Source organism: Clostridium thermosuccinogenes (assembly GCF_002896855.1).
Lineage (GTDB): Bacteria > Bacillota > Clostridia > Acetivibrionales > DSM-5807 > Pseudoclostridium > Pseudoclostridium thermosuccinogenes.
Genome location: NZ_CP021850.1, coordinates 2,537,547 through 3,460,292 on the forward strand (window position 1 = coordinate 2,537,547; position 922,746 = coordinate 3,460,292).

Consider the following 922,746-nt stretch of genomic DNA (forward strand, 5'->3'; position numbering starts at 1 on the left):
AGGGTGGCAACATCTTTTAAAAGAGCCACCTCAATCCTATACCTGGGACCATTTTCATCAAACCATTCCCGTTTATATTTCTTTTTCAGTTTTTCCACCACTGCCTTTTTTACGATTGCCTGGCAGTCAGGCACACTGGCCAGCTTCGAATCTATTGACTTCCCTTCCACGGGAAATTCAGCGTTTTCAGGTATCCATTCATCCCACGGAAGAGCCTTTGTCTTCTCAAACAATTCTTCAAAAGTAACAGCTTTAAACTCACCTATTTTTACCAGCACACGGTCTGCAGACCTCAGCCAGAGATTTGTACGGCATATCGCTCTTTCATCACCGGCAAAGGTAACCTTTCCGTTTTCAACGAACTGGTCGTCATAACCCAGTCTTTTCAGTTCCCTTCCCACAACAGACTCAATTCCAAAAGCTGCAGTTGCTATCAGATGTATTTTCCCCATTTTAAAATTCTCTCACTCCATTCGGTATGCTCACAAATATTATGCTTAATATTATCATAAAAAAAACAGGTTTGGAATGAGTTCTGTCAAGCAAATTATTATATGCCGGTGCAACTGTTTTTCAAGTGACAACATAAATCACATTTGACATTCAGGTATTATAATAAGCTCCAACTACTGTAAATCTCCCTCCGGCAACTCCACTCCTTCAACCATCAGTTCTGATTCTGCGGAGGGATTCAGGACTTCATCCATAGTTATCTGCAATATCTGAGCCAAAGAAGCCCCTCCTGAAATAACCTTGGTGAACTCATTTATGGCTGTAGCGAAATTTTTGTCGTCGGCATATTTCTTTATTAATTTTTTTATCCCATTGAATAATTTTTGTTCATCGTTGGCGTTTATCTCGTCTTTGAAGATTTCTGCAAAAACTAAAGGTACGTTTTTTTTGTCCTTCTCTATATTTTCAAGACTCTCTATCAGTTCCACCATATTCATAGTACCATTTTTAGCTATGTGAATCACCTCTTCATATCTCAATTGCTTGTTTGTCATCTGCAATAATTATTTTCTGAAATTAAGCAAAAAATAATACTCTAAAAAGCGCTAGAAAAATTTATGATTTGCATCATTCTTATCACTTTTCGCATAAGAACTGTTTCTGTCCATGTTTTTACCTATGATTACACCTGTAAAAATTCCTACAGCGGCAAGCAAAAAAAACAAAGGTTTTTTTGTAGCAGAAAATCCCAATATGGAAAGTATACCACCTACTGCGGCTCCTATAAGCATTCCAAGTTCTGAATAACTGTAATCCTTCACGAAGTATCTCTCCTTCATCTGTTTATATGATACCGGCAGCAAACCTTTATAGCAAAATCACAATTGCCATTTAAGTTCAGCTTACTTCGGAAACGTCAAATTTTAACACATAATAACAATAATATAGACGTAATAATTCAATAAAAGTTTCATAAAATTAAACATAATGCAATCAAATCAGCCAAATTTTACAGAGATAACGTCAAATCGTTTAAATTCACCCTTGGAACTAAAGCAGTTGAAATGAAGTTCTCCGGACCTTGTATAGTTCAAAGGGATTTCCCCCTTTGGCCGCAAAAAAAGAAGCCGGACAGCCAGCAAAAGCAAACCGCCTGACTTCTCTTTTTTTAGCTGAATTATACGGCATTATGCACAAAAGATACAATGGAATCAATCGGTATATCCGCAACAGAGCCAACCGTGTATACCGGATAACCATTCCATCCACCGGCAGTAATAGCTCCTACCTTATTTGCAGGAAGCACCAGTCCGCTCGGCCATCCATCATGTCCGCCAAAGGCATATTTCCCTCCATCCCTGTATCCATAACCTATATCAAAGTTCGTACAAGCATTGCCTAAAGAGCAACCCGGAGGCGGCCCTATTCTGGTCAGAAGTCTCACAAAGCAGGAGTTCACAGCCAGAATTACACCGGTAAATCCTGATCCTGACTGGCCTCCGCTGGATGTAAATATGGTTACGGTTTCTCCTATATGCTTTGCCAGTAAAGCAGCAAAACTTTCTTCGGATTTCCTGATATCCTCGCTAGCTAATATGCCGTCTTCTGCCATTTTTTCATCCCCTTTATACCAAATCGCTTAGACTATTCCTAATACTACAGTATTATGTATATCAAAAAAATGTGACATTTACATAAATTAATTATTGTTTATAAGCTTTTTCAGCCGTAAAACGATCGGTTTTTACTTGTATCCATTTAAATCGGGTTATGTATAAAGGAGACAATTTTTTTAACCGGTATATTTACAATTGACCCTGCTCTACCCAATATGCCGACCGGCGTACTTCTGCCCAAGGTGTACGGTGCTCTAGCTTTATAATAGCAACGGCAGCAAGCGACCTTGCATACCCTTGCCAATCCGCATGAAGGCACCGGTCCGATTTGTGAAACCAATCGTATGTACTCATTCGTTACATTCATAAGAACTCCGGTAAAGCTTCGGCCGGATGCTCCTCCAGCTCTTACAAAAACGGTTACCGTTTCTCCTATATATCGGCGCATGTGCTTTGCAAACTCAATCCTTGCAGTTTCCATATGCCCTGAAGTATCTATACTTTCCAAGGCTTCCAAATTTCCTGCGGCTTTTGTAGTTTCTATATATCCTGGAATTACTGAATTTCTTGTAGCTTTTGCTGTCTCAATATATCCCGGAATCACTGTGGCTTTTGCGGTTTCTATGTCTACCGGAATCACCGAAGGTCTTGCAGCTTCTGCATCTCCCGGATTACGTAAAACTTCACCTTTACTTACTGTAGAAGACTTTATTTTATCCCTGTTTGCACTGATGGTTTTTCTGCTAGCTGTGTTCAATATCGTATTATTTTTGCTGCCTTCGCTTTTTGCGGCAAATCTTTCGCTGCTTTTTATTCCCTCAGGAAGTTGTGCCGGAATGCCTGTCTTTATAATTTTGCTTCTTTTTCTTCTGGCAAAGCCGATACCATACATCCACCATCTTCGCATTTGCATCCCCCCACCTATATGAATGCCATCCCAGGGAATATGAATCCCCCTGCTTTGAGCATAAGCATAAATTCTGTTTGCTCTGGCATATCCCGGCAAGCAGAGCTAAATCCACTTTCCGGCGAAATAAATCCAGTTTGTTCACAAGTGGAAAATAGTCTTACAGCCACCGGTTCTCTTCAAAGGTTTTATCACTACTTATCAGAATATAAAGATTCTAAGGATTTGTTACCCTGAAAAAGCTAAGCCTTGCTCCTTTCCACATGTTACTGCAGCAGCATACCTTCCGTTAATATGCTCATTTGACATTTGCTGTTGCTTCCCTACCGCATGCTGTTGCAGCAGCCTGTTTTATAAACATATTTTGCAGAGAAGATGTAACATAATAAGTTTACAGAACATAGGATATATGGGCATCATATTAAGAAACGGGATGGGATAATGAACTATAGGGAAATTGAAGAGTTCAAATCTACACTTATGCAAATATTGAAAAAAGGATGCAGAGTAAAAATTGATACCTACGGCATTGATGGGAAGATCATTGGAGTAGGCTTCAAGCCTTATTGGACAAATCCTGCCGATTCCAAAATTGACAAAGTGGAATTTGATATATTGTGTGATAACGGAAAAATCATGCCTTTTTACTTGCAAAACGTGATCGGGTCCCACATCAAAGCTCAGGATGGTAAGGACCTTGGCAGATCCAGGAATCTGTGCTTGGAAATATACACTTACTCATTGAGTAGAGCATCAGATTCAGAGCCTTATGACAAACTATCCCTTCTAATATATAAATAGAAGCATGAATTTTAAATATTATCGGCTGACGGTATTTCAGATATGGCTATAATGAGCTAAATATATCCTAAAATGCGCGCATAAGCTTAACGAAGGAATAACGTCATATTGCCCAAACAGCATCTGACCTCTTTAATACACAATCAACCGCCATAATCTGGAATACATAAAATAGTAACATAAAAAATACTGCTGTCATAGTATGTAATGACAAACAACCCATTGCTAATAAAGAAAGGAGTGGCTATATAATGCCTGATGGAGTATATGGCGGTGCAGGAACATTTTCAGGTGGCAATTTCGCTGCTTTGCTCTCCAATTATATAGGTGAAACGGTAACTATATTCACAAGCAGCGGAGGCCAGTCAGGATCAGGTTTTACAGGAGTTATTCTTTCAGTAAACAACGTGTTTGTAAGGCTTATTACCAGAATTGGTCCTCCTCCGGGATGCTCACTGGGTAATGCTTGCACAGGCTTCAATGTAGGTTATTATCCGTCTTACGGCGGCTGCGGTGATGGCCATGGCGGTTACGGTCATGGCGGATTTGGTTCCGGTCCTATTGCTCCGGCCAGCGAACTGGGCGCCACAACGGCAGGAGGCTGGAACGGATATCCTGTATATACTGTTGGTTCGGTTACTGATATACCCATTGCATCGATTGTTTCCTTTGTTCATAATGCAGTATAGGCATATAATAAACAATCAGTCAAAGCAGCTATTGGCTGTACCACCAATAGCTGCTTACTTTTATGAGTATCCTTTATTCATGCTGTTATCAATCTCAGCAGCAAAGTGCTAAAAATCCAAAGCATTTTCAATACTTTTTGTCTGTAATATCATAAAATAAAATTATTTGTATAAAATCCCATCGGTTATGCCATTTTCAAAACAGCACTGATTTAGTATAATTTATTCATGCATTAATTCAAAAACATTGTGAAAAAGGTGAAACAATGGAATTGGGCAATGGGCAAAGCGATGTCAGATTTGACCTGAAAAAAGCAATTAAATGCGTTGATGCTTATAGCAAATCTGTCGGTATTGAATGCATAATAATAGATTCTGACGGCAATCCTCTTTATCTCACCGGTGGCAGAAAGGATATCTGTATATTTTGCAGCAGGATGCAAAACCCTTTAAAGGGAAGCATTAACTGCTCAAATGTTCATCTATATGGAAGTTATCAGGCAGAGAGATTCGGAGGCAAGTATGTGTTTTTCTGTCCAATGGGCATGGTACACTGGGCATCTCCCATATCGGTGGACGGATCAATGCAGGGAGCAGTGCTTGCCGGACCGGTTCATATGGTTGAACCCGATCAGTTCCCGATAGATGATATAGCCAGCATGAATCAGATAGAAGAATCCCATCTGGATGAGTTCAAGATGTGCATTGAAGAAATACCCGTAATAAGGCCGGATGTTGTTGAAAATATGTCCGAGCTTTTACTGATGGTGGCTGAGCAAATATCTGCTCCCCAGTCCTCAAAATATTTTTATGAAAGAGAAAGCCAGGAGCAGCAGTCCGATATTTCAAAATACCTGCAGCATATAAAAACAATGGGAGGAAATGATGAAAGCCTGTCTGCCTATCCCATTGAAAAAGAAGAAGAGCTTCTGTCTCTTATTTCCATTGGTGACAAGGCAGGTTCCCAAAAGGTGCTCAATGAAATCTTCGGTTATATATTCTTTTCCTCAGGAGGAAATTTCGAAGTAATCAAAGCCAGGGTTCTTGAGCTAATCGTCCTGCTTTCCAGGGCAGCTCTTAAAGGCGGTGCTGATGTTGAGCAGATATTCGGTCTGAATTACAAATACTTAAGCCAGATAAACAGCTTCCACTCAGTGGAAGAGCTTACTTACTGGCTCTCAAAAATCATGATGAGGTTTACGGATTGTGTATTCAACCTGGCTGATGTCAAACATATCGACGTTATCTATAAAGCCGTCGATTATATAAAAAGAAATTACATGAAAAAGATAACCCTTGAAGAAGTGGCAGCAAATGTGTATTTAAGCCCATCGTATTTCAGCAAGATTTTCAAGGATGAGATGAAATGCAATTTCAACAATTACCTAAACCAGATCAGGATAGAAGTGAGCAAAAAGCTTCTTGCCGATGATTCCATCGCCCTTGTTGATATTGCCAATCTGGTTGGATATGAAGATCAGAGCTATTTCACCAAGGTTTTCAAAAAGCTTGTCGGCATCAGCCCCGGTAAGTTTCGCGAGGCCAGATGCAGCAAAATAAACCTGCAGCAGAGGTAAATTCTTGCTCTGCTGCTAACTATATATATCATAATTATCAGCCGGACATGTCATAAATATAATAGGCTTAAGAAACGCTCTTAATACCGTAATTTTTAAATACCATTATTTTGAAATTTGAAAATGCCGCAATTTTACCTCCACAATTTTTCATGAATTTGGGTTTTAGATTAGTTGTTCACTCCTATATTAATAATTAACTCAAATAAAAAAAGCAGCTCTGAGAAAAATAAATGTGGAGGTGAATAAAATGAATGCAAAATCGCGTTCAATAATTGCCATCACAGCCACTGCTGCTACTTTTTTGATCACATTCAGCGCTTGTGCCACTCAGCAGAGAACTACTCCACAAACCACGCGTACCAGGCTCCAGCAGCAGATGACACCAGGTAAGCTAGGCAACAATATGGATAACAACTTAGGCAACAATGCAACAGGAAATACAGGCATGCGTTTTGATGTAACGCCTGAAACAAACCGTACCACCACCGGAGCCAATATAGGAACAGGTAACAATAATAACGGCAGAAATGGTAACTTTTTAGGTATGGGCAATAACAACAGGAACGGCAACCTTCTGGGTATGGACAATAATAACAATGGAAACGGCAATTTCTTAGGCATGGGTAACAATGGCGGCCAGGCTCCGCAAACTACTGCAGGACCTTCTGACAGAAGCAAAGCTGCAAGCATAAAAAGAGGTCTGGAATCAATGCCGGGAATCAATAATGTGGATGTCGTAGTTATGGGAGATACTGCCGTTGTTTCCTATGGACGCAAAAATGGTGCTGACAATGCTAATGTTACAAACCAGACAATAACAAACAGAGTAAAACAGATTGACAATACAATAACAAACGTGTACGTCAGCGATTCCGCTGATATAGGAAGTCAGATCAGACGTTTGTCCAATGACATGATCAATAACAAGCCATTGGATGAAATTACGAATTCCTTCAATAAGCTGATAAATAAGATTAACCCTAACACCAATGCACGCAGCTAAAACAGTCTGCTGCGGACAAAAATCCACTGGCTGCGAAAGCAGCCAGTATTTTAATACCAATCTTCCACCATTTATACTACAGCTTTCAAATTATGATTTAGGCATATGATACTCTTTTGAAATTATTCATCATTTTCCATGTCACTAAGCACGGCTGAACCTTATAAGATAGCGAATCATAAGCATCAGAAGTACTGAATACAACAATCCCTGAAGAGTACTTACTAAAATAATTATGTTGGTGCTTTTTACAGCAAAAATTATAATATTGCTAAGAATCAAATACACAAGGGAATTCTTGCCTATCGGTTGTAATGCCCCGACTAACATAGATGACTTTGAAAGAAAGGACGAAAGAAGATAATACATATAAAGCGCAAAAGCAGGCAATATCAGCCACATTATGGTAGGAGGAAACCTTCCTGGCAGAGCACCACCGTTTTTAATAATACTGACGATTGAAATTCCACTTAAAAGCAATGAGCCAAAAAAGAACTTGATGTTAAATCCTATCTTGTATTTATGAAAATACATTCCAAGGATAAAGAACGGCATATACTGCAAAACCGGAAAAGCATAAAACTTCGTAATACCAATCAATAAACCCAGTTGGTTAATCTTTATCTTATCATATGGAATGAATGTAGTTAAAAACAAAGTAAAAAATACAATCCAAAATACCATCCTATTATGCAACAACATTTTAATCGGTTTAAAAAGCAGCACAACAAAAAATACGTACAGCGCAAAGGATAATAAAAACTCAGAATATCCAGGTATATCTGACAGTGTAATAATTTTCAAAATGTTATTCATATTGGGCTGCCTTTTATCTATAAACAGCCTGTAGCTTATACCGGAGATGTAAAAAGCAATTAAAATCCTGAAAGCAGAAATTATGATTTTTCTCCAGACCTCTTTAAAGCTCCTGCCCATATAGGCGATATCTATTACATAGCCAAAGCAAAACACAAAACCCGTGAATGTAATTATATTGGCATAATCACTGATGATTTTTGACGCCGGATAAAGGTTCATATCACCAAAAAACTGTAACACATGGGCAAAAATCATTCCAACCACAAGCAAACCTTTAAAAATATCAGCCTTAACATCACGTTGTGACACAATAACCCTCCTTAAAAGCTTTATTCATTTTATATACAATACAGCAGAGCGAAACCTCGCTCTGCTGTGTTAACACTTATTTGTCTCGGTTATTTGCATCCGCCAGTCGATATAAGTGTTCATCAGTTTCACATCTTAATCTTTCAATAAAAACCATACGTTCATTTCATTAACCCCTCGGTTTGCCCATGCATGATAAGGAATCAGGTTCAGGGTAACTTCCTGTCTTTCTATTGGCTCAGCAGAATAAAGCCCGTCTATTCTTCTGCGAACTTCCGCAGGACCGCTTATGCCAATCAGCCTTGTATTTGCAATCTCTTTCTCATATATCTGCCACCTTGTATCTCTTCTAATGCGTACATCCCTGAGATTGAAGCGGTTATCGGCTCCCTCAGCACAAAAAACGATGGGGCCCCGTTTTAACGCTGCCCTGCCGCAAATGTCCCTTACTTCCGGATTTGCCTCCACTGTTTCTATCTGCATATCAAGATTCAGTTCTATCATGTCCCCTGTTCCCAATAACCTGTCAATATAGGCATAGCCATCTTTTAGGGTAAACTGGCATTCTGAATCATTTACCTTGATGTCAAAGGACCTCGCCCACTCCGGTATATGAAGCGCAAAACTGAACCCGCAGCCATCTTTTACACTAAAGACAATTTTACCGTCATATGGGTATTGGGTATGTTGTTCAATATTGACAATTTGATGCTCCAAAGGAATTTCAGCTTTGCTGTCCATATAGCAATGGGCAAAGACAGTATCCCCGCTGCTCGAATAGGCAAAATCACCAATGGATTCGATAAAGCGCAGAATATTAGGTGGACAGCAGGAACAGTCAAATACTTTTGCCCTCTCCATAATAGGCAAATGCTGCATCAATCCTCGGGGACGCGAATCATTAAAGGCTTTTTTCTTAGGATCAGCATATAAAGGATTTTCATAGAAGAAGCTGTCTCCTGTCAGTGAAACACCGGAAAGGGCAGTGTTATAGATTGCCAGTTCTGCTGCATCGGCATATTTCCCGTTTGGGCTGATTAGCCACATACGCCGGGCAAAAAGAGCAAGAGCAATAGAAGCACAGGTTTCGGCATACGCTGTTAACTCAGGCAGATCATAATCATAAGTGAAAGCCTCTCCCCTGTAAGTTGATCCTAAACCACCGGTTATATACATGCGTTTTTGTGTGATATTGTCAAACAACTTGTCGCATGCATTATAAAGACTTTCGTTCTTGTTATGCAGAGCCAGGTCTGCCATCCCTGAATATAGATAAAGCGCCCTGACGCAATGACCTTCTGCTGTAAATTGCTCACGCACTGGCAAGTGCGACTGCATGTACTCCAGGCTTGCGAAATCATAGGTTTTGTCCCGTTTGCTGGTACCACGGGTATCAATAAAATACATAGCCAACTGCAGATAACGGTTTTCTCCTGTATGCATATAAAGCTTGTACAGAGCCAGTTCAATCTCCTCATGTCCGGGAGTATCAAACGCAGCAGAATGTTCAATGCGAAACACCCTGTCAATAAGGTCTGCATAACGTTTCATAATTTTCAGGAACTTATCCTTACCCGTAGCTTTATCATAAGCTATGGCCGCTTCAATCAAATGCCCTGCACAATAGAGTTCATGGTCGGTACAGCGAGTAAACCGTGCTTCAGGCTCGACAACGGTGAAATATATGTTCAGATAGCCATCTTCAGACTGATAGGCTTCCATGAGATCAACCAAATAGTCTATTTTTTTCTCCAGTTCTTTATCCCTGCTTTTCTGCAGCTTATAGGCTACCCCCTCAATCCATTTTGCTATGTCGGATTCCCAGAATATATGCGGTTTATTGGGTTTACCCTCTCTCCATTCACCCTTTAAGGCCTCAAACCTTCCTGTCTCTTCAAAACGCTTGTAAAGAGCGTCAATAGTGATGTCTTCCATCAGTTTCTGTTTTTCCGCCCAGAAGCCGCCGTTTATCGAAACTTTCTCAAATCCGACCGGGCATCCGCCATATTGTTTCATACTCTTCATCCTTTCATTGTTTTCAAGCTTTCAAACCTGTCAGTGTAATTCCTTCAATGAGATATTTCTGGCCTACAAGGTAAACAATAATGCATGGGGCAACTACCAGTGTGGAAGCAGCCATAAGCAGATTCCACTTGGTGGAATACTCGCCCCTGAACTGCAAAAGTCCCAGGGAAAGGGTAAACTTTTCAGGTGTATTAAGGTACATTATTGGGCCAAAAACATCATTCCAGCATCCAAGAAATGTGAACAGCCCTACAACTATTATTGCGGACTTTGACAGCGGAATTATTATCTGCAAAAAAATCCTTATATGTCCAGCACCATCAATTGTCGCTGATTCATCCATATCTTTGGGAATGGTCATGAAAAACTGGCGAAGCATAAAAATATTCGTAACCCCTCCCCCGAAAAACGCGGGAAGGACTAAAGGCCAATAAGTATCTATGAGCTTAAGGTTGCTCCACATTATAAACTGGGATATGATTGTGACTGAACCAGGAAGCATTATGGAAGACAAAATAATCATAAACACTATGCCGCGTCCTTTCCATTTTATGCGAGAAAACGAATACGCGCACATGGCACTGGTAAGTACTGTTCCAACGATATTTACAACCACCAGGAAAATCGTGTTGAGGGTATAATCAAGAAACGGCATGAACTTCGTAGCGTCTTTATAGTTTTGCCATATCATCTCTTGTGGCCAAAAAACAAACGGATCCATGATGTAAATCTGTGTGCTTTTCATAAAGGATGAACGTACCATCCAGTAAAGCGGGATGATACAAATCAGCGACAGCAGAAGAATAAAAGAATAAAAGAGGATACGTTTCACAATATATGCAATTCGATTTTTACCTGTCAGTGCCATTATTCGTCTCCTCCTTCATAATACACCCATTTTTTAGATGTTCTAAACACAAAGGCAGTAAGCATGAGTATTGTTATGAATAGCAGCCACGCCATTGCAGACGCCTTGCCCATGTCCATGTATGTAAACGCCTGGCGCCAAAGGTTGTAAACATAAAACAGAGAAGCATTGTTCGGGCCACCATTGGTCATAATATAAGACGCGTTAAATACCTGCAACGCTCCTATTATTCCCATAACAAGATTATAAAACATGGTAGGTGAAATCATGGGTATTGTGACCTTCCATAGTTTATGCCATGCATTGCCCCCGTCGATTTCCAAAGCTTCATAGTAAACTCTGGGAATGTTTTGCAATCCTGCCAGAAAAATAACTTGCGTAGCACCTGTTCCCCATATTCCCATAAATACTATGGATGGGATTACTGTTTTCTCCCCCCAGATCCATTTGCTTTCCGGTAAACCCAGAAAATCGAGGATGACATTAAAAAGTCCGAAATCCGGATTCATCAGAAGAAGCCACACAAAACTGTTGGCAACTGCCGGAACAATGCTGGGCAAATAGAACAATGATCGAAAAAATGCACGCCCCACCATTGGACGGTTAAGCATAAGAGCAATCATAAATGAAAAAATCAGGTTTGCAGGAACTGCAAGAACCGTGTATTTTACTGTTGCCTTTACAGAAGCCCAGAATGCAGGATCAGATCCGTCAAAAAGACTTATATAGTTCTTTAATCCTGTAAAAACTGATGCGCCTATTACATTATAATCGCATAAGCTATAATAGGCACTTAACGCCATTGGAACAATGTTGAAGAACAGAAAACCCAAGATGGCAGGAAGTGCAAATCCCCAGCCAGCAATGTTTGTCAACAGTCGACGACGGGACATGGTAGATGAGTTGCTTTTTGTGGCTCTTTGCGTTTTAAAAGCTGTAATACTTCCTTTTGGCACATTATCTCCTCCAATCGAATTTTCGTAAATCAAGCAACAGAGTTTTTTTAAATCCTTGATATACATGAATTTTCCATGTATATCAAGGATTTATCTACCATCTCACTTATTTGTCTCTACGACCTTTGACCTCGGCATTCAACTGGCTGATTGCACCACGAATTGCATCAGCATATGAAGATTCGCCTGCCCACACAGGATCCAATGCCGGAGTAAGAACGTCGTTGATTTTACTGAAATTCACAACCCAACTTGTTGTCGGAGGTTCTGCTGTGCCATCGAGCATCGGCAAGCAGATGCTTTCATAATAATTTGCCGGATGCTTGTCAGTTATCATTTCCTTAAGATATTCTTCAGTGTATCCGCTCTTAACGGATGGCAGCCATAAGCCGCTCTTTTCCAAAGCGCTTACAGCGCCAGGTGAGCACATATATTTAAAGAATTCCCAGGCAGCTTCTTTCTTAGGAGTATCCAGAATGCTTAAGCAACCCGCAGTCATTACAGTTTTTGCCTTACTACCGATTTTGGGCAAAACTGCAACATTATATTCCACTCCATCCGCCATAAGGTCGCTGTTGGTCCATTGTCCGTTAATAGACATGGCTACCTTGTTGGTTGCAATACTTTCGGAAAGGCCTGGCATTGTCTGACTGGCAATAGGAGTTGGAGATACATGATGTACCCATATGAGGTCTGCCATCTTCTGCATTGCATTAATCGCTTCCGGAGAATCCATTCCTGTTGCTGTACCATCGGCATTCAGGTAGTCACCGCCGGAAGATAATACCAAAGGCATATAAATGGCCCACCATTTTCCGAAAGTTACACCATACGTATCTATGTTTTCAGGGTCAAAACCAGGGTCCAATGCGTTCTTTCCATTCTTGTCAATGGTCAGTTTTTTTGCATTTTCTACAAAGGTATCCCAATCCCAGGCATTCTCATATTTTGCCGGTGGTTCTTCCACCCCATACTTTTTGAACAATGCCGGGTTGTAGAACAAGCATATGTTTTGCGGGCCGATACCATAACCAGCCATGAAGTTGGGATCCCTCATGTACTTCAGGTTATCAATCAAATCGCTTCCATCAAACTCAGGGTCATTTTTTATCAAGTCCAGAATATTCACAAGTTTACCTTCTTCAGCAAGGGGATAAAGCAAAGTGTCCGAGTTCAGAATTGAAATTTCAGGGGCGTCGTTGGCAGCGATCATCGCAGTGATCTTTGTGTCATATTCGCTTGGAATGTTCAGATTGGTTACTTTGATGTTCGGGTTTTCTTTCATAAAAGCGTTGATAGCCGCTTCATAAGCATCCAGAGTAGCTCCGCCATCCCAGTTGCTGAAGCGGATTTCCACTGTCTTATCTGATGATGTAGCGCCACTTGTTGTACCTCCACTTTTTGAATCGCCACTTTGGGCCGTATTACCAGTCTTGTCCGCAGAAGTGTCCGTGGAGGATGAACATGCTGCTGTTGAGAATAGCATTACAATTACCATTAGAACAGCAAACATTCTTTTCATTTTTATTCTCCTTTCCGAATAATCTTCATTGATTTTCGGTATTACAGCGCTGTATACCTTTTTCCTTAAGTTCAATATATCACACAGAAACAACCGAAATATATAGAATAAATCTCATATTCTATAACAAATCAAAGTAGTTGTATGATAAACCAAAACAATATCATACTCCTGTTCATTTATAGTTCGCAGGGAATGGTCAAGTAAAAGGAAGTGCCCTTACCCAATGTGGATTCTACATGTACATGATATCTTTCGCCATATATTAAGGTTAACCTGCGGTGAACGTTGGAAATTCCAATTCCCTTGTCCTGGGAAGCCCGGAATACACTATTTTCAATATCTTCTTGCGTCATACCCTTCCCGTTGTCCGAAATTATGAAGTTCAGTGTATCCTCCTTTTTTTCTAGCGAAATATGGATGACACCACCTTCTGTAAGTTCTGCAAACCCATGAATTATTGAATTTTCCACCAAAGGCTGCAGGAAAAACTTTGGTACTTTATAAATAAGCAGCTCATCAGGTATGTCAATTTGCATTGTAAATTTCCCCGTAAAGCGAGCGGACATAATGCGCGAATAATTCTGTATCCATCGCAGTTCATCGGACAGCAATATTTTCTCCTCCGTATTTTTAAAAGTATAATGCAGCATTTCCGAAAGGCTCACAATCAAATCGGATATTTTTTCGTTGCCGTCTTGAATAGCCAGCATATTTATGGTATTTAGCGTATTATAGAGAAAATGGGGATTAATCTGCAGGCTTAAAGCCATAATCTGAGTATCCTTTTCCCGCAGGGATATTATATAGTTCTTCTCTATCAAATTCATGATTTCAGTTTCCATGTAGTTAAAGGTTTCGGCCAATGTTTTAAAATCCCCTCCCTTTGGAACAGGCGTATCGGCAGTGAATTCACCTTTGGCTATACGGCGTGCAGAACGAACCAGAACCGCAATAGGTTTTGTAATCGTATTTGAAAGCAAGACAGCTATGATGACGGAAGTGATTAAAATTACTATAATCATCTTCTTCAATAGATCTATAATTTCATTTCGCATATCTTCCATCAAAGCTCTCATAGGAACCATCATAACCATCGTCCAGCCTGTGCTGGTTATAGTATCATAGCATAGCAATGTGTCTTCATCAAGAAAATTGATGTTTACATAGCCTGAACTTCCTAAAAAATTACATACTTCAGGAGGGGACATTGAAGCAATGGAAAATCGATTACTGTTTGAAGAAATAACTATTCCATCTTCATCCATAATGAAAGTTTCGATGCCGTTATGATCATACATCTGCCGCAGTGCTTTCTCTGTCATAAATACCATGAGGACAGGCGGCTCCACATCCTCCGGCAGAGTATACCGGATGCCGTTTTTTGAGTACTGAAAATTCATTGAGCGGATCATTGTAATAGGATAGCGGTAATCATAATTTTCCTTGGTCATAAGAAATTTTGAATCAAAGCGTTTTCCAAAGTCATATCCTCCAATCCATTTCACGGCTCCTCCGGACTCAGAGGAAATTCCAAGAAAACCTGATTTTCTCACTTGTTCCGTGCCTAAAATAATCTGGGTACTATTCTGTCCGAAAATCCATCCGGGTGAATAAAGTATCGTCTGGTAAACCTTATCAATCAAAGAAAACTGTTTGCCCAGTTCCTCTTCTACAACACGCTCAGCCATCATGATTTCACTGGTACTCATTTGGTTAATAGTTGAAAAAACATCATAGCATCTTTGATTGCTCAACAGGATGTGGGACGCGTCTTCTATGCGGTTAAGCTCAGCTTCAATAAGTTCATTGCTCCGCTGAACAATCGAATAAACATTTTTTGAAGTGCTTTCCGCCATATCTTCAATATAAAAAGAAAAAAGTCTGTAGGCAACAGAAAATGACAACATCACCATGCAAAGCACTAAAACAATTATCAGCTTTGAGCGTATTGTCAAGGAACTAATCAATTTGAGCATTTTTTCTACCACCTCCTGTACTTTCTTCTGTATTGCTGGGGTGATATACCATTTTCCCGGCGGAAAACACGGTTAAAATAACTGCAGTCACTGAAACCTACACGCAGGGAGATGTCCTTTATCCTGTCATTGGTTTTTGAAAGCAAGCTGCACGCTTTCTGCATGCGTAGAGAAAGCAGATAGGAAGAATAGGAAAGACCTGTTCTTTTTTTTATCAAAGCAGAAAGATAGTTGGGATTGAAATGAAAACGGTCTGCTATCTCTTTCAGGGAAAGCTCTTCATTCAGATGCTGCTCTATATAAGCAATGCAGGAATCAATAAGGTCGGTGCTTTGTGCTTTGGAAATGTGGCTTTTCAAATGCACACACAACAGTAAAAGCTCCTCAGATATGGAAAACAACTCATCGAAAGAATTGCATCTGCTGTATTTCATATAGGCGCTGTTTTGCAGATCTTCAAACTCACGGTAAAGCACCGAACCTTCAAAGCTATTTATAATGGAAACAACAAAAGAGGAAACCCGATTTCTCACTTTTCCAGGATAATACGGAGGATCGTGCATCAATTGCTCCTTCATTCTCCTGATTTCATTGCATGCAGCTTTTGAATCGCATTTATGCACTGCATCACGTATTTGCTGTTCAATACGGCTTAATGAGGGGAGGGCCAGCTCCAGGGAAGTGCACAGCTTTTCGTAGAGAAGTACTCTACCCTGAGAATAATAAAAACGGTAGGAAAGCGCTTCATAAGCTTGAGAATATGCTTCCGACGCCTTTTCCAGCAAGCAGGATGCATTCAGGGAAATACCGGCATAAAGCTCAAGCTTAAGGTCTTCACGGATCTCTACAATAAAATTCTCCAACTTATGCCGTATGGTATCGGGTGATTGGTTCGGTATTATAAGTATGGCTTCATTAATCGGCTTTGCATCGTAAACAAGAATCGATTTCGTATTAATCTTTCCAATCAACGCTTCAAGAGTCTCATATGAAATATCTGCGTTTCTGCTTCCCGGGGCTTCCCAGTAAAGACATGCTACTACACCATGATTGCAAAGGCGATCCGCACAACGCAGCTTAGCTCTTTCCTGTTCGGAGAGCCGTCCTTCAAGCAGGCTTTGTAAAAGCTTGCTATCTTCCTGTTTTTGCAGAACCTCCGATAATCTGTAATAATCACTCAAGAGAAGATCCTTTGCCTTTTCTGCTTCCCTTCCTCTGGCAACTTTATTAATAGTTTCACGAAGATCCGAAACACGGAAAGGTTTGACTATATACTCCACAGCCTGGTACTCAATTGCTTTTTGCGCATATTCAAAGTCCTTATATGCGCTTATCATTACAAATTTTGTTTGTGGGAACTCACTGGATGCTATCCTGAGCAGTTCTATACCATCCATAATAGGCATACGGATATCACACATTATCAGCTCAGCCGGCTTTTGACGGAGAATCTCCAATGCCTCCAGTCCATTCTTTGCAATAAGCACTTCGGTTTCCGGACATATTTGGGATACTATGGTCTTCATACCTTCCAAATGAGCAGTTTCATCATCTGCTATTATAATACGTTCAAACACAGAATACCCCCTTCAGCATTTTTATTACTATAGGCGATTCTCCTGGACTGTTAAATCTGAAGCTTTTCCGCTTTATATATTAGCCTTGCATGAGTAATAAAGAACGATTTTCCATTAGATCATCAGTAACTTACTTGGTTATTAAGCATATGTTTTATGTTTGTACAAAATAATATCACAGATTCAACCAAAATAGGAGTCTTTTCAACAAATATTTTAGATATGCATAATAAAATAGGAGGGAAAATATTTATCTTCCCTCCTACCCTATTTAAGACTTATAACAATATAACAACATTTTTATCAGCAGAATTTAGCTTCAATATCCATCTCCCGGCAGGAGATCTCTCTTTAGCCTATACTGCCTCAATGCCTTCAGGAAAGTTATTCAGCTGAAACTGAAAGCTTCTTGTAAGTCTCATACCTTTCCTTTGCATGCTTTTCAGCAGCTTCGAACAATCTTTCTGCCCTATCAGGGAAAGATCTGGTGAGAGAAGAATACCTTACCTCTCCCATCAGGAAGTCTCTGAAGGATGCAGTAGGCTCTTTAGAATCCAATATGAAAGGATTCTTTCCTTCCTCTTTAAGCAGAGGATTGTACCTGTAAAGGTGCCAGTAACCTGCTTCAACAGCTCTCTTAGCTTCGAGCTGGCTGCAGCCCATACCTACCTTCAAGCCATGGTTGATACATGGAGCATAAGCAATGATCAGGGATGGTCCCGGATATTTCTCAGCTTCAACCAAAGCCTTTATAAGCTGGTTCTGGTTTGCGCCCATAGCTACCTGAGCTACGTACACATATCCATAGGACATAGCGATCATGCCGAGGTCCTTCTTCTTGACAGCCTTACCTGAAGCAGCAAACTGAGCTACAGCACCGGTAGGAGTAGCTTTTGATGACTGTCCTCCGGTATTGGAATATACCTCTGTATCAAATACAAGGATATTCACATCCTCGCCGGATGCCAGCACATGGTCCAAACCACCGAAACCGATATCGTAAGCCCAACCGTCTCCACCGAGGATCCACTGGGACTTCTTCACAAGGAATTCCTTGTTTTCAACTATTTCCTTGAATATAGCTTTTGCTCTTTCATTGCTGCCATTATAAGCTTCTATCGCAGCCAGCAACTCAACAGAAGCCTTCTTGGAAGCATTAGCATCAAACATGCCTGCAACCCAAGCTTTCAGAGCAGCTTTTATTGCATCCGGAATATCCAGCTCTGCAGCTTCATTGCAGAGATCTGCAAGCTTGCTTCTGATTTGCTTCACGGCAAGATACATTCCATATCCATATTCAGCGTTATCTTCGAACAATGAGTTACCCCATGCCGGACCATAACCCTTGTGATTTGTTGTATATGGTGTTGAAGGAGCACTGCCGCCCCAGATGGATGAACATCCGGTAGCATTGGCGATCATCATTCTGTCACCAAACAACTGGGTTATGAGCTTAGCGTAAGGAGTTTCGCCACAGCCTGCACATGCCCCGGAGAACTCCAGCAATGGCTGTTCAAACTGGCTTCCCTTGACAGTTTCAGGGCTCAATGGATTCTCTTTGGGTGAAAGCTTCATAGCATATTCCCAATTTTCAACCTGTTCCATCTGAGTATCCAAAGGCTTCATAATCAGAGCCTTTTCCTTGGAAGGACAAACCTGAGCGCAGTTGCCGCATCCAGTACAATCAAGAGGTGATACCTGAATACGGAAGCTGTAGCTTTCAAGGCCTTTTCCTATCGCCTTCTTGCTGGTGAAGCCCTGAGGAGCATTCTTTGCCTCTTCCTCATTTATAAGGAATGGTCTGATGGCTGCATGAGGACATACATAGGAGCACTGGTTACACTGTATACACTTGTCTATCTGCCATTCAGGCACTTCAACGGCAATACCCCTCTTCTCATATTTGGAAGTTCCCTGCGGGAATGTACCGTCTTCCATTCCTACAAAAGCGCTGACAGGCAGTTTATCGCCTTCCTGTCTGTTCATGGGCTCCAGTATGTTCTTTATGAAGTCCGGAACATCCTTTTCTGGCTTGGGTTCATCTTCCGCATTTGCCCAATGAGCAGGGATATCAATCTTCTTCAGAGCTTCAATACCCTTGTCCACTGCGAGATAGTTCATGTTGACTACCTTGTCGCCCTTCTTGCCATAAGTAGCTTTTATAGCTTCCTTCATATATTTAACCGCATCTTCAAGAGGTATGATGTTGGCAAGCTTGAAGAAGGCAGCCTGGCATACCATGTTGATTCTTCCACCGAGGCCGATTTCTCTTGCTATATCCACAGCATCTATTGTATAGAAATTTATATTGTGCTTTGCTATGTACCTCTTCATCTTAGCCGGCAGTCTCTTGTCCAGCTCTTCAGCAGACCAGCTGCAGTTGAGCAGGAATGTGCCGCCGTCTTTGAGGTCTGAAACCATATCGTAGTTGTCTACATAGGATGGATTGTGGCAAGCGACAAAGTCAGCCTTCTTAATGAGATATGTTGACCTTATCGGCTTCTTTCCAAACCTCAAGTGAGAAACCGTAATACCTCCGGATTTCTTAGAGTCGTAGGAGAAATAAGCCTGAGCATACATGTCGGTATGGTCACCAATTATCTTGATGGCATTCTTGTTTGCACCGACAGTACCATCAGAACCGAGACCCCAGAACTTGCAGCTGATTGTTCCTTCGGGAACGGTATCTATTTCCTCACCTACAGGCAGGGACAGATGTGTAACATCGTCAACTATTCCTATAGTGAAGTGATTCTTTGGATTATCGGATTTCAGATTGTCATATACGGCTACTATCTGTGCAGGGGTAGTATCCTTAGAACCAAGGCCATAACGACCTGCAACGATAACAGGTTTTTCAGCCGCATCAAAGTATACCGTGCAAACATCCTGATACAAAGGTTCTCCGATTGCACCAGGTTCTTTTGTCCTGTCAAGAACAGCTATCTTCTTAACAGTAGATGGCATTGCCTGGAGGAAATGCTTTACTGAGAACGGTCTGTAGAGATGTACCTTAACTACGCCGACCTTTTCTCCCCTAGCCATTAAGTAATCTATAGTTTCCTCTATAGTATCGCAAACTGAACCCATTGCAATTATTACTCTGTCAGCATCAGGAGCACCGTAATAATTAAACAGGCCATAGTTTCTTCCTGTTATTTTATTGATTTCATTCATATAATATTCTACAATTTCCGGCACTGCATTGTAGAATCTGTTGGATGATTCACGAGCCTGGAAGAAAATATCCGGGTTTTGTGCTGTACCTCTAAGTACAGGATGCTCAGGATTCAAAGCTCTCTTCCTGAAAGCTTTTACTGCATCCATGTCCACCAATTTTGCAAAATCCTCATAGTCTATAACTTCTATCTTCTGAACCTCGTGGGATGTCCTGAATCCATCAAAGAAATGGAGGAAAGGAACTCTGCCCTTAATTGCGCTTAAGTGTGCAACTCCACCCAGATCCATTACTTCCTGAACGTTAGAAGATGCCAGCAGGGCAAAACCGGTTTGACGGCATGCCATAACGTCGGAATGGTCACCGAAAATAGAAAGTGCGTGGCTTGCTACAGCACGGGCACTTACATGGAATACGCCCGGAAGGAGCTCACCTGCTATTTTATACATATTTGGTATCATCAGCAAAAGACCTTGCGATGCAGTAAATGTAGTTGTCAAAGCTCCTGCAGCCAGTGAACCGTGCACTGTTCCTGCTGCGCCAGCTTCGGACTGCATTTCTACTACGCTAACTTCCTGTCCAAATATGTTCTTTCTACCGTTAGCCGACCATTCATCCACATGCTCTGCCATCGGAGATGAAGGAGTAATAGGATAAATACCTGCGACATCGGTAAATGCATATGCGACATGAGCGGCAGCTGTATTACCGTCCATTGTCTTCATGACCTTACTCATATATCTTCCCCCTAAATTATAAGATTTTATGTGATATAATTGCATATTGTATACATTGATAATTATATCACAAACTTGACTATTTTTGAATATAGATATTTATTCGCTATGCCGTATGGTAAATTATTGAAGGCATAGTCAAATACATATTCAGATAAAATTCTACCCCATATGGACTCTTTTTACAACTCTTTTTTACCAATTGCTTCTTGCTTTTTTTGACCGGTTGCAGGTACATCCTTATTCAAAACACCGCTCATATTTTATGCTAAGAGGATGTGAAATTTGACAAATCAATCGTTTTTTTCAGTCTGCTGACTTTCTTTCTCTTGCTTCTCTTCTTTTGTCTGCTGATTTTCTTTTGCCTGCTGCTCTTCTTTCGCCTGCTGCTCTTCTTTCGCCATCTCCTCTAAATCCTTCTCCGTATACCTTCTTTCCACACCAAGGTAATCCAAGGTTTGCTCAATTATCTTTCCTGCTACTGGTCCGGCTACAGTACCGCCACCAAAGGAATCTCCTCTGGGATCAAACAATGCGATGAGAACTGTCACCACCGGATTGTCCGCAGGGGCGAAAGCAGCAAAGGATGCTACATAAACACCAGTTTCCGTTGTCTCGGCCGTTCCTGTTTTACCTGCGACCCTGTAGCCTCTCACATAGGCATTTTTTCCTGTTCCCTCAGTCACTGTTCCTTCCAGGATTTCCTTCAATGTCTTGGATGTTTGCTCCGAAATCACATTTCTTATTACTTCCGGCTCGAATTTTTTGATTACGTTTCCTTCAGAGTCGGTAAGCTCTTTTACCAGCCGGGGCTTCATGAGCTTTCCTCCGTTAGCAACGGCATTATACGCCGATATTATCTGCATGGGAGTGATGTTAAACCTTTGTCCGAAGGAAGCGGCAGCCATATCTATCTCCTTGGGTTCACGCTGGAATATTCCCTTTTCCTCCCCCGGCAATTCTATATTGGTCCTGTCGTAAAAGCCAAAAGCCCGAACATACTTGTAAAATTTCTCTATTCCAAGATTCTGAGCAACCCTTACAAAAACCGAGTTGGGAGATTCATATAAACCTTCTCTTAAGGTAGTCTTTCCTTTATATTTATAACCGTCATAAGATTCGATAGTCCAACCGCTTATACTTATGGGCGAGTCATCTATAACATCATCCGGCTTTGATGTTCCTTCCTCCAGAACAGCTGCTGCCGTTATTACCTTAAAAGTGGAGCCAGGCTCATAAGTGTTGGATATGACTTTATTTCTCCATACTTTGCTGTTCAGTAAATCCACATCTTCCTGAGTGTATCCTTTCCATGTCTCCGGGTTGATACCAGGCAGATCCGGTGCTTCATAGGGATTGTTCAGATTAAAATCAGGCTTTGACACCATCGCCAGTACATCGCCATTCCTGGGATCCATGACAACAGCTATGCCTCCCCCTACTGCATTGTAACCTTCTATCGCTTCTTCCAGCGCCTCCTCGGCAAAAAACTGTATTCTCTCATCAATTGTAAGCACCACATTGTAGCCATCCTTCGCTTCTATGGCTTCATCGGAGGAAAACAACAGCGTCCTGCCGCTGGCATCCACATCGCTAAATATCTTTCCCGGAGTGCCCTTCAAATACTCTTCCATGGATTTTTCAATGCCCTGCAGTCCCTCCCCATCCATATTTGTAAAGCCTATCACATGGGATGCAAGGTTGTTATTGGGATAATAACGTTTTGTGTCATCCACCAGATATATTCCTTCTATGTCCTTTTCTTTAATGAAGTTTAAAATTTTCTCTGCTATTTCATTGTCAGCTTTCCGCTTTATTATTTCAAAGTAAGTATCCCTCTTTAGTTTTTCAATCACATCATCGTATTTTACGCCAAGAATGCTCTCCATGGTTTCAGCGATTAATTTCAGGTTTTCTTCGGATTTATCCATTATTTTCGGATTAGCAACAATAGTCTTTACAGGAGCATCTATCGCGAGGGTATTGCCGTTTCGATCATATATTTTGCCCCTCTCCGGGCTGATGACCTGAGTGTCACTTTTCTGTGCAAAAGCTTTTTTTGCCAGTTCCGACCCTTCCAAAAGCTGGAGATATGCTACTCTTACCACCAATACTACAAATAAAAAAGAAAAGAGCAACAGTAAGAACAACAACCTCTTTTTCATTTTTAAATCCAGCTTTGACAATATAAACACTCCCATCATAAGTATAAAACGGTTTCTATAATCTTTGAATCTTCTCCTAATTCTTCATGTTCCCTATAAATTTTATCACAGTTATTTGCAAAGGTAATACCTGTTTATAATCTCATCAAGCTTTCTGCTGGCTTCTAAAACTTCACTGTCGCAATTGTTTTCTTTTACCAGTATTAAATCTTCCAGTTCCCCTCTTAACTTTTGTATCTCATTATCGGTCTCGCATTTAATAACCATTATATCGTCTTTTGTTCCTGATTGCATAGAAAAACTCCTTTAATCTTATGTATTTTGATTTCATTTTCATATATAATTGTGAATTTGCTATGAAAAGATAATGAAGAATAATATATTCTTTGATACAGCAGTTGGAATTGTCGCCAAACAGCTCAAAGGAAATCAAATATTAGCTGTGCTGCGGCATAAATCCAATTTACAAGCCTTCCATATTTTCTGCCCTTGCCACATCACTTCCCCCCAAAGACTAAATACCCGATAAACCTATCGGTATGCTCTACTTTGAGTTTTACATTTTCTATACTTTTTAAGCTTACAAAATGTATTTTATATTTCCTATCGGAAAATCGTTCAATAAAATGAATTTAATTTTGCCTTTAATTTAATATTTTAAATAAACTCAAGGTAAATTATTCTTCATATGTAATCTATTAGTATGATAAATTAAACATACTACTCTTTTTCACACGAAAAAAGCCCACTTTCGGAGCATATAACGAAAGGGGCTTTTTCTTATATTAAAATCTAATGGATAATCTTTACTGCAACAGTTAAAGGTTATCGATGATTTCAGGAATAATTTCAAACAAATCACCCACAACTGCAATATCTGCAATCTGCATCATCGGCGTATCCGAATTTTTGTCAATAGCTATTATCGTTTCACAGGACTGCATCCCCACCAGGTGCTGGATCTGTCCTGAAATTCCACAGGCTATATAGACTTTTGTCTGGACGGTCTGTCCCGTCTGCCCCACCTGGTGAGCATAGGGAATCCATCCAGCATCAACTGCCGCGCGGCTTGCTCCTACGGCACCACCCACTTTTGCGGCAAATTTCCTTAAAAGCTCAAATCCTTCCGGTCCCTTCACTCCCCTGCCACCGGAAATTATTATCCGGGCATCCCCAAGGTTTACAGTAGCCTCATCGGTGTGGAACACCTCGATTATTCTTTTAATTTTTGCAGCATCAGCTTCTTCAACATTTTCCCGGATTATTTCACCGGTTCTGCTCATATCCGGCTCAAGAGCTTTCATTACTCTAGGACGGACTGTTGCCATTTGCGGGCGATGAGTGGAGCACCGTATGGTAGCCATGATGTTTCCGCCAAAGGCAGGCCTTGTCTGCAAGAGATCCCCGCTGTCAGCATCTATATCCAGGCCGGTGCAATCAGCTGTCAGCCCGCAGTTGGTCATTCCTGCAATACGAGGTATAAGAGCTCTGCCCCTTGCAGTGGCAGCTCCCAGCAATATCTCCGGCTTGTATTTGTCTATCAGCCTTACCATGACCCGGGCCTCAATCTCATCTACAAAGCCATAAAGCCTCGCATCGTCAACCACAATCACCTTATCCGCTCCATATGCTATGAGCCCCTGGGCCTGATCGCCAATGCCATGAGCCATTACCACAACCCAGACCTGGGATTTTCTAGCATCTGCCAGAGACCTGGCTGCTCCTATAAGCTCAAAGGTAACAGGCTGGATTTTTCCCGAAAGCAGTTCGGCTAATACCCATACATTGGAGAATTTTTCTTTTTCATTGCTATTGGATAATCTCATATCTTTTTCCTCCAATTACAATATGCTGCGAATTCTGAGTTCCTGCACCAACTGTTTTGCACAATCCTCGGGCGAACCTTCAATTCTTTTTGCCACGGTATTACGCGGCGGAGGTGGTGCTGTTTTTACAACCCTGGTCGACGAACCATCCAAACCAATTTTATCCATATCCACTCCGATATCGGAAGGTTTCCATACAGGTATCTCTATCTTCTGAGAAGCCAAACGGCCTTTCAACGTAGGCACCCGAGGCGTGTTGATATCCTTCAGTACTGTAATAACCGCAGGAAAATCCAATTGACATATATCATACCCGTCTTCATGCATCCTTTTTACCTTTATACCCTTTGAATCCGCATCCTCAACCTTCATGACATAAGTCGCCTGAACCCAATCCAGATGAGCTGCTATTTCCGGACCCACCTGGGCGGTATCCCCGTCAATTGCCTGCTTGCCGCATATGACCAGATCGACATCCCCTATTTTTTCAATTGCTTTAGCCAGAACATAGCTTGTCGCCCATGTATCAGAGCCGCCAAAAGCTTTGTCGCTCAGGAGGATTGCTCTATCGGCACCAACGGATATGGCCTCCCTCAAACTGGACATAGCCTTCTCAGGTCCCATTGAAATAACTATTACTTCACCGCCAAACTTTTCCTTAAGCCTTACTCCCTCTTCAACAGCATAGGTATCAAAAGGATTTAAAATAGCCTTCGAGCCTTCCCGGATTATTCTTTTGGTCTCCGGATCGATCTTGGCTTCATTGGTAGCAGGTACCTGCTTTACGCATACTACTATCTTCATAAAAGTCCTCCTTGCATAATGCCGCTGCAATATTTTCACAATCACCCAAATGCATTAATCCTATTGGAAACATCTATCTTCTTAATAAAAACTTAAATTAATTGCCGTACCAGCTAATTTGTGATAGCATTGCCCAAAATCAGCTGAATCGTAAAGCCTGTTTATTGCCTGACTCTTGAATGTTTCACCGTCACCTGCTTTGCTGATTTTAAATCAAAGCCATGTATTCTCCAAAAGATGATATTGCGTCTTGAATCCCAATAGCGCCAAGTATACACCGCATCCAGGGTAGAGCTTATGCAGCATTTTCAACGTTTCTATAGGATCATACTCCGTATCCTGTGGAATCTCATATCCCACCGCATCTGAGAGAAGGTAAAGCTTTTTGCTCATCCATGCCTCAACGATCACCGGTATATCCGGATGCTTTTCCAAAAGCTCATCCACCATCTTATTCTTTTCGATGATGGGCTGAGTCACTATAAAAGACGCTCCTGCCTTCAACTTCCTTTCCAGCTTCTCAAACTCATGCTCCGGCGGCTCATAGGGATTGAAGGCCACACCCAGGACAAAAGTATCAGGATACTGTTCTTTGATGTATTTTAACAGTTCCACAGAAGTAACCGACTCCACAACTCCTTCCACTCCGATATCGGAAGGGCGCAGCTTTGGCAGGCGCTCCGAGCCGTCGCCGCTTATTACCAGCAGATATTTAATGCCCAGAGATTTGCATGTATCAAGAATTTTGTGCAGGTCCTCTTTGGTATGGAATGTGTTCAGATGAATCATCACCTGTTCGGGCCGGACCTCAAGACCCAGCTCTTCAATCATCTCAGTACCCTGAAAAGAAAGGTGCCCCATTGCGTTATCCGTAATACAGGCACAATAACCACTCTCCAAAACTCTGTTATATTTGTTGGCAAAAAGCTCAAGATCAGCCTCCAGCTTTTCGGTGTCCTGCTTTGGAGGTAAAATTTCCACATGGTATATCTTGTTTTTGATATGATGTTGCATGGGTCAAAACCACCTTTCAAAAATGTTCTTAATTTCTTGGACCTCACAAGAAGAATATTATTTCGTCTTGATTATATGGTATCGAAAATATCATTTCAATAAATACAGCCAAACATCATAAAAGAATGCCAAAAAACAATATTAGTTACCAAAACAAAAAAGCAGACGGTGCATATGCACTATCTGCTCTTTTGATTGTGAATATTAAGATGATTATGAGTTCATGACAAGGATTGGCATTTATCTCCATAGACTGGTTTTGTTATGGGGGTGATACCGAAAAAACTTCTCTTTCCCTGTAAAAATTCATTCATCTGTCAAGGGTCAGCTTTTTAAATATATCAATTTCCTTCTGATCATAAGGAGATAAATCCGCATGGAAAAGGTCATGCTGCCATTTGCTCAAATCAAGCCCCGGTATGTTTCTTATGCTTTCCCACGGCTCGTAGGTTTGAGTTTTTCCGGCCACCAGGCCCCAGTTATAACAGCCGATCTTCTCCCTTTTGAAAAGGGGCAAATGAGTTTCAACATTATTGCCAAAGGGTCGATGCAGCCATTCGGTGATAATCATTGGCCTGTTATATTTTTTTAATTGTTCAATTACCTTTACAGAATTGTCATAATCCCCGTAAAAGTGATATGTAATGACGTCGGAAAGCTCCAAAGCCCTTTTTTCAATCTCCATTATATCATTATTAAAATTCAGCTTTCCGTCGGGGAAAGACCATGCATCGGCTGTCAAAGGCTGTATGGGATTTATCGAACGAATCAGTTCAAACACAGCTTCCATCTTTTTCATGCTTTTTGAACCGCGGTTTGAGTTTCCAGGCTCATTTAATATATCCCATACAATAATTCGTTGGTCGTCCTTGAATTTGCTCACGATATCCCTTACATACTCCAATATATTTTCCTCTTCTTCCTCCACATCCATAACCTGATAGCCTATGGGAGGCTCCTCATTAAATTTTGCCGGTGGGAAACCTCCGTGATAGCCAGGAGTGGGATCCGGCTGCCTGCCAAAAGTTGCCTTGCCATAGTGCTCCTTAGGGCCGCAGCAATCATCAAAAAATACAGCCATCATGGTTATTCCATATTTCTGCGCCATATCCAGGAATGTTTCAATTCTTTCAAGAAACCCCTTGCGCTGATACTTCCACACCTGGAAAGGAAAGAACATCCGGACGCTGTTCATTCCGGTATCTGCTGCCAGCTTAAGCTCCCTGTTCATCGTTTCAAGCTTTTTATCAAATTCATATTCCTGCCAGATTTCAAGATAGCTTATGCAGTCGCTGGGAATATAGTTGCAGCCGACTATCCATTTTTTTGAATTATACCAATCCCACGCTTTTTCACAGCTCCATTTTTCTCTCATATACTATCCTCCTCATTTCTTATTGATATGAAATTCTGCGCATGTTTCAGGACCCGTATTTTCCATTTCGAAAGTTACAATGGCCCTTTGGCTGGATGCATTATCCGGAATATACTCACTAATGTTCACATCAAATTCTTTAAAGTCCTCGACAACGACTATTTTATCCACTTTCTTTTTAGTGCCCCACCTCAGGGTTTTTTCCCTGTTTGCAAAATTTTCCGGGCAAAATGCAACAGAGTATGTGTAATCCTTTCCGTCAAAGAAATCTATTCTGACACCCAGATAGGCATTTTCATTGCTAAAATTAAGATTGCCATAAGTTTTGGTGGATACATGCATGATTTCCGGCAACTCTTTAAAGGTTACACCTGCCACAGAATAGGCCGATACATTCTCTCCCATCCCCAGGTCGATTCTCCATGATTTTCGGTCGATAAAGGAATAGTTATTTTTGTCCCTGTCTTCAAAGTAGTAATGCAGCCTGATATCTTCAGGAAAATCAACATATCTGCTCTTTGGATCAAAATCCTTAATTCCTTTATCTCCCACTAAGGTTATATAAACGGTAGCGCCAGGTTCTATTACGGTGTCAGGTATTTTGCCGTCATGCATATCCCAGCTCTCGCATATTTCCAGGTCTTCCTTTGCACCGTTAAAAAAGCTGGCATTATTCTTGTCTATCCGGTACAGTCTGCCCTCCTCCGGCTTGAAGGGAAGCCCTTCGAGAGTGGTTTTCAGATTATAGGTTTCAATGCCGGTATTATACAAAAGGATGGCTGCTTTGTTATCTTCATAAGATACCATTCCGTCGATTGCAGGGTTGGATGTTTGAAGCTCCGCCCTTGCCACCGGCATATCCGCATAAATTTTAAAGGCATTGTAAATAGCTTTTTTTGTCCCATCCCTATAAATTATTCCATAGGCATCGCCCACCACGGTTGACTCCAAAAACTGAGCCCAGGATACCACGGTTATGTCCGGAGCTGCCAACATCTCATTGAGCATTTTGAATACATGGGGGGCAACCTCATAAAAATTGTTAATGCTGTCTTCACCCGGCAGCCATCCATTGACATAGGCTATTTCATTCAAATGTATCTCGGTTGTTTTAAATTCATCGTATTTGCTCAATGCCTGCTTTACAATCCTATACTTCTGGTCATATCCTCCATTCAGCCAGTAATGATGATATGAGAAGAAATCCAACGGCAGCTTTTCCTTGACGACCATATCAAGAAAAGCATTTGTATTCTGTACATTCTCCGGTGACGCCAACGCCGGTCCGCCTATAACTGCATCAGGATCTCCGGCCTTTATAGCCAGGCTGCCTATTCTATAGAGCTCCATGTATTCTGCAAAGGTTCCCGCATAGAACACATTTTCCAGGTCAGGCTCATTATATATTTCATGATATCCTATCCTGATTCCGGCTTCCCTAAAATGCCTTGCGAAATCCTCCAGGATCTTCCCATATTTATCCAGGTCAGTGGGTCCTCTGCGATGGTCCCCTGAATCCTGCAAAGGCTTTGGTATATATGTCCAAGAATAGTAAGGCAGAACCTTCAGGTCATTGAACATTTTGGACAGGTAATCAATCTTCTCGAAATCATAGGTTATATTATCCTTGGTTCCTCCAACTACATCACATAATGCAAAATCTTTCGCACCTATGCCCGTATCTATGCGCAATGAATCACAATATAAATCTTCAATAGCTTTAAAATCCCTGTCATAATTTTTTATTGGCACCAGTCCGCTATTGAACATGGAGAATTTCTTAACTAACGGAGGGCCGACCCTCTTGCTGAAATCCGCAGCTACCACTACATCCTTAACTTTGACTTCTTCCATAATTATATCTTCTTCAGTCTGATTGTCGGCAGTTGTGGTGCTTTCATCAGCAGGCGCAAGGGTAGCTGAGTCCGACGATGGCTTTGAATTATCCCCCGTGCTTTGGCATCCAAATAGCGGAAGGCAGATGATCGCTCCCAGCAAAAGATATATTAAGACCTTTTTCTTCATTCCATTTCATCCTTTCACACTACCTAAAACCAGGCCTTTAGTAAAATATTTCTGAAAAAACGGATAGGTCACCAGAACAGGAAATGAGCCGAGGAATATCTGCGCAGCCTTATAGGTTTTATCACCAAGAACTGAGAGTTTTTGTATTTCCTCAGGGGTTAACTTATTAAAATCTATACTGATGACAGCAGTCTGCAAATAGGTCATAACGGGATACTTATTGGGATCGTTTAAATATATAAGCCCGTCAAACCAACTATTCCAATGACCTAATATTGCGTAAACGCAAATTGTGGCCAGCGCCGGCAGAGATAAAGGTATGTATATGGTAAATAATATTCTCCATTGGCTGGCCCCGTCTATCAATGCAGCCTCCTCCATCTCATTGGGCAGCCCGCGAAAGAAGTTCAGCATCAAAAGGATATAAAATATGGGAACCGCCCCCGGCAGGATCAATGCCCATATGCTGTTCATCAGTTTCAAGTCTTTTACCAGTATAAAAGTAGGTATCAATCCGCCGCCAAATATCATGGGTATAAAGAAAATCCAGGCATAAAACGTTCTTTGCTTGAATCTGGATGTTTCCTTTGATAAGGGATAGGCTGCCAGCACAGTAAACAGCAGATTTACTGCCAAGCCAAGCACCACCCTTATTAGTGAATTGTACATGCCTTTCCAAAAAAGTTTATTTTCGAGGATATATTCATAGCCGACCAAAGTAAACTTTTTAGGCCAGAAAGTTACTTTTCCGCTTGTCACCATCTCATTTGCGCTTAGGGATATCGCAAAAATGTGTATCAGTGGAGCAAGACATATAATTGCTACCGATATAAGAAATATTGTGTTTATAAAGTAAAATACTCGTTCACCCCTTGTTGCTCTCATCTGCTCTCCTCCTTAGAAAATTCGATAATCCGCCACTTTATATGCCAGGTAATAGGATGTGGAAATCAACACCAACGAAACAAGGGATTTGAAAAGCCCGATTGCAGTTGAAAGGCTGTAATTGGCATCCAGTAGACCTACTCTATATATTAAGGTATCAAGAATGTCTCCGGATCGGTATACCTGCGGACTATACAGATTAAATACCTGGTCGAAATTTCCATTCAATATGCTGCCGATGTTCAAAAGGGACAGCAAGATTATTATAGGCAGCAAACCCGGTATGGTTATGTGCCATATCTGCCTCCACTTGTTTGCGCCATCCACAATTGCCGATTCATACAAACTAGGGTCTATTGACACTATTGCAGCTAAATATACTATTGTTCCGAATCCAAACTCTTTCCATACTTCCGTTCCGATCAGAACAGCTGGAAACCATTTGTTGCTTCCCAAAAAGAATATTGGCTCAAAGCCCAGCGCTTTAATAAGCTTATTGATAATTCCGTAGGACGGCGAAAAAATATCCACAAAAACCCCTGCCAGTATGATCCATGATAAGAAATGGGGAAGGTAAACTGCAGTCTGAATTGTTCTCTTTAGCTTATTATTGCGGAGTTCGTTGAGCAGTATCGCAAAAATAATGGAAGTCAACATGCCTAAAAATAATTTCATAAAGGATATGAAAATCGTATTGCGCAGCGCTATATAAAAATCTTGCATTTTGAAAATGTAAGTTAAATTCTTAAGACCTACCCAAGTCTGCTCCCCAAACATTCCTCGGGCCGGTATGAATTTTTGAAATGCTATTTTCACGCCATACATGGGAATATAGTTAAAAATCACCAGCATAATGACGCAAGGCAACAACATAAGGTGAAATGGTAAATTGCGTTTGAAATCCCTCAATTTTGCGTTCAAGATTTTATCCCTCCAGCCTGTCTACACAAAGCGAATGCGATTGAACCGGGTGATGAATTGTTGTGGTTTACCACCCGGTTCAATCCAAGTGTAAACTGATGCTTATTTATTCTTGCTGTACCAATCGTTGAGCTCTTTGGTTATCTGTTCTCCGCCCAATGACTTCCACTGTTCAACATAGTTGTCGAATTCGTCAATACTTGCATCACCTACGATGATTCTGGTAATGATCTCCAGTTCCATTTTGTCCAGCGTAGCCTGATTTTCAATCATAGTCGGCGATACATACTTACCCAACCTGTCATACTGGAGCATACCTGCGTCATTCAGTTCTATAGCTTTCAGGAAATTCTTTCCCGACATAACCCAACCATGGGCTGCGGCGGCAAGACCCAAGTCTTCTTCTCCATTGATATTTTTCATCTTACGTCCATCTTTTAAGAAGTTGCTGACATCTGTGTACTGCTGGATGTTTAAATAGTTTTTATTAACCTCTGTAGTATCCCCTGTTTCAATAGCTTTAAAGGTATTGATCCATCTTTGAATGTTACCGTGTACAGTTTCAGGAAGCCACAAACCGTCTCCGCACACATCCCAAAGCTCTTTCCACTCTTCATACGTCTTTGCAAACCTGCCTTCGCCTTGCGGTCCCAAGCCCATCAGGTGAATGTAATTGTTTATCTTTACCGGTGCTTCAGGATATTTACACTCAGAACTTACAACCAGGAAGCTGTTGGTATTGTTATAAACTATAGGCTTGGTCGGGCCTTTGGGTCCATCAGGCAATTGATAAATAGTCCACTCACAATTTTCATTATTCTTAAATGCGGAAGGTACGGCATCTCCTATGAAGCTAGCCCACTGAACACCGAAGAACATACCCAATTGCTCTTTTGCAACCGATTGTGAAGCTTTATCTTCATCTTTTACTGTAAACTCCTTGTCAATCAAACCTTCTTTATAATACTTGTTGAGCCTGAGCAGCGCTTCCTTCATCTCAGGCATTATGCCGCCATACTGAAGATTTCCGTTGGCATCCTCCACCCATGCTCTCGGATAGGCTCCGAACATATTGCAAAAACTGGTGATTTCGTATCCATTTGTGAAAAGGTTCTTGTTCAATCCTATCCCTAAAGTATCCTTCTCCCCGTTCTTATTGGGGTCCTGATCACGGAAGGCATACATTATTTTTTCCATGTCATCTATGGTTTTAGGCTCAGGCAAACCCAATTCTTTTCTCCAGTCCTCACGCACATACAGCACATGCATGCTTTCAAGGATAGGAACAACAGCCGGTATACCATAGAGCTTTCCATCTATTGTGGCAATATCAAAACTTGATGTTCCCCCTGCGGTCATTGCTGCCTTAACTTGATCTGTTGCATATGCATCCCATACCGCTTTTAAATCTTGTATTTGTCCGGCTTCCGCCATCTGATAAAGCTGGCGCAAATTTACCTGCATGACATCCGCAAGGTCATTGCTGGCCAGCATGAGGTTCACTTTTTGTTCATACTGGTCTCCGATAACCATCCATTTGTATTTCAGCTTTATGCCCAACTGTTTTTCATACTCTTGAATCCAAACATTATCAGTATAGTTGGCTTCCGTTGAGCCTGCCGGAATACCTCTGATGGCTGTAAGTTCTATGGCGGGTGTATATTTACCGAATTGGTCGACTGGTTCACTTTCCTGGTTTGATGTTGTTTGCGCAGTAGTGGCGGGTGAGGTATCTTCACTTGTGCTCTGAACGTTGCTTTCCCCAGATGATTTATTGCCCTGACAGCCTACCACAGACAAGATCATAGAAAATACCACAAAGATAGCTAAGAGCGTGCTTAACCCTTTTTTCATTAATATTACCTCCCTGATTTCACTGCTAGATAGTGTCATCTCATTTTAAAGGCTGCTTTACATAAAAATATGATGTTGAAAGGATGCCGGCAAACTAACATCATAATCTGATTATATCCCTGCACCTATAGGTGTTCAATATAACGTTGTTGTCACAAATGCATCGCAAAATAGCTCAATCTTGCCAGCTATTACAGCATGAAAAAGATATAAGTAGATATCTTGCCAAACATGAATCATTAATTTCGATAGTCATTTGGTGTTCTACCCAATAGACGCTTAAAGGATTTGATAAAATAAGGCACGGATTCATAGCCAACCATCTTGGCGATATCTCCAACTTTCATATTGGTTTCGCAAAGCAATTCCTGTGCCTTTTTTAGTCTTTTAGCCAGTATATAATCGCTGAAATTCTCTCCTGTTACTTTTTTAAACAGCTTTGAGAAGTATGTCGGGCTGTAGTTAACCATCGAAGAGATTGCAGTAAGGGACAAATCCCCGGATAGGTTGTTGTCTATATATTCTTCTACCTGTTTTATCATATCTGTCACAGCATTGTTATACTCAATGGACTGGGCGAAAAGGGTTTCTGTGATTTGCTTGTACGTCAAAATCAGATTTTCGCCGGATATGTTTGAAATATCCACGCTAAAGAGCACAGAGCAGATCTCCTTGTAAACATCAAAAGGCGCGGCTATCGCCTCAAGACATTTTATGTAAATCGCACTGATTTTATAATGAAAGCCGACAAGATCGACATTCCCCAATATTTTATCGAGCTTGTCAATTGCCTTGAAAACTCTTTCACGATCATTGCAAAGCAACGAATGCTCTATTTCCTGGAGGAATTGCTTGTACTGTTCTTCAGAAGATATCTCGTCCTGAAGTTCAAAGCTGTTCTCTGCTATCAATATCGATTCATTGAGGTTATGATGTCTGTGAATTGCCCTCTTAATGGCAAAAAATTTATATTGCAGTTCATCCCAACTGCATTGATTGTCTGCAATGACAAAAGAAACATCGGATTTTAATATTTTCGAGCAGGAGTCCTGAATGATGTCCAGCAAGGAAAGAACATATTGGAAGCTGTCTCCCTGATATATATCCATCATATCCTCCCTTGCCTTTTGTATAAACCATAAGACAAAACCTCCGTCCATGTTTACACAATAATGCTTGTGAGTATGCTTCAGATGCTCGCTTAACACACTGTCTACAGCCAGTACGGACAGGTTGTTGTCGGATTGTCCTAATTGACAGTCTCTTCCCTTATCCTCCTTTATGACTGCTCCCAGGAGGATTACAGGATTTTCTGCATTCAGCTCTATGCTATATTGATTTAGCTTTTTATTTATTGCTTGCTGGTCTGTAATTTTTCCATTTATAACGTCCATAAAAAACTCTTTACGAAGCATCGGCAAAGCAAGCTGGATATTTTTTTGCATGCGCAGAAAAACTTCATCCGCCCTGATTGAAGATTCGATCTTTTCTATTGCTTTATTGACGGCTTTAGCCAATACATCGAAATGCTCATTCTTAAGAACATAATCGACAAAAGATGCCTGACGTATGGCATTTTGGGCAAAGTGAACCTCCTCGTTTCCTGTAAGGAAGATTACATTGCATTTGGGCCATATCTGGCATATTTTCTTTTGAAGGGTATAACCGTCCATTCGCGGCATGGTGATATCCGTTATGAGAATATCCACTCTGTTATGCGCCTTCTGCAAAGCTTCTGAAGGGGTGTAAGCCTTTTGAATATTTAACATATTGGCATATTTATCGCTGAGGTATTCAAAATAACTGTCTGTTATTATTGGCTCATCATCAACAATCAGCAGATTATACATAATATCAGGCTCCCTTTAAAACAGGTATAGTAACAGTGACTTTGAAATATTCATTTTCCACACTCTCCACATGGAGTCCATACTCGCTGCCATATTTAAGTTTAAGACGCTGGTTTACATTTTGCAACCCATCATGCTCCGAAAATGTTCCTTCGTCAAGATACTTTTTGAGCTTCTCCAGTTCAGAGGCATTGATGCCACATCCATTATCTTTGACTTCGATAAACAGGTTATTATCCTCAGTATACCATGTGAGGCTAACGCGCCCGGAATATTCCGTATTTTTGAGGCCGTGTTTGTAGCAATTCTCGATTAAGGGCTGCAGAATCATACGTGGAACCTTAATATCACTATATGGCTCTACTATGGGTTTAAACTCTATATGAATCTTATTCTGAAAGCGTATTTTCTGGATGTTCAGATAAGTTTGGGCAAATTCAAACTCCTTGCCCAAAGTAGTATCCTCATCGATGTTTTTGGTTATATATTTGAAGTAGCTAGATAAGTTATTTGCCATTGAAAGGGCTACCTCATTATCATTTCGCATTATTGAATGGGTCAGAATACCAAAGCTGTTATACAGAAAATGCGGGTTGATTTGTGCCTGAAGCTGCCTCAGCTGAGCTTTTTTCAGATTGATTTGAGCCAAGTAAACCTGATTGATCATAGAATTCAGCTGCGTCAGCATTTTATTGAAAAATTTGAAAACCGTTCCGAATTCATTGTTGCTGCGGTAGTGGATCTCCATATCCAGATTACCTTTCTCCATCTGCCGAAAAGCATCCAAAAGATGGTTGAGGGGCACTTTCAGCATGCTATAGAGATAAAATGCCAGGACTAATCCGCCGACCAAGGTGCAGATGCCAATAATCAAAACAATATTGATATAGGACTGCATATGTACCATGATCTCTGACAAAGGCGTATAGTATGATATCAAGCAATTTAATACAGGGGATTTCACATAGGATACAATGTATTTCACTGAGTCAATATCTATAACATCCGTTATAATTTCATTATCAATCATATCATATTTTTTGGATGATTCAATCAACACCTGTGCGTTATTAGGGTTAGGGTCATTGCTCATCTGAAAATCCTGGTTGTGAATGATCCAGAATACATCATCGCTTGCAGCGCCAAGCATGGATCGAATGCTCTTTTCAGACAATTGCACACATATCATGTATTCAGGAAGGGTGTCCTTTCCGGTAAAGGTATTGTAATGGCAAAGAAGCATCTGCTTGTCCGCATAAGCCACACTCCCCTGCTGGGTATCCATTGTATTGAGATACAGGTTTTCCGCCATATTTTCGGAAATGACGTCAAAATAACTAATTGTTGATACCTCTCTTTGAATCGCAGGAATATATAACTTTACAGAATCTACCAGCGAGCTGGATTTTTTAATAGACCACAGGTTATCATTTATGCTCTGGACAAGCTTACCCAACTGATATGCATTTATTTTATTGTATCCCCGGTGCAGCATCGTTATTTCAAAGTTATTTGCCGCCATTATCTGTTGGGTATTATAAACACGCGCGAGTTCATTCTCTATGAAGGTTATGCTTCTATTGGTGTAGTTTGTTATCACTTCACTTCTTTCATTGTTTATGTCCTTTGAAATTCGTATTTGGAAAATAACAAACAAAGCATATATGGGCAAAATAGTTATGAGATAGACGACAAGGATTTTGAAATATATGGAATTGAGAGGCTTTCTTAAAGTCATTTGCATCCCCCTTATCAACTCAGTGATGGTAATAGCCAAAAGATCGGCCTAATCTCTCCCGGCAATTTTCTAATTTTTCTGCATTGCGGTCTTACAAAAATATGAAATGTGATGTGTTTCCACTTAAGAAGCAATCTTATTGAAGCATTGCGTATTAAGGAATCCGAATTTTCTTCGGTGACATCCCTCCCATTTATCAAGGGGTCGTGCCCCAAATTCTTCGTCCTATCTGCCCACGATATGGATGCAATTCATATTCCTTTACGGGCTTACAATACATGAAGGTGGAGTATTCAATTCTAACAAGCCGGCTCATTTTGTCAATATTCAATCATTAATTCAGCACGGCAAATTTTTTAGCTCATATCAATACATAATGCTGCTTGATTACCTTACCATCTCTTTCATATGGCTGTCAAGGGTCAGCAACTCCGTCCCGTCCTTGACTGACGCCAGAAGCGATGCATTCTTCAAGCAATTTTATGGGATTCCTTCGGCCATTTTTACAGGATTGTCATCATACAGTCCCTTGCTCCTCTTTACATGAAACGGCTTTACCAGTACGATTTTTAATTAGATAAAAAGAATATGATATCTTCTATTTTATAATAAATAGTATACAACACTTTATGAATTTTGGCTCATGGAAAATTTAATAAAAGCAAAAACTTTACTTAAAACAAGGAGGGTTTGACAGACCTGGCCATAGGCCTGAAGGGAGAGCTCCTTTAAATTCTGAAGGGTATAAGCCTTTTTACGATACGAATTGCACGTCCTTATGAAAGGCGCTCCCGGCGCTTTCAATCCGGAAATTATTGCCCATAACTGATTTCTTATCCTGCTGCTATGTTAATGTTGACATAAAACTACTCCTCCCTGGCAAAAGCTTTTTAATGCTTAACCAAGAAGGAGTAGTTTTATGCTTCTATGCTTCTATGCTTCTATGCTTCTATGCTTCTATGCTTCTATATATCACTATACCTGATTTGATTCGTATGCCAGCAGTAAAGCAACAATTTACTGTATGGCGGTAACTTCATATCCTGCATCGGCTACCGCAGCCTTTATCTTCTCATCATCCACATCATGTTCCAGCTCGATCTCTGCAACCTTTCCTTCCAGACTAACCTTTACTTCTTTTATGCCGCTTACTTCTTTTAGCGCTTCTTCAACGTGCATTACACAGTGTTTGCATGACATGCCTTCTATAAATACTTTTTTTGTCATCATAATTCTCCTTTCATGAACTTTCTCATTGTGCCAGCGTTTTCGATAGCACAACAAACTGATTTATTTTACTATTTTTATTATATCTTAAAATTGAAATGGCATAGGGAGAATTTGTTGAGATTACTTATGCTGAGTACGAATAATAATTCTACGAAAGCATAAGTGGAAAAATTCAACGATAGCCAATAAATCTCCCTTTAACATATTCTTTTGCCTGAATTCCGGCAAACTGCCCTATTGTTTAATGCAAAGGCTTGAATCTTTTTAGTCTCAACGCATTTGTCAGTACCGATACCGAGCTGAAAGCCATGGCGGCAGCCGCAATCATCGGGCTAAGAAGTGGCCCTCCGAAAATGTGCAGCACTCCTGCCGCAATGGGTATGCCTGCGGTATTGTATCCAAACGCCCAGAAGAGATTTTGCTTGATGTTCCTTATGGTCCTTCTGCTCAGTTCTATAGCGGCAGGCACATCCATAAGGTCGCTTCTCATCAGCACTATGTCCGCCGACTCCATCGCCACATCAGTTCCGGAGCCTATGGCAATGCCTATGTCTGCCTGAGCCAGAGCCGGAGCATCATTTATACCGTCGCCAACCATGGCAACCTTTTTGCCTTCTGCTTGGAGCTTCTGCACTTCTTTCGCTTTATCCTGAGGCAAAACCTCTGCCAGCACCCTGTCTATGCCCGCCTGCTTTGCAATCGCCTCTGCTGTTCTTCTGTTATCCCCGGTAATCATGGCCACCTCTATGCCCATTTCATGGAGCTTTTCGATAGCCCTCTTGCTGCTTGGCTTCATCACATCGGCTACGGCTATTATCCCGGCCAGCTTGTTGTCTATCGCAACAAACATAGGCGTCTTTCCTTCCCCGGCCAGCCTGTCGGACTCCTTCTGCAGTGTAATCTCTATATTCCTGCTGTCCATCAGCTTCTTATTGCCCAGGAGCATTTTCCTGCCCTTTATCACCACCTCAATACCTTGGCCAGGAATTGCTTCAAAGCTTTCCACCTCCAGCAAGTCCATTTTTTTATCCTTTGCTTCATTGACGATAGCTTCTCCAAGAGGATGCTCGGACCCTCTTTCCGCTGAGGCCGACAGTCTAAGCAATTCTGCTTCGTCCATGCCTTCTGCAGTGATTATGTCCGTCACCTTGGGCTTTCCTTCAGTGATAGTACCGGTCTTGTCAAATACAATGGTTTTTATCCTGTGGGCAGTTTCCAGAGCTTCTCCCCCTTTTATCAAAACCCCGTATTCTGCGCCTTTACCCGTGCCTACCATTATAGCGGTAGGCGTAGCCAGTCCTAAAGCGCAAGGACATGCTATAACGAGGACGGATATAAAAATGGTGAGGGAGAAAATGAGGGATTCTCCGGAAATATACCATGCCACACCTGCCAGAACAGCGATGGCAATGACCACCGGTACGAAATAACCGGCTATTATATCTGCCAGTTTGGCTATGGGCGCCTTGGAGCCCTGGGCATCTTCCACCAGCTTAATTATTTGCGCCAAAGTGGTGTCCTTGCCAACCTTGGTTGCCTTGAACCGGATGGTGCCATTTTTATTTATGCTTGCACCTACCACCTTGCTGCCTGCATATTTCTCCACCGGGATGCTCTCTCCCGTGAGCATGGATTCATCCACCGAAGTCCTGCCTTCTATTACTTCGCCATCGACAGGAATTTTCTCTCCGGGTTTTACCAGGATTATGTCCCCCACTTCCACTTCTTCGATGGGTATGACCATTTCCTTTCCATCATGGATAACGGTGGCGGTTTTCGGCGACAGTCCCATCAATTTTTTAATAGCTTCGGAGGTCTTTCCCTTGGTAATAGCCTCCAGATATTTTCCCAGCATGATCAGGGCAATGATAACCCCCGCAGTCTCAAAATACAGGTCCTGGGCATATTCCGTGTTTCCGTTAATTATCTGTACAATGGCATAAATGCCATACAGAAAGGCTGCGCTAGTACCCACCGCGATAAGGGAATCCATGTTAGGCTCTCCTTTGAACAGTCTGCTGAAACCTACAGTATAAAACCTATAGCCTGAAATCATGACAGGTATAACCAGGATGAGCTGCACCAGCCCAAAGTTTAACGGATGCATTTCCGGCATTATGAAATCGGGCATGGGCAGTCCCATCATATGCCCCATGGAGATGTACAACAAAGGTGCAGTGAAAATAACCGCAACGAGGAACTTTGTCCACAAGGTCTTTCGTTCCTTTTCCCTGCGTTCCCTCTCTCTGTCCACCTGTTCACCGGCCTCCACCTCCATAGGCTTATACCCGGCTTTGGATACAGCGTTCTTTATCTCTGAAATCCTCGTGCTGCCAGGATCATACAAAACCCTGGCTTTTTCGGTAGCATAGTTTACACTTACTTCCCTTATTCCCGGCAGCTTTTTTATCGCTCTTTCCACAGCTTTTGCGCAGGATGCGCAGGTCATGCCGGAAATAGGTATCGTCACATCCCTCAGGATATCGTTTTTTTCCTCTTCAACACCGTAACCGGCCTTTTTCACTGCTTCCTTTATTTCATCAAGGGTCACCTGGCTTTCATCAAATTCCACCACTAACTTTTCGGTAGCTAAATTTACATCGGCTGAATTTATGTTCCCCAGCCTCTTTACACTTCTTTCCACCGCCTTGACGCAAGATGCGCAGGTCATGCCGGTTATGTTCAATGTTTCCTTTTTCATCCTTTCACCGTCCTATCCATACATAAAATATTGAAGAAATTGCATCTCGGCAATGATGGGAAAGCAATTGCCGGAAGATAAGTTTCTCTTGCAGCAAGGCCTATCTTTTCCCGACGAAATGTGCTATTTTGCATATTTATCAATCAACTCCATGACCTCATTTACCTTTTCATCGCCATTCCCTTCCGTAAATGCCTGCTTCACACAGTGCTTTATATGCTGGTCGATTATCTTCAGATTGGCTTTTTTGAGCAAAGCTTGAACAGACAGTATCTGTTTTGAAATATCAACACAATATCTGTCTTCCTCCAGCATCTTTAGAATTCCATCCATCTGACCCCTGGCGGTCTTTATCAGGTTCATAACCTGCTTTTTGTCGTTGCAGTCCATGCAATCCCTCCTTTAGTAAGGTACTTGTATAATGCTGCTACACTATTTAGTATAGGAATGAGTCCAGCCAATAATGGATGCATTGATTCCGTATAATTCATCAATACCATAAGGCGGTGAATGCTTGCAAAACCCGCCTTTCACTTCAATGGCATTAAATCGATGGTATTAAAAGGCTTGTTGCAAACTGCTTCACCCGGAATTAAATCCCGTGCTCTGACGAATACCAGCCCTGGTCGCATTCCTTCTGACTTTATTAATGTTATATATTTCACCAAAAATTAAGTTTATATCATCAGCAGCTAAATAACAGCACTGTATACCTACCCCCCATGGGGTGGGGTATGATTTTATTATACTTTACTATTCCTATTTGTCAAGTAGTATTTTTATAAAAACATATTTGACCCAAGCATGATAACGGCCTTCCCCGTTGATTTGTGCACCATTCATAAAAAAACCTTCTACTATGAAGTTCTGCGATCCGATGGACTATCATAAGCTATGACGGATGGCATGAGCACAATCAAATTAAATAATGACTAAAAAATAGAGGAATCCGAGGAAATAAGTAGAATATAATAAATGCAGGCGTTTAGGGTTTATATTTCTCTATAACCCGAAATCACTATAATTTATGGAGGTATACTTATGGATAAGCTGAATTACTGTCTTGACTGCAAGAGAATTTTCACTCAAAAAGAAACATGTGAATATTGCAGCTCGGTTAACATCAGGGAATTGGCTAAAAATGCTCCGGTAAATGTTATTGGAAGCAAACTCAAAGGTAGAGTCCTCAATGCGAAACAGGGTATGGTGCAGGTATTGTTTACTGAACAAGGCAATACCAAAACCATAAGAGAATATGAACCTTCTAAAATACGCAAAGTTTTATAAAAGAAATAAAGGGTGGTAATTTTAACCACCCTTTTTTAATTGCCATTATTGCCTTTATGTATCGTAAATATGCGAAAACTGGCCGACAAGCCATTGGCGCTTATCGACCAGTTTTTAAATTCTATTGAAATTATTACATTTCGTTCAATCTCTTTTCGAGAGCGTCGAGCTGTGCAACCAGTTCCTTAGGCAGCCTGTCTCCGAACTTAGCGTAATGCTCTCTTATGGAAGCAACTTCTTTTAACCATTCATCCTTGTTAACCTTAAGCAGTTCTTCCATATCTTCCTTGCTTACCTTAAGTCCTTCTACATCTATTGCATCAGGAGTAGGCATATAACCAATAGCAGTGCTTACTGCCTTGCCCACACCGTTAACTCTTTCAACGATCCATTTGAGTACACGGCTGTTTTCGCCGAATCCAGGCCATAACCATTTGCCGTTAGCATCCTTACGGAACCAGTTAACATAGAATATCTTAGGCAGCTTGTCGGCATCGGTCTTTGTTCCGATATTCAGCCAATGCTGCAGATAATCGCTGATATTGTAACCGCAGAAAGGCAGCATTGCAAATGGGTCACGGCGAACCTGACCGATATCCTTGGAAATTGTAGCAGCGGTAATTTCAGAACCCATTATTGAACCCATGAATACACCATGGTTCCAATCGAAGCTCTGGTGAACCAACGGTATAGTGCTTGGACGACGTCCACCGATCAATATTGCAGAAATCGGCACTCCCTGAGGATCTTCCCATTCAGGAGCAATTACAGGGCACTGGCCAGCAGGTGCTGTGAAACGAGCATTGGGATGAGCTGCCGGTGTCTCGGAACCTGGAGTCCAGTCATTTCCTCTCCAGTCGATGAGATGATCCGGAGCATCATATCCGATGCCTTCCCACCAAACATCGCCATCGTCGGTCAATGCAACGTTGGTAAATATGGTATTCTTTTCTATGCTGTGCATAGCATTGGGGTTAGATTCTGATGATGTACCAGGTGCAACACCAAAGAACCCTGCTTCAGGATTGATAGCGTACAAGCGGCCATCTTTTCCGAATTTCATCCATGCTATGTCGTCACCGATGGTTTCAACCTTCCATCCGGGAATAGTAGGAACAAGCATCGCCAGGTTGGTCTTACCGCAAGCACTTGGGAAAGCTCCTGCGATATAAGTCTTGTTGCCATTAGGATCAGTAATTCTGAGTATCAGCATATGTTCAGCCAACCAGCCTTCATCACGGGCCTGAACAGAAGCTATACGCAGTGCGAAGCATTTCTTTCCTAAGAGAGCATTACCGCCATATCCGGAACCATAGGACCATATAGTTCTCTCTTCAGGGAAGTGGCTAATATATTTCTTTTCCATCGGAGCGCAAGGCCATGATGAATCCTTCTGTCCTTTCTCCAGAGGAGCACCTACTGAATGAAGACATTTTACAAATTCCCCGTCACCCAGTGCATCGAGAACTGCCTGGCCCATACGGGTCATAATACGCATGTTAACTACAACATAAGGGCTGTCGGTCAGCTCAACGCCGATCTTGGATGCAGGTGAACCTATTGGACCCATGGAGAATGGGATTACATACATGGTTCTTCCCTTCATACATCCGGTGTATAACTCTGTCATAGTTTTCTTAAGCTCGACAGGATCTATCCAGTTATTTGTCGGACCTGCATCTTCCTTGGTTTTTGATGCTATGAAAGTCCTGTCCTCAACACGGGCAACATCGGACGGATGGCTGCGGAACAGGTAGCATCCCGGACGCTTTTCCTGATTCAAGCGGATTGCCATCCCTGAATCTACCATCTCTTGTAACAGGCGATCATTCTCTTCCTGGGAACCATCACACCAATAAATATTATCTGGCTGGCACATATCAGCCATTTCTTTTACCCATGCCAACAATTCTTTGTTTGTAGTTCTTGGTTCGTTTAAATTCATAATTTCTCCCTCCAAATAAGTATATTATTCATGATACTACAAAATAGCAATATCAATGTTCCCATATCTTATATCAAATATCCGGGTAACCAAACTATAGTTAATTTTTTCACTAACATTATATCATATAGTAACACATAGACACAGAAAATTCAATAAATCTTTGGCATAAATATCCTACGAAATTTTCAAAAACCACATGTGTAGCTTTCCACTAATAAGCGCATTCTTATGTATAAAAAAACAGACAGGTCAAGCCTGTCTGAGCAATAATGACAAAGTATGTTTATATGTTCAAAACATACAATTTCCATTATAACATTAAAAATTTTCAAATCAACATAAATCGGCAAAATAAAGTTGGAAAAATTCCTTGCTTTTTAACAAATCATGTGATATTCTTAATAAGTCGTGATATTACATATATCCGATATGGGTTGATTATTTCTGTACTGACCTCTCTTAAATTTATTTGGAGACAGTAATCAGGAAATTAGTTTAATCCAAATAATTTAGGGAGGTATATTTAAATGGCAGACAAAACATTGGTTTGCAAGGATTGCAACAGCGAATTTATTTTTACGGAAGGCGAGCAGGAATTCTACAAAGAAAAGGGATTCGAAAACGAGCCTCAGAGATGCCCTGATTGCAGAAGAGCGAGAAAGCAGCAGAGAAACAACAACAATAGCAGAAACAGAAGCTTCGGCAACAGGTGGTAAATTCGAAGATAAAGGAGAGTGCACACTCTCCTTTTTAGTTTATCCAAATTGCCGTCGGTGAAAGCTGCTCACCTGTCAAAGCTTCCTGTATTTTAAAAACATTTTATGTTTATCGCAGCTTCTGGTATACAATTATGTTTATATCCACCTCAGTCTCCAGAGCATTCAGCCTTTTCAGTTTTTCTACCGCATCCTGGTCCGTATGGCGGGTATAAGGCGTCATGCTTAACAGATTCATAATATCCTGCGTGCTTTCCAGTGAAATGCCATATGATATGTTGACACATTCCAGCACGGAAAATCCTTCACCCACAGTTCCCTTTTGCCCTATATATTCCGGATTTTCATACAATTCCTTCTTAAAGCTGTAAAGGTGCTTTGGTCCTGGGGCTGCAACTATTAGCTTGCCCTTGGGTTTTAAGACACGAAGGAATTCCTTCTCGTCCCTCGGAGAAAAAATGCACAATATGCCATCCAAGCATCGGTCCAGCAGGGGTAAATGATAAGTGCTGGCAACAGCAAAGCGTATAGCCTTGTCCCTGCCGGAAGCTAAATTTATCGCGGCTTTGGACACATCTATGCCGTAAATATCCGTTTTCTCCATACCACTGGCCCATAGGCTGTTTTTAAGCCGTGAAATGTAATAGCCCTCGCCGCATCCGGCATCAAGAATACTTATGCCGTTGGCGTCATCATTGGGTATATAATGCGAAGATAGAGCATTCAATCTATCTGAAAAGCCTTCATAATACCCTTTGTTTAAAAAATCCCTCCGGCTTTGCAGCATTTCCTTGCTGTCTCCCGGATTGCCCGATCCCTTGTGATTAGGAAGAAGCAGGTTTACATACCCTTTTCTCGATATGTCAAAGCTGTGGCCTTTATTGCAACGATATTCCTTCTCACCCTGCACCAGCGCTTTTTTGCACACAGGGCACTGAAACAGACTTTTCCTTTCCAATAAACTTCCTCCTATTTTTTGACTTCTCTTTCCCTGATAGTTACAAAAACCTTGTCTCCTGGCTGCTTGTTTATTTTCGCCCTGATATCTTTCCGTATGCCTATTATGTGGCATGGTGTTTTCATTCTCACAAGCATGCCATGATATACTTCGCCATCAAAGGTTGCAGTAACAGATACCCGCCCTTTGCCAAATTTAGCCTTCACATCAAAGGGGATCTCAATATATGCACCATCAATATCCGGCACTTTTTTAATCTCAGCTTCAAATTCATATACCTTGCTCATCGCTTACCTTCTCCCCATGTTTCTATATTTGCATTATATAACATTTCAGTCAACATTCCATAGGGATTGCGATGTATTCTAATCAATTATATTCACGCTGTCAACATTTTAAATTTATGCACCTTTTACGAGATGCAACTCATTGACAAAGCCGTAGCTTTGGTATCAGCTACGTTTCAATCCACGCACCCGTGCAGGGTGCGACGATAGAGTTCCCGGTTTTTATAGAAGTCCATTTATGTTTCAATCCACGCACCCGTGCAGGGTGCGACTACAGCATGTATATCATCTGCTTCTCTGATGTTTTTGAACCGTTTCAATCCACGCACCCGTGCAGGGTGCGACTGCACTATATTCAAAAGCAGGTATATCAGCACTTCTATGCAATATTTCCGCGGATCTTAAAAAATGATGCAAAATCTCTTTTCAAAAAATTAGCAAAAGACTCTGAAACCTTTGAAAATCAGACTTCCGCGACTTCCCCGCAAAAACATGTTCACTTGGGTTCCGCGGAAAACTCAAGTGATTATAACACCTTCCGGATCATAAGGTTTTTTCGCACCAAGATGCTCCACACGACGTTTCCAATTGCTCCCCAGATTGTAGAACCTTATGCTGTCTCTCTCAATATCCATCAGTTTCTCAAGTTTCGCTTTCAGCTCTATATACTGATGAGGTTCTAGCACACATTCAAAAACAGATTCCTGCACTCTTTGTCCATAGTTCACACATGTTTTGGCAACCTTATATAAACGTCTTTGTCCTCCATAAGTGGTAGTGTCAACATCGTATGTGATCAATACCATCATGCAAACCACCTCTACTTTATCAAAAATGGTGGATATTCGTCAATTTCGCCCCGCAGGGTCCTTGCAAGCAGCATTGCCTGAACATATGGTAACAACCCTACAGGAATTTTCTCGTTAATATATGGATGCATGATTTCTTCCTGTTTTCTCTTTTGCCACGCTGTGATTACAACTTTTCTTGTATCATCATCCATAATCACCGCTCCTGATTCCTTGCTGACAAATCCTTTAGAATCAACCTGTCGTTTGTTAATCAAGGACAATGTCATGCGGTCGGCTAGATAAGGCCTAAGCTCCTCCATTAAATCCAAAGCAAGGCTGGCCCTCCCCGGCCTATCCCTGTGCAAAAAGCCTACATACGGATCCAACCCGACAGTCTCCAGTGCCGCTTGAACATCATGCATCAATAATGTATAAAGAAATGACAGAAGCGCATTTACATTATCCAAAGGTGGGCGCCGATTTCTTTCAGAAAACAGGAAAGATTCTTTCTGATTTATGATTAAATGATTGAAACATGAGAAGTAAATATGCGCACTTTCACCCTCTATTCCTCTTACTGTTTCCAGATTTTCTGAATTATCTAACCGCATCAACTGAAAATTAAGATAATCGGATGCCCTTTGTAGTTCCCCGCTGCTTTCCATATTCTTATACTCACGAAGAGCACGTTGAAGTATGGCTCTGGAGTTGTATACCTTCCCAATTATGAAGTTCTTGGCAAAAGCTGATGATTCCATGAGGTTGTCTGCGACCCTGTATTGCTTTCTTCTTAGCAAAACATTCCCATTGACTTTACCAGTAACTCTTGCGTAGAAATATCCGCTTGGGGAAAGAAATGACAAAGAAATGCCCTTTTCTGCACACAAGCTCATCAAGGAAGGGCTGGCTCCTGCATAATTGAAACATATAACACTCTCAAGGTTATGAGCAGGGATACGCAGCTTCTCTTTATCCTCTTCCTTTATTACAATATTATCACCGTCTCTTGTCAGGTAGCTGTTAGGGGATGTTACATAAAGAGTGTTTAGCAGCTTTCTCATAGGTTCTCCTTTCACAGATCCATTGTTTATAAATGAGTATGGGTATCAGTCTCTTCATGCATTGCTTTATACAAATATTGTTTAACGGTAGTCTTTTTCTTCGTTAGGGTTGGCATGCATAGGTCGTACAGCGAACATTGTCTACAGTGTTTTGAATAATACGGCTGCGGAGTATGCCCTTCTGTGAACAACTCATGCATTTTCAGCGATAGTTCCTTTACCTTTTTTCGAATTTTACCATCAAAATCAACCAGCTCCCGATGCCGCGTTTCTCCATAATATAAAGAGCCTCTGTCTATTCTTATTCCGTACATCTCCTCAAGGCAAATAGCCTGAGCACATAGCTGTACTATATCCCTTTCATCCGGCTTTGGCCTTCCTTTTTTATACTCAACAGGGTGTGGTACCCATACCCCGTCATAATATTTTAGAGCCACGCCTTTGCCATCAACTTCTGTCTTTATGAATTCAACAACATCAGCAACACCATATAATCCTATTTCATAGCTTACCAATGGTACTGAACGGGCAACTACTATATTCCCCCTACTTTCCTGAATAAAAGGGTTGTCTGCTCTTTCATGCATGAGTCTGCCTTCTGTAGTTCTTGCATTTTCTGCCCACTGGCATTCGACATGAATTAGAGCCCATTGTCTTGGGCAAAAAGCTATATGCTGGATACCGGATAAGGCAAGCAATTCTTCTTCCGTATACATTGATAATCATAACCTTTCTATCAGCGTTACACCGTCAGGAATGCTCTCCTTTTCTACTACAACTTCATAGTCTGTGAAAAAACGAGGTGGAGTAGATGGATCTACCCTATTCACTTTTATGCAATCGAAAAGCTTATGAGCAGGAGCATTTCCAAGCATGGAGGAATGCTGGAATATAAACAGCTTTCTGGACTCCATCTTTCCTCTCGCAGCAGAACGGTCATGGTCAAACATATTTATTAAGGCTTCCCACAACAGCTCCAGGTCGGATGATGAGAATCCCGTCTTTTTAGCAAAGTTGGCCGAAACAAATCCTTCAACCCTGTATAGACCATAGGGTATAATATACTTTCTGCCCATGGACCTCTCTTTTTCCATATCCTTTATATTTGTTACAGCCATTCTTGTGATAGTAACTTCCTGCTGAACAACAGGATCTATGCTTCTGGCAAAATTAATCTGAACAGGCCCCCGGAGCTGTCCGCAATTTACCTCCGTAGTCATTACTGCTCCGAAAGTTCTTATATCATAGAAATGCTTACACATAAAGTCTATGATTTGTTCAGCCTTGTCCTTATCGGAAGGTAGCCTCTTATTCTTAGTGTCAGGTTCAATTCCAACAGCCTTATATGCCTTAAGATGCTGTTCATTCAAAACAGCGCCCTCCTGGACATATATATCATATCCATCTTCAGAACCCTTAGCGATAGAAACATAGTTTCGTATTTTCCTCTTAAGGCATACATCAGTTACAAGACCTAAGCCTGTTTCGGGATCTATTCTAGGCATATTCCCTGCATCAGGATCTCCGTTTGGATTTCCGTTTTCCACATCAAAAAGAAGCACAAATTCATAACGATTTGCAATAGGATTGTTCTTATTAAACATTTTAATCATCCTCCCTTTTCTCTTCATTTTTTCTATTAAAAAAGTTTTCTCTCTGATGATAATAACCCAGCATAAACAGTCCTTGCTCTTCCAGAGTCAAGCGCGCAGGAAAGTTTTCAATTTGGGATATATTCTCCATTACTTTGTTCTCCCAATAAATTCTAGATCCAGTCTCTAATTTCGCCAAATGGTGGTTTGAAAGGCGCATCAACTGGGGAAAAACCGTCGATGGGGTTGCTGATGCAGAATTAAAGTATCTCTCCTTAATGGTAGCATTGATTCCTGGATTGGCATTTTGTTGTATCTTTTCCAGAATCGCAAAAAGAGCACCAAGATTTCGGGCAGTCTCACCGTTTCTAGCATTAAGACTCATTGGCAATACCTCCTCCGATATAGTTTCTACTTTCCTGTATTTTTTTGCTTTACGCAATAAGCACGCTTTAATGATGGCAGCTCTTATGCTGTTAATTTCATGATCTGATCTGATTCGGTTTATAATGGATGTGTAAAGAGTTTGTGGATATAAATCTCCCGTCAAGATGGCTCTCATAATTCCTCCCTCCAGAATTGGAGATACATTTTTAAGCTCACGGCGTACAGCTGTCTCTTTCAAAATCATCCACACAGGGATTGCATCATGTTTGAGCCCCTCTATTTTAAGATCTGCATAATGTTGCCCGATTTTTTCCGCAAATCCGTTCAATGTATCCATATGCCAAAACCGCACAGCAAGCCTGGCATTATTGGGAGATAAACCGAGGATATAAAAATGCATATCTCCATCAATATTAGCAATCCAGTTTTTGATGGGTAATCCCATGCTTACCCTTTTTAAGGTATCTTCAAGCAGTTGCCGGGTTTTTTGGTCTCTCACCATCGCATTTTTATCTTTTTCCTCCTCCTCAAACATCGGCGGATTTAACAAATAGGAGAATATTTCTTCCTCCAGGCTTCCAGGCTTTTCCGCCCAGAAGACCGTTGTGGTATCTATGATTGAGAGTCGATGTTTGGGGTCAGCCAAAAGATAATTTAGCGCAGTAGTATAACCAAAAGCTGCCTCCTCACTAACCGGAGCATTATAGCTCTGATCCTTTCCAAAGGACTTAAAAGATGGTATATTGAATGAAACCAGTGCTGCACCGCTACTCTGAGCTCCAAACACACCCTTTATGCTAGGATGTATATTAGCAATCTTAGCTTTTTTCCCAGTCACAAGGCAAATTGCCTCATACTCCGCTGTCTTACCAAGAAGATACCTTTCCCACACAGCTTTAATTTCCGGGACATCATGGACATAGGAGTAACTGCCGTCCAACTGAAAAACCAGATTTGCATTCTTTATATCCTTATATAAGTCTTTGATAATCGAATGAACGGAAGCTTTCTCTACATCCCAGGTGTCCAGAAACTTAATCACTGCATGGGCTTCAATGCTTGGACATGATGCCAGGATTTGCTTTTGAAAGTCGCAAAAAGCATCATATTTTACCTTTCCCCTTTTTTCATCCAGACCAAGTACATACCCTGCATTATCGCAAAGGAAAAAAGGCAAAGTTCCGGAAGTGCGTTTTGGCTGTTCTGGTACAATGAGGGTTCTGGGCAAGGCTTTTTTACCGTTGGAAATTCTTAAGTCCCTTACATCCAAAAGCTCACCCTCATGCGACAATATAAGGCTGAATGAAACCTTTGCTGCTGAATATCCCGGAGGAGCAATTTCACAATCAGGATCATCCAATAATACATGATAAAAATTATATAAAGATTGGAGAATCATGACATTCCTCCTTTTTTCAGCAAATCTGGAACCTCTATAATTCCGTTCTTCATTACCGGTCGGAAAAACAGAGGCTTTTTGTCGTTGCTGTAGTCAATGTCCCAGAGCATCCAGCCAAGATCTTTTTCGGTGCCTGTATAGAAAGAGGCCGGAATATCTCCTTCCAGAAGTTCTACTTTGGCAGAAAACTCCCTACATCCAAGATATGGCTGATAGTAACACTGTCCCTTTCTAAGACGCCTTACTGCAATATTGTAATGCTTTTCTTCGGTATCATCCGGCCCTGCCCTGTCCGTCATCTCAAAATGCGCCTCAATGACATAGCTGACGTCTCTTAACAGTAAAGATGCCCTCTGCTGTCTTTCCAAGCTTGCATACTGATGAAGATCACTTGGCTTTCCGTTGAAAGCTGCCATCACATTCCTGACTGAGATAACATTCTCCACTTCATTGCGCCGTACATTATCAAAACGTATTTCATTCATTACATGGATGCGGTCAATAATCCACCGTATGGCAGGCTTAAAATAGCAAGCTTCAATGATGGCTCGCGCTGCTGAGGGAGTGATGACGTCATAGCTCACCCTTTCAGCTTTCATCTCCGGGCGGCAGAAGAGTGCATAAGGTCCCTGAACCTTTATGGCAATACCAAAACCCACCTTATTCCACTCCTTTCACTGGTAAGATAGTGTGATTGGATTAACAAATGTTTAAATCCGCTTAACAATTCGTAAAGTATATTGTAAATAACTTCTACATATAATACATATTTCCTCCTCATTTCAAATAAATTTCTATAAAATAACAATGTAAAGAAAAATCCGACCATATATTACATATGAGGGGATATTACTGACCAAGGTTAGTTAAATCAATTCATATGCTTGGTGTAACAGGATAATTGAATGTCTTCTATTTGTCGAAATGTAGCCTCGGTATCTTAGGAGCAAACCCACACTCTATAGCAAACATGGTAAAATGCTTGATATACTTATAATATTTCAACATGATAAAATATCATCCTAGTAAATTTACTTCTATCCTTCGGAATATCAGTAAATTAGAATATCCTGTTCTACTGTACCTTTTGGCAAAATCAATCCTTTGTTGTCATCATAAAACTTCATGTCACTCAAAACATAAAAGACTCCTGCTACAGTCTCAATCAGATTGTTTTTCTCAAGATCTTTGAACTGGTATACTTCCAGCGGCACAACATATGGCTGAAGCTTTCTGGCAAGTTTTTCTGGTTTATCCAGCCATTGTGCATCTGAAAGCATTTTTCTGCATCTTTCATCATAGGGTATGATTAATGATACTTGGTTGTTGCTGATAAGTCGAAATAGGCGGGCAATGGTTGCAAAAGGAAATTGCAGCGACATACCACATTCACTCAATGCTTCGATAATTCTGTGTTTGTCTAGCAGATTTTCATCTTGATGGTACAAACAACGAAAATACTCTTTTATAGCTTCCAGAAGCATGGGATCATCATATTTTCTCAGAACAGACCTACCAATGGAGGCGGCTCTTGCCAGAAAACTGTCTGATGCTAATAGTTTCTCTGGCTCAAATACAAAAACTCTGCCCCACTCTAACCTTCCTTCTCTGTTGCATCTACCCGCTGCTTGATTTATTGAATCAATTCCTGCAATTTCGCGATAAACTGTTGGAAAATCCAAATCCACACCAGCCTCCACCAACTGTGTTGATACGACACGGCAGGGTAAATTGCTGTTTTGCTTGCTGGCTTTCAGGCATTCCTTTATTTCATTGAGTTTTTTATTTCTGTGTATTGGGCACATAAATGTACTAAGGTGATATATCCCTTCACCATCATTTATCAAGTCATAGATCTGAGATGCCCTGCTCTTGGTGTTTACTATGCATAATACCTGTCGGCAATCCTTGAGTTTTGTACTAAGCTCTTCATCAGTCATTCGTCCAACATATGAAGTTTTAACCCTCTTAAGGGATCTGAACAGTTCATCTGCATTATGAATTATTTCCCTGGGTTTCATATCTACAGGCAAAAAATCGTTAATATCCGGTTGAGTTGCAGTACATAGTACAACACTGCAACCGTAGTTGCGTATCAACTCACATATAGCAGCAAGACAAGGTTTTAAAAATTCAATGGGTATCATCTGAGCTTCATCCAGAACAATAACACTATTGCACAAATTGTGAAGCTTGCGGCAACGGGAGCTTCGATTCGAAAACAGGGATTCGAAAAATTGGACATTGGTAGTAACCACAACAGGTATGTTCCAGTCCTCTGCGGCTAAACGTAAAGGATTATCCTCATAGTTTAAGTCATCTTCATCTCTGTCAAATAGGAAGTTGCTATGGTGTTCCAGCACAAACTCCTCTCCCAGCGCTTCGCGAAAGACCTGGGCATTTTGCTCGATAATGCTGGTATAGGGTATAGCATAAATAACCCTATCCATATTGTGGCAAATAGCATGTCTTATAGCAAATTCTAAGGAAGATAGTGTTTTTCCTCCACCGGTCGGAACCTTAAGAGAAAACATTCCTTTGGGCAATGAGGACTTTTCGATGCAAGCAATACGGATTTCATTTCTCTTTCTGTTAATATATCCTTCACTGCTCTTAGAGCATTTAGCTTCCATATATGTATCAAGATTTTGTAACAGTTGGGATAAGTTAATTTTTAAATCACGGTTTTTTGATTTCTGTGGATCAATAAATCTCTCCGTGTCTCGGTAATCCGCATCCACTAGACAAGAATAAAGCATGCGGGTAAAAAATGAAAGTGAGAATCCAGTACTCTTTCTTATTTCCTCTCTGTCTCTTCCATGAATTTTAATAGGTAAAGGCGGTAATTTGTCGGTTAGAGATATTTCTTTATGAAATTCCTTGTAGTCGGGCAAATCAGCATTCTCTATACGCTCACTAAGGGATGAGCTGGAACCTGGATCTATCCAATCCGGCATACCGGTATGATGTCCTGCAACAACATAAGCTAATATAAGTCCTGGCAAACCATACTTTTCGAATGCTTCTTTTGCTCCAGCTGTAGAATGGTCCACAGGCACCTTTGAGCCTCTCAGTCGCTTTTGAAATTCAATAGAATATTTGCCTGCATCATGTAGTAATCCAGCAACCTTTCCATATTCCTCTCCATTGAACTTTGAAGCTTTTTTACCTGCTAATTCCGATGTTCCGGTCAAGTGATCGGATAGTTTTTGCCATTCATCCTCCGGCAAACCTACTTTTGTATGAGCATAATACATTTTGCCACCTCCAATAAAGGTTTACACAGTATTATCAAAACTTCAGCATGATCCATAACAAGGCATTCTATCTCATTTACATGCCATAAAAAATTATGACTTACCCACCATTTTCCAGAGGACTTCCTCCTGGAAACACAATGTTGGATCTGTACCCTTTAGAATTGCAGGTATAGGGAGCTGTCTGCTTTTATATGTAAACTCCAATCACCTGGGAAAGTCCTCTAAATCCTCTAGCATATACAAGCACGATATCTTTTTTCCACTAAAGTTCCCAGCTGTTAGTACCAAAGTTACGCATAGTATACAAATATGTTGAACTCCTATAACACAGTATCGCCATTTCCATGGCTTTTGAGGACTTTTCGGTATTCTCCCGGGCTTATCCCGGTTTGCTTTCTGAAAACCCTGTTAAAATAGGTCACATTGTTATACCCCACCTGCAGCGCTATATTCATTATGGCATCGTCCGACCCCGTCAAAAGCTGCTTCGACTTTTCGATGCGTATGTCATTAACATACTCGGAAAAGTTTTTCCCGGTTTCTTTTCTGAACAGCCGGCACAGATAGTCCGGATTTACAAAGTACAGCTTGGATAAATAAGAAAGCTTCAAATCCCTGTCATAATATGCCCGGATGTAATTCTCCACCGCATCGATAATCCAGTGTTTCCCACTGCCGGCAGCCGTTATTAACATTTCCTCCGTTCTATCCCTTTTCATATAATTTAATAGTGTTTGCCGAATCAGGTGCGATACAACCTCCACTATTTCCTTATACTGCTCTATATCCTGTTTTCCAACCTTTTCTGTTCCTTCAAGGGCATCGAGCAAAAGATTTTCCTTTACTCCGGTAATTCCACATGCTTTATGTATCATGCCCTTTATGGAAGGCAATTTTTCCTCTTCCGTCATGTTTCCAAGATATATGACACAGATTTTTCTGCCATTCAAAACCACCGGCTTTACGATTTCCGTAATCCCCAGATAGCAACGCCCCACATACATTTCGTTTACAGAGAAGGCCTTCCGTATAGAACAGGCCTTGCACCTTAGGCAAAAACGCAGGCCGGCACAGGTAGTCTTGGCTTTATTGCAAAAATCATTATAATGCACTTTATATATCGGATGCAGCTTAAGATCGGGATTGCTTTGAAAAACACCCGAAGCATCATGGATGGATATGTGTATCTTCTTGCCGCTGCATAGCCATTTCATACTTTTATCGAGAATGCTCATAGGTTCCGCATCAAATTTCACCGGGAATTCTTCCTTCCATAGGTAATTTAATTTTAATATCCGGTCAAAGCCGACAAATCTTCAAATCCGCTTCATTTAGTTTCATAAAGTTTTCAGACATCTGAACATCGTCTTTTGTTAAAACTAGTTTTCTTTTCAATTCCAACCGAGACCTGGGGATGTCCTTTTCAATTGTACACAAATAACCATACTCTATCCCATAAGTTTTATTTGATAGCAAATCACACTCAAATACCATCATGCTTCAAATTATACCAGAATTTATAATGTATTCAAACATGATGCCTATAATGCCGGAGTTTTACAATACATAAACATGAAAAAGCAATTGCCACCTATTTCCATTCCAGATAAATAAAAAGGAGCGGCTGGTATTACCAACCGCTCTCCCCTGCTTATTTATTCATACCGGTATATATTAAAACAGCATCCCTTAAAAATTTAGCCAGTCCAGGCTGCTCTTTATCATAGTACTGTGTAAACCTCTCATCATCCACATACATCTGAGCAACGCCTGCATGAGCCTCTTTAGTGTAATTTGGCCAAAAATAGCATAACCACTGGCGGTGAAGATCCGCAGCTTTTTGTGCCAGTTCCCCGGCCGGATCGCCGGTTTTAAAGGCCTCTTTTAATGTAGTCATCACGTCTTCACCTAATTTCTGAACTTCTTCGTATTGCTCCTGGGTCATATTTTTAAACTTTTCGTAAGATTTGGCCACTTGCTCTTCACCGTATTTTTCCCTTATCTCTTTTCCGTATTTCTTTTCATTTTCATCCAACAGCTTTTGCTTAAAACCTTCGAATTTTTCCATATCGCTCATAATAATCCTCCCTTCCGATGCAGCTATTGTTTTTTCTACATTGGCAATCAGCGCATCCAGTTGCTTACGTTTTTCAAGAAGCTTTTCACGGTGTTCCTTCAGTGCAGCCAAACTGTCGAAGGACGGCGAGGACATGATATCCTTTATGCTGTCAAGGCTTACCCCCAGCTCCCTGTAAAACAGTATCTGCTGCAACCGGTCGACCTCCGACTGTCCGTATATGCGATATCCTGAAGAATTGATCCTAGCCGGCTTTAGAATCCCAATTTCATCATAATACCGCAGTGTTCTGGTACTGATACCTGCCATCTTTCCCAGTTTTTGCACCGTGTATTCCATGCTTTCACCTCCTGATAAAAATAATTTACACCTTTACGTAACGTTAAGGTCAATAGTTTTTTAAAATTTTAATATTTTTTAAATGTTCGGTCAGAATCCTCAGACTTAGAGCTTTCATAGGCATTATTTGCTTTCAGCCTTGTGTTCGTATATAGTCATGCTTCAATTTGTATCCAAGCTTAAACTGCATTAAAAATATGATGTCAATATTGTTTAAGTTTTAATCAGTACAGTATAAGATAAAGTTTTTCCCGTCCTCTATAATTAGCTTATCGGTATGATAGCATCTATTCCCATATAAAACATGAATTTTAGGAAGCAAATTACAGGGAGGGATATCAAATGTCAGGAAATAAAAAGTATGACCTTATCGTGGCCGGTGGCGGGCTGTCGGGAGTTGCCGCAGCCGTAGCAGCCGCCCGGGAGGGAGTAAAAGTGCTGCTTATTGAAAAGAACGGTTATTTAGGAGGAATGGCCACGGCTGGTCTGGTAAATCCTTTTATGCCCTATTGCGAGCGTTCTGAAAATGGTGGGTATAACTGGAACAAAATAGTAAACGAAGGCCTTTTCAAAGAAATTTTAAGACGTTTGGATGAACTGGAAGGGCTTCATAAGAACAGACAGACCTTCAATGAGGAAATTATGAAGCTCGTACTGGACAGGATGATACTTGAGCATAAGATTGACATACTGCTGCACTCATTTATTTCCTCAGTGGAAAAGCAAGGTGCAAGGCTGAAAGCAGTCACGGTAACCAGCAAGTCAGGGACAGCTTCCTATGAAGGGTCATACTTTGTAGACGCTACCGGCGATGCTGATCTCAGTACCTTGGCAGGCTGTGAGTATAGAATAGGACGGGACTCGGATCACCTGTGCCAGCCCATGACCCTTTGTTTCAGACTTGCCAATGTTGACACATCCAAATACGACCGCAATTTCGTTAATAAAAAGTTCAATGAAATGAAGCAAAAAGGGCTAATAAAAAATCCCCGGGAAGATGTCCTCACTTTCGCCCATGTTGTGGACGATGTGATGCATTTTAATTCCACCCGGGTTGTCGGTAAATCCGGAGTAAAGGCCGAAGACCTTACCCAGGCAGAAATTGAAGCCCGGGAGCAGGTTTATGAATTATACCGCTTTATGAAAGATAATATTCTAGGTTTTGAAAACTGCCAGCTGCTTATGAGCGCACCGGAAATCGGAGTTCGGGAGAGCAGGCGCATTGTAGGTGAATATACGATTACGCAGGAAGACTTGTTGAATACGGTGAAATTTGAAGATTCCATAGCTCGGGGCACATATCCGGTGGATATCCACAATCCTTCAGGCTCCGGAACCGTCATACAGCATATCCCTGCCGGTGACTACTATACCATTCCCTACAGGGCCCTCCTTCCAAAAGGGATGGATAACCTCATCGTGGCAGGCCGGCCTATTTCATCCACCCATGAAGCCCATTCCGCATACAGGGTCATGCCTATATGCACATGCATAGGCGAAGGAGCCGGAACTGCTGCCTCCATAGCGGTAAAACGTAATTTAGCCTTCCGGGATGTGGATTATAAAGAAATTCAGAGTCTGCTGGATAGTCATGGCGCTTTATATTAAATCTCCGTTATGTTAAAATGACCCCATAAACATATTTTGGAGGTCATTCTATGAAGTTCATTGACTTGAGAAGCGATACGGTTACACAACCAACCCAGGAAATGAGGGAAGCCATGTACAAAGCCGAGGTGGGCGACGATGTATATGGAGACGACCCTACCATCAGGGAGCTGGAAGAGTATGCCGCCCACCTGGTGGGAAAGGAAGCTTCCCTTTTTGTACCCAGCGGAACCTTCGGCAACCAGCTAGCTCTGTTTACCCACTGCAGGCATGGGGATGAGGTCATATTGGGTGACGACTGCCACATAGTGGCCCATGAAGTAGGTGCTTCATCCGTGATAGCAGGAGTGCAGCTGAGAACGCTGCAAAGCCGTAAAGGCGCTCTTGACCCCGATGAAGTCAGATCGAAAATCAGAGGAGAAGATATCCACTTCCCCAGAACCGGGCTCATATGCTTAGAAAACGCCCATTCCAACGGTAGAGTTATACCGTTGGAAAACATGGAGAAAATATACGGCATTGCCAGGGAACACGGAATTCCTGTCCATCTGGATGGTGCTCGGCTTTTCAACGCTGCTACAAGTCTTGGCATTGATGCCGCTGAGATAGCAAAATACTGCGCCTCCGTGATGTTCTGCCTTTCCAAAGGCTTATGCGCACCCGTCGGGTCCATGCTGGCCGGCAGCAGCAGCTTCATTGAGAAAGCCAGAAAAGGCCGCAAGCTTATGGGAGGCGGCATGAGGCAGGCAGGTTTCCTCGCTGCGGCAGGGTTGGTAGCTTTAAAAAAGATGAGGCTAAGGCTCAAGGAAGATCATGACAATGCCGCGCTTTTAGGCCGGGAGCTGGCAAAAATACCAGGCATAAAGGTGTTTACGGATGACATACAGATAAACATGGTCTATTTCGACATGAGAGACACCGGGGATGATGGTTCTAAGCTGGTGAAGGAACTACTCAAAGAAGGAATTAAAATAAACGGACCGGAAAATGGCATTATGCGTTTTGTTACCAACTACTGGGTAACAAAGGATGATATAATGCATGTGGTGGATGTAATAAAAAATGTGCTGAAGGCAGCATGATAAAAGCTGTGGTGCATTGTTTTTCTGATTTTAACATTTTGATTAAGAAAGCAATGGCCCTGGAGAGTAATTAACGGTGAATGCCGTTTCATTGATCGCCATTATGCTTAATATTGAAAAAGAACTCCCTTCATACATAAACTGCTGTCAATGAAGGGAGCTCTTTTTATAGTCTTTATAGTTTTTATAGTCTGTATAGTTTTTATAGTCTTTATAGCCTTTATAGCCTTTGTAGTCTTTAAGGCTTAGGCGGTGATTATGTTGTTGGCTGCCTGCAGCCCTAGCTTCTCTATCGCCTGCTCGCGCATCTTGTATTTAAGTATTTTTCCGGCTGCGTTCATGGGGAATTCGGTCACAAATTCCACATACCTTGGAGTCTTGTGCTTTGCCATATGCGAGCGTACAAAATCCTTGAGTTCTTCTTCCGTCATCGTTTCTCCGTCTTTTAGTATTACGCATGCCATTATCTCTTCACCATACTGTTTGTCCGGAACTCCGATGACTTGGACATCCCTTACCTTGGGATGGGTATAGATGAAGTCCTCAATCTCCTTGGGATAAATATTCTCTCCTCCGCGGATGATCACGTCTTTGATGCGTCCGGTGATTTTAAAATTACCGTTGGAATCCCTTCTGGCCAGGTCGCCGGTATGCAGCCATCCATCCTTATCGATAGCAGCTGCTGTCGCTTCCGGCATTTTATAATAGCCTTTCATGATATTGTAGCCCCGGGCGACAAATTCTCCATCCACACCGTCGGGCAAATCTTCGCCGGTCACAGGGTCCACGATTTTGCACTCTATTCCTGGGAGAGGACGTCCTACGGTGTTTACCCTAACCTCCAGGGGGTCATCCACACGGCTCTGGGTACAGCCGGGGGATGCCTCGGTCTGCCCGTATACAATGGTTATCTCCTTCATGTTCATTTTATCCACAACATCCTGCATTACCTTTACAGGACAAGGGCTGCCTGCCATTATGCCCGTTCTCATATGGGAGAAATCCGTTTTCGGGAAATCCTCATGCTCCAGCAGGGCGATAAACATTGTGGGTACGCCGTGGAAGCAGGTGATTTTTTCCTTGTTAATGCACTCCAGTGCCGCCTTCGGTGAGAAATATGGCAGCGGGGACATGGTGACTCCATGAGTCATGGCAGCTGTCATTGCCAGCACCATGCCAAAACAGTGGAACATGGGCACCTGAATCATCATGCGGTCCGCGGTGGAAAGATCCATACAGTCACCTATGCACTTTCCGTTGTTCACGACATTGTAGTGAGTGAGCATAACAGCTTTAGGAAAGCCTGTGGTTCCAGAGGTATACTGCATGTTGCACACATCATGCTTGTTTATAGAAGCTTCCCGCAGGTAAACGGATGCCAGCGGCACCTTATCCGCCAAAGCAATGGCTTCATCCCAGGTCAGGCATCCCTTTTGCTTTGACTCTATTGTGATGATGTTGCGCAGGAAAGGAAGACGTTTTATGTAAAGCGGCTTACCAGCTTCAGCAGTTTCCAACTCAGGACACAGCTCTTTTATAATCTCAACATAATTGGAATCCTTATATCCGTCTATCATAACAAGGGTATGGGTATCCGACTGCCGCAGCAGATATTCGGCTTCATGAATCTTATAGGCTGTATTCACCGTCACAAGGACCGCCCCTATTTTTACCGTTGCCCAAAAGGTGATGAACCACTGGGGCACATTGGTGGCCCATATTGCGACATGGTCCCCCGGCTTGACGCCTAATGCAATCAATGAACGGGCAAAGGTATCCACATCATCCCTGAATTCGGCATACGTCCTTGTGTAATCCATAGTGGTGTACCGGAACGCATATTGATCCGGAAACTCATCCACTACGCGGTCAAGCACCTGAGGAAAGGTCAGGTCTATCAGAGTATCCTTCTCCCAAATGTATTTGCCTGTCTTTGTCTTATTGTCAAACAACTTGGTACTTACATTGTTCTTGCCCAAATACTTTTCCATGAAATTTGCGAAATGAGGGAATACTATGCCGGCATCTTCTATATCCGGAGCCCAACGTTTAACCCATTCCAGAGAAACATATCCGTCATAGTTGATGGAACGCAGTGCCAGCATCATATCATCTATGGGCAGGTCCCCTTCACCCATCATGCGGTATTGGGTTTTGCCATCCACAACTACCGAATCCTTGGCATGTACATGTTTTATGTAAGCTCCCAGATTCTGCACCGTCTTAGCCGGTGATTCACCGGCATACCTGTAGGGATGGTGGATATCCCACAGGGCTGCCACCGCATCACTGGCCACGGAGTTCAACAGGTTGCACAGACGAGCTGTATCCGAGTATACACCATTGGTTTCCACCAAAAGGGTTACTCCCTTTTCCTCGGCAACAGGAGCCAGGCGTTTCAGCATGGAGATGACTATCTCATCATCCACTTCACCTTCCGGATGAGGTTCAAGGTCTCCAAGTATGCGGACATAAGGCGTACCAAGCTTCGAGGCGAGGTTGATATACTTCACGATTTCCTGAAAGTTTTCCTCCTCTTTTTCAGGAAACTTCAGACAACAGCCGGAAGAAAGGCAGGGAATTTCCAGACGCAACCCGGCAAGCTTCTTGATAGTTTGCGGAAGCTGGCTTTCAGAAAATGGATTTGAATCGGCTGTAAAGATGTCATCTCCCAATCCACGGATTTCAATTCCTTTAAAGCCAAGATCTTTGGCCATGGAATATGTGTCTGTCCAGCTGAAACCAGGACAGCCCAAAGTTGAAAACGAAATTTTCATGATTATCCCCTCCATAAACTTTCCTGAATATAACAAAAGGCTTTCATCTCCGACATTTCTGCCAGAGACGAAAGCCATTACTTCCGTGGTACCACTCTAATTGGTATGTACATACCCTCTTTGCGGCATCGATCTTACGATGAATGCCCTCTCGTTATAACGGCGAGAAACCCGGTCCCACCTACTTGCCACAAACAGCACGGAGCCGCCGCAGCTTTCAGCTGACTGCTCAAGGGGGAGTTCACAGCCTGCCATGTGCACTGTCTCTCAGCAACCGACAGCTCTCTGAAGCACATTAAAACAGTGTGTTTTCCCTGTCAACGCATTTACGAATATACAATATTGCTGCAAATAATATCAAATATTTAATTATATGTCAAGTATCAAAGTTTACAATACACCCAAATGTTCAGCCAGTATTTTAGCGCCCATGACGATTAATATAATGCCCCCGGTCAGCTCAGCCTTTGATTTAAACCTGCAGCCAAACACACTGCCGATTTTTACTCCCAGGAAGGATATGATAAAAGTGGTGATGCCGATTATGGAAACCGCCGGGATAATGTCAACCTGCAGGAAAGCAAAAGTTATTCCCACTGCAAGAGCATCAATGCTAGTAGCCACTGACAGAACAAGCATTCTTTTCAAACCGAAATCGCTATCCACCTCACACTCTTCATCCCTAGATTCACGGATCATGTTGATGCCTATCAACGAAAGCAGAACAAAGGCAACCCAATGGTCAATAGATGTTATCGCACTGCTGAACCGGGTTCCGAGTATATAGCCCAGGAGAGGCATTAATGCCTGAAAGCCTCCAAAGAAAGCTCCTGTCATCAGCGCATTCTTATAGTTCAATTTCCTCATGGATAATCCTTTGGTGATAGCTACCGCAAAGGCATCCATCGCTAAACCAATCGCAATCATAAGCAACTCATATAATCCCATATTTTTCCTCCACAAGCTAAAGTGCTTACTCAAAAAAAACTCATAAGTAGCCTTTTTAGCTACCTATGAGTCTTGTTCTTTAAGGCAAGCCAGGCTGTTGTGCAGCCATGATGTTGACTTGTCACACATATAAAATGTGCAAACTACTCCCCCACAGGATATGCAATTTTTTATATTATATCACAGCTTTGCTCAAATTTCTATATATTTCATTATTCTTCCCTTTATATTTCCGGAAACAACAGACCTTCCAGTCCTAAATAACAGCTTCTTGCCACCGGCATCAGTCAGTATGGCATCAGCCGGAGCACGAACACAGCTTCAAGGTAATCGATATAACCTTAATAATTTTACATAAAAGCACCTGTTGATGTAAAGGGTTTTTCATTATCAAGGATGATTTTTATGCAGAGTTTTCGCAATGCCATTGATTTACATAGGTTGTAATATTGAAAGTATTCAATTTGCAAGCCTCCCCATGGCATGCACCGGATCAGCATCTCAAGTGTCCTCAAAGCAGGTTCTGCGGAAAGACAAAATCGGCGACCGGGATATACATCTCCCCGACCGCCGTACATCGATCTCATATGGAATTATGATAAATATAACTTTAATAAGAATTAACCCTTTTTAGATGATGTGTACCTGATAAAGTGCTATGTGGAAGCTTTCTCATCCGCTTTGGCCTTTTTCTCCCCTATGCTTAAAACAAGGTTGAGAAGGATTCCGAATATAGCCGCTCCTGCAATACAAGGAACATTTACTCCAAAGAACGGTATATTTCCGCCGAAGGCATACTGTCCTCCCAGTCCTATAACCATGATGGTTGCAATTACGGCTATGTTTTTGGAGCTGAAAAGGTCAACCTTTTTTTCCACCATTATAGCAACACCCTGAGCTGCTATAGCACCGAACAGATAGATTTCCATACCTCCAATAACCGCTGTGGGTATTGAATAAATTGCATTTACCAGCGGAGTAAAGCAGGCAATTACCATAGCAATAATTGAAGCTGCAATTATTACCGGTACGGAGAATATTCTGGTGATAGCCATTGCACTGATGTTTTCTCCATAGTTGGTTCCGGCAGGACCTCCCACTAAACCGGATACAATATCACCAATACCGTCTCCTATCAGGTTGAGACCCAGCTTGTCCGCTATGTTGAACTTCTTACCGGTACCCTTCTTCTTTGCCAAGTCATTTACATAAATGTCCAGCTGATATACATGGGCTGTAGATTCCGGAATGGTGGCAATAGCTATTGGCATGATGGCTGCAACCGCCATTGCTGATGGTTTTGGCAAAGTGAAAATCGGCAGGGCGAAAATTCCACTGTTGGCAGTCTCCGGCAGCACTTTGAAGAGGTTTATGCCGGTTGCCAGATTTATAATAAAAGTTGCTAAGCATCCAACAATTGGTCCAAGAATAAGGGGCAGCTGTCCCATAAAACCTTTCAGATATACTGAAAACAATATAGTCGAAATCAATGTGACCAGTGAGATGATCCATGCCATGTTTTTCGCCAGCTGCATCTGAGAGTCAGCCACTACCACCGTACCTGCCGTATCAATTGCTATAGATGCGGCATCACTTAAGGCAGTGCCTGCCAAGGTAAGTCCTATTACCATTGCTATCGGTCCTGTAATTGAAGCAGGTAAAATCTTTTCTATGGAATCTCTTCCGAATCGATTTACTATCAAGCCTGCAATAATCGAAACAAAACCGGACATGACTATACCGAATTGAGCTATGGATATCTTTTCGTTAAGCGTCAAACCGGCCAGAGCTTCCGAAGTCATCAAGCTGCCTATCGCAGCAACGTATGAAAAGCTCGAACCGTAATATAGCGGAATTTTTCTTCCGGTGACCAGTATGAAGCAAATAGTTGCAAAACCGCTGGCAAAAATCGTTGTAGAAATGTGAAAACCTGTGATGATTGCAACAGCTACCGTTGCGGGAAACATTACAATGACTTGCTGCAGAGCATAAAGCAATAACTTCCAGACCGGTGGCCGTTCGTCGGGCAAGTACCCGATTTCCTGCTGATTTCTTACCATAAAACATCCCCCTCATATTAAGTTTAAATTATTTGTGTTTAGTTGAATGCTGGTAACTTCATGCCATCCGTTAAGGCAAGCCGCTCTGAATGACATAAAAAAATCTTGCCTGAGATATCACAGACAAGATCGTGTTTCATTCAAGATCACATATGCATCATATATACACACATGTACATATAATTAAATGTGTTCAATATCTTGTCGGCATCTCTGTACCAGACTTAAAAATATTCAACCTTCGACATTGTATCATATGTAATTAGTTTTTTCAACATATTTTAGAATTTTCAGAAAAGTTTTCTCCCAGGGTTTAATTGAAAAAGTTATTTCCACCCCAAGTTCATAAACAGTGGAATTTAGTTATTATGTAAATCAGCAGAAATAAAAAAGGTGGAAGTTACTTTTACAACGTGGCATGTATTTTTCAATTCACTGTTTTGCCTGCTATTTAACTTAAGAAAAATTCAGCCAACAACGGATGCTTTTATTTATATACATTGATTCCTTTCAGGGCAGCAGCCATCTATTTTCTATCATCTATAATCAAACCGATTTTATATAGAATATAGTATTTGAAAAAATCATAGTATTATATGTGCCGGTCTTATAAATACAGATAAAATCCGGCTGATTTCCATAGCTTATATGACATCTTATTTTCATATGTGAAGGTAGGTATGTGCAGTTATGATTTTCATCATATCAAAGAAAAGTCTGATATATGCCGGAATTGGCATTATTCTGTGTGCCGTTTTGGTATTTGGCACATGGATGCTGGTTTCAAATCAGATTGTTCAAAACGCCTTTTTAAGCGATGGTGAGGATGCTTTAGAGGCTGAACCCGGAATCGGTACAACATCCGGGTCTGGCACCGTATCCGGTTCCGGCTCAGAATCCGAATCCCAAAAGACTCAAAAATCGTATATAAAGTGGGTGGATTTTAATGTTCCCTATGAGGCCATGTACAAAGCAATGAAGCTGGATATAAACTCCCAGGACAAACCGGTTAAATTGAACTGGATTGAAATGCTGGCCTATCTCGCCGCAAAAAACGGAGGCAATTTTAAGGGATATAAGGATAAGCAGCTGGATGATCTGGCCGAAATCCTAAGCTCGGGGAAAACCATGGAAGAGCTTACACAGAATTTGAAATACTACCCCTACTATCTCGAAGCCTACAGCGCAGTGTTGTCGGGTTTTGTAGGAGAATATGAAATCGAAGTGCCGGACAAAAATGCAGAAGGGGGAAAACGCTGGGAAAGACGTTACGGCCTCAAGGCCTTCTCCCCCATAGCAAAGAATTTTCCATACAGCCACTACGATGACTTTGGAAACAGCCGCACCTATGGCTTTAAAAGAGTACATCTCGGGAATGACCTTATGGGGCAGGTAGGGACGCCCATCATTGCTGTGGAAGGCGGAGTTGTGGAAGCTATGGGCTGGAATCAGTATGGTGGCTGGAGAATTGGAATTCGTTCCCACGACTCCAAAAGATATTACTATTATGCGCACCTTAGAAAGAATTTCCCATACAGAAAGGATTTAAAGGTCGGGTCGGTGGTTAAGGCTGGAGATGTCATAGGATATATGGGACGAAGCGGTTACAGCAGGGAAGAAAATGTAAACAACATACGGCAGCCCCATCTTCATTTCGGTATGCAGCTGATTTTTGACGAATCTCAAAAAGAGGGCAAAAATGAAATCTGGATAGATGTATATCAAATTGTACGCCTTCTGAACCGCAACAGGTCGGAAGTAGTCAAAAATCCTGAAACTAAGGATTATTACAGGGTTTATGATTTTCGTGACAGCAGTGAGCTGTCAAAACCAAGCACTCCTCCCGATGATGCACTTATTGATGAAGACATTTTTGATGATATTTTTGACACCGGCGTCATTGATGAAGGTGTTCCGGAAGACTGCCCGGCTGATGGGATATAAGCTGCTATACAGTATATTTCTCCATATTTCGGTAAAGCTAACATCGGTATTCATTCTTCACAGCTTTATTAAAATACCGATGTTAGCTTTATCTTTTGGGCCAGCAAACTGGTGCTATTGAAGGTAAAATAAGCTCCGGATAAGACAGACCAAACTTAAAGCACAGTTTGATGCATTTATTTTACGAAAGATGGGAGGATATGATATGAAAGCACTTGTCTATGAGGGAGTAAGAAAAGTGGGTGTCAGCAATGTAGGTGATCCGCAAATTAAAAAACCGGATGATATAATAATCAGAGTTACATCCACAGCCATTTGCGGTTCAGATTTGCACCTCATCCACGGATTTGTACCAAACATGCCAAAAGGCTTCATTCTTGGCCATGAAACCATGGGAATTGTTGAAGAAGTAGGAAGGGATGTCCATAAAGTAAAAAAAGGCGACAGAGTTATAGTTCCCTTCCCGGTAGCCTGCGGCCATTGCTGGTATTGCGAGCACGATCTTTGGAGCCAATGCGACAATTCCAATACCAACGGAGAGGTAGGCGGCCTTTTCGGTTACAGCAAAACCTATGGCGGATATGACGGAGGTCAGGCGGAATACCTAAGGGTACCCTATGCCAATGTCGGCCCCACCGTTGTTCCTGAGGATTTAAAAGATGAACAGGTCCTGTTTCTGACTGACATCCTGCCTACATCCTATTGGGGTGTTGATATGGCCGGCGTCAAATCCGGGGATACCGTAGTGGTTCTTGGCTGTGGCCCTGTCGGACTTCTAGTGCAGAAGTGGGCCGCCTTTAGAGGAGCCAAAAGAATCATTGCCGTGGATTATATCGGTTACAGACTAGAGCATGCCAGAAAACACAATGGAGTTGAAGTCATAAATTTCGAGGATCATGACAACACCGGTGAATATATAAAAGAAATCACCCATGGAGGTGCAGACGCAGTAATCGATTGTGTCGGCATGGACGGGAAAATGACTACCATCGAGCTGATAGAATCAATGTTAAAGCTTCAGGGAGGTTCCAAATCGGCAATAGAAATCGCCACCCAGGCCGTCAGGAAAGGTGGCACTGTTGTACTGGTAGGAGTTTACGGTGCCAGGTACAACATGTTCCCTCTAGGGGATTTTTTTGCAAGGAATATTACTCTGAAAATGGGTCAGTGCCCTGCCCATTCCTATGTTGAGCCCATACTGAAGCTTATCAGGGAAGGAAAGTTTGACGCGACAGACATAATAACACATGTACTGCCCCTGGATAAAGGTCCGTATGCTTATGAAATATTCGATCAGAAAAAGGACAATTGCATTAAGGTGATCCTGAAGCCATGACACTATGATGATGCCCCTTTGGGTATTCCTTTGATTTGCTCAGGCTGTACAAAGCCGGTTTGAATTCAGTTGATTGAAACGGATGATTGCTGCCTCGAAAGGAATCAAAAGCACAAATCAATCAATACATCCATTAATAGCTGAACTCTTTCCTAAACTATGTTGGGAGAAGGCGATCAGTGAATTTTTAATGCAAAAAAGGCGCCAGGATTATTCAACCAGACGCCTTTTAATATTTCTCAGAAATTTTGATATTTTATCTTTCCGCAGTTTTTCTTTTGCGTATCACAACAGCAGAGCCTCCAATCACGATAATCGCACCTGCTGCAGCAGCTATCGCCGGCAAAGCCATTGAAGAAGCATCCTTACTCTGTGTCGAAACTCCGCTTGCAGTATAAAGCTCTGCTGTTGCAGCAACATCATCTGCAGGAGCACTGGTTATGGCAACAGTATCTGTTGCAACATCAGGCACAACATCATCGGATGAAACGCTGGTGGACAGGACGATGTCCGGTGCCATGTCGGATGTAGCCGCGTTTCGCGCATCCGGGTTGTCCTCCGGAACAGGCTCCACATCTTTGGCAGGTCCGACATCCATCAGCACTGCTTGCTGGCCTTCCACAACCTTAACCATATCGTTACCGAAGATGTCATACAGAAACTTAGCATTTTCTTCACTGTAAGGAGTAATGCCTATCTCTACATATTCTCCCATCGGTCCGGTATGGGTGATCTTAAATCCTTTAGCTTCAATTTCCTTTGCATGGTCTTCAAATACATACTTGTCTATCTCTGCCTGTTTTTGCAGCAGCCTGCTGTCTATTTCCACCGTCTGGCCCTGATATGCAGGCGACTGTCCTCCCCCTTCTTCAGCATGAGCCACCGAAGTTAGTATGCTTAATGACATACCCAGAATAAAAGCTTTCGATATTATTGATTTTTTCATATAAAAACCCTCCTGATCAAATTTAAAATTTTAATAACCTCATTACTTTTTCTTGTTCAATGATTTCACTCGTCAACACATCGGTTATGGCTGTCTTTTTGTCTTTTTGCCTTTTCAACTAAAGAAACTGTCCTGTTTACCGCTTCATAGAAGCGGCTACCCTGAGAGCCTCATCTGACGATATATGTCCCGCCACTGAGTAGTGGACCCCGTCCAAGAACCAGTGAACCTCTGTCCCATCTTCTTTCAAATAACCGGAAACACCATTGATGTCTATTTTTTTGTAACCGGAAAATTCGTCTTCCAAGGCCTTTGTCTCCTCAGTAATTGAAAACGAAAGCTCTTCTTTTACATAATTGAGGATGATTTTGTCTGCCATCTCGCCCTTATATCCCGAAGCAAGGATTTCTTCCAACTTAAAGCCTTCCGGGATATACCCCGGCATGATAAAGGCATCTCCGAAAATCTTCCGTGCCTCATCAGGATTTGTGACAGACCAGCTTTCAATCGCTTCAGAGTCAGAACCCGAAAGAATATCTACGGTGGTTTGCCCTGGAGCCACCTCCATAGCATTATCTGTGGCTGCCATTATGTTGGGCTGTGCAGCATTATCTTCACCTGTTCCGGTTTTCGGTGGCAGCAAGTTGAGAATTCCGACGGTTGCAAGGATCAGCACAAAGCTAGCAGCCGGGACCAGTAATCTGTTAACCCTGATATTTAGGTTGATATTTCTTTTTTTCTGACAGCACATCAAGGTTTTATCCTTGAGCTCTTCGCTGACTTTGATATCCTTCATGCATTCATCCGCAATGCTTTTAAAATCTCTAATATTAATCACCCAAGTCAATTCTCCCTTCTAACTTTCCTTTGAGCATTGTCCTCGCCCTGTGAAGTCTGCTTCTTACAGTTCCCTCAGCCACATTCAGAATTTTGCTTATTTCTGCAGTATCGTAGGCATGATAGTAATAAAGTATGATCACTTCTTTTAAAGCTGCCGGAAGGGATAATACTTCATCGAACAGGGCCTTGTTTTCATCTCTTTTTATGATTCTGCCCTCAATATCCGATGTCCGTCCGGAAGTTTTTATCCTGTCGGTAAGCAGCACTCTTTTGATCCATGAATTACGCAGCATGTCCTTGCAAACATTGATGGTCACTTTTATAATCCATGTTTTTTCGCTGCTTTCTCCCTTAAAGCTGTCAAACTTGTTGTAAATCTTTATAAATACCTCCTGAAATGCATCTTCCGCCTTTTGCATGTCTTTAAGATACATATAGGAAGTTCTCAGCACATCATTGCCATAGACATCCATCAGCCTTTGCAGTTCTTGATCAATATTTTTTTTTGCTACCTTCTCAGGGTTATTCTCCTTTGGTACCGAAAGGAAATACATGTATTGCCTCCTCCCTGTTGTGCTGTCACTTATTAGACGAGGCACAATCCTTTTTCGCTCCCTGATTTGACTGGCAATTTTTACGCATAAAAAAACCTGCCCTTATGCCTGTCCTTTTAAGAGTAACGTCTGAAGCTGTCCAGCCGTCCGGCTTAAAAGAGATACAGCGCTTTGCAGCAGGTTTAATTGCTAATTGCTATTGCAGATTTTCTTTAGCATTCAATGTTTAAACTTATATTTTAACTTCTGTCGTGATGAGAAAGGAGGCACCGGTCTGTCAAACGCTGCCTTCCGCATCCCTGGTAGAGGAAAGTCCAAAAAGGCTCCCTGCTATTCCAAGAAAAGCACTGATTGCCAGCAGGAGCCTGGTTAGGTCTGTTACCAGCACCTTTCCGGAAGGAAGGGGTATAAAAGGTAAAGAAACGCTTACCATGTCATACCCACGGCTTATAACAAAGGATATAAGGGCAACTGCCAATATGCCACCTCCCAGGGTCAGCATCAGCCCCACCAGGATATAGGGAAAGCCAATAAAACTGCCGGGAGCTCCCAAAAGCTTCAATGTGCTTATCTGCTCCCTGTTATTGTATATTCCCTGCCGTATCATGTGGGAAACTATAACCAGCGTGGTTATGCCAACAGCGGCAATAGCCAGTAATCCTAAAGCTTTTAAAGCATTTGTTATGCTCTGCAATCGTTGCAGAACCCCTTTGTTATCCCGCACATGTTCTATCCCATCAAGGGCTGAAACCTTTTCCAAAATCTCCTCCATCTTGTCCAGATGAATCCTCACCTCTATGAATGCTTCAAAGGGGTTATCATCAAAGAGTTCCAGAATATGCGCCTCTTCTCCCAGGACATCCTCCATCCTGCTATAGGCTTCCTCTTCTTCCACCAGACGCACCTGCCATACACCGTCAATAGCTTTTATCTTCTCCACCAGCCTTTGAACCTCATCCCTGTCCGAATTTTCACTGAAATATGCACTGATTTCGGCCTCCTCCTGCAGCATTTCAATCATCTGGCTCCCGATCCACCATCCGGATATGATCATGCCCAGTATGAACATAACAAGGCCTGTACCTAAAAATGAAAAGATGTTGGAAAGGAGATTCATTCTGACTATCCTGCCTGCCTCTTTCAGAAAATAACCTAAATTAGATAAGAAGCTCTTCATTCGATTCACACCGCCGTTCTATAGAAATGTTGCCCTTATTCACCCGGACAAAAGTGGCATTCTTCTGGTCTTCAATCAAATGGGTCGCATGGGTGGTTATAATGACCGTCGTATTTTTATCCTTGAAAGAAGTCAAAAGATCCAATATATTCAACGCATTGGCATGGTCCAGATTGCCTGTGGGTTCATCGGCCAGAATTAAGGCAGGCTTCCTGGCTACAGCTCTGGCAATGGACACTCTTTGAGCTTCACCCCAGGACAGGTTTTCCACCCGGGAATAAGCCTTATGCTCCAGCCCAACCCTGGCAAGGGCACTTATGGCATTTTGCTTGATCTGCCGGGAGGGAATGCCTAAAAAACGCATGCCCATCATGACATTTTCCATTGCAGTTCTTCCCTCGATGAGCCTGAAATCCTGAAATACAGGACCTATCTTCCTTCTCAGCTTTCTGATCTTCATGGCTTCCCGCCTGAACATGGCCTGGCCCAACACCTTCAAAGCTCCGGAGGTGGGATATTCCACTCCCATGAACAGTTTTAAAAGGCTGGTCTTTCCGGAACCGCTCGGCCCGGTTATGTAAACTAACTCTCCTAGCTTTATTTCAAGGTTAACATTGTGCAAAGCCAGGGTTCCATCCTTATACCTTAAAGAAACTCCCTTTGCCTCAATCATATCTCACCCTCCTGATCTGCGAAGCCACAGGAAATCCGGCTTGAATTGAAATCTCAAGCTTCCTTCCTCCATCTCTATTGATTCCAGTGTTATATCAATATAATCACCTATGAGCTCCTTGAAATCTATCAGCAAATATCCATTCCGGAATAATTCGTTTATAGATTCAGGTTCCAGGGGCATATCATAAAAGCTCCCTTCCGACACCTCAAACTTCAAAACGCTTTTATCCTCCACCGAGAATACTCCCTTAAGGACAAGATGCTTTTCAGGGACTTCTATATCAACCCTATCCTTAAAGAAGTGGAATTCTACACCTGACAGGGTCTTATTCCCTTTCAGCACTTCATTCAGCACATCTTCATAAACGGTTCCCTGTACGGTAAAAAGTCCGATTTCCAGGTTCAAATCCTTCAGAGGAAACTCTCCTTCTATCATAATCCTGCTAAACTCTTGCACTATATCGGAAAACAAAGCTTTAATTTCATCCCACATCTGCTGCAGATTTCCCAGCTGTTCCTCATAGTATTCCCTTTCTTCCTCCAGAGAGTCCAAATAAGCTTCCTGTTCCCCCCTCAACCTTATGCTTTCGTCCAATTTCAACTGAAGCTCTGCCTTTTTATCCTCCAACAGCCTGACTTTCTCCGACAGCTTTTCCTTTTCGACCGTCAATTCTCTTTCCAGCTCTTCCACAGAATCCAGCAGTTCTCCCACGTTTTTCGTCAGATCCTTCAGAATGTTGAGATTTTTAAGAAAGGAGGACAAATCCTTTGAGCTTAAAAGGGTTTCCAGGTATGAGGCCGGTCCGCTTCTCTGATAGCTTACCAGAACCTGTCTTAAGGTATCCAACTGCTTGTCATATTTTTCCTGCTGCTTAGCAATCAGCTTTTCCACATCTCTTATTTCGTCCTGGAGAACTCCAATCTCCCCGTTGACCCTTTCAGCTTCCCTCTCCATCTCTTCGATCTTCTGCAGGAGAATAAAAAGATCCGCCAGGACAGCCTTTTCTTTGTCGGATATGCTTTCCAGCTTCTCCTGAACCTCTTCGATGGGCTGCACCTCTCCGGAAATCTTTAAGGGAAAAAGGGATGCTATCACGATAGCAAAAGATAGGGCAAAAATTAAAATAGTCCTCGGTTTCTGAAGAACAGCCATGCTTCCACCCTCCTTTACTGTATTATATCATGGGCAGTAATTTCTTTCCACCGGGAACCTGCACAAAGATTTAAGAATCGCTATTTATTTGTCGGCAAATCTATAGCCAATACCAACCTGTGTAAGAATAAACCTTGGATTAGCCGTATCTCTCTCTATCTTCCTCCTAAGGCTCGCCATAAACACTCTAAGGCTTTTCGCATCGCCGACCTCGCCAAAACCCCATATTTGGCTGATTATATAGTTATGAGTGAGCACCTTGCCCCTATTGGCAATCAAAAGTCGCAGGAGCTTGTACTCTATCGGTGTCAGATGGACTTCCTCACCATCTACGAATACCAAGCCTTTTCCATAATCCACGGTAAGGTAGTCGCAAGTAAAGGTCTTGGCATTATCAGGATTTGTCATGCTGTTTATCTTGCGCTGTGCGACCCTGATCCTGGCCATAAGCTCACCTGTGTAAAAAGGTTTTGTCATATAGTCGTCAGCTCCGCAATCAAGGGCGTTGATTATATCACTTTCTTCTTCCCTGGCGGAAAGAACTATGATGGGAGCATTGCTTTTTTCCCTTATCTGCCGTATGACATCCATGCCATCAATATCAGGCAAACCCAGGTCCAAAAGAATCAAGTCAGGGTTATTGGCATAGAAAAGGGCAACAGCTTCCTTTCCGCTGGAAGTTGTAATGGTTCTGTATCCTTCATCCTTAAGGAACATGTTTACCAACGACATGATATATTTGTCATCCTCGACTATTAGAACGGTAATGCTATCTGCCATAATAACTCCTCAAATTTGCTCGTCTGTACAAAAATTCAATATCACTTCTATTTTAAACAGAATTTTTTAAGCAGGAATACTGACTTTTTTTAAAGTCCTGCCAATCTATATATTTGCAAGATACATTCCCTTTTATAATTTTATTTTGCCTGGTTGCTGTAATCCTTCATACATGGCAACGTAAATGCAAACAGCGCACCACCGAGACTGGATTTACCGGCCCATATGCTTCCTCCGTGGGACTCGACAATAGCTTTGCAGATAGCCAGTCCCAAGCCTATTCCCCTCTTGCCGTCTGAACCGCATTTACCGCTTGTTACAAAAGCATCAAAAATTTTATTCGCCATTGCAGGATCTATTCCTTTCCCTCCGTCGGCAACATTAAATTCCACATATCCATCCCGTTGAAATACCGATAGCTCGACCGGTGCATCCTTTGAGGTATGGGTAATGGCATTATCCAGAAGATTTATCAGCACCTGGGCAATCATTTTTCCATCCATGGGAATTGCAATCAACTCTTTCGGCATTTTTATACAAAAGGGCCTCTCAGAAAGTCCGTTAACATGGCTGACCGCATCGTTTACAATGTCTTCGACCACCTCAATTTGCTTTTTAACCTCCAGCTTCCCATTCTCAATTCTTGTCATATTCAATATGTTTTCCACCATGGTTGTAAGCCAAACTGCCTGCTCATTTATATCCTTAGCCAGGTGCTCAATGCTTTTCATGTCAAGGCTTTTGCTCCTCTGCAGGATATAGCTGCTTGCGCCTGTAATTCCGGTTAGGGGAGTGCGCAAATCGTGGCTTATGCTTCTTAAAAGGTTGCTCTTCAAATGTTCCCGTTCCATGGCAATTTTTATGTTTTCCCGTTCATTGTAAATCAGCTCGCGGTCCAGTACAATACCAATCTGTGCCGCTACCGCATTTGCAATCCACTTTTTCTCAATATTGAGGCTGGGACCGCTGCCATATATCTTTAATGTACCCAGTTTTCTGGCCAGACCCATTATGGGAATCTCCATGATTTTTAAACCTTCGTCAAAGATAAAGCTGTCGCTTTTATAAATCTGGCTGCTTTCATTCAGCTCCACCACGCTGTCACAGCCTGTATATTCCTTGATGCAGCGTATCCCCTGCTGTGCGATGTTTGCTTCACCGGTAACATTAAGGAGGCGCTGCAGCACTTCATACAGCAGCTTTGCCGTCCTCTCGTTTTTCTGGGAAATCAGCAGTTGGCGCTGAAATCTTACCGTCAGGCTGGAAGATATTACCGATGCAGTGAGGAAGAAGAATATCAGCGCGATATCATTGGTGTTATTAATGACAAACGTGTGGAGAGGCTCTGCAAAAAAATAGTTGAATGCCATGACGCTTATGAACGAGGCAATGATTCCGAAGCGGTATCCCCTTGTCAATGCTGTTACCAGCAGCACCCCCACCATAAAAAACATCAATATGTTCTCCTTGTCTATGCCTAATCGGTTTAAAGCTATGGAGCTCACAGCCGTAGCCATCATGATAAGGAGAAGCCTCAGATAACTTCTTCCTTCCATATAGTCACCTCATAGAGATTATTTTATCACTTTTCAGTCTATGAGTTTAAGGATCTTTTCCATATCACTATGGCGTCCGATAACTATAAGGTGCTCATCCGGACGGAATACATAGTCAGCAGACGGCAGCGGAGAAATCTCGCCACCAGCTTTTGTAGCCAGTATGCCGACATGGTATTTGACCCTGAAATTTACTTCTTTTATGCTTTTTCCAACCCAGCATTCTGCCGGTGGTATCTCATAGATGGAAAAATCCTTTGTCAGCTCGATGTAATCAAAAATATGATTACCACTGCAACGCACCGCCAATCTTTCCGCAATATCCCGTTCCGGGTCTATGACTTCATCGGCGCCGTTTCGCAGCAAGAATTTCACATGGATATCGCGGCTCCCATTGCTGATTACATGCTTTGCCCCCAAATCCTTAAGAAGGCTGGTGATTACCAGGCTGCTCTGAAAATCGTTTTCAATACAGACAAAGCATATGTCGAAGTTTCTAATACCCAACGAGCGAAGGACTTCTTCCTTTGTGCAGTCACCTATCTGTGCACTTGTGACAAAAGGCAACAGTTCGTTGATATTTTCTTCATTTTTGTCAACAATCATGACTTCGTTGCCAAGCTCTATCAGCTTCCGGCTTAAATGCTTTCCAAATCTTCCGATTCCAATTACTAGAAAAGATTTCATATCAATACCCCTATCCAATATTAATTTTTTCCGTCGGATTCTGAATAGTTGACGGAATCTTATGCTCTGTAAATACAAGTGCGAAGGAAAGGCTGCCAACCCTACCGCTATACATCAACAGGGCAAGAATTATATGAGCAAAAGAGTTCAATTTGCTTGTAATCCCGATGGTGAGTCCAACGGTGCCAATGGCAGACAATACCTCAAACAAAACGTCGCTCAAGTAAAAATTCACATTTGTTGCACTGATCAAAAAAGCAGCGCTCAATACAAGCACCAGGTTGACTGTAATAACTGCCGACGCTTTCTTGAGGGCATTTTCTTCCAGCCGACGCCCAAATACATTTTCACTTTTCATATTTCTCAAGCTCGACCATAATGAAATCATCACAACCGCCAGAGTGGTTGTCTTAATTCCGCCGGCAGTAGATCCAGGGCTGCCTCCTATAAACATTAGAACCATGGTAAGGAGCTTCGCTGCCGGAGATATCTTTGCCATATCAACTGTGTTAAAGCCGGCAGTTCTGGGTGTGACGGAAGCAAATAGCGACGCCAGTATTTTTTCGCTCATTGGCATTTCCGATAAAAGGTTGTCTTTTTCAGAAACATAAAAACATAATGCCCCTACAGCAATAAGTATCACAGTGGTTGACAATACGATCTTCGTATGAAGCTGGTACCTTCTGAAATGAAATTTGCTTTTGGAAAGATCATCCCATACAAGGAAGCCTATTCCTCCAATGATGATCAATGCCATGATCGTTAGGTTTACGACGGCATCTCCGGAAAAGGTCGTAAGGGATGAATACTCTCCATATTTGCCCATAATATCAAATCCGGCATTGCAAAAAGCTGAAACCGAATGAAAAATACCGTTATAGATACCTTCCGCCCAGCCCATCTTCGGTACAAATCTTATCGACAGCAGTATCGCTCCTGCACCTTCGAACAGCAGGGTCCCCAGCAGTATTTTTCTTGTAAGGCGCACGACTCCTCCAATATACATGGTGCTTACGCTTTCCTTCAGCAACCCTCTTTCTTTTAGCCCAATTTTTCTTTTCAGGAAAAATGAAAACAGGGTTATTATCGTCATAAATCCGAGTCCGCCTATTTGTATCAGAGTCAGGATGACCAATTCTCCGAAAATTGTCCATTGGGTATAAGTATCGAAGATGACCAGACCTGTCACACAGGTGGCAGATGTTGCAGTAAACAGAGCATTTATAAAACCAGGCGACATGTTGTTGTAATTTGCTACCGGCAGCATCAGTAGCAGCGTACCCACCATAATCACCAAAAAATATCCAAGAGCGATCATCTGAGGGTAGGATAACGAATTTAACTTAACCATCCACTTGTTCACAGCATCACCTCCTTACCGTAAACAACTGCTTTATAAAGCATCAAGGCAGTTACTTCTTTACCCCATCCATAGCAAATTCCTTCCTTGATAAACATGCTCTCATTTGCTTTGTCGTTGCACAGACAGATCATTTTTTCAATGCCATACACTTTCTTCCCTATTTTATATAGTATAATATTTTCCACATCCTTTTCTGATAATGCAAACAGGTAGCTGAAATTCTGCTCCTGCTCCAACAGAAATGGCTCAGTTATCCGGTGCACCCGAATATTGTTTTTTTCAAGGAGTTCCTCCACCTTCCTTGCCAGGTCGGTTTCACCCATGACAACAGCAATCGGACGGCCCTTATCCTCTTCCTTGGCAAAGCCAGCTTCTGTCAAAAAAATGTCCAATCTTGCCATTAGGTATCCGAAAAGAGCAATAACACCTAAAAGGCAAATAATCAGCAGAACCACATACACACACCTTCTTAAAAACAATATGTAAATATTCTACTGCCTTATGTGTTAAGATTGTATTAATACTTTTACTGCTGATATTAATACGGTGCAAAGATTTTGAGCTGTTGTGTTAAGACGTTATAAAGATGTGTTTTTCCATCGCAATGATACTAGTCCAACAGATAGATATAAGCCTTTTCCTTCCTTGATATAAATTCAAAATTTTATTTTGCGGGAACTATTGACAAATAATCCAAAAGCAATATATAATTTATAAAACAATTCATAGTAAACCTATATATTTAATATGAATTATTGGGAGGTATTAGGTCAGTGGTATTTGGATACAGTCATATCAAATTGAGCTTTCTTTTATACAGAAGCCAAATAACCAAATGTGGAGATCATTGTTGCCGGCTTCCGTTGTTCATATAAAAACTAAAAGAATCGAGGTATAAAAATGGATGCTGTAGAACAAAAAATCTTAAACATAATAGATTCAAATAAAGATAAAATAATTAATTTCGGCAGAGATATATACCGTAACGCGGAGCTGGGATACAAGGAATTCAGAACTTCAAAAAGGTTTGCCGACCTTTTAAAATCTCTCCACCTGGATGTGCAGGAAAAACTGGCAATCACTGGAGTCAAAGGGTACTTGAGAGGAAACCAGCATGATATCACCCTGGCTCTGATAGGAGAACTGGATGCTTTGCGGATACCCGACCACCCCTTTGTCAATAAAGAAACCGATGCCGCCCACAGCTGCGGTCATAATGCCCAGCTTGCAGGAGTTGCCGGTGCCGCTCTGGCCTTGTCGGACCCTGAGGTTGCGTCCAATTTGGATGGAGATGTGGTTTTTTTCGCTGTTCCTGCTGAGGAATACGGTGAGATTGAATTCAAAAATCAGCTGCGAGAAGAAGGCAAAATTGTATATGGAGGCGGCAAAAGCGAGCTTATCAGAATAGGAGCCTTTGATGATATAGATATAAGCATTGTCCACCATTCCTCAAAGGATGGCATCATTATAGGAAACGGTACCTCCAACGGTTTTGTCTCAAAGGTAATCCGATACATCGGACGAGAAGCCCATGCCGCAGCAGAGCCTGAAAAAGGAGTAAACGCCTTGAATGCTGCCTCTTTGGCCGTGTCTGCCCTGGCCTATCAGAGAGAGACCTTCCGGGACGAGGATTCAGTCCGGGTTCACGCAATCATCACCAAGGGAGGAAACCTGGTCAATGTGATCCCGAATGAAGTAGTCATTGAAAGCCTCGTACGGGCAAAAAGCACCGAAGCCATCCTCGATGCCGACAGAAAAACCGATCGGGCCTTCATAGCAGGCTCACTGGCCATCGGAGCAGGGATAGAAATAACCACCATGCCCGGTTATCTGCCAAAGCTATCTACACCGGCACATCCGCTTATGATTGAAGCTGCCCGTGAAGCTGCCCCCGGAAGAAAAGTAAAAGAAGCCGATCCGGCTTCCCATGGAGCAGGTTCCACTGATGTGGGCGACTTGCAGCATATAATGCCCGTACTGGAGTTTAACACCGGTGGAGTATCCGGAGCTTTCCATTCCAAAGACTTTCAGGTTATCGACGAAGAGGAAGCCTATGTCGTGACTGCAAAAATCTTTGCCCTTTCTGCATACAAACTGCTGAAAGAAGGAGCAGCTGCTTCAAAGAAAATCGTCGTGGGTTACAAACCCAAGTACACGAAGGAAGAATATCTCAACTTTATGAATAGCCTGATCCGGCACGAAAGGAAGGAAATCAAAAATGTATGAAAAGAAAAGTATCGAGTATCAAGATGCGGTAAAGGAAGTTAGAAAAGCGTGCCGTCAGTTTGCAATGCTGTATTTCCACTTTGCAAAGGTTTTGGTTGAAGAACTGGGAGAAGATAAGGCAAAGCCCCTTATACAAAAAGCCATATTTGAGCTGGCTGTCGACCGTTCGGATCAACTGAGGGAAAAAGCCATAAAACAAGGACTTCCCTGCACCATGGAAACCTTCATGAAAATATCTGATCTGCCGCTGATCGGCTGGGTAAAGGAGCTTGGACGCAACCACTGTCCTTATGCGGAAACCTGGTTCCAATACTTCGATGAATATCCATGGTTTAAGGAAATAGCCCCTCTTTACTGTGATGTGATAGATACAACAAATGCAGAGAATTTCACCCAGGGCTTGTCCCATAAAATCACAAAAAATGTCCTGACTGGAGGTGAGTCCTGTGAAAGAGAATACTTTGCAAGTGAACAAGTCTCAAAAGGTATTTACAGCTACGGCGAAAAAATCAAAAAGGAAGGATAAGCACAAACAGCCCCTGTGGGTTACAATATCCCGATTGGGAATAATCGCTGCAATACTTGTCGGTATAGAGCTTGCAGTATCGCAAGGATATGTGAATAAGATTTTTCTGGCTTCCCCCTCCCAAATAGCCGACGAGTTTACATATATGCTTCGGCAAAACGAGCTGCTGCCGCAAATCATGCTTACACTGCAGGAGGCTCTCCTGGGATATGCAATTTCCGCTGTCGTAGGCATCGGAATTGGAGTCCTATTTGTGACCTTTCCCAAGCTTGAAGCTCTGCTTACCCCCTTTTTTTCAGCCATAATGGCCGTACCCAAGACTGCAGTCATGCCCCTTTTGATAGTTTGGTTCGGCATTGGCTTCAAAAGCAAGGTGATAATGGTGTTCCTGTTCTGCATGTTTACCGTGCTGTTTAACACCGTATCCGGGACAAAGCAGACCAAGGTCGAGCACTTGAAGGTGGCCCATGTTTTTAAAGCAACACGAGCCCAGATAGTATTCAAAGTTCTGATACCCTCTGCACTACCCGGCATATTTACGGGTCTTAGGGTCACAGCGGCAACAGCCATCACCGGTGTAATCTTTGCTGAAATGACTGCCTCAAAAGGCGGAGCAGGATATCTGCTGAGTGAAGCCCAGGCAGTACTGAATACTCCAAAGCTGTACCTGGTAGTCATCATAGTAACTCTGCTCTCGGTTCTGTTTGTGAGTATTGTAAACTTAGCGGAAAGAATTGTTTTCCGTCATCAGCGTACCATATAAATCCCTTATAAATATATCATTATAAATCTTTTATAAAATTCCAATATCAATCTTTATACAATCAAATCATCATAATGAATGAGGTGTGAAATATGATAGGTAATAAAAAAGCTTTTGTCAGAATTTTATCTGCAGCAATCGCAGTCATGATAACTCTCATCACAACGGCGTGCTCATCGGCCACCGGCAGTCAGAATCAGACAGCCCAAAATACCAGCAACGCTTCAACGCAGCAAAATACCGATGCTGACTTTACTCCCCTTGCCTCTCCCGATGATGCTCCATGGAAATCACGGGAAAATAAGCAGGTAACCGTCCGTGCAGGGTTTGCAAAAGGCATGACAGGCATAGCCAACCAGTTTGCCATACAAAATGGCTGGTATAAGGAAGCTGGCATTGAACTGAGCCTGATAGACATACCAAATCCTGTGTCGGCCTTTGGCGCAGGCGAAGTCGACATAGCCGACGGAGACCCCGGCACATATATTCCCGCCATCGTAAACAATGTCCCCATGAAAATTGTGAGCAACATGTGGCGCAATAAAGGGGCATACTGGATCATAGCAAGACCTGAAATCAAGTCATGGGCTGATTTAAAAGGCAAAAAAATAGGATCCGCACAGCCTACGGGCGGTATGAAGCTCACCCTCATGGAAGTGCTGACCCAGAACGGAATCGACCCGGAAAAGGATGTTGAGCTTATCGCCAACGGATCTTATCAAACTGCCTATGCCACCCTTACCTCCGGAGAAGTGGATGCCACTATCATTCACCAGCCTTATGCCACCCTTGCAGAAAAAGAAGGCACTGGGCACGTGCTGGCAAAGACATGGGAATTCCTTCCCGGATATCATACCGGAGTACTGGTGGCTTCCCAGAAAATGATAGATGAGCAACCGGATGTGGTTGAGCGGGTGCTGGAGGTCTATTTCTACGCCAATAATTACGCTAAAAACCATTTGGATGAGTTTATACCCTGGGCAGCCAAATATTTGAATGTGGATGAGGATACGGCCCGCAAAGCCATTGAAGCGGAAATAGTGCTTTGGGAAAACGATCCTATAGTCGATACAAACCGTCTGCAAGTAACAGAAGATCTGCTTACCAAATATGGAATGCAGAGGGAATCCTACAAGGTTGACGGCGTCGTCGACAACCGGTTTGCCGAAAAGGTTGCAAAAGCCTTAAAACTCGGAAAATATGCTTCATAAAAATTAAGCAAAAGGAGAAGGAATCATGCCTGCTATTGAGTTTCGCAATATATCAAAATATTATGAAAATTGGGAAGGCGAAGAAACAACAGCGCTTAAAGATATAAACCTGACGGTCAAGGATGGCGAATTTGTCTGCATCCTTGGGCCCAGCGGATGCGGAAAAAGTACGCTTCTGGAAATAGCAGCAGGACTTTTGCCCCATTCGGAAGGTGAGATTTTATTGGATGGCAAGCTTCAGTCCGGCACCAGCCGCGATATTGGAGTGGTTTTTCAGGACTCATCCCTCTTTCCCTGGCGAAGTGTAAGAAAAAATATAGAGTTTGGTCTGGAAGTGGCAGGTGTAAGTAAAGAGGAACGGCTTCAGAAAGTGCAAAAGGCAATTGAAATGGTTGGGTTAAAAGGCTTTGAAAATAAATACCCCCACCAGCTTTCCGGAGGTATGCGCCAGCGAGCCGGTATTGCCCGCACTTTGGTGAATGATCCTGCCTGCATACTTATGGATGAGCCCTTCAGCGCAGTAGATCACTTGACTCGCCTTGCTCTCCAGGATGAGATTATCAGGATTTGGCAGCAAGAGAAAAAAACCATACTTTTTGTCACCCATGATGTCTCCGAAGCGGTATATCTCTCAACTCGCATAGTGCTGCTCACGCCACGTCCCGGGCGCATACAGCGGATTTTTGAAGTTCCCTGTGGCTGGCCGCGGAGCCGTAATAACCCGGCACTGCTGGATATAGTGGAGAAAATCTACATGTGCCTCAACAATCCTGATGAAAACGAAGATATGATCGAATATAACATATGAGTGAAGGAGGATGTAAAATGTCGGATAATGTATTAAAACAATTCAATTTAACCGATGAGGAATATTTGAAATTGGACGAGGTGGAATTCAGGGCCAGATTCCGTGAAAGAGTGCATCACACCCTGGAGATTCAGACCTATGCCGCCGCAAACGGCGATGAGGTTCTGAAAGAAAATCAGAGCGCGACAGCCAAGAAGTTTATCAGGCTTTGGGAGGAACGGAACCTGCCCAAGGATCTTCCCGAATATGTATACGCAAAGAAGCTGATAGAATTTTCCGAAACACTGCTAAGGGGCGAAAAACTAGATTTAAGCGAATATGAACCTTATAAGCTGTCGGATGAGGAGAAGGATGCGTTTTTTAAGGTTATCAAGGAAAGAAGGTCGGTGAGGCATTTCACTGATGAAAGAGTTCCTGACGAGCTGATTGACAAAATACTGGAAAGTGGATTGTGGGCAGCCCATTCGTGCAATTTGCAGTCAATAAAATATCTGGTGGTTATGGAGGAAACCACTCCTGGATTATTTAAAGGAAGCGATGTTCCTGGAGGCCCGGTTCACCTGGTAGTGCTTCAGGATGAACGAGTATACAGGGCCAATCCTTTGAACCCGGTAAGAAACCGGCTGATAGATGCAGGTGCAGCAGCCCAGAATATGGTTCTTGCAGCCCATGCCCTGGGATTAGGCAGTGTATGGTTGACCTTCAACGATGCGATGATAGAGAGGATCAGCAAATATTTCAACCTGCCGGAATACCTGAAATTAGTGACATATGTGGATGTCGGCTATCCCAATCAAACCCCGTATGCGCCTCAGAGAAAAACATTAAAGGAAGCGATAGAGGCAAGGGTTTAGCCTGTCCAATAGAAGGAGTGGTATAGTGAAAATCCTAATAACAGGAGGAAGTCAAGGCATTGGGCTGGCAATTGCAAAAGAGCTCCATACTGCCGGACATGAGCTTTTCCTGGTAGCAAGAAATCCGGAAAGACTAGACAGTACTATCAAAAGCTTTTCCGCCAAAGTCCAAGGCTTTGCCTGTGACATTGGAAAAGAAGGGCAAATTGATGCATTGATAAATGCCACCCGGCGGGAGAATTTCTATCCGGATGTGATAGTTCTTAACGCCGCAGCTTTCGGAGGCCCCGAAAGATCGGTGCTAAAACCTTCTCCGGATGAGCTGAGGCAACTGCTGGAAGTCAACGTCCTGTCAAATTATCAATTGGTGCAAGGTTTTATTGAAACTTTGAAAAAAAGCCAGTATCCCCGCATTATAATAATCGGGTCAACCGCCGGGATAAGAGTTGATGATGGCTCCCTTTACGGAGTCACCAAATGGGCATTAAGGTCCTATTCCTATTTTTTGAGGAATGAACTGAAACAGCTTGGAGTCGGAGTCACTTTAATAAATCCGGGGGGAACCTTTACCCAAAAACGCGTTCCCAATGAAAAAATCCCTGCCGACAGGCTTCTTGAAGCCTCAGACGTAGGAAAGCTTGTGGCAGCCATCCTTACCCTCTCCCCCCAGGCAGTTGTTGAAGAATTGAATATCCGCCCTCTTTTAGGCGATACTTATTGAGCACCCTTAACGGTGCTAACTGATCACGCATGTAATATTTACCGATCATACTGGGTAATGCCTACTGATCATGCTTGAATATTACTAATTATATTTATTTATGGAAGAAAATAACCGCTGTTCTCTCATCAGAGAAAAGCGGTTATTTGCATTTAATGTAAGTTTATGATATTAGTCAAGTGTATTCCAAAAACTAAGTTGAGCATACTCGCTATGAATGTGCGCTTGCGATATTGATCACCAGCCTAACGCCGAGGATTTATTAACGTCCAGTGCCAACCCCCATCACAAAGCACGCCCTTCTCTAAATCTTTTTCTAAATCTTTTTCTAAATCTTATTCTAAATCTTATTCTAAATTTTTTTATAAACCTTTCTCTATATCCAACTTTAAGTTTATCTTTAAAATATCCTTTTTTCTGCTAAAGCCCTATTTCATGAGGCTTAAATCGTCCACTGGTCGTGTATGATGCCGACAATATACCACTGGTCACTCTTCTTTTCAAATACCAGCCGGAGGCTTCTCCAGTCCATTCCTTCATACTGGGGATCGATACCCGGGAAGTGGTATTCTACGATTATTGAGTTTTTATATACTTCAAAGCTGTTATTTAGTGAGTTTCCATGCCCCAGCACCTTATTATAGCCTACTTCGTCCGCATTGATAAAGTCCTCATCATATATGAACCTTTTGTGATAGTCCGGGAAAGTGAGTTCTATAGGCTCTCCCGAGCCATCGTAATATCCCCACATGTATACCTTGGATTCGTCCATGCTCTCAATTTCCTCTGCGGTAAACACCAGGTTTTCCTTTACATCCACATATCCATAAGGAGAGAAACGCACTCCTTTGTCAGGATGGATATACTGTGAAAGTTTTTTAAGGTCATAATCCTTAAGGGCGGTCAATACTTCGGTAGCCCTGTCGTCGATAATGCTCTTAATGTACTCTTCGGTGTCCTTTTGAAGCACCTCTCCTTTTTCATTCAAATCGCTTTTTTGTTTGTCATCATCTTTGTTCTGGCCTGTGCCGCTGCCCTGATTCTGTTCGATTTTATCCTCCGTCTTAGGTTTATCTATCACCTTCACATCATCAGTGTCCAGCTGCAGGGTGCTGCAAGCAACGAAAGCAAATATTGAAACTGTAAGCACCGGCAGTATCAGAAACTTCTTTTTCATTTTACATTACCTCCATCAATCAGAATTTGTTTCTTTCTACATTTATCATAGCATCCGGTTGTTTCATCCTTAAATCAAACTTGTTTCAAAGTTGTAACTTTTTAAAGGCATGATGCTTATCCCTGCTGCAGGACAGGCAGCCTTACCTTTGCTGCCGTACCCTTTTCAATGCCCGGTTTAAGCTCAATGGAGCCTTTATGCTCCTCGACTATATATTTCACAATAGGAAGGCCCAATCCTGTACCCGTTATGTTTCGGGCATTTTCAGCCCTGTAAAATCGTTCAAACACCTTTTCAGCTTCCTTCTCGGGAATGCCGATTCCCTGGTCGGTTATGGACAGGAGAGCCATATTTGCATCCCTGTGAAGTTTTACTTCCACTGTGGATGGGGACGGTGAGAACTTAAAAGCATTATCCAGAAGGTTCACGATCATCTGGATCAGCTTTTCCCTGTCTCCCCATATGAAAATATCCGGCTCAATGCCGGAGACTATCCTTATTCCATATTTTTGTGCCCTGAGGGACATTTTTTCTATCGTTTCCTTTACAATAGACGATAGATTCAACCTGCCAAACTGGAAACTTTCCTTATTGGAGTCTATTCTGGACAGGGTCAGAACCTCATCCACCAGTTTTGCCAGACGCCTGGACTCATTGTTCAGATGATATACCGCCTTTTCCATATCAGGATGTCCTTTCACTTCATCCATCAGAAGCTCGGAATAGCCTTTAATGGCGGTCAAAGGGGTTCTGAGCTCATGGGACACGTTGGATACAAACTGTTTTTGCCTTTGTATATAATCCTGAAGCTGAGCGCCCATTGCATTGAAGCTCCGGTAAAGCTGGGCTATTTCGTCGGAACCTTTTATTTTAAGCGGCACAAAGTTCCGGTTGGCATAATTTTCTGCCGCCACTGCCAGCTTGTTTATGGGCTTGGTCACTTTTGCCGCAATATTGGCTATTAAAAAAGTAATCAATATTGTAAATAGGCCTGCCCCGATGAACAGTATATTTATAAACCTGCCGGTGAAATCCCTGAAAAAGGTCAATGGGTATATTATCTCCAAAATTGCGATGGTGTTTTCCTGGACACAAACCGGAGACGCAAAATATATTCTGTTGTCCCTGATGATATAAGCATAATTGCCTTTAGAAGCCGCCTCCAGGATTTTTTTATTCTCATATTCGGTTATGCTGTCCTTCTCATTACTTTTAGAAGATGCCAGAAGGCTGTAGTTTTCATCATATATCCGGATATTGCCCAGAATCAGGCCTAATTTGCTGATTACGCCTGAAGCCGTTTCACTGCTCAAATCTTCAGAGCTGTCATTTTTGATAATGTGCATCTGGGATATATAAATTTCAGCCAGCTTGCTTTGCTCAATGAGCTGCTGTTCTATAGAGCTTATGCTGAGCTGTTTGATTCCTTCCATGACCAAAATGCCTACCAGCAGCAGAGTCAGCATGGTTGCAAGGAGATTGCCTGTTATAAGCCGGGCCTTCAGCTTCATTTTCTATGCACCTCCATAACGGTAGCCAAAGCCATATATGGTTATTATGTGCTTTGGATTGCTGCTGTCGTCTTCAATCTTCTTTCTCAAGCGGGTGATGCAGATATCCACTACCCGGGTGTCTCCCATGAAATCATATCCCCATACCTTCTGCAGGAGCTCCTCCCTGGAAAACACCTTATGAGGGTTTCTGACAAACACTTCAAGAAGTTCATACTCCTTCAATGTGAGCTCGACCAGTTTTCCCCTTTTAAAAACCGTCCTGTTATCCAGGTCCACCATAAGCTCATAGTCTCCCACTTTGTTTTCCTTTGGTTCATCATTCCTCTCAAGGCGTCTTAGCACTGCCTTTATACGGGCGATCAGCTCCCTTGCGTCAAAAGGCTTTGTTATATAATCATCGGCTCCCAGCTCCAGCCCGAGAACCTTGTCTACTATGTCATCCTTTGCAGTGAGCATGATAACCGGTGTCTTGCGCTTATTTGTTATTTCTCTGCACACCTCATGTCCGCTGATATCCGGAAGCATGATATCCAGCAATACCAGGTCGGGATTAAAGCTATCAAACAGCCGCAGCCCGGATTTTCCATCCGGGGCTGTAGCTACCTGAAATTTCTCTCTTTTCAGTATCATTTCAATCAGGTCCAAAATAGCCTGCTCATCATCTATTACAAGAATTTTCGTCACTCTACTTCTCTCCTACTAACAAAATTGCCAGCAAAAATATATGGAAATTATCTGCAAATAAATATAGTTGCAATTATTTTTTTGATTTCACAAATCCGGATATACTGTCCCAAATGCAAAACCCGATAAAAATTAAAGCAAATATTGTCTTTTGGATATTTACCTGCTCCATTATTTGAGAAGCAGGCATTTTAAGAAGCTCTGCCACTTTTGACAGAAAGCTTCCATTAAATAATGCTGTATCCTGCATCATACAATATAATAGTATGCAGATACCCAGATTGTATACTGCATTAACTGCTGCCAAGGCTGAGTTCCAGTGCATGGCTATATATTTCCACACCAGAATGCCCAGAGAAACCGCCACAAACATAAGCATCACAGGAATATATATCTGTAGACGTTGAACGTTCAGCAAAGGTTCAATATGAATAGTATCATTTCCGCCCACGCTGTACCATCCAATCATCTGAGGCTTAGTTATCAACAGCGCTGCAAACAGCATAGTAAAAAACATAGTGAATATGGTTTCGCCGCGGGATATTTTTCTTTTATCCTTTACTTGCAAATCCATAAGTTCATCTACTGTCCACTTCTTCTTTACATAAGGAAGCTTTCCCTCATTAACTCCAACCCTCTCCAGCACTGCAAAAATCAATGTTACCCAAACTATGCTCTGCATTACTCCCTGAAAAACACCGACAGACATATCAACAGCAACATCGACAAAAGCCTTTGGAAATCCGCTCTCCAACGGTGGATTTATGATACTCCCTATCAAAGCAATGAATGCCAGCACTATGGCAACAAGACCAGTAACCAGCTTTAGAACAGAAATATAGCTGTCATATAGATCGGGACCAACAAGATATTTTTTCTTACCGCTGTATTCTGCTGCAAGGTTGGCAGGATCGCCGAGTTTTTCCAAAACTTCTCTTACATCTTCTTCTGTGGCATCTTCAGGCAACATATCTGTTATATTTGACTCCAGTTCTCTGGCTATGTCTTCCCGTGCATCCTCAGGCAGATGCCTTGTGGCAGAATACACATAAAGATCAATCATTTTCATTATCCTCATCCTCCATTAATAAGACTTCCAGCTGGTTGGAAAGCGACTTCCACTCACTTTTCAGAAGCTGGTATACCTGTTTTCCTTTTTCACTTAATACATAGAATTTTCGCGGCCTGCTTTCTGTCGTGTCCCATTCGCTACTGAGAAGCTCTTGCTTTTCCAATCGTCTTAACAGCGGATAGAGGGTGCCTGCTTCGATCGCTGCATTTTTCTTCTCCAGCTTCTGTACGAGGGAATATCCATACTCAGGTTTTTGAAGCTGGCTTAATACGGAAAGCACCAGGGTACCCCGTCTAAGCTCTACAATAAGCGAATTAACTAAATCATTTACTGATTCCACGTAATCACCTCGTTTTTAGTATACTGTATGACATACACTATTGTCAATCATACATTATTAAAAAATTTATATTGTTGTATCAAACAAAATGTAGTTCAACAACAACTAAAATCCCAGTAATATTTGTTTCAACTTGCAACTATACCTGTAAAATGCCAACACATCAAGTTAACTTAAGATAGTGTTCTACAACTGAGATAGAATCACCGCAGAACTGCATCGAAAAGTTGCAGTTTTGTCCAGCTTGTCATATACTATGATATGGACATTTAACAAGAGGCTTAATATCTTTGAAGCAATAAAGATACTGTATCAATATATACTTTGGCAGTTTTAGCTTCCTTGCATCTAAGCACTGCTGGGAGGTTGCTTTTTAAGCTATGGATTGCTTTATATGATGCTATTTAAGTGTCTTTATTGAACTGCAGCCAATAGGTAAATCATTATGGCTGAATGTATTTTTCAAAAGAATTTCATGCCTCACCGTGCAGGTTTAATCCGATATGCCGGTATTTAAATTTACTATACAAGTTCAGAGTTAGAGAGTTGGCATGCTTAATTAAGAACTGCCGATTCGTTTGGGTTTTGGGAGTTGGCATATGCTCCGCTATACAAGCCATCACCAAGAGCTTCCACTACGTTACCTTTTTACCGGCATAACCGAAGGCTTTAAAGGAAGATCCTTGGCAATGATTGAAGATCAAAGGTGGTAATTTGCTTAATGGATAAAAAAGTTGAATTTTCAAATCACGATTTAAAAAAACTTATAGGTCCTCTCATAATAGAACAGGCACTGGCAATTTCGGTAGGCATGATAGACACCATCATGGTTTCCTCCCTGGGAGAGGCCGCAGTTTCAGGTGTATCGTTGGTGGACATGATTAACGTCCTTCTCATCAATATATTTGCAGCTCTGGCAACAGGGGGAGCTGTTGTGGCAAGCCAGTTTATCGGTGCAAGGGATTTGGAAAAGGCGCGCAGGTCTGCAAATCAGCTGTTGACGGTTACTTTTACCATTTCGTTGATAATAATGACAATTGCTCTTTTTTTACGTTCCCGTTTGCTCCTTTTGCTGTTCGGGACCATCGAAGATGATGTCATGAAAAATGCCATGACTTATTTCTTTATAACAGGACTAGCCTACCCGTTCATAGCCATATATAATTCATGCGCCGCGCTTTTTAGGGCTATGGGCAACTCCCGGGTTTCTATGGCCACATCGATGGTTGTAAATATGGTAAATGTTGCAGGCAATGCCTTTTGCCTTTTTATCCTGCGTATGGGCGTAGAAGGGGTTGCAATACCCACACTGGTATCCCAGGCTACAGGTTCGGCAATAATGCTGGTGCTCATTTCCAACCCTCACAGGGTGATTTATATAAGGCGGAAAGGCTTCAAGCCTGATTTCAATATCATTCGCAGAATATTGTTCATCGGGATTCCCAGTGGCCTGGAAAACAGCATTTTTCAGCTGGGCCGTCTTCTGGTGGTAAGCATCATCGCATATTTTGGAACAGTGCAGATAGCAGCCAACGCTGTGGCCAACAATCTGGATTCCTTGGGCTGCATTCCGGGACAGGCAATGAGCCTCGCGATGATAACTGTAATCGGTCAATGTATCGGTGCTCGTGACTACAAGCAGGCACGATATTACACAAAAAAGCTAATTAAAATAGCCTATGCCGTAACAGCAGGGATGAATGCCATAATACTTATATCTATGCCTTTGATATTGCGCATATATAATCTGTCCGATGAAACCTTGCGTCTTGCTGCGATATTGGTATTAATTCATAACGGATGCGCAATACTGCTCTGGCCTTCATCCTTTACACTGCCCAATGCGCTCCGGGCTGCCAATGATGTGAAATATACCATGTTCGTATCCATAGGCTCCATGTTTTTATTCCGGGTGGTTTTCAGCTATATTTTAGGAATAGGCCTGGGATGGGGAGCCATAGGTGTCTGGGTGTCTATGGTCATGGACTGGATAAGCCGCTTCTGCTTTTTCGTCTTCCGCTTCCGCTCAGGAAAATGGGAAACAAAATATATACCTGTTTCGTCGGACAATGTGGAATTAAGCGCATAAGAAATGAGCAAGCTTTGATTAAATATATGTGATTTTAATACTTTGTACGAATTGCACCCTAACCTTTATCAGGGTATTTATAAAAAACTAGCATGTTGTAAAATAGCATCAGTAACTCTATGTAAATTTTATACCTTATGCAAATTTAATGCAGCATAATGTTCTAAGCAGATTTATATAATCAATATCCTGAAAGTGATGAAAACAGCAACGATAAAGAAAGCCGCTTTTATGCTCTTTATCCATAGGAGCATAAGCGGCATTTCTTTTAAATTGGTTTGCTCTACCCTATTTTTCAGTGCAAACCTGAAAAATAAAAAATTTAAGATAAAACGACTCATCAGCCGCCCAAAGAATAGGATGGTCGGGAGCTTGCGTCCGGTACTCAACCTGCCTCAAGCGCTTTCTGGCATCCTTTGCGGCAAGGGCAATGGTTTTTTCAAACAGCTCCCGGGTCATAAAATGGGAGCAGGAACATGTCACCAGAAAACCCCCGTCCTTTACCAGCTTCATCCCCCGCAAATTTATCTCCTTATATCCTTTAGCCGCTTTCTTTACTGATTCTCTGGACTTGGTGAAAGCAGGCGGATCCAGTATGACCACATCAAATTGCTCACCTTTTTCTTCAAGCTGCGGCAGTAAATCAAAAACATCTGCAGCCTGGAAGCGTACTGTTCCCTCCAGGCCGTTTAATCTCGCGTTTTCTTCTGCTTCCGCTATGGCCAGCTCCGATGCATCCACACCCAAGACAGAAGCTGCCCCGGCAGCTCCTGCATTCAAAGCAAAAGAACCGGTATGGGTAAAGCAGTCCAATACTTTTGCTCCCTTGCACAGAGGTCTTATCGCAGCACGGTTGAGCTTTTGATCCAGAAAAAAGCCGGTTTTTTGGCCTTTTTCAACATCCACATAGTATTTGACACCGTTTTCCACAATCTGAACCTTGGTATCGAAAGGGTCGCCAATGAAGCCTTTTACTGGCTCCATGCCTTCTAAAGCCCGCACTTTTGCATCACTGCGTTCATAAACTCCCCGTATCGGCATTCCTTCCTCAGCAAGGATTTTTTTCAATGCCTCCACAATTTTCAATTTAAACCGGTCGATCCCCAGAGCAAGGGACTGAACCACCAGAACGTCGGAATATTTGTCCACTACCATTCCGGGTAGAAAATCGGCTTCTCCGAATATAAGGCGGCAACTGGACATATCTATGGTGCGCTTTCTGTATTCCACACAGTCTCTGACCCTCTGCTCTATAAAAGCGTCATCGATGACCTGTCCTTCCTTGCGGCTCATCATCCTGACCGTTATTTTGGAATTGGTGTTTATGAATCCTGTTCCCAAAGGATAACCGTTAAAGGCCTCAACCTTTACCAAATCACCATTGGTAAAGTTCCCATCTATCCTGCCAATTTCATTATCATAGATCCAGGCTCCCCCGGCACTCAAAGTCCTTCCTTCACCTTTTTTCAAAATCACTGTCGCCATACTGTTTTCTGTCTCCTTACGCATGCAAATCTTTTAATACAATTATCTTTCATAATTCCTTTCCTTATACGATTTTAAACTACATAACATAAAACATCAAGGAAGATTAAAAAGCCATCCCGGATTCATCACAACATCGAAAATCTTCCGGAATGGCTTTTATGCTCTATCTGATAATTTCTCGATACCTTACTTAATTTGTTGTGCCAGCTATTTGAGACAGTGTTGTTGAGAGTTAATAGAGATAGTTTGCGAAGTGAAAGATAAGACAAATCACATGAATTTAAGTCGACTGATTTGCCCCGCAACAAACATACCAGCTCTTCAACTCGGAACTATACTATTGAAAATGCCAGCTCAATTAGTCAAATTTACTGCCTCAGTCTTCATCTGTACAGCGATATAAAGCGCATGAGGTTATCCATGGTAAGGGCGAGGTCACTTTTACTGCGTAGCTTTGCTTCACTGAACGGAATTGCCACGCGGTTTATGCTGAAAATAGCGCTTACACCTTCATCGTATACACCTTCAATGTCATCACCGATATCCCCCACGATAGCTATCAAAGGAACTCCCTTTTTCTTAGTCCGTCGGGCCACACCGATAACCACCTTGCCGCCAAGCGACTGGGAATCGATTTTGCCTTCACCGCTGAAAACCAAATCAGCTCCATCCAGAAGCTCATTGAAGTGTACGGCATCCAGCACGGTTTCAATACCCATCTGCAGCTTGCTGCCAAAAAAGGCTGCCATACCGCCTCCCATACCTCCTGCAGCTCCTGCGCCTTTAAGATTGATGATGTCTCTGCCTAAATCTTTTTTAACTATTTCAGCCATATGGGCAAGGTTTTGGTCAAGGATGCGCACCATGGCCTCATCGGCACCCTTTTGCGGAGCAAACACAGCTGCAGCGCCCCGTGGGCCGCAAAGAGGATTATCTATATCACACATGGTAATCATCTCCACCCCTTTGAGGTCAGGGTCTAAGCCACTGGTGTCAATAGATGCAATTTCGGACAGAGATTCACCCACAGGTATAAAGGACTCACCCTTTGAATTGATAAACCGTACACCCAGGGCTGCTGCCGCTCCGGTACCTCCGTCATTAGTGGCGCTGCCTCCCAGTCCTATTATAATCTTCCTGCATCCTGAAGCGACGGCATGACTGATAAGCTGGCCGACACCGTATGTTGTGGTTTTTTCTGCATGCTTGTTCTCACCCACCAAGGGAAGGCCTGCTGCAGCCGCCATCTCCACCACGGCGGTATTATCCGGCAAAATCCCATAGAAACTCTTTATATCTTCAAAATAAGGACCTTTTACGGTAAGATGCACCTTTTTTCCTCCAACCGCCGCCAGGAAAGAATCCACCGTGCCTTCCCCACCGTCGGCGACCGGGATGCTGATCACCTCGGTCTCAGGATAGTAGGTATGAATAGCTTTTTTCATTATTTCGCAGATTTCACTGGATGACATGGTTCCTTTAAAGGAATCCGGAATGAGCAGTATCTTTTTCATAACATTCTCCTTATTTTTGCCGCAGTTATAATGTATTTACGCCACATATTTTACCACAAATTTAAAAGCACTGGGGCAGTAATTGCTTACCGCCCCAGGAATATTACAAATGCATAGCCTTATCTAAATATCATATAGAGAATTAACACTCCTACCATTGAAGCCAGACCCTCCACCAGAGTTATCATTGTCTGGGTCTTGTAACCCTGTTCCGGTTTCATTGCTCCAAAGTTGGTAACAACCCAGAAGTATGAATCATTAGCGTGGGAGACAGTCATCGCTCCTGCACCAATGGCCATAACCGTGAGGACACTCATCACAGGGGATTCCAGCCCCATAAGTCCCATAAGGGGCGCCATGATACCGGCTGTGGTAGTGAGAGCCACGGTGGATGAACCCTGGGCTGATTTGAGGATGGCTGACAGTATGAACGGGAAGAATATACCCACTGTCTGCAATAGAGTCGCTTTCGACGTAATATATTCAACCATGCCGGAAACTGCAATAACCTTGCCTAAAACTCCTCCTGCTGCAGTTACAAACAGGATGGGACCGACTGTTTTCAATGTGCTGTCGGTTATGCTGTAAAACTCTTTCATTTTCTTGGTGTCAGCCAACAGCAATACACCAAACAGGGTGCCTACAGCAAGAGCAATTATAGGTGTGCCCAAGAAAGTGAAGAGAGTAAGGGCAGTACCGGTCCAACGTGCCATAGAAGCGATGGAACCCAATGCCATGAGTATAATCGGTACAATGATGGGGCTAAGGGCGAGCATTCCGTTAGGCAGACGTCCATATTCAGCCACAATCTGTTCATAAGTCTTTACAATTTCACCATCTTTTACAGCAGCGTCGGCCTCATCACCGGATTTAACCTTTTTCCCTATAAACTTTGCATAAAAGTATGAAGCTACCAGGGCAGGTATGGAAACCAGCACACCCATTCCCATAACCAGAAGCATATTATTTCCAACGCCAAGAGTGTTGGCGGCAGCAATAGGTCCTGGTGTCGGAGGAATAAATACATGGGAAGCATACAATCCTGCAGACAAGCAAAGCGTCATCGCTACGCTGCTGGTTTGCGTACGCCTTACAAGAGCTCTACGGATAGGATTTAAGATTACAAAGCCGCTGTCACAGAAAACAGGGATGGAAACAACCCAACCCATTATCAACATAGCAAGGTCGGGACGTTTTTTTCCAACCAGCTTGACAACCATATCCGCCAGTTTGAATGCAGCTCCGGTTACCTCAAGAATGGTGCCTATCAAAGCACCCAGGATAATAACTATACCAATACTGGTAAAAGTGCCGCTGAAACCTGCTCCGATAACGTTAGCCAGGCCCTGTACCACAGTGCCGTCATCTTTGGTAACGTTTACCAGAGGAATGCCCGCAACAAGTCCCAAAATAAGCGATACGCCCATGATGGACAGGAAGGGGTGGATTTTCAGCTTGGAAATTGCCACAATCATTACGATGATGGAAACCACAAACGCAATAATAAGACCAAATCCAGACATAAGACTGCCTCCTTAATAATTTTTTTGACCCTTAGCCTTGGCTTAAGGTCCGGCAAATTGACGAAAGCTCTGCTTATGTAAGCTTTCCGGCTACAAAGATGTGTTTTTTACATCTAATATAATACAGGCTTTCATCAAGTTTGTATATGTCTGCAGTAACATTTTGATGGTCAAATTTATGTTACCAATAACAGCATAGCTTTAAAATACAGCCATTCAGTATCATTCCCCATAAATTGTCATATCATTCTTCACATCCCGGAAAAACAGTACTGCAATGTAAAAAACCGCACTGTTGCTGGGAAGCCGCACGTCATATCCGGTTATTTCCTCCAGCTTTTTTAACTTATACTGCAGTGTGTTTTTATGCATGTACAATTTTTGCGCTGCAAGACTTATGGAGCCTTCCGCTGAGAAATAGGCTTCTAAGATATTTATCCAGTGCAGTATCTTTTCATAGCTGCAGCCGGTAAAAATCTTCCTGAGATACTCCTCTTTCACTGACTTTGGAATATCCTCCATAAATATTTCCATATTGATCTGGTCATACAGCAAGATAGAGTGATTTGACACAAGGCATGCGTGGGAGGCTTTGTTTGCTTTTGCATAAGCAGTTCTGACATCAGTGGTTCCAGACTCTCCGCTGTCAATCCCTATAAGCAGGTCCACATCTAAGTTTCTTTTTATATGCTGAACAAGCTTCTCTGCCAGTGCCTTCATCATTTCATCGCTTCGGGGCGATACCAAACAAACCTGCTTGGTTGTCAGCCGCAGATATATATTTGACTGCTCCTGGGAGATAAACCGCTGTACTTCTCTTTCCACCTTTTCAATCAGCTTCTGCCCTTCACCGGTACCGGCAAGCTGCCGGAAACCATTAATGCGCAGCACCATTGCCCTCCTTGGCCGGGTTATATCAATATGCAGCGCTACACCTCGTTCTATGAAAGCACTGCCTTGCTCCAGGCCGGAACCTAAGATCCAGTCTTCTAAAAATCGGTTCCTGATTTTATTGTCAAACCTCTCCTGCTCCCGGTTATAGCTCTCCCGCACCAAAATTTCAGTCATCTTCTTCACAATCTGGCCATAATTGTATACTTGCTCGTATTCACCGGTGATACCCACAACACCGATGGTCTCACCATTGATGACTATTGGCAGGTTAAGACCGGTCCTGGTGGTAGGAGTCTGCGCTTCCGGGGTGACATAAAATTCAGGCAAGCCTTCCTCAATTATCTTTTTTGCGCCTTCATGAAAATTACCGATGCGCTGGGGATCAGTGCTGGCTATAATATAACCTTGAGCATCCATTATATTCACATTTTGCTTGACAATAGTGCTTATCTCATTGGCAATTTGCTGCGCACTTTCTGTAGAAAGATGCAATTTTTCATCTCCTCCCCTTCTTTTATTGTTTTTATGATCACTTTATAAGTTCCATAATATAAGTTTATATTGTGGAGTTTAAAATATCCATATGTGTGAAGCAAAGAATTTAATGAAAAAGAGGGTCGATTGCACGTTGATTTTCCACCTTTATTTGGATAAACTAATATATAAACGCAGGGAGAGATAGCTTCGCAATAGAAAGCTTTAGACTAGATTATATATTTTATGTGCCAACAGGATAAGGATGAAGAACGTATATGACTCACCGCAGAAAAGTTGAATGGACAAGGTTGGATAATGCATCGAAGTATTTTGCTGCAACCAGTAGCGACAGGGATACCAAGGTTTTCCGGCTTACATGCGAACTGTATGAGGCTGTGGACCCTGAAATTCTGCAAAAGGCCCTGGATCTGACTGTGGAAAGCTTTCCCTTGTATAAATCCGTTTTAAGGAGAGGATTTTTTTGGTATTACCTTGAAACCAGCGATATTAAGCCCACTGTCCAAATAGAATCCAATCCGGTCTGCGCCCCTATTTATTTAAGAGACAGGCGAAATCTGCTGTTTAGGACTTTTTACTACAATAACAGAGTTAATCTGGAAGTATTCCATTCCCTCTCCGACGGAACTGGTGCCCTTTGGTTCATGCAGACTCTTGTCCATCATTATCTGGTTCTAAAGCACGGGCATGACATGGGAGGTAAAATTCCCGAACTGAATTACAGCGCTCCCATGAGCAAAAAAATGGATGACAGCTTCAGCAGGTTTTATACCGGTAAAGGAGCGCATAAGGAAAAGAATGGAGACAATGAAAAGGAAAAAGGCGTTACAGCTTACCATCTTCGGGGGACAAGACTGGAGGAGAACCGCATTAAGCTGATAGAAGGCTCCATGTCGGTAAAAGCCGTTCTGGAGCTTGCTCATGAATTTAACGCCACGTTAACCGTTTTTATCGCATCCCTGTTCATATATTCCATATACAAGGAAATGCCGTCCCGGGTGAAAAACCGCCCGGTGGTTTTATCCATACCCATAAACTTAAGACAGTTCTTTGAATCGGTAACTGCGCGTAACTTTTTCAGCACTATGAAGGTTGGGTATTTTTTTGATAAAAACAGGGATGATCTGGAAAGCATAGTTGAAAAGGTCAACGACAGCTTCCGGAGAGAGCTTACGGAAGAGAACCTGAATATGCAATTGAACCGGTTTATGGCACTGGAAAAGAACATCCTCGCCAGAATTGTGCCTCTTCCCTTTAAGGATTATTTCATCCGTGCTGCCAATAAGCTGAATGACAGAGGTATTACCGCTGCCTTGTCCAATATAGGCCGGATCAACATGCCGGCAGAGTTTGATGCTTATATCCGACAGTTCAGCGTATGCACCAGTGTCAGAAGACCGCAGATCTGCATGTGCTCCTATGGAGACAGGCTTGTTATCAGTTTTACTTCGCCTTACCGGGATACCGATATACAAAGGACCTTCTTTCAATTCCTCGCCAAAAAGGGAATTGAAATTGAGATATCATCCAATATATAGAAAGGAAGAGGTCTATGAAATATTGCGATCATTGCCAGGTTCATTTGCGCGGGAACAGAGATGTATGCCCCCTGTGCGGAAATATGCTGCCGGAAGGCAGTGAAGGCAGCCTCCAGGAGGAAATATGCCCTGTAATACCTCCTTCTTATGAAAGCCATCTGGCTGTTAAAATCATGGTCTTTATATCAATAGTAGCCACAGTAGCGAGCTTCGCTGTTTATATAATATTTCCTACAGATATTAACTGGCCCATCCTGGTATTATTGGGGATTCTCAGCATGTGGGTCAGCTTGGTCGTGGTTATACGGAAAAGGCACAATATGCCCAAAAATATAATGTGGCAGGTTACGATTGTGTCGGCGCTTTCAGTTGTCTGGGACTGGAAAACCGGCTGGAGAGGATGGTCATTGGAATTTTTCATCCCAATTGCCTGTGTTACGGCTATGCTGGTCATGTATGTGACTGCAAAAATCATGAAGCTCAGTGTAAGGGATTATATTGCCTATGCACTGCTGAACGGTCTTTTTGGCATCATCCCGGGATTGTTTATTCTCCTCGATTGGATAAAAGTCTATCATGCTTCTATAGCGTGCATAGCATTAAGCATTATTTTCATATCTGCCATATTCATATTCCAAGGGGAGAATATCAAAGCCGAGTTGAAAAAAAGGATGCATATATGACACTGCTAATAAGTAATTTTCTCCAGGTATAGTCCGCAGGCATCAGCAATAAATCCTGCCAGGCTTCTGTCCTTGGATTCTATTATGTCCGGTATGGTTGCGGCATCAAGTTTTCCCAGTCCGACCTCTATCAATGTCCCCACTATCTTCCGCGCCATATTGTGGAGAAATCCATTGCCTATCAGCCTGATCAGTATGAAACCATCCTCCTGATCTATGGTAATGGAATATATTTTACGCACCATGGATTTTTTCTTGGACTTGGCATTGGAAAAAGCAGTAAAATCATGTTCTCCAATGAAGTATTCCCTTGCTTCCTTCATCTTATCAATATCCAGCTTGTTCTCAATATGCATGCTGTATTTTCTCATGAAAGGGTTTGAGTATTCCTTATTCCAAATCTTATACAAATATGCTTTATACTTTGCATTATATCTGGCATGAAACCTTTCGGGAACGGCTTCAACGTCCAAAATGCATATATCCTTTGGCAGATACCTGTTCAAATACTCTTTTATATCGGATTCCGCAAAGTTTTTACTGGTTTTAAAATTGGCTACCTGAGCCAAGGCATGCACTCCGGCATCAGTTCTGCTGCAGCCTATGACTTCTATAGGCTCCCCCGTCATCTCAGAAAGCACATTCTCCAGTTTGCCCTGAATTGTATTATCAGTGTCACCCAGGCGCTGCCAGCCTTTATAGCGGCTGCCATCATACTGAGCTATAAGCTTGTAATTATACATCGCTTCCTCCTGTCACTTTGCTATCGTAATGAAATCTTCTGTCAGAACCGGCCTGTAACACCATTGCGTCCATCTTCCTATAACCCCTATCAATTTAAGTCGTTAACACAAAATGAGAATGTTGTTTTATTATTGATTGTGTTTTGCAAGCATGGCTTTGAGAGATTATACTGACATTTTCCAAGCGCAGGTTCTGTATAAAAGATATTTTATAAACCAATATATAAAACATATCCATAATTACATAAAACCGGTTCGATTTCAGCTGATTAAAATAGATTATTGCCACACTGAAATGGTTCAAAACACATAAAAATCAACCATCTATTATTAGCTGAACTCACTCCTGCACTATATAAATTGAATTTTACATGAATCAGTACTTTAACTATAATGATTTTTACCATATTTATATAGTGTGCCGGCAATTTGCATCTATATTTAAATATAGCAATTTCTGCAATCTGCAGTCAAGCTTTTACAGTATAAAGAAACGGCTGCATTTCTCTTTGCAGCCGTTTCTTTGAATATATCTTAAATATTTTTAAATTCCCGCCCTTTGTTCATTTTATAAAAAATGCAGCCATTCGTAAATTCCGGTGAACAGCATGCATTTTCGAAATCTAAGTATAAGTCATCGTTTCTATCTACTGAGCCATTTTCAAATTTTGATAAATGCAAGTCAGGAGAAACCGGGTTATTTTTGTTCAATTTTTTATAATCCATAACATGCACCTCCTGTATTATATAATCTCCCATCTTCTTATATTAAATTTATACCCTCCACAGAAGTATCGAAACATAAAACATGGAAGATGAACGCTTTTATGGAAAACTCAGAAATGCATCGTTATGAACCGGTAGATCTGTAGTGCCTTACTCCGATCCTCCATACAAGAAAGCATGGAAAAACAAACAGAATACCACAAAGGGGTGACAGCATATATAAAATCTCATTTCCTTCCACCCTGTCCAATACATACATCAAAGGATAGTAATTCATACAGCCAAAAGGAATTACAAAGGTGAAAAAACGGGCAATCCATTTTTTGTAAATGTCAAGAGGGTATTGGCTCATTTCCCTGCCCCCATCGGTAAATATATTGGCAACCTCAATGCCTTGAATTGTCCAGAAACACAAAGTTGCAGCAAGAACGAATATACCTGTAAAGATGAACACCCCGCTTACAACCATTAAAACCAATGTAATCGCTTTGGCTGCATTCCAATCGATGGGCAGATTCATCAATGCCCATATCAGAACTCCTATGCTTTGCAACAGCCTGCCTACCCGGGTGAATTCAAACCTTGAGCCCATGACTTGTATAACTGTACTGCGTGGCCTTACCAAAACCCTGTCAAACTCCCCTGCAGACACCATTCTTGAAAATGCATCAAAACCTCTGGCAAAGCATTCAGTAATGGCAAAGGCCATATTGGCAACTGAGAAGCATAAAGCCACTTCAAAAAAGCTCCATCCTTTTATATTTCCAAACCTCTCAAAAAGAAAATACAGGCTCACAAAAATTGAAAGAGGTACAAAAAACTGTCCCAGGGTAAGCAGCCAGAAAGAAATCCTATACTGCATTTGAGCTTTAAGTAAAATTTTTAAATACTTAAAATAAAGGCGCATTAATAATAAAGCTCCTTTCTTTGTTAAATCATGATACTTGAAAACCAAACAGGTTTGATTTCAGGTAGTCTGGATGAAGGATGGACAAACCCGCAATAGCGGGTTAAATCTCAACCATATAGCCGGCAGCAAGCTTTACTTATATCAACCGCCCTGCACCACTACTCTTTTTAAAGCTTTTCCCAGCAGTCCTCTGCCTGACACAACAAGTATCCCCAGCCATATTAGCTGTATTAAGATGCTTTTCATGGCTTCTTCCACCGGAATATTTCCGCTGTATACCCTGAAAGGCAGATCAGAGGCCAAACGAAACGGAAGAATATATGCAATCCTCTGAAGCCATTCAGGCATTAGGGGTATCGGTATGAGCACCCCTGAAAAAAAGTCCCCGATTATGTTGAACAATAGTTGCGATCCTGTCGGTGACATAGTATAGAATACTGAGATATATATAAACATGGATGTTGCTACCAGCACCAACAGACCCAGTAAAAGCGTCACTATAAACATAATAAATGCATCAATTCCCGGAGGTACGGACAGTCCATAATGCTCCGGCAGTAAAAAAGCAATGATTAGAATGGGAAAGCACCTCAACAGAGCACTGGAGAGCCTCTGCGCGACAAGTTTTGAATACCAGAAACCATATATCCCGCTTGGACGGCATAACTCATAAGCAATATTGCCGCTGGTAATCAGGTCAAAAATCTCCCCATCCCTGAACCAAAATGTAATAAATGCGAGAAACGCCTGCTGCAGCCAGACATAATCAATCAACTGCTCCAAGGTTATGGGCTGTTTGACAGAAGCATTTTGGTAAAAGGCTTCGTAAATCATTATGAACATAAACCCCCAGAAAAACTGGGTTGCCACCCCTGCTAAAGCTGCCGTCCTGTATTGCAGCCCATTTATCAAACGCATTTTAAAAACGGAAGCATATACTTTCATAAGGCATACTCCTTGTATAATTCCACAATGATCTCTTCAATGGGCGGATTTTCCACAGTCACATCCGTTAATTCCAGCTTGTCGGAAAGCATGGATATCACATCGGAAACCTTTACTTTTTTAGTATCAACATACAGAGAAGCTCTTTCCGGTGACCATGAGAGAAGCTTGGTTCCAGCAATTTCTATAGGTTGATGATTTTCACTATAGTCGACAGTAATAGTTTTATTTGCTCCAAACCTGTTTCTAAGGTCTTTAAGACTGCCGTCATAGAGGATTCTGCCTTTTCCAATCAGCAGCACCCTTTCAGCCAAAGCTTCAATATCATTCATATCATGGGTGGTCAGGATGACAGTAACCTTTTTTTCCTTGTTAATTTTCTTTATAAAATTACGCACAGCGATCTTTGATACTGCATCCAGTCCTATGGTAGGCTCATCCAGAAAAAGTATCCTCGGATTGTGCAAAAGAGACGCAGCTATCTCACAGCGCATTCTCTGACCCAGACTCAGCTGCCGTACGGGAGTGTTTATAATGCCTGATATATCCAGCGTCTGTACAAGCATATCCAGATTATTGGAATACTCATTTTGTGGTATTTTATATATATCTTTCAAAAGCTCAAAGGAGTCAATTACGGGCACATCCCACCATAGCTGGGACCGTTGCCCGAAAACCACGCCAATGTTTTTCACATGGGCAATTCTCTCTTTCCATGGTGTCCGGCCTAAAATCTCACACTTTCCGCTGTCCGGGACGAGGATTCCGCTCATCACTTTTATTGTTGTGGATTTGCCTGCACCATTGGGTCCGATATAACCGACAACTTCTCCTTCTTCAATTTTAAATGAGACATCCCGGAGTGCATCTATCGCAATGTATTCCCTTTTAAACATGGCCTTTGCTGCCGCTATGAACCCGGCAGAACGCTTTGCCACCTTAAAGGTCTTGCATATTCCTTCAACTGTGATCATTTTACACCTCCCAGATTTTCATCATAATGGAAATATAATTTTATATTAACGTAACCAATGGTGCAAGATTTTTTTGTTCTTTGTATTAGTTTTCAAAACTGATACTCCTTTGATTGCATACATAAAAATACGAATGGCCTTTATATTATTGGTTGTGTTTTGCCAGCACGAATGATCGGGATAATTTTTAGGATGATTAATAAGGCAATTAATAAGATATAATTAATAAGATAATTTATTAAATAATTGTTTAAGATTATTATTTAATATGTTTATTTTGGATGATTAATTTAGAGCAGCAATTTGCAATGATTATTTGGGATATTTATTTTGGATAACTATTGGTGATGATTTTAAGTATATTTATTTTCGATAATCATTTGCGCTGTCTATTTAGATATACTTGTTAAGGAGGGCTTTTAGAAATTGCTCGCACAGGGATGACAAAAATCAAAGTGAATTGCTTGACCTTTTTATGCACCCGAACCACTCTTAAGCTTAGAGCTTAATCCGAAAAGCACTGATAAATCAGTTAATATAAGTTTTGTTAATATTTTATCATAATGTATTTGACTAATTTACCCAGTAATTCTATAATAAAAATAAAAACAATATTGCTTAGCCTGACGCATTTGGGTTCGTCCCGGATAGAAAGGTTACGGATATATATGGATAACAGTTTCCGTGCCTTCTGGTGCGGTTTATTTTTTTACCGGAACAATGTTAAGAGCTTAGAACCAGAGATGCCACTATAAAATTAACTATATATCAAAGGAGGTTTTCCGGATGGAAAACAGGATATCTGTAATAAGCATCATCGTTGAGGATACTGAGATATCTTCCAAAGTGAATGAACTGCTGCATGATTTCGGAAAGTATATCATCGGCAGAATGGGGATTCCATACAGAGACCGCGGTATCTCAATCATATGCGTAGTCTTGGATGCACCAGGAGATGTAACCAGTTCACTGTCGGGTAAGCTCGGAATGCTAAAAGGCGTAACAACAAAAACTATAGTTGCAAAAAGCAAAAAGGAAAAGGACGGATTGACATGAAAAAACTATTATCGGCATTGTTAATTCTAACATTAACAGCTATGATGCTGGCAGGATGCAATACAGCATCCAACAAGGCTGACAACAACAAGGAAACCTCCTCCACATCATCCGATGAGATTACCACATCGGAAGAACCAAAGGAGCAGTCGGATGAACAGAAATATGAACCCGTTGACATCCGTATAGGCGGGCTTAAAGGGCCGACTTCCATAGGCATGGTAAAATTGATGGAATCAGCAGAAGCCGGCGCAGCAGCAAATAATTATTCTTTTACCATCGCCGGTTCGGCAGATGAGTTGACTCCCAAGCTTATCCAGGGAGAACTGGATATTGCCGCAGTTCCTGCCAACCTTGCTTCGGTGCTTTACAATAATACCAACAAAGCGATAAAGCTTCTGGCGGTAAACACCCTGGGTGTTCTTTATATTGTAGAAAAAGGAAGCGCAATTGATTCTTTGGATGACCTGAAAGGCAAAACCATCTATGCCACCGGAAAAGGTTCCGTGCCGGAATACAACCTGAGGTATCTCCTATCTCAGAATGGCATTGATCCTGATAAAGACGTGACCATCGAATGGAAGACTGAGCCAACTGAGGTAGTGGCTTTGCTTAAAGAGACGGACGGCGGTATTGCCATGCTTCCGCAGCCCTATGTTACCGTTGCCCAAACTCAGGTGGAAGGACTTAATATAGCTGTTGATCTTACCCAAGCTTGGGATGAGCTGAATAACAGAAGTGCTTTGATAACCGGTGTGCTGGTTGTGAGAAAGGAGTTTGCGGAAAAATATCCCGGACAGATTGCCGCATTCCTTGATGAATACAAGCTTTCTACCGAATATGTGAATGCAAATGTTTCAGAAGCTGCCAAGCTGGTAGAAAAGTTTGATATAGTAAAAGCGGCGGTTGCAGAAAAGGCTATTCCCTACTGCAACATCACCTACCTTGAAGGGGCGGAAATGAAGGACGCTATGGAAGGATATCTTGGCGTGCTTTTCGAGCAAAATCCGAAATCTGTAGGAGGTGTCCTTCCGGAAGATGATTTTTATTACACCCGGTAGGCAGAAAATTGAAAAGGCAATATCCATATTTTTAGCGCTAGCCATATGGCAAGTGGGTGCAATGCTGCTTGATAACAGCCTGCTTCTGGTAACACCTGCGGCAGTTGCCAAGAGGCTTGTAAGCCTTTTGGCAGAACCTGATTTCCTTAGTTCCGTGGGATTTTCGCTGGTGCGTATCATTTCCGGTTTTTTACTGGCATTGGTTGCCGGAAGCGTCCTTTCTGTAATCGCCGGGCGCTTCCGCCCTGCTGAGACATTGCTCTGGCCTTATATGACTGCCATCAAAACGGTACCGGTGGCATCTTTCATCATCCTTTGCCTGATATGGCTCAGCTCTAAGAATCTTTCGACATTCATATCCTTCTTGATGGTGCTTCCTATTATATACACAAACATGCTTCAGGGGATAAAAAGCACCGATCGCAAGCTTCTTGAAATGGCCCAGCTGTTTCGCGCAGGTTGGCTCAAGAAGATGAAGTACATATATATTCCCCACATCAAGCCTTATCTTCTTTCTGCCTGCAGTGTGTCCATAGGGTTGTCGTGGAAGTCAGGCATAGCGGCAGAAGTCATCGGAATACCCGATGGTTCCATTGGGGAGAAGCTTTATGAGGCAAAGGTGTATTTGAGCTCCGGAGATCTGTTTGCCTGGACGATTGTAATAGTTGTGCTGTGCATTGCCTTCGATAAGCTGTTTTTGCTGCTTCTAAAAAAACTGTTTGTCAGATTGGAGAAATCATAACATGGATATCGTAGTTTCGGAGATAACCAAAAGGTTTGGTTCCATCCTCGTTCTGGACCGCTTCAGCGCCACGTTTCCCAAAAGCGAGCTTACTTTTTTAATGGGACCTTCCGGATGTGGAAAGACCACTTTTCTTAACATCCTTATGGGTTTCATTTCCCCCGATGAAGGTACCATCAGTGGAGTTCCCGAGCTGAAAAGCGCCGTGTTTCAGGAGGATAGACTCTGCGAAAGCTTTAATGCCGTCTCCAATGTGCGTCTTGCATGTGACCGGAAAGTTGACAAAAACACCATCATTTCACACCTGGAAAGGATCGGCCTTAAAGGTAGTCTATCGAAGCCTGTAAGCGAGCTAAGCGGTGGAATGAAACGCAGGGTGGCCATAGTGCGGGCTATGCTGGCGGAAAGCGATATACTGTTTCTTGACGAGCCTTTCAAAGGCTTGGATGATGAAACAAAGAAAACTACAATGCAGTATGTGAAAGACAACATGGGAAAAAGGACTGTTATTATGGTAACCCACGATATGGACGAAGTGAAAGCCTTAGGCGGAAGGCTGATAACCATGTCCGGGAAACCTGCCTCCCTTTGAATCTAAACATCTAATGCTTCAACATGATTTAGATATCATGACTTGGATTTTTTTGCATAACTCAGGTTTCTTCTCTCCGCTTCAAAAACGAAATACCCATCTATTTCATGAACCCTTACGCCGCCAAAAATGGATATGAATTTGTTTTTATACCATTCCTTGCGCTTTGTCACCATGAGCATCCTGCCCCCGATTTTAAGACGGTTGAAGCCCTTCTCAATAAACTTTTTTGCCACGGCAAAATCCGTATGGTAAGGAGGATTGCTCAAAATTATATCAAACCCTGATTCCTGCAATGCTTCAAAGCCATCACTCTGCATGATATGAACATCTCCCACCCCGTTCCTTTCGGCATTCTTCTTTGAATACAATACCGCTTCCGGGTCAATGTCCACCATATAAACACCGCTGGCTCCGATCAATCGAGCGGCGGTTATTCCCACAACTCCATAGCCGCACCCTAAATCCAAAATCTTCTGTCCCGGTTCAAATTCAACGCATGAAAGCATGGCTAATGTCCCGGTGTCGATTTTGCTTGGTGAAAAACAGTTTTGCGAAGTTTCAAGCTCCAGATCAATCCCCTTTATGTTTGCTCTAATCAACACTTCACCTCTAGTCCTTTCCGAAGCAATAATTGTTTATTTTCTGGACACAAGTCATAACTAAGTTATATAGCATAGTATAACACAGTTTTATATAGCTTACACAGTTGATATATATTATAGCACAACCGGCCCTTTCTCGAACAACAATGTATTTATGCTTTTGGGAACTATGTAATTTAATTGCTGTACCAGCTGATATTTTAATCCTTTCACCAAACAATGCATTGGCAGAGTTCTGAGAATGTAAGGCAGATTTTGCCCACATTCCTTCTATTATTCGAATCAAATAGTCCATGTGAATTAAATATATAGTCAAAAGCGGCTTACCCTGCGAAGTAAGCCGCTTTTGAAAAACTATAATTACTTAAACAAGCCTAAAAAATACTATTTTATTGCCAGTATCATAGGATCATCATCTTCCGGCGCTTGCAACTCGCATACCCATGGAGCCACAGCACCTATGCGTTCATAAGCCTCCGACAAATCCATATTGCGTTCTTCAGGAGTTAAAGCATCATACATCGCAGCTGCCACTGAACCGGCGTCATGTGTCGGTTTAACCTGGGAAAAACCTGCTTCCTTCAACCACTGAATCCATGTTTTGCAGGATGGATGCATTAATGTGTAAGAGAAAATTGCTTTCACATAAGGTTTGAGTTCCTCCAGTTTAGCAAGCGTCAGAGCAGAAAAACCCATTTCATCCACAATGCCTGATTTTTGCTTAAGTTGTGCCTTTGATACGGATAAATCAATTTTGTAATACGCCACTTTTTCCCCAGGGATATCCCGTAAAAAAACTACCATTGAACAGTTGTTATCCTTTGTTTCAAAAATCCATACATCCCTTTCCTGCCCATTTTTATATCTGCTCAGCCCTTCGTAGCACATGCGCAGACGCCCTCCCGGTTTTAAAACCCGATAAAACTCAGACAAAATCTCTTTTGGGTTTGGGCATTGCTCAACCGAAGAGGCAGCCACCACTCCATCAAAGGACTCATCGGGAAACGGCAATGGGCTTCCGGCTTGATAATGAACGAAAGACGCATTGCTAATGTTCATCCGGAGGGCATTTTCCCTGCATGTCATGATTCTTTTTTTCGACGAATCCACACCCACCACTTCAGCAACAAAAGGTGATAAAACCAACGAAGGCCAGCCGTCACCAGGCCCAAAGTCCAGCACTTTTCCTCCGGATATTTTTGCTGCATGAAGAAAGTCCTGTGTTCGTCCAACATCCACCCAATGGCTTAACTGCTGAGGATCAAAGGGTTGATATACAACCGGTAAAGAATAACAGGAGTGTGACTCCATATCATCATACAAAACCTGTGAGTCCGATTGAGTTACATTTTGCTCGGCAATCCATGTCAAAAAGTCATTGGTCTGAATATTTTGCATATCCATGATATACACTCTCCCTCGATTTAGATTTTGGTCCAAGTTATTGCTGTAAATATGTCTGAGTAGGTTTGTCTCATTTTTTGTGTAAAACCGTCAGACAGCATACACTTATTAGATTTACTGCTTTGCTGCTGCAAAATCTCATTTTACTATTGATGATTCCATTTTATGGTGAGTATAATCTAAAAAGCAAGAGACTATATATTTATAAAAAATTTGACCACTATAGGTTATAAATATGAGGAAAAATTAACTCTGCTTTTTATTATGCTGACTAAATGTTTATAATGGTGAATAAATTATATTATTTGCCGGAAGGCTTGCTTTCATCGAAATGCAGTAAATAGGATTATAAAATACTTCTATTACAGTACTTACGCAAAACAAAATGATCCTTGAAAAATAAAGATTTCACGCACTTAATTTGTCCCAAATGGTTGTTGCGAGAGGATTTGAGACAGTATTTACCTCTTTACCTGTCCGGTCTTTGGATGTTACATTAATAATGTACACAATACCGTTGACTTTAACCTGGACAATGTCCTGCAGGAAGCTGATGGTTTCACCCATGGTATTCAAATTATTCTGTATCTGCAAAATCTGCACGAATACAGAAGTTATGAACACCAAGGAGAAGTGACCCTCAAGTTTTCTAATAGACCGGACTTGAACTTTTTCAAAGTTCAGAAACTGCTTGATGTCTCTGAAGAATACTTCAATGTCCCAACGGCAAAGGTATTTCTTGAGGATGTCTTGAGCAGCTACACCGGGCAAGTCAGTAATGATAAATCTGGTGTTTTGGATAGATGCGTTATAGCCGTTTTTGACTATTGCCATCATGGTGTTACCCACACCAGGTAAGATTACCGATAAAGCCTTGATGTAGAAGCCTGTACCGGGGTAGTACCTGTACTGTTTCTTGCTAAACAGCAGGCTTATGGTCTTAACGTTAAAGTTAACCCTGTTGTTGTACAGCACTTTGCGGTTATTCTTTATCATGCAGACATAGTGGTAACCGCACTCTGAGAGCTTTTGCAGGAGCTCTTTACAGGAATACCAGGTGTCGAATGTGACGTATTCGGCAGCCAAACCAAATTTGTGGGCGAAGGATATCATACGTATGGCTAGTTCAACCTTGGTATGATATTCTTCACACTTTTCTTCCGGTTTCCATATCCGAAACGCCACGGGGATTTTAATCCAACCATTAGACCATAGAAGGACTACAATGTGCATTCCCCAGACATACCGATTATTTGTGTGATCGTATACATAAGATGTCGGGAAAATGCTCTTGCCGAAAGGCTTCCTGATAATCACATCATCGATGATCAAATATCCAAGACCAGCCGTTTGTGACTGTATTGCCTGGATGAACAGGATCATGATATTTGTGTTATTAATAGAAAGCAACGGCAGCAGCCTTGTTATGGCATCATGGGATACCCAGTACAGCTTCTGCGCAATATATGTTGCTGTAGGATTATTAAACAGGATTATACCCATACATGCTGCAACGAAGACCAGTGTATACTTCTCAGGGAACAAAAACTTATCCAAATTGAACTTTCTCACCAGTTCAGTAATAATATCGTGAATGCCGTGCTTGGCAACGGTTATGTCGGAAATGCAATTTTTGGTAGACCTCATGGAACCCCTGCCAAAAGAATAGCATAATTCGAAAACTGGTGAATAGCTGTAATATATGGAAACCTCAATGCAACAACCTTTTAAGCTATATTCTGTTTTCAAAGTGCTGATATGACTTGTTTATGTTACTTTTGCGTAAGTACTATCTATTATATGCCTTACATGTACTTGCAACTACAGCAGGTTGATTAAGCACCGTCATGGGATGTTGAACTGCTGAAACTTTTTCTTCAATGAAACAGCAAAGCATTAGTTTATGCTATGTTGCTATGGCTTAAAAGGATGCGATTTGTAAAGAAATGTAATCCCCTTTCTGACATATTATTAAGAGAAAAAACGCTTCACTATAAATGAAAAGTGTAAATTGCAAAGGAGCGTCCCCTTATTTTTGATGTATTAATTAGTTTAGGAGCATTTATCTTTAAATGTATCTTTAAATGTAAGGTGCATCCTTATAATGATACGCCATTTTGTTTTCTGCTATAAAACAATGAAGAAGTTATTCGTTTAATGAAAAATATAAATCGTGAAGGAACGTCCCCAATTGTATCCTTTCTGACTAACATTTTATAGAGAACACTTCACTTTACACTTTAAATGAAAAGCACAAATCGAAAAAGAGCATCCCTAATTACCAATTACGGACATTAATCTGAGAATAAGCATTCTCTATAAAAAATGAAAGTGATAAAAAATGAAAGTGCAAATTGTGAAGGAGCGTCCCCTTTTATAAAAATTTTTGATAACCCTATTGCATTTTTGGCTGTATTATTGTATTATTGTATTAATCACTTAATACAATAATACATAAAGGAGTGATGAGATGCAATGGAATATTGACTCGGAAAGGCCGGTTTATATACAGCTGTTAGAACTAATACAGGCTAACATCATTTCAGGTAATTTCAAGCCTGGAGATAAGCTGCCCTCGGTACGGGATCTCGCAGCCGAGGCGGGAGTTAATCCAAATACCATGCAAAGGGCATTGACCGAACTCGAGCGCATGGAGCTTATATATACCAACCGGACCAGCGGAAGATACATTACTTCAGACATAGGAGTCATAAAAAAGCTAAAGGAGAGATCGGCTATGAACATTATCGAGGAGTTTTTAGATAAGATGAAAAAGATTGGCTTTAATGAAGATGAAATTTTAGAACTCTTGACCAAAGCTTTAAAGGAGATGAGAAAATGAATCCCATTTTAGAATGCAAATCATTGACAAAGAGATATTCTGGCTTTACAGCCCTTTCCAATGTGGACTTAACTCTGGAAAGAGGCAGGATTGTCGGATTGCTGGGCCCAAACGGCAGCGGAAAAACCACATTGATTAAATTGATTAACGGCCTCCTGGTACCAGAAAGCGGAAGCATCCGTATTGCAGGCATGGAGCCGGGAGTTGAAACAAAAAAGATAGTGTCTTATCTTCCTGAAAAAACTTATTTGGCGGATTGGATGCAGGTTTCCCAGGTGATAGAATTTTTTCAGGACTTTTATGAGAACTTTGACTCTAAAAAAGCATATGCAATGCTAAGCGATCTGCGCATTGACCCCAAAAAGCGTTTGAAAACCTTGTCCAAAGGAACAAAGGAAAAGGTACAGCTAATCCTGGTCATGAGCCGCAAGGCAGATTTATATTGCCTTGATGAGCCCATAGGAGGTGTAGACCCAGCAGCGAGGGATTATATTCTCAATACCATCATTACTAATTACAACGAAAATGCGACGGTCTTAATATCTACACACCTTATTTCGGATATAGAAAAAGTGTTGGATGAGGTTATATTTATCAAAGATGGAACTGTAACTCTTCATTCCTCCGTTGATGATATAAGGTTAAAAGAAGGGAAATCAGTTGATTCGCTATTCAGGGAGGTATTCAAATGTTAAGAAAATTAATGAAGCATGAATTAAAAGCAACAGCAAGAATATTAGTTCCCTTATGCCTGGTACTTTTATTTATATCAGTTGTTAACCGGTTTATGTATAAAGTAGGCCCCAAAGAAGGAATCTTCATGTTCATAAACGGATTTATGTTCGTTTTCCAAATTTTTCTTATCTTTGCGGTTTTAGCTTCTACGATAATATTTATGATCACGAGATTCTATAAAAACCTACTAAGCGATGAAGGGTATCTTATGTTTACTCTGCCGGTAAAGTCCCATCATTTGATAACCTCAAAGCTTACAGTCGCGGTGATGTGGACCATAACCAGCATAATAGTACTTTTATCATCCTTACTCATAGCATTTGCCACGCCTGAAAGCGTTAATAACTTCATCAATGGGTTTAAATCAAACTTTGCAGAATTAGTAATTGCTTTTGATGGAAACTGGACGCTGTTATGGATCGAGCTGATATCTCTTATTCTTCTAAGTATTGTTGCAAACATACTGATGGTCTATGTTTCCATTTCCGTAGGCCAGTTATTTACCAAGCACAAGATCATAGGCTCTTTTGTATCCTATGTGATATTTTACAATGCGATTCAATTTCTTTTGTTGATTCTTTTGGCGATTTTCAGTTATACCTATTCCGGCAGCATCGATTTCACCCATGCGCTTCCCCGGGGAATCTTCCCGATCAGCATATCGGTTCTTCTTGTTGAGAGCATTGCTTTCTACGTGATCACCAACTATATGCTTAAAAGAAAACTGAATTTGGACTAATTGAAAGGACACATGACTATTATTGCAATGCTAAAGAGCAGAAAATGTGTCTTACGGAGTAAAATTAACAGGACATACCTTAGCATGAAGCAAAGCTTTATGCCAAAGGTATGTCCTTTGTTAAATTATCTCTGCTCATCCTTCAGTACCGTTTCAATGACTCCTCCACCCAGGCAAATCTCATTTTGATAGAAAACAACAAATTGCCCTGGAGTAATTGATCTTTGCGGCTTTTTAAACACTACCCTGCATCTGTTATGTTCAATTAGACGTACGCTGACCTCCTGATCCGGCTGTCTGTATCTGAATTTTGCAGTACATTCAAAGTTTTCTTCAGGAGATTTTCCACTGACCCAGTGAACATCGCATGCTTCCAGCCCATATGAATATAATGCCGGATTATCCTCACCCTGTGCAACATATAAAATATTATTCTTGATGTCCTTATCGGCTACAAACCACGGTTTTCCTTCATGGGTACCCCCAATTCCCAATCCTTTCCTTTGTCCGTAGGTATAGAACATGAGCCCCTCATGCTTTCCCAGGAGTTCACCGGAGATGGATCGGATTTCACCTGGTTGAGCCGGTAAATAGGATTTTAGAAACTCTTTAAAATTCCTCTCCCCTATAAAGCAAATGCCTGTACTGTCCTTTTTTTCCGCAGTATGCAAACCGGCACTGCGTGCAATTTCCCTCACTTCTTTTTTGTACATGCCGCCAAGGGGAAACATGGATTTGGAAAGCTGTTTCTGACCTAGTGTGCAAAGAAAGTAGGACTGATCCTTGCTCGGGTCAATTCCTTTTAGCAGTCTGAATTCACCATCACAATAATCTACCCGGGCATAATGGCCTGTCGCGAGGTAATCAGCTCCTATTTTTAAAGCATAGTCAAGAAAGGCTTTAAATTTAATTTCTTTATTGCACATCACATCCGGGTTTGGAGTGCGCCCTTTTTTATATTCATCCAGAAAATAAGTAAATACCCTGTCCCAGTATTCCTTTTCAAAGTTAACAGTGTAGTAGGGGATGCCAATTTGATCACAAACCCTTCTAACATCGGCATAATCTTCTTCAGAGGTACATATCCCATACTCGTCCTTTTCTTCCCAGTTCTTCATGAAGACGCCTATTACATCATATCCCTGCTTTTTTAAAAGATAGGCAGCTACAGATGAGTCTACCCCTCCGGACATACCCACTACTACCTTTATATTCTTGTTCATTTCATATCCCATTCTGTTTCCGAAAATGTCTTTTTTATAACCCATCTATAACAGGTATTTTTGTCATTCTTATTGGTTATAAGAATCCTTATGCAAAATAAGGCATAGGTTATAATCAAGCTTTGCAAGCTACACAAATGCAAGTATTATTCTGAAATCAGGCATATTATCAGTAATTGCAAATTGTTAAACTTCATCGCCAACTCTTAAGGACAGCAATCCTAGTATTTTGCGATCCAGGCTTTATCTTTTAAATAGCTTTATGAAAGAATTCCCGTGCTTTTATACCAAGGCTGGAATCCGGTCCTCTTTGACCATGACCTGATTGCCTTTCAGTATCTGCTTGGTTCTGTCCCCTTCCTCCAGGGAATTTAAATATACGATCTCTTCAGGAACGATCTTTATTGCATTCAGCCGTCCTTTTTCATTATTAATCAGCCATGGCTCTTGACAGTATCTGCTTGCTTCATCGAGCAATTGACTGTCTTCAAGGCTTGTGATAGCTTTGCCAAAAATTTGTACTCCCTTGATTTTGCGATAGTTGATGTACTCTGTATTTACCAAAAGGCATACATTGGGATTCTGCCTTATGGCTTTAAATTTCTCGCCACCGGCCGATAAAATGTAAATATTCAGGCCATCTCCCAAGAAATATTGCACCGGACTGCTGCGCGGCATATTGTTCATGCATGTGGCTAAAGATCCATCTTTGTGTTCTTTTAGAAAGCTTATGATCTCTTCTTTTAATTCTTCAGGTGAATATTGCTTGTTCATTCTGTTCCTCCTAAACAACTTGCAGCTTTTTTGGATACATTCTTGGTTTTTGGTTTTATTGCTTATATAGTATTTCCATTATTGCTCTGCAGTATTAATCCCAAACATAGGGACGCTCCTTCTTTTATTACATTTTGCAAAAGTTATACCGAGTTGGATTTTTCATATATCAAAAGATGAAATTGGAACGATTTCATGGTTGTATGTCTGATATCTTTATTTGAAAAGATGATATTTATAAAGGAGCTTCCCATTTTTAAAGGGACGCTCTTTTTGTTATTTCATTTTATGAAAAGTATATTGTGTTAAGTTTTTTATTATTAAAACACATTTATACCGACCTTCCAGCTGCCCGTCTGATTTCTTTCCAGTATAGGTAAAAGTTGCAATTTATAAAGGAGCGTCCCCTATTACGCTCCTTTTTTATTCATTCTATAAAAGTATGCTGTGTTAAGTTATTTTTTATCAAAAGGTGCAATTATGCCGACTCTTCTGCTTGTATATCAGATATTTTTCTAAAAAACTGTTATTTATACAGGACTGTCCCCTGCTTTTTAAACAGAATGTTATTTTCAAGGTGGATGTGCTGGAACAAATCAGCCTCAAGCTCCTGCAACTTGTCAAAAGTCCTGTGGTAAGTGCCGCATCCATCTTCAGGCACTTTATAATCTTCCGTTATTTCTCTTAACTCTTTTAGAATGTCCCCTGCCCCATCATGCTCGTCTTCCGTCTCTTTCATTACCGATATGATTTGGTTATAGAGCTCTTCGGAAGGCTTTGCATAATACTCTTTCATCAATGGGAACAGAACTACTTCTTCTTTTATGAGGTGCTGTTCCAACTCGGTTTTCAAACTATGGAACAGCTTGTGAACCTTGAAAAGAATGTTGTGGTTTGCACCATGAACCCTCAATATTGTAGCTGTCAAATCGCTGATCTCAGGAAGATTAATGTTTAAATAACTATGATGAGTATTTACAATGTAGTCTATCAATTCAACCGAAGACATTTTCCTAAAATCCGTTTGGTCATTATGCTTTATTGCTTCCTCATAAGCTTCATTAAGCTGGCTCAATATTTCAACTTCGCTTAGGCTGCTTTCCAAAATAGCTTCTGATAGCGGTCTGTACCCTCCGCAACAGAAATCAATTTTATACTTCTTAAAAATCTCACTTGCCTTTGGCAATATAGATACGATTTCACCAATTTTCTGTGATGCATTGTTTCTGCCCCGGATAAATGTCCCGGAGTTGCTCAAGTTGCGTGACCGTTTGCACGTATGCTAATATCTTCCTGGAAGAAAAAAAGGAGGATATGATAAGAGCTTTGAATATATATGTTAAGTGTTCCAGCACCTAACCCTCAAAGCCCTTTAACACATTTGTAATATGATAATAGCATATCTGGGGCGGAATGTTAAGGAGTATCGCAGAAATTGTTTAAAATTTTTGGAAAGGCTGGAGTTGATATGCCCGAAATGCGGCGGGAAAACAACCTTTCATGACAGATATGCACGTCATGTGCATATGGGCGAGGAAATTGAATGGATTAACATATTCCGTGTAATCTGTAGCAAGTGTGGGAAGACACATGCAATCATACCGGATTTCATCAGGCCGTATAAGCATTACTCGGCTTGTGATAGCGAGCTGGTCCTTCGGGACCAGGAGGACGGTATACCTCTTGAGGAGATTGAGACTGCCGCCAGCATATCCACATTAAGGCGGTGGGTAGAAGAATTCAGGCAACGGGGGCGGCAAGCTGCAGGAGCATTAAGAGCTATACTGTACAGGTATTATGGCAAGTTTGTCAATGAGCTGGAGATGATAGAAACAAAGGTATTCCACATGATTGAGCGGCTGCTTGGGTTACTGCCGCAGATAGAAAGCAGCCATCTTGCCATAGGTGAAACGAATATGTGGCTAACAAATCATCTGGCAGGAGTATTTGTATAGAAAATTCCCACATAGTTTGCGTAGCTGTCCGGAGTTCCCTTCTGATAGGCTTTAGGAAAAAGCACAGGAGGGATCGAAATGATAAACAATGAAGTATTGGAAAAAGCATTAAAGAAACATGAGATCATATCGCCGCTATTGCAGCCGGATCTGGATGAGGCGGAAAAGCGGAGAATACGGCAGGAGATACTTGAGAGGGAAGGAATTTCGGAAAGGACACTTCGGAGGTATCTTGCAGCGTACCGGGAGAATGGTTACGAAGGGCTATTACCAAAGATACGAAAAGATACAGGGCAACAAAGAGCGATATCTCAGGAAATATTAGATCGGGCAATCGAAATAAAACAGGAACTGCCGGAGAGAAGTGTCAGGAGGATCATAAAGATCCTTGAAGGCGAAGGGATTGTCAAAAAAGGAAGTGTCTCCAGAAGCACCTTGTCCAGGCATCTTTTGAAGATGGGCTTTGGTGCAAAAGACTTCAGAAATGTTCGTATAGAAGGAACGACAGCCCGCCGGTTCGTCAAAAACGGAAGGAACACATTGTGGCAGGCAGATATCAAATACGGTCCGTACATACCGACTGCCGACGGCGGTAAGAAACGGACATACATGGTGGCATTTATTGACGATGCGACGAGGCTGGTGTGTCATGCAGAATTTTACGACAATCAGAGGCTTCCGATATTGGAAGACAGTTTTCGCAAGGCAATATTGAAATACGGCAAGCCGGAGGCAGTATACGTTGACAATGGCAAGGTATTTATCTCGAAATGGTTCAGAGTAGCATGTGCAAAGCTGGGAATCCGTCACATGAACACAAAGGCGTATTCTCCGGAGAGCAAAGGCAAGATTGAGAGGTTCAATGCCACAGTTGAAGAGTTTTTCCAGGAGATATCGCTGGAGAAAGCAAAAAGCCTGGAGGAACTTAACCGCAAATTTCGGGTATGGCTGGATGAAGGGTACAACGGGAAGCCTCATAGCAGTTTAAAAGGGGTTTCTCCATCGCAGGCGTATGCAAGTGATCCAAAGAAGGTGCGGTTTGCAACTCCTGAAGAATGCCGGGACGCATTTTTATGGGAAGATACAAGGAAAGTTGACAACACAGGCTGTTTCAAGCTGCAAGGGATAGAATATGAAGCCGGAATCGAATACATAGGCAAAAAAGTGGATGTGCGGTATGATCCTTTTGATATGAGCCTTCTGGAGATATGGTACAATGGTGAGCGCCGAAAGACAGCAACCCCGCTGAAGGTTGGGGAATACTGCTCAAAGGTTGAAAAAACACCAGCAACGAAATCGGCGACTCATTCACGGCTATTAAAAATATATGAGAGCGAGAATGAAAAGAGGCAAAAACGGCAGACCGGAGCATTAACCTTCAGGAGCATGAAGGGCGGTGACAGAAATGTTTGAGCAGTACTACAACTTTCTGCACACGCCGTTCACCCGGGATATACCGGAGAAGCATTTGTATAGCAATCCGGAGCTGGAAGAGGTCTGCAGCAGGCTTGAGTATGCGGCCCGGAACCGGTTGTTTGCAGTGATAACGGGAGATGTTGGTACAGGAAAGACCACAGCCATAAGGAAGTTTGTTGGGGCGCTGGACAGCAACCGGTACAAGGTAATGTACATAAGCGATTCGGCGTTGACACCGAGGAATTTTTACTGGGAAGTATTGAACCAGCTGGGATGTGAAGCGAAATTCTACAGGAGCGATGCAAAACGACAACTAACGAGAGAGATCAGCAACCTGATTGAAATACAGAGACGTATTCCTATAATCATCACAGATGAGGCACACCTACTTTCAAGGGAGATGCTGGAGGAAATCCGGTTTTTACTAAACTTCAGGATGGATTCGTATAACCCAATGAGTTTAATCCTGGTAGGCCAGAGTGAGTTGAAGGACATCCTGAAGAAGCAGATATATGAGGCAATATGCCAGCGAATAGATATCCGATATCATATGATGCCATATGATCGGCAAAGAACCGGTGAATACATAAGAAAGCACCTGGAGTATGCAGGAGAAAGCCGGGAGATATTTACGGATATGGCGGTAGACGAGATATATGAATATTCTCATGGAGTACCGCGAAAAATCAACCGGGCGTGTACAGCTTGCCTTTTACATGGGGCACAGGTACAGAAAAAAATCATAGACGATCATGTGGTAAGGCTTATTGTTGAGGAAGAATTGAACTGGTAGTTAATATGCCCTGTCCGTATACATCTGCGGACAGGGCTAATGAGCAAAACTAGCGGTCAAAAAGAATGAGCAGATTGCGGTCAAAGAGGCCGAACAGCGACAATGCATTAAATACACCCATTTATATCCCTCTTTCTAATTATTTTTGATTGTTGCGTTAATCCATATATGTCTTTATCATTTATAATACTGCCTCAAATCCCTTGCCTGTTGTCAGCCTTTAGCACAATAAAGCTAAATTTTCTCAAGTTTCTATTGAATCTCCCTCTCCAGAGCTTCCTTATCCAGGATAATAACCTTTTTATTCCCTATCACCCTGATAACACCTTCGTCCTGCAGCCTACTCATTTTTCTACTGACAGTCTCTCTGGCCACCCCAATATAACTGGCTATACCCTCACGGCTCAATGGCAGTTCCACAAGTGTACCCTTGGCATGATGTTTACCGTATTTGTCTAGAAACTCCAGTAGTACTGAGCTTACTCTTGCCTCAATCTTTTTTGCACCCATATTCTCGATTGTGTTTTCAAGCCTTTCCAAACGATTGCATAGCTCACTCATAATCTTAAAGCTGATATCCGGATATTCTCTTAACAGCTGTTGAAAATCCTTTTTGTTTATGAGGCATATATGAGTTTCTTCCAAGGTTTCAACGTTATAGGTCGCTTTCTGTTGGGACAGAAGGTTCTTCTCTCCAAGGAAATCTCCCTCTGTAAAAATATAAAGTATTTGCTCCTTCCCCTCCTGAGTATCCTTGAAAGCTTTCACCTTTCCCTTATTTACAATGATCAGGCTTTCCGGGTTTGAACCTTCCATTATTATTAGTTCACCTTTGGAATATTTCTTTGTCGTTATGAGACTTGAAACCCAGCTCAGTTCATCATCATCCAGGGATGAAAATATGGGTACTCTGCGAGCACAAGACTGATGGTGGCAATGTTCACAGGAGTGTGTATGTTTACTCATGCTTTAATCATTCCTTTTTTGGTCCATATTTCCCACATTTATGAGAAATCAAAACACTTAAGTGTAAACATAGCAATGCGGTTAATATAAGTGTAATGCGTTAAGAAAACTTGAGAATATAACTGAACCTTCTTAAAACATTACCGTATTTAAGTAAAGCTTCTCACAAGAATACCCTCTTTATTCAATTTGCTATATTTTCCGCACACCCTCCCACTCCTGATGTTCATCGATTGTGATTTAATATTAAACCATTCCGGCTAACAAAACTGTGACTTGAGTCAAATTTTCAAAAAATGTTGGGGACGCTCCTTCATATAGAACATTTGTTTTATGCTTGTTGGGGCGTTTCTTTTTATAGAACGTTTGTTCTTTACAATTAATGTATTATATGGTATGATATATCCATAAATCGTATCCTGAGGTGGTTTATCATGCCAAGAGCGGCCAGGAAGAAATCTGAAGAATCCATGTATCATGTGATGTCCAGGAGCATCAGTGAAGTGGATCTTTTCCAGTGTGATGAGGACAAGGACTATTATTTGTCGCTGCTTAAGCGCTATAAAGAAAAGTACCACTGCAAGATATATTGCTATGCCCTGATGAGCAACCATGTTCATATTTACATCAACCCATGCGGCTTTGACATTTCCACGTTCATGCGCTGTCTGAACAATGCTTATGTTGCTTATTTCAACAGGAAGTATGGCCGCCATGGACACCTTTTTCAGGGGCGCTTCGCCAGCACGATAGTGGACAATGATACTTACAGCCTTACCCTGTCGGCTTATATCCACAACAATCCTAAGGACTTGCCCGGATATGCCGGCAGGGAGGAATATTACCGCTATTCTTCCTATGGTATTTACGCAGGTCGCCGGAAGGACACCGACGGTATAGTGGATACGGAATTTATACTTAGTCACTTCGGAAGGGATAAAAAGACTGCACAGCAGAAGTACAAGGCGTTTGCAGAATCCATGAAAGAAACAGGCATAATGAAGGAAGTGGATAATAGTATAATGAAAGCTTACACTGAAAATGTGTACAGCAGCGAGAGACAGTACATAGTGAGAACTAGAATACCAGACGAATTAATCTATAGGATGAGCAATCTATTAGGAATGAAAGTAGTTGAGGAATTAAGAGCGAAATACAACAGGAAGGCAAGCAAAATCAGAGCTTTCACTGCTTACATAATGAGAACAATATGTGGTTATACCTACGCAAGTATCTGCCAGTACATAGGTAATATGTCGATGTCCGGCATATCAAGACTTACCAATGAAGGATTCCGGTTAATAAAAGAAGATGTGAGGTACCGGAATACATTCAATTCTTTAATTCAGGCTGGTTAAAGATTAGGCGAATCAATTGCTTCTGATCATAGAATTTCCAATCGACATTCCTATTTCAAGGAATTGCTTATTCTTTCATTGCTCAAATAGGTTTGGAACCTTTATGCTAAGTTAAGCCAGCAAGGCTTTAATCTATGCTATAAATTCCCATTTAGTCTTACTTTTACTGATTATATTTACTGATTATAAAACAAACAGGAACGTCCCCTATTTTTCAAAATAGAAAGAAACGTACCCTACATTTTTGCTAACTGCAAAATGGGAAGGAGCGTCCCCTACATTCCTCCCCATATTGCGCCTACAATACCGGCAATCACAGTCAGCAGAATGGGATTTACATCAAAGCGGATGTTTAAAACAGCAGTGATGATGAAAACAGCGGCTAAAAATATCGATACGGTTCCCAGCGGGTTGGTAAACAATGTGGAAAGACTGGCGCCTGGCTTCAGCAATATTCCCGAAGCAATTGTTATGGCAGCTGCAGCAATCAAGCCTACCGCAGCTGGCTTAATGCCTGAGAGGAAAGCTCCCATCAGCTTGTTCTCGCGGTAACGGGTAATAAAGCGCATTACGAGTGTTATTAAAATAAACGAAGGAAACGATACACCGATGGTAGCCGCCAGCGCACCCCAAAAGCCCGCATGCAGGTAACCGACATAAGTGGCGGCATTTATAGCAATAGGCCCAGGCACTATCAAATCCAGCGCATTCAAGTCTGCCAGCTGCTGGGCACTTATGGAAAACTGCTCCGATGATTCGGTCATTATCATCGACAGCATGGTATAACCGCCGCCGAAGCCTAATATTCCAATCTTGAAAAACACATAAAACAGCTTAAGATATTCCATAATTATTGAGCTTCCTCCTCTTTTTTACGTGCTTTAACCCGCTGATAGACATATCCTGCAATACCAGCCAGCAAGATGACCACCGGAGCACTGATATCAGCAAAGACTACCAAAACCAACGCAGCAAGCATCACAACTACGGCAAAATTATTTTTAATATTGTGACGTCCCAGTGAAAAAGCAGCAGATAATACCATCGCAGCCGATGCTGCCCTGATGCATTGAAAGGCTCCTTCAATCGCACCTTTCATAGGTATGAGCTGCAACATAATGGTTGCTAGCACCATGATGACAAATGCAGAAAATGTCGAGCCAACTGCCGCAACTATCATGCCGAGATTGCCTGCTGCGCGCTTGCCAACAAAACACGCGCAGTTGAGCGCTATTACCCCCGGCAGGGTTTGGGCCAGAGTCGCATATTCCATAAAGTCTTCTTTTGACATCAGATTATACTTTTCCACTACATCCTTTTCGATTACAGGCAGCATTGCCAGGCCGCCTGCAAAAGTAAATGTGCCAGCCTTGAAAAAGATTGTAAATAATGCCCAAAAGGTTTTGAAACTGTATTTTTTCATAATATCATTCCTTTTTTACACTGTACCTTATGTAATAAATTGCTACTACCGATGAAACCTCAATTTGCAATCTTAACTGCATCTTCACGTAGTTTAACATATGGTTGCTGCAATCTTCAACCCCCTTGGTAAAAAAATCACAACTTCTGCTAAATATCCTATGCTTTTTATTTTATATATTCAAAAAGCTGCCTATGCAATTTAAAATAATCCGTGAAAGATAGCTATTGGCTTTTTCCTTTTACCTATATCATTGCTCCTTACAGATAAAAATGAATCATCAATAGGAAAAGTATAAAATCACACAAAACTTGCAACCTCACCGAGAGAAGCATTCGGAGAATTAATAGGCTTCCAGACAGAATAAGCCTTTATATGAAATGAGTTCAGAATAACAGATGCACTAAAATGCGCAGAAAGGGACACAAACCACCACTATCAAACAACCGGTTTCCAACCTGTATAACACACCACAGAAAAGGCTTCACTGAACGGAAGATGCCATCGAATTCTTATATTCTCTGAATTTATCAGTTATTTCCTTGTTATCTGCAAAAAAGCTATTGAGGATTTTTATATTTTCCAACGTACTGGAATTTATGCTATGCTCAATCAACTCTGTTTGAACCAACACATCCTCTTCGCATCCTATAAACCTTAAAAACTCTTCTATTGTGCTGTGGCGTTCAAGAAGAAACTTTCCTATCTCCCTGCCGCTATCGCTTAAGACAATAATCCCATACTTCTCATAGTTTAGCAACCCCAGATCTCCCAGCTTCTTCACCATTTTGGACGCCGAAGAAGCCTTGACATTCAGCAGCTCAGCAAGCTTGTTAATGCGAAGATAGCCATTCTCAAGGCTGCTTCTGTAGATCATCTCCAGATAATCCTCCAGAGCAGGAGTAAGCTGTTCATTATTTTGCAGAAGCAGTTGATATCCTCGTACCGTATGAAATTCTCTGTTATCCATGCACATCATCCTTTAAACTATGCAATTTTTCGATTTGTTTAATTTATATGCGTAACACATAAATTATATTTTTCATATGTTAGTGTAGGGAAAAAATCTTGCTCCCAGCTAATAGTGAATAAATAAAAAATATACATAAATCCATGGATGGCGTATCACAAGATGTGAATCGACGCTGTCAGAGAGCAAAATGGACTTGTTAAGGGGGTTTTAACATGGAAAACAAACTTATACCACTGAATCTTGTACCTTTAGGTAAAAAGGCAAAAGTAAAAGATCTTAAATCTGACGGATCGGTGCGTAGAAGAATGCTGGATTTAGGATTGATCACCGATACCGTGGTGGAAGCGCTGCAGAGAAGCCCTTCGGGAGATCCCGTCGCTTACTATATTCGTGGTGCTGTCATTGCATTGCGTTCCGAAGATGCATCAAAAATTATTGTTGAAGCTCTTTAGGTTCCATCCCTTTTTACTAATAATGTTAAATTGCCATAATCGGGCAAAGTGTGCCCGTTTGTGGTTTATATATCAACTCAACATGCTAAAAAAATCAAGGAGGTTTTTTAATGGGTCTGACAAACCAATCAACAGGAGTCCGCCTGTTGGAAACTGAGCTTAAAATCGTGCGTTCCAGCCCTGATGATAAAGTAATCGCCCTTGCCGGAAACCCCAACGTGGGTAAAAGTACGGTTTTTAACAGTTTAACAGGGTTGAACCAGCATACCGGCAACTGGCCGGGCAAAACAGTCACTAATGCACAGGGCAGACATAGACACAAAGATAAGAACTTTATTTTGGTGGACATACCGGGTACTTATTCCCTCATGGCAAATTCTGTGGAGGAAGAAGTTGCGAGAGATTTTATCTGCTTTGGCAATGCAGATGCGATCGTTGTCGTGACCGATGCCACTTGTTTGGAGAGAAATTTAAATCTTGTTCTGCAAACCCTGGAAATCACTGATAAAGTTGTTGTCTGTGTCAACCTTATAGATGAGGCAAAAAGGAAAAAAATAAACGTCAATTGCAGTGAACTGTCCAAAATTCTCGGCATACCTGTAGTTCCGACAATTGCAAGGAACTATTTGGGACTCAATGAGCTAATGGATGCGGTCTACGATATAGCCGATAACCGTACTGTCACAAATCCTGTTAAAATTATATATGATGAACCAATCGAAAAAGCAATAGAAATGATCCAGCCGGAAGTGTTGAAAACTCTTGGAGGCAGAATCAACAGCCGCTGGGTGGCATTGAGGCTTTTAGAAAATGATCCCAGCCTTTTAAGATCATTGGATAAGTACTTGGGGTTCAACCTGGCAGATGACGGTGAACTTGTAAGACAGCTTGAATCTGCAAGAGATTATCTTACCGAAAAAGGCATCCCCACAGACCAACTGCGCGACAAAATTGTAACCAGGCTTGTGCGCATGGCAGAAGATATCAGCAGAAAAATAATCACTTTCGAAGGCAAGGTGTACGGCAATTTCGACAGGAAAATTGACAGAGTCCTTACTTCCAGGATTTTTGGCATTCCGATAATGCTCGGGCTCTTGGCATTAATATTCTGGATTACCATTGAAGGTGCTAATGTGCCTTCCGGTATGCTCGCTGACTTTCTTTTTAGTATAGAGGCCAAGCTCACGGAATTGTTTACACAGGCAGGTTCACCCCAATGGCTTCATGACATATTAGTCCTGGGCATGTACCGGACCCTCGCCTGGGTCGTTTCGGTCATGCTGCCTCCAATGGCCATTTTCTTTCCTTTGTTCACTCTTCTGGAAGACCTGGGGTACCTTCCAAGAGTAGCCTTCAACCTGGATAATTTCTTCAAAAGAGCATGTGCTCATGGAAAACAGGCATTAACCATGTGCATGGGGTTTGGATGCAATGCTGCGGGGGTTATAGGTTGTAGGATCATCAACTCACCAAGAGAGCGCCTCATTGCCATAATAACGAATGCCTTTGTGCCTTGTAATGGCCGTTTTCCGACACTTATAGCCTTAAGTACGATTTTTATAGGCGGTACGGCAGGTGGTGCTTTCAAATCCTTGTACTCCACCTTGGCTCTTACAGCAATAGTTCTTATAGGTATTTTCATGACACTGCTGGTATCCAGAATTCTATCCAAAACCATACTTAAAGGCTTACCGTCTTCCTTTACATTGGAGCTCCCACCCTACCGGAGGCCCCAGGTGGGCAGAATCATCGTTCGCTCCATCTTCGACAGGACACTTTTTGTTTTGGGCCGTGCAGTTGCCATCGCCGCTCCTGCAGGAATGGTTATATGGCTCATGGCCAATATAAATATAGGTGGAGCAAGCCTGCTGTCATACGCCGCGGGTTTCCTCGATCCCTTCGGAAAAATGATAGGAATGGACGGTTATATACTGATGGCCTTTATTCTCGGCCTACCGGCTAATGAAATCGTCATTCCTGTATTAATCATGAGTTATATGTCCTCCGGATCAATGCTGGAACTGGAAGAATTGGAGGATTTGCGCCGGGTGTTGGAAGCTAACGGTTGGACCTGGCTCACCGGAATATGTGTAATGCTATTTTCCCTCATGCACTTTCCCTGCGGTACCACCTTATGGACCATACGCAAGGAAACCCAAAGCATGAAATGGGCGCTCGCTTCCTTTGCCATACCAACCGCAGCCGGCATCATCATATGCTTTATCGTAGCAAACGCAGCCCGTATTTTGGGACTGGTATGATATTGGTCTTCTGGCTGAAGCCGGCAACATGAAAATAATTAATCCAGTTATCCTATTATCCGTAAGGATTTTAATGCAGCAAAGCCAATAATATGCTATGATGTGAAACCTTAAATAGATTATATTCGAACAGCTTTTAAAGCATTGCATAATGTGGTGCTGGTACAGAAAAATCACAGTTGACTAAGTTAACTATATATGCTATTTTATTCATATAAAGCAAACGAAAGGATGGTATTGATGTTGGTAAGCTCTGTTAAGGTGGTTTTCAACTAAATATAGTTGAAGGGGTATAATTTGAAACAGGCAAATATCCTGTGTGTTTTTTGTACCCTAAATCAGACATTACCTTACAGGCGGCTGCTTCAATAACCATTATAGTTGCGTTTGTTCTCATATCGGAGTTTGGAAACGTATGGGCTCGGCAAGGTATGTTTGTCGGGCTTTTTTGTTTACTATGGGCGCCCATCTGGCAAATTACTCCCGGCAGCATAACCTGACTGATTTTTGCTTTGTAAACTTCAGTCTATATGTCGGCCTATACCTTTTCCTTCTTCTACTGTCCAGACGCATACTGCCTTTTACGGGCAAGGTATGAAATCTACACTTAATTCAGAATAAATGCAAACCATGTCCAGGTTATAACTAAGCTTTCCTGTATTCATGTCTGTTAAGGGTACTCTTTTCCGGATTGAAAACAAAGAGCAGATTATTCTTTTGCTTCGTATCCAGAAGCATTAATTAAACAGCCTATTTTGCTGCTGTTGGTTTTAAAACGGTAATATTAGACGACAGGTTTATTTGCCGGTGAAAATTGACAATAAGAATTTTTACAAAAACAGATTTAAGAAAGGAAAAAAGACGATGAAGAAATTTTATGAGGCATTGGAATTTAATAAGATACTCCACATGTTGGAAGAACATGCTTTATCAAATAAAGCAAAAGAAAGAATCAGGAACCTTGAACCTTATCTATCGGAAGCAGAAGTATCACGGCATACGGGCGAAACCACCGAAGCCAGGCTCATCATGGAGCATTACGGAACGCCTCCATTATCAGGCATGTATGAGCTGGATAAGTCATTGGCTTTATTGGGCAAGGGAACGATCCTTTTGCCTGAGCAGCTGGAAAGCATAGCGCAGTTCCTCACAGCCTGCAGGAGAATGAAAGCATACCTTAAAAAGGCAGAAGCCACATTTACATCCGTAGCTTCCTATGGTAACTCCATGTACGCTCTGGAAGGAGTCGAGGGTGAAATCAACAGGTCAATCCGTGGAAGCCAGGTGGATGACAAAGCTTCTCCTGCCCTGGCAGACATAAGGAGGAAAATTGCCAATATAGACATCCAGGCAAAATCCAAGCTCGATTCTCTGCTTAGGAACAACAAAAACTGGTTTAGCGAAAGCTTTGTATCAATCCGCAACGGACATTACACACTGCCGGTTAAAAAAGAATACAAAAACCAGGTCAAAGGGGCGGTAATTGATGTTTCCCAGAGCGGAAACACCTATTTCATCGAGCCTTTGGCAGTAAGAAAGCTGCAGGAGGAGTTAAGCCTTCTTTTTATAGAGGAGGAAAATGAAATAAAGCGCATACTGTATATGCTTACCACTATGGTGGAAGAGAATTTGCCATATATCAGCATCAATATTGAAGCAATGGAAACCCTGGATTTCATATTTGCCAAAGCAAAGCTGAGTATAGCGATGAAAGCAGTTCCTCTGCCTGTTTCTGCCGAAAGAAAGATAGAAATAAAGGGAGGCAGGCATCCCCTGTTGAAAGCTGATGCTGTAGTTCCCTTAGACTTCCGTATCGGAGGTGATATTAGAGGAGTGGTTATTACCGGACCCAACACCGGAGGAAAAACCGTTGCCTTAAAGACCATTGGTCTATTGTCGATGATGGCGCAAAGCGGACTTCATGTCCCGGCAGAGGCAGGATGCTTCACTATGAACAACTATGTACTGTGCGATATAGGTGACGGGCAAAGCATTACAGAAAACCTGTCCACCTTTTCTTCCCATATGACAAACATAATAAAAATACTTCAACTGGCGGACGATCAGTCACTGGTATTGTTGGATGAATTGGGTTCAGGCACTGATCCTGCCGAAGGGATGGGATTGGCGATTGCAATATTGGAGGAACTGGCGGCCAAAAACTGCCTGTTTGTTGCAACTACCCATTATCCGGAAATAAAGGATTTTGCCAAAGCGACACCAGGACTTATTAATGCAAGGATGGCCTTCGACCGTCAGAGCTTGCTGCCCCTGTACCGTCTGGAAATGGGAGAAGCGGGAGAAAGCTGTTCTCTGTATATAGCAATGCGTCTTGGCCTTCCCCAAAGATTGATTGAAAGAGCCAGCTTGGCTGCCTACGGAAACAGGACCGGCAAATCCGGTGAAATGTCAGGTATCGCAGCAAGTATACCCACCGGTGATGCTGCAGGAACCACAGGCTTCAGGCTTGCTTCCGGCACAACAGATTGCTTAAAAAACATGCCCGCTGATGATACACCATTATTTGCCAAAGGCAAGGTTGCCACTGACATAACAGAAAGTATAAAAAGTACACCTGCTTCCGGCATAACAGATCATGCTAATAACATGGCTGACACTGATATGACAGAAAGCGCAAAAGGTACTTTTGCCGGTAGCGTAAAGGCGCATGAAAAAAGCACAACTTCTGCAAATGTAACAGAAAATATCAAAGGTATGGCTGTTTCTGATGCATTGCAGAGGGATATCGCTTCAACATCTCAGAGTATGGGCTTAGAAGTCCGTCCGGGCAAAAGGATCAAAAAGAATGAGGAGAGCAAAATTCCCGGTAACTCCCCCGGTATGAGTTTTAACATCGGAGACAGCGTAATGGTTTATCCGCAAAAGCTGATTGGAATCGTCTATCAAAAGGCCAATGACAAGGGTGAAGTTGGAGTTCAGATAAAGAGCAAAAAACTGCTGGTAAACCATAAAAGACTGAAACTTCATGTGGCTGCCAAGGAGCTTTATCCGGAAGATTATGATTTTTCCATAATCTTCGATACTGCCGATAACAGGAAAAAAAGACGTAGCATGGAGCGAAAACATGATCCCGGCTTAATTATCGAGATTGACGAAGGAAAAAGAGTTTGAAAGCGCGGGCATCGCAGACTGAGCAAATAAAGAGAAGGACTTAGACAGTTACACCAAATAAAACCATCAGAACCCATATGTATTTATTAATGCAATATGGGTTCTGCCATGCCTTTTGGTTATAGACAAAAATTATCATAGGCAAAACAGGAAGCCTAAAGCAAAATCCTAGGCTTCCTGCTTTGTCAAGCTCAATGCTTGCCATCTCTTCCAAGCTTTAAATGTAAGAGCTCCTGCCCAATCGTTTCACTTGTCCCATGGCAAAAGCCACATAAACGTTGGATCTGGCCCTTCAAGCTCATGCATGCGTAATTTCGTATGTACTATTTCTTGATTTCCCAATAGCAAGCCTTAGGTGATACGATTTTTCCCTCTTTTTTCAATTTAGACATTACTTTGTCAACCTCTTTTTTGTCTATTCCAGTGGCGGTTGCTACTTCGCCTGCTTTTACAGGCTTTTCGCTTTTGCTGAAAAAATCCAATATTACATCATAGTTATCCATACTTTTTCCTCCTTTCCAAAATTCGGAACACTTTGTACTTTAAATAGAACGGATTGCATATACACATACGGCAGAGCTTCAATATCCCTGTTTACAGAAAGACTAAACCCATCCGCTTTCCGTAATGCACATGGCATCCGCTCTATCTCCTGTTACTTACCCATTTTTTTATAAGTTGTACCATTTTCTTTATTTTAACATTTCATCGCCGGACAGGCAAATATACCTTAGCCGTGCGAATTAGCGTTCACCCAAGCTGCAAAAGAATCCACGAAACCCTTTAAGAACTCACGGGTACTTTCGTTGTTAATATTTCCATCGTCATCAAAAAGCGTTGCTACATTTGCGATATAAGCTTCGGGCTGCTGCATAGTCGGAATATTTAAGAAGGTAAGCACCTGGCGCAGATGATGGTTCGCTCCAAAAGCGCCTAAAGCTCCCGGCGTCACGCTGACCACCGCCCCGGGCTTTCCGTTCCATGCGCTTTTCCCATACGGTCTTGAACCAACATCCAGAGCATTCTTGAGAGCTGCAGGATATGACCTGTTATACTCAGGTGTTATAAAAAGAAAACCATCATATTCTTTGATGCGCTTTCTGAATGCTATCCATGCTTCAGGCTCATTTCCCTGTTCTTCCAGGTCCTGATTGAACATTGCCAGATCGCTTATATCCACCTCCTCCATATTTAATGAAGCAGGTGCTAATTGCATCAGTACCCTTGCGATCTTCCTGCAGTATGAATCCTTGCGCAGGCTTCCCACTATAATTCCTATCTTTTTGGTACTCATAAAAACCCTCCTTTTATTCATACACTGCCTTATAAGCTGCTCATAAACGGGACCCAAAAAGCTCATTAATTCTGATCTTACCTTCCTCATCGGCAAAGGCTAAAATTTTGTCCCCTCCGTTTATGATTGTATCTCCATGGGGTATTATTATATCTTCCCCACGATAGATAGCAATTAACAGTGTGTTTTTAGGTATTCCCAAATCCCTGACTGCTTTATTCACAGATTCAGACTGACTATCAACAATCAGCTGAACAATTGAATAATTGTCACGATCTACCTTCATCAGTGTCAGTATGTTTTTGAGATCCATAACCTCAACTACAAGATGAGCCAGAAAGTCGGCCTGGTTCACAGCCACATCTACGCCCATACCGGCATTAAACAGCCATGCGTTTTGTGGATTATTGACGCGAGCAATAACTCGGGGTACGTTAAATTCGAATTTAGCAATTGTAGCAGCGACAAGATTGGTTTCATCGGCTCCGGTAACCGCAGCAACAACATCTGCTTCCATGACACCGGAGGATTCAAGAATATTGGGATCTGTTCCGTTGCCACCAATAATTATATCCTCCGGAAACATTCTTTTCAGTTTATCCAATACGCTTTCCCGTTTCTCCAGCACTCTTACAGAGCAATTGTTTTCGAGAAGCAGTTTGGCTATGTAAGACCCAACCTGTCCTCCGCCTATTATAATTACTTTCATTTGATCTCACCCCATTTCTGCTCCATACCCAATAATTTTTTCAGTCTGCTCATGGATGTTGCTAAAACGGCAATGAAAATCACATCATACTTTCGTAACACTGTTCCCATTGTTGGCATAAAGGTTTTATTATCACGTCTTATGGCAACGACATGAATTTCACCAAAAACCGTCAATTCACTGATGGCTCTGCCTACCAGAAGGGCAGGTGTTTCAACCCTTATTATTTCAATATCTCCAATAGTTAACACACTATCAAGCTGGTCATAGCTCAGCATCTCCATCGCCTGCTGAACCCCCCAGGTTGTTGTGGATATTGTCTGAATGCCAAGACTGCGATAAATCTCCGCACTCCTTGGATCATACAACCTAGAAATGACACGGGGAACTTTGTAGATGTTCCGGGAAATCCTACCAATCAATGCGTTCACATCATCACTTTTACTGCAGGCAACTACTGCATCAGCCATTTGTATTTGAGCTTTTTCCAGTAAATCCTTGTCAAAACCCACACCCACAAAAATCTCCCCGCTAAAGTCCTTTCCAAGCAGTTCAAACGCTTCCGGGTTGCTGTCAATAACAGTCACTTTATGCCCTTTCTTTGCAAGACTTCGGGCCAACCCTGAGCCCAGCTTGCCACATCCGACTATAATAACCTTCATGATTATACACCTCATTTCCTAATTATTTTAAAATACCGACGGGAAATAGCTTTTCTTACTTCCTCAACAAATACAATCAATGGGGGCAGAACTATCAGAAATAGCCATTCATTAATGCCTATGGGCGCAGTTTGAAAGATTTCCTGCAGGAATGGAACATATATGATTAAACTTATCAACAGCAGTTCGAAAATTATTCCCCTCATTATTGTCCTATTTCCAAACAGACCAACCTTAAACACAGATTGCCTTTCCGTACGGCAGTTCAATACCATACCTATCTGGCAGAATACAATAGCTGCAAGGGTCATGGTGGTCGCTTGTCTATAAATCACACCGGAACTAGCCAATGGAACATTCGGCCAGCCATTCAGCATATTCACAAAGAAATAGGCTCCCAATGCGATAACAGACTCTATCAATCCATACCAAAAGAACCCCTTAATGACAATATGCCTATTAAGCAGTGTTTCCCGCTGAGTGCGTGGCGGCCTGTCCATAATACCTTTCTCAGGGAGTTCAGTACCTAGTCCGAGTGCCGGTAACATATCTGTGCCAAGGTCAATCAATAGAATCTGCATTACCGTCAAAGGCAACGGTATACCTCCCCTTGAAAACAGAAAAGCAGCGGAAGGTAGGGCTTCAGGTGTATTGCTGTTGAGGATGTAGAGTATAAATTTTCGGATATTGTTATAGACAGCCCGGCCTTCTTCAATGGCTCTGACTATTGAAGCAAAATTATCATCGGTAAGGATCATATCGGCAGCTTCTTTGGCAACATCTGTGCCGGAAATTCCCATAGCCACACCAATATCCGCCTTTTTCAGCGCAGGCGAATCATTTACGCCATCCCCCGTCACAGCTACAACATGACCCATTTCCTGCAGGTTGCTCACTACTCGGTATTTCTGTTCAGGCGCCACCCTGGCGAAAATCACTTCGTCTTTTAAAGCTTCCTTAAGCTCCTCATCCGACATATTTCCCAGCTCTGTACCTGATATTATGCGTGGGTGTTCTCCTTTAACGATACCAATACGTTTGGCAATACTCTCGGCTGTCAAGCCGTAATCGCCTGTGATCATGATAATCCTTATATTGGCTTTATGGCATTTCTCAACTGCAGCTGCCACTTCCGGTCTCGGAGGATCAGCCATAACCACAAGACCTATAAAGGTCATATCCCTTTCCACAAGCTCAGGGGTATATGCACTCAAAGCAGCAGGCAAGTTGTCCTTTTGAGACATGAGGCGGTAAGCAACCGCCAATACACGGAGACCGTTTCTGGCATACTTATCGTTTGCTTCCATGATTCGGGCACGCTGCTCATCCGTCAGTTCCTCACGCCTGTTCTGCCTATGTATCCCCGTACATAATTCCAGCACCTCTTTAGGTGAGCCTTTTATATAAGCAATTCTCCGGCATCCTTCCACAGGCTTTTCCAGTTGATGGATGGTGCTCATTCTTTTGCGTCTGGAGTCGAAAGGCAATTCCCTCAGTCTCGGTGTCAAGGTCGATTGCTCATCCACATCAATTCCTGCCTTTTTTGCCACAACTCCCAAGCAGGCTTCCGTCGGATCTCCCAGAACAGTATATCTCTCCGATTCCTCCTTTGGAGGTATCACACGGGCATTGCTGCACAAAGCAGCCGCAGTGAGGAGCAGCTTCAAATCCCCATTATTGGCGGCACTTACTTCCTGCTGTCCAGCTATAATTTTACCTTCCGGGGCATAGCCCAGACCTGTAACCTCAAATTCCTGATCCAACAACCATAAATTGCTTACAGTCATTTCATTCTGCGTTAAGGTTCCGGTCTTGTCTGAGCATATGACGGAAGTGCACCCCAACGTTTCAACAGCAGAAAGTTTCTTAACCAGCGCATGCTCCTTAGCCATACGCTGAACAGCCATCGCCAGTGACAAAGTGACTGTAGGCAATAATCCTTCCGGGATGAATGCTACAACCATACCCAAGGAAAAAATGAAGGCTTGAGCCAGGGGCTGCCTTACAAAAAAGACAGCTGCCGCAAAAAAAATCACACCGGCGCTTATGGCAATTATCGAAATTTGCTTAGTGAGCTTGTCTAGCTCCTTTTCCAGCGGGCTCTTTTCTTCCTTCAGGGTTTGGGTTAAATCTGCAATTTTACCGAATTCGGTGCTCATTCCTGTGGAAATTATCACTGCCTTGCCTGTACCGCTGGACACGCTGGTACCTGCAAAAATAAGGTTCGGAATTTCAAATCTGGAAAGACCTTCGCGTAAAACAGGATCATAAGCCTTACGCACCGGATTGGATTCCCCGGTCAGTGTGGATTGATTCACCTGTAGGTCACTGCTTGCAATCAGACGCGCGTCTGCCGATATCTTATCACCCTCCTCAATAAGCATGATATCACCAGGAACCAAATCCTCCGCCAGTATTTGCTGCTCTTGTCCATCTCTGATGACTCTTGTATAGGAAGGCAGCATTTTTTTCAGAGCTTCGGTTGCTTTGCCCGCACGATGCTCCTGCCAGTAACTGAATATACCATTGATGATATTAACCATCCAGATAGCGATGCCCAGCTGGGGCATATCAGCTACAAAGGCAATAATGCCGCCGGTCCACAAAAGTATAGCCATTAAGCCAGTGAAGTTGGACAGGAAAACCAGAATGGGGGACTTGTCCTTTTTCTCGCTTATTATATTCCTGCCGTACTTTTGTTGCCTTCTTTTTGCCTCTTCCGAAGTAAGACCATTGGCATTTGTGTCCAGTAATTTGCATGCGTCTTCAACTGTAAGCTTGCATATGTTTTCAGTACTTTTTTCTTTCAATGCTTCATTCTTTTTCTCCATATAATATTCCTCTCTATACCAAAATAGTGCTATAAAACTAAATGCTAATACAATAGCACACTTTGTTATTTGTTGCATCTTCGGAATATTTTGATATTATCCTTATTCTCTCAGACTTTTGTAACCCGCATAAAATATAATATGGTTTTGTTCTTAACCAAGTTTTTTCTTCTTTTTTTCAATCTTTTTTAGTTTTCCTTTTTGAAAAATTAATTATTTATATGGATTATTTCCACTTTTCTCATGGAAGGCAGACTTAAAAGTAATACACAAAAAAGACCGGTAGATTAATAGATCAATTAAAAAGCCTTTGCAGCAGGATTTTATGTATTAACCCGCTGCAAAGGCTTAAGCCTGTAAACTATGGTCTATAACATACGATTATCATCATTCAGGCTTTTAATCACCAGACTGTTACTCGATCTTCAGGAGCGAGGTAAAGCATGTCGCCTTCCTCAATGCCATAGGTATCATAGAACTCCTGGAAATTCCTAAGCACCTGATTTACCCTGAATTTATTGGGCGCATGCACATCCTGGGTTGCCAAAAGCTGATAAATCTGGTTAGTGGCTGTCATACGCCATATTCTCGCATTGCTTTCAAACAGTTCTTTATAGTTTACGTCCTCCATATTAGCAGCAATATCCAGTATGCAAGCCATGGCTCCGATATCAGCCACATTTTCAGATAATGTCAGTGCACCGCTAACAACGGCACCTGGTGCAATCTCAAGTCCTTCATACAAATCAATGACCTGCTGGCATTTTTGCTGGAAGGTTATATAATCTTCATCCTTCCACCAGTTTTTCATATTTCCGTCTTTGTCAAACTGAGCCCCATTATTGTCAAATGCATGGGTGATCTCATGGGCTATCACCGTGCCTATACCACCCAGATTCTGCTCCCTCGACGCATTGACATCATAGAAGGGAGCCTGCAGAATTCCGGCAGGGAAAATTATTTCATTGCTGGTGGCATTATAAAAAGCATTTACCATATGAGGGGGAATTGACCACTTTGACTTGTCTACCGGCTTGGACAGCAAGCTCTTTGAATACTTGGCCTGGGCCGCAGTAATGGCAAGTATGTTGCCCAAGAGGGACCCACCCTCATCATAAGACTTAATTTCAATATTGCTCAACGGATCTTCCCAAGTATCCGGATATCCGATCTTGAGCTTTATTGCCTTCAGCTTGGATATCGCTGCTGCTTTGGTTTCATCCGTCATCCAGTCCAGAGCCTGTATGCGCTTCTCAAATGCAGCAATAATTTCCGATACAATATCCTCAACGTCTTTCTTAGCTTCTTCGGAGAAATACCTCTCTACGTATATCCTTCCCAGGTAACTGCTCATAACTGAATTAAGCATGTTAAAAGCTTTATCTTCCTGGCTCAAAGTGCTGTCGATTCCCATAAATGCACTGTTAAATGCATTGATTGCATTTTCCAGGTCTTCCGACAAGAAGGAAGCGGTATTTATCACCAGATAATAACGCGCATAATCTTTAAGCACTTCCAGGTTTTCATCGGTCATGAGCTCTCCTGTTTTTCTCATAAGACCCACATCTGTAATTATGACATTTTCTACATTTTCATATCCCAAATCTTTCAGGTATTTCTTGATATCAACACCTTTAAACATGTCTGCCACTTCATCAACAGTCATCGGATTATAAATATTTTCCACTCTGCTGGCCTCCTCATTGCTGAGGGTGGATGCAGCGACAATCTTTTCAAAAGCATAGATGTCCTGAGCGCTCTTCAGGGCGCTTTCTTCAGTAGACCCAGTAAGAATGAACATCTGCGCGATGAAGTTTTCATAAAGAGCCTTTATCTGAGGATTTTCATTCAACATGTATACGGATGGCAGAGCCGTGGAAAGTCCTGAACCGTACAGGACATAGCGGCTGCTGTCAACGAAGTCGATAGAAGGACCAAAGCCGAACAAAAGGCTCAAGCCAATTTCATTTTCAAACTGCGCTGATATGTCAATAAGCTCCTGCACAGTTTTAGCTTCACTTATTCGGTCCAAATACGGCTTTATAGGTTCTATTCCCTCTTTATTACGGTTTTCTACATCAACTATAGTGCTGTAGAAATCTGCCATTTTCTGCTCTATAGTGCCTTCCTGCCAGGTATCTGCATTATCAATGAGATCCTTTACTATGGCTTTTAATTTATTGCTGTTGTTGATATCAACTTCACTAAAGGAGCTGTATGTAGGATAACCTGCAGGCAGTTTGGCAGTTTTTAACCAGTCCTTGTTGACTGCATAGTAAAAGTCGTCCTGAGGTCTCGTTTCTGAAAGCTTTTCTATGCGGTCCAGAATAATATTGAGCTGATTCTGGGTCAGAAAATCCTCTGCGCCAAAATTGCCGTTTCCATATCCATTAATGATACCGGCCTGAACCAGCCTGCTGACATCACCAGCATTTTCCGCAGGAACATCGGAAAAGGCCAGCTTCGGCTTTACAATGGGGAGCTCACGAATTGAGCGGCTTATTATAACAGCAAATTCCAGGCGGGTTATGTTCTCCGACGGATTTAATTCACTTCCCGGAATTCCGTCTATAATTCCGTTGGCAACAGCAATCCCGAGCTCATCTGCGAATTCCGGGCTTACCCTGTCGGCATCAGAAAAAACACTGATATCTCCTTCAGTTTTGCTAAGCGCTCCGGTGCCTATCGTCTCAAGGAGACGTGCAACAGCCTGCTCCCGGGTAACATACTGTACCGATTCAGCAGCATATACGGGTAATACGCTAAAAATCAGTACAAAACACAAAAATACGCTTACTATTTTACGTTTAAGTCCTGTCATATACTATCTCCTTTTCTGTTCAAACATCCCTGCGATGATTTGAATATTTTTCCTTTATTATAATATAAATTTGGCATAATGTCCAATATTGCCGCATTTAGTTGGCTTCCATAGTAATCTGGGACATTAAAAGCAAATACATGTATTTTTTATAAGAATCTGATATTAAAATATCAGCAAAAAGCAGAATTATTAAAATATGCAATCTGCAAAGAAAAATACCTTGCCTAAGGCCTCCTGCCGCTTACTTTTTGAAGCTTCCGGCGGCTTCGACCAGTCCTGTTATTATTTATCAAGGCGTTAAAAAAGGAATCTCGCAATTGCAAGACTCCTTAAATTTCAATTTTTTATATTTCAGCCTTCCATAATCCATGCAGATTACAGTACTCATAAACTGTTCCCTGACTGACCTCTGCAAACTCCGCCTTAGGTTCCATCCCAGGCTTTAGATAAACTATTTCCAGCTTATCATCGGTTTCCAGACCGATCCATTCAATATGATGTTCAGGGATCATCGGATGCACGACTGAACCGATTTGAACTTTGATTTTTCCACCTTCTTTGGTTATGGCCGGAACATGCTTTTCCTTCGCACCATCCGAAGTATTAGCTACCAGTTTGTTCATCGGGCGCTCACAACAGGTCAGGGTTCCTCCCCCGTTTTTCAATAAAGCCACCATGTTGCCGCATACCTCACAACGATAAAAAACAGCATTGGACATTGTAAAACCTCCTCTTTGGATTATATTTATAGCTTGCAGTCATGTTAGTGATAATATTCATCTTATTGTTAATAAATACCACATTATTTTATCACTAAACAGGAAATATTATCCATAAGCTGCATGAGCTCAGGAAGCTTATAAATCCCTAACAAAATCGTGCTCAGTATACCTCATTTGTTCTGCGTCTTTATACCTTAAATTAACTGCATTAAATCTGGTTTAAGGTGCGTTTTAAGAATTCCCTGGTGCGTTCCTGCGCAGGGTTGTTGAAAATCTGCTCCGGACTTCCTTCCTCAACTATTACTCCGTTGTCCATAAACACCACGCGGTCGGAAACTTCCTTGGCAAAACCCATTTCATGGGTAACCACCAGCATGGTAAGACCGGTTTCAGCCAGCTCCTTCATAACTTTAAGGACCTCGCCCACCATTTCCGGGTCCAGCGCCGATGTCGGTTCATCAAACAGCATTACATCCGGCTCCATTGATAATGCTCTGGCTATAGCCACACGCTGTTTTTGTCCTCCCGACAGCTGTCTCGGTTTTGCATTCACATATTGGTCCATTCCAACAACTTTCAGGTACTTCATAGCCACTTTTTCGGCCTCTTCCCTGGAGCGTTTCAAGACCTTCATCTGCCCTACTATGCAGTTTCCTAAAACATTGTGATTGTTAAACAGGTTGAATTGCTGGAAGACCATCCCCATCTTTGTACGGTATTCATATATATCATGACCGTCGTCTAAAATATTCTGCCCTTTATAAATAATTTGGCCGCCACTCGGCTTCTCCAACAGATTAATACAGCGAAGCAGTGTCGATTTTCCAGATCCGGAGGAGCCGATGATACAAACCACTTCTCCTTTAGCAACTGAAAAATTTATGTCTTTTAGTACTTCATGACCTCCAAAGGACTTGCTCAAGTGCTGGATATCGATAACTTTTTCCATGGATTACACCCCTTTGTCTATATCCGGCTTGCTTAGCCATTTTTTGTCCTGACTTGCATATTCTGAGGTATTTCTGCTTGTATTTGACCCGCATGCAGGACATAATTCTCCGGGCCATCCATCTTCTTTTCAAGGTAGCGAAGAATCCTTGTAACCGAATAGGTCATAATAAAATATATAATGCATGCAATAAAGAACGGTTCAAAGAATTTAAACGTACTGCCAGCAATTGATTTGGTCTGGAAATACAGCTCAGTAACAGAAATAACATTTAGCACCGAGGTATCCTTAATATTGATCACAAACTCATTGCCTGTTGCCGGCAGTATATTACGAATGGCCTGCGGCAGCACTACATTGAACATTGTCTGGGTATGGTTCATGCCTATGGCCTGGGCTGCTTCATACTGGCCTTTATCTATGGAAATTATGCCCCCGCGGATAATTTCCGCCATATAAGCTCCAGTATTTATCGAAACTACTAGAATTGCTGCCACCATACGGTTCATATCCAGCCCAAAGGCTTGGGCAGAGCCGTAAAATATAACCATTGCCTGCACAATCATGGGGGTGCCCCGGAATATTTCTATATATGCTGAAAGAACAGCATTTGCAACTTTTAAAATCCACCTTTTAGCTCCTCTTTCCGGGACTGGAATGGTACGGATAACTCCCACCACCAAACCAATGACAAAACCAAAAACAGTACCGATTATAGAAACCAGCAGAGTCACACCCGCTCCCCTAAGAAGCATAGGCCAGTATTTTGATATTATTTGTAGAATAAGCTCAAAGCTCATTTTGCCCCTCCTTTAATCATAAATGAAACCGAATGCGTAAAAATGCACTCGGTTTCCATAAATCCTGTTTCTAATACCGGGATGTCAATTTGATGCCGGCTGGTTTTTTATTGCGGCATCCATAATGCTTATGCGTTCCTCTTCCGAGATACCTGCCAGTATTTCATTGATTTTATTTTTCAGATCACTGCCTTTTTTGATACCTACTGCAATTGACGTATCTTCCTCCGATGTCTCAAATCCATCGGTGAACACCACCATCTTGAAGTTTGGATTGGCAGCTTCAGCACTGACCCCTTCAGGGCGTTCGGACACATATCCGTCAATTACTCCCGATTCAAGGGCAGTTCTCATGGCAGGAAAATCATCCATGGCTGTCTGCTTGTCTACTCCCTCAATCTGATCTATTACCGTATAATGGAATGTGTTTAGCTGGGCAGTTATTTTTGCACCCTTGAAATCCTGTATTGAGGTTGCATTCTCATATTTGGAGCCTTTTTTTACAACCATAACCAGATCAGACTTATAGTAATCATCGGTAAAGTCGATGGATTCCTTACGTTCTGCCGTTGGTGACATGCCTGCAATTATCGCATCGATTTTGCCTGATGTCAGTGCCGGTATAAGGCCAAGCCATTCGGTCTTTACAATAACCAGCTCTTTTCCCAGCCCTTCTGCAATTCTCTTGGCAATTTCCACATCATATCCACCGGCGTATTCAGAACTGCCGTCTATTTTCACCGCACCACCGGAATCATCCGTCTGGGTCCAGTTAAAGGGCGGATAGCCTGCTTCCATACCCACCTTAAAGGTTTTGTCATCACTTTTTCGGCATCCTGACAAAAATACGGATAATGCTATGCATGCTGCTGCCAATAAAGATATTTTTTTCTTCATGAAACTCCCCCTAATTGTTAACCATGATAGCCCTTACTACCATATTATGTTTACTTTCATGTTTTGCAACATTAAATTATGATAAAATAACAAATGTCTGTACCTGGCAACACTATTCAGCTTTTTATGCTCTTTTACTTACCAAAAAAGACCTGAGGCATTCTCAGGTCTTAGTGTCAACAGTCACACCTAGTCCTTCTTTTGCCAATGAGATAGCACAACTCAATAAATCAGGCTTATTTATTGAGACAGTCTTGCAGCTCTTAACTGCAAGCCCAGCAAATAGCACTGAGTATACTATTCGCTTCGGCAGCGTTTCCTTCTCAATAGCATCATCGCTTCTCAAACTCCTCTAAAGACTGTTAAACGCCGCGCCTCTACCTCACCTGTCAAAAGTGAGGCTTGTTCTATTAAATTATACATATAGTCTACAACAACATATTACTGCTGTCAACATACTTTGATATTTTTTGCAAAACAGCGCATAAATAATACTACATCAGAAAAAGAACAAACTGACCGAATATCAAAAATCTACCATAAGCAAGCAAATTTAAACAGTTACGGTGGTGTTACGCATCTCCTTAGCTTTATACAAAGCCATATCCGCAGCCCTTATAAAACCCTCCAGTGAAGGCTCCAGAGAAGGAAAAGCCGTATTAACCCCCATGCTGATTGTAACCCAACGGGAAGCCGCGGAATGTTCATGGGGTATGGAAAGCTCTTCCACCTTTTTTCTCATCCGCTCTGAAAGCAAATAGGCTTCCTCCTTTTCAATGCCGGGCAGCAGTACTCCAAACTCTTCTCCTCCGTACCTGGCAACAAAATCTGTAGGACGCTCCAGGCAGCTCGACAAAGCTTCTGCTATCCTTCTTATACATACATCTCCGGCCTGATGTCCATAATTATCATTATATGCCTTGAAAAAATCCACATCCACTATAATCAGAGACAGTGGCATAGAATAGCGCTTGCACCTGTTCCACTCTGCCTCTATTGCCTTGTCAAAGGCGAAACGGTTGAAAACTCTGGTTAAGCTATCTGTTTGCGAAAGTATATCCAGCTTATGGTTTGCCTCCTCCAATTCCTTGTTCACCCGTTTTAACTCTTCGTTCTTTTCCTGTATTATCTTTCTGTTTTTAAAGTCCTCAATCTGCTTTTTATATCTCATGTATGATATAGCCAAAGATATCATTAAAAAGGTACTGCTGTTCAAATTATTGGCATACTGTACATAGTTGGATTTTTGAAAGCGGAGCATAAAAGCCATAAATATTATGTGAACCGGAAGATAGATAAGCAACATAGTTACAGGTTTGTAGTAAGGAATTACCGAAACAGCCACAGTGGCCATTATATATACAATGACCTACCCATATGTCAGCTGATCCAGCACCGATATCAACGCGCACCATATCAGGATATAAATGGTAAAAGCCACAAAAACCACCCGTATGACTTTTGCATGCTTAGAGATGTTTGCGCCTAATCTGCTAAATACCACCAAAAACACTATCATTGTCACAAGTAAGAGTATATACATGATACCATAGTAAATGCCAGGTTTTTCGAATACGCTCCCTTTTTTGAAAATGCAATAAGCCGTTATCACCATCATTTCAATAATGATGGAAGTTATAAGTGTAACCTTCGCCCTGGCCAGATTAATTTTATCGATTTCCTGTTCAAATTCTTCTTTATGTTTATCCTGAACCGATAATATCAAAAATTCTTTAATCCAATTTATAATATCTATTTTCATTATACAACACCTGTTTCCGGCTTCATTTTCTCTAAGCATGCCATATGCAAGGCAGCAACGTACTAAATGATGAATTCAGCCGTTGTAATCCAAGTAGCTCATCGTACCTTCCTTTACATCCCTTTTTGAAAAACAGCCTGCCAGCAAAGAAGAGTACAAGCCTAGGACACAAAATCATAATATCACAATTTTGTTTACTTTTACATAATTTTACGTCAAATTATAATATAAATTATTGGCTTAAAAGCAAAATAGCCACATCTAATATGGGTTAACCTGCAAAATTTGATAGATGCGATATGTATAATGAAAACGCTATTCATGTTTTTCGCGCTGACATAACAAGTCAGATCCATTGCAGAATTATACAAAAAATATTCCCAAAAAACTATATTCGCCTGTAATAAATACAGGCGAATATCTGCATATAAGGCATATAATCTCCAAAATTGAAAGTTATTTATGTTTTGCCGATCCTGCTATAGATTTTCATTTTTCAAGGCGTCCAGAATATTCTCCCTGCCTATCTTTCTCATAGAATAAATCATGCTGGAAAATACCACCAGGAATACACACGCTATGCTGATCAGTATGCCTTGTGTAGGCAGATAGAAGGCCATATCGACGCCCTCATTTACGCTTTGATATATCAGGTACGTAAGGAATATGGATACCGGCAGTCCGTAAATCAGTGCTTTCAGTCCGTAAAATATGCATTCGAAATTCATCATCCGCCTGAAACTCCTATCGGTCATGCCCACTGACTTCAACATGGCAAATTCCCTTCTCCTCAGGTTGACATTGGTGGATATGGTATTGAACACATTAGCTATGGTTATGAGGGATATCAGTATGATGAACCCATAGGAGAAAACCGACAGTATGGTGATGAGGTTCCGGTTGTCCTGCAGCATTTCAGCAACATTGTATATGTCCGTAGAACTAAGGCCTGCATCACTAAGTATCTTCTTCATATCCTCCTCTGCTTTGAAAGGTTTGTCGGAACTGAAACACATATAACCATTCCACTCCGGCTCAATATCAGCAAACAAGGACTTCTCCGCACCGGTATCAATGATAATCAGCACGGTATCTTTGTAAGCATAATCTTGTATACCGAAAGGAGCTTTGTCCGCCACAGCTGCTATTGCAATATCTGTTCTTCTCCTGTTCCCTTTTCCGTCGCTGTCACCATAGCCCACTGATAATGATAAGGTTTCAGGCTTATGCTCATCAAAAATGCTGGTATTCCTGTATTTTTGCATGTTTTGGTCGAAGAAATGCTGTTTGTCTACAAGAATTCCTGCCGGTGAAGCAGGGTTTTCAAACAGGGACTCCTCCAGACCCAACTCCCGCACATAATCGGTAAATGTATCATGGTCCACGCTGTATAAATCTACATGTACAAGAGCATCCTGCCCCTCAGATATATGACCCTGGCTCACCTTTTCCTCATACCAGGCTCCCTGCACCTGTTCTTTTTGGACTTTCACATCACAGTAAGTGTATCTTACCAACGCACCTTCCTTCACACTGTCCAAACTGAGGATATCATTAAAGGCACTGATTGTGGAATCCTTCAGACTTTTACTGTCTATACTATATAGAAGATCATATTTTTGATTCTCATAGACATTCATGACGCTGTCCCTTAAATACATGGAAAAGGCAGAAACCGACACAAACAGAACCACGCTTATAAACAGCGATATTACCGTGCTTCTATAGCGCCGGCGGTTCCTCTTCATATTTTTCATCCCCAGGTCGCCCTCAATTTTAAAAATCTTTCGGGTAAGCCGGGAGGTTTTTACCTGTTTTCCTGTCAGTTTAATTTCCGTGGTCTGCCGTATGGCATCCATAGCCGATACCCTGGCCGCACGCCGGGCAGGAATATAGGCAGATATTAAAATAGTAATAAGAGCTACCAAAGCAGCTACTACAATTGATAAAGGTGATACCGAAAGTCTTAATGAAACAGGGATATTGGTCGTTATCATGCTGGCAAAAAGATCTCCCACAAAGTAGAGGGTAACTCCTATGCCCAGAATTCCCGACATCACCCCCAAAGGTATCCCTATGACAGCAATTGCCAAAGCCTCAAAAAAAACCGAATGCTTGATCTGCCGTGAGGTGGCGCCGGCACAGGAAAGCAGTCCGAACTGCTTTTTGCGTTCGCTGACCGAAATGGAAAAGGAGTTGTATATCAGAGCTATCGATCCCACCATTATCAATACTATAAGAATAGCTCCAAGCCTGAGCAATACGGTATTAAAATTGTCAATATTGCTGACTCCCATAAATCTGAGCAACTCACTGTTGTAATCCAAGCCATTTTCCCCGATGTCTTGCAGGCTGTCGGCAATATCATAGATTTTGCGGGGATTTTTGGCTTTAAAATATATGTCAAGATCATCATCATCCGTCAATTCCTGCGGATTCAGCTTTGTTAATATGGTATATCCCGGTGCAAAGTAGTTCTCCAATCTGTAGGAAAGCCTTTTGCACACCCCAACCACCGTGAACGTTCTGGTTTCTTTTACCACAAGCTTTTCTAGCACTTCTCCATCCTCGCTGACGGCATAAGTGTTTTTCTGCCCCAGGACTATTCCGTCCCCCATGACACGATCACCCACATCAAGGGTCAGTGTATCCCCTATCTTGTATTGAACTCCGCCATTTCCCGATATATGGTCGGAAATCAAAATTTCCTTTTCATTCTCCGGCAGCCTCCCTTCTGTCAAATGCACCGGAAGGGTTTTAAAGGCTTTATCGTCCAATTCCATGATGTACAAATAGGGTTTGTATTCATTTATGCTGCCTTTCAATAATGCGTATCCTGAGTTTTTGACTACGGCTGCATCCTTTATGTCATCTCTCTTGCTGATAGCTTCGATGCCTTTACTGCTTACATCATAGGCAACCGCATGCCAGTCGCCCTCTTCCGCAATTGTGAATTTGATGGCGTAATTCTGAGCGCTGGATATAAGAGTTGTTACGGCGGTTATCATGGCAGCGGACAGTATGACACCGATGATGGTGACAATGGTGCGGGTTTTATTCATTATCAACCATTTCAATGTAACTTTATTTACTATATTCATCTCCGGATCACCTCATCCTTTGCAATAGCCCCATCTTCTATGCTGATTATTCTGTCTGCCTGAAGGGCTATTTTTTCATCATGGGTTATTACGATTAAAGTCTGGTTGTACTTCCGATTGTAAAGCTTGAGCAGGGAGATGATCTCTTCACTGTTTTTGCTGTCCAGATTCCCCGTGGGTTCATCCGCAAGAACCAAGGCGGGATTGTTAATAAGAGCCCGGCCTATGGAAGCTCTCTGCTGCTGCCCTCCGGAGAGCTGGTTGGGCAGATGGTGCGCCCGTTCCTTCAAGCCTAAGGTTGTAAGCAGCTCCTGCAGCCTGTTTTTGTCCTCTTTCCTGCCATCCAACAGCAAAGGCAGCGTTATATTCTCCTCCACATTAAGGACTGGAATGAGGTTATAAAACTGATAAATCAATCCGATCTGCCTGCGCCTGAAAATTGCCAGTCTTGATGAATCCAGGCTGTAGATATCCGTTCCGTCGATGTAGACCTTTCCCGATGTCGGAGTATCAACTCCTCCCAATATATGCAGCAGCGTCGACTTTCCGGAACCGGAAGGGCCGATGACCGCCACGAACTCCCCTTTTTCCACCGAAAAGGAGACATTGTTCAGCGCTGTCACCGCCGTATCCCCTTTTCCATATATCTTTGTCAGATTTTTAACTTGCAATATTGTCATAAAGCACCTCCAAATTTGTTTCATCCAAAACTCAAAAACCGGATTTTTATTCCATATTTTCACTGGTAGCAAGTCCGGCGACAATATTTTTACACCGGCATCTCCAAGTGTAGGTCCAAATATCAAGGGTGAGCCACATGCAAAAGGCAAGGCAACGGATTTGGTCCTGTAATTTGCCTTATCCTCTGCTATAGCAAATATCTATTAACTTATCTCCATTATCACCCACGATTTCTCATACCTTCAAAGCACTGCCAATAGTGAAAATAACATACTTATTTTCGTCTTAAGCATTCAAATTAAACACAGTTAAAGGCGAAAACCACAAAGATTGTACCATGTAAGTATCCGGTTTTTTGCGCATCTTTAATAATACAAGGGTAATTGTACTAGATGAAAATGACAATCCGGTGACTATTTTTGTGACAATTTAGTCACTTAAGGCTTGCTATATTACGGATTTGTATAATCGAATAAAAAAAGTGCTTCCCTGTCCAGGCTTGCTTTCCACCGTAATATCTCCCTGCTGATTGCGGATGATGCTCAGCGACATGGCTAGTCCGATTCCAACACTGTCAGGAGATGCGTTTTTGCCTCGGTAAAAACGCGTGAATATATGGGGTAAATCCTCTTTGCTGATGCCGGGACCGTTGTCGGCTATTTTTATTTCCGAATAAAGAGGGTTGTCCTGTATTGAAATATCAATTCTGCCCCCTTCGGGAGTATGCTCTATGCAGTTCTTTAAAATGTTAATCAGCGCTTCTGCAGTCCACTGCAGATCGCATTTGATTACCCTGTCTTCTCCCGTTATGGAATATGAAATATCCTTTATTTCCATGGAAATTAAAAGGGGACTCAAAGCCTTTTCTATAAGTGTGCGGGCGGAGATTTCCCGGGGATTCATTTCCAGCACGCCTGCATCCAGCTTGGACATTTTTAACAGGGAGGAAACCAGCCATTCGATCCTCTCCAATTGGGCATGTATATGGGACGTAAACTCCCGGCGTTTTTCCTCCGGCAGCTTTTCATCCCTCAGTAGATCAGCCATCACCATCATGGAAGTGAGAGGTGTTTTCAACTGGTGGGATATATCAGCCATCTGGGATGACAAAAGGAGCTTCTCCTTCTTTAACTGTTCATTATATTGGGAGAGCATCAAAGTTACCTTGTAGATCTCGCTTTTCAGTATGCTCAATTCCCCTTCCCTGTTATCCCGAATGTCCAAGGAATATTCTCCGGCGCTGATCCTCCTAAGATACTGCGATAATTTTGCAATATGCCTATAACGCCATGCAGTAAACAGAAAAAATACCAGGCACAGCAAAAAAACCGAAAGCAGCACAAAAAAGCCTGTTATTACGCCAGCCACAAAGCCTCCGGCAATCAGAATTGCAGATATGATTGAAACACTAACGAGCAATATTCTTATTTCACCGTTGCGAAAAAAAGCCATATGCTTCTTCTCCTATATCTGATATCCCAGTCCTCTCACGGTTTTTATGATGGTAGGGTTCTGGGGATCGTCCTCTATTTTCTCCCTCAACCTTTTTATATATACAGTGAGGGTATTGTCATTCACAAAATCCCCCGAAACATCCCATATGCTTTCGATGAGCTGGTTTCGGGTCACTATGCGTCCTTCATTGTTGATCAGGATGAGCAAAAGGCGGTATTCCAGCGCCGTCAAAAATACATCGTTTCCGTTTTTCCTGACTTTCCCCTCAGCAATATTTACAGTTACATTTCCATAATGCAGAACCGTGCCATCCTCGGCAGATTTATGAGTTCTTCTGAGGACGCTGCGGATTCGGGACTGAAGTTCCCTTATCCTGAAAGGCTTTGTGATGTAGTCGTCTGCCCCTATGTCCAAGCCCATGACCACACTGCCCTCATCATCCCTGGCAGTCAGGAATATTACAGGAGTGTCCCCCTTCATCTTTAACTTTCTGCATATATCAAAGCCATTTCCATCAGGAAGCGCTATATCCAAAAGTGCAAAATCAAAATCCGTAACAGATATTTTCTCCAGGGCAGATGCCATATCATAGCATATAGTAACCTCAAAGCCCTCCTGAGCCAACGAATATTCAAGGCCAAGGGCTATTGTTTTATCATCCTCAACCAGCAGCAGCCGTATTTTCTTATCCGTACCTTTTGAGCTTACATCAACCGAGCTCATAAAGTTCATCCCTCATTTATAGTTTTTGTTTTATTATATCACAACTTTTTCATATATCCGGACAATATCATGAAATGCTGTCACAAAGCAGGTAATAAATTTATATCACCTGTTTTTCATATTTTAACAAACAAGACAGATAAAATTAAATTTCAAATAGGCAAAGGACGGTGTCAAGCAATGCCTGCGGACTTGTGCCCATATAAAGGGAGTTAATTTGAAATCTCTTCATCATCTCATCTGCAAAATATCCGGGTACATTTGTAAAAATTCGTGTAAACAAGTATGAGCCATATCACCATTGGTGATACGGCTCATATTAAAACTGACAGGTTTATTTATGATAAAGCTTCTTCGATTGATATTGCGGCTCGCATGTCAGATTGACACCTAGCTTCTGAAACACATTTTCATCAACCCGGGACAGTATTACGGTTGAATGCGCCTCGCATCCCCGCAGCTTTGAAAGCTGCTGTATGGCCAGCGCTGCCGTAGGATTGGTGGTGGCACAGATGGCCAGTGCTATCAGTATTTCGTCGGTATGCAGCCGTGGGTTGCGGTTGCCCATATGCTTTACTTTTAAGGCTTGGATAGGTTCAATTACGATAGGTGAAATCAGATCCATATCATGATTGATACCCCCCAATTCTTTCAACGCGTTCAATAGCAAAGCCGCTGAAGCACCCAGCAAGGAAGAGGTTTTTCCTGTAACTATGCGTCCATCATTCAGTTGAAGGGCTACAGCAGGACCTCCTGTAGCTTCAGCACGCTTTAATGCGGCATCCACAACCGGCCGGTCTTTCGGTGATACACCTAACTTTTTCATCAAAAGCTCCAGTTTGTATACTTCTGCTTTTTCTGCCATGCCTTGAAGCTGTGCACATCTGGTATTGTAGTACCTGCGAATGACTTCCTGCTCCGATGCTCTGCATACAGCCTCATCGTCAGTAATACAATATCCGGCCATGTTCACGCCCATATCGGTAGGACTTTGATAGGGCGATTTGCCTGCTATCCTATCAAAAATGGCGTTCAATACGGGAAAAACCTCAATATCCCTGTTATAGTTGACGCTCGTAGTGCCATAAGCATCAAGATGAAAAGGGTCAATCATATTAACGTCATCCAAGTCGGTGGTAGCTGCCTCATAAGCGATATTGACCGGATGCTTCAATGGAAGGTTCCATATGGGGAAAGTCTCAAACTTAGCATAACCAGCCTTTATACCGCGTACGTGGTCATGATAAAGCTGTGAGAGGCATGTTGCCATTTTACCGCTTCCCGGTCCTGGAGCAGTAACCACAATAAGGGATCGGGTCGTCTCAATATACTCATTTTTCCCGTAACCATTTTCACTTACAATGAGTGGTATGTCAGAAGGATAGTCGGGTATAGGATAATGCCTGTAAACCTTTATACCAAGGTCTTCAAGCCGCTTTTGGAACAAATCGGTCGAAACTTGCGGCCGGTAACGCGTGATAACAACGCTTCCCACATATAGACCGATTTCACGGAATGCATCAATCAGGCGCATAGTTTCCTGATCATATGTAATTCCAAGATCTCCACGGCGCTTGCTTCTCTCTATGTCATCAGCCGATATCGCAATCACAATCTCTACCTGGTCTTTGAGCTTTAGAAGCATTTTTACCTTGCTGTCCGGTTTAAAGCCAGGAAGCACACGCGAAGCGTGATAATCGTCAAAAAGTTTTCCTCCAAACTCCAGATACAGCTTTCCTCCGAAGAAATCTATCCTTTCAAGAATTTTCTGAGATTGCAGGTGAAGATATTTGTCATTGTCAAATCCGATTTTTTGCATTTTATTTCTCCTATACAATGCATTATTAGTAGTTAGCTTCGATAAACTTATACAATATCATATAGGTCAAGTAGCACCTATACCTATTTATATTAACATAATACAGCTTTTATATAAATTCCTCTGCAAATAATAATACATAACAAAATCACTGTCAACCGTCTTTTCCATGTGTTGCAGAACTATTTCCATGCCATGCTTTGATTCCTTCACAATAATGCACGAAAATTAAATATCTTTGATTTGCGCAATAATTCCTTAATCAGAATTAATACCATTTGTTACAAGGAAAAGTCAGCAGATTTCAGGCTTTGAAGCGGTTCTACGCAATTTAACAATGATTGACAATTTTAGTTTGCTTAGTTATAATGACTATAAAGTGATAATGATTTTTGTCTATTTATAATAATTATTGTTTTTATTATGAAGTATAAGAGAATTATAAAAACTAAAAAATCGTGATTTATTTAGCCTGCAAATAAAGGCTTGTATCCGTTAGTGAGAGTATTTATATCAGAGTTATATGATTGCTATCATTACAAATTTCAATCCACAGCTTGAAACTTGTTTTGATTCAAGAGCATATTTCTTAGCTTGTAATACAGGCTTTTGATGTTATTGCTGAGTTTAATAAAAAACATATATGTTTTTATGGCTCTCATAATCCAGATTATAGCATAATAAAACTGCTGTTTGGCATATGCTTATATTATTGTAATAAGTTAATTTGCTTACTAAATAAACTTATTTAGTCATACAAATTAGTTTAATTAATTTATTTTTAAGTAAAGGAGAGGTTGCTATGGCTGATATCAAAGGCACAAAGACAGAAAAAAATCTCATGACCGCATTTGCGGGAGAGGCTCAGGCACGTACCAAGTATACATATTATGCTTCTCAGGCTAAAAAAGAAGGCTATGAGCAGATAGCAGCAATTTTTATGGAAACAGCCGAAAACGAAAAGGAGCATGCCAAACTTTGGTTTAAACTGCTGCACGGAGGCTCCATAGGCACTACCGCAGAAAATTTGAAGGATGCCGCCGCCGGTGAAAATTATGAATGGACCGACATGTATAAAACCTTTGCTGAAGAAGCTCGCGCTGAAGGTTTTAATGAAATAGCCGCCATGTTCGAAGGCGTGGCAAAAGTGGAAAAAGAGCATGAAGAACGCTATTTGAAGCTGTTGGAAAACGTTCAAAACGGAAAGGTATTCCTTAAGGATGATACAGTGGTTTGGAAATGCAGGAACTGCGGACACATCCATGTTGGCAAAGCAGCTCCGGAGCTCTGCCCTGTGTGCAAGCATCCTAAGGCATTCTTTGAACTCAAAGCTGAAAATTATTAATTTTAAGAAAAAACCTCCGGTTCACCACCGGAGGTTTTTATTTTTTACTCGTTGGTAAAACTATCAGACTTGCCTTTCATTTGCAAACACAGTTCCTGCCTTTTTTCTTTGCCCGGTACAATGCGGTATCCGCAGCCTTGATCACCTCATCCGGCTTCCTGTGCTTGTCGCATCTTTCCGCAGCACCTATGCTGACAGTGACAGAGAGCTGCTTCCCCTTTGCTGTTCCCGAACCACGCTTTTTGGGCTTTTTCTTAGGACGCTTGTGGCTTCGCAGGGTAAACTTTCTTTTGGCTATAGCCTCCCGTAACTCTTCTAAATACGGCAGAGCTTCCTTTACCCCCTTGCCCGGGTAAAGCATTGTAAATTCTTCGCCACCATAACGGAAAGGTTTCCCCCCTCCTCCTGCATCCCTCATGACGGCAGAAACCATGCGAAGTACCTGGTCCCCCACATCATGGCCGTAGGTATCGTTGAACTTTTTGAAAAAATCCACATCCACCATCGCAATGGTATAATGTCCGCTCAATTTCATCATTTCATGCTTCAAAGCTCTTCGCGACGGAAGTCCTGTCAGTTCATCCCTGAAAGCCATAAAATAGGAATCCTGTATGATGGCGATTAACATGACCAAGCCTGCAAAAGCATAAAACACAGGAACTGCCAGATTTTCACCTTGAAGTCCGGCAGCAGCTGCCGACATTGGAATGACGGCCGTAAAGGCCATATCAAAAAAGGATTTGCATATTATACCTCTGGCCATCAATACTGCCATAGCCAGAAGGCTCACGATCATGGATGGCTGGGATATTCCCGGAAGCAAACTCCCTACCTTCCATAACCGGCTTGTTGTAAATACGGAAGATAAGCTATGCCCATTAATTCCTGACCACCACAGAAACAAAAGGCACTGCAGGATCAAAAGCATGATTCTTAAAGCACCCCAAAGGGTGAAAATCCCCCTCTCCTTAAAAAAGGAGAACACGAGAATATTAGCGGGAATAAATATTCCCATGAACACAAAAGCTTCGTGTTGGAAAGACTCCGGCGGAATTACTGTAGGTAGCTTCAACGCAAGCAAAGCCTGGCATAATGCCATGGACAATATGCAAAAAAATACCCGGCTTCGGTTAAACTTCCAGCTCATTACCGCCAAGGCGGCAAACAAAGCTAAATAAGCATATCTGGTAACCGTCTGAAAAGCAGGCGTCATATGATGCAAATTTATGTAATATAATACGGCTCCCAGAAATAACCCTGCCGGTATCAATATCAAAACAGCCGTCCTTAAGTAACGCTTCAATTCCCTATCTCCCCATCCATTATGTCCCATTTGATTTCTTATTTCGACATAAAGTGAGGCATTCCCTTCCGTTTTTTCTATACTTTTGCATTAATAGGGCTAAATCCTTATTTTCATATAGTACAAAATAACTATATAAAATAAGTCTAAACATTATAAAAGCACGACTCGACATATCCCTGATTTTTTATTTTTCAGACGATGAAGGCAGCTTATTTGCTGTACCATATCCGGCCAGCTTTTCCTTGATCATTTTCCAGGCCAGCCTGTTGTTTTCTTCATAATTATCAGCCTTCCAATTTACAGGCTTTTGACCCATGTATGGCAAAAACCCGAACTGGGAGTATATATTAATCGCTTTATAGCTCCATGTCTGGGTGGCTAAGTAGATGAAATCCTTATATCCTAGTTCGTTGTATACATCCATTATCTTTGTCATCAAAGCTTTAGCCAAACCTTTGCCCTGGTAGTCAGGGGAGGCTGCCACCCAATGAACCCTTTGCAGGGTTTTGCCAAAATGCTCGCCAGGCCATAGGGAAGCGGTTGCTGCCGCCTTTCCGTCACCATCAACGACAAAAATGCACTGCTTTGGCAATAGCTCCGGCAGCTTCAAAAATTCTCTTTCAAAGATATCTTCCGCTTCTTTCAAAGTATCGGTCAGACCAGAATCAAATATCAATTTTGCCCACTTCTCTTCATCTCCCGGCTGATAGCCTTTAAAAGCAAAACCGCCAGGCAACTCATAGCGCGGGTAGTTTGTCGTATCGGTTTTTACCATTATCACGCCGATATACGGAATTGATTTATCCAGCATTCTTATCACCTCATAGAAATTTCAGGCAGGATTTCATATAAGACAATAGCCTTTCTTAATATCATCCTACTCAGCAAAAGCCGGATTTTCAACATAAAATCAAAGCCTCCGCCTTGAACATCCATACCCTTTTCAATATCCATAAAACCCTAAACTTATATATCAGACAAACTCATCTTGCTAGGTTCTGTTTAAGTTAAGCTCTTTCCACCAGTCAAGCTCTTTCCACCGGATGCCTGAGCACCGTTTTCATGTTTTCAGGCTTGCATTTCCTAAAGTCCGACAGGTAGATCTCATGATGCTTCCCGCCGCTGGTCAGCTTGTCCTTCAATCCCTGCTGCAAGATAAAAGCATCCATTTTCTTGACCGTATCAGGCTCGGTAGAGAATGGCCCGATGTGCATGATCTGCACGCATAAGCCTTCCTCAAAAGCTTCAAAACGAGCCTTTCCTGTATCCAACTCCGGCTTTTTTCTTGCCAGTTCATCACATGCCCACTGAAAAACTTTTTCATTGACAAACTCCGGCTGGCGTATCATCAAAGTCCATTTCCAGTTGTCCCTCACTTCCAATGAGAACTTGCCTTCATCAATCCACCACAATCCCTCAAGGGGAGGGACCACATATTCAAAATACCCTTCCGGTTGATTGCCTTTCATTTTGCTCATCTTTATCGTATAGGACAGACCATAAAGCAGTTCTACCGCCTGCTGAAAAACAGCATTGCCATTTGGGTCTCCGGTTCCGTCCACCATAAGGAAATTCATAGATGGAATCTCAATCAATGCCGGTTTATCCTTGGGCATATACAATTCCTTATATTCTTTTTTGAAATTAAACACCTCTTTGCTCATATCAAGTCCTCCTACAGGCTAATATAATACATGATTGGCACCAAAAGCAGGATAAAGTACATAAAATATTTCGCCGGTGCAGCAATCTTTTAACACAAATCTTGGCGCTTAAAATTATATGCCTTATGGTATCACAGCAAACCTGACAACAGCATGTCAGGTTTCTCATAAATCTTTTTTGGCAGGTGAATGGTTAAATTTCACTGCTGCCTGGTTTTAATTTTATCTTTGCCCCATGTGAATTGCATAATAGCTTTCATATCCGTTTCCGGTTGCTTTTAATCATTCACTGCCACCACCGGCTTATCACACTCTTTTTAATTTTTAGTTGTATGATTGCCATCGACATGCGCCAGCAGCAGTAAAGCTGTCAATGTCGTTTTTAAAGGCAGATGTGAATATCGCTTTAATCCTGCTTATATTCTGCCTGTCCTTTTCCGGCTTCCCTGATTTATATACGCCGTCCTTAGCCTTGCAGACCGTAGATGATATGCAGCAAGTCATTAATAACGAGGCTAAGATGTCCACCATCTCTTATAGGTGGTGGGTACCTGATTCCACAATAGACATTGAATTAAATCTCCCGCCTTGTTGAAACGGTGTGTCGAAATTTCTACGCAATTTCTTCCGTTATTTTAATATATATTCTCTTCTATCATATTTTATGGAACTGATACCCTCAAGCATAAACTTATAGGTATCTTCCTTCTGAAAGGTAGGTACTGAAACACATGTATGCAGCGGTAATCCATGCAAACCTTGCGGCACATTCTTTCCTTTATCCCTCTGCGTAACAGAAACCACTGTAGGACCGCTCGCTCCACCGATGATACCGATGGATGAAGCCGCAACAGCAACGGGACTAAACCTGTCTTTCGGCGGTTCCGTATATTGGATGCTGCTATTAAACTGCAGGGTATCCCCCTGGGGCAAAGCAGGCTCTATCTCATACATGGACTGCATGATGAAAAGGCTTCGGTTTCTGTCTTTGCCCATCGGAATTTCCACCAATTCCGCATTCTGAAAGTACAATGCATGCGATATACCTGTCACAGGATGCTTAAAGCAAACCTCTCTCCGGCAATCCTCCAGCGACATTTCAAGACTAATATCCAATGGTGTAAACCAGTCCATAGGCCTGGTAGATATCTTCATATTAGTTACTTTTTCCATACGGAGAAAACGCAGGAGTTCTTGAAATCTGGAACCTGCCTCCGGATAAGCAACGCAAAAACGCTCGCATCCAAAGCAGGTGGCATCCTTCAGAATACGGGAATATGCCTTTCGCACCGAGGCAAGATCATCGTCCTGCCTTGCCCATGGTATGTATGCAGAGCCGCTGGACGAATAGCCGCTCTCAACACGTTTTCCATTTATCCATATTTCCATAACCGGCACAGCCTGATAAGGATTCTCCTGTTCTAGACAGCGTTTCTGCAACGGCGTCAGCTTTTCATCATCAGTGCCATACTTTTCATAAAACTCATGAAGCTTTGCTTCATCCAAAGGAGTGATGACATCAAAGACAATCCCTTTTGGAAACCGGTATATAACAGGGATGTAGCGCTGCATTCCCGCATGTTCAAATTGCCAGTTTACCTTTTGCGCCCATCCTCGAGGTCCCTTTCCTCTGCAAAATAAACTGGGAGTGTAGTATACTTTCATTTGCCACCTCTGTATCATCTAATGCTGATATGTAATGCTTAAGCTGCCCATATGTAAGGTTATGTAAAATACTCTGCTTAATCTATCAGTCCTTTAACTGGCTTCCTGTATAGTGATCATATTTTAAATCCTCCACACCCAAATATTCTGCTATTGATGCCAGAAGATCCTTATCCCCGTTTTTTACAAAAATGGAGGAACCGCTGATGACACCGTCTCCCGACTGCACAAAGGATACTATGCTGGAAAACTCACCGGGATATTCAAGCAAAAGTATCATATCATCCGACCATCCTTCCGGTTGAATATATGATTTTCCGTAGGATGTTATGGCCGTTGCTGCGACCACTTCACTGCCATAGCTGGCGTTAACCATGTTTGCAAACACAGAACCATTTACTTTACTTCTGAGCATTTTCATAAGATTATCAGAAATTTTAAAATCTTTTGGAAAGCCCTGTACCCGAGTAAAAATATCATCAGGCATTTTTATGATATATGCGTTTTCTGGCTTGCTATATTCTTGAGAAGCCATTTTGTTAGCAATCTGTCCAATGTTTTCAGAAGGTGTTATTAGAGACAAATACTCTTCGCTTTCAGCCAATTCATCCATATTACAGGTTAGTGCCACTCCCTCTTTAATTAAGAACTTATTCAAATCTTCCGACTTTTTGGAATAATTGCCGCAGGCAGCCAATGTAATAAGGCCACATAAGGCCAATGATATTTTATAAAATTTACCTCTCATTCCTAACCCTCCTATAAGTAATCTACATTATTATATCATTTTGATTATATCATTTTGTCTGCCTGAAGGATAGAAAAATATTATTTACAGTCTCTATTCATATACATATCCGCTATTTTCACGCTTCTTTTTCTGCCGCTGAGCTATGGATTTGCTTCTTGTGGTTTTCTTCTGGGAGAGTCTTGTCTTGTTTTCGCTGTATGCAGCCTCCCTTTTTAACTGCAAATAACTTTTCCAGCGTTTCTCGGACAGCTCACCCCTGGCAATGGCTTCTTTTACAGCACAACCAGGCTCGCTCCGATGTTCACAATCTGAAAACCTGCATTTTCCCAGGAAATTTTCCACATCAGCAAAAGCTTCACCAATCCCTATCCTCACATCCCACATTCCCAGCTCACGCATGCCTGGTGTGTCAATTATCATGGCACCATTGGGCAGCATTATAAGCTGTCGGTGAGTGGTGGTGTGGCGGCCTTTTGAATCATCCTCGCGAATTGAGTTGACAGCCATAATTTCTTCTTGGGCAAGTGCGTTGACAAGGCTAGACTTGCCAACACCAGACGATCCAAGAAATGCTATTGTTTTCCCTGGTTTGAGATAGTCGGATAATTCATCCATGCCATAACCGGTTTTTGCACTAACAGCTATAATATCGATTCCCGGGGCAATTCTCTCCACAGCCCGAACCTGTTCGGTAAAATCCTCAACCAAATCCGCTTTGGTCAGGATAACCACCGGAATAGCTCCACTCTGCCAGGAAAGGGTAAGATAGCGCTCAATTCGCCTTACATTAAAATCAAAGTTAAGAGACACCATTATAAATACATAGTCAAAGTTAGCTGCCACCACCTGCTCTCCCCGTCCCGGTATTGGATCGCGTCTTGAGAAGAGGGATTTCCGTTCAAGAGTCTTTAATATTTGGCTGTCTCCACTGCTATTATAGCTGATCAACACAAAATCTCCGGTGGTTGGAAAAATCTCATGGCTTTCACCAAAGAAGATGCTGGTTTTCAGCCTGGCGCATGTATGTCCATATTCGCAAACGATATCATATCGTTCTTTGTGTACTGCTGTTACTCGAGCAGGAATGCCACTGGCACCCTCCGGCAGCATTGTAGGGATAAAACCGTAATCCGATAAGTTCGGCATTTATAACCTCCTTTTGTTTTCACTGCAAAATTTTTTTATGGAAAATCCGGATTAATCCTTATAGCTGTTTATAACGAAGAAAAAGCATGATTGCTGATATTTTCAAGCACCTTTATTCTATTACAGTGATTTGAGGTGGTTCAAGAGAGAGAATAAGTATAGCAATTTGATAAATATATGGGGACGTTCCTTCACAATTTACACTTATTCTAAGGGTCGGATATTCTTGCGCTGATATAAGCTTCATTTGCTCATGGGGATATGGTCTAGAAAATGCAATAAGTACAGAAGCGTCCCCTAACGTTTTACTGACGCTAATAATGCAAAAAGTGAAGTTACATCCCCTGTTTGTTATATTGTTAAAAGTGCAGAAGCGCCCTAACGTTTTAAAAAAGAAGGAGCGTCCCCTAATGTTGGAAAGCTCCTTCGGTATGTTTTATAATCAATCCTGGATATCAATAATGTTGACCCTTCCTTGCAGCCATACCTTTATATTACTCCACTACTTCAGCTTCTGGCACTCCGGGCAGTAGTATACGTTTCCACCGAGGTATGCCTCACGGATAATCGCTCCGCCGCATACGGGACAAGGCTTGCCGGCAGTTTTAGCTGAAAGAATGGTCCGATAGGCCCCACTGCACCCGAATAGGTCTTTTTCGGTATCCCGCCCGCCATTTATGGTCATTTCAAAAAGAGTGCTTTTGATGGAGTTGAATAAAGAAGTCAATTCATCATCAGATAAGGTGTTCATTTTGCGCTTCGGATGCACCCGTGCGTTAAACAGGATGTCCTGCAAAACGCCGTTTCCAAGACCCGGTATCCGCTGCTTTGTTGCCAAAAATGCCTTGGCTGAAAGCTTGATGCCCTCATTATTAAGAAGAGACAGAAAATAACTTTGATTAAAATCATCCGAGAATGGACTTGGTTTTTCTCTCGCACATTCATTATAAGCATCTGTCTGCCCCTCACTTAAGGCTAACAATGCACCATACATCTGCACACTGCAAACAAAGGAGGAAAAATCATCAAATTCAATATGGAGCTGATGCTTTTCGGGAAGCTCCTCTCCCGGGAAATAGTAACGCATATTGACACCCTCATGGAAAACAAGACGTATATCCTCGACCTGAATTTCCACCATGCCTCCGTATGCTGCAGCATACAGAATGCTTTTACCTGTAAGCAGACCGTGGTAACTTTCGGGATCACAATTAAACCACACGAATTTATGGGGTGATTTATTAGCAGTTACGTTTTGGATCTTCTTTCCTTTCAGGGTTTCATTGATTTGCTGAACCAAATTCCGGCTTTCCGGCAACTCAATCATATTATTTTCCTCCTTCTATTTTAGGCAAGAACCTTTTCAGCATAGCTATGCAATCCACCAGCTTGTCCGCATCCGGCTTTAGCCAAAAGCTTTTCCAACAAGTAGACGCATTTTTACGCTTATGGAGCATAATTCGAGAGCTAATCTAAAAGACTTAACCTACCCGTTTATGATGTACCTGACATGCTGCATAACCTCACGCTATAATCCTATAAACTAATACACAGGACTCTTGCCCCAGCATCTTGTTACCCATGCTCCCTTATTCTTACATTTTATCACTCCTAATCTGACAGCAGCGTGTCAAATTCGAAAATTCATAAAGTTCAACTAATAAATATTTCAACATTTCATATAACCATAAATTAATCTACATACTCCGCTCCACGCGTATCCATGACCTTCAGGGATGACAGTTGAAGGCGCAGATATTCATTCCCGTTTTCTTCGTACTCCTCCAATACTCCGATAACCTCAACCCAGTCGTTATCGTTCGGATAGTCGCCGAACCAGACTACCTCAAAGCCTGCATTGGAGTCGTATCCACAGCATCCGGGTCCGTAACGGATCACAAAATAATAGGTTTCATCCAGCTCTTCATCATAATAGGGTTTGAATATGCCCTCATACTTTATGGTCTTTCCCAGATAATCTTCGGGATTGAGATAAATATCGTTGGTCTGCTCAATGAACATCTTTTCTTTGATCTCAACAATCTCTTCATTATATGCAATGCCCTCATTACCTTTACTATTTTCATTGAGCGAGTTATCCTGTACATATGGTTCCGACACATCAACCGTCTGCGCACCTTTGCTATCCCCTTTTTCGGATAGCGTCTCTGAAAGCTTGTCATAACTGCATTCTGTCATTAGCAATATAAGGCATACCATGGGTATCATGAGAAATTTTTTCATGAATTATCTCTCCCCCTTTATGAGCATACCACGCAAAGTAATGATAGCCCTACGCATTCTTGAAACCGCCCCAGACGTAAAGATCAATTTCGCCGCCCAAAACAGCAGGAATGCTATAATATTTATAATAACAACACTGGCACCGGTGGGGATGGCATACACATAGGAAATTACAACTCCTATAAAGAAGCATATTATCGATGCAAAAGCCGAGCATAGGGTAACCGTTTTGAATTTTTTGCATACCCGCATGGAGGTCAGAGCAGGAAAAATAACCAGGCTGGAAATCAGCATCGCGCCCATCATCCTCATGCCTAATACAATCGTTATCGCCGTCAAAAAAGCGATCAGCATATTATATACGCCAACTTTTGTCCCCGTTGCCCTGGCAAAAGTCTCGTCGAAGGTGACCGCGAAAATTTTGTTGTAAAACAATACGAAAAGTGCCAATACCATAGCCGAAAGTACAATGCTAAAAGCTACATCGGCTTTGCTCATGGCTAGAATGCTTCCGAACATATAGTTGCAAACATCCGTGTTCATGCCTGTGGTCATGGAGATTACAACCACCCCTATCGCAAGGGAACTCGTTGATATGATCGCAATTGCAGCATCCCCTCTTATTTTGCTTTTTTCACTGATACGAAGCAGGAGGAAAGCAACCAAAACTACAACCGGGACAGCTACGGTTAATGGAGCCGCATTCACTGCCGTCGCTATAGCCAGCGAACCAAATCCCACATGGGACAACCCGTCACCAATCATCGAATAACGCTTGAGCACGAGGCTCACACCCAGAAGCGCTGCACAAAGAGAAACCAGCAAACCGACAATGACCGCACGAACAAGAAATGTATAAGATAACATCTCCTTCAGGATATCAATCATTTTGTCCACCTCCCAAATATTCGGCCCCGATACTGGATTGCACATAATCTTCCGTTGTTCCGAAGAATATTTGCTTATTCTTTAAATGCAGAATCTTGCCGGCATATTTGACAGCGCTGTGTATGTCATGGGAAACCGTCAGGATGGTAATACCCATCTCTTTATTGATTTTGTATATTTGCTTATATAGGTCCTGGGTTGCCACTGGATCAAGTCCTGCCACCGGCTCATCCAAAATAAGAATCTTGCGTGCAGCACAAAGAGCCCTGGCCAGCATCACTCGCTGCTGCTGGCCTCCTGACAGCTCTCTGTAGCATTTATTACGAAGCTCTAAAATGCCAAAACGCTTCATGTTCTCAAGGGCTGCCGCTTTGTCAGCCTTGGTGTAGAAAGGCCGGATTTCGCGTGAGCTTAAGCGCCCGGACAAAACAACTTCATATACACTGGCAGGGAAATCCTTTTGAACAGGTGTCTGCTGTGGTAAATAACCAATTTCATTTTTTTTTAGGTCGTCACCCATTGAAATGTTCCCACTCTGCGGTGCTATAAGGCGCAGAAGTCCTTTGACCAGAGTGCTTTTACCGGAACCATTTTCACCCACTATGCATATATAGTCCCCGCTGTTAACCGTAAAGTTCAGTCCACTAACTACGGTATTGCCTTCATAAGCAAAGGAAACATCCTTTAAGGAGAACAATTCCATTACTCAAGTGCCTCCTTTATCGCCTCTACATTGGCCTTCATCAAATCCAGATAGGTAACTCCCCTTTCAAATTCCCTCTTAGAAATGTTGTGACAGGAGTGAAGCAATAGCTTTTTTGCGCCTGTGGCTTCGCAAATCGCATCCGCCATCTTTTCATTTGAAAGCTCAATATGGAATACTACAGGAATGTTCTCGGCTTTCACCTTATCGATCAGAAATGCTACAGTGGCCGCACTGGGTTCGGTTTCTGTAGAGCATCCGGGAAAGGCAGCGTAATACTCCAGCCCATAGGCATCTGCAAAATAACGAAAGGGAAAGCGGTCACCAAACACAATCGTTTTCCTGATGCCTGCATCTACAGCCGCTTGGAAAGCAGCGTCCAACTCGTCAAGCTCTGCCAGATAGGACTCTGTGTTCTTTTTATACTCAGAGGCGTTTGCAGCATCCACCTCACATAGCATATCTGATATTGCCTGAACAATGATTTTTGCGTTCTTGGGTGAAGTCCAGACATGCTCATCATACTCTAGTTTTTCCTCATGTTCATCCTCATGATCATCATCATGACCATGTTCTTCTTCCATTCCTTCAACGATTTCTTCCTCCACCGCATCTACCATATCCATAAGGTATACAACCTTCATTTCGCTGGTATCCATCGATTCTATAATTTCCTTTAACCACTCTTCGGAGCTGCCACCCACACAGATAAACACATCGCAGTTTTTGATCTTGATGATATCCTGTGGTGTAGGCTCATAGGAATGGCTCTCCGACCCAGGTGGAAGAAGCATGGTCAGATCGACATTGTCACCGGCGATTTCTCTTACAAAATCGTACTGAGGAAAAATAGTCGCTACAACGCTGATCTTTTCATCGGAATTCGCATTTGCGCTTTGCCTGCATCCGAACAATATTGTGGATAGAAATAGAAGCAAAAGTACTGTAAAAGTATACTTTTTCATACAGTATAAACCTCCGTTTTATAAGTTTTGGCAATAAAAATACAAGAAAAAACAAGCCCATTTTCAAAGATGGACACAGTATTCCCTTGTGGAGGTTTATATCAATTATTCATTCTCACTTTTAGGGTTACTGGAGTAATGTTGTTTACATAACATAGAGTGTATTTACCAGACGAGTAAGAGCTGAGATGGTTAGAAAATGAAAATAAAATGCAAAAACCGACCAGCCCAACCTGCTTCAGCAGATTTTCCGCAGTTTGGATTTCAGCGCAGACAGGACACTGATCTCCGGTACAATCATGGTCTGCATGGGATAGGATAAACCATGTAGAGAAAAAAAGGGCTGCTGCAACACAAATACATAAGATCAAAGCTGCTGACTTTATTACATTAGATTTTCGCTCTTGCATCTCTCTCCCTCCTTTTTTCATAGCTGACCTGCATATTACGGTGCTGCTGTACTAATAATGGCTTTCCAAAAGGACATTACATTATCAAAACTCTGCAATGTCATGTCTATAGCCGCATATCTAATGTATATGACTACTTTATAAGCTAATATGATTGAAGCAAAACCTGCTGCCTGACACCAATACACGCTGTCAGGCAAGGATCATGCCTTTTGGACTTATATTAAAATTAATTTGCTTTTTGCCCTGCCACATCTCTTTAAAGCATATGGAAAATAGGAAACGATTCTCATTATCATAATATAAAACAGCTGACTTGCTGTCAAGGAAAAGCTGATCTTACATACTTTTACAAGCACTATATTTGAATTGCAATCTTAACCTAATATGCAAGCTCATTTAATAATGTAAAGAATTAAAAAGCTTGAAGGCGCAGAGCTTGTATCGTTTTTTGTCATGACATCAACTGAAAGTTATGCGGATATATTAAAGCGGTAAAGCTTAATCTGCACACCGAACTGTTTATTAAAAATGTCTTCGTTGTGCGCTTAAAGGAAACCAGATAAGGGCACCTGACGGTTATGGTCTAATTCCTGCTGGATATAAAAAGACCACCCGGTTATACTTCAGGTGATCTTTTCAGGGACAAAATAACCCCCAATCCAAAGTGTCTTATCTTTTCCACGAAGATAGCAAAACAAGGCTACCTTCGCAAAATAGAGCTATCCTTTCACCGCCCCTAATGTCAAGCCTGCATATATCTGCTTTTGGCATAGAATGAATACGATAAGGGCGGGAATCATTGTAATTATTACTCCAGCACATATCAGGTTGTACTGGTTGCCCAAAGGTCCGGTAAATTTGTAAAGCGATGTAGCAACAGTAACCAGCCTGTCTTTTGATTGAAGGTATAGGTTAGCCATATAATATTCATTATAAGTGCTTACCCCTTTTAAAATCATCACAGTTACAATGGCAGGCCTGAGAAGAGGAAAGAGTATCTTAAAAAATATTCCGAAATAGGTAGCACCATCCATAATAGCCGACTCATCCAAAGAGACTGAGATATTCTCAAAAAACTGTATGAATATGTAAATCGATATTATATCCGTTCCCATCAAGAGAATAATATATCCGTACAATTTATCAATTAAGTGGAGTTTATACATAATTTCATATACGGTTACTTGCATTGCTATTCCCGGTATTAGTGATGCAAACAGGAATAAATTGCGAATTACTCCGTTGCCAAAGAACTTAAAACGAGATAATACATATGCCAACATGGTTCCTAATATTATGGACCCGGCAAGCACACACACAAGGATAATAAAAGAATTTATAAAAGCCAATCCCATATTGGCCTTCGTCCAAGCTGTCACAAAATTCTCAAAGTTCAACCAGCTTTTCGGCATCGTCATAACATTAGTGTCCTGGTATTCCTTCATCCCTTTAAATGCGGTAACTACACATACCACAATAGGGATTATGGCAGCAAAAGCTCCCAATGCCAGAGAGAAATATTTTATTATAGTACGAATCACAAAGGTTAATTTTTGCATGGCAGACACTACATGCTGACCCCCTTTACCCCTTTTATCAAACTCTTTCTGGTTTTCGCTCCAAAATTTTCATCTCCATCATTAAGAGCCTTGGAAATTAGCTGTTGGATGACAGTTACAAGTATGATCATAGCAAATAAAACGATAGCCATTGCAGACGCTAATCCGACTTTCTGGTATTCATGAGCGATTTTATGCATCATAAGGAAATAAGTTGCTGTCCCAAAGGTTCCGCCTGTAATGACATAGGGTGGTTCAAATGCGCTAAGGGAGCCTGAAATAGAAAGAATCATATTCAATACAACAATCGTTTTGATGCTAGGCAGAATTATATATCTAAACTGCTGCCATTTGCCTGCGCCATCTAGCTTGGCAGATTCATATAACTGGGGATCCACAGACTGAATAGCTCCTATGAAAAGCGTCATGTTTTGCCCCATATATCTCCAAACAGAGGTGCCAGCCAGGGCGATATTGTTGACAGCAGTATCCTGGAGCCAATATGGAAGGCTATCAATACTGATTCCGATCCAACTGAGAATTGAATCAAATACAAATCCTCTGGTAAAAAAGAATTTGAACATGAAGCCTACCGCAATACCACTGACTAAGTAAGGGAAGAAAATTGCACCCTTAAAAAAATTGCCCCCCTTTGTTTTGAAGCTGAGTAATGTGGCGAAATATAAAGCCAGCGCAAGCTGAACAAAGGATGCTCCCATATAGTACAAGCTCAGCTTCAAGGCACTGAAAATGTCTTTTCGGGTAAAAATCTCCTGATAGTTCTTTAATCCTACGAATTCTCTCTTGCCGATATATTTCATGTCATAAAAACTGAATTGAACCATCTTACTAAAAGGTATATAAGTAAATACAAGCAGTAATAGAACCGGCACAAAAGAAAACGTTAAAATTACCAAGAGTCTCTGGCCTTTGTCGCTCCTTAACCATTTCAACAAACTGATGGGCTTTTTCTCGCTACCAGATACAGCACCTTTTATACTCTTCATCATACCTCTCCTATTCAATAGGAGCCAGGAAAATGCCTTATCCTGGCTCCCTATAGTTTTAGCTTATATTTTTATATTTCTTATGGCATAATTATCAAGCGCTTATTAATATTTTACTTCAACGTTCAGCTCCTTCTGTGCTTTAGTCCATTTTTCATTCCATTCCGCCACAATTTCGTCCATTGTCTTGCTCTTGGAAAGAGCTGATTCAACTATGTGCTGCACATGACTGTTTTCCTTATTTATGCCGATTTCGGATTTATCATTCATGTCGTTAAACAGCGTTTCTTCACCAGCCGGAGGAGGATTATCAACTACCAGCTCCGCACCTGTAAAGTCATTGTATACAGGAGGATACTCCTCGCTCTTTAATATCGGTATTCCGCCTTCTGTATAAGCAAATTTCGATTTTTCAACCAGCCATTTAATGTATATCATAGCCGCAATTTTATTGTCTTCGGAGGAATTAATATTAATTCCGTAGTTGTAATCAGGTCCCGCCGATGCATATTGCTTTCCGTTCACAGTTATGGGGAAAGGCATATAACCTATATCCTCAGGATGGTCTCCTGCACCCTGCATCTGAACTACAGCCCAGGACCCCAGCACCATTGTTGCAATTTCCCCTCTGTTCATCATGCCTTTGCTGCCTTCCCAGTCTGTAGTGGTGGGGTCATCTTCAATTAAACCTCTTGCAACAGCTTCATATAATAGATTGTATACTGCATAAGGCCCGGTAGAATCACCTCTATTGGCAAACGGATCTTTCATATGGGGCAATTTGTTCATAAATTCGGGATCACCAGTCGCAGATCCGCCAATATAGGCATCCCAAGCTCCCATTGTCCAACCAGCGGCAAAATTAGTGTACAAAGGAATCGCATCGGTATTATCTTTAATCCTCTTCAATGCATCCAGGAACTCATCAGGGGTTTTCGGTAACTCAGTAATTCCGGCTTCCTTAAACACCCTTTTATTGTAAACAATACCCTGAGCATTGCCGGTAGACGGCATTCCGTATACTTTTCCGCTATAAGTGAAATTGCTCAAGAAATTGTATGTTTCAGACAGCTTTTCATAATCCCCAAAAGGAACAAACAGATCAGGCAGCTCCGCCTTGTCAACTGTTGTAGGAATCATGCAGATATCTCCCCAGCTATCCGTCGTCAATCTGATGGTGACATCCTCAGCATAATCTGTAATGGCTTCATATTTAATTTGTATATTGGGATATAATTTATTGAATTCTTTTATAGATAACGAACATTAAAGCCTACAATTGCCAAATTGGCAATCATGGAAAGTAGTTCCGGGCATATAGCCGATGCCTAACCTCATCAGGATGAGCTTTAATATATGCCTCAAAACGATTTACTAAATGCAATAGTTCCTGTTCGTTCTTTACAGCAGAGGCTTGTGCAATAAAGTTTTTCATCCAGTGCCACATCTCCTCTTGAGGATTCAGGTGTGGAGAATAAGGAGGTTGATGCAACACTATTAAATCACTTTTATGAGCCTCAACAAACTCTTGTATCAAAGGGCCTTTATGAATCGGAGAATTATCCCACTGGACAAAGGTGGTAGAAATCCCTCTTGCTTTATCATAGTCCAGTAAACGCTCCATATATTTGACCACATGAGCTGCTGTCAAAGAGCCTTCTTTTTTGGAGTATACATCGTACACAAAACCCATATGATTCAGTACTTCCGTAGCTCCAATGATATTGATGCCCTTATGACAGCCGTTACACTCAATTTCTGTAGGTTTGCCTACAGGACTCCAGGAATAAAAGTTGTTGGATTCGAGCCTTTTACTGGTTTCATCCTGACACCACAGGGAGACATCTCCTAAAGGCTCAATTATATCCAATACAACTGACATTTTTTTTAAAGCTTTCCTGAAGCTTTGGGTCTCCCTTGCTCGGTTTATAAACACCCCTTTTGTACGAGAAACCAAGATTAGCCAGTATTTTACGGATCCAGGTGTCGGAATATTCTTTTCCCCAGTGGTCTTCTACATACCTGACTAACAACTTGGCGTTCCACCGGTTTTGTTCATAGCCGAACTCATGAGGACTCTTACTGGTAACTATATTGCGGATATCCTCTACCATTTCATCGGTGACAGTACTTTCAATATTGCCGCCCCGCAGGTCGGCGATGCAAGCAATACCGCTATCGTTCCAGTTGTTGATATATGACACAATGGTTGCGTTACATTTACTCAAGGTATCTGCAATAACCTGCGTATGGATACCCTTATGCCTCATGATTACAGCTTTGACGACGTCTCTGGTATAATTACTGTCAGAACTATTGGCTATTAAATTTAAGTCATCTATCGTTAATCCATAAAGTGATTTAACCTCAACACATTTTCTACCCATTATACATTCCCCCTGCCCTATATTGTAAGGGCTTCGGAGGAAAATTGCACAGGATAATTTTAACTATATAGTTCGTTATCTATATGTAATCAGCAAATTTAGTATCGACAATATCTGTCCTATGAGTCAGGAATTTAAGAGATGTCTTTAAGTCGGTATAGTCTTCGCCAAGATTGATAGAATCAATTGTGGGTACTTCTTTTGGTGCGGCCGTGGACTCACCGGTCGCTTTTTCCTTTTCGACATCACTAACTGTGTCAGAACCCACCGTCGGTTTCTCAGTTTTTTCACCTCCTCCGCATGCTGCAAGCGAAATTGCCATCACAAGAGCCAGGAAAAAACTAAGTGCTTTTTTTAGATTCATATAAATCCTCCTTTTTTAGTTTTGATTGGTGAGATTATTCTTTGTAAACCTGAATAATGTAAGTTCTTGGCAGATGGTAAGCAGCGTAATAATTGATTTTAAAGCTTCAGTAATTACAGCATTATGGCATGACGGGAGCAACTAAGCCAATACTCACATACTCAAGCGTCAAAGATCCTTTAGTTTGTAACTTAGAAAAACATACATTAAACTTATAGATGGATTGTATTTAAAGTTAACGTTTACTTTCATTTTAATTATAAATAGTCACCTATTATCTTGTCAAGCAATTTTTTATGGCTGATAGCATCCAGTTTGATACAAAGCCATATCTACGGTTTATAAATAAAAATCATGGAATATCCGCATATTGATTAGATTATTGACAAGGTATAAAATAATAAAGTATTATATTCCCCATAAGGTTAACGTTGTATAAAAATTCTCATTGTTTTATCCATCTACAGTGATTATGGGTAAAAAAAGTATCTGCTCAAAAATCATGTTTGTAAATAGGCTACCGGTGGATGATTTTTTAATAAAGCGATGAGGCGGTAATTTTGAGGTGATTATTATGAAAAAGGTTGTTACAATGCAGGATATTGCAAATAAACTTAATGTAAGCTGTGTGACGGTATCAAAAGCACTTAATGACAAGGATGGGGTTAGTGAAGAACTGAAAAGCAAAATAAAAAAGCTGGCGGAGGAAATGGGATACCGCTACAACACCCATGCTAAATCCGTAAAAGAAGGTCTCTCATATAACATAGGCATCATAGTGTCCGAACGCTTTATGGATATGAATGAAATAGGACGGCCGTTTTATATGAATTTTTATCAGCATATATCGAAAATGCTGGAACGACATCAGTATGCCGGCATTTTGCACATTTTGACGCAGGAAGACGAAGAGAAAGCCCACTTGCCCAGAATATATTATGAGCAAAAGGTAGACGGTTTTATCATTCTCGGACAGGTGAGTAAAAAATACATTGAAATGCTGCAAAACATAGATATTCCGGTAATTTATCTCGACTTTTATGATGACCACATAGATACCGATTTGATAGTTACCGATAATTTTTATGGAGCCTACCAGATAACTAACTACCTGATTCATAACGGGCACAGAAAAATAGCTTATGTTGGCAATATTTATGCCACGAGCAGCATACAGGATAGATTTTTAGGATATTACAAAGCACTGCTGGAGCATAGGCTAGAACTAGATATGAACTATATCATCAATGATCGGGACGAGTCTGGAAAGTTTATCGAGTTGGATCTGAAGGAAAAAAACATGCCTACGGCTTATGTATGTAATTGTGATCGAGTGGCTTTTAATCTCATCAGTAAATTAAACGAGATGGGGTACAAGGTACCGGATGATATTTCGGTAGTGGGATTTGACAATGATATTTTTTCTACAATTTCGAATCCCAAGCTGACAACCGTAGAAGTTGATATGCACGAAATGTCAAGGCTTGCAGTTGAGTATATCGTGAAAAAAGTAAGGAATAACGACTTAAAGTGCGGAAGAATATTGATAAAAGGAAAAATAATATATAGGGATTCTGTAAAAAAAATAGAATAAAGCAGATAAACGCCTTACCTTATCTTTTTGCTGTATATTACTTGTGTTTTATAGCTTGCAGCTTAAACTATAAAACTGCGTCTGTGATTAAGTATCATTTCACTCTGTTTTCATTATCCAATCCTAAACCAATAATATAGGATTATTGACAGAATGTCTTAATCAAACTATAATTTATTTATAACCTTAACGTTTAGGTAAATTTAATATTTTAGTTCAGACGGCTTTATTCCTAATCTAATAGGTTCATGTTCTATAATGCAATATCACACATAGAGGTGAAATTAGTGTGAAAATAAAAAAGACCCGCGAAGGCCGCAACAAAGCAAGCCCTTAAGGAATACCTAGGACTGTGGATGAAACTGGAATTACACTATTAGTTTGTTATTGCCACTAGATCAGAAATATTCACAGTATACCCATTGGCTTGCAAAAATGCGATGGCCTGCTCAATACTTAGAGAATCCTGCTGATTACGCTTCTTAGATTTCGCATTGTCATCATACAGCAATGGATTGAATGGCTCATTTTTAGAGAGCATGTGATAGATGCAGGTTAAAATCATTCTTGCGGTAGCAATAATAGCACGTTTGTGACCACGACGTTTTTTAATCGCTTCATAGCGGTTTTTGAAAACAGTGCAGGACTTGTCCTTTACAGCGGCATTAGCACACTGGACAAGTAAAGGTTTAATGTAGACACCGGCGCGGCTAATACGGACACTTTTCTTCTTACCGGCACTTTCATTACTCTGGGGTGTAAGGCCAGCCCAGGAACAAAGATGCTTGTCCGAGGTGAAGACGGACATATCGGTTCCGATTTCTGAAAGAATAGCTGTAGCCGATGCCTGCTTAATACCAGGTAAAGTAGCGATGATGTCAATTTGTTCTTTGAAAGGTAAAGATAGCTCGAGTATTGTAGCTTCCAGTATTTCGATGCATTTTTCAACGCTGTTATAGTGCTCATAGCATACAGACAATTTTGCCGCTTGCTCCTTAGAGAATTTACCAGCAACGGCTTGTTCAATTTCATCCGATTTTTTCTTCAGACTTTTGTGGAGCATTGAAGAATAATCAAAGTCGATGATATCAGGATTCTCTATCATGTGCTTAATAATTGAGGAAGCAGACTTGCCGAAGGTGTCGGAAACAACATTGGCAAGCATGATGTTTGAAACTGTAAGCGAATTTTGCACCCGGTTTTTCTCACTGGAAGAGACGTTGGTAAGTTTAGACTTGTACCGAATTAAATCCCGCAACTCCCGTATAGGCTTAGATGGGATAAAGCTACCTTTTACCAATGCATGCTTGTGTAAGTCAGCAAGCCAAATTGAATCTCGCTTATCGGTTTTCTTACCTGGGATATTTTTAACGTATCTCGGGTTTGCAAGGGTAATAGTGCAGAAATCCTCGAGCACGTTAAAAACAGGAATCCAGTACTTTCCGGTGGATTCCATACAGACATCTTTGCACTTGTTTTCTACTAACCAGTTGTTGAGAGCGATTAGATCATTTTTGAAAGTATTAAAACGACGTGTTTGATAGGAAGTAACATTTTTATCATTGGTGGTGGCAATAGTGGCAATTACAAACTTTTTGTGGACATCAATTCCACAACAGATGGGATAGACAATCTTAAGCATCAACCTCACCCTTGTAAATATTTAGGGATGCAGGCATTGACTGTCCACTCAATATAAACAAGAGCTTTGTTTAAAACAAAGATTAGTGTTCGTGCTCGATGGCACACTTATTTGTACTTGAGAGAGCGAACGGCACATGTTAATATACGGACAACTCAAAGTTTGGTTGTCACACTCACCTCCCCGTGCTCTGTAGTATACCTGCATACCCACTTATATTTTACTACAGAGGGTGGCTTAAGTAAAAATTTTTCATTCTATTTTGTGCCTTGAGCACAGCGAAAGGAATGTGATGTTAATATGACAGATTACCTATGCATGTATCAATCCAAAGTAAAAAAAGAACTGGTAACCAACATACTGCCTTTCTGGATTAAAAATGCAGTCGATTTAAAAAACGGAGGCTTTTACGGTTATATTTCCAATGACCTGGTAGCTGATGAAATAGCCGACAAATCAGTAATTCTTAATTCCCGCATCCTTTGGACATTTTCCGCTGCCTTTAGGTTATTGGGTGATGAAAAATATCTGGAGATGGCAAGGCGGGCATATGAGTACATACTAGATCATTTCTGGGACAATGAGTTCAAAGGAGTCTACTGGTCGGTGAACTTTAAGGGAAGACCATCCGATACCAGGAAGCATTTATACGCCCAAGCCTTTACCATATATGCCTTTTCTGAATATTACAGGGCTACCGGAAAAAGCAGAAGTTTGGAGCTTGCAATAGAGCTTTTTCGGGCAATGGAAAAACATGGTTATGACAAAAAGTTCAAAGGCTATTTTGAAGCTTGCACTCGGGAATGGGAAATTGCGGAGGACTTACGCTTAAGCAGCAAAGATTTAAACGAAAAAAAATCCATGAACACCCACCTGCATATCCTGGAGGCTTACACAAATCTGCTGAGGGTATGGAATGACGATATTTTGAGAAATAAGCTGAAAGAACTCATTGAAGTCATTATTGAACATATTATTGACCCAAATACTCATCACTTTAAACTGTTTTTCGATGAAAGCTGGAATGTAAAAAGTGATTCAATTTCCTATGGTCACGATATCGAAGGAAGCTGGCTTCTGTGTGAAGCCTCTGAAGTGCTGGGCGATAAACAAGTAATTAAAAAAGTAAAGGAAGTTGCCGTAAAAATGGCACAAGCCACCTACGAAGAAGGTATTGATTGCGATGGAGGCATATTGAATGAGGCAAGCAGCCGTGGTTTTACAGATCTAAATAAAGATTGGTGGCCTCAGGCCGAGGCAGTGGTAGGGTTCCTTAATGCCTACCAGCTGACCGGAAATGAGCATTTTTGGGATGCTTCTTATCGCTGCTGGCAGTTTATCGAGCAGCATATTATTGATAAAGAGCATGGTGAATGGTTCTGGGGAGTAAACCGCAAAGGTGATTTTCTAAAAGACAGGGAAAAAGCAGGGCCGTGGAAATGCCCCTATCATAACAGCAGAGCTTGCTTTGAGGTTATTTCACGCCTTGAAAGCTTGAACGATACATCTAGAAAAATAGATATGAAGGTGGTAATGAGATGAGCAAAGATATTTTTAACGAAAGGTTAAGCCTATTGGTAAAAAGGCACAAGGAGCTTGTGGAAAGAAAAAATGTAAAAGTTGAAGGAGGAAACGGCATATTTGACAGGTATAAATACCCTGTTCTGACTGCCGAACATACTCCTCTATTCTGGCGTTATGATCTTGATTACCGCTCAAATCCTTATCTGATGGAACGCTTAAGTATTAACTGTGTCTTCAACCCTGGAGCCATTGAAATAGACGGTAAATTCTATCTTATTGCCAGAGTAGAGGGAGCTGACAGGAAATCATTTTTTGCCGTAGCTGAAAGTGATAACGGTGTCGATAATTTCACATTTTGGGATTATCCAATTATAATGCCGGAAACTGATGAGCCTGACATAAATGTTTATGATATGAGGGTTGTCAAGCATGAGGATGGGTGGATTTATGGCTTGTTCTGTACCGAGAGAAAAGACCCTGACGCTCCAAGAACCGACACCTCCAGCGCTATAGCCCAGTGTGGAATTGCCAGGACGAAAGATCTTAAAGTCTGGGAGAGGCTCGATGATTTAAAAACGAAATCTCCACAGCAGCGCAATGTTGTGCTCCATCCCGAGTTTGTAAACGGAAAGTATGCTTTTTATACCCGTCCTCAGGATGGATTTATAGATACAGGTACAGGAGGTGGAATTGGCTGGGGCCTCTGCGACAGCATTGAGCATGCTGTGATAGATGAAGAAATCATTATAGACGACAGGCAGTATCACACTATCAAGGAGGTAAAGAACGGCCAGGGTCCGGCACCTATCAAAACGAAAGAAGGCTGGCTGCATATCGCCCATGGGGTAAGAAATACTGCCGCAGGGCTGCGCTATGTGTTGTATGCCTTCTTATCAAGGCTGGACCAGCCGGAAAAGGTTATTTGCCGGCCTTCGGGTTATCTTATTGCTCCGGAAGGGGAAGAACGAGTTGGAGATGTGTCTAACGTGGTATTCTGCAACGGAGTTATTGCAAGAGAAAACGGAGATGTATACATTTATTATGCATCCTCCGATACCCGGGTTCATGTCGCAACTACCACCATCGATAGATTGCTTGACTATGTCAAAAATACTCCGGAAGATCCTCTGCGTTCATATGCTTGCGTGGCCCAGCGCAATGCCCTCATATCAAAAAATCTTGAGCTTATTTGTAAAACCGATGATAAGCTGCTAAAAAGCCTGAAGTAGAAAAAGTAAGAAAACACAGCACAAAGCAAAATATGAAAACATAGCATACGCCATTGGTGAGGGGTTGATATTCTGCCCAGGCAGTTTCCCCCTCCCCTTAATCAACTGTTTCAAGCCAAACTCGGTTTACAAGATAATATTACATAACTTCGGAATGCTCTACGATCTGAAAAAATCCTACCATTTCGTCCAGCCTCTCCACACTTTTTCTATTTTCAATTATTTGACGCAGCACATCATCCGTTTGTGAAACGATATCTGCTATCTTTGCAGCTATATCTGCATTACCGACCGCTCCTTCTCCTACAGAGGTTGCAATTTCGTCAATGGCATGCCTCATTATCTGAATTTTGCTATATATTTCCCCTGCAATATTATTGATTTCTGTTATTACCTCCTGGACCTTATCTGCATCCTGAGCATACTGCAGGCTTGTATTGACAAGCATTTTGTAGTCCTTTAACACCTGATTGTCTACAAACTCCAGAAGCGCTTTTGAATCCTCCACCACATTTTCCACTGCCTCTGAAACATTATTTATGATATCGTTAATTCTAGACACTGCATTTTTGGAGTTCGTGGCCAGTACCCTGATTTCATCTGCAACAACAGCAAATCCTTTTCCTGCCTCTCCTGCTCTGGCAGCCTCAATAGCAGCGTTTAAAGCAAGAAGATTGGTCCTGGATGTAATGTCTAAAATGGTTTTGGATAGCTCCCCGATTTCTTCAATGGCTTCTGTCCGTTTTATAGATTCTCTTAACTGGACATTGGTCCTATCATAAATGTCCAGTGCATTTTGGTAGGATACGTCGGTCTCTCCCTTAAGCTTTTCAGCCCGCTGCTTAATTTCATCGGCAAGGTGCTCTCCCTGCAGTGTTCTTTCTTCCATATTCGAAACCTTTGATTCTATTTCGTATGTAAAATCTCTCATTTGCTCCGTAGACGCTGAGGTTTCTTCTATGCCGGAGGATAGCTCTTCTGTCGTTGCCGATATGACTTCTATGCCTTCATGAGCTTGTTCCATGCTTTTCAAAGACTTCTCAGTCATCACCTTTACATTTTCCGACTCTAGCTGAATGGTCTTTATAATATCCGCAACTCTTTTTTGCATATTTTTTGCCGATTGAGCCATCATGCCCAATTCATCTTTCCGGTTTAAAAGCCTTTCATCAAACCGGAAATCGAACTTACCTTCTTCCATCATATGTAACCTGTCCTGTACCAATTTAATGCTTTTGGCTAAGACACTGCCGAGAATATAAGATATGATCATGCCTGCTGCAGCCAGAACTCCTGCAAATAAGACAATCATCAGTATTGTATTATCGATCTTTTTCGAAACTACATCCGTGTAAATGCCCACAGACCACATACCAATGATTGCACCGCTGCTGTCCCTAATCGGTTCATAATATGTATGTACAGACTTACCTAAGACATCTGCTACACCCAGATACGGCTTCCCTTGGTTAATAACCCGCTCAGTGACTTCTTTAGCTGCCTGTGTCCCTATTATGCGTTGTCCATTCTCATTCACCACATTAGTTGCTGCTCTCATGTCATCTTGGAACACTGTGAGCAGCACTTCCGTTCCTTTTGTAAAATCATCAATTAATTCGTAGTTCTCGTTTATCTGCGCATTCCCTTTATAGAGTTTACCGTCAACAATAGACCACTCCCCATCATATACCCTGTCAAAAAGCCGCAGCCCCATATTGGAATAATTCTGTAGTTCTTCTCTGATTTCATAATAGACAAGATTGCTTATTTCCGATCGTGTAAATAAGACAATCGACAGTGCCAATGCCAGAATAACGCCAACTGATGAAAGGATTATTTTCCATTTAAACTTCATACTAATTACCTCCCTGTTTTCTAGTTAGTAAAAATAAATTGCTTTTTGTAAATTCTGACATATTGTATTTATTAGGGGTTTCAAGCCTTTCCTATCAGATTTTTGTCCATCACTTTATTGCGTTAATTGGTTAAAGGCCTCGTTGCAAAATCCTGTTATTTTACAGGCCATAGGCCATAAAACTTTTTTGTGACTTTTCGAAATCTCATGGAAGGTCTTAACGGAACTTTATCCGGCAATACGGCTGACTCTTTTCAGGAAACCAGTGGTATGATCATTTTCCCGAATAATATTTAGCTTTTAAAGATATGCTATTTCCATTGTTTTGCAAAATAATTCAAACAATGTTGCCCAATAATCAAATCGTTAAGCCGAACTCATATCTCTATTATGTCCCCTTGCATACGATATACCCACTTTTAAATGTTTTAAAACACTCCCATATTATCAAATTTATACTATATATTAACATGCTCATGATATAGCCACTTTTGCCTCTATAGCCTTTAAAAGCCTCCTTTGTGCCATTGAAGTGATTTTGAATCTGACACATATATAGCCTTTTTGCATTTTCACCGAAAGTGAAAGTTCGGCAGGAATATTCTGCTTGCTATAAATAATCGTCATATGTCTCACTTGGGATAATGGTTACTTTGACCTATAACTATAGGCTTAACGTTGCTATTATCATAATTATCCTTTAGTCACCCTAAAACCTGATGAAACCATAAAAGTTGATGTTTGCTTGGATTATAATTCGGACATAACAGTAGATGCATTTGTAAACGAAATCATGCCCCGAGAAAAAGGCACATTCGAAAATATTAAAATTGAAAAACGCACAGCATTCCATTTCCTTGCGTATGTCAATAAACAACAAATTGACGCTTTGTCTAAATTGAAAGAAGTAAAATATATCAAGCTGCCTGCAGTAAAGCAGCAAATTAGTACACTATAAATATAGTATTAAGCAAAATGATTTTCCGCTGAAATGAATATAGGAAAAGCACCTTTTGCCCCCTGCACTAATATTATAATCATATGCTACATAATAATAGGGGGATTTTTATGTTGACAAGAGAAGATTTTATAAGAACTTCTTTTGAAACAAATCTGTTTTTTCAGAGAATCATGAAGGAGCACTTATTTTTCATAGAAACCAATTTGCAGCCGGTGGTACCTGCTTACATAATGGAAGCCAGATCATTAAAGCAGGCTTTTGAAGAATTGTTGGCCGAAACGGTGCACTATGCTAATGGGAACATATCAAAGAGTGCTCTGATGTCTAATGAATTTGTTACCCCATATACAAAAAGGGCGGAAGAAGTTAATTCAATGCTGACCGGAGCAAGCCTTAATACAGGTATTACCGAAGCCGAACTTAGATTGTTCTGCGGCCCGAGTTATAGCTTTGGAAATTGGGCAAATATCGCATACTGTTTAAATGTCAAATCATTGAATCTGCTTTATAAAGTGATCGAATTTAAAAAAAGGTTATTGTCCATGGCATTGGAATGCAGGATATTTATTGCCTTGTATCCTGAAATGCTAAAGCATCTTATCCAGGAAGCAGAATATTACATGGAAATGCTGAGATGTCTTCAAAGTGGAACTCTTCCGAAAAAAGCATTGTGTGAAAAACTCAATTTCTGGAATCACATAATGGGAGAGCATGCAGAATTTATCGACGGAATGCTGGATCCGACAGAAAAGAACCTCAAGCATACTGCCGAAAACACTGCAAAGAGATTCGAAAAATTAGTTGAAGATTGCATTAAATCAGCCGAAAACCAGATACTCAAAGAAAGCCTGCAGGCCACGGAAGGAATAAAAGATTATAAGATGGCGGCTACCATAGGATTATTACAATGTGAGATCAAATCCATCATTCCTCCGCTCCTGGCAGACCATGTGCTTCGGGAAGCCAATCATTACTTAAGGCTATTGGGCAGCCTGACAAAATCTTAAATGAAAATAAGGGCGCTAGTAATTTGGGCTATAGGGTTCAAAACTCTATGCCTTTTTGCTTATAAGGTTCAGCATAACACCTTTTCACTAAATTCCAAATATTTACAAACAACACAACCGTCAAAATGCACCGAAGCCTATCGTTCAAACCTATCTATCAGTTTCAACAGTTTACGAAACACGCCTGAACTCTAATCAAAGGCAGGATAATTGGCTTTATGCCGGCATATGTCTTACCAGCTTGATTTTTTGACACCGGGAATCTGTCCCTTATAAGCCAGATCCCTGAAGCATAACCGGCATATGCCGAATTTCCTCATGTATGCGTGCGGTCTTCCGCATATCCTGCATCGGTTGTATTTCCTAACTTTATATTTAGGTGTTCTGAGCTGTTTTAGCACCATCGCTTTCCTTGCCATTCGTTACATCTCCGTTTTTCATTGTAATTTTATGCAGACACATGTTATTATCAGTTATAGTTTTTCATTACAATCTCTATTTATGCAAAAATTATTAATCTAAAAAACGGCTTCTTTGACAATTCCGGAGATGTTTTCCAAAGGCTTGACAATATCACACATGGCTTAAGGTGCTCTATAACTTCCTTCATCGATTCAAGCTTTTATCTCTGAAAAGCCCATGTGAAAAAAGCTTGGTTCATATGGCAAGCACCATCTCTTGCTATATACAAATAAGAATAGGTTCGGCAAAACAAGTATTTTTGTTAGTTTTGCCATATAAGATGATTTGCTTAAGATATACAGCATTTTGATATTTGTTCACAGTCATGTATATGTATCTCATAATAGAAACAGCTCTGACTTCGTAACAACCCCTCATGCTTGCATAACGCAATCAATAATGAAAACATCATTACTATTTTCGTGTGAACTTATCACTTATAATATTATCAGAATTCTTAATGAACTAAAAGGATGGACATATCAAGCCCGTCATCATAACCCATTCCTTAACGCCATGAGTACGGCCCCGTAAGCTGCATCATTTTTAGGAGTGACGCATACCACCCTGGGATGCTTCTGCTGAATGGCATCAATAAATCCCTTGCCAATAAATTCATCCTTCTGCAAAATGCTGCCTGCCATTGCCAGAGAACAGTCTTCCAGTCCCAGCCTTTCAACAACAGGAGACACAAGCTTTACCAGTTCATCACAGCATTTTAATGCTATTTTCTGCGCAGCTTCGTCTCCCTCCGCAAGTGCCCTTGTCAGAATAGGGGCAAGAGCAGCAACATCACGTTTGTTTGTGTTCTTATGATATAAAAAACCAATAACTTCTTCTATGGTAGACACACCCAACTGCTCAAACACCATAGAGGTCAGGATGGTTTTATCTTCCCGCCCGTCATGGGATCGAACCATGGCTTTTAGAATATCGCGGCCTATAGCATATCCACTGCCTTCATCATCAATCAGATATCCGTATCCTCCCGTGCGATGCTCCTTCCCGGAATTATTCCTGCCGTAGCATATGGAACCGGTTCCGGCAATAAGTATGATCCCTTCAGGACTTCCCAACGCTCCGTAAAGTGCCGTTTGGTGATCGCCTGCAATAATGAGCTTACCTGCATATCCTGTCTCTCTCACGGTATTCTCCAAAAAAAGCCGGGCATCAGCATTGCTTATGCCTGCCGCACCGATGCAAACACTCTTTATGAAAGAAAGCGCTCCAACTTTAAGGGAAGCTTCAGAAAAAATCCCATGCAGATTTTTTCTCACATTTTCTGCAGATTCCCCATTTATGTTAATTGCGCCGGTTTTAAATACCGTCAGAATATTTCCTTGTAAATTCGCAGCGCATACGGTAGTTTTTGTGCCGCCTCCGTCTATGCCCAAAACATATCCGTCCATCCTTCAACCCCTCAATAATTTATATTAGATATTTTATTCCTCACTATCTTTAAGCTTTCAATACCTTTATGCCTTCGATATCTTCATGCTTTTAGTATTTTTCATTTTCAACATCAATTAACTTCTAAATTTTTACTTTCTGCAACTTTACTTTCAGTACCTTTGCTTTCAGTATCCTTACTTTTAACATCTTGCTCTCAGTACATTTTTACTTCCAGCGTCTTCTCCGCTTATTATCTTATACTTCCAACATCTTTAATTTAACATCTGTTCTTTTAGTATCTTTTATTTTCAGTATTCCTACTTTCAGCATCTTTTGCTTCAGTATCTTTCATTTTCAATATGCTTGCTTCTAATTTTTTTCTTACTTTCGATATCTTCTACTTTCAATATCTTTATCTTCAGTATCGCAATATTTTCTGCATCTGTACATCTTCAACATCTTTATGTTTTAAGTATTCTATATCACCTACATTCTAGACCTTTTTATTCTAAATTCTCACACTAATCTTCCCTGTCGGGGTTATTTCTCCCCTTATTACTTTTGCCAGAGTTTCCAGCGAAAGGGGCGTATACTCATATGTTGCAATTGCCGCCGCCTTTTGATCTATTTCCGATATATCATACGGATTTCCAAGAGCAACCGCTATGACATTGTCATGCTCCATGCAAAGCCTGTTGAGAATCTCAATCTGTCCTTTATGCAGACGCCCGTTATAAGTGCCAAACAGCACAGCATCCTTTCCCTTTGCAGCTTCAAGCACATGCTCCATATCCTTCTCCTGAGGCACAGTGCTTATCAGCAGGGACTCCCCTCCAAGCCATTCTGCCATGAAAGCCGGGAAACTAAATACATTGCTCACGGGGTTCATAGCATTTGTTGTAGGTTTTGCAGGAAATCCAATGGAAATGATGTTCTCGCTCTTCACCGGCAACTGCCCCCGGTTATCCCGTACCAGTGTAATGCTTTCACTGCTTATGCGCAAAGCCTGGGTACGATGAGCCTGGCAGCCCACCACAGAAAAATCCGTACTGTTTATGTCATAATCGGCATACCTCGATTTGAATTTGAGAACCTTGTCCACCGCTTCATCCAGCCTGTCTAAAGGCAACTCCCCGGACATGACGGCATTTTCAATTAGCTCTACCGCTTCTCTGACCAAACCTGCGGTATGGGATATAAACACCATGTCCACTCCGGCTTTTATAGCCTCCAATGCACCTTTAGCAGTACCATAGTATTTTTTTATCGCATCCATTTCCAGGCAATCGGTCATAACCAGACCTTTAAATCCCATATGACCTTTAAGCAGCCCAGTTATTATCGTTCTTGACATAGTTGCGGGATAATTTTCCTTCTCTATCTGGGGAAACAGGATGTGAGAGGTCATCACAGCTTCCGCTCCGCAGTCTACAGCATTCTTGAACGGCATCAGGTCAGTTCCCTCCAACTCGCAAAGCGGTTTATCAATTACGGGCAAATCCAGATGTGAGTCCACAGACGTGTCACCATGACCGGGGAAATGCTTCAGCACCGGCATAACACCGCTGCTATTCAATCCCCTCATCATCTCAATGCCATAAGAAGATACAGCATCAGGAGTATCACCATAGGAACGCACTCCGATGACGGGATTGGACGGATTGCTGTTTACGTCCATCACAGGCGCCAGATTCACATTTATTCCCAATGCGTGCAGCTCCCGCCCTGTTATTTCTCCTATAATGCGTGCATTATCCGGATTGCCTGTTGCGGCAACAGCCATTGCACCGGGCATATTTGTGCAGTCCTGCGTAAGCCGGGTAACCATTCCACCCTCTTGATCTATGGAAATAAAGGCGGGATATCCTGTTTGCTCCCTTATCAGCTTTTGCAGTTCAATATTAAGAGTCCTCACCTGATGTGCATTTTCTATATTTCGAGAAAACAGGATCACATTACCGACCTTATATTCTTCAACAAGCCGCATAAAATCTTCGTCAATCTTTCCAGCCTGGAAGCCTGTAAAGATCAACTGTCCTATTTTTTGCCTTAATGTCATAATCATCCCTGCCTTCGATTCTTAAATATTATTGGCATTACAGAAACTTAATCATAACGATATTTTTCCCATTACCACCGGCTGTCTTGCTCCTGTTACACCGGGCAGGTTGTTGGCCTCACCATGCACTGTCCGGTCGGCAAGGATGGCGAAAGCCACCGCTTCCTTTGCATCGCTGCTGAAGCCTATATCCTCCTGGGTAAGGGTTTCTATCCCGTACTGAGCCATCTCCCTGCGGATAAAATCCACCAGTACCGGATTATAGCTTCCTCCCCCACCGATTATCAACCTGTCGGCAGCACAATTATCCTTAACAAACCTGCGGTATGCGTCCGCTATGGACCATGCGGTCAAATAAGTAACTGTTGCAACTCCATCTTCATCAGATATTCCGCTGCTTCTCATGTATTCAAATATCCGATTTACATAATCTCCACCGAAGTACTCCCTCCCTGTGGATTTAGGCGGAGGTTGGGAAAAATAGGGATCATCTGTCAACATATTCAGAAGTTTTTCATTTATCTTGCCCGACCTGGCGATGACTCCTCCCTCATCCATCTTCTTTATGCCACCGGTAATCCTGCTCACCATCCCGTCAATTACCATATTCCCAGGGCCGGTATCAAAAGCGTACACCCGGTCTGGAGCACATCCTGCCGGAATTACAGTGATATTGCCTATTCCCCCTATATTTTGCAACAGTATATTCTTGTCCTTGCTTCGATACAGTATAAACTCCGTATACGGCACAAGAGGCGCACCCTGCCCTCCTGCCGCCATATCGGCAACCCTGAAGTCGGATACGCATACTATGCCCGTCCGGTTGGCTATTACCGCTCCTTCTCCGATTTGCACGGTATACCGTATATCATACCCATCCTGCGAGTCCACCTGGGGTGAGTGATAAATGGTCTGTCCATGGGAGCCTATGATATCGATATCCTTCGGAGACAGCCCTGCTTTCCTTATCACTGCCAATGCTGCTTCTGCAAACAATTCTCCCAGAAGAAAATTCATATATCCGATTTTATCCACCGTGGATTTATGAGGCTCGAAAAGCTCAAAAATCTTAAACCGGATATCTTCAGGGTATGGCATATTCTCGAAGGCGACAAGATTTGCCTTCAAATCTTCACCGGTACCTGTTATCTCCACGAGGGCTGCGTCAATACCATCGACAGATGTACCGGACATCAGTCCTACAACCCGACGGACTTCTTTTTTGGCAATTTCCATCAACCTGTGCATCAGCCTTTAACCGCTCCCACCGTAACACCTTCCAGGAAATATTTCTGGAGGGAAAAGAACAGTACAAACATCGGAAGGGCTGCGACTGTGGCCCCTGCCATCATAGGAGCAAAATATGTTGTATTGGCAAAACGGAAGTTGGACAATCCTACCTGTATGGTCTGCATTTTCATCGATTTTGTTATGAGAAAAGGCCAGAAGTAACTGTTCCAGTTATCCATAAAGGTGAGTATGGCCATAACGGCAAGCACAGTCTTGGATAGGGGAGCTATGATTTTGAAAAATATACGTCCCTGGCTGCAGCCTTCAATTTTAGCCGATTCTATAATCTCATACGGCAGAGAGGACAAAAACTGCTTCATGAGAAATATGTTGTATACCCCGCAGAGGCCAGGCAAAATCAACGCCCTATAAGTATCCTGCATTTTCAGCACGTTTACCACCAGCACATAGAGAGGCACCTGTACCACCTGATAAGGTACCATCATGGTGCAAAGCAGCATCCAGAAGAAAGCATTTCTTCCCGGGAATTTCACTTTTGCAAAAGCATATCCTGCCATTCCTGCAAAAATTACATTCGAAAGCATGATTGTCGTTGAAACAAACAGAGAATTCAACAGCCAGCGGTATGAATACTCACTGAAGTCGAAGAAAAACTTATAGGATTCCAGGGTAAAGCTTCGTGGAATCAGGTCATAGCTTACAGCCGCCGCCTCCAATGGAGGCCCAAAGGATGATATTATCATAAAGTATATCGGAAAAAGCGTTGCCACTGCAAACAAAAGCAAAAATACTATGGTAGCAGTTTTTCTGAGCACACTGGTAAACTTGTTTTTACTGTATGTTTTTATTGCCATGTCTATCTCCCCCTTACCCTGTCAATACTCCACATCTTCGCCAAAATATTTGAATTGAAGTACCGATATAACAACGATAATCAATGTCAATACCAGTGCCTGTGCCGACGCAACACCAAAATTGAAGTACGTAAAGGCGTTCCTGAAAATGAGAAGCCCGATCATGGTGGTAGCATTATTAGGTCCTCCTGATGTCATCAGATATGCGTTCATAAATACCTGGAAGGAACCGATTACACCGGTGACAGTCAGGAAAAGCGTGGTGGGCTTCAGCAGCGGAAATATGATATAGCGCACTTTTTTAAGAAAGGATGCGCCTTCAATGTCCGCAACCTCAAACAAGCTGTCCGGTATGCCGCCCAGGGCTGCCACATATATAATGATGCTCTTGCCATGGTTTCCCAGCCATGTCATCAGAAGCAGCGAGAGCATTGCGGTTTTAGTGGAACCAAGCCAGTTCTGGTTTGGTATACCGAATAGCGCCACCAACCTGTTGAGAAGACCTGCCGGCAGAGGATCAAAAATCCAAAGCCACACCAAGGACATGGTAACACCCGATGCCACTGAGGGAAGGTAGTAAATTGCCTTAAACATGGTCTGAAGCTTTTTTGACAATGGAAACATCAGGAGCGCTATGCCAAAGGAGATAAACAGATTCACCGGCACTGCCCCGATGGTATAAATAGTTGTATTTACAATCGATTTAAAAAAAAGTTCATCCTTTAGCAGAGCCTTATAATTCTCAAGCCCAACCCATTCCGAACCCAACGGTTTGAATTTTTGAAAGCTTATCAAAAAGGCACTGATCAGCGGGTATACGGTAAAAACCAAAAAAACCGCCATAGCCACGCTGATAAATATATAACCCCATTTATAGTCATCATTCATACGAAATCGCTTTCTTTTTTTTGCAGTTTTTGCACCGACTTGCACTTTCATAAGCCCTCCTTAACCTCTATAGCATACTTTTCTGTGACTAAAACCGCAGTCTTTCTGCTTCGTCTACCTTTCTACCTGCTGTCCTTTAGTCTAAATCAGACAGCTTACGCCCTGCTGTGTTCTTAATCGCTAGAATGCAGCCTTGGTAAAATATATTTCTTCCTGCTTAAAATATATCTTTTCAGGTAAAAGTTTTTGATAAGATTATATCCAGCCCGTCCCTGACTGGGCTGGATATAATCTGCTTTTACCGTTCGTAAATTGAATTATCTCACACCATCTTCACCAAATTCGGCAATAGCAGCCTTTTTGACTTCATCATACATCTGCTCAGGTGTGATCTCGTTGGCAAGCAACGCCTGGAACTTAGGCTTTATAACTTCCTCACGGATTTTTGTTGCTTTTGCTCCGAGTTCTGCAGAGATATCCGGACGAGGTTCAAATACTATTGAGGTGAGCTTTTCAGTCATGGCAAGGTTATCCGGATCGATGTCAACCTTTATGTTCTTGGAAGCTTCCCTTCCTGATTTAGTAATCTGGGCCAGGAACAGCTCATTTATAGCCATGGCTGCCACTTCACCCGAAGAAAGGTGATATGCAGCTTTGACAACATTTTTGACGTGTTCTTCGTCTACTTCCCTACCCTGCCGGAAGGTCAGATATCCGTCAACACCTCCGCCGGCAACCTGCGGATTATCACCCAGAGTTGGTGCAGGAAGCACTATGTAGTCAACATGGATACTGTCTTTTACCGCACTTGGGTCATTTGCATCCAGCTTTTCATTATTGGCTTTGGCTGAATTTTCAAATATCGGCATACCTTTTCCTGTAATCATGGTCTGTCCTGTAAGCATCATATTCCAACGCTTGCCGGCATCAATCGTATTGGATTCCTTAGGCATGGAACCATCGTCAATCAATGCCCTTACAAATTTGAGGACTTCAAGGAAGTTAGGATCGGTATAAGCATATTTTAAATCCTTGTCAAAAGGAGCAGGCATTCCTGCATTCATGGCAAGCATTTCAAGAAAATCCATTGCCGTTACACCGGAGCAAGCGTATACAAAACCATAACGCTTGATGGTGTCCCCCTCTTTTTTCACACCCTTTTTAACCATTTCCCTGAATTCATCAAATGTCCAGCCGTTTTTCTGTACGCTTCTCCAGTCTATTCCGGCTTCTTCAAGGAACTCTCTGTTACCTCCGATGGAATGCACGCCCATATAGAAAGGCAATCCATAAAGGCCGTCGCCATTCTTCATATACTCCAGAGTTTTAGGATCATAATCATCGAGTATTTCCTGTGTAACTGCCTTGGAAATATCCAGCAGCATCTCAGTGGACAAGTACTTTGAGATAGCACCGTTTGCCTGTCCCAGGAACGCAATATCCGGGGGTGATCCTGCATTAACCTGTATGTCCAATTTTTGTGACATGTCTTCCCAGCTTGCAGGCTCAACGGTAAGGGTAAGATTTGGGTATTTTTTCTGGAAAGAAGCTACGAAATTGGGAATTTCGTTTTGGAAATTTGGTGTGATAGGTGGTACCAAAGCTGTAATAGTATCGGGTGCATCGGATTCAGTAGTTGTTGCGTCAGATTTGGTAGATTCAGTGTCAGATGTAGATGGTGCGGCACTAGTAGTAGAGGTGTCCGAAGCCGTACTTGAATCTTTCTCTTTTGAGCAGCCGGTGAACACCATAAAAACCATTATCGCCGCTAGAAGCATTGATAAAATACGTGGGATTCTCCTCATGATTTGTTACCTCCATGTATTGATCTTTATTTCGCATTGCCCTGCAGGGCAAAAAGCGTTCTAGAGCCAATCATGTTGAAAAATGTTGAAACGCACCAGGTTCCAAACAGGATGCATGGTTGAAATTTAAGTCAACCATGCAAAAGACTTGTCTGAAAGTTAACACCCCTGCTTGATTTCACGTTTTCACAAACACTTCGTCATTTTTATCGCAGCGATGGCATCCTTTAGACGACCACCTTGCTCTTGCAGTATTTGCTTTCCTTCATCAAGCTGAACTCCGGTTTTTATCATCAGAATTGCCAGTTTTGTGTTGTCCTCCGCCTTTTGGAGATACTCCGCGGCAGTCTCATAATCAACCCCGGTCGCATGGCAGATTATCCTCCTTGCACGATCCCGCAGCTTTTGGTTGGTAGGCTTCAAATCCACCATCAGATTGCCATATACCTTGCCCAGCTTAATCATCACACTGGTGGTCAACATATTTAAGACAAGCTTCTGGGCGGTACCTGCCTTCATCCTGGTAGAGCCTATTATCACCTCGGGGCCTACGATGGGTGCTATGCATACATCACAAATCTTTGAAAGCTTTGACTCGCCATTGTTGGTAACCCCGACAGTCGAAGCACCTATCTTTTTTGCTGCATTTACTGCAGAGAGAACAAAGGGTGCTCCACCACTTGCAGTAATACCAACAATAACATCCTTGTTGGTGATCTGGTACTGATCAATTAGTTCCGCACCTGCCGCTTCATCATCCTCAGCTCCCTCTACTGCAGTTCGCAGTGCCACATCACCTCCAGCAATGATTCCTTGAACCATTTCTGGGTCAGTGCTGTAAGTCGGAGGACATTCAGAGGCATCAAGCACCCCGAGCCTTCCCGATGTGCCTGCTCCGACATAAAACATTCTCCCTCCGTTTTTAAGGGACTCATATATTATGTCTACAGCACGGGCAATATTGGGTATCTCACGTCTGACAGCAGACGGAACAATTGAATCCTGTTCATTAATTAGAAGCAAAATTTCCTGAGTGTTGCATTCATCGATATTTAGTGTTTGCTGGTTTACTTCTTCGGTAGTTAATTTGTGCAGGTAATTATCCAAGATCAGACCCCCAATGTTTTTCTAATTCTTTTACTGATCAAGTCTTTAAAACAGCAATAAATATTATGTGTACTATTAATGTTTTTATTCTTTTTGTAAACCTCACTCCGACTCACATAGCCAAGGAGCCGCGCTGAATGACATCAAGCCTTCAGCGTATGGGTCTGACAGCAATACAATTGGCAGACATTTTCCTAAATCCATACAGATCCTGCATGCAGTTTGAATCATAATTTGAAGCAGAACGATGCAATGTAAGAACCTGTGATGGTTTAGAATGTTAATCACTAAAATTCTCTTTCCAGTATCATTATATAATATTCTGCAGTGATGTCAAGCTAATTTTTGAAATTTTTTTTCTTAATGAAATGCAAAATCGACATAATGTTTCAAAAAGCAACTAAAAAGAAAGATGGAATTCCCATCTTTCTTGAATATATCAGTCTTTTGAATTAATATTTCCGATGTGTTTTTAAGAATCACTTTTATTTCACATGTTTATCCAGCAGCACATTGTGAGTCTTGTCCAGATACTTTTTAATGTTCTTATACTCCATGCTGGCAACCCCGGCGAAAAGAATGTCAATTATGGTGAGCATTGCAATTCTTGAACCCATAGCACCGCTTCTTATGGTAATTTCCGGTGAGGTAAAAAACAATGCGACATCTGCATTGGCAGATAAAATGTTCTTTCCATAGCGGGTTATTGAAATAACCGAAGCATCGGTTTCCTTAACCGTATTCAGTGTATCCACAATTTCAACTGTAGTTCCTGTGTTGGATATCATCACAGCTACATCATCACTGGTAAGCATGCTCGCTGAAGTCAACTGGGAATGTCCGTCGGTATATGCATGGCATATTTTGTTGATCCTCATGAACTTCTGCTGTGCATCCTGGCATACAAGCCCCGAAGCACCTATGCCGTAAAACATAATTCTATGCGCCTTTCTGAGAAGCTCCACTGCTTTCTCTACAGAATCTCTTTCTATAACCATCAGAGTATCTTCTATAGATCTGCAATTATTCAATGAAATGTTCTTAATAATCGTATCAAGATCATCCCCGGGCTGAATATCGGTATACTCTTTTCCGCTGTCCTGCGCTCTGGAGGCAATCTCGGCAGATATGCTCACCACAAATTGCCTGTAACCTTCAAAGCCCAAGGTTTTGCATAGGCGCACCACGGAAGCATCACTGGTTTTGCTTTTCATAGCCAGCTTGCTGACTGAATAGCGAGGAACGTCCTCCGGAAAAGCCAGTACATACTCCGCCACCTTTCTTTCCGCAGGAGTAAGGCTTTCTTTGATTTCTCGCAGCTTCAGCAGTACATTGTCTATTGCGGCCATGTATTATACTTCCTTTCCCATACTCACACCGGAGTCATGCATTATAAATTTATAATTAGATTATACACTTTTGCATCAATATTTCAATGTACTTCTTCCTCTTTGAATTAATTTTTTTCCGCCCAGGCTGCGCCATTATTCAGTTATACACACTTTTCAAGGTTTCTTTATGAGTTTAACTCCTTACTGTCATCGCCAGTCCTTCAGAAAAATGGCTGTAAAGCGTTCTCAGCCGCTTAACCGGCAATTTCAGCTTCCGATTCATGGACAGCCTGTGCAACCTGAACCACTACTTCATTCTGTCTGGACAGGAGCTTTATGCCTTCGGGCAGGACAATGTCTCCCATTACGAGAGTACTACCTTCTTTCATTAATGAAACATCCACCTCTATATATTCGGGCAAATCTTTCAATATACCCTGGATCACTATTTCATTCCTGTTGATATTTAAAACCAGGTTATTTTTCAAGAGATACTCCTTTCCTTTAAACTTAAGAGGCACTTTTACTTTCACAAGCCTGTCCTCGGAAGAAGCATAAAACTCAATATGAATAGGATTTTTAATTATCGGATCCCTCTCTATGTTCTTTATGACACAGGACAGCTCGCTGTCATTAATTTTCACCTTGGTTTTGGAACCTATGAAATGGTCTTTCAAGAACCTGTTCAGTTCCTTCTCTTCGATCTGGATATCGATATTGCGTTCAACTCCTGGTCCATAGATGCTGCAGGGAACATAACCCTGTTTTCTGATTCTTTTTGCGCAATCCGTCCTTTCCATAGCTTTTAGCGAAGTAATCATAAATCAATCCCTCCTGTTTTATCCTTTGTCCTTATTCTTAATCCACATTTCAAATGCCGCTTTTGCGGCATGCGAAGGTTTTCAGCTTAAGCAATTCCGCTGTCCAAATTTTCCTTCTTCTCCATTGCTAATTTTGCACCAATATTCCCCGGCTTATTCGTCGGCTCCGGATATTTTTTAAGTATGATGTTATATATGTATAGCAGCTAATAACATTCACAAAATTGCATCTGTTTACATAACATTATTATGTACGGAGGTGTTATTTATGCATTCACATTCCTTTTCAGGTTATACTTCATATAATAATGGCCATAGGCATTATTATATGGGAATGACAAGCATCAGTCCTGATGTTCCGGGACATATTCATTATATGGCCGGATATACCTCTTTTGATGACGGCCACACTCATGCCTACCGGTCTGCCACCGGACCGGCCATATATATTGGCAGCATGCACTACCATGGGTACAGAGGAACGACCGGGATAGCAGATCGGCACACCCATAACTATGATGGAAGAACATCATCTTACTATGGAATGCACTAGAAAATCCTCCTCCAAAGGAATGAACAGTATATAAAAATAGCTGCTCATCAAGAGCAGCTATTTTGTTTTGGGTTAGTTTATTGATCAGAATAAATGATTGCTATTTTCGAAAGGAGTCAAGGCACACAATATTTCGCTTATTTTGTTTATATTAAAGAGTTTGCTTGTAATTGTGCAATCATTTCAAACAAGCCATTCCGTCGATTATATAAATCAGGCAATTTCATCCTCCGATTCATGGGCAGCCACAGCAGCCTGAACCACTATTTCATCCTTCCTGGACAGGAGCCTGATGCCTTCCGGCAGAGCAATATCCCCCATTGCAATTGTGCTGCCGTCTTCCATCGACGAAACATCTACCTCTATAAATTCAGGCAGATCTTTCAATATACCCTGGATCTCTACTTCATTCCTGTTGATGTTCAAAACCAGGTTATTTTTCAAGAGCAGTTCCTTTCCTTTAAACTTAAGAGGCACTTTTACTTTTACAAGCTTGTCTTCGGAGGAAGCATAAAATTCAATATGAATAGGCCTTTTGTTTATCGAATCCCGGTCTATGCTCTTTATGACGCAGGGCAGCTCGCTGTCATTAATTTTCACCTTGGTTTTGGAGCCTATGGAATGGCTTTTCAGGAACTTGTTCACTTCCTTCTCTTCGATTTGAATTTCAAGATTGTGTTCAACTCCTGGTCCATAAATACTGCAAGGAACGTAACCTTGCTTTCTGACCTTTTTTGCGCATTCCTTCCTTTCCATAGCTTTTAACAAAGTAATCATAGATTGATCCCCCCCATTTCATCCTTTGTCCTTGATTTTATTCAAATTCTCAACACTTCTTTTTATGGCTATGCAAAGGTTTTCAGCTTCAATCGCTCCCCTTTGCCAAAATATTTTTCTTTTTCCACTGCCATTTTGGCACCAGCTTTTCTGGATTATTCATTGGCTTCAGATATTTTCAAATACGATATTACATATGAAATGAGGCTTTCAGCTCCCTTGTTCAGATTCACTCCATCATAGGTAAGTCCATCAAAGCAGCCTCCGGTTTCCCTGTCAACAAGGCTGATTCCCTTAGTGTTGGCACCCTCATACCATTCATGGCACCTTTTTGCCTTTTGCAGGTATTTCCTTTTACCTGTCGCCTTATAGGCTTCCAGATAGGTCAGTACTGATTCACAGGCTTCCACCGGCTGTTCATCGAACTCAGCCGGACGCTCGCCCTTCAAAAGCCACCCATTGCATCCCACCGGCTTGAAGTATCCGTCCTTGAAGGTTACTCTTTCAAGAAACTCCAGGCTTTCCTCCGCCACATCCAGGAATTTCTTTTCTCCGGTGACCTGATATGCAGCTATAAGGGACCAGGGAATGACGCTGTTGCAATATGCCACTATATCCTCAAACCATTTCCACTCTCCATCCCTGGACTCCTCATAATGGCGGCAGAGGGACCGGGATAAATCAAAAACGAGATTTCTTGCCTCTTCGCCTTCAAGGTAAGAAAGACCTATGGCGGAGTATGCTTTTGCCCTCGGTGAATTTAGGGAGGTTGCATGGGGCATGGCATTCTTTAAAATATGCAAAAGGCTGTGTTTAACTCCCTGAGGCGTATGTTCATTGGAAACAGCAAAACCCAGCGCCCACAGGCACCTTCCGAAGCAGTCTTCCGATCCTTCCTCTTCGAGCCATTTCCTGTCATATCCCATAAAGTTTCTGAATTTGCCTTTTTCATTTTGAGCATTTAAAATGAAGGAAGAATACCGGTATATAAGATCCATATATTTCTTCTTTTTATATCTCTCATACAGCATTATTGCCATAATCAATGCCCTGGCATTGTCATCGGTGGTATAGCCATGCTTAGGGTCCGGCAAAGAATATTTTGAGTGCTGCAGCATTCCGGTATCATCCGTCATCCGGAAGATGTGGTCATCCTTTAAAACATCCATGGAACAGAGCCCCTCCATCATACCACCATGCTGTCTGAAAACTTCAGCTCTTCAAGGGTGTCTATAAATAGCTTGGTATAATGATTTGCAATATTTCTCCACATCATCGTCCTGCCAACACTCAAAGTTTTTCTTTCCATTTCCTTCTTGGCTTCGGGGTTATCCAGCACATACATGATGCGATTTGCCAGCGAATCCGCATCTCTGAAATCTGCCAAAAGACCTCTGCCGTCTGCCAGCATTTCTTTCGCATAGCTGTATGGAGTGGATACGATAACCCTTCCATATCCGACGGCATAAGCTAGAGTTCCGCTAACAGCCTGATCTTTTCCAAGGTACGGTGTCATGTATATGTCCGACAGCTGGAGGTAGCGTATGATTTCATCCTTGGTAAGATATTTGTCCACGAACCTAACATGTTCTCTGATACCAAGCTTGTCTACCATTTCCACCAGCTTCTCCCTGTATGCTTCTCCCGATTCCTTTTTAACGCAGGGATGAGTCTGGCCTAGTATCAGATAGACAATATCCTTATGCTTCCTTGCCACCTTCGCAATAGCTTCAATTCCATACTCCAGTCCTTTTCCCGGACTTATGAGTCCAAAGGTGCTGACAACCCTGCGGCCTGAAAGACCATATTTTTCTTTCAGCTTCTCCCTTGATTCCAGGATTCTGTCAGGTACGCCATGGTGTATCACTTCTATCTTTGAAGTAGCAATATCATAGACGCTTTCCAGGATGGGCCTGGTGTTTTTTGCCATAGTTACAATCTTTGCGCTTTTTTTGCCCAGCAGTCTCAATATCTCCTTCTGTTTTTCCGACGGATCAGGGAGCACAGTATGTAGCGTTGTGACAATAGGTATTTGCAGCCTGTCAACAAGATCAAGGATGTACTCCCCTGCTTCTCCCCCAAAAATGCCATATTCGTGTTCTATCACAAGCAGTTCTATTGTGGAATTATTGATAGCTTTTGCTGTGTTTATATAGCTCTCCCTGTCATGCTGCCAAAGCTCCATGACAACCCTGTCGCTGTAGCTGTAATCATTATTGCTCACAGCAACAACCTTCGGATTGCTCAAAAGCTCGACCTTGTCAAGCTCCCTTGCTAAATCCTGGGTAAAGGTTGCCAGGCCGCATTCCCTGGGAGGGTAAGTGCTCAAAAATGCCACATTGCGTATTCTATTTGAAACCATCTCAAAACCTCCTATCTGATTGCAAAGGGACATCGTCAATGTCCCCTATTGCCACTTAAGCTTTTTTCTATACCGCTATAGGATGACTGAATTTATCAGTCAAAATGGCATTGTACTTTTCGCTGTTTCTATCAACCCTGCAGTTGGACATGACCACTGAGTTTATCAACGATGCGCCGCTTCCAACATTAACATTGTCCCAAACCACGCTTCCGATTACCTTTGCTCCCATTCCTACAGAAGAGTTATGGCACAGTACGGTATAGGGACCAACTACAGCAAAGGCCCCTATTTCAACATTGTCCCCTATATATACAGGCCCAGCTATTCTTGCTCCATGGCTTATCTTTGCTGTATTGCTTATACACTGCGGATTTTTATTAAAGTCATGACTGCCAATTTTCAAAGTTCCCCCAAGGATGTCCTTGTGAGCCTTGAGATATTTTCCAGGTGTACCAAGGTCAAGCCAATAGGAGCAGCGGTTATATGCCGCCAGCTTAAATCCCTTTTGAAGGAGCATGGGAAATATCTCCCGCTCAATGGACACTGCCCTGCCGGAAGGAATTTCCTCCAAAAGCTCCGGCTCAAATATATATACCCCGGCATTGATCAGATTGGAGCTGCTTTCGTGGGGTTGAGGTTTTTCCTTAAAAGTAGTAATGAAGCCATTTTCATCATGCTCAATCACCCCGTAAGCTGACGGATTTTCCACCTGTGTTACTGCAATGGTTGCCAGAGCTCCTTTTTCCTTATGAAAACGTATCATTTCAGAAATATCGATATCACTTAATATATCAGCATTGAACACCAGAAAGGTATCATCGAAAAAGCTTTGGGCATTTTTAATTGCTCCTGCAGTACCCAAAGGCACATCCTCGGAGATATAGCTGATTCCTATTCCCAGCTTTCTCCCGTCCTCAAAGTACTTTTCGATTTTGTGAGATTTGTAGCATGTGCTTAAGACAACTTCATCAACACCATGCTTCTTCAAATTTTCAATATTTCTTTCCAACAGAGGCTTACCCATTATCGGCACCATCGGCTTGGGTAAGTCGTTTGTTATTGGCTTTAAACGGGTACCAAACCCACCTGCCAAGAATAATGCCTTCATGTGCACTCCTCCTAATTGTATATTTTTGAATTTTTAAATGATGTATTTTTAAGATATATAAATTAATTTACTGTGCTTGCATTTTTGATAGCATAGTTTCGATTTAGAGACAGAAATGATAACCGATTATTAGCTTTTAGTAGATCAAGATGGTCATTGATAAAATTCACTTTTTTAAATTATTGAATCATTAGGTAGCAAAAATCTGATCATTTATAAACAGGCAGCTACCAGTGAAATTTGCCAAGTGATAAAATTAATGAATTTTGCTTCATACCTGGCTTAATATTATCAATAGTAAAACTATATTATTTTTTCTATAGGTAGCTATCGATGAAACTCGCAAAATTAAAATTATCGAGATTATATCGACAGCAAAAATTAATTCGTTTATATAAAAGGCGGCAATCGATGAAATTCACCAAGTAAGTAATTAAAGAATTTTCGTTCTTATACTTGGCTCATTATATCGATAGCAAAAATTAAATTAATTGCATTATAAGGTGGCTATCGATGAAATTTGTTATATAAAAATGAGCGAATTATAATCCTGATAAAGGACCAAACAAATCCCTGCATTGAGGTAATTCGCCTTATCCTTCCCTCCGATAATATGGCTGCCGCATCTTAAAAATAGATAATAGAGAAATACGGCTTACCATATTAGCCAGCGTTGGACTAAATAAAATTTGAAATTTTAGATTACGCCGTCCGTATCTCTAAACTTACCACAATGCTATCTTAAATTAGCCAGCACACCAAATTAAAATATATTTCAGACATTTTATTGTGAAAGAATAGGATTATAGTAAACCTAACTGAAAGTTCCCTTTAGAAATATCGCCAAAATCAGCAAACTATGCCTCAAATTATTTGTCATCAGCGTTTCACCCCTTTATACTTTCACCAGTAATTAAGATTTCCAGTATAAATTGGGCTTGGATTCAAGTAAGCAAAAAAGCGCTTTAAATTTCCTTCTAGTCTTAGATATAATATCAATAACGAATTAACGCTATAAATAAAATATCATAAAATAAAAGGAATATTAAAACGCTTTGTTAGCACTCATAATTACTGAGTGCTAGTAATTATTATAAAGAGTTGTTTTATTTTGTCAAGGTATTTTGATAAATTTTATTAAGTTTATACAATTTCATCAAATATCACATTTACTTATCCCCTAAATCTATCCAACCCGCATCTATGCTGCCGTATTTTATCTCTATTCTTCCAAGGCAGATAGGCAAATTGAAACGTTTTGGTCCTGCACTTCCGGGATTAAAATACAATATTCCATTTTTCTCTTCTTTCTTTGGTTTATGGGAATGTCCATATATCACAATGTCAATACCAGCTGCCTTGGCATCCAAATCCATCATACTTATATCATGTATAACATAGATCAGCTTGCCTCCCGCCTCTACCGCCTGGGTCAACGGGAGGCTCCGAGCCCAGGCATCTCTGTCGTTATTGCCCCTTACTGCATAAACAGGAGCAATTTCCTTCAAGGCATCCAAAATATCCTGTCTGCCTATATCGCCCGCATGGACAATGATGTCGCTCCCTTTAAGCAGCTCCAATGCCTTTTCCGTCATCCTGCCATGGGTATCGGATATTACGCCTATTACCATCTTTTTTCTCCCCACTTCACTCTTTCGTATATATGCTTTTAGCTAAAACCATTGCAGCATTTTTAAACCTTTGTGAGCATTTATCCTTATCTATTTTATCATAGGGTTGCTCCATACAAGGGATGTATGTCTGCACAACATATGCTTCAAGACATATGCTTAATATTTGCAGCATCATATCCATAATATTCTGTTGCCGATAAATAGCATTTGCATGAGAACACGAACAATTTCATCTTTAAGCCTTCTTTGTCCTGATATGGCCAAGCCGTCCATCACAGGGAATCCGGACTCCCCGATTGATGGAATGGAGATTCACTCTTTTTCCAATCAACCTGTGTCCACTGCTTTACGCAAATGCCGTCATCCCGGCAATAAAAGGTTTCTATGTTTTCGCTGCTTTTATCGTACAATGAGCGGGATATAATAGAATCACCCTCCGGGTTACGCTTGTGAGTTTCGACAATGATAAACTCAGTATTCTCTTCCGGTATAAGAGTATCCGGCAGCTCCCCGGGAGTATACTCGGCCCGTGAAAGGACAGTGCTGTCCTTATCCATTTGTATTATGACTATCCGTTCCGGAGGAAACATCACAGCCAGTGTGATTTTGATCAAAGTATTCGTCTTCTTGCTTTTTCCGTTCGTGGTAACAGTCTTGGTTTCCTCAAGGATTCGGGAGAAGACATAATCTTCATTTTGCTCACCGCTTATCGAAATACCGTTCCCGGAAACGGCATAAATACTGCCATTGGCCTCCTGGTAAATGGGATTGATATAAAAGGTGCTGCTGGAACGGCCGAGAGATATATAAATCGTACCTTCCAATGTTATCCTCTCTTCATCGTCGCTATAATGAAGGCCTGATTTTCCATCGCTGATCGCTTCATCGGAGCCTGTTGTGGTAATGTCATGCTTATTCTCAGTAGCCGGGATATTTGCCGAAAAATATGGAATTCCTTCAACACCTTCAAAGACAAATTCTTTTGTATCAAAGGTTTCTCCAGTCTCTTCATTGGTATGGGTCAGTGTTGCCAGTGTGGCATAAAGGCGGCCTTGATATCGGCTGATGCTTCCGTCAATGATGATTTCGCCTTTGTCGAACATTTTACTCATATTATCTTTAACATATCCCTCCATATCAAACAGGTCGAGATATTTTTGGGTAACAAAAACACCGATAAGCCTGTCGGCGTTTTTGTTCTCTCCGGCATCCTCCCGGGCAAGCCGGCAGCCGGTCAAGGCAAACAGTACAGCAGCAGCTAAACACGCCGCAAGCATTTTTTTACTCATCATCCTCATCCTCCAGATTACCATCGAATTTCAAAATATCTCCCACATCACAGTCAAGATAGTAGCAAATCTTGTTTATCGTACTAAACCGAACGCCTTTCGCTTTACCGCTTCGTAGAATGGACAGGTTGGCCTCGGTGATGCCTATTTTGGCGCACAGCTCTTTGGAGGTCATTCCCCGTGCCTTGAGGACTTCTTCAAGGTGGACCCTTATAGCCATATACGAGACCTCCTCATATGAACATGTCGTTATCATCCTTAAGCTGCTTGTTTTCTTTGATGTACTGCGCCAGCAAAAGCACAGCCAATGTAAAGGCAACTGAAATAAGGGGTATCTGAACAGAGCCGTTCATCACTGCCAGCATTTTGATGAAAACCAGCTGCAAAAGGTTGAAGCCTATATTGGAAATCACGATTACTGCCAGCGCCATTCCGCATAAGCGGGAGAGCTTTTCTGAAGCGTTGACGGCTGCTTCTGAGTAGCGATCGGCACTCAGTTCATCTAGCAGCTCCAAAGCAGCAAATACCACCAACACGTCCAATATATAAGGCAGTGCGTTGACGACATATTGCAGCACGAGAAATAAATAGCTCATTCCCAAGCTTTGCTCATTTCCTGTGTTTCTGGAACGAAGCGCATCAAAGGAATCCATAAGGCTGCTGAAATAAGCTCCGAAGGCAAGATATACAAACAGTGCATTCAGTGCACATAGCAGTATTTCCAGGTATTTTTGCAGTCTTCCGGTATCAGCATGAAAAAAGAGTCTCAGTATACGCAAAACGGCATATCCGATCAATACAGAGTATACCATGCCCCCCAGTACTGCCTTGGTAACGCTCTGACCGGCGGCATCGCCAAAATACGGGCCGAGCAAGCCTGGATTTATCATCATATAAACAACCGCAAAAAGTACTATGCTCAGTACTGCCAGCAGTGCATCCTCAGGGTACAGCCGGCGCACTCTTTTTAATGAGTACAGTATACCCACCGGTATGAGACACAGAGTAGTATACAAAACAATGGATATTATATTGCCTGTATCTCCCGATAATGATAGTGCTCGCAATCCCAGTCCGATCTGCTCAAAGGGAAATGCCATTACAGCGGTAAAGGCTCTGGGCAGAATCTCACGGGCAGAGTGCAGCAATATGCAAAGTACAGCTTCACATGCAAGAAATACACAAAGTTTTTTATGCTTCATAATGACTCCTTAAAATTATTGTTTTACGATAATTTCTATTCCATTATATTCCGCAAATTATCGTTTGTCAATAATTTTTTTGCAAAACAAAAAGCCGTACACCTGGTAAAAATTTCATTCCGAGGCGGTAACAGCTTTATGAGTACAGTGGTTTACAAGTTTTCACCTTTTCAACCCAATATAAAAAGCCGTATCCATCACCTCGATACGGCATAGCAAAAAGATACAGGTTTTAGTGTGCAGTAAGGCCACCATCAACAGCTATGCACTGCCCGTTTATATAAGTGGAATCCTCACTTGCTAGAAATACCGCAACTGTGGCAATTTCATGACCCTTCCCCATACGGACGGACGGGCCTTTTACTGCAATCTCCATTCCGGCATGGTTTATGTTTCTCATGTAAGCTCCTGTTGCTATCTCTGTTTCAACCCCACCCGGGCAGATTGCGTTGCATCGGATATTTTTATTGGCATACATGGAGGCTGTATTTTTAGTCAACCCAACCAACCCATGCTTTGAGGCAGTATATGCTGCCCCGGCCCTGGAACCGCAAAGGCCACCTATCGAAGCCACATTAATGATAATACCGCTTCCCTTTTTCAGAAAATGCTCCAATGCCTTTTTGGTCGCATAAAAAGGAGCATTTAAGTTGACATTTATGACATTTTCCCACATTTCCTCGTCTGCATCACCAGCAGGGCTGAAATCATCCATTATCCCTGCATTGTTAACAAGAATATCCAAGGTGCCAAATCTATTTACAGCTTCATCAATCATAGCTTTAACCTGATTCTTATCCGCCATATCGGCAACAAAGGGTACTATTTCTCCGGCAAGCTCTTTAGCACTTTCTGCCAAACTGTTCAACCTATCGGCACGTCTTGCCACCGCCAATACTTTTGCACCTTCTTTTGCATAGTAGTAAGCGATATCTTTACCCATTCCAGCACTTGCACCAGTAACTACTGCGACTTTTCCGTTAAGTTTCATCGTCCATTCCTCCTTTATTTGCTGCGTCTTGCTTTGTATGCTTTGTTATTTTATTAACAATTATATTTTACAATATAGTTAAAAATTTATCAAGCCAAATTTGAACATAGCAGTAAATATTGGGTCATATTTCTATTGATAAAAAAACATTTACTATTGATAAAGACGATAAAGATTTCTTACTTCAATAATCTCTTTGGAGCCGTCAAAACTACCGAAAATGCTCATATAACAGCAGCTTAAAATCCCTGTTGCCGGCCGGTGGCCAAAACAAAAGCAATTTATATGCTTTCTTTGAGTACTTAACGCTTTGGAAAATGGAAACCGCATATGGAAATGATTTGAGTAATGCAGTAAAATGTAAATGTTTATGCATCTGTTCCCAATTTGGCAGTATCAGGTTGCTTCTTAAATATTTAGTTGTAACCATAAATCCAAAGGAAAGAATTCTAATGCTCAATAATATGAACATTCTATTTCAATCTATCCCGGAATACTGCAAGTGGAAAGAAACGGCAATGCTTCGATTGTAACAATGGCAGTTTCTTGCTTCGCATAATATTGTGCGATAGCCATAACTTCAGTTCCATCGCAAGGTTCACGTACCTGAGGTGCGGCGATAGAATAAGGTCGTTGCCAGGATACCTAACAGCAGCAATGCAATGCTGAGAACAAAGGGCAATACTCTCGAGATATCGCTCAATAGCCCTCCTATGTACCCAAAGGGTACACTCACCAGCATTACTGTAGTCTGAAGCAAGGCCATTATCCCTGAACGCTCCACAGGGTCCACGTGAATTGCGACCAGAGACTCTCTAAGGGTGTTTAAAACGGCTCCTCCCAGCGCTTCAAAAACCAGAGAAACCGATAATATCACATATCCCCATACACCGGCGTCAGATATGGAAATCAGCAATATACAACCGATTATAGAGCTGATGAATCCTCCATAAAGGGGCCATTTCAGCCTCGTCTGCCGTATCCTGGATACGACTGTGAAGAAAAGCAGAATTGCCAGTATGCTTCTTGCCATTGGAAAAATAGGCAGTAACGTATCCGGTATACCGATGCGGCGGGACGCAATAATCTGCCAGAAGGTCATTCCAAGCATACCTACAATCTCAACTAAGATGCTGATGATTATAGCAAATATCGTGCCGCGGGAGTTAATTATTTTACGCAATGCGCTTTTATACCCAGCCAGCATCTCTCCCCATGACATATTGCGGGACTCCTCACGCCGGATTTTCCCAACACCCGTTTCCGTTGAGAACTTATACAGTATTAATAATTTTGCTGTCATAACAATGAAAGCATTGATATAAAGTATCCGTATAGCCGGTGCCAGCGTCAGCTTTGACACCAGGATTGAAGATATAGGCGCAAACAGCGCGGAGAGATTTCCGGAAATTATGATCCAGGAATATATGTGGGTTATTTTATCCTTGGGAGCATCCTCTACCAGCAGACAATCCCAGGATACCGTAGTTATCTTCATCATTCCGTTAAGCAGCGCAGCTACCACAAAGAACCAAAAGCCCTGGCTGAATGCCCATATCAGGCAAGGAACGCTCCATGCCAGAAAATCAAAAATCGCAGTGCTCTTTCTGCGTCCCATTTTATCAACAATAGCACCCGATAAAAATGCACAAATCATCTGGGAAAACATATAAATGGAAGTTACAATCCCCACCTGTACATCATTCATGCCGAAAGTAAGCATATATACCGTTGCATAAGGCAGACACAGGTTCATGGAAAGCCCCCACATAGGCTCAGTTAAAACACAAGCACGGGGATTACCGCGCAGTTCAATAAGGGTACGCAACAATTGGTGCTTCATAAGTATTTTCTTCATTTAAGTTATCCTCTCCCGATGCATAATAGGTCAAGAAGCTTAAAGAAAGGTTTTTCTTATTCATCCTGACACGCGCAGCAATCTTAATATTAAAGCAGACATAGCATATTTTAATATTATAATCAGGTTTTCGCAAGTACATATTTAATAGGATTGTCCGAGAGCTTCGTAAACGGTTTGTCAATTCCCTGTTGCTCTCTTATGCGCAGCTTATGAGGATTGCATTTGATTTATGATGAATGGGTTTATTGAAGGATTGTACCCCTAGGCTTTTTGCGATATCACCGGCTTGTTTATGCCAGAATATGCAAAAAGGAAGCAGCGCTTCCGAATCTCAATAAAACTTATAAAATATTTTGCTCTAACCAAGCAAGTCCATATAAAAGACTGTGACCGACCCTTTGATAGTGCCGGACACACCTTTAAGGAATGGGTCTCTTTTTCTGTGGGAGGGAAGAAATGAGTCCGATAACGGCATTTGTCCGGACCAATTCTTGGGCGGTCCAGTCTCTATGTTTTTATACACCTCTCAGCATTCAACTTGATTACCCAGCACTGTATATTTATCGTATGCTATTTAATTCTGATGTAAGCACTGGCCTTTCAATATTTCTCCTTTGGCTTTTCAGAGGACACTTTCCTAGTGAATATTTATAATGAGTAATTATACCCCCTTGATTTCAGAATTCTGATATAGTGATTTGCTTCACGCAGTACATGGTCTCCCAGCAGCGGATAGGCAATTGCTTTTATCGAGCAATCAAGCAGTCCTTTTGTACCCGATGCTTTAAAATCTCTCAATTCATTTGTTGCCTTTAAGCTTTCACCAGTAATATCTGCTAAACTCATCGCTTGATCATGGGCTGCAATGGCTTTCATGGTTAACTCATCAAACTCATTGCCAAAGTTGTTTGCTGTACTGATCAATTGCACTTCTGTGGGATCAAGGAGGCCGCGAATGAACTTTGAATGCTCTGCCATAATCCGGTTCCAGAAGATTTCCTGCTCCAGCAAATCCCTTTTGGTGAGGATTTCTTCACGTTTTTGCAGTTTGGTGAGCATTCCCAGATAGAATCTGGCTTCCCTTAAAATATGATCAATGAGAAGAGGATAATTTGTGGTGAACAATCTGCAAGAAATTACACTGTTCAGAATTCTTGATTTAAACTGTGCCAATGCAGAGGTTAATCCCATTGCTTTCTGATTCAGCATAAACACTCTTTGCTCCAATGCCGGACTTAGCATAAACCCCGGGCTGCCTGCCGCCAGGGCATTCTCTGCTTGCGTCAGATTGGAGTTGATTTGTATTCCGGTATAATACTGAGAGACCCGTTCGGCATTTAGTGTCAAAGGAGTGACCAATTCCCCCGAAGCGATTACTTCAGGACTTATGACACCATTTGCCAGGGATATGGCTTCAGCCAGCAGCATCTCAAATTGATTCTTGAAGTTTTCAGCTTCTTCGGCCAGCCTTGCATCCTTTGCCGTAAAACTGCTTTCCAGAAAAATTGAATGCTCCTTTGCAATTCGGCCAAAGAAAAGGTTAAGCTCCAAAGATAACCGTATATACTCCTCCCTCGTCAGCATTAAATTCTCCTCCTAATTTAGATATTGTTGCCGGTTTCGGCATCATAATAAATGCGACCACCGCATGATGCGATGCTTTCATCCATATAGTGAGGGCGCCTTGATACATTCGCTTTAGTGCTTGTCATGCATGAATAGTAGCGGGATACTCATCACTATAGGAAGTAATACATCTTTAGCATCTCTAACTGTGTATGTAGACTCACATGCACAATAAATCGTGCCTCGGTTTATCTTATGCTTATTATCAGGAAGTGTTACTGGCTTAATGCCAACAAAGTGGATTATTGCATCCTGAAGATTATTGCCTCCCAAGGACTTTGTAAATGAGAATAAATGTGCGGTAAACAGTATGGCACACCAAGAGATATTTAAAACTGCAGCCGGAGCAACAGGCAGTGTCCTGGTGAAAATCATATTCCCGATCCCAATTTGGTACTAACACGGTTCTACAAATCATACTCTTATATAGAAATTAATTTGGAGGAGTGCAAAGCTGATTGAAAAAAGTAAAAGTTAGCTTACGACCCATCGTTCGCAAGATAAATTTACCCACTGTCATAAAAACGGCTATACCTCCTGGGGATTCCATCGAAAGATTGTTTATTGCAACCCAGGCAGGAGAGATCTTTTACATAGGAAACGGAGGCATAAGAACTTTTCTGGATATTCGCCCGCGAATCATAAAGCTGGGTGCCTTTGGCGGCGGATATGATGAACGTGGGTTGCTGGGGCTGGCATTTCATCCCGAATTTTACTACAACGGCCTATTTTATATTCATTATTCGGTGGCAGGAACACAAGGTCCTGGGGCTCTTTCTGAACCCTTTAAACCCAACCCTTGTGATCCCGAAACTTTAAACCTGAAGTGGTTAAACAGAGAAGTTCAATATGATCATATTGATACAGTAGAAGAATGGGTTTGGCAGCCGAATCGTCAACCACAAAGGCGGCGGACATTACTTAATTTAAGAAGACCTTTTTTTAATCATAATGGCGTCAATAGCCTGAACTTTTCACCTGAAACAGGAAGGCTTGTTTTAACCACCGGAGATGGCGGCTCAGGCTACGATCCCTTTAATTTAAGCCAGGATGATATGGAAATCGCCGGTAAAATAATAGAAATTGATGTGTCCAAAAATACATTTATCAACAATCCACCTGTAGTTACACGTTTTGATGAGCTTCCAGCATCCATTCTGGATACACTGACGGTAATTGCCAAAGGGGTACGCAATATAACCGGTATTTCATATCAAAGAATCTATAACCGTTATATCAAATATGTGGGAAATGTAGGTCAGGATCTGGTAGAGTCCATTTTCTCCTTCGCATATTATAAACCAATTCCCGCAACTTACCTTCTTCAGGCCTCCTTGATGAGAACTGCGCCTGACTTGGAAGGATTTATCAACCTGGGCTGGCGAGGATGGGAAGGCGATTTGCCCACCTCGATTATAAGAGAGTGCTCCGAAAATCCGGCTCTGGATGAAATGACAATTGCTTATTATAATGAAGCAATTGAAACTTCAGTGCGGCGTATTCCACCTCTGACCTGTTATTATCACAGAGATCCAAGACCCGATAAGTTTGAAGGAACTGCCCTTACAGGAGTCCAGCCATATTTGGGAAATGAAATTCCCGATTTAAAGGAAAGCATTGTATTTACCGATTTTGTCCGGCAAGGCTCTCAGCTTCCTGCAAGAGGTGTTTTAGCTTACACCAATGTAAGAACGGATTGTAAACTGAGTGATTTTGGTATTATTGAAACCGATTATGATTTTGGAAATCAATCTGCTTTTTATGTAAGCCTGGGGGCAAATATGAACCAAACCAGACTATATTTGGGCGTTTATGGCTCTGCTAATGTGACTGATTATAACCAGGGAACTGTTTTTGAAATTGCTCCCTGATGGAATAATTTTGCTTTAATCATGTGAGACCTCTCCAACCCTAACAACAATCTCCACATGTTATAACTATTTTGCACTTATTGAAATATATAACAGTGCTCAACTTAACGAACACTGTTATATTACTTTTTATCTTTACTTTTGACTCCGGCTTTGCTCAGCCCGTTCATAAAACTTATACCAGCTAATGCCTTACTTCACAGGCTTCATTTTCTTACATGCAAAATAAATACATACCGTATCAGAAAAGCCTTTTGTCCACTGCCAACTGAGCGGCAAAAAAATATTCCATTTATGTTTCCACTTTATAAACAAATCGATATGGTATGTGCTTAAGTTTTACAAGCGGCTATCCTCTAAATGGAATATTCTCATCAAGTCCTGATTTACTTCTCACTTGGTCATATTAAACAAGTCTATACATCTTGCTCAGCCTATTATTTCTCCTGCCCAACCCATATGTTTCTGATCTCGGCTATTTTTATCTCCTTGATCGTTATGTCCTTTTCTGCAGCATGAATTTCAAGCTTGTCGAGGTTGTAGTCCTGAATATGACCTACAGATAAAAATGCTTTTCCTTCATTTATAAATATTTCTGTTCCTGTAGCATCTATAAGAATGCGTAAATCAACAGTATCATCATAACTCTCCAGAGGAGCGGTATAATCAAGGCATTTTAGTTCATTCCCAGCAGTATTGCAATAAATATCCAAGCCAAAAGCGGAAATATTGAAACCTCCCTTTTCTACATCGCATACCTTTAAAGCAATATCATAATACTTGCCGTCCAGGGGTTTTGCATATTTTTCTCCGGACATTACGGATGTATTCTGGGCAGCAAAAACTTCAGCATATAATTTTTCAATTTCTCTGACTGGGCATGTGCATAGAAAAACACCATCAGAAAAAGTCTTCAATTTCATTTCACAGGGAAAAGTCATGCATTTGTTAAACGGCATGGACGGAATTTCAAATGTATTCCAGGAGATTCTTATCCGCCTTCCATCTTCCTTCTTTATATCCGACCATGACTGGGAGGCATAACTGCTATTTCCATAGTGTAATCTCCTGACTTTTGTCTCAGGCTTGAACTCAAGGCCATCAAAGCTTCCCAGCAAGTACCTGTCTGAAGCCCCATAAAATACCCATTTGATGTTTCCGGCATCTCCGTCAACGGCAAGAGGGTAAAAATCAGGACATTCTGCATCATCCTCCAATGTGATCTCCTGCAAAAGAGTCCAGTCCAATAAATTTTTAGAGCTCAATAATGCAAATTTGTTGCCGGTTAAATAAAGTGCCATGATATAGCTGTCGGTTTCCTCATGGTATATAACTTTTGGATCACGGTTGCCTGCCGCCATTTCAGGTACAATCGGGTTTTTTTCATATTTTCTAAATGTGATCCCTCCATCAACACTGTATGCCAGGCATTGGGTAAAAGGACGATCTTTGGAAAGCTCTGAAGTGTTTCCGGCTGCCGTATAATACAGCAGAATCACATCATCGTCACCTTCTTTGAGTCCTGTAACGTTCTTTTTATCAATGATAGCAGAGCCTGAAAACATAGTACCCATTTCATCAGGGTATAGTGCAATATCTCTTTCACTCCAATGGACCAGATCGTGGCTTACAGCATATCCCCAATGCATGTTGCCCCATTTGCAGCCAACAGGATTGTGCTGGTAAAACATTAAGTATTTATCATTATAGCAGACAAGTCCGTTCGGGTCATTTATCCATCCTCTCTGGGTAGAAAAATGAAATCCGGGACGGTATTTCTCTTTATAGATTTCCTCCCCTTCATGCTTTATATCAGATTTTCTCAGCATTATGTTCATTTCCGGCTGACATCTTAATTCGATTTCCATTCCTATGAACCGTTCCACATTTAAATAAAAATCATGATCCGGATTTTTGAAATCCAACTCAATATCAAGATCATAAATCAGCTTGCCATTGTTTATAAACTGCAATTTTTTCTTCTTTGCATGATGATTTACCTGTAAAACTATGTACTTGCTGTCACAAACAAATTTCATCTGCTTTTCCCTCCTTTAATTCACTTTAATTATAGACTCCTGATGCTCTTAAATTCAACAAGAAACTATGCTTTATTCTGTCCCAATGATTTTAGCTCTCTTTCACATGTCTTGTCTCTAAATAGTAATACTCTTACATAGGACCAAGCTCCACCCATGTGATTCCTGAGATAAGTTGAAACCCTTTGATGAGCCTGTAACTGATAGATAAAAAATGCCATTGATAATAAGTAGATAATCTATCTACTATCATTAATGGCACATACTCTTTGCTATCTTTTAAGAAATGCTGTCATACACGCTGCAAACGTATGACATTCCATGAAAGCTTTGGCAATACAGTTATTATATCATCTTCATGGACAATCTCCACTGTATGTGGCACAACAGTATCCGGATGTTCGGCGCTATTTACTGCTTTTGGGTCTTTACTGTCCAGAACTATATGCTCTTTAACTTTATATCCCTCAAACCCATTTAAATTACCTTTAAGCGCCAGAGCTTCATCCTGATTTCGATTCACAGCAAATATGGTGATCTCAGAAGCCTCTTCATCCAACACAGCTGCTGCTTCTATGAAAGGCACATCCCCAAAAGCCTTGGTCTCATACATTGGTGCATTAACCTTTATATCCAATGCTATACCGCGGCCATAACGGGAGGCGTGCATATACGGATAAAATATGGTTTGCCGCCAGGAAGGTCCACCGTTCTGCGTCATAATTGGCCCTAATACATTGACTAATTGGGCTAAACAGCCTATCTTGACCCTGTCAGCATGTTTTATTAAGGTTATTATCATACATCCGACTACCAGAGCATCTTCCAGGTTGTACAGTCCCTCGGCTAATGGTGGTGCTATCATCCATGGTTCCGGCTTTTTATCATAATTAATACGACAGCTTTGAGAAGTATTCCATTCGTCAAAAGATAAATTGATAGTTTTTTTGCTCCGTTTTTTAGCCTTTACATAGTCACATGTTGCAATAACGCTTTTTATAAATTCATCCATATCCACTGATTGGGCTAAATATTCTCCCAAATCGTTATCTGTGTTGCCAAGATATCTATGTAAGGATATGTAGTCTACATACTCATAAGTATGCTCTAATACAGTAGCCTCCCACTGGGGAAATGTAGGCATATGGTTTGACGAACTGCCGCAGGCTACCAATTCTATGGACGGATCGACCCATTTCATTACTTTAGCGGCTTCACAGGCTATACGGCCATATTCCTCTGCAGTCTTAGTACCTATCTGCCATGATCCGTCCATTTCGTTTCCAAGGCACCATACCTTAACTTTGTGAGGTTCTTTTACTCCATGAGATATGCGAAGGTCACTCCAATATGTACCACTGGGATGGTTGCAGTACTCTACCAAATTTCTGGCAGCATCAACTCCTCTTGTTCCTAAATTTACAGCCAGCATTACTTCAGTGCCCACCAATTTAGCCCATTGCGCAAACTCATTTATACCCACTTCATTGGTCTCTATGGAGTTCCAAGCCAGTTCCAAACGGCGGGGGCGCTGCTCTACCGGACCTATACCGTCCTCCCAGTTATATCCCGACACGAAATTTCCCCCCGGATATCGCACTATGGGTACATCAATTTCCTTAACAAGATCCGATACATCCCTTCTAAAGCCCATACTGTCTGCTGTACGATGCCCTTTTTCATATATGCCGTTATATACAGCCCTTCCCATATGCTCTATAAATGAGCCATAAAGCCGCTTATCAATCAGGCTTATGCGGTAATCCTTATCCAAGGTTATTTCTGCGGTTTTCATACCATTTCCCCCTTCATTTATGGAATTTAATCTCTGCTAGCTCCCTTATCGGATTTCAGTAACCAACACAAGGCGTTTACCTCCGGTTATTTTAATCGCTCTGTCAGCCGTCATGGTATCAGTTGGATTCAGGTAGATAATCTGATCTTCCCGCAATCCATTAAAATAAGCTTCTAAGTCCTCGGCTGCTCTATCATTTAGCTGAACAGCACGAAGCGGCTTCATCTCTTTCCATATAGGTATATGCTGAGTATGCCTGCCGCAAAGGTGAATCATCCCTCCATGAGGATATACTGACAGCAGCTCACTATCAAAGGGCGCAATAAGTTCGCGATACATATCAGGAGAAATCAATTGCGTAGTACAGCCACACAATTGACCAAAACCCGGAGGCTGCGTGCGATGTCCGGAGATAACCGGCTGCAGCTGATACAGAGGCATATGCTGTAAATACCAGCGGTGGATATCAACCAAAAGCTTATTGATTATATCCATATCATGTTTTGCTTTGTCCGGAGCAAGACATAACTCCTCCAAGAATCTTTGCCCATATAGATTAACCGCTATATTTAATACACTGGCTATGGTAGGCAACCCAAACAACGGTACAGTAACTTTGCGTTCAATAAATGCTATGGCTATTCTTTTAGCCAGATTCCAGGTTTCATTTCTTGCAAGATCAGGATATTGCAATTCGCCGATAGGACTTTCGATATATTCACTATACCACTGTCTGCTGGTTTGATCAAAATATATTCGGGCTCCAAATATCTTGTCAATAAAATGTACTCCATAAGGCCCAAATTCTATACATAACGGACGAAAAATATTCTTATCCGTCAACTTTTCCGCATATTGTGCCAAATCATCCAAAGCTTCATCCAACCATTTTTCAGGTTCTTCATATGGGTTAGTGCTTGAATATCCATATATACCATTAAGATATAAAATTTGGTTCTCTAATTTTCCCTCATATAATAATTTTAATTTATCAAACCATTCGTTGCGTTTTTGAAGTAAATCAGGATCATTTAGTATGGACCAGGTCTCCTGTTTCACATAACTACCCCCAAAAATGCCTATTTTTCATCTAAAGCTTTACCCATAACATATATCTCGGAAAGCCCTACTTCCTGTACGCCTTCAGATGCCTTTTTAACAACAAACTTCACACTTTTTGCTTTAATCTCCGGAAAATGAATTATTACCGAAGCACCTGGTTTTTCAGCATCAAGATCAAACTTTACATTATTTATCAAATTCCCGTCATCTATAATCAATTGCCCTTCATCAATCCTTCTATCATCACTGAAGGATGGGAATAATACTATAGTATCAATTAACCTTTCATCATCCCACTCCAGGCATACCCATGCGCCTTCCGTTTCACCATTGGATACCCAGTCATAATCCGTGCTTGCTTTAGTAAATCCAAGCTCTCCATCAACCAATGATTCTGCTTTATGGCCGGGTTTGACCGAGCTTGCGCTTACTTTGGCTTCCAATGCCGCATTATAAAACCCTCCCAATCCGGACGGAAGAATTTGAGGTGAAAGACTGGGTCCATTCACATAAACTGTACCATCATCTCTGAAACCTATTCTGTCTATGTTCATCTGCCTGTTGCCCCCTCCCAATGATGGATTAGTATGAGTATGATAAACAATAAACAACTCCTTCCCATCGGGGGATAAGGCAAAACTATTATGCCCGGGTCCGGAAATCAGAGGTTCGGATTTTGTCATGTCCGGATAAAGCTTGGACTTTAGAATCGGGTTCTGCTCACTTTTTTTAAATGGCCCCAAGGGCGATTCAGAGGTGGCGTATCCCACGGAATAAGTTGCATCGGCATAACAATTGGCTGAATAAAACATGTAATAGATGGAGCCCCTCTTTAAAACAATCGGCCCTTCGTTCCATCTCCACGCGTCACCGGACATCTTCTCCCATCTCTGTTCGGGTTGCGTCAGCAAAACCGGCTGCCCTGTTACCGACAGCATATCATCTGCCAACTCTATGCCATAAATATGGCTTTCATGGACGCCATTTACTATGTTTTCGGAACAATCCCTGGAATAATATAAATACTTCTTGCCATCATCATCTATAAATACACTGGCATCAATAGCCGCATAGCCAAAGTCAAACAATGGCCGCTTCAGTACATCCTCAAAAGGACCTAAAGGACTATCGCTTACGGCTGCTCCGATACGTAAACTCTTGGTATTCTCTTCTCTGGCAGAAAAAAACATATAATATTTACCATTATACTCTACAACCTCAGGAGCCCAAAAATCACTAACTGCCCAGCTATCTGCCTCTCTTCTGAAAGCCATACCGGCATACTGCCAATTTACCAGGTCGTCTGAAAGCCATACCTTATATCCATCAGAAGCAGATGTAGCATAACAATAATATTTTCCATCTGAAGCCTTCAACACAAAAGGATCTCCTATATTGTTAACAGGCAATGGATTTGAGTAGAATCTTTTTTTAATATTTTCCCAACTCAAAGGGGTAATTTCATTTTTTCTTTCTACACTATCTTCAATCATTTTATTCACATTCTCCTCACTTATAGATGCCGCGTCGTTTATAATTACAATAATAGCTATAATCGCCAATATTATCAATATTATTAATGTTATCAACGCTACCTTCATGTTTCTTACCATATAAAATCCAAAATCACCCCTTCAATGATCCTACATATACGCCTTTAACGAAATATTTCTGAATAAATGGATAGAAGCACATTATCGGAACAGTGGATATAACTATGGTGGTATACTTTATCAATTCTCTGTAAGCAGTAGTTTCCCCGAACTGACCGCTTCCACTTACTGTCATACTTATACCCTGCTGCATTTGACTGGTATCATTGGTTATAAGTATCTCACGAAGCATAAGCTGCAGCGGGAATTTTTGTCTCTCTCTTAAAAAAATCATCGCAGGAAACCAAGAGTTCCATGCACCAACAACATAATATAATAGTATGACAGCACACACAGCCTTAGAAAGTGGTAAAATCACTCTCGTGAGTATAAAAAAATGATCCGCCCCATCCACCTTGGCAGCTTCTTCAAGCTCGCCAGGAACAGATTCAAAACCTGTTCGCATAATTATCATATTCCATGTATTAAGAGCGTACGGAATTATCAATGCCAATCTGGTATTTTCCATCCCTAGATTTTTAACAAGCAGATAAAAGGGGATAAGCCCGCCACCGAAGAACATAGTAATAGTCACAATAATCATAATTGCTTTCTTCCAAAATAGGTTTTTCCTTGATAAAACATAAGCTCCCAATATCGTAAATACCATGTTCACAGCAACGCCAACCACTACATAAAAAATCGTATTTGCATAGCCTGTCATAATATCAGAGTCTTTGAAAACCGCTTTATAGCCTGCAAGAGTAAATCCCAGGGGCTTATATAAAAAACCCCTATGAGCCTGAAGCTGAATAGGGTCACTTACAGAGGCAAAAATAACATATAAAACCGGATATAAGCATGCAAATGTTATAAATGACAGCAATATATAGTTTACTACATTAAATATTCTATCCCCAACCGTTTTGTGTAACATAAATGCTCCACCTCCAATTACTACCATAAACTGGTCTCGGATATTTTACGAGCAGCTGCATTAGCGCACCACAAGAAAACGAAATTAACTACTGAACTAATTAATCCGACAGCAGCCGAATAGCTATAGTCAAATTCCTGCAAGCCCCGCCTGTATACATAAGAAGCTATAACATCGGCCTTTTCATATGTAACAGGATTATATAAAAGGATAATCTTTTCATGAGCCGACCCTAACATTCCTCCGATAGCAAATATTAAAAGAATAGTTATTGTCGGAGCTATGCTCGGAATTGTCACATGCCACATACGCCTGAACCTTCCTGCGCCATCAATCGTTGCAGATTCATATAGTTCAGGACTTACATTCGATATAGCCGCTAAATATATTATACTATCCCAGCCTACATTCTGCCATATACCCGAAAAAGTGTATATAGGTCTGAACAAGTTAGCATTAGCCAATAAGGGTGTACGCTCACCACCAAACATAGCGATAATATCATTTAACAAGCCATCTGATCCACAGAAAATACGTATCAGACCACAAACTACTACGAGGGAAATAAAATGAGGCATATAAGTAATAGTTTGAACGGTTCTTTTAAACCTCTTATTAACAACTTCATTAAGCGAAAGGGCTAATATTATAGGAGCAGGGAATCCAAATACCAATCCCCACAGGTTTAACATAAAAGTATTGGTAACAAGGCGACCAAAATACGGATCTGTAACAAAGTTTTTAAAGTGCTTTAACCCTACAAATGGGCTTTTTAAAATTCCCAAACGGGGTTTGAAATCAACAAATGCGATAGAAAGTCCCCACATAGGACCATAACAGAAAATAATATAAAAGGCAACTACAGGAAGTGCCATTAAATATACTTTCCAATTGTGTTTGAAATCTTTTTTAATAACCTCCAGAACTTTCCTTCGAGTTTTAACCGTTATAGCTGCCGCTTCCTTATTCAATTGCCTTTCTGTACCCGTCAAACTCATAAAAGCTTCACCTCTTCCTGTCAGTTAAGTAATTGTAACACCGCACACATAAATTTACAGAGTAGGCCGGGGATAACCCCGGCACTACTTTGCAAATAATACTATCTTGCATTATAGCGATCCAATGCAGTCTGCCAAATACCTAACCATTCATTAAGACCCATCTTTTCTGCTGTTTTTACAAAATTGTCAAATTCTGATACCGGTACTTGCCCCATTATTATCTTTAAGAATGTTTCGCTGCGTAATGTAGCCAGCTTTGAACCAATATCCGCCTCTCTCGAAGATTCTTCACTGGTAAAGGTCACAGGAGGCACTGCAGGCGATGCATCAGTACCTTCAGTCCACATCTTGCGTATATCTCCGGAATAGCTGCCGGGTGAAACCAGAAGTGGGTTAGAATTATGCTCTTCACGTACAAATGGTCCCTGATGCAATTTATATTTCCATACGCGGTTGGAAAGAGGTATGTTTTCCGGGTCATTCCACATGATACTTTCTTTTTGATAATAAGGCATGCCCTTTTCATCTATTTTATGAGTGCGTTCAGGCAAGCCAAAGTTGCACAGTTCCCAACCCTTCTTGGTGTAGCCAAAATCCAGGAGTCTCGCAGCGGCTTCAACGTTCTTGCATTCAGTAGTAATAGAAGTAGGCCAGCCGCCATTTTTCCAATGCTTATATGTTGTGGTGGGCTTATCTCCCTTATTGAGAACCGGATAAGGAGCAGCAACAAAATCAATATTATTCTGTTCCTTCCATACTCCCCACATAGTATCGGGAGAATCCATAGCAACCGCACAATCAGCTGATATAGCATACGCCATATTACTGCTGAAATCCCTTGTGGCAAAGTCTTTATCAATCAGGCCTTCTTCATACCATTTTCTTATTTCTGCTAAGTAATCTTTCATACCAGGCTGTATAGGTCCCCATTGAACTTTACCTTGTTCATCAATAAACAGCCAATCATGTGCTCCATAAGCACTGCAAAAATAACCTGTAAATATAGTTCCCGAACCGGTATTAAACATCAATGGGCTTTTATATCCTACTTCCTGGCATTTTTTGAAGAAATTATACCACTCATCCATCGTTTCAGGAACAGGCAGACCAGTCTTGTCGAGGGCTTCCTGTTTAATTAATGCTCCAAACCATATCCATTCAGAATATGGAGCAATATTGTAGAAGCCCAATATACGTCCTTTATCATCCATGGTCGTCCTTCTTCTGTCTTCATCCGATTCTCTGAATTTTTTATAATTGGGTGCATATTTATCAATGACTTCAGTATGATCAATGAAAACTCCATCATCAATACCTACAGTGACACCACCTTTATATCTATCCGACTGGCATATCAAATCGGGTAAATCATCAGATGCTATCATAAGATTAAACTGTTCACTTTCCTGCCCTACTGTAGGGTGTATAAACTTGATATTAACACCGGTAATCTTTTGAATTTCCTTCCAAACTTCATGCTCATTCATATCTTTGATGGCAACAGCCTGAAAACCATCTATTGGCCACCAGTATGTCAGGGTAGGGTTATCCTTTACAGGATATGCAGAAAGATCATTCGGAAGACCATATGGATCCTTTACTGGATCACTCTCTTCAGAACCAGTTTTACCTTCCTCACTGGTTACATCTTTATCACTTGTATCATCTGTCTTTACGTCTGTCTTAGTGTTGTCAACGGAATTGTCACTTTTCTTATCAGTAGATCCGCAACCAACTAAAATAGCTGAAATCATGCATAAAATGAGCAATATACTGATAACCTTTTTCATAAATTAGACCCCCCTTAATTATAACTTCAATATAAAACCTTATGACTATACGTAAAAATATGCTCTAAATAAAACACCTCCCTTGAAGCTTAACTCTAATATCATTAAGCCTTGCTAAAAATGTTTTTAAACTGTCTGTATGCAAAATCATGTTATCAAACAGCACTTGCTTTGTATATCGATGGTTCATATCCTTATTGATAATTCCTGAAAAATCCAATTGATGAAAATTAAACTCATTGACGTTATATGAACCTGCTTTCGAATATACAGTTTAAGTATTCAGCTTTATTGACACGCCACATAAAAAATAGTAAAATTTATGCATACATAACATACAGTATAGTATGATCCATCGAAATTGATAATTTAAATGGTTGCAGTTACGACATGATTGTTTTTGTGAACATGAATATCTTTACCGTAATTTATAGTCAATAGCCTTGGCTCCTTTCTTAGGATAACGAGATTTTTACTGAGTTTCAATTTTCATTTAAGTTAATAGAACTGCTTCATCGTGGAGGATGAATCAAATGAAATTGTACAGCAAATTTTACATAAAAAGAAGTATGTTATTTCAGTTTTTTATATCTTATTTTTGCATTCTTGCCTTCACACTGTTTGCTACCTCATTGATAAATTATCAAACAACAAACATATTAAAACAGGAAAACAACCGCGCAAACGCTGCTGTATTAAAGCAATTCAGCAACGCATTGGATGATAAATTCAACAATATGCTGCAACTCGCAGTTCAAGCCTATAATGGAACTGAATCAGAACTTTCTTTACTTAACCCGTACAGTAAAAATGATCAGGATAAATTATCACCCTATGCCAGGTATCGTGCCCATACTTTCCTGCACACTCTTAATACGGCAACAAAGAATATGGAAACTGTATTTATATACTATAGCAGTGAAGATTATATTATATCACTAGACAGCACAATTCCCTCAGAGGAATTTTACAACTGCTATTATCGCTCGAGCCATTTTACTCTGGAGGACTGGAATGATATACTAAAATCCCATTCTGTAGAAGGCTTTACCAGGTTTCCTTCTAAGCATGGAGATACAAGTATAGCTTTTGTTTATTCTCCTTTCTCACCAAAGAGAAATATTCAGGATAAAGTGTTTGTTATCTTCAACCTGTATGCGTTGCAGCAGATATTAGCTGACAGTAAGTGGGAAAGCAACGGAGCGTTTCTCGTATTTAATCCGAATGGTTCTATATTGGCCTCTACAAATTCTCATTATGATGATATTGATCTATCTCCATATTTTCATATGGAGGGTTTCTTCAATATGGAGCACGAAGGTACCGAATATGTATGCAAAATTATTCAGTCTCCCAGCACTAAATGTTATTATGCCTCGGTTACACCCAAGGCCCTTGCTGCTGAACCTGTATTTTATTCTCAAAAAATGGAGCTTATTTTTTCCCTGGTATTTATACCCATAGGATTATTGGCATGCTATGTACTGTCTAGGCGCAATTATATTCCTTTTAAGAGGCTTATTCAATGGATCGATGAGAAATCCATGTATGATCCTGAAAGCTTTGAAAGAGGTAATGAAATTGATTTATTGGAGAAAGTGCTGCAGTTAAGTTTTGAAGAACAGGAAAAACTGAAGACACAGATTCATAACAGAAAAAACGAGTTGGTGCTTTCTTCCATACGAGATTTGCTTTATGGTTTGTCATCCCAAGGTGACTCTGTGCAAGAGGTTTTTGATAAAAATGATATTCCGCTTTTATCCGATCATTTTGCGGTGATATTAATAAATATAGAAAAAAAATACAGCACCAATAAGGAATCATCCTATTCTCAAGACCTTTTAGGGTTTATCATTACTAATGTAATAGAAGAGCTGGCTAAAGAAAAACATCAAGGTTTTGTAGTACCAATTGATGCAAACCGCTATGCATGTCTCGTTAATTTTACTTCTGTTGATACGCTGACAATGCAGCAGGATTTTCTGTCCGTAGCTCAGAATGGAAAAAAATTCCTTGAGGAAAACTTTGGAATTTATTTTACTGTAAGCCTAAGTGCTATACACACTGATTTAGATGGGATTCATCAAGCCTTTCAAGAGGCATTATATGCTATGGAATACCGTTTAACAATTGGATCAAACAAAATAATCCCTTACAAACAGCAGCAGCCAACTGGCTCAATTTATACTTTTACTTTCAAGACGGATCATTCTATCAACCTGTTTCTCAAAGAACTAAAAGATAGCAATCAAATTAGCTCTTTTGTTGGCGAGCTGTTTGATAATAGGGATATTGATTCCCATACACCTCCTGCTATAGCCAGAGACTTTATCTACGACGTAGCAGGAAGCCTGTCCAAAGCTGTTAATGATATGCTGCCGGAAGATATCCAATGGAAAGAAGATATTTATACCAGACTGATTAATTGTGATACATTGGATTTATTCCGCATTCAATTAATAAACATATTAGAAGAATATCAGGAGTACCTGCGAGAAAAGCTGAGTTTGAACTCCATTAGTGTACAGGTTCGTAAGTATATTGAACAGTACTACCATGATCCTGATCTCAGTGTTAACGTTTTAGCTGACAAGTTCAATCTGTCTCCTGCGTATTTGTCCAGAATCTTCAAAAAAGAAAACGGCATCAGCATACTGGACTATATCAGTAATTGCCGAATTAACAATGCCAAAGAGCTTCTGAGAAATACAAATAAAACTATACAGCAGATTGCAGAGGAAACAGGATTTTTGAGCAGCAGCGTCTTCATCAGAGTATTCAAAAAAATAGAAGGAATCACACCAGGGGCATACCGTAAACAATCTTTAACCGCTACCGCTATGTGAAGAGGTAGACAGCTATCGCCCATTATATATTTTTCAGGTGTATGGCAATGCCAAGCCTTTAGAAGCTGTAGTTATCCATACACATGTACCTGTACCTCTGCCTTTGATAGCTATAATGAAATGCTCAGCTATCCATGGAAGGAGGTTCCTTCATTTACTGCTCAATTTATCAAGATTAGCAATTAATTCTTATTCAATTTCATAATGTCAGGAATACATATCATGGTTCGGTTTGGTGGGATCGATGAAAGTGGACTTTTTAGCAACTATGGACTTTAAGTCACATGTCATCGATATAAGGAGATAAAAAGGTTCCCCGCCACCGACGAATCTACGGCAGCGAGGAGTCTTAATCTGTTTGGTCAGCCTGAAATAAATATCAAGCCAACTCTTTATGCTTGTATTTTTTGAAAATTTTCCCAAAAGCCATACATAAAGTCAATCCTAACAATCCAAATGTTTAGAAAGCAGAAGGAAGCTGTAGAAAAGCAAATTGCGGAGCTGCAGAAAACTCTTGAGCTTCTGGAATATAAATGCTGGTACACTATGAAACAGCGAAAAATGCCGGCACTTGTGCAGTGCATAACACAATGAAAATTGAGGATATACCGGAGAATATACGGCCTGTGAAAGAAAAACTTGATCAAAACCTCCGTCTGTATTAAATAAAAATGCACATCTTCCTGTAAACAGCAGGAAGGTAGTATATTTTAAGCTTTGGAATAAAATGTGCGAGTATACATATCTCCATAAACCGTTGCACAAGCAAAATACAGGGCATTCCGGCATATCCACCGCCAAAAGCACAATTTCAATGATGGACAAGTCACCGGTAAGCCCTGCATTAAAGTAGCTAGACTATTGCTTAATTTTTACTTGACACGATGCTGTACACTCCCCATAGGCCGAGAGGATAGCACTTATGCCTTCTGTTTTTACACCTTTGCCATGGGATACCCAATGGACAAAAACAGGAATGCAAATCATGCAAGTGTTGACAATAATTTAGGATTATTTTTCTGGCATGCCAGAATTTCTTCCAAGCCCGGCATGGCAGGAATTGCACCTTTTCTTGTGGTGGTAAGAGAGCCCGCAGCATTTGCAAAGTCTATCATATCTTCTATTTCATCCTTATCAAAAGCTTCAAGGTCCTTACCGCTTTCAATGACCCTGGACAGAAATGCTCCCAGAAACGCGTCCCCTGCGCCGGTTGTATCAATCGTCTTCACATCATACGTTGACAAATAACCGCTGTGGTGGCCGATTCTGTAGAAACATCCTGAAGGTCCAAGGGTTACAAGTATCACCGGAATTCCGTATTTACTCCTGATCAACTGTGTCCCCTCTTCCAGTTTACTTGTTCCCGTTATGAATTCAAGCTCCTCTCCCGAAACCTTCAGTATATGGGTGTATTTTAACCCCTCCTCAATCATGGACTTTGCATCCTCCATGCTGTCCCACAACGGAGGGCGAAGATTTGGGTCAAAGGATATTATGGCGCCGTTATCCCGGGCAGTCCTGACAGCAAACAACGTTGCATTTCTGGAGGGCTGATGTGTCATTGAAACGGTTCCGAAGTGAAAAATTCGGCAATTCTTTATAAGCTCAACATCCACTTCCGACTCCTCCAGAAGCATGTCAGCGCCGGGTTTTCTATAGAAGCTGAAGCTTCTGTCCCCTTTTTTATCCAGATGCACAAACGCCAGGGTCGTATTGGCCTCCTTCGTCTGAACCAGACCTTTGGTCTCAATGTTTACGCTGTTCATGACCTCTTTCAGGAAGTTCCCGAAGGGGTCTTCTCCAACTTTACTGATCAGAGCCGTTTTCTTTCCCAGTTTCGCGGCTATAGCCAGAACATTTCCGGGAGCACCTCCGGGATTGCGTTCAAAAAGGACTGTTCCTTCCTTTGTCTCTCTCCCCGGTGTAAAATCAATCAACAATTCTCCTACAGCAACTATATCGTACATCATGCTTTCCCTCATAGATAGTTTTTAAACCCTCATGGTATAGTTTCAAAAATAGTAATAAATGAAATAAGCCTTAGGCTGATAAATTTTATTATTTCCTTCAATAAAATTTGACCTGTTAAATTCATTAAGGCTCTATAATGATTTTTCCTCGGCTTCTGTAAGAACTGTCCTCAAAAACCTTATTGATATCCGCAAGCTTTATCTTGTCGGTAATGATGTCCTTCACATTTATTCTGCCGGATTTAAGAAGTGACACAGCTCTTCCCTGGGTATATGGATTTATAAACGAAGCTTTTATGCTGTACTCTTTTTTAAATACATCAAAGGGTTTCAGCGGTATCTCACAGTCCGGATGCGTAAGCCCGAACATCATGACCGTTCCTCCCCTTCCAACATATTTCACGGCATCCATGACCGTATTTTTCAAGCCCACACATTCAATTACAGCATCGATATGGCTGATCCTGTTGGCGCTCAATATCTCATCGATGCTCTGCGTGAAGGGATCAATCGTAATATCAGCTCCCAGCTTCAGAGCCAAATCCCTTTTTGTCTGAACAGGTTCAACAAGGATAATGGTTGATGCCCCTGATAATTTCACAAGCTGTAGCATGATGAGGCCGATGGTTCCGCCTCCGATCAGCATCACAGTGTCGCCCGCCTTTACGCCGGTCAGGTCCATTCCGTGCAGACAGCATGCTACAGGCTCTGCCATTGCACCCTCTTCAAAGGACAAGCTCTCCCCTATGCTATACACCTGCTTTGCCCTTACAGTGCAGAACTCAGCAAAACCGCCGTTTACCGTTGTCCCAATTCCCGTCATATTTTCACAGAAATGCGCTTTGCCGATCCTGCAGTAATAGCAGCTTCCGCACATGTCATTGGGGTCGACGCATACTCTGTCGCCAGGCTTGAAGCCTTTGACATTGGAACCCACTTCATGGATAATACCTGAAAATTCATGCCCCAGAATTGTGGGAGGTATACATTTTGCCGCTCCTTCTGCCCCCTCATAAATATGTAAATCCGTCCCGCATACACCGCAGGCTTTAACCTGGATGAGCACCTCATCAGGCCCCGGGGCCCGCACCTCAACATCTTGCACCTTCAAATTATGCTTTCCTAGATAGACTGCAGCCTTCATGATCCAGACTCCTCACTTTGATTTTTCTTTCATAATCACTAAAGAAATTTGGTATGGGAAGCAGACTGCTTCCGTTATCTCCGGACATAGAATTAAAATTTATCATAAAGCAGTGGTATATAATCCCTATAACCCATGATATCATAATTTTTAATCAAGGCAACCATTTTTTTGCATTATTGCCGAATAGAATCCTGGTCTTCCGGAGCCTGCTTCCCATAGGTACCTTTAGTCAACTTTTATATGCCCCGATGCCTATTTGTGCCATAATGGTACCACCCGTGCATTAATCCTTATTCTTGGCAGCCACATCGCTCAGCATCTTGGCGGCCTGCTCCGGTGTAACCTTATTGAAAGCCAGTTCAGGATAGATGTTTTTCCATGCGTCGGTCACATTGGCGTAGTTGATGGTATCCAGGAATTTATAGTTGTATTTTGCTTTTGCAGCGAATTCATTTATCTCCATAAATAACGGATACTTCTTTTTAAACTCTTCGCTGGGCTTGACGTTCTCTGTCAAAGGAGTTACACTGTTCATTTCAAGCATCACGCTTTGCGCAAAAGCTCCGGTTCTGAACTTAAGGAATTTAAGAGCTGCTTCCCTATGCACATCGTCCTTGGAGCAGAGCATGAATCCTTCTTCAAAGGAGGAGAATATTCCCGCATTGGGATACATGGCAACGCCAACTTTTTGCTCAAAGCCTTCCGGAGCTTTGTCCGGGTTGCTGAAGTCCGGTATCATCCACGGTCCGTTGGCTATGATTGCAGCCTTGCCCTGGCAGAAGTTATTGGCTGCATTTGCATAGGCCGCACCAAGCGCATCGGTTGTTGTGTAATTTTGAAGCATTGCTTGTATCTTTGCCAATGCGTCAATCACTTCCGGGGTTTCGAAATTCTTGGGATAAAGGGTATTCATAAAATTGTTTCCTGCCTCGCCGCTGGTTCCGATGATGGAAGCTAGGATGAGGTTGGTGGTCCAGGCATTTTCCCCCGTCATCAAAGCCAATGGCGTAAACCCTGCGGATTTAAGCTTTTCCAAGTTGGACTCAAACTCTTCCCAGGTTTCAGCTGGCTTTATTCCCGCTTTTTCAAACATTTCCTTGTTGTAGAAGTAGCCAACGATCTGGCGTGCGGTACTGATTGACCAGCACTTTCCGTCCCGTGAATTTGCCTCGATGGCTTTTTGGCCTATTTCTTCCTTCCACTGAGGGTCCTCGTCAAGGTATTTGTTCAGTGGTACTGCCAGATTAGCGCTGATCAGCACATTATTGATTCCGTTTTTACCCTCAACGATATCCGGCATATCTTTCGATGCTGCCAGAATTTTCATTTTGTCCACATAGGTTTGGTCACTAGGTATTTCTTCCACCTCGACTATTACTTCATCTCCGTACTTTTCCCTAAATGCGTCGAGTATTTTCTTTTCAGCAGGAGCAGATACATGGGTACCAACTCTGTAGGAAGGGTACTTGATCTTGATAGGCTCCTTCTTGGCAGTGCTCTCCGATGCGCTGGTTTTTGTTTCGGAAGAAGAAGTGTCATTTTTGGCACCTTCCGACGATTTGCCACAGCCGCTTAAAAGCGAAATCATCATACATGCTGCAACAGTACCGGCTAAGAATTTTTCAAATACTTTTTTCATTTGAACTCCTCCTTTAAAATTATTATTTTAAGTTCATCCTAGAAAGTTTATAATTTATGTTCATTCCAGCTGCTTCACTACTTAGGGTTAATGAGATTTTGTTACCTGTTCCTGTGGAATTTTGAGCTGTTCTTTATTATAGGCTGTACGATTGAAAGGAAATCCAATAATTTGCTTTTGATTGACTATTTTGCTTCAAGGCATAAACGCTTTCTCAGCCTTTAACCGCTCCGGCCGTCAAGCCTGATATGACCTGCCTTTGCAGCAATGCAAATACGATGATACTCGGGATGATGACGATGACGGTCGCTGCAAACATCACTCCGTAATTGCTGCCAAACTGGCTTTTGAAATAATATAATGCCAGCGGAAGCGTCCTGCTTTTGTTGCCGGTGGTCAGCGTGAGGGCAAATTGGAACTCGCTCCAGCAAAGAAGGAACTGAAGAACGGCTGATGTTACGATACCCGGTTTTGATACAGGCAGAACAATGCTGGCGAAGGTTTTTACAAAGCCAGCTCCGTCTAAATATGAAGATTCCTCCAGCTCTTTAGGTATGGTCAGAAAGTAGCTTGTCAATATATACAGCGACGTAGGCAAACCAAAACCCGCGTAAACAATGATCAGTCCTATGAGTTTGTCATAAAGGCCAAGGGCTGTTGTTGTCAGGTACAGCGGTTGAAGCAGCGCTGCTCCCGGTATCAAAAGCGCAAGAGAAAATATGGGAACGAGTATTTTCTTGCTTTTAAAATCGAATCTTGCTATGACGTAGGCAGACATGCTTAAAATGGTGATGTTAAGCAAGGTTCCGAATGTGGCTACAATGGCGCTGTTGACGTAAAACTGAGCCAGGGGAGCTAATTTAAACGCGTTCAAATAATTTGACATTCTCAATTGCTTTGGCAGCCCAATATTTGATGACAGTATCTCAGCATTGGTTTTGAATGATGAAATCAGAACCCACACAAAAGGCCCCAATGAAATCAAAAGAATGAAAACAACAAACGAATATTTTATGAAACGCAGTAGTAAACTGATTCCTCTCATCTTTATCCCCCCTTACATTTCCGATGTCCCAAGTTTGAAAATTTTCCGTACGGCCAGCACGAAAAGGATGCCTATGCCTATAAGAAAAACGCCCAAAGTGTTGGCATACCCGAAATTATTATCCATTAACGCCGACTTGTAGATATACACAGGAAGGTTCATGGTGATGTTCCCCGGCCCGCCTCCCGTCGTCATCATTATGATGTCCAACTTCTGCACCATGCTGGTGCCTGCGACGATGACACAGGTTCCCATGATGTTTCTTAACATGGGGATGACGATGTAAAGGTTTGTCTTGAACTCACTGGCTCCGTCCATCCTTGCAGACTCGAAAATGCTTTCCGGCATGGAAGCAATCTCCGCCAATACCAGAAGAGTGATCACAGCGGCATAAGGCAGCCATGTCATGGTTACTGACAGGAAGGATGTTCTGTAATCCATGAACCAGTTTTGAGAAAAGCCCTTATAACCTATCAGACGGATGAGGTTGTTTACCGCTCCGAATTCGGGATTCAATATGCAGAGAAAAAGCATTCCCATGGCAGCGCCGGATATGATGTTAGGCACCATAAAAGCTGTCCTGGCAAATTTCCAATAGAATTCCTTCCTGGCGAGGATAAGAGCAAATATGACGCCGATGGCAACATGAACGGTGGATTGCAGTATAACCCAGATAATCGTATTTATCAGGCTGCGGCGGAAGTCATCGTCATCAGTGATAATTTTAATGTAATTGCTAAGACCTATAAAGGAAACTTTTGATCCAATGCTCCAGTCTGTGAAGGAAGAGCCTAGAAGAATCAGCAGCGATGCTGCATAAACTACTCCAAACAACAGTATTGTGGGCAAGATAAATATTGGTATGAATATTTTATTTTTGAGCAAAATCGTTACCTCCTTTGAGTTAGCCCTGAATCTTAGTGCGTTTTCCTGAAAGCTCCACCGCGTATTTTTATTATAGGGTTTCCCCTAGTATAAGTTAATGGGATATCATGACTTGTTCTTGTGGTTTCTTTACTTCAGAAGCCTAATATTAAGAGGCATTTCTCCCTCTGGCTTACATGAGATTTTTTTACTTTTTCATTGTTTTTTTGACTTCATTTCATAGCATGAAGGAAACAATAATAAATATGTAGAATTGAGTTTAAGTTAACTCATTGTGCCAGCATAACAAATTAAATTACATTTCACGAAATAAGGGGTGAGTTTTATTCAAAGAGCGCGCGAGAGATTGATTAGCTTCTATTCACATGTAAAATCGTATCTTTCGGGACGATATTACGCTCTACCCATAAGGAACAAGATTATACTTTTAGTGGTTCTTATGATACTTGTTCCAATGATTTTTGCCGGTTTTTACTATTATTCCATCTTATCCGACACCCTGACCCGCAATGCCTTTGAAAATCTGGATAAGCTTATTCTTCAGATCAATGAAAACATTGAAAGGAGCTACAAGATCATTGACAATACCTCTCTCCATTTTATATCCAATAATACCATCCGTTCAAGGATTCTGAATAATATGCCAACGGAAGAGGATTATTACAGCATGTTCGTAAACAAAAGCAAAATGGAGGAGGAGCTGAAATACAGCCTGATGTTCAACAATGCCTGGGACATGAAATTGATTACAACGGCATTTGTATTTTTAAACAAAACGGCCTATTTTTCCTTATCCAGGTCAGCCAAACCCATCCAAATTGTTGCGGAAAACAACCTAAAAATATTTAACGAACTGGATCTGGACAAGATGGAAGGCTTCATGATCATGCCCCCATCCCCCGGCGACCATACGGTTTATTTTGTCCGTGTTATTTCCAACATATACCACCCCGAACACAAGCTGGCCTTGATTATCGGCACCGATGAGGCGGAATTGTATAAAATGTATGAGAAGCTCCTGGAATTTCCAGGTTCTGTTGCCTATATCATTGATAACAACGGAATAATCTATTCAACGCAAGATAAGGATAGGCTTGGAACGATGGTTGATGCATCAGTGCTGGACTTGAAGAACAAAAGCGGGGTTTCGGAAGCAGTTTTGAACAATAAAACATACTATGTGGCTTCAAAAAAGATAAGCAACAGCAGCCTGACCTTCGTCGCAGGCATCCCCAAGCAGCAAATTCTTGCACAGCTTTATGGCAGCATCCGAAGCTACCTGATTATAACTTCGCTTATCGTTCTGATTTGCCTGGCTGTCGGTATATTTCTGACCCTGGGCTTCACCCGCTTCATAAAAGACATGCTGCACAGCATTAACATGGTGAAATACGGAAACTATGATATAAAAATGCCGGTATATAAAGATGTGGAGTTAAACCTGCTGAGCGAAACTTTCAACAACATGACTGCAGAGATCAAACACCTCATCAATCAGGTTTATGAAAAGCAGCTTTTGTTCAAGGAGACAGAGTTCAAATTTCTACAATCACAGATTAACCCTCACTTTTTGATGAACACCCTAATAACAATAGGTTATAAGGCAAAGCTGTCCCAAGATGAATCGATATACAGGATGGTCACATCCTTAAGCGAGCTTCTGCAGGCAAGCATCTATTCAAACAACAATACCAAAATCCCCATACGTGAGGAACTGGAGCTTTGCAAGTTTTATCTTTATCTGCAGAAGGCAAGGTTCGAGGATAAGCTCGAGTACACAATAAACGTCAGAGATGAATCCGTGCTCGATTACTATCTTCCCAAGCTGAGCCTCGAACCGATAGTCGAAAATGCCGTTGTCCATGGAATAGAAGGCAAGATGGGCAAGGGCATGATAAACATCAATATCTGGGAAGACTCAGGCTCAGTATACATGGAAGTGATTGACGACGGCTTGGGATTTGATGTCGGAAGCGTCCAGCTGGCTGACTCAGATATGGCAATCCCCAGAAAAAAAGGGCATAACCGCATAGGCTTGGACAATACTAATAAAAGAGTAAAATTGCTTTATGGAGAACAATATGGTATAAAAATCGAAAGCGAACCCAATAAAGGGTCCAGGGTTGTTGTTCATATTCCGGTGGATAAAGGAGAAAATAAGATTGTATAATGTGATGATCGTTGATGATGAGGCAGTTATCAGAAAAGGCCTTCAATGCTTTATAAACTGGAGCGCATTGGATTGCAGGCTTGTTTGCGAAGCCAGCAACGGCATAGAGGCCATAGAGTGCCTTAAAAACAATGATATCGATATTGTGATAGCCGACATCAGAATGCCCGGCCTTGATGGTCTTGAGCTTTCAAAATATATCCATGACCATTATCCGTCAACTAAAGTAATCATACTTACGGCATTTGCAGATTTTTCCTATGCTCAGGCTGCAATTAAATATTACGTAGTTGACTTCATAGTAAAGACAAACCCTACTGAGAAAATTCCAGAAGCTATCAAAAAGGCCAAGGAGTTAATCATGCGGCAGAAGGAGAAGGAAAACCAGCTCAAGCTTTTGGAAAGCAAGTTGAGGGAAAATACTTCCGAAATCCAGGAAAAACTCATAAAAGATATAATCAACGGAATAGTCTTTCCTCCGGATTTGATAGGCAAAAAGCTCGCGCAAAACGGTATACAGCTCGAAAATTTTTTCATAATTGTATTTGAAATATCAGATCCTTCTGCGGATTACAGTGAAAATCCTGAAGCGCATAACAGGTTCATTATGTCTGTTAAGAATTTCCTAGGAATGGCCTTCAAAGATTACCACTACCACTTATTTGTAATGAGTAAAAACATACTTTTTATAATAGTATCCTTTACCAAAGGCAGTGCCTCCTTCTGCACCCAGTCCTTGCTTGTAACTTGCAATGAGGTTCTGGCAATGCTTGACAGCTTCATGAAATTTACTATTTCCATCGGCATCAGCGGCATGCATAAATCGCCGGCCGAAATTCCCCAGGCTTACAATGAAGCATTGGAAGCATCCTCGTCCAATTTTTACAACAGCAACAACGTGTCGGTGTATGCATCTTCAGCTGGAGAGTCCCGTAAGAGCGCCTATGTTCAAATGCATAAGTTTAATGATGCCATAGTAAACCATATTCAATCCGGCAACCTCAATGCAGCGCTGGAAGACATAAACAAGCTTTTTCAAAAATACCGGGAAAATAAGGAGCCTATTGAGCACATCAAGGTGTCAAGCATGCTTCTGTGCTCGCTTTGTTTCAGATTGCCGGCTAATCTCAATCTGAATGCGGATTTGCTAAATATCAATGAAGCTGACATTTACAAGCAGATTCAGCAGTGCAAATCCATACAGAGCCTGCTCGACCTTATAGTCGATGTCATTAAATCAATATCCAAGCTGACTTCCGAAAATAAAAAGCAATACAGCCTGATTGTAAGAGAAGTAAACAATTTTCTGCATAACAATTACAATAAGAACATAAATCTGCAGTCTATCGCAGATCATGTGCATGTGAACAGCAGCTATCTGAGCCGCCTTTTCAAAAAGGAAACCAATATGTCCATAATTGATACCCTCAACAAGATAAGAATTGAAAAGGCAAAGCAGCTTCTTATGGATCCCAGGAATAAAGTTTTTGAAGTGGCTTCAGAAGTTGGATTTGACGACCCCACATATTTTACGCACGTATTTGCAAAGTATGTGGGAATGAGCCCTAAAGAATATAGAGACCGGAGCAATGGTTTTCATTTATAAATGCCATTAGTAAGCATGGAATAGGGGGGACTCCTTGCAGTAATATAATGTGCTTTATAAATGAAACCATCATCTTCCGGTAATGATATATCCCGTCATAATACAGCAAATATTTCGCCCTGTTCTCATATCAGGACTTAGGGACTGTTTGATAATCGATATATCACCATTGTCCTTTCTGCCAAGATCATACCACCTTCTGCAAATTCACATGGTGTCTTCCTCTTGGCACCACAAAGGGCGAAGAGGATACCGGATCTTTTATAACTATGCAATCCAAATCAAACACCTTGGCAATTAAATCGGGTGTTATAACCTCAGATGGCGTACCCTGGGCAATCAATTTCCCTTTACGAAGAGCAAATATATAGTCTGCGTACCTGGCGGACAAATTTATATCATGAAGCACCATCACAACAGTTGTCCCTCTCCTGCGATTCAGATCCGTCAGTAAATCCAAAATCTCCACTTGATAAGCAATATCAAGATAAGTTGTCGGCTCATCCAGAAGAAGTATGTCCGTTTGCTGAGCCAAGGCCATTGCTATCCATACCCTTTGCCGCTGCCCGCCGGAGAGTTCATCCACAACACGATTTGCAAGCTCCGATATTCCCATTAATTCAAGGGCTTCTTCCACAGCCTTGACATCTGATTTATCCATGCTTTTTAAAAATGACTGGTATGGATATCTCCCTCTGGAGACCAGATCCCAAACAGTTATACCTTCCGGAACCACCGGTGATTGGGGAAGCAGCCCCAAAACCTGTGCCAGCTGCTTGGAAGGCATTGAAGTAATCTTTTTACCGTCAATTACAACTTTTCCCGAGACAGGCTTTATAAGCCTGGCAAGGGTTTTCAACAAAGTTGATTTACCACAGGCATTAGCACCAATAATAACACTTATTTTATTGCTCGGAATAGCTATATCGATTCCATCAACTATAATCCTTTTGTCATATCCTGCCACCAATTCTTTTCCTTCATACAAATGTGGTTTTCTAACCATCAGGCCTTCCCCCTCCTATTTATTAGTACCAGTAAAAACAGCATATATGGCGCTCCTAAAATTCCTGTAACTACACCTACCGGAAATCTTGTGCCAAAAGCAAACTGACCGGTCATGTCTGCTCCAAGGACCAGCAATGCTCCGACCAAGCCGGATGAAAGAGCGTTTGATGCCCCCGGTCCAACAAGTCTGGATGCTATAGGCCCGGACAGAAATGCAACAAAGGCTATAGGGCCTGTAACCGCAGTCGCAAAGGCAATCAAGAATACCGAACTGAGAATCAGCATAATCCGTATTACATTTATGTTAATGCCAAGGGTGGTGGCAAACTCATCTCCCAACTCCAATATTTTAAGCTGTTTTGTCAGCAACAAGATAGTGATTCCAAAAACGACAACAACAATGCCTAAAACGGGCACATCCTCAATGCGCATGCCGTTCAGGCTGCCGCTCAGCCACCTGAGCGCGGCCGGAACATCATGTTGTGAAGCCTTGGACAGCAAATACGATATAAGCGAATTTATCATTGCCTGAACTCCGATTCCTATAAGTATCAATCTGCTGCCCGAAAATTTCGAACCTTTGGATAGCGCGTATATAAGGATTGATACTGCAATCCCGGAGGCTACCGCCGCTATTGAAACACCGCTCCCACTCATATGAAGCACTAATATGCAAAAAACTGCTGCCGCGCTGGAACCTGAACTTATACCTATAATATCTGGACTGGCCAGAGGATTCCTCAGCATGGTTTGAAACGTGCTTCCTGCCATGCCGAAAGCCAACCCAGCCAGCAATCCGCAAAGCATTCTCGGCAGGCGCAGGGTTGCAATGGCAAAAGTGGCCCCCTGTATTTGCTCTCCTCTAATAACCCTTATAACTGTGCTTAACTGGTAATTGGTCTTGCCGTATACGAGCATCATGCCGCATAGGCATACTGTTAAAGCGAGCAGAACAATATTAACGCTGATTAAGCGAATTTTTCTTCTGATATATCCTTGTCTGATTAGCGTAGTTGTACTTTGCATCATATAGCCTTCACCTTCGCTTTTCTGGCAACGATTATAAGGATTGGCGCACCTAAAAATGCGGTAATAATTCCAACCTGAACTTCACCGGGACTTCCGATTACTCTTCCCAAAACATCTGAAAGGATAAGAAGTGCGGCACCTCCAATAGCGGACAATGGAACTATCCCCTTCAAATTTGAACCAAAAACAAGGCGTATGCTGTGGGGAATCATCAATCCGATAAATCCAATAGGCCCGGCAATTGCAGTAGTTGCACCGGTCAGCATAACTCCTGCAACTGCACAAACAAGTCTTATAACTCCTGTATTTACACCCAGGCCGGTAGCCACCTCATCTCCCAATGCGAGTACATTTAACGCCGGTGTGGCAGCTATGCTTATTATCAACCCGATTATTATAAACGGCAATATTAGAGCAATGCTTTCCCAGGTCGCACCGCTCACGCTGCCAACCTGCCAAAACCTGTATGCATCCATTACCTCGCTTCTGGGAAGCATAATTGCACTCACTAAAGATGATAAAACGGCACTGGTGGCAGCCCCTGACAAAGCGAGCTTAATTGGAGTCATACCTCCGTTTCCAATGGATGCTATGATGTAGACAAGGACGGACGTTATTCCTGCTCCGGCTAATGCAAACCAGATATACTGATTTGCAGAATTTATGTTAAAAAAGGCTATTCCTATTACCACAAACAAGGATGCTCCTGTATTAACTCCCAAGATGCTGGGATCAGCAATCGGATTTCTGGTTATCGATTGCATGAGGGCTCCTGATATTCCAAGAGAAGCCCCTGCCATAATGCTGAAAATCGTCCTCGGAATACGTTCCCGCACCACCAAGGCAGCAAAAGACGTATCATTGCTATCCAGCAGAGAATTAACTACTTTGCTGAATTCTATGCTTTTTGATCCCCATGCCAATGATGCAAGCACACATAAGGCTAAAAATATAAAACTGACCAGGTATATTCCCACTATTTTTGTAAATTTCATTTGACTTTATCTGCTGCCTTTCCTATTATACTTAAGTATTCATCAATCGTTGCCGGAATGGACAACGCACTCGGTGTGCTGGAAGCTGCTAATGCCGACCCGTCTTCTAAAATCGCAACAGTGCCATTTTTTACTGCCGGAACTGTTCCAAGCAGGTTGTCCTTCTGAAGCTGCTCCAATAATGCATCAGTGCCGTAGGTTATGATTATATCTACGTCTGCCAGTTTATCAATATTTTCCGAGCTGATTTCAAGAGCAAAGCTGTCTGAGGTTTCCGCCAACTTCTTAACGCTTTCAGGCAGCTCCATGCCTAAATCTGTCAGATATGCAGCCCGAGGGTCTGTAGGAAGATATATGTAGAATTTACCCAGATCCGCCGGGTTGAAATAGCAAAATACAGCCTTTTTCCCTTTAATGTTAGGCTTCTCATTGGTTTTTTCCTCTATCAGCTTTTCCAGGTCCGAAATCAACTTTTCTCCTTCATCCCTTTTACCCATGGCAGTAGCATTCATTCTTATTTGGTCTCTCCAGTATGTCTGCCATGCGAATTGGGGATATGCCACCACGGGAGCGATTTTGCTCAGCAAATCATACTCTTCTTGGGTAATTCCCGAGTACGCGGCTAAAATTATGTCCGGATTGGAATTGCTAATAGCCTCATAGTCCAAGCCATCGATATCATCAAAAACATTTGGCTTTTCTACTCCCAACTCCTTGAATTTTTCTCCCGTCCATGGCAGCAGGCCGTTTTCGTCCGTCTGGCCGTAATTAGCTTTGGATACACCCACCGGAACTATTCCTAATGCCAAAGGTACGTCGTGATTTCCCCAGGAAATCGTAGCAATATTTTTTGGTTCTTTTTCTATGACGGTTTCCCCATAAGCATGCTTAACTACTATAGGATAAGTGCCGGTAGTGTTCCCTCCCGTCTCCGGTTTATCTTGAACTTTTTCGGTTGAGCTTGAGCATCCTGTCAATAATAAAGCACAAGTGAGAATTACAGTACCTATTTTTTTCAATTTCATAATTTGCCTCCTGATTGCTATGTAAATCATTTTTTGAGTTACAGTTTGTTTGATAATGATATTCATTATCATTTAGACTTTTTCATTATATATCCATAAGCAAAATATGTCAAGTCAATATTTGAAAACATTGGATGGGATAAAGTAAAGTTTAATTGAAAAAGTTATTTCCACCCCAAATTCATAGACAGTGGAATTTAGTTTTGCAAATCGCTAGAAATGAGAAAGGTGGAAGTTACTTTTGCAAAGATCACACTGTTCCTATTTTCTTGTGAAAGCTGGAATATTGTCTCTCAAAAAGCTATGATATATATGGTGGTGCCTCTGAAGGGGGTACATATATGCGTGGCTTTAAACATTTGAGTCAGGAAGAAAGAAATATAATTGAACAAAGGTTAATCAGCAGGAAATCATTCAAAAGCATAGCACGCGAGCTTGGAAAGGACCCAACCACGATATCCAAGGAAGTGAAGAACCATATCCAATTTAGGAAAACCGGCTGTTATGGAAGAGTGTTCAATGATTGTAAACATCGTATTGGTTGCCCTGTTAAGCATCTTTGCGGCAGTTTGCGTTGTAGCCGTTATTGTCGCGCTTGCAAGTCTCGCATGTGTTCATCACTATGTCATGAGTATCAACAGGAAATTTGTCCCAAGCTTTCGAAGCCGCCCTATGTTTGTAATGGTTGTGAAGACAAACAGTCTTGTACATTAGAGAAGAGGATTTATTCTGCAACACATGCACAAAGAGAATACGAGACAGTACGCTCTGAGTGCCGTCAGGGTTTACAAATCACTGAAGAAGAAGCGATAAGATTGGATTCCATTATTAGCCCGCTGCTAATTAAAGGCCAGTCACTCCACCATATATGCATTAACCATGCTGATGAAATCATGCTCGATGAACGCACACTCTACAACTATGTGGACAAGGGTATCTTTACAGCAAAAAATATCGATATGCCAAGAGTTGTACGTATGGGCAGACGTAAAAAGGGAAAAGACCAGTTCAAAGTGGATAAAAAATGCCGAATAGGCCGAACTTATCAAGACTTTCTTAAATTTATGCAAGAGCATCCGGACCTTCCCGTAGTGGAAATGGACACGGTAATAGGAAGAATAGGCGGCAAAGTCCTGCTGACACTGCATTTTACTGTCCCACAGCTCATGCTCGCATTCATTAGAGATGCTAATACCTCCCAATCTGTCATTGATATCTTTGATCAGCTTTACCTGGAACTAGGCCCGGATACCTTCCGCAAATTGTTCCCGGTATTACTTTGTGACAACGGCAGTGAGTTCTCGAATCCGTCCGCTATTGAATTCGATTCACATGGGCAACGCAGAACCTGTGTATTCTACTGTAATCCGCTGGCTCCTTACCAGAAAGGCGCAGCAGAAAACAACCATGCTTTGATTAGACGCATTATCCCAAAGGGTACTTCTCTTGATGAGTTTACTCAGCGGGACATAACTCTTATGATGAACCATATCAACTCGTACAGTCGACTGAATCTCGGGGATAAAACCCCTTATTGGGCTTTTGGATTGCTCTACGGGGAAGAAATATTAAGAAGGATGAATGTAGAACTCATCCCGACAGATAATGTCACCCTGCATTCATCCCTTCTTAAGAAATAAATATTAAATAACCAGAGGCACCACCAGCCACAACTCTATAAGCATTTACAAACAGGGTGGAAATTACTCTTGCAAAAAGTTAGTTAATCTTCACACCTCTAGTTTGATATACCCAAAAAAGGGCTGGCTTTGTTCCTCTACTTCATATTTTAACCTATTATTGACTGAAAAGCATTAAAAATTTGCCTAAATAAACTAATCCAAAACCCGCTGAATTACTATTTTTCTCAATGATAACAGCATCCATGGAATTTACTTTTGCAAAGTGGAAATTACCTTTTCAATTGACCGGGATAAAGTAAAAAACAGGCATTACCAGCATCCGGCAAACATCGGATGTCAGTTGCCTGTCAAAGAGCATACAAAGGTATAGGCTAAGTATCCTGTGGATTCTGAACCTGAATGGTGAAATGAAGATAACATGGAATTGCCATTAAACTCAGTAGTAACGTACAGAAAATTTAAACCCTTAACATGCCACGGAATCCCCTGGAGGCATAGTAGGATTCTGCTCCATTATGATACACAAAAACAGTGTCATAGCGACGGTCACAAAAGATAGCGCCGCCGAGTTTTCTGATATTGTCAGGGGTTTTGACCCAACTGGATGTTTTTGTATCAAATTCTCCAAGCTTCTGCAGCTTTCGGTATTGCTCTTCCGTCAGAATCTCAATGCCCATGGCTTCAGCCATGCCCAATGCGCTGTTTTCCGGCTTATGCTCTTTTCTTGACTCCAGCGCCTCACCATCGTAGCAAACACTTCTGCGGCCTTTGGGGCTTTCTGCTGAGCAATCACAAAAAATATACTCACCCGTCTTTTCATCCCGGTCAATGACATCCGGCTCACCCCCGGTCTTCTCCATCTCATAAAGCGACCACAGCTTTTCGGGATTGGCTTCCAGCCTTGTTTGCACATCAAGCCATTCAATATCTTTATGGCGACCCATATTTTTCTCAAAGCGTGCTTTTATTATTTTGAGCAGGTCTTCCCGCTGCTCTGGTGATAACACCTTTTCTTCGTGTTTCATAATGAGCCTCCTTGTAATCCTTGGTACATAATCTGATGAAACCAGCAAAAGTAATCCTTAGTACATAGCCCGATGAAACCAGTAAAAGTAATCTTGATACATAATCCGGTGAAACCAGCAAAAGTAATCTTGGTACATAATCCGGTGAAACCAGCAAAAGCATTCGCTCATGCTATGACTCCCCAGACTTAAGGCTAAATCAGCCTTCCCCTGCGAAAGCCTGCAGTAATAAAACGCCATGCCGCCTTCCTGTTTGTCAGCCAGGAGATCAAGGCATCGTTTTTGGTGTTCTTGAGTATTCTAGGTATGAAAAATTTTGCAACCGTTTCAGGTCTGTCCGCCAATATGTTGAACAGCCTTCTGAACTTTTCGTCCGATATGACTTCCGATGGATCTCCATCCGGTGTTTTTGTGATGAAATCGGTAAGCATCATACCGGGAGATAATCGTCCCGCTATCACTCCGGTACCCTTCAGCTCTCGGGCGAGACCCTTCATAAAGTATCTTAATGCGCGCTTGGTGGTGCCATAGAGTATTGTTTTAGGCTGTATCATGTCATTGGAGCCCAAACCCTCCATGCTGTATATCGCGCCATATCCCTGCTTGATCATTTCCGCCGCGGCAATCTGTGAGCCGTATATCATGCCGGTTATATTTGTCTTAATAACGTTTTCAGTGTAAGTTTCTCCCGTTTCCCACGAAAACATGTGCGGCACGTTTTGTCCTGCATTATTGATCCATATATCTATTTTGCCCCACTGCTTCAAAGAAACATCCCAGAGGTTTTGCAGGCTTGCCTTTTCCTGCACATTGCATCGGACATAAATATACTTGCCCTCAAAAGGTGAAAGCTCATCACGAGCTGCTTCCGGCAGAGCTTCACCTCTGCCGGAAAGAGTAACGTTGCATCCGGCCCGCAAAAACTCCTTTGCCATAGCAAAACCAATACCGCGTGTGCTGCCGGTTATAACAACATTTTTCATACACAACCCTCCGCTCTTTTGGCGTTTATCCATTCGAGCACATCCGCAAGATTTTCCTCTTTCACGCCATCAAAACCGTTTTCTATGATAGCAATTGCTTCTTCCGTTCTTTCATCCTTGTCCTTGCGGCTTTTAAGCATCTTTACAAACAAGGACAGCATGATCCTATCCATACCCTTTATCTCTTTCAGAGGCAGACATCCTCCTCTCAGATAAAAAAACGGCATGCCTTCAATCTTGTTTCTGGCGATGACAGTTTCGGTATCAGGTTCAGCGGTTCGCCCGGTGCCCGATCCGCAAACAGCCTTGACATTAAATTTTCGCAATTTATCAAGGTCCTGTATCTTCCCGACCTTCATCCAGCCAAGAAAAATGATTTCTTCATCCGGGCTAATCTTTGAGATTTCTTTTACCCGGAAAACCTTAAGTCCCGTCTTCGCAGCCAGCATTTCGGCATACCTTTTGGTAAAACCAGTTTTAGATTCATAAACAATTACCATTCTTATCCTCTCCCAATTGGTTGCCAACCAAATTTATTTTTGCCTGTGGCAATAAGCAAAGCAGGCATTGGAAATCATTTATCTCCCAATGCCTTTTTTATCAATGACGTTGCAATATGGAATGCTTTAATTCTGCGTATGAGCAAAGTGTGCTGGGAAGTACCTTGTTTCAGCTTAGGAAGTACTTTCTCACACTTCATGATCGTTGAATTTATGGCTCGGAGTGCTTCTTCCAATTCTTCCTTTGTGTATTCATTCACTGCATCATTAAAATTCATATCTCCCATTTATCAATCCACTTTCCTTCCGATATAAAGCAAATGCTCACAGCTTCCCCATACTTCAGGATTTGAAGCTACAGCTTCAAAAACATCCAGCCAACTCTGGAAGTCTTCTTCCGGCAGCTGCATCAGCTTTTCCTCCACCAGTACCCCAAGGCTTTCAACTGCCATGATTCTCAAGGTTTCCAGCTTGAATTGGGACATAAACCCTCTTATATCTGCAGGATTGAAGAAATAAGCGTCAGTAAATCCTTGCGCCACCCTTGAATCATGCCTGCCATCTTCCAAATACCTTAGAAGACTATCTTTCAACTTTCCTATGTCCTGCGGATAAGCTTTCAAGCAATCAATAATGGGAGCATAGGCCGATATGAAAGATACTATAAGTATGCCATCCTTTTTAAGCAAACCCATACATTGATTTATTGCTTCCCTTCTCTCGTCCTCTTTCAGCAAATGATACATAGGACCCATGCAAAGTATGGCGTCAAATTCTCTTCCCGGTAATATATCGCACAATGAAAGAACATTTCCTTGAATGCAGTCTTTTAAAACAACACCTGCACTTTTGGCATTTTCAGTAGCCTGCTCCACCATTTTTTCGCACAGGTCAAAAAGTGTAACCTCATGACCCCTTTCTGCAAGGTAAATGCTGTACCTTCCGGGCCCGCCGCCTACATCCAGGACACTGGCTTTTTCGGGTATAAATTTGCTAAGCGCTCTCTTTGTAATTTCAAATTCTATTCTGTGCCTTAAAAGCCTTGCCCATTCATCATAATCATGATTATAATACTGTTCAATGCTACACATCCCGACACCTCATGTAAAAAGGCCACCCCTTGGCGTAAAGGAATACTTGTGATTATACAAGACATGTCACATAACAAGAAGCAAAACCCCCGCAAGAAAGCTTTACATGTGACTTAGCGGGGTATCATTCCACATATCGGGCGCCCATGTGCTCCAATGAAGCACAGCACAGCTTTTCGGCTTTTTTGCCCATTTACCAACATTTGTACACTGTTAGCTATGTAATCCAACATTGCTTAATGATGTCACCGCTTTCTTTTGGGATATTATTACATAGCACGCTCGCATTTGTCAAGCCTAATTTACAGGCTTTCTTACGCTCCTCATCCCCTGCATTTTTACTTTTTGCCTGCTATCATATGTTTTTTCAATTTCCTTCAACTCTATTTTATTGTGGTTTTATGCGGCAAGTAATTTCCGAAAGGCTTGCTTCATCAGAAGTGTAGTAAAAAAGATAGCCTGATACAAACTTGGCGTTTATGTAATTATTAATTTATACCATTTTCATTCCTTTAAAGCTAGGGTATATAGACCGCGTTTCCGTTGCAAATCCACATATAAATGTTGCTTCCTGGATACTGGTACTCTATATCATTCATGTTGCCAGCGGGAACATCATCATCGAACATCAAACCGTCAACTTAAACTACCTTTCTGTAAACCTTACCAATAAGCCATTGAATTCATCCTTCTCATCATAAAAAGACCCATGACCGGAATATTTAAACGGTACCAACATAGAATTTCTGATCATCCTGTGCTGCACTTCTGCCAGTTGGAAAGGAACCACTTTATCATGAATTCCATGAATAATCAATGTAGGTACATTAATGGCTCCCATATCAGCAAACAGCACTTCGTTAATCCAAGTCCTGGCAATTGCTGCTGTCGCCCATCCGGCTGCCTGCAAACCCAACTGGAAGAACCAATCGGAAAACGCCTGGGATGTATGCTGGAAGAAAAACCTGTCTCCGAAATTCCTAAGCATCTGAGGACGATCATTATATGTATCTTCAATCATCTGCAATACCGTCTTTTCATCAATACCATACGGGAAATTAGGACGTTTTATCAAGCTTGGAGCGGCAGCGGCAATAAGTACCAGCTTGCTTACACCATATCCTTTATGGCGGCCCATGTATCTTACTGCTATCGCACCACCGGTGGAATGTCCGGCCAAAGTAAAGTCACGCAAGCCCAAAGCCTCTACCACAGCTCTCACATCATCGGATAAGGTATTGTAATCATATCCATAAAACGGCTTATCCGATTTGCCAAAACCCCTCGTGTCTATTCCGATGCACCGGTAACCTAATTGGGGCAGCTTATCAAATTGGTATTCAAAAAGATTAAGATTGGCTGGCCAACCATGTAGAAAAAGAATGGTTTTTTTACATTCCGGATTTAAATCTTCAACATATATATTTACATTTTTCGCCTTTACATAGAAACCCATATTCTCCCTCCCAATGAACTAATTATAAACTTATTATATTCATTGGGATGGTCTAATGTGATGCCGCTCCCCTTCCCATCTGATGCGAGAAAAAGATAAAAAAGCAGCAAGCTTATTCCCTCATCAGCTGTGTTTTGACAGCCATAGGATGTTTTCTACCGGAAGTTGCAAGGCCTGTCCATATACATCAAGTTCAATGCAACTATTGCTTGATTGACCTGGTACCGCCCAGATGTTATCTTTGAAGTGATGGTGTGCACATCCATACAGATTTGCAAGGAGTGAAGAATAATGTTGGATTTAAGAAAAATAGGAGCTTATATATCAGCTCTCCGCAAGCAAAAAGATATGACGCAGGTGGAGCTGTCAGAAATGCTTAATGTCAGTCATCAGGCAGTGTCCAAATGGGAAAGAGGTGAATCCATGCCTGATATCGGTACGTTACCCAAGCTTGGTGAGATATTCAACAAAAGCATCGACGATATTCTTAATGCCGGAGAACCTCCTGTTAACAAAGCCTGTGAGAAGGATACAGATATAACACAGCTGGTTCAAAACGAACCGGGAAAGGTGGCAGAAATGATAAATAACGGGGATGTCGACTTGCAGTCCGTCATAGATGTTGCCCCTGCGCTAAAGCCGAGTATTGTAGATGAAGTAGCACAAGGGCTGGACGGAATAAGTATTGAGCATCTTTCCGCGCTTGCACCCTTCTTAAGCAGCGATGCACTCAACAAGCTTGTCGACCATGTTATAGACAAATCGTTGGATGCGGAACACCTGTTGGGTATTGCTCCCTTCCTCAGCAAAGAAAGCCTTGACAGGATAGTGGAACAGATTATGGCTGGGAATATAAATGGTGAGCTACTAGCCGGATTCGCTCCTTTTGTCAGCAAAGATACACTAGATAAGCTTGCTGACCGGGTCATCGATGGAACCCTGAATGGTGAGGCTTTATTAGCAATTGCTCCATTTATCGATAGAAATAAGCTTGACTATTTAGTAGAAAATATCCCAAACGACAGACTTTGTGAGGATTTGCTCAGCGGATTCGCACCATTTTTAAGCAGAGAAGCCCTCGGAAGGCTTGTTGACCGAGCCATTGATGGTAGTATTCGTGCAGAAACCCTTTTAACTCTTGCACCATTTCTCGGTCAGGAAAACCTTCGGAAGGTTGTAAGAAGTGTGTCTGTAGGTAATCTTGACGGAGATATACTGGCTGGACTTGCTCCCTTTATCGATAGAGACTCTTTGAGTGAAATTGTCAATAGTATGATAGAAAATGCAAAGAAGCAGAAGAATGCATTGAACGAAAAACATGGAGAAGGGTAGCGGTTAAATTTACATATCTTGCTGCATGCGGTATAAATAGTACTCTCAGCTTGATGCAGAGGCCATTTTAACTTTGAGAGGCCAGTTTTTGCTGGTACAGCTGCAATATCATACCATCCCCTTAACCCATAAAAGCCGCTGAATAAGCGGCTTTTATGATACATCACTATCTTTTATATGTCTTAGAATGTTGCTAAAACCCTTTTTACTTTTAGGATATCCTTTTTATCTTTTATCAAAAAAGGCATATAATTTAATTACGGTACAAAACATTCTGACTTCATCGACAATTGCCTTTATTTTAAAGGATTTAATTTTCGCAAAATGGTATAAATGAGCCAAGTAATTAACAAAATATTTTAATTTGTTCTTGGTCAAACGTCATCTACTACCTTAATATGGAATAAATTTATAAACTGTTATAGTTATTATATTATTTGCTCGAAAATTATACTTGGGAAAAGCCAGCATAATGAGTTAATTCAGTGCATTGTATAAATAATATAACAATATAATTTTTTATCAGTATACTAGCTTAAGTCGCGTAAAACAACTTGACATCAACATAAATAAGTGATATAAATATTGAGGTACATACATAACAATGTAATTGCAGTAATATATGATATCTCATTCTTCTAATTATCGTTGTATCTCATCGTACCTTCAGATGCTTTGTCGTACTTTATATGGATTTTAATGATATATAGGTTATATTTGGAGTATATGAGGAAAATTTCGGCTTACTAATCAGAGACAGATTGTTGTTTCTATGGCATCCAAAGGATTAATCACGGCTAGGAGATAATCCTATACCGTGTTAGTCGAAATAAAAGGAGGTATAATCTATGAGAAAAAAAATCCTATCCCTTATCCTAGTACTCATGATTCTGCTCACGTCTATAGGCATGGGTGCTTGCTCAAAATCCAAGGACACGATGACAGAAGTGGGTACTCCTCGTCGGGAAACCTTGATAGTTGAGACCCAGACACCTACCGACGCACCAGGACAGTTCAACTCCTACATGCCAGGCACTCAGATGGGTTTTGGTATTCACCAGCTCATGTCTGCTATGATGTGGGAAATGGACACTGTCAAAGGTGAGCAGTTTGGTGAAGTAGCTGAAGGTATGCCTGAATCCAATGAGGATTTTACCGAGCATATCGTTAAAATCCGCAAAGGCATCAAATGGTCTGATGGAGAAGACCTAAACGCAGATGATGTAGTGTTCACAATGAACATGATCATGTCCAACCCAGGTATTGGACAGCACGATTACTACAATTCCGTGTTCGAAAAAGTTGAAAAGGTGGACGACTATACCGTCAAAATCGTAACTAAGGACTCCTTCCCCCGCCTTTCGCTTAGGTTTGGAGTTACCATCTGGGGTAACGACCTCCGTATCGTTCCTGAGCACATATACTCCAAGGTTGATGATGTAACCACATTTAAAGATAGTAAACCAGTAGTGGCTGGCCCATACACCGTTAAGGCTTATGATGAGCTGGGCAAATGGATTCTCTACGAGCGCCGTGAAGACTGGAAGAACAGTACCGTCGGCGTTGTTACCGGTAAAATGCCCAAGCCTAAGTATATATGGTTCAGGTATCTTGGCGACGATACTACTCGCCAGATGAGCATGATCAACAACGAAGTTGACATCCTCTGTGAAGTTACACCTGAGATGCTGGAAGCTATGACTTCTGCCAATAAGAAGATCGCTTGCTGGTATGACGATTATCCATACGCAACCAGTGACGACCCATGTTCCAAGGGACTTGCTTTCCAGATGGCCAAGGAGCCTTACAACAATCCTGATTTCCGCTGGGCTATCGCATTGGCTATGAACTTTGATGAAATCTCCATGAGTATCTTTAATGGCATCGGTCGCGCCAGCCCACTGCCGATCCTCACCGCAACCAGCGCGATGATGGAACTGTATTACAAGCCTCTGCTTCCTTTCTTGGAAAGCTTTGAATTGGATCTGGGCGACGGTACGACCATCAAGCCTTTCGACCCCGGCTATGCTGAGAGAATGGCTCAGAAGCTCAGAGAAAAAGGATATGACATTCCTACCGACAAGGACGAACTGATTGATATGTTCGGTATCGGCTGCTGGAAATACGCTCCTGAAGCAGCAGAGAAGCTCCTTATCAAGGCTGGACTGGAAAAGAAGTCCGATGGTTGGTACTATAAAGGAAAACCCTTCACCATCAATTTGACCTATCTGGCCAACACTGAAGCTCAGGCAGGCCGTGGCGTAATTGCTGCTTATGACCAGTTGACCAAATTCGGTCTCAAGTGCAATCTGTCCAGCGAAAGTAGCGCTACCTGGGACACAAATGGTGCTACCGGTAATTTTGAAATCGCCGGTTATTGGCCTACTGGAGGAATTACCAAGGACATTTACTCCCAGATCAGCGGTTGGGATGCAGATCTGATAGTTCCTCTGGGTGAGCGTGGCTCCGGTCAGGGTTCTCGTTGGAACAATGCTGAAGCTACCAGGATTATCCATGAGATGGCTAAGCTGTCTCCTAATGACGAGAGATCATATGAACTGGCTATGGAGTTTATGAAGATTGCTATCAAGGATCTGCCTTTCATAGGCTTCCATTCCGGTATCAAATTTGTACCGACCAACAGCACTTACTGGGAGAACTACCCCAACGCCAAGAACCCCTATAATGGTCCGTGGTGGTGGTGGAGCTGCTTCAAGTACATTACAACCGAAATCTCCCCTGTTGGCAAGTAATTTCTGATATAAAAACATAAGCAGGATTGAGTGAAGCAAGGCACGTGCTGTCGTCTGAAATAGCAGTGCGTGCCTTCTTCTTTTATACAGCATTTATACAGCCGAAAAATTAAGCACTGGACATACCTATCCACGTAATCTACTGCTCGGCTGCTGTTTTTGTTGCAATATATAAACCAATTATCTACTAGTAAAGTAAAGGGGTGTAACCATTGAAATTTCGTAAATATTTCGCCCTTCGAATTTTAACATGCCTCTTGACCATTTGGATCGGCGTCACTTTCATCTTTTTTATCCCTCGGGCATTCCCATCTGATCCGGTGGAAAACATGATCGGACAAATCCAGTCCCGCTCCGGCCAGATGGACCCGGTTCAATTGGAATCGCTTCGCAAAGCTTTACGTATACAGTTCGGCTTGGAAGGATCTCTTTTAGAGCAATACTTCACTTTCCTCTGGAAAGGGTTGCTGCGTTTTGACTTCGGACCTTCCCTGATGAGCTATCCCACCCCTGTAGGAGAGATCATCAGCACTTATTTGCCTTATACTTTGAGCCTGTCACTGACTACAACAATCCTCGCCTGGATCATCGGAAATGTCATCGGTCTGCAGGCAGGATTCAGAAAAAACAAGCGCTCATCAAAAATCTTGGAGGGTATTGCCATATGCATGTATCCCATCCCCTACTTCATCATTGCGCTGATAATTCAAATCGTGTTTGCATTTTTGCTGGGATGGTTCCCGCTGCAATCTACCATTAACTCCATGGGTGATTTCTTTACATTCATCGGTTCCCTTATCCGGGCATCAATCCTGCCTGCTATTTCACTTCTGCTGGTGGGTACAGGTTGGTGGATCATATCTATGAAGTCCCTCTCCAGTACTACTGCCGAGGAGGATTTCGTTATGTATGCCCGCTACAGAGGTCTTCCGGAGGGAAAGATCGGCAGAAGCTATGTGTTCCGCAATTCCATCCTTACACAGATTACAGCTCTGGCTATGAGCCTTGGCGGGGTATTCAGCGGTTCGATTATGACAGAGATCATCTTTGGTTATCCCGGTGTTGGTACACTGATTCAAAAGGCGATCCTGCAATCGGATTACAATATGATTCTGGGATGTATTACCATCTCCATCGTTGCCATCTCTACAGCGACGATGATCGTGGATCTTATATACCCGTTCATCGATCCTCGTATCAGGTATAGCTAAGGAAAGGGGGACAACACATGAAAAAGTTTTGGAGGAACGCAAACTTCCGCTTGAGATCTGGCATTATTATCACAACCATTTTCTTCATCCTTGGGTTCGTCGTGTACTATATTCCTCATGTCAACCCTTTCACCTATAACTCATATCCCAGTAAACTCAGCCCATCCTGGGAACACTGGCTGGGCACAACGAGTATGGGACAGGATATATTCTGGTTGCTCATTGAAGCCATCCACAATTCGCTTTTGATCGGACTGACCGTCGCATTAATAGGTACTGTGGTGGGCGTGTTCGTCGGATTGTTGGCAGGTTTCTCCGGTGGTGTACTGGACCGCGTGCTGACAGTGGTTACGGATACTTTCGTCGTCATTCCCTCACTGCCTATTCTGGTATTGATGACTTCTCTTATGAAAGGCTCCGCTACCGTCTTCCTGATGGCTTTGGTGTTGGGCATGTTCGCATGGGCCTGGCCCAGCAGGCAGATACGTTCCCTGGCATTGACCATTAAGGAGCGTGACTTTATCCATACAGCATGGTTTTCCGGTGAAGGAACAATTCAAGTGGTGGTGACAGAGATACTTCCCTACGCACTGACATGGTCACTATCCAACTTCATGAATGCGACACTGGCGGCTATTGCTTCTGAATCCAGCCTCGCAGTGTTGGGTCTGTCACCTGCAAACATGATTTCTCTGGGTAACATGATACAATGGGCAAGAGAACGTAACGCTATCTTCGCCCGGCAATGGTTCTGGATCGGCTCACCCATTGTGGCGACAGTTCTTCTGTTTATCGGCCTGTTCCTTTTGATCACGGGCTACAACGATTATTTGTCAATGAAGAGAGGTAAGTAAAGGATGCTAAAAATTGAACACCTGTCCACTTCCTACAAGACCATTGATGGTAACATACGTGTCATCAATGACTTGAATTTTGAAATATACGATAACGAGATCTTTGGCATCGCGGGGGAATCAGGCTGCGGTAAAACAACGCTTCTAAAAGCGCTTTATGATATTGTGGAGTTTCCTTTGCAGATAGATTCAGGCCGGGTTATTTTGAGCGGTGAGAAGAACGGAACTCCCTTCTCCTATGAGTCCGGCAAGATACGCAATACCTGGTGGAACAATATCACTTATGTGCCTCAGGCTGCCCAAAGCGTATTAAACCCCATCATGCGGCTAAAACACCAGTTTCTGGACTCCATTCCCAAAGAGGACAGGAAGAATGAAACTGAAGAGCAGACGCTTAAAAGAGTAGCACGGTATCTGGAAGAGTTGAGCCTTTCCCCTGATCTTTTAGAGGCCTTCCCCTTCCAGCTTTCCGGTGGTATGCGTCAGCGCGTGATCATCGCCCTGGCTACATTCATGTCTCCTAATGTGGTGCTGGCAGATGAACCTACCACAGCCCTGGACGTGGTAGTTCAGAGGGGTATTCTGATGATGCTGATGCGCCTGCAAAGCCAATTAAAGAATACAGTGGTGCTGGTCAGCCATGACATGGGCGTTCACTACCAGGTGACCCACCGCATGGGCATCATGTATTCAGGCAGCCTTGTAGAACTGGGTAAGACCGACGATATATTCAACGAACCGCTCCATCCTTATACCAGGATGCTAATCAATGCCCTACCCCGGGTAGGCGATAAGAGTCAAAAAGTCGGTATTCCAGGCAGACCTCCCGCACTGACTAATCCACCTCCAGGCTGCAGGTTTGCACCTCGCTGCCCTAATGCTACAGAAACCTGCCGTCAGGCTGTGCCTGTTTTCCAAGAAGTGCGGCCTGGTCGTTTTGTGGCCTGCCATAAGCTGAACAGGGAGGTGGTATGAGATGTCTGAAAAGTTATTGGAAATCAAAAATGTAAGTAAGATTTTCCGGATTGGCGGCATGCTTAGGGGTAAGAAGCTTGTAGCCGTTGACGATGTCTCCCTGGACATCGATTCCGGAAAGCCTGTAATTTTGTCCATCGTAGGTGAATCCGGCTGCGGAAAGTCCACGATGTGTAAGATGATTTTGCGCTTGTACAAGCCTGACAAGGGCGATATCACATTGTGCGGCAAATCATATTCCGACAAAAAGGGCTACGATCCTCTGCGCTTCCGCCTGGACGTTCAGCCTATATTTCAGAATCCTTATGAAACCTTCTCCGCACGAAAGAGGGTGGATTCTTATCTGTTCAACACAGCGCTTCGGCTTGGCATAGCGAAGAGCCGTTCGGAAGCGGAAAGACTGATAGACGAAACACTGTGCAGTGTCGGTATGTCGTTGTCCACGGTTAAAGGCAAATATCCCGCCCAGTTTTCCGGCGGCGAGCTTCAACGTATTTCAATTGCCCGGGCACTAATTACGCGTCCGAAGCTGATCATAGCAGACGAGCCTGTGGCCGCCATTGATGCTTCCATGAAAATGAACATTGTCAACCTTTTCAAGGAAATCAAGGACAAATACAATGTATCCTTTATATATATCACTCATGATCTTTCCACGGCCTATTACGTATCCGACTACATCGCTACCCTTTACCGCGGATGTCTGATCGAATACGGCCCGGCTAAAGAGATAATGGATGAACCCGCCCATCCTTACACGGAGCTTTTGATGAATGCTATACCCCGTGTGGGTGATAAGTGGAATAAAGAGCTGGTGATGCCTGATACCGAGGAAAAGGAATATGCTATCTCCTATTGCAAGTTTGCACCTCGCTGTCCTTATGCAACAGATGAATGCAGGCAAAAGCGGCCGGAGATGACCTTCCTCAGTGAATCCCGCAAGGTGCTGTGTTTCCACCCGCTCATAAAAGCACAGGCCTTGGCGAAGGAAGGGAAATAGCAAAATAAAAAGTAAATACTTTAAGTGCTGGTTTTGAAAAAAATATCAAAAGGACAAGGGGCATATACCTTGTCCTTTTTACATGCTATAACTTCATCTTTTCGTTTACTACATCTTTCGCCTATTATGTATTTTAGATTTATCTTTTTGCCTATAACATCTTTTGATTTTCATGCCTGCCAGTTCCTGTGCTCTGCAACCGGATCATCCTATGCGCCCATATAAATCACTCAATTCTATTTTAAGCCTTACTTTGTTTATACAACATTTATACAACTTTATTTATACAGACAATTTTCGTTTGTATTTGACATAATTTGTTGATTATTTTACCAATAGATGCTAAAATATGTAAGTATTTATTAAATTCACGTCAGGAGGCGTAGTTATGAAAAAATTAGCATCAGTTTTTAAGGTTCTTTTAGTGGCATTGATGATTTCAAGCCTTTTCGTTACCTCTGCATTTGCAGCAGGGCTTAAAGGAGAAGAACTCAGCTTAGGCAGTGAAGATTCCGGTTACAAAATTATCGTTCCAAACTTTATCGGAATAAAAACTGTTGATGTTGATGGCTTTGATGTCACAGTAGTTGTAATGGAAACGCCAGAAAAAGATAGCAATGGTAATTATCCGATTTTTGAAATTGTAACAACTGACGAAGATGCTTATTATGTTGACTCTTTTCCAGGAATTTATTATGAAGGACAAGTAGGAAATTTCAGTGGAGAATTTGACAACGGCAGATTGGTATATAGCCCCAATTTAGCTATCGGCAAGGATCTAAAAGATATCAGCAAAGATACGATTTTCACCTTTGATTTCGAAGTTTATGATAAAGACTATAATTATCTTATTTCTTTCTATGGTTTGAATTTCATGTTTGAAAACAAGAGCGAATCTACCACTCCAGCAGAAGAAACTGTAGTTAAAGCTAATCCTACATCCTCAAAGATTGTGGTAAACGGTAAAGAAGTAGCTTTTGAAGCTTATGAAATAGGAGGCAACAATTACTTCAAACTGCGCGATCTTGCCATGGCTCTCAACGGAACGGAAAAACAGTTCGAAGTAATCTGGGATAATGAGACCAAATCCATCAATTTGACAAAAGGTCAGGCTTATACTCCTGTAGGCAAAGAGCTTGAAGTTTCCCAGAACCCATCAGTCAAAGAAGCTAAACCTACCCAGTCAAAGATTTATATTGATGGTGAAGAGGTTCAGTTTACAGCCTACACTATAGGTGGAAATAACTATTTCAAACTGAGAGATATCGGTAAAGTCATGGATTTCGGCGTTACTTGGAATGGTAAACTCAAAACTGTAGGCATTGACACTTCAGTCGGTTATGAAGAATAATACGGTCTATGGTGCACTGTTTGTCAAGTAGACAGTGTCATATAATAACTGTTATGAAGATCGCCATTCTCGAATTAGGGAATGGCGATTTTTATCCCCTACCCTTTCACATACTTCTCCATGATTTCGTCCGGCAGATAGATAACAAACTGACAGAGAAGATCCCCACCCAAGGCTGAATGCAACACATCTCCCTCCAGCTTTGTATCGAGAGCCGCCTCCCAAAATACTTTAGTATGTCCCAAGCTGCAATAACACATTGTTTTTGAAACCGTTTTTTCACTAATAATAGATTCTCGTGCAAACTGGCAATGGCACATATAATATCGTTTCATTCGAATATCTTCAGTTTTTAAAAAATCTATAAGCCTATATGGTATTGCAGTTGCAATGATTTTATTGCCAAACCGCTTACCATAAAAGAGGGTTTCAATACTTCTTGCATATTCAAGAGCTTCTTTATCGATCGGCTGATCATAAAACAGCTCATTGTATTCTACACAACGCTGAAGGTGCTCCATGGAATCGTTCAAAACTGCTTCAGCAAATCGATCAATATCATTATACTGCAGAAACATTTCTCTGGTCCACTCAAAATCGCTATGCTTCAAGGCGTGCTTTACCTCTGAGAAAACGCGTTTAGCCGTTTTGCTGTCTGCCAATTGATCAAATTTCTCTAAAAGTGACCACATAGCAACACTTAATTGCTGATTATCCATGTCGCCATTTGGGCAATTATCACTTGTTATCTTGTTCCAGGTGTCGCTGCCCAAAGCGCAATCAATCTCTTCCTTCATGCGGTCTATAATGCGCTGATTTTCCGGGTCTTTAACATGATTCTCTTTATCCATTACAACAACCCCCTAAATGTGTTAAAAGAATAATTTTAAGTTCATGAGTTATACAAGTATTCATCATCGTTTACAACTAATTAATTTAATGTTATATTTTGTTAATGTATATGTCAAGTAAAATCGAAAAGCATCTTAAACTGAAAATTTTAAAAACAAAAGTCGTGAAATTTCATGGCAAACCAATTTCCTTGGCATAGAAGTTGAACAAAAACACAAACACTAATAAAAAACAATCTTCTTCATATACTCCTCCATTTTTGTTGTATTTTGTATTATTTCATACTATTATACTAATATTTTCAAGTTTTTACCTAATGAAAGCATTGTGTCTGCTTACTGGCATTAATTGATTGCAGTTACATACAGCTATGATCCGGCAATAGCGGAACAGCATCCGATGGGATTTGAAGGCATTGCATACCAGCTTTCTTGGATCTTATACATTTCAGCATATATACCATTTTTTTGCATAAGCTCATCATGGGTTCCCTGCTCTGCTACCTTTCCCTTATCAAACACAATAATCCGGTCAGCTCGTTTGGCAAATCCCAAGCGGTGTGATATGAACAAAACAGTTTTGTCCCCTGAAATTTTATATATCATATCATATATTTCAATTTCAGATATAGGATCGAGATATGCCGTAGGTTCATCCAATATCCATATTGTTGCATTAGGATTGGCTAAGAGCCTGGCAATAGCCAGCCGCTGCCACTGACCTTTTGACAATTCTATGCCCTTGCTAAGCTGCCCTAACTGGGTATCTATGCCGTTTTCCAATTTTAGAACGACGTCCTTCAGCCCTACCTTTTCAAGTATGGACATAATTTCTTCATCGGAAAACTCATGTCCCACATAACCTGCCTCTATGTTTTCCCTGATGGTCATCTGATATTGGGCAAAGTCTTGTAATATACAGGATATTGAATTTTGCAAATTTACCGGTTTCGTGCCATCTGTTATATTCCCCTCATATCTATCCGTAAGCGCCATCAGTAAATTTGTGCATGTTGTCTTTCCACTGCCATTATGTCCTACTATAGCTATTTTTTCACCTTCTTTAATGCATAAATCCAACTGATCCAATGCTTTGACTCTAGCCTGAGGATAGGTATATGTTACTTTATTAAGATGAACGTTCCCTCTGTATGGGAGTACACTTGTGATAGTATCATTTTCATAGCTCATAACTTCTTCATAAGCTTTAATGAATACACTTTCAATTCTGTTGTTTGTGATATTATTCTGTATGTTAAGACATGTGTTGATGATATTGTTGAATAAAGCATTTGCCATGATCAGAAAACCGATTTCGTGGATTCCTGCCACAATTTCAAAACCTATAAAAATCATCATGGTCATATAGGGTAAATTGAATATTAATCTCGCGGTCTGAAGGGTTATTTCATGTTTTCCGAATATTTTCAGCTTGATTTTATGTTCACTGTCATAGCACTTTTCCCACAAATCACCAGCATAATTGAACAGCCTATTGAATTTATATTCCTGATGGGTTATTTTATCTCCTGAGAAATTGAAAAAATATTTCTGTCTATGGCTGTAACTTTGGATTTCCTCCCATAAGCGGCCAAGCTGGCTGAACATCTTGCCTGCAATTACCAGATTGAAAATAATGACCAGTATAAAATAGATGATTACTGCGAAGATATTGATTTGAGACAAGTAATAGGCATATATTGCTGCCATTGGTACAACAGTGATGTAGAAAATTATGGAATTAACCATGTTTTTTATGGTCTTTAAAGAATGATTCCTGACTTCATGAATTTTAATAAAGGTTTCATTATTCTCATAATACTCCCATTTGATGCTGCCAAGCTTATCATTCAATGTACCTTCAAAATGATATGTGATATCAAGCATAAGCCTGTTGTTTAACATTTGCTTTATTAACCCAAGACTATTAAAAATCAAAGTAGCGAATGTAAATGCCAAAATACCGAAAATTACTGCATTATAATCCGTCTTTCCGGTAAATAGATTATACGCAGAATTCGTTATATATTCCGCAAAAGCTAAATCAACAAAAGTGCTTGCACACATAGCAATGTTCACAATCATCAATAGTATGTATGCTTTTTTATTCGATTTGAGTGCAATCATATTGGAACGCTTTAATGCTTCAAGCATAGATTTTTTCTCTCTCATGTGCCGTCTCCTCCCTCGCATATAACTGCTGCTGTGACATAAAGATTTCATAATACTTGCCTTTTAAGGCCAGCAATTCTTCATGGGTGCCATCTTCGACTATATGTCCGTTATCCATAACGCAGATCCTGCTGCTAAGGCGGGCAAAGCCAATACGGTGGGAAATTAATATTGCAGTCTTGCCTTTTATAATGTCATCAAAATGCTCCAGTAACCTCATTTCTTCTATGGGATCAATAGAGGCAGTGGGCTCATCCAGTATCAATACTTCCGGTTCACCCATGTACGCCCTTGACAGTATTACCCTTTGCCACTGTCCCCCGCTCAAATCCTGGCCGTTTGGATCGTATTCCTTGCCGAGTATTGTATCCACACCCTTTGGCAGGCCATCGATTATATATTCCAAATTGCCCTTCTTTATGGCTTTATTTATTTCTTCCTCATCACCAATCTTTTCGATCATACCTATACCTACATTATCCTTCAAGGATATACTGTACTTGGTGAAATCCTGAAAGCCGATTCCAAAATATCTGTATAAATCCTCACGGCTAAGGTCTGATATGTCTTTCCCGTTTAGCTTAATCTTACCACTGTAATCCTCCAATAAGCCGCACATCAGTTTTAATAACGTGCTTTTGCCGCTCCCGTTATATCCCAATATGCTGACAATCTCACCCCTTTTAATTTTAAGGTTGATATTCTCAACTGCATTACCTTTCTGTGAGGGGTACGAATATGTAACATTTTCGAACGTAATATTATCGAACAGGCCGTATTTCAAATTATCCGAAGAAGCTAAAAAGTTATTTCTATTCTTTATATTTCTTGCTTTACGGGGGTCAAAACCATCCACGAACTTATCATACTTATCTATATATAAAAAGCTCTGCATCACATCAGCAGATAGTATTTCCACGATTCCCATAATGCTCCATGTTAGCCGCCACATCATCCTATATAAAAATACGAAATCCCCGACCGCTAAAACACCTTTTACTACCAAATATAAAAAATACAAAATGAGAACGGTTGAGGTTATTTTTTCAACAATACTTGGGATATTGGATAACAGCAATGCCTGCTTTTCAAATTTATACTTTGAGTCCGAATAAGTTTTAAAGCTTTCATGCCATTTATTCAGAAACTTATCTTTAAGCTTAAAAATTCTTAGCTCCTTAGCATGGTTTTTTTCGGACAACAGAGAACTATAATAAATTGCTCGTCTTTCATCATTTATGTATTTTTGGTCAACTTCAACGCGCTTTTTTGCTATGATATTATTTACAATGACTACAACAGCTGAAATGATTATAATGAGCAGCAATATATAAGGACTGAAATATGTAATCGTAACCATCGATATTATTAAACTGATTAAAGAAGAAAATAGCCTGTTAAAAATAACATTGTTTACTTGCGTAGTATTGTCAATGTTTTTCTTTACGAATTCGTAGTTATCATAGAACTCATTGTCATAAAAGCTATCCTGCTTTTCTTCATAGGCTCGGAGCATAAAATACTTTGAAAACAGCCTTTTTGCTTTATTTGTGTATAAAGTAAACATAAGATTAATAAAATTATCTGTATTACCTCCGATAGTCATCATCAGAAAAAACAAAACAAAGGGCACCACTATATTGATATTTCTATTGCCTGTTTTCTGAGCATCCAATATGGCTTCGGTAGCATATTTCAACCCGAAGTCCGTTCCTAGCTGTGCCAATCTGAAGATAATTAGAATAATGATATTGAGAATGAACCATAAGGGCGATAGGGTTAGTGAGACTTTTATATAACTCCATGTTTTTTTAACCATGCGATACCTCCGGAATTAATGTCAAGCTAAAACCGAACAATAAACTCAGCCGTTAGCAATTAATTATACGAGGATATCTTTATTAATGTCTTATGCCTAATTAACAGTAGTACAGGAAAACTTATACATACTGACTGCTTTTTGATATGACACACCATTGTCAGATATGTATGATATAATGAACATCATGAAAATTGGTAGACGAACTATGCTTTTACATTGTGAATGTGTGGACATATTCTGGTATCAGGAGATATAAGTTATCTCAAATCTAATACGGATAAAGGATTTGAAAAGATATTTTCAGTTAAGCTGAATAGTGAAAATATGGATTTTCGTATTCAACAGATGAAAATCACAGGTAGCAAAAAGCAAACGGCCACTCAATAGCAACTAAACACCTTTTTCAAGGATACTCTAGACAAGCCATTTGCTTTTCTTCACCGTCTTTCTTGTTTGAATTAATCATTCCACAGCAGAAACCCTATTTATAATTTGGCAGTGCTGCCTTCATGCAGCAAAAATTCTAATATTTCATCTTTCAGGCCTACAAGCGTATGGCCTTTGTCCTGCAAAACTGTAACTTTTGCATTAGGCACGAGCTTCTTATAGCGTTGCGCAATCTTCATAGAGTGAAACATTATGTCTTTTCGCCCTACGAATAAAAGGGACGGCATGGTCACTCGCGACAGCTCGGCATCTGTAAAAAGCGGTATTTTCTCTCGTCTGAAATTGAAGTGTTTACCAATCAGTTTTTGATAATCCATTATGACCTGGGGTATGGGTTTTCCTCCATTCACTTTACGATACAGCCTCTCAATACCCTTTTCGCCCGACAGCAAGTAGAATAGAGATACATACGCAAATGAAGCTTTTAGAGCGCTAATGCCAGCCGGGCATAACAGAACAAGCTTATTAACCCTTTGGGGGTTGGCAATTGAAAACTTCAGCGCAAGCCAAGCCCCTAAGGAAATTCCAACTATACTGGCTTTTTGGATGGAAAGTCCCATAAATACATCGAGAAGCCAATTGTCAAAATCAGAGCCTTCAAAAGGCAGTTGTTTACCATCGCTTTTGCCAGGCTCACCTTGCAGATCAACAGCATATACTCTGTAATATTGGGAGTACTTTTCCATATCCTCAATCCACATGACTGAGTTAAAACCGCTTCCGTGAAGCAGTACCAAAGCAGGGGCATCTTTTTTGCCTGCCGCTATAACAAAAGCCTTTCCAAAGCGCGTGTCAACGTAGATTTGCTCATTGGGAATCCGCATGCTGCCAAGAAAAGTGTCATATATTTTGTATACGGCATTCCGGCCTTCCATTGTTTTAAAAGCAAATGAATTTGTCATTTTAAAATACCCCCTCATGCTAATAGCCAGCTTAAGGCATCTTCCGAATTGGTAAATATGCGGAATGTATTGTTTCTGGTATTAAGCTCTGAAACCATTTCCTTAAACCGCTCAGGATAATTCTGCTCTCCTTTAATAATTACAGCCACTTTAATATAGTTGCCAAACTTCTGTAATACTGCACCGGCAAGACCCGTCCTCAACTTCACAAAATCATCTGAAAAGTTGTCACCTTCCATAAGCACTGCGTAGGTGTCGTGTTCAAAGCAAAGAGTAATAATGTCATGTGCCTCTTGCTCACTTTGAATCAAAGGTTCTTTGCTTGTAAGATAAAGATATTTCTTACCACTGGTTTCCATTACTTGATAGTTCATTGTTAATCCCACCTCATTGTTTTCTTTTTTCATGGCAGCTTCTGTCGGTATATTTCTCTCATCCGGCAGTGTTGCGATGTACTCTTTCACCTTTTGAACCCATTTAAGTTCACTGGAATAAAAGTTCATGATATTTTCTCGTATCAAATCTAAGAACACATTTTTTCCGGAAGCCTCTTGTTCAGCAAAATAGCATTTATCGAGCTCTTTTTCAGACAGAACTGCTTGCATCTTAATTGCATCAGCATATGAAGCCAGCATGCTTTCCAAATCACTACGCTTTAATAGGTTGGCAAAAGCGAGCTTAATCAAAATCTGCTTTTGGAATACTGGCTCATCGGTATCGGAAAGCAGCCAGCTTTTTAGCTCTTTTATGCCATCATCGGTGATGGTGTAGATATTTTTTGACGGTGCGCCTTCTTGATGTTGTACCTCTTTGGTAACTAAACCTTTGTCCAATAATTCAGCAACTGCTTTATATATCTGGTTGTTATTTCCGGACCAATGCATAAAAGGTGTACTCTGTATAATTTTTTTTATTTCATATCCGGTCAATGGTTCTCGGTTTAAAAGCCCCAGAATCACATGGTTTAATGACATATTAATTCCCTCCATAGATTTTCTCTCGTAACATATGTTAATACTATCATATGTTACGAGAGAAATCAATAATATTTCTGATATTATTTTGAAATACCTTCTATTGATTGAATGAGTTTTTCTACAATTATGAAAATACGCCTTATGCGGCAGGGATTGGGAGCATCATAAGATCCAATTCTGTAAAAAAATCAGAAAACATCCAAACGGATTTCAGTATTGCAAAAATATCTTCATTCTTTTTTAGCTTTGTCATTTCTACAGTTGTAAGCAAAGAAGCAATACACTCCCAATTATTATTGTTGGGAGGCATTGCCTCTTTATGGGTCAGAATTGTCTTGACTTACAATGTGTATAATTTCATTGAACGGATAGCTGAGTTCGGTTTAATGAAATGCATCGTTTTCATTTTAATCTTTTAACATACACATCATCTTTATTTCTTGCCTTGCATCCGGGAGCTTTGACATAACCATGTTTCAAATAGAAGTGCTCTGCAGTATCCGTTGTCAAAATAGAGCTGTATATTCCTTGATCGCATAAGTACTGTTCGGTAATTTCCAGCAATTCGGAGCCATGCCTTTTATTTCTGTGTTTTTCTGCTACCCAGAACTCACGAATAAAGCCATAGGTTTCTTCAAAAAACCAGCTTGTAAACACTATTGGCTTGAATTGAATGAATCCGATGACCTCTTTATTTTCATCCAACCTGACAAAAGCCAAATTATCACCATCATCATTCATTTCCTTGAAAAGGCCGTCCCAGTCTTTTACTTTAATACCTAACTCAGAAAAGTATTGCTTAAACGCATCCTGAAATATTGGATCTAAAAAGTCAGATATCAGCATATCGGAATAGCATCCCTTATCATTCTGACTTCCTTCAAAATAGTACATAAGTTTATACACCACCATAATAAAAATAATCAACCGATGTGATGACCATCTATATAGACATTGCCAGATATACCCACCCTCCTGATTTCCAGGCTTCAGTAAAACCGAAATGCATAAAAGCTTTTGCACTTTCGCTCCCTTCGACTTGCGGGGAAATGAGGGTTGAAACATTAAGCATCCTACATTGGTTTTTCATTTCTTCGAGCAACTTTTCCATAATCTCATCTTCTACCCCGTTTGTCAGAACATAATTATTGTCAAACAGCACGCCTAGTGGAATCCAGAACGGTTTTACCATCGGCAATGACATAACTACCCTGCCATCCACTTGTGCGACGAGTTCTATGCCTTCTCTCCTGCTCAGCCTTTCTATTGCAGGAAGTATTTTTTCCTCCGTTATCTGTCGAGGAGTCATTGCACTGTATACATTTTCCCATAGATCCTGGACATCATCTTTACAAACAGGTCTGATTACAATTTTTGATTTTTCCATATCGATCTTTCCTTTCACAAACGACTTTTGCGCATGCTGCGCACATTGGACAGGAGTGCAACCATAAATGCTTGAAAAAGCCTTCGTAAAACCCGCATGAGTATCAAAGCCGTATTTCATAGCAGTATCACAAATATTTGCCCCGGCTTTTATCTCATCAGCTGCTGCAAAAATACGCTTTTCCCTGACATACTCCATTACAGTTTTGCCTGTAACTTCTTTGAACTTGCGGGCAAAGTGATATGATGAATATCCGACAAAACGCGCTAATTCATCAAGAGAAAACTCATCCCTTAGATGCTCATCAATAAATTCATATGCTTTGATTATTGCTTGCTCCATATGTTTCTCCTTTCATGGAGATTTACCGTACGGTAATTATATAGTACACGAAAAAAACTGATTTATCTTTTCCTTGATTGCTGTATTGCTAATGTCCAATATGCTATCTCAACCTTGGATTTTCTAATAAACATCTAACCTACTCTAAAGAACATGGACAGTACTAGAAGCAGTGATCCGGAAGATTCCGTATGATGCTTGACCAATGGTTTAAATAAAAGATACATTACGGGGCAATGTCAGCATTAATTTGATCTGGATCAGGATATATGATATATTTTTTATCTACTTTATGTGTTTTTCCACCATACCAAGATACTATTGCATAATCGTCTGTATATCTAACAGCAACTTCATCCCAACTTACAGTTTCACCCGTATCTAAATCAACGCAGTCTTCTGCAAGGGTAACCGGATAAGTCAAAAGTTCTTTATTTTCATTCGTATAGGTTACCAGAGAACTCCAGGGTACCCAACCTATTGTATCACTGGTAGAATCAAATTGGTGAAAGTGTATTAGTGCCCACAGATCACTTTCTGTAGCCTCTCCGATGTTGTATGGTTCAGCGTGAACTGTAACTAATACATCAACAAGCTGATAGGAAATCCTACGATTTGTTTTCGCATCTTTATTTGGTATTCCTTTGACATCCACATTATCCAATGTCATCATTTTATATCCACATATTTTCTCAGGAATCATATGTACTTCAGGTGCCGCATCTCTAATATTAGTTTCAGGTGTTTTCTCAATTAGTTTTTCTAGTTTTTCAATTTTGTCCTCTGCTGTTTGTAGTTTTTCAGTCAAATCTGCTATTTGAGATTCCAATTCTTGTCTCTGTTTGTCTTTTATATTTAGAGAACATCCTGATAGTAACAATGCAACTATCAAGCAAAAATAGCAAAATACTTTCTTCATGTTCTATATATTCCCTCCTATTATGAAAGGTCAATATCCGAATAATTTCATCTACTGTCTGGTGTATATCTCTGGTCCTATAAAGACATGGTATGCCACGTCGAAAATCAAATCTATTATGGACAATATTAACCTTCCAACTCTTATTAACCAGACATCAGCTACCACAAGGAACCAATAATTCTCATTGAAATCCTGATTTTACTCTGTTAACTATACAAGATTATACCTAAGCAAGGCTCTCATCCTCTACATACCAGCCCAGGTAATGACATTCCTCTACTCTTATTTAGAACAAAGTTTCGGTATCAAAGTTACGTAATTTTCTAAGTATACCATGTTTGCAATTAAGGCCCAAACATTGCTACTTATTTTTCAAAAAGCGTTCCGAGAGCAAGCAATATAACATCGCTCTCTCTCACAACGAAGAGGCTAGTGCAGCTCATATACGCCTTAGAAAATTTCGACATATATTAAATCCCTTCCACCTAATCCACTAACCATAACCATTTTCTGGACACCAATCGTAATACTCTTTTAGTCATGCTTGTTTTACTTATTTACCTGTTTTGATGCTGCACAGTGTAATAAAAGTAGCTTTAAATTTCAAGCTTAAGTTTTAATTGCTAATCTTTTTATAAATTTAGCATTGTATTTCAGGTTGGATACAACCACCTTTGTATCCAACCTGAATAGATATATTGAGCAAAGCTATACTTAGTTAGAATTTTGATATTGGTATATAATTATTTTTACTTAGCTGATCATATGTCCAAAATGTTAACTGAGCCTGGTAGGGAGTTTGTTCATAACAAACAACATATGAAGTGTTATAATCAGAACCACTCGGAGGTGTCTCAAAGTTTATGGTTATCAAGAACATATGATTCCCCGAAGTATTGGTTACTACAGCGTCCCCCTTTTGAAGATCTGCATAGCTATCAAGAGGTTCGAAATCTTCTTCAAATTTCCACGTGTTGTATCTGTTATCACCTTGATAGGGTAATCCCCATGTAATAGCTACAAATGCAGAGCAATCATTTCCGTATTTCGGCATGATTTTACCACCAGACGTATAGTTACTATAAAAATCATCTTTATCCATTGCAGACATGAATTCATTATCATCAACTTGATACCATGTTTGCGAATATGGTATTCCGGTATATGTAGTACCTGCATAAAATGTTTTATCATTCTTCCACCCTCTTACATTTTTGGTTGGCTTCCAACGCAAGTATACCATATCCATCGCTTTCTGAGCAATTGCAAGACGCTGAGAAGATTCTGAACTTGTAGACTTTAGTGAATCTAGTGTACTAGTTTCGAGCGAACGAATAAGGGATTCAGGTATCTCATCTAAAACAGTTACATTTATTATTTGTACTTTATCTTCATAAGAGATGGTAATCGTTGCAGTACCTACCCCTGTTGCAAGGATACGTCCTTCATAACCAACTGCAACGTCAACATTGCTTGATTCATATTTAACTAGCGTTTCATCAACGTCAAAGCCAGCTTTACTAAAATCTATAAACGATGACATACCGACAAAATTAATTGTAATGTCTGTTACAGAAGCAACTCTATGTGTTAACGAAGCTGGGATAAAATCAATAAATTCTGATTCCTTATTAAAGGTTATAATAGAAGAAAGTATTCCTTCGGCGTCGGCTTCGGTTGCTGATGCGGTAAGTCCAGTACAAGGAAGCATAAGCACATACATTAAAAACAAGCAAAATAATTTGAAACTAAATTTCTTCATTGCGGATCTCCTTTCATAAAATACGTAGTAAGTTTATGCTTTCACTACAAGCTTGATTAATTGAGCATATCAATGTAATTATCTCAACTTAATTAGATACAATTAAAAGCTCGAAAAGAATTTGATAGATTCCATCTTTTGACCTTTCCATCAGAATCACTTACTCACATTGTCTGGTAGACCTCATATATTGTCACGGGTCTTTATCTTCACTAACATATGTCTTTCATATGTAAAATCGTACATTTTTTCTAGTTAATAATAAATGATATCTTTAGTATTTTTTCATTGTGTTGCACACTCCTTTCTGAGTTGATCATGTTTGATAGACGGCACCTAATCTTTGCCTAAAAATATTATGTACATTGTTAGTTTGAGTTCTTGATTAACAGCATATTTCACGCACCTCCTTGTACAATTAATATTGTATTAAATCAGTGACCAAAGCCACTGTTTGACCCATCAATTTTTATAGTTAACATAACATTTTAAGCTTCATACTTTTCCAAACATCAAGCACATCATCCGGCTTCACATCTTAGCCATTATGCCAGCATCTGTTGGCCTGAACTTTGACAATCATGTATAATATTTTCCGGACTTGGAAGGTGTGTGTTTCACCTCCTGGGACGGACCTTAGCGGGCCGATTACCCGTAAAAAAGAGTATTTATCCATTCCGGTAAGTCTACATGATTTGGCTGGTTGAGGCCAGCTTAAAGCTGGTTCCTCGTGTCACATGCAAGGTTGTTTGCTTACATGGGAAGGAATGGAGACTTTTAAGTCCATTCATCTTGTAAAGGAGGCATTTTTTATGAATTTCAGACCTATGGCAGGAATCGATGTAGGTAAATTCTTTAGTGAGATGGCAATTCTTTCTCCATCCAATGAAGTAATTGCCCGCATGAAGATCCGCCATGATTCCAGTTCTGACGTTGAAAGAGCCGTTAAATTACTGAAAAAAACGGAAAAGGACTTTGATTCTAGGCCTTTCGTCGTCATGGAATCCACCGGGCACTATCACAAAATCCTTTTCCATTCACTTTGTAAAGCTGGATTTGAGGTTTCCATCATAAACCCCATCCAAACTGATTCTATCAAAAATATTGGAATCAGGAAAGTGAAAAATGATAAAGTTGATGCCCGGAAAATTGCCCTGCTATACAGATTTCAGGAGCTTAAAACTACTAATATCCCAGATGAAGATATTGAATGTCTGCGAAGCCTTTGCCGACAGTACTACAAGCTCTCTGACGAACTTACTGCCTACAAAAACAGGCTTACAGGTATTGTTGACCAACTCATGCTAAACTTCAAGGATGTATTCCCTAACATCTTTTCAAAGGCTGCTCTCGCAGTATTAGAAAAATATCCTACGCCTGTGCATATTCTTAAAGCCAACAGAAACAAGTTGATTGCACTGATACAAAAGAATTCCCGCAGAAGCCTTAAGTGGTCAACTGCAAAGTATGAGCTTTTGGTCTCCAAGGCCAGAGAATTTGCACCTTTGAGCATTAATAACTCTTCAAATATTGCCATGCTTGGGGTGTATATCTCTATGATTAAAACCTTGGAGGAAAACCTTGAGAAAGTCCTCAAAGCCATTCGTTCATTGATTGCTGAAGATATGGCAAAGGACATACCCATGCTGGCACTGACTCTCGAGCTTCTACAAAGCATTCCAGGTATAGGACTTATCTCTGCTGTTACCATTCTGGCTGAAATTGGCGACTTTTCAGCTTTTTCAAAGCCAGGCAAGCTAGTTGCTTATTTCGGCATTGACCCCTCTGTAATGCAGTCCGGAGAGTTTACCGGCACACAAAACAAGATGTCAAAAAGGGGGTCAAGGCTGCTTCGCAGGGTACTTTTCACAATTGCTCTTGCTAATATCCGCACTAAGCGTGACAAAACAGCTTGCAACCCTGTACTGATGGAATATTACAAAAACAAATGCCAGAACAAGCCTAAAAAAGTGGCCTTAGGAGCTGTTATGCGTAAGCTTGTTAATTATATTTTTGCTGTTCTTAGGGATAGAAAGCCTTATCAGCTACGTAGCCCTCAGGAACATGCGAAGAATCTTGCAGCAAAGCATACAGCAGCTTAATAGTACTGTTACTTGATGTTTAGTTTTCAAAGAGCAACTTACTATTTTGGACCAGCTATTTTATGTCTACTTCACCTGGGTGGTCTTGTTGTCATGCCTTTTTTAGCTCATGTGTTTTTTGAAAAATTCTTTTATTTTTCAAAAAAAGCTCTTGACTTTAATTAGCTGGTCTTTTTCTTAATAAATTATACAAATTTATTGCTTTCATATTTAACATTACAAAAACCTGTTAAAATCACATTGTTTTTTTAAAAAATCCACATATTTCCATAAGTTTTGCATGCTCATTAATTAAAGCTTAATGCAGTAGTAACTTATGGTACTTTTGACAAATCTCCGATACTCATGCAAATGATAATTATAGCGACCGATTAGGTTTAGGCTCTGAAGCTTTGCGGTCTTTTCTCTTTCTTTACCAATTACAGAATTTCCCGATATTATTGGCAAGCAGGGTGAATGGCACGTCATTCCCACGTATCGCTCATTTTTTATTAAGCAAAAATGGCCTTACTCTACTGGTTGGTGCTCTGCTCCAAACATCGTCAGATGGTTGCTTCCTCTTCCGTTTGTTAAGCGCCTGCAGAGCTGCTACGTGTTTTTTCGGGAAAGCTTCTATATTTTTGAGTTGTATAAAGATTGGAATCTACCGACGTAGATTTTCATATTCCAAAACAGTGGGTAAACTACGCTAAAGAAAGCTTGTACTTTATTACCGTCCACAGATTTTTCATAAATTCTCTGGCTTGACAGTAACCCTGGTAGAGATGCTTTTTCTCCGCATGGTAGACAGCATAGTACTGCCTCTAAGTGTTGAAGAAAAGAAGATTTTTATTGTCAAAACGTTAAATACTTTTTTGACTGACTGATACTCCCACATGTTTCGCAAGGATTTTTTGCTGTAACCAGCACTGCGGTATTGGACATAAACCTTCTATATCCGTTTGAAATTCGATATATGTTTATGCAGCTCGGAGATCTATTTAATTTAACTCTTTGCCTGCTTGATTTTTTCAGAAAGTCCACTAAAAACGGCAGTTGCTTCCGAAGTTGTTTCTTTAATTGGGTATAATGTTATTCCATCCAGGTACAATTTCTATTCTCATAAGCTGATACAATCCCACCGAATGTCGCGAAAGGCTGTTTTAGTTTATTTATTGCGTGATAAATATCCTTTTAAATAGATTTTGAGTATATAAAAATATCCTTCCTTTTGTCCCATCCTGTTGATGCCCAGAAAGCATTGCCAACAGCATTGTCGGCGAAAACAACAAGGTGGCATTTGTTAATTCCTTCCGATTTAAGCTTTTCAAGGCTCGTTTCGACAAGTCTTCGACCAATGCCTTTTCCCCGATACTCTTCAACAACAGTCACATGATAGATATGGCCTCTGCGTCCGTCATGACCACAAAGAACTGTCCCGATTATTCTATCCCCGTGTCTGCAAACATAGCTCAATCCTTTGTTCCTTAGCAAAAACTTCTGAATATTCTCTTTTTTGTCGGCATCACTCAATCCCATTCCTGGAGTATTGCTCCATAGTTTATAAACTTCATCGTAATCTTCTATCTGCATTTCTTGTATTGCCACGTCCGAAACAAAAGGCATTTTCATTGGTATATAGGTAATGCCGTCCCGGGTTGTCTTATCTCCAACCGGTTCAAATCCAAGCCTTTTATAGATGTTTTCGGCATAGGGCGATGAATTCACAGTTATCTCTGTCAGATCAGGTCTGATTTTCCTGCATTTATCAATTGCCCTGTCAAGAAGCTCTCTCTCTATCCCTTGCTGCTGATAATCCTTGTTAACAGATAAAAGACATATTTGATTGTAGTCCCTAACAGCAATAACTCCAACCGGAGTCTTCCCGTCCCAGCAGCAGATAGCAAACATTCCGGCTGAATCTGTGGACTCATTAATCTCATCCGACTGTATGAAATTCTTAAAAAACTCGACTCCTTTATCTGAATAGTCAGATGCAGTAAACTCATCAAATACCTCTCTCCCGGCATCTGTTATTATCTGTTCCTGACCGCTCATCATTTCACTGTATATGTAATTTCCCAAGCCTTCTCCCTCCTATTTTCTATTGAATAAATAATAGATTTTTCAGTTCTCCCGGAATAAAAATACTGCTCATTTTGAAAAAGCCATGAGAAAAATCGATGCAACCTTGAATGGAGAGGATAAAAAATATATCTCATTTTACAGGTTCTCTTTTTAAAAGGTAATATTAATAACATGAATTACAAAGTTGAATCTATCTATTTATCCTCTAAATCCGTTAATGATGGATGCCATTCTTTCGGTGCATCTACAAAGCATATCCATATTATACCAACCTGCCGCCATGCTTTCAATTGCCTGTTCTATTATATTAATTTTGTGCAAACGAAAAAATCCTCCTCATTTCTGCCGTTCGCTCAAAGCATTCGGTCAACAGTTGCGGCTTTCTGGCAAAGCAGCCTTTCCTCTCAGTTTCAATGTCTAAGACCTTCATGTCCAGTCTTTCTCATACACCTACTGCCCTTCTACTCCTGTTCCTAAAGATGACATGAAAATATACCGCCTGCTTTTCAAGCAGACGGTATATTTTATAACTTTATGCTACGATTTTTTACTATTTATTTTTTTTACCGGGAAGCAAACCTCCGTTACAAGCTCATCCGGGTTTTGCGTTTGTGCCGGACTAACATGGTAGATAATGAACATTGCTCCGTTAAAGTCATAGTTATTGTCCCTAATCCAATTTGCCACTGCCTGATTCACTTCTATAAGCTGATCGTAGCTTCCTTTGAAAGTTGCAGAAGCAACAAGCTCGGATGGAACGTTTTTGAACTCCACATTCTCCGTGTTTTGATAGCTTCCCTGCACTGAAATCTGTATTTCCACGTCCGGGTCGTGTTCTTTGAATTCCTTATCATGAAAGATGGCAATGGAATTGCAGGGGTTGGCATACTGCACCTTTTGAGAAGCTATTTCCTTCATCATCTGCTCCCAAAGCATGCCCTCCTTGTCATAGGAGGGTATTGTTTTTCTGAGACTTGCCACATATCGCTGCGGCATTTCCTTTAAAACAACGCTATACTTCATTACATTATCCTCCTTCCCTATCCGATTTATGGTTGTCTCAAGAATCTGCAATTGCCTGCTGGTTTTCTCCGCCAGTTCTTTCAGTTCCGCCTGTTTTAACAAAAGGTATTCCTTCAAAGCCTGTGAATCATTGTAAGTTTTCAGAATCTCAGAAATAACAGACAAGCTGAACCCCATATCCTTGAGAGAATTTATTCTATTTGCCACAAGCAGTTGCTCTTCGCTGTAATACCGGTAACCGGTAAACTCATCAATCCTCTCAGGCACAAGCAGTCCGATTTCGTCGTAATGACGCAGCATGCGAATACTGATTCTTGACAGTTTTGAGAAATCTCCGATTTTCAACATAATATAATCCTCACACACGTGTGTATTTTTTGAGCTCATTTTTAGTTTAGAGTATACCATAATGTGAGAGTCAATAAATTTTTTGAAAGTTTATATTAAAACCTCCTGTATTTTTTCTAAGTCGAACAGAAAACATGGTCTGGAAATTAGAGCGGTAGACTGGTATACTCCCGAACTTCTTCCTGATTAGAACCCTCTGGGTTCTGACTGGTAAGGATCACCACCGAATACTTCTCACTGACGCGCCACAAAAATTGCAGACATATTAAAATGTGGCAGATTGGAGAGGAAAGATAAAGCTCATCGCTACCATGTGAAAAAATATAAATAAGGCAGTAGTACTGGTGCTTAAAATGCTTATTATATACAGAAATGGTAAGTATTAATTGCCGTATTGATATGGTACATAAGGTAGAATTGCCCATGTTACATCGTCAGCAAGAATGCTTTTTGCTCCTAATTCAGCGTATCCGACGGTAGCTTTTGAGCATGGGTATTGCTTGCAAGATACACATGCAGCATAACCTTTTTCTTTTGCACATTTAAGCTGATCACATAATTCAGTATGACATCCAGGTGTGCCGCATCCTGAACATCTCATTGACCAGTCCGAGTTATCATACACCCGAGTTAACCGTTCTTCCAGTTCCTTCCTGAACTCTTCGCTGATTGTTCCACCAGAAAAATGAATGCATAAGTCACATCTGTGGCCGCATTTTCCGTAAACAGCATTTTCTTTAGGAAATGGCTTTCGATTTGGTTTTTTCTTGATCAGTATTAATTTTTTAACAGCTTCTAGCGCCTCCATATTGTCCACTCGTATGAGCATCCACTTACCGTCGTGATAAGTGTGCGCTTTATCGTAGATGTCAACGATGAACTGCGGAAAACCGCTTCTCTGTTCTTCAAACTTCTCCCGCTCGGCTTTGCCGAAAATCACCTGGAAATCATAATGATCCTCATGTAAAATGATGGACACGATGGTTTTCTTTCCTTGGCGGAACCTCAGGCAATCATTTTCGTAGTACTTGCCCAGCACCTCGTCTAAATGATATTTACCCCGCATGAAACGCATAGTCTCTTCTTTGACTTTTTGCATTTCGGTTTTTTCACTCATTCTGCATCCCCCTTTTTATTTTCAATATATCCTATATAATCAGACAACAGTATGTCATATTAAAAATTATCTGTAATGCATAAGTTCAAATAAGTATGCAGCAGAAAATGCCACATGATATATATTATCCTTATACAATGCAACGCCGATTTCTTCCCCATTGATAAGCTGCCCATCATGCACCAGCTTGAGTTCATACTGATTTCTCCACAAAATAGTTCCGTCTTTATGGACTATAGCTGTGGTAAGCTCTTCATCATGACTTATAAAGCTCATCCCAACGTTTGTTAAGGGCTGAATCTTAATGGTCTCTTCAATGATGCAGGTATTTCCTTGATTATCTATGATGATAAGCTTCAGCTCATGATTGCCCGTAGTTACAAACGTGTGATATATGTACTTATTTGTACCGACCAGCTCGCCATCGATCCGCCATTGATAAGACTCGATCTTATATCCATCCCGTCTGGCAATGTTCTCTACCTCTGCAGCATCAAAGAAGAACTGCTTCTCTACAACGCCGTGATTTGGAATGGTCAGGTTATTCAAACCTACATCAAGCAGTTTTACGGTAGTAAAGGATAAATCAAATGTATCATTAATTATGCCTCCATCACTTGCATATGCTCCCTCAGAAATGCTTACTGTATAAGTTGTGTATGAGGAAAGCTTGGAAACGGGTACCAATCTCTCTCCGTTCTCTATTTCAACGACCATGAATTCAACCGCATTCCAATTGGAATCTGTAAAGACGATGTTCGAATGAGCGGAGCCTCTTCTGACAGGGACGTTGAATCCAAATGCCACAGTTGCATCAACAGGAACATTCCTCTGCCATGCTGCGGGAGATTTATTGCTCAGCATCAGTCGGTTGCTGCTTGTTGTAAGCTGGGTGCTGAATTCCAATTGTATTGGATTATCAAGGGTGCTAAAGTGTACACCGTATTAGGCTCAAACTGACGCAACGTATAGGGTGTTAATTTTATTTTGTACCCCGATGTGTCCCTTGGTGCAGATTCTGCCCTTAATGCATAGGTATTTCCCTTATCATCCAGTAAGGCGCATGTTGTGATAATAAGTACTGATTAGATAAGATAAAGTCACATAAATCTCAGTCTTATTTACACTCACCCCGGTTTGCCCGTTGGACGGACTTGTGCTGATAACCATGGGGTTCGAATTAACATAATTGGTCCTGAATCGAAGGATCTCTTCTTCATTCTCGTTGTCGTATTTGTCCTGTACGACACCGGCAGTTATATAAAGTTCATATACCGTTCCGAAAGCAAGGGATTCGGATATATTTAACGTCATGGTATCCTCGTTTGGCCTCGCAACTGTTGTCTTAATCTGCCCGTTTTTTTCCCTGAGCACCTCCTGTTAAATTCTTCACCAAACTGGATATCGGTTGAGTCAAAGCAGATCTTTATTTTATCGGTATGTACATCCAATGCAAGATCCTGTGGTGTTGTGGAGATAATTACAATCGTTCTGGCAGGTCTTGCTTCCACAGTAAATGATATCTCATAAGCAACTGAGGGATTGTCTGCCGCATCGGCAAAAGCACTGTCAGGAATGATAAGCCTGTTTACACCCGTACTTAGTTCAGTATAGGGAGTAATAACCAGCATATCACCCTTAATTTGGACATTGATCCTGTTTGGCTCAGTTTCCTCAAGCTCAACGCCAAAGGTCTGCATATCCGTGCTGGTAGGTCCTGCGACTATGGTTTCGCTGAAAGTCATGGTGATAACGTCTGTATCCCATGGAACAGAGCCGTTGTTTTCCGGCGATGTTTCCAATACATTAGGAGCTACAGTATCGGGTTGTTCTAAAACCACATAGTAGAAAACCGCCGTATATTGAGCATCATCTTTAGATATAGCGGCCGTGATTTTCACAGTCTTATGCCCTTTTCCATGCTCAGGTCTGTTTACCGTGCCATCATTGGCAATAACAGAAGGAGTATCCGACACCCAGTTGATGCCTGATGAATTGGGCCCTGTGGCGGGGAAGGAAAGGTCCTGCATTACAGCATTTTGGGATAGATTCTGCCATAAGATACTATAGCGGAAAAGCCATTCATAATCAAAATATACAGCCTCCATGTCGGTAATATCAAGGAGCTTCACAGTAAGGACAAAGGCTTTCGTTGTGTAGGCCTCTGTACCCGTGTCCATCCATACCCGCGGTAATAGTAGCTGTTATGGTAACAATCTTGCTGCCTTAAATATAGCTCAGTCTGGTGACTGTTCCATCAACAGCGATTATGTTTGTATCGCTGGATGCCCATGTAATTTTGCTCCTATTTTCTCCAACAATGGGAAGACTTAAGTGACTTATAATATTATTCAAGGAGCTGTTCCCGTTAAGAATCAGAACATCCGTTAGCCATGCGGCATCGGCATCAACCTTTTCCTGAGCGCTTTGTTCAAGCTTTTTCACTGTGATGATGAATGTCTTTTCGACGGTGGTCGAATCCTTCCGAATGGTCGCCGTTAGTAAAACAACCTTATCACCTTCGATATATGCTGGTCTGGTTACCTTACCGGTGTCATCCAAAACTTCAGGATTGTCCGATGCCTAGCTAATGGTGGTTCCGCTTGGGCTTCTATAGGAAGGATCAAGTTCTCATAAACATCATCCAGAGGTCCGTTTACTTCCGTTATATATGTTGTCAGCCAGGAAAGATCCAAATTCACTGATTCTGACTCTGTTGCATCCAGGGCCTTTACGATCACTGTAAAGGTTTTGTGACAGTGGAGCTTTTTGATAAGGTAGCTGTCAGCGTAACAGCTTTGTCACCCGAAGCATAATCAGGTCTTGTAACACTGCCTGACGCATCCACAACAGCTTCATTGCCGGATTCCCAGTGAATATCGCTTCTCATTGGTTCTTTATTTAGAAGACTTAAATTGCAAAGAATATTATTGTATGCTGTGTTTCCATTTAGTATTTTCTCAATCGTCAGCCACTCTGCGTCCAGGTTGAGAATTTCATCATCCGTTGGTTCAGCAGCTTTTTCTATAATTATGAAGGTTTTTGTAGCAGATGCTCCGTTACTGATTACTGCAGTCAGGGTAATACTCTGATCCCCCAAGGTATATGACGGTCTTATCACCGTTTCGTCGGTCATTATAACATCTGAATTTGTCGATGACCAACTAATGGTGCTCCCATTGGGACCAACGGCAGGAAGGCTCAAATCCCAGGTTACATTATCCAGTGCAGTGTTTCCGTATAATATGATTTCATCGGACAGCCAGGCATTATCAGCAGCAAGCTTTTCTGCATCTGTCTGCTCAATTCTGATAACTTTCACAATGAATTCTTTTGTTTTAGTCAAGGAGTCTATGCTAAGTGTTGCTGTTAGAGTTACTGCTTTATCGCCATCGGCATATAACGGTCTATATACAGTGCCATCAATACTTACAACAGCTTCATCGCTGGATTGCCAGCTGATGATGCTTCCGTCTTATCCATATTGAGGTAGATAAGTCAAATCAACGGGAGATCCTTCAAGCAGTTCCATATAATCTTCCAACAAGGCAGTATCAACATCGATAATAACCCTATCAAAAATGTTTAAATCATTTCTGAAATGCCAGCTTAAAATTTCGTTTATGCTTCCCGAATCCCCCACTGATCCAATAAAGCCAGCATACACTTCATCCGTAAGCATCTCTGAAAGATCTACGAAAGCATTGTGACATATGTATTCACCCGAAGGTGTTAAGCACAGAATATTGAGAACCTTTTCCTCACCATCATACCCTATCCATACATTATAAGAACCCGATGACTCTTCATTTGCAATATACCAATCAAGCGGCAATTTAGCATAATGCTCTCCATTTACATATACTACAGCAGAAATCTCACAACGGATGGTGGGGCCCCCGGCAATAGTGAAGTCCTTCATCACATTAGAATCTGATTTCCCGGCAAGCTATACTGATCTGGCTACGATACCGCTTTTGAAATACTCAGTGAGAAAATCAATGCTTAGGCCGGGAGATGCGCCTCCATCGTCCAAACCACCTGCTTCATCGGACTCCCCTGCTTGCTTCAGCATAAAAATGAATCCACCCTTCGTACCGTCGACAGGCGTGGAGGGTGAAGTATATATGAAGGAAAACGCTGTGCTGAAAGAACTGTCCTCAGCCAAAGTCAGCTTGTCCTTTGTAAAGACACTTTCTTCGGCCTCCTCATCGCTTTCAAACCTTATAGCGTTGTTTGTGATTATGTTTTCACCTTTCAATTGCAGATTCTCTGTATCGGAAAAATTGTCATAGCGGATATCCACAGCTGATGTGCCGTCCTCGGCATAGGCATATGGAATTTCACCAAAGTTCATGAATTGTACAGGCGGGCCAGTAAAAAGCAAAATACAAGAACAATACTCACAATTCTCTTTGGCATTCGCATTATTTTTCCCCCTTATAGCGCTTTCTGCTTTGAACACACACTGAAGTTATATCAATTAAAAACCGACCAAAAAAGAATAAAATGTAAGCTATATAAGTATTAAAATAGAGATGGATACGTCTTTACAGCTTCATTATGATTTTTTAATGACCTCAATCACATACTGTGGTCATTATTTAACATCCATATGCAACAGTCAATTAATAGGAGAAATTATATGAAACCACCTGGCAGTTAATCAATGAACATGGATTTGCGAATGTAAGCGTAGACGCAATTGTAGAAGCTGCAGCAGTATCCAAGGGAGCCTTTTATGTGCATTTTGAATCCAAGGATGCCTTGGCAGCTGCATTGGTGAATGATTACATAAACTTGGCAGACATCAATTATAAATCCTTTTTGTCGACGCTTTCCAACCAGAAATTCGTCTTTGATGTCCTTATCCTTCTGGCAGAGAAAATTGCTAATTTTCTTACTGAGGATATTGAATATGAAAATATAAAAGTGCTTTATAAAGCCCATTTAGCAAAGACAATTAACACAGTGCCAGCAATGAGCTATAACAGAGATATATATAAGTTATTCACCAAAGTGCTGGAAAAAGACGTTCAACAGGGAGAGCTAAGGGAAGACATCGTAGTTGATTCTTTGGCAAAGCACTTGATTTTAGCCATTCGGGGAATTACCTTTGAATGGTGTATCAGATATCCTGATTTTGGTCTGAAAAGCAGATTTTAGACCACTTTAAGATACTGCTGTATGGGCTGAAAAAGTGAGAGCTTGCTGGTTTGAAATGAGGAATGTAAGTAGTTCTGTGCATGGTAATTGCCGGCTCCTTCTAAAGCAGGTTATCTAATGATAAAGAGATTCACAGAATACAACCAGTATTATCTCCAAATTCACTGTTATTGCTAATTTTGTTGAATCTTGTATTAAAACTTAAATAAATCTAATAAAAATAAGCAATTTAGAAAAGTGATGTGTTACAGTAATTTGAAAAACTATTTTCTCAGTTTTATGCTCTCTGCCATTTTTATTAATATACCTTTATCGGCATTACTCATGAGAGAAAAAGCCGAATCATTATAATGCCATGCGACAGTAAACATTCCATTTTTCTCTACAAGCAGTCCTTCAAAACCGTTGATATCAACTTTATCGAACTTAGCATTTTCAGTATCAATTCTCAAATTCGTATTTTCATCCTGATATTGAGTAAATATTATTATTTGATTTTCTTCATTTGAATAATGAATGATCTTTGTGTTCACAAGGGACTCCACTTTTGAAATTTGATAGCCTTCAGGTATAAATTCTGGTATATACACGTTCTCCCATTCCATAGGTAAATCTGACACATCCCTTGTATAATTATCCTCTTTTCTATCTTTCAGGTCAATACTAGTAAATTCTTTTTCAATTTGAATAAGAAAGTTAAAAAATTTTACTCTAACAGCTTGAACATTCGTCAGTAAAACGGTAAAACTTATAAAAACTACAAAAAAAACTGCTGATACTTTTGAAAATAATTTTAAAGCTGTCTTCCATGACTTCTTAATATATTTCTTTCTTTCATATTGAGTTATAAGCTTTTTAATTCTTTTATCCAATTCTTGTGGAAAAGGAACTTGCTCTTCAAATTTATCATCTACTCGCATTTCTTTGATAATATTCTCAGCATTGCAGGCACCTGCATATTCTAGCATGGCTTCTTTCATCTTTTCCATTACTTTCTCTTTTTGCATCGATAAATCATTCACTTTTAGTCAACTCCCTGTCTTCTGATAATAGCATAATCAATCTTTGCTTCGCACGATGAAGCCTAACCCTTACATTTCCAGGCGTTATGTTAAGCAATCTTGCAATTTCATCGTCAGAGTAATGATAAAAATACTTAAGAGATATTATATCAGAATAATCCGGCCTCAGTTCTCGAATTTTTGACGATATCTTACTGAGTATATCAGCATCAATAATCATTTCATCAATCATTTGCTTGTCATCGGGTAAAGTATCGTCAATGTCTTCTAATAATATATGCTTTTTTCTCTTCTTATATAAATTTATTGAAATATTCCTAACAATTATGATAACGAAAGCTCTTGTCTTATTACAATATATGTTTTCGATTTTATCTAAATTGTCCATTATATTTATGAAAGCTGTTTGTACAGCATCCTGTGCAAGCTGATAATCGTCTAAAATCCTGTATGCGACATTGAACATATCTTTCTTATACTTTAAATATAAAGCCTCCAGCTTCTTTTTTGAATTCTCGTCTTTTATAGTAGCTAAAAATAACAGCATTCTACAGTGCCCTCTTTCCATAACTATGCTCAAGTTATTAAGTGACTTAATATTCCAGGATATCCATTATATAGTTTATCGTATGAATTGACGAATTTCAACATATATCTCCTAAAATTTGTAATATTATACAGTTGAAATATAGTAACATGGGGATTTTATCCTGTATCCGTTGATTTTGTTGCGAATCCTTCTTTTAGCTGGTTGAAAATCCCATCATGACTAACTTACTTACATCGGAGCTTTAAACTTACAAAAAATGCGTCGAATATTGTTCGAGTTTATACAGTATTATTTCCTTTTCTATTCGTCCATTTCTTACTCACACGAAGTAAATTCTTTACCAGTAAAGCTTTGTACATCATAAGGATACTCTTGAGTGTTATAAGCTTACCAAAGCATTTTTCAACCTGATCTCATTTTCTGCTTCGATTTCCACAGTAATGTAAATATTTTCTGTATCTCCATCTAATGGTTTTATAGGCACAACTATTCTTTAATGTTGTATTAAAATTTTGCTGAAACTGTAACGAAATGTAATTCTCTTTTGTTTTTTTATATGAAGGACAAACAAGAAGCAGGATGCGAATCATGGCATACAAACAGCAAAAAACTTCATGTATGTTCATGGAATGCTGCTGTTTGTTATAGAATACTGCAAATCAAGAAAGGAGAGATTGTACATGCAGCATATTAGATCACCGGATTAATCTCTTATGCATTAACCTTATAAGTATCAATTAATTAATATGAATAGGAGGTTTTTCTAACTATGATAAGCTCTAAAAAAAAATTTAAAGCATTAAGTGCAACAATTTTATCACTTGCAATAGTACTATCAGTGTTTACACCTGCAGAAGCTTCGTCAGCTGACAAAGCTTTTCTTGACGATATTGTTGAATCACAACCATATGCAATTGTTGTTACCGGAGCCGATAATATTGCTGCTTACAAGGAGGCAGGTATTATAAAAAGCTATACTCCTGATTCTTCAAAATTACAGAATATCGATGTTCTCAAAGATGCTGACAGCATAAGCATAATGGGTACATCCATTCCTACATCTCCATGGGATCTGGGAAACAATAATTATCGTAATTTCACATATAGCATGAGTACATATTTATATTCAAATTACAAATACATGCCAGATGCCTATTCATTGGACATATGGCATGAAATCACTCCTGACCAGCCCCAGAAGCTTAAAATACAATGCTATAAATCCTCTGACAATTCAACTTGGGGAAAAGGATTTGAACTGGAAATAGATGATGTTGCATATGCGGGAATAGCTACACCATTGGGATATTACTACTTTAAATACTCAAGTATAGAAGGAAAGACTATCAGTGGCTCCGGTGTTGTGTACTAACTAATTTAAATAGTATTAGATAAGGGGTGGGGTTATCTATCCCTTCCCCTAATATTTTATTATAATAATATTATATCATTGGAAGGTATTGCAAGCATGCATACTAAGGAAAAAGTAAAAATAATTGTGTTGCTCTTTATGCTATTTTCAGCAATAGCATTTTCTTGTAAATCGTATTATAAAATTTTCACATCAAATAACTATAGTATCGATATGGATGAATATTTATCATATGCTCTTGCAGGAACTACACAGTTGATACTATCTAATAATAGTGAGCATATTAAAATATTATCCTGTTATCCAGAAAAAGATAAAATAATTCTTGTCCTTGAGGGTAATATACCTATCAATGTACATAGTGAAGATATTGAATCATTATTCTATATTGTTGATGATTACAATAATAAGGCGAGACTTCAAATTACTGGTATTTTTTGTGATGAAACTTTAAAGCCACCCCAATATCAGTGGATAATATCTTGTGAGGCTCAAGTAAAAGGAAGACCGACTAAATTTAATCTCAATTACAAAAACTACAAAATACCAATTATTCTTACAAATATAAAGTCGAACAGCAAGCATAGAAATGCTTTTAATATTTCTGAATCCGGTAATGTAAAAGTTGCAGCTATTACCCGATATGTTGATACATTGCTTGAAGTGACACTAATTTCTGATATTCGCAGTAATATAGCTTCTATAGACTGTTTTAAAAAAGACATTGTTTTATCTGATAAAAACGGTAATATATATTATGCTCTAGATAGGAACACTTATAATGTCAATACATTCTATTTTGATGCAAAACTATCTGATGAACTGGAACTAGATATTTCTTCAATAAACGTTTCTTATAACGATGCTGAAAATTCCCATACATCCATAATGCTTAAAGGAAATTGGCATATGTTGTTGAGATAAAATCTTCAAAGAAAAAAATCTGATATTATACTTTTCTCTTTTACCAATTGTTATTATCATAGAAGGTACCTTTGTACTAAATAAAATCGCGATTAAATGCCATAAAAAACTTGAAAGGCTCTTTGAAAATTGAATACCCTGAGAGGATATAAAATTAAAAAGCAAGCTCTGAAGCTAGTTAGCAGGGATTTCATGATCTTTTAGTAGGGTTTATTATTGTAAAATTCTAATTCAAAAACTCTATTCCAAATAAGTATACAAGGAGTGTGGTAAATGAATGAAGTATTGCTGGACAATTTGATTCAACGTATCTCAAGCGGTGACAGGAGCGCTCTTGGTGAGTTGTATAATATCACAAGCAATGATGTTTATGGCTATGCTCTCTCCATAGTATGCAGCAAATCTATGGCTGAAGACATCATGCATGACGTATATATTCAAATTTTCAACAGCGCAAAAACATATAAGTCCCAAGGCAAAGCAATGGCATGGATATTGCGTATCACGCGGAATATGTCTTACAATAGGCTTAAAAAGATGAAACATGAGTCGATGTCTATCGATCAACCCTTTGATAATGAAGCATACCAAGCTTTTGATGATAATGCTGTACTTGACCGTCTGATTTTAGATAATTTGCTGACAAAGCTGTCTATTGGAGAAAGACAGGTTGTTATGCTGTATCTTCTTTCAGGCATATCACAAAAGGATATATCAAACATAACCGGCGTTCCTCTTCCTACTGTTAAATGGAGATATAAGTCTGCATTGAAAAAGCTCTCAAAAACAATAAATTCTGATATAGCGGGGTGTTGCTATGAACTATAGAGAGAATATTATTTCAGCAAGTTTGAAAAGGAGTATTGAGAAATATAAGCCTAATATTCAGGAAGCATTGTTGGATGAATGTATAGCAGAAAGCAAGCAATCAATTATTGTGGAAAAACCAGAAAGAAAATCTAGTCTTAAGCCTGTCTTTGCAGTCATCGCAGTCTGCTTGCTGTTTATTGGAATCGTAAATACGGTTCCAGCAGCAGCGCTGAATCTCGCAAGGATACCGGTCATTGATAAGCTTGTATGGGCATCCGTGATTGACAAGGGGATATTTAAATCACTTGAGGAAGGCTTTTCTCATCAAATTAACGAAGCAGTTTCCGATAATGACATTACCTTTGCTGTCCATGATGTAATTCTTGGAAATAAAATACACTTTCTCTTAAGTCTCGATTTCCAATTTGACACAAAGGACAAAAAAATCGAATCCGCCAGCATTTCTGCTACCGATCAAAATGGAAAAGAGCTTAGCTTTATGTCGACACCATTGTCATATGATGAAAGCAGTGGGGTATATGTTTTTAACTGTAGTGTATTACCTTTAGCCGGCAATATGATAGAGGACATTACCAGCATCAGTCTTAAAATTACAAGTATAACTTTTGATGATGGCACACAAATCAAGGGAAACTGGCAGGTTATCGTATCAACGCCTATTGAAAGTTCCACCAGAGAAGCCACATGGGAAAAAGAAATAAGCATAACCGTTACAAAGGATGACGGAATACCGTTTATACTTGAAAGGGTAGTATCCACTCCTTCAGACGTTGCTGTTTATATCAGTATTAATTCAGAGGATGCTCGTAATGCTCCAAGAGGAATTCATATTATAGATGACAAGGGTAATAAAATTGAATTGAATACTGTAATCGGCAACAAGCTGGGTGATATGACACAATTTAAATATTACTTTGAAGCAGTTTATCCAAACATTCCTGCTAAAATTATTTATACAGATGGCGATACCATAAAAGAGTTTGATTTAATGCAATCAGAAGCATCAAACTAATTTTCATGAATAATTACTTCCGGTAATAAGGTGACAATGTATAATCAGAAACCTTATTACCGGATTTGCGCTTTTGTCTGTGCTGATTATAAACATGGTCAGGTATTATTCATTACTTAGGGAAAATATCTTCCATGCAATACTTTGCTACAAAACATACTTCTTATTCACATTTATGTACCTCTCAATGCCATTTAAACAAGCTAGAGTTAAAAGCATATGCTGTGAACTTTTTATGAAATCTAGTATTCCCAGATATCACTTATGTATGTAGTCTGCTCAACTAGAGAATTATTCTCATAAACAGAACCGGTTGATACCATACGATAAGAGTAACCACTCATCACATACCAAACCTCACCCAAAGAGCAATATATACCTGTGGAAGAGCTTGTCCAGTTTTTAATAGTTATCCATTTTCCGTTTTTTAATTGCTGGAGCTGGACATTTATTTTGATCTCATCTACATCAAAAGCGTAAAGCAATGATTCTACGGTTGCCAAGCCACTATCAGAGATACTGAAAGTATTAGAAAATAAAGATATTTCCGTCCAACAAGGCTGTATTAGTTTAGAGCCAGAATTCTTAATAACTTTGTCACTTTCTTGAACAAAAGGTGTGATTGAATTAAAGCTTGCAAAAAATACCGTTATCAAAATAGTAAAAGCTTTTTTAAGCATGTGTTAATCCACCTTTCAGTTTGATTTTAATCATTCAAATAAGTAAAATTTACACTGGATTGTTATAGTTTTTTCAATGTATTTTCACCACCTTTGTATGATAATCAGTATTAGAAGTCATAAGTTTTTTATTATTTTTTAATATAGAAATAAACATAGTTTGCTGATATTAAAACAATGGAGCAACTGTACAAAGCCAAAGAAAATCCAATAACATGATCAGAAGAAGCAGTGCGTCCAATGCTGCGTATAAAAACCGTTTATCTTAATATAGTAAAAACCTCCTCTGTTTTTTGTTCTTACTAATAAAACAAATCGGAAGAGGTTTTTGTTACAGGAAAAATAACTTTTTATATTTTTAATCCATTGGGGCTTGTATCCGCTCTTGCAGTTTAAACGCTTCCGGCTTCCATGAACATGGCATACCTGTATATGTTAGCTATATTGCTTTTCTTAAGCAAAGGCACTGTAATTTCTTCTTTCTACTTTTTCAATCCCAATTCAACCAATTTGATATAATGTGGAATATCTTCCTTTATCGGTTTAAAATAAAACGGAGCATTGCAGCAGCCGCATCTCCAATAAGTATCGCCATCAATTGAATACTCCTGTCCAAACTTGCATGTACCATTTAGCCGATTCTTGCATCCGCTATCCCCTCTAAGGAATATTTGCTTCACAGTATCCGGACATTGTTTGAGGTAATCTAAACACATTGAAGCATTCCTTATACGCAGATATAGAATAAGTTCAGTTTTCCATGATAACATCCAATAGTGATATGGACCATTGGATTTCATTACACTTTCCTTATCATAATAAGCATACCCAGGTCCTTCATTCCATTCTTTTGGCTTTGCAAAATAACCCATTCCCCGCAGTATAGCATCCATTTCATATATAAATTCCTGCTCTTCCTCATTATGCATTTTGTCGGCAACGATATCTGCACCCATCCCATAATTTGCAGTTTTCATATCATCCTGAAAGAGCTTATAGTGGCAGGAGAAAAAGTCATTAAGCCTATTGGTTGTATGGGCTTTTTCTGCCATGAGTTTTAATACAAGCATGACCCCATTATTATTAGGGTAGAACATTGATATATTTTGATTTGTTACTTTATAGTTTTTCAACCCCTCAAAAAAGAATCCATAATCACTAAGCCGTTTAAGAAGGATATTAGAATTTCTAACCTTATTAACTGCTTTGAAATTACTTATGTCTATAATAAAATCTCCATTATGAAAACTTCCTGAAACCAGTAAGTTATATAACAGATGAAATGGACGATAGGGAGCATTTCTTGAATCTCTTGCCTGCGTAGTAAAGCTATTATAATTTTTTATTTCATAAAGCGGCATTCCGAAGGTCTCCGGAGACTTGGCAATATCCCCATATATATTGATATATATTTCCCAAATTTCTCTAAATGCAGTCTCAAAATCTTCCGTTGAAATGTGCCCTAAAAAGTCCTCATGAATTTTAAAGCTTTTCGGCAATCGTACAACCTCATTCTGCCTTATCTTTGCCCATTCTTCCACCCAATAGATATTTTCCATCACTTTTTCTCTCCCTTTCTTACAATAGGAATAAATAAATCCATTTGCGGGCGATATACCCCCGCTGGAGTTATAATATGCCCCATATCATAACGTTCTTCAGTATCATTAGTACTGTTTGAAACTTCGAACTCCCCACTTTCATCTACCCATTTATGTACTAATTTATTTACCCTCATAATCTCTTCGCCTTCATCATAGGCAGTTGCAACAGCATATAGACCTCCAGGAAAATCAAACACTTCATAACCATTGGTATCGGTCATATTTTCTGGTATTGCAAAAAGCCATTCAAAGCAATTAAGTCTTGGATTATACCACATGAAATCCCGGGGAAATAATGACTGTTCGACAGGTACACTGCTCCACCATTTATCGAACTCTTCCAAATCCGTATTCCCAGACCGGGCCATTTTTAATCTTGGAAGCATGATAATCCGGATATCTGGCATTCTCTCCAGTTTTTCTGCCACCTCCATCAATTTTCCCATTGAATTATCATCACAAATATCTTTACTATCATTAACTTGCTCCTCTGCTGCACTGGCTTTTTCATACAATAAGTTCAAATCGGTATCTATCTTGAAATCACATTTCTCCAGCTGTCTTATAAACGTAGTAACAATTTCCCTCAACTGACGCAATAGTGCAACCTCATCATCAATTTCATGAACTTTTTTCCCTAGGACATCTAAAAGAACATCAATGCTATTACTCTCATATATTTTTTTAATATCTTTAATTGCTATGTTCAATTTTCTCAGAACCAGTATCTGTTCAATTCGTTTTATTGCCTTTTGATCATATAGTCTATATGCATAATCCTCCGTGCGAAAGCTCTTTATAAGGCCGGCATCCTCATAGAATCGTAGCGTTCTGGTTGTAATGCCATATTTCAGAGCAACCTCAGATATTTTTACTAATTCATTCATTGTAAAGTTAAGGATACCCGCTTACCCAACGTCAAAGTCAATAATAATTTATAGTTTTCTGCAAAAATCATCCTACGTGGTAATATCATCCTCATATTGTCATATGGGGTATGCTGCTGCAATAATACATGGTGCGCAGCGCTTAAGTACTTGCTCATGTCAAAATCTTCCGGTGAAATACGTACTGGACACAGCTTAACTGACAAATTCCCATCGTAGGTTTCTAAATTGCATAGTCTGGCATCATTGTTCAGACTTGCTAGTTTTGTTTAGCTGAATGCGCTCATATTTTCAAAAAAGGATACGGTAAAAACTAATAATTTTCAAAAACTGTAGCAAATCAACCCTTCAGTTTGCTAACATTTAAATGAAGTATGGAAGAGAAAACTTGATGCATTTATTATAGTGTAAGGAAAAATTGATTGACAAAGAGAATAAATAAAGCAAAAATTTCTTACATGTCACCATAGCTTGATGCCTTTAAGCCATCAAATAACTGCATACATAGCAAGGTCCGGGAGTGTTAAGCTCTTGAACCTTGCTATGTACGGTGTATATTAGCTGCAATGTATGTACAATATTCATTATCCTGTCAAATCAGAATTTAGCTAAATCAGGCACTTGCCTTCCCAGTCACTATCGGCCTCTACCCCCAACAGCTTTACGATAGTCGGAGCAATATCCTTTATATTGGTATCTGCCGGAAGCTCGCCTGCTTTAACATTATTTCCGCTAATTATAACCGGTATGGTCATGTCCTCCGGGGTATCCATACCATGGGAACGGTCATGCCCTCCATGATCGGCAGTGATAATGAAAGTATACCTGTCTGAAAAGGCATTGTACAGCCGTTCTATACAGCATGACGCATTGTTTACCGAATTAAGATACTCTTTTGACATCCATCCGTAATCATGCCCGTATACATCCGTATCTCCAAGGTATATAAAGGCAAAGTCAGGCAGATATTCTTCAATATACTGCATTGCGGCATTAATTACTTTATCGTCGGTGCCGCCATGCTTATAATGCATGTACCAGTTGAGATGCAGGGAACCTGGACGGGATAAGTCTCTCAGCTCCTCCCAGTTGTAAAAAAAAGCTGATTTTTTACCCGCCTCGCACAATCTTTCACAAATCCCTTTGACAGGCCTTACTTGCGGAACCCATGTATTGGTTAATATACCATGCCTGTTAGGGTCAACGCTGTGGAACAGAGACATGTGACATGGCAATGTGACGGACGGCATTACGGTGGATGCATTCATGGTAGATAGTCCCTTCCGGGCTATCTCGGACAAAAAGCCATGGCCGCATAGGGGTATGCTGTCCGGGCGCAATCCGTCCACCAGTACCAGAATAACTTTTTCATTCATTGATGATTCGCCTCCAAGAGTGTTTAATAAATACATAAACATAATTATAACTCATATTTGCTCAAAAACATTGCATTATTACTCGTAATTCTTTGGAGCAGCAGGATATTTATCTCTGTCCCAAGTTTTCTCTCTGCTCGTATACTCGTCAGATTTAAGGAAATACAACGTTTTGCTGAAAGAATCCCAGGTTGCATCAAGATGATAGTAGTAGCCCGAGATTTTAACCAGATTCCAGGCATGAGGCGTGTCTGAAGCATGGCCCACCACAATCATAGTTTCTATTCCTGCCAGTTTCAGCATTATATCCATTAACTCTGCAAACCCTTCACATACAGCATAATGATAATTTATTGCACCATATGCAGAATAGGATACTCTAGGAGTACTGTCATAATCGTTAACATCATATCGTACAGTGTCAGTAACGTATTTATGAATTGCATACACCTTTTCATATTCTGACATGGAGTCATTTATCAATTTCTTAAGTATTTTTTTTGCTTCGTTGACAGCATACTCATACTCGGCTTTTTGCTGTTCTGTATAATCAAAAGGTTTGATATACCAGGTCAGGTCAGTTTTTATGTATCCGTAGGACTCCCCTTTCATCTTAACCGGAGCGACTCCATTTTTAAACGAACGGGCTCTTGCGTATTTGGGTTCCACAAGCCAGGTTCCGTCCTTTTTCAAAAAGCCCCATTTATTAAAGTAGGTATTGTCGCTGTTCAATTCATTTATCATTACAGCTGCATAACCTTCGCTGAAAGCTTCTGCGTCCAGAAAAGGATATTCTTTCCCATCTTTGTCCTTGTAAGACTTGAAAATCTTGCCCTGCTCCGTGACGAACTCACACAGCTTTTTGCCTTTCAAAGCACCCTCTTTGCCTTCATACTCCACATATCCAATGCCTTCACTGGCACTGATCAATTTGCCGTCAAGTTTTACAACGGTACCATTCTTAAGGACAATTGAGTTAGTCCGTTTTGACACATCTTTGGAGGAATCCTCTTTATACACGCAAATAAAACCATCAACGACAAATGCCTGGCTATCGTATTCGGGCTTAACAATAGCTCCTTCATTGGTAATCAAACCATATTTTACATCGGAAAGGCCAATGAACGGATTAACGTTGGTTATATGTGCTCTAAAATAATCATTTGTATCAGCTCCGGCCAAATAGTATTTTGTTTTCTTTATATACTCACCCTTTTTATTTATAGTGGCCGCAAGCATATTGTCATTGACTACGGCAAAATTGTTCTTAAAGTTATAGGCCTCCATGAATTTCGGTTTTATGGCATAGGTACCATCAGGCTTTATATATCCCCATTTTGAAGTCTCACTATCCTCTGCTACGGCAGCCAGTCCTTCGCTGAAGGGCTTTGCCATAATAAATTGAGGCTTTATAATCCATTTTCCGCTCTTATTTACATATCCATATAATCCACTGCTTTTATCATATTTGGGGCTGAGGTCAACACTGTCACTGGCACTGGCGGCAGAATTATCAACACTGGCGGAAGTGCCGGTTGCTGCATAAGCTGACGCACTACCCAAAGTATTAAGACAAAACAGAGATATGAATATAATCACTAAAGCAATACTAAGTCCTCTTTTCACGGTATAACCTCCCTGATTCCAATCAAGTTTATACTGGCTATATCAGCAATCCAAATAGCGTTTTAAATCACTGCCAAACTATCTTTCCATCCTTGGTGATATCACCCAACCTGTTGTCCTTCCACACATAGCCTTTTCCATTGGTTAATGGACTTGCATAATCCAGTTCAGGCTTCACCAGCCAACTTCCGTCAGTCTTTATGTAACCCCAGTAGTACATTCCATCCTTGGGTGAAATAGCTTTGGCTGGAGACACTCCGTCAGAGAATACATAATTTTTGTTTTGAGTCACATCTGTTTTTATCTCTCCATTGGAAGTGATATGGCTGTATTTGCCATTCTTCCAAACGCTGGCCAATCAATTTTCAAACTCAGTAGCGCTTTCATATACAGGTTGTATGACAAACTTACCCGTTTTATCAATAAATCCGATTTTTCCTGATTTTATCACCGGGGCCAGCTTTTCATCAAAATTAAAAGCTCCTTCAAATTGAGGCTGAATAACTATCTTACCCTTTGTGTCTATATAGCCCCATTTTCCATTATCGGCATATATTGCAGCCAAACCGTTGCTGAAGGATTTTGCTGATAAGAACTTTGCTGTTTCCCCAAAAGCAAAATTGCCATTCTTGTCTATAAATCTGTATCTACCGCTGTCATAAACACAGGCAAATCCCTCTTTAAAATCCTGTCCAAAGTCGAAATTCCTGTTCATCAATTTTCCGGCTGTGTTGAGATAGTTTGTCTTGCCATTGATAGTAACCCGGCCAAAACCATCACTAAAGGGATAACAATCATCAAAAACTTCATTTGTGAGGCGTTTACCTTTTTTATCTATGTATGTCTTCTTCTGTCCTACTCTGATTATGCCATAATCACCATAAAAATGTATTGGTGCATCTGACATTGGTTTTATTACAGTACCGTCAGTCAGAACCAGACCCCATAACTCATTGTCCTTGGTGTTGTAACAGGATGTTGCCTCATCCTTATATGCGCTGTCATATATCGGTTCCACAAGATATTTATCATCTATTGTCAGATAGCCTACCTTGCCCTTTAATTCAATTCTTGCCACACCGTCTACAAAATCCCATATTTTATCGAAATCCTTCTTAAAGATTGGTTTACCCTCTGCATCAATTATGACTTCTTTGCCGTCTTTCATGACCTTGGAAGCTCCTTCAATGCTGACAAAAGGATACATATATACATAATCATTATCAAACTTGCTGCTTCCATCAAGATTCAGAAGCTTTTTCTCACCGTTCAGCACCGCTTCTATTTGACCATTAACCAAAGATATTGAATCATATATTGGCTCAGCTTTATAAGTTCCATCAATATTCAGCAATCCCCACTTGCCATTCTTTTTCACATAGGATATACCTTTACTGAACGCGGAAATATCCTCAAATTCAATGTCAGTCAAAAAGCTTCCGTCCGAGTCGACATATCCATATTTGTCTCCCAGCTTGACATGCGTAATCCCATCATTGAATTCTCTTATTTCATCATACTTGGGCTCCAGCACATATTTTCCATCAGCACCCATTAAGCCAAACTTTCCGTCTATTTCTACCATGCCTATAACTTTCGCTATACTACCAAAATGATGAATCCAATCAAAGGCAGGCTCAATTACTTTCCCGTTAAAAAGTATAAAGCCGTATTTTTCCTTGCCATCAACCATACTGCTGATTCTTATGTAATTACTCATCAATGCAATAGATTTGTATTTGGGCTCAATTATCTTACCGGTTTTTAAATTTACAAGGCCATACTGCGAATTCAAACTTGTAATTGCATATCCCTTATCAAGCAAATAGTCGCCTACATCTATATAGTCATATTTGGGTTCAACAACTATTTTCCCTTTATTGCTTACCAAACCATATTTATAATCTTTGCCTTTTTTTAACCCAACAAGTGCATAGCCTTTATGCATTGCATAGGCAATGTCAAACTGAGGCTTAATTAAATAGCTACCGTTGGTTTTGATATACCCGTACTTCATGCTTGAAAGATCTTCGCCTATGCCTACTTTTGCCAGGTTTTCGGAAAAATCCTCGCAATAATCAAATTTCATATCGATTACCAGCTTTCCGCTTTTGTCGATATAACCATATTTGAATTTACCTTCGTATTTACCTACTACGGCAAAATCACCACTGAAAGAGCCTGCATAATCAAGCTCACCACTATAGACTTCCGACTTGGCAAATACTCCGAATCCATGGATGTACAGAATACAGAAGAGCAAAATGACAGCAACTGCTTTTTTCATTGAATTAATCCTCCGTTTGTGTTGTTTTACCAGGTAGTTTGAAAGGACATATAAGATAAAGAATTTAATAATGTCTGTCAAAATTATGCAAATATCCATATCTTAAATATCCCAAATTTATCCTTAATTTCCCTCAAAATTATAACATAACCTTCCATATGCAGCAATAAAATAGAATAAATTATGTTTACTTGTAAGCCAGCATAAGCATAAATAAAAAAAGACATCCTGAACACTCAGAATGTCTTTTTGTCATTTTACTTCCTATTCTCAACTGCCCACTAGCACAAGAAGGTCAATAAAGGCCTCTGCTACATTTCTTTTTGATATTTATTAAGATAGTAAATCATGGAAAACACAATGAATAAGTCGGCAGCGACAAGAGTCAATATCACATACATATCCACCTGTATTAATGCAAACGCAAGAAGCAACACACCGAATACTATTTGCACCAGGTCATACGCTTTCGCTTTCGCCTTGTTGCTGATTGCTATGTTACGTTCATCCTTTGCCTCAATTTCAGCCCTCTTGGCCAATTTAGGATCTTTCCTTATTAGATGCAGCCTTATCGCTGTACCAAGATTACCTCCAAATATGCCTGCGCCAATTCCTACACAGACATAAGGCAATGTGAGCATGACGCCCTTTGCGCCCGGCAGCAGTATTGCACCCACGAGTCCTGCAACCAAAACTGCAAACCCAAACACCGAAAAAGCAATGTATTTTGCAATACCTTCCCTCTTCATTACTTCACTTCTCATCGCTTTTCTCCTCCTCATAAATAAATATTTCTTCGATGCTCATCCCAAAGAATCTGGCAATCTTAAAGGCGAGTGTTATTGACGGATTATAGCGCCCGTTTTCCAATGATCCTATCGTCTGTCTGGATACCTCCAATGCTGCTGCCAGCTCTTCTTGCTTCAAACCTCTTTGCTTGCGGATTTCTTCTAAACGGTTCTTCAATTTTATCCCCTTTCTCCAAAAATGGAAAGTTTGCTTTACATCTATAATTATAGCAGGTAAAATTTAGATGTCAAGTATGCTTTCCATAAAAATTTTGTAGGCTGTTTTGCTATACCAATCTTATGGGTGATAAGCTTAAATTACAGATATATAAAAGCAGCGCCAGGGTTAACCTGACGCTGTTTTAAAGGTAGTTTTATTCTATGAAATCAATATTATTAATGATATTTTCATAGTCCATATCCTTATATTATGATCTAGCTCTTTGTTTGCCGGCAAAACCGATTATCGGCTTTAGGGCAACTAAACCGACCAGCATAATTGTAGGAAAGATTATTGCCGTTAAGAGTCCCCAGTTCAGGCTGCTGCTATCCGCAATAATTCCGATAAGCTGTGGTCCGACGGAACAACCCAAGTCCCCAGCCAGCGCCAAAATTGCAAACATAGCAACACCGCCCGATGGATAACTTGCTGCGGTCAAGCTCAGCATTCCCGGCCACATTAAGCTCACGCTCAGTCCGCACAAGGCACACCCCAGCAGTGATATTGCTGGTATTGGCACAATCGCTGTAATGACAAAGGACGCCATACATAAGACTGAGGAAATAACTAATATCTTATGAATATGGACTTTTTGACCTTTCATTCCGTACCATGTACGTACAATTCCCATCATTACAGCAAACAGGCAGGGACCCAACAAGTCTCCCAGTGTTTTTGAGATGCCTAAACCTTTCTCGGCAAAAAGTGAAGCCCATTGAGCCATGGACTGCTCACTGGCGCCGGAGCAAATCATCAAAAGCAACGCAATTAAAAAGATTCTCGACCTAAAAAGTGTTTTTAACGGTGTTCGTTTGCTTTCCTCTTCAGGTGGAATAAGCGGCACCCGTGTGAACTTGAAAAGGGTGTATAGCGGCAGCAGTGACCACACAAGTGGCAGGAAGAACCATAATTCTTGTCCAAGAAATAGCAGTGCCAAAGTGGACAAGATGATTACCAGAACCTGCCCCCAACTATAGAATGAGTGCAATAGGCTCATTGAAGACGCTTTCGCTTCACTTGGAAGGCTCTCGACTATAGGGCTGACAAGCACTTCAATAAGACCGCCGCCTATTGAGAACAATATGCTGGATATAATAAGTCCTATGAAAGGGTATGGTAATACCCTGGGTAAAAAAGCTAATGCGATCATGCCGACAGCAGCAAACGCATGTGCCATGACAGCCGAGGTACGGTGACCGATTTTATCAACATATTCAACGGCAAGCGCATCAACTATGAGCTGCGTTACAAAGATAAGCATGACTATACTTCCGAGCATGGTATAGGAAAGACCGAATTTTTCCCGAAAAACTACAAAAAGTAACGGAGGAAGATTTACAATAAGAGCTTGAGTTATATAGCCCAAATAACAGGCATGAAGTGTGCTTTTGTAATTAATATTGCTCATATTCCCGGCTCCTTGCTACAAATGTTATAGTGAAATATTTTATTTCCTACCTTTGCACCTAATATAAATAATCTGTAATGCAAACTGTAGAATTGCCTAGACTCCATACAAATTTATATCTATTTTCCATTCAGTACCATGACTAATAAACATGCGAAAGCACTTTTCCAATGCTTATTAGCCCATGGCACAAACATTTTATCAACTCAGTTTTAAAAAATCAATGCTGTTCACACAACCCTGTAAATTTATTTAGAAATCTAAAAATAATATGTGTGGGTGTGTTCATGTTGGCAAAAGGGAATACCTGTCCCCATGAAGGCTTTAATCTTTATATCTATACCGCTTTTTACCTACTGTGTGCTTCCCGTACTCAATCGCTTCCTTTGGGCAGCGATGAATGCATCCAAGACAATGCTGGCACTTGTCCTTTATCCATCGGGGCTTACCATCTGTTAATCGAATTGCTTGATCCGGGCAACTGATTTCACAGAGCTTGCATGATATGCATTTGTCAGTCACATAAAACCGCTTTGTTCTTCTTTGCTTTTCGTAAAAAGCTTGAAATATCTTTCCGAAAGGAATCAAATAAAAAGGACTGCGATATGTTGAAAGGGAGGACTTGATATGCAGTGCTGTTGCTTCTATTTCTGCATCTGCCTTTTTTAATTTTTCATATATCGTTTTCTCATCGTCCAGCTTATGCCATACAATATAGTTCGTTTCCATAGGAAGCTGATAGACTAATGATTTTGCCGGATGAACCAGCTTTTTTACATCTCTGTCCGCTGTTCCAATAAAGCCTCCACATGTGAAAACAACAAAAACCTCTTCATCGGATGCCCAAGAGGTTCTCTCAAAAAGATTACGCACAATAATTGGCAAAGTCCAGAAATATAAAGGAATCACAAAAATTATCCTGGAATTCATGTCTATTTCCGTATCATGTGTAATCTCCACTGTTTCTTCATTGAGCAGCTCCGCCAGGCGCATTGCTGCATGTTTACTGTTTCCCGTAGCACTAAACCAATAAATCATTTGTTGCATTCCACCACATCGATTAGTTTTACGTCACTCAATTCCTAAATGGCATTCAAAAGCTTCTTCGTATTACCGTGATGCCGGGATTAATATGCAATCACAGCTTTCATAAAAACTCCCCTACTTTGGTTCATTGTTAATTTTAGAAATCGTATTGCTTATAATTTCCATTCTATATCTATTTGCCAACCCTATGATCTTCTTAAAACCTCACTATCTGGTCCGTCGACCCGGAAGCGGAATAAGTCGGTCATTCTTTCTTCACATGATAAACTTCGATTTATCTTTTTCTTTTGAATCTTACCACTACTTTTTCAATGAATAAGTCAACAAAAGCTTCTACAACACTTGATACTATGTCAAAAATAATTTCACCCATACGCTTCCTCCTTTAAATTGGATTTTGACGGCTGGTTTATTCATATTTGCGGAAACACTGTGCCCTATACATCCACAAACGTATTTTTTATATTAACCTAATATAATATACTCTATTATACCCTATTTGTCTCATGAGTTCCGCAAAATGTCACTAAATTAATATTTTTATCTATTTGTTCATTTCAGCGACCATCTCCTGCGGTTTCGCTGACATTTCCACCCATGCGGGAATAAATCCGCTCTTTACTGCATTTCGTGCTGATCTGATATTTGACCAAGCAGAACAATAAAACGGAACCTTGCCGCGTTCCAATATTTCTATGGCCAATCTACTGGTTAAGGCAGCTGCAACTCCTCTTCTACGATATTCAGGCAACACATCCACACCAATCTGCCACATCCGGTCACAATCAGCCGAACATCCGGCAAGCCCGATAAGTTTATCTCCATCATAAGCTCCAATTCCAAGGACATCCAATTGCTTGCGGTCTTCACATAAAGCATTGCTCCATTCCGGCTTATACAAGTTCACAAAATCAGGAGCTTCCAAAACCCTTAGCTCGTAGTCACATGGCATCTTTTTAAGCTTATCAACATCCGGCAGATAGTACTCAGACATGAAACAGACTCTCTGTCCATATTTGGCCAATCTCTCATCCAACCAGTGCATATTTGGTGTTTCAAAGCAGTGGTAGAACTCAAACTTATGGATGTATTCAGTTACAATCTCACGATATTCGTCTTTTACGGATGCCACTATATTATTTCCGTATGAAACCAACATGCAAGCGATGGGCTCCTTATAATATTTTTTTGCTGAAGGCCCCAATACGGATTTAACAACCACATGATCACTTTTCAGAAAATCATCCGCTTTACAATTGATATCCATGGCTGATTGCTCCATAGCAATCCGCAATATTTCTTTATTCGTCATCATCCATATACCTCTGGTTCCTATTAGAATTTGTCCGTTTTATGCCATGATTTATTAAGTCTTCACTGACCTTCGTTCTGATTCTATTCTGTTTTTATTCGGAGGCTCCCAAACTATAAATCATGGAAATTGTCTATTTCATAGCATAAATACTTTCACTTATCAGAAATCTCGCAGGAGCAGCATATTTGGTGCAGTAAGCTGAGTGTCAATATGATCTGCCATAACTTTTCTGCCAATATTAATTATCTGTACTTTGCCCCATAAGCAATACTGCAATTATAATATCAATAATTTTCCATACAGTCAAACGGCATATGGTATAACCCTGACCATATGAAAAATCTCAACAAAACTATGCTTCAAGACAAATATTTTATTTGAAATTGTTCTAGAAATATAATAGAATCAAAATGTTAACAGCTTTTAATTGCTCTAGGAGGTTTCTATGAATTACAGCATTCACTGTAGAAAGGTTCACAAAATCAATTTATTTTTAACTCAAGGCCTTGTCACTTTAATTTTAATACCTCTAGTCTATTCCCGTGGGCTTGATGCTTGCAAGCTCTATATTTTTTCCGGGATTGTGGTAGTTGGGTTGGCTACCCTTAATTATTTTATTCCCACTCCCGATAAGGTAAAGGGGTTGATTTTCGCTCTATTACCCCTCACTGTCATTTGTACCATATTTTATATTGATAGATTCACCTTAAATAAGCATTATATGATGTTTTTTACTATAATCATGATCGCCCTGTATTTTGATAAACAGATGATATTTATTTATAGCGCATTCATGATCCTTTATACTTTTGCTTTATATATCTGTGTTCCCGCAAAATTGCTGGGTGCCGAACATAATATACCTGTGTTTATTACCATCTTTTCAGCGATTTTCAGCACCTTAGCTGCTTTATACTTTTTAACGGATGCGGGAAGCAAACTCATTTTGAGCTCTATTAATAAAGAACAGAACGCACAGAAGCTTGTTCAGCAATTAACAGATGTTCTTCAGACAATCAATCAAAGCGCAGTAAAGCTGAACCATAGCACTGAGAATGTAAAACTGAACATGGATAGGATTCGTGAAGACAGCCAGTCTATTTTAGAGACGGTAGAACAGATGGCTGCATCCATCAGCTACGAAGCACAAAATATCACCCAGATTAACAATGTGGTTCTGTCCTCCCTGCAAAACATGGAGAAAGCAGCGTCAGTATCACAGGAGGTAGCCGCTGAATCCCAGAAAATGAATCAAAATATACAAAAAGACTGGCACAAGGTTAGCCGGATCACTGAATATATGAATACCCTGAATGATTCGGTTCAAATCACCACATCAACCGTGGATGAATTGCAGGAGAGCCTTCAGATGGTGAATTCCCTATTGCTCGGTATAGAAAATATCGCCAGCCAGACCAATTTGTTAGCTTTAAATGCAGCCATTGAAGCAGCACGAGCCGGCGAACAGGGAAAAGGGTTCGCCATTGTGGCCGACGAAGTTCGCAAGCTTGCCGAGCAAAGCCGTGAAATAGCTTCCCAAATTACCAAGGTCACACAGCAAATATTCGAAAAATCAAAGGCTGCTCAGGAGAAATCTCACGAAGGAAAGCAAGCTGTCGAGGAAGGGCAGTATCTATTGCATGAAATTGCCCAGTCCTTTAACACTATGAAAGAATCCTTTGATATGACCAATTTGCATCTTAAAAATAACATGGATACAATTTTGCAAACCACCAGGGAATTCCATAAGCTGAGTGAGCAGATAGAGTCAGCTGTAGCTATTACCGAAGAAAATACAGCATCTACGGAAGAAATTGTATCCACCCTTACCACAGAAAACGAGTTTATTGATATGATTTCGCAGTCAACACAGCAATTGAAAGATTTGAGCCAAGAGTTATTGAATGTATGCCAGAGTCAGGATTCCGACCTTCTCAGGATGGAGAAAAAATGAAAAATATTGTTGCATATAGGCGGCGCAGCGTTTTAATCTGCGCCCGCTTTATTATATAAGGTTTTAAAATCGCCTAGCAATTAAGCTGCATAAGCTTTTATTTTTTCTAATACCTCCACCATTCCACATGCCTTGAGGGCGGAAAAAGACAAGGTTTTTGTGTTCATGTCTTTTTATAGCAGCTTAAAGTTTGCCAATATTTTCAATCCTGCTATTTAAATGAATCAAAAAACCTTTTCAATTCTTCTTTTGTTTCACAATCCAGATTATGCCACCTTATACCTTGTATGGCACCTTCAAGGGCGCAAAGGGAGTTAAAACAGGTATCTCCTTCAAGCAAGCGCAGCTTTATAAATGCTTGCTTACTGCCAATCTGCTTCAAATCTTCAGCATCTTTTATTCCTGCCTTGACTAGACGTTTCTCCAATGTTTTGCCAATATTCGGCAATTCGCTCAATTTCCCCATAATCACACCTCATCAAAAGAGCTTAAAGCAATCGAAAGTGATTTGATGACCTTGTTTCCAACTGCCGGCAGTCCAAGAAGAATTGCACTTTTGATATCTTCCCTTGAAGCGCCCAATTCTTTTGCTCTCTTGACATGGAATGGAATGCCGCTTTCCAGGCCAACGGCTGCAAGCACTGCGATATATGCTATTTCCATAGTTTTTTCATCAAGGCTTGATGCCCTGTCAAGCTTTTGTACTGCCTCCATCCATGTCTTTGAATGCTCTGGCGCTTCTTTCATAAACACCTGAAATGAGTTACTTACATCTTTGCTATTCACAATTTTTCCCTCCTTGTAAAAGCTTCATTACTTCGCTTTTGTTATTTAGCCTTTGTGCTATTTCATTTCTGTAACAAATTTCTATCTTTTGTAAAAGTATCATGTTTTTACATTTATGATATCACAGTAAACCAGACAACTGTATGTCAAGTTTTTTCATATACTTTACAAATACTTTCCGCCATGCTCTTTATCTTTTCTCTAAGCTCAACAGGCTCCAACACCTCTACTTTGTCACCGAACCCAAGTAGAAATCCATATAGCCATCCACTTATCCCCATATGGAAGGTTACTTTCAGTCTGCCGTCCGGAGCAATTTCATAATTGTTTATGCCAAAAATATCATTCACCACATACACCATAGACTTATCGAACATTACAACAATGGGCAAGTGTTTGTCGTTGTCAAAATCCCCATCCAAATTCACACTGTCGATCGAAAATTCTCTGGCTTCAAAAGCAATGTCAGTTATTTTCAAACCGCTCATCCTACTGAGCTTGAACAGCCTGAAATCCTTCCTGAGCAAACAATAGGCGTAAAGATACCAGTTAGCTTCTTTAAATATGATGACACAGGGCTCCACTCTTCTTTCTGTCAGCTTTCCATTGCTATAATATATAAACTGGATAATTTTCCGCTCTCGTATGGCTTTTTTAATTTCTCGTATTCTTAAGCCCAGTTGGTCATTTTTGTTCCATGAAGACAAATCAATCATAATCTCATTGCCTGTCGGTATGTAATCGGATTTGCCTGCAATATTGGTGAGTTTTTCTATCAGCAGCTTTATTTTTACGTCATCGCTTATGCTGTACAGCCCTTTCAATCCGGTAATTATCTTGGAAACCTCATCGCTTGTAAGGATGTTCTTGTCAAGCTTGTACCCTTCCATTATACCAATTCCACCATCTGCCCCCTGAAAGGTTCTGATGGGAATTCCAGCCTGTGATATAGCTTCTATATCCCTGTAAATCGTCCGGACTGAAACTTCAAACTTGTCTGCCAATTCTTCGGCCTTCACCTTTTCATGATTTAGCAGATATATAATAATAGACAGCATTCTCTCAAGTTTCATCTTCATTGGTCAGACCATTCTCTCCTCCTGTTTTACTATAATGATATCATAAAAACCTGACACATATATGTCAGGTTTGCGTCGATCTTATATCACAAATTTGCAAGTTTAGGAAGTCCGCCATTCCAGCAGTTTGAACCTGCTTGTCCAGGCAGAAGGCGTTTTTCTTTAAAATTTCGCAGTCAGAATCATTCCCTTGCATAAATACATCCTTTAGTGATGAAATATTTTAGAATCCTTCTCACTAGCAACGGACCTTAGACTTAGGAAAATTAAAAACAATAGAAACAGCTATAATTACAGCAAGTCCTGATAAAGGAATTATTAACTTTCTCACAAACCCTTTCCCTCATTTCTTTTATCTATATAATAATAGTGCTTTGAACAAACAGACGCAGCACGATTGCTGCGTCTGTCCATTATATTAAAATCTGGCCTAAATCACTTACATCAGCCTTCCGGAATTTGATACAGGATTTTAATATGGAGTTTGATGATATTAAAAGCCTAATAAGTTACAGTTTTGCTGTAAATCGTATCCGAACTTAATATAAATGCTGGTTTGTCGGATAAAACTCATTTGCTCCATCAAAACAGAATAACGGCATTTTCAAGGTCATTGATTTTACCCTCATGCCTATAAACATAGTAAGTATTGTCACCTGCTGTAACTGGGCTGGTTTCGTCCTTACTGATAAAGGTTGAAAATTCTCTGACACTTGTTTTAATGCCTCCGGGGTAAATCACTCTATTGGATTTTATTCTTCCAATGGTGTGATATCCTCTCTTTAAGGCATAGAGCATCACTTTACCCGATGTATACCAAGCATCCAACAACAAGTACGTTGTTTCTGTAACCGGTATAAATTCATCAATAAGCTGCATTGCAAGCTCTTGTTTATTCTTAAAATGCTTCTTTGCTTTATTGCCAAAGAACTGCTTTCTAAGATAGAGCTTGAAGTTTTGTGGCAATGAATAATCAGAAATCTTATAATGGGAAGTAACTATGCAATGTGACCACATGGGTTTTTCGTCACTGTGTGAATGATGGAAATCAAGGCCCTCAATCTTTTTAGTAGACTTATCTTTTTTACTCAAAGAGTCGTCTATGATGAGAAAGCCTACAGTATCTTCATTCACGCTATTACGGACAACATTTAGAGAATGGTTAATTCTCTTGTGGTCCACATAATCGTTACTCCATTTATACTCTCCGAGGAATCTTGAACCACAGCTTCTATCCCAGTTACAGGTATGCTTTGATTAGATCCTGGAAACATTTTGCTTCCCTCGGTGGTAATAATGCCTGAGACCATAAGAACCATATGATTTTGTATGGCTTCAGAATTATGTAATTTTAGCATATTTATATAATTGATTATATTTTTGTTTTGTTCTATTATTATCTCAGGCATAAGTATGACCCCCGTGGAAACTGTTTGTTTCTGGACAATTCAAACTTTACCACACTTAGTCGACTTATGCTTTTGTTTTACCATTTTATTGGTAATACAATTATTTACTTTTCAATACACAACACTAATTTAATAAATTATTAGATAATAGTTTTCTGTTTTACTGCTTCCACTAAAGGAATAAACTTTAAAATAATAATAACCTGATGAAGTAAAATTATACGTTGCTGAATAATCATCTGAAGTTGAATAATTACCAGTAATAAGCGCTCCACTACTGTCATAAACCTTTACATCATAATCATTGCTTGAAGGATCAATCAGACGAATAGTTTTACTGCCAGAAGATATATATACTTTCCAATAATCTTCATCTCCTGAAGAACTAATAGTTCCACCATTCCACTCATTCATGTAAGCAGCTTTTGCTGAAGAGATTGTCCCATTTGGATCGACTTCATATGACCAGTATCTTGTTTCAGGTGCCGTAAATCCTTGCTTAAATGGTATTGTACGATTTGTTGTTTCAGCAAAGGTTGTCCATGTGCTTGGAAATATTATGTAATAGCCTTCCTGGGACTGGACTTTATACATGCTAGAATTCGATGAAGTTTTATTGAGTGTCATTGTTGTATAATAATACTTATCTGATTCTAATGAATCTGCATCGGTTGTTCCAATTGCAATGTTCATCTCGTTACCGCTATCTAACGCTTGGGTATCCTTGTACGCACTAGGCAAGTCTGACTGAAAAGATGTACATGTTGTAGCATAGGCATTGCCATCATAATTGTAAAAAATCACTTCTTGCTCATATGTATCATTGCTAGCATCAAATTCTGTAATACCTGTGTCATTCCATTTCGCGAAGATGTAAGCATATCGATAATTTCCTGATTCGTATATACTTATTGCTCCATAATGTGGAGTGAAAGTCGTATAGTCTGCAGCTGCAAATGCATAATCTGATATTATCATAGCAAATGTTAGTAGCAAAACAAAAGACAGCAAGATCTTTTTCATTATTAAAACCTCCCATTTAGCATAATTTTATATAATCCTATCAATACTGTATTAATTCTTTATAATTGGGGTTATAATGTTATTGTTATCAAAGTCAAGAATCTCAACAGCTAAGACTTTACCGGATTTTGCCAGAGTATACAGATCTGAATTCTTTGCTTTTACTCTTATGCCAGTAATAAAAAATTTACCTTTCTCCATATTCTCTTTTTGCTCTTGTAAATGTGTTAATTGTTCTTTGGCAGCTTTATACTCCATTAAAATTTCGTCTAAATTAGTCTGTGTATTTTCAGGGACCTCTATTGTCTCTGGCTTAATTCCTTTGGCAATAGCATCTTCATCATAAGATACATTATTATTTTGAATATTAGATGATTCTTGGTTTTCCTGAATAATACTGAGGCGGCTTTCAATTTCATTAAGTATTTTTTCCTGTTCCTTAATCCCATTATCTACAAGTGCATAGATTTCCTTGTAGTAATCATTTTGTATGTCCTCAATGCTTTTATTAGTACAGTCAAAATAGCCACCATACACAGTTTTGACACTTGAAGTAAAACTATGAAACTCAGAAATGATCTCACAATCTTTTGGCAGAATATTAGCTACATCCTTAAAGAGTGTTCCTTTCATCAAACTAATCATAACTTCGCTTTTTTTGTTAGGTGCATTCTTGAGATTTTCTATTCTTTCATTTGACATCTGAATTCTCTGCTCGGGAGAATTTTTCATGTACTCCAAGGCATTGGCTTTAGACTTAGGAAAACTAAAAACAATTGAAACAGCTATAATTAAAACAAGTACTAAAGGAAAAATCACTTTTCTCATAAACTCTTTCCTTCCTTTCTCTTACTTATATAATAATATTTGGGGTTCAAAGTTGCAGCAGGATTACTGCGTCTGTTTAATGCTTGTAAATTTTTAGTAATCTGGCTTGAATCATTTGCATAAGCTTTCTAAATTAAAATTAAAAGCCTAATAAGTTACAGTTTTGCTGTAAATCGTATCCGATTCGTAGCCACTGTCGGCAGATACGTAGTAATATGTCTCTACCCTGTAAGTCCCACTGGACACTTGATAACTCTCGTGTATGGATGCCGATGAAGATGTGGAAGATTTAGACCAGCTTTTTACATTGGACCATGTGCCGTTGGAATAACGCTGCAAAGTACATGAAAGATAAATGTATTTTCCAGCTGGTGTCTTCTGCACATAACCATAAACGGTGGCCGTTCCGTCTGCAGAAATGGTCAGCGAAGTGCTTGCCTGGTTGATGTAAGTATATAGAATTGACACTCCGGAATCCTGCTTTGCACTGGTTTCTTCCGCTGCAAATGCTGATGTTGCTAATACAGCCAAAATAATCAGGGTACATAATGAAAAAGCAAAAAACCTCTTTTTGAACATTTAAAAACCTCCCTTGTTTTCTTTATAAAATAAGACAATTCAAAGGAGGTTTTTGTGACAGCAAGGGAAAATATTCTTTAGAAAATTTTTAACTTATGGTTCCAACTCCGTGCCTGTAATTTCAACGCTTTCCGCAATCTTAAACACGATGTCCCTATCCAGAGTTGATGACACCATGTACATATACTTATCATCATACCACAACAGGTTTTGAACGCCCTGATTGGAGTAGTACCTGGCCGGTAAACCATTAAACTCAAGTTCTTCCAGTTTTACACCTTCTGTATTTATGTTGATTGAAATATTTCCAAGGTATTGCTGGCTGTAGGATATAAAATCATTTCCCTTTTCATATTCCAGCAGAACCATGCCGTCAGTGTCTCTATTGACCAGCTTAAAGCCTTCCGGTATATAGGCCGGCTCAAATACGGCAAAGCCGTCGGTCGCATTTTGGGATGACCGGTTTTCATTGAAGAATATGTGGGTAAGTTTCTCATACACTTCGGTTATGATTTCAAATACAGCACTACGTACAGCTGATACGTTCATTGCTGCTGCAAACAGAATAATGATTGCGGCAATCACGGCAGCCACACGCCTACGCAATAATATCGCAGGTCTCACTGAGCTTCCCTTTTGGTTTTGCCGTATAAGCTTTTTCATCTTTCGTTCAAACCTATTCGAAAACTCATACTCTATTTCATCGTCTGTAGGCAGGTTTTCCATCTCAAATATGTCCGCTTGAATAACAGCTTTTTTTAGCATATCTTCAGTAAAACTAGTAGACATGAGCGCTTTCCTCCTTTCCAAGAATCTCCTTGATTTTGCGCTTGGCACGCTCAAGCCGTTTCCTGACCACTGCCTCAGATACATCCAACATCTTTGCTATCTCTTCATTTGAAAAATCATGAACATATTTCAGTGTCAACACCTCTTTGTATATAACCGGCAACTTCAACACCGCCCTTGCAAGATGATCCAAATCCTCTACAGCACTTGTAAATTCTGTCGTCATGCAGTATTCCACATCCTCAAAGGAAATTGTTGTACACCTTTTTCTTTGGTTGTATAAGTTGATAGAGATGTTCCTAACCATAGTAACAATATAGCTCTTAGTTTTGTGACATGAAATTTCTTCCAATTTATCAAAATTCTCAAGAATTTTCAAAAAGGTTTGGTGTACAGCATCTTCGGCAAGCAGTTCATCATTCAGGATGCGGTTGGCCACATGGAACATGAGCTTTCTGTATGTCATATAAAGTGTTTCAAATTTACTTTTATCCTCTTCACCGCCCAGCATCGCCAGATATATTGGAAGCATTTTCTCACCCCCTGCATTTTCATGCTCTTTTTGCATCCTTTCTCTTCGATATAACGTGGTCTTCCGCACTACCGCATGATCTTGATTACAGCCTGTTGTTCCATAAAAAAAGAAGCAATGAATGCTTCCTGGAGTTCGGCTTTGCGGCATATATCATATTTAAAAGTAAATTAAACAATTTCATCCGCATTACTCTTCATAAAATGAACATGAAGAAAGCACGTCCTATATGTTTAAATTCTTTATTTTTCACAGTTTGGTTGTTAAAGCTTAAAATTTTAATTCTCCTCTGATAAATTCCATTAGTAGTGAGTTCCCATAATATTGACCGGAAACAGGAGCATATCACGCTGTACCGCTATCCGGAACCACTGCTGCAAAAATCATGCGCCCCGGGCAGCATAAAAGAAATATTAACACCCTTCCTCACATCAAATTCTTTCGGGATTAGCACCAACTGCATATTCTCTCGGGCTGCAGCCATAGACTTGGCGGAACACTTTGGAAAAGTATGACAGGCTTTGATATCCCAGCATCTCAGCAATCTCAGAAATGGAGTATTCTCCATTGAGAAGCAGATTTTTGGCCTCGTCCATTTTTATATTTCTGATATATTCTGTGAAAGAAACACCCGTCTCGGCCTTAAATAGAGAAGAAAGGTAGCCGGAGTGCAACTTGATCTCCTTTGCAACATCCTGCAGCCTGCATACACCATACAGATGCTGATTGACATACCGGATGGCCCGGCTAACCTGCATGGAATATCTCTTCTCTCTACCAACGCGTACAAGATCCTTATAATGCCTGGTTATTTCCTCTATGATTGCACTCCAATTATTCATATCTGCACAGGCTTCAATTTCATTGATATAATAGTCACTCAGCGCATAGCATTTTGCATCGTCAGCTCCCAAGTCGGCAGCATAACGGCATATTATTGCTACAAAGCAAATCAGGCTGTTTTTAAGCGCCCTTAAAGGTTGTGCTGCCAGGGGAAACTCGGTTATTGCCTTATCTGCAAGCTTAATATCACCCGAAACATTACCATCAAACAACAGCTGATTCTCCTGTAGAAGAGCCATTAATACCTTATGCTCCTCTTCACGGGAATAATGTCCGTAGCCAGACATCAACATTTTCTTCACAGCACGCTCAGCCTGTGCCCTGTTCATGATTTCACCTGATAATCATTATAATAATCTTGAAATTTTACAATTATTATACATTGTAACTGATATAATTACAATACAATCAGACAAATGTAAGCATTAGTTCTATCATCAAGGTTTGACCGCCAAATATGAAGGGGGATGATATGAATGAGCGTTTTTTCTAAGAATTTCATGTGGGGTGGCTCTGTATCCAGCATGCAGACAGAAGGTGCATGGAACGAAGGTGGTAAAGGGCTTACCGTCTATGATGCCCGGGGCACAACAAAGTTCGGATCGGATTGGAAGGTGGCCATTGATTTTTATCACCGTTACAAGGAGGACATTGCTCTTTTTGCTGAGATGGGCTTTACAGCTTATCGCTTTTCTCTCAGCTGGGCACGCATCCTGCCGGACGGAGAAGGAGAGGTCAATGAGGAAGGGCTTCGCTTTTATGAAAATGTCGTCGATGAGCTGCTAAAGTACAACATTGAGCCTGTTGTTTGCTTTTACCATTTTGATATGCCCCTGGCATTGCAAAAGAAATACGGAGGTTGGATTGGCCGGCAGACGCTGGAAGGCTTCAAAAAATATGTAGAAACAGTGATCCGGCGCTTCGGTACAAGAGTGAAATATTATATACCAATCAATGAACAAAATGCCGCTTCTCTGGTGACTCTTTTCCAGCTTCCTCCCGATGCTCCCCAGAAGGAAAAGGATAGACTTCAGGCTATAAGCATTCATCATATGTTTCTGGCTTCTGCCGCAGTCTGGCATCTGGCAAGGAAATATGCGCCGCATGCCAAGGTAGGCGGAATGGTAAATTTCACTCCGTTTTATCCTGCAACCTGCAAGCCTGAGGATGTTCTCGCCGCGCAAAAAGCAGGCCGCAGCTATAATTATCAGACACTGGATGTCTTTGCCAATGGTGAGTATCCCTCTGATCTGCTCAATGAATGGAAAAGAGAAGGCATCACCCCGCCAATGCAGCCGGACGACCTGGAATATCTCCGACAGGCCAAGATGGATTTTCTAGCTCACAGTTACTATATGTCAATGGTGGTTAGAAGCGAAAATGACAACAGAAAAACCTCCCTTCTACTGCAGGCAATAAATAATCCGCCGAAAAACGAATACCTGCAGCAGACAGAATGGGGTTGGACCATCGATCCGGTCGGTATAAGGCTGACCGTAAAGGAAATCTATGAACGATACCGTCTTCCGGTATTTACCATTGAATGTGGCATCGGTGTAGATGAAACCTTGAACGAACACGGTACCATAGAGGATGACTACAGAATCAATTATTTCCGTGAACATATTGAACAACTGAAGCTGGCAGTCTCCGAGGACGGCGTGGACCTGATGGGCTTTTTAACCTGGGGTCCGATTGATATTTTAAGCTCCCAGGGTGAGATGAGAAAGCGCTATGGCTTTATTTATGTTAACCGCACCGACACCGACTTAAAAGATCTGGCCAGATACAAAAAGAAAAGCTTTTACTGGTTTAAACAGGTTATCGCCAGCAATGGTGAGATATTGTAGAGAAAAAACGGGGGTAGAAGTATGGAGAAATTGGTTTTTGATATCGGAGGTACCAATACAAAATATGCTTTAATGACCACTGATGGGGAAATTCTCACGAAGCAAAGCGTCCCAACCAATTATGAATCAGCTGAAGCATTTTTCAACAATATAGCTGCGATTGCTTCAAAATACAAAGGCAGTGTGGACGAGATCGCCATCAGCACCAATGGGCGAATGTATCCGGATGGAAACACCTACCGGGCTTATACCATGAAGTTTCTGAAGGATATGAATCTGAAACAGGAAGTAGAGACTCGCACAGGGCTTCCGGTGGTTGTATTAAATGATGGCTTTTCCGCTGCACTGGGTGAATGGTGGAAAGGCTCGGGCAAAGGTTATGACAATCTGTTGGTCATCGTTCTGGGCAGCGGTATGGGTGGCGGCCTGATCCTGAATGGTGAGCTGTATCAGGGAAAAAGGAAGAATGCAGCGATGATTTTCGGTATGCTGAGTTCTTGTGACAACGGAAGATATGAGCTTTCCGGCATGGTCACTTCCTTCTCACTGCTTCTATATCGTTTCTCAGCAATGCGGCAGATTCCTATCCATGAGATGACAGGACATAGGTTTTTTGAATTCGTAGCCCAGGGAGATCCTGCTGCTGTTGGTATGCTGGATTCTTACTGCGAAGGAATCGCAGGGATCATTTACAATGCCTCACTGCTGCTGGATTTAGATTGCACGATCGTGACAGGCGGTCTGTCCGGGCAACCGGCTCTGATGGAAAGCATACGCCGCAAGCTGAGGGAAATCCCCGAGAGATTTTATCAGGGTCAGGCTTCCAGCTTTCTGGATATGGTGGCCGTAGATCCCAGTGATTTTCAGATTAACATAAAGCCAGGAAGTCTCGCTCTGGACGCCAATGTCTATGGAGCCCTTTATTACCTGCTTAACAGCAAGTAATAAAAATTACATGTTAAGTAGCCCCGTATCACAGGCCTGGTATATCTCCCCTTTTTGCTTATAAGGGAACGCAACCATGAGAGTAAAAACCTCCCCGTTGTGGTCTATTCTTATATAGCCTCCATATTCTTCCACAACTTTTTTAATATTCTGCATACCTATCCCTCTGGTTTTTTCATTCTTGGTTGAGAGATAGTTCCCATCTTGAATGTTGAGACAGCCGTTATATGAATTTTCAATTTTTACAAGCAGATGGTTGTTTGAGACTCTTGCCATGGCTGATATAAACCGCATATCTGGATTGTCCAGATTGACGCAGGCCTCAATGGCATTTTCCAAGGCATTGCCCAAAACGACGCAAAGATCACTATCGCTCATTGAAAGCTGTTTCGGGATGCTACAGGTACAGTTAAACGGAATATCGCTTTCCTTGGCTTTCAGGGAGTAGTATCCCAAAATGGAATTTGCCACGACATTTTCGCAAAATACCGGAAGGGAATCGGTTTCAGTTTTTTCAGCATATTCACCTAAGAACTGCTTCAATTCCTCATACCGTCCTTCTTCCGACAACCTCCTCAGTACTCCGATAAAGTGACGAATGTCGTGCTTGATCCCACGGATCTCGTTCATTTGCTCGCTTAAAGCATCATAATATTCCTTCTGGATGGATATCTGGTTCTTTGCCTGTTCCAGGCGGGAAGAAGATACTGCTAAATCTTTGTACAATCCTGCGATTCGCAGAGCAGATACGAAGCTCACAATCATCAGGTATAGCGAAAGCAATATCAGCAGTGCCAGGGACATATTGGGGTAAATGTTGCCGTTGATGTAATAGCAGTCGATGATCAGCCCGGAAATAGCAAGGACAATCCCCCAATAGACTATATTGCCGTACTTTTTTAAATGATGCCTTCCAAAGTAGATTTTAAAAAATGAGTAAATCTCCAGGGCAAAGGCAGAGACAGGGATTAGTATTGTCAAATACCGGTTGTATACCTCGTTCGGTACGAAGAAATATATTAGGTATATGACCGTATAATAGAGTAAAAAGCCGTACTTTTCCTTTCGGGAAAAGGAAACCCCGAATTGCTCCTGTGCGAGATAAATCAACATGAATTTCAGCGCAAAGGTGACAAAAAACATCAACTCGTTGGTGGCTTCATAGGAGATATTAAAGAATACTCTGCTCTGCCAGAAGCTATAAAATTCGTTGGTCAGCATAATGCGCAGGATCATCAAAAAGCTCATGAGCGGAAGCCATATGGAGCGCATGTTTTTTCGGAAAGACAGCATGTATATGACAATGAAAACAAAAAAGGAGAATAACACGGTTCCGAACAGGATAAAGCGAATACCGGACCTGTTGCCATCTTCCTGTACAACTCGATCATAATCCTTTAACACAGGAGCCATATACAGGCCGGAAAACCGTGTGGTCGCCACCTCAATCACAACCTCATGAGAATCTCTTGCAGACAGTGTCACAGGGTAGATCTGTGCCCGGGGAACCGTAAAAACATTATCGGAATCCTTTGATATTTTACCACTTTCCGCAGTCAGCACACCATCTATGAAAACCCGGTATGCACTACCGAAATTCGGTATGTAGATGGTGACAGGATTGGCATAGTCCATCCCCTGCAGGTTAATCCGGTAGCTTCCATAACCTCCCGCCGGCAGCCATCCCCCATCGATTTTGCATTTAGACCAGTAACCCGGTACACCGATTAAGAAATCCGGCTTATGGTTCTGCTGCCCATCGGTGACTATCAGGCGTTTCCAATAAAATTCCCACTCTCCATCCAAAACTATTGTCTGGTCAGGGGAAACCATTTTTACATCTATGTTCCCGCCTACCGCTGTCGGGGCACCGGTTAGGCTATGATAAAGCAAAGTATATATAACCGGCAGATGGGTAAACAGGATAACAAACATAAATCCTAAAATCAGGTATAATCTTGCATGCTTAGATTCGTTCATCACGCTCGTCCTCTGCCCATATGAGAAAATAAGTACTCATAATATCGCTCTTTGGCAAGCTTTAAATTTTTCTTGGAAATGCTGATTAAAACTTGTCCGATTCGGAAGTAATTTGCTCCCATTTCCGTAATGTGAGATGTATTTACGATAAAACTCTGGTGGCATCGTATGAAAGTCTTCGGCGGCAGCTCTTTTTCAATATGATCCAATTTACCATAACACTTTAGTGCATCTCCATCGACTTTATGAAAAAGGATGATCTTATCCCTGCTTTCAATAAAGAGGATATCGAGGTAATTCACGCTGTACATCGTTGACTTGTAGCTAAAGCAGATCTTCTGACTGTTTTCCTTATTGATCTGTTCCAATGCATGATCCAGGATGCGGTACAATCTTTCCCTGTCCAATGGTTTTAAAATATAATTAAAGGCAAACACCTCATATGCCTGGGGATAGTGCTCCTTGCTGGATGTAATGAAAATGATTTTGATATCCTTTCTCTCCCTGCGAATGCTCTCTGCCGTCTTTATACCGTCTATTCCCGGCATATAGATATCCAAAAAAAGTATATCTATGTTGTGCGTAGTGTCCAGGAAGTCATCTATCATTGCTTGTCCGTCTGTATAAGAGATGATGTCAAAAGAATGATCATAGGCATAAAGAGCTTCCTTCAATATTTCTATATCCTCTTTAGTATCATCGCAAATGGAAATATTAATCGGCATAAAACCTCCCAGGTGATATAAAGCCTGTCTGTGAATTGCATATCTGGCCTTTAAATAATCAAATTTTTAATTTTATTTCATATTTTTACTAATAATAATACTACTTTCTTGATTAATTGACAAGCTTCCACCTGGAGCATGATAAAAGAACGGCAAGCACTCCCAGGGCGCTTTATGAAATCATAACCACCCGTCCAACGGGTGGTTTGCTCTACCCCTATAAGGGGATGTTACCGGCCAGCGCCTAAAGACGCTGGCTTTCACTTTGTTCAAGCCACTATGCCCTTAACTCGTCGCCGCCCCTTAAGGGACGTTTGTACTACCAGCTACCCCTTGAAGGGGTCCTCATATTCTTTTACACTTAATTTATCTAACATAATGTCGTGTTTCTCTTGCTCTTGTATATATTTTCTAATTGTTGCTTCATTTAATCCTACTGTACTAACATAATATCCTTCTGCCCAAAAGTGACGATTTCCGAATTTATATTTAAGATTTGCGTGCTTGTCAAATATCATGAGTGCACTTTTCCCTTTCAAATATCCCATAAAACTTGATACACTTATTTTGGGAGGTATACTTACTAGCATATGTATATGATCTGGCATGAGATGTCCCTCTATTATTTCTACTCCCTTATAGCTGCATAGCTGTTTTATGATATCTCTTATACTTTCCCTGTATTGATTATAAATTATTTTTCGTCTATACTTAGGTGTAAAGACGATGTGATATTTGCACATCCATTTTGTGTGTGACATATCGTTGCTTTTGTTAGCCATGAAATCACCTTTCCTCTCGTTATGATAGTAGCCTGAACAACTCTATTATAACGGAAAGGTGATTTTTTGTATAACAATCGTTTCCGCACCCGCATAGCGGGTGGTTTTTTGTTTCGCATGGCTCATTTCTCTGCAGAGAAATTCGCTTCATGCTCAACAGGCTAAAGCCCATAAATAAAAAGGATTGAATTCAGCTAATGGCAAGGGATGATGTTGAGTGTATCTATATTCGCTGAATTCAATCCCGAATTGACTCATTATGTTAACATTTCCAAGCATAAGCTCCGAGGTAAAGAGCTGGAATCGATAACAAATTAAAAAATTAGTGTAGATAGATGCCGCTTCTTAAAGAATAGATTTTAAGAAAATGCGACTAACCATATTAGTCAGCGTTGGACTATATACAAGCTTGAAACTTTATATCACGCTGTCTATACCTCTATTAACTCTTCACAATGCTATCTCAAATTCACTAGCACATTAAACTAAAATATAGTTGCGCAATACTATGCAGCCTCTTTCAGATACGGCACTGTCACCAACTCTCCAGCGCTCTTTGAAGTCAAGGGTATGTATTTGGGGACCTCAGAAAGCGCTTTTGACACGTCGATCAGACCCCAGCCGGTTTCTGTGTCATATCCCTCGGAGCCCAGATCTTCAGCAGTACGGTACAATATCTCCCGAAGCTGGGCAGCGCTAAGCTCCGGATTGGCTTCCAGGAGGAGTGCTGCTGCGCCTGTTATAAACGCAGCAGAATAGGAGCTTCCGCTTACCTTCACCGGCTTTGAACTGTTGCTGATGGGTACCGTAGGTATATCAACACCGGGAGCCACCAGCTTCACCGAAATGTTTCGCTGGGAGAAGCCCGCAACCTCTTTTTTTCATTTATAGAACCCACACCGATGACCGTTTCATAAGCCGCCGGATAATAAACCTCATCTGGTGAACTGCGGTTGGTGTTGCCAACGGAAGATACCACGAGAACGTTTTTCTCCTCTGCATAGGCAATGGCTTCTCTCAACTTATCATTGTCGGCTGTTATGCCTGAGCTGATGTTGATAATCCGGCAGCCGTATATATCGATGGCATCATAGATAGCTTTGCAGATCGCATCAATCCCGCCGTTTACAGGTACACCGGTGATATACCGGCTGTAATAGACCAGGGGCACCAACTCCGCACCGGATGCTATGCCTTTTATGCCGAGTTTGTCTGACCCGAGAATGATGCCGGCTATTGCGGTGCCGTGGCCGATAAGGTCATTCCCGGTCTTATCAGGAAATACGTAGTTTTTTCCTTCCACAACACGGGATTCATCAATGTATTTGCATGAAACGCCTGTATCTATAAGGGCAATGCGTACCCCACTGCCATCATATTCTGATGTAATATCAGAGAATGTCGCCCAGGCATCCCCTCTCGCTTCAGCCAAAATGGTTTGCGGTAAAAATACAAGGAATATGGTGAGAATCGTTATAAATCTTTTGATGTATTTATTGTTCATAATTCTACTTTGCCTGTATTTCATAGCTTTACCTTTCAGCCGCCACGGGTAACCCCGCGGCGGCCTTTTATGTTATCTGATACTGTTGAGATAAATCTTAATCAGCCTGATGAACATTGCACAACACTCTGCCCTTGTAGCATCTGCTGCCGGGTCAAATATATTGCCGCTCTTGCCATTTACTATTCCGAGACTCCGGCAAAGCTTCACTGCCTGTGCTGCCCATGAACTGATGGCATGTTCATCGGCAAAAGGCAATGCCTCCGGTATTTCTGAAATATCAAAACCCATATATTCCAGGAATCTAACAAAGATTACGCACATCTGCTCTCTCGTAACCTTGTCATTGACACCGAAGAGTCCGTTTCCGTATCCAGATACAAGACCGTTGTTCGAAGCCCATGCCAAAGCATCACTATAATATGAGTTGGGAGCTGCGTCTTTGAAATCGATTGCTCCTCCCGAAGGTCTTCCAGCCAGTCGCCACAGCACAGTGACAAACATAGCCCTCGTCATTTTACCATTCGGGTCGAATTTATTGTCCCCAATACCGGTAAATAGGCCACGAGCTGCCGCAGACTCGATATAATCCTTCGCCCAATGTTTTTCAACGTCAGTGAATGAAATTTTGCGCTCCACTAAAGTGTATTTTCCGGTGGCCGGTGCTATAAACGTCAGCATGCCGTCTTCGGCGATGCTCATGGGAACATATACCTTCTTCCCGTTCACCAGATAATACGCTACAAATTGGTTCACGTCAACCGTCGAAGGAATTTTTAAGCTGACCTTCTGATCAGCAATTGCCGCTATGGAATAAACAATGCTGTCGGTTGGGTCCTCTTCATCATTGCCAGAGGATTCTTCTGAAGTATTTCCGGATGATTCTTCCGGTGTATTGCCAGGTGATCCGCCTCCGGAATCCTCAGGTAATTTCCTTTCGAATTTAGCGGTGACAACTACATTTCTATCCGGCATTGTAAAGGATATGGTTGATGCCGATATATCGCTGACGCTCACACCTTCCAAAATCCAACCGGTGAATTTATAGCCGGAATCCGGGATCGCAGTCAGTGTTACCGTATCACCGGGAGCATACGTTCCACCGCCGGTAACCCTTCCTCCTTGGGTAGCGCTTGTTACAACCGTGTAGTTACCGATGTTTGAACTGAAACGCTCCGCACCGAAAGTTATGCTCGATGTGAGCGAGCCGGTTTCAGCTACATGTAGAGAACCTGTTACAAAGCCTACACTGTCCGCCCCGACGGTAAGGGTGCCTTTGCTGTCTATTGAAGCTGTTCCTTCTACAGCAGTACAGTTCCATGACACAAGCTTTTCATCGGTAAGGTAGAAGCTTACGCCCTTATTCGTCTGTGCACACAGTGATAGCTGATAGGTATTGGAGCTCACCGGATTGGATACGATGTTGTCATTATCCCATTTAACACCATCAGCATAGATTGCAAGGGACTGTATATTGGAAAGTCCGCCATGAACAACCTCAGCATCAACACTCGTTGCATTTCCGACTATATCGGATGCTATAATGGTAATCTTATGGCTTGAAGCACTATGGGCGTTGGGTAGAGCAACCTTAAAGGAGAATACACCATCGCTGTCAATGGAGCCTCCGAGTTCGGAAATGCTCTTATTAGCGCAGACAAGCATACCATCACTGTATATGCTGAAGAACGCAGTGGAATCGGTGGTGCCTGCTACTGTGAGTGTCCCGTCTTCATTAAAGAAACTACCGTTGGTAGGCGAGCTTAAAAGAAGCTTTGGTGCTAGCGTATCCACAGCAAAGGTATAGGCATGCCTGAAGCCATCTCCATTAGGACCAGTACCCTTTATGATAAGGGTATGATCTCCATCGTCAAGCCCTGTTAGTGGTATCGATACAGTAGTGCCTGCGACAGTACCGGAAATACCGCCTTCCCCATCCAGTGCCCATGTACCTGTCATATCCTTGTCGGCCGACACAGTGAAGGTAATGTCAGAGGAAGCATACGTATCGTAGCTCTCGGTTTTATTTCCGACCGTCCTTGATAATGCCACCGGTACCTTGTCCGCTGTTACGTTTACAACGGGAGGATTCGGCTCCGGCATTGTTACAGAAGTCGCACTGTCAATAGTCGTTACATTGCCCGAGGACGAGTAAAAACTCTCCTTGCTAAAGACTTGGGAATCATACTCCCCATCACCGTTACTGTCCACATAATTGCATGCAATGACACCGATCCGATAGTCCTTGCCTGCCGCAAGGCCTTTTACTACTGATGTACTCTGGGCATCGCTTGATGTATTCTGGTTATTGTCCGTGTAAATATAGCTGCCTCCCACTGTTATGGTGTTGTTCACAATGTTGGCTTTCTCCACAACAATTCCGTTTACATCGGAATAAACCCAGCTATGGCTGTCGGCATCATATTCGTATACATTAACCATATAAGCATTGGCGGTCAGCTTATCGAGGATGATGTCAAACTTAAGGTCACCTGCCGGTTTGACCTGAGAAATAGAGGGCAAATCCGGCGTTTTATCATTCTCGACAAAAACCTTGCCGGCACTGATTACCGCACTATTTATAACATCGTTTTTGGAGTATACTGCACGGATATAGTATTCTCCTTCAGGAACATCCGCCGGAACAGTAAAGGATTTACTTCCCTTGCCTATTTCCGTGCTGTCGGTAAGCTCACCTATTGGATACCCGCCTTCATCTATAGTGTCCTTATCTGAAACAAGATAATATTTCACACTGTCCAACTCAGTAAGAAGCGTACCCGACCAGTTGATGTCAAGCTTCGTACCATTGGCACTTCCGCTTACAGAGGTGATTTCCGGCACCGGTGCAACATTGTACAGGATGATCTGAGAAGCCTTCGGTGTAGTAACATACCAGTCTTTTTCATAACATGCGTTGGTTGTCATAGTGATGGTAAGAGCGCCCATGCTTGTATCAGGATTATAGGTCACATTGGCGTTTGCCTCATAAGGATTCGTACCGTCATACAGTATGAGAACATATTCATTGTCGCTGCCATCCTTTATTCCGTTGGCGATGATTTTCTGCGCAATGCTTATGGCATCCTCCAGGCTGTCTGCAGCATACTTAATATCGATCAATGCATCCGAATCCGAACCGCTGCCTAGATTGAACTTATGTTTCAGCCTGTCAGCGGTTGAATAGACAGAGGGAGTAGTTGCCATAAGCTTGAAGATATGGTCAAGGTCGTCGGCTATTTCAGGCTGCGCGGCAATACTGAGGTTTGTTCCGACCCTCATGTACAATGTCTCTCCTGTCTCCGCATCGTGGTATACCGGTATATCGTCGAAGCCAAGGAGATTCGGATAGGTAGGCTTGGATATTTCGCCTTCTCCGAAAATCAAGTCTCCGCCCCAGTAATAGGTAACACCCAGTGATGAACGCAGCACCTTCAACTGACCCCATATTTTTTGCGTGTTAAGACCTAAATCCACCTGGGTAACCGTCATTCCACCAACGAACGGCATGGATTTGGGTATGGTCAGAGCAGCCCTGACGAACGCTTCAAAGAACCATTCGCTGTAGTTCTTCCCTTCAAGTACAATATAGCCTCCACCTTGTATTAAATCCGCAAGGCTCATCTGAATGCTTCCCATGATATAAAGATCAGGATACCAGTCAAACTGCATCGCCGCTTTTTTCAAAGCAATGATATCGGTTGCCTTGATCTTAATATTTGAAGCAGAAAAGGAAATTCCACGCGGCCCAATGGAGAAATCGCATCTTGCCGATAATACCTTGATAATGTCAAAGGTTACCGACATTAATATCTTTAGTGGCGGAACCCCACCCGTAAGAAAGATGGTGTCATACAAATTGTCAATTCCACCGCCACCGCCGGTTATCCAGATAACTCCATGGGCATCTATATTAAGACCCGGCTCGAAACCCGATACAAAGAAATATATTTTGTCGGGAACCGGAATGTTTTTATAGCTTTTAATGGTAAGCTCAACCTCCAAGCCAAAGGTCTCGAATTCCATCTCGCCTTCGAGGCCAATCATCCAGTTGCCAATAGTGTTTATTTCCAGCTCACCTTTGATTTGAGGCATTTTTTCGATATAATTCGGAATACCTACATTTACTTTAAAATGCAGGCCGATAAAACCTTTGCCGCAGCCGTACAGGATATCCTCCACCATGACTGAAGCGGCTTTATCATCATCGTCGTCATCATCATTTCCCTTCTCAACCCCGATAGGTATTGGGAATTTGTCATAGTTGCAATAAAGCCAGTCGGCATATTCGCCTCTCTCACCTTCTTTGTAATATCTCCAGAATGCCTTCAATCTGGTCCAGTATGTATCTTCTTTCTCATCCTTATTATTGTCATCATCTTTTTTCCCAGGGATGAGGAAGCCTAAGTCAAGCTTTGCTCCGAAAGATATCAGTCTGCCCACCTCGTTACCGTCATCGTCTTTCATAACACCAAGCCGACCATAGGCAAGATTGAAGGCCATGCCTAAAATAGACTGGGCTGTGCCCAATATGCTGGGCCATACAAGGCTAATAGCCTCTTCATCGAAGTCTTCTTCCCTTTCTCCGTTGGTATCATATGGAATAAGGCCAAACTCTTTTCCCTGGACAATCTTTGTGAGTCCGGCTTCACCTTTCCAGATCGATGTTCTGGAATTCGAGGTATAAAGAGAGCCGTCAAACAGCACCAGAATGTCTCCATATTTGCTATATGTGCTGCTGGAACTATCGGTATAGAAGATGGTCAGCACTCCTGCCTCAAAATCTATACAGTTATTGATGGTTATGCAATTTGTTGCTTTACTGTCCACCGAAGATTTGAGGGAGGTCGCCTTAACTTTTGTCGGTACTCTCTCGCCACGTACACTGTCATAAACCGATTCCTTTATTTCAAATTCCCCTCTGAATTCCAGAAGTATCTCCTCATATTCCTTCTGCTTCGTGCCGTCACTTTTGGTCGTCCCTTCTTTGAAAGCCTGGAACTCTTTCTCATTTCTAAAGGACAAGATTTGATATACCGGTTCGGTATCACTTTTCAACTGTACAACTGCTATCACACCATAAGTATCGTTTTTATATTGCTTGTCATCGCTTACCATAAATTTGAGAGCAGGAGCTGTCTGCTTCTGATACTCCGGCGCTACGAGTTCGCCTTTCACTGCCTCATCCGACCATTCAAACTGCAAATACCATTCGCCGGTCACCATATCATCGGCCAGAATGATATCAAGCTTGTCCGTTGCGGGCTGCAGTACATTTTCCTTGGGTATTGTTAATTCTTTGCCTTCGGTATAAGCTTTAATAGTACAGTTACCGCTTTGAATGGATGCATAAATTATGTCGATGTTGGTACCCGTTACGTACAGGTGCCTTGTACCACTATAATAAATAATATTCGGCGCAAGGGAGGTAAAGGTGTACTTCGGAAGTCCTCCATCCGTACCGGGACATAGTACATAAAATACCTTTTCAGCCAGAATTTTATCCTGGGTAAGCGTTGAATCGACAGATGTATTGTAAACCTGGAGCTTTATTTTCCTGTATTCCGTGTTAACAGCCGGTATTGCGGAAAAATACAGCACATCGGAAACGGTCTCTCCAGCTTCCACATCTACATAATATCTATTATATGGTTCATAATTATCATATTCTATTCCTTCTATTGCTTGTCCCAATGAATTCAGTGGTTTGAGCCCATATGAAGTATGGACTGCGAGGGTTAATCTGCTGTAATCTGCATTTTGCTCGCCCAAAAGGTTTTTTATAACCATTTGGATGGAAAAATCAGCAATTCCCTTTTTCACCAGCGGTACATATGCATTCTTTTTAGAATTGAGCGTAAGAGCCGTCGGTGCCGTTATATCCAAAGTCATCGTGCTGTCGACAACCTCATCATGATGCGAATATACCCCGTAATAGGTAATGAGAGTGTTTTTTCCTCCGGATGCCGGAACACTGCCGATATCATAATACAAGGCGTAAGCGCTGTCGGCGGTCATGTATTTGTTTAGCGTATTCGTGAAGTCCAGCGTAATGTCCGGTGCGAAATCAAAGAGCGTTGCCGCAAGATTGTTCCAGTGACCGAACGCCACCTGGTACGGCAGCTGTCCTTGCTTACTCACGGTGTATGCCGTAACGGAAGGATTGTATGGGTCATCATTGGCAAAGAAATTCTGAGGAATGGAATCCGATGCGGTAAGGACTGTTTCCGTCCATATAGAGCGATATTTATTATTCGCATCAACAACCTGATAGGTACCATAATCCTTTTTATCAAAAGCCGTGTCCAAAAGAATCCTGGCCTTGATGCTCACGGGGCTGCTGCCTTTGTTTTCCACATCATAGGCAATGCTCACCATTCCATGTTCATTGGCTCCGGAGCTCACCAGGCTGAGTTTCTGAGTAAAAACCAGGTCGTTGACTTCCCAGACTGCATGGATTTCAGTTTCGTTTATTTTTTTCACCTCTACGTCCGAGCTTGACATTCCGAGGAAGCCGTAGCTTCCTCCGAACAAATACTGCTTGGTACTTCCGTCAGCATAGGTCACTTCAAAGGAGGTAAAGGATGTATCATACTCATCTCTGTGGTATAGAAGCGCTTTATTGTCGTCTGACTTGATGAGCTTGTCACCTTCCTTGGTCTTTATCAGAAAACCTCCATTCTTTCCGGACACGTCAACAGAAATGTATTCATTGGATATCGATACAACTCCGTTTGAATCCTCCATTGCCATTACTTTGAGCGTAGTAATTGGTAGAAACTCTATTATAATCGCTAACGCAAGCATTACGGAAATAATGCGTTTTATAATTTTCTTCATTCTTCCTGCACCCCCTTAGGAAGTTCAACATAGATCTTGGTAATATACGTTTGCCTGCTCTGAGTAACGATGTACAGGGTATAAATACCGCTGGATTTCACCGAAATGCTGCCATTGGCATCCGGACGGACAATGGAATAGTAATACTTCATCTGTCCCGCTGAATTCTGACCGTTGCTCAGATAGATGGTATAAGGCTCATCTCCCAGCGGATTTGTGACCGAGATTGTCATGGTATTGGAGTTTACGACTGTCGTACCACCATTATAAGTTTTCTTACCATTGATCAGCACTTCAAGTTCATACTTGGAGTAGACCCTCACAAAACGCGTCGCCTCGGCAGTATTTCCAACTTCATCCTCCGCTGTATAGATAACATTGTAAACACCCGGTTTGGTAAGATCCACACCCGACGTATCTTTGGTAACTTTTATCTTGCTTCTGTCACTGTAGTTATCTGTAACTATGCATCCGGCATCAAGCATGGTCATCAAATCCTCTTCAGTGCTGTCCTGACGGATGTCCAGAGTTACCGGTTCAAGAGATATGACTGGTGGAGTATTGTCTATGTTTCCTACCACAAATACCGTAGTTGCTCTGTTCCCTGCCTTGTCAAAAGCTATGGCCTCGTATGAGCCGTTATTCATAATTGTGATCTTTTCCTTTTTACCTTTTGATACATCCTGGCTGAATATTGTAGTATTGTTTGCACCGATCACGGTCAATGTCCCGGCTTCATCCAAAGAAATGGATACGGTCACAGTGCCGCCTGTTACAGACCCGTCTCCGGTTTCAACAGAAATAGTGGGCGGCGTCCGGTCCAAATCTTTATCGACAAAAACATCCACAGCATTTGTATTCCCGGCAATATCGGTGAAATGATAAATGTAATTACCCTTTTCATAAACCATGAAGCTTATGCTGCTATCCTTACTTATGACTTTGCCGGGTGTTGTGCTCTCGGCGCAGAATACGTCAATGTCTTTCGGTGTCAAGGTTATAGTTGCAGATAACGGTGTGCCGGATTCATACCCCTCTCTATGGTTGTATTTCACTTGCACATTTATTTCCGGTGCTTTCTTAATAATCACATCATCCAGGCGCAAATCGCATTCTACGGTTTTGCCGTTCAGCGCGGTCCCGATCAGCCTGACGACGATGTTTCCCTTGTGGAAAGTAACTATCGCGGTTTCCGAAGTAGCTTTCAGAGTGAAATATTCGTCATATGTATCATCGGTGACTGGCCACCATGTAACTCCGTCATCAAAGGAGATATAAGACGAAACCTCCACTGACTTGTCATAAGTCACCGTAGCCATAATATCCTTGTTTGTCAAAACGGTTGACGGCGAAGACGGATCAGGTGTTCCATCCGGATACACATAGTGCGGTGACCACTTAACCGAAACTCTAGGAGGATCCCTATCCAGTGATTTTATTTCAACGATGGTACTTTCCTTGTTTCCTGCCATGTCCACGAAAGTAATCGTCAAAAATTTGTTTTCTCCAAAATCGTAATAGTATTGTCCTTTGTATTTGGGATTATCCATCTCAACATTCAGCCCCGTAGGCGACAACAGCGTCACTTTACCGGTATCCGTTATCTTGTCATTGCTTGTATCGCTCAGTTTTATATAAAGCCTCACAGTATTAAAATCTATATGTTCTGTACTTACAGTAGCTGTAGGCGGGGTATTATCCAAATACTTGCCCAGCTCCATCGTAAAGGCACTCCTGTTACCGGCTTTGTCCACAATGACAACTGTAAAGGTAGCTGCCTTTGTTACCGTGATTACGTTTCTGTTTAGAGTGACTCCGTCTATTTCATTCGAAACACTGCCATCGTATGAAATACCATTGACATCAGAAACCTTACCGTCCAGGAGTACAAGCTTATAGGGTGAGTCCTCAGTAACCACGATTTCAAAGGAGTAGCCCTGCACATAGCCCGCCTCTCTGATGGCGTCTTCCAAAGTAGTTGTGGTTGTACCGGAGTCAAAATAACTGCGATACTCATTCCTGCCGTCCCTCATAGCATAGATATGAACTTCATATTCCGGTGCTATCTCATCAATAAGCTGTGCAGGCTCGACAATCGCAATGGGCAGGGTTGCAGTTATACTGCCCTTGTTTCCGGCTGCATCCGTGAATTCAAAGGTATAGGATGTTATTGTATCACCGGGGTAGAAGGTATGGGACGTGGACGTACCTCCTGACGGGGTTACATCACGATCCGCGGTGTACCAGACTGTAACAGGCTGTGAAGTTTCCGTCACCCCTTCAGGCACCGAATCGGTTTTGAATTCGTTATAGTACCAATGAAGCGTTGCCTGTGGTTTGCCGGTGAGGATGTTTGTGATGTATATATCATGTTGCACTCTTTTTTCGCCTACATTCACAACAGTCAACACTATGTTGGAGTCGATGGTCGCAGTAAAAGAAGGAAATGTATCACTTTCAATCTGGTTGCCAGAACTGTCGAACACCAATATATGGTGACTCTCCTGTTTTTCCGGAACAATCGTGATTTCTACCGGTTTTGACGTAGCACCTGTTTCAGAAAGATGTATCAGGAAACCGTACTCTTTGAACTGATCTTTGACCTCAATTTCCTGAGTCCATTTCATGCCGAATATATCGTAGAAAGAAATAGTATGATTACCGTCTCTGAAAATAGGCAGCTCGCCATGCTTGATATCACTGTACGACGAAGGATTGGATGTCGCTATAGATTGATCCACCCTGACGAGTGTATTGAATTCAGCAACAAACCTCCTAATGACAAAAATGTCATTTACATCATCTTCCACGTAACCTTTCACATATTTAGGCCTGATATTGATGCCCTCAACAACAAGTCCCATACCGGGTTCGGATACATATCCAAAGGGGTCCGTCAATGTGGCATAAAGTTTGTGCGAAACATTCACACCCTCGTCCTTGGAGCTGTCGTACTTGATAACGCCATGAACGGTGACATATAACCTTTCATAAGTCTCGTTATCGGTTACAAACTGCTTCCACTCTGCTTCTACTTTATATATACCGTATGGATTGGATGTTGCAGGCTCATACACTGCCTCGAACTTGTCTCGTAAGCGGTAAATAATACCCACATTTAAATGCAAACAGGCTTATGAGATAATCTCTCCAGAAAATATACTGGAGGTATAACTTTATGACCAAAGCAGATCTTTATCAAAAATGGGCATCCATAATTGCAGAGTACAAATCCAGCGGACAGACGCAAACTTCATTTTGCAAATCCGCGGGGATAAGTCTTCGTCAGTTAAGCTACTGGTTGAGAAAAGAAAGACAAAACGGAATCATACAATCAGAATCTCCCAAATGGATTCCGGTAGAAGTAGATCATAAAGAGCATACAGGCAAAGGCCAATCAATCGAAATCAAATTTGGCCCAGCTGAAGTTCAAGTCAAACCAGGCTTTGACCAGAAGCATCTGTTGGATGTGCTAATGGTGCTGAGGGAATTATGCTGAGCATAGCCGGCACCGACAAGGTCTACCTTGCCTGTGGAAGTACCGACATGCGTAAGTCTATCGATGGCCTGGCTGCCATCGTCCAGCAAAGCTTCGCATTAGACCCCTTCTCGTCTTGTCTATTTGTGTTCTGCAATAAAAAACGTGATAAGCTTAAAATCCTCCAATGGGAACATAATGGTTTCTGGCTATATTACCGGAGGCTTGAAAAAGGCAAATTCCAATGGCCTAAAGAAAGTTGCGGCACTCCAATGAAGGTTGGTGTCCGTGAACTGGGTTGGCTGCTGGATGGACTATCCTTGGAGCAGAAGCAGGCACACAAAAAAGTGACAGTAAGTGCAGTAATATGAATACTTTCAAGACAAAAATATTTATATTTTTTATCATTTTCCTGGAAAAAACCGTAGAAAAATGATATAATAAAATTATGGAAAACACAGTGAAATCAACGGTTACAATAGAAAAACTCCAAACAGAAATTGAAATATTGAAGCAGGAAAAAGCCGAGCTTGAAGCAAAACTCAAATGGTTTGAAGAACAATTCCGGCTGCATCAGCATAAGCTTTTTGGGCGTTCAAGTGAAAAGACGGAAGTCCCTGAACAGCTAAATCTTTTCAACGAGGCGGAATCAGAAGCCAAGCCTGCAGTTCCCGAACCAACATTAGAGGAAATTACATATAAACGTCGTAAAAAGCAGGGGCACAGAGAAGAAATGCTTAAAGACATTCCTGTAGAGACCATAGAGTATCGCTTGCCTGAAGAAGAGCAGGTTTGTGATTGCTGTGGCGGCAAACTGCATGAAATGAGCAAGGAAGTAAGGCGGGAAATAGAAATTATTCCGGCTCAGGTGCGTGTAAAGGAACATGTGCAGTATGTATATGGCTGCCGTAATTGCGAGAAGAATGAAATATCTACACCGATAGTAACAGCCCCAATGCCAAAGCCGGCACTTCCTGGAAGCCTGGCTTCGGCATCCGCCATAGCTCATGTAATGACGGAGAAATTTGTAAAAGGGCTTCCTCTTTATCGTCAAGAGCAGGACTGGGAGAGGATGGGGATTGAAATATCCAGGCAAACCATGGCGAACTGGATGATACAAAGCTCCGACAGGTGGCTGCGGCCGATATATGAACGAATGCGGGAACACTTGCAGCAAAGGGACATCCTCCATTCCGATGATACTACCCTCCAAGTACTCAAGGAACCCGGGCGAGCCGCAGATTCAACCTCCTACATGTGGCTATACCGGACCGGCCGGGAAGGGCCTCCGATTATTCTTTATGACTACCAAACTACCAGGGCTGGCAAACATCCTAAAAAATTTCTTGAAGGATTCAAAGGTTACCTTCATACGGATGGGTATGATGGTTATAGTGGCATGCCCGGAATCATCCAGGTTGGTTGCTGGGCACATGCAAGGCGTTATTTTGTCGACGCCTTAAAAGCCATGCCTCCAAAAAAAGATGACAAGCCCACAGTAACAGAAGAAGGTTTGGCATTTTGCAATAACTTGTTTGAGATAGAAAAAATGCTTCATGATGTTACACCGGAAGAAAGATATGAGGGCCGATTGAAACACAGCCGACCAGTGCTTGATAAATTCAAGGAATGGCTCAAATACTGGAGTCCAAGAGTAACTCCCAAAAGTTCATTAGGAAAAGCAATCCAATACTGCCGGAACCAGTGGGACAAGCTGGAGGCCTTTATGCTGGACGGCAGGCTAGAGATTGATAACAACCGAAGTGAACGGTCGATAAAGCCTTTTGTAATCGGGAGGAAGAATTGGCTGTTTAGCAACACGCCTAAAGGAGCCAATGCCAGCGCAACAATTTACAGTATTGTGGAGACGGCAAAAGAGAATGGGTTGAACCCGTTTGAATATCTTACTTATCTCTTTGAACGTCTACCGAATATAAATATCAAGGATCAACATGCATTAGACACCTTGTTGCCATGGTCAGCAAATCTTCCGGGTCATTGCAAAGTGCCCAATAAATAATATATATTATGCCCCTGCTAAATCAAAGGTGGGGGCTATTTGACGCTTACCTTGTCTCTTGCTTTTTGAATGATATCTTTCGACAGCGTCAGGGTGAAACCCGTGCCGGCAGAATCGCTGCCAACGCCCAGTAAGTTCATATAATCCTTATCAAAATAGAGATTAAGAGTCTGTTCCATGCCGTATTCAAATGATTTTTCAGAAAACTCATATTTTGCGGTAAAATAACCGTTTTCCTTATTTTCGATTGTGGAAGATACGAGGACAGGCGCCCCCTCGTCTGTTAATACCCATTCTTTGTTTCCAAGCAGCGTATAGTTTCCATATATGTCTTCGGTGTATACATAATACATATGATAGCCGGGTTCGGTAAGAGCCAGCGAATATGAATTGTCATAAAAGTCGTAATTATCGATTATGTTAACCGCAGGTTTTTCCGGATTAATGTAGTCATATACATATATACCTAATACTTCTTTCATCGACTGGCCCGAAGCAGGCTTAAAGGTAAGCTTGCCTTCCATTACAGGCTTATCGGTATCGGTTATGGATACAGTTCCTGAAACTCCGGCAACAGGATATATATATACAGTTTGAATTTGTGAAGCGATTCCGTTGGCATTGATCACCTGGATATACACCGTATTCAATTGATTTATTATGAGCGGCAGATACCCGAAATCTCCGGTATTGCCATATGCGCCCAGAACCTCCGATGCGTCATTCACAAACCTTGCAACATAAAGGCTGTTCTTGCTTGATTCATCATCCGTGGCATCCAGCACTTTATACCACACAGATCTGGCTTTGGACTCATCAGCATCCACACCTTCTGTTGCATTCCACACCTTTATGGCTCTTGCACCAATAAGGGCAGTACTGTCGCCCACTCCTTCCTTTTTGTCGGGCATGTCGTCCACAGTGAAGTAAAGCAAAACATTGCTTAACCAGTTGTCTGGCCCGCTATTGACAGGGATATATATGGTATTCCTGGAAGCGGTATATTCTGATATCGGATTACCATTCTCATCTGTAGCACCATATACCGGTCCGTAATACCGGGTTTCATTCACATCAAGTCCGTAATAACCATTCTGGAACGAGTAAGAATATCCTGCAAATCCAAATTGCGTGGATTCTTTCGTATTGTCTACAAAGATGCCGCCCTGGAGACTACCAGCCTCTCCCACAAAATTGTCAAAGGTGAATTCATATGTCTTCTTGCTGGCAGCGGCCGTTATAACAAGTTTCAGCTCATATCTGCCGCTCGGATACCCTTCCGGATACTGTTCATTAGCCTTAGGAAGAACAACGGTCTGGATCTCCTGCGGCCTGAGATATACTCTGGCATACTCTTTGCCGTCATAACCAAGCAAGGTTTCGTCCGTTTCCCTTACAACACTGATGTAGGTATTGCTGAAATCTATGTCCTCTACACCCCATACCGGTACAAGGTTGTTATTAATTGCAACATTGATTTTGACTCCTTCCAACGTGGAAAGCATGCGGTCTGATTCGTCATCGGGGTTGAAAGTCAGCCCGTCCATGGGTAGTCCAGCAGTTCTTTTAAATTGAATCAACTTATCTAATACATCGGAAGTGGTGATGGTGGCATTGTATACCTTTTCACCATACAAACTTTCTATGCCGGGAGCTGCTTGCAAAGTAAAACTATCCACATAAACCGGACCACCTTCAGTTCCGGCTTTTACGAGGAGTGTGAAACCAGTTCCTCCGGCTTCTTCGGATCCCATATCAATCTTATACTGGAATGCACCACTCATTTGGTCTCTATCATCTTCAAATTTGAAGTTTAAAGGCTCCAGGGGTGATTCGCCTGCCAGCAGCGTCACATTTATATCACCATAATAATTTCCCTCAATTATGCTTTGCAGCGTTAAACCATAATTAAGAAAATCAGGTGAACCCACGTATTCAAATTCGTATTGGTATGCGCTTTTAGCCGTGACCCTATAGACCTGCCAGCTGTACACATCGTTTAAAAAACCAGCATCGAAAGATGAGTTGTTTAAAATATCTCCTCCGCCATAAGTATCATCATCAATAACGCTTACAAAGTAGATGTTATCCGGTCCGGGATTTTTTATCATGACAACGACAGCATTGCCTGTAGGAATATCCGAGATGTGAAGCGTCGCTTCTGTTTGCCTTATCTTGCTATATTCTAACGTGTATTTGGGAGCCGCAATATTATAAGTATAGGAACCTAAAGGTACTATACGTTCGTTTCCGGCCACGTCCTTGATCTTAACATACAGCTTTCCTGAATAGGATTCCCCTTGTATTTTTTCCTTGTCGGCATTAAAGATGTATGATTTTGTCCCCTCGGTGAAAGCACCCGCCGCTATCCAGCCGGGGTAATCGGCATTGGGCTCATCACCGTTGCTGTCAACCCATAAATAGTAAATCTCTTTCAAGCCGCTGTTATTATCAGTTGCCAAGACTTGTGCAGTGAGGGCTCCCTCATTTTGGGTGTGGTCATACCGTTTGCCGGTTTTTACCAATGATGCCGAAGGCTCACCCTTGTCCATCGAATAATCAAGATTGAAAGATGCCTCCCCTTTTTTACCGGCGTAATCCTCCGCTATAATTTTTATGATTGAGGACCCTATATTATATTGTTCGTTGTCAAGAAGACGTATATGGATATAATTACCGGATTCTACCTGCGTAAATGTATATAGCTGGCCCATGGCTCCCGTAGTCCATGCTTCGGGATCTTCAGGAGGCTGTTCTGATGCTGTCACTGCGAAATCAAAGCTGAACACCGTCTCTCCCGGTGCATCTGTATTTACCGGCAAACCATTTATCCATGAAAAGCTTCCATCAAGCAAGTTAACACCGCTTTCATCGGAAATTTTCACAGGGAAATAAAATTGCACGATATTATTCTTTTGGTCAAAAGCTACCGGTTTCGGAGCATAACCTTCTCCTGACGGTGTTGCATCCGTAGTGATTTGAGGTCCAGTCATATCAAGTTTTATATCAGCCGTGTTCTTGTTGATATCGACCGAACCGTCATAGACATTACCGTTCATGTCTGTCAAGGTATGTCCATTACCAATTTCAATACGTTCTATTCTAATTTTTGTATCCTCGGGGTTTATATAAGTCATACCCTCCTTGACAGTGAAAGTATCAAATCTGATTGTAGCTTTCTTGTCCTTATATGCTGGATTGTAATAATAATCACGAGGCACAATCGTATATACTTCATACGCATCAAGCTTGACAGGGTTCCCCTTCTCATCTTTTACATTAAGTACGGCTTGTATGTAACTGTAGTAGCCTCTCGGATAATCCTTCCCATCAAGAAGAAGATTTTCATTAAAAGTAGCAGTAAAGGTTATATTATCTCCCGGTGCTGCGGAATGATCACTTTCATCGGGATATCCCGGATCACTTGGAGGTAGTTTTTCCTTGCCCAGGGCTTTCTTAACTTTAGCATTGTTCATCTGGGTTACAACATCAATTTTCTCAACAAATGGTGATATTCCATCAATATAGCAGTTTTGGTTAAGTTCATATACCTGTCTTTCTCTTCCCAGTTCTCTAAGGGGATTGCCGGCTACATCCGTAATCAGGCATATGGATTTATCGTAGCCGTACTCGGTTATTTTATCAGTACTCTGAAAAGCTGGAACTAATTGTATTCCCATATCAGCCGCTTTTTTGCCCAGTATATCCCGTAAATCCCAATATCTATCCCCATATAAAGGAGTCAAATCAACTGCGGTCATGACAACTTCCTTAGAGTTGAAAACAGAGGTATCCTCAAATTTAAACATCAGATAATTTTCTTTGAGTGCAATAAGATGCCCTGTTATTTCTGCGTTTGCATCCCCGGTTCCGGTCATCTTGATTTGTATGTCACCATGGTTGCTTTTGTTGTCGGAAAACCTTATAGGCTCGTCACACTCCACTTTCAGATATATGGGTTCTCCGGAATTGAACAAGTATTTGGAGTTCCCGTTTTCATCGCAGGTATATACCTTTTTGACCACCGGATCCTTTATATCCGCAAAAGCCACAACTATATCTTCTATGTAGACCTTTCCGTCCTTGCAGGAATATTCAGTAGATGTAACAGCTGAAAAAAATTTCAGAAAGTCTGTAAAATACTCAGACTTAGGATTTAACAATTGGTAACTCACAGGATTTTCTTTATTGTCACGCGAATACCCCAAAGTTTGAGTTGCCGTCCCTTTACTGGCAAAATCAGACCCATTGGCATAAATGCTGAAATAATGATTATCAGCTTGAATAAAAGCCAACTGATACCCAACAGTCGTATATTCACCATCCCACCAGTTGCCATGTTTGTGTTTATGGTTATGAAGTGTTGCACTTAGGTTTACCTGCAGCTGCTGTTCACTTGTCGCCAGATAACCATAAATCGTTTTAACCTTTTGACCGGTCTTTTCGTCAGTAGTATAGGCAAAATCACGCCATGTAAATTCTCCGACCAGTTGGTCATACTTAGTGTATGGCTTAAGTCCAAACTCCTCTATTGTATTAAAAAATTCATAAACCCAGTGTAGTATCTATAGAAGCCTAAGCTTTTATAGTTGTACCTGTTGAAAATCCCGTATTCCGTAGTTATAGGCTCATAGACAACTTCACTTGCCGCGCTGGCAGCTGTTGGAAGCCTTAGCATGATAACCTGTACCAGCAAAAAGATAACTAGAATCAAAAAAAGTCTTTTTTTCATGACACTCATACTAGTAAAATCCCCCCCAATAGTAAAATTTTATTGTTTTCCGGTCATTCTTGCTTTTTTACTTCCAAGACATAAGCTAAATAGAGTCCTATTTCATTCCAATTTTTCTTTTTAAAATGCACCTCACAATCATAATCAGATGGAAAAAGCCTCCTACTACAGCGACATAACTGTTTTCTTGAACCGCAGTGTATCCTACAACCCATTCAAAAGGTCTTTTCAAGCTGCCTCTGGGAAGTATGGGGATAACCTTTCCATCCTTTATAAAAAGCCTGTCACCGTCAATCGGAGCATGCGCCAAACTACCGATTTCCCCAATTATGATGAAATCTCTGTCGGGATACCGTTTTTTCATTTCCTTGGCAGTAACATATGGAATCTTGCTAAAGCTGCGCACTTCTGTGAAAAAGCGGGTTTTTCCTGTCTGAGTATATATTTGGTAAATCACCCCAACCACCTTTTTTCATTTAATCGAGAATTGCTGAAATCCAAATGGCGAAACATAACCCTTTTTTTCACCGATGTGCATGTATAATTGCTGCTGACACCTAATCACTTTGACTTTAAGCCAAAGGCATATCTGATATGATGGTGACGGAACCGTCCGCAGCGATCATTTTCATTTGTACCACCGGAGGAAACGCTCCTGCCTGAAGAGCTGGGGCTATCATTAGAGCCTTCACTATCAACTGACTTTGCTTTCATCTGGCAGATACGGCTATGTCAGCAGCTACATGCTTATATCTGCAAGAGCTGTGCTGCTTCCATCCACTTTAGTATTCCAACCAATGAATGCTTAATCTAAACGCATAGGCTCTTATGGAGAAGTTCCCAAGCTTACTCCACCAACCACGGTTTTACAGTTGGATTTCACATCGGTATCTCCTCCGTTCCTGTTGAATGTTACTTTATAAGTCAAGACGGTAATGTTAATGGTTGCACCGTCGGGATAAGCTGCACCGTTTTCATCAAGAATAAGGGAATCTGGTGAAGGGATTTCTGATGCCAATGCAATGGATGGCAGTAATGCTAGAAGCATTGCCAGCATCAGCAGGGTGCTCATGCCTTCCTTTTTCAGACTTGGTAAAGATACTTTTTTTACTTTTCTCCCCAAAATGCATCACTCCCTTCTACTAATTTTTGTATTTAATATTGTAGCAGTAAAAAATGGCATAAGGATTAAGTTGGCGAAATTGGACATAATTTTGCCGAAATTGGAATTAGTTAAATTGCATGGCCTGATGTAATCATGAAAAACAAGGGAAAAACTAATGCCCACAATACATCACCCGTACCAGAAGCTGTGACCGAAACAACTGTTTGACAAACATAGGCTTTGATGCTAAACTATAACTTGATTTTATATTTGTTTTATATTTGGAGGCTAGTATACACCTATGTATGGTATTTTTCGTATTCGTAAATAAGGGTGCCTTGAATAAAAGATAGCTTATAAAAGCATCTTTATTCTCGTGCGCCTTTTTTCGTTTACGAAAAAACCGAAAGAGGTGTATTTTTTATGCCCCAAAAAAGAAAAAAAGGGACAACTCCGCCCATTTGGGCATCGCAAAACTTTTTGACAAGCTACAAAACCATAAACAGGATTATACGCAGAACCACACTGAACAAAAATGATCATGTTATTGAAATTGGTCCGGGAAAGGGCCATACAACCGGCATCCTGATTCAAAAATGTCGGCAAGTTTCTGCTATTGAGATAGACGAACGTTTGTATAACAAACTGATGATTAAATTTAAGGGCACCAAAAATATCCGGATATATCATCAGGATTTTTTGAAGTGGAAGCTTCCTGAATCCGAAGATTATAAAGTTTTTTCAAATATCCCCTTTTGTTTCACCACGGATATTGTGCGAAAACTTACGGAGTGCAAAAACGTACCTTCCGAAACATGGCTTATCATGGAAAAAGGCGCAGCCAAGCGTTTTATGGGCAAGCCTTCGGAATCGTTGCGTTCATTGCTCATAAAGCCTAAATTTGATTTGGATATTGTCTACTATTTCGACAGGGAGGATTTTCATCCCAAACCGGGGGTCGATGCTGTACTTCTTCACTTTAAGAAAAAGAGCCAGCCGGATATCTCTGCAAACCAGTGGTTTGCTTATGAACAGTTTGCTTCAAAGGGATTAAAATATGGACTTCGCAGTCTGTTTACAAGAAAGCAGTTATCCAGGGCATTACGTCAGGCAGGTGTGCAAAATGGTGTCACCCCTGCAGAGATTCTTTATGTGCAGTGGCTTTGCCTTTTCCGATGCTACTGGGAGCATGTTCTGGGTAAAAAATGATCAAGTGGCTCATTACCTTTGTAATGTCCACCGGCTCACACATAAATGCCAGATCTGGCCGGTGGGCATTGAGCCACCTTGCATTAATTCACAAGCTGCACTATCTTTCTAACAGTGTTTGCATTTCTAATGGTGATGCTGTCGTACACAGACGATCCTACTATCTTTGACCACCGTGTTCTTGAAAAAGTTTTGATAGGCGCAGACCAAAAAATGACCCTACCATAATAATCAACTTTTTCATATTCAGGCTTGATCTCCCCTACCTCTTTGAACACTTCATCTACCGTAGTCGGTGGCAATACAAATATTGCATTGTGTTTTGAATCTTTGTCTTGACCCCACCATGAAGGCGCGTGACCTAAAGCTGTAACCAAGTCATCAACGGATAAAATCATGACGGGTATACTTAGTTGAAACTTATCTGCAATTAATACTTCGCATTTTTCTTTTAGCTTTTTCTCATCAGTATTATCACTGGAGAAAATGATATTTCCGCTGTTTATGTATGTTACTACATCGAAAAATCCGTTTTCCTCAAATAATTCTTTTAATTCCGGCATCGAAACCTTATTTTTCCCGCCTACGTTAATACCGCGCAAAAAAGCAACATATTTTCCCATTAATAAAAACACCTCACAAGTATGTATGTTATGTATGCTCCAAGCTGCATTTCAATTGCAGACACAAACCAGCAAGAATGCGCATAATGCTTCAACTTGGTTTCACGGCGCCAATAATCTAATGATGGCCATTTTAAAACATATTAATTCTTTTTATTTTTCTTTGGTTAATCTCTCATATAAATTGCAGTGTTTTCAGATATGTTTCTAAATCTTATTTGAGTATTTTTCTTGTAGTTAAACATATTTTACCAAACTGCTTTGAGCATGTCTATTTTTATCTTTGTTGGACTGACGCAAGTTATTATAACTTATCCTATGAGCCTTTATATCTTTGCCCTTTATAAAAGGACTACATGATATATACACTACACTTTCCGGATTTGGATCTAATATATATCTTCTTTTTTCTCTATATGCAACCAAAGTTAACACAACCTGTGAACTTCAGTTGGTTTATTTTCTTATTTTTTGCTGTATTATATAGCTAGGAGGTATGAAAAATATGAATAATCCGAAAAGTAATATTGCCGCAAATCTCCGCTATTTGAGAAATCGTCATGGGTTTTCACAGGAAGAAGTAGCAGAAAAAGTCGGTGTTAGCCGTCAATCTGTTGCAAAATGGGAAAATGGAGATTCTCTGCCCGATATCCTTAATTGTGAAGCTTTAGCGGATTTATATGGTGTTTCTTTAAATGATCTGGTGCGTTTTGACCCGGAAAAAGAGGTTTTCCTATCCCTCCCAAGAACAAACATATATTTGGTGTAGTGACTTTAGGTGAGAGAGGAATTTGTAATGCAAAATAGCCAACTACGTAGAAGTTTCCTTTGATATTATCCTTCATATACTTCCTTGTACAATTAATATTGTATTAAATCAGTGACCAAAGCCACTGTTTGACCCATCAATTTTTATAGTTAACATAACATTTTAAGCTTCATACTTTTCCAAACATCAAGCACATCATCCGGCTTCACATCTTAGCCATTATGCCAGCATCTGTTGGCCTGAACTTTGACAATCATGTATAATATTTTCCGGACTTGGAAGGTGTGTGTTTCACCTCCTGGGACGGACCTTAGCGGGCCGATTACCCGTAAAAAAGAGTATTTATCCATTCCGGTAAGTCTACATGATTTGGCTGGTTGAGGCCAGCTTAAAGCTGGTTCCTCGTGTCACATGCAAGGTTGTTTGCTTACATGGGAAGGAATGGAGACTTTTAAGTCCATTCATCTTGTAAAGGAGGCATTTTTTATGAATTTCAGACCTATGGCAGGAATCGATGTAGGTAAATTCTTTAGTGAGATGGCAATTCTTTCTCCATCCAATGAAGTAATTGCCCGCATGAAGATCCGCCATGATTCCAGTTCTGACGTTGAAAGAGCCGTTAAATTACTGAAAAAAACGGAAAAGGACTTTGATTCTAGGCCTTTCGTCGTCATGGAATCCACCGGGCACTATCACAAAATCCTTTTCCATTCACTTTGTAAAGCTGGATTTGAGGTTTCCATCATAAACCCCATCCAAACTGATTCTATCAAAAATATTGGAATCAGGAAAGTGAAAAATGATAAAGTTGATGCCCGGAAAATTGCCCTGCTATACAGATTTCAGGAGCTTAAAACTACTAATATCCCAGATGAAGATATTGAATGTCTGCGAAGCCTTTGCCGACAGTACTACAAGCTCTCTGACGAACTTACTGCCTACAAAAACAGGCTTACAGGTATTGTTGACCAACTCATGCTAAACTTCAAGGATGTATTCCCTAACATCTTTTCAAAGGCTGCTCTCGCAGTATTAGAAAAATATCCTACGCCTGTGCATATTCTTAAAGCCAACAGAAACAAGTTGATTGCACTGATACAAAAGAATTCCCGCAGAAGCCTTAAGTGGTCAACTGCAAAGTATGAGCTTTTGGTCTCCAAGGCCAGAGAATTTGCACCTTTGAGCATTAATAACTCTTCAAATATTGCCATGCTTGGGGTGTATATCTCTATGATTAAAACCTTGGAGGAAAACCTTGAGAAAGTCCTCAAAGCCATTCGTTCATTGATTGCTGAAGATATGGCAAAGGACATACCCATGCTGGCACTGACTCTCGAGCTTCTACAAAGCATTCCAGGTATAGGACTTATCTCTGCTGTTACCATTCTGGCTGAAATTGGCGACTTTTCAGCTTTTTCAAAGCCAGGCAAGCTAGTTGCTTATTTCGGCATTGACCCCTCTGTAATGCAGTCCGGAGAGTTTACCGGCACACAAAACAAGATGTCAAAAAGGGGGTCAAGGCTGCTTCGCAGGGTACTTTTCACAATTGCTCTTGCTAATATCCGCACTAAGCGTGACAAAACAGCTTGCAACCCTGTACTGATGGAATATTACAAAAACAAATGCCAGAACAAGCCTAAAAAAGTGGCCTTAGGAGCTGTTATGCGTAAGCTTGTTAATTATATTTTTGCTGTTCTTAGGGATAGAAAGCCTTATCAGCTACGTAGCCCTCAGGAACATGCGAAGAATCTTGCAGCAAAGCATACAGCAGCTTAATAGTACTGTTACTTGATGTTTAGTTTTCAAAGAGCAACTTACTATTTTGGACCAGCTATTTTATGTCTACTTCACCTGGGTGGTCTTGTTGTCATGCCTTTTTTAGCTCATGTGTTTTTTGAAAAATTCTTTTATTTTTCAAAAAAAGCTCTTGACTTTAATTAGCTGGTCTTTTTTAAGGATTCCAAAGCATCAATGGTTTCTACTACAGGAGTATCAGGATCATGATAATGAATAAGATATATGTCTATATAATCTGTTTTTAATCTTTTAAGACTGGATTCACAAGAGGATTTGATAGATTCTTTGGAAAGGCTGAACTTATTTTCATCAGTAACTCCAACTTTGGAAGCTATAGCAATATCGTGTCTAAAAGACTTAATTGCTCTGCCCAGTATCTCTTCGGTGCCTGTATAGCTTCCGGCAGTATCAAAAAATTTTATGCCTAATTCATAGGCATATTGCAATATTCTAACCATTTCATATTCTTCTAACCTTGACCCATAAGCGCCACTTAATGCATAGCAGCCATAGCCTAATGAGGAGATCGGCAGATCATATAAATATTTCTTTTTAATCATCGCCATCACCTTTCAATTTCAATATCTTGTTCATAAGCTTATCCAACTGATTCTTTACCTTTTTTAGTTCTTCTTCTTTCTTCAGTATCTCTATTCGCTTTTGGTTTACTTCATTAAGCAGTATTTCAATATCTTTCTGGTTTATTGAGTTACTTTCTAACCCTTTTTCTATTCTTTCATCAATTTCTAGAATTCTTTTTATGTCCTCTAATGAGAACATCATTTCTTTCATTGCCATAATATTTTGCAGCTTCTTAACATCTTCTTCGGAATAGTATCTAAGATTGTTTTTTCTTTTAGCAATAAGCAGGCCGATTTTGTCATAATATCTAAGGGTTTCTATACCAATATTGAATTTCTTTGAGACCTCTCCTATTAACATGGCCATCACCTCTAGGTAAAGTATAAATACTGGAGTTAACTCCATGTCAAGAAGATTTCAAATATTTACTTCATGCATGTTACCAAGTTACAATCCTCAATCTTTGCTTGCCGATACAATCAGCATCATAGGACGCCGCATTTCATCCTTCATTCCCGGAATATCCATCATACTTTTGGGCGGTTGCGGTTCTACAACATGATTTATTATAAAACCACTGGAAAGTAATGTGTTTAGATATGTGGTCAGGGTTCTATGATATTTTGTAACCTTTTCTCCTAAAAACACAGTGGTTCGTTTTCCCTCATAATAATAATTGTCCACCGGAAAATGCAGTATTTCTCCTTTTTCGTCATAATACCAGTCTTGAGTTCCATGGGCAGTAAAAACAGGATGTTCAACCGTAAAAACCAGCTTGCCACCATGCTTGAGCATTCTATATATCTTTTTAATAAGAGCCGCATAATCCTCTACATAATGAAATGCCAGTGAACTTAATACGACATCAAAGCTCTCCTCCGGGAACTCTACATCTTCCATAGCACAGCATAAATATTCAACCTGTGGAAAATGCGTTTTTTCTTCAGCCACCTCGAGCATTTTATGAGAAATATCAACCCCTATAACAGATGAAGCACCCTGCTCCATGGCATAGATGCAGTGCCAGCCATAACCGCATCCCAGGTCAAGCACACGCTTACCTTTAAAATCCGGCAAAAGCCTTTTCAATGTTTCCCATTCTCCCGCACCAGCTAGTCCCTGCTGCGAACGTCTCATTTGACTATATTTTTCAAAGAAAATATCATCGTCATATTTGTTTTCTTTCATCCGAATTCTCCTTATTATTTAAGATATTACTTACGATACAATCTGCTTCACTTCATTATAAAGCTTCTCAGCCATGTCGTAGCATTCATCAGCAGAAAGGCCAAGTGTCTCAAAAATACGATTAACCTTTTGCGCATATTTTTCAGGCTTATGTTCAAAAGTTTCTATCAGCTTTACCGCTTTCTTTTCGTTGATGCAATAAACATTATTGCATGCAAATAATACTTGATTTAAGCATGAAACTGCGCGAAAAACATGGCCGGCAATATAATATTTGTCATCTGCTTTTAAATTTGCTTTTACAAGCATCAATGAGAATCCCGCTTCAAACATAAAAAAGTCAATTATGCCTTTCCGCAAAGCAGCGGGATAAACTTCTGCCTGTTTCTTTAATTCGCAAAATCTTTCATTCTTGGCGTATAGTATTTTGCTAATCGCTAATTCTCCACGATACATGGCACTTATATATCCATGGGGATGGCCCGTCTGGTAATTGGCAGTAACAATTCCTTGCTCCGTATCTTTTATTATCTGCTCTACACGCTTAATATCACGCAATATTAAATCCACATGATACCCATTTATGATTAACCAACCACCGGCATTAACCCAATTTCCCCATCCTCCGGGAGGTACCACCAGGTTGCTCCTATGCTCATCATCCAGCTCTGCTGCCAGTCGGTTAATAGCATCTATATCAAGTAATTCTGCATTGTAATAGATGCCGATATCAATATCCGAATCCTCTGTATGAGTACCCCTTGCACGAGAACCGCCCAAAACAATACCTTCAATAAAAGGCAGAGAGGATAATTTCTCTGTCACTGATTTAAATATGTTATCTACCATGCCAAAACACTCCTTTTACGATTAATGTTGAACTGCTGTTGAAAAGTACAAACTAAATTTTACCACTATAAAATTCATAATTGCACATTATGCAATGTATGTTTTAAACTTGTCTAAACTTTATTGATTATCCTTTCATGCTTTTGATGTTTGATGAAGTTTTATCAATAGCTCATATATTACCACCTTGCCAGATATTAATCCATCACAAGATGTTTTGCAATTTGGAGAATCTGTTCCCGTTTGTTCCTCGGGAGTCCATTAACATAATTTTTCAAATATAATCGCAATGCCTGTTCTGCTTCCGATAAATCTACAGCCTGAATGTCCGATTCAAACGGGTGCCTTTTAATTATAGCTGCAATTTCAACATCTCCGAGGGTATTAAAAAGTGAGATAAATTCTTCTTCCTCCAGCCATGCATCAAGCAAAACATCCTCAAGATCGTCGAAAGATTTCACCTTTTCCTTTATTAATTCCAACTTATCAGATGAATATCTGCAACTAAGCAATTCTTCTATTAACCTTCTATATTCTTCATCATCCATTTTGGCACTGGATTCAAAGTGGATTCCAGGTCCCAAATCCGGATTGATAGAGGTTACGAATACTTTGTTAAGGGTATTCAAATTTAACGCCTTTTCTATATTAGCAGCAATCTTCGGCAAACTATTTTCAATATACCTTTGGATTAAAGGGTCCGTGATTTTCAACTCTTCATATATATCTTTAACCGCCTTGTCAATCCTTAACATAAGGGAAGGATTATCATTTTTGTCCAATGCATCATATAAACGTTGAATATCCTCCTCTGCAATATAGAGCTCTCTGATATTACGGTTGACAAGAGAACATCCCAAAGCCGCTGTTAATACTTGCTCAAAAATATTTATCAATAAGTCCTCATAACCTTCGTCATACCCATAAAGCAGGTGATGGATGTTCTCTGTTGCAAAATTCTTGCAAAATTCGTTCTCCAGATATAAATTTTCGAGGTATTCCTGAATAAACTCCACCCCTGTCAAATCATTAACAGGATTGCAAAGCTGATAATCAATAGAAGCGGGAACATCATGAGCCTCATAGTCCAAGTTGTATGACTTAAAGAAACCCCCAATCCCATTTTCGCTAAGGGTCGAATTATATGAATGATTGGGCGTGTCTATTCTGTTCTCTCGCACCATATCATAAAAACGCTTTGCAGCTTGCAATTTAGTGTTAGCTATTTTTCTGCCCCTCTCATACAACTCAGAAACATTTACAGTTTTCAACTCGACTGCAGCATGATCCGGATCCGGTAAAGATTTTAAGTATAGCCCTATTGTATAAAAATTAGATTTCATAATGCTTTCAGCAGTCTCAACTTTTATGGAACTGCTTTCACCCATATTATATCTCTCACATTTATATGATAAGAGACTTATACATTGCAGCTGAATATTTTCTATATCGGACTCACTTAAAAGTCCACAGGCATATGCTTCATGTAAAATGGCATTAAAATAGAACTCCCCACTCAAATTTTGAATATTAATAATATGACGCTTTTCAATATTCGCCATCCTCATCCTCCTCATCCTCATCAAATTCATCATCCTCTGAATATTCAGGATCGTACCCAAAGCGCAAATTGCGAGCCAGCTTGTCAAGTTCACGTCCTGCCAGCAGTTCCAATGATCCTTGGCATTTGCCGTCAAAGGAATCTTTCATAAACTTAATCAGTTCATCATCACTTATTAAATCGAGAGTTTCATTCTTATAAAAATAAAAAATTTCAATTAACTCATGAAGCGTTTCTGCATAGTTGTGCATGGAAATATAAGGAGAATCGCAGAACTCCTTGATAATTTTTTCAATTATGCCACCGCCGAATTCAATGCGTCCATTTCTTTTCAGTGAAGAAGTTCTCGTTTCAACTAATTCAATGGCATCCTGGGGAGATAAAGATAGCCCGAATCCAAGAGTAAAATCATTACATTTTAAGATTTCACCAACTGCTTGCTTTTGTACCAGGGATGAATATAAATTCATGATCTCAAGTGCCAATAGGCTCACCTCCAAGAAAAATCAAAATATTTAAAAATAGCCCTTGACATTTTACCTCAAATATGATATAGTTAAAATGGTATAGTATGTTATGTTTTATTGGGCGATAAGTTTGATTATACCATCGAATTTTAATAAAAGCAATACTATAAAGAAAAAGCCACCTTTATATGCTACATAAACGGTGGCTTTCGTGCTCGTTGACCCTGTATTCTTCTGTTAAATCCTAATTGCTAAATACTAAACTTCTATCAATACCATCACTGAACCTCAGACTTTTCCTCATATATTTCCTTTATAAATGCCTCGACTTCGTCCCATGCCTCGTTGGCGTCAGGCAGTTCAGGAAACAGCATCTGAAATACATGGAACATGCCGGGATATGTTGTCTGTCGAACTTCAACTCCAGCTTCTTTTGCCTTTTGTGCAACCTTAATGGTATCGTTTAAAAGCATTTCATCTCCACCCACCTGCATTAACATGGGAGGAAAACCGTCATACTCGCCATAAATAGGTGAAATATACGGATTGTCGGCTCGGTTGTTGCCTACATATGCAGGAGTCTTGCGTTTGTAATTCAGATTTGTCCATGCGGACATGGTTATTAAAGCAGCAGGCATCGGCATGTCATTATCTCTTAAATAAAGGGCAGTCGCAAGCGTAAGCCCTCCGCCTGCCGAATCACCCGCTATAATGATGTGTTCCGGCAGGTATCCCTGCTCCAAAAGCCATTTATATGCCAGTACAGCATCCTCTAATGCCGCGGGAAAAGGATGTTTCGGAGCGACCCGGTAATCTACGGTCAAAACCCCGGCTCCGCTTAGCTTGGCATATTGTACCGCCGCACGCCGGTATGTTGTGCCGTTGTCCTCCAGAGAGCGGCTGTAAGCTCCACCATGAAGCTGCAGGATTGCCTTTTCAGGCTTAGTTCCCTTTGCCTTAACCCATTCCATTGTTATTCCGTCAACTTCTATGATTTCTAAGGAGTAATCCTCCGGCAACGTCCAGTTATCGTTCAGTTGGTTTAAAAGCTTGATGTTGCCATTCCCACCGATATCTAATCTGTTTTGCAGATAAACTCGGCTTCTGAAGCTTCTGAACATATACCAGGCACCTCCGGCAACCACAGAGATAATTAATATAATTACAATCCACTTAATAGATTTACTTTTATTTCTCTTACTCATCGCTTCGGACCCCCTTCTCGTCAAGCATTTCTTTGTAAATTTCCGTAAGCTTGTCGATTAAATCAATCAATTTGTCCGTATCGGAGTCGCCTAAGGATGCGACAAGCCTTTCAGCAATGCTCAAAATCCCTCTGTTTGCCTTTTCTATGGCTCTAATGCCTGCTTCGGTCAATTCAATTTTCACACTTCTTCTGTCTTCTTTATCAATGCTCCTTGTGATGAATCCCCTATGTTCCAGATCGTTGAGGATGCGTGTAATGGATGGGCGGGACAACTCAAGCATATCGGACAGATCTGCAGCTTTAATGTATCCTTGCTTTCCGCAACTTGACAAATCACTGTTTGAAAGCCATATATTCCGCAAAACAAGATACTCTCCTTGCGAAAGATCGCCGCTGCTTAATAATTTGTTTAACTGCCTCCTCATATTAAGACAGGAATTCAACAGGTGGAATCCTTTTTGCTGCTTCATAGGCATTACCTCATATCGATATTTTAGTTTTTAATAAAAATAGTTTCGTATGTGAACTATTATAGCTAGAAATCAATTTAAAATCAATAGCGTTTACTGACAAAAATTAATTCTCAGGGTAATGCTGCTTTGATTTCCTTAAATATTCTGCCGTTGCTGTATTTCCATTTTTCAGCATTTCCAATGGCGTTCCTGCAAACACAACTTACCGTTATCAGACATCCCGCAGGATAACTTACATCTGCACCATTTATAATAATATCATTCATCCCTATTCCTCCCGACCCTCATGCTTTATGCTTTTGCAGCTATATTAATCCCTCTTTTCAGGAAAAGAGCAAGCAAGTTCTTTGTTTTATTGAACCATACTTTGGCATGCATCCCTCTATTATACAACCTTGTTGCAATTGCCAAACTTTTAAATCCTATCATGCAGTAAAAAATTGGGGATGGCATCGAAACCATCCCCAACTCAGCAACCAGTGCTCCACTCTCAACATGCGACCAGCGGTAACAATATCTATTCAAATCTCAACATGAGCGAATCACAAACCGGCGTATATCCTATTTTTTGATAAATGCTATTCGATGTTGGATTCAGCAAATCCGTGTATAATACGCACTTTTTATATCCTCTGTCCAATGCCATTTGACTGATTTGAGCCACGCATGAAGTGGCATAACCCTTTCCGCGATAATAAGGAGGGGTATACACAAATGCCACGCCGATAGCTGTTTGCAATTCCCTTGTATAACCTGCCATAGAGACAGGTATCCCATCGACCTCCAAAGCGTAGAGCTTTTTAGTAGATAATCGGTATCGATATGCTTCTTCATTTTGAGGGATTGACATTTCTGTTGCTCCATAACTACTTGCTGCATTAAATGCCTCAAGCCAGTATGGGAAAAAATACATATCTCTTTCATCCAGCAAACGAACGACACCAAATTGCTTAATATCTGGATTTACTGCCTTAAGCTCATATATGCGCTGGCTCATGGTTGTTTTAAAGGTTAATCCCTTTAGAGAGGTATATTCACTGGCAAAATGCTCCGCCAGGTTTTTTTCAGTCATCACACCGGGAATTTCATAGCCTTTCAGTCCATCTATCAGGCAGTTTATGGCTTTTGAATTGATTACATTGTCTGTAGCATAAAGTGTGATATTATGCGGTGGTGTCATTAAAGCGGTAAGCTGTATACCCTTTTCATCCGAAACAGTTGCCATAAGCCAATTTGCAGGGTCACGCCAGTCTGTTTTATCTTTCCCTTCATGTCCAATTATGATATTGCCAAGGAGAATCATGTTCTGCGACTCGTGACGCATTAACACATCATAGGTATCATAGTAAAACTCATGCACATCCTTATACAACTTGAATTGCATTTCTAACCACCCTTTCTCACACTAAATAATATAAACAGTTTACATTAACAGTCATAAATTTTGCTCCCGTTCATCGCTGTGAAATCAACCCATAACCCAGCCTGACCAAACACCATAATTTAAAATATGTTCTGAAGCATAATTGAATCTTATTGCTTGCTCTTAAATGGTGACATTAAGAAAAATATCATGGCAATTATATAAGCGAAATACATGGTATATACTACTTCCAAAGGCATAGGCCAACTCATTTCGGGATAATTTAAGGCAATAGCTGCAAAGCTGAAAGCTATAACTAACATGAATATTCCCAAGCTTCTTGATAGTTTTTTACTCATGGTTTATGCCTTTTTGAAAGCTAGTTTAATAACATTATAGATTTTTTTCCAGTTATTCTCAAGCCCCCTCCTATACAGAGAATTTCCTCTTTATTGGCGGCTAAACTTATTTATATTGATTATACTTGTATTTGCTTTTAATAGTAAATTTATCAATTTTTAATTCAAATCCCTATATAAGCACAGGTTGATGCGTCCCTCCTTTTTCCTCAGCCTATATATTATCTCATCTGTCACATCATACCTACCCTACTTCATCCTCAACTTTTTCCCAAAAAAATACCCTTGATATGTTTCCTCATGCACATATCAAGGGTTAAAGTCGAGTATGCATATTTGCATTATTTTAAACCCAGCATTATAAATTTACTTTGATTTTACAATCAATGTTCTGAGTGTATAGTTTCAATAATACTATCGCAGCGAAGCCGTGATATTGAATACCGCATTATGATCCAAGTTATGGCAATCACACCGAGCGTACACTGAAGTATTGGCATCCAGGGTATCGCATAATCCAATTTTACCGGTGAGGTAAAAGCTCGATATAATAAGTACGACCCGAGGACACCAAGGGGCACTCCAAAAACAAGGGATTTAACCGAACATAGCAAGCTTTCAAGGTTCAGCATGCGTCTAAGCCCTGCCGGTGTGATGCCGACACTGCGCAAAACGGCAAATTCACGCCCACGGGAACGAACGTTGGTGGATATGGTGCTGATTACATTAGTCATCCCAATCAGCGTCAGCATCGTGATGAACCCGTATATAAATACCATAATCAAGCGGCTTATATCGCGGACCTCAAAAGGGATTTCCTCCATATTTTTTACTTCAATATATTCCGAACTTCCCTCAAATGTAATGGAATCATGCAATATTTCCTCAGCATATTTTGCGAAACCCTTCGGATTCTTTGCTTCTATAAACCATATGTAACGGGTGGCATTAAGCTGCGGAACAATAACCGTCACATTGCCCACATAAGTTGCCGCCACCTCATTCGGCACATCACGGATATCAAGCATACCACCCAAGGACAACTCAACTTTGGAATTATCTTTTGGGTTTGTTAAATTCAAAGTCTGAGGGGTAAATGCAAAGGGTTCAAATATTGATTTTCCGGCACCGTCACCGCCGGGTATTCGTGCATAATTTACAAGTATGTTAGAGCCAAGGGGAACCCCCGCTTTTTTACACAGCTTTGCATAATTCTCTTGGTCCGTGATGAATAAGGTAACGGGTACTGAATATCCGTCCCCGGCAGGGACATATCCATTAGAGTTGAAAATTTCAAGCATCTTGGATGTCAGTATTTCTTTCGGTATAACTGTTTTGTACGAGTTATAATCACCTTCCAGCACATCATCTCCAACGCCAAATACGCTGGTGTTGGGATACTCGCGGAATTTCACAGTTATTTGGTCTGCAATAGCGCTGTTTAACGTAGCATACTCATGCTCTTTACTTTCATTGCTTCCGTTATCAGGCTTTGCTTCTTCCGGGGGTAAAAATGTGCATACTACATTTGCGTTTTCTACACCCGGGTAATACAATCGCGTGATTTCTTTATATTGCCCGCTGAAATAACCGGCGGCGATAAACAGCACTATGCTTGCGGTGAGGGACACAACAGTTGCGCGGAAATTTCTCCGGCTTCTTTTCAGTGACTTATAAGCAAGGGTACCTTCAAAACCGAACAGCTTTCCGATGAGAAGCCCTCCCCGGACATTCCTTGCTTTGATTTCAACCTCACCTCTTCCCCGTATAGCGTCAATTGAAGCCATCTTTGCAGCCTTGCTGGCTGGAATCCATGCCGACATCCACACAGTCCCAAAGGATAGCATTATCGAAATTACTATGGCCTGCCATGCAACAATAAAATCAAAGTTGATTTGAAAAGAGTTCCTTCTGTTTGCCGCAGCCAGAAGATTATCCATGATCTGTATACCTGCAAAATTGACGATTAGTCCCAACACAATACCTATGGGAATAGCGACTGCTGCGAGCAATATCCCTTCATACATGATTATTTGTGCTATCTGCCGCTTTGTCGCACCGACGCTTTTCAGAATGCCGAACTGCCTGATACGCTCTCCCGCGCTGATGCGGAAGGAATTGGATACAACTATAACGGAAGCGGCTGTTATAATGGAACCGAAAACAGCGCCCAATCCCAAAAGCATCTCATTATACATGGAGTTATAATAACGGTTCTCGCCCAATAGACCCTTAAACATAACATCAGCGCTGGCAACAAAGCCGGAGACAGCGGTTATCATTGCCGTTGACAGCATTATTCCGGCAAGGGTAAAAAGGGTGCGGCTCCGGTTTGTTTTCAATTGGCTGTACGCCAATCCTGCAGCTAGTTTCATCGGCACACCACCTCATCCCTGATGATTTGTCCATCGCTGATGGTAATGACCCGATCGGCCTGGACAGCTATTTTTTCGTCATGGGTGATGATAATCAATGTCTGATTGTATCGCTTATTCGACAGCTTCAAAAGCTCTATAATCTCTCTGCTGGATTTGCTGTCCAGATTGCCCGTAGGTTCATCGGCGAGGATGATCGCAGGATCATTGATCAATGCCCTTCCTACGGACACGCGCTGCTGCTGTCCCCCGGAAAGCTCATTGGGTAAGTGTTTCGCCCTATCAGTCAACCCGATTGTTTCAAGTATCTTCTTAAGCTTATCTCCATCCGGTTTGCGATTGTCCAAAAGGCACGGCAGCAAGATGTTTTCTTCCGCCGTTAGCGTCGGAATGAGATTATAAAACTGATAAACAAGCCCTATATTACGGCGGCGAAAAACCGCAAGCTCGCTTTCATTCAGCTTAAAGATATCCTTGCCGGAAATTTCAACGCTGCCTGACGTAGGGCGGTCAACGCCACCGATCAAGTGCATAAGGGTTGATTTCCCTGAGCCGGATGCGCCTACGATGGCTACAAACTCTCCTTTTTCCACGCTGAAGCTCACACCACCTAAAGCCGTAACAGTTGTGTCACCTTTGCCATATGTCTTGGTTAAATTTTTGACTTGCAAAATAGCCATTACTTGTCCTCCTCATTTTTGATAATGTATATTAAAAGAATGAAAAAAGCCTGCCTGTTTCAACAGTTTCATCTTATCGAAATCAGGCAGGCCATGTTGGAAGTTTAACTTATCAAAATCTTATTTAATTCTTATGAAGAACTTATTATTTTCTTATGCTGTTGTACACTGCCACTGCATCCGTAACATTGTATTGTTCGGTTTTGTGATTTCCTTTGGCACCGGTTGTTATCAATATATATTCCTCTCTACCCACTTTGGCGAGGCTTGCGAGACATAGACCTGCCTTATCGGTATATCCGGTTTTCCCTCCTAAAATTTCCCCGTCAGCAATGTTTTGATCACCAAGCTTTTCATACATGGTGCTGTAAAAGGTTATCCCGCCGGGGTGTACATTGGTAGGCGGCGTGGAATAGCGGAATGTAGTGAAAATCTCCCGGAAAGCATCATTTTCTAAAGCATAGCTTAGAAGAACAGCCAGATCCTCGACAGTTGTGTAGTGGTTTTCAATGTGAAGCCCCGTCGTATTTTCAAAATGGGTATTTTTCATGCCAAGGTCTTCCGCCTTTTGATTCATTAAATTTACAAAATTCTCTTCAGATCCAGCTATATGTTCTGCAAGTGCAATACAGCACTCCGCACCGCTGGGCAGCATTACTCCGTACAAAAGATCGATGGCCCTTACCTCTTCGCCCGGTTGGAAACCTGCCATTGACGCATCTGCTTCGAAAAGTCCCTGAAACATAGAGTTGGTAAGCTTTATTTTTTCCTTAAGATTGTACAAATTCTCTATCGCAACAATGGTTGTCATCATTTTAGTCAAGGAAGCAGGATAGATTTTTTCATCGCTATTTTTTTGCATCAGTATGGTATTGTCTTTTAAACGGATCAGAATCGCGTTACGGCTGTGCAGCCCGTTTTCAGATATAGATGCAGGGGAATCAGCTTTTTTCTCCGGCGGAGATACCGGGATTATCTTATAGCCAGAGGAATCAGGTTTTATAGTCAAAGAATATGGCGAGGTTTTATCGGCATATTCTAATATGTTATAGTTTTCCGGAGTAATAATGGATATATAGGCAAAAGCAGCAATGGCAGCCATCATAAGAAATATTGCGAATATGCTTATTCCCGATTTTTTCTTTCTTGTTTTTTGCACCATAATTAAACAGCTCCTTATTTTATGATGATACTATTCAACCACAAAACAAGGAGCAATGTTGGAATTTCATCTTATGAACCTCTTAAGATTTTCTTAAAACAAAAGAAGCTTTTATACCGGAAGCTTTACTGTAAATGTAGTATTTTCTGTGTTGCTTTCCACAGATATTGTTCCGTCGTGAGCATTGACAATTTCTTTGGCGATGGCCAAGCCCAGCCCTGCTCCACCGGTGTTTGTGGAGCGCGCAGAATCCAACCGGTAAAATTTCTCAAAAATAGTATCAAGCTTTGTCTGCGGGATTGGATTCCCCTGATTGGTAAAAGTTATTTTGATATAGTTGTCCTGCTGTTTGGCAGAAATGTCAATGACGCTGTTTTCATAGCTATAGGCTATCGCATTTTTCAAAATATTGTTGAACACACGGGCTAGTTTGTCTGCATCTCCCCACAGAGTTAAACCTTCAGGCACATTGACCGACACCTGCTTTCGTTGTGGAGTCAGCAATGGATAGAATTCATCCGCCATCTGCTGGAGCATGAAAAGCAAATTTATTTTTTCCTTATTCAAAACAATAGTTTGAAGGTTAAATCTTGTGATTTCAAAAAACTCGTTTATAAGCTTCTCTAACCGATAAGCCTTTTCCAAGGTAATACCGACATATTTTGCCTTTTGCTCCTGAGGCATATCCGGAGCTTCATTCAGAAGACTCAAATATCCTATGATGGATGTCAGAGGCGTCTTTATATCATGAGCCAGATAAACTACCAAATCATTTTTTCGTTGTTCGGCATCAAGGGCGGCTTTCTTTTGCTTTTCCAACTTATTTTTTATCTGATTAATCTTATTTTCCATGAAATCCAACTCCGGTGACAATGTAATCTCTTCATCGGTTTCATCCGTAAGCTTATCCATTCCGATGCTGATCTCATCAAAATATTTTGTTAGCCATGAGATGGAAAACCTAAAAAGTATGACTAAAAATATCAGAGTCACAAAAAAAAGAATCTTATCCATATTTTTACGGAATACAAGATTATAGATTGTGTATGCATCTGAATAACTAAAAGAAAAAACATCGATTAAAAACCGGACAATACGGTCTCCGATCTGTCCACGCAGAATATTGCGCAACAGATAAACAGTCACCGCGGCAGTAACTGTTATCAGAAGCATTTGAAAAAACACTTTTCTTTTTAATTTTATATAATCATTCCTTCTTTTATCCCTCTTATCTGTCAATTTTATAGCCAACCCCCCATACCGTTTTGATGTACTTGGGATGTTCCGCGTTATCGCCCATTTTTTCCCTCAAATGCCGGATATGAACCATTACCGTATTATTGCTGTTGGTAAAATACTTGTCTCCCCATACCTCACGGAACAATTCTTCTGAACTGACTACGCGCCCCCGGTTGGAAGCCAGCACCCATAGAATTGAAAACTCTGTGGGAGTTAGAGATAGAGGCCTTTCATTCAATGTGCATTCGTGGGTGTCCTTGTTTAAAACCAAACCGGCAAAGGCAATAAGCTTTTCCTCTCGCAACAGTTCGGAGGAATTGTATCTGGTAAATCTCCGAAGCTGTGCTTTAACACGGGCAACAAGCTCCAAAGGCTGAAAGGGCTTTGTCACGTAATCATCCGCACCAAGGGTCAGCCCGGTAATTTTGTCAATTTCTTCATCTTTAGCAGTCAGCATGATAACAGGGAAATTGTGATTCTCCCTGATTCTCTGACAGAGGGTAAAGCCATCAATGTCCGGCAGCATCACATCAAGTATTGCCAGATCCAGTTTTTCCGACATTACGCATTTCAACGCATCCTGACCGTAATAAAATTTGTACACTGTATAGCCTTCATTTTTTAAATAAACTTCAATCAGATCCGCTATGGACTGCTCATCATCCACAACCATGATATTCATGCTCATAAGTTCTATCCCTTCTCATTTACATAAAAGCTTAATTATATAGTACCGAATATAAAAATTTATATCATATTAATTATCTTAAAAAAACCTTAAGTTTTTATTAAGATGACCCATTTCACATATTAACACAAAAGACTGTTATAAAAAACGCAATTTCTTCTATTTAGCATATCACACGCGTCACCTATCCATCATCCATTTTAATCTTGAATCCATATGAAAAAAGCAAAATTATATTTTTCATTAAAGGTTCACTAAAGGTAGATAGTTTATATTAGTAAATGTAAGGTAGCTGCCTACAAAAAACTATTAAAAAACTTAAAATGGAGGTAATGTAAAAATGAAAAACAGAATTATATCAATGTTGGATACTACAAAAAAGAAAGTGGGTGCTGTTGCTCTCTGTGGAGTGCTTGCTGCTGCAATAGGCACCGGAGCAGTTTTTGCAGCAAACTCTATGAATACTTTGCAGGTCAAGATGGAAAACGGAGTTAGGAGTTACTCCACGGATGACGGTAAGACTTGGAGCACAAATGCTCCTGAAGGTGTAACGGTAAGCGAAGAAGATGGAAAAATTACCATTACCAAAGGTATCCCCCCGAAAGACGGCGATGGTAATGGAATGCTGATCAAAATGGAAGATGGCGTAAGGTTTTTCTCTACCGATGGCGGTAAGACCTGGAGCCAAAATGCTCCGGAGGGCGTAACAGTGAATCAAGATGGTTCTGTGACTAAAGTTGGCAAATAATCAGATCAGTTGAAGCAAAACAACAAACCAACTCATATATAAAAGCAAAAATATTTCCTAAACACATAGGAGCTGCAACTAGCTCCTATGTGCATGCATGCTTCAGAGAATATAGCATTAACCTTTTAAATTGGCAGCAAGGAGGCAAAGGAATGAGGATACTGATGGTGGAAGATGAGAAATATATGGCGGAAGCTGTTGCTCAAGTTTTAAAAAAGAATAACTATAGCGTTGATTTGGCCTATGACGGTGAAGATGGGCTGGATTACGGGCTTTCAGGCATTTATGATATAATAATTCTTGATATCATGCTGCCTAAAATGGATGGTATAAGCATTCTTAAGGAATTGCGGAAAAACAACATACAAACACCTGTTATCCTGTTGACTGCAAGAGGTGAAACGGAAGACAAGGTACGAGGTCTTGACAGCGGCGCAGATGATTACCTGGCGAAGCCATTCCATACCGACGAACTGTTAGCCCGTTTACGTGCATTGGGGCGCAGAAATACGGAGATGATAGCAAATGATGGCATACTGAAATATGGAGATATCAAACTGAATCCTCATAGTCTCAAGCTCGAATGTGGAGGCAAAGAGATAATTTTGACATTGAAGGAGTCCCAATTATTGGAGTTGCTAATAAAAAGAAAAGGCTTGATTGTCTCAAAGGAAAATATCATTGAAAAGCTATGGGGTTATGATACCGATGCAGAAGATAACCGTGTAGAAATACATGTATCCCTTTTGCGAAAAAAGCTGGCTCAGTTGGATTCCGATGTTTCCATTCATACCATAAGAGGTGCGGGATATATCTTAAAATAGACAAAGGATGGGCAGTAAAATGTTTAAAAAATTGCGCAACAAATTACTCATTCTTAATATGTCCATGACTTCGGCAGTTATGATTGCTGCCTTTACTGTCATTTATATCATCAGCTATAATAATGTAAATAAGGAAATCGCAAAAAGACTGGACCCGCAAGCTGGAATGCTGACTGTAATAGAAGGAACAGAACTGCCGGATGATGCAAAAAACAGTGACTCCAAAACCCTTAATAAGAGATTTTCATCCGATGATACTTATACCTTCAGCATACAGGTAGACGAAAAGGGCAGAATTCTGGAAATAGACTCTCCCCTTAACATGCCTGAAGAAGCATACAATAAAGCTGCCGATATTGCCTGGAGCAATAAAAACAACAGTACCACAATAACTCTGGAAGGCAGGCAGTGGAAATATACCATAGCTCAAATAAAAAGGCAGGTCATTCAGGAGGACGGAAGGTCCTATACCGTTGCGGAAAGCAAATACCAGATAATGTTTTTGGATGTTACGGGGTATAAAAAAACGCTGCTCCAATTGCTGACTACTTTGGTTTCCGTAGGATTAATAATGCTTTTTGCCATTTTTATAATTAGCCTTTATTTTGCCAACCGGGTAATTAAACCCATATCCGAGGCTTGGGAAAGGCAAAAGCAATTTGTTGCTGATGCTTCCCATGAATTAAAAACACCCATTTCAATTATAAATGCCAATTGCGACGCACTTTTGGCAAATAAAGAGGAAACCATTCAGAGTCAAATAAAATGGCTTGATTATATAAAAATCGGAACCGACAGAATGACAAAACTTATCAACGATCTTTTGTCTCTGGCCAAAATGGAGGATGTGAGATTTGCAATACAAAAAGTTACCTTCAATATGAGCAGTGCAGTCAATGATGTGATTTCATCGATGGAAGCTGTGGCGGCCGAAAAAGATATAAAGCTCACCCGTTCCATAGAGCCCAACATAATTGTTAAGAGCGATGCTGAAAGAATTAAGCAGGTCGTCACCATTTTATTGGACAATGCGGTAAAGTATACAAATGAAAAGGGGCAGATCGATATATCCCTGGTTAAGTCAAAACGTCATGTTACCTTTTCCATAAAAAACAGCGGGAAAGGGATAGCCAAAAAAGATTTACCCAAAATATTCGACCGGTTTTATCGGATAGATCCCTCCAGGGCGCAGGGAACCGGCGGTTATGGCTTGGGACTGTCAATCGCGAAGACCATTATGGATAGATTGGGTGGCGAGATATATGCTGCCAGTGTGGAAAATGAATATACCATATTTACCTTTAAGATTGAATTATAATGAACAAATGCTTTTATTGATTAACAATGTGGATAAATCCATATAAAAACCTCCTCTTGTTTTATTTGCACTAACTAAAATAAAATCAGAAGAGGTTTTTGTATTAAAAATTAAATATATTCAAAACTCCATTAAGCCTTTGCAGGCTTTTGTCCGTACCATCGCTTTCAACGTTTTCGGCCATCAGCTGCCAATCTGGCAGTCCGTATGTCTACCTTACCAGTTCAAAGTTGGTAAACACCCATCTCCCGTTTATGCATTCATACTGAAAATCATGCTCCTCGGTACCAGTTACATTCTGTGAGACGGGATCGTCATATATCTCCACGAAAACCTTGTAAAGGATCTTCGTATCGCTTTCCCGAACAATCTCATAAGTTTCCTTTCCTTTTGTTATATCGCTGCCCCTATCGGCGGGAATAGCGTACAATGCCCCGTCAATATCCCGATAGCGTATTATCGAACCGTCACCAGCCAATAACTTTTCCACTATGTCATCCGAAAAGAGGGTTTGCAGATATGATTTCAAATCCGCACAGCTTTTGATCGTATCATGTGTTACCTTATAATACTCGAACCCATCCAATTCCTTTCTGTCCGAATAGTCAACCGGCATGGTTGTAGCGTCAAACCAGCTGTATGCTTCTACTGCTTTTTGATACGACTCATTAATCATGTCGTCCGTAAGCACACTTTCCCCGCCTTCATCGTGACTTTCCCTGTTTTCATTAAGGTTCACTTCATTTTTCTCGGTGCATGCAGAAAGTGTGCAAATTGTAATGATAAACAAAAGTAAAAGATATTTCTTTATATTATGTAGACTGTCCATTTAATTGCTATTTCCTTTCTTTTTAAAATTAATTGAAATATTGAGTAAAATCCCGCATACCACTATCAGCCATGCAAAAATGTCAAACCAAGGCAATTATGACTCCAGGCATGAATCCTCCGTTATTATGGTGGTCAGATGCCTTTTGGCATCTGACCACCATAGTCCTAGATTAACACTAATTAATTACTATTATTTTATATGCGGCACTGAACCCGTATGATGATCCAACATAAGCGTTACCAAACAATACTTGGTTTCCATTTGGACCTACAGGATCACATACTGTAAATAGGCCATCATAGCTGGAAGCCATCACCGATGCTGAGAGCTTGGTCTTACTGTTATATGCGGTTATCCATGCGTTTATTTCCTCTTCACTTACAGTACCTTCCAATTTGCTCTCATCCACCGTAATCCTTGTCGATAAATTAGGTTTATAGCTGATAGGTGTTTCATGGGTTGTAGATATAAATACGACGGTGTGGGTTCTCGTACCGCTTTGAAAGGATACTGCAATCCCCTCGGGATTCAATGATAAATAATATGCTATAGCATTGGCTTTATCCTCATCGGTACCGGTAAGCGAATAGGACGTATATGTTCTCCCAAATCCACCTATCGCATCAGCATGGTACATGTAAACAGGATCTCTTGTCGTATTGGCTACATACTTGCCATCTGTGTATGTTATCGTTGGGAAAAGCGTATTTGAATATGCAACTGTAAAAGGATCGGGTTGTAAAATGCTTGTACTGCCGGTTCTTACATCATACCTTGGTTGGGTAGTTGTTGCACCTAAATTCTTTAATATCATTGCATAGGAAGTGGCAACGCAGCCGGCATTTTTAATTCGATCTAACCAAGTCGAAGACGACGGTTTGCCGTCGGCATTTTTATAGTAAAGGTTATCCAAATTGGTTGTCGTGTAATCAGGAGAGTTTTGGCAGAAATAAGCATAATTATTAAGATACAATTTTGCTCTGACTCTATATTTGTTATTAGTATCGTGACTTCCATTATACCCGACAACCTTAAAGTAGTATGTGCTGTTTTTTGTTACAGGTATATTTGACACCAGCTCTTGCGAGGTTGTGCCTATTGACTTGTCAAGAAGCGTGCCACTGGAATTATAAACATATAAATCATAGTCCTTGCCGGATGGAATATCTCCCAACCAGAAGTTCATATACCCGGAAAGTCCGGCAACCACATTAAAATAATCAGTATCAGAGCTTGAACTGATCTTTCCATAAATAGTATCGTCTTGATTTACTAAATTGGCTGTTGACATAGTATCGTTGGATTCGGTCTCATTTTTAGCTACTGCATTTGGTTCAACATCAAAAGCGTATGTAGACGAATTAAATATTATGCCCATCAACAAGCTCATGCATAAAAGCATTATAACTTTCTTTCTCATTTCAACCCTTCCTTTCTTATCGTTGTACTTTTTGAATAACCATCTTATTTTTCCTGTGAATGCACCTCTACCACCATATAAAATTTCAAATAGCCCAACGGAATCATCTCCTTAAATTTTATCCTTCACTAATAAAACAAATCAGAAGGGCTTTTTGTGACAGGAAATAAAAAAGCTCATGAACATTTTTCAGTGTCAGTCATCTTTATATGACAGGAAGCCTCAATGCCGTCCTTGAAGGATGATCCAAATCCTCCGCAGCGCATTTGAGTAAGGCTGTGGATGTGATTCCACAATCAAACACGCAAAAATATAGGGCTTTCCAGCATCATCGCCCCTGCAAAACACGGATTAAACAAGCGGCAATTCATCGGAAAGCCATATTCAAGCCATTTAAGCTTTTATCTTTATATTTAAGCTTTTATCTTTGCATAAAAGCTTTTTTATATTATTCATCAACACCTCGCACTATGCGTTTTGAAAAATAAAAATGCCGTTTTAGCCTGGTTAGGCCTTAACGGCATTTTATGACAATATAAAGCTGTCTAAATATAAAGCTGTTTAATACAGTCTTATGGTAAAATCCTTGGAAAATTCCCAGAACTCCGGGAAATTAAAACAGAACTGCGCATTTAATTCAGTCCAATTTATAAGGATCTTTTTAGGCAGATGCCTCACCCTTTGCTAAGGCGGCTATACGTTTCTCAAAACCTTCTCCATCGGCTTGCCTTTTGCCAGTTCGTCCACTAATTTGTCCAACCAGCGTATTTTCTGCATAAGCGGATCTTCTATTTCCTCAACACGAACTCCGCATATCACTCCAGTTATTTTGGAAGCGTTCGGATTGATTTGAGGGGCCTCGGCAAAGAACGTCTCAAAGTCCACTTCTTTGTCTATTTGAGCCTGCAATCCCTGTTCATCGTAGCCTGTCAGCCATTGGATGACGGTATCGACTTCTTCTTTTGTGCGTCCTTTGCGCTCAGCTTTTTGAACATACAGAGGATAGACACTGGAGAATTTCATTTTGAATACACGTTCGTTTTTCATACTTCATCCCTCCACTTGCTTCGGCGCTTCTTCAGCGACAGTTTATCAGTTCACACCTAATTTCATCTGTTGCTACGGCGTGGAATACTTGAGAAAATTATACCATATTACTCCGCTGTATGTCCTTCTTTAAAACGCATTCCACAAAAATATAAAAATGAATATGCATCCCCAAGCATTTCCAGTCATTTCTTTTACCATCAGCATGCCATAAATGATTATCACAACAGTGAGCATTTCAACCAAGCCTTCAAGGGTAACGCCTATCATGCCGTGTATTAAAATACACATAACCGCGCAAACAATCGCACCCCAATTGAGCAGTTTGTATTTGGACGGATACCGTTTATTTATTTTGTCGCTGATTACCACATAGTTAAAGGCCTCAAAAAAGCCCCAGGCTGCTGCTATGAGCAGCATTGCTATAATGTTAACAGGAAACCCGCTCGCCAGCGCTTCCTTTGTCATCCATACAGACTGAAAAGGCATGTAACTTGTTATCCTATTTGTTGCAGCTGAAAAAATGATATATGGAACAAAGCAAACTACGCACAAGGCGATAGATTTTATTGCACCTTTAAGCCTCAATCCATATGAATAAAAGCTTTCCTTTCTGTAAATTGCCACAATGCTGATTCCTAATCCGGCAAGACTAAACTGGCATACAGCAGCTATCAAAGTTCTTAGCAAAATGTGAATATTCTCATTCTTAACCATGCTGCTAAACTGGCTTTGGAAAGCTGTATAAATTCCCAGAACTGCCAAAGTGGCTATCAGAATTATCCATAGGTCAGCATCCAGTCGTTTCTGCTCTATTGTCAGTTTTCGCTCACTCATATGCAATAATGACCTCCCTTTATGCATGCAATAGAAAAATTAAGAACTCAAAATGAATGCCAGCTGCTTGTTCCTTTAGAACAACGGAAGAAATTGCGCAGCAATTTCAACACAGTTTCAACGAGGCGGAAGATTTTAACTCACCGTCTATTTTGTAATTAGGTACCCGCCAACTATAAATAAGAGGTGGATGACATATTTCACCTCGCCATAATCTTTAGCTTGTAAAAAATAAATCCTGCGAAAAATGCTAAGTTCTTTAAACGCATCTTTTCTGTTGGTATGATATAACTTTATGCTGTTTCAAGAATAATTTTACACTTAATAGTCTACATTAAGAAGGGCATAAAAACAAGGAACCAATAGAAAATTCTGTTAAAACATAGTAAAAAAAGTAGTTAAAATTACCAAAGAAATCTCACTGTACCTTATTTAGTCCATTTCATATAGACCCTCTCATTGAAGCCTTTTAGTTTGGGATGCTTTTCTTGCTTTCGCATGAACTCTGAAAATCCCAGCTTTTTATACAGCCGGTAAGCATTTTGATTGGTATCCGCAACATCTAGAATAAATTCACGGTAGGGCAGTTCTTGCATAACGTGTTGAAACAATGCCGTGCAAACACCTTTTCCGCGCGCTGCCTCACTTGTGGCGACGCACTCAATATAGCCGGTATTATCCGGATATGTCAGCGGGGTATTGAATTCTTTTTTCAATAAGTAATATGCCAGATTTCCCATGACAAAACCGAGATGTCTTTTCATCATGGTTTTGTCTATATGCATGGCTCGCTGCCGGTTGTTGGAGCATGCGAGCATGCCTGCAATTTTTCCATCCATTTCAGCCAGATAAAAAACATCAGGGCAGAATGTGCCTTTGAATGCGTTTCTAAGCTTTTCCCTGTCCTTGCTGAAAAAGGATAAGTCCTTGTAATAGCCATCCACGAATACGTTTGCTACTTCATAACCAACATCGCGGTCATAATCTGTCATTCTGCGGACTAAAACATTATTATTGGCCATAATGACACCTCCTGAATATGAAATCTTCTCATTATCTCATTCTAAAAAATATATCTAACCAATATCCCCTTGCTTATCACCAGCTTTTTCTTTTACTAAAAACGCCATAATGTCTTCTATCTCAGGTGCAATGTATTTGTCTCCCAAAAATAGCCTCATGTTTGCCATCCCTTGAATTATTGAAAAATACAAAAGCGCCAATTTGTACGGATTTCCCGGTTTGAACTCTCCCATCTTCTGTCCCTTTTCAATCAGCTCTGCAGCCTTCTCAAATAATAGTAAATCGCTCTTTCTGATTTCAGCCATTTGAGGCAGCGCTTCCTCCTCAAAAATAGAGCGGGTGATCATAAGAAAGTAGCAAGACAGTTCTTCGCTTGACTGGATATCTTTAATAAGGCTGGAGGTCATTTCTGCGAAAGCCTGGGTGGGAGAAGCATGGGAATCAAAGATCTGTGCAGCTTTAGTCAGCTCTTTGACCGTATCCTCTATCAATTCACAAAAAAGCTCATCCTTGGACGAAAAGTGGCGGTATATAAGTCCTGTGCTTATTCCTGCGGACTGGGCGATTTCTTTTATATTGGTCAAGGCAAAGCCTTTTCGCGCAAACAACTTAAGCCCGGCTGCCATTATCTTTTTTTTCGTTGCCATAGTTATTCTTTCGTTTTGCTCCTTGGTTCGTGCCATTATCATAACCTCTTTCACAATATAATGAACTGAACGTAAATTCATTATATTATGGATAGCAGTGTTTGTCAAGGAACCTCTATAAGTTCAAAAATGCGCAATCCTTCTATATGTTAATGCCACCCTTCCTGGGAGAGTAATGAAAATGGACCCGATGTCCCAAGGCACCAGGTCCAAATCCCCGATCAACTCATATTCGCATGATGTATGATACTCTAAACCTTAAATTTTGCTACTAATAATCTTAACTCTTCTGCAATTGAAGCCAGATGTCCTCCGGAGCTTGCTATCTCTTGAATCGCAGCAGCTTGCTCTTGCATAGAAGCAGATGCTTGTTCTGTTCCGGCAGCATTTTCTTCAGAAACTGCCGATAAACTCTGAGTTAGTTCAATGATTTTGTTTTTATGCTCCGTCATAATTTCTGAAGAATGATTAAGCTTATCAATTATAGATTTAATGGCATCTATCGCCTCTGCTATTCCCCTAAATTTATCTTCTGTCTGCTTTACGCTTTCATCCTGATCATTATCAATCCGCTTAACTTCAGTCATTGTCTCCACAGCTAACTGAGATTTAGTCCTAAGCTCTTTAATTACTTCATTTATTTCCCGAGTAAAGCTATTTGATTGCTCTGCCAGCTTTCTAATTTCGCCGGCAACAACAGCAAAACCTTTACCTGCCTCGCCTGCTTTTGCTGCTTCTATTGAGGCATTTAAAGCCAGAAGGTTTGTCTTATCTGCAATGCTTTTAATCATAGCACTGGCAATTTCAATTTTTTCCGTGCTTTCATTATTGCTTACTATCACTTGATAAATCTCTTCTGTGGCTTGGTTGCTTCTTTCTGTCTTTTCAACAAGCTCTTTAAGAATTTCATAGCCATCATCTTTTTGCTTCTCAATTTGCTCTGCCGCATTATTGAGTTCCTGGATATACTTTAAGTCTTGTTCAAGTAAGTTGCCCAATTCTTCTATATTACTGGCTGTGCTTTCAATGTCTTTCGCTTGCTCTGCCGCACCTTTAGCAATTTCTTCAACCGTCTTTGTCACTTCTTCTGATGAAGTGGCTGCCATTTGAGATTTGGCAGATAATTCTTCTGTCAGGCAAGCGATATTTTCCGCATTTTGTGAAATGGTATTAACCATATGTCTCAGATCATTGAGAACATTATTATAATAACGGCCCATCTTTCCTACTTCATCTTCGGCCTTCACTTCGACAGGCCGTGTAAAGTCGCCTTTGGCAACATATCCTAAGTTATCGACAAATTTCTTGATTCTCTTAGAAAATGAAGCGCTATACAAGATTATGAAGGCAGACGTTAATAGAACTATTGCCAGAGTGATAAGAATTACCTTTCTTACAATCTCATCTACCGATGAGAACAGCTCTTTTGTCGGAGCCATTACCACCAGTTTCCAGCCGGTGCTCTTAAGTGATATGTAATACGTTTTGAAGCTTTTCCCGCCTAACTTGACATCCTCCGAACCGGTGTCATTGCTCAGAATATCGTTGGCAATACCACTCAATTCCTCATCTTCATTAATCGTTTGCTTCATAACCTTGTCAGAATCCTTATGGGCAATGAATCGTCCGTTTGTATCCAACAGAAAAGCAAATCCGCTGTCTTCCAACTCTACTTGCGAAATAATATTTTGAATGGTTGTCAAATCATAATCAGCCGATACAACTCCAACTACGCCTTTATCCGTGTTAATGGGTACGGCTGTAGTAATCATCGTGATTCCTGAAGTTTCGTCAAAGTATGGATCCATCCAGCCTGCCCCATTCCCGGCATTTTTACCGGCAAGATACCAGTCCGTATTGGGATAATCATAGTCCTCAGTTTCATAATCTTCTGTATATACTAGTTCGTTTCCATCCTTATAAACATAGGGGCCAAAGTACTTTGTACCGCTATCATAGGTATAATATTCAAGCCACAATCCGGATCCGAGGGTGTTAGGATTCGTAGAGACCATTTTCTCAATAACCGCCCTGTAGTCCGCTTTTGTCAGCTTATTACCCTTGGCTTTATACACGGAAGCGACAGCTTCTGCAACTTTCCTATGGGCTGTAAATTCGTGCTCAATGGATTCGTTTATTTCTGCCAGTGCAACAGATATTCTTTCTTCTATTTGCTTCTCCAGTCCTTTTGATGCTTCCAAAACCGAGATGGCTGAAATCAACACTGTAGCAAGCAATATAATGGGTATAAACGCAATCAACATCTTTGACCTGATGCTCATCGAATTATAAAAATGTTTCATTTTCTTCACCCTCAAATTTTTATTATCTTCGTTATTTATACCTTAACATTACTGTAAACTCGTTATGCTAGCTTTTTCGATAGCTGAGTTCCGAGTTAAAGAGAGAGTTAGAATAGATAGCAAAACAAATTTTTATTGAATTTTAATATATAATTATGTTAAGTTCATATTATATCTCGTCAATTCGTCTGTCAATAGACAAGCATATATTTTTTGCCAAACATCTCCAAAATCCGATGAGTTTCACCAATCGTGTTGTATGCCCCTATGAACTCCTGACTTGTGCCCTTTAATATTATATCGGTCTTTCTGTAGGCAATCTGTAGCCTCCTCTCCTCTTTCTCCTCTAAAAAAGGTTCGACATATTATGTTGACTATGCTGCATATAAAGTAACAACCATCTATTCAGCATTGCTTTCCAGATTTTTAACTATAACCTTTCCGGTTGCATCTTTTCCGGTGATACGTATTTCGTATTTATCCGTTTCAGATACTGTTACAGTGAATAAGCCTGACTCAAGGTCGTTTCCCGTATAGGGTTCGCTACCTTTTTTTCCTTTGACCGTAAGAGCTATTTTTCCATTTTCATGGACTACTTCAATCTGCAGCACATCACCCTTGTTAAGGGATAGCTCACACTTGTTCTTTGAGCTCCACTCCTTGAAATCCATTGTGAATCCTGTTCCGTTTGGATTCTCAAGAATCACAATGCTGCCCTTTGGGGCGGAACAGGCTGATATCACTATAATAATGGTTATAAACAGTGGCAGAAAAACTATCGGGTGCATATTCCGAATCCTCTTTATTCTTGTATTTTTGTTGACAAAAAGCACGATAATACCTCCTCTGCAAACTTCGCCCGCTCATTTATCCATGGGCTGTGGCCGGAATGCTCAAACCACACAATTCCTTTATCGGGCACATCCAGGAGTTCCATATATTCCTCGGCCAACACAGTGGGCGCATTGACATCATGCCGGCCCAGGAAGAAGTATACCGGCACATCCAGTTTGGTATAATCCTTTCTCATATCGATGGTGTAAAGCTGTTGGTACACATGATTATAAGTGTTGATGATGCCGCGGAAAAAGTTGATTTTGTCCAGCAGTCCATATTCGGAAGAACCAATGTCCCGCAAGGTGTTATAGCCGGGATTGTAGATTTCAGGATTTTCCGCCATATAAGCGCTGAGATAATTCAGGTACACTGCGCTTTTCCATGTAACATCCTTTCCGTAATAGGGTGGTTCACCACTTGCCTTAAGCCTTTTTATTAAGGCGGTATCACCTTTGGATCGGGCGATTTCCAGAGCCTTGGCATAATCCATCCTTTCGGTTTCGGCAAAGTCCACCATTTGCCCCGTGCCGATCAAGGCGTGGTATGACTCCGGGTACTCATCCACAAGGAAAATTCCCAAGGCGCTGCCCCACGATTCACCCAAAAGATAAATCTTTTCCTTGGAAAAACGCTCCTTTAAGTACTCCGTCAGAGCGTGACCATCCTGAATATAGGTTTTGGCTGTAATGTTTTTCTTCTTTTCTGCATAATAGGACTTTCCGGAGCCAGGCTGATCCCAGTTGACAACGACAAAATGCTTCTCCAATTCCGCCAGCTCATGCCTCACCGCAGCCATCTGCGTACCGCCGGGCCCTCCTGCCAAAAAAAGCAGGACGGGCGCATTTTTGTCCCAACCCCTCAGACTGATCCACTGCTTCCTGCCGTTCAGTTCGAGTTCTCTAAGCTCCGCAATGCTGTTTTTGGGTGTTTTTCCGTTTTCATCAACAATGGACGGAGTGGAAGCGGTGAGCTGTGAAAGGGTGATCAATCCCATATTCAATATCATCACCACGGCAAAGAATATCGCCGATTTTTTCAATCTAAGGAGCTGCCTGGGATTCTTTTTTTTCCTTATGCGTGCGATGGCAAAATAAGCAGTTAGAATCAAAATTCCTGCAAGGGCAAAGACCGACAAAACGGTCAAAATTAAAAATATAACTGTCTGAATCATAGCAAACCTCCATTATTGCTTAATATATACACATTCAAGAGCGTTTCCCATCATCGGGATATCCGTGATGCGGCTATCCTTGGGAAATAGCCTGTTTTGCTCTATCAAGCGTTTTATAATTCTTAATTTTTCAGTTTCATTCAATGGTTCACGGAAAACGAGTACACCACCGTTTTTTAGGGACCCGGCCAACTCAGGAATGACCCTTTCCAATTCACTATCCGAAATATCATGCAATACAAAGTGGCAATACGCTACATCAAAGCTTTCCTTTGCAAGCGACGGGGATTCCCAATGCAGATAAATTATGTTCCCGTAGCTGCGCAAAGTTTTGCGGCAGACACTCAACCACCGTTCAGAGATATCCAGACAGGTCAATTGCCCATGGGGAAGCTTTTTTGCAGCGTAGTACGCAACTGTCCCCATGCCGCTCCCGAAATCAAGCACCTGCTCTCCGCCTTCAAGGGGTAGACGGTCCGCGAATGCCTGGTAGACTGTCCGGCCGCAAAAGAAAAACGCGAGCCTGGTCAAAAATATCTCTAAACGAGTCGGTTCATACTTCATTACTCATCACCTCAATATATCCAATCATGATTCTTGCTTTTACAATTTTATAAATACTGTAAAGCCTGTTATCAAAAAAACTATCCCGATGCATCTGAGTGCAATGACATATGCTTTTGAAGGTGTTACAGCTTCACTGTTTTTCCATTCCTCTGCAACATTCCATAGTTGCCTGGGGAAAAATAGTAACTTCAAGGAAAATAGCATTAACAACATTCCCGCGAGTTGTTCCTGCTTAATAATAATCCCTCCAATAAAAAATCAGCTGTATTTCAGGTTCATCACCATCATAGCAACCGAACCTGTCATACAGCTGATATAAACCTTAAATTTACCTTAAATCGTTGGAATGGTAATCCGGAAGGTACTGCCCTTAATTTCGTTAAGATGAAGTGTTAAATTCCCTCCGTGGGCTTCGGCAATTTTTTTGGCTATGGATAGCCCCAATCCGCTGCCACCGGTTTTGGAGTTGCGGGAATCGTCCACCCGGACAAAAGGCTTGAATATGTTGTCTGTAAGATGAGCTGGAATTCCGACCCCATCGTCGCTAAAATCAATCACCACCTGATCATTTTGTATTGTCAGGCTTACGGCAACCAGTGTCCCCTTCGGATTATACCGCATTGCATTATTTGCGAGATTTTGAATAATCCGGCTAAACCGGTGGGTATCCAGCAGGACAAAAACGCTTTCTTCCAAAATATCGAATTCATATTTGAACCCTTCGCGCTCCAGCTGCGGCACAAGCTCGCCGCATATCTGCCGGATGTATTCGCATATATCTGTTCTTCCCAGCTTTAATGTAAAATCCGGGCTGTCCATTTGGGAAAGCTCAAACAGCTCGGTGAGTAGCTGATTGGCCCTTCTGCTGTTATTAAGAATGATGCCAAGATGTTCATTTCGCTCCTGCTCTGTCATGCCTGTCTTTCTCATAAGCAACTCCGCATAGCCTTGTATGCTGGACATAGGGTTTTTAAGATCATGGGAGATGTCGAGAATCAACCGCCGCCTATCCTCCTCTGACTTTTTGCGCAGGGAGATTTCATGCTCTATCCGGGCCGCCATGTCGTTAAAGGTGTTTTGCAGCTCGGCAAACTCATTTTTCAGGCGCAAATCCACCCGTACGGAATAATCCCCTTCCCGCAAAAGCCTTGTGCCGTCACAGAGCTTTTTCAGCGGTATAGTTATGCCTGCCGCTGTAATCCGTGAATAGATAAAGGCGAAAAGGGCAATCATCAGAAGATAAATCAGCACCACAAAAGCTATCGCCCAACCCGCCCGCATAAAATCACCGGCGGCAGCTTCTTTATTATGCACCAGGGAAAAATCCAGCCGAACGGAGGTGGGAAAGGTAACAATCAGCCAAAATTCGCCTTTTGGTTGATAGAGGATATCGTAATGGTAGGACTTGCTTCGGCTTTCCGTTAAAAATGTTGTAAATTCTTCGACAGTCAGCTTATCTTTACCGATGGTGTCAAGGCCGCTGGAATAAACGACACGGTAGTCCTTGTCCACCACCTGTACACCGCCCCCGTTTTGCACGACAGCGGATGCGTCGATCTGCCTGTAATCCTCTTTTATAATTGCGCTTGCAGGATACTGGTTTTTTGCCAGTGAACCTGCAATCAGCCTGCTGGCAAAGGACAGCAGTACAAAGGCGAGTACCGTATCCAGTATCGTCAGCAAAAATATCACCAGAAAATTTATGAGAAATTGATTGGACAATTTTCTTTTCATGATTTTTCACCGGTGTAATGGAGCTTGTACCCAATGCCGCGAATGGTTTTCAGATACTTTGGGTTTTGAGGGTCGTCCTCAATCCGGTTCCGGATTCGACTGATATGCACCATTATAGTGTTGTCGTCAAAATAGTATTCCTCGCCCCATACCGCGTGATATAGCTGCCGTTTTGTAAAAACCCTTTCCGGGTGTTCGATAAAGTGCAGAAGAAGCTTGTACTCCTTTGCGCCAAGTTCAATCGGCTCTCCGTCCTTAAAAGCGCAGCATTTTTCCTTGTCTATGGACAAATTCCTGTAGGTAATGCTTACATTGGATTTCTCCTTTTGAGAAAGATACTCATTGTTCCGTCTGAGTTGCGCACCTACGCGAGCCACCAACTCGGCAATGGAAAAGGGCTTTGCCAGATAATCGTCCGCACCCAGTCCGAGCCCCAGCACCTTGTCCATTTCGCTCGTTCTCGCGGTCAGGAAGATGACAGGAAGTGTACTGTGCTCCCGTATTTTACGGAGAAGGTTAAATCCGTCCATCACCGGCATCATCACGTCAAGGATTGCCAGATGAACCTCCTGGGATGAAAGGATATCCCAGGCCTCCTTGCCGTTTTGCGCAGTCAAGACTGTATATCCGTTTTCCTCAAGACTGATTTTTATTAAATCCCGTATGTCCTTTTCATCGTCTGCGATTAATATATTCATATGTTTTTTAACACCTCCAGCCCATAACCCTTCGGTTATTTATCGAATCATCCAGACCGCTGATATCTTTAAGGCCCGCCTTCATCTTTTCATCAGCAAAAGGTTATTTAACAATATAATACACTAATTTCTGACTATAGGATATATAGCTTTGAATAAAAAGAGTAAAACAATTTAAATCAATTTTACATGAAAAAGGTAGAAATGATTTCGATATGAATTACTCTTATGAGATTGACGGATAGCGGGATATTTTGACCGCCGTTCAATTTGTCAGCGGTTTATAATCTCGGAAAATAGCGCCGATGCCTAAAAAAAGCACCGGTACCTTTGACACGGCAATCATCGTGGTCAGCTTCCCACAGCTTTTTGATGCTTGCGTGAATAATACCTTGCTGCCATCGAAAACGTACCTCCATATTCTTGCGTGCATCTTTGCATGGAAATGATTTTACCCCTGTTTTCAGCGATAGCACAAAAAATAAATACTTCTAATACAAGAGCACTATAAACCATATTTTTTACCTGCACAGTGCAATGAAGTCCTTTGCACTCTCAGTCAGAAACTTATTCTTATGATAAATGACAGAAAAGCTTCTTTTAAATTGTATCCCGTTAATATAAAACTGACTGATTTCTTTGCGTTCAAGGGAGTCCTTTACCAGTAAGTAAGGCAGCACGGATATACCCAAATTTGCCTGCACCGCTCTTATAATCGCTTGAGTGCTTATACTCTCCCAGGCAGGAAAAACCTCTAATCCATGCATGGTCATGGTACTGTCAAAGATTTCGCGCCCGGCGCTTCCTTCTTCCCTCAGAATAAGACTTTCCTTTTGAAGCTCTGAAATCTCAACATTTTTCCGATAAGCAAAGGGGTGATCATTCCCGCATATCATCACCAATTCATCATCACGGAATCTATGCTCTATAATATAGGAGCTGTGGACAGCACCCTCTATCAGCCCAATATCGATCTTATTTGATAAAATATAATGTTGAATTCTTTCTGAATTATCTATGATTACCTTTACATCCATTTGAGGATGCGCTTGTTTAAACCGGGTTATATAGCCGGGCAATAAGCAATTTCCGATGGTAATGCTTGTTCCAATCCGGATGATTCCCATTGCATCGAAGTTTTTGATTCCCTTTTCCATATCCTCAAAAAGCCCCACAATATGGGTTGCATATTGGAGAAAGCTCTTTCCTGCCTCAGTGATATGGAGTCTTTTTCCGATGCGGTCAAACAGCTTTATCCCATAGTAATCTTCCAGCTCTGATATCGCAAGGCTGATAGATGGCTGTGCAATATACAGCTTTTCTCCGGCTGCAGTTGCACTGCCGGTTTCACACACAGCAACAAATATTTTAAGATGCTTTAATGTCATCGAAGCCTCCTTATAACAAAAATCTTATGAACTATATATTATAATACTATTTTACATATATTTTTTTAAGCTCTATAATGAAAAAACAAGGGGGCTATCGTTTTGGAGAATAAAAAGCACATTTACCGAAAGCTGTTCGCTTGCACTTTTTATTTGAGCGCTTTTACCTTTGGAGGAGGATTTGTCATCGTTCCACTGATGAAAAAGAAGTTTGTGGATGATCTGAAGTGGATTGAAGAGAATGAAATGCTGAATTTGGCAGCAATTGCCCAATCCTCTCCGGGAGCAGTTGCGGTCAATGCAGCCATACTGTTGGGGCATCGCATAGCTGGAATATCAGGCGCCCTGGTAACAATTTCAGGCACGGTTTTACCACCTTTAATCACTCTTTCTGTTATCTCCTTTTTTTACGCTGCATTTCGTGACAACATTGTGGTGAATGCGATCCTGAAAGGGATGCAGGCAGGCGTTGCCGCGGTAATTGCAGATGTGGTTTTGAACCTCGGGAGCAATGTCCTGAAAGAAAAAGACATGGTATCTGCGATCATCATGGCAGGTGCATTTATTGCCACGTTTTTCTTAAAAATCAATGTTATATATATTATTTTGGCATGTGGGTGCATCGGAGCGGCGAAGATTCTGATTCAAATGAAAAAAGCACAAAAGGACGGTGAAGCCCAATGACGCTCATAAAACTCTTTTGGAGCTTCTTTCAAATCGGCTTGTTCAGTATTGGTGGAGGCATGGCTGCAATGCCGCTGATTCAAAATCAAGTGGTAAATATGCACCAATGGCTGACATTAACTGAATTTACCGACCTCATCACCATTGCAGAGATGACACCCGGACCTATCGCCATCAATTCAGCCACCTTTGTAGGAATTCGAATTGCCGGTATTCCGGGAGCGATCATAGCCACCATCGGATGTATACTTCCATCCTGTGCTATTGTTTCTCTTCTGGCATGGCTTTACTTTAAATACAAAGAACTGACCCTGGTACAAGGAATATTGTCCGGTTTAAGACCCACCATAGTAGCGCTGATTGCATCAGCAGGGCTGTCGATTTTTATTCTCGCGGTTTGGGGGGAAGGCGGCTTTTCAATGAATCCTCAAGCTATTAATCTGGTTTCTGTATTATTATTTTCTTCGGCTTTATTCATTTTGCGGAAATGGAAGCCCAATCCCATTTTTGTAATGCTCGGTTCAGGCATCATCGGTGGAGCAATTTATTTAATAATTTAGGAAACATATGACTTTCCAATCATTTCCTCCACTGTATATCCAAGGATTGATGCCATATTTTTATTAGCAAAGGTGATTTTATAATTCTCGTCAAAAATAAGAATGCCCTCAATGGCGGTCTCTACGATTTGCTGGAACCTGATTTCGCTTTTTTTCAGGTTTTTTTGAATTTCTGCCACCTGCATATCGCTTCTTTCTTTAGCAAGCATCAGCATAATAAACGCACTTATCAGGAATATGCAAAAGCTCACTCCGGGTATCAAGCCGAATATGACATTGCCGCTAAGGCTTAAGGCATATCTGGGAAAGCCTAAACATATAACAGCGCTTAGTAGAAATACCGACCCGGTTACACAATAACATATGGCTAAAAGCAATTGCATTGAAAATCTCTTATCTGATTTAGCAAACAGAAATAGGCTGGGCAAAAAGTAAAAGGCGCTTTGGAGAAAAAAGACTAATCCTGACCGATAGGGTTTATCCAAAAAAATCGTAATCAAGCAAACCAGTATGATTCCAATGGATGTCAAAAGATGCAGCCAATTTTTTACATGCTTTCCGGACAGAATTCGGACAGCCCAGGCTTCATAGGCACAGCCTAATAGCAAGGTAATATTTGCCAGAATTGTTAAGCCATCAAACATGCTTGTCCTGTAGTAAAGCATAAAGGACCCGGCAGCCTGTAAAATTTTTGCTGTAATCCAGAATGAAACCTTTTGCGGGTTGCTTTTATTAAATTTAAATGATATCAATAACAGTCCAAATAAAAAAGATCCGATTGTCAGCATTAACATTACAGTTCTTAAATCCACGGTAACACCTCAGAATATTGCTTCGTTAATTTGAACATCACCTTTCATTGACGCAATATACACATTATTATAGAACATCTGTGCTAAATATTGAATAGCTAGTTTTAAATTGGTGCATTGATACGACAAAACCCTGAAAACATTCCGTCTTCAGGGTTTTGTTGTTTTATTTTTTTCAGTTTTGGAAAACTATTGGCAAACCTTGCCGGGATTCAGGATACCTTTTGGATCGAAGGCCTTCTTGATACCACGCATGATTTCGAGGATTTCAGGCGCCAAAGATTGGTTGAGATATGGCTTCTTGGCATAACCGATACCATGCTCACCGGATACCTGGCCGTTCAATTCCCTCGCCTTCTTGTACATCTCGTCCATGGCGAGATTAAGGCGCTTTTTCCACTCCTCTTCTGTCAGGTTGTCCTTAAGAACGTAAATATGCAGGTTTCCGTCACCGGCATGGCCAAAGCTCTTTATTCGTATACCGATCTTGTCCTGAAGCTGATGGCTGAATTCAACCATCTCGCTGACCTTGTTCCTTGGAACAACCACATCGACTTCGTCCATTAAGGTTGTAGATGCCTTAATTGCTTCAAGGAAGGCACCACGGGCTTTCCATATGGAATCATTTCGTTCGTCGGTATCAGCAAACAGAATATCCAGCGCTCCCTGCTCCAGACAGATATCTGCCACCTTATCAAAGCTGGCCTGAATCTCCTCCGCCGAGTTGCCGTCAAATTTCAAAAGAAGGTAGGCATCGGACTGATTATCCGGGAACTTCTTGCCAAGGAATTCCTCCGCATCAATAATTGTTTCCCTCTGCATGAACTCGATAGCGGTAGGAATGGTCTTGGATTTGATAATCAGAGGAACAGTACGGATTGCCTGCTCAAGTGTCGGAAAAGGTATTAAAAGGCTGATGGCCTTTTTGGGCAGCGGCAAAAGCTTTAATATCGCCTTTGTCACTATACCGAGGGTACCCTCCGAACCTACGATAAGGTCCTTCATGGAGTAGCCCGAGCTGTTCTTAACCACCTTGCCTCCAAATTCCACAATATCGCCATTTGGCAATACTACTTCAAGGCCTCTTACAAAGTCACGGGTGACACCGTATTTAACTGCGCGCATACCTCCCGCATTAGTATTTATATTACCACCGATGGTGGCTGTTTTTTCGCCAGGATCCGGAGGATAGAACAGGTCGTGTTCCTCTACAAATTTGGAAAGCTCCATTAGAAGAACCCCAGGCTCAACGGTGACGGTAAGATTTTCCTCATCCAGCTCAAGTATGTGGTTCATTCTGCTCATATCGATTACAATACCCTTGCAAACGGGAACCGCCGCTCCAACAAGACCTGTTCCGGACCCCCTTGGCGTTACAGGTATGTTGTTCTCATAGGCATATTTCATGACTTTTGAAACTTCCTCAGCAGACAGAACCTGAACAACGATATCGGGATAGCAGTGAATATCCCCAAGCTCGTCATGGCTGTAATCTTCACTTATTCTTTCCTTATAAAACACGCGTTCATCATCATTTATAATATCTCTGATTTCGAGGTAGTCTTTCTCGTCAAATACTTTATATTTCATTATTTATGCCCCCTTTTCCGCTTTGATTTTGGCTATCAGCCTGGGAAGAATTTCATAAAGATCTCCCACTATGCCATAATGGGCAATTTTAAATATGGGTGCCTTCTCGTCCTTATTGATGGCTACAATCATTTCCGAATTGTTCATACCGGCCGCAAACTGAACCGAGCCTGACACACCGCAGGTGATGATGAGCTTCGGCCTTACAGTTCTTCCGCTAAGGCCTATCTGTTTTTTGGCTTCAAACCATCCTAATTCGATCAAAGGCCTTGTGCAGGCAACATCACCACCCAAAAGGTCGGCCAGTTCATGGATCATGTTAAGATCCTCCTGTGTTTTAACGCCTCTGCCTGCAACAACCAGCACATCCGCGTTCTCTATAAATTTCTCTTTAGCCTTCGGAACAACATCTATAACCTCAATATCAGAATTCAGAACGACATTTGACAGATCGCAGACCGTAACCTTACCTTTAGCCTCGGCATTTCTCTCAGGCGCATTCATCACCTTGTATCTGACGGTTGCAAGCTGAGGCCTTGCGTTGGGAGTATGGATTTCAGCCATGATATTCCCGCCAAAGGCCGGTCTTATCTGGACCAGATCTGTGTTCTCCTTTATATCCAGCACCGTACAGTCAGCTGTCAGTCCGGTTCTGAAGCGTGCAGCAACCCGGGGTGCCAGCTGGCGTCCAACATTGGTTGCACCAACAAGAATTGCTGTCGGCATGATATTTTTAACAAAATCCTCAAAAGCGGAGGTGTAGGTATCTATTCTGAAATGCTTAAAAGCCTCATGATCATAAACGTAAACATTGTCCACGCCGTAGTGAAGAAGCTCTTCGGCTTTATCAACGATTCCGGCACCAATGAATATGCAGTAAACAGGGTGATTAATCTTATTTGCCAATTCTCTGGCCTTTCCGATCAACTCAAGGGTTACAGGATGAACTATTCCGTCCTCATGGTCAACATAAACCGCTATGCCCTTCCATGCCGATTTGTCAATGGACTTGACCGGCTGATCCTCCACAATTTCGGCAGCTCCCTCAGGACCCTTTCTGACGCAGAGCTTGCACATTTTGCACGAGCCATTGACTTCGACTGCTCCGTTCTTAATCTCCAGGGCATTAAAAGGACAAATCTTTATAAAGGCATCCCTGTCGGTTATCTTCTCATTATGAATCACTAATCTCGCCATTTTACTACCCCCCAATTAGATAAACTTGCTTTCTTTGATCTTGTTGAACAGTTTGTCGGCCAGCTCCTCTGCTGAATCGTTCCAGAGCTCACGCTTAATATTGGATTCAGGAGGGAAAATTCTCTGAACCTGAGTGGGAGAGCCATTAAGGCCGTATTTCATCTCGTCCTGATCCTTCAGGCTTGAAAAGCCTATGACCTTTATTTCCTTGTCTTTTGTCGCCCTCATTTTTACATAGGACGGAAGCCGCGGCATAAAAATGTCTTTTTCCACTGAAAGAAGGCATGGGAATTTAACCCTGGCTATCTCAATGGTGTTCGCCATATCCATTTCAACAGTTATGGCACCATCTTCAACGCTTACTATTCTCTTGACATTCGATACGCTTGGTATTTTCAGATACTCTGCCATTTCAGGCCCTACCTGCGCAGTATCGCCGTCTGTGGTCTGCTTGCCGCAGAGAATGAGGTCAAACTCACCGGCTTCCCTGACGCCCTGGGACAGAGTATAGCTGGTTGCCAGAACATCAGCACCGGCAAACTTTCTGTCCGACAGAAGAATTCCCTCATCCGCTCCCATGGCATACGCTTCTCTAATAATCTGCATGGCCTGAGGAGGTCCCATGCTGATTACCTTGATTGTGCCTCCGTAAGTCTCTTTTAGTTTTAATGCAGTTTCAAGAGCATAAAGGTCGTAAGGATTCATTTTGGATTCGACACCGTCTCTCTTCAAAACACCGGTTACTGGATCAACCTCTACCTTGTTGGACCCCGGTACCTGCTTAATGCATACTATAATATTCATGCTCATTCCCCTTTCCAAACTAATATCCGAACAATGGACCGCAGAAATAACTGATCAGCCCAAGAATGATTACATAAACGATACAAACCTTAATGGTGCTTCCAAGAATCTTGCCCTCCCTTCCCGGAAGATTTGTTGCTGCCACTGCGATTGCGATGCTTTGAGGTGAAATCATCTTACCTGCTGTAGCACCGCCTGTATTGATGGCAGCTATCCAGTACGGGTTGGCTCCGCATGCTTTGGCAGCTTCAGCCTGAAGGTTGCCGAAAAGCACGTTTGCAGAAGTATCACTCCCGGTGACAAAGGTTCCCAAAGCACCGATAATTGGAGCAATCAGCGGGTAGAATGAACCGGTAATCATGACCAGCACGGTTGCGATGGAACCGATCATTCCGCTGTAACCCATGATTTTTGCCAGAGCAATAATGGATATGATGGTTATGGCGGATTTAGTCATCTGTTTTGTTGTTTTAACCAGGAGCTTTGTTATCTCGCCGAACTTCACTCCCTGGAGCAATCCTCCCAGATAAGTCGCAATAATTATCAGTGTTCCGGGGGTTGCCAGCCAGCTGAAAGTATATGGTTTTGCTCCCTCGCCGGTATAAATGGGCACATCGGTCTTAATGGCGGATAATGCCTTGTTTACCGATGGTATAAGGGTTGAGGAGCCAAGAATGAAGATGAAAACCAATATAAACGGCAGCCACGCCTTAAAGCCCTCCCTGAAGGAAATAGGCTTTTGTTGAGAATTGGCCTTTGCTGCTTCAATCTGATATTCCGCCTGGGAAAAGCCTGCCTTCTTGGACTTTTTATTTAGGAGCCTTGCTGCAATTATTGTAGAAGCCATGGAACAAACAGAACCAACTACAGCCGGCAACTCAGCTCCGAGGTATCTGGCGATGAAAAGTTGCGGGACAGCAAAGGAGACACCGGATATCAGAGTCACCATAAATACGCCTTTAATCGCTTTTAAAGATTTGCCGGTAATCATTACAAGGGCAAACGGTAAAAGGATGATAAGCGGAAGCAGTTGAAGGGCAACCGCATAGGTAAGCTGCGTAGTTTCCAGTCCGGTAACTTTCGCCAATGTAATTACCGGAGTGCCGATAGCCCCAAAAGCGGTGGCTATGGTATTGGAAACAAGACAAATCACGGCAGCAAACAATGGTTCGAAACCCAGTGCAATCATAATGCTGGCCGGTATGGCGACTGCAGTTCCGAAGCCGGCTATTGCTTCAAGAAAGCCTCCGAAGCCCCAGGCAAGTATGAGCACCAGGATTCTCTTATCGGTAGTGACACCGGTAATCATTTTTTTGATTAAATCCATACTGCCTGTATGAACGGATAAATTGTAGGTAAAAACTGCCGCTATAATAATAAGAGTTATTGGCCATATGGCAAGAGCAACACCTTCCAACGCCGCTGTCAGGCTGTCAATCACACTCATTTTCCAGACCAGGATTGAAAGTGCCACCGTCAATCCAAGCGCAATGGGACAAGCCTTATAACCTGGCCATTTTAAGATTCCCAGGGATACGATAAGCCATAAGATAGGTACAAGCGCCAAAAGAAACAGTATTATGGTATTCATTCCGTACTCTCCTCATTTCTGCGTTTTTCGCTTCTTATTGTGTTTCGGGCATAATTCGGTCGAAAATGTATTACACAAAATTGGTATGACCAATTTAGGGTGCAAAAAATAAATGACACCCATGCTGCCATATCCATATTATTAACAATATTCTTTCGAGGGATCTTCATGAAGACAAATGTATTTTTGAACAATTGGTCGTACCAATATCCTATTTATATATTACAATATGCCGATGAACTTGTCTACAATAGATATTTCTTTAACTATATTGGACATTTATTTAACTATATCAGTTATTTTTTTAACTATATTAACGACTTTAATTAGCTATATTGCTATTTTAACTATATAGGCTATTTTATTTGACTATATTGGTTGCTTCTTTAACTATTTTTGCTGGTTTTAATATATTCCGCGATAAGATCGAAATGTTTTGTGAATGCGGCATAAGTAGCCTGTGCATTTCTCTGCTTCAGGCTGAATACCATTTCTTCATGGATCTTTTGAAGACGCTTGATATTCTGAGGATCACTTAATATCTCAGAGCGCCTTTGCTTGATATCCTGGCTGATGACCTCGGAAAGAATATTAAGTATCTGTATAATCATTGAATTTTTAGAGGCAGCCGCTATGGTGTCATGAAGCTGCTTATCCAATGACGAACGGTTGGCTTCATTTTCCGATTGAGCCATTTCCGCTAAAATCTCCTCAAGCTTCCTGATCTTTTCATCATCAATATTCCGGACTGCCAGCATTGCAGCCTTCAGTTCGAGCGCTTCACGAAACTGAAAAAACTCGAGACTGTCAATCTGCTGAAGCAAAAACATCATGGACATGGATTCAATCAGGCTTTTCTCAAAATCTCCCGTAATGTAATTGCCGGAACCCTGAACGCTTTTTATGACGCCGAGTATTTCCAATGTGCGCAACGCCTCACGGATTGATGTACGGCTGACATTGAACTTTTTGGCAAGCTCACGCTCCGGTGGCAGTTTTTGCCCCGGTTTTATTTTACCGTTCATTATATCAGTTTTTATTGAATCGATTATAGCCTCATAAGTCCTTTTCGAGTTATCGTTTTTTTCCATAAGAAATCCATCCTGCCTCAACAAATCTTGATTCTCACTGCACATGTGAACTCTTTTTAATGCAGATATTAGTAAAATTGATACCCGTGATTATAATATCATTAATATGCTCAACAGGGCAAGTGAGATAAATCATAAAGAACATTTGACGCATATACAGTTGATTTCTTAATCCACAGGGATAGCTGAATATTCAGGTGACATAATGCTATGCATGGTTGTTATAAAAACATACCCTCGGTATTGTTTCAAAAACATAAACCGAGGGTTAAACAGGCTGGCTTTCTATTTATGACACAGGATTCACTTAGCGGATAAGGTGGCACTGATACGGTAAACAGGATGGTTCTCTATTTATGACGTCTCTGCCTGACCGCGCCCATTTTATTGCACAATAAACCGCCTCAAATAATTCACATACCGGGAGCGAATAGTGATGTAATAAATAATATCCAATATTAAGAACACCCCTATATTTTGGAAATATGATTTAGCTATGAAATCTTTAGTTCGAGACACCCTTTCTCCGCAGCATGAACATCTTTGACTTGAATATTCTGGATTCACATATTCAACTTTTACACCTTCTAATTTTGCTATATGCTATATATTCTATGTATTTAGCCAGACGATAAAAAGACCATGTATGCAAATTCTTTTCGATATACGGCTTGTTCCTGCCGTGCTTCTGATATCACCAGAAAGCCCTGTACCTAAGCCTTCTTTTATCTTTAGTTTACTAATTCATCATTTTAGTAACCATCACCGTTATATTTTTTCAAGCCAAAAGCTTCAACAATCTTAAATAACAAGTAGAAAGCTAGTGGCAGAACAAATAAGGCAATGATTTCATTCTTATCAGGATTTCCGATTATTATACTGCTTGGGACTGCACTGAACATAAATGCAGGAATAATATATGTAAAGAATCTTCTCACTTTTACATTAAAGGTCGTGTTAGGCTTTTCGGCTATAGAAAATAATTGTGAAATCCCAGCACTGACAGTGCCCAACCGTATGCCAAACAGCAAAAGTGAATACAATAAGAGCATAAAAAAGGTCATTATGAAAACTGCGCTGATTATACCTAAATAGTAAATTAACACATTGAACAGCTGAAGCTCGAATTTTAACATAAAGTAAATATTTATTGCCAGTAAAAATGGAGTTGATAACAGTGGTGCAAAATTGAAATTCAATGAAATAATACTCCTTACAGTGCCGTATGGATTCAATAAATAATATACATAATTTCCGTTCGTTATAGAATCTCCGTATATCGAAACAGCTTCTGAAAAAAATATTGCAAAAATATTGTTTACAAGAAAATAGGTAGATATATACATACCCATTTGAGTCTTATCAAATCCGCCTAAATCACTGAATCTAGTAAACAATAGCTCATACAATATTATTACGGAGAAATAGAGCGAAAAATCTGCTATAAACCAACTTATCAAATTAATTCTATATCTTAAAGCTTTTCTCACACCAAAAATTATTGAAGCCGTTAACATTTTACACCCCAACACTTTCGTATTTTTTTATTCCTATATTCCATAAGACCTTGCTTAGAACTAAAAGCGCAAAAGACCAAAGACAGCCGGTTAGTATTGTATTCCATGCGTTTATATAAGTATGCTCTCCCATCAAAATAGAAGTAGGCACATAGCTTATATACGGAAAAGGGGTTTTATATATAATCGACTGGACATGCTCCGGCAGAATATAAAGCGGAAATATTGTCCCCGAAAATGCTGCAATTACCAGGTTCTTAATGGCGCTGATTCCCCAAATCTCTGTGAGCCAAAAGGATAGCGTGCCTATAATAAATGAGATGCTGTATCCGATGCTGCATGCGATCAATATGCTTATTACAGTAAGCAAGATGGTCATTACAGATACACGCTCGAAGAAAGCAATAACCACCAAAAACGGCACATAAAAGGTCAAAGTTTTTACAAGCTTTATCGCCAAGTCATTAACTATATAATTCCTTAAAGGGCTTATTGGAGACAATAGCTTATAAGCAAGCTGATATGATCTGATATCATAGGAAATCCGATTCTCCATGTCCGTCATAGTGACGGTAAACAGCACATTTGTCAATACCACATATATGATGATTTTGGGAATCGAGTATGAAGTATCTTTTGAAATTACCCCCACAATAAACAATACATTAATAATTATAGGTATTGCTAAATCACCTAAAAAGGATAATGCTACGTATGATTTGTATTTAAAAAATAAGTTTGCCTGGAATTTTATTGCATTATGGTAAAATTTCCTATTCACGTTCTAATAACTCCTCTATCATATTTCCCAGTTCTTTTTCCTCTATGGTTAACTCTGTTATTTTTGAAATCTGATATAATTCATTCAGAATTTGATCCACATCATTTTTATTGCATTCATAATGGCACCTGTCGTTATCAATTTTAATCGTAGGATACAGCCTTTCCAGCTTTTCTCTTTTAGAACTGTCGATTGTAAAGCTTAAACGTACATTGTTATCAAATTCATTGGGTAAATTTTCAATTTTGCCTAAATAAACAACCCTACCCTCCTTTATAATTAGAAGATTGGTAGAAATATCTTTAATATCCTGAAGATTATGGCTCGTGAGAATAATAGATGCATTGTTTTTCTTACAGTATTCTCTTAAGAACACCCTAATGTTTCTGCTCGATTTATCATCTAATCCCAATGTAGGCTCATCTAAGAAAATAACCTTAGGATTGTTTATAAAGGCAAGACTAATTTCACCCTTCATCCTTTGCCCTAGAGACAGGGAACGGGTCTGCTTTTCTAACAGTTGCTTTTCCTGATTTAAAATCTCCGACATTTCATCAATTCTGCGAAGGATTTCTGATTTTGATAATCCATACATGGAACCATACAGCAAAGATATTTCATATATGGACATATCGGGGTGCAGCTTTCCTTTTTGACCCAGTAAAAGGCTCACGTCTTTTTTAAATTTCTTAGTTTTTTTAAAGGGATCTTCGCCGTTCACTTCAATTTTACCGCTGTCCGGAAGCAATATCCCTGAAGTCATCTTGACTATAGTAGTTTTTCCTGCTCCATTGGAACCTACCAAGCCCAATATTTCTCCGTTATTTACATCGAAGCTTACATCCTTCACAGCATTAATGTATCTTTTTTCTCTTTTGAATAAGCCTGTATTTACATAATAATGATATTTTTTATTTATGTTCTTAACTTTAATCCCCATTGTTTCCCCCAACTTAAGATAGTTCTCTTTTCCATGCCGCTGTCAATGACGTCCAAACATTCTACCAATATAATCCATGCTTCTTGTTTGGCACAACTCAACAATTTTTTCTCTATATAATAAAGATAGCTATACTCCGGCTTTACAGCTCAGCTTTTCACCTCTAACAGGAATATATGGCGTACTGACTGCATATTTGGCATCATGACCAGCACAATCCGTGACATATCTACAATATTTGGCCGATTTTAATTAAACAGACACATCAGCATTCATCAAATATCAGTAAATATTAACTTTTATTTCCATATTACGAGGAATCTTCTTCTTTTCAATAAATCACCGGCTGTTTATATAAGTAACATAAATATGCCCAACACCAAACATAGCTGCACAAACTACCAGAAGCCAATGATGAAGAGCCAAACCACTGATCAAAAAAATGAATGTCGGTATAATTGCAAGAGCCATGGCCTTCCAATAGCTTCTCTTTTTGAAATACAGAATCCAAATAAAAACGTATGCAAAGAGCAGCAAGCCTTCACTCACAAGGTAAGCAAGAAATATTTCAAAGCTTTTAAACTCAAACTTCCATACAAACAGCGGAAGCCACATAAGAATTATGCAGCCGTATCTGCCTATCTGCTCAATGGCATTCATAATCTTATTACGGCATCTATTTTCTATGTCCTTATTTTTAATAGCATAGAAAATATTGGGTATTAACAGAATGATTACTATAGCTGCGCCAAATAGATTAATCCATCCGAATTCCATAACCACCTCTTCAAATATGAAACTCTTATCCATTGCTCTATAGCTTTGGAAGTGTATTTATCATCCCATATGGCATTTCGGAAAACCTATGACAAATTTTAAGGATTATTGGCCAATTCGTTGCCTTTTCTTTTCCTTTAGCATACCTTTATATAAAAAATTAGCAAATTCATTCAATAGTGAGCTAAAATCTTTTACTCTTTTTCTTCACCTTAAAAGCACTTAGTATCTTATCTATAAATCATGTACTTTTGAGATTCTACCTGAAGCTCTGCTTTATGGGATACTGCCTTAACGGTACAACTCACATCTTACTACATTTTACCATATATTATTGAAATTTTGCTGTGAAATCATAAATATTAATTTTGCTTCCTTTATCAGTAACTGCCTTCCACCTATTTTCTCAGGCATCTCACTTGCTTTCCCTTCTAGCAACAAGTAAAAATATGCCTGTTGTAGCTAGGCTCTAGCAACATCTGACCTAAATAAGATTATGAACATACCCACGGACAGGGCTTTCCAAAATTAGGGTAATAAGAAAAGCACCTGCACTTACAGATGCTTTAAATACAAATACCAATGAAATTTTATATAGTTGAACCTCATAAAATCGAAACTTTTTCATCATATCTCTCCTAAATATATTTGCCCATGTGGTCTTTTATGAAAATCATATGTCTCGTCCTAAAAATACTTTTCTTTAAATCCGGAGCAAAATTTTTCTTTCCGGCAATTACTTCCTCAGCTATAAATCTGACTGCTTTTAAGCTCTATTCTTAGGAGGAACTACGATTTTCCGATTACTGAACGCCCGCTAATGGTTCAATGTGTTTTTGGATGAATTCAATTCTATCAAAAACTAATGGCTTAAATGTTGATGTAATAGATACAACTATGTTTTTTGCACCATTTATATAGATGATATTTCCACCATCACCTATTGCCGAAAATATTTGCTTCTCCTCATCAACAATCCACCAAAGATAACCGTATTTCATATATCCAAACTTCTCACCGCAAGATACTTTAGGCGATAGCATTCGCTCAATCCATTCTGCTGAAACAACTCTCTTATATCCATATATTCCTTTGTCGAGACACATCTGCCCAATCTTCAGCATTTCATCCGCTGATAAGCAAAGTCCAAAGCCTGCTGACGCTATACCGGAAGAATCGCAGTACCACACCGCTTTCTTGGGGCTTTTGGATGTAACAAATTCAATATGTTCTTCTTTGCTATGTACGGAAATACTTTGCCGCCTCTCTATACCCAAAGGCTCAAACAGATATTTATTGGCAAATTCAATAGTTGGCATTTGACTGACTTTAGTTATTATTGCACTCAATATTTGGATTCCTAAAGTAGAATATTTAAAATCTCCTGTTAATCCTTTTCTGCCGCCCAATAGATCAAGGACTTCTTTAGTCCAGTTTTCACTTGTGCATACTTTTGTCCATGGTTCTGATTTAAACTTATATGGAGCTGTCATTGTAAGCAAATGATGCAATGTAATCTCTTGTATCGTTCGTTCGCCTCGCTTTATGCTATAATTCGAGAAAAAGTCCAGAACTTTTGCATTTTCGCTTTCTATTAATCTCTTTTCAATGGCAATTCCTATCAACAATCCTATGATGCTCTTTGTTACAGAGGCAGCATGCACTTTATTTGCAAAGCTGTAGCCATTCCAGGTTTCTCTGCAAAAAACCTCTCCATCTCTGCTGGCTGATATCTGGCAAATGTTTGGATATGTTTCTTTCACATACTCATATAATTCCATACTTATCACAATCTCCATTCTCGATTAGTGGAAAGTACTTTCCAAAGTGATATACCATTGATAGATTATGTTAATATAAAATTATTTTCAATAAGCAATTTTCATAAAGTTAAAAATAGAACTCAAGAGGATTATCTCCCCTGTTCTTATTATGAATGTCAAAATCAGCTTATTTAGTTAACATAATTTTAGCATTTTGCAAAACTTTTTGATTGAGAGGCACTTTATTTTTCTCTATTATTGGTTTTACCTATATTCCCGACGATAGCGTCTTGTCAAGTGGTGTAAATTAGCATCTACTTTGGTCTCTGATATTATCGCTAATGTGGTTGTCAAGGGCCAAAAACAGGCTTTTCCTTGACAACCACATTCCGCCATGCCCTGTTTTTAGTGCCGAGGGATGAAGGGAAGAAGCAAGCTTAAGTTTACCACATCCCCCGTAATTTTCCATTATAGCATGGCGGACGCTGCCTATGCGGAAGTCCGTATAGGAAAACCACCTCAGGAATCAGCTAAAAAAGCAAGCATTTTATTTGTGCAGCAGTGATGTCGACGACAGAGTATAGGGAGCAAGCGCTGGATTTACTACCTTGTTCATTGATTCCTTGCTGAAATATCTACGGCCAATCTGCCACTCCTCATGCTGCTCAATGAGTAATGTCCCTACCAGTCGTAGTACCGACGGGCGGTTTGGAAATATGCTCACAACATCTGTCCTTCGCCGTATCTCTCTGTTTAACCGTTCCAACGGGTTTGTCGAATGGATCTGTGCCCAATGCTCCGATGGAAAGGCCATGTACTGCAGCACATTCTCGCACCCATTCTCCAGGATTTCCATTGCCTTGGGGAATCGGTCCTTCAACTGGGAAACAACCGTGTATAGTTGTTCTTTTGCAGCCTTCTGATCAGGTGCAGCAAAAATAGTCCTAACAATGGCCGATACCATTCCTTGTTGTTTGCGAGGTACCTGGCATAATACATTACGCATAAAATGCACCCGACACCGCTGCCATGCACAACCGCTTAATACTTCGTTTATTGCCCCTTTCAGGCCTTCATGGGCGTCACTGATGACCAGTTTCACTCCTCTTAGGCCTCGGCTTACCAAACGGCGTAAAAAGTCTGTCCAAAAAGGACCACTCTCTGCCATACCTATATCAAAGCCCAGTATTTCTCGTTCCCCATTTTCATTCACACCTACTGCAACCACCAGTGCCATGTTTTCTACATGCCCGCCTTCACGGACCTTTGGAAAGGTTGCATCTAGCCGTAAATATGGGTATTGTAATGTCAAAGGGCGGTGAACAAACCCTTGGACATGTTCGTCCAGCTCCTGACTGATACGGGATACGGCGCTCTTATCAATCCCTTCCATCCCAAGCGCTTGAACCAGTTCATCCACCTTGCGAGTGCTGACCCCATGGACATAGGCCTCTTGAATTACATTGACCAGTGCTTTTTCCCACATGCGGCGAGGCTCCAAGAAACTTGGGAAATAGCTTCCCTCACGCAGCTTCGGTATTTTTAGTTCAATTGTTCCCAGACGGGTCTCGTAGGGTCTGGTACGGGTACCGTTGCGATGGTTGTTCCGTTCATCGGTACGCTCATACTTTTGAGCGCCGATTTTTGCCGTTACTTCAGCCTCCATCAGCTTTTGTAGGATGAATGCCATGGTCTCACGCATAAAATCTCCATTTTTTACATCTCCATAAACCTTGAAAATTTCTTCGATTAATGGCATTATATCTTTTGTAGCCACGATATGACCTCCTCTACCTTATTGATTTGTGAGACCTAATAAAGTAGATGCCATATCGTGGCTCGTTTGTCAAAGGACAATATTTACCACCGGAATTACGCTGCCGATTTTACACCACTACATAAGACTATAACTTCCCGACAAAAAGGGTGTTCAAAAAAGTCCCACCCTAACCTTTATAAAATAAACGAATAGAAAAGCATTAGAATATTGTATCAAAATGGTGTTTCAAGCTACTTCAAAAGTACCGGTTTAGATTTCAGCCGTATTCCTCATAACCTTTGTTTCGAATTCTGACGGGACTGCCATGCTTTTTCACAATTCCGGCATTTGTGCAACCCATAATTGTTGTATAGACTTGTAAAATAGGCGCTCAAAAAAATAAACGGATAGGCTATGAAAAATCATCCATCCGTTTATCATATGAACTTGTTTGTGTAACAAAAGTATAATACCAAAACTCGAGCTGTCTGTTACTTTTTACTGAATAAGTCTTTCCAGTCGCCGGTTTTGCCCAAAGTTGTGTAGTTTAGTGTATAATATTGTCCCTCTCCAATCCACATTACAGGGGCAGCCATACGCAACCGTTCCTCTGCACTTATCGAGTTATCTATAAGTTCTTTGGCTACTAATGTATTGTGGATTTTACATAAAAATACCTCACCGTCATTCAGTGGTATGGAATGCTGAACTTCAAGCTCAAACACCCACGGGCTATTCTTTAGTACCGGAACATTCAATACCGAACCGCGTTCGATTTCAATAGGAATATCCATTTTTCCAGTCTTATATCCCTCTGTGTTGCCTAAATAGTCCGCAAGATGCAGCATGGATTCACTGACAAGGTTAGCAGAAAACACTTTGCTTGCCCGTATACGATCTTTTGTCAATTTTTCGCCGCCGATACAAGCCATAACGCCCAATTCGCCATCCCAACAATAACTGAACCAACAGAACAAACCAAAGTTCGGTGTTCCGTCCTCTTTATATGTACCATACAGAAACAATGTTTGCGGGCATAATTTATTCTCCGGGCCGATAGATACTTTTTCCATCATTCTTAAACTCCTTCCTTTTCAAGATTTTTGATGATTCGTCTGAGTTGGCTCTCAAAACCGATAATCTCATCATCTGTGAAGCCATCATAGAATATTTCGCTCATTTTATCCGATATCCAGTCATACTTTTCACGGTATTCGTTTGCTTTTTCCGTCACCGATATAAATATCTGCCTACGGTTTCTTTTGTCGGGTATTCTTACTATCAACCCTCCAGCTTCCATGCGGTCGAGCATGCTTGTAAGTGTTGTTTTAGCCAATGAAGTCAGCCGCCCGATCTCCGTGATTGTTAACTGACCATGCTCCCACAGCACATAAAGTATACGGCCTTGCGCACCATTGAAAATGTCAACACCGCTTTCTTTTAACAGCTTTTCAAATACTCGCCTGCTTAAATGCTGGATTTGGGATATAAGGAAACCGCCGTAAGTTTTCGTTGCAATCACCTCCTATATAGTATATTGCTATATAGCATAGTACTATATAGTACTAAATTTGTCAATAACATATCCAACCTTTTTATCATCCTTGTAGAGGCCACAAGGCAATGAGATTCACGCTACCGTTTGCAACAAGGTACGGTACATTTAAGACGAGTCGACAATATGACTTCACATCATGAAAATTAGTATTTTAAAAGCTTTACAGATTTTATTTTTCAGCATCAAGCAATTTATCTCCACATAGAACAAATCTGCTCGGATTGATGTCTTAGGCTGTTTTTATCTTTATATTACCATTCGTGGGCTCAATACAATCTCCGCCATTATACAATATCTGTAAGTGTAAATGTAAACATAGTCCAGCTATTTTCTTTGCTCTCTACGGTTATATCACCCCCAAGACGATTGACAATCGTTTTTGCAATGGATAGTCCAAGCCCGAACCCTTCATTTTCGCCTGTGCGCGAAGGATCACCTCGATAAAACCTGTCAAAAATTTTTGAAATGTCCTGAGGGGCAATTCCTTTTCCACTGTTCTTAATGGAGCAGGTAACGCTTTTTTTTTCGATTTTACCAGCGTCACATCAATGCTTCCATTTATATTTGTGTATTTTATAGCATTCTCATATAGGATTGAGAATAATTGTCTCACCATATCTATATCGCTGTTTATAACAATGTTTTGCTCAATGGAGTGAGATAATGTAATTTTCTTTTCACTCAGCATTACTTCAAAAGATGCCATTACCTCAAATATTGTCTCGCTCATATTAAAAGGTGCTCTTTCCACATTAATGCTCACATTTTCTACTTTTGCCAAGGATAAAAGGTTATTTATCAGCCTCGCCATCTTTTCCATACCGATTTTCATGTAGTCAAGCCATTCTTTCTGACTTCTTATTGTTTCATCCTGATTAATAAGCAAGGCATCATAATTCGCAGTAATAATGGACAAAGGAGTTTTTAGCTCATGAGAGGCATCTGCTATGAATTGCCGTTGTTTTTCCAATACTTCAGCAATAGGCTTTATAGCTTGGTTAGAATAAAATCTGCTGATAAAATAAATAACAACTATCAAAATAACACTAATTACAGCAAATGTAGCAAGCAAATCATTCAGAGTTTTTTGGGTATCTGTTATATCCAAAAAGGCAACTCTGTAATAAACCTCCTGACGACTGGTTCCGTCACTGCTCATTGTTGTGATATTCTCAGGGTTTTTAGTTATTGAATACATCCAAAGCCGGCCAGCTAAATTTACAGTAGATTTATTTTTATTATTCCAAGCATAATCTGTGGCTTCATAATAAATTTGATTCGGCAGTTCAATAAAAGAATCTATCTTCACCACATTTCCATTTATATCAGTACGGACAAGGAATGACGAAGAAGAATTTATATTGGGCACTCTCGATAATATTATCCCCTTTTCTTCCTGTGCATCATCATTCGATATTTCAGGTAAATTATCCGGCCTTGACATCGGTATTGGGACTATACTGTTTAATTTTCGTTGATTTTCCGCATAAATATTTCTATAGGTAGTTATATATACCACACCAAATGCAACAAGCATGACTAAAGAAGTAACAATCATATTTAGTAGCAAAAATCTATTGCGCAAGTTCTTAAACATTTTAACTGCTTTTCCTTCCTTCTTTTAAAACATAACCAATTCCACGGATTGTTTGTATTACGCACCCTGACGATAGCTGGGATAGCTTTTTTCTTAACATGGAAATGTATACTTCCACATGATTATCAGTCACGTCTTCGTCATAACCCCATATCTTTTCAATAACGCTTTCCTTGGAAACAATCATATTTTTATTTTTTATCAGAAGCTCCATTAACTGAGCTTCCTTCAATTTTAGTTTGACCTCTTTTCCATTTTTACTGAGCAGCAGTGTATGGGGCGACAACGAAATATCTCCAAAATTCAGGTTGCCATCAAAAGCCAGCACTGTATTACGTCTTCCCAGTGCACGCAAACGTGCAAGCAGTTCATCAGTATGAAAAGGCTTTGCAAGATAATCATCGGCGCCAAGGGCGAGTCCCTGAATTTTGTCTTTGATTTCACCTCTTGCGGTAAGCAGAATAATGGGGGTTACAATGCCTTTTCTGCGTACTTCTTTCAATATTGAAAAACCATCGATTTTAGGAAGCATAATGTCCAGGATGATAATGTCATATATACCTGAGAGAGCACAGTCCAATCCAAATTCTCCATCATGAGCCAAATCGACAGTATAATGATTTTTCTTCAAAACCTCTGCTACTGCCCGTGCTATATATTTTTCGTCCTCTACTAATAAAACTCTCATTTTATCCCCTCACGAATAATCTGTGACAAGGGGCAAAGAGATACCGAAATATCACCTTTGCCTCCTGTCACTATAAATTATCTTTTACTTATTCATCTGTTGTCCGGCAGGGAGCCCTTCCTTTACCTTAATTGCTGCTGCAGGGACTTCACTATCTTTAATTTTTATTGGACCCTTAGGAGCTTCGCTGGTATCAGCAATGTTCTTCACAGCAGCTTCCTCACCTTCTCTAAACTGCTGACCGGCAGGAAGTCCTTCCTTAACCTTAATCGCAGCCTCATGAACTTTGCCATCCTTAACCATCTTCGCACCCTGGGTCGCAGCAAATACGGTTGTCGCACCGAGTATAATCATTAACGATGAGCAAATAGTAATAATAGCAATTTTTCTTTTTGCCGTACTGAAAAGTTTTCCTTTCATTGATATTACCTCCGTTTAGTTATTTGCAGGTAGCTACCTTACAATTGATATCATAGACTGCAAACCTTAACCGAGCCTTAATTTTAAGAAATTTTTTAAGACCATATTGTATTTTACTGTCTGTGTCTCACCAAACTGTAAATAAATACCAAACTTATCCAGGTATACATTAATGATTTAGAAATCTTGCTTCTTCACTAGTGCTTAAGTTTAATATTCTTATAAATCACAATATGGAATCTTTAAAGATTACTTATCTCTTTCAGTACAGCATAGATGGTAAGTGAACGATTTTTATTTCTTTTCCTTTTTTTCTATAAATTCTCCTTTTTTACCGACCGTTCAAACAAAATGATTGTATAGATGTTTATTATATCTGTCAAGTTATGAATTTATTAAGGCTTTCATTCTATTGCATTTAGTGGGTTATCATTAAATAAAGAGCCCCTTTGGATTGCTCCTCAGGGGTTCTCAAAAACCATTATGTATAGCTGCTATATGTTGCATATCCTATAGAGAAAACGCCACTTCAAAACGTGTGGTATAAGCACTGGCAGCTTTCTTTCAGATATTCTAATACAATCATATACACTTAAATGAACAATATCCTATCCTGCACTTGATTTAATAATGGCTGGACATCCTCCGGTTGTGCAGCAATTCAGCCATTAATCGTTTTCGGCAGCTCACCACAGTAATGGTGTTGATTTATGTTTTTAAACTCCCTTTTGCATTTAAGGCATTGCCATATGGCGTTCGCCTCTCTCTTTGTATTCGACAGATTACCTGATATGCCTTAAAAGCACAATAGTCCTATCAATCTCCTTTTTTAAACGCCCTCTCCTGTCCGGGAGAAGATTGATCCCGCTCTTATCAGCTATTTCTTCCACCACATCATCAATTGATTTTTCATCTGTTATTATTTTTGTTTCCGTAATATGATTGTCAAAAGCGTTAATACAACGGTCGATATTTCTCTTCGCCCATGTATCTCCTCTTTGAAGCCGCCTGTTCAGTCTCTTTAGCAACGTGGTTTTATTAGCATAAAGAATATAGTGCTTTAATGCGGATACCGTCGTCAATCAGGCACTGGACTATTTCATCATAGTATTGCGGATTCACTATGGTCATGGGAACGATAATTGTCCCGGAAAAGCTTCTATACATATCTTTTAATATTGAATAATTAAAGGTTCTCCATTGTTCATAATCTTGAAAGTCAGCTTTTTTCATTTCATTTGGAATGTTATTGAATATAAAATATCCTATGTTTTCCGGATCGTATACATATGAATTTGGGATTCGCCTCTTCAATTCGTATGCACATGAAGTCTTGCCGGCTCCAAACGCCCCGTTTAACCAAATGATCATCCAAGGAAGAGGGATCAAAGACCTTTCCGCCATGGAAGTTATTAATATAAACATGTTGAGCATAGATGTAGCTACAATTTTTTTATTCATCTTTGTCTCTATGGAAATCGGTAGAGAGTTTCAAAATAGAAGCATTCAGATATATGCCAGTTTAATACCCAACAGAAAAAAGTATTTTATGTCAAAGCTCGTAGCTTATTTGTTCATATCAGTAATCATAGGATTGATTGTGAGCCTGCTTTCTATGGGTAATGGGTATTTGATTATAAGGATATTCAATAAACCTTTTCCGTCAATCTATCAGGTGATGAGGTTCCTTTTCGGATGCATTTTTATGCCCATAACTTATACTGTTCTGGCAATTTGCGCAAGCTTCTTTTTTAGGAACACAGCCGGAGGGATTGTGTCGCCTTTGTTGATTATGTTTCTGCCAAGCTTTATAAAGATATTTCCTAGTGATATCCAGGATATTTTAATCAGCATAATACCTGCATCAGCAATCCATAGCCTTTCAGGTATTGCAAGGGGTGCGGAGGATATTGGAATTGCAGTTGCCCTATTGGTATTGGCTATGTGGTGCATTTTGGGTAGCATAATAGCTGTTAGAAGTTTTGGCAAGAAGGATATTAGCAATTAGGTATACAATGGATTATTTAAAAAATAGGCTTGTGCATTCCTACTGCGTACTTCACGCATCTTGAGGACATAAAAAGGATGCCATCCCCTCAAGAACACCCTTGGACAGAGGAGGTACTATAGAAATTTATTTTGACGATTAATTGAAATATATTTTGAAAATAAAAGCGGACGCATTTACTTTCTTTAATACGTCCGCTCATAATGCCTTTTTATAAGCTTGAAGCAAAGTGCTCCATCGCCTGCTTCAATTCTTCAATTGCATCCGGTTTTATAACTGCAAAGTATTTAGGCATCATTTCCTGAAAATATGCTTTATCGAATGTTCCTGCGTCTTGACGTGCAAAGCTCTCCTCCAACAATGCCTTGGCCTCATCTTTTTTATCTTCTTTCACTCGTTCCATGAAAAAATTATAAAACATCTTTTGCCCTGGATTCATTTTTCATCATTCCTTCCATATTTCATATATAATTATTCTCACAAAATGACTTTATCAAGCAATTAAATTTGGAACAGTATTATTTACCCGAGGACCTGTGCTGCTTAGCCGTTGGAGTACATTTTTATGTCCGCGATGTTTTTATAATCCCGTTGAGTTTCAATTGAACTTCTAAGCCATCAGGTCAGATCATCAATGTTTGTATTATTTGTAAGAACAAAATGAAAATACAAAAGCATGGGATTCAGAATCAATTATTTTACCCAGCCATATTTCCTCATGAACAAATACCCGGTTTTTTGCAGTTTGAAGAAAAAATCCTGTTTAGAGACTTACAACGCATCAGCATTGGGTTCAACACACTCATTACACACATTGGAAGTAGTATCCGAGACAATATTCTGTGCCCAATTCCCGCTTTTAATAATTATTATCCCGATTATGAACTTTATAATGTCAGTCGAATAGCAAATCGGGTAAAGTATCGAAATATCCAGAGATGTAAAACGTGCTAGTACATAGGTAACCGGAACAAATACAACCCAAGTATAAACACTGTCAAAAAGGAATGTTATGAACGTTTTACCCCCAGAGCGTATGGTGAAATATACACAGTTGGTCACTGCATTAAAACCCATATACATGGCACATGTCAGCATGAAACGGGTAGCCAGCATACGTACGTCATCGGTAGTATTGTAGATATACGGAATGAAGGGCGACGTAACAGCAAGCGCACCACCAACCACAATGCAGATGCAAACATTGAAAAACATAAGCCTCCATGCAGTTTGCTTTGCACGCGGAATATCGTTGGCTCCCAGAGCCTGGCCAACCATAACAGCAACTGCGGAACCCATGGAAAAGATAAATACATTGAATAAATTCGTTATGGTGTTTGATATGTTGATGGCTGCTACCACATTTAATCCACGAGTTGAGAATATCTGCATCAAAGTGGTCATACCCAACGACCAGAACAGCTCATTCACCAGGAGCGGTATTCCCTTTTTGAATATATTAAAAGCAAGACCTTTAGGAATTCTTATTGACCGATAAAGACCTTCAACAAACCGGAACCTACCGGGGTGTCTATGGGCGTACACAAAAATTATAGCAAGCTCCACAAAGCGTGAAATAACCGTTGCTATAGCTGCACCTTCAACACCTAAGGCCGGGAACCCAAGCTTTCCATAGATCAATATGTAATTCAGGCAGAGATTGGTAATTACGCCAGCCAAGCTAGCCTTCATTGGAAGCAGGGTCTCTCCCATCTCACGGAGTGTTCCACCGTATGCCTGTGACAGGGTGAACGGCAATAGCCCCCAAAGCATTATACGAAGGTAACTCCTTCCGTACTCGAGCATGGCCGCTCTCTCGGCAGCATCCCCTTCTCCAGTCAGATACAGGAAAATCAATTGGTCTCCTCTTGTCAGAAATAAAGCAATTGCAACCGCTAAAGTGACAGTAATGGTCCAGAGCTTGAACCGCACCGTATAACGCAAGCCATCATGATCTTCTGCACCAAAAAACTGTGCACCGAATATGCCTGCACCCGAAAGACCACCAAATATGGTCAGGTTAAATACAAAGATAAGCTGGTTGGCAATGGCAACACCCGACATTTGAGGCGTTCCTACCTGCCCTATCATGATATTGTCCAAAAGGTTAACAAAGTTAGAAATGGCGTTCTGCACAATAAGTGGCAGCACCAGCATAAATACTGTGGTATAAAATTTGCGATCCCCTATAAATGTGTTACGGAATTTGCTAAAAGCGCCTGTTGATGCAATTTGCTTCATACATTATCCTCCACTGTGGCTTTTGCCGACAAAGACCATTGTATCATAAAGAAGAAACGTAGTCCAGACTGCATATACAGATAATTCCGTAGGAAACCGTTCTACTTTGTTCACATGAGAGAGAAGCTGACTTCCAGCTTGAGGAACTGTACCCAGGCGCATCTTAAACTATCAGGTTACAATCGGATTAATTTTCTTAATTTTAAACTAATCATTTCCAACATATTTCTTATACATGGCCTCTGTATATTTTGTCACATTTTTATCATACTCCGGGTAAGCAAAACCAAGTAATTCAGCTATCTCTTTGGACACTTCCCTGAACAACTGGTGGCATGCAAATAATGACTTCCATACATTTTCATAGGAATCCATACGATATGTAGACAGCAATCTGCTCCATAAATTTTCCGGTATATACTTATCCAGAAATTTATAATTCTTGCCGACGCTCAGTGTAAATCCCGTTTCTATTCCAACCTTCCATGAAATCATTCTAAGCAGTTCGGAGCGCAGAATCTGGTTCAGATGATCGATTGCAAACAGTATCTCTTTTCGGCATAATCCTTTAACAACATAGGGTGTTACATTCCAGAATTCATTGCAGCAATCATCGTACTCCCGTGCACTGGGCTTTTTAACATGATAATCTATATCTGTCGGAACTATGTCTCTTTCAATTCTGCAATCTTTGTCCATCAAAACCTTTATCAATTTATCGCCCTTTAAATAATCATCCAAATCTTCCAGCGGCAATAATGTAAGATCAATTTTATTGTAATCATCAAAAAGCATAAGATATGAATACTCTTTTTCTTCAGGAGGAAAAAGCTCCATATCCTCCGGCTTTTGCATCATTATGATATTTCCAAATTGACTAAGCCAGTCATCATTGGATATAAACGATTCCATATCGCTGACAAAATAGGTGATATCATAATCCTGAAATTCATCTTTAGGTATATTAATATTTGTGCGCGAACCCTCAAGAGTCACAATCCGGATGCGTTCGTCCTTCTGTGCTATGGAAAGGATCATGCTCATCATTTCCTGTTCTGTTCTCATTATATGCACCTTCTCATACCTTCTTAATGATGGCTCTTTATAAGCTATCCTTAGAATGATGAGAGTTATTGGGTTCGCAATAGGTTTCTCTTAATGTTTGAATAATTTTTTTAATCCTGTCATCATTAATATGATAAACATTCTGAAGGCCATATTTATCTGAGCCCAAAATACCGTAAGCCTTTAGCAGGGCCAAATTCTGAGACAAAGCCGATTGAGATATTGCAGGTATTCTTTCGTGTATTTCACTAACATTCATTGGCCTTTCAATCAGGTAGCACAAAATCATTAATCTATGCTGATTTGCCATAACCTTCAGCAATTCAGCTATCTCTTTTGCTTGTTGTTCCATTTGCTTTTACCTTCCTTCTGTACTTTAGCATGCTTATACCCTGAGTCATTGTACCCATGGGACAATATACACACCATGAGCGGGGTTTGAAGAAAAACATCGTTATCAGTCCCAAAATTGTGGATGTAAGCATAACACTATAAAATCCAAATGCGAACTGGGCGATCCAAGGCGATACAGCACTGGTATTTGTCCAGTTCCAGGGAAGCTTAATCGTCCATAAAAGAGTAACCACTTCTTTTAAATTACTGGTTCCATTAAAAACCAAATAAGTTGAAAAAATCATTATCGCAAACATAGTCATAAAAAATGCTAAAAAGCCATAACGAAACCATTTGCTTCTAATAAAGGCAGGAATGTCGCGATTTGAAGAAAGTTTCAGCCTGCCTCCTAATAATTCAAACAACTGCCCTCTTCCACAATATCTGTTACAATATATTTTACCCTTACCTATTATCGAGAGCAATAATGGAGTGAAAAAGCAAATCAGCCCTATCCAGGCAAATAGAATATTAAAAAAACCTAAAGCCAAATATACTGCAGAGAATATCCATAAATATTCATACCACTTTTTCATGATGCAACCTCCTTTTGAACAACTTGAATTACCGAAGCAGGACATACCTTCTGGCACCTTTTGCATCCAACACATAAATCTTCGTTGACCTCTGCATAAATTCCATGAAATATGGTTATGGCTTTACGAGGACAGTTTTTTTCACAAACTCCACAGGCCACACATTCTGCTTGATTTACTACCGCTTTTTTCATGTTATCCCCCTTTACTACTTGGCAATTTTATTTTCTGCACAGCATAACTCTTAATGAACATCATATATAAGTAAATTATAATATACTTATATATATGATATTATATTTAAAAATGTTAATGAAATCAATGCTTTTTTACACTATCCAGTTGCTTCTGCGTAAAGATAACACGAAGTTGAGGAGCTTTAGATGATTTGACGCACCCGGAATTTTCGCAGTGTTCCGTCAAATCTGCCGATGTTCTTGGTATGAGGGAAGTTTCTAATCATGTGACTGACAATCCGTCAGCAAACGGGTAAGCTCTTTTCGAAAGGAAACAGCCTTGTATGAAGTTATTGCTCCCGTTTGCTAATCTATTCAAGCATTTATTATCAAAGTTTGTTGCATGAGAATTTTTCTTTTTTCCTCACTCATTTTTTCTAACGCATAACGAAAAGATACTCTTGGCATAGTCTCTTCGTTTTTAATCAAAATATTACCTCTTAACCACTAATGATCTTCACATAAAACTCCCTATTTCTAGGTCCGTCAAATTCACAAAAGTAGATTCCCTGCCAGGTGCCCAGCATAAGTTTTCCGTCCTGGATTATCACGGTGCAGGATGAGCCCATGAGAGATGCCTTTATATGAGCATGGGAATTCCCTTCAAAGTGAAGGTATTCTCCAAGAACGGGATATGTTTTGTCCAGTGCGGAAATCATGTCCCGCACAACATCCGGGTCAGCATTCTCGTTTATTGTAACTCCAGCTGTCGTATGGGGCACGTATACGACTGCGATACCGTCCCGTACATTGCTGTTTCTGACCTCTTCGGCAACTCTACTGGTTATGTTGATGAACTGCTGTGGTTTTGTGGTTTGAATTTTATGGCGCATAGCATGATCCTCCTTTTCCGGATATTAGTATTGGTCAGGTATTCTATTGATATGCAGGCCATTCTGGTTCATTGAACCTTTGAAAGTAAAATTAACCACCTAATTCGTCATCAAATTAATATCTTCATGTCCGAGCTTCATTATATCAAAAGTTAGGCCCCTTTGCCAATTTCATCAAGTTGGCCTCTGATAAAACCTTGTCATCTCATCCCTACTTAATTTCAGGCTTAGCTTTTGCCCTAATAATACCTTATATTATTTCCATGAATAAATATCAAAGGCTTAGGTCGAGTTGATAGATTTTTCTTTTATAACCAGTATTTTAAAGCCTTTACATGCTCTATTCTTTAGACTTCAACACAACGCACTCCATATGATATGTGCAGCAGCCGACTTCTGCAATGATCACTGGTTTATCATGCATATAGCGGAACTTGAGGTGTTCTCCATATGAAACCCTGTTGCGATCTGCACGGTAGTAATCGAGGCATACAAAATCAAATATACTTCAACCCCAGCAGAATCGCTCATGACAAGGATAGTGATCCCTTCAGCGCTTATTCTACAAACAGTGCAAGCAATATGAGCCACCGCATCGCACCAGCATCAAAGGGTATAAAGGGAAGGGTTCAGATATATAATATTGTTTAAAAAAACTATTGCACTTAACATAACGTAAGATTGTATACCAGATTTGGTCTTTGTCCCGGAACACTACCGTCCTTTGTGCTTAGCTTTTTTCTTTTCCTGCCGCAGAGCAAATTTGCGTTCCTTTTCAGCCTCTTTCTGTTCTCGTCTTTTGGCCTTTCCCTCAATTTTGTTCTGCTCGTGCTGCAGCTTTAAGGCTTGTTGTGCTTTCGTGCCAACTCCTTTATTCTCTAATTGCTTATTGATTATTCGCTTCATGCGCTTGGGATTAATTTTTCGTTCTTCAATCTTATCTGCCTGGATATGTGGACTGAACTTCAGCTTGTGCCAGTTTTCAAGCAGGAAATCATATACCTCATAATCCTTTGGCTCTGCACCAAAGATTATTTTGCTGACCTCATATTTGTTACCATCAATACGCTCATACAAACCAATCCAAAAAGCATTTTCAAATAAAATGGTCATGCTGCTTTTGATTGTCATAATATCACTCTTCTTTAAACTGGCTTTCAAATGTATCAAGCCATTCTAAAAGAGCATGATAGAGCATCCTCTGCTGCTCAAAAATGGTTCTTCCAACAAGCGGAATATCAGCATAGGCAGCAGCATACTCATCATTGGTCTTAGCTGAAGCAGTAATGCTGTTTCGCAGCTTCTTTACCAAATCTAGAGCTTTTTCCCTGTTAATTTTATTAAGATTAGTAATGACAACATTGAAATCAAACAAAAATGATACCTGCTGACTGGCGTAGGTATTCATAAGTTCCTCAAAATAGGCACGCCCTTTTTCCGTAATGGAATATACGGCTTTATCAGCAAATTTTTCCCCCTTGACAATGTTGCTCTGAAGATAGCCTTCTTCGTTAAGCTGAATAACTTTCCGATATATAGACGGAACACTAATCTTAGTCCATCTTGGAAAATGATGATTGTCTACATCTTTTTGCAGATCGTATGCACTCTGCGGCTTTTCCAGCACCATACCAAGTATTACCAAGTCTATCGATGACATTATCTCACCACTCCTTTTACTATCAATAATAATACTATTATTAATAGTACTATCGTTGATAGCAAAAGTCAAGAGAGTGCTATTTTTTATATCTTTAATTACTCGTCAACTCTTTATTTCGTGTAGGTGTTTTTCCTCGCCCATTCATGAAGTGAGAACATGTTTCCATGGACTGATATCGTAAGCTTATGTAGATTTTATTCTTTGCGTTTATACAAGACTGCTATAAAGTTTTCATCTTTTAATATTTTCCAGGTTCATACAGCATCAAAAGATTACTTCAGAACATATGAAAACATAATTGCGATAACGAGGGTCACAACGCCTGCGGCGAATGCCAGCAATACTTTCTGATACGGCCTTTTACCTTCTTCTCTTGCCTTTGCAATTTCATCCAACCTTTTTCCTTCCGTAAATGCGATAATTTCACGAAAAGTTTGAACATCAAATTGCTTTTTCTTCTGTTCAATCAAAACAGCAAAGCAAAATGCTGATATTGCTAAAGCAACCCAAATGCCAATTCCTGCATATCCCAGAAAGTGTGCCAACGGAACAGGTGAGATGATTATCACCAGGAATAAAACTCCATATATCTGACTCAGTCTTTCAAACTTTTTCCTGTCCTCGTTTTTTACTTTTTCTTTCATAATTTCTACATCTCCTTTGATCAGATTATCAATGGAGGTTCCAAAAACTTCACTTAAAAGAATAAGGCTATTAACATCCGGATAACTTTTGCCATTTTCCCAATTGGAAATTGTCTGCCTGGATACATATACTTTTTCTGCCAGTGCATCCTGAGATAATGACATTTCATTTCGGTATTTCTTAATCTGTTTTCCAAGCTCCATTTTTGAACACCCCTTTTCCTGTTTCCAATCTAATCAAAGTTATAATTTATATCTATCAAAATGCTTTTACATAAGTCGAATAAGAGGTGATTATTTGTGTCAAAACCCTTTGACATCTGCATGTAAAAACCATTTTAGAAACAAACTCCACTTTGCGGGACTCCAAGTGTACTTATGGAATACCGGTCATTCTAACCACTTATCAACGGGATTGTGATATATTGCTATATAATTTGCTATTAAAGTACAGCGCAAATCCGCCCAGTAACAGAAATGTAGCTGATTTTGTGATAAGTTCAGGCAATGGTATCTCAATCCCGGATACAGTCTGACAAATTGTTTGTATAATCATCATGAATCCAACCATTATGCAGGCTTTAAGTAGTGAAGCTAATATAACGACAGCCAGCTTGTCTTTTTTATTTAATAAATGCAAACATACAAGCATCAACACATAAGCAAACGATTCTGGTGCGTTATGCAAAACACGTTATAACAGGAGCTAACTTAAATTAAAAACCTTTCTAGCGTCATCCCTAGCTTTCATATATAATATCTCTTATGCTTATATAAGCCTTTCCAGATATTCTACAATATCCCTGGCTTTTGGCGGACAACCACTAATACATTTTTCAAATCCTGAAGTACACGCGCCAATACCTACCCCATTGCACTGCTTACTTTTAAAACTCTGACCAATGTACAGTTTTTCTTTTAATCTATTTAAAAGGCCTTTTTCATTCAACCTTTCCAGTGCATAAATAAGGCTTCCATAGCAAGCTGAGCAGGCACAGTCCTCGACAATATGCCTTGATAACTGTTGAACTCTTCTTGAAGGTGTCAATTTTCTTGATCCATTATCCTTATTCAATTCAACAATATCAGCATTTGCCAAGTCAGTAGTGCCTACACCGATACTTTCAGCCATAGCAACATACGGAACTTCCTCAATACTAAAGCCCATCAAATGTGCCGCATATGTGTCTATCAGCACAGGGTCCTTTCCTGCAATTATCCTGTTCATCTGAACCGGATTACCACCTTCTTCGAAGTTAAGGTCACCATTCATACCATCAACAATTATGAGACTTTGCTTTACAATCTTGTTCAGATAAGCTATGGGTTTATGTAAACCCAGGGTATGAAATTTCCTTTTATCAGTATTTGGTATGCAGCCCTTCATATTCTTTAAAGCGCAAGTGATGTTAGTCTGGCAGTGCCCTTTGAGGACTGGCATGTTTATTAAATAATCAACCTTTGTAACATAATCGCAAACGTTTATCTTCAAGCCATTTACTTCATATGTTTTATATTTATCTTTTTGAAGATCGATAAGAGGAACATTATATTTCTTCGATAAATTCTCATATCCACATACTTTAAAGGCTTCTGACGTTCTATCGCCCACCCAGGAGCTTTCCATAATTACTATATTATTGCGCCCTTTTGATTTTAAATGTTCAATGAGACCTTCCACTATTTCAGGTGTGGTTGTTGCACCTGAGCTCGAAGGTTTTGCTACAACGAGATTCGGTTTAATCCCAATAAGCGCGTTTTCGTCTATTTCTTCTTCAGGTTTTATGACTTCAAGCAGCTCTTTTACCATTTGCTTGGGATTATCTCCATAAATGATGCGTATACCATTTTTGCCAATCATGATTATCAGCTCCTTAATTTATTTTATGGGAGATTCAAATTAATCCCATTCACCATCACTCACAACTCCGATGAGTCAGCAGAATCAACACATTGTTTAAGTTGATCTTTAACCATGGTGTTCAGTATCTTTTATCACACTTTTATAATAATGCTTTCCGGTGCTAGTGAAAAAGGCCTCTGTTTAGAATCCGCAATATCCACTTTTTGTAACTTATGGCTTTTATTTAATTATATAGCTTACATACTCCACCAACTCATTCCTGCCTCCTGAAAGCAAGTCTGCGACTTTAACCAAATTTAGAGGTTTTAATATTACACTTGCCATTTTTGTATTTGAAACAGGGTCATTAATATCAATTTTTTGGACAGATGGCACATCTCGGAAATATGCAGCTTTATCGGCGGAGATTTAACAGGTTTGTTTTCACTGTTACTAGGCGTTCATCAGCCTGTAAATAGAGATAGGATTTCCTTCGCAAACGCAATAATTACGCTGCCTGCAAGGGCAAGAAATCCGTCAGCTCTCAATATAATAACCAATCCTCTTGTTAATTTTCTATATCATTTGCCTTTCACAGACTTTTTTCATCCAAACTTGTGCCGCAGCCAATCGTTCTCCAACTGTTCCCCAATGTCCACCAGGATGCCAAACTAACTTTACTTCTTTACACATAGGTGAAGTTTTTAATAAACTTGCTATCTTTCTTGTTGCACTTCCTACTTTAGAAAACCATGGATTTCTTGAAAATTCTTCTCTTTCACCGAGACTGATATATACTGAACAAACAGATAACGGAGTGTTTTTTTCTATGTAGTCGCAAAAACCTTCATACCACAAAGATCCGGAGCAGCTTGCAAACACTGTAAATATGTTTGTTTGGCACATTGCCCAAAGAGCAAACATTCCAGCCATCGAATACCCTATTAATCCTTTTTGACCATTTTGCACATTTGGAACACGTGCAGTTACTTCAGGAATGAGTACATCTTGAATCCAATGCAGTGTCTTAGCTGAATAGCCGCCAAACTTTTTCTGCTTACGTCCAAGGGCCGGAGCAGGCCATGGTGATAAATCATCATTCCAATCTTTTGTTTCAAAAGTAACTAATACATGTGATGATAATTCACCGGATTCAATTATAGGGTCAAGACGCATATGCTGTCCTTCTATAAGGTCGGATACTTCACCAGCTACCGGCATTATAAAAAGTGGCACACCGCTTTCGGAAGTTAATGCGCCAAAAAAATGAATATTGCAACGAATATTGTTTAAGTCCATTGGTATTGCGATATTCTCCATTTTTACCCCCAGGGAAAGAACAATATAATTAACATTGTAATTATTGTATATCTTTAGGAGGTTAATTTCAACAAAACTAGTTGATTCTTTTGGTTATCACTCATGTTGAAAAACTTTGCTTCAAACACATCAATTTCTCATGGTGTGATACACTATGAATGATATTCAAAGTAGAACTGCTTATGAAAACTCTGAAGCCGAAAGCAAGCAGCGAATCAGCTTTAGCGACTGGGCAATAGTTTGATATCCATCTGATGTATGAGAAAACATTTCAACCCTTTTCAAGCTACACACTGTTCGTGGTTCATCAACAACGAGCAAGGCAGTCTGCGAAATAAAACGAAGGTGCGCCCTGCATTGCTCTTATTTTTCACAATATCGGATATAACTTGTGAATTTTAAATTTATTCCTAATTCTCTTGCCAATTCAGCAATTTCACTTTCATCATCATTTGTATACCAACATCCACTAATTATACTATCAATTTTCTTGAACCCGGCAAGAACCGTCTCCTCATACAAATCTTCAAATATGTCAGGACGCGCTTCTTTCAACTTTTTTTGGGCATACTCCGGCAATTCCGCCAGCGTCTCTTTAGTTACAAAGCCTGTTGATGTTACAAGTAAGCCACCGGGTTTAAGGACCCGATACACCTCTTTTAGCGCTTTCCCTCTATCCCCTTCTGTGTTCCCGATTCCTCCACCATCTGAAATTATGTCAATACTTTCATCAAAAAACGGAATATCACAGAAGTCAAAAACTGCATAATGAATATTCGGTGAATCAAGCTCCTTATCTAAAAAACGCTTCCACTCGCATACAACAGTCGGTGAAAGGTCGTTGATGATTATTGTCACATCAGGATTGCTTTTTAAAATATACGGCATATAGCCACCGCCCGGACCTGCTCCGATTTCAAGGATCAGACCACCATTATCCGAAATGCGCTTACCAATATCATTACTCATTTTGCTATCATTGGCCTTGCAAGTATTCCAGTTACGGGATATCCATTCACCAGAAACGATCTCATTTGCCCATGCAGCATTATAGTCGCGTTCAGCTTTTGGTAGGAAATATGCTATATCATCATCCATTTCAAAAGGACGATTTGCCAATTTAGCGATAACATTTCTACCCTCAAGTAATTCATTGATAGACACATTGTATAATTTAGATAGTTCAAGCAACAACTCTATATCAGGAAGTGTCGCACCACACTCCCACTTTGACACTGCCTGCGAGGTTACACCAAGTTTTTCAGCCAACTCAACCTGAGATAGGTTTATTCTTTTACGATGTGAAGCAATTCTCTTCCCAAACTGCGCTTTATTTATCACCAGTTAATCCCCCGTGTTTCGTTTTATCTAAATAATATAACAGAGGTGAATAAAAAAGAAGCGACATTTATTTTAATATTAAATTTAAGATACAACTGCAAGTTGTAACATCAGAATATTACGGCAAAGTTAAGGCTGAGTTTCTTTTCATATTCCTCAATCTTACAATCGGCTAATAATCTGATTATGGATAGGCATTTCTGATAGCTGCACTAACAAATTCAGCGAGTCCTGGCATTTTTTCGTCCAGCTCATTTTTATGTTCTAAATATGCCTGCCCAATGCTGCGAAATGTTTTATCATCACATGGGAAAATTAACTGTATAAACTCCTTATATGCTGCAACCGCCTCTTTTGCCGCTAAACTGTCAGGACCATCCTTCATGGCCTTGCGGAACCTTTGGATGACATCTTCAGCAAGGGTAATAAGTTTACCAAAATCCATGTTTATTATTTTTGATGCACTTTTTACAACAGAGGATTTGCTAAGCTTGTTGAATACTTTTAAGCTTTTCACTATTGGAAGAAAAAAACTGTTTTCCATCAACACCCGTATTTCATTTGCATGCACTCTTTTAACTGCTTCAATTCTCTTTTTATCAAAATCCCTAAGCATTGAAACATCAAATTCATCATTCAAAATACGGTCAACCGAATGAATCATTCTTTTTATTTGTGATAGCTTTTCCAAAAGAACTTGTTTATGTTGCCGCATTAATTCCTTTTCCATTTCCTTTGGACTATCAAGTATCAACCGAATGTCTTCAAGGGAAAGGCCAAGCTCCTTATAAAACAATATGCTCCACAGGCGGCGCAAGCTCTCGTCGTCATACTGGCGGTAGCCAGATTCTTTTACAGCACTGGGCGGCAATAATCCAATTTCATCATAATATTGTAAGGTGCGGCGGCTTACACCTGACAGCTTACATACCTCATTTACACTTTTCAATTTCATCCTTCTTTCTATCTGCTCCATGGACTGATAATGTTTTCTCCATTAAAAAGTTCTTGACTCGAACGTTACGTTACAGTTTATACTCTCATGGTAAACATCAGGCATTGCTTTGTCAAGTGAAAAATCAATGCAAAAGCACACTTACTTTAAAGGAGGATTTTTATGACAGATAATAATGAAAGAACCCTAGAACTTGAGCCAATTCCAAAGAGTATCATGAACATTTCCTGGATTTTAGTGCTTGGGGCAATTATGCCCCTGCTTGATTCAACAATGGTAAATATTGCAATCAAGCACTTAAGTAATAATTTCAGTACCGGACTTGACTCAATTCAATGGGTAATTACAGGTTATGTGTTGGCTATGGCAATTTCAGTACCACTTGCAGGTTGGATGGTTCAAAGATTTAACGGTAAATGGTTAATGATCAGCACTAATATAGTATTCTTAGCTACCTCGATTGCTTGCGGACTTAGTTGGAATATCTATTTGTTGATTATTTCCCGTATTGTTCAAGGCATAAGCGCCGGTTTTATTATGACATTGGTGACTACTTTGGCTATTGAAGTCGCTGGAAGAGAGCGAATGGGACGAGTGATGTCGACCATTGGTATCCCAATGATTCTGGGACCAATCCTTGGCCCGGTTATCGGGGCTGTGATTGTCCAATTCTTGTCATGGCGTTACATTTTCTTTGTCAACATCCCAATTGGTATTCTTGCCATCACTTTAATGTTTTTGAAGCTACCTGACTTCACACCGGCAAATTCAAAAGCCAAATTCGACTTCATTGGTATCGCTTTATTAGGCATCAGTTCAGCATCTTTGATTTATGGAATTACGCAAGCGTCAAAGAATGCCACTTTTAACAACGTCATGACTATTTCTTGTGTTGTTGCCGGTATCGTAATTTTAGCCATCTACATTGCTTACGCTGCTATCAAAAAGGAACAGGCAATTCTACCATTACACTTGTTTAAATTAAAAAACTTCAGTGCTGTCATAGTTGGCTTGTTCCTTGCAGGGATTGCCACCAATGGTCCAATGTTGCTATTGCCATTGTTTTTCCAGAACATTAAAGGCTTCTCAGTCTTGAGCACCGGATTGATGTTAATTCCGCAAGGTATCGGTATGTTAGTTGCCCGCCCATTGATTGGCAAGCTAACTGATAAGTTAGGCGCACGTAATGTTGTCCTGGTAAGTTTGGCATTAGCCATCATAGGCACCATTCCATTTGTCTTTTTCAATGAGGCATCTTCTCTCATTGTTGTGGGTGTTGTCTTGCTTATACGCGGCATAGGCATCGGAGGTGTCACCATGCCGATGATGACAGACGCGTACACAGGCATGGTCAAACAAGAAATCGCACAAGCCAGTGTCGGAACCCGGCTGGTGCAAAACATTGGTGGCGCGTTTGGTTCAGCAGTGCTTGCAACGGTTGTTAGCCTTGAGCTCCAAGGTAAAACACCAACGATTCCACTCATGACCACCGCTTACCATGACGGTTTTATGTTGGCATTAGTCCTCAGCTTGGTAATGATCATTCCATCTTTATTTTTAACTGATAAGAAATCCAAGAAATTATATTTTAAATATGATATTTTCTAATAATCGAACAGGCTAAATATCATTTTTCACTCAAGTTCAATGATATTTAGCCTATTTTTTTGACAATAATATCTACTCCCATGGTTCGAGTTGATGAAATTGAGTTCTATAAGATGCTCACCATTCCGGCAATCAGCGATCCTATTATGTACAGCACGCAGGCTCCACAAATAAAGACTGGCAAGAAGATTAAAAAGAAATATAGTTTTTTGCGCATACTTCTTTTTATCGCGTTGAATTTATATACCGCCATACTCGCTAATAGCATGGGTATTGCCCCAAAGGTAAGCCATATAAACGCTCGCTCTTTCCATGTAATAGGAAGCATCGCATCAGGGTTTGTGACTTGATTTGAACCAAAAAATGCGATACAGACAAGACTTACAACGGTTGCCACGCCTATACCGTAGACTATATTGCTTATAATTCTTATGCCTTTATTCATAGCTTTTTACCTCTTCTCAATATTCCAAAATATCGCTGGGTTGGCAGAGACATTAACGTTTCCATAGTAAGCGCTTAATTTTAGGGTGCCTTGTATGAATCATTACGGCACCAGGAGGGTAGTTCAGGTGACCACGGTAGATAAGGTGTCAGAGATTCATGCGTCAATTCCTTTAAGCTTGGTAAATTTGTCAGTAGATGCACCAAATACATATATGGATTAAGTTGATTTGCTTTGGCAGTTTCTATCATGCTGTAGACAATAGCACTGGCCTTGGCTCCGCGAGTTGTGTCGGCAAACAGCCAGTTCTTCCTGCCTGTGACATACGGACGAATGGCATTTTCGGCTCGATTGTTGGAAAGCTCGATTCGTCCATCCAACAGGAAACGATTCAATGATTCCTTTTGATTCAATGCATATGTGATCGCTTTCCCCAGATTGGAGTTTGGCAGCGGATTTAGTTGTTGCACCCATTCCCAGAACTCATCAAGAAGGGGTTTCATATTTTTAAGTCGTTCTTCATACCGCCTTTCAGCGGATAGTTCCTCCCATTTCTTGTCCATGGCAAACAGACGGTTACAATAATCATATCCGATAGCCGCCTTGGAAGTCTTAGTGTCAGCCCCCTGGGGAATTGCTTCTTCGAATTTGCGTTGTAAATGAGCCCAACATCCACAATGTATAACATCAGGCACTGCATTGTAGCCACTATAGCCATCTGTCTGAAGGTAACCCGAAAAACCCTCAAGAAATCTTCGGGCATGCTGGCCGGATCGTGTCGGTTGGTATTCAAATAAAACAGCCGGGGTTGGACTTCGCCCGGAAGTGTAGACCCACATCCGCGATTCTGTCGTTGCTTTCCGTCCCGGTTCTTTTAATACCTGCAGTACAGTTTCGTCTGCATGAATCAGGGGTTCGGAAATCAAGTGCTTATGAATGGCATTGTACATTGGTTCAAGCCATTCATGGCTTGGACGTATGATCCAGTTTGCCAGGGTGGCTCTGGAAAGTGTCACCCCCTGATTTGCCCAGTCTTTCTCCTGCCGGTATAAAGGCATTCCGTTGGCATATTTCTGATACATAACATAAGCAACTGTTGAGGCAGAAGCAAGGCTGCGTTTCATGACCGGGGCTGGAACCGGCGCTTTGACAATGTTGGCATCTCCGGTTTCCTTCTCGCAGACGGTACACACATAATTAAAACGAATGTATCTCAATACTCTTACTTGGGCAGGGATAATCTCAAGTTCATCCCTGACATGCTCCTTGCCCAGATATCTAAGGTCAGCCTGGCAAATACCGCAAGAGCGCTTGTCCTCGTCAAGGTCACAAACAACCTCCACTACAGGAACTGTCTGTGCCAGTTCTTCCTTTGTTCTTTTAGGTTTTCTGGTATGGGCAGCCACAATTGTCTGTACGGTAGGTTCTTCTGCTTTGTTGTTCGCTTCGACCTCTGCTTCGTTGAAAAGTGAGATTTGATCGTTGTCTTCTCCTAAAACATAACGACGCTTTTCGCTGGATTGGCCGTATAGAGCTTTTTGGGATTTGATAAGAAGCTCTGTAAGCTGGTTGATACGGATTTGCTGGTTTTCCACTATTTTTTCCAGAGTGGAAACATATTCAATTTGTTCTGGCGTAAGCCCTGTAAAATTTATCTTTTGCATAAGATAATTGTACCATATTTCACCTGAAAAATCCAGCTTAAATGCTGTAAAATCAATACTTTTACGCACTTTTTTATCAGTAGATTTCGCCTGTTCTTGCTTTTCGTATTGCTTTGGGTTGATCTATCGTCAGACCCTCCATCAGCCACCGGAATTCCTGCTGGGTAAGCCGTCTTGCTTGCTCCGGTGTACGGGGCCATTTAAAGTTCCCATTCTCAAGACGCTTATATAGCAGTACAAAACCGTCTCCTTCCCAGAAGAGAGCTTTGAGACGATCACGACGTCTCCCACAGAAGAGGAACAGGCTCGGAGAAAAGGGATCCATGCCAAATGTCTCTTTGATAATAGCCGCTAATCCATCAATTGACTTTCTCATGTCTGAGTACCCGCAGACAATGTAGATATCTTCTGCCCTTGTAATATCGCCTAACATATGCTTTTCAATGCCGACAGAACTGCCTCGATGGTTTCTCTGGAAGTTCCGTCATGTATATCAACACAAAAAGAAGGCAAGTGGATTGTGACTGCTGCAGATACCTTTGTCTGGTGAAATGGTACTGGGACAATTTCTTGTTCCGGTTTCTGAGGTACAAGTGATCCGGTCTCACACGCCAAGGTGCGGATTCTTCGCAGCCAGTAGTAGTACGATTTAATTTTTACATTGTTCTGGCTGCACCAACTGACAACTGTCATTCCACTGGTTTGGCAGGCTTGGATAATCTTGCTCCACTGCTTGAGTCGGAATTCAGTTTTGGCATTTGTGATTTTATCCATATTGAGATAGCCTCCTTAGAGATTCTAGACTTTTTAGTCAGAGTCGAAAAACTCGAAAAAGTCTAAAGACTTTTGGATGGATTATCTCATATGGACGGATAAACTTCTATGCGCACTTATATTAAGCGCTTACTTTCCATACAAATAAATACCAAAATACGCCGAATTTGTCAATTACATCGAAGTGGCACATGGGAAAACTTTCCATGTGCCCTCAATTGTATAATATTCAGTTACTTCTTCCCGACTGAAATAAATTAAGCAATGATCATTTTAACTCTCAGTCCATACTTTTTTGCATAAGCTTTTTCTTGAACTTTTAGATTGACCTGTCCAGTAACGGTTAGCTAAAAACATATAGAGAAACTTGGGCATTGAAGGGTTTGTCATAATATTGCTGTGTTGAATGATTTCCTGGCTTTCCAGCTCAGTTGCTAGTTTAACCAAAGCATTGAAGATATTGCGATTTAACCCATTATTCATCGTGATTGCATCCATGTTTTGCTTTATATATTCCCCGGCACCAATGCCTATGCCAAATCTCCACCTATAGCCAATCCGTTTTGCATAGTGAGCCATAATTTGAAGGGCATTAATATTCTGTGTCCCTTCGAGAAAACCGTTGTTTATAATTGAGTATACTCTTGGAGGAAGGCACTCTGTTGTTTGCGGATGGCTGGTGAGATATTCATCAAACGCATACATATACTCCAGCAGGCTTGATGGGATTGCATCAATATAGAGGGGGAATACAAATATGATGGAGTTCATTGTCCTCATTAGTGCAAAATCCTTTTCCGCTGTGTTATGCTTTAAACTCTCCATAACACAAATTTCATGAACTTGAGTTGTTTGCTTGTCGAGCATTTCAACCACTTTATCAATCAGACGTTTAGATGCGCTATTTTTACCTCTAGGGCTTCCATTTACAAAACATACTTTATTCATTGCACCTCACACTCCTTATATACTTGTCAAGAGAGTTCAATCTGCCCTCCAGTTCTGTTTCATTTCTGCAGATATATGTTTGAGCTTTTCTTACCTGAAAGTTCATTGCATTGGCATCGCACAGGGACCTAAAGGTATCTTCCTCATCGCTGGTAATATCTTCTCCGTATCCAAATACGACGAATCTGGGATATTTCTTGTAACGGGGGGCATGATGCATCTCACCATTGACTTTTTTGAAAAAGGGTAGGATATTGGGTAGCATCCGATCCAGAGTTCTTCGAATAGCCGGAGTGTAGCAACCATATTTCACCGGGGATACAAATATGGCTATATTACTTCCGATATATTCTTTGTTTATATCAGTGCTAATATCCTTGTATACACATTCCCCCGGGGTTTTGATCCAGCATCCGAAACAGCCCACACAGTGATGCATATCCTGTGTTTGAATGTCATATACGGAAACCTTATGACCATTCTTTTGAAGAAAATCCTTTAATTCTTGTTTTATCTTCATCCCAAGTTTGCTAGTATCTGAGGCATCACTTATTACCAAAACCTTCATATTACCTACTCCCTCCAATGTTTACACTATTCTGAGCTTTTGGATAGCTTTTCATCTTGCTCCTTAACATACATTCTATATTCGATAGGCGTCGGCTCTTTCTCAACAGCTATCAATTCGCCAATTTTTACAATCTCTTTAAGCTTATCGTTTATAAATGATTGTAAGCAGGCAGGGACATGGTCTTTATGATATCTATGCAATGCGACGCATTCACGGCAGCGTCCATGCCATTCGCAAAGTGTCTGTGTACATGTACACCTAAGTACTTCCGGATCTTTGACAAGTTCCCGATTTTTCAAAATCAACTCGTAATATTCCTGTTTGGTTCTCATTTTATAACCCCCCATATGGATAATTTCCAACCAATTTCATTAACCCTGCTTTCACCAGGTTTTAGTGGAAATATCAAAGTACCAGGACACAGGACCGGCCTCTACCTCAAGCCAATTAACGCTGCTTAATCAACATACCAGCAAGTTCTTGAAAGCTAGTAACAATGTTTCCATCATATCGGGCATTCGTACTATTAAAAGGTGTAGAGAGCAAGCTAGATTTTATCGTGATATTTGCCCTATGATATAACTTAAGTTTTCTTCAATAGGTTTGGTTCCGTCAACTCGAATGACAGGGCAATTAATAGTATTTACCCATTCTTCAACCATACTTTCAGTTCTGGACTCAACAAGATCAAAGAATCGTTTTTCTTGCTCATATAAATCCCCGCCTGGCATCATTCGGCTGCCGAATTTCTGAAAAGAACGATTTTTAACACGCTGCATGCGTATGTCTTTTGGAACATCAATCAATACAATATACTGTAAGAACGGATAAATAGCTTCTCCATAATCACCTTTTACAGACGCAAGAACGAAATTTTCATTTGCTTTAATTTCACATAGAAGGAGCTTTTCAACCTCTTCTCGCGTACGTGGAGAGGCGTAGATATAATTTTGATCTGTCTTGCTGAAATATAGGTCTTCTATATCAATAAAATTGTAGTTTAACTTCTCTGCAAGGGCTTTTCCCAATGTACTTTTTCCGGAGCCATTTAAGCCACATATTATAATTCCCATTCCCACAGACCTTCTCCTTAAATCAATATTTCTTATTCGTTGTCACATTTATATAGTTCAGGAATGAATTCAGCTAATGATGGATGTACATCAACCATCCATTTCAATTAGCTGAATCCAGACCGATTTTAGTCCACATAATTTTCCGATGTGTCAAGTACGATTGTATTGGTTTTTCCATCCCACTCAACACTAAAGTTAAATACCTTCGCAACATCACGCAGCTTGAAGTAGTTATTGCCGTTGATGGTATAGGCCCGAAGTGCAACCGGCACCCCATCCGTATATATCTTCGATTTACTGCGCGCAACAATTTTAGATTTACCATCGCCGGCAGTCAACTCTCCGCCTACCGTAGTGTATGGCTTTCCTGATATGAGGTTGATTGCTTTGTTTGCATTATCCCAAGTCACGTCAAACTGTTTCTCCGATCCACTCAAAACGGCTGCAAGGTCACGCAGTTTAAAATAGTTGCTACCGTTTATAGTATACGCGTCAAAGGATATTTTTCTTCCATCAACAAGGACAGCTGAGGTTGAGGGTTTGGCAATGGCTCTGTCGGCATCGACACCGCTCATAACCTTTTTGGGAACTGTCTGATAGTAATCACCCCATTTTGATATATCAGTAACACCGTTATATCCAAGCTGTCCACTATCATTTAAACCCCATGACCTAAGCGTGCCATCCATCGTCACTGCCAAAACATGATGTTGACTTGCGCTTACCGAAGCCACATTATCCATTATTTTCACCGGCTTGGTCTGCACAACAGTATTATCATTTTTAATGTCTCCTTTACCACCATTGCCAAGCTGGCCGCGATCATTAAGTCCCCACGCCCAAAGCGTTCCATCGGTCTTTATGGCCATGGTAAAGCCATAGCCTGCACTTACCGCAGCAACATTGTCCATGATTTTTACAGGCTTTCTTTCATAAATAGGCTCTTGCACATAAATATCTTCGTAGTATTCATGCTTTTTAGATATAGTTCCACCTTTTCCATTGCCCAGTTCATGATATTCATTTTTACCCCATGCCCAAAGTGAACCGTCGTTTTTTATCGCCATGGTATGGTACCCGCTTGTGCTTACCGAAACCACATTATCCATTATTTTTACCGGAGTTGTCTGTATACCGCTTCCACCATTGCCAATCTGGCCGTATTGATTATTGCCGCAAGCCCATAATGTACCGTCGGTTTTGATGATCATGGTAACCCGGTAAGCTGTGCTGACTGAAGCAACATCATCCATTATTTTTACAGGAGTGGTTTGTATTCTATGTCCTTCATCGCTAAAATTACCGATTTCATTATTGCCAAACTGACCGTAATCGTTGTGACCCCACGCCCATAGTGTGCCGTCGGTTTTTATCGCCATGGTATGGTTATAACCAGCGCTCACTGCCTCCACATCATCCATAATCTTTATTGGTATGGTCTGGTAACTATACTCACGGCCATATTTGTCCATATTATTTACATTGCTCTCACCGTCGTTGCCTAGATCATATAAAGTATTACTTCCCCACGCCCAAAGTGTATGATCATTCTTTATCGCCATGGTAAAACCATCGCCCGCGCTTACCGAAATTACATCATCCATTACCTTATCCGGAACTATCTGCCATGCAAAGCCCATAAAGGGTCTATAATCGAATCTCATATCGGTGCCAAGCTGGCCATATCCAACGCTCCCCCATGCCCATAGCGTGCCGTCGGTTTTTATCACCATTGAATGGTCTCCACCTGCACTAATGGTATTGTATTGTCCAACCGTTCCAGTCACATAAGCCGAAACATGAGAAACAGGAAGAACAGAAACCATAATAACAGCCACAATAATAACACTTAAAAACCTTTTCATACTTAGCTCCCCCTTTGTTTGAATCAATATATGCCAAAAATAGTCATGCATCTAATTTTATCATTAGTTTAAAATAAAGAACATACTTTACCACATCCAATAATAAATTATCTGCGGCATTCCAACACAAAGGGTCCTTCCTCTTGAAATGATGCTAATTTCCTGTTTAAACGTAATTATCATCTGATGAAATTCATAAATATGAAGTCTGTCATCGATAAGGTATAATAAATTAAGCAAATTCAATAGAGGGTAAAAACAGGCACGCCCTAAGCTTTGCTTCAATCCATTATTCTTTTAAGGATACTGGGATAATTGTTTACAAATAGCTTCATGAATTGAAATTGTTCTGTATCCTCATATTTTACTATATTTAAGCCGCATTCTCCTATTTCATATATTATCGAATTGGGATAAGATAATATGATCGGGGAATGGGTCGCCATCACAAACTGAGAATTATTTTTAACCAGCTCATGTAAACGGGAAACAAACGTTAATTGCCTTTGCACTGAAAGAGCAGCTTCTGGTTCATCTAAAATGTAAAACCCATTTCCTCTGAACCTGTTTAAGAAAAGCGAAAGGAATGATTCCCCATGGGACTGTTCATGGAGTGATTTCCCGCCATATGATTCGATTATCTTTTTTGCTGTTGATGGCACAACATCCATTTCCTCAATGTTTGTTGCAACATTAAAGAAACTCTCTGCTCTTAAAAATGTTATTATATCACAACAATTACCAATTCTCTAACAGTTCCGGATTTCTTTGTGAGTTTATCAAAAAATATACATACAGAACTGATTGTAGAATTATGCTACATATTCTTGTTGCCAGCTTTGGCGTGAGCTCTACATATAATTGCTCCTATAACAAATCCCCCTAGTGCTGGTATGATCCAACCAAATCCATAGTCAAATCCCGGCAAATACATGTGAGCAAAATCAATTATGGCCTTAATAATTGGGGTTTCTTTCAAACCTGCCGGTAATGCATTACAAAAATCGAAAGATGCTGCAATAACTGTTAATGTAGTTGTCCACCTATATATCTCTCTTTGCTTATTGATAATTGGCGTTAATAATGATAATATGATCAAAACAATTGCCAGTGGATAGAGAAACATAAGTACAGGCAAAGACAGCTGGATGATTTTATTTAATCCAAAATTAGCAATTATAAAAGAAAAAAAGGTAAATATTAAAGCATATTTATTGTATGAGATTGATTTTGGAAACATTTCGTTAAACATCTGAGAGCATGAAGTAATTAAACCTATTGCTGTTTTCAAACAGGCAACCGTTACTATTGCAGCCAGCAATACTTTACCTATGAAACCAAAATAATGCTCACTAACCATGGACATAATTTTCCCTCCGTTGTCAGCACTGCTGACGCTGCCTAAGCTTGTTGCTCCCATATAAGCTAATGATGCATAAATGGCGCTCATCCCAACAAGACACACTAAACCAGACTTACAGGTTTCAATTGCTTTCCGTTTTGGATTTTTTACTCCTAATCTCTCAATATTTGAAATAATAACAATTGCAAAAGCCAGGGAAGCTAAAGCATCCATGGTGTTATACCCATTTAATAACCCTGTGAAAAATGGTTTAGCAATGTAATCCCTCTGTGGTGCATATTGACTTGCTTGTCCCATGGGACTTACATACGTCGCAATTAACAATATTGATAAAAGTACCACAAAAATAGGAGTAAGATATTTGCCAACCCAATCCAGAATCCTTCCCGGCTTAAGTGAAAAATAAAGGGTAACAGCAAAGAAGATTAATGAAAATACAAATAATCCAATTTGAAGATGTTTCTCATCAATAAAAGGGTTCAAACCTACCTCAAATGCAACAGTTGCAGTGCGTGGAATAGCAAATAAAGGTCCAATGGTTAAATACAGCATACATGTAAATAAAACTGGATATATCCTGCCAACAGGCTTTGCTAAATCAAATAAATTTACGCTTTGAGCAAGGGTTGCTGCAATAACTCCTAACAATGGAAGCCCTACTCCGGTAATTAAAAATCCAATTGTCGCATGTAATGTGTTTTTACCGGCCAACTGCCCCATTTGAACAGGAAATATCAAATTGCCTGCCCCAAAAAATAGCCCAAATAATAATGACCCTATTAATAAATTCGATTTAAAACCAAGCTTTTCTTTCATAATTAAACTCCCTGTATATTAAAATTAAAGTAAATAATATTGCTTTTAACACTAACAAAACTAAATATATTTTTCCAACGAAATAGCTTTTATAGGTAAAAACATAATTTTGATTGTAGACAAATTCGGCAAAACTTGCAAGAAGCATAAGTAAATTTAGGATATAAGAATGCATTTATTGAATGACTCATACATCCTATCTCTTACCTTTCCCAATTTTTATGCTCATTTTGCCACAAAAATATACCCACGACTTGTTCCTATGAACGCATATCGAGGGTATAAACCAGTGGGCGGAATTACCACAAAACAATGCCATATGTATATCGCTTCCTGTTACCTCTTAATCCTATTCTTAATCCGAAGGCTTGCCTCCACATGCATAATCCAGTGTCTTGATAAAGGCATTTGTATCAGTCCCTTGACATCCTTATTGCACCAGTAATCAACCAGCCATATTGCCCGTTCATCTGAACTTACAACATTCAGGTCCAGGATTCTACGTTTATCCGTTTCACCAAACTTTCTTCTAAGCTCAGCGGAATCAATTGATTTCAGCCATTCATCAGTGGATGCTTTCACTGCTGCGATATATTCATACAAAGCATCCAAATTCAAGCACTTTGAAAATTCGGAAATCTGTTCTTTTACAAGCTCATTTCCTGTTGTAATAATAGGTGAATTCATTCTCTTCTGATAATTCCCCTTAAAGAAAACCTGCCCGTCATTTTTAATCAACGTATTAACGACAATATCCTCAATTCTGAAGATGTGCCACAGGGAATATGCAATAGTCTTGCTATGATAACCTTCGGCATTTATAAATGGAATTGCGTAATAATCTTTTTCTTCCAGCTCATCTCTCCAGGAAACAGCCTCCTGCATCAGTGTTTCCCGAAGCTGCAAAAGCGTATTTATTCCTTCCGGGAACGATGCCTTGCACAGCTGCTTTTGCATTGCCTTGTTCATTTCCGACCATTCTTTGTCCAATATAATTGACCCCCTTTATCTTACCATCCAATCCCCTCACTTCACCCTATTAAATCGGTTAAGTTGCCAGATTAGACACCATCTAATCCCCTCACTCCGTTTGAGTTCGGAACCTGAATGTCCTTCTATTCACTTCCTTCCGGCACCCAATGAAATAAAGGAACTTTATACCTCCAGCATTTTTATAAAATCATCGATACTATATTGAAGCAGGCATGCATTTCTATGAAGCTCCAAGGGATTCGTTTCCTTCGTGTTGAAACCGTCAAAAGAAGTAAAAGCAAGAAGGGTGCCAAATTCCATTAACCAGTCTATGTTCTCCTTTTTATAGAGGCCAAAAGGATATGCAAATACCTTCTTTGTTGTAACAAAGGCTTCGCACCTGTTTAAGTCCTCCAGGATGATATCTTTGTCTTCAGTTTGTAAAGCAGATTCCATTCCTTTTCTAGTATGAAGCAAATTAGTATGATTACAGTATTCAAAGACGTCGTCCATGCTTAAAAGCTCATCCTTGGACATGCAAACGGAGTAATCCTTCGTATACTCTTGTGCTTCATCAAAAAGCCAGCCTAATACTACGAAACTAACCGCATTAAAATTATATTTCTTCAGAATTGGATAAGCATTTAACAGCACCGATTTGTAAGCATCATCAAAAGTCAGAAGAACAGACTTTTCTGGGATTGGTTTGTCATTATAATAAAAATCAATCACTTGCTTTATTGTCAGAGTAGTATATCCATTCTCATATAGATAGGCCATCTGTTTTTCAAATTCATCCTTAAAGCAAAAAAGCTCTTCAGGAAGAACATCGTGATAATCTTGTTTTACTTTGATCCCTTTGTATTGCTGTCTGTCGTATCCTTCTCTATCAATTATTTCATGGTACATTAATGTATGAAATCCATTCATGGTAGTCCTCCTGAGTTTATACTTCCATTGAAACTTATATTGTTCATTATAACAACAATTTATTATGAAATCGACTGTAAATATGTAAGATTTATCCTGTATCCTTGACCCGATCATCTTTAAGGTGTAAATATATTACATCAACCCATTAAAATAATGATGATCAAGCAAATTAATCGGACACAGCATAGAGGTTTTTTATGTCCATAAAATCATGTTAAGGTCAATATCTCATATTCTTATAGTTTTGGTATGCCATAAACTAGTTCCCCCATAATCATCTCCTAGCAGATTATAACACTAAATCTGCAATATTCCATCTAAAAATAACTGAACTCAAATATATCGATTAGCCGTCAAGTTAATCATATCTGAAGTTTCGTACTACATTATGTTCTATCCAACGTCAATACCTTTTCGGCTTTTAGTTTTCTATACATCATTTTACTAGAAAACAGTGGTAATGATTATTATTCATTATTTTCTTTTATCCGTACAGCTAATTGGGCGAATTTTTCAGGTTCCTCAAAATGAGGGAAATGTGCTGATTCTTCAAACCATATGATTTCTTTTTTAGGAGCGGTTATATAATTATAATAATTTTCTACCAAAATAGAAGGAGTATTATAATCATATCTGCCTACACAAAAGTAAATGGGTACTTTCACTTCAGGTAGATCTCTTATGAAATCTACGTCACTATAATGTCCCCACATGGTATCTACGGTAAATTTACTTCCCAAAGCAAATTTTAGTCCATCAATGCCTGTATATTCAGGAGAAAAAATACTTGAGAGAATGATATCTTTTAAGGTATTTATCTTTCTTTCCACACCCCCATATTTCCCAAGCCATTTTCTTTGTGTCATCGTATCTCTAACTATGTTTTTGTATGGTGGCCGTCCGATTTTCTTCAAATCCTCTAATGCTTTTTTATTATTCTCTTTTTGAGCCATCTCAAAAACAAAGTCATAAGAAATCACATCATTATCAATCCCATTTACTACTTGTCCAATACTTATAAATGCAGTGATTTTTTCCGGATACCGATCTACGATATATAAGCCTAATTCACTCCCCCAGGAATGACCGGCTAAATATATTTTTTCTTTGTTAAACTTCTTACATAGATAGTCTATCAGTTCTTTACAGTCTTTAATAAACTGCTCTCTGTTCATCGTTTCTTTAGGGATATTAAAGGAAAATGTCTTTCCAGCTCCTCTTTGATCCCAATTGACAACAATAAAGCTATCCTCCAGTTTCTCCTGATATTTTCTTGCATATGAGATTTGTGCGTATCCTGGTCCTCCATGTAAAAATAGAAGTATTGGATTATTAATATCTCTACCTCTTACCATTATATACTGCTCTATTCCACCTATTTCCACCTTTTGAATTGATGCAACACTGTTATTCCCTTCAATTTGTGGTGTTCTGGATGGTATAAAAAATACAAGTAATAAGAATATTATTAAAATAACTAAAGTTATCTGAAAAAACTTTTTTATTCCTTTCATATAATCTCCTATTTGCTTACTGTTTCCAATTTCTATAATTTATATTTCCATTGAATTCTTACATTCATTCATTATAGCGCCTATAAAATCGGCTATAAAAATGTGAAACTTATCCGACCTCCTTGACCCTATCACCTTCAAAGCGTAAATATATTACCTACTTGTAAGCGTCAAATAGCCCCCACCTTTGATTTAGCAGGGGCATAATATATATTATTTATTGGGCACTTTGCAATGACCCGGAAGATTTGCTGACCATGGCAACAAGGTGTCTAATGCATGTTGATCCTTGATATTTATATTCGGTAGACGTTCAAAGAGATAAGTAAGATATTCAAACGGGTTCAACCCATTCTCTTTTGCCGTCTCCACAATACTGTAAATTGTTGCGCTGGCATTGGCTCCTTTAGGCGTGTTGCTAAACAGCCAATTCTTCCTCCCGATTACAAAAGGCTTTATCGACCGTTCACTTCGGTTGTTATCAATCTCTAGCCTGCCGTCCAGCATAAAGGCCTCCAGCTTGTCCCACTGGTTCCGGCAGTATTGGATTGCTTTTCCTAATGAACTTTTGGGAGTTACTCTTGGACTCCAGTATTTGAGCCATTCCTTGAATTTATCAAGCACTGGTCGGCTGTGTTTCAATCGGCCCTCATATCTTTCTTCCGGTGTAACATCATGAAGCATTTTTTCTATCTCAAACAAGTTATTGCAAAATGCCAAACCTTCTTCTGTTACTGTGGGCTTGTCATCTTTTTTTGGAGGCATGGCTTTTAAGGCGTCGACAAAATAACGCCTTGCATGTGCCCAGCAACCAACCTGGATGATTCCGGGCATGCCACTATAACCATCATACCCATCCGTATGAAGGTAACCTTTGAATCCTTCAAGAAATTTTTTAGGATGTTTGCCAGCCCTGGTAGTTTGGTAGTCATAAAGAATAATCGGAGGCCCTTCCCGGCCGGTCCGGTATAGCCACATGTAGGAGGTTGAATCTGCGGCTCGCCCGGGTTCCTTGAGTACTTGGAGGGTAGTATCATCGGAATGGAGGATGTCCCTTTGCTGCAAGTGTTCCCGCATTCGTTCATATATCGGCCGCAGCCACCTGTCGGAGCTTTGTATCATCCAGTTCGCCATGGTTTGCCTGGATATTTCAATCCCCATCCTCTCCCAGTCCTGCTCTTGACGATAAAGAGGAAGCCCTTTTACAAATTTCTCCGTCATTACATGAGCTATGGCGGATGCCGAAGCCAGGCTTCCAGGAAGTGCCGGCTTTGGCATTGGGGCTGTTACTATCGGTGTAGATATTTCATTCTTCTCGCAATTACGGCAGCCATATACATACTGCACATGTTCCTTTACACGCACCTGAGCCGGAATAATTTCTATTTCCCGCCTTACTTCCTTGCTCATTTCATGCAGTTTGCCGCCACAGCAATCACAAACCTGCTCTTCTTCAGGCAAGCGATACTCTATGGTCTCTACAGGAATGTCTTTAAGCATTTCTTCTCTGTGCCCCTGCTTTTTACGACGTTTATATGTAATTTCCTCTAATGTTGGTTCGGGAACTGCAGGCTTGGCTTCTGATTCCGCCTCGTTGAAAAGATTTAGCTGTTCAGGGACTTCCGTCTTTTCACTTGAACGCCCAAAAAGCTTATGCTGATGCAGCCGGAATTGTTCTTCAAACCATTTGAGTTTTGCTTCAAGCTCGGCTTTTTCCTGCTTCAATATTTCAATTTCTGTTTGGAGTTTTTCTATTGTAACCGTTGATTTCACTGTGTTTTCCATAATTTTATTATATCATTTTTCTACGGTTTTTTCCAGGAAAATGATAAAAAATATAAATATTTTTGTCTTGAAAGTATTCATATTACTGCACTTACTGTCACTTTTTTGTGTGCCTGCTTCTGCTCCAAGGATAGTCCATCCAGCAGCCAACCCAGTTCACGGACACCAACCTTCATTGGAGTGCCGCAACTTTCTTTAGGCCATTGGAATTTGCCTTTTTCAAGCCTCCGGTAATATAGCCAGAAACCATTATGTTCCCATTGGAGGATTTTAAGCTTATCACGTTTTTTATTGCAGAACACAAATAGACAAGACGAGAAGGGGTCTAATGCGAAGCTTTGCTGGACGATGGCAGCCAGGCCATCGATAGACTTACGCATGTCGGTACTTCCACAGGCAAGGTAGACCTTGTCGGTGCCGGCTATGCTCAGCATAATTCCCTCAGCACCATTAGCACATCCAACAGATGCTTCTGGTCAAAGCCTGGTTTGACTTGAACTTCAGCTGGGCCAAATTTGATTTCGATTGATTGGCCTTTGCCTGTATGCTCTTTATGATCTACTTCTACCGGAATCCATTTGGGAGATTCTGATTGTATGATTCCGTTTTGTCTTTCTTTTCTCAACCAGTAGCTTAACTGACGAAGACTTATCCCCGCGGATTTGCAAAATGAAGTTTGCGTCTGTCCGCTGGATTTGTACTCTGCAATTATGGATGCCCATTTTTGATAAAGATCTGCTTTGGTCATAAAGTTATACCTCCAGTATATTTTCTGGAGAGATTATCTCATAAGCCTGTTTGCATTTAAATGTGGGTATTATTTACCGCTTACAATGGAACAGTATTTTCTACGATGAAAAGCTAACAAGCGCAATCATTGATAGAATTATTCATCACAGCCACTTAATTGTATTTGAAGGTTCAAGTAATCGTTTAGAGAACTCCTTGATGAAAGTACGATAAAAATTCATACCTTATATTAACAAAATTGGATTGCTTGGGTGCTGCATTTTTCTTGTCATTTTGATGCATTTCTAGTTGACAAAACACAGTTATATATTCTAAGCTACTTGCATTTTGGGTTGAAACAGGCAATTTTAAACCTACAGCAAACTTACACCCTCAAGGTAAATGTTTTATGTTTTCTTAGCAAAATATATGTGCTATAATTATTCATTGGCTTCAAAAGGAAGTTAATATGAGCAATTTGAGCCTGATTTATGCAAGTTATTAAGAAAGGCATGATTTTATGAAATTGAAAAAGCTGCTTAGTTATACACGTAGAGCACTGGATGATTATAACATGATTGATGATGGGGATAAAATTGCTATTGGAATCTCCGGTGGCAAGGACAGTCTGACACTGTTGTATGCTTTATCTCATTTAAGGCGTTTCTATCCAAAAAAGTTTGATATTGAAGCGATAACGGTCAGCATGGGCTTTAAGAATATGGATTTTTCACCCGTTGAGCAACTTTGCAAAGAGCTTGGTGTTAATTATACAGTAGTAGAAACACAAATAGCTGATATTATTTTTTCGCACCGAAAGGAGACAAACCCCTGCTCCCTCTGCGCCAAGATGCGCAAAGGCGCATTTAACATCAAAGCAAAGGAGCTTGGTTGCAATAAAGAAGCATATGCCCACCATTATGATGATGTAATAGAAACCATGATGATGTCCTTGATTTATGAAGGAAGATTCTACTGCTTTTCTCCTGTTACATATCTTAGCAAATCAGATATAACCTTAATCAGACCGCTAATATATGTACATGAGGCAGACATAAAGGGCTTCCGCAATGCATATAACCTGCCAGTCATTAAAAATCCGTGTCCAGTTGATGGTTATACCAAGCGCCAATATACAAAGGAGTTAATAAAAACCCTGAACTCTGAAAACCATGGACTTAAGGAACGGCTTTTCCATGCTATTCAGACGAGTAATATACCAGGTTGGAATAAGTCGGATTTATTGCTAAATACTAAGCCTACTCGATAGCTACAGTGATATCGCCTGCTATATATTATCAGGCACAAGTTATTAAGCTTAAGCCTACTGTTTTGATAATCTTCAATTAGTTTTTTCTATCTCTTTATGAGGCTTAGTTTTTACATATGTTTTAGAACTCTTATTTTTTAGCTTAGATTTGATAGAAAGACACCAAATGAGAAAGCAATAAAATTAAAACTTTGACCCAATTTCCGTTCCGTAAGGGAAATTGGGCCAATACTCTTTTATGCGTTGTTTTAAAGACAATAACACGTAAAATGCTAAATGCGCCTATTTGAATCCATGTTTTCTATACGCTTCATATAAAAATCGTCCATAACCTATTTCCGCTGCATTTTTCATTAATTCTGCATTCAGCCAAAGTGCAATATTGGCAAAGTTCGTATCTTCTAACGGCCATTTAGCATAATGTTTTAATTGAAAATCTTCGTCGGACAAATCATTTAATCTGGATATCCATTTATTATGTAATGACTCTATGGTTGCTTTTGCCTTTTCAACACTTCCCGGCCAAAGGATATCTTCTTTTTCTAAAGTGCCTTCTCCAAAGTTTTTATCTAATGCAATACTCCACCAATAAATGATATGCCACATTATCCATGCAATACTAGACGGTCCAATCTCATAGCTTTCGGTTTCAGGCCAATCTATACACCATTTACCATCTTTCTTTCTCACCTGTAACCCTTTGGGATTGAATGACCAATGAGCCTCTTCCTCCCCTATGTTGTCCGTATGATAAAGATAAAGCTGCCAGCACATATCTAGCTGAAACAGTATACTTTCTTTTATTCCAAAATCCTTCATTGATTATGACACTCCTTATACATTCACCTTTTTGATTAACTAATATTATGCACATATCGAGGGCTTAAATTGTGTTGCTAGATTCGCTCATATCGGAGCTTGATTTTTGTAAAAATATCCATGGATACCTGCTTGCTCGCAATTCTAAAGATGCACCTTTCTATAATTGCTTCGAAACAAGCGACAGCTACATTGACTGACATACTGAGAACTTTTCAACTTTGGGAGTATGTAAAATTCCTATTGCAAAGAATTAGATGCACATGATCACCTATTCAAAATTAGGGTGACTGTGTTACCAATAGACTGTGCGTGCCTTCGTTATAGTCTTATGTAGTGGTGTAAAATCGGCAGCGTAATTCCGGTGGTAAATATTGTCCTTTGACAAACGAGCCACGATATGGCATCTACTTTATTAGGTCTCACAAATCAATAAGGTAGAGGAGGTCATATCGTGGCTACAAAAGATATAATGCCATTAATCGAAGAAATTTTCAAGGTTTATGGAGATGTAAAAAATGGAGATTTTATGCGTGAGACCATGGCATTCATCCTACAAAAGCTGATGGAGGCTGAAGTAACGGCAAAAATCGGCGCTCAAAAGTATGAGCGTACCGATGAACGGAACAACCATCGCAACGGTACCCGTACCAGACCCTACGAGACCCGTCTGGGAACAATTGAACTAAAAATACCGAAGCTGCGTGAGGGAAGCTATTTCCCAAGTTTCTTGGAGCCTCGCCGCATGTGGGAAAAAGCACTGGTCAATGTAATTCAAGAGGCCTATGTCCATGGGGTCAGCACTCGCAAGGTGGATGAACTGGTTCAAGCGCTTGGGATGGAAGGGATTGATAAGAGCGCCGTATCCCGTATCAGTCAGGAGCTGGACGAACATGTCCAAGGGTTTGTTCACCGCCCTTTGACATTACAATACCCATATTTACGGCTAGATGCAACCTTTCCAAAGGTCCGTGAAGGCGGGCATGTAGAAAACATGGCACTGGTGGTTGCAGTAGGTGTGAATGAAAATGGGGAACGAGAAATACTGGGCTTTGATATAGGTATGGCAGAGAGTGGTCCTTTTTGGACAGACTTTTTACGCCGTTTGGTAAGCCGAGGCCTAAGAGGAGTGAAACTGGTCATCAGTGACGCCCATGAAGGCCTGAAAGGGGCAATAAACGAAGTATTAAGCGGTTGTGCATGGCAGCGGTGTCGGGTGCATTTTATGCGTAATGTATTATGCCAGGTACCTCGCAAACAACAAGGAATGGTATCGGCCATTGTTAGGACTATTTTTGCTGCACCTGATCAGAAGGCTGCAAAAGAACAACTATACACGGTTGTTTCCCAGTTGAAGGACCGATTCCCCAAGGCAATGGAAATCCTGGAGAATGGGTGCGAGAATGTGCTGCAGTACATGGCCTTTCCATCGGAGCATTGGGCACAGATCCATTCGACAAACCCGTTGGAACGGTTAAACAGAGAGATACGGCGAAGGACAGATGTTGTGAGCATATTTCCAAACCGCCCGTCGGTACTACGACTGGTAGGGACATTACTCATTGAGCAGCATGAGGAGTGGCAGATTGGCCGTAGATATTTCAGCAAGGAATCAATGAACAAGGTAGTAAATCCAGCGCTTGCTCCCTATACTCTGTCGTCGACATCACTGCTGCACAAATAAAATGCTTGCTTTTTTAGCTGATTCCTGAGGTGGTTTTCCTATACGGACTTCCGCATAGGCAGCGTCCGCCATGCTATAATGGAAAATTACGGGGGATGTGGTAAACTTAAGCTTGCTTCTTCCCTTCATCCCTCGGCACTAAAAACAGGGCATGGCGGAATGTGGTTGTCAAGGAAAAGCCTGTTTTTGGCCCTTGACAACCACATTAGCGATAATATCAGAGACCAAAGTAGATGCTAATTTACACCACTTGACAAGACGCTATCGTGCCTTCGAATTAAATTTCTATGTGTTCTTGCTTCCACTTACTTATTTCACGGCTTTCTACCCATATACAATTGAAAAACATAATCCACCTTATGATGGCCGCCATGCTTTAATATGACTTCCTTTATTCCTTCGTACAAGGCTACCCTGAGGTCAACCGGCAAGCTTCTATGGTCTGAAAAGGTATCAAGAAGCTCTATATATTCGTCTGCACTGTATGTTCGCGATGCATCATATAGCTTTGTAGTAACTTGACTAAACCCATACCGCTCTAAGCAATCGAATCCAAATCTCTTACAGATTTCAGACGGCTTCAAAAAATCGTCCTTGGATTTTCTAACCGGCCTTTCTTTTGAAACATAATAGCTATAATAGTATTTTTCATATACCGTTTGGATTTCCTCATAGAGTTCTTCACCTTGGGCTGGAACAGGATTACCGCGAAACAGGGCGAATACCCCTACTTTTTTTAAAAGACGGAAAACCTTTGGACACCCTATTTCCGCATCCACCCAATGGAAAGAGGTTGCGGCATATATCAAATCAAAGTTTTCATCATCCAATGAAACATCCTCGAAAGTAGATGTAATTACATTAAAGTTATTGTATTCTTTGAATTTCTCCAATAGAAATTCTGTCATATTCTTACTTATCTCCACAGCAGTTACAACGTACCCCGAGTCAAGGAAGGGGGCAGTTGCTTTCCCGGTCCCCGCGCCTATCTCAAGGGCTTTTTTACCTTTTCCCGGCCAGGAATATCGAATAACGTCTGCAAAAAGTTCATCTGGGTATCCCCACCGTATCTTGTCATAGTTCATGACAATCTCGTCAAAGATCATCCTATTGTTACGCTCCCATCCTGTTTTATTTTGTGTACCCATTTTAAACTCCTTATATATAGTTGGCTTATATAATGATCACAGTTCGATCTGTCACGTTTTTCCACACAACAGACTGATTGATCGGGAGTTAACTTTTAGCAATTTGATTATTGAGCTATTATCGTCTAATTGGAAAATCATGGCTTCATCATTATTTCATACTTTTCCCCTATAGTCAATTTTAAAGTAAAAATTCAGAAGGAATCTTCCACCTTGATGTTCATTAGTGCAATATTATAATGACACAAATAAACGGATGTCTAAAGTCTATATGCCTATATGCATATTTAATTTTTCTCACCATATACAGACCATAATTAATGCGCTAACTACACCGCCGATGGCAAACACCGGAATCATTGGCAGCATAGCCTTAACGTGGAACAGTTTCTGATGATACTCCTTGTCCATATGCTCTGTTCCCGGAAGACGAACTCTCTTAATCCTTGGGAACAGCACCCAATCCAAAATGCAGGTATCAAAGACTACAAGCACAATAATATATCCATACACAGCGAACAACCCCTGGACAAAGCTTACTGCGCCTGCCATATGAGCCATCCATGCAAAAATAAAAGCAAAAAGGATCAATGCAACCACTTTTTTGATTATCATGATTACGGTAAGTTTCTTTTTGATTTTCTCTTTGTGCTGTGAACGGTAGTATTCTTCCTGTATTTCCGGAGGGTAATCATTGATAAAGCTGATGGGATTTATCAGCAGCATACCGAACACCAAAACTCCAAATACAGCCATCATGATTACACACTCAATAATGTAGGTTGTTATGCTGAACATCATGTACCTCCTGTGAAAAACCGTCTCTTTACAAAGCCGGATTTCTGTTTGCAGATGTTTTCATATATATAAACTTATCTATGTAATGAGCACGGGGCAGCAGAACTTACAGCCGATCTTAAATATTACGAAATTTGCTCTTTCACCATTCTCAAATATTCCCTTATTCCGTCTTCTTCCTCCTGCCGATAAATGAACCCAAAATGGGAGGCCACCTTCAATGCCAGCGTGTGGAACAAATTACACATCGCATCAATAGCTGCCCAAACATCGGTATAATTGCTGCCGGAATAGGTGGCGGCATATTGTGCATATAGCTCCGGAGAAAGATATTTTTTAAAATATTTGCCGTTTTTGCCTGTGGAAAGGTTGTATCCATATTGCGTACCGATATAGTAGTTAATCATATCGTGCAATTCAGAACGAACATAAACATTCAGCATATGCATGACATAAGGAAGCTCATCTCGTGCTATGCCTTTTGCCACATTATTTAAGCACCACCAGAAATTATTACAGCAGGAGTAAAAGAAAAGCGGTGATGGCGGTTTTATATGCCAATATTTGCCGTTTGGAACCACCCGGGGAGGTAAAAAGCCTCTGCCATTGTCTTTATCGAGCAGAACAACAGCTGGCTCTCCGTCGTCAATGTATTTATTAAAAACAAAAGAAAGGTCAATGCGAACTCCATCAGGATAAATCATCATATAGTTAAAATTACCGTCTCCGACAGGGTTACGCATGGCTTCCGGCATCTGCATAATCAAAGGCTTGCCAAAGCGTTCTTCAATCCATGCAGGATTGTTGTAGAAGGGTGTAATGTCTTCTACAAAATAAGTGATATCATAATCCTGATATATATCCTTTGGCACCTCGGAGTTTGCCCGCGAACCGGCCAGCAGTACTGCCCGAATACGCTCATCAGCCTTGGCCACGTCTAATATCAAGTTCATAACTTCTTGTTCTGTCCGCAATATTTATCTCCTCCTACATACCAACATAATATTAGTCTTAAGTAGAAGGATATCTTTCATTTCTAATCCGGTCAACTATATCTTCGCCCCACCCTGCTTTTCGATTATCAAAGGCCTCTTCCCAAGCCATCTTGTTTAATTTATTGAAATTCATAATGTATTCATCTCCTCTTGTTCAAATTTGATTATATCATATAGGTATTATAAAAAGTGCAGATGTTTGCATTGAGTGTACATCCATCCTGTCTCCTCAACCTATGATTTTATAAAGTATGAGCTATACTTCAACCTTTTCTGTTTATATTGAGTAAAAAGACGGCATCAACTTATTACTATCCCTTGAGATTCCTGTAAAGCTACAAAAATTCTTTTTGACATAGACAATAAAAAATATATTGGGTAAGATAGGTGTAAAGAATGGTATAAACTACTGGAGGGGGACAAATGAGTTTTAATCCAGCTAAATGGGTGAGAGCAGGAAGCTGCGAAGCTCCATACATACGAAAAACTTTTACTGCCGATGACTTTACTGAAGCAAGGATCAATATATGTGGCCTGGGCTTCTTTCAACTGTACATCAATGGAAATCGTGTATCAGATCATGTTCTCGTTCCTGCATGGACAGATTATGAGGATAGGGGCAAGCGCAGACTTCTTTATCCAATTAACGACAAATTCACACACCGTATTTATTATCTAAGCTATGATATAACTTCATACCTTGTAAAGGGCAAAAATGGTATAGGAGTTCTTTTAGGCAACGGATGGTACAACCAAAATAAGAGAAATGTAGAAGGAGATCTTTGGTATGACAAGCCAAAGCTCATTTTTAACATAATATTAAAAACTAAAACCGGTGAAGAATACGTGGTATCCGATGAAACTCTAAAATGGACTCAAAGCCATGTTATAGAGAACAATATATATTTTGGTGAAAAACACGACTTAAGCCTTAAGCTTCCCGACTTCAGCCTAAGCACTTTTGACGATAGCAGTTGGAAAGCGGTTTCAATACTGGAGGACACCCATTCCATTATGGAACTTCAAACCTGCCCTGCTGATAAAAAAATCCGTACGATAAAGCCCACTATAGTTAAAAGACTTAACGACTCTATTATCTACGACTGCGGTGAAAATACTGTAGGGTGGGTCAAGCTGGAATACCAGGGGGAGGATGGAGGCTTCGTCAAGGTAGCACACGCAGAAGTATTAGCTGAAGACAACAGTTCCCTGTCCTATGACAGTGCTGGTGGAAATGACCAGATTCAGACGGATACATATATTAATATTCCAAAGAATACTATCTTAGAGCCAGAATTTGACTGGCACGGTTTTAGATATTTTCAGGTATATGGCGACGCTAAGCCTTTAGAAGTTGCAGTTATCCATACAGACATACCTGTTACATCTTCCTTTGATAGTGATAATGAAATGCTCAACTGGCTATATAAAACCATGATAAATACCTTTTTATGCAATGCGCATCTGGGAGTTCCTTCTGACTGCCCCCACCGTGAACGCCTCGGATATACAGGGGATGGCCAGCTAGTTTGTGACACAGGTATGCTGCTATTGGGAAGCCGTTTGTTCTACAAAAAGTGGATGCAGGATATTGCCGACTGTCAGGATCCCAACACTGGTCATGTTCAGCATACAGCACCGTTTTATGGCGGCGGAGGAGGCCCTGGGGGCTGGGGATGTGCCATTGTGGAAGTTCCATACAGGTATTATAAGCATTTTGGAGACAAGGAGATACTAGAGAAGTATTATCCTCACATGGTCAAATATATCGAATACCTTTACAATCATTCGGAAAATGGGCTTGTAGTTTCAGAAGAAAAGGGTGGCTGGTGTTTAGGTGAGTGGTGTGCTCCCCCTCATGTAATGCTGCCGGAGCCTTTTATAAACACATACTTTTATATCAAGTCGATGGAGAAGATGAAGGAGATTGCAGATGTACTGAATATCCCCTTCCAGTTTGACGAGCGGATTGCATTTTCCAAGCAGGCTCTAATAGATACTTACTACGATGAAAAAAACAACTCCTTTTGTGGATCAGTGCAGGGGGCAGATGCTTTTGCATTGGATTTAAATATAGGTAATGCTGAGATGCTAAGAAATCTAGTGAAGAAATATAACGAAGCAAAGGTTTTGGATACAGGTATTTTCGGTACTGATGTGCTTATAAAAGTATTGTTTGAAAATGGGTTTGCCCAAACAGCATTTGACTTATTGACGCAAGACGGGTATCCATCCTTTGCTCATATGAAAAATAATGGAGCAACAACATTCTGGGAGGACTGGCACGGTAAGAGTTCCCACAACCATCCTATGTTTGGTGCCTGTGTAAAATATCTGTACTATGGTTTGCTGGGCATTAAGCAGAATGAAGGCAGTGTAGGTTTTAGCTCTGTTACTATTTCACCCCAGTTTGTGAACGGACTTAACCATATAAAGGGTGAAATTGAGACAAAATCTGGTAAGATAGCTGTTGAATTAACTAAAAAAATCTCCACTGCAGATTGCTACATTTTAATTGACGGGTCAATTGATGCCAGCTTTAAATATAATAGGAATTGCCGTAAGCTGGTTATCGGGAAAAACCGTTTTACCATTGAGCTATAACTGATACCATATGGTTAATTGCTTAGTACAGGTCCAATGTATCCAATATCTTCCACCGCCAAACGGAAAATATTTAACATTATTGTGACATAATGGGAAAGGTATCTGGATAATTAAAGAGCGGTTGGTATGTTGCCTCAAGCAATAAAATAAGGGTTTCCTGATATGGAAACCTCCGGCAAATTAATCTGGAGAAAAGCCATATGTCTGGAAACCCTTTATTTACAATCTTTTCAGTTCTGTATTTCTCAACCTCTGGCATCAATGTTACGCTTTCCACATGCTAGAGTTACCATTTCAATGTATTCGTTATCGGGAGCATGCTAAACATTATTACCATTTTCAAGGTATATGGAAACATATAAATAATTCCATTCTATGGTAACTGCATGCAAAGAGTGTTCCTTAAAAGCCTCAACGAAGTCTCTGTTTGAACTAATGTGGCAGCCTTTATCTCACCTGACCTTAATTCTATGTCAAACTTATTGCAATGTTTAGTAGAACACAGCATCCCTTTTTCTATACCAAATGAAGCCTAATACAGAGAGTACTGCAGCAATAACAGTGAGCACAACAAGCCCACCCCATTTCATACTTTCAACCGGAATTTTGGGAATATATGCAAATGGCGACAGTACCTCTAGCCATTCAGGTAACCCGAACATCATTACTGTAAACTGCGCGAAGAAGCAATACCCCAAGTAGCCGAATGCCGCACCTGCAGCTTTCGGAAACATCCCAATCAATGCAGAGGTCAAACCAACCATTGTCCAAATTGCAGGAAGATAGCTCATACTAGCACTGAAGAATGTCGCTGCAGACGGCACATCTTCAACCGTTGCAGAGGCAAGTCCCCACAGTGACAGCGTACCAAGAGCTATCAGAAACACAGGCAGTATCATGGCAGGAATATAAGCAGAAGCAAGCAATTCACTGCGTGCTACCGCACGTGCTAACAAGTGTTCAGTTCGCATATTCCTTTCCTCTATGCGCAGCCTCATCAGAAAAGACACAGCTGCGACAGTGCTGATTATTGCCATGATGCCTGTCAGCATTGTTAGGAACTCCTCAACAATTGTAAAATCTAAATTGGAATAAAATGCCGTTAATGATGTGTTCTCGCCGATCATTGTTTCAAGTTCTCCGAATAGAGACCCGAGTACAGCGCATAGCACGAATAAGACTGCCGCCCATGCTATTGCAGTGCCTCGTATCAGCCTTATGCTCAACGCAAGAGGGTTTTTCAGAAGTGCACTCGCCTCCTGTCTGCCTAAACGAGCGGAAATAAGTCCTTCACCCAAATCACGCCGAACACCCAGATAAAATGCAAATAGGGCTACCAAGCATGACGTTACGATTATTATAAGAATTGGCCACCATAAATTACGAACGTAGCTTTCTGTCATATGCATCAGCCCAAAGGGTGACGTGACAGTAAGAGCTTTTACTCCGCTACTATCACCGTAAGCGTCAAATAGCCCCCACCTTTGATTTAGCAGGGGCATAATATATATTATTTATTGGGCACTTTGCAATGACCCGGAAGATTTGCTGACCATGGCAACAAGGTGTCTAATGCATGTTGATCCTTGATATTTATATTCGGTAGACGTTCAAAGAGATAAGTAAGATATTCAAACGGGTTCAACCCATTCTCTTTTGCCGTCTCCACAATACTGTAAATTGTTGCGCTGGCATTGGCTCCTTTAGGCGTGTTGCTAAACAGCCAATTCTTCCTCCCGATTACAAAAGGCTTTATCGACCGTTCACTTCGGTTGTTATCAATCTCTAGCCTGCCGTCCAGCATAAAGGCCTCCAGCTTGTCCCACTGGTTCCGGCAGTATTGGATTGCTTTTCCTAATGAACTTTTGGGAGTTACTCTTGGACTCCAGTATTTGAGCCATTCCTTGAATTTATCAAGCACTGGTCGGCTGTGTTTCAATCGGCCCTCATATCTTTCTTCCGGTGTAACATCATGAAGCATTTTTTCTATCTCAAACAAGTTATTGCAAAATGCCAAACCTTCTTCTGTTACTGTGGGCTTGTCATCTTTTTTTGGAGGCATGGCTTTTAAGGCGTCGACAAAATAACGCCTTGCATGTGCCCAGCAACCAACCTGGATGATTCCGGGCATGCCACTATAACCATCATACCCATCCGTATGAAGGTAACCTTTGAATCCTTCAAGAAATTTTTTAGGATGTTTGCCAGCCCTGGTAGTTTGGTAGTCATAAAGAATAATCGGAGGCCCTTCCCGGCCGGTCCGGTATAGCCACATGTAGGAGGTTGAATCTGCGGCTCGCCCGGGTTCCTTGAGTACTTGGAGGGTAGTATCATCGGAATGGAGGATGTCCCTTTGCTGCAAGTGTTCCCGCATTCGTTCATATATCGGCCGCAGCCACCTGTCGGAGCTTTGTATCATCCAGTTCGCCATGGTTTGCCTGGATATTTCAATCCCCATCCTCTCCCAGTCCTGCTCTTGACGATAAAGAGGAAGCCCTTTTACAAATTTCTCCGTCATTACATGAGCTATGGCGGATGCCGAAGCCAGGCTTCCAGGAAGTGCCGGCTTTGGCATTGGGGCTGTTACTATCGGTGTAGATATTTCATTCTTCTCGCAATTACGGCAGCCATATACATACTGCACATGTTCCTTTACACGCACCTGAGCCGGAATAATTTCTATTTCCCGCCTTACTTCCTTGCTCATTTCATGCAGTTTGCCGCCACAGCAATCACAAACCTGCTCTTCTTCAGGCAAGCGATACTCTATGGTCTCTACAGGAATGTCTTTAAGCATTTCTTCTCTGTGCCCCTGCTTTTTACGACGTTTATATGTAATTTCCTCTAATGTTGGTTCGGGAACTGCAGGCTTGGCTTCTGATTCCGCCTCGTTGAAAAGATTTAGCTGTTCAGGGACTTCCGTCTTTTCACTTGAACGCCCAAAAAGCTTATGCTGATGCAGCCGGAATTGTTCTTCAAACCATTTGAGTTTTGCTTCAAGCTCGGCTTTTTCCTGCTTCAATATTTCAATTTCTGTTTGGAGTTTTTCTATTGTAACCGTTGATTTCACTGTGTTTTCCATAATTTTATTATATCATTTTTCTACGGTTTTTTCCAGGAAAATGATAAAAAATATAAATATTTTTGTCTTGAAAGTATTCATATTACTGCACTTACTGTCACTTTTTTGTGTGCCTGCTTCTGCTCCAAGGATAGTCCATCCAGCAGCCAACCCAGTTCACGGACACCAACCTTCATTGGAGTGCCGCAACTTTCTTTAGGCCATTGGAATTTGCCTTTTTCAAGCCTCCGGTAATATAGCCAGAAACCATTATGTTCCCATTGGAGGATTTTAAGCTTATCACGTTTTTTATTGCAGAACACAAATAGACAAGACGAGAAGGGGTCTAATGCGAAGCTTTGCTGGACGATGGCAGCCAGGCCATCGATAGACTTACGCATGTCGGTACTTCCACAGGCAAGGTAGACCTTGTCGGTGCCGGCTATGCTCAGCATAATTCCCTCAGCACCATTAGCACATCCAACAGATGCTTCTGGTCAAAGCCTGGTTTGACTTGAACTTCAGCTGGGCCAAATTTGATTTCGATTGATTGGCCTTTGCCTGTATGCTCTTTATGATCTACTTCTACCGGAATCCATTTGGGAGATTCTGATTGTATGATTCCGTTTTGTCTTTCTTTTCTCAACCAGTAGCTTAACTGACGAAGACTTATCCCCGCGGATTTGCAAAATGAAGTTTGCGTCTGTCCGCTGGATTTGTACTCTGCAATTATGGATGCCCATTTTTGATAAAGATCTGCTTTGGTCATAAAGTTATACCTCCAGTATATTTTCTGGAGAGATTATCTCATAAGCCTGTTTGCATTTAAATGTGGGTATTATTTACCGCTTACTTTTGCTTAGCCGGCCACAAAAAAGTATTTCGTTTCTCTTATTTGTGACATTGATTTCTTTCACGTCGATTCCACTTGGAATAACTACTGGCTCATCAAACGAAATCGGATATGTTTTTAATACCTGCTCCGCTGTCCATTTACTATATAGTTTAGGTTTTAAAGTATCTATATAAATGTAAACTTTAGTAAATATAAGCACATAACCTTTTCACCTTTGCCGGACTCCTTTGTACAGTCATGAAATATTTGCGTATTGCCTGCACTATATGCTTAATAGATTCAAACAAATGATTATGTGTAACGCTTTTACGAATGTCTTTCCATAAATGCTCGATCGCGTTTAAATCGGAGCTGTAAGGAGGTAAATGCTTAAATGTAATATTCTTGATAGAGCTCACAAACTCCTTTACCTGGTTTGTATGATGATACCGTACATTATCGAGTAATAATACAACTTTCTTGTTTACATAATGTGAAGGAAGTCTATTTTAAAAATCCTTAAAGGTATCCGAGTTGTCGGCATCATAGGTTGAGTAAATTACTTGACCATTTTTGGGGTTTACAGCTCCAAACATTACGGTTCTTTCCCGGGACTTACTACTTTCAGTCGCCACTATCGGTTGATTACCTTTAAGTGCCCATTTAGCAGTTGTTGTAGGTTGATCAGTTATTATTGCTTCATCCTCATATGGAATAACTGTATCATCATCAGTTGTATCAAGGAGTTCTTGTAACTTCTGCTTAAATTCATCCTGTAATTCCTTTTTAGCATTCCTACTTTGATTTTTAGGACGCTGCAAGGTGAAACCGAGCTTGTGGACTACATCATAAAGGCTTGAAGCTTTATAGATGATCCCCCATTGTTTATTAATCCATATTTTTAAAAGGGGTATTGTCCAGTTACTTCGGTTAAAACCGCATTCTCTAGGGGATTTCTGTAGTGCTTCTGTTACGGCTTGCTTTTGTTCCTCTGTTAAATAACTGACGCGATTACCACCACGGGTGTCTTCCAAACCAAGAAGACCATTATCATTATATTTGTGAACCCACCAACGGACATAGAAATCAGATTTATGCAGATTCTTTGCTACATCCGTACTGGTAAGACCGTCCCAGATTTGCAGGATTGCAAGTAATTTAGTTTTCATTGCAGAATCCTGGCACTGGTCGTAGGTACTTTCAAGTTCAGTATATTTACAGTGTTTTCTATTTATTTCAAGTTTTCGTCTACTCATAATATCATAACCTTTCAAGGCTTATTAATATTATGATACTTCACTCAATAAGTTACTTTTTACCAGTAAATCATGGTAATTGGATAAGTTGATACCTAAACTATATAGGATTCGATGAAATTGTAAACAGTGCAAGCAGTGTTTCGATAATAACACCCCTGTCGAATGAACCTTTTACTCTGAAAGGCGGTATTGGCACAAACGTCCTTTATTTTGAAGGAACGGTAAGCGGCTACGGCGTCACTGCCCCGTCAAAAGATAACATCATCATAAACAACAGCGAAAATATTAAAGATATGGTTAATTGGAGTTTATTGGGCGGGTACTGATTTGGTGTTCATGCAGTGAGCATATCTCCCGCATCGTTGAATCACAGCAGATGTATGGAAATTTTTCTATAAATGAAAAATTTCCTTATGAGCCTATGCGTTATAATCTCAAAAGAGTTCGGCATAGCCGTTGATTTGCGGCCATGCCGTTTTTCGCTTAGTTTGGCAAGTCGGTAGCACCAACTGTCTGTGCATTTTATGCCACAGTTTATTTTGAAGAGACAATTTATGCAAAAATCCACCAAACAGTTTTGCTGACAATGTGAAGCAGGGCGTGTGCAAGCATGGCGTACTGAATACCGTATTTGCGGTACATCCCACCGAAGAACAAGCCGAAAGCGCCGTTCAGAAGGAAACAGCGAATTAGAAGTAGTGGTGTAATTGCTCCGAAAAACGATACTGTTGCAGGCAAGTGACCTGCCGCAAACGACAGCGCAGCAAGCACATTGGCAGCGATAATAACACCGTCGGGAACTGCATCCTGTTTTCGGAAAAATAGCTTCCATCCGATCCAGGCAAGCATACTCATGAGAAACAAACGCATCATTACTTCTTCAATTATACCGCCGTAAAATATTGCTCCAAGCCAGCCGGAAAGTGTCAGGCCTGCAGACGTTGTCTCAGAAATGTTGAGTTCCGGAATCCACCTGCCAAATGTCCAGTAATCAAGGCTAAATACTATGCCGAATATAACAGACAGTAATACAGTACGTAATAAGGCGGATTTCTCAAACCGAAACGGTTTCATGAGCCCGATTTTTTCAGAAAGAAAATACCCGAAGAAACCGAGAACACAGGCGTAAAGGACAGTCTGCATAACAGAAATCATTATAAGGTTGCCTGTGTTACCGACCTGACTGAGAATTTGGTCAATTGTAGTCTGGTCATACATGTTAAGCTGATAAGATGTTATAAAGTATCCACCGGCAACCGCAATGGGCAACATTGCAAGTGCAAACAGCAGGGATTTTTTCATTTCTTTTATTTCTTTCATTTCTCGTCACCTCCGTAGGTTTCCACGCAAAATCCGTGATGCCCGCAACAGGTGCAGGTGAGTTTTCTTGTATTAGGTGTGTGCCTGGCCCACATCGCTTCCTTCAATACCGGTCTGAATACTTCATGACACTGCGGACAGATGTAAGTAACCCGCTTCCAGTAGTATCGAGAAGCCAATATTGCATAGGGACCTACCCCCAACAAAAAGACAAAAAACGGCCACCATATGCCGGTTACGACCCACAGGATGATCAAAATCCAGTGCAGAATCATCATCGGGATACCTGTCAGAAGTATTGTTGAACGAATCTTTTTGAGTTTTTTCTTGTTTTTCATGATAAAGGCTATGTCACCGATGGATTCAACGGAGAAACGGTCAACTCTCTTCAGTTCCTGTTTCAACATAGTCAGCTTATCCAGCTTCATCAGCTTATCGCTGATTTCTTCCCGCAGTTCCTGCTCCTGTTGCCCAATCAAAAGATAGATAACACTTTCGGGATTTTCTTCTGAAAGGAGCTGTGATATCGAATTGATGGGCAAATCCAGTTCCCGAAGGAAACAGATAATTTTCATCCTTCTCAAATCATCTTCCGAATACAGACGCCGTCCGCCCTCACTCAACTCACTTGGAACCAAAATGCCGCGCGTATCGTAATACTGCACCGTCCGGACCGTAACACCGCAGAGCTTTGCCAATTCTCCCGTTGTGTATTTTGGCATAACCTTTCACCTCCTTACAATGCCCATCGTACAACATGACGCAGCGTAACAAGCAATACCTTACGCAGGGGGATTTTTAAAACAATTAAAAATCCTTCTCGATTCGGTTGATAAAGACAAATATAATAGCTAAAATTAAATAATTCTTAAAACTATGTTTCTTGCTACTTCGATGTGTACCGTCATCATCCGTAACCATATTGCTTCGCTTCTTTTTTTCTTCCCGTGCCGACCGAAACTCACTCTCCTAACAAGTCGAAAAAATTAAACCATGGAGAAAGTGACATGCGAACGACCTGTAGTTCCCTAAATACATCTATAAAATGTATGTAGGTGTATGTAAGAAGTGCTTATATAAAATTAAAGGAGACGGCTACATACCTACTCTTGCATCAACTCTGTCTACTGTCAATTCACTTGCCTAATGCTATAGGCTATCCCCTCAATAACACTGGAGTCAATATCTTTGAGCGCTTTGATTAAGTCATCTTCTTTTCCGACTATATTTTCACCATTGAAAATCAGATCATTCCATAGCTCGTGTAATGCGGTATTCAGGTCTCCATCGTCAGTAAATTGTACTGCAGCATAGACATTACTAATTAATGCTTCCATAATGTCTGCATCATATCCATTTTTCTGAAATTAATGGTTATCATGATAAGAGACAGAAGGCAGGCCATGAAATCCGCTATAGGACCAGCATAAAGGATACTAGTCAGCCCTAAAAATCGTGGCAGAATCAAAAGCAAAGGAATAAGAAAAGCACCTTGCCTTGATAATGTCAGTATAATTCCCTGTTTTACATTTCCCGTACCGGTAAAGTAATTTATTGTCAATGGCTGTATACCAAAAACACATACCATGAACATATAAATTCTCAGATATTGCTCTGCAAACTGAAAATAGAGATCACTTCCACCTCCGAAAATTCCAGTAATCTGTCTCGGAAATCCTTGGAACAAAACAAAGGTTAGAATACTAATGGCCAGAGCGATGGAAACAGCCTTTTTATAAGTTTCCTTTACTCGGGAATAGTTTTTAGCCCCCATATTAAAGCCCAAAATTGGCTGACAACCCTGGGCCAAACCAACGGAAACAGCAGTGAGAATGCTGTTTAATTTTGCAATAACACCAGATACTGCCAAGGGAGTATCACTACCGTAAATGGACATAGCACCATAGATTTTCAGGCTATTATTTAAGACAATATTTACAAGCATCATAATGGTATGATTAATAAAATTAGAGGTTCCTAGTTTTACAATCTGTTTTACATAATGCCATTCTATGCTTAACATTCCTCTCGTAATTTGAAAAGTTTTGAACTTAAAATAGTAGATTGCACAAAGAAGAAAAGATATAACCTGTCCAACCACTGTTGCTATCGCAGCTCCTTGAATTCCCCAACCAAATAGAAACATAAACAGCCAATCTAAGAATATGTTCAATATAGCTCCGGTAATATTACATATCATGGAATAGGTAGGGCTACCGTCAGCTCGAATCAGACTACTGCTGGCAGTAGTAAAGAGTTGAAAAGGCAGTCCTATGGCTGTAATGCTTAGATAGGCCATTGCCAAAGGAAGCACATTCTCAGTGGCACCACAAGAAAGAAGTATTGGTCTCTTCAGAACAAATACGGTACAGAAAATAAATAGCCCGATAACAGACATCAAGCTAATACCTGTTCCGATAAAATGTTTTGCTTCCTCCTCTTTTTTCGCACCCATATTAATATTGAAGTTTGCAGCAGTTCCCACACCAATCAGCTGCGCAAAGGCTGTCGTAAAGGTTACAACTGGAAATGCAACATTAGTTGCACCATTGCCAAGCATGCCTACCAAATGACCAATGAAAATCTGATCTGTAATATTATAGGCTGATGCAACCAGCATACTGATAATGGACGGAATGGCGAACCTGCCAATTAACCCAAGTATAGGTTCATAACCAAGTGGATTGCCATTTGTCCTTGCAGTCATGTCTTTCATTCGTTTTCTCCATTTCCCAGATATATTTTTTCATTATAAATTTTATTTATATTTTTTTCCAATTGAAGTAAAAAAGAATAAAGCTTATCTATGTCTTCCTCTTTCATATTCTGGGTTAAAAGCTTGTTAAACTTCATTAATTCTCCTCTTACCTCTTTCCCGATTTCTTTTGCCTTTTCGGTTGGATAAACCCGGTTTTGCCTTTTATCCTTTTCATCTTGCATTCGCAGAAGATATCCTTTTTCCTCTAAAGTTTTTACTGCCCGAGCCGTAGCTGCTTTGTCAACGCAAACAATGGCGGTTAATTCCTCCTGGGTCATTCCCTCATAGTGTTGCATCGCCATAAAAAAGGGTTCTTCTGCTGCCGTAAGATTGTATTGACTGAGAACCTTACCAAGATATATCTGACTTTTTCTTGCCAAAAGATTAATTAACCTTCCAATACTTTTGTTCAATCTCATCAACTCCAAAAAAATTATATTAGAAATTAGTTGAGGTGTCAACTAATTTTCTTTCTAAGGCTTACTGGATAATATCTTTGACAGACTTCTGGCAGTCAAAAAGATGCTTACCTGTTCATATATCTATTCTGTCAACTCAACCCTATCACTTTCAGGGCAGTCGATATATTGCCGCAAACGATAAAAAATAAAGGTTTTCCCGATGCCTGGAAAACCTTTATTTATAGCCTTTTTCATTTCTTTTATTTTTCAAACCATACATCAAAACTATACAATCCCGTTCCTCGTCACATGCTAGTTTTGACAACCGTATTCTTTTTCCATTTTCCTGTAACATAATAAATCAGTAGAATCAAACCTGAAGCTAAGCTGGCGATAGGTGCTGCAAGACCCAATCCCCCCAGTCCTTTTTGCATGACTAATCCAAAAAGTATAGCTATCGGGACACGGAAACCAATTGATGACAGAATTCCGCATATTGATGATATAATTGTATGTCCTGAACCAGTTACAAGACCATTCAAACAGAATGTCGCAGGTACAATCAGGTAATCGAAAGAAAAGGTCCTGATATACTCTACTCCGGCAGAAATCGTATTCGGATCATCATCAAAAACAGATAAGATCTGTTCAGGAAAAACCTGTGTAATAATAAATACTACAAAGGTAATTGAAAAAGCAAGTGCAAAACCGGTATAGAATGTCTTTTTGGCGCGATCAATAGCTCCTGCACCCATATTCTGCGCAACCATTGCCGAAACTGAAGAGCCAACTGCAATAGCCGGTAATATTGCAAAACCGTTATATTTACCGACAATACCGACAGCCGCAGATGCATTTACACCCATACTGTTCGCAATAGTGGTAAGCACGAGAAATGAAAAGTTCACAATTACATTCTGGATTGAGATAGGTATACCTACCTGTACAATTGTGATGAAATGTTTTTTCAGGAATCTAAATGAACAAAGTTTAAAATCAAATATGAAATCACTTCTCATTAAACTAATAATACATAAAATCATGCTTATAGCCTGTGAAACAACAGTTGCGATCGCTGCACCCCTTGCTGCCATGCCATAAACACCAACAAGCAATAAATCCAAAACTACATTTATTGTGCATGCTATGGATATGAAAATCAATGGTCTCCTGCTATCACCAAAACCTCTCAGAATAGCAGAAAACGCATTATATCCAAAAATAAATACCGTACCCAACAGTGTAATGTCAAGGTAGTCCCTTGCCTGCTGATAGGACTCTTCCGGTGTTTGCAATAGCCAGAGTACTTTATCTGAAACCATTAACATGATAATGGTAAAGGCAATACCGACAATAAGAAGAAAAGTGAGCAGTGTGCCAATTGTTTCTTTCACGCTTTTTCTATCTCCAGAGCCCAGATACTGACCAATAATAACGGTACCACCAACCGTCAGGCCAACTATAATATTCGTCAAGATAAATGTAACCTGTCCGCCTATATTCACCCCAGAAATGGCAGCAGTCCCCGAATAATAACCGACTATCAACATATCTGCTACGTTGTAAAGACTTTGTATCAGATTTGACAACATAAAAGGCAATGCAAACTGTATAAGAAGCTTAACAACATTACCCTCAGTGAGATTCCTTTCAATCGATGCTTTTCTCATATGGCTCCAACCATTCCTCTCTCCAATGCGTCAATAAGATAAAAATAATGCAATTATTATGCTAAGAATTGCATTAAAAATTAATTAGCTTAATCATTATACATGAATAGCTTTCCATAAAGCAACTAGTATTTATTGATCATTACATCATGTCTCCTCTACCTATACGTTATCTAACCTGTCAACTCAACCCTGCCTATTTTCGGGTCCAAATTTCACGCCCAAAATACCACGTCGATATGTTTACATGTACGCATTTTGCCTTTTTAGGTTTAGTGGAAGTGATTTAAGACTTGACCATTCCAAAATTTGTCCGCCATAATCATTTACATGAAAATGCCTGATATGTCCATCTTTCCAAAGCCAGTCATACTCTTTTTCATATAGAGGCTCAAGCTGTCCATGAAAGGCAGCCATCTTGGTATCAAAGACAAAAAGAATACCGGTATATTAAGTCCAAGTTTTTTAAATATAAACATTACATCTATTTTGTCATACCGGTCTCTGTACATCATAATTTCAAATCCATCACAATTAATCTGCTTAGACAAGGTCTCCAGCAGCCCGTAATTTCTTCCATTTGGTTTGACTATTAAAGCACCTGTTGAGCATAGAATCCCAGCCATTTTTTCCACCTAAATTTACTTATGTGGTTTATACCTGTGGCTTATTTTTTCTTAATCATGATAACTTTTAATTATGCTCATTGTGCTCAAACCTCATAATCTGCTAGTTTTTAGGTATCCTTTATATGAAAGATTATACCAAGTTAAAAGCTATATTGAAAGGGCTGACTGATTAAGGAAGCCCTGTAACATATTATAAAACTATTGGTTGCAGTTTCGGGTCCCGATATATCTGCAACCATAGTTATTTGTAAATTTATTTTGAGTTTGCGTTTGCTCAACGCAGGAAGAAATTTGAGGCCTCGCTTTTACTTTGCATTAAAGTTGATGTATCTATTGGTTGAACTGTCCATACAATAATGCATTACAGCGAAATGAAATCCACCCAAAGCAAAATCCTTACGATAAGGGAGCCCTTTTAAAAACTGAACAGATTCATTGGATAATAGCGAATGCTCCCATTTGTGGTGCTCCATTTCTTCGTATCCCATATCTTCTTCATTGGGTGCTTGCGTTGGCATACCCTCTAACAAATATCTTTCATGATTCCCTCGAACCGCAATGATATCAGGAATTTGCATAATACGTTGAACTGTTTCTTCCGGGTATGGACCAATACCGATAATGTCTCCACAGCAAATAACCTGCTCACAGCCCTCTGTATGAAATTTTTCGAGCACAGCATTTAATGCAACTACATTGTTATGAACATCTGATATTACACCAACTCTCATATAGCACCTTTCTTACATATAGAGTAATCGATGACAAGCCTGATCAAACCGATTGAGCAATCCAGAATATGATTACATTACAAAGCCCAAACAGTTGGAGTGTCGGTTAATTAAAATACATCGCTGAGTTTATTATTTCATATTTTTCCCTTTTAGGCAATTAAAACTGAAAAGCGCAGCAGGAATCTTTAGCTTTGCATAGCAGGTCACAAAAATTGTCATGGATGAGAATCAAATTTATATAACATCAAGCCTGTTTCCTTAACTCCTACAAAATTGGCCATTATCTTATTTGTCAACTCAATCCTACCTGGCCTCAGATTCAAATTTTACCCAAAAAATACACTTTCTACATGCTCCCGCAAATGCATTAAGAAAGCAGAAAGCTTTTACAGTATGATAAGCAGCTTCCCTGACCATGCCCCGGATATAACAATTTCCGATGACTTTGAAGAACAATTGTTACTGGTTATTTTGCCTTTATTGGTACCAGCAAATCGAGTTGAATAAACTGTGCCGCCTTTTCATCGCCTGCAAAATATGAATATGCGTTAAGATGCTCTTCTAAGCAACCATTCATTCCGAATGGCTCCCGTGCATCATATTCATATTCACTACTGTTCATAACCCATTGACCAAGAAGTTGCCACTCATGGAAATCACCCATCTTAATGCAATGAGCCGCATACAATCCGCCCTCAAAGTATTTTTTTTGCAGAGGAGATGGAACATCCAAATCATCAGGAATGGTCACCCAAAATTCATATCCATATGTTTCATTGCCAGTTGGTGAAGGATTATTAAATCCGAACACTCTCAAATCGGGTTTGATTTTTTGAAGCTCAATGCTTCTAACAAACTCCTCTAACGGTTTCCCTGCATTTTCTTCGGGATCTTCTCCGAAATAGTGGCTTGCCGCAACGGTGCAAGGTGGCAAATAAATAATACGCACATTCTTTAAGGTCGATAAAATTTCATTAGCTTTGTTCAGGTCGTCCATAGAACATTCCTCCTTTAATTTGATTTTTGAAAGACTAAGCGTTTGAATTACACTTATGATATCAGCATCATTGAGCATGTCAAGCTTGATATGCGTATGCACCATCGAATTTAATCGCGTAATAAATGCATTCAGAATATCTCGTATTGTTTGGAGCGCAGTTATTTCGGTATTAAGCTCATCAATAGTTTCCTGAAAGATTTCAATAATTTTTGTTTGCTCAATATCACTAAATATCAAGGCAATCTTTTTCAACGGAATACGCAATTTCCGCAGCGCGATAATCTGTTGAAGACGTCTTAAGGCAGATTCATCATACACACGATACGCATAATTCTGCTTGCGAGTGCTGGGTAATAGACCGATTTCATCATAGTATCGAAGCATTCTTGTTGTAACATTGAAGGTCTTTGTAACCTCGCTGATGGTCATGAGCTTCATCTGTTCGCCTCCTTTCCGAAATCATTATAATGGACGACACGACGTCAAAGTCAAGAGATATTGATGAATTTTTAAGCAAATCTCCACGTGGCGAAGAGGATGAATAACCGTTCAAGATATAATGTTTAATGACAACTCTTAACTTATAAACCTTAGTTGATAGTTTTGATGCTGTCATTACATACCTACTTTTACATCTAACCTGTCACCTCAACCTATGCGTTATCTGTTCTATCAACTCAACCCTACATATTTCCGGGCAAAAATCTTACCAAAAATACGCCTTCGATATGTTTCTTTATACACATTTTGACCTTTTAAGTCGAGTTGACAGTTTGAATGTAATCCAGCAAATCCAGTAAAATTAAGTCTTACAGCTTTGTAATAAATACCACGCACTCAACATGGTTCGAGTTGATGAAATTGATGCCTGCGGGCTATTTTTTATAGTATCTGTTCGCTGGAACATGTCAATGATTTCTTTGCTGTTTTGAAAAATCGCCATTCAAGGGAACATATCAATTGTTTTAGTATTTTTCCGAAAACATCTGTTTCAAGGAACAAATCAATACAAATTCATTGAATCATCTCCATGGAAGCGGGGGGATGGTTTGTTTCCTGCTCGCTAAAATGAAGCAGTAGAACTAAAATAAAGTCATTTGTTCAGTAAGCGGTAAATAATACCCACATTTAAATGCAAACAGGCTTATGAGATAATCTCTCCAGAAAATATACTGGAGGTATAACTTTATGACCAAAGCAGATCTTTATCAAAAATGGGCATCCATAATTGCAGAGTACAAATCCAGCGGACAGACGCAAACTTCATTTTGCAAATCCGCGGGGATAAGTCTTCGTCAGTTAAGCTACTGGTTGAGAAAAGAAAGACAAAACGGAATCATACAATCAGAATCTCCCAAATGGATTCCGGTAGAAGTAGATCATAAAGAGCATACAGGCAAAGGCCAATCAATCGAAATCAAATTTGGCCCAGCTGAAGTTCAAGTCAAACCAGGCTTTGACCAGAAGCATCTGTTGGATGTGCTAATGGTGCTGAGGGAATTATGCTGAGCATAGCCGGCACCGACAAGGTCTACCTTGCCTGTGGAAGTACCGACATGCGTAAGTCTATCGATGGCCTGGCTGCCATCGTCCAGCAAAGCTTCGCATTAGACCCCTTCTCGTCTTGTCTATTTGTGTTCTGCAATAAAAAACGTGATAAGCTTAAAATCCTCCAATGGGAACATAATGGTTTCTGGCTATATTACCGGAGGCTTGAAAAAGGCAAATTCCAATGGCCTAAAGAAAGTTGCGGCACTCCAATGAAGGTTGGTGTCCGTGAACTGGGTTGGCTGCTGGATGGACTATCCTTGGAGCAGAAGCAGGCACACAAAAAAGTGACAGTAAGTGCAGTAATATGAATACTTTCAAGACAAAAATATTTATATTTTTTATCATTTTCCTGGAAAAAACCGTAGAAAAATGATATAATAAAATTATGGAAAACACAGTGAAATCAACGGTTACAATAGAAAAACTCCAAACAGAAATTGAAATATTGAAGCAGGAAAAAGCCGAGCTTGAAGCAAAACTCAAATGGTTTGAAGAACAATTCCGGCTGCATCAGCATAAGCTTTTTGGGCGTTCAAGTGAAAAGACGGAAGTCCCTGAACAGCTAAATCTTTTCAACGAGGCGGAATCAGAAGCCAAGCCTGCAGTTCCCGAACCAACATTAGAGGAAATTACATATAAACGTCGTAAAAAGCAGGGGCACAGAGAAGAAATGCTTAAAGACATTCCTGTAGAGACCATAGAGTATCGCTTGCCTGAAGAAGAGCAGGTTTGTGATTGCTGTGGCGGCAAACTGCATGAAATGAGCAAGGAAGTAAGGCGGGAAATAGAAATTATTCCGGCTCAGGTGCGTGTAAAGGAACATGTGCAGTATGTATATGGCTGCCGTAATTGCGAGAAGAATGAAATATCTACACCGATAGTAACAGCCCCAATGCCAAAGCCGGCACTTCCTGGAAGCCTGGCTTCGGCATCCGCCATAGCTCATGTAATGACGGAGAAATTTGTAAAAGGGCTTCCTCTTTATCGTCAAGAGCAGGACTGGGAGAGGATGGGGATTGAAATATCCAGGCAAACCATGGCGAACTGGATGATACAAAGCTCCGACAGGTGGCTGCGGCCGATATATGAACGAATGCGGGAACACTTGCAGCAAAGGGACATCCTCCATTCCGATGATACTACCCTCCAAGTACTCAAGGAACCCGGGCGAGCCGCAGATTCAACCTCCTACATGTGGCTATACCGGACCGGCCGGGAAGGGCCTCCGATTATTCTTTATGACTACCAAACTACCAGGGCTGGCAAACATCCTAAAAAATTTCTTGAAGGATTCAAAGGTTACCTTCATACGGATGGGTATGATGGTTATAGTGGCATGCCCGGAATCATCCAGGTTGGTTGCTGGGCACATGCAAGGCGTTATTTTGTCGACGCCTTAAAAGCCATGCCTCCAAAAAAAGATGACAAGCCCACAGTAACAGAAGAAGGTTTGGCATTTTGCAATAACTTGTTTGAGATAGAAAAAATGCTTCATGATGTTACACCGGAAGAAAGATATGAGGGCCGATTGAAACACAGCCGACCAGTGCTTGATAAATTCAAGGAATGGCTCAAATACTGGAGTCCAAGAGTAACTCCCAAAAGTTCATTAGGAAAAGCAATCCAATACTGCCGGAACCAGTGGGACAAGCTGGAGGCCTTTATGCTGGACGGCAGGCTAGAGATTGATAACAACCGAAGTGAACGGTCGATAAAGCCTTTTGTAATCGGGAGGAAGAATTGGCTGTTTAGCAACACGCCTAAAGGAGCCAATGCCAGCGCAACAATTTACAGTATTGTGGAGACGGCAAAAGAGAATGGGTTGAACCCGTTTGAATATCTTACTTATCTCTTTGAACGTCTACCGAATATAAATATCAAGGATCAACATGCATTAGACACCTTGTTGCCATGGTCAGCAAATCTTCCGGGTCATTGCAAAGTGCCCAATAAATAATATATATTATGCCCCTGCTAAATCAAAGGTGGGGGCTATTTGACGCTTACTTTGTTCAAATTGCACAGCTTCTTCGTACGTATGAAGATATTTGAATATTTCATCGTTATTGTGAACTATGCCATGTTTCTCTCATTCGTGATGAAATATCTCCATCAGTTTTTCGTTATTATCACTTTTCAGTTCATAGCTAAAGCCGTATTTTTTATGATAAATTTGCCTTAAGCCCGGAAAGTGCTCATCAAGTTTTTATAAAAGTATTCTCTGCTTCCCTCTCTCAAAGTTAATCCCATTCCAAAGCAAATTATTCCAATCACTTCAGCATCAATGCAATAATCAAGTATGCCTTTAAGATTTTCCTCCGTATCATTTATAAATGGTAAAATTGGATCAAGCCATACTATAGTGGGAATCCCATTGTCCCTCATTTTTTTCAGAACTTCGTAACGCTTTTTAGTTGTGCATACTGCAGGCTCAATTAATTTGCACAGGTTCTCATCATATGTTGTCATAGTCATCTGAACAACGCATTTCGATTTGTTATTTATGCTTTTTAATAAATCCAAATCCCTTAGTATTCTGTCTGATTTGGTCTGAATACTTAGTCCGAATCCATACCTGTCAATAATTTCAAGGCACTTCCGTGTATGGTTGAGCTCTGTTTCAATATGCATGTATGGGTCGCACATGGAACCAGTTCCTATCATGCATTTTTTGCGTTTTTTCCTGAGGGCATTTTCCAGAAGCTCAGGAGCATTTACCTTAACCTCTATATCCTCAAAATCATGCTCCATCTTATAGCACTTGCTTCTACTATCGCAATAGATGCAGCCATGGGTGCAGCCACGATATACATTCATTCCGTTATTGGCAGATAAAATTGTCTTTACCTCTTTGTAGTGCATATTGCCCATCCTCACTGCTTTTCGTATAATTCCAAAAGCTTTCTTGCCCTATCGGTAATAATGTTCATGATATGCTGGGGCTCCAAAACCTTCACATAACTGCCGAATGATAGTAAATGCCCGTAAACCCATTCATCTACAATTATACCGCATTAATATGACAACAGATAGTCATATTTGGAAACTTTACCTGCCTATTGCTTACAGTTCACACCCGCACCGGCAAAAAGCAAAAAGAAACGCCTGTAGACCCTTGATACTGTTCCATTTAGGTCATTACCTGCTAATAGTTTTCTGCATACTCCCTGCCATCTTACAAATGCATAGGTACCGTCAAGATTTTTTCGCAAAATCAATTACCGGTTGGTAAGCATTGATTAGCCGACAGTCATTAATGAATCATCCATGTCGAATTCTTCAAGGTGTTTCATGCTCATGTAGCGCTTAGTTCCCCAGTCCTTGCTTGCAACATAGCGTAACCTTGCACAAACTAACATTAAGGCTGAGTTTCCATCAGGGAAGGTTCCTACAACCCTTGTCCTGCGCCTGATCTCTCGATTAAGTCGTTCAATAACATTATTACTCCGCAATTTTTGCCAATGGGCATAGGGGAAATCCATGTAAGCCAGCGTTTCCTCGATGCCCCTTTCTATCTTATCAGCTGCTTCTTTAAGTTTCATTTCTCGTAGTTTCTTAACCACACTCTGTGCCTTTTGCCTTGCTGCTTCTTTATTCTCTTGCGCATGAATGGCTTTCAGCATTACGGCTACCTCTTTTATCTTGGAACTTGGGGTAACTGTAAATACATTTCGATAGAAATGAACGGTACAACGCTGATACTTTGCATCCGGATAAACCTCATTTATTGCCTCTAAGAGTCCCAGGCACTTATCTCCTATGAATAGCTGGACTCCAGTTAGTCCTCGCTCCTTTAAACCTGCAAAAAGGCTAGCCAGCTTGCTTTATCTTCTTTCATTCCTTCAGCGGCACCAATGACTTCTCTGTAGCCTTCTTCGTTTACCGCCATTGCTATGAGAATGGATACATTCTCATATTCGCCACCCCAGTTGCGTTTTAAATAGATTCCATCCAGGTAGACATACGGATATCTATTTTTCAGTGGTCTATTACGCCATGCATCAATATGTACATATACTTTCTTATTTAGTTCACTGATAGTGCCAGGAGAGACTCTTGTCCACCAAAGGGCTTCGGTAATATCCTCGACTCGCCGTACCGATACACCCGCCAAGTACATTTCTATTAGAGCTTCTTCCACTGAACTTTCACTCCGACGGTATCGTTCAATTATTGCTGTTTCAAAGGCTATCCCTTTTAATTTAGGCATCTTTAGCCTCACATTTCCCGATGTTGTGGTCAGATTTCTTTCATAGTGACCGGATCTATAGCCCTGCCTTTCCGAAGTGCGCTCATAGCGTTCTGCTTTAGTTAGTTCTGCCGCCTCTTGCTCCAATAACTGATTAAGAGTTTCCTCAACACTACTGCGAACTAAATCTTTTAATTCCTGCTTTATTACGCCTTCATTTAGTTGTATAATTTTATCTGACATGGTTCGTAACCTCCTTTGGTTGGTTTTTGTGTAGCAACTTAATTCTACCAAACGGTTACGTCCATGTCATTTTTTATTGGACTTTTATGAATTTGCGAAAAATATTATACTTTATCAATGCATACAGAAGCCTTCGATCTACTAAATTTAATAATTAGACCCTCATGCCACTAAAGTAGCACCATCAAATTGATGAAAACGAGCAGCCGTTACGGTATACTATAGACATACGGTGAAGAAGGTCGAACTATCTTGGTGCGTGAGAGCCCGTGGATTAGACTGATTTCAGCTTCCTGCTTGTACCACAAATTGTTGCCCCTTACAGGGAGCACGCAGGGTAGAATAATGAAGTACAGGGAGCTGCGCCGGAATATTACAACCATAGGAGTTGATATTAATGGAAGTAGTATACCAGCGTTGTTGTGGGTTGGATGTCCATAAGGACAAAATTGTTGCATGTGTGATTACTGAAAGCAAGAAAGAGATTCGCAGTTACGGGACAGTAACCGAGTCGTTGATTGAGCTGGTAGATTGGCTGAAAGAAGAGAGCTGTGAGAATGTTGCAATGGAAAGTACAGGATCTTACTGGAAGCCAATATACAATCTACTTGAATTGGAGGAGATACCGGCAATGGTAGTCAATGCCCAGCATATCAAGGCGGTGCCGGGCAGAAAGACGGATGTCAAAGATGCAGAGTGGATAGCGGAGCTTTTAAGGTATGGACTTCTTAAAGGTAGCTATATACCAAACCGGGAGCAACGTGAATTAAAAGAGTATATACGATATAGGCGAAGCATGATAGAAGAACGTGCCCGCGAATTAAACCGGGTACAAAAAGTGCTTGAAGGGGCAAATATTAAGCTTTCATCAGTAGTAAGCAACATAGATGGAGTATCATCAAGAAGAATGCGTGAGGAAATCATAAAAGGTACTGAGGATACAGAAGTGCTTGCAGCCTTGGCTAAAGGTAAAATGAAGCAAAAGACAGATGAACTTAAGAAAGCTTTAAAAGGACTTATAGGAGAACATCAGAAAAAGATATTATCCACCATGCTAAGACACATTGACTTTTTGGATGCTGAGATTGAAAAGCTTGATGCAGAGGTCAAAGAACGTATGCGCCCTTTTGAGGAACAGGTGAAGCGTTTGGATTCAATAGCCGGGGTTGGAGAGCGGAGTGCACAGACAATAATAGCAGAAATAGGAACTGACATGAGTGTATTTCCGACAGCGAATCACCTGGCATCCTGGGCATGGATGTGTTCCGGTAACAATGAAAGTGCGGGAAAGAAAAAGAGTGGAAAGACTAAAAGCTTAAGAAGTACGCTGGTGGAATGTGCAAAAGCGGCAGGTAGAAGCAAAAACAGTTATCTTTCAGCACAATATAAACGAATCGCAGCACGAAGAGGACGTAATAGAGCAACGGTTGCAGTTGGGCACAGTATTTTAGTAATAGCATATCATCTGATAAAAAACAACGTAGACTATCAGGAGCTTGGAGCAGACTATTTTGAACAGCGCAGGAAGCAAGATATCGTAAAGAGAAGTATAAAGCGCCTTGAAGCCTTAGGCTTTAAAGTAACTATAGAAGAGAACGTGGCATAAGAAATTTTTTTTCAAAGCCAGTACTGTTTGGGTAGTGGCTTGGGTGGGTGTTTTTGTGCCTTCGAAGTAACTAAAATTTTTCAGGATAGAGATATCAGCAAAGCAGCTGAAAATTAAATTTCTAAGTATTTTTCTTTGCATTCCTATTATGCACTCCACGTGGCTTGTGTTTGTAGAATTGATGTTATTTGTTATTGCCCGTTCTCGGAAACATATCCACTGCATTTTTGTCACTTTTGGTAGACGAAAACATGTCCATTACGACGTGAGATATAAAGGATGCGTTTTAATAAATATTAATAATAAGTATTAATAATAAGGTTTAGAAATAGGTAAAATTTTTCTGATTTCAAATATCAGACAAATACTAAATAATATTTCTATGGCTATCATCATAATTGCAATCACATAAGGCCCAAAATTAACACCAATTATAAGGGATACAATGGGTATTAAGATAGCGAACACTATATAAGATTTAGACTTATATAGCCAATCATATGGTAACAAAAGTGCTACAAAAATCACTGCGATTATCATTGGCATTTTTTCAGGTAATGTTGGATATATCCACATAGCAATTAATAAATATAACTATAAATGAGCAAAAACGCTAACATAATTTGGTAAAACTAAATGAGGCACCTGAAAAATCCGATATTTTTGTTGCTTACACAAAAGATAAAGGATTGAAGATGCCCCGATGAACATTATAACATGCACAGAGAGTTTAAGAAAGTTCCTTATTGCATTAAGATTGACATTTTTACTTACAAAGCCTCAAATTGCTAATCTTGCAAGCATAATTGCTTCTGCAATGCAAGGAGGTTTTGACGGTAAAATAACAAATGTCCCGGAACTCAGCATGCGTAATGTTCACCGGACTTCTATCGGGAAATTTTTATCGAAATCACCATGGCCTACAAGCCTTGTAATGGATAAATACCAGCTATACGTACTGGCACAAATAAACTTGCAAGCCCGGAAAACAGGCTGCCCTGTATATGTGATACTGGATGATACGATTTCCGAAAAGACAAAGCCCTCGTCAAAGGCTTTGAGACCAACTGAAGGCTGTAGTGTCCACCATTCACATCTCAGGCGCAAGCGTGTTTACGGTCACCAGATTGTATGTGTCCTTCTAGAATGTGGAGGGTTAAAATTGCCTTATTACATGGAGCTTTACGATAAAGCTGTCCAGAGTAAAATCAGCATGGTTCGTAAAGTCATTGAAGGATTGCCGGATTTTCCGACAAAGGTATACGTTTTGGGTGATAGCTGGTATAGTGCTTGTTCTGTTATTCAAGCTGCTAAAGACAGAGGCTTCGAGTACATCGGCGCTTTGAGAGCGAACAGGGTTCTTTATTCTGTAGGAGGACCAAGATTAGGCCAAAAAGTTAATGCATACGTTAAAACCCTTACTGAAAAAGATGTCCGCCTTGTCACCGTGGGCAATCAGAAGTATTGGGTACACCACTATAATGGCTATATCAAAAGGCTTCCAAAGAACGGAGTAATTTTACTCAGTTGGCCTGAAAGCAAGCTTTTTGAAGAAAAGGCTGTACATGTATTCTTCAGCACAAGCAATCTTACGGAAGAAGAAATTCTTACAACTTATATCGAAAGGTGGACGATAGAAATCTTCTTCAGAGACAATAAGATGCAGGCTCGAGTAAAATTACTGTAGGGAATCAATTGGAATAAATATCCAAAAAATTGAAAAGAAGATGACATCCTGTTAAGATATAAGTCGCCAAATCAAAATACTCAACGAAAGGATGCATCTTCTATGTACAATAGTATACAACATTTTATTGGTTTTGGTGTAAAAAAGATTGAAGAAAAGGTAAAAAAATTTGTTGAAAAGCCTACGGACCTAGCTGACCTTGTTTTGGGATTGCATGAAGAACTTCTTGAATTAGGTAGAAACATTGTTACAGAAGTTCTTGAAGATATGGATGATTATCTGCGGGAATCGGCTTCTCGCAAGCAGAACTGGGAAATTGTAAGAAAGGATAGAACAGGACTTTTAACAAGCTTTGGACCCATCAGTTATGAACGAACATATTTTAAGCCTAAGAAAGGCGGAAAAAGGCAATATCTTGTGGATAGAATAGTTGGTATCAATCCTCATGACCGAGTAAGTGCTGATGTTGTCATAAATGCTGTGGAAGAGGCTGCGGAGAGCAGTTATAGAAAAGGTGGAGAAAAAGCTGCATACATGGATGAGGTAAGCAAACAGGCTGTAATGAATAAAGTACATGAACTTGAAGTTGTTCAGCCATCGGTGGAAAAGAGAAAGGATGAGACACCAAAGATTCTGTATATTGAGGCTGATGAAGACCATGTAGCGCAGCAAGGGAAAAAGAGACATAAGACAGAAGATGAATGGGGAGCAAGTAGCACACTAATGCCTAAGCTTGTATACGTTCATGAGGGAATTGACCATGAAAAAAGCACGAAGAAGAGAAAAGTATTGAAGAATCCCCGTTATTTTGGAGGAATCAGAGATAGTGAAGAACTGTGGCTAGAGGTTTCCCAATACATAGATGATACTTATGATGTGGATAAGATTGAAACTGTATATATATCTGGAGATGGAGCAGCTTGGATAAAACAGGGATTAAACTGGATTGGTAAAAGCAAGTTTGTATTGGATAAGTATCATTTGAGCAAATACGTAAAAGTAGCAACGGCACACTTGGAAGACGAAGATATCGAACAGGAATTAGATGATGCCTTGAAAGAAGCTGATAAGGCGGGGCTTAAGAAGGCATTTGCTAAAATTCTTGAAAAGACAGAATCGGAGACAAAGAGGAAAGCGGTTAACGATGCAAAAAGATATATATTGAATAACTGGGCAGGAATAGAGATAAAGGTAGATAACTATGAAATTGTAGGATGCAGTGCTGAAGGGCATGTAAGCCATATTCTATCCGATAGGTTAAGCAGCAGGCCAATGGGTTGGTCAAAAAATGGTGCGGACAAGATGGCCCAACTCAGAATTTTCAAGAAAAACGGAGGAAAAGTATACGACTTGGTAATGGCTCAAAAGAAGAAAGAACAACGGGAGCAGGCACAGCAGCTACAAGATGAATTAATTCGTGAATTGAGAACAAATAGGAATAGATATGATGGTGTTTGGGACAGTAATCTAACAATAATCAGTAAAGGCCATAAAACACTGCTTTATAGAGCGCTAAGAGCCTTTGTAGGGTAACAATGAACGAAGGGAACGGCGAAGCGAACCCTTTACAATAAGAGGGACCCATATGGTATAATGGGCTAAAGTGGCAGCCAAAAGCTCCAGAGACATTCCCCTGTTACAAGGGGTGCCGCCCTGGCTGACAAACCATATGGGAGATGCTTGTTGTCAAGGGCGTGACCGGAGTGGACTTATTTTAGGAAGTCGTCTTATCTTCAATTCCCTACAGTAAATTGACTCAATCAAGATGCAGCTTGAACTTGACAGATACCAGGTTCGTAGCAAACAAGCAATAAAACGCTTCCTTACGGTTATTATGCTTACTTATGCCTTTTGTGTAAGCTTATCATCAGTGGGATATAGTACATTGAATAGCCAGCGTAAGCATGTGCGTAATGAAATCAAATATAACCTGGTTGCCTATGTTTACGAACAAGCGTGCCATGGTATTCCGTTGTCAAAGGTCAATGAATCGCTTAGTATCACTGTATAACCATTTATTGGTAGCGAATTTGCTCAATTATAGATATAACATTTGGTTTACAGAAAAAGGAACACCCAAATTAGTTAGGGGATTTTCTTTATTTTGAAAATTCACCTTTATTTCCTTCGATATTAAGTCAGCAATCCCCCAAAACCACGGCTTAAATTTTCTATAACCTCGTAGATTTGCAATGCTTTTCAGTGCTTGAAATAATATCTCTTATGTCAATTCTTCCGGTTCCTCTCACGAAAAGGTACGGGAAATTGACCATGCAAAAGTTTTATCAAGCATTTCAGAAAAACACTTATAATCCACTTTTCACCTCCTCTAATAATGAAGTGCAATAAAACACCCTGTTCTGTTTATTGCCATGTTCGTAAGCCAGTGTCATCTGTATAACAAGACCTATACCGTGGCTTAAAAGGAAAGCGCCAACCGAAGAATTGTTTTGTCCAAGAAGCTTCGCAGACTGCCATTGTCCTTCCTTGGTTAGAAAAATTTCGCCGACTTAAACACGCAAATGGTGGCGCTTCAACAGGAGAGACCACTGAACCATACATAAGATTGGTTTGCTTTAAAAACAAAATGAGGGTGATAGATAAATAGAAACTACCCCAAAATATGATAAAATTTTGGGGTAGTTTTCTTATTCCTCAATGTTTTTTGTCAGGAGGTACTCAATTTCTTCTTTCTTTGGCATCACTCTCAACGCTCCTTTCCTTGTTGTGATGAGTGATGCGGCAGCATTAGCGAAAGTGAGCATACTCAAGAGATCTTCATAACTCAGATTTTCAAGATTGTGCTCTAGAATATAGTTTAACGCGCATGCGCAGAAAGTATCCCCCGCCCCAGTTGTATCTATGGTGTTCTTCAGCGGAAAGGTTTTTACCTCTGCCTTCATACCACCATAATATGCACGACTTCCGTTTTTTCCCATAGAGAGCAAAATCAGCTTAATTCGATAGATGTCCTGCAGAAAGCTTACTCCTTCGTCGAGATCCAACCGGTCGGTAAACCATTGAAGTTCGTTATCCGAAATTTTCAGAATGTCGCATTGGCTAAGTCCAAACGCGATCTGCTTTCTGGCCTCATCCAACCTGTCCCACAACGGCTCACGCAGGTTGGGGTCGAAGGAGATCAGACAGGAGTTTTCCTTCGCGATTTGCAGTGCTTTCTTTGTTGCCTCCCGCACACCGGGATGAGTCAGAGAGAGCGAGCCAAAATGGAATATCCTGGACTGTACAATCAGTTCTTCCTGTACCTCGTGGGCACATAGTTTCATATCTGCGCCAGGGTCACGATAAAAGATGAAATCCCGGTCACCGTCAGGATGGTTATGAACAAAAGCCAAGGTTGTATGATATTTCTCATCCAAAAGAAGATTGCATGTGCAAATACCTAATTCTTCCAGAACCATTTTCAGATGCTTTCCGAAAAAGTCGTTGCCCACTTTGCCAATAAAAGCCGTCTTTTTCCCAAGTCCTGAGAGCATTGCCAGCACATTGCAGGGAGCACCGCCGGGATTGGCCTCCAGCAGGATATTGCCCTGTTCGCTTAGACCGTTTTCTGTAAAATCGATCAGGAGTTCTCCCAAAGCGGTTATATCGTAACGTTTCATTCCATTACTCCTCCCTTTACAAATCATACTTTGTTACATCCATAATAACCTCACCAATAGAACTGAACGAAATTTTTTTTGCAGCAGTATCAGTCATGATGGTGACAGTCATTACTTGTTCACCATCATTGATGAAGACTTCTGCACTGAATCTATCCAAAATGACTCTTAGCTTTAATTCACCTTTTTTGTCGGAAACCATACATTGACGCTGGTGAATACAAGCCCTACGAGAACCAGAAAACGAACGGTCAATTTTCAGTATGGACTCATATGGGCAGAAGCTCAGCACCGTTCTGTACAGTTCGTTTTGCGCAAAATTGACTTCAAACTTCTGGTATAACTTATCTTTATCCACTGCTCGAATCGAGATTTCCATCTCTACGGTTCTGCCCTCTATGCCATTCAAGGATAGTTCTCCCTGTAAAAGAACATGTTTATATTCGACCTTGTTACTTCTGTATAATTCCAGCTCTCGGATCGGTTGTTGATATAGCCGTCCATTTTTGACAGACAGTTCTCTCGGCAGGCTCATCTGTCCAAACCACGACAGGTTCTTTGCATCGACCAGTTTACAGGTATCCCAATTTTGCATCCAGCCTATCATAATACGCCTTCCGTCCGGTGCCAGCAGAGTCTGAGGTGCATAAAAGTCAATACCATAGTCAACGGCCTGATAATATTCATTGGTAAAATGCTTTTGTTCTTTATCAAGTTCACCTATCAGGCAGAGCGTACCGTTACCGTTATGAAACTCAAGCCCCTCGGGCAGCATATCCTGCGGGCTGGTAAGGAGAATATACTTTCCGTCTAAAAGGAAAAAATCCGGACATTCCCACATCAATCCAAAGCGGCCATCATTCCTTACAAGGACACTCTCATATTTCCAGTTAAAGGCGTCTTTGCTGCTGAAAAGAAGAATAACTCCGAGATTTCTTTGATCGCATCCTCCCACGACACAACGATAGCTTCCGTCCTTTTCCCTCCAGATCTTTGGATCTCTGAAATTGCTTCGACTCATTCCTTTGGGTAGATGATTCCCATCGATCACCGGATTCTGAGAGTATTTTCTATAATTCAAGCCATCTCCAATAGCAATGCACTGTGTTTGGAATTCCTCTCCGGTATTGCTGTCCTTGTGTACACCAGTGTACATAAGTAAATGCTCTCCATTGGGAAGCTCAACCGCACTTCCAGAAAAGCAACCAAACGAATCGTAGGATTTATCAGGTACCAAAGCCACAGGCATATAGTGCCAGTGAATCAAATCTTTGCTAACAGCGTGACCCCAATGCATGGAACCCCAAACCGTGTCATAAGGATTGTATTGATAAAACAGATGATATTCACCTTTATAATAAGAAAATCCGTTTGGATCGTTCATCCAGCCCACATAAGGTGATAGATGGAATTTGGGCCGGGATGTATCCGGGATACGTCTTGCCGCTTCTTCTTCATATGCTTGCGCAAGTAGTAACTTTTGACTTATCACTGTTTTCCTCCTCTTAAGTCTAGATTTTATCCGGTTTACTGAAAGATAATATTCAATTGATTTATACGCACAATACATGGACACAAGCAAATACTCACATGGTATACTCCCGCAGAGACGAAAATACAACGCTGTTGTTCTCTGCAAAGAGTCGAATTGCTTTCCCGTTTACCCCATACAGTCGTACAGTAAGCGCCGCCAAACCGTCAATGTAGAAGATCCCGACGGAACCCTCCTGGATATAGGTGAAAGAATAGTCTCTACCGGCTTCCAGAACAGCATCTGTTTCAGAGATCAGTGTTTTCCCGCCGTTGAAATATAGCTGCAGCTTGTTATTAGCAGGATCAATGGAAATGAGTTTATAATTATCAGCCTGGCCGTCGTAATCAAAGGCAAGGCCAAAGCTACCATTGCCTGTAAAACAGAACTCACCGGTTAGCATAAATCTCTCAAAGGCAGTAAATACTTCTTTATAACTATAGAGGGCACCTGACTCTAACAGAGCGCCTGTACCATCCAAAATCAAAGCACGACGTACGGCAAAGGCATCATAAAACTTATCCAAAGGAGAAAGAATCAGGCTGCGGTCTTCTTTTTGAACAAGTTTCTGTACAACAAGGTTACCGCCCCATCCGGAGACCTCCTGTGTGGAAGATGGGGATTCTGATCTTCGTGCCCAGCCTACCATATAAGTATACTCTCCATCCGAAACGTGCTTGGCTGCATAAAAGAGCTTTCCTTCTAGGCGCTTTGGCTCTGAGTAAGGGCCAAATTGATTGTCAGCGAAAGCATACCAAAGCGTATCGTTTTGTGCTGAGTAGGTGATATACCACTTGTTACCAAGTTTAAAGGTGTCGCTACACTCAAGATTCCAAAAATCACCTGTGGGATCGGTAAATATGATGCCATCATACTGCACGTTCATTAAATCAGCACTAATTGTATATTTCAGGATCCGTGCCACATTATTCTGAGAAGCCGTTACAGTAAGTGTGATCACGTTATTTTCAGCATCATAGTATGCTTGCGGGTCACGAAAATCATTTTTCTGTCCAAGTTCAGCAGGTGGTGTTATCTCCCAGCCAACAATCTTTTTAAACTCAGTCGGACTCCTTCCTTCCGCTATCATTATTTTTTCTTTATACTCGTAATGATCGGAAGAAGCGTGCCCTGTATAGAAGAAGTAATACTTCTCTCCGACTTTTACAACAGAACCCGTACCGATCCATCCATCCTGGCCACCGCTGCGTGAAGCCTCCAACACCGGTTCGTCATATTCCTTATAGTTGAGGAAATCTTTTGTGGTAACAAGATAAATCGAGTGATTGTAGGAGTCTCCACCGTCTTTCAAATAATAAATATAATAGACACCGTCTTCATAGTAAGGCATAGGATCGCCTACATAGGGCTGATTCACACCGTCTTTTTCAGGAAGGAAAAAAAGTCTATAATCATAGGCCATTTCCTGACTGCCTGGCGTTCTCAAGTTTGTGAAATCTTTGTCTGTATCAGGATATTTGATCTCGTCTCCGCTATCCCTGTCCCAGCCTGCATACAGCGTAAGTTCAGAGTAAACTTTGTCTTTTTCAAAATCCCACTTTTCAATCAAGCCTTTATCCTTAAACCATCCGAGAAACACATAACCATCCCGTGTGGGAGCATCAAGTTCTTCAAGTTTCGATCCCATGTGTACCGTTTGGCTGCCTATCTCTCCGCATCCATAATAGTTTCCATTGAAGTGAACGGTGACTGGTGCTCCGGACTGTCTGCAACTACAAAGCAGAACACTGACAATCAAGCACAGGGCAATCCATAGTACAACATCCTTGTTTCTCATATTTATTGACTCCTTGACTTATTTTGCATACTTATTTGCAGGGAGATGCGCTTATCATCCCCCTGCAAGCAGATAATAGGATCAGATGACACTCATCTGGTAAATCGTAATATCGCTGAACTCAACGGTTACTTCACCAAGCTGCGCCAAGTCTTCAGACCCGAACTGGAACAACAGCTCAAAGTCCATGTCTGTAATAAAGATATCGGTTGTGGTGAATTTGAAAGTCTGCTCCTCGGTGGTAATATCCAGTCGTTCGGATAGACGGGGGTCCCAACCACCGATGGGGTTGAGGAACAGGCCACAGGAAACATTCTTTGTTGCCTTTACTTTAATCTCAATTGCGTAATAGCTGTCGGCTTTCAGCATCAGAGGATTGCCGTTATATCCGCAGATAAGTTTATTATGCCAGTCAGTGGTACCGCCTTGATCAATTCGGTAGAATAAGCTTCCATTTTCGGTCCAGATGGTGCCGACACCACGATCATAGTCCTCATCAGTGCCATTGAAAACAGCCCACGGATACTCAGGATTTGTGGCATTATAGCTGCTGTTACCAAAGGCAATGAAGTTGTCAATGGTCTTTTTGACCTCCTTATCACCCTCAACCTTACCGAATACCACATCACTGATGTCCAGTGAATTGGAGCTTACACCGTCAGAGGGATTACCGATTTGCAGGCGGATGACAGGATCAGAGATCGCACGGTCAGCGGTAAAGGTCCCGGATATTTCAATTTCCTCACCAGCTGCCACAGTAAAGCCGTTGAAGTGAACTCGGTTTTTATCGTACTGGGCGGCGCTCTCTACAATGCACTCGCCGGATTGCGCATTCTTAGCTTTCAGCTTTAAGCTGTAATAATATTTTGTACCATTTTCTATTGTCTGATCACCCAGCTCAATATTGGACTTGATGCTCCAAACACCGCCGTTGGTGGGATATGAGGTGATATTCACAGTCGCAGCATCATCACTAAAGCTTACATTGGCCACTGCACCGTCACCGGCTTCCACCGTAACACCTTTACCGGTAGAAAAATTTGATGTATAGGCTGGTATCAGGGTTTCATCACCGGTAATTTCATATATCTCAATCTTGTCGATGGTCACTGTAAAATTCTCAGGAGTGGTATCGGAGGGGTTATCGGGATTCGGAGTGATCTTGCCCAGATTCAGCAGAAGTTCGGCACTGCCCTTACCTTTGGAAGTAAAGTTGAGTTCCAGAGGTGATATCTCCTTACCAATAACGACATTGTAGGCGCCACCAAATGTAGCCCAGCCATCTGCATCTTCATCACGAGCAATGATGTGGCAGTATGTATCAGCTGTGGATTTTGCCCAGATCTTGATACGATAGTCAGCTGCTTTGAGAGCAAAACCGGGTTTTGCAAGCTGAATATCGCCGTCACCGTTTCCAGGAGAAGCAATCTCAAACACATAAGCTCCCTGCTTCATCTCGGCGCTGGCATCAACACCATCGGCAATACGCGCTTCCCAGCCCCTGTTATCAGTGGCGGGCTGTGTACTGAAATCAAAGTCCTTATAAACAACGGCATCGCCTGTCTTTCTGGTCACAGTAAGGGTCGCGTAAGCCTCAGCCTTCAAGCCACCCTTGTCAGCAACGGAATAAGTGAGCTCATAAGTGCCTTCTTCTTCAGGAGTAACCTTACCATTTTTAAATTCAAGAGGAGGGTTGGAGTCGATAACAATCTTCGAGGTCAGATCTCCATCCTCAGCATCTAAGGCAGTGACACCTTCGAATGCATCAAACTCGGAGCCAACGACAACCGTCATATCACGAACACCAGAAATAGTCGGCGCAGTATTCTTACTGTTGCCGCATGCGGCAAGAGAAAGGAGCAGTGTAAAGGCTAAAACGAGCGCTAGGATCTTACGATTGTCTTTCATTTTAATTTCCTCCCATCATTTTTTATATATCTGTCATAGGCATCCTGATAGACCTGACGGATACTCTCAATGTTGAGCTTCCCTTTTAATTCATCCTGGAAAGATGCCCATTCGGAATCGGATACGCCACCGTTAAGCAGCCAGCGGATCAGGTTCGTACGAATGTAGTCATTTAGATTACTCTCATATTTTGTAAGCTTATTGAGCTCCTCAAGGGTAAACTGCAGATTTACCGGACAGGGTTTCACACCTTCAGGCACATAGGGTTTTACATAAGCATCCAGACGTTCCAAACGCAGCTTAGCACGAGGTTCCATATTAACCACATTGTTCCATGCGTAATCAGAGAGATAAATAATACCGAGCGGGGCGTTCTGCAAGCGAAGCTCGTCAGCAGTCATACCTTCGGGAATTTCTTTCTGAACGAGCATTCCTTTTTCGTCCAACTCTTCCTTATAAACGATGCCAATGGGACCGTAGTTAATCTGAGCTGAAATGAAAGGATCGTAATAGCGATCAAAATAAGCGAGAAGAACTTCAACATTCGGGCAGTCGGCAAAAATAACTAGTTCTCCTGTACCGACCTCCGGGTTGTTGGAAACGCAAACCGTCTGATCTCCGTGTGGGCCAATGATTGGAGCACAGACTATGTAATTTTCTGGGTTGGAAACCACGGTTTCGCTCTCCCACCAGTAGAAAGCTCCATAGATTTCAAGACCCTTGCCGTTGGCCAAGAAGTTATCCTGTGACTGTTCAAATGAGACCTTATCGATAAGACCTTCGGAAACCCATCTGGCAATAAAATTGGTTGCCTCTTTGAATCTCTCATCCTGTATGGTATAGATCACCTGATCGTTCACAACAACCCGATGCTCCAGATTGTCGTTGAGACCGAACATTCCATAAAGATCACATTGGTTGCCTTGCCAGTTGTTGTAGACAAAACTCAGGGGACGCTCATCATTGACATCGCCGTTGCCATTCATGTCGTTTTCCTTGAAATAGCGGAGCATGGCTTCCATCTGTTCACAAGTGAGAGCAAGGCCATCCTTAAGATCATCCACACTGAGACCATTTAGTGCGCTGGCCTCAATGGCTTTGGCAGCCCAGTTCTTATTCAAGTAAAGAATGTTGGGATGCTGCAGTAAACCCATCTCTTCAATGCGCGGAAGGGAGTAAATTTTTCCGTCTTCCACATTAATAAGTTGATTTTTGATGTCGGGACGCTCCTCCAGGATTTTGGAGAAGTTTGGCATGTACTCGAGATAATCACTGATGGGAAGCAATACTTTTCGTCTTGCATACTTGATGATCTCACCAGTAGTCATACCTGCATGATAAATAGCATCCGGACGGTCTTCCGAGTTGCCAAAAATCAGGTTTTTCTGCTGGGAGTATACGGACTCTGACACGTTCTCCCATACTACATTGACATTTGTCATCTTATACAGATCCTGCATGACTTTCATGTCGTTGTAGTCCAGAGCGGAAGCATTCTTTGAGGAATAGACTCTGAAAGTCAGCTCCTTAGCGCCCTTTTCATTGAGGATAGGAGCAGAAGTATCCGTCCACTGGAAACCGTATTCGGAAACCAGTTTCTCAACACCAGCACCCTCTTTCTTGTCGGATTTCTCGCTGTTTCCACAGGCCACCAGAGACAGAACTAGCACCCCCGAAAGCAGGATCGCTATCCACTTTTTCATGTTATCAATCCTCCTTATTCTTTATGATATGGATGCGATATTAGTTTTTCAGTGAGCCGATCATGATACCCTGGGCGAAGTATTTCTGCACAAAAGGATACAGCATCAAAATCGGCAGACTTGACACAATAACGGAAATATATTTGATCTGATTCGCCAAACGATACTGTTCAAGGATTGTCTCACCGCTGCCACCAACGGTACTTTCCGTGGCAATCAAGATCTCTTTCAGAACGAGTTGCAGTGGATACATACTTTCGTCTCGAAGGAAGATCATTGCATTAAAGTAGCTATTCCACTGACCCACACCGTAATACAGAGCCATGGTCGCGATGATTGCCTTGGACAGGGGAATAACTATCGAGAAGAATATTCTAAACTGGCCCGCACCATCGATCTTAGCTGCTTCGATCAGGCTGCTGTTAATGCTCGATTGAAAGAAAGCCTTCGTCATGAACAGATTCCACACCGACAATATTGAAGGCAGTATGACTGCCCACATGGTGTTGTTGAGGCGCAGGCTGCTCATGACGTTGTAAAAGGGAATCAGGCCGCCACCAAAGAACATGGGGATGATGAAATAGATCATAAATGTCTTTCTTCCCAGGAGAGTTTTTCGGCTAAGCGCCCAACCTGCAGGAATTGTTACGACGAGAGAAAGTATAACCGTAAGAGCCGTATAAATGATGGTATTGAGATAACCCCTCCACACATCCTGCCGCTCCATGATCTTGGCATAGCCTGAGAATGTGATCTGTACAGGATAGAGAATTACCTTGCCGGAGAGCACCGCGTCTGGGTCGGAGATCGAGGCGATAATGACAAAGTACAGAGGATAGAGGATAACTAAAGTTACCAGGACGAGGAAGACTTCAATGATGGCGTAGAATATCTTATCACCAAGTGTATCTTTCAAATCTTTTTGTTTCATTGACACCCTCATGCCCTCCTTTACCATAAAGAGTTCTCTGAGAACTTCCTAGCCATTGTATTAGCAATAATAAGAAGTACCAAATTAATCAAGGAATTAAAAGAACCGATGGTTGTCGCATAAGCTTGATCAGGTACACCAGTTAAACCACGTTTATACACGTATGTGGAAATCAGCTCGCTGACAGCAAGGTTGCCGTCAGTCTGCATCAACAGCGCTTTCTCATAGCCGACACCCATCAGCCCACCGATGGACATGATAAGCATCACGCTGACCATGGGCATTATAGCGGGCAAGTCAACGTGGATAATGCGCTGAAACCGGGTCGCGCCATCCAAAATAGCTGCTTCATGCTGCTCATGATCAACATTAGCGAGGGCCGCAATGTAAATAACTGAGCTCCAGCCAAAATCCTGCCAGTTGCTGGACAAGATATAGAGCGGACGAAATGCCGAGGCCTCAAGAAAGTAGGAAATACGTTCGCCACCCAGGCTTACCGCAATATTATTCACAAGTCCGTAGCGGCCGAAGAAAAGCTGCAGCATACCGACCAAAACGACCAAAGAGATAAAGTGAGGTGCAATGAATATCGTATGCAACGTCTTGCTCATCTTCCTGCTTTTGAGTGCATTGAGCATCAGAGCCATGATGATCGGTAGTGGAAAACCGATGATAAAACCATAGATACATAGCAAAAAGGTGTTCTTCATCAGCGGCCAGAATTGGGGATCATTGAAAAAGCGGGAGAAGTTTTCAAAGCCCACCCAGATTGTTGTATCTGAAAGAATCTTATCGCCGGGCACAAAATCCTGAAACGCAATCAGAATACCGTAGATGGGCAGATAGCTGAACAAAAAAACGACCAGCACCGCAGGAAAGAGCATAATCATAAACGGTAGATTTTCTTTTAAATGTCTTAGCTTTTCGCTCTCAGGCGTCATTCTCAAAAACGCTTTCTGGCGGGAGAGAAGTGATTCCTTTGGAGCTCTATTTGTTGCTTCCATTGATTCTCCTCCTTGTACAATTAATATTGTATTAAATCAGTGACCAAAGCCACTGTTTGACCCATCAATTTTTATAGTTAACATAACATTTTAAGCTTCATACTTTTCCAAACATCAAGCACATCATCCGGCTTCACATCTTAGCCATTATGCCAGCATCTGTTGGCCTGAACTTTGACAATCATGTATAATATTTTCCGGACTTGGAAGGTGTGTGTTTCACCTCCTGGGACGGACCTTAGCGGGCCGATTACCCGTAAAAAAGAGTATTTATCCATTCCGGTAAGTCTACATGATTTGGCTGGTTGAGGCCAGCTTAAAGCTGGTTCCTCGTGTCACATGCAAGGTTGTTTGCTTACATGGGAAGGAATGGAGACTTTTAAGTCCATTCATCTTGTAAAGGAGGCATTTTTTATGAATTTCAGACCTATGGCAGGAATCGATGTAGGTAAATTCTTTAGTGAGATGGCAATTCTTTCTCCATCCAATGAAGTAATTGCCCGCATGAAGATCCGCCATGATTCCAGTTCTGACGTTGAAAGAGCCGTTAAATTACTGAAAAAAACGGAAAAGGACTTTGATTCTAGGCCTTTCGTCGTCATGGAATCCACCGGGCACTATCACAAAATCCTTTTCCATTCACTTTGTAAAGCTGGATTTGAGGTTTCCATCATAAACCCCATCCAAACTGATTCTATCAAAAATATTGGAATCAGGAAAGTGAAAAATGATAAAGTTGATGCCCGGAAAATTGCCCTGCTATACAGATTTCAGGAGCTTAAAACTACTAATATCCCAGATGAAGATATTGAATGTCTGCGAAGCCTTTGCCGACAGTACTACAAGCTCTCTGACGAACTTACTGCCTACAAAAACAGGCTTACAGGTATTGTTGACCAACTCATGCTAAACTTCAAGGATGTATTCCCTAACATCTTTTCAAAGGCTGCTCTCGCAGTATTAGAAAAATATCCTACGCCTGTGCATATTCTTAAAGCCAACAGAAACAAGTTGATTGCACTGATACAAAAGAATTCCCGCAGAAGCCTTAAGTGGTCAACTGCAAAGTATGAGCTTTTGGTCTCCAAGGCCAGAGAATTTGCACCTTTGAGCATTAATAACTCTTCAAATATTGCCATGCTTGGGGTGTATATCTCTATGATTAAAACCTTGGAGGAAAACCTTGAGAAAGTCCTCAAAGCCATTCGTTCATTGATTGCTGAAGATATGGCAAAGGACATACCCATGCTGGCACTGACTCTCGAGCTTCTACAAAGCATTCCAGGTATAGGACTTATCTCTGCTGTTACCATTCTGGCTGAAATTGGCGACTTTTCAGCTTTTTCAAAGCCAGGCAAGCTAGTTGCTTATTTCGGCATTGACCCCTCTGTAATGCAGTCCGGAGAGTTTACCGGCACACAAAACAAGATGTCAAAAAGGGGGTCAAGGCTGCTTCGCAGGGTACTTTTCACAATTGCTCTTGCTAATATCCGCACTAAGCGTGACAAAACAGCTTGCAACCCTGTACTGATGGAATATTACAAAAACAAATGCCAGAACAAGCCTAAAAAAGTGGCCTTAGGAGCTGTTATGCGTAAGCTTGTTAATTATATTTTTGCTGTTCTTAGGGATAGAAAGCCTTATCAGCTACGTAGCCCTCAGGAACATGCGAAGAATCTTGCAGCAAAGCATACAGCAGCTTAATAGTACTGTTACTTGATGTTTAGTTTTCAAAGAGCAACTTACTATTTTGGACCAGCTATTTTATGTCTACTTCACCTGGGTGGTCTTGTTGTCATGCCTTTTTTAGCTCATGTGTTTTTTGAAAAATTCTTTTATTTTTCAAAAAAAGCTCTTGACTTTAATTAGCTGGTCTTATTGTATGTATTGAGTATCAGAAGCCCACTTTTTTTATAGACAGGAGCGTTGTTCGGGACTGAATTGTCATAACAACAGTTGAGGTTGTTTCCTTTTCTCTTGTCGAAGCGCTAGGTGAGATATAGCTTTATGACTTTTGACATGCTTTCCTTTTCCTCCTTTTTATACACAACCGGAATATTTAGAAGCGAGTTAGAACAATGTTTACATTATTATGTTTTTTGTTTACAAAATGTAAACCTTATTACAAAAATAGTATATAATATACTGTGCAAAATGTCAATATGCAATTGTGCAATTTATAAATTTTTAAATGTAGGTTAATCTTATGCCTGAGATAATAATAGAACAAAATAATAATATAATCAATTATATAAAAATGCTAAAATTGCCTTATCTGCATAAACATTTACAATTTACTGCACAACACTAATAACGACACTTAATTTACAATTTGCTGTATTGTGCAATTTTACCATTTTGTAAACCGCTTAAGTAACTCTTATTTACACTAAAATGATTATCACTCGATTTCATAAGTTTACATTATTAAGTGAATTGTTATAGGGTATAAGGATTCTTGCGCCCAACAATATAATATTGCTAAAAAGATGACATCCTGTTAGAATATAAAATAAACAATAGATTTTACAGTAGATGACATGTAAACCAATACAGCATTTCAAGGTGCTTTGGGTAATGAGATTTGAAAAACAGTGAAAAAAATCTATCAATGAAAGAACTGACTTGGCAGCCTTTTATTCAGGGATGGGAGGGAAGACATAAAGACATATGTAGCATGTGAAAGAAAACTGTCGACGCTAAGAATTATAAAATGTGCGACATCATTAATTTTCACATTTTGCACATATTTATTTTCCTAATCAACCGTGATATAAGGTAGACTAGTAAACAATCAAGTGAAAGGAAACTGCTTATGGCTCGCAAAAGAGTTACTATGCAGGACATTGCCGATGCCTGCGGTTTGTCACGAAATACCGTATCCAAAATATTCAACGAGCGAGGCACCGTCTCAGAGGCCACGCGTAAGAAGATTACAAAGGCGGCACAAGAGCTCGGATACTTTCAGTTTCTGGAGGAGAAAACTTCGAAGCCAGGTACACATAGTCAGAACATTGCACTGCTGACACACAGTAAACCAATGAACCATAATTTTGGTTCATCCTTTATCATTAATTTCACCGATCAGCTCTGTCGTGCCGGATATACGCTGAAGATGTATGAGATCTCTACGGAGGAGCTCACTCAAAAGAAGCTGCCGCCTCATCTGATGTTGGAAAATACGGTTGGTATCCTCGGTATTGAGCTATTTGACCGTGACTATCTGCATATGATATGCGGTCTGGGATTGCCCACTATTTTTGTAGACGGCTACGCTCATGTGAATAGCTCCTTGCTGTGTTGCGACTTAATATCAATGGAAAATATCGCAAGCATCATTGCATTAACGGAGCGCCTGATCGCCTCCGGTGCAAAAAGAATCGGCTTTGTAGGTGATATCAACCATTGCAACAGCTTCTATGAGCGCTGGATCGGTTTTTGTACGGCTCTCGGTAGCGCAGGTCTTCCTCTTGATCATAGTCTTTGCATCCTCGCCAAGGATGAAGAGCCCTATGGTGACGTCGATTGGCTTTTTGCCCGGCTTGAGGAAATGCCATCCATACCAGATGCCTTTGTTTGTGCTAACGACTTCCTGGCCATTCATCTCATGGCGGCTCTAAAGAAAAAGGGGTTATCCATTCCCGCTGATGTTATGGTAACTGGATTTGACGGCTCACCAGAGTCTGCCGTTGTAGAACCGCCCTTGACCACTGTGCAGATTCCAAGCGCTGATATTGGTCGTCTTGCTGCAGACATTCTGCTTGACAGGATTCAAAACCCGGATCGTCCTTTCAGATTCACTTATGTAAAAACCATCCCTGTATGGCGGGACAGCATTCGGTAATATCAAAAATTTATTTTTAAAGAGGCACCCGGAGCGAGTCTTTCTTCAGGTGCCTCCATTTATATGCGTTCAGTATGGGCACACCCAAACGAAAAATAGAGAGTAAATGCCCCTCTAGTTTTATCTTGCATAAATACATACCCATTGCTTGACAACCATGCCAAAGATAATCCCAGAGGAGCATCTTTGCGAGTCAATGGTGCCACAACCTTTATAGAAGCCAGCCGTTCTCTTTCAAGATCGATGTTGAGAATCCCTATGGGCTGGCCCGCCTTGGCCGGAGCATTGACCATTTTAGGAATCTCCAGGATTTCGCTTATCTTTCCCTTGCTGTCCTTCTAAAGTCTTGAAACTCTTTATTTATAGCCTCTTTCAGTTCTTCTATTTTTCAACCCTTGACATCAATACTAATGCCTCCACATGGCCCGTGCTGATGAAATTGATATCTGCGGGCTATTTTTTATAGTATCTGTTCGCGGTAACATGTCGATGACTTTTTGGCTGTTTTGATGAAAACAAATGTTCAATGAAACATATCACTCCACTTACATAGCAAAAGTATTACTTTTTTACCTGATTTGCTTTTACATTCTATCAGGCACTTCTATTGTAAGCGCTTAATTTTAGGGTGCCTTGTATGAATCATTACGGCACCAGGAGGGTAGTTCAGGTGACCACGGTAGATAAGGTGTCAGAGATTCATGCGTCAATTCCTTTAAGCTTGGTAAATTTGTCAGTAGATGCACCGAATACATATATGGATTAAGTTGATTTGCTTTGGCAGTTTCTATCATGCTGTAGACAATAGCACTGGCCTTGGCTCCGCGAGTTGTGTCGGCAAACAGCCAGTTCTTCCTGCCTGTGACATACGGACGAATGGCATTTTCGGCTCGATTGTTGGAAAGCTCGATTCGTCCATCCAACAGGAAACGATTCAATGATTCCTTTTGATTCAATGCATATGTGATCGCTTTCCCCAGATTGGAGTTTGGCAGCGGATTTAGTTGTTGCACCCATTCCCAGAACTCATCAAGAAGGGGTTTCATATTTTTAAGTCGTTCTTCATACCGCCTTTCAGCGGATAGTTCCTCCCATTTCTTGTCCATGGCAAACAGACGGTTACAATAATCATATCCGATAGCCGCCTTGGAAGTCTTAGTGTCAGCCCCCTGGGGAATTGCTTCTTCGAATTTGCGTTGTAAATGAGCCCAACATCCACAATGTATAACATCAGGCACTGCATTGTAGCCACTATAGCCATCTGTCTGAAGGTAACCCGAAAAACCCTCAAGAAATCTTCGGGCATGCTGGCCGGATCGTGTCGGTTGGTATTCAAATAAAACAGCCGGGGTTGGACTTCGCCCGGAAGTGTAGACCCACATCCGCGATTCTGTCGTTGCTTTCCGTCCCGGTTCTTTTAATACCTGCAGTACAGTTTCGTCTGCATGAATCAGGGGTTCGGAAATCAAGTGCTTATGAATGGCATTGTACATTGGTTCAAGCCATTCATGGCTTGGACGTATGATCCAGTTTGCCAGGGTGGCTCTGGAAAGTGTCACCCCCTGATTTGCCCAGTCTTTCTCCTGCCGGTATAAAGGCATTCCGTTGGCATATTTCTGATACATAACATAAGCAACTGTTGAGGCAGAAGCAAGGCTGCGTTTCATGACCGGGGCTGGAACCGGCGCTTTGACAATGTTGGCATCTCCGGTTTCCTTCTCGCAGACGGTACACACATAATTAAAACGAATGTATCTCAATACTCTTACTTGGGCAGGGATAATCTCAAGTTCATCCCTGACATGCTCCTTGCCCAGATATCTAAGGTCAGCCTGGCAAATACCGCAAGAGCGCTTGTCCTCGTCAAGGTCACAAACAACCTCCACTACAGGAACTGTCTGTGCCAGTTCTTCCTTTGTTCTTTTAGGTTTTCTGGTATGGGCAGCCACAATTGTCTGTACGGTAGGTTCTTCTGCTTTGTTGTTCGCTTCGACCTCTGCTTCGTTGAAAAGTGAGATTTGATCGTTGTCTTCTCCTAAAACATAACGACGCTTTTCGCTGGATTGGCCGTATAGAGCTTTTTGGGATTTGATAAGAAGCTCTGTAAGCTGGTTGATACGGATTTGCTGGTTTTCCACTATTTTTTCCAGAGTGGAAACATATTCAATTTGTTCTGGCGTAAGCCCTGTAAAATTTATCTTTTGCATAAGATAATTGTACCATATTTCACCTGAAAAATCCAGCTTAAATGCTGTAAAATCAATACTTTTACGCACTTTTTTATCAGTAGATTTCGCCTGTTCTTGCTTTTCGTATTGCTTTGGGTTGATCTATCGTCAGACCCTCCATCAGCCACCGGAATTCCTGCTGGGTAAGCCGTCTTGCTTGCTCCGGTGTACGGGGCCATTTAAAGTTCCCATTCTCAAGACGCTTATATAGCAGTACAAAACCGTCTCCTTCCCAGAAGAGAGCTTTGAGACGATCACGACGTCTCCCACAGAAGAGGAACAGGCTCGGAGAAAAGGGATCCATGCCAAATGTCTCTTTGATAATAGCCGCTAATCCATCAATTGACTTTCTCATGTCTGAGTACCCGCAGACAATGTAGATATCTTCTGCCCTTGTAATATCGCCTAACATATGCTTTTCAATGCCGACAGAACTGCCTCGATGGTTTCTCTGGAAGTTCCGTCATGTATATCAACACAAAAAGAAGGCAAGTGGATTGTGACTGCTGCAGATACCTTTGTCTGGTGAAATGGTACTGGGACAATTTCTTGTTCCGGTTTCTGAGGTACAAGTGATCCGGTCTCACACGCCAAGGTGCGGATTCTTCGCAGCCAGTAGTAGTACGATTTAATTTTTACATTGTTCTGGCTGCACCAACTGACAACTGTCATTCCACTGGTTTGGCAGGCTTGGATAATCTTGCTCCACTGCTTGAGTCGGAATTCAGTTTTGGCATTTGTGATTTTATCCATATTGAGATAGCCTCCTTAGAGATTCTAGACTTTTTAGTCAGAGTCGAAAAACTCGAAAAAGTCTAAAAACTTTTGGATGGATTATCTCATATGGACGGATAAACTTCTATGCGCACTTATATTAAGCGCTTACCTTCTATTCCCAATAAATCCAAACAAGTTACTAAGACATCTCTTGTCAGCGAAATGAGCTTAAGCCATGATTTCTGCTTTAATGTATCTTTCTCAGAAATAATTTTTGTTTCATGATAAAACCTGTTAAATTCATTTGACAATTCAAAAACAAACTGGCAAATTTTATGGGGAGAATAATCAGCGAAGCTGTCTGCAATAACTTTATTAAATTGAGTTATTTTAAGCATCAAATTACGCTCACTTTCACCGTTAGGCAGTTGCAAGGAAGCTGTTTCCGCCCTATACCCGGGATTAACTTCCGTAAACTTATTGAGTATAGATTTTATTCTTACTATGGTATATATAATATATGGTCCCGTATTTCCCTCTGTAGCCGTAAACCTATCCACATCAAATATATAATCTTTTGAAATCTGATTGGATAAATCACTATATTTTATAGCTGCTATTCCCACTTTTCTGGCGATTTCTTTTGCTTCGTCCTGTGGTATCTCTTTATTTTCTTTAACTCTTTGATAAACCCTATCAACTGCCTCCTTTATAAGGCATTCTAAACGCATTACTCCCCCATCACGAGTTTTAAATGGTTTACCGTCATTACCATTCATTGTGCCAAACCCTAGAAAAGTCAGCTTGGTAGTCGGAGGAACAAAATCTGCTTTCTTAGCACACCTGAATATCTGTTCAAAGTGTAGTTCCTGTCTTTTATCAACAATATATATAATCTCATCAGGATTATATAATTCAATCCTTTCAACGATTGTTGCCAAATCAGTTGTACTATATAAGGTTGCACCATCAGATTTCACTAAAATACATGGAGGTACATCCATTGTATCAGAATTATCTTTTACATCCACCACAAGAGCTCCATGGCTAAGATATGCTAAACCCTTACTCTTCAAATCTTCTATCATTTTAGGAATGTAACGCTGGACATCGCTTTCTTTCTTCCATAAATCAAAATATACATTCAGGTTTGCATAGTTTTTCCTTAAGTCCTCTATTGACACATTCAGAATATGCTGCCATAGTGCTACATAACCCCGGTGACCATTTTGGAACAAATACGTTGCTTGTTTTGCCTCCTCCATAAAATCAGGGTTGCTCTTGGCATAATTACTCGCTGCAGGATAATACTACAATGTTGATTTACCAAAGCCCCTACCTTGCATTTCCAATGAAATAGGCCTCAAACCTATGTAAAATAGGAGGCAAGGGGGTCATAAAAATGAGTAACGCTACAATAAAGAAAATAGCACCTTTTGCACTACCAAAACTACAAAAGTACCTTGATAAGTTCAAGAACATTTTCCGCCGCAGTGATACGATGAATGCTGCAGAACGCTACATGACCGGGCTTTTGAGCGATATTCCCTACAAGAACTGCGGAATGATGGCCGAATACATGGAAGGCACATCAGCCCAGTCCTTGCAGGATTTCCTGACAAACAGCTCATGGGATTATGAGCAGCTAAACCGTCAGCGAGTAGAGCATTTGCTGGAGAACGCAGTTTCTTCTGACGGAGCCCTTGTTTTTGATGACACTGGTTTCGAGAAGAAAGGTAACTGCTCTGTAGGAGTAGCCCGCCAATATTCCGGCACTCTTGGAAAAGTAGGTAACTGCCAGATCGCTGTGAGCTGTCAGTATTCCGATATCAAATACACTTGGCCGGTCAATGCAAGGCTTTATTTGCCTGAGAACTGGACTTCCGATCCAGAGAGGTTGAAGAAGGCAAAAGTCCCTGAAAATATAACTTTTAAAACAAAGCCTCAAATTGCTTTGGAGCTTTTAGACCAGGCCAATAGTATGGGAATCAAGCACAATATCATTCTGGGTGACAGCTTTTATGGTCGGGACAACACCTTCATTGAAGGTCTTGAAGCCCGAGGTGAAACCTATGCGTTGTCTGTGCCTTGTGATTTTACGGTACGGTTTGAGCAGGATATTAAAACTTTCGTACCTCCTGCTAAAGCACAAACCAATCGGACTGGTCGTCCAAGAACCAAGCCTGAGTCTATTCCGCTACCACCTCAATACCGGGTTGACTGGCTTATTGACAAAATACCTCAAGATTACTGGAAAGTAATCTCCTGGAGGGATGGCAGCAAGGGAGAACTAAAAAAACAGTTTGCCTTCATCAGGGTTTGTTGGTCCACACAGACTAAGCTTGGGAAACCAGGGTGGCTTGTGTTTGAACGACCGGTTCCCGGGGAGGCTGGTGACACCAAGTATTACTTCAGCAACCTTCCGATAGATACTCCGGATGTTAGGATTGTAGAATACGTCCACAGAAGGTATACCATCGACAGGTTCTATCAGGATGCGAAGGACGAACTTGGGCTTGACCAGTACGAAGGTCGCATGTGGCACGGTTTTCACAGACATTTTGTCATGGTAATGCTGGCATACTCCTGGCTTACCTTGCAACGGCGGGTTAAGAACGAGTCAATCAAGCAATATGAAGTTTTGGTAGACAGACCTTGTGTTACATCACCGTCTTTCAGCATCAGGGAAGTTTTTTCCCCTGAAGCACTATTTACTTGAAAGTATGTCTTCTGTAAGGAAGCGCATACTTGATAAACTTAATGCGTTTTATATTTTGTGGGTTTCACAACCCAGACAGAGGAGGATTCTTTTCCTGCCTCTGCGTACTTAACATAGTAGTAATAAATTTCTTCAAGTTCAGTTATATTAAAGGGAGCTTCCATCGGGTATTCGCCTTTATAGCTCTCATCGAAATAGATTAAATCAGGGCTACGACGTTTTAATTCTGCAATTATCAAGCCTATTTGCAAGCCCCAATCACCCAAATGAACATCTCCTAACATTTTATACCCTAAAAACCTACCAATACGTTTAATGCTCTCACCAATAATTGCTGTTCTCAAATGTTCTACATGAAGTGGCTTTGCGACATTGGGACCACCATAATCCACAATAATTGTTTTGCTAGCTCCAATTTCTTCACAGCCGAACTTGTCAGCCTCGCTCATGGCGTTTAAATAGCTGACAATAAAGTGATCCTCCAGCGTTATGTTAATAAATCCAGGCATAACACATGATACTTCCTTAAAATCAGGATGTTTTTTAATATGTCTGTTATTTCAGTAGCAATGGCGATAGGAGTTTTTCCATACTTCTTAGCAGCTATCAGAGCACCATTACATTGAAATTGGCATAAATCCGGTCTATTTGACAACGTAACCAGCCCATATTCCGGAGAATAGTTGCACTGAGCAAATGCACTCTTTACTACATCAGTAATAAGCTCAACCAATGTTTTCATAAAACATTACCTCCATGCAAAATACTATAAAAAAAACCGTCTCTTATCAGATAAGAGACGGTTAAATCCCGCGGTACCACTCTAGTTGATTGTAATCACAATCCACTCATAACTTTAACGCAGTCAACGTCACACCCTTACACATAATGCTCGGGTAGCTTCTCCGAGGCCCTTTTCTCCAAATAATATCTTACAGGACTCCCACCATACTCCTGCTCGCTGCCAGAAATCTTATAAGGATACTTCCCTCTTCATAGAATTTGCATTTTTTAACATTATATATTCACAACGGTATCTAAGTCAAGTTCAAAAACATGGCGGTGTCAAGAATTTTTCGCACATTTAGAGGCGATTCTAAATTTTAACGAATGGTGCCATCGAATAATAAAGCATCTTGTTGAACAATGCCTATGTTATTTCTTAATGAGCGCAAAGAGATTTCCTCAATATTAATTCCATTACTTCATACGCCGGTTACTGACTATGTGGCTGCCCTATCTCTACCACTGCAGGGCTTTCACCTGTTAGCATTTGCCAGCTTCGCTGGACGCACACATCAATACCACACACTCCATTTCTGCACATTAATCTCATATAACCTTATGTTCCAACCTCACAATAACAAATCTAATACAAACAAAAATCAGAAAAAAGTATTAAGTAAATACGCTAAGGAGAATGGCATGCAGTTGCTCTTTTTTAGTTATTTCATTGAGCTTATTTTGAGCTTATTTTCAACATGCTCTGACTTCCTGAGGTTTTTCCATGCTTTGTTCAACTTTCTCTTTTTCAGGAGCCGTCTTATCCATTTTTATTGCTCCGGAACGGATCAAGGCAATCTTTGCGCATACAGGACCGATTAACTCATACAATACCGAAGATGACAAAATAATTGTCAGAAGCATATTTCCCATAGAAGCGGATAAAATTCTTTTGCCCAAAAAAGCGAGTCCAATAGCTACCCCTGCTTGAGGAATCAAAGCTAATCCTAAATAATTCTTTACTTCCTTTGTGGTTTTTGCTATGATGCATCCCAAGTAAGCACCTAAATATTTTCCTGCAATCCGTATTAAAAAATAGGATATGCCTATTACTCCCATGGTACTGAATGAGCTGATATCCAAATTCATGCCTGATACGACAAAGAATATTGACATAATAGGTGGAGTGAACCTATCAACCTGTTTATATAATTCCTTGTCTTTAGTCATGTTGATATAGGTGGTGCCAAACAGCATACAAGAAAGTAAGGGAGAAATATCCACCGCAGCGCATAAACCTGCAATTCCAAGAAGAAGTGATATAGTTAATATTAGTCGATTATCCTCGCTCCGTTTTGGAGTCATTAGCTTGCTTAGGATTGCTCCGCTCACAAGCCCGATTACCAAAGCACCAATATTATATACTATGGGCATAATGATTTCAGAAGTAGAAATATTTGCTCCGACATTAGCATTGACAAAAGCGGAAGCTATGCTGAAAGCAATAAGACATATAGCATCGTCAAATACGACTACCTGCAATAAAGTATTCACAAAATTACCACGTGCATGATACTGCCGAATTGTGACCATTGTGCTTGCCGGTGCAGTCGCCGTTGCAATTGCTCCCAAAAGCAGACAAAAACTCCAACTCAAATGAAATATGTAATGTACAGAAAAAGTTACAAATAACCCAGCTAACAAAGATTCAAATAAAGTAATCACAATAACACCAAATCCCGTTTCTTGAAAATTTTCTTTCTTGAAAAAGCGTCCGACGCCAAACGCAATGAAAGCTAAAGCGATGTCGCTGATAAACCCCATGTTGTCAACCATTTCACGTGGAATCAAATTCAGAACATATGGCCCTATCAGGATACCGGAAATAATATAACCAGTTACATTAGGCAGTTTTGCCAGCTTGGTAATACGAGTAAGTAAAAATCCGGCAAGCAAAATTACTGATAAAGATAAAAGAACAATAGTTGTGTAATTCAAATGATTTAAAAAGTTACCCATTAATTAACGCTCCTTTACAGCACTATATTTTCAAATGCGGCTAAAAACAAGCATGTTAAAGTCCAATATGCTGATGAGACCAAACAGTTAAAAAGATAAAAGAGTTTTAACAAACTTCGGTCGTCACGAAAGCGAAGCATATCAAATTTCCCCAACATAATCAGGACAAGGATTGCACTAATTGTTATTTTTATTGAAAGCAGATGTACGCTATGAATTACCAAATCTGCTGAAAAACAAATTGGTAGACAGAAAAACATAAGTGCAATATTTGCTAAGAGAACTCCTATCCATCCTGACTGTTCCTTTCCGAATTTAACAATTCTTTTGTAATGCGAATCATGATCGGACAAATTTTGTGTTGACAACTGAAAGTGCTGATTAAAATAATGTGAAGAATTAGGTAGTGGTTTAATTAAATTGAAAATAAGAACATGCCATACAAATACAAGTTTTGGCTTCACTATCATTGCCTCCTTTCCTGATTTATGATATCATTATACTCGTGGATTTCATAAAGTAAATTTATAATATTTTAATATATTATAAGGAAATGTTATAATTGGAGATGGACAATATGATTGACGTCAGACTTTATACCTTATTAGCAGTAGTTGAATTTAACAGTTATACACGTGCGGCAGAACATCTTTCTTTGACACAGCCGGCCATAACTCAACATATAAAACAATTGGAGAAGGAACTGAATATCAAAATTTTCAGACGTGTTGGAAAAGAGATTATTCCGACAAATGAAGGAAATGTCGTTATTCAATATGCCCGTAGAAATATTGCCTTATACGAGAGGATGAAGCAGAATATTCTGGATATACAACGCCATGTAAGACGGCTTACGGTTGGAATTACTCACACTGCTGAAAGTAATGCTGTAGCAGAAGTATTGGGAAGGTACAGTTCCAAAAATCCGGGCACAACCATAACAATAATTTCTGATTCTATAAATAATCTTTATAGTATGCTTAAAAATTACGAGATAGATTTAGCTGTCGTTGAAGGAAAAATTCAAGATTCCAGCATTAATTCACTTCTGCTTGACACAGATTCATTAATGTTGGTAGTGTCCAACAATAACCCTTTGGCCAAAAAAAGTATGGTGACCATAAACGAACTAAAAAAACAGCCTTTAATCCTTCGCAGACCATCGTCAGGGACAAGAAACTTGTTTGCCGCTCATTTGGAAAGTAACAACATGTCGCTTAATGATTTTAATGTCATTTTAGAAGTTGACAATATCGCTACAATTAAAGATCTAATACGGCGTGACATAGGGGTTTCTATCCTTGCTCGTAGCGCATGTCTTGACGAAATAAAGAAACGGAAGATTACTGTATTACCGATAGAGAATCTCAGCATGATTCGTGAAATCAATATTCTATATCACAATGACTTTAAGCATGTGGATATTTTGGAAAGTATTATGAAGGAATACAATAAGGTGGCAAAATTTTACGCATCATAGGCCGAGATTTATATGGAACTTTATATATTGTAAAAAGCAAGAGTACTGACCTAAAAAGCGAGAGTGTAAAAGGAGATGTAATAGATAATGAAGATATTAATAACAGCATTTGAGCCATTTGGCGGAGAAAAAGTCAACCCTGCTTTGGAAGCTATGAAGCTATTGCCAGATAAGATCGGTAATTTTCAGATACTAAAATTGGAACTGCCGACAATTTTTTATAAATCTATCGAGAAGGTTTGGCAGTATATAGATGAGTATAAACCCGATGCAGTCATTTCTTTAGGTCAGGCGGGTGGACGGGCCTGTATATCCATAGAAAGAGTTGCTATCAATGTTGATGATGCATCAATAGCTGATAATGATGGCAATTTACCTATAGACCAGCCTATCTTTGAAGATGGTGAGAATGCTTACTTTTCAAACCTTCCCATCAAGAACATGGTGGAAGCAATAAAGAAAGCTGGGATTCCTGCCAGGATTTCAAACACTGCAGGAACCTATGTGTGCAATCATGTAATGTATGGAGTTCTTTATAAGTTGCATAAGGAGAATCTAAATATAAAAGCCGGCTTTATTCACGTTCCTTTCATGCCTGAGCAAGTGGTTGACAAGCCTGAAAAACCCAGCATGTCCCTTGAAAATATAGTTAAGGCAATTGAAGTCGCCTGCAACGTTTTGGCATAATATGGTATTTAATAAGCGCTATATAATCTGTTATCTCAACCTATCTCTTTCAGCACAGTTGATATGTTTCAATGACAATAAAAATAAGGGCCTCCTGACACTATCTCCTTAGGCAAAACTGCCAGGAGAAAAAGCAATGTCCGGAAGCCCTTGATTTATAAGCTTTCTGAGCTTTTTATTTTCCTTTCTTGACATCATACTATCGTCTCCACATGTTATGAGAATGCATCTATCATGCTTTTTACAGCTCGACACTAAACATATAAGCGGTGCTGTAATTATCGTACCCATCAAGAAATACTTCCGCTGTCCAGTATTTATCCGGATACGGAATGTTCACATCCTGACCAAGTATAATGTTTCGAGTGATATCATACATGGCATCACAGTCATATCCTTCTTTTTCATGCATTGCTTCTATATTACCCGAAAAAACAGCAAATGCAAACTGTGAAATGTATGGCGGTCCTGCGACAAAATTGCTTTCAGTTCTTTGCGGTGTAAAATCAAAGTAAACAAAACCTTCAGGTACAGGAGTGTCAGCCTTCATAAAACGCCCCCAGAAGCCGTGCCATCGTTCAACATCTACTCCTCTGCCATAATGGTGCTGAAATAATACATCATAGTCAAAACCTGATTTGTATTCACTCATGGTATCCAGTATACTAAAAAGATTCTTAAGGCCCTCTACAGTATCCAGCCCGTCACCTTCACAGCTTTCTTTCCCTATAAACCGCATTGCGGGCATTTTCATATATTCAAATTTCTCAATCTTAAAATCTTTCTTTTGCTTTTCAACCATATCAGGCATAAAAAGTGTCCATTGTACTCTTGCATCGCAATCTTTTAACAAATTTACATAACCGAAAATATCAACGCTGTCTGTTCCTGTTGGACCTGTTTTACCTCCTGCAATTTGCTCACGTATCTTACGATCACGCATGACAGAGAAATCAGTAAACATTTTTGTTATCACATTTCGAAGATCATTATATTCAGTTTTGCCCGACAATTCGTTATCGAATCTGTCTAACGCATTGAAAACAGCTCCATTTACTATCCCGGAAGACTCAATTTCTTTCAAATATGCCCTGAGTTGTGCATTCTGACCCCTGAATCGTGCAAGTATTCCCTGCATAAAGATTTGCTCATTCTCCACAAGCTTATCATCCGTCCATTCAGAATCGTCAAGAATCCATTCGGTCAGAGCATCAAAAACATTCGGATTATGTACTCTTGCCTCAATCGCCCAGTTTACAATTCTTTGATACTTATCAATGTCAGACAACAATTCGTCTTTTTGATTTATAAAATCACTCCAATAAAATTCATCAACTAATGAACGGGACATATCAAAACCTCCTTGTACGGTTATATTTATTTTCAGAGGATGGAACATTCTGATTTTATCAGCTTGCACCTTTGATGGCGGGAAACCATGAAACCGTGCAAACGCTTTTGAAAAGCTTTCCTGAGTATCGTACTGATATTGCATTGCGACATCGATTATTTTTCTTCCTGGTTTCAGCAGTTCAAGCGCTGCTAAAGTCAACCGACGATTTCTGATATATTCGCCTACAGTTATACCAAATACAAGATGAAAAAGCAACTGAAAATGTGAGCTTGAGGTATAGGCTTGATTTGCGATTTCGTCTATTCTTATCCTGTCAGTTATATGTTCTTCAATGTATTGAATACTTTTAGACAAGCATTGTATCCAGTTCATTCCATCCATCTCCTTACAGACTATAATATATGATATTTGCATTCAAAAATCATGTTTTAAAATACGATGTTTTGTCCGAAACACAATTTCTAATCCTGTTAATTTTTTTTTACGAATAGTGAATAGATTTCTTTATACATCTATCCTGTCTCCTCAACCTCTAGCAAAAATACCCTTTATCTTAACTGTAAACTCAATCCTATCATTTTTTAAGTAGTCGGCATGTTACCGCAGAAAATAAAAAATAAGGGTTTTAAGACATTATCTTCTCAAATAGATCAACCGGGAGATGTTCAAAATTTTCTTATTTACAGTCTATTTCAATCCTTCTATTTCCCATCCTTGACATCAATACCACCGTCTCCACATGTCTCGTTCTAGGAAACGCACCTGTGTAGTATGTATGCTTTAGTCTTTCTTTGACTGACAACCCGGTATTTTAGTGATGTACATCAATTAGCTGAACGTAGACAAGTTGGAGACAGGTACAGTTTTTATTCATATTTTTATATTACATGTCAAGGTTTCCTGGAAGTAAAAACATATTCAGCCATCCATTGTGCAATTTCGTTTTCAAAAGGAAACTTATCTATGTGTGGCGCTAGAAATTCACCACAAATTTTTGTACAATAATTATCAACAAATCCTGTATTTTTACAGATTTTAAGCCATTGATTAATATCTATCAGCTCTTTTTCCACCCAAGTTTTTTCTTCATAATTCAAATCGGATAGTAATAAATTAATCCACTTTTTAGAGTTTTGTAAGCGGTAAATAATACCCACATTTAAATGCAAACAGGCTTATGAGATAATCTCTCCAGAAAATATACTGGAGGTATAACTTTATGACCAAAGCAGATCTTTATCAAAAATGGGCATCCATAATTGCAGAGTACAAATCCAGCGGACAGACGCAAACTTCATTTTGCAAATCCGCGGGGATAAGTCTTCGTCAGTTAAGCTACTGGTTGAGAAAAGAAAGACAAAACGGAATCATACAATCAGAATCTCCCAAATGGATTCCGGTAGAAGTAGATCATAAAGAGCATACAGGCAAAGGCCAATCAATCGAAATCAAATTTGGCCCAGCTGAAGTTCAAGTCAAACCAGGCTTTGACCAGAAGCATCTGTTGGATGTGCTAATGGTGCTGAGGGAATTATGCTGAGCATAGCCGGCACCGACAAGGTCTACCTTGCCTGTGGAAGTACCGACATGCGTAAGTCTATCGATGGCCTGGCTGCCATCGTCCAGCAAAGCTTCGCATTAGACCCCTTCTCGTCTTGTCTATTTGTGTTCTGCAATAAAAAACGTGATAAGCTTAAAATCCTCCAATGGGAACATAATGGTTTCTGGCTATATTACCGGAGGCTTGAAAAAGGCAAATTCCAATGGCCTAAAGAAAGTTGCGGCACTCCAATGAAGGTTGGTGTCCGTGAACTGGGTTGGCTGCTGGATGGACTATCCTTGGAGCAGAAGCAGGCACACAAAAAAGTGACAGTAAGTGCAGTAATATGAATACTTTCAAGACAAAAATATTTATATTTTTTATCATTTTCCTGGAAAAAACCGTAGAAAAATGATATAATAAAATTATGGAAAACACAGTGAAATCAACGGTTACAATAGAAAAACTCCAAACAGAAATTGAAATATTGAAGCAGGAAAAAGCCGAGCTTGAAGCAAAACTCAAATGGTTTGAAGAACAATTCCGGCTGCATCAGCATAAGCTTTTTGGGCGTTCAAGTGAAAAGACGGAAGTCCCTGAACAGCTAAATCTTTTCAACGAGGCGGAATCAGAAGCCAAGCCTGCAGTTCCCGAACCAACATTAGAGGAAATTACATATAAACGTCGTAAAAAGCAGGGGCACAGAGAAGAAATGCTTAAAGACATTCCTGTAGAGACCATAGAGTATCGCTTGCCTGAAGAAGAGCAGGTTTGTGATTGCTGTGGCGGCAAACTGCATGAAATGAGCAAGGAAGTAAGGCGGGAAATAGAAATTATTCCGGCTCAGGTGCGTGTAAAGGAACATGTGCAGTATGTATATGGCTGCCGTAATTGCGAGAAGAATGAAATATCTACACCGATAGTAACAGCCCCAATGCCAAAGCCGGCACTTCCTGGAAGCCTGGCTTCGGCATCCGCCATAGCTCATGTAATGACGGAGAAATTTGTAAAAGGGCTTCCTCTTTATCGTCAAGAGCAGGACTGGGAGAGGATGGGGATTGAAATATCCAGGCAAACCATGGCGAACTGGATGATACAAAGCTCCGACAGGTGGCTGCGGCCGATATATGAACGAATGCGGGAACACTTGCAGCAAAGGGACATCCTCCATTCCGATGATACTACCCTCCAAGTACTCAAGGAACCCGGGCGAGCCGCAGATTCAACCTCCTACATGTGGCTATACCGGACCGGCCGGGAAGGGCCTCCGATTATTCTTTATGACTACCAAACTACCAGGGCTGGCAAACATCCTAAAAAATTTCTTGAAGGATTCAAAGGTTACCTTCATACGGATGGGTATGATGGTTATAGTGGCATGCCCGGAATCATCCAGGTTGGTTGCTGGGCACATGCAAGGCGTTATTTTGTCGACGCCTTAAAAGCCATGCCTCCAAAAAAAGATGACAAGCCCACAGTAACAGAAGAAGGTTTGGCATTTTGCAATAACTTGTTTGAGATAGAAAAAATGCTTCATGATGTTACACCGGAAGAAAGATATGAGGGCCGATTGAAACACAGCCGACCAGTGCTTGATAAATTCAAGGAATGGCTCAAATACTGGAGTCCAAGAGTAACTCCCAAAAGTTCATTAGGAAAAGCAATCCAATACTGCCGGAACCAGTGGGACAAGCTGGAGGCCTTTATGCTGGACGGCAGGCTAGAGATTGATAACAACCGAAGTGAACGGTCGATAAAGCCTTTTGTAATCGGGAGGAAGAATTGGCTGTTTAGCAACACGCCTAAAGGAGCCAATGCCAGCGCAACAATTTACAGTATTGTGGAGACGGCAAAAGAGAATGGGTTGAACCCGTTTGAATATCTTACTTATCTCTTTGAACGTCTACCGAATATAAATATCAAGGATCAACATGCATTAGACACCTTGTTGCCATGGTCAGCAAATCTTCCGGGTCATTGCAAAGTGCCCAATAAATAATATATATTATGCCCCTGCTAAATCAAAGGTGGGGGCTATTTGACGCTTACAGAGTTTTCGCTCTCATGATCTTCCACAGCAGATTTTGTATAGATTGTATGACCACCATTTTTTAACACTCTGAATGCTTCCCTAAAACCATCCAGCATTTTAGTCTGCATACTCTCATAACCGGCATAGGAAAATACAACATCAACTGAATCACTTAGTATAGGCAAATTTGCCCCATCACAAGCAAGATAGACCATTTCAACATAAGGATTTTTCCATTCAGTTGAGTAATAAGCCTTATTCCATTTTAAAATCCGGTGACTTATGTCTACCATAATTACTGTTGTTGGCCAGTTTATCCTTTTTATTTGTTGCTTTATTCCTTGTCCCGTCCCACAGGCCATATCTAACATAAGTCTGGGACGAAGCTTTTCAATCTCTTTCCATATAGCATCGTCACGATCCAGACCCCTTTTATTATTTGGATTCCCATGACAATGATGCTCATGCAGGTATTCATCATAATTCCGATAACTCAGAGACCATTGCTCGCCTGAAATCTCCCTTGTCTTGAAATCAACTACCCCATCAATAACATAGTACCGATGTTTGTTTTCACATTCAAAGAAAAGTGTTTTCAGATTTTGTGTATTCAACTTAAGCATTTTTTTACATTCAGGACATATTAAAAACTTGTTTAATCTCAAAAGACTTCTGTCAATATCAGCATCATACTCAATAAAGTCATCGCTTTCTAAAATATTGTTGATGGAGGTTTTGCATATCCATGATATATTCAACAGAACTTCAATGTCTGGTAATGTAAGGCCTGTTTCCCATTTTGACACTGCTTGTGTACTTACACCTAGTATTTCAGCAAATTCCGCCTGTGAATAGCCTAAATTTTTACGCAGTCTGCTGATTCTTTTACCTACATCAATTTTGTTAATTATTGTATTCCTCCTTGTACAATTAATATTGTATTAAATCAGTGACCAAAGCCACTGTTTGACCCATCAATTTTTATAGTTAACATAACATTTTAAGCTTCATACTTTTCCAAACATCAAGCACATCATCCGGCTTCACATCTTAGCCATTATGCCAGCATCTGTTGGCCTGAACTTTGACAATCATGTATAATATTTTCCGGACTTGGAAGGTGTGTGTTTCACCTCCTGGGACGGACCTTAGCGGGCCGATTACCCGTAAAAAAGAGTATTTATCCATTCCGGTAAGTCTACATGATTTGGCTGGTTGAGGCCAGCTTAAAGCTGGTTCCTCGTGTCACATGCAAGGTTGTTTGCTTACATGGGAAGGAATGGAGACTTTTAAGTCCATTCATCTTGTAAAGGAGGCATTTTTTATGAATTTCAGACCTATGGCAGGAATCGATGTAGGTAAATTCTTTAGTGAGATGGCAATTCTTTCTCCATCCAATGAAGTAATTGCCCGCATGAAGATCCGCCATGATTCCAGTTCTGACGTTGAAAGAGCCGTTAAATTACTGAAAAAAACGGAAAAGGACTTTGATTCTAGGCCTTTCGTCGTCATGGAATCCACCGGGCACTATCACAAAATCCTTTTCCATTCACTTTGTAAAGCTGGATTTGAGGTTTCCATCATAAACCCCATCCAAACTGATTCTATCAAAAATATTGGAATCAGGAAAGTGAAAAATGATAAAGTTGATGCCCGGAAAATTGCCCTGCTATACAGATTTCAGGAGCTTAAAACTACTAATATCCCAGATGAAGATATTGAATGTCTGCGAAGCCTTTGCCGACAGTACTACAAGCTCTCTGACGAACTTACTGCCTACAAAAACAGGCTTACAGGTATTGTTGACCAACTCATGCTAAACTTCAAGGATGTATTCCCTAACATCTTTTCAAAGGCTGCTCTCGCAGTATTAGAAAAATATCCTACGCCTGTGCATATTCTTAAAGCCAACAGAAACAAGTTGATTGCACTGATACAAAAGAATTCCCGCAGAAGCCTTAAGTGGTCAACTGCAAAGTATGAGCTTTTGGTCTCCAAGGCCAGAGAATTTGCACCTTTGAGCATTAATAACTCTTCAAATATTGCCATGCTTGGGGTGTATATCTCTATGATTAAAACCTTGGAGGAAAACCTTGAGAAAGTCCTCAAAGCCATTCGTTCATTGATTGCTGAAGATATGGCAAAGGACATACCCATGCTGGCACTGACTCTCGAGCTTCTACAAAGCATTCCAGGTATAGGACTTATCTCTGCTGTTACCATTCTGGCTGAAATTGGCGACTTTTCAGCTTTTTCAAAGCCAGGCAAGCTAGTTGCTTATTTCGGCATTGACCCCTCTGTAATGCAGTCCGGAGAGTTTACCGGCACACAAAACAAGATGTCAAAAAGGGGGTCAAGGCTGCTTCGCAGGGTACTTTTCACAATTGCTCTTGCTAATATCCGCACTAAGCGTGACAAAACAGCTTGCAACCCTGTACTGATGGAATATTACAAAAACAAATGCCAGAACAAGCCTAAAAAAGTGGCCTTAGGAGCTGTTATGCGTAAGCTTGTTAATTATATTTTTGCTGTTCTTAGGGATAGAAAGCCTTATCAGCTACGTAGCCCTCAGGAACATGCGAAGAATCTTGCAGCAAAGCATACAGCAGCTTAATAGTACTGTTACTTGATGTTTAGTTTTCAAAGAGCAACTTACTATTTTGGACCAGCTATTTTATGTCTACTTCACCTGGGTGGTCTTGTTGTCATGCCTTTTTTAGCTCATGTGTTTTTTGAAAAATTCTTTTATTTTTCAAAAAAAGCTCTTGACTTTAATTAGCTGGTCTTTTTTTATTATTTTTACAATTATTTCAGAAGAAAACAATGGATTGTTAGTTTAGGGTTGCTATATAATTATCAACACGCAGTTGATATTAACTCATTATTTTTTTTACACAATATATGAACTTTTTTTACTACACAAACGTATTCAAACCACCTTTTGCGTTCTGACTTTTTCACCCTTACCGTCAACACCAAGGTTTCGATATGGCTTGAGCTGATGGAATTGATGTCTGATGGTAATCTATTATAGTATCTATTCACGGCAACATATCAATGAATTTTCCAGTCATATTTGAATTAGCCACAATTCAAGAAAACATATCATCTATCCTATTCAGGAGGGTTAAAATATAGCCACCCACCTATAATTTTCACAAGTGCTATTAAAAATTTTTTTCATACTTATCATCGCCCTTACATCTCAGTATGTATATGTACACAAAAATATTGTGGAATTTTGGCACTTCAGATTGAGTAGACAACCTGAGATATTTATGCAGCACGTTCCATACTATTTCTCCCATCTCTTTCAACCCAATACCTGAAATATTCCTACCGCCATCCCTATGCGATGAGTCAGAACGATATCCGTAAAAGTTCTTCATTTTTCAGATAGTGCCTTCATTGCCTGTAAACCGTCATTATGTTCAAATCATTATCAATTTCTACAACAAAATTACCATTTAGAATCTTTGGCTGTTCTCCATCCAGATAAACTACAAAATGGTTTGAAATTGCATATTTTCCATTCCATCGCGCATCCCAGATATTCAAACTGACCAGCGGATAATTACCCTTAAGACAAACTTCTCCTTTATTAAGAGCTGCATTAATTAATCTCTCTGTTTCTTCGTTATAGGCAGTTAGATGCATACCTATTTCAGGATTGATTATTATTTCAGAAGACGTAACAAGAACATCATCCAGTATTTCATCCGAAAAAGGTCTATCGCTAAAGCATGAGAATACAAACGAGGAGCATTTTTTAATACAGCATAAAAATACAGCACCGATTGTGTAGGAAATGATTCGGATAGGAAAATATTTGCCAGCATTAGTAATATCATTAAGCATTTTCATAAGCCTTAACTTGCCCTTTTCAGGAGCAATCTGCATCAATGCAAGCAACTCAACATAATTAGCAGTTCCTTCAATCTGCTCAACTCTTGGTTCGTAATCATACTGTCTGGGAAAAAGCTTCTTCCGAAATTTCCGTATACTTAGCAGCTCTGAAAATTTCTTTTCACTTCCTTCAAGAATCGTGCGCATCAATTCTGCCTCCTGCAGTTTTGCAGATAGATTTTCTGTAGAATAATGATATTCAAGCAATGCGCGTCTTTCATCCGGATATCTCTTTTCTCCACAATCATTTTGAAATGCATGAAACATTTCATGAACAATTGATGCTGCTAACGCATCGATGTCCGTGGGTTCTTCCGTAAGCTTCCATATAGCAATGTTCTCTCCGTTATAAAATATTGATGTATTGGCATGGAACTCTTCTGTCTTTTCTATGTACTTGCCATCAAAGAAACACTCTGTCTCATTATACAGAGCAAACCGGAACGGATGAAAGCCCTCCCACAAAGCGCTGAAATCTATAGCATCAATACGTTCCTTAATCCTGTTATATTCATGATGAAGATTCATTTTTTAATTACCTCCACTTTAAAAATCGTTGAAAGTACTTTAATGTATGGTACCACTCAAGGGTTATGTCTAATTGATAAATTTCATTTACAAATACTGTTTATTTCGGTATCAAGCAAACCATTTCGATGTAGCTTGAGTGTTAATTATTGATATCTATTATTTATAAGATGTGATCAACAAATAGCTGTAAACATCCCACCCCAACTATTGACTGCCATATCAAATACACCGTCTTCATTCGGCGCGGATGCACTTTATTAATGTCATGCATTCACTGGAACTTATTAATAACAGTGTTTTAGGGAGTTCATACTCTACGAACTCCCATACTTTTTTGCCAGTTCCTTTGTTTTGAAAATCAATATCCTTACTAAAAATAAATCATTTCCCGTGATTAATGTATTGTATTCCATTATTAGCAAGACTTTTAAATCCTGCATCCTTAAATACTTTTTTGTCACTGATACAATAAACAAAGGTTCCGTTCATTGCCATAAGGTAATACTCGTCATATTTATTTTCATATTCATAAAAAGCTTTTTCAGCATTTTCCTCTGTTAAATCATAGCAGATATCAATAAATTTATTGTCTTTCGTGGCATAAATTCTATAGCAAGAAATATCGCTATCAAAAACTGTATCATAGTATTCAATATCGTATCCCTTATCCTCAAGATTCTGAAGTAATTGCTCCTTCTGTGGAACAGCATCTTCCGGCTTAGTATCTTCAACTCCATTTGAAGTTATCTTTGCTTCAGTGTAGGAAATCCCGTAATTTCTTTCTATATTTTCTTTTCTATCATCCTTTTTTATCACTTTTACCGATACAAATATGATAGCAATAAAAGCAATTACTACAGCAGGTACAATTACAATTCTTTTATTCATATCAAAACCTCTTTCCTTTCATATCGTTTCATACTCTATTGGTCTCTTTACCTTCGAAGCACAACACGATATCCGTTAAATTCTCATTAACCTTTATTTCCTAAAATTTAATCATTATGCATCCTCCCTCCATATATATTTTTATGTCAGTGCTCCTCTCTGTTTGGCAAAACATAGCCATGATTTTTCTAGTGTTTTTCTTTGTTCTTTTACAAAATATCATAGATATTAAATAACTGTCTTCAAAATTTACCGGAAATATCAATTCTGTCGCTGTTCGGCCTCTTTGACCGCAATCTGCTCATTCTTTTTGACCGCTAGTTTTGCTCATTAGCCCTGTCCGCAGATGTATACGGACAGGGCATATTAACTACCAGTTCAATTCTTCCTCAACAATAAGCCTTACCACATGATCGTCTATGATTTTTTTCTGTACCTGTGCCCCATGTAAAAGGCAAGCTGTACACGCCCGGTTGATTTTTCGCGGTACTCCATGAGAATATTCATATATCTCGTCTACCGCCATATCCGTAAATATCTCCCGGCTTTCTCCTGCATACTCCAGGTGCTTTCTTATGTATTCACCGGTTCTTTGCCGATCATATGGCATCATATGATATCGGATATCTATTCGCTGGCATATTGCCTCATATATCTGCTTCTTCAGGATGTCCTTCAACTCACTCTGGCCTACCAGGATTAAACTCATTGGGTTATACGAATCCATCCTGAAGTTTAGTAAAAACCGGATTTCCTCCAGCATCTCCCTTGAAAGTAGGTGTGCCTCATCTGTGATGATTATAGGAATACGTCTCTGTATTTCAATCAGGTTGCTGATCTCTCTCGTTAGTTGTCGTTTTGCATCGCTCCTGTAGAATTTCGCTTCACATCCCAGCTGGTTCAATACTTCCCAGTAAAAATTCCTCGGTGTCAACGCCGAATCGCTTATGTACATTACCTTGTACCGGTTGCTGTCCAGCGCCCCAACAAACTTCCTTATGGCTGTGGTCTTTCCTGTACCAACATCTCCCGTTATCACTGCAAACAACCGGTTCCGGGCCGCATACTCAAGCCTGCTGCAGACCTCTTCCAGCTCCGGATTGCTATACAAATGCTTCTCCGGTATATCCCGGGTGAACGGCGTGTGCAGAAAGTTGTAGTACTGCTCAAACATTTCTGTCACCGCCCTTCATGCTCCTGAAGGTTAATGCTCCGGTCTGCCGTTTTTGCCTCTTTTCATTCTCGCTCTCATATATTTTTAATAGCCGTGAATGAGTCGCCGATTTCGTTGCTGGTGTTTTTTCAACCTTTGAGCAGTATTCCCCAACCTTCAGCGGGGTTGCTGTCTTTCGGCGCTCACCATTGTACCATATCTCCAGAAGGCTCATATCAAAAGGATCATACCGCACATCCACTTTTTTGCCTATGTATTCGATTCCGGCTTCATATTCTATCCCTTGCAGCTTGAAACAGCCTGTGTTGTCAACTTTCCTTGTATCTTCCCATAAAAATGCGTCCCGGCATTCTTCAGGAGTTGCAAACCGCACCTTCTTTGGATCACTTGCATACGCCTGCGATGGAGAAACCCCTTTTAAACTGCTATGAGGCTTCCCGTTGTACCCTTCATCCAGCCATACCCGAAATTTGCGGTTAAGTTCCTCCAGGCTTTTTGCTTTCTCCAGCGATATCTCCTGGAAAAACTCTTCAACTGTGGCATTGAACCTCTCAATCTTGCCTTTGCTCTCCGGAGAATACGCCTTTGTGTTCATGTGACGGATTCCCAGCTTTGCACATGCTACTCTGAACCATTTCGAGATAAATACCTTGCCATTGTCAACGTATACTGCCTCCGGCTTGCCGTATTTCAATATTGCCTTGCGAAAACTGTCTTCCAATATCGGAAGCCTCTGATTGTCGTAAAATTCTGCATGACACACCAGCCTCGTCGCATCGTCAATAAATGCCACCATGTATGTCCGTTTCTTACCGCCGTCGGCAGTCGGTATGTACGGACCGTATTTGATATCTGCCTGCCACAATGTGTTCCTTCCGTTTTTGACGAACCGGCGGGCTGTCGTTCCTTCTATACGAACATTTCTGAAGTCTTTTGCACCAAAGCCCATCTTCAAAAGATGCCTGGACAAGGTGCTTCTGGAGACACTTCCTTTTTTGACAATCCCTTCGCCTTCAAGGATCTTTATGATCCTCCTGACACTTCTCTCCGGCAGTTCCTGTTTTATTTCGATTGCCCGATCTAATATTTCCTGAGATATCGCTCTTTGTTGCCCTGTATCTTTTCGTATCTTTGGTAATAGCCCTTCGTAACCATTCTCCCGGTACGCTGCAAGATACCTCCGAAGTGTCCTTTCCGAAATTCCTTCCCTCTCAAGTATCTCCTGCCGTATTCTCCGCTTTTCCGCCTCATCCAGATCCGGCTGCAATAGCGGCGATATGATCTCATGTTTCTTTAATGCTTTTTCCAATACTTCATTGTTTATCATTTCGATCCCTCCTGTGCTTTTTCCTAAAGCCTATCAGAAGGGAACTCCGGACAGCTACGCAAACTATGTGGGAATTTTCTATACAAATACTCCTGCCAGATGATTTGTTAGCCACATATTCGTTTCACCTATGGCAAGATGGCTGCTTTCTATCTGCGGCAGTAACCCAAGCAGCCGCTCAATCATGTGGAATACCTTTGTTTCTATCATCTCCAGCTCATTGACAAACTTGCCATAATACCTGTACAGTATAGCTCTTAATGCTCCTGCAGCTTGCCGCCCCCGTTGCCTGAATTCTTCTACCCACCGCCTTAATGTGGATATGCTGGCGGCAGTCTCAATCTCCTCAAGAGGTATACCGTCCTCCTGGTCCCGAAGGACCAGCTCGCTATCACAAGCCGAGTAATGCTTATACGGCCTGATGAAATCCGGTATGATTGCATGTGTCTTCCCACACTTGCTACAGATTACACGGAATATGTTAATCCATTCAATTTCCTCGCCCATATGCACATGACGTGCATATCTGTCATGAAAGGTTGTTTTCCCGCCGCATTTCGGGCATATCAACTCCAGCCTTTCCAAAAATTTTAAACAATTTCTGCGATACTCCTTAACATTCCGCCCCAGATATGCTATTATCATATTACAAATGTGTTAAAGGGCTTTGAGGGTTAGGTGCTGGAACACTTAACATATATATTCAAAGCTCTTATCATATCCTCCTTTTTTTCTTCCAGGAAGATATTAGCATACGTGCAAACGGTCACGCAACTTGAGCAACTCCGGGACATTTATCCGGGGCAGAAACATCAATTCGACACTATATGTATCAATACAAAACAATACTGTTTCAATAAAAATAAATCATTTGAAACTATGCATCAAAATTCTCTGCTTCAATAGTGCAAAAATGTATTCACCCCGTGGAAGTATCCACTGATCAATCCTGCCTTGTACCTTGCAATCATTTACAACAGAACGTAATCCTGCGAAGTAATTGTAAAACCCATTTTCAGAGCAAGGTAATATAACTCCGACTTCTTCAGGACCTGCTACCCTTTCTTTTACCCGATCTTTAAATGCATGCAAATCATCCTTTAGATTACCTAATACATCAACACCCGGAGTAGTTCCCAGTCCATCCCCATAATCTATCAGTGCCTTCCTTGTAAATCCTATAAATGTAACATTTTGCTCTAAATGCTTCCGATTAATTTCAATTACTATACCATCAGTTATTAGTGGAACGCCCTCATCAATATGTACATAATTCAATAGAAGCTCCGGCTTTGTCATTCGATTAGGATATTATCCATATCATTATATACGATACATTTCAAAAATAACCTTTCTGTTTCTAAATCAATAAACATATAACATCATCCATAATAAAATGTATATCGTCTTTTTCTGAGATCCATTTTATAAGATCCTACGGGGAGTATCATATTAAATAGCTTCACTCCACTTTATCATTAAGGCAATTAAAAAAGAACGCAGTTTATTACGCATCACATCAGCGTGTGTCGACTGTTTTTGGCAAGTATAAATCCGAGCAGTGCGGAACTTAATTTTCCGAGCACCCCTTTCCCATTAATGGGATTTCATGGTTGAGTGTGTCAACCTGTAACTTTGACCTTGGAAAACAAGCAAATGGCTGTGATGTACTAGCCTGTCAATAATTGCACTGGTCAGTTTTTCATCATAGAAAATACCGTTCCATTTACTGAATTCCAGATTTGTTGTAATTATCACGCTCCTTTTTTCATAGCATTCTGAAATGACCTGAAACAGCAGCTGCGAGCCATCCTTCTCAAAGGGAACATATCCCCATTCATCACAGATTAATAAATCTGTTTTCCTCAATTGCTTCATAAACCTCTGTAATTCCCCTTTGGCTTTTGCCTCACTCAAAAGGTTAACTAATGCTGCTGTACGATAAAATTTTACCTTCTTCCCCCTGGAACAAGCTGCAACTCCAATAGCTGTAGCCATGTGGCTCTTTCCGGTTCCCACCGGCCCATAAAGGATCAGGTTTTCAAACTTATCAATAAATGCTCCTGTTTTCAATTCTTCAATGCTGATAGCATTTGGTATCTGAATATCTCTAAATTCATAGTTTTCAAAGGTCTTTATGACATCAAAACCCGCAGATTTTAGATTCCTGTTTTTCCTGACAAGCTCCCGACGATCTATCTCCATCTTCAGAAGCTGTGCCAGAAAATCAGCATAATCGGTTGCAATAATTTTTGAATAACTCTCGTATATATTCTTCCCGAACCGGAGCTCCTTGCAATACTGTTTAATCAACATATCTGAATTCATACCTGTAGCCCTCCGGGAACAATCAATTGATCATATATCTTAATATCAGGTGTATATTTCTTAAGTTCCGGAACTGTGTCAGGCAACAATACTTCTGGTTCCGGTAAAGTTCCGGTCGTTAAGCGGCAATATATCGCCCAAATACTATCTGTATCACTGACGCCTAATCTTATCCCTTCTTCAAATGCTTCTATTGCTGTGTCAAAACTTGCTGCTTCTGCCATCTTTGTAAACATTCTTAAAGTCCGCTTTTTGCCCTCGTAGTCACTTTTGTCGAGGAATTCCTTAAGGATTTGAGGTAGTTGATTGTATAGTCCTGTGTATTTTAATGCGGTCGGCCTTTTACTCATAAGTTCAAGATAGGGAATCCAGTTCATTGACTCCTTTTCCTCTCCATAAAGCCGTTTGTGCTTAATGATATGATTGCAATCCTCATCAAGTATTTCGATATCATAAGCACCAGCTTTAACTATGACCTGTTGTCCGGCCATGCCAGGAGAAGTCGAATAGATTCTGCCATCAAACTTAACTTTCCCATAGTTGTCGGCTTTAGCAAATTCATGCAGGTATACTTCAAAGGGAACCTTCGGAAGCTTGAAAAATTCCTGTCTGTCTTCCTCGAATAAATCCTTAATCATCCCGTATCCTTTGTAATGCATCCTATTCATATCCTGATCGCACTTTAAAAGGAGTTCCTTGTTGTACTCTTTTAAATCTTTAAATTCCGGAACAGGAACAAGCATGTTCCGGCGGTGATAACCAACCTTGTTTTCTACCGAACCTTTTTCATGACCACTATTGGGGTTGCAGAAGTTACTCCGAAAGCCATAGTGCATCATGAATCTTAAGAATCCTTTAGTTAAATCTCTTTCCCCATACTCCTTGACTTTCCTGACAGCTGTAGACATGTTATCAAACCAGATGGCTGTTGGAACACCGCCAATGTGTTCAAAGATTGCTTTCATGCCTTCCAACAGGCATTCTTGGTTTGCACTCTTGAATAATTGCATATGGCCGCCATTACTATGAGGATAGGAAATATTAAAATAGTATCCGTCATATGTGATACCGTTCTCAATGAACCGAGCTTCTCCAAAATCTGCCTGTGCTTCTCCCGGAGGGTGTTCCAGCGGAAGAAATCCTTCAGAGTTCATTTGAAGCTCTTTTCTAATACCTGCAACAAATTTTCTGACTGACCTCTCACTGGCATCAAATTCATCGCCATACAGCTCCTTCAAACGGTCGTACACCCTTTTTGCGGTGTGTTGTTGTTTATGGGGTGCTTGTTTATCGTTGATAAGCCATCTGGTGACGATGCTCCTATATGGAGATAGTTTACCTTGTCTCCTCTGCTTAGGGCGGATTGCTTGATTAAAATCTTCCTTGTGTACATACTTCTTGACAGTTTCGAAGTCATGACCGGTAATCTGAGATATTTTTCTTAAACTTTTGCCTTCAAATTTCTTCATATTTCTGATACGATATACTTGCTCCATTGTTAGCATCCTTTCTATTACCCCCTTCAAGTGTGGACAACTTAAAGGGTATTATTTTTTAGGGGTGCTTGCAATGGAGTTTTTCCATTTTATGCAGGGTTTTTTAAGTTCCGGAACGCTCGGTTTTCATTGTACCAAAAACAGTGATTTTTCGCGTATCATGTTAATTAGCCCACTCCTTATCATACGGCCATCTCACATAAAAGCTTGTCACACTTTTATGATAGACCGTTGGTTTGATGTGGGTCAATTTTTGTCCGGCTTTATGGGTCAATTATACCCCGGCGGCTACACCGCCTTTCTGATTGGCAAGGACGATTTGACACTTAAATTTCCTCCTTTCACGCAAAAAAGCCGCTTGTTCTATTGGAAAATAAAGCAAACAGCTTCTTTACTTGTTTACATATAATGACAAGAGAACATAATCTAAAACTATGTCCTCTTGTCTGTTCGATTATTTGTTTGTAAATCTGGATAATGAGAAGTTGACAACTGGAAAATTTGTGTTTTTAATTTATCAATAAAAATAAGCTTTATACAACTTTTCCGAAAGTGCATTACCAATGCTAAATACTCCCCAAATCAGTCAGAAACATTTCTACCGTATAATCTTCTGGCGTGTTTTGAAGTATGGAAAACTTATAAGATATTTTTGAAAATATTTCACGTTTTCTATTACATATGTCTTCAATAGTAATGTTTTTAAGCATCACCCAAAGAAAATAGAAATTTTGATCTGTTTTGCACTGCGTGCCTTTACGTTTATGTGAAAAAAGGCCATTCATTTTAGAACTATCATTATCAATTAATGCAAGAACTTTCTTGGCAAATACTTCAATATTTTTAACAGATTGTAAGAAAGTCAATGGATTACTATTTGATACATCGCTAAGGGTGCGGGTTATACTCTCCTTTTTTATAATTCGTGCACTAATGCGACCATAACGTTTATATACATTAAGTACATCTGTAATGCATGAGTGTTCACGTGATAATTTGAAATCTATATAAGCCAGTGAAGTTACAAGTTCTTCATTTTTCATGCGCGAATCTTTTGCTCTAAAAACAACACCAACATACTTTTCAGTAAGTGCTTTAATCGCCATTATTATATCCTTATCTGCATATGCATTCCACATTTCAAAAGTATTTTCTTTTATAGGATAAGGTTTTGTATTTAATCTGAGGAATAAATCAATTTCATTGAAGTCAGGATTTTGTTCTTGTTCTATCTCCACAATATCAATGGGAAAATCATAAATTTTATCTATATATTTTTCATCAAGAGTATCAATGTTCTTACCATTTAATTCAGAAAGAATCCTAAGTTTTATAAGTTTAAAACGATCTTTTTGGGATAGAGAAAAGTTTCCGTTTTCATCTATGTATGATTTGCCTAAAAACCCAAGAATTGTTAATAATCTTTGTTGCCCATCAATAACTTCTTTTACCTTATTGTTCCTTTTATAAATGAATATAGGGGGTATTTGAATGCCTAACATTATGCTTTCTAACAGGTATGATGCCTTTTGAACATTCAATACTTCTGACCTCTGATACGGAGGTCTAATTAAAAAGCGTGATTTTTGCATATCATTAATGATATCGTCAATAGTTACAGACTCAGGTAACGATTTGTTTAATTTATACCGCTTGTACTGATCAACGTCTATGGTCTTACTCATTATCATCTTAAAAGCTTCATTGTCTTTTAGATGCTTATCAAAAGCAACATGAAAGACATGTGAGAAATAATTGCTAATAAATCTGTACCTATTATTTATTGATTTATAAGTAAGCGGTAAATAATACCCACATTTAAATGCAAACAGGCTTATGAGATAATCTCTCCAGAAAATATACTGGAGGTATAACTTTATGACCAAAGCAGATCTTTATCAAAAATGGGCATCCATAATTGCAGAGTACAAATCCAGCGGACAGACGCAAACTTCATTTTGCAAATCCGCGGGGATAAGTCTTCGTCAGTTAAGCTACTGGTTGAGAAAAGAAAGACAAAACGGAATCATACAATCAGAATCTCCCAAATGGATTCCGGTAGAAGTAGATCATAAAGAGCATACAGGCAAAGGCCAATCAATCGAAATCAAATTTGGCCCAGCTGAAGTTCAAGTCAAACCAGGCTTTGACCAGAAGCATCTGTTGGATGTGCTAATGGTGCTGAGGGAATTATGCTGAGCATAGCCGGCACCGACAAGGTCTACCTTGCCTGTGGAAGTACCGACATGCGTAAGTCTATCGATGGCCTGGCTGCCATCGTCCAGCAAAGCTTCGCATTAGACCCCTTCTCGTCTTGTCTATTTGTGTTCTGCAATAAAAAACGTGATAAGCTTAAAATCCTCCAATGGGAACATAATGGTTTCTGGCTATATTACCGGAGGCTTGAAAAAGGCAAATTCCAATGGCCTAAAGAAAGTTGCGGCACTCCAATGAAGGTTGGTGTCCGTGAACTGGGTTGGCTGCTGGATGGACTATCCTTGGAGCAGAAGCAGGCACACAAAAAAGTGACAGTAAGTGCAGTAATATGAATACTTTCAAGACAAAAATATTTATATTTTTTATCATTTTCCTGGAAAAAACCGTAGAAAAATGATATAATAAAATTATGGAAAACACAGTGAAATCAACGGTTACAATAGAAAAACTCCAAACAGAAATTGAAATATTGAAGCAGGAAAAAGCCGAGCTTGAAGCAAAACTCAAATGGTTTGAAGAACAATTCCGGCTGCATCAGCATAAGCTTTTTGGGCGTTCAAGTGAAAAGACGGAAGTCCCTGAACAGCTAAATCTTTTCAACGAGGCGGAATCAGAAGCCAAGCCTGCAGTTCCCGAACCAACATTAGAGGAAATTACATATAAACGTCGTAAAAAGCAGGGGCACAGAGAAGAAATGCTTAAAGACATTCCTGTAGAGACCATAGAGTATCGCTTGCCTGAAGAAGAGCAGGTTTGTGATTGCTGTGGCGGCAAACTGCATGAAATGAGCAAGGAAGTAAGGCGGGAAATAGAAATTATTCCGGCTCAGGTGCGTGTAAAGGAACATGTGCAGTATGTATATGGCTGCCGTAATTGCGAGAAGAATGAAATATCTACACCGATAGTAACAGCCCCAATGCCAAAGCCGGCACTTCCTGGAAGCCTGGCTTCGGCATCCGCCATAGCTCATGTAATGACGGAGAAATTTGTAAAAGGGCTTCCTCTTTATCGTCAAGAGCAGGACTGGGAGAGGATGGGGATTGAAATATCCAGGCAAACCATGGCGAACTGGATGATACAAAGCTCCGACAGGTGGCTGCGGCCGATATATGAACGAATGCGGGAACACTTGCAGCAAAGGGACATCCTCCATTCCGATGATACTACCCTCCAAGTACTCAAGGAACCCGGGCGAGCCGCAGATTCAACCTCCTACATGTGGCTATACCGGACCGGCCGGGAAGGGCCTCCGATTATTCTTTATGACTACCAAACTACCAGGGCTGGCAAACATCCTAAAAAATTTCTTGAAGGATTCAAAGGTTACCTTCATACGGATGGGTATGATGGTTATAGTGGCATGCCCGGAATCATCCAGGTTGGTTGCTGGGCACATGCAAGGCGTTATTTTGTCGACGCCTTAAAAGCCATGCCTCCAAAAAAAGATGACAAGCCCACAGTAACAGAAGAAGGTTTGGCATTTTGCAATAACTTGTTTGAGATAGAAAAAATGCTTCATGATGTTACACCGGAAGAAAGATATGAGGGCCGATTGAAACACAGCCGACCAGTGCTTGATAAATTCAAGGAATGGCTCAAATACTGGAGTCCAAGAGTAACTCCCAAAAGTTCATTAGGAAAAGCAATCCAATACTGCCGGAACCAGTGGGACAAGCTGGAGGCCTTTATGCTGGACGGCAGGCTAGAGATTGATAACAACCGAAGTGAACGGTCGATAAAGCCTTTTGTAATCGGGAGGAAGAATTGGCTGTTTAGCAACACGCCTAAAGGAGCCAATGCCAGCGCAACAATTTACAGTATTGTGGAGACGGCAAAAGAGAATGGGTTGAACCCGTTTGAATATCTTACTTATCTCTTTGAACGTCTACCGAATATAAATATCAAGGATCAACATGCATTAGACACCTTGTTGCCATGGTCAGCAAATCTTCCGGGTCATTGCAAAGTGCCCAATAAATAATATATATTATGCCCCTGCTAAATCAAAGGTGGGGGCTATTTGACGCTTACATTTATAATAGTGACTGCCTGTTGGTTCAAATATCATCTTAATACTATTATTATCAGCATCAATGCCGTCCCAAAAATATGAGATATTTTCCGCATTCGCTATACAGTTACAGAAAGAAAAAATTTCATTTTTATTAAATTTTTCCAATGGAATTAAGTAAAGAGCCCAAAATACTACTTCATAAAACAACGAGCTTTCAGACAAAAAGTGCTTTTGCTTTCTTAATTCCGTTTGAATCTGTTTTAGAACTTTAATGACTTCTTTAAATTTATATAGTGTTTCATCTGGTGAATCATTATAGACGAAAATATAATAATATTTTCGTATTATATCTGGTTTCGAACTTCCGTGAGCATAACTAGAAATTGGAACCCGCGGCAAAGTTAATAAAGTCCTGATACGTGTAAGTAAAACATTTATTTTATCACGCTTTTGAGCTTTCATTTTACTTTTGGGCAAAAATAAACTAACCAAATCAGAAAACAAATCACCATCACAATTAATACACTTATAAAAATGATTTGATAACGTATCATGAATATAAGCTGCACGCTCAATTTCTTCTTTTTGCAATGACATAATTCCTGAATTATACCTTCGAAAGATTTCTTTCTTTATTTTATCTTCTTTCTCTTCACTCAAGGAAGGCTCATTTACTACACTGAATTGTAAAATTCGAAGACGTGTATTTTCAAAAGATTCTTTTATCTCCTCATCCAGTAAACTATATCGTTTCCCTGCAAGAGCTTTTAGACTACGAAGCCCTTCTTCCTTTAGTATTAGTCTATCATTTAGAAAGCGCTGAATCGTTTCGTAGCGTTGACGACCATCAATTACTTCATTAGCTCGCTTAGTCTGAAATAGGACCAAAGGAGGAATTTCAGTTCCGAGAAGGATGCTTTCAATGAAATAGGTAGCCTTTTCATCATCCCAGACATAGTTTCGCTGGAAATACGGTTTATAGTCAATTTTACTTGAATACCGAGAATTAAGAAAAATGGACTGAATCGTTTTAACAAGATTCTCAATTTTTAAGTTTTCACGAAATATTTGAGTAATGTCGTTATAATCAAGTTCAATGCCTGCCATGTTTAATGCTCCTTTCAATAAATTACTTCACGCTCAACTATTGTTTTATTGCTGAAACCTTCAATATCGTTTGAAATAACAGAACCTTGAAAAAAGAATTCATTATTATATAAATAACGATTCTTTACTAATCCGTCTAGAGCAAACCTGAATATGTATTGCCATGAAGGATTGCTAAATGCAGATTTTACTTGGTGAATTGCAGGGAGCCACTCATAAATATATCTACACTCATCTAATACTGTTATATCCAAAAACATTTTTTTACTTTTTGCCTTATATAAATACCTGCGTATAGCACTTGAGTTGTAATGTAATGGATATGCCATTTGGTTAATAACCAAATCTAAAAACATATTGCTATGTGTCCTGTCAAGGAATTGATATAAATTTTTTCCATTTTCAAAATAGTTGTTGATGTCACGTATTTCTTCATTGAGAGATGTTTGATTAAATTTAATGTTACATAGCAAATTGAAACTATGTACAACATCTATTCCTTCAGGAGAAATACCTTCAAGTTCAGAAAGTAAACAGTTGGTTTTTTCATCAAGTAATCCAGCATCCTGTAAAAAGGACAGAACCATAAAATATCTTGAAAGTGAATTGTTTTTAATGTTATTAATGCTTGGTACATCATTTTTTAATGTGTCAAATATCCTATTGTCAACCATTTGTCGAATAAGACTATTATTTGAAAATCTTTGAACTGGAATTATTACTGAACTTATATCCCTTATAGTACTTACGCAAAAGTAACATAAACAAGTCATATCAGCACTTTGAAAACAGAATATAGCTTAAAAGGTTGTTGCATTGAGGTTTCCATATATTACAGCTATTCACCAGTTTTCGAATTATGCTATTCTTTTGGCAGGGGTTCCATGAGGTCTACCAAAAATTGCATTTCCGACATAACCGTTGCCAAGCACGGCATTCACGATATTATTACTGAACTGGTGAGAAAGTTCAATTTGGATAAGTTTTTGTTCCCTGAGAAGTATACACTGGTCTTCGTTGCAGCATGTATGGGTATAATCCTGTTTAATAATCCTACAGCAACATATATTGCGCAGAAGCTGTACTGGGTATCCCATGATGCCATAACAAGGCTGCTGCCGTTGCTTTCTATTAATAACACAAATATCATGATCCTGTTCATCCAGGCAATACAGTCACAAACGGCTGGTCTTGGATATTTGATCATCGATGATGTGATTATCAGGAAGCCTTTCGGCAAGAGCATTTTCCCGACATCTTATGTATACGATCACACAAATAATCGGTATGTCTGGGGAATGCACATTGTAGTCCTTCTATGGTCTAATGGTTGGATTAAAATCCCCGTGGCGTTTCGGATATGGAAACCGGAAGAAAAGTGTGAAGAATATCATACCAAGGTTGAACTAGCCATACGTATGATATCCTTCGCCCACAAATTTGGTTTGGCTGCCGAATACGTCACATTCGACACCTGGTATTCCTGTAAAGAGCTCCTGCAAAAGCTCTCAGAGTGCGGTTACCACTATGTCTGCATGATAAAGAATAACCGCAAAGTGCTGTACAACAACAGGGTTAACTTTAACGTTAAGACCATAAGCCTGCTGTTTAGCAAGAAACAGTACAGGTACTACCCCGGTACAGGCTTCTACATCAAGGCTTTATCGGTAATCTTACCTGGTGTGGGTAACACCATGATGGCAATAGTCAAAAACGGCTATAACGCATCTATCCAAAACACCAGATTTATCATTACTGACTTGCCCGGTGTAGCTGCTCAAGACATCCTCAAGAAATACCTTTGCCGTTGGGACATTGAAGTATTCTTCAGAGACATCAAGCAGTTTCTGAACTTTGAAAAAGTTCAAGTCCGGTCTATTAGAAAACTTGAGGGTCACTTCTCCTTGGTGTTCATAACTTCTGTATTCGTGCAGATTTTGCAGATACAGAATAATTTGAATACCATGGGTGAAACCATCAGCTTCCTGCAGGACATTGTCCAGGTTAAAGTCAACGGTATTGTGTACATTATTAATGTAACATCCAAAGACCGGACAGGTAAAGAGGTAAATACTGTCTCAAATCCTCTCGCAACAACCATTTGGGACAAATTAAGTGCGTGAAATCTTTATTTTTCAAGGATCATTTTGTTTTGCGTAAGTACTGTCCCTTAGTATGCTAGAAATAAATTCTCCATAAAAATAAGTAAACTCTTTGCTAATTTGTTCCCTTAATGCGTCAAATTCTTCAGAATGAATGCCAAAATCCTCCAATAATATTTGAATATTAGGATTTCTCTTAAAAAGAAAATACAGTGCCAGTAAATCATGATATTCATTAATATTTTCACTCATAGTGTCAGGTTCAGCAAAATTTGATATTACTATTCCAGGGGAGTTTAATCTGTGATACTTACACAAAGACGAAAAACACCTAAGTGCATGTTGTTTTGAAGGAATTGCTCCGCATGCATCAATATATACAATATCGAATTTCTTAGGGGTTTGTTGGAAAAAGGTTTCTATTTGCTGCTTTATTATTTTAGGCTGTGGAAATTCTGCAAGATCATAGCTAGACAATGCGGCTTTGTATGTCGTTAAATTATTTTCAAAGGCCCAGATATTTTGAGGTAATATTCCTAAGTTTATAAGTTCCTGAAAATCATTATTTGGTTCTGGACCGCATAGATAGCAAACATACAAATCTTCTGGACGTTTATATCCAACGCAAGAATCGTGTAACTTTTCCCAATAATTAATATAGGAAACATCAATTTTCTCAACTTCTTTTTTATCGTTACAATCATCTAGGGAAGCAAAATAATCATAGACTTTTCTTACATAATTTCGTTTTACACAGCAGGCATTGTTACGTTCAAATGTCAAAATCTCAACTGCATATGCAAGCGCTTTGTGTCGCGCTGATTTTTTTTGTGGTTGTGTATATGTATAATTACTATTCAACTGTGATTCCTCCAATTGTTCATCATATATTCCTGTTTTAAGTCACTAACACTAATACAAAATGTAAATTATCTTTCAATTAGCATCTGTTATTCGCATTAATAACCTTACTAGACTATTCCACTTTCATCCTATCTCTCTATATATATAAGGAAAATCTGTCACCTGATTAAGTTCTCAGTTACTTCAAACGTCAAATTTAGAAAGTTATTCATATTCGGCATTAATAAGCAACCCATATAACCAAAAATTATTTTTTATATTTATATAATTAGTGTCGTGCAGTAAATTGTAAATGTTTATGCAACTATCCCTAATTTGGAAATCATAGATTCAAGACTTACCCCTTCAGCTGCACAATAGTATGCAAACTTAGCAATTTCAACCATATACTGTTGGCGAAAATACCCTACGGTGTCTCCAATGGTCTTTAGTTTCAAGGTTTTACCATTAGATGTCCTGAATAGTTCCAAAAACGTGTAAGCCATGAATATCATGCTCCAGAAACGCTTTATTGAAGTCAATGATTCAACCTGGTACTCATCAAAACCAAGAGAATTCTTATGATATCTGTAGCTAACCTCTATGTCCCAGCGGTTTTGGTAGTATTCCAGAATAATAGCAGTATTAAGACTTACATCCGTGCTTACAATGAAAGCTGGTTTATCTGACAGGTCAGCTTTGCTCCAACACATTAGAATAACGGCGTTTTCAAGGTCATTGATTTTTCCTTCATACCTGTATACGTAATACTTATTGTCCCCTGCTGTAACCGGGCAGGTTTCATTCTTACGTATATGGGTGGAGAATCCTTTTACACTTGTTTTAATGCCAAAAGGATAAATCACTCGGTTGGATTTTACTCTTCCTATAGTGTGATATCCTCTTTTAAGTCCATGGAGCATTAACTTTCCTGATGTGTACCAAGCATCTACAAGTAAGTACGTTGTCTCTGTAGCTGGTGTAAATTCATCAACCAATTGCATAGCAAGTTCATGTTTATTTTTAAAATGCCTTTTAGCTTTTTTGCCGAAGAACTGCTTTCTAAGATAGAGCTTGAAGTTTTGTGGCAGTGAGTATTCGGAAATTTTATAATGAGAAGTAACTACGCAATGAGACCACATGGGTTTTCCGTCACTGTGTGAATGGTGGAAATCAAGGCCTTCAATCTTTTTGGTGGACTTATCTTTTTTACTCAAAAAGTCGTCTATGATGAGAAAGCCTGCAGTATCTTCATTCACGCTATTACGGACAACATTTAGAGAATGGTTAATTCTCTTGTGGTCCACATAATCGTTATTCCATTTATACTCTCCGAGGAATCTTGAACCACAGCTTCTATCCCGGTTACAGGTATGCTTTGAATAGATCCTGGAAACATTTTGCTTCCCTCGGTGGTAATAATGCCTGAGACCATAAGAACCATATGATTTTGTATGGCTTCAGAATAAGGTAAATCTAGCATATTTATATAATTGATAACTTCTTGACTTTGTTCTATTATTATCTCAGGCATAAGTTTGACCTCCGTGGAAATAGTTTTGTTTTTGGTCAATTCAAAGCTACCACATTACGTCAACTTATGCTTTTGTTTTACCATTAATTTGGTAATACAATTATTTACTTTTAAATGCACAACACTAATTATATAAATTAATTATACTATTTTTATGTATTTATTTCCATCAAACTTAAAAAATTTATATATAAAAAGAGAATGCTGTCTAAAAAACCGACATTCTCTTATCATTGCCCAGTCTTAAATTTGTTTAACACTGCGTAATATTGTCATGTCTAAGCACTCTACTCAAAGCACTGTGTAAACATGTGAACACACTCCATGTCCAGCACAACGGAAATATAAATTTTATCTCTCAAAAATTTATTTCTGAAATCTTCGCCATCCGTTGTGAAAGTAGTGAATCTCGTAAAGTGCTGAAAACTCAAGATTTCTACGTATCTTTCTTTGCATTCCTATTACACTCTCCACGTGGCTTGAGCCGCTCGGATTGATGTCTTGGGCTTATTTTTTGAACCTTACGTTTACGGGAACATGTCAATGGGTTTTTCGGTCTTTTTTTCTGAAAACCGACGTTCAAGGAAACAAATCAATCTGTATATCATGGCTATACCATTCAATCTTATTAATTGTACTTACACAGCAGTAAATGCCGACCCTCTTTTCCCAGCTTGATGGTAATGGCAGTATTATGTATGTTCTTGAACTTTCAGACATAATATATTTCTTATTTGATAAATTGAATGGTTCCGTTATGATAAATAATCAGCAAAGTTAAATTCCCAAGGCTCTGCATATTTTTCAATCCACCCTTTATCTTTACCACCATTAGCTGAATACCCCGTTTCTAGTTTCCAATGTTCTCCGTCAGCATATTTAATTAACTTTATGTAATAATAAGGAGAAAGATATGGTGCAGACTCATTTTGAAAGACAATTCCAGCATCATTAAGCCTTGCAGCATAAACATAAATAACAGTACCATCGTTCTCATATTTATAACAATCCGTCATGCGATAGTACTTTCCAAAGTAATCGGGGAGATAACTTGTGATCAACTCAACAGCACCTTCTAAAGTCATATCTTTCCCGGTAGAATCATACAAATTGATTTGAATCGTGCCAATATAGTCTTTATTTGTTGAGTGCTGGATTAGATACAGTATTGTTTTATCATCATGTATTGATTTGAGGTTTCTTTGCTTTTGTGCATGTTCACTTATTGTTGTAACCTCAATTCGGGAATCCCCAATATTTTTATAGAAATTAACAGCATCGGTATAATTATCATAAATTAAAGGATGATTAGGTAGAGTAAGTAATTCAATAATACTTTTATCAGTGACAGTAGGTTCATTCTCTTTTACATTCTCATTTTTGGGAACAGCAATCAAAATAACAATAAGCGAAATTATTGCCAAAACTACTGTAACACCGAGAATTTTAGCGACAGTCCAGAGGCAGCCATTTTTATTTAATTTTCTGATCTTTATTTTATTTATCATATTACGTACTTGATTACAAAGTTCAATTTCTTCTTGACTAATACCCCTTTCTAGTTCTGCGCGTTTTTCAAACAAATTACGTCCTTCATTATAAGCTTGTATACTGTAGTTAATAAATCCTGTTATGTAATTTAAAATAGCCGCATCTGTACCAATGTTTTTAGATGAACGGCCAGCTTTAATTACGAAACTAAAAGCATCGAGTATTTTTACTGCAGTTATTTTCTCTACGGCAAAATCAAAATTATCATCTTTTCCGATAAAAACAACACGCTTATTAGTAATAATGATATCACCATAATTGCAGTCCCTAACAGTTCCTCTTATTGGCTTTCCTCCATAGCCACCAGTTCGAAGGGAAACTCCTTTTGCAACACGCACACTTACACCGGCGGTTCTGCCTGTATAACCGGTTATCTGTGTTTTATCTTTAAACGTATATGCTGGTGCTGCATATATAATGAATTCATCTGGTTGAGTGAAAAAACCAGAATAGTATATTTGCGGAAAACCAAACCCAAGCTCGTATGGAATAATATCCGCGTAAGGATTTATTCTGTGAGCAACTGCTATTTTCTTCAATTTTTCCTGTGTCAATTCAGTTGACATTTTAACCCTCCTTGTCATATTTCCTCTATTTGATAGGGAATTAGATTTCGGATTCTAGTTGCATGATAAATGACTCTTTTATTAATCAATCCCTTTATTCAATGCTGTTCATTATCTCTTTCATACTGTCAATTAAATAATCCGTTTCAGGATCTGATGCTTCGTTGTTTTCTAGTAAGCTGGTTATATAGGATTTAATAATATCTTTTGATTTTACAAAGCTGATGTTTCCAGGCAAATTGCTGAGTATCAATTGAGCGTCTATAAATGCGCCCATACTATTAATAACTTGATTCATTGATTTTTCTGCTTGTTCGATGTTCCCGTTTTTCATTGCTTCTTTTGCAGAAATACTAAGGCTACGGATGTCTTCTCCCCATATTGCATATCTTGATGGAGTTGCCTTGCAGTCTTCATCACATGAGTCAAAAATTGCTCTTTCTAGTCTGTCCATGCACATTCTTTCACTGTCGTGTTCTTTTACTCTTGTGATTACTACGGGAGCATTTCTGTTGTTAAAACTATAAAAGTTTATTACAGCCCGCATCAATGATTGTATTTGAACCAATCTTTATCATCCCTTTCAGCTTAACAATAATAAAAATACCCTGTTCCGGTCTTTTATAGAAACCAGGCAGAGAACAGCAACACGTTTTTTAACTGTTTCATGCTACCACTCACTAGTTCACTTTTGCACCTTTGTCAATATAAATCGGTATCTTTAAAGTTTCTCCAGCTTTTATAAAGTTAGGGTCGGTAATGTTGTTAAGTTCCAGGACCTGTTTAGCATACCATTCATAATTCATTCTGTAATGTTCATTCATAAAGTACGGGTTGATAATATCAACAAGCGTATCTCCTGATTGAATGGTTACCTCACGTACCTCTTTAAGTTCTCATACATCGTCGGGACGGTTTGAAATATTTATACCGCTGGGTATGCCTACTTCATCAGGATCAAAGTATTCTTCGGGCGGTATTACCTTTTGCCCATTTTCAACGATATACCAAATGCCGGTAGTTTCATTAACATACCGTCCTGTCTGTTCGTCATAGGTATACCCTTCAAGTGGTTCAGGATTACTATCAGATATGATTTTTCCAGCAGCATCAATTATAAGTTTCCTACCATCCGGAAATATTTTTTCTCGTGTTTCTACCCCTCCACAGCCAGCAAGGATTATAATTACTAGTCCTATTACAAGTAGAACACTTATACGTTTCAACTATATCACCTCCAAGGCAAACTGCCGCAAAATATATCTTATTATGTAAAAATTGTTTAAACCCTCTTCTTGCATTCAGAATTAATAACAGTACTTACGCAAAACAAAATGATCCTTGAAAAATAAAGATTTCACGCACTTAATTTGTCCCAAATGGTTGTTGCGAGAGGATTTGAGACAGTATTTACCTCTTTACCTGTCCGGTCTTTGGATGTTACATTAATAATGTACACAATACCGTTGACTTTAACCTGGACAATGTCCTGCAGGAAGCTGATGGTTTCACCCATGGTATTCAAATTATTCTGTATCTGCAAAATCTGCACGAATACAGAAGTTATGAACACCAAGGAGAAGTGACCCTCAAGTTTTCTAATAGACCGGACTTGAACTTTTTCAAAGTTCAGAAACTGCTTGATGTCTCTGAAGAATACTTCAATGTCCCAACGGCAAAGGTATTTCTTGAGGATGTCTTGAGCAGCTACACCGGGCAAGTCAGTAATGATAAATCTGGTGTTTTGGATAGATGCGTTATAGCCGTTTTTGACTATTGCCATCATGGTGTTACCCACACCAGGTAAGATTACCGATAAAGCCTTGATGTAGAAGCCTGTACCGGGGTAGTACCTGTACTGTTTCTTGCTAAACAGCAGGCTTATGGTCTTAACGTTAAAGTTAACCCTGTTGTTGTACAGCACTTTGCGGTTATTCTTTATCATGCAGACATAGTGGTAACCGCACTCTGAGAGCTTTTGCAGGAGCTCTTTACAGGAATACCAGGTGTCGAATGTGACGTATTCGGCAGCCAAACCAAATTTGTGGGCGAAGGATATCATACGTATGGCTAGTTCAACCTTGGTATGATATTCTTCACACTTTTCTTCCGGTTTCCATATCCGAAACGCCACGGGGATTTTAATCCAACCATTAGACCATAGAAGGACTACAATGTGCATTCCCCAGACATACCGATTATTTGTGTGATCGTATACATAAGATGTCGGGAAAATGCTCTTGCCGAAAGGCTTCCTGATAATCACATCATCGATGATCAAATATCCAAGACCAGCCGTTTGTGACTGTATTGCCTGGATGAACAGGATCATGATATTTGTGTTATTAATAGAAAGCAACGGCAGCAGCCTTGTTATGGCATCATGGGATACCCAGTACAGCTTCTGCGCAATATATGTTGCTGTAGGATTATTAAACAGGATTATACCCATACATGCTGCAACGAAGACCAGTGTATACTTCTCAGGGAACAAAAACTTATCCAAATTGAACTTTCTCACCAGTTCAGTAATAATATCGTGAATGCCGTGCTTGGCAACGGTTATGTCGGAAATGCAATTTTTGGTAGACCTCATGGAACCCCTGCCAAAAGAATAGCATAATTCGAAAACTGGTGAATAGCTGTAATATATGGAAACCTCAATGCAACAACCTTTTAAGCTATATTCTGTTTTCAAAGTGCTGATATGACTTGTTTATGTTACTTTTGCGTAAGTACTATTAATAATACATTCGTTGCAATTAGGATTACTCGGCCTGCACCAGGTTCGCCCGATCTCCCAGCATGAAAAATCTATAATCCCAGGAAACTCAGGATTTAACTCTCTTGCCTTATAGATAATTGAATCTAAATCAGCGTTATTGTCAACCAAACCTGTCCGTCGCATTACTCTTAGAATATGCACATCTGGTGATATGTCAATTGAGTAATAATCAGAAAACGGGATTTTAAATTGTCTGGCAAGAATATTAGCCGCCATTGTGGCAATTTTTTTGCCGCTTCCTTTAAACTGCAAGAATTCATAAACCACTTTTGCGCTACAAGGGTTGTTGCTCCATATTCGCGAAGCATTCCCATTATACTTTACTTTAATATCCTGAACTGCAGAATAAAACACTTCTGCCATTATCTCGTTAAATCTATGCAATATATTCCTATTAAAAATATTCTTGTACTCTTCCAGCGAAATACTAGCTAAATCATCAATATTAGAACTTCCTACAATCTCCTTTATTCTAAAGGGAATTGACCACGCCCGCTCCGCTTTAATCTGCCTATCCATCAAGCAGGCTAAAACAAAAGCATGTGGCGTGTTTTCAATATCGTTAAGAAATTTATCATGTTCTATGTCATTAACAAAAGGAATAAGATGTCTTTCTGAATCACTAAATCGTGCTTTTCCTATTGTTACAAGCAAATGTTCTGCCATATTAACATCACATTCCTTTCGCTGTGCTCAAGGCACAAAATAGAATGAAAAATTTTTACTTAAGCCACCCTCTGTAGTAAAATATAAGTGGGTATGCAGGTATACTACAGAGCACGGGGAGGTGAGTGTGACAACCAAACTTTGAGTTGTCCGTATATTAACATGTGCCGTTCGCTCTCTCAAGTACAAATAAGTGTGCCATCGAGCACGAACACTAATCTTTGTTTTAAACAAAGCTCTTGTTTATATTGAGTGGACAGTCAATGCCTGCATCCCTAAATATTTACAAGGGTGAGGTTGATGCTTAAGATTGTCTATCCCATCTGTTGTGGAATTGATGTCCACAAAAAGTTTGTAATTGCCACTATTGCCACCACCAATGATAAAAATGTTACTTCCTATCAAACACGTCGTTTTAATACTTTCAAAAATGATCTAATCGCTCTCAACAACTGGTTAGTAGAAAACAAGTGCAAAGATGTCTGTATGGAATCCACCGGAAAGTACTGGATTCCTGTTTTTAACGTGCTCGAGGATTTCTGCACTATTACCCTTGCAAACCCGAGATACGTTAAAAATATCCCAGGTAAGAAAACCGATAAGCGAGATTCAATTTGGCTTGCTGACTTACACAAGCATGCATTGGTAAAAGGTAGCTTTATCCCATCTAAGCCTATACGGGAGTTGCGGGATTTAATTCGGTACAAGTCTAAACTTACCAACGTCTCTTCCAGTGAGAAAAACCGGGTGCAAAATTCGCTTACAGTTTCAAACATCATGCTTGCCAATGTTGTTTCCGACACCTTCGGCAAGTCTGCTTCCTCAATTATTAAGCACATGATAGAGAATCCTGATATCATCGACTTTGATTATTCTTCAATGCTCCACAAAAGTCTGAAGAAAAAATCGGATGAAATTGAACAAGCCGTTGCTGGTAAATTCTCTAAGGAGCAAGCGGCAAAATTGTCTGTATGCTATGAGCACTATAACAGCGTTGAAAAATGCATCGAAATACTGGAAGCTACAATACTCGAGCTATCTTTACCTTTCAAAGAACAAATTGACATCATCGCTACTTTACCTGGTATTAAGCAGGCATCGGCTACAGCTATTCTTTCAGAAATCGGAACCGATATGTCCGTCTTCACCTCGGACAAGCATCTTTGTTCCTGGGCTGGCCTTACACCCCAGAGTAATGAAAGTGCCGGTAAGAAGAAAAGTGTCCGTATTAGCCGCGCCGGTGTCTACATTAAACCTTTACTTGTCCAGTGTGCTAATGCCGCTGTAAAGGACAAGTCCTGCACTGTTTTCAAAAACCGCTATGAAACGATTAAAAAACGTCGTGGTCACAAACGTGCTATTATTGCTACCGCAAGAATGATTTTAACCTGCATCTATCACATGCTCTCTAAAAATGAGCCATTCAATCCATTGCTGTATGATGACAATGCGAAATCTAAGAAGCGTAATCAGCAGGATTCTCTAAGTATTGAGCAGGCCATCGCATTTTTGCAAGCCAATGGGTATACTGTGAATATTTCTGATCTAGTGGCAATAACAAACTAATAGTGTAATTCCAGTTTCATCCACAGTCCTAGGTATTCCTTAAGGGCTTGCTTTGTTGCGGCCTTCGCGGGTCTTTTTTATTTTCACACTATCACCTTTCCATAGCTTCTCCTCATGCTTAGCGCTAAACTTTATCTTTTAATCTGATAAGGTTACCCGGCAATGCTTCAAACATATCAGGGTAATGCCCGCACCTTGCCCTTATCTGTGTATATTCCGCCTTACTGCCATCCTTTTTTAAATACAGCCTACGCCTATATATCTCATCGGCAAGTTCAGCAGCATGCATCGTTTTGTTTTCTGCCTCTGATAAGACAATTCTCATAGCTTCATGAAGTGTGTAGTAAGGCATTTCATTCATGCCAATTTCTGTATCAGTTAAATTGTTTTCATCATATTTTAAGACTATATAAGCTGGCTTATTATCTTTAAGCAGAACAACTTTTCCGTTCTTATCAACAACAGAGAACACATGGTCTATATTAGTTTTCAATGAATCAAAGGGAATTAAGCTGTCTATTCTAATATCCATAATTCACCACCCTATTACAATTATACATAAAAAATATTTATTTATCTATATATTTGTTTATACATTTGTATAAAAATAAAAACGCCACCAGTTAAGAAGGTTTCCTCCTCAACTGGCGGCAATCTTATTATAATCCTATAGATTCACTTCTATTTCTAACCCAGACTTAAATTCAACCAATATCCTGTCATCATATACCGTTGCTTTTTCAACCAGTTTTCTGACCAGTTTATCATCGAACTCCGTAATATCACCAGTTTGCGTGTTAAGGAAGTCCGTCATCTCAGCAATCCGATCCCTCTTATCTTGGCGAAGAGCGTTTCTTGAAAGTGTTTCTTGCCTTAAATCTCGCAACCTATAAATTTCATTTACAATATTATCGTATTCTTCCTTTAAATTTGCTTTTTGGATCAACTCGGTTTGGAGTTCTTCTAGCCTTTTATCAATGTCTGCTGTAGTCTCATCCAAATCCACGCTTAATACGGTTTCAATATTCTTCTTCAGTATGGCCAAAAAAGAGTTTTTTCCGCTGACCGCTACATTGATGGCTTCTACAATTTTCTCTTTAAGCGTATCTTCAAGTATAGTGGAAGCGGTACAAAATAAACCGGTGTTTTCCAATCTGCTGACGCATCTCCATACGATTGATTTCTTTCCTCGGTTATTCCAATGAACCCTGCGGAATATTTCATGACAGTTGCCGCAGAAAACCATCTGTGATAAAGGATGCTTGTTGCTATAGTTTCTTTTCTTTCCATTCTTACTTATATGCACACATCTTCTTTTGACAAGCTGTTCCTGAACCTGCATAAAAATTTCACGCGGGATTATAGGCTCATGGCTGTTTTCTACATAGTATTGTGGAACTATACCATTATTAGGTACCCTTTTCTTTGATAAAAAATCTACCGTATAGGTTTTCTGCAGCAGTGCATCACCGATATACTTTTCATTCCTCAAAATCTTATTGATGGTACTGGTATGCCATCTGGGATTGCCTGCACCCGTCAGAATTCCGTCAGCCTCCAAACCCCTAGCTATCTGTAGCATACTGGAACCTTCAAGATATTCTCTGTAAATGCGTTTGACGATCTCAGCCTCTTCAGGTACGATAACTAAATTGCCATCCTTATCCTTTGTATAGCCAAGAAACCGGTTGTGATTGATATGGATTTTTCCTTGCTGATATCGGTACTGAATACCCAGTTTTACATTCTGGCTTAACGATTGGCTTTCTTGCTGTGCCAAAGATGCCATAATGGTCAACAGGATTTCTCCTTTGGAATCCAATGTGTTTATATTTTCCTTTTCAAAGTAAACCGGAATATTTTTTTCTTTAAGCTGCCTTATGTACTTTAGGCAGTCCAGCGTATTTCTTGCAAACCGGCTGATAGATTTTGTAATTATCATATCAATTTTGCCCTGCATGCATTCTTCTATCATCCGGTTAAACTCTTCACGCTTTTTAGTATTAGTTCCAGTAATACCTTCATCTGCAAATATACCGGCTAACTCCCATTCGGGATTGCTTTTGATGTAATTTGTGTAGTGCTCAATCTGTGCTTCATAACTGGTTGCCTGCTCCTCGCTGTCCGTAGAAACACGGCAGTAAGCTGCTACCCGAAGCTTAGGCAATTCCTCGGCCTTTGCACTATTCCCGATTCGCTTACGGGCAGGAATTACCGTAACATTCCTGGTTGTCATCTAAAATCACCTCGCTTTTAATAAGACTATAAGCATACTCTGCCTGCTGAAATGGATCATCGTATAGATTATCTGGCATTGAAGCATGAAACTTGAAATTCAGGCATTTCTTTTCATTTCCTTTATATTCAAAAATCCTGCCAAGCACCTCAGCTCGCCTGCTTCTTTCCAGTTGTGCTTTTTCGAATGTGTCCTTGCTGATAATTTGATGATAGAATTTGTCCTCAACATACCGTTTATCTGAAAGCATTCTTGCAATAGATGTGTGGTAGCGCTTAATGCCCGCTTTTTGGGCTGCTTCGGTTAAAGAAAGCCCGGAAAGGTAAGCCTCAAATAGTTTTTCAATCTTAACTGCTTCCTCTTCATTAACGACAGCCCTGCCGTTTTGAATGTTATATCCAAAAGGTATATGGCTCATCATTTCACCAACCTTTCCCTTAAGTTCAACCCGCATTTCATTTTGAAACCTATTTCCTCCTGTGAAAACACAATGATTTCGCGGGTAAAATCCTCAAATATATCGCTATCAAATGCATCAATCTGCTTTTCAGCTTTCGTTGCAAAGTTAAGAAGCTTCTCAACCTCAACAAGAGCAGTCATGCTCCCATCGATTGCGCGTTTTATGGCTTCTTTTTGTTCTTTTAATATGGCTGCTTCTTTGAGCAGCTCATTTTTCTGTGTATTAAAAAGAGCGGGTTCCAGGTATCCTTTGGCCATAAGTCCCATAATCATCTGAACTCGCTCTGTATTTTCTTTGATTTTTGTTTCCATCTCCTGAATCTTTGTTATGTTATCTGAGTAATTTGTCTTCTTTAAGCTTTGCAACAATGGCCTTAGAATGAACTTATGACCGAAAATAAGCTTATTGATCATAACAACGAAGGCCTGATGGATCGCATCCTCTCTGACAAACTTCATGGAACAGCTTGATGCGTCCTTTATGTGCTTTGTGCAGCACCATGCAATATATTTACGGTCACCGCTTCCATGAATTCGACGCTTGAAACTGCTGCCACATTCTGCGCATTTGATTTTACCAGAGAAAGGGTAGCGTTTTTGATACTTGCTGCTTCCCTTAATTACACCTTTTTCTTTTCCTCTTTGCTTTAATATCTCTTGGGCGGCTTCAAACTCCTCATGGGATATAATAGCTTCATGATGATCTTTTATCATGTATTGATCTTTTTCCCCACGATTATAATGCCGCTTAAAATTCTCATCTGTATAGGTCTTTTGCAGAAGGACATCCCCGGTATATTTTTCATTGCTAAGAATACCGCGGATAGTGGTCGCTGTCCAATGCGAACCTCTCTTTGTTGGGATTTTATCCAAATTTAACCCATCTGCAATTTTCTGTGTGCCTTTACCGTCCAAAGCCTCGGAAAAAATCCGCTTTACGATTTCAGCCTGTTCTTTATTGATAAATAGCTTTCCATCCACATAATCGTAACCATAGGGAGGATACGAAATTTTGTATGTTCCGTTTTGGAACCTACGTCTGATAGACCACTTACTATTTTCAGCAATGGATAAGGATTCGTTTTCTGCAAGACTGCTCAAAATTGTCAGCACCAATTCGCCTTCCATGCGCTGCGTGTTTATATTCTCTTTCTCGAAATAGATGAAAACACCGAGATCAGTAAGTTTTCGCACCATCTCAATGCAGTCGGTTGTATTTCTGGCAAATCTGCTGACTGACTTGGTTATAATAAAGTCAATTTTCTTGTTTTCACAATCTGCAAGCAGCCTTAAAAGTCCAGTTCGGTTTTCCTTTTTTGTGCCTGAAATGCCTTCATCATAATAAATCCCTGCAAATTCCCAATCAGGATTTGCTTTTATATAGGATTCATAATGGTCCTTTTGCGCTTCCAGGCTTGCCATTTGTTCATCACTGTCTGTTGAAACCCTGCAATAAGCCGCTACCCTCACCTTTGGCTTGAAAGCTTGGAGAGCATTGTTTCCATCAATCCTTGTTACCTTTCTCACTGTTTTCACCTCCTTTGGGCATGTGACATGTTACCTCTGTGTGCCGCTAATAGCAAGCTAATTAGGCCATAAGCTGTGCATACATCGGCGAGAAAGTTTTGCGGTTCAACTTGTCGATTTTGTTGAATTCTTCTTCTGAAATCAGTCCCGCCTTAAGCATCCTCTGCAGAATTTTGTATGCCCGCCAGTAATCAACCTCTCTTTGAAATTCCTCCTGTGTTATCTTTGTATAGTTCGTTTCCTGCGGGTTATATGGTAAATGATTAGCCGCCTCTATCATTCAAGCACCTCCTATAAAAACTTAGGACAGCCGCGATTGGCTGTCCTTTATCGTTATTCCGGTAATTTCAGAACTTGTCCGGGGTAAATAGTATCTGAAGTCAGGCCATTGAGTTTCTTAATCTCTGGATATCTTGTTCCTCTACCGAGTTCTTTTTCCGCTATTCTCCATAAGGTATCGCCTTTTTGCACTGTATAGGTTCTATTGCCCTTGTTATCAGGAATGCTGTTTACAATTACAAGGTTTTCTTTTGCTACCCAAGTGTTTATGCCTGCGATTTCTTGACCGCCGGATTTCTTAACCTTTTTGCCAAGCAATACACATTCTTTGCCGCCTTTTATGACCGGCTTGCCTTTGTATAAAGTCTGTGTGACCCTGTGGTAATAGTCATTTTTGACCCACGTTGGAACTTCCACACTGCCGGGGTAGTAATTCTTTACACTGACCTTAAACTCCACCATATCTCCAATTCCAATATCAGTATTGATATCTGTACTGTTCTCCAGCGCTTTTTTTACTGCTTTACGGAAAGTGTCCATATTCTCCCCATGCTTGGGAAACCAGTGCATCACATCAGCATGGTTGCTGGCAATACCGAGCTTATATCCTTCGGAGTGGCAGATGATGTCATTCTCATTAAGACCGTACTTCTTGCAGAGCATAACGCAGAGTTCAACAGCATTCTGCCACGCTTTACGGAAATAATCTTCCTGCTTTGCTGCATCATAACCCACCATTACCGACCCGGATTTATACGAAAACCCAGCAGGCTCACAGATTTCAAAGCCAATATGGGTATTGTTGGCTGCTCCTCCCGCATGCCACCCGCGATGATCCCAAGGCAGGTATTGCCAAACCTCTTTATCGTCTACAAAAGCGTGAACACATACCTGCCTATTTATTTCGCCGGCCTTGTAAGATTTGTTCCAACGGGAAAACCACTCAGCCGCCATTACACCCGGCACAGCCGTCGAATGTACCATGATTCCTTTAGGCGTGATTTTTCGACCAGCTGTATAGCAATCGTTTCGCGTCATGTATTTAGTAAAAAGCTTCATTTCTTTTTATCCTCCTCATTTGAGTGGCCATGCAGTTGTTCCAATGCGTTCTTCAGCTTTTCAGGAATGGGCAGTCCTATATGTGCTGCATTCTCAAGAATTGAAATTCCCTCGTTACTCAGGTAAAAGAAAATCACCGCTGTCCGGATTGCCCCGCCGTTGCCGAGCACCTGGCTGTCGATTATGTGTCCCACACCCACAAGTACAAAAATAAGTACCTTCTTAAAGATGCCCTTGGCTCCGACTTCACTCGAAAGCTTTCTGTCTACAATGGCACACATCACGCCGGTCACATAGTCAATGGCCACAAAAGCGATGAGCGCATATAAAAATCCATCCAGCCCTCCAAGAAACCAGCCAAGAAATCCACCAATAGCAGTAAAAACCGCCTGTACCCAGTTCCATACCGTTTTCATTGTCTTAACCCTCCGTTCAACTTGAATTTTGCATATAAAAAAGCGCCCTGCCTTAAAGCAAAGCGCTGAATATATAAAACTTTTAACCTACATTTGCTTCGGAAGCGCCTCCCACAGCCGCATATCCTCCTGTCCAAGCGACCAGATGGCTATACCTCGCAGTTTCCACCGATAAGCCGCTTCATTTGCCCAGTAAACAAGGCTATCCACATCCTGATAATACAGAATAGAAAAACCATCTGCATCTCCGAGGAAGAGACGGGATATCCAGATATTGATGTCTTTTGGTATAATTTTTACTTCATAGTCATTACCGCAGGAAAGCGTCAAAAGTTGTGAGTGGAAAAAGTCATAGTCCATCGAAATGTCCTCACTGCGAGTTACTGATTCCTCCACATCGCTATTTACTGAAAACACCTGAAATTCATCATCCCACGTGACACCAGTGCGAGCAAGCCTGCCAAAGCCGGTTATAGTTCCATCCGGAAGTTCCACATCAAAACACTCGTATGGTTCATATACCCACGCATCACCCAGCCGCAGCAGCTCGCATACCGTCCGGTTGTCCGAGCAGTACCCTGCATAACCATTACCACCGATTACATTCACTGTGAAACGCAGGGTTGAAGCTGCACCAGAATATACTCTTACCTTATTGCCGCGTTTTCGCATCTCTATAGTATACATATTCGGATTAGCACGAAGATCGGCATCTGCAGTTTTTAAGAAACTGGTGGAATAGCTACCAAGCAAGGAATTACCTTGATAAAGCTCGACTCTTTGCGTATCATAATTTAAGCAGCAGAAAATATCTCCAAGGAACACCCCAGCCCGTCCACTGCTATTTTGAGGGAAGGCCAGCCTTGCCCGGATATGGATGTCGGAGAACCCGTCGTATTTCCATGCAAGTTTGCCATATCCCTCAAGCTGGGAATATGGACGGCTTTCTGTGCTGTCTGGGTCCTGCCAAACATCCCATTCGCCATCCAACACAGTCCAGTAGTTTTCAGGCAGGATGTTCCTGTCCCGAAAATCTTCATACCAAATAAGCGCCGAGTCGGGTTTTCTTCGCAACACTTCAAAGGTCAGTTTAAAACCTCGATCCGGCTCGACCATCACACCATTTACATCCTTGAACTGCCGGGGTGAGAGCATAAAACAGGCTTCACCGACAAAGGGATGCTCCGAAAATCCGCTGCAAACCCTAAAACCGTAAAACTGGACTCCCGGCACACCACCGCTTATGCTGACAGCATGCGTTCCCTCTTGGAGAAATACACCTTTTGCAAGTGTCAACCAGCAAACTCTTCTCCAGTATGGCCACCATAAACGGTTCTCGCTGAAAGTCTTTGATTCACCATCAAGGGAAACGATAATCGCATTTTTGTCCCAGTAAGGAAAGCAAAGCTGTACTGCAATATCGTAATATCCCGCTTCTCTTATCTCAAAACGGTACTCTGCTGACGCCTGGTCATCTCCAAGCGAGGCCATCTCATCAGTAATAATGACATTTCCTTCGTATTCATCCGGAACTCCGTTCCTGTCAATATAAATGGTTCCGAACTCCGCTTTCTGCTCCTTGCCATAGCTTGTCAAATATCTTCGCCTGTTATAAACCCCTTTTAGCAGCGGATATTCCCAGGATACAGCATCCCATCCTTCCATATAATCATATACATGAGGAAGAGCCCAAGGTACTTTGTTATAGTCATCCCAGTAAGCCACAATTGGAATAAACGGCTGGGGCGGTGCATCGCCTGTGAAATTGTAAACCCCAGTCATCCAGTATTTAGCCGCATAGTAGGTGTTGGACACTCCACGATAAGTTATTCCAAGGTTTTCAGGGGTATCATGGATCCTCCAGTTCCAGCCATAGGCAGGCAGACCCATGAATATCTTGTCCGGTGACATAACGGAAACAGCATAATCATATATGCCCTCAAGCCAGTCCCGAGGAGATACCGGGCCGGGAGCAGAGCCCGCCCATGCCATGCCATAGCTCATGATGGCGGCGGTATCGCAATAGTCGTTAAGATCGGCATAAACACACCAGTTTTCACCGCCCACCGAGCCTTGAACGCCGGTCATACCCGGCAGGCAGATGTTGACAAACTTTGTTGCATCATAAGACTTAACAGTATTGTATATATCCCTAAATAAAGCATTCGCCGCATCCTTGTTTTCATAACCTCCACCGCGCTCAAGGTCAATATCTACCCCAGCGCACCATGGATACTTGTTCATGATTCGGATGATTTCAGTGAGAAACTTATCCTTTGCACCGTTTTGGTTGTTGCGAAGTGCAGTAAAAATATTGGCTATTCCATGATTCATAATAGTGAGCAGCCACTTAATATGAGGCCATTTCTGAATATACGGAAGCATGCTGCTGATGCTGGTACCGGTTTCAGTAATTGTGCCTGTTGCGTCAACCTCAAAAGTAAAAATGCCTACCGTATCAAAGCGGTCACCATAGTCTCTAAGTGCTTCATACATTCGGGCATTTCCCATAAAACTCCACACCATGCACCGCTTACCTTTTAAAAAATCCCTCACAACCGGTCACCGCCTTCCTGCATCTCCTGAAATTCAAAGAGCACCCGCGCCGATTTTCTCTCTTCCAGCTTCACCATATGTTTGCTATCCCATGCCGCAGAGTATTGATAAAATCCATCCTTACGAGTAGGGCTTCCGTTTTTAAGGCATTGGCGGGTGGAAGCCTTGAGCGCCAGCTCATCGCCTGCATTAACCGGGTCAAGAAACTTTACCTTATGCGCACCTACACCTTGGGATAGTTCAATACTCCCTGCGGCCATATCCTGTATAGGATAGATATAGCAGTCAAGGCCAGCAGAAGTTTTGCCAAGGTTGAATAAAATTACAGTCTCCGCTGTTCGCACCACACCGTTATAATGCCGGGGCGGAACTGGCTGCCCGTTTTCCTGCATTTTCGTTAACATTTTGCTCGTGTGGACGGTATAGCCTGTTAACTGATCACCATCCTCAAGCTGCAGGTCGGTGAAATAGATTATTCCGGTACAGTCGGAAATCTTGAGAATCACAGTAACGCCCACCACATGTTTAGTGCTTTTTAGTTGTATGGTTTCTGTAAATCTTGAAAACTGCATCCATTTCACCTACCCGTCTAATGTCCACTGAATTTCGCATACATGCCCGATCCATCCGGTGGAAACCGAACCACCCTGAAGCAATAAGTCTGTAAAGTACACTGTGCCGGTGCAGTCAGTGACGCACAGCCTGACGGTGATAGATTTGACTCTGCTGATACTTTTGGGAGAAATACTGTGTGCGATTTGATTGAAATATGCCATATCTACCACCCTCAAATCAGGTCTATAAATCTTGTTTCTGTTGTACCGTCCTCGTATTCAATAACCACTTCAACGCCCACCTGGCCGTTTTCACCCTTTTCGAGGTTTTCGGAAGCAATTTGTGCTGAAAAAGTGTAGCTTTTACGCGTTGCTGGATATACCGTCTGTGACAGACTCTTTGTCATACCAGGTACACCGACAGCCTTGAAGGAAGCAGTTCCCGAAACACCATTCTCAGTATCCACTTCAAAACCGGAATTGACCCAGTAGGCAAAACCGTCATCTGCCCGGGAATTGCGCAGATGGTTGAATGGTACCATATCTTTAATTTCCTGACGGTTTACCAACTCTGCTGAGGACAGCGCATCTGCTGCCTTGTCCCACTGTGCTGAAGAATCGCCGAGTTCCCGCAGTTTAGTTGAAAGCTCGATCACTGTTTTCCAAGGCTCCTGCAAGTTATACTGCCTTCTCACAACACGTGTCTTTACCAAAAGGCCTAGTTCTTTATCGTCCACTGTAACAATATCACCCAGTTTCCATGCTTCGTGCTCATAACCGGTTAGCGCAGATAAATCCATTGCAGACAGTACATAAGAAACGCGAGGCTTCGAATATTCTGCAAGCCGCATTTTTGCATATTCCAGCATCTGATACGGATTTGTAAACGACGAACAATCAAGCGTCGACACCCTCACTTCACTGGAAAAAGTGTAATCTTCCACGTATTCCTTACCTCCATTAATTGAAGCGAAGGTCAATCCGTCCTTTCCATAAGCATAGAGCCTTGTCACTAATTCACGTGTATCGACTACCCGCTGAATACTTTTCAAATTCTTTCTATATGAAAAAAGCGCTCCGCTGTCGGTACCACTAAAAGTCAAAAGGTGTACCTGGCGGTTGGCGCTGTCAAACACAAGATCGCCGCCATAAATATTCTGTACGGTGCGAAGGATGGATAAGGCATTTTTTTCTGTACACTGCCATGTTCTCTTCGTGCTAACAGTAACATTTCCTACTGTCCAGCCTGTACCCAAAAGTGCATATTGCATCGGAACATCTGCAGTATCTGCATTGAATTCCCTAGGTACTTTTTCCGCACTGAAAGACAGATCATAAAACACCGCTTCAGCATATACTTGCGTAATAACACGCCCATCTTCACCTTTATTATCCGTTAAGGTACGGATCCGGTAAATGTCATTTACGATTTGCACTTGTTTTTCATTTTCCAGTGTGCTTCTTTTTGGATCATGGAACGGAAGCTTGAATTCCAGCGTATCCGCACCATTCACCTCACCAGTGACAATGATATCAAAGGCATTTTCAAGAACAGCTTCCCATGCTCCACTTTTGTCCAAAATCACAGGACGGGCAAAGCCTAACTTCTCATATGGCGCTTTCGGTATGTCATGAAGCTGTATTTCCAACAGTTTTGGCGTCTTCAATGGGTCGCTGCTGGTTAGGGTAACACGGAACCTTATATATTGCCGATTTGGCGATTGAAGTTCACCGCTGGTTCCCACAGCCTGCCATGCAGACCATTCTTCAAGATCATCGCTTGTGCTGGTCTCTACTAGAGACACTGAAGTAACACCTGCAGTATATTCGCTTGTCACAGCTACACGACCGCTGCCCGATAATGCACATGGAACCGCCCTTGTATAAAGTACGCCATTTGCAGGGTACTCGCCATCTGTTGCTTTAAGGGTGACTGCGCCAGGCTCTGCCAAAGCATCTACATCCGAAGCCGCATCCCCACCGTTTGCATGTAAAGACGACTTAAAATATAGCAGCAAATCATCAATTGTAAGCTGTGAGTCCGTTTCCAGAAACCAGTCGTCGAAGCCTCCGGCATAGTAGTAGGTATTTGCATGCATCCCCATAATAATATTCGCTATACATTCCCGGTTCAATTCTCCCGAAAAGGAACGCACAGGCGACACCCAGGTTGCCCCGTCGCTGCGATCGCATATGATGTTCTGCACCTTTTTATTGCTTACTTCAATGATGGAGGTGATAAAATACCAGCCGCCGTTTTTTAAGGTAATGGTAGCTGTTTCACTCTGGTCGTAAATTAGTGTACCGGAGGAGTTATACAACATCAGCCTAAGTCTTCCTTGATAAAGTGAAACATAAAAAATTGGCTGACCGGGTCCTTGGCGGGTATTGAATATGGGGATATATGTCTGGCCGACCGAATAGGTGGTAGGATTAATCCAACCGCCTACAACAATCTTTTCGCCCAGATTGCTAAAGAAACTCCCATCATTTTCTGCTACAAGATAGGTCTTTTCAGAAGTCGGATTAACAATATTTTGCCTAAAGTATCTTCCGAATCTTCCAGCAATAAGGTTTGCTGATGTACCTGACCAGCCGGAGATGGTAAAATGTCTGCCATGTCCCGATGAATCCATAAGCTGAAGATTTTCGTCTGGTGTTTTTTCATTAAATCGCCATAAAGCAGACGTCCTTGATGTTACAGGAAACTCACCGGTAAAATCCTCTTGGCTCGTTAGAATTGATTTTATCGCCATGTTATCACCTCCATCTGCTTTTTGCCTGTATTTTTAACTCGGTAAAGGTCGCATTTTCTGCGGCAATCTCAATATGATTAACACCTTTTCTGAAAATCGGAAAATTCAGATCCTGCAGGCTGGGAAGGCCATTTCTCAAGGTTCGGCCTGTTTCATCAATAACCTTAGCTGTTACCATGCCGGAGTCGACAATCAGAGTTTCACCTTCAGATAATGAGCCAACAATTAGCAATTCCTCGCCGTTTGTAATAAGCGAAATATAGCTTGATGAGGACGTTGATATCAAACCCTTCAAAAGATAAACCGGATTGGAATCCGCATTTCCTTTAACCCTCTCCAGCTCATGAAGACCTGTTTCAGAAAGAACAAATACCTCATCTTCCAACGCATAAGCATATGGTCCGGGACAAACAAACCGAAGTTCAAAGCTGCCCGCTGTCCGCAGTAATCGCTCACAGTCAACCGCTTCTGATAAGCGAGCCATAAAATATCGGTCGGGCAAATCATCTAGAACAAGTTGTTTAAGCCCGTTTTCCGGATTTAACCATTCAGCAACATTATCAAGAACCGATACAAGATCGGCAAAACTGCGCTGGGGAAGCACACTACAGCTAATTATTATGTTTCGTTCTGATATATCGCAGCCAAAATCTGCAATACCTGCTTTGCCCGGCACAGTTTCAAAGGAATTGCGCAGGGCAGGAGAGACCTGCCATTTGGTAAGTCTTGCTCGTATTTTCATACTTTGCGACGATATTCCATTGTAGATAAATCCCATATGCTTCCCTCCATTACGCTGTTATAAAATGTCCCTGCGCCCTTGAACCTGTCTGCATCAGGTTATATAACTCCTGTGAAATCCTACGTATGTCTTCTTCACCACGAACAATCATCTGCTGCACCACAACAAGCGGCCCAGAAGCTAAATCGCTAAATCCACCTCTTCCACTTACACTAATATCAGGAGATATATTAAAATCTGTCGGCACTGCATTTTGCATATCGTCTGCCACTCTGGCCATAGCCTTGTCAAATCCCTCACCAATACCCAGTGCCATATTGCCGCCAATACCTTCAAAAACAGTGGACGGAGATCTGATTCCAAGAAAATTCTTTACTCCATCAACAATACCGGAAAAGAAACCGGAAACCTTATCCTTAATCCAGCTACCAAGGCTTTTAATACCTTCCCAGATGCCTTTTACAATGTTCTTACCAATCTCAACCACTGAAACAACCGCCTTGCCCAAGCCTTCTATAATAGCCGCAACAATCTGAGGTAAAGACTTTACTAGTTCTGGAATGGCTTTCACAAGCCCGGCAGCAAGCTGTACGATAAGCGTAATTCCCAATTCTATGATCTTCGGCATATTGTTCGTCACAAAGTCAATGATTGTTGTAATTATCCTCGGCAGTGCTTCAATGAGTTTCGGCAGGGCGTTTAACAGTCCCTGCGCCAACCCCTGTATGATCTGAAACGCCGCATCAAGAATTTTATCCATATTGTCAAGAAGTACCTCGGCAATGAGGATAATGGCTTCGACAACAGCGGGTATCAGCTCCGGAAGCGCCTCCCCGATACCGGACGCCAGTGTGGCAATCATTTGCACCGCGGCTTCCTCCAAAGCAGGAAGATTATCGATTATGCCCTGCACCAGCGCCATGACAAGCTGCAAAGCGCCTTCTGTTATCTGCGGCAGTGCGTCGATCAACGCCTGCAATAGGGTCATGACAATCTGAACCGCCGCGTCGATAATGACCGGGAGGTTATCCACTATTGCACCGCCGATGGATGTGACGATATCCAAGCCTACCTGAATGAGGTTGGGCAGGTTTTCCATCAGCATATTTACAAGGCTTCCCACCGTATTACCGATGACCTCGCTTATCTTTGTCCAGTCGCCACCCGCTTCAGATAACCCACGAGTAAATTCCCCAAGAAGCGTAACTCCGTCGTCGGCCAATATCTGAAGCTGGGGGAGCAGTACGGTGCCCAGCATGTTCTTGGCTGCTGCGCTGCCGGCTTTGAGCCGTTGGATGCTGTCATCGAATTTGCCGAAAGCGTTCAGCGAATCCTCGCTCATAACCGCGCCCATACGTTTTGCTTCCTCGGTCAGCTCCGCTATCCCTGCCGAACCCTGTGCGATCAAGGGGTTCAGTTCTTGGGCTGATTTTCCGAAAATCTGCATGGCCAGCACGTCGCGCTCGGTTTCGTTTGACACCTTGCCAAGTGCGTCTATGGTTTCCCAGTATACCGTTTCGCTGTCGCGCAGATTGCCGTTGGCGTCAGTGACCGAAATCCCAAGCTGCCGGTAAGCGTCTGCGACCTCGCCGGTGCCTTTCCGTGCGGAAGACATGGATCTGACGTTCTTTGCCATGCTGCCGGTTAATGTATCTAAGGAGACATCCACAAGCTCCGCGGCGTATTTATACGCCTGCAGGCTGTCGGTAGACATGCCGGTTACGGTCGAGGCGGTAAGGATTTCATCGGCATAGGCAGCCGAATTTACCGACATATCCACAAGAGCTTTTCCCGCACCGACCGCTGCTGTACCAATAGCGGCCAGGGCTGCTCCCATGGCCACACCGATACCTTTCAATACACCTCCCAGTTTTTCAAAGCGCCCGCCTGCGTCATCCGCCTGATCCGCGGCCTTTTTAATTTCTCTGCCAAATTCGTCCGCCTGTTTTTCCGCTTCGTCAAACTCTTTTCCCGCATTGTCCAGCGCTTTGTTGTTCGCTTCCAGCTCGCGCTCCATTTTGTTCAGCTCTGCTTTGACGTTGTTAAGCTGTATCTGCCAGGACTGCGTCCGCTTGTCGGTCTCCCCGAAAGAGGAGGCGGCGTTGGCAAGCGCTTTCTCCAAAGTAGCAATTTTTTCTTTCTGCAATTCGATTTCATTATTCAGCACCTTGTTTCTTGCAGTAACAGCTTCAACTGATTTATCTTGCTTATCAAACTGAGATGCAACCAGGTTCATCTCGCTGCCCAGTACCTTAAAACTTTGGTTGATCTCACGAATGGCGTTCTTAAATTCCTTTTCGCCTTCAATCCCAATCTTCAAGCCAAAATTGTCTGCCACATAACCGCCTCCTTTCGAGTAAAAATTAAAAAATTATAAAAGGCTATTGTATTTCAATGCGGTTTGGCATATACTAATAGTAGGGAAAGTAGGGAATTTCCTGCTTTTCAAATCCTAAAAAGGAGGACTTAGCATGAACGTTCCCATAGTTGATAATGCAAAGGTAATGGCAAAAGGCCAGATCACGCTGCCAAAAGATATCCGCTCCAAACTTCGCCTTTCCACCGGAGACCGCGTCACCCTCATTTGCGAGGAAGACCGGGTTATCCTTATGAACTCCGCTGTCTACGCCATGAAAATGCTACAGAAAGAAATGGAGGGCGAAGCGGAAAAAGCCGGGATCCGCAATGATGACGATGTTATGGATCTGGTGAAGGACGTCCGCGCGGAGATTGAAGGTCTATGAGAGTGTTAATTGACACCAACATCCTGATCTCCGCTTCCTTGAGCTGCGAAGGAACGCCTTATCAGGCGTACATTAAAGCTGTAACACACCCCAACCATGGTATGGTTTGCGATCAAAACATCGATGAGCTTCGCCGGGTATACAACCGGAAATTCCCCCATAAGATCCAGGCGCTTGAACGCTTTTTGGCGATTGCGCTTACTGTTCTTGAAGTTGTTCCAACTCCCGCAGTTGACGTGTCGGATGAGGCGCTTGTCCGGGACGCATCCGACAGGCCAATACTCAGGGCGGCCATTGCGGCAAAAGCTGACGTGCTTGTAACCGGAGACAGGGATTTCCTTGAATCCGGCATAACAAACCCAAAGATCGTAACAGCGGCAGAGTTTTTGCAAATGGAATAAAAGCAGCTTTTTAAAGCAGGGATTACAGCCACCCTGCTTTTTTGCTGCTTATATTCCATAAGGTATCACGTCATCAATGGTCAGCATCCGCTTCGGTTTGGCCAGTCCTAAAAACTGCTTATGGCACTCCCATAAATCAAGCAGGTATCCAATAGGCATGAGCCATACTTCATCCTCTGAACGATTAAGCTGGACGGTGCCGTAATATAAAAGCCGAGTGAACAATTCCTCATCGCTCACTCGGCCGGTGTGTTTTTTAAATCATCCTCACTTTCAACATTTCTTTTGGTGCCTTTGAACATCGCTTTCATGATAGCGTCTTTATATGCTGCCAGTTCCAAAGGAGATGTGAGAAGTTCCACTGTCTCTTCGGTAAGGAGTTCACGCTTATCCTGATGTTTGAGATTGTGTATCAGAATGCTCTGGTTAGCCAGCAGTGTAATCAGCCATACCACTTCGTCAAGAGCAATTTCGAAGTTCTCGGTTTTCATCAGTTTCGTGCCGAGGTTTTCAAGACCGCCATACCTTTTTGCAATCTCCTTTGTCGCTTTAGTGGTTAGAATAAGCTGGTATTCTTCGCCGCCGATGCTGATGTTTGCGCTTCTGTCCGTATCCTGCATTATTAGCTTCCTCCTCCCACAGCAAATACCGGCTCATAAACTTCCGTATACCAGCCAGCGATAGTTTCAGGCAATACACCGGGATCGTCTTCGCTGACCTCCGCCTTCCAAGGGTGCTTTCCCTGGCCATCTGGTTTGTTACGTCTCATGACTGTCCCTTCAATGGTGGGGGTCGAAAAGGTAATGCTGTCACCTTTCGTTTGCAGATTTGTCGCCGGGATTCCGAATTTCACCCTGTAAAGCCAAAAATACCTGTACTTGCCGTTAGCTTTCTTGGCTCTAAAGCCAATTGCAACAGGCGCGCCTCCATCCTCGCTGGTGGAAATCAGCACCTTGTTGTCATCAAGGGTGGCTCCCGTCAAAACCTCAGCAGCGTCTACTCCGATATCCGCAACACCAAGAGTCAGGGTGCCGCTTTGAAATTCCTTGACCACTTCTGCCGCCCCGTCATCGGCATAAAGTGTCGCCTCTGCCAGCTCCACCGAAAGTTCCGCAGTAATCGCCTTAGCCAGCGGAACAGGCGTGTCATAGGTCTCTTCTCCGTTTTCATTCTCGGTTATTTTGGCGTAATATAACCTGTCCAGTCCGATTGTCGCCATGTCTCTCATTCCTCCCTTACTTCATATTCTTTTGCCACATCAATGGCATAGTGGTGATAGCCGGTATCGTCCTCATGGCCTATATACCGCCTGTCGGTAATGGTAAAGCCCGCTTGAAGCAATGTGTTCACTATTTCGTTTTTACGGGTAGTGTAGTTTCCCTTTATAAATAAAGACAACCGTACCTCCTGGGTTTCAGCCTGAGGCTGGTTGTCTGCAAAAACTTCAAATGTATCTGTCATTGGAGTTATGACAAGGTACTCATCCGGCGGTACACCGCTAAATACTCCGGTTTCAATGGGGATACCCAAACCATCCAATAACGAGTTTAATTCTGACAATATGCTCATATACGACCCAGCTCCTGTTCCAGTCTTGACTTCATTGCTTCGATGCAGGACTTCCTTGTAGCTGATTTTGCCGGTTTCAAAAAGGGTCTTGGAGGCTGCCCGGACTTACCATACTCAATAATATTAGCAATCTTCGCATTACTTTCCCCATCCTTCCTTGGTTCAGTAAAGCCAATTTTTATGTTGTGGTTTCCATTCCTGTCCTGTTTGGCAGGAGAGAGTCCCAAAGCATTTACCAATTCACCGGTTGCTCTGGACGGATATTTAGTGCCGCTCCCGATAACTGACTGAAGATTGGACTTCACTTTTGAAAGAACCACTTCTCCGCCTGCTTCCAGCACCTTAGGTATGATTTCGTCTGTTCTTTCTCCAAGTCTGGATAACTTGAGCAAGAACTCTTCCGGCATTTTAACTTCCACCTTAGCCACGTTGCAGCCCCCTCCTCTTATGCTTTGCTTGATTTCACCTTTTCCGCAAGCACCTCAATATACATTCCGCGTCCTTTTACGTCCTCAACACTGATAATGTTGTACCTGCCATCGCTGCAAACGAGTACAAGATCTGTGGTAACTTCCAGGTTAGGTATCTTACGGAAGCGAAACAGGGCAGACGCCTGCGAAAACGCCGCCCTGTTTGCCCATTTTTCACTGCCATGTCTGTCTTCCTTGTATGCCCTTACCGAAGCGAGAATGACATCACCTTTTTCAGTAAAACCCTCACTGTCCTTAACCGAGTTGGTTGAGATGATATCCACGAAAGTGCTCATTTTCCCGAAACTCATCAAATGCCTCCTTTCAAATATTTTCTTATACAAAAATAAAGTTGCCTTTTCCTCTTGATTTTAATAATATTAAGGTATAAACTTAATATTGTTAAAGGAGGTGCTCGTATGGCCGTCGAAATTGTTCCTGATTGGATGTCAAACCTCGAAGATGAAGATATGGTGTTCATCAAAAATTTTCTTCAAGCCTCTGGATCTCTTAAGGAAATCGCTCGCCAATACGGAGTAACATATCCCACAGTACGCCTGCGGCTTGACAAATTAATTCAAAAAATAAAAATCAGTGAAGATACAGAAAATGATCCATATATCGCACTGATTAAGCGATTGGCAGTAAATGACAAACTTGATTTTGACACTGCCAAAATCCTAATCAATGAGTACAAAAAAATAAAGGAGGCAGTACAATGAGGATTGCATTTTTAGTTCCTGCGGCACTCGTTATCTTTGCGGGTTTTATAGTACTGCAGATTTTTCTTTCAAAAAAAGATAATAAATGGTTGGGATTAATGCTTCCTATAATTTGCTTCTGCATCGCGCTTGCCGGTTCGGTTTATCAAATCTATGAATGGTCAGCAACCGGCGATGGAAATACAGCCACCAGCGCATTTGGATGGGTAAGCGTAACAGCCGCTTTCTTCTTTACCAATATCCCAACTGTCATTTTGCTTGTGATTTACTTCGCCTGCAGGGAGAAACAAAGGCGTAAAAAAGCCCTTGACAAAATGAACGTGCAGGATTTATAGCCTTTACATTCCCCATTTCCGGTCGAGGCGGAGGAGCATATTCACCGTATTCCATACCTGCTGCCCGGCCTGCACGCTATCCCCGAAAAAGCCGGCTGTCGAGCCATCCCTGCTTTCGTAGAAATGGCTCGACAGCATGATTACAGCCTGTTCGGTGGTGGGCGGCATGGGGTTTTCCAAATACCAACCTTCAGATACGTGCTGGTAGCTCTCGGCATAGGAAACGGCGGCGCGGATGTACCCTTTCAGTAAATCGTCATCCTCGTTATGCTCTAAAACAAGGTTTGCCTTGACCTTCGGAAGCAGGCTGTCAATCACGCACATGCCCGCACCTCCCGTTACGACGCTTTCTGCTGCAGTATCTTGACTGCTTCAGACAGTACCAGCTTGCCATCTACACGCTGGGTTGCCATGAATCCAACTTGTCCGGTCGCAGCATACAACTCATTAAGCCGCTTAAAAACCCTGCCCTGACGGTCTGCCACCCAGTAATAAGAAAAATCGCCGAATACAGTCGTTTTTGCTCCAGCGGCAATGGCTGGCATAAATGCAGAAGTTTTAACTGGACGATTGAGGATAGTATCCGGTGTTCCAGCAGTTACAGAAGGCTGCCAGAGATACTGACCGTTGTTGTCTTTGAGCTTCCTTATAGCTTTAATTGTCGAATCATTCATAATGAATACAGCGTTCCTGCGGTACGGAGACTTTAGGCTGTAGAACAAGTCCATGATCTCGTCAAGGGTAATGGCTGTTGCGCTCGCCGCAGTTACTCCTATCTCGCCACCGCCGTTATCTGCCAAGATACCGGTTGGCTTGCCAGATCCGTCACCGATAAAAAATGCTTCCTCCTCTTTTGCTCCGATTCGGCGGGCGAATTCTTTGGCTATATACTGTTCAAGGTTGAATACACTATCGTTTAACAATTCCTCTGACACCTTGATCATAGTAGCCAGCTTATATGCGCCGATGGATACCTGTGCAAAGGAGTCATCGCTTTCGGGAATCTGGCCTTCCTCATCCACCCAGGATGCAGTACCCTTGCTTGCCACCACAGGAATTTTCTTGTCACCGCTGGACGTGGTAATAACATTGGCAATCTGCCTAAAGATATTCTCCTCCTCCAGTGCTTCCACAAGAGTACGCTCAAAGTCGTCGGGAACAAGATATCCACCTTCGGTGTCCTCTCCAATCTGCAGCGCGTTGTGTACGTCATATTTGCGCCTGCCGCGCATCATGTTCCAGAAAGACTGCCTGTACTCATCGCTGGCACGTCCGGTTTTTTCATTGTTGCCAGATATGGAAGTGGGTTTGTCTGTAATAGGAATATTCAACGGTTTTGACAGTTCCAAATCTATGGCAGCCTGACGCTCAAGACGCTCTATTTCTTTGCCCAGCGCAATAACGTCGGCTTCCATTTTTTCATAAGTCGCGGTATCCTCCGGTGAAAGCAGTCCGTCGTTCCCGCGTTTGCTGTCGAGGAAAGCTTTAGCAGCTTCCCATACTTTAGCGCGTTTTTCACGCAGTTCCAGTATTTTGCTCATAATCAAATCCTCCTTAAGGTTTTAATAAAAAAAGCCGCTTTTCAAGCGACTCAATTGGTGTTCCTTTTGGTTTTTCTTTTGGTTTAAGCTTTTGCAGGATGGAATTTGTTACTGCCTGCCTGCTGAAGATCATTCCTCCTGATACTTCAATTTCGGATGGGAATGATTCATCCTCCAAAAACAAGATTCCATCAGCAAAGCCAAGTTCCACCGCTTTTCTTGCGTTAAACCAGCTTTCTGCATCCATTAGGTGCGATATTTTTGCCCTGGAAAGTCCGGTTTTCAGCTCATAAGCGTTGATGATGGATTCCTTTATTTCTTCCAGCATTGCGATAGCTTTCTCCATTTCTTCTGTATCACCGATGGCTATTGTCATAGGGTTGTGAATCATCATCATGCTGACTGGTGACATAAAGACGTCACCTCCGGCCATAGCTATGACCGAAGCGGCGCTGGCTGCAATACCGTCAATCTTTACCGTCACTTTGCCTTTGTAATCCATAAGCATGTTGTAAATTTGATTAGCTGCAAATATATCTCCGCCAGGGCTGTTGATCCAGATCGTTATATCACCCTCTCCGGACAACAGCTCTGATTTGAACTGTTTGGGAGTTACTTCGTCTCCCAGCCAGCTTTCTTCAGCTATTGGGCCGTCAATATATAATGTCCGGCTGCCATCATCGTTTTGTATCCAGTTCCAGAAGCGGCGAACCGGTTTTTGTTTTTGTGATTTGTTCAACTTTTGATCCCTCCGTTTCAGCATTGTTTTTGCCTGCAAATGCACCTGCATCGGCAAGCCTGGTCATGTTACCGTTAACAAGATACAGATCTCCGCCCAACTCCGCCGGAATCCGGTTCATGTCCTCAAGCTCGCGGATATCGTTAGCAGACATCCAGCCGTTCTGTCGAGCTACAGCATAACCATTCATGCGGCTTGCATAATCACCGCGCAGAAGGCCATCTACATTGAATTTGACAAAGTATGCCCGCTTCTCTGATGGTAAAAGCAGCGCTTTTTGGAGAGCCTGTTCCCAGCGCACCACCCACGGGTCAAGCGTGTATTTAACAAATTCCAGAGATTGCTGTTCGATGTTTGAAAAGCTTGACTTTTCAAGATCTCCAATCATATGGGGAGGTACTCGGAATATCCGGGCAATTTCATTTATCTGAAACTTTCTTGTCTCTAAAAACTGTGCCTGTTCGGGTGGAATGCCGATTGGTTGAAACTTCATTCCCTCTTCCAGAACTGCAATGCGATGAGCATTGGCACTTCCTTGATAAACAGCGTTCCAGCTTTCTCGCACCTTTGCCGGATCCTTTAATACGCCAGGATGTTCCAGAACGCCACCCGGATTTGCTCCGTTGGCAAAAAAGGATGCACCATACTCCTCACAGGCAATAGCTATGCCTATGGCGTTCTTGGCCATAGCAATAGGGGAGTATCCGATCAGTCCGTCAAAACCGAGTCCCGGGATGTGAAGAACCTCATCACTTCGTAGGTATATAAGGCCTGCTTTTGGATTAACCCTACTCTCATCGCTGTCGCGCCGATAAGTGTAAAACAGTTCTCCGTTTGGAGCCCTGTCTACCGTCATTTTGTTTGGCAAAAGTGGATAAAGCGCCAGCACTCGTCCGGAACCGTCCCTAATAATTTGAGCGTAAGCATTTCCCCATAAAAGAAGATGACTCATCAGTGTTTCTCGGAACACGAATGAAGTCATCTCAGGGTTTGGTTCGTCATGGAGCAAATAATAGAGCGGGTGGGTCAACGCTTTTTCTTTGCCACCGTCTTCTTTATAGCGGTACACATGAAGCGGAAGCCCGGCGATGGCTTCTGCAAGTATCCTTACACAGGCATACACTGCAGTTGTCTGCATAGCAGTCCGCTCATTGACAGCTTTTCCGCTGGATGTGCCGCCGAAGAAAAAGCTATATGCATTACCGAACAGGCTGTTTTTCGGCTTATCCCTTGCTTTGAACAAACGGGAAAATACACTCATATAATCAACAGCCCCCTTTCATCATAAATTGATCCGTTGCGTTCATCCCCGTCATGCCTTAACGCGCGGTCAAGCGCCATAATTAACGCTACCGCACCATCTATTCTCTCGGTGGATTTTTCTTTATCCGGCTTAATGTTTCCGGCGGGATCGGTTTTGACATAGATATTGTCCATCATCCACCGCAGTACTGGATTACCACCATGGGCGATGCGTTCTTCCAATGTCAGCTTCATCAACTCTTTTGTAGGCGGCGACATATCCTTGAAACCCTGACCGAATGGAACAACCGTAAACCCCAAAGCCTCGAGGTTTTGCGTCATCTGAATTGCGCCCCAGCGGTCAAAGGCTATTTCCTTAATGTTATATTTCATTCCGAGTTCCTCAATAAAGGTTTCGATAAAGCCATAATGCACGACGTTACCCTCAGTGGTATATAAAAAGCCTTGCCTCTCCCAGACATCATAAGGCACATGATCTCTCCGCACACGCTGATCAATATTCTCCTCCGGTATCCAGAAAAAAGGTAGAATCTGATATTTATCAGATTCATCAAGCGGTGGAAACACCAGCACAAAGGCGGTAATATCGGTAGTAGATGACAGGTCAAGTCCTCCGTAACAGGTTCTGCCGCGCAATTTTTCTGCATCAACAGGAAACGCACACTTATCCCATTTATCCATTGGCATCCAGCGCACCGATTGTTTCACCCACTGATTTAAGCGGAGCTGACGGAATAAATTTTCCTCTGCAGGATTTTGCTTGGCATTTTCACAAGCCACCCTCAATTTTTCGATGTTGACTGTAATGCCCAGTGACGGGTTAACCTTTCTCCATACCTTTTCACTTGTCCAGTCATCGGTATCGGCTGCGCTGTAGATAACAGGGTAGAAAGTCGGATCTATCTTACGCCCTTGAAGAATATCCTCAGCCTTTTGATGTACTTCCCAGCAGATGGAATTGCGGTCTGTGCCAGCAGTTGTGATCAGGAAAAACAGCGGTTGTTTTCTTGCATCGCCAGATCCGTGAAGCATTACATCATAAAGATCCCTGTTTGGCTGAGCATGGAGTTCGTCAAATACCACACCATGGACGTTTAGGCCATGTTTTGTATATGCCTCCGCTGAAAGCACCTGATAAAAACTGCCTAACGGTTTATAAACCAGCCGCTTCTGTGACAGCATTGGTTTAATTCGAGATTTTAATGCCGGACACTGTTCCACCATATCTACTGCAACATCGAAAACAATGGATGCCTGCTGACGATCAGACGCACATCCATAAACCTCGCCACCATGCTCGAAATCACCACAGGTAAGATATAAAGCAATTGCCGCTGCAAGTTCGCTCTTACCCTGCTTTTTTGGAATTTCTATATAGGCAGTGTTAAACTGCCTGTATCCGTTAGGTTTCAAGATTCCGAATATATCCCGGACAATCTGTTCCTGCCAGTCAATTAATTCAAAAGGCATTCCATACCATTCACCCTTGGTATGCTTCAGGCAGTTTATAAAAGTAACAGCGGCATCCGCCGCTTCCTTGTCATATCGAGAACCTTCCGCCATAAACTTGGTTGGTTTATACCGTTTTAACTTCCGCAGCTTTGCCGCCTCCTTTCCTAAAATTGAGCAAGAAAAAAGGAACCTCATGGATGAAGTTCCTCTCCTTAGTGGATTTCTATGAAACTTGTTACGTTATAACCGTTATCGTTTGCCTGTCAGGATAAACTCGGCATATTCTTTCTTGTGTTCATTAAGAAATACTACTAATTCATAAAACCCCATTTTATATGCCTCTTCCTGTACTCTTGGCAAGTCAAACATATTACAGGCACCGCTGTCCCGTATGGCTATAATCTGCCGATAAATCTTATCAGTTATCAGATTCTCGTTACCCATGTCCTACACCTCTGACTTCTCTGCCGCTGAAATTGAATCTCTTACCGCTTTATTGAGAAACGAAATATCAAAACCCGCATCTATATAGCCCTGCCGAATCACCTCGTAATAGTAACGACCCGGTGCTCCCAAAGGTCTACCTTCATTCATGATATACACCATTGCGGGTACCCACTGCCCTTTGAAACGTACCTTAACCGTTTCTTTCCGGTATAGATGCGGATAACCTTCATATCTGTCCAGCGCCTTCTCATCATTAGGCATGATTCTCCAAAGCATTACCGGTACACTTTCACCTTTTTGTTTTTCTATTGTCGCTACTGCGCCGCCATTCCCTCCTCTGAATAACAGCCGGTATCCTGTGAGTTTTGCACTCCCCAGCACTTTTGCCGTTGGGCAGCGGTATGCCATCTGCCTTAAGTTCAGATTGCTTCCGTATGCTAAATATATGGTTCCTTTTTCTTTGCTCATCGTATCATCCTCCTTGTATTTACCAAGGCAGAGGCGGAGATCTACCCCTGCGCTTGTCTATCTATGCTGCCCGAAACCGCCATGCTGCGTTACCATCAAGGTGTTTGCAAAGATGCTCCCGGCAGTTTTTGAACTCATCACCAATAAGTCCTATGCGGTTGAGATATGTCCGCATGGCAAACTTCTCATTTTCAACCTGTGGTTTCTTGCTGGAAGCGCATTTTTGCGTTAACGCCTGATGGTTTAACGCAAGGGCAAGCACTATGTAGCTTCTAATTTTTCCCGCATGAAGTTCGCTGTTAAAGCCTCGAAGCTCAATTGTCCCATTGCCATTAAAAAAGCTGTGCAGGTTCAAAAAGTGGTATCTGCTATTATGGTAATGGGTGCTTCGGCTTTCGCTGTAACCTTCGTACCAGATGCTCTCAATCGCCGCCATGGTTTTGGGCTTACGCCGATTCATCTTCTCAACCAGTGCCGCATCCATCTTTTTACAAAACCGCATCCTGTCCGGCTCAATCTGCAATGCTTTATAGAAAAGGTCATTCTTGCTGGCGATAATGTTGATAAAATTACGGATGCTTCGCGGTGTGTGGTCTGCACCGTCTATATGGATATGAATTCCACAGCTTGTGTTTGCAAAACCTCCAGCCTTGCGAAGCCTTCTTATCAATTCCTGCAGGGTTTCAATGTCTTCGCGGTATGTCAGTATCGGGCTTACCAACTCGACGCTATATTCCCGGCCAGCCGCCACAATCCTGCCGTTTTCCTTTTTCTGAGTCCGGATGCTCCCGTCGCTCATGAATTTCCATATCCGTCCATCCGGTGCAATAACCTTTTGGGTATCGTAATAATCTCCGCTGGATTCAACCCTCCCTCCAAGAAAAGCTGCTGCAGTTTTTGCCGCTTGTTTTCTTGTCATCCCCGTCAATTCTACCTCGATTCCAAATCTCGTTGTAAGCATTGCGCTTTCTCCTCGCTTTCTCTGTGTTTTTTGCCCTTTGGCAGTGTACATTAGGCCATTGAAAACACAGGATAGCAAGGCAATTCTGCGTGAGTTTCCACTGGATTTTGAACAATTTTACACATCTTGAATTGTGTACATTTACAGCTTTCTGATCACATCTATACCATAGGCTACACCCAAAGAAGAACCGCAGTCCCAGTTGATATGAACAGTTCCGATATCATCCACGAAAGATACTGTTCCTTGGTCTCCCGGTTTCAGCTTAGAATACGGATCATCCATGCAGATAAGCTCAACACGTGTTCCCGGCGGATACTGCTCTTTAATGCGAAGGACTGTTTCTTTTGAAGGGAAGCCTCTTGCACTCATAGTTCGTCCTCCTCTCCAGGATAATATGCGGCATACTTTGGGTAATCTCTACCATCCGGCATTACCAACACTCCATCAGACCGTCCCCGCTGCTTAACCAGCAGGCAACGCCACACTCCATCCTCATTAACGTGACAAAGCCCTTTGTTTTTCTCAATAAATGTGCGGTCAACACATAGGTCGGCAACGAAGTTATCATAATCAATCTTTGATAGCTCGATAGTTTTTACAACTACAAATCGTTTTCTCGTCTCATACCGATGCGGCACTTTTAAATCCTCTATTCTAAACGGATGCTTGACAAAGAAGGCGGTGCTATGAAAATCATTCATTTTCGTCCACCGCCTTTGCTCTGCCTTTCCGATACGCCCCGTTACCGGACAGCCTTGAAAGTAACACCTTGCGTTCAGTTTTGAAGTTATCACCTATAAACCCCAACCTAAGCAGGAAACAGCGAAAAGCATATTTTTCATTATCTGTTGGTTTTTCTTTTCGTAGTACTCGCTTCTGTAATATTGCCTGTTCTGCCATCTGCTTTGCCAGCGTTATATAGGTCTGCACTTCATCAGCATTTAAAGTCGCGTTCCAGAAAGGGAAGGAAATCTCATCATTTTCAGCTAAGACTACAAGTTCCCCCTCAATCAACATTGCCTTCTTTATCAATGTCTCTTTGCTGGCCAGCATATTATTTAGGTTTTCAAGGCTAATCGCGCTAAAGCCCTCCAACGAAAGAGTAATTGTCATGGTCCCCTCTGCTGAAAAGCCCTCCACATTCAACGTGTCAATAACTGAACGGATGGTTTTTATTCCATTGAGACTGATTTTCGGTGAGTGAACCACACTGTCCCTGTCAATCGTCCAACTGCCAGCAGATTTTTCGTCTTTAATCTCATACAAAAACTCCGGTGCTCCGGCATAGCGCACCTGGCCTTCAAGGGCTTCAGCTATGACCGAGGCAATGGCTTTTCTCTCCTGACCGACAATCTTCTGTGAAAAGCGAAAGCTGTTATTGCTCATGCCATACACCTCCCCTCAAATAAGCTAAAACATTTTTGATTCCCATAAAAAATCCCACCTTTCCTTTTTGGTGGGGTACATTAACGCTCTGTTTTGAGGGGAAAGCAAGGACATTTTTAATCAATCTGTGTTTCCGCGTAAGGTATTTTTTCACTACCTGTTACCAAGAATACTGAATCTGCGCCAAATTGTGAAACATAGCGCTTTACAATCACATCACAGTATTTCGGGTCAAGCTCCATCATAAAACAAACCCGCCCGGTCTGCTGTGCCGCAATCATTGTCGTACCAGAACCACCGAACAGGTCAAGAGTTAAATCTCCAATATGGGAACTATTGAGCATTGCCTTTGCTACAAGCGATACCGGCTTCATGGTAGGGTGCTCCTCCGATACTTTAGGACGGGGTATCTCCCAAACATCCGACTGTTTACGGTCTTTAAGCGGGCAAAGGCGTGTTCCTTCAAGCCAACCGTACCAGATCGGCTCGTACTGGGTATGATAGTCCTTTCTTGATAGTACCAAGCTGTCTTTTTTCCATATAATTGTGCTCGACCAGTGATACCCTGCCTCCCGCATGACGTTCATCAAACTGCCCCATTCCTGAGCACTCATTACCACATAGGTCATGCATCCGGCTTCAGAAACCTCTTTCATGCATTTAAAAGCGCACAATAAAAAAGCGCCGAATTCTTCGGTGCTCATATTGTCATTTAGAATTTGTCTTGGCTTCCAGCTTGGATGCCTGGTATCTGAACCGTAATCAACATTCCAGGGTGGGTCGGTGAAAACAAATCTCGCCTTTTGTCCGTTCATCAGCTTTTGCACATCTGAAAGCATGGTGCTATCACCGCACATCAGACGGTGGCTGCCAAGTACCCATATGTCGCCCTTTTTGGTAACCGGAGTTTTAATCTCTGCAATTGCCTTTTCTGTATCGAAATTATCTTCTTTGACATTAGCGGTTGTTTTATCACGGAACAACTCATCAATTTCCGAAGCATCAAACCCGGTAAGAGAAACGTCAAAACCATCTTCATTTAAATCCATAAGCAGATCGGTCAAAAGCGGAATATCAAACTCGCCGCTGATTTTATTCAGTGCAACATTGAGCGCCTTTTCCCGCTGTTCATCCAAATCAACTACAACACAGTCGATCTCCTTATACCCCAAAGCTGTAAGTACTTTATAACGCTGATGTCCGCCGACAATATTCCCGGTGCGTTTATTCCATATGACCGGCTCTACATATCCAAACTCTTCAATGGATCGGCGGAGTTTCTCGTATTCAGGATCGCCCGGTTTTAAGTCCTTCCGCGGGTTATATTTCGAAGGTTTTAATTTTTCTGCTGGTATTTTCAGTATATCCATAAATCTTAACCCTCCAGTTTGACGGCTTTTTCGCCGGTGAATTCCTCCCAGCGCTTAACAGCTAAATCACAGTAAACAGGGGATAACTCCATTGCGTAGCATTTACGCTCGGTCTGTTCAGCCGCAATTATAGTAGTTCCGCTACCAGAGAACGGCTCAAGCACAATACCGCCTTTGTCGCTGTGCATTTTGATGCACCGCCATGGAAGCTCCACAGGGAACATTGCAGGATGCTCCTTGTTTGCCCGTACAGTGGTCATCTCCCATATCCCAGCATAACCCCATTTCTTGCGTTCTTCCTTTGTAAGCCGTTTCACAAATTTATAACTGTGTCCCGCAAAGGCTGAAAGCCATACATATTCCTGATCGTTATATTCCTCAACTTCTCCTTTATTGCTGAAGGCTGAAATATACTCATACTGCTGAACCGGCTTGTTTGAAACAAGATGATAAGGTCCTACACCGAAATTTTGCCCTTGTTTCTTCCAAATGCGGATCCAGATAGGGCGGTAACCGTTGTCCAAGAACATATTCACGCTGTAAACACTGGTGGGTTCAATAAACTGAGATCCGGTGGCATAGAGATCACCTAAGTTCCAGCAGACAATATCTGCATACCTGCACAGGTTTCTAATCACTGGGCGTACTGTCTCGAACCATGGTTCAATCCCGGCCTTTTCATATTCTTTGCCTACCCCATATGGAGGGGAAGTTACTGCCATCTGTGCGTGACACCCTTCCATCAACTTCTCAAAATCCTCATCCTTCGTAGAGTCGCCGCACATCAAGCGATGATTCCCGAGAAGCCAGATATCGCCCCGCTTCGTTACCGGCTCGCACTGCACAATTTCCTCATGCGCTTTATCTATGTCAAAGCTGTCCTGCACCGCTTCCTTGGCATACCATCGGTTGAGCAGTTCGTCTATTTCAGAAGCGTCAAATCCTGTGAGCGAAACATCAAATGCACCTGCGTCCAACTCAGCCATCAGTTCAGCCAGTTTATTCTCGTCCCACTCTCCCTGAATCTTATTAAGAGCAAGATTGAGCGCTTTTTCCCTCTGGGGGTCAAGATCTACAACGACGCAATCTATCTCTGTCTGTCCCAAGTCCAGCAAGACCTTTAAGCGTTGATGCCCGCCTACCACATTACCTGTTTTTTGGTTCCAGATAACAGGCGCCACATAGCCAAATTCCTCTATTGACCGTTTTAGCTTTTCATATTCCTTATCGCCAGGTTTTAAATCCTTGCGCGGATTGTATACTGCTGGATTAAGTTTTTCAACAGATATTTTTTGTATGTTCATGCTGTATTCTCCTGTTCAATATTTTCTTAAGACCCTTTTTTGCGCCCTCACAATCTCCGTTTATTACTTGTCCCCGCAGGGTCTTAAACTGTTGCTTCGTTAAATGGTCTTTATATTTTCTTAGTTCCCTAAGAAAGATTGAATTTGTTTTATGCATCAGCCACCCCTCCTGGCTGTCAGTAGTTTTTCCATCACATCGTCGTGGGGAGTGGCCCCCTTGTATTCGGTAGCACAGTTTTCCCGCACGACTTGATAAATTTGATACCACAGGTTATTGGCCTGTTTCATAAAGCTTTGACTCATAGCCACATAAGGTGACGGGATGGCATTGCCAGTTGTCGGATGCTTAGCAAGAAAGCCAAATTCAGTGATACATTCCTCGCACTGAATCCACCGCGCCACACTCTGGGCATATTGCTCTATAAGCTGCGCAGGGATAAGGTGAACACACCTGCGTTCCTTAAGCCACTGCCATGTTTTTTCGTATATTTCCACCGCCAGTGTTGTTTTTCCGTTCTTCTGCTTTGCAGCAAGATAATCCCTCGGTGGCGGCATGCTCTCTCCTTCCAGTTCTGCAGCATCCGTAAACTCCATTACCATGAGCTTTCGTCTGCCAGGGTTTCCTTCCAAAATCTTATCCGCCAGCGGCTTTTTCTTCTGTCCTGCGCCAATGCGCGCCCCGCCGCGGTTGGTACCGTCTTTTGCCATACACATCATCTCGATTCTAAAATTAATTGGGGCCCCCGCAAAGCCGCAGGCTTTGTGGGGAGAGGAGGAGCAACGGAGCGGGCGAGCTTTTGACGCTGGCGTCAAAACGAGCACAGCGCAGTTTGCGACGACGAGGGATATACCCCGTTTGAAACTGCGATTTTTCGCGCGTGAACCCCCGCCCGTTGCACGAAACATAACCACCAGAGATTTTGACCCCCCTACCGTCTTGCCCACCGCTCCCCTTCGCGGGCAGTAATCGATGAGTGGCATTGCTTACACAGGCTCATAAGGTTGCTGTCTGCATTGGTTCCGCCTTTGGATAAAGGGATGATATGATGTACCTCTTCAGCTGGTGTAAGCCTTCCGTACTTTTGGCACTCCTGGCAAAGCGGATGTTCTGAGATATATCTGTCCCGGATGCGCTTCCATGTCCTGCCGTATCGTTTCCTTGTTTGAGGATCGCGCTCATATTTGTTGTAGTATGAGTCGGCTTGTTTCTGGTGTTTCTCGCAGTATCTTCCGTCCGTCAGCTCCGCACAGCCGGGATAGCTGCACGGGCGCTTGGGTTTTTTCGTCATAGTCCCATCTCCCATGCACAGAAAAAGCCCTCAGGGCGTTTGCCCAAAAGGCTTCTGTGGCTTTAACATATTATTTCATGTTATCAGTATAGCACAGATGAAAACAAACAAACCGCCATCAAACCGCCATCTTTTATTTGCCGAACAGCATCAGTGAAAGACGGGAAAGCGCCTTGCTTCTCAGGCGTTCAATCTGTCTTTCGCTGTAATTGAGCTCGCACTGAAGCCTTGAAGCCGCCCCGGAACGCTGATTGCCTGTCATGTAAAACTCACGCAGGATATGCTGTTCCTCATCTGTCAATGCGCCCCACGCCGGTTCAAACCAGCCCATGTATTCTATCGCCTGACGGTAGCGTTCCTGAAGCACGTCCAGCTTATCCAGAGACTCCGCCAGCGCTTCCTCTCCGCTTCGCGGGTTCCACACCCTCGGAAGGCCGGTTATCTTAGCCGTCCGGGGACTGATCATCCGGTCGTAAAGTTCCTTTATTTCCTGTGGCGTAATGTTGATGACATTCCGCATGCTGTTGTAGTCCTTGATGGCGGCGATCGTCGCCGCCGGTTTGTCTATGTATCTCCACGCTATCACGGGCGCCCACCTCCAAGTTTTCAAGAATGGATAAGCCGTTTATAACAGTTCTGACATCCTCGACACTTGTAACATTGTAGGCCTCGCCCTTTGCAGCCTTGATTTTTCGCATCGTTGCTTCCTGAAGCTTTGTCAGCCTGCCGGACGCTGCTTTCACCTCAAAGGCGACAAACCTGCCTTTAATGCAGCAGATGATGTCCGGCAAGCCGGCTGTGCCGTACATGCCGCCATGCTCCTTCCAGCAGAAGCATTCCGGCACAGACTTTAAATACCTCATGATTGCGGACGTAATTTCCTTTTCCGCCATAATTTCACCTCATTTTTTTGACGGGTTTGACAGGAAATCCACATACCTTTATATATATTTCATTTTTTCTCTATACCTATCTAATCCCTGGTTTCATGCAAAAGAAAAGGAAAAAACCCGTCAAATCCGTCAGAAGCAAGCTGTAGTAAGGTTTTCGCTGGTCTTAAACCCGTCAAAGGCCGTCAAAAACTACTCCCGCAGCCGCAAGCCGCGCCACGTTCGCCGCTTGCCCAGCTTGTCTACCGCTCTGCAGACCTGTTCTCCGTACGATTCCACATCCTTGTTGAAATTGGCCTGGGACATTGGCTTGAAGCCGTTTTTCAAGCAATAGTCCCTGTATGCCTGGAACAGCTCCTCCCGGACGCATTCCGCATCGTCTTCCAGCACGCAGCATTCCTCCACAAACGACAGGGTGCTGTTGCTCTCCACCTTGTATCTCTGCAGCTCCGCTTTCGTGCTTTCGGTTTCCGTAAACGCATAGCTGTTCGCAATCAGACGTTTGAGCCCTTCAAGCGCCCACATAAAGATGCCGTCACGTTCCGCCGCGAGCTTCTCTATCAGGTTCGGATCACGCTTTTCCGGCGGCACCGGGTTTTCGAAGCGGATGATAATGAGTCTGCGGTAAAACCCCTCGCTTCGGTCTCCGTAGTTACGGGGGATCTCGTTGCAGGAAAACAAAAGCCGGGCGTAAGGCTTGAAGCTGAACGGATTCTTGTTCTTGCGTTCGGCAGTGATGTAGTCCTCTCCCGTCAATGCCTTGAAAATGCCGTTGTCGTCCACGCTTTTTGAAGGCAGGTCGGCAAAGATGTTTGCAAGTTTCCCGAACAATTCTGCTGTCTTGAACCGGTCGGAAAGCGACTGCCACGGGATGTTGCTGACGTTTTCGCCCCCGAGCAGGATTTCCTGCGCCACTGAAAGAAGCGTCGATTTGCCCGCGTTGGGCGCGCCCACCAGAACAAAGCTTTTCTGCGCCTTGTTGACCGGGATGAGCAGGTATCCAAAGATCTCCTGCATCAGATAGATTTCCGCGTCTCCCAGAATGCTCTCAAGGAAGGCCATGAATTTCGGACACTTTGCGCTTTCATTGTACGAGGCTTTAAGCTGCACCGTAGAATAGTACTCCGGCGTGTGCGCCTTGAAGCTCCCGTCCAGCACGTTATACAGCCCGTTTTTAAGGTTGATGATAAACGGGTTGCAGTTGATTTCCCGGATGGGCTTGTAGATGAGCATGCGCCACTGGCCTTCGGCGTCGTTGATCGCCGACATGGTTGCGTACCGCTCGATAAGATGCCCGCGCACTTTAGCCGCCGCCTGCAGATCGGATGCAGCCTTGTATACGCCGTTTTCGTAGATGTAATAGCTTTCTGCACCGTAAAAGGCGCTGACGTTTTTGGACATATGGCTTGCCAGCAGGCCCGGGATAAAGCGCAGCCCGCCACGCTCGGAGGGTTCGTACCAGTCCGGTAGCTCTGCGCCCATGGTTTCACGTTTTGTTTCCTTGCTTTCGCGGTATTCCTTGTATAAATCCTTCTGCAATGCGGAAAGGGATTTTACCGCTCCGGCTTTCAGTCCAAAATGCTCCTTCATTTCGTATTCAATGAACGTGCTTGCTACGACCGGATCCGCATTGTATAAAAAATCCCTTATGAATTCCTGCGCTTTCTGCACGTTGTCCACAGCCGACTTTGCAACCGGCTGCCCGGACAGAAATTCGCGCAGTTCCTCCACAGCCAGCGGCTTGTAGCAGAGGGCGGCAGGCGCCTTGCATCCGCAGGAGCTGTCCTCAAACTTGGGGCACTTGAAGCCTTTTCCCGTGATCGTTCTGCAGGTGATGGGTTTCGTGCCGCTCTCCAGAAAATGATTAATTTTGTCCTGCGTTTCTTTATGGCTGTACTTAGGGTATGGCTTTGACAAGGCGTGGATCAGCCGCTCGCCGCCCTCAAAAACCGCAAGGTTTGAAATCATCGCATACCAGTCATGCTCAGAGAGCGTTTCTGCATTGTCCCTGCATTGCTGTATAAACAGGCAGCGCCTGCCGACCAATTCAAGTCCTTTTCTCGTTCCTTTCGGAGCGGGCGTTCCGGGTTTCGGTTCTTCCCGGATATCCGGCAGCGCCGCTTCAAGCTCCTCCTGCGTGTAGCGCAGCTCGGGGCTGAATTTGATGCATTCCACCATGACAGGCTCTTCCTTGCAGTGGTAAAAGCCTGGCAGGCGGAGCACCCGGCTTTCGTTGACGCAGGCCGGATCACCGTTGAATTTGGCAATCAGGCGTTTTTGCACCCTGCGGAAATCCTCAACTTTTGCATCCTTCATCAGCCAGTATGTGTGCAGCGATTTTTTCGTCCTGACAATCAGCGACGGCTCGACTGGAAACGCTTCAATTGCGGCAAGCTGCTCCTCGAAGCTCAGGCTGTCGCACTCCACAAACTGCGCGTTGATGCGGGTAATGTCCGCGTCCTCATGGCCACCGCAGTTGACGACAAAGAAAATGCCCCGGTTCTTTGCGTTATGTTTTTTTAAAGTTTCCATCATGCTGCCGATCCTGCCCGCCGGGCATTCCAGCTTAGCGCCCTTGAAGGCCGGATCTTTCCGGTCGCTGAATATCCGCAGGCAGACCGTTTCGCCCGCGTCGAAAAACGGGCGCAAAAACTCCTCGATGGGAATATTGAGCGCTTTAACCCCTTGCATGTTCCTTCACCTCCGCGCATTGCCCGGTGAAATGCCGGACGGGGATGCTGAGCCGTTTCGCCTTTTCCAGTTCTATCGCCATGCCGGGGGATATTTTATTACCGAAACACCACAGTTCATGGCATTTTGAGAGCAGAACCAATCCCATAAAGATGGCAAGGTTCCTTTCGGCTTTGTCGCTATTATCCATAAACTGCGGAAACAGCAGATGGGGGGCCAGCGGTATTACGCCTTTCATTACGGCAAACCGGCAGTAACACCTTGCCCGCTCCAAATTATGCTCAACATCTCCTGCCAGCGGCGAGCAGATGAACACCAGCGGACGGAATGCCGCTTTTTTTGCTTCCCGCTCAATGGCAAGCAGCGCTTCATAAGCCGTCAGATCAAGGTATCCTTCGGCGTTGTATTTGCTTATGCTCATGTATTAACCCCCTCGATTATTTCCTTTAATTCTCCAAACCTCACTCCGAATGCCGCTTCTGCAACAATCGGCACGTCAAACTCCTCAAAAGGCCGCTCTTCCATGCAGGCTTTAATAAATGCCCCCGCCTCGCGCACCTTGTCCTCCGGAAGCTCAAACACCAGCTCGTCATGTATCTGCAAAACCGGTCGCAGCCACATCCTCCAGGGCAGTCCCTCAATGATGCGGCCTAGCGCCAGCTTCAAAATATCCGCCGCCGTTCCCTGTATCGGAGTGTTCAGCGCGCACCGCTCGGCGAAGCTCTTTTTGCCCCAGTCGGCGGAAGCAATATCCGGCAGATAGCGCCGCCTGCCCAGCCAGGTTTCCGTATAGCGCCTTGATGCCGCGCGCTTTTTTGTTTCCTCCTGCCACTGGGCGAGCTTTGGATAACCTGCTTTAAGATTTGCTATAATCCGCTCGCATTCCGGAAGCGGAGTGTCCAGTCCCGCCTTGAATTTCAGGTTCCGCTGAAGCCCTTTTGGGAACAGGCCGTAGAACACCCCGAAGTTGCAGTTTTTGGCGGTAGCCCGGCGTTCCTTGTAATGTTCGGCGTTTTTGTCCGCCGCCTGCTCGAAAGGAATGCGGTAGATAACGGATGTAGTTTGGGCATGGATATCTCCATTGTTCCGGTAGGTTTCCAGCATCCTCTCGTCCCGGCAATAGAACGCTCCGACACGAAGCTCGATCTGGGAAAAGTCCAGTGAAAGCAGTGCTTTACCTGTTGGAGCAATAAAGAAATTGCGCACGCCAACAGGGTCGTTGTCTTTGCGGGGACAGTTTTGCAAATTTGGATTTCTTGCCGCAAAGCGTCCCGTTTCAGTGCCCAGCGGAAACAGGTCAGGATGAATCCTGCCGGTGACGCTGTCGATATGCTCCAGATACCCGTCTATGTAGGTGGACTTGATCTTGCCCCATTTGCGGTACTCCTGCACCAGTTCAAACAGCGCTGCAAGCTCCGGTCGGTTTTCGCGGCACCATTCCGCAAGCAGGATCATGGCCTCGTCGTCCATAGCCTCCTGGTATTTGGCCGTTGTTTTAAATACCGGCAACTTCAGGTCGTCATAAAGATATTTCTTAAAAGCCGAGGTTGAAGCGTTCGCCCCAATATTCACGTCGCCGATCATAAAAGCGATCTCTTCTTTTAATTGCTTAATTCTTTCCTCGGCCTCCGCTTGTTTTTTAAGCATCAGTTCTTCATCCACCAGCAATCCATTGTACTTCATCAAACCGACATAAACGGAGGCGGGCGATTCGAGCTTTTCCACGATAAAGCGGTGCTTGGGCAGATACCGGTCAAACCAGTTATTGAAAAGATAATACAGCCGCAGTGTATAATCGCTGTCGGCGCAGGCATAGCGGATGGTTTCTTCGTCCTGCGGATCCAATTCATCGAAATACCTGCCTGCCGTCACCGTTTCAAAGCCTGGCAGTTTTTCGCCGAACAGCTCCGGCACCAGCGTTTTCAGCCCGCTGTCTGCAAGTGTCCTAAAAGTTGTATTGCTTTTCAGCGTCATCTGCGCCGCCGCGATGGTGTCGTAGCAGGGTGGCTGCTGTACGATGCCGAGGGCATATAAAAACATCGCCTCGAAGCTCAGATTATGCGCTATTTTCACAATCTCTCTATTTGCAAATACTCTCTCCGCCAGCCATCGCATGACCTTTTCAGGCGAACCGGCATTCTTGCCGGTTTTATGCCTTAACGGAACATAAACCGCCGTTCCTTCGGAAACGGAGAAACTCACGCCGACAATGTCAGCTTTGTGCGCGTCCAGCGCTGACTTTACATCACTGCGGTATCCCTCCCGAGGCGCGGTTTCAAAGTCGAAGGCAACCAGCCGCGCTCCGCCAAGATAGTCCTGCAATTTAGCTAAATCTGTCACGCATCTGTATTCCATAGCTCCTCCTTGCCGCCTGAAGCTGAGAGGCGGCATGCGCCGCGCTCCCCGCCACAGGCTGTATTTCATTTCAAAGGTTCAACCGGGGCCCCCGCGAAGCCTGCTTCGTGGGGTGGGGTAACCCCTCCGGTTTCGGGATCCGCAAACGGCGCTTCATCACTGTCAATTTCAGCCGCATTATCCACCTCAAAGCCGACGTGTTTGCTGTATGCCCTGACCTGCTCGGACAACCTGCCAATGAGCGCATATTCCTCGGAAGTGAGCGGCCTGTCGACGGCGAACTGCGCCTGCGAATAGGCGATGCCGCCGCTGTTTGTCGCTTTCTTTAAAGAAAAGCGGGTTACCACACTGTTGGATTTCCTGCCCTTGGACAGCAGCCTCTTGATGTATTTGGTAAATTCCTTAAGGGAGCCGGTGGGGAGTGACAAGAGCAGCGGGAAAATCTCCCCCTCGCGCAGCACATAGATCCTGCGGCGGTTCTTGCATGCCTTGCTGCCGTTTTCGCCAGTGCCGAACAGGTTCAGCGGGCAGGCGGCGCAATTTCCGCCCGGGTCGCCCTCGCCGGTTATGCCGTCGAAGCTTCCACAGTCGGGCGGCTGGTTTCCTCCGGTATACTTGGTCTTATAGTAGGCATGAAGCGGATGATGGTATAAAATCACTGCTGAAAATTCCTTGACCGCATCCGGTTCGCCCGGGTTTTCTCCGGGCACTTCAAAAACGGTGCTGCCCGCCGACGGGATTTTAATCCTCTCAAAGCTCATATCCAGGCCGTCCAGCTCTTCTGCCATCATTCCTGCCATGTTGAAATTGGCAAGCCTCAGAAAACCGTTGTCCTGCTTGGTTAATGACGTTTCTTTTTTAGCTGACATAATTCCATACCTCCATTTTTCAATGTGTTTTCTACTTTTCGCATAATTACTTTGCCGCTTTTCTCATCCCGACCGAGGTTTTTTCAAAGACGTTCACAAGTCCTGAAAGCCAGCCGGGAAGCTCATCGTTGTTTTCTTCCATCTGCTCCTTGACAAATGCCGACAGGGAGTTGGCGTTGACCGTTTCATAGACCAGGTCGCCGAACCCGGCTTTTTTGAGCGCGGAATACAGTTCCTCTTTCCGGCCTGCCACAGCAGAAGCCCTCGTCGTGCCGGTCAGATAGAACATCACGCCGCCCCGGGTAAAGTTCTGCGTTTCGGTTTCCGCCATCAGCTCCGACAGGCGGTATTCTGTCTCGTCGATCCTGTCGTTTATTTCCTTGAGTTCCTGCTCTGTTGATTTCTTCAAGTCCTTAAGTTCTTTAAGCTGCTCGGCCAGTTCAAACATCTTTTCGCTTTCCAATGTACTTCACCCCCTTGCCGCAAAAGGATTGAGCCCGCTCTGGTAATCGTCCACCAGCATCCTCGCCAGATCCGCTTTGTTTCTCAGCGCCTTCAGAACTTTTTCATCGACCGTGCCTTTTGCCGTCAGATAAAGATAGGTGCAGTTTTCCTTTTGCCCGACGCGGTGAATGCGCGCCTTCGCCTGCTCGAAATTGCTCATGCTGTAGTCAAGGGAATAAAACACCATGGTGCTGGCGGCTGTCAGTGTCACGCCAAGCCCCGCCGTTGCAATCTGTCCGACAAACACCTGCACCTCCGGGTCGTTCTGAAACGCCGCCACCTGCTCCTCGCGGTCTTTTACGCCGCCCATGATAAGGGAAAACCCGATCTCTTTCTTTTCGAGCATCCGGCAGATGGCGTTGATTTCCGGAATGAACCGCGCCATAATCACCAGCTTTTTGCCTTCCTGAAGAACATCCTCGACGATATCCTCCAGCGCCTCCTGCTTGGCCGTGCTGACCCGCTGGGGCGCGTTGCCCTCGTCGTCCCCGAGAAAACCGCCCGTAAGCTGCGACAAACGGAGAAGCCGGGTGAGTATGTTCGTGACGGTGACTTCGCTCTGCCCAAGCTCTGTGTAACTATCCTTGACCAGATCCCTGTAAATCTTCATGGCGGCAGGTTCCAACTCCACATACCGCACAATGTCGGTGGTCTCCGGCAAATCAAGGCACTCGGCCTTGGTTGCCCGGAAAGCGATGCTGTGGAGCCTTTTCATCAAATCCTGTTCCATTGATTTTTTCAGCACCGGTGTGTGCTGACCGTATCCGACCATATCGAAGTAGCGGTTTCGGAATACATAGAAGCTCTGGCCAAAGATAGTGGAATTGAGGAATTTGTACTGGCTGAACACGTCGATGGCCTTATTGGTAATAACTGTTCCTGTAAGCAGCAGCCTGTACCGCGCCCTTGCGCCCAGCCGGTGCATGGCTTTGGATACCGCAATGTTGTGGGTCTTTATCTTATGTCCCTCGTCCGCAATGATGAGGTCAGGGTTCCATGCGGTCAGTTCCTTTTCCAGACGCCATGCGCTCTCGTAGTTAATGACCGCCACCTGCAGGGGCGTGCCCCGCATATGCCGCAGTGTGTCGGTTTTCTTTGCGCCGCTGCCGGTGAGTACCACCAGCGTGTAATCGAAATCCGCGAATTTCTCGAACTCTTCCCGCCAGACGCCTAAGATGGAAAGAGGCGCCACCACCAGAACCCTGCGGATCCTGCCTTCCTTATACAAAGCGCCGGTGACTGCGATGCTGGCGATGGTCTTGCCGGTACCCATTTCCATGAGCAAGGCCGTGCCTGCAGACTGCATAGTCTGCGAAGGGATAAGCCCGAACTTTTCGCATACAAAGTTGAATGCCTTAATCTGATGCTTATACGGCACTGCTTTAATCGGCATGGGCAGCAGCGGTTTCGGCTGTTCCATCAGTCTTGTCCCTCCCTTCATCATGCGGCTTTTCGAGCATCGTAAGCTTTCTTGCCAGCCGCTTTGACACCACGCTGATTGCGGTCAGGATACCTACCAGTTCTTCCGTCGTTTCCTCACTTTGCGCCAAAGCGGCATTTGTGCTTTTTCTCATGTCTTTCAGCTCCATCCTCAGGGAAAATAAAAACCCCCTCACAATCCAAAGGAAAGTTAGGGGGCTGGTGGGCGAAAAATTTTCTACATTTTTTCAATCAGCCTGCGCAGTTTCTCCAACACCTTGGTTCTGCGGTAGGCGAGCGTCTTTCGCGGCACACAGGTTTCTTTAGACAGCTCGCGTTCCGATTTGCCGTTGTAAAACAACTCGTTGACCAGAAAACATTCATCGTCCGTTAGTTCCGAAAGTGTCCTGAACAGCATGTCCAATAACAGCTTGTCCTCGACAATCTCTTCAACAAGCGCCTGCCCGGAAGGAATCTCAAACCCTGCGTCCGCAAACGCTTCAAGCGACAGCTCCTTTTTCGCGCGAACCTGCCTGCGTTTGCGCTCTCTCCAAGCAGGACGCTTGAAGGCATAATATACTTCCTTGCTGACCGGAATTTGCCTGCCGTTTAGTTTAATGAAATACTTCTTGTCCATCCGTTTCCACCTCCTTTCTCGAAAGCTCAGGGAAAGGAGGTAGGGAGGACTGCGGCACCCAGGGAAAAAGGCGCAAAGACAAAAGCGGCCGAGTTTACTGAAATTCGTAAACTCGGCCGCAAAAACTATTCTATCAAGCAGCGCCCTGCCTAAGGGTCGTCGTCGCTTTTTGCGCTGTATTGTCTTTTTATACGGGGATGGTATCTTTTCCGGCGTATAGCTTTTGCCTTATGTATATTGGCAGAGAACCGCTTGATATTGTATGAAGTCCAGACCATACAATATCAACCTCGTCATCTCCAACCTACACGGCAGCACCCGCCATACGCTCAGCCTCTATTTAAGTTCGGCAGGTGTTGTCATGCCGAATTTTTCTTTTCATTGTTCACAAAGAATGCTTCAATTTTTTCTCTTTGGGATATGCAGTGCAATGTTATTACCGCCCTTCTATTTGCCCGGTGATGTTGCATATTATAGAACTATCTATTGTAGAAGCCTTGAACCGGCTTTTGTTGATCCAAGGCGATTTGAATAAAATTAAAATACTATTACTGTACATTTTTCTCAAAATAAAAACCTCCGCCTGTGTATCTCTATCAATTAAGACAAAACAAGGGAGGTTTTTGTGACAATTATCATCACTTAATCGTTATGATGTAATTTATGGAAACTCGAAGAAGCCATTCAATCTTTCAGATTTATTGGCTATTTAAAAGACGGTAGTCTACCTCTTTAGTAGCGCCGACATCTTTATAAACATTCACAAGTTCATTGTCGGCATTGTACAGTTTCATGTCTTTAACATTCACAACGCCATTATAAATTAATATATACCCCTTATCGTTTTCTACCTTTTCTTCTATTGTATTGCCATCATCAAAATCAAAAACTATCCTGGCATAATTCGTTTCTTTCCTTGTATCGTTTTCAGGTATCCAAGTTGAGTCGTTAAGATTACAAAAGAAAATTGTGTCATTTCCAAGAACAAGCCTGTTTACACCAAATCCCATGCTCATTGCTGCATCGCCTCCTGCTACGCCGTTTGCAATGAAATTTCTGCCTTCCTTTTCTTCAACGTAATAAATCGCAATACCCCCACTTTCACCTTGACGTAGCACTAAAACCAGGTAACCTTGCGCATATTTTTTTATTTTTAAAATCTCAGTATTTCCCTTAATTATGCTGTATGTATCAATAATTGCTTTTTTTAAGGCATCTTCAATTGTTTCATTTTCACTATCATTCACCTGTATAGGCTTGCTATTTAGTAATGAATGTTTTTTAGAATCATTTTCACTTATAGTGCTACAAGCTGAAGTACTTAAAAATACTATTATCAACAGAAAAGAAAGATTTTTTTCATTAGGGTTCTCCAATCAAAACAATTTTAATTATATAAAATCACATAAGAATATTATTTAAAATAAAGGGGGTTGGAAATAAAACATGAGTCTTATTTCCAATGCCCTACCTTTTTAATTCCCATTATATACCATTAACGTAAGACTTAATTTAATTGTCTATTACCGAATCTTTAGTACATTTTGAAATTAGCTGCTAAATGATGCACTTGAAAACGTCATCCGTCTCATTTTACAAGAAGATCCTCCAAAGGCATTAATTAGTTCAATAACAGGTCTATTTTTCACATCGCTTGAATGCTGACAAACTAATAAATTATTCCAAGTTACACCACTTGACGGTTTATATGTTACATATACTGAATGGTGATAGTCACTTATATCATAGTCGTAAAATTGCAACACATCTCCTAATAATACGCTGCTTGGACTTATATTGTTATAATATGCATTATTATTTATACCTGTGGCATTTGGTCCGTAAGTCTTTGATGAATTTGTAGCAAAAGTCCATAAACTTCCAACATTTTCCCAAGGACCCGAACCTCCTCCTGTACCCCCAAACCATCCTGTAGTATATGTTCCATTAACCATTCTAACTTTATTAGAAATATTGGTTCTTGTTTGAGTATCATTTCCTGAAACATACCCTCCGTATGCGGCCCATATACACTGACTTACAAAATTTGTGCAATCCCAAGTGCCTGGACTCGTAAGTTCAGTATTATAAAAGTAACGATAGTCAATTCTATCAATTTTAAACCCCCAATCAGTAACAGAGGAATCTGTATTAAGTGTAACTTTTATGCTGGAACCCTGTTTCCAACTACTCCAAACACCACTATCGTAAGAACCTGTGAATTCATCTCCTGCATCAGTTGTCACATAATCCCAACCATCCTCTGTACTAATTCTTGAAAAATGGACACGAATACTTACTGCACCTGTTTTACTTATTGTCCAGGTATTAGTATAATTGTTGGTATATGGATGAGCGCTTTCTAAAGTGTATGAATCACCTACACTAGTTGAATCACCGCCTACAAATCTTGTAGCATATGCTACTCCATTAGAGCTATTATAAGGATAGGTTGCAGTAATAATAACATCACTTGAAGGCTCTTTGCTAATTTTTTCTGTTTTGGTATCGGATATCTGAACTTTCATGGTCTGAAAATCATCTATTTTCTTTTGGTAAGCCTTGTTTACTGCTTCTTTAATCGAACTACCAGATATTAGTTGTTTAGCTTCATTTTTTATATTTTCCTTAAATTTATTAAACAGATCATAATCCGAATCAATTTTACTTATAGTCCATATTCCGTTTTTATTGTTCAAAACAAAATCAAAATTAATGCCGTACATCCCCGATTCGACATCAACCCCTGTAAGCTGATAATCTACATCCAAGGTTAATTTCACATCAGCTTGGTTATTTTTTATAGAAATTGATCTGTAGCAAGGATTCAATTTAAACCATTGATAGCTAATTCCGAATTCTTTATATAATTCGATTTGTTGTTTATTAAACATTTTGTATATATATGTACTGTCATTATCTTCAGTTACATCATTGATATTTCCTTCTTCTAGAGATACAAAGGACTGGAAAGATCTATTAAGGAATTGCTCTATCGTGCTTTTCACTGCTTTCTCTTCCTCATTTAAAGAACTGACAGGCTTTATAACTGTATTATTCTTTTCTGCTAAAGCAAAACCTGACAAGGAAAAGATTAAAGCTATTGAGACAAGAACCGAAATAATTTTTTTCATAAATTATTCTCCTCTCCGTTTTTGTTTTAATTTTTTCCAGTAAAACGATATCTCTGTACTAATAAGTTACAGTCTTACTGTAAATCGTGCCCGACTCGTATCCGCCGTCGCCGGATACATAGTAATACGTCTCAACCCTGTAAGTCCCGCTGGACACCTGATATGTTTCGAGGATGGAGGCCGACGAGGATGTTGAGGATGTAGACCAGCTTTTCACGTCTGACCATGTGCCGTTGGAGTTTCGCTGCAAGGTTGACGAGAGATAAATGTTTTTCCCGGCCGGTGTTTTTTGCACATACCCATACACAGTGGCCGTTCCGCTTGATGAAATAGTGAGCGAGGTGCTTGCCTGATTGATGTAAACATACTGAATGGACACTATTGACTCCGGTGCTACGTTTACTTCTCCTGCGGCCAGCACTGTCGGCGCTGACACGGTCAGAAGAAGTAGCATGCCCAATGCTGCGGATAAAAACCTTTTCTTTGACATGGAAAAAACCTCCTTTGATTTTTGTTCTCATTAAATAAAACAAATCAAAAGAGGCTTTTGTGACAGGAAATAAAAAATTTTTTAGAAAAATTTTCTGAACTTTATGGACTTAAGTCCGTGCCTGTAATTTCAACGCTTTCTGCAATCTTAAACACGATGTCTCTATCCAGTGTTGATGACACCATATACATATACTTATCATCGTGCCAGAGCAGGTTTTGAACGCCCTGATTGGAATAATACTTGGCCGGTAAACCTTTGAACTCAAGTTCTTCCAGTTTTACACCTTCTGTATTTATGTTGATTGAAACGTTTTCAAGGCACTGTTTGCTGTAGGATATAAAATCATTTTCCTTTTCATATTCCAGCAGAACAAGGCCGTCAGTGTTTTTATTGACCAGTTTAAATCCTTCCGGTATATAGGCCGGTTCATATATGGCAAATCCATCGGCCGCATCCTGAGATGACCGGCTTTCATTAAAGAATATATGAGTGAATTTTTCGTACACCTCGGTTATGAAATCAAATACCGCAACACGCACGGCCGATACGCTCATCGCGGACGCAAACAGGATAATGATTGCAGCAACAAAAGCGACCACACGCCTACGCAAAAAAGCCATTGCTCCAACCGGGCTTCTTGTTTTGATTCGGCGTATAAGCCTTTCCATCTTTCGTTCAAACTCATTTGAGAACTCATACTCTATTTCATCGTCTGTAGGCAGGGTTTCTATCTCATATATGTCCGCTTTAATGACGGCTTTCTTCAGCATGTCGTCTGTAAAATTAATTGTCATCGGCACTCTCCTCCCTTTCCAGAATCTCCTCGAGCCTGCGTTTTGCGCGCTCAAGCCGCTTCCTAACCGTCGCCTCAGATATATCCAACATCTTTGCTATTTCTTCATTTGAAAATTCTTGAACATATTTCAGTGTCAGCACATCTTTATATATAACAGGCAGCTTCAATACCGCCCTTGCAAGATGATCCAAATCCTCCGCAACGCTTATTGGTTCGGTCGTTATACAGTATTCCACATCCTCAAGGGGAATTGTTGTATGCCTTTTTCTTTGGTTATATAAATTGATGGCGGTGTTTCTAACCATAGTAACAATGTAGCTCTTAGTTTTGTGACAGGAAATTTCCCCCACTTTATCGAAATTCTCAAGAATTTTCAAAAACGTCTGATGTACAGCGTCCTCGGCGAGCCGTTCATCATTTAGGATGCGGTTGGCGACATAGAACATAAGCTTCCTGTATGTAACATAAAGCAATTCAAATTTATTTTTATCCTCTTCGCCGTCAAGCATCGCCAGATATATTGGAAGCATTTTGTCACCTCCCGCATTTTCATGCTCTGTTTTGTTTCCTCTCTCTTTGTGACTTAAGTCTGCCATCAATGGGTTTTTGGGCGTCTCTCGGTATTGCCCATACACGGCTGAAACGCACAGCGCCGTCTATTCTGTTTTCCGCACACAGCTTTTGTATGCGCCTGACGGAAATGCCCCACTTTTTTGAAGCTTCATTTACAGACATGTAATCAGTTACCATACATTCACCCAAACATACAATTATTAGCAATTCATATTATATACGTCTAAACGAATAATATCAAGCCAAAACGGATAAATTGGTTTACATTTTTTCTCTTTTCAAACCATTAAAATTTTTGACATGTTCCCGCGAACAATCAACCCCCGTCTTTTCCGTCTACACAACCCCGCCCGCCAAAAGACGCCCCAAGAAGCTGTAGATGTGTTTCCACGAACAGTTGCACAGACAAAAAAACAAGGCTTCCCGGCATCTCCGCCGCCAAAAAACACATTTTCGGCAGGCGGCATATCACCTGAAAGCCCTGTATTCAAGCCGTTTTTCAGGCACTTATTTGTTTTTTACATTTATCATCAATACTACGCACTCCACATGTGTTGGGTGAGGAATAGGAATGCAAATTTCCTTTATCATTTTTCTTTTTTTTAATCTGCTTATGCATTTTACTCTGCACTTCGTTAGAATATCCGGTCTTATATACAAAGGTCAGCTTATACGGATTAGCATTTCCTTGCTCGTCAATCTCTCCGATGATAACCTTTTCTACAATACTTTCAAACACGCAGCGGTCAAAGTTCTTTAAAACTTCATTGTTTTCCAGCACCTTACGAAAATGTGCAATCCGTTTTTCCAGGTTAATTTCTTCCTTGGAGGATTGCTCCAGCTGTTCCCTTTCTGTTAATAATCCCTCTAAAATAGATTCCAATTCACTGTACTTTTTCTCATAAGTAGCTTTATCAATTGTTTCCTCTAAACGCATATCAACCAACCTATTACGTTTCTGCTCAATTGCATGAATTTCATTTTCTACTCTAACCAACTGCTTTTGGAAATCATTTTTGCTAAGAACACTTTCCATCCTTTCTATAAGTTCATCCAGAACATCTGAATTATTCTGGCATAGCAGCTTATATGATTCAACAAATGCACTCTCAAGTATCTTTTCTTCAATTGCTTTGCTTGGCGGGCAATATTTCTTACCTTTTTTAGTAGCAGTTACGCATTGCCAGATAACCTTTTCATGATCGCTTCCACTATGCCAGTTTCGGCGCGATAAATTACTTCCGCAAAAGGCACACTCCAGCTTGCTGCTAAAAGCATATTGCCTACTATATTTTTCACGTTTTCCCTTTTCTACTCCGCGACGTTTTGCACCTCTTCTTTCTAAGATTGCTTGAGCCTTTTCAAAGATTTCTTCACTAATAATCGGTTCGTGATGGTTCTTTATATAGAATTGGTCTTCTTCACCGTAATTGTCTAATCTTCTCTTGGAAATTGGATCAACGGTAAAAGTTTTACCCTGCAAAACATCACCTTTGTATTTTTCATTTTTAATAATTCCTAATACTGCTGTATCGTGCCATTCTGTGTTACCATTTTTGGTTTTATAACCAATACTGGTTAACTCTTTTGCTATGACATAGGCGCCCGCGCCATCAATATACCGATTAAATATGTATCTCACAACATCAGCTTCCGCCTCATTTATTGATATACTCTTGTCATTAGGATTATAATCATACCCCAGGCAGCTCTGGAAGCCAACCAGTTCTCCTCGCTTCATTTTCATTTTTAAGCCTTTTTTTACATTGGCCGATATGTTCTCAACTTCCTGCTGCGCCACTGAGCTTAATATGACAAGCAGCAGTTCTCCATCCATTGTTAATGTGTTGATATTTTCATCTTCAAAAAATACAGCTATATTTCTTTCCTTCAACATCCGGACATATTTTAAGGTATCCAAGGTATTTCTGGCAAACCTTGATATGGATTTTGTTATGATCATATCAATTTTACCATCCATGCAATCGTTAATCATGCGCTGGAAATTTTCACGTTTTGTAACTTGGGTACCTGTTATCGCCTCATCAGCATAGATGTCAACCAATACCCAATCCTTACGCTTTTTCACTAAGTCTGTGTAATACATAACCTGTGATTTATAGCTGTTTAATTGTTCCTCTGAATCCGTACTAACTCTTGCATAAGGAGCTACACGCAAAATATCCGCTACCTTCCCTGCAGTACGGTCAGATATTTTTCTGTTCGCTTTTATTACTTCAACTTCATGCATTAAAAGTCCTCCTTCGCAAAATGATTATTACGAAACCAGTATAATGAACAACCACCTATATGCCAAATGTGCAAATTAAGAAGTCAGGTCTGAAACTACACCGTAATCCTGCATAAGTTTATTTTTAATCAGAGAAAATTCTTTCTCAGTTATCAGAGCCAAAGACAACAATTGTCCCAGCATGGCAATCTGCATACTGTATCGAATTAATTTACCCTTCATAAAGACCCTCCTTATCAGCAATCACCAATACTTAAATTTTCAGATTCGCAGTAGGAAATGCGCCTTAGTTTGAACAGCATATGCACACATGCTTTCATTAACAGGCGCAATCCTATCCTGCGTTACTGTTTCAGTTTTGTATACTTATGTTATATCCGGCAGACAGCGGTTGACCGTCCTCATAGGAATCACACCTCCCCGTCAGCGACCGGGGCGCACTCTGGGACTTAACCTCGACTATGCGCAAGTATCATTATCCCTCCGTATGCGTTATCGCCAAAAGTGTAACCAACACTTTCCATTGCATAAGTATTCTTCGCTCACATCTTACCTTCATCCAGTCCATAAATGGAATTGATCCTTCGGTTAGAACCGGCGTTATACCGGCAGATGGTCCTGGCGTACCTGCAATCTGGCTTTCCTTCTCAGGACATACGGGGAAAGTACCGGATAAACACTTATTCAATTATCAAAGAACACTTGAGGGGGTAGTATATGTCCCTCTACTAATCAGCAGATTTTTTGGCCAAAAGTTGCACCCCTTAAAGAAATTTTTTTAAAAACTTTTCAATATTCTTTAATGCTTTATCAATTGAGCGGGATACCTGGCATTTGTTAACACCTTCAATCCTGGCTATTTCTGCTTTGCTCATACCAAGAAAAAAATGTGCATAGATACGCTTTGCCTGTTTTTCCGGCAGGATGTTGATAGCAGCATACAATTCCTGTTTGCTCAGTTTTCTTTCATAGATTTCTTCCGGTGATAATACAAGAAGTACAATATCTCTTTCTATTCCATCACCAGCGTCAAGAGAATAGAATGCCTTGTTTACGCGGATGCGCTCGTAGTCTGCATGTTCTTTTCGCTCAAGCTGTTTGATCAGTTCAGCGACTTCATCTGGAATTTCAATAGGAAAGTCAGATTTATAATACGGGTATAAATCCCTTAAATTGATCTTTTTCATATATGAACCTCCGTTTTGATTTTTTTTGTTGAAAAACCAAAACAGAGGCGGAGGAGAACGGCACCCAATGCAATTCTCCTTTTTTCGACAAAAAAAGCCTACCTGGATACAATCCAAATAAGCTTTTCCTAAAACTGAGTTATTGTATTTCCTAATATTACGCTCTGACAGTTCTACTTGATGCCCACATTTGCCCTGTGATAAAAATGAGCTTTTTTTAACAGTTGAAGATTAGCTGTGAGACAAAAAATGATGTCAGCTTCATCAAGCCCGACCGCTATCTAATAGCGGATGATGACCTTTCGTATTATGCTGGATTAACATTATAGAACCCTCCAAACCCGTAAGTCTGAAGGGGGATTCTTTAACCATGCGAAAACCCCGCCAAACTCACGTTTTTTTATTTGGCGGGCATCGCCTATCTTAATATCTTAATGTAAATCATATCTAATATGGAGTTTAATGATCATACGCTCTATTAGTTCTTATTTTTATAGCTCTCATGTATCGTTTAACCTCCTAAACAGGAACTGTAAACTGTTATCGGAGGTGAACCAATGATGCACAACGATTTAGATAGTTTAGGTGAAATTCTAAAAGCTGCAAGAAAAAGCAATAACCTTACCCGTGAACAATTAGCAGAAAGAATAAACATATCACCCCGGTATTTGATGTCCATAGAAAACGAAAATAAAAAGCCAAGCTATAGTGTTCTTTTTCGTCTCATCCGCGAATTAGGCATATCAGCTGACGCAATTTTCTATCCTGAAGGTAAACATACCAATAATGAAATAGATCAAATTACTCGCTTGCTTTACCAGTGTGATGAGCGCGATCTCAAGGTTCTATCTGCGACAATTAAAGCTTTATTGGAAACTAAATGATGCCAGATGTCCATTTGTTGTTATCCGTAACTGCAATATTGAAGACATTGGTGGCAACATCCTTAGCACCGGCCTATTTATCTAACTTTAAACACATGATTTCAAATCTAAAAAATCAATGCGTATCAAGTAAAATAAAAGGAAAAAACCTGCCAGATAAAAGCGGGCAGGTTTAGTACACACAGTAAATGCGGCAACCAGGCTATCATAGTGTTACTAAGCACCTTAGACCCTTTGGCTTTGCGTCCTTGCCTTTCGGCAAGTTTGCTATTAACGCTCATTATTTAATTTATACCATAAAGGCTTCAATTTCTTTTCAATTTACTACCGTTATATTTAATATACTACTACCATAGCCGGTTGCCTTCGAGTTAAATCAGTTTTTTCTCCTATTTCAAGCTCTTTGGTGGCTCCGGCTGATACATTAGAAACATGCTCGTTGTTCCAATATTCGTCATGGCCACTACAGCGAACACTGCTGCCAATCCTTGAAATAGAGACTTGCTAATAAGTTTTAACATTCTAATTCGCCTCCCTTGTACAATTAATATTGTATTAAATCAGTGACCAAAGCCACTGTTTGACCCATCAATTTTTATAGTTAACATAACATTTTAAGCTTCATACTTTTCCAAACATCAAGCACATCATCCGGCTTCACATCTTAGCCATTATGCCAGCATCTGTTGGCCTGAACTTTGACAATCATGTATAATATTTTCCGGACTTGGAAGGTGTGTGTTTCACCTCCTGGGACGGACCTTAGCGGGCCGATTACCCGTAAAAAAGAGTATTTATCCATTCCGGTAAGTCTACATGATTTGGCTGGTTGAGGCCAGCTTAAAGCTGGTTCCTCGTGTCACATGCAAGGTTGTTTGCTTACATGGGAAGGAATGGAGACTTTTAAGTCCATTCATCTTGTAAAGGAGGCATTTTTTATGAATTTCAGACCTATGGCAGGAATCGATGTAGGTAAATTCTTTAGTGAGATGGCAATTCTTTCTCCATCCAATGAAGTAATTGCCCGCATGAAGATCCGCCATGATTCCAGTTCTGACGTTGAAAGAGCCGTTAAATTACTGAAAAAAACGGAAAAGGACTTTGATTCTAGGCCTTTCGTCGTCATGGAATCCACCGGGCACTATCACAAAATCCTTTTCCATTCACTTTGTAAAGCTGGATTTGAGGTTTCCATCATAAACCCCATCCAAACTGATTCTATCAAAAATATTGGAATCAGGAAAGTGAAAAATGATAAAGTTGATGCCCGGAAAATTGCCCTGCTATACAGATTTCAGGAGCTTAAAACTACTAATATCCCAGATGAAGATATTGAATGTCTGCGAAGCCTTTGCCGACAGTACTACAAGCTCTCTGACGAACTTACTGCCTACAAAAACAGGCTTACAGGTATTGTTGACCAACTCATGCTAAACTTCAAGGATGTATTCCCTAACATCTTTTCAAAGGCTGCTCTCGCAGTATTAGAAAAATATCCTACGCCTGTGCATATTCTTAAAGCCAACAGAAACAAGTTGATTGCACTGATACAAAAGAATTCCCGCAGAAGCCTTAAGTGGTCAACTGCAAAGTATGAGCTTTTGGTCTCCAAGGCCAGAGAATTTGCACCTTTGAGCATTAATAACTCTTCAAATATTGCCATGCTTGGGGTGTATATCTCTATGATTAAAACCTTGGAGGAAAACCTTGAGAAAGTCCTCAAAGCCATTCGTTCATTGATTGCTGAAGATATGGCAAAGGACATACCCATGCTGGCACTGACTCTCGAGCTTCTACAAAGCATTCCAGGTATAGGACTTATCTCTGCTGTTACCATTCTGGCTGAAATTGGCGACTTTTCAGCTTTTTCAAAGCCAGGCAAGCTAGTTGCTTATTTCGGCATTGACCCCTCTGTAATGCAGTCCGGAGAGTTTACCGGCACACAAAACAAGATGTCAAAAAGGGGGTCAAGGCTGCTTCGCAGGGTACTTTTCACAATTGCTCTTGCTAATATCCGCACTAAGCGTGACAAAACAGCTTGCAACCCTGTACTGATGGAATATTACAAAAACAAATGCCAGAACAAGCCTAAAAAAGTGGCCTTAGGAGCTGTTATGCGTAAGCTTGTTAATTATATTTTTGCTGTTCTTAGGGATAGAAAGCCTTATCAGCTACGTAGCCCTCAGGAACATGCGAAGAATCTTGCAGCAAAGCATACAGCAGCTTAATAGTACTGTTACTTGATGTTTAGTTTTCAAAGAGCAACTTACTATTTTGGACCAGCTATTTTATGTCTACTTCACCTGGGTGGTCTTGTTGTCATGCCTTTTTTAGCTCATGTGTTTTTTGAAAAATTCTTTTATTTTTCAAAAAAAGCTCTTGACTTTAATTAGCTGGTCTTCTTTTTAAAAGTAAGCAGGATATCGAATAAGCCAATAAATCTATGTCCCAAAGGTGTTAATGTAAAGGCTTGCCATAGCAGTGCAAATGATATTATCCAGGCTGGCAAACTATTAGACCCTAAGGCAATTGCAGTAATAGATAAAATCACAACTGCCAGTAATGTGTACCAGCGGAAAGCTAATTCTATTTTCTTGTCCTTAAAAGGTTTATTGGAAGGGGCCTGCGGAGGATAGATCCAATATAAACCAAATGTTAATACGAGAATGCCAAGTAAAATAGCAGGATGTAACTGCCGGATGAAAGGGTAATTTACTTTGATGGAATATCCCAATACTGTAAATATTAAAACACTTATTGCTAAACACCTATAGTATGCTGAACAATGTGCTCCACCTGATAAGGTGCGAATGATCCCAGTTACGATAAGTAATATCGCAACTTCAAGGACTATATCCATGATGAAAGCAAAGGAAAAGAGAATACACAATTTTATAATACAGCCTACCAAAATTTCTGCACCGAAAGATAGAACTCCTGTCTGATCTGCCCTGGAAACTTTTTCTGCCACATATGTTCCTAATGCTTGTCCAATTTTATGAATTGAAATTTCATTCATCCATGTCACCTCTGGCTCCATAGTATCATCTATTCCATATATTTCCTAGGGTAATTTTGCAACCTGTTGAAATAACGTCTTAACTCGTAGGAATTGTTGTCTGAATCGTTGTATTTCCCAAAAGAATAAAGCCCCTTATACAGGGACTGAGAAAATTAAAAGATTTTTTATTGACAATATTTTTTATCATTTCCATATGGGGCAGACATTATTTTCACAGCAGATATTATTTAAGGCATAATTTCCGATAGCAATTTTTCAAAATCAATTTGACTTAGTAATTCTTTAATATAGTGGGAAACTTGAGCATAATCTTCGATAACTCGTATTAACACATACATTGCAGGTGGACGCAGTTCTGTAGCGTATTGATTGATCGCAGAAATACTAGGAGCATTACGATGTGTCATTTTATTTCTAAACTCAGTAACATAGGCATGGTTTCCACCCCATGGAGTAGTATCCATATTGTCTTCTTCCCTAAAATATGCATCAATACGCTTAGCTTGTGGAATCGCATTTTTACCCTGGGCACAATTATTAAATAAAGTGCGGTAGTAAACTTTATCAATATCATATTTAAGGTCAAAATGAATGTTATATAGCTGAGCCAACAAATCCCACAATGTTGAGGTGCGAAATATTATATTTTCAACATAGTACATTGCCCAATACTCATTATCAGTTTGTTTACTAAAAGGATTGTATCCTTCTAAAGTTTCCGGCAAATTCATATTTAATATTTTTCTAAATGAATATTTAATTTTCCGGTCTATATCTACAATTGTGTCATACACCGTTTTAATTGAAAAATATTTATTTAGATTTGTCATTGTAGGAGAATGGAACCCCATAACATAGCGATCATCTCCCCAGTATATTTTTAGCTCATCCTCATTGTAAGTAATTTGATTAACTATTTTTTGTAAATATTTAGATGGCGTTTCCATTCTGAAATTCCCCTTCTCAAAACCCATTCTTCTTTACAATGCTACTCAATCTTCACCGTAGCCTTATTTTCAATCACATGAAAATCTATCTATCATAAGCTTGATGATGTTTTTACATTGAAAATTTATTCTGTATACCGTACAATATCTTGAATGTCACGAATGTCGAGCCAGTTAAGAAGTCTCAGTAGATAGTGTCCATCAGGTGTGGTCTCTCCATTTTCCCATTTTTGATAAGTGCGAACAGTAGCACCAATTGCGTCAGCTACATCTTTTTGGGTATATTTGAGACGTTTTCGGTAAATCTTCAGGATTTCATAATCAAATTCCATAGTTTGCGGACCCGCATAAATTTGGTACCAACAATCATCATCTTCCTTATTATTATAACAGTTTAGAGCATGAATTGTAGTGTAGGGAGTAATCTCAACAAATAGCCGTCCGCGGCTAGACTTATCTTGTGAGCAAGTAATGCTCTTTGCATTTTTAACTCGTAGGCCTATCCATTTCATTATAGGTTGACCGTTTTTGTCGCACGGAAAAGTACCTTCAAACTCAATCCGTGTTCCTGTCCGCCAGCTTACTTCACCTATTCCTATCTCTCCTATTTCATAAATGATGGGGGGAAGTCCTTTCTTCTCCAATGCCTCATTATAGCTTGTAATAAAGCAGTCCGGTAGATAGTCGTTGCTTCCTAGTTCATCACACAATTGCAAGTAATGTTTCCATTGAAAAAACATCTCTGTGTTGCACACATGATGAGTCTGATCCACTATGTAGCAGAATATATCCGTCAATGAAAGATTTTTCTCATATAGCATGTATTCAAGTGCCTGGTATAGCTTCTCTAAAGTTTTTTCATCTTTATCATCTCGTATGATTCCTGAAATAAGGCAATGCAAATTACCCACGTGATTATTCGAATAATCGTTTACATAGAAATAAAAAGGTATTCTACGAATAAATTTTGCTACAGGCAGTGGCTTATACCCGTATTTATCATCCAACCAACTTGAATAAGAAATAGAACCATTACGTCCAACTTTTTTATCGCAGTACGAAAAAATCTCATTTCCAACGATAGAGTGCATATTGAGATATTTAATCAATTTATCTTTATCAAAATATTTATCATCAACGTACTGCTCAATAATATCAATATCTGATCTTGACAGCATATTAAACACCTCCCATATGCATTTATAATAATACGAATATTTTGGGTAATCAAGATGTCCATTTATTCGTAAAATCAGAACGAAAAATGTAATGTAGAAGGTGATTTACTTCTTTATACTTTAAAAACAAAGAAAATCTTACCTATCAGTTCGTATTATTTATGTCAGTACTATACTCACAAAATGAAATGTATATGAATATAAAAAAACTAAGTATTTGGTGCCTCCCTACTGTAACATATAAACTGAATGTTCATTATTGTAATCAGAACAATTATCGCTTATATTTATTCCAAGGAATATAAATCATAAATTCCACACCGGTATAGCCTTCAGGCTCTCTCAATTGTAATTGACCGTCATAACGATCTATAATCTGCTTAATTATATATAGCCCAAGACCGCTATGCTGTTTAATGCTTTTAGTTGTATATCCGGCAGTAAAAATATTTTGCCTAGCATTTTGAGGGATGGGGCTGCCGTTATTGGATACCTTTAATTCCAAACCTAGCTTATTGCATACTAGAACTAAGTCTATTCGTGGGGAACCATTCATTTTTACTGCATCTAAAGCATTATCCAGAAGGTTACCGGTTAATTGAGTAAGATCCTCCGGCGAAAGTGGAAGAGAACCGTCTTGTATTTTTACATACCAGTAGAATTTGATTCCATTGATTTTTGCTTCCTCATGTTTTGTACTTATAATAGCCGCTAATTCCGGAGGTTCAATTTTCAGGAGGCTTCCTATGCGGCTGACAGTATGATACAGATTTTCGATATAGGTTTCTGCCTGGTCGTAATGACAAGCCTTTATATATCCATAAATGGCAGTAAGATGGTTGTAAAAATCATGACGCTCAACCTGCAAACGCAAATGCAAATTATGTCTCTCTCTGGCATAATGAATCTCTGTTTCCAATTTTGCATCGCGTTCTATGACTTTTAGCAGATATCCGGATACAAATATCGTAGCTAAAACAGAAATCAATAAAACAATGCTACCAACTTCTACTAGGGTTTTCAGTGTAAAACTGGGATAAACACCTGAATTGTAGGCATGAAAACTAAGATTTAATAAAACAAGCATTAAAGCTTGTACCAGACATAATGCCAAAAGACAATTTTGCCTAATGAGTTGCTTTGTTGTTCTTTTGTCAGACTCATTTTTTATTCCCAATTTTTCTGATATTAACGGTAAGCGCCATCCTCGTTTGCTGATGATATACGCTAATATTGCTAGTAAAATCAAGTGAGGCAAAGTAAAAAGTATTCTTAGCAAAGGATCAGAGATGATTTGTTCAAGATTTAAATTAAAAATCCAAGCCAGAAGTGGAACGGAGATTCCCTCCGCCAATCCCAAAAACACACTTGAAAGTACCATTACAACTGCTGAAGTATGCCAGCGCAATCGGAAAAAGAGGTTCAAAAATATAGTCATGAGTGCTACTTGTGATATAGTATGGATACCAAAACGTACTGGCATTGTCCGGATACTGAATGAGAATATCGAAGTCAGCAGGGAAAGGATTATTACTACAAACGGTGACTCCCGTTTCTTTGTTAATGCTAGTACCATATAATACAAAACCAGGCTTTCAGGAACAGATACACCTAAAAAGGGGATTAACGGCATAACATCCATCGCAATACCCCCTTAGACATTATAATCAGAATACTTCATTAGCTCAGACATACGATCACGGCTAAGTAAAGCCTTGTCTTCACAATTATTGAATTTTACCTCATAATACGATGAATTGGGAAAAGAGACTATCTTTTCAATCCGATCGGTGTTTATAATGAAAGATTTATGGGAACGAAAGAACATCTTTCCTAAGTACTTCTCCAGTTCCTGCAGGGTTTGTCGGGTTTTAAATTTCCCGTTGGTACAGGAGATAAGGGTATGACGTCCGGACTTTTCTATATAAAATATCTCATCCAGCTTTATAAAGACTCGTTCACTGCCCAGATTTATTGAAATTCTGCAGGTCTCCGTATTTTGGGAAGTATTACTCTTTTTTGATATTTCCAGCATCTTATATATGCGTCGGAATGTAGATTTTACTCTATCCTCATCAATTGGCTTTAATATGTAATCGGATGCATACAGTTTGAATGCATCGAGAGAGTATTCCTGATGTGCGGTTATAAAGACTATTGCTATATCCGGTTTTATTTCTCTCAGCCTCTCGGCTAACTCTATTCCTTTCATATCAGGCAGCTCAATATCAAGAAAAGCTAAGTCCGGGTTATGCTCTATTGTAAGCTTTATGATATCATTAGCATTTTCCGCTGTTCCAACAACCAGAGCCCCTTCAAGCTTACTAAGAATCGAGCATAGTAAAAGCATTACTCCATGTTCATCATCAGCCATTACAACTTTAACCGGCGACATACTCACCACTTCCTTTCAGGATTCCCTGGCAAACTTGCAAACACCTTTCCGGCAAATCAAAGTCATAATGGCTCAAAGTCGTTACTATAAGTAATAATGGTTGTATACATAAAGGCTCACTGATGTTATAAAACACCAATGAGCCTAAAGCAGCTTAGTCCCGGCAACCCGGCCATCATAGCGGTAAATCGCTTTAGACCCGAGGCTTTGCGTCCTTGTCTTTCAACAAGTTTGCCTTTATCGATTTTATTTATTTTGATAACACTTACTATTATATACTATAAATGAGCAAATTTCATACCAATAAATGGTTATATGGCTATACCAAGCTCTTCATTGATCTTTGACAACGGAATACCATGGCAAGCTTGTTCGTAAACATAGGCAATCAAGTTTTGTTTAATTTCATTGCGTACATGTTTACGTTGAATACCCAGGGTACGGCAATCATCAGATGATATGCTTATACAATAGGCATAAGCGAGCACAATAATTGTCAGGAATCGCCGGATTGCCTGTTTTCCACGTACCTGGTATCTATCAAGTTCAAGCTGCATCTTGTTATCCCTGAAGAAGATTTCTATCGTCCACCTTTCGGTGTAAGTTGATAGAATAACTTCTTCTGAAAGATTACATGTGCTGTAAAAAACATGCGTGGCATTTTCTTCAAACAGCTTGTTTTCAGGCCAACTAAGCAGTATTACTCCGATTTTAGGGAGCCTCTTGATAAACCCGTTAACACGGTGAACCCAGTACTTCTGATTGCCCGCGGTGACAAGGCGGACATCTTTTTTAGTAAGGGTTTTCACATACGCATTAACTTTCTGTCCTAATCTTGGGCCTCCTTCATAATAAAGGACCCTGTTGGCCTTCAAAGCACCAATGTACTCAAAACCTCTGCTATGGGCAGCTTTTATTACAGAACAGGCACTATACCAATTGTTTCCCAGGACGTATACCTTTGTCGGAAAATCCGGCAGTGCTTCGATTATTTGACGCACCATGTTGATTTTACTCTGCTTAACCTTATCATAAAGTTCCATATAATAAGGCAGCTTTAGTCCCCCGCATTCCAGAAGCACACATACGATCTGGTGGCCGTAAACACGCTTTTTCCTGAGATGCGAATGGTGGAAACTACAACCTTCTGTTGGTCTCAAAGCCTTTGACGAGGGCTTTGTCTTTTCGGAAATAGTATCATCCAGTATCGCATATACAGGACAGCCTGTTTTCCGGGCTTGTAAGCTTATCTGTGCCAGTACGTATAACTGGTATTTATCCATAACAAGGCTTGTAGGCCATGGTGATCTCGATAAAAACTTCCAGATGGAAGTCCGGTGAACATTACGCATGCTGAGTTCCGGTACATTCTTGATTTTTCCACCAAAGCCGCCTTGCATAGCGGAAGCAATTATGCTTGTAAGGTTTGCAAGTTGAGGCTTTGTAAGTAAAAGTGTCAGTCTTAATGCAATAAGGAACTTCCTTAAACTTTCTGTACATGTTATAATGTTCATCGAGGCATCGTCAATCCTTTATCTTTTGTGTTAGCAACAAAAATATCGGATTTTTCGGTTGCCTCATTTAGTTTTACAAATTATGTTAGCGTTTTTGCTCCTTTATAGTTATATACTAAAAGCCATGTTGAAATTTGTCAAAGCGTGTTATTTTCCTTTTCAAGTTTCTTCATGTTCATCACTAAAAGGCCTACTCTTATCCCCCAGCTTTTATTTCTCTTCAGAGAATACCAGCTTTAAGGTTTTCTTTCCATCTTCTCTCACAACAACAACATTTACTGTATCACCTGCTTTATAGCCCTTCTTAATCTCATCCAAATCTTTCATAGTTTTGGCTTCCTTATCAGCAAGACTTACAAGTATATCTCCCTTCCTTATTCCGGCTTTATCTGCGCCGCTTCCCGCTGTCACGTCCATTACATAGATTCCAACTGGCAGTCCATACTGATTCGCGATTGTCTCGGTGATCTCCATACCTGAAATACCTATTAAAGGCCTTCCCTTAACATATCCAAACAATATCAACTGGTCAATAATCGGTTTCGCATCATTAATTGGAATTGCAAATCCCAGGCCTTCAACTCCAGCAACAGAGATTTTAATTGTGTTAATCCCTATTACCTGCCCCTGCGAATTTACAAGTGCCCCACCACTATTCCCGGGATTAATTGCTGCATCTGTCTGAATCAAGTTAAGGGTTTTATCATCTGCAGCAACCTTTCTATCCAGTGCGCTAACTACTCCTGCAGTTACAGACCCTGCAAATTCCATTCCCAAAGGATTGCCAATAGCAACTGCCAATTCCCCTACTTCCAACTGGGAAGAATCACCAAGTTCAGCTACAGGAAGGTTTTCCAGTTCGATCTTAATAACAGCCAAGTCGTTTTTACTGTCACCTCCTACATATGTAGCTTTTGCCTGTCTCCCATCCGGAAGAAACACCTCCAATGTAGAGTTCTTACTTGCATTATTCTTAGGGTCTGCGTATTCTACTACATGATAGTTTGTCATGATATATCCATCTTGGCTTATGATAACACCAGAACCCTCTGCTTTAGACTGTCCCATCTCTACTCCGAAATACCTGCTTTGCGGATTGGCTACAGACATTCTGATGCCAACTACTGAAGGCCCTACTTTCTTCGCTATTTCAGTTACGGTAGAGCCTTTGACAAGAGCAGTTTTTATTACCCCACCTCTATCTATTGAGCTACTATTGGAGTTATTAATAGTCGAAACGATACCTGCCTTTTGTATCAATGCCTCCTGTTTTTTTAATTCACCTGAAAACTTTGAATATAGAGCTCCACCTACTGCAGTACTGCTTATTAAGGAAGTTGCCAAAACAAGAGATATATAAGTTTTTAAATTTGATTTTTTCTTTGTACTTACTTGAAATCTTTGCGAGGTATCCACCTGTTCAACCCTATTTACCTCTTCCACAATATCATCGGATTCATAATTATAGCTATTTTCATACGAACCAAAATATTCATTCATATCAAACACCTCTCAATTTGTTAAATATCTTATGGACTTATCGTAGGAAAAAGATGTGAAGATTTAATGGAGAATATATGAAATAATTGTTAATAGTATTAAAATAAAATATTAATGCATTAACACATTAGTAGCTGCTTAAGCAACGAAAAGCGCGAGCAGGGTGTATATTATATCTACTCAGACGTCATAAAATTACTTTAACGTTAATATTGAAGACTATAATATATAAATGAAAAAACTTTATGTTGAGAATATTGACATTTCATTAAGAAACTCATATATTCTCCAGCAAAGCTTTTGACCCAATTTTTTTAGTCTTTCTTCTTCACTTGTACTTTTTTTCATAAAATCTACATATCTAACTGCTAAAATAAAGGCCATAGCAATATATAAAATTTGTATATGTTGTAGAATGATTGAGTTAGCAGCTAATTAAGCTGTAATAGGCGGAAAATGTTAAAAGTCTGAAGATCCGTATTAATAAGGAGGACGGAATATGAAATGTTGTCACGGAAATGACAGGCATCAGGAAAATGAACATAAAGGTAAGCATAAAGGTCATATATCACATATTTTGATGATGATGTTGTGCTGCGGCGGACCAGTAATTTTAGTGCTTCTATTACCATTGATAGGAAAAATCCTTCCCGGAACCAGCATCTATTTATCCAAAATCATACCGTTTCTTTGTCCGATTATGATGCTTGTGATGATGCCAATGATGTTTAAAAAGGATAAGGGAAATAATGCAACCGAGAACAAGCAACTAAAAGATAATGTGTAAAAAATCATGAAAAAAAATATAGAGTAATATATCCCCCCAACAAAGATTGATTTACAATGTAGCTAGTCCTTAAGTCTCAGGATTTAAGGGCTAGCTATGTTTCTATGTTATTATTTAGCAAGCTCCCTTGCTATAAGCCATGACCTTAAGAGCGGTTATAGAAGAACAGGAGTAAGAAAAAAGATAGTGACCCATGACAATCCATCATCCTCAAGTAATAGATAGCTATTTAGCCGAGCTGCTTTGGTAATGATATAATAAATTCTGTCCCTTCATCAACCTTGCTCTTTACTTGAATCTTCCCCTTGTGTGCATCAATTATTGCCTTTGTGATTGTAAGACCAATTCCGGCACCTCCGGTCAACCTGTTTCTTGATTTATCTGCACGATAGAAACGTTCAAAAATATGGGGTAAGTCCTCTGGGGGAATCCCTTTCCCAGTATCTTTAACAGTTATTTCTGTAACGTCATCGGCACCTTTAACTATAACCTCCACTACACCCCCCTGTGGAGTGTACTTTTGAGCATTTGACAGCAGATTTATTATTACCTGGCTTATTTTATCCTTATCAGCAGTTACTATCTCTTTTTCACCTATAAACTTTACATCTATATCCTTATTCGCAAAGTCATTCTCGAAGTTCTGTATAATATGCCGGATAAGCTCCGAAATATCAAAGCTTGTCTTGGTAAGGATCAGGTTTTCGCTCTCATATTTCGCTAGCTTTTCAAGATCCCCTACCAACCTGTTTATTCTCATGATTTCTTCGTGGCAGCTCTTTAGCCTCTCGGTATCAGGCTTCCAAATACCGTCAATCATTGCTTCCATGTGGCTTTGCAAAGTAGCCAGGGGGGTTCGTAATTCATGGGCAACGTCGGCTGTGAGCCTTTTTCTTAAGACTTCCTGGTTTTCCAAGGTTTCAGCAAGGTTGTTAATGGTTTCAGTAAGCTGAGTAGTCTCCTTTGTACTGGATGGTTCAGTTATCCTGCCATCAAAATATCCTTTTGAAATCATTTGAGCTGTGGCTATAACCCGGGAAATGGGTGTACTCAGCCTTTTTGCCATTACCGAGCCGAAGAGAAAGGATAAAATAAGAGAAAATGCGCCAACACCCATAAGAAGTCTGTTTATAGTATTTATAAACTCCAGATCACTATCATTAAAGTAATATGGGCCATAATAACCGATTACAACTTTTCCGACTTCACTCAGCTTATTTGTAATAGGATAAATATTTTCTACATATCTGCCTTCCCAGTTGGGATAGCGGCTGCTCATGTTCTTTGCTATATGAGCCAACATCTGCTCGCATAGTGCATTATCATGAAACTTTGCATCCCATATGATCTTTTCCGAAGAATCCACCAACTTTATAATCATTCCTTGTTCCAAAGCATTAATACAAATGTTCCCAATAGCTTCCGTATCCCATTCTCCACCAGTTTTATACTGCTGATTGATTTGAGAAACAATTTCCTTATTCTTCCGTTCTTGGTTTTCTATGATGTAATCCTTAAAATGTTTGTCCAGCAACAGGTTCGTTATAACACTGATCATGAGCACAGAAATAAGAACTACAGAAATGTAAGATAGCGATAACTTGGTTCTCAAACTATATTTCATAACACAATCGCCTTCCTATTCACCACCAAACCGGTAGCCTATTCCATGAACAGTTAAAATGTATTTTGGGTTTTTTGGGTCGGATTCAATTTTTTGTCTGATGTTCTTTATATGGGTATCAATTGTTCTGTCATAGCCATCGTAATCCTCACCCCAAGCCATATATATCAATTCTTCCCTGGTGAAAGTCTTATCAGGATATTTTACCATCGTTAACAGCAGCTTATATTCATTAGGAGTCAAATTGATTGCTTCCCCATATCTTTTCACCTCATATTTCAAGGTATCGATGACCAGTTCATCATTGTTTAAAGTTATAAAGCTTGACAATGGAATTAATGCGTCACTTACCCTTCTCAAAACTGCTTCAACCCTTGCTACTAATTGCCTTGGGCTGAAGGGTTTTGTAACATAATCATCTGCTCCGATATTCAAACCTTTTAAAACATCCTCTTCTTCAACCTTAGCAGTAAGCATTATTATAGGTACTCTTGATTTCTTCCTTAAAGCTTTGCAAATTTCCTCACCGTTCATATCCGGAAGCATTAAATCTAGAATTATTAGAGCAGGATTCTCCTTTTCGAATTTATCCAGAGCTTCCTTGCCATTATATGCTTCATATACTGAATATCCACTGTTTTCAAGATATGATTTTACAACCTCCACTATTTTCATCTCGTCATCCACGATCAGTATTTTTTGGGGCACATTGCTCATCGTAAACCTCCGTAATAGCTGATATCATAAAAATCTATAAAATATATGAAAAAATCCCCTGTTTGACAAGGGGACTTTTTCGTACACATTAATTATACAACATCGTATCCCTGATCCTCAATCTCGTTTTTGATCCTGTCCAGTGATACCTCTGAACTCTCGTATTCAACTGTGACGGTTTTACCTTTTAAGTCAACTGTTACTGCACTAACACCATCAAGAGCACCTACTGATTTTTTAATAGCATTTTCGCAATGCGAACAAGACATTCCATCAACCTTTAATACTGTTCTTTCCATTTCTTAATCCTCCAATCTTATTTTATATTAAACGGTTTTAAAAATTTGTCCACTTCAACCTTTTTACCATTCATATCCATGGTTTCAACCTTGGCAAATACCCAACCCTCTACCTTTTCAGGATCAACTCCTGCGTCAATAAACACCTGCGGATTCAAAACAAATACTATATCCTTGTCGTTCATTCCAATGTCCATTGCCCACTCAAACATGTTGCCTCCTGCCAGATCCACCCCAAAATGATCCAGAGCAGCGTGGTAACCTATAGAGTCTCGCTTAAGTTCTACAATTTTTTCGTAGGAGGCAATCGGAGTAGCTTCACCATCATAAGTTATACTTTCAGAGCTTAGTTCTACACCAACTACCAGTTTATCCTCGGAAACCATACCATCCGGCAGCTTATTAATATCAAGGCCTGCATCAATAAAAGGTTTGGCATCGAATTCCAGCATTGCATCATATAATTTGCTCTTACTGAAATCCTTACTCCAGAAGAATTTAGCGCTGTTATCCGGCGCAGTCAAAGTCCAGCCTCCATTGACCTCATCGGCTGCAATTTTATCTGGCATTGCATCCAATACTTCTTTAAATGATGTGATGGATTTGTTGCCTATTACATCCAGCTGACTGCATGAAGCAAAAATAAACGTCATTATCAGTAACAGCGGAATTAAAATGTGCTTCTTTTTCATTGGATACCCATTCCTTTCTTTTTATAAAGTCTACTCTTTATTTATATGGCTTAAACCTTTTTAGCCTTAAAGCATTTGTTAAAACAGATACTGAGCTTAGAGACATTGCTGCAGCTGCAAATATGGGATTTAGAAGCGGACCGCCAAAAAGATAAAGAACGCCTGCTGCAATCGGAATGCCGGCAACATTATATCCAAAAGCCCAGAACAGGTTTTGCTTGATGTTGCGTATTGTACTTTTACTTAAGTGGATTGCTGTTGGAACATCCATAAGGTCACTTTTCATCAGCACAATATCTGCAGATTCCATAGCCACATCGGTACCTGAACCTATAGCCATACCAATATCGGCCTGTACAAGGGCAGGCGCATCATTGATTCCATCACCTACCATTGCTACTTTCTTTCCTTCTGCCTGCAGCTTTTTAACCTCATTTGACTTATCCTGCGGGAGAACCTCAGCCAGTACTCTATTTATACCAACTTGTTTTGCAATCGCTTCGGCAGTTTTTCGATTATCACCGGTTATCATAGCAACTTCAATGCCCATGGACTGAAGCTTTTTAATTGCTTTTGCACTGCTTTCCTTAACAACATCAGCAACAGCAATAATACCGGATATTTTGTTGTTCACTGCAACATACATCGGTGTTTTCCCTTCATTTGCGAGCCTGTCAGACTGAATATTAAGCTCACCTAATGAAATATCTCTTTCATCCATCAGTTTTCTGTTGCCAATAAGTACGTTCATTCCTTCAATAGTGACTTCTATACCATGTCCCGGAATAGCTTCAAATTTTTCTACTTTCAAAAATTCAAGGTTTTTCTTCTCTGCGCCTCTTACTATAGCCTGGCCTAAAGGATGTTCCGAGCCTTTTTCACCCGAGGCTGCAATTTGAAGCAACCGATCCCTTTCCATGCCGGAGACAGCAATGATATCTGTTACCTCAGGTTTGCCTTCTGTTATGGTTCCTGTTTTATCGAAAACTATAGTATTGATCTTGTGAGTAGTTTCGAGAGCTTCTCCGCCTTTGATAAGAATCCCATATTCCGCCCCTTTTCCTGTTCCAACCATTATTGCAGTTGGTGTTGCAAGGCCCAAAGCACAAGGGCAGGCGATAACGAGTATTGAAATAAATATTGTAAGTGCGAACACTAATGTCTGGCCTCCAATGAGCCACCCTGCAAAGGCAAGTACTGCAATAACAACTACGATAGGAACAAAATATCCGGATACAATGTCAGCCATCTGTGCAATAGGAGCCTTTGAGCCTTGTGCATCCTCAACCAGTTTGATGATCTGTGCTAAAGCTGTGTCACCGCCTACCTTGGTAGCTTTAAAATGGATCATACCATTGGTATTAATACTAGCGGCATAAACCTTATCTCCAGCCTTTTTATCGATAGGTATACTTTCACCTGTCAGCATGGATTCATCTATTGCTGTGTGCCCGTCTATTACTTCACCGTCTACAGGGATTTTTTCTCCCGGCTTTACCAAAATCACGTCGCCGATTTCTACCTCATCAATGGGAACTTCTACTTCTTTATCATCATGTATTACTATTGCTGTTTTTGGTGCCAAACCCATCAGCTTCTTTATGGCTTCAGAGGTCTTTCCCTTTGATACTGCTTCCAGTGACTTGCCAAGCAGTATTAACGTAATAATAACACCGGCTGTTTCGAAATACAGTCCCTCGACAGCGTGAAATTTTCCAATTGATATCTGCCAGGTTGAATATAGGCTGTAGATAACCGCTGCTGTCGTACCTATTGCTATAAGGGAGTCCATGTTAGGGCTTCTTTGAATCAGCGCTTTATAGCCGACAGTGTAGAATTTATATCCTGCTATAATTACCGGTATAACCAAAGAGATTTGCGTAAGCGCAAAGATTAAAGGGAATTGCATAGGCTCAAGAAAGCTTGGAATGGGAAAAGGGAGCCACGAAATCATCGGAACCATGGCAAGATATAAAAGTGGTGCAGAAAATATAGCAGCTACGATGAATTTTCTCCAAAGGGTACGTATTTCTTTTTCCTTACGCAGCTTATCTTCATCAACAGCAGCCTTTTTCTCAATACTTAAGGCTTTATATCCGGTTTTCTCAATGACCTGCTTGATTGCAGAGAGCCTGGTTATTTGAGGGTCATATTCTACCGTTGCTTTTTCCGTGGCAAAGTTTACAGAAGCTTTTGAAATTCCCTCTACTTTACCTAACGCTTTTTCAATCCGGTTGGCACATGCGGCACAGGTCATGCCCCCAATAGGTATGGTAACCGTTTTCTTTTTTTCTTCCTCAATAACTCCATACCCAGCCTTTACGATAGTTTCTTTGATCTCATTCGTAGATAACTTTTGATTATCAAATTCAACAGACAGTTTTTCTGTTGCAAAGTTAACAGATGCTTGTGAAACGCCATCCAGTTTACCAACTGCTTTTTCGATTCGCTTTGCACATGCGGCACAGGTCATACCGCTTATTTTAATAGTTTCTTTATTCATAAAATTACCGCCTTTCTAAAAGTGAGTATTATGTGTCATTAATGACATGAAGGGAGTCCGCTATTATCTATAAATTCTTGTACGGTAGGAACGTATTGATTTATTTCATTCTTTATTGCATCAATATCGATTTCGTTTATATCGTCAACAACTTTTACATAGCCATAAAAAGTGTTGTCAGCAGTGCTAAAATCAAAGTCACCTACAGGAATTAAACCTATTTCATTATCTCCTTCCTGCATATTTATTTGGGCATTATACTTAGGGAATATAAGTGTGCTATTACTGTCATTTATACTTACACCCTTTATATTCCATATTGTTTCAATTCCTTTCTGCATTACTATTACTGCCGGAGAAAACCTGTTTTCTTCCAAATTTATTTCAACATAATGTTTTCCGTCCTCATCTAGTTTAGCAACAGCAATTTCGTCAGTGGGTATTTTGTAATCTGACTTTTGAACACCTCCACTAGAGCCGGATGTATCAACATTATTAATATCATCAACTACAGTTATTTTGCTCCTGATCATGCCCATCCAGCAGCTATACGCAAATGTACCGGTTTGTGTCGGAGTAAACTCTATGATATTGTCTCCTACCTCAAGCTTTTTGCTTGTATTAAATTTTGGTATTACAATTTCGTTGTTACAGCCGTTTATGTTACCTTTTTGAGCCTTTATGGTCCATCTCACAGGTATACCTTTTTGAACTGTAATCGGTTCATAGCTGCCTGATGACAGATTTGTAGTAACTATTTGAATACCGTTTTGTATTGTAGCTACGTTGCTGCCTTGAGTGCCGCTGTTTGCACCAAATGCTACAGATGGGAATGAAAAGCCTGATAATGCCAGACCCCTGTTTGTCATAACCACTCCAAGTACGATTACCAGCACAGCACTTACTTTCATCATCTTATGTGTAAATTTTCCGCTTAACACTGAGCTCACTGCCCCAAATCCGAACATTAAAGGCACTGTGCCAATGCTAAACATAAACATGGATAATGCTCCTGCCGCGAAACTCCCGGTACCTAAAGCATAAATCTGCATAGACTGAAGTGGGCCACACGGCATTAAGCCATTGAGCAATCCCACATAAAAAGGCCCATACTTTCCATTGTTATTGTGTATTTTGTTGCCAAATATTTTAGGCATCCTGGGATTTAATTTTCTGAGCCATGGGAATATGTTGAGCATATTTAACCCCATAATCACCATGAATACACCGGATATAATAGCCACAATTCCCTTGGCGGCACCTGAAAAGCTTATACCGGAACCTAAAGATCCTACTATACCTCCGATAATAGTATAGGATATCACCCTGCCGCTGTTATAAAGCAAACTTGGTTTTAATTTTGAAAGCTTACCGGAGTTCCCGTTATCAACCTTATATGAAACACATTGAGATAGATTTATTCCTCCGCACATGGCGATACAATGCAGTGAAGTCAGCAATCCGACAAAGAACAGGATTCCATACCCCATTGATTGATTAATCTCGGGTATAAAGTTAAACCCCACTGTGTTCTTAACAATAACATAAAGAGCAAACAATATGATACCTATCCCCAACAGTTGGTTGATTGACATTTTATCATCCGCTGCTTTTTTTACATTTGATTTTGTAACAGCCTCAGCACCTGGTTTATTCTTTACAATATAATCCAGCTTTTCTATCTTTTCAATAATTTGCTCCAGCCCTATAACATTTGCATCGTAGGTAATGTAAACATTGGAGCTGCTGAAAATTGCCTTAACTTCTAATACTCCGTCAAGCTTTCTCAGAGCATTCTCAATTCTCATTTCACAGCTTGTACATGTCATACCATCTATTTGAAGAATTTTTCGTATCGATCTCTGTTCCATCCCACACCTCTTTTAAAAGGATTACTTAAATCCTACTTTTTACTACTGTTGCTTGGTCGGTTTAGCTGACAGCAATCAAGAGTGCCCTTTCCAAAGGATTTTTCATTTTCCTTTGCCAGTTTTTCCAATAAATTGCTAATAGCCCTTTTTATACGTTTCAACATTATCATCCGCCTCCTACTTTCTCCAATTTCCAAACAAGTCTTTGTTTTCTTCCATGAAAGCTTGTGAGATTACAATATATGAGTCATCCTCAGTTTTATTTTCTTTCATAATAGGAACCGGATTGCAGCCACCTTTTATCACTTCAATCTGGTCAAGCTGGAACCTGTTACCGCAATTCTGGCATATCAATTCGTCACCCTGCTGCTTATAATAACCTCTTCCGGAATCATAACATACCTGACAAGTATTAAATGCCGTCCTTATCGTTCCATCACTTGCTTTAACGGCCAGGACCTCCATGTTTGTCTTACCTGCCTTATAAGGGTAAAATTTAGCAATTTCAGAGACTTCACTCTTTTGTATCTTTAAATCACCTGATACAGCCCCTGTTGTAGCTGCTCCACCTCCACCTGAATAAATTTTGATAATAACGAAGCCTATGATAAGAACTGCAATTACGCCAACTACTACAAATGTTTTCTCTTTAGCTTTCTGTGCTGCTTGCACCTTTTTGTTTGTCTTACTTGATTTGCCCATCGTTATACCACCTTTGCATTATTTATCACTGAATTTAACACATTTTTGTGGAGATTTTATGAAGAGAAGCATTTGGATAAATATTTATTATATCTTTCATTTGAAGTCTACTTATTGTATGATTTTTACGTTTGTATAAACTGTAAAAAATCATAGTACAAGATAAGAAGCAGCCGAAGCTGCCTCCTTGAACATTATTTATTATGTTCAGCATCTATTTAAACAGGCCGATATTGACCTGATTACTTTCAACATCACCATTTTTATTCGTCTCCTTGATTAGTTAGCCATTGGCAATCTATATATCTTACCATTTATAATAGATTGTTCAACAATATTCTCAACCATCTCCTTTGATATACCCTTACCACTATATTTTATTTCAATCCTTTTAGTATCCAAATCTACATTAAGCTCCTCAATACCTGGCAATTGGCTTAACGTTCTTATTACATTCATTACACATCTATGGCATAGCATATTTTCCTGCTTTAGCTTAATTCTGCGACTTTTCAAGAAACTCCCTCCTTTATAGGCTCACTAACTGCCTTTTTGTAAATTCTGTCCTGAACCATTTTGGCTGTTTTCATATAATGCTCTGGAAGATCCTGTCCACTGTGGTCATGCCCTCTATGAGAATGTCCACTTTTGATTTTGTTTTTCTTATGACTTTATTATAGTAAGTAAATATGAAGATGTTATGGAGATAAAATGACAGATTTGTAAATAATGTTCCGGTTTCAACCTGTTATCTCCGTCCTTTTCAGATGCGGTAAAAAAGAGGCCACTTTTTATATAGTGCCTCTTTCGGATTGTGGCGTTAATTTTATATGCTATTACTTGAAAATCTTCTCATCATACTATTTCTAGGCAAATAATTCTGATTTTCGGCATTCCCGCTATCATTATTAAAACCACCGCAGTGTCCTCCAAAGCCATTCGATTCATGAAACTTCTTCATATCTTCAAAATGCTTTTCCCACTCCTTCGCTTCTTCCTCTGTGATTTCCCCTCTTTCCTGTGCTTGTTGGCTCCAGTTCCTCATAGCGTCAAACATGGAGTTTATTGCACTCTTTTCTCTCTGATCTCCGTTATCCTTGGCAAATACAGCCGATGTACTTAATGCTGCAACAACCAGCACTACCGTTAAAATACCCATGATTTTTCTCTTCATTGTAAAACCTCCTTGATTCGTATTATTTATTTCATAGTTTTATTTTAGTAAGTAAAAAAGGAGAACTCATGAAGAAAACATGAAGAACTTATGGAGATTTAGTTTTCTTGAAATTTAAATTTACTTACAAGTCCATTTAGCTGTTTTGCCGACTCGTTCAGATCTAAAGCCGTTGCACTCAAGCCTGTAATTGTGTCTGTTTGAGTAGATATACTTGCTGCCACTTCCTGCATAGCTGCTGTAATTGCAGTATTACTATCATTGATAGATTCTATCGTTGCCGAAAGCTCCTCGGTTGAAGCACTCTGTTCCTCAGTAATTGCTGCAATACTATGAATTCTGCTATTTATATTTTTTACTCCCTCAATAATATGATGAAGCTGTGTATATACATTTTCAACCATAGCGCTGCCACTTTTTATGTTTCCCCCGACATCCATAATTGCTACCATTGTCCTCTGAATCATGTCCTGAATATTTACAATTATATTTTCAATTGTTTTGGCTGATTGGTTATTGCTTTCAGCAAGTTTTCGAATCTCCTCTGCTACGACACTAAATCCTCTACCGTGCTCTCCTGCTCTTGCAGCTTCTATAGCTGCATTTAATGCCAAAAGGTTTGTTTGGTCAGTGATAGATCTTATCGTTCCTATTATTTTGCCTATCTCTTCAGCTTCGTTTCCGAGCTTTTCAGCAATACTAATTGTACCTGATGAGATTTTCTCAATTTTCTCCATTTCAATTTTTGTATCCTGTGCTAATTTCCCGCTCTCTTGAGCAAGCATATTAACTCTTTCAACCTCCACACTAATTTGCTGAGCATCAGTAGCAGAAACCTGGGAAGCCTGTGTTATTTCTGATATGCTGGCAGTAATCTGACTGATTGAAGTGTTTATTTTTTGAGTGTCCTCCACAACTTTTCCCATGTGAGTATTTATAGCAGCAACGCCGGCAGATGTCTGCAAGCTGCCCTCGCTCAACAGTTCAGATCCCTGTGATACTCTAACAGAGTTCTTCTTTATATTTATCACCATATTCTCCAGGCTGTCCATAAAATTGTTAAAGGATTGTGCTAACCTGGCCAGTTCATCTTTTGATTTGATATTAATTCTACTCGTTAGATCACCCTGTCCTCTCTCAAGATCCTTAAATATCTCAAGGAGATTATTTATTGGCTTGGTAATACTACCGGCTAGCAGTATTGCTATTAGGATTGCTAAAATTATAGCTATAATTGCTAAAACGGCAGATATTTTTTGGTTCATTTCCATATGCATTTGAATAGTCATTAGGCTATCGTCCATAGAAGCTTCACTTTTCTTTTGAATTTCATCAACCTTTACATAAATGCTGTCAGCAATTTTGTCAAATTCAGCCATCATTATGTTTCCATCCTCATGGCCATTTTTTATATACATATCTGCCATTTCTTTACCATATGTATATAACTTATCAAACTCAACATTTAATTCCTCCAATAGAGATATATACTCAGGATATAAAACGGCAAGCTCCTCTGAATTCTTTTTATACAGATCATATTGTTCTTCAGCTTCCTTTAAATGAGCCGTATTTTTAGAAGCGCTCACATCAGTTAAAAATTGCCCCACCTGAATAACATTGTTTTTCATTTCACTTGCATACTTAAAGCCTGTGACAGCATTTTCTTTGATTCTAATGATATGTGTCTTGCTGTTATTGTATATGTACATGTTATATACAGTGCTTGCAATTATAATGACCAAAATAATTGAAAACCCTGCAATAAGTTTTTTTCGTATAGTATTAAACATTTATAACGCCTCCCCTATTAAAGATAGCAGCAACATCTCGACATGTCCGCTTAAATTTCGTTAATACCATCATTGTTGGAATATCTTGCCGTTCTTTTTTAAATTAGCATGAAGATGTGAAAGAATTATGAAGAAAATTGAAATAAATAAATTACTCCAATAATAACTGGTTGATGTATTAAATATATTGCAAGTGAATTCTTACTTATCATCGAAATATATTCATTTACATAACTGAATTTAAAAATGCTCTGTCTTTTGTAGTAATAAATTTTGTAAGCAAGTATACCCAATATAAATACCGAAAGATACGGAATTAAAGGATAGTAATCAAGTGTAGTAAATCCTCTATACATAACTCCAAAAGGAAGTAGCAAACTTGTATCAGCTAAAGCACTTTTAACCGGTATCGCTGCAAATGATATAACCGAAGCAATCGCAAGCAAAAAGATGTTATTCATTTTTTTAGCAGTGGGAAAAGAATCATGCCGGTTCCTAGAAAATGTAGTATACCGAACCGAATATACTGTTCTCTGAAAAAAATATATGAAAAAAGGGTAATTATCATTGCAAATAAAAGTACCGTAATACCTCTTTTTACAGTATTCTTGCTAAAACCGCTGCTTATTCCTGAAAGGAATATAAATAACAGTGCTGATACTTTGCCTTCCCAATACCAGAATCCTCTTAAATAGTCTATATTAATACTTACGAATTCATTTAAATCATATACTGTATGAAAAATAACCATAAGGACTATTGCAACAACCCTTAAAAAATCCACTTCCCAAATCCGTCTATTTTCCATTTTTCACCTCAATGTGTATTCTAAATACCTGTAAAGTACTAAAGTTATATGTAGAATTTATGAAGAAACTATAAAATACTCCCCTTCCTGGTATAGGCTTATTTATCTGCCTTTTCACCTCAAGGGGAGTATATCATTGAAAACCTGTGCGTTTACATAATATTTTACGCAATTAAAATTCTTAGATTATTCTAATTTTCCACCTTCAATTACAAGACTCTCTTTATAATCTTCTCCGTATATATCCGCCAGTGTTGCATCATAGGCCTCATGTACGAAATTCTCTTTGCCGAGGGCAGCAAGTTCATTGTTAATCCAATCGAGGAGCTCCTTATTGCCTTTCTTAACAGCTGGTGCTATTGTATCCTGCTCGCCCAATGTAGGTACACCGACTACAAATCCTTGATTCTGTTTCGCCCATGCAATCACTTCCGTATTATCGTTAACTATAGCAGCACCACGTCCATCCTTTAATGCTTCAAATATTTCTGTATACTGTTCGAATTTTAATTGCTCTATTTCAGGATAGTTTTCAGTCAAAAAAGTTTCAGCAGTAGTTCCTTTAGCGACGATGGCTTTTTTACCTTTCAACTGTTCAATCGATGTAATCGGAGCACTTTCCGGAGAAACTATTCCAAGAGAAACCTTCATATAGGGGTTGGCAAAATCCACCTTTTGTTTTCTTTCCTCTGTAACCGTAAAGTTAGCCATTATTATATCAACTTTGTTTGATTCCAGAAACGCTACTCTGCTTGCTGCATCCACCAAAACAAATTCAACCTTGGATTCGTCTCCTAAAAGATCCTTCGCAAACCTCCTGGCAATATACACATCAAATCCCTGATTTTCACCATTTTCATCAACATAACCAAATGGATTTTTATCACTAAACACACCAATTCTAATCTTACCCCGCTCTTTTATTTCAGCTATAGAACCCTTAGTTTCTTTCGTGCTTGTATTTGTACTTGTTTTTGTGCTAGCATTGTTGCAACCTGCAAGCACCCCCAGCGCTAACACTGCAATCATTAATAATTGAATAATTCTTTTGATTTTTATCATTCTAACCATTCCTTTCGTTTTATAATTTAATATTGAAATTTATTTAAGAAGTGCTGAGCACGTTCTGTCTTTGGATGCGCAAAAAACTCATGGGGTTCTGATATTTCACAGATTCTGCCTTTATCAATAAACACTATCCTATCGGCAACAGCCCGGGCAAATGACATCTCATGAGTTACAATAACCATTGTCATACCCTGTTTTGCGAGTCCCAGTATTACATCCAGGACTTCTCTTACCATTTCAGGGTCAAGAGATGCTGTAACTTCGTCGAAAAGCATTATCTCAGGATTCATGCACAAAGCCCTTACTATTGCTATTCGCTGCTTCTGGCCTCCGGAAAGCTGACGGGGATAAGAATCCTTTCGGTCGTACAATCCTACCCTGTCCAATAGCTGCCTTGCCTGCTCCATCACCTCACTTTTATTTCTTTTTTGTACTTTGACAGGGCCTAAAATGATATTTTCAATGACTGTCATGTGCGGAAACAAGTCATAGTTCTGGAATACCATTCCTATATGCTGCCTAGTTTCCTGCCAGTTCACATCTTTATCAACAAGGCTTTTATTACAGAATCTTATATCACCTCCTTGTATTTTCTCCAAACCGTTGATACACCTTAAAAGAGTGCTTTTCCCACAGCCTGAAGGCCCTAAAATAACAACAACTTCACCCTTTTTTATGCATAAATTAATGTCCTCTAGGACAGTTATTTCGTCATATTTCTTTTGCAAGCCCTTTATCTCAAGTAATACTTCATTGGTTTTCTTATCCACAATTAACACCCCTAACTATTCCATTTATTTTCCAGCATCCTGGATAGCCTTGAAAGAGGATAACAGATTACGAAGTACAATATAAATACAAAACCATACACCCAAAAAGATGCTGTAGGTACTTCTATGCGAGAAAGCTCTATTATCTGCTGTCCTACCTTTATAACATCTATAACTCCAATTAAAACTACTAATGAGGTAGTCTTTACCATTCTTGTAGCTAAATTTATAGCACCCGGCAGCATTCTTCTTACTGCCTGTGGTATTAGAATATACCGGTAAAGTCCCCAGAAGCCAAGCCCTATAGCCTTTCCAGACTCAACCTGATGTTTTGGCATGGATTCCAGCGCACCTCTTACGATATCCCCCATCTCGGCAGCGCCCCAAAGGGTGAATACAATAATAGAAACAGTCTCGCCGCTTAAATCTATGCTTAAAGCTGTGGTAACCCCAAAATATATAATAAACAACCAAACAAGAATCGGTATTATTCTAAACATTTCAAGGTATATGCGGCAAATCGAACGTATCCATTTTGACTTTGATGTCCATATTACTCCCAGAACTATTCCCAGCAACGAACCAATCATAATTGAGATGAAAGCAATTCTTGCTGTCACCATCAGGCCTTCAAACAGGCGCTGCATGTTCATTCCTTTAAATAGAACGCTAATTCCCAAACTCTGCATACCGCACCTTCCTTTCAAGCCATGTCAGAAGTATTGATAAAGGCAAAATCATGACTAGATATACAGCCACCAACATAAACAGGGCTTCAAAGGTTTGATAGTACATGCCTATTAAATCCTTTGTTACATTCATAAGGTCAACCACTGCAATTGCCCCCACTATGGAGGTTTCTTTAAGCAGGAAAATACAATTTGCACCTAATGAAGGCATACTAACTGAAAATGCCTGAGGAAGGACCACATATCTCACTAGCTGGGCCCTGGAAAGCCCTATGCTAAGGCCGGACTCAATTTGTGACCTGCCTACAGCCTCCAGACCGCTTCGGAAGGTTTCAGCCATATAGCTTCCTCCTAAGAAAGACAAACCAATAATGGCACAAGCATTCTCGCTTAGGGCTATTCCCATTTTGGTAAGCCCAAAGTATAAAAAGAATAGTTGTATCAGCAGCGGAGTATTGCGTGATAACTCTATATAAGCTTGAACAATTGATTTTAGAAATTTAACCTTGAAGTACAGAACTATGCTGCATACAAAGCCAATGATTAAAGAAAACAATATACCCCAAAATCCAAGCTTTAATGTTGTCCATGCTGCTTCCCGGTAAAGTGGCAAACTGTCTATTATAAATTGCCAGTTAAGATTCATTCATTTGTCACCTCAATCATACTTAACATCCTTACAAATCAAAGGTTGTTGTCTATTTTTGCATAAAAAAACTCCTACCCCTATTCAGAGGCAGAAGTTAATTCCGCGGTTCCACTCTGTTTACCGGATGCAAAATCCGGCATCTCGTAATTTTCGGTACCCACATACCTCAACACTATAACGGGTGTAGCCGCCGGAGTCTACTATGTTTCGATCCGGTACTCAAGGATGCACTTCGGTTAATCTAAATCTAAAACCCCTTTCAGCCTCTGGGAGTTTCTCTCTGAAAATCTCCATTAACTTACTCTTCCTGTCATCGCAAATCATACTATTCTTATCTGTTTACTATACTATACCATAAGAGTGTTTCTGTCAATCTCTTTTTTATTAAACTTAAGTATTTCATTCTTCATTTTTTCTTAACAAAATCTTCATCTATTCACCATTAAATCTTCAAAAGTTTTCTTTATTATATGTTTATAAAGTAACCAAATTTTCGAGGAGGTCTTGATATGCACAAACACTATTACAGAAAACAAAATAATGTAGCACTTTCCCAGGATGAAGCTATACTGATAGGTTTTGTAAAGATCAAGCATGTAAATAGACTTAAAAAAAGAAAGGCTAGAAATACTGCTAATTACTATTTCACTTTAGGCAGGGGCAGAAATTTCAAAAATATCTTTGAAAGCATTATTAGCTAGCAGAATAGATTTGGAGTCTCCGTTCCCCAAAACCTCTAGGATTACCCCCTCCAGAGATTTTCGGATTTTATATAAAATAAACTTTTTGCTTATGATGAAAAAATTTGATTATATTGCTTATTAATAAATGTATGTAGCTTTTATTAAGCTGCAGAAAGGAAAACTATGAAACTTAAAGTGCAGATTAGCTTACTAATAAGCATGCTTGCTGTCGGTCTAATTTGCGGAATGTCATTTTATATTTTATTGGTGCCTCTTGGCAGCAAAAACCTCGTTCACTGCATTATTATGGGATTAACATTTGGTTTAGTGAATTATTTTGTATCATATAAAATTTATGTAAGATACATTTTTCTAAAAGATACAAACAACTCATTAAAGCATGAGCTCAAATTGGATAAGCTGACTGGGTTATATAATAGAGGCGCTTTTGATAATGACCTTCCGGAAATATCAAGCTATAATTATTATTCATTGGTATTGATAGATATAGACAACTTCAGAACCTTCAATAATGAATTCGGTCATAAAGCAGGAGATATAGTCCTAAAAAAAGTCAGTCAAACAATAAGAGCTAATATAAGGTTTAAAGATGCGGTTTATAGATATGGAGGTGAAGAAATAATTATTGTACTGAAAGACTGCAGCAAAAAGAATGCATTCAATATTGCTGAGAAAATAAGAACAAGTATAAACCAACTAGATAATTCCCCGTATCCTAATATAGCAGTTTCCTTAGGTGTATCAAGCTGTCCAGAAGACGGCAATGAATTCGATGAAGTTTTTGATGCCTGTGACAAAGCGCTGTTATTGGCTAAAAAGTCAGGTAAAAATCGAGCTATTGCTTATAATTAGAATAACATTTTTTATGTTGACAGGTGGTAATATGAGAAGACTTTCCTTGCTGAGGTATTTTACAATCTACAGCCTTATTGCATTTGTCATTACGGGAGTAGTTCTTAGTTTTTTTATATCAAACCATATAAAGAATGATCAGCTTGAGAATACTAGAGAGATCACTCGTCTGACTTTAAACGCTTTACTGAAGAAAGAACTTGCACCTGATGATTTTAGTAGCACTTTATCAAAAGAGAAATTGGATACCTTACAAATAAAATTTAATCAAGTTATCGAGGCTACTGATATTATTATGATAAAAATCTGGGATAAAAATGGTAATATCCTGTACTCTAGTAATTCCAGCCTTACCAGTCAGAATTTTGCTATTGATAAAGAACTTAAAGAAGCACTTTGCAATAAAAGTATAATTAAGATCTCTGAGCTTGATAATCAGTTAAACACGAACGCACTCAATAGCTTTAATAAAGTTGTTAAAATATATGAACCTATTGAATTTAGCGGAAGTGTAACAGGTGTATTCGAAGTTTATATTCCTTATGACAGAATTCAACATCATGTAAAAGTTCTAAATAGAACTGTTGCCATTATCATGTCATTAGGACTTCTAATACTGTATTTATTATTATTGAGAATAATATATAATTCTTCAAAAACATTGATATCTCAGAATCAGTCCCTACTGGATCAGAAATTTAAGCTTGAAGAATCCTACCGGAAACTGAATTCTACATATAAAAGTACTGTAAAAACATTAGCAAACGCGATTGATGTTAGAGATCCATATACAGCTGGTCATTCTGAACGTGTAGCTAAAATCTCGCTGGAAGTTGGGAAAATGCTTGGATTGGGAAGCAGCCAACTTGAATTGCTGGAACTCGCAGCGTTATTCCATGATGTAGGTAAGCTTGGTATACCCGATGAAATATTAAAGAAACCAGGCAAATTAACAGACTATGAGTTTGAAATAATAAAAGCTCATCCTCAGACTGGAGTAAATATCCTGGAGAATATTGATTTTCTAAAACAAACTTTACCAATAATTCTACATCATCACGAAAAATTTTCAGGAGGCGGCTATCCCTCGGGTATTAAAGGAGATGAAATTCCTATTGAATCCCGTATTATCGCAGTAGCAGATACCTACGATGCTATGACATCAGACAGACCTTACAGGAAAGGGCTGCCACATGACGATGCAATTTATGAAATAGTCAGAATGAAGGGAACACAATTTGACTCTAAAATTGTGGATGCCTTTTTAAAAGTTGATATTGAACAGTTAGGCATAAACGCAATAAAACTGACTAACTAATTAATTGCAAATTCGATAATAACTTTTGTTCCTTTACCTACTTCACTCTCAATTCTTACTCTGCCGCCATGTGCTTCAACCAAAGCTCTGGTAATAGTTAGCCCGATTCCTGTTCCTCCTGTCCCACGACTCCTTGACAGATCACTCCTGTAAAACCTCTCAAATACATGCTTGATGTCTTCTTTAGGGATACCGATTCCTGTATCTTCAACAGTGACCCTGATTACATCCTTCAATTGTTCTAGGGAGACCCGGACATCTCCATCTTCATTAGTATACTTACACGCATTTGATAAAATATTGATAAAGACCCGATTTAGACGGTCTTCATCACCCAAAAATTGAATGTCACCTTGAATCTCTTTATAGAGATGAATGTTTTTGCTAATGAAAAGCGGCTCAAAGCTTTCTACAATATTGCTCAGAAGCTCAGAAAGGTTGATTTCACTTTTATTAAGCTTAATTTCATCACTTTCGATAATAGATAGGTCTGAAAGCTCCTTAATCAATTTCGTAAGTCTGGTTATTTCACTATACACTATAGAAAGCTTTTCTATGTCCGGTGCCCATACGCCATCCATAAAAGCCTCAATATGGCTTTGAAGGGTAGACAAAGGAGTTCTCAGTTCATGGGCTATATCCGAAGTCATTCTCTTTCTTAGTACATCTTGGTAATTCAATCTTTCTGCAAGCTCTTTCACTGATAACGACAAATCATGTAATTCATAGGTGTTTGTTATGACCTCATATAACTTTTTATATTTCCCATCCTCAATAAGTTTAGCATTTTCTTTTATAAGATAAATAGGCGTTAAAAACTTTTTCGATATACGTGAACTATATAAGATTGCGATGATTAGCGAGAAAAGAAAAGCTACTGCAAAAGCACTGTTGATTGTTCGCAAAAATTGCTTATCCTCAACAGAAGATATAATGCTCCTGGGTCTTCCTACATCTATCGTTCCGATCTTGTTGCCTTTATAATTTAAAGGATAGCTTCGGAAAGAAAGACTACTATCATTGTCTTCTTTTCCTCTCATCATATCATGCATAGTCTCCGGTGTGCCGCTGCTCCATATAATGTTATTTTGAATATCCCTTAAGCGTATTGTCACAGCTTCACTATAGGCATAATGCATTATGCTCATAAGTGACTGTGGAGCTAACCCATTACTGTCACCATACACCTGTTCAACATACTGAACAACCTTCAGATCATCCCTGCTTCTGGTTTCTTTGATATAATCGGAGAAGAAAAGGTTTATGCTAATATTTGTAACTAACGTTATAAATCCTATAGACAACATTGCTACAAATATAAAGTATTTGCCTAACTGTCTGCTTATCCTGGTCATGCTATTCACCTTCAAACTTGTATCCAACCCCATATACCGTCACTATATAGTGTGGTTCTTTCGCATCATCTTCAATTTTCTGACGCAAATTTTTAATATGAGTATCCACAGTACGGTCGTAGCCTTCAAAATCATATCCAAAAGCCAGGTTAACCAACTGACTTCTTGTAAACACCTTATGAGGATTTTGTGCAAGTGTTAGGAACACTTTAAATTCATTGGGTGTTAAATTTACTATTTCACCAGCCTTTTTGACAATATGTTTAGGAATATCAATAAACAAATCACCATTATTGAACTCTAAAACATCAGATACCGCCGAATTGCCTTTAGTTCGCCTTAGGATAGCTCTCACTCTGCCGACAAGTTCACGGGGGCTAAAGGGTTTCGTCAGGTAGTCATCGGCACCGATATATAAACCGGTTATCTTATCTTCCTCACTGCTCTTTGCGGTAAGCATCAAAATCGGAATATCAGATTCCTTTCTTATAAGCCTGCAAATTTCTTCGCCTGATATATCCGGAAGCATAAGATCAAGTATCACAAAGTCAGGGCTAATCTCATGAAACAGTTCCATAGCTCTATTACCCCGTTCCGCTGTATGGACCTCATAAGACTCAATTGTAAGATATTCCTTTACTACTTTGAGGAGGTTGACCTCATCATCAACCACCAATATTTTTTCATTCATTTGCATCCGACCTCCTTTATAGAACTTATGTCAACACTTAAAACTATGTTGTTTCTGCCCCGGATAAATGTCCCGGAGTTGCTCAAGTTGCGTGACCGTTTGCACGTATGCTAATATCTTCCTGGAAGAAAAAAAGGAGGATATGATAAGAGCTTTGAATATATATGTTAAGTGTTCCAGCACCTAACCCTCAAAGCCCTTTAACACATTTGTAATATGATAATAGCATATCTGGGGCGGAATGTTAAGGAGTATCGCAGAAATTGTTTAAAATTTTTGGAAAGGCTGGAGTTGATATGCCCGAAATGCGGCGGGAAAACAACCTTTCATGACAGATATGCACGTCATGTGCATATGGGCGAGGAAATTGAATGGATTAACATATTCCGTGTAATCTGTAGCAAGTGTGGGAAGACACATGCAATCATACCGGATTTCATCAGGCCGTATAAGCATTACTCGGCTTGTGATAGCGAGCTGGTCCTTCGGGACCAGGAGGACGGTATACCTCTTGAGGAGATTGAGACTGCCGCCAGCATATCCACATTAAGGCGGTGGGTAGAAGAATTCAGGCAACGGGGGCGGCAAGCTGCAGGAGCATTAAGAGCTATACTGTACAGGTATTATGGCAAGTTTGTCAATGAGCTGGAGATGATAGAAACAAAGGTATTCCACATGATTGAGCGGCTGCTTGGGTTACTGCCGCAGATAGAAAGCAGCCATCTTGCCATAGGTGAAACGAATATGTGGCTAACAAATCATCTGGCAGGAGTATTTGTATAGAAAATTCCCACATAGTTTGCGTAGCTGTCCGGAGTTCCCTTCTGATAGGCTTTAGGAAAAAGCACAGGAGGGATCGAAATGATAAACAATGAAGTATTGGAAAAAGCATTAAAGAAACATGAGATCATATCGCCGCTATTGCAGCCGGATCTGGATGAGGCGGAAAAGCGGAGAATACGGCAGGAGATACTTGAGAGGGAAGGAATTTCGGAAAGGACACTTCGGAGGTATCTTGCAGCGTACCGGGAGAATGGTTACGAAGGGCTATTACCAAAGATACGAAAAGATACAGGGCAACAAAGAGCGATATCTCAGGAAATATTAGATCGGGCAATCGAAATAAAACAGGAACTGCCGGAGAGAAGTGTCAGGAGGATCATAAAGATCCTTGAAGGCGAAGGGATTGTCAAAAAAGGAAGTGTCTCCAGAAGCACCTTGTCCAGGCATCTTTTGAAGATGGGCTTTGGTGCAAAAGACTTCAGAAATGTTCGTATAGAAGGAACGACAGCCCGCCGGTTCGTCAAAAACGGAAGGAACACATTGTGGCAGGCAGATATCAAATACGGTCCGTACATACCGACTGCCGACGGCGGTAAGAAACGGACATACATGGTGGCATTTATTGACGATGCGACGAGGCTGGTGTGTCATGCAGAATTTTACGACAATCAGAGGCTTCCGATATTGGAAGACAGTTTTCGCAAGGCAATATTGAAATACGGCAAGCCGGAGGCAGTATACGTTGACAATGGCAAGGTATTTATCTCGAAATGGTTCAGAGTAGCATGTGCAAAGCTGGGAATCCGTCACATGAACACAAAGGCGTATTCTCCGGAGAGCAAAGGCAAGATTGAGAGGTTCAATGCCACAGTTGAAGAGTTTTTCCAGGAGATATCGCTGGAGAAAGCAAAAAGCCTGGAGGAACTTAACCGCAAATTTCGGGTATGGCTGGATGAAGGGTACAACGGGAAGCCTCATAGCAGTTTAAAAGGGGTTTCTCCATCGCAGGCGTATGCAAGTGATCCAAAGAAGGTGCGGTTTGCAACTCCTGAAGAATGCCGGGACGCATTTTTATGGGAAGATACAAGGAAAGTTGACAACACAGGCTGTTTCAAGCTGCAAGGGATAGAATATGAAGCCGGAATCGAATACATAGGCAAAAAAGTGGATGTGCGGTATGATCCTTTTGATATGAGCCTTCTGGAGATATGGTACAATGGTGAGCGCCGAAAGACAGCAACCCCGCTGAAGGTTGGGGAATACTGCTCAAAGGTTGAAAAAACACCAGCAACGAAATCGGCGACTCATTCACGGCTATTAAAAATATATGAGAGCGAGAATGAAAAGAGGCAAAAACGGCAGACCGGAGCATTAACCTTCAGGAGCATGAAGGGCGGTGACAGAAATGTTTGAGCAGTACTACAACTTTCTGCACACGCCGTTCACCCGGGATATACCGGAGAAGCATTTGTATAGCAATCCGGAGCTGGAAGAGGTCTGCAGCAGGCTTGAGTATGCGGCCCGGAACCGGTTGTTTGCAGTGATAACGGGAGATGTTGGTACAGGAAAGACCACAGCCATAAGGAAGTTTGTTGGGGCGCTGGACAGCAACCGGTACAAGGTAATGTACATAAGCGATTCGGCGTTGACACCGAGGAATTTTTACTGGGAAGTATTGAACCAGCTGGGATGTGAAGCGAAATTCTACAGGAGCGATGCAAAACGACAACTAACGAGAGAGATCAGCAACCTGATTGAAATACAGAGACGTATTCCTATAATCATCACAGATGAGGCACACCTACTTTCAAGGGAGATGCTGGAGGAAATCCGGTTTTTACTAAACTTCAGGATGGATTCGTATAACCCAATGAGTTTAATCCTGGTAGGCCAGAGTGAGTTGAAGGACATCCTGAAGAAGCAGATATATGAGGCAATATGCCAGCGAATAGATATCCGATATCATATGATGCCATATGATCGGCAAAGAACCGGTGAATACATAAGAAAGCACCTGGAGTATGCAGGAGAAAGCCGGGAGATATTTACGGATATGGCGGTAGACGAGATATATGAATATTCTCATGGAGTACCGCGAAAAATCAACCGGGCGTGTACAGCTTGCCTTTTACATGGGGCACAGGTACAGAAAAAAATCATAGACGATCATGTGGTAAGGCTTATTGTTGAGGAAGAATTGAACTGGTAGTTAATATGCCCTGTCCGTATACATCTGCGGACAGGGCTAATGAGCAAAACTAGCGGTCAAAAAGAATGAGCAGATTGCGGTCAAAGAGGCCGAACAGCGACACTATGTCATTAAATAGCATAGTATAACCACTAGTACCTTTTAAAGGCATATAACAATGAAAATGCTGATGCCTATCCAAAATTACTGTTCAAACCCGAATCTGTAACCTACACCGTGAACTGTAAGAATGTATTCAGGTAGCTTAGGATCTGTTTCTATTTTGTGTCTTAAATTCTTAATATGTGTATCAACTACTCTGCTATACCCGGAATAACTATCTTTAAATGCATCTTTAACCAGTTCTTCCCTGGTTAAAGTTTTATTAGAATACTTGATTAAAGTCATTAACAATTTATATTCATTTGGGGTTAGCTTAACCAATTCTCCATCCTTTTTGACTTCATACTTAATAGTATCCACTACCAAATCATCATTATTAAAAGAAACGCGGTTATCTAGAGGAATAGAATCTTCAGTTGACCTTCTTAACAATGCCGAAACTCTTGCCACAAGCTGTCTCGGGCTAAAAGGCTTGGTTACGTAATCATCCGCTCCTATGTGCAATCCATTAAGTATATCTTCTTCTTTTACTTTTGCTGTTAACATAATAATAGGCACTGCAGATTTTTTTCTAATAATAGTGCAAACTTCTTCACCCGGTATATCAGGAAGCATAAGGTCTAGTATTATCAGTGACGGTATAATCTCGTCAAACTTTTGAAGAGCCTGCTTTCCGTCAAAGGCTGTGTATACAGTATAGCCGCTTTTTTCAAGGTATGATTTCACTACGCTTATAATATTTTTCTCATCATCAACAACAAGAATGTCTCTCTTCATTATCTATTCCTCTCCTTCCTTTTTACCTTTTTGAATATTTATCTGCATTGTGATATGCTCAGATTACTAATTGCGTTATAATAACATCAAAGTGTTAGATAAGGATAACTAACACTTTTAAAAGCAGATGCTTATGAAGTTGTACAGCTGCAAACAATATTTAGAATGAGATAACATCAACCTGGCTGTTACTATCACTTTTAAAACTTACAATAATTTGATTAGGCATACAAACAATTGTTTTTGGATAGCCATCAATCCATCCAGTATTTGAACATATGGCTTGGGGGCAAATAGTTCTGTCCATAGGCAGCATTCTGACTTTTCTTTCTTTTACTTCAATATATCCAATCTCTCCATCAAACTCGAAATCATATATACCATTTTTATTCAAATCATCTTGTGTAAGTTGTAATAGTACTGCCCCTTTCCGCTGTACAACAACAACGTCATCTGGAGATTTTTTATGGTTACGTGTAAATACCCCGTATAACACAATTGTTATAATTAAAATCAATGCTATCAGAATCACGTCATATGATGTAAAAACATTCATAAGACATAGACTTTTCTTTTTCATTGAAGTCCCCTTTTCTTTATCTCACTTCTCCTTTTCATGTTTTAAAATACATCTTCTGCTTCCTATTATATATCCTATGTGTGAAGATTCTATGAAGAATAAGCTCTTATGCTTGAATTGTATAAAAAATTATCAAAGACACTGCTATCAATGCGAGAGTAATCAAAACATCTTTTACCCAATCCAACGTACGAATAACTGCTTCCCCATTACTTTCGTTCGGATTGTCAACTCTTTTCTTTTTTGCAAAAATCATAAATATTACCGCCCCTATTATTAGCAGCACACTTAATAGGTGAGATATTGAGAACCAACCCACAACCGACGGATTGCTCCTAAATAACTCCACTATACTTCTGTTAATTGCAAAAAGTATTACATACCATATAAAAAGCTGTCCGTCATATTTGATAGATTTACGTTTTCTCCATAAGATGAAAAACACAGCATAGTTTAGCAGGAATTCATAAACCTGTGCCGGGTGCAGCAGCTGATCCTGGCGCTCTATGCCCCACGGACGTGGTATGGACATGACTTTTCCGAATACATCACAGCCAATTCTTCCAATTCCCTGCCCTAAAATGATGCCTGGTGCTATTGCATCAGCATATTTATAAAAGCTTAATTTATTATTCTTCCTGAAATAGAAAAATGCAAAGATAGAGGCTCCCAGTAAGCCCCCATGTATGGATAGTCCTCCTTCATTTATTTTTATTATTTCTGCCGGGTTGTTGAGATAATAGGATAAATCATAAAAGAGAATATAAAACACCCTTGCACCAACCACTGCTGAAATTATCGAGTATAAAGCAATATCAAACAACTTCCCAACATCAAGCTTTTTTCTTTTTACCTCAAGATAGGCAACAAATATCCCGGCCAGTATGCCTAAAGCGATCATTACACCAAAGAAATGAACCGGTATGCCAAATATATGAAACAGAACTTTCATTGTATTCTCCCCTCTACATCCCTATAGGTAGCCTAAAAAGGATGATCTAAGCAATTACCCTTATATATCCACTACTTTTTTTGTGGCTCATAAAACTCGTCTGACCTTATGACTCAATCGTATTGGAATAAAGGCAGGCACCAGCTTACGATACTCTACATATTTCTCACCAAAGAGTTCCACCATCTTCTTTTCTTCCTTTTTTGCAAGTCTTGCATACATAGTCAGCAGAATTGGTGCCATAATTATGGTAATTATCGTTGGCCACTGTATAAGAAATCCTATAATCATTAGTGCAAAACCGCTGTACTGGGGATGTCTTACATACCTATAGATTCCATGTGTCACCAACTCACCATTGCCGGCATGTATTCCTTTCCATCCAAGAGCGATCACAATCAGGCCACTGAAAATGATAACATTGCTAAGCGGATGCAATATGGAATAAACTACTGTTGAACCTCCTGCAAGGGCAACCCACAAATGTCCATTCATATGAGTAAACGGATCAAGAACCGGATATTTGCTTCCCAAAATAGATGTTAAAAAATATATTGTAAGCGGAAATCCAAACATTTCACTAAACAAAGCTACCATAAATGCTGCAAATGCACCTAAAGTACGCCAGTCTTTTTTTGTCGCAGGTTTGAAGGCCGTAAAGGTAAAAATACTGAATATGAGAATATTAAAAATAACTGATCCCCATAATCCATACGCGTACTCATTATCGCCATTCATAAAGTCTCACTCCCTTTATTCGTAAAATTAATTAACTTGTTGAATAGCTATTCCAATACTCTTTTTCTATAGTATTCGAGTATAAGCTTATCCATCTTTTGGCTTATCGACAATGCTCTATCGTAATCAATGTGATCAGATGACATAACTTCATTTATTTCTTCTCTTACTTTCTCAATCTCTTCTTTCATAAGCAATCCCCTTTTATAGTACATACTACAGCTATAAACTCTTAAAAAAACTGACAATCAGATAGATCACCGCCCCAGCTATTAGTGCTCCTGTAAACCCAATTGTCATAGATAGAATAACGGATAAAACAGAGCCAATTACCGATGTTACACCATTTACACCCCACATTACCGGAACAATCACATTTTTTTTGCTTTCACCTATCAGTTTAAGTCCTCTTGGGAAAGGCATTCCCATAAAGAATCCCTGCAACATTACAAGAATTGACGCAACGATAATCCTCCCTGTAAGGTTTAAACCCGATGTACCTTCGAATATAAAGCCGAGGAACAGAAGCAATATAATGCTTATGACAGCTACCATAGCAGATGGCAGATAGAAAGCTCCAATAACCCGGTTAAACAATCTACTATTACTCAAATATCCACCAATACCGCTTCCAACCAATAGCGCTGCCAGTACAAATGTGAAAGCCAGGGTCGGATGACCCAGATATAATATGAATTTCTGTATCAAAGGAGTTTCTATCATCATGAAGCCTATACCAAGTAGGCTGAAGTACATAGTCGGCTTGAAGTTTCCACTCTTAATAGCAAAAGGAGTAAACATTATAATACTTCCAATTGCCACTACCATCAATATTAGTATCAAGGTTGCAGGAACACCTTTACCAAAATTATAAAAATATGGCCTGTTATCAGTTGCAGGAGTTACATTAGATTTAAAACCATTGACATAGTCCTTCAATGATATTTTTGCTTCCTTTATTTGCTGCAATGGTCCCTGTTCCTGAACCAGAGGCGCATATAAAGGTGCAATCTTGTTTTTCTTTGCTGTCTCCAGCAATCCTTTGCTTTCATCCTCAGTGAATGGTTTGTTTTTGATTATAATCACAGGATCATGCATAGCAACTCCCCCATGTTGCTGTTGTATAAGTTGAGAATAAAGAGCAATGTAGTCAGGAGTATCTTTTAATGGTATACCTTTTTCATTTAGAGCCTGCATGGCTGTTGCTACAATTTTACTAAGATCATCTTCATCATGAGCCAAAAAGGCAATCTTTCCATTATCACTTAGGTGATTAAGGTAATCTTTCATTGCCTCAACAGTATATATATAGTTTTCCGAAAGAGCATAAGCCATGCCCTGGGAGGTATTTGTCATAACAAGAGATAAAAAAATTAAATCATATTTATCCCGGGATCTTTGGACAAAGCTTCTTCCATCCTCACCATAGACCTTCACTTCAGGTCTGTTATAAATATTCCCGTTATATTCTCCAAAAGCTTTAACTGCATCAATACTTGATGTGTTGATTTCTACTGCCGATATTTCCTTGCTTCCCCTTGCAAGAGCATATAATACGTCCCGGCCGCCACCTGGCCCGATTAACAGTGTTTTATCGTTCCTGCCAATTGTAAAAGGGAGAAATCCCGAATCAGCCTCAAACTTTTTCAAACTTTCAACATCACCATCAAATTCATACATTGGAGCATTAGCAGCCCCATCGATAGTCAATATCATATCCTCTGGTTTTTGAGGTATTTTAATTACGTCAGTTCGGGAAAAAGCGTTCCATTCAGAAAATACGATTTCTGGTGATAGCCCAGCTTTTATTAATTTTCCGTAAGTCTTTTTGCTATTGTTAAGTATACCGTTAAAGTTCTTTTCAATTGAGTTTATATACTGTACGGGTAATATAAGGCCTACCACAAGAATCAACGGCAAAACATACCCGATAGCTTTAATTTTCTTTGCAGACACAGGCAAAATCAATGCAGGTAATAAAGCGATAATACTAAGAATTAAAACTGTCCTGAACATACCTGCATTATTCAAAAGAAAGATGACAGCTACACTTCCTACACCGGAACCAACTAAATCCGCAAAGTATAATTTACCACTGATTCCCGAAAACTCAGTAAAGAGTATGGAGTATACATACCCACCAATAAGGAACGGTATGGTACCAAGCACAATGTAAATAAGCATATTATTTACAAATGGAAGCAGATAGTTTAAAGAAAAAACTATAATATAACTGGCTGCAAGAATAATAGACCCTTTATTTAATTGTCCCTTCATGTCCTCCTGGTTTACTGCTACTTTTCTTTTACCCAATTTTACAATAGGCTTTCTACCCTTTTTCCTTATCATGTATGCAATAATACTGCCTATACCCAGACCCAAAATAGCAAATGATGTTGTTAAAAACACATAATGGTATGATAATACTGCTGAATACAGTCTGGTTAATACTACCTGATAAACAAACAAGGAAACAGATATAAAGAAAATGCTTAGTAATATCGTAATTTTACTTTCTTTATTTTTAGCTTCAGTCACTTCTATCTCTCCTCTTCCGTCATTATCTTTGTCATTGTCCTCATTGTAATGGTATCAGTTTAATTTGAAGAACTTGTGGAGATAGTGCTCTAAGAAATGAACATGATATGAATAAATTGTTAACTTTGACCCTGAGAATTTTATGTACTATATTCTAGCCTCAACGCATTACTGTCCCTGTGGATTCTAACTCCTTGTCAGTATATCTTTTTTCTATTTGAAGGTAACTAAGAGTATCCTCAATAATTTTTGCTACCACTGGACCTGCTACAGTACCCCCGCATTGGTTTTATAAGGAGGTTTCTGCATGCAGTGGCTATCATTAATTCCAGCACTAACAACAATTTTTCTAAGATTTAAAACAAAAAAATTGATTCCCTCCCTGCTCGCAGGAGTAGTAATCGGTTCATTTATAAGTACCCGAACACTCTGTAACGGTATTACCTCCATCGGAGAGTTTATCATTGATATTATGACTGATAAAGACAGCGCTTACACCTTGGGCTTTCTTATAACATTCGGTGCTCTTGCCGAGTTAATTGAAATGGCAGAGGTTTTAGCCGAAGTTGGAAAAATGGGCCAAAAGTGAAAAAGGTGTATTAGGCTGGTCCATTATCGGGATCAGCAAAACATATACAAGGATTCAAGAACCAATTACAAAGTCAGGGTTCACAAAGAACTGTACGAAAATGGAAAACTAATAGCCAGAACCTTATTTGACCAGCACTATTACGCACAAATAAAAGGACTAATTCATATTGGAGTTAAAGAAAAGGAACAACCTTTTGTTGTCCCTATATTTGAGAAGTTTCCCTTCCCTACGAAGAAGTCCTCTTTTTATTGCTGGAAATGCTGAGAATGCAGAGAAAAAAATAAGTTCACAAACATTACGTCTTTTGTTCTTTTTTTTAGCTTACATTATTTAAATCAGATTTATAATATTCAATTATTAGCTTATCCATCATCTGGCTTATCAATAGTGTTTCATCAAGGTCAAATGAGTCAAAGTCCATCATTTTATTTAATGTTTCTCTTACTTCCTCCATCTCACTTTTCATATACAATCTTCTAATTATTCAGCTTTTTCTTTAATCTGTCTGATTTCTGTCTGCTCAGTTGAAACATTTGGAGTATAATTTTGCTTGTCCTCTTTATCTTTATGCCCCTTCATCATCATTGGCATCATTACCATCATCATGAGTGGGCATGCCAGTGCAGCAAGTAAAGTTAAAAATCCGTTTGCTCCTGTTCCCAATCCGGCGCTTTTCAGCAGTGGAATGATCAGAAGCAGAATTACAGGTGCTCCGCAGCATATAAGCATCATGAGCATGTGAGACAAATGTCCTTTATGTCCTTTATGTCCTTTTTCATTCTTGTTTCCATTGTTGTTATCATGATTACCATGGCAATTCATATAATTCATCCTTTCTAAGAATAACCAATATGATTTAGTTTCTATGTCTTTAACTTAACTTAATTCAAATTCCTCTATTATTGATTATAGCAACTCATTTTGTAGAAGTTATGGAGATAAAGCTGGATTGCTAAAAAATTCATTTAATAATTTGTATGTTATAAATTTCTATATACTTACAAGAAATTTTGGTTATTGATCCTATAAAGACCCTTGATGCTTTCTTACAAAATTACTTCTGCAACTCTCACTGCAAAAATAATAAGTCTTACCATCTATTTTTTGTCTTATAGCAGTTTCAGGGTTCACATACATTCCACAAACAGGGTCGCGAACCATTTCTACTTGGTTATTCATTTGATTGCTCATATGACTAGAGCCATACTGCCCATTGCCTCCATTATGTCCCAAGTGGTCATGTCCGCTGTTGCCGTGTCCACCGTGAGAATGTCCGCCGCCACAGCAACCACCGCCCTTAAACATCATGTATGCGAATGCGCCAACTAAAAGTAAATACCACCAATTTTGCAACAAAAATTCCATATATAAACACCTCACTGTTCTTTGATTTTGATCCATTCAATATTTCTATATATCTGTGCTTTTGTGCTATTTTTATAATATCAAACAATTATGGTATTCCTGTGAAGAACATATATCATAATAATGATTTTTCTTAACGTTTACTACTTATAAAGAATGGACAGCAATTATATGCTGCCCACTCCATGTATTTTATTGAATTTTAGTGACTTCATATCCTGCATCTTTTACTGCTGCTTTAATCTTCTCATCCTCAACATCGTGGGCTAATTCAATAACTGCAACCTTTCCTTCAAGGTCAACCTTTGCGGATTTAATACCGCATACTTCCTTTAATGCTTCTTCAACATGCGTCGCACAATGGCTGCATGTCATACCTTCTATGAATACTTTCTTTGTCATGAATATCATCCTTTCCTGAAATAGATTGTATTTGTTGTTTAATATTAATGCAAAGGTTTAAATCTTTTAAGCCTTAGAGCATTCGCTAATACTGATACTGAACTGAATGCCATAGCACCAGCTGCTATAATCGGGTTTAATAACGGTCCGCCAAACAGATAAAGCAAGCCTGCTGCTACCGGTATACCGGCCGTATTATAAGCAAACGCCCAGAACAGGTTTTGTTTGATATTTCTTATAGTTCGCTTGCTTAGCTGTATAGCAGTCGGTACATCCATAAGGTCACTTCTCATGAGTACAATATCCGCAGATTCCATTGCAACATCTGTTCCTGACCCTATAGCGATCCCTATATCAGCCTGTGCTAGAGCAGGAGCATCATTTATGCCATCACCTACCATTGCAACCTTCTTACCTTCTGACTGAAGCTTTTTAACTTCATTGGCTTTGTCTTGTGGCAGAACTTCCGCCAGCACTCTATCAATACCTACCTGTCTGGCGATGGCTTCTGCAGTTCGTCTGTTGTCACCAGTAATCATAGCTACCTCTATCCCCATGCTGTGCAATACTTCTATTGCCCTCTTGCTGCTTGATTTCATTACATCGGCTACAGCTATAATACCTGCAAGCTTATTACCAATTGAAATAAACATGGGCGTTTTGCCTTCTTCTGCCAGCTTATCAGACTCTTTTTGCAGAGTTATTTCTATCTGTCTGTCATCCATAAGCTTTTTGTTGCCCAATAACATCTTTTTCCCTTGTATCACTACCTCAATCCCGTGACCTGGTATCGCTTCAAAGCTTTCTACATTTAAGAATTCTATATTCTTATCCTTTGCGGCATTGACAATCGCTTCGCCTAAAGGATGCTCAGAACCTTTCTCTGCAGAAGCAGATAACTGCAATAGCTCTGTTTCATCAATCACACCACTTGTAACTATATTAGTAACTTTTGGCTTACCTTCGGTAATGGTGCCGGTTTTGTCAAATACAATAGTTTTAATTTTATGTGTAGTCTCTAGAGCTTCTCCCCCTTTTATCAGTACACCGTACTCGGCACCTTTTCCGGTTCCTACCATTATGGCTGTCGGTGTTGCCAGTCCCAGAGCACATGGGCAAGCTATAACCAAAACTGCGATGAATATAGTTAGAGAAAATATAGCCGACATCCCTGAAAGGTACCAAGCGGCACCTGATATAACAGCAATAGCAATTACTATCGGCACAAAGTAGCCTGATATAACATCCGCCAACTTAGCTATCGGTGCTTTAGAACCCTGTGCATCTTCCACAAGTTTGATAATTTGAGCAAGAGCCGTATCCTTACCTACCTTTGTGGCTTTAAACTTTATAGTACCATTTTTGTTTATGCTTGCTCCGATCACTTTACTACCTGCATTTTTCTCAACAGGTATGCTTTCTCCTGTAAGCATGGATTCATCTACTGAAGTTCTACCTTCAACTACTTCTCCGTCTACCGGGATTTTTTCACCGGGCTTTACAAGAATAATATCTCCTACCTCCACTTCTTCAATTGGTATAATCATTTCTTTTCCATCTTGAATAATAGTTGCAGTTTTTGGGGCAAGCCCCATTAACTTTTTGATAGCTTCAGAAGTTTTACCTTTTGTAACAGCCTCAAGATATTTACCCAAAAGAATCAATGCTATAATAACACCTGCAGTTTCAAAGTATAAATCTTTGGCATATTCGTTATTACCCTGCGCAATTTGAAATATAGCGTAAATGCCGTACAGGAACGCTGCACTTGTGCCCATTGCTATCAATGAATCCATATTAGGTTCTCGTCTAATGAGCCTGCTAAAACCTACTGTGTAGAACCGATACCCTGATATCACTATAGGAATTGTCAATATAAGCTGTATCAAACCAAAATTAAGCGGATTCATTTCGGGCATAATAATTTCTGGTAAAGGAAATCCAAACAGGTGTCCCATTGCGATATATAAAAGGGGAATAGTAAATATTGTAGCCACTAAAAACTTTGTCCACAGAGATTTCATTTCTTTTTCTCTACGTTCCCTTTCATGGTCTATCTGTTCACCAGCCTCAATCTCCAATGCCTTATAACCTGCTTTCGAGATTGCATCCTTTATCTCAGATATCCTTGTACTTGAAGAATTATAAACCACCTTGGCTTTTTCTGTCGCAAAGTTTACACTTACTTCATTTATCCCATTCAACTTCCTTATTGACTTTTCAATTGCATTAGCACAAGATGCACATGTCATTCCGGATATAGGTATAATAATTTCTCGGCTACTTTCATTTTTATCTTCCTGTGCGCTATAACCAGCCTTTTTTACCGCTTCTTTTATATTCTGAATGTCTGTTTTGCTTTCATCAAATTCTACATTCAACTTTTCAGATGCAAAATTTACATTGGCCGAATGTACTCCATCTACCTTACCTACACTTCTTTCAACCGCCTTTGCACAGGATGCACATGTCATTCCTGTTACACTTAGTATTTCTTTTTTCATAGCTGCACCACCTTATATTTATTTTAAGGAAATTTACTGTATTCACTTTCATTACTAAACCTCTTTACAATTACTTTGCATATTTATCAATAAGTTCTATGATTTCATCCACTTTTTCATCCCCCACACTCTGGCCCTCTGTAAATGCCTCTTTTACACAGTGCTTAATATGCTGATCGATTATTTTTAAGTTCGCTTTCTTAAGTAACGCCTGTACCGAAAGTATTTGTTTTGAAATATCAATACAGTATCTGTCATCTTCTAACATCTTAATAATTCCATCCATTTGTCCCCTAGAGGTTTTTAAAAGATTAAGCACTTGCTTTTTATCACCACAATCCATTCTAATACCTCCAAACTATAATTTTATTCAACGACCGGGTTATGATTTATATAATTCCCACTTCGAAATATATATCAACCACCCCCACCCCATGTCGGGTTGGGTATGATGTTATTATACTATACTTTTCCTATCTGTCAAGTATGTTTTTAGAAAAATTATCATTATTAACTTACCTTTAAACTTAAACTTACTATTTTTTATAATAAAACTTATTATAAACATAATATATAAATAAACAAAAATAATTAGCCTGTCACAAGACACCTTTACAAAGAAGGTTGCTTATGACAGGCTAATGGACATTCATTTTGCTTAATATTATTTTTATAGCAGTTACATCTGCTGAGATAATGTATTTTGCATATTATTCTAAATCCTTATTATAATTATCTTGTATTTTGATACCTATTCTGCCTTTCTTTCACAGATGCCCCATCCAATATAATTACATCATAATTTGCTGCGTCTTTACACTGATTAGGAAGTAAGCCTTTCTCTGCCATAGAAGTATAACTTGTACCAGCAACGACAATGTGATCCAAGACCTTAATCTCAAGCGGATGAAATATATCAACTATTCTCTGTGTCAATGTTTTATCTTCCATAGAGAAATTTTGGGAGCCACCGGGATGGTTATGGGCTAAAATTATAGCCTTACAATCACAGGCAAGAGCATATTTTAATATTTCTCGTGGATAAACTGGTGCCTGTCCAATACTCCCTTCAGACATGATTTTGGTTTCGATTATGTTATTTCCGCTGTCTAAAAAAGAAACCACAAACCTTTCTTTATCCTTCATCCTTCCTAAAAGGGCTGTAAAGTACTGTCCTGATGCGGTTGATGAATTGAGTATGATCTTGTCATCCTTCTCATAGACTTTTAATATGTTGTAAGATGCTATGAATTCATTGAGCAGGCCTATCTTTTCAAGCTGTTTTTCATTCGGCTCCATGATGTGAGGATGTTCCAGGATATTAAAGGGGTTATTTGTTTTCACGTACTGCTGAAGCTTTTTATAAGGAAGGCCTGTTAAGCTTGTCAGTCCTTTTAAAAATTTTTCAGTGTGCTGCATTTCCTGTTTCATGTTACGCTTGCCCCCCTTCTTCATCAAACATCTCAATGACGGACTTTATACTTTTCAACTTCTCACAAGTCTCAAGAGGTAAATTAACTGATTCCAGATTTATAAAAAAGTTTTTTATCCCCATGCACTGAAAACATTTGTAGATTTTTTCTTTTGTGTTATCATCCAGGTCAATTAGTTTAGCCAGTAAATTCACACACTTTGAATATTCCGTATCCCTTGTTTCTTTTAAATTCATGGAGTTATCCCGCCTTTCATTTAACTTAGTTTTACGAATTACATATTCCTTTTTGGTGTTCTCCCTCTGGAGACCGGAATCTTGTATAAGTCTACATATGCTTAACCTTCAATAAGCTGCGCAAATAACTGCTGGTATTCATCCTCCATTAGCTCATTTAACAATTCTATCTGTTCAGAATTGAAGAGGTATTCGCCAATCATATCAACATGGGTTTTTGAGATTAAATCAATATGCAGGATAGTTTCAGTAGTTGTAATAGTCTCCTCAATCTCGTTGCCGTTCTCATCTTTGGTAGTAACGATTTCCTCATGCTCAATTGTTTCTATCCAATAGTTAATTGGGTTCATATCCCAGAAGATGCTGCGCAAGATGCCCACCTTTGTATCATCAAGAGTGGCGACATCCATACCATTATCGGGATCGGCAGCAGTCTTGACCGCATAAACAGGCAGTATTTCTCGCCAGTTGTTAACTGTAGTACTGTTCCCGCTATTGAAGGACAACTCAAGCGTATCATGAGGGTTTTCAGCCTTTATCTGCTCGATTTTTGAATAATATTCCTCATTAAGCTGTTGTACTACCTCTGTCATGGTCGGCGTATTATCACCTGGGCTTTCATTGGAGAAGAATACTCCGAAAACCGATCCTAACAAAAACCCTGCAAGACAAATAACAAGAACGATAACGAGCACTACCCATCCACCTGCTGCATTGAGAGCAATCGTTCCTTTCACAGCTAAAATAATTGCTTTGATGGCAGCTATCATTGCTTTTACTGTCATCTTTGCCGTAAAAGCCGCAGTTCTCGCTGCTGCTCTTGCCGCTTGTACCGCTCTCCTGGTAGCCTGTACAGTTTTAACAGTGGTTTTAGCTGCTGCCTGTGATGTTTTAATGGCGGTCTTGGCAGTACGTTTAGCAGTCTTAACCGATTTTTTTACAGTCTTGACTGTACCTTTAGAGCTTTCCTTTATTGTCTTAACGCCGGGTTTAGCAGATTGTTTGACGGTGTGGCGAGTTTTACTAAAAAAGTATGTATTTTGTTTCAAAGCGTTTCCGGTCGGTCTGGGTACTGGATGTTGAGGGGAGTGTGTAGTTATATGCCCGGAAGTTTGTCTTGCCTGCGTCCGGAAAGTTCTTCTACTTGCTACCAGGATTGAATTGGACTGAGTTAATTGCTGGTTCGCTCTGCTTTGAACAAACCTGCGTTTTCCAGCTTCACCTGGTTTTGATAGAGTAAACTTTTTGCTTACAGTTTTCTTTACCCTGATTTGAGAAGGATTCTGCGTGGTAGCTTTGTTCGATATAAGTTGAGCATTTTTCTGCCTCACTATGTCATTAGCTTTAACCGGAGAGCAATTTTGTTGCGCAGTTTGTTGTGATTTTGTTCGGGCAGCATTTTTTTGCACTAATCCCTTTGCTTCACCCTGTGACGACTGGTGAACATTATTTGTATTATGGTTATCTGACCAAGCGGTATCATTATCCTGCGCTTTGCGTTTTTTGATTTTTTCTATTGCTTTCCTGCCGTATATTTTCGCTATATGTTCACCTTCAAGGGTAATGTTTTTTACACCGTCACTGACAATATTATCGGCATAATCAACATAGTTACTGTCATCATTGTGCCCAAGTTTTTCATACCGCTCTTTGGTGCGAACATAAGCATTCTTTGCTCTCCTGGTTACATCCGTTGTCTTATCAAGTACCTTAATATCCTTCTTGGTCTGTTTTGTTTTGATCTCCTTCAATACACACACCCCCTCCCATGATTAACATTTGATTTATATTGCAAGTATTATCGTTCTTTTCCGGCAGGGCTCAATACAGAAAGCTCCAAACTCCTGCAGTACTCAGGATAGCGAAGTCTGATTGCTTCAAAAAAGTATGGAGCAAAGCTGCAGTCAAATAAGTAATACGGTGCAGAATATTGTTCCTTGCCTTCCTCTGTCCAGCCATTCCACAGGTTAAATGCAAGCCGGCATAAGCGCTTTGTACTTCCGGTCTGCCATGGAGCCGAAAGCCCCTCCGGCTTTATAAGGCTTTCCTCAAAGTCAAAAAGAGAGGTAATATGATTTCTAGTTTCTGCACTGATCCCAATTGTATAGAAAAACGCCTTACGAAATACGTCGCTGTTGCGTGCCGCTTTGAGCATGTTGTAATAAAAAGTTTCATGTTCTTTACTGGCAAACCGGATATTTTCCACTAAATTTCCCTCCTTGGATTTATCATCTTTTAAATTACGCCTGCTCGCCGGGTTTAGTAGTCATCAGGCGGTAGAGCTTTGTGTTGCGTGGAAACTGGTCGGTAAAGGGAACAAGAGAGCTACCCACCTTGATAAGTCCATTACCGGCATCCACGTTGGTGATGTAGGAAAGCTGAAGGTCTGAAATGTTCAGGAGCTTCGCAAGCTCCATGCGGTCTGTACTGGCCTGATTAAGCATGACGATGAATTCGGAATTAGCCAGCATGGTACGAGCGGTATGGCTTTGCAGAAGATCATCAACATTCTGTGTGATACCGGTACAAAAAGCGCCGTACTTTCGAACACGTTTCCAGAGCGTAAACAGGAAATTGGCGCTATACTCATGCTGGAAAAGCAGGTATATTTCATCAATGATAATAAAGGTGTTTTTACCTTTCGCACGGTTTTGCGTGATGCGATTAAAAATACTGTCCAGCACTACCAGCATCCCGATAGGGAGGAGTTGCTTACCAAGATCAAGGATATCGTAACAGATCAGACGGTTGTTTACGTCTACATTGGTTGGTTTTGCAAAAGTGTTCAGGCTGCCGCTGGTAAATAGCTCGATGGCAAGTCCGATTTCCTGAGCTTCCGGTTCTTCCTGTCTTAAAAGCTCTGCATGAAAATCCTGCAGAGTTGGAGGATTTCCTTTATAGTTGCTTTGAAGATATTTCCTATACACGCTGGCAGTACAGCGGTCAATCAGAGACTTCTGCTTTGCTCCCAGGTTATGACCTCCGATAAGCTGCTCACACAGGGACAGGACAAATTCTGATTTCAGGATGACAGGGTTTGCCCCATCTCCATAGTCCTTGTTCATATCCATTGCATTGATGTGATTCGGAGAAGTAGCAGAAATGTGGATAATCTCACCGCCCATTGCCTTGACAAGGGAGGAATACTCCCTTTCCGGATCAATTAGGATAATGTCGTCATCACTGGACAGTATCTGGTTAACAATTTCCCTCTTAGCGGTAAAACTCTTACCGGAGCCAGAAACGCCTAAAATAAAAGAGTTCCCGTTGAGCAGGTGTTTCCTGTTGGCAATAATCATGTTCTTGCTGATAACGTTCTGACCGTAATAAATTCCGCCATGGTGGGAGATTTCCTGTGCCCGGAAAGGTATAAACACCGCCGTGCTTTCGGTCGTTAGTGTCCGGATTGCATCAATCTTCCGCAAACCATAAGGCAGTACCGTATTTAAACCATCCATCTGCTGGAATGTCAGGGTAGAGAACTGGCAGAGATGCTTCCTTGCTGTGGTAAACAAGGTTTCCGTATCGCTGTCAAGCTGCTCTTTGCTGTCCGCAATATGCACCATTGTAAGGACTGCAAACATCATCCGCTGATCACGGGTGGTCAGATCATCGAGAAATTCCTTGCTTTCCTTGCGCTGCTGCTCCATGTCATAGGGTACAACAGCCGAAAAGTTATTGCTTTGGTTCTGCCTTCTCTGCCAGTTGGTGATGTTAGTTTCCACACCGAGAAGTCGGCTTTCCACCTCCCGAACAGCCTCATCGGTTGGAATAGGGATAATATCAAGTGATAACATCATATTCCGGTTTAAATCACATAGCTCGGACACCATGCTGTCCTTTATATAGCTTGCAAACTCGCGCAGAAAGATGACACGGCCGTATTTGTTTCCCATCCGGAAGTGATCTTTCTCAAACTCAAAAGTATCGGGACTGATATAGTCCTTGAAATCGTGACCCTTTTTCATAGTATCGGACAGGTTAAAATAGAAATCCGTTTCCTCACCGGAACGGAAAAAATCATGCAGGATTCTAAGGCGGTCGGTAGCATCCAGTTCCACACACTTTGAGCCAAGGCGGGAGAAATGGGTGATGAGGTCTGTCCCTATACGGGAAAAGTAATTTCGCGCTTCCTCAATATTCTTCTTCACTACAGACACGGTAACATATTTGTCCTGCACAATGCTATTGGCACCTGTTGCTTTATCCAAAAGCATCTGGTTATATTCCCTGCGGTATTCGTCCAGCCTGTCACCTTTTAGAGGGATTAGAATAGAGCTTTCAAAGTCTGCTTTATTCAGGCGGCGGTTGTTAATGGTGATTTTGGTAGTCGCCCCGCTGTCAAAGGAGTTGAGCAGCTCCGAATAGCACAGGAACATCGCTTCCTTATCCTCTTTGGAGGCTACTGCATAATTGATATCCTCAAAACGAAAGGATTTGGAAAACTTGTTGCCCACCCGGAAAATTCCGTCCGGCCATATGGTTCGAATGGGAATTGCCTGCTGAACACCTTTGGGGACGATAAACTTTTCTTTATCCTGTTTCATGATTTTTTGTAGGGTTTTAATCATGACGTCTCAATTCCTCCTTTTCATGCTTCTCAATAGTCTGTTTCAACGCCTCGTAATACACATTCACAGGGTAAAAGGTCAGCTTTTTGGGCATGAGAAACTCAGATTTGATGTATGCCCATAAAAACTGCTCTGCTGTCATGCCGTGGTATTTTATAAATCCCAGAGCTGCAAAGGGGAATGCTCCTAAAACACACATCCAGCTCACAGTCTCCGTGCCCAATAATCCCTGTAAGCCGAAATATATGCCAATGGCCACACCAACAGCCAGGACAGAAAAAATGAACTGTCGCATGGACAGTCCAAAAAACAAGCTTTCGGTATAATCTCGGATTTCACGGTTGATTTTTACTTCCAAATTCAATCACCTCCAAATGAAAAATAACGCCTTTTTAAGAAGCGCTATTGTGTCGTTTACTTCAACGTTCCATCTGATTCTTATTTTGCTTTCCTTTCCCCTTTTGTATCTTGACTACCAATGTATCAACTATGCGATTCTGCTCCATAACTGCCTCATCTTCTGTAAAGGGAGTACCTTTATTAAAAGCTTCATCCAAAAGCTTATTTAATTTTTCCATCTCTCTTTCCAGCTCTTTATCATATCTCGCTTTTGCCACTATTGGCCCTCCTTTGTTTTTTACATGTTATTAACGGTATACCGGTAGTATAAGTCACCTCTATGACTATTTCAACGGTATTCCGTTAAACATATAAATTGTAAACTGATATGCTCTGATTAACGGAATAACGTTTACGAGGTGATAGAATGAATATTTCTCAAGCAGTAATTAAACGAATTGAAGAGTTGTGCAAGGAAAGGAATTTAACCATTAACGCTCTCAGCAATATTTCAGGTGTTACACAATCTACTGTAAATGATATTGTAAAGGGTACTACATATAATGCTGGAATTGCCACTATAAAAAAATTGTGTGACGGGCTTGGTATAAGTATAAGGGATTTTTTTGACAGCGATCTGTTTACTGATTTAGAGCAGGAGATAAAATAGCATATAATTTGTCGCATCCTTCCATTTATTTCTTTCATATGTGATAATGTAAATATACAGATTGCATGGAAAGGAAATTTCACTATGCCAATCGCGGCGGTTATTTCCCTTTGCCTTACGGCAGGATTGCTCATTCTCTCTTTTATATTTAAAGTGGCCGGAAAAACCCGGCAGGCACTTCCCTTTCTTTGCTTGCTGCTGTTCAGTACCGTGATGAACAAGTGGGCTGGAGAAAATGAAACTTTAGCATTCATCATTCTTTTCTCGCTGCTTGGTCTGACAGTTATTAGCTGGATTGTATCGCTTATAAAGGCGATACAGCGCAGACGTGACGAGAAATACTTTGAAGATGATGTTGCATGGCAAATCCAACGAGCAAGAGATATGGGTGTGCCTCTTGACAAAATTCAGTTTAACGAACATGGGGATTTGCTGGATCCAAGAACAGGTCAGCCTGTTGTTTATGGGGATGGTGTTCAGTTCAAGGATTTATAGGGTTACCTGACTGTAATACCCGGCATACCTTACAATCCCATCATCTCCCGTACAACACGGTCTGCCATTTTTACAGCTCCTACAAGTACCAGCATGTTAAAAATAAGTTCCCCTATGTAAGACCATACCATCGTTACAGCGCTGACACCCGTATCCACCACTGGCGGAGATGAAGCGAAAACGGAAAATATGACACACGCAAGGATAATGATAGCTCCTTCCAGACATACAGCAGCATATCCTTTCAGGAAGGCTTTACCTATACTCTGGCTTGGCTCTCCTGCAAAAGAGGCCAGGGGAACAGGAGCAATAGCAGTATATAAATAAAGTTTAAAGAACCTGCCGTATACCGACAGAATCATAATGAAGGAAAGCACTGTTATGAACAGTCCACCGATGAGTGTCACTGCCCACAGTGGTATGCTTGCAAAAAAACCACAATCTTCAATAGCCTGAACGATTGTGTTTGGCAGAACAGTTTGTGTGGCCGAACCCAATCCTGAGCTGTTTATTATGGTAGAGATAATTCCCTGCACAATGTTGAACAGCGCCATCATCAGTTCCAGTCCGTAGGTTACAACTCCTTTAGCCAGGGCAAACCTTATAAACAGCTTTAATGCATGTTCCGGCTTTTTAACCTCAGCAAAGCTGCCGCATGTCTTAACCACACCAATGACGAAAAATAGTACAAGTAAGGCAAGGCCGGTAGCCTGCAGTGCTCCGTGGATATTCACAATAACATTCCAGATACCGCCGCCTTTGAATTCTGTGGGAGATTGAGTTACGAGCAGCCAGATCTCAGACATCTTATCATTCCATGTTTGAAGCGCGTTATTTAAATTATCGATTACCCAATTTCCACTGGACATAATAGATTCACCTCATTTCCGAGGCAAAACCCGCGCATAAAGCGCGGGCCTACCTTTCCTTTAATAATTATCTGCATGGTTCATCCCTGCAGGACAATTTGTCCTTGATAATGCCATACTTGTCATCTACATAAAATTTATTGACGAATGGGTTGTAGATTGCATGGCATTTAACACCGTTATATTCAGCAAGATAATCGTTGTCACCCAATCGTTTTAGGATGGTAGCTTCCCGTAGCTCACCATTGAGTGAATGAATGTGCATTTTTTCGTTTATCGGGTATTCATTGAACACTGCAATCAACCTCCTGTAATGAGAGATAGGATTTCTTTCGCAAAGGTAATAATTACACCGCCTGCAAGGGTAAGAAATCCGTTAGCTCTCTGGGAAGGGTCGTGGGATTTCAGAGAAAGGCCGATCTGCACAATGCCAAAGCCCAGCAGGATTAATCCGATAGCACGGATCAGTCCAAATATAAAATCCGATAAATTATTGACAACGGTTAGAGGATCATTTGCAGCGTAGACAGGTACGGCAAAAAGAGTAATCATCAGTACCAATACACAGTAAATCGCGATTGACTTTTTGGTTTTCATTGAAATTTTCATAAATATTCATACCTCCTGATTTGTATTCTAAGATTGAATAACTATTTCGAGTTCTTCCTCGGAAAGAAGCTCGTAATCACTTCCATCGTTTAATGTCACAGATTTCCAGTCCAAAGCGTTTTTAGTACTACCATGCCGGTAGGGTTCAGCGCCTCCGTCAACTGTCAGCATTAAATTTGGGTGTTTTAAAATATCGTATTTTTCATCCATTACTGCCCGCTCACCCCGAATGAATAAAAGGGAGTAACGGTTATCCAGCATCCGTACTTCATCGGGAGTTAGAAGCTCTCTTCCAGACAACTGGTAATTAGTAGAGTAGCTTCCGTTTCTGCCTTTACTCATCCCGTAAGTATTGGTGTCAATTGTTTCTTTACCCAAAAGTTCAGACACGTACTTGTGAGTGGATTGCTCGTTACCGCCCAGATACAAAAACTCGTCGCAGTTACCCACAATGGATTCCCAGGTATCCTTGAACAAGGCTTTTAACTGTGCCAGGTTTTGCAGTATGATGGATACCGATATTTCCCTTGATCGCATGGTAGACAGCAACTTATCAAATTCATCCGGCAAGGCAACATTCGCAAACTCATCCATAACAAAATGGACGTGGACAGGCAACCGCCCTCCATATTTATAATCAGCTATATACATAAGGCTTTGAAAAAGCTGAGTATAGAGCATACCGACTATAAAGTTGAAACTGCTGTCGTTATCGGGTATCACAGCAAAGAGTGCCGTCTTTCTCTCTCCAATAGATGATAGCTCCATTTCGTCAACCGTTGTGATTCCTGCAAGTGTAGTCAGGTTAAACTTTTCTAAGCGGACACCCAAACCGATTAGAATGGATTTGGCGGTTTTTCCTGCGGCAAGCTTAAAAATGTTGTACTGTTTGACAGCCAGATGCTCCGGTTCCCGCATTTCCAACCGCTCAAACAGTTCGTCAAGTGGGCTTTGATAAGTTTCGTCATCCTCCCGAACTTCTGCGGCAGCAATCATTTCCATGACCATGGGAAAGTTCTGTTCATCCTTAGGTGCTTCATAAAGAAGATAGAGGATAAGCGCTTCAAGCAATGCAGTTTCGGAACGCTCCCAAAATGGGTCGTTGGTGTTGCTGCCTTTTGGTGTAGTGTTTCTTATTAAATTTGTTACAAGCTTTAATACATCCTTGTCATCTCTGAGATATTCAAAAGGATTGTAACAGTGGGACAGATTCATATTGATTAAATCCAGCACCTTTATTTCGTAGCCTTTAGCTTTTAACAGGTTCCCTGTATCCCTCAGAATTTCACCTTTTGGGTCAAGAATAACAAAAGAGGTATTGGCCTGCATGACATTAGGTTTAGCATAAAACCGGGTCTTACCGGAGCCGGAGCCGCCCACCACCATAACATTTAAGTTGCGCCTGTGTTTTCTTCCGTCAAATCCTATGCTGACATTCCGTGTCAGGATTTTATTTTTATGTGGTACTTTATCCCGGTATTTTTTATTGACAGCCGCAGCGCCGCCCCAACGCGCACTGCCGTGTTCCTCCCTACGCCGGTAATTACGTTTGGTAGACATATAAATCCCGATGCCCATACCATAAGCGGCTATGAACAGCAGTATGCACCTGGGTGTATCTTCTACCCATTGAATATGAAATGGATTGTTCATTGCCGACGTAAGATTGGCAAGAATTTCGGGAAGTCCTCCGGAAAGAGAAGGGGCGGTTAATAATGCCGCCCATACGACCGGAATTAAAAAAAACGCAAAGAGTATCAGGTTGCTCCTTGCGGTTTCATCGTGCCTCATTATAACTCCTGCGTTTCTGTTTTCTTGTTGGGGCGTCAATAGTTTTTAACAGCAGTTCATCTACGGCATCAGTGGGTTTATCATCTTTAATAAGGTCATTTCTAAGCTCATTCAAAGCATTTACCACGACGCCATACTCATAATTATCAAGGGTAAGCACCCTTTCTTCTTTCATAGGCCATTCCTCCTAATGTTCCGGCTCCTGCCGTTTTTGCTGCCGATACTGCGCAATCATCCGTTTCATTCTGCCGGAAATTTCACCTGCAGTTTCCCTTATTACCGAGAGCTCGGCTCGAATTTCTTTCGCACTCATTCCATCCAGCACCTGGGGAGTACGATCGAAGCTGTAACCGCTCGTATCCACTCCATATTGTTTGCAGAGTATATAGGACACGCAATAAGCGTGAAAGGTGTGATCTGTTCGGCGGTACCTGCCATCACCAGTATCCATTTCTGCATGGGCAAGTTCCTGGGAAAGGGCTCGGAAAATACTGCCCGCATCCATGCCTTTTCTGATCTGGATTTCACGTGTATCCGGCTGGTACAGGGCATTTGTACCCTCCGGCAGTATATCACTGATACAAATGGGCACAGGTGCATGATCCATCAACGCCTTGATGCGGGTGCGGTCGTCGGGATAGGTAGGTGTTTCCCGTTTGCGGCTGTTTCCAGTCTGTGAAATGTCAAACATCTTTTTCAGGTTATAGCTGATACCGACAGTACCATCGTCACACCGATATTCATCACCGGGCTCTAAAATGTAAAAGCCGGTTTCCTTCTTGCGAATGTAGGCACCTTGTTCCTTCCATGTGTCAAAATCCGCAATGCGGGTAGCATCAGGCTTTTGTGCAAGAATTAAAAGAGCATTTGCCACGCTATAGTGGTCAAAACGGCTTTGCACATCCAGGTAGCTTTGAAATTTCACACCATCCCGTGCCACATCTTCCACTGTATTTTCGATCATGGAATATACCATTTCCCGCTGTTCCTGTTTCTGTTTTTTCCATGCCTCTTTATCAAAGGGCTTGCTATTCCGGGTTACAGGCTGTTCATTTCCATGCTGGAAAAGATCATCAAAGCTTCCCATAGTAGTTTACCTCGCTTTCGATTTCGGTTTATCTGATTTAGGCTGCGGCTTATTTGCCCTGGTATTTTGCTTTGCTGCCTGCGGCTGTTCTTTTGTTGATTCACGTTTAGGTTCCGCCTGTTCCTTTCGAGCAGCTTTGATTTCTCGCAGTTCTTCGCGTACTGATTTTTTCGCCGGCTCAATAATACCCTCGGCGGCTTTCCCTTCGTGATCTAAGATAGGCTCGGACGGACGGGATTTCTCCGTCGTCGCCGTTGTGGGGTTTGGGTTGTCGGCTGATTCAATAACCGGTTCTACCTGGTCTGGCTTTGCCATAAGCTCGTCGATAAAAGCATCCGTACTTTTTTCGGCAGGTGTTTCTTTTACTGCCGGTGCTTTTTGTGATTCTTTGGCCGCCTTGCTTTTCTCAATTTCATTTTTGATATTTGCTGTATCTACGGTAGCCAGCTTGAAGCGCTCTACAATACGGTTGATTTTTGATGCATCCTCTGCCCGTACCATGATGTCACACATACCGTCCAAACTTTTTTTATCCCGCAGGGCACAATAAAGAACGCCATAGCGCTTAGCCTCCTGACAAAACTTTTTCAAGTCAACATTGCGTACAGCAAAGACCTTTAATTCTTTGCCACTGCGTAATAAGCTTTCCAGGCGGATTTTACCCTTTGTCCTTTTCTGGTCTTTCAATACAGCATACAAATAAGTGGCAAGATTTTTTGCACCTTCACCGGAAATTTTCGCCATTACCTCGATTCCTTTAAGACTCATATTGACGATTTGATCCGCTGCGTCGGCTCCACTGTTCATATTCCTTTTCCTCCTTTCTATGATGAGTTTCCTCCTGTCTGACCTGAAGCAATTTCTGCTTCATATCTTCAGAGCGGCTTAGAATACCCTCACAAAGCTTCACCTCCCTTCGAAGCAGTGACAACTTCTTTGAAAGCCCTGCAATCTGTTCTTTGTACTCTGTTTTCTGCGAATCATCTTTACACCGCCGTAGTCGATGGTAGAGAGATTTACGAGAATCCAATAAGGTTAATATTTCCTGGTTAAGCCCATTCTGAAAGTCAAGAAGCTGCTCTTTGTTTTCAATGTTATTGCTACATAAAAGCCTTGTTTGAGCAGTTAGTTCCTCCATGTGCTGGAGATCCTCGCGTAATAAAAAATGCATCCTTTTCCTGGACACATGTTGTTTCGGTAGGATACCCATTTTGTAAAGATAGTGAAAATAGAGAGCTTGCAATCCTGAGAGTTTTCTTTTATTTTTTAGTTTCATACCGCCTCGTATGGTATAAAGTTTTCGTTTTGGTTCAGGCAGGATTTGTGGCCTTTTCGGTGTGCGGTTATGGAGTATCCTTTCCTTAATAACTTCCTCAGTGTAATCCTCGCCCAGAGTTTTTAATCGAACAAAGCGTTCCTTTCCCTGCGGACGCACTGCCATGTATTTCACACCGGTTTTTACCTCGTATCCCTGTTTGCGAAGGTTAGCAATAAACTGTGTAAAAGTCATAGATTCATCAATCGCCTTGTCTACATCTTCACGAATAAGGCCACGCCAGGTAGGTTTACTTTCCTGTTCAGCCTTCCATTCAGCATAGTGCCTGGATTTGCCCCGCTGCGGGTTTTCAATGACAGACAGGGAGTATTCCCGGCACAACCGGTCGGAGGTTTGTCGCATAAGGGAGTAGGTAGTCTTATTATCGTAATACCGTTTGCCATCTTTAAAGGAAACAGAGTTAAGTACAAAATGATTATGGAGATGATTTTTATCAAGATGGGTGGAAACAACCACCTCAAAACGGTCACCCCATAACTCCTGTGCCATTTTTACACCAATAACATGAGCAGTTTCAGGAGTAGCTTCCCCAGGCGCGAATGACTGATAACCGTGAAAGGCAAGAATACCGTCCGTTTTCTGGAATTGTAGTTTAGTCTTGGACATCTGCGTACAGGCAGTTTCAGGATAACAGTTGATACCGGTAACATAAAACTGCTTCTCAGTCTTTACGTCCTGTACGGTATATTTTAGTACCTCCTGAAGACCTCGAAAATCAGAACTGTTAAAATCAAGGTTCTCTGTTTTATCCGGATTTGTAGTATAGTCGATTACTCTGTCAAGGCGGTCTGTAACATCCCATATCGCTGTGGTCGCCATAGATTACCGCACCAGCTCTTTTTCCCTTATCGCCGGCCTAAAGGGATACTCACCTGTCATGTCCTGAGTATCACACACTCTGGCAACAACATCATGCAAATATGCACGGGTATTTACCTGATAGCGGTCAGCAACGAGCTTCAATGGGTTTTGAAATTTCAGAAGATAATCAATATCTCTTTCATAATATCCGTGAATATTGGTCATATAATGCACAACACGCTTAACAGCTGCAATTTCAGCAGCTTTATCAAAAATACTCTGTTTATCGAGCTTCAAAACTGACGCTTTGTAGTCTGCAAAATTCCTTTCGATCCGACGCATCAGTTTTTCCTGCTTATCAAGCATTCTATCCATTTTCGACTCTCCTTTCCGGCGAAGTAACTGCCGTCTGTATATCCAGCACGGCTTTTCGGAGCCGGTTGGCTTCATACTGAAATGTTGTGCGGTCAATATGCCCTATAGCATTTGCCCTTGCAGCAATCTGGTTTAAGTTGCTGCCAATAGCGTGAAGTTCTTTCATTACAGCGTAATAATCGGGAGGCGGAAGTTCCTTTGGTACATAGCCGTTGATAAGTGCACGCAAATAGGTTTCCTGTGATAGTCCTGCTTTCTTTGCGCTGGCTTCCAGCTTCGTCTTTTCTTCTTTGTTCAGCCACACTTGAACACGAATACTACGTTTTCTCAACGTTTCCACTCCTTTCTGCTGAAATCTTATCCTCATCCCTTTCATATGGGATGTTGATCTGGAAAAAGCACATAAAAGCGACGCCGACAATGCCGCCAATAAAAATGCCTAACAAAAATGCTCCTATAGTTATCACCACACTTTCTATTACAATTTTGCAGGGGTATTAGGGGGTATCCCCTTAACAAGCGAATTTTGGGAGACAAAATTCAGTGCTTGCTACAACATAAGACACCTGTCTTATGTTGAAATACTTACGGTAGGTATTAGATTACCTGCCGAAAAATAAGAGCTGTCATCGCTCATGTTCATGCCGTCTCTGCTTCCTAAACCGTTCTTCCATCTCTTTTTCTTTAGTGGTAAATTCCACACCGGCAAAGTGTTCTGAATCAAGGATGTATTCTTCATTTCTGTACGCCTGCCTAACTTTTTCTTCGGCCTGTTGCTCATTTTCCGCCTCGATTTCAACTGTCATGCAAAGGGTTTCTTTGATTTCCACTTGATAGGTTTTCATCATAAAACAAAGCCTCCTTTCTTGAATTTTGGGCAAAGAAAAAAGACGCTGATTTTTCAACGCCTTTCAACTTTATTATGATCCAAACATATTGATAAAGGGCAGTTAGATAAACAAATAATTACTTGTGATACGGTTCACCGTAAGTTTATTAAGCCAAACAGGTTCTATGGATACTTTAACTTTGAATTATCACTTATATATCATAGTAAAGTTGCTAGTCATTAGAATATGAACAAATTTCAGTAATGCCTTAATTCTGAACTGCCTTTAACAAAGCGGTCAAACATTCAAGCTTTTTATTATAGCAAATGTACTGCATACATTCCTTGTCCCAGAATTCATCAATTGAGTTCATCAGGTTAATAGCCTTTTGTCTTGAACCTTTTTTTATTTGTTTTACTGCGTCCTTACATGTATCGTATTGATCACAACAATGCAGAAATTTATTAAGAAAATTAAGGAATTGCATTCTGTCGGATTCCTTTACTCTTAAGAATGAATATAATCGCATGGATGATTTTAATAGCCTCTTAAAATCCTTGAAATCATATTTATTGAACCCTGCTATAACCCTTAAGACTTCTACTTTAATTTTCACATTTTTAAAATAGCTGGTTCCAACGACAACCCTATAAATCTGTGTTTTACTCAACCCCCTATATTTGCTTTTTCTATTAATCATAATAATATCTTGTTCAATCATAGTAAAACGCTTAATTTCTGTAATAAACATCGAGATTAATAAAGAAACTACAACAGACAATAAAGCAAGCAGAATTATAATATCTAAATCCCCATTCATTACTTCTTCTTTGAAGTTATCGTATCCATATAAAATAATTTGCTTTAATTCAGTCGGTAGCTTTAAGAGTACTAAATAATATGTAATAGAATACCCTAAAAAGCTTTTTTCAAAGTCCCAGAATATTTTTGTAAATACCTTAGCTATGGATTTATCAGTTATTGTTTTAAGTTCCTTCAAGATGGTTTTAAATGGCATTATAAGAAACAATGCGGTTGTAGTAATTGACTGGGTAAGAAAATATACGATTATAGTAGAAGATATTAATATCAGAAGGAATACCGTTCCTATTATTTTGTTTTGAAAAATTGCTGTCTTATATAAATTAAAGGTAATGTTAGGAATATCTATTAATAAAGTTCTTCTGGCTCTTGATTTTGAAATTACTATGATAAGAAAAATACCGATTAAAGCAATACCCAAAACTAAATCCACTGTTTTTATCTTTTCCCAAACATCCAGTACTCTAATTATATAATCTTTCATTCTTCGACCTCATTTTTTCTTTATTTCGCAGTTTCCTATTTTTACACTAACAACGATAAAATCTACCGCACCAGCCACCCATAATCCTGCCTACAATCCACAATGTAATCAACAAACACTGTCTGATCCTTAATTTGATACAAAACCAGATAATATTTTTCAACAAACATCTTATGATACTTATTTAGTGGAATAAATTCTGCAGTAAGAAATGGGAATCGTTCAGGCATTATAGAAAGAGAGCGAATAGCATTCATAAGATCGTTTTTTGCTTTACGTGCAGCAGTAGGGCTTTTCTGTGCTAAAAAACGTACGTGACCCGCCAGCATTTGACGGGCACGGTCGGAAACAATAATCTTATACTGAACCTTCTTTTCCATTTTCCACCTCGTCAATTATGCTTTCGAGATAGCTATCCAATTCATCTGGGGTAACACCGGCACGGCCAGCCAAGCGGTCTTCCTCAACAGCCAACAATTCTTCTCTTAGCTTCAGCATTTTTTCTCGGCGTGTAAAAGCCTCTATATCCATAACCACGAGATCGCCCTCGCCGTTCTTGGTGAGAAAAACAGGTTCTCCAGTGGACTTACACAAAGCTGCAATTTCATTATAGTTTTGCCGGATACTTGCGGATGGTTTAATCTGCACGGTATCAACTCCTTGTAGTAACATTCTAATCATATTATACTCCTTTCATGCTATGATATCAATTAACAATTGTTTTATCTTGGTGTTATCTTACATATTCTTGTGGACATTGCGACCTCATTTTAAATTTCAAATAATCATTATAATCTTTCCCATGTTTAGGTGGCTCGTCAGAAACCATATATATGGATGGTAAAATGGTCTGAATCGTTTTTGCTGCCAGTCTTCCGGCTGTATCGTTATCCAAATGAAGGGTTATCTCATTGATTTTTGGAGAGTTCTTTAAGTATTGCGTGAGTGCAGCAGGCAGGGTGCTTTCTTCAATAATTTTCTTCGGCATATAAATTCCTGCAAGAGATAGGTAATTATCCTGACGCCAATCTCTGCCGGAGAGTAATTCCAAAGTACAATACGATAATAAATCAATAGCGCTTTCAAACAGGTGCAGTTTGCTGCATTCATTCCTAGCCGGGATAGAAAAGGAGAAATGCTTATCGCTTCCGTTCACTTCTCCCATAAACCTTCTACTCGATGTGCCCCGAAGTGTACCATACCGGGGAATACCGTGCTGATCGAAACCTACAAATACTGCATTGTGATAATCACGGCTCTCATATAGCCGGTTAGTCTGGATGCAGTAATCAATTATTTCTCTATGGATGCCACGTCCCCTGAGATAAGCAATCACACGGTCATTGTTTACGTTTTTCTCCGGCAAAAGCAGTCTCTTATGCTCAACGGATTTCTGTGACATTGTTAAAACAGGCGGTATGACAACCGCCTGTCCGTCTATCTGAATTACAGCTTCCGGGAATGACATACCCCGCACTTTAATCAAATAATCCAATGCAGAACGCCCGCCGATATTACGCGACCACCAGTACCATTTTCCATTGCTAATCTTCAAGCTATCATGTGTACGGGTAGTATAAACATTACCGGAGAAGCGTACCAACTCCTGAGGTTCGTAATGTTGCAGATAAGTCAGCAGATCCATTTGCTTTGCACGTTCAATCTGCTCCGGTGTTACATAGGGCATCAGTCACCACCTCACCTTTCATAGCCCATACTCTTTTTCTCAGGTGCATCCATATCCTCGTCTGGTTCAACGTCCAGCACTTCATTTTCATGCTTATCCATATTGAGTAAAATATTCAGCTCTGCAAGTCGTGCAGACTTTCTTTGCAGCTCTTCTTCCTTTTCAAAAGGGACATCAACCTGCTGTCTTGCTGTTTCCATCTGCTGGTGGAGAGTTTTTAACTGCTCTTTGCAATATTCAAGCTTCTTCGGGATTTCAGCAAGAATGTTATTGAGCCGTGTAATATTACCATAGATGTCTGTGCCCAGTGTAACCGTATGGCTCATAGAACCCCTCAAAGTAATTTGGTACTGCTTATTGAAACTGTCAAAGGAAAACAACATCGGAAAGCCCATGTAGCTGCCTAATTCCTGCGGTTCCGGGGAAGTCATCTGCTTGCAGGCTTCCAGTATGGCTGCGCCTGCTTTTGCTTTTTCGGTATAGTAAATACCTTTCACAGACATACCAGCAAATTTGCTGTCCTCTGAACTTTCCACTGCATGTTCTAATTCACTTTGCTGCCTGTACAAAGCAAGGTCTTTTTCATAGCCTGCTATGCGTTCCTTTGTGGATTTGATTTGTTGGGGAAAATACTTTAACAGTCTATCTTCCAATGCATATTTCTGGCTCAGATGATTGGCTTTCAGTAATTTCAACTTGGAAACCTGAATATCCAGATCCATCTTTTCTTTTATGTACGGGTTGCCTGTAGCCAGCGCCTTCACCTCGGCATAAGAGAGTGCTGTTTCATCAATGTCCTCGGCAGAACGCACTGGAGACTTCGAAGTCATAATCTGTGATATGAAACGCTGCTTGTTCTCAAGTATCTGGTAGAGATAAGCATCAAAGGTATTCTCGGTTACATACCGAAAGATATACACTTCATCATTTTTGTTGCCCTGCCGGACAATACGTCCGGAACGCTGTTCCAAATCCCTTGGCCGCCATGGACAATCCAGGTCATGCAGTGCAATCAGGCGATCCTGCACATTGGTTCCTGCGCCCATCTTAAATGTAGAACCTAACAGGACTCGTACCTGCCCTTTTCGTACTTTTGCATACAGTTCCTTTTTCCTGATTGCAGTGTTGGCATCGTGAATGAAAGCAATCTCATCAGCAGGAACACCACGTTCTATAAGTTTTTGTCTAATATCATCATAGACGTTAAAATTTCCGTCATTCTTCGGCGTGGATAAATCACAGAATACAAGCTGTGTCAACTTATCATCACTATTCTCCTGCCAAATACGGAATATATTCTCCACACAGGCATTTACCTTGCTTTCTTCATGGTCAGGAAGTGCAGAATTAGCTAGTCTTTGGTCAAGTGCCAGTTTACGGCCATCATTGGTTATTTTGAGCATATTATCCTCGTATGGCTCTACCTCCTTGGCACGTACCCGTTCAGCTCGAACAGCAAGCTCAGCTACCATATCTTGCTGGAATTCGCTTGGCTTTACAGCGATATTGCAGTAATTGGCTTTTGGCACAGGAAGATTTAACATATCAGCAGTTTTTATATCCGCAATTTCTTTGAACATGTTCATAAGCTCCGGCAGGTTATAGAATCGTGCGAACCTTGTTTTCGCTCGATATCCCGTACCTTCCGGTGCAAGCTCTATAGCAGTTACCGTCTCCCCAAACGTACTTGCCCAGCAGTCAAAGTGTTGAAGTCCGTTCTTACGTAAGGTCTCATACTGCAAATATCTTTGCATGGTGTACATCTCTGTAATGGAATTGCTGATAGGTGTTCCGGTCGCAAAAATAATGCCGCGCCCTTCAGTCAGTTCATCAAGGTAGCGGCATTTCATAAACAAGTCGGATGATTTTTGCGCCTCAGTCTGGGATAAACCAGCCACATTACGCATCTTTGTATAAAGAAACAGGTTCTTGTAGAAGTCAGCTTCATCCACAAACAGCCGGTCAACTCCTAATTCCTCAAAGGTGACTACATCATCTTTTCGGCTGGTATCATTAAGTTTATCCAGCTTTAGCTTCAATGTCTTTTTAGTCTTTTCAAGCTGCTTGATAGCGAAGCGCTCTCCGCGTTCTTCTTTAAGTTCGCGGATGCCGTTGGTGATCTCATCAATCTGTTCTTCAAGCAACTTTTTTTGTCTTTCGACCGAAATCGGTATTTTCTCAAACTGGCTGTGACCGATAATTACAGCATCATAGTCGCCGGTAGCAATACGGGCACAAAATTTCTTACGGTTTTTAGTTTCAAAGTCCTTTTTCGTTGCCACTAAGATATTAGCGGAAGGGTAGAGCTGCAAAAATTCAGCTGCCCATTGCTCGGTAAGGTGGTTTGGAACAACAAACATGCTTTTCTGGCATAGTCCCAGATGCTTGCTTTCCATCGCTGCAGCTGCCATTTCATATGTCTTGCCTGCACCTACACAGTGAGCTAACAGTGTATTACCTCCATACAGTATGTGCGCTACTGCATCCACCTGGTGCTTACGCAGGGTGATTTCCGGGTTCATTCCTGTAAACCGGATGTGGCTGCCATCATATTCACGAGGACGGACAGAATTAAAACGGTCATTGTAAATTCGTGTCAGGCGTTCCCTGCGGCCGGGATCTTTCCATATCCAGCTTTGAAATGCTTCTTTAATGGCTTCCTGCTTCTGTTGAGCGATCGCGGTTTCCTTTTTGTTCAGAACACGCTTTTCCACACCGTCCTCATAAACCGTATCAAAAACCCGTACATCCTTGAGGTTCAAAGTTTCTTCAATAATCTTATAGGCGTTAATGCGGCTGGTACCATAGGTCATTACTGCCCTGATATTGCCGCTGCGGTCGTCGTTTTTACCCTTGATGTTCCAGTTGGCGGTATAAGATGAATAGAAAACATCAATATATCGCCTGTACATATATGGGGTTTCCAAAAGCTCAAATATAAAATCCTTTATTACATCCGGAGGAAGCCATGTGGCACCCAGCCGGACATCGATTTCAGACGCACTTAAGTCCTTTGGTTGTATCTTTTCAAGTGCTGCAACATTTATGCTGTAAAGATCGGGCTGCATTTCGGCAAACTGCCTGGCGGTTTTAAGCTTTTCCCGTACATTACCGGAAAGATAGGCATCGGAGGTTTCAAATACCGGCTTTCCTTCACTGTCCAGCTTTTCAGGATTGCGGAATATAACACCTTCCAGGTCCTTTATAAGCTGTTCCTCTGAAAGACCGGTAAGGCTTTGCATAAAGCCAATATCCACGCAGGCTTTTTCCGCTATGGAGATCGCTAATGCCTCAGTTGCAGTGTCTACATGGGTAACAACAGCTCGCTGCCGGATAGTGCGTTTGGTGAACATGTCAGCCTTACGTTCCAGATTGCCATCTTCGTCCAGAATTTCAAGGGAACAAAGCAAGCAGTAGGAAGAATCATCCGAAAAGGCCATGTTGTTGCCGCGGCTGCTTAAAAGTCCGTATTTTGCAGTAAATTCATCATACAACTTATTCAGCTTGCGCTGCTGTTCATGTATAACATCATCGCTATAGTCTTCAGTTTGGTATTCAATAAGTTCCCGGACACAATCTCTAATGGCAATCATACCTTTTATACGGTTTGCTGCCGTAACTGAAACTTCCACCTTGTTCATCCGGCTGTTTTCCCGGTAGTAAATCTCGCCATCCACAACGGTATAACTAAAATTACGCACATTAGGATCTGCCGGAATGGAGGCATCTTCTTCCTCAACTATTTCGTCTGGCTCATATTCGGTGATTTCCGCATGGATATTCTCCAACGCTTCACGTAGAAGTTCTGCAAGATCATCATTCTCATAAGGCATACAGGTGGTTTCACTGGCGTTGCCATACATCCTGTTATCATATGCCATCGTTCCCAGCACCATATCAGGGTTATCTGCAAAGTAGCGGTTAATAGGAATGCCGTCCTGAGTTGTAGAGAGGTTTACCCAATCCGGTTCAATATCAATCACTCGATCGCGCTTTTGCAGGAATATGATGTCGGCCGTTACTTCAGTGCCGGCATTCGCAAGAAAAGCGTTGTTTGGAAGGCGTACAGCACCCAAAAGTTCAGCCCTCTGCGCTATATATTTACGGACTTCCGGATTCTGCTTATCCATTGTACCCTTGGAAGTAATAAATGCGATGATGCCTCCAGGCCGTACCTTATCCAGTGTTTTCGCAAAAAAGTAGTCATGGATAAGAAACTTATATTTATCATATTTTTTGTCAGCCACTCCATAACTGCCAAAAGGTACGTTTCCAATGGCAAGGTCGAAAAAGCTGTCAGGCAGATTCGTTTCCTCAAAACCTTGTACTGCAATGTTTGCCTGCTGATAAAGCTGTTTTGCAATCCTACCTGAAATACTATCCAGTTCAATACCGTACAGTTTAGATTTTTTCATCCTGTCGGGGATAAGCCCAAAAAAGTTGCCGATACCGCAGGCAGGCTCTAAAATGTTGCCCGTCTGAAAGCCCATGTTTTCCAGACAAGCATACATGGCTTTGATGACAGTGGGGGAAGTATAATGGGCGTTCAATGTGGAGGCTCTTGCGGAAGCATATTCATCTGCGTCAAGCAGATCCTTCAGCTCAGTGTATTCCTTTGCCCATTGGCTGTTTTTTTCATCAAAGACTTGTGGCAAACCACCCCATCCTACATACCGGGACAGAACTTCCTGTTCTTCCGGTGTCGCAAGCCGGTTCTCTTCTTCAAGCTTATATAAAAGTCTGATAGCAGCAACATTCCAGGCATATTTAGTCTTTTGACCCCCATGCCCCAGCTCATCATCCGTGATATGAAAGTTGATACGCTCCTGTTTTGGTTTTGCGTGTGCGTAACCAACACTGGGTTTTGAAGCTTTACCATTCTTTGTCTTTCGCTCTTCAAATTCTTCTGTCTGCTCCAAAATGCTCCTTACAAACTCGATGCTCTCTCTACGGAAAATTGGGAAACCTGTGCTTTGCTGAAAAGTGATATCCCGCAGGCTGACTGTTCCGGTCTCTTCGTTAATGGCATCAATAAAAAAACGCCTGTCCTCAATGAAAATTTCCATACCTACAGTTATTTCTTTTTCGGCAGGTTCCTTTTTCTCTTTCTGACCCTCCGGAAGCTCAAGCTCCAGGTCAAATTCCACATACTGCTTTTTACCTTCTTTTCCTTTTTCAAGTTCAATGGTGAAGGTATCTCCCTCACGGGTGATGGTTACATCCCCGGTTTGCTTTACCCATTCCGGTGCGTTAGGGTCATCCGCATGAATGGTTACACTATCCCTTTCTTCCGTAAGATAGTCCTGGTATGTCCGCTGGAATACATCCTCGCTAAACCATTCCTTAAACTGAGGCAGGTTGGTGTAAGCTTCGTAAAAGTCCGGATGCATCTCTCTCATAGAGTGAACAATGCGGTCGATTGCAGTATCAAGCTCCAATTTTGCACTGTCCGGATCGGTATCCCTGTCCCGCAGGTAGTGGTAAATCTCATCGTTTCGTATCTTGTTGATGATTTCGGGCAGGTATGTCTGGTAGATGTCGCGAGGGGACAGTTTTTCCGCTTTAAGTACAGTCGGCTGCTCCGTTATTTCCTCCTGCATAAGAAGATGATCATTCAGAGGGTTATCTCTAAGCATTTCCTCAAAGGTTTCACGCTGAAATTGTTTAGTGAACAGGGGACAGTCTACATCACGAAGCTCTACCGAATTATTGTTAAATGATAAGATCTCATATTCCTCCGCACCTATGTACACCGTATCTCCAAGGTGGAAGACATAATTAGCCGTATCTTTAGATACAGTTAGCTCAGGTTCCGCAGGTGTAGGTTCCCGGTTCAGGGTTTGCCGCGCATACGCTTCCTCGGCAAGCTTCCGCCGTTGTTCTTCCATTTCCTGCTGCACTACAGGAAGGCGCTCCTTTTCCTTGCTGTTTAAATACCTGTCCGCAGCAATCAGTTCACCAAGTCGTTTTGCAACCTGATTCCATGATAGTCTTATTTCAGGGTTTGTTATAAAGCTGTCGCTTTTGCTAAGGGAAATCCCTTTTCCGTCATGCCATTGGTTTCCTCTGGTTCCATCGATGAAAATATAGGTACCGCCGCCAATTCCATATTCATGCTTTAGAAAATCAATGGTTTCTTTTGTACTGTGCAGTTCCTGATAATGCAGGTATACACGGTACTTTCCATCCTGAAAACCTGTACCGCTGCAAAGCAAATGATCGATTTCTTCCTGTGAAATAGAAAAAGCGGAGGTTTTTTTGTCCTCCGCCTGTTCTATGGTTTCAATTTGCTGCTCTACTGTAGGAAAAAGGTTTAGCTGTAAACCAGCTCCGTCAGTACCGATTCTTCCGCTGAGTGCCGCAGGTTGTTCATGTGTCCCGTCCAGCCCATCGGATCTATCGCTTTGTCCGGTGCCGGATTGTTCTCCAGAAGTTTCGTCGTGATCGTCTCTATTCGTTCCTTCGCTATCCGGTCGATTTCCATCAGATGGCTGTTCAATTTCCCCGACATCATCAGGCTGGCGTATGTTCCTTTCCTGTGATTTTTCAGGAATGTCCTGCGCAACATCCCATATTTGCCGATGTGTATCTCTTCCTCCTGCAGCGCCAGATCCGGTATTAGATAATCGCCCTGCATTGTGTATGTCAACTCCATGATCATCCTTCCTTTCAACCCTGTTATCTTCACTTTTATTGTGTCGTATGTCCTGGCTTTTTGCAAATGTACGGTTTTGATTTCTTTCTGTTCTCTGAATACTTTTTACTGTTGCACTGATTTCCTTTAAAATCATTTCTGAAATATCGCTTGTTGCAGCACCTAATCCGGATATTGTTTTGAGGGTGTTGAAATTAATAATGCTCTGAAAATCATCAAAGCTGAAAAATTCATCGGCAGGATAGCCGCAACGGACTAAAAGCATATATGCTACAGAATTTCTAAGTGCATTTTTAAAGATGACTTCAACATTAAGATCGTCCAGTTCTTCGAGAAAGCTGTTTTCCCTGCTGTACATCAGGTCAGAGAGGTAATCAGGGAAATTATCTTCAACAGCGTTGAAAGCTGCTGAAATAAGCGCTGCGGGTACATTACTTTTGTCCTTAAGATCACCAAAAGCATTTTCCAGCGTTTCTGTCACATCTTCAGAATATTCTTCCCTTAATGACCAAAGGACAACCGGACGGTTATACCGGCTGTTAGTATCCGATACATCAAACACATGACGAAGGCTTAAACGGCTTCCGCTGTCATTGATGAGGGCAATGCCTTTCGCACCCCGGTTTACCCATCTGCCGAACTTCTCATTCCATATTTCAATGGGAGCACAGGCTGTTGCATCAGGGCGCTGGGCAAAAATTAGCAATTGATCTTGAAACGGATATTTATAGTTCCAGGCGGCTGTTTTCAGAAAGGATGTCCAGTTGCAAGGTCTTTTGACAACATCTTTTGCCGTCTTTTCCGAAAGCTCCGTAATCAGTTGCAGCTTTGTTGCCAATTGTAATACCTCCTTCATTATAGGTTTATTTGGTTAATGCCTGACACCATCATTCGGATGCTAAGGAGCAATTCAAAACATATTTGTTTATCCAGACAGTGCAGGTTATGGATTTAGACTGGAAGGTAAAGACTCATTGACAGCATAACAATGGAGTGTAATTCTACCTATCCACCAATTCAGTAATTATGAGGTTGTGCAATAACTTTGAGGATTGATTTCGTAATGGTAGGATGTAGATAATATAATAGAGTATATTTTTTTAAAATTATTGCAGCATTTTGCCCCTTCAAAGCGTATACAAGACAGGGAGGTGAGGTACATGATCGGGAAGTCCTGCTGGCCAGAGGACTATATATCAAAACTTGTAATAAAGCATGAAAATAGGGTGTACCGGACAGCTATATCTATTATGAAAAACCGTGCAGACGCGGAGGATATTGTACAGGATGTGTTCATCAAAGTTATGCAAAAGGCTCCCAACTTTGAATCTGATGAACATGAAAGTGCATGGCTCATTCGTGTAACCATCAATATGTGCAGAAGTCGCCTTCGAACAGCATGGCTCCGACGTACTGAACCGTTGATTGATACATACCCTGCACAGACGAAAGAACAACTGAACTTGATTGAACATGTCATGGCATTGCCCACAAAATACCGTATAGTCGTCCATTTGTTCTATTACGAGGGATACTCAACCAAAGAAATCTCTTACATTACAAACCAGAAGGAATCTACCGTAAGGAGCTTGCTTACCCGCGCAAGGCAAAAACTCAAATATGTTTTGAAGGAGGATGAACTATGAAACTATACAAGGACTATATTGATAATATATCAGTTGATGACAACCTACACTATAAAATCATGGCAGCTGTCACATCAAAACCACGATACTGCTCAACTCTCATTAGGCGCTATGCCACCGTATTTGCCTGTCTTATCGTTATGTTACTTGGTACATTAACGGTTGCAAAATTGTTACCATATGGTACAATTACTCCGCCTAAAAATCAGTTTGGCGTTATTACTCCGTCAAACACTAAACCTAGCATTACCTCTCCTAATGATACGCAGTCAAGCTACACTATCGTATTTACCAAAGTAGCAGGAAATATCTCCTATGACAAAGGTAAAATCCGTATTCCTGGGCATTTTTGGGAGGAACTTCCCAGTGAAGTAGTCTCTGCCCTCTTTCCCGAGGTAACTGGATCACGCACTTTGGAAGCTACCGCAAATTTTACAGGTGATGGAACGCTTTATAACATCGAGTCCATTTGTAAAAACAACAACGGTATTATAACGAATATCACAATTCAAAAAGGTACTATTGCACTTGATAAAGGGGTCTCTGATAAACCGACAACATCTGATGTGTATGGCATTCCTGTCACGGCATTCTATTGGGAAGACGACGATCATAACCATTATTATGCTTCATTTGAGTTGAATGGAGTTGGTTACAGCCTCAACGCTTCTGGTGATGAAACAGCGAAAGACGAGCTTTCGGCTTTGGTTAGCTTTCTTATTAAAGGCGGTGCTCCTGACCTTGATGCAATCACACCGACCGCTATACCCGAATTACGTGAAGATGCCCTAACATTAGATGAGGCACGATCAGATACTGACTTCGGAGCGTATATACCCATAAACATTCCAGCAGGTTTTAACTTTGAGTCTTCCATGCGTTTTAAAAATCAAGAGAGAAACAATCTCCGTGTTACATGGGTAAATGGCATGGATTATATCGAATGGAAGGTTTCTTACCTGATGCCTGATGATAAGCCCAGGATCACTTCAACAGAGCAGACCGAAAACTACGACTTGTCGCTCTATCCCATCCCTCACGCCCAATCTGTTCCAGCGGAGTTACGTAAAATTGTAACCGACCCGATATTCAGAATTGAAGAACTGACCCGTGAAGTTGTCATGACGCGTGCATACAAGGTTAACGATGCAGGTGATACTTCCGGCTATCGGATGCGTTTTAGTGTCCTATATGGGGATATTTTGGTTGTAGTCAACATCAAAGGAGCAGATCCTGAATCGGTTTACAATATGCTGCTCAGTTTAGCTGATACTCAATAAGAAAAACCTCATAACTTCATCATCAAAAGCAGGGCTGCTAAATTGTTGTAATCCGCCCTGCTTTTTTGATACTACACTTTTCCTTATCGCACCGGCTCACATTTCTTTTCAACCTTCTGCGCCGTTTTTTCAATATTCTCTTTTTCCTGTTTATAACTTTTTAAATAATGGATCTCATCGAGAGCACGGTTGCATAAATCTTCAAGAGCAGTCAGGCGATCCTTACAGTAATGCCCCCAATAGTAATTCTTTTCACCCTTTGTACATTTCCATGTTACAAACTTGGCAGGAGCATTTTCGTTTTGACCAATGACAAACTCCGAATTCCCAACGGTCAGCCGATCAGTAATTACATAACCGGCATTGACTTCCTTATCCATACTTTAAAACCTCCTATCGCTCTATCTCTTGCTTTTTCTGCTTTAAATGCCTCTCAGATTGTATCTGTGCCAACCGCTCCTTTGCCCAATCTGGCATATATTCCGGTCTGACAACACCCAAAATATCCTCTCGATTCCAGCGTGACTCCTTTCCGGAGTATAGGTTTGTAGTATAAACCGCCCGTCCTCTTGAATTAGCATGAGCGCCAAAACCGCCCGTGACCAGCACAAGTTGCTTGTCAGCAGTTCGATATTCAGGACGTAAGCGTTCAGGATTTATAATCACCACCTTGTTTTCAAGGTTTTGCATACTGTCAATAGGAATACAATGCTCTAACTTAAAAGGCTGCATGGGAACAGTGATTTTGGTTCGCTCTGCTATGACTGCTTCCAGTTGTGCTGTTACGCGACTGGTAAATTCGGTCATCATTTCAAGGTAATCCGCACTTCCCATCGCATTAAAGTAATGCTCAATCCCTAAAGGGTTATCCCAGCTGCAGTTGCATACCATATATGGGCAATCGGATTTTCTTTCATCTACACCGAAAAGAATTTCTTTATCTCCAATGTGGATGGCGTGCTTTATCTCGTAGGTATCCACCATGCGTTTTTCATCATCCATTCCTATAATCACTCCAATCAAACCGGCAGCAGTAAAGGGACTTTAGTTTTCAAGTCCCTTTTACCGCCAAACCGTTATTACTTTCTTTGTCTGATGTACAGGTATACCGCACCACCTGCAATCACAAGGCAAAGCACGATGGCAAGTATCGTTTTTAGATCCATCAAAGCACCTCCTTATCCGGATATATTTGTGCTTTCACATCATCTTCCGGTAATCAAACCAATACCGACAAAGACAAAAAAGCCGGTACACAAGAATACTGCCAAAGGAACACTTTTCTGCCGCGATACCTTTGAATAAAGTAAAGCCGGTAGCAAGGCAAAAAAGAGAATGGCAGCAAGTCCATACAATCCAAAACTAAAACCCATTGCAGCCGTAAGCTTGATATCACCACCACCCACGCCGCCGTATTTCAACGCAAGAAAGAACAGACAGATACCAGGCAGCAAGAATCCCGCAATTCGCTGCAATAGTGTGGGATACGGCAAAATAAAAGCGGACATTACGCCGAGCAGGAGAATGGCTATCCATGTCCAGTCGGGAATAATCCGTTTCATATAATCCATTACTGCCGCCCACAATAGGGGAACAGCAAAAAGAAATATTATCATATCAGTTTCCAGTGGTGACATCATCGGAATACATGCTGTCCACTACATGAATTTTCAGTTCCCCTCCGGTAATCCAACGGGACAGCGTACCTCCGGGAGTATGCACATCGGTAACAAGAAGCTGTACGATATAGTCCCTGTTATCCGGGAACCACAGCGGAATGTAATGCTTCCTGTAACGGAAGGGAGATGCGGGATTTTCCTTAAAGATAAATTGACCGCTTTCCTTTATTAAAGGGATAGCGGTTTCATATCGATATTCCGGCAGATAGACTTCTGCAGTCTGTGGAGCAGTAATCAGCTCCGGCCTGTCATAGTTGGTGTCAACATTGGCTGTAACACGGATCGAGTATCCGTAGCCTGACTTGAGATAACCTTTAGCTTTTGTATCATATTCCAGCACAGCGTGCACCTTCAACTCAGCATAGAATTGCCTCCATACAAACTTTCCACCCTCATACCGTTGTTCCCACCATGTCACCTTGGGCTGTTCACTTCTTTTCGGCGGGTTAGGCAATGCCCGGCTTTCCTCCGGTTCTCCATAGGATATATTCTTTATCAAAGCCTTTTGAGTATAAGTGTTGTTTTCAGCAGTGCTTTCATTTCTCAACGACTGCTCAGGGTTAATAATTGCAATCAAGGTAACATTTTTGTCGGCCTGCACATTAGGAGTATCCCACCGGATGGATACAACATTCCAAGTATCCCTTTCCATTACTATCGCATCAATTCGCTTTGACAAAGACAATTCAGGTATTTGAAACAGTACAGTGACATTTTGTCCCGGTGTAAAGTCCAGGCTGCCTTTGTTGGATACTTTAACAGTGGTTATAACAGACTGGTTTTCCTTATACTCATCCGGTGTAATTCTCTGTACATCCAAATCGTAAGGACGTTCCAGTACCATGATTTCCGCTGCAACCTGATTATTACCGGTATTACTGTCCTTGTAGCCTGCAGGTGCGGACACCTTAGCAGATAAACGAATACGCTCTCTTTTTTCTCCAGCTGTTTTTGTGACTAGAAAAGCTTTCTTTTCAAATGCTTTGAAATTGGATGTACCGGGCACATCAGGAACCTTCTTACCGTTAATGGTGACGTTTAACTCAACATCATACAAATCCTTATCGGTGGAGTTGGCGAAGTATACGGTAAAGCTGTATTCCTCATGCTCATATACAGTCGGGGGAGACGACAAATTTACCCACACATCACATAGGTTTACTATCGTAGGTATCTCCGGGTCATTAGGGTTTTCCGGTTTGTCAGGGCCATCCGGATTGTCAGGATCTTTTGGCTCATCCGGATTATCGGGGTCATCAGTTTTTTCGGGATCATCCGGATCATGAGGCTCATCTGGTTCGTCGGGGTTATCTGGTTCATCAGGGTTTTCTGGGTCATCCGGTTCGTCTGGATCATCTGGATCGTCATCAGGTTGCTTAACAACCTTAATGCTTGAAATAGCAGTATTGTTGATAATATTTTCATCCCTAAAGCCTTCCGGTGCCTCCACATTAGCCCACAGGCCATAAACCTCACCTGCATTTCCAGCATTACCTGTAACAGTAAAAGCTTTTGTCTCCCGGGGCTTGAAATTTGCTAATTCAGGGATTTGCGTCAATGCAATCTCGTTATTTTTTCCCTTTAAGTGTGCAGCTTTTAGTTCTACATCAGTGTTATTGGTAAAACTTACGGTATAGCTGTAATTCTCATGTTCATATACCGTAGGCGGTGCAAGGATACACGCAGACAGATCGCAAAGATCACGTAAACCTGGTGGATCATCTGGTTCGTCCGGGTTATCCGGATTATCAGGATTATTCGGGTCATCGGGATTATCCGGGTCGTCAGGATCATCTGGATCATCAGAATTATCAGGCGTTTCATCCGGTTTGGGGTTAACTATCCGTATAACTGCTGTAGCCGTGTTGTTGTTAAGATTTCCGTCTATAAAGCCTTCAGGCACACCAATGTTTGCCCACAAGTGAATTTCATCGGCATCAGTATCAGCCGTACGTTTAACATCATAAGTTACACTTGAATTGGGTGAAAAGTCCTTCATCTCAGGTATTCCTTCAATCAGAACTTCATCTATCGTGCCTTTCAAAGGTACATCATAAGCTGCACTCGTTCCGCTGTTCATGTAGATTATAGTAAATGAATAGCTGTCGCCACGTTTCACTGTAACAGGGGCACGAATGACAACCGATAGGTCGTTGCCGTCACATGCTTTGAACTTAAAATAGAAGTCTGCTGCTGGAATCCTGTAATGAATATTCTGCGTGATACTGGTCTGCGTTTTATTTTCTCCGTCAGAATATTCATCACTCTCCGGCGTATAATCCCATTCGAGCCCCATGTATTGAAAATTACGGGACAGCAGCACATCATCCTTGGCGAAAGTGACAGAAGTAGTCTGATAGGGATAGAGCAGCTCCGGCACTCCCTTGTCCTGAGCGGTGAGCTTACCGTAAACCTTCTGTTTGTTCACATCGCACCAAGTAGCCTCTATGTCAACTTTAACAGGAGCCTGGTAGGATAGTGCTGTATTTCTCATGGTTTCAAAGGCTGTCAGACTTTTAGGTGTCCAGCCGTAACTGGTGGTCAGTGTTTCAAATTGCGTATTGGTATCATAGGTTCCATATATTTTGCCGGAACTGAAATTGTGAATCTCCACAACATTGCTGCCTTTTAGTGTATAAGTCCTCCCGTCACACTTACCGATCCACCCGGCAATCCGTTCCTTTTCATAGTCTGCAACGGTATTTGCATTCACAAGATCAATTCGCTGCGGCTCTGGAAAAGATTTTATAAGCATCTCTCCATCATATATTTCTCTGACATTCATTCCGATGGTGCGATACCGGATGTCGTAGACAGCTTTCACTTGAAAAATAACATTAGCTGTGATGGTGAGGACTGCACCCTGATCTGTTTTTGCTGTTATTGTATACGGGCCGCATGACTCCTTATTCTCAACAGTTAAAATATATTTCGGTGTTATCTTTATGCTCTGTCCACCATATTCCAGTTGAATATCTGTAATTGTTCCGGTTTTTGCCGTTACTTGAATTGAGATTTCCTCCGGAAAATGCTCTATGGCTACCATACCGCTTTCGCTTTGCAAGCTGTCTATTGGAGAGGTAATATTGATTTCAATGTCACTGTTTACTGAAGCAAATGCTTTGCCCGAAAGGAGCAGGCAAAATATAAAAACAAGCGATACGGTATAAAATAACTTTATTTTCATTAAGAACCTCCTTCCTCAATTCTTGTATTAACGCTGGATATTCTAAAGGGAAGCCTCACATCGCCGGTCAGAAAACTGAAGATACTGCGGGTCTTCAGTGCCCCCTCCAGCGTCAGCCGGGGCGGAATGTCTGTAGCATTAATGTGCTTTATTTCAAGCTCGTAAACCCATTCTTCGCCGATATATTTGCTTAAATCCGCATCAAGTTTCATGCTTTCATGCAGGTACTCATATAATCTTTCTTCCGCAAGGGCGCTGTCCATCCTGGCATGACCGTCCCTGCGGTATTCGTCCAGCATGGCATATTCCACTGAGGTGTTCACACCCCTTTGAAGGACATATTCCACCTGCTGGTACAGGCTTTCGATACGGAAATACTCAATCAGGATAGCTGAAAGCGTCAGGATGAAAAAGACAAGAATCACGATGAAAATAAAAACATCGCCTTTACGATTTTGCAAAATGTATTTATAGTTGTTCACGTCCATCCTCCTTCCCGGCAATCTCAGTCGGAGAGCTTCCAATATTTTTCCGACATGCCGGTAATGCTTACCTTCATAGGAATCATAATCTTAACTGGAGGTGCAAAGGATGGTGTAAAAATAGTAAATGGATGGTTGTATGTCATCGTGATCGTGAAGGTATCCCTTAACTGTATTTTCTGACCGTCATGGTAATTCACATCCTCGACGGTCATCTCCGGTGAGAGGCCGGTCTGCTGCTTAAGCCGGTAGAAAACGCCATAGGCTTTATCTGATACCTGGCCCTCCAGTTCAACTACCCGTACAACGCGCCGGCATATATGGTTCAAGTTCAGGTATGTAGTGAAGATACTCAAAAAGCTCAACACCGTAACCATGAGTGTAATCACTACCAGTGTTTTAATCATCAGGTCAAAATAGCTGCTGCCTTTTCTGTCATGAAAAAGTTTTTGAAAAAGCAAAAGGGGAGAATTTCTCTCCCCCGTGCTTTGGTGCCTGCTGTTCATATGCGTTGCACCTCCCGCATCTGCAGGTTTACCTTTAATATTTTCATCAGTTCAGTAAACCGGTGATTTTGCTGACGATACTGTTCCAGATCTGTGTTATGGAACCTTGATACAGTGTCATAAACACCGCACCTACTACTACGACAATCAAGACCACAATAAGCCAACCGGTCATCTGGTCGCCGGACTTATTTGCCAATATGTTTTTGCCCTTTAAAGTTGCTATTCTCATTTTGTTTTTCAAAGCAGTCATCATAATTAATCCATTATTCTAAACTTAGTTTTAATTTAGGGGGGAGCAGAGCTCCCCGAATGTCATGAGCCTTGGCCGCGAGTCCATTAGTTCAAAAGGCTGGTAATCTTGGTGACAATGCTGTTCCAGATTGTAGATATTGAATCTTTATACAAAGTCAGGAAGATTGCACCAACCACCACAACGATCAGGACTACGATGAGCCAGCCGGTCATCTGGTCGCCGGATTTGTTTGCCAAAACATTCCTGCATTTAAGTCCTGCATTTCGTATTTTGTTTTTCACTGTTAAAAACATAGTAAATACCTCCGTTAATTTTGATTAGATTTTGATTAAGAAAAAAAGGGAAGCCATACTGGATATGCTCCCCCTGTACTGCTGCCTTTTAGCTGCGATTAACTTAAAAGGCCGGTGATTTTGTCTACAATGCTGTTCCAGATAGTGGTGATAGAGCCCTGGTACAACGTCATAAACACTGCGCCTACTACCACAACAACCAGCACAACAATAAGCCAGCCGGTCATCTGGTCACCAGACTTGTTTGCCAGAACATTTCTGGCATTCGATATAGCACTTGCAATGCGTTTCCTCACAGGTTTTGCCCTCCTTTCTTGCGTAATAGAGTTTGCAGTTGTAGTGTTTCTCACGGGTAATACCTCCTGAAATTGTATTTTGAAAAGGGTGATTCCCTTTTTCACATTAAAAAAGGCCCCCCATTGATCTAATCATGTGGGAGCCTATAACATAGAGCAGGCAGGCAAGCGTCACCGCCACAAGGGGTATGGATGCAATCTTGACCCTTCGCGGCAGCTTATTAAGTTTTTTCCTGAGTGCTTCTCTGGCTTTAATGTCCATATCTCTTGCAAGGTATGCCAGAGCTTCTTCCTGATGCTCGCCCCGGTACAGTCCTATGAGGGCATTCACTAAAAAAGATACTTCTGTCATTCCAATGCGTTCATTGAAATTCCGGAGTGCTGTTTCAATATCCTTTGCTTTCATCTCCATGACTAAAACAGAGATGTCATAGTGGAATACATCACTGGCTACCTTCAGGTAATCTTCGAATATCTGGATCAAATCTACCTGTACAACTGCCCTTTTACTATCATCCTTAATGTCATCTAGCTTATACAGGATGGAACGGATAAAACCCGGAAGCTCTATTTCGATCCGGTTTTTCTTTTCCTTCATCTTGTCTTTAAGGTCTGTCATGAAGTGGAAGTACACCACTACCGCAAAGATTAAAACTATAGGGGCAAGGTTGGACGCTCCAATGGAAAAAAGGAGCAAGGCAAGGGGTAATGTAAAAAGAGCACATAAAATAGCTCTTGCGTAATATTCTTTCGGAGTCAGTTCAAGCCCTCCGCGCCTCAGTGTAGATGCCATTCTTGCTTCCTTTACCGGGTCAATCGGGATGAACCTTGCAAATGGCTTTGCTAAAGGCATAATTATCCGGTTTACTAGCTGCTGGCTTGATTTTTCCTTTTCAGCCTGCAAGATTTTGATGTTCTTTTTCATACTCAGCTTCGGGATTTTAAGAAGCTGCCTGCATATTAAAAAGCCTGCCGAAGTCAGCAGGACAAATATAATAAACTGATAAAACAAAGGAAAACCTCCTTATCTGTTTGACGGTTTAGTAGCTTTCATCACATAAAAGGCTGTAGCGAGAGCCGTTAAGAGCATTAGAATTATTAGGAATTTACCGATAGAAGTCCTTGTGAGTAGTGAAAACCATTCGGCATTGGAAAAGCGCATCATAGGGATCACAGAAAACATGAGTCCTGCCGTCATAAGATAGTCACGCCATACTTTTACCATCATACTGTCGCTTTCAATCTGCATGGATTTTGCATCGTTCATGGCCTTAATGATGGGAAACAAAGCAAATTTCAGTCTTCGGTCATGATGGCAAAGGATGAGGGTTTTTACCCATTCAGTAAAGTACCTGTTTTTAACTTTAGCTGCCAACCGATACAGTCCATGCTCCACATTGGGATTGATGAACCGAATTTCCGACACAAATTCATCAAAAGGCGTAGGAATTCTTAAATGTTCGGGAATATACCGATTCTTTTCCTCCACATAGGTTTCCACTGCCTTAATTATGTCATCATTTCCTGCATAGGCATTGGTAATGATGGACATGGTGTTTTCCAGCCCTTCGATTTCTTCCCTTGCCGCTCCAGAGCTTCTCACTGTCAAATAAAAATACGGGGCAGGGAACATACAGACCGCCATAACCGCCGCCAGGCTGGTATTATCAAATAATAGGGTTCCTGCAGCAAAGCCACCTGCTACTGATATAAGGATCATAATGACAAATTTTCTCGTAGTGCACCGAGTCTGACGAAACAGTGTTTCAAACCGTATTGAGATTCTCTCCGCTATTTTAAGCTTTGTCCCCACCAGATCCATACGGCGTTTATTCAGCAGATTCTGTTCTATAATAAACAGGTTCAATTTAAGCAGGAGAAACAGGGCAAGGCAGATGAGTGTAAAAACAAGGACATAAGATAGATAAATCAGATTCATCATGCTCCCCCTTCCGTAAAGCGAAGAATCTCTTCTTGAGGGACACCACCTATCAGTAGTTTTTCCGCAAGTGCCGGTGAAATGCAACCTAAACGCCTATGTGTGCCCACAGCCTTAATAATCTTGCCGTCTTTATCCCGTTCATAATGATCAATAACATATTTATATAAGGTATTTCCTGTTACCTCACCATTCTCTACCCCTGTAGCCTCAAAGATTTCCATGTATTTGCGGGATTTGTCCGGAAGCTGCATTTTGAAAAGCATAATGGGAAAAGCTTCAACAATGTTTTTCAGAAGTCTTTCTTCTGATAAGGATGTTCCTGCCTCAAGGCACATGGTAAGGATTCTGTCATATGCCGTCCGTGCACTGTTGGCATGGAGGGTACTGACAATGGTGTGCCCTGTCCGTCCGGCTTCCTGCACGGTCAATGCCTCTTTTCCACGCATCTCTGCAGGTACAAGGATTTCAGGATGCAGCCTTAGTGATAGTTTCAATAAATCCAGCATGGAAATAGGATTAGGTTCCTCCTTGGTTAAAAGATGTATGACATCATTTATCATTACACCGTTTTCATCAAACTTTGCCAGTGACAGTTCACGGGTGTCCTCTATTGTGACAATGCGTTTGTCCGGAGGTACGCAGCTTAGTATGTATCCCATATCAGCGGTTTTCCCGCTGCCGGTTGCTCCGGCTATTGCAACTGATACGCCGTTATTAACACATAGGGTCAGAAAGTCCAGTTCCTCTGCTGTGGCCGTATCCCACTCAATCAGATTTTCCCTTGTAATGAAAGAGGGCTTTTGTTTCCTGATGGAGGCAATGGCTCCCGCATCCGGGTCAACGCAGGGCGAAATAGCGCCCGACATTCGAACACCTCGTGCAATGAAACTGTCTCCAATAGGTTTTGAGCCATCGAGAATGACATTCCCAAATCGGCTCATCTTTCTTACAATATTGGAGCAGGCTTCGGGTGTTCCAAAGGTTTCATTGAGCCGCACCTTTCTATCTCTATACAGTACCCAAATGCCTCCATAACCGTTGACGTTTATTTCCTCCGTGTCGGTATCCTGAAGGTATGGAGATAACAGTCCCATGCCCGCCATGTCATAATATATCGCGTCCACCAATTCAGAAATGTTGCCTTTATCCTTTGCAACCAGCTGCTCACTGTTTAAATAGCGCATGATTAGGTCTTTAAGCTTTTCCTCGGCTTCCTCCGAGTACAACACCTGGGCAAGCTCCGATGAATGATTCTTCGCTATAATGCGCTGCAGTTTATCAAGAATTTCGCTGTAATCCTGGGCCTGCATACTCTCACCACTGTCGGAACGCAGTTTGTTAGCCCGGTAAATTAGGTCGTTTACTGAAAATCCATGGTTCACCTCTTTTCACCTCCAGAAATCGAGGATGCGATTTTCTCCAGTACCTTACTATAACGTCTGCAAGACCGGTCATGGAAGGAATACAGCGGTGTTCCGGCATTCTCCAGTTCTCCTGCCCGTTTTATATATGGCAGCTCATAGGCAAAAGGCACTTCCATCATACTTCGATAGGCTTTATCATCAAATTCACCATTAGGAGACACAAGAATATGAGTTTGCTTGTCTGCAATATGCAGCTCCCGGGTAAAATCAGAAACACTCCTGTACCACATTTGGACAGCTATTGAGGGCTTATGCAGGGTAAATATTCTTTCAGCCAGCCAGAGGCCTACTCCGGATATCGGGTTGGTCAACTCAGAGGCACCATCCACGATGAGAATATCAAATACCATCGTTGCAGCTTTCATCATGCGTTCAGTTTCCTGAAGGGTTACAGTATCGCAGAGAAGCCCGGCATAGCAGGTAGGCACGGATAGAAAAAACAGGTTTTTACTCCCCTCGTAATGGCTAAACTTATCTCCAATGTTTGGGTTATCATCTTTCAATGCTTTAAAAAGGCCTTTCTCAGGAGGAACATTCTGGTCGAAAAAGACTTGTATATCTCCATATGTCAAATTTGAGGAAATGAGTCCTACCAGCATATCGCGTTTAGAAAGTGTACAGGCCAGGTTTACTGCGAAAGTTGTTTTACCACAATTATTACCTCCCCAAACAGTATAGATTTTACCGCTCATGGCTTACACCCCGTTTCTCAAGGATCATGTGCAGTTTCCCTGTATATTCGGCTTCGATAAGTCTCTCAGCCTGAGCTTCTGTAACAATTAGTGTTATAGCCTTTGGAACCGGATCTCCGGTAGATGACTGACTCTCAGATTGCTGCTTTCGTACCTCTGCAGTATCCTGTGTGCGGGCGTTTTCCACGCTGTACACCTCCAGTCCTTTCAGCTCGGGATAGAGGATCACCTGTGGGAAAGAATCTTCACCATCGGAGGCCTGCTCCAAAAATACGGCTACCGTTACTATATCGCCGCTTTGCAGATGAGAGGAAAGTCCAGCTGCAACGCTTGGTACGCTTACAGTTACCAGCCTCTGATTATTTTTAACAATACGGTCAAATAGCTCATTTATTAGGAATACGCCGAGTTTTTGTGAAAAGAAATAATCTCCTTTTGCAATATCAGTTAGTGTAATCTTTCCTAAGATTGAGTCTTTATCGTTGATAATACCTTCCGGCAGACCATATTCTCCTACTTCTACAGTAGCCAGGTGTTTATCGGTAATCTCTGTTCCGGCCTTGATATCTCCTGCTGCCCGCAGTACCATGACCGTTACGCTTTTATCTTCATAAAAACGCGGTAAAAGCACAAAGGAAATTACCGCTGCAATGGTAATGCAGATGATACTTAAAAATATACGGTTTTTCAGTAGTTTCAAATTGCTCCGTTCCTCCTTTCATTAGTTTTTTAGGGTAATATATTATTTTACCTGCCGAAAAAGAGAGTAGGTTGCTGTTTCTGCTTCCTGTTTTTTCCCATCCGGCTTTTCATCATCGATATTTTTATTCATTTTTGCGTTGCTATGGATGCACCAAATCAGGGTACGGAATACCCTGGGCTTTTTCTTTTTCGTTTGTTTCATAAAGGCTCCTTCCTGTATGTATTTGATATATTACCTGCCGAAAGACATAGATATTTCTTTTTCGGCTGGTAATTTATTGGGGGAGGGGTGTGGGGAGGGGGAAGCTGCAAAGCAAACGCCAAACCGGCTTTTATCAAAAAGGCACACTACCCCCTTGGTGTAAAATGTTTGGTACTTAATCATCAAATATATCGCACTTATCCTTGCTGCACTTATTACAGGACTCATCAAAATACTTACAGTTCCTGCAATCCCGTTCTTTCATCGTTTTGATGACTCTTCGGTTATATCCCGGTTTTTGCTGCATCATGCGCTCATATTCCCGTAACTGCCCTTCTGTAAAGAACATAAAAGTCCCTCCTTTCAAAAAGGGCATAAAAAAACGGCCTCCCTTGTTTGCATAATGGCCGCGTCCTATTTTTATCTTTCCTGTTCCCTTTGCCTTTTTTTGTACCAGCTCTCAAGTAATTGGACAATCAAATCTTCCTTTTGCTTTTCGGTAAAGTTTTTAGGGAAAAATCGGTCTATACGCTCACGCTGAATGTGGAACTTTTCTTTTTGGTTAGGCTTTTCCTCAGTAAGGATGGAAAATATGACATCAATATTCAGTCTGCCGTCCTGGCTTAGTCTCTTCATTCTCTGCGCTTGTGAGAGTGATGGAGTACAGTCCTCTGATTGCATGGTCTTATATAGGTCTTGCTGTTCATTTTCGGTCAGGTAAGAAATTTCAACAGCAGGATTAAATGCTATTCGTTTATCGTCCACCATTTCAAGAATAGAGGGTATAAGCTCGGTTAAGCGGATGTAACGGTATATTTGATTTCTGCTTTCACCACTCTTATCAGCAAGTTCTTCGTATGAATTTAACTTTTTCCCAAGTTGGGAAAAGGTTAAATCTGTTCTTTGTCCCTGCCTATTCATGGCTTCCAGCTTCATCTTATATGCAAAAGCTTTTTCGCTCGGAAGAATGTTTTCCCTTTGCAGATTGCTGTCAACCATGATAATTGTCGCCTCATCATCATCCAGATTCCGGACAATACATGGCATGGTTTCACGGCCTGCAAGCTCACTTGCCTTTTTGCGCCGGTGTCCTGCTACCATTTCATAGCCGCCGTCTGCTTTTGGCCGCACAAGACCGGGAACCAAAACGCCATATTGCTTTATGCTATCAGCCATCTCCAGCATAGCTTCATCCGCCTTTACCTTAAAAGGATGATTAGGAAAATCACTGATTTCTGACAGAGGAATATCCAGTACCTTTTCACGTTGACTATCTACGCGGCTTTCCTCCGTGGAAAACAGGTCATCTACTGATGTCAGTTTTATGCTGTCTCTTGGGTTGCTCTTTGCCAATGTCCTGCACCTCCTTTGTAAAGGCCTGATAGGCTTTAGCAGCAATACCATGTGGATCATGCATATAAATGCTTTTCCCCTCGGCACTTGTTTCAGCAGCCCGGATTGATAAGGGAATTTCCGTTTGGAATACTCGTAGCTTGTCGCCGTAGTCCCGTCGTAAAATAAAGGAAATGTCCTTTGCAAAGTTGGTACGATTATCTACCATTGTGAGTAGAACACCGTCGATGGTCAGTTTAGGATTGATTTGCCGCCTTACCCTGGCAATAGTCTGCAGTAACTGTGTCATTCCTTTGGCTGGCAGGTAATGAGCCTGTACCGGAATAATCACGCTGTCTGCAGCGGCAAGAGCATTGATTGTCAACATACCCAAACTCGGCATACAATCAATCAGCACATAATCATATTTGTCTTTTACCGTATTGATATATGTACGCAGTACCGTTTCACGACTCATGGTGTTAACCAGTGAAACCTCAATGGCAGACAGTTCTATATTGCCCGGCATAAGATCCACACCTTCCGCATGATGAAGGATGCCTTCATCTGCGTTGTACGGTTCCTCCATCATGATTTTAGTAAGGATAGTGGCCAATGAAACGGGCAGATTGTCTGGTTCCTGGTAACCCAGTGAATCCGTCAGATTACCCTGCGCGTCAGCGTCTACCAGGAGCACCTTCTTACCTTGTGCAGCAAGACCGATGCCAAGATTAACTGTTGTGGTCGTTTTGCCTGTGCCACCCTTCTGATTAGCAAGGGCGATTACTTTTGACACTTAAAACTCCTCCTTTCACGCAAAAAGCCGCTTGCTTTATTTGAAATAAAACAAACGGCATATATATGAAAAAAAGAATACAGACAAAAGCTGCATCCTCTTTTCATTACATTAAATGATAGAGTTATTCATAATAAAAATATAAGCATCATTTTTTAAGCAAACTATTATCCTCTGGGTAGCACGTAAAAATAAATTTTTTTAACAGCTCCTTTTCCTCGATATCTAAATTTCCGTTTTCATAAATCCACATATGCATTGCTTTCCCTATCGCATATGAAAGTTCTTTGCCTTGCTGCTCACTAATATTGTTTCTTGACACATTAGGAATTATTTTCTTATTTGTAACATTTACAACTAGCCCCTTTAATTCTATTCCTTCAACCAGAAAGGGAATTTTGATCCTAGCGCCTGAAATTAAAACATTCTTAATGTATATAAAGTCCGTATAATTAAACCAGTACATACCCTTAAATCCGATATCCGTATTGTAAGGAAGAATTTTATCGCCAGTACCGTGAATAACCTTCTTTTCTTCTAAAAAAGTATATGTTGGAGCGTTACTGGAATGTCCAACCTGCCTTCTAAAGTCTGATAAAGTGTAATTCCCAACGATACGATCATAGCCATTGTCGATTAGCACAGAATCGTTATATAATGCTGTATTGGCTGCTATAATGTTTGCATTTTCATAATTGATTTTACCCAAAGCGGCATCAAAGTCTTCTAAAACGTCATATGCTTTTTCGAAATCATCTTCTTCAGATGACGCTATTATAGGTAGACGTAAAAACTTAATTGTACCATCTTTGATATATTCTTTTAATAAGACAGGAGAGCTTACATCTTGCTCTGGCAAGATCTCATTTCTGGCTTCATGATATATAAAACTTTCATCAGCATATATATCAGAGAAATTTTTCCAGTATGTAATGCCTTTATAATTGAAGTTTAAAGCCACTTGAATTCCATCAAAATACTTATCTAGTCTTATGCTTTCAGGATATATTGAGCCAAATTGCTGAAGTTCTATAACTTTAGGAGTTGTTTTCCCGTCTTTTGAGCTTATTAAACTTATGGGAATTTGGCAATCAATAAAATTTTTCTTTATAAAAACTTCTACATTATCTTGACTATTCCCAAAGACGGAAATAAATTGATCATAATCAAGAATTATTTCCGTTCCCTGCGAACGTGGTACATCTTCATACGTCAAGCAAATATATTCACTACTTTTTTCAAATTCAATTTTGTTAGCTCTATTTTCACCATAATATTTTGTAATAACATTTACTTTATCTGACAGCATAAAGCATGCTAAAAACCCTATTCCATAATTTCCAATAGGCGTATATTTATTTCCTTTAAACAAGTAATCATCTGAAACATAATAAGAAACGCCTACATTTAAGAAATACTTTTTCAAAATATCAACTGACATTCCTCGGCCATTATCAAATATAATTACTTGTTTTCTATCCTGATCTAAAATGATATTGATAAAAGGTTGGTATGGACTGTACTTAAATTCATCTTTGTTGTTTGCCTCCTCTTGCATAACCATACAAGCGTCTATGGAGTTTTGAATTAATTCCCGTAATCCATATTTTTTATCTCCATAGATATTTTCACCCATTAGCAAACTTGTAACGGCTTTATAATCAAGAGAGAGCTTGAAATCAGAAAAGTTAAATCCCTTTGTCCTTATCTTGTTATGTACCATCGTGCTTATGGATAAAAGATACCTTTTATCTCGAAAGGTTTCCGAGTAATCAACAGCTCTTTTTAATTCATCATTTATTGAATCAAAATACTTAAGGAGCTTTCTATGTATACTGGGATTTGAACTCTCGCCATAAAATTCTATGTTTTTTCTTCCGGTTTTTGGATTAACAGCGATCTTGTCTTTATTCTCAATAACAAAATGCTGCTTCCATTCTAAATCACCATAATCCTTTGGACTCAAATATTGATATAAATAAAGAGGCGCTCTTTCTTCATCTATATCCAAATAATCAGCTATTCTGAGGAGTAAAGCAATATATTGAGAATTCAACGTCCAATTGCCTTTCATTTGGTCAAGAGATAGATTACTTGTGATCCACTCAAAGTTTTCATTGTGTGCTGCACATATTTTTGCTACATCATCTTTAAAAGAAATGTTAGTATAGCCTGGCACAATGAAACATTCGTTATCCATCTTCATAATGTGATTATATGATCTCATACCATGAATAGGACGGATACATTCCTGTAACGCTACAGTTTCATCCCTATATTTCTGTAGAACTAATGAGTATTTTCTTTCTGTGATGTCTCCCTGCTCTTTTTTGATGTAATCAATTTCTTGTTCACTAACAACCATTCCAATATCATGGAGTAACGCTGAATAAAGCATAACGACTAGTTCCAAATCGCTAAGTTGATCCGGATAGTCACATAAATCATACATATAGTCTGCTACATTTAGAGAATGTAAAATATCATGTCCAGTATAGTTTGAAAAGACACGATTGATCTTGGGTAAGAAATTTACTGCGTAATCGTATATTTTAATGACTTTATCTAAAAAAGAGCTATTCCTACTTAAAAGTAAAGAATATGCTTTCGTATCTTTAATTGTCTTAGTCATAAGATTTTCCTTTCTTGTGTATATCCAGAATAGCGATACTCTTACTCATATACGTTCATTTTTACTTTAATACACGTGCATATACGAAATTAAATATCATTGTTTTTAATCTTTTTATATCTACTATCTTGGGGCTTTCTTAAATCTTTAGGTATTGCCCAACTACTTCCAAAGCGAATAACTCCTTGAATTTTATTTTGTGCACATAATACCTGACATGGCGTACAGTAACCCCCCAGTTTACCGATGCTTCTTTAACTGTAATATATTCAATTACTACATTCTCCCCCATAGGAATTATTTGGCACAAGCTAATTATATATCGCTTTTGCGAATAATAAAAGACATTATAACTGCTATAGAATATAAAAAAGGAAATGTCAGATACAATCAACACTCCCATAACATTATCAAACTCTTGTTCTAACCTATACTGCATTGCAATGTTTGAATAAATTCTCTCATAAGGCATATAGAATCTCTTAGCTGTTCAAAGGTATATCGAGGATTATGTTTATTTTCAGGGTGATGGATCTGGTGTCTAATATATTCGGTCAGAATTATCTGCTCTTCTTTTGTACTACCGTTTCGGAGAATCTTTATATACCTCATTGTAGGTTTTCCTGCTTTATAGGCTTCTAGTTGCCCTTCGGCCTCAATAAAGCCATAAAGCTCATTATGATATTCTTCCGTAACTTCAGAAAATGCCAGAAAATTTACTTCATTTAGGGAGGGATAAGGTAATTGACCTGGTAAAACAGTTTCAACTGTTTTCGATCCGCAATTAGCTGAGATTAAGCGTAGGTTCTCAAAATTTAGTTCCTTTACTAAGCTTGCACTATGGGTCGTTATAATTACTTGTGTGTTAGGAGATTCTGCAAGCGTTAAGAAAGCTCTGATCAATGCTTTTTGGTGTTCAGTGTGTTGTGATGTCTCTGGTTCCTCAATCGCATAAATAATGCTTGTACTATTTCTATCTTCTTTTCTCCGTTCTGCTTCCGCTCTGAAGAAATTTAGAAGAATTAGCCGTTTGACACCACTTCCCCTTTTATTAATTGGAATCCCCTCATCACCTGAAATAGAAACGTTTTTAAAGACATCTCCCCACTTAAGGCTTTCAACAGATGGGATTACAGGGTTCAAACTATTAGCTACATCAGGGTTCATCTCTCGTAACTTTTCAAGCGTTCTGTCAGACACTTCTTTAAGCTTAGTTTCTACTTCACAAGCAATTTCACTGAGTGTTTGTCTTAACACGTCGTTGTTCAAGATTTGCTTAACTGCTTCCTTAAGTGGATCCTGTACCTCGCTATCACCATCGCTATTTTTCCTATCTGACTGAAACAAAGTGTAAACTGGCAAATAGCTTTGAAGTTTCTCCCAAATGGATTTTGTATCGCCTTTTGTAACATCAAGTTCTATTTCAGCTAATTGCAAATCTTGATTGTGATGATTCCAAATGGCTGCTCGCATAACAGCTTTTCTGTTTCTATCAAGGCACTGTATTTGCTGCTGATCAATGATTGTCCTAAGCTCTGTATCAGTTTTTTGAAGTAAATCTTTACATTGTGGATTGGTCGGGTGATATGCCCTTACATATACCTTTTCCTTACCAGCATTGGGGTATTTTTTAATAATCTCAAGCTGATTGCTTGAATTAACTAAATACTCATCATGTAGTGTTGTTTCATTGGTAGCGTCAATAATGATATTAGTCGGAAGCTCTTCAAAACAAACAGTAATGCATATTTCGGAATCACCTTCTGAAACGGCTTGTTTATTAATATCATCTTTATCTATCTTGACAACCCCTTTGCCTTCATTAAAAAAAATATCCAGTGCTTCTAAAATACTTGATTTCCCAATATCATTCTTTCCTACAAAAGCAGTTAAGTCACAGAAATCTATAGACACTTCATCTTTGTAACTTCTAAAATTTTTTAGTTTAACTGTTTTAATCTTCAATAAAATCTCTCCTCTCATTAAATTCTTTTCATCTTTCAGAGGAATAGTTTTCCATATCATTAGTATATTAGAAAAGGAAAATAAACACAATTAGTTTGTAGAAAATTCTGTTAATTCAAAAATAATTGTCAATTCAAGTAAAGTAAATACAATCTTATTCTAAGTAAATATTATTTTTCTACTGGTTTTTAATACTGTTTTCTGCTTACTGATATTACAAATTTTATCGATAAAAAAGAGAACGCCGTCCAGCCGACATTCTCTTCATTATTACCCATTCTCAAATTACCCCACACTGCGTAATATATACCATGTCTAAACACTCTACTCAATCCACTGCATAAACATGTCTACACACTCGAGGTCTAGCACTACAGAAACATCAATTTTATTTTTCAAAACCTTATTTCTGAAATCATCACCATCCGTTGTAAACGTAGTGAATTTCACAAAGTGCTGAAAACTCAGGATTTCTAAGTATCTTTCCTTTGCATTCCTATTACGCACTCCACATGCGGCGTGAACGGGAACATATCCACCGGCTGCGCCTCCACCGCCTTATACCCATTCTCATCCAGATAATTCAAATCCCGGGCCAGCGTTGACGGATTGCAGGAAACATAAACTATTCGTTTCGGCTCCATGCTTACCAGGGTCTCCAGCAACGTCTTATCACAGCCCTTGCGGGGTGGGTCCACCACCACTACATCTGCCCGTACTCCCTGCTTGTACAATTCCGGCACCACTTTTTCCGATTCCCCTGCGATAAACTCCACATTTTCCACGCCGTTTAACTCTGCATTCTTCCGGGCATCTATGATGGCTTCCTCCACCACTTCTACCCCATATACCTTCTTTGCCTTTTCGGATAAAAACAGGGATATGGTCCCTATACCACAGTACAGGTCAAAAACCGTTTCCTCCCCCGTCAATCCTGCATACTCCAGAGCCTTGTTATACAGCACCTCGGTCTGGACTGGATTGACCTGATAAAAAGAAAGGGGCGATATGTTGAACCTGTACTTTCCGATATAGTCGGATATAGTGTCCTGTCCGAATATCTTTATATTTTTTCTCCCTAAGATGACATTGGTGTTTTGGGTGTTCACATTCAAAAAGACGCTCTTGACTCCGGGAACATTTTCAACAAGCATGTCCACCAGTTCACGCTTATGGGGAAGATCCTCACCATTGATGACGATTACAACCATCACTTCCCCGGTCTTAAATCCGGTACGGGTCACCACATGCCGGATAAGCCCGGTTCTGCTAATCTCATCATAGGCGCTTATACCGTAGCGTATAATGAAATCCTGAACGGTGTACTTTACCTTGTCGCTGTTTTCATCCTGAATGCCACACTCATCGCTTTTTATGATATCATGGCTCCTTTTGGCATAAAATCCTACCGCCAGCTCGCCTTTCACCGAACCCACGGGATACTGGGCCTTGTTTCTGTATCTCAGGGCATTTTCCATGCCTATGGTATCATGCATAATTACATTATCAATTTTGCCTATCCTCTGCAGGTTTTCCCTGACCAATTCAGTCTTAAACTCCAGCTGGGCAGCATAATCCATATGCTGCAGGCTGCACCCTCCGCAACGTTTGTAAGCGCTGCAAAAGGGTTCCACCCGGTTTTCCGATGGAGCAAGAATATTTAAAAGCTTTCCCACGGCATAGCTTTTATTTACCTTTATTATCTTTACTTCAACCTTTTCACCTTTCAGCGCACCATCTACAAATACGGTGAAATTATTGATACGCCCTACACCCTGACCCTCATGGGTCATACCTGTTATTTCCATTTCATAATTTTCATTCTTTTTTATATCAACCATAGAGGCTACCTCCACATGCTAATGTTCAAGCATTTTTTATTATATACAATTTATCCGGACATTCCTATATATATTTGCTTTTGGACAGCTCAATCAAATGAGCGCATTTATTCCGCAAGTTCTCAAAGCACAAAGCATGTTATTTATAAATGATATTTTAAGCACTCTCAATCCTTCCGATAGATGCTCATGTCGCTCAAATTCTCGCTCAAAAGCAAAAAAAAAGTCCCGAAATGGGACCGCAAACAGTGAATCAGTGTGCCATATTCATAATTATTCCAGCTTATAATAAATTTATACATTTGATTTTAAAATTATTACATAAATTTTGAAAATTTTAAAAAACTCCTTCAAAGGTGCATGCCAGTTGAACCTGCGTTGACATAAACAATTATGGAAGGGAATGGTAATACCCCCCAAACCATTGAAAAGCGTAAGCTCACATGCATCAAAGGCATCATATCCATGCTTGCCTCCTCGAACGGGTGGTCCTATTGCAATTTTACCTTTTTCTATTTAAAATAAGTATAAACAAACATTTTCATATGGTGGTTCAGAATGGAGACAGGTAAAGCAAAAAACCGAAAGAAATACATATCGGTAGTACTGATTCCCCACTTTAATTCCAGGGTTAGAACCTTTAAATTCTCTTCCCCCTATTCCAAACTCATTACATTTGTTTCTATATTTTTCTTGTTTCAGACTGCTTTCATTTTTACTTTTGCCCGCATCTACAATGAAAACAGCTTATTGAAAAAAAATATGACAGAAATCTCAGCGGTAAATGAGGAGCAGAGAAATCTTTTGGAGGAAAAGATCAAGGAGATAGATATTCTTGTGGAAAACAACGATAAAATGAATGCTGCGATTGAAAACTTCATGATCAAATATCAGGAAATATCCGACACCTATATTGAGGACAGGTTGGACAACTTAAAGCTCAACCCCTCATCCAGAGGAATGGATCGTTCCTTTATAAATGACATAGATGAGCTTAAGAAACTCTTAGACAATCTGCAGAAATTAAATGCGGTCAAATCTGACAAACTCGAGAAGCTGGCCGAAACTGAGAAAAAACTCAAGGATTATATGGATTCCATGCCCACCCTATGGCCTACCACGGGTGAAGTCAGTTCCCAATTCGGATCCCGCAAGGACCCGATCGCCACATGGAAGAAGTCTTTCCATACAGGGCTGGATATAGCAGCGGATTATGGCGCAGACATTAAAGCCTCTGCCTCCGGGAAGGTGATAATGGCCGGTAGAACAGAGGTGTACGGCAACACAATTGAAATCGACCATGGCCATGGAATAACGACTTTTTATGGCCATGCATCCAGGCTTCTGGTCAAAGAGGGACAGACAGTAAAAAAAGGCGAAGTAATAGCCAAAGTAGGCAGCACGGGAAGAAGCACAGGATCTCATCTGCATTTTGAAATCCGCATAAACGGCAATGCGGTAGATCCGCTGGAATACCTGGACGATTAGCCCGAAGCAAATTTTTCAGATTCACTTTATATGCAAAGGATGGGATGAATATGATAGGAAGAAAAACCAAGCTTAATCCGGAAAGCGTCGACACTTTGATAGGTACTGATACGATACTGGAGGGCAATATTGAAACCCAAGGCTCCATCCGCATTGACGGCAAAGTAAAAGGTGACATAAAGGTTGCCGGAGATTTGTTCATTGGCGACAAAGCTGTTATAAACGGCAATATATATGCAAACAATGCTGTTTTATCTGGCACTCTTGAAGGCAACATCCGCACGACGGGAGTTTTAAAGCTAAACTCCACGGCAAGGCTCTATGGAGATATAGAGGTTCGCAGCTTTGTCACGGATGAAGGGGCCATATTCAGCGGAAAGTGCAGCATGCTTGAATCCAATGATTCAGACAAATCCTCCGGAAAGGATTCTTTAAAAAAGTCCGCTCCTCCAAAGGATAGCAAAAAGGGGGAGAATACATCAGAGGATAAAAAGGCTAATCAAAAATAATCTGCCTTACCAATCCTGTATCGGTAATAATAGCACCGGCTACCGGTATTTCTACGGTAAACCGATGTTTTTTCCATGAAAAGGGCATATCCATACCTACGGTTGTTGTTATCTGCAAATATATTCTGTGTACAACCGTCTCCTTGCCATCTCTGTCAAACTCCGTCCGGAAGTTAGCCTCTGTGTGCCCATGCTGACGTATACCCACGAATATGCATGGGCCAATATCCGCCAATACCCGGCTTCCCAGCAGGTTTCCAAAGGATATGTTCAGCTTTCCTCCTCCGAACATGTCCAGCTCCTTTTCTATTGCAGAAGCTATATGTAGAGAAATCGGATTAAGTACGGCGTTTTTTGTTTTTATGGATTGAATGCTGCCGTCTTCGCTGCGGATTATGCCGGTTATATTGTCGTATTCCAGCTCCCGGGCAAACTGTGTGCTTATGAGTTCTACCGCCAGGGCTTCCACCTTGTTTTTCAGCTCCGGCACAAAATATTTTTCCATATACCCGATTATGTTTTTTTGCACATAAGAGAACAGCAACATTAATATAATTATTACAAAGGCAATTCTTGAATATATATGAATCTTTTTCGCATTACGCCGCCTTATATACCAAAAACGCCGGTATACAAGCGTTGATCTTATCATGTCACACCACCTTTACCTACCAATATATGATTCGGACAAGTTTTGTGTGAATGAATTTTAATTATTACATTTGTTGGCAATAATTAGGATGGGATATATTACAATTTTGTGTCATATTACATAATCCGCCACCTATGGGATAATTGAGTTAGGAAAATAACAGCTTTTATGCTATAATGTATAAGATGATTTTAAGTTTACGCACTTAATCTTTTAAGGAGGCATATATGGATCCTAAAACAAAAACAAATACAGGCGGAAAGCCGGTTAAGAAAGCTAAACAGAGTCCGCCTGCTTTGAAATTTATTAAAACCGTATTCAAAATCCTTTTTATAATGATATTGGCTTTAATGTTTGCAGGCGCAGGCATAGCCGGCGGTATGCTCTACGGATACATAAGCACTGCTACGCCCATAACAGCTGAGGATTTGGCTTTCACCCAAAACCTGACGACAAAAATATATGACAGGGATGGCAATGAGATAGATAAACTGACCGGTTACGACAACCAGGACAGGATACTGGTGTTTGATAAAGACGGAGAGATACCCCAGTATCTCAAGGATGCTATTGTAGCTATTGAAGATGAACGTTTCTATAATCATAATGGTGTTGACTGGAAGAGGACAATAGGTGCTACCATCAATTACTTTGTCCCCTTCGGCGGTAGCTTTGGCGGAAGTACAATAACACAGCAGGTAGTGAAGAATATTACCGGCGATGATGAAAGAACTCCCAGGAGAAAAGTGCAGGAAGCCTGGAGAGCCCTGCAGCTGGAAAAGAGATATGAGAAGTGGCAAATACTCGAAGCTTACATGAACCTGGTATATCTGGGAAATAGCTGTTATGGAGTGCAATCAGCTTCCTACAAATATTTCGGCAAGCCTGTAAAGGAACTGTCCCTTGCCCAGTGCGCCAGCCTGGCGGGGATTATTCAAACACCTGGAAAATATGACCCCTTCACCGAAGAAGGAAGGAAAAACAATAAAAAACGTCAAGAGCTGGTACTGGGCAAAATGCTGGAGCTGGGGAAAATATCCCAGGAAGAGTATGACCTGGCTATAAAGGACGACCTTGAGTTCATTGAAAAAAGCACGGTAAAGGCTACCAGCAATAAAGTAAACTCATACTTCGTTGACCAGGTTATAAGGGATGTGTTGAAGGATTTGGTGGCTTCAGGCCTGGATGAAGAGTATGCAAAGCTCAAGCTCTACAGCGGAGGTCTTACTATAAAAACTACCGTGGATATGGATATCCAAAATGCAATGGACCAGGTTTTCAAAGATCCGGAAAACTTCCCCGGTGGTGAAAAGCAAGGGTATACTCCTCAAGCTGCCATGGCTATAATTGACCCAAAAACCGGTGAGATTCTCGCCATGTACGGCGGAAGCGGCGAAAAAACAGCCGATCTTACTCTTAACAGGGTTACGCAGATGAGAAGGGCTGCCGGTTCCAGCTTCAAGCCCATAGCCGTATATGGCCCGGCTTTAGACCAGCATCTTATCACAGCTGCTACAGTGATCGATGATGTGCCGGTATATATGAACCCACAGAAGCCCGAACAGAGATATCCCGTTAACTTTGCAGAAACGATCAACGGGGTATATGCAAGGCATTATCGAGGCCTTATATCCATCCGCACAGCTGTGCAGAGGTCGGTGAATGTAGTGGCTGCAAGAGTTTGGAAGGACATACTGGGAGGGGACTTATCCTTTGAGTACCTCAAAAAGTCCGGCATAAGCATGGAAGGTGAAGGCAAGTATGTTTCCATCGCCATGGGTGGTCTCAGCAATGGGGTCAGCCCCCTTCAAATGACTGCCGCCTATGTGCCTTTCGTAAATGAGGGAATCTATATGGAGCCGATAACCTATACCCAGGTTCTGGATAATGACGGTTCGGTGCTTCTTGACAAGAAAAAGACCGAATCCGTCAAGCAAAAGCAAACAATTGTGTATGATGAAGCAACTGCTTTTGTTATGACAGACCTGCTCCGGTCTGTAACAGCTTCCGGAGGTACTGCATCCTATGTGAAACTCACCGACGTAAACGGCAAGTCCATTCCTTGTGCAGGAAAAACAGGTACGTCTGAGGATGACGTCGATAGATGGTATGTGGGCTATACGCCGGATTTCGTTGCTGCCGTATGGTATGGATATGATAAGAACATCACAGTGGAGCTTCCATCGGGATCGCGAAACCCTGCAGCCAACATATGGATGAAGGTTCTCCAGAATGTTTATGACAGCGAAAAGCTGGAATCCAGGGATTTTGAAGTTCCTGAAGGAGTAGTCAAAAAGCAGGTTTGTGCATATTCCGGCAAGATACCGACGGAATTGTGCTCCAAAGACCCGCGAGGCAATGCCGTAAGGACCGAGTATTTCATAAAAGGAACCGAACCTAGAGGCAATGATAAATGCGATGTGCATGTGTCGGCCAAGATTGACATACATTCCAAGGACCTTTTCGGAAGGCCTCTGCTGGCCACTGAGTACACACCTTTGAACGAGGTGGAGGAAAGGGTGTTTATACTGCGAAGAGAGCCTTATAAACCGAAGAATCCAGGGGATCCATATCCGCTGGACTGGAAGTATGAGCTACCTGTAGAATACAGCGACCGTTATACATCACCTCCCAAGGTGGAAAATAAGAAACCGGCACAGTCTTCCCCATCGGGAGAGTCTTCCTCCGACGGCACCTCGCCCAATAATGACGGCAGCCAAAACGGCAAGAAGGGTGAAAATGGGCTCTCAGATTTCATAAACAGGCTGGGAGAAACATTGCAAGATATAATCAAACCGGATAATGATAGGAATACAGATTAAATAGCAATTTCACACATTTATTTGTAAATCATAAGGAGGTATAAACCCTGCGTGCAGAGTTCATACCTCCTTATATTATATGTTTTCAGTCATTTATATTTTCAGCTATTTTCCATGTGCATTAAATAAACTCCAGGAAATTTTATCCTTTAAGACAAACGGGAAAGCGGAATATATCGCATAAGTTTGCCATGATATAGTTTACCATGTATTAATTCCTCAACCGAACTCCGACAAGAAATGCAATCATATTCCGGCAATCGCCCTTCTTCTGTTTTCTATCTCTTTTTAATTCCTTACCGGGTAAAAACAACTTCATCCTGCGTCAATGTATCACCAGTGTTGTCTTTATCATTGAGCTTAAAGTATTCTGTCATAATATCCCTGGCGACTTCGGCAGCATAATATCCGAAAACACCGCGTTCTATGACTACCGCAACAGCTATCTCAGGCTTTTCAGCCGGAGCAAAACATATGAACACACCGTTATTGGAATGGTTGGGATCGTATTCGGCCGTGCCTGTCTTACCGGCAACTTTATAGGGGAAATCCCTGAACACAATGTCCGCCGTACCTTCTGTAGAGTTGGCAACAGCAAGCATGCCTTGCTTTATGGCATCCAGTGTTTCCTTTTTTACCGGTATCTGCTCATATTCCGGTTTCCTTTCCATTACAACCTTGCCGTCGGCACTTACCACTTTTTTTATGACATAGGGGGTATACCTCTTTCCTCCATTGGCAATTGCGCTGGTGTAGTTAGCCAGCTGAAGCGGAGTATAACTGTTGTAAAGCTGGCCTATGGAAGAAAAGGCGGTAAGAACACTTCCCCATTGGTAGTCGAAGTTTTTATAATGAAACTCCTTGTTGGAGCGGGTTCCTTTGGCTTCTCCGCCTAAATCTATGCCGGTATACTCTCCCAGTCCGAAATATTTTACCCATTTATCAATTTTCTCTATTCCCATCTGCATTCCCAGCTCATAAAAGTACATATTGCATGAAGTAGCCAGCGCATGCTCAAGGTCGATGGGACCATGGTTTCCCCACCGGGTGCTGAGGTTGTACTCCAGGCATTTAAGCTGCACTCCCTCCACTATCTTTACGCCCACATCGTTGATCTTTGTTTCGGGGGTTATATATCCCTCTTCAATGCCTGCGATACCAACGACCGGCTTAAAGGTTGAACCGGGAGGGTAGGTGGCCGATATAGCGCGGTTAAAGAGAGGCCTGTTTTCCGCATCATTGTTCCATTGGTATATTTTCTGCTGCGCCTCTTTATTCTTTGCACTTTCGATATAATATGAAGGATCATAGCCGGGATAGCTGGCCATGGCCAATACTTCGCCGCTATTTACATCCATTGCCACAACGGCTCCGGCAAAAGCATCCCCCAGGTTCTTGGGAGAAGTTTTTCCATTCCTTCTTTCCCTGATATCCGTTATCGTTCTTTCCAGGGATTCCGCCGCAACCTTCTGCAAGTTCATGTCTATAGTCAGTATGACATTATTTCCCGGTATAGCAGGTTCTCCATCCAATTCCTGGGTAAACCTTCCTTCCGTATCAACCTCTACCCGTCTTTCTCCATCCTTTCCTCTCAGCCATTTTTCAGCAGCCCGTTCTACTCCTGTCTTTCCTATCAGGTCGTTCATTCCATATCCCTTTTCTTTGTTGGCTTCATACTCCTCCGCGTTTATAGCGCCAACATATCCGATGACATGGGATATCACGTCCGCATCAATGTACTTACGGAAAGGCTCAATAGATGTGGTGACCCCGGGAAATTCCCGGTACCGCTCCTCTATCTCCGCCATGGTTTCCTCCGATACATCCCTGGCCAACGCCACAGGATTCAGCATGCTGAATCCTATGATCTTATGCCGGAGAGTCATTATCTTATAAGCTTCTTCATCCGTGTACTTATCATCGATCTTAAACTTTTTCTTCCTCAGGTATTGGAATACATCCCTTGCTGTTTTGAGCTCACTGGCATCCTTTTCATTAAGCCCGATTTCACTCACTATCCTGGCTATCGGATTCTCCAGACTCTTAACTGCCGAACCGAACTCTATAGGGTTGAAGGTGATGAATTTTGAGAAATCCTTATAATAATCATCATTGTTTTTCTCAAAAATTTTCACCAGCTTCAGCAGCATTTCATTGAGCTCCTGGTCTTTCAAATCCGCATTTACAATCTGGATTGTATAACCCGTCCTGTTTATCGCAATCGGTATTCCGTTGGTATCAAATATTTCACCACGGGATGCCACAATCTTGCTTTCGTTTAAAAGCCGGCGCTGGGATTCCTCATCATACAATTCACCGTGTATGATCTGAAGGTTCACCAGCTGTGCCGTTATAATCGCTCCCATCAAAATAAATGCTATGGCCAATATATTATATCTATCCTTTAATTTGTCCTTCATTTTTTATCTCCCCTATATACTTATCTCCAGTATATAGACATCGTTAAATGTGATATGTAAATTTTCGTTTACCCTTTCATCCTTGATAAGTTGATGTCTTTTTACTATAAAAGTATATATAAAAACAAAGGCCTTTTCAACATGTCTATAGCTTAATGGTGGCGTCAATTTGCTGCAAGGAAAAAAGTACCGGAAGCACCCTTAATTTATTTGTGCAGGCATTTCCAGCAAGCAAATTCGCAATATCAAAAAGGGAGCGGAAATTACCGCTCCCTCCTAAAAACAACTGCATAGCTTAAACAGGTCAAGCGTTCATCCTTATGTATTGTAAATCAGAACTACAGGTACCAGCATACAGGTTGAACGGCCTTCCACGGTTGCTTCAAGAATCAGCCGGTTGATGTTTTCCACATAATCTCCCGCATTTATCTCAAAATCAAAAGTTACACTGCCTCCATTGTCCCGATGGATAATGTACGCACTTGCACGCTGAGAAGGTGAAATAGTGAAGCCCTGGGGCAGGTGCCAGCGCAAATTGACACGTTCAGGTATGCGGTAAGTGTTTTCAATAGTTATTCGAATGCTTTTTGATTTGTTTTCCTGAATATAAGGGTCTCCTTTATAGTCGATATAGATATTAAAGAAATCAAACTTATAAACAGGCCCGTTAAAGTGGGAAAGTATATATTTGGCGTTTTTCCCTGCATACAAGCATTCTTTGGATAGGTCCGAGAGATCCGTTTTTTCGGAGCTTATTTTCAAAGGAGCATCTTTTTTTGAGGTAACCTGCTTCGCGATGTTCACAATCCTATCGGAAAGAGAAAAAACATCCTGAGGAATAAGGCCTCCGTAATTTCCCAGGTCACCTATATTGAGACATGCAGTTTTAATACCTGTACCAATGGGCTCAATCCATTCTTTCGGTATGTAGTCATATCCGTTAATAATACCAAGTATTGCCCCTACTGTAGCTGCCGTACAGTCGGTATCCTCCCCGCAGTTTACAGTCATGCAAAGGGATTTTCCGAAATCACCTTCACCATATTTAAGGCCGCATATTACCAGCGCAAGATTCGATGGAACCTCCCATCCGAATCTACCGCCATCCAATCCCTTGGCAACATCCTCTTCGGATATGCTGAAATAAAAGCCTCCTTTAAACTGCCTGATTATCTCATCCCTCGCTTCAAGCAGCGGAGTTCCCTTTGCATAGAGCTCGCAGGCGAGTTTCACAGCTTTGGCACAGTCACATTCCGCCGGGATATAGCTTAAAGCGATATCAATAAGCTTATCTATATCCTTTTCTACAAATGCAGCACTTTCCAGGGCGGCAGCAAACATCTCGGCATATACGCCTTCACCGTCACCATGATCTATGATGGCATCCTCGTAAGCATATTTAACGGCAATATCGGGAGCGCCCGGAGCAATGCAAGCCCAAATTTCAGAACGGATGTATGCGCCGCATGAATGCTTGAATACATTATTGGCCATACCGCTTAAGGGCGGCATAAGGCCTGATCGCATGTTAATCTTGGCAGCGCCGTATTCTGCCCAGAAAGGCGTGACATAAGTCTGCCAATATTCCCCCAGCGTCCTACCATTTATATCTATTCCCCGCTCTTCAAGGGCAACAAGCCATAGAAGCTGGATATCCAGATCATCATTAGGAAGAGGCTCCCCCTTCATATCCTGGGTGTAAAAGGTTACATTGTTCACCTGCCTTTTCCATTCCATAGGTGCGCCCAAGGTACCTCCGGCATTTTTGCCCATCCAGCATCCAAGCACCTTGCTGTAGAATTCCTTTTCATTAATGATCATAACTAATCACTCCTCATATTATCTTCATAGACCTATACAAGTCTTGAAATTCTAACCGGTATCATCAGCAAAAATTTTAAGGTAGCCGCCAGGAATGCATGCAAAAAATAACAATAGGGTGAAATATTCGTTTGTGCCTTCTTTACTATGAACTTATATTCCGCTTTACATAAGGTTTTAATGCTATTATACCACAACCTGTAAATCGAAAATAGTTAATTTCCAAATACCCGGATTTAATTTGGGATGGTGAAAAAGCAGGATTAGATATAATGAAAAACAGTATTTGCAGCATTTGAGTTGTAACGGGGCCAGTTAACTTTTGACAGTTCAGAATCGACTATGATATAATGATTTGAAGTGTAATACCAGGTTAAAGAGTCAGCCGGATTGAACTGAGGTTATGACGCTGCAAAAGAAAATCTCTTGGATCAATCCTGATAAGCATTAAGAGGTTATTTACAGATGAAAAAGCTTATTAAAGCAGTACTTATTATTTTGGTTATCGAATTAGCAAGCATGTCATGCCTGATATTATATTTTGCATATGGCGCACAGGGTAACGGCGATGTTTACTATGAAGCGTATCATGAAACTGATATTGCCACCAAACCTGCCGCTCAGGATAAACGTACATATAACATCGAAGCAGAGGTCGAAGTTGCCGGAAATAAAATCCGGGTTACGGAGGATATTTTTTTTGATACCCGGAAGGACAAGCTTGAGCTTTATATTCCTTCTGCCAATGCTGCTGAAACGAAAATCGGACAAGTTGTATCCGACGGAAAAGTAACCAAGGTTGCAAGGCAGGAAGCTTTAATGGAAATCCAACTGGAAAATGCCTGGGATAGCGTGAGAATAAGCTATGAAATACTACCGGGCAGCACCGGAAGCACCATTATTTATAAAGACGGCGACTACTACCTCACCAACTTTCTGATTACCCCGGCAGTATATAAGGACGGAAAACCTGTCCATACCATAAAGAAAGGCTTTGGAGATCCATATATATATGAAATAAACAATTACCATGTGACCTTCAAAACTGAAAACCATCTGAAGGCATATGCGCCGGGCGGCAAAAAAGAGCAAACGTCGGATGACTATAAAATTACCACCTTTGAAGCATCAAATATAAGGGACTTTCCGGCCGTATTGATTGCTGGTGCGGATGTCCATAGCGAAAAGCTGGGAAACGTAAACCTCCATTTTATAAACTCCAGGGAAGCCGGAGAACATGTAAAGGAAGCCTTCAGCTTTGCGACGGCAAATATAGGAGAATACCCTTATGATGATTTCTATGTGGTAAAGGCTCCGATTTCGATAAGCGGAATGGAGTTTTCAAACATGATTTTTATATCTCCCGACTCTTTCAGCAGTTCCGCAAGGTTGAAGCGCATTAGCTACCATGAGGTGCTTCATCAGTGGTTTTATGGAATCATTGGCACCGACCAGCTGAATGAGCCCTTTTTTGACGAAGGACTGGTGGATTACCTGGCAGCATATTTAAGCAATAGCAAAGTAAAAGAATGGAAGAACAGGGATTTTAAAAAGCCACTGAAGGACTATAATTCCAAAAGCGAGTACTATGAACTGGCATATTATGATTCATCAGCATATTTCCATACTATTCATCAAAAACTTGGCAATAATTTTTATAGAGTCTTAAAGGATATTTATAACGATTGGAAATTCAAAATATTGTATTTTGACGACTTCCAAAAATATGTAAGCAAATATTAGGGGGAAGCAGTTTTGAAAACATACATAAGCGATAATATTGAAGAATATAAAGAGTTTTTATTGTCACACCCGAAAGGCCATTTTATGCAGTCTCCGGAATGGGCTGCGGTCAAGTCGGAGTGGACCAGCAAGATAATAATCGCCAAAGATGATAACGGCACAATAAAAGGGGCTATGAACATACTCATAAGGAAAATACCCTTTTTAAATTATACAATGATGCTGTCCTCCCGGGCTCCCGTGTGTGATCCTCATGATGCCGAGACCATCAGGGCCCTGGTCGACAAAGCAAAAGAGCTGGCACGCCAGCATAAATCCTATGTGCTTATGCTGGAACCGGATGTGGAAAAGGAAGACAGGGAATTTGAGCGTATTTTAACTGATTTGGGTTTTAAGATAAAGAGTCAGACCAAAAACTTCGAGGGTATAAATCCTCGTTTTGTTTACAGGCTGGATGTTAAAAACAAGACCGAAGACGAGCTTTTGATGAGCTTTCATCAAAAATGGAGGTATAACATCCGTCTTGCCCAGAGGAAAGGTGTTGAAATTAAAATTGGTACAAGGGATGACATCCCGGAATTCCACAAAATAATGGTGGAAACCGGGGTCAGGGACAATTTTGTCACTAGAAGCGTCGAGTACTTCCAGAAGATGTACGACTGCATGGCTCCTGAGCATTTAAGGCTATATCTGGCATACTATGACGGTAAAATCATCGCCGGTACCATAACCATCATGTACGGGAAAAAATGCTGGTATCTCTACGGAGCGAGCGGCAACGAGCACAGGAATCTGATGGCTTCTTACCTTCTCCAGTGGGAAGCTATAAAATGGTCTGTAGAAAAGGGCTGTGATATATATGATTTCAGGGGAGTATCCGGTGACCTGGATGAAAAAAATCCTCTGTATGGAATATACAGATTTAAAAAAGGGTTTAACGGATATCTGGTGGAGCTGATAGGAGAAGTTGACTATATATTCAACAAGCCTGTATATTTGTTGGTGGAAAAAGGGTTCAAGCTATTCAGGAAGATAAGGTCCAAAATTTATATGCTGAAGCATAAAAAAGAGGGTCAGAATGAAAACACTGGTGATTGAAAAGGAAAAACTAAAGCATAATATTGATATATTAAAATCCATGACGAGTTCAACCATTATCGCCGTTTTAAAAGGAAACGGTTATGGCCTGGGCATAGTGGAATTTGCCCGGTTTCTGCTGGATAACGGGATAGATTATTTCGCTGTATCGGAGATAAGCGAAGCGATAAAACTCAGGGAAGAAGGCTTTGAAAACAATATACTCCTTCTCACCCCTGCCAGCAGTGACGAAGAAGCTGAGACTATAGTCCAATACAACATAATACCTTCCATAGGTTCCTTGAATTCTGCCACTTTGATAAACGAAGCCGGAAAACGCCTCGACAGGATAATTGACGTCCATCTGAAAATCGATACCGGCTTCGGAAGGTTTGGTTTTATCTGGAATTCCATAGGAGACTGTCATTCCTTTTTGAAATCTTTGGAGAATATAAGGATAGTCGGAACCTATTCCCATCTGTCCTTTTCTTTCTCCAAGAAAGCAAAGTTGATACAGGTGCAATATGAGAGATTTCTAAAATGCGTTGAAGGATTGAATCAAAACGGTATTAGGACCGGCATGCTGCATATAGCAAATTCCTGCGCTTTTTTGCAATACGAGAGCATGCATCTTGATGCTGTGAGAATCGGTTCAGCTTTTCTTGGCAGGATACCCATCGAAAACAAGTATGGCTTGAATAGGATCGGGTACATGAAATCCAAAATAATAGAACTCAAAGAGCTGCCAAAAGGATATTACATCGGATATGCCAACACATACAAAACCAAGCGGCCAACCCGTATCGGCATAGTTCCGGTTGGATACAAGGACGGGTTTGGAGTGGAGAAAACAAAGGATACTTTCCGGTTCCTGGACATACTGAGGTATATCTATCATGACCTGAAGCTATTTAATAAAAGAATATATGTGCGTGTAAAGGGCAAAAAGGCTAAAGTCCTTGGACGCATCAGCATGTATAATATCGTTATAGACACTACGGATCTTGATGTAAGCATCGGCGACGAAGTTTTACTGGATGTCAATCCTGTTTTGATCGAAACCTCCATCAAAAGAGAGTACTTATGAAAAGGTTCAATTCTGTAACCAATTTTTTACTTAATAATTTGTTAAAAAGTACTTGTTATTTTCTGTAAGTTGATGTAAGATATTCATTAGTGTCGCATAGATATTCAAGATATGCTTAAATCAGTTAAGTTTAAGCCAGTTTATAATTTGATATTATTTGATGGAGGAGGTACACCAGGTCATGTCCCCGCATAAGTCTAAATCTTCTCTATATGAGAAGATTTGCGTTCTTAGAGTGGAATTGGAGCGCTTGCTTGATAAAGAAAGTACGAGTTCGATCAACGTTCTGAAATTGAGCAAAGAGCTGGACAAATACATAGAAAGTTATTACAAGTTCCAAGGTATCACACAAAATATATAATGAGTTGCATTTAATTTTTCTCCCCCCCCCTCTTTAATCTCCGACTAAAAGTGCCAATACTTTATAATAATAAAGAAAGGACAGATAAATTATCTTATCTGTCCTTCTCCATATATGATATATTTTATTGTTGTAAGCTCTTTTAACCCCACCGGTCCTCTGGCATGAAGCTTTTGATTGCTTATCCCTATTTCCGCTCCAAATCCAAATTCCCCGCCGTCGGTAAACCGGGTGGAAGCATTGACATAAACAGCTGCGGCATCTATTTCATTTAAAAACCTCTGAGCCTTATTATAGTTAGTTGTAACAATGGCCTCTGAATGTTTCGTACCATGTCTGTTTATATGATCGATGGCTTCATCTATTCCTCCTACCACCTTAACCGCAAGGATGTAGTCCAGGTATTCCTTGTCCCAATCTTCCTCAGCAGCAGGCAAACAGTCACTATATATGGCTCTGGTCCTTTCGCATCCCCGGATCTCCACATTAAGTCCCTGCAAAGTCTTAAGAACCTTAGGAAGAAATTCCTGGGCTACCGCCTCATCCACAAGCATGGTCTCAGCCGCATTGCATACACCAGGCCTGCTGGTCTTGGCATTTACTATTATCCTTTCGGCCATATCGAGATCCGCATCCCCGTCCACATATACATGGCAATTGCCGGTGCCCGTTTGAATTACCGGCACGGTGGAGTTTTGCACCACCGAATTTATCAGTCCTTCGCCACCTCGCGGTATCAAAACATCTATGTACTTGTTAAGCTTCATCATGCGGGCTACCGTCTCCCTGCTGGTATCCTCGATAAGCTGCACTGTACCTTCAGGCATTCCGGCCTCCGCCAAAGCAGTGTCGATAACTGATATGATCGCCTTATTGGAATTTATAGCTTCACTTCCACCCCGCAGGATAACGGCATTTCCTGATTTGATGCATAAGCCTGCTGCATCCACTGTTACATTGGGTCTGGCCTCGTAAATCATTCCGACAACCCCTATGGGTACTCTTTTCTGACCAATCTGAAGCCCATTGGGGCGCTTCCACATGGAAACAACCTCACCCACCGGATCCGGAAGGGCAGCAATCTGAAGCAGGCCTTCCGCCATGGCGGCTATTCTCTTTTCGTTTAAGGTAAGCCGGTCTATGAGCGCTCCTTTTATGCCCCTGTCAACAGCATTTTGAACGTCTATTGCGTTTGCTTCCAGTATCTTTGCCTTTTCCTTTATCAAAAGCTCCGACATCTTTTTTAAAGCATCATCCTTTATCAAAGATGAAAGGTTGGCCAGCTTATAGGATGCCTTTTTCGCCTTTTCTCCCTTGAGGATCAGCTCATCCATACCATAACACCTCCTGCCTTTATTTTGCCGATTTGGAAAGAAATAAAGAACCGATGTCCTTGCCATTTATTATGTCCATGATAATCTCAGGATTATCTCCGTTGGTCAAAACCATGTTTACGCCGGAAGAAGTGGCTATCTTCGCAGCATTCAGCTTTGTGATCATGCCGCCGGTTCCCCTTTTCGTGCCTGCTCCTTCGGCACATTTTTCTAACTCCGGTGTTATCTCCTCTATCACGGAAATCAGTTTTGAACACTCATTTTTCCGCGGATCGCAATCGTAAAATCCGTCTATATCGGAAAGTATGATCAGCAAATCCGCCTTTACCAGCTTTGCAACGATAGCCGACAAGGTATCATTTTCACTGAAGGTATCCTCCTGTCCGGCTTTTATTTCTTCCACAGAAACAGAGTCATTTTCATTTACTATCGGGATTACGCCCTTTTTTAGCAGCTCTTCAAACGTATTTATTACATTCTCCCGTCCATAATCGTTGCTCAGTATATCCCGGGTAAGAAGTATCTGACCTACTATATGCTCATATTCCAGAAAAAACTTGCTGTAAATATGCATCAGCTCGCATTGTCCTACCGCAGCGACAGCCTGCTTTTCCCGTATATTATGGGGGCGCTCCTTTAGTTTGAGCATCCCGACCCCTACACCGATGGCTCCGGATGATACAAGTATGACTTCTCTACCCTGGTTTACCAGATCCGACAGCACCCTGGCCAGCCTATCAATCCTGGTAAAATTCATTTTTCCCGTATCATAGGTTAAGGTGGAAGTCCCAACCTTGACAACTATTCTCTTGGCGTCTTTCAATTGCTCCCTTATATTCGCCATTTTCCTGATACCTCACATTGCAGCAAAATTGCATTCTAATTCCTGAAATACCGCCTTTTGGCGGCAGTTCATCATGAATGCATAATCATACATTAACAAGATTTGTTATCTATGATTTAACATAATATATCACAATAAACCTCAATATTCAATAAAGTAAAGAAAATTCTTCCTGTAAGCAAAAGACAAATTAACACGATGTTCCGGCAACAGCCTTGTCCGGTGGGGATTAGCCCCCTGCCCCTTTTGAGACGAAGAGAGCCCAAAACACAGCCAAGTTTTAACCAGCCTTTATAAAGTGCATCAATTGATATTGTCAGCGTGTCGGTTCGGTTACACTATCTATGCTTCTTTTTTCGTACTGATTTTTTATGCTGCCATCCCGTCCGCTTCCGGATTCCTTCTCCTGTTTTTTGTCCTCAAAAAACCTAAAAATGCTTACAATGTTTTTTCCGCTGTTTCTAGAAGACAGCAAGGCATAATCATACCCTATCAGGAAACCGATTATTGCCATGCTTAAATAAAGCACAATCATTTTCTTTGTGACTAGTCCTTTTAGCATGCACATTACCTCCTGCTGGTAAGTGTTTGCATCGAAAAGGAATATTATTCAATATACCAGCAGGAACAGTGCAAAATGACGTACACCTTTTAGTTCTCAGCGTCTGCACCGTAACATACAATGCCCCTGTCGGCATCCACGGTTACCACCGAACCGCTCTTTAATATCTGGGTGGCATTATCGGCCCCCACAATCACCGGAATATCTAAAGCCAACCCCAATGTAGCAGCATGGGAGTTTGTTCCGCCTTCCTCCACAATAAGGGCGGAAGCCCTTCTGGCGATAGGAATTATATCATTGTTTGTAAAGGGCAGCACCAGTATCTCTCCATCGACAAACTTCTCGTTTGCCTCCTCAAAGGTCCTGGCAACACACAGCTCCCCCGTAACTGATCCTGAACCTATACCCGTACCCTGCACTAAAACCTTACCTACTATATGCACCTTCATGATGTTTGTAGTTCCGCTCACCCCTATTGGAATACCAGCGGTGATTACCACCAGGTCTCCATTGCGGACAAGCCCCGACTCCAGCGCCTTTTCAATTCCGGAGTCAAACATTTCATCTGTAGAAGACGCATAATCAACCAGGTATGGCAAAACCCCCCAGGACAGTGATAACTGGCGTTGTACTCTCGGGGAAACGGTTGTTGCAATAATCGGGCAGTCAGGTCTGAACCGGGAAATCATCCTGGCGGTATGTCCTGACTTTGTAACCGTTATAATTGCCGCTGCCTTGAGGTCCTGAGCCGTAGTGCAGGTTGCATGGCCTATGGCGTTGGTTACGCTTGTAACTATATCTCCTCTGAAGTCGGAGAAACGCCTCCAATAATCAATGGAGCTTTCTGCCTTTTCTGCTATTCTTGACATCATTTCAAGGCTTTCTACAGGATACCTTCCTGCTGCGGTTTCGCCGGACAGCATTATAGCGCTGGTACCGTCATAAATGGCATTGGCTACGTCACTGGCCTCAGCTCTTGTCGGCCTGGGATTTCTTATCATTGAGTCAAGCATCTGGGTTGCAGTAATGACCGGTTTGCCATTGGCATAGCACTTTTCTATGAGCATTTTCTGAGCGATGGGCACTTCTTCCACCGGAATTTCTACTCCCAGGTCTCCCCTCGCCACCATAATGCCATCGGCTACCTTGATTATTTCATCAATATTCTCTAGTCCTGTACGGTTTTCGATTTTGGCGATAACCTTTATATCGGCGCCGCCGTTTTTCTCCAGAAGCTTTTTGATATCCACGACGTCGTCGGCTTTTCTTATGAAAGAAGCTCCTATGAAATCAAATTCATTTTCGATTCCAAACTTTATGTCTTCGATATCCTTTTCCGTTATCGACGGAAGACGTACTTCCACGCCCGGAACATTGATTCCCTTCCTGTTTCCTACAACACCACCGTTTATTACGGTACAATAGATATCCTTGTCTCTTATCTCCTCAACTCTGAGCTCCACCAGACCATCATCGATCAGTATGCGGCTTCCTTTGGTGACATCTTTGTAGAGATCCTTATATGAAACCGAAACTCTGCTTTCATCTCCCAAAATGTCATCATGACAGAGTATGAAGGTTTCTCCCGGCTTTAGCTGCACTTCTCCTTTTTCAAAGATGCCAGTGCGGATTTCAGGTCCCTTGGTATCAAGGAGAAGGGGAATCGGCAGACCAAGGCTGTCCCTTACCTTCTTAAAAGTGTCTATTCTTTTCTTATGTTCTTCATGGGTGCCATGGGAAAAATTTATACGGGCGACGTTCATTCCCTTCAGCATGAGCATTCTAAGTACATTTTCATCATCTACCGCAGGTCCTAATGTACAGATTATTTTTGTTTTTCTCATATTTCCTCCATCCTATTACTAATAAAAAGAACGTAAAATTTAACAATGCAATAAGCTAATACTACATCATTGTACTGGAAAATAAAGGTTTTAAGGCTCCTTCAACTTCCTTGCGACGAATAAATCAATCTGTTGAAACTGCGCAAGAACATGGTAGGTATATTTATGAGCCAACTTGCCGCACTTCGGGTAAAGCCGTCTTTCGGCAAGCACTTCCACATAATGCCAAAAACAAAGTAGAACTAACCTATAATAATCGTCGATATTATAGCATAAGCTGCATCTGCCTGCAAGCAGCACATGTATATATAGGCCTTTCCTGTCCCCGGTAATGCCGGATTGTATAAGACAGCATCCATAACCGGATATAAATAAATCTTTAATTAACACTTTGGACCGACTCCTTAAAATCTAAGGCATATCATCAATATGATTATCATCTTATACACAGGGTTTTCGCTTTTCACCTAATACATAAAGACTAAACTCTCACTTAAATGTAGATTTTTTAACAATATGCTGGCAAGTGCAATCAAAAAAGTGTAAAATAATTTACATCAGTAAATTATTAAAGTGCAACGAGGTATCAAAAATGATAAATGCAATGGAAATAATTGAAACAATCAAAATGATACAGGAAGAAAATCTTGATATCAGAACCATTACCATGGGTATTTCCTTGAGGGATTGCATCCATCCCGACGGAAAAATCGCATGCGAAAAGATTTATGACAAAATCACGCGGCGTGCCGCCAATCTTGTCAAAGTCGGAGATGATATAGAAAGGGAATTCGGTATACCTATAATCAACAAAAGGATATCCGTTACCCCCATTTCCATAATAGCTGAAAGCAGTGATGAGGAGAATTATGTCAAGTTTGCACAGGTTCTGGACAGAGCGGCTGACACTGTCGGAGTGAACTTTATCGGCGGGTTCTCGGCGCTGGTTCATAAAGGCTACACGCCTGGCGATCGAAAGCTTATAAGCTCCATCCCCGAAGCGTTAAGCTCCACAAAAAAGGTATGCGCTTCCGTGAACCTGGCAACGACAAAGACCGGTATCAACATGGATGCGGTAAGGGAAATGGGACAAATCATAAAGAGATCAGCCGAGCTTACCGCCAGCGAAGGCGGAATGGCATGTGCAAAGCTTGTGGTGTTTGCCAATGCACCGGAAGATAATCCTTTTATGGCGGGAGCCTTTCATGGCGTCGGAGAGCCGGAATGTGTGATAAATGTCGGTGTAAGCGGGCCGGGAGTAGTAAAATGTGCCCTGGAGAAAGTAAGAGGCGCAGACTTCGGAACGGTAGCGGAAACCATCAAGAAAACCGCGTTCAAAATAACCAGAATGGGACAATTGGTGGCACAGGAGGCATCCAGAAGGCTTAACGTGCCTTTTGGAATAGTGGACCTGTCCCTTGCCCCGACTCCGGCTGTAGGGGACAGCGTTGCCCATATCCTCGAGGAAATGGGTCTTGAGAAATGCGGTGCCCCGGGCACTACAGCCGCACTGGCTCTTCTGAATGATGCTGTCAAAAAGGGCGGAATAATGGCATCCTCCTATGTAGGCGGTCTGAGCGGTGCCTTTATCCCGGTAAGTGAAGACGCCGGCATGATTGACGCGGTAGTCAAGGGAGCATTGTCCATTGAAAAGCTGGAAGCCATGACCTGTGTATGTTCGGTGGGCCTTGACATGATAGTGGTTCCCGGAAGCACCAGCGCTGAAACAATTTCAGCGATAATAGCCGATGAGGCGGCTATCGGAGTGGTCAACAACAAGACGACAGCGGTAAGGATCATACCGGCTCCGGGTAAAGAGGTAGGAGACATTGTTGAGTTTGGAGGATTGCTCGGCTCAGGTCCGGTCATGGAAGTCAACCGCTTCCGCAGCGATGAATTTATAAAGCGCGGCGGAAGGATTCCCGCGCCCATACACAGTTTGAGAAACTGATTTATGGATTGTCTAAATAAAGCAAAAGCCTTAGAGACGATTGCATTTGTATCACATGCTCCAGTGGATGTGGATAATGAAAAGCAGAGCATGAAATGAAGTATAGGACATTATCGAAAAGAGAACGCACATATGCGAGGAGGATTTTTTAATGAAAGCAGTTATAACGGTGATAGGCCAGGACAAGGTTGGAATAATAGCGGCAATAAGCAAAATACTGGCCGATAGCAACATAAACATACTGGATATAACCCAGACCATAATGCAGGAAATATTTACAATGATAATGATAGTGGATGTTTCCGGGTCAAATATAGAATTTTCAGAGCTGTCTGAAAAGCTGGACCAAAAGGGAAAGGAGCTAAACCTGACCATCCGGATCCAGCGTACGGATATTTTCAACTCAATGCACAGGATATGATAATTTCCCACCCGGGTAAGGCAGCAAACTGGGCAAACCGGTTTGCTGCTTTTTTCCTGTTTTTCTGATGTGTGAAGCTTTTCTTTTAGCATTTGCTTCTATGCTGTTTGCCTTTGTGCAATGTATGTAATTTCTAATAGAAAAATAAGCAACACACCAAAGAAAAGGCTTGGACTGCTAATCCCTGCTTGCACTGAAAACGGCGGCAATTTCTGAAGGCTGCATCTTAAAGCTCTGAAATTGACCTTTTATTATAATTTTAATTCAGCTATGGTACGATTAAAACATTAAAGATGATGTAGAAATTTATTTAAAAGATATGAGTTTCAATTCCAATATGGGCAAATTTTAAGCAAAAGCAGCAAAAATGCCCCCTTAGCCCCTTCCGGAATAATTCCTGTAACCTTAGAAAAATATATAAGATAATGTGTTACATTTCCATCCATCTGGCGTCTATATAGAGTGAAAGGGGGACAATACCGGTGCACCTGAAATTTATTGACCTTTACGACCGATATTTCGACGACATATACCGCTATACATATTTTAAAACCGGAAACAAGTGGGAGACCGATGACCTGGTAAGTGAAATATTCACAAAAGCCTACGAAAATTTCAGTTCCGCCAAAGGAAGCTACAAAGCATGGCTTTTCACCATAGCAAGAAACGCGATTACCGATCATTACCGGAAGAAAAAAGAAGTAGTCTTGGGAGACGATATGGATTTATATACATATCCTCATACCTTTGAAGAGGATTTGGAAAAGGATGAGGAATTAAAATGCCTTAAAAGCTCCCTCAAAATGCTTTCCGGAGACGAGCTGGAGATAATCAGCCTGAGGTATTTTTCAGACATGAAGTATGGCGATATAGGAAAAGTCTTGGGAAAGTCGGAAGACGCGGTGAAAATGAAAGCATTCAGAACCATAAAAAAATTAAAAACCTTGGTAAATAACTTGGTAGTGTCAAAAGTTCTATGAAAGAATAAAATTTTGACGCCAGAAATGAGAGTATTTACCAAATATGCACATTGGAAACCAAATAAGCAACAAGAAAAACCATGGGAATATAATACCTGTGGATTTGATGGATAACCCGCCCGAGGCATGGATAACAAGTGGATAAAGCATTGGCAACGAAAAGCGTGTTGCCAACACTTTATCACACAAGTTACCCACACCCCTCAAATCAGCGGGTTACCCACAAACTCCACAGGTTCGGCGGCGACTGTTTTGCTATGCTATGCTACAAAAATAAGAGGATGAATTTCGTTCCTTAAGCAGATTGTTGGGCTTTGATGTATTCTTGGGACATTTTAATGAGTGTAACCCACCTGGCAGGCATATTAGGCCGGTCTTTGAGCTCTTCTAAGACCACCGGCACCCTGCCTTCCAGAGAGGAATGAGGCCTTAGGAAGTTGAAGTAGGCTACAAACAGTGTAAGGAAGGATACTGAACCTGCATAGTTGTTAAAACCGTTGGTGGGTCTGTAGTTTCCCTTGAAGGTGCGGTTTAACCTTTCGATGATCTGCTTTAAAGGCCTGTATTCTTCGGAGATAGGGTCGTCGTTGGTAAGACCGATTACCTGCTTTATGTCAAAGTGGATGCCGTACTGGGCGAAATAGTGTTGAGCAAGCATGTAAATAGGGTTCCCGTCAAAGATCAGGGTAAGATCCTCAGGAAGCTTATCGAACTTGGACAATGCTTCGTCAAGAGCATAAATTGCAGCTTTAACATCACGGTTGGCAGAGACGGGGTATGAGAGGATAATCTTCTTTACTGCGTCGAATATAAAGAATACGTAATGCCATTTGCCCAGAACCTTTATGTACGTCTCATCCCCGCAGATGGAATCTGAGAGATCATACTTGTAGTTGTCAATGAAGGGTTTAATGTTTGTGGCAACAGCATCGGCATAATTTGATACCGACTGATGAGAAACACTTACACCATGTACTTCACGCATAAGGGCAGCTGTCATCCGGGTAGAAAGGCCAAAATTGACATGGTATGTAAGTATCAGCCCCAGGACGTGAGGAGAGACATAAAGCCTTGATATATCTACACTCGGAGGCTGGGAAGGCTTTCTTACCAAAGGCTCAAAGTCAATATCAAACTCCCTGTAGATGTAATGGAGCTTGAAATCATGTGGAGAAGACTTGTAGCGCTGCTTGTCTTCCTCGGACATGGAATTGAGCCTGTCAAGGTAATAGGGGCACTTGGAGTTGGTGCACTTATGTACGTTGAAGTCCTTACGCTCTTTCTTAAGTTCCAGTGTCCTTCCACAGTGGGGGCAGAGGAAGATGAGATTTTTTAGGTAACGGTTTTTCTTGTTGAAAGTGCACTTGCAGACTTTGCATAAGTACTGGCCTTTACCACCGGTATTGTCGTAAAGGTATTCATGAGGAGCTCCACATCTTGGGCAGGCCATAGTATCAGGGACTGTAGAAGCTTTTCTCCTTGTAATAGGGGTTATAAGCTTACCGGTTTCCTTGAGATGATTTGAAATAAGCTGCTTATAATCAAGCTTCTCAAGTGTCTCAATAATCGGCATGGTATCCACCACAAGCTTGCGGTAAGGCTTCCTAACAGGCTCATCGTAGTACTTGCGGACGGATCCTTTACTAAAGAGTGCACACATGAGGTAAATGATAATTTTAGCTTGTATTTGAATGTATAGTAGTAAAACTGTTATAATGTTGTTCAAAGGTACTTAACTCCTTTCTTTGGGGGTTGTCCAGCAACAACATTATACCAAAAAAAGGGCAAGTACCTTTGCCTTTCTATACATTCTTAATTTCCAGTTAAATGAGGGTAAAACCCTTAATAATATAAAAGCAAGTAAAACCAAGGGTTAGAGGTCAAAAGCATATCAAAACTTTTGACACTACCAATAACTTTATGGAGGGAAAGAAATGAAAAGGATGGAAGACATGGACCTTGACAGGGCCTTTGAAAAGATCAAAAATACACTGCCGGTTAACCATGATCTTAAAAGGGAGTTGAGGAAAAATTTTATAAAAAAGCGCAAGCCGAGTTTGTGGAAAAAGTTGGCAGCTACAGCTGCTGCAGTGGCCGTAATCAGCTCTGCTGTTTTCTGGACAAACTATGATCCGGTGGAAAGGGTGAGCGCCGCCGAACTAAATATTCAAAATCATATATCTTTTGTTGACATAGGCAGCAGCCAGCCTTTACATGTCAGTGAGCATAACGGCAAATTATACATGCCGGTCTTTGGCGAGGGGATTTTCATCTATGATGGCAAAGGGTTTACAAAAATAAACGATGAGGACACATATTATTTAAGAGTATCCCCCGACGGCAAGCAACTGGTATTTTCCTCCGACGGAGTTTTGAAAACACTGGATATGGCATCGGGGAAAGTAAATGAAATACTGAAGGGAGACGGAGCGGAAATCTATTATGAAGAACCCTCATGGGTAGACGACCACACAATATTATATGTAAAAAAAGAGATCCAGTTCAACGATACCCACGGTTTCACAGTGAAAGAATCCGGAATCTACAGCCTTGATTTAATTACCATGAATTCAGTCAAGTTGACCGACGGTGAACATCCATCCCACGTAAATGGCATGAATTCAGTAGTTTTTTCTCGGGATGGCAAAGTAATGTTTTTAAATTTGAAATCCAAATCCGAAGAAATTGTTGATGACGGAAGATTTCCGTCGGTATCTCCGGACGGCAAATATATCGCTTATGTAAAAACAGAGACCTCATCCAAGGAAGTGGCGAAAAACGCCCGTATTGACGAAGCCATAGAGGACATTTGGATAGCTGATACGACGGACTTTTCCGTTAAAAAGAAATTAACTGCCAACTATCCCCATTATTTTATAAGTGCCGATGAGTGGGCAGGCAGCCTGGAACCGTCAGACGTCCCTCAGGTTCTGGAAATACCGGGCACCTACAGCTACTATGAACCCACATGGAGCAGCGATTCCAAAAGCATATACGCTGTCAAAAGCTCCAGCGCACAAGAGTCAGGTGAAGCAGGCAACAGGGTCATGCGCATAGACCTTGCTCCTGAAACAGTATCCCCAGCTAATACGGTCAGGAGATATTTGCAGGCTTTGATCGCAAGGGATGATGATTATGCCAAAAGCCTTATGAAGGAGCCCCCGGAGATACTGACCATATCAAATCCCCACCCGGTGGGATACAGAATTACCGATGAGGGTACAGAAAACGGCAATAGCTATGTGGATGCCGAAGTCTACTGGAGCTATACTGCCAATCCCTATTACCAGGTGATTAAGTCCAGGTATTATCTTACGGCAGGTGCCAGTGGGTACATCATAGACAGCATAAAGGAAGACAGCACCATCGAAGTGTATGAAAGGGAAGGCTCCGTATATATAGCCCAGAGGGATGACAAAGAGGAAATCTTCAAAGAATCCGATATTCCAGCCGAATACCTGGAAGGCGACAGCTTGAGGTTGGCTTCCCTGGCTTATAACCCTGACAGCGATAGCATAGTTTTCGCCTTGCAGTTGATGGATTCCGTCAAAGGCGATGCCATCATTAGAATAATGAGCTACAGCAGAAAAGCCAAAAGCTTCCAGCTTATAAACGATGTAAAGGCAAATGACGGTGTGGATGATATAGGCGCTACCGGCCTCACCATGGATTCCGACGGGAATTACGCCGCTCTGGATGTCTACACCCAGTCCGGTGAAACCTTCGGCAGAAACGCATATGCTTTCGATCTGAAAAGTGGTGAGAGCAAAGATCTGTCCGCCCTGTTTACTTCTGAAAGCGCTGAAAACATCAGCACCAACTTCTGGGATGAGGGAAGGCTTGTGATTTCAGCAACCATAGACCAACAGACCGTCAAATGTGTGTATGACCCGGAAACCGGAGAAATGAGCAGCTTTTAAGCCGAACCTCTGACAAGAAGCCGCCCCGCGCCCGGGCCACCAGGGATATATCCTTACGGACGAGATGAGGAAAAATCTTCTGACGGGAGAATTAAAGCTTCTTTATAAAATAGCTTATATAGCATTATGGCTTTAAGGTCAATGACAATACCGATACCATGATGGTAGTGACTATAATCCTTCAACCATGGTAGCAAACATAATTTCCATACCCAAGGATTCATAGCAGAATAGCATTCATAGCAAAATGACCATGTAATACACTATATAATTAAAGCAGCTTTATATGATGACAGCATTAAAGGCGTGCAAGCCGCCAATCGGCCTGTACGCCTTTAATGCATTATTGCAAAAGATATAAACATCCTTTATAATGCCGGAAACCGCCGTTTAAAAGCACTTCTGGCCAAAACATTTGCTCATTCCTGATACTCCGGCTGCGTAATTTCCTGGGAAATAATATAAATTATAGCTTGATCTCCAGTTTGACCAGTTTTGCCAGCACTTTCAAGCTTTTCTCCGACACAGTTTCCGTGGAAAGCCGCCCATCATTGCTAATAAGCAGGAGCTTACCGCCTTCCAGCTTTTTAATCTGGCGTATTGCCCTCTTTCCCCCATATTCCACCAGGCATATCGCATTGTTTTCTACTTCATGGGCAGCATGAGCAAAGGCGATGTCACCTTTCATAATTCTAAAGCCCATCATATCGTTTTCCTGTATTTTTAGGTAAAAAACCTTGTCCTTGGCATATCCCTCAACCTTGTTGGATATCACAGGAAGCTGCCTGCTGCCTACGACTTTTGTCAGATCATACTCATAAACCGGTACGGTTTTCAGTACCGAATCCAAAGCATCACTCCACATTTCCTGAACTTTATTCTCCTGCGGCTTTACACCAAGCGTAGCCTTTTTAACCACAGCTTTTTCTGGAACCGGCGCTTCTTTTTCTATAGCCAGCATCAGGTCATTTATCTCCTGACCCAGAGCCTTTGAGATTCTCTTGACCAAATCATCGTTTGCTATCCTTTTGCCCGCCTCCAGATCCCTGATAAAGCTTTCATTAACCCCGACAGCTTTACCCAGCTGCTTGTGGGTCATGCCCTTTTGTTCCCTGATCCTTTTTATTTGCGAACCTATTCTGCTCATCCGTATCACCACTTTATATGTATTTGTCGCTCTTTATGTACTTATCACTTTTTTACGTGTTCATCACTTTTTTGGGTTCATTAAGTTTTTGGGTTCATTAAGTCACGGCGTTTGAATAATTTGTTTAATAGACATAATTAGTTAACTGTGTTAAACCTTTTACCAAGCTTAAATATGGATCTATATCATAATCACCGAAAACACAACAAAGCATCGATTTTTCAAATAGTCCAACAGCCTCAGCAAATCAGCCCCTCAGAAGCCATCAAAAATTGAAAACAGCAAAAATGAAAATAGCCAAAACCTTAAGCAAAAACAAGCTGCACCAGCAGCATATAGACCACGGTTCCCGCGCCAATGCTCAGCAAAGTGCTTTTCTTCCAAACATGAAGCAGCACAACACAAGCAACAGCGATGGCTTCAGGGATTCCATAAGGTGCAGCCAGCACCGAAACATCCTTGAGGCAGTATACCACCAGCAAACCTATCGCTGCATAGGGTATCACGTCACCCAGATAATTTATAAATCCGGGTATTTTTTTATTTTTAGGAAACAGTATGAAAGGCAGCGCCCGGGTTAAAATTGTTCCCAGTGAGATAACTGCAACAAGAACAAGCAACTGCTGCGTATTCTGCGTCATTCTCCAGTCCCCCTCTCCACCTGCTTCCTGAACAACGAAAATACAGCTATTATGAGAATCATAGCCGGTATAATAAATCTATCTGCTCCAAACAAAAGCCGGCAGATCAGAGACACTCCCACGCCAACCAGTGCAGGAACATGATTCTTCTGGGCCTGCCACTGGTTTACAAAAATTACCACAAATAAGGCCGTCATTACAAAATCTATGCCTTTAGTGCTAAAAGAAAACATTGAACCCAACATCCCACCGATTGCCGAAGCAGCTACCCAGTAAATCTGGTTGAGCAATGTGACAAAAAACATGAACCAGCCCCTGTCAATACCCTCCGGCGGGTCAGTGGAACACACAATGGAAAACGTCTCGTCAGTAAGTCCAAAAACAAGATAGGGCTTTTTTCTCCCCGTATCTTTGAACCTCTTAAGCATAGACAATCCGTAAAACAAATGCCTGGCGTTTACCATAAGGGTCATAAAAAAAGCATTTACCGGGTTAAAGGCCGTTGTAAACAGATTGACCGCCACATATTGCATGGACCCGGCAAAAACAAATACGCTCATCAGAACCGACCATCCCAAACCGTAACCCTTGCTGCTCATAAGTATGCCATAAGCAGCTCCGAGAAAGAGATATCCCGTCATGACTGGAATCGTATAGGGAAAGGCTGCCTTCAAAGCTTTTACCTTTTGCTGCAACTGCTGTACCCCCTGTAGCTTCTGTCATTTTTATCCGTTATAATTGCATTTCTGACATTATACAGCACGTTCTTCAAAGATGTCAACGAGTTTCCAAAGGCTTGCCTCCTCCCGCATCGCGCCGATAATGATCACTGCATCAGGGGCTCAAAGTTCCGGCCATCGGAAAGCCTATCCCTTGAGAAAGCAGTCAACGCACATTATCTCTCCTTCTTCATCGTCCTGCATAAGCTTTTTCAACTCTTTTCCGCATCGGCTGCAGTGTACTATGACAGGTTCTTCCTCCTCCTCATCATCACATTCCTCATAGTGATCGCAATCCAAATCACAGCCATCAGCTTCACAATCAATGCATTCATCGGAAGGAAACCCAAATTCGCATTCAAACCGGGACTCTCCATTTTCATCGTCAATGACGCTTTTTAGATTTTTGCAGCTTTCACATATGCATTCTCCCATACAATCCCACCTTTCATTTTTCAATAATGCATACACGCTAGACATAATCGCAAATTTGAGCTTAAATTCTTGCATACCAAGGTTTAGATATCTTTCGTTTTATACCCGGATATGCAACTCTCCTGTTTTTATACCCATGTTTTAATTCATTAGCTTTCATACTCAGATTTTCATTTCTTTCGCTTCCATGTCCATATTTTCGCTTTTTTTACTTTCACACCCGGCATGTTATCTTTCTATTTTATATTAATCCAAGCTACAATTCTTACGCTTTCATACCTGGGTTTTTATTTCATTCGCTTTCATGCCCAGGCTTTCACTCTCACTATTTGAACCGATATACATAGGTCAGCCGCATCAGCAAGTGATGATCTTGTCATGGTCATAAACGGGTTTTATAGTCTCTCCAGGCGGCACGACAAGGTATTCGTCCTCGTTCCAGTCACCGTTTACAAGCCCGCGGATCAATCGCATATCCCCATCCAATACCCTTACTCTCTTTCCGATTTCCTCAGCATAGCTTTCAAGTTTTTTCAGGTATCCCAGGTGTTCCGTTTCCGGCACTTTGATGTAGATAAGCTCGTCGCTTTCATTTTTCGGATGCAGCATTTCCCAGAGATACTTTGCATTCTCCTCCCCATATTGCTCCACATATTCCTCATAGGCTTTGTCCAGGCCCAAAAGCTTGCTTGTATCGCTTTCCCTGAGATAGGAGTCTTTTCCTCCCCTTTCCATATATCCGGTGGAACTCCACTCAGCGCTGAGATTATCCTTGAAATATTCTATAAACTTACTCTTGGACCCCAGAAATATGGTACAGCAGTCATGGGCTCTTGGGATTACCAGAGGAATAGAACGGGCAGCAATTCCGGCAGTTCCATTGCCGCAAAGGCCATAACCCAGCAAAATAGCGTCATAACCTCCCGTCTTTTCTACAGAATCAATTTTCTCTTGAATGATCTTTCTCAGTTCATTGGAATTTTCATGGGCGTTTTTGGGTGTAAACTCCGGATCGACAGTATTAGATGTAGCAGCTATCGCCAGGCATGCTTCCCTCAAAAATACCTCACAGCAAATAAGTTTGTACTTCATGCATTTTCCCCCGTTCATTTTACAAAGTATCTGAAAGTCTTTCCCTATATCCAGACTATTGCTTTCCTTCCAATATTTTGACGGCTCGGTTGACCTCTTCCGCCGTCGGGCTTCTTACTCCTTTTAGCTTATACTCCTGGCCAAGCTTCTCCCACTTGTATTCACCCATATTATGATACGGCAATACTTCCACCTTTTCAACAGTTTTCAGCTGCTTTATAAATTCACCTGCCAGCCTTAAATCTTCTTCGCTGTCGGTATATCCCGGCACCAGCACATGCCTTATCCAAATGGGAATTCCCTTTTCAGACGCATACAGAGCGAACTTTTTTATTAACTCATTGCTTACTCCGGTGATCTCCTTGTGCTTTTCATCAACAGCATGCTTGATATCCAGCAGAATCAGATCGGTATACTCAAGGAGCTCCTTTACTTTTTCCACGGCTGCAAACCCTGAGGTGTCCAGTGCCGTGTGAATATCCATTTCCCTGCATCTTTTGAAAAGCTCTGCAACAAAGCCTGCCTGCAGGGTCGGTTCTCCTCCCGTCACCGTAATTCCGCCACCGGAAGAACGCATATATGTCAAATATTTTTTTACCTGTTCCATAACCTCGTCCACCGTATATTCACGGCCTCCCGATACATCCCATGTATCCCTGTTATGGCAATATATGCAGCGCAGGGGACAGCCCTGCATGAACACCACAAATCTGATGCCCGGCCCATCCACCGTACCAAAGCTTTCAAAGGAATGTATCCTGCCTTTTATCGCCATTTGCCTCACCTCTCCTCCTGCTTATATTTTTACCCTGAATTTCTCTATTGTATCCGGTTAAGTATTCCAACGACAACCTTGCCGCAATTTTGACTATCATAAGGCGCTCCAACTGCCCGCCAGGCTCCCGGAACAGTGCTGCTGGGATTCGCTTTAAGCTTTATAAGCTTTCGGCAAATAACAGCAAAGCAGCCACACAGGATTGTGCCTGCAAGGCTGCTTCGCTATTCTCTAGATAGCTGCACTTTCATATATCAATATGCTTACTCTGTAAGTTTCAGTCCGAAAACCGGATTACCCTGGCTCCCAGACCATGGTGCGGCAGCAAGCACACCATATGAAATTTATCAAAGCACCCCATCTGATGATAGTGGGGCTTCTTGTCAATGTTTCTCCCGTATCAATTTTTCATCAGCCTTAAAGGGTTTCCCACACAAGTGGGCCATTCATCTTCCGGCCATTTAAAGAGTACTTCTCATGGCTGTATAAATCTATATCTCCAGTTCTATTATATCACTAAAGTTCTCACATTCCTCAAGTTTTTTTATCAGGCTGTATTTTTTCCTGAAGCCCTTGTCTTTTCTGTTTATATATTTTTTAGTTTTCAAATCCTCTGCCATCCTCCGGATTTCCTCTTTGAATTCCTGTAAAAAATCCTTTGTCCCGGTGGGCGCGAATTCCAGCCCTATGTCTTCATTGAGGAATATCATGCCTTCGGGCATCCTCTTTACCTTTATTTTAAGCATTTCCTTCTTGTATTTTATGAGTTTTTTCGATAGGTTCAGGCTACCAGCCTCCTCAACTGCTGCAGCTGTCCCGCACGCTATACAGATAAGCAGGTCCTTTGAGAACCTGTTGTCCTTTGAGCGAAGTCCGCAATTGGGGCATGTATAGAATATTCCTGCAGGGCTTACTTTGACAGGTGGCGGCAGACCTGCCCCAGGGAGCTTGTAATCCAATATTTCCACAATCCGGTTATAGGCATAACAGCTGATTGAAGAAGGACAGAGCCGTCCGTTTTCGTCTTCCCATTTAATCAAGTCACCTCTATCGATAAGGGACTCAACAATAACCTGCGCCTTGCTTTCCAGTGCCTTTTCCACAATCATATTGGCCAACTTGTGAAGGTCCCCGGAGGAAATCTTTCCGCCCTCAGCCAGAGCATTGCCATTTTTGGGGCAATATTTCAACGCTGCCTTTTCCAGTTCTATCCCGCCTTTGTCCGATATTTCACCCTCTCCGTTTACAACAGCAAAATTCAGGACATTTTTGATTCCCCTGGATACTCCGAGATAGTTTTCTGTTTTTACTGCCTCACAATCCCCTATATCAACGCTTATCGATAAATAATACTCCTCTCCCTTTTTTGACAGCCTGGCTGTCTTAAGGATCGAAGGATTTTCCAATGCTTTTTTCAGATAGGCCTCCTGCCACTTCCCGAAACTAAGGGGAACCAGCAGGTAACGTTCCTTTCTCCCGCTGCTTTCCAGTTCTTTTCCTCCTTTGAATATATAGCGCAGCACCCTATCCTTCCTGCAGTTGATTTCTTTCCTGTTCTCACTCCTGGCATTCATCAGATACAGCTTGACATAATACCTGTTTTTCATCTCGTCATATAGAAGGCAGTAATCCCTCTTGGTATCATAACGGCAGAAAAACAAAGGTTTCAAAGCCTCGGATTTTTTTGCCATTTTTGATACGATCTTTTCAAATTCAGCTTCAGACTGCTGCCCTTTCTCAAACTCGGAAAAAATCTGCTCGTATTCCTGTTCCCATCTGCCAGGAGATATATATGCCACGGGAAACCCCGCATCAGATTTTAGTTCCTTCAATGCAAGGTAGCTTGCCATAGTCATGCCAAAATCCATTATCAGCGAATCCTTGAAGGGCTCGATATCAAATCTGTTCAGCTCCCTTGCCGTGTTCTTGTCCACCCATTTGGAAATCACCGTTGTTCTGTATCTGCCCTTTTCATCCTTGTAATTTTTCCGTAAATTATCGATATCTTTGCGAGCTTTGTCCAAAAGATACTGGTATGCTCTGGAATAATTGTATATGGCTTCATCTATGATCCGTCTCTTACGGGCTCCGGGTTTGTGCAATTTAAGCGTAATCGTCCTCATCGCCATTGGTATTTCATCCTTCTATTGAAGTAAAAATGCCTTTTCTTTTATGATAAAGAGTTCCGGAGAAAAAGCTTAAGCAAATCCCCCGGCACATCATCCTAGTCATTGATTAACTCATCCTTTTTACAAAATTCAATGGGGTCAATAATACTCCACCTCAACATGCTTGCCCATTTTTTTCAGGTACTCGGCCATCTCTTCCACCAGTTTAAGCTTTAAGCTGAGATTGAGCGGAAGCTCAGGATTCTGGTGGGCAGGGTTGATAGCTCTTCCTACAAAAAAATGCATTGATGTGCCTTCCTCCAGCAGAATTTTAGCCAATCGGGAAGCACCATCCTGTTTATTCAAGCTCAGAAAATCATTTATAGTGCTTTCCGAAGAAAAGCAGTTTTTGACAAATTCCAAGGCCTTTCCGAAGGTGAGCACACCCTCCGTAGCCATATCTATCCCTTCTATTTCAGCGGTAGGTGGTATTGAAGGATTAAAATAATTGATGGTCGTTATAATTTCCTTGTTCAGTTCCCTGCTCACAATCTGGGATGTAGTGCCACCGCATACAATCTTCTTGCCTTTCTGCTCCATAAACCTGCCGACAACATACCCATCCATGCTCCTGTCCACCGGAGGACCTATCATTATATTGACTTGGACAGGCTCCCTTATTTTTATTGCAACTGCAGTAGCGTCATCCCCAGGCATGCGGGAGTACAGGTTATCGCATGCAGAAATCAAAAGCTTGGACATGTTTCTGGCAGACATATCCGGTCTATAGGTTTTGGCGATATAATCCCTCACATTTTCCCACTGCCATCCCATGTTCAGCGTACTTCCAATACCCGCATGAATCACGCCGTCGCTCATCATCACAAATAAATCTCCGGGACTTACGGAAAATCTGCTTTCCAAAATCCTCTTGCCGTTGATGGCCCTGTTTTCCCTCTCAACATCCACAAAAACACCTTTTTTCAGCCTTATCATCGACGGATTGTCAAACTCGGCAAGATAAGCCTTTCCGGAGTAAAACACCTGCAGTATGGAGAAGGTTGAATAGGCTATTCCCCTTTCCCTGCAAACCGGCAGAGTATTTACAATAGTTTCCACTGCCTCATCAACACTGGCACCTTCTGTCAGCATGGTACCGATTATTTTGCTTGTAAGGGTGGCGAGTATGTTCGCCTTAACCCCGCTTCCCAGTCCGTCTGCCAGGACTACTATGACCGAATCCCTGTTCCTTATTATTTCAACCTTGTCGCCACATAGCTCCTCATTGAATTTATTTAAACTTTCGTAGCTTGCATCAATGTACAGGCTCATTTTTCTTCACCCATATCAGCTAATATTGATTTTTTCAATCCTGTAAGGGCTACTTTGGTTTCAGCTGTTGTTTCCCCCAGGAGGCTTGCAATTTCCTGGGCCACTCTCATTTGCTTTTCAATGACTTTTTGGGCTATATCTATGGTTTCCGAACGCATTGAGTATATCTTCTTCCTTTGTTCTTCGTTTTCCGTAATATCTTTGATGATGGCGATAATCATATCGTATTCTCTTACATAAATAATTGACTGCATCACAGTAATTCCATAGGCATCATAGTAGTACTTTTTGTCCAGAATGTTTTCCCCGTTTTGCAGTGCAGCTTCAAAATCAGGACAATTGAGAATTTCATAGATATGCTTGCCGGACATATCTGTGTCCTCCATTTTGAAAAGCTTGCAGGCAGACAAATTATATTCCTGTATGATTAAGTTCTTGTCCAAAGCTATTAAAGCGTTAGGTGAGTTATGCATTATTATGTTTGAAATGGATTCAGCTTTTTCCCTCATATAGGGAAGGCACATCTTAAGATCCGCCTTCTTATTATATACAGCGATCGCCTTATCCCTGCAGGTGGAATATCCGCATGCACCGCAATTAAGCTCCTTATCCTTGTTTACCTTGCCTATCATGCTCAATATGCTTCTAATTGTATCTTCATCCGGAATGTCCATGGGCTTTGACCGGTCAATAAAATTCCTCTCCAGCGGCGCCTTGGCATCCTCAACTAATGCATGGGTTGGATCCTTAAGTTTTTTCCTTGCATAGTTGAGCAGCTTGTCCCGGGCTCCTAAAAAGCCGCCTTCCACTTTTCCGATGCAGGGTCCTCCAAGACAGCCTCCGGTACAGCTATTCATCTCAATGAAATAGCTTTTTACTTTACCTTCCTTCATCCAATCCAATATTTCAATGCATCTGTCTATTCCATCCACGCTTATGCATTTATACTTTTTTCTATCATCGGCATGCAAGGTCTTTATAATGCCTCCCGGCGACGGATAAAGCCTCGCCGCAGGATTGCTTAATCCTTTAAGCTCCCCGGCATCTATGCTGTTAATGTCAATACCTTCCATGTCCATCCATTTTTCCAGCTCCTCAAAGGTAAGCACGGCATCTACGCTGCCTTCATTTGCTATTTCAGTACATTCCCTTTTTTTAGCAATACAGGGGCCTATAAAAACGATTTTTATCCTTGGTCCGTACATGCTCCGCATCATCCTGGCATGGGCAACCATAGGAGATACCACAGGCGCCATCTGACCGATCAATGTCGGATAATACCGCTCCACAAGGGAAACTATGCTAGGGCAGCAAGTGGTTATAATGTTGTTCATCTTTTTATCATTCATGAGTTTTCCATATTCTTTTGATACCTGTGTGGCTCCTATGGCCGTCTCCTCAACATGGGTAACGCCCAGCTTGAACAAAGCAGCCACCACCCTTTCGGGTTCATCGGTATCAAAAGCCGCAACATAAGAAGGAGCAAGGCTAACATATACCTTTTCATTTTTGGACAGGAAACCTTTCACCCTGTCAATATCGCTCTTGACAGTCTTGGCGTTCTGGGGACAGACAGTAAGACATCTTCCACATAGGATGCATTCCTCTTCAACAATTTCAGCCTGATCGTTCCTAAAAGCAATGACTTTTATGGGACAGTTGCGAATACATTTATAGCAATTTTTGCAGTTTGCTTCCTTAAATTGAATTATGCTCATTTTGCAGCCTTTCTAATATTACTTCCTTAAATTTCTGCTCCGCATTGTCAGGGGTTACGCCTCCGATCATATCGTCCTGCACTTTAACCGAAACACCATCTGTGCAATTCCCCAGGCAAAAAGAAGCTTTCAGCTCTACCCGGTCTTCCAGCTTGTATTTTTTTATGAGCTCTTGAAATGATTTTAAAATATAATACGATCCTTTTAAATGGCAGGAACTCCCTACACAAATATATACATCCAACAGATAACCCCCCAACTAAGGTTCTTTGGTAATGACTAACAATTGTTAAGATTTTAACAAATACAATTATAGTACATTAGTGCCCTTTTGTCAAGCCGTACAGCGCCTAATGATTGAGTCAATTTACTGTAGGGAATTGAAGATAAGACGACTTCCTAAAATAAGTCCACTCCGGTCACGCCCTTGACAACAAGCATCTCCCATATGGTTTGTCAGCCAGGGCGGCACCCCTTGTAACAGGGGAATGTCTCTGGAGCTTTTGGCTGCCACTTTAGCCCATTATACCATATGGGTCCCTCTTATTGTAAAGGGTTCGCTTCGCCGTTCCCTTCGTTCATTGTTACCCTACAAAGGCTCTTAGCGCTCTATAAAGCAGTGTTTTATGGCCTTTACTGATTATTGTTAGATTACTGTCCCAAACACCATCATATCTATTCCTATTTGTTCTCAATTCACGAATTAATTCATCTTGTAGCTGCTGTGCCTGCTCCCGTTGTTCTTTCTTCTTTTGAGCCATTACCAAGTCGTATACTTTTCCTCCGTTTTTCTTGAAAATTCTGAGTTGGGCCATCTTGTCCGCACCATTTTTTGACCAACCCATTGGCCTGCTGCTTAACCTATCGGATAGAATATGGCTTACATGCCCTTCAGCACTGCATCCTACAATTTCATAGTTATCTACCTTTATCTCTATTCCTGCCCAGTTATTCAATATATATCTTTTTGCATCGTTAACCGCTTTCCTCTTTGTCTCCGATTCTGTCTTTTCAAGAATTTTAGCAAATGCCTTCTTAAGCCCCGCCTTATCAGCTTCTTTCAAGGCATCATCTAATTCCTGTTCGATATCTTCGTCTTCCAAGTGTGCCGTTGCTACTTTTACGTATTTGCTCAAATGATACTTATCCAATACAAACTTGCTTTTACCAATCCAGTTTAATCCCTGTTTTATCCAAGCTGCTCCATCTCCAGATATATATACAGTTTCAATCTTATCCACATCATAAGTATCATCTATGTATTGGGAAACCTCTAGCCACAGTTCTTCACTATCTCTGATTCCTCCAAAATAACGGGGATTCTTCAATACTTTTCTCTTCTTCGTGCTTTTTTCATGGTCAATTCCCTCATGAACGTATACAAGCTTAGGCATTAGTGTGCTACTTGCTCCCCATTCATCTTCTGTCTTATGTCTCTTTTTCCCTTGCTGCGCTACATGGTCTTCATCAGCCTCAATATACAGAATCTTTGGTGTCTCATCCTTTCTCTTTTCCACCGATGGCTGAACAACTTCAAGTTCATGTACTTTATTCATTACAGCCTGTTTGCTTACCTCATCCATGTATGCAGCTTTTTCTCCACCTTTTCTATAACTGCTCTCCGCAGCCTCTTCCACAGCATTTATGACAACATCAGCACTTACTCGGTCATGAGGATTGATACCAACTATTCTATCCACAAGATATTGCCTTTTTCCGCCTTTCTTAGGCTTAAAATATGTTCGTTCATAACTGATGGGTCCAAAGCTTGTTAAAAGTCCTGTTCTATCCTTTCTTACAATTTCCCAGTTCTGCTTGCGAGAAGCCGATTCCCGCAGATAATCATCCATATCTTCAAGAACTTCTGTAACAATGTTTCTACCTAATTCAAGAAGTTCTTCATGCAATCCCAAAACAAGGTCAGCTAGGTCCGTAGGCTTTTCAACAAATTTTTTTACCTTTTCTTCAATCTTTTTTACACCAAAACCAATAAAATGTTGTATACTATTGTACATAGAAGATGCATCCTTTCGTTGAGTATTTTGATTTGGCGACTTATATCTTAACAGGATGTCATCTTCTTTTCAATTTTTTGGATATTTATTCCAATTGATTCCCTACAGTAATTTTACTCGAGCGCGCCTAATAATCCCATCTCCCGTAATAGTTTCATTATGCTTCTCGAATATATTCATTGATAGTTGACAAAAAATATAATATAATTTATTGCGGTTTGCTAATCAATAAATTAGTTCTACTTTGCTTTGTGGTATTACTGGAAAGCAATTGTTTCCGGTGAATCAATGTAGGATTAGTTTAACAATCTTAAGAGGTGAAAAAAATGGAAAAAAGAGAGAGGTTTGCTTCTCGCTTAGGTTTCATCTTAATCTCTGCGGGATGTGCCATCGGGTTAGGTGATGTTTGGCGGTTTCCTTACATTGCAGGACAATATGGCGGAGGAATATTCGTTCTGATCTATCTGATATTTATTTTTATGCTCGGTATTCCCATCATCACAATGGAGCTCGCGGTAGGACGTGCCAGTCAGAAAAGCATTGCCACTTCTTTTAATGTTCTGGAGAAAAAGGGACAAAAATGGCATTGGATGGGTTATGCCGGAGTAGCCGGAAATTACATACTAATGATGTTTTATACCACCATTGCCGGTTGGATGCTGGCTTATTTCTACAGGATGCTGACAGGCCAGTTTGATGGTCTTGATACCCAGCAGGTTGGTCAAATATTTTCAAACCTTATAGCCAATCCGGTAGAGATGACTGTGTGGATGGTTATAACAACTGTTGTTTGCTTTGGAATTTGCTCCCTTGGTTTGCAGGAGGGTGTTGAAAAGGTTACCAAGGTCATGATGGTATTGCTTCTGGCCATCATCGTGCTGCTGGCGGTTAAGTCCATGACGCTTCCAAATGCCGGTAAAGGCTTAAGCTTTTATCTCATGCCCGATGTTAATCAGATAAAAGAAAATGGCATCTGGGAAACAATTTTTGCTGCCATGAGCCAGGCATTCTTTACCTTAAGCATAGGAATCGGTTCCTTGGCTATATTCGGTAGTTACATCGGGAAAGATCGCCGACTTCTCGGTGAGTCCATTAATATTGCTGTATTAGACACTGCGATTTCAATTATTGCAGGACTTATCATCTTCCCCGCTTGCTTTTCTTTTAACGTTGACCCAGGGCAAGGGCCAGGACTTATATTTGTAACATTGCCCAATATTTTTAACGCAATGAGCGGCGGAAGAATCTGGGGCTCGCTGTTTTTCATCTTTATGTCCTTTGCAGCCTTTTCCACGGTTATCGCCGTCTTTGAAAACATAATTTCCTTCGGGGTGGACCTCTGGGGATGGAGCCGAAAAAAGGCATCCATTATTAACATGTTTTTGCTCATCGTGCTTTCCATGCCATGTATTCTAGGTTTCAATGTCTTAAGCTGGATTCAGCCCTTAGGAGAAGGCACCGGCATACTGGACCTGGAAGATTTCATAATCAGCTATAATCTGCTTCCTTTAGGTTCACTGGTTTATCTGCTTTTCTGCGTTACCCGCTATGGTTGGGGATTTGACAAATACCTTGAGGAAGTCAATGCTGGAAAGGGATTAAAAGTACCCCGTGCTCTGAAAGGGTATTTGACCTGGATTTTGCCTGCCATCATCTTGGTGGTGCTTATTCAGGGATATATCAATGTGTTCGGTAAGTAAAATCATATTGCGCATCTTTAGGTAATAGAAAGCAGAAAGAATACATACAATATGGTATGAGTTCTTTCTGCTTTTTTATTACACCTAAGCTTTAAATCCTAAGCTCAAAAATCCTTTTTCATGAGCAGCGATAAAAATATTGCGGGCATTAGAGTAATGAACAGGTACCGATAAGCTTTTTATGCCATACCTTTTGGTACCATGCAATAAGCAAGAAATTTATACCCGGCTTAATAATGCCTCTTATTGCACTGGCTTTATGCTCCCTGCTTTAGTACTTTGAATAAGCGCAATACCATCAAGGCGGATTGCTCAATTGTCGCTCTTTCATTTGGGTTAAACTTGCCATCGCTGCCTTTGATAATGCCCAAGGAAGACATGGCATTTACGCTTTCGGCGGCCCAATTGTTGATTTTATCGGCATCAGCAAACTTAGCAGGATTACCAGCTTTTATTCCTGGGTTTAAGTATTTTGCCGCCCTATACATCATGGCTGCCATCTGTTGGCGGTCAATGGTGGAACTTGGGCTAAAGGTTGTAGCATCCGTTCCATTTACAATGCCTGCAGCGTAAGCTTTTAGAATGATATCTTTTTGGTCCTTCACATCATCATAGTCCAGGTCTCTAAAAGGATTTGAAGTAGATACAGGCATTTCTTTGCCCAAATATGTTTCGCACATATCGACAATCAGAGCACAGAATTTCATTCGGCTAATATCTCTGTCAAAGACATAATCAATAACAGAATCCAGAAGTCCAAGCTTGTCTGCCTCCTGCAGTTCAGCCTGCGCCCAACTGCTTGAGCTGAAATATTTTGAAGGGATGAGGGTATCAATCACCTTGCCATCACGGTCAATTACCACTATTGTGCCATCTTTTTTAAAAATATTGAGATTATACTCTACCCTATATTTATCGGGATCCGTAACTTTTATTGCTACGTCTTTGCACAATAATTTTGATGTACCAGGGACAGGCTGATAATAATGGTTGGCCCAAGTTTCTTTAATATGATAAACATCGCCATTAAATTTCTGATATATGTAGCCATTACCTGGTTTGGTCACAGTAGCTACATCTGTATCCAGCAAGGTATATTTTACTGTACCTGATTCTTTATCTTTTCTGTAAAAGCTGCCATCCAGCCTAAGTTCATATCCTTCTTCCTGATACAGTATATTGTCGGTTATTTTTCTGGGCACATCCACATACTTTGGCGCAACATTATATCCGTCAACTATGTCTTTATAAATTTGATATGAACTATTGTCGCCCCATGCATACCACGTGTTATCAGAGGTCTTTGCCCTGAGCTGCAAGCCTTTAACTTCATAATACGTTACATTGTTCAGCAAATGCCTTGGTTTCTCATTTATGTTTGACAGGTCGACCCCATAGCTTGAATACAAAGAATTGTCATTCTTTAAATAAAGCATAGCGTAGAACGTGTACTCTCCATTATAGTTTATATGTGTAGGAAAGTATTCATAGCTTTTTACATTGGTATCTATCAGTCTCGCTTCGTCCACACCTAAATAATACAGGTCTCCTTTCCCTGTCAGAGCATAACTGGAGTCGAGCTGCTTTAAATTGCCCATTTTTTCAATAACAACCTTTGTCTCAATATCATCCTGTCTCTTTTGGGCATACATCAAATTGCCATCGGTATGCAAATAATAAAAATAATCATAGTAAGAATCATGAACTACATCTGAAATCATCGCCACATTGTCCAGTATTTTTTTACCATTATAGTTATAATAACCACGATAATAATAGCACTCTCCGTCAGTAGTTATGTAAACATCATTATTTATATATCTTATATTTTTTGCCACAGCTTTCAACGGATCCCAAAAATAATAATTACCGTCACTTCTAAGATATCCATTTTGCTCAATCTTGATGGAATAATCGGCTGCATATGCGGGATTGATGGCCGTAAGCATCAGAGAAGCAGCTAAAACAGCAATTCCTTTTTTAATTCTTTTCTTCAGATTATTCTTCATATTGTTCCCCCTCTTTGATATGTTTGGAATTCATGCAACTTATTTAAGTGCTTTCTTTTACAATATCAGGTTAACATAATTTTACAACAGCGTCAATTATGCAAACCTTACTTTCTTCACTTTTGGCATAATAAAAAAGAACCCCGAAATCCTTCATAGTAAAAGATTAAGAGTTCTTTTTCTCCGTAAATCTTAGATATTCTATTCTATTGCAATAAGAAGCATATTATGTAAACATGACTTTTACGATCAAGAATACAAAGATAAACACCCGGTCAGGTCATATATGCAGGATCGCCAAGCGTATGTCAAAGCTCTTAAGCAGTATGATCAATTGCACTTTTACAGTACTATGATTCCATATGCTCCAGGTTTTCAAAGCCCTTCTTCTCTTCCATCGGAGCTTCCCCGTGCTTGACCAGCATCATGAAGAAGAGAGCTATCACCAGAGCCACCGCTGCATATATAAACAGGAATCCATCCCCCAACATATCTGCAAGAAAGCCGTATAATATTGGTGATATTATAGCTGCCAGCATCGAGAATAGATAGTAATATCCTGTATATTTGCCCACTCCGCCGGAAGAAGTCATTTCAACCACCATGGGGTAAGAGTTTATATTTATGAGAGCCCAGCTTATTCCCCCTAAGCCCAGCAAGAAATACATTATTGCCACCTTTTTGATGAATATCAGGCTTACACAGGTAAAAATGAACAAGCACAATCCTGTAAGTATAGTATTCTTCCTTCCGAACCTCCTGGAAACAATACCTGCTGGCATGGCAAATATAAGGAAAAGGACCGATACGGAAAGGAGCAATTGGGACGAAACGCTCTTGTCCACTCCCAGGACAGCTTCTCCGTAAGTAGAAAAGAAGGTTTCTATGGCATTGAAGCCTGTAAACCAGAAAAAAATCGCCAGAAGCAGGAATACCAAGCTGAGGGTTTTGCCCTTATCATGCTCACCCTTCTGCTTTTGCACTTCAGGAGCATCATCGACCGGTGTTTCCGGCTCTTTTATAAAGTTGTACATCACGATAATGGTTATAATCATTGCGCCGGCGACGGTGACATAGGGATAGAACTCTCCCATTTTAAAAAGCAACCATGATACAAGGTATGCAATAGCAGTACCCAGCCCACCCATAAAATTAATGATGCCGTTTGCCTTGCTCCTCAAAGCCCTCGGAGTTAAATCCGGCATCAGGGCAACTGCAGGAGATCTGTATACGCTCATGAAGAAGTTAAGGAATATTACTGCTATCATAAGCAGTGGCAGGCTTTGCCTGGTAAAAGGAATTATAAAAAAGCTTATTGCTGCAAGGGGTATGCCCACCAGAAGATAAGGCATTCTCCTTCCGTATCTTGTATTGGTTCTGTCGCTTAAGGTGCCGAAAATGGGCTGGAAAACAACAGCAAAGATATTGTCAAGAGCCATTATGAAACCAATCACTGCCCCCGACAAAGCAAACTCCTTGAGATACAGCGGCACAGCAACATTGTATATGGTCCATACCAAGCTTACCGTAAAAAAACCTAAACCGACCAGCATCGTTTTTTTATAATCCAGCTTCATATTGCTACCTCACATTTCTTCAAGTATTTTTATAGCAACATCCGGTACATTAGTTATTATTCCACTCACCCCAGCCGCTGCCATTTTTCGAATAAGATCAGGATGATCGACGGTAAAGGGATTTACTGCAACCCCATGCTTGATGCACCCTTCCATAATTTCAGGAACCACATTATAGTAAGCGGGATGCAAGGCGTAAGCTTTGATCCGCTTCGCATATTCCCAGGGTTCATACAGGCCTGCCATATACAAAATCCCTGTCTTAACTTGGGGCAGTATCCGTTTCATCTCCACAAGGCTGTAGTGGTTAAAGGAGGATATGATGACACGGTTTACAAAATCATATTTTTTTATTAGCTCGGCAACCTTCTCTTCTATGCCGGGATAGATTATCAGGCCATTCTTTATTTCGATGTTCAGAAGGCCGTCCCAGTCTTTTAGCAAATCCAGAACTTCTTCCAGTACAGGTATCCTTTCCCCGGCATATTCCTGTCCGAACCAACTTCCAAAGTCAAGGGCCTTCAGATCGATCAAGTCAAAATCCTTTACCCATCCCTTTCCGTCACTGGTCCTGTCCACCTTTTCATCATGAATAACCACGACTCTTCCATCCCTGGACAGCTGCACATCCAGCTCAATTCCTCCTGCGCCCATGGATATAGCTTTTTTAAATGCGCTCATCGTATTCTCGGGTGCATACGCCGACGCACCCCTGTGTGCAATCACCTTCATAGGGTACGCTCCTTTACTTTTTTATTTACTTAAAAACGGAGACAGCTCGCATTAAATCTTCTATGCACTTTTTAGAAGCTTCCATCTCTTCCCTCACCTTGCTGGTATCACTTACAGCGACAGCTATATTCCGGTTGATATCGGCAATGTCGGACGCTCCGGTGTTGGTGGCGGTAGATACATCATCTACTGCGCTTACCATGGATTTGAGAGAAGAAAGAACCTGGGAGGATACCCTGCTGAATTCATCAATAATACTGCTCAGCACCTGGGCATCACGGTTGTAACCTTCTACTGCTGCAAGCATGGTTTCATAATCGGCCTTTACACCGGTATCCACAAACTGGAGCAGCTCTTCGGAATGCTTAATAAGGCCATCCACGGCAGGATTGATCTCTGCCAGCACATTTTGGATGTCTCCCACCATCTGCTTGGATTCACCGGCAAGCTTACGGATTTGCTCTGCAACTACTGCAAATCCTTTGCCGTTTTCTCCTGCCCTGGCGGCTTCTATAGCTGCATTAAGCGCCAGCAGATTGGTTTGATCGGCAATGGCAATTATGGCTTTTGCCAGTTCATTCACCTTTTTGACGGCTTCAGCTTTTTCTATGGCCTCCTTCACCTTATCCCTGGCTTCATCAATCATCGAAACAGCTTTAGCCTGAGTACTTGCAAAGGAGTTTCTGAATTCCACCGCCTTTCGGCTGATTTGCAGCGCCTTTTCCGCTCCCACTTCTGCTCTCTCTTCAACGCTTCTCATGGAGTTTTCCACCTCTTGAGACAGCGCCCCCATTTCCTGGGCAGATGCAGCAGTTTCCTGCATTCCGGCTGATACGGCCGACAGCATGTCGGAGGTCTTAACCATAAAATCATCCAGACTTTCCGCCGATTTCACCGTATGAAGCACATTCTGGTTCATCATGAGAGTCAACTCTTTGACATTCTTTATGGACTCAGAAACGCTTTCATGAATCTTGTTGAAGTTCCTGGCCAGAATGCCTACTTCATCTTTGCGCTTGCAGTATTTCTCATCGATGGAAACTGCAAAATTACCTCCTGCCATCTCAATGCACTTATTGCTTATCTCCTTTATCGGGCGGCTGAGCCCCATCGCAAAGAAGGAAGCTATCGCAAAAGCGGCAACCAACACTATAAGAGTTATTACAAACATAATATTGCGCAGCTCTGTCGCCCCAAAAAGCACCACGTTTTTATCCACTTCCAGCACGACAGTCCACGGAAGTCCTTCGATGTGGGCATAGCCTACATATTTCGGCACATTTTCTTTTATGTATTCACCCCATCCTTCTTTGCCGTCCCTTATCGTTACATATAGGGATGTGAATTTTTCTACATCTTTATCGTCTGTCAATCCCAAACGGCTGACAGAAGCAGAAGACGTAGCATCCACCTCTTCGCCCGGATTGCCGGAAATGGCTTCAGATTTGGAACTGCTCAAGTTTTTTAGATGGTACAAAACGGTATCCCTGTCGGTATGCGCTATGATGTTGTTGTCGCTGTCCAATATAAAGGATGTACCTTTTCCGCCAAAAGCACTGGCATCAAGAAAGTCGCTGAGCTCCAGACCGTCTCTTTCAACAGACAGAACACCGACTATTTCTTCACCGTGACGGATGGGAACCGCATAATAAATATCAACCGAATCCTCCTCATATATGGGCCCCAATACCACTTTCTCTCCTTGCAATGCCTTTCGGAAAAACTCTTTCTCTGCAAAGCTCTCCGAAGTTCCATCCTGATAGATTGCATTGCCGTTGATGTCGGAAATGGCTACCCGTTTGTGGCCATTTCTTTTAACTTCCTGCTCCAGAACTTTCTTGACATACTCAACATCAAACCGGTAGGTCCCTATTGATTTTATATCATCATCTGATGCAAGAAGTTCTAGGGTTTTGAATATATGTTCCGCCTGGTCTTTAATATCCCTGGCAAATCTACCGGTATAATCTGTAAGCATAAATTTCGCGTCATCCATCAGAATAGACATAGCGTTGAAATATGCGGTAATCCCTAGTACAGAACATGTAAATGCTAGTAGTAGTCCAACAATTATAATAATCCTCGCTCTAAGACTTTTTAACATATATATACTTCCTCCTACGCCTCGGAAATTAGGCAAAATAGTATTCTTTCGGCAACTATAAACATTATACAACAAAGTCGAACAAATGAAATGAAGAATTTGCTAAATTTTAAATTTTATTAGCAAAATTAGTTAATACTGCTGCAAAAATCTGATATATGACTTTTTTCCAAGAAGAAGGATGAATGGCAGCAGAAGCTATATATGTTATTGTGTTCATTCTGATTTCCCTGGCATTATAAAAATCGGGGGATAAAAATCCCCCGATAAAATCTAGAACTCTGCTGACTTGGTTGTCCTTGGGAAGGAAATGACATCTCGTATATTGCTTATTCCGGTCATATACATTATCGCCCTCTCAAACCCGAGGCCAAAACCGGCATGCTTTGTGCTTCCATACTTACGCAGGTCAAGATACCACCAATAATCCTCTTCCTTGAGGCCTAATTCCTTCATCCTGTTCAAAAGGTAGTCATACCTTTCCTCTCTCTGGCTGCCGCCGATTATTTCTCCTACACCCGGTACTAACAGGTCCATGGCGGCAACAGTCTTGTTGTCATCATTAAGCCTCATGTAGAAGGCTTTGATATCCTTTGGATAATCAGTCACAAACAAAGGCTTTTTGAATACCTTTTCCGTCAGATATCTTTCATGCTCTGTCTGCAGGTCGCTGCCCCATTTGACAGGATATTCAAATTGATCTTTTTCTTTTTCCAGTATTGATATGGCTTCCGTATAGGTGATATGGGCAAAATCTGAGCTTACCACATTGTTCAGGCGCTCAAGAAGCGTTTTGTCTATAAAATTGTTGAAAAACTCCATCTCCTCAGGAGCGTTTTCCATTACATAGTTTATTATATATTTCAGCATGTCTTCCGCCAGCTCCATGTCGTCCTTCAGGTCGGCAAAAGCAATTTCCGGCTCGATCATCCAGAACTCGGCAGCATGCCTTGCTGTGTTGGAGTTTTCCGCCCTGAATGTAGGTCCGAAAGTATAGATTTTCCCGAAGGCCTGGGCATATGTTTCTCCAGCCAGCTGCCCGCTGACAGTCAGGTTCGTGGACCTTCCGAAGAAGTCCTGAGTATAGTCAACATTTCCCTTTTCATCCTTCGGTATGTTGTCGAAGTCAAAGGTGGTTACCTTGAACATCTCGCCTGCACCTTCGGCATCACTTCCGGTTATTATTGGTGTATGCACATATACAAAACCCCTGTCCTGAAAGAATTGATGGATTGCCATCGCAGCCAGGGACCTCACCCTAAATACAGCAGAAAATGTATTGGTACGAGGCCTTAAATGAGCTATTGTTCTCAAAAACTCGAAAGAATGCCTCTTCTTCTGGAGGGGATAATCCTGGGGACAAGCGCCCTCCAGTTCTATCTTGCTGGCTTGCACCTCAAAAGGCTGTTTTGCTCCGGGGCTCTCCACCAGTGTACCTTCCACGACAATCGCCGAGCCTACCGTTAACTTGGTAATCTCTTTAAAATTTGGGATTTTGCCGTCTTCAAAAACAATCTGCAGGTTCTTAAAAAACGACCCGTCATTAATTTCAATAAAACCAAAATTCTTTGAGTCTCTGATAGTTCTGACCCAACCGGCAACTTTGACGGTTTTATTTAAAAATTCCTGTGTGTTTCTAAAAACTTGCTTGATAGGCGTATATGCCATTTTCCCGTTCCTCCTTCATTTGCTTGCATAAAATAATCTAAAGCCTGCCGGAGTATGATTAATTGCTGCACCTCCCGGCATATAGGTAAATACACACCGACGATACCCATGGTCAAAGGATATTGCCGATGCTCATGCATGAATGAAATCCTTGTCGCATTTTTTTAATTTAACAGCAAAAGCTGTCTTTTACAGCAATTGAATATTTGCCTTTTCACAGTCCTCCACCATTTTGTCGGGCCATATGGATGACTGCACTTCGCCGATATGAGCTTTCCTTAAGAAAAACATACATATGCGGGACTGTCCTATTCCTCCCCCAACAGTGTAAGGCAGTTCCCCGTTCAGCAAATCCTTGTGGAACTGAAGGTTCAGCCTGTCTTCACATCCTGCCAGTTTAAGCTGCTTTTTAAGCGCCTCTTCATCCACCCTTATGCCCATCGATGATACCTCAAAGGCTCTGTTCAATACAGGATACCAGAATATTATATCACCATTCAATGTCCAGTCATCATAGTCAGGAGCTCTTCCGTCATGCTTTATGCCGGACTTCAACTCCCCGCCTATCTGCATTATGAATACAGCCTTTTTTTCTTTGGCTATCATGTCTTCCCTCTCTTTCGGAGAAAGCTCAGGATACTTGTCCTCCAGCTCCTGAGTGGTTATAAAGCTGATTTCATCAGGCAGAACTTTTTTTATTGCGGGGTATTTTCCGGATATGTAGTCTTCTGTCCTTTTAAAGACACTATAAATTTGCCTCACAATGCTCTTTAAAGTTTCAATATTTCTCTCACTCTTATCAATGATCTTTTCCCAGTCCCACTGGTCCACATATATTGAGTGCAGATTGTCGAGGTCTTCATCCCTGCGTATGGCATTCATATCGGTGTACAAGCCTTCGTCCTTTTTAAAGCCATATCTCTTCAAGGCCATTCTCTTCCATTTCGCCAGGGAATGAACTATTTCAACATCTTCTCCCCCCACATCCTTCACTTCAAAAGAAACGGGTCTTTCCACCCCGTTGAGATTATCGTTCAATCCGGTTTCCGGCTTTACAAAAAGCGGTGCTGATACGCGGGTAAGGTTTAATTCCTTGGCCAGCTCCTGCTCAAAGAAATCCTTTATAAGCTTTATTCCTACTTCGGTTTCCCTAATTGTCAAATCGGATTTATAGTTTTCAGGCACTATCAACCTATCTGAATCATATGCCATTAATGTATTTCCTCCCTGATACTATAACTTTGGTATATTAGAAAAAATTATATCACTTTATCGTAACTGATGGTAGTATAATGTTTCATCATATCAAAAAATAAGAATCAAACAAGGTCGAATTCATAATCATGCCCTGTTTCCCTCATACTGAAGCTTATAAAGGTTGTAATACATGCCTCTTTTGGCCAAAAGCTCCTGATGGTTTCCCATCTCCCGAATTCTTCCCTTATGCAGCACGATGATGTTATCCGCATGCTGTATGGTTGAAAGCCTGTGGGCTATCACAATCGTCGTGCGGTTTCTGGTAAGTTTCGCCAAAGCATCTTGTATCAGCAGCTCCGTTTCAGTGTCAATGTTGGCTGTCGCCTCATCCAGTATGAGAATGGACGGATCAAAAGCCAAAGCCCGTGCAAAAGCTAAAAGCTGCCTCTGCCCGGCGGAAAAGGTCGCTCCCCTTTCCTTCACTTCCTCATCATAGCCATTAGGCAGTCCCTGTATGAATCCATCGGCATTCACATAAGCTGACGCCTTTTTGACTTCCTCATCAGATATTCTATCCTCACTCAACCTTATGTTCTCCATAACAGTTCCGCTGAACAGGAACACATCCTGCAGCACCATTCCCACATTTTCCCTGAGGCTTTTCTTTTTAATCTGGCGTATATCTATTCCATCCATAAGTATCTGACCCTTTCGGATCTCATAAAACCTGTTCAGAAGATTTATTATAGATGTTTTTCCTGCGCCGGTGGCACCCACTATGGCCAGAGTCTTTCCTGCAGGCACTTTGAAGCTCACGTCCTTCAGCACCCATTCATCATCGTTATAGGCAAACCATACATTTTTAAATTCTATATCTCCCTTTATCCTGTCTTTGTCCATCTCGATGCTGCCCTCATCCGGCTCTCCGGGAGTGTCCAATATTCCAAAAATCCTCTCGGAAGAAGCCATTGCCGCCTGGAGTATATTGTATTTTTCCGCCATGTCGTTGATGGGATGGAAGAACTGTCCCACATAATCAACAAAGGCGAAAAGCACACCAAACTGCAAGGTTCCATCCAAAACCCGAATCCCTCCAAACCATAACAGCGCCGCAATGGTGGCCGATGATATCAGTTCGATAAGGGGCCTGAATACCCCCGATACAACAACCTCACCCATGGTAGCTTTATAATATTCCTTGTTGGTCTTCTTAAACTCTTCAAGCTTTTCCTTCTGTCGGTCAAATATCTGGATCACCCGCATACCCGATATGTTTTCAGACAAAACGGTGTTAATGCGGGCCAAAGCCACTCTTATTCTCCTATATGCCTTTCTGGCATTCTTTCTGAAAAAGACGGTAACCAGAACTACCACCGGTATTGCTCCAATTATAATTAGGGCAAGAACCATATTCATGCTGAACATTATTATTATGACTCCCACCAAAATGCAGAAATCCTTTAAAAGGCTGACTAAAACATTGGTATACATGTCATTCAAGGTTTCCGTATCATTGGTGACCCTGGTTACCAGCCTTCCCACCGGGTTTTTATCAAAAAACGCAATGGGCATTTTCTGAATGTGGCTGAATATCTCCTGCCGGATATTAAAAATTATGGTCTGTCCCACATAGTTCAAAATATAGGTTTGAAGAAAATTGAACAGGAAGCCGGCAATGATGGCCAGAATAAAAATAATCCCGATGGTCTTCATGGCATTCAAATCCTTCGACCTGAATATTTTAACTTCATTACGGTCCAGCCTTCTTGCCTCCAGGATAATACTGTCACCATAATGCAGCTGATACTGCCGGCTTTCTTCTGAAATCTCCGCCACCGTCGCGCTTCCCATCATCTCCGGCTCTACAATACCGTTTACCAGATAAGGTATATTATCCACATAGTCAATAAAAAATACTCTGTCCTCCGGAATTTCTTCAGGAACTGACTCCACCCTTTTATATATCCTGCCTTCGAATTCCACGCCTTCCACACCGGAAGAAGCCTCATATGTAATCATGGGTTTCTGGTAACCATTCAGATAATCATCTATCGCTATTTTTATGAAGTAAGGCTTCAGGAGGTCTATCACGGTAACAGCAACCAGAAGAAGTATTGCGGCTGCAAAAAAGGCCCAATACTTCTTTGCATATGACATAAGGCGTTTCATCAGCTTGGAGTCATATGCCTTGACCTGAGTTTCCTCTTCATAATAACTCATACTCATCCTCCCCCTCTATCTGTTCCGCCAGCAGCTGTTTCTGGTAAAGGTCATAATATTCGCCTTTCAGTTTCAGAAGAGATTCATGGTTTCCTCTTTCTATTATCTCACCGTCATCCAGCACAATAATTTCGTCCGCATGCTTGATGGAGGAAATCCTGTGGGAAACTACAACACTGGTGCGGTTTTTCAGAACATCCTTAAGCCCTTTCAATATCTCCTCTTCCGTATTGGTATCCACTGCAGAAAGGCAATCATCCAGGAGCAACACCTCCGGATCTCTCACAATTGCCCTGGCAATGGCAATCCTCTGCTTCTGTCCTCCTGACAGGGTTACACCCCTCTCACCCACCATGGTTTCAAACTTTTCGGGGAAATCCATTATATTTTCGTACACCTGGGCGATTTTGGAGGCATTTATAATGCTTTCATCATCCCTGCCGCAGAAAAAGTCTATGTTTTCCCTTATGGTTGAAGAAAAAAGGAATGTATCCTGGGGTACATATCCCATGCTGCCTCTTAATACCGACAGGGGTATCCTGTTTATATCTACTCCGTCTATCAGCAGCATGCCTTCTTCCACGTTGTACAATCGCTGTATGAGGTTTATGAGGGTTGTTTTGCCGCTTCCCGTCCTGCCGACAATGGCAAGAGTTTTGCCTTCTTCAATCAACAGATTGATATTTTTCAGGGCAGGCCGGCTGGCGCCAGGATAGGTAAAGGTGAGATTTCTAAACTCTATTCTTCCTTTAATACCCCGCAAAGGTACAACATTCGGAGCATCTTGAATTTCCGGCTTTTCCCTCATTATTTCGTTTATCCTTTTGATGGAAACGGAAGCCCTCTGAAATATGCTCACGATCCATCCTAACGCGGCTATCGGCCAGATGAGCATTCCCAGGTAGCTGTTGAAAGACACAAAGCTTCCCAGGCTTATATCTCCATATATTACTTTCACTCCGCCATACCATAGGGCAATGACAAAGGAAAAAGCAGAAATGGTTCCTATCATCGGAAACAGGCTGCTCGTAACTTTAGTGTACTTGAGTACGGTATTTCTGTTATTTATGTTAGTTTCTCTAAATTTATCCTCCTCATGCTTTTCCTGGGCGAAGGCCTTTACCACCCTTATACCGGAAATATTCTCCCTGGTCCTCTCGGTCAGCTGCGAAAAAGCTTCCTGGATTTTCTGAAGGCTTCTATGCATAAGGTCCACGTTGAAAACAATAATAAGAGCCATTACCGCCAAAGGCCCAAAAGAAGCCAGAGTAAGTCCTACGCCCCCGGTTCTGAACATCATTGCAATCGCAGCCACAGGGATGATTGCGCTGTCAAAAGCAAAGGCAACTCCCTGGCCCAAAGCCGTACTTACATTATTGATGTCGCTGGTAGCATGAGCCATGAGATCTCCTGTTTTATGGTTGTTATAATAATTGGGAGACAGCTTTTGAAGGTGATGGTAAAACCTGTTTCGCAAATGCATTTCTATGGATTTCGCCACACCATAGACCATATATCTCCATGTAAACCTGAAGACAGCAATTCCCAGCGCAATTCCTGCTACAATTCCCGTATAAACTGCCAGCCGGGATTTATTCAATTCTCCCGACTTAAGTAAATCCGTCATGATTCCCAAAACCCTTGGCAACACCAACTGCAAGGTGTCGACAACTATTAGGCTTAATATTCCAAAAGCGTACTTATATTTGTTTTTTGCAATAATATCCCTAATGAACTCCAAATCTCTCATATCTCACCTCAAAACCACCTGTCACAAGAGACGGCTATAACTACTTGAATGGTTGATTATCCATCATAAAGTTCAGAATTTACGTCGAACTAGATTTTTATCAATTTCCTTATAAGAGGTACTTTCTGATGAATCGCGCTCTCCGGGCACATTTCCTGACAGCAGTAGCATCTTATGCAGGTCTTGTATTTGTACGTCGGCGGATTCGTTTTTATGCCGTCATGCCAATTTACAGCTTTAGGTTTCACCGGGCATATATTAACACAAACACCGCATTTTACACATTTGCTTTTATCTATAAAAGGCTTGGGCACCACTAAGTTTCTCGCAAACTGCAAGGCCGAACCGACTTTGAAAGGTTTGACCGGCTCCCTTTTTACATCGAAGTCAGGGTTCCTAAAACTCTCAATAGGATCCCCTACAACCTCAATGCTGCTTTCATCAAAAGTACCCAGTCCCATTTCAGCTCCCACCTTGATCGTCGGAACAAACTCCGGATCAAGGTTTATTATCCTGCAAACTGTGGCATCCAGAGCTATTGGATCGGCGGAAAGCAGCAAAACATTCATCTTTTTCGGAGTTCCTCCCCTGGGTCCGTTTCCTTCCATCGCCATAATTCCGTCCATTATGTAAAGTCTTGGCTTGAGCAACCTGTTAAGATCAATGAGCATTCTGGAAAAATCAAAAACATTGGGGATTCTCACATGCATTTCACCTTTAAGAGGGCCGGGGATGCAGCCAAACTGGTTTTTGACCGACCCGGTCATCCTGGCAAAGCCATGGGTTTTCAACTTTGGTATGCTTATCAGGCCGTCGCTCTCCAAGACCCCTTTGGCTATCACAAACCTCTTGTTTTGTACGCCTTCATGAAAGGGAACTTCCTCCCCATTATTGAAGTCAGCAAGGCTTATGCCCAGTTCTTCAGCAGCATCAGCTATACCGGATTTTCTGGCAGCTGCTTTCGGACTATGGAAGCCCGGAGAGTCACCATAGGTCAACAGAGCACCGGCTTCCTTGAAAATCTCCCCTACGGCCTTGAAAACCGAAGGATGTGTCGTCACACATCTTTCAGGAGGATCGGCGGAAAGGAGATTGGGCTTTAAAAGGATCTTTTCGCCGGGCTTTACAAATGCTCCGGCCCCTCCCAGCAGCTCCAAACCTTTTTTAACAGCGCTCCTCACCTTTTCATAGTCATAACTTTCACACTTTATCAATGCAACTTTGGACATATTATACACCACCCGGTCAATTAATATATCATTAACTATATACGTAATTTCACAACTCATTTCTAGCTTGTTTTCAAACAAAATGTTCTTTGATGATTATACCACAGGATTTTCTACTTTTTTCAAGAATTTAAAAATGTACTTGCACCTCGCTGTTAAAATTTTCATATACTTTATAGGTACCCTAATTATGATGGAGGTGCCCGCTTTGCTACTCATGCATATAGTTTCAGCAATACTGGAGGCCTTTTGCAGCACATTTCTGCACATCGGATATGTATCCAGCTCCATCTCATATCCGCAGCCCCTGGCAGCGGAGGAAGAACTACGGTACGTAAAAATGTATAAGGAAGGCAGCGAAGAGGCAAAAAATATACTGATAGAACGAAATTTGCGCTTGGTCGCCCATATTGTCAAACGTTACAGTACACTGGGGTATGAATCGGAGGATTTGATTTCCGTCGGAACCATAGGTCTTATCAAAGCCATTACCACTTTTAACCCTGACAAAGGCACAAGGCTTGTCACATATGCCGCAAAATGCATAGAAAACGAAATACGCATGTACATAAGGTCCACAGCAAAATACAAGGATGACATATCGCTGCACGACCCCGTAAGCACAGACAGGGACGGTAACGAGTCTTTGTTGATGGATATCCTGGTTAGCCAGTCACCGGCCATAGATGAGCAGGTGGAGCTGAACCTGCAAAAAAACTGGTTGTATACCAAAATGAAAACAGTCCTGAAAAGGAACGAAAAAGATATTCTTGAGCTGAGGTACGGCCTTCCCGACAAGGCTGAAAGAACGCAGATTGAAATAGCTAAAATGTTCGGCATATCGAGGTCCTATGTATCAAGGATAGAAAAAAAGGCAATAAAAAAGCTAAGAAATGCTTTAAAGCCGGAAAGCTGCCTTTAAAGCAGGCCTTGACGGCATGCAACATTCATGAAAGCACCGATGATGATATGACAGATGACATTCAATTTGGGGCAACATTCCCTGAAGATAAGCAAAACAACCCCCATATTACATCACAAGACCTTCCGGGCGGTATTAACCGGAAGGCTTCGTTTAATATTTGCCCTTTTGGTCAATAATTTTACAGAGAACAGATAAAATAAGGACGGTTGGGGATGTTGCCGCATAGATTAAAATCGATTTACGAATCTAAATTGCATAATGCAGCATGGACAAAAAACCGCGCCGATATGGTGCCGGCATTTTTCTTTGTTCTTTTAAACGTGCTTAAGATTACCATATTTAATTTTTACATAATACCTGCCGGTACTGTCGGTGCCTTTTTATACAAATTTGCAATCACTTTTTTGCTGTCTGTGATTGTGTATCTGCCTATTTTTAAATTCAGGAGCCGGATTTTCCTGATCGCCTTCTATGTTTTGCAAAGCGTTTATATTTTTGCAAACCTGGCCTACTACCTGTTTTTCCGCTCCTATCTTCAGATCGCCCAGTCAATTTTATTACTGAAGGAAGGAGCCGATGCTGCCGGGCATTTCTCAATTCCTAAAAACCCGATATTATGTATTGTATTAATCGATCTTCCCCTTTTTATTTACATAATGTTCACATACCGAAAGGTATCGATGCTTTATAAAAGGCTTAAACCATCGGGCAGAGCATTGATAGCTGCGGCTGTTCTGGTACTGCTGCTGACCGAGGGTTATAATTACGCGTTCGGATATTCGCTTATTCACCTGGCAAGGGAGTATACCGATAGAGAGCATCAAATAATTGAAAGATACGGCACATTGGTGAACTGCTTTATAAATTACAGCAACAGCTCTGATGAAGAAAAGCTGATAAGAAATTTCATATACGGGAAAACCAGGTCATCCCCTGGCAGGAAAGGCACCCCCGGCAATATAGTGGTCATTCAGGTGGAGTCAATGGATTCCAATATAATCAACAAAAAATACAAGGGTGAGTACATAACACCGTTTTTGAACTCCTTATCCAGGGAAAACATATATTACCCTTATGTCCTAAGCTACCACAAAGCCGGAGGAACTTCCGACTGCGAATTCTCCACAATCAACAGCTTGGAACCTTTGAACGATTTCCCGTCAATAAAGCTGAAGAGCTATATGTATCCGAACTCATTTCTAAAGGTATTGAACAATCATAATTATGCCACCGCAGCTTTCCACGGGAATGTCGGCAGCTATTTCAGCCGCAGTTCTGCTTACTCCCGCATGGGGTTTGGCGAATTTGACGACATGATGGCAATGGGATTAAAGCATGTGGGTTGGGGAGCTCCCGACAAGGATGTGTTCAAGCATGCCATAAATAAGACCGCCGGCTTAAAGCAGCCTTTTCTTACTTATACAATAACCATGACCAGTCACGGCCCCTTTACAAATGCCCTGAATTACTACAAAAGCAAGCGGTATGACGATGTTTCAAATGAAGTGGTCAGAAATTACTTCAATACTTTTTCCTATGTGGACGAAGCAATCAAAGATTATGTGACCCATATACTGAAGAATTTTAGCAACACCTACATTTTCATATGGGGAGACCATACTCCAAATATTAATACGGACGAATATATGCAGGCTTCCTTTATCGAAGACAGCAAGTATTTTGAATTTGTGCCCCTAATAATCATCACACCGGACAAAATAAGGTATACGGAGACAAAAAAGGCGGCATCCTTCCTGGATATCGCTCCTACCATCCTGGAAGCATCGGGAGTGCCCTACGAAATCAAAACCGACGGCATAAACCTGCTGGATTTTAATGAGGAGGGTGGCAAAATACCCTACAGGGGAAGGGATTATGACAGGACCTACCTGTATGATAGGGTGGCAGGAAGGTAAGGAAAATACCTTTATGTCAAAATTCCATGAAAGCAGTCAGCTTCCTCTTTTCCGCCAACTCTTTGCTGATGCCACCTATACTATTACAATCTTTAGGCTTTCATCTCTGGCTGCTTTTGCTGCATGCAAAAAAGGTGCTAACGATAGCACCTTTTTATTTCCTAGAGTTTTCAGGTTACATCCCTGCATTCCACGACTGGCAGGCATAATTTCCCTGTCATTTTTTCAAATAGGCCTTCATCAACTCCCTGGCTATCGGGGCGGCTGATCCTCCTCCGGTAGTACCACTGTATTCAAGGATTACAGCGACAGCTATCTTTGGATTCTCCACCGGCGCAAAAGAAATAAACCAGGCATGGTTCTTGGCTTCTCCCTCTGCCGTCAGCTCGTTTTCTGCCGATCCGGTTTTCCCGGCCACATTCACCCCTTCTATGGCTGCAGATTTACCCGTTCCCGACTTTACCACCTCGCGCATCATCAGCTTGATGGCTCCTGCCGTCTGAGTGGACATCACATTGTACAGAACCGATGGTTCCGTCACTTTTATTTCATCTCCGTCATGGGATACAACTCGGCTCACCATGTAAGGCTTCATCATAACTCCATTGTTGGCAATGCATGATGTTATCATAGCCATATGCAGAGGTGTGACCTGGAGTTTGCCCTGTCCTATAGCGACCGATGCCATATCCGTTTTTCCCATGCTGTCATAGGGAAAACGGCTTTTGGTGACAGGGATTTCAAAAGGTATATCCTTTCCCAGCCCGAATCTGTCGGCAAGACTCCTCAAGACGTTTTCCCCCAGCTCAACTCCCACCTGGGAAAAGAAAACATTGCTGGATACGGCTAAAGCTTTTTTCATATCTATTTTTCCATAGGCTTTTTTTCCGGTATTGGAAAAGGGTTTTCCATCTATGGTGACAGTACCTTTGTCTTCTATTACAAGGTCTTCCATCCCGTTTTCCAAAGCTCCGGCGCTTATCACGGTTTTGTAGGTTGAACCCGGCGTATAAAGGCCCTGGGTGGCACGGGGAAGGAATATCGCATCCTCCGACTCCACCATGGCCTGCCAGTTGGCACTGAGCTTATCTTCGTTGGGGTCAAAGGCAGGCTTGCTCACCAAAGCCAATATTTCTCCGGTTTTTGGGTTCATCGCAACCACTGCCCCATTTCTGTCTCCCAACAGCTGACTTGCCAATTTCTGCAGTTCATGGTCCAGTGTAAGATAAACATCATCTCCATATCTCATGCCGGATTCATCCCGGTTGCCAAAATCGAATATGCCTCTTTCGCTGCCCAACAGATAGTCATTATATGAAGCTTCCAGCATGGATTTCCCATAAGTTCTGGAATTATAGCCTATCACATGGCTGTACAGTGACCCATGGGGATAGGTGCGCTTCCAACCGTCCTCGGTTTTTGGACTGTCAGCCAGCACGATGCCATTTTTGTCCAAAATCCTGCCCCGTATGGTATCTTCCTCTGCTTCCCACTGCCTTTGGTTGTAGGAATTTGTGATAATCCTGTCCTTTACAAAAAGCTCGAAATAGGTGAGATATACTACGAGGCTTAAAAACAGAACGCTCATTACAATCAATATATGAATGACCTTTCTATCTTCCTTCATCCGAAATGCTCCCTTCATCCTGTCCGCCTTCTCTTGACACGGCTTCCAGAATCCCTAACTGAATAAAGCTCGTCGTAAGAGAACTTCCCCCATAGCTGATAAAAGGAAGAGTTATTCCTGTCAGGGGAATGAGCTTTATTACTCCTCCAATGATGATAAATGTCTGAAAACCAAACATACACGTTATTCCCAAAGCTACCGCCTTTTTGAAAGTATCTCCGGTTTTGAGCACGATTTTAATCCCCCTGTAAGCCAGCAGGAAATACAGCAGAATGACGGCCACTCCTCCGAATATTCCCATCTCCTCACATATGGCCGAGAATATGAAATCCGTTGTGACTTCCGGGATATAATCCGGCCTGCCCATACCCAGCCCTGTTCCGAAAAAGCCGCCGGACCCTATGGCAAACAGGGATTGGGTGATCTGATAACCTTTTCCTGCAATATCGGCCCAGGGATTCAGCCATGTTACAACACGAACCCTTATGTGATACAGTGCAAAATATCCGGCTGTCCCTCCTAAAGCCGCAATTATCACATTTAGAAGCAAAAACTTCATATCGGCGTCAAAAACATACATCATGGTAATGTATATTATAAAGAACAGCAGCGCCGTTCCCCAGTCCCTCTGCATCACAAGAAAACCCATAAACATATATACAATTGCCATGAGGGCTATCCTGCCCTTTATCTTTATCTGTTTAAGTTTTAAGGTCAGGGCATTCAAAAATATCTGCTCCGAGTGGGTTAAATAGCATGCCAGTGTAAATATAAAAAGTATTTTTATAAGTTCCGATGGCTGAAAACTGAAGCCTTTTATGACTATCCAGTTGGTGGAACCTTTTATATTGCTTCCAAACACCAAAGTAACCAGGAAAAGGCCAAAAGAAGCAAAAGCATAGGCATACATCAGCTTATTCCATATCTTAATCCTGATATATATAAAATAGCTTAGAAAGAACAGGACAATTCCTCCGGAAAACCATACTATCTGCTTAAACCCAAGTCCTCGATTTAACCGGTAAATCATAATAAATCCAACACTTGCCAGCATGGAAACTATTAAGAACAGATATTCATCTCCCAGTTCCTTCTTAACTATAAAAAGGTAAGTGCCTGCTATCAAAGTTATTATCAAAAGACCGGCACCTAATATATAAAAGTCATGGGGCTCCCTATAAAAAAACAGCAGCCCGAAAGCCAGGATATCAGCAAGCACCACCAGGCTGACAGGCCTTTTGTAGCTGGCGATCAGCATAGTATTCACTCCTTCTAATTCTCAACATACAGAAAATCCATCTGGCCTATATGTATTTTATCACCATCTCTTAAATATACCGGATCCCTTCCCAACCTCTCACCATTGACAAAGGAACCATTGGTACTGTTCAAATCCTGCATGGAGGTTCTCCCGTCATGTACGGTAAATCTCACATGCTTGCCTGACACATAAGGGTCTTTTATGACAATGTCATTTTTATTGGACCGGCCCAGCTCCATGTTCCCATCCAAGGTATATGTTTCCTCAACCTTAAATCCAAGATCCTCTCTCCTGTTTATCAGCTTGATATATGGGAGGTTCTTTCCCTTTTTCATGCCATGCTTTCCTTTCGCTCCCATTGAGCTTATATCAAGGTATATAAGGCGTATGATGCCATATATAAACAGGTAGATGATAGTGATAAAAATATATTTCATTATCGACGACAATATCTCGTACAATCCAAAAACCTCCTGTCATGCGGCAATACAGCTGCAAACCAAAAGCCAAAAAGCAGCGCCTGCTACTATTATAACAAAAAAAACGCCGTAAAATATATAGGCGCTTGCCACCTTCTTTAAATTAACTCATTGTGCTGGCCTTTCCGGTAGCATTATAATCTAAATTATATAACAAACCTGCGCAGGATTTAAATAATGCTGCATTGTGCAAAACCCCGATAAAGGCAATCCTTTTGTCCTTTCACTGTTTCTGCCGCATTTTTCGCACCGTCTGTAATTAATGCTAAAAAGCAGCTTGAATCAGGTTGCCGGTTATAGTAAAATGCAATAAGCGGACTCTTTATAAAATTATCTCGAAAGGAATTGGTCATATGGCAAATCCTACCTATCCCCAAAGTGAATGCTGTGTACAGAAATATTTGGAACGCATAGGATATAACGGACCGCTGGATGGTAGTGCCCGGACATTGTCGGCACTGCAGGAGGCTCATGTACATGCCGTACCTTACGAAAATCTGGACATACTCATGGGACGCAAGCTATCTCTGGAAATCCCCGATCTTTATCAAAAAATAGTCGTCCGCAGGCGTGGCGGGTACTGTTTTGAACTCAACGGCCTGTTCGGATGGCTGCTTCGCGAGCTTTCCTATCCGGTAACCGATTATTTCGCACGGTTTTTAAGGGATGAAACAACCATCCCCATGCGCAGGCACAGAGTACTGAGAGTAGAAGCTGAAGGTCAAACCTATATATGCGACGTGGGTGTTGGAGGTCCTTCTCCGGCTCGTCCGTTGCTTCTGGTGGAAGGCTTGGAGCAAAGGCAAGGAGACGAAGCCTACCGCTTCCAAAAAGATCCCCTGCTGGGATGGGTAGTGCAAGAATTTCGTCATGGGGAGTGGTCGCCCTATTATTCCTTCACTGAAGATCCCCAGCTTCCCGTGGATTTTGTAGCAACCAATTACTACTGTGAAAACTCACCCGATTCCATATTCAGAAAGGAAGCCATGATTTCCATAAGAACTGTGGAGGGACGTAACACCGTGGCAGGAAAGGAATTTCGTATTTTTAACCGGGATGGTGTAAAGACCTTTATTCCTGAAACCGAAGAAGCATACAAAGTAGCATTGAGCAAATATTTTGGCATCGTGCTGGATTAGCTATATGCCATTGAATTTGAGATAAACATCCCATCTACATCATACAAAAGTGGTTGTTTCAGTCTTTTCATTCCGCAGGACGTGCAAGAAACCAGCTGAGCATCCCTGGAGCAAATAATCTTTAACGGCCTTGGTTTTTTACCCGATGGTGTATCATGCCTTTCCGTATTTTTGCTCCCCATGGCTTTCTCCAAATCATGCTTGTGTTCCTATGCCATAGAAAATGCTTCAGCTGGTTTGCATCATCATATCTCACTTATGGGATTCTGCTGCTCCGAAAGCACTCTGATTCTGGTTCGGACTGCCTCGGCGCCCCAATTTCGGAGTCCGGCGTTCCAATGCAGCCAGTGAAATTTCTATATCCTCGTATACCTCATCTGCGGTATGGCAGCCTACGGTCACCATGTCACAATCCCGGATGGTACTCCAGGAAAAATTGAGGCCTACAAAAGGTGTGCATCTTCCTGCAGCCATAGGTTTGATGGTCATGACAGATTTTTTTGCATTGTGAATGATACCTGCAACCATCTCAACCTCCACCTGCATCATGAAACCCATGCAGTTATATATCTGTATATAAGTTTGTACGTCATAGTTATTGGCATCGCAATAAACAACAATTTCCGGCATATGCGCAGAAAGTCCCGGTATCATGCCGGCCTCACGAATCATATAAGTATAATCGCTGATCCTTTCTATTGTTTCTCTCTGTCTGTTTACCAGCTTTTCAACACTCGAGTGATGCAGGAGGCAGAGGGATGATCCTATTTCTGCACTTTTTTTGATAATCTTTTCTGTCTCCGCCCTTGATTTCTTGTTGTTCGCCACATTCACAATAGGTGTATCCACTATTATCATTTTTTTGCCGGTTTTATCCTCGGTATAGCGGATAGCATCCACAAGAATTTCATTCTGGCTTGCAGGAGCCATAATAGTATCGACACCATAATCAAGGAATGCCTTAAGCACCGGATAAAAAGACTCGGCACTACTATACCGCTCACGGATCATTTTGTCAGCTGCTGGTCCGGTGTGGCTCCATCCAAGCAGCCAGTTTGTGCCGATAATCATGCGTGATAAAGACAGATTTTCTACTGTAGTACGTGGAAATTGTACACATGCATCCATAACTTTTCCCCCTTTGCCTACAGCTTTGATTATGTCCAATTAAAAGCACCAGGCTATTATTTCATTCCGAACATTTTTTCCTTCAAATCCAGATAGTACAGATAATCTTGAGGTTTTACATTCGGCGGGCATCTGTGGTCACAGAACGGTATGTACCCTCCCTTTTCCACCAGCGGAACAAGGGTTTCCAGATATGCTTTTATTGCCTCCCGTCCGGCACCCAGCTGTATTTTATCCACACCGCCCATAATTCTCAATTCACCTTCATACTTTGAAAGAAGCTCTGCCGGGTGGGCACATCCGTTTACTTCAAAAGGAAACAGGCAGTTGACTCCTCCTTCCAAAAAGTATGGAAGAATTGGCCTTACATCGCCGTCGCAATCTATATACCAGATGTCTATCCCATGTTCACGGAGCTTTTTGCTGATCCTTTTATACCGTGGCATCACAACGTTTTTGAAGAAATCTACCGTAACGATAGGTCCGTTCTTAAAGCAGATATCTTCCCAGCCTGATGCAAAGTCAAAATCAAAATGAGGAAGAACCTGGTCCAGGAAATCCTCCACCAGCACACAGCAGGTTTCCACCATATCCTCCACCATGTCGGGATAATCATAGCATGCATAAGCCAGGCCTTCAAAAGTGAGCATATCCCGGATCTTTCCTATCATCGATCCACAGTCCACGCCCAACGGATAGTCACGATCGGCAGGATGGATCTTCTTCAGCTTTTCAATATCAACTTTTCTTGCAGGGTCATCCCTCCGAAAACGTTCTTCCTTGCACCTTTTCCAATCCTCCGGAGTAACTACTGTAGGCTTTATGTAATGGGGTATCGTATCATGGCCGTCCTTTGGAACCTCTGCCAGCAGACCGTCGGAATTCATTATTATCCTGGTATTTTCCCGTTCCTCTACCACCTCGTTGGGAAATCCCGGGCTCATCCATACATTCCCGCCTATTACGGAAATTTTATCGAAGTTGAAAAACAAGTCCGCTTCCCAATTGTTCTTTATTCCATTTTCGACAAATATGTCCCATTCCTTAAAATTCTCATCCCAATAGCCGAATTCCATATTGAAGCAGCGGTCCACCGCTTTATAGTGCATCTGGTTGTTAAACCTTTCCCTGTCGGTCATAGTACCTTTCCACTTTGGTCTGCAAGGTGTAATGGCCATTTTTCATCGCTCCCCTCAAGAAAATATCTCTACTAAAGGCTGAAAGCCTAAATATCGGATATAATAACAATTATATCTCTTTATGACTGCAAAAGCATTAAGGAAAATTGATAAGTGATATAAAAAAATTGCTGCATGTAGGTTTTAAACGCAGACTTTCCCCTAAATTGCTGACTTATATAAGGCTTTTATGCAGCACATTATTGTGTTTTTTCATAATAAGCTGATATAATTGCATTTAGAATGATTCAGCCAATGAAAGGATGAAGGCAGGAATGAGTTTAAACCAGCCACCCCTGGTGGGTAAAAATATTCAAAATCAGAGAAAGCAAAAAGGATATAGCCTGGATGAGCTGGCAAAACGTTCGGGTGTTTCCAAGTCCATGCTCTCCCAAATTGAGCAGGATAAAGCAAACCCAACGGTAGTAACCGTTTGGAAAATAGCTCATGCCCTTGATTTGCCGATGCAGGAGCTTTTAGAATCCGCATCGGACAATATTATTGAAGTTATCCGGTCCGACGATGCGCCTATCATATACTCCGAGGACAAACTATGTAAAATCCGGATAAACTCACCACTGCACATGACTGATAATCTTGAGCTGTATCAGATGATATTCAAACCCGGAGGAAAGAATGTCTCCATGCCCCATTATCCAAAGGCCGAAGAATTTTTGACCGTGATTGAGGGAAAGTTTAAAGTCACCTCCGGGGAATATTCCGCAATACTTCAAAAGGGTGATACCGGCAGGTATCGCGCGGATATCGAACATGCCATAGAGAATATATCCGGGGGAGAAGCAGAAGCATATCTGGTGGTGTGGTTTCCCAAATAAGTCTAATATTATGTAAATCATAAATGAATTCAGCTGATGATGGACTAATTTGATTGTTATTATGTGTTTTGGATCCTTTTGGAGCATCAATCATCAATTTCAATTGCTGAGTTCAGACAAGGTATACATCATTTATATCATACCAATATTGTCAGGAGTACGCTTTTGCATAATGGCTACAACGACAAAAGCACCCTGCTTGAAAGACCAGGGTGCTTCGTCCTATCCAGAGTTTAATATTCTACAATCTTTTCAATTGTCCTGCATTACAAAATGCCCAATTCCTCTGCGGCTTCACGGAAGGCATGAATTGCAAAATCCAGGTCCTCTTTGGAATGAGCTGCGGAGATCTGAGTCCTTATTCTCGCCTTTCCTTTAGGCACCACAGGGTAGAAGAAACCAACCGCATAGACTCCCTTTTCCATAAGCTTTTTAGCCATTTCCTGCGCCAGCACCGCATCTCCCAGCATGACAGGCACAATCGGATGCACGCCTTCTGTTATATTAAAGCCAGCTTCGGTCATTTTTCTTCTGAAATACATGGTGTTCTCCTTAAGCCTGTCTCGCAGTTCAGAGGATTCCGACAGAAGTTCCAGAACCTTCAGCGATGCATAGACTATGGCAGGAGACAGGGTATTTGAAAACAGGTAAGGCCTGGAGCGCTGCCTTAAAAGGTCTATGATTTCTTTTCTGCCGCTGGTATAGCCACCGCTGGCTCCCCCGAGGGCTTTCCCCAGGGTGCCGGTGATTATGTCTACCCTATCGGAAACCCCGCAGTATTCGGGAGTTCCCCGGCCATTTTCTCCCATGAAGCCTACGGCATGGCTATCGTCTACCATTACCAGGGCATCATATTTGTCGGCCAGATCGCAAATACCCTTCAAATTAGCAATAATTCCGTCCATTGAAAATACTCCGTCGGTAGCAATCAGCCTGAAACGGGCATTCTGCGCTTCTTTAAGCTTTTCCTCGAGGCTTTCCATATCATTGTTCTTATATCTGTACCGGGCAGCCTTGCAAAGCCTGATACCATCGATTATGCTGGCATGATTCAACTCATCGCTGATTATAGCATCCTGCTCCGACAGCAGTGTCTCAAAAAGCCCTCCGTTGGCATCAAAACAAGAGCTGTACAATATTGTGTCCTCCGTGCCTAAAAACTCCGACAGCTTCTTCTCAAGCTTTTTATGGATATCCTGTGTTCCGCAGATAAAGCGCACTGAAGACAGCCCGAATCCCCACTCGTCATAGCTCTTTTTGGCGGCTGCCACAATATCGGGATGATTGGAAAATCCCAGGTAGTTGTTGGCGCACATATTGAGGATTCCCTTTTTTCCCTGCACATCAATTCTCATTCCCTGGGGCCCTAGTATTGGACGCTCATCCTTCCAAAGCCCGCTCTTTTTTATGTCTTCCAGCTCGGACCTGTAAAATTCTAAAGCCTTTTTCGACATTCAAAACCCTCCTGTCCTTTTTGGATTCATATTAACAGTATTATTAAACCCATTCCAGTATTACTTTGCCTGAGTTACCTGAAGCCATTATATCAAAGGCTTTTTGATAATCGGTGTATTTGAATTTATGGGTGATCACCGGTGTAATATCAAGGCCTGACTGGAGCATGACCGTCATCTTATACCAGGTTTCATACATTTCACGCCCGTAAATACCCTTAATGGTAAGCCCGTTAAAGACCACCTTGTCCCAGTCTATCACCGTGCCGGGTTCCTGCAGACCGAGCATTGCAATCTTGCCCCCGTGGCACATTACGTCCACCATGCTGTTGAAAGCACTGCTGCTGCCTGACATTTCCAGGCCAACATCAAAGCCTTCCTTCATGCCCAGCTCTTTCATTGTCTCTTCGATGGAATCGGTAGCAACATTCAAGGCTCTTGTGACTCCGACCTTTTTAGCCAGCTCCAGGCGGTAAGGATTTACATCAGTAATAACCACATATCTCGCTCCTGCATGCTTTGCCACCGCTGCAGCCATGATTCCTATAGGCCCTGCCCCTGTTATGAGCACATCTTCACCCAGGACATTAAAGGCCAGGGCAGTATGTACAGCGTTGCCGAAGGGATCAAAACAACTGAAAAGCTCCATCGGTATTGACGGATCGCAGTGCCATACATTGGTCACCGGTATGGCAAGGTATTCGGTGAATGCTCCGGGACGGTTCACGCCAACACCCTTGGTTTCTCTGCAAAGATGCCTCCTTCCGGCCAGACAGTTCCTGCATCGTCCGCACACTATATGCCCTTCCCCCGACACTATGTCGCCAATTTTGAAATCATGCACATTGCTTCCCATGTCCACAATGGTTCCCACAAACTCATGCCCAATGGTCATCGGCGTCGGGATCGTCTTCTGCGCCCACTCATTCCATTTGTAAATATGTATGTCCGTACCGCATATCGAGGTCATATGTACTTTTATCAGGACATCGTTTATGCCTATCTCCGGTATCGGAACATCATCGAGCCATATTCCGGGCTCCCGGTATTTTTTGACTAAAGCCTTCATTTTACCTGCCTCCCTACAAATAATCTTTCGCCCTTATTCAATATATCGAACATTTTGTATATTATATTATTATTTTGAAGGATATATGTCAATCAGAATTTTTGCTTTTCAGAGTTGCCACTAAAGCATTAGATTGACTGCAGAAATTTGGGATTATGCTGATTGGACCGGATAAGAAAGGATGATTTCTGCCAGAGACGTAAGAAAACATTATTTTTCCTTAACGAACAAGTAAATCGACAGTCAGCATAACAGTTATAACTGTAAGCGTCAAATAGAATAGGACAAAAAACTAAAGCTGTTTTTTTTCTTTGCCCAGCCATTGATCAAATGCCTTAGATATTTTGGCCCTGAATTCTTCTTCCGGTAACCCACGGTCTACATAATACTCATATGCATAATCTATGGTATTAGCAAAACGTTTCGCAAGTTCAGGATTTTCTTCCTCCATATACGGAAAATGCTCTATTACATATGCGCTGTAATCCAGATCAAAAAAACAGCTGTCTATCTCTCCATCTATAAAATCTTTAATAAACTCTATCATAAACTTTGTGTGTTTCCCCAATTTCATTCTTCTTCCTCCCAGGCATATTGTTCCGGTTCTTTCTTTGAAAACGGTGCATAAACTTCTTTTGGCAAAACTTCACTGCACGGTAATAACTCTTCAACTACCGATGCGTATCCAGGCTTCCCAAGATTCGGCATTTGAGTCAGTACCCACTTCACGTATTCATAAGGATTTAACCCATTTTCTATCGCGGTTATTACTATGCTGTAATAAACTGCACTGGCTCTTGCTCCGGCAGGAGTGTACAAGAATAACCAATTTTTTCTGCCAATCACAAATGGCTTTATGCTCCGTTCCGCACGATTGTTGCTGATTTCAAGCCGTCCATCGGTCAGGTATCTTTCTATGTATTTCCTTTGTGCGCAGGCGTAGTGCACCGCCTTGCCCAAAGTACTTCCGGGCAACACATTTAAGCCTTCTATCCAAGAGTAGAATTCTTCGAATAGAGGCTTCGATATCCGTTGTCTTCTTTCCAGGCGTTCATCAGTCTCAAGCAAAGCAAACTCCCTTTCATATCGGAACAGCCTGTCACAATATTCCACGCCTTTTAATAAAAGTGAATCTTTTTTCTTTTCTTCCGGTAAGATCTTCAGCCCATCAAAGAACTTTCGGCGAAGATGCGCCAGACAGCCTACAATCATTATGTTTTCAGGTAGTTTATGATACCCTTCATACCCATCCGCATGTAAATACCCGCTGAACCTTTCAAGAAACTCTTTCGGCCGGGTGCGCCTTCTATCGGGAAGGTTGAAAATTCTCTGACACTTGTTTTAATGCCTCCAGGGTAAATCACTCTATTGGATTTATTCTTCCAATGGTGTGATATCCTTTTCTTAAGGCATGGAGCATCACTTTACCCGATGTATACCAGGCATCCAACAACAAGTACGTTGTTTCTGTAACCGGTATAAATTCATCAATAAGCTGCATTGCAAGCTCTTGTTTATTCTTAAAATGCTTCTTTGCTTTATTGCCAAAGAACTGCTTTCTAAGATAGAGCCTGAAGTTTTGTGGCAGTGAGTATTCGGAAATTTTATAATGAGAAGTAACTACGCAATGAGACCACATGGGTTTTCCGTCACTGTGTGAATGATGGAAATCAAGGCCCTCAATCTTTTTGGTAGACTTATCTTTTTTACTCAAAGAGTCGTCTATGATGAGAAAGCCTACAGTATCTTCATTCACGCTATTACAGACAACATTTAGAGAATGGTTAATTCTCTTGTGGTCCACATAATCGTTACTCCATTTATACTCTCCGAGGAATCTTGAACCACAGCTTCTATCCCGGTTACAGGTATGCTTTGAATAGATCCTGGAAACATTTTTGCTTCCCTCGGTGGTAATAATGCCTGAGACCATAAGAACCATATGATTTTGTATGGCTTCAGAATTATGTAATTTTAGCATATTTATATAATTGATTATATTTTTGTTTTGTTCTATTATTATCTCAGGCATAAGATTGACCCCCGTGGAAACTGTTTGTTTCTGGACAATTCAAACTTTACCACACTAGGTCGACTTATGCTTTTGTTTTACCATTTTATTGGTAATACAATTATTTACTTTTCAATACCCAACACTAATCAGTTATATTGTATTTTATAAGAATAAAATCTTTATGCTTGTCCTGCAAATCATCGAAAAAGCTTGTAAGCTTTTGACAAAAACTACAAGTTGGCGTATAAAAGTAAATAGCCTTCACTTGATTTTCACTAGCTGAAAGAGTAGAAAAATTTAACAGCAACATAAAAAAATTGCTATAAATACAAATATCGCTTTTTTCATACTAATATGCTCCTGTATCTTTTACTATAATACCATCATTAAGAATAATTTTACGTTTTGCATAACTTGCAACTTTTTCGTCATGGGTTACAATCACAAGGGTTGTTCCTTTATTATTCAGACTCTGCAATAACTCTATTATTTCAGTTCCGTTCTTGCTATCCAAATTTCCCGTAGGTTCATCCGCAAGTATAATCTCAGGGTTATTAGATAAAGCTCTTGCTATTGCAACACGCTGTTGTTGGCCACCTGATAACTGAGATGGATAATTCTTTACTTTATCAATCAAACCGACTTTTTCTAACATTTCCAGAACGATTTCTTTTCTTTGCTTTCTTGGCATCCCTGCATATCCTAACGGGACTTCCACATTTTCAAACACCGTCATTTCATTAATGAGGTTAAATGCTTGGAAGACAAAACCAATGCGTTTATTTCTAATTAAAGCAAGCTGTTTGCTATTTAATTCTTTTATATTTATATCTTTAAACATGTATTCACCGGAATCGAAATCATCCATACAACCTATTATGTTGAGAAGTGTTGTTTTTCCACAACCAGAGCGTCCCATTATTGCCACAAACTCTGACTCTGCAATTTCTAAGCTAATGCCCTTTAGGGCCAACGTTTGAACACCATTACCCTTATAGATCTTATGAACATTAATCAGTTGTATCATTTATAGCTCCTTTCTATAAACTATGTAATATTTTTATTGGTGTAATATTCTTTATTTTTTTAATCGGCAAAATTGAAGAGATAATGCCAATCAGCATTGAAACACAAAACGAAAATAACAAGATTTTAAAATCAATAATTATTTCAAACTGACTAAAATGTACTTTTGTTTTCAATAACAGAATACTAACAACAATTCCAATTAAACCTCCTTGAATAGTAACAAATGTCGACTCCATAATAATTTCGAGAAATATTTTTTCTATTGTTGCTCCTAATGTTAGGGATATTGCAATTTCCCTGGTCCTCTGGTTTATTATTATTAGAATAATACTGGTCAAACCAATACTTATAATGAGTAAAATAAATATGGATAATATCATTAATCCAAGCGAATATGCTTTATAAACATTCGTTTGTCTTAAATATTCTGATAACGTTGTATCAAAATTATAGTCATATAAGTCCCCATACTTCTTATACAGGTAGCTAATTATACCTGCTCCTATATCTGAAGCAAAATCCGAATTTATGAATTTGAATGTAACAAACATATTTGCAATAGTTGCAAGATCGGTTTTTTCTGAAAGGTATTTTATCGGTAGTATAACACACTCATCAAGATCTAAATTGCCAGATTCAACTGTGACATATAAAGTCAAATGATTACTTGAATTTTCATATAAGTTATCCATTGGAGTAATCTCCAATACATCATCATTTAATAAAACAATCTGATTGGATGTCAGAACTTCCTTATATAAACTTACAGAATCTTCAGGTAATTTACCGTTTATTAAAGTTTCAAGTGCTTTCTTCCCTATATAAACTTTGCTAGTACTGCTAAACTCATCAACTTTTTTGTTTGGATAATATATATTAAAAAAGCTATCAGTTACAAATAAGAAGCTTACTGTAGATATATCAGCTACACCTTTTGAAGATACAATAAAATTCATATTTTTTTTTACTATAATGGAAATATCTAAATTGCTTTTGTATTTCTCTTTAATCCAGTTATAATCATCAATAGAGAACGGTAACGGAAAGTTATTATCATCACTTATACGTAAAGAATCGATGCTGGAATTTTGCTGTTGAAGGTAGATTTTGAGCTTAATCAAGCTATTCTCAGCTTTGCTTTTGAGGTTTTCATATTTATGAGTTATGGAAGAACTAATAGTTAGAAATACAGTTAATAGCGATATGCCAATAAATACCTGCAGTGCTACTAGAGAATATTTCACTGCATTATTTCTAATCTTTTTTATCACCTTTACTAACAAATAGAACATAAAGACCCCTCTACCTGTATATTTCCATAATACTGAGTTTTGTAATTTTTCTTAACATCAAAAAGCTTATCAGTAAAGAGAAAATAATGCATATAAATACACATATTATGTATATGTTAATGCTTATAGAAAAAAAGCTGAAAATGTAATTATTTATTATGTAAATTACTATTAAAGTAGCTAATGTAACTATTATAGAAGATAATAAAGATAATATGATCAGCTCAAAAAAGTTTTGCATAAATATATCCTTTTGGGAAGCTCCAAGAGCAAGCTTAATACCGTAGCTTTTTCTATCTTCATTGACCTTATTGAATATAATATTTATTATGTTCAATAAGGCATAAAGTAAAACGACCCCCGTAATTGCAAACAATACAGTAGTAAATGCATGCTCCCTATTAATGTCATCCTTATGTTTATCTTTATATAACTTTATATCAGCAGTAAATTTGAACTTATCTGAAATAAAGTCTTTAAGTAAAACTGCCTGTTTTTCAAGTTCATATTTATCTTTAAATTTAATATAATATGTAAGGTCATGATTTTTAAGGTGTAATTTATCTAAACAGTTCATAGGAATTATAATTGAATCTAAGTTATAGTCTTATGTAGTGGTGTAAAATCGGCAGCGTAATTCCGGTGGTAAATATTGTCCTTTGACAAACGAGCCACGATATGGCATCTACTTTATTAGGTCTCACAAATCAATAAGGTAGAGGAGGTCATATCGTGGCTACAAAAGATATAATGCCATTAATCGAAGAAATTTTCAAGGTTTATGGAGATGTAAAAAATGGAGATTTTATGCGTGAGACCATGGCATTCATCCTACAAAAGCTGATGGAGGCTGAAGTAACGGCAAAAATCGGCGCTCAAAAGTATGAGCGTACCGATGAACGGAACAACCATCGCAACGGTACCCGTACCAGACCCTACGAGACCCGTCTGGGAACAATTGAACTAAAAATACCGAAGCTGCGTGAGGGAAGCTATTTCCCAAGTTTCTTGGAGCCTCGCCGCATGTGGGAAAAAGCACTGGTCAATGTAATTCAAGAGGCCTATGTCCATGGGGTCAGCACTCGCAAGGTGGATGAACTGGTTCAAGCGCTTGGGATGGAAGGGATTGATAAGAGCGCCGTATCCCGTATCAGTCAGGAGCTGGACGAACATGTCCAAGGGTTTGTTCACCGCCCTTTGACATTACAATACCCATATTTACGGCTAGATGCAACCTTTCCAAAGGTCCGTGAAGGCGGGCATGTAGAAAACATGGCACTGGTGGTTGCAGTAGGTGTGAATGAAAATGGGGAACGAGAAATACTGGGCTTTGATATAGGTATGGCAGAGAGTGGTCCTTTTTGGACAGACTTTTTACGCCGTTTGGTAAGCCGAGGCCTAAGAGGAGTGAAACTGGTCATCAGTGACGCCCATGAAGGCCTGAAAGGGGCAATAAACGAAGTATTAAGCGGTTGTGCATGGCAGCGGTGTCGGGTGCATTTTATGCGTAATGTATTATGCCAGGTACCTCGCAAACAACAAGGAATGGTATCGGCCATTGTTAGGACTATTTTTGCTGCACCTGATCAGAAGGCTGCAAAAGAACAACTATACACGGTTGTTTCCCAGTTGAAGGACCGATTCCCCAAGGCAATGGAAATCCTGGAGAATGGGTGCGAGAATGTGCTGCAGTACATGGCCTTTCCATCGGAGCATTGGGCACAGATCCATTCGACAAACCCGTTGGAACGGTTAAACAGAGAGATACGGCGAAGGACAGATGTTGTGAGCATATTTCCAAACCGCCCGTCGGTACTACGACTGGTAGGGACATTACTCATTGAGCAGCATGAGGAGTGGCAGATTGGCCGTAGATATTTCAGCAAGGAATCAATGAACAAGGTAGTAAATCCAGCGCTTGCTCCCTATACTCTGTCGTCGACATCACTGCTGCACAAATAAAATGCTTGCTTTTTTAGCTGATTCCTGAGGTGGTTTTCCTATACGGACTTCCGCATAGGCAGCGTCCGCCATGCTATAATGGAAAATTACGGGGGATGTGGTAAACTTAAGCTTGCTTCTTCCCTTCATCCCTCGGCACTAAAAACAGGGCATGGCGGAATGTGGTTGTCAAGGAAAAGCCTGTTTTTGGCCCTTGACAACCACATTAGCGATAATATCAGAGACCAAAGTAGATGCTAATTTACACCACTTGACAAGACGCTATCGAATCTAAAAAATTTATATTATCAGTTACTCCAATGATTTCAAATTCATTACCAAGTATATTTATCTTATTTCCTAAGCTATTTTTAGCGAAATATTTTTTGGCGAAGTTCTTACCGATAATACATACAAAATCAGAGCTTAAACCATCCGTATCAAGCCATTTCCCACCACATAAAGCCATTTGTGATAATTCTCTGTAATTTGAATCTAGAGCTACAACATTAGAACGAGTATAATCTCCTTCTAAAATTATTGTTGCTTGAAAGTAATTATATCTTGATATTGTATCAATACCGGTGTTTTCAATCATTATCTTTTTAATATCTGCTTCTGACAAACTCCCATTTTTAATAGTTACTAGAATAACTTTATCAAAATCTTTAATGACAGAGCTATTTAAAAACTCTATAATGGCACTACCAAAAGCAAGAACTAGGACAGGAAAAAGCAATCCAAGAACCAAAGATAATATGATTGATAAGCTAACAAATTTTTTTCTTTTTAAATTGCCATATGCAGTTTTGAAATTAAAAAGTATTCTATCTACAGTCATATTTTCTCCTAGTCATTTTTTGAAAGTTTATATATTACATTTTTAAAAGTATCTAGAACATATAAATCATTTTTGCTGTCCTTAACAATGTAAGTAATTCCTTGCTGTTCTTTAAAATCACCTTTGTATACCGTACCAATATAGTTTGCTTGCAAATCAAATCTATCAACAGTTATAAAAGCTCCACTTACAAGGTACATATTATCATTATCTATAACAATACCTTTAGGCACATATTTATAAGGCAACTCATAAACTTTTTTAATTTCTTTATCTATAATATGCAATAATTCATTTTTGCCACTCCTTACCCCCTCATATTTTCCACTGTTATAATACTCACCTCCAGAGACAAAATAAACAATATCGTTTTCTATTGCAAGATGCCCTAAAAGTCCCTCTCCTATTTTTTTTACCTTATTATCATCAGAAGAAATAATGTAAATGCTTCCTAATTTCCTATCATAAGTTTCAACCGAAAAATATATGTTTTTTGAACTATCTACAACAAGATCCATCAAATTAACACTTTTTCCATCAAACACATTTATAGCAATTTGTTTTATAAACTTAAAACTTTTATCAAAAACTTGTATTCTGGAATTTCCTGAATCTAAAACATAGACATAGCCTTCATTATCAACAGTAATTCCTGTAGGATTTACAAATTCACCTGCTCCATTTCCCATTTTACCAATCTCTTTTTTCATTTTGCCGTTTACATCGATTAAAACTAGTCTGTTATTTGATGTATCCGCAATTAATAAATCTTCGTCTATTAATGCAATCCCTTGAGGTTGTTTTAATCCCAAGCCTTCACCAATCTTTGCAGATAACCGATATTCATCAGCAATAATGTTTAATTTTAAATCCGGTGCTCTGTCTATATCATTTTGCGAAACAGAGTTACCTTTAAAAATACTTTCAGCACCTATAAAATTGTTGTATAAAAAGAAAGCAATTACTAAAATAATAATGACCATGAAGCTCAAAAAAAATGATAATTTAGCTTTTTTCACATTTATCAATCCTTCACAGTATATTTTACTTGGTTCTCATGTGTGTAAAGTTAAGCCAACATTTGTAAAACTATCTCAGGTATATTATGTTCCATGAGTACCTGTTGGGTAGTTTTTCTTTTGCGTTTTTCGTCTAGGCTTCGCCCAATTACATCAACAAAAGCGTCATACAGCTTTATTGCATTTCCCCGGACGTTATGAAGGCTTGTCAGCAATATCTCGGATTTCTCCCGAAGATTTTTAAAAAACTTCAGCATGCTCAAGAGCCTTCGCTGCTCTCGAAACATCACCGCAAATACTGTTGAAAACACGGCTGTCATTAATGCAATAACGATCAGTTTGCCATATATCAAGCATTCAAAATATTTCTCTCCTACATTTTCCACTTTATCAATATCAAAATGACACTTCCATCTCTTAGACACCAACTCCACCTGGCATCTTAGCCTGTATAGTTCGCAGATTATTTTCAAAGCCAGCATATCTTCCGGTATGTTGCTTATAAATATATTCCATGCCAAAAGTTCAGTTTCAGCAGCTAGCAGCTGTCAGAGTCTTATTGGAAGACTGTGCTTTCTTGTTAGCTTTCCTCCTACACTCATTTAACTACTTCCTCTGGCAGCCTTATTGCTACAATTCTTACCTTCATCCTGTTCTTCCGGTTGCCTCCGATGTATATCTCACGATCCAACGTGCCTCCGGACTTTTTGAGCATTTCGATTATGTCAAGCTTTGTATAACGTCCTTTCTTCTTCATCCAGTCTACATAAAGTTTTGAATTGGTCTTAACCCAGCTTAGAAAGAATGCTCCTTTTTATGCAATTTCTCTAAAAGCTATTGCATTAAAGTATCCCAGGTCAATTAGTATCAAATCCATGAGAGAAAGGTTTTTGGCAATATCAGCTGTATAATTGCTGTCATTCCCAGTTGCAGTGCATAATTCAATACTTCTAAACTTTCTTTCCATAAGGCTGAACATCAATTGTATTTTTACTGCAGCTTTTGCATTTATACCTCCAAGCCCTTTAAATATAGTCTGAAGCTTGTCAGGAAGCGATAACAATGTACTATCACATATATAGACATGCTTGACCTGCTTCAAAACCTCAACTGTTTCAGTTGTTACAGAATGCTTTGCTGCATAGGCTACCACCCAGGGCAGCATTTCCTTTAACAAGACAGAGCCTGTTTTAAGCCTTTGGAACAATGCCTGCTTTGAAAGTTTCAGGCCATGCTAAATTTCACAATATTTTGAGGCAAGCGTATCTAATGTTATTTCATGAAGGCTCCAAGCTCCTACTTTAAATACTTTAAAAAATGTATTTGCTGTAAGCCCCCTTTCCCGCAGGGCAAAGCCCACTTCTTTAAGAACTTCCTCTATTTGCCAGGATGTAAACAACTTGATTATCTTTAATATTACAACTATACTGAGATTAGGATTTTTGATTTTGGAACCTCACAGTTTTTATTTTGAGCGTTTCATATTTTTTACCTATTCTCAATGGTGCTTTTGCCTTTTACATTTAATGGCTTAACTTTACGCCTATGACTTGTTTCTTATACAATGTCATATTTTTTATAGAGGAATGTTTAACAATTCGTTAAATGCATATTGTCTAATAGATGGAACTTATCTTTTACAGTTCACAACAGCCACTCCACTCAATACGACTATCATACTCCCAGTATGAAGTGTTATTATCTCTAACACACTGCCTTTTTAAATAAACATATTGTCCCCATGATTCATAAGGATTAAATGGTATATTGTAACACTTGTTAGAAAAGCATTTTGGAGAAGCGAAAGAATAAATCTCCCAATTACCGCAACCTGCTGCAAATACATTCATTGTTGGAATAATCATGAGTGCTAGAACCAGAATAAAAATTAAAGCTTTTTTCATTATATAAGCTTCCATCAGTGGTATTGCTTCCTTCTATAAAAATAATGTCAAATGTGTTATTTAATTTTGGAGTCTGGATGATTTTCTTTTTATCATTGCTACAACTTTCGCATCTGTCAGCAGAAAACATTATTATAGTTGATTTATTTGAGCTTTGAATATTTGAATCCCTTTTACTAAAATCATTTACAATTTGATTAAAAGCCTTATACCTGTAGTCTGGTCTACCCTGCAATTCCCATATTTTATCTGCCAATATTTCAAGATTAGCATCAGATGTAAAAACAATCTTATTGCTCTTATCAATAATAAAACCTCTCGGAGTTAAGCTAGATAATCTGACTTTGTTTTTTAAGGTATAATTTATGTCAATAGGTATTTCTGCTTTCGTAATCTTATTTTCAGCAAGTTTATCGTCCCATATAAGCATAAAATTAAAATCGGTTGATTCGTACAACTTGAGTACTCTACTAATAGCAGGGAGGTCATTCAAGCATGCTTGACAATGACTGGAAAGATAAAATATTACAGTATATTTCTTACTATTTGTCGAAATATTTATTTTTCACCTTTATAATTATATATATCTATGCGTGGAAATTCGTCACCGTATCCTAAATCTAGCGATTGCGTATGGTATGTGAAATTTAGATATAAATATATGAAAACTGTTACAGTTAGTATAACTGATAATGTAAACATAACTCTTTTTCTCATATACATACCTCTAATTTAATAGTTTTCAAATAATAACTGGTTAAAAATGAATAATAATCTCCTCATGCTATGTATTGGATAGTTTAATATTATATTTATAATTTAACATATTAAGGTAGTCTTGTCAATTGTTATAGTGCTTATTTGACATATATAAAACTTAACTAATATATAATTTATGTAAAAATTTGATATTTGTATTAAATAAAAAGGAGATGCTTGATTGCATCCCCTTTCTCATTTCCTATTTTCTGAACCATCCGTTTTCAACGCACTTTCTGTAATCCCAGGTAGGCATACCATCGTTCTGGAGCTTATAACTCCAGAAGAACCAACCTTCCGCCGTTTCATAAGCAAGAAGCTGTGCTCCGGCATAAGCCCTGGAGGCGGCATCCCGCTGCATTTCATTCATATCTTTCATGGTGTATGTCGGATCTAACCCCAAGGACCACTCACCCACGATAATTGGGAAATATTCAGCCATCTCCCGGATCTGCTCCGCCCTTACCACCGACGCCAGATGCAGGTGCCCCGGCATGTCACGATTTTTATCCTCTTCCGTGAAGCATTGATAAAAATGGGTATCCAAAATCACATTCCTGTATTCAGGCCCACGCATGAAGTCCTTCCATTGATTGAGCCGGAAGCCATCGTGGATAACTATTGCCACATTTTCATCCACATGCCTGCGGCATGCCTCATATCCCCGAATATAGTAATCCCTGAGTATGTCCATGGGCACATCCCATCTGGGCTCATTCAGGAGCTGTATGCCCCAGAGGGCAGAATGCCCTTTGTAGCGCTCTGCGATGCTGTCGATAACCTGTACGGTCCTCGATACATACTCCTCCTTGGTATGCCATTCGCATACCCCTAAAATCCCTCCGTTGTCAAAGCCGTTCTGACAGCCGGGGGCGGTATGCAGGTCGATCAATACTTTTATACCTGCCTCTTTAGCCCACTCCATTGCTAAATCAAGATACTCGATGCATCCGTAATATGGCCTGACATCCCCGAAAATCCAATGGGGGATAGGTATTCTGACTGAGTTTAACCCGGCTTCGGCAATCCATTTAAAATCCTCAAAGGTTATGTAGCTGTCCCTGTGAGGCTTTAGCCTTTCCAGGGTTTTGTCCCCCAGCTCCTCACAAAAGGCTGTCTCATCCTCAGCCTTCAATCCCTCAAAAAGGGCAGGCTTCATCCATTTCTCCAGCACCAGCCAGTTTCCAATATTCACTCCCCTGATTTTTGCCATTTGCTCATCCTCCTTGTACAATTAATATTGTATTAAATCAGTGACCAAAGCCACTGTTTGACCCATCAATTTTTATAGTTAACATAACATTTTAAGCTTCATACTTTTCCAAACATCAAGCACATCATCCGGCTTCACATCTTAGCCATTATGCCAGCATCTGTTGGCCTGAACTTTGACAATCATGTATAATATTTTCCGGACTTGGAAGGTGTGTGTTTCACCTCCTGGGACGGACCTTAGCGGGCCGATTACCCGTAAAAAAGAGTATTTATCCATTCCGGTAAGTCTACATGATTTGGCTGGTTGAGGCCAGCTTAAAGCTGGTTCCTCGTGTCACATGCAAGGTTGTTTGCTTACATGGGAAGGAATGGAGACTTTTAAGTCCATTCATCTTGTAAAGGAGGCATTTTTTATGAATTTCAGACCTATGGCAGGAATCGATGTAGGTAAATTCTTTAGTGAGATGGCAATTCTTTCTCCATCCAATGAAGTAATTGCCCGCATGAAGATCCGCCATGATTCCAGTTCTGACGTTGAAAGAGCCGTTAAATTACTGAAAAAAACGGAAAAGGACTTTGATTCTAGGCCTTTCGTCGTCATGGAATCCACCGGGCACTATCACAAAATCCTTTTCCATTCACTTTGTAAAGCTGGATTTGAGGTTTCCATCATAAACCCCATCCAAACTGATTCTATCAAAAATATTGGAATCAGGAAAGTGAAAAATGATAAAGTTGATGCCCGGAAAATTGCCCTGCTATACAGATTTCAGGAGCTTAAAACTACTAATATCCCAGATGAAGATATTGAATGTCTGCGAAGCCTTTGCCGACAGTACTACAAGCTCTCTGACGAACTTACTGCCTACAAAAACAGGCTTACAGGTATTGTTGACCAACTCATGCTAAACTTCAAGGATGTATTCCCTAACATCTTTTCAAAGGCTGCTCTCGCAGTATTAGAAAAATATCCTACGCCTGTGCATATTCTTAAAGCCAACAGAAACAAGTTGATTGCACTGATACAAAAGAATTCCCGCAGAAGCCTTAAGTGGTCAACTGCAAAGTATGAGCTTTTGGTCTCCAAGGCCAGAGAATTTGCACCTTTGAGCATTAATAACTCTTCAAATATTGCCATGCTTGGGGTGTATATCTCTATGATTAAAACCTTGGAGGAAAACCTTGAGAAAGTCCTCAAAGCCATTCGTTCATTGATTGCTGAAGATATGGCAAAGGACATACCCATGCTGGCACTGACTCTCGAGCTTCTACAAAGCATTCCAGGTATAGGACTTATCTCTGCTGTTACCATTCTGGCTGAAATTGGCGACTTTTCAGCTTTTTCAAAGCCAGGCAAGCTAGTTGCTTATTTCGGCATTGACCCCTCTGTAATGCAGTCCGGAGAGTTTACCGGCACACAAAACAAGATGTCAAAAAGGGGGTCAAGGCTGCTTCGCAGGGTACTTTTCACAATTGCTCTTGCTAATATCCGCACTAAGCGTGACAAAACAGCTTGCAACCCTGTACTGATGGAATATTACAAAAACAAATGCCAGAACAAGCCTAAAAAAGTGGCCTTAGGAGCTGTTATGCGTAAGCTTGTTAATTATATTTTTGCTGTTCTTAGGGATAGAAAGCCTTATCAGCTACGTAGCCCTCAGGAACATGCGAAGAATCTTGCAGCAAAGCATACAGCAGCTTAATAGTACTGTTACTTGATGTTTAGTTTTCAAAGAGCAACTTACTATTTTGGACCAGCTATTTTATGTCTACTTCACCTGGGTGGTCTTGTTGTCATGCCTTTTTTAGCTCATGTGTTTTTTGAAAAATTCTTTTATTTTTCAAAAAAAGCTCTTGACTTTAATTAGCTGGTCTTTTTATTAAAATTTTAAAGGCACCTCTATTTTTTTAAGAGCAAGATAATCTTGAATAATTTTCCATAATCACCTGAACTTACATAAATTATATCATCCCCAGTGATGGCATGCCATAGTATCTCATAGTATCTCATAGTACCTCATAGCATCTTAAGTGCATATCTCAAAAAATACATATCTTAAACACAAATCCTAAATACACTTAGAAACATATTTTAAGTACATTTTTTAAATGCATAGTAAGCACATATATTAAGTGCAGTTTGTTACTTAATTTTAGAGAATTCATTTGGACTTGCCATCTTTGCACATGGTTTCTTAAAAGGTGGAAAATTTATTCTGAGCATTTTTTGTACTCGCATACCAGCTCATGGTTAAAGGGTGGAAGATATGCTCACTTCCCGCCGTAAAACAATCGGTATCCGCCACTTATTGATAATGGTCGGCATTTTGCTGTCTTGCTCCAATAGCGATCTTGTTTGGCAGGGATTATAATATCCCACCGGAGTCTCCGGCAAATCCAACTCGCCATATAGCTGAGAACCGGCGCCGGAGGACACTGAATTCCCCAGCAAAAACAGTTTGGCATATGGCTGAGAACCACTATGATATAGGACTTCGTATTTCCAGTCCGTAAGCTTTATAACCATGCAATTATCAAGCCTCCATCCTTAAGCCATATAGAGCTCTATTCCCCTGTGATGCCTGCCCTGTCAACGCTTTCGACAAACTGTTTTTGCAATACGGTGTACATGAGAAGCATCGGAACTATGGTCAGCATGGTACCGGCCATTCTTATGCTTTCATTCAGGCGGTTTACAGCGCTGCCGTCGGAGGTAGGATAAAGCCTGTTGTATGAATCCACAAAAGACTGAAGACGCATCGGCAGCGTCTGTATAGTCTTACCAAAGAATATACCCGCTAGATAAGTTTCATTCCAGTACCACACAAAAGAGAACAGAAACGCGACAACTATGGCTGGCACTGACATGGGCAGTGCAATTTTGAGGAAAATCTTGAGCTTGCCTGCGCCGTCAATCTCCCCCGCCTCATCCAGCACCTTCGGGTAAGAGTGGAAAAACTGATAAAACACCAGGACAAATATGGTGCTTTTTATTCCCTGGCCCAGCAGGGCCGGAATCATGGAAGGAAGCGGCGTATTGATCATGCCGTAGGCATCAAAAAGCATATATCTCGGCACCATGGTCACCTGCCCCGGTATAATGAAGGTTATGACGAGAAGAAGCATCCAAAGCCTCTTCAGCGGAAATTCAAACCGTGCGAATCCATACCCCACAACCGCACAGCAGGCCGTCTGGAACAAAGCCGGCAATCCGGCCATCACAAGGGAAACCCCAAAAGTTTTCGAAGCATCCAGAACTTTATATGCTATCCTGTAATTGCCGAAATACATCCTTGTGGGCACCCATCTTACCGTGGGGTTTACAAGATCCGACACGTCCATGAGACTGTTCACTATCATAAACATCAAAGGATACAGGTAAACGAAGCCTATGCCGAGCAAAAGCGCGTATGTTATCAGCTTCTTCAGCAGGCCATCGGTTTTTCCTGCCCCCAAAAGCTTCTTTTTGATCCGGTCAATATTCCACCCATGAATTGGAGCTTTTTCCTTCACTTTTATGTTAAAACTCCCGACATTCATCGCTTCCACCTCTTCTTCTTTTCTCTGAACAGGAGAAATACAACTCCCAAAAGCAGCAGCTCAGCTGAGAAGTAAATCCACGACTGGGCTGCCGAGTAGCTGTAAACATTGCCTATTAGAAACATGTTTTTTGAAATCTCCATGTTTACCCTGTTATTGGGAAATCCGGACATCTCCACAACCGTATAAATTGCATTTACCATGATGACAGGTTTTAAATAAGGGAGGACTATCTTCCAGAAAATCTCCCAGGACGAAGCTCCGTCAATACGGGCAGCCTCATATATGGAACCGTCTATCTTCTGAAGGCTAGCCAGGAATATCAATATCTGCACCCCTGAAAACCATAAAATCATGACCAGATTATCAAAAACGTAGAGCACTGGCGCGCCTATGACCTCGGGCAGCGTGCTGAACACCTTGTAAACCGTATATTTGGACGGGTTTACTATTTGGGCGGCATTGTTGGTAAGAAGCTCAGAGATAACCGGACCGCTTATGATGATGACAGGAAGAAAAAATATGGCCCTGAATATAGTCCTGCCTCTGAACTTGCCATTGAGCAGCATCGCCATTATCAGCGAAGCGACGACAATCATGGGGGTAGAGAGGAGTACAAATATGAAGCTGTCCGACAATGCCACGGGAAAGTTCACATCTTTGGTAAACGCCTGAACATAGTTTCCGATGCCTATCCAACGGGTCTGGATTCCGGTGGGTGCTATTTTTACGCTGCTGAAGCTTAAGAATATGGAATAAAAAAAGGGAAAGCCTGTAAACAATATAAACCCCAGAATCCATGGCAATATGAAAAGGTATCCGGTTATGGCATTCTTCTGCCGTATGCTGATTGTGCCAGGCTTTTTGCCTTTCATCCTTGCTCCTGCCACAGTTATCACTCTCCTTCCAGCACAGCATAGCTCTGAGCAGGTATATTTACCGATCCGAAACTGTAATTGCTGCCTGTATAATTAATCAAGATGGATACACCGCCTTCATAATCCATCTTAACCACTCCGCTGGAAACTACAGTCCTTCCTGTGATCTTCCTGCCCTCAACCCTTGACAGGGCAGCATTGACATCATTGTAGACTTCCAGGATATGCTGTTTCCAGTCTTCATACTTGGTAGAATACAATTCAGAAATAGGTGTATGCTCCATCTCGTGATTATCCAGTCCGGTCAGCAGGAATGCCGGATAGGCTCCGTATTCTATCATCCTTAAAACGTCCGTCCTCGAATAGAAGCTCATATTGGAATAGGGCGCGTAATAATCCACGCTGCCTTTTAATACAATCTGCATAAAAGGCACCGTATCGGTTTCAAACAGACACTGGCTGTTGGTAACGGGCACATTGAATATCTCACTGGAATATTTCCATAAATACTGGTTTGGCCTGTACATTGCCAAGTTTTCAATATCCACCAGGACCTTTTGTGCCGTCTCCTCCTGCTTCTTGCGTATATCAAGCCTGCAAGTCACCCTGTCCCGCTGGTTTTCAGCATACAATCTTTGACCGAATTCATCCAAGGCCATGCCTTTCATTCCGTTTTCAGCATACAGCTTCGCTTTCCCGGCAACATAGTCTGCCGCTATGTCCGCCTTGACAAAGTAAGTGTCTTTAAGCCATATGGCATCATTATCCCTCTCCACCTTTATCAGCGCCTGGGAAAGGGCAGTTCCACCCTCCTGCCTCAAATCGATCTGTGTTTCCTTTACTGTTACAGGATTCTCGTAATAATAAAACCGTCCCCCTTTTGAAGATATATGCTCATCCAGCAAGGACAGCGCCTTCTTTCCCCCGACCTTGCTTTCAAAACTGAAATTCGACGGTCTTGAACCATTAAGCCCTCCTTTTTGCCATCCTTTAAAGACCATGGTTATATTGCTTATACCCTGCCCTGCAATATCTTCCGCAATCTGCCTCGCTTTTGCTGCGGTGGTTATGGGAAGGACACGGTTAAATATGAATCCCCTTTCCAAATCGGAGCCGATGATGTCAAGCTGCAGGGGAATGTCGGCATCAATCCTTTCTCCCGCCGGCAGGTTGCCTTCCTCCTGCAAAATCCTTCTATAAAGCTTTGCCATTCCAATGTAGTCGGCATCCTCTCCCCTCAGAAAACGATAGCTTATCTCTGCCTCAAACCTGTTTCTCTCCTTTTGGGCCACCTGGACGCCGGCACCGCTCTTGCTTGTCGGCTGCAGGTACTTTTGGCGGTATATGAACCGGGCGCTTATCCAGTTATAGTTGGTAACAATACCACTGGGTGTGGCCACAATGGATGCGTATTCCGCACCTTTTTCCACCCTTGCGAAATAGGCGTTCTGCTTCACACCATGCACCACTCCGAAAACCGGCATCAGCACCTGGGGTTCTTCGGTGGAGAAATCATTAGGCCGGCTGGATTTCAGATCATTTACCTCGAACAGGTGGTCAATGCCATAATCCTTCCCATAAATCCTCTTGTCAAAATTTACGAGGTATTGGGAAGGCTTGCTATACCTTATAAGGGCACCCGGCCCGTCAGGTACAAGCATGTACCCATCTATTTCATCCGCCCGGGTTGAGCCTAAGAAAGGTACAAAATATACTGCTGCCAGGGAATAGTCTTCCCCTTCCTTTATGCTGTCGTCGATCATCCTGAAAAGAAGGCTTCCATCCCGGAGCTCCATTTCAAAATCAAAGGAAATGTCCAGGGTAATATAACTTACCGAGTACCTCAGTATATTGCCCTGAGCTTTAAAGCTTTTTTTAACATTTTTATCTGCTATGCTCAACCTTTTTTCGAGACCTTTGGCATCAAAATAATCTATGGAGACAAGGGCATTGCCTACGCCGGACCACGTGGTGTTCATATCCTCCGGCTTCTCTTCCGCGAGGCCTCCCCATACATACCCCGTCGCCTTATCCACCACCCTGATGGAAGCATTTTTTTCCCTGTGCCAGACCTCCAGCCTGCTGTCTTCCATGATTTTGGCATATCCGTCAAGATTCAGCCTGTTTGGGACCTTGTCAAAGGTTTCGGTCCTGGTATGACGGTTAGAGTTCACATCCGCTATCGCAGCCAAGGCATCACCCTTTTCCGGCAGACCTCCTTTATCATCAACAAAAGCCCCTGTCTTTACGGTCCAGGTTACAGCTGCTATTGCCAGCAGCAATACAGCGGCAATGCAGCGCTTAACATTACGCAACACGGTATGACACCTCCTTCAGAATGGAGTTTACAAACTCAGCGCCCTGGTCCCAGAGCATATATATTATGGAAAAAGCCAGCACGGCGATGAACATGAAGAAAACTGAAAGAAAAATATTTTTTACCACATCCCGGATTTCGTACCCGTGTATCTCCTTAAGGCCAATAAAAAGCAGGATTCCGCTCCACACCCATATTATAACTGTCAAAAAATCTATAATGAACCTCTCATTCAGCGTAAGCACATATGTTAAGGCAATTACAACAGGCATGAACATTATGAATGGGGCAAAGGAATACGCAGTAGCTATATAAACGTCCTTGAGCCTGCCTTCGCCTTCATTTATCGAGCTGACCATGTAGTTTCCGGCCACCCACAAAGCACAAGGGACAAAAAAGAGCAATACGATGTAAGTATAGGAAGTATCCCGGGCATCATGGAAATTGAAAAGGAATCCGCGGAACAGATAGTCGGCTATAAACACCAGCAGAGCAATAAAATATATAATCGTAGCCGACAGCACCGAGCCTTTCTGATCTTTTCTGACATAATAGAAACTGTCTATAGGATGCCTGATGAAATTCTTTAGATAGAGGACATCGGCAACAATCTTGCTATCCAGCACCCTTTTTATTGATCCCTTTGCAGGGGTCAAAATCCCATATCTCCGGTCATAGTAGCCAAGAAGCCTTAAAGCTAGCCTTATCAAAACCAGAGCAATCAGTATATATCCGAGATTTTCCTGGAGCCATAAGTTCCTTATCTCCCAATATGCTTCGGAATAGTCAGCGCGGTTTTGGGCAATCTTGAAATGCTTCGCTGCAGCCTCATAATTTCCGGCTTGAAAATAGCCTTTTCCCATGCCATCATGGGCAATTTGGGATATGCCGCTAAGGCGAAGTATCTCCTGCCATATTCTGTGGCTTTCGGAATACTCTCCTTTTTCAAAAAGATCAACAGCCCTATGCATCATTCCTGCAAAAGCGGTAGGATAAAACACCTGCACCATGCCCCGTTCCCGGTCGAGCACATATACAAAATCATTTTCATCGACGGCAATGCCGGATGCCACGGTGAAAAGCCCGTTTCTCTCGGTGGAAATAGCCCTGCCCCCGAAAGAGAAAATCAGGCTGCCGGCAGAATCATATTCATATATGAGCCCGGTCTCGCTCACCGCATAAATCTGTCCGTACCTTCCCACTGCTATGTCGACGAAATTCTCTTCATCCATCATATTCCCCGATTCAAAAAGTATATTCTCCCCCGAGACATTGTGTTTTTTAACGGCATCCCCTTTTATGGACTGGGTTATGCTGTATATCATCCCTTTATTGTCAATAGCGATATTATGAAAGGTTTTAGGTATGCGGTTAAACAATTTAGCCTTTTGCTCCTCGGTGAAGAAAATATCCTGAAGAACCTCCAGCAGCGATACATTTGTCCTGTTGACCCCAAAATAGCCCAGAAATTCCCCCTTTTTGCCCAGCTGGATAATACCGTCAAAAGAGCCTTCACCCACTATATAAAGGTTTCCTCCTTTATCCGTCAGCACCTTTCTTGGCTTGAAGTTAGTAGTCTTGCCAAAAATAGGGGAATCCGGCCGCTCGTACCATCGAAGCACATCCCCGTCCGGCGAAAACAATGCTACTTTTTCAAGACCAGAGTCGGCAACGAATATTCTGCCTTCCCCGTCGGCAAACACTCCGGTAGGAGAGCTCAGCAAGCCTTCACCCACAAACTCTACGGAGCCGGTGGTTCTGTCCATTACCACAATACGCCTGCCTCCTGTATCGGCTACATATATTCTGTTTTTATCTATAAAAATATCCTCCGGCTTTTGCATACCGATATCCTTAAGCAGTATACCTCCCGCCAGATACGCATCCTGCGTCCGCATCCACCGGCCGTCCACCGATAAGGTATAGGTATATGCCGTTGCATTCTGGGCTGCAGCATTTATGGGCATGATCCCCAACGCCAAAAAAAGAATTATTAACAGTTTCAGGCCTTTCCTAATGGCAGACCGCATAATTTTCAACAAACCTCCTCCTGCCTTTTGCATCACTTGATCCCGGAATGGGCCATGGTACTCATGACTTTTGACTGCAGTATTATGAAAAGAATCAGATTGGGCAGAAACATAATCATAGAAGCTGCTGCTGCCATTCCCTGGCCGGCCACCGTGTTTCCGGTAGTGGATGTCAGAGTTGACATAAAAAATGCGAAAGTTTTCAGTGATTCATCATTAATGAACAGGGATGAGGATTCCGTACTGTTCCATGCTGTCTGAAAAGACAAAATAGCTACCGTTGACAATGCCGGCCTTATTATCGGCATAACTATCCTTATCAATATATAGTAGTCGCTAGCCCCGTCAATCCGCGCAGCTTCAATCAAGGCATCCGGAACCTGGTCTATAAATTGCTTGACCAGGAACAGCCCTACCGGCATGGCCAGCAAAGGCAATATGTGGGCAAAGAAATTGTCAATAAGGCCAAGACCGACCACGACAAGATACCTCGGTATGATTACAGCTACCGGGACAAACATGAGAGCCAATGTATTTATGGAAAATATGACATCCCTGCCTTTAAAATTCTTCTTTGAAAGAACGTACCCTGCAGCCGCTGAAATCCATATAATAAGCATCACCACCATCAAGGTTGAAATTATGCTGTTGAACAGATATCTGGAAACCGGCACACCGGATGAACCTGCCGCATAAAACAATGAGACGAAGTTCTTGAGGGTCGGGCGGGATGTTACAAACCTGGGTGGATAGGCAAACAGCTCATCAAAGGGTTTGAAGGCATGGAAAAATATATATACTATCGGAAGCAGCATAAATGCGGAAATCGGCAAAAGAACCGCATAAAACTTCAATTGGCTTTTATGAAACCTGGAGGGATTGATACCCCTTCCTTTTAAACCGGCCATGGCAGCACCCCCTTATCCTTCACTGAACAGTTTCCAGGAAACCCTGGATGATCCCCATATTATAAGCAGCAGAGCCACCGATACGGCTGCAGCATATCCCATCTCGTACCTGATAAAGCCATAATCCTCAATATGGTTTACAATCAATTGCCCTGCATATTGGGGCGTCGGATTTGACCCTGAAAGAGCCACTCCTATGCCTCCGCTGCTGAACGTGTTCACAATTGCCATAACCGCGCCAAACAGCATCTGGGGCTTCATGGACGGGATGGTGACATATATGATTTCCTGCAGCCGGTTTCTGACACCATCAATATAGGCTGCCTCATAGAGCTCCTCGTTTACATTCAGCACCCCGGACAGCATGGCGAGAAATCCAACACCCATGCTGCTCCACAATGCTACTATCAGCATTATGGTCATAAGGTATTTGGGAGACTGGAGCCACTGCACCGGTTCGCTCACAATCCCCGCCCGCATGAGCAGGCTATTGAAGTATCCCACCTCATCTCCGCTGAATATGACACTCCATACCGTAGACATTATCACGCCGGACGTCATGGAAGGCGAGTAAATTATTATGGCCAGTACCGTCCTCGGCCCTTTGGTAATCTGGGCCAGCATCCAGGCAAGGATGAAGGAAAGAACATATCCCCCCGGACCTACTATCACCGCATATTTTATGGTATTGGGCAGTACCTTCTGCATGAAAACCGAATCCTGCGTAATCAGCGTGATATAATTCTTTAGTCCGGTTGGCTCCGGAAACTGTATGGTGTTGAAGTATGTGAAAGAAAGGGCTATTGCTGCGGCCACCGGTATGACTATAAATATGAGAAACATAGCAATGTAAGGCGATAATAGTATCCAGTGGGACTGATTATTTAAAAATTCCCTTATCCTGTTCATTCAGCTTCCTTCACCTTCTTTCTGATATCATCCCCGTCAGGTATGGCATATTCTCTGACCACCCTGCCATCCTTTATGTATCCAAACTCCTCAAGCTTGCGTTCCATTTCGCGATTGGCCACCAGGGCCGCCTTATCAACTGATGCCCTGAGGCTTCTGCCGTTCATAACAACGTCTGTCCAGGCATTGCTGATTTCCCTCTCCACCATATAACCGGCGGGGTGCCTCGGCATTTCCTTTATCCATTTCCATTGCTCCAGGATAACCTCTTTATGCTTTTCCGGTATGGGCAGATCTTGGAAAGCCTCCATGTTGGCAGTATTCCACATATATTCAGGTCCGAATTTGGTCTGCATGGTATAGGCAAACTCCAGCTGGACATCCTTCGACAGCCACCATTTAAGAAACTTCCATGAATCTTCATGCCTGCTGCTGTTTGAAAATATAATGTCGGAACGGTCCACTGCCGCCTGGTAGCGGACTATATCACCCTTTTCATCCTTCACCCCCGGAGACGGAGCTATATCCCACTGTCCGGCAATTTCAGGCGCCGCATTCATGAGAGCAACATAGTTGCCGAAATTTGCTATTCCTATAGGCATGGTTCCATATCTGAAATTGTTGTAAAAGCTAGGGGCATTCTGAGCCACGCTATATATGCTGAAGAGCTCGGTCATCAACTCAAATCCTTTGATGGATTCCTGACTGTTTATTGCAGTCCTTAGCCCGTCAGGGCTGTATATGCTTCCTCCATTTTGGAAAATGAAAGGGGATGTCGTATAGAAGGGCTTGAGCCCCGACCATCCTGCCATAGTAACATAAAAATTCATTGAATGCCTTTTAAGCTCAGGCATTATCTCCTTTACGTCCTCCCAGGTCTGGGGTATGGAAATTCCCAACTTCTGGAGTATGTCCTTCCTGTAAGCCAGCACAAAGAAGTCCTGCGTTTCCGCAACTCCATATATTTTGCCATCTACATAGAAGGGCACCAGGGTCTCAAGGTTGTATTCCCGCCCCACGTATGGCAGAAAATCATCAAATTCCGTCAAATCTTTGACAGCACCCCGGATTGCCAGCTCATAAGGTATATGAGCGCTTATCCCCAAAGCCGCGTCGGGATTCGTTCTGGACGCGCCGGCCAAAATCAATTTCTGCTCGTTTGGCATGACCGAAAGCTTTACTTTTATTCCGCTTTCCGGCGTAAAGTCCCTATCGATCATCTGCTGCATAGTTTCCACAAGCTGTATCGGGCGATTTACCCAGACTGAAAGCTCATTTTCATTTTTACCGGAGGATACGGCGTAGCTGCGGCTGCTTTTCAAAAATGACCTGGCAAACGCCTTTATACCTTCCCAGATTTTTGCTAAAAAACCCACATTGGCTGAAGGCAGCTTCTCTCCGGAAAAAATGTATATCCTGTCCAAGCTCAAAGGCTGTTCGGAGAGTTCAACCAGCAAATCCGCCAGGAGTTGAGCTGCCGATCCCGAGCCTTCGCTGAACTTGGAAAGCCTTGAGGGAATTTTTTTGGGCTCCTTGGACAAATCCCGGAGATTTTTTGCCGCCAGCTGGATGTTCAAGGCAAAGGCCGGTTTGCTCCCGCTTATTTTCCAAAGTTCGTCATACACCTCATCCAGCCGGTTTGCCCATTCTTCAAGTTTATTTTCCACATCGGGCATATACTGTTTGATATCCCATGTCCTGCCGGAATCTTGACTGCTCCCGGACAGTTTTCTAATATCCGTGCCGGTATCATTGATCTCCTCAATTATCGCGCGGATGGTATCCACAGCCTCTTTGACCGGCCTTGCATCAGCCTCCATGGCAATTGTGTGCTTCCCGCTGTCCAGCCACACTTTTAAGGGCTCCTTTCCAGATTTCATCAGCACATTGTTCTCGTAATCCATACCCGTATATCTGAAAGGATAGCACCTTGCTTCTTCAAAAGGCAGGCAGCCGTCTATTTCGATGTTCCTGAAAACAGGCATGCCCTCCTTGTAACCTTGAGCATATCTGAACCCTATGGAATAAAAGCCGGGGGTTTTTACTTCAAACTCCCATAATATTTTTTGCCCTGCCTCCCTCCAGGAATAACCGTCTATAACATTTAAAAGGCGGCTATCACTTTTATAGGGATAGAGGGCCGGGTTTTGGTCATTGGCCGGTCTTACAAAGGAATCGGATTTCATCGCATAATCTTCCGCCTCTATTATTACCATCCCGCTTCCTTCGGTCTTTCCTGCATATGTTTCCAGATACTCGCCATATCCGGGTGTTTCCAGTTCTGATACCAGATATATAGCCTTCAGTATGATGGGCTGGGTATTGTTTTTTAAAACAAACCTGGTCTTTCCTGCCGCGAGTTTTATAGACACAGGAGATTTGTCAAGATCGGCATATGCCTTTACATATTCCAGATGGCTCCCCTCCACCATCACCTGTCGGGGAATCACCTCGTTTCCATACCTGTCCTTCGCATAAGTTTTGGATTCATCACTCCAAAGCGCAGGTATGCAGGCCAGGATATCTCCTCCCTCCCAGTGGATGGAAACAGTATTTTTCAATACTTTCCCGGTCTCCAGACGGTACTCCAGCACGAGATTGTAGCCGCCTTCCCGGGGAGCATCCAACGTAAACTCGACGGCACCATCCACCGGCAGCAGCAATCCTTCTTCGGTCATCTGCACACCGCTTCCTAAAACCGGTGTGAACCCTGACAATTCCACCTTCCCCACTACAGAGGAAGGTTCCAATCCAATCCAGCGGCTCACCGCATCAAGCCTGTCCTCCCATGCTGTCTCGGCGCCCATAGTTGCACTGGGAAAGGCATATATCAAGACACTAAACACTAAAAGACCCGATAACAATTTCCTGGTAAATCCTTTCACGGCCATTACCTCACAAATACTAACAAGTTTGCAAATCAAGGCATTATAAGCAAGGATAAGGAGCATGGCTTCCCACCATTTTAAAGCTCCTTATTCCTATTCTCAAAGAGCCGGATATGATTAGGCTCTATTATTTGCTTTGACTTTTCAATTCCTGTTCAATCTTCTTCCTCAACTCGGAAAAGTTCTTCTGAACCTCCTGCAATTGCTTTTCGAATTCCGACCTTGCCTCACTCAGAGCTTCATTTGCTTTATCTTCCAGCTCTGCGGCCACAGCCGAGGCCTGAACCTTATTCTGCCTTATTTCCTCATTCTTCGGTAATATTATCTCATTCCATACCTTATCCCATCCCGGTACAAATTTATAGAAATCTCCCCGGAATGTTTTGTCTATGTTTTTATACAGGTATTTTACACCCTCCGGCACGATTTCAATGGCTTCAAAGGCCTTTACGACATCAGGATGGGTAGTCGCAGGGATATAATAGTCCGGAGCCGGATTGCCATCGGCATCCACAAGGTTCTTGTATATGTCAAACCTTGTAAGAGTACCATCCTTGCCATAGCTGATCCATTTCAAGAATTGGAAAGCCGCTTCCGGATATTTGGCATTGGACATCATGAAAGCATGGTTGTAATGGACTGCCTGGCGATACCCCATCTCAGGATCCTTGGGCAGCGGATACATGTCAAACCTGTAATTCATAGTCTTGATCCAGCTCATATCCCATGTGCCGTGAAAACCCATGAGCACCTTGCTTTCCCTGAGGGCATCCGCATCTTTTCCGAATTTCTTCTGGTAGTCATCTTCCTTGCCTGCATCTCTTAACTCCTGATTTTTTAAGTCATCTGAGACAAGACCCGGCACGGCCTTCAATTCCTTCTGCAAAGCCAATGCCTTTTCCCAGCTTCCTTCCGTAAATTTGAATTTTCCCTCTTTTTGGTCAAAAGCGAGCTGAGCCAGGTTCTTGCTCATCACTCCGGCCATCATGACATCAAAGTCCCACAGATGGTTTATTCCGGAATACTTGTCCGTGGTCGCCTTCGTAGCATATTCCTTGAATTCGTCAACAGTCCATTCATAGGATGGTGCATCCATATTGAGCTGTTCCACTAGGTCGAGGTTTACCAGTACTGCGCTGAACTGGACATCATAAGGTACGGCATAGGTTTTATCCAAGAATTTGTAGCTGTCCATAGCCGATTTGGGCAAATACTCTGCTTCATCATCCTTTTTTAGGAACTCGTCCAACGGATAAAGCCAGCCCTGGGATATTGGATAATTCAGGTTTTCCCACCCCCAGGTCACATCCGGCAGGCTATTGGATGCAGCCTGAGTTGTAAGGTAATCATTAAGGTTTCCTTCAAATCCGACTATTTCAACGCTTATGTTCGGATAAATCTGGTTGAAGCCTTCCACCATTTTTTGTGCTCTTTCCACATCCCAGTTATAAGTTGCATATACTACAGTACCCGAAGTTTTGGTCGGATCAGCTTTGCTCCCGGAACAGCCTGTTGTCAAAAGCATCATGGCCATTACCGCCACCAGGACAAATGCTGCAATCTTTCTTGTGCTTTTCATTTTGGTACATCCCCCTCACAAGATTTATTTTTGGTATCTTCATTATACAAAGGGAAAATTACGATTTAAGTATCATCATTTACGATTTGGTACCATTTTTTATGACATTGCCGGAACACGCTTTACAGCAGTTTCATCAATTCATATAATCAGAGTGGGAGTGGTGAAATATGGATAGAAAACACAATTCATTAATCTTGCGCATCATTGCCGGAGCTGTTCTGTTTCTTTCCTTCAGCGGAATTTTGTATATAAACAACATATTTCCAAATAAGAATACGGATAAAAAAGTGAACAGCGGTGCAAAAAGCGGAACAGAAGCAAATGAGGGGCATGAAATAATAGGAAACGTCGACTGCTGGCTTACTACCACCAACCAGGCGAATCTTCTATCCCCCCAGGCTCCCATACTGCCGGGCGAGGAAATCCCGGCAGACGGAAACGGTATAATGCGCACCATCACAGTAAGCCCCGATGCAACTTACCAGATGATGGACGGCTTTGGAGCATCTTTCACAGACGCATCGGCATGGCTTGTTTACAACGAGCTGGATGAGCCATCGAGGAAGGACCTCATGACAAAGCTGTTCAGTTACGAAGATGGGATAGGTATTTCCTTTTTAAGGCAGCCCATGGGCGCCAGCGACTTTGCCCATAGGTTGTATACTTATGACGATGTGCCGGCAGGCACCGAGGATTATGAGCTTGAACATTTCTCAATAGAACATGACAGGCAGTATATAATACCCTGCATAAAAGATGCTTTGGAGCTCAATCCCATGCTGAAGGTGATGGCATCCCCATGGAGCCCTCCGGCGTGGATGAAAACTTCCGGCCATCTCATCGGAGGTTCTCTTCGAAAGGAAGCCTATGATGCCTATGCCCGGTATTTTGTAAAATTCATTAAGGCTTATGAGGAAGAAGGCATCCCCATCTACGCAGTTACACCGCAAAACGAGCCTCTGTACGTGCCTACCGAATATACGGGCATGAAAATGGAGCCCTATGCCCAGGCAGAGTTTATAAACAACCACCTGGGACCGGAATTTGAAAAAAACGGCTTGAATACAAAGATCCTGGTCTATGATCACAACTGGGACAATGTGACCTACGCCATGGAGGTCCTCCAAAAAGCAGGCAAATACGTGGCAGGCTCAGCATGGCACTGCTATGGCGGAAGTCATGATGCCATGTCGGTAGTTTACAAGAAATTCCCGGACAAAGGAATATGGTTTACCGAAGCCTCCGGCGGGCAATGGGTTCCACCCTTCAATGACGCCTTTGCCGACCAGATGATGCATGTCATACGTTCCACCCGCAACTATTCAAAAACTGTAGCATGGTGGAATATCGCCCTGGACCAGAATAACGGCCCCACGGTGCTCAAAAACAGCATATGCAGGGGTATAGTAACGATTGATACTTCCACCGGAGAGGTTACCTACAATGTGGACTACTACACCCTGGGCCATATAAGCAAGTTTGTCAAGCCTGGAGCTTATAGGATTGACTCCGATAACTATATGAATGACGTGGAATCCGTCGCCTTTAAAAATCCTGACGGTTCCATTGTACTGATCGTATCCAACCGCACTACCAAGGACAAGACCCTTGACGTAAAATACGGGAATTCGTCTTTCAGCTATAAGCTCCCCGGAAAAGCCGCGGCTACATTTAAATGGAAGGGTGAGTAAGGCTCAGCAGATAATAACATCTTCCGGATAATGATTTTCGACAGCTGATCAATAATAAGACAGACTATTTTTAAATTTACAATTGGCAGTCAATAAAGCTTACAGGCATGAAAATTGAATAATTATCTGCAGCAGAATACCCGCCAGATCCTCATTACGCTTTCATGAAGCTTGTACAAATATAAACGTCAAATTGGGTATTAAATCATCCATATTGCATAGCCTAAATATAATTCAAAATATTAAAGATAAAATAATTGATATATAAGCTTGACATATGACACCCTGTCATATAAAATAATGACAATGTGTCATATTTTTATGATGCATGATTTGCCAAGCTTAGGGAAGCATGCCGCGCATAGGCGACTAATAGAGCTAAAGGCCGGCAAAACGGGACTTACCATCCAGATTGCAGGATTCATGAAGGAGGGGATGGCTTGCCAAAAGAGACATTTTACAATCTGCCCCAGGAAAAAAGGGACAGGATTATAGCTGCAATAAAAAAAGAACTCGCCCGGGCGCCGTTTGAAGAAATATCCATCAACAAAATCATACAGGATGCTGGTATTTCCAGAGGCAGCTTCTATATGTATTTTGAAGACAAGAAGGATATGCTGCACTGCATTTTTTCCGATTTTCGTGACAGACTTTTGGCAACGATTGAGGAAAGCGCTCGTCAAAATGACGGGGATTTATTCAGTATATTTTCGGATATACTCAAATTTACTGCAGAATTCGGTACAAAAAAGGAAAATATCGACTTTTGCATGAATGTCTTTGCACGCCAAAGGCTTCAAAGCGATATCTTATTGAAGTTCGCAAACAGGAGGCGAAGAAGTGATTTTTCTGACTGGTTCGGTCGGTATGCTAATACGAGAAAACTGAACCTGCACAAACCGGAGGATTTATACTCCATGATTGACATATTGGCCACCATCACCAAGAAAGCTATCGCAGATATCTTCCTGAGCATTGAAGATAAGGACAGTATTCTGGAAGAATATAATAACAAAATAAACATTTTAAAAAGAGGAATGTTAAAGGAGAGTAATAATGCTTGCACTTAAGAACATTAAAAAAAGCTATACTACCGGCAGCTTTACCCAGGTTGCATTAAACGGCATCAACCTGAATTTTCGTGAAAACGAATTTGTCGCAATTCTCGGCCCCAGCGGTTCAGGCAAGACCACCTGCCTCAATGTAATCGGCGGGTTGGATAGATACGACAGCGGCGATTTGGTCATCAACGGAAAATCCACAAAGAGCTTTAAGGATGTGGACTGGGATGCCTATCGCAACAACAGTATCGGTTTCATATTTCAAAGCTATAATCTTATCACCCATTTGAACATAATCGACAATGTAGAAATGGGCATGACGTTAAGCGGTGTCTCTGCAGGAGCCAAAAGGAAAAAAGCCATGGAAGTTCTGGAGAGGGTAGGCTTAAAGGAGCATATGCACAAAAAGCCAAACCAGCTTTCCGGTGGCCAAATGCAGAGGGTTGCCATCGCCAGAGCCCTGGCCAATGATCCGGATATAATTTTGGCCGATGAGCCTACCGGAGCCTTGGATTCTACAACCAGCAAACAGATTATGGATTTAATCAAGGAAATCGCCAAGGATAAGCTGGTTATAATGGTTACCCATAACCCCGAAATCGCACGGACCTATGCCGATAGGATCATTGAATTCAAGGATGGTGAAGTGGTATCGGATTCCCGTCCCCTGCCGGACGTGGAGATAAGCCCCAATTACAAGCTTAAGAAGACAAAAATGAGCTTTTTTACAGCGCTGAAGCTGTCTGCCAACAATATCAGGACTAAAAAGGGAAGGACTTTTCTCACCGCCTTTGCCTCCAGCATAGGCATCATAGGCATAGCTCTGATTTTGTCCTTGTCCAACGGTTTTGATAAAAAAATAGCGGAGTATGAGTCGGAGACCTTATCCAACTTCCCCATCATGATAAGCCAGTCGGCAGCAGAGATAGATGCCGATATGCTCAAAGAGCGGCAAAGCGCTATGATGGGAGCTACCGATGAAGACGCTTATCCGGATGAAAAGGTGGTATATCCTACTGAGCCTATTATAGAAAAGATCACCCATACCAACATCCTGACCGACGAATATATGGAGCATATAGAGAATATCGATCCCGAACTGGTATCTGGTATATCTTATACTCGAATGCTCAAGATAAATCTTCTCAAAAAGCAGGATGATAAAGCAACCATTATAAACGCAGACAGCATGAGCTTTACCTCCTATCCCAAATCGCTAGGAGGAGACAACACAAGATATCTGGAGCTGAATTACGATGTGCTGGCCGGTTCCTATCCTAAGGGTATGAACGATGTTGTTCTGATTGTGGACAATAAGAACCAGATAGACAAAACCATCCTGCAAAACTTCGGGCTGGAATATGAATCTGACAGCATCCCCTTTGAGGATATCATCGGATATGAGTTCCGGGCGATTCTCAATAACGATTTTTACAAGGCAAACGACAGCTTTTTTATGATTAACGGTGATCCCACCAATCTAATTGATTTGTACAATAATGAAAATGCCATACCGCTTAAAGTTGTCGGTATTTTAAGGCCTAAAGAGCACATAAAAATACCCCTGCTTCCTGAAGGCTTTGCCTATTCCGATGAACTGGCCGAATTCATCATCAAGGATGCGGCTAATTCGGAGATAGTGTTAAAACAGAAGGACTCTGAGTTTAATGTGCTGACCGGCGCACCCTTTGATGAAAGTGACCTTGATTTTAACGGTGTATCATCAAAAGAAGCGGTGTTGTCCGTTTTGGGCGCCAATGATACCCCATACATGATATCCATATATCCGGCCAGCTTCAGTGCAAAGGATGATATCCTGACCTATCTGGACAAATATAACGAAGGCAAGTCGGAAACCGACAAGGTGGTATATACCGATCTGGCCGGAAAAGTGACCGAGCTTTCCGGAGGCATAATGGACGCCATCACCATAGTTCTTATAGCCTTCTCCTCCATCTCCCTGGTGGTATCCCTCATAATGGTGGGTATAATCACATATATTTCAGTGCTGGAAAGGACCAGGGAAATCGGAGTGCTAAGGTCTCTGGGAGCCCGCAAAAAGGATATCACCCGCGTATTCAATGCAGAGACCTTTATCATTGGGCTTTGCTCCGGAGTTATGGGCATTGTCATCGCCAGACTGCTGATCTTCCCCATCAACTCCATTATTAAAAGAATGACCACCTTGCCCAATGTAGCCCAGCTTAACCCTGTTCATGCAGCTGCATTGGTTTTGTTAAGCCTTGCGCTTACTGTCCTGGGTGGTACTATTCCTGCAAAAATAGCAGCCAGAAAAGACCCTGTGGAGGCATTGAGGGCTGAATAATGCCTGCCGATGGCAGAGCAAGACAAAACCGTCGAATCATAACAGCAAGCAGAATAAACCGCGGGCAGCAGCCGCCAAGTACAACTTCTATGTACAGTTGCCCACGGCTGCAAAAGCAAGTATAGCTTCAAGAATCAAATACAACTATAAGAACGATGCAAACTACAAAAATTAAAAATAAGTAAAAGTAAAATTAAAAATAACTAAAGTTAAAAATAACTTAAAGAATGATGTAAACTGCAAAAATGATTTACTATTGCAGCTTTCGAAATCTGGCAGAAAACGGCATGTTTCCAATCAGCATATAAAAGACCGCCTATCACAAGCGGTCTTTATATGTTGGATCAATTGGTTCATTTTGCTCGTGCCAACTTAATTGCTTTTACCTATTCGTGCCGGTTTTTCGTATTGTACTTATCTGAGCAGATTTTATCCTTATGATTTTTTCTGTGCCAATTATAGGTGTTCAATACTTGTCTGTGTAGGTTTTAGCTGCACAATTTTATCTTTGTCAGTTCTAGTCGTACAATATTTGTCTGTGCAGGCTTTAGCTGCACGATTTTATCTGTGTCGGTTTTGTCGTACAATATTTGTCTGTGCAGGCTTTAGCCGTGCGATTTTATTTGCACTGGTATTAACCTCACAATATTTATTACCTGTATTGGCTTTAGCCGCACGATTAATTTCACCGGATTTCAACCGTGATTTTACATTGCCTTGCTTTTTATTTCATCCAGCACCTTGCTTATAAACTCTTCAACTTTCATGGAGCCCAGCTGCCCTTCCTTCCTGGATCTTACGGCAACTGTCCTGTTTTCCGTTTCCTGGTCGCCGATTACAAGCATATACGGAACTTTTTCCATTTGAGCTTCCCTTATCTTGTAGCCAATCTTCTCATTTCTGAGATCCACCTCAACGCGGATTCCTTTTTCCTCCATGGCCCTCTTAAGCTCTAGCACATAGGGATGGTGTTTTTCCACCAGAGCGAGGATTTTTACCTGTACCGGTGAAAGCCATACGGGGAAAGCTCCGGCAAAATGCTCCGTAAGTATTGCTATAAACCTTTCAATGCTGCCAAACACAACCCTGTGAATCATTACAGGCCTGTGCTTCTCACCGTCTGCTCCCACATAAGTCAAATCAAATCTCTCAGGCATCTGGAAATCGAGCTGTATTGTTCCGCACTGCCATGTACGTCCCAAGGAATCCTCAAGATGGAAGTCAATCTTTGGTCCATAGAAAGCTCCATCTCCTTCGTTCACCTTATAATCCATATTTTTGGCTTCCAGCGCATTTTTCAATGCATCAGTAGCCATTTCCCAATCCTCATCGGAACCCATGGAATTTTCCGGTCTTGTGGAAAGCTCTACATGGTACTTGAAGCCAAACACCTTATAAAAGTCATCTATGAGTTCTATTACTGCCAGAACCTCATCCCTTATCTGGTCCGGAGTCATGAATATATGGGCATCGTCCTGGGTAAAGCATCTTACCCTCATCAACCCGTGCAGGGCGCCGGACAGCTCATGCCTGTGCACCAGACCCAGTTCCGCCATCCTCTGAGGCAAATCCCTGTATGAGTGGAGCCTTCTTTTATACACCAGCATTCCGCCAGGGCAGTTCATGGGTTTAATGGCGAAGTTGCCTTCGTCTATTTTTGTAAAATACATGTTTTCCTTGTAATGGTCCCAATGTCCCGAACGGTGCCATAAATCCTCGTTCAGTATTATCGGGGTTTTTATCTCCTGATAGCCTCTCTTGCGATGCTCTTCCCGCCAGTACTCCTCCAGCACATTTCTGAGCACCATACCCTTGGGCATGAAGAACGGGAACCCTGGGCCTTCCTCCAGTATATCAAACAAATCCAGCTCCTTGCCCAGCTTCCTGTGATCCCTCTTTTTAGCCTCTTCCAGGCGTAACAGGTATTCATCCAGCTCGCTCTTCTTTGAAAAGGCAGTGCCGTATATCCTCTGGAGCATTTTATTCTTTTCATCGCCCCTCCAGTATGCACCGGCTACCGATAAAAGCTTGAAAGCTTTTACTTTGCCTGTTGAAGGCAGATGCGGACCGGCACAGAGGTCTACAAATTCTCCCTGCTTGTAGAAGGATATTTCTTCGCCTTCCGGCAGGTCACGAATCAGCTCAACCTTATAGGGCTCGTTTCTTTCCTCCATATAACGGATAGCTTCATCCCTCGGAAGGGTAAACCTCTCCAGGGGATAGTCCTCCTTGATTATCTTGGCCATTTCCTTTTCAATTGCTTCCAGTTCTTCTACTGAAAAAGGCTTGTCAGTATCAAAGTCATAGTAAAAACCGTTATCTATGGATGGGCCTATCGCCAGTTTTACATTCGGATAAAGCCTTTTTACGGCCTGTGCCATGATATGGGAGGTTGTATGCCTGTAAGCCCGTTTTCCTCCTTCGTCATCCCAAGTGAGCAGGTTTAATTTGCAGTCCTTTTCCAGCTTGTAATTAAGGTCTTTTACCTCACCATCGACCTCTCCTGCCAGAGCAACTCTTGCCAGTCCTGCACTTATGCTTTCTGCTACTTCCTTTATTGCGATGCCTTCGTTAAACTCTTTGCTGCTGCCATCCTTAAGCATGACTTTAATCATAATCTTTTCTCCTTTCCTTATTATGCGCACTAAAAAACTCCCATCCCTATAAGGGACGAGAGTTATATCCCGTGGTTCCACCCTAATTGCTTCTCATTGCGATTATAACGGAATCACCGATTCAGCTCGGAGGTGGTCTTCAACCGGGTTTCTTTAAAGGCACTTGCAGCCTGTGGTGCCTTCTCTCTTTAAAAGAAATATCCGGCCTACTCTTCTCGTCACTGCTGATTGAAATCCTCTGTTTTAATCCAGCAACCTGCCACATCAAAGCCAGCAAGCAATACCATCGAATTGCTGCTGAAATGGATTGCTGGTAATATGATTAAATTTTATTATAACCCTTTGCCATACCTCTGTCAAGGCAAAATATTATATCAAACAGCAGTTTCCCATTGCATATAAATCATTTTTTATCTCTATTTTGCCTTTAAGCCTATTCAAGATTATCCATCCAAAATTGCAATAACGGCAGAAGCCTTTGATCCCGTAAAGATTCCACGCATGATACATTATGGGCAGTTACACGCTTTCCACCGTGAGAATGCCGGGATCAGGATCAAGCAAGGCCACCATCTCCAGCAGCATAAGACCGCTGAGCTGCGCACATAGCTGCACAACAGGCTCGACTTTGCCTTTCCACCCCCTGCTGATAAGACCGCGTTCATTTCTTCCGGACTCCCACATGACCGTTGCATTATGAATCAACATCTTTCTGATATTGAGCATATCAGGACGCATTTTTACCAGTTCACACAAATATCGTACAAATATGCCTTTAAACAGCCCGCAATCGTCCTTTCCTTCGTCGGGCAGCATACCGCTTTCAGCATCGATAAAGCGTTTTAACGCAAACTCCGCCGTGCGTACAGCATCATTGATATACATTATGTCGCCGGTTATCCTGTACAATTCAATGCCAGCTCCTATAAAAACACCCTGGCAATAAGTATACTCCCAGTCATAATCAATTTTCCCATCTCCCAGGCGGTTTATTCCATCCCATACAAAACCGGTATTGGGGTCCATCAGGTTGTCCTTATTCCAGTTATAGATTTTATGCGCCCATTTAAAATCATCCGGCCGATTAAATCTCTGGTACAATCTGGATGCAAGTATTGAAGCCGGCGCATTGGCAGGCGTATTCTTATAGTCCAGCTGATCTTTTTTCCAGGCCATACCCCCGCCCATGTGATCATTCCACGCCGTCTTAATGCTCTCCCATAGTATCAGGACCTGTTCTTTGTAAAACTCATTCTTTGTTGCATCATATACCCTTAGAAGCGCAAGGGCCATCCACTCCATATCATCATAATAATTGTGCAGCAGCGTATTTCCATTTATTCTTTTCACGTTGGCAATAATCGTGTCGATTAGCTCAATATAACCAAAATCCTTGGTCCTTTCATAACCATCCATCAAAGCATCAATCACATGGGCGTGCCACCAGTATATCAAATTGTCCTTGCTGATGTTTTCTCCGGGACAGGTTTGATTCATTATTCCCAGTTCTTCATTCCAAAAATTATATTTCAGTTCTTCCTGCGCTGTTTGCGCTCTTGTAGCCCAGTCAATTCGCACATCTAGCCCTCCTTTGGTTTATATAATCAGTAGCTGGTACTTAGTGTACCAGCTACCGGACTTTTATTGCACAATCTGGAGATAATCCAGGTTAAGCCAGTTGGTGCTTCCTTTTGAACTGTTAAAAATAAGGGATATCGTATTGCTTCCACTATGCAAATATACGTTTGAAACAGTAACGATACTATAATTGGACCAGCTGCCGGTTGCTGAAAATGCCTGATTGTCCACCACTCCCGTTCCGTTAACGTATAAGTAGCGGCTTGCATTTCCCGCGCCTGCAGCATAACGGAATATCAGATTATAATATCCTGCGGTGTCCACATTGACGTTGAAGTCAACCCATTGCCCGTTGCTGTTCCACCCGGCAATATATCCGCTGCCCGAATAATCCCCATAGGTTGATTCGGTTGAAAGATTGTGAAGCACAGCGCTTTCTGCTTCATAAATCCGACCGGAAGCCTCTGCTACGGTTATCTTATCCAGATTTAAATAATTTGTGCTGCCTGAACTGCTGTCAAAAATAAGTTCCACTTTATTGGTCCCCTGAATCAAAGGCACATAAACCGATACACTGCTCCAGTCTGACCAGCTGGATGTTTGAGTGAAAGCAACGTTGCCCATCGATACACCATTGACAGTTAATTTTCTGACGGCATTCCCGGCTGCTGCAGAATATCGGAACGTTATGGCATAAATGCCGTTAGATTGAACGTTTACAGGGAACAGAACCGAAGAACCATTCTGGTTCCAGCCTGCAACATAACTTCGACCGCTATATCCGGGACGTTCATAGTCATTGTCCTCAACGGGTACGTTAAAACGTCTGGCATTTTCAGCCTCATAAGTCCCGGAACCGACAACTACTCCTGTAAAGTTGTCTGGGTCGGAAAGAAACAGAATATCCACGCCCGCCGCAGCAGCAATGCTCTGTATGTACCCGCTGTCAGGCGTCAACGACCAATCAGGTCCTATGATTCCATCGGAAGTACGTCTATGATTCCATGCCTGGGTTGCGTTGTCCTGCAGGAACTTCAAATACTGGGTTTGGTTCGCTTCGTATACCAGGCGTTTTACATTCCGCATAAATATCATTTTAAAAGCCGGCACATCATCAATTCCCTCATATAATAATGTTGTTCCGTCAACAGTCATGTTGTTAAATACCCAATCGACACAATCGGTGGCATTGGTCAAATACCTTGAGTTGCCCGTCACTTTATAAAGCTCAAGAGATGCTCCTGCAAAACCGCCAAAATTATATGTGAATTCCCAATCTATGAGGCCTTCACCCTGCCTGTATTGATCATATACATATCCGTTTCCTGCGTACAAAGTGTTTTCCAGCCAATTGTAAAGATCATGGGCTTTGCTCAGATAGCTCGGGTCGTTATATGCGTTGTAAAGCCTGACAGCAATAATAGCCGCAGTAGCATTGGTAGCCACGTTCTTTTGCGGCAGGAAATTGATGGTGTTCCACCATATTCCGCCTCCGAAATCCGAGGACCATGACTGCCATATATGATCAAACATCTCCTTGGCCCGTGTCTTGTACCGTGTATCTCCCGTTATCTCATAGGCGCGGATTGAACCCAGCGCCCACCAGGCAATGTCATCATTGAAGGGATTGCTTTCCCAGTTCGGATATGCAGAGTTAAATCCATCATAGATATCATGTATTAAGTTAAGATATTTGGGATCATTCGTCCTTTCATAAGCATCCATTATTGTTTGCCATATTTGTGCCTCCCACCAGTAATCCGTATAAAGCCCATTTTCCGGACCAGCTGCGTGTTCATGAATTTGTCTGTCGCTATTTGTATAAAAGTATTTTTTTACCGGGTCATAAAATACGTTAAGAAAATCCTCCATGGCTGTTTCCGCATTTGCGGCTGTAAATGCATGAACATTACTGCTGTCAGCAAAAAACACCACAGAAGAAAACAAGAAGTTGAAAATAAGGGCCATTGCAAACAATCTTTTACCTTTAACACCCTTCAACATACAAATAGCCTCCCCATTTTTATTTTTTCATTGTCCCCTGCCTAGTCCCTAAGCAAGGCAGTTCTGGCGTACATTTCCACCATGCAGCTTACATCAAGCAATGGTTTATTCCGGTTTTTTACAACACCACTCCAGTCACTTTCCAAAAGTCCGTTTTCATCCTTCGCATTCTCCCATGCGTAATCGATATTGTCTATAATGGAGTTGATGTAACGGGGATTTCCGTCGACCTTATAAAGCTCTATATAACCTCTGTAAAGAATATCGGTAAACCACGGATTATTAGCAGGATAAAAGCAAATATCCTGTTTTTTCTCCGTAAAATGCTCAAGACTTGCTTTGGCCACTTTCTGCGCTTCCAGAAGATATTTATCTTCCTTGGTTATGTTGTACAGTAAAACCGAGGCATGGAGCATAGTACCGCTGTTATAAGTATATGTAGCCTTGTCAATGTTTCCTTTAAGGTCAATGTTATCCCAATAAACTCCGGACGGTGACTGCAAGTTGTCCTTTGTCCAATTGTATATTTTAAGTCCCCACTCGTAGTACTCCTCTTTCTGAGTTTCTTCATACAGCATCAGAGCCAGTATCGCAGCAGGTCCGTTTGAACATGTGTTTTTTGATTCCTTCTTTTGTTCACACCAGTATATACCACCTCCCAACTCATCAGTCCATCCGCTTTTTACAAACTCAAATATCCTTTCAGCCTTTTCCAGATATTTTTTATCTCCAAAAGTTCTATAGGCCTCAATAAAATCCAGACCCAACCACATATTGTCATCATAGTATCTGTCAGAGCCCCCAAATTCACCGGGATAAGCTTCATATGCCGCAGGTTTCCGTATATCGTCATAATAATGCTCCAATCCTGCCAATATTTTTTCATATGAGTCGATATATTTCTCTTTGTTTCCGGGAAGTTTAATTATGGCATTGGCAGCAGAAAACATAGCTGAATACGGCCATAAATATGAAACTGCATTATCTTCCGGTTTTGGAGGATAATTTTCGAGAAACAGATTGGTTCCTTCTACGGAATAAAGCTCCAATATCTTTTCATATAATGATTCTGCTTTTTTCTGATATGTAATTTGCATATTTTCCATCACTGTCTCATCTTCCTTTTCCCTGGGATTATTAATGTTATTTGCGCTGTCTGCACTTACTTTATCTATACTTGTTTTATCTGTACTTACTTTATCTGTACTTATTTTTTCTGTACTTGTTTTATTTGTGCAACCGGATAACATCAAAGAGGACAGCAAAAATATCAAAAATGTTGCTTTTTTCATTTGATCCCTTCTCAGCATTGCTCATACTTTCATGCCTGAAAATGCAATACCCTTGATGAAGTACTTCTGTGCAAAAACAAACAGCACTAATATCGGAATAATGGCTATCAGAGAACCTGCCATCATAGCTCCATATTCCGTATTCCGGTTATATGAAAAGGCCTGAAGTCCCATTTGTATTGTGGCTTTCTGAGGATCGTTCAACACAATCATCGGCCACAGGAAGTTGTTCCATCCGGCCTGGAAGGTAAATATGGCTAATGCAGCCAGTGCCGGCTTGGTCAAGGGCATGTATATGCTCCAAAAGATTCTGAATTCACCGGCCCCCTCTATTCTGGAGGCTTCAGCCAGTTCAGTGGGCAGCGTCACAAAGAACTGTCGCATGAAAAATACCGCAAAGGCTCCTGCAGCTCCAGGAAGGACAATCGCCCAGTAAGTGTTCAGCAAACCGGTACCGCCTTTTCCCAGTATGTCATTTCCTCCCACCAGCGGAAAATTCTTTACTACAAGAAATTGAGGTATCATGGTTACAATACCCGGAACCATAAAGGATGAAAGCAATATTCTGAAAATCAGGTTTCTTCCCTTAAATCTCAGCTTTGCAAAGGCATAACCTCCCAGGGAGCCAAAGAACAGATTCGAAATAACGCCCAAAGAGGCAAGATAAAAGGAGTTAGCAAAATATCTGGCATACGGTACAGTGGTAAACGCATCAATATAATGCTGTAAAGTAATTCTGTTCGGTATCCATATGATGGGTATGGCAAAAATATCCTCATTATACTTAAAGGATGTTATCAATGACCAGTAAAATGGAAGTATCATAATGATTGCGATAGGAATCAGCAGAATATAGTATAAGATGCCTTCCATGTATTTCTTACCGACACTTTCTCTATGCATCAACTATTCCTCCTGTTCAGAACTGTTTAATCTAAAGTTTATAATTGAAAATACCAGGATTATTACAAATAATGCAAATGCCATAGCAGAGGCATACCCCATGTTCAATTGATTGAACCCCTCGTTGTATATCAAATAGACAGGAGTAGTTGTCGCATATCCAGGGCCTCCCTGGGTCATGGCAAATGCCTGGTCAAACAACTGGAATGAACCTATCATCGACATGATAAATATGAAAAAAGTAGTAGGTCTCAAGCCTGGTAGTGTTATATAAAAAAACAACTGCCACTTATTAGCTCCATCCAGTTTAGCGGATTCGTAAAGCGTAGCTGGTATTCCTTGTAATCCAGCCATATATATTACCATATTGCCACCTATTCCCTGCCACAAGGTGACTATCACAATGGATATCATAGCTGTGCTTGTATTGGCTAACCAGGCAGGTCCGGTTATACCGACATAACTCAAAATCTGATTCAGAAGTCCGTATTCGGGATTTAATATCCACATCCATACTGTGGCTGCAGCAATTGACGAAGTCAAGCCAGGAATGTAGTAAATTGTTCTAAATAGGTTAGTACCCGGCAATTTCCGGTTCAATAAGAGAGCGATGAGCAATGAGCATACAACCATCAATGGGACATACATAACCACATAGAATAAAATATTTAGTAAAGACGTAATAAATATTTCATCATCTAAGAGCTTTTTGTAATTCTTCAGCCCTACCCATTTCGCTGTTGATAAAACGTCATAATTGGTAAAGCTTAGATAAAATGCACTTATAATGGGTATGCCGGTAAAAATAATATATAGAACAACACTTGGGGCAATAAACAAGTATCCCATTATGGCTTGATAACGTCCCAACTTGTGTCTTTTTACGGCTTTTATACCCTTATCGGTCTGTGCTGTGCCATAAGTCAAAAGCATCCTCCAACCCCCCATGTACATAATACAAGCAAAATTTGAACAAATAAAAATCCTAAGATCAAACACTATATTCTCTAATGATTTAGTACAATTAATATTTCATCCCAGAGTCAAACACTTTAATCTCTATTAACCAGTGCAATTTAATTCTCACTCCAAAAGTCAACGCTTTAATCTCCATTAACCTTAGTGCAATCAATATCTCACTCCAAAAGTCAAACGCTTTGATGCATATTAACTTTGTGCAATCAATTTCTCACCCAAAGCCAAGCACTTTGGCCTCTATTAACCGGCACAATTAATATCTCATCCCAAAGCAAACATTTTGGTCTCTATTAATTGGCACAATTAATATCCAGCCCTAAAGTCAAGCACTTTGAGCTCTATTAACTTAGTGCAATTTAGTTATCACCCCAAATCGGATACTTGATCTCTATTAGCTCAATGCAATTTATTTTTCATCCAAAGTCAAATACTACGTTTTCCAATGACTTAGCGCAGTTAATTCTCACCTCAAAATCGGACGTCATGATTTCTATTAACTAGTACAATTAATTTTTCAATCCTAAATCAAACACTGTGATTTCTATTTGCCTTATGCAATTAACGCTTTACTCCAATCAGACATTATGACCTCTATTAATAAATTTAGTGAAATTAGTTTCTCACCCCAAATCAGACACTATGATTTCTAATGGCTTAGTACAAGTTAATATCTCATCCCAAAATCTGAATGTGATATATAAGAAATTCGATTTTGGGATGAGATTTTTCACAAATGTTATGAACCTACTTTATTTAAACTATTTTGAAGCTTATTCTTCTGATGTCTCTGCAAGTATCTTGTCACCCATCTCTTGAGCTTTCTGCAGAGCCTGTTCTGCTGTCAGCTTGCCCTCTACGAACAACTGAAGCTGAGGTATCAAAGCCTTTACTTCCATATTTGAGTACTGCTCAAAGGGAGGTCTTATTTTTGCAAACTCAAAGGTCTCAACAAAAGGCTTATATAGTGAATCTTCAGCAGAGAAAAACTCATCCTGTGCCGCAATTCTTGATCCTGGGATATTAAGGCTCATCTTACCATACATTGCTGCATTTTCAGGCACCGCCAGCCACCACTTCATTAACTCCCATGCCTCTTCCTTATGCTTTGCAGCGGAAGGTATTACAAGACCAAATCCTCCTATCATTCCACCTTTATGTCCGTTTGGTCCTGCCGGAGGAGGAACGATTCCAAACTCTAAATCTTTTCCGTATTCCTTGTATGTACTGAGCATCCATGGGCCGGTATAAGTCATGGCAACCTTTCCTGTGGCAAAAGCGTCTACATCGTTGCCCAATCCGCTTTCAAAGCCAACCTTGTATACCTTATCTTCATTCAGCAAGCGGTCCCAGAAATTCAATACCATCAATCCTTCAGGGCTGTTAAAGGCTGTCTTTTTTCCGTCTTCAGTAACCATATCTCCACCGGCTTGCCTTATCCACATGCTGAAAAGTCCTACATCACTCAGTGAAAAGCCTGCACGCACCAGTTTGTCTCCATCCCATTCCGTCAGTTTTATAGCGGCTTCCCGCAATTCATCCCATGTTTTGGGAGGATTAAGTCCCTTTTCAGCAAACAACTTCTTATTGTAAAAGAGAGCACGGCAATCCACAGTTAAAGGCAAACCATAGGTTTTTCCGCCATATGACAGCTCCCGCAGAGCTTCCTGGTAAAAATCCTCTTTATTTACGTTATCCCTCTGCATGAAATCATCAATAGGCTCCAATACGCCTTTTGGTGCATAAAGGCAGGTTCTCCAGCGATCCCAGAACATGATGTCGGGAGATTGTCCGGAAGCGGATGCTGTCAAAAACTTAGTAATCATATCTTGGGTAACAACATATTTTGCTACAATTCTGTCCTGTGATTTATTGAACTCTTCCAGCATAGCTTCAAATTGCTTTTGTCCTTCTCCTGCCCAGTCTCCCCAATAAATGATTTCTACGGGTTCCTTTTTTTCTGCCTTATCCGTTTTGTCAGTTTTTTCCGTTCCTCCTGCAGAAGTCTGTTCCTGTGTTTTGGCCGAATCGTCTTTAGAGTCTGCATTTTTAGATCCACAAGCCACTAAAGACAAAGCCAGACACAAGGCAAGGAGTAAAGATAGCGTTTTTAATACTTTCGTTTTCATTTTAATCTCTCCTTTTCCTTTTTATGTTAATTTATTTGCACATAAATAAATTTTAGTGCCTATAAATCAGGAATTTTAGCTATTCTACCTTTCGCTGCCCGGATAAAATGCTTTTATTTTCAAATGGCATAAGACATTATTTAATTCTGATAGTGAACTCAGCAATCAAGAAAATTACTCAGGCAAACCAGATGGTGTGTGCTTCGACGGGTTAATAATGCCAAAATTTTCATGTATAAACCCTGCATTGGCATATGTTTATCGCAAATACATTTTGTATTATGTCAACTTCTTTTTTGAGAAAAAGATGTCAGTATCTGCATATCAATACTAATATGTGATACAGGTTTAAAAGCATGAAGACAACTGGCTTCTTTGGAGTATCTTCTTTAATACGTTTTGCATATAATGTGGATTGCACTTAATATGGAATATGTATTGTTGACTTTGGAGTTTCTTTCATTATTATCAGCCTCACATTAATATGATATTTATATAATAACATATATGTGTTTCTGATTTATCATGTTTTATTTCATATGTTTTTTATTACATTTATATTATATTCAGTTATCAGATGAATTGTCAATAGCAAAATTAGTTTTTATTAGCATAAAAAATATAAAAACGGTATAACATATATCATATTCAACGATACATATTATGCCGTTTATTTAATTCTTATACCCAATTTGCATTTTTGCACAAGCAATTTGTTCCGGAAATAAAAGATTTCACGCCCTTTGTTCATCCCAAAGGGCTGTCGGGAGAGGATGCAAGACAGTATTCCGTTTTTAAAGAGCCGATATGGGTTTTCCTATATCAATATTACTTTTGCGTAAGTATCAGAATTAAGTAATTTTTTTGGTAGTTTGTCCGATAATCAGTTCTGACTCCAGAAAGACTTTTTTATTATAGTCTCCATTTTCAATCTGTTTCTGTATCAGCTGCACTGCAATTGCCCCCATCTCTCTTTCCTTCTGGCGAACATGGGTAAATAAATAATCCCCTGTATAGCTGCGGGGTTCATCAAAGCATATTATGGATATATCATCGGGAACTTTTTTGCCAAGGGTTAAAACTGCCTTCCTGCAAAGCAATGCGATATTATACTCCGTAGCAAATAAGCATGTGATTTGAGGATTTCTCTTTAAATGATCCATTATCTTTTCTATATCTTTTGCTATGTTTTCCTCAGTATTCATGCCGGGTATTGTGCTCTTGATGCCCATCAGGTGCAGGCTGCTTTCTACCGGAACCCCGTTTTCCGCATGGCTTTTTATAAACCCTTCCATGCGTTCCTCGATGGTGGAAGTATCAATTGATGGAGGTGAAACAAAGCTAATATACCTATGTCCCAGCTTCAGCAGATAGTCAACAGCCATCTTTGATGATGCTATATTGTCCGTGCATACACATGGCGAAGGTATTCCTTTCAGATACCTGTCGACAAAGACCACAGGAAAACCGTCCAGCACTAATCTAAGCACCTTTGGATTATAGTTTTCTCCATGCACAGGCATTATAATAATACCCTTTACTCCAAGGTTCACCAAGCCATCCATTACTTTTTCCTCTAAATCCTGAAGGCCAAAAGTTCGTCTGTGAACAATATACAGATCATGCTTTGTCGCTTCTTCCTCGATTCCCTTAAACAATTCGGTAGCGTACCCATCTGAATAATCGGGCAGGACAAAACCTATTAATGAACCGGATTTCACACAGCCTTCATTCGTTTTGTCCGTGGTTTCTTTAAAATCCTTTGTGATATATGAACCTTTACCCCTTATTCTCTTAACTATTCCTTCCTCTGCCAGCAATTCAAGCGCTTTTTTGGTGGTTATCCTGCTCACATTGAATTTTTCTGTCAGTTCCTTTTCCGTAGGTAAACGATCTCCTTTTTCATACTTTCCTGATTTTATTTCATTAATAACATGATTGTATATTATCTCATATAGATGTCCGTTGGTACCATTCAATAAACTCACCTCATATCAAGTTGTAAATGCCATATATATTATATCATTTATATTATTTATGTCAATATTATGGGTTTTATCTCATTTTATACTAAGGAGCTTTTTCCTTATAGTAATCCATCACAACTTCCCTCTCCCTATATTTCCGGGCAATACCAATCCTTTGCAGGCTTGTGCTATAATGGTAAATAATTCCATTTAGCAGGAGGTACTCTTCATGAGAACTAAAAGGTTGGACAAGTTCCGAAAGTACAGATACAGAAAATACAGAAAATTCTTCCTATTCGTTGTGGTCATACCCTTTGCCTCTGTCTTTGTAGGGTATCTGCTGACATCCCTCATCATTCTGCCGGTAATGTCGAAATAAGGCTCCGGCCTGGACTATAGCTTGGACTACAGCTTGGATCATAGCTTGGATCATAGCTTGGATTACAGCTTGTACTACAGCTTGTACTACAACTTGTACTACAGCCTATACTAAGGCTTGTACCATAGCTTTTAATCAGCCGGTTCCCGCAATAGCCGTGGTAAAATTCCTTAATACTTTACAGTAACAAAAAATTGATATCCGTCAATCTAGCATCCTTCCCTCACCTGAACAGCAGGCGGTTTATTTATTCGCGGCTTCATCGGAGGACAGGCCAAAGCCTGCAGAAAAGGTGGGCATCAAGCCCACCTGTAGATTATTCTGCTATAGCATCCTCATTTCTTTCAATAGGTTCACCAAGCTCCATATGAATATATGTTTCCCTTATTTCCCCTTCAATAAGAAACTGGACTTTTTCGATGCCCGGCAGTTCCGTAAGGGTATTCACTATTGAATATATGGTCATCAATTCTCCTGCCGAACCACCGGTGGAATTCTCCAGGAACTCCTTCGAAAGATTGAGGTGGCATATCCCGTCCTTTGTTTCCACCGACAAAACCCTCGTTCCTTCAGGTATTGTGGGATTCAAGCCCCGGGTTATCGGAGCTTTGGTCAGCTCATAAAACACTTCGGCTTCTATGGGTTCATCTTTGTATATGTAAGCTTCCCTCTTTTCAGCTATTAAGGCTTCCCCTTCGGCATTGCCATAATACAGGGTTACCGCCCGAGTTTCTCCTTCAACCGGCTGGCCCTGAGCATCCAGTTCAAATCTTTCCAGCTCTCCGAAGGGCAATCCGCTGGGTCCTATCAAAGCTTCCCCTTCAACCAATATTTTCACCTTCCGTATTCCTTCCATATCGGTCAGAGTATTGACCAGGGATGCTCTTGCTATGACCTCTGCCATTCCATTTGCATTTAGAAATTCTTTTGAAAAATTAACTATCACTGTATCACCGTCAATACTGCTTTCAATCAGCCTTGTATTCTCCGGCATGCTTCTTTTAAGGTTCTTTTCCGACGGACCTTCAATTAAGGCTTCAATTGCCGCTCTGACCATGTCTCCGTCCTCTACGGCAACCTCCCTCATTTCTTTCACAACAGCGCTTTTATCTTCATTTGCGAAATAAAGGCTCAATGTTATTTTATTCTCACCGGTTGTATTGCTCTCATCCGGAGCGGTATCAGAAGTGGAGGTTTGAGTGGTGGATGCAGGTAAATCCGTATCCTGTGGGGCATCGCTTTCTTTACCTTTCATGAAACTGCAAGCGGATATTGTCGTAATAATTACTGCCAGCGTTATCGTCAGAGTAATATTCCTTTTCATATTCTGCTTCATCTCCTCAGTTTTTCATATTTTCACATAAATCCCGCCCTCAGTTTAATTATACCTCCTCTTATTTCCCATATCCAGTTTTATGGCAACATTGTTAATCAACTGTAATAATATCCTTAATTTTGTCAAATTTGCTCGCACCTATCCCGGAAACTTGCATGATATCTGAGATTTTTTTGAATTTTCCGTTCTTCTGGCGGTAGTCAATGATCTTCTGCGCTGTAGCAGCGCCAATGCCGGGAAGAGTATCCAGCTCCTCCAGGGTGGCGGTATTTATGTTGATTTTTCCGCCGGAAATGCCGCTCGACCCTTTATTGCCGATTACCACCGCTCCACCGCTGTCTTTGATAATTTCAATCCCTGATCCTGCAGCTCCCTCATTTTCGGAAGACTTTGCTCCTGATTTGCTCTGGGCTCCGGCATTATTATTGGAGCTGCCTTGCGATGTTTCCTGGGATTCCTTAACAGATCTGATTCTCAGCATGACATTTTCCGTCAGCTCATAAACGAGGTTGATGTTCTTTATGTCGGCGTCCTCAGTGGCTCCCCCCGCAGCCTTTATGGCATCATCGATCAACTGGCCCTTTTTCAGCGTTACTATCCCTTCATTTTTGACGCACCCCACCACATAAACCTTGATCTCCTCAACCTCGGCTTCAGGCTCTGCCACGTTTTGCCCGCCTTCCGATTCGGCCTTCTGGTTTGCCGCTTCCGGTTTCCTGTCTGTCGTGGGTATATCCGATGTTCCTTTACTTTCCTCCCACGCCATGGAAAAATCATCGTCATTTTTTATAATTATATCCGCGCCGCTGCTGTTCACAGCATAGCCAATTGCCAGTGCCGCCGCCAGCAACACCAATGCAGCAATAACAACCAGGCTCTTTTTTATGTAGATTTCTCTGCCAAATAAGTTAATAAGCAAGACCATTCCTCCTCATACCCATTTATGTCAAACATTGAAGTATTTATCCATGGTCAAGACAAGCCTTCATACCAGCGACTGACGCCATGGACTTTAGGCTAAGTTTTATGTAAAATCATGTTGTTTTATGAAAATATTTGTATATTTATATTCTACATTTAACATCTTTTTCCTTTTTTTATAAATTATCTTTTTTTAAAAGATAGTACTCTTTTAATGCTTTTTTTGATATACTTTTATATGCGTGTTCAGCAGTGCTGCCACGCTTATTTTGCAAGGCGGGCTTAAGATGCTTTGCTCTTGTATTTTGACATTGTATGGAGGACCACAATGAGGAAAATATTTTCAGTGTTATTGGCAATTTCGGTTTTAAGCGCATGTATTTCCAATGTGCATGCAGAAGAACTAAATATAGATGCACCTTCTTACATTTTGATAGATCCTGAAACAGGCAGGTCGCTGGCGGAAAAAGAACCCGATGAAAAAATGTATCCTGCCAGCACCACAAAGATCATGACTGCAATAATCGCCCTTGAGCAAGGCGATTTAAATCAGATGGCTACGGCCAGCGCAAAAGCTATTGATCTGGAATATGGCTCAATGCATATAGGAATTATGCAAGGTGAACAGATTGTACTGGAAGATTTGCTAAATGCCATGATGGTAAGGTCTGCCAATGATGCTGCAAATATCATCGCCGAAAATGTGGGAGCTTCCTATGATGATTTTATCGAGCAAATGAACAAAAAGGCCCGCGAACTGGGGGCTACGAATACGCATTTCGTAAATCCCCATGGAATGCACAATGATGATCATTACACCACGGTCTGCGATATGGCGACAATTGCGCGTTACGCCATGTCAATAGACAAGTTCAGGGAAATCGTTAAAAAGCCCTATTACGATATGAAGCCTACAAACAAGCATGAAGAATGGGACAGGTTGTATACCATAAACAGATTCCTTACCAATCTTCAGGAATATAAGTCGGATTATTTTACACCCATAGGTATAAAATCGGGATACACGAGCCAGGCTGGAAACACTCTGGTGTCAGCTGCGGTAAACGATAGCGGGATGGAGCTGATTGCTGTGGTTTTTGGCGCAAAAGGCTCCAACAACAACTCCGATGTTTATGATTTCTCCAAAGAGCTTCTCGAATATGGATTTAAAAATTTCTCCCGAAAGAAGCTTTTAAAATCCAATCAGTTAGTAGAGAGCGTAAATGTGGAGGATGCAACTGACAACCCAAGCCTTGATCTGGTGGCAGAGTCGGACATTTCGGCTATCCTTCCTTCAGACCAGGATCTCTCCCTTCTGGAGAAAAACATAGTTTTAATTTCCCCCACCATCAGTGCCCCTGTTTCTAAGGGTGATGTTCTGGGCTATGTCGAGTTTAGGCAGGATGGTGTTCTTCTTGGCAAGACTAATATTGTGGCATCCCGGTCGATTGACAAAAGCACTAAAGCAATAGAGAAGTTTAGTGAAGAAGTAGCATCGGCAAGACCCAGGCTGAAAAATTTTCTCATCGGCACTGCTACAGCTCTGGTTGCTTTTCTGCTGTTGAGAATCATACTTCGCAGGATTTCCAGAGCCAGATTTTCATCCAGATATTCCACAAAAAGCAGAAAACATTATAGAAATTGAAATATTATAGGAATCATTACCATATAAAATAACCGTCAACCGGCATTTTATGTTGATTGACGGTTTTGACACCTATGCCCCTGTAGATGGAGCCCTGCATTTTAACCTATGAGTACACATAATTTTTGTCTGTATCGTTACAAAACCTTTCTTTAATTAATCATGTTTTTATTATATAATAGTTATGCAGCTTTTACAGTTATATTAAAGGAGTGAGAATATGACTTCGGAACCACGCTATAGCGTAAGGCCAATACGGAATCTGAAGGACATGCTCGCACAGAGTGTCCGGCTTTATGGTGAAAACAATGCTTTTCTTCTGAAAGACGACAACAATAATTACCGGGGTGTAAAATATAAGGAATATAACAGTGATATTGAAGGTCTTGGAACCGCTCTCATCAATCTTGGCCTGAAGGACAAATACATTGCGGTGATCGGTGAAAACAGATATGAATGGACTGTATCTTATCTGGCTGTAGTGAATGGAACGGGAGTAGTCGTACCTCTTGACAAGGACCTTCCTTTGCAGGAACTTCAAAACCTCCTGGAAAGATCTGGCGCCAGTGCGGTAATATTCTCCGGCAAGCTGGAAAATGAATTTAGGAAGGTACAGGCATCAGTACCGTCGGTAAAGTATTTTATTAATATGGACAGCGAGGAGGACGATGGGAGTTTCCTCTCATACCGTCGCCTTATCGAGAAAGGAAAGCAGCTTGTTCAGGCCGGTGACACATCTTTTATCGATGCAGAAATCGATGATGAGGCAATGAGCATTTTGCTCTTTACGTCCGGTACTACCGACCTTGCCAAGGGAGTAATGCTTTCCCATAAAAATATATGCTCAAATATTATGGCTGTATGTTCTTCCCTTTATATAGATGACAAGGACAGCGCCCTTTCCATACTGCCCTTACATCATACATATGAGTGCACTTGCGGGTTCCTGGTTATGATATATAATGGCTGTACCATATCCTTCATCGAAGGCCTGAGGCATATAGTCAAGAACATGCAGGAGACCAAGCCTTCGATAATAATGGCTGTGCCCCTTATCCTGGAAGGCATGTACAAAAAAATATGGGACAAAGTTTCCAAGAATCCGGTACATAAATATAAGTTAAAGGCAGCTGTCGCAATAAGTGATTTCCTTTATCATGTCCTTAAAATTGATATAAGGAAAAAGCTTTTCAAGCAAATTCATGACAACTTCGGAGGCCGTTTAAGGCTCGTCATATCAGGAGCTGCCGCCATCGATCCGAAGGCTTTGAAAGGTCTTAGGTCCTTCGGTCTTAATGTGCTGCAAGGCTACGGATTGACCGAATGCTCCCCTATAGTGACTGTTAACCGGGAAGAAGCCCATATCAATAGCTCGATAGGTTTGCCGCTTCCGGGAGTAGAAGTGCAGCTGGCGGATATCGGTCCCGATGGTGTGGGCGAGCTGATTGTTAAAGGTGATAATGTGATGCTCGGCTATTTCAAGAATGAAGCCGCCACACAAAAGGTTATGAAGGATGGATGGTTTTACACCGGCGATCTGGGACGCCTTGATGAAAAAGGATTCTTTTATATAACCGGAAGAAAGAAAAATGTCATCGTCACCAAAAACGGCAAGAACATATTCCCTGAGGAGGTTGAGACCTACCTCAACAGAAGCCCGTATATACAAGAATCTCTGGTATGGGGCAAATACGACCAGATTACGGGTGAAACCTTCGTAAATGCGCAGATTTATCCCGATTTAGAGGCGATAAAGCAAAAATTAAAGACAAATGAGGTAAGCCAGGAAGACATTCACAGGATAATCAGCGCCGAAATAAAGGCCGTAAATCATTCCATGCCGTTATACAAGCATGTGCGCGGATTTACCATACGCGAAAACGAGTTCGCTAAAACTACCACCAAGAAGATTAAACGCTATGCCGAAAAGGTAGGTTGATTAAAAAGCCGGCTGTCCGTCAATGGAACAGCCGGCTTTTTATGAATAATCGACTCAGTCTTTCCTGAAATTAACTCATTTCGTTAGCATTTTCAACAGTATAGCTCCCAGTTAAGGAATTAATATGCTTGCTGCGGGACAAATCGATTCCCTTCGTTTAGGATTTGCCTTATACTTCCCTGCACCAACTGTCTCAATTAACTCCCCACGATTCTGTCTCAAATTAGCTGCACAGCAAATTAAATGATGATATCAGTCAGCTTTATAATATCATCCACTATATAGTCGGGAGATGCTTTAAGCAAATCCTCGGTGGAGCCTATACCGTAGGTGACACCGCAGGTATAAGTTCCTGCTGCTTTACCGGCCTCAACATCGGTGTAGGTGTCTCCTATCATAATAGTCTTTTTCGGGTCCTCTCCGAAAGCATCCAAAACTTTAAGGATCCCTTCAGGATCAGGCTTTAATTTTTTGAGCGACTCAGGGCCAATCACGATGTTGAAGCGGTCTGCAACCCCAAGCTTGTCCAGTATGCTCAAACTGATATCCTCAGGCTTGTTAGTCACCAGGGCAATCTTTTTACCCTTAAAAAAATCCAGCGTCTCTTCAACATTTTTATAAAGCTTTGTTTCTTTAACACTGTTGTCCAGATAGTATTTTTTGTAAAAAGATATCGCTTCACGGATGACTTCATCATCACAGCCTTTAAAGCACGACCTTATCAGGTTATCCGCGCCCCATCCTATATAGCTTATAATCTCATCCCTGGGCAGAGGCGGCCTGCCAAAGTGCTTGAGAGAGTACTCCACCGCACCGGCTATATCGTCCCTGGAATCTATGATAACTCCATCAAAGTCGAATATTAACACATTGATATAAGGTTTTTGATTTTTATGCACAATTGATCCCCTAACTTTTTATATCCCGTAAGTTATTTATAAGTGATGATTCCGTCGGACCAAAGCCTTTCAAGGTTATAGAATTTCCTGTCTTCATCATGGAATATGTGGACTACTACCTCACCATAATCCAACAGTATCCATCTGAAGCTGTTATAACCTTCCTTGTGAAGCATAGTGTACCCTGCCTCTGCAGCCTTTTCTTCCACGCTGTCGGCAAGGGCTTTCAAATGCGTGCTGGATGTTCCGCTGCATATTACAAAATAATCGGCCAGGATTGATATGTTTTCAATGTTTATAATATTGATTTCCTTAGCCTTTTTGTCCTGGAGAGCATCCACAACCATATCAACAAGTTTTTTTGAGTCCAATAAATAATCCTTCCTTTCCCATAAACACATGAAATTGTATTTTCACTGCAATATCCTATTCAGGTAAGCTTTTGGCCTTCATTCCCTGAGTCAGGATATTGAAATCCCTTCAGTATATAATAGTAAAATCCATCCTTGGTTTGTTACCATCTTTTATTGATTTCATTGATTAGATAGTTTCTTGAGTTAACAGTATCAATGTGGAGCAGCGCTCCCTTGGAAAGCACATACCTTATGCTGCCGTCCAGAGCGGCAAGTACCGCCTTGTCCAGGTCGACAAAAGCATCCTTCCGTATTTCATCCACACCTTTAAAGTTTCTTGAAGGCTCTATTATGTCTGCCACAAATACTATTTTTTCCAACAGACTCATATTCTCCCGGCCTGTGGTGTGGTAGCATACGGCATCCAACACTTCCCTGTCGCTTACTCCATACACTTCCTCGGCAAGCTTTGATCCCAAAGGCCCGTGAAGCAATTCCGGCTGCGTTCTGCACACATCGTCCACTGGAATATGATATCTTTCACATAATTCAAACAATACTTCTCCCTTGATTTCCCGGGCACAATCATGAAGCAGTCCTGCCATAGCCGCTTTGCTCTCATCTGCTCCATACGTTTGAGCCAGCTTCACCGAAGTGTTCATAACCCCTATTGTATGATTAAACCTTCCCGGTTTCAATATTTTTTTAAGTTCACGCTTGATCTCGTCTATCGTCATAATATCTCCTCTTGGCACCGGCATTCCATATATTGCTCATCTCTGTACCGGTTGCTCAGCCCGGCACTGGATTTCATCAGAAGGATGCTCCAGCTTTTCGCGCCTTGTCCAAAGATTGGTTTAACGACGCCATGCCTGGTACGGCCGGTTTTTGGAGCGCTGTTTACGCAAAATCCTTGTAAAGCCCGTGCTCCATAATATATTGCTCCACTTTTTCAGGAACAAGATACTTTATTGATTTATTATTTCCCACCTTGCTCCTTATAGTTGTGGAAGAAATATCAATAAGAGGCATCTTTGCAATGTGAATTCTGGCGCCATAACGGTTTTTCAAATTATCAATCTCATGGGTAAAATCCTTCTCTTCAAATCCTGGTCTTAGGGTAGCGATAAACTCGCACATTTGAAAGACCTTTTCATACTGCCTCCAGGTCAGCAGGTCACGTATCACATCCGCCCCGACTATAAAAAACAGTTGGACATCCCAGCCGTACTCCTGCTTCAGTTGGGACAATGTATCCACCGTGTATGTGTATCCCTGCCTGTCTATTTCCATGCGTGATACCCTGAAGTATGGGTTGGTTTCTACCGCAAGGCGGGTCATATTATACCTGTGTTCAGCATCGGTAACCCTTGAAATATTTTTGTGCGGTGTTAGTCCCACCGGTATGAAAATTATCTCATCCAGTTGAAACTCTTCCCTTATGGTTTCAGCGGCTATCAAATGCCCATGATGCACAGGGTCGAATGTTCCTCCTGAAATACCAATTCTTTTGTGCTTCTCAGCCATTTACCATACCTTCATTTGTCTATATTTGTACTATATTTGTACTCCACAGCTGAAAAATATTATAGCATAATTGAATTTTTTCATAAAGGTTAAATTTTATATCAGGGTAAGCCTTCATTCCAGTGGCTAAAGTCATGGACTTCCGGCTAAATTTACTGTAAGGTATCCCTGATGCCTCTAAAGGGCAGCAATGTTGCAAATAATCAAACTTTACTTTCCACTTTCCATAGGTAAGCAGGAAAAGAAAATGCTGCATGAAAATCAAACTGAAATGACTGCGCTTCACACCATGGTAGAGCAGGTTGGAGCTGTCTCAAAACAGAATTTGAGACAGCTCCTTTTTATGTGGTGCATCCAGCTTCACTGAAAGTTCACATATAAAAAAGGGGGTGTTACACCCCCTGCTGGTATGCAAACTAACTACTATTTTAACCCTATATCCTTCCTGAAATGCATATCTTTGAAGCTTATCCTGCCAACCCCCTGGTAAGCTTTCTTTATAGCTTCATCCAGACTGCCTGCCGTAGCGGTAACTCCCAGAACCCGTCCGCCTGCCGTAAAATATGCTCCGTTTTCCTTTTTGGTTCCGGCATGGAATACTACAATATCCCCATCGGATTCAGCATTCTGTATGCCGGTAATCTCATAGCCCGTAGCATATTTCCCAGGGTATCCTCCCGATGCCATTATCACACATACGGCTGCGTTATCTTCCCATTCTATTTTAATGGAATCCAGCTCTTCATCGATTACGGCATTGAATATCTCCACAATATCCGTCTTTAACCTGGGCAGAACCACCTGGGTTTCAGGATCACCAAATCTGGCATTGTACTCCAGCACCTTAGGACCGTCACTGGTAAGTATCAGTCCGAAATACAGCACTCCTTTAAACTTCCGGCCTTCTTTGCTCATTGCCTCTATGGTGGGCTTATATATCTTCTCCATGCAGTACTCAGCAATTTCCGGAGTATATATCCTGCTGGGAGAAAAGGTTCCCATTCCTCCGGTATTTGGTCCCTGGTCATTGTCCAGCGCCCGTTTGTGATCCTGGGAGCTCACCATGGGGACCACAGTTTTGCCATCGGTGAAGGAAAGCACCGACACCTCCTGACCGGTAAGAAACTCTTCAATTACCACCTTGTCGCCGGATGCGCCGAAGATTTTTTCTTCCATAATGCTGTTTACTGCATCCCGCGCTTCCTCAAAGTTCTGCGCTATGACGACGCCCTTTCCCAGAGCCAGGCCATCAGCTTTTACAACTATAGGGTACTTGCTGTTTTTAAGATATTCCACTGCATCCCTGCTGTTGTCAAAAACTTCATACTCAGCAGTGGGAATGCCGTACTTTTTCATCAAAGCCTTGGAAAAGGATTTGCTCCCTTCTATTATGGCGGCCTTTTTCGTAGGACCGAAGGCTCTTATGCCTGCCTCTTCCAGCGCATCCACCATCCCTGCTGCCAGAGGATCATCCGGTGCGACCACCACCATATCCAGACTTTTGTCCAGCGAGAATTGCACAATTTTTTCTATATCCATTGCTTTTATGGGTACACACTCAGCAATGGATGCTATTCCACCATTGCCCGGCGCACAATAAATCTTGTCCACCAGTGGGCTCTGGGCGATTTTCCATACCAGGGCATGTTCCCTGCCTCCACTGCCTACTACCAGTATTTTCATATACTCCTCCGTAATTTGCATAGGACTAATCTCTGCTTTTAAAGCCATTCCTGCTTTCTGAATGTCCCATTAATGTTTAAAATGCCTTATCCCGGTAAATATCATTGCAATACCATATTTATTGCAGGCATCGATGGATTCCTGATCCTTTATGGAGCCTCCCGGCTGGATTATTGCAGTTATACCGGCTTTGGCTGCAGCCTCCACACAATCCGGAAAAGGAAAGAAGGCATCCGATGCCATAACTGCGCCTTTAGACCTTTCACCAGCATATTCAATGGCAATTCTGGCAGCCATTATCCTATTGGTCTGTCCAGGGCCAACCCCCAGCGACTGCTTGTTCCTGGCCAAGGCTATTCCATTGGATTTGCTGTGCTTTACAACCTTCATCGCAAATATCAGGTCTTCCAGCTCATCCTGAGTGGGTTTCTTTTCGGTTACGCACCTCAAATCATCCATATTGATCAATTGATTGTTGTAGGTTTGAACCAGAAGTCCTCCCGCCACCTTCTTCATGTCATATGTGCCCTCGGGAAGCTTTGCAGAAATGTTGTCCAACTGCAATATCCTGATGTTCTTCTTTTGGGAAAGTATTTCAAAGGCTTCTTTTGTGTAAGATGGCGCGATAACAATCTCTATAAATATCTTGTTGATTTCTGAGGCCGTCCTTTCATCAATCTCCCGGTTGGCCACTATTATACCTCCAAAAATGGAAACCGGGTCGGCTTCATAGGCCTTTATATATGCATCATATATGTTGTCGGCACTGGCCACACCGCATGGATTGGCATGCTTGACCGCCACCACCGTAGGCTCGTCAAATTCCTTTATCAAATCCAGAGCGCCGTTGGCATCATTTATGTTGTTAAACGACAGCTCTTTTCCATGAAGCTGTTTTGCCGATGAAATGCATCCAGAATTTGATCCCACTTCTCTGTAGAAAACGGCTTTCTGATGAGGGTTTTCTCCATATCTCATATCCTGCACCTTTTCAAAGGTCAGGGTGAGGTTCTCCGGGAAGAATTCCTCTCCCAGTTGTTCCTTCATATACTTTGAAATCAAGGTGTCATAATGGCTGGTAAGCTCAAAAACCTTGTAAGCCAGCTTGAACTTGGTTTTTACCGAAACATCGCCGGTTTCATCCATTTCCTTCAGCACAGCGTCATAATCGGACGGGTCCACAATCACCACCACATCCTGATAGTTTTTTGCAGCCGCCCTGAGCATGGTAGGTCCTCCGATGTCTATGTTTTCGATGGCTTCTTCCAACTGCACATTGTCCTTTAATATGGTTTCTTTAAAAGGATACAAATTTATGACCACCATATCAATGGTGTCGATATTGAGTTCCTTAAGCTGGCGCATATGCTCCTCATCGCTTCTTATAGCCAGCAGCCCGGCATGTATTTTGGGATGCAGCGTCTTTACCCTACCGTCAAGGCATTCAGGAAAGCCTGTTATATCCGATACGTTAACCACCTTGATCCCTGCGTCCATCAAGGTCTTGGCAGTGCCCCCCGTGGATATGATTTCAATTCCACGCTTCTCCAATTCCCGTGCAAAACCGATAATCCCGGTCTTGTCCGATACGCTTATCAATGCACGCTTTATCATATATTTCACACTCCTGACATATTATCCATATATCCTGTTTAAATCCGGCGCGGCTGCCTTAGTTTATAAGCACCGAAACCGCTTTATACGCCGGAGTTAATTCTGACTTTTCGTCCTTCCACTGTGATCCTGCCTTCGGCGAACAGCTTTATCGCTTCCGGCAGTATATTCCATTCAGCCTCCTCCATAACTCTTTTCTGAAGAGTTTCCGGGGTATCATCATCCTTGACGCAGACGGCTTTCTGCAGAATGATGGCACCGGCATCGGCCTCGAGATCAACAAAATGCACTGTAGCCCCGGTCACCTTTACTCCGTACTCCAGAGCTTTGATATGCGGGATCAGTCCATAATAGCCTTTTCCGCAGAAAGAAGGTATGAGGGAAGGATGAACATTGATTATCCGGTTTTTATATCTTGTAATAAAGGTTTCTCCCAGGATGGACAGGAAGCCTGCCATCACCACCAGATCGACATCATATTTGCTGAAATGCTCGATCAATGCTCTGTCATACTCGTCAACCCCTGCATAATCCTTCCTGGGTATGCAGACAGCAGGTATGCCATGCCTGTTTGCCCGTTCCAACGCATATGCTCCCGGTCTGCTGGACACAACAGTCACTATGGAGCAGTCCTTCAAGTACCCGCTGTTTATTTTATCAATTATTGCCTGAAGGTTTGTGCCGCCACCTGAAACCAGCACTCCAATTCTTAACATATATCCACTCCTGAATCTCCTTTAATCAACTCGCCGATTATATATGCCTTCTCACCTTTTTCATTAAGGTATGCAGCCACATCCCCGGCAATATTTCTATCCACTGCCATTACCATACCGATTCCCATGTTAAAGGTATTAAACATATCCTTCTCCGGAATGTCCCCTATCTTCTGTATGAGGCTGAAAATGGGAAGCACCGGCCAGGTTCCTTTGTTTATCCTTACTCTAAGGCCTTCCGGCACCATTCTCGGTATGTTTTCTATAAAGCCTCCTCCGGTGATATGAGAAATACCCTTTATCTCAAATCTTTCTATCAAATCCGCCACCGTCTTGACATATATCCGTGTAGGCTTCAGCAGTTCCTCTCCCAGGGTTGTGCCCAGGGATTCCACATACTCATTAAGCTTTTCCCGGGTGGGGTTAAATACCTTTCTCACCAGGGAATAACCATTGCTGTGGATACCGGACGAAGCCAGCCCTATGAGGACATCTCCTTCCTCTATGCTTTTTCCGTCAATTATCCTGCTTTTATCCACTATGCCCACTGCAAATCCTGCCACATCATATTCATTCTCCGGGTAAAATCCCGGCATTTCAGCAGTTTCGCCTCCTATCAGCGAGCATCCGGCCATTACACATCCGTCGGCTACACCCTTTACGATATTGGCCACCTTTTCAGGCCTGTTTTTTCCCACTGCGATATAATCCAGAAAAAACAGAGGTTCAGCACCACTGCATGCAATATCGTTCACACACATGGCGACACAATCTATTCCTATGGTATCATGCTTGTCCATAAGGAATGCTATTTTCAGCTTCGTACCTACTCCATCGGTTCCCGACACCAGAACCGGCTCTTTAAACTTAGCCTTGTCCAGGGCAAACAGACCTCCGAATCCTCCTATATCCGTCAACACTTCAGGTCTGAAAGTCCTTCTCACATGATCTCGCATCAGCCTGACTGCTTCATAGCCAGCTTCCACATCCACTCCGGATTCTTTATATGTTGTCATTGGATCACTCCTGTCCGCATTATTTTACAGCCTGATGATAAATCCTGCTGTAAAAGCCAATTTTACAGTAAATCAAATTTAATATAACTGGGTTGAAAACATCCGCCGCATCTCAAAATAGGCTCCTGTGCCATTGCAGCGCGGCAACACGGCTTAAGTTCCCAATCTTCATTTTGTTAGTTCCACACCGCATCGGCAGGTGCTTTATCTTTTTCCACCGCACAAATATTTGCTTCCTTCCCCGGGAACCTCCATGGGATATTCGCCGGTGAAACAGGCGCTGCAAAAACCACATTTTGCTCCCACCGGTGTCTTGAGAAGTCCCTCAAGGCTGAGATAACCCAAGCTGTCGGCCCCTATCAGCTGCCGGACTTCTTCTATTGAGCTGATGGAAGCCACCAGCTGCTTGCCGGATGGTATATCAACTCCAAAATAACATGGATACTTCATAGGCGGTGAGCTCACCCTCATGTGCACCTCTTTTGCTCCCGCATCCTTCAAAGCCTTGATAATTCTCTTGGTGGTCGTTCCCCTTACTATGGAATCGTCTATTATGACAAGCCTTTTTCCCTCTATCGCATTTTTCATTACGTTCAATTTGATTTTTACGCCCATTTCCCTTTGCTCCTGATCCGGCTGTATGAACGTTCTTCCTATGTACCGGTTTTTCAGAAGACCCTGCCCATATGGAATTCCCGATTCCATGGAATAACCTATTGCTGCCGTGATCCCCGAGTCAGGCGCACCGATGACCAAATCAGCTTCCACAGGATGCTCTATAGCCAGTCTTCTTCCGGCTTCCAGCCTCGCCTGATATACGCTTGCACCGTCCAAAAAGCTGTCCGGTCTGGCGAAATAGATGAATTCGAATATGCAAAGCCGTGACTCCTCTTTTATATCCATTTCTATGGAGCTTATGCCTTCTTCGCTGATTGTGACGATTTCTCCCGGTTTCACATCTCTGATGAATTTGGCGCCTATAGCATCCAAGGCACAGCTTTCCGATGCCAGCACATAGGAGTTGCCCAAAAGCCCTATGCAGAGGGGCCTTATCCCCAGAGGATCTCTTATTCCTATGAGCTTATCCGGTGTGAGCAGCAGGATGGAATAAGAGCCACGCACATCCTGCATCATTTTTTGTATCGCTTCTTCTACTTTTCCGCATATCAGGCTGTATCTCGATATCAGATTCAATATGACTTCAGAATCATTGGTAGATTGGAATATTAGACCGTCTTCTTCCAGCTTTTCTCTCAAATTAGACGCATTGACCAGATTACCGTTATGGGCCAGAGCCAGCTGTCCGTTCCTGTACTTAATCACCATGGGCTGGGCATTTTCCCTGGAGTTAGCTCCCGTCGTTGAATAACGCACATGGCTTATTGCAATCCTGCCCTTTAGGTGATTCAATATCACTTCATTAAACACTTCAGGAACCAGGCCCATATCTTTATGGTACAAGATGGTACCATTATCATTCACAGCTATTCCCGCACTCTCTTGTCCACGGTGTTGCAGTGCATATAATGCATAGTAAGACATCCGCGCAACATCATGGCCATCCTTGTCAAAAATGCCAAATACCCCGCATTCTTCTCTCAGTTTGTCCCTTCTGAAACCTTTTCTCATTTGACTTACCTCTATCCAATTATGAATTCTTCTTGATTAAGATTTTTGTATTCCTGCTTCATCAACCGCACAATATGCAGCCTCCCCAGGCGTTAATTCGGACAGCTCCTGTCCTATTGCGCCCCTACCTATGGCCAATGCCACAAAATAAAGACGCTAATCTTTCAACGAATTCATACTATTTATTCAATATTCTGCTTAATCAATATCCTGCAGTTTGCTTTTCAAAGCTTTGTTCTTTTCCTCCACCTTGTCTGCCAGCTTCTTCTTATAGTCTTTCAGCATCGCCCTAAACTCCGGATACCCTACGGACAAAATCTGGATTGCCAGCAGTGCCGCATTGTCGGCACCATCTATGGCAACTGTCGCCACAGGGATGCCGCTGGGCATCTGGACTATGGAAAGTAAAGAATCCATGCCGTCCAGCGTTGATGATTTTATTGGAATTCCAATTACAGGAAGGGTGGTATAGGCTGCCAGAACCCCTGGAAGATGCGCCGCTTTTCCTGCAGCGGCGATAATTACGTCAATGCCGTTTTTTTCTGCGTTTTTTGCAAACTCAGCAGCTTTATCGGGTGTTCTGTGAGCAGAGCAAACCATTGCCTCCACTTCCACTCCAAATTCTTTCAATATGCCAAAACAGCTCTTCAAAACCGGCAGATCCGAATCGCTGCCCATTACAACCGCCACTTTAGGCTTCTTTTCCACTCAAATCATCTCCTGTATCCGTATTTTTAACATTCATTCCCTACACAATTCATATGTCCCATAGCTCATTTTCCATTAATGCCGCTTACACGCCATTAATGCTGTCTGTTATTCATGCTGTATTCAATCGGTAACTTTTTTTGCAGATTGGCTTTATCAGAAAACTACCTTAAGACGGCATTTTCAGCTTTCGGTTCGAGGGACAAAAGCCACATGGCTCTTCGGTCTCCTCTTTTCCTGCTTCGGATTTTCAAAACCCGTCTGTTAAAAAACGGGCTTTGAAAGTCCGAAGCCCGGCTCGAAAGAAAAAGCCGGACTTCGTTTTGACTCGATTAGAGTCCTAAAATTCCTGCTATTACAAAGTTAATCAGGAAGAGTGCACTAACTATATACATTATAGGATGTACTTCTTTTGCTTTTCCTGTTACCACTTTAGCTATTACATGAACTATAAATCCGGCGGCAATACCGTTGGATATGCTGTAGCTGAATGCCATAACAGCTACGGTAAGGAATGCCGGAAGAGCTTCCGAAAATTCTTCCCAGTCTATTTTCTTGAAAGCACCTGCCATAAGTATACCAACTATTATAAGAGCCGGAGCTGTAGCTGCAGACGGAACTGCTCCTGCAATCGGAGTAAGGAACAAGCATGCGAGGAAAAGAATTGCTGTAACTACTGAAGTAAGTCCGGTCCTTCCTCCTTCTGCTATACCTGCAGCACTCTCAACATAAGTGGTGGTATTGCTGGTACCGAACAATGCGCCTATGGATGTAGCGGTCGCATCTGCAAACAAGGCTTTATCCAGCTTGGATTTGAAACCTTTGCCGCTGAACAGGGCAGCTTCATCTTTATCATCAAATATTCCGCTCTTTCTACCGGTTCCTATAAAGGTTCCTATTGTATCAAAAGTATCGGACATGCTGAAAGCAAGAATGGTTGAAAGCACTACGAATATGCGGGAAGTGTCACTGAAAAGTCCTGAAAAATCCAATTTTAAGAAAGTATCGGATATAGCTTTAACTGAATGGCTGTCTCCGCTGAAACTGGTAATTCCCATAGGTATACCTATAAGTGTTGTTGCAATAACCCCGATAAGTATAGCACCTTTAACCCTGAGAAGCATGAGCACGATCATTATTACCAATCCGATGAGCGCCAGCTGCGCATTCTTGTCAGTGAAGTTAACCAACGCAGGAACAGCTCCTCCACCGGCAACAACAGTAGCAACTTCACCGGAACCATCCTTGATTACTGAAAGGAAGGGAGCATCTGCTGTGAACTTAATAAACTGAGCATTCTTAACACCTATATAAGCAATGAAAAGTCCTATACCTCCTCCGATCGCATGCTGCAGAGATACAGGAATCGCCTTTATGATGGACTTCCTTATCTGAGTAACTGTAATAATTATATTTATAATACCACATATAAATACTATAGCCAGTGCTTGCTGCCAGCTAAACCCTAAAGCAAAGCAGACCGTATAGGTAAAGAAAGCATTTAAACCCATGCCCGGAGCCTGTGCATAAGGAACATTGGCAACCAGAGCCATAATCAAAGTGCCGATAACCGCTGCAATGATAGTTGCTACGAACACTCCGTCCCAAGGCATTCCGGTCTGGGAAAGGATGCTCGGATTAACAAAAATAATATAAGCCATAGTAAAAAATGTAGTTATACCTGCCACAACTTCAGTACGTACATTTGTGCCGTTTTCTTTCAATTTGAAAAACTTGTCCACTTTACAACAACCTCCTCATTTTAATCAAACTTAAATAACGTGCTATGAACTGCAACCAGTTACTTACTTTGTGGACTATCACCTCCATATATTATCCGCACAAAATTAAAAAAGGCATACAGTTTTTGAAAATCTGTTTGCCTATGATTCAGAAAGTGAACGTCATTTATGCTGCAGTAGGTAGCCGTACAACTAAATAAGCTGACAATACCTGCCGACCTTCCGCTGTCACATCCACCTGAATTCAATAACCGAACTTTCTGTACGGATCAGCCACGCATAAAAGCATTAACCAGTCTCACTCATAGTCAAACAATTTACGGTTGTTTGGTAGAAACTCTCGGACCGTATTTCCGAAATTATATGAGGTTTCGCAATATTTAGTTTACGAAATTATAGTATCAGATTAACCTGTCTTTGTCAATTGGAGAAAGCAAAAAATACGAACATTTTTTTAATTTTTTTAAATAATATTCGTATTTATATCCGTACTTTCAGTTTTTCACCGGGACGATGATCATCCAGCACTCCGCTGATGAACTGCAAAAAAAGAACGTTGCTGTTTCAAACAGCACGTTCGACAGGATTTCAAGAAGATGTTGCCAAGCTAAATGACCGCTTTATTGGTTTTTGATTTTGAAACATCTCCATATCTTTAGCTGACATCTCAAGGAGTTTTATTTAGTTTTATATAGTTTCATTACATTTAATTTAATCTCATTTGATTTCCATCAATCCATGCGTAGAAAACCATGCGCTTTATCAAACTCTTATTAAGCATCTCAAAGTCTTTCTTTTTTAATTTGCGCTTATTTTATCTTGCGCTTAATCTTCCGAGGAGTTTACCGGCTTGCTGAAAGCATGGCATAAGGCAGCACTTATACATCCTGATGCTATAATAACCAGTATATCTATAGGGGCAAGCACCAAGCCTGCCAGTCCGTCAAATAAAAATCCGGAGCCGAAACGGTACAGATGGCCGCTCAGCAGAATCATCTCACCGATATACATGACAAGCGTAACGGCTGATGCCACGATTGAAGGCAGCAATACCGAAAGAGTTTTCTTTTTGTCAATAAAAAAGGAGCCAACATATACACCCGATGTTACACCGAACACGACAAAGAATATACTCATAAGAACCGCAGAGAGAGCTGATACCGTAATTTCTCCGTCCCTGAAAAATGCGGTAAAACAGGCAAAAATGCAAAGGCCAAGAAATAAAACAGCAAGCACCGATTGAACTACCAGTGCCTTTATCCTGCTTTTATTTTTTGTGACAATCATATGGGCAAAGCCGTAAAAGCAATTTAAAAGAGCGACTATCAAAACCACGGAAATTATGTAAAAATGAAGTTTGAATGCCGGACTGTAATCGCCTATCAGCACATCAATTGGCCGCCAAGTCCTCGTCTGAACGTTTTCCGGCGAAACATAACACATAAACATTTGCCAGCTTTCAAGCTTTGTTTTAACATTTTCCGTAACAATAACCATATTTTCAAGCAACAGTTCCGATGCAAAAAAGATGACGAGAGATATTGCGGATGCCGCTGCCAATGCGTATTTTCCTGCATATTTTATCAATGCCGGCAATATAAAAACAGCAATTATGACGGCCAAACTGATGGGGGTATAAGGAATTATGTACTTCGGATAATTCTCTGCCAAAACCGCTCCATCCCGGACCATATCGGCAACAACCCTAACCCCCATATACAGTGGATAAAATGATGCTATAAGCACTCCAATCACAGAAAATAGGCAGAATCTTTTAAAACTGGTCATTGCTCTCCCTCCTTATAAATCAAATCTGTGTATATTGGACTGTGGGGTATATAATCACCAAGCTTAGAACTCAGCATACCATGGAAAATATCGCTCCAGGTAACTTTATTATCGTTTACCAGCACATATCTCACATACGAAGCGTAGGTGGCATCGCTGGTTTCGGCTTCTCCCTCATACCTCATCAGGTATTTGTATTCCGATTGGTGCAGTTTTTCCTCTTCATAGTGGCTTACAACGAATTTATTTCCGTCATAGGAAAGCTCAAAGATATACATCTTAGGATAATCGTCTTTTATGCTTTCGTAGTATTCCGGATCATAATGCGACGGATCACCGATGTTGTAATAGTGGACAACTCGGACCCTGCAAGGTGTTTTTTTGGCCGACAAGGCAACAAAGTCCTGCCAGGCGTCTTCTCCGCAGGTGACGCTGCCGTCTTCTATCACGACATAACCCGCACGCTTTGCATCCTCCAAAGTAAAATTATCAGTTACATTTTTCAAGTCCTTCCATTCATCCGGTGCTGTTGCTTTACCGCAGCAGGACAGGAAAAGAACAAGCAGCATTGCCGCATAGCAAGCACAAAGGATTCTTTTCATACTCTCCCCTCCTTATTAAAAAGCTTTTCAAAGGTCAAATCATAGCTTTTTCCACCTTCCGGGTTTCTGGTTACTGCAATTTTAGTTCTTGTAGAGCTTTTGACTCTGTCCTAAGAAGCATTTGTCAGAAGCGCATACCCAATCGCAATGGCAAATGCAGTCAAACCAATGATTGAAATGGCTGACAGCTTTCTATATGAGAGAATATGCTCAATGCGCACCCGTAGCTTTGCTCCACCGAATGCCGATGCAAAAGCATTCCTGCTTTCGGTACAGTCAACAAGGGCTAATGCGTAAGCTTTTTTCTCATCTTCTACGCAGCCTGCCAATACTCGCTCATCGCAGGCCAGTTCAGTTACCTCTAGGAACTTCTTTAAAAACAGCCAGATAAATGGATTGAACCAATGAACAGAGGCGGAGATGACAGCAAGGATACGCCAAAAATTGTCCTTGCGTTGAATATGGGCAGATTCATGTTCCAGAATGTATCGCAGGTCCCGCAGCTCATATCCCCTGGGAATGATGATCTTCGGGCGAAAAATACCGTATGCTGCCGGTGAGGTTATCCTGTCTGAAACATATATGTTATCTCGTAACAGAATGGCATCTTTTGTTTCAGATTTTGCAACAGCATAAAGGATTGCATAAACAATAAGAAAGGCAACAGCAACACCAATCCAGACGATAGAAGCGACGCTGAATAAGGCATCCAGCAAACTCACTTTATAGTTAATCGGAAAGTAGCTGTCCGCGGCCATTAAATGATTTGTAACGGTAAAATCCAAGGCCCCGTCATATACGACCACAGCCTTTGTGGTAAACTTCGAAATCAATGTCATAAGGCTGTATTTGCTTGGTATTCCCACCGGAATCCACATCCTAAGAAAAGGAATTACCCACAATATATGAACCAGGCGCCGTGGGAGCTTTTTGAGCTTCCCTAACAGCAAAATGATGATGCCGGCAACCGATGCCGATATGCTCATATTGAAAAACCAATAGAACGCTTCAGAAAGCAATGCCGTCACCTCTCTTCAATCATCTTTCTCAATTCATCCAATTCTTCGGAAGAGAGCTTTTCATCCTGGAGCAAAGCAGAGAAAAGCGCCTTTTTTGAACCACCAAAGAACTTGTCAACAAGGCTTTGGGCCTCAGCTTTGCAGACATCCTCCCGGGATATCAGAGAGGAACAAATGAAGCCCGGTTCTTCTCTTTTGATATATCCTTTGCTTTCAAGCTTTTTAACAACTGTATATGTGGTGTTCTTGTTCCAACCGATCTGCTCCGCGGCAATCAGACTGATCTGCTTGGCACTGATGGGTTCATTTTCCCATATGATTTCCATGACCTTAATTTCGCTGTCAAATAATTTCTGCATACGACCAACACCTCTTTCAGACTATTGCTGTAGTCTATACTATCATAATAGTCTGAGACTGTCAATATGTGCTAAAAAAACATGCAGTGTCAACATTGAATTCAGAAAGTTTGCTTATAATTGCAGTGAAGCTCTGCGTTTACAAATAACGTTAGGTACCTTGACAATTTCAAAATACCCTACTATAATATCAAGGTACCTAACGAAAGGAGAAAGAATCCTATGCTTTCATATAATGAAAATGATATCACCGGTAAGCTGATACATAACCTCTGGGCTATCCATCATGTTATGTGCAGTATATCGGGCGGAAGAGCTGGTCAGAAGCGCATTCTTACCATACTCTTGCGGAACGGAACAGTGACCCAGGCGGAACTGACGGAGCACCTTGGAATTCATCCTGGTTCGGCCAGTGAGGTGTTATCAAAACTGGAAAACTCCGGCCTGATACATCGGGAGGAAAACAGAGCCGATCGGAGAACCATCGATATTTGCCTGACAGAAAAAGGCAAAGCAGAAGCAGAGATCGCCCTTGCCCAGCGCGAGCAAGCAAAAAAAGAGATGTTTTCAGTTCTTTCTGAAAAGGAGCAAGCCGAGCTTCTTGCCCTGCTGGAAAAGCTGATGGCAGACTGGAACACACGCTATGCTCGGCAGGCGGAAAGAGGTAGAAAATGAAGCTGATCTTTCAATATTTACGCAGGCATATCTATATTTTTCTGATTTCCACCTTGTTTCTGACGCTGGAAGCGGTGGCAGATCTTCTGCAGCCAACCTTTATGTCGTATATCGTAGACAAAGGCGTTGAAAATGCAGATATACGAAAAATACTTTCCTATGGTGCAGTTATGCTCTGTATCGTTCTGTTAGGCGCTGTTTCAGCGGTAATGAGGAATATCTTTGCCAGCCGTACCTCCCAGGCCATCGGCAAGGAACTACGCCGGGATATGTACCACCGGGTGCAGACCCTTTCTCTGGAAAATATCGACCGTTTGCAGCCTGCTTCCGTCATTACGCGCATCACAAATGATGTGGCGCAAATCCAGGAGTTCATCAACGGCATGATGCGCATAATGGCCAAAGCTCCCATTACATGTGTTGGAGCCATCGTACTGATCATCGTTCAAACCCCCAGGCAGGCCCCCATTATGATCGCGATCATAATGGTGGTTGCCGCGCTTATTTTCGGAAATGTTAAAATTGGCTATCCTCGCTTTGCCAAGGTGCAGAATAAGTTGGACAAGCTCAATGGCGTAGCCAGAGAGTTTCTGACCTCCGTAAGAGTCGTGAAGGCTTTCAACGCTGAGCGCGAAGAGGCAAAAAAATTCAACATGGCATCAAACGAACTGGCAACTGCCAGCACCGAAGCATTGCAGGTTATGTCGGTGTTTTTCCCACTCATCAACTTAAGCGTAAATTTCGGCATAGTAATCCTTCTTTGGATATCCAAAAGCCAGGACGTCTCTCAGATCGGCAAATTGATGGCCTCAATCAATTATATGACTCAAGTGCTCTTTTCCGTCACCATAATCTCAAATGTCATCAATGTTGCCGTCCGTGCAATAGCATCTTCCCGCCGCATTCAGGAGGTGCTGGACGAGAAGCCGGCTCAGGTGGTGCCGGATCGTCCACAGAGGCCCGAGATTCTGGGTGATATTTGCTTTGAACATGTGTCCTTTGCTTACGCCAATGCTGGAAAAGACGCTCTGCACAACATTGATTTTCACATAAAATCCGGGGAGACCATCGGTATTATAGGACCCACCGGTTCAGGGAAAACTACACTGATCAACCTGATCCTAGGCTTCTATGATGCACAGGAAGGCAAGGTACTGATAGATGGCTGTGATGTCAAGCAGATCGATAAAAAATGGCTTCGAAGTGCTGTGGCTATAGCTCCTCAGAAAGCGCTCCTATTCAGTGGCACAATCCGTGAAAACCTCCTCTGGGGCGACAGCAAAGCGGATGATGAAGCTTTGCAAAAAGCTGCTGAGATTGCCTGTGCCGACTTTATTCAAAAAACAGAACGAGGTTATGACACTGTATTAGGGCAAGGCGGTGTCAATCTATCCGGCGGGCAGAAACAGCGTCTGTCTCTTGCCAGAGCGCTTGTGCGCAATCCTAAAATATTGATTCTTGACGACTGCACCAGCGCCCTTGACGCTGAAACTGAGGCAGCTGTTCTGCGTGGTCTTCGCAGTCTCTCCGGCAGCATGACAATACTGCTCATCAGCCAGCGCATCTCAACAGTGAGAAAGGCTGACCGCATCCTTTGCCTTGAGCAGGGAGAGATGAAAGGCTTCGGAACACACGAAGAGCTGCTGGCATCCTGCCCGCTTTACCGTGATATTTATGATTCTCAGATAGGAGGCGATAGCCATGGCAGATAAGAATTATTCCGTTCCTCCGGCAAACAGCAGCGGATTCTTCCGCCCAGGACGGGGCGGCGCTGCTGTAAAGCCCAAAAACATGAAAGGAACTCTGTACCGGCTCTGGCAGCTAACGCGAGGAAAACGGAATGGTCTCGGTTTTATCTTTCTTTTGTCTGCCTTAGGCTCAGCAGCGGCCATTCTTTCCCCCTATGTCACAGGTAAAGCTGTGACTGTTATCAGCACCAGAGGTGCCATCAGCGGTATTCTCGCCTGTCTGATGGGCTTATATCTCTGCGACTGGCTGGTCAAGTTCCTGCAGCAATATCTGATGGCATCCATTGTACAGCGCATCATTCATCATATACGCAGTACGCTTTTTGAAAAGATGCGCGAGCTGCCCATTTCTTTTTTCGACCGGCGCCAGCACGGTGAACTGATGAGCCGTCTGACCAACGATATCGACAATATCAGCACAACGATATCAAATTCTCTGACATCGCTCATGACCCACTGCTTTACCGTCGTTGGAATCCTAGTCATGATGCTCTACCTCAGCCCTCTGCTGACACTGGTATCCCTTTTGGGCGTGGCAATGATTTTTATGCTGACAAAAATTGTGACAGGAAAGACAAGAAAGCTCTTTGCCATGCAGCAGAAAAACCTTGGCTCGCTGAATGGTCAGGTGGAAGAAAGCATTTCAGGATTAGCGGTTGTAAAAGCCTTCTGCCGGGAAGAACAGATGGAAATTGATTTTGAAGAGAGGAACGACGCCCTCTATCAGGCCTCTGTCAAAGCATTGATCTGGTCCGGATATCTGATGCCACTGATGAATGTCATCAACAACCTGTGTTTTGTGCTCATTGCGGTTATCAGCAGCATAATGTTTGTAAATGGCAGCATCAGCAGCATAGGTCTGATCACTAGCTTTCTTCTCTATATGCGCCAGTTCACCAGACCCTTTGTAGATATTGCAAATATATACAACAGCTTTCAGACAGCAGTCGCCGGTGCAGAACGCATATTTGAAATACTGGATGAGCAATCGGAGCCGGAGGATATTCCCAATGCATACAGTCTGAAAAGGCCACGGGGCGACTTCGAATTCAACCATGTCTGGTTCGGCTATGACCCTAACAGACCTGTGCTCAAAGATATATGCCTGAAAATACCGGCAGGCACACAGGTAGCCATTGTAGGACCCACCGGTTCAGGTAAAACAACCCTGATCAATCTACTGACCAGATTTTATGATGTGACCAGTGGCAGCATTACTCTTGATGGCCATGACCTGCGGGAATACAAGCAGAGCGATCTACGGGATGCTTTTGGTGTCGTTTTACAGGACACAGCGTTGTTTGCCGAATCGGTCAAATACAATATCAGCTATGGTCACAAGGGTGCAACTATGGAACAGATCCGGGAAGCCGCCAAAATTGCCGGTGCTGACGGGTTTATAGAACGGATGCCTAAAGGCTATGATACCATCCTGGAACAAGGCGGACAAGAGCTTTCTCAAGGCGAACGCCAGCTGCTGACCATCGCCAGAGCAGTTCTGGCCGATGCGCCGATCATGATCCTGGACGAAGCAACCAGTTCCGTGGATACGGTAACCGAGCGAAAGATCCGTCGTGCCATGCTGAACATCTGTAAAAGCAGGACATCTTTCATCATTGCCCATAGACTGTCCACGATACGCGACTCTGATCTGATCATTTTGATTGAAAACGGAGAAATCGCAGAACAAGGCACCCACGACGAGCTCATGGCTGCCGGTGGAAAGTATGCATCCATGTACCGTACCCAAACAGGAGAATGACAGGAAAATCATCCACGGAAACAACTTCCTTCATAAAAATAAATCCGGAATACCAGTTTTTATGCTGGTTTCCGGATTTTTTGCTGTTATTCCCATTCGATGGTAGCCGGCGGCTTCGAAGTGATATCATACACTATCCTGTTTATATGTTTAACTTCATTCACTATCCTGTTGGATACTCTTTCCAGCACATCGTAAGGTATCCTGGCCCAGTCCGCAGTCATAAAATCAGTAGTGGTAACAGCCCTTAAGGCAAGGGTGTAATCATAGGTTCTCTCATCCCCCATGACACCTACGCTTCTCATGTCGGTGAGCACGGTGAAGTACTGGTTGATCTCCCTGTCAAGACCGGCTTTCGCTATTTCTTCCCTGAAAATGTAATCCGAATCCCTCAGTATCTCCAGCTTCTCCCTGGTTATATCACCAATTATCCTGATCGCCAGACCCGGACCCGGGAAAGGCTGTCTCCATACGATATGGGCCGGTATTCCCAGTTCTTCCCCTACCTTCCTTACTTCATCCTTAAACAGGTTTCTCAAGGGCTCGATAATCTCCTTGAAATCCACATGATCCGGCAATCCGCCTACATTGTGGTGGCTCTTGATTACTGCCGCATTGCCGGTGCCGCTTTCTATAACATCGGGATAAATGGTGCCCTGTACCAGAAAATCCACCTTGCCTATTTTCTTTGCTTCATCCTCAAAAACCCTTATGAATTCCTCTCCGATTATCTTTCTTTTCCTCTCAGGATCGGAAACACCTTTAAGCTTGTCCAGGAATCTATCCTGAGCATTCACCCTGATCAGGTTGATATCATACTGTTCTTTAAACACCTGTTCCACCTGGTCGGCTTCGTATTTTCTCAAAAGCCCGTGATCGACAAATATGCACGTCAGCTGTTTTCCTACCGCTTTATGTATAAGCACGGCAGCCACCGACGAATCCACACCGCCGGAAAGGGCGCACAAAACCTTCTTGTCCCCTACCTTTTCCCTTATGGATTTTATCGACTGCTCCACAAAGGAAGACATCTTCCAGTCCCCGGAACAGCCGCAAACCTTATAGAGAAAGTTATGGAGCATCTCCCTTCCCTTGGGAGTGTGGACAACCTCAGGATGGAACTGTACACCGTAGAACTTTTTCTCAGTATTCTCCATGGCTGCTATCGGACAGTTGTCGGAACCTGCAATCGCCACAAAGCCTTCCGGAAGTTTTTCAACATGATATGTATGGCTCATCCAGCATGTGGTTTCGCAGTCCACCCTATCCATCAAAAGGCTATTTCCTTTAATACGGATGTCCACCTTTCCATACTCCCTCTGGGGAGCCTTGGTAACACTTCCGCCCAGCATTACAGCCATAAGCTGCATACCATAGCATATTCCCAGTACCGGCACTCCAAGATTGAACACTTCCCTGTCGCAGAAAGGAGCGTTTTCATCCAGAACCGATGCCGGCCCTCCGGTGAATATGATCCCTTTCGGATTCATGGATTTTATACGTTCAATTGAAGTATTGTATGGGAGAACTTCGCAGTAAACATCTGCTTCCCTTACTCTTCTGGCAATAAGCTGGTTGTACTGCCCACCAAAATCCAGCACCAGCACTAACTCATTTTTCAACTTTATACACCTCTTATCCAAAATTAAACGAAATTATCCGTATTTCTCATCGCCCATGCAACACACTAAACCGGCCTTCCATGTAAAACCGGCTGAAGTTGGTTTGACCCTGAGCCTTTTTAATATAATGCAATATTATATATAAATTTATGCCGGATTGTAAAGCAAATTTAAGAGAAGGGGCATTGCCCTGCCAGTGATAGCAATTCAACCCATTGTGCTGGCATTTTCTAAGATAGGTTACTTGCTAAAGAGCTGAAATGGATGACAAAACTTAAATTAAACCCGCATAATTCATGACAATCATATATCCGCCATAAGTGCGCTTCCATTGAGGTAGTTAAATTTGCTGCCCTGATATCGGCCTTCCCTCATCATCTTTTCCTCAATTTCATCCCTTATCTTCCACCAGCTGGTCCCCCAGTTGCAAAATAATGTCCTCTCTTCGGGCGCCCGGCCTAAGAGCCTTTGTACCACTATTTCCGGATTCAGATATTCCAGGAAGGTTATTGTCCGTTCGATAAATTCCTCCTTATCAACAGGAGAAATCTCCCCTCTCAAATACATGTCGCCCATGACGGTACCTTCCAGTATATAAAGGGAATGGCATTTCACCTGCTTTACTCCCAACGCCGAAAGAATCCTGGCTCCTTCCTTCACATCCTCCCGGTCGTCCATCGGCAGGTCGGCAATGTAATGGGCACAAGCCTCCAGCCCGTACCGGTTTATACGGAACACGGCATCGATAAACTCAGCCAGGCCATGACCCCGGCCAAGCTGCTTCAAAGTATGGTAGTTTACTGTCTGAAGGCCCAGCTCTATTACAATGTCAATATGCTTTTCATCTTTCACCCTTGCCATAAAATCCAGATATCTTTCATTGATGCAATCCGGCCGGGTAGATATATAAATAGCCACAACATCGTCCAGGCAGGCCTCAAGAATATATTTTTCAAAGGCTTCCAGAGGAAGATAAGTGTTGGAATAATTCTGGAAATATGCTATGAACTTATCGGAATTGTATTTTCCACCTATATATTTTGAGTTCTTTTCCAACTGCTCCCTCACACCCATGGAGCAAGGCAGGTTTTCGAAACCTGCCCCTTCTTCGCCGCAAAATATACAGCCTTTGCTGTTTAGCCTTCCATCCCTGTTTGGACATGTGACAGGGATGTTCACCGGCAGCTTGTACACTTTTGATCCGTATCTTTTTTTAAGGTAATCAGAAAATTTATTATATAGCATCCTTTACACCCTTTTAAGCCGCAGCGGCATATTTCAGCAGCATCACAAAAGCTCCGATGCTTTCCTAAGCACCAATTCATAGACTTCCCGAAGAGGCATTCCTGTCTTTTTTGCTATTCTTTTGCAGTCCTCATATTCGGGAGAAAATTTCCGAATATCGCCGCTGGTTGCAATTTTTAGGCCTACCTCACCATAACCGGTTTCCACAACTGCCATTTCCCTTTGCATGCAGTATCTCTTTGTAGTTCTGCTCCTTATCCCCAGCGTGGATGTCTCTTTCATTATAAGCTCCGCCATCCTGCTCTCCTGTCCTTTTTCAGCCAGCACCGTCAGCATCACGGCAGGACGGTTTTTCTTCATGTAGACCGGGGTATAAAAAACATCCAAAGCTCCGCTTTCCAGGAGAAGCTCTGATACATAACCCAGTATTTCAGGGCTCATGTCATCAATATTGGTTTCCAGGACGGATATTTCATTCTCGGTATTTTTATCCTCCACCCTTCCACCATCTACAACGGAACCCAGGACCACCCTCAACGCATTGAATCTGCCGGTATCCCTTTTTCCCATGCCATAGCCAACCTTATCCACAGTCATGGCAGGCATGCTGCCGAAACCGGAGGCAAGGCATTTGATTATGCCCATTCCAGTAGGTGTGACCAACTCAGTATTTATATCCTCAGAAATCAACGGTATGCCGCTTCCGGACAGCATTTCCATAACTGCAGGCACCGGGACCGGAATCGTGCCATGCTGACATTCAATAAAGCCATGTCCGTCGTGCAGGGGAGATGAAAAAACCTTGTCCACCTTAAGCATATCAAGGCAAATTGCCACACCTACAATGTCAACAATGGAATCTACAGCTCCCACTTCATGAAAATGAACTTCATTTATATCCTTGTTATGTACTTTTGCTTCTGCCCGGGCTATCTCCCGGAATACTTTCTTGCTGAACTCCTTCACGCTTTGATTCAATTCAGAGGCGTCTATAAGCTCCTCAATATCCTTGAGATTGCGGGATATATGGGAATGCTCATGAGGATGCTCATGGTCATGCTCGTGAGCATGTTCATGACTATGCCCATGAAGATGTCCATGCGAATGCTCATGGGAATGTACATGGTTATGGTCATGAGGATGACCATGATTATGTTCGTGAGCATGCTCAATGCTGTGTTGGCGTACATGGCTGCATGAGCTGTCACCGGAATGTCCATCGGTGCATCCAAGAGTATCACCATGGGAATGTCCTTCTGCATGCCCTTTTGTGTCATCGTGGGTATGCCCATGCGCATGCCCGTCGTTCAGCACCACCTGCACATCGGTTCCGGTGATTCCGTTTTTTTGCGTATTCCGTATTACTATCTCATATCCGTCTAATTTTAGCTTACCCAGTTCTTTTAAAAATTTATCCCTGTCTATTCCCAGGTCCAGCAAAGCTGCCATCGCCATATCACCGCTGATACCGGAAAAACAGTCAAAGTAAAGGATTTTCATTCCGATTTCCTCCGCTTCACTATAATTTATTTATCATACTGGCAAGATAACCTGCGCCAAAACCATTGTCTATGTTCACCACACCAATGCCGCTGGCGCAGCTGTTGAGCATCGTAAGCAGGGCTGAAAGCCCTCCGAAATTTGCACCATAGCCAACGCTGGTAGGCACGGCAATAACAGGTTTGTCCACCAGACCGCCCACTACGCTGGCCAAAGCGCCTTCCATACCGGCAACCACTATAAGCACATTCGCCCGCATCAGGGCATCCGTATTGGCCAGCAGTCTGTGGATACCCGCCACTCCCACATCATATATCCTTTCAACCTTATTTCCCATCGTCTCCGCTGTAACCGCAGCTTCCTCCGCAACAGGCATGTCGGAAGTTCCTGCAGTAACCACTGCAATTATCTTTTCCGATTTTTTTACCTCCACCCTGTTGACAACCACTATCCTTGCCATTTCATAATATACCACATTGTCGGCTATTTCCCTTATGCCCTCATATACTTCCCGGGAAGCCCTCGTAGCCATGATGTTATTGTCCCTGTCCATGAGCCTCTTGGCAATCGCTTTTATCTGTTCCACCGTCTTCCCCTGGCAATATATGACCTCCGGATATCCGTTTCTTATATTTCTGTGATGATCCACCTTGGCGAAACCCAAATCTTCAAAAGGCAGCTTTTTCAGCTTCTCCACAGCCTCATCTATCCCTGTTTCACCTTTTCTCACCTTTTCCAGCATACGACGCAAGCTTTCCTCATTCATGAGACCACCTCCAGTTCCGAAATGTTATTACTTTCTTCCGCCCATACGGCCGCAAAATCCATTAAATTAAATATCCATTTTAACTCATAGAATATATATTCCACTAAACTTACGAATATAAAGTACAAGCTTGCAAATACAATTTTCTTTTTAATCCGCAAAACCGGCAAAATACCGGCCGGATATATAAAACAGCAGGTATAAGAAGCAGGAAGCTTGATCAAGCTTCCTGCTTCCTATTTGATATACTCTTTAAATACTCGTTTATAAACCCGTCAATGTTTCCATCCATGACCGAATTTACATCGCCCTCTTCATAGTTGGTCCGGTGATCCTTCACCAAAGTGTACGGACAGAATACATAGGACCTTATCTGGCTTCCCCATGCAATTTCCATCTGTACGCCTTTGAGGTCTTCAATCTTCTCCTTGTTCTCCCGTTCCTTCAATTCCAGAAGCTTTGCTTTGAGCATCTTCATGGCCGTCTCTTTATTTTGGAACTGGGAACGCTCGGTCTGGCATGATGTTACAATACCAGTCGGGATATGGGTTATCCTGACAGCCGACTCAGTCTTATTTATATGCTGTCCTCCGGCACCGCTGGATCGGTAGGTATCTATTTTCAAATCATCCGGATTGATCTGGATATCCAAATCATTCTCCAATTCCGGCATTACTTCCACAGACGCAAAGGATGTATGCCTTCTGCCGGATGCATCAAACGGTGATATCCTTACAAGGCGGTGCACTCCTTTTTCCGACTTTAAATAGCCATATGCGTTCTCACCGATCACATTTATTGTTACGCTTTTAATTCCGGCTTCTTCACCGTCGAGGAAATCGAGGGTCTTAACCATATACCCTCTGCTTTCAGCCCACCGGGTATACATTCTCAGAAGCATTTGAACCCAGTCCTGAGCTTCCGTTCCTCCGGCTCCCGCATGAAGCGTCAGTATGGCGTTATTTTTATCATATTGCCCTGTGAGCAAGGTCTCCAGCCTCAGCCTTTCCAATTCCTCCGTCAGCTCTTTCAGACCTTCCTCCACTTCCGGTATGACACTGGCGTCACCCTCCTCAAGGCCCAACTCATTTAAAGTTTTTAGGTCCTCCCATTGAGCTTCCAGCTTTTCAAACCTCTCAAGCTTTGTCTTAAGAGACTTGGTTTTTTGGAGAACCTTCTGGGAATTCTCAATATCATCCCAGAATCCTGGTTCAGCAGCCTTGTTTTCCAGCTCCTCTATCTCGTTTTTCAGCCTGGCGATGTCAAAGAGAAGCCCTCATTTCGTCCAAATCTCTCTTTTTTGCTTCAATCTGAAGTTTAAACTCTTCCAGTTCGAGCATTTTATCAACCCTTTCAAAATAGCATTATATTGCTAGTATTTTTTCTCTTATATTATCTATTTAAAATATAATGTTGTCAATGTCATATACGACATCTAGCTCGAGTAAAATTACTGTAGGGAATCAATTGGAATAAATATCCAAAAAATTGAAAAGAAGATGACATCCTGTTAAGATATAAGTCGCCAAATCAAAATACTCAACGAAAGGATGCATCTTCTATGTACAATAGTATACAACATTTTATTGGTTTTGGTGTAAAAAAGATTGAAGAAAAGGTAAAAAAATTTGTTGAAAAGCCTACGGACCTAGCTGACCTTGTTTTGGGATTGCATGAAGAACTTCTTGAATTAGGTAGAAACATTGTTACAGAAGTTCTTGAAGATATGGATGATTATCTGCGGGAATCGGCTTCTCGCAAGCAGAACTGGGAAATTGTAAGAAAGGATAGAACAGGACTTTTAACAAGCTTTGGACCCATCAGTTATGAACGAACATATTTTAAGCCTAAGAAAGGCGGAAAAAGGCAATATCTTGTGGATAGAATAGTTGGTATCAATCCTCATGACCGAGTAAGTGCTGATGTTGTCATAAATGCTGTGGAAGAGGCTGCGGAGAGCAGTTATAGAAAAGGTGGAGAAAAAGCTGCATACATGGATGAGGTAAGCAAACAGGCTGTAATGAATAAAGTACATGAACTTGAAGTTGTTCAGCCATCGGTGGAAAAGAGAAAGGATGAGACACCAAAGATTCTGTATATTGAGGCTGATGAAGACCATGTAGCGCAGCAAGGGAAAAAGAGACATAAGACAGAAGATGAATGGGGAGCAAGTAGCACACTAATGCCTAAGCTTGTATACGTTCATGAGGGAATTGACCATGAAAAAAGCACGAAGAAGAGAAAAGTATTGAAGAATCCCCGTTATTTTGGAGGAATCAGAGATAGTGAAGAACTGTGGCTAGAGGTTTCCCAATACATAGATGATACTTATGATGTGGATAAGATTGAAACTGTATATATATCTGGAGATGGAGCAGCTTGGATAAAACAGGGATTAAACTGGATTGGTAAAAGCAAGTTTGTATTGGATAAGTATCATTTGAGCAAATACGTAAAAGTAGCAACGGCACACTTGGAAGACGAAGATATCGAACAGGAATTAGATGATGCCTTGAAAGAAGCTGATAAGGCGGGGCTTAAGAAGGCATTTGCTAAAATTCTTGAAAAGACAGAATCGGAGACAAAGAGGAAAGCGGTTAACGATGCAAAAAGATATATATTGAATAACTGGGCAGGAATAGAGATAAAGGTAGATAACTATGAAATTGTAGGATGCAGTGCTGAAGGGCATGTAAGCCATATTCTATCCGATAGGTTAAGCAGCAGGCCAATGGGTTGGTCAAAAAATGGTGCGGACAAGATGGCCCAACTCAGAATTTTCAAGAAAAACGGAGGAAAAGTATACGACTTGGTAATGGCTCAAAAGAAGAAAGAACAACGGGAGCAGGCACAGCAGCTACAAGATGAATTAATTCGTGAATTGAGAACAAATAGGAATAGATATGATGGTGTTTGGGACAGTAATCTAACAATAATCAGTAAAGGCCATAAAACACTGCTTTATAGAGCGCTAAGAGCCTTTGTAGGGTAACAATGAACGAAGGGAACGGCGAAGCGAACCCTTTACAATAAGAGGGACCCATATGGTATAATGGGCTAAAGTGGCAGCCAAAAGCTCCAGAGACATTCCCCTGTTACAAGGGGTGCCGCCCTGGCTGACAAACCATATGGGAGATGCTTGTTGTCAAGGGCGTGACCGGAGTGGACTTATTTTAGGAAGTCGTCTTATCTTCAATTCCCTACAGTAAATTGACTCAATCCGACATCTAAGCGGCAATTGACTAAATTCAATATCTATAGTATAATTCTCATAAAATTATTGGGAGTTTTTACAATGGATGATTCACCTTTACCTGAGCGATATGTATTAATGTTGGTAATAAATATGGTAATATTGCTATAGCACGGGGCAAAATAGATATTAATATCTATTCTGTTTTCGTGCATTTTTTATTGGTAATGCAATATCCATAAGAACTGACATTTATCCATTATCGTTCAAATATGTGCATTTGGGAGGTTATATTGTTGTCCGAAGGAGACTCTATATTTTGGCAGCTGGTTTTGCAGCTTATTCTGATTCTTATCAATGCAATATTTGCCTGTGCTGAAATCGCAGTCATTTCAATGAATGACACCAAACTTTCAAAGCTTGCTTCAAAAGGCAATAAACGTGCTAAAAGGCTTGTAAAGTTAACCGAACAGCCATCCCGGTTTCTTGCCACAATACAAGTAGGTATAACTTTTGCCGGCTTTCTCGGCAGCGCTTTCGCCGCAGATAATTTTTCAGACAAGTTGGTAAATTGGTTGGTCGGCATGGGCGTTGAAGTTTCTGTGAAAACCCTCGATACAATCTCGGTTATTGTTATAACCCTGATTCTTTCATATTTCACTCTTGTATTGGGAGAACTAGTACCTAAGCGGATTGCCATGAAAAAGGCTGATGAGCTTGCCCTTGCCATTTCTGGCCTGGTATATTTCATCTCAAAAATATTTGCTCCTCTGGTATCGCTTCTGACTGCATCTACCAATGGCATATTGAAGCTTTTAGGCATCGATCCGAATGCCGAAGATGACAGGGTTACTGAGGAAGAAATCCGTATGATGGTACAGGCAGGCAGCGAAAAAGGAACCATTGATCAGGATGAAAAGGAAATGATACAAAACGTTTTTGAGTTTGACGACAAAACTGCCGGAGATATAATGACTCATAGGACTGAGGTTTCTCTCCTCTGGCTTGAAGAAAGCGATGAGCAGTGGGAAAAAACCATAACCGAAAGCCGACATACCATGTATCCTGTTTGTGATGGAAGCACAGATAATATCATAGGTGTTTTAAACACAAAGGATTATTTCAGGATTAAGGAAAAAAACCGGGATATTATCTTAAAAAAAGCTGTAAAGCCCGCATACTTCGTTCCGGATACAGTACGTACCGATGTATTGTTCCGCAATATGAAGAAAAGCCGCCATCGTTTTGCCATAGTGTTGGATGAATACGGAGGGATGGACGGTATAGTTACAATGAGCGATATTCTGGAACAACTGGTGGGAGATCTGGAATATGATGATTCTGTGCCAGAAAAGCGACCCACGATTGAACGGGTTGATTCCCATACATGGAAAGTATTAGGTTCACCTCCTCTGGAAACGGTGTCAGAATGTCTTGGCATAGCGCTTCCGCTGGATGACTATGATACCTTTGGAGGGCTGGTCTTCGGCCTGCTAGGATATATCCCTGAAGACGGAAGTACTCCTGAGATTGAGGAATATGGACTTTTGATCAAAGTTTTGGAAATAAAAGAACATCAACTGGAAAAAGCCATAATCTATCTGCAGCAAAAACCTGAAGACGACGACACGAAAGAATAGAACAGCATCGTTCATAACACAACAGATTGAATTGCATAATTGTAACATCCCTTTAAAATCTCTGATCAAATCTGACAGTTTGAATCAGAGGTTTTTTTATCTCTTAATGTGCATAACCCTTCTTTGTAAACATTTCCGTATGCAGCTGACAAATTCAACAAACAATTCCTAAACGAATAAAAAAATGGATGCAAGAAAATAATTAAACAGAGATTCTTTAGCTTTTTTTAAAAATTTTTCATCAGCTTGGAAGGAAGGAAGATAGCATGAAAAAGAGAAAACTATTGGCTCTTTTACTGATATTGATTATTACTGTTAGCCTGGGAGCATGCAATGGCGCCGGCAATGGTAATGACAAGGATAACGTCGGCAATGACGGAAAAACCAGCCTGGGTACAGCGGTGGATATCCACGTTGCCTCCTGGAACAACGCAGCAGATAATTTAAGCGAAATAGCCGAGAAATTCAATGCAGCAAACGGAGATAAAGGAAAGGTAATCATCGACTATTCCGACAGTGACTATTCAAAACTGAAACCCGCCCTGGCATCCGGTAACGGTGTCCCGGATATCTTTCAAACCCAAAGCCGTGATATACCTGCTTTTTTTAACAGCTACGGCCTGAGGGCTTTTGCGGATCTGTCGGATATCATTGCCGACGATGCTGAAAATTGGGTCGATTTTGCTCTGGAAACCTGCAAAGGAGAAGATGGAAAATACTACGCAATTCCATGGGATATAGGTCCGGTCGGTCTGTATTACAGAGCTGATATTTTTGAAGAGGCAGGCATTGATGTAAATACCCTTACCACCTGGGACAAGTATATTGAAGCCGGCAAACTTCTAAGGACGAAAGGCGATTATTATGTTGAGGCATTCAATTTCAACGGCGCTACTTCCACAGACGAATTCCTGATTTATTTTAACCAGTTGGGTGGTCAGTTCTATGACGAAAATGGCAATGTAAACCTTGCCTCCGAAGAAATGATAAGGGCAGCCGAGTTATGCTTAAAGATGATCGATGCAGGGGTTGCCATGGATATCCCGAATGCGTGGGATGACAGGATTGCTGCCATCAATGAAAACAGGCTGGTGGCTTTCCCCTATCCGGCCTGGTACATGGGCACCATGAAAAACTCCTGTGAAAATACTGCTGGAAAATGGAGAATAACAAAAATACCCGCTTTTGAAGAAGGCGGAAATGTCTATGCCAATGCAGGCGGTTCTGTTCTCGCGGTTTCCTCCACTACCAAGAACCTTGATTTAGCCAAGAGATTTCTTGAGTATGCCATAAAGAGCAAGGAAGGAAGCGATATCAACATGAAATACGGTGAATTTCCGTCTTACAAGCCTGCCTATGAGACAGAGTACTTCAAATCTAAAGACGAATATTTCGGAGGCTTGGAAGTAGGCACCATTTTCGCCGGTTTGACCGGTGCGCCGGCAACCAAGTGGGGACCTTATTTCACCGACGTTTCCGAATCCATGAAAACTGCGGCAGGCAACATCCTTGCCAACAGGATGGACCCCAGGCAGGCTTTGGAGGCTGCGACGAAAGATGCTCAGAGCAAGATAAACGCAAAATAGTCCCCTTTGATCTACCAACGGGCAGATAGCCATGTTAATGACTAAAACCTCGCGCCAAGACGTGGGTACGAGGTTTTAGTTTTTAACTTGAAAATAATTAAATCAAGAAGGAGAAGTGAGCCTATTGAAAGGCAATATAAAAAAAGAGATAATACCTTGGATTTTATAGCTCCGTTCCTAATAATATTCATAACCTTCATGGCTTATCCAAGCATCTATTCGATCATAGTAAGCTTCACAAAATACAGGGCCGGAAAGTTCAGCTTCGCAGGCTTAAGCAATTTCAGATATATTGACAGACCCCACCTTCAGGAAAGCAATCGGAAATACTTTTTTCATACTGATATTTCAGGTTCCGATTCAAATCTTTCTGGCAGTAGTACTGCAAATTTTCTCAACATCCGCCGTATAAAAGCGCTGGGTTTGTTCAGAATGTTCATATTCATGCCTGTGCTGATATTCTCCTGCTGTTCCAGAGAAATTTCATAGAAGGCATTATGAGCGGTGCCGTAAAGGGATAAAAGGGATGCCTAAAAGTTCCGGCAGGTTGGCAGACTACAGCCTGCTTTATGTATAAAGCTGTTCTATTTATATATTACGAGCTCTTCCATCGGCTTTCTTTTCTTTTGGACGCCAGCCTCGTCATAATAGCCCAGAGGAGTAAAAGCCACCGGCTCCATGCTGTCATCAATTCCCAGAACCTCCTTGGCCGCTTCCACATTGAAGGCTCCGATCCAGCAGGTACCAAGGCCCAGATCCCTCGCTGCCAGAATCATATGAGTCATAACAATGGCCGCATCCACATCGCTGGAATTTTTTCCGTCATATCTCACCCAGCATTTTTCCGGTATCGAACATACGCCCAAAATAACCGGTGCCGTGACAAACCAGTCTTTATTGTATATCTTTCTCAGCTCGTCCTCACGGCCTTTGGTGTTGATCACCAGGATTTTAAACCCCTGACGGTTTGCAGCAGTAGGAGCTATCCTTCCGGCTTCCAGTATCTTCTTGATTTTTTCATCCTCCACCGGATCGCTTTTGTATCCTCGAACGCTGTACCTTTTGTCTATAAGCTCAAAATACTCCATAATATTACCTCCTGACTGAAATTTATTAGCTTGATATAAAACAAGAGCCCAAGCTTACTTTCGACTTCATAATAAATTGCGACATGGCTTCCGTCGCCGGAAACGGTAAGCTTCATGCTCTTTGCCAATATTTGCGTTTAAGAATGTTACACCCAAGATTATTATAACCACGGCAGGAAATTTTTTCAATCCCGTCCTGCAACTCATATATAAAGCCATTTTGAAACATCATGCATTTGCAGATTTCACATAAAACAATTCTAAGCATCAAAAAAGCCGGACAAATCCGCAATTTCGCGTATTTATCCAGCCTCAAAATAAATAGAGGTTTGAAAACAACCTCTTTAATAGCTATAAATGCCCCTTCTTCCCAGTAATCTCCTTATTAATAAAATTGATATAAGATCTCTTAGGAATGGTGTGCCAAATCCATAAGGAGCATAACCATACGGTGAAAAGCCGCCATAAAAACCAAATTGCCTGTTGTCGCCAGTTCCGGCCTTGTCGTTTTCAGCCCACCCCAGTTCCATCATAGTATCATGGTATATTTCATCCACTATTCTTTCCACAGCGGCTCTCGTCGGGTACGGGTGCATTTCATGATTACCCGGAACATCATATACCAGGCATGCATCCATCACTCTTGGGTAAACAACCCTGTATATATCAGGATACATATCCTCCAGAGTTTCTGTCGGATACTGCATAAGGGGCGAAGCACACTGAGCAGGACTCAGCATCTGACTGTAAGGCATGCAGCTGTAATCCACAAAAATCCTCCTTTCAAGTCTTTTGTAACATTATATGCTTCCTTCGGATTTGTGGTTACCATTTGATATATTATGTTTACTTCACCTTACAAATCAGATGCTTTGCTTCAAGCTCGGTCGGTTATAAACCTCCTGATGGCTGCAGCCACGCCATTTTGCTCATTGGTAAGTGTGACGAAGTCAGCCATATCTTTTATAAAGGTTTCTGCATTGCCCATTGCAATCCCCAGGCCGGCATATCTGATCATTGGGGCGTCATTTTCATTATCTCCTATGGCAATTAACTCCTCCCGCTTTATACCCAGCCTTTCTGTAAGTATCTCAAGGGCTCTGCCTTTGTTATTGCCTTTTTTTATCACCTCGAAATTGTTGGAACCGGAGCTGGTGACATCAACCGAACCGATCCTTTCCACCTCAGCCCTCGCTTTCGCAAGCCGCTCCTTATCATCGCATATTGCTATTACTTTCAGCGGAAGCTCTCCGGAATCCCTAAGCACTTTTATAAGGTCATCGGCTATTTGAACATCTATGCGATCCTCCTCCGGAAGCTCCTTATTCCTCTTCCAGATAGACAAAGCCGACCTTTCCATTTTTTCTGCATAAAGGGTATCGCCTACATAATAATGAAAGTAAATGCCTTCCCTGCGGCATATGTCGATGACTTTCGCGCAATCATCGGCAGACATGGGATTATTAAAGAGTATTTCTCCTGTATCAGCGCATTTGATAACGGCACCGTTGCAGGCAATCACCGGATCTTTTGAGCCTATCTCCCGGGCATACATCCTTGCCCCTCTGTATACCCTCCCGGAGCAAATCACAACCTTCACTCCCATATCCATTGCCAATTTTATAAACCTTTTGTTTTCAGAGGATATTTTCTTTTCTGAATTCAGCAAAGTGCCGTCAAGATCGATGGCTATCATTTTGTACATTATCAAGTTCCTTACCTTCTGTTCCTTTCCACGAATTTTTGTATTCTTCTCAAGGCTTCGTAAATATTCTCCATGGAAGTGGCATAGGTTGCCCTGAAATATCCTTCTCCACAGTCACCAAAGGCATTACCGGGCACGATCAATACCTTTTCTTCCCTGAGGACTCCTTCACAGAACTCATCGGAAGTCAACCCGGTGGATTTGACGCATGGAAAGACATAAAAGGCTCCCAGCGGTTCAAAGCAATCCAGACCCATCTTCCTGAAGCCGTCAACCATCACTCTTCTTCTCATGTTATACTCATTAACCATCTGAGCCACATCCTCATCGCAGTTTCTCAAGGCCTCTATGGCAGCATACTGGGATGTGGTGGGAGAACACATTATGGCGTATTGATGTATCTTCTTCATAGCACTTATCAATTCCGGATGTCCACAGGCATAGCCCAGCCGCCAACCGGTCATGGCAAAGGCTTTGGAAAAGCCATTTATCAAGAGGGTTTTGTCTTTCATTTCAGGATAGCTGGCAATTGATACATGCCTTCCTTTATAGGTCAGCTCGGAATATATTTCATCGGACAATACGATTATATCCTTGTCTTTCAGCACCTCTACAATCTTATCAATATCTTCCTTTTCCATAATCGCGCCTGTGGGATTGTTCGGGAACGGCAGTATAAGCACCTTGGTCCTGCTGGTAATAGCACTCTCCAACTGCTCCGGGGTAAGCCTGAACTGATCTTCTGCCCTTAAGTTTATAACAACAGGGGTGGCTCCGGCAAAAGCTGTGCAGCCTTTATATGCCACAAAGCTCGGCTCCGGGATTATCACCTCGTCCCCCGGCCCTGCCAGAGCCCTGATAGCCACATCAATGCCCTCACTGCCCCCGACAGTCACCAGTATCTGGTCCACGGGGTCATATTCCACATCGATTTTTCTTTTAAGATATTTGGAAATTTCCTTTCTTAATTCGATAAATCCTGCATTGGAGGAATAATGCGTATGACCCTTTTCCAGGGAATATATGCCCGCTTCCCTGATAGCCCATGGAGTCACGAAATCCGGTTCGCCCACCCCCAGGGATATTGCATCCTTCATCTCATTTATCAGGTCGAAGTATTTGCGTATACCGGAAGGAGGCACAGCCCTTATATGGGGCAATATCATATCCGACATGTTCATAATACAACAGCCTCCCTGTCATCCTCCGGTTTTTTGTCAAAGATTACTCCTTCATCCTTGTATTTTTTCAGCACGAAATGGGTAGCCGTGCTGAGAACAGACTCAATAGGCGCCAGTTTTTCTGCGACAAACAGCGCTACTTCCTTCATGGTCTTTCCTTCAACGATAACAGTAAGGTCAAAGCCTCCGGACATCAGATAGCAGGCCTTCACCTGTGGAAATTTGTATATTCTCTCAGCTACTTTGTCAAAACCTTCTCCCCTTTGAGGAGTCACTCTAACTTCGATCAGCGCTATTACCTTTTCTCTGCCGGTTTTTTCCCAATTTATCAGGGTATTATAACCTAATATCACATTATCCTCTTCCATCTTGCGTATCGCTTCATGAACTTCCTCCACGCTCTTGTTGAGCATTACGGCTATTTGCTCCTCCGTAAGCTTGTTGTTTTTCTCCAACAGCTCAAGTATTTCCTCCATAAATCAAAACCTCCCTTGATTGAATTATTTCGCATATATTACATAAAATAAAAACTCCTTCATCCAAAAGGGACGAAAGAGCTATTCGCGGTACCACCCTAATTAACATCTTCACGATGTTCTCTCTACCAGTACTTGGCCTAAGCCTTCATACTGTGCCTCTATAACGCGAGGTAACGTCTTCTTCTACATTAAAGCCTTGCCCGCATATTTCATATGTAAGCATGGGCTTTATTTCTCAAAGAGAAACTCAAGAGCTGCTTTCTATATAATCCTTTTCCGGACTTTCACCATTCCTCCGGCTCGCTGTGAAATTCATATATATACTCTTCTCTGTCATCGCTTTTAATAATATTTTGTTATTATTTCTATTATATAAGAAAATCTCTTTTATATCAATACAGACTTAAGCAATTCTGTCATTGATTATATCATTATTTAAATCATCATTTATCTCTCTATCTATATTATTTATATTTTCATCTATTTCATCAACTACATCTCCCAGCTGCTTATCATATTTGCTCAAAATCCCGATGATTTTTGATTTCAGTTCCATGAAATCTCCTCTCATATCGACAAGCTTCTCTTTTTCTTCCTCTATCAGCTTATCCATGCGCTTCTTCTCTTCCAACGCCTTGTTTTTAGCATCGTCCAGTATATTTTTTGCATTCTCCTGAGCTGTTATAAGGGCCAATGCAATTTTTTTCTGTTCATTGCCTATTTCTTCATACTTCCGGTTTATATCTTCATATTTGGATTTATACTCCCTCAGCTGATTTCTTATGTTGTTTATCTCATTATCCTTTTCCTTCAATCTATCATCAAATTCCTTCAGCATTTTTTCTATGTACAGGTTTACATCTGATTTCTTAAAGCCGAATACGGATGTTCTAAAGCGTTTTTCTCCAGCCATATAGCTTCCTCCCCCACAAATGGAAAAATAATACGTTAATAAGTATATATTCCATATAAATCATAAAAATCCTTTTTGTTTACAAAAATTATTCAAATTATCCATTACCTCAATGGTAAACTTCGAAATATAAACCGGTTAACTTTTAATTGACAAAGTACCGGAGTATGGATAGAATATTAATGTACAAAATCCGGTAGGCAAGGCTACCACAGGGATACGGACTGCTGCCGCGAAGTAGTGGAGACACGACGAGATGGTAAGCAGGTTATGTCGAAGCACAAGGCATAGCCTAATGCAGTTTCATCGCCCTGTGATGCTAAAGCTCAAACGGTGCTGCATGATATAATCGTCTATTCCCATGTACTCCGTTTGATATGCATGGGATTTATTTTTTCATATCAAGAGAGGTGAAAAACATGGACGCTGGCAGTAGTAACGGCACAAACCCAGGTCGGAGTATAATTGAAAAGTTAAATGACATGGTACCGCTATATACAAAAGCGTCCATTGTTATCTGACGCTTCGGCCGTTTGTGTCTTGCTCCTGTCTTACTTTGTTCGGTGCTTTTCCGAACATTGAAAAACTTAAGATTGGAGGAATGACCTATGGCAGAAATCACCGCAACCTTTGAAGCAACCATAGAAATGCTTCTGGAACAAAAGAAATTCAACAGCCTGAAAGATATTCTTACCACTATGTATCCTGCCGATATCGCAATACTTTTTGAGGGTCTTCCAAAGCAAAAGCTCACGCTGCTGTTCAGGCTTTTGCCCAAAGAGCTCGCAGCGGAGGTGTTTGTTGAGATGGAAAGCCATCTGCAACAGCTTCTCATCACCGGTTTTTCCGACAAGGAACTAAAGGAGATTATAGATGAGCTGTATATGGATGACGCAGTTGACCTTATTGAGGAGATGCCGGCAAATGTGGTAAAACGTATACTTTCCCAGGCTGATCCCGAAACCCGGCGGCTCATCAACGAAATGCTCATGTATCCGGAAGACAGCGCCGGAAGCATAATGACCACTGAGTTTGTTGATTTGCGTCCGGAGATGACCGCGAGCGATGCTGTCGATCATATTCGCGCTACCGGCATAGACAAGGAGACTATAGACGTCTGCTATGTTACCGACACAAAGCGCAAACTGGTGGGTGCCATATCGATACGCACGATAATTCTGGCGGCAAAAGATACAAAAATCAGTGAAATAATGGATCCACACGTGATCTCAGTAAACACACATGAAGATCAGGAAGCTGTTGCACAGATTTTTGCAAAGTACGGATTCACGGCCATCCCTGTTGTAGACACAGAAAACAGACTTGTTGGAATAGTAACCGTGGATGATGCTATCGACGTAATGCAGGAAGAAACTACGGAGGATATATCCAAAATGGCGGCCATAACCCCGCCGGATAAGCCTTATTTCCAGCTGTCTGTATTTGAGATCTGGAAAAGCCGTATTCCCTGGCTGCTGCTTCTTATGATTTCCGCAACCTTTACCGGTATGATTATATCCAGCTTTGAAAAGGCCCTTGCGACATATATCGTCCTTACGGCATTTATACCTATGCTTATGGATACCGGGGGCAATTCCGGAAGTCAGGCTTCAGTCACCATCATCCGCGGATTGTCGCTGCAGCAGATACAATTCTCCGACATCCTGCGAGTGGTGTGGAAAGAGGCGCGGGTGGCTGTAATGTGCGCTATTACCCTATCCGTATTCAACTTTGCAAAGCTCATGCTCTTTGACAGGGTGGGATTATATGTGGCTCTGGTTATCTGCATTACATTATCGGCAACCGTTTTCGTCGCGAAAATTGTAGGCTGCATATTGCCCATGCTTGCCAAAAAAATAGGATTTGATCCGGCAGTTATGGCAAGCCCGTTCATAACAACCATAGTAGATGCTTTGTCCCTCATTATATATTTCAGTACAGCATCGGTAATCCTGGGCATTTAGGCAACACAAAGGATGCAGGCATTCATGTTTCAAAGCCTGAAAGTCCTCAAAGAAGCTTTTTAGCCGGGAAGCAAATACTTTGATTTTGCAAAAATTAATGTTATTCTAAATGGGGTTGCAGACAATATCGAAATAACATGATATGCTATGATGCTATCAAAAAATATAAAAAGGGGGCTATCTCAAAACGAAATTTGAGATGGCTCCCTTTAATAATCCCTTCACTTCTATGTCCTGTTCTTCGCTATGTTCAAAATTTTATCATAAATGTTTATCAATCAAACCCGCATATTCACTCTTGGAACGGGCACCGATCACCTTTTCCACCATCTGTCCGCCTTTAAACACCATGACGGTAGGAATGCTCATTATTTTATACCTGTTTGCTATCTCTCCCTGTTCATCCACATTTACCTTTGCAACCTTTGCTTTGCCGTCATAATCTTCTGCAAGTTCATCCATGATAGGCGATACCGCTCTACATGGTCCGCACCATTGAGCCCAGAAATCAACCAGAACCGGTTTGTCGGATTGGAGCACCTCCTGCTCAAAATTGCTGTCTGATATAACTATAATTTTTTCACTTGCCATATTATGCCTCCCACACAATTTAATCTATTCCTGAATCCTATAGACATTATAATAACCTTTTATTAATTATTATTTTACCCCAAGCAGGGCATTTAAAACAATATTCATTGATTTTGCCTCAAAAACTTCTCTCAAATCAAATATTGCTTTGACCAGCTAAACTCGCCCAAATTTTTCCTATACAATCTCAATATATAACACATCGTTGTCCATCGTGACAAGATATTTACCAAACACTCCCACATATTTCCCCCGGTATTCCATAGCGATTTCTCCTTTTAACTCATGAAGCATTCTTTTGTCTCTTTCATTAAGATATATGCTTCCGTCCTGGGCTATGCAGATATGCTCCGTTGAGCACGGAATTATTAATTCAGCGTAGGAAAACTTGCCTTCCTGAATTTCCTGCAAAGTCCCATATTTTATCCTTTCGACATTTCCGTTCTGGTCCCTTTCTCCCAGGTAAACAACATCCTCCACGTCCACTCCCAGAATCATGCTGTTCCCTAAATCAAGCTCCCTTTCTTCACCCTTTGAATTATACCTAACAAAAATATCTGATCCGTTCCGCTGATACAACAGGATATCACTGTAATTTAAAAGATGCATGTCCGTATCCGGGCTTACGGCCATAACATGGCTCAATTCCTCCATAATGTTGTAACAATATATCTCTGCCCTGGCCGGCCCGGCTGCCACCTTTACATACACAAGGTTTGTGAGGGTTGAGAGCTGGATATCCACAACCTTGCTGCCCTCAGGCAACCCGGATATTTCGGGGTAATCCCGGACAACCCCGCTGTCGGCGTCATAGGTTTCGACATATATATCACCCCGGACATCCCCTTTTTTCCTTGTCGAGTATATGAGCATATTCCTGTCCGGAAGCCATTTATAAAAATCCGGTACAAAGCCTTCCTGAAGCACCATTTCCTCTTCACCGCCGGCTACATCAACAATAACCAGCTCATCCCCCAGTATATAAGATGCATAGGAGGCATCAAAAGAAAGTGCGACGTGCTGTGCTCCTTCCGGAAGCTTTACTTTGCCTCCGGATTTTTGCCCGCCAATTTCCGCATATTTCACAATTTCAACATCGCTTACCCTTCCGGGGAGGTAAACCCTGTCTATAAAAGCCAGGAGCAAAAGCTGAAATGCTAATGATATAAATGCCCACACAGCTATTCTGCCAGGCTTTTTCATTCAAAATCCCCCCTGCTTTTGGGCACTACGATAAATGCAGTAGGAATTTTGCGTTCTCCCAGCCTGTCGGCAGGCTTATTGATCACCTCTCCGTTAAAAAACATCGTAGTTGATGATCCGCCATCCAGATTAACCGCATTCACAGCTCCATATTTTATCAAAATATCCTGTACATCCTTCAAGGTTGCCCCTACGGATTCAATGCTTCTGCCATCCACCACCAGAAAAAGCACCTCTCCGTTCTTTCTTTGCCCTATGGCTGTGCGTGGGGCAATCCCCCAGCCTCCATCCCCCGTAGTGATGGTAGGCTTTCCGTTCACCACCAGAGGCGGCCCAAAGCTGATTCCCTCTTTGACATTATATTTCTTGAGTTCTTCAATTGAGTGCATACCCACTATCAACATTCCATCTTCGGTAAAGGCTGCAGTATCCATCCTGACCTTTTCGCTGCCCGATTGGTTGTATATCACTTCACCCTTATGAATGATATAACCCATGGGACTTCCACCGGTTCCCACCCAGCCATTATCCGTAAAACCGCCGCCATTTATGGCAGCGACAGCATTGTTCCGACGGGCAATGCTGCTGGTGGTTTCTCCCGATACCGGCATTTTTTCGGAGTATCCCACCTCTATGCTTGTAGGATCGTATATGACCATCATCTTTCCTTTAAAATCCTTGCCTTGGATATCAAAAACTTCAATTCTGTCGCTGTGGTTTTCACCAAATTCCAGCCTCCGGACTTTCTCCCCCCTGGCAGTCGGATCAACTGCATAGCTGCTTTTTAGTATTTCTACTATCTCCTCCTCCGGAAGAAAAGTCCTGGCGACAAATTGAAATTTGGATGAGTTGATGGACATCCCCACCACCATAGCCTTCACATTGTCAAAAGGCCCATAAAAGACCAGAAGCGGGAATGTAATCGAGAACAAGACAGCCTGGAAAAGCAAGAACAGGGCAAGCCTTCCCCACAAAAACCTATTCTTTTTAACCTCTTTTTTACTTTCCATTCCTGGTACCATCGATGAGACCCCACATTTTTAATTCTTTCTGCAAGCTACCCTGCTATTTGCCGCATAGCTTCCATATATTTAATATAATAAATTTTCCGGTTATTTTAAATGTCTGATAATGGAAAAAGGAGCTTTGCGATAGGCACTCAAGCTATGAACATCATGCAATTCCATAGGCATCCAGAGCCCTGTGGCCTCGTTCAAACAACAGCCCTGCCACAAACCATGCCGGGGCAAAATCCAACCTTACCAAAGAGTCCACGGCAAAAGGCCCGGTGTAATACCATGGCTGTACCCCCAGCAAGTCTCTAAGCAGCATACCGGTAGCATACTCAATTCCCCATATTATCACGACCCAAACCAGGCCTCTGAGCGGCCATTTCCAATCCTGTATAATGTCATGAATAGGCTCCAGGAATATAGCCAGGCCGTATATGAAAAACATCCAGAGACTCGTATAGCTGCTTAAGTTTTTATCACCGCTTAATAAAGATCCAAGTCCTGTCCAGAAGACTTCAATACCCCATCCGGTAAATCCATACAAAAAGAATCTTTTATACCTAATCATATAATTATTTTAGGTGAAGAGTAATCTTTTTATAGCAGGAATATATTGCTGCTGTTTCCGGAAAATTCGGTTTTTGGTCATATTAGCATCAGCATTCCAGAACAAAGCAGTATATCTTTTGTTTATATGCAAAAACTATGGTATATTGAATCGGCATTTCATATCACACCGATCATGGGTAATAATTTGCCTTTTGGCAGTACTGGAGGTAGCAATGAAAAGCAAAAAATCAAAACCTATTACACAACCTGCCGGGTTCAAGGGGGAAAGTGTACCTGAGAAGGATGACATGGACCATGATCCAACAGGAAGATACATGAGAAAAAATCCTTATAAGACACCCCCCAACAACATGACGACAAAAGGGAAATAAAGGCATTATTCAATGCCTTTATTTTTATTTCGGCAGCATTCCTGCCATGTAGTACAAGTGGACAAAGAACACATTTTAACTGTATAATTAATATTAGCTTATATAGGTAATTGCGTATGATTGCACCGCCTGTCCTTTGCCGGACTGGCGGATCATGCAGTACAGCATGTACTGATATTGCACAGGATAGCAAGTATTAATATTACATAAAAACTGGCTATTTTAGTAGAGTTGCCTCTTTGCAGGCAAAATACTATTTTCAACTGTTTACACCGGCATGGAGAGCCTCTGCATGTGGATGATCTATATAACTAATAGAGGAAAAAAAGATTTATACACCTCTTGACTTAGATGGCCGGTAATCATTTATGTGAATGAGGGACTTGTTTCTCCCTCATCATATATAAGGAGGGATATGATGCGCAAAAAAATAATGCTTAAAATATCGGCTTTGATATTCTTGTTGTTTTTTGTTTCATCTCAGCTTTGTTTTGCTGATGATACGATACGCAACAATGCCAATATAGCACCGGAAGCAGGAAATATTCCTGATATATTGGAGAACGCCAATGTCGATATTAACGCCAGGTCCGCCATATTGGTCGACACTGCCAAGTGGCAGACTTTGTATGCGAAAAATGCTAATGAAAAGCTTCATATATCCACCGCAAACAAAATAATGACCACGCTGATAGTCATCGAAAAAGTCAACTTGTATGATAAGGTAACGATAAGCAAGGAGGCTTCGGATGCAGAAGGATCTATCCTGCATCTGGAGGCTGGAGAAAAATACTCCGTGGAAGATTTGCTTTATGCCCTGATGCTCAAATCTGCCAACGATGCTGCCAATGCCCTTGCCGAATATACTGCAGGAGATGTTGAAAAATTCGTGCAGATGATGAACGCAAAAGCTCAGGAATTAAAACTGAATGATACGGTGTTCAATAATCCCACCGGATTATACGACGAAAAGCAATATACGACAGCCTCCGATCTTTCTGTATTAATGAAGTATGCTCTGTCCAATCCGACTTTCAACAACATTTTTTCCACCCCGATTAAGCTGTGGTTCTATAGTGACAGCTCCACGGTGTTGAAAAGCCAGAATAAATTGTTCTGGAGCTACAACGGTACTGACGGTGGAAAACTTGGATACAACGAGAAGGACAAGCAATCCCTTATTTCCACAGCGACAAAAAATAACCGGCGCCTTATGGCCATTGTACTGGAGTCATCGGAAGAAACTGTCTACACTGATGCTGAAACTCTTTTGGAGTATGGTTTTACAAATTTTAAATCAGGCATCCTGGTATCAAAGGGACAAATATTAAAAAGGCAGCAGGTGGGTGATAAAACTATAAATCTGGTAAGTGGAGAAAGTGTTTATTACACCTATCCCATAGGCAGCGATTATATAAAAAGCATAAATATTAAAGTGGTCGACGAGATAACTCTCCCTGTAACAAAAAGCAACCCCCTGGGAGTAGCTACATATGTCCTGGCAGACGACACCACAATAAATGTCAACTTATATTCCGATACCGAGATATATCCTCCGCAAAGCATGAAATCACGTTTTCTCAATACCCTTATGGAGAACAAGGATATATTGTATCTGATAGCAGGACTTCTCGTGTTGGAGGTATTGGTAATTATATTCAACATAATCCGGGCTATAAGAAGAAAATTTGTTGCAAGGAAGCAAAACTAATTCCCTGCAACAAATTTATATACTTTTTCTGAAATATTGGCTATGACGTCCGGAGCTTCAGCCTCATCCACATCCTTTGACATTACCGATAATATATAGGGTTTCTCTGCATAGATAATACCGACGTCATGCACTGCACGAACCTGCGTGCCTACTTTATGAGCTACCTTTACATTCGGTGGAAGCAATTTATTCAGCCTGTCGTTAAATGCTGTGTTTTGAAGGTATTCCATTAGTTCTCCGCCAAGCTCTTCATTCTCTTTATAAAAGTCATACACCATTTTTAAATACAGGGACATATCCTTCGGACAAGAAATATTCCTGTCGTAATCGACAACAATGCCGCCCGACTGCTTCATGAATTCCCTATAAACCTTTTCTCCACCAATAAGCCGTTTTAACATGTTGGTGGCCACATTATCGCTTTCCTCTATTGAAAGCTTTGCCAGCTCTCTTACAGTATACTTCTTACCAAAGTCGACATACCTTATAACTCCCGTTCCTTCTGAATAATCCTCCTTTGTGTATGTCAATATATCATCAAGATTTATATAGCCTTTCTCAACTTTTTTATAGATAAGAAGGATTAAAGGCAATTTGGCAGTACTGGCAGCATCATATTCATCAGTATCATTTATACCGAACTCCGATCTGTCATATAGGCTATAAAAGTGGATTCCGTACTGACCTTCAAACCCTTCTATATAGTTTTCCAATTCTCTTTTTATAACTGATGTATCCATAGGCTTAGGTTCAATTGTAAAGCCTTTCTCCTGCAGATCGCCTTCCGCCTTCCTCGTTATTCTTGCTTCCAGCTTCATAGCTGCATTGCTTTGAGACATTGCCGCATCATCGCCATTACCGGTGGTTTCATAGGTATCATCCTTTGTGTCCTGCCTTTTTTCACCATCCCGGTCATTTTCAAATGCGATGAGAAATCCACCTTTCAGTCTGTCCAGTATTTCGTTATCAAACACGGCATATACTGATGTAATCAACAATGTGAATAAAATTAATGCTAAAAGCAACCTTTTCCTTTTCAACTTTCTTTTTTTTGCCCTTATCGGGCTTGACAGGTATCTATTGTATCTCATCCATGAGTCACCTCGTAAAACACTCGTGTACTCAGGCAGGTACAGCAGCAATTTGATACCTACTTTTATATAGTATTTCTAAATACTGTAAATAATACACATGCATAACATTTTTTTTAAATAGTTTAGACCAATATACCGGATATTATATAAAGTACGCAAAAAGGGAGCGAAAAATCGCCCCCTTTATATCCTTGCACCTTTTATACCTTTTCAAATCGCTCAACATTAACCACAAAAATTGTAGCACCACCGACAACCACTTCGGCAGGATATTCAGTCAAAGCCTCATCGGTTCCGTCACTGGCCAGGGATGACTCCTCCATATAATTGCTCGATGTCCTTGGCATGAACATTCTTCCCATTCCCGAAAAAGTCGATGCAGGTGTAACTGCTTGCTTCCTGCTTTTAGACTTTTTGGTGATGATATCAATAACCTTTGTCACTTTATCATCATCCACACCAACAAGGAGCGTAGTATTGCCGGACCTTAGGAATCCTCCGGTCGAAGCCAACTTGGTTGCACTAAAACCATTTTTGTTCAGCTCATCCATAACCTTACGCTCATCGTCATCGTGGACAATTGCAAAAACCAGCTTCATTATTAACCCCTCCGTTTTTAGTTTATAAATTGAAATATATTCTAAATATTGATTTTCCCCCGTAATGCATATCCTAAACCTGGTTAGCTTCCTCATGGACTCCTTTTTTTCCATCCATGTAATGCATCATGCGGTTTTTGGATATGCTTTTCTCTTTTTCCAGATAATCATTAAGTGCTTTCCTTAAGTTTAACACATCACTCATCTCAAAGTAACCCGTTTTTTTATAAATAAATTTCACAGCCCTGAGGGCACCCAAGGCAAAAGCCTTGCGCGAAAAGGATTCATGGGAAATTTCTATTTTATCTTCTTCACCGACGATCATGACCTCATGCTTTCCCACCACTCCTCCGGCACGCACCGCATTTATAGGTACATCAATTTCAGAGCTGTCGCTTCCTGATGACACCAGCCCTTTTTTGATTTCATTAGCCAATTTTATGGCTGTTCCCGAAGGTGCGTCCTTTTTATGCTTGTGATGCACTTCCGTCACCTGGAAGTCATAATTGCTGAGAATGTTGGCCATTAAATTTGACATCAGCATAAGCACATTCACTCCCAGGGTTATGTTAGGTGCATAGACTATTCCGTTGCGATATTTCCTGGACAATACAAAAAGCTTCATCATGGATATTTTTGAAAACCCTGTTGTTCCTATTACTATGTTTACCTTCATTTTGGCGAAAAGCTTCGCATTTTTTATCGTCGCCTCAGGGTTTGAAAAATCCACCACCACATCAGGCCTGGTTCTGAAAACAATCTGCTGCAGGTTATCGCAGCTATCAATTAAAATTCCTGTTTTCCCACAGCCTATAACCTCACCGAGATCCTTTCCCTTTTTGGGACTTCCAGCACTGCAAACAGCAGCTACCACCTTTATATCATCCTGCTCCAGAAAAACTCTGGCGATTTCCTTTCCCGTCCTTCCGAGACCAACTATACATACTCTAATCATAATTCTCAACATCCCTCCTGTAATAGAAAATTAAGACAATAACACCGGGTGCTATTGGAACTATTTTCATTAGCAGCATCAAATTCAAATACTACATTGTTGTATTGGAAACAATGGCTATAGCATTCCTTCAACTTCCCTGGCGAAGCCAAAAATCCACCTAATGAAGTTGCATGTGCATGGTAGGCTAATTATAAGCCAATTGCCGCACTTCGGGCGAAACAAGCGCTGCAATAATTGTTGCTTATATACCTAAATAACAAAGCAGAAATAATGTGCAATTAAATGTGAAGACAGTATAATTGCTGCAACAGGCGTATTAAAATCAGCATTCCCGGCATAAATTTTGATAGTCTCACCGATAACTATTTTGCTTTCATGCTTCCACTTGTAAACACGATATCGGCATGCACGTTTTCTTTAGTTAATTAGACTAAAACTATAAGTTAGAGTAAAAACTTTTGATATGTTTTAATGAAAATAAAGTTCCATAGCATCATAAAAGCCGCAGAGAGCATCTGCAGCTTTTGATTATTCTAAAAAGGCAAGAATAAACAATACATAAACCACCCTCTCTTTCAACGCTTACGAGGTTAGCTGCCGGATTCGGATCGAAAGAGTTGACCCTACCATATTAGAAATGTGATGCCCACGTATGCCATTCAAGCAACGTCCGATTCACTGCCTGAATTCATCGCCGGATTGTCGGCATCCATTTGCTAATAAGGATTCACCCCAGAAATTGGTTCCCCCGTTCTGTTCGATTAAGCGCAATATATTAAATTGTTTTATCGCGAGCGGAAAGCCGCTCAGGACAAATTAGCTGCTCGTGCGGGTATGCAATGCAAGAACCACACTGAGCAAATACATACAATAAATGTATTTATATTTAGTAACTGTTATTATTATATCATAAAAACCATATTTTTACCACAAAAAATTTAGAAGCATATGAATCTTTGTGAGTTCCACATCAATATTTTCAATCTCTTTTAGAGTTCATACTTAAAGGGGAGCAGATTTTGCAAAATATCCTCGCTTAAGAATATAGGCTATCTGCTTCGACTTAAGTATGCACTGGTCAGCTTTATCTGCACAGTTCAAAGACTTCTATTATTTCTTTTTTCCCAAGGGGTACATAGCCCGATATTACACGCTTGCCATAATGAGTGCATTTTTCAGCCATTTCCTCAAATTTCTCATCGGATATGTTAAGCTCCGACAGTCTTACGGGCATGCCTATGGACCTAAAATAATCCTCCGTCGCCAGGATGCCTTTCAGCGCAGTTTCCTCAGGATTCTCAAAATTCATGTCAATGTTCCAGACTCTTACGGCAAACTGGCAGAATTTCTCCACATTATGCTTGTAAACATATTTGGCCCATGCCGGGAAAATTATAGACAAACCTGCCCCATGAGCTACAAAATCATACATGCCGCTAAGTTCATGCTCCAGCTGATGGCATCTTAGGAATGATTCCCTGCCGGCTCCGGTCAGATCGTTATGGGACAGGCTTCCTGCCCACATAAGGGTCGCTCTGGCCTCATAATCCCTGGGATTCTTTATAGCAATTTCACCGGCTCTTATCACAGCTTTTAAAAGCCCTTCCGCTATGCGGTCGGTTAAGTCCACATCCTTTGTCGAAGTAAAATAGCGTTCCATGGTGTGCATCATTATATCCACAATTCCGCAACCGGTCTGGAACTTATCCACTGTATATGTAAGCTCGGGATTCATTATTGAAAAAAGCGGCCTGTTGAACTCGCTGTTAAATCCTCTTTTAAGAAGCTTGTCTTCATTGGTGATTACTGCCGATGAGCTCATTTCACTGCCGGAAGCGGCTAAAGTCAAAATTGTTCCTACCGGAAGCGCTTTATCCGGCTTTGCATTGCCAGCTGAAAATTCCCAAGGGTCAATATCGGTCAGGGCAGAAATTGCTATGACTTTGGCTGAGTCAATAACGCTCCCACCACCTACTGCCAAAACCATTTCAACGTTCTCTTTTTTACACAGCTCCGCACCGATTCTAACCAGGCTTACCTTTGGGTTGGGCTGCACTCCACCCAGTTCCACAAAATCAATTCCGTTATCCTTCAAATCCTGGACCACCTGGTCGTAAAGCCCGATTCTTTTTATGCTTCCGCCGCCATAATGCAGTAATATTTTTTTAAAGCCGTACTTTTTTATTATCTCTCCGACTTTCCTGTGGGTATCCTTGCCAAAGTACACCTTCGTTGGTGTGTAAAATTCAAAATTAAGCATAATATTACCACCCTTTTCTTAAAACTATACTGTTGTGCCGTTAATCAAAGATAGCTGAATTTACCTCCCTTGAATAAGCATTTCCTGCTGGGAGTTCAGGTATCGGAATTCAGACACAACAAGCAGAAGTATTTTTCTTTATTATACCCCAATTTAGCAAAACCATAAACAGGGTTTCCCAGTTTACTTTCGGGTATCGCCAAACCATGGCCCCATCAATATCTGTTAAAGTTAGCTGTTCCAGTGGTTTGAAGCAATCCTGCCCTTATCACACAAAAATATCATAACTGAAATTTATGATTGCATGAGCAATAGTAGGTGCAAGAATGTTATTGTCTCTGGTATACAAAAATACGAGATATACATGTATGATGCATGTAGTTATCAAATGCGGCATGTCATACATTATAAATTCGAATATCGGCATATTTGCCCGCATCATCTGAAAAGGGACATGCATCAGTCCGAACAAAATTCCGACAACTATAATGCCCAGCCATTTATTGCCAATCAAACCTTGGATCCTCGTTTGCAAAAATCCTCTGAATACCAATTCTTCTACTAATGCTATACATATGAGATAATATAAGAAGCTCCATAACAAATCAAACAAATCAGGATTTACAGTTTTACCGCTGCTGATGGGTCCTGATATATTCAGCAGCGTGAAAGGTATTGAACCTATGATTCCAATTACAACTGACCTTCCCGCCTTTTCCATCTTTATGCCAATGCTCCTGATGCTCTGTTTTCTGAGCTTGAGGATTATAAAAAGAGGTATGAGGTTTATCAAAACATAAGGAAAATAAAAAACAAGCCGGAATAATGTCTTGCTGCTGAAATAGCTTCCCAGGCTTTGATATATTTGCGTTTTAAACACTAGCAGCCCAAATAGCAGCATCAATACAATGTAGAATGCATAATATATGATGCTGTAAACTCCATCCTGCCTGTCAACTGATTTCTTGGTTTCCTCATCGAAATTTATTCTAAGCAACTGTATCAATCTCAAATCATTGCCCCCTTACAAATCTATATATTCACATATAGGACCTCGTTTTAGTTTGATTCTGTCAGCTTCTGCTGATCATTAAAGGATGTCGATGTCAGAACAACAGCCGTATTATCATAGGGATAAGTACCTATTCTTTTTACCGGCTAAATCTCATCAAACGCCATCTTTGCCACTTCTTATTTTCATTATCCGTATAACTTACCTCTCACAGCAGCTATCCAGCACAAATATTTTATATGCTTAATTATTTATAACATGCCATACAGCAATAAGTTAACATATGAAGTATACCATATTTATACTTGAATTGATACCACTATATAAATGTATCCTTCCTCTGTATCAATACCGATAATTTCTGATATAATTTATATAGTTTATATAATGAGGCTGAAGGATGCTCTGTATTTACAGGCAGCGGACATCCACCGCTTACAGCATATGATACCTATGCCTCCCACATAGTCGAAAAGCATGCTGCGATAGGGAGCAATCGCTTCCGTTGCTGCAAAACAACAAAGACAATAAGCAGGAAAGGATATGTAAAATGAAAAAAATTCAGAAAGTATATTTGTCAGGCCTTGGAGCCATAGGAAGCTCTTATGCAGGCAAATTGCATGATATGGACCCGGACAGTATAAGGATTATTGCCGACAGGGAACGAATAGAGCGTTATACCAAGAATGGAATTGCCATAAACGGCAAGGTATATAATTTTCAATACCTGGCGCCTGAAGAGGATGCAGCTCCGGCAGATTTGATAATCATAGCTGTAAAGCAGCATCACCTGGAACAGGCTATAAAGGACATCAGTAATTTTATAGGGGATGATACTATAATTCTCTCCCTCCTGAACGGCATATCCAGCGAGGAAATATTGGGCCGGACCTTCGGTATGGAAAAAATCCTCTACTCCTTCTGCGTATCTACGGATTCTGTGAGAATAGGTACTCAAGTCAAATATTCTGTTCTGGGTACCATCGTATTCGGCGAAAAGACAAATAAAGAATATTCCCAAAAAGTCCTGGCCGTAAAAGACCTGTTTGACAGGGCACAGATTCCCTATTCCATCCCTGAGGACATGATCCGAGAGCAATGGTGGAAATTCATGATGAACGTTGGCTTAAACCAGGTTTCAGCTATTTTGCGCGCTCCCTACGGAGTGTTTCAGAAGGTAAAAGAAGCCCGGGAGCTGATGGAGATGGCATGCAATGAAGTCATCGACATTGCAACCAAAATAGGAATCAACCTTACAAGGGATGATATAGACAAATACTTCAAAATTATAGATACCCTCTCCCCCAACGGCAAAACCTCCATGCTGCAGGATGTGGAAGCACACAGAAAGACAGAGGTGGAGATTTTTGCCGGCACGGTAATTGAACTAGGCCAAAAATATGGTATCCTGACGCCAGTAAACAATATGCTGTATAAAATGATCCGGGCTATGGAACAGGCATACAATTAACTGCTGACAGGAGACGGCAGTCATGTCAAAAATATACATTATATGGCAGCAATGAGAATAAATTATTGGGTGTGATGATAATAGCAGGTATAAATGTTAATCAAATTGTGCTGGCAGTTCTTATATTACTGAATATTTATGGTTTTTCCATGGCAGGCTTGGACAAAAGCAGGGCACGAAAGAAATTGTGGCGCATACCGGAGCAAAGTTTTTTTGCAGTTTCCCTTCTGGGAGGCAGCATTGGGGTTTATCTGGGGCTTTTATTTTTCAGGCATAAAACGCGGCATAAGCATTTTATGCTTGGAATACCTGCTATTATAATAATCCAGGTTCTAGCAGCATTATATTTGCTTGATTTTACATTGTTTTAGTACTATTTAGAACATTTTTCTAAAAATCATTGAATATGGACAGTAAGTATATTATTATGTAAATATCATAGGCGAGTGACTATTGATAAATACCTTATAAAAATTGTTCATTCAGAGGAGATCACTGGTTTTGAGTAACGATAATATATTTTTTAAAAGCAGGCCTCTGCCGGATGAGGAATTTTTACCCACGATGAGCTTATTTGAATGCCCTCAAATGTATATCACCATCTCTAACAAAAATTTCTCTTTTGCATCAAAAGGTTCTCATGCTCATGATGGATATGAGTTTATTATTTCTAACAGCTATATGCCCCATTTAGGTGTTGACAGCAAGTCCTTCTGCTGCTCTAAAAACGAAATTTTGGCTATCAACCCCGGTCAGCAGCATGGACCTTTGGACAGAATTGACAATGCATATTTTCATGGAGCCATGGTAAGTAGAAAGCTCATGGAAGAAACTGCTTATTCTATCTATGGCAAAAGCAATGTGCAGTTTAAAAATGAAGTATCAGCTGCAAGCAGTCTGTTACGCAATCTGATGGGCATGTTTGTTTCAGAAGCAAAAATGCCTCAAGCCGGAACTTCCATCATCCTTACCAGTCTGAGCTGTCACATCGCTGCATTGCTTCTTCGGGAGCTAAAAAGTAATATGCCCTGCACCGAAAAATTGATTAACAGCATAGAAGCGAGAAGAATAAAAGGAGTTATAGACTATATGAATGAGTCTTACAATATTGACTGCTCCATAGAAGATCTTTCGAGTGTAGCCGGCCTGAGTTCTTATCACTTTATACGCGTATTTAAAAACAATACCGGAAAGACTCCCTATGAGTACCTTATAGACTTAAGGATCGAAAAGGCAAAACAGTTGCTTGCTGATAAAAATTATACAGTAACCGATGTCTGTTTGGAATGTGGCTTTAATAATCCAAGCCATTTTACAAGGTTATTCAAAAATAAAACCGGAATAACACCAACATATTTCCGCTCAATAATTTTAAAATAATCTGGCCAGGAATTCTCTTTTTGCTTTTTTTCTTAATGAAGGCATCATAAAGTATACTTCTGTGTTTTCAGTTTAAATTAACCTGTTGTGCTAGTGATTTAACTGCGAGATGCAATACAGAAAACGTTTTGCTGGCCAATATGCACTAATGAAATGTTTGTGACAATTCAGGAATGAATTCAGCCAATAATGGATGTATTGATTGTTACAACGAGTTAAATTAACTTTTCTTATTTTACTTCCACTAAAAGCATTAACAAAAAGTTTTATATATTACAGCAATAAATGCAAAGAGTAGCAATCTAAATATAGATTAGTATAATCAGCAGATATAAATTATAAATGATAGCTTTATTTGTTTCCGTACAAATATTTGGAGGTGTAAAAATTGAAAAGAATGAAGACTTTTACAACTTTTCTGCTGGTTTTACTAATGACTTTTTCATTAATTGCCACACCTGCTTCAGCTTCAGCATCAGTATCTCTTATAGCATCCCCTGACAAGGTTGTACCGGGAGAAGAGATAGCAGTAACGATAACAGGGCTTACTGAGGATCAGATTGAAAACGGCGCATGGATTGGCTTTTTCAAGGTAGGCGCTAAAAACCATCAGTTTGAAAGAACGGAATATATTTTTGACTTGCCAGCAGATAATGTTTACAGGGTTACAGCACCTGTAACATATGGAGATTATGAATTCAGGCTGTTTCCTGATTATAATGCAACCAGTTACATTGCAGTAAGCAATACTGTGACAGTAGGCGAAAGAGAAGCAGCGTTTAAGGTATCAACGGATAAGCTGCATCCTGGTGAGGAAATATTGGTGACAATAAGCAATATTCCTGAAATTGATGAATATTATCATGCTTATGTAGGATTGTACAGTGTAGATGCAAAGGATAATCAGCCAATAAGCACTATTTATATATCCGAGCTTCCTACAGGCAACACCTGGAAAATCAAAGCACCCAATAAGTTGGGAAAATATCATTTCCGGGCATTCAATCTTGATGAAGAGCACCCTATGGGCCGCGGAGGGGAATTCGAGGTAATACCCAACGAACCCGTATTCAAGCTGGAGAAACTAGAGTACCTGATAAACGAAGAAATCAAGGTATCCTACTCCGGTGAACCGGTATCAGATGGCGCCTGGATCGGGTTTTACAAGGAAGGCAGCAAGAATAACGATTTCATAGATTTTGCATACCTTGAAAATTTAAGCAACAACACTTTCACTGTTAAAGCCTATGAAAGCGGAAGATATAATTTCCGGATTTTCATGGATTATGACGATAAAAGCATTTGTGGAACCAGCAGTACAATAGCCGTAATAGATGAATATCTGCCGGAAGACGAACAGGGAACCGGCGGTGGAGAAACCGTAATAGTACCCAATATTGATGAAGCGACAAGCTGGGCACGGCCTGAAATTACAGAGGCCTATGAACTGAATCTGACAACCGACAAGATCCTGATCGACTTCCAGAAGGATCTTACCAGGGAAGAATTCTGTGAGCTTTCAATAAAGCTTTATGAAAAAATGACAGGCACCAGCGCGGAAGCGGTTAAAGATAATCCTTTCACCGATACGAATAACCCTGAAATATTAAAAGCATATAACCTGGGTATCGTAAAAGGAATATCTGCCGACAAGTTCGGTCCTAATCTGAGTGTAACAAGGCAGGAAATTGCAGTCATGCTTCTTAGGACTTTAAAATGCGTTATGCCCGAGCTTAACACAAAGGCCGAATTCAAGCTGAAATTCCATGACGAAAAGGAAATAGCCTCCTGGGCGCTTGAAGCAGTCAAGTTCTTCAATGCCAATGATATAATAAAGGGTGCTGCCAGCGATGGTACCACCGGCTATATACTGCCAAAAGCAAATACAACCAGAGAGCAGGGAATAACCCTTGTAAAGAGAGTATACGACAAGTTCTTCACGATCTAATCAGCAGAAGCTGCCAAACAGCTTGTGTGCAAACAGCCACACCGGCTGTTTTTTTATGCTTGTATGACATCTGCCGTTGCCTATAAAGAACAAAGCCTGTAGTATGGCTGTGAAAACAAAGATTTGAATACGGCTGTGATGAGAAAAGTTATACCATAACCAGCAATTGAAGGTCTCTTGAAAGCAAAAATATGATATAATAAATGCAGCAAATAGATCACAGCTGCATTTATCCTTTGCTTTTGCCCGTGCGGTTTTTGATTCCAAATGCCCATGGGCAGCATTGTATTCGCATTCATGATAAATTACAAAGCTAACATAAAGCCGATATGGTGCCGTCAGGCTACCAGCAATTGCGATGCAAGACCTTGTTTGTGGGAGGAAATATAAAATGAACAACAACTTTTATTCCAAAGACTTCTATAAATTCAATAACAAGATAATCATAAAATGCGTCAGGTGTCTCAACAACATGAGAGTTCCCCTGGATAAGGGCAAAATATCCGTCACATGCCCTGTGTGCAGAAAAGAGTTTATTTATAATCCGGACTCCATCCTTTCCACTCTCAAGCAGATCGTCCTTACTATTAGAGCCTGGACGAGAAGGAGCCGGAGGAACCTTGCCATATTTCTTGTTTCTGTAGTGGTCATCATTGCTTTTCTGTTTTTCATGGTATTTAGCTCATTCAGAAAGGCAAACTCATATAAAAATCCTTTTGACAATTCCAGTCCAGGCATAGAGGTTTATCATACAGGTCAGGAATAGACGGACAGGCAGGCACATATCATTCCTGCCAGTCCTTGCAGACATCTACCCACGAATCGGCATTGGAATACCTCTCCAGTTCATCCACAGTAAGCTCGATTACGCTGTTGCTGCTGCCGCATGCTGGGAAAACCGTGTTGAACCTTTTCAAAGATATATCAAGGTACGAAGTAACTCCGCTTTTTACAGCAAAAGGGCAAATGCCACCAACAGCATGTCCTACAAGCTCAATCGCCTCCTCGGGAGTTAACATTTTTGCCTTTGCTCCAAACTGCATTTTGTACTTTGCATTGTCGATCCTTGCATCACCGGCTGCTACGACTAAAATACATCTGTCGCCCAGTTTAAAAGACAAAGTTTTGGCAATTCTTTTAGGTTCACAGTTTAGCGCCCGGGCGGCCAGTTCAACGGTAGCGCTGGAAACATCAAGCTCAACTATTCTGTCCTCCATATTGAATTGTCTGAAGTACTCTCTTACTTTCTCTATAGCCATTTCACTTCTCCTCTTTTGCAAAAATGTATACTGATAAATTCCTATGTAAAATTCAGGGGACTTCCGGCCATAAGCCTGCCCCCGCATAGAAGCATCATGCCCCGGAAGTGGCAAAATGCCCTGTATGGGCCAGACAAAACAGCATTTGTCCCCATAATATATCATACTAAACTATAAGTAAATTCGTAATCCCCTGAGCCGAGCTGGATTCTAACTCCCTCATCCGTCTGTTCATAACTTGTGATGCCACCGGCATCCTTAAGTCTCTTTCCATTCTCCAGAACACCGGACAAGTCGGCAGAGGGCAAAACCACAACAGCAGTTGTATTTGCCGGTATGCATACCTTCAACTTCATGCTGTCTTCCGATATTGCCCATGCTGATTCTACCCTACCGTACATGGATTCCAGCTTTGCTTCGGCAAATTCGAGCCCTGGTCCCGGTTTAGGTGTTATATGAATACGTTTATATCCCGTCATTTCACTATCGGTATTGATGCCGGCTACGGACCTATAGAGCCAATCCCCTATGGAGCCGTAAGCATAATGATTGAAGGAATTCATGTCTTTGCTCCAGAAAGATCCGTCTTCCTTTATCCCATCCCAGTGTTCCCATATTGTAGTAGCACCTTTTGTGATCTGATAAAGCCATGACGGATAGTCGGTCTGAAGAAGCAGCTTATATGCTATATCATTGTGCCCGTTTTGGCTTAAAACATGGCAGAGATAAGGAGTTCCTACAAATCCCGTGGTCAGATGGTATCCGTTTTGCTCAATAAGCTTCACCAAATCCCGGGTCACCCTCTTCCTGTCCCGGGCATCCACAAGATTGAACATAAGGGCAAGAACATGCGCCGTCTGCGTCGGTGAAGCTAGCCTTCCGTTGGGTGTGACAAACTCCTTTCTGAAGCTTACTATGATGTTTTTATAAAGCTCTTCATACTCTGCTGCATCTTCCCATTTACCCAGCACTTTGGCGGTTTTCGCCAAGATATCCGTTGAATAGGCATAGTAAGCTGTAGCAATAAAATCAACAGGAGTGGCGCCCACATAGCTGTCTGCCTTGCTGTCAAGGCCCAGCCAGTCACCGAAATGAAAGCCTGTATTCCAGAGATATTCATCGTCTCCCTGTCTTCTTATGTACTCCACCCAATGCTTCATGCTTTCATACTGCTCTTCCAGTATTCTCTTATCACCGTAGCATGTATATATTGTCCACGGACATATGGTGGCCGCATCTCCCCATGCCGAAGAGGAATAGCTGTTATCATCCAGGACATGGGGTATTACATGTGGTACTCCCTTTTCTTCAGACTGGTCCGCAGAAAGATCTCTCAGCCATTTTGCAAAGAAAGATGCCACATTCATATTGAAACAAGCTGTACGTATAAACATTTGGGCATCACCGGTCCAGCCAAGCCTTTCATCCCTCTGGGGGCAATCGGTAGGAACATCGAGGAAATTGCCCTTTTGTCCCCATACAATATTGTGCTGCAGCTGGTTAACAAGTTCATTGGAGCAGGTAAAGCTCCCGGTTGTTTCCATGTCGGAATGTATAACCCTTCCGGTGAAGTTCTCCAACATAATATCCCCCGGATAACTCTCTATTTTAACATATCTGAAGCCCTGGAATGTGAAGTGGGGCTCATAACATTCCCTGCCCGTTCCCTTGAGGATATATCTGATGGTCTGCTTTGCGCTTCTCAGATTATCGACATAGAAATTACCATCCTTATCCAGAACCTCTGCATGCCGGAGCACTACTTCCGCTCCTTCAGGGCCTTCTACTTCAAAGCGCACCCATCCCACCATGTTCTGTCCAAAGTCGAGCACCGCTTCCCCCTTGGGTGTGTTGATTATGTTTATAGGCTTTATCTCCTGAATAACTCTTACCGGCACATTTTCCTGAGCTACAAGAATTTCTTTGGGGTGTTGGAGTATTGCTGCGCTTTCCCAACTGCTGTCATCATAGCCCGCCATGCTCCAACCTTCCTTTTCCAGCCTGGCATCATAGGTTTCTCCGTGATATATCTCCGACATCAGTATGGGGCCTGAAGAAGTCTTCCAGCTGCCATCGGAAAGGATCAAGTTCTCATTGCCGTCTTCATATGTTACGTGCAGTTGGAGCAATAATGCAGCCTTATCACCGTACAGGTTCTTATTTCCGGCCCAGACCAGATTTCCCTTATACCAGCCATTGCCTAAAACAGCCCCGATGGCATTGTTGCCGTCCTTGAGCATCTCTGTCACATCATATGTCTGATACTGAAGCCTTTTATTATAGCTGGTCCAGCCTGGAGTAAAAAGGTGGTCGCTCACACGGGAGCCATTGATATAAAGCTCATACAGCCCCAAAGCAGTGGCATATACTCTTGCCGATCTGACCTTTCCGGCTGTACTGAAATCCTTTCTCAGCAATGGGCATATGTCAGACGTCTGGGCATCATCATAAATGCTTGAAGTAATCCATTCGGCCTTCCATTCCTTTTTGTCCAGCAGCCCTGTCTCAAAAAATCCAGGCTCACTCCAGCCGGACACATTGCCTTTGTTATCCCACACCATGATGCGGTAATAATAACGCTGCCGAGATATCAACGCCTCACCCTCGTATTCTATATGTGCGGATTTATCGGAATTGACTATGCCGGTATCCCAAACTAAGTTCTTAAAGGTATCGTCTCCTTTTGAAACCTGTACCTGGTATGCAGTCTGCATTATCCCCCGGCCATCCGATTCCAGTTGCCATGAGAATCTTGGGGACAGCACATCGATCCCCAACGGATTTTTCTTATACTCACATCTTAGCTTTTTAACCTTTAACATGTTCAACACCCTTCTTTAAGAGGTTATGCAAATAAAAGTGAAACCGGATATGTTTAGCATGCGGCTAAACACCGGCAAATACGCCATGCCGTATTGCCATTATTTAACTTGCTAATTGTGCCGGCCCTTTCAATCGGCCGGCACAACGGATTATCTTAATATTTCATTGCTAACACGAAAAGAATAGTCAGGATAAATATTGCTTTTTTATAGCTTAAGAATTATTTTATCAAGAATTCTGCATATTCCAATGGAATATATTATCCTGAATATAGGTATTTTAAATAAATTCCACTGGCTTAATAATCCCTCATTCTCTTCCATACGTCCAGTATCAGTTTGTACCTTTCAGGATTCATACCTTTAAAGGGGATATTGCTGGTGCAGAATATATATCCTCCTCCCGGCTTTCCGTAAGTAAGGCAGTACTCGGCACTGGCAATAACCTCCTCATCGGTTCCGGTTTGAAGTGCTGCACAGTGTACATTACCGCAAAGACATACCTTGTCACCGACCAGCCTTTTTACTTCCCGGATATCCACTCCGGCCATAGGATCTATAGAGTGCAGAGCATGGGGTTTGCATTCCACCAGTTGGTCGAGGATGGGCATTATGTTTCCGTCGGTGTGCTTGATGGTATAAAGCCCGTCCTTTCTCGCCTCATCTATGATTTTATACAAATATGGCTGTATAAATTCTTCAAACATGGCAGGTGAAACAAAGGGGCCGGTATTGTAGCAGTAATCTGAGCATAAAAACAAGCAGTCCACTCCATTTTCCTGAAGCACCTTGTTTCTTTTTATGGCTCTTTGTGCCATGTCTTCCGCCTTCGCTTTAACTCCGTCCGGATCATCGGCTATGGCATAGGCAAATTCATACATCTTGTCACCATCGGGAATAGCAAAAGTTCCGTCCCCATGGAAGCCTATCATCATCGTATCGCCTATGAGCTCACGCAGATACTTTAGAAACAGCTTCATTTCATCGGGCAGAATGCCTTCGCTCCAGAAGCGGCTCATATCTCCCGGACCGTATCCAGGTATGATGGAATACTCAAGACTGCTGTACACATGCACGAAATATTGAGCGAGATCGTAGATTTTTGCTTCTTTCTCTTTTTGACTGAGTTTTGCAAGATTTTGGGGATATAAATCCTCCGTAATAAATTTCCTTCCGAACATCTCTTCCTCAAGCTGAAATTCCAATTCAAAAGTAGGTACTTTATCCGGAACCTTAAGTGTTAGCGCCGCAACTGCTCTTTCTTTCGGTGTCATCAAAATATCCTCCTTTAAAATAGGTTTGTACAAGTATGATTATATGCCATAATACCCGGATTGTGAATATATAAATGACGCATTCGGGTAAAAACTCCCTATCTGTCTCGGAAACTTGTTGACATGCAAAAATCAGCCAATCATTTACATAATATGGCATTACCAAGATTGCAATTTCTTCCTTTTTTTATTATAATATCTATCGTTAATAATATAACGAACGGGGAGAAGATAATTTGCCATGAGACCATATTCCAAAGATTTTGAAGTACAGTACTATGAAATAAATAAATACCGTGAAGCAACGCCCATATCTCTTTTGAACTATCTGGAGGAAACCGCCATATCTCACTCCGACGCGGTGGGATACGGAATGGAGAGGCTGTATAATGACGGAATAGGATGGGTTTTGAACCGATGGCTGGTAGAAATCAGCAGGTATCCCATGTGGAACGAGAAAATCACCGTCGAAACCTGGCCGTCAAGCTTTGAACGTTTTTATGCCAACAGGGAATTCCTTGTCAAAGATTCCGGGGGAAATATCATAGCCAAGGCTGCTTCCCTATGGATATTCCTGAACATCAACAGCAGAAGACCTATCAGGATACCTATTGAGCTGGGAGACGTTTATGGTATACATCCTGTGCGAACCTTCGACTGCACTTTTGGAAAATTGGAGTCCGCAGACAAATACACTCATAATCGGGATTTTTTCATAAGAAAGAGCGATATCGATACAAATAACCATGTCAACAATGCAAAATATCTCGATTGGATGCTGGAGGCAATACCTGATGACATTTATCATAACTACACCCTTTCAACCCTGGAAATTCAATATAAGAAGGAATTGACCTATGGTACGAAGGTGCATTCTGGCTGCATAGACGCAGGAACCGACGGGCATGGCATAGCTTTTATACATGGAATTTCAAATGATGAAGGCACTGAATGTGCTTTGGGCAAAACGACATGGATAAAAAGGAGCAGCCAGGAATTGCAGGGAATTACCGCATAACAAATATGATAAAAGGAATTGACATGATTAATAAAAATTAACAATAAAAATCCGAAATTTTGTGAAATATTCAATATAATTTTACCAAAAAGTATTGTATAATATATTTATAAGAAAAATACCTACTTTTTCATTTTTGTTCCTCCTTTTAAAATAGATCGTTAATTTCATATGATTTGATTTAAGGCACATTTATTTATTGAAATTATTTATAAGAGATCATCGGTGCCTTATTTTTTTGCAAAAAAAACTGCACAGGTTCTGTCCCCTTAAGGAATTTCCCGTGCAGCTTGTCAAACTTGCTTAGTTCAAAGGTTTTTAACCTTCCTCTATTTTTATTTATTGTATATTATCCCTACGTGTGCCTATTCGTTTTCTTCCATGCTATTCGTTCTTTATAACGGATACTATGCTGTATCCTGCATCTTCCAGTGTCTTTACCATGTCCTTGACATTGAGCGTATTTACTCTCAATATAACGGTGCTTCTTCCTGCCTGTCCCCTGTAGACCGTCAAATGGGTAATGTTTGCGCCATATTCTTTGATAACCTTGGTGATATCAGCCAAAACCCCCGGAGCATCAGGTGCATCAATAGCAATTCTGCTTCCCACATCCCTTGCGCCCATGAGGTCTATAAACGCATCAAATATGTCTGTCTCGGTTATTATTCCTACAACCTTTCCGTTTTCCACCACAGGAAGAGCGCCTATGTCATTGTCCCGGAGCAGCACCGCGGCTTCCTCCAACAGAGCATCGGGCGAAATAGTCTTAACATCTCTGGTCATCACGGTACTTACCTTGGTTTTGGCCAGCAGGTAATTCATTTCGAAAATGCTCAAAGTGGTTGCCTTGGACGGAGAAACTTCAAGCATTTCCCTTTCGGTGACTATTCCCACAAGCTTGCCTGATTTAACCACCGGCAATCTTCTGATCTTGTTTTGCCTCATAATATCAAGAGCTTCGGCAATGGTAGCATCAGGAGCAATGGTGTAGGGATTGGTAGTCATTCTGTTTCTGACATGCATGGAAATCACCCTCCTAAATATGCTTTTTTAATATCTTCACTCTGAGCCAGTTCTTTAGCAGGCCCTTCCAGGACAATACTACCGGTTTCCAGCACATAAGCCCGGTGAGCTATTGACAATGCCATATTGGCATTTTGCTCCACCAGAAGGATTGTGGTACCCTGACTGTTTATATCCTGAATGATTTCAAAGATTTCTTTTACCAGCAGCGGTGCAAGGCCCATAGAAGGTTCGTCCAGCAGCATGATTTTGGGTCTGGACATGAGCGCCCTACCCATTGCCAGCATCTGCTGCTCACCTCCGCTCAAAGTTCCTGCCAGCTGTTTTCTTCTCCTGCCCAGCACTGGAAACCTCTCATATACTTTCTCCATATCCTTCTTTATTTCTGCTTTGTCTCTTCTCAGGAATGCTCCCAGTTCAAGGTTTTCCAATACGGTCATATCCGGGAAGATTCTTCTGCCTTCCGGAACATGGGATATGCCCATCTTCACTATTTCCTGGGCATTTATGCCGCTGATTTCCTTTCCGTCCAGCAATATGGAACCATCAGAAGGTTTGACCAGGCCTGATATGGTTCTCAAGGTAGAAGTCTTACCGGCACCGTTGGCGCCTATCAGAGTTACGATTTCACCTTCCTGAACTTTAAGGGATATATTTTTCAGAGCATGAATCACTCCATAATATACATTTATATTCTTAATCTCAAGCATTGAGAATCTCCTCTCCCAGGTACGCTTCAATAACCCTTTTGTTTTTCTTTATTTCTTCGGGCACCCCATTTGCTATAACCATGCCATAATCAAGAACATATATCCTCTCACATATCTTCATGACCAGCGACATATCATGCTCTATCAGAAGAATAGTGACGTTGAATTCCTTTCTGATCCATTCTATAAGCTCGGTAAGTTCCGCTGTTTCATTGGGATTCATACCGGCAGCCGGTTCATCCAGAAGGAGGAGGTCAGGATTTGCAGCCAGGGCCCTGGCTATTTCAAGCCGTCTTTGTTCACCATAAGGAAGGTTTTTGGCGAGTTCATCCTTCTTCCCATCCAGTCTGAATATTTGAAGCAGCTTTAATGCCTTTTCATATATCTCCTTTTCCTCCCTGCCAAAAGACGGAAGCCTGAAAAAGGCCGGAACAAGTCCATATTTTACTTCATGATGAATTGCTATGCGCACATTGTCCAGAACGGTCAAATCCTTAAACAGCCTTATATTCTGAAAAGTCCTGGCTATACCGGCTTTTGTGATCTTGTATGGCTTCAAACCGTTCAGCACTACAGGTTTGCCCTTCGTATTAAGCTCTATGGTTCCGGAGCTGGGCACATAGACTCCGGTCAAAAGATTAAAAACCGTAGTTTTGCCGGCACCGTTCGGACCGATCAAACCTACCAGTTCACCCTTCTCAATATTCATATTTACATTGGATACTGCTGTGAGACCACCGAAAGACTTGGTCAAGTTCTTTACTGTTAACAACGGCATCGTTTTCACCTCCTGTTATCCGGTCATACAGCCGTTTGCCTTCTTAATATTTTTTCCGTTATAAACTTCTTAAACTTAGTCATATCCTTGTTCTTTAAAATCATAATCACAATCAGTACAAGGGCATATATGACCATTTTCAGTTCAGGATATTCCTGCAGGTATGACGAAATAGTCGCCAGCAGTATGGATGCGATGATGGAACCGTGAATATTTCCCAGTCCACCCAATACGACTATAACCAATATGTCAATGGATTTCATGAAACCAAACTGGTCGGGTTTTATAAAGTAGAAATACAGGGAATAGAGAGCTCCTGCCACACCCGCAAAAAACGCACCTATGGCAAAAGCAATAACCTTATATCTGGTTGTATTTATACCCATGGCTTCAGAGGCTATTTCATCCTCCCTTATGGAAATGCATGCCCTACCATGGGTGGAATTTATAAAGTTTTTAATCAGTACAATGGTTGCCACCGTAAAAATGTATACCCAAGTCCAGTTGGCGTACTGGGGTATGCTGAGTCCGCTGGCTCCACCTACCGCCTCTACATTCAAAATAATTATCCTTATGATCTCGGCCATACCCAGGGTAGCTATGGCAAGGTAGTCACCTTTAAGCCTCAATGTAGGTATTCCGATCAGTATTCCGACAAGGGCTGCTGCTATCGCCCCGGCAAAAATTCCTATCAAAAAAGAAAACTCTTGTTCCACGGTAACTGTGATATACCCGCACACATACGCCCCTATTGCCATAAAGCCGGCATGTCCCAGGGAGAATTGACCGGTAAATCCGGTTATAAGGTTCAGGCTAACCGACAATATGATATTTAAGCATATCATAACCAGCAAAATCTGATAGTAATCATCTACAATGCCCACCATTATCAATGCCTGAACAATCACATATATTAATATTATTCCAATCAATGCTTTTAGATTCTTGGCTTTCAATATATTATTCATATTCCCACCTACACTTTCTCACGGACATTTTTACCAAGAAGCCCCGATGGTTTGACTATCAGCACTAAAATCAGTATGGCATAAGCTGCCGCATCCTTGTATAATGAGCTTCCATATCCGCTTACAAAAGTCTCTATAACTCCAATGGAAATACCGCCCAGCATAGCTCCGGGAATTATCCCTATACCTCCCAGCACGGCGGCCACGAAAGCTTTAATACCAGGTATCATTCCCATGAGGGGGTCAATGGAATTATAATAAATTCCAACCAGGATTCCTGCAGCACCTGCCAGTGCGGAGCCAATGGCAAAGGTAAAGGATATGGTTCTGTCCACATTAATGCCCATGAGCCTTGCCGCATCCTGGTCTGTTGATACAGCGCGCATGGCTTTTCCCATCCTGGTCATGCGTACAATGTACTGCAGCAGTATCATCAACACGATAGTTACCAGCAAAATATAAATCTGGGTCACATTGATGACAACACCATCTATAATTTCAAATCTGGATTGTGGAAATACCTGCGGGAATGTACGTATTGTGGGACCCACGATTGCCATGGTTCCATACTCCAAAAACAGAGAAACTCCTATGGCGGTAATCAGCACTGCAATCCTGGCAGCATTTCTCAAAGGCTTGTAAGCCAACTTTTCAATCAGGATACCCAGTACTGCGCACAGTATCATGGAGATGATCAGAGATGGCACAAAACCAAGCCCAAGATAGGTTATACACACAAAACCAATATATGCGCCCAACATATATATATCTCCGTGGGCGAAATTAATGAGCTTTATGATACCATAAACCATGGTATACCCCAGGGCTATCAGAGCATAAATGCTTCCTAAGGATATGCCGTTTATCAACTGCTGTAAAAACTGCGTCAAAAGCCTCACACCTTCCAAATCTAAAAAATTCAAAAAAATATAAACATTTCAAAAAACACATAAAATATAATAAATGAGAGGATTTCTCCTCTCACTCATTATATATCCAAATAAGGTATATGTCCAACAATTGTTCACTTATATAACTGAATTATGGTTCGATTTTTTCCTTAACGGATTGTACACCATCTTTCAACTCAATAATTGTGATTGATTTAACCGGGTTATGATTTTCATCTATACTCAATACACCGGTGATTGCCGGGAAGTCTTTGGTCTGCTCAAGGGCTTCTTTGATCTTTACTGAGTCAGCTTCACCGGCTCTTTCAATGGCATCAGCTATAAAGTATCCGAGGTCATAACCAAGAGCGTGGAATGCATCCGGTTCCTTACCATATTTAGCCTTGAAGTTTTCTACAAATTCTACAACCTTGGCATCAGTGTCCTGAGAAGAGTAGTGGTTTGAGAAGAAAACATTGTTGAGGGCTGATGCACCTGCGATCTTTATGAGCTCCGGTGAATCATATCCGTCTCCGCCAAGGAAAGGCTTATCTATTCCAAGATCCCTTGCCTGCTTGATTATGAGCCCAACTTCTTCATAATATGCCGGAAGATAAATGACATCAAAATCCATTCCCTTTATCTTTGTGAGGACGGCATTAAAGTCCTTTTCATCTGCCACAAAAGCCTCTTCTGCAACAATGGTTCCACCGTTTGCAGTGAAAGTCTCCTTAAAGCTCTTTGCCAAGCCCTTGCTGTAATCGTTGGCATTATCCGTCAATATTACAGCCTTGGAGGCATTCAGAGTCTTTGAAGCAAAGTTTGCCATTGATGTTCCCTGAAAAGCATCATTGAAGCATGTTTTGAAAGCGTATTCCTTAACTCCGTTCTTGTCCACCGTTACATCATCGGCGGTAGCAGAGGATGAAATAGCAGGTACTTTACGCTTGGTAGCCGCAGGAATTGTAGCCTTGAAAGCACCGGATGTAGCCGGTCCTAAAACTGCAACAACCTTTTCTTTATTTACCAGCTTTGTGGTTACGCTGGTAGCTTCATCAGCTTTTGAACTGTTATCCATTACGACAGGCTCTATCTTTTTACCGAGGACGCCACCTTTTGCATTTATTTCATCAAATGCCATCAATATGCCGTCCCTGGAGCTCTGTCCATAGGCAGCGACACCACCCGACAACTCATAGTTCAAACCGATCTTTATAGTATCTCCTGTACTCTTGTTGCCATTGCCACCACCGGAAGAGCATCCGGCAGCCAGAGACGCAAACATCAAAGCAGCAGTTGCCATGCTCATTGCCCTTTTTAAAAATGACATGTCTATTCCCCCTTAGAATAATACAAATAGTAGTAAGTATAATCTTCAAACAATCCGCAACGGCTTTGCCCTTTATCTTACGCAAAACCTACTAAGGAAACTCGCCATTGCTGTATTTCTTATATTATATATATTTTTTTGAAAAATGCAAATAAGTTTCCTTCATTTTTCTGAATGTTTTTTGCTTAGTTTAGGGACGCCGCCATTTCAGAATTTCATATAAGCCTTACGGTATTTGGCTTTAAAACTTTAAATTCTCTTTTCATGAACAGTATTGCTTTCAAATAATGAAACAATTCATTCAGTTTTATGCAAATTCGCCGTTTATTACCGTTTCCATATGCCAATTTCTAATTTCCGGATTGGCTGGAAAGACTGTCCCTGTATTCGCTGGGGGAAATTCCGAAATAATTTTTAAATGCCCGTGTAAAATGTTTTGGATTGCCATATCCTACGCTCACGGCAATATCATGGATGCGGTATACAGGATTGTTCAGGAGCTCCAGAGCCTTTTCCATGCGTGTTTTTATCAGATAATCGGTATAATTCATACCGGTTTCATCCTTGAATAATTTGCTGAAATAGGTATAGCTCATGGAGACCATATTAGCCGCTATTGCCATGTCTATATCCTTGTTGAAATTCTCCCGGACGAATTTCTTGACCAAATCCACCGGTGATTTACCTCGATTTTTTTCCTTGATATGAGCAATAGCATCGTGTATAACTGCTTTTAGATAAATTCTTATATCACTTAAGCTATGAAATTCTGATATATCTCCACGGATTTCAGCAAACATTCGCAAATTACAATTTTCCGCCATATCAGTTATTCTCCTTACTATACTTCTATACAGCAGGCGTATGCTTTCCATATTATAATTTTTAAGATGCTCCCGGCTGAAAATCCCGTCAATCAGATTGCTTATTTCCACGGAATTCTGGTCTCGGATATACCTATCCAGTTTTTGCAAAAGATTCTCCATGTTTCCCATGCTGGAATTCTTGGCTTTCAAGCTTGGATAGCGTATCACTTCATAGGGGTTGTAAATTAATCTATACTCAAGGGCTTCCCTGGCCTGCTCATAGCATTTTGGCAGCTTTTCCACATCCTTCTCAATCCCGCCAAGGGACATGAAGCATTCCATAGGTGTATTTTTCTTAATCCTTTCGGACATCTTTATCATGCACGCTGAAAGCTTCTCATGGTCAACAAGCGGACCGATATTGAAAACCATCACTATATCATTTCTGTAATCAAAAAAATATAAAATATCCATATCATCTTTATCAGACAGGATACTTCCAATATCATCAATGTTTTGGAGGACTATCCTTCCCGCCTCCCCGTCGGAGGACGCATACACCGGAGAAATAATGCCTACGCTGAAACAAGGCTTTTTAAGGGTTATTCCCAGCTCATGGAATAGTTTCTTCACTCCTTCTTCCGGTTGCAGTCCCCCGGAAAATATCTTGTTCAGACTGTTCTCCAGCACAGCATGCAAATACCGGCTTTTTCTGTGCTCCTGGCTTAGTTTCTGCTGATGTTCTTCCTTTATATTGGCAATCACCTTCTCCAGGACATCTTTCAGTTCCTCCATGCCCGCCGGCTTTAGCAGGTAATCCTGAACACCAAGCTTAAAAGCTTCTTTAACGTATTCAAAATCATCATATCCGCTGAGGACTATGAATTTGCTGTCGATAGCCTGCTCGGATGCTGCTCTGATGATATCCAGTCCCGAATATACAGGCATCCTTATGTCGGTAATGATTATATCGGGCTTTTTTTCCCTCATTTCATCCAATGCTTTATCCCCATCGTAAGCGGTGTAGATTTCATCGATATCAACATGACCGATACGTTCAAGCATTGACTTTAGTCCCCTGCATATCACTTCTTCATCATCCACCAGAAGAACGCTATACATAAAATCACCCCGGATTTGAGTCATATGGAATACTTATATGGATTCTTGTGTATTCATCAGGTTCACTATCCATTCTGATATAATATTGCTCTCCATAAAACAGTTTGAGCCTGTTATTGATATTTTCCAGACCTATGCTTCTTCCGTTTTCTATATTTCTCCCATCCGAAATATTTGAATACTTAAGCTGGTAATTTAGTCTATCAAGCTGTTCCGGAGGTATTCCCTTCCCGCTGTCGATCACGTCTATTTCCAGGCGGTTATTCCGAACTTCAAGCTTTATGTGAATGCGGAGTATCTGTAAAGCACCGCTAATTCCGTGTTTAATGCTGTTTTCAACTATAGGCTGCAGCATAAACCTGATAATCCTAGCGGATTTTACCTCTTCAGGTACATCCACACTGTATTCAATTCTCTCTCCCCATCTTATTTTTTGCAGTGTGATGTACTTTTCGACATACTCCACCTCCTCCCGGACAGTTGCATATTTGGAGTTGCTGCTGATATTATACCTCAGCATCTTGCCGAAATAAGTTATGGCATCAGCCATTTCATAATCTCCTTTAAGCTCCATTTTCATGCGGAAAGTATCAATTGTATTATATATGAAATGGGGATTTATCTGGTATTGCAGCGCGGCTATCTGAGCATCCTTCTGTGCGGTTTCCTTCCTTATCGAGTCACTAATGAGCTGGTTGATTTTTTCTATTAAAATATTGAAATCCGTAGCCAACTGACCCACTTCATCGTTATAGTTCCCGGGTATTCTGATACTGAAGTTTCCTTTCGCAACAGCATTCATGATTTTGACAATCTGCTTCAGCCTGGAAAAAATGATTTTCAGCATGAAATATGTGAATATCTCAAGTATGGATACCCCCAATATCACTACGGTAATCATCCACCTGCTTTGGGAGGACGAATTGCTGATCATATCTGCGGCATTGGTTTTGCTGACAATTTTAATGTTCAGAGGTTCAATGGTTTCATAACTGTATATTATGTCACCATCAAAGAAATGCCCCCTGGGATTCCCTTTAATGTTTCTGTTGAACAGCTCCAGCTGTTTCGCTGTATTCTTGTACTCTTCGGGATAAATAATATGGTTTTTATCATTGATGACATAAACATCCTGCCCATCGTTATCAAAATTGATGGGTGAGAACATCTCTTCTTCGAGTATGTCAAGGGCCACCGCTCCCAGATACTTTCCGTCTATGGTTTCAATCTTCTTAACCAATTTGAAAACCGTCGTGTTCCCACTTACACCATTGTATTTGAACCTGTCGCTTTTTGCCGGATATATCCACATGCTCTTTAGATCACTGCTTTTAAAATCCTTAAACCACTGTACATTGCTTATCCGGTCTTCTCTGAAAAAACTGCCGTACTCAGGTATTGTCTCATTGGAGTAATATACGCAAAGCTGATAAATACTGGCATCATTAAAATTTAGTGCATAATTTATCGGCCCTGCTATGTTTTTTCTGAAATTGATCAGCGCCTCCGGCGTAAAATCCATTTCATAGTACAACAGGTTCTGGATTTTGCTGTCATTGGCAATATTACCCACCATGCCCTCAGCAACGAACATTTTCCTATCCACATTATATTTTATCTGCAGTAGGTTCTGACGGGCATTATGAGCCAGTTCATTCCTCATATATGTCCGGGATTGGAAGTAATTATAGGCTCCTATTGTTACCGACGGTATAAGTATAGCTATCGCATAAGCAAAGGTCAGCTTCTTCAACATGCTTTGATTGGATATGAAATATGATATTCTTTTCCATAGGCCTGCAATGATATTCATTTTCCGTCTCCTCTGAAAAGGGATATAATGTGCTGCACAGCAAAGCAAAATTCTGCTCTTTTCAATGGCGCGGATAGCTTACATCCCTGCCCAGCTTGGCTTTCTGCTCCTTGTACTTTTTATTACACGCTTCGTATACTTCGGCGTATCCCATCTCATACACATGCTCTACGGCAGCATTATATATATGTTCCACTTCTTCCTCGGACTTTGCCATGATCATCCTTATGTTTTGCTCCGACCAGTATTCGCCGATCATTATGTTTATGCCGGCTTCCCTTGTACCTTTGTCAGGAATGATACCCATGGTTTCAGGAGTCCAGACGGAATACCCGGAAAAATACCTCCGGATGGCCATATAATGCCGGTCTACCTCCGGCAAATCCCCACTATCAACGGTACGCTGAAAAAACATGCTTTGCTGCAGAGGCCAAAAAGTGTCAACCCCATAAATTCTCTTGGCCATATCGGGGTTGTCCGACTTCATCTTTTTGTATGCTTCGGAATATCTCACTTTTCCGTCTACTATCTCATAGGTCTCCCCTTCAACACCATACCACGTAAGCATCTGGCCTTCATCGCTGGCGAGGAAGGTAAGCAGCCTTATTGCCCTGTCAGGATTTCTCGATTGTTTTGTGATAAAGGTGGAAGTCCATCCTGTGCCGGCCTGATCATATAAAGGTTCTTCCCCATCCAAAGCATGAATCGGTCCCACAGGAACATAAACAATTCTCTTGTCCTTTCTGAACGCGGCAGCAATGGAATCCCTCACATCATCGGTATTTCCCATGTATGAAAAACAGATGCCCTGGGATATTTTTTCTCCGGCCCAGCTGGTAAAGTTGTCATTGTGCATCAACCCATGGCGCCACAACCTGTTAAGAAACTTATACATTTCAAGATACTTGGGATGCATGTTTATGTCCTGCCAGTCGCCCTCCGGGGTTTCCCACGGAATGGCCCACATTCTGGCCATTGCCCAGTCATTCCACTGGGTAAAAAAAGGTATGATATCTTTTCCATCATATTTCAAACAGGCGTTTTTCACCTTTAGCAGCGCATCAACGGCACCATCCTGGGTGGTGAAGTCCTCCGGCTTTATCCCCAATTGATCCATTATATCTTTCCGGGCAATTATACCGTTGCTGTTCTCGATATAGGCATCTCCCACCAGCCATTCCGGGCCTGTATAATAATTTGCGATGGCATACCAGTTGCCATCTTCTTCCGTATACCACTTTATCATGCTCTCAGGGATATATTTGTAAAGATCGGGAGCGTATTCTTCTGCAAGCTTGTTCAATGGATGGAACAGACCTGAATTAGATAGGTCGGTACGAATTGACGACCAGTTATCCAGGGTAACCAGATCGGGCAAATCGCCAGAAGCTATCATGGATGTCAGCTTTCCATCCCCGTTTCCTGCGGGTACAATTATGTTTATATCCACCCCGGTTTGTTCGGTTACAACCTTATCAAACAGGGTATTTCCCGCATCCCATTTTTTGTCGTACCATCCGAAGTTAATATACCAGTCCAGCTTAACCGGTGAAATGTCAAGGGTCCAGCTACCTTCCCCCACCCGTGGCTCCGTGATTTTCTGATTTCCTTCTGTTTGTCGGGAGGTTTCCTCGCTACTATCATTTTTTTCCACTGCACTGCAGTTTGTGAAAGAAGCCACCATCAGTAAAATAACAAGGATGGTTGCTGATATCCTAATCAGCTTGAACATTGCGCTCCCCCTCTTGATATGCACCTTCTCCCGGTTGCCGCGTTATACAACTGTTTTGGATATTTCGTATTGTGATAAAAGCAGGGCGAATCCCCAGCAAATCCAACTATAATTCTGCTTTTACAAATCGACTTTGGATAAATTCATGATAGCAATTTTTTATATAATTTGCTATATTCATTATACAGGAAATATATATTAAAAAAGGTACCATTTTTTATTATTTGGTACCTTTTTTTATGATTGCCGGTAAGACATGACGCCTGCTATACGCTAATTCCGCCCTTTGGACACACTCTTATGCATATGCCGCAGACAGAGCCGCGGCCTATATGCTTGTAATTTTTGTTCATGAATTCGGAGCAGGCTTTTGCATCGACTATCTCCTCACGCTTTGCGCCTACATGCCATTCATTTCCCATCAATGCCTTTGCCGGGCAGGCATCCACACACCTACTGCAGGAAGCGCATCTACTCTCTGCCGATATGCTGCCGCAAGGAAGCTCCATATTGGTCAGCACAGTGCCCAGCCTGACCCTGGGGCCAAAATCCTTATGGATGAAAAGGCCGTTTTTGCCTATCCATCCCATACCGGAGACAACAGCCCCGGTTTTATGGGGAAATATACCGCTGTAGGGCACGGGCGCATCCGGGATGGTCTGGGATGCAGCAATCGTATAAGCCCGATAACCGTTATCCTGTATGAGCAGCATGGTTCTTAACCCTATCTGGTCAATGAGGGTATTTACCGAACGGTAATGATTAAAATAATTAAAAGTGGGCTTGTCCCCAATCTCATCGATTATCGCATCCGATAGCCGGATCCCGAAAGTGATGGCATAGGGGTATTTTTTCAAAGGCTCCGGCAGCAAATCCGAAACATTGGAATATCCCACAAAAGACGCTCCAAGCCCACGGATAAACGCCGTAAGATCTTTATCCGAAATTCTCATAATTCCCTCCTGGCAGTGCATGTCTATAACAGCATTTTTATTATTTTTAATTCTCTTTGTGCTGGCTTTTTCGATAGCAGAGTTCCAATTAATTTAGCTCCGGGTACAATTATACCACAAAACTGAAGAAGGTGCTTTGCCGGTAAAGCTGAGGTCTTTTGTCCCGGGCAATATGGTATAATTTGTACAAACATGATATAATACTTATGGAAATCCGGGATGGAGGTATCAAAGGTATGAGTTTGGGCAGCAGTAAGGAATTGGCGGAAAACAAAATCATACTGCTTTATATGATAGACAAGGTAAATATGCCTGTCAGCAATCACCACATAACGAAGCTGGTTTTGGAGAATAAGTTCATGAACTACTTCATATTGCAGCAGTTCTTAAATGAACTCTGTGACAGTGGTTTTCTTGAACTCAGCGAAAATGGCGGCAAGTCTTTTTACAGCATAACTCCTAACGGAAAGAAAACTCTGGAGTATTTCGTAAACCTTATACCTTTTGGTATTAAGTCCATAATTGATAACACCATACCTGAAATTCGCAGCGATATAAAAAAGGAATCCCTCATTTCAGCGGATTACACGCCGAAAAGCGAAAACGAATATATAGTCTCCTGCAAATTGAAGGAAGATAATTTTACCTTGATTGACCTATGCATCACCGTAGGAACAAAGAGTGATGCCCGCACCATATGTGAAAACTGGAAGAACAATCCCCAGCAAATATATTCTGAAATAATTGCCTCGTTGACAAGAAAGAGGGATAAAACGAACAGGGACAAGGACAAGGATGAGGATTAAAATAAGGTGGTTTTTCCAATCAAACGGCTTTTCCGGAATAAGCAAAGAATACGGAATTGTCCGGTTCAACTTTGCCCCTGCTTTTAACCCTTGCTTTCGCCTTACCCTGACAATCAGGGCAGCTCGATAACCTTGTTTTTCTTTGACTCCCTGTATAATACAAATTTACTCCCTATAACCTGAACAATCTCAGAACCTGTTAATTCTGCGATCTCTTCGCATATATCCCTGGTTTCCGCCATAGCGTTCTTCAACACATTTGCCTTTACCAGTTCTCTGGCTTCCAAAGCTTCATCAAACTGTTTTACCACATTTTCGGTTATGCCGCCCTTTCCTATCTGGAAAATCGGCTCGATATTGTTGGCCAATCCTCTGAGATAACTACGCTGCTTGCTTGTAATCATTCATGTATCTCCTTTTGCAAATTTTATCCTGATTTTGCTATATAGACTCATTAAACCAGAGTCTTCATCAGAAGGGCAACTTTTAGCTCGATGGGCTCCCATTCACCTGTTCGACAGCAAACTATCGGATTTTCTAAAAAGGGCATCCTGTTTTTTGGGCATCAAAGTTTATGCAGCCTATATCCTGCTTTTCACATGCCGGTATTGGCAGCTTTCTCTTTCAGCACCATATCCCTTTTTCACCTAAGCTAATCGTATACCCAACAACAAAAAGGATAGAATTGAATTCTATCCCCCGACGGCTAAACCTCAACTTCCTTCCGAGTCTTTCTCCTATGTGTTTCGTAACTCGGATCCCCTTTCTTCCAGCCACTTCTGTTTTTTTCTACCGGCCTTTGCTTGATTTCCTCATTCACTACGAAATCGTTCTTCATCAAGCAGAAATAAGCAATGCTTCCACTTTTACAGTTGCCACAGTTTAAGCATTCCATAGATCCTAATACTGCCCCTCCGATATTCATTTATTTATGTATCTATATTTTACAATGGTATTAAAGCTTTGTCTAGATACTATTTACAGTATCCAATGCTATCTTACATAATCAAACTCCAGATCATACATCTTGACGGTATCCCCTTCCGAAATGCCCATTTTTTCTAATTCATCGACAATGCCTTTTCTTTTTATTGCCCGTTGAAAATACTGAAGGGATTCATAATTGTCAAAATTCGTTGAACCTACCAGCTTTCTCACCCAATTGCCTTCAACAATATATACATCCCCTTCTTTGCGTATTTCGAAAGGCTTTTCCTCTTTAGCAGTATACACAATTTCATCATCAGTATCTTCCGTCAAGATAACATCGGGCAGATCTTTCAAAACTTCGTATATATATCGCATAAGCTCATCTAAACCTTTATTGGTGGCTGCCGATATGGTGAAAATTTTATAACCTCTGTTGCCGATTATTTCCATGAACCTTTTTGCATTCTCTTCGGCTCCGGTGATATCGGATTTATTAAGGGCAATAATCTGTGGCTTTTCTGCCAAGGCCGGATTGTACTCCTTAAGTTCTCCATTTATCACCTCAAAGTCCTGTACCGGGTCCCGTCCTTCAACAGCAGCTATATCAATCACGTGCAACAGGAGCTTGGTCCTCTCCACATGCTTTAAAAAATTGATTCCAAGGCCTACGCCTTCATGGGCTCCTTCAATAAGCCCGGGAATATCAGCCATCACAAAGCTGTTTCCCTCTCCCAAACTGACGACACCCAGATTCGGATTCAAGGTTGTGAAGTGGTAGTTAGCAATCTTTGGTCTTGCTGCTGTCACCATCGACAAAATAGTCGACTTTCCCACATTGGGATAACCAATCAGTCCCACATCCGCCAGCAGCTTAAGCTCCAGGATAATCCAACGGGATTCTCCGGCATCCCCTGCTTTTGCAAAATTAGGCACCTGCCGGGTGGAAGTGGCAAAATGCTGATTTCCTTTACCTCCCTTGCCTCCTTTTGCAATCACAGCCTTTTGTCCGGGCTTTACCAAATCTGCCAGTATGCGTCCGGTTTCTTCATCCTTTATTATCGTTCCTGCAGGAACCTTTATTATAAGGTCGCTTCCATTACGCCCCGTGCAATTGGAAGAGCCTCCGTTTTGTCCGGATTCTGCCTTATATTTTCTTTTGTACCTGAAGTCAACCAGCGTCCTGACCCCTTCGTCGGCAACAAATATGACGTCCCCGCCTTTTCCGCCGTCGCCTCCGTCCGGGCCACCGGCTGCTATATACTTCTCCCTGTGGAAAGATACCGCGCCGTTTCCGCCGTTTCCTGCCTCAACGTATATTCTTGCGCTATCTATAAACATCTTATACTCCTCCATCGAGCGATTAGCCATCAGCAACTGATGACCGGTTCCGGTCATTACCGGAAATATTATTTATACCGGCATCGCATTAACCACCGGTATTTTTATTATGTACAACTATGTAATAAAAAATAAATCCCGGAATCAACCGGGATTATCCTTTATACACTTATTACGCTTACCTGTTTTCTGTCCTTACCCAATCTTGAGAACTTAACCTTTCCATCTACCAATGCGAAGAGGGTATCATCACTACCTTTTCCTACATTCTCTCCCGGATGGATCTTTGTTCCTCTCTGTCTCACCAGGATGTTCCCAGCCAGTACAAACTGACCGTCTGCTCTCTTGACGCCAAGTCTTTTAGCTTCGCTGTCACGACCGTTTCTGGAGCTTCCAACTCCCTTTTTGTGAGCAAACAACTGAAGATTTATTCTAATCATTGGATTACACCTCCTCATCCATTACCGATACATACTTTCCATACTCGTTTTCTATCTGTTTAAATCCTATTGTCATAGCCTCCAGGATTATTCTTGCTTTACTCCTGGCATCCTCCGGAGTATCCGAAGGTATGCTGCATTTTATATATCCATCCCGTTCGGTATAGTTTCTTATACCTGTCAACTCATCAAGGGCACCGAGAGCAGTATATGCTATTGCTGATACTGCTGCACATACTATATCGCTCCCGTACTCGCCAAAGCCTGCATGGCCTTTGACGGTAAACTCCCAAATAAAACCTGTTTTATCTCTTACTATCGAAATATTAATCATTTGATACTGCCTTTTTAATAAGCCCTTAAGCATTGATCTTTTCAATGTTTATTTTGGTGTAGGGCTGTCTATGTCCCTGTTTCTTTCTATAATTTTTCTTGGGCTTATATTTGAAGACGATTATCTTTTTGTCCTTGCCATGGCCAAGTACTTTTGCGCTTACGCTTGCGCCTTCAACCACAGGATTTCCTACGCTGAAGGTACCTTCCTTTGATACTGCGAGAACCTTGTCGAATGTGACAACGGAACCCTCCTCAGCGTCCAGCCTCTCTATAAATAATACGTCGCCTTCCTGTACCTTGTACTGTTTTCCACCGGTTTCAATTATAGCGTACATTCTACACACCTCCTCAATCCAGTCTCGCCGGAAAGATAGCGGACTTCATTAAAGTCCGGAATCCCATAAGGCAGTAATCCTGATTGATAACACACCATCATAAGCAAACAACATTCATACTGAACATCCGTCAGATGTTGGTTATCAATTGAAAATTACATTTGTTGGCCTTTGCCGTGCGGCTACCGCATTATTTTAACATACCAGAGTATCAATGTCAATCTCGTGGATTTTTATTTCTTCATATTTTATATTATTGGTCGGTTTTACGACAATTTTTTTGTCAAAAGCCTTCTCCAGCTCGGGTATAATCTGCCCCCCCTCCCGGGTCAGCACCGATCCAACGAAGGGATGAACTTCAACGGCTACAGTCTTTGAGGCAGTTTTGCCAAGATAGCTGATCAGCTCCTTCTCCGCCTTGCGGGCTATCACTTCAGGAGCAAGAACCTTGCCTGTACCGTCGCAGCATGAGCAATCCACCTTCATCACGGAAGAAAGCTCCTGCCTTACCTTTTTTCTTGTCATTTCAATCAGACCAAGCCCTGTCATTCCCACAACGATGGTTTTCGTCCTGTCCTTTTTCAGCTCCCGCTTCAAAGTGTCCAACACCATTTTCTGGTGCTCATGCTCGTGCATGTCAATAAAATCGATTATTATTATCCCACCGATATCTCTCAAACGCAGTTGCTTTGCAATCTCTTTTGCGGCATCCACATTTGTTTTCAGCACGGTATCCTCAAGGTTGTTTCCGCCTATATACTTGCCCGTATTAACATCTATGACCGTCAGGGCTTCCGTCTGGTCTATAACCAGATAACCCCCGCACTTCAGCCAAACTTTCCGCGCCAGGGCCCTGGTTATCTTTGACTCTATATTGTAGTATTCAAAAATATCATAATCTTTATTATAATACTCCACCCTTGTTTTTAACGAAGGAGAAATCATATCGACAAGGTCCAGCACCTTTTCATACTCTTTCCGGTTGTTTATGATAAATTTGTCAATGTTCCATGAAAACAAGTCCCTTACGGATCTGTGTATCAGGTTAAAATCCCTGTGAAGGCACCTGGGTACGGGACCGCTCCTCTCCTTCTGGTGGATGGTATCCCATAGCTTTGTCAAGAAGTTTATGTCATTTTTAAAATCGCCGGCAGTCTTTCCCTCTGAGGCTGTCCTTACTATGAGCCCCATCCCCTTTGGTTTTACTTCCTCCGCCATCGCTTTTAACTTGCTTCTCTCAGCGTCACTCTCAATGCGCCTCGAAACTCCTATATAGTCAGCCTTTGGCATAAGTACGAGGTTTCTTCCCGGTAGAGTGATATTGGTTGTCACCCGAGGCCCTTTTGTCCCTATAGGTTCCTTTATCACCTGAACGGTTATCTCCTGCCCCGGCTTCAATATCTCGTCGATATTATGCTCCCTGGATACCTCGTATTCCTCATCATCTTCCTCGGAATATTCCCTTTGGGGTATCGCATCTCCGACATATAAGAATGCGTTTTTCTCATATCCTATGTCAACAAAAGCGGCCTGCATACCCGGAAGAACGCTCTTCACCTTACCTCTGTAGATGTTCCCCACAAGCCTTTGAGGATATGGCCTTTCAATGTATAATTCCACAAGCTCATTATCTTCCAGCAAAGCTACCCTTGTTTCCTCAATTCCAACGTCAACAATTATTTCGCTTAACACACTACTGCCTCCTAATTTTTACAAAGCATTACCATCGAGAGGTTCCAGCAGCTTACCCTCCTTCTCGACAAACAAACCTGTCCTGTGGATCTTGACAATTTTTAGTTCCTGTCCGATGTATCTTCCAAAAGTTTCCATCAGAAGCTCCGGTTTCAGGTTGGCCATGCTGCCGGCACTCAGCAGTGCATCAATACGCCGGATGCTCTCTCTTTCATAGCTTGGAGGCAGCACATCAGCTCTGTAAAGGCTTTCTACATATTCCTCCAGCCATACATCCGGATCCATGTATTTCATATCCGAACATGCGCTTTTAGAATCCTTGTTGGCGTTTCGGCATCCTTCCCTTTCATCTCCGGGCTTCTTCAATTCCAACCGGATGATCATAGGCTTTATGTCTATGGCCTTTTTACCTTTCTTACCTTCCTTTTCCACAACTATAGCATCTTCCTGCATGAATTCTGCCAGCTTTTGAGCCAAAGCTTCATCATCCATGTTTTTAGCCACTGCAAACAGGATGCTGTAAGAAGCAGCTTTGATGGACGCCATTATATTGGACTTTTTACTTATGATTTTGGCCTCCATCACCTTAAATCCCGGCGGAAGGCTGCTGTTCAGCTTCTTCATAAACTCATCGGGAGAAAATCCATCTTCCAGATCGAAATCAGCATATTCAGCCTGACTGGTAACTCCCACAGACAAGGGCAGGCCAAACACCATATGAGGATGGGGGTTGAAGCCTTCCGAATATACTATTGGGATACCCGCGCGTCTTATAGCCCTGTCAAACACTTTCATCAGGTCGAGATGGGATATGAACTTCACTTCCTCACCCCGCACAAACCTCACTCGTATGCTATTCAATGCAAATACCTCCTCCAAAGGCAGTGGCTCCACAACCCGAGCAGTTAGCTCTGCAGTTTGGCGTCACCTCTCCCCGGTGTGCCTTCTCGTTTTCCCGCATTAGAAACTTTTTGGACACTCCGATATCAATGTGGTCCCATGGCAAAACCTCATCCAGTTCTCTCTTCCTGTTGGCATAGAAATACGGGTCTATGCCGCATTCTTCCATGGCTTCCATCCAGCTTTGGAATTTGAAATGCTCTCCCCAGCTGTCAAATTTGCACCCTTTTCTCCAGGCTGTTTCCAGCAGCCTGCCCAGGCGTCTGTCTCCCCGTGCAAAAATCGCTTCCAGGAAACTCAGTTCCGGGTCGTGCCAGTTGTAGGTAATGTATTTGCTCTTGATGCAGCTTTTCAGATACCTTTGCTTTTCCCGCAATGTCTCTATTGTATCCTGGGGTTCCCACTGAAAAGGTGTAAAGGGCTTTGGAACAAAGGATGAAGTGCTTATGGTGACGTTCAAGCCTTTGCCGCGCTTTTCCTTCGGCACGCTCATATATGCGCTCACTACCTTGCTGCCCAAATCAGCTATACCTGCCACATCTTCAAGAGTTTCTGAGGGCAAACCCAGCATGAAATACAGCTTGACACCGCTCCATCCGCCATTAAAGGCCAGCGTTACGGAATTTAGAAGATCTTCCTTCGTTACCCCTTTGTTGATCACATCCCGAAGGCGCTGCGTCCCGGCTTCGGGAGCAAAGGTCAGCCCGCTCTTTCTTACCTTTTGAGCCTTTTCCATGAGATCCAAGGAGAAAGAATCTATCCTCAGGGAAGGCAGGGAGAGATTTATCCTCTTTTCCTCCATTTCCTTTATAAGGCCTTCGGTCAAAGGAGCAAAACCGGTGTAATCGCTGGTGCTCAGCGAAGCTAAGGAAATCTCGTCATACCCGGTGCTGTTCTCCAGCCTTCTTGCCTGTTCCAGAAGGGTTTGGGGCGATTTTTCCCTCACCGGACGGTATACAAATCCTGCCTGGCAGAATCTGCAGCCCCTTATGCAGCCCCGGAAGAGCTCCAGCATTATCCTGTTATGAACAATGTCGGTAAAGGGGACTATTATCTTATCAGGAAAATATACAGTGTCCACATCCTTGATGATCCTCTTTCTGATTTTTGCAGGATATTCCTTATTTTTCGGACTTATGCCTGCGATGGTTCCGTCCTCATTATAGTCCACAGAATAAAATTCAGGCACATAGACACCCTGTATATGCGCTATCCTGGAAAGAAACTCCTCCCGGGATGCCTTCTCTTCCCTCCAGATATTGTATTCATCCAATATTTCATTGATTATTTCCTCTCCCTCACCCAGCACGAAAAAGTCAAAAAAATCCGCCAGGGGCTCCGGGTTATATGCACAAGGTCCTCCGGCACACACAAAAGGATCGTCCTTCGTCCTATCCTTGCTGTGCAGCGGAATTCCCGCGAGGTCCAGCATGTTCAGAATATTGGTATAGCTCATTTCATACTGCAGGGTGAAGCCGATAAAGTCAAAATTCTTTATAGGATCATGGGTTTCTAAGGCAAAAAGAGGAATATTGTTTTCCCTCATCTTTGCCTCCATATCGGTCCAGGGTGCAAACACCCTTTCACAATAGGTATCCTCCCTCTCATTCAGCAGATGGTAAAGTATCTTCATGCCCAGATGGGACATGCCTATTTCGTATGTATCCGGAAAGCAGAAAGCATACCTGATTTTTACCTTATTCAAATCCTTATGAACGCTGTTTAGCTCATTTCCTATGTATCTCGTTGGCTTTTCCACACTTTGCAGTATCTCGTCATTTATCTTAAAACTCATCATATCCTCCATGTAGGGGTATTGGTTATTGCTCTATAGCTGTAACTACCATTCATGCACACTTTTTGAAAAACCTTCATGGGGACAGCAACGCCTTGTCCGGCAGTCTACCGCTGTCCCACAATGGTCATCTATTACAATATATTACCCAATTAGAACTTTTTTAGCAATAAAAATAACAGGCCATCATTAACTCTTGTGATATCCCGGGCCATACTCAGCAGCCAGCCGGATGGCTTCCTCCATGCTCACTGAGCTGGCTATGCCTCGGCCTGCAATATCAAAGGCAGTGCCATGATCCACCGATGTCCTTAAGAAAGGCATGCCTATGGTAAGGGAAATCGTCCTTTCAAAATCCAAGGTCTTGGTGGCTATGTGCCCCTGATCGTGATAAAGGGACAAAACAGCATCATACTTTCCTTTTAAGGCCAGGTAGAATACCGAATCCGCCGATACAGGCCCGGTAACATCAATGCCTTTTTCCCTGAGCTTGTTCACTGCCGGCTCAATTTCCCTGACCTCTTCATCGCCAAACATGCCGTGCTCTCCGCTGTGGGGATTCAGCCCGGCTATTGCTATCCTTCTTTCGTTAAGCCCAAGCCTCCTTAATGCTTCATCACAACGCAGGACATAATCTATGATCCTGTCAGCAGTCACCATATCACAGGCCTTTCTCAATGATACATGCCGGGACAGAAAAAAGACCCTTAAATTGTTTACCTGGAACATGGTAAGGGGGTCTTTTGTATTGGCAAGCTCCGCCAGCATTTCCGTATGCCCTATGAAATTCACTCCGGCAGCTTTTATTGCTTCTTTATTTATCGGAGTGGTAGCAATAGCAGTTATTTTTCCTGAGTTTGCCAGCTCAGCAGCCTTTACTATGTACTCAAAAGCCGCCTTTCCTGCCGCGGCCTGAACCTTGCCGAATTCCAAAGCTTCTGCATCTATGTTTCCCAGGGAAATAACATCCACCGATCCATAGCAATATTTGCCCTGTTCAGGGTCATCTATCCTGTATAGCTCAAGCTCTGACCCGATTATCCCGCCAATTCTTTGAAGCACGCCGATATCACCCACCACCAGTGGTTTGCATATATCGTATATCCACTTGTTGTTAAGGGCCTTCAATACAATTTCCGGGCCTATTCCTGCCGGATCGCCGATTGGTATGCCTATTATTGGTTTGTTCACAAGCAACACTCCTTTGCTGGGAATTTTATATAAAATGTAATATCATAGACAGTTAAGAGAATTCTAATCCATATAAGCGAAAGACCACCTTATGCAGGTGGTCTACACATTATTAATATTGGTCGGAGTGACTGGACTTGAACCAGCGGCCTCAACGTCCCGAACGTCGCGCTCTACCATCTGAGCCACACCCCGATGACACCAATATATTTTAACACACAACCCGGGAATAAAGCAATAGGTAATTTAATCTTTTTGGCAAAAATATTGTGAGTTAATTTTACCACTAAATTCATAGTTTTCAATTCTACAATTTCGTTATATACTTAAGTTAAAGATCTGGTTAAAATGCATGTGTGTGGATGAGTGTAACGGGTTTATATCTTGTCGCATTTTTTCACATTAAGCCGGAAAAAGCTTGTATCCGGGTTCTTTCTGTCTATGTGTTCAAAATGCTGTTCTATGATTACACATTAAACCGGGGGTGTTTTACTTATGGTAGAGATAAAGGAAGTAAAAACTCGGCAAGATCTTAAAAAATTCATTTGTTTTCCCAATATGTTATACGCCCGAAATCCCAACTGGGTACCGCCTTTGATACTTGATGAAATGAACACCCTCAGGAGCGATAAAAACCCGGCTTTTGAGTACTGTGAAGCCCGGTGCTGGATAGCCTTCAAGGACGGAAAACCTGCCGGACGCATTGCAGGAATTATAAATCACAAATATATCGAAAAATGGGGCAATAAATATGCCCGATTCGGATGGTTGGATTTTATAGATGATGAAGAAGTCTCCCGTGCTCTTTTGAGCACCGTTGAAGCATGGGCGAAAGAAAAAGGCCTGAACGGAGTACATGGTCCTTTGGGCTTTTGCGATCTGGACAAGCAAGGCATGCTCATACAAGGCTTTGATGAAAAGTCGATGATGATCACTTTGTACAACCATCCCTATTATATGGCTCATATGGAGAAACACGGCTACAGGAAAGATGTGGACTGGGTTGAATATGAAATAAAGGTGCCGGACGCAATCCCCGAAAAGATAAAAAAGATCAATGACTATGTATTAAAGCGTCTGAATCTCAGGGTCCTCAGATTTAAATCGACAAAAGAACTTCTTGGCTATGCCGATGAAGTCTTTAAACTTCTGGACGAGGCATACGAGCATCTCTATGGTGTTGTTCCCTTGACGGACAAGCAGGTAAAGGCTTATACAAAGCAATATTTGAGCTTCATAAATCCAGATTATGTCAGAGTAATAGTTGATGAAAATTCTCAGCTGGTTGCTTTTGGAATAGCCATTCCAGCTTTGGCTGCTGCTTTCCAGAAGGCAAAGGGAAAGCTTTTGCCTTTCGGATTCTATCATATCCTGAAAGCCCTACACAAGAATGACAGGCTTGACCTTTTGCTTGTGGCCGTAAAGCCTGAGCTTAAAGGCAGGGGAGTGAATTCTCTCCTACTAGCGGAAATTAACGAGAGCGCCTCTGCCAACGGGCTAAAATATGCAGAAACCGGCCCGGAGCTTGAGGATAACGCAGACGTTCAAGGCCTATGGAAGTATTATGAAACAAGGCAGCACAAGCGCAGGAGATGCTATATCAAGCATATCGAATGAATATAAGCATCAAACGAGACAGGCTTCTAGTATAAATAATGTCAGACTACTTTTGCCCAGCCATTCATCAAGAGTATTGAAGATTTTGGTGTCCGCTAATTTACTGTTCCCAAGCTCCATGTAGGGAAAATTCTCTATTACATAGAAAGAATAGTCCAAATCAAAAAAATAATGGTCTATTTCACAGTTTACGAAATCCGAAATGAAATCAATCATAAATGCTATGTGATTCTTAGATTTCATTAGTCTTCCTCCTAGGCATTTTTTCAGGCTCTGTTCTTTTGTCTTCGGTATATACACTTTCTGTGGCGTTTTCCACTACCTGACAAAAAATCTTCTTTCGCGGATACATAGTCCGGTTTCCCAAGGTTAGAGCGTGTGTAAAATCCATGACAAATATTCAAACGGATTCATACCGTTTTCCATTGCTGTAACAACTAGACTATAATGCACTGCAGTGATCCTAGCACAATTTGGTGTGTCAGAAAAAAGCTAGTTCTTATACTTATGTTCTTGAGTACATAAGTGTAATTATGTGTCAAAGTAAGTCAAGAAACGCCAAGATAGAATTATTAGGAATAAAATGGTAGTTGGATTAACCTGGCTCACTTATTTTTTTAAATGTTTTACTCTTCATTCCCATATTTGCTTCCATATATTTATGTGTTGTAAGAATACTCTCGTGACCAAACCAAATGGCTATTGCCGAGATGTCAACGCCAGACTGTAGCATCCTGAGTGCGGCTGTATGCTGGAATGCATGAGAAGTTATGTTCTTTTTAGCGAGTGGTGGAGCTGCTTGAGTGGCTTTCTTTCGCAGGCAACCTAAGCGATAACGTGCACCAAATCGTGTTAGTCCGCTATCTGTACAATTTATATATAACTCAAGTTTCCCACTGTAAATTTGCCAGCTTTTCCTTGAAATAAGTAGGCAAGGAAACAATAAAGTGTTCAAAAGCTCATCGATCTGTTGTTTGATAAGTGATAATATCTCTGCCAGAACAGATTTGAGCAAGTTTATGATAAGCTGCAATACCTCAATGAACTTGATATCATGAAGTTCATCGCAGCAAACATAGAATAGTTCGCCCTAAGTAAGCAGATCCTTGTTGTTGCAGCTTTCCAGAGCCAGCATGAAGTACCTTAAAAACACAATAGCCGTGTGAATCACCATGCAATCGTAGGAGTGACCCTGGAACTCTTTCTGAAGCTTCAGGTATGTTTTGTACATTTTGAAGAAAACCTCAATATCCCAGCATTTTCCGTAGATGCGGATGATTTCTTCATTAGCAAGTTCAGTATCTGTAGAGATTAAAGCAAGTCACTGGCTACGCCGATTTCGGCCACGAACAAATACAACCTTGTCAGATACTTCATTGCCCTTCTCATCTTTGCTGATACCCACAATGACGGAGGCCAGGATTTTAGCTTTGCCACGTTTTTTACGGACGGCAGCATACAGCTGTTTAGATTAAGACGTCTTGCCCTGGTAGTTGTATTTTACAGTTTTCATAGACTTCATCATGGCAATGGTATGTAAGCCTAATCCCTTAATCTTGAGAAGAATTCCGGGAAAGCAAAACCAACTGTCAAAAAGGACGTACCTGGCTGAATCCGCATAGGTGAGAGCCTGTTTTAACATGTCAATCATTACATCTGTGGATTTTCGGGTAACGTTGGTCCTATTCCTATAGCCGACGGTCCTTTTGTCCGGGTTTTCCATTTGCTCGCAATACCGGTTTTACGGTCATCAGAGCTTAAGTGAGTGAATGACAACGGACAGAAGCTATTGCCGTCGAATCAGCCAAAGGTAAGCATCCCAAAACCCTTTTTATATTTACCGTCCGTATAGTCCTTCACACGTGCAAGCAGTTCAACTTCCTTGCTCCTACCCCTTTCATACAGGGAATCATCAACAATTAAGACATTTACTCGGTCATCCGATGTCAGTGTCTCAATTTTTTCCTTAATGACAGTAATGAAAATTAAACGTACTTTTGTGTTTAAAAATACAATTAATAAATTTTCTAACATGAAACCCCATAACTGAATGTATAATCTCCCGATCCAATCCCAACCTTTACTCCATCCGCTGTCTTTTCATACCTGAAAATGCCCTCGGCCTCTTCCAGTTTTCTGCCGCCTTCTTTAACATCCTTTATGTCTGCAAAAGGCAGAATAACCACAGCAGTTGTATTTGCCGGTATACTTACATACACTTGCATTTTGTCTCCATCCTTTTTCCATGAGGATAGTATAATACCGTACATGGATTCAATCTGTGCTCTGGCAAAGGAAAGTCCTGGTCCCGGCTTTGGAGTTATGAATATATGTTTGTACCCGGTCCTCTCCTCGTCGGTATTTATTCCAGCTACAGTTCTATACAGCCAATCCCCTATGGACCCATAAGCATAATGGTTAAAAGAATTCATATCACTGCTCCAGAAAGATCCGTCTTCCTTTATACCATCCCAGTGCTCCCAAATGGTGGTAGCCCCTTTTGTAATCTGATAAAGCCATGATGGGTAATCAGTATTCAGGAGCAGCTTATAAGCTATATCATTGTACCCGTTTTGGCTTAAGACATGGCACAGGTATGGAGTGCCTATAAAACCTGTAGTCAGGTGATAATTGTTTTGCTCAAGAAGCTTAACCAGATTGTTGGTAACCCGGTTCCTGTCCCGGTCATCCACAAGATTAAACATGAGAGCCAGTACGTGAGCCGACTGTGTTGATGAAGCAAGCCTTCCGTTGGGAGTAACAAACTCTTTTCTGAAATTATCTACAATTTTTTTGTGAAGTTCTTCATATTCTGATGCATCTGCCAGCTTTCCGAGTATTTTAGCCGTCTTGGCTAGAATATCAGCAGAATTGGCATAAAATGCCGTTGCAATAAGATCTGTCGGAGTAGCTCCTACATAGCTGCCCTCCTTACTGTCAAGACCCAGCCAGTCGCCATAATGAATGCCGGTATTCCAGAGATATTCATTATCTCCCTGTCTTCTTATATATTCCACCCACTGCTTCATGCTTGCATACTGCTCCTCAAGTATTCTTTTATCCCCGTAACATATGTATATTGTCCATGGGCATATGGTGGCAGCATCTCCCCATGCAGAAGATGAGTAACTGTTATCACCCAAAACATGAGGTATCACATGTGGCACTCCTTTTTCTTCAGACTGATCTGCGGCAAGATCTCTCAGCCACTTAGTAAAAAATGGAGCCACATTCATATTAAAGCAGGCAGTACGAATAAACACTTGGGCATCTCCGGTCCAACCGAGCCTTTCATCTCTCTGGGGACAATCAGTGGGCACATCAAGAAAATTCCCTTTCTGTCCCCAGAAAATATTATGCTGCAATTGATTTACCATTTCATCAGAGCAGGTAAAGTTTCCCGTTACCTCCATATCTGAATGAATAACCCGTCCTGTAAAATTTTCCGGAAGAATCTCGCCAGGATAACTTACTACTTTTACATATCTAAAGCCTTGAAATGTAAAATGGGGCTCATAACATTCTTTTCCATTACCTTTCAAAATATACCTGACGGTCTGCTTTGCATGCCTTAGGTTATCAGTATAAAAATTGCCGTCTTTATCAAGCACCTCTGCATGCTGAAGCACTACTTCCGAGCCTGCTGGGCCTTCTACAACAAAAGACACCCGGCCTACCATATTCTGACCAAAGTCAATTACAATCTCTCCCTTTGGCGTCTTGATTAATCCAACAGGTTTTATATTCTGAATTACTCTTACCGGTACACTTTCCTGTGCCACTAGATTTTTTTTCGTTTTGTCAAGGACCATTACTCCGTTCCAGTCACTGTCATCATAATCTGCCGTGTTCCAATCGTACTTTTCCATGCGAGCATCATAAGTTTCTCCATGGTAGATCTCTGACATAAGTATAGGGCTTGTAGATGCTTTCCAGCTATTATCGGAAATTACCATACTCTCTTTACCGTCTTCATAAGTTATATGCATTTGCAACAATAGAGCAAGCTTATCCCCATATATTTTTGAGTTTCCTTTCCAGCCCAGTTCCCCTTTATACCAACCATTGCCCAGCACAGCCCCGATTGCATTGACACCGTCTTCCAGCAGATGGGTGACATCATAAGTCTGATATTGAAGCCTTTTGTTGTAGCTTGTCCAACCTGGGGTAAAGAGGTGGTCGCTTACCCGGATGCCGTTTATATAGAGTTCATAGAGACCCAAAGAAGTCACATAAACTCTGGCAGTTTTTACCTTTTCAGTAATGTTGAATTCTTTCCTAAGCAGGGGAGATACTTTCGATGCCTGTAAATTTACATCTGCAGGTGTAATCCATTCGGCAGCCCACTCGTCTGTGCCCAGCATGCCCATCTCCCAGAAACCTGCATCACTCCAGTCAGAAACATTGCCTTTATTATCCCAAGCCTTTACACGATAATAGTAGCGGGTTCTGGACTCCAAGGCGTCCCCTGCATACTCTACATGTACCGATTTATCTGAACTGACTATGCCGGTGTCCCAAACTATATTTTTAAAAGAATCATCATCTTTTGACACCTGAATTCGATAAGCTTTCTGCATTACACTCCGTCCATCCGCAATCAGCTGCCATGAAAGTCTGGGAGCTGCCACATCTATACCCATAGGGTTTTCCCTATACTCGCATCTTAGTTTTTTAACTTTCAGCATCTTCAAACACTCCTTTATAAATCTAAGGTCAAATCTGGATTTACAAACTTACCCTTGGCATTAATAATTGCTAATCATAAGTTCCGGGTTTGCTGGAATAATTTTTATCCATACTGTTTTAGGTTTAGCCTAAATACGCGATATTTAGCCATACTTTATCATAACTTCCGCATAATAAATTGTCATGCATATCGTCACTTATTCTATATAATTATATAATAATCATTTATTGCGCTTGTTAATAATACCTCATACACCTCCATACATCCAATATAAGCCTGTATCTGCCAGGATCCATTCCTTTGAAAGGTACATTGCTGGTACAGAATACATGCCCTTCCTCGGGTTTATCGTAAATAAGGCAGTATTTCAGCACTGGTAGTCACATCTTCATCCGTCCCTGTCTGAAGAGCTGCGTAACTCACATTTCCACACAGACATACCTTGTCTCCTACCAAGCGCTTTACTTCACTTATTTCTACACCGGTCATCGAGTCCAATGAATGTAAGGCGTGAAGTATGCATTCTACTAGTTGGTTTAGCATCGGCATGATATTCAAACGGTATGCTTAATGGTAAAAAGCCCCTCCTTTTTTGCTTCATCTGCTATATTATAAAGACACGGCTATCCAAGTTCTTCAAGCACAGCCAATGAAAGGAAAGCTGGAGTTGTAGCAATAATTTGAGCATAGGAACAGGCAATCCACACCATTTCCCCGACACACCTTATTTTTATGATGGCTGCCTGTGCTATATCTTCAGCTCTAGCCTTTATTTCATTCGGATCATCAGCAATGCATAGACAAAATCGTACATGGCATTGCCATCCGGAATTGAAAATGTGCCGTCTCTATAGAAACCTATCATCATTGTGTCACCTATAAGCTCGCATAGATATTTAAAGAAGAGTTTCATTTCTTCCGGTAGTATATCCTCTTTCAAAAACAAATTCATATTACCGGGACCATAACCTAAGACTATGGAATGTTCAAGGCTGCTGTAGACATGTACGAAATGCTCTTAAAGATAAAGTATTTTTCTTCTTTCTCCTTTTGGCAAAGCTTTGCCAGATTATGCGGCAATAAGTTCCCGGTAATGAACTTTTTCCAAACATTTTTTCTTTCAGATGAAACTCCAGTTCAAAAGAAGGTTATGTACCAGATTTCCACAGGTGGAAATACTTAAGGGGAATAAATCACGAGCCAGTATCCTTCTAAAGCTCTTGCATAAGAGTTTTAAAAAAATACCACTGCAGCTAAACTCACTAAAAAATACATCCTGAACTGCTCTTCCCAGGGTAAGAGCAATACCGTTCTTAGACCACAAATTAAAGCACCCTGCCCAACGCTGAAAGGGAATCAAAAATATAATCAGGTTTTACATCTGATTTTTCCACATCTTCAATTCTGGTTTCACCGGTGAGAACAAGTATTCCTGTGATTCCGTTTCTTACTCCTACTGCTATATCCGTATAGAGCCTGTCGCCAACAAATGCCAGTTCGTCATCTCCCATGCCCGTAATCAATTTGATCATATCCACCGTTTCCCTAAAGGGTTTTCCGAGAAATTTCGGTTTCTTTCCGGTGGATGATTCGACCATTGCGCACATCGATCCACAGTCAGGTATAAAGCCATTCTCCGTCGGGCAATTATAGTCTATATGCGTAGCAAGGAACAATGCCCCATTTCTTATATAAGTGCATGCCTTTGATACTTTTTCATAAGTCAGGGTCGTATCAAACCCGAACACTACAATATCAGGATTATTTTCAGTTAATCTGATGCCATTGCTCTTGAAGCTTTCCACAAGCATTTCTGTTCCCACCAGATAAACTCCTGCATCAGGATAATTCTCTTTAAGGTACTTTATCGTAACATCACCGGAGGTTACTATAGTTTGCTCTTCTACGAAACAGCCCATGTTTGCAAGCTTTTTTTTATAAAACTTGCTGTTTTTTGAAGAGTTATTGGTAAAAAACAGGAAACCCCTGTTTTTAGCTTTCAGTTTTTCTATGAAATCCAGGGAACCGTCAATAAGCTTATCCCCCAGATAAAAAGTACCATCCATATCCAGTACAAAAAGTTTTTTAGACCTGAGAGCCTCTAAGTTATTTGTCATAAGCCATCATGCCCATAAAACCTGTCTGCCAGTGTTGCAGCAAATTTCTTTAGTTTCCCTTGCTCATCACAAAAACGAAGTATTGTGTATTTATCCCTCATGTACATGGCATTCAACATACCATCCATAAACATCTCCCGATCAATGCCTAACTCCCTGGGATTTGTCTTTGCCCCGACTTTTTCCAGCAATCTCCTAACATAAGATGAAGAAGGGTACTCTATACCCTGTGGAAGCTTATCTGCAATCATTTCATACAGTATTGCGGTTATAAGCGTCGCAGTTCCTACTGCATTTCCGTGTAGAGGATGTTTCATACCCCTTTCAATTGCCTTGATTTCCCAATAATGTGCCAATTGATGCTCGGTTCCCGATGCAGGTCTGGAAATTCCCACCAAGCCCATCGAAATTCCTGTCAATATCAAAGCTTCTATTAAGCTGCCAATAGCTGCCTCGTCCCTGCATGTCAGCCCATCAGTACTGTTTATGCATTTATCGACGGCATTTTGAACAAGCTTGGCCGTTGTTTCACAGTAATACTCTTTCGCCATTATCCTTGCTAGCTGCCAGTCAGCTTTTGCGGTGAGTTTTCCAAGAATATCCCCATATCCTGCCTTGATCATTTCCATTGGAGCGTCTTTCATAACAGATGTATCAGCAAATATTGCATAGGGATATTTCGCTTGGAATGTAATCTTTTTATTTCCTACAACCAAAGGCGAGCCAACAGATGCATATCCATCCATTGAAGGAGCCGTACCAGTAATCGCAAAAGGTATTTTGGTTCTGAAGGCAACTATTCTGGACAAGTCATTTAACACACCGGAACCCACTGCAAGTATGATTGAGACATCATTATCAAGCTCAATCAGCAGTCTTCCCACTAAATTCATATCCGGTATGAGATCGTTCTCACCAACTTCAAACATAAATGACTTATAATTAAAGCCTTTTTCTTGTAGCCTGTTTACAACTCTGTTTCCAAGCACCCTATATGTGTTGCTGTCAGACACTACAAACAACTTTCCTTTCTTAAATGGCTCCAGAGCTTTAACCAATTCATCCAGTATGTTGGTTCTTACCACCAGTTTTTCAATATCAACTGAATGCTTTTTTCCGCAACTGCAGTTAAATGACAGCCCCGGCAAGTCTTCTATATTAATGTTAAATAAATCCTTTTCCTCTATCATATTCAACTTTACTCACTTCCATATACCTATTATAAATTTCCCACGAAATGAAGTTTTTTGAAACAGAATCATAGCTTTCATCTAGAATTCAGCAAAATAAAGTTTCTTTGTTACACCATACCTATTAGAGAAAAACTTTTATATGAGTATTTCCATCATCGGCTTACCATCGGTATCTGGCATGGATACTCCCAGCATTTTGGCAAAAGTCGGGGCTTCATCCACAAGCTGCCCTTGTTCCAAAAAAACCTTCTTTTTAAATCCAGGTCCTATTCCCATAAAGGGAGGTTGAGGACCTTTATCAGGAAGATGCCCATGAGCTCCGTGGTAAAACCTGTAATTACCAGGGTCACAAGGAATTACGTAAGGAGATGTCCAACTGTTTCCAAATGCAGTATACCCATCGGTCTCCAAAACAAAAGAAAAGCCTCCGTCCAGAAATTCCTTCTCGTTAATTTCTTCCCTGGTAAAAACTCTTTCGAATCCGTAAACCCTTTCGTCACACAGAAAATGAAGATACTCCTCCACCTCTTTTGATAGAACAGTATCAGAGGGATTTTTCAGATAAACATGTGCAGAAAGACTGGCTGATTGAGAATAAACCTTCCAGTCTGCCAGATTTCCATTTTCATCTGTTTTAATCCATCCTTTTCTTAAGAACAATACATTGGGATGGACAAAACGGCGTATTTCAAGCTGGCCATGATCGCTGAGCACAACAAAATTAGTTTCATCAATAATCCCTGCTTCTCTGGTAGCTTCAATAATCTGCCCCAGCCATTTATCTGCTATGCGAAACCCCTCAAAAACCTTATCGGAGAACAGTCCTGTATCATGTCGGAAAGAGTCAATGTGAGCCGGATGTATCATTAAAAGATGGGGCTTAAACTTCTTTATTATGCAGCATGCACACGAAACAATAAATTCATCTGCTTGCGGGTGCTTTCGTTCCTCCAGCATACCTAGATTTGGCAAGACAATTTCTCTTACAACATCTTCTGAAGAACCTGAGCGTCTGAAAGCATCCTCAGGAGTATCACCTGGAAACTGAGTCCAGTATTCATTGATAAGGTAGTCAATGCACTTCATGTTACCAGTAACCGGCCAGAAGACAGAAGCAGTTTTCAGCCCTGCATTTTTTGCATATTCAAAAATCGTAGGGGATTTTATAACATCACCGAACCAGTTCCACGACAAATGCTTCTTACCAGGTTCAAACACCTCGTTGTTGATTACTCCATGGCGGTTTGGGTAGTTACCTGTCATAATGCTGACATGCGCCGGATAGGTAAGCGTAGGATAAATGGAGCGCATTTTACTTATAACGGAGCCTTCCCTGAAAAACGGACGAAAGCTATCCAATGATTTAAGATATTCAAGATCTTCACTAACCATGGCATCCATGGAAATGACAATAAGCCGCTGCTGTTTTATCAATTGAAAATACCTCTTTTCTATGTCGGAAATATTCGTGAAGCTTCTTTAATTTACCGTATGGACATAAGGTCATGATTCTTTTACGGTAATACAGACAGCTTTTTCCGGTAATAGGCTTTCTTTTTTCTGAAATCTGCAGGATTCTGACCCACCAGCTTGGTAAATATCCTGGAAAAATAGTGTGGATCACTGATACCAACATTCTCAGAAATCTCATTGACTCTCAGGTCAGTTTGGGAAAGAAGCTCTTTTGCCTTATCTATCCGAACCTTGGTCAGATAGTCGCTGAAAGGCTGGTTGACTTCTCTCTTGAACAAAGCTCCGAACCAGCTTACACTAAGCTTTACGTGATTTGCCACAGATTGAATGCTGATCTTCTTATTATAGTTTTGGTTGATATATTCCAAAGCTTTTTTTATTTCATCTCGCATACCGGGAGCAATAACATCAGAATAAGCTATTATACTTTCTCTTATCTGATCTATAATCATTTCCAGATCGTAAACATTCTCCATTTTTTCGATGTGATTCACAATCCACTGCTGTAGGTTTTGAGAAGAACCGTCTGTGAGCATCACCTGACATGCAGGTGGAATAGAATGAGTCAGAACCTGCAGTAAAATGACAATTTCTTCCGGTACAGGACGGTATTTCTGGGTAACGTCAATAAACCATTGAGACAGGATTTCAGCTGCATCTTCCCCTTGCCCGCCACAAGTTAATTCATGCAGCTTGTTAATGCAGGACTGGAATTCGGCAACGGGAAAACTGTGAAACTCCCAGGAAAGCTTCTCTTCACTCAAAATTCCGCTATGACCTGAAAAATAAAACAAATGTTGTTTGCAAAACTGAAGAGACTGGTAATATTGCGGAAGATTAAATAGGTCTCTTCCTGTTTTGCCTAAAATCATTTGAAATTCCAGGCAACTGAATTCATCTTGCTGTGCAAGTCTGTCGTAAATATTTCTTAAAAGCTTTTCACTTCTTTCTTCAAAATCAAAATCGCATCTTTTGTCTGAATACAGCATAACGCAAACCTTGTCAACATCTATTTCCGGGACGATACATTTTATGCATTCGTCTTCAGACCAATTTTCAGCGGCAAGAAACTTCTCTGACAACTCCAATGAACGCATTTTTCTATAACAAAATAACCCCAGCCTAAATGAGGAAATAAAAGTGCCATAATACTGTAGTTGTTTAATGCTCTGTGCTATATAAACCTCTGAGCCGGCGTGAAAAATATTTCCTATAATGCTTCTCAGGTTCTGGCGCATCAACAGCCTTTCCTGATCGATGGATTTTGCCACACGGTCCATCGTTTTAATAAAATCCGATTCCTGCAGCATTATTTTAATAACATAGTCCTGCGCGCCAAGACGAAGAGCTGACTGCGCTTTATCAAAATCATCATAACAAGTAAGCATTACCACCTTAGGTGGATTAGGCATTTTCTGCACTTGCGCAAGCAACTGAAGCCCATCCATGACCGGCATGACAATGTCGGCCACAATAATATCCGGCTTTAGCATTTCAATCTTTTCCAGTGCATCTTTTCCGTTTATCGCTTCCCCGATAATTTCATAATTGCAATCCTTTAATGAAAAAGACAGGAGCCGGTTCCTTGAAAACGGTTCATCATCCACAATGAGAATTTTCTTTTTCTTTGTCATCGAAACTAAATCCCTCCCTTAATGCTGCATTTTCTATCTAGACTGGCAAACGAATCAGAATGTCGGTTCCTTTTCCAACCTCACTTTTTAAAGTAAATTCTGACTCCTTCCCGTAATATAGAAAAATCCTGTCTCGAACATTAGCGATACCTATTCCCCCGGTTTTATTATCACGGCTGTCACCGGATAAAATTGATTCTATTTTTTCACTACTGATGCCTACGCCGTTGTCAGAAACCAAAATTGAAAGTCTCCTATTTTCCATCCAGGTTCTGATCAAAAGATGGCCTTTCCGCTTTTCTAAAGGAAGCAGGCCATGAAAAACGGCATTTTCCACAAGGGGTTGCAGTAAAAGTTTTAAGATAGCTACATTCCCTGTATCTTTCCCTTTTTCGATAGAATAGTCAAGGATTTCACCATACCGTATTTTTAACAATTCTATGTAATTACAGGTATAATCCAGTTCATCATCCAGATTCTGAAGCAGGTTTTTGCTAAGACCATAACGAAGCAGCTTGACAAGCTTGCTGAGCGCTTCGTGTACCTTTTCCCTTGGGCTTGAATCCACCATCATGTTAATTACGTCCAGCGTATTGTACAAAAAATGAGGCCTTATTTGAGACAGCAGAACATTCATATCCGATTCCGATTTCTGTTTGCTGATGGTTTTAACCTGTTCAATCAACTCCTTTACCATTTCAGACATATGATTGAACTGCATGGCAACTTCTCCGAACTCATCCTTTCTTTCCACCTTGATACGATAGTCAAAATCCCCTCCGCTGACATGGCGGATTCCCTTACTCAGATTATTCATGGGAACAGTAAACCATTCATGGATGAAAACAATATAAATTAACAGTAAACCTAAAAAGCCGACTATGATGACTGCAATAATTTTTAAATTAAATGGTTGGAATTTTGACTGAAGCTTATATATATCTGCTACTATAATAATGGACCAGTAGGGATTTGTCTTCATACTTGCATACGAGTAGCACATGTCGTTTTTTTCCAGATATCTAATCGCCGAATCCAAATCCTGCATTTCTTCAGGTGCAGAAGCGATAGGAGTCAAGTAATAGTACCCAGCATCTTTGTATTTGTAATTGTCAGCAAGTTTTCCGTTTTTTTCATACAAGTAGGTGGTAATCTCATAGTTTCCATTATAGATGGATGTGCTAGATAAAAACTCCGTTAGGCCGATGACAATACTCAACGCGCCGATATATTCATGATTATGGTATATGGGCATGACAGTAAGGCAAAGAGGCTGATAAATGTCATTGCTGGTGTCAATATTGGAATAAAATTTCTCACTCCAGGATATGCCCTTTGAATTTTTTTCTAACAGTTCCCGAATTATGTTTTTTTCTTGCTCTCCAAAATGCCAGTAAGTTATGGGATAGCCAATCTCTTTTCCGTCCTTTCCAATAAACACAATGCCTTTGATGCATGTGCTCCTGTTGTGGAAAATAATGCTGATTACATTATCAAGGTTACTTATATCATCGTTTACGATACCATTGCTTTTAATGTTGACAAGAAGCTCATTTATACTGTCGGTTGAATTAGTTAATGAAAACATCACTTGCTCGGTCAGTTTCTGCAATGAATCCTCCTGCGTGCTTCGAAAAAACTGAATCAGATAACTGTAGGAAACCCATGTGATTCCAATAGAAAAAATCACACAAGGGATAATCATCAAAAGTGATATTTGTGTGCGAAACCTTGAACAATTCATCCCATTCCTCCATTAAGAACCACATAAACACCTTTTGCCCACACACATTATGTCAAAAATTATGCGTATATGGAAAGTTGATACTTTCTCATCATCATCCATGTCACTGGACTGTGTAATGCCAAAACGGTGACAATTGCAATCCTTTTGCAATCTTTCAAATACAGATTCTCAGTATTTACAGTACATGAAAAGGCGGATATCAAACGGGTTACAAGCGATAATGGATGCTACCTCCAAAAATGTTGTCGGTAATGATAATATTGTTGCTATATTTAGTTTCTATTCCAACACCCTTCCCAGTAATAATATTTCCGCTGATGATACAGTTTTCCCAATAATAACAGGATATCCCGCACCCTGAATCCACCACATTGTCTTTTACAATAATTCCGGTATAGTAATTGTTCTCATAGGTGGTATGAGACCCTACAAATATCGGATGAGCCGGCAAACGTTCAGAAGCTTTGCAGATGCATCCCGAAATTTCAATATCATGGCATACCGTGCCATCCCATGCTTTATTTCCGGAGTTTTTTAAGGCAACATCCAATTGTATGGCTTCTTTATCTGCATTTCCCCTCTTAAAACCCATCAGGGTGCAATTTAGAATTTTAGAGCGCCTGCAGGCATTGTATTCAATAGCATGATATACAGCCGTGTTTAAAACAGTAACCTGCTTAATTACAATATCTTCACAATGGGTAAAGGAAATTCCGTTCTGGCCGTAATTAGTCCCTGTGCTGCCATCGGCAGCATCGCAATCCCACGTTCCGCCTTCCACTACTATATGACTGTGACCGGAATATCCAGTAGGTTCTTCACCTCTTCCCTGATTCACCAAAAGCTCTGTGGTTCCTTTCGCTTTAATTATAGCACCATAGGCATATATATTAGTATAGTCCCTTACAAAAAAAGCAGCCGTTGTTAAATAGATTTTCCCCGGCGTAAAATATACTGTTCCTCCTCCAGCATAAAAAACATCGTCCAGCGCCTGCTGTATGGCAATATGATCATCGGTCATACCGTCACCTGCAGCGCCATAATCATCCACTGAAACCATTATTGTATTTGGAAACTTTATATTTTTATTTTTATCCTGCATTGTTCTCAATACCGGCATCTATATACCTCCTTGTACAATTAATATTGTATTAAATCAGTGACCAAAGCCACTGTTTGACCCATCAATTTTTATAGTTAACATAACATTTTAAGCTTCATACTTTTCCAAACATCAAGCACATCATCCGGCTTCACATCTTAGCCATTATGCCAGCATCTGTTGGCCTGAACTTTGACAATCATGTATAATATTTTCCGGACTTGGAAGGTGTGTGTTTCACCTCCTGGGACGGACCTTAGCGGGCCGATTACCCGTAAAAAAGAGTATTTATCCATTCCGGTAAGTCTACATGATTTGGCTGGTTGAGGCCAGCTTAAAGCTGGTTCCTCGTGTCACATGCAAGGTTGTTTGCTTACATGGGAAGGAATGGAGACTTTTAAGTCCATTCATCTTGTAAAGGAGGCATTTTTTATGAATTTCAGACCTATGGCAGGAATCGATGTAGGTAAATTCTTTAGTGAGATGGCAATTCTTTCTCCATCCAATGAAGTAATTGCCCGCATGAAGATCCGCCATGATTCCAGTTCTGACGTTGAAAGAGCCGTTAAATTACTGAAAAAAACGGAAAAGGACTTTGATTCTAGGCCTTTCGTCGTCATGGAATCCACCGGGCACTATCACAAAATCCTTTTCCATTCACTTTGTAAAGCTGGATTTGAGGTTTCCATCATAAACCCCATCCAAACTGATTCTATCAAAAATATTGGAATCAGGAAAGTGAAAAATGATAAAGTTGATGCCCGGAAAATTGCCCTGCTATACAGATTTCAGGAGCTTAAAACTACTAATATCCCAGATGAAGATATTGAATGTCTGCGAAGCCTTTGCCGACAGTACTACAAGCTCTCTGACGAACTTACTGCCTACAAAAACAGGCTTACAGGTATTGTTGACCAACTCATGCTAAACTTCAAGGATGTATTCCCTAACATCTTTTCAAAGGCTGCTCTCGCAGTATTAGAAAAATATCCTACGCCTGTGCATATTCTTAAAGCCAACAGAAACAAGTTGATTGCACTGATACAAAAGAATTCCCGCAGAAGCCTTAAGTGGTCAACTGCAAAGTATGAGCTTTTGGTCTCCAAGGCCAGAGAATTTGCACCTTTGAGCATTAATAACTCTTCAAATATTGCCATGCTTGGGGTGTATATCTCTATGATTAAAACCTTGGAGGAAAACCTTGAGAAAGTCCTCAAAGCCATTCGTTCATTGATTGCTGAAGATATGGCAAAGGACATACCCATGCTGGCACTGACTCTCGAGCTTCTACAAAGCATTCCAGGTATAGGACTTATCTCTGCTGTTACCATTCTGGCTGAAATTGGCGACTTTTCAGCTTTTTCAAAGCCAGGCAAGCTAGTTGCTTATTTCGGCATTGACCCCTCTGTAATGCAGTCCGGAGAGTTTACCGGCACACAAAACAAGATGTCAAAAAGGGGGTCAAGGCTGCTTCGCAGGGTACTTTTCACAATTGCTCTTGCTAATATCCGCACTAAGCGTGACAAAACAGCTTGCAACCCTGTACTGATGGAATATTACAAAAACAAATGCCAGAACAAGCCTAAAAAAGTGGCCTTAGGAGCTGTTATGCGTAAGCTTGTTAATTATATTTTTGCTGTTCTTAGGGATAGAAAGCCTTATCAGCTACGTAGCCCTCAGGAACATGCGAAGAATCTTGCAGCAAAGCATACAGCAGCTTAATAGTACTGTTACTTGATGTTTAGTTTTCAAAGAGCAACTTACTATTTTGGACCAGCTATTTTATGTCTACTTCACCTGGGTGGTCTTGTTGTCATGCCTTTTTTAGCTCATGTGTTTTTTGAAAAATTCTTTTATTTTTCAAAAAAAGCTCTTGACTTTAATTAGCTGGTCTTTTCTCTTCAAGCACATGAATAAGAAGCATGATAAAAGATTACTGCTGCGGATAGACTGTATTATTATAGATATTGTTAGAAATCACCAAATTACTGCTTTTTTCCTGGTGTACCGGATCACCTACGCCATTAAAAATGTTTCCTGTCATAATGCAGTCTTTCCAATAATAAGCATACACGCCACAATCAGAGTTAACAATATTGTTTGTTATGATAATATCGGAATAACAGTTTTTCTCGTATGTAGCATGTGATCCCACGAATACCGGATGAGCCGGTAGTCGTTCCGAAGGACCTGTAAAACAACCGGTTATCACCACATTATTGCACAAAGTACCATCCCATGCCTTGTTTCCGGAATTTTTCTGGGCAACATCCAGCTGGATGGCCTCTTTATTACCTGTACCCAGCTTAAAACCCAAAAAGTTGCAGTCCTGAATTCTAGCATTTTGACAGGCATTCAGTTCGATGGCATGGTAAACGGCGGTATTTAGGATGGTTACATCCCTAATGGTAATATCTTGACAATGGGTAAAGGAAATACCGTTCTGTCCGTAATTGGTACCCAATCCATCCTCAAAGGAATGGGCATCACAATCCCATATTCCCCCTTCCACCATAATGTGGCTGTGTCCAGAATAGCCAGTAGGTTCTTCTCCGTCCCCCTGGTTTACCAGCAATCCGATGCTTCCTTTCGCCTTAATTGTAGCCCCATAAGCGTAAATATTGGTATAATCCCTGATGAAAAGGGATTTTGATATCAAATAGGTTTTTCCTGATGTAAAATAAACAGTACCTCCACCGTTTGAGTAAATATAATCAAGTGCTTCTTGAATAGCCTCGTAATCGTCAGTTGTTCCGTCACCCACTGCCCCGAAATCATCTACCGAAACATGGTTATTTATTTTACTCTCAGGCTTAAATTCTGAAAGTGATGAGGCTGATTTATCTGATTTTTCGGCACTGCAGCCTGACAAAAGTATTGCCGCCGATACTATAAGAAGAAGTAATTTCTTCATCCATATCCTCCTTCTTCAGAAGTTCTCATCAAACAAAACGGGACGTATACCTTTATCTCCCTTCACATATACAGCCGCATAAATTTTGTGGCTGTATATGTGAAGGTGCAGGTTATTTAATCCCCGTTTTATTTATTTTGCATAATCAGGAACATCCACACCAAGTTTAGCAGCTTTAGCGGCAATAACATCTTTTCCACCTCTTGTAAGCCACTCATTAACATAGTTATCCCATTCGCTGAAAGAAGTTTTTCCAAGGACAAATTCAAGCTCGCGGGCGTTCACGAAATCCGTAAGTCCAGGAGCAATTGATTCAACGGAAACGCTGCTTATCAGGCCATCATTAGGCCATCTGTCATACTTTGCGATAATATCACTGAAAGCATTACGCCTTACATTAAGGGCATCAGCAAATTCGTTTCCGGTGTTAGTGGGTTTACGTTCATATGAAGCTCCCCATCCGATGTTCTGCCATCCTGTCAAACTCACAATATAGTTATTATCATTCCAGGGCCACCCAGATGCATCGGTATAGAACATAAATGTACCATCATCATTATATGTCCAGGTTCTGTGAGATTCCACAGGCTTGCCGAATTCACTGTAGATTTCGTCACTTCCGCCCTGTACAGTATGAAAGAAGTTTTCGCCGCCAACAGTCATTGTATCAATCATATGGGCAACTCTCTTCAGCTTGCCTTCATCTTCAAAGCCTTTGGATGAAAAGCAGAACAGTTTTCCAAGGCTTCCGGAAGCAACAAATTTTCCGTTTTCAATCGGCGGCTTCTCCAGGAACTTCCATACATCAAGGGAATCTTCCGATTGATTCTTGGCTGTGGTATATTCACCTAAAAGATCTGCCGGTGGGTAATAAACCATGCCTATTTTATCGTTATGAGTATAAGACTTGGCTTTTTCCCAGGAGATGGTGTACCAGTCGGGATGCAGATATCCGCTTGTATAAAGTTTGTTTAAAAATTCAAGGCATTTTTTACGGGTTCCGTCAAGCATGGGATCTACCAGTTGGCCGTTTTCAACATGGGTTTCCGGATTGCCAAACATGCTTGGCCATCCCTTCATCATGCCGCTGGTCACTGAATTACCGGAGCAAGCGCCAATCATAAAATAGGTATCGTCTACACCGTTTCCGTCCGGATCATCTTCTGTACAAGCTTTAGCAAATGCCAAAAGTTCATCTTCAGTAGTTGGCTCTTTCATGCCAAATTTATCCAGCCAATCCTTGCGGATGGCAAAGCCCCATACGGCATCCTGGAATGCATAGTGGGTTACACATGGAAGTCCACCGTCAACAGTGCTGGTCAAAGCTTTTATCATATTCTTTGTGGTGTACTTTGCCGTAAGAGGCATATACGGATAAATTTTTCTTCCGTCAACCAACTGACCTGCTTCGTACAAAGTGGTTGCCACGTTTTGATCAGGAGCCGTGAAGAAATCAGGTGCGTCTCCACTTGCAAAACGAGTGGAAATAATGGTGGGAAGATCCGAACTGCTGCAGGTCTCAAAGTTAATTGTAAGGTTGAATTTCTTTTCCAACCACTGACAGATCGGATCGTTTTCTCTCGACGGAGAAGCAACACCGTTGTTGGTAGTTAAGATGGAAACAGTGTAGTGTGCCGACAAATCGTCATACGCATAATCCTCACTGTTGCCAAAAATAATTTTTGTAGGCAAAGAGTCCGGAAATTCTATCTCCTCAAAATTCGGAACCGTTACTGTGTTGCTGCCTGTTTCAGAAGCAGTGCCAGAAGAAGACCCCTCTTCGGTAGAAGGCTGGGTTGTGAAAGTGGATTCATTTGTACTTGAGCTCTTTCCTCCACAGCCGGCTACCATGAAAATTAACAATACCAACACTAACAAAACAGAAAGCTTCTTCATTTGACATCCTCCTTTAAGATGCTTTTTATATAAACTTCTTCGATCAGGCTGCGCACCTCCCAATCAAAGACGCTTATCCTTTGACAGACCCGGTATATACGCCGTAAATAAAATATTTCTGAAGGAATGGATATATACATAGGATAGGTACTACTGCTATAACTACAGAGGCCATTTTCAGTCCTTCCGGAGTCATACGGTCAAGAGGCTGTAAATTGGCCGTTGTGTCGGTGAATGTAAAACTGGTCATAAGTTGCTTGACCACATATGAAAGTGAATATAACTTAGGATTATGTATATACAGCATTACATCAAACCAGGAATTCCACTGGCCTACGGCAGAAAAAAGCCAAATAGCACAGATTGTCGGTACCAGCAACGGAATAGCTATATACATCATCTTCTGAAGTTCTGATGCTCCGTCCAGGTCGGCAGATTCCATAATGTCCAGTGGCATATTTTCTACAAACATTTTAATAATCAGCATATTATAGCAACTTCCCATGGCAGGAATTATGTAAACCCAAAAAGTGTTTATCAAATGAAGTTTTTTCATCAATAAGTAAGTTGGAATCATTCCTCCGCTTAAAATCATTGTTATAATGAAAAAAATAAGAAATGCTTTACGTCCGGGAAGATCGATTCTGGAAAGTATATATCCGCCAAGTATCGGAAACACCAGGGAAGCCACAGAGCCAAGCAGAGTGCGCCCGATACTTACAAGCATGGCAGATCCGATGCTGGCTTGGGAAAAAACAGTTTGGTATGCACGCAGAGTTGGGTCGTGAGGAATTATGACAAAATAATTTCTCCGTATCATTTCACCCTCGGAGGTAAGAGACATGCCGACCACATATAGAAGGGGAAAAACACAAATGAAAGCTACAATACCAACCACAGTGAAAATAATGATTTGATAAACTAAGTCCGACTTCGAAAGTTTGATTCGATTTTTACGTGATGCATTCATGAAGATTCCTCCTTCTACCATAAGCTCCGTTCTGTCAGACGTCGGGATAATTTATTTGATCCCACGATAAGAATAAACCCAACGAAAGATTTCATAAGTCCCACAGCAGCACCAATGCTGTATTGCATCTGCCCGATACCGATACGGTAAACCCATGTGTCAATTATGTCACCGACATCATATACGGCTCCGTTGTAGAACAGAAGAACTTGTTCAAAATCATTGTTTAGGATATTACCAAGTGAAATAATAAGGTTGAAAACTATAACAGGAAGTATTGCCGGAAGCGTAACAGTTGTAATTCTGCGAATAGGTCCGGCACCGTCAATTTTACATGCTTCATATAGTTCAGGATTTACTCCTGTCAGCGCAGCAAAATATAAAATTGTACCCCACCCGACATTTTTCCATATGCTTGTTCCCACAAGCAAGGATCTGAAGTACCGAGAATTGGTCAGAAAATCTATATGTTTCATTCCTAGGATGGACAGTAACGAATTTATAAAACCGCTATTGGAGAAAAAGGCATATGCGATACCGTATACGATTACCCAGGAAAAGAAGTGGGGTATATAAACAATTGTCTGACAAACTCTTTTATATGTTACTGATACGATATCAAAAATCATGATGGCCAAAATAATTGGCGGGAAAAATCCCCATATTAATTTATAAATACTTAAAAGTATCGTATTTCTAATAATCTTTAGAATGTCGGGATCTGTAAAAACCCGGGTAAAGTTGTCTAATCCGACAAATTTCGCCGAAAGCAGAGTATTACCAAGTTTGAAATCCTGCAAAGATAAGATAACACCCATAATAATAGGTATGTAACGGAAGATAATAAAGTAAACCAATATGACACTTAAAATTGCATAAAGAGGTTTATATTTTTTTATCAGTACAGACCTTTTCCGAGCCTTTTCCTTTCTGATGCTCAATGCAACAGGCATGTGCCAAACCGCCTTTCATAATTAGAAATGAAATATATTTTTGACCAACCTCATACTTATATATTATCTTTTGTGTTTTTAAAGTAAATAGATTATTAAACCGAAAAGGTGGATTATAACATTGGAATGTATAACTATGACGGAACTGCCAAGCATTTTAGATGAGCCGACAAGAAATAGCATCCTATTATTGAGAGTATTGTATACGCCTCCAGTTATAATTATTGTTAATCCGATAACAACCAGGAAGAAGAGTGAAAAACATTACGCCAGGACTTTCAATTTTGGGATGTAGAGTATGGAAAGTTGTTGATTTTCGATAGCAATACTGAAGGATTTGCAAAGCTCGAAGAATGAACAGCTAAGATAGCAGAATCCAAAAGCTTTACCGAAATGATACTCGGGATGGAGCCAACAGGTCACCATTGGTTCACCTTGCTGAGAAAATTATAAAATTCGGGATGCGCATAGTACTAGTAAACCCGTACCTTATGAATAAAAACAAAGAACTGGATGATAACTATCCCACTAAGAATGACCGTAAAGTCCTAAAACTATAGGAATGCTGGTCAAGGATGAGAGATATATTGAGCCATATATCCCGGAAGGTATTTACTAGGAGCTACGTTAGCCATGGACAGCCAATGGCAGCTTGTAAAGGAACTATCAGCTGTCAAGAATCGTATCAGACAGTGGATATATCCATTTCCCTGAACTCACTAAGGCGTTTGGCAATTGTGAGGGAAAAGCCGCATTATTGATACTGAACGAATGCCCGATACCCAAGAAGGTTTCTGAAAAAGGTATTGAAGATATAATAGTCATCTGGAAGAAACACAAGATAAGAGCCGTAGGGATAAAAGGGCTGTGAAGCTTCTTGAATCCGCTAAGACTTTAATAGGAATATCCAGTGGATTTATATCTGCAGAAAATGACTTTCAATGCCGCTTGAGGGCTATGAGAGTAAAATGCGACAGTTTGAAAGGACAATATTTCTAATTGAGGATCTGGCAATGCAGATTCCCAGATTTGAGAAGATGCTTGAAATCAAAGGTGTTGGCCTTGTGATAGCTGCTGGTTTTCTATGGTAGTAGGCGATATCTTTAGATTTAATCATCCAAAGTAGATACAAAAGCTGTCTAGATTAAGCCTTAAAGAGAACAGTTCCATTAAGCATAAGGGTCAGACAGCCATATACAAACGTGAAAAGAAGCGGCTGCGATACTACTTGGCATTCGGTATCAAGCCCTTGCTGCTCAAGAATGAGGAACTCCGGACTTTGCACCAATACTATACGGTCAGGAAAGAAAGACTCTTGAAGAAAATGCAATCCCTGGTTGCTTTGAGTAATAAGTTAATACGGATATTTTATACGATACTTAAGAAAGACACAGCCTACAATCTGCGAAAGATTATGGGCGATATAAAAAGACCAGAAGTAAAAGCAGCATAATATGCACCGCTTATGTAAGAATACATCGCTCTCGTAAACCAGTCAAGGGCGATACTGCGTTCGGCTTGAGCTGCCTCTTGACAGTCTTATTCACATTATGAGATGAGTAATCAAGCGGCGCAAGCAGTTAAAGTAAAACCAACGTTTTCATTTTACATGATAGATTTGAACTTTGACAAGATAAGCCGGATAGTTGGGATGAATTTATACCCTAATGGCCTAAGACCCCGTGTTGTAGCTTTTCTGACATCCACCTCATAGATAAGCAGAATAAAGGAATTAAGAGCTTTGACCTAGTTAAATTTGGGAGTTTTATTGCCGGAGCATATGTGGATATCAATGACCGTGATACTGAAAAAAAGGACATAGTTTACTGGTATATACACTATATCATCCATAATTGTGCAACAATACAATGCCTGTCCATATAACTTGCTTTAAAACACGAAAATCCATGATTGAGTGAATATGCGTAAGAAAAACGAAGAAATGTTAGTGAGGTTGAATAAATATACGAGCATTCGATATGATATAATATAATACAATCAGCTCATAGTTTTTGGTAAAACTGGCTTTTGACTTTTAATATTTATAAATATAAAGATAGGAGATAGAAGATGTCGGGATCAATTTTCGGAAAAGTTTTTCAAATAAGCACCTGGGGTGAATCCCATGGCAAAGCCCTTGGGGTGGTTATTGACGGATGCCCTGCCGGCATTTCACTGTGCGAGGAAGATATACAGAAAGACCTGGACAAACGCAAGCCGGGAAATTCTCCTTTTTCTACACCCAGGAAGGAAGATGACAGGGTAGAAATCCTCTCCGGGGTATTTGAGGGCAAAACCACAGGGACTCCCATATCCCTTATTGTGCATAATACAAACCAGCGTTCCTCCGACTATACGGAAATATCCAGGCTATACCGTCCCGGTCATGCTGATTATACCTATGACCAGAAGTATGGATTTAGGGATTACCGGGGAGGAGGACGTTCCTCCGGACGGGAAACCACAGCCCGCGTGGCTGCCGGGGCAGTGGCAAAAAAAATATTGTCAGAGCTGGGAGTCAGCATACTCACCTATACCCTGTCCATCGGACCGGTGCAGATAGATAAGACCAAATTTGATGCAGATCAGATATACAAAAACTTTTTGGCCATGCCGGACGCCGACGCTGCTCAAAAGGCGGCTGAATTCCTGATGAAGCAAAAGGAATCCGAAGATTCTTCCGGCGGGATAGTTGAATGCGTAGTTACAGGACTGCCTGCCGGAGTGGGTGAACCTGTATTTGAAAAGCTGGATGCGATGCTGGGAAAGGCCATTTTTTCCATCGGAGCCGTAAAAGGCGTAGAATTTGGCAGCGGATTCAAAGCTTCCTCCATGTCGGGATCGGAGAATAACGATTTCTACCGTTTTGATGAAAAGGGAGAGCTGACAAAGCTCACCAACAACTCGGGAGGAATTTTAGGCGGGATAAGCGACGGTTTCCCCATAATTTTGAGGGCAGCATTCAAACCCACCCCATCGATACACAAAACCCAGAAGACGGTCAACAAGCAGGGGGAAAACATCGATATACAGGTGGAAGGCCGCCACGACCCGGTTATTGTCCCCCGAGCGGTTATCGTCGTAGAGTCAATGGTGGCCCTGACTCTCGTGGATTACCTGTTTCAAAGGGTTTTTTCCAGGATGGATCTTATAAAAAAGGCTCTTTCATAAGGAATGCTTGAATATGTGAAGTGGCACAGAAGCACTTTGACATCTGTAATGATGAAACCAGCCCAGCTTCAGCACGTAACAATGAATGCCATGTTTACAGATAACGCTTATTTATACAAAAAACCCCTAAAGTAGGCCAGGTTTTTGCTGTCTACTTTAGGGGGAAGCATATCTCATTAAACTTCGGTCTTTTCCATGCATGTTGCTATGTTAGAGTCTCATTCCTATACTTGAATCCATTGCTGTATTTTAAAGTTCATTTCTGGATTTGAATCCTTGTCCGTATGTTCCTAAGTTCATTGCTGAATTTGCACCTCATGCTGTAAATCAGAATTCTACGACCTTTCCGTAGTATGCACACTCAATAATCTTCTTCAGATCTTCTGCAGTACATTTCCTCGGGTTTGAACCTGTGCATGGATCCAGAGCGGCATTTTCCGCAATAAAGTCAACGGTGGATTTGAACAGCTCTTCAGACACACCATTTTCTTTGAAGGTAGGTGCTATGCCAATCTTGGCATTAAGCTCATTGATGGCATTAATCAGTGAATCCACAAGCTGTTTTTCCGTTCCTCCCGGGAGGCCAAGCTTCCTTGCAACTTCCGCATATCTGCTCATGCACACCTTTGAATTGAATTTAATAACATGAGGCAGCAGTATAGCGTTGCAGCACCCATGGGGCAGGTTGTACTGTGCTCCTGTCTTATGGGCAATGCTATGAGCTATTCCCAGCAATGCATTGCTGAATGCCATTCCGGCAAGGCACTGGGCAATATGCATTTCGCCCCTTGCCTCTTCATCCCCGTTATAAGAGTCCACCAGATTGTCAAATATCATGGATATTGCTTCCATCGCCAACGGATCGGAGAATTTCGACCTGGCGGAGGCAACATATGCTTCCAGCGCATGAGTCATAGCGTCCATTCCGGTATGGGCAACCAGTGTCTTAGGCATTGTCATGGGTATGCTGCTGTCCAATATTGCAATATCAGGAGTTATCTCAAAATCTGCAAGAGGGTACTTTATCTTAGTAGAATAGTCGGTTATTACTGAAAATGCGGTTACCTCTGTAGCTGTTCCACTGGTAGAAGGTATTGCCACAAATATTGCTTTTTTTCTAAGCTTCGGCATTGAGAAAGGCGTTTTTATGTCTTCGAAAGTCAACTCCGGGTATTCATAGAAAACCCACATTGCTTTGGCGGCATCTATTGGAGAGCCTCCTCCGATGGAAATGATAACATCAGGCTCAAATTCCTGCATGGCCTTTGCGCCTTTCATAACGGTTTCAACAGAAGGATCCGGCTCAACACCTTCAAATACCTTGGTTTCCAAGCCTGCCTCTTTTAAAACATTCTCCAGCTTATCAAGGAAACCAAACTTCTGCATTGAAGATCCTCCGGTTACAATCATGGCTCTCTTGTAACCTTTGAGGTTTCTTAACTCTTCGATGGCATTCTTACCATAATAAATGTCTCTTGGCAGTGTGAATCTTGGCATTATAACAACCCCTTTCTATATCATATAGACTAATATATTTCATAGATTGATAAATTATTAACAATTTCATTATATATTATCATGCCCTATATGTCAAACTTGATAGCTGTGCTAAACAGGAGGGAATTTGCGCTTCATTCTATAATATAGATAAGGTTTTTTCAGAAGCTATAAAATTATGTATTATAAATGCCATGTATAGAAATATGATTTCGCCGCAAAATTTCACTTGCCCCGCCATAAATACAGTTTTATGGATAAGAATCATTTATGCCCGGGTAAAAATGGTATACTAATATAAGAATCATAGGAAAGGCAGTTGAAACCATTGGATAACCGTATAAATTTTTCCATACCTCCTGAAGCACTGCACATAATAAATACTTTGAATGCTCATGGTTTTGAGGCATATGCAGTGGGAGGCTGTGTAAGAGACAGCATACTGGGGCGCAAGCCTCAGGACTGGGATATAACCACCAATGCAAAGCCCCATCAGATAAAGGGGATTTTTCAAAAGACCGTTGATACAGGCATAAAGCACGGTACTGTCACCGTATTGGACGGAGGATGCGGCATTGAGGTGACGACTTACCGGATTGACGGGGAATACAAGGACAATCGCAGACCGGAAAGCGTTCAATTCACCTCGTCCCTTACCGATGACTTAAGCCGCAGGGATTTTACCATAAATTCCATTGCCTATCACCCCTCCGAAGGCATTGTGGACCCTTTTAACGGCCTGGAGGACATACGGAATAAAACCATCCGCACCGTAGGCCACCCCGACAACAGATTCCATGAAGATGCGCTAAGGATGTTGAGAGCGGTGCGCTTTTCAGCACAGCTGGATTTTGAAGTGCATGGAGACACTCTTGATGCCATAAAAAGAAACCACAGCCTCATAAAGAACATAAGCTGGGAGAGAACCCGGGATGAACTCACAAAATTATTAACCTCGGAACATCCCTTCAGGCTGGCACTGCTTCATGATACCGGGCTGCTGCAGCATGTGCTTCCGGAGTTTGACCTATGCTTCCACATTACCCAGAATCATCCCTATCATGTGTATAATGTTGCAATTCACACCCTTCATGCCGTAGCAAGCATTGAAGCCACTACCATCCTCAGGTGGGCCATGCTGCTCCACGACACGGGCAAGGCAGTTACCAAGACCACAGACAGGAATAACATCGATCATTTTTACGGGCACCCTAAAAAGAGTGAGGAAATTGCCATAAAGGTGCTGAAACGGTTACGTTTTGACGCAAAAAGCACTGATCTGATATGCCGGCTGATTAAACATCACGATATGGACATAAAGCCCACGCATAAATCTGTCAGAAGGGCGGTAAGATCCATAGGCGACGATATTTTTTGGGATCTTCTTAAGGTTCAGGAAGCCGACCGCAAGGCTCAAAACCCCGAGAAGCTGCCGCCACGGCAAAAGATGCTGAACGAAATAAGGAATATTTACAGGGAAATAAAAGAAAGCAACCAGTGCCTCTCATTAAAAGAGCTGGCCATCGACGGCTCGGATCTCCTAAAGGCAGGATTCAGCCAGGGACCGCATATAGGTAAAGTGCTCAACAGGTTGCTGGACGCAGTGATAGATGATCCGGAGCTGAACCGCAGGGACAAGCTGCTGGAACTGGCAAAAAAGTACCGGGCAAACTGAAGGCGCCCTGATGCTATCTTTCACAGGGCGCCGCAATACTATCCTTTATTAACCGCTTTTCCCATGCTGTCCTACTGTCCGGATTGTCCTGCTATTCATTTTTTGGAGTTTTTCTCTATGGATGCCCATGTGCCGTTCTGCTCAAAATCATAAGCCGCTTTTTCTGCATCCTCTACTATGGAATTATCAAAACCCATCAGCTTTAGAAGCTTTAAAGCATTTCTGGATCGGGCTTTTCCCTCATACAGCTTGTAATCGAATACCACATCATCATCGGTTATCTCTTCCCTGAAATGATAATTGTCATAAATCCCTTCCAGAATACCGGTAAGCTCTATATCATGGGTAGCTGCCATGCAGATGCAGTTTTTTAGGGACAAGTTCTTTAAAACCCTCGATGATGCGGCTATTCTCTCAATGGTATTGGTTCCCCTCAGTATCTCGTCAATAAAGCAGAAGCAGGGAATCTCATCATTGATCATGCTGAATATTCTTTTAAGGGATTTGATTTCCGCTATAAAATAGCTTTCATTGTTTTCAATGCTGTCCCTCAATGCCATGGATGTCATAGTAAACAGAAAAATAGTGCTATACTCCTTCGCAAGGCATGTATAAATGGTTTGAGCAAAGATCGAATTGATGGCAAGGGTTTTCAGGAATGTGGACTTGCCGGAAGCATTCGACCCTGTAATCAGGATTGACCTGCTAATATCTATAGAATTTGTCACCGGCTTTTCTATAAGAGGATGATATACTTCCCCGGCACAAACAGCATATCCGCCCTTGCTGAAATCTTTAATGAAATCAGGCTCGGTGTAGAAAGCAAGGCTTTCCCTGTAGGATGCTATGCTTATCATGCTGTCTAAAAAACCTATAGTTTCATAAAGGCTTCTGAATTCTTCCCGGTTCTTCTTCAAGATACCAAGGATTTTATCATAACTCAGCACTTCTATGAGGAATATGATTTTTAAGTACATCAAAAAGAAGTCCTCATAATTATCTATCAGAAAGTACATTCTTTTGGCAATACCCTTCAGTTTTCCCAAGCACTTGCTTATGGACTTTTTATACTCATCCAGGCCATCGATATCCAGCTTCAACATTTTCCCTGCTATGCTTACAAGCTTTGCTGCATAAGAAATAGAAAGCAACTGGGTTTCAATCTTTTTCTTCAAATTATAATACAATAACATGTTGGTTAATATGGAAGCCAGAAGCGCCGGCACACCCAGCTTGAAATCCACCACACACAGCAGTACGGAGGCTATGGGCATGAAAGCCAGAAACTTATACATAAAGGCATTGTTCAATTCCATATAGGAGAAATCCGTAATGAAATTGGATATGTCGGCATATCTCTGTTTTCCCAGCAGCTCAAGCAAATATTGAAGCTTTCGCCTGCCTTCGGCGTTTTTCTGGAATAACCCGATCACTCTTCCTCTTTCCTTGAGATCTGCTTCATCAAAGGATGGTTCCCTCATCATGCAGTATAGGTATTCTTCTCCCGGGGACGAATGGGTATTGTTTATGCGCATAAAAATTTTGCTCATATCCAGGTCATTCCACGTGATATCATCCATTAGAAATTTGTTTCCCGACAAGCTGCGTTTATTCTGATAATAGCTGGCTATCGAATCAAAATCCTCGGTGCGGTATTTTTCTTTTGGGGCTTTACCCCATGTTTCAAGGATTTTAGCTCTTATTTTCCTCCGTCTTTTGAATGAATTATGTATTCCGGATACTATGCCGACTCCAGCAATCAGCAATATGAAAATCAGTAATTTGTAATAATCTCCCATGGTATAAAACTCCTAACATGTTTTGAAAAGTAGTATTTCTGCACCCGGAACCGTGATGAATACAAGATATTGCTATATAAATTCAACCTTAATATATTCAACCTTGCAAAATAGCACGGCTTTTAAGTTTCCCCGCCGTGCTATTGCAATTGCATCGGTAATTCGGATGCAGCTTAAATTTATCTATATTTTAACGAACAAAGGTTATAATTTCAAGAACTTGCACTTTATTTACAGCATACAAGCAATGCTTTCAGGCACTTCTGCTTTACTTGCAGCATATAAATAGTACTTTTAAGACCTTCTACTTTTTTGCAGCATACAATTAATAATTGGAACTTATGCCCATCACTCTATAACTACTCTGTCAGCGGAAGGAGCAATCTGCACCCATGTCTGCCCCGGGTTTAAAGCGATGGGATTGCCTGCTTCATCGGTGTATTGGGTAGGTTCCGGGCGGGAAGCCTTGGACCACTTGATTTTTATAACTTTTCCGTTGGTGATGTACCACCCGTTGCCGCTTCCGACATTAAAAAGCTCCTGCCGGTCCTCTTTGTCCCCCTTTATCCTCTGATTTTTCACCACCTGTATGATAATGTTCTTAACTGCCAGCTGCTCGCCGGTAATCCGTTCCATATGGGGTTTTCCATTTCTGAACCGCATGTAGGTTTTGGTGGTGGCGTCGTACTCATATCGGGAAATATAGCCATCTGAATAGGTAATGCTTACCTTTTCAGCTTTCTCTGCGCTTTGAAGCTCCGCATCTTTCCTGTTATATGTAAAAACATGCTTCTTATCCGTTTCGGTCCTGTATCCCACTTTGTTGGCATACTCTTTTGCCTTTTCCATGGAAGTATAGGAATCCTGCCAATTCCCCTTGTCCTTTGTCAAATCCCAAAATACTCCTGCAACATAAATGCCGTTTATATTGTTTATCTTGTAGGACTGTAAGTCTTTCAGAGCCTGAGGGCTTTGTCCGAAATGCACATATATGGCATCATGCTCCATCGCATAATCGAGAAAATAGTGCCTGGAGCTTCTAACAGGTCCGATCATCTCCGGATCGACATTCCAGAATACCGGCATATACCTTGTAATGCCACCTTCCACTATTATTTCATATACCACCTGGGCCATATGCAGCCCTCCCTGGGGCAATACAGCGCTTCCTTGATTGTCAATCATGACAGCAAAGGGTCTGGTGCCTTCTTCCGGAAACACAAAATTATCTACAGTTCCATCTTCCTCTTTTGCGGTTCCCTCACCATCCGACCCGTCAGGCTTGGTCCCTTCTTGTTCCGATACAGGCTCTTCTGCCTTCTGCTGCTCTTCCGAGGTAGATATGCTTGTGATGTCAGCGTTTCCCGGATCTGCCTTCTCTCTGCATGCTGCCGATGAAATCAACAGTACAAATATCAATATTATAGCAATACCTTTTTTTACCATGTTACCCTCCTGCTGCTTAAGACATATTATATATAATTTCTACAGCATTCCCTAAAATCCTTTTATTAGCCGCAAAAAGAGGACAGAATATTAATCTCCTTTGGTGATTTTGTGTGGTTACTTAACTGACCCCATCGGTCACAGCCATGTCATTTTTATCAAACCTTTATGAATTTGCGAAAAATAATTATACTTTATCATAAAGAGAACAGACACTTTTTGTGGGCAAAACTGCTCTTTTTTCATGGAAATTGGCATATAAAAAGCGCCGGATGTATAGACACTTCATAATATGTGTCCCTGATACTTCCGGCACTTTCTTTATTTTTCCCAATCAACTTATTCAAACCTGGAGCTCTTACTCATCATCATCTTGGTCATCATCAAAATCAAATTCATCTTCCATCCTGAGCTTAAACTCCTCAAACACAGCCTGGAGCTCCTCTTCATCCTCAACACTGGCGAAGGAATCTTCACCGTCTTCATTATGTTCAATTCTAAGTATGACTACCTCTTCAATGTCTTCTTCATCATTCTCCTCCTGGTCTACCGGCAGAAGAACAACATATTCCTTTTCATCCATTTCAATAGTGTCAAGATGCTCAAATTCCACTTCATTTCCATCCTCGTCTATAAGCACTACCAAATCGTCTCTCTCTTCAGACATATCCATGCCTCCTCTTTGCTTATTAAATATAATTTATATCATGAATACCTGAATATTCGTGATATAAGGCTGCCCTGCGCGTCTTAAAACAAAATCAGCGCGGGCATGACTCCATATAATGATTACAGCCAAATTTAGTCAGGCTGCAACTATTATATCATAGTATTATATTATTTCCCATAAAATTTTCGTATTATGATATAAAAAATTTCCTGAATTTGCTGCTGATTTTGCTGAAAAATTCGCTTTATAAAGCGCCTGTTCATATTTACAGAGATACTTCCGACATGCTTTGATCCACGACAAAGGAGCTTCTTTTCATTACTGTTAAAGCTATTTCAGAATGTTAAAGCCATCTCCATTTTTCTGCTTCAAAGCTTCATTTTGATGCTTTAAATTCCTGTTTGAGCAGCTTATCTTTAAAGCTTTCAAAGCTCCCTCTTCTGGCAGGTTTTGCTTTGAACGGTTAAATTGACTTTTACGGCAAAATCATTGTTTACCGGCCATATCCAGATACCCTTGCAGAATATAAACTGCCGCTATCTGATCTACTATTCCCTTCTTTTTGGAAGTTTTGGTGCCCATATCATGCATGGCCCTGTTGGCTGCCACAGTGGTAAGCCTCTCATCCCAGCGGATGATTTCTATATCGATTCTCGTAGCAAGCCTTTCAATAAACTTCAAAGTTTTTTCTCCCCTAGGCCCGACAGTTCCGTTCATATTCCTGGGAAAACCTATGACCACCTTTTGTGCTCCATAGGTCTTTATAAGCTCGCATATCCTGTCCAATGCCATAGAGATGTTTCCTTTATGGTTTATGGTTTCGACTCCCTGGGCGGTCCACCCGAAGGGATCGCTTACCGCGATGCCAATCCTGCTGTCTCCATAATCAATTCCCAATATTCGCATAATTTCCTTCATCCGTCTGCCGGTTTCAAGCCATTGGAGCGCTTTCCCTCAATATCCTTGCCTTTTCGGGATATGCCCGAAAGCCATATCCCTCATGCATTAACCACAAACTATAAGCGCTTGCCGCATACTTTTGCCTACCCGGCCGTACTTTACCTCCTAGCATATCTTGATTGCAAACTGCGGACAGACACTGCTGCAATATCCACAGAGAACGCATTTGCCCTGTTCCACTACAGCTTTTCCATCATGTATTCTTAAAGCCTTTTGCTTGCACCTTTCAACACAATTGCCGCAGCCTTCGCACCAATAATCTATATGAAGCCTTCTCGATCTCTTTCTTAAAGCTTCCTTCACTTCAGAAGGCACTTCCTGTCCGTTGAATATACATATATTCATTATAACCTCTTCTATGGACTGCATACCCATGGCGATGGAATGGATATAGGGAATATCCATCACAAATTTCAGGCATTCTTCAAAAGAGTTAAGTAAATTGCCGCCTCCGAGAGGTTTCATGCTGTAAATGCCTATGCCGTTATCATAGCACTTTTTTACCGCCGCCAGCATATCATCTACAGTTCCGTCCCCGATGCCCAAGCCTGCCTTGTTTACAAGTGGATGTATGACATCAATGCCCGGCATGGTGGCACATGCTTCAACCACTTCAACATTGTGGGTAGATACGCCCACAGCTCTTATACGTCCTTTTTCCTTTTGGGAAATATAATATTCAAAGGCTTCCCTATGACCTCTTAATGTCAGCCTGCTCTCCTGCTCATGCATAAGAAAAATATCAATAACATCACGGTCGAGCTCTTTTCTAGCCTTTTCCAGACTTTCTTCCGCGCCTTGGGCGGAATAGGCATACGACTTGGTAGCAATTACGACATCCTTGCCGGATTTCCTTACTGCCTCCCTTATATGGGCATATGTCCCGTATAGTTCTGCCGTGTCTATAAAGTTGACTCCCATTTCAAAAGCTTTGGCTATGACGTCCGATCCTTCATCCACCGACAGGTTGGACTGCAGCGGTCCTATTACAAGTCCTCCAAAACACAATCTTGATACTTCTATGCCGGTTTTACCCAGCTTAACATAATCCATTACAGTTTCACCCATTCATTTCTTTGACTATATAAGAATCGACAAAGAGTTAACAAGCACCGGAGCAAAAACTGATCCGATATCCATCTTTGTCGAATTCGATATAGTTCAAAGCCTAACAATTGTTCGACACCCCTGTTACTCTTTTACGGGTATTATTCCCTACTTTTTCTCCTCCAGATAGAATGTCAGGATCTCCTCGAGAAGCTCATCCCTCTCCAACCTTCTGATCACACTGCGCGCATTCTGATGATTGGTTATGTATGTAGGGTCTCCGGACAAAATATACCCCACTATCTGGCTTATCGGGTTATAACCCTTTTCTTTCAGAGCTTGGTAGACGCTGAAAAGAATCTCCCTGGCTTCATTCACTTTTTCTTTTTCGACTTTAAACATCATGGTTTCATTGTCTGTCATACCCAATCACTCCTTGTCAAAATATATACCATTGATGATATATATAAATACTAATACATGCAGCCAAATATTTCAACATTTTTAAGTCAACCTGGCAATACGTGTAAACCGGCTTGCATCATTATATCCCAAGCGTTCATGCCTGAAAATCCCGACCCGTAGGGAATGCAATCATCGTTTTTCTCCGGGCGGTCAAACAAGCATTCCTTCCATATAATCTTCCACGGTCCTCTCAAGCTTTACGCCGGCAATCTTCCCCTTTAAGCCGTCTTCTCCTTTGCAGATTACTTTTATATAGTTGGCAGTGTGCCCCTCGATGTATCCTTTTCTCTCTTTCATCTCCTGCTCAAACAGCACGGGCATCACCCTTCCTTCAAAGCTTTTGTGAAAACGGGCCATATTCAGCCGATTGAGCTCCATCAGCCTGTTGCTGCGTTTTTCCTTTGTCCCGGGATCCACCTGATGGTCATAGGTTGCCGCCGGAGTACCCTTCCTGGGAGAGAACCTGAAAATATGCATCTGGGAAAGAGCGATCTCTTCCAAAAACCTGTAGGTCTCTTCAAATTCCTCCTCCGTCTCGCCGGGAAAACCAACCATTACATCCGTTGTTATGGCAACATCCGGAATATTGCTCCTTAACATTTCCACTACTTTCTTATATTCTCCGGCAGTGTATTTCCTGTTCATCCTTTTTAAAGTCGCATCGCACCCGCTTTGCAGCGATATATGATAATGAGGGCACAGTTTACTCAACGTGGCGGCAGCTTCCACAAACTCCTCCGTAACGGTAGTGGGTTCTATCGAGCCAAGCCTGATCCTCTCAATGCCTTCTATATCATGTATTCTTCTCACAATGTCGAGAAGCGATGTATTTTTAATATCCTTGCCGTAGGATGCCAGATGTATGCCTGTCAGAACAACCTCCTTGAATCCGCTGTCTGCCAGCTTTTCCACCTCTTTCAGCACCTGCTCCGGCTGTTTGCTTCTTATCGGTCCCCGGGCATAGGGGATTATGCAGTAAGTGCAAAATTGGCTGCAGCCTTCCTGAATTTTCAGATAAGCTCTTGTACGGCCTTTATACACGTTTATATCCAGTTCTTCGAACTCCCTTGCTGTCATTATATTTTTTACCGCATTTATACTCTTATTATTTTCCTCAATTTTCTTAATATAATCAATAATTCTGTTCCTGTCCTTTGTTCCTATTACAAGGTTAACTCCCTCGATGCTGCTTACCTCCTCCGGAGCTGTCTGGGCATAGCATCCCATAACGACAATTATAGAATCCTCATTGTTTTTCCTGGCCCTCCGGATAATCTGCCTGGATTTTCTGTCGCTTAAATTTGTAACAGTGCAGGTATTAATAACATAAACATCCGCTTTTTCCTCAAAGTCAACCGTCTCGTATCCTTCTTTTTCAAAAATCTCCGATACAGCTTCGGTCTCGTATTGGTTAACCTTGCATCCAAGGGTATAGAAAGCTACTTTTTTCATTTGACATCCTTTCAGAATCGGAGGCTTCGAAACCTGACAAACCGGCAGCTTCATACGGCATTTCAAGCCTGACGGTCAACTGCCTGTATACGGCTTCATATAATTATAAACAGCTTCAAAAGCCCCTCCTAGAAATATCTATATATTTTGGTACAAAACTTTGTTAATTATGCACAACAAGTGGTATAATACATACAAGCAAGCTAAATCAACCACTTTATTATAATTCTTTTACAGTATTTTAACAATATCCTGATTGACTTGCAACACCAGAGAGGTTAATATTAAAGTAGATTTCAGCATATACCATATTAATGATGGCTTGTAATAAAATATAAAATAAATTGATAGGAGGTTGTTCTTCATGAAATCATTCAACATTCTTTTGAAGTCCATTAACGAGGTAAAGGACTTTGTTAACGCTGCCAACAGGTATGACTTCGACATAGACCTTACTTCCGGACGTTATGTAGTAGATGCAAAATCAATAATGGGAATTTTCAGCCTTGATCTCAGCAAACCCATAAAGGTTGAGGTTCATTCGGATAATTGCGAAAAGTTCTGCGAGGAGATTAAAAACTTCATAGTTTAATATTTATTATTTGATTTATGTCCATTATGATATAAGTCCATATAATAGAGCCAGCCATGATATAAGTTGTGGCTGGCTTTGTTTGTGCTGTAAGCTGATCAGCCGCATGCCGCTTATGGGTCGTGCTCAGATTAGCAAGCACAGCAAATCCGTTTGCATTCTCAAGATTGCTTTCATGGTGCCGGAACTGGGACACCGGTATCCGTCGAACCTCTACCCTTCATGCTGACTATTCCCATCAGACCCAGCTGTTTTTGCTTTCACCTGCAGCTTAATCCGCGGCTCAATCTTCCTCCATTTCTGCTTCCTTTTTCCGAGACTTCTTTGACTTTTTTCTTCCCGACTTTTTCCCGGTAATATGCGCCAGAACCTTTTCATCTACTGCCTTTTTCCTGGGTCTAGCCTTCTTTTCGGTCCCTTCGCTTTCATTGAGAATCTCATCGGTAAAGTCATCCTCCTGGCCGTCTTCCTGATCGTCTTCTGCCAGGACAAAATCGATCTGCCTCGTAGGAACATCAGCCCGGGCAACCTGAACCCTTACCTCGTCGCCTATGCGGTAAATCTTCCTCGTCCTTTCCCCCATAAGGCAGTACATTTTTTCATTGAACACATAGTAATCATCATCCATGCTGCTCAATCTCACCAAGCCCTCAATGGTGTTCTCCAGCTCAACAAACATGCCAAAGGAGGTTACCCCGGAAATGATACCGGTAAAGATTTCTCCTTCGTGCTGTTTCATGTATTCTACCTTCTTCAGATCCTCTGTCTCACGTTCCGCTTCATCCGCAGCCCTTTCGCGCTCAGAGCACTGCTTTGCGATTTCCGGCAGGTTCCTTTCGAGATATTCTTCCCTTTGCTCATCCATCCTGCCTTTTAGGTAGTCTTTCATTATTCTGTGGATGATGAGGTCCGGATATCTTCTTATGGGAGATGTAAAATGGGAATAATACTTGGCAGCCAAACCAAAATGTCCTGCATTATTGCTGCTGTAGCGGGCCTTTTGAAGGGACCTCAGCATTACAGTGCTTATTATCCTCTCTTCATTCTTGCCTTTTATCTTTTCAAGGAGCTGTTGCAGCGCTTTCGGATGTATCTTGTTTATTCCCTTCAGAGTATAACCCAGATTGTGCACAAACTCTGCCAGGGATTCAATTTTCTCCGGATCGGGGTCTTCATGTATCCTGTAAACAAAAGGTACATTAGCCCAGAAAAAGTGCTCTGCCACAGTCTCATTGCAAACCAGCATAAACTCTTCAATAATCTTGTTGGCTATGGTTATTTCATAGCGCTTAATATCCACCGGCTTTCCTTTTTCATCCAGGATTATTTTTGCCTCTTCAAAGTCAAAATCGATGGCTCCCCGTTCAAATCTCCTCTGCCTGAGGATTAAAGCCAGCTCCTGCATTTTTTGAAAATCGTCCACCAGGTATTCATAGCGTTTTATCAACTCTTCATCTTTTTCCACCAATATCTTATATACATTGGTGTAAGTCATCCTCTCATCTATATTGATGACGCTTTCAAATATTTCATGATCGATTACCTTGCCTTTTCTGTCGATGTCCATCATTACCGTAAAGGCCAGCCTGTCCACCTTCGGATTAAGGCTGCATATTCCGTTGGACAGCTTTTTAGGCAGCATTGGTATTACCCTGTCCACAAGGTACACGCTTGTACCTCTTTTGAGGGCCTCTTTGTCCAGAGGGGAATTTTCCGTTACATAATAGCTTACGTCGGCTATATGCACTCCAAGCCTGTAATTTCCGTTGGGCAGCACTTCAATGGAAACTGCATCATCCAAATCCTTGGCATCTTCACCGTCAATGGTAACCATCCTGAGATTTCTTAGATCCCGCCTGCCTTTTATCATATCCTCGGAAACCACATCCGGTATTGCCTCGGCTTGCCGGATTACCTCCTCCGGAAATTCTTCCTTGAGCTCATAGGCTTTAATAATCGACACAATATCATTGCCCGGGTCATCCTTATCCCCAATGACTTCAATTATCCTGCCTTCGGCATTCCTTCTCTTTTCCGGCCACTTTACGATCTCCGCCACCACTTTATACCCGCTTTTTGCATTGTTAAATTCATCCTTGGGAATGAAAATGTCACCGGATATACGGGTATCATCGGGAACCACAAAGCCAAAATACCGGCTGCTTTCAAAGGTGCCGACCACCGTTTTGTTAGCTCTTTTTAAGATTCTTACAACTTCGCCTTCGGCTTTTCTATCCCCTATTATCTTTTTATTCACCCGCGCCACGACCCTGTCATTATGCATTGCACCGTTCAGGCCATCGGCAGGTATGAAAATGTCCTTTATCTCCTCGTCGTCAGGTATGACAAAACCATAGCCTCTTTCGTTTCCCTGTAGCGTTCCTACCACCAGATTCATCTTCTCCGGTATTCCATACCTGTCCTTTTTGGTTTTGAAAATCTTGCCCTCAGTTTCCAGCTCATCCAGAATTGCCTTCAGTTCATCCTGATCGGATTTGGGCACTCCAAGGATGTAGGCCAGCTCCTTAAAAAGCATGGGCTTATAGGCTTCTTCCGTCATAAATTCCAGTATTTTTTGCTTTCTGTCTTCCATCACAATCTCCTCGTTCGACAATCTATTTATAATTACACTATGTAGTTTATTATTCTCCTTTTGTGTCTGTAATAAACAAAAAAGCTATGTATTTGTACATAGCTTCCTTTCTTTCGGTATCCTATTATTAAGCTTTTTATGAATTAGCTATCAAAACATACAAAGCCAGTGAGGTCACAAGAAATGCAATTGCAGCAAAACCAGTATATTTGCTGAGCATGGCATCTATCGTCTTTCCTTTGTTCTTTCCGAAGAAAGTTTCAGCTCCTCCAGCTATGGACCCTAAACCTGCCGATTTTCCCGACTGCATCAACACTATAACAACTATCGACAACGAAAAAATTATATGGAGAATATTCACAATTACTCTGAGTGCTGTCAAAAAAAACACCTCCCGAAAAATTCACAAATAATATTCTAGCATACTAATAAATAAAAAACAAGCTGAAGCCAGCTTGTTTTTTATTTATATAAACAATTATTTGTTCTTAAGATTGAACCATGCATCCAGTCCGGGATACTCAGCAACCTCACCCAGTTCTTCCTCAATCCTGAGCAGCTGATTGTACTTAGCAACACGGTCTGTTCTGGAAGGGGCACCGGTCTTGATCTGTCCAGCATTGGTAGCCACTGATATATCAGCTATTGTAGCATCCTCAGTCTCACCGGACCTATGGGATGTAACAGCTGTATATCCGGCTCTGTTAGCCATCTGTATAGCATCCAGGGTCTCGGTAAGGGTTCCTATCTGGTTAACCTTGATGAGGATGGAGTTGGCAACTCCCATATCTATACCTTTCTTAAGCCTTTCTGTGTTGGTTACGAAGAGGTCGTCTCCAACCAGCTGAATCTTCTTGCCCAACCTTTCGGTGAGGAGTTTCCAGCCTTCCCAGTCTTCTTCAGCCACACCGTCTTCCAGGGAGATGATGGGGTATTTGTTTGCCAGCTCTTCCCAGAAAGCCACCATTTCTTCTCTGGTCTTCTTGATGTCGCTCTTCCAGAAATAGTAGGTGCCTTCAGGCATATTTCTCTTCTTAGCTTCATCGTACATTTCTGTGGAAGCTGCGTCAATAGCGATTCTGAAGTCTGCTCCCGGCTTGAAGCCTGCTGCTTCGATAGCTTCCATTATCACCTGAATAGCCTCTTCATCGCTCTTTAAGTTAGGTGCAAAACCGCCTTCATCACCTACGGCAGTATTGTAGCCTTTTGATTTGAGAACGCTCTTTAAGCTATGGAATACTTCCGCACACATCCTCAAAGCTTCCTTGAAGCTTGTAGCGCCTACAGGCATGATCATGAATTCCTGTATATTTACGCTGTTGTCGGCATGCTTTCCACCGTTCAGGATGTTCATCATAGGTACAGGCAAAATTTTAGCATTGGTTCCGCCTATGTATTTGTAAAGGCTTACTCCCAGAGCTTCTGCAGCCGCTTTGGCAACAGCGAGGGAAACACCAAGAATAGCATTGGCACCCAGCTTTGCTTTATTGGGTGTGCCATCCAGCTCTATCATTTTCTTGTCTATGGCTACCTGGTCAAATACATTCATGCCTTCTATTTCAGGAGCAATGATGTTGTTAACGTTGTCAACAGCCTTTTGAACACCTTTGCCGAGGTATCTGGATTTGTCTCCATCCCTCAATTCTATAGCCTCAAAAGCTCCGGTTGAAGCTCCTGATGGTACAGCAGCCCTGCCTATGAAACCTCCTTCTACTATAACTTCAACCTCAACGGTCGGATTGCCTCTTGAATCAAGAATTTCTCTAGCGAATACGCTTTCAATCGCCTGATATTGTGTCATCGTTAAATCTACCTCCTCTAAGTATCTTAGTTAACATTTTATAGCGCACTCCAGGCTGTAATTTTCATAAATTAAAGCGCTGTGTATATGGTAAGCCGCTCTGTGTTTAAGATGGCGGCATCCATTCTGACAATAATAGGATATCGCATGTATATAAAAAAGTAAATAAGTTTTGATAATATTTTATCAATACAGTTATTTTACCCATATTAAGAAAATATATCGCTTTTTATCATCATATATTTTCTTACCAACCTATTGGATTTATTATAATTTACTTTTTGATCAACGATTTTCCTGTCATCTCTGCCGGCTTTTCCAATCCCATTATGTCCAGCATGGTCGGTGCCAGGTCGGCAAGCCTTCCTTCGCTGAGCTCAACATCGCCAAGACCTACTGCAATCAAAGGCACCACATTGGTGGTATGGGCGGTAAAGGCACCACCGGTCTCATAATCTATCATCTGCTCCGCATTGCCGTGATCCGCAGTGATGAGCACCACACCGTCCTGTGCCCGAACTGCATCCACTATCTTGCCTATGCACTGGTCAATAGCCTCAACTGCAGCTTTCGCCGCATCGAAAACTCCGGTATGACCAACCATGTCACAGTTAGCGAAGTTCAGAATAATCACATCATATTTTTTGGATTCAATTCTCCTGAGAGCTTCCTCGGTAACTTCAAAAGCGCTCATTTCAGGCTTGAGATCGTAAGTTGCCACCTTCGGGGAAGGTATGAGAGCCCTGTCCTCACCTTCATAAACGGTTTCCACACCGCCGTTGAAGAAGAATGTAACGTGAGCATATTTTTCTGTCTCGGCTATCCTCAGCTGAGTATAACCTTTCTTGCTTATATATTCTCCAAAGGTATTGGTCAGGCTTTCCGGCTTGAAAGCCACTTCTACATTAGGCATCGTCTTGTCGTACTGGGTCATGCAAACATAGAATACAGGGAAAAATCCATTCTGTCTTTCAAAACCGTTAAACTCAGGATCCACAAATGTTCTGGTGATTTCCCTCGCCCTGTCCGGCCGGAAATTGAAGAAGATGATGGAGTCGTTCCTGCCTATGGTGGCTACAGGTTTTCCATTCTCAACAATAACCGTGGGTTTTACAAATTCATCCAGTTCCTGTCTCGCATAGGATTCCTCCACCGCCTGAATCGCGCTTTCAGCAGTTAAACCCTGGCCCAAAACCATGGCGTCATAGGCGAGCTTTACCCTTTCCCAGCGATTATCCCTGTCCATGGCATAATATCTACCCATTACGGAAGCTATCTTTCCCACGCCAATAGCATCAAGCCTGTTTTCCAGCTCCTTCACATACTCTAGCGCGCTGTCCGGCGGAACATCCCTACCATCAAAGAAGCAGTGTATATATACATCCTTAAGTCCCTGCTTTTTGGCCAGTTCCACCAGAGCATAGAGGTGGGTATTGTGGCTGTGGACTCCTCCATCGGATAAAAGCCCGTATAAATGCAGCTTGGAGTTATTTCTCTTGCAGTTTTCCACCGCATCAAGAAACTCCTTCTTTTCAAAGAAGTCGCCGTCTTCTATGGACTTGGTTATTCTAGTGAGCTCCTGGTATACTATCCTTCCTGCGCCGATGTTGGTATGACCCACTTCCGAGTTACCCATCTGGCCTCTGGGAAGGCCTACATCCATTCCGCTGGTATGTACAACGGTATTGGGATATTCCTTAAGCAACCTGTCTATATTTGGCTTGTACGCAGCCTTGATGGCATTGCCTTCTTCCCTTTCGTTTATACCGAAGCCGTCTAAAATCATCAATGTTATCAATTGCTTTCCTTTCATATTTTACACTCCATTCAGTAGCTATTATATTTGTCCAAATTTAAACTTTATTTGTTACCATTTTAACATTTTTATCATGTCTGATGCAAAAAAATTTTTCAATCTCTAGTTCATACTAGAAATTCATCAAAAAGACATACATCAATTCCAAATGAAAATATAGCCTGTCCGATAAAGCGCAGCTTGCCATACAAGCTGCGCTTTATTCAAAACTCCTTTTCTACTTCTACAGGCCCATCATGAATTCATAAGTCATGTCACCAAAGGAAGGCAGCCATTCATGGCCGAAATCCGGATAGATTACCATATCCTTCGGCGCTGTTATTTTATTGTATACTGCAAACTGTGTGGACGGCGGGCATATAGTGTCCATCAACCCTGTTCCCATAAGCACCTGGCCTTTTATCCTCTTTGCCAGATACTGCACATCTATATAGCCAAGCCTTGTAAATATCTCCTCTTCACGCTTGTGGGTAGGGTCAAAATGCCGGAAAAAGTCTTTCAGTTCGGCGTAGGCATTTTGTGCGAGGTCCATCTCCCATACTCTTTTGTAATCACACAAGAAGGGATAAATCGGAGCCAGCCGCTTTATACGCGGTTCCAAAGCAGCGCATACCAGAGTCAAAGCACCGCCCTGGGAGCCACCCATGGCACCTACTCTGTTTTCATCCACTTCCGGGAAGCTCATGACGATGGAAGCCAGCTGGGCTGTATCCAGAAAGATATGCCTGAACAGCATATTCTCCGGTGAATCATCCAGACCTCTTATGATATGTCCGTGAAATGTGTTTCCTTTCACTCCCCCGACATCCTCTGAAATTCCGCCCTGACCCCGGCAGTCCAGCACTGCCACTGAAAAGCCGCTGGCCACATAATTGAGTTTGTCATTCCAGTCTCCGGAGCTTCCCGTATAACCGTGAAACTGTATAACAGCGGGGTGAGGTTCGGTGCTGTTCTTAGGTCTCAAATACTTTGCATGTATCCTGGCCCCTCTCACTCCTGTAAAAAAGAGATCAAAGCACTCTGCACATGGTGCCTGAAACTTGCTGGGTATAAGCTCCACCTGAGGGTCCAGGGATTTCATTTCTGCGATGGAAGCATCCCAAAAAGCATCAAAGTCGTCGGGACATGGATTGATACCCTGATATTTTTTCAATTCCTCTAATGGCATATCTACTATCGGCATAATCTTTACCTCATTTCCCTACTTTTTAGAATATAATCGATATTATTCTACACGAAGCATAGTCGATATTATTCTACATGAAACAGTAAACTCCTTTTTGCATATGGATAAAATTATATGAATAAAATTCAGATTTGGTATCTGTTCGCTGCCTTCTCACACCTTCACCTATGAAAAAACCTGTACCAGAACAACATAGCCTGGTATAAGTTCAAGCTTCTCATATTATCATATATGACTAAAAACACCCCACCGGCCATATTCAGCCAGTGAGGTGTTTTCTAATCCGGAAATAAATCTATTATATCCTGATATATCAGCTAATCGCTATTATTTATTATATCTTGCTATCTTTGTGAAGTCGTCGAGCTTAAGGCTTGCTCCGCCTACAAGACCACCGTCTATATCGGACATGGAGAAGAGATCGGCAGCATTTTCGGCGTTGACGCTTCCACCGTATTGAATACGTACAGCCTCAGCAGTATCTTCACCATAGAGGCTCTTGATTGTATTCCTGATTATGCCGCATACTTCATTTGCCTGCTCGTTGGTTGCAGTCTTACCAGTTCCGATAGCCCAGATAGGTTCATAAGCTATAACAAGCTTTTTAACCTGGTCTGCGCTGAGGCCCTTAAGCGCTATCTTAACCTGGTATCTTATGAGGTCTTCGGTTACTCCCTGTTCTCTCTGGGTAAGGGATTCCCCAACACAGATGATGGGGGTCAGACCATATTTAAATGCAGCATGAACTTTCTTGTTGACGGTTTCATCCGTCTCTGCGAAATACTGTCTTCTTTCGCTGTGGCCTATTATTACATAGTCAACACCCAAGTCTGCCAGCATAGGTCCTGAAACCTCACCGGTAAAAGCACCTTTTTCTTCCCAATGCATATTCTGAGCGGCAACCTTTATATTGGAGCCTTCAACAGCTTTTTTAACTGCAGGCAGGCAAACAAAGGGAACACCTACTACCACTTCAGTATCTGCATCGGCAACCCTTGGCTTCAATGCTTCTACAAATTCTACCGCTTCACTGGCAGTCTTGTTCATCTTCCAGTTTCCTGCAGCTATCTTTTTCCTCGGGTTTTTATCCATCAAAACAGCTATACCGGGGAGAACCTTTCCTTCAAGGAATTCCAGGGATGCTCCACCACCGGTGGAAATATGTGTTATCTTATCAGCAAAGCCCAATTGTTCAATGGCTGCAGCAGAGTCTCCTCCACCAACTATTGAAATGGCACCGGATTCAGCAACTGCACGGGCGATTTCCTTAGTACCGGTAGCAAAATTCGGGAACTCGAAAACTCCCATAGGACCATTCCAAACTATTGTCTTGGATTTCTTTATTTCCTTGGAGAACTGCTCAATTGTGAGGGAACCGATATCCATTCCCATCCAACCATCAGGCATTGCATCGGAAGGAACATACTTATACTCGGTGTCGTTCTTGAATTCCTTACCAACTATGCTGCCTATCGGAAGCATAAGTTTTACGCCTTTCTTTTCAGCTTTTTCCATCAGGCTCTTTGCCAGATCCAGCTTGTCATTTTCACAGATGGAATCGCCAATCTTGTATCCTTTTGCTTTCAGGAAGGTATATGCCATTCCTCCGCCTATAATCAGAGTATCCACCTTGTCCAGAAGGTTTTCTATAACACCGATCTTATCGGAAACTTTTGCTCCACCAAGTATGGCTGTAAACGGCCTTTCGGGGTTGGAAAGGGCTTTGCCCATGAATTCGATTTCCTTCTTTATAAGGTAGCCGCATACTGCAGGGAGATAATCAGCCAGGCCTGCCGTGGATGCATGAGCCCTGTGGGCAGTTCCGAAAGCATCGTTAACATAAATTTCAGCCAGGCTTGCCAGTTCTTTTGCAAAAGCCGGATCATTCTTTTCTTCTTCCTTATGGAATCTTACATTCTCCAGCATCAAAACTTCACCGGGTTTCAAAGCTGCAGCTTTAGCCTTTGCATCTTCTCCGATGACATCCTTTGCCATTATAACTTCCTTGCCCAGAAGTTCGCTTAATCTTACAGCTGTCGGTTTCATGCTGTACTTTTCTTCAAAGCCGTTCTTGGGCCTTCCCAAATGGGAAACAAGAATTGTTTTGGCGCCTTTGTCAACAAGGTATTTTATTGTAGGCAGGGCTCCTACTATTCTTTTATCATCCGTTATATTCCTGTTCTCATCCAACGGGACATTGAAGTCAACTCTTACTATGACCTTTTTGCCGCTAACATCAATATCTTCGATGGTCTTTTTGTTTAGCATACTCATTTTTTTCACTCTCCTGTTATGTATTTATTATAAAAGAAGGCACTCCTAAACCCTCAAGACTACCTTACAAGAAAGGCTTGCCCTCCTTGCTTTATATTTGAAAATTCTTCCCAAAGTGCATAATTGTTATTCGGGTTAACCGTTTACATTTTACATCTTTTTGCCTTTATTTTCAATAGGCGCAAGGAAATTAATCAAATTTTTAACAAACCCTTCATATGACTGCTTCTCTAGACAGATGCCGGTTTCATTATATAAAGAGCCCTCTCCCTTTAACCATAAACGTGAGAGTGGCTCTTTTAAATGGTTTTGCGAAAAGCCGCATTACTGCAGCATTATTGGTAAGGAGAGAGCTTGAGAACAAAAAGTTTTCCTGAAATGCAAAAGTCCGGTTTGGATTCAAACCGGACTTATCAGTATCTTTAATTATTTAGCGTCAACTTCAGCCATGTGGCAAATCAGGTCAACAACCTTGTTGGAATAACCCCACTCATTGTCATACCAAGCGATGAGTTTTACAAAGTTGTCATTCAAGGATATACCTGCTTTTGCGTCAAATATTGAAGTACGAGGATCACCTATGAAATCTGATGATACTACTTCGTCTTCAGTGTATCCGAGGATACCCTTTAATTCATTTTCTGAAGCTTTCTTGATAGCAGCCTTGATTTCCTCATAAGTTGCAGGCTTTTCAAGACGGCAGGTCAAGTCTACAACAGATACATCAGGAGTAGGAACTCTCATGGACATACCTGTGAGTTTTCCGTTCAAATCAGGAATAACCTTTCCAACAGCTTTTGCAGCACCTGTGGATGAAGGAATTATATTAGCTGCAGCTGCACGGCCGCCTCTCCAGTCTTTCTTTGAAGGACCGTCAACAGTCTTCTGAGTAGCTGTGTAGGAGTGAACTGTTGTCATCAGACCTTCAATGATTCCAAAGTTTTCATGAACAACCTTAGCCAAAGGAGCAAGACAGTTGGTTGTGCAGGATGCGTTGGATACTACGTTCATATCCTTGGTGTATGTGTTGTGGTTAACGCCCATAACGAACATCGGAGCATCCTTTGAAGGAGCGCTTATAACAACTTTCTTTGCTCCACCCTTGAAGTGAGCTGATGCCTTAGCAGTTTCTGTGAACACACCGGTTGATTCAACTATGTACTCAGCTCCGCAGGAAGACCATGGAATCTCCTCAGGGTTCATAGCTGCAAATACGGAAATTTCCTTTCCGTTAACAACCAGCTTGTCACCTTTTACTTCAACTGTTCCATCGAACTTGCCATGTACAGTATCATATGTCAACATATATTTCATGTACTCAAGATCGATGAAGGGATCGTTTATACCTTTAACTTCAACATTAGGGTTTTTAATTGCAGCCCTAAAAACAAGACGGCCTATACGACCAAAACCATTAATACCTATCTTTACTGCCATTTTTCCGACCTCCTTAGCAATTTATTTATAATAGCCGCATTTTGCAGCCAGATGCAGTAAACATTCCATATGGGATTTTTTACATCAAAGTTTATTTTACATTATTTATAGTATTATTTCAATAGATATGCGGAAATTTAATTTATTTTTTAACAAAGTGCGCACCCATACAGATATATATTCTACCGAATCGGAAAAAATTATGCACGCAAGGATGGGAGCTTCTTTTGAGGAAGGTCAAATCTTTATAGCTTCAAAAGGAATAATCATTCTTTATGATGACATATATCCAGTATGACGTGCCCTGTTCACCAGGAGTTGTAAACCTGGGACAGCCATAACGTTCAAAAACCGCCATGCTCCTTTTTCATCAGGCATAATTTTATAGCCTTCTTCCTTCAGCTTTTCTATACATCTATACTCTTTAGAGCAAACATCTATACATATGGTCTTTCATCAATGTAGTAGACCCGGTGCCCTTTATTCTCTTTAAGACCGATGGACTGATAAAACTCTTCCTCGCAATCTTCAACTATATAAGCACTTATAAAGGTTGCGCCCATCCTCCTTAACTCATTTATCAGAATATCGCCCATTTTTTTGCCGATTCCAAAAGCATCCTTTTCAATTAAAGAGCCGTTTTCATATTTCAAACCTTTCCCCTGCAATTCCAGCTCCAGACAAAACTCCATTATTACCCCCGAAAGGCCATCAAACATGGCACGGGCAATACCTACCAATTTCTCGCCCTGGAAAGCTCCAATTATTATGCTGCTATGATTTAAAGGCTTTGCTGCCGTCTCTTTTCCATAGCCAACCTCACAAATATCATTTCTTACATAAAAGTCCCATAATTGGTCAGCGGATATTTTAGGATTAACCTCTATCACTATATCCATATCCATAAATTATACCTCCCTCTTTTGAACTAAAGCTTTCTGCACCGGCTATCCTGCCATTATTCCCGCGCCGGAATATAAAGAATGAAATCTACAAGCCAAACCAGCTTAACTACAGCCTTAAATTGTTTTTGTCACCATTATATACCATTGGGTATGCTTATGCAATAATAAACGAACATTTGTTCATTCCTGTATCACTTTGAAAATTTTTAATCGCAATTCATCAATGGATGGACTATAGTCGTTTGTAGTATCAATAAAAAAGGTGGGCACATCTAATCTCGGTTCACCATAGGGTTTTACCTCTGCTTTATATCCTTTCCTTGTGAGATCGACACCTTCATCGCCATGGAAATATTCTCTCATCGGATTATCCAGCCCACGGCTAATATATCTTTTTTGGGCAATTTCATCCTCAACCTTGCATATCAGCATGAAGATTTTAGCTTTACTTTTAAGCGCCTCCAGCTTCGATTCCCATACTTTATGCTGAAAAGCCGCCTCTGCTATTAAAGACACATTACTATCCAAAAGGTTTTTGACTGTGGCGAAAAAAATATCAGTTACAACTTTATTCGTATCATCAGGCAACTCTGAATGCCGTTTCTGAAATGTATTTACATATCCCTCCTTTATCTCATCCCGGGAAATTAACGGCAGATACAATTCACTGCTCAGCTTCTTAGAAAATGTTGTCTTCCCCGAACCCGGTCTGCCTGTGACCACTAACAAGTACGGTTTTATCATTCTTTATCTCTCCTTTTTAATTACTGCCATATGCATATATGTAAAATTACCCATGATGCTTTGAATGTGTTCTTGCGCCGGACCAATGAATCTTCTATTTAAGATATGTAAATACATATTATCAAGGGGTGAGATAGAAATATTCATTTGGTACACCTTCCATTTCAGATTTGCTATATATTGTATTCTACATTTTACATCTGAAGTCCTACCAAAACGTTGATTTTGAAGCTTTCATGCCTTTGATTTTCAGAGAAGCAGTAATCAGGCCTGAACAATGCGCTTTAAAGCATTAATGTCAGTTGTGCAAAATGCCGAATGTGAGTTAAACCATTATAATGCTCACTTATTATTTCATAACCCGACAAAGTTAAGAAACAGTTCTTTATACACATTTAGTACAATACCCATAATGCCTTCCATAGACAATGGAAACCAAATATAGTACTCATCTTATGCAGTTGAACATTTCACGATCGATTCACAATCATTAATGATTATTAATAATCGTTCACGTATTTTAATGAAAATTCAAAAAACAATATTGCAATTCATGAATATTCATGATATAATATGAACAAATATGAATAGTGTCGACACTGATTATCTTAATAACAAGAAAGGAGAAGATTCTATGTTTATTGAGGAAAGGCATCGGGCAATTCTCGATATCATTTCTACAAAGGGCAGAATATCTATTGCAGAGATACAAGAGAAGTTTAATATTTCTGATGATTCGGCAAGGCGGGATTTGAGAATACTGGAAGAAAAGGGGCTCTTAAAGAGAACCCATGGCGGCGCAATTCCCGTAAGGCAGGTCGCCTTCGGCAAGCCACCCAAAACCACATGCAAAGATATCACAGAGGTTAAGGAAAACTATCTGGCCATAGCCAAAAAAGCGGTTTCAATGATAAAGGATAATGACGTAGTATTTATCATGCAGGCAACCGTCGGATATTTTATGGCGCAAAACTTGCCTGATAACATCCGAATTCGCGTGGTTACAAACTCAATAATTATAGCAGAAGAACTAAGAAAAAAGGATAATATATCCGTAATCCTTTTGGGCGGAGAAATGGATAACAAAGGAACTTGTTATGATGCCTTCGCCATCGACATGATCAGGCGGTTGAGGTTTGACAAATCTTTTATCACGGCAGCCTGCATTTCACCGAAATTTGGCTTGTCCATCCAAAAATCTCAGGCAATAGGATTTTGGAACGCAGTAATCGACAGTTCGAAAGAAACCATAGGGCTGTTTCCAACAGAGAAAATCGGATTTGAATCAGTAGTCAGCATTTGCCCGGCCAACAGGCTGGATATACTGGTTACCGACTGGGATGCACCGGAGGAGGATTTAAAGGCTTTTGACGAGCAAGGAATCAAGATCGTAGTGGTGGATAAGGAATAGCTTCGGAGCGGGATTCCCGCTCCGTTCCAGATTCCGGGACAGAAAAGAGCCAAAGGCTTTTACAGCAGCTCTTTTAATTCAAGGGCTCTTTTATAGAGCTTATCAAATTCACACCCGCAGCTGCCGCATTCTTTATCCGCCTGCTCAATAGCTGAAATTAACGCATTTTTGTCTCCTCTTCCCTCCAGCCAAGCTTTTGCGGGAGCATCAATCAAATCCCAGCCTGACTCCGCAAATTTTGTCATAATGGCTTTCAGTTCATTCTCATGCTCGTTCATTGTAAGTCCCCCTTTTCCTTTAGCTGCATCATGACTGACGCAGCATTATTTCATTCTTAATTCTGTTCAGGTACTTTATCATGGCATCTTCCTCCCTCTGGTTGTAAACATAACCGCCATACTCAGCGACACGCAAGGCTGCTGTGTGAAATAAGTCGCAGGCAGTAAAAACAGAAGCCCAGAGGTTCTCATAGTTGCTATCCGAATATGTTTGGGAATACATTGCATACAAATCCGGTGGCAGATGTTTTTTGAAGTACTTGCCAAACTTCCCGGCGGAAACTGAAAAATTCGTATTGATACCAATATACCATTCAATCATTTTGTTTAACATATCCCGGACATAATCATTGAACATCTTCATAGCATACGGCAATTCATCCCTGGCAATACCTTTTCCAACATTGTTCAGGCACCACCAGAACTCATTGCAACAGTCTGCAAACAGCTTTTCGGTCGGAGGCTTGATGTGCCAGTGTTTATCAGTTGGTGCAGGCAGCGGAGGCAAAGTCCCGTCTTTGTCCAAAAGCACAATCGCCGGCTCACCGTCATCAACATAAGGAGCATATTCAATGCTCAAATCAATTCTATTCCCATCGTCAAAAATCATTAAATATGCAAAATGCCCATCTCCTTCAGGCGGAATTAACGACATGTTTTCCGGCATTTGCAGTATAGCAGGCTTTCCAAAATTCTTTTCAATCCATTCCACGTTGTTGTAAAAAGGCTTTATGTCCTTTACAAAGTAAGTGATGTCATAGTCCTGATATTTGTCCCTGGGAACAGTGGGATTAGCCCGGGAGCCAACCATTAAAACAGCTCGAATCCGATCATCTGCCTTGGCAACACCAATTATCAGATCCATCATTTCTTGTTCACTGCGCATAGCAACACCTCATTCGCAAACTAAAACATGACGGTTATTTTTTCTTATTTCTGATAAGAAAGAGCACTAACATTATTGCATCTGCTGTTCCCAAAATAAAAGCAGAGGCAAAAAATAATAATGATTTCATTTCATATTGCAGATTATGAAGCCCGCCTACTCCATCCGTTGGGTTTTCGATAATATTAAAGTTGAAATACAGCCCTAACGCCAGACATAAAGCAAAAAGAGCAAGCAACAACAGCATTACACATTTAAATGTCTTGTTTTTCATTGTCAATCTCCTGGCAAATTTCTTAATTTATACGTATACTGCAGCACTATTTATCAATCCTCTTTATCACATTATCAATTAAAGGCTATAACTTCAAATTTCAATTTGCTGCAGATTTCGTTGCCAATTTTTTTGATAAGTTTGCAGACTCTTAACGAAGTACTATTATCCTTTGCATGCATTATATTTGATGCCGATATACATGCTATCTTTTTGCCCACTTCAAATGCTTATAATCCCTTCCATGCTATACCTCATGTCTGCCTCCTCATTATGATCCTTTGGCCGAGCTGTAATCTTCCTTTAATATGGCATACATTTTAACATCCCAAGAAGTGTCTCCAAATTTAAAATACTGCCTCAATGTCCCCTCATATATCATCCCAGACTTCTTAAGCACCCGTTCAGAAGCCGGATTGCTCGTCAGCGCCTGAACACGATTCAGGGACAGGGCATCAAAGCAATATGCAATTATTGCTTTGACAGCTTCGGTTGCATAACCCATATTTCTATAACTTTTATTTATCCAATAGCTTATTTCGGCTCTGGCGAAAAACTCCAAGACATCAAGAGTAATTGAACCAATCAGTTTATTTGAACTTTTTTCAGCTACGGCCAATGTGCGAACCTTACCGGACTGGTATTCCTGCAATAAAAGCTGAATATAACCCTGAACTTTATCAATAGCAGTGAAACCGTTGCTATACATTTGGTGAACCAGTGGACATTCCATGGCTTCCAACAAATCCGCATCATCGGTTTTTTCAAACTGGCGGATTATTAGATTTTTCGTTTCCAAAACCATTTTTACACCTCAAATAATATGAGCAATTTTTAGCTCATCTTATAAAATATATGTAATTTATCTGTTTTAGTACATCTCTCCCTGATATCCATACAACATCTGCTTTCTCTAAGCCTTCGTGATTATAATATTTCTTTAGTCTTTGAATAAAATCACCTGTAAAACCCCTTAGAAAGCCACTTGTCAAAAAAATACTTTCATTTTTCTCCTACTTTAAATCACAGCTTATACGAATTTGCGTTACTCTGCCAATGACATATTAAAGCTAAAAGCATCACAAATACTGTCATATCCCCATTTTTTAACTGCAAAGCGATATAATGCACGAGCATGAATTCTATCATGCCAGATAAATCGTCTTAATACTTTCGCTGTAGTCCAATATTCATTATCAATAAATACAATCGGATTGCTCATGGCATTTTTATCTGATTCGATTAGCTTTAGACATTGAATACGGTTTGCAATCAAATCGTTTCTATCCCCTGAAAAATCGATATTAATTCTACTCAGATAATAGGCTTTGACTTTATCAACATGTGATAGCATTTCTTTGGCATTAGCTGGCACTTTCCCATAAAAAGTTGTCCTGATTTTAGAAATATCATTGCACTCTTTATCAGGTATTGAATCATAGAGTTTTTGAAAATCCTCCGCTGATTTTAAAGCCAGCATTTTTAATTGCTGAAAATAAGCTATATCCAAATCCTTATCCCTTATAGTTAATATTTCTGTATCACCATCATCAAGCTGCGCATTAGTTGTCTCTTTTTGAACAATCTCAATTTCATATTCTTTATTATGAGTTTTTCCTATCCAACTTTTATACATCCTTACTTCATCTGTAACTTTTGTGATTGCATCCTTCAATTTTTCAGCCCGTGTAAATGCTCCCGGCATATCTATAAGATGAATCATCGTCCCTTTATGGTTTTCCTCTACAGCTAACCGAATTAATTCTGCCATTATGAAATTCATTCCTTTCATAATCTTGCTTTATCATACTCAAATAAACTTCAGCACTTATGCCATTTTTGTTAAATTGCCATAAAGATTCCACGCACATGCGGGCTTCCCACTGCCATGGACACCTTCGAAATCTACAAACCTTGTTTTGACAGCAATAACCCCTTTCTCATTTTGCCTGACATCCTTGCTGCCACTTAGAGCATGAACACATAGTTCTCTAACTGGGGCTGCGAATCAAGCCGCACCCCAAAAGGCAAAGCCGGACATTACTATAAAACTAAACAACAGTAAACTGTTCTGACTTAAAATTGCTGTAATATCTGCCTTCTTGGGCGGTAAATCTTAATACACAGTAATCCGGATCATGCACGCCTTCCGAATAATACATGGTGTCCCCTTCCCGCCAGATCATTTCTTTGCTTTCGTTATCTTCAAGAACCTCCATTGTTCCCTTCAACATCACACCTCTGAAGAAGCGCCTGTCGCAAAAATATATGCAGGCCTTTGGGTTTTTTCTGTATTGACTGACACGCATAGATGATGTATTGGTTGAAAAATAAAAGTATTTGATCCCTTCTCTCTTTCTGGGAGGAAGCATCGCTTTTGTGTTTGGAAAACCATCGTCATCAATGGAGCTAATAAAGGCCACTCCTTGCTTATCAATCAAGTTCCCAATTGTTTTTTCCACATCCCTGATCATAAAGCACCTCCGATAAAATACTTGTCCTTTATCTCAAAACGCTGTTGTCAGAATGGGAATCCTCCATTAATCTCTGTCCGCAGATATTCCGGACATGCTTCAACCATTTCAAAAAGCATTTGAAAAGATGACTCCGACTTACGGTTGATGATTTTCAAAATGGTATTCCGACATGAATTTTCCCACACTTTCCAAGCTAATATTTTTGCTTTCTTGTACGAAGCCAACACTTAATCTTCAACCAGATTACAACGACAATCTATAAATTCAGCCCGTCAGATGAATGAAATGATAGGAATAACCTTGCCATTTACTTCTTTACAATTGGTACCCATAGCTCATTGTCCGGATCATGCCCAGGTGGATAATGGCATTCTATGCAAGGCAGGTTTGCGAGTTCATAGCCTGAGGTCGGAAGCCATTCTGAGTATAATCTCTTCCATGCATCTATAACATTTGGAAAAACTGCCCATAAGCCAGATGGTATTATTAAAACCTCCATACCTTCAGGAACGACCCCATCATATCTTACTCCCATGAAGTAATCGAACTCTTCATCCATTATAGCAGCTTCTTTCCCGCAAATGCCCAAAAGGCTTTCTAACTTGCATTTTGGATTTTCCCAGGACATGTCAATAAGCTTTTGCATAAATCCATCTTTTTTAGAGCCATTCCAAAGGGCAGGTATCTCTTCAAAAGCTTTTTTAGTATTTACGGTTTTTCTTTTCCCAACAATCCTTAATTCGAAATCAAGCTCTTCCAATCTGTACTCCATTTCCATATCTCCCTTGATTATTATTTGAAAGGACATTCGGGGAAAGACTTTTAATTGAACTCCTTTTTCACGTGCTTCTGATGGCTTGACTCCATGCATATTTTGAAATGCACGTGCAAAAGAATCCGGGGAATCATAACCATATTTGAGAGCTATGTCTATGACTTTTTCATTGCTATTTTGCAAATCAAAAGCCGCAAGGGATAGTCTCCTTCGCCTTATGTACTCGGACAAAGTAACTCCTGTCACCGCAGCAAATAATCTTGAAAAGTGATAGGTTGAACAACAGGCAGCCTTCGCGGCCTCAGAATAGTTTATATCCCCTGTCAGATTCTCCTCAATATAGTCAATTGCCCGGTTAGTTCTTTCAACCCAATCCATCCGCTGCCCCTCCTAATAATACTTTATATGGATATGGAGAAAACCTCTCGATATTTCTTGCACTAAATTGCAGGATGTGTGAAGTACCACGCCTGTGTAGACATAAAATAATGAATGCTTATACTTAAATTATTCTTGTATAACGGTCTTATTTTTAGATTTTAGCATATTATACCATATATTTCATTCTAAATATATAATGGCATTCATTATGTTCATATTTTGGCAAATTTAATACAAAATTGCCAATAAAAAAGCAGGATGCCTCCCCTTAAATCTTATGAAGAGGAAACACCCCGCCAGACGGCACTTGCACAATGCCCTGATATTCACTCAATAGCATTGATGTACCGGACAGCCGGCATATAACAGAATCCATCAGCTGATAGGCTGATTCAGTATAATCAAATAGCTTCTCTTCCAATTCACAATATGTTATACTTCCTTATCATCATCACAGGATTGTATGAAAGCTTTGCCTTTCTTATACCCTCTATGCCAAGGTCCTGTTCTCTGTTTATATACATCGTATCCTTCCATTCATGCTCGCAGAACTGCTGGTTTATAAAGGTATAAAGTCCATGAATGGCACTGTTGGCCTTTTCGGTATGGATAACGGCAGTGTCGCTGTTCAACATCTCCCCTACGGTGAACGCTTCAAAACGCCCATCAACCTTTATAATAGCACCTTTGCAGCCAAGGACCTCATAATTTTGCAAAAGCTCCATATTTGCATGCCGCTCGCAGTATTCGCCCCTCTGACAGCCACAATCCCTGCTTTTACACCATTCCAGCATTATCCTGGAACATTCGTCCACATGCTCAGGCCCTAAAATCACATATTCATACTCATATTGCTTTTTGAATCTCTTGATATGATTTCGTTTACCATCATACTTTTTACCGGAAAGATTTATCAGGTTTTCCGTCAGATAAACGTAATCACTGTTATCCCTGTCCTCAATAAAATCACCTTTAACAGCGGCTGACTTTTTGAAATAGGGCAGTTCCTTTTCAGTCACCCTGCTAAATCGAAGAGCCCATCCCTTTTTATTAAAATATTCCTTAATAGCAGCCAGAGCTTCTGTAAAGTTATCGTCATTACAACTCCCTATAGGGGCAAAAGCAAAGGGGCCTTTTTTATCATCTGCCGAAACAACACAAAGCAGGTCACCGGCCAATGCATACCTGAACTTATAGTAATCTCTCCACATAAAAAAATTGGTAAATGTCAATTCCGATGCCTGCGGATTGCTCTCTTTTATATACTTGTCAAACAACTGCTTATCACTTATGTTAATTTCTGAAAAATCCATCATCAGTATCCCCAATCCGATATATCTCCATGACTAATAGCCATGATTTTAAATATACCACATAAATAAATAATTAAAACCCATCTTACGGAAAGGAATGTAAAGCCCGCAAAAAAGGCTTCAAGTTTGAAGCCTGAAACCATATACATATTAAATTTTATAATAAGCAAGATTATTAATTCAAGCAGGTTTTATAAGGATAAACTGCCGTATAGGCAGATTAATCCCCAAAACTTACCCCAACGCTTTTTGCAATCCTTACCAGCTCTCCATCCGGTGGAACTGTCTTTAAAGTTCCCACTGCCTCATCCAGGGAAACGGATACTATTTCGTTTCCCTTCAGGCTGACCATTTTTCCGTACTCTTCCCTGTGGGCCAATTCTACAGCTGCTACTCCGTATCGTGTGGAAAGTATCCTGTCATAAGGTATAGGCCTTCCACCTCTCTGGAGGTGTCCTAAAACCGTCACCCTGGTTTCTATCCCGGTAAGCCTTTCAATATCATACGCCAGTTTGTTGCCAATTCCTCCAAATCTTACCGAATCGTGGCTTTCTTCCTCCGATTTTTTAATAACAGGTTCTCCATCTATAGGCCTGGAGCCTTCCGCCACTACTATTATGCTGAAGCTTTTACCTTCATTTTTCCTTTGCAGGACGCTCCGGGCTATTTTATGTATATCATAGGGTATTTCCGGAATGACGATCACATCGGCTCCTCCGGCTATTCCTGCCTCCAGGGCTATCCACCCGGCATTTCTTCCCATAACTTCCAGTATCATAACCCTATGGTGCGACTCTGCAGTCGAATGAAGTTTGTCTATGGCTTCGGTAGCGGTCTCCACCGCTGTCATAAAGCCGAAGGTTTTATCCGTGGCATTAAGGTCGTTATCGATGGTTTTAGGAACTCCCACGATATTGACACCCTTTCTGGCAAGATCCCTTGCAGCGGCCAGAGTTCCATCTCCTCCGATTACAACAAGGCAGTCGATGTCATGCATATGCAAGTTTTCAACGACCCTGTCGGACATGTCCTTGTACTCCGTTACCCCATCTTTTTTCATCATGAAATGAAAAGGATTATCCCTGTTTGAGGTACCAAGTATGGTTCCTCCTTTATCGAGAATTCCGGAAACATCGCCGGGTTTAAACCTGATAAAGTTGTTGATTACAAGGCCCTTATATCCATCCTTGAAGCCTATTACCTCATAGTCATATTTTGTCATAGCTGTCTTTACAACAGCCCTCAAAGCTGCATTCAAGCCCGGACAATCCCCGCCTCCGGTCAACACTCCAATACGTTTCTTCATAAAACTGTCCCCCATAACTCGCATTTTTCATAAATTACTCATTGTGCTAGCATTTTCGATAGCGGAGTTCCGAGTTAAAGAGCTAGTAGGCTTGTTACGGGGCAAATCAATTCACTTCGTTCAGGTGATTTGCCTTATCCTCCACTTCGCTAACATGGATGTCGCATTTTGAAAAATAGAAAACAAGGAAATGCGACTTACCATTTTAGCCAGCGTTGGACTATGTACAAGCTTGAAACTTTAGATTATGCTGTCTATACCTCTTTTAACTCTCCACAACGCTATCTCAAATTAGCTAGCACAACAGGTTAAATTAATTTGCACTATCAAATTTCTGTATTTCCCTGCCTGCCGTCACCTGTCGATTGATGTTATTATTTCAACCAAAAATCTGGTGGCACTGGCCATATCCTTTATGGATATCTGCTCTTCAACACTATGCACCTTGTCCATTCCTACGCTTATGTTTACGGCCTTGATGCCCTTTTGGTTGACTATGTTCGTATCACTGCCTCCTCCGGTAGCCTCAAGGTTGAGACGGATACCGGCTTTTTGGGCTGCAGTTTCCAGAACCTTTATTATTTCATCTTCCTCATCGATATTAAATGCCGGATACGCATTCTCAGAAACAAACTCCACTTGCCCGCCGAATTTTGCCGCCGCTTTTTCAAAGCATTCCTTCATATGTCGGGTCTGAGCCTCCAGCTTGGCTTGATCGCGGCTCCGTGCCTCTGCTTTTATTTCCACCCTGTCGCAAATGATGTTCGTAGCCTGTCCGCCGCTGATAATTCCGATGTTTGCTGTGGTCTCTTCGTCTATCCTCCCCAGCTTCATGCCGGATATGGCTTCGGCAGCAATCTGTATGGCGCTGATGCCTTTTTCCGGGGATACCCCGGCATGGGATGCCTTTCCTTTCACAACCACATCTATTTTGTTCTGCGATGGAGCTTTTATGGCTGCAGTTCCTATGGGACCGCCCTCATCCAGCACAATGCCGTATTTGGCATAGATCTTGTTATAATCAAGATGCTTTGCTCCCCACAGTCCTCCTTCTTCAGCCACTGTAAAAGCAATCTGAATGTCACCATGCTCCAAATTGTTTTCTTTAATTACCCTTATAGCTTCCAGAATGCACGCTATTCCTGCCACATCGTCTCCTCCCAGGACAGTTGTCCCATCGGTCTTTATTACGTCGCCGGAAACTACAGGTTTTTTACCCTTTCCAGGTACAACTGTATCCATGTGAGCCATCAAAAGCACTGCCGGAGCTTTTTTATTTCCTTTTACGGTACAAAGGAGGTTTCCGGCATTTCCTCCGATTTTAGAGCCTGCATCATCTTCATAAACAGAAAGACCCATAGCTTCAAGCTTCTGCCTTAGCGTATCCGCCATCTGTCTCTCCTGAAATGTCAGGCTGTCAATTCGGACTAACTCCATAAATTCCTGGGCAAGCCTTTCTTCCTTTACCATATGCCAATCCCTCCATCATTAAGTTTATATTATCTGTTAAGGTCTTCAAACACCTGAGAATTCCAATTATGCCGCTGAGCTTTGCAGTATCCGTTTTATTACCACTCATACTTTGTCAGATGGCCTTTTCCCTGCAAATTTTCAAAGCCATGCTGCCTCATCACTTCATATGCCACCACTGCAACCGAGTTGGAAAGGTTCAGTGAACGTATGCCTTCCCTCATGGGAATTCTTATGCAATACTCCCTGTTCTCCTTAAGGAGCTCTTCCGGAAGTCCGGCCGTCTCCTTCCCAAATACCAGAAAGCAATTCTGAGGGTATTTAATATCCGCATAAGTATTCGGAGCTTTCGTAGTTGCGTAATAGAACACGCCTTCAGGATGCTTTTCTTTTACTTCGGCAAAGCTGTCATAATAATGTATATTCACTTCGTTCCAATAATCCAATCCTGCCCGTTTCAAATATCTGTCCTCTACTGAAAAGCCCAATGGTCTTACCAGGTGAAGCCCTGCGCCAATGGCAGCGCATGTTCTGGCAATGTTCCCGGTGTTTTGAGGTATTTCCGGCTCCACCAGCACGATTTCCAATGCCAATTCTGCTTCTCTCCTTTTTGCTGTGATTTATCTTATCAAAATATATACCCTTCCTAAAATTTCCGCAAGTTCAAATCCGTTTAGCTTCAAAAGTTCAATGTCATCGTGTATGCTTTTCCCCGTTCCTCACGGCATGTATAAGGCAGAAGCTGTTTCTTCCAAATTTCATGGCCATACCCATCCTAACCCCTTATGGAGTATATATATATTACAGCCTATGATTGAAATTTGCTTTTTAGCATTGTTGGGCTTGAAAATGAAGCAATCAATATATTCACTCCGCCTTACATCCGTATCATTATCCTGTTTGCACCAATTTATTCTATACCTCTTAAGGTGATTTCCATCTTCGTGCCTTGGGCATTGTGTCCGGTCATAACTAAAAAGTCATAGCAATGGAATCATTCTCAACGACTTTTTATGAAATGAACCGGTATACCGCAGGAAGTGATCCTTTAGACAGTGATAAGATAAAATTCCCGCAAACAGGAAACAACCTCCCATTAACATCGTCGCTAAGAGGTTGTTTTAGAAATCTAATTTTATAACGCGCATAAATCCGTAAACAGCAATGACATCGGATTTATACGCACAGCAATAACAGGATATTTACTTTATTCAGAACTCCCTTACTACCTTTTTACATTATGATTAATCATACAGACATTTTTGTGGTTTTAAGCCAATATTGCGCTTAGTTTTCTACAGTGATATCTATCTCTACCGTACTTCCTTCTCCCAGCACAAGAGGAACACAGATTGTCTGTATTTTGTTGGAGGATACCTGCATATTTTCTCCCATAAGGAAGGAGGGTGGTGTTATCTCGATGCCTATTCCCTTATTATACAGTATAGTAGCGGCATTTCCCAATATCATGTTAGTAAGCTCTGATATGGCGCTTTTAGCCATTTCATCCAGCTGCTCTACAGGCATGCCTCCCATCATGTACGAAGCTATCTTGGTTGCAGTATTCACTGCCATGGAGAACATAACCTGGCCTCTCATCTTTCCGGTCAGACCTACTATTACCATGATATTTCCGCTGTAATAAGGAGAATTCTTCAAATAAATTTTCCCCAGGGTTGCTTCTATCCCGGTCATCTGCTTCAATATTGACTTGCTGGCTTCTATAAAGGGATTTATGTACTCTACGTTCAATAGTTTTTCCGCCTTTCTGCAAACTTTGTAAATTTAGTTAGATGATACGCTACTTAGTATGCTTCTAAAATATTAACCATGAAAATCGATACAGTAATTATTCTACACAAATCGTCAAAATCCTTTTTTACACACAAATTTTCTGATATAAAAATGATTGTTCCTATTAAGCTTTTCAAATCAATTTATTTCATCATCTTTTAGCTTTGGGAGTAAAAACTATAGAAATCAAATATCCAAAGAACACAGCAGCAGTAATCCCGGCCGCGGCAGACTTTACTCCACCAGTAAAGGCACCAAGAAGACCATACTGATCCACATCCCTGAAGGTCCCCTTCACCAGATTGTATCCGAAGCCCGTCAAAGGCACAGTCGCTCCCGCGCCGCCCACTTCCACTATTTTCTGGTATACTCCCAGGGCTGTAAGTATGACACCGGAAGTAACGAATAAAACCAATATCTTGGCAGAAGTCAGCTTGGTTTTGTCTATAAGTATCTGTCCTGCCGCGCATATCACACCGCCTACAATAAATGCGTTTATATATGACAAATCCATCCCTCCCTACAAAAACTTTAGGCCAAGCTAAGACGGCTCATTGCCGCTTTTATCCGGATTTCAACTGCCTTCTCCTCCAGCAGCAGGCATCTTTTTTTCAGCATAATTTTTCTACGCAACCGCTCATGCTTTCAAAGCGCAACCAATACTGAAAATGACATTCGAAATTTCATGTCAACAGTTCAGCTTAAAGTTCTGCTCACCGCTACCGCATGGGCTATGCCGGGAATAGACTCTCCCTGCTGGCTGCTGGCCGGACTGAGCAGCGCACCGGTTGCAACAAATAAAACCTTGTTGAGATTCCCTTTTTTCATTTCCTGGTATATATAACCGCTGAATACCGATGCGGAACACCCGCAACCGCTTCCACCCGCGTGCACGTCCTGCTTCCTCCGGTCAAATATCATGATTCCGCAGTCATTATATACACCGCCCATATAATATCCTTCACGCTTCAGAAGGTCTTCACATATGCTTTTGCCTACTGCTCCCAAATCTCCTGTAACAATGAGATCATACCTCTCAGGGGCATATCCCGTATCCTGAAAATGGGCATAAATCGTATCAGCAGCCGCCGGCGCCATGGCCGCCCCCATGTTATTTGCATCTTTTATGCCCATATCAACTATCTTGCCGGTAGTCACATGGGTTATATACGGCCCTGACCCCTCACTGGAAAGCAATGCTCCTCCGGAAGCAGTGACAGTCCACTGGGAGGTAGGGGTACGCTGCGTGCCCAGCTCCAGAGGAAATCTGAATTGCCTTTCCGCCGAGCAAAAATGGCTTGAGGTAATAGCCACAACATTGTCAGCAAACCCTCCGTCAATCAACATGGCACCGAGGCTCAAAGACTCAGCCATGGTAGAGCATGCTCCAAACACGCCGAAGAAAGGAATCTCCGATTCCCTCAAGCCGAAGGTGGATGCTATGCATTGATTAAGCAAATCCCCTGCTATTATATAATTAATCTCCGATGGAGCCTTTCCTGCTTTATTCAAAATCCTCCCGAAAGTTTCCCTCACCAGTTTGCTTTCTGCTCTTTCCCAGCTCTTTTCCCCCCACATTTCATCATCGATAATAGCGTCGAAGTAAAGCCTTAAGGGGCCTTCTCCCTCTTTTGGCCCTGCAATAACTGCCGTCGAAACTATACTGGGAGGATTCTGCAGCTTTATTGTCTGCTTTCCTAGCCTCTTTCCAGCCATAAAATCATCCTTCACATCAAACAGATTTCTTATTCGTCCGGCATACTCAAAATCTCAGAAGGTAGTAAAAGATGCCTGAGATTACTGCCGCCGAGATGCCATATACCAGTACAGGTCCGGCAATGGCAAACATCCTGGACCCAACTCCCATTATATAACCTTCACTTTTAAACTCCATGGCAGGTGAAACTATGGAGTTGGCGAAACCCGTAATGGGCACGATAGAACCGGCTCCCGCATATTTGCCCAGCTCATCGTAAACATTAAGTCCTGTGAGCAATGCTCCCAGAAAAATGAGAATAAGGGATGTCAGGTTGGAAGCAACTTCCTTATTAAGGCCCCTTGCTGTAAGCAGGTTATTGATGAACTGACCTACAGTGCATATTAGCCCGCCTACCAGAAAGGCCCTCAATGTGTTTCTCAATGTTTTGGATTTGGGAGATACTTTTTCAACATACTGCTGGTATTCCTGTTTAGTAAAAGCTTTTTGCATCCTGCCCCTCCTGCTTAACCCGATATGCTCCAATAAAATCCATTCCTTGTCCTGCACGCTGGCGTCCGTGGCATACCCTTTTGAGATTAAATGGACTTGCCATCAATACCTTTCATTTCCGAACGCCATTGATGCCTGTCATCATTAGCTGATACCGATGCCTTTAACCGGTACTTGTTTGCGAACATGTCCGGTCAATCTAGCCACACAAGCAATCCTTCAGCACAAAAACGCCTCTCATCGGGATACTTCTATCATTCCTGCTTAGTATTACAACCCATATGATCGCTGCCAGCACCAATATTGCGAGTATCAAAAAAAGCATCCTGTATTTTTGAAGAACCGCAATCATATAAAATCCTTCCTTTCCTGTCCCGACATAAAACTATCCGATGCTTTTAGTATTCGACCAATAGAATCGCAATATACTCCCAAAATAATCTCTCAGCCGATCTGCGTCGCAAAAACGCCGCCACCGCCGCAGTTAATATTTTCTTTGCAGCAGAGATTAACAATATTTACTGATATCAGACAGCATTTATTTTCACAGCGAAATATATGGATTTCCAGCCGATCCTGGCATGATAAAAGCACCGTCAAGACCATGCGTATTCTTTGATTGAGCGGAATTCTAAACATGCAAAACAGCCTGCATTTTCAAACCCGAAATGCAGGCTGCTCACCAATAAGATTTTCATTTTCGTTTAGGTGCCACCTAATTCGAATTTATTTTTTTTCTTATATCCGCAAGGATTTTTTTCTCAATCCGCGAAACCTGAACCTGGGATATCCCCAGCATTTTTGCTATCTGGAATTGGGTCTTTTCCTTGAAATATCTCAGTATTATTATTTGCTTTTCTCGGGGAGAAAGCTTCTCCAGTATTTGTCTTACGGCAATTTTATCAATCAAGTCTACTTCACTTCTGTTATCGGCGTCCAACCGGTCAATAAGCAGTATAGGGGAACTGTCCCCTTCTCCGACGGTGCTGTACAAAGATTCCGGGGTACACCCTGCCTCAATTGCCATCACTATATCTTCAGGAGTAATGGACAAGCGCTCTGCTACCTCATTGATAGTAGGCTCCCTTCCGAGCTCCTTGCTCATGATCTCTTTTGTAATCCTCACTTTGTTGGATGTCTCCTTAAGAGACCTGCTCACCTTTATGATTCCGTCGTCTCTTATAAACCTCTTTATCTCACCGATTATCATAGGAACTGCATAAGTGGAAAATTTCACATCAAAGCTGCTGTCAAATTTATTGATAGCTTTGATAAGGCCAATACAACCTATCTGAAACAGGTCGTCCGTCTCATAGCCCCTGTTCTGAAACCTTCTTACTATGCTCCATACCAATCCTATGTTGGCTTCTACCAGCTTGGACCGGGCATTCTTATCACCAAGCTTTGCCTTATTTATCAGCTCAAGTACGCTGCCTTCCGTATTTTCACCCATCTTCCCCGCGAACCTTTCATCACAAATATACATCCATTAATTTTGCTTTCCCTTTAAAGACTTGAAGCTCTTGCACATTTTGACCAAAGTGCCAACACCCGGTTCCGATTTGACTTCAACGCTGTCCATAAAGGTTTCCATTACGGTGAATCCCATGCCCGATCTTTCCAGCTCAGGCTTGGAAGTATAAAGAGGCTGCCTTGCCAATTCGATATTATCAATTCCCTTTCCTTTATCTTCAACGATTATTTCCACCGAATCCTCATATAA

Annotated in this window: 838 protein-coding genes, 1 tRNA gene, 13 pseudogenes, 6 riboswitches and 5 other annotated features (2 of these 863 running past the window's edge); of the genes and pseudogenes, 171 read left to right on the forward strand and 681 right to left on the reverse strand. The window is 41.3% G+C overall.

Annotated elements, in window-relative coordinates; translation table 11 throughout:
• From CDO33_RS11040 to CDO33_RS11060, 5 genes are all read right to left on the reverse strand, one after another.
• Positions 1-452, reverse strand: partial view of a THUMP domain-containing class I SAM-dependent RNA methyltransferase gene (locus CDO33_RS11040; protein WP_103080050.1) — the beginning only. 691 nt of this gene lie to the left of the window's left edge; the window shows 452 of its 1,143 coding nt (coding positions 1-452); the start codon lies at positions 450-452; its stop codon lies beyond the left edge, outside the window.
• A gap of 174 nt (positions 453-626) precedes the next feature.
• Entirely contained in the window at positions 627-1,007 is a 381-nt protein-coding gene (locus CDO33_RS11045; RefSeq protein WP_242973328.1) for a hypothetical protein, read from the reverse strand.
• 51 nt (positions 1,008-1,058) lie between these two features.
• On the reverse strand, positions 1,059-1,292 hold the full coding sequence (locus tag CDO33_RS11050) for a hypothetical protein (protein WP_133158759.1): 234 nt from the start codon (positions 1,290-1,292) through the stop codon (positions 1,059-1,061).
• A gap of 338 nt (positions 1,293-1,630) precedes the next feature.
• The gene (locus CDO33_RS11055; RefSeq protein WP_103080052.1) at positions 1,631-2,065 is read right to left on the reverse strand and encodes a hypothetical protein; all 435 of its coding nucleotides are present in this window, start codon (positions 2,063-2,065) and stop codon (positions 1,631-1,633) included.
• A gap of 146 nt (positions 2,066-2,211) precedes the next feature.
• Positions 2,212-2,976 (reverse strand): LSm family protein, encoded by a 765-nt coding sequence (locus tag CDO33_RS11060; RefSeq protein ID WP_133158671.1) that lies wholly within the window; start codon positions 2,974-2,976, stop codon positions 2,212-2,214.
• A gap of 441 nt (positions 2,977-3,417) precedes the next feature.
• Between CDO33_RS11060 and CDO33_RS11065 the strand changes: the two genes are divergently transcribed.
• The 4 genes from CDO33_RS11065 to CDO33_RS11080 all read left to right on the forward strand — a co-directional run bounded on the left by CDO33_RS11065 (position 3,418) and on the right by CDO33_RS11080 (position 7,049).
• A complete protein-coding gene (locus CDO33_RS11065) occupies positions 3,418-3,777 on the forward strand; it encodes a hypothetical protein (protein ID WP_103080054.1) in 360 nt (119 codons plus the stop codon).
• Positions 3,778-4,028: 251 nt separating this feature from the next.
• A complete protein-coding gene (locus CDO33_RS11070; protein ID WP_103080055.1) occupies positions 4,029-4,466 on the forward strand; it encodes a hypothetical protein in 438 nt (145 codons plus the stop codon).
• Between the two features lie 266 nt (positions 4,467-4,732).
• Complete coding sequence (locus CDO33_RS11075) at positions 4,733-6,043, forward strand: PocR ligand-binding domain-containing protein (RefSeq protein WP_103080056.1); 1,311 nt, start codon at positions 4,733-4,735, stop codon at positions 6,041-6,043.
• Between the two features lie 250 nt (positions 6,044-6,293).
• Complete coding sequence (locus CDO33_RS11080) at positions 6,294-7,049, forward strand: YhcN/YlaJ family sporulation lipoprotein (RefSeq protein ID WP_103080057.1); 756 nt, start codon at positions 6,294-6,296, stop codon at positions 7,047-7,049.
• A 144-nt stretch (positions 7,050-7,193) separates the two neighbouring features.
• On the opposite strand, the gene CDO33_RS11085 is transcribed toward CDO33_RS11080, so the two are convergent.
• From CDO33_RS11085 to CDO33_RS11195, 23 genes are all read right to left on the reverse strand, one after another.
• Positions 7,194-8,177: a hypothetical protein gene (locus CDO33_RS11085; protein WP_103080058.1), complete on the reverse strand. Its 984-nt coding sequence runs from the start codon at positions 8,175-8,177 to the stop codon at positions 7,194-7,196.
• Between the two features lie 135 nt (positions 8,178-8,312).
• On the reverse strand, positions 8,313-10,193 hold the full coding sequence (locus CDO33_RS11090) for a glycoside hydrolase family 127 protein (protein WP_161496425.1): 1,881 nt from the start codon (positions 10,191-10,193) through the stop codon (positions 8,313-8,315).
• 22 nt (positions 10,194-10,215) lie between these two features.
• Positions 10,216-11,070, reverse strand: coding sequence for a carbohydrate ABC transporter permease (locus tag CDO33_RS11095; protein WP_103080060.1), 855 nt, complete (start codon positions 11,068-11,070; stop codon positions 10,216-10,218).
• Positions 11,070-12,026: a carbohydrate ABC transporter permease gene (locus tag CDO33_RS11100; RefSeq protein WP_242973327.1), complete on the reverse strand. Its 957-nt coding sequence runs from the start codon at positions 12,024-12,026 to the stop codon at positions 11,070-11,072. Before CDO33_RS11100 ends, CDO33_RS11095 begins: the two co-directional genes overlap by 1 nt.
• Before the next feature lie 106 nt (positions 12,027-12,132).
• Positions 12,133-13,548 carry an extracellular solute-binding protein gene (locus tag CDO33_RS11105; RefSeq protein WP_103080061.1) on the reverse strand — a complete coding sequence of 472 codons (1,416 nt, stop codon included), beginning with the start codon at positions 13,546-13,548 and terminating at the stop codon, positions 12,133-12,135.
• A 179-nt stretch (positions 13,549-13,727) separates the two neighbouring features.
• Positions 13,728-15,527, reverse strand: a complete 1,800-nt coding sequence (locus CDO33_RS11110; protein WP_103080062.1) for a sensor histidine kinase — start codon at positions 15,525-15,527, stop codon at positions 13,728-13,730.
• A gap of 5 nt (positions 15,528-15,532) precedes the next feature.
• Positions 15,533-17,104 carry a response regulator gene (locus CDO33_RS11115; protein ID WP_103080063.1) on the reverse strand — a complete coding sequence of 524 codons (1,572 nt, stop codon included), beginning with the start codon at positions 17,102-17,104 and terminating at the stop codon, positions 15,533-15,535.
• Positions 17,105-17,488: 384 nt separating this feature from the next.
• A complete protein-coding gene (gene nifJ, locus CDO33_RS11120) occupies positions 17,489-21,019 on the reverse strand; it encodes a pyruvate:ferredoxin (flavodoxin) oxidoreductase (protein WP_103080064.1) in 3,531 nt (1,176 codons plus the stop codon).
• Between the two features lie 293 nt (positions 21,020-21,312).
• Positions 21,313-23,205, reverse strand: a complete 1,893-nt coding sequence (locus tag CDO33_RS11125; RefSeq protein WP_242973326.1) for a peptidoglycan D,D-transpeptidase FtsI family protein — start codon at positions 23,203-23,205, stop codon at positions 21,313-21,315.
• A 90-nt stretch (positions 23,206-23,295) separates the two neighbouring features.
• On the reverse strand, positions 23,296-23,478 hold the full coding sequence (locus tag CDO33_RS11130; protein WP_242973325.1) for an aspartyl-phosphate phosphatase Spo0E family protein: 183 nt from the start codon (positions 23,476-23,478) through the stop codon (positions 23,296-23,298).
• A gap of 524 nt (positions 23,479-24,002) precedes the next feature.
• The gene (locus CDO33_RS11135) at positions 24,003-25,010 is read right to left on the reverse strand and encodes an electron transfer flavoprotein subunit alpha/FixB family protein (protein WP_103080066.1); all 1,008 of its coding nucleotides are present in this window, start codon (positions 25,008-25,010) and stop codon (positions 24,003-24,005) included.
• Positions 25,011-25,025: 15 nt separating this feature from the next.
• Positions 25,026-25,814, reverse strand: a complete 789-nt coding sequence (locus tag CDO33_RS11140; RefSeq protein WP_103080067.1) for an electron transfer flavoprotein subunit beta/FixA family protein — start codon at positions 25,812-25,814, stop codon at positions 25,026-25,028.
• A gap of 213 nt (positions 25,815-26,027) precedes the next feature.
• Positions 26,028-26,828 (reverse strand): methylenetetrahydrofolate reductase, encoded by an 801-nt coding sequence (locus tag CDO33_RS11145; RefSeq protein ID WP_103080068.1) that lies wholly within the window; start codon positions 26,826-26,828, stop codon positions 26,028-26,030.
• A gap of 310 nt (positions 26,829-27,138) precedes the next feature.
• Positions 27,139-28,203, reverse strand: coding sequence for a cellulase family glycosylhydrolase (locus tag CDO33_RS11150; RefSeq protein ID WP_103080069.1), 1,065 nt, complete (start codon positions 28,201-28,203; stop codon positions 27,139-27,141).
• A gap of 12 nt (positions 28,204-28,215) precedes the next feature.
• Complete coding sequence (locus tag CDO33_RS11155; RefSeq protein ID WP_103080070.1) at positions 28,216-30,228, reverse strand: GH39 family glycosyl hydrolase; 2,013 nt, start codon at positions 30,226-30,228, stop codon at positions 28,216-28,218.
• Between the two features lie 6 nt (positions 30,229-30,234).
• Entirely contained in the window at positions 30,235-31,113 is an 879-nt protein-coding gene (locus tag CDO33_RS11160; RefSeq protein WP_103080071.1) for a carbohydrate ABC transporter permease, read from the reverse strand.
• A 12-nt stretch (positions 31,114-31,125) separates the two neighbouring features.
• Positions 31,126-31,986 (reverse strand): ABC transporter permease, encoded by an 861-nt coding sequence (locus CDO33_RS11165; RefSeq protein ID WP_103080148.1) that lies wholly within the window; start codon positions 31,984-31,986, stop codon positions 31,126-31,128.
• A gap of 150 nt (positions 31,987-32,136) precedes the next feature.
• Entirely contained in the window at positions 32,137-33,888 is a 1,752-nt protein-coding gene (locus CDO33_RS11170; protein ID WP_161496426.1) for an extracellular solute-binding protein, read from the reverse strand.
• 239 nt (positions 33,889-34,127) lie between these two features.
• Positions 34,128-35,738, reverse strand: coding sequence for a response regulator transcription factor (locus tag CDO33_RS11175; RefSeq protein ID WP_103080073.1), 1,611 nt, complete (start codon positions 35,736-35,738; stop codon positions 34,128-34,130).
• Between the two features lie 4 nt (positions 35,739-35,742).
• Positions 35,743-37,476, reverse strand: coding sequence for a sensor histidine kinase (locus CDO33_RS11180; protein WP_161496427.1), 1,734 nt, complete (start codon positions 37,474-37,476; stop codon positions 35,743-35,745).
• A 1,017-nt stretch (positions 37,477-38,493) separates the two neighbouring features.
• A complete protein-coding gene (locus CDO33_RS11185; RefSeq protein ID WP_422678790.1) occupies positions 38,494-38,706 on the reverse strand; it encodes a heavy-metal-associated domain-containing protein in 213 nt (70 codons plus the stop codon).
• A 241-nt stretch (positions 38,707-38,947) separates the two neighbouring features.
• The gene (locus CDO33_RS11190) at positions 38,948-41,407 is read right to left on the reverse strand and encodes a heavy metal translocating P-type ATPase (RefSeq protein ID WP_103080076.1); all 2,460 of its coding nucleotides are present in this window, start codon (positions 41,405-41,407) and stop codon (positions 38,948-38,950) included.
• Positions 41,408-41,530: 123 nt separating this feature from the next.
• Positions 41,531-41,797: a metal-sensing transcriptional repressor gene (locus CDO33_RS11195; RefSeq protein ID WP_103080077.1), complete on the reverse strand. Its 267-nt coding sequence runs from the start codon at positions 41,795-41,797 to the stop codon at positions 41,531-41,533.
• 651 nt (positions 41,798-42,448) lie between these two features.
• Between CDO33_RS11195 and CDO33_RS11200 the strand changes: the two genes are divergently transcribed.
• The gene (locus CDO33_RS11200) at positions 42,449-42,694 is read left to right on the forward strand and encodes a hypothetical protein (protein WP_103080078.1); all 246 of its coding nucleotides are present in this window, start codon (positions 42,449-42,451) and stop codon (positions 42,692-42,694) included.
• A 133-nt stretch (positions 42,695-42,827) separates the two neighbouring features.
• Here the strand turns inward: CDO33_RS11200 and CDO33_RS11205 are convergent, their stop codons facing one another.
• Positions 42,828-44,639: a phosphoenolpyruvate carboxykinase (GTP) gene (locus CDO33_RS11205; protein ID WP_103080079.1), complete on the reverse strand. Its 1,812-nt coding sequence runs from the start codon at positions 44,637-44,639 to the stop codon at positions 42,828-42,830.
• 530 nt (positions 44,640-45,169) lie between these two features.
• Here CDO33_RS11205 and CDO33_RS11210 point away from each other — a divergent pair.
• The gene (locus tag CDO33_RS11210) at positions 45,170-45,358 is read left to right on the forward strand and encodes a zinc-ribbon domain-containing protein (RefSeq protein WP_103080080.1); all 189 of its coding nucleotides are present in this window, start codon (positions 45,170-45,172) and stop codon (positions 45,356-45,358) included.
• A gap of 109 nt (positions 45,359-45,467) precedes the next feature.
• Here the strand turns inward: CDO33_RS11210 and CDO33_RS11215 are convergent, their stop codons facing one another.
• The 11 genes from CDO33_RS11215 to CDO33_RS11265 all read right to left on the reverse strand — a co-directional run bounded on the left by CDO33_RS11215 (position 45,468) and on the right by CDO33_RS11265 (position 57,509).
• Entirely contained in the window at positions 45,468-46,316 is an 849-nt protein-coding gene (locus tag CDO33_RS11215; RefSeq protein WP_103080081.1) for a putative RNA methyltransferase, read from the reverse strand.
• A gap of 11 nt (positions 46,317-46,327) precedes the next feature.
• A complete protein-coding gene (locus tag CDO33_RS11220; RefSeq protein ID WP_103080082.1) occupies positions 46,328-46,603 on the reverse strand; it encodes a DUF1905 domain-containing protein in 276 nt (91 codons plus the stop codon).
• 518 nt (positions 46,604-47,121) lie between these two features.
• A complete protein-coding gene (gene cas2, locus CDO33_RS11225) occupies positions 47,122-47,412 on the reverse strand; it encodes a CRISPR-associated endonuclease Cas2 (RefSeq protein ID WP_103080083.1) in 291 nt (96 codons plus the stop codon).
• 11 nt (positions 47,413-47,423) lie between these two features.
• Positions 47,424-48,455 carry a type I-C CRISPR-associated endonuclease Cas1c gene (gene cas1c / locus CDO33_RS11230; protein WP_103080084.1) on the reverse strand — a complete coding sequence of 344 codons (1,032 nt, stop codon included), beginning with the start codon at positions 48,453-48,455 and terminating at the stop codon, positions 47,424-47,426.
• A 26-nt stretch (positions 48,456-48,481) separates the two neighbouring features.
• A complete protein-coding gene (cas4, locus tag CDO33_RS11235) occupies positions 48,482-49,171 on the reverse strand; it encodes a CRISPR-associated protein Cas4 (protein ID WP_103080085.1) in 690 nt (229 codons plus the stop codon).
• Between the two features lie 6 nt (positions 49,172-49,177).
• Positions 49,178-50,059, reverse strand: coding sequence for a type I-C CRISPR-associated protein Cas7/Csd2 (cas7c, locus tag CDO33_RS11240; RefSeq protein WP_103080086.1), 882 nt, complete (start codon positions 50,057-50,059; stop codon positions 49,178-49,180).
• A gap of 1 nt (position 50,060) precedes the next feature.
• Entirely contained in the window at positions 50,061-51,833 is a 1,773-nt protein-coding gene (gene cas8c / locus CDO33_RS11245; protein WP_103080087.1) for a type I-C CRISPR-associated protein Cas8c/Csd1, read from the reverse strand.
• Positions 51,830-52,492 (reverse strand): type I-C CRISPR-associated protein Cas5c, encoded by a 663-nt coding sequence (gene cas5c / locus CDO33_RS11250; protein WP_103080088.1) that lies wholly within the window; start codon positions 52,490-52,492, stop codon positions 51,830-51,832. The genes cas8c and cas5c overlap by 4 nt, the downstream gene beginning before the upstream one ends.
• A 393-nt stretch (positions 52,493-52,885) precedes the next feature.
• Positions 52,886-55,090, reverse strand: coding sequence for a CRISPR-associated helicase/endonuclease Cas3 (locus CDO33_RS11255; RefSeq protein WP_103080089.1), 2,205 nt, complete (start codon positions 55,088-55,090; stop codon positions 52,886-52,888).
• Between the two features lie 323 nt (positions 55,091-55,413).
• Positions 55,414-56,349 (reverse strand): helix-turn-helix domain-containing protein, encoded by a 936-nt coding sequence (locus tag CDO33_RS11260; RefSeq protein WP_103080090.1) that lies wholly within the window; start codon positions 56,347-56,349, stop codon positions 55,414-55,416.
• 395 nt (positions 56,350-56,744) lie between these two features.
• Complete coding sequence (locus CDO33_RS11265) at positions 56,745-57,509, reverse strand: MerR family transcriptional regulator (RefSeq protein WP_103080091.1); 765 nt, start codon at positions 57,507-57,509, stop codon at positions 56,745-56,747.
• A gap of 342 nt (positions 57,510-57,851) precedes the next feature.
• Here CDO33_RS11265 and CDO33_RS11270 point away from each other — a divergent pair, with 342 nt between their 5' ends.
• Both CDO33_RS11270 and ltaE read left to right on the forward strand, forming a co-directional pair.
• The gene (locus tag CDO33_RS11270; RefSeq protein WP_103080092.1) at positions 57,852-59,117 is read left to right on the forward strand and encodes an FAD-dependent oxidoreductase; all 1,266 of its coding nucleotides are present in this window, start codon (positions 57,852-57,854) and stop codon (positions 59,115-59,117) included.
• A gap of 50 nt (positions 59,118-59,167) precedes the next feature.
• Complete coding sequence (gene ltaE / locus CDO33_RS11275; protein ID WP_103080093.1) at positions 59,168-60,199, forward strand: low-specificity L-threonine aldolase; 1,032 nt, start codon at positions 59,168-59,170, stop codon at positions 60,197-60,199.
• A 245-nt stretch (positions 60,200-60,444) separates the two neighbouring features.
• Here ltaE and CDO33_RS11280 read toward each other — a convergent pair whose 3' ends face one another.
• From CDO33_RS11280 to CDO33_RS11290, 3 genes are all read right to left on the reverse strand, one after another.
• The gene (locus CDO33_RS11280; RefSeq protein WP_103080149.1) at positions 60,445-62,976 is read right to left on the reverse strand and encodes an AMP-binding protein; all 2,532 of its coding nucleotides are present in this window, start codon (positions 62,974-62,976) and stop codon (positions 60,445-60,447) included.
• 60 nt (positions 62,977-63,036) lie between these two features.
• Positions 63,037-63,306: a binding site (T-box leader), on the reverse strand.
• Positions 63,307-63,366: 60 nt separating this feature from the next.
• Positions 63,367-63,924, reverse strand: coding sequence for a manganese efflux pump MntP (locus tag CDO33_RS11285; protein WP_103080094.1), 558 nt, complete (start codon positions 63,922-63,924; stop codon positions 63,367-63,369).
• Positions 63,925-64,580: 656 nt separating this feature from the next.
• Positions 64,581-65,984: a uracil-xanthine permease family protein gene (locus tag CDO33_RS11290; protein WP_103080095.1), complete on the reverse strand. Its 1,404-nt coding sequence runs from the start codon at positions 65,982-65,984 to the stop codon at positions 64,581-64,583.
• Positions 65,985-66,674: 690 nt separating this feature from the next.
• Between CDO33_RS11290 and CDO33_RS11295 the strand changes: the two genes are divergently transcribed.
• Positions 66,675-67,928 (forward strand): M23 family metallopeptidase, encoded by a 1,254-nt coding sequence (locus CDO33_RS11295; protein ID WP_242973820.1) that lies wholly within the window; start codon positions 66,675-66,677, stop codon positions 67,926-67,928.
• A 205-nt stretch (positions 67,929-68,133) separates the two neighbouring features.
• Complete coding sequence (locus CDO33_RS11300) at positions 68,134-69,264, forward strand: zinc-dependent alcohol dehydrogenase (protein ID WP_103080096.1); 1,131 nt, start codon at positions 68,134-68,136, stop codon at positions 69,262-69,264.
• A 256-nt stretch (positions 69,265-69,520) separates the two neighbouring features.
• Here the strand turns inward: CDO33_RS11300 and CDO33_RS11305 are convergent, their stop codons facing one another.
• The 11 genes from CDO33_RS11305 to CDO33_RS11355 form a co-directional block, all read right to left on the reverse strand.
• Positions 69,521-70,210 carry a hypothetical protein gene (locus tag CDO33_RS11305; RefSeq protein ID WP_103080097.1) on the reverse strand — a complete coding sequence of 230 codons (690 nt, stop codon included), beginning with the start codon at positions 70,208-70,210 and terminating at the stop codon, positions 69,521-69,523.
• A 136-nt stretch (positions 70,211-70,346) separates the two neighbouring features.
• The gene (locus CDO33_RS11310; protein ID WP_103080098.1) at positions 70,347-71,048 is read right to left on the reverse strand and encodes a DUF4367 domain-containing protein; all 702 of its coding nucleotides are present in this window, start codon (positions 71,046-71,048) and stop codon (positions 70,347-70,349) included.
• The gene (locus tag CDO33_RS11315; protein ID WP_192874990.1) at positions 71,041-71,604 is read right to left on the reverse strand and encodes a sigma-70 family RNA polymerase sigma factor; all 564 of its coding nucleotides are present in this window, start codon (positions 71,602-71,604) and stop codon (positions 71,041-71,043) included. The genes CDO33_RS11310 and CDO33_RS11315 overlap by 8 nt, the downstream gene beginning before the upstream one ends.
• 277 nt (positions 71,605-71,881) lie before the next feature.
• On the reverse strand, positions 71,882-72,781 hold the full coding sequence (locus tag CDO33_RS11320) for a cell division protein FtsX (RefSeq protein ID WP_103080099.1): 900 nt from the start codon (positions 72,779-72,781) through the stop codon (positions 71,882-71,884).
• Positions 72,762-73,454, reverse strand: coding sequence for a cell division ATP-binding protein FtsE (locus tag CDO33_RS11325; RefSeq protein WP_103080100.1), 693 nt, complete (start codon positions 73,452-73,454; stop codon positions 72,762-72,764). The genes CDO33_RS11320 and CDO33_RS11325 overlap by 20 nt, the downstream gene beginning before the upstream one ends.
• 3 nt (positions 73,455-73,457) lie before the next feature.
• Complete coding sequence (locus tag CDO33_RS11330; RefSeq protein WP_103080101.1) at positions 73,458-74,609, reverse strand: coiled-coil domain-containing protein; 1,152 nt, start codon at positions 74,607-74,609, stop codon at positions 73,458-73,460.
• Between the two features lie 84 nt (positions 74,610-74,693).
• Complete coding sequence (locus tag CDO33_RS11335; RefSeq protein ID WP_103080102.1) at positions 74,694-75,389, reverse strand: response regulator; 696 nt, start codon at positions 75,387-75,389, stop codon at positions 74,694-74,696.
• Between the two features lie 140 nt (positions 75,390-75,529).
• Positions 75,530-76,945, reverse strand: a complete 1,416-nt coding sequence (locus CDO33_RS11340; RefSeq protein ID WP_103080103.1) for a sensor histidine kinase — start codon at positions 76,943-76,945, stop codon at positions 75,530-75,532.
• Between the two features lie 33 nt (positions 76,946-76,978).
• Positions 76,979-77,632: a potassium channel family protein gene (locus CDO33_RS11345; RefSeq protein ID WP_103080104.1), complete on the reverse strand. Its 654-nt coding sequence runs from the start codon at positions 77,630-77,632 to the stop codon at positions 76,979-76,981.
• Positions 77,633-77,642: 10 nt separating this feature from the next.
• Entirely contained in the window at positions 77,643-78,995 is a 1,353-nt protein-coding gene (locus CDO33_RS11350; protein WP_103080105.1) for a TrkH family potassium uptake protein, read from the reverse strand.
• Entirely contained in the window at positions 78,992-79,450 is a 459-nt protein-coding gene (locus tag CDO33_RS11355) for a hypothetical protein (RefSeq protein WP_103080106.1), read from the reverse strand. Before CDO33_RS11355 ends, CDO33_RS11350 begins: the two co-directional genes overlap by 4 nt.
• Positions 79,451-79,895: 445 nt before the next feature.
• Here CDO33_RS11355 and CDO33_RS11360 point away from each other — a divergent pair, with 445 nt between their 5' ends.
• The 7 genes from CDO33_RS11360 to CDO33_RS11390 all read left to right on the forward strand — a co-directional run bounded on the left by CDO33_RS11360 (position 79,896) and on the right by CDO33_RS11390 (position 86,104).
• On the forward strand, positions 79,896-81,221 hold the full coding sequence (locus CDO33_RS11360) for an amidohydrolase (protein WP_103080107.1): 1,326 nt from the start codon (positions 79,896-79,898) through the stop codon (positions 81,219-81,221).
• The gene (locus CDO33_RS11365) at positions 81,214-81,747 is read left to right on the forward strand and encodes an L-2-amino-thiazoline-4-carboxylic acid hydrolase (protein ID WP_103080108.1); all 534 of its coding nucleotides are present in this window, start codon (positions 81,214-81,216) and stop codon (positions 81,745-81,747) included. The genes CDO33_RS11360 and CDO33_RS11365 overlap by 8 nt, the downstream gene beginning before the upstream one ends.
• On the forward strand, positions 81,668-82,510 hold the full coding sequence (locus tag CDO33_RS11370; protein WP_202849469.1) for an ABC transporter permease: 843 nt from the start codon (positions 81,668-81,670) through the stop codon (positions 82,508-82,510). Before CDO33_RS11365 ends, CDO33_RS11370 begins: the two co-directional genes overlap by 80 nt.
• Before the next feature lie 92 nt (positions 82,511-82,602).
• Positions 82,603-83,721 (forward strand): ABC transporter substrate-binding protein, encoded by a 1,119-nt coding sequence (locus CDO33_RS11375; protein WP_103080109.1) that lies wholly within the window; start codon positions 82,603-82,605, stop codon positions 83,719-83,721.
• Positions 83,722-83,746: 25 nt separating this feature from the next.
• Positions 83,747-84,529, forward strand: coding sequence for an ABC transporter ATP-binding protein (locus CDO33_RS11380; protein ID WP_103080110.1), 783 nt, complete (start codon positions 83,747-83,749; stop codon positions 84,527-84,529).
• A 17-nt stretch (positions 84,530-84,546) separates the two neighbouring features.
• The gene (locus CDO33_RS11385) at positions 84,547-85,383 is read left to right on the forward strand and encodes a nitroreductase family protein (protein ID WP_161496428.1); all 837 of its coding nucleotides are present in this window, start codon (positions 84,547-84,549) and stop codon (positions 85,381-85,383) included.
• Positions 85,384-85,408: 25 nt separating this feature from the next.
• A complete protein-coding gene (locus CDO33_RS11390; RefSeq protein WP_161496429.1) occupies positions 85,409-86,104 on the forward strand; it encodes an SDR family oxidoreductase in 696 nt (231 codons plus the stop codon).
• A gap of 442 nt (positions 86,105-86,546) precedes the next feature.
• On the opposite strand, the gene CDO33_RS11395 is transcribed toward CDO33_RS11390, so the two are convergent.
• The 5 genes from CDO33_RS11395 to CDO33_RS11415 all read right to left on the reverse strand — a co-directional run bounded on the left by CDO33_RS11395 (position 86,547) and on the right by CDO33_RS11415 (position 90,891).
• Positions 86,547-87,281: a hypothetical protein gene (locus CDO33_RS11395; RefSeq protein WP_103080113.1), complete on the reverse strand. Its 735-nt coding sequence runs from the start codon at positions 87,279-87,281 to the stop codon at positions 86,547-86,549.
• Between the two features lie 116 nt (positions 87,282-87,397).
• Positions 87,398-88,792: a sensor histidine kinase gene (locus CDO33_RS11400; RefSeq protein ID WP_103080114.1), complete on the reverse strand. Its 1,395-nt coding sequence runs from the start codon at positions 88,790-88,792 to the stop codon at positions 87,398-87,400.
• A gap of 3 nt (positions 88,793-88,795) precedes the next feature.
• Positions 88,796-89,479, reverse strand: a complete 684-nt coding sequence (locus CDO33_RS11405) for a response regulator transcription factor (RefSeq protein ID WP_103080115.1) — start codon at positions 89,477-89,479, stop codon at positions 88,796-88,798.
• Between the two features lie 73 nt (positions 89,480-89,552).
• Positions 89,553-90,548 (reverse strand): HAAS signaling domain-containing protein, encoded by a 996-nt coding sequence (locus CDO33_RS11410; protein WP_103080116.1) that lies wholly within the window; start codon positions 90,546-90,548, stop codon positions 89,553-89,555.
• Entirely contained in the window at positions 90,535-90,891 is a 357-nt protein-coding gene (locus CDO33_RS11415) for a PadR family transcriptional regulator (protein WP_103080117.1), read from the reverse strand. The genes CDO33_RS11410 and CDO33_RS11415 overlap by 14 nt, the downstream gene beginning before the upstream one ends.
• A gap of 721 nt (positions 90,892-91,612) precedes the next feature.
• Here CDO33_RS11415 and CDO33_RS11420 point away from each other — a divergent pair.
• On the forward strand, positions 91,613-92,980 hold the full coding sequence (locus CDO33_RS11420; RefSeq protein ID WP_103080118.1) for an MATE family efflux transporter: 1,368 nt from the start codon (positions 91,613-91,615) through the stop codon (positions 92,978-92,980).
• A 288-nt stretch (positions 92,981-93,268) separates the two neighbouring features.
• Here the strand turns inward: CDO33_RS11420 and CDO33_RS11425 are convergent, their stop codons facing one another.
• The 4 genes from CDO33_RS11425 to CDO33_RS11440 all read right to left on the reverse strand — a co-directional run bounded on the left by CDO33_RS11425 (position 93,269) and on the right by CDO33_RS11440 (position 98,891).
• Positions 93,269-94,465 carry a class I SAM-dependent rRNA methyltransferase gene (locus CDO33_RS11425; RefSeq protein ID WP_242973323.1) on the reverse strand — a complete coding sequence of 399 codons (1,197 nt, stop codon included), beginning with the start codon at positions 94,463-94,465 and terminating at the stop codon, positions 93,269-93,271.
• 386 nt (positions 94,466-94,851) lie between these two features.
• Complete coding sequence (locus CDO33_RS11430; RefSeq protein ID WP_103080120.1) at positions 94,852-95,982, reverse strand: glycerate kinase family protein; 1,131 nt, start codon at positions 95,980-95,982, stop codon at positions 94,852-94,854.
• Positions 95,983-96,101: 119 nt separating this feature from the next.
• Positions 96,102-97,505, reverse strand: a complete 1,404-nt coding sequence (locus CDO33_RS11435; protein ID WP_103080121.1) for a GntP family permease — start codon at positions 97,503-97,505, stop codon at positions 96,102-96,104.
• A 222-nt stretch (positions 97,506-97,727) separates the two neighbouring features.
• Positions 97,728-98,891, reverse strand: coding sequence for a CdaR family transcriptional regulator (locus CDO33_RS11440; RefSeq protein ID WP_103080122.1), 1,164 nt, complete (start codon positions 98,889-98,891; stop codon positions 97,728-97,730).
• Between the two features lie 260 nt (positions 98,892-99,151).
• On the opposite strand from CDO33_RS11440, the gene CDO33_RS11445 reads away from it, so the two are divergent.
• Both CDO33_RS11445 and CDO33_RS11450 read left to right on the forward strand, forming a co-directional pair.
• Positions 99,152-100,432 carry a hypothetical protein gene (locus tag CDO33_RS11445; RefSeq protein ID WP_103080123.1) on the forward strand — a complete coding sequence of 427 codons (1,281 nt, stop codon included), beginning with the start codon at positions 99,152-99,154 and terminating at the stop codon, positions 100,430-100,432.
• A gap of 14 nt (positions 100,433-100,446) precedes the next feature.
• Positions 100,447-101,115, forward strand: coding sequence for a DUF6320 domain-containing protein (locus tag CDO33_RS11450; RefSeq protein WP_103080124.1), 669 nt, complete (start codon positions 100,447-100,449; stop codon positions 101,113-101,115).
• A gap of 5 nt (positions 101,116-101,120) precedes the next feature.
• Here the strand turns inward: CDO33_RS11450 and truA are convergent, their stop codons facing one another.
• The 5 genes from truA to CDO33_RS11475 form a co-directional block, all read right to left on the reverse strand.
• On the reverse strand, positions 101,121-101,858 hold the full coding sequence (gene truA, locus CDO33_RS11455) for a tRNA pseudouridine(38-40) synthase TruA (protein ID WP_103080125.1): 738 nt from the start codon (positions 101,856-101,858) through the stop codon (positions 101,121-101,123).
• Positions 101,859-102,392: 534 nt separating this feature from the next.
• Positions 102,393-102,584, reverse strand: a complete 192-nt coding sequence (locus tag CDO33_RS11460; protein WP_103080126.1) for a hypothetical protein — start codon at positions 102,582-102,584, stop codon at positions 102,393-102,395.
• Between the two features lie 124 nt (positions 102,585-102,708).
• Positions 102,709-103,491, reverse strand: a complete 783-nt coding sequence (locus CDO33_RS11465) for an ABC transporter permease (protein ID WP_103080127.1) — start codon at positions 103,489-103,491, stop codon at positions 102,709-102,711.
• 144 nt (positions 103,492-103,635) lie between these two features.
• A complete protein-coding gene (locus tag CDO33_RS11470) occupies positions 103,636-104,439 on the reverse strand; it encodes an ABC transporter permease (protein ID WP_103080128.1) in 804 nt (267 codons plus the stop codon).
• Positions 104,436-105,413: an ABC transporter ATP-binding protein gene (locus CDO33_RS11475; protein ID WP_103080129.1), complete on the reverse strand. Its 978-nt coding sequence runs from the start codon at positions 105,411-105,413 to the stop codon at positions 104,436-104,438. The genes CDO33_RS11470 and CDO33_RS11475 overlap by 4 nt, the downstream gene beginning before the upstream one ends.
• A gap of 786 nt (positions 105,414-106,199) precedes the next feature.
• On the opposite strand from CDO33_RS11475, the gene CDO33_RS11480 reads away from it, so the two are divergent.
• From CDO33_RS11480 to CDO33_RS11495, 4 genes are read left to right on the forward strand one after another with little or no spacing between them, the layout of a single operon-like run.
• Positions 106,200-106,469 carry a TM1266 family iron-only hydrogenase system putative regulator gene (locus CDO33_RS11480; RefSeq protein ID WP_103080130.1) on the forward strand — a complete coding sequence of 90 codons (270 nt, stop codon included), beginning with the start codon at positions 106,200-106,202 and terminating at the stop codon, positions 106,467-106,469.
• A complete protein-coding gene (locus tag CDO33_RS11485) occupies positions 106,466-107,530 on the forward strand; it encodes an ABC transporter substrate-binding protein (protein ID WP_103080131.1) in 1,065 nt (354 codons plus the stop codon). The genes CDO33_RS11480 and CDO33_RS11485 overlap by 4 nt, the downstream gene beginning before the upstream one ends.
• Entirely contained in the window at positions 107,508-108,272 is a 765-nt protein-coding gene (locus tag CDO33_RS11490) for an ABC transporter permease (protein ID WP_103080132.1), read from the forward strand. The genes CDO33_RS11485 and CDO33_RS11490 overlap by 23 nt, the downstream gene beginning before the upstream one ends.
• 1 nt (position 108,273) lies before the next feature.
• The gene (locus tag CDO33_RS11495; RefSeq protein ID WP_103080133.1) at positions 108,274-108,864 is read left to right on the forward strand and encodes an ATP-binding cassette domain-containing protein; all 591 of its coding nucleotides are present in this window, start codon (positions 108,274-108,276) and stop codon (positions 108,862-108,864) included.
• Between the two features lie 35 nt (positions 108,865-108,899).
• On the opposite strand, the gene CDO33_RS11500 is transcribed toward CDO33_RS11495, so the two are convergent.
• From CDO33_RS11500 to CDO33_RS11510, 3 genes are all read right to left on the reverse strand, one after another.
• Positions 108,900-109,466 (reverse strand): class I SAM-dependent methyltransferase, encoded by a 567-nt coding sequence (locus CDO33_RS11500; RefSeq protein ID WP_242973813.1) that lies wholly within the window; start codon positions 109,464-109,466, stop codon positions 108,900-108,902.
• A 387-nt stretch (positions 109,467-109,853) separates the two neighbouring features.
• Positions 109,854-110,873, reverse strand: coding sequence for a class I SAM-dependent methyltransferase (locus CDO33_RS11505; protein ID WP_103080135.1), 1,020 nt, complete (start codon positions 110,871-110,873; stop codon positions 109,854-109,856).
• Positions 110,874-111,281: 408 nt separating this feature from the next.
• Complete coding sequence (locus tag CDO33_RS11510; RefSeq protein WP_103083335.1) at positions 111,282-112,520, reverse strand: transposase; 1,239 nt, start codon at positions 112,518-112,520, stop codon at positions 111,282-111,284.
• Positions 112,521-113,343: 823 nt separating this feature from the next.
• Between CDO33_RS11510 and CDO33_RS11515 the strand changes: the two genes are divergently transcribed.
• From CDO33_RS11515 to CDO33_RS11525, 3 genes are read left to right on the forward strand one after another with little or no spacing between them, the layout of a single operon-like run.
• On the forward strand, positions 113,344-113,715 hold the full coding sequence (locus CDO33_RS11515) for a GntR family transcriptional regulator (RefSeq protein ID WP_103083225.1): 372 nt from the start codon (positions 113,344-113,346) through the stop codon (positions 113,713-113,715).
• Entirely contained in the window at positions 113,712-114,410 is a 699-nt protein-coding gene (locus CDO33_RS11520) for an ABC transporter ATP-binding protein (protein WP_103083226.1), read from the forward strand. Before CDO33_RS11515 ends, CDO33_RS11520 begins: the two co-directional genes overlap by 4 nt.
• On the forward strand, positions 114,404-115,189 hold the full coding sequence (locus CDO33_RS11525) for a hypothetical protein (protein WP_103083227.1): 786 nt from the start codon (positions 114,404-114,406) through the stop codon (positions 115,187-115,189). Before CDO33_RS11520 ends, CDO33_RS11525 begins: the two co-directional genes overlap by 7 nt.
• Before the next feature lie 125 nt (positions 115,190-115,314).
• On the opposite strand, the gene mnmA is transcribed toward CDO33_RS11525, so the two are convergent.
• From mnmA to ric, 3 genes are all read right to left on the reverse strand, one after another.
• On the reverse strand, positions 115,315-116,457 hold the full coding sequence (gene mnmA, locus CDO33_RS11530; protein WP_338053218.1) for a tRNA 2-thiouridine(34) synthase MnmA: 1,143 nt from the start codon (positions 116,455-116,457) through the stop codon (positions 115,315-115,317).
• A 237-nt stretch (positions 116,458-116,694) separates the two neighbouring features.
• Positions 116,695-117,186: a pyridoxamine 5'-phosphate oxidase family protein gene (locus CDO33_RS11535; RefSeq protein ID WP_103083228.1), complete on the reverse strand. Its 492-nt coding sequence runs from the start codon at positions 117,184-117,186 to the stop codon at positions 116,695-116,697.
• A 526-nt stretch (positions 117,187-117,712) separates the two neighbouring features.
• Positions 117,713-118,444, reverse strand: a complete 732-nt coding sequence (gene ric, locus CDO33_RS11540; RefSeq protein WP_242974808.1) for an iron-sulfur cluster repair di-iron protein — start codon at positions 118,442-118,444, stop codon at positions 117,713-117,715.
• Between the two features lie 130 nt (positions 118,445-118,574).
• Between ric and CDO33_RS11545 the strand changes: the two genes are divergently transcribed.
• The 3 genes from CDO33_RS11545 (at position 118,575) to CDO33_RS11555 (ending at position 121,350) form a co-directional block, all read left to right on the forward strand.
• Positions 118,575-119,141 (forward strand): DUF6431 domain-containing protein, encoded by a 567-nt coding sequence (locus CDO33_RS11545; protein ID WP_103083291.1) that lies wholly within the window; start codon positions 118,575-118,577, stop codon positions 119,139-119,141.
• 78 nt (positions 119,142-119,219) lie between these two features.
• Positions 119,220-120,554, forward strand: a complete 1,335-nt coding sequence (locus CDO33_RS11550) for a DDE-type integrase/transposase/recombinase (RefSeq protein WP_103083290.1) — start codon at positions 119,220-119,222, stop codon at positions 120,552-120,554.
• On the forward strand, positions 120,547-121,350 hold the full coding sequence (locus CDO33_RS11555; protein WP_103083289.1) for an ExeA family protein: 804 nt from the start codon (positions 120,547-120,549) through the stop codon (positions 121,348-121,350). Before CDO33_RS11550 ends, CDO33_RS11555 begins: the two co-directional genes overlap by 8 nt.
• A gap of 252 nt (positions 121,351-121,602) precedes the next feature.
• On the opposite strand, the gene CDO33_RS11560 is transcribed toward CDO33_RS11555, so the two are convergent.
• Positions 121,603-122,316: a Crp/Fnr family transcriptional regulator gene (locus CDO33_RS11560; RefSeq protein WP_103082128.1), complete on the reverse strand. Its 714-nt coding sequence runs from the start codon at positions 122,314-122,316 to the stop codon at positions 121,603-121,605.
• 434 nt (positions 122,317-122,750) lie between these two features.
• Between CDO33_RS11560 and CDO33_RS11565 the strand changes: the two genes are divergently transcribed.
• A complete protein-coding gene (locus tag CDO33_RS11565; protein WP_103089471.1) occupies positions 122,751-123,674 on the forward strand; it encodes a transposase in 924 nt (307 codons plus the stop codon).
• A gap of 275 nt (positions 123,675-123,949) precedes the next feature.
• On the opposite strand, the gene CDO33_RS11570 is transcribed toward CDO33_RS11565, so the two are convergent.
• The 3 genes from CDO33_RS11570 to CDO33_RS11580 all read right to left on the reverse strand — a co-directional run bounded on the left by CDO33_RS11570 (position 123,950) and on the right by CDO33_RS11580 (position 126,067).
• On the reverse strand, positions 123,950-124,522 hold the full coding sequence (locus CDO33_RS11570; RefSeq protein ID WP_103082126.1) for a chromate transporter: 573 nt from the start codon (positions 124,520-124,522) through the stop codon (positions 123,950-123,952).
• Between the two features lie 2 nt (positions 124,523-124,524).
• Positions 124,525-125,097, reverse strand: coding sequence for a chromate transporter (locus CDO33_RS11575; RefSeq protein ID WP_103082125.1), 573 nt, complete (start codon positions 125,095-125,097; stop codon positions 124,525-124,527).
• Between the two features lie 484 nt (positions 125,098-125,581).
• Positions 125,582-126,067, reverse strand: a complete 486-nt coding sequence (locus tag CDO33_RS11580) for a metal-dependent transcriptional regulator (protein WP_103082124.1) — start codon at positions 126,065-126,067, stop codon at positions 125,582-125,584.
• A 215-nt stretch (positions 126,068-126,282) separates the two neighbouring features.
• Here CDO33_RS11580 and CDO33_RS11585 point away from each other — a divergent pair, with 215 nt between their 5' ends.
• From CDO33_RS11585 to CDO33_RS11595, 3 genes are all read left to right on the forward strand, one after another.
• A complete protein-coding gene (locus tag CDO33_RS11585; RefSeq protein ID WP_103082123.1) occupies positions 126,283-126,522 on the forward strand; it encodes a FeoA family protein in 240 nt (79 codons plus the stop codon).
• A 110-nt stretch (positions 126,523-126,632) separates the two neighbouring features.
• Positions 126,633-128,783: a ferrous iron transport protein B gene (gene feoB / locus CDO33_RS11590; RefSeq protein WP_103082122.1), complete on the forward strand. Its 2,151-nt coding sequence runs from the start codon at positions 126,633-126,635 to the stop codon at positions 128,781-128,783.
• A gap of 864 nt (positions 128,784-129,647) precedes the next feature.
• Positions 129,648-131,915: an endonuclease MutS2 gene (locus CDO33_RS11595; protein WP_242973923.1), complete on the forward strand. Its 2,268-nt coding sequence runs from the start codon at positions 129,648-129,650 to the stop codon at positions 131,913-131,915.
• Between the two features lie 323 nt (positions 131,916-132,238).
• Here the strand turns inward: CDO33_RS11595 and CDO33_RS11605 are convergent, their stop codons facing one another.
• From CDO33_RS11605 to CDO33_RS11685, 17 genes are all read right to left on the reverse strand, one after another.
• A complete protein-coding gene (locus tag CDO33_RS11605) occupies positions 132,239-132,418 on the reverse strand; it encodes a FaeA/PapI family transcriptional regulator (protein WP_103082121.1) in 180 nt (59 codons plus the stop codon).
• A gap of 227 nt (positions 132,419-132,645) precedes the next feature.
• Positions 132,646-133,209 carry an NADPH-dependent FMN reductase gene (locus CDO33_RS11610; RefSeq protein ID WP_103082120.1) on the reverse strand — a complete coding sequence of 188 codons (564 nt, stop codon included), beginning with the start codon at positions 133,207-133,209 and terminating at the stop codon, positions 132,646-132,648.
• Positions 133,210-133,249: 40 nt separating this feature from the next.
• The gene (locus CDO33_RS11615; protein WP_103082119.1) at positions 133,250-133,918 is read right to left on the reverse strand and encodes a potassium channel family protein; all 669 of its coding nucleotides are present in this window, start codon (positions 133,916-133,918) and stop codon (positions 133,250-133,252) included.
• Positions 133,915-134,580 carry a potassium channel family protein gene (locus CDO33_RS11620; RefSeq protein ID WP_103082118.1) on the reverse strand — a complete coding sequence of 222 codons (666 nt, stop codon included), beginning with the start codon at positions 134,578-134,580 and terminating at the stop codon, positions 133,915-133,917. Before CDO33_RS11620 ends, CDO33_RS11615 begins: the two co-directional genes overlap by 4 nt.
• Positions 134,581-134,591: 11 nt before the next feature.
• Positions 134,592-137,411, reverse strand: coding sequence for a cation-translocating P-type ATPase (locus CDO33_RS11625; RefSeq protein WP_103082117.1), 2,820 nt, complete (start codon positions 137,409-137,411; stop codon positions 134,592-134,594).
• Between the two features lie 403 nt (positions 137,412-137,814).
• Complete coding sequence (locus CDO33_RS11630; protein WP_103082116.1) at positions 137,815-140,232, reverse strand: M13-type metalloendopeptidase; 2,418 nt, start codon at positions 140,230-140,232, stop codon at positions 137,815-137,817.
• Between the two features lie 347 nt (positions 140,233-140,579).
• Positions 140,580-140,954: a desulfoferrodoxin family protein gene (locus CDO33_RS11635; protein WP_103082115.1), complete on the reverse strand. Its 375-nt coding sequence runs from the start codon at positions 140,952-140,954 to the stop codon at positions 140,580-140,582.
• Between the two features lie 211 nt (positions 140,955-141,165).
• Positions 141,166-141,906: an amino acid ABC transporter ATP-binding protein gene (locus CDO33_RS11640; protein ID WP_103082114.1), complete on the reverse strand. Its 741-nt coding sequence runs from the start codon at positions 141,904-141,906 to the stop codon at positions 141,166-141,168.
• Between the two features lie 32 nt (positions 141,907-141,938).
• Positions 141,939-142,706, reverse strand: coding sequence for an amino acid ABC transporter permease (locus CDO33_RS11645; protein ID WP_103082113.1), 768 nt, complete (start codon positions 142,704-142,706; stop codon positions 141,939-141,941).
• A gap of 84 nt (positions 142,707-142,790) precedes the next feature.
• Positions 142,791-143,603: a transporter substrate-binding domain-containing protein gene (locus CDO33_RS11650; RefSeq protein ID WP_103082112.1), complete on the reverse strand. Its 813-nt coding sequence runs from the start codon at positions 143,601-143,603 to the stop codon at positions 142,791-142,793.
• Between the two features lie 205 nt (positions 143,604-143,808).
• Positions 143,809-143,991, reverse strand: a riboswitch (Lysine riboswitch).
• A gap of 165 nt (positions 143,992-144,156) precedes the next feature.
• A complete protein-coding gene (locus CDO33_RS11655) occupies positions 144,157-144,789 on the reverse strand; it encodes a GGDEF domain-containing protein (RefSeq protein ID WP_161496701.1) in 633 nt (210 codons plus the stop codon).
• 183 nt (positions 144,790-144,972) lie between these two features.
• Positions 144,973-145,365, reverse strand: coding sequence for a hypothetical protein (locus CDO33_RS11660; RefSeq protein ID WP_103082110.1), 393 nt, complete (start codon positions 145,363-145,365; stop codon positions 144,973-144,975).
• 479 nt (positions 145,366-145,844) lie between these two features.
• On the reverse strand, positions 145,845-148,466 hold the full coding sequence (locus CDO33_RS11665; protein ID WP_103082109.1) for an ABC transporter permease: 2,622 nt from the start codon (positions 148,464-148,466) through the stop codon (positions 145,845-145,847).
• On the reverse strand, positions 148,463-149,146 hold the full coding sequence (locus CDO33_RS11670) for an ABC transporter ATP-binding protein (protein ID WP_103082108.1): 684 nt from the start codon (positions 149,144-149,146) through the stop codon (positions 148,463-148,465). The genes CDO33_RS11665 and CDO33_RS11670 overlap by 4 nt, the downstream gene beginning before the upstream one ends.
• Positions 149,147-149,594: 448 nt before the next feature.
• The gene (locus CDO33_RS11675; RefSeq protein ID WP_103082107.1) at positions 149,595-150,599 is read right to left on the reverse strand and encodes a sensor histidine kinase; all 1,005 of its coding nucleotides are present in this window, start codon (positions 150,597-150,599) and stop codon (positions 149,595-149,597) included.
• Between the two features lie 12 nt (positions 150,600-150,611).
• Entirely contained in the window at positions 150,612-151,325 is a 714-nt protein-coding gene (locus CDO33_RS11680) for a response regulator transcription factor (protein ID WP_422678804.1), read from the reverse strand.
• Between the two features lie 334 nt (positions 151,326-151,659).
• Positions 151,660-153,144 carry a DUF1846 domain-containing protein gene (locus tag CDO33_RS11685; protein WP_103082106.1) on the reverse strand — a complete coding sequence of 495 codons (1,485 nt, stop codon included), beginning with the start codon at positions 153,142-153,144 and terminating at the stop codon, positions 151,660-151,662.
• Positions 153,145-153,946: 802 nt separating this feature from the next.
• Here CDO33_RS11685 and rbr point away from each other — a divergent pair.
• Positions 153,947-154,489, forward strand: coding sequence for a rubrerythrin (gene rbr / locus CDO33_RS11690; RefSeq protein WP_103082105.1), 543 nt, complete (start codon positions 153,947-153,949; stop codon positions 154,487-154,489).
• A gap of 76 nt (positions 154,490-154,565) precedes the next feature.
• Here rbr and CDO33_RS11695 read toward each other — a convergent pair whose 3' ends face one another.
• From CDO33_RS11695 to CDO33_RS11785, 20 genes are all read right to left on the reverse strand, one after another.
• The gene (locus CDO33_RS11695; RefSeq protein WP_202972406.1) at positions 154,566-155,822 is read right to left on the reverse strand and encodes a GGDEF domain-containing protein; all 1,257 of its coding nucleotides are present in this window, start codon (positions 155,820-155,822) and stop codon (positions 154,566-154,568) included.
• Positions 155,823-155,979: 157 nt separating this feature from the next.
• Positions 155,980-156,606: a GNAT family N-acetyltransferase gene (locus tag CDO33_RS11700; protein ID WP_103082104.1), complete on the reverse strand. Its 627-nt coding sequence runs from the start codon at positions 156,604-156,606 to the stop codon at positions 155,980-155,982.
• Between the two features lie 5 nt (positions 156,607-156,611).
• Positions 156,612-156,749, reverse strand: coding sequence for a hypothetical protein (locus CDO33_RS20850; RefSeq protein WP_161496702.1), 138 nt, complete (start codon positions 156,747-156,749; stop codon positions 156,612-156,614).
• A 71-nt stretch (positions 156,750-156,820) separates the two neighbouring features.
• The gene (locus CDO33_RS11705; protein ID WP_103082103.1) at positions 156,821-157,459 is read right to left on the reverse strand and encodes a GyrI-like domain-containing protein; all 639 of its coding nucleotides are present in this window, start codon (positions 157,457-157,459) and stop codon (positions 156,821-156,823) included.
• A 324-nt stretch (positions 157,460-157,783) separates the two neighbouring features.
• The gene (locus CDO33_RS20855; RefSeq protein WP_161496703.1) at positions 157,784-157,990 is read right to left on the reverse strand and encodes a PIN domain-containing protein; all 207 of its coding nucleotides are present in this window, start codon (positions 157,988-157,990) and stop codon (positions 157,784-157,786) included.
• A gap of 99 nt (positions 157,991-158,089) precedes the next feature.
• Complete coding sequence (locus tag CDO33_RS11715; protein WP_103082101.1) at positions 158,090-159,124, reverse strand: Na+-transporting methylmalonyl-CoA/oxaloacetate decarboxylase subunit beta; 1,035 nt, start codon at positions 159,122-159,124, stop codon at positions 158,090-158,092.
• 85 nt (positions 159,125-159,209) lie between these two features.
• The gene (locus CDO33_RS11720) at positions 159,210-159,872 is read right to left on the reverse strand and encodes a hypothetical protein (RefSeq protein WP_103082100.1); all 663 of its coding nucleotides are present in this window, start codon (positions 159,870-159,872) and stop codon (positions 159,210-159,212) included.
• Between the two features lie 93 nt (positions 159,873-159,965).
• Complete coding sequence (gene rsgA, locus CDO33_RS11725) at positions 159,966-161,021, reverse strand: ribosome small subunit-dependent GTPase A (RefSeq protein ID WP_103082099.1); 1,056 nt, start codon at positions 161,019-161,021, stop codon at positions 159,966-159,968.
• A gap of 502 nt (positions 161,022-161,523) precedes the next feature.
• Positions 161,524-162,348 (reverse strand): DNA-formamidopyrimidine glycosylase family protein, encoded by an 825-nt coding sequence (locus tag CDO33_RS11730; protein WP_103082098.1) that lies wholly within the window; start codon positions 162,346-162,348, stop codon positions 161,524-161,526.
• Between the two features lie 365 nt (positions 162,349-162,713).
• Complete coding sequence (locus CDO33_RS11735; RefSeq protein WP_103082097.1) at positions 162,714-163,265, reverse strand: TIGR03943 family putative permease subunit; 552 nt, start codon at positions 163,263-163,265, stop codon at positions 162,714-162,716.
• Positions 163,266-163,268: 3 nt separating this feature from the next.
• Entirely contained in the window at positions 163,269-164,153 is an 885-nt protein-coding gene (locus CDO33_RS11740; RefSeq protein ID WP_103082096.1) for a metal ABC transporter permease, read from the reverse strand.
• Complete coding sequence (locus CDO33_RS11745) at positions 164,146-164,856, reverse strand: metal ABC transporter ATP-binding protein (RefSeq protein WP_103082095.1); 711 nt, start codon at positions 164,854-164,856, stop codon at positions 164,146-164,148. Before CDO33_RS11745 ends, CDO33_RS11740 begins: the two co-directional genes overlap by 8 nt.
• Positions 164,856-165,821 (reverse strand): metal ABC transporter substrate-binding protein, encoded by a 966-nt coding sequence (locus CDO33_RS11750; protein ID WP_103082094.1) that lies wholly within the window; start codon positions 165,819-165,821, stop codon positions 164,856-164,858. Before CDO33_RS11750 ends, CDO33_RS11745 begins: the two co-directional genes overlap by 1 nt.
• Before the next feature lie 101 nt (positions 165,822-165,922).
• A complete protein-coding gene (locus CDO33_RS11755; protein WP_103082093.1) occupies positions 165,923-166,231 on the reverse strand; it encodes a hypothetical protein in 309 nt (102 codons plus the stop codon).
• A 722-nt stretch (positions 166,232-166,953) separates the two neighbouring features.
• The gene (locus CDO33_RS11760) at positions 166,954-167,793 is read right to left on the reverse strand and encodes a carbohydrate ABC transporter permease (RefSeq protein ID WP_103082129.1); all 840 of its coding nucleotides are present in this window, start codon (positions 167,791-167,793) and stop codon (positions 166,954-166,956) included.
• A gap of 8 nt (positions 167,794-167,801) precedes the next feature.
• Entirely contained in the window at positions 167,802-168,803 is a 1,002-nt protein-coding gene (locus tag CDO33_RS11765) for a carbohydrate ABC transporter permease (RefSeq protein WP_338053219.1), read from the reverse strand.
• A 102-nt stretch (positions 168,804-168,905) separates the two neighbouring features.
• A complete protein-coding gene (locus tag CDO33_RS11770) occupies positions 168,906-170,054 on the reverse strand; it encodes an ABC transporter substrate-binding protein (protein WP_103082091.1) in 1,149 nt (382 codons plus the stop codon).
• Positions 170,055-170,094: 40 nt separating this feature from the next.
• Positions 170,095-170,682, reverse strand: coding sequence for a transposase (locus tag CDO33_RS11775; RefSeq protein WP_103083343.1), 588 nt, complete (start codon positions 170,680-170,682; stop codon positions 170,095-170,097).
• The gene (locus CDO33_RS11780) at positions 170,657-171,187 is read right to left on the reverse strand and encodes a helix-turn-helix domain-containing protein (protein ID WP_103083342.1); all 531 of its coding nucleotides are present in this window, start codon (positions 171,185-171,187) and stop codon (positions 170,657-170,659) included. The genes CDO33_RS11775 and CDO33_RS11780 overlap by 26 nt, the downstream gene beginning before the upstream one ends.
• 79 nt (positions 171,188-171,266) lie before the next feature.
• Positions 171,267-171,551, reverse strand: coding sequence for a hypothetical protein (locus CDO33_RS11785; RefSeq protein ID WP_103083308.1), 285 nt, complete (start codon positions 171,549-171,551; stop codon positions 171,267-171,269).
• 574 nt (positions 171,552-172,125) lie between these two features.
• On the opposite strand from CDO33_RS11785, the gene CDO33_RS11790 reads away from it, so the two are divergent.
• Positions 172,126-173,145, forward strand: coding sequence for a substrate-binding domain-containing protein (locus CDO33_RS11790; RefSeq protein ID WP_103083309.1), 1,020 nt, complete (start codon positions 172,126-172,128; stop codon positions 173,143-173,145).
• 376 nt (positions 173,146-173,521) lie between these two features.
• Here the strand turns inward: CDO33_RS11790 and CDO33_RS11795 are convergent, their stop codons facing one another.
• Positions 173,522-174,787: an IS110 family RNA-guided transposase gene (locus CDO33_RS11795; RefSeq protein ID WP_103083332.1), complete on the reverse strand. Its 1,266-nt coding sequence runs from the start codon at positions 174,785-174,787 to the stop codon at positions 173,522-173,524.
• Positions 174,788-175,105: 318 nt separating this feature from the next.
• On the opposite strand from CDO33_RS11795, the gene CDO33_RS11800 reads away from it, so the two are divergent.
• Together CDO33_RS11800 and CDO33_RS11805 are read left to right on the forward strand one after the other, a co-directional pair.
• Positions 175,106-176,329 (forward strand): AGE family epimerase/isomerase, encoded by a 1,224-nt coding sequence (locus tag CDO33_RS11800; RefSeq protein WP_274540205.1) that lies wholly within the window; start codon positions 175,106-175,108, stop codon positions 176,327-176,329.
• Positions 176,326-177,540, forward strand: coding sequence for a glycoside hydrolase family 130 protein (locus tag CDO33_RS11805; RefSeq protein ID WP_103081775.1), 1,215 nt, complete (start codon positions 176,326-176,328; stop codon positions 177,538-177,540). The genes CDO33_RS11800 and CDO33_RS11805 overlap by 4 nt, the downstream gene beginning before the upstream one ends.
• A 139-nt stretch (positions 177,541-177,679) precedes the next feature.
• Here CDO33_RS11805 and CDO33_RS11810 read toward each other — a convergent pair whose 3' ends face one another.
• On the reverse strand, positions 177,680-179,395 hold the full coding sequence (locus tag CDO33_RS11810) for a methyl-accepting chemotaxis protein (RefSeq protein WP_103081776.1): 1,716 nt from the start codon (positions 179,393-179,395) through the stop codon (positions 177,680-177,682).
• A 1,068-nt stretch (positions 179,396-180,463) separates the two neighbouring features.
• On the opposite strand from CDO33_RS11810, the gene CDO33_RS11820 reads away from it, so the two are divergent.
• A complete protein-coding gene (locus tag CDO33_RS11820; protein WP_103081778.1) occupies positions 180,464-181,363 on the forward strand; it encodes a DUF2935 domain-containing protein in 900 nt (299 codons plus the stop codon).
• A gap of 233 nt (positions 181,364-181,596) precedes the next feature.
• Here the strand turns inward: CDO33_RS11820 and CDO33_RS11825 are convergent, their stop codons facing one another.
• The 10 genes from CDO33_RS11825 to CDO33_RS11870 all read right to left on the reverse strand — a co-directional run bounded on the left by CDO33_RS11825 (position 181,597) and on the right by CDO33_RS11870 (position 193,333).
• A complete protein-coding gene (locus CDO33_RS11825) occupies positions 181,597-181,782 on the reverse strand; it encodes a type Z 30S ribosomal protein S14 (RefSeq protein ID WP_103081779.1) in 186 nt (61 codons plus the stop codon).
• A 537-nt stretch (positions 181,783-182,319) separates the two neighbouring features.
• Positions 182,320-183,234, reverse strand: a complete 915-nt coding sequence (locus CDO33_RS11830) for an N-acetylglucosamine kinase (protein ID WP_103081780.1) — start codon at positions 183,232-183,234, stop codon at positions 182,320-182,322.
• A 491-nt stretch (positions 183,235-183,725) separates the two neighbouring features.
• On the reverse strand, positions 183,726-185,276 hold the full coding sequence (locus CDO33_RS11835) for a glycoside hydrolase family 3 protein (protein ID WP_242973904.1): 1,551 nt from the start codon (positions 185,274-185,276) through the stop codon (positions 183,726-183,728).
• A gap of 51 nt (positions 185,277-185,327) precedes the next feature.
• Positions 185,328-186,524, reverse strand: a complete 1,197-nt coding sequence (locus tag CDO33_RS11840) for an anhydro-N-acetylmuramic acid kinase (protein WP_103081782.1) — start codon at positions 186,522-186,524, stop codon at positions 185,328-185,330.
• Positions 186,524-187,381, reverse strand: coding sequence for a carbohydrate ABC transporter permease (locus tag CDO33_RS11845; RefSeq protein WP_103081783.1), 858 nt, complete (start codon positions 187,379-187,381; stop codon positions 186,524-186,526). The genes CDO33_RS11840 and CDO33_RS11845 overlap by 1 nt, the downstream gene beginning before the upstream one ends.
• 21 nt (positions 187,382-187,402) lie before the next feature.
• Positions 187,403-188,320: a carbohydrate ABC transporter permease gene (locus tag CDO33_RS11850; protein WP_103081784.1), complete on the reverse strand. Its 918-nt coding sequence runs from the start codon at positions 188,318-188,320 to the stop codon at positions 187,403-187,405.
• A 266-nt stretch (positions 188,321-188,586) separates the two neighbouring features.
• A complete protein-coding gene (locus tag CDO33_RS11855; protein WP_103081785.1) occupies positions 188,587-190,074 on the reverse strand; it encodes an ABC transporter substrate-binding protein in 1,488 nt (495 codons plus the stop codon).
• A gap of 186 nt (positions 190,075-190,260) precedes the next feature.
• Positions 190,261-191,181, reverse strand: coding sequence for an N-acetylmuramic acid 6-phosphate etherase (gene murQ, locus CDO33_RS11860; RefSeq protein ID WP_103081786.1), 921 nt, complete (start codon positions 191,179-191,181; stop codon positions 190,261-190,263).
• A 485-nt stretch (positions 191,182-191,666) separates the two neighbouring features.
• Positions 191,667-192,530 (reverse strand): MurR/RpiR family transcriptional regulator, encoded by an 864-nt coding sequence (locus CDO33_RS11865; protein WP_103081787.1) that lies wholly within the window; start codon positions 192,528-192,530, stop codon positions 191,667-191,669.
• 236 nt (positions 192,531-192,766) lie between these two features.
• Entirely contained in the window at positions 192,767-193,333 is a 567-nt protein-coding gene (locus CDO33_RS11870) for a 50S ribosomal protein L25 (RefSeq protein ID WP_103081788.1), read from the reverse strand.
• A gap of 223 nt (positions 193,334-193,556) precedes the next feature.
• On the opposite strand from CDO33_RS11870, the gene CDO33_RS11875 reads away from it, so the two are divergent.
• Positions 193,557-193,886, forward strand: coding sequence for a YmaF family protein (locus tag CDO33_RS11875; protein WP_274540091.1), 330 nt, complete (start codon positions 193,557-193,559; stop codon positions 193,884-193,886).
• A gap of 213 nt (positions 193,887-194,099) precedes the next feature.
• Here the strand turns inward: CDO33_RS11875 and CDO33_RS11880 are convergent, their stop codons facing one another.
• From CDO33_RS11880 to CDO33_RS11940, 11 genes are all read right to left on the reverse strand, one after another.
• On the reverse strand, positions 194,100-194,663 hold the full coding sequence (locus tag CDO33_RS11880) for a 50S ribosomal protein L25 (RefSeq protein WP_103081790.1): 564 nt from the start codon (positions 194,661-194,663) through the stop codon (positions 194,100-194,102).
• Positions 194,664-194,818: 155 nt separating this feature from the next.
• A complete protein-coding gene (locus CDO33_RS11885; protein ID WP_103081791.1) occupies positions 194,819-195,832 on the reverse strand; it encodes an AGE family epimerase/isomerase in 1,014 nt (337 codons plus the stop codon).
• 17 nt (positions 195,833-195,849) lie between these two features.
• Positions 195,850-197,025, reverse strand: a complete 1,176-nt coding sequence (locus CDO33_RS11890) for a glycosyltransferase family 4 protein (protein ID WP_103081792.1) — start codon at positions 197,023-197,025, stop codon at positions 195,850-195,852.
• A gap of 67 nt (positions 197,026-197,092) precedes the next feature.
• Entirely contained in the window at positions 197,093-198,136 is a 1,044-nt protein-coding gene (locus tag CDO33_RS11895; RefSeq protein WP_103081793.1) for a nucleotidyltransferase family protein, read from the reverse strand.
• Between the two features lie 1,169 nt (positions 198,137-199,305).
• On the reverse strand, positions 199,306-199,782 hold the full coding sequence (locus CDO33_RS11900; RefSeq protein WP_242974809.1) for a metallophosphoesterase family protein: 477 nt from the start codon (positions 199,780-199,782) through the stop codon (positions 199,306-199,308).
• A gap of 260 nt (positions 199,783-200,042) precedes the next feature.
• A complete protein-coding gene (locus tag CDO33_RS11905; RefSeq protein WP_103081795.1) occupies positions 200,043-201,062 on the reverse strand; it encodes a hypothetical protein in 1,020 nt (339 codons plus the stop codon).
• Positions 201,052-201,279, reverse strand: a complete 228-nt coding sequence (locus CDO33_RS11910; protein WP_103081796.1) for a helix-turn-helix domain-containing protein — start codon at positions 201,277-201,279, stop codon at positions 201,052-201,054. Before CDO33_RS11910 ends, CDO33_RS11905 begins: the two co-directional genes overlap by 11 nt.
• Positions 201,280-201,292: 13 nt before the next feature.
• Complete coding sequence (locus tag CDO33_RS11915) at positions 201,293-202,261, reverse strand: hypothetical protein (RefSeq protein ID WP_103081797.1); 969 nt, start codon at positions 202,259-202,261, stop codon at positions 201,293-201,295.
• Between the two features lie 232 nt (positions 202,262-202,493).
• Entirely contained in the window at positions 202,494-203,252 is a 759-nt protein-coding gene (locus CDO33_RS11920; RefSeq protein ID WP_103081798.1) for a glucose 1-dehydrogenase, read from the reverse strand.
• A 598-nt stretch (positions 203,253-203,850) separates the two neighbouring features.
• Entirely contained in the window at positions 203,851-205,110 is a 1,260-nt protein-coding gene (locus CDO33_RS11930; protein WP_103081800.1) for an MFS transporter, read from the reverse strand.
• A gap of 651 nt (positions 205,111-205,761) precedes the next feature.
• The gene (locus CDO33_RS11940; protein WP_103081802.1) at positions 205,762-206,697 is read right to left on the reverse strand and encodes a DUF2935 domain-containing protein; all 936 of its coding nucleotides are present in this window, start codon (positions 206,695-206,697) and stop codon (positions 205,762-205,764) included.
• 500 nt (positions 206,698-207,197) lie between these two features.
• On the opposite strand from CDO33_RS11940, the gene CDO33_RS11950 reads away from it, so the two are divergent.
• On the forward strand, positions 207,198-208,610 hold the full coding sequence (locus tag CDO33_RS11950) for a PQQ-dependent sugar dehydrogenase (RefSeq protein ID WP_103081804.1): 1,413 nt from the start codon (positions 207,198-207,200) through the stop codon (positions 208,608-208,610).
• A gap of 437 nt (positions 208,611-209,047) precedes the next feature.
• Here the strand turns inward: CDO33_RS11950 and CDO33_RS11955 are convergent, their stop codons facing one another.
• The 7 genes from CDO33_RS11955 to CDO33_RS11985 form a co-directional block, all read right to left on the reverse strand.
• Positions 209,048-210,649, reverse strand: a complete 1,602-nt coding sequence (locus CDO33_RS11955) for a glycoside hydrolase family 32 protein (protein WP_103081805.1) — start codon at positions 210,647-210,649, stop codon at positions 209,048-209,050.
• A 292-nt stretch (positions 210,650-210,941) separates the two neighbouring features.
• Complete coding sequence (arfA, locus tag CDO33_RS11960; protein WP_103081806.1) at positions 210,942-212,444, reverse strand: arabinosylfuranosidase ArfA; 1,503 nt, start codon at positions 212,442-212,444, stop codon at positions 210,942-210,944.
• Between the two features lie 45 nt (positions 212,445-212,489).
• Positions 212,490-213,503: a hypothetical protein gene (locus tag CDO33_RS11965; RefSeq protein WP_103081807.1), complete on the reverse strand. Its 1,014-nt coding sequence runs from the start codon at positions 213,501-213,503 to the stop codon at positions 212,490-212,492.
• A 20-nt stretch (positions 213,504-213,523) separates the two neighbouring features.
• Positions 213,524-215,107: a glycoside hydrolase family 43 protein gene (locus CDO33_RS11970; protein WP_242973317.1), complete on the reverse strand. Its 1,584-nt coding sequence runs from the start codon at positions 215,105-215,107 to the stop codon at positions 213,524-213,526.
• Between the two features lie 25 nt (positions 215,108-215,132).
• On the reverse strand, positions 215,133-216,035 hold the full coding sequence (locus CDO33_RS11975; RefSeq protein WP_103081808.1) for a carbohydrate ABC transporter permease: 903 nt from the start codon (positions 216,033-216,035) through the stop codon (positions 215,133-215,135).
• Positions 216,036-216,055: 20 nt separating this feature from the next.
• On the reverse strand, positions 216,056-217,033 hold the full coding sequence (locus CDO33_RS11980; RefSeq protein ID WP_103081809.1) for an ABC transporter permease: 978 nt from the start codon (positions 217,031-217,033) through the stop codon (positions 216,056-216,058).
• 101 nt (positions 217,034-217,134) lie between these two features.
• Positions 217,135-218,826, reverse strand: coding sequence for an extracellular solute-binding protein (locus tag CDO33_RS11985; RefSeq protein WP_103081810.1), 1,692 nt, complete (start codon positions 218,824-218,826; stop codon positions 217,135-217,137).
• A 1,544-nt stretch (positions 218,827-220,370) separates the two neighbouring features.
• Here CDO33_RS11985 and CDO33_RS20860 point away from each other — a divergent pair.
• Both CDO33_RS20860 and CDO33_RS21470 read left to right on the forward strand, forming a co-directional pair.
• Positions 220,371-221,672, forward strand: coding sequence for a helix-turn-helix domain-containing protein (locus CDO33_RS20860; protein ID WP_161496704.1), 1,302 nt, complete (start codon positions 220,371-220,373; stop codon positions 221,670-221,672).
• A 533-nt stretch (positions 221,673-222,205) separates the two neighbouring features.
• Positions 222,206-222,337, forward strand: a complete 132-nt coding sequence (locus CDO33_RS21470; RefSeq protein WP_274540206.1) for a hypothetical protein — start codon at positions 222,206-222,208, stop codon at positions 222,335-222,337.
• Between the two features lie 318 nt (positions 222,338-222,655).
• Here CDO33_RS21470 and CDO33_RS12000 read toward each other — a convergent pair whose 3' ends face one another.
• The 5 genes from CDO33_RS12000 to CDO33_RS12025 all read right to left on the reverse strand — a co-directional run bounded on the left by CDO33_RS12000 (position 222,656) and on the right by CDO33_RS12025 (position 228,358).
• Positions 222,656-223,642 carry a carbohydrate kinase family protein gene (locus tag CDO33_RS12000; protein ID WP_422678803.1) on the reverse strand — a complete coding sequence of 329 codons (987 nt, stop codon included), beginning with the start codon at positions 223,640-223,642 and terminating at the stop codon, positions 222,656-222,658.
• A gap of 124 nt (positions 223,643-223,766) precedes the next feature.
• A complete protein-coding gene (locus CDO33_RS12005) occupies positions 223,767-224,786 on the reverse strand; it encodes a zinc-dependent alcohol dehydrogenase family protein (RefSeq protein ID WP_103081812.1) in 1,020 nt (339 codons plus the stop codon).
• 286 nt (positions 224,787-225,072) lie between these two features.
• A complete protein-coding gene (locus CDO33_RS12015) occupies positions 225,073-226,428 on the reverse strand; it encodes an ABC transporter substrate-binding protein (protein WP_242973906.1) in 1,356 nt (451 codons plus the stop codon).
• 214 nt (positions 226,429-226,642) lie between these two features.
• The gene (locus CDO33_RS12020) at positions 226,643-227,473 is read right to left on the reverse strand and encodes a carbohydrate ABC transporter permease (RefSeq protein WP_103081814.1); all 831 of its coding nucleotides are present in this window, start codon (positions 227,471-227,473) and stop codon (positions 226,643-226,645) included.
• 12 nt (positions 227,474-227,485) lie between these two features.
• On the reverse strand, positions 227,486-228,358 hold the full coding sequence (locus tag CDO33_RS12025) for a carbohydrate ABC transporter permease (RefSeq protein ID WP_103081815.1): 873 nt from the start codon (positions 228,356-228,358) through the stop codon (positions 227,486-227,488).
• Positions 228,359-228,674: 316 nt separating this feature from the next.
• Here CDO33_RS12025 and CDO33_RS12030 point away from each other — a divergent pair, with 316 nt between their 5' ends.
• Both CDO33_RS12030 and CDO33_RS12035 read left to right on the forward strand, forming a co-directional pair.
• Positions 228,675-230,528 carry a sensor histidine kinase gene (locus CDO33_RS12030; protein WP_242974810.1) on the forward strand — a complete coding sequence of 618 codons (1,854 nt, stop codon included), beginning with the start codon at positions 228,675-228,677 and terminating at the stop codon, positions 230,526-230,528.
• A gap of 1 nt (position 230,529) precedes the next feature.
• Positions 230,530-232,134 (forward strand): response regulator, encoded by a 1,605-nt coding sequence (locus tag CDO33_RS12035; protein WP_242973907.1) that lies wholly within the window; start codon positions 230,530-230,532, stop codon positions 232,132-232,134.
• 187 nt (positions 232,135-232,321) lie between these two features.
• Here the strand turns inward: CDO33_RS12035 and CDO33_RS12040 are convergent, their stop codons facing one another.
• From CDO33_RS12040 to CDO33_RS12055, 4 genes are read right to left on the reverse strand one after another with little or no spacing between them, the layout of a single operon-like run.
• Positions 232,322-233,140 carry an ABC transporter ATP-binding protein gene (locus CDO33_RS12040; protein ID WP_103081818.1) on the reverse strand — a complete coding sequence of 273 codons (819 nt, stop codon included), beginning with the start codon at positions 233,138-233,140 and terminating at the stop codon, positions 232,322-232,324.
• Entirely contained in the window at positions 233,140-234,171 is a 1,032-nt protein-coding gene (locus CDO33_RS12045; protein ID WP_103081819.1) for a FecCD family ABC transporter permease, read from the reverse strand. The genes CDO33_RS12040 and CDO33_RS12045 overlap by 1 nt, the downstream gene beginning before the upstream one ends.
• On the reverse strand, positions 234,168-235,166 hold the full coding sequence (locus CDO33_RS12050; RefSeq protein ID WP_103081820.1) for a FecCD family ABC transporter permease: 999 nt from the start codon (positions 235,164-235,166) through the stop codon (positions 234,168-234,170). The genes CDO33_RS12045 and CDO33_RS12050 overlap by 4 nt, the downstream gene beginning before the upstream one ends.
• Positions 235,163-236,191 carry an iron-siderophore ABC transporter substrate-binding protein gene (locus CDO33_RS12055; RefSeq protein WP_103081821.1) on the reverse strand — a complete coding sequence of 343 codons (1,029 nt, stop codon included), beginning with the start codon at positions 236,189-236,191 and terminating at the stop codon, positions 235,163-235,165. The genes CDO33_RS12050 and CDO33_RS12055 overlap by 4 nt, the downstream gene beginning before the upstream one ends.
• A 341-nt stretch (positions 236,192-236,532) precedes the next feature.
• Here CDO33_RS12055 and CDO33_RS12060 point away from each other — a divergent pair, with 341 nt between their 5' ends.
• Positions 236,533-237,831, forward strand: coding sequence for an IS30 family transposase (locus CDO33_RS12060; protein WP_103083328.1), 1,299 nt, complete (start codon positions 236,533-236,535; stop codon positions 237,829-237,831).
• Between the two features lie 461 nt (positions 237,832-238,292).
• Here the strand turns inward: CDO33_RS12060 and CDO33_RS12065 are convergent, their stop codons facing one another.
• From CDO33_RS12065 to CDO33_RS12090, 6 genes are all read right to left on the reverse strand, one after another.
• Positions 238,293-238,859 carry a DUF4256 domain-containing protein gene (locus CDO33_RS12065; RefSeq protein ID WP_103082772.1) on the reverse strand — a complete coding sequence of 189 codons (567 nt, stop codon included), beginning with the start codon at positions 238,857-238,859 and terminating at the stop codon, positions 238,293-238,295.
• 194 nt (positions 238,860-239,053) lie between these two features.
• A complete protein-coding gene (locus CDO33_RS12070; RefSeq protein WP_103082771.1) occupies positions 239,054-239,842 on the reverse strand; it encodes an SDR family NAD(P)-dependent oxidoreductase in 789 nt (262 codons plus the stop codon).
• Positions 239,839-240,342, reverse strand: coding sequence for a flavodoxin domain-containing protein (locus CDO33_RS12075; protein ID WP_103082770.1), 504 nt, complete (start codon positions 240,340-240,342; stop codon positions 239,839-239,841). Before CDO33_RS12075 ends, CDO33_RS12070 begins: the two co-directional genes overlap by 4 nt.
• Before the next feature lie 74 nt (positions 240,343-240,416).
• The gene (locus tag CDO33_RS12080) at positions 240,417-240,629 is read right to left on the reverse strand and encodes a hypothetical protein (protein ID WP_242973315.1); all 213 of its coding nucleotides are present in this window, start codon (positions 240,627-240,629) and stop codon (positions 240,417-240,419) included.
• 3 nt (positions 240,630-240,632) lie between these two features.
• The gene (locus CDO33_RS12085; protein WP_103082769.1) at positions 240,633-241,433 is read right to left on the reverse strand and encodes a class I SAM-dependent methyltransferase; all 801 of its coding nucleotides are present in this window, start codon (positions 241,431-241,433) and stop codon (positions 240,633-240,635) included.
• A gap of 646 nt (positions 241,434-242,079) precedes the next feature.
• Positions 242,080-242,889 (reverse strand): alpha/beta fold hydrolase, encoded by an 810-nt coding sequence (locus CDO33_RS12090; protein WP_103082768.1) that lies wholly within the window; start codon positions 242,887-242,889, stop codon positions 242,080-242,082.
• 291 nt (positions 242,890-243,180) lie between these two features.
• Here CDO33_RS12090 and CDO33_RS12095 point away from each other — a divergent pair, with 291 nt between their 5' ends.
• The 7 genes from CDO33_RS12095 (at position 243,181) to CDO33_RS12125 (ending at position 252,365) form a co-directional block, all read left to right on the forward strand.
• The gene (locus CDO33_RS12095; RefSeq protein ID WP_103102787.1) at positions 243,181-244,221 is read left to right on the forward strand and encodes a helix-turn-helix domain-containing protein; all 1,041 of its coding nucleotides are present in this window, start codon (positions 243,181-243,183) and stop codon (positions 244,219-244,221) included.
• A gap of 848 nt (positions 244,222-245,069) precedes the next feature.
• Positions 245,070-246,974, forward strand: a complete 1,905-nt coding sequence (locus CDO33_RS12100) for an ABC transporter substrate-binding protein (RefSeq protein WP_103082766.1) — start codon at positions 245,070-245,072, stop codon at positions 246,972-246,974.
• A gap of 329 nt (positions 246,975-247,303) precedes the next feature.
• Positions 247,304-248,185: an ABC transporter permease gene (locus tag CDO33_RS12105; protein WP_242973314.1), complete on the forward strand. Its 882-nt coding sequence runs from the start codon at positions 247,304-247,306 to the stop codon at positions 248,183-248,185.
• 17 nt (positions 248,186-248,202) lie between these two features.
• A complete protein-coding gene (locus tag CDO33_RS12110) occupies positions 248,203-249,039 on the forward strand; it encodes an ABC transporter permease (RefSeq protein WP_103082764.1) in 837 nt (278 codons plus the stop codon).
• A gap of 3 nt (positions 249,040-249,042) precedes the next feature.
• The gene (locus CDO33_RS12115) at positions 249,043-250,014 is read left to right on the forward strand and encodes an ABC transporter ATP-binding protein (RefSeq protein WP_103082763.1); all 972 of its coding nucleotides are present in this window, start codon (positions 249,043-249,045) and stop codon (positions 250,012-250,014) included.
• 1 nt (position 250,015) lies between these two features.
• Positions 250,016-251,014 carry an ABC transporter ATP-binding protein gene (locus CDO33_RS12120; RefSeq protein WP_103082762.1) on the forward strand — a complete coding sequence of 333 codons (999 nt, stop codon included), beginning with the start codon at positions 250,016-250,018 and terminating at the stop codon, positions 251,012-251,014.
• A 388-nt stretch (positions 251,015-251,402) separates the two neighbouring features.
• Positions 251,403-252,365: a stalk domain-containing protein gene (locus CDO33_RS12125; RefSeq protein WP_103082761.1), complete on the forward strand. Its 963-nt coding sequence runs from the start codon at positions 251,403-251,405 to the stop codon at positions 252,363-252,365.
• A gap of 98 nt (positions 252,366-252,463) precedes the next feature.
• Here the strand turns inward: CDO33_RS12125 and CDO33_RS12130 are convergent, their stop codons facing one another.
• From CDO33_RS12130 to CDO33_RS12170, 9 genes are all read right to left on the reverse strand, one after another.
• Positions 252,464-253,216 (reverse strand): hypothetical protein, encoded by a 753-nt coding sequence (locus tag CDO33_RS12130; protein WP_103082760.1) that lies wholly within the window; start codon positions 253,214-253,216, stop codon positions 252,464-252,466.
• A gap of 369 nt (positions 253,217-253,585) precedes the next feature.
• Complete coding sequence (locus CDO33_RS12135; RefSeq protein ID WP_161496595.1) at positions 253,586-255,388, reverse strand: ABC transporter ATP-binding protein; 1,803 nt, start codon at positions 255,386-255,388, stop codon at positions 253,586-253,588.
• Entirely contained in the window at positions 255,363-257,207 is a 1,845-nt protein-coding gene (locus tag CDO33_RS12140; protein WP_103082758.1) for an ABC transporter ATP-binding protein, read from the reverse strand. Before CDO33_RS12140 ends, CDO33_RS12135 begins: the two co-directional genes overlap by 26 nt.
• A 488-nt stretch (positions 257,208-257,695) precedes the next feature.
• Positions 257,696-258,559, reverse strand: coding sequence for an alpha/beta fold hydrolase (locus CDO33_RS12145; protein ID WP_103082757.1), 864 nt, complete (start codon positions 258,557-258,559; stop codon positions 257,696-257,698).
• 14 nt (positions 258,560-258,573) lie between these two features.
• A complete protein-coding gene (locus tag CDO33_RS21270; protein WP_242973313.1) occupies positions 258,574-259,533 on the reverse strand; it encodes a PadR family transcriptional regulator in 960 nt (319 codons plus the stop codon).
• A 405-nt stretch (positions 259,534-259,938) separates the two neighbouring features.
• Positions 259,939-260,430: a GNAT family N-acetyltransferase gene (locus CDO33_RS12155; RefSeq protein WP_161496594.1), complete on the reverse strand. Its 492-nt coding sequence runs from the start codon at positions 260,428-260,430 to the stop codon at positions 259,939-259,941.
• A gap of 49 nt (positions 260,431-260,479) precedes the next feature.
• The gene (locus CDO33_RS12160; RefSeq protein ID WP_103082754.1) at positions 260,480-261,265 is read right to left on the reverse strand and encodes a helix-turn-helix domain-containing protein; all 786 of its coding nucleotides are present in this window, start codon (positions 261,263-261,265) and stop codon (positions 260,480-260,482) included.
• A gap of 226 nt (positions 261,266-261,491) precedes the next feature.
• Complete coding sequence (locus CDO33_RS12165; protein WP_103082753.1) at positions 261,492-262,184, reverse strand: hypothetical protein; 693 nt, start codon at positions 262,182-262,184, stop codon at positions 261,492-261,494.
• Between the two features lie 721 nt (positions 262,185-262,905).
• The gene (locus CDO33_RS12170; protein ID WP_103082752.1) at positions 262,906-263,949 is read right to left on the reverse strand and encodes a hypothetical protein; all 1,044 of its coding nucleotides are present in this window, start codon (positions 263,947-263,949) and stop codon (positions 262,906-262,908) included.
• Positions 263,950-264,761: 812 nt separating this feature from the next.
• On the opposite strand from CDO33_RS12170, the gene CDO33_RS12175 reads away from it, so the two are divergent.
• Both CDO33_RS12175 and CDO33_RS20865 read left to right on the forward strand, forming a co-directional pair.
• A complete protein-coding gene (locus CDO33_RS12175; protein WP_027621409.1) occupies positions 264,762-266,051 on the forward strand; it encodes an IS110 family RNA-guided transposase in 1,290 nt (429 codons plus the stop codon).
• A gap of 15 nt (positions 266,052-266,066) precedes the next feature.
• Positions 266,067-266,216, forward strand: a complete 150-nt coding sequence (locus tag CDO33_RS20865) for a hypothetical protein (protein ID WP_161496677.1) — start codon at positions 266,067-266,069, stop codon at positions 266,214-266,216.
• 1,008 nt (positions 266,217-267,224) lie between these two features.
• Here CDO33_RS20865 and CDO33_RS20870 read toward each other — a convergent pair.
• The 12 genes and pseudogenes from CDO33_RS20870 to CDO33_RS12225 form a co-directional block, all read right to left on the reverse strand.
• Positions 267,225-268,115, reverse strand: a complete 891-nt coding sequence (locus CDO33_RS20870) for a GNAT family N-acetyltransferase (RefSeq protein ID WP_161496571.1) — start codon at positions 268,113-268,115, stop codon at positions 267,225-267,227.
• A 201-nt stretch (positions 268,116-268,316) separates the two neighbouring features.
• Positions 268,317-268,439, reverse strand: coding sequence for a hypothetical protein (locus CDO33_RS21475; protein WP_274540099.1), 123 nt, complete (start codon positions 268,437-268,439; stop codon positions 268,317-268,319).
• Positions 268,440-268,655: 216 nt separating this feature from the next.
• Entirely contained in the window at positions 268,656-269,489 is an 834-nt protein-coding gene (locus tag CDO33_RS12185) for a MerR family transcriptional regulator (protein ID WP_103082466.1), read from the reverse strand.
• Positions 269,490-269,871: 382 nt separating this feature from the next.
• The gene (locus CDO33_RS12190; RefSeq protein ID WP_242973312.1) at positions 269,872-270,606 is read right to left on the reverse strand and encodes a DUF3788 domain-containing protein; all 735 of its coding nucleotides are present in this window, start codon (positions 270,604-270,606) and stop codon (positions 269,872-269,874) included.
• Between the two features lie 66 nt (positions 270,607-270,672).
• Complete coding sequence (locus CDO33_RS12195) at positions 270,673-271,470, reverse strand: Ig-like domain-containing domain (protein WP_103082467.1); 798 nt, start codon at positions 271,468-271,470, stop codon at positions 270,673-270,675.
• Between the two features lie 183 nt (positions 271,471-271,653).
• Complete coding sequence (locus CDO33_RS12200; protein ID WP_103082468.1) at positions 271,654-271,920, reverse strand: hypothetical protein; 267 nt, start codon at positions 271,918-271,920, stop codon at positions 271,654-271,656.
• A complete protein-coding gene (locus CDO33_RS12205) occupies positions 271,917-272,786 on the reverse strand; it encodes an Ig-like domain-containing domain (RefSeq protein ID WP_103082469.1) in 870 nt (289 codons plus the stop codon). The genes CDO33_RS12200 and CDO33_RS12205 overlap by 4 nt, the downstream gene beginning before the upstream one ends.
• A gap of 46 nt (positions 272,787-272,832) precedes the next feature.
• The gene (locus tag CDO33_RS12210; RefSeq protein WP_333552680.1) at positions 272,833-273,051 is read right to left on the reverse strand and encodes an immunoglobulin-like domain-containing protein; all 219 of its coding nucleotides are present in this window, start codon (positions 273,049-273,051) and stop codon (positions 272,833-272,835) included.
• Positions 273,052-273,054: 3 nt separating this feature from the next.
• A pseudogene (locus CDO33_RS21575) lies at positions 273,055-273,177 on the reverse strand (immunoglobulin-like domain-containing protein); the annotation flags it as partial.
• A gap of 166 nt (positions 273,178-273,343) precedes the next feature.
• Complete coding sequence (locus CDO33_RS12215; RefSeq protein ID WP_338053265.1) at positions 273,344-274,072, reverse strand: immunoglobulin-like domain-containing protein; 729 nt, start codon at positions 274,070-274,072, stop codon at positions 273,344-273,346.
• Positions 274,073-274,081: 9 nt separating this feature from the next.
• Positions 274,082-274,528: an L-type lectin family protein gene (locus CDO33_RS12220; protein ID WP_103082472.1), complete on the reverse strand. Its 447-nt coding sequence runs from the start codon at positions 274,526-274,528 to the stop codon at positions 274,082-274,084.
• A 27-nt stretch (positions 274,529-274,555) separates the two neighbouring features.
• Entirely contained in the window at positions 274,556-274,963 is a 408-nt protein-coding gene (locus tag CDO33_RS12225; protein WP_133158700.1) for an L-type lectin family protein, read from the reverse strand.
• A gap of 299 nt (positions 274,964-275,262) precedes the next feature.
• Between CDO33_RS12225 and CDO33_RS12230 the strand changes: the two are divergent.
• Positions 275,263-275,772, forward strand: a pseudogene (locus tag CDO33_RS12230) (TetR/AcrR family transcriptional regulator); the annotation flags it as partial.
• A 263-nt stretch (positions 275,773-276,035) separates the two neighbouring features.
• Here CDO33_RS12230 and CDO33_RS12235 read toward each other — a convergent pair.
• Together CDO33_RS12235 and CDO33_RS12240 are read right to left on the reverse strand one after the other, a co-directional pair.
• Complete coding sequence (locus CDO33_RS12235; protein WP_103082475.1) at positions 276,036-276,794, reverse strand: DUF4367 domain-containing protein; 759 nt, start codon at positions 276,792-276,794, stop codon at positions 276,036-276,038.
• Positions 276,787-277,374: an RNA polymerase sigma factor gene (locus CDO33_RS12240; RefSeq protein ID WP_242974811.1), complete on the reverse strand. Its 588-nt coding sequence runs from the start codon at positions 277,372-277,374 to the stop codon at positions 276,787-276,789. The genes CDO33_RS12235 and CDO33_RS12240 overlap by 8 nt, the downstream gene beginning before the upstream one ends.
• Positions 277,375-278,113: 739 nt before the next feature.
• On the opposite strand from CDO33_RS12240, the gene CDO33_RS12245 reads away from it, so the two are divergent.
• The 4 genes from CDO33_RS12245 to CDO33_RS12260 all read left to right on the forward strand — a co-directional run bounded on the left by CDO33_RS12245 (position 278,114) and on the right by CDO33_RS12260 (position 281,483).
• Positions 278,114-278,716: a hypothetical protein gene (locus tag CDO33_RS12245; RefSeq protein WP_103082477.1), complete on the forward strand. Its 603-nt coding sequence runs from the start codon at positions 278,114-278,116 to the stop codon at positions 278,714-278,716.
• A gap of 96 nt (positions 278,717-278,812) precedes the next feature.
• Positions 278,813-279,640, forward strand: a complete 828-nt coding sequence (locus CDO33_RS12250; RefSeq protein WP_103082478.1) for a hypothetical protein — start codon at positions 278,813-278,815, stop codon at positions 279,638-279,640.
• A gap of 273 nt (positions 279,641-279,913) precedes the next feature.
• Entirely contained in the window at positions 279,914-280,468 is a 555-nt protein-coding gene (locus CDO33_RS12255) for an RNA polymerase sigma factor (RefSeq protein ID WP_103082479.1), read from the forward strand.
• Between the two features lie 109 nt (positions 280,469-280,577).
• Positions 280,578-281,483, forward strand: coding sequence for a DUF4179 domain-containing protein (locus tag CDO33_RS12260; protein WP_161496705.1), 906 nt, complete (start codon positions 280,578-280,580; stop codon positions 281,481-281,483).
• A gap of 242 nt (positions 281,484-281,725) precedes the next feature.
• On the opposite strand, the gene CDO33_RS12265 is transcribed toward CDO33_RS12260, so the two are convergent.
• The 12 genes from CDO33_RS12265 to CDO33_RS12320 form a co-directional block, all read right to left on the reverse strand.
• A complete protein-coding gene (locus tag CDO33_RS12265; RefSeq protein ID WP_103082481.1) occupies positions 281,726-282,163 on the reverse strand; it encodes a hypothetical protein in 438 nt (145 codons plus the stop codon).
• A 482-nt stretch (positions 282,164-282,645) separates the two neighbouring features.
• A complete protein-coding gene (locus tag CDO33_RS12270; protein WP_103082482.1) occupies positions 282,646-283,722 on the reverse strand; it encodes a hypothetical protein in 1,077 nt (358 codons plus the stop codon).
• Positions 283,722-284,654: a MerR family transcriptional regulator gene (locus tag CDO33_RS12275; protein WP_103082483.1), complete on the reverse strand. Its 933-nt coding sequence runs from the start codon at positions 284,652-284,654 to the stop codon at positions 283,722-283,724. Before CDO33_RS12275 ends, CDO33_RS12270 begins: the two co-directional genes overlap by 1 nt.
• Before the next feature lie 608 nt (positions 284,655-285,262).
• Positions 285,263-286,030: an alkaline phosphatase family protein gene (locus CDO33_RS12280; protein ID WP_161496573.1), complete on the reverse strand. Its 768-nt coding sequence runs from the start codon at positions 286,028-286,030 to the stop codon at positions 285,263-285,265.
• Positions 286,031-286,108: 78 nt separating this feature from the next.
• On the reverse strand, positions 286,109-287,656 hold the full coding sequence (locus tag CDO33_RS12285; protein ID WP_103082485.1) for a WG repeat-containing protein: 1,548 nt from the start codon (positions 287,654-287,656) through the stop codon (positions 286,109-286,111).
• Between the two features lie 67 nt (positions 287,657-287,723).
• Complete coding sequence (locus CDO33_RS12290) at positions 287,724-288,014, reverse strand: WG repeat-containing protein (RefSeq protein ID WP_103082486.1); 291 nt, start codon at positions 288,012-288,014, stop codon at positions 287,724-287,726.
• Entirely contained in the window at positions 288,015-289,943 is a 1,929-nt protein-coding gene (locus tag CDO33_RS12295; RefSeq protein WP_161496574.1) for a WG repeat-containing protein, read from the reverse strand.
• Positions 289,944-290,254: 311 nt separating this feature from the next.
• Positions 290,255-290,707, reverse strand: coding sequence for a hypothetical protein (locus tag CDO33_RS12300; protein ID WP_242973941.1), 453 nt, complete (start codon positions 290,705-290,707; stop codon positions 290,255-290,257).
• Positions 290,697-290,909 carry a helix-turn-helix transcriptional regulator gene (locus tag CDO33_RS12305; protein ID WP_103082488.1) on the reverse strand — a complete coding sequence of 71 codons (213 nt, stop codon included), beginning with the start codon at positions 290,907-290,909 and terminating at the stop codon, positions 290,697-290,699. The genes CDO33_RS12300 and CDO33_RS12305 overlap by 11 nt, the downstream gene beginning before the upstream one ends.
• Positions 290,910-291,159: 250 nt before the next feature.
• Complete coding sequence (locus CDO33_RS12310) at positions 291,160-292,359, reverse strand: MFS transporter (protein WP_103082489.1); 1,200 nt, start codon at positions 292,357-292,359, stop codon at positions 291,160-291,162.
• Between the two features lie 324 nt (positions 292,360-292,683).
• Complete coding sequence (locus CDO33_RS12315; protein WP_161496575.1) at positions 292,684-293,397, reverse strand: EFR1 family ferrodoxin; 714 nt, start codon at positions 293,395-293,397, stop codon at positions 292,684-292,686.
• A gap of 553 nt (positions 293,398-293,950) precedes the next feature.
• Positions 293,951-294,721, reverse strand: coding sequence for a GNAT family N-acetyltransferase (locus CDO33_RS12320; protein ID WP_479690685.1), 771 nt, complete (start codon positions 294,719-294,721; stop codon positions 293,951-293,953).
• A 946-nt stretch (positions 294,722-295,667) separates the two neighbouring features.
• Here CDO33_RS12320 and CDO33_RS12325 point away from each other — a divergent pair.
• Positions 295,668-296,675: a methyl-accepting chemotaxis protein gene (locus CDO33_RS12325; protein ID WP_161496706.1), complete on the forward strand. Its 1,008-nt coding sequence runs from the start codon at positions 295,668-295,670 to the stop codon at positions 296,673-296,675.
• A 211-nt stretch (positions 296,676-296,886) separates the two neighbouring features.
• Here the strand turns inward: CDO33_RS12325 and CDO33_RS12330 are convergent, their stop codons facing one another.
• The 10 genes and pseudogenes from CDO33_RS12330 to CDO33_RS12375 form a co-directional block, all read right to left on the reverse strand.
• Positions 296,887-297,141, reverse strand: coding sequence for a TfoX/Sxy family protein (locus CDO33_RS12330; protein WP_103082492.1), 255 nt, complete (start codon positions 297,139-297,141; stop codon positions 296,887-296,889).
• Between the two features lie 2 nt (positions 297,142-297,143).
• A complete protein-coding gene (locus tag CDO33_RS12335; protein ID WP_338053220.1) occupies positions 297,144-297,461 on the reverse strand; it encodes a carboxymuconolactone decarboxylase family protein in 318 nt (105 codons plus the stop codon).
• Between the two features lie 146 nt (positions 297,462-297,607).
• Positions 297,608-298,534, reverse strand: a complete 927-nt coding sequence (locus CDO33_RS12340) for a helix-turn-helix transcriptional regulator (RefSeq protein ID WP_161496707.1) — start codon at positions 298,532-298,534, stop codon at positions 297,608-297,610.
• Between the two features lie 591 nt (positions 298,535-299,125).
• A pseudogene (locus CDO33_RS12345) lies at positions 299,126-299,949 on the reverse strand (transposase); the annotation flags it as partial.
• Positions 299,950-300,078: 129 nt separating this feature from the next.
• Positions 300,079-300,972, reverse strand: coding sequence for a hypothetical protein (locus tag CDO33_RS12350; RefSeq protein WP_103083112.1), 894 nt, complete (start codon positions 300,970-300,972; stop codon positions 300,079-300,081).
• A gap of 51 nt (positions 300,973-301,023) precedes the next feature.
• On the reverse strand, positions 301,024-301,800 hold the full coding sequence (locus tag CDO33_RS12355; RefSeq protein WP_103083113.1) for a hypothetical protein: 777 nt from the start codon (positions 301,798-301,800) through the stop codon (positions 301,024-301,026).
• A gap of 147 nt (positions 301,801-301,947) precedes the next feature.
• On the reverse strand, positions 301,948-302,379 hold the full coding sequence (locus CDO33_RS12360; RefSeq protein ID WP_103083114.1) for a hypothetical protein: 432 nt from the start codon (positions 302,377-302,379) through the stop codon (positions 301,948-301,950).
• Between the two features lie 93 nt (positions 302,380-302,472).
• Positions 302,473-303,168, reverse strand: coding sequence for a DUF4367 domain-containing protein (locus CDO33_RS12365; protein WP_103083115.1), 696 nt, complete (start codon positions 303,166-303,168; stop codon positions 302,473-302,475).
• On the reverse strand, positions 303,158-303,700 hold the full coding sequence (locus tag CDO33_RS12370; RefSeq protein ID WP_103083121.1) for an RNA polymerase sigma factor: 543 nt from the start codon (positions 303,698-303,700) through the stop codon (positions 303,158-303,160). Before CDO33_RS12370 ends, CDO33_RS12365 begins: the two co-directional genes overlap by 11 nt.
• Positions 303,701-304,131: 431 nt before the next feature.
• Positions 304,132-304,872 (reverse strand): helix-turn-helix domain-containing protein, encoded by a 741-nt coding sequence (locus tag CDO33_RS12375; RefSeq protein WP_103083116.1) that lies wholly within the window; start codon positions 304,870-304,872, stop codon positions 304,132-304,134.
• 147 nt (positions 304,873-305,019) lie between these two features.
• Here CDO33_RS12375 and CDO33_RS12380 point away from each other — a divergent pair, with 147 nt between their 5' ends.
• Complete coding sequence (locus CDO33_RS12380; protein ID WP_103083117.1) at positions 305,020-306,393, forward strand: glycoside hydrolase family 1 protein; 1,374 nt, start codon at positions 305,020-305,022, stop codon at positions 306,391-306,393.
• Positions 306,394-306,414: 21 nt separating this feature from the next.
• Positions 306,415-307,338 carry an ROK family protein gene (locus CDO33_RS12385; RefSeq protein ID WP_103083118.1) on the forward strand — a complete coding sequence of 308 codons (924 nt, stop codon included), beginning with the start codon at positions 306,415-306,417 and terminating at the stop codon, positions 307,336-307,338.
• Positions 307,339-307,344: 6 nt separating this feature from the next.
• On the opposite strand, the gene CDO33_RS12390 is transcribed toward CDO33_RS12385, so the two are convergent.
• From CDO33_RS12390 to CDO33_RS12425, 6 genes and pseudogenes are all read right to left on the reverse strand, one after another.
• Positions 307,345-309,318 (reverse strand): sensor histidine kinase, encoded by a 1,974-nt coding sequence (locus tag CDO33_RS12390; protein ID WP_103083119.1) that lies wholly within the window; start codon positions 309,316-309,318, stop codon positions 307,345-307,347.
• Positions 309,318-310,043, reverse strand: coding sequence for a LytR/AlgR family response regulator transcription factor (locus tag CDO33_RS12395; protein WP_103083120.1), 726 nt, complete (start codon positions 310,041-310,043; stop codon positions 309,318-309,320). The genes CDO33_RS12390 and CDO33_RS12395 overlap by 1 nt, the downstream gene beginning before the upstream one ends.
• A gap of 326 nt (positions 310,044-310,369) precedes the next feature.
• Positions 310,370-310,825: an IS200/IS605 family transposase gene (gene tnpA / locus CDO33_RS12405; RefSeq protein ID WP_103083351.1), complete on the reverse strand. Its 456-nt coding sequence runs from the start codon at positions 310,823-310,825 to the stop codon at positions 310,370-310,372.
• A gap of 506 nt (positions 310,826-311,331) precedes the next feature.
• A pseudogene (locus tag CDO33_RS21680) lies at positions 311,332-312,353 on the reverse strand (S8 family peptidase).
• A gap of 48 nt (positions 312,354-312,401) precedes the next feature.
• On the reverse strand, positions 312,402-319,169 hold the full coding sequence (locus tag CDO33_RS12420) for an S-layer homology domain-containing protein (protein WP_103083059.1): 6,768 nt from the start codon (positions 319,167-319,169) through the stop codon (positions 312,402-312,404).
• Positions 319,166-322,285 (reverse strand): immunoglobulin-like domain-containing protein, encoded by a 3,120-nt coding sequence (locus tag CDO33_RS12425; RefSeq protein ID WP_103083060.1) that lies wholly within the window; start codon positions 322,283-322,285, stop codon positions 319,166-319,168. Before CDO33_RS12425 ends, CDO33_RS12420 begins: the two co-directional genes overlap by 4 nt.
• Positions 322,286-322,347: 62 nt before the next feature.
• On the opposite strand from CDO33_RS12425, the gene tnpA (CDO33_RS12430) reads away from it, so the two are divergent.
• From tnpA (CDO33_RS12430) to tnpC (CDO33_RS12440), 3 genes are all read left to right on the forward strand, one after another.
• A complete protein-coding gene (gene tnpA, locus CDO33_RS12430) occupies positions 322,348-322,668 on the forward strand; it encodes an IS66 family insertion sequence element accessory protein TnpA (RefSeq protein WP_028992632.1) in 321 nt (106 codons plus the stop codon).
• The gene (tnpB, locus tag CDO33_RS12435; protein ID WP_028992631.1) at positions 322,662-323,018 is read left to right on the forward strand and encodes an IS66 family insertion sequence element accessory protein TnpB; all 357 of its coding nucleotides are present in this window, start codon (positions 322,662-322,664) and stop codon (positions 323,016-323,018) included. Before tnpA (CDO33_RS12430) ends, tnpB (CDO33_RS12435) begins: the two co-directional genes overlap by 7 nt.
• Before the next feature lie 77 nt (positions 323,019-323,095).
• On the forward strand, positions 323,096-324,667 hold the full coding sequence (gene tnpC, locus CDO33_RS12440; RefSeq protein WP_103089411.1) for an IS66 family transposase: 1,572 nt from the start codon (positions 323,096-323,098) through the stop codon (positions 324,665-324,667).
• Between the two features lie 35 nt (positions 324,668-324,702).
• Here tnpC (CDO33_RS12440) and CDO33_RS12445 read toward each other — a convergent pair whose 3' ends face one another.
• The 5 genes from CDO33_RS12445 to CDO33_RS12460 all read right to left on the reverse strand — a co-directional run bounded on the left by CDO33_RS12445 (position 324,703) and on the right by CDO33_RS12460 (position 330,522).
• On the reverse strand, positions 324,703-328,830 hold the full coding sequence (locus CDO33_RS12445) for a hypothetical protein (protein WP_133158708.1): 4,128 nt from the start codon (positions 328,828-328,830) through the stop codon (positions 324,703-324,705).
• 365 nt (positions 328,831-329,195) lie between these two features.
• Complete coding sequence (locus tag CDO33_RS12450) at positions 329,196-329,408, reverse strand: hypothetical protein (RefSeq protein WP_103083172.1); 213 nt, start codon at positions 329,406-329,408, stop codon at positions 329,196-329,198.
• Between the two features lie 88 nt (positions 329,409-329,496).
• The gene (locus CDO33_RS12455) at positions 329,497-329,856 is read right to left on the reverse strand and encodes a hypothetical protein (RefSeq protein WP_192875025.1); all 360 of its coding nucleotides are present in this window, start codon (positions 329,854-329,856) and stop codon (positions 329,497-329,499) included.
• A gap of 104 nt (positions 329,857-329,960) precedes the next feature.
• Complete coding sequence (locus tag CDO33_RS20875; RefSeq protein ID WP_161496709.1) at positions 329,961-330,113, reverse strand: hypothetical protein; 153 nt, start codon at positions 330,111-330,113, stop codon at positions 329,961-329,963.
• A gap of 112 nt (positions 330,114-330,225) precedes the next feature.
• On the reverse strand, positions 330,226-330,522 hold the full coding sequence (locus tag CDO33_RS12460) for a hypothetical protein (RefSeq protein WP_133158709.1): 297 nt from the start codon (positions 330,520-330,522) through the stop codon (positions 330,226-330,228).
• Positions 330,523-330,927: 405 nt separating this feature from the next.
• Here CDO33_RS12460 and erm point away from each other — a divergent pair, with 405 nt between their 5' ends.
• The gene (gene erm, locus CDO33_RS12470) at positions 330,928-331,713 is read left to right on the forward strand and encodes a 23S ribosomal RNA methyltransferase Erm (protein WP_103083175.1); all 786 of its coding nucleotides are present in this window, start codon (positions 330,928-330,930) and stop codon (positions 331,711-331,713) included.
• Positions 331,714-331,796: 83 nt separating this feature from the next.
• On the opposite strand, the gene CDO33_RS12475 is transcribed toward erm, so the two are convergent.
• Positions 331,797-332,336, reverse strand: a complete 540-nt coding sequence (locus CDO33_RS12475) for a DUF1697 domain-containing protein (protein WP_103083176.1) — start codon at positions 332,334-332,336, stop codon at positions 331,797-331,799.
• 505 nt (positions 332,337-332,841) lie between these two features.
• On the opposite strand from CDO33_RS12475, the gene CDO33_RS12485 reads away from it, so the two are divergent.
• Both CDO33_RS12485 and CDO33_RS12490 read left to right on the forward strand, forming a co-directional pair.
• Complete coding sequence (locus CDO33_RS12485; protein WP_242974020.1) at positions 332,842-333,105, forward strand: helix-turn-helix domain-containing protein; 264 nt, start codon at positions 332,842-332,844, stop codon at positions 333,103-333,105.
• Between the two features lie 486 nt (positions 333,106-333,591).
• Positions 333,592-334,881: an IS110 family RNA-guided transposase gene (locus tag CDO33_RS12490; RefSeq protein WP_027621409.1), complete on the forward strand. Its 1,290-nt coding sequence runs from the start codon at positions 333,592-333,594 to the stop codon at positions 334,879-334,881.
• A gap of 161 nt (positions 334,882-335,042) precedes the next feature.
• Here the strand turns inward: CDO33_RS12490 and CDO33_RS12495 are convergent, their stop codons facing one another.
• The 16 genes from CDO33_RS12495 to vanR form a co-directional block, all read right to left on the reverse strand.
• Complete coding sequence (locus tag CDO33_RS12495; RefSeq protein ID WP_202849517.1) at positions 335,043-335,462, reverse strand: aldo/keto reductase; 420 nt, start codon at positions 335,460-335,462, stop codon at positions 335,043-335,045.
• Positions 335,455-335,844: a helix-turn-helix domain-containing protein gene (locus tag CDO33_RS12500; RefSeq protein WP_242973929.1), complete on the reverse strand. Its 390-nt coding sequence runs from the start codon at positions 335,842-335,844 to the stop codon at positions 335,455-335,457. The genes CDO33_RS12495 and CDO33_RS12500 overlap by 8 nt, the downstream gene beginning before the upstream one ends.
• A gap of 96 nt (positions 335,845-335,940) precedes the next feature.
• On the reverse strand, positions 335,941-336,672 hold the full coding sequence (locus CDO33_RS12505; protein WP_103082236.1) for a class I SAM-dependent methyltransferase: 732 nt from the start codon (positions 336,670-336,672) through the stop codon (positions 335,941-335,943).
• Between the two features lie 30 nt (positions 336,673-336,702).
• The gene (locus CDO33_RS12510; RefSeq protein ID WP_103082237.1) at positions 336,703-337,521 is read right to left on the reverse strand and encodes a nucleotidyltransferase domain-containing protein; all 819 of its coding nucleotides are present in this window, start codon (positions 337,519-337,521) and stop codon (positions 336,703-336,705) included.
• Positions 337,522-337,718: 197 nt separating this feature from the next.
• Positions 337,719-339,083, reverse strand: a complete 1,365-nt coding sequence (locus CDO33_RS12515; RefSeq protein ID WP_103082238.1) for a DUF6179 domain-containing protein — start codon at positions 339,081-339,083, stop codon at positions 337,719-337,721.
• The gene (locus CDO33_RS12520; protein WP_479690684.1) at positions 339,070-339,552 is read right to left on the reverse strand and encodes a DUF6323 family protein; all 483 of its coding nucleotides are present in this window, start codon (positions 339,550-339,552) and stop codon (positions 339,070-339,072) included. The genes CDO33_RS12515 and CDO33_RS12520 overlap by 14 nt, the downstream gene beginning before the upstream one ends.
• Before the next feature lie 275 nt (positions 339,553-339,827).
• A complete protein-coding gene (locus CDO33_RS12525; protein WP_202849518.1) occupies positions 339,828-340,754 on the reverse strand; it encodes an alpha/beta hydrolase in 927 nt (308 codons plus the stop codon).
• Positions 340,747-341,226 (reverse strand): MarR family winged helix-turn-helix transcriptional regulator, encoded by a 480-nt coding sequence (locus CDO33_RS12530; protein WP_161496555.1) that lies wholly within the window; start codon positions 341,224-341,226, stop codon positions 340,747-340,749. Before CDO33_RS12530 ends, CDO33_RS12525 begins: the two co-directional genes overlap by 8 nt.
• Before the next feature lie 113 nt (positions 341,227-341,339).
• Positions 341,340-341,495, reverse strand: a complete 156-nt coding sequence (locus tag CDO33_RS20880; protein WP_161496556.1) for a hypothetical protein — start codon at positions 341,493-341,495, stop codon at positions 341,340-341,342.
• Between the two features lie 25 nt (positions 341,496-341,520).
• Positions 341,521-341,658, reverse strand: coding sequence for a hypothetical protein (locus tag CDO33_RS20885; protein ID WP_161496710.1), 138 nt, complete (start codon positions 341,656-341,658; stop codon positions 341,521-341,523).
• Positions 341,659-341,746: 88 nt separating this feature from the next.
• On the reverse strand, positions 341,747-342,613 hold the full coding sequence (locus tag CDO33_RS12535; RefSeq protein ID WP_103082241.1) for a GNAT family N-acetyltransferase: 867 nt from the start codon (positions 342,611-342,613) through the stop codon (positions 341,747-341,749).
• A 721-nt stretch (positions 342,614-343,334) separates the two neighbouring features.
• Positions 343,335-345,326 (reverse strand): ABC transporter permease, encoded by a 1,992-nt coding sequence (locus tag CDO33_RS12545; protein ID WP_103082243.1) that lies wholly within the window; start codon positions 345,324-345,326, stop codon positions 343,335-343,337.
• Positions 345,323-346,006, reverse strand: a complete 684-nt coding sequence (locus tag CDO33_RS12550) for an ABC transporter ATP-binding protein (RefSeq protein ID WP_103082244.1) — start codon at positions 346,004-346,006, stop codon at positions 345,323-345,325. The genes CDO33_RS12545 and CDO33_RS12550 overlap by 4 nt, the downstream gene beginning before the upstream one ends.
• A gap of 145 nt (positions 346,007-346,151) precedes the next feature.
• Complete coding sequence (locus tag CDO33_RS12555; RefSeq protein ID WP_103082245.1) at positions 346,152-347,168, reverse strand: D-alanyl-D-alanine carboxypeptidase family protein; 1,017 nt, start codon at positions 347,166-347,168, stop codon at positions 346,152-346,154.
• Positions 347,169-347,279: 111 nt separating this feature from the next.
• Positions 347,280-348,407 (reverse strand): vancomycin resistance histidine kinase VanS, encoded by a 1,128-nt coding sequence (vanS, locus tag CDO33_RS12560; protein ID WP_103082246.1) that lies wholly within the window; start codon positions 348,405-348,407, stop codon positions 347,280-347,282.
• Positions 348,397-349,095 (reverse strand): VanR-ABDEGLN family response regulator transcription factor, encoded by a 699-nt coding sequence (gene vanR / locus CDO33_RS12565; protein ID WP_103082247.1) that lies wholly within the window; start codon positions 349,093-349,095, stop codon positions 348,397-348,399. Before vanR ends, vanS begins: the two co-directional genes overlap by 11 nt.
• A gap of 340 nt (positions 349,096-349,435) precedes the next feature.
• On the opposite strand from vanR, the gene CDO33_RS12570 reads away from it, so the two are divergent.
• From CDO33_RS12570 to CDO33_RS12580, 3 genes are all read left to right on the forward strand, one after another.
• Positions 349,436-349,843 carry a sialidase family protein gene (locus tag CDO33_RS12570; protein ID WP_103082248.1) on the forward strand — a complete coding sequence of 136 codons (408 nt, stop codon included), beginning with the start codon at positions 349,436-349,438 and terminating at the stop codon, positions 349,841-349,843.
• Positions 349,844-349,995: 152 nt separating this feature from the next.
• Positions 349,996-350,667 carry a response regulator transcription factor gene (locus tag CDO33_RS12575; protein WP_103082249.1) on the forward strand — a complete coding sequence of 224 codons (672 nt, stop codon included), beginning with the start codon at positions 349,996-349,998 and terminating at the stop codon, positions 350,665-350,667.
• 19 nt (positions 350,668-350,686) lie between these two features.
• A complete protein-coding gene (locus CDO33_RS12580) occupies positions 350,687-351,985 on the forward strand; it encodes a sensor histidine kinase (RefSeq protein ID WP_103082250.1) in 1,299 nt (432 codons plus the stop codon).
• Between the two features lie 211 nt (positions 351,986-352,196).
• On the opposite strand, the gene CDO33_RS12585 is transcribed toward CDO33_RS12580, so the two are convergent.
• The 14 genes from CDO33_RS12585 to CDO33_RS12645 form a co-directional block, all read right to left on the reverse strand.
• Entirely contained in the window at positions 352,197-352,724 is a 528-nt protein-coding gene (locus CDO33_RS12585) for a hypothetical protein (protein ID WP_161496711.1), read from the reverse strand.
• Positions 352,725-352,992: 268 nt separating this feature from the next.
• On the reverse strand, positions 352,993-354,237 hold the full coding sequence (locus CDO33_RS12590) for a hypothetical protein (protein WP_103082252.1): 1,245 nt from the start codon (positions 354,235-354,237) through the stop codon (positions 352,993-352,995).
• 693 nt (positions 354,238-354,930) lie between these two features.
• The gene (locus CDO33_RS12595) at positions 354,931-355,284 is read right to left on the reverse strand and encodes a DUF2200 domain-containing protein (protein WP_103082253.1); all 354 of its coding nucleotides are present in this window, start codon (positions 355,282-355,284) and stop codon (positions 354,931-354,933) included.
• 129 nt (positions 355,285-355,413) lie between these two features.
• The gene (locus CDO33_RS12600) at positions 355,414-356,121 is read right to left on the reverse strand and encodes a hypothetical protein (RefSeq protein WP_103082254.1); all 708 of its coding nucleotides are present in this window, start codon (positions 356,119-356,121) and stop codon (positions 355,414-355,416) included.
• A gap of 428 nt (positions 356,122-356,549) precedes the next feature.
• Entirely contained in the window at positions 356,550-357,143 is a 594-nt protein-coding gene (locus tag CDO33_RS12605) for a GNAT family N-acetyltransferase (protein ID WP_103082255.1), read from the reverse strand.
• Between the two features lie 54 nt (positions 357,144-357,197).
• A complete protein-coding gene (locus CDO33_RS12610; protein WP_103082256.1) occupies positions 357,198-357,827 on the reverse strand; it encodes a TetR/AcrR family transcriptional regulator in 630 nt (209 codons plus the stop codon).
• 215 nt (positions 357,828-358,042) lie between these two features.
• Positions 358,043-360,094 carry a methyl-accepting chemotaxis protein gene (locus CDO33_RS12615; protein ID WP_242973930.1) on the reverse strand — a complete coding sequence of 684 codons (2,052 nt, stop codon included), beginning with the start codon at positions 360,092-360,094 and terminating at the stop codon, positions 358,043-358,045.
• Between the two features lie 401 nt (positions 360,095-360,495).
• Entirely contained in the window at positions 360,496-360,882 is a 387-nt protein-coding gene (locus CDO33_RS12620) for a PDZ domain-containing protein (protein WP_133158753.1), read from the reverse strand.
• Between the two features lie 14 nt (positions 360,883-360,896).
• On the reverse strand, positions 360,897-362,102 hold the full coding sequence (locus tag CDO33_RS12625; RefSeq protein ID WP_103082258.1) for an alpha/beta fold hydrolase: 1,206 nt from the start codon (positions 362,100-362,102) through the stop codon (positions 360,897-360,899).
• Between the two features lie 12 nt (positions 362,103-362,114).
• Positions 362,115-362,666, reverse strand: a complete 552-nt coding sequence (locus CDO33_RS12630) for a class I SAM-dependent methyltransferase (RefSeq protein WP_103082259.1) — start codon at positions 362,664-362,666, stop codon at positions 362,115-362,117.
• A gap of 39 nt (positions 362,667-362,705) precedes the next feature.
• Entirely contained in the window at positions 362,706-362,882 is a 177-nt protein-coding gene (locus CDO33_RS21685; protein ID WP_422678807.1) for a DUF6199 family natural product biosynthesis protein, read from the reverse strand.
• A 120-nt stretch (positions 362,883-363,002) separates the two neighbouring features.
• On the reverse strand, positions 363,003-364,403 hold the full coding sequence (locus CDO33_RS12635) for a sensor histidine kinase (RefSeq protein WP_103082260.1): 1,401 nt from the start codon (positions 364,401-364,403) through the stop codon (positions 363,003-363,005).
• Complete coding sequence (locus tag CDO33_RS12640) at positions 364,400-365,101, reverse strand: response regulator transcription factor (protein ID WP_103082261.1); 702 nt, start codon at positions 365,099-365,101, stop codon at positions 364,400-364,402. The genes CDO33_RS12635 and CDO33_RS12640 overlap by 4 nt, the downstream gene beginning before the upstream one ends.
• Positions 365,102-365,622: 521 nt before the next feature.
• Complete coding sequence (locus tag CDO33_RS12645; RefSeq protein ID WP_103082262.1) at positions 365,623-366,489, reverse strand: LysR family transcriptional regulator; 867 nt, start codon at positions 366,487-366,489, stop codon at positions 365,623-365,625.
• Positions 366,490-366,591: 102 nt separating this feature from the next.
• Between CDO33_RS12645 and CDO33_RS12650 the strand changes: the two genes are divergently transcribed.
• Positions 366,592-367,173 (forward strand): chromate transporter, encoded by a 582-nt coding sequence (locus CDO33_RS12650; protein WP_103082263.1) that lies wholly within the window; start codon positions 366,592-366,594, stop codon positions 367,171-367,173.
• Complete coding sequence (locus CDO33_RS12655; protein ID WP_103082264.1) at positions 367,170-367,733, forward strand: chromate transporter; 564 nt, start codon at positions 367,170-367,172, stop codon at positions 367,731-367,733. Before CDO33_RS12650 ends, CDO33_RS12655 begins: the two co-directional genes overlap by 4 nt.
• On the opposite strand, the gene CDO33_RS12660 is transcribed toward CDO33_RS12655, so the two are convergent.
• The 21 genes and pseudogenes from CDO33_RS12660 to CDO33_RS21290 form a co-directional block, all read right to left on the reverse strand.
• On the reverse strand, positions 367,730-368,485 hold the full coding sequence (locus CDO33_RS12660; RefSeq protein ID WP_242973305.1) for a PAS domain-containing protein: 756 nt from the start codon (positions 368,483-368,485) through the stop codon (positions 367,730-367,732). The genes CDO33_RS12655 and CDO33_RS12660 overlap by 4 nt on opposite strands.
• A 249-nt stretch (positions 368,486-368,734) precedes the next feature.
• On the reverse strand, positions 368,735-370,135 hold the full coding sequence (locus CDO33_RS12665) for an FAD-binding oxidoreductase (protein ID WP_103082266.1): 1,401 nt from the start codon (positions 370,133-370,135) through the stop codon (positions 368,735-368,737).
• 3 nt (positions 370,136-370,138) lie between these two features.
• Positions 370,139-371,332 (reverse strand): electron transfer flavoprotein subunit alpha, encoded by a 1,194-nt coding sequence (locus CDO33_RS12670; RefSeq protein WP_103082267.1) that lies wholly within the window; start codon positions 371,330-371,332, stop codon positions 370,139-370,141.
• 15 nt (positions 371,333-371,347) lie between these two features.
• Positions 371,348-372,136: an electron transfer flavoprotein subunit beta/FixA family protein gene (locus tag CDO33_RS12675; protein ID WP_103082268.1), complete on the reverse strand. Its 789-nt coding sequence runs from the start codon at positions 372,134-372,136 to the stop codon at positions 371,348-371,350.
• Between the two features lie 19 nt (positions 372,137-372,155).
• A complete protein-coding gene (locus tag CDO33_RS12680; protein WP_103082269.1) occupies positions 372,156-373,727 on the reverse strand; it encodes an L-lactate permease in 1,572 nt (523 codons plus the stop codon).
• Between the two features lie 386 nt (positions 373,728-374,113).
• Positions 374,114-374,818 (reverse strand): FadR/GntR family transcriptional regulator, encoded by a 705-nt coding sequence (locus CDO33_RS12685; RefSeq protein WP_161496558.1) that lies wholly within the window; start codon positions 374,816-374,818, stop codon positions 374,114-374,116.
• Between the two features lie 384 nt (positions 374,819-375,202).
• The gene (locus CDO33_RS21480) at positions 375,203-375,418 is read right to left on the reverse strand and encodes a zinc ribbon domain-containing protein (RefSeq protein WP_274540097.1); all 216 of its coding nucleotides are present in this window, start codon (positions 375,416-375,418) and stop codon (positions 375,203-375,205) included.
• A 152-nt stretch (positions 375,419-375,570) separates the two neighbouring features.
• A complete protein-coding gene (locus CDO33_RS12695; protein WP_103102789.1) occupies positions 375,571-376,335 on the reverse strand; it encodes an ABC-2 family transporter protein in 765 nt (254 codons plus the stop codon).
• 1 nt (position 376,336) lies between these two features.
• Positions 376,337-377,116 (reverse strand): ABC transporter permease, encoded by a 780-nt coding sequence (locus CDO33_RS12700; protein WP_103083317.1) that lies wholly within the window; start codon positions 377,114-377,116, stop codon positions 376,337-376,339.
• Positions 377,109-378,056, reverse strand: a complete 948-nt coding sequence (locus CDO33_RS12705; RefSeq protein ID WP_103083318.1) for an ATP-binding cassette domain-containing protein — start codon at positions 378,054-378,056, stop codon at positions 377,109-377,111. Before CDO33_RS12705 ends, CDO33_RS12700 begins: the two co-directional genes overlap by 8 nt.
• A 339-nt stretch (positions 378,057-378,395) precedes the next feature.
• Positions 378,396-378,866 (reverse strand): hypothetical protein, encoded by a 471-nt coding sequence (locus tag CDO33_RS12710; RefSeq protein ID WP_242973304.1) that lies wholly within the window; start codon positions 378,864-378,866, stop codon positions 378,396-378,398.
• A gap of 770 nt (positions 378,867-379,636) precedes the next feature.
• The gene (locus tag CDO33_RS12715; RefSeq protein ID WP_242974034.1) at positions 379,637-380,614 is read right to left on the reverse strand and encodes a serine hydrolase domain-containing protein; all 978 of its coding nucleotides are present in this window, start codon (positions 380,612-380,614) and stop codon (positions 379,637-379,639) included.
• A gap of 529 nt (positions 380,615-381,143) precedes the next feature.
• Positions 381,144-382,355 carry an IS256 family transposase gene (locus CDO33_RS12720; protein ID WP_192875030.1) on the reverse strand — a complete coding sequence of 404 codons (1,212 nt, stop codon included), beginning with the start codon at positions 382,353-382,355 and terminating at the stop codon, positions 381,144-381,146.
• A 491-nt stretch (positions 382,356-382,846) separates the two neighbouring features.
• Entirely contained in the window at positions 382,847-383,431 is a 585-nt protein-coding gene (locus CDO33_RS12725) for a flavin reductase family protein (RefSeq protein ID WP_242973302.1), read from the reverse strand.
• Positions 383,432-383,433: 2 nt separating this feature from the next.
• The gene (locus CDO33_RS12730) at positions 383,434-383,877 is read right to left on the reverse strand and encodes a MarR family transcriptional regulator (RefSeq protein WP_242973301.1); all 444 of its coding nucleotides are present in this window, start codon (positions 383,875-383,877) and stop codon (positions 383,434-383,436) included.
• Between the two features lie 320 nt (positions 383,878-384,197).
• Entirely contained in the window at positions 384,198-384,443 is a 246-nt protein-coding gene (locus CDO33_RS21275) for a sensor histidine kinase (RefSeq protein ID WP_338053266.1), read from the reverse strand.
• 293 nt (positions 384,444-384,736) lie between these two features.
• Positions 384,737-385,510, reverse strand: a pseudogene (locus CDO33_RS21585) (histidine kinase dimerization/phospho-acceptor domain-containing protein); the annotation flags it as partial.
• 1 nt (position 385,511) lies between these two features.
• A complete protein-coding gene (locus tag CDO33_RS12740; protein WP_103082838.1) occupies positions 385,512-386,198 on the reverse strand; it encodes a response regulator transcription factor in 687 nt (228 codons plus the stop codon).
• An 84-nt stretch (positions 386,199-386,282) separates the two neighbouring features.
• Positions 386,283-386,618, reverse strand: a complete 336-nt coding sequence (locus CDO33_RS12745) for a hypothetical protein (protein ID WP_103082839.1) — start codon at positions 386,616-386,618, stop codon at positions 386,283-386,285.
• A 782-nt stretch (positions 386,619-387,400) separates the two neighbouring features.
• The gene (locus CDO33_RS21285; RefSeq protein ID WP_242973958.1) at positions 387,401-387,646 is read right to left on the reverse strand and encodes a hypothetical protein; all 246 of its coding nucleotides are present in this window, start codon (positions 387,644-387,646) and stop codon (positions 387,401-387,403) included.
• A 10-nt stretch (positions 387,647-387,656) separates the two neighbouring features.
• Positions 387,657-388,043 carry a hypothetical protein gene (locus CDO33_RS21290; RefSeq protein WP_242974812.1) on the reverse strand — a complete coding sequence of 129 codons (387 nt, stop codon included), beginning with the start codon at positions 388,041-388,043 and terminating at the stop codon, positions 387,657-387,659.
• Between CDO33_RS21290 and CDO33_RS12755 the strand changes: the two genes are divergently transcribed.
• A complete protein-coding gene (locus tag CDO33_RS12755) occupies positions 388,021-388,626 on the forward strand; it encodes an ABC transporter permease (RefSeq protein WP_103082840.1) in 606 nt (201 codons plus the stop codon). The genes CDO33_RS21290 and CDO33_RS12755 overlap by 23 nt on opposite strands.
• A 211-nt stretch (positions 388,627-388,837) precedes the next feature.
• Here the strand turns inward: CDO33_RS12755 and CDO33_RS12760 are convergent, their stop codons facing one another.
• The 14 genes from CDO33_RS12760 to CDO33_RS12835 all read right to left on the reverse strand — a co-directional run bounded on the left by CDO33_RS12760 (position 388,838) and on the right by CDO33_RS12835 (position 401,717).
• Entirely contained in the window at positions 388,838-389,065 is a 228-nt protein-coding gene (locus CDO33_RS12760) for a hypothetical protein (protein WP_103082841.1), read from the reverse strand.
• A gap of 332 nt (positions 389,066-389,397) precedes the next feature.
• Entirely contained in the window at positions 389,398-390,867 is a 1,470-nt protein-coding gene (locus tag CDO33_RS12765) for an MATE family efflux transporter (protein ID WP_103082842.1), read from the reverse strand.
• A 207-nt stretch (positions 390,868-391,074) separates the two neighbouring features.
• On the reverse strand, positions 391,075-391,932 hold the full coding sequence (ant(6), locus tag CDO33_RS12770; RefSeq protein ID WP_103082843.1) for an aminoglycoside 6-adenylyltransferase: 858 nt from the start codon (positions 391,930-391,932) through the stop codon (positions 391,075-391,077).
• Positions 391,933-391,969: 37 nt separating this feature from the next.
• The gene (locus CDO33_RS12775; protein ID WP_103082844.1) at positions 391,970-392,284 is read right to left on the reverse strand and encodes an ArsR/SmtB family transcription factor; all 315 of its coding nucleotides are present in this window, start codon (positions 392,282-392,284) and stop codon (positions 391,970-391,972) included.
• Entirely contained in the window at positions 392,256-392,861 is a 606-nt protein-coding gene (locus CDO33_RS12780) for a 4Fe-4S binding protein (protein WP_103082845.1), read from the reverse strand. The genes CDO33_RS12775 and CDO33_RS12780 overlap by 29 nt, the downstream gene beginning before the upstream one ends.
• Positions 392,858-393,055 (reverse strand): ATP-binding protein, encoded by a 198-nt coding sequence (locus CDO33_RS12785; RefSeq protein WP_103082846.1) that lies wholly within the window; start codon positions 393,053-393,055, stop codon positions 392,858-392,860. Before CDO33_RS12785 ends, CDO33_RS12780 begins: the two co-directional genes overlap by 4 nt.
• 482 nt (positions 393,056-393,537) lie before the next feature.
• Positions 393,538-393,930, reverse strand: a complete 393-nt coding sequence (locus CDO33_RS12790) for a secondary thiamine-phosphate synthase enzyme YjbQ (RefSeq protein WP_103082847.1) — start codon at positions 393,928-393,930, stop codon at positions 393,538-393,540.
• 714 nt (positions 393,931-394,644) lie between these two features.
• A complete protein-coding gene (locus CDO33_RS12795; RefSeq protein WP_103082848.1) occupies positions 394,645-395,061 on the reverse strand; it encodes a YjdF family protein in 417 nt (138 codons plus the stop codon).
• 4 nt (positions 395,062-395,065) lie between these two features.
• Positions 395,066-395,590, reverse strand: a complete 525-nt coding sequence (locus CDO33_RS12800; RefSeq protein ID WP_103082849.1) for a PadR family transcriptional regulator — start codon at positions 395,588-395,590, stop codon at positions 395,066-395,068.
• A gap of 275 nt (positions 395,591-395,865) precedes the next feature.
• Positions 395,866-396,441 (reverse strand): helix-turn-helix transcriptional regulator, encoded by a 576-nt coding sequence (locus CDO33_RS12805; protein WP_103082850.1) that lies wholly within the window; start codon positions 396,439-396,441, stop codon positions 395,866-395,868.
• A gap of 565 nt (positions 396,442-397,006) precedes the next feature.
• Positions 397,007-398,098, reverse strand: coding sequence for a DUF362 domain-containing protein (locus tag CDO33_RS12810; protein ID WP_333551972.1), 1,092 nt, complete (start codon positions 398,096-398,098; stop codon positions 397,007-397,009).
• A gap of 558 nt (positions 398,099-398,656) precedes the next feature.
• A complete protein-coding gene (locus CDO33_RS12825) occupies positions 398,657-399,400 on the reverse strand; it encodes an alpha/beta hydrolase-fold protein (protein WP_103082851.1) in 744 nt (247 codons plus the stop codon).
• Positions 399,401-399,763: 363 nt separating this feature from the next.
• Entirely contained in the window at positions 399,764-400,741 is a 978-nt protein-coding gene (locus tag CDO33_RS12830) for a helix-turn-helix domain-containing protein (RefSeq protein ID WP_103082852.1), read from the reverse strand.
• A 184-nt stretch (positions 400,742-400,925) separates the two neighbouring features.
• Positions 400,926-401,717 carry a MerR family transcriptional regulator gene (locus CDO33_RS12835; RefSeq protein WP_338053223.1) on the reverse strand — a complete coding sequence of 264 codons (792 nt, stop codon included), beginning with the start codon at positions 401,715-401,717 and terminating at the stop codon, positions 400,926-400,928.
• Positions 401,718-401,858: 141 nt separating this feature from the next.
• Between CDO33_RS12835 and CDO33_RS12840 the strand changes: the two genes are divergently transcribed.
• Positions 401,859-403,304 (forward strand): MDR family MFS transporter, encoded by a 1,446-nt coding sequence (locus CDO33_RS12840; protein WP_103082853.1) that lies wholly within the window; start codon positions 401,859-401,861, stop codon positions 403,302-403,304.
• 106 nt (positions 403,305-403,410) lie between these two features.
• On the opposite strand, the gene CDO33_RS12845 is transcribed toward CDO33_RS12840, so the two are convergent.
• The 17 genes from CDO33_RS12845 to tnpA (CDO33_RS12930) form a co-directional block, all read right to left on the reverse strand.
• A complete protein-coding gene (locus CDO33_RS12845) occupies positions 403,411-403,749 on the reverse strand; it encodes a hypothetical protein (RefSeq protein ID WP_103082854.1) in 339 nt (112 codons plus the stop codon).
• A gap of 80 nt (positions 403,750-403,829) precedes the next feature.
• The gene (gene tnpC, locus CDO33_RS12850; RefSeq protein ID WP_103083333.1) at positions 403,830-405,413 is read right to left on the reverse strand and encodes an IS66 family transposase; all 1,584 of its coding nucleotides are present in this window, start codon (positions 405,411-405,413) and stop codon (positions 403,830-403,832) included.
• Between the two features lie 76 nt (positions 405,414-405,489).
• Positions 405,490-405,846, reverse strand: a complete 357-nt coding sequence (gene tnpB / locus CDO33_RS12855; RefSeq protein WP_103083353.1) for an IS66 family insertion sequence element accessory protein TnpB — start codon at positions 405,844-405,846, stop codon at positions 405,490-405,492.
• Complete coding sequence (gene tnpA / locus CDO33_RS12860) at positions 405,840-406,187, reverse strand: IS66 family insertion sequence element accessory protein TnpA (RefSeq protein ID WP_103083352.1); 348 nt, start codon at positions 406,185-406,187, stop codon at positions 405,840-405,842. The genes tnpB (CDO33_RS12855) and tnpA (CDO33_RS12860) overlap by 7 nt, the downstream gene beginning before the upstream one ends.
• A gap of 273 nt (positions 406,188-406,460) precedes the next feature.
• A complete protein-coding gene (locus tag CDO33_RS12865) occupies positions 406,461-407,135 on the reverse strand; it encodes an NAD(P)H-dependent oxidoreductase (RefSeq protein WP_103083134.1) in 675 nt (224 codons plus the stop codon).
• Positions 407,128-407,703: an NAD(P)H-dependent oxidoreductase gene (locus CDO33_RS12870; RefSeq protein WP_103083135.1), complete on the reverse strand. Its 576-nt coding sequence runs from the start codon at positions 407,701-407,703 to the stop codon at positions 407,128-407,130. The genes CDO33_RS12865 and CDO33_RS12870 overlap by 8 nt, the downstream gene beginning before the upstream one ends.
• Positions 407,704-407,729: 26 nt before the next feature.
• Positions 407,730-408,038 carry a hypothetical protein gene (locus tag CDO33_RS12875; RefSeq protein ID WP_103083136.1) on the reverse strand — a complete coding sequence of 103 codons (309 nt, stop codon included), beginning with the start codon at positions 408,036-408,038 and terminating at the stop codon, positions 407,730-407,732.
• Between the two features lie 222 nt (positions 408,039-408,260).
• Positions 408,261-408,779 carry an AAA family ATPase gene (locus CDO33_RS12880; RefSeq protein WP_242973431.1) on the reverse strand — a complete coding sequence of 173 codons (519 nt, stop codon included), beginning with the start codon at positions 408,777-408,779 and terminating at the stop codon, positions 408,261-408,263.
• A gap of 128 nt (positions 408,780-408,907) precedes the next feature.
• On the reverse strand, positions 408,908-410,647 hold the full coding sequence (locus CDO33_RS12885) for an RCC1 domain-containing protein (RefSeq protein WP_161496609.1): 1,740 nt from the start codon (positions 410,645-410,647) through the stop codon (positions 408,908-408,910).
• Between the two features lie 281 nt (positions 410,648-410,928).
• A complete protein-coding gene (locus tag CDO33_RS12890; protein WP_103083139.1) occupies positions 410,929-411,318 on the reverse strand; it encodes an AAA family ATPase in 390 nt (129 codons plus the stop codon).
• Positions 411,319-411,464: 146 nt separating this feature from the next.
• On the reverse strand, positions 411,465-412,826 hold the full coding sequence (gene brnQ, locus CDO33_RS12895; RefSeq protein ID WP_103083140.1) for a branched-chain amino acid transport system II carrier protein: 1,362 nt from the start codon (positions 412,824-412,826) through the stop codon (positions 411,465-411,467).
• A 336-nt stretch (positions 412,827-413,162) separates the two neighbouring features.
• Positions 413,163-413,816, reverse strand: coding sequence for a phage head-tail adapter protein (locus CDO33_RS12905; protein WP_103083141.1), 654 nt, complete (start codon positions 413,814-413,816; stop codon positions 413,163-413,165).
• A gap of 165 nt (positions 413,817-413,981) precedes the next feature.
• Positions 413,982-414,728 carry a polysaccharide deacetylase family protein gene (locus CDO33_RS12910; protein ID WP_103083142.1) on the reverse strand — a complete coding sequence of 249 codons (747 nt, stop codon included), beginning with the start codon at positions 414,726-414,728 and terminating at the stop codon, positions 413,982-413,984.
• 470 nt (positions 414,729-415,198) lie between these two features.
• Complete coding sequence (locus CDO33_RS12915) at positions 415,199-416,245, reverse strand: alpha/beta fold hydrolase (RefSeq protein WP_103083143.1); 1,047 nt, start codon at positions 416,243-416,245, stop codon at positions 415,199-415,201.
• 213 nt (positions 416,246-416,458) lie between these two features.
• On the reverse strand, positions 416,459-418,030 hold the full coding sequence (gene tnpC / locus CDO33_RS12920) for an IS66 family transposase (RefSeq protein WP_103089411.1): 1,572 nt from the start codon (positions 418,028-418,030) through the stop codon (positions 416,459-416,461).
• A 77-nt stretch (positions 418,031-418,107) separates the two neighbouring features.
• A complete protein-coding gene (gene tnpB, locus CDO33_RS12925; protein WP_028992631.1) occupies positions 418,108-418,464 on the reverse strand; it encodes an IS66 family insertion sequence element accessory protein TnpB in 357 nt (118 codons plus the stop codon).
• Positions 418,458-418,778: an IS66 family insertion sequence element accessory protein TnpA gene (tnpA, locus tag CDO33_RS12930; RefSeq protein ID WP_028992632.1), complete on the reverse strand. Its 321-nt coding sequence runs from the start codon at positions 418,776-418,778 to the stop codon at positions 418,458-418,460. Before tnpA (CDO33_RS12930) ends, tnpB (CDO33_RS12925) begins: the two co-directional genes overlap by 7 nt.
• Positions 418,779-418,840: 62 nt before the next feature.
• Between tnpA (CDO33_RS12930) and CDO33_RS12935 the strand changes: the two genes are divergently transcribed.
• Together CDO33_RS12935 and CDO33_RS12940 are read left to right on the forward strand one after the other, a co-directional pair.
• Complete coding sequence (locus CDO33_RS12935) at positions 418,841-418,993, forward strand: ATP-binding protein (RefSeq protein ID WP_274540115.1); 153 nt, start codon at positions 418,841-418,843, stop codon at positions 418,991-418,993.
• Between the two features lie 286 nt (positions 418,994-419,279).
• Complete coding sequence (locus tag CDO33_RS12940; RefSeq protein ID WP_103083306.1) at positions 419,280-420,029, forward strand: tRNA 2-thiocytidine biosynthesis TtcA family protein; 750 nt, start codon at positions 419,280-419,282, stop codon at positions 420,027-420,029.
• 282 nt (positions 420,030-420,311) lie between these two features.
• On the opposite strand, the gene CDO33_RS12945 is transcribed toward CDO33_RS12940, so the two are convergent.
• On the reverse strand, positions 420,312-420,848 hold the full coding sequence (locus CDO33_RS12945; RefSeq protein WP_103083305.1) for a DinB family protein: 537 nt from the start codon (positions 420,846-420,848) through the stop codon (positions 420,312-420,314).
• 472 nt (positions 420,849-421,320) lie between these two features.
• Here CDO33_RS12945 and CDO33_RS12950 point away from each other — a divergent pair, with 472 nt between their 5' ends.
• Positions 421,321-422,532 (forward strand): IS256 family transposase, encoded by a 1,212-nt coding sequence (locus tag CDO33_RS12950; RefSeq protein WP_192875030.1) that lies wholly within the window; start codon positions 421,321-421,323, stop codon positions 422,530-422,532.
• A gap of 314 nt (positions 422,533-422,846) precedes the next feature.
• Here CDO33_RS12950 and CDO33_RS12955 read toward each other — a convergent pair whose 3' ends face one another.
• The 3 genes from CDO33_RS12955 to CDO33_RS12965 form a co-directional block, all read right to left on the reverse strand.
• Complete coding sequence (locus tag CDO33_RS12955; protein ID WP_103083201.1) at positions 422,847-423,680, reverse strand: class I SAM-dependent methyltransferase; 834 nt, start codon at positions 423,678-423,680, stop codon at positions 422,847-422,849.
• 297 nt (positions 423,681-423,977) lie between these two features.
• The gene (locus CDO33_RS12960) at positions 423,978-424,481 is read right to left on the reverse strand and encodes a hypothetical protein (protein ID WP_242974813.1); all 504 of its coding nucleotides are present in this window, start codon (positions 424,479-424,481) and stop codon (positions 423,978-423,980) included.
• A 122-nt stretch (positions 424,482-424,603) separates the two neighbouring features.
• Entirely contained in the window at positions 424,604-425,452 is an 849-nt protein-coding gene (locus CDO33_RS12965; protein WP_103083199.1) for an aminoglycoside 6-adenylyltransferase, read from the reverse strand.
• 444 nt (positions 425,453-425,896) lie between these two features.
• Here CDO33_RS12965 and CDO33_RS12970 point away from each other — a divergent pair, with 444 nt between their 5' ends.
• Positions 425,897-428,077, forward strand: coding sequence for a family 78 glycoside hydrolase catalytic domain (locus CDO33_RS12970; protein ID WP_103083198.1), 2,181 nt, complete (start codon positions 425,897-425,899; stop codon positions 428,075-428,077).
• Positions 428,078-428,571: 494 nt separating this feature from the next.
• Here CDO33_RS12970 and CDO33_RS20595 read toward each other — a convergent pair whose 3' ends face one another.
• From CDO33_RS20595 to CDO33_RS13050, 15 genes and pseudogenes are all read right to left on the reverse strand, one after another.
• Positions 428,572-429,207 (reverse strand): hypothetical protein, encoded by a 636-nt coding sequence (locus tag CDO33_RS20595; protein WP_133158711.1) that lies wholly within the window; start codon positions 429,205-429,207, stop codon positions 428,572-428,574.
• A 383-nt stretch (positions 429,208-429,590) separates the two neighbouring features.
• A complete protein-coding gene (gene tnpC / locus CDO33_RS12980) occupies positions 429,591-431,162 on the reverse strand; it encodes an IS66 family transposase (protein ID WP_103089411.1) in 1,572 nt (523 codons plus the stop codon).
• A gap of 77 nt (positions 431,163-431,239) precedes the next feature.
• Complete coding sequence (gene tnpB, locus CDO33_RS12985) at positions 431,240-431,596, reverse strand: IS66 family insertion sequence element accessory protein TnpB (RefSeq protein WP_028992631.1); 357 nt, start codon at positions 431,594-431,596, stop codon at positions 431,240-431,242.
• Positions 431,590-431,910 carry an IS66 family insertion sequence element accessory protein TnpA gene (gene tnpA / locus CDO33_RS12990; RefSeq protein WP_028992632.1) on the reverse strand — a complete coding sequence of 107 codons (321 nt, stop codon included), beginning with the start codon at positions 431,908-431,910 and terminating at the stop codon, positions 431,590-431,592. The genes tnpB (CDO33_RS12985) and tnpA (CDO33_RS12990) overlap by 7 nt, the downstream gene beginning before the upstream one ends.
• Positions 431,911-432,179: 269 nt before the next feature.
• Positions 432,180-432,458: pseudogene (locus CDO33_RS21690) on the reverse strand (transposase); the annotation flags it as partial.
• A gap of 27 nt (positions 432,459-432,485) precedes the next feature.
• The gene (locus tag CDO33_RS13005) at positions 432,486-433,232 is read right to left on the reverse strand and encodes an IS630 family transposase (RefSeq protein WP_103083075.1); all 747 of its coding nucleotides are present in this window, start codon (positions 433,230-433,232) and stop codon (positions 432,486-432,488) included.
• A 555-nt stretch (positions 433,233-433,787) separates the two neighbouring features.
• Complete coding sequence (locus tag CDO33_RS13010; RefSeq protein ID WP_202849543.1) at positions 433,788-434,555, reverse strand: CPBP family intramembrane glutamic endopeptidase; 768 nt, start codon at positions 434,553-434,555, stop codon at positions 433,788-433,790.
• Positions 434,552-435,277: a MerR family transcriptional regulator gene (locus CDO33_RS13015; RefSeq protein WP_103083076.1), complete on the reverse strand. Its 726-nt coding sequence runs from the start codon at positions 435,275-435,277 to the stop codon at positions 434,552-434,554. Before CDO33_RS13015 ends, CDO33_RS13010 begins: the two co-directional genes overlap by 4 nt.
• A gap of 408 nt (positions 435,278-435,685) precedes the next feature.
• Positions 435,686-435,892, reverse strand: a complete 207-nt coding sequence (locus CDO33_RS13020; protein WP_103083077.1) for a hypothetical protein — start codon at positions 435,890-435,892, stop codon at positions 435,686-435,688.
• On the reverse strand, positions 435,880-437,271 hold the full coding sequence (locus CDO33_RS13025) for an MATE family efflux transporter (protein WP_103083078.1): 1,392 nt from the start codon (positions 437,269-437,271) through the stop codon (positions 435,880-435,882). Before CDO33_RS13025 ends, CDO33_RS13020 begins: the two co-directional genes overlap by 13 nt.
• Positions 437,268-437,726 carry a MarR family winged helix-turn-helix transcriptional regulator gene (locus tag CDO33_RS13030; RefSeq protein WP_103083079.1) on the reverse strand — a complete coding sequence of 153 codons (459 nt, stop codon included), beginning with the start codon at positions 437,724-437,726 and terminating at the stop codon, positions 437,268-437,270. The genes CDO33_RS13025 and CDO33_RS13030 overlap by 4 nt, the downstream gene beginning before the upstream one ends.
• A gap of 293 nt (positions 437,727-438,019) precedes the next feature.
• Entirely contained in the window at positions 438,020-439,384 is a 1,365-nt protein-coding gene (locus CDO33_RS13035; protein WP_103083080.1) for an MATE family efflux transporter, read from the reverse strand.
• A gap of 326 nt (positions 439,385-439,710) precedes the next feature.
• Entirely contained in the window at positions 439,711-440,010 is a 300-nt protein-coding gene (locus tag CDO33_RS13040) for a hypothetical protein (RefSeq protein ID WP_103083081.1), read from the reverse strand.
• A gap of 308 nt (positions 440,011-440,318) precedes the next feature.
• Entirely contained in the window at positions 440,319-440,744 is a 426-nt protein-coding gene (locus CDO33_RS13045; RefSeq protein WP_103083082.1) for a metallophosphoesterase family protein, read from the reverse strand.
• 469 nt (positions 440,745-441,213) lie between these two features.
• Positions 441,214-442,185 carry a MerR family transcriptional regulator gene (locus CDO33_RS13050; RefSeq protein ID WP_103083083.1) on the reverse strand — a complete coding sequence of 324 codons (972 nt, stop codon included), beginning with the start codon at positions 442,183-442,185 and terminating at the stop codon, positions 441,214-441,216.
• Between the two features lie 750 nt (positions 442,186-442,935).
• Between CDO33_RS13050 and tnpA (CDO33_RS13055) the strand changes: the two genes are divergently transcribed.
• The 3 genes from tnpA (CDO33_RS13055) to tnpC (CDO33_RS13065) all read left to right on the forward strand — a co-directional run bounded on the left by tnpA (CDO33_RS13055) (position 442,936) and on the right by tnpC (CDO33_RS13065) (position 445,255).
• Positions 442,936-443,256: an IS66 family insertion sequence element accessory protein TnpA gene (tnpA, locus tag CDO33_RS13055; RefSeq protein WP_028992632.1), complete on the forward strand. Its 321-nt coding sequence runs from the start codon at positions 442,936-442,938 to the stop codon at positions 443,254-443,256.
• Complete coding sequence (gene tnpB / locus CDO33_RS13060) at positions 443,250-443,606, forward strand: IS66 family insertion sequence element accessory protein TnpB (protein WP_028992631.1); 357 nt, start codon at positions 443,250-443,252, stop codon at positions 443,604-443,606. The genes tnpA (CDO33_RS13055) and tnpB (CDO33_RS13060) overlap by 7 nt, the downstream gene beginning before the upstream one ends.
• Before the next feature lie 77 nt (positions 443,607-443,683).
• Positions 443,684-445,255 (forward strand): IS66 family transposase, encoded by a 1,572-nt coding sequence (gene tnpC, locus CDO33_RS13065; RefSeq protein ID WP_103089411.1) that lies wholly within the window; start codon positions 443,684-443,686, stop codon positions 445,253-445,255.
• A gap of 6 nt (positions 445,256-445,261) precedes the next feature.
• Here the strand turns inward: tnpC (CDO33_RS13065) and CDO33_RS13070 are convergent.
• The 3 genes and pseudogenes from CDO33_RS13070 to CDO33_RS13075 form a co-directional block, all read right to left on the reverse strand.
• Positions 445,262-446,160 (reverse strand): annotated as a pseudogene (locus CDO33_RS13070) (SPL family radical SAM protein).
• Between the two features lie 11 nt (positions 446,161-446,171).
• Complete coding sequence (locus tag CDO33_RS21590; protein WP_117433644.1) at positions 446,172-446,306, reverse strand: WCX domain-containing protein; 135 nt, start codon at positions 446,304-446,306, stop codon at positions 446,172-446,174.
• Positions 446,307-446,537: 231 nt separating this feature from the next.
• A pseudogene (locus CDO33_RS13075) lies at positions 446,538-447,730 on the reverse strand (IS256 family transposase).
• A 397-nt stretch (positions 447,731-448,127) separates the two neighbouring features.
• Here CDO33_RS13075 and CDO33_RS13080 point away from each other — a divergent pair.
• Positions 448,128-449,336, forward strand: coding sequence for an IS110 family RNA-guided transposase (locus tag CDO33_RS13080; RefSeq protein ID WP_103083276.1), 1,209 nt, complete (start codon positions 448,128-448,130; stop codon positions 449,334-449,336).
• Positions 449,337-449,645: 309 nt separating this feature from the next.
• Here the strand turns inward: CDO33_RS13080 and CDO33_RS21695 are convergent, their stop codons facing one another.
• Entirely contained in the window at positions 449,646-449,918 is a 273-nt protein-coding gene (locus tag CDO33_RS21695) for a DUF7010 family protein (RefSeq protein ID WP_422678815.1), read from the reverse strand.
• Between the two features lie 235 nt (positions 449,919-450,153).
• Here CDO33_RS21695 and CDO33_RS13090 point away from each other — a divergent pair, with 235 nt between their 5' ends.
• Entirely contained in the window at positions 450,154-451,023 is an 870-nt protein-coding gene (locus CDO33_RS13090) for a transposase (RefSeq protein ID WP_161496712.1), read from the forward strand.
• Between the two features lie 102 nt (positions 451,024-451,125).
• Positions 451,126-452,556 (forward strand): ISLre2 family transposase, encoded by a 1,431-nt coding sequence (locus tag CDO33_RS13095; protein ID WP_103089282.1) that lies wholly within the window; start codon positions 451,126-451,128, stop codon positions 452,554-452,556.
• 508 nt (positions 452,557-453,064) lie between these two features.
• Here CDO33_RS13095 and CDO33_RS21700 read toward each other — a convergent pair.
• The 8 genes and pseudogenes from CDO33_RS21700 to CDO33_RS13130 form a co-directional block, all read right to left on the reverse strand.
• Positions 453,065-453,169, reverse strand: a pseudogene (locus CDO33_RS21700) (DUF7010 family protein); the annotation flags it as partial.
• Positions 453,170-453,671: 502 nt separating this feature from the next.
• Positions 453,672-454,643, reverse strand: a complete 972-nt coding sequence (locus CDO33_RS13100; protein WP_103083089.1) for a carbohydrate kinase family protein — start codon at positions 454,641-454,643, stop codon at positions 453,672-453,674.
• 16 nt (positions 454,644-454,659) lie between these two features.
• The gene (locus tag CDO33_RS13105; protein ID WP_192875024.1) at positions 454,660-456,135 is read right to left on the reverse strand and encodes a glycoside hydrolase family 32 protein; all 1,476 of its coding nucleotides are present in this window, start codon (positions 456,133-456,135) and stop codon (positions 454,660-454,662) included.
• Between the two features lie 94 nt (positions 456,136-456,229).
• On the reverse strand, positions 456,230-457,972 hold the full coding sequence (locus CDO33_RS13110; RefSeq protein WP_103083088.1) for an InlB B-repeat-containing protein: 1,743 nt from the start codon (positions 457,970-457,972) through the stop codon (positions 456,230-456,232).
• A gap of 81 nt (positions 457,973-458,053) precedes the next feature.
• The gene (locus CDO33_RS13115) at positions 458,054-459,880 is read right to left on the reverse strand and encodes an immunoglobulin-like domain-containing protein (RefSeq protein WP_103083087.1); all 1,827 of its coding nucleotides are present in this window, start codon (positions 459,878-459,880) and stop codon (positions 458,054-458,056) included.
• Positions 459,877-461,583, reverse strand: coding sequence for a type 2 periplasmic-binding domain-containing protein (locus CDO33_RS13120; protein WP_103083086.1), 1,707 nt, complete (start codon positions 461,581-461,583; stop codon positions 459,877-459,879). The genes CDO33_RS13115 and CDO33_RS13120 overlap by 4 nt, the downstream gene beginning before the upstream one ends.
• Before the next feature lie 40 nt (positions 461,584-461,623).
• On the reverse strand, positions 461,624-462,514 hold the full coding sequence (locus tag CDO33_RS13125; RefSeq protein ID WP_103083090.1) for a carbohydrate ABC transporter permease: 891 nt from the start codon (positions 462,512-462,514) through the stop codon (positions 461,624-461,626).
• Between the two features lie 20 nt (positions 462,515-462,534).
• A complete protein-coding gene (locus CDO33_RS13130) occupies positions 462,535-463,518 on the reverse strand; it encodes an ABC transporter permease (RefSeq protein WP_103083085.1) in 984 nt (327 codons plus the stop codon).
• Positions 463,519-463,932: 414 nt separating this feature from the next.
• Between CDO33_RS13130 and CDO33_RS13135 the strand changes: the two genes are divergently transcribed.
• The 3 genes from CDO33_RS13135 (at position 463,933) to CDO33_RS13140 (ending at position 467,362) form a co-directional block, all read left to right on the forward strand.
• Positions 463,933-465,222 (forward strand): IS110 family RNA-guided transposase, encoded by a 1,290-nt coding sequence (locus CDO33_RS13135; RefSeq protein ID WP_027621409.1) that lies wholly within the window; start codon positions 463,933-463,935, stop codon positions 465,220-465,222.
• Between the two features lie 15 nt (positions 465,223-465,237).
• Entirely contained in the window at positions 465,238-465,387 is a 150-nt protein-coding gene (locus CDO33_RS20890) for a hypothetical protein (RefSeq protein WP_161496677.1), read from the forward strand.
• Between the two features lie 946 nt (positions 465,388-466,333).
• On the forward strand, positions 466,334-467,362 hold the full coding sequence (locus CDO33_RS13140; protein WP_103083299.1) for a LacI family DNA-binding transcriptional regulator: 1,029 nt from the start codon (positions 466,334-466,336) through the stop codon (positions 467,360-467,362).
• 623 nt (positions 467,363-467,985) lie between these two features.
• On the opposite strand, the gene tnpC (CDO33_RS13150) is transcribed toward CDO33_RS13140, so the two are convergent.
• The 4 genes and pseudogenes from tnpC (CDO33_RS13150) to argS (CDO33_RS13165) all read right to left on the reverse strand — a co-directional run.
• On the reverse strand, positions 467,986-469,569 hold the full coding sequence (gene tnpC / locus CDO33_RS13150) for an IS66 family transposase (protein ID WP_103102819.1): 1,584 nt from the start codon (positions 469,567-469,569) through the stop codon (positions 467,986-467,988).
• A 76-nt stretch (positions 469,570-469,645) separates the two neighbouring features.
• Complete coding sequence (gene tnpB / locus CDO33_RS13155; protein ID WP_103083353.1) at positions 469,646-470,002, reverse strand: IS66 family insertion sequence element accessory protein TnpB; 357 nt, start codon at positions 470,000-470,002, stop codon at positions 469,646-469,648.
• The gene (gene tnpA, locus CDO33_RS13160) at positions 469,996-470,343 is read right to left on the reverse strand and encodes an IS66 family insertion sequence element accessory protein TnpA (RefSeq protein WP_103083352.1); all 348 of its coding nucleotides are present in this window, start codon (positions 470,341-470,343) and stop codon (positions 469,996-469,998) included. The genes tnpB (CDO33_RS13155) and tnpA (CDO33_RS13160) overlap by 7 nt, the downstream gene beginning before the upstream one ends.
• Positions 470,344-470,459: 116 nt before the next feature.
• Positions 470,460-471,596, reverse strand: a pseudogene (gene argS, locus CDO33_RS13165) (arginine--tRNA ligase); the annotation flags it as partial.
• Positions 471,597-471,709: 113 nt separating this feature from the next.
• On the opposite strand from argS (CDO33_RS13165), the gene CDO33_RS13170 reads away from it, so the two are divergent.
• Positions 471,710-473,026: an IS701 family transposase gene (locus CDO33_RS13170; protein ID WP_103083145.1), complete on the forward strand. Its 1,317-nt coding sequence runs from the start codon at positions 471,710-471,712 to the stop codon at positions 473,024-473,026.
• 38 nt (positions 473,027-473,064) lie between these two features.
• Here CDO33_RS13170 and argS (CDO33_RS21595) read toward each other — a convergent pair whose 3' ends face one another.
• The 4 genes from argS (CDO33_RS21595) to CDO33_RS13185 form a co-directional block, all read right to left on the reverse strand.
• Positions 473,065-473,535, reverse strand: a complete 471-nt coding sequence (argS, locus tag CDO33_RS21595; protein ID WP_338053226.1) for an arginine--tRNA ligase domain-containing protein — start codon at positions 473,533-473,535, stop codon at positions 473,065-473,067.
• Positions 473,514-473,768 carry a hypothetical protein gene (locus tag CDO33_RS21600; protein ID WP_338053227.1) on the reverse strand — a complete coding sequence of 85 codons (255 nt, stop codon included), beginning with the start codon at positions 473,766-473,768 and terminating at the stop codon, positions 473,514-473,516. Before CDO33_RS21600 ends, argS (CDO33_RS21595) begins: the two co-directional genes overlap by 22 nt.
• 50 nt (positions 473,769-473,818) lie before the next feature.
• Positions 473,819-474,032, reverse strand: a binding site (T-box leader).
• Positions 474,033-474,502: 470 nt separating this feature from the next.
• Positions 474,503-475,768, reverse strand: coding sequence for a cation:proton antiporter (locus CDO33_RS13180; protein ID WP_103083146.1), 1,266 nt, complete (start codon positions 475,766-475,768; stop codon positions 474,503-474,505).
• Between the two features lie 14 nt (positions 475,769-475,782).
• Positions 475,783-476,232: a hypothetical protein gene (locus CDO33_RS13185; RefSeq protein WP_103083147.1), complete on the reverse strand. Its 450-nt coding sequence runs from the start codon at positions 476,230-476,232 to the stop codon at positions 475,783-475,785.
• Between the two features lie 113 nt (positions 476,233-476,345).
• Here CDO33_RS13185 and CDO33_RS13190 point away from each other — a divergent pair, with 113 nt between their 5' ends.
• Positions 476,346-477,248 (forward strand): LysR family transcriptional regulator, encoded by a 903-nt coding sequence (locus CDO33_RS13190; protein ID WP_103083148.1) that lies wholly within the window; start codon positions 476,346-476,348, stop codon positions 477,246-477,248.
• Between the two features lie 87 nt (positions 477,249-477,335).
• The gene (gene pcp, locus CDO33_RS13195; protein ID WP_103083149.1) at positions 477,336-477,935 is read left to right on the forward strand and encodes a pyroglutamyl-peptidase I; all 600 of its coding nucleotides are present in this window, start codon (positions 477,336-477,338) and stop codon (positions 477,933-477,935) included.
• Between the two features lie 241 nt (positions 477,936-478,176).
• On the opposite strand, the gene CDO33_RS13200 is transcribed toward pcp, so the two are convergent.
• Both CDO33_RS13200 and CDO33_RS13205 read right to left on the reverse strand, forming a co-directional pair.
• On the reverse strand, positions 478,177-479,661 hold the full coding sequence (locus CDO33_RS13200) for a helix-turn-helix transcriptional regulator (protein WP_161496610.1): 1,485 nt from the start codon (positions 479,659-479,661) through the stop codon (positions 478,177-478,179).
• Between the two features lie 518 nt (positions 479,662-480,179).
• Positions 480,180-480,446 (reverse strand): hypothetical protein, encoded by a 267-nt coding sequence (locus tag CDO33_RS13205; protein WP_103083151.1) that lies wholly within the window; start codon positions 480,444-480,446, stop codon positions 480,180-480,182.
• Between the two features lie 62 nt (positions 480,447-480,508).
• On the opposite strand from CDO33_RS13205, the gene tnpA (CDO33_RS13210) reads away from it, so the two are divergent.
• The 3 genes from tnpA (CDO33_RS13210) to tnpC (CDO33_RS13220) all read left to right on the forward strand — a co-directional run bounded on the left by tnpA (CDO33_RS13210) (position 480,509) and on the right by tnpC (CDO33_RS13220) (position 482,828).
• On the forward strand, positions 480,509-480,829 hold the full coding sequence (tnpA, locus tag CDO33_RS13210) for an IS66 family insertion sequence element accessory protein TnpA (protein WP_028992632.1): 321 nt from the start codon (positions 480,509-480,511) through the stop codon (positions 480,827-480,829).
• On the forward strand, positions 480,823-481,179 hold the full coding sequence (tnpB, locus tag CDO33_RS13215) for an IS66 family insertion sequence element accessory protein TnpB (protein WP_028992631.1): 357 nt from the start codon (positions 480,823-480,825) through the stop codon (positions 481,177-481,179). The genes tnpA (CDO33_RS13210) and tnpB (CDO33_RS13215) overlap by 7 nt, the downstream gene beginning before the upstream one ends.
• 77 nt (positions 481,180-481,256) lie before the next feature.
• Positions 481,257-482,828: an IS66 family transposase gene (gene tnpC, locus CDO33_RS13220; protein WP_103089411.1), complete on the forward strand. Its 1,572-nt coding sequence runs from the start codon at positions 481,257-481,259 to the stop codon at positions 482,826-482,828.
• 35 nt (positions 482,829-482,863) lie between these two features.
• Here the strand turns inward: tnpC (CDO33_RS13220) and CDO33_RS13225 are convergent, their stop codons facing one another.
• Entirely contained in the window at positions 482,864-483,796 is a 933-nt protein-coding gene (locus CDO33_RS13225; protein WP_338053267.1) for a helix-turn-helix domain-containing protein, read from the reverse strand.
• 389 nt (positions 483,797-484,185) lie between these two features.
• On the opposite strand from CDO33_RS13225, the gene CDO33_RS13230 reads away from it, so the two are divergent.
• Positions 484,186-485,475: an IS110 family RNA-guided transposase gene (locus CDO33_RS13230; RefSeq protein WP_027621409.1), complete on the forward strand. Its 1,290-nt coding sequence runs from the start codon at positions 484,186-484,188 to the stop codon at positions 485,473-485,475.
• Between the two features lie 15 nt (positions 485,476-485,490).
• The gene (locus tag CDO33_RS20895) at positions 485,491-485,640 is read left to right on the forward strand and encodes a hypothetical protein (protein ID WP_161496677.1); all 150 of its coding nucleotides are present in this window, start codon (positions 485,491-485,493) and stop codon (positions 485,638-485,640) included.
• 626 nt (positions 485,641-486,266) lie between these two features.
• Here the strand turns inward: CDO33_RS20895 and CDO33_RS13235 are convergent.
• The 9 genes from CDO33_RS13235 to CDO33_RS13280 form a co-directional block, all read right to left on the reverse strand.
• On the reverse strand, positions 486,267-487,295 hold the full coding sequence (locus CDO33_RS13235; protein WP_103083298.1) for a hypothetical protein: 1,029 nt from the start codon (positions 487,293-487,295) through the stop codon (positions 486,267-486,269).
• Between the two features lie 384 nt (positions 487,296-487,679).
• Positions 487,680-488,186, reverse strand: coding sequence for a hypothetical protein (locus tag CDO33_RS13240; protein ID WP_103083297.1), 507 nt, complete (start codon positions 488,184-488,186; stop codon positions 487,680-487,682).
• A 370-nt stretch (positions 488,187-488,556) separates the two neighbouring features.
• Positions 488,557-489,360, reverse strand: coding sequence for an ExeA family protein (locus CDO33_RS13245; protein WP_103083289.1), 804 nt, complete (start codon positions 489,358-489,360; stop codon positions 488,557-488,559).
• The gene (locus tag CDO33_RS13250) at positions 489,353-490,687 is read right to left on the reverse strand and encodes a DDE-type integrase/transposase/recombinase (protein ID WP_103083290.1); all 1,335 of its coding nucleotides are present in this window, start codon (positions 490,685-490,687) and stop codon (positions 489,353-489,355) included. The genes CDO33_RS13245 and CDO33_RS13250 overlap by 8 nt, the downstream gene beginning before the upstream one ends.
• Positions 490,688-490,765: 78 nt before the next feature.
• Complete coding sequence (locus tag CDO33_RS13255) at positions 490,766-491,332, reverse strand: DUF6431 domain-containing protein (RefSeq protein ID WP_103083291.1); 567 nt, start codon at positions 491,330-491,332, stop codon at positions 490,766-490,768.
• Between the two features lie 222 nt (positions 491,333-491,554).
• Positions 491,555-491,986 (reverse strand): hypothetical protein, encoded by a 432-nt coding sequence (locus CDO33_RS13260; RefSeq protein WP_103102792.1) that lies wholly within the window; start codon positions 491,984-491,986, stop codon positions 491,555-491,557.
• 297 nt (positions 491,987-492,283) lie between these two features.
• Complete coding sequence (gene istB / locus CDO33_RS13265; protein ID WP_103083259.1) at positions 492,284-493,015, reverse strand: IS21-like element helper ATPase IstB; 732 nt, start codon at positions 493,013-493,015, stop codon at positions 492,284-492,286.
• On the reverse strand, positions 493,012-494,520 hold the full coding sequence (gene istA / locus CDO33_RS13270; RefSeq protein ID WP_103083258.1) for an IS21 family transposase: 1,509 nt from the start codon (positions 494,518-494,520) through the stop codon (positions 493,012-493,014). Before istA ends, istB begins: the two co-directional genes overlap by 4 nt.
• A gap of 557 nt (positions 494,521-495,077) precedes the next feature.
• Positions 495,078-496,196 (reverse strand): DUF262 domain-containing protein, encoded by a 1,119-nt coding sequence (locus tag CDO33_RS13280; RefSeq protein WP_242974814.1) that lies wholly within the window; start codon positions 496,194-496,196, stop codon positions 495,078-495,080.
• A 193-nt stretch (positions 496,197-496,389) separates the two neighbouring features.
• Here CDO33_RS13280 and tnpA (CDO33_RS13285) point away from each other — a divergent pair, with 193 nt between their 5' ends.
• From tnpA (CDO33_RS13285) to tnpC (CDO33_RS13295), 3 genes are all read left to right on the forward strand, one after another.
• Entirely contained in the window at positions 496,390-496,710 is a 321-nt protein-coding gene (gene tnpA, locus CDO33_RS13285) for an IS66 family insertion sequence element accessory protein TnpA (RefSeq protein WP_028992632.1), read from the forward strand.
• Positions 496,704-497,060: an IS66 family insertion sequence element accessory protein TnpB gene (tnpB, locus tag CDO33_RS13290; RefSeq protein WP_028992631.1), complete on the forward strand. Its 357-nt coding sequence runs from the start codon at positions 496,704-496,706 to the stop codon at positions 497,058-497,060. The genes tnpA (CDO33_RS13285) and tnpB (CDO33_RS13290) overlap by 7 nt, the downstream gene beginning before the upstream one ends.
• A gap of 77 nt (positions 497,061-497,137) precedes the next feature.
• Entirely contained in the window at positions 497,138-498,709 is a 1,572-nt protein-coding gene (gene tnpC / locus CDO33_RS13295) for an IS66 family transposase (protein WP_103089411.1), read from the forward strand.
• Positions 498,710-498,715: 6 nt separating this feature from the next.
• Here tnpC (CDO33_RS13295) and CDO33_RS13300 read toward each other — a convergent pair whose 3' ends face one another.
• Positions 498,716-499,849, reverse strand: coding sequence for a DUF262 domain-containing protein (locus CDO33_RS13300; protein ID WP_103083323.1), 1,134 nt, complete (start codon positions 499,847-499,849; stop codon positions 498,716-498,718).
• Between the two features lie 14 nt (positions 499,850-499,863).
• Positions 499,864-500,523: a hypothetical protein gene (locus CDO33_RS13305; protein WP_151898657.1), complete on the reverse strand. Its 660-nt coding sequence runs from the start codon at positions 500,521-500,523 to the stop codon at positions 499,864-499,866.
• 210 nt (positions 500,524-500,733) lie between these two features.
• On the opposite strand from CDO33_RS13305, the gene CDO33_RS13310 reads away from it, so the two are divergent.
• On the forward strand, positions 500,734-501,972 hold the full coding sequence (locus CDO33_RS13310) for a transposase (RefSeq protein WP_103083335.1): 1,239 nt from the start codon (positions 500,734-500,736) through the stop codon (positions 501,970-501,972).
• 12 nt (positions 501,973-501,984) lie between these two features.
• Here CDO33_RS13310 and CDO33_RS13315 read toward each other — a convergent pair whose 3' ends face one another.
• The 8 genes and pseudogenes from CDO33_RS13315 to CDO33_RS13350 form a co-directional block, all read right to left on the reverse strand.
• The gene (locus CDO33_RS13315; RefSeq protein ID WP_103083327.1) at positions 501,985-502,812 is read right to left on the reverse strand and encodes a hypothetical protein; all 828 of its coding nucleotides are present in this window, start codon (positions 502,810-502,812) and stop codon (positions 501,985-501,987) included.
• A gap of 299 nt (positions 502,813-503,111) precedes the next feature.
• Positions 503,112-504,328: pseudogene (locus CDO33_RS13320) on the reverse strand (IS701 family transposase).
• Between the two features lie 755 nt (positions 504,329-505,083).
• Complete coding sequence (locus CDO33_RS13325) at positions 505,084-506,445, reverse strand: hypothetical protein (RefSeq protein WP_103083271.1); 1,362 nt, start codon at positions 506,443-506,445, stop codon at positions 505,084-505,086.
• Between the two features lie 94 nt (positions 506,446-506,539).
• On the reverse strand, positions 506,540-506,899 hold the full coding sequence (locus CDO33_RS13330) for a hypothetical protein (RefSeq protein WP_103083272.1): 360 nt from the start codon (positions 506,897-506,899) through the stop codon (positions 506,540-506,542).
• Positions 506,900-507,125: 226 nt separating this feature from the next.
• On the reverse strand, positions 507,126-507,269 hold the full coding sequence (locus CDO33_RS13335; protein ID WP_103083270.1) for a LysM peptidoglycan-binding domain-containing protein: 144 nt from the start codon (positions 507,267-507,269) through the stop codon (positions 507,126-507,128).
• A gap of 72 nt (positions 507,270-507,341) precedes the next feature.
• Positions 507,342-507,671: an OCRE domain-containing protein gene (locus tag CDO33_RS13340; protein ID WP_103083269.1), complete on the reverse strand. Its 330-nt coding sequence runs from the start codon at positions 507,669-507,671 to the stop codon at positions 507,342-507,344.
• Between the two features lie 131 nt (positions 507,672-507,802).
• Entirely contained in the window at positions 507,803-509,041 is a 1,239-nt protein-coding gene (locus tag CDO33_RS13345) for a transposase (protein WP_103083335.1), read from the reverse strand.
• 120 nt (positions 509,042-509,161) lie between these two features.
• Positions 509,162-509,896: an iron-sulfur cluster loop gene (locus CDO33_RS13350; RefSeq protein WP_103083350.1), complete on the reverse strand. Its 735-nt coding sequence runs from the start codon at positions 509,894-509,896 to the stop codon at positions 509,162-509,164.
• A 300-nt stretch (positions 509,897-510,196) separates the two neighbouring features.
• On the opposite strand from CDO33_RS13350, the gene CDO33_RS13355 reads away from it, so the two are divergent.
• A complete protein-coding gene (locus CDO33_RS13355; RefSeq protein ID WP_103102796.1) occupies positions 510,197-511,462 on the forward strand; it encodes an IS110 family RNA-guided transposase in 1,266 nt (421 codons plus the stop codon).
• 124 nt (positions 511,463-511,586) lie between these two features.
• On the opposite strand, the gene CDO33_RS13360 is transcribed toward CDO33_RS13355, so the two are convergent.
• The 13 genes from CDO33_RS13360 to CDO33_RS13420 form a co-directional block, all read right to left on the reverse strand.
• Positions 511,587-511,994: a hypothetical protein gene (locus CDO33_RS13360; protein WP_103082042.1), complete on the reverse strand. Its 408-nt coding sequence runs from the start codon at positions 511,992-511,994 to the stop codon at positions 511,587-511,589.
• A gap of 135 nt (positions 511,995-512,129) precedes the next feature.
• The gene (locus CDO33_RS13365) at positions 512,130-513,698 is read right to left on the reverse strand and encodes a recombinase family protein (RefSeq protein ID WP_103082043.1); all 1,569 of its coding nucleotides are present in this window, start codon (positions 513,696-513,698) and stop codon (positions 512,130-512,132) included.
• Positions 513,661-514,152: a recombinase gene (locus CDO33_RS13370; RefSeq protein ID WP_103082044.1), complete on the reverse strand. Its 492-nt coding sequence runs from the start codon at positions 514,150-514,152 to the stop codon at positions 513,661-513,663. Before CDO33_RS13370 ends, CDO33_RS13365 begins: the two co-directional genes overlap by 38 nt.
• Positions 514,116-515,684 carry a recombinase family protein gene (locus tag CDO33_RS13375; RefSeq protein WP_103082045.1) on the reverse strand — a complete coding sequence of 523 codons (1,569 nt, stop codon included), beginning with the start codon at positions 515,682-515,684 and terminating at the stop codon, positions 514,116-514,118. Before CDO33_RS13375 ends, CDO33_RS13370 begins: the two co-directional genes overlap by 37 nt.
• A 61-nt stretch (positions 515,685-515,745) precedes the next feature.
• Complete coding sequence (locus CDO33_RS13380; RefSeq protein ID WP_103082046.1) at positions 515,746-515,964, reverse strand: SHOCT domain-containing protein; 219 nt, start codon at positions 515,962-515,964, stop codon at positions 515,746-515,748.
• Positions 515,965-516,017: 53 nt separating this feature from the next.
• Entirely contained in the window at positions 516,018-517,022 is a 1,005-nt protein-coding gene (locus CDO33_RS21485) for an N-acetylmuramoyl-L-alanine amidase (protein WP_103082047.1), read from the reverse strand.
• Positions 517,019-517,438, reverse strand: a complete 420-nt coding sequence (locus tag CDO33_RS13390; RefSeq protein WP_103082048.1) for a phage holin family protein — start codon at positions 517,436-517,438, stop codon at positions 517,019-517,021. Before CDO33_RS13390 ends, CDO33_RS21485 begins: the two co-directional genes overlap by 4 nt.
• A gap of 87 nt (positions 517,439-517,525) precedes the next feature.
• Positions 517,526-519,994: a glycosyl hydrolase family 18 protein gene (locus CDO33_RS13395; RefSeq protein ID WP_103082049.1), complete on the reverse strand. Its 2,469-nt coding sequence runs from the start codon at positions 519,992-519,994 to the stop codon at positions 517,526-517,528.
• Entirely contained in the window at positions 519,991-520,566 is a 576-nt protein-coding gene (locus CDO33_RS13400) for a hypothetical protein (RefSeq protein WP_103082050.1), read from the reverse strand. Before CDO33_RS13400 ends, CDO33_RS13395 begins: the two co-directional genes overlap by 4 nt.
• A 9-nt stretch (positions 520,567-520,575) precedes the next feature.
• Positions 520,576-520,770, reverse strand: a complete 195-nt coding sequence (locus tag CDO33_RS13405; RefSeq protein WP_023062529.1) for a hypothetical protein — start codon at positions 520,768-520,770, stop codon at positions 520,576-520,578.
• Between the two features lie 11 nt (positions 520,771-520,781).
• Complete coding sequence (locus CDO33_RS13410; RefSeq protein ID WP_103082051.1) at positions 520,782-523,304, reverse strand: phage tail spike protein; 2,523 nt, start codon at positions 523,302-523,304, stop codon at positions 520,782-520,784.
• A 4-nt stretch (positions 523,305-523,308) separates the two neighbouring features.
• On the reverse strand, positions 523,309-524,082 hold the full coding sequence (locus tag CDO33_RS13415) for a distal tail protein Dit (protein WP_103082052.1): 774 nt from the start codon (positions 524,080-524,082) through the stop codon (positions 523,309-523,311).
• A gap of 13 nt (positions 524,083-524,095) precedes the next feature.
• Positions 524,096-526,384, reverse strand: a complete 2,289-nt coding sequence (locus CDO33_RS13420; protein ID WP_103082053.1) for a phage tail tape measure protein — start codon at positions 526,382-526,384, stop codon at positions 524,096-524,098.
• Between the two features lie 133 nt (positions 526,385-526,517).
• Between CDO33_RS13420 and CDO33_RS13425 the strand changes: the two genes are divergently transcribed.
• The gene (locus CDO33_RS13425; protein WP_004463997.1) at positions 526,518-526,790 is read left to right on the forward strand and encodes an AbrB/MazE/SpoVT family DNA-binding domain-containing protein; all 273 of its coding nucleotides are present in this window, start codon (positions 526,518-526,520) and stop codon (positions 526,788-526,790) included.
• Positions 526,787-527,191 (forward strand): putative toxin-antitoxin system toxin component, PIN family, encoded by a 405-nt coding sequence (locus tag CDO33_RS13430; protein ID WP_004463999.1) that lies wholly within the window; start codon positions 526,787-526,789, stop codon positions 527,189-527,191. Before CDO33_RS13425 ends, CDO33_RS13430 begins: the two co-directional genes overlap by 4 nt.
• A 48-nt stretch (positions 527,192-527,239) precedes the next feature.
• Here CDO33_RS13430 and CDO33_RS13435 read toward each other — a convergent pair whose 3' ends face one another.
• Genes CDO33_RS13435 through CDO33_RS13460 form a run of 6 tightly spaced genes read right to left on the reverse strand, consistent with a single transcriptional unit; the run spans position 527,240 to position 529,541 of the window.
• On the reverse strand, positions 527,240-527,431 hold the full coding sequence (locus CDO33_RS13435; RefSeq protein WP_003520671.1) for a hypothetical protein: 192 nt from the start codon (positions 527,429-527,431) through the stop codon (positions 527,240-527,242).
• Positions 527,428-527,811, reverse strand: coding sequence for a hypothetical protein (locus CDO33_RS13440; protein ID WP_103082054.1), 384 nt, complete (start codon positions 527,809-527,811; stop codon positions 527,428-527,430). Before CDO33_RS13440 ends, CDO33_RS13435 begins: the two co-directional genes overlap by 4 nt.
• A gap of 2 nt (positions 527,812-527,813) precedes the next feature.
• A complete protein-coding gene (locus tag CDO33_RS13445) occupies positions 527,814-528,410 on the reverse strand; it encodes a major tail protein (protein WP_103082055.1) in 597 nt (198 codons plus the stop codon).
• A 5-nt stretch (positions 528,411-528,415) separates the two neighbouring features.
• Positions 528,416-528,760: a hypothetical protein gene (locus tag CDO33_RS13450; protein WP_103082056.1), complete on the reverse strand. Its 345-nt coding sequence runs from the start codon at positions 528,758-528,760 to the stop codon at positions 528,416-528,418.
• Positions 528,757-529,188: an HK97 gp10 family phage protein gene (locus tag CDO33_RS13455; RefSeq protein WP_103082057.1), complete on the reverse strand. Its 432-nt coding sequence runs from the start codon at positions 529,186-529,188 to the stop codon at positions 528,757-528,759. Before CDO33_RS13455 ends, CDO33_RS13450 begins: the two co-directional genes overlap by 4 nt.
• Positions 529,189-529,205: 17 nt before the next feature.
• On the reverse strand, positions 529,206-529,541 hold the full coding sequence (locus CDO33_RS13460) for a head-tail adaptor protein (RefSeq protein ID WP_103082058.1): 336 nt from the start codon (positions 529,539-529,541) through the stop codon (positions 529,206-529,208).
• Between the two features lie 108 nt (positions 529,542-529,649).
• Here CDO33_RS13460 and CDO33_RS13465 point away from each other — a divergent pair, with 108 nt between their 5' ends.
• A complete protein-coding gene (locus tag CDO33_RS13465; protein WP_103082059.1) occupies positions 529,650-529,952 on the forward strand; it encodes a DUF2089 family protein in 303 nt (100 codons plus the stop codon).
• On the forward strand, positions 529,949-530,287 hold the full coding sequence (locus CDO33_RS13470) for a hypothetical protein (protein ID WP_103082060.1): 339 nt from the start codon (positions 529,949-529,951) through the stop codon (positions 530,285-530,287). The genes CDO33_RS13465 and CDO33_RS13470 overlap by 4 nt, the downstream gene beginning before the upstream one ends.
• Before the next feature lie 3 nt (positions 530,288-530,290).
• Here CDO33_RS13470 and CDO33_RS13475 read toward each other — a convergent pair whose 3' ends face one another.
• From CDO33_RS13475 to CDO33_RS13645, 35 genes are all read right to left on the reverse strand, one after another.
• Positions 530,291-530,611 carry a head-tail connector protein gene (locus tag CDO33_RS13475; RefSeq protein WP_103082061.1) on the reverse strand — a complete coding sequence of 107 codons (321 nt, stop codon included), beginning with the start codon at positions 530,609-530,611 and terminating at the stop codon, positions 530,291-530,293.
• Positions 530,612-530,625: 14 nt separating this feature from the next.
• Positions 530,626-531,828, reverse strand: a complete 1,203-nt coding sequence (locus CDO33_RS13480) for a phage major capsid protein (RefSeq protein WP_103082062.1) — start codon at positions 531,826-531,828, stop codon at positions 530,626-530,628.
• Positions 531,829-531,841: 13 nt separating this feature from the next.
• Complete coding sequence (locus tag CDO33_RS13485) at positions 531,842-532,567, reverse strand: head maturation protease, ClpP-related (RefSeq protein ID WP_103082063.1); 726 nt, start codon at positions 532,565-532,567, stop codon at positions 531,842-531,844.
• Complete coding sequence (locus CDO33_RS13490; protein ID WP_103082064.1) at positions 532,506-533,828, reverse strand: phage portal protein; 1,323 nt, start codon at positions 533,826-533,828, stop codon at positions 532,506-532,508. Before CDO33_RS13490 ends, CDO33_RS13485 begins: the two co-directional genes overlap by 62 nt.
• Entirely contained in the window at positions 533,825-535,429 is a 1,605-nt protein-coding gene (locus tag CDO33_RS13495) for a terminase large subunit (protein ID WP_479690681.1), read from the reverse strand. Before CDO33_RS13495 ends, CDO33_RS13490 begins: the two co-directional genes overlap by 4 nt.
• Positions 535,430-535,531: 102 nt before the next feature.
• Entirely contained in the window at positions 535,532-535,726 is a 195-nt protein-coding gene (locus CDO33_RS13500) for a DUF5049 domain-containing protein (protein ID WP_014256686.1), read from the reverse strand.
• A gap of 3 nt (positions 535,727-535,729) precedes the next feature.
• Positions 535,730-536,197 carry a gamma-glutamylcyclotransferase family protein gene (locus CDO33_RS13505; protein WP_094397705.1) on the reverse strand — a complete coding sequence of 156 codons (468 nt, stop codon included), beginning with the start codon at positions 536,195-536,197 and terminating at the stop codon, positions 535,730-535,732.
• 61 nt (positions 536,198-536,258) lie between these two features.
• Entirely contained in the window at positions 536,259-537,158 is a 900-nt protein-coding gene (locus tag CDO33_RS13510; RefSeq protein WP_103082066.1) for an amidoligase family protein, read from the reverse strand.
• Between the two features lie 141 nt (positions 537,159-537,299).
• Positions 537,300-537,530 (reverse strand): DUF4314 domain-containing protein, encoded by a 231-nt coding sequence (locus CDO33_RS13515; RefSeq protein WP_013782362.1) that lies wholly within the window; start codon positions 537,528-537,530, stop codon positions 537,300-537,302.
• A complete protein-coding gene (locus CDO33_RS13520; RefSeq protein WP_103082067.1) occupies positions 537,527-537,862 on the reverse strand; it encodes a DUF6329 domain-containing protein in 336 nt (111 codons plus the stop codon). Before CDO33_RS13520 ends, CDO33_RS13515 begins: the two co-directional genes overlap by 4 nt.
• Positions 537,855-538,547, reverse strand: coding sequence for a virulence factor (locus tag CDO33_RS13525; RefSeq protein WP_103082068.1), 693 nt, complete (start codon positions 538,545-538,547; stop codon positions 537,855-537,857). The genes CDO33_RS13520 and CDO33_RS13525 overlap by 8 nt, the downstream gene beginning before the upstream one ends.
• A 116-nt stretch (positions 538,548-538,663) precedes the next feature.
• A complete protein-coding gene (locus CDO33_RS13530; RefSeq protein ID WP_103082069.1) occupies positions 538,664-539,917 on the reverse strand; it encodes a site-specific DNA-methyltransferase in 1,254 nt (417 codons plus the stop codon).
• A 5-nt stretch (positions 539,918-539,922) separates the two neighbouring features.
• Positions 539,923-541,221 (reverse strand): site-specific DNA-methyltransferase, encoded by a 1,299-nt coding sequence (locus tag CDO33_RS13535; protein WP_103082070.1) that lies wholly within the window; start codon positions 541,219-541,221, stop codon positions 539,923-539,925.
• A gap of 156 nt (positions 541,222-541,377) precedes the next feature.
• Positions 541,378-541,929 (reverse strand): P27 family phage terminase small subunit, encoded by a 552-nt coding sequence (locus CDO33_RS13545; protein ID WP_003515999.1) that lies wholly within the window; start codon positions 541,927-541,929, stop codon positions 541,378-541,380.
• 221 nt (positions 541,930-542,150) lie between these two features.
• Positions 542,151-542,510 (reverse strand): HNH endonuclease, encoded by a 360-nt coding sequence (locus tag CDO33_RS13550; protein ID WP_103082072.1) that lies wholly within the window; start codon positions 542,508-542,510, stop codon positions 542,151-542,153.
• A gap of 133 nt (positions 542,511-542,643) precedes the next feature.
• Positions 542,644-542,976, reverse strand: coding sequence for an ArpU family phage packaging/lysis transcriptional regulator (locus tag CDO33_RS13555; protein WP_242973403.1), 333 nt, complete (start codon positions 542,974-542,976; stop codon positions 542,644-542,646).
• Positions 542,954-543,403, reverse strand: a complete 450-nt coding sequence (locus tag CDO33_RS21315; RefSeq protein ID WP_242973404.1) for a VRR-NUC domain-containing protein — start codon at positions 543,401-543,403, stop codon at positions 542,954-542,956. Before CDO33_RS21315 ends, CDO33_RS13555 begins: the two co-directional genes overlap by 23 nt.
• A 189-nt stretch (positions 543,404-543,592) precedes the next feature.
• Complete coding sequence (locus CDO33_RS13565; protein ID WP_103082074.1) at positions 543,593-546,091, reverse strand: phage/plasmid primase, P4 family; 2,499 nt, start codon at positions 546,089-546,091, stop codon at positions 543,593-543,595.
• Complete coding sequence (locus tag CDO33_RS13570; RefSeq protein ID WP_103082075.1) at positions 546,078-546,512, reverse strand: DUF7768 domain-containing protein; 435 nt, start codon at positions 546,510-546,512, stop codon at positions 546,078-546,080. Before CDO33_RS13570 ends, CDO33_RS13565 begins: the two co-directional genes overlap by 14 nt.
• Positions 546,509-548,446, reverse strand: a complete 1,938-nt coding sequence (locus tag CDO33_RS13575) for a bifunctional 3'-5' exonuclease/DNA polymerase (protein ID WP_103082087.1) — start codon at positions 548,444-548,446, stop codon at positions 546,509-546,511. Before CDO33_RS13575 ends, CDO33_RS13570 begins: the two co-directional genes overlap by 4 nt.
• 65 nt (positions 548,447-548,511) lie before the next feature.
• The gene (locus CDO33_RS13580) at positions 548,512-549,315 is read right to left on the reverse strand and encodes a hypothetical protein (RefSeq protein WP_103082076.1); all 804 of its coding nucleotides are present in this window, start codon (positions 549,313-549,315) and stop codon (positions 548,512-548,514) included.
• Positions 549,316-549,361: 46 nt separating this feature from the next.
• Complete coding sequence (locus CDO33_RS13585) at positions 549,362-549,778, reverse strand: gp33 family protein (RefSeq protein WP_479690680.1); 417 nt, start codon at positions 549,776-549,778, stop codon at positions 549,362-549,364.
• Between the two features lie 6 nt (positions 549,779-549,784).
• A complete protein-coding gene (locus CDO33_RS13590; protein ID WP_242973405.1) occupies positions 549,785-551,239 on the reverse strand; it encodes a DEAD/DEAH box helicase in 1,455 nt (484 codons plus the stop codon).
• Positions 551,202-551,393: a hypothetical protein gene (locus tag CDO33_RS13595; RefSeq protein ID WP_103082090.1), complete on the reverse strand. Its 192-nt coding sequence runs from the start codon at positions 551,391-551,393 to the stop codon at positions 551,202-551,204. Before CDO33_RS13595 ends, CDO33_RS13590 begins: the two co-directional genes overlap by 38 nt.
• Before the next feature lie 83 nt (positions 551,394-551,476).
• Complete coding sequence (locus CDO33_RS13600) at positions 551,477-551,875, reverse strand: sigma-70 family RNA polymerase sigma factor (protein WP_103082077.1); 399 nt, start codon at positions 551,873-551,875, stop codon at positions 551,477-551,479.
• 698 nt (positions 551,876-552,573) lie between these two features.
• Positions 552,574-553,215 (reverse strand): hypothetical protein, encoded by a 642-nt coding sequence (locus tag CDO33_RS13605; RefSeq protein WP_242974815.1) that lies wholly within the window; start codon positions 553,213-553,215, stop codon positions 552,574-552,576.
• Positions 553,216-553,425: 210 nt separating this feature from the next.
• Entirely contained in the window at positions 553,426-555,009 is a 1,584-nt protein-coding gene (locus CDO33_RS13610; RefSeq protein WP_103082079.1) for an amidase domain-containing protein, read from the reverse strand.
• A 58-nt stretch (positions 555,010-555,067) separates the two neighbouring features.
• A complete protein-coding gene (locus CDO33_RS13615) occupies positions 555,068-555,499 on the reverse strand; it encodes a hypothetical protein (protein ID WP_103082080.1) in 432 nt (143 codons plus the stop codon).
• A gap of 101 nt (positions 555,500-555,600) precedes the next feature.
• Positions 555,601-556,296, reverse strand: coding sequence for a DUF4367 domain-containing protein (locus CDO33_RS13620; protein ID WP_103082081.1), 696 nt, complete (start codon positions 556,294-556,296; stop codon positions 555,601-555,603).
• Positions 556,286-556,828, reverse strand: a complete 543-nt coding sequence (locus CDO33_RS13625) for an RNA polymerase sigma factor (RefSeq protein WP_103082082.1) — start codon at positions 556,826-556,828, stop codon at positions 556,286-556,288. The genes CDO33_RS13620 and CDO33_RS13625 overlap by 11 nt, the downstream gene beginning before the upstream one ends.
• A gap of 19 nt (positions 556,829-556,847) precedes the next feature.
• The gene (locus CDO33_RS13630) at positions 556,848-557,048 is read right to left on the reverse strand and encodes a MerR family transcriptional regulator (protein ID WP_078697925.1); all 201 of its coding nucleotides are present in this window, start codon (positions 557,046-557,048) and stop codon (positions 556,848-556,850) included.
• Positions 557,049-557,370: 322 nt separating this feature from the next.
• Positions 557,371-559,122 (reverse strand): recombinase family protein, encoded by a 1,752-nt coding sequence (locus CDO33_RS13635; RefSeq protein ID WP_103082083.1) that lies wholly within the window; start codon positions 559,120-559,122, stop codon positions 557,371-557,373.
• A 75-nt stretch (positions 559,123-559,197) separates the two neighbouring features.
• Complete coding sequence (locus tag CDO33_RS13640; protein WP_014256545.1) at positions 559,198-559,344, reverse strand: SHOCT domain-containing protein; 147 nt, start codon at positions 559,342-559,344, stop codon at positions 559,198-559,200.
• A 253-nt stretch (positions 559,345-559,597) separates the two neighbouring features.
• Positions 559,598-559,810 carry a hypothetical protein gene (locus tag CDO33_RS20605; RefSeq protein WP_133158697.1) on the reverse strand — a complete coding sequence of 71 codons (213 nt, stop codon included), beginning with the start codon at positions 559,808-559,810 and terminating at the stop codon, positions 559,598-559,600.
• A gap of 76 nt (positions 559,811-559,886) precedes the next feature.
• Positions 559,887-560,309 (reverse strand): sigma factor-like helix-turn-helix DNA-binding protein, encoded by a 423-nt coding sequence (locus CDO33_RS13645; protein WP_103082084.1) that lies wholly within the window; start codon positions 560,307-560,309, stop codon positions 559,887-559,889.
• Between the two features lie 557 nt (positions 560,310-560,866).
• Between CDO33_RS13645 and CDO33_RS13650 the strand changes: the two genes are divergently transcribed.
• Positions 560,867-561,193 (forward strand): helix-turn-helix domain-containing protein, encoded by a 327-nt coding sequence (locus tag CDO33_RS13650; protein WP_103082085.1) that lies wholly within the window; start codon positions 560,867-560,869, stop codon positions 561,191-561,193.
• A gap of 189 nt (positions 561,194-561,382) precedes the next feature.
• Positions 561,383-561,472: riboswitch (cyclic di-GMP riboswitch) on the reverse strand.
• Between the two features lie 110 nt (positions 561,473-561,582).
• Here CDO33_RS13650 and CDO33_RS21490 read toward each other — a convergent pair.
• Positions 561,583-561,714: a cyclic lactone autoinducer peptide gene (locus CDO33_RS21490; protein WP_103082086.1), complete on the reverse strand. Its 132-nt coding sequence runs from the start codon at positions 561,712-561,714 to the stop codon at positions 561,583-561,585.
• A gap of 417 nt (positions 561,715-562,131) precedes the next feature.
• Here CDO33_RS21490 and CDO33_RS13660 point away from each other — a divergent pair, with 417 nt between their 5' ends.
• Positions 562,132-563,421 carry an IS110 family RNA-guided transposase gene (locus tag CDO33_RS13660; protein ID WP_027621409.1) on the forward strand — a complete coding sequence of 430 codons (1,290 nt, stop codon included), beginning with the start codon at positions 562,132-562,134 and terminating at the stop codon, positions 563,419-563,421.
• Between the two features lie 161 nt (positions 563,422-563,582).
• Here the strand turns inward: CDO33_RS13660 and CDO33_RS13665 are convergent, their stop codons facing one another.
• From CDO33_RS13665 to CDO33_RS13695, 7 genes are all read right to left on the reverse strand, one after another.
• Positions 563,583-564,212, reverse strand: coding sequence for an accessory gene regulator ArgB-like protein (locus CDO33_RS13665; RefSeq protein ID WP_103082687.1), 630 nt, complete (start codon positions 564,210-564,212; stop codon positions 563,583-563,585).
• A 230-nt stretch (positions 564,213-564,442) separates the two neighbouring features.
• Positions 564,443-565,162: a Cthe_2314 family HEPN domain-containing protein gene (locus CDO33_RS13670; protein ID WP_103082688.1), complete on the reverse strand. Its 720-nt coding sequence runs from the start codon at positions 565,160-565,162 to the stop codon at positions 564,443-564,445.
• Between the two features lie 125 nt (positions 565,163-565,287).
• Positions 565,288-566,340 (reverse strand): helix-turn-helix transcriptional regulator, encoded by a 1,053-nt coding sequence (locus CDO33_RS13675; RefSeq protein ID WP_103082689.1) that lies wholly within the window; start codon positions 566,338-566,340, stop codon positions 565,288-565,290.
• A 274-nt stretch (positions 566,341-566,614) separates the two neighbouring features.
• Complete coding sequence (locus CDO33_RS13680) at positions 566,615-567,982, reverse strand: sensor histidine kinase (protein WP_103082690.1); 1,368 nt, start codon at positions 567,980-567,982, stop codon at positions 566,615-566,617.
• A 12-nt stretch (positions 567,983-567,994) separates the two neighbouring features.
• Complete coding sequence (locus CDO33_RS13685) at positions 567,995-568,735, reverse strand: LytR/AlgR family response regulator transcription factor (RefSeq protein ID WP_103082691.1); 741 nt, start codon at positions 568,733-568,735, stop codon at positions 567,995-567,997.
• A 159-nt stretch (positions 568,736-568,894) separates the two neighbouring features.
• A riboswitch (cyclic di-GMP riboswitch) is annotated at positions 568,895-568,981 on the reverse strand.
• 65 nt (positions 568,982-569,046) lie between these two features.
• Entirely contained in the window at positions 569,047-570,249 is a 1,203-nt protein-coding gene (locus CDO33_RS13690) for a transposase (protein ID WP_103082692.1), read from the reverse strand.
• A gap of 210 nt (positions 570,250-570,459) precedes the next feature.
• Positions 570,460-571,749 (reverse strand): S1C family serine protease, encoded by a 1,290-nt coding sequence (locus CDO33_RS13695; RefSeq protein ID WP_103082693.1) that lies wholly within the window; start codon positions 571,747-571,749, stop codon positions 570,460-570,462.
• A 499-nt stretch (positions 571,750-572,248) separates the two neighbouring features.
• Between CDO33_RS13695 and CDO33_RS13700 the strand changes: the two genes are divergently transcribed.
• On the forward strand, positions 572,249-572,536 hold the full coding sequence (locus CDO33_RS13700; protein WP_103082694.1) for a hypothetical protein: 288 nt from the start codon (positions 572,249-572,251) through the stop codon (positions 572,534-572,536).
• A 229-nt stretch (positions 572,537-572,765) separates the two neighbouring features.
• Here CDO33_RS13700 and CDO33_RS13705 read toward each other — a convergent pair whose 3' ends face one another.
• The 16 genes and pseudogenes from CDO33_RS13705 to CDO33_RS13775 form a co-directional block, all read right to left on the reverse strand.
• Positions 572,766-574,160 (reverse strand): sensor histidine kinase, encoded by a 1,395-nt coding sequence (locus tag CDO33_RS13705; RefSeq protein ID WP_103082695.1) that lies wholly within the window; start codon positions 574,158-574,160, stop codon positions 572,766-572,768.
• A 15-nt stretch (positions 574,161-574,175) separates the two neighbouring features.
• Positions 574,176-574,877 (reverse strand): response regulator transcription factor, encoded by a 702-nt coding sequence (locus CDO33_RS13710; RefSeq protein WP_103082696.1) that lies wholly within the window; start codon positions 574,875-574,877, stop codon positions 574,176-574,178.
• Positions 574,878-574,969: 92 nt separating this feature from the next.
• Positions 574,970-575,176 (reverse strand): copper chaperone CopZ, encoded by a 207-nt coding sequence (gene copZ / locus CDO33_RS13715; protein WP_103082697.1) that lies wholly within the window; start codon positions 575,174-575,176, stop codon positions 574,970-574,972.
• A 17-nt stretch (positions 575,177-575,193) separates the two neighbouring features.
• Positions 575,194-575,868, reverse strand: coding sequence for a hypothetical protein (locus CDO33_RS13720; protein WP_103082698.1), 675 nt, complete (start codon positions 575,866-575,868; stop codon positions 575,194-575,196).
• A gap of 37 nt (positions 575,869-575,905) precedes the next feature.
• Complete coding sequence (locus CDO33_RS13725) at positions 575,906-578,371, reverse strand: heavy metal translocating P-type ATPase (protein ID WP_103082699.1); 2,466 nt, start codon at positions 578,369-578,371, stop codon at positions 575,906-575,908.
• Between the two features lie 38 nt (positions 578,372-578,409).
• Positions 578,410-580,242, reverse strand: coding sequence for an urease accessory protein UreH domain-containing protein (locus CDO33_RS13730; RefSeq protein ID WP_103102797.1), 1,833 nt, complete (start codon positions 580,240-580,242; stop codon positions 578,410-578,412).
• A 32-nt stretch (positions 580,243-580,274) separates the two neighbouring features.
• On the reverse strand, positions 580,275-580,406 hold the full coding sequence (locus tag CDO33_RS21495) for an LDCC motif putative metal-binding protein (RefSeq protein ID WP_274540101.1): 132 nt from the start codon (positions 580,404-580,406) through the stop codon (positions 580,275-580,277).
• 13 nt (positions 580,407-580,419) lie between these two features.
• On the reverse strand, positions 580,420-580,944 hold the full coding sequence (locus CDO33_RS13735) for a DUF2318 domain-containing protein (protein WP_103082701.1): 525 nt from the start codon (positions 580,942-580,944) through the stop codon (positions 580,420-580,422).
• Positions 580,945-581,223: 279 nt separating this feature from the next.
• The gene (locus CDO33_RS13740; RefSeq protein ID WP_274540234.1) at positions 581,224-581,424 is read right to left on the reverse strand and encodes a heavy-metal-associated domain-containing protein; all 201 of its coding nucleotides are present in this window, start codon (positions 581,422-581,424) and stop codon (positions 581,224-581,226) included.
• Between the two features lie 346 nt (positions 581,425-581,770).
• Positions 581,771-582,118 carry a hypothetical protein gene (locus CDO33_RS13745; protein ID WP_103082703.1) on the reverse strand — a complete coding sequence of 116 codons (348 nt, stop codon included), beginning with the start codon at positions 582,116-582,118 and terminating at the stop codon, positions 581,771-581,773.
• Positions 582,119-582,216: 98 nt separating this feature from the next.
• On the reverse strand, positions 582,217-583,911 hold the full coding sequence (locus tag CDO33_RS13750; protein WP_103082704.1) for a methyl-accepting chemotaxis protein: 1,695 nt from the start codon (positions 583,909-583,911) through the stop codon (positions 582,217-582,219).
• 125 nt (positions 583,912-584,036) lie between these two features.
• Positions 584,037-584,719, reverse strand: a pseudogene (locus tag CDO33_RS21705) (heparan-alpha-glucosaminide N-acetyltransferase).
• A gap of 186 nt (positions 584,720-584,905) precedes the next feature.
• On the reverse strand, positions 584,906-585,781 hold the full coding sequence (locus CDO33_RS13760; RefSeq protein WP_103102798.1) for a cysteine ABC transporter substrate-binding protein: 876 nt from the start codon (positions 585,779-585,781) through the stop codon (positions 584,906-584,908).
• 26 nt (positions 585,782-585,807) lie between these two features.
• Positions 585,808-586,557 (reverse strand): amino acid ABC transporter ATP-binding protein, encoded by a 750-nt coding sequence (locus CDO33_RS13765; RefSeq protein WP_103082706.1) that lies wholly within the window; start codon positions 586,555-586,557, stop codon positions 585,808-585,810.
• An 11-nt stretch (positions 586,558-586,568) separates the two neighbouring features.
• Positions 586,569-587,246 (reverse strand): amino acid ABC transporter permease, encoded by a 678-nt coding sequence (locus tag CDO33_RS13770; protein WP_103082707.1) that lies wholly within the window; start codon positions 587,244-587,246, stop codon positions 586,569-586,571.
• Positions 587,227-587,892, reverse strand: coding sequence for an amino acid ABC transporter permease (locus tag CDO33_RS13775; protein WP_103082708.1), 666 nt, complete (start codon positions 587,890-587,892; stop codon positions 587,227-587,229). The genes CDO33_RS13770 and CDO33_RS13775 overlap by 20 nt, the downstream gene beginning before the upstream one ends.
• Before the next feature lie 83 nt (positions 587,893-587,975).
• Positions 587,976-588,218 (reverse strand) — a binding site (T-box leader).
• Between the two features lie 186 nt (positions 588,219-588,404).
• Here CDO33_RS13775 and CDO33_RS13780 point away from each other — a divergent pair.
• The 3 genes from CDO33_RS13780 to CDO33_RS13790 all read left to right on the forward strand — a co-directional run bounded on the left by CDO33_RS13780 (position 588,405) and on the right by CDO33_RS13790 (position 590,769).
• Positions 588,405-588,596 (forward strand): hypothetical protein, encoded by a 192-nt coding sequence (locus CDO33_RS13780; RefSeq protein ID WP_103082709.1) that lies wholly within the window; start codon positions 588,405-588,407, stop codon positions 588,594-588,596.
• 165 nt (positions 588,597-588,761) lie between these two features.
• Positions 588,762-589,451 carry a GGDEF domain-containing protein gene (locus CDO33_RS13785; protein ID WP_242973948.1) on the forward strand — a complete coding sequence of 230 codons (690 nt, stop codon included), beginning with the start codon at positions 588,762-588,764 and terminating at the stop codon, positions 589,449-589,451.
• Entirely contained in the window at positions 589,372-590,769 is a 1,398-nt protein-coding gene (locus CDO33_RS13790; protein ID WP_161496713.1) for an HD-GYP domain-containing protein, read from the forward strand. The genes CDO33_RS13785 and CDO33_RS13790 overlap by 80 nt, the downstream gene beginning before the upstream one ends.
• Here CDO33_RS13790 and CDO33_RS13795 read toward each other — a convergent pair.
• Together CDO33_RS13795 and CDO33_RS13800 are read right to left on the reverse strand one after the other, a co-directional pair.
• On the reverse strand, positions 590,766-592,157 hold the full coding sequence (locus CDO33_RS13795; protein WP_103082711.1) for a sensor histidine kinase: 1,392 nt from the start codon (positions 592,155-592,157) through the stop codon (positions 590,766-590,768). The genes CDO33_RS13790 and CDO33_RS13795 overlap by 4 nt on opposite strands.
• Positions 592,126-592,821: a response regulator transcription factor gene (locus CDO33_RS13800; RefSeq protein WP_242973949.1), complete on the reverse strand. Its 696-nt coding sequence runs from the start codon at positions 592,819-592,821 to the stop codon at positions 592,126-592,128. Before CDO33_RS13800 ends, CDO33_RS13795 begins: the two co-directional genes overlap by 32 nt.
• Before the next feature lie 210 nt (positions 592,822-593,031).
• Here CDO33_RS13800 and CDO33_RS13805 point away from each other — a divergent pair, with 210 nt between their 5' ends.
• The 3 genes from CDO33_RS13805 to CDO33_RS13815 all read left to right on the forward strand — a co-directional run bounded on the left by CDO33_RS13805 (position 593,032) and on the right by CDO33_RS13815 (position 595,807).
• Entirely contained in the window at positions 593,032-593,598 is a 567-nt protein-coding gene (locus CDO33_RS13805; protein ID WP_103083291.1) for a DUF6431 domain-containing protein, read from the forward strand.
• A gap of 78 nt (positions 593,599-593,676) precedes the next feature.
• Complete coding sequence (locus tag CDO33_RS13810) at positions 593,677-595,011, forward strand: DDE-type integrase/transposase/recombinase (RefSeq protein ID WP_103083290.1); 1,335 nt, start codon at positions 593,677-593,679, stop codon at positions 595,009-595,011.
• Complete coding sequence (locus tag CDO33_RS13815; RefSeq protein WP_103083289.1) at positions 595,004-595,807, forward strand: ExeA family protein; 804 nt, start codon at positions 595,004-595,006, stop codon at positions 595,805-595,807. The genes CDO33_RS13810 and CDO33_RS13815 overlap by 8 nt, the downstream gene beginning before the upstream one ends.
• Before the next feature lie 183 nt (positions 595,808-595,990).
• Here CDO33_RS13815 and CDO33_RS13820 read toward each other — a convergent pair whose 3' ends face one another.
• The 6 genes from CDO33_RS13820 to CDO33_RS13845 form a co-directional block, all read right to left on the reverse strand.
• Entirely contained in the window at positions 595,991-596,686 is a 696-nt protein-coding gene (locus CDO33_RS13820) for a response regulator transcription factor (protein WP_103080977.1), read from the reverse strand.
• 160 nt (positions 596,687-596,846) lie between these two features.
• Positions 596,847-597,266: a NusG domain II-containing protein gene (locus CDO33_RS13825; RefSeq protein ID WP_103080976.1), complete on the reverse strand. Its 420-nt coding sequence runs from the start codon at positions 597,264-597,266 to the stop codon at positions 596,847-596,849.
• A 106-nt stretch (positions 597,267-597,372) separates the two neighbouring features.
• Entirely contained in the window at positions 597,373-598,218 is an 846-nt protein-coding gene (lgt, locus tag CDO33_RS13830; RefSeq protein WP_103080975.1) for a prolipoprotein diacylglyceryl transferase, read from the reverse strand.
• Between the two features lie 87 nt (positions 598,219-598,305).
• On the reverse strand, positions 598,306-598,956 hold the full coding sequence (locus tag CDO33_RS13835) for a methyltransferase family protein (RefSeq protein ID WP_103080974.1): 651 nt from the start codon (positions 598,954-598,956) through the stop codon (positions 598,306-598,308).
• A 47-nt stretch (positions 598,957-599,003) separates the two neighbouring features.
• The gene (locus CDO33_RS13840) at positions 599,004-599,147 is read right to left on the reverse strand and encodes an aspartyl-phosphate phosphatase Spo0E family protein (protein ID WP_161496466.1); all 144 of its coding nucleotides are present in this window, start codon (positions 599,145-599,147) and stop codon (positions 599,004-599,006) included.
• A 31-nt stretch (positions 599,148-599,178) separates the two neighbouring features.
• Positions 599,179-601,494, reverse strand: a complete 2,316-nt coding sequence (locus tag CDO33_RS13845) for a spermidine synthase family protein (protein WP_192875003.1) — start codon at positions 601,492-601,494, stop codon at positions 599,179-599,181.
• A gap of 307 nt (positions 601,495-601,801) precedes the next feature.
• Between CDO33_RS13845 and CDO33_RS13850 the strand changes: the two genes are divergently transcribed.
• Positions 601,802-602,083 (forward strand): hypothetical protein, encoded by a 282-nt coding sequence (locus tag CDO33_RS13850; RefSeq protein WP_103080972.1) that lies wholly within the window; start codon positions 601,802-601,804, stop codon positions 602,081-602,083.
• 319 nt (positions 602,084-602,402) lie between these two features.
• On the opposite strand, the gene CDO33_RS13855 is transcribed toward CDO33_RS13850, so the two are convergent.
• The 13 genes from CDO33_RS13855 to CDO33_RS13915 all read right to left on the reverse strand — a co-directional run bounded on the left by CDO33_RS13855 (position 602,403) and on the right by CDO33_RS13915 (position 613,214).
• Positions 602,403-602,552, reverse strand: coding sequence for an aspartyl-phosphate phosphatase Spo0E family protein (locus CDO33_RS13855; protein WP_103080971.1), 150 nt, complete (start codon positions 602,550-602,552; stop codon positions 602,403-602,405).
• A 14-nt stretch (positions 602,553-602,566) separates the two neighbouring features.
• Positions 602,567-602,908, reverse strand: a complete 342-nt coding sequence (locus CDO33_RS13860; RefSeq protein WP_103080970.1) for a DUF2933 domain-containing protein — start codon at positions 602,906-602,908, stop codon at positions 602,567-602,569.
• 201 nt (positions 602,909-603,109) lie between these two features.
• Positions 603,110-603,451, reverse strand: a complete 342-nt coding sequence (locus tag CDO33_RS13865) for a YHS domain-containing protein (RefSeq protein WP_103080969.1) — start codon at positions 603,449-603,451, stop codon at positions 603,110-603,112.
• Positions 603,452-603,643: 192 nt separating this feature from the next.
• The gene (locus tag CDO33_RS13870; protein WP_103080968.1) at positions 603,644-603,853 is read right to left on the reverse strand and encodes a heavy-metal-associated domain-containing protein; all 210 of its coding nucleotides are present in this window, start codon (positions 603,851-603,853) and stop codon (positions 603,644-603,646) included.
• Between the two features lie 44 nt (positions 603,854-603,897).
• Positions 603,898-606,357, reverse strand: coding sequence for a heavy metal translocating P-type ATPase (locus CDO33_RS13875; RefSeq protein ID WP_103080967.1), 2,460 nt, complete (start codon positions 606,355-606,357; stop codon positions 603,898-603,900).
• A 70-nt stretch (positions 606,358-606,427) separates the two neighbouring features.
• On the reverse strand, positions 606,428-606,700 hold the full coding sequence (locus CDO33_RS13880; RefSeq protein ID WP_103080966.1) for a metal-sensing transcriptional repressor: 273 nt from the start codon (positions 606,698-606,700) through the stop codon (positions 606,428-606,430).
• 389 nt (positions 606,701-607,089) lie between these two features.
• Positions 607,090-607,788, reverse strand: coding sequence for a JAB domain-containing protein (locus CDO33_RS13885; protein ID WP_103080965.1), 699 nt, complete (start codon positions 607,786-607,788; stop codon positions 607,090-607,092).
• Between the two features lies 1 nt (position 607,789).
• Positions 607,790-608,026 (reverse strand): hypothetical protein, encoded by a 237-nt coding sequence (locus CDO33_RS13890; protein WP_103080964.1) that lies wholly within the window; start codon positions 608,024-608,026, stop codon positions 607,790-607,792.
• Between the two features lie 101 nt (positions 608,027-608,127).
• Positions 608,128-609,777 (reverse strand): hypothetical protein, encoded by a 1,650-nt coding sequence (locus tag CDO33_RS13895; protein ID WP_103080963.1) that lies wholly within the window; start codon positions 609,775-609,777, stop codon positions 608,128-608,130.
• A 47-nt stretch (positions 609,778-609,824) separates the two neighbouring features.
• The gene (locus CDO33_RS13900; protein ID WP_103080962.1) at positions 609,825-610,232 is read right to left on the reverse strand and encodes a DUF6075 family protein; all 408 of its coding nucleotides are present in this window, start codon (positions 610,230-610,232) and stop codon (positions 609,825-609,827) included.
• Between the two features lie 34 nt (positions 610,233-610,266).
• Positions 610,267-612,597, reverse strand: a complete 2,331-nt coding sequence (locus CDO33_RS13905) for a VirB4-like conjugal transfer ATPase, CD1110 family (RefSeq protein ID WP_103080961.1) — start codon at positions 612,595-612,597, stop codon at positions 610,267-610,269.
• A complete protein-coding gene (locus CDO33_RS13910) occupies positions 612,590-612,955 on the reverse strand; it encodes a PrgI family protein (RefSeq protein ID WP_024832161.1) in 366 nt (121 codons plus the stop codon). Before CDO33_RS13910 ends, CDO33_RS13905 begins: the two co-directional genes overlap by 8 nt.
• A gap of 61 nt (positions 612,956-613,016) precedes the next feature.
• Positions 613,017-613,214 carry a hypothetical protein gene (locus tag CDO33_RS13915; protein ID WP_103080960.1) on the reverse strand — a complete coding sequence of 66 codons (198 nt, stop codon included), beginning with the start codon at positions 613,212-613,214 and terminating at the stop codon, positions 613,017-613,019.
• A gap of 149 nt (positions 613,215-613,363) precedes the next feature.
• Between CDO33_RS13915 and CDO33_RS13920 the strand changes: the two genes are divergently transcribed.
• On the forward strand, positions 613,364-613,606 hold the full coding sequence (locus CDO33_RS13920; protein WP_103080959.1) for a helix-turn-helix domain-containing protein: 243 nt from the start codon (positions 613,364-613,366) through the stop codon (positions 613,604-613,606).
• 84 nt (positions 613,607-613,690) lie between these two features.
• On the forward strand, positions 613,691-614,101 hold the full coding sequence (locus CDO33_RS13925; protein ID WP_192875002.1) for a hypothetical protein: 411 nt from the start codon (positions 613,691-613,693) through the stop codon (positions 614,099-614,101).
• A gap of 29 nt (positions 614,102-614,130) precedes the next feature.
• Here the strand turns inward: CDO33_RS13925 and CDO33_RS13930 are convergent, their stop codons facing one another.
• The 17 genes from CDO33_RS13930 to CDO33_RS21710 form a co-directional block, all read right to left on the reverse strand.
• Positions 614,131-614,970, reverse strand: a complete 840-nt coding sequence (locus CDO33_RS13930; RefSeq protein WP_103080958.1) for a VirB6/TrbL-like conjugal transfer protein, CD1112 family — start codon at positions 614,968-614,970, stop codon at positions 614,131-614,133.
• A gap of 67 nt (positions 614,971-615,037) precedes the next feature.
• Entirely contained in the window at positions 615,038-615,265 is a 228-nt protein-coding gene (locus tag CDO33_RS13935) for a hypothetical protein (protein WP_103080957.1), read from the reverse strand.
• Positions 615,266-615,270: 5 nt separating this feature from the next.
• On the reverse strand, positions 615,271-615,579 hold the full coding sequence (locus CDO33_RS13940; protein ID WP_103080956.1) for a glutamyl-tRNA amidotransferase: 309 nt from the start codon (positions 615,577-615,579) through the stop codon (positions 615,271-615,273).
• 27 nt (positions 615,580-615,606) lie between these two features.
• Positions 615,607-617,370 carry a VirD4-like conjugal transfer protein, CD1115 family gene (locus tag CDO33_RS13945; protein WP_103080955.1) on the reverse strand — a complete coding sequence of 588 codons (1,764 nt, stop codon included), beginning with the start codon at positions 617,368-617,370 and terminating at the stop codon, positions 615,607-615,609.
• Positions 617,357-617,545 carry a hypothetical protein gene (locus CDO33_RS13950; RefSeq protein ID WP_069194744.1) on the reverse strand — a complete coding sequence of 63 codons (189 nt, stop codon included), beginning with the start codon at positions 617,543-617,545 and terminating at the stop codon, positions 617,357-617,359. The genes CDO33_RS13945 and CDO33_RS13950 overlap by 14 nt, the downstream gene beginning before the upstream one ends.
• A gap of 12 nt (positions 617,546-617,557) precedes the next feature.
• The gene (locus CDO33_RS13955; RefSeq protein WP_103080954.1) at positions 617,558-618,457 is read right to left on the reverse strand and encodes an ArdC-like ssDNA-binding domain-containing protein; all 900 of its coding nucleotides are present in this window, start codon (positions 618,455-618,457) and stop codon (positions 617,558-617,560) included.
• 6 nt (positions 618,458-618,463) lie between these two features.
• On the reverse strand, positions 618,464-619,264 hold the full coding sequence (locus tag CDO33_RS13960; protein ID WP_103080953.1) for a PcfB family protein: 801 nt from the start codon (positions 619,262-619,264) through the stop codon (positions 618,464-618,466).
• On the reverse strand, positions 619,215-620,612 hold the full coding sequence (locus CDO33_RS13965) for a relaxase/mobilization nuclease domain-containing protein (protein WP_103080952.1): 1,398 nt from the start codon (positions 620,610-620,612) through the stop codon (positions 619,215-619,217). Before CDO33_RS13965 ends, CDO33_RS13960 begins: the two co-directional genes overlap by 50 nt.
• A gap of 3 nt (positions 620,613-620,615) precedes the next feature.
• Positions 620,616-620,969 (reverse strand): hypothetical protein, encoded by a 354-nt coding sequence (locus CDO33_RS13970; RefSeq protein WP_103080951.1) that lies wholly within the window; start codon positions 620,967-620,969, stop codon positions 620,616-620,618.
• A complete protein-coding gene (locus CDO33_RS13975) occupies positions 620,962-621,309 on the reverse strand; it encodes a plasmid mobilization protein (RefSeq protein ID WP_242974865.1) in 348 nt (115 codons plus the stop codon). Before CDO33_RS13975 ends, CDO33_RS13970 begins: the two co-directional genes overlap by 8 nt.
• Positions 621,287-621,415, reverse strand: a complete 129-nt coding sequence (locus tag CDO33_RS21500) for a hypothetical protein (protein WP_274540236.1) — start codon at positions 621,413-621,415, stop codon at positions 621,287-621,289. The genes CDO33_RS13975 and CDO33_RS21500 overlap by 23 nt, the downstream gene beginning before the upstream one ends.
• Positions 621,416-621,595: 180 nt before the next feature.
• Complete coding sequence (locus CDO33_RS13980) at positions 621,596-621,817, reverse strand: DpnD/PcfM family protein (RefSeq protein WP_202849487.1); 222 nt, start codon at positions 621,815-621,817, stop codon at positions 621,596-621,598.
• A 250-nt stretch (positions 621,818-622,067) separates the two neighbouring features.
• Positions 622,068-623,105 (reverse strand): hypothetical protein, encoded by a 1,038-nt coding sequence (locus CDO33_RS13985; protein WP_103080949.1) that lies wholly within the window; start codon positions 623,103-623,105, stop codon positions 622,068-622,070.
• 62 nt (positions 623,106-623,167) lie between these two features.
• Entirely contained in the window at positions 623,168-623,485 is a 318-nt protein-coding gene (locus tag CDO33_RS13990; RefSeq protein WP_103080948.1) for a type II toxin-antitoxin system RelE/ParE family toxin, read from the reverse strand.
• Positions 623,463-623,753 (reverse strand): type II toxin-antitoxin system prevent-host-death family antitoxin, encoded by a 291-nt coding sequence (locus CDO33_RS13995; protein ID WP_103080947.1) that lies wholly within the window; start codon positions 623,751-623,753, stop codon positions 623,463-623,465. The genes CDO33_RS13990 and CDO33_RS13995 overlap by 23 nt, the downstream gene beginning before the upstream one ends.
• An 85-nt stretch (positions 623,754-623,838) precedes the next feature.
• On the reverse strand, positions 623,839-624,792 hold the full coding sequence (locus CDO33_RS14000) for a DUF3991 and TOPRIM domain-containing protein (protein ID WP_103080946.1): 954 nt from the start codon (positions 624,790-624,792) through the stop codon (positions 623,839-623,841).
• Between the two features lie 11 nt (positions 624,793-624,803).
• On the reverse strand, positions 624,804-632,285 hold the full coding sequence (locus CDO33_RS21710) for a DEAD/DEAH box helicase family protein (protein ID WP_117433632.1): 7,482 nt from the start codon (positions 632,283-632,285) through the stop codon (positions 624,804-624,806).
• A 322-nt stretch (positions 632,286-632,607) separates the two neighbouring features.
• Here CDO33_RS21710 and CDO33_RS14015 point away from each other — a divergent pair, with 322 nt between their 5' ends.
• A complete protein-coding gene (locus tag CDO33_RS14015) occupies positions 632,608-633,093 on the forward strand; it encodes an RNA polymerase sigma factor (protein WP_103080945.1) in 486 nt (161 codons plus the stop codon).
• Positions 633,090-634,373: a hypothetical protein gene (locus CDO33_RS14020; RefSeq protein ID WP_103080944.1), complete on the forward strand. Its 1,284-nt coding sequence runs from the start codon at positions 633,090-633,092 to the stop codon at positions 634,371-634,373. The genes CDO33_RS14015 and CDO33_RS14020 overlap by 4 nt, the downstream gene beginning before the upstream one ends.
• Positions 634,374-634,456: 83 nt before the next feature.
• Here CDO33_RS14020 and CDO33_RS14025 read toward each other — a convergent pair whose 3' ends face one another.
• The 22 genes from CDO33_RS14025 to rlmD all read right to left on the reverse strand — a co-directional run bounded on the left by CDO33_RS14025 (position 634,457) and on the right by rlmD (position 654,600).
• A complete protein-coding gene (locus CDO33_RS14025; RefSeq protein WP_103080943.1) occupies positions 634,457-634,753 on the reverse strand; it encodes a hypothetical protein in 297 nt (98 codons plus the stop codon).
• A gap of 13 nt (positions 634,754-634,766) precedes the next feature.
• Positions 634,767-635,375, reverse strand: coding sequence for a hypothetical protein (locus CDO33_RS14030; protein ID WP_103080942.1), 609 nt, complete (start codon positions 635,373-635,375; stop codon positions 634,767-634,769).
• Between the two features lie 203 nt (positions 635,376-635,578).
• Positions 635,579-636,013, reverse strand: a complete 435-nt coding sequence (locus CDO33_RS14035) for a prepilin peptidase (protein WP_338053231.1) — start codon at positions 636,011-636,013, stop codon at positions 635,579-635,581.
• Complete coding sequence (locus tag CDO33_RS14040) at positions 635,991-639,239, reverse strand: DUF8195 domain-containing protein (RefSeq protein WP_103080941.1); 3,249 nt, start codon at positions 639,237-639,239, stop codon at positions 635,991-635,993. The genes CDO33_RS14035 and CDO33_RS14040 overlap by 23 nt, the downstream gene beginning before the upstream one ends.
• Positions 639,239-639,721 (reverse strand): hypothetical protein, encoded by a 483-nt coding sequence (locus CDO33_RS14045; RefSeq protein ID WP_242973870.1) that lies wholly within the window; start codon positions 639,719-639,721, stop codon positions 639,239-639,241. The genes CDO33_RS14040 and CDO33_RS14045 overlap by 1 nt, the downstream gene beginning before the upstream one ends.
• Before the next feature lie 23 nt (positions 639,722-639,744).
• A complete protein-coding gene (locus CDO33_RS14050) occupies positions 639,745-640,227 on the reverse strand; it encodes a DUF4320 family protein (protein WP_103080939.1) in 483 nt (160 codons plus the stop codon).
• 46 nt (positions 640,228-640,273) lie between these two features.
• Positions 640,274-640,480, reverse strand: coding sequence for a hypothetical protein (locus tag CDO33_RS14055; RefSeq protein WP_242973872.1), 207 nt, complete (start codon positions 640,478-640,480; stop codon positions 640,274-640,276).
• Positions 640,481-640,566: 86 nt separating this feature from the next.
• On the reverse strand, positions 640,567-640,776 hold the full coding sequence (locus tag CDO33_RS14060) for a hypothetical protein (RefSeq protein ID WP_103080938.1): 210 nt from the start codon (positions 640,774-640,776) through the stop codon (positions 640,567-640,569).
• Between the two features lie 98 nt (positions 640,777-640,874).
• Positions 640,875-641,126: a hypothetical protein gene (locus tag CDO33_RS14065; protein WP_242973869.1), complete on the reverse strand. Its 252-nt coding sequence runs from the start codon at positions 641,124-641,126 to the stop codon at positions 640,875-640,877.
• A gap of 52 nt (positions 641,127-641,178) precedes the next feature.
• Positions 641,179-642,084, reverse strand: a complete 906-nt coding sequence (locus CDO33_RS21335; RefSeq protein ID WP_242973868.1) for a hypothetical protein — start codon at positions 642,082-642,084, stop codon at positions 641,179-641,181.
• Positions 642,085-642,096: 12 nt separating this feature from the next.
• Entirely contained in the window at positions 642,097-643,014 is a 918-nt protein-coding gene (locus tag CDO33_RS14075) for a hypothetical protein (RefSeq protein ID WP_242973867.1), read from the reverse strand.
• Complete coding sequence (locus CDO33_RS14080) at positions 643,011-644,396, reverse strand: ATPase, T2SS/T4P/T4SS family (protein WP_103080936.1); 1,386 nt, start codon at positions 644,394-644,396, stop codon at positions 643,011-643,013. The genes CDO33_RS14075 and CDO33_RS14080 overlap by 4 nt, the downstream gene beginning before the upstream one ends.
• Positions 644,393-645,130: a CpaE/TadZ family protein gene (locus CDO33_RS14085; protein WP_103080935.1), complete on the reverse strand. Its 738-nt coding sequence runs from the start codon at positions 645,128-645,130 to the stop codon at positions 644,393-644,395. Before CDO33_RS14085 ends, CDO33_RS14080 begins: the two co-directional genes overlap by 4 nt.
• Positions 645,120-645,830, reverse strand: a complete 711-nt coding sequence (gene cpaB, locus CDO33_RS14090) for a Flp pilus assembly protein CpaB (protein WP_103080934.1) — start codon at positions 645,828-645,830, stop codon at positions 645,120-645,122. Before cpaB ends, CDO33_RS14085 begins: the two co-directional genes overlap by 11 nt.
• Before the next feature lie 42 nt (positions 645,831-645,872).
• Complete coding sequence (locus CDO33_RS20900) at positions 645,873-646,034, reverse strand: hypothetical protein (RefSeq protein WP_161496465.1); 162 nt, start codon at positions 646,032-646,034, stop codon at positions 645,873-645,875.
• A gap of 175 nt (positions 646,035-646,209) precedes the next feature.
• Entirely contained in the window at positions 646,210-646,383 is a 174-nt protein-coding gene (locus CDO33_RS21060) for a hypothetical protein (RefSeq protein ID WP_170045781.1), read from the reverse strand.
• Positions 646,384-646,454: 71 nt separating this feature from the next.
• On the reverse strand, positions 646,455-647,387 hold the full coding sequence (locus CDO33_RS14095) for a ParB/RepB/Spo0J family partition protein (RefSeq protein ID WP_242974817.1): 933 nt from the start codon (positions 647,385-647,387) through the stop codon (positions 646,455-646,457).
• Complete coding sequence (locus CDO33_RS14100) at positions 647,338-648,162, reverse strand: ParA family protein (RefSeq protein ID WP_103080931.1); 825 nt, start codon at positions 648,160-648,162, stop codon at positions 647,338-647,340. Before CDO33_RS14100 ends, CDO33_RS14095 begins: the two co-directional genes overlap by 50 nt.
• 148 nt (positions 648,163-648,310) lie before the next feature.
• Entirely contained in the window at positions 648,311-650,794 is a 2,484-nt protein-coding gene (locus CDO33_RS14105) for an HD domain-containing protein (RefSeq protein ID WP_103080930.1), read from the reverse strand.
• Between the two features lie 139 nt (positions 650,795-650,933).
• Positions 650,934-651,086: a hypothetical protein gene (locus CDO33_RS14110; protein WP_242974818.1), complete on the reverse strand. Its 153-nt coding sequence runs from the start codon at positions 651,084-651,086 to the stop codon at positions 650,934-650,936.
• A gap of 131 nt (positions 651,087-651,217) precedes the next feature.
• Positions 651,218-652,759, reverse strand: a complete 1,542-nt coding sequence (locus CDO33_RS14115) for an ATP-binding protein (protein WP_103080929.1) — start codon at positions 652,757-652,759, stop codon at positions 651,218-651,220.
• Positions 652,760-653,232: 473 nt separating this feature from the next.
• Positions 653,233-654,600, reverse strand: a complete 1,368-nt coding sequence (rlmD, locus tag CDO33_RS14125; RefSeq protein WP_103080927.1) for a 23S rRNA (uracil(1939)-C(5))-methyltransferase RlmD — start codon at positions 654,598-654,600, stop codon at positions 653,233-653,235.
• A 558-nt stretch (positions 654,601-655,158) separates the two neighbouring features.
• Between rlmD and CDO33_RS14130 the strand changes: the two genes are divergently transcribed.
• Both CDO33_RS14130 and CDO33_RS14135 read left to right on the forward strand, forming a co-directional pair.
• Entirely contained in the window at positions 655,159-656,088 is a 930-nt protein-coding gene (locus CDO33_RS14130; RefSeq protein WP_103080926.1) for a M23 family metallopeptidase, read from the forward strand.
• 50 nt (positions 656,089-656,138) lie between these two features.
• Positions 656,139-656,597, forward strand: coding sequence for a bactofilin family protein (locus CDO33_RS14135; protein WP_103080925.1), 459 nt, complete (start codon positions 656,139-656,141; stop codon positions 656,595-656,597).
• Here the strand turns inward: CDO33_RS14135 and CDO33_RS14140 are convergent.
• Positions 656,584-657,249, reverse strand: coding sequence for a sporulation protein YunB (locus tag CDO33_RS14140; RefSeq protein WP_103080924.1), 666 nt, complete (start codon positions 657,247-657,249; stop codon positions 656,584-656,586). The two genes, CDO33_RS14135 and CDO33_RS14140, sit on opposite strands and share 14 nt — an antisense overlap.
• Before the next feature lie 227 nt (positions 657,250-657,476).
• Between CDO33_RS14140 and CDO33_RS14145 the strand changes: the two genes are divergently transcribed.
• A complete protein-coding gene (locus CDO33_RS14145) occupies positions 657,477-660,071 on the forward strand; it encodes a transglycosylase domain-containing protein (protein ID WP_103080923.1) in 2,595 nt (864 codons plus the stop codon).
• Positions 660,072-660,367: 296 nt separating this feature from the next.
• On the opposite strand, the gene mrdA is transcribed toward CDO33_RS14145, so the two are convergent.
• On the reverse strand, positions 660,368-662,491 hold the full coding sequence (gene mrdA / locus CDO33_RS14150; protein WP_103080922.1) for a penicillin-binding protein 2: 2,124 nt from the start codon (positions 662,489-662,491) through the stop codon (positions 660,368-660,370).
• A 318-nt stretch (positions 662,492-662,809) separates the two neighbouring features.
• Positions 662,810-664,312: an ADP-ribosylglycohydrolase family protein gene (locus tag CDO33_RS14155; RefSeq protein WP_103080921.1), complete on the reverse strand. Its 1,503-nt coding sequence runs from the start codon at positions 664,310-664,312 to the stop codon at positions 662,810-662,812.
• A 465-nt stretch (positions 664,313-664,777) separates the two neighbouring features.
• Between CDO33_RS14155 and CDO33_RS14160 the strand changes: the two genes are divergently transcribed.
• The 4 genes from CDO33_RS14160 to CDO33_RS21715 all read left to right on the forward strand — a co-directional run bounded on the left by CDO33_RS14160 (position 664,778) and on the right by CDO33_RS21715 (position 668,580).
• Complete coding sequence (locus CDO33_RS14160) at positions 664,778-666,055, forward strand: M1 family aminopeptidase (protein WP_103080920.1); 1,278 nt, start codon at positions 664,778-664,780, stop codon at positions 666,053-666,055.
• A gap of 12 nt (positions 666,056-666,067) precedes the next feature.
• Entirely contained in the window at positions 666,068-667,153 is a 1,086-nt protein-coding gene (locus CDO33_RS14165) for a lipid II:glycine glycyltransferase FemX (RefSeq protein WP_202849486.1), read from the forward strand.
• Entirely contained in the window at positions 667,134-668,219 is a 1,086-nt protein-coding gene (gene alr, locus CDO33_RS14170) for an alanine racemase (protein WP_103080919.1), read from the forward strand. Before CDO33_RS14165 ends, alr begins: the two co-directional genes overlap by 20 nt.
• A gap of 181 nt (positions 668,220-668,400) precedes the next feature.
• Positions 668,401-668,580: a Spo0E family sporulation regulatory protein-aspartic acid phosphatase gene (locus tag CDO33_RS21715; protein WP_161496464.1), complete on the forward strand. Its 180-nt coding sequence runs from the start codon at positions 668,401-668,403 to the stop codon at positions 668,578-668,580.
• 89 nt (positions 668,581-668,669) lie between these two features.
• On the opposite strand, the gene CDO33_RS14180 is transcribed toward CDO33_RS21715, so the two are convergent.
• From CDO33_RS14180 to pyk, 4 genes are all read right to left on the reverse strand, one after another.
• A complete protein-coding gene (locus CDO33_RS14180; RefSeq protein WP_103080917.1) occupies positions 668,670-669,914 on the reverse strand; it encodes a glutamate-5-semialdehyde dehydrogenase in 1,245 nt (414 codons plus the stop codon).
• Between the two features lie 19 nt (positions 669,915-669,933).
• On the reverse strand, positions 669,934-670,758 hold the full coding sequence (proB, locus tag CDO33_RS14185; protein WP_103080916.1) for a glutamate 5-kinase: 825 nt from the start codon (positions 670,756-670,758) through the stop codon (positions 669,934-669,936).
• A gap of 316 nt (positions 670,759-671,074) precedes the next feature.
• A complete protein-coding gene (locus CDO33_RS14190) occupies positions 671,075-671,320 on the reverse strand; it encodes a hypothetical protein (RefSeq protein ID WP_103080915.1) in 246 nt (81 codons plus the stop codon).
• An 89-nt stretch (positions 671,321-671,409) separates the two neighbouring features.
• Positions 671,410-673,164, reverse strand: coding sequence for a pyruvate kinase (gene pyk, locus CDO33_RS14195; protein WP_103080914.1), 1,755 nt, complete (start codon positions 673,162-673,164; stop codon positions 671,410-671,412).
• 592 nt (positions 673,165-673,756) lie between these two features.
• Here pyk and CDO33_RS14205 point away from each other — a divergent pair.
• From CDO33_RS14205 to CDO33_RS14215, 3 genes are all read left to right on the forward strand, one after another.
• A complete protein-coding gene (locus CDO33_RS14205; protein WP_103080912.1) occupies positions 673,757-675,115 on the forward strand; it encodes a PFL family protein in 1,359 nt (452 codons plus the stop codon).
• A gap of 151 nt (positions 675,116-675,266) precedes the next feature.
• Complete coding sequence (locus CDO33_RS14210) at positions 675,267-675,536, forward strand: ACT domain-containing protein (protein WP_103080911.1); 270 nt, start codon at positions 675,267-675,269, stop codon at positions 675,534-675,536.
• A gap of 482 nt (positions 675,537-676,018) precedes the next feature.
• On the forward strand, positions 676,019-676,516 hold the full coding sequence (locus CDO33_RS14215; RefSeq protein WP_202849485.1) for an RNA polymerase sigma factor: 498 nt from the start codon (positions 676,019-676,021) through the stop codon (positions 676,514-676,516).
• A gap of 295 nt (positions 676,517-676,811) precedes the next feature.
• On the opposite strand, the gene CDO33_RS14220 is transcribed toward CDO33_RS14215, so the two are convergent.
• Entirely contained in the window at positions 676,812-678,176 is a 1,365-nt protein-coding gene (locus CDO33_RS14220; protein WP_207655289.1) for a DDE-type integrase/transposase/recombinase, read from the reverse strand.
• A gap of 274 nt (positions 678,177-678,450) precedes the next feature.
• On the opposite strand from CDO33_RS14220, the gene CDO33_RS14225 reads away from it, so the two are divergent.
• Positions 678,451-680,436: a PD40 domain-containing protein gene (locus CDO33_RS14225; protein ID WP_103083047.1), complete on the forward strand. Its 1,986-nt coding sequence runs from the start codon at positions 678,451-678,453 to the stop codon at positions 680,434-680,436.
• A gap of 466 nt (positions 680,437-680,902) precedes the next feature.
• Here CDO33_RS14225 and CDO33_RS14230 read toward each other — a convergent pair whose 3' ends face one another.
• From CDO33_RS14230 to CDO33_RS14280, 12 genes are all read right to left on the reverse strand, one after another.
• Positions 680,903-681,583 carry a S24 family peptidase gene (locus CDO33_RS14230; RefSeq protein ID WP_103083046.1) on the reverse strand — a complete coding sequence of 227 codons (681 nt, stop codon included), beginning with the start codon at positions 681,581-681,583 and terminating at the stop codon, positions 680,903-680,905.
• Between the two features lie 305 nt (positions 681,584-681,888).
• Positions 681,889-682,224 (reverse strand): branched-chain amino acid transporter permease, encoded by a 336-nt coding sequence (locus tag CDO33_RS14235; RefSeq protein WP_103083045.1) that lies wholly within the window; start codon positions 682,222-682,224, stop codon positions 681,889-681,891.
• Complete coding sequence (locus tag CDO33_RS14240; RefSeq protein ID WP_103083044.1) at positions 682,221-682,919, reverse strand: AzlC family ABC transporter permease; 699 nt, start codon at positions 682,917-682,919, stop codon at positions 682,221-682,223. Before CDO33_RS14240 ends, CDO33_RS14235 begins: the two co-directional genes overlap by 4 nt.
• Positions 682,920-683,090: 171 nt before the next feature.
• Complete coding sequence (locus CDO33_RS14245) at positions 683,091-683,378, reverse strand: hypothetical protein (protein ID WP_103083043.1); 288 nt, start codon at positions 683,376-683,378, stop codon at positions 683,091-683,093.
• 357 nt (positions 683,379-683,735) lie between these two features.
• On the reverse strand, positions 683,736-684,470 hold the full coding sequence (locus CDO33_RS14250; RefSeq protein WP_161496603.1) for a DUF1638 domain-containing protein: 735 nt from the start codon (positions 684,468-684,470) through the stop codon (positions 683,736-683,738).
• Positions 684,471-684,525: 55 nt separating this feature from the next.
• Entirely contained in the window at positions 684,526-685,245 is a 720-nt protein-coding gene (gene pflA / locus CDO33_RS14255) for a pyruvate formate-lyase-activating protein (protein WP_103083041.1), read from the reverse strand.
• A complete protein-coding gene (locus tag CDO33_RS21505) occupies positions 685,214-685,345 on the reverse strand; it encodes a hypothetical protein (RefSeq protein ID WP_274540207.1) in 132 nt (43 codons plus the stop codon). Before CDO33_RS21505 ends, pflA begins: the two co-directional genes overlap by 32 nt.
• A 391-nt stretch (positions 685,346-685,736) precedes the next feature.
• Positions 685,737-687,374 carry a transposase gene (locus tag CDO33_RS14260; RefSeq protein ID WP_103083040.1) on the reverse strand — a complete coding sequence of 546 codons (1,638 nt, stop codon included), beginning with the start codon at positions 687,372-687,374 and terminating at the stop codon, positions 685,737-685,739.
• 138 nt (positions 687,375-687,512) lie between these two features.
• On the reverse strand, positions 687,513-688,685 hold the full coding sequence (locus CDO33_RS14265) for a SpoIIE family protein phosphatase (RefSeq protein WP_103083039.1): 1,173 nt from the start codon (positions 688,683-688,685) through the stop codon (positions 687,513-687,515).
• A complete protein-coding gene (locus tag CDO33_RS14270) occupies positions 688,682-690,403 on the reverse strand; it encodes a [Fe-Fe] hydrogenase large subunit C-terminal domain-containing protein (RefSeq protein ID WP_103083038.1) in 1,722 nt (573 codons plus the stop codon). Before CDO33_RS14270 ends, CDO33_RS14265 begins: the two co-directional genes overlap by 4 nt.
• Positions 690,384-690,650: a (2Fe-2S) ferredoxin domain-containing protein gene (locus CDO33_RS14275; protein ID WP_103083048.1), complete on the reverse strand. Its 267-nt coding sequence runs from the start codon at positions 690,648-690,650 to the stop codon at positions 690,384-690,386. Before CDO33_RS14275 ends, CDO33_RS14270 begins: the two co-directional genes overlap by 20 nt.
• Positions 690,651-690,987: 337 nt before the next feature.
• The gene (locus CDO33_RS14280; RefSeq protein WP_103089282.1) at positions 690,988-692,418 is read right to left on the reverse strand and encodes an ISLre2 family transposase; all 1,431 of its coding nucleotides are present in this window, start codon (positions 692,416-692,418) and stop codon (positions 690,988-690,990) included.
• Positions 692,419-692,744: 326 nt separating this feature from the next.
• On the opposite strand from CDO33_RS14280, the gene CDO33_RS14285 reads away from it, so the two are divergent.
• On the forward strand, positions 692,745-694,118 hold the full coding sequence (locus tag CDO33_RS14285; RefSeq protein WP_103082610.1) for a sodium-dependent transporter: 1,374 nt from the start codon (positions 692,745-692,747) through the stop codon (positions 694,116-694,118).
• Between the two features lie 257 nt (positions 694,119-694,375).
• Here the strand turns inward: CDO33_RS14285 and CDO33_RS14290 are convergent, their stop codons facing one another.
• The 9 genes from CDO33_RS14290 to CDO33_RS14330 all read right to left on the reverse strand — a co-directional run bounded on the left by CDO33_RS14290 (position 694,376) and on the right by CDO33_RS14330 (position 708,604).
• Entirely contained in the window at positions 694,376-696,127 is a 1,752-nt protein-coding gene (locus CDO33_RS14290; RefSeq protein ID WP_103082609.1) for an S-layer homology domain-containing protein, read from the reverse strand.
• 350 nt (positions 696,128-696,477) lie between these two features.
• Complete coding sequence (locus CDO33_RS14295; RefSeq protein WP_103082608.1) at positions 696,478-697,704, reverse strand: MFS transporter; 1,227 nt, start codon at positions 697,702-697,704, stop codon at positions 696,478-696,480.
• 9 nt (positions 697,705-697,713) lie between these two features.
• Positions 697,714-698,436: a glycerophosphodiester phosphodiesterase gene (locus tag CDO33_RS14300; RefSeq protein ID WP_103082607.1), complete on the reverse strand. Its 723-nt coding sequence runs from the start codon at positions 698,434-698,436 to the stop codon at positions 697,714-697,716.
• A 25-nt stretch (positions 698,437-698,461) separates the two neighbouring features.
• Positions 698,462-700,540, reverse strand: a complete 2,079-nt coding sequence (locus CDO33_RS14305; protein WP_103082606.1) for a methyl-accepting chemotaxis protein — start codon at positions 700,538-700,540, stop codon at positions 698,462-698,464.
• 273 nt (positions 700,541-700,813) lie between these two features.
• The gene (gene asnS, locus CDO33_RS14310) at positions 700,814-702,208 is read right to left on the reverse strand and encodes an asparagine--tRNA ligase (RefSeq protein WP_103082605.1); all 1,395 of its coding nucleotides are present in this window, start codon (positions 702,206-702,208) and stop codon (positions 700,814-700,816) included.
• A 189-nt stretch (positions 702,209-702,397) separates the two neighbouring features.
• The gene (asnA, locus tag CDO33_RS14315) at positions 702,398-703,420 is read right to left on the reverse strand and encodes an aspartate--ammonia ligase (protein WP_103082604.1); all 1,023 of its coding nucleotides are present in this window, start codon (positions 703,418-703,420) and stop codon (positions 702,398-702,400) included.
• A 129-nt stretch (positions 703,421-703,549) separates the two neighbouring features.
• Positions 703,550-705,625, reverse strand: coding sequence for an ABC transporter ATP-binding protein (locus CDO33_RS14320; RefSeq protein ID WP_242973945.1), 2,076 nt, complete (start codon positions 705,623-705,625; stop codon positions 703,550-703,552).
• Entirely contained in the window at positions 705,612-707,375 is a 1,764-nt protein-coding gene (locus CDO33_RS14325; protein WP_103082602.1) for an ABC transporter ATP-binding protein, read from the reverse strand. Before CDO33_RS14325 ends, CDO33_RS14320 begins: the two co-directional genes overlap by 14 nt.
• An 89-nt stretch (positions 707,376-707,464) precedes the next feature.
• A complete protein-coding gene (locus CDO33_RS14330; RefSeq protein ID WP_103082601.1) occupies positions 707,465-708,604 on the reverse strand; it encodes a DUF362 domain-containing protein in 1,140 nt (379 codons plus the stop codon).
• Between the two features lie 217 nt (positions 708,605-708,821).
• On the opposite strand from CDO33_RS14330, the gene sigK reads away from it, so the two are divergent.
• The gene (sigK, locus tag CDO33_RS14335) at positions 708,822-709,526 is read left to right on the forward strand and encodes an RNA polymerase sporulation sigma factor SigK (RefSeq protein WP_103082611.1); all 705 of its coding nucleotides are present in this window, start codon (positions 708,822-708,824) and stop codon (positions 709,524-709,526) included.
• Positions 709,527-709,816: 290 nt separating this feature from the next.
• Positions 709,817-711,445 carry an LTA synthase family protein gene (locus tag CDO33_RS14340; RefSeq protein ID WP_161496714.1) on the forward strand — a complete coding sequence of 543 codons (1,629 nt, stop codon included), beginning with the start codon at positions 709,817-709,819 and terminating at the stop codon, positions 711,443-711,445.
• A gap of 217 nt (positions 711,446-711,662) precedes the next feature.
• Here the strand turns inward: CDO33_RS14340 and CDO33_RS14345 are convergent, their stop codons facing one another.
• From CDO33_RS14345 to CDO33_RS14355, 3 genes are read right to left on the reverse strand one after another with little or no spacing between them, the layout of a single operon-like run.
• On the reverse strand, positions 711,663-713,072 hold the full coding sequence (locus CDO33_RS14345) for a peptidoglycan D,D-transpeptidase FtsI family protein (protein WP_103082599.1): 1,410 nt from the start codon (positions 713,070-713,072) through the stop codon (positions 711,663-711,665).
• Positions 713,059-714,330, reverse strand: a complete 1,272-nt coding sequence (locus CDO33_RS14350) for an FtsW/RodA/SpoVE family cell cycle protein (protein ID WP_103082598.1) — start codon at positions 714,328-714,330, stop codon at positions 713,059-713,061. Before CDO33_RS14350 ends, CDO33_RS14345 begins: the two co-directional genes overlap by 14 nt.
• 14 nt (positions 714,331-714,344) lie before the next feature.
• Entirely contained in the window at positions 714,345-714,794 is a 450-nt protein-coding gene (locus tag CDO33_RS14355; protein ID WP_103082597.1) for an FHA domain-containing protein, read from the reverse strand.
• Positions 714,795-715,165: 371 nt separating this feature from the next.
• Here CDO33_RS14355 and CDO33_RS14365 point away from each other — a divergent pair, with 371 nt between their 5' ends.
• Positions 715,166-715,951: an arylamine N-acetyltransferase family protein gene (locus tag CDO33_RS14365; RefSeq protein WP_103082595.1), complete on the forward strand. Its 786-nt coding sequence runs from the start codon at positions 715,166-715,168 to the stop codon at positions 715,949-715,951.
• A gap of 252 nt (positions 715,952-716,203) precedes the next feature.
• Here CDO33_RS14365 and CDO33_RS14375 read toward each other — a convergent pair whose 3' ends face one another.
• Both CDO33_RS14375 and CDO33_RS14380 read right to left on the reverse strand, forming a co-directional pair.
• Complete coding sequence (locus CDO33_RS14375; RefSeq protein WP_103082593.1) at positions 716,204-717,079, reverse strand: hypothetical protein; 876 nt, start codon at positions 717,077-717,079, stop codon at positions 716,204-716,206.
• Positions 717,080-717,135: 56 nt separating this feature from the next.
• Positions 717,136-718,257 (reverse strand): uroporphyrinogen decarboxylase family protein, encoded by a 1,122-nt coding sequence (locus CDO33_RS14380; protein WP_103082592.1) that lies wholly within the window; start codon positions 718,255-718,257, stop codon positions 717,136-717,138.
• A gap of 275 nt (positions 718,258-718,532) precedes the next feature.
• On the opposite strand from CDO33_RS14380, the gene CDO33_RS14385 reads away from it, so the two are divergent.
• Complete coding sequence (locus CDO33_RS14385; protein ID WP_161496580.1) at positions 718,533-719,093, forward strand: helix-turn-helix domain-containing protein; 561 nt, start codon at positions 718,533-718,535, stop codon at positions 719,091-719,093.
• A 266-nt stretch (positions 719,094-719,359) separates the two neighbouring features.
• Here the strand turns inward: CDO33_RS14385 and CDO33_RS14390 are convergent, their stop codons facing one another.
• From CDO33_RS14390 to CDO33_RS14430, 9 genes and pseudogenes are all read right to left on the reverse strand, one after another.
• The gene (locus tag CDO33_RS14390) at positions 719,360-720,547 is read right to left on the reverse strand and encodes a glycine C-acetyltransferase (protein ID WP_103082590.1); all 1,188 of its coding nucleotides are present in this window, start codon (positions 720,545-720,547) and stop codon (positions 719,360-719,362) included.
• Between the two features lie 43 nt (positions 720,548-720,590).
• Positions 720,591-721,616: an L-threonine 3-dehydrogenase gene (gene tdh / locus CDO33_RS14395; RefSeq protein WP_103082589.1), complete on the reverse strand. Its 1,026-nt coding sequence runs from the start codon at positions 721,614-721,616 to the stop codon at positions 720,591-720,593.
• A gap of 292 nt (positions 721,617-721,908) precedes the next feature.
• On the reverse strand, positions 721,909-722,190 hold the full coding sequence (locus CDO33_RS14400; protein WP_103082588.1) for a hypothetical protein: 282 nt from the start codon (positions 722,188-722,190) through the stop codon (positions 721,909-721,911).
• On the reverse strand, positions 722,187-722,942 hold the full coding sequence (gene tnpC / locus CDO33_RS14405; protein ID WP_103102799.1) for an IS66 family transposase: 756 nt from the start codon (positions 722,940-722,942) through the stop codon (positions 722,187-722,189). Before tnpC (CDO33_RS14405) ends, CDO33_RS14400 begins: the two co-directional genes overlap by 4 nt.
• Positions 722,933-723,648 (reverse strand): annotated as a pseudogene (locus CDO33_RS14410) (transposase); the annotation flags it as partial. The pseudogene CDO33_RS14410 and the gene tnpC (CDO33_RS14405), both read right to left, overlap by 10 nt.
• Before the next feature lie 124 nt (positions 723,649-723,772).
• Positions 723,773-723,940: a thioredoxin domain-containing protein gene (locus CDO33_RS21720; protein WP_103083285.1), complete on the reverse strand. Its 168-nt coding sequence runs from the start codon at positions 723,938-723,940 to the stop codon at positions 723,773-723,775.
• Positions 723,941-723,979: 39 nt separating this feature from the next.
• Positions 723,980-724,657: an ABC transporter ATP-binding protein gene (locus CDO33_RS14420; RefSeq protein ID WP_103083286.1), complete on the reverse strand. Its 678-nt coding sequence runs from the start codon at positions 724,655-724,657 to the stop codon at positions 723,980-723,982.
• 13 nt (positions 724,658-724,670) lie between these two features.
• Entirely contained in the window at positions 724,671-725,951 is a 1,281-nt protein-coding gene (locus tag CDO33_RS14425) for an ABC transporter permease (RefSeq protein ID WP_103083287.1), read from the reverse strand.
• Positions 725,952-725,961: 10 nt separating this feature from the next.
• Positions 725,962-726,528, reverse strand: coding sequence for an ABC transporter permease (locus tag CDO33_RS14430; RefSeq protein ID WP_103083288.1), 567 nt, complete (start codon positions 726,526-726,528; stop codon positions 725,962-725,964).
• Between the two features lie 173 nt (positions 726,529-726,701).
• Here CDO33_RS14430 and CDO33_RS14435 point away from each other — a divergent pair, with 173 nt between their 5' ends.
• The gene (locus tag CDO33_RS14435) at positions 726,702-727,913 is read left to right on the forward strand and encodes an IS256 family transposase (RefSeq protein ID WP_192875030.1); all 1,212 of its coding nucleotides are present in this window, start codon (positions 726,702-726,704) and stop codon (positions 727,911-727,913) included.
• 241 nt (positions 727,914-728,154) lie between these two features.
• On the opposite strand, the gene CDO33_RS14440 is transcribed toward CDO33_RS14435, so the two are convergent.
• The 7 genes from CDO33_RS14440 to CDO33_RS14465 all read right to left on the reverse strand — a co-directional run bounded on the left by CDO33_RS14440 (position 728,155) and on the right by CDO33_RS14465 (position 733,628).
• Entirely contained in the window at positions 728,155-728,733 is a 579-nt protein-coding gene (locus CDO33_RS14440) for an ABC transporter permease (RefSeq protein WP_103083240.1), read from the reverse strand.
• An 8-nt stretch (positions 728,734-728,741) separates the two neighbouring features.
• Entirely contained in the window at positions 728,742-729,752 is a 1,011-nt protein-coding gene (locus CDO33_RS14445; RefSeq protein WP_103083239.1) for an NHL repeat-containing protein, read from the reverse strand.
• A gap of 50 nt (positions 729,753-729,802) precedes the next feature.
• Positions 729,803-730,273: a transposase gene (locus CDO33_RS14450; RefSeq protein WP_103083238.1), complete on the reverse strand. Its 471-nt coding sequence runs from the start codon at positions 730,271-730,273 to the stop codon at positions 729,803-729,805.
• A gap of 77 nt (positions 730,274-730,350) precedes the next feature.
• Positions 730,351-730,509 carry a hypothetical protein gene (locus CDO33_RS20905; protein WP_161496622.1) on the reverse strand — a complete coding sequence of 53 codons (159 nt, stop codon included), beginning with the start codon at positions 730,507-730,509 and terminating at the stop codon, positions 730,351-730,353.
• Between the two features lie 57 nt (positions 730,510-730,566).
• Complete coding sequence (locus CDO33_RS14455) at positions 730,567-730,929, reverse strand: transposase (protein WP_103083237.1); 363 nt, start codon at positions 730,927-730,929, stop codon at positions 730,567-730,569.
• Between the two features lie 644 nt (positions 730,930-731,573).
• The gene (locus tag CDO33_RS14460; protein ID WP_161496715.1) at positions 731,574-732,086 is read right to left on the reverse strand and encodes a hypothetical protein; all 513 of its coding nucleotides are present in this window, start codon (positions 732,084-732,086) and stop codon (positions 731,574-731,576) included.
• 531 nt (positions 732,087-732,617) lie between these two features.
• A complete protein-coding gene (locus CDO33_RS14465; protein ID WP_103083235.1) occupies positions 732,618-733,628 on the reverse strand; it encodes a glycoside hydrolase family 5 protein in 1,011 nt (336 codons plus the stop codon).
• A gap of 415 nt (positions 733,629-734,043) precedes the next feature.
• On the opposite strand from CDO33_RS14465, the gene CDO33_RS14470 reads away from it, so the two are divergent.
• Both CDO33_RS14470 and CDO33_RS20910 read left to right on the forward strand, forming a co-directional pair.
• Positions 734,044-735,333, forward strand: a complete 1,290-nt coding sequence (locus CDO33_RS14470) for an IS110 family RNA-guided transposase (protein WP_027621409.1) — start codon at positions 734,044-734,046, stop codon at positions 735,331-735,333.
• A gap of 15 nt (positions 735,334-735,348) precedes the next feature.
• A complete protein-coding gene (locus CDO33_RS20910; protein WP_161496677.1) occupies positions 735,349-735,498 on the forward strand; it encodes a hypothetical protein in 150 nt (49 codons plus the stop codon).
• A 383-nt stretch (positions 735,499-735,881) separates the two neighbouring features.
• On the opposite strand, the gene CDO33_RS14475 is transcribed toward CDO33_RS20910, so the two are convergent.
• The 9 genes from CDO33_RS14475 to CDO33_RS14515 all read right to left on the reverse strand — a co-directional run bounded on the left by CDO33_RS14475 (position 735,882) and on the right by CDO33_RS14515 (position 748,679).
• Positions 735,882-736,157 (reverse strand): hypothetical protein, encoded by a 276-nt coding sequence (locus tag CDO33_RS14475; protein ID WP_103081665.1) that lies wholly within the window; start codon positions 736,155-736,157, stop codon positions 735,882-735,884.
• A 38-nt stretch (positions 736,158-736,195) separates the two neighbouring features.
• Entirely contained in the window at positions 736,196-737,170 is a 975-nt protein-coding gene (locus CDO33_RS14480; protein ID WP_103081664.1) for a carbohydrate ABC transporter permease, read from the reverse strand.
• Positions 737,167-738,060 carry a carbohydrate ABC transporter permease gene (locus CDO33_RS14485; protein WP_202849503.1) on the reverse strand — a complete coding sequence of 298 codons (894 nt, stop codon included), beginning with the start codon at positions 738,058-738,060 and terminating at the stop codon, positions 737,167-737,169. The genes CDO33_RS14480 and CDO33_RS14485 overlap by 4 nt, the downstream gene beginning before the upstream one ends.
• Positions 738,061-738,065: 5 nt before the next feature.
• Positions 738,066-740,366, reverse strand: a complete 2,301-nt coding sequence (locus CDO33_RS14490) for a DUF5696 domain-containing protein (RefSeq protein ID WP_103081663.1) — start codon at positions 740,364-740,366, stop codon at positions 738,066-738,068.
• Positions 740,356-742,395 (reverse strand): YIP1 family protein, encoded by a 2,040-nt coding sequence (locus CDO33_RS14495; protein ID WP_103081668.1) that lies wholly within the window; start codon positions 742,393-742,395, stop codon positions 740,356-740,358. Before CDO33_RS14495 ends, CDO33_RS14490 begins: the two co-directional genes overlap by 11 nt.
• 32 nt (positions 742,396-742,427) lie before the next feature.
• Positions 742,428-743,303, reverse strand: coding sequence for a carbohydrate ABC transporter permease (locus tag CDO33_RS14500; protein WP_103081662.1), 876 nt, complete (start codon positions 743,301-743,303; stop codon positions 742,428-742,430).
• A 12-nt stretch (positions 743,304-743,315) separates the two neighbouring features.
• Positions 743,316-744,212 carry a carbohydrate ABC transporter permease gene (locus CDO33_RS14505; RefSeq protein ID WP_103081661.1) on the reverse strand — a complete coding sequence of 299 codons (897 nt, stop codon included), beginning with the start codon at positions 744,210-744,212 and terminating at the stop codon, positions 743,316-743,318.
• On the reverse strand, positions 744,209-747,097 hold the full coding sequence (locus tag CDO33_RS14510) for an extracellular solute-binding protein (protein ID WP_161496517.1): 2,889 nt from the start codon (positions 747,095-747,097) through the stop codon (positions 744,209-744,211). The genes CDO33_RS14505 and CDO33_RS14510 overlap by 4 nt, the downstream gene beginning before the upstream one ends.
• A 130-nt stretch (positions 747,098-747,227) precedes the next feature.
• On the reverse strand, positions 747,228-748,679 hold the full coding sequence (locus tag CDO33_RS14515; protein ID WP_103081659.1) for an ABC transporter substrate-binding protein: 1,452 nt from the start codon (positions 748,677-748,679) through the stop codon (positions 747,228-747,230).
• A 170-nt stretch (positions 748,680-748,849) separates the two neighbouring features.
• Between CDO33_RS14515 and CDO33_RS14520 the strand changes: the two genes are divergently transcribed.
• From CDO33_RS14520 to CDO33_RS14530, 3 genes are all read left to right on the forward strand, one after another.
• Positions 748,850-750,373 carry a glycoside hydrolase family 30 protein gene (locus CDO33_RS14520; RefSeq protein ID WP_103081658.1) on the forward strand — a complete coding sequence of 508 codons (1,524 nt, stop codon included), beginning with the start codon at positions 748,850-748,852 and terminating at the stop codon, positions 750,371-750,373.
• 440 nt (positions 750,374-750,813) lie between these two features.
• On the forward strand, positions 750,814-751,443 hold the full coding sequence (locus CDO33_RS14525; RefSeq protein WP_161496516.1) for a TetR/AcrR family transcriptional regulator: 630 nt from the start codon (positions 750,814-750,816) through the stop codon (positions 751,441-751,443).
• Positions 751,430-753,760 (forward strand): ABC transporter ATP-binding protein/permease, encoded by a 2,331-nt coding sequence (locus CDO33_RS14530; protein WP_103081656.1) that lies wholly within the window; start codon positions 751,430-751,432, stop codon positions 753,758-753,760. The genes CDO33_RS14525 and CDO33_RS14530 overlap by 14 nt, the downstream gene beginning before the upstream one ends.
• Before the next feature lie 707 nt (positions 753,761-754,467).
• Here the strand turns inward: CDO33_RS14530 and thrS are convergent.
• The 8 genes from thrS to CDO33_RS14570 form a co-directional block, all read right to left on the reverse strand.
• Entirely contained in the window at positions 754,468-756,375 is a 1,908-nt protein-coding gene (gene thrS / locus CDO33_RS14535; protein WP_103081667.1) for a threonine--tRNA ligase, read from the reverse strand.
• 48 nt (positions 756,376-756,423) lie between these two features.
• Positions 756,424-756,606: a binding site (T-box leader), on the reverse strand.
• 288 nt (positions 756,607-756,894) lie between these two features.
• Positions 756,895-757,953: a glycoside hydrolase family 76 protein gene (locus CDO33_RS14540; RefSeq protein WP_103081655.1), complete on the reverse strand. Its 1,059-nt coding sequence runs from the start codon at positions 757,951-757,953 to the stop codon at positions 756,895-756,897.
• A gap of 63 nt (positions 757,954-758,016) precedes the next feature.
• Complete coding sequence (locus tag CDO33_RS14545; protein ID WP_103081654.1) at positions 758,017-759,957, reverse strand: glycoside hydrolase family 76 protein; 1,941 nt, start codon at positions 759,955-759,957, stop codon at positions 758,017-758,019.
• Positions 759,958-759,998: 41 nt separating this feature from the next.
• On the reverse strand, positions 759,999-761,249 hold the full coding sequence (locus tag CDO33_RS14550) for a glycoside hydrolase family 76 protein (protein WP_161496515.1): 1,251 nt from the start codon (positions 761,247-761,249) through the stop codon (positions 759,999-760,001).
• Positions 761,250-761,270: 21 nt separating this feature from the next.
• Positions 761,271-762,152, reverse strand: a complete 882-nt coding sequence (locus CDO33_RS14555; RefSeq protein WP_103081652.1) for a carbohydrate ABC transporter permease — start codon at positions 762,150-762,152, stop codon at positions 761,271-761,273.
• A 3-nt stretch (positions 762,153-762,155) separates the two neighbouring features.
• Positions 762,156-763,085, reverse strand: coding sequence for a carbohydrate ABC transporter permease (locus CDO33_RS14560; protein ID WP_103081651.1), 930 nt, complete (start codon positions 763,083-763,085; stop codon positions 762,156-762,158).
• 815 nt (positions 763,086-763,900) lie between these two features.
• Positions 763,901-765,256 (reverse strand): ABC transporter substrate-binding protein, encoded by a 1,356-nt coding sequence (locus tag CDO33_RS14565; protein ID WP_103081650.1) that lies wholly within the window; start codon positions 765,254-765,256, stop codon positions 763,901-763,903.
• A gap of 851 nt (positions 765,257-766,107) precedes the next feature.
• Entirely contained in the window at positions 766,108-767,235 is a 1,128-nt protein-coding gene (locus tag CDO33_RS14570; protein ID WP_103081649.1) for a GntR family transcriptional regulator, read from the reverse strand.
• A 217-nt stretch (positions 767,236-767,452) separates the two neighbouring features.
• On the opposite strand from CDO33_RS14570, the gene CDO33_RS20915 reads away from it, so the two are divergent.
• Positions 767,453-767,602 (forward strand): hypothetical protein, encoded by a 150-nt coding sequence (locus CDO33_RS20915; protein WP_161496514.1) that lies wholly within the window; start codon positions 767,453-767,455, stop codon positions 767,600-767,602.
• Positions 767,603-767,918: 316 nt separating this feature from the next.
• Here CDO33_RS20915 and CDO33_RS21340 read toward each other — a convergent pair whose 3' ends face one another.
• Complete coding sequence (locus CDO33_RS21340; RefSeq protein WP_242973900.1) at positions 767,919-768,926, reverse strand: GerMN domain-containing protein; 1,008 nt, start codon at positions 768,924-768,926, stop codon at positions 767,919-767,921.
• Positions 768,927-769,029: 103 nt separating this feature from the next.
• Entirely contained in the window at positions 769,030-769,857 is an 828-nt protein-coding gene (locus tag CDO33_RS14580; RefSeq protein WP_103081647.1) for a ComEA family DNA-binding protein, read from the reverse strand.
• Positions 769,858-770,187: 330 nt separating this feature from the next.
• Here CDO33_RS14580 and CDO33_RS14585 point away from each other — a divergent pair, with 330 nt between their 5' ends.
• The gene (locus CDO33_RS14585; protein WP_103081646.1) at positions 770,188-771,504 is read left to right on the forward strand and encodes a D-alanyl-D-alanine carboxypeptidase family protein; all 1,317 of its coding nucleotides are present in this window, start codon (positions 770,188-770,190) and stop codon (positions 771,502-771,504) included.
• A 220-nt stretch (positions 771,505-771,724) separates the two neighbouring features.
• On the forward strand, positions 771,725-773,443 hold the full coding sequence (locus tag CDO33_RS14590) for an AMP-dependent synthetase/ligase (protein WP_103081645.1): 1,719 nt from the start codon (positions 771,725-771,727) through the stop codon (positions 773,441-773,443).
• 239 nt (positions 773,444-773,682) lie between these two features.
• Here CDO33_RS14590 and CDO33_RS14595 read toward each other — a convergent pair whose 3' ends face one another.
• The 15 genes from CDO33_RS14595 to CDO33_RS14670 form a co-directional block, all read right to left on the reverse strand.
• The gene (locus CDO33_RS14595) at positions 773,683-774,342 is read right to left on the reverse strand and encodes an HAD family hydrolase (RefSeq protein ID WP_161496513.1); all 660 of its coding nucleotides are present in this window, start codon (positions 774,340-774,342) and stop codon (positions 773,683-773,685) included.
• Positions 774,343-774,374: 32 nt separating this feature from the next.
• The gene (gene rsfS, locus CDO33_RS14600; protein WP_103081643.1) at positions 774,375-774,713 is read right to left on the reverse strand and encodes a ribosome silencing factor; all 339 of its coding nucleotides are present in this window, start codon (positions 774,711-774,713) and stop codon (positions 774,375-774,377) included.
• A 143-nt stretch (positions 774,714-774,856) separates the two neighbouring features.
• Complete coding sequence (gene yqeK / locus CDO33_RS14605; protein WP_103081642.1) at positions 774,857-775,432, reverse strand: bis(5'-nucleosyl)-tetraphosphatase (symmetrical) YqeK; 576 nt, start codon at positions 775,430-775,432, stop codon at positions 774,857-774,859.
• A 163-nt stretch (positions 775,433-775,595) separates the two neighbouring features.
• Positions 775,596-776,222, reverse strand: coding sequence for a nicotinate-nucleotide adenylyltransferase (gene nadD, locus CDO33_RS14610; protein ID WP_103081641.1), 627 nt, complete (start codon positions 776,220-776,222; stop codon positions 775,596-775,598).
• Positions 776,223-776,645: 423 nt separating this feature from the next.
• The gene (gene purD / locus CDO33_RS14620; protein WP_103081640.1) at positions 776,646-777,905 is read right to left on the reverse strand and encodes a phosphoribosylamine--glycine ligase; all 1,260 of its coding nucleotides are present in this window, start codon (positions 777,903-777,905) and stop codon (positions 776,646-776,648) included.
• Positions 777,906-777,974: 69 nt separating this feature from the next.
• Positions 777,975-779,519 (reverse strand): bifunctional phosphoribosylaminoimidazolecarboxamide formyltransferase/IMP cyclohydrolase, encoded by a 1,545-nt coding sequence (gene purH / locus CDO33_RS14625; RefSeq protein WP_103081639.1) that lies wholly within the window; start codon positions 779,517-779,519, stop codon positions 777,975-777,977.
• Between the two features lie 83 nt (positions 779,520-779,602).
• A complete protein-coding gene (gene purN, locus CDO33_RS14630) occupies positions 779,603-780,235 on the reverse strand; it encodes a phosphoribosylglycinamide formyltransferase (RefSeq protein WP_103081638.1) in 633 nt (210 codons plus the stop codon).
• Positions 780,229-781,251 carry a phosphoribosylformylglycinamidine cyclo-ligase gene (gene purM / locus CDO33_RS14635; RefSeq protein ID WP_103081637.1) on the reverse strand — a complete coding sequence of 341 codons (1,023 nt, stop codon included), beginning with the start codon at positions 781,249-781,251 and terminating at the stop codon, positions 780,229-780,231. The genes purN and purM overlap by 7 nt, the downstream gene beginning before the upstream one ends.
• A 204-nt stretch (positions 781,252-781,455) precedes the next feature.
• On the reverse strand, positions 781,456-782,880 hold the full coding sequence (purF, locus tag CDO33_RS14640; protein WP_103081636.1) for an amidophosphoribosyltransferase: 1,425 nt from the start codon (positions 782,878-782,880) through the stop codon (positions 781,456-781,458).
• Between the two features lie 198 nt (positions 782,881-783,078).
• Positions 783,079-783,588 carry a 5-(carboxyamino)imidazole ribonucleotide mutase gene (gene purE, locus CDO33_RS14645; protein ID WP_274540089.1) on the reverse strand — a complete coding sequence of 170 codons (510 nt, stop codon included), beginning with the start codon at positions 783,586-783,588 and terminating at the stop codon, positions 783,079-783,081.
• Positions 783,589-783,920: 332 nt separating this feature from the next.
• Complete coding sequence (locus CDO33_RS14650; protein WP_103081635.1) at positions 783,921-785,330, reverse strand: NCS2 family permease; 1,410 nt, start codon at positions 785,328-785,330, stop codon at positions 783,921-783,923.
• Positions 785,331-785,615: 285 nt separating this feature from the next.
• Positions 785,616-785,717: riboswitch (purine riboswitch) on the reverse strand.
• Positions 785,718-786,155: 438 nt separating this feature from the next.
• Entirely contained in the window at positions 786,156-787,118 is a 963-nt protein-coding gene (locus tag CDO33_RS14655; protein ID WP_103081634.1) for a hypothetical protein, read from the reverse strand.
• Entirely contained in the window at positions 787,115-787,720 is a 606-nt protein-coding gene (locus CDO33_RS14660; RefSeq protein ID WP_103081633.1) for a hypothetical protein, read from the reverse strand. Before CDO33_RS14660 ends, CDO33_RS14655 begins: the two co-directional genes overlap by 4 nt.
• A gap of 110 nt (positions 787,721-787,830) precedes the next feature.
• Entirely contained in the window at positions 787,831-788,706 is an 876-nt protein-coding gene (locus CDO33_RS14665) for a M56 family metallopeptidase (protein WP_242974819.1), read from the reverse strand.
• Positions 788,707-788,744: 38 nt separating this feature from the next.
• On the reverse strand, positions 788,745-789,098 hold the full coding sequence (locus tag CDO33_RS14670) for a BlaI/MecI/CopY family transcriptional regulator (RefSeq protein ID WP_103081631.1): 354 nt from the start codon (positions 789,096-789,098) through the stop codon (positions 788,745-788,747).
• Between the two features lie 222 nt (positions 789,099-789,320).
• On the opposite strand from CDO33_RS14670, the gene CDO33_RS14675 reads away from it, so the two are divergent.
• From CDO33_RS14675 to CDO33_RS14685, 3 genes are read left to right on the forward strand one after another with little or no spacing between them, the layout of a single operon-like run.
• Positions 789,321-789,773: a MarR family winged helix-turn-helix transcriptional regulator gene (locus CDO33_RS14675; RefSeq protein ID WP_103081630.1), complete on the forward strand. Its 453-nt coding sequence runs from the start codon at positions 789,321-789,323 to the stop codon at positions 789,771-789,773.
• Positions 789,770-791,485: an ABC transporter ATP-binding protein gene (locus CDO33_RS14680; protein WP_103081629.1), complete on the forward strand. Its 1,716-nt coding sequence runs from the start codon at positions 789,770-789,772 to the stop codon at positions 791,483-791,485. Before CDO33_RS14675 ends, CDO33_RS14680 begins: the two co-directional genes overlap by 4 nt.
• Positions 791,475-793,283, forward strand: a complete 1,809-nt coding sequence (locus tag CDO33_RS14685; RefSeq protein WP_103081628.1) for an ABC transporter ATP-binding protein — start codon at positions 791,475-791,477, stop codon at positions 793,281-793,283. Before CDO33_RS14680 ends, CDO33_RS14685 begins: the two co-directional genes overlap by 11 nt.
• Before the next feature lie 86 nt (positions 793,284-793,369).
• On the opposite strand, the gene guaA is transcribed toward CDO33_RS14685, so the two are convergent.
• The 5 genes from guaA to prfB form a co-directional block, all read right to left on the reverse strand.
• Positions 793,370-794,905 (reverse strand): glutamine-hydrolyzing GMP synthase, encoded by a 1,536-nt coding sequence (guaA, locus tag CDO33_RS14690; protein WP_103081627.1) that lies wholly within the window; start codon positions 794,903-794,905, stop codon positions 793,370-793,372.
• Positions 794,906-795,208: 303 nt separating this feature from the next.
• Positions 795,209-796,150: a tRNA modification radical SAM protein MnmL/YtqA gene (mnmL, locus tag CDO33_RS14695; RefSeq protein WP_103081626.1), complete on the reverse strand. Its 942-nt coding sequence runs from the start codon at positions 796,148-796,150 to the stop codon at positions 795,209-795,211.
• 42 nt (positions 796,151-796,192) lie between these two features.
• The gene (larC, locus tag CDO33_RS14700; protein ID WP_103081625.1) at positions 796,193-797,650 is read right to left on the reverse strand and encodes a nickel pincer cofactor biosynthesis protein LarC; all 1,458 of its coding nucleotides are present in this window, start codon (positions 797,648-797,650) and stop codon (positions 796,193-796,195) included.
• A 19-nt stretch (positions 797,651-797,669) separates the two neighbouring features.
• The gene (gene larB / locus CDO33_RS14705; protein WP_103081624.1) at positions 797,670-798,416 is read right to left on the reverse strand and encodes a nickel pincer cofactor biosynthesis protein LarB; all 747 of its coding nucleotides are present in this window, start codon (positions 798,414-798,416) and stop codon (positions 797,670-797,672) included.
• Between the two features lie 220 nt (positions 798,417-798,636).
• Positions 798,637-799,756 (reverse strand): peptide chain release factor 2 gene (prfB, locus tag CDO33_RS14715; protein WP_422678801.1). Its coding sequence is split into 2 segments (ribosomal slippage): positions 798,637-799,692 and positions 799,694-799,756, totalling 1,119 coding nucleotides; the frame shifts between segments, so codons are not numbered across the junction.
• A 221-nt stretch (positions 799,757-799,977) separates the two neighbouring features.
• On the opposite strand from prfB, the gene CDO33_RS14720 reads away from it, so the two are divergent.
• From CDO33_RS14720 to CDO33_RS14735, 4 genes are all read left to right on the forward strand, one after another.
• On the forward strand, positions 799,978-801,408 hold the full coding sequence (locus tag CDO33_RS14720) for an ISLre2 family transposase (protein ID WP_103089282.1): 1,431 nt from the start codon (positions 799,978-799,980) through the stop codon (positions 801,406-801,408).
• Positions 801,409-801,905: 497 nt separating this feature from the next.
• Positions 801,906-803,249, forward strand: coding sequence for a hemolysin family protein (locus CDO33_RS14725; RefSeq protein WP_242973886.1), 1,344 nt, complete (start codon positions 801,906-801,908; stop codon positions 803,247-803,249).
• A gap of 266 nt (positions 803,250-803,515) precedes the next feature.
• The gene (locus tag CDO33_RS14730) at positions 803,516-804,835 is read left to right on the forward strand and encodes an ABC transporter substrate-binding protein (protein ID WP_103081284.1); all 1,320 of its coding nucleotides are present in this window, start codon (positions 803,516-803,518) and stop codon (positions 804,833-804,835) included.
• 87 nt (positions 804,836-804,922) lie between these two features.
• Entirely contained in the window at positions 804,923-805,324 is a 402-nt protein-coding gene (locus tag CDO33_RS14735) for a sugar ABC transporter permease (RefSeq protein WP_103081285.1), read from the forward strand.
• 95 nt (positions 805,325-805,419) lie between these two features.
• On the opposite strand, the gene CDO33_RS14740 is transcribed toward CDO33_RS14735, so the two are convergent.
• The 6 genes from CDO33_RS14740 to CDO33_RS14765 all read right to left on the reverse strand — a co-directional run bounded on the left by CDO33_RS14740 (position 805,420) and on the right by CDO33_RS14765 (position 810,201).
• Entirely contained in the window at positions 805,420-805,923 is a 504-nt protein-coding gene (locus tag CDO33_RS14740; protein WP_103081286.1) for a nitroreductase family protein, read from the reverse strand.
• A gap of 344 nt (positions 805,924-806,267) precedes the next feature.
• A complete protein-coding gene (locus CDO33_RS14745; protein WP_103081287.1) occupies positions 806,268-806,693 on the reverse strand; it encodes a hypothetical protein in 426 nt (141 codons plus the stop codon).
• A 107-nt stretch (positions 806,694-806,800) separates the two neighbouring features.
• The gene (locus CDO33_RS14750) at positions 806,801-807,628 is read right to left on the reverse strand and encodes a Cof-type HAD-IIB family hydrolase (protein ID WP_103081340.1); all 828 of its coding nucleotides are present in this window, start codon (positions 807,626-807,628) and stop codon (positions 806,801-806,803) included.
• Between the two features lie 11 nt (positions 807,629-807,639).
• Positions 807,640-808,809, reverse strand: coding sequence for an aminotransferase class I/II-fold pyridoxal phosphate-dependent enzyme (locus CDO33_RS14755; protein WP_103081288.1), 1,170 nt, complete (start codon positions 808,807-808,809; stop codon positions 807,640-807,642).
• Positions 808,806-809,285 carry an Lrp/AsnC family transcriptional regulator gene (locus CDO33_RS14760; protein ID WP_103081289.1) on the reverse strand — a complete coding sequence of 160 codons (480 nt, stop codon included), beginning with the start codon at positions 809,283-809,285 and terminating at the stop codon, positions 808,806-808,808. Before CDO33_RS14760 ends, CDO33_RS14755 begins: the two co-directional genes overlap by 4 nt.
• A 65-nt stretch (positions 809,286-809,350) precedes the next feature.
• Positions 809,351-809,634: a binding site (T-box leader), on the reverse strand.
• A gap of 57 nt (positions 809,635-809,691) precedes the next feature.
• Positions 809,692-810,201 (reverse strand): hypothetical protein, encoded by a 510-nt coding sequence (locus CDO33_RS14765; RefSeq protein WP_103081290.1) that lies wholly within the window; start codon positions 810,199-810,201, stop codon positions 809,692-809,694.
• 185 nt (positions 810,202-810,386) lie between these two features.
• Positions 810,387-810,543, forward strand: a riboswitch (M-box (ykoK) riboswitch).
• 266 nt (positions 810,544-810,809) lie between these two features.
• Between CDO33_RS14765 and mgtE the strand changes: the two genes are divergently transcribed.
• Positions 810,810-812,165, forward strand: a complete 1,356-nt coding sequence (mgtE, locus tag CDO33_RS14770) for a magnesium transporter (protein ID WP_103081291.1) — start codon at positions 810,810-810,812, stop codon at positions 812,163-812,165.
• Positions 812,166-812,426: 261 nt separating this feature from the next.
• On the opposite strand, the gene trxA is transcribed toward mgtE, so the two are convergent.
• The 4 genes from trxA to CDO33_RS14790 all read right to left on the reverse strand — a co-directional run bounded on the left by trxA (position 812,427) and on the right by CDO33_RS14790 (position 815,540).
• The gene (gene trxA / locus CDO33_RS14775; RefSeq protein ID WP_103081292.1) at positions 812,427-812,756 is read right to left on the reverse strand and encodes a thioredoxin; all 330 of its coding nucleotides are present in this window, start codon (positions 812,754-812,756) and stop codon (positions 812,427-812,429) included.
• A gap of 177 nt (positions 812,757-812,933) precedes the next feature.
• Positions 812,934-813,959 (reverse strand): TolB-like translocation protein, encoded by a 1,026-nt coding sequence (locus CDO33_RS14780; RefSeq protein ID WP_103081293.1) that lies wholly within the window; start codon positions 813,957-813,959, stop codon positions 812,934-812,936.
• Entirely contained in the window at positions 813,956-814,969 is a 1,014-nt protein-coding gene (locus CDO33_RS14785) for a phosphodiester glycosidase family protein (RefSeq protein WP_103081341.1), read from the reverse strand. The genes CDO33_RS14780 and CDO33_RS14785 overlap by 4 nt, the downstream gene beginning before the upstream one ends.
• 163 nt (positions 814,970-815,132) lie before the next feature.
• Positions 815,133-815,540 carry a putative ABC transporter permease gene (locus CDO33_RS14790; RefSeq protein WP_103081294.1) on the reverse strand — a complete coding sequence of 136 codons (408 nt, stop codon included), beginning with the start codon at positions 815,538-815,540 and terminating at the stop codon, positions 815,133-815,135.
• A 214-nt stretch (positions 815,541-815,754) separates the two neighbouring features.
• Here CDO33_RS14790 and CDO33_RS20920 point away from each other — a divergent pair, with 214 nt between their 5' ends.
• Both CDO33_RS20920 and CDO33_RS14795 read left to right on the forward strand, forming a co-directional pair.
• Positions 815,755-815,913, forward strand: a complete 159-nt coding sequence (locus CDO33_RS20920; protein ID WP_161496487.1) for a hypothetical protein — start codon at positions 815,755-815,757, stop codon at positions 815,911-815,913.
• Positions 815,914-816,328: 415 nt separating this feature from the next.
• Positions 816,329-817,624, forward strand: coding sequence for a D-alanyl-D-alanine carboxypeptidase family protein (locus CDO33_RS14795; RefSeq protein ID WP_103090289.1), 1,296 nt, complete (start codon positions 816,329-816,331; stop codon positions 817,622-817,624).
• Here the strand turns inward: CDO33_RS14795 and CDO33_RS14800 are convergent.
• The 5 genes from CDO33_RS14800 to CDO33_RS14820 form a co-directional block, all read right to left on the reverse strand.
• Complete coding sequence (locus CDO33_RS14800) at positions 817,621-818,718, reverse strand: serine hydrolase (RefSeq protein ID WP_103081296.1); 1,098 nt, start codon at positions 818,716-818,718, stop codon at positions 817,621-817,623. The genes CDO33_RS14795 and CDO33_RS14800 overlap by 4 nt on opposite strands.
• A gap of 203 nt (positions 818,719-818,921) precedes the next feature.
• Positions 818,922-819,320, reverse strand: a complete 399-nt coding sequence (locus CDO33_RS14805) for a cyclic-di-AMP receptor (RefSeq protein WP_103081297.1) — start codon at positions 819,318-819,320, stop codon at positions 818,922-818,924.
• A 73-nt stretch (positions 819,321-819,393) separates the two neighbouring features.
• Positions 819,394-820,275 (reverse strand): 4-hydroxy-tetrahydrodipicolinate reductase, encoded by an 882-nt coding sequence (gene dapB / locus CDO33_RS14810; protein WP_103081298.1) that lies wholly within the window; start codon positions 820,273-820,275, stop codon positions 819,394-819,396.
• Positions 820,276-820,841: 566 nt separating this feature from the next.
• A riboswitch (cyclic di-AMP (ydaO/yuaA leader) is annotated at positions 820,842-821,056 on the reverse strand.
• Between the two features lie 306 nt (positions 821,057-821,362).
• On the reverse strand, positions 821,363-822,538 hold the full coding sequence (locus CDO33_RS14815; protein WP_103081299.1) for an iron-containing alcohol dehydrogenase: 1,176 nt from the start codon (positions 822,536-822,538) through the stop codon (positions 821,363-821,365).
• A 268-nt stretch (positions 822,539-822,806) separates the two neighbouring features.
• A complete protein-coding gene (locus tag CDO33_RS14820; RefSeq protein ID WP_103081300.1) occupies positions 822,807-823,550 on the reverse strand; it encodes a CPBP family intramembrane glutamic endopeptidase in 744 nt (247 codons plus the stop codon).
• A 550-nt stretch (positions 823,551-824,100) separates the two neighbouring features.
• On the opposite strand from CDO33_RS14820, the gene CDO33_RS14825 reads away from it, so the two are divergent.
• The 5 genes from CDO33_RS14825 to CDO33_RS14850 all read left to right on the forward strand — a co-directional run bounded on the left by CDO33_RS14825 (position 824,101) and on the right by CDO33_RS14850 (position 829,115).
• A complete protein-coding gene (locus tag CDO33_RS14825; protein WP_103081342.1) occupies positions 824,101-825,021 on the forward strand; it encodes a ketopantoate reductase family protein in 921 nt (306 codons plus the stop codon).
• Positions 825,022-825,128: 107 nt separating this feature from the next.
• Positions 825,129-825,392: a DUF1294 domain-containing protein gene (locus CDO33_RS14830; protein ID WP_338053232.1), complete on the forward strand. Its 264-nt coding sequence runs from the start codon at positions 825,129-825,131 to the stop codon at positions 825,390-825,392.
• Positions 825,393-825,522: 130 nt separating this feature from the next.
• Positions 825,523-826,401, forward strand: coding sequence for a helix-turn-helix domain-containing protein (locus tag CDO33_RS14835; RefSeq protein ID WP_103081301.1), 879 nt, complete (start codon positions 825,523-825,525; stop codon positions 826,399-826,401).
• Between the two features lie 397 nt (positions 826,402-826,798).
• Positions 826,799-828,349, forward strand: a complete 1,551-nt coding sequence (locus tag CDO33_RS14840; protein ID WP_242973887.1) for an S-layer homology domain-containing protein — start codon at positions 826,799-826,801, stop codon at positions 828,347-828,349.
• A gap of 391 nt (positions 828,350-828,740) precedes the next feature.
• Positions 828,741-829,115, forward strand: coding sequence for a hypothetical protein (locus tag CDO33_RS14850; protein WP_103081304.1), 375 nt, complete (start codon positions 828,741-828,743; stop codon positions 829,113-829,115).
• Between the two features lie 19 nt (positions 829,116-829,134).
• Here the strand turns inward: CDO33_RS14850 and CDO33_RS14855 are convergent, their stop codons facing one another.
• From CDO33_RS14855 to CDO33_RS14865, 3 genes are all read right to left on the reverse strand, one after another.
• Positions 829,135-829,608 (reverse strand): YbaK/EbsC family protein, encoded by a 474-nt coding sequence (locus CDO33_RS14855; protein ID WP_103081344.1) that lies wholly within the window; start codon positions 829,606-829,608, stop codon positions 829,135-829,137.
• A gap of 161 nt (positions 829,609-829,769) precedes the next feature.
• On the reverse strand, positions 829,770-832,430 hold the full coding sequence (locus CDO33_RS14860; RefSeq protein ID WP_103081305.1) for an alpha-L-rhamnosidase: 2,661 nt from the start codon (positions 832,428-832,430) through the stop codon (positions 829,770-829,772).
• 299 nt (positions 832,431-832,729) lie between these two features.
• Positions 832,730-833,704 (reverse strand): uroporphyrinogen decarboxylase family protein, encoded by a 975-nt coding sequence (locus tag CDO33_RS14865; protein WP_103081306.1) that lies wholly within the window; start codon positions 833,702-833,704, stop codon positions 832,730-832,732.
• Positions 833,705-833,945: 241 nt separating this feature from the next.
• On the opposite strand from CDO33_RS14865, the gene CDO33_RS14870 reads away from it, so the two are divergent.
• Positions 833,946-834,722, forward strand: a complete 777-nt coding sequence (locus tag CDO33_RS14870) for an acyl-[acyl-carrier-protein] thioesterase (protein ID WP_103081307.1) — start codon at positions 833,946-833,948, stop codon at positions 834,720-834,722.
• Between the two features lie 384 nt (positions 834,723-835,106).
• Here the strand turns inward: CDO33_RS14870 and CDO33_RS14875 are convergent, their stop codons facing one another.
• The 10 genes from CDO33_RS14875 to CDO33_RS14920 all read right to left on the reverse strand — a co-directional run bounded on the left by CDO33_RS14875 (position 835,107) and on the right by CDO33_RS14920 (position 846,850).
• A complete protein-coding gene (locus tag CDO33_RS14875) occupies positions 835,107-835,748 on the reverse strand; it encodes a CBS and ACT domain-containing protein (RefSeq protein WP_103081308.1) in 642 nt (213 codons plus the stop codon).
• 5 nt (positions 835,749-835,753) lie between these two features.
• Positions 835,754-836,458 carry an ABC transporter ATP-binding protein gene (locus CDO33_RS14880; RefSeq protein ID WP_103081309.1) on the reverse strand — a complete coding sequence of 235 codons (705 nt, stop codon included), beginning with the start codon at positions 836,456-836,458 and terminating at the stop codon, positions 835,754-835,756.
• Positions 836,451-837,236 (reverse strand): ABC transporter ATP-binding protein, encoded by a 786-nt coding sequence (locus CDO33_RS14885; RefSeq protein WP_103081310.1) that lies wholly within the window; start codon positions 837,234-837,236, stop codon positions 836,451-836,453. Before CDO33_RS14885 ends, CDO33_RS14880 begins: the two co-directional genes overlap by 8 nt.
• Positions 837,237-837,259: 23 nt before the next feature.
• Positions 837,260-838,204: a branched-chain amino acid ABC transporter permease gene (locus CDO33_RS14890; RefSeq protein ID WP_103081311.1), complete on the reverse strand. Its 945-nt coding sequence runs from the start codon at positions 838,202-838,204 to the stop codon at positions 837,260-837,262.
• A gap of 8 nt (positions 838,205-838,212) precedes the next feature.
• Positions 838,213-839,094, reverse strand: coding sequence for a branched-chain amino acid ABC transporter permease (locus CDO33_RS14895; protein ID WP_103081312.1), 882 nt, complete (start codon positions 839,092-839,094; stop codon positions 838,213-838,215).
• 151 nt (positions 839,095-839,245) lie between these two features.
• A complete protein-coding gene (locus tag CDO33_RS14900) occupies positions 839,246-840,424 on the reverse strand; it encodes an ABC transporter substrate-binding protein (RefSeq protein WP_242973411.1) in 1,179 nt (392 codons plus the stop codon).
• Between the two features lie 350 nt (positions 840,425-840,774).
• A complete protein-coding gene (locus CDO33_RS14905) occupies positions 840,775-842,352 on the reverse strand; it encodes a response regulator transcription factor (protein WP_161496489.1) in 1,578 nt (525 codons plus the stop codon).
• Between the two features lie 4 nt (positions 842,353-842,356).
• Positions 842,357-844,165, reverse strand: coding sequence for a cache domain-containing sensor histidine kinase (locus tag CDO33_RS14910; RefSeq protein WP_103081314.1), 1,809 nt, complete (start codon positions 844,163-844,165; stop codon positions 842,357-842,359).
• A gap of 61 nt (positions 844,166-844,226) precedes the next feature.
• Positions 844,227-845,897: an extracellular solute-binding protein gene (locus tag CDO33_RS14915; protein ID WP_103081315.1), complete on the reverse strand. Its 1,671-nt coding sequence runs from the start codon at positions 845,895-845,897 to the stop codon at positions 844,227-844,229.
• A 266-nt stretch (positions 845,898-846,163) separates the two neighbouring features.
• Positions 846,164-846,850, reverse strand: coding sequence for a 4Fe-4S double cluster binding domain-containing protein (locus CDO33_RS14920; RefSeq protein ID WP_103081316.1), 687 nt, complete (start codon positions 846,848-846,850; stop codon positions 846,164-846,166).
• A gap of 236 nt (positions 846,851-847,086) precedes the next feature.
• Between CDO33_RS14920 and CDO33_RS14925 the strand changes: the two genes are divergently transcribed.
• Entirely contained in the window at positions 847,087-847,656 is a 570-nt protein-coding gene (locus CDO33_RS14925) for a DUF4364 family protein (protein ID WP_103081346.1), read from the forward strand.
• A gap of 113 nt (positions 847,657-847,769) precedes the next feature.
• Here CDO33_RS14925 and yhbY read toward each other — a convergent pair whose 3' ends face one another.
• From yhbY to CDO33_RS14980, 11 genes are all read right to left on the reverse strand, one after another.
• A complete protein-coding gene (gene yhbY / locus CDO33_RS14930) occupies positions 847,770-848,060 on the reverse strand; it encodes a ribosome assembly RNA-binding protein YhbY (protein ID WP_103081317.1) in 291 nt (96 codons plus the stop codon).
• A gap of 302 nt (positions 848,061-848,362) precedes the next feature.
• Entirely contained in the window at positions 848,363-848,497 is a 135-nt protein-coding gene (locus tag CDO33_RS21510; RefSeq protein WP_274540208.1) for a hypothetical protein, read from the reverse strand.
• Between the two features lie 152 nt (positions 848,498-848,649).
• Positions 848,650-849,924, reverse strand: a complete 1,275-nt coding sequence (obgE, locus tag CDO33_RS14940; RefSeq protein ID WP_103081319.1) for a GTPase ObgE — start codon at positions 849,922-849,924, stop codon at positions 848,650-848,652.
• 161 nt (positions 849,925-850,085) lie between these two features.
• The gene (gene rpmA / locus CDO33_RS14945) at positions 850,086-850,364 is read right to left on the reverse strand and encodes a 50S ribosomal protein L27 (protein WP_103081320.1); all 279 of its coding nucleotides are present in this window, start codon (positions 850,362-850,364) and stop codon (positions 850,086-850,088) included.
• A 4-nt stretch (positions 850,365-850,368) separates the two neighbouring features.
• Positions 850,369-850,698 carry a ribosomal-processing cysteine protease Prp gene (locus CDO33_RS14950; protein ID WP_103081321.1) on the reverse strand — a complete coding sequence of 110 codons (330 nt, stop codon included), beginning with the start codon at positions 850,696-850,698 and terminating at the stop codon, positions 850,369-850,371.
• 25 nt (positions 850,699-850,723) lie between these two features.
• Positions 850,724-851,035: a 50S ribosomal protein L21 gene (gene rplU / locus CDO33_RS14955; protein WP_103081322.1), complete on the reverse strand. Its 312-nt coding sequence runs from the start codon at positions 851,033-851,035 to the stop codon at positions 850,724-850,726.
• 195 nt (positions 851,036-851,230) lie between these two features.
• Positions 851,231-852,727, reverse strand: a complete 1,497-nt coding sequence (locus CDO33_RS14960; RefSeq protein WP_103081323.1) for an Rne/Rng family ribonuclease — start codon at positions 852,725-852,727, stop codon at positions 851,231-851,233.
• An 18-nt stretch (positions 852,728-852,745) separates the two neighbouring features.
• Complete coding sequence (locus tag CDO33_RS14965) at positions 852,746-853,588, reverse strand: TIGR03936 family radical SAM-associated protein (protein WP_161496490.1); 843 nt, start codon at positions 853,586-853,588, stop codon at positions 852,746-852,748.
• Positions 853,581-855,422: a TIGR03960 family B12-binding radical SAM protein gene (locus tag CDO33_RS14970; protein ID WP_103081325.1), complete on the reverse strand. Its 1,842-nt coding sequence runs from the start codon at positions 855,420-855,422 to the stop codon at positions 853,581-853,583. Before CDO33_RS14970 ends, CDO33_RS14965 begins: the two co-directional genes overlap by 8 nt.
• 189 nt (positions 855,423-855,611) lie before the next feature.
• A complete protein-coding gene (gene pdxA, locus CDO33_RS14975) occupies positions 855,612-856,619 on the reverse strand; it encodes a 4-hydroxythreonine-4-phosphate dehydrogenase PdxA (protein ID WP_170045784.1) in 1,008 nt (335 codons plus the stop codon).
• A gap of 113 nt (positions 856,620-856,732) precedes the next feature.
• Positions 856,733-856,808 (reverse strand) — tRNA-Pro (locus CDO33_RS14980).
• Positions 856,809-857,108: 300 nt separating this feature from the next.
• Here CDO33_RS14980 and CDO33_RS14985 point away from each other — a divergent pair.
• Positions 857,109-858,230 (forward strand): hypothetical protein, encoded by a 1,122-nt coding sequence (locus tag CDO33_RS14985; protein WP_103081327.1) that lies wholly within the window; start codon positions 857,109-857,111, stop codon positions 858,228-858,230.
• Between the two features lie 9 nt (positions 858,231-858,239).
• Here the strand turns inward: CDO33_RS14985 and CDO33_RS14990 are convergent, their stop codons facing one another.
• The 16 genes from CDO33_RS14990 to CDO33_RS15045 all read right to left on the reverse strand — a co-directional run bounded on the left by CDO33_RS14990 (position 858,240) and on the right by CDO33_RS15045 (position 872,204).
• Complete coding sequence (locus CDO33_RS14990; protein WP_103081328.1) at positions 858,240-858,473, reverse strand: hypothetical protein; 234 nt, start codon at positions 858,471-858,473, stop codon at positions 858,240-858,242.
• Between the two features lie 352 nt (positions 858,474-858,825).
• The gene (locus CDO33_RS21345; RefSeq protein WP_161496491.1) at positions 858,826-859,263 is read right to left on the reverse strand and encodes a tyrosine-type recombinase/integrase; all 438 of its coding nucleotides are present in this window, start codon (positions 859,261-859,263) and stop codon (positions 858,826-858,828) included.
• A 57-nt stretch (positions 859,264-859,320) separates the two neighbouring features.
• Positions 859,321-859,461: a hypothetical protein gene (locus CDO33_RS20925; RefSeq protein WP_161496492.1), complete on the reverse strand. Its 141-nt coding sequence runs from the start codon at positions 859,459-859,461 to the stop codon at positions 859,321-859,323.
• Positions 859,462-859,541: 80 nt separating this feature from the next.
• Positions 859,542-859,667 (reverse strand): hypothetical protein, encoded by a 126-nt coding sequence (locus CDO33_RS21515; RefSeq protein WP_274540209.1) that lies wholly within the window; start codon positions 859,665-859,667, stop codon positions 859,542-859,544.
• Positions 859,668-859,701: 34 nt separating this feature from the next.
• Positions 859,702-859,953 carry a transposase gene (locus tag CDO33_RS15000; protein ID WP_103081330.1) on the reverse strand — a complete coding sequence of 84 codons (252 nt, stop codon included), beginning with the start codon at positions 859,951-859,953 and terminating at the stop codon, positions 859,702-859,704.
• A 77-nt stretch (positions 859,954-860,030) separates the two neighbouring features.
• Positions 860,031-860,264, reverse strand: coding sequence for a hypothetical protein (locus CDO33_RS15005; protein WP_103081331.1), 234 nt, complete (start codon positions 860,262-860,264; stop codon positions 860,031-860,033).
• Positions 860,258-862,918, reverse strand: a complete 2,661-nt coding sequence (locus CDO33_RS15010; protein ID WP_103081332.1) for a family 78 glycoside hydrolase catalytic domain — start codon at positions 862,916-862,918, stop codon at positions 860,258-860,260. Before CDO33_RS15010 ends, CDO33_RS15005 begins: the two co-directional genes overlap by 7 nt.
• Positions 862,919-863,265: 347 nt before the next feature.
• Positions 863,266-863,409 carry a hypothetical protein gene (locus CDO33_RS20930; RefSeq protein WP_161496716.1) on the reverse strand — a complete coding sequence of 48 codons (144 nt, stop codon included), beginning with the start codon at positions 863,407-863,409 and terminating at the stop codon, positions 863,266-863,268.
• Between the two features lie 280 nt (positions 863,410-863,689).
• On the reverse strand, positions 863,690-863,860 hold the full coding sequence (locus CDO33_RS20615; protein ID WP_161496717.1) for a hypothetical protein: 171 nt from the start codon (positions 863,858-863,860) through the stop codon (positions 863,690-863,692).
• A gap of 180 nt (positions 863,861-864,040) precedes the next feature.
• Positions 864,041-864,244: a hypothetical protein gene (locus CDO33_RS20620; protein WP_151898659.1), complete on the reverse strand. Its 204-nt coding sequence runs from the start codon at positions 864,242-864,244 to the stop codon at positions 864,041-864,043.
• A gap of 1 nt (position 864,245) precedes the next feature.
• Positions 864,246-865,037: an HAD-IIA family hydrolase gene (locus tag CDO33_RS15020; protein WP_103081334.1), complete on the reverse strand. Its 792-nt coding sequence runs from the start codon at positions 865,035-865,037 to the stop codon at positions 864,246-864,248.
• On the reverse strand, positions 865,034-866,227 hold the full coding sequence (locus CDO33_RS15025) for a sn-glycerol-1-phosphate dehydrogenase (RefSeq protein ID WP_161496718.1): 1,194 nt from the start codon (positions 866,225-866,227) through the stop codon (positions 865,034-865,036). Before CDO33_RS15025 ends, CDO33_RS15020 begins: the two co-directional genes overlap by 4 nt.
• Positions 866,228-866,365: 138 nt before the next feature.
• The gene (locus tag CDO33_RS15030; protein ID WP_103081336.1) at positions 866,366-867,664 is read right to left on the reverse strand and encodes an alkaline phosphatase family protein; all 1,299 of its coding nucleotides are present in this window, start codon (positions 867,662-867,664) and stop codon (positions 866,366-866,368) included.
• An 80-nt stretch (positions 867,665-867,744) separates the two neighbouring features.
• The gene (locus tag CDO33_RS15035) at positions 867,745-869,337 is read right to left on the reverse strand and encodes a response regulator transcription factor (RefSeq protein WP_103081337.1); all 1,593 of its coding nucleotides are present in this window, start codon (positions 869,335-869,337) and stop codon (positions 867,745-867,747) included.
• 37 nt (positions 869,338-869,374) lie between these two features.
• On the reverse strand, positions 869,375-870,949 hold the full coding sequence (locus tag CDO33_RS15040) for a sensor histidine kinase (protein WP_161496493.1): 1,575 nt from the start codon (positions 870,947-870,949) through the stop codon (positions 869,375-869,377).
• 343 nt (positions 870,950-871,292) lie between these two features.
• Positions 871,293-872,204 carry a glycosyl hydrolase family 28-related protein gene (locus CDO33_RS15045; RefSeq protein ID WP_103081339.1) on the reverse strand — a complete coding sequence of 304 codons (912 nt, stop codon included), beginning with the start codon at positions 872,202-872,204 and terminating at the stop codon, positions 871,293-871,295.
• Between the two features lie 414 nt (positions 872,205-872,618).
• Here CDO33_RS15045 and CDO33_RS15050 point away from each other — a divergent pair, with 414 nt between their 5' ends.
• Positions 872,619-873,908, forward strand: coding sequence for an IS110 family RNA-guided transposase (locus CDO33_RS15050; protein WP_027621409.1), 1,290 nt, complete (start codon positions 872,619-872,621; stop codon positions 873,906-873,908).
• A 15-nt stretch (positions 873,909-873,923) separates the two neighbouring features.
• A complete protein-coding gene (locus CDO33_RS20935) occupies positions 873,924-874,073 on the forward strand; it encodes a hypothetical protein (RefSeq protein WP_161496677.1) in 150 nt (49 codons plus the stop codon).
• Between the two features lie 46 nt (positions 874,074-874,119).
• Here the strand turns inward: CDO33_RS20935 and CDO33_RS15055 are convergent, their stop codons facing one another.
• The 4 genes from CDO33_RS15055 to CDO33_RS15070 all read right to left on the reverse strand — a co-directional run bounded on the left by CDO33_RS15055 (position 874,120) and on the right by CDO33_RS15070 (position 878,919).
• A complete protein-coding gene (locus CDO33_RS15055; RefSeq protein ID WP_103081348.1) occupies positions 874,120-875,100 on the reverse strand; it encodes a glycosyl hydrolase family 28-related protein in 981 nt (326 codons plus the stop codon).
• 132 nt (positions 875,101-875,232) lie between these two features.
• Entirely contained in the window at positions 875,233-876,996 is a 1,764-nt protein-coding gene (locus CDO33_RS15060) for an extracellular solute-binding protein (RefSeq protein WP_103081349.1), read from the reverse strand.
• A gap of 73 nt (positions 876,997-877,069) precedes the next feature.
• Complete coding sequence (locus CDO33_RS15065) at positions 877,070-877,966, reverse strand: carbohydrate ABC transporter permease (protein ID WP_161496494.1); 897 nt, start codon at positions 877,964-877,966, stop codon at positions 877,070-877,072.
• Positions 877,967-877,980: 14 nt separating this feature from the next.
• A complete protein-coding gene (locus CDO33_RS15070; RefSeq protein ID WP_103081351.1) occupies positions 877,981-878,919 on the reverse strand; it encodes an ABC transporter permease in 939 nt (312 codons plus the stop codon).
• 941 nt (positions 878,920-879,860) lie between these two features.
• On the opposite strand from CDO33_RS15070, the gene CDO33_RS20940 reads away from it, so the two are divergent.
• The 3 genes from CDO33_RS20940 (at position 879,861) to aroC (ending at position 882,090) form a co-directional block, all read left to right on the forward strand.
• Positions 879,861-880,010, forward strand: coding sequence for a hypothetical protein (locus CDO33_RS20940; RefSeq protein WP_161496719.1), 150 nt, complete (start codon positions 879,861-879,863; stop codon positions 880,008-880,010).
• A gap of 224 nt (positions 880,011-880,234) precedes the next feature.
• Positions 880,235-880,372, forward strand: coding sequence for a hypothetical protein (locus CDO33_RS20945; protein ID WP_161496720.1), 138 nt, complete (start codon positions 880,235-880,237; stop codon positions 880,370-880,372).
• Positions 880,373-880,989: 617 nt separating this feature from the next.
• Positions 880,990-882,090 carry a chorismate synthase gene (gene aroC / locus CDO33_RS15080; protein ID WP_103081352.1) on the forward strand — a complete coding sequence of 367 codons (1,101 nt, stop codon included), beginning with the start codon at positions 880,990-880,992 and terminating at the stop codon, positions 882,088-882,090.
• A gap of 327 nt (positions 882,091-882,417) precedes the next feature.
• Here the strand turns inward: aroC and CDO33_RS15085 are convergent, their stop codons facing one another.
• Entirely contained in the window at positions 882,418-883,587 is a 1,170-nt protein-coding gene (locus CDO33_RS15085) for an iron-containing alcohol dehydrogenase (protein WP_103081353.1), read from the reverse strand.
• 328 nt (positions 883,588-883,915) lie between these two features.
• Between CDO33_RS15085 and CDO33_RS15090 the strand changes: the two genes are divergently transcribed.
• On the forward strand, positions 883,916-885,262 hold the full coding sequence (locus CDO33_RS15090; protein ID WP_103081403.1) for a CCA tRNA nucleotidyltransferase: 1,347 nt from the start codon (positions 883,916-883,918) through the stop codon (positions 885,260-885,262).
• 95 nt (positions 885,263-885,357) lie between these two features.
• Here CDO33_RS15090 and CDO33_RS15095 read toward each other — a convergent pair whose 3' ends face one another.
• The 7 genes from CDO33_RS15095 to mtaB form a co-directional block, all read right to left on the reverse strand.
• Positions 885,358-887,061 (reverse strand): MutS-related protein, encoded by a 1,704-nt coding sequence (locus CDO33_RS15095; protein WP_103081354.1) that lies wholly within the window; start codon positions 887,059-887,061, stop codon positions 885,358-885,360.
• A 348-nt stretch (positions 887,062-887,409) separates the two neighbouring features.
• On the reverse strand, positions 887,410-888,507 hold the full coding sequence (locus tag CDO33_RS15100) for a DUF3048 domain-containing protein (RefSeq protein ID WP_103081355.1): 1,098 nt from the start codon (positions 888,505-888,507) through the stop codon (positions 887,410-887,412).
• Between the two features lie 358 nt (positions 888,508-888,865).
• The gene (locus CDO33_RS15105; protein ID WP_103081356.1) at positions 888,866-889,174 is read right to left on the reverse strand and encodes a DUF1292 domain-containing protein; all 309 of its coding nucleotides are present in this window, start codon (positions 889,172-889,174) and stop codon (positions 888,866-888,868) included.
• Between the two features lie 489 nt (positions 889,175-889,663).
• Positions 889,664-890,083, reverse strand: a complete 420-nt coding sequence (gene ruvX, locus CDO33_RS15110) for a Holliday junction resolvase RuvX (RefSeq protein WP_103081357.1) — start codon at positions 890,081-890,083, stop codon at positions 889,664-889,666.
• Between the two features lie 159 nt (positions 890,084-890,242).
• Positions 890,243-891,190 (reverse strand): aldo/keto reductase, encoded by a 948-nt coding sequence (locus CDO33_RS15115; RefSeq protein WP_103081358.1) that lies wholly within the window; start codon positions 891,188-891,190, stop codon positions 890,243-890,245.
• 162 nt (positions 891,191-891,352) lie between these two features.
• Entirely contained in the window at positions 891,353-891,607 is a 255-nt protein-coding gene (locus CDO33_RS15120; RefSeq protein WP_103081359.1) for an IreB family regulatory phosphoprotein, read from the reverse strand.
• Between the two features lie 192 nt (positions 891,608-891,799).
• Positions 891,800-893,101 (reverse strand): tRNA (N(6)-L-threonylcarbamoyladenosine(37)-C(2))-methylthiotransferase MtaB, encoded by a 1,302-nt coding sequence (mtaB, locus tag CDO33_RS15125; protein ID WP_103081360.1) that lies wholly within the window; start codon positions 893,099-893,101, stop codon positions 891,800-891,802.
• 364 nt (positions 893,102-893,465) lie between these two features.
• On the opposite strand from mtaB, the gene CDO33_RS15130 reads away from it, so the two are divergent.
• The gene (locus CDO33_RS15130; RefSeq protein WP_103081361.1) at positions 893,466-893,693 is read left to right on the forward strand and encodes an HPr family phosphocarrier protein; all 228 of its coding nucleotides are present in this window, start codon (positions 893,466-893,468) and stop codon (positions 893,691-893,693) included.
• 283 nt (positions 893,694-893,976) lie between these two features.
• Here the strand turns inward: CDO33_RS15130 and rnr are convergent, their stop codons facing one another.
• From rnr to CDO33_RS15180, 9 genes are all read right to left on the reverse strand, one after another.
• Complete coding sequence (gene rnr, locus CDO33_RS15140) at positions 893,977-896,286, reverse strand: ribonuclease R (RefSeq protein WP_103081363.1); 2,310 nt, start codon at positions 896,284-896,286, stop codon at positions 893,977-893,979.
• A gap of 136 nt (positions 896,287-896,422) precedes the next feature.
• Complete coding sequence (gene secG / locus CDO33_RS15145; RefSeq protein ID WP_103081364.1) at positions 896,423-896,668, reverse strand: preprotein translocase subunit SecG; 246 nt, start codon at positions 896,666-896,668, stop codon at positions 896,423-896,425.
• 96 nt (positions 896,669-896,764) lie between these two features.
• Entirely contained in the window at positions 896,765-898,087 is a 1,323-nt protein-coding gene (eno, locus tag CDO33_RS15150) for a phosphopyruvate hydratase (RefSeq protein WP_103081365.1), read from the reverse strand.
• 274 nt (positions 898,088-898,361) lie between these two features.
• Positions 898,362-899,900 carry a 2,3-bisphosphoglycerate-independent phosphoglycerate mutase gene (gene gpmI / locus CDO33_RS15155; protein ID WP_103081366.1) on the reverse strand — a complete coding sequence of 513 codons (1,539 nt, stop codon included), beginning with the start codon at positions 899,898-899,900 and terminating at the stop codon, positions 898,362-898,364.
• Between the two features lie 226 nt (positions 899,901-900,126).
• Positions 900,127-901,086 carry an acetylxylan esterase gene (locus tag CDO33_RS15160; RefSeq protein ID WP_103081367.1) on the reverse strand — a complete coding sequence of 320 codons (960 nt, stop codon included), beginning with the start codon at positions 901,084-901,086 and terminating at the stop codon, positions 900,127-900,129.
• Positions 901,087-901,416: 330 nt separating this feature from the next.
• Positions 901,417-903,363: a triose-phosphate isomerase gene (gene tpiA, locus CDO33_RS15165; RefSeq protein WP_103081368.1), complete on the reverse strand. Its 1,947-nt coding sequence runs from the start codon at positions 903,361-903,363 to the stop codon at positions 901,417-901,419.
• Positions 903,364-903,789: 426 nt separating this feature from the next.
• On the reverse strand, positions 903,790-904,800 hold the full coding sequence (gene gap / locus CDO33_RS15170; protein WP_103081369.1) for a type I glyceraldehyde-3-phosphate dehydrogenase: 1,011 nt from the start codon (positions 904,798-904,800) through the stop codon (positions 903,790-903,792).
• Positions 904,801-905,237: 437 nt separating this feature from the next.
• On the reverse strand, positions 905,238-905,705 hold the full coding sequence (locus CDO33_RS15175) for a hypothetical protein (RefSeq protein WP_103081370.1): 468 nt from the start codon (positions 905,703-905,705) through the stop codon (positions 905,238-905,240).
• A gap of 180 nt (positions 905,706-905,885) precedes the next feature.
• Positions 905,886-906,449: an AAA family ATPase gene (locus CDO33_RS15180; protein WP_103081371.1), complete on the reverse strand. Its 564-nt coding sequence runs from the start codon at positions 906,447-906,449 to the stop codon at positions 905,886-905,888.
• Between the two features lie 634 nt (positions 906,450-907,083).
• Here CDO33_RS15180 and CDO33_RS15185 point away from each other — a divergent pair.
• Positions 907,084-907,860, forward strand: coding sequence for a DeoR/GlpR family DNA-binding transcription regulator (locus CDO33_RS15185; protein WP_161496495.1), 777 nt, complete (start codon positions 907,084-907,086; stop codon positions 907,858-907,860).
• Between the two features lie 59 nt (positions 907,861-907,919).
• Here CDO33_RS15185 and CDO33_RS15190 read toward each other — a convergent pair whose 3' ends face one another.
• The 18 genes from CDO33_RS15190 to spoIIAB form a co-directional block, all read right to left on the reverse strand.
• Positions 907,920-908,138 carry a hypothetical protein gene (locus CDO33_RS15190; protein WP_103081373.1) on the reverse strand — a complete coding sequence of 73 codons (219 nt, stop codon included), beginning with the start codon at positions 908,136-908,138 and terminating at the stop codon, positions 907,920-907,922.
• A 28-nt stretch (positions 908,139-908,166) separates the two neighbouring features.
• A complete protein-coding gene (locus CDO33_RS15195) occupies positions 908,167-909,024 on the reverse strand; it encodes an aminoglycoside 6-adenylyltransferase (RefSeq protein ID WP_103081374.1) in 858 nt (285 codons plus the stop codon).
• A gap of 34 nt (positions 909,025-909,058) precedes the next feature.
• Positions 909,059-909,298, reverse strand: a complete 240-nt coding sequence (locus CDO33_RS15200; RefSeq protein ID WP_103081375.1) for a hypothetical protein — start codon at positions 909,296-909,298, stop codon at positions 909,059-909,061.
• 271 nt (positions 909,299-909,569) lie between these two features.
• Positions 909,570-910,103, reverse strand: a complete 534-nt coding sequence (locus CDO33_RS15205; RefSeq protein WP_103081376.1) for a GNAT family N-acetyltransferase — start codon at positions 910,101-910,103, stop codon at positions 909,570-909,572.
• 240 nt (positions 910,104-910,343) lie between these two features.
• Positions 910,344-911,090 carry a hypothetical protein gene (locus tag CDO33_RS15210; protein ID WP_151898660.1) on the reverse strand — a complete coding sequence of 249 codons (747 nt, stop codon included), beginning with the start codon at positions 911,088-911,090 and terminating at the stop codon, positions 910,344-910,346.
• 259 nt (positions 911,091-911,349) lie between these two features.
• Positions 911,350-911,772, reverse strand: coding sequence for a pyridoxamine 5'-phosphate oxidase family protein (locus tag CDO33_RS15215; protein ID WP_242973888.1), 423 nt, complete (start codon positions 911,770-911,772; stop codon positions 911,350-911,352).
• A 310-nt stretch (positions 911,773-912,082) separates the two neighbouring features.
• Entirely contained in the window at positions 912,083-912,928 is an 846-nt protein-coding gene (locus CDO33_RS15220) for an AraC family transcriptional regulator (protein WP_103081378.1), read from the reverse strand.
• A gap of 425 nt (positions 912,929-913,353) precedes the next feature.
• A complete protein-coding gene (locus tag CDO33_RS15225; protein ID WP_242974820.1) occupies positions 913,354-914,259 on the reverse strand; it encodes a DUF2156 domain-containing protein in 906 nt (301 codons plus the stop codon).
• A gap of 205 nt (positions 914,260-914,464) precedes the next feature.
• Positions 914,465-915,550 carry a 6-phosphofructokinase gene (locus tag CDO33_RS15230; RefSeq protein WP_103081379.1) on the reverse strand — a complete coding sequence of 362 codons (1,086 nt, stop codon included), beginning with the start codon at positions 915,548-915,550 and terminating at the stop codon, positions 914,465-914,467.
• Between the two features lie 354 nt (positions 915,551-915,904).
• Positions 915,905-917,020, reverse strand: coding sequence for a M20/M25/M40 family metallo-hydrolase (locus tag CDO33_RS15235; protein ID WP_103081380.1), 1,116 nt, complete (start codon positions 917,018-917,020; stop codon positions 915,905-915,907).
• A 98-nt stretch (positions 917,021-917,118) separates the two neighbouring features.
• Positions 917,119-917,613, reverse strand: coding sequence for a tRNA (cytidine(34)-2'-O)-methyltransferase (locus tag CDO33_RS15240; RefSeq protein WP_103081381.1), 495 nt, complete (start codon positions 917,611-917,613; stop codon positions 917,119-917,121).
• Positions 917,614-918,307: 694 nt separating this feature from the next.
• The gene (locus CDO33_RS15245; RefSeq protein ID WP_103081382.1) at positions 918,308-918,772 is read right to left on the reverse strand and encodes a chemotaxis protein CheX; all 465 of its coding nucleotides are present in this window, start codon (positions 918,770-918,772) and stop codon (positions 918,308-918,310) included.
• A 193-nt stretch (positions 918,773-918,965) separates the two neighbouring features.
• A complete protein-coding gene (spoVAE, locus tag CDO33_RS15250; RefSeq protein WP_242973414.1) occupies positions 918,966-919,322 on the reverse strand; it encodes a stage V sporulation protein AE in 357 nt (118 codons plus the stop codon).
• A gap of 188 nt (positions 919,323-919,510) precedes the next feature.
• Positions 919,511-920,530 (reverse strand): stage V sporulation protein AD, encoded by a 1,020-nt coding sequence (spoVAD, locus tag CDO33_RS15255; protein ID WP_103081384.1) that lies wholly within the window; start codon positions 920,528-920,530, stop codon positions 919,511-919,513.
• Between the two features lie 46 nt (positions 920,531-920,576).
• Positions 920,577-921,023 carry a stage V sporulation protein AC gene (gene spoVAC / locus CDO33_RS15260; RefSeq protein ID WP_103081385.1) on the reverse strand — a complete coding sequence of 149 codons (447 nt, stop codon included), beginning with the start codon at positions 921,021-921,023 and terminating at the stop codon, positions 920,577-920,579.
• A gap of 199 nt (positions 921,024-921,222) precedes the next feature.
• Positions 921,223-921,375: a hypothetical protein gene (locus CDO33_RS20950; RefSeq protein ID WP_161496496.1), complete on the reverse strand. Its 153-nt coding sequence runs from the start codon at positions 921,373-921,375 to the stop codon at positions 921,223-921,225.
• A 363-nt stretch (positions 921,376-921,738) separates the two neighbouring features.
• Complete coding sequence (gene sigF / locus CDO33_RS15270) at positions 921,739-922,509, reverse strand: RNA polymerase sporulation sigma factor SigF (RefSeq protein WP_422678834.1); 771 nt, start codon at positions 922,507-922,509, stop codon at positions 921,739-921,741.
• Between the two features lie 3 nt (positions 922,510-922,512).
• Positions 922,513-922,746, reverse strand: the 3' portion of a protein-coding gene (spoIIAB, locus tag CDO33_RS15275; RefSeq protein WP_103081387.1) for an anti-sigma F factor. The gene runs 210 nt beyond the window's last position; 234 of the gene's 444 nt are visible here — the last part of the coding sequence; its start codon lies off the right edge, out of view; the stop codon is at positions 922,513-922,515.

What these genes read in the sequence shown, in the direction of transcription:
- CDO33_RS11495 (WP_103080133.1), top strand. Translation starts at nt 108,274, where the DNA reads ATGGATATCGTAGTTTCGGAGATAACCAAAAGGTTTGGTTCCATCCTC.
- CDO33_RS15070 (WP_103081351.1), bottom strand. Translation starts at nt 878,919, where the DNA reads ATGCCTGTTGCATTGAGCATCAGAAAGGAAAAGGCTCGGAAAAGGTCT.
- CDO33_RS13775 (WP_103082708.1), bottom strand. Translation starts at nt 587,892, where the DNA reads ATGAATCTTAACTGGCAATTTATAATAGACAGTTTGCCACTTTACCGG.
- CDO33_RS15235 (WP_103081380.1), bottom strand. Translation starts at nt 917,020, where the DNA reads ATGGTAAAGGAAGAAAGGCTTGCCCAGGAATTTATGGAGTTAGTCCGA.
- CDO33_RS12350 (WP_103083112.1), bottom strand. Translation starts at nt 300,972, where the DNA reads ATGAAAAAGATCTTGCTGTCTTTTGTTTTGCTACTAACATTTGCTATG.
- CDO33_RS20925 (WP_161496492.1), bottom strand. Translation starts at nt 859,461, where the DNA reads ATGTACAAAACATACCTGAAGCTTCAGAAAGAGTTCCAGGGTCACTCC.
- CDO33_RS14665 (WP_242974819.1), bottom strand. Translation starts at nt 788,706, where the DNA reads ATGAGCATATCGGCATCGGTTGCCGGCATCATCATTTTGCTGTTAGGG.
- CDO33_RS14670 (WP_103081631.1), bottom strand. Translation starts at nt 789,098, where the DNA reads ATGCAGAAATTATTTGACAGCGAAATTAAGGTCATGGAAATCATATGG.
- CDO33_RS14505 (WP_103081661.1), bottom strand. Translation starts at nt 744,212, where the DNA reads ATGAACAGGATAAGGGAATTTTTAAATAATCAGTCCCACTGGATACTA.
- CDO33_RS15050 (WP_027621409.1), top strand. Translation starts at nt 872,619, where the DNA reads ATGAATTTCAGACCTATGGCAGGAATCGATGTAGGTAAATTCTTTAGT.
- CDO33_RS11890 (WP_103081792.1), bottom strand. Translation starts at nt 197,025, where the DNA reads ATGGTTTCAAATAGAATACGCAATGTGGCATTTTTGAGCACTTACCCT.
- CDO33_RS21685 (WP_422678807.1), bottom strand. Translation starts at nt 362,882, where the DNA reads ATGTTGTTAATGCTATTTTCCTTGAAGTTACTATTTTTCCCCAGGCAA.
- CDO33_RS14330 (WP_103082601.1), bottom strand. Translation starts at nt 708,604, where the DNA reads ATGTCCAAAGTTGCATTGATAAAGTGTGAAAGTTATGACTATGAAAAG.
- CDO33_RS14260 (WP_103083040.1), bottom strand. Translation starts at nt 687,374, where the DNA reads ATGGCGATGAGGACGATTACGCTTAAATTGCACAAACCCGGAGCCCGT.
- CDO33_RS12450 (WP_103083172.1), bottom strand. Translation starts at nt 329,408, where the DNA reads ATGAGTGTCATGAAAAAAAGACTTTTTTTGATTCTAGTTATCTTTTTG.
- CDO33_RS11705 (WP_103082103.1), bottom strand. Translation starts at nt 157,459, where the DNA reads ATGAGCAAAGAGGTGTTTAATTTCAAAAAAGAATATAAGGAATTGTAT.
- CDO33_RS13005 (WP_103083075.1), bottom strand. Translation starts at nt 433,232, where the DNA reads ATGAGTAGACGAAAACTTGAAATAAATAGAAAACACTGTAAATATACT.
- CDO33_RS12725 (WP_242973302.1), bottom strand. Translation starts at nt 383,431, where the DNA reads ATGATGGAAAAAGTATCTATCGGCCCGGAGAATAAATTATGCCCGCAA.
- ltaE (WP_103080093.1), top strand. Translation starts at nt 59,168, where the DNA reads ATGAAGTTCATTGACTTGAGAAGCGATACGGTTACACAACCAACCCAG.
- CDO33_RS13035 (WP_103083080.1), bottom strand. Translation starts at nt 439,384, where the DNA reads ATGAGAAAAGCATCGATTGAAAGGAATCTCACTGAGGGTAATGTTGTT.
- CDO33_RS12420 (WP_103083059.1), bottom strand. Translation starts at nt 319,169, where the DNA reads ATGAAGAAAATTATAAAACGCATTATTTCCGTAATGCTTGCGTTAGCG.
- CDO33_RS13170 (WP_103083145.1), top strand. Translation starts at nt 471,710, where the DNA reads ATGAGTAACGCTACAATAAAGAAAATAGCACCTTTTGCACTACCAAAA.
- CDO33_RS11740 (WP_103082096.1), bottom strand. Translation starts at nt 164,153, where the DNA reads ATGATTGATATCCTGAAGGAGATGTTATCTTATACATTTCTTGTTCGT.
- tdh (WP_103082589.1), bottom strand. Translation starts at nt 721,616, where the DNA reads ATGAAGGCTTTAGTCAAAAAATACCGGGAGCCCGGAATATGGCTCGAT.
- CDO33_RS12550 (WP_103082244.1), bottom strand. Translation starts at nt 346,006, where the DNA reads ATGGCTATTTTGCAAGTCAAAAATTTAACCAAGACATATGGCAAAGGT.
- CDO33_RS11845 (WP_103081783.1), bottom strand. Translation starts at nt 187,381, where the DNA reads ATGGCAATAAAAACATACAGTAAAAACAAGTTTACCAGTGTGCTCAGA.
- CDO33_RS11700 (WP_103082104.1), bottom strand. Translation starts at nt 156,606, where the DNA reads ATGCTGGATAAATCAATTCCGTATATCGGCGTGATAATGGTAAAAACC.
- CDO33_RS12535 (WP_103082241.1), bottom strand. Translation starts at nt 342,613, where the DNA reads ATGCAATTCAAGTTGTATAAGGATGTGCATGAGTTTTACTATGATACC.
- CDO33_RS12760 (WP_103082841.1), bottom strand. Translation starts at nt 389,065, where the DNA reads ATGAATCCAGGGCAAAAGATGTTTTATAATTTTTTCATGGAACGAGTG.
- CDO33_RS11110 (WP_103080062.1), bottom strand. Translation starts at nt 15,527, where the DNA reads ATGCTCAAATTGATTAGTTCCTTGACAATACGCTCAAAGCTGATAATT.
- CDO33_RS11625 (WP_103082117.1), bottom strand. Translation starts at nt 137,411, where the DNA reads ATGGAGAAAAAGAATGAAGCATTGAAAGAAAAAAGTACTGAAAACATA.
- cas8c (WP_103080087.1), bottom strand. Translation starts at nt 51,833, where the DNA reads ATGATTCTCCAATCTTTATATAATTTTTATCATGTATTATTGGATGAT.
- CDO33_RS15200 (WP_103081375.1), bottom strand. Translation starts at nt 909,298, where the DNA reads ATGAAAAACAAGACATTTAAATGTGTAATGCTGTTGTTGCTTGCTCTT.
- CDO33_RS14375 (WP_103082593.1), bottom strand. Translation starts at nt 717,079, where the DNA reads ATGGATGCATGTGTACAATTTCCACGTACTACAGTAGAAAATCTGTCT.
- CDO33_RS11365 (WP_103080108.1), top strand. Translation starts at nt 81,214, where the DNA reads ATGTATGAAAAGAAAAGTATCGAGTATCAAGATGCGGTAAAGGAAGTT.
- CDO33_RS11760 (WP_103082129.1), bottom strand. Translation starts at nt 167,793, where the DNA reads ATGCAAAAATTAACCTTTGTGATTCGTACTATAATAAAATATTTCTCT.
- CDO33_RS12310 (WP_103082489.1), bottom strand. Translation starts at nt 292,359, where the DNA reads ATGAGCAATATTAATTACAAAAGCACACTTCATGCCTGTTATTTGGGC.
- CDO33_RS14160 (WP_103080920.1), top strand. Translation starts at nt 664,778, where the DNA reads ATGAAAAAGCTTATTAAAGCAGTACTTATTATTTTGGTTATCGAATTA.
- asnA (WP_103082604.1), bottom strand. Translation starts at nt 703,420, where the DNA reads ATGGCATATGATTCAGATAGGTTGATAGTGCCTGAAAACTATAAATCC.
- tnpC (WP_103089411.1), top strand. Translation starts at nt 481,257, where the DNA reads ATGGAAAACACAGTGAAATCAACGGTTACAATAGAAAAACTCCAAACA.
- CDO33_RS20940 (WP_161496719.1), top strand. Translation starts at nt 879,861, where the DNA reads ATGCCGCTTGAGGGCTATGAGAGTAAAATGCGACAGTTTGAAAGGACA.
- CDO33_RS11605 (WP_103082121.1), bottom strand. Translation starts at nt 132,418, where the DNA reads ATGGATAACTATGATGTAATATTGGATTTTTTCAGCAAAAGCGAAAAG.
- CDO33_RS12195 (WP_103082467.1), bottom strand. Translation starts at nt 271,470, where the DNA reads ATGCTGAGCAATAAATCTCCCGCAGCATGGCAGAGGAATGTTCCTGTT.
- CDO33_RS13860 (WP_103080970.1), bottom strand. Translation starts at nt 602,908, where the DNA reads ATGAATTGCCATGGTAATCATGATAACAACAATGGAAACAAGAATGAA.
- CDO33_RS12095 (WP_103102787.1), top strand. Translation starts at nt 243,181, where the DNA reads ATGTTGGATTTAAGAAAAATAGGAGCTTATATATCAGCTCTCCGCAAG.
- tnpB (WP_103083353.1), bottom strand. Translation starts at nt 405,846, where the DNA reads ATGTTAGGCGATATTACAAGGGCAGAAGATATCTACATTGTCTGCGGG.
- purN (WP_103081638.1), bottom strand. Translation starts at nt 780,235, where the DNA reads ATGTTAAGAATTGGAGTGCTGGTTTCAGGTGGCGGCACAAACCTTCAG.
- CDO33_RS12355 (WP_103083113.1), bottom strand. Translation starts at nt 301,800, where the DNA reads ATGAGAAAAGTGATTTTTCCTTTAGTACTTGTTTTAATTATAGCTGTT.
- CDO33_RS11940 (WP_103081802.1), bottom strand. Translation starts at nt 206,697, where the DNA reads ATGCTGACGAGGGAGGAGTATATACGGTTATCTTTGGAGCTTAACCTT.
- CDO33_RS13960 (WP_103080953.1), bottom strand. Translation starts at nt 619,264, where the DNA reads ATGAACAGTGGAGCCGACGCAGCGGATCAAATCGTCAATATGAGTCTT.
- CDO33_RS13745 (WP_103082703.1), bottom strand. Translation starts at nt 582,118, where the DNA reads ATGAAGAGAAAAATCATGGGTATTTTAACGGTAGTGCTGGTTGTTGCA.
- CDO33_RS14880 (WP_103081309.1), bottom strand. Translation starts at nt 836,458, where the DNA reads ATGCTTGAGATTAAGAATATAAATGTATATTATGGAGTGATTCATGCT.
- CDO33_RS11470 (WP_103080128.1), bottom strand. Translation starts at nt 104,439, where the DNA reads ATGAAAGTATATGCTTCCGTTTTTAAAATGCGTTTGATAAATGGGCTG.
- CDO33_RS12520 (WP_479690684.1), bottom strand. Translation starts at nt 339,552, where the DNA reads ATGAATTTATATTCATCCCTGGTACAAAAGCAAGCAGTTGGTGAAATC.
- CDO33_RS13445 (WP_103082055.1), bottom strand. Translation starts at nt 528,410, where the DNA reads ATGGCGACAATCGGACTGGACAGGTTATATTACGCCAAAATAACCGAG.
- CDO33_RS14305 (WP_103082606.1), bottom strand. Translation starts at nt 700,540, where the DNA reads ATGTTAAAAAGTCTTAGAGCGAGGATTATTATAATTGTTGGACTACTA.
- CDO33_RS14860 (WP_103081305.1), bottom strand. Translation starts at nt 832,430, where the DNA reads ATGTTAAAGGTTAAAAAGCTAAGATGTGAGTATAAGAAAAATCCGTTG.
- CDO33_RS11105 (WP_103080061.1), bottom strand. Translation starts at nt 13,548, where the DNA reads ATGAAAAGAATGTTTGCTGTTCTAATGGTAATTGTAATGCTATTCTCA.
- CDO33_RS13190 (WP_103083148.1), top strand. Translation starts at nt 476,346, where the DNA reads ATGATTGACGTCAGACTTTATACCTTATTAGCAGTAGTTGAATTTAAC.
- CDO33_RS11790 (WP_103083309.1), top strand. Translation starts at nt 172,126, where the DNA reads ATGAAAAAGGTTGTTACAATGCAGGATATTGCAAATAAACTTAATGTA.
- CDO33_RS15195 (WP_103081374.1), bottom strand. Translation starts at nt 909,024, where the DNA reads ATGCGCAGTGAACAAGAAATGATGGATCTGATAATTGGTGTTGCCAAG.
- CDO33_RS13550 (WP_103082072.1), bottom strand. Translation starts at nt 542,510, where the DNA reads ATGACGAAAAAACCCAAGCGCCCGTGCAGCTATCCCGGCTGTGCGGAG.
- CDO33_RS21715 (WP_161496464.1), top strand. Translation starts at nt 668,401, where the DNA reads ATGTCCCCGCATAAGTCTAAATCTTCTCTATATGAGAAGATTTGCGTT.
- CDO33_RS14495 (WP_103081668.1), bottom strand. Translation starts at nt 742,395, where the DNA reads ATGCGGTCTGCCATTAGGAAAGGCCTGAAACTGTTAATAATTCTTTTT.
- CDO33_RS12170 (WP_103082752.1), bottom strand. Translation starts at nt 263,949, where the DNA reads ATGAAGAAATTTAGTTTCAAATTATTTTGCTTGTTTTTAATGTATGTG.
- CDO33_RS13355 (WP_103102796.1), top strand. Translation starts at nt 510,197, where the DNA reads ATGCTTAAGATTGTCTATCCCATCTGTTGTGGAATTGATGTCCACAAA.
- CDO33_RS12205 (WP_103082469.1), bottom strand. Translation starts at nt 272,786, where the DNA reads ATGGACACGGGTACAGAGGCCTACACAACGAAAGCCTTTGTCCTTACT.
- CDO33_RS13440 (WP_103082054.1), bottom strand. Translation starts at nt 527,811, where the DNA reads ATGCAGGATACGGACAGAAGCGCAAACATCAGCATCGGCGGCGAAGAA.
- larC (WP_103081625.1), bottom strand. Translation starts at nt 797,650, where the DNA reads ATGAAAATCCTTTACTTTGACTGTTTTTCCGGTATCAGCGGTGATATG.
- CDO33_RS14385 (WP_161496580.1), top strand. Translation starts at nt 718,533, where the DNA reads ATGAGTTTAAACCAGCCACCCCTGGTGGGTAAAAATATTCAAAATCAG.
- istA (WP_103083258.1), bottom strand. Translation starts at nt 494,520, where the DNA reads ATGCTAACAATGGAGCAAGTATATCGTATCAGAAATATGAAGAAATTT.
- purF (WP_103081636.1), bottom strand. Translation starts at nt 782,880, where the DNA reads ATGAGAAAAGGTTTCAGAAGGGACAAACTGAGAGAAGAATGCGGGGTA.
- CDO33_RS14795 (WP_103090289.1), top strand. Translation starts at nt 816,329, where the DNA reads ATGATGCGCAAAAAAATAATGCTTAAAATATCGGCTTTGATATTCTTG.
- CDO33_RS12390 (WP_103083119.1), bottom strand. Translation starts at nt 309,318, where the DNA reads ATGAACGAATCTAAGCATGCAAGATTATACCTGATTTTAGGATTTATG.
- CDO33_RS12090 (WP_103082768.1), bottom strand. Translation starts at nt 242,889, where the DNA reads ATGGGTTTCTATGTAAAGGCGAAAAATGTAAATATATATGTTGAAGAT.
- CDO33_RS12525 (WP_202849518.1), bottom strand. Translation starts at nt 340,754, where the DNA reads ATGAGTAAGAGAAATAAAAGTAAATCTATTAAGTGGATTGTAATTATA.
- CDO33_RS11065 (WP_103080054.1), top strand. Translation starts at nt 3,418, where the DNA reads ATGAACTATAGGGAAATTGAAGAGTTCAAATCTACACTTATGCAAATA.
- CDO33_RS12105 (WP_242973314.1), top strand. Translation starts at nt 247,304, where the DNA reads ATGATCGGACAAATCCAGTCCCGCTCCGGCCAGATGGACCCGGTTCAA.
- CDO33_RS14270 (WP_103083038.1), bottom strand. Translation starts at nt 690,403, where the DNA reads ATGAGCATAATTCAATTTAAGGAAGCAAACTGCAAAAATTGCTATAAA.
- CDO33_RS13905 (WP_103080961.1), bottom strand. Translation starts at nt 612,597, where the DNA reads ATGATTAAAACCCTACAAAAAATCATGAAACAGGATAAAGAAAAGTTT.
- CDO33_RS13430 (WP_004463999.1), top strand. Translation starts at nt 526,787, where the DNA reads ATGAGAGTGTTAATTGACACCAACATCCTGATCTCCGCTTCCTTGAGC.
- CDO33_RS13095 (WP_103089282.1), top strand. Translation starts at nt 451,126, where the DNA reads ATGTACAATAGTATACAACATTTTATTGGTTTTGGTGTAAAAAAGATT.
- CDO33_RS12840 (WP_103082853.1), top strand. Translation starts at nt 401,859, where the DNA reads ATGACAGATAATAATGAAAGAACCCTAGAACTTGAGCCAATTCCAAAG.
- CDO33_RS13685 (WP_103082691.1), bottom strand. Translation starts at nt 568,735, where the DNA reads ATGTCGCCGGTTAAAGTTGTAATGGCTGATGATGAACATGGAGTAATG.
- CDO33_RS11920 (WP_103081798.1), bottom strand. Translation starts at nt 203,252, where the DNA reads ATGAAACTTAACGGAAAAGTCGCAGTAGTTACTGGTGCAAGTGCTGGA.
- CDO33_RS11045 (WP_242973328.1), bottom strand. Translation starts at nt 1,007, where the DNA reads ATGACAAACAAGCAATTGAGATATGAAGAGGTGATTCACATAGCTAAA.
- CDO33_RS11360 (WP_103080107.1), top strand. Translation starts at nt 79,896, where the DNA reads ATGGATGCTGTAGAACAAAAAATCTTAAACATAATAGATTCAAATAAA.
- CDO33_RS12635 (WP_103082260.1), bottom strand. Translation starts at nt 364,403, where the DNA reads ATGAAAAGAAAATTGTCCAATCAATTTCTCATAAATTTTCTGGTGATA.
- CDO33_RS13855 (WP_103080971.1), bottom strand. Translation starts at nt 602,552, where the DNA reads ATGAAAAGTGAGATGGAGGAAGTAAGAGAAACATTAAATAAAATGATG.
- CDO33_RS14755 (WP_103081288.1), bottom strand. Translation starts at nt 808,809, where the DNA reads ATGAACATGTCGGATATGATATTGCCCCATATAAGGGCTGTGCCTCCT.
- CDO33_RS11210 (WP_103080080.1), top strand. Translation starts at nt 45,170, where the DNA reads ATGGCAGACAAAACATTGGTTTGCAAGGATTGCAACAGCGAATTTATT.
- tnpC (WP_103089411.1), top strand. Translation starts at nt 497,138, where the DNA reads ATGGAAAACACAGTGAAATCAACGGTTACAATAGAAAAACTCCAAACA.
- tnpA (WP_028992632.1), top strand. Translation starts at nt 480,509, where the DNA reads ATGACCAAAGCAGATCTTTATCAAAAATGGGCATCCATAATTGCAGAG.
- tnpA (WP_028992632.1), top strand. Translation starts at nt 442,936, where the DNA reads ATGACCAAAGCAGATCTTTATCAAAAATGGGCATCCATAATTGCAGAG.
- tnpB (WP_028992631.1), top strand. Translation starts at nt 322,662, where the DNA reads ATGCTGAGCATAGCCGGCACCGACAAGGTCTACCTTGCCTGTGGAAGT.
- CDO33_RS11345 (WP_103080104.1), bottom strand. Translation starts at nt 77,632, where the DNA reads ATGAAATCTTTTCTAGTAATTGGAATCGGAAGATTTGGAAAGCATTTA.
- CDO33_RS11520 (WP_103083226.1), top strand. Translation starts at nt 113,712, where the DNA reads ATGAATCCCATTTTAGAATGCAAATCATTGACAAAGAGATATTCTGGC.
- CDO33_RS12645 (WP_103082262.1), bottom strand. Translation starts at nt 366,489, where the DNA reads ATGACATTAAAGCATCTTAAAATATTTGTTGCTGTGTGTGAAACCGGC.
- CDO33_RS12680 (WP_103082269.1), bottom strand. Translation starts at nt 373,727, where the DNA reads ATGAATACCATAATACTGTTTCTTTTGGCGCTTGTACCTATCTTATGG.
- CDO33_RS11880 (WP_103081790.1), bottom strand. Translation starts at nt 194,663, where the DNA reads ATGATTACTTTGTTAAAAGCTATGGAAAGGAAGGAATGCGCAAAAAAG.
- CDO33_RS13985 (WP_103080949.1), bottom strand. Translation starts at nt 623,105, where the DNA reads ATGAAAGATTATATAATTAGAGTACTGGATGTTTGGGAAAAGATAAAA.
- CDO33_RS11810 (WP_103081776.1), bottom strand. Translation starts at nt 179,395, where the DNA reads ATGAAGTTTAAATGGAAAATAATCCTTTCATCAGTTGGCGTTATTCTG.
- CDO33_RS13760 (WP_103102798.1), bottom strand. Translation starts at nt 585,781, where the DNA reads ATGATAAAAATCAAAAGAATTATTCAATTATTAATGATTGCAGTGTTA.
- CDO33_RS11425 (WP_242973323.1), bottom strand. Translation starts at nt 94,465, where the DNA reads ATGGCGACAGTGATTTTGAAAAAAGGTGAAGGAAGGACTTTGAGTGCC.
- CDO33_RS13200 (WP_161496610.1), bottom strand. Translation starts at nt 479,661, where the DNA reads ATGAACTGGATACAATGCTTGTCTAAAAGTATTCAATACATTGAAGAA.
- CDO33_RS14210 (WP_103080911.1), top strand. Translation starts at nt 675,267, where the DNA reads ATGAAAGCAGTTATAACGGTGATAGGCCAGGACAAGGTTGGAATAATA.
- CDO33_RS12590 (WP_103082252.1), bottom strand. Translation starts at nt 354,237, where the DNA reads ATGAGAAAGAAAGTTATAATGCTTTTATGCATGAGCTTGTTGATGGGC.
- vanR (WP_103082247.1), bottom strand. Translation starts at nt 349,095, where the DNA reads ATGAGCATGAATATCATGGTTGTGGATGATGAGCAGTCCATAGCGGAT.
- CDO33_RS13570 (WP_103082075.1), bottom strand. Translation starts at nt 546,512, where the DNA reads ATGAGCATAAGCAAATACAACGCCGAAGGATACCTTGATCTGACGGCT.
- CDO33_RS14280 (WP_103089282.1), bottom strand. Translation starts at nt 692,418, where the DNA reads ATGTACAATAGTATACAACATTTTATTGGTTTTGGTGTAAAAAAGATT.
- CDO33_RS11750 (WP_103082094.1), bottom strand. Translation starts at nt 165,821, where the DNA reads ATGAAAAAGTATACTTTTACAGTACTTTTGCTTCTATTTCTATCCACA.
- CDO33_RS11910 (WP_103081796.1), bottom strand. Translation starts at nt 201,279, where the DNA reads ATGGCTATAAGGGTCCACCTTGAAGAAGTCCTCAAGGCACGGGGAATG.
- CDO33_RS12610 (WP_103082256.1), bottom strand. Translation starts at nt 357,827, where the DNA reads ATGGCACGAACCAAGGAGCAAAACGAAAGAATAACTATGGCAACGAAA.
- CDO33_RS13015 (WP_103083076.1), bottom strand. Translation starts at nt 435,277, where the DNA reads ATGCCAAAATACACAACGGGAGAATTGGCAAAGCTCTGCGGTGTTACG.
- CDO33_RS15115 (WP_103081358.1), bottom strand. Translation starts at nt 891,190, where the DNA reads ATGGATTATGTTAAGCTGGGTAAAACCGGCATAGAAGTATCAAGATTG.
- CDO33_RS20855 (WP_161496703.1), bottom strand. Translation starts at nt 157,990, where the DNA reads ATGGTGGACATCTTAGCCTCGTTATTAATGACTTGCTGCATATCATCT.
- CDO33_RS11195 (WP_103080077.1), bottom strand. Translation starts at nt 41,797, where the DNA reads ATGGACTGCAACGACAAAAAGCAGGTTATGAACCTGATAAAGACCGCC.
- CDO33_RS12115 (WP_103082763.1), top strand. Translation starts at nt 249,043, where the DNA reads ATGCTAAAAATTGAACACCTGTCCACTTCCTACAAGACCATTGATGGT.
- CDO33_RS11475 (WP_103080129.1), bottom strand. Translation starts at nt 105,413, where the DNA reads ATGATCACAGTTGAAGGAATATGCAAGACCTTTAAGGTGGCAAAGCGT.
- mnmL (WP_103081626.1), bottom strand. Translation starts at nt 796,150, where the DNA reads ATGCTATATAATAAATTTTCTGATTACCTTAAAAAAAGATACGGATCA.
- CDO33_RS14805 (WP_103081297.1), bottom strand. Translation starts at nt 819,320, where the DNA reads ATGAAGCTGGTTTTTGCAATTGTCCACGATGACGATGAGCGTAAGGTT.
- CDO33_RS20880 (WP_161496556.1), bottom strand. Translation starts at nt 341,495, where the DNA reads ATGAATGATATTATTATAAATGGTGCAGATGTAAGTTATCCTGCGGGA.
- pflA (WP_103083041.1), bottom strand. Translation starts at nt 685,245, where the DNA reads ATGGCGATAAAAGGCAGGATACATTCCTTTGAAAGCTTTGGTACGGTG.
- CDO33_RS12155 (WP_161496594.1), bottom strand. Translation starts at nt 260,430, where the DNA reads ATGTACTATTTTGAAGGAAGTCAGAATGATAAGGGATGCTATTCCGAT.
- CDO33_RS12370 (WP_103083121.1), bottom strand. Translation starts at nt 303,700, where the DNA reads ATGCTTCCAATATATCTGGCGATGCTGGGCGGTGAAGAGGATAAAAGT.
- CDO33_RS21600 (WP_338053227.1), bottom strand. Translation starts at nt 473,768, where the DNA reads ATGAAAACATTGGTTGAGCTTATTACTGATGTAGTAAAGAGTGCATTT.
- CDO33_RS15095 (WP_103081354.1), bottom strand. Translation starts at nt 887,061, where the DNA reads ATGGGAGATTATTACAAATTACTGATTTTCATATTGCTGATTGCTGGA.
- CDO33_RS11575 (WP_103082125.1), bottom strand. Translation starts at nt 125,097, where the DNA reads ATGAAAAAATACAGTTTCAAAACCTTTTGGGCATTATTTACAATCTTT.
- CDO33_RS13515 (WP_013782362.1), bottom strand. Translation starts at nt 537,530, where the DNA reads ATGAGTGCAAGAGGCTTCCCTTCAAAAGAAACAGTCCTTCGCATTAAA.
- CDO33_RS13720 (WP_103082698.1), bottom strand. Translation starts at nt 575,868, where the DNA reads ATGAAAAAGAAGCACATTTTAATTCCGCTGTTACTGATAATGACGTTT.
- CDO33_RS11335 (WP_103080102.1), bottom strand. Translation starts at nt 75,389, where the DNA reads ATGGCAGATAGCATTACCGTTCTAATAGTCGAGGATGACAAATATATC.
- CDO33_RS11200 (WP_103080078.1), top strand. Translation starts at nt 42,449, where the DNA reads ATGGATAAGCTGAATTACTGTCTTGACTGCAAGAGAATTTTCACTCAA.
- CDO33_RS12835 (WP_338053223.1), bottom strand. Translation starts at nt 401,717, where the DNA reads ATGGAGCAGATAGAAAGAAGGATGAAATTGAAAAGTGTAAATGAGGTA.
- CDO33_RS11775 (WP_103083343.1), bottom strand. Translation starts at nt 170,682, where the DNA reads ATGTCAGTTGTATTGGATATAATTGAGCCTTTAGGAGATGTCTCCCTG.
- yhbY (WP_103081317.1), bottom strand. Translation starts at nt 848,060, where the DNA reads ATGATTACAAGCAAGCAGCGTAGTTATCTCAGAGGATTGGCCAACAAT.
- CDO33_RS12160 (WP_103082754.1), bottom strand. Translation starts at nt 261,265, where the DNA reads ATGGAGCAAGCAATAATCAAAGCATATGAATTTATTGATGAGCATCTA.
- CDO33_RS11570 (WP_103082126.1), bottom strand. Translation starts at nt 124,522, where the DNA reads ATGGAATATCTTAAGCTGTTTTATGTGTTTTTCAAGATTGGAATATTA.
- CDO33_RS12320 (WP_479690685.1), bottom strand. Translation starts at nt 294,721, where the DNA reads ATGATGACGAATAAAGAAATATTGCGGATTGCTATGGAGCAATCAGCC.
- CDO33_RS13045 (WP_103083082.1), bottom strand. Translation starts at nt 440,744, where the DNA reads ATGAGAGTTGGTGTAATATCAGATGTTCATAACAATGTAGTTGCATTA.
- CDO33_RS15005 (WP_103081331.1), bottom strand. Translation starts at nt 860,264, where the DNA reads ATGTTAGAAAATTTATTAATTGTATTTTTAAACACAAAAGTACGTTTA.
- CDO33_RS11435 (WP_103080121.1), bottom strand. Translation starts at nt 97,505, where the DNA reads ATGTCTGGATTTGGTCTTATTATTGCGTTTGTGGTTTCCATCATCGTA.
- CDO33_RS13945 (WP_103080955.1), bottom strand. Translation starts at nt 617,370, where the DNA reads ATGAGGCACGATGAAACCGCAAGGAGCAACCTGATACTCTTTGCGTTT.
- CDO33_RS13345 (WP_103083335.1), bottom strand. Translation starts at nt 509,041, where the DNA reads ATGAGGTCTACCAAAAATTGCATTTCCGACATAACCGTTGCCAAGCAC.
- CDO33_RS12515 (WP_103082238.1), bottom strand. Translation starts at nt 339,083, where the DNA reads ATGGCGAATATTGAAAAGCGTCATATTATTAATATTCAAAATTTGAGT.
- CDO33_RS14365 (WP_103082595.1), top strand. Translation starts at nt 715,166, where the DNA reads ATGGCAAATCCTACCTATCCCCAAAGTGAATGCTGTGTACAGAAATAT.
- CDO33_RS12570 (WP_103082248.1), top strand. Translation starts at nt 349,436, where the DNA reads ATGAAAAACAGAATTATATCAATGTTGGATACTACAAAAAAGAAAGTG.
- CDO33_RS13670 (WP_103082688.1), bottom strand. Translation starts at nt 565,162, where the DNA reads ATGGAAACGCCATCTAAATATTTACAAAAAATAGTTAATCAAATTACT.
- CDO33_RS14055 (WP_242973872.1), bottom strand. Translation starts at nt 640,480, where the DNA reads ATGACTGCTTTGAAAAACAAAATGAGAATAGCAACTTTAAAGGGCAAA.
- CDO33_RS21340 (WP_242973900.1), bottom strand. Translation starts at nt 768,926, where the DNA reads ATGAAAAGGAATATTACTCTGACGATAACGCTGGCAGTAATTATTACG.
- CDO33_RS13780 (WP_103082709.1), top strand. Translation starts at nt 588,405, where the DNA reads ATGCACAAACACTATTACAGAAAACAAAATAATGTAGCACTTTCCCAG.
- tnpC (WP_103089411.1), top strand. Translation starts at nt 323,096, where the DNA reads ATGGAAAACACAGTGAAATCAACGGTTACAATAGAAAAACTCCAAACA.
- CDO33_RS14285 (WP_103082610.1), top strand. Translation starts at nt 692,745, where the DNA reads ATGGAAAAAAGAGAGAGGTTTGCTTCTCGCTTAGGTTTCATCTTAATC.
- CDO33_RS12755 (WP_103082840.1), top strand. Translation starts at nt 388,021, where the DNA reads ATGGAAGTTATTAATATAAACATGTTGAGCATAGATGTAGCTACAATT.
- CDO33_RS12130 (WP_103082760.1), bottom strand. Translation starts at nt 253,216, where the DNA reads ATGGATAAAGAGAATCATGTTAAAGACCCGGAAAATCAGCGCATTATA.
- CDO33_RS11160 (WP_103080071.1), bottom strand. Translation starts at nt 31,113, where the DNA reads ATGAGAGCAACAAGGGGTGAACGAGTATTTTACTTTATAAACACAATA.
- CDO33_RS11885 (WP_103081791.1), bottom strand. Translation starts at nt 195,832, where the DNA reads ATGGATGTTTTAAAGGATGACCACATCTTCCGGATGACGGATGATACC.
- CDO33_RS14685 (WP_103081628.1), top strand. Translation starts at nt 791,475, where the DNA reads ATGGCAGATAAGAATTATTCCGTTCCTCCGGCAAACAGCAGCGGATTC.
- CDO33_RS14740 (WP_103081286.1), bottom strand. Translation starts at nt 805,923, where the DNA reads ATGGAGTATTTTGAGCTTATAGACAAAAGGTACAGCGTTCGAGGATAC.
- CDO33_RS12970 (WP_103083198.1), top strand. Translation starts at nt 425,897, where the DNA reads ATGAGTTTTAATCCAGCTAAATGGGTGAGAGCAGGAAGCTGCGAAGCT.
- CDO33_RS12385 (WP_103083118.1), top strand. Translation starts at nt 306,415, where the DNA reads ATGGAGAAATTGGTTTTTGATATCGGAGGTACCAATACAAAATATGCT.
- CDO33_RS12330 (WP_103082492.1), bottom strand. Translation starts at nt 297,141, where the DNA reads ATGGGGAAATTGAGCGAATTGCCGAATATTGGCAAAACATTGGAGAAA.
- CDO33_RS14865 (WP_103081306.1), bottom strand. Translation starts at nt 833,704, where the DNA reads ATGACACCGAAAGAAAGAGCAGTTGCGGCGCTAACACTTAAGGTTCCG.
- trxA (WP_103081292.1), bottom strand. Translation starts at nt 812,756, where the DNA reads ATGGCAAGTGAAAAAATTATAGTTATATCAGACAGCAATTTTGAGCAG.
- CDO33_RS14815 (WP_103081299.1), bottom strand. Translation starts at nt 822,538, where the DNA reads ATGCTTAATTTTGAATTTTACACACCAACGAAGGTGTACTTTGGCAAG.
- CDO33_RS15025 (WP_161496718.1), bottom strand. Translation starts at nt 866,227, where the DNA reads ATGATAGAGGAAAAGGATTTATTTAACATTAATATAGAAGACTTGCCG.
- CDO33_RS15085 (WP_103081353.1), bottom strand. Translation starts at nt 883,587, where the DNA reads ATGCCAAGATTCACACTGCCAAGAGACATTTATTATGGTAAGAATGCC.
- CDO33_RS13135 (WP_027621409.1), top strand. Translation starts at nt 463,933, where the DNA reads ATGAATTTCAGACCTATGGCAGGAATCGATGTAGGTAAATTCTTTAGT.
- CDO33_RS14760 (WP_103081289.1), bottom strand. Translation starts at nt 809,285, where the DNA reads ATGGAGGAAATACTTGAGCTGTTGGAGAAAAACAACAAGCTTACGGAG.
- CDO33_RS11805 (WP_103081775.1), top strand. Translation starts at nt 176,326, where the DNA reads ATGAGCAAAGATATTTTTAACGAAAGGTTAAGCCTATTGGTAAAAAGG.
- CDO33_RS14140 (WP_103080924.1), bottom strand. Translation starts at nt 657,249, where the DNA reads ATGATAAGATCAACGCTTGTATACCGGCGTTTTTGGTATATAAGGCGG.
- CDO33_RS11420 (WP_103080118.1), top strand. Translation starts at nt 91,613, where the DNA reads ATGGATAAAAAAGTTGAATTTTCAAATCACGATTTAAAAAAACTTATA.
- CDO33_RS13260 (WP_103102792.1), bottom strand. Translation starts at nt 491,986, where the DNA reads ATGACAAAGCCGGAGCTTCTATTGAATTATGTACATATTGATGAGGGC.
- CDO33_RS14265 (WP_103083039.1), bottom strand. Translation starts at nt 688,685, where the DNA reads ATGAGCCTGTACATTGATGCAAGCTACGAAAGTTTAAATAAATTCAAT.
- nifJ (WP_103080064.1), bottom strand. Translation starts at nt 21,019, where the DNA reads ATGAGTAAGGTCATGAAGACAATGGACGGTAATACAGCTGCCGCTCAT.
- CDO33_RS12510 (WP_103082237.1), bottom strand. Translation starts at nt 337,521, where the DNA reads ATGGTAGATAACATATTTAAATCAGTGACAGAGAAATTATCCTCTCTG.
- CDO33_RS13125 (WP_103083090.1), bottom strand. Translation starts at nt 462,514, where the DNA reads ATGAAACAAAAAGATTTGAAAGATACACTTGGTGATAAGATATTCTAC.
- CDO33_RS13965 (WP_103080952.1), bottom strand. Translation starts at nt 620,612, where the DNA reads ATGGCGACCACAGCGATATGGGATGTTACAGACCGCCTTGACAGAGTA.
- CDO33_RS14250 (WP_161496603.1), bottom strand. Translation starts at nt 684,470, where the DNA reads ATGAAGTACAAACTTATTTGCTGTGAGGTATTTTTGAGGGAAGCATGC.
- CDO33_RS14460 (WP_161496715.1), bottom strand. Translation starts at nt 732,086, where the DNA reads ATGCTTATATGGGACGATAAACTTGCTGAAAATAAGATTACGAAAGCA.
- mnmA (WP_338053218.1), bottom strand. Translation starts at nt 116,457, where the DNA reads ATGGGTTATAAAAAAGACATTTTCGGAAACAGAATGGGATATGAAATG.
- CDO33_RS12125 (WP_103082761.1), top strand. Translation starts at nt 251,403, where the DNA reads ATGAAAAAATTAGCATCAGTTTTTAAGGTTCTTTTAGTGGCATTGATG.
- CDO33_RS11585 (WP_103082123.1), top strand. Translation starts at nt 126,283, where the DNA reads ATGGAAAACAAACTTATACCACTGAATCTTGTACCTTTAGGTAAAAAG.
- CDO33_RS11680 (WP_422678804.1), bottom strand. Translation starts at nt 151,325, where the DNA reads ATGAGCTCGGTTGATGTAAGCTCAAAAGGTACGGATAAGAAAATACGG.
- CDO33_RS15100 (WP_103081355.1), bottom strand. Translation starts at nt 888,507, where the DNA reads ATGGTAAAAAAAGGTATTGCTATAATATTGATATTTGTACTGTTGATT.
- mrdA (WP_103080922.1), bottom strand. Translation starts at nt 662,491, where the DNA reads ATGAAGGACAAATTAAAGGATAGATATAATATATTGGCCATAGCATTT.
- CDO33_RS15160 (WP_103081367.1), bottom strand. Translation starts at nt 901,086, where the DNA reads ATGCCGATAGTAGATATGCCATTAGAGGAATTGAAAAAATATCAGGGT.
- CDO33_RS13310 (WP_103083335.1), top strand. Translation starts at nt 500,734, where the DNA reads ATGAGGTCTACCAAAAATTGCATTTCCGACATAACCGTTGCCAAGCAC.
- CDO33_RS20900 (WP_161496465.1), bottom strand. Translation starts at nt 646,034, where the DNA reads ATGAAACAAACGAAAAAGAAAAAGCCCAGGGTATTCCGTACCCTGATT.
- CDO33_RS12630 (WP_103082259.1), bottom strand. Translation starts at nt 362,666, where the DNA reads ATGAAGTATGAACCGACTCGTTTAGAGATATTTTTGACCAGGCTCGCG.
- CDO33_RS14515 (WP_103081659.1), bottom strand. Translation starts at nt 748,679, where the DNA reads ATGAAAAGCACAAGAAAGATTGCAGCATTTGTCCTGGTGGCGGTAATG.
- CDO33_RS11795 (WP_103083332.1), bottom strand. Translation starts at nt 174,787, where the DNA reads ATGCTTAAGATTGTCTATCCCATCTGTTGTGGAATTGATGTCCACAAA.
- CDO33_RS14855 (WP_103081344.1), bottom strand. Translation starts at nt 829,608, where the DNA reads ATGGCTATAGAGAAAGTAAGAGAGTACTTCAGACAATTCAATATGGAG.
- CDO33_RS20910 (WP_161496677.1), top strand. Translation starts at nt 735,349, where the DNA reads ATGTTTAGTTTTCAAAGAGCAACTTACTATTTTGGACCAGCTATTTTA.
- CDO33_RS12250 (WP_103082478.1), top strand. Translation starts at nt 278,813, where the DNA reads ATGCATACTAAGGAAAAAGTAAAAATAATTGTGTTGCTCTTTATGCTA.
- CDO33_RS15020 (WP_103081334.1), bottom strand. Translation starts at nt 865,037, where the DNA reads ATGACAAATAACTTAGAGGCTCTCAGGTCTAAAAAACTTTTTGTACTG.
- CDO33_RS13980 (WP_202849487.1), bottom strand. Translation starts at nt 621,817, where the DNA reads ATGATGAAAACCTATCAAGTGGAAATCAAAGAAACCCTTTGCATGACA.
- CDO33_RS12225 (WP_133158700.1), bottom strand. Translation starts at nt 274,963, where the DNA reads ATGAACTTTGGTGAAATTCCATATGCCTATGCCGAGGACGGCACATCA.
- CDO33_RS11070 (WP_103080055.1), top strand. Translation starts at nt 4,029, where the DNA reads ATGCCTGATGGAGTATATGGCGGTGCAGGAACATTTTCAGGTGGCAAT.
- CDO33_RS14245 (WP_103083043.1), bottom strand. Translation starts at nt 683,378, where the DNA reads ATGGGAGAATGCATATGTGAAAGCTGCAAAAATCTAAAAAGCGTCATT.
- CDO33_RS12615 (WP_242973930.1), bottom strand. Translation starts at nt 360,094, where the DNA reads ATGAAACATTTTTATAATTCGATGAGCATCAGGTCAAAGATGTTGATT.
- CDO33_RS12485 (WP_242974020.1), top strand. Translation starts at nt 332,842, where the DNA reads ATGAATAATCCGAAAAGTAATATTGCCGCAAATCTCCGCTATTTGAGA.
- CDO33_RS11170 (WP_161496426.1), bottom strand. Translation starts at nt 33,888, where the DNA reads ATGAAAAAAGGGTTAAGCACGCTCTTAGCTATCTTTGTGGTATTTTCT.
- CDO33_RS11300 (WP_103080096.1), top strand. Translation starts at nt 68,134, where the DNA reads ATGAAAGCACTTGTCTATGAGGGAGTAAGAAAAGTGGGTGTCAGCAAT.
- CDO33_RS13335 (WP_103083270.1), bottom strand. Translation starts at nt 507,269, where the DNA reads ATGAATGAACATTACAGAATGAATTATGAATGGTATGCTAAACAGGTC.
- CDO33_RS14400 (WP_103082588.1), bottom strand. Translation starts at nt 722,190, where the DNA reads ATGAAATTGGGGAAACACACAAAGTTTATGATAGAGTTTATTAAAGAT.
- CDO33_RS14730 (WP_103081284.1), top strand. Translation starts at nt 803,516, where the DNA reads ATGAAAAAGAGAAAACTATTGGCTCTTTTACTGATATTGATTATTACT.
- CDO33_RS13235 (WP_103083298.1), bottom strand. Translation starts at nt 487,295, where the DNA reads ATGAATCTTCATCATGAATATAACAGGATTAAGGAACGTATTGATGCT.
- CDO33_RS12200 (WP_103082468.1), bottom strand. Translation starts at nt 271,920, where the DNA reads ATGACGTTAAATATATCCGAATCCCTTGCTTTCGGAACGGTATATGAA.
- tnpB (WP_028992631.1), bottom strand. Translation starts at nt 431,596, where the DNA reads ATGCTGAGCATAGCCGGCACCGACAAGGTCTACCTTGCCTGTGGAAGT.
- CDO33_RS12555 (WP_103082245.1), bottom strand. Translation starts at nt 347,168, where the DNA reads ATGGTGCAAAAAACAAGAAAGAAAAAATCGGGAATAAGCATATTCGCA.
- CDO33_RS11075 (WP_103080056.1), top strand. Translation starts at nt 4,733, where the DNA reads ATGGAATTGGGCAATGGGCAAAGCGATGTCAGATTTGACCTGAAAAAA.
- CDO33_RS13300 (WP_103083323.1), bottom strand. Translation starts at nt 499,849, where the DNA reads ATGGCAGGCATTGAACTTGATTATAACGACATTACTCAAATATTTCGT.
- CDO33_RS14785 (WP_103081341.1), bottom strand. Translation starts at nt 814,969, where the DNA reads ATGGAAAGTAAAAAAGAGGTTAAAAAGAATAGGTTTTTGTGGGGAAGG.
- CDO33_RS14915 (WP_103081315.1), bottom strand. Translation starts at nt 845,897, where the DNA reads ATGTTCAAGCTGATTAGGATATCAGCAACCATCCTTGTTATTTTACTG.
- CDO33_RS14225 (WP_103083047.1), top strand. Translation starts at nt 678,451, where the DNA reads ATGAAAAGGATGGAAGACATGGACCTTGACAGGGCCTTTGAAAAGATC.
- CDO33_RS11645 (WP_103082113.1), bottom strand. Translation starts at nt 142,706, where the DNA reads ATGAGCTTTGAGCTTATTCTACAAATAATATCAAAATACTGGCCTATG.
- CDO33_RS12495 (WP_202849517.1), bottom strand. Translation starts at nt 335,462, where the DNA reads ATGATTAAAAAGAAATATTTATATGATCTGCCGATCTCCTCATTAGGC.
- CDO33_RS14425 (WP_103083287.1), bottom strand. Translation starts at nt 725,951, where the DNA reads ATGTTCTATTTGTTAGTAAAGGTGATAAAAAAGATTAGAAATAATGCA.
- CDO33_RS14235 (WP_103083045.1), bottom strand. Translation starts at nt 682,224, where the DNA reads ATGACGCAGAATACGCAGCAGTTGCTTGTTCTTGTTGCAGTTATCTCA.
- CDO33_RS13940 (WP_103080956.1), bottom strand. Translation starts at nt 615,579, where the DNA reads ATGAAAATTTCAATGAAAACCAAAAAGTCAATCGCGATTTACTGTGTA.
- CDO33_RS11695 (WP_202972406.1), bottom strand. Translation starts at nt 155,822, where the DNA reads ATGGGACATAATGGATGGGGAGATAGGGAATTGAAGCGTTACTTAAGG.
- CDO33_RS14780 (WP_103081293.1), bottom strand. Translation starts at nt 813,959, where the DNA reads ATGAAAAAGCCTGGCAGAATAGCTGTGTGGGCATTTATATCATTAGCA.
- CDO33_RS15055 (WP_103081348.1), bottom strand. Translation starts at nt 875,100, where the DNA reads ATGAAGAAATTACTTCTTCTTATAGTATCGGCGGCAATACTTTTGTCA.
- spoVAC (WP_103081385.1), bottom strand. Translation starts at nt 921,023, where the DNA reads ATGCAAAAAGCTTTTACTAAACAGGAATACCAGCAGTATGTTGAAAAA.
- CDO33_RS12185 (WP_103082466.1), bottom strand. Translation starts at nt 269,489, where the DNA reads ATGTTGAAAATCGGAGATTTCTCAAAACTGTCAAGAATCAGTATTCGC.
- CDO33_RS13840 (WP_161496466.1), bottom strand. Translation starts at nt 599,147, where the DNA reads ATGAAAGAAGAGATTGAGAAAGTAAGAGAAGAAATAAATGAAGTTATG.
- CDO33_RS11865 (WP_103081787.1), bottom strand. Translation starts at nt 192,530, where the DNA reads ATGGCCGCAATAGACAATGTACTGCTGAAGCTGCGAGAAATCAAAGAA.
- CDO33_RS12640 (WP_103082261.1), bottom strand. Translation starts at nt 365,101, where the DNA reads ATGAATATATTAATCGCAGACGATGAAAAGGACATACGGGATTTAATA.
- CDO33_RS11295 (WP_242973820.1), top strand. Translation starts at nt 66,675, where the DNA reads ATGATTTTCATCATATCAAAGAAAAGTCTGATATATGCCGGAATTGGC.
- CDO33_RS11855 (WP_103081785.1), bottom strand. Translation starts at nt 190,074, where the DNA reads ATGAGGAGAATCCCACGTATTTTATCAATGCTTCTAGCGGCGATAATG.
- CDO33_RS11410 (WP_103080116.1), bottom strand. Translation starts at nt 90,548, where the DNA reads ATGAAAATGATTGATCTTTATGTGTATTCTGCCACAAGGCATCTGCCT.
- CDO33_RS12475 (WP_103083176.1), bottom strand. Translation starts at nt 332,336, where the DNA reads ATGGGAAAATATGTTGCTTTTTTGCGCGGTATTAACGTAGGCGGGAAA.
- CDO33_RS15035 (WP_103081337.1), bottom strand. Translation starts at nt 869,337, where the DNA reads ATGACAAAGAAAAAGAAAATTCTCATTGTGGATGATGAACCGTTTTCA.
- CDO33_RS12300 (WP_242973941.1), bottom strand. Translation starts at nt 290,707, where the DNA reads ATGAGAAGTGAAGTAATGAAGAGGGAAGGTATTGCAAAATACATTGCT.
- CDO33_RS14530 (WP_103081656.1), top strand. Translation starts at nt 751,430, where the DNA reads ATGCTTGCACTTAAGAACATTAAAAAAAGCTATACTACCGGCAGCTTT.
- CDO33_RS14105 (WP_103080930.1), bottom strand. Translation starts at nt 650,794, where the DNA reads ATGACTAAGACAATTAAAGATACGAAAGCATATTCTTTACTTTTAAGT.
- CDO33_RS15000 (WP_103081330.1), bottom strand. Translation starts at nt 859,953, where the DNA reads ATGGAAAACCCGGACAAAAGGACCGTCGGCTATAGGAATAGGACCAAC.
- CDO33_RS13530 (WP_103082069.1), bottom strand. Translation starts at nt 539,917, where the DNA reads ATGGATATACTGAAAATACCAGCAGAAAAATTAAAACCTTCGAAATAT.
- CDO33_RS14750 (WP_103081340.1), bottom strand. Translation starts at nt 807,628, where the DNA reads ATGTACAAAATGATAGCCATCGATCTTGACGGCACTTTGCTGAATTCA.
- CDO33_RS11930 (WP_103081800.1), bottom strand. Translation starts at nt 205,110, where the DNA reads ATGAAGAAAATACTTATGAAGCACCAATTGTTGCGTACCCTTATTGAA.
- CDO33_RS13415 (WP_103082052.1), bottom strand. Translation starts at nt 524,082, where the DNA reads ATGGGATTTATCTACAATGGAATATCGTCGCAAAGTATGAAAATACGA.
- CDO33_RS13120 (WP_103083086.1), bottom strand. Translation starts at nt 461,583, where the DNA reads ATGAAAAAGTGGATAGCGATCCTGCTTTCGGGGGTGCTAGTTCTGTCT.
- CDO33_RS11545 (WP_103083291.1), top strand. Translation starts at nt 118,575, where the DNA reads ATGATAATAGCATATCTGGGGCGGAATGTTAAGGAGTATCGCAGAAAT.
- CDO33_RS13535 (WP_103082070.1), bottom strand. Translation starts at nt 541,221, where the DNA reads ATGAACATACAAAAAATATCTGTTGAAAAACTTAATCCAGCAGTATAC.
- CDO33_RS14390 (WP_103082590.1), bottom strand. Translation starts at nt 720,547, where the DNA reads ATGTCGAAAAAGGCTTTAGAATTTTACAGGTCCGAGCTGGAAGACATA.
- CDO33_RS14520 (WP_103081658.1), top strand. Translation starts at nt 748,850, where the DNA reads ATGGATAGAAAACACAATTCATTAATCTTGCGCATCATTGCCGGAGCT.
- CDO33_RS14420 (WP_103083286.1), bottom strand. Translation starts at nt 724,657, where the DNA reads ATGATACAACTGATTAATGTTCATAAGATCTATAAGGGTAATGGTGTT.
- CDO33_RS13625 (WP_103082082.1), bottom strand. Translation starts at nt 556,828, where the DNA reads ATGCTTCCAATATATCTGGCGATGCTTGACGGCGAAGAGGATAAAAAT.
- CDO33_RS15010 (WP_103081332.1), bottom strand. Translation starts at nt 862,918, where the DNA reads ATGCTGAAAGTTAAAAAACTAAGATGCGAGTATAGGGAAAACCCTATG.
- CDO33_RS21060 (WP_170045781.1), bottom strand. Translation starts at nt 646,383, where the DNA reads ATGTTCTTTACAGAAGGGCAGTTACGGGAATATGAGCGCATGATGCAG.
- CDO33_RS13280 (WP_242974814.1), bottom strand. Translation starts at nt 496,196, where the DNA reads ATGAGTAAGACCATAGACGTTGATCAGTACAAGCGGTATAAATTAAAC.
- CDO33_RS11670 (WP_103082108.1), bottom strand. Translation starts at nt 149,146, where the DNA reads ATGACAATATTGCAAGTTAAAAATCTGACAAAGATATATGGAAAAGGG.
- pyk (WP_103080914.1), bottom strand. Translation starts at nt 673,164, where the DNA reads ATGAGAAAAACAAAAATAATCTGTACATTAGGACCTGCGGTAGATGAT.
- CDO33_RS11535 (WP_103083228.1), bottom strand. Translation starts at nt 117,186, where the DNA reads ATGAACAAGCAATATTCACCTGAAGAATTAAAAGAAGAGATCATAAGC.
- CDO33_RS11465 (WP_103080127.1), bottom strand. Translation starts at nt 103,491, where the DNA reads ATGCGCCTTTATTTTAAGTATTTAAAAATTTTACTTAAAGCTCAAATG.
- CDO33_RS14110 (WP_242974818.1), bottom strand. Translation starts at nt 651,086, where the DNA reads ATGGGGGAGAATGTAGTAATTGAATATATTACAGTTAAAGAAGCATCG.
- CDO33_RS13705 (WP_103082695.1), bottom strand. Translation starts at nt 574,160, where the DNA reads ATGAAATATAGTTTGAGAACCAAGTTATCGCTATCTTACATTTCTGTA.
- CDO33_RS14440 (WP_103083240.1), bottom strand. Translation starts at nt 728,733, where the DNA reads ATGACTGTAGATAGAATACTTTTTAATTTCAAAACTGCATATGGCAAT.
- CDO33_RS11720 (WP_103082100.1), bottom strand. Translation starts at nt 159,872, where the DNA reads ATGAGAGGTAAATTTTATAAAATATCATTGGCCTTATGTGGCCTTATT.
- CDO33_RS14025 (WP_103080943.1), bottom strand. Translation starts at nt 634,753, where the DNA reads ATGGATAAGGAAGTCAATGCCGGTTATGTAATTACTGATCGGCTGACC.
- CDO33_RS14135 (WP_103080925.1), top strand. Translation starts at nt 656,139, where the DNA reads ATGATAGGAAGAAAAACCAAGCTTAATCCGGAAAGCGTCGACACTTTG.
- CDO33_RS12655 (WP_103082264.1), top strand. Translation starts at nt 367,170, where the DNA reads ATGACGCTCATAAAACTCTTTTGGAGCTTCTTTCAAATCGGCTTGTTC.
- CDO33_RS12790 (WP_103082847.1), bottom strand. Translation starts at nt 393,930, where the DNA reads ATGCGCCATAAAATTCAAACCACAAAACCACAGCAGTTCATCAACATA.
- CDO33_RS12245 (WP_103082477.1), top strand. Translation starts at nt 278,114, where the DNA reads ATGATAAGCTCTAAAAAAAAATTTAAAGCATTAAGTGCAACAATTTTA.
- purD (WP_103081640.1), bottom strand. Translation starts at nt 777,905, where the DNA reads ATGAAAATACTGGTAGTAGGCAGTGGAGGCAGGGAACATGCCCTGGTA.
- CDO33_RS20885 (WP_161496710.1), bottom strand. Translation starts at nt 341,658, where the DNA reads ATGATAGGATTTAAAAGTTTGGCAATTGCAACAAGGTTGTATAATAGA.
- CDO33_RS11665 (WP_103082109.1), bottom strand. Translation starts at nt 148,466, where the DNA reads ATGAATATAGTAAATAAAGTTACATTGAAATGGTTGATAATGAATAAA.
- CDO33_RS13090 (WP_161496712.1), top strand. Translation starts at nt 450,154, where the DNA reads ATGCAAGGAGGTTTTGACGGTAAAATAACAAATGTCCCGGAACTCAGC.
- CDO33_RS12060 (WP_103083328.1), top strand. Translation starts at nt 236,533, where the DNA reads ATGCGTGGCTTTAAACATTTGAGTCAGGAAGAAAGAAATATAATTGAA.
- CDO33_RS11090 (WP_161496425.1), bottom strand. Translation starts at nt 10,193, where the DNA reads ATGAAACAATATGGCGGATGCCCGGTCGGATTTGAGAAAGTTTCGATA.
- CDO33_RS11510 (WP_103083335.1), bottom strand. Translation starts at nt 112,520, where the DNA reads ATGAGGTCTACCAAAAATTGCATTTCCGACATAACCGTTGCCAAGCAC.
- CDO33_RS12765 (WP_103082842.1), bottom strand. Translation starts at nt 390,867, where the DNA reads ATGAAGCAAATTGCATCAACAGGCGCTTTTAGCAAATTCCGTAACACA.
- CDO33_RS14905 (WP_161496489.1), bottom strand. Translation starts at nt 842,352, where the DNA reads ATGTATAGCGTTCTTCTGGTGGATGATGAAGAAGTGATATGCAGGGGA.
- CDO33_RS11325 (WP_103080100.1), bottom strand. Translation starts at nt 73,454, where the DNA reads ATGATTGAGGCAAAGGGAGTTTCTTTAAGGTATAAGGATGGAACCCTG.
- tnpA (WP_028992632.1), top strand. Translation starts at nt 496,390, where the DNA reads ATGACCAAAGCAGATCTTTATCAAAAATGGGCATCCATAATTGCAGAG.
- CDO33_RS13400 (WP_103082050.1), bottom strand. Translation starts at nt 520,566, where the DNA reads ATGCAGTTTTCAAGATTTACAGAAACCATACAACTAAAAAGCACTAAA.
- sigF (WP_422678834.1), bottom strand. Translation starts at nt 922,509, where the DNA reads ATGTATATTTGTGATGAAAGGTTCGCGGGGAAGATGGGTGAAAATACG.
- CDO33_RS11205 (WP_103080079.1), bottom strand. Translation starts at nt 44,639, where the DNA reads ATGAATTTAAACGAACCAAGAACTACAAACAAAGAATTGTTGGCATGG.
- CDO33_RS13690 (WP_103082692.1), bottom strand. Translation starts at nt 570,249, where the DNA reads ATGAACATTATAACATGTACAGAAAGTTTAAGGAAGTTCCTTATTGCA.
- CDO33_RS13250 (WP_103083290.1), bottom strand. Translation starts at nt 490,687, where the DNA reads ATGATAAACAATGAAGTATTGGAAAAAGCATTAAAGAAACATGAGATC.
- CDO33_RS11140 (WP_103080067.1), bottom strand. Translation starts at nt 25,814, where the DNA reads ATGAAGATAGTAGTATGCGTAAAGCAGGTACCTGCTACCAATGAAGCC.
- CDO33_RS14925 (WP_103081346.1), top strand. Translation starts at nt 847,087, where the DNA reads ATGAGTTTGGGCAGCAGTAAGGAATTGGCGGAAAACAAAATCATACTG.
- CDO33_RS11985 (WP_103081810.1), bottom strand. Translation starts at nt 218,826, where the DNA reads ATGAAAAAGGTTATCAGTATATTGCTCATTTTATGCATGATTTCAGCT.
- CDO33_RS12625 (WP_103082258.1), bottom strand. Translation starts at nt 362,102, where the DNA reads ATGATTCAGACAGTTATATTTTTAATTTTGACCGTTTTGTCGGTCTTT.
- CDO33_RS12295 (WP_161496574.1), bottom strand. Translation starts at nt 289,943, where the DNA reads ATGAAAAAAGCAGTTGCTGTCATTTTGCTCTTCTGTATTCTGTACATC.
- CDO33_RS14500 (WP_103081662.1), bottom strand. Translation starts at nt 743,303, where the DNA reads ATGGCCGGTTTAAAAGGAAGGGGTATCAATCCCTCCAGGTTTCATAAA.
- CDO33_RS12745 (WP_103082839.1), bottom strand. Translation starts at nt 386,618, where the DNA reads ATGAAAGGAAAACTTTTCAGTACGGCAAAAAGAAAAATTGCTATTATT.
- CDO33_RS21490 (WP_103082086.1), bottom strand. Translation starts at nt 561,714, where the DNA reads ATGTTAAAACTTATTAGCAAGTCTCTATTTCAAGGATTGGCAGCAGTG.
- CDO33_RS11285 (WP_103080094.1), bottom strand. Translation starts at nt 63,924, where the DNA reads ATGGGATTATATGAGTTGCTTATGATTGCGATTGGTTTAGCGATGGAT.
- CDO33_RS14380 (WP_103082592.1), bottom strand. Translation starts at nt 718,257, where the DNA reads ATGGCCATTACACCTTGCAGACCAAAGTGGAAAGGTACTATGACCGAC.
- CDO33_RS14545 (WP_103081654.1), bottom strand. Translation starts at nt 759,957, where the DNA reads ATGTTGAAGGGTGTTAAAGGTAAAAGATTGTTTGCAATGGCCCTTATT.
- CDO33_RS13675 (WP_103082689.1), bottom strand. Translation starts at nt 566,340, where the DNA reads ATGCTGTCAAGATCAGATATTGATATTATTGAGCAGTACGTTGATGAT.
- CDO33_RS11835 (WP_242973904.1), bottom strand. Translation starts at nt 185,276, where the DNA reads ATGACATTAAGGCAAAAAATAGGACAGTTGATCTTTACAGGCTTCCAG.
- CDO33_RS12665 (WP_103082266.1), bottom strand. Translation starts at nt 370,135, where the DNA reads ATGAAATATAAAGTATTTGACGAGAAAGACTACCTCGAAATCAGAGAT.
- CDO33_RS11490 (WP_103080132.1), top strand. Translation starts at nt 107,508, where the DNA reads ATGATTTTTATTACACCCGGTAGGCAGAAAATTGAAAAGGCAATATCC.
- CDO33_RS13790 (WP_161496713.1), top strand. Translation starts at nt 589,372, where the DNA reads ATGAAGTTTTTGATGCCTGTGACAAAGCGCTGTTATTGGCTAAAAAGT.
- CDO33_RS12375 (WP_103083116.1), bottom strand. Translation starts at nt 304,872, where the DNA reads ATGAACAGGGCACAGGCTGAGCGTGCTGTGAAGAAAATGTTGATGTCT.
- CDO33_RS14015 (WP_103080945.1), top strand. Translation starts at nt 632,608, where the DNA reads ATGATCGGGAAGTCCTGCTGGCCAGAGGACTATATATCAAAACTTGTA.
- CDO33_RS12710 (WP_242973304.1), bottom strand. Translation starts at nt 378,866, where the DNA reads ATGGATAAGAGTTTCATATTTGAAGAGGTGGTTATGGAATTCGGATGG.
- CDO33_RS12705 (WP_103083318.1), bottom strand. Translation starts at nt 378,056, where the DNA reads ATGGGGATTAAAGTTAAGAACATAAATAAAAAATATCATTATTATGTA.
- CDO33_RS14875 (WP_103081308.1), bottom strand. Translation starts at nt 835,748, where the DNA reads ATGCATGTCAGAAACAGAATGACTACCAATCCCTACACCATTGCTCCT.
- CDO33_RS12910 (WP_103083142.1), bottom strand. Translation starts at nt 414,728, where the DNA reads ATGAATGGATTTCATACATTAATGTACCATGAAATAATTGATAGAGAA.
- CDO33_RS13470 (WP_103082060.1), top strand. Translation starts at nt 529,949, where the DNA reads ATGAGGATTGCATTTTTAGTTCCTGCGGCACTCGTTATCTTTGCGGGT.
- CDO33_RS15220 (WP_103081378.1), bottom strand. Translation starts at nt 912,928, where the DNA reads ATGGATTGGGTTGAAAGAACTAACCGGGCAATTGACTATATTGAGGAG.
- CDO33_RS15045 (WP_103081339.1), bottom strand. Translation starts at nt 872,204, where the DNA reads ATGCCGGTATTGAGAACAATGCAGGATAAAAATAAAAATATAAAGTTT.
- CDO33_RS12140 (WP_103082758.1), bottom strand. Translation starts at nt 257,207, where the DNA reads ATGGTTAAAAAAACATGGAGTTATATAAAAGTCTCACTAACCCTATCG.
- CDO33_RS13580 (WP_103082076.1), bottom strand. Translation starts at nt 549,315, where the DNA reads ATGTCAGCTAAAAAAGAAACGTCATTAACCAAGCAGGACAACGGTTTT.
- CDO33_RS14660 (WP_103081633.1), bottom strand. Translation starts at nt 787,720, where the DNA reads ATGAAAAGAATCCTTTGTGCTTGCTATGCGGCAATGCTGCTTGTTCTT.
- CDO33_RS12685 (WP_161496558.1), bottom strand. Translation starts at nt 374,818, where the DNA reads ATGGAAAAAAACGATAACTCGAAAAGGACTTATGAGGCTATAATCGAT.
- CDO33_RS14230 (WP_103083046.1), bottom strand. Translation starts at nt 681,583, where the DNA reads ATGAGCAGAATAGGTTCGCAAATAAAAAGGATCAGGGAACAAAAGGGC.
- CDO33_RS14765 (WP_103081290.1), bottom strand. Translation starts at nt 810,201, where the DNA reads ATGGCTGGAGAAAAACGCTTTAGAACATCCGTATTCGGCTTTAAGAAA.
- CDO33_RS14825 (WP_103081342.1), top strand. Translation starts at nt 824,101, where the DNA reads ATGAAAAAAATTCAGAAAGTATATTTGTCAGGCCTTGGAGCCATAGGA.
- CDO33_RS13785 (WP_242973948.1), top strand. Translation starts at nt 588,762, where the DNA reads ATGAAACTTAAAGTGCAGATTAGCTTACTAATAAGCATGCTTGCTGTC.
- CDO33_RS14840 (WP_242973887.1), top strand. Translation starts at nt 826,799, where the DNA reads ATGAAGACTTTTACAACTTTTCTGCTGGTTTTACTAATGACTTTTTCA.
- sigK (WP_103082611.1), top strand. Translation starts at nt 708,822, where the DNA reads ATGCATATAGTTTCAGCAATACTGGAGGCCTTTTGCAGCACATTTCTG.
- CDO33_RS11820 (WP_103081778.1), top strand. Translation starts at nt 180,464, where the DNA reads ATGTTGACAAGAGAAGATTTTATAAGAACTTCTTTTGAAACAAATCTG.
- CDO33_RS13240 (WP_103083297.1), bottom strand. Translation starts at nt 488,186, where the DNA reads ATGAATAAAAGAATTGTAATTGTACCTGCTGTAGTAATTGCTTTTATT.
- CDO33_RS11265 (WP_103080091.1), bottom strand. Translation starts at nt 57,509, where the DNA reads ATGGAATACACGGTGCAAAAACTGGGAAAGATGGCAGGTATCAGTACC.
- CDO33_RS12960 (WP_242974813.1), bottom strand. Translation starts at nt 424,481, where the DNA reads ATGATGTTCAGCATAACAACCTACATTATTGAGTGTGTAATCATGATG.
- CDO33_RS12775 (WP_103082844.1), bottom strand. Translation starts at nt 392,284, where the DNA reads ATGGAACAACAAGCAAAAGAGATAGCTGAATTGCTGAAGGTTATGGCA.
- argS (WP_338053226.1), bottom strand. Translation starts at nt 473,535, where the DNA reads ATGCCTGGATTTATTAACATAACGCTGGAGGATCACTTTATTGTCAGC.
- CDO33_RS14920 (WP_103081316.1), bottom strand. Translation starts at nt 846,850, where the DNA reads ATGAGAATTTCGGATAAAGATCTTACGGCGTTTATCCGTGGGCTTGGA.
- CDO33_RS11955 (WP_103081805.1), bottom strand. Translation starts at nt 210,649, where the DNA reads ATGAAATTTGTTTGTGACAGCAAGTACATAGTTTTACAGGTAAATCAT.
- tnpB (WP_028992631.1), top strand. Translation starts at nt 443,250, where the DNA reads ATGCTGAGCATAGCCGGCACCGACAAGGTCTACCTTGCCTGTGGAAGT.
- CDO33_RS20595 (WP_133158711.1), bottom strand. Translation starts at nt 429,207, where the DNA reads ATGATCGGCGAGAACACATCATTAACGGCATTTTATTCCAATTTAGAT.
- tpiA (WP_103081368.1), bottom strand. Translation starts at nt 903,363, where the DNA reads ATGAGTATGCTAAACAAAAAGACCATCGAAGATATTGATGTTAGCGGC.
- cas7c (WP_103080086.1), bottom strand. Translation starts at nt 50,059, where the DNA reads ATGTTTAATAAGAACAATCCTATTGCAAATCGTTATGAATTTGTGCTT.
- CDO33_RS11270 (WP_103080092.1), top strand. Translation starts at nt 57,852, where the DNA reads ATGTCAGGAAATAAAAAGTATGACCTTATCGTGGCCGGTGGCGGGCTG.
- lgt (WP_103080975.1), bottom strand. Translation starts at nt 598,218, where the DNA reads ATGAAAGTTCTGTTTCATATATTTGGCATACCGGTTCATTTCTTTGGT.
- CDO33_RS11785 (WP_103083308.1), bottom strand. Translation starts at nt 171,551, where the DNA reads ATGAATCTAAAAAAAGCACTTAGTTTTTTCCTGGCTCTTGTGATGGCA.
- CDO33_RS15175 (WP_103081370.1), bottom strand. Translation starts at nt 905,705, where the DNA reads ATGGATATGGATATAGTGATAGAGGTTAATCCTAAAATATCCGCTGAC.
- CDO33_RS11780 (WP_103083342.1), bottom strand. Translation starts at nt 171,187, where the DNA reads ATGGGTAGAAAATGTGTTGAGGTTAAATCACTTTATGGATTAACGATA.
- CDO33_RS13360 (WP_103082042.1), bottom strand. Translation starts at nt 511,994, where the DNA reads ATGGATATTAGAATAGACAGCTTAATTCCCTTTGATTCATTGAAAACT.
- CDO33_RS13475 (WP_103082061.1), bottom strand. Translation starts at nt 530,611, where the DNA reads ATGTGCGTGATTGACAGCCTGCTTCCGAAGGTCAAGGCAAACCTTGTT.
- CDO33_RS14345 (WP_103082599.1), bottom strand. Translation starts at nt 713,072, where the DNA reads ATGAAGGAAGATAGAAAGGTCATTCATATATTGATTGTAATGAGCGTT.
- CDO33_RS12220 (WP_103082472.1), bottom strand. Translation starts at nt 274,528, where the DNA reads ATGAAGGACTTCACTATTGCCGGGGGCCCCACCATCCGTTGTGAGATT.
- tnpC (WP_103089411.1), top strand. Translation starts at nt 443,684, where the DNA reads ATGGAAAACACAGTGAAATCAACGGTTACAATAGAAAAACTCCAAACA.
- CDO33_RS11870 (WP_103081788.1), bottom strand. Translation starts at nt 193,333, where the DNA reads ATGATTACTTCGCTAAAAGCTATGGAAAGGACGGATTGCGCAAAAAGA.
- CDO33_RS11515 (WP_103083225.1), top strand. Translation starts at nt 113,344, where the DNA reads ATGCAATGGAATATTGACTCGGAAAGGCCGGTTTATATACAGCTGTTA.
- CDO33_RS11915 (WP_103081797.1), bottom strand. Translation starts at nt 202,261, where the DNA reads ATGAAGCATAAAAAACTTTGTGTATTTCTTGCATGTGAAGCTGTACTT.
- CDO33_RS11755 (WP_103082093.1), bottom strand. Translation starts at nt 166,231, where the DNA reads ATGCAAGAGCGAAAATCTAATGTAATAAAGTCAGCAGCTTTGATCTTA.
- CDO33_RS11175 (WP_103080073.1), bottom strand. Translation starts at nt 35,738, where the DNA reads ATGTATAATCTGCTGATTGTTGATGATGAGCCAATAATAACAGACAGT.
- CDO33_RS13815 (WP_103083289.1), top strand. Translation starts at nt 595,004, where the DNA reads ATGTTTGAGCAGTACTACAACTTTCTGCACACGCCGTTCACCCGGGAT.
- CDO33_RS11505 (WP_103080135.1), bottom strand. Translation starts at nt 110,873, where the DNA reads ATGGATATGCAAAATATTCAGACCAATGACTTTTTGACATGGATTGCC.
- CDO33_RS12000 (WP_422678803.1), bottom strand. Translation starts at nt 223,642, where the DNA reads ATGATGTACGATATAGTTGCTGTAGGAGAATTGTTGATTGATTTTACA.
- CDO33_RS20915 (WP_161496514.1), top strand. Translation starts at nt 767,453, where the DNA reads ATGAGAACTAAAAGGTTGGACAAGTTCCGAAAGTACAGATACAGAAAA.
- CDO33_RS12785 (WP_103082846.1), bottom strand. Translation starts at nt 393,055, where the DNA reads ATGAAAAAAGCGGTAGTAAATCAAGCAGAATGTGTGGCCTGTGGAGTT.
- CDO33_RS11745 (WP_103082095.1), bottom strand. Translation starts at nt 164,856, where the DNA reads ATGGAATTGTTCTCCTTAAAGGATGTTTCCTTTGCTTATGAAGGCAAT.
- CDO33_RS11640 (WP_103082114.1), bottom strand. Translation starts at nt 141,906, where the DNA reads ATGGAAAAAGTTATCGATATCCAGCACTTGAGCAAGTCCTTTGGAGGT.
- CDO33_RS11330 (WP_103080101.1), bottom strand. Translation starts at nt 74,609, where the DNA reads ATGGCTGTTCTTCAGAAACCGAGGACTATTTTAATTTTTGCCCTATCT.
- CDO33_RS11595 (WP_242973923.1), top strand. Translation starts at nt 129,648, where the DNA reads ATGAAGAAATTTTATGAGGCATTGGAATTTAATAAGATACTCCACATG.
- CDO33_RS13100 (WP_103083089.1), bottom strand. Translation starts at nt 454,643, where the DNA reads ATGAAACGTTACGATATAACCGCTTTGGGAGAACTCCTGATCGATTTT.
- mtaB (WP_103081360.1), bottom strand. Translation starts at nt 893,101, where the DNA reads ATGAAAAAAGTAGCTTTCTATACCCTTGGATGCAAGGTTAACCAATAC.
- CDO33_RS11610 (WP_103082120.1), bottom strand. Translation starts at nt 133,209, where the DNA reads ATGAGTACCAAAAAGATAGGAATTATAGTGGGAAGCCTGCGCAAGGAT.
- CDO33_RS14040 (WP_103080941.1), bottom strand. Translation starts at nt 639,239, where the DNA reads ATGAAAATAAAGTTATTTTATACCGTATCGCTTGTTTTTATATTTTGC.
- CDO33_RS11715 (WP_103082101.1), bottom strand. Translation starts at nt 159,124, where the DNA reads ATGAAAGTATACTACACTCCCAGTTTATTTTGCAGAGGAAAGGGACCT.
- yqeK (WP_103081642.1), bottom strand. Translation starts at nt 775,432, where the DNA reads ATGACGATAGACGAGATCAAGCGTGAACTTAAAAAAATATTGAAACCG.
- tnpA (WP_028992632.1), bottom strand. Translation starts at nt 431,910, where the DNA reads ATGACCAAAGCAGATCTTTATCAAAAATGGGCATCCATAATTGCAGAG.
- tnpB (WP_028992631.1), top strand. Translation starts at nt 480,823, where the DNA reads ATGCTGAGCATAGCCGGCACCGACAAGGTCTACCTTGCCTGTGGAAGT.
- CDO33_RS12145 (WP_103082757.1), bottom strand. Translation starts at nt 258,559, where the DNA reads ATGACAAATTCATTTGCTTTTAAAACAATGGAAGGCCGGAATGCCGTA.
- CDO33_RS13370 (WP_103082044.1), bottom strand. Translation starts at nt 514,152, where the DNA reads ATGCGGGTTGAACTTAAGGGAAAGGTTGGTGAAATGATGAGCCATATA.
- CDO33_RS12270 (WP_103082482.1), bottom strand. Translation starts at nt 283,722, where the DNA reads ATGGAAAATATCTATTGGGTGGAAGAATGGGCAAAGATAAGGCAGAAT.
- CDO33_RS11305 (WP_103080097.1), bottom strand. Translation starts at nt 70,210, where the DNA reads ATGAAAAAATCAATAATATCGAAAGCTTTTATTCTGGGTATGTCATTA.
- brnQ (WP_103083140.1), bottom strand. Translation starts at nt 412,826, where the DNA reads ATGAAAGAAAAGCTTGGTTTTAAATCGAATTTATTAATAGGGTCATTA.
- CDO33_RS12275 (WP_103082483.1), bottom strand. Translation starts at nt 284,654, where the DNA reads ATGAATGAATTAGTAAAAATATCTGAGGTTGCTCTGAAATATGGCATT.
- CDO33_RS13600 (WP_103082077.1), bottom strand. Translation starts at nt 551,875, where the DNA reads ATGGACAAGAAGTATTTCATTAAACTAAACGGCAGGCAAATTCCGGTC.
- CDO33_RS11315 (WP_192874990.1), bottom strand. Translation starts at nt 71,604, where the DNA reads ATGTATTTCCTTTCGGTACCAAAGGAGAATAACCCTGAGAAGGTAGCA.
- CDO33_RS13710 (WP_103082696.1), bottom strand. Translation starts at nt 574,877, where the DNA reads ATGAGCAATGTGCCCCAAAAAATACTGATCGTGGATGACGAGATGAAA.
- CDO33_RS13390 (WP_103082048.1), bottom strand. Translation starts at nt 517,438, where the DNA reads ATGAAAACGGTATGGAACTGGGTACAGGCGGTTTTTACTGCTATTGGT.
- CDO33_RS13695 (WP_103082693.1), bottom strand. Translation starts at nt 571,749, where the DNA reads ATGAATGAATATTTTGGTTCGTATGAAAATAGCTATAATTATGAATCC.
- CDO33_RS13040 (WP_103083081.1), bottom strand. Translation starts at nt 440,010, where the DNA reads ATGGCTGGGATTCTATGCTCAACAGGTGCTTTAATAGTCAAACCAAAT.
- CDO33_RS13825 (WP_103080976.1), bottom strand. Translation starts at nt 597,266, where the DNA reads ATGAAAAAGAAAAGTCTATGTCTTATGAATGTTTTTACATCATATGAC.
- CDO33_RS11320 (WP_103080099.1), bottom strand. Translation starts at nt 72,781, where the DNA reads ATGAAGAGCTTCTTATCTAATTTAGGTTATTTTCTGAAAGAGGCAGGC.
- CDO33_RS21270 (WP_242973313.1), bottom strand. Translation starts at nt 259,533, where the DNA reads ATGTCATTAAACCATGTGATTCTGGGGCTTTTAAACCGAGAACCATTG.
- CDO33_RS11445 (WP_103080123.1), top strand. Translation starts at nt 99,152, where the DNA reads ATGACTCACCGCAGAAAAGTTGAATGGACAAGGTTGGATAATGCATCG.
- CDO33_RS13630 (WP_078697925.1), bottom strand. Translation starts at nt 557,048, where the DNA reads ATGGTAACTGATTACATGTCTGTAAATGAAGCTTCAAAAAAGTGGGGC.
- CDO33_RS15190 (WP_103081373.1), bottom strand. Translation starts at nt 908,138, where the DNA reads ATGAACGAGCATGAGAATGAACTGAAAGCCATTATGACAAAATTTGCG.
- CDO33_RS11675 (WP_103082107.1), bottom strand. Translation starts at nt 150,599, where the DNA reads ATGGCTTTTTTTCGCAACGGTGAAATAAGAATATTGCTCGTTAGTGTT.
- CDO33_RS14060 (WP_103080938.1), bottom strand. Translation starts at nt 640,776, where the DNA reads ATGTTTTTAACAGTGAAAAACAAAATACGAAATGCAGGACTTAAATGC.
- CDO33_RS12175 (WP_027621409.1), top strand. Translation starts at nt 264,762, where the DNA reads ATGAATTTCAGACCTATGGCAGGAATCGATGTAGGTAAATTCTTTAGT.
- CDO33_RS13500 (WP_014256686.1), bottom strand. Translation starts at nt 535,726, where the DNA reads ATGGGTAACGAGAATCTGATAACTGATAAGATTTATCGGCAGATTATA.
- CDO33_RS20950 (WP_161496496.1), bottom strand. Translation starts at nt 921,375, where the DNA reads ATGATTGCGGTTCTTCAAAAATACAGGATGCTTTTTTTGATACTCGCA.
- CDO33_RS14800 (WP_103081296.1), bottom strand. Translation starts at nt 818,718, where the DNA reads ATGAGATACAATAGATACCTGTCAAGCCCGATAAGGGCAAAAAAAAGA.
- CDO33_RS12940 (WP_103083306.1), top strand. Translation starts at nt 419,280, where the DNA reads ATGAAATTGAAAAAGCTGCTTAGTTATACACGTAGAGCACTGGATGAT.
- CDO33_RS14300 (WP_103082607.1), bottom strand. Translation starts at nt 698,436, where the DNA reads ATGAAGGTGATTGCACACAGGGGTGCGTCGGCGTATGCACCCGAGAAT.
- tnpB (WP_028992631.1), top strand. Translation starts at nt 496,704, where the DNA reads ATGCTGAGCATAGCCGGCACCGACAAGGTCTACCTTGCCTGTGGAAGT.
- cas2 (WP_103080083.1), bottom strand. Translation starts at nt 47,412, where the DNA reads ATGATGGTATTGATCACATACGATGTTGACACTACCACTTATGGAGGA.
- rlmD (WP_103080927.1), bottom strand. Translation starts at nt 654,600, where the DNA reads ATGGTTGATATAAAAAAGAATGAAAATTATGAAATGGAAATAACAGGT.
- CDO33_RS11395 (WP_103080113.1), bottom strand. Translation starts at nt 87,281, where the DNA reads ATGAAAAAGAAGTTTCTGATACTGCCGGTGCTTACAGTTTCAATATTT.
- CDO33_RS11825 (WP_103081779.1), bottom strand. Translation starts at nt 181,782, where the DNA reads ATGGCAAGGAAAGCGATGGTGCTAAAACAGCTCAGAACACCTAAATAT.
- CDO33_RS12870 (WP_103083135.1), bottom strand. Translation starts at nt 407,703, where the DNA reads ATGAAGGTTTTGGTAATAAGTGATGCCTCAGATACTAGCAAACTTGGG.
- CDO33_RS12055 (WP_103081821.1), bottom strand. Translation starts at nt 236,191, where the DNA reads ATGAAATTGAAAAAAATAGGTACTGTAATTCTCACTTGTGCTTTATTA.
- tnpB (WP_028992631.1), bottom strand. Translation starts at nt 418,464, where the DNA reads ATGCTGAGCATAGCCGGCACCGACAAGGTCTACCTTGCCTGTGGAAGT.
- CDO33_RS13110 (WP_103083088.1), bottom strand. Translation starts at nt 457,972, where the DNA reads ATGAGAAACAAGGATGTTGTACTATGGATTGCCCTGTGCTTGATTGTC.
- CDO33_RS20860 (WP_161496704.1), top strand. Translation starts at nt 220,371, where the DNA reads ATGTATGATCCTGAAAGCTTTGAAAGAGGTAATGAAATTGATTTATTG.
- CDO33_RS21485 (WP_103082047.1), bottom strand. Translation starts at nt 517,022, where the DNA reads ATGAAGCTTTTTACTAAATACATGACGCGAAACGATTGCTATACAGCT.
- CDO33_RS13805 (WP_103083291.1), top strand. Translation starts at nt 593,032, where the DNA reads ATGATAATAGCATATCTGGGGCGGAATGTTAAGGAGTATCGCAGAAAT.
- rsgA (WP_103082099.1), bottom strand. Translation starts at nt 161,021, where the DNA reads ATGCCGAACTTATCGGATTACGGTTTTATCCCTACAATGCTGCCGGAG.
- CDO33_RS11380 (WP_103080110.1), top strand. Translation starts at nt 83,747, where the DNA reads ATGCCTGCTATTGAGTTTCGCAATATATCAAAATATTATGAAAATTGG.
- CDO33_RS14560 (WP_103081651.1), bottom strand. Translation starts at nt 763,085, where the DNA reads ATGCTTTTGACTTATGGCACAGCACAGACCGATAAGGGTATAAAAGCC.
- CDO33_RS15205 (WP_103081376.1), bottom strand. Translation starts at nt 910,103, where the DNA reads ATGGTTTTGGAAACGAAAAATCTAATAATCCGCCAGTTTGAAAAAACC.
- tnpC (WP_103102819.1), bottom strand. Translation starts at nt 469,569, where the DNA reads ATGCAAAAGATAAATTTTACAGGGCTTACGCCAGAACAAATTGAATAT.
- CDO33_RS11975 (WP_103081808.1), bottom strand. Translation starts at nt 216,035, where the DNA reads ATGTTACACAAAACGGTTGGGGATAGAATATTTAATGTAGTAAACTAT.
- CDO33_RS15065 (WP_161496494.1), bottom strand. Translation starts at nt 877,966, where the DNA reads ATGAATGCATCACGTAAAAATCGAATCAAACTTTCGAAGTCGGACTTA.
- CDO33_RS14430 (WP_103083288.1), bottom strand. Translation starts at nt 726,528, where the DNA reads ATGAACTGTTTAGATAAATTACACCTTAAAAATCATGACCTTACATAT.
- CDO33_RS13245 (WP_103083289.1), bottom strand. Translation starts at nt 489,360, where the DNA reads ATGTTTGAGCAGTACTACAACTTTCTGCACACGCCGTTCACCCGGGAT.
- CDO33_RS14435 (WP_192875030.1), top strand. Translation starts at nt 726,702, where the DNA reads ATGCCATTAATCGAAGAAATTTTCAAGGTTTATGGAGATGTAAAAAAT.
- CDO33_RS13010 (WP_202849543.1), bottom strand. Translation starts at nt 434,555, where the DNA reads ATGAAAGAAATAAAAGAAATGAAAAAATCCCTGCTGTTTGCACTTGCA.
- CDO33_RS12545 (WP_103082243.1), bottom strand. Translation starts at nt 345,326, where the DNA reads ATGAAACTAGCTGCAGGATTGGCGTACAGCCAATTGAAAACAAACCGG.
- CDO33_RS12360 (WP_103083114.1), bottom strand. Translation starts at nt 302,379, where the DNA reads ATGTTCAAAAAGAGGTTTTTTGCTTTTTCATTATGTACCCTGATTATT.
- CDO33_RS11485 (WP_103080131.1), top strand. Translation starts at nt 106,466, where the DNA reads ATGAAAAAACTATTATCGGCATTGTTAATTCTAACATTAACAGCTATG.
- CDO33_RS11290 (WP_103080095.1), bottom strand. Translation starts at nt 65,984, where the DNA reads ATGGTAAGAAATCAGCAGGAAATCGGGTACTTGCCCGACGAACGGCCA.
- CDO33_RS15060 (WP_103081349.1), bottom strand. Translation starts at nt 876,996, where the DNA reads ATGAAGAAGCTTTCTGTTTTGTTAGTGTTGGTATTGTTAATTTTCATG.
- CDO33_RS13510 (WP_103082066.1), bottom strand. Translation starts at nt 537,158, where the DNA reads ATGCTTACAACGAGATTTGGAATCGAGGTAGAATTGACGGGGATGACA.
- CDO33_RS12600 (WP_103082254.1), bottom strand. Translation starts at nt 356,121, where the DNA reads ATGAGTGAGCGAAAACTGACAATAGAGCAGAAACGACTGGATGCTGAC.
- CDO33_RS13645 (WP_103082084.1), bottom strand. Translation starts at nt 560,309, where the DNA reads ATGAAAAAGATCAATTTAAGGGATTTATACCCGTATTATAAATCTGAC.
- CDO33_RS20905 (WP_161496622.1), bottom strand. Translation starts at nt 730,509, where the DNA reads ATGAAGAAGAAAGGACGTTATACAAAGCTTGACATAATCGAAATGCTC.
- CDO33_RS13925 (WP_192875002.1), top strand. Translation starts at nt 613,691, where the DNA reads ATGCCAATCGCGGCGGTTATTTCCCTTTGCCTTACGGCAGGATTGCTC.
- CDO33_RS14480 (WP_103081664.1), bottom strand. Translation starts at nt 737,170, where the DNA reads ATGAATGTCGGGAGTTTTAACATAAAAGTGAAGGAAAAAGCTCCAATT.
- CDO33_RS12050 (WP_103081820.1), bottom strand. Translation starts at nt 235,166, where the DNA reads ATGAAATTTACAAAAATAGTGGGAATATACCTGGTCAGTTTTATATTT.
- CDO33_RS12875 (WP_103083136.1), bottom strand. Translation starts at nt 408,038, where the DNA reads ATGAGAACCAAACAGGAATATTACGAGTTGATTTTGAAAAATCGGGAA.
- CDO33_RS11280 (WP_103080149.1), bottom strand. Translation starts at nt 62,976, where the DNA reads ATGAAAATTTCGTTTTCAACTTTGGGCTGTCCTGGTTTCAGCTGGACA.
- CDO33_RS12065 (WP_103082772.1), bottom strand. Translation starts at nt 238,859, where the DNA reads ATGAAACACGAAGAAAAGGTGTTATCACCAGAGCAGCGGGAAGACCTG.
- CDO33_RS13920 (WP_103080959.1), top strand. Translation starts at nt 613,364, where the DNA reads ATGAATATTTCTCAAGCAGTAATTAAACGAATTGAAGAGTTGTGCAAG.
- CDO33_RS13700 (WP_103082694.1), top strand. Translation starts at nt 572,249, where the DNA reads ATGAAATGTTGTCACGGAAATGACAGGCATCAGGAAAATGAACATAAA.
- CDO33_RS13230 (WP_027621409.1), top strand. Translation starts at nt 484,186, where the DNA reads ATGAATTTCAGACCTATGGCAGGAATCGATGTAGGTAAATTCTTTAGT.
- CDO33_RS14585 (WP_103081646.1), top strand. Translation starts at nt 770,188, where the DNA reads ATGAGGAAAATATTTTCAGTGTTATTGGCAATTTCGGTTTTAAGCGCA.
- CDO33_RS12605 (WP_103082255.1), bottom strand. Translation starts at nt 357,143, where the DNA reads ATGGCCAATAATAATGTTTTAGTCCGCAGAATGACAGATTATGACCGC.
- CDO33_RS11895 (WP_103081793.1), bottom strand. Translation starts at nt 198,136, where the DNA reads ATGAAGGCATTATTCTTGGCAGGTGGGTTTGGTACCCGTTTAAAGCCA.
- CDO33_RS13770 (WP_103082707.1), bottom strand. Translation starts at nt 587,246, where the DNA reads ATGCAGAGTTTGGGAATTAGCGTTCTATTTAAAGGAATGAACATGCAG.
- CDO33_RS14350 (WP_103082598.1), bottom strand. Translation starts at nt 714,330, where the DNA reads ATGCTGATCGCCAGCTACAAAAGGCCTGTCAGCCTGGTGGTGCTTGCT.
- CDO33_RS13595 (WP_103082090.1), bottom strand. Translation starts at nt 551,393, where the DNA reads ATGAGAAAAAGCACAAATGCCGCTTTGGCGCAAAGTGAGGAAACGACG.
- CDO33_RS13820 (WP_103080977.1), bottom strand. Translation starts at nt 596,686, where the DNA reads ATGAAGAGAGACATTCTTGTTGTTGATGATGAGAAAAATATTATAAGC.
- CDO33_RS21290 (WP_242974812.1), bottom strand. Translation starts at nt 388,043, where the DNA reads ATGTTTATATTAATAACTTCCATGGCGGAAAGGTCTTTGATCCCTCTT.
- CDO33_RS15215 (WP_242973888.1), bottom strand. Translation starts at nt 911,772, where the DNA reads ATGATCAGGGATGTGGAAAAAACAATTGGGAACTTGATTGATAAGCAA.
- CDO33_RS14000 (WP_103080946.1), bottom strand. Translation starts at nt 624,792, where the DNA reads ATGCCCTATGTAACACCGGAGCAGATTGAACGTGCAAAGCAAATGGAT.
- CDO33_RS14130 (WP_103080926.1), top strand. Translation starts at nt 655,159, where the DNA reads ATGGAGACAGGTAAAGCAAAAAACCGAAAGAAATACATATCGGTAGTA.
- CDO33_RS13990 (WP_103080948.1), bottom strand. Translation starts at nt 623,485, where the DNA reads ATGGAAAAGAAGGTTCAGTATAAGATTATTGTTTCCGACCGTGCCCGT.
- asnS (WP_103082605.1), bottom strand. Translation starts at nt 702,208, where the DNA reads ATGGCATATACGCCTATCAAGCAAGTTTTTAGAAACACACAGGAATTT.
- CDO33_RS15230 (WP_103081379.1), bottom strand. Translation starts at nt 915,550, where the DNA reads ATGAAGAAACGTATTGGAGTGTTGACCGGAGGCGGGGATTGTCCGGGC.
- mgtE (WP_103081291.1), top strand. Translation starts at nt 810,810, where the DNA reads ATGGCAGAAATCACCGCAACCTTTGAAGCAACCATAGAAATGCTTCTG.
- CDO33_RS13050 (WP_103083083.1), bottom strand. Translation starts at nt 442,185, where the DNA reads ATGAAGCTCATGACCATCAGCGAGGTTACAAAGACCTTCAATGTTACA.
- CDO33_RS11525 (WP_103083227.1), top strand. Translation starts at nt 114,404, where the DNA reads ATGTTAAGAAAATTAATGAAGCATGAATTAAAAGCAACAGCAAGAATA.
- CDO33_RS11685 (WP_103082106.1), bottom strand. Translation starts at nt 153,144, where the DNA reads ATGCAAAAAATCGGATTTGACAATGACAAATATCTTCACCTGCAATCT.
- CDO33_RS13875 (WP_103080967.1), bottom strand. Translation starts at nt 606,357, where the DNA reads ATGAAAAAAGAAATACTAAGTGTAACAGGAATGACATGTGCATCCTGT.
- CDO33_RS12100 (WP_103082766.1), top strand. Translation starts at nt 245,070, where the DNA reads ATGAGAAAAAAAATCCTATCCCTTATCCTAGTACTCATGATTCTGCTC.
- CDO33_RS11830 (WP_103081780.1), bottom strand. Translation starts at nt 183,234, where the DNA reads ATGGACGGATATGTTTTGGGCATAGACGGAGGCGGCACAAAAACTACC.
- CDO33_RS14565 (WP_103081650.1), bottom strand. Translation starts at nt 765,256, where the DNA reads ATGAAAACGAAAGTATTAAAAACGCTATCTTTACTCCTTGCCTTGTGT.
- feoB (WP_103082122.1), top strand. Translation starts at nt 126,633, where the DNA reads ATGGGTCTGACAAACCAATCAACAGGAGTCCGCCTGTTGGAAACTGAG.
- tnpB (WP_103083353.1), bottom strand. Translation starts at nt 470,002, where the DNA reads ATGTTAGGCGATATTACAAGGGCAGAAGATATCTACATTGTCTGCGGG.
- CDO33_RS11555 (WP_103083289.1), top strand. Translation starts at nt 120,547, where the DNA reads ATGTTTGAGCAGTACTACAACTTTCTGCACACGCCGTTCACCCGGGAT.
- CDO33_RS13730 (WP_103102797.1), bottom strand. Translation starts at nt 580,242, where the DNA reads ATGGAACAGAGATCGATACGAAAAATTCTTCAAATAGATGGTATGACA.
- CDO33_RS12005 (WP_103081812.1), bottom strand. Translation starts at nt 224,786, where the DNA reads ATGAAGGCTGCAGTCTATCTAGGAAAGCATAATTTGAAGGTGCAAGAT.
- CDO33_RS13480 (WP_103082062.1), bottom strand. Translation starts at nt 531,828, where the DNA reads ATGAGCAAAATACTGGAACTGCGTGAAAAACGCGCTAAAGTATGGGAA.
- CDO33_RS12015 (WP_242973906.1), bottom strand. Translation starts at nt 226,428, where the DNA reads ATGAAAAAAGTATTTGAAAAATTCTTAGCCGGTACTGTTGCAGCATGT.
- CDO33_RS12800 (WP_103082849.1), bottom strand. Translation starts at nt 395,590, where the DNA reads ATGTCATCGATAGACTTGGTAATACTTGGTATGGTGCTGGAAAAGCCG.
- CDO33_RS13870 (WP_103080968.1), bottom strand. Translation starts at nt 603,853, where the DNA reads ATGACAAAGAAAGTATTCATAGAAGGTATGACATGCAGCCATTGTGCG.
- CDO33_RS13140 (WP_103083299.1), top strand. Translation starts at nt 466,334, where the DNA reads ATGGCTCGCAAAAGAGTTACTATGCAGGACATTGCCGATGCCTGCGGT.
- CDO33_RS13520 (WP_103082067.1), bottom strand. Translation starts at nt 537,862, where the DNA reads ATGAATGATTTTCATAGCACCGCCTTCTTTGTCAAGCATCCGTTTAGA.
- CDO33_RS14900 (WP_242973411.1), bottom strand. Translation starts at nt 840,424, where the DNA reads ATGTCATTTTTAAAAAGGGCAATGAGCATGGCAACTGCTGCTTTGATG.
- purH (WP_103081639.1), bottom strand. Translation starts at nt 779,519, where the DNA reads ATGATAAAGCGTGCATTGATAAGCGTATCGGACAAGACCGGGATTATC.
- CDO33_RS12720 (WP_192875030.1), bottom strand. Translation starts at nt 382,355, where the DNA reads ATGCCATTAATCGAAGAAATTTTCAAGGTTTATGGAGATGTAAAAAAT.
- CDO33_RS14910 (WP_103081314.1), bottom strand. Translation starts at nt 844,165, where the DNA reads ATGAATATCATTGCAGGCCTATGGAAAAGAATATCATATTTCATATCC.
- CDO33_RS13405 (WP_023062529.1), bottom strand. Translation starts at nt 520,770, where the DNA reads ATGGCATATTTCAATCAAATCGCACACAGTATTTCTCCCAAAAGTATC.
- CDO33_RS14555 (WP_103081652.1), bottom strand. Translation starts at nt 762,152, where the DNA reads ATGCATAGAGAAAGTGTCGGTAAGAAATACATGGAAGGCATCTTATAC.
- CDO33_RS14290 (WP_103082609.1), bottom strand. Translation starts at nt 696,127, where the DNA reads ATGAAGAATAATCTGAAGAAAAGAATTAAAAAAGGAATTGCTGTTTTA.
- CDO33_RS14155 (WP_103080921.1), bottom strand. Translation starts at nt 664,312, where the DNA reads ATGATCATTAATGAAAAGGAATTCTACAGCAAGGTGCTTGGATGCTGG.
- tnpA (WP_103083351.1), bottom strand. Translation starts at nt 310,825, where the DNA reads ATGGCTAACAAAAGCAACGATATGTCACACACAAAATGGATGTGCAAA.
- tnpA (WP_103083352.1), bottom strand. Translation starts at nt 406,187, where the DNA reads ATGGATAAAATCACAAATGCCAAAACTGAATTCCGACTCAAGCAGTGG.
- CDO33_RS11185 (WP_422678790.1), bottom strand. Translation starts at nt 38,706, where the DNA reads ATGATGACAAAAAAAGTATTTATAGAAGGCATGTCATGCAAACACTGT.
- CDO33_RS11095 (WP_103080060.1), bottom strand. Translation starts at nt 11,070, where the DNA reads ATGGCACTGACAGGTAAAAATCGAATTGCATATATTGTGAAACGTATC.
- CDO33_RS13330 (WP_103083272.1), bottom strand. Translation starts at nt 506,899, where the DNA reads ATGGACAGACTAGAAAGAGCAATTTTTGACTCATGTGATGAAGACTGC.
- CDO33_RS13555 (WP_242973403.1), bottom strand. Translation starts at nt 542,976, where the DNA reads ATGATCAGTCCCCGGACGGCTAAGATAACCGGCCTTCCGAGGGTGTGG.
- CDO33_RS12595 (WP_103082253.1), bottom strand. Translation starts at nt 355,284, where the DNA reads ATGAAAAACGAACGTGTATTCAAAATGAAATTCTCCAGTGTCTATCCT.
- CDO33_RS14075 (WP_242973867.1), bottom strand. Translation starts at nt 643,014, where the DNA reads ATGATGAATCTGATTTATCTATCTTATGTCCTTGTTTTTACACTCATC.
- tnpA (WP_028992632.1), top strand. Translation starts at nt 322,348, where the DNA reads ATGACCAAAGCAGATCTTTATCAAAAATGGGCATCCATAATTGCAGAG.
- CDO33_RS12780 (WP_103082845.1), bottom strand. Translation starts at nt 392,861, where the DNA reads ATGAAAAAGTGGTATGAATATTTATGGATATTCTCTGCAGTATATTTG.
- CDO33_RS14680 (WP_103081629.1), top strand. Translation starts at nt 789,770, where the DNA reads ATGAAGCTGATCTTTCAATATTTACGCAGGCATATCTATATTTTTCTG.
- CDO33_RS13465 (WP_103082059.1), top strand. Translation starts at nt 529,650, where the DNA reads ATGGCCGTCGAAATTGTTCCTGATTGGATGTCAAACCTCGAAGATGAA.
- CDO33_RS12085 (WP_103082769.1), bottom strand. Translation starts at nt 241,433, where the DNA reads ATGTGTAGCATTGAACAGTATTATAATCATGATTATGATGAATGGGCA.
- CDO33_RS14885 (WP_103081310.1), bottom strand. Translation starts at nt 837,236, where the DNA reads ATGCCGTTGTTAACAGTAAAGAACTTGACCAAGTCTTTCGGTGGTCTC.
- CDO33_RS12885 (WP_161496609.1), bottom strand. Translation starts at nt 410,647, where the DNA reads ATGAAAAGGTTTTTAAGTGTTATTATTGTGGCTGTTATTATGGTTTCT.
- CDO33_RS11970 (WP_242973317.1), bottom strand. Translation starts at nt 215,107, where the DNA reads ATGAAGGTAGCGTTGATAACATTAATAATATTGATAATATTGGCGATT.
- CDO33_RS13525 (WP_103082068.1), bottom strand. Translation starts at nt 538,547, where the DNA reads ATGAGCAATAACAGCTTTCGCTTTTCACAGAAGATTGTCGGTCAGGAG.
- purM (WP_103081637.1), bottom strand. Translation starts at nt 781,251, where the DNA reads ATGACAACATATAAAGAATCCGGAGTGGATGTGGAAGCTGGCTATGAA.
- CDO33_RS11650 (WP_103082112.1), bottom strand. Translation starts at nt 143,603, where the DNA reads ATGAAGAAAAAAATATCTTTATTGGCAGCAGCATGCATAGCATTATCC.
- CDO33_RS12955 (WP_103083201.1), bottom strand. Translation starts at nt 423,680, where the DNA reads ATGGGTACACAAAATAAAACAGGATGGGAGCGTAACAATAGGATGATC.
- CDO33_RS12365 (WP_103083115.1), bottom strand. Translation starts at nt 303,168, where the DNA reads ATGTCTACTAGTTTTACTGAAGATATGCTAAAAAAAGCTGTTATTCAA.
- CDO33_RS11905 (WP_103081795.1), bottom strand. Translation starts at nt 201,062, where the DNA reads ATGATGAGTAAAAAAATGCTTGCGGCGTGTTTAGCTGCTGCTGTACTG.
- CDO33_RS11450 (WP_103080124.1), top strand. Translation starts at nt 100,447, where the DNA reads ATGAAATATTGCGATCATTGCCAGGTTCATTTGCGCGGGAACAGAGAT.
- CDO33_RS12890 (WP_103083139.1), bottom strand. Translation starts at nt 411,318, where the DNA reads ATGGATGTTGTGCCATCAACAGCAAAAAAGATAATCGAATCATATGGC.
- CDO33_RS11430 (WP_103080120.1), bottom strand. Translation starts at nt 95,982, where the DNA reads ATGAAAAAGATACTGCTCATTCCGGATTCCTTTAAAGGAACCATGTCA.
- CDO33_RS13795 (WP_103082711.1), bottom strand. Translation starts at nt 592,157, where the DNA reads ATGGGGTTGGATACAAGTTTGAAGGTGAATAGCATGACCAGGATAAGC.
- CDO33_RS13885 (WP_103080965.1), bottom strand. Translation starts at nt 607,788, where the DNA reads ATGAAACAGGAAATGCAGCACACTGAAAAATTTTTAAAAGGACTGACA.
- CDO33_RS11840 (WP_103081782.1), bottom strand. Translation starts at nt 186,524, where the DNA reads ATGCACAGGTTGATGGAAATTGCCAAAAAAGAAGTCCGTCGGGTTGTA.
- CDO33_RS11150 (WP_103080069.1), bottom strand. Translation starts at nt 28,203, where the DNA reads ATGAGAGAAAAATGGAGCTGTGAAAAAGCGTGGGATTGGTATAATTCA.
- CDO33_RS14180 (WP_103080917.1), bottom strand. Translation starts at nt 669,914, where the DNA reads ATGGATGAGCTGATCCTCAAGGGAGAAAAGGCGAAAAAGGCATCCTAT.
- CDO33_RS11220 (WP_103080082.1), bottom strand. Translation starts at nt 46,603, where the DNA reads ATGAGCAAGGTATATGAATTTGAAGCTGAGATTAAAAAAGTGCCGGAT.
- CDO33_RS13835 (WP_103080974.1), bottom strand. Translation starts at nt 598,956, where the DNA reads ATGAATGGCGATAATGAGTACGCGTATGGATTATGGGGATCAGTTATT.
- CDO33_RS13615 (WP_103082080.1), bottom strand. Translation starts at nt 555,499, where the DNA reads ATGTCAAAGAAAAGGTTTTTATCCGCAGCATTGGGCATGCTACTTCTT.
- gap (WP_103081369.1), bottom strand. Translation starts at nt 904,800, where the DNA reads ATGGCAGTAAAGATAGGTATTAATGGTTTTGGTCGTATAGGCCGTCTT.
- CDO33_RS11145 (WP_103080068.1), bottom strand. Translation starts at nt 26,828, where the DNA reads ATGCAACATCATATCAAAAACAAGATATACCATGTGGAAATTTTACCT.
- CDO33_RS13640 (WP_014256545.1), bottom strand. Translation starts at nt 559,344, where the DNA reads ATGAAGGGTAAATTAATTCGATACAGTATGCAGATTGCCATGCTGGGA.
- CDO33_RS11660 (WP_103082110.1), bottom strand. Translation starts at nt 145,365, where the DNA reads ATGAAAATAGATATTATAAATTGGATTAAAGAATTTTTGATATTATCG.
- CDO33_RS12530 (WP_161496555.1), bottom strand. Translation starts at nt 341,226, where the DNA reads ATGAAGCAGCAAAAAGGATTCCACCTGTTGAATTCCTGTCTTAATATG.
- CDO33_RS13505 (WP_094397705.1), bottom strand. Translation starts at nt 536,197, where the DNA reads ATGAGCAAAGAAAAAGGAACCATATATTTAGCATACGGAAGCAATCTG.
- CDO33_RS14890 (WP_103081311.1), bottom strand. Translation starts at nt 838,204, where the DNA reads ATGAATAATATATTGAAAGCCAAGAATCTAAAAGCATTGATTGGAATA.
- CDO33_RS20850 (WP_161496702.1), bottom strand. Translation starts at nt 156,749, where the DNA reads ATGGATATTGAAAAGGGTATGGATGTTCAAGGCGGAGGCTTTGATTTT.
- CDO33_RS12040 (WP_103081818.1), bottom strand. Translation starts at nt 233,140, where the DNA reads ATGGTTAGAAAACCACATTTGTATGAAGGAAAAGAATTGGTGGCAGGA.
- CDO33_RS13020 (WP_103083077.1), bottom strand. Translation starts at nt 435,892, where the DNA reads ATGGAAGCATTAATTAGTAATGTCTATGCTGCAGTACAATTTACTGAC.
- CDO33_RS14030 (WP_103080942.1), bottom strand. Translation starts at nt 635,375, where the DNA reads ATGGATGATGAAAAACGCATGGTGGATACCTACGAGATAAAGCACGCC.
- CDO33_RS12575 (WP_103082249.1), top strand. Translation starts at nt 349,996, where the DNA reads ATGAGGATACTGATGGTGGAAGATGAGAAATATATGGCGGAAGCTGTT.
- CDO33_RS14190 (WP_103080915.1), bottom strand. Translation starts at nt 671,320, where the DNA reads ATGCTAAAAGGACTAGTCACAAAGAAAATGATTGTGCTTTATTTAAGC.
- tnpC (WP_103089411.1), bottom strand. Translation starts at nt 418,030, where the DNA reads ATGGAAAACACAGTGAAATCAACGGTTACAATAGAAAAACTCCAAACA.
- ruvX (WP_103081357.1), bottom strand. Translation starts at nt 890,083, where the DNA reads ATGCGAATATTGGGAATTGATTATGGAGACAGCAGGATTGGCATCGCG.
- CDO33_RS12945 (WP_103083305.1), bottom strand. Translation starts at nt 420,848, where the DNA reads ATGAAGGATTTTGGAATAAAAGAAAGTATACTGTTTCAGCTAGATATG.
- CDO33_RS13325 (WP_103083271.1), bottom strand. Translation starts at nt 506,445, where the DNA reads ATGTCAACTGAATTGACACAGGAAAAATTGAAGAAAATAGCAGTTGCT.
- CDO33_RS14790 (WP_103081294.1), bottom strand. Translation starts at nt 815,540, where the DNA reads ATGATTAGGTATAAAAGATTCTTTTTGTATGGATTTACCGGATGGGGT.
- CDO33_RS12670 (WP_103082267.1), bottom strand. Translation starts at nt 371,332, where the DNA reads ATGGCGAGATTAGTGATTCATAATGAGAAGATAACCGACAGGGATGCC.
- CDO33_RS12135 (WP_161496595.1), bottom strand. Translation starts at nt 255,388, where the DNA reads ATGAGAGAGAAAAAATCTATGCTTGAAGCATTAAAGCGTTCCAATATG.
- CDO33_RS13425 (WP_004463997.1), top strand. Translation starts at nt 526,518, where the DNA reads ATGAACGTTCCCATAGTTGATAATGCAAAGGTAATGGCAAAAGGCCAG.
- CDO33_RS14050 (WP_103080939.1), bottom strand. Translation starts at nt 640,227, where the DNA reads ATGAACAGCAGGCACCAAAGCACGGGGGAGAGAAATTCTCCCCTTTTG.
- CDO33_RS21505 (WP_274540207.1), bottom strand. Translation starts at nt 685,345, where the DNA reads ATGATAGTCAAAATTGCGGCAAGGTTGTCGTTGGAATACTTAACCGGA.
- proB (WP_103080916.1), bottom strand. Translation starts at nt 670,758, where the DNA reads ATGGCGAATATAAGGGAGCAATTGAAAGACGCCAAGAGAATAGTTGTC.
- CDO33_RS20920 (WP_161496487.1), top strand. Translation starts at nt 815,755, where the DNA reads ATGAAAAGCAAAAAATCAAAACCTATTACACAACCTGCCGGGTTCAAG.
- tnpA (WP_028992632.1), bottom strand. Translation starts at nt 418,778, where the DNA reads ATGACCAAAGCAGATCTTTATCAAAAATGGGCATCCATAATTGCAGAG.
- CDO33_RS12715 (WP_242974034.1), bottom strand. Translation starts at nt 380,614, where the DNA reads ATGGAATTATATGAGTATGTGAAAGAAACATATCCAAACATTTGCCAG.
- CDO33_RS12795 (WP_103082848.1), bottom strand. Translation starts at nt 395,061, where the DNA reads ATGACAATCAAAAGCAGCATGACCATTTTATTTGAAAATGCTTTTTGG.
- CDO33_RS11055 (WP_103080052.1), bottom strand. Translation starts at nt 2,065, where the DNA reads ATGGCAGAAGACGGCATATTAGCTAGCGAGGATATCAGGAAATCCGAA.
- thrS (WP_103081667.1), bottom strand. Translation starts at nt 756,375, where the DNA reads ATGATTAAAGTCATGCTTAAGGATGGCAGCAGCAAAGAGTTTAACGAA.
- CDO33_RS13545 (WP_003515999.1), bottom strand. Translation starts at nt 541,929, where the DNA reads ATGGCAAAAGACGGTACCAACCGCGGCGGGGCGCGCATTGGCGCAGGA.
- CDO33_RS14655 (WP_103081634.1), bottom strand. Translation starts at nt 787,118, where the DNA reads ATGACCAGTTTTAAAAGATTCTGCCTATTTTCTGTGATTGGAGTGCTT.
- CDO33_RS13740 (WP_274540234.1), bottom strand. Translation starts at nt 581,424, where the DNA reads ATGCTATGCCATAGATGTGTAATGAATGTAATAAGAACGTTAAGCCAA.
- CDO33_RS14220 (WP_207655289.1), bottom strand. Translation starts at nt 678,176, where the DNA reads ATGTGTGCACTCTTTAGTAAAGGATCCGTCCGCAAGTACTACGATGAG.
- CDO33_RS20875 (WP_161496709.1), bottom strand. Translation starts at nt 330,113, where the DNA reads ATGAAAGCAAAGTCAGTTGATAGTGAAGGCTCTAATGATAGCCCCAGC.
- CDO33_RS15180 (WP_103081371.1), bottom strand. Translation starts at nt 906,449, where the DNA reads ATGATAAAACCGTACTTGTTAGTGGTCACAGGCAGACCGGGTTCGGGG.
- CDO33_RS11565 (WP_103089471.1), top strand. Translation starts at nt 122,751, where the DNA reads ATGCCAAGAGCGGCCAGGAAGAAATCTGAAGAATCCATGTATCATGTG.
- CDO33_RS12255 (WP_103082479.1), top strand. Translation starts at nt 279,914, where the DNA reads ATGAATGAAGTATTGCTGGACAATTTGATTCAACGTATCTCAAGCGGT.
- CDO33_RS13575 (WP_103082087.1), bottom strand. Translation starts at nt 548,446, where the DNA reads ATGGAATACAGATGCGTGACAGATTTAGCTAAATTGCAGGACTATCTT.
- arfA (WP_103081806.1), bottom strand. Translation starts at nt 212,444, where the DNA reads ATGAAAACCGCAGAAATAACCTTGGATAAGGATTACCGCATAAGCCTG.
- nadD (WP_103081641.1), bottom strand. Translation starts at nt 776,222, where the DNA reads ATGGCTGAGAAGCACAAAAGAATTGGTATTTCAGGAGGAACATTCGAC.
- CDO33_RS14325 (WP_103082602.1), bottom strand. Translation starts at nt 707,375, where the DNA reads ATGAGAGATTTGGAGTTCATTAGGGATATTATTGCAAAAAACAAATAT.
- CDO33_RS13365 (WP_103082043.1), bottom strand. Translation starts at nt 513,698, where the DNA reads ATGACAACCAGGAATGTTACGGTAATTCCTGCCCGTAAGCGAATCGGG.
- CDO33_RS14035 (WP_338053231.1), bottom strand. Translation starts at nt 636,013, where the DNA reads ATGATGTCACCACTGGAAACTGATATGATAATATTTCTTTTTGCTGTT.
- CDO33_RS14970 (WP_103081325.1), bottom strand. Translation starts at nt 855,422, where the DNA reads ATGAGTTTTAAGATAAATGACGAGATACTGCAAAGTGTGGAAAAGCCA.
- CDO33_RS11850 (WP_103081784.1), bottom strand. Translation starts at nt 188,320, where the DNA reads ATGAAAGTGCAAGTCGGTGCAAAAACTGCAAAAAAAAGAAAGCGATTT.
- CDO33_RS13130 (WP_103083085.1), bottom strand. Translation starts at nt 463,518, where the DNA reads ATGGAAGCAACAAATAGAGCTCCAAAGGAATCACTTCTCTCCCGCCAG.
- CDO33_RS13750 (WP_103082704.1), bottom strand. Translation starts at nt 583,911, where the DNA reads ATGTTTAATACTATACGAAAAAAACTTATTGCAGGGTTTTCAATTATT.
- CDO33_RS21720 (WP_103083285.1), bottom strand. Translation starts at nt 723,940, where the DNA reads ATGTTGCTGTTAAATTTTTCTACTCTTTCAGCTAGTGAAAATCAAGTG.
- CDO33_RS11730 (WP_103082098.1), bottom strand. Translation starts at nt 162,348, where the DNA reads ATGATTGAGTTGCCGGAAAGCCGGAATTTGGTTCAGCAAATCAATGAA.
- CDO33_RS15185 (WP_161496495.1), top strand. Translation starts at nt 907,084, where the DNA reads ATGTTTATTGAGGAAAGGCATCGGGCAATTCTCGATATCATTTCTACA.
- CDO33_RS21470 (WP_274540206.1), top strand. Translation starts at nt 222,206, where the DNA reads ATGCTGGTACACTATGAAACAGCGAAAAATGCCGGCACTTGTGCAGTG.
- CDO33_RS14720 (WP_103089282.1), top strand. Translation starts at nt 799,978, where the DNA reads ATGTACAATAGTATACAACATTTTATTGGTTTTGGTGTAAAAAAGATT.
- eno (WP_103081365.1), bottom strand. Translation starts at nt 898,087, where the DNA reads ATGACACAATATCAGGCGATTGAAAGCGTATTCGCTAGAGAAATTCTT.
- erm (WP_103083175.1), top strand. Translation starts at nt 330,928, where the DNA reads ATGCCCCAAAAAAGAAAAAAAGGGACAACTCCGCCCATTTGGGCATCG.
- CDO33_RS11340 (WP_103080103.1), bottom strand. Translation starts at nt 76,945, where the DNA reads ATGGAAGGAAGAAGTTATCTGAGGCTTCTCCTTATCATGATGGCTACG.
- obgE (WP_103081319.1), bottom strand. Translation starts at nt 849,924, where the DNA reads ATGTTTATAGATAGCGCAAGAATATACGTTGAGGCAGGAAACGGCGGA.
- CDO33_RS11620 (WP_103082118.1), bottom strand. Translation starts at nt 134,580, where the DNA reads ATGAAGGTTATTATAGTCGGATGTGGCAAGCTGGGCTCAGGGTTGGCC.
- CDO33_RS15105 (WP_103081356.1), bottom strand. Translation starts at nt 889,174, where the DNA reads ATGTCTGAAGAGAGAGACGATTTGGTAGTGCTTATAGACGAGGATGGA.
- CDO33_RS13650 (WP_103082085.1), top strand. Translation starts at nt 560,867, where the DNA reads ATGATGCACAACGATTTAGATAGTTTAGGTGAAATTCTAAAAGCTGCA.
- CDO33_RS12020 (WP_103081814.1), bottom strand. Translation starts at nt 227,473, where the DNA reads ATGAGAGGAATCAGTTTACTACTGCGTTTCATAAAATATTCGTTTGTT.
- CDO33_RS12045 (WP_103081819.1), bottom strand. Translation starts at nt 234,171, where the DNA reads ATGATGCAAAGTACAACTACGCTAATCAGACAAGGATATATCAGAAGA.
- CDO33_RS14020 (WP_103080944.1), top strand. Translation starts at nt 633,090, where the DNA reads ATGAAACTATACAAGGACTATATTGATAATATATCAGTTGATGACAAC.
- CDO33_RS13735 (WP_103082701.1), bottom strand. Translation starts at nt 580,944, where the DNA reads ATGGGCAAATCAAGTAAGACAAACAAAAAGGTGCAAGCAGCACAGAAA.
- CDO33_RS14550 (WP_161496515.1), bottom strand. Translation starts at nt 761,249, where the DNA reads ATGAAAAAAGCAACATTTTTGATATTTTTGCTGTCCTCTTTGATGTTA.
- aroC (WP_103081352.1), top strand. Translation starts at nt 880,990, where the DNA reads ATGTCGGGATCAATTTTCGGAAAAGTTTTTCAAATAAGCACCTGGGGT.
- CDO33_RS14990 (WP_103081328.1), bottom strand. Translation starts at nt 858,473, where the DNA reads ATGAAATCTAAGAATCACATAGCATTTATGATTGATTTCATTTCGGAT.
- CDO33_RS11460 (WP_103080126.1), bottom strand. Translation starts at nt 102,584, where the DNA reads ATGGATTATAAAAAATTGAACAAAAATAACCCGGTTTCTCCTGACTTG.
- CDO33_RS11255 (WP_103080089.1), bottom strand. Translation starts at nt 55,090, where the DNA reads ATGTATTATGCTCATACAAAAGTAGGTTTGCCGGAGGATGAATGGCAA.
- CDO33_RS12490 (WP_027621409.1), top strand. Translation starts at nt 333,592, where the DNA reads ATGAATTTCAGACCTATGGCAGGAATCGATGTAGGTAAATTCTTTAGT.
- CDO33_RS14340 (WP_161496714.1), top strand. Translation starts at nt 709,817, where the DNA reads ATGGTGCCGGCATTTTTCTTTGTTCTTTTAAACGTGCTTAAGATTACC.
- CDO33_RS15130 (WP_103081361.1), top strand. Translation starts at nt 893,466, where the DNA reads ATGAAATCATTCAACATTCTTTTGAAGTCCATTAACGAGGTAAAGGAC.
- CDO33_RS12675 (WP_103082268.1), bottom strand. Translation starts at nt 372,136, where the DNA reads ATGAATATTATAGTATGCATTAAGCAGGTACCGGGGTCCAACAAGGTA.
- CDO33_RS12580 (WP_103082250.1), top strand. Translation starts at nt 350,687, where the DNA reads ATGTTTAAAAAATTGCGCAACAAATTACTCATTCTTAATATGTCCATG.
- CDO33_RS20935 (WP_161496677.1), top strand. Translation starts at nt 873,924, where the DNA reads ATGTTTAGTTTTCAAAGAGCAACTTACTATTTTGGACCAGCTATTTTA.
- CDO33_RS14295 (WP_103082608.1), bottom strand. Translation starts at nt 697,704, where the DNA reads ATGAAGCTGGATTATAAAAAAACGATGCTGGTCGGTTTAGGTTTTTTT.
- gpmI (WP_103081366.1), bottom strand. Translation starts at nt 899,900, where the DNA reads ATGAAAGGAAAGCAATTGATAACATTGATGATTTTAGACGGCTTCGGT.
- CDO33_RS11735 (WP_103082097.1), bottom strand. Translation starts at nt 163,265, where the DNA reads ATGAAAAAATTTCTCATGATACCCATGGTATGCCTTATATTGCTAATG.
- CDO33_RS13635 (WP_103082083.1), bottom strand. Translation starts at nt 559,122, where the DNA reads ATGCATGAAGTTGAAGTAATAAAAGCGAACAGAAAAATATCTGACCGT.
- CDO33_RS13115 (WP_103083087.1), bottom strand. Translation starts at nt 459,880, where the DNA reads ATGAAAGACAATCGTAAGATCCTAGCGCTCGTTTTAGCCTTTACACTG.
- CDO33_RS11635 (WP_103082115.1), bottom strand. Translation starts at nt 140,954, where the DNA reads ATGTCCAATGCTGTTTTTTATCGTTGTGAGGTATGCGGCAACATGGTG.
- CDO33_RS15210 (WP_151898660.1), bottom strand. Translation starts at nt 911,090, where the DNA reads ATGAAAGGAATGAATTTCATAATGGCAGAATTAATTCGGTTAGCTGTA.
- CDO33_RS13660 (WP_027621409.1), top strand. Translation starts at nt 562,132, where the DNA reads ATGAATTTCAGACCTATGGCAGGAATCGATGTAGGTAAATTCTTTAGT.
- CDO33_RS14590 (WP_103081645.1), top strand. Translation starts at nt 771,725, where the DNA reads ATGACTTCGGAACCACGCTATAGCGTAAGGCCAATACGGAATCTGAAG.
- CDO33_RS14465 (WP_103083235.1), bottom strand. Translation starts at nt 733,628, where the DNA reads ATGGCAAAAATCAGGGGAGTGAATATTGGAAACTGGCTGGTGCTGGAG.
- CDO33_RS14085 (WP_103080935.1), bottom strand. Translation starts at nt 645,130, where the DNA reads ATGAGCGGTAAAATCTATACTGTTTGGGGAGGTAATAATTGTGGTAAA.
- CDO33_RS11155 (WP_103080070.1), bottom strand. Translation starts at nt 30,228, where the DNA reads ATGAAGAAAAAGGTCTTAATATATCTTTTGCTGGGAGCGATCATCTGC.
- CDO33_RS11060 (WP_133158671.1), bottom strand. Translation starts at nt 2,976, where the DNA reads ATGCGAAGATGGTGGATGTATGGTATCGGCTTTGCCAGAAGAAAAAGA.
- CDO33_RS12380 (WP_103083117.1), top strand. Translation starts at nt 305,020, where the DNA reads ATGAGCGTTTTTTCTAAGAATTTCATGTGGGGTGGCTCTGTATCCAGC.
- rbr (WP_103082105.1), top strand. Translation starts at nt 153,947, where the DNA reads ATGGCTGATATCAAAGGCACAAAGACAGAAAAAAATCTCATGACCGCA.
- CDO33_RS12265 (WP_103082481.1), bottom strand. Translation starts at nt 282,163, where the DNA reads ATGCTTAAAAAAGCTTTTACTATTTTGATAACGGTATTTTTTGCAAGC.
- CDO33_RS11615 (WP_103082119.1), bottom strand. Translation starts at nt 133,918, where the DNA reads ATGAAAGTAATTATAATAGGCGGAGGACAGGTTGGGTCTTACATAGCC.
- CDO33_RS12075 (WP_103082770.1), bottom strand. Translation starts at nt 240,342, where the DNA reads ATGGTAATTGTTTATGAATCTAAAACTGGTTTTACCAAAAGGTATGCC.
- CDO33_RS12865 (WP_103083134.1), bottom strand. Translation starts at nt 407,135, where the DNA reads ATGAATAAAGTATGTTTTGTAAATGGAAGCCCTAGAGGTAAAAATAGC.
- CDO33_RS12915 (WP_103083143.1), bottom strand. Translation starts at nt 416,245, where the DNA reads ATGAAAGGAATAAAAAAGTTTTTTCAGATAACTTTAGTTATTTTAATA.
- CDO33_RS11400 (WP_103080114.1), bottom strand. Translation starts at nt 88,792, where the DNA reads ATGAAGCTGAAGGCCCGGCTTATAACAGGCAATCTCCTTGCAACCATG.
- CDO33_RS11165 (WP_103080148.1), bottom strand. Translation starts at nt 31,986, where the DNA reads ATGTTGTTGCCTTGCGTCATTATGCTGGTGATTTTTAACTATATTCCC.
- pcp (WP_103083149.1), top strand. Translation starts at nt 477,336, where the DNA reads ATGAAGATATTAATAACAGCATTTGAGCCATTTGGCGGAGAAAAAGTC.
- CDO33_RS21315 (WP_242973404.1), bottom strand. Translation starts at nt 543,403, where the DNA reads ATGGCGGAAAAGGAAATTACGTCCGCAATCATGAGGTATTTAAAGTCT.
- CDO33_RS12165 (WP_103082753.1), bottom strand. Translation starts at nt 262,184, where the DNA reads ATGAAGAAAGTATTTTGCTATTTTTGCTTGATAGTTGCATTGTTACTA.
- rplU (WP_103081322.1), bottom strand. Translation starts at nt 851,035, where the DNA reads ATGTACGCTATAATTGAAACCGGTGGAAAACAGTACAAGGTACAGGAA.
- rpmA (WP_103081320.1), bottom strand. Translation starts at nt 850,364, where the DNA reads ATGATTAGAATAAATCTTCAGTTGTTTGCTCACAAAAAGGGAGTTGGA.
- CDO33_RS13810 (WP_103083290.1), top strand. Translation starts at nt 593,677, where the DNA reads ATGATAAACAATGAAGTATTGGAAAAAGCATTAAAGAAACATGAGATC.
- CDO33_RS11580 (WP_103082124.1), bottom strand. Translation starts at nt 126,067, where the DNA reads ATGGATAACAGAGAATTTCATACGGTACGAGGATATCAACTGCTTCTG.
- CDO33_RS15120 (WP_103081359.1), bottom strand. Translation starts at nt 891,607, where the DNA reads ATGACAGACAATGAAACCATGATGTTTAAAGTCGAAAAAGAAAAAGTG.
- CDO33_RS12120 (WP_103082762.1), top strand. Translation starts at nt 250,016, where the DNA reads ATGTCTGAAAAGTTATTGGAAATCAAAAATGTAAGTAAGATTTTCCGG.
- CDO33_RS13665 (WP_103082687.1), bottom strand. Translation starts at nt 564,212, where the DNA reads ATGAATGAAATTTCAATTCATAAAATTGGACAAGCATTAGGAACATAT.
- rnr (WP_103081363.1), bottom strand. Translation starts at nt 896,286, where the DNA reads ATGGAAGACAGAAAGCAAAAAATACTGGAATTTATGACGGAAGAAGCC.
- CDO33_RS14470 (WP_027621409.1), top strand. Translation starts at nt 734,044, where the DNA reads ATGAATTTCAGACCTATGGCAGGAATCGATGTAGGTAAATTCTTTAGT.
- CDO33_RS12315 (WP_161496575.1), bottom strand. Translation starts at nt 293,397, where the DNA reads ATGATTTATTGGTTTAGTGCTACGGGAAACAGTAAACATGCAGCAATG.
- CDO33_RS13970 (WP_103080951.1), bottom strand. Translation starts at nt 620,969, where the DNA reads ATGGATAGAATGCTTGATAAGCAGGAAAAACTGATGCGTCGGATCGAA.
- CDO33_RS12190 (WP_242973312.1), bottom strand. Translation starts at nt 270,606, where the DNA reads ATGAGTGAAAAAACCGAAATGCAAAAAGTCAAAGAAGAGACTATGCGT.
- CDO33_RS11765 (WP_338053219.1), bottom strand. Translation starts at nt 168,803, where the DNA reads ATGATGAAGAGTATAAAAGGTGCTGTATCTGGTAGCGAGAAAAAGCCC.
- CDO33_RS14870 (WP_103081307.1), top strand. Translation starts at nt 833,946, where the DNA reads ATGAGACCATATTCCAAAGATTTTGAAGTACAGTACTATGAAATAAAT.
- CDO33_RS13180 (WP_103083146.1), bottom strand. Translation starts at nt 475,768, where the DNA reads ATGGGTAACTTTTTAAATCATTTGAATTACACAACTATTGTTCTTTTA.
- CDO33_RS11630 (WP_103082116.1), bottom strand. Translation starts at nt 140,232, where the DNA reads ATGACAGGACTTAAACGTAAAATAGTAAGCGTATTTTTGTGTTTTGTA.
- CDO33_RS11080 (WP_103080057.1), top strand. Translation starts at nt 6,294, where the DNA reads ATGAATGCAAAATCGCGTTCAATAATTGCCATCACAGCCACTGCTGCT.
- CDO33_RS11180 (WP_161496427.1), bottom strand. Translation starts at nt 37,476, where the DNA reads ATGACTTTAAGAAAGCCTCTCAATTCCATATATTTCAAAATCCTTGTC.
- cas1c (WP_103080084.1), bottom strand. Translation starts at nt 48,455, where the DNA reads ATGAGAAAGCTGCTAAACACTCTTTATGTAACATCCCCTAACAGCTAC.
- tnpC (WP_103083333.1), bottom strand. Translation starts at nt 405,413, where the DNA reads ATGCAAAAGATAAATTTTACAGGGCTTACGCCAGAACAAATTGAATAT.
- CDO33_RS12740 (WP_103082838.1), bottom strand. Translation starts at nt 386,198, where the DNA reads ATGAGAGTTTTATTAGTAGAGGACGAAAAATATATAGCACGGGCAGTA.
- CDO33_RS13880 (WP_103080966.1), bottom strand. Translation starts at nt 606,700, where the DNA reads ATGGATTGTGGTGATAAAAAGCAAGTGCTTAATCTTTTAAAAACCTCT.
- CDO33_RS13565 (WP_103082074.1), bottom strand. Translation starts at nt 546,091, where the DNA reads ATGCAAGGGGTTAAAGCGCTCAATATTCCCATCGAGGAGTTTTTGCGC.
- CDO33_RS13590 (WP_242973405.1), bottom strand. Translation starts at nt 551,239, where the DNA reads ATGGAACAGCCGAAACCGCTGCTGCCCATGCCGATTAAAGCAGTGCCG.
- copZ (WP_103082697.1), bottom strand. Translation starts at nt 575,176, where the DNA reads ATGGAAAGAACAGTATTAAAGGTTGATGGAATGTCTTGTTCGCATTGC.
- CDO33_RS13255 (WP_103083291.1), bottom strand. Translation starts at nt 491,332, where the DNA reads ATGATAATAGCATATCTGGGGCGGAATGTTAAGGAGTATCGCAGAAAT.
- CDO33_RS12395 (WP_103083120.1), bottom strand. Translation starts at nt 310,043, where the DNA reads ATGCCGATTAATATTTCCATTTGCGATGATACTAAAGAGGATATAGAA.
- CDO33_RS13410 (WP_103082051.1), bottom strand. Translation starts at nt 523,304, where the DNA reads ATGGCGATAAAATCAATTCTAACGAGCCAAGAGGATTTTACCGGTGAG.
- alr (WP_103080919.1), top strand. Translation starts at nt 667,134, where the DNA reads ATGAAAACACTGGTGATTGAAAAGGAAAAACTAAAGCATAATATTGAT.
- CDO33_RS21495 (WP_274540101.1), bottom strand. Translation starts at nt 580,406, where the DNA reads ATGTTGAAACGTATAAAAAGGGCTATTAGCAATTTATTGGAAAAACTG.
- CDO33_RS12845 (WP_103082854.1), bottom strand. Translation starts at nt 403,749, where the DNA reads ATGAATAAAGGCATAAGAATTATAAGCAATATAGTCTACGGTATAGGC.
- CDO33_RS12110 (WP_103082764.1), top strand. Translation starts at nt 248,203, where the DNA reads ATGAAAAAGTTTTGGAGGAACGCAAACTTCCGCTTGAGATCTGGCATT.
- CDO33_RS13950 (WP_069194744.1), bottom strand. Translation starts at nt 617,545, where the DNA reads ATGAAAGAAGAAAGGGTGCTTACCCTTGATAATTATGAGTATGGCGTC.
- dapB (WP_103081298.1), bottom strand. Translation starts at nt 820,275, where the DNA reads ATGATTAGAGTATGTATAGTTGGTCTCGGAAGGACGGGAAAGGAAATC.
- CDO33_RS13930 (WP_103080958.1), bottom strand. Translation starts at nt 614,970, where the DNA reads ATGTCCAGTGGAAATTGGGTAATCGATAATTTAAATAACGCGCTTCAA.
- CDO33_RS13025 (WP_103083078.1), bottom strand. Translation starts at nt 437,271, where the DNA reads ATGAAAGACATGACTGCAAGGACAAATGGCAATCCACTTGGTTATGAA.
- CDO33_RS11135 (WP_103080066.1), bottom strand. Translation starts at nt 25,010, where the DNA reads ATGAGATTATCCAATAGCAATGAAAAAGAAAAATTCTCCAATGTATGG.
- CDO33_RS11375 (WP_103080109.1), top strand. Translation starts at nt 82,603, where the DNA reads ATGATAGGTAATAAAAAAGCTTTTGTCAGAATTTTATCTGCAGCAATC.
- CDO33_RS14320 (WP_242973945.1), bottom strand. Translation starts at nt 705,625, where the DNA reads ATGAGTTATTATGAAGAGGAAACTCAGGTCAAGGCATATGACTCCAAG.
- CDO33_RS13680 (WP_103082690.1), bottom strand. Translation starts at nt 567,982, where the DNA reads ATGGATGTTATGCCGTTAATCCCCTTTTTAGGTGTATCTGTTCCTGAA.
- CDO33_RS20865 (WP_161496677.1), top strand. Translation starts at nt 266,067, where the DNA reads ATGTTTAGTTTTCAAAGAGCAACTTACTATTTTGGACCAGCTATTTTA.
- istB (WP_103083259.1), bottom strand. Translation starts at nt 493,015, where the DNA reads ATGAATTCAGATATGTTGATTAAACAGTATTGCAAGGAGCTCCGGTTC.
- CDO33_RS13800 (WP_242973949.1), bottom strand. Translation starts at nt 592,821, where the DNA reads ATGCAAATGAATGAAAAAATATTGGTGGTTGATGATGAGGTCAACCTC.
- CDO33_RS12340 (WP_161496707.1), bottom strand. Translation starts at nt 298,534, where the DNA reads ATGAAACTTGAGAGAATGCTGTCTATTATTATATATCTGCTAAATCAT.
- CDO33_RS11190 (WP_103080076.1), bottom strand. Translation starts at nt 41,407, where the DNA reads ATGAAAAAGGAAACATTGAACATAACCGGCATGACCTGCGCATCTTGC.
- CDO33_RS13890 (WP_103080964.1), bottom strand. Translation starts at nt 608,026, where the DNA reads ATGAATTTAAAAGAAACAAGGGATACGGAATATTCAAAGTGTGTGAAT.
- CDO33_RS12805 (WP_103082850.1), bottom strand. Translation starts at nt 396,441, where the DNA reads ATGGAGCTTGGAAAACAGATTAAGAAATACCGAAATGAAATGTCATTA.
- CDO33_RS11385 (WP_161496428.1), top strand. Translation starts at nt 84,547, where the DNA reads ATGTCGGATAATGTATTAAAACAATTCAATTTAACCGATGAGGAATAT.
- CDO33_RS13305 (WP_151898657.1), bottom strand. Translation starts at nt 500,523, where the DNA reads ATGGTTGACAATAGGATATTTGACACATTAAAAAATGATGTACCAAGC.
- CDO33_RS13460 (WP_103082058.1), bottom strand. Translation starts at nt 529,541, where the DNA reads ATGAGTTTCGGGAAAATGAGCACTTTCGTGGATATCATCTCAACCAAC.
- CDO33_RS14985 (WP_103081327.1), top strand. Translation starts at nt 857,109, where the DNA reads ATGGTAGAGATAAAGGAAGTAAAAACTCGGCAAGATCTTAAAAAATTC.
- CDO33_RS11800 (WP_274540205.1), top strand. Translation starts at nt 175,106, where the DNA reads ATGTATCAATCCAAAGTAAAAAAAGAACTGGTAACCAACATACTGCCT.
- CDO33_RS12825 (WP_103082851.1), bottom strand. Translation starts at nt 399,400, where the DNA reads ATGGAGAATATCGCAATACCAATGGACTTAAACAATATTCGTTGCAAT.
- CDO33_RS14850 (WP_103081304.1), top strand. Translation starts at nt 828,741, where the DNA reads ATGAACAACAACTTTTATTCCAAAGACTTCTATAAATTCAATAACAAG.
- CDO33_RS13080 (WP_103083276.1), top strand. Translation starts at nt 448,128, where the DNA reads ATGGAAGTAGTATACCAGCGTTGTTGTGGGTTGGATGTCCATAAGGAC.
- CDO33_RS14950 (WP_103081321.1), bottom strand. Translation starts at nt 850,698, where the DNA reads ATGATTAATATTTCGATAGTAAGAGATAAAACAGGTTTTATTTGGGAG.
- CDO33_RS11480 (WP_103080130.1), top strand. Translation starts at nt 106,200, where the DNA reads ATGGAAAACAGGATATCTGTAATAAGCATCATCGTTGAGGATACTGAG.
- CDO33_RS13610 (WP_103082079.1), bottom strand. Translation starts at nt 555,009, where the DNA reads ATGAAAAAAATTATTTCGGTTCTTGTCTCAATAGCTTTAATCTTTTCC.
- cas4 (WP_103080085.1), bottom strand. Translation starts at nt 49,171, where the DNA reads ATGTATACGGAAGAAGAATTGCTTGCCTTATCCGGTATCCAGCATATA.
- CDO33_RS11980 (WP_103081809.1), bottom strand. Translation starts at nt 217,033, where the DNA reads ATGAGTTTGACGGGTACAGAAAGGCAATTGAATAAGGAAGCGGCAGCT.
- tnpA (WP_103083352.1), bottom strand. Translation starts at nt 470,343, where the DNA reads ATGGATAAAATCACAAATGCCAAAACTGAATTCCGACTCAAGCAGTGG.
- CDO33_RS12810 (WP_333551972.1), bottom strand. Translation starts at nt 398,098, where the DNA reads ATGATTGGCAAAAATGGTATACGCATCATTTATGGAGATAATCCCAAG.
- CDO33_RS13380 (WP_103082046.1), bottom strand. Translation starts at nt 515,964, where the DNA reads ATGATAGAGGCGGCTAATCATTTACCATATAACCCGCAGGAAACGAAC.
- CDO33_RS12500 (WP_242973929.1), bottom strand. Translation starts at nt 335,844, where the DNA reads ATGTTAATAGGAGAGGTCTCAAAGAAATTCAATATTGGTATAGAAACC.
- CDO33_RS12280 (WP_161496573.1), bottom strand. Translation starts at nt 286,030, where the DNA reads ATGAATGAAAAAGTTATTCTGGTACTGGTGGACGGATTGCGCCCGGAC.
- CDO33_RS14675 (WP_103081630.1), top strand. Translation starts at nt 789,321, where the DNA reads ATGCTTTCATATAATGAAAATGATATCACCGGTAAGCTGATACATAAC.
- tnpC (WP_103089411.1), bottom strand. Translation starts at nt 431,162, where the DNA reads ATGGAAAACACAGTGAAATCAACGGTTACAATAGAAAAACTCCAAACA.
- CDO33_RS12620 (WP_133158753.1), bottom strand. Translation starts at nt 360,882, where the DNA reads ATGCACCCGATAGTTTTTCTGCCACTGTTTATAACCATTATTATAGTG.
- CDO33_RS12080 (WP_242973315.1), bottom strand. Translation starts at nt 240,629, where the DNA reads ATGGGAGATATGAATTTTAATGATGCAGTGAATGAATACACAAAGGAA.
- CDO33_RS13620 (WP_103082081.1), bottom strand. Translation starts at nt 556,296, where the DNA reads ATGACAATTAATTTTACAGACGACATGCTGAAGAAAGCCGTCATTAAA.
- CDO33_RS13865 (WP_103080969.1), bottom strand. Translation starts at nt 603,451, where the DNA reads ATGGAATTTTTGTTGCAAAATTGGTGGTATTTACTTTTAGTTGGCGCA.
- CDO33_RS12950 (WP_192875030.1), top strand. Translation starts at nt 421,321, where the DNA reads ATGCCATTAATCGAAGAAATTTTCAAGGTTTATGGAGATGTAAAAAAT.
- CDO33_RS13850 (WP_103080972.1), top strand. Translation starts at nt 601,802, where the DNA reads ATGCAGTGGCTATCATTAATTCCAGCACTAACAACAATTTTTCTAAGA.
- CDO33_RS13350 (WP_103083350.1), bottom strand. Translation starts at nt 509,896, where the DNA reads ATGGCAGAACATTTGCTTGTAACAATAGGAAAAGCACGATTTAGTGAT.
- CDO33_RS13955 (WP_103080954.1), bottom strand. Translation starts at nt 618,457, where the DNA reads ATGGGAAGCTTTGATGATCTTTTCCAGCATGGAAATGAACAGCCTGTA.
- CDO33_RS14145 (WP_103080923.1), top strand. Translation starts at nt 657,477, where the DNA reads ATGGATCCTAAAACAAAAACAAATACAGGCGGAAAGCCGGTTAAGAAA.
- CDO33_RS11130 (WP_242973325.1), bottom strand. Translation starts at nt 23,478, where the DNA reads ATGCAATCAGGAACAAAAGACGATATAATGGTTATTAAATGCGAGACC.
- truA (WP_103080125.1), bottom strand. Translation starts at nt 101,858, where the DNA reads ATGTATAATTACAAGCTTATAGCTCAGTATGATGGCAGCCGCTATAAA.
- CDO33_RS12070 (WP_103082771.1), bottom strand. Translation starts at nt 239,842, where the DNA reads ATGAAAAATGTTGTTATAACCGGCAGCACACGCGGTATTGGTTTTGCT.
- CDO33_RS13490 (WP_103082064.1), bottom strand. Translation starts at nt 533,828, where the DNA reads ATGAGTGTATTTTCCCGTTTGTTCAAAGCAAGGGATAAGCCGAAAAAC.
- CDO33_RS11050 (WP_133158759.1), bottom strand. Translation starts at nt 1,292, where the DNA reads ATGAAGGAGAGATACTTCGTGAAGGATTACAGTTATTCAGAACTTGGA.
- spoVAD (WP_103081384.1), bottom strand. Translation starts at nt 920,530, where the DNA reads ATGGCTGGAAAGAGGCTAGGAAAGCAGACAATAAAGCTGCAGAATCCT.
- CDO33_RS13725 (WP_103082699.1), bottom strand. Translation starts at nt 578,371, where the DNA reads ATGAATAAAGAAACTATTAAAATAAGCGGTATGACCTGTGCCGCATGT.
- larB (WP_103081624.1), bottom strand. Translation starts at nt 798,416, where the DNA reads ATGAATGAGGAAAGCTTGCGTCGTATGCTGGAAAAGGTGAGAAAAGGT.
- CDO33_RS12505 (WP_103082236.1), bottom strand. Translation starts at nt 336,672, where the DNA reads ATGAAAGAAAACAAATATGACGATGATATTTTCTTTGAAAAATATAGT.
- CDO33_RS14475 (WP_103081665.1), bottom strand. Translation starts at nt 736,157, where the DNA reads ATGGTTATAAAGCTTACGGACTGGAAATACGAAGTCCTATATCATAGT.
- CDO33_RS11550 (WP_103083290.1), top strand. Translation starts at nt 119,220, where the DNA reads ATGATAAACAATGAAGTATTGGAAAAAGCATTAAAGAAACATGAGATC.
- CDO33_RS12695 (WP_103102789.1), bottom strand. Translation starts at nt 376,335, where the DNA reads ATGTTAACGGCTTCAATAATTTTTGGTGTGAGAAAAGCTTTAAGATAT.
- CDO33_RS13450 (WP_103082056.1), bottom strand. Translation starts at nt 528,760, where the DNA reads ATGAGCATATTGTCAGAATTAAACTCGTTATTGGATGGTTTGGGTATC.
- CDO33_RS12880 (WP_242973431.1), bottom strand. Translation starts at nt 408,779, where the DNA reads ATGGGAATTATAATATGTGGCTTAAATGGCTCCGGAAAAAGTACATTG.
- CDO33_RS20890 (WP_161496677.1), top strand. Translation starts at nt 465,238, where the DNA reads ATGTTTAGTTTTCAAAGAGCAACTTACTATTTTGGACCAGCTATTTTA.
- CDO33_RS20895 (WP_161496677.1), top strand. Translation starts at nt 485,491, where the DNA reads ATGTTTAGTTTTCAAAGAGCAACTTACTATTTTGGACCAGCTATTTTA.
- CDO33_RS20930 (WP_161496716.1), bottom strand. Translation starts at nt 863,409, where the DNA reads ATGACCGGTGTAGAAATAAGTGAAGTAAAGCGCTTGGTAGGAGACAAG.
- CDO33_RS11560 (WP_103082128.1), bottom strand. Translation starts at nt 122,316, where the DNA reads ATGAGTAAACATACACACTCCTGTGAACATTGCCACCATCAGTCTTGT.
- CDO33_RS14205 (WP_103080912.1), top strand. Translation starts at nt 673,757, where the DNA reads ATGATAAATGCAATGGAAATAATTGAAACAATCAAAATGATACAGGAA.